This window comes from Polaribacter atrinae, from assembly GCF_038023995.1.
Classification (GTDB): Bacteria; Bacteroidota; Bacteroidia; order Flavobacteriales; family Flavobacteriaceae; genus Polaribacter; species Polaribacter atrinae.
Map to the genome: position 1 here is coordinate 468530 of NZ_CP150660.1, position 922746 is coordinate 1391275.

Consider the following 922746-nt stretch of genomic DNA (forward strand, 5'->3'; position numbering starts at 1 on the left):
CCAGAATGGATAATGAATATGATTTTAAATCCTGAAGGAATGGTTAAAAATGATCCGATTGCAAAGGCTTTATTAGTTCAATTTAATGGATCTCCGATGGCGAACCAACATTTAACTGAAAAAGAAAGTAGAGCTGTTTTAGAATATTTTAGAACGTTATAATAATTGTAAATCAAACTCAAATTAAGCTTAAAATCAAAATCTAAAGATTTTTAAATAAAAAAGCATCTTTCAAATTAATGAAAGATGCTTTTTAAGTTTATGGAATAAAAATTTTCTCTTAAGAAATTTCTCTAGTAATTGTTTGTTTTCTATCTGGTCCTACAGAAACGATAGATACAGGAACTCCAGTTTCTTTTTCAATAAAAGCAACATAGTCCATTAAATTCTTTGGTAATTGGTCTGCAGAAGTCATTTTAGTTAAATCTTCATCCCAACCTTTAAACTCAGAATAGTTTACAGAAACATTTTCTGGCTCTATGTTGTATGGTAAATGACTAATTTCTTTACCTTTATAATTATATGAAGTACATACTTTTAAAGTATCAAATCCAGATAAAACATCACCTTTCATCATCATTAATTGTGTAACACCATTAACGTCTACCGCATATTTTAAAGCAACTAAGTCTAACCAACCACAACGTCTTGCTCTACCTGTTGTTGCTCCAAATTCATGACCAATTCTAGCCATATCTTCTCCATCTTTATCAAATAATTCAGTTGGAAAAGGACCTGATCCTACACGAGTAGTATATGCTTTAAAGATTCCAAAAACTTCACCAATTCTATTTGGTGCAACTCCTAAACCTGTACATGCACCTGCTGCAGTAGTATTAGAAGAAGTTACAAAAGGATAGGTACCAAAGTCAATATCTAATAAAGAACCTTGCGCTCCTTCTGCTAAAATTGTTTTTTTGTCTTTTATAGCTTGGTTTAAAAACTCTTCACTATCAATAAAAGCTAAAGTTCTTAATTTATCAATTCCTCTACAAAATTCTGCTTCTAATTCTTTTAAATCATATTCTACCTGAACATCAAAGAATTCTAGCATTTTAATGTGCTTTTCTGTTAAAGCATCATATTTTTCTTTCCAGTTGTCTAATTCTAAATCTCCAACTCTCATTCCGTTTCTACCGGTCTTGTCCATGTAAGTTGGACCAATTCCTTTTAATGTAGAACCAATTTTAGCTTTTCCTTTAGAAGTTTCTGAAGCTGCATCTAACAATCTATGTGTTGGTAAGATTAAGTGCGCCTTTCTAGAGATTAACAATTTAGAAGTATAATCTATATTGTGTTTATCTAGGTTTTCTAATTCTTTTTTAAAGATTACAGGATCAATAACAACACCATTTCCAACAACGTTTAAAGCTGTTTTATGGAAAATTCCAGAAGGAATCGTGTGTAATACATGTTTATGTCCATCAAAAATTAAAGTGTGACCTGCATTTGGTCCACCTTGAAAACGTGCAATGATATCATAGTTTCTTGTAAGTACGTCTACAATTTTACCTTTTCCTTCATCTCCCCATTGTAATCCTAGTAATAAATCTACAGCCATTATAGTTGTGTTAATTATTGTTTATTGTGTTATGTTGTTAATTAAGATTTGTTCTTTTTTGTTCCATAGAAATATAGAGAATGATTGTGTATATCAATATCAAAAACGTCTTCTATGGTCTTTTTTATAATTTGAATTCGTGGATCACAAAATTCTTTTACTTCTCCAGAATCTGTAAAAATAACGTGGTCATGATTTTTATCGAAGTAACTTTTTTCATAACGCGCCATAGATTGTCCATCAAATTGATGTTTTCTAACTAGGCCGCAATCTAAAAGCAAGTCTATTGTATTATAAAGTGTAGCTCTACTAACTCTATAATTTTTATTTTTCATTTTTATATATAGAGATTCTATATCAAAATGTTCTTCTGCCGCATATATTTCTTGGAGAATAGCATAGCGTTCTGGAGTTTTTCTATGCTTATTTTCGCCTAAGTATGTGGTGAAAACTTTTTTTACTACTTCTTGATTTTCAAGAGAACTACTCATTTAGATTGATTTTTTACAAAAAGCAAATTTACAGTTATTTCTTAATTAAATACGACTTTTAATCAATTGATATTTATAAAGTATTAACACGATCTACTTTTTTAACTCCTTCTATTTTAAGAAGTTTTTTTATCAATTTATCTAGTTGTGAAATATTCTTTACACTTATAGATATTTTACCTTCAAATACACCTTCATCTCCTTTAATATTTATGCTATTAATAAACACGCCCATATTACCAGAAATGGTACGGGTTACATCATTTGCCATACCTTGGTTGTCTACACCAGAAATGTGTAAAATTACTTTAAAATCTTGTTTTGTAGAATCGATCCATTTTGCAGGCATAATTCTATAAGCATAATTAGATTGTAAGGAAATAGCATTTGGGCAGTTCATTTTATGAACTTTTATACCATCATTAATTGTTAAAAAACCAAAAACTTTATCTCCAGGTATCGGATTACAACATTTAGACAGTTTATAATCTAGTTTTTGTTCATCTTTTCCAAAAACCAAAGCATCAAATTTACTAGATACTTCTTCTATTTCTACATATTCTTTTTCTGCTGTATTTCTTCTTAATTTTGATTTAAAGAAATTAAATATTTTACTATTTCTTTGAGATACAAAGGCTTTTAATTGCGAATTATCAATGGCACCATTACCAATTCTAAAAAACAAATCGAAACTTGTTTTTAGTTTAAAATAATTAACAAGTTCATTGGTTGTTTTATCGTTAAAAGTAATTTTTAAATGACGTAGTTTACGTATTAAAATAGCTTTTCCTTCGTCTGCAATTAATTTTTCTTCTTCATTTAAAGCGGCTCTAATTCTTGCTTTTGCCCTTGCTGTTATTACAAAATCTAACCATCTAGCATTTGGTTTGTTAGATGAACTAGTAATCACTTCTATTTGATCACCACTTTTTAATTGGTGACTTAAAGGCAATAATTTTCCGTTAACTTTTGCTCCTCTACATTTTAAACCAACATCTGTGTGTATCGAAAAAGCAAAATCTAAAGCAGTAGCGTTTTTTGGCAACGATTTTAATTCTCCTTTTGGTGTAAATACATATATTTCTTTAGAATATAGATTCAGTTTAAAGTTCTCTACAAAATCAACCGCATTTAAAGTCTGCGTTTCTAAAGTTTCTTTTAATTTATTTAACCAATCTTCTAATCCGTTGTCTTTAGTTTCTCCTTGTTTGTATTTAAAATGTGCAGCATATCCTTTTTCTGCAATTTCATTCATTCTACTAGAACGAATTTGTACTTCTACCCACTGAGAATCAGGACCTACAACTGTAATGTGTAAAGCTTCATATCCTGTAGATTTTGGTTGAGATATCCAATCTCTTAAACGCGTTGGGTTCGGTTTAAAGTAGTCTGTTACTATGGTATATATTTTCCAAGCATCAAACTTATCATCATTAGAATTTGGATTGTAAATAATTCTAATGGCATATTTATCATAAACTTCATCAAAAGTTACATTTTGATTGATCATTTTTCTACGAATAGAATAAATGGATTTAAAACGTCCTTTTATTTCATAATCGAAGTTTTCTTTGTCTAAACCAGATTTTAAAGTCTCTTCAAACTGTTGTAAATATTTTTTTTGATCTTCTTTACTTTCTTTAATTTTACCAAGAATACCAAAGTAAGCCTCAGGTTCTGTATATTTTAAACCGAGGTCTTCTAGTTCTGTTTTTATATTATACAAACCTAACCTATGTGCTAAAGGCGCGTAAATGTATAAGGTTTCCGATGCAATTTTAACTTGCTTATGAGCAGGCATTGCATCCATAGTTTGCATATTGTGCAGCCTATCTGCAATTTTTATTAAAATAACTCTTACATCATCATTTAATGTTAAAAGCATTTTTCTAAAATTCTCTGCTTGTATAGAGGCATCTTGCTCTTTGTTTAAGCGAGATATTTTTGTTAATCCATTTACAATTTTAGCAATGGTTTCACCAAAAAGGTTTTCCATGTCTTCTACAGTGTACTCTGTATCTTCAACCACATCGTGTAGTAGGGCAGAAGCAATAGAAACGGCATCTAAACCAATTTCATACGCAACAATTTTAGCAACTGCAATGGGATGATAAATATACGGTTCACCTGTTTTTCTGCGTTGCTCAGAATGTGCATCTACAGCAATATCAAAGGCTTTTCTTATGAGCTCTTTGTCTTCTTTAGACATCACCTCATAAGTACCTTTTAACAAATCTTTATATCGTTTTGCTATTTCTTTATTTTCTTCTTCTATGGTTGCTGTGTATTCCAAAAACGAGATTTTAAAACTAGGGGTTAACTTAAAGTGAAATTAGCAATAAGAATTTTAACATACAAATATTTCGTTTTCTAAATGTAATTATTTCTTATTTTCGCAAAATGAAAAAAATTAGCCTTGTTTTAGCTCTCTTATTTTTAAGTTTTCATTCTTACTCTCAAGATAAACCAAATAATGAGCGTCTTTTTGAGCTTCAAAAAAAGAAAGTAGAAATAGATATTAGTGCAGATGTTTTTACAAGTGTTTATCATAATATGTACGTATCAAAGAATCCTGATGCTTTAATTTTGGGAGTATTTCTGGCTATTTCTTATGATAATCAAAAAGTAAAATTGAGTAGTGCACCAAAAACAACAGGAATGGAGTTTAAGGGTGAGATAACACTAAATAATGAAAAAGTTTTATGGGTATCAGGTACAATTATTAAAAAAGGAATTGAATTTAATAAACATAAATACTATATAAAACAAGAGCATAATACCTGTATTGAGTTAACAACAATGTTAGCGGTTACTGCTGATGCTAAAGAGCAAAATATGGTTATGGATATCGTTAATTCTGTTATCGATAAAAATTAACTTTCTAAATTCTCTATTCTTTCCAACAAAGTTGGATGTGAGTAATGTGCAAAAACGTATGCAGGATGCGGAGTTAAATTACTCAAACTATTCTTAGATAGTTTTTTAAGTGATGTTATTAGTGCTCTTCCATCAAAGGTTTCTTTTGCAAAATTATCTGCTTGATATTCAAATTTTCTAGACATGTAATTCATGAATAATCCGGTTACTTCAGATATTGGCGAATATAAAATTCCGAATGCAATTAAACCAATATGAAAACTTGGGATAGCAACACCTAAAGCTTCTGATAAAACAGGTGTATTAATGAATAATGAAAGGATAAAAAGAGTAAAACCTGTTAATAAAATCGATGAAATTAGATTAAAAATGATGTGTTTTCTTTTATAATGACCAACTTCATGTGCTAAAACAGCTACTATTTCATCTGTGTTTAAATCATTTATTAAGGTGTCATACAAAGTGATTCTTTTTTGAGAACCAAAACCAGAGAAATACGCATTTGCTTTGGTAGATCGTTTAGAACCATCGATTACAAATATATTATTGATTGTAAAACCAACTTTTTTAGCATATTTTTCTATGGCAGATTTTAATTCTCCGTCTTCTAACGGACTTTGCTTATTGAATAAAGGAACAATTAATTTTGCATAAAACATATTCATAAACAAAGAGAATACAGCAACTAGTATCCAAGCGTAAATCCAGAAATTTTGACCTGTTAGCTGATAAAACCAAATGATTAAAGCTAAAATTCCGCCACCTAATAAAGCACTCATTAGTAACCCTTTTATTTTATCTAACCAGAATATTTTTGCGGTAGATTTGTTAAAGCCAAACTTTTCTTCGATAACAAATGTGCTGTAATAGGAGAGAGGTGTGGTCATGATTTCTGAACCTAGCATAATGATTCCGAAGAAAATTAAAGCTACCAAAATAGGATTCTCTGTATAAGTTCTTGCAAAAGTATCTACATATTTAAAACCATCAACAAAAAAGAAAATCAATGTTAAAAGTGTAGAAAATAATGAAGTTAGGTTAGAAAATTTAGCACTTGTCTTTTTATAAGCTTGCGATTTTTTATATTCCTCTTCATCATAAACATCCTTTAGTTTCTTTGGGATTTCATCATCAAAACGCTTTTCATTTAAGATATCTAAGACTTTATCAACGATAAAACTGATAATTAATATGGAGATGATGATGTAAAATAAAGTAGTTGGTGGCATAAAAAAGGTGCATTTAAGGACTAATTAACGTATTGTTTTGGAGACTAGAAAAAATGATATTTGTTAAAAATGTAATTTCATTCCTTCATGTGTTGCTTTAAATCCTAAATCTTCGTAAAATTTAATTGCTCTAGGTCTTTTTTTATCAGAAGTTAATTGCACTACATGAACGTTTTTTTCTTTGGCTCTTTGTATTGCCCATTCAAATACACTTTTTCCAATTCCGAGGCCTCTTTGATCATTTCTTATAAAGACATTTTCTATTTGTGCTCTAATTCCGCCACAGTAACTTAAGTATTGAATATAGGTAATTTGTAAAGTCCCGATAACTTCTAAATTATCGTTTTCTACAACAATTAATTCTTGGTTTTCATCAGCATCAATTTTTTGAAATGCTTTTAAATATGAAGTAGGCAATGGTGTCTGAAAGTTTTCTCTTTTTTTACCAAGTTCATCATCAGCCATCATTTCTACAATTATAGAAACGTCTTTTTGGATTGCTTTTCTAAAGTTCATTATCAATTATTTTGTATAAAGTTGTACTTAAATAAGTCTAAGAAATATGAATTTAATAGAAATTGAGACTATTTTTTATGTTGTTTACTTGCATAAATTGCTGCTCCAATAATACCAGCATTGTTTTTATATTCTGCAACTTTAACTTTTACGTCGGCTTGTAAAAATTCTTTAAAACCGTCATATCTTTTGCTAATTCCACCACCTAAAACAATTAAACTAGGTGTATAAACAATTCTAATATATTCTAATAAAGAATCGAATCTTATGGCCCAGTCTTTTAATTTTAAGTTCTCTTTTTTTCTTACGGAGTCTGCGGTGTAAAACTCAATTATTTCACCATTTGTATGCAACATTTTACCTATTTCTAGATTAGGAATTAAGTTTCCGTTAAAAAACAAACCAGAACCAATTCCGGTACCAATGGTAATCATAATTACAACACCTTTTTCTTTTTTAGCAGCTCCTAAACTTACTTCTGCTAAACCTGCTAAATCAGCATCGTTACTAACATAAAAAGGTAATTTACATTCTTTTCTAAATAATTTATCAACTTTTACGTTTAACCATTTTTCGCTTAAATTTCCTGGATGAATGCATTTCCCATTCACAATTGTGGTAGGAAAACTACAACCAATGGCTTTTTTCCATTTAAAATGAGCTACCATTTCATTTATAACCTTTGCAACAGCTTCTGGTGTTGCCGGTTTTGGAGTATCTATTCGATGTCTTTCAGAAAGTAATTCTCCGGTTTTGGTGTTTACAATTGCAGCTTTAATTCCAGATCCACCTATATCAATTCCTAATACTTTCATTTTTACTTTTTAAAATTTCTTTGTCTTTTTGCTTCAAATAAAATAATGGCAGCAGAGACAGAAACATTCATAGAGTCTATTTGTCCTTGCATTGGTATCTTTATGTTTTGTGTAGCAGCTTCCCTCCAAAGATCTGTTAAACCTGTTGCTTCTGTACCCACAACTATTGCTGTACTTTCTGTATATTTCTCTTGATGATATTCATTTGAGTTTTGCAAAGTTGCAGCGTATATATTAATGTTCTTTTCTTGTAAAAAAGCTATAACATCTTCTGAAGTTCCTGTTGCTATTTGATTGGTAAAAACACAACCAACACTAGATCTAATAATGTTTGCATTGTACAAATCACTTTTAGGGTTTGCTATAAAAACAGCATCTACATTTGCGGCATCTGCAGTTCTTAATAGAGCACCAATATTACCAGGTTTCTCAACACCTTCTGCAACTAATATTAATGGATTTGTAGTTTGAAATAAAATATTTTTTAAAGAAAAATCTTTGGCTTTTGTAATGGCAATAACCCCTTCTGTAGATCCTCTGTAAGCCAATTTTTGATAGACTTCTTTAGAGATTATGATTCTATTTACATTTTCGTTAAAAAGGTGTAAAATTTCATTTTCAGAAATTAAATCTGGATAAAACAAAATAGTATCAAATTCATAATTAGCAGAAATTGCTAGTGAAATTTCTCGCTTTCCTTCAATAATAAAGAGTTCTTGTTTTCTTCGTTCTCGTGCTTTTTCTTGCAATTTTAGCAAGTTTTTTACATACGGATTTTGAATACTAGTTATTTCTTTCATTAGTACAAAGATACTTATTAATAAGTATTGGAAAAAAGGTAAATAATAACAATATTTGTAATTACATAAACCAAACTATTAATTTTTAGTATTAAATGCACGTTAATTAAAATTTCTATGAAAAGAAAAGGATGAATTTGGTTTATTGTAAACTATTTTTAATTGAAAGGCTCGCTAAGGCGGGCCTTTTTTATGTTATAAATAAATTATTACTTGTTTTATTTATTTTTTGCATTAAAAAAAGGTTGTCTTTTTACAGACAACCTTTTACATAAAACCAAATCAAAAACTAACTAACTAACTAACTAACTAACTAACTAACTAACTATTTTAAACTCACTAATAATTTCTCTGCAACTAATTCTGATGATGCAGGGTTTTGACCTGTAATTAAATTACCATCTTGAACTGAATAAGGAGCCCAATCATCACCATTAGAATAAAATGCGCCATTTTCTATAAGCATATCTTCTAATAACAATGGTACAATTTCTGTTAAACCAACAGCAGCTTCTTCTTTATTAGAAAATCCTGTTACTTTTTTACCTTTCACTAATGCAGTTCCATCAGCATTTTTAACATCTCTTAATACAGCTGGTGCATGACAAACAAATGCAATTGGTTTCTCTTGACGATCGAATTTCTCGATTAAAGCAACAGATACTTTATCGTTTGTTAAATCCCATAAAGGACCGTGACCACCTGGATAGAATACAGCATCAAAATCATCTGCATTCATATCTGCTAATACCTTTGTATTTGCTATTAAAGACTTAGTAGCTTCGTCATTATTATAACGATCTGTAGAAGCTGTAGCTGCATCTGGAGCATCACTACTTGGGTCAATAGGAGCAGCGCCACCTTTTGGAGTTGCAATAGTAATTGTTGCTCCTTTGTCTAATAATGTATAATATGGAGTAGCAAATTCTTCTACCCAAAATCCTGTTTTTTTACCTGTATTTCCTAATTTATCATGAGATGTCAATACGAATAATATATTCATTTTTTTATTTTTTTTAATTGATGTTTTTACTTCTGATACTTTTTCATTAGTAGTTTCTTTTGTTGAATCCTTACAACTAGAAGCTGTAATAATTGTAAGCGTTAAAGCTATAATTTTTGTGAATTTCATACTTAAAATTAGTAAGCCATTTTTACAATTTCTTTTACTTTATCTGGGGATAAGTTTTGGTGTTCACCTAAACCTAACCATCCACGATCTGTAAATCGTTTCTCTATTTCTTCTGCAGTTCCTTCATAATCATCAGTATAATCAGATAATTTGGTGTCGATTCCTAATTTATGGAAAAAGGCAACTGTTTTTTCAATAGCTTCATACGCTCTATCTTCTTTACTGCCTCCTTTAATTTTCCAAACACGTTCACCATACTGAGCTAATTTTTCTTTTTTGGCTTCAAAATTATACTTGTAATGACTTGGTGTAATTATTGCTAAAGTACGTGCGTGATCTATACCAAATAAAGCTGTTAATTCGTGGCCCATTGCATGTACAGCCCAATCTCCAGGAACTCCTTTTTGTATCAATCCGTTTAAAGCCATTGTACAACTCCACATAAAGTTAGAAGCAGCATCATAATCCGTAGGGTCTTTTAAAACCTTTGGAGCTACTTCTATAATGGTTTGTAAAATACTTTCAGCAAAACGATCTTGCAATAATCCTTGAACAGGATACGTCATGTATTGTTCTAAAACGTGAGTAAACGAATCCATTAATCCGTTCTGTAATTGACGTTGTGGTATAGAAGCAATTACTTGAGGATCTAATATTGAGAATACAGGAAATAAACCTGGACCACCCATTGCTAGTTTTTCTTTTGTTTCTCTTCTAGTAATTACAGCACCAGAATTCATTTCAGAACCTGTAGCAGGTAATGTTAAAACAGTTCCAAAAGGCATTCCTTTTTCTGTTTTAATGTTATTTGTTAAAATATCCCAAGGAGTTTCTCCTTCAAATACCGCTGCAGCAGATAAAAATTTGGTTCCGTCTATTACAGATCCTCCACCAACAGCTAATAAAAAAGTAATACTTTCTTCTTTAATTACATGTAAAGCTTCCATTAAAGTTGCATATTCTGGGTTTGCAGGGATTCCTCCAAACTCCACAACTTCAACATTTGCTAACGCTTTTTTTACTTGGTCGTAAATTCCGTTTTTCTTTATACTACCACCACCATACAATAATAATACTTTAGCGTTTTTAGGAATCTCGGTTTCTAATTGTTTAATTGTATCCTTTCCAAAAATAATTTTGGTTGGATTTTTTAATTCAAAATTGTTCATTTTTTTTTCTTTTTTAAATTTTAACGATCATTTTTCCTTTGTTTTTACCTTCAAATAAGTCGATAAAAGCATTTGGGATGTTATCGAAACCTTCCACAATCGTTTCTGTGTAGTTTAATTTACCTTCTGCCAACCAACCTGATAATTGTTGCATCGATTCAGGAAATTTATCCGCATAATTAGATACAATAAATCCTTGCATTAAGGCGCTATTTTTAACTAAAAATGGTTGTACACTTAAACTTGTAGGTAATTCTGTTTCATTATAAACAGAAATGGCACCACAAATAATAATTCTAGCAAAACGGTTAATATTGAATAATACGGCATCAGATATTGGTCCGCCAACATTATCAAAATAAATATCTACACCATTTGGCGCTGCTTTTTTAATATCAGCATTAATATCTTTACTTGTGTTATAATTGATACCTGCATCAAAACCAAATTTGGTTTTAAGCATCTCTATTTTTTCGTCCGTTCCAGCAATTCCAATTACTGTAAGTCCCATAATTTTGGCAATTTGACCTACAATAGAACCAACAGCTCCGGCAGCTCCAGAAACAACAATTGTTTCTCCTGCAACTGGTTTACCTATTTGGTTTAAACCTAAATATGCAGTTAAACCTGTCATACCTAACACACCTAAATACGTGCTTAATGGTGCTTTAGAACCATCTACTTTTAAAAGTCCTTCACCATTAGAAACTTGTTGTGTTTGCCAATTTAACATTCCAGAAACAAAATCACCTTCTTTAAACTTCTCATTTTTAGAAGCAATCACTTTGGCAACAACTCCAGATTGTACTGGTTTATTCAATTCAAAAGAAGGAACATAAGATTTTGCATCGCTCATTCTTCCTCTTAAATAAGGATCAACAGAAACATAAGCAGCTTCTAAAAGGATTTCTCCTGTATTGATTGTAATTTCTTTGTCTTCTGTTAAAAATTCAAAGTTTGAAACAGTAGGTTTCCCTTGGGGTCTATTTTTTAATATGATAGTTTTCATAATTTCTTTTTTATTCTATTACGGTTACTAAATCTGTCATAGGTTTTCTAACTTTTACTAAGTTAACCAACCAATCTTTATCTTCTGCTCTATAACCAATTGGTAATAAAACTGCACTACGTAAACCTTTTTCACGTAAGCCTAAAATTTCATCTACTGCATTTGCGTCAAAACCTTCTAATGGAGTTGCATCTACACCTTCATAAGCAGCAGCTGTAATAGCGTTTGCAAAAGCAATATATGCTTGTTTTGCAGCATGATTAAAGTTTTCTTCAGCGTCTTTTTGAGGATACATACCTAATAACATTTGACGGTAATCTTCCCAACCTTCGTTTTTAAAACCACGAATTTCGTTTGTTAAATCGAACATATAATTAATACGATCTACAGTATAAGTGTCCCATGCAGCAAAAACAAGTAGGTGAGAACAGTCTGTAATTACAGATTGATTCCAAGCTACTGATTTAATTTTTTCTTTAATATCTTGATTTTTAATTACGTAAATCTCAAAAGGTTGTAACCCACTTGATGTTGGCGATAAACGTGCAGCTTCTAAGATACGTTCTATTTTATCTTCAGAAACTTTCTCTCCATTCATTGCTTTAACAGCATATCTCCAGTTTAATTTATCTAATAATTCCATCTGTTTAATTTTAATTGTTTATTGAAATTTGTTTTATATCGTTTGAGGTTATAATTACCTCGGTACTACTCTTCTTGTTTGCTAAAATGATCATTGCTTTTGCAATACTTTTAGCGTTTATTATTTTGTAATTTTTTAGTTTTCCTATAAATAAAGGCTGAATGATTTTAAAAACCACTAAACCTATTTTTTCTAAGAACCGTTGCTCTTTTCGTTCTCCATCAATTAAAGATGGTCTTAAAATAAAGGTGTTTTTTATATCTTGATGTAAAACACCTTGTTCCATTTCTCCTTTTGTTTTGTTATAAAAAACAGAACTGTTTTTATCAGCTCCCATGGCAGAAATCACTAAAAAAGTAGAAATGTTGTTTTCTTTAGCTAATTTTGCCGCAGCTACAGGAATTCCAAAATCTATTTTTTTATAAAGCGTTTTATCTGGTGTTTTCTTAGCCGTAGTACCAATACAACAATACACTTCATCTGCTGTAAAATCGTCTTTAAATTGTTCTAGTTTTAAAACATCACCTATAAATTGATGCACCTTTTTAGGTAACCCTTCTATTTTAGAACGAGAAAAAAGTTTTATACTTTCGTATCTTTCATCTTCAATTAATTTTTGAAGAATACTATTTCCTGTTAAACCAGTTGCACCTAATATTATAGCCGTTTTTTTCATTTTATTTACAAACTTTTATACTGTTCCAAGCAGATTGATACGCTTCTTCTAAATGAGTCTCGTCTAATTTAAAAGAACCTCTTTTTTCTGCCATCATTAAAAATGATAAAGGATTTATAGCGTATGCATACAATAAGTATTCTGACATCGGTTTTATAATTCCTTCTTTTTTTCCTTTTATCCAAAGATCGAGTAGGGGCTGTAAATGTTTAATGCTCTCTTGTCTACTTGGTTCATCAATCATTGGCGTATTATCACATTGTGCTAAAAACATGGCATTTTTACATTCTTTCAATTTAAAGTTTGCAATGCGATTCCAAATTAATTTAAAACCATCTTCAATAGACATATTTGCATCATAAGTTTCAAAGGCATAATCTGTATATCTTGCTTTTACTTCTATATAGGTTTTGTTTACTAAATCTTGCTTGTTTTCAAAATACAAGTAAATGGTAGCCGGAGAAACATTTGCCATTTTTGCAATTTTACTCATTGGCGTTGCATGAAAACCATTGTTGTTTACCAACTCAATAGTTGCTTTAATCAATGCGTTTCTTTTATCGATACTTTTTTGAAGTTTTGCCATTACTTGTTTTTTTTCTGAAATTTATATGCCAAAGCAATTAAAACAAATTGCAATGGTAATCTTATATATGCTGCTTTATGACTACCAATAGCGGGAGTGTCAGAAAATACATCCCAAATATGAATAGGTAAAAACAAAATCATTAAAATTAAGATACCCGTTGCAGCCAAATTTTTATATTTTGGTATGATTAAAAGAGCTCCTAATAATATTTCTACGATTCCCGATGCATAAATTATAAAACTCTTAAACGGCAAAAAAGCTGGTACAAAAACTGAAAAGAACTCTGGTTTCATAAAATGTTGTACTCCTGCATTTATCATAAACAATGCGAATAAGATGCGTAATAGGTTCCAAAAATGTTTCATTACTTTGTTTTAGACTACAAAGGTATGTAAAAAATGAATGTTCATTCTCTTTTAACACTTATTTATATTTATACTATTATAAGAATAAATGATACCATGTAATTTACAAGAGGGTATGTAATAAATGGATTGATAAAATCATAAATTGGTATCTTTGATATATAATTTATAGATTTCTATAGTGCAAACCTCTTTTATTAAAAATTATACGATCAACGATATTGTTGATCTTCTTGGAGACAAACCACAAAAAAATAGTGATTTGCATATCCATTTGTCTAAAAATAATTTTGATGAAACTCCGTTTATAGCCCCATTTAGAGCAGGTAATTATACTTTTTTATTGATTGTTAAAGGACGTTTTAAAGTACAGTTAAACTTAATTACACAAACATTACACGCTAGTGAGATGATTATTATTAAACCACAAACGGTTGTACAAATAATTGAAACTAGCACTGATTTAGAAATTATAGGAGTTAGTTTTACATTAGATTTTATTTTTAAAATACTTTTAAATAAAAATGAATTTGATGGTATAGATTTTTTAACAGCAAATAGTTATCCCAAATTAAAATTGGATGCAGAAGAACAAGAAACTTCTGTATTACTCTCTAAACTATTGGCCCAAAATAACGATGCAGAAACTTCTGATATGCCTTTTAGAGATGAAATTATTATGCATTCTTTTGGTTTGTTGCTATATCATTATGGAGCCATTTTTAAAAGAGAACATCCTAATTTAGATGCTCATTTATCTAGGCAACAAGAAATAACACTTCGTTTTTTTAAGAAATTAAATAACCATTTTAAAAATGAGCGTTCTGTAAAATTCTATGCAGATAGCATGTTTTTAACACCTGGACACTTATCTAAAGTATTAAAAGAAGTATCAGGAAAAACTGCAGGACAATTAATTGATGATGCTGTAATTATGGAAGCTAAATTATTATTAAGTAATCCATTACTGAGTATTTCTCAAATAGCCAATGATTTAAAGTTTAGCGATCCCTCTTTTTTTGGTAAATTTTTTAAGAAAAAAACAGGTCTTTCTCCTTCTAAATTCAAAAACAGATCAAAATAATTTATAGCAAAAGAATTGTTAAACTTCTATAAAAACGTGTTTTAGACCAATACATCCCCTTTTTTGACTACCTTTTACTACTGAATCTTTTTTACCTTTGAGAATAACAACCATATACATTAAAGTTATGAGTATTATAGTAGCAACCAATTTTTCTAAACTTTCTGAAAATGCTGTTTTATATGCAGCAGGATTAACAAAACAATTTCAAACTGAACTTGTACTTTTTCATGCATTTAAATTACCTGTTCATGCTGCAAATAGCAGATTATCTGCAATCTCTTTAGATAGTTTGTTTGAAAAAAATAAAGTAAAATTAAAAAAAACTGCTGCACATTTAAGTGAAAAATTCCAAATTAAAGTCACTTATAAAAGTACGTATTCTAATTTAGGAGAAGAAGTAGATCTTCTTATGAAAGAACATAAAGCACGTTTTTTAGTAATTGGTATGTCTCCTAAATCAATAGAACAAAACTTAATAGGAAATCCTACAACAAGTGTAATTAGTATGAAGGAATTTCCTGTATTAGCAATTCCTATAGAAGCTAAATTTAAGGAAGTGAAACAAATATTATTTGCTTGTGATTTATTACAAGATATTCCTTTAAAAACATTGGCCAAACTCCGTCAAGTAGCTTTAAACTTAAAAGCTACTGTTACTGTTTTTTATGTAGATCAAAAAATAGAAGAATTGCAGACAGATACAACAAACACTTTAGATAAAGAGTTAGAAGATGTAACACATTTTTATAAAAATGTAAAATCAAATTCTGTCATTGATGCAATAGAAGATGAAATTAAAAAATCAAATTCAGAACTTTTGGTTATGATGCCAAAAAAGTATGGTTTTTGGGAGTCTATTGTACATAAAAGTAAAACAAGGGTGATGGCTTCTGGTCAAAATATTCCGTTGCTATCAATTCCTATTGAATCATAAAGCCACTAATCATTTTTTTAATTGAGTTTATTATTCTAAATCTTGTATTGTTACACTAGTAATAATACAAGATTTTGTATGTATTAGTGATATGTTTTTTTTATCAAAAGAGAGAAAATACTTATATAAACATTTTATAAGGGATAAATTTGTCCTTTATAAAATATACTATATATTTGCGGTATTAAAATAAGAAATAATATGTTTTCTAAAACTTGTGAATATGGTCTAAGAGCAGTGTTGTTTATTGCGCAAGAAAGCGCCAATGGCAATAAAGTAAGAATGAGTCTAATATCAGAAGAAATAAACTCACCACAAGCATTTACAGCTAAAATTTTACAACAATTAAAAAGAAATAATATTATTACTTCTGTAAAAGGTCCTTATGGTGGTTTTACAATAGAAGAAGATAAAATGGACACTAATTTAAGTGAAATAGTTAGTATTTTAGATGGTGATTCTATATACAAGGGTTGTGGTTTAGGATTAAAACAATGTGACGCAAATTCTCCTTGTCCGCTTCATTTTAAGTTTGTAGATATTCGTGAAAACTTAAAAAATATGTTAGAAAATACTTCTATAAAATCTCTTATAAATGATATGAATTTAAAAAACTTGATATTAAAACGCTAAAAATTTAACTAATTAAAGGATATAAATATCTTTTAATACTTTTAATCAAACTCAAATAAAATGAAAAAAGCATCAATAACAGAAAATTTAATTTACGGAGAAGATAAACCCTCAGTAACCGTATTAATTAAAACAGCAACTACAAAAGAAATAAGAATCCTGATGAAAAAAGGGCAACAAATGAAAGAACACAAAGCGCCATTTCCTATTGTGATAGAACTATTTGAAGGAGCGATAGATTTTGGGGTAGAAGGAGAAAAACAAGAATTAAAAAAAGGAGATTTAATTGCGTTAGACGCAAATGTTCCTCACGATTTATACTGTACAGAAGATTGTATCATTAGACTTACAGTTTCTATAGCAGACAGTGTACAAAGAGTAAAAGACGTAGTATAATTTATTAAAAAGAACAACAACATGAAAAAAGTTTGGATCGCATTTTCCAGCGTAGTAATACTTTCCTTTATAGCACTTATTTGGGTAGGTACAGAAGTATATCAAACACAACCGCCCATACCAGAAACGGTTATAATTAAAGAAACCGGAGAAGTTTTTCTAACAAAAGCAGATATACAAATAGGTCAGAATGTTTGGGAATCAATTGGAGGAATGGAAGTAGGTTCTATTTGGGGACATGGTAGTTATGTTGCACCAGATTGGTCTGCAGATTGGATTCATAAAGAAGCCGTATTCATGTTGAATGCTTGGGCAAAAAAAGATTTTAATTCAACTTATGAGAATTTAGACGTAGAAAATAAAGCAGCTTTAAAAGCACGTTTAATTAAGCATATTAAAACGAATACGTATGATGCTAAAACAGGAAGTATTACTATTTCTAAAGATCGATATACAGCTATCTTAGAAAATTATAAGCATTATACAGACATTTTTTTTAATGGATATGAAAAGTATGCAATTCCTAAGGGAGCATTGGTAGATACCGAAAAATTAGCACAATTAAATGCCTTTCTATTCTGGACTTCTTGGGCAGCAAGTACCAACAGACCAGATCTTGATTATACGTATACGTCTAACTGGCCACATGAACCTTTAATAGACAATACTATTACACCAGATTCTCAAATTTGGTCAGGATTTTCTATTATACTTTTATTATTATTTATAGGAGGATTAAGTTATTATTATATATTAAACCATGAAAAAGGAGACGCAGTTATTCATCCAGATAAAGATCCATTAGATGCTTTGGTGCTAACAAAATCTCAAAAATCGGTCTTAAAGTATTTTATAGTTATTTCATTGCTAATAGCTTTACAAGTAGTTTTAGGTGCTTTAACGGTGCATTATACGGTAGAAGGACAAGCCTTTTTTGGTTTAGATTTATCAAGTGTTTTACCATATTCTATTACCAGAACTTGGCATACACAATTGGCTGTATTTTGGATTGCGGCTACATGGTTAGCAACAGGACTATTTTTAGCACCAATGATTAGTGGTAAAGAAATGAAGTATCAAGTATTTGGAACGAATTTTCTTTTTATCGCCTTAATAATTATTGTATTAGGTTCTATGATGGGTGAGTGGTTAGGTGTACATCAATTTTTAGATTTAACGACCAATTTCTTCTTTGGGCATCAAGGTTATGAATACATGGATTTAGGTAGGTTCTGGCAAATATTCTTAGGAATCGGTTTAGTATTATGGGTACTTATGGTAGGTAGACACGTGGTGTTTGCTATTAAGAAAAATGATGATTCTAAACACTTATTAATCATTCTTTTAATATCTGTAATTGCCATTGGTATGTTCTTCTTCTCGGGATTAATGTACGGAGAAAACAGTAGTTTACCTGTAATTAATTATTGGAGATGGTGGCTGGTACACCTTTGGGTAGAAGGTTTCTTTGAAGTTTTTGCAACAGTTATTATCGCTTTTATTTTCTTAAGAATGAAAATTTTATCAGCAAAAACAGCAGGAAAAGCCTCTATAGCTTCTGCAACCATCTTTTTGGCAGGAGGAATTATTGGAACCTTACATCATTTATATTATTCAGGTACTCCAGTCCAAGCAATCGCTTTGGGAGCAACATTTAGTGCTTTAGAAGTTGTACCGTTAACTTTAATGGGCTTTGAAATTCGTGAGAATTGGAACCTTTTAAAATCAAAAGAATGGATGCAAAAATACAAGTGGCCAATATTTTTCTTTATCGCAGTGGCATTTTGGAACATGGTTGGGGCAGGAGTATTCGGTTTCTTAATTAACCCACCAATTGCATTGTATTATATTCAAGGTTTAAATACTACCGCAGTGCATGCACATACGGCTTTATTTGGTGTGTATGGTTTGTTAGGTATGGGATTCATTATTATATGTTTGCGATTTTATTCAGACAGAGTTTGGAGTTCTGTAAAACTAAAAAGAGCTTTTTGGTTATTGAATATAGGTCTAGTTGCCATGGTGTTTTTAAGTATGTTGCCGGTAGGAATTATACAAGCATATACTTCAATTACAAAAGGATATTCTTTTGCTAGAGATGCAGAATTATTATACTCTCCAACGGTGCAAACCTTAAAATGGATGCGTGTTATTGGCGATGTAATTTTCTCTGTTGGTATCTTTTACTTTTGTTGGTTTACCATACAAGAAACTATTTATTGCATCAAAAAGAAAAATTAAGTTTAAATATACATATAATCAGCACAAGTCTATTTTAGGCTTGTGCTGATTTCATTTTTAATACCATGAAAGAAATAGAAAACAGAGCAGATATTCATTTATTGGTCATCACTTTTTATGATAAAATTAGAAAAGACGATCTTTTAGGACCAATTTTTAATGCACATTTATCTAAAGAACAATGGCCACCTCATTTAGAAAAATTAACCGATTTTTGGGTGACGGCTTTATTAGGAGATGTTTGTTTTAAAGGAAGTCCTACAAAAGCACATTTAAAAGTAGATAAATATTTAAATCACACCATGGATCAAGTCCATTTTGGACAATGGTTACAACTTTGGTTTCAAACAATTGATTCTTTATTTATAGGTAGTTTAGCACAAAGAGCCAAAGATGCGTCTAGAAGAATGGCGACAGGTCAGTATTTGAATGTTTGGAAAAGTAGAGAAGTGTAATCTCTTTTGCAGTTAAAAGCGGTTAATCACTAATACTTCTGTTGTATATTGATATAATCATGATGTAAGTTCAAAAACTGAAATTCATGGTTATTTTTATCTTTGATAATATTTAATTATGATGGACTTTAAATTTTAATAAAGTGAGACCTTTTTCAAAAAAGTAATTAAGTGACAAATGTCAGTAAGTCTATTTTAGAATTTATATAGTTTTGCTGCTTGTAAAGTGTTTGAATATTAATTGCATCAAACAATTATTAAAACCAATTATGAAAGTAATAAGACTTCTTTTTATTTTAACATTATTATCAAGTTTTAGCCATGCACAAAGCAATAAACTAAAGTTAAATTTAGATGATACTGGCAAAACGTATGTAAAAGCTTCTCTTAGAATGCAATTATGGGCTAGATATTTTGATACCAACCCAGGCACTACGATCAATAATGAAATAGCAAATAATGTATTTGACGTTTCTTTAAGAAGAGTAAGAATGGGTATTTCAGCACAATTAACGCCAAAATTGTATGCATATTCTCTATTTGGTGGAAATAACTTAAATAGTAAAACAGAAAAAGATTTTCAGTTTGGCATGTTAGATTTATATGCAGAGTATGAGTTTGCTAAAGAATTTTCTTTAGGTTTTGGAGAATCTGGTTGGGAAGGATTAAATAGATGGAATGTTAGAAGTAGCGCAACATTAATGTCTTTAGATGCCCCTTTATTTTCATTATTAACCGTTAATAAAAATGATGATGTAGCTCGTTCTTTAGGTATTTGGGCAAAAGGGCAAGTACATAAGTTCGATTATATTTTATCTTTAAAAAACCCATCACAATTTGGTGTTACAGCCACAGAAGGAAAAGTAGATTATGCTATAAATAAACCTCGAAAAAGAATATCTGGTTATGTAAAATATGAGTTTTTAGATAATGAGAGCAACAAATCTGCTTATAGTGGAGGCGCAGGGACTTATATGGGGACAAAGAATATTTTAAACTTAGGTGCAGGTTTTATGAATCAGCCTAAAATGACCTCACAGTTGGTTAATGGTGTAGAAAAATATTACAATTTTAAAAATTGGGCAGTAGATGTATTTTATGATGCTCCATTAAATAAAGAAAAAGGAACTGCAATTACCACGTATTTAGGCTATAACCATAATGATTTTGGTCCTAATTATGTTAGAAATGTGGGAGCCAATGATATTACTTCCGGAGGAACTTCTTTTAACGGAAGTGGTAATGATTTTCCAATGATGGGAACCGGAAACACTACCTTTTTTCAATTAGGATATGTTCTTGCTAGAGGGAAAAAAAGTTACCAATTACAACCTAATATTGCTATTCAATATTCAGATTTTGACGCATTAGACGATAAAATGATTGTATATGATTTAGGTGTAAATTGTTTTTTTAAAGGACACGATAATAAATTGACTTTAAGCTACCAAAACAGACCTGTGTTTCAAAATATAAATAATCAACTTAAAGTTGATGAACGCAAAGGAATGGCTGTATTACAATATCAAATTACAATTAATTAAAAAAAGAAATAATCGTTTACAAAGATCAAATCTGAAGTTTTTAAATCATTAAAAACTTACTTTTTTACCCATCAACCAAACTTTCTAAAGCATAAAACAATCTATTAGCTGCATTGTCTTGTGATCCAAAAATAGAACGAAACAATTCTCCTTTTTCTGATATCAATACCCATTGCGGAGTTCCTTCTGCTTTAAATTGATCGTAAACTTTGTGGTTTTTATCAATATAAATAGGAAATGGATTTTCGCCACTGGTAAAAATACTTTTAATATTGGCTTTTGTTCCTTCTCTATTTATAAAATCGGCATGAATACCAGCCACTTGAATTGAGGGATATTTCTGTTGAAAATCATAAGCCAACGGAATAGCACGTCCTGTACACCCCAAACAATCATTGTTGTAAAAAATCAATAGTAAAACTTTACTTTTATAAGCTGTCATTAAATCTACAGAAATGCCATCTAAATCTAAAACGGGAATGGATTGTATGGTAGTATTCATTATTAATATCTTTGTTTTTAATACTCTTTACAAATTTAGTGTTTCGTCGTTTATATTAACAAAACATTACCTTAAAAACGGACTAATTTCTGTAATTTTGTGGCAGTAAAAACGACTTTATATTTCTAATATAATTATTGATTATACATATTATGAAAACTGAAAATACCGCTTATTCCATTTTAGACCTTGCATTAGTTTCTAAAGACCATACATTAAAAGAAACCTTTAACAATGTGTTAGCATTGGCACAAAATGCCGAAACATTTGGGTACACACGGTATTGGTTAGCAGAACATCATAATTCTACAAATATAGGTAGTATTGCTACTTCTATTTTAATTGGGTATGCTGCACAAGGTACCAAAACGCTTCGTATTGGTTCTGGCGGAATTATGTTACCCAATCATTCGCCTTTAATTGTTGCAGAACAATTTGGAACCTTAGGTTCTTTATATCCGAATAGAATAGATTTAGGTTTGGGAAGAGCACCAGGAACGGACAGAGAAACTGCACAAGCCATCCGTTCAGATTTTATGGAAGCTGCGCAATCTTTTCCGAATGAAATAGAAAAGATTCAAACCTATTTTTCTGTAGAAAATGAACATGCTAAAGTAAGAGCTACCGTTGCAGAAGGAGTAGACGTGCCGCTTTATATTTTAGGTTCTAGTACGGATAGTGCACATTTAGCTGCCAAAAAAGGATTGCCTTATGCATTTGCAAGTCATTTTGCAACCACCCATTTATGGGATGCTTTGGCCATTTATCGTAAAGAATTTAAACCTTCGGATGTTTTACAAAAACCGTATACCATTGTAGGTGTAAATATTATTATTGCAGATACCGATGAAGAGGCTGCCAATTTATCAACCTCATTAATTAGAATGATTGTTGGTTTGTTTACGGGTAAACGAGATTTTGTGCAACCACCAACTGCCATGACAGAATACTATAAAGAGATATTACAAAACCCGCAAGTGCATCAAATGTTGAAGTATTCTTTTATAGGAAGTAAAGCAACCGTAAAAGCACAAGTAAAAGAGTTTTTAGAACAAACTGGGGCAGATGAATTAATTGCAGTAACTAATATTTATGGCATTAAAGATAGAATTCGCTCTTATGAGTTGTTTGCAGAAATAATGAAAGAATTAAATTCATAATTGCGTAATAATAAAGTAGCTTCAGAAGTATTTATGAAGTATATTTACTCATATTCTTGAAGTCTGCAAGTACTTCTGTTTTAGCTATTAAAAAATAATCGAGTGCTTAAAAATTACAGTGACCAACTTTCTAAATTAAATGTAAACATTCCTATAAACTTAGTGTTATCTGGAGGAGGCATAAAATGTGCTGCACATTTGGCTTTGATTGAAAAAATAGAAGAGTTGGGTTTACAAATAAATGCTATTTCTGGAAGTAGTGGAGGCGCTTTGGTGGCCTCTTTATATGCTTCTGGTATTTCTACGCAAGAAATTTTAGAGATCTTTAAAAGAACGAGTCTTTTTAAATTTTCATTTTTTAGCATTACAAAAGCAGGTCTTTTTGATACTTTCTTATTCAAAACGATTATAGAAAATAAAATAAAAGATAAATTTAGCGACTTAGAGATTCCTATTTATATTACTGCCTCTAACATGCAAAATGGCAAAGTACGTTATTTTAGTAAAGGTAAATTATTAAAACCATTGTTGGCTTCTTGTGCTATTCCTGGTATTTTTACTCCGATTATCATCAATAAAACGTTGTATTCCGATGGCGGAATTTTAGATAATTTTCCAATTAAACCCTTTCTAAAATCAGGATTACCCATTGTAGGCAGTTATGTTGCGGAGCCTGCCACTAAAACTCCTTTACAATTAAATTCTACTTTTAAGGTAATTGCACATGCAACCTATTTAAAAGCACATGCTGCAGAAAGTTTTAAGTTTGCAGCCACAAAAATGACGGTTAGTTTTCCGTTGTCTGAGTATTCTGGATTGGATAATAAAGATTCAGAGAAAATCTATACTATTTGTAAATTGTATTTGGATGGGGTTTAATTTATTCTCTTTTACTTAGTAGCAATCTCAACCTCGACATATTATAATTTTAGTAGCAATTCAAAAGATATGGAGCGGCAAGTGTCCAAAGAGCTTTTGCGGTCTGGACATGTTAGTGTAGTATCTTGTAGAATTCAATAAAATTATCAGAAGTCTAGATTTTTGGTTCTTTTCATCAATGGAAAAGAATAATGAAAATAGTTTTTAAAGGAGTTTTTTAAGTTTAGCTTTAAGATTATTGCATGCAAAGTAATCTTTAGTTTACTCAGTAGCAATCTGAACCCCGACATATTATAATTTTAGTAGCAATTCAAAAGATATGGAGCGGCAAGTGTCCAAAGTGCTTTTGCGGTCAGAACATGGTAGTGTAGTATCTTGTAGAATTCAATAAAATTATCAGAAGTCTAGATTTTTGGTTCTTTTCATCAATGGAAAAGAACAATGAATATAATTTTTAAAGGAGTTGTTAGCGTCTTACCTTTTAGTTCTTCTAACTGAATTCCCGCTACTTACCGTCAATTTAATTAATACTTAAAGAAGACCTTTTAGTATAAAAAGTTATTTTCATAGAACAAACCATAAAATTCCCATCCATAAAAAAACGGCTTTCGTATAGTCAATTCCACCAAACGTCTATTCCGTTCTTATAAGATGGTATATAGTTTCATCTTTGAAGTGTTAATTTAAAACACTGATAAAATGAAATTATATATACTCGTAGCAAGCTTACTATTTGTGCAGTTTTCTTTTGCACAAGAAGTATCTACAAATTCGGCAACAAAAGTATGGTCTTTACAAGATTGTATTGATTATGCTTTAGAAAACAACATTACAGTAAAAGACGCTGTACTAAATAAAAACATTGCAGAGATAGATTATAACCAAGCAAAATCTTCTCGATTACCAAATTTATTTGGAAATGCATCGCAAAGTTTTTCTAACGGAAATACTATTGACCCAATTACAAGTAGTTATGTAACAGATCAAATACATAGTACAAATGTAGGTATCAATACTTCTATGACGTTGTTTCAAGGAAATCAAATAACCAATCAAATAGCACAAAATAAGATTTTATTTAACCAAAGTGTATTTGAAGCAGAAGTAGCAGAAAACAATATTGTATTAAATATTTTAGAAACGTATTTACAAACATTGTATAGCAAAGAGAGTATTGTTACTGCAGAAAATAACTTGTTGGCTTCAGAAACAGAAGTGTTAAGAGCAAAGTCACGTTTAGATGCCGGAAACATTGCGTTAAGCGATTATACCGAAGCTCAAAGTCAGGCTGCTACAAATAAATACAATGTTATTGCTGCTAAAAACAACTATCAACAATACATTATTGCTTTAAAACAATTACTAGAATTATCACCAATTCAAGATATAGAAATTGAAACTATTGATGAAAACATGGATTTGGTAAATATAGAATTAAACAAAGCAGATGTGTATGAAAAAGCATTGGGGATTTTACCAGAAATACAATCTAGCAATCTAACTATTGAAGCGAATAAAAAACAATTAGACATTGCAAAAGGAGGGTTTTTACCAACACTGGCCTTATCAGGAAGTTTAGGTTCTGGATATACAAGTATCAACGATAATAATTTTTCAGATCAGTTTGATGTCAATTTCAATCAGAAATTAGGGTTGTCATTAACGATTCCGATTTTTAATAGAAATCAAACTAAAAGTGCGGTACAAACGGCAACCATCAACATAGAAAAAGCAGAAATACAAAAGTTATCTACAGAAAAAGAAGTGTACAGAAAAGTAGAAACAGCATATCAAAATGCATTGTCTGCGCAAGAGCAAGTAATTGCCGCAGAAGCTTCTAAAGTAGCAGCTGAACAATCTTATAAACTATCACAAAAAAAATACGAATTAGGTGCTTTAAGTACTTCAGATTTAGTGATTAGTCAAAACACCTTTACCAATGCACAACAAAACTATTTACAATCTAAATACTTAAATATTTTATACCATCAATTATTACAATTTTACCAAGGAAACGATATCAAACTTTAAAACAAGAACTCATGAAAAAAAATAAAAACATAATCATCATAAGCATTGCAGTTATTGTACTTGCTATTGTAGGATACTCTTTTATAAATAGCGATGATGCTATAGTAATAGAAGCAAAAACAGTGCTAGCAAAAAAAGAAAATGTAACTACTATGGTTACTGCAACCGGAACTATAGAACCAATTACGCAAGTAGAAGTAGGGACACAAGTCTCTGGAGTTGTAGAGAAAATATATGTAGATTATAACAGTGTTGTTAAAGAAGGTCAGTTAATTGCAGAGTTGGATAAAACCAATTTGAATGCATCTAAAACACAAGCTCAAGCAGCGTATGACAATGCCGTAAGTCAAAGAAATTACATGAAGACGATTTTTGATAGACAAGAAAGTCTATACAATAATCAGGTAATTAGTAAAGCAGATTTTGATGATGCACAATACAATTATCAAACGGCAAAAGGGACAGTAACACAACGTTATTCAGATTTGCAACAAGCCAGAACTAATTTAGGATATGCTAATATTTATTCGCCTATAGACGGAGTTGTGCTATCTAGAGCTATTGATGAAGGACAAACGGTTGCAGCAAGTTTAAGTACGCCAACACTATTTACCATTGCACAAGATTTAAAAGAAATGCAAGTAGAAGCAGATGTAGATGAAGCAGATATTGGACAGGTTAAAAATGGACAAAGAGTAGAATTTACTGTAGATGCTTACATTGGAGAAACTTTTAAAGGTGTTGTAACGCAAGTAAGATTAGATCCAACAGTTACTTCTAATGTGGTAACGTATACGGTTGTAATTAAAGCTGATAACCCAGACTTAAAACTAAAACCAGGCCTAACAGCAACCATTTCTATTTTTACTTTAGAATTAAATAATGTGTTAACTGCAGAAGCGAAAGCGATTAACTTTAAACCTGAAGCAGCCATTTTATCGACTTATAATGCACAACATCAATTAGCAGAAAACAATAGCAATATATCTACTGATGATACAACGCTTTGGGTATTAGAAAATAACGGAGCTATTACTTCTAAAACAGTAACACTTGGCGCAAGTGATGGAGTAAATGTACAATTATTAAGTGGAGTATCTGAAGGAGATAAATTAGTTTATAACTTAAAAGAGATCAGTAAATCTGAAGTTAAAAAAGGAGGAACTAGCGAAAGTCCATTTATGCCACAACGTCCCGGAGGGAAGAAAAAATAAAGAGCCATGAGTAAAGAAATCATTAAAATAGAAGATTTAAAACGACAGTTTACCATGGGTACCGAAACGGTGCATGCACTTAGAGGTATTTCATTTGATATAAAAGAAGGCGAGTTTGTTACTATTATGGGATCTAGTGGTTCTGGTAAAAGTACCATGTTAAATATCTTAGGATGTTTAGATCAACCCACTTCTGGTATTTATGAGATTGATGGGGTAAAAGTGAAAGACTTAAGTAGAAATGAATTGGCAACGATAAGAAATGAAAAAATAGGATTCATTTTTCAATCCTACAATTTATTGGCAAGAACATCTGCCATAGAAAACGTAGAGTTACCTTTATTATACAACAGTAACGTTTCTACAGAAGAACGAAGAGAGCGTGCTATAAAAGCCTTAAAAATGGTTGGTTTAGGAGAGCGAATGGATCATACACCATCTCAACTTTCTGGAGGACAACAACAGCGTGTGGCTATTGCAAGATCTTTGGTAAATAACCCTGTAATGATTCTTGCTGATGAAGCTACAGGGAACTTAGATACTAGAACGTCTTACGAAATTATGTCCTTATTTCAAGAGTTAAATAAACAAGGTATTACGATTACTTTTGTAACACATGAGCCAGATATAGCAACGTTTAGTAACAGAACCATTGTATTAAAAGATGGGCATGTTATTAAAGATTATCAAAATGATAATATTCAATCTGCAGCAAACGAATTAGCAAAATTACCTAAACAAGACGATTAGTTATGAGACTATTAAATTTATTTAAAATCGCAACAAAAGCCATCATTCTTAATAAAACAAGAACGTTATTAACCATGCTGGGGATTATTATAGGTGTAGCATCTGTTATTACTATGTTGGCCATTGGAGAAGGATCTAAAGAAAGTATTAGAACAACCATTTCTGCCATGGGATCTAATATGATTACTATAAAAGCCGGAGCAGATACACGTGGTGGTGTTAGACAAGCAGCAAGTGTTATGGAATCGCTTACTTTGAGTGATTATGAGGCGATTAAAAATCAATCGACCTTGCTAAGTTATAGTACTCCAATGGTGAATGGCGGCGGACAAGTCATTAACGGATCTAACAACTGGCCAAGTACCATTTATGGTGTAAATCCAGATTATTTAAAGATTAAAGTCGTCGATTTACAAAGCGGAAGTATGTTTACAGATACAGAAGTTAAAACGGCATCTAAAGTTGCTATAATAGGTCAAACTGTGGTAGAAAATGTTTTTCCTGATGGTAAAGAACCAGTGGGGCAAATGATTCGTTTTAATAACATTCCGTTTAAAGTGATTGGTGTTTTAGAAGAAAAAGGAGAAAACACCTTTGGGCAAGACCAAGATGATGTAGTAATTGCACCTTATACAACGGTTCAAAAACGTATTTTGGCTATAGATCACTTAAATCAAATTATGGCTTCTTCCATTAGCGAAGAAGACGCACCGAGTGCCGTGATAGAAGTTTCTGAAATTTTACGTACGCAACACAAACTAACCGCTACAGAAGATGATGATTTTAGTGTGCGTTCTATGGAAGAATTGATTTCTACATTTAGTTCTACAAGTGAAATGTTAACCTTACTTTTAGTAGCCGTGGCGAGTATTTCTTTGTTGATTGGAGGTATCGGAATTATGAATATTATGTATGTTTCTGTAAAAGAACGTACCAAAGAGATTGGTTTAAGAATGGCAGTAGGAGCAAAGGGAGCAGATATTTTAATGCAGTTTTTAATTGAAGCAATTCTAATAAGTATTACTGGTGGCGTTTTAGGAGTTTTACTAGGCTTAGCATCTACCGTGTTTATAGAAAAATTCTTAAACTGGCCTACAAGTGTTGCTTTATATTCTATTATAATTTCTTTTGCAGTATGTGCTGTAACAGGTATTTTCTTCGGATGGTATCCTGCAAGAAAAGCATCGGCATTAGACCCAATTACGGCCTTACGTTATGAATAATATCAATAGGTTTAACATCCTAAAATATTTAGAAATATAGAAATTGAAATTAAAGTAGGTATTTCAGTAAATTTTAAAAGACTAATTGTTTAGAATACGTATAGGTTATTCTAAACAATTGGTCTTTTTTTTTATGCTTGATGTTTAGGTTCAAATACAAATTGAGCTATTAAAATACTAACCGTTATTAAAAGGCCTAATATAGAAACGCCTTGCCAACCATGGTTTTCCCAGGCATAAGCTCCTAAAAAAGTACCAAAAGCACCACCTATAAAAAAACCGACCATATAAACCGTATTCACTCGATTTCTAGCTTCTGGATTTTTAGAAAAAATAGTTACCTGGTTTGTAATATGTAAAATTTGTAAACCCAAATCTACAATAATTACACCCACTGCTAACCCGATTAGAGAGTATCCAGAAAATAAGAAAATCAACCAAGAAACCATCAATAATATGGTAGAGAAGATAATCATACTTTTTCTATCATATTTATCATTCATTTTTCCTACAACAGTTGCTCCAAGGGCTCCAACAATACCAAAAACACCAAAAGCACCAGCAATATCACTATCATATCCAAAATGATCTTCCATCAAAAAAACAAAGGTGGTCCAAAAAACACTCAATCCTGCAAAACCAAGTGCACCACGCAATGCCGCTAATCGTAACGAAGGTTCTGTTTTAAAGTAATGTCCTATAGATTTTAATAAACTGCCATAACTCCCTTTGTAATTAGGTTTAATTTTTGGTAATTTATACTGAAGTAAAATAAACAACAATACCATAAGTACAGTTGCAGCAGAAAACATAAATCTCCATCCAAACCATTTACCTATAATTCCACTTAATACTCGGCTACCTAAAATACCAATCAATAAACCGCTCATTACAATACCAATAGCACGTCCACGACCTTTATCATCTGATAATTGAGCAACCATAGGCACAAATAATTGTGGTATAGCCGATGAAAAACCAATAAAAAAACTACTTATAATTAACAGATACAAGGTATTTGACAAGGATGCCGCAATTAATGATACTATCATTAAAGCAAAATCAAACTGTAATATTTTTTTGTTAGAAACCTTATCTCCTAGTGGAACGATAAACAACAAGCCAAAAGCATACCCCAATTGTGTTGCTAAAGGCACATTACTTATGGCAGATTCACTTACACCAAACTCAACAACCATTTGATGCAGAAGTGGTTGGTTGTAATAGAGGTTTGCTACAACAAGTCCAGCAGATATACTCATTAAATATAATACTGAATTTGATAAATTTTTACTCATATTTTAATATCTTAATTATGCTTTTAAATAAAGCTCCAAAGGTATTAAACTCTAAAAATTTACAAGTAATGAAAGGCTTAATTAATTTATCTAATTTTAATTTCCTTTATTTTTAAATTAAGGAATCTTCTTGAATTCGAATCATGTATTCGGTTATTTCTTCCGCACTTTTGGTTAATCCGTTGTCCCAAAACTTCTTTTGTTTACTGCAACCAATTATGGATAAAGAAAAAAATAATATCAGTAGTCTGTTCATTTGGTTTTAATTATACCCAACGGTTTTTGTGTATGATTATTGACGTGTTTAAGTAACTAATTTAGTAAATAAAAACAGAATAGAACATCTGCAAGGAATTTTGTAAGTGAGCTAAACCTATTAGTAATACAGATATTAATAACTGTATTTATTTCATAAGATCTAAAGCTTTAAGAGTGATTTCTTTTCTTAATTTTGGAAATAATTCTTTATTCGTATTTTCATTAGGTTCAATATTAATAGCAAAAAAATACGTGTTATTTTTCGATTTACGATACCCTACAAACCAACCATTATAATTTCCATTTCTAACTGATAAACCTGTTTTTCCATATAATCTATATCTTTCGTTTTCTTCAATAAAAGATATTCTTTTTAGGATTTCTTCAGTTCTTTTAGAAATTTTTAACTCTGAATTAACAAAACGTATTAAAAAATCTATCTGTTGAAATTGATTAATTCTTGACTCTCCTTCCAACCAAAAGATATCTAAATTTTTAGAGGTAACATTCATATCTCCAAATTGTAATTTTTTAAGATATTTATTCATTCTTTTTTCTCCAATTTTATTAGCAATTTCTTGATAACAAGGAACACAAGAATATTGAAAAGCATTTCTTAATATTAAATCTTGTTCCCACATTTTATAAGCTCTATTTTCTCCATTCCATTTGAACAATGTACTATCATTTTCTACAACTTTAGTTTCTAAAGCAATTATAGAATTCGGAATTTTAAATGTAGATGCGGGTAATCGTCCAGTTTTAGCCCAATCAAAGTTATTAGAGTAAAATAAATCTTTATGTAGATCATAAATTAAAATAGATCCATTTACATTACTTGAACTAATAATTGATTGAAACTCAGGTTTAAGTATTTCTTTTGTTTTAGCTTTTTCATTACAAGAAACTAAAATGATTACTACTAAAAAAATCTTTAATATTATGATTTTCATATGGTTTCCAAAGTATTTGTTTGTGTTTTATTGCGTGGTTTAGCACCTAACTTAGCAAGTAAAAACCGAATAGAAAATCCGTGAATATTTTAGTTAGTAGGCGATAACTAGCAATAAATTGTATAGGGTGTTGCCTTACGTTATTTTATATGTTAGTTAATTTGTAAATAGAAACTATTTGTTCTTAAATTATAATTATCCGTTTTATATAAATCAGTCAATGCAGTTTGATTATTATATCCAACTCCAATATTCCAAGTTTCTAAAATTTCGTAGTTAATTAAAACTCCGACAAAAGCTTCTAAAAAATAACCTTTACTTTGTTGTTTTAAATCATTCTCAATTTCGATGTTGCTTTTAAATCCAGCTTTTAAAATTGGTTCTAAATTCCCTAACTGAAAATTATAATCGATTGATATTGGAATTACTAAAAATCTTTGTTTCAACGTTTCAGGTGAATAACCCGGAAAAGTTCCAATAAAATCACAAGTTCCACAACTATAAGTTCCAGTAAAATCTTTATTTGAATATAAAAGTCCAGATGAAACGCTTATTTTTTCATTAAACAAGAATTGTGTAATTACTCCGATAGTATGGTTATTCTTGTCAAATTCAATTCCGTATCCATTTATGTTTCCTTCTGTAACGATAAAGTCATTATTCTGTCCGTTGTCAATAGATAATTTATCCATTGAATATTCAATTCCTATTTTCCATTTTGAACTCTCTTGCGCATAAAAGCTCAATTAAAATAGTAAAAATGTTATTAGCAAAGTTTTTTTCATAATGTTGAGTAGCTACTTATATAGGTTCTTAAACTAGCTATATAATACTAAAAAGGAGGGATTTTAAAACTTTTTAAAGGTATTATACTGCTATTGTATAGCGTGTTTTTAATAAGTAGACTAATGTAGTTCCTTTTTACTAACTGTCAAATATTCATGCTAATAAATATTACTTTTTACAGATTTATATAGCTCTTTACAAGTACAAAAGATTGGTTTTATTTTGGTAAGTTAATGTGTTTTTAAAAAGATACTTTTGGAAAGCAAACAAGTAGCCGCTTTAAATAAACAGAATACCACTATGCCATTGTTTGCTTATTTTAATAACAATTCTCATCTATAAAAAGCTAGTATTGGTATATAAAATACCGTAAAACATCAATTATGTGGCAGCAAAAGCCTAAATAGTTTTACCTTTGGTTTACAGAGGAACATTCCAATAGTTCCCTATGAATTTTTCAATTTTAGAATAGTAAACCAATGTACAAGAATATAAGAATAACCGTATTATCGCATCTGCTCGTTTGGTTAACACTAATCTGTTTGCCTTATTTATTGTCTTACGGACAAGAACAAGATTTTAGTAGGGTAATTGCACATTTTTGGATTCCGTTGTTCTTTTCTGCAATTATATTTTATCTCAATTATTTTGTGTTAATAGATCGTTTTTTGTTTCCTAAAAAAATGCTGTATTTTATTATCATCAATGCAGTAGCTATTGTCTGTTTTTTATATTTAAAAGAATATATAGAAGATAATTTCTTTAAAGACATTATTAAAAAAAGTGTTTTAGGTGCAGAACGAGTAAGACCTCCTTTTATAATAGCAGTCTACATACAAATACTATCATATCTAGCTCCTTTATTCTTTTCAATCGCTTTAAAATCTACAAAACGATGGATTAAAACAGAAGCAGAACGTAAAGAAGCTGCTAATTTTAAATTAAAATCGGAGTTGCAGCATTTGCGTTATCAACTGCAACCACATTTCTTTTTTAACTCCTTAAATAATATTTATGCTTTGGTTGATATTTCTCCAGATCAGGCTAAAAAATCAATCCACAGTTTAAGCAAGTTGATGCGTTATATGTTGTACGAAACAAACGAAGAATCCATTTCTTTATTAAAAGAAATAGACTTTATGAAAAAATATATCGACTTAATGAAACTACGAGTTTCTGATAAAACCGTTGTAAATTATAGTTTTCCATCTGAAGAAACAGGGATTAAAATTGCCCCTTTATTATTTATATCATTAATAGAAAATGCGTTTAAACATGGAGTATCTGCAAGCAAACCAAGTACCATTAATATAAAAATGACTTGCAATACTAAAACCGTTTTGTTTGTGATAGAAAATGATAACTTCCCAAAAAAGACAGAAGATAAAAGTGGTTCTGGCATTGGGCTACCTAATATAGAAAAACGTTTAGAGTTGTTGTATCCTAATAACAATCGTTTTAAAACGGCTGTAAATAACAATCGTTTTGTTGCGGAATTAGAAATTGAAACCAACTAAGCATACTAGCAAAACTAAAATTATTGATGTTTAAAAATTACAATTCGTTTAAACTTTAATCTATGAAAGTTGCCTCTAAGCAGACGCTTGTAGCGCTTTTAAAAAAACTCTGGGATTACGTAAAACCTTATAAAAAATTGGTAATTGCGTCTTTAATCCTAACCATCATTGGCGCATTATTGGCGCAGGTTAATGCCTTAGTATTGCGCTACACTGTAGATGAATTAACCACCTTAAGTGACGCTAATAAAACCGTAAAAGATGGTTTTTCGTTATTAGCCACCATTAGCATTATACTTCTTTTAAAGGAAGGTTTTTATGCATTGGTACAATTTGGTCAAAAGTTCTATGGAGAAAAAATGAAAATTTACATTTCAAAAGACTTTGCGCAAAACATTGTAGAACGTATATTGACTTACAAAATGGCTTTTTATAGTTCTCCAACTAATGAAAGTGGTAAATTACAAACCCGAATAGATTTAGGCGTTTCTAGCCTTACACAGTTAGTAAAAAACTTCTTTATAGACATATTACCGTTGTTTTTTAACGCCTTTGTCGCTTTAATTATCATGTTCAACGCTAACGTATATGTGGGGTTAGTGAGTCTTTCAATTATTCCACTTTTCTTCTACATAAGCAGTCTGCAAGCTAAAAAACTAAAAGGTTTTAGACGCACCATGAGAAAATATAGAGAAACAAAAAATAATGGCATTATTGGTTTAATAAATTCAATTACCGTTATCAAATCTTTTACAAGAGAAAGTTTTGAAAGTAAAAAACACGAAGCCATTCAGTTGGACATGACTGAAAATCAATTACAAACTAGAAAACTAAGTTTCTTATTTGACGGATTAAAAAAATTCACAGAACAATTTGGAGTCGTTATAATTATCATATTAACCGCTTATTTTGTTTTAAATGGCAGCATGACTATCGGCGCCATAATGTTTCATATTTTGCTATTTAACAATGTATCTGCACCTATACAACAATTACATCGTATTTATGATGAAGTACAAGATGCGATAATATATTCGGATGCGTTTTTTGAAATTATGGACGCAGATGACCAAACAGAATTAAGTGGCACTTACATTCCTGAAAAATTCACCGGTACTTTTGAAATCACAAATGTTGATTTTGCATATCCCAATGGAACAAAAGCCCTGTATGATGTTTCCATGGTTATTAAACCCAATACTATAAATGCACTAGTTGGGTTAAGTGGAGCTGGAAAAAGCACGGTGATTAATTTGTTAGATAAATTCTATGCACCAACCTCAGGTAAAATACTTTTAGATGGCGTTGATTTACAAAAATATGATACGCATTGGCTAAGAGATAACATTGGGTTGGTATTACAAAAGAACCATATATTTAATGGTAGCATTAAAGAAAACATTCTTTACGGAAAAGAAAATGCTACAGATAACGAGGTTGTAGCTGCCGCAAAACAAGCCTATATACATGAGCAAATTATACAATTACCAGAAGGCTATAATTCAAAAGCAACCTTAGTGTCTGGTGGGCAACAACAGCGGGTTTCTATTGCACGATTGTTTTTAAAAAATCCTCCTATTATTTTTCTTGATGAACCCACGGCGAGTTTAGATGCTATAGCAACAGAAAAAATAAAGAAAAGTCTAGACGCCATAAAAAAGGGGCGAACGGTAATTGTTATTTCGCATAGTATTTCTCAAATAATCGATGCTGAAAATGTCATTGTTTTAGAAAAAGGAAAAATTATTGAACAGGGGACTCATGAGGCATTGTATAACAATGAGAGTGCCTATTATAAAATTTTTAATGCGATGGCGAACAGTTTAAATATTGATAAAATTAAAAATACCTTAAAAGAATAACAAAGGACATTTATTCTAATTTTAAGTAGTTTTAAATCTTTAGATATAGATAAAAATAGATTAAAACCCATTGTTGTTTAGCATAAATTAAATTTAAGTAGTTATTTTTGTTAGGAATCAAATCACTTTATTAATGAGCAATATAAAAATTAGTTGTGTTATTGTTGACGATGAGCCAATGGCTTTAAATTTAGTAGAAAGTTATGTTGAAAAAACACCCTTTTTAGTACTAAAAAAGAAGTGTAGTAGTGCTATAGAAGCCTTGGAGTTTATTAAAAATGAGCCTGTAGATTTACTCTTTCTAGACATACAAATGCCAGATTTAACAGGTATTGAGTTTTCTAAAATGCTACCAAAAGAAACACGCGTTATTTTTACTACGGCTTTTGATCAATATGCTTTAGAAGGCTTTAAAGTAGAAGCTTTAGATTATCTTTTAAAACCTTTTGATTATGCAGAGTTTTTAGCAGCAGCTAATAAAGCAAATACCTGGTTTGAGTTGGTAAAAGGAAAACAACAAAAGATAGTTTCTGAAGAAAAAGAGTTTCTATTTGTAAAGTCAGAATACAAGCAATTGCGTATTAAATTGGCAGACGTTTTGTATTTTGAAGGCTTAAAAGACTATATAAAAATATGGGTAAAAGACAATCCGAAAGCTATTTTAACCCTTATGAGTTTAAAATCACTAGAGGAAGAATTACCTGAAACTCATTTTATGCGAGTACATCGTTCTTTTATTGTTTCACTAAAAAATGTTGAAGTTATAGAGCGTAGTCAGATTATTATTAATGATCAACGTATCACTGTTTCTGAACAATACAAACCTAAGTTTTTGGAGTTTGTGAATAATAATTCTTTGTAATGAATTACCATACAATTGTGAGTATTTATTTTTAACTCCGTGAATCTTTGTTTTTTCTATATGAAACTCTGTGTAATAACTTTCTTTTCATTTTTCCATTGATGAAAAACGAAACAAAAAATCTAGACTTATTTTAAATTTTTATAATGCTACGCTTTATTCCATTCACGTGTCCAGACCACTGCGTTCTTTGGACACTAGCCATTACATAAAACTTGAATTGTAACGAAATTTAAAAGTAGGTCGGTTTTTAGATTCTGAATTATTTATTTATATCCTTTCTAATATCAGCATCCGTTAAAACCCGTAATTGTCATTCCGAAGTATTGAGGAATCGCATCACAAGGCAACACTTTGTGCTCTTTTATGCGATTCCTCCGTTGTCGGAATGATAATTATGAAGTGTTTTAATATTCGTCTATTAAAAAGCCGATTTCATAGAGAGAATATAAAACAAGATCTATTTTATTTTATCTTTAAAGAGAATACAGATACTTTTAAACTTTAGAGTACCAAATAATCAGATATAAACATGTATAAAAATATTCTCATTCTAATTGCTGTGTTATTTCTAGGTTTTACAACTAAGAGTAATTCACAAATCAACACAAATACGACAAAGATTCCTGTTTTAAACTTTGACGCTTTAGAACCTTTATTATATACAGATTCTGAAGAGATTCATATTGTTAACTTTTGGGCAATGTGGTGTGCACATTGCGTTAAAGAGTTGCCAATATTGCAAGAATATCAAAAACAGCACCCGAATGTAAAAATTACATTGGTTAGTCTCGATTTTACGGAAGATATAGCAACAAAACTAAAACCGTTTTTAAAGAAAAAAGGAATTACAACCCAAGTGGTTCTTTTAGACGATCCAGATTCTAATACTTGGATAGATAAAATAAACCCTAATTGGTCTGGATCTATTCCGTTTACTATTATTTTCAATGCTAAAAAACGTTCTTTTCACGAGCGAATGTTTGAAAACATAGAGGATCTTGAAAATGAAATTAACAAAATAAATTAACACAAATAACAATGAAAAAAACCAATTTAATTTTCGCATCTATTATTTTACTATGTAGTTTATTTATAACAAATACTACAAGTGCGCAAGATAGAAAAGGCCCTCCGAGAAATGGAGAACGCAAAGGCCCACCAAAAGGCGGTTATAATCCGGAACAAACCAAAACATTAGAAGAAATAGGAGGTTATAAAATAGGGGATGTTGCTACAGATTTTCAATTAAAAAATGTAGATGAAACTACGTTTTCATTATCAGACATTAAAGATGCAAAAGGATATATTGTTGTTTTTACATGTAATGAATGTCCGTTTGCTAAAATGTACGAAGACCGTTTAATTTCTCTTCATAATACCTATGCTCCTCAAGGATATTCTGTAATTACCATTAACCCAAATGTAAGTGCAGATAATGAAAAAGAAAGCTTTGCTGCAATGCAAAAAAGAGCCAAAGAAAAAGAATTTCCGTTTGCGTATTTAGCAGATGAAAATAAAGAAGTATTTCCTAAATACGGTGCTGTAAGAACTCCGCATGTATTTTTATTAGATGCAGAAAGAAAAGTACAATACATTGGTACTATAGATAATAATGCTAAATCAGCTAAAGATGTTACTATTAAATATGTAGAAGATGCTATTATTGCTTTAGAAAACGGTAAAAAACCAAGTCCTAATTTTACAAAAGCGATTGGTTGCCCTGTAAAAGGCATTTAAAGAAATAATGCGTTATTATTAACGTACTAAAAATACTCTTAAAATAAATGCGTGTTTGTTTGCGTTAGGGTTTTCTTTTTCGAAAATTCTCGTAACCAAAAACGCATTTTTTATATCTAGCCATCTAGATAAAAAAAAGAATTCAAGTATCTGGTTTTCTGCCTCCTCCCAAAAAAACACAATGAAACTATTTCGTAAAATAAGAAGAAATTTAATTGATTTAGGTAAGTTTAAATCTTACGCTGTATATGCTTTGGGTGAAATTGTGTTAATAGTAATTGCGGTATCTATTGCTTGGAAAATAAATGATTTAAGTGATATTCAAAAAAACAATACGCTTGTAGATGAAATTTACATCAACTTAAATGAAGAGTTAACTACAAATTTACGTTTGCTAAAACAATCTATAGAAGAAAATACAGAAACGATTATTTATTTAGAAAGTACATTAAATTATGTGGGGACTAACACCAATGAATTTACGCAAGGTGCAAAAGACACTATTTTAAACGTAGCAGTTAAGGAAGTAAATTTACAAGACAGTTCTGTAAAATCTATTCTTTCTACAGCTAAAATGGAACTGATAGAAAGTAGTAAACTAAAAGATTTAATAGCCACTTATTTAGCCAAAATAGAGCAATTTAATAATCAGGATAAAAAGAATAAAAATATCGTTGAAAATAAGATAAAACCTACTTTAGAAAAACTTATATCACTGGTAGATATGCTTCCTGACAATGATTTAAAATATAAGCATATTAAAGAATTTGGAAATAAATCTGATTACAAAACGTTACTTGCTACAAAAGAATATCAGAACAGTATTATTGATCGGTTATTACAAACCAAAATACAATTAGGATATGCAAGAACGCTACATAGTAAAACAAAAATACTGATTACGAAGTTGCAAGAAGAATTAGATTAGAATATTCTTAAATGGCTTTTACAAGCTAAAATTGAGTTTCAAAAGACCTCTTTAAACGTCCATTTACCAACCAATTTATTCGAAATTCTGAGAGTTTTATACTACTACTTACTTATATAAATATGTCCGTTTTACTTCATCTATCAATCCACCTTATTAAGAGGTAAATACATTGCGTTTGTCTATTTCATTATACAGATGGTTGAGATAAAAGTACTTTTGTTTGAACAAAAAACAAATACATATTTATGAAAAAAGTAGCATTCACATTAGTATTAACGATTAGCATGTTTAGTTGTAACAGTATTCAAAACATTGGTTCTTCATCTAACCTTAAACAAGCAGCTACGCTATTAGGTTCTTTAAGTTCAAACTCTACTGTACAGCAAATTTCTACCCTTTTTACGTTATTAGATACTAACAAAGATGAAGCGATTAGCACAACAGAAGCAATTGGTTCTGTAGCAGAAAACTTTAACGTATTAGACACAGACAATAGTACTTCTTTAGACCTTACTGAATTAACAGGTTTATTAGCGTTATTAAAATAATATAGTTTTAATTTAGAAGAAAGAAAGGCATGCTTTAGAGTATGTCTTTTTTTGCTTTAATGTGTATCTCTTTTAAAATCTGGTTGTTATCATTCCATTTCTTTGACTAATATGGAGCTGAAAATCTCATTTACACTTAAAATTGATACTGAACGTAATTGATAAACAAATGAACGCTTAAAGCACTTTGTAAGAAAATGATTCCGTCTATAAAATGATCTATTTGATAGATAAAAATACCGCGTTTGTCTATTCTCACCATAATTGATTAAACTTAGGTTGTAAATAGAAGTCTTAGAAGTATATAAAAAGAAGTTTAATTTAAAAACATGAACATTATGAGAACATTTATAAAAACAGTTGTTTTACCATCATTATTTATAGTTGCTGTAGCAACAAATGTTTCTGCACAATCACGCAGAAGTACAACAACTAAAACGACTCCAGTAAAATCAACAAGAACAGTAACTACTACAACCACTAAGAAAAGTACGGCAAGTAGAAGAATTCCAAGTAAGAAAGTAACTTATAAAAAACCTACCAAGAAAGTTGTTTCTGTAAGAAATGTACCCAACAGAGCGGTTGTTACCTATAAAAATCAAAACTACTATTATGCAAATAATAAGTATTACACACAATCTAGAGGACGTTATATAGTAATCGCTCCAAAAATTGGATTTAGAGTACGTGTTTTACCAACAAATTATAAAAGAATTAGGTTTAACAATTACAACTATTACAATGTAAATGGTACTTTTTATCTACAAATAAATAATGAATATGAAGTGGTAGAACCAGAAGTAGGAACAGTGGTTTATGAGTTACCAGATGATTATGAAAAAGTAGTGATAGATGGACAAAGCTATTATGAATATGCAAATATTCTATATGAAAAAGTACAAGTAAATGGCACGAGAGCTTATGAAGTAGTGGGTGTTATTGATGTAGAATAAAAGTATTGGTTGATTGCAAAAAGATGGTTGCCTAAAAGGAAAGTTTTTGTCATACATATTCTAAAATATGACAAGATTTAATACTTTTAGACAGCCACTTTTTATGTTTAAAAATTATTTTCTTTTATTGTTAAAACTAGAACTACTAGGTAATTCGAAAATTTCTAAATTAAAGTAAGGTACTGCTGCAATTACATGGTCAAAAATATCTGACATAATGTATTCGTAGTTTTTCCAACGTTTATCACTACTAAATGCATAAATTTCAATCGGAATACCTTGCGTATCTGGTGGCATTTGGCGCACCATAATCATCATATCTTTGTTGGTACCAGAATGGTTTTCTATATAGGTTTCAATATATTTTCTAAAAACACCAATGTTCGTAAGGTTTCTACCGTTTAATAATAGTTCTTTATTGATGTTGTTTTTTTCATTATACGCATCAATATCTGCTTGTCTTGTTTCTAAATAAACGCTAATAGACTGAATTTTCTTAAAGTCTTCAACTTCTTGTGTAGATAGATAATGAATGCTCTCTAAATTGATATTCAAAGATCTTTTAATACGTCTACCACCAGAATTGGTCATTCCCCGCCAGTTTTTAAACGAGTCAGAAATTAACGCGTAGGTAGGGATTGTTGTAATCGTTTTGTCAAAATTTTGAACCTTTACAGTTGATAAATTAATTTCAATAACATCTCCATCAGCACCATATTTTTCAAAAGTAATCCAGTCTCCAATTCTTACCATATCATTGATCGATACTTGAATACTGGCAACAAAACCTAAAATAGTATCTTTAAAAATCAAGATAATAACAGCAGAAGCAGCACCAATGGTAGTAATAAATTTGATAAACTCTATACCTGTAATAATCGCAAAAGCTGATAAAACACCGAATACCCAAGCAAAAATCATAAACACCTGAATGTAACTATCTATCGGTTTATCCTTTAAATTTGGTAAGGTTTTAAAATAGTCTTTTAGAGAATTTAAGAAACTTCTAACTATCCAAAGGACTAAAACAATGGTAAATACCTCTAAACTTTTCTGAATTATATTTTCTATATATTGAAAATCAAAAAATACAAAAGGCACACATTCTAAAGCAAAAATTAACGGAACGATATGCGCTATATTTCGAGGCACTTTATTATTCACTAAAATATCATCAAAATTAGTCTTACTCCTAAGTGCAAACTGTGTAAAGAATTGAACAATGATTTTTCTGATAATATAATCGATTGAAAAGGTAAGAACCGATACCGTTAATAGTAAAGCAAACATATTTATATATGCTGCATATGTTTGAGGGATTCCTGTATTTACTAAATAATCGTATAATAGATGTGTAATTTTCATAAATGAAGATTTTAAATAAGCCTTAATGTTAGAAAAAGGGCTACTTATTATATTATATAAGTGTATTTAAAAACAAACCAAATTATTCAGTTCGTTTTATAAAGTAGTAGCATTTTAGCTTACAGCTAACATGTATAATTATTTTATAGAGCTAAGCTCTAAAGTAAATTATTGAGACTAAAAAGTGTGTCGTTGTTCTTGTGTAGACGACGCATTTAACAATTCGTTGAACTTTTTAATAGAATCAAAGTTTTGTGAAATTGCATCCGAAACCGCAATTCCTGATACTCCAGTTTCTAAAATGTCAGCAACATCATCTGTCGTGATTCCTCCAGCACCAATAATAGGAGTTTCAGTTTTTAAAGCTTCCACAATTAAAGAAAAACCATTTAAACCTAAATCCTTTGTAGAGTTCTCTTTCGTTTCTTTATCCTTAAACGGACTTAAAGTAATATAATCTACTTTTTTGCTAATTAAAGCGTTACAATCTTGCAAGGTGTTTGCTGTTGCGCCAACAATTTGCCAAGTGTACAAATGTTCTAAAGCCGTTGTAGCGCAGAAATCTATGTTCTCTAAATGAACACCATCTGCTTTTACTTCTTTCGCAATTTTATAGTGATTGCTTAAAATTAATCTAGTTTGAAAATGAGATGTAATTTCTCTCGCTTCCAGTGCTAATTTTAGATATTTCTTTTCAGAAATACCAGCAACTTTTAATTGTACCAATTCTGCTCCAGCCGAACACGCTTTCTGAATATTTTCTAGATGTTCTTTTGGAGAATTACCTTGAGATATATAATGTAGTTTAGGGATCATGTTGTGTTCGTTTTTGGTGATTATTATTGGCGTAAATTAATGTACTTTCATTAATACGTTGTTTTTAATTCCACATTCCATTAGACTTAGTCAAAATAATAGGATTTTTGTCTGTAATCAATATTGTTTGCTCATGTTGTGTAACGTATCCTCCTTTATTTCCAACTAAAGTCCAACCGTCATTTAATTCTACAGCAACAGTTGATTTTGTGGAGATGAAAGTTTCAATAGCGACTGTTGTGTTTTTTCTAAATCTTTCACGATTAGATTTTACTCTATAGTTTAAAATGTTTTTGGGGCTTTTCATGCAAACTTCTTCCCACTCCATGTCCCGCCAAGTTTTTAATAACTTTAAAGCCAGATTTTTTTGCTTCTATTTCTATTAAATGTCCAATATCAGCTATTTTTACACCACCTTTTATGTTGCTTATTGCTTTATTGCTTTATGTAAAATATCTTTAGAAGCATTTACAAGAGGTTGGTGATTATGAATATCTTTTCCAATTACAAAAGAACCTCCATTATCAGACCAAAATCCGTTTAATTCGGCAGAAACATCAATATTTATTAAATCTCCTTCTTTCAATATTTTTTTTGCAGAAGGAATTCCGTGAGCAGCTTCTTTATTTACACTGATACAAGCATACCCAGGAAAATTATAAGTTTCATAAGGAGCAGATTTAGCCCCATAACTTTTTAAAATTTCAGCTCCATAGTCATCTAATTCCTTCGTTGACATACCAACTTTAGCATGTTTTTTCATGAGCTTTAGCGTTGTTCCAACAACTTCACTAACTTTTTGCATGCCGATTAATTCTGCTTCTGTAGTTATAGACATTCTTTTTTGTTTTTTTATAAACCTTTATTTAATAGATACGGTTTTGGCGTATTGCATAAAGTAAGACTCAAATCGTTTTAAAATTGGGTCCATTTTTTCTGAATACAATACATATTGGCATTTATGTATGCTTTGTGTAATTGCCATTAATGCTGCATACGCAGTTTTCTCAACTAAAAACTCAGCATCGTCTATACTTAAAATCTTTAATTGTGTGGTATTTACACCTTCTAATAAAAGCAACTTATTCATGGTTTTAGGCGTAGCAATAAGTACGTCTACACCTTCAAATATTTCTGATTTTAACAACTCTATGTGTTCTCTATCATCACAAGCATAAATACGTAAAGCATCATATTTAGTGTGTTTTATAAATTCATCATGCAATGCGAGTCCTTTTACAGAGTTTTCTACCAAAACCAATGCCCTTGGTGCAGAACCAACTTCTTGACACTTTAACTTATGCAAAGTAGTAAGTACTAGTGTGGTTGTTTTTCCGCTATTTTCTGGAGCTGTACAAAAAACGTTTGCACCACTTTTAATAACAGGTATACTTTTACTTTGAAATGGAGTAGGAGTTGTTATTTCTAGAGATTCTAAGATCTCTTTTATATCAGCATGTAATTTTTTAAAAGGCATATCTAAAAAAAGGTAAATGTTTGTTGTAAAAATAAAGGCAAATATACAATTTAATTGACGTAGTCATTTCTTTTAAGAGCTCCATTTTATAGGAACCTTGAACAGAAATTTACACTAAACAATTCCCAATGTTTTCTTGGGGTGAATTAAAAGAATTGGGAGTACAGAATTTAAGGTTAAAATTGTCTTAGAAATATAGATGTCAGAATAATAGATAAAATAAATACACTTAAAAAAGGCTCAATTAAATAGGTTGCTTTAAGTGTATGTATTCTTCCTCTTTTTTTAAGTCAGATAAGACCTGTTTTTATGATTTTTTGGAGGTTTAAAAAGTAAATATATGTGTGTAAATATTTTAAGAAAAATATATCATAATTACTTAGGTTATAAAGAACTAATTCAATTGTTTTGCAGATTCAAAACTTTAGAATAAATGGATAATTTAATAACCTTTGCAATAACTGTTTTTACAGGCTTTTTTGCAATAACCAACCCGATCTCGAACATGACGGTTTTTGTGTCTTTAACGAGAGGTTTGGACAAAGAAACGAAAAGAGACATTAACAAACGAAGTAATATTATTGCTTTTGTAATTGTAACTGTTTTTGTGCTTTTAGGTAAATATATTTTTGAACTGTTTAATATAAGTGTCCCTGCATTTAAGATTACAGGTGGTATTTTAATATTTTACATAGGATTTGAAATGCTACAATCTAAAAAATCTGATGTAAAAAACATTAAAAATGTAGATGTTGATGAAGATATTGCAATATCTCCATTGGCAATTCCTATTTTGGCAGGTCCAGGAACCATTGTAACTGCAATGAATTTTGTGGCGAATGTACAAACCATACACATCTTTTTAGTGATTGCTATCTTCGGAACCATGAGTTTAATTACTTTCTACACGTTTAGATTGAGTGATTTAATAGTAAAAGTAGTGGGGAATAACGTGATTTCTGTAATTGGTAAAATAATGGGTTTAATCATTGCCATTATTGGTACAGGTATGGTAATAACAGGTATTAAAATTTCTTTTGATTTGATTACCACATAATTCCAAAGTATATTTTTTAGTTGAAACTTTTATTTCAAAGGTTTCAATACAATCTTAAATAAAAAAAGCCAGTTAGTAATTTTACTAACTGGCTTTTACTTTTTAAAAAGAATGCTTATTTCTTTACAATTTTCATGGTCGTATTCAATTCAGCAATATGCAAGACATAAACACCTGAATACAACCTAGCCATATTGTCTAAAGTTACTTTACCGGTTGATACATCCATTTTTTTACTAAAAACAACAGCACCTAACATATCTATAATTTTTACGGTAGCCATTGTTATATTCGTTGATGTATTTAGTTGTAAATGTAATGTATCATCAAAAGGAATAGGAAACGTTTTAACCGTATTTACTGTATTATCGTAAACACTTAAAACAGTTCCTCTATTTCCTGGTGAACCTACAGCAGCTTCATTGGCATTATTTACTGCAGTTGCAGTAGCAAAGTAAGGTGCTCCGCTTGTGCTGAATTCCCCTTTTTCTATATCATAAGATTGACCTGGATTAGAAGCTGTGTCTGGATACGTTTCAAAATCTACTATTGTTCCAACTGTTGTTGGCTCTCCAATCCATAATGTTACTGCATCACCACCACCAGATAAACCAGCTCCGGCATACGTTCCTATTTGAATATCTGTAATGTTATAAACTTCTCCCCAAAGAGCCGTAAAATTAGCGGTGTCTGCAGCATCAATGGCAATTACAGATTCTCCTGGTTGAATGGCAGTAATTCCATTAATTAATACCGCAGACGCAGGATCTTTAGAATCATCATCAAAATAAAGACCACCTAATTCTGGTGTCCAAGTTAAAGGCCCATTGTTTGTAATCTCAAACCAATCTGCAGTAAGATTACTTCCTTCACCATTCCCTGGCCAGATTTCAGTAATATTTAATATTGGCCCTACAAGTTTGTTATAAGCGTTAGGCGTATTAATTGCTTCTCCTTCTAAAGGCGTTCCTGTAAATCCATCAAAACCTTCACCATCATAATCATTACGTACCCAATCACTCGTGCTATCTGTATCTACACCATTTGGTACACGAGAAGCTCCACCAACTTGGTTCTCATTTCCATCAAAACCAGGGGCTAAATCTAGTGCATATACCAAATCACCTGTTTGTCCTTCAGAACTCGCAATGCCATCTACAATTGCAGACCAATAAGTAGTATCAATCGTGCCGTCATCATTGGTATCAATATCATCTCCAAGAGTACCGTTGTAATCTTTTACTAATAAAAATGTTGTTGCTCCGTTTTCTAGATTATTCTCTTGAAAACTTGTGGTCCAGAAACCGTTTTCATCCGTAGTACCAACCGTAAAAGTAGCATCATCAATTAAACCTGTATTTCCACTATCTCCTTCAATCTCTACAAGGGTATAATTAGAATAATCAGTAAAAGGATCTCCATAAATTTCTAGATATTCTTTTGTATCGGTTCCTGTATGGTCAATTACAAACTCGTTAATTACTGGTGTTTTAACAAATGCTTCACCAACAGTACCTAGAGTAACAACATCACTTCTAAATTTTTTCCATTGGTCACGTAAACCTTTATTTTCTTCGCCATCATTATAAATAACGGTAGCACCTAAATCTACTAATAATTTTACAGTATCTGTATCTCCATCAGCTCCTAAAAAAGTAGAATTTGGTAAAGCAACCAAGCCTTCAAAAGAACCATTTGCATTTAATGCCGATAAATCTGCATTTCTTAGTTCTGGTTGGTCTGTACTATTTCCAGTCCAAGTAAATAATTTAAAGTCTGTTTTTGTGCCAAAAGGACCTCCAATTAAGATACATCCATTTTCATTACACTCCATACTTCTTAAACTTCTACCCGCTAAATCAATTAAAATAGGAGTCCCAAAGGTTGCAGAACCAGCTTCCAATCCTGGTAAACTTGTAAAATTAGTAACAGGTATTACAATGGCTTTATTTTCTATAGTTGCGCTACGCAAACCTAAATAAGCAGTAGTTGTACTGTTGGGAGCAAGGGCTAAGGCTTCTACTTCTAAAACAGTGTTTAATTTAAAATAGTTAACACCTAATCCATGAAGGTTGTTTTCATCCCAATTTAATAAATCTGCTTGTAAACCGTTGTATTTAGCATTGTAGGTTAGGGTAGAAGTAGCTCCGGATCCTGATAAAATAGTTGTAAAAATAACCGATCTATCTGCTTCTGCCGTAGAACCCATCCAATAAATAGTGTCTTCTAATCTAAAAGAACCTTCTAAATCTGCTTCTTTTGTGGAACCTAAATAACTATTAAAATCGATTTCTTTTACAGGTAAACCTGATTGATTTGCGTTGTATAAACGAATGGTTTGATCTTCATCATCACCAACCCAAATATAGTTTTCATCAATAGCAATTCCTGTTGATCCGTCTGATGAACCTGTATAAAAACGACTTGTATTTGGCGTAACAGAAGCTGCTGAGGCTGCATAATTAATGGTATACGTTGCTGCGTTAGCTTCTGCATCTTCTACAGTGATTGTGATGGTTGAGAAACCAAAAGTATTCGGTATAATTTTTAACAATCTTTCGCCAGTAGTACCTGTAAGCACTAAGTTATCGTTAGACACCACCGCTTCATTACTGCTGTTTACAGAAACCGTTAAATCTGCCAAATCTGTATTAGAATCTGAAACTACAAAAGGAATACCAATAGTACTTGCAGGATCGGTTGTGTCATTTACAACACCACTTACAAAGCCCGAATTTGTTTCTGACACCTCTAAATAAGGAGTTAAATTAGCCGTATCTACCACGATATTTATAGTAGAAGGTGCTATTTTTTCTAAGTTACCAGGAGATCCTATGGCAGCTTCTCCTTTGTCATTTACAGCGGTAGCAACTGGTAAAAAAGGTGCTTCTCCAAGTACACTAAAACTTCCCTTGGTTACATCGTAAGATTGCCCTGGGTTTGCTGCTGTATCTGGGTACGCTTCAGAATCTACTCTTGTGCTATTATCGGTTGGAGTAGTAGCACTTACAAATAAATTCACCGTATCTCCACCGCCACCTAATCCTTTTCCGTCATGCGTAGCAATTTGAACATTTGTTAGGTTGTAAACACCGCTCCAAACTGTAATAAACGTTGTAGCGTTTTCATCTTTTACTGCTATAATAGATTCTCCTGGGGCAATTGTGGTAACACCATTTAATACTACAGCATCCTCTACATAATCAGCTTCATCTCTATCATCCACAAAATAAAGGTTTCCCATAGTAGATGTCCATGCTGCAGATCCTGTATTTGTTATTTCAAACCAATCTCCTGTAAGATCATTTCCTTCACCGTTTCCTGCCCATATTTCTGTAATTTGTAAATCTGGTTTTGTAGATCCTGTATTTCCTGGAGATGCAATGGCAGCTTCTCCTTCATCATTTACAGCGGTAGCAACCGGAACATACGGTGCCTCACCAATAACACTAAAAGCACCTTTTGTAACATCGTAGGATTGCCCCGGATTTGCTTCTGTATCTGGATACGCTGCAGAAGCTACTCTTGTACTATTATCTGTAGGAACCGTTGTGCTTATAAATAAATTAACAACATCACCACCTTTACCTAATCCTTTTCCATCGTGTGTTCCTATTTGAAGATTTGTAATATCATAAACGTCACCCCAAACGGATCTAAATTCTGTAGCATCTTCATCTTTTATGGCGATGATAGATTCTCCTGGTTTAATAACAGCAATACCGTTTATTAGCACAGCATCGTCTATATAATCAATTTCATCTCTATCATCAATAAAATAAAGGTCTCCCATGGCAGGTGTCCATGCTTCTGATCCCGTATTTGTTACCTCAAACCAATCTGCTGTAACATTATTCCCTTTACTATTTCCAGACCAAATTTCTGTGATTTTTAGTGTTGCTTGAGAAAACCCCATAAAATAACTGAATAACCCTGCAGTTAATAGTGTAATTTTTTTGTACATATTTTCTTTTTTAAAATTGCTACAATAATAATCTCGTATTGTTAATATAATTGAAACTCACTATTACATATTGGTTAATTAAACCAAGCCTATGTAAAGAAATTATGTATTCTCATCCCTTATTTTGAATATTAAAATGATATGAATTGCATTGGTTTATTCAATCTTATCTAACCTAAAAAGTTCTCTTTTAATTAAATCTATTTTTATACATTCGTTTTCTTAAAATAATAAGTAATTAAGTTAATAATGGTGATATCTTTGAATTTAATTAAACCAATTGCGACTTTTAGATTGGAAATTATAAAAAAAGGTCTCAAAATAAATAAGCATAAATTATGACAGGAAGTCTACTTTTTGTAGCAATTATATTGTTGGCAGGAGCAATTATTTGTGTGTCTATAGCCAAACGACTAGGACTCAGTTCTGTATTGGGCTATTTAATAGCTGGTGTAGTAATTGGCCCTTATATGTTAGGGATTATTGGAGAAGAAGGACAAGATATCATGCATATTGCAGAATTTGGCGTTGTAATTATGTTGTTTTTAATTGGTTTAGAAATTGAACCTAAGAATTTTTGGAACATGCGTAAAACCATTTTAGGAATGGGAGGTGTGCAAGTTTCTGTAACCATGTTGTTGTCTTATTTTCTATTCACTTCGTTTGATTATGAACCTAAAGTAGCCTTGGTATTGTCTATGGCTGTAGCACTTTCATCTACCGCTATTGTTTTACAAACGATTAAAGAAAAAGGCTTAATGAACACCACATCTGGTGCTGCTGCTTTTTCAATCTTGTTATTTCAAGATATCGTTGTTATTTTTATGATTGGTTCTATACCGTTGTTAGCGAGTTCTAATGCAGCAGCAATACCTACTAACAACCATAATGGGCACGTAAATTTATTAGATGGTTTGCCAATGGAACTACAAACGTTAGCCATTATTCTATCTGTAGTTTTTATTATTGTAGCAGGGCGTTACTTAATAGTGCCTATGTTGCGTAAAGTGGTAAACTCTGGGGTTAGAGAACTGTTAATTGCTGCTGCCTTTTTAATTGTATTCGGTATTTCATTTGTAATGGAATATGTTGGGTTAAGTCCGGCTTTAGGTGCCTTTTTAGGTGGTGTTGTCTTATCTAACAGTGAGTTTAAACATGAGTTAGAAAGTACCTTAGAACCTTTTAAAAACCTAATGTTAGGCTTGTTTTTTATTGCCGTTGGTGCTTCTGTTAATTTTATTGTTATTGCAAACAGTCCTTTAACCATTGCAGGTATTTTAATTGCTGTAATCTTTATAAAAGCCCTTGTTTTATTTATGGTAGGACTTTTATTTAAATTAAAAATAGATCAGAATTTATTATTGACTTTTAATTTATCGCAGGTAGGAGAATTTGCTTTTGTATTGCTTTCCTTTGCTTTTCAGTCTAGTATTTTGGGGCAAGAGCAATTAGATATTATGCTTGTGGTAACTGCATTAACTATGGGAATTACACCTATTATTGGTATGGTTAATGAGCATTTAATTCTGCCTAGAATCGGTACCAAAGAATCGGTTAAAAGACCGATGGATGAACATACAAAATCAGAAAAAATTATCTTGGTTGGGTTTGGTCAATTTGGTAGTACCATTGGGCGTTTTTTAAAATCTCATGATATAGAAACTACTATTTTAGATCATGACTCTAACCGTGTAGATTATCTTAGAAAATTAGGGTTCGAAGTGTATTATGGAGATGCTACACGAATGGGACTCTTAGAATCTGCAGGTATTGCAGAAGCTAAATTTTTAATTTGTGCTATAGACAATCCTGCTGCAGCGCTTCAAATTAGTAAACAAGTAAAAGAGAAGTATCCGCATGTAGAATTAATGGTAAGAGCCAGAAACAGGTATGATGCTTATGATTTTATAAACTTAGGAATTAAAAATATTTATAGAGAAAATTTAGAAACTTCATTAACATTAGCGAGTGATGTTTTAACCAAAGTAGGCTTCGAAAAAGAAACTTTAAAAAAGCAGGTAGAAAACTTTATAAAGTACGATGAAGAAAGTATCAGACGTTTGGCTGGAGAGCCTAAAGGCGATGAAAATTATATTGTTAAAAAGCGAGAAGAGTACAAACAACAAGTAGCATCTCTTAAAGAAGATTTTAAAAGAGGTAAAATGGAGTAATAAAGTTGTTATTTAGGTTGATGTATTTAAGGAGTTGTAATACAGATAGATATAAATAATAATCACAGCTTTCAACAACTATAAAACAGCTTTCTCAACAATAAGGTTAGCTGTTATAATTAAAAAAATGAGTCCTGCTTTGGTAGGACTTTTTTTATTCGGATTAGTGCCAAACAGGAGGAAAGCTACTTTTTATAATTAGTAGTACTACGACAGAATTACTATTTATTAGAGCAAATTTTAGGCAAAAAAATACCCAAAAATTAAAACATAAAGTTCTAATTTTTGGGTATTAAAGAGATTTCTTTTTTAATTATTTTTTAGAACCACTAAATTTATAAGTAACTCCAAAGTTTAATCCGAAAGAAGAATAAGGTACTTTTTGAGATAATTTTTTTGTGTGATCTGAATCTGGTGCTTGCGCTTGAGCTGCTGCTTCTGCATGAGATAATTCATCTACATAAGTTGTTGTTCTATAAACATCTGTTGCACTTCCAGTAGGTGTTGGTAAATTATCTAAAGAATAAAATCCAGCAACCGCAACAGTACCATCAGGTAAAACAATATCTGTATTAAACTCTGTTATCTCAGAATCTTTTCTTTTCAAACTAATTCCGTAATATTCTGCTTCTACAAAAAGAGCAAAATTTTCATCTAAATCAAATGAATATCCCAATGCACCTACAAAGCCTAAAGGAAAGTGTCCATGATAATCTTCCACATAATTGGTTTCAGAATAAGAACCACTAGGTAAATTTTGAGCTGATGCTTGTGCATCTGTAAAGTAAGACTTGTTAGAAATAACAGCTTCTGTTTTTCCTCCAATTTTTAATAAAGCACCAATACGTCCGTAAAAGTTCTCTGTAAAATTATAAACCATAGAAGCAGAGGCTCCAAATGCACGAGCTCTTGCAACTGCGTTTACTTCTGCTACTGTTGGTATAGATGTTTTGTTAATTGTTTGGTCTGCACCGTGTAAATATCCTACAGATAAATCTAATCCAAATTTTTCATTTAAAAAGTATGTACCTCTTATCTGAACATTTGAACCTTCTCCGTAACTACCACAATTATTTTCTGTACTTGTTGTAGTTGTTGTGGTTCCTAATTGCATTCCTGCACTACTCATTGCGTACCCTGTGCTAGCAGATACTTGAAATTGTGCAAAAGATGCTGTACTAACTAAAATTGCTGCTACTGCTGTAATTAATTGTTTCATAATATATAATTTTTGAATTATTTATAAAAAGATAGAAATTTTAGGGATTCTAATATCTCACATAAATGCAACTAATTTACAAAAACTTAGAGATCATTATTGTACACCTTAAATTAAAATCGAAGGCAAATATACTTTTTTTTTAATAAGATTTAGTTTCCATACTAAAGGTAAAGATTTTCAATTTAATGACCCTGTTTTTTTAGTAAAAATATTGCAGCATATTACTGCTTAATTACTAGGTAGATAGCCATGAAATAGGTTGATAAACAGTGTGTTTTTAATCTGTAGTTTCTTACATAAAAATAGCCACCGAATTTATTGTTTTAAAAACCGATAATTAATTATTACGAGACTATTTTAAAACCAGTTTTCCTAATTTATTGTTTCCAGATAACCAAGCCGTATTTTTATCTACAAACTGAATGGCATAATACGCTTCTTTACTTACTGCTACCCAAGTAAGACCTCCGTTATTAGAAAATGAAACTCCTGTTTTGCCTACTGCAAAAATTTCTTTTCCATTGGTTTTTGGTACATATTGCACACAGCTTTTGTAGTTTGGGTTTTGTCCGTTGGCAACTAGAGTCCAAGTTAGGCCACCATCTTTAGTAATGGCTTTATTTGCGTTGTTTTCTAAAGGAATAGAATAATCTCCGCCAATTGCAATTCCGTTATTTTTATCAGCAAAATCTATAGAATAAATTCCTTGTGGTCCGTTTCCTTGTACAATAGGCGTATTGTAAATTTGCCAAGTATGGCCAAAATCATCCGACTTTAAAATGCGTGCTTTTTTTCCTCCGGATGCTATCCAAACCGTACTTCCCATCGTTTTAATATTGGTGTTGCTTGCTGCAAAAAAAGCTTCTCCATCTTCAAAGACTGGTAAATTAGCACATTTAATTTTAGACCAAGTATCTCCACCATCCGAAGTTAAAAGGATAGAAGCACAATTTTCTGTTGGATCTCCTACTGCAATTCCATGTAAATTATCATCAAAAAACTGTAAGGCATCATAAAAAACCTTCTCGTGGTTTTCGGTATATTTTAAGGTTGCTTTTCCATCTGAAAGATGATACAACAACGCCGGATTACCAATACTTAAAGCAAAAACAGCTTTATTGTTAGCAGCAATACTTCTAAAATTTGGTCTTATAGAATCTTGATATTTAATTTCTAATACCATCGGTTTGTCAATATCAGAAAAGAAACCAATATCTCCGTTAGAGCCCGCATAAATTACTTCATTCTTGTTTATCACCTCAATAGCACGGATGCTAACGCTGTCTATTTGGAACTCTTTTATGATAATAGCATTGATTTCTCTAGGTTGATAATGGTCTGCACAAGACACAAAAGCTAGGAAAGTAAAAATAAATATGATTATTCTGTTCATTTTTGATACTTTTATAGCACTAAAATAGCTGTTTTTTTTGAACTATCTATACATTCATTTCATCCCTTTTAGGATAAAATTCGGAATAGGTGTAACTGTTAATAACAAAAAAAACTATTTTAGATTTCTACTAACGATTATCTTAGGTGAAGTAAAAAGGTAGAGAAGTCAATTTTAAAGATATCTGGGACACATATAACAGGACTCTTTTTTAATAAATAAATTATTTTTAGATAATGAAAAAAGCATTGGTGATTTCTGGAGGTGGAAGTAAAGGAGCATTTGCAGGTGGAGTTGCGCAATATTTAATGAAGAAAGAAAAAAAAGATTACGATTTATTTATTGGTACTTCTACAGGTAGTTTAATGGTTTCTCACCTAGCTTTAGGTAAATTAGATGAATTAAAAGAGCTATACACCAATGTAAACCAGAAAACTATTTTTAGTAATAGTCCTTTTAATATTAAAAAAGTAGCCGGTGAAAAAGTGATTAGTATTCGACATTTAAATACTTTCTGGAACTTTTTAAACGGAAGAAAAACGTTTGGAGAAAGCAAAAACTTACGCATCTTAATCAAGAAAAAAATTACCAAAGAAATATATGACGAAATTAAAGAAAACAACAAAGAGGTTGTTGTAACAGTTTCTAACTTAACAGCCAATCAAATTGAATACAAGTCTATAAACGATTGTACTTATGATGATTTTTGTGACTGGATTTGGGGTTCTTGCAATTATGTACCTTTTATGAGTTTGCTAGAAAAAAATAATTGCCAGTATGCAGACGGTGGTTTCGGTTCTTTAGTGCCAATTAGAGAAGCTATTTTAAGAGGAGCCACAGAAATTGATGCCATTATTTTAGAAACAGAGGTTACTCAGTTTAATAAATTACCTGCCACAAATCCATTTTCTTTACTATTTGATGTGTTCGATTTTATGTTGGCACACGTAGAAAGACACAATATTACCATTGGTAAATTAGCAGCCACTAATAAAGACATAAAACTAAATCTATATTATACTCCAACTGTTTTAACCACTAATTCTTTAGTTTTTGATGAAACTTTAATGCGTAAATGGTGGAAATCTGGTTATAAATACGCTAAGTCTAAGCAAGAAGAATTAATGAGCGAGTTTAGACCTGATGTTTTAACAGATCAAGAAATAGAAGAAGGAATAGATGATGTAGAAGATTTAAATATATAAGTTTTGGAATTATGAGATCAATGATTTAGTAGTTGTAGGTGTGTAATTGTGTAATTGTGTAATTGTGTAATTGTGTTATTGTGTTATTGTGTAAGCACGAGCGAGACGCTCGCGCTAGCTTGAGTTAACTGAATGTTTGTTATTTGTCAGCGTGAGCGTCTCGCTCGTGACAGCTGATTACTGTATTCGTTCTTGTAGATTAAAACTATTTGTAGAATCTATTTATTAATTACTATTGGTATTCTCAAAGTCAATTGTATTCATTTTAAACTAAAAATAAACATCATCATCATGCGCTAACGCGAGCGTCCCGCTCGTGAAACATCTAAAAAGTACAAACCAAAACACCAATGAGTAGAAAATATAAATTGAGATAAAAATTTTGAGTTTATCTTATTAATTAACGCCTATTTGCTTAATAATAAGTGTTTTATATTATTTAAGTATATTGAAGCTTCAAATTACGATAACAACGATTCAATCATCTTATAGATGTTTTTAACTAAATTGTTGTGTATAAGCACGAGCGGGACGCTCGCGCTAGCTTGATATTCTAAAAGTCAATTATATTTATTTTAAACTAAAAATAAACATTATCATTATATGCTAACGCGAGCGTCCCGCTCGTGAAACATTAAAAAAGCACAAACCAAAATACCAATGTATAGAAAAATACAAATTGGGATAAAAATTTTGAGTTTATCTTATTAGTTAACGTCTATTTGATTAATAATAAATGTTTTATATTATTTAAGTATATTTAGACTACAAATTACGATAACAACGATTCAATCATTTTATAGATATATTTAAACTAAATTGTTGTGTATGCACGAGCGAGACGCTCGCGCTAGCTTGATAAAAAATCAACATCGTTATACGCTAACGCAAGCGTCCCGCTCTTGAAACATCTAAAAAGTACAAACCAAAACACCAATGAGTAGAAAATATAAATTTAGAGAAAAATCAGGAGCTTATTTTATCAGTTTTGCTACGATTAATTGGATAGATGTCTTTACAAGAGATGCTTATTTTTGGTGTATTATAGATTCTTTAGATTATTGTAGAAAGCATAAAGGAATGGAAATTTATGGATATTGTATCATGCCAAGTCATATCCATTTAATTTTTCGCTCTGCATTAAATAATCCTTCCGGATTAATTAGAGATTTTAAAGGTTTTACTTCTAAAAAAATGTTGAAAGCAATTGAAGAGAATCCGCAAGAAAGTAGAAAAAAATGGATGCTTTGGATGTTTGAACGTGCAGGAAAAAAGAATAGTAATGTTACCAATAAACAATTTTGGCAGCAACACAATCATCCTATTCAAATTTGGTCATTAAAAGTATTTGAACAAAAACTAAAATATGTTCATAATAATCCTGTAGAAACCGGATTTGTAACTGATCCTATAGATTGGAAATATAGCAGCGCTAGAAATTATGGCAATGACGATTCTACTATTATAGAAATAGATTTGAATTAGATTATTGTGTTGGCAAGAGGCACGAGCGGGATGCTCTCTCGAAAACTTGTTATTATTGATTGAAATTGTTTATAGAATCTATCTGTTAAAACAATTGGTCTACATTTTCCGGTATTTTAATTGAGTGTTTCTAGGTAGTTTTCGGCATTTTCTATATGCTGAATTCTTTTTTCTTGTGGCATTTTGTCAAACATTTTTACCAACATACCTAATCTTGGATTTTGTTTAAAAAAATCACGATGTGTATCCATAAATCGCCAAAATAGACCATCCCAAGTTGCTTGCCAATCTCCTTTTTTATAATTACTCATTTTCATTAAATAATTACTACCACTAATATAGGGTTTGGTAGCCATCAACCCTCCATCAGCAAACTGACTCATGCCATATACATTGGGTACCATTACCCAATCATAACTATCTATAAAAAGTTCCATAAACCATTTATAGACTTCATCTGGATCAAATTCGCACAACATCATAAAATTCCCCAACACCATTAAGCGCTCTATATGATGACAATACCCCGTTTGCAATATTTTTTTTATGGTTTGATCTATTGGATAAATCCCTGTGGTACCGTTGTAAAAAGAAGCGGGAATTTTCCTTTTAAAATTCCAAAAATTACAAGTTCTTTCATCACTTCCTCGGCTTTCATACATACCACGAATAAACTCGCGCCAACCAATAATTTGTCGCACAAAACCTTCTAAAGAATTGATAGGGATATTGTGTTCTTTTGCAAATGAAATACTCTGTACTATAATGGTTTTAGGCGTAATTAAACCCACATTAAGCATGGGTGTTAACACACTGTGATTTAAAATAGAGTTTTCTGCAACAATAGCATCTTCATACGTACCAAACTCAAGAAATCGTTGTTCTAAAAACTGTTGAAACCATTGTTTACTCGCTTTAAAATTGGTTGGATATAAAGAGTTTTCAGTAAGTTGACCAATATTTTCTGAATAGTTTTTTTGTACATAGTCTAGTGCTTCTTTATAAAAATCATCTACATCCGGAAACTGAATAGCAGGTGGAATTTTCTTTGCAGGATATTTCTTTCTGTTTTCAGCGTCAAAGGTCCATTTACCACCTGTTGGTTTACCATCAGCATCAATCAAAATATTTCTTTTTTTTCTTTGATCTGTATAAAATGAAGTTTGATGGTATTTCTTTTTATCTTTCCTAAAAAAGGATTGTAAATCTTCTTTGGTATTTAAAAATAAAGGCGAATTATAAACGCTTCTTTCAATAGTATTTGTAGTACAGCCTTGTGCTAAGCGCCTTTCTAGGTAATTATCTACAGGATCTATATAATGTAGCATCGTAATTCCTTCTGATTTTAAAAAAGGAATTAGTTTTCTAGTATCAGAGATACTTTCTATGGATGCTATATAATGAACTTCTATATTTTTAGCCTCTAAAAAAGTTTCATACTGTTTCATCGTAGCTCTGTGAAATGCTATTTTTTGTTGATGAAAATTGTACTGTTTAAAGAACAAATATTCTTCTACAAGATACACAGGCAAACCATTTTCTAATAGAGGAGAGGTTTCAAATAATTGATGTGGAAAAATGATATTTACTGCTTTCATTTATGTTTTATTTCTTCTACAACGTTCGCTGCAGTATTTAACTTCGTTCCAATTTTTCTCCCACTTTTTACGCCAAGTAAAGGGTCTTTTACAAACCACACATCTTTTTTCAGGTAAATGCTCTTTCTTCATCGGCTGTTATTTACATGAGTTGCTAAAAGTCGATGTTTTTCTGCTAGTACAGCAGGATGCTTTTTATGTCCCCAAATTTTATCTCTTGCTTTTTTTGCACTTATTTTTAAATCTACAATAGGTAGTGGATAATCTTCACCCATAGTAACGCTACAAAAAGTTTGTTCCATGATACTCATGGTCCAAGGTTCATGAATATACGTTTCTGGAACATTTGCCAATTCAGGAACCCATTTTTTAATAAAGGTTCCTTTTGCATCATGTTCTTCAGAGTTTTTTACGGGATTATAAAGTCTTACCGTATTAATTCCGGTAGTTCCTGCTTGCATTTGAAATTGCGGATAATGAATACCAGGTTCATAATCTAAAAATAAGCGTGCCAAATGATACACACCATCTCGCCAATCTTGATCTAAATTTAAGGTTAAAAAGGAAACCACCATGGCACGCATCCTAAAATTGATCCAACCTGTTTGTGCTACAGCACGCATACACGCATCGATTAAAGGATATCCTGTTTGTCCGGTTTTCCAAGCTTTTAAAAAAGCTTCATTTTTTGTATGAGTTAATAATTCATACCCTTTATTAATACAATGTGTTTCATAAGCGCATTCTACTTCAAATTTTTGAATAAAATGACAATGCCAATGCAAACGCGTTAACATACCAGAAAACGCACGATCATTTGCAGCACCATTGGGATGTGTACCCACAAACTGAAAAACTTGTTTGATACTTAAATTCCCCCAAGCGAAATAAGGAGACAATCTGCTGCAAGCCATTCTACTTTCTGTAGGTTTAGAAATATGTCTGTGATAATTAAAACCTCTTTTTTGAGTAAAAGAATTCAGGTATTTCCAAGCATTTTTTTCTCCTGCTGGTTGATATTGTTTTGGGTAATTCTCTAGTTTTACAACCAATTCATCTGGTAATTCAAAAGAATGTTCAATAGCATTAAGGGGGTTTATAGAATAGTTGTTTTTAAGAATAGGAGCGTGCATCGTAGCATGCCAACGCTGGTTCCAATTATCTCTATTTTTAATCCCTCTTATAATTCCATCTCTTTGATTTTCAGTCCAATGAATATTGTTGTTAAAACAAAAATTTTTAATCCATTTATCACGATTCCAAGTAGTTTTTGTACCACTTTCTTGGTAACTAAACAGTTGCTTTAATTGATAGTTTGTGTTTAGGAAGTTAAAAACCTCTAAAGCTTCTCCATAGAAAACTGTAACTTTTCTACGATAAACTTTTAAATCTGTATTGAGCGATTTTATAGCGTGATATACAAATTGTAAATGACGTAAACTTGTATCTGGATATTGCATCATACTAGGCTCAAAAAGATAAATAATGATATACGGAATACCTGCTTTTTCTGCTAAATACAACGATTTATGATCTTGCAAACGAAGATCTCTTTTTAACCAAACAATATTTACGGCTTCATTTATCAAAATAGCAATTCTTTTTTACATTTTTTCCAAAAGTGAAGAAAGAAAGGTAGTAGTCTTTTACGGTAAATAAACAAGCTATTTCTTCTTCAATTTATTGATAATGATGGATTAACGTTTACTTATTTTGTTACCAGAAATAGCACGTTGCCTAGTACATTTAAAACGAGTGATATCTTGACTTCTTTTTTTTAAGTGCTTTGTGCTAACACAACTATTTACACGTTTTCGCCAGCGTTTAAAACTAGATTCCTTAAGCGTTTTACGCATTAGTTTTATAACCTCTTTTTCTGCAAAACCAAACTGGAATTTTATCGCTTCAAAAGGGGTACGATCTTCCCAAGCCATTTCTATAATTCTATCTAGCTGTCTTTCTGTTAATTCTTTATTTACGTCCACAGTAGTAGCTACGTTATTTTTTAAAGATTGTGTTGTGGTTATTTTAGATGGTAAAATCATAAGCTATTATTGAATTTTCTCTAACTTTTTCATTATTTCTTCAGCCTCAAATACTTTTTGATCACTTAATTTTCTATTGCTAGTAGATAATGCATGCGCTTCTTTAGTCAATTTTTGATATTGTTTATATAAAGTTTCTTTGGCTGTTTTCTTTTTAAATATTCCGAACATATCGATAATTTTTTATTGGATTCAATTTTATAGTGATATTGTAAAGATATAATATTTGTTTAACATTTTACCAATGAAGTTAAACACTTTTTAATGAAGAGATAATAAGTTTTTTTTTATCGTTTTTTATTTCAACTTTTATTTATTGAATAAGAAGAGATAGTGGATAATATTATATGCTTGTAAATAACTTTTTTTTCATGTTTAAAATTAATGGTGGTTATTATAGAAGAGAGTGTTGTTAAAAAACCTATTTAACATAATATAAATTATAATACACATTATAGCGATTAGCAAAACAGCGATTTTGGGCGATATTTAACATAATTGTGGCTTCGTTAAAATAATTTTAATTTGTAGATATAATGATACTATGTAAAATAGAGCTTCTCGTTAAATTAAATATTCTGTACAATTATCAAGAAACTATTTTTTTAAACAATTCTCAGCGATTAGCATTTTTGAAATAAAATGTATCTATAATTAACCGTTATGCAAAATAGCCGCACCAAGCACTCGTTTGTTTTATAAAATAAAAATGCTCTGTAAATTTATTTTACACACAAATTACATGTTTTGTGTGTAAAAATTATAATCTTTTAAAACCACATCTATAAATTCGGTATCACTTTTATGAACAGATTTAATTCCGGTAACTTCTAAAATTTTAGAACGCAGTTTAATCAATGTTTTAAAATCATTAAATTTCTTTGCAGAACGAAACGTATTTTTAATAATACGTGCATCATTATCCGACAATTTAATCACATTCGGATACGTTGGCACATACGTATTAGAAATATTTTCTAAAATAGTTTCAGAAAATTTTACTTCATCTTTTAAGTAAATAACAACCGTATTGGCAATAATATCTCCAAAACGCTGGTTATTATCCGTAAATAACACTAAAAAGAAACCAATCATTTTACCAAAGAAAAACAACAACATTAATAAAACAATCTCACCATCAAGTCCTAACGAAGCAACATAGACAAATAATAAAGTAAACAGATTAAAATCTACCATTCGTAAAAACCAACGGATGATAAAATCGGTTGTAGATGGTTTAAAACCATCAATATTAATGACTTTTAAATGGAATAATTTTTTTCCTACGGTTTGTCCGTCTAACAATAATTCGGAGTACAAAGAATAAAATGTAATTGGTAAAAAAATAAGTACATCTATAGCTTTAATAGACCAAGAATCTCCTTCCAAAGCAGTTTTAAACATGCTAAAATCTAAAATTTCTATAGCAAAATAGAGATACGCAAACTTTACAACATTATCTACACCAAAAGCAAATAGCCTTTGCCCAACGTCTGCAAGGGTAAAATTGATGTTTACATTTTGTGCTGTTTTTATTTGGAGTCTTTTCATGCAATGGTTAAATTCGCTCTATATGAGAGAGGTCGCTTTTATAAAGCAAAATAAAGAAAAATGGCTCGAATTTGAACAAGGTTTTTCAAATAAAGAGAAAAAAAGTCCAGATGACATTGCAAACCTGCATATAAAAATCATGAATGATTTGGTGTATGCCCAAACCTACTACCCAAAAAGTAAAGTTACTCAGTATTTAAATAAATTAGCAAAGTCTAGTTTTGATAAAGTATATCACTCAAAAAGACGCAACCAAAATGTTTTATTATATTTCTTTTTTGACAAAGTACCACTACTCGCCTACCAATACAGAAAATATATTTATTTATCATTCATTGTCTTTTTTGCTTGTTTTTTTATTGGATTGTTATCAACTTTAAATGACACTTCATTTGCAAGACAGATTTTAGGAAACAATTATATAGATCAAACTTTAGAAAATATAGAAAGTGGCGATGCCATGGCGATCTATAAAGGAGGTAGCAATTGGGGGACTTTTATAGGAATTTATGATAACAACCAACGTGTTGGTTTAAATATGTTTTTATCTGGGTTGTTTATAGGTATCGGAACTGGGTTTTACGTAGTGTATAATGCTATAATGGTTGCCGTTTTTCAAGCTTTTTTTTATCAGAATAATAGTTTGTTCGATAGTTTAAAAGGAATTTGGATTCATGGAACTTACGAAATTTTTAGTATGATTATAGAAGCTGCTGCAGGTTATATAATTGGTGCTAGTATTTTGTTTCCAGGAGCTTACAAACGTTTTGAGTCTTTTAAACGTGGTATGAAAGCAGGTTTTTATATTTTTATAAGTACCATTCCGTTTACCTTAGTCGCAGCGTTTTTAGAAGGTTATATTACACGATATTCTAATATTATGCCCACAATTTTATGCTTTGCTATTATTGGTTTTAGCTTAGTTTCTATTAGTTATTATTACTTAATATTACCTTTTAAGGTAGCTAATAAACACCAACTACGTTAATGCAGAAAAGGATATTTCTTTTAGTCGTGCTTTTTACTTCTATTGCTTTTGGACAAGTTGATAATGATAGTCTTAGTTTATTTGAAAAAGACACGATTCATTATCAGAAAACAATCGATAATGCCCAAAAAAGAACCTTTACAGAAAATGTAAAGGAAAAATACAATGACAAAGAGTTTCAATATACAGAAGAAGACATAGAAGAGCCAAAGGTAAAAGAGCATTCTACTGGCGATAATCCTTTTGTTGGGGCGTTTTTATTTTTTATCAGCACTATTTTCCCTTTTTTATTAGGCGCAATAATCATATTTATCGTTTTAAAAACCTTTTTAGGTACAGATGCTAGTTTTTGGAATTTTAAAAAGTCTAAAAAGAAAGTAGCAAAAAAGTTGATTTATGAAGATGAAGATATTCATGAAACAGATATTGATGGTTTGTTACAGAATGCCATTCACAATAAAGAGTATCGATTGGCAATTCGATATTATTACTTGTCGGTTTTAAAAGTATTATCAGACAAGAAACTGATTGATTATCATAAAGATAAAACCAATTCAGAATACCTTTTCGAAATTGAAAATACCACTACAAGAACTGATTTTTCATATTTATCGTATGTCTATTCTTATGTTTGGTATGGAGATTTCCCCATAGATGAAACCAACTTTAAGTTGGCAGAAAGCAAGTATCAATCTTTTAAAAAATCTTTAAAATAATGGTACTACAACGTTTACAAAAATACGCTTCACTCCTATTGTTATTTACACTAATAGGTTGTAATAAAACAGATTGGAATGAGAATTTTAAAGAGAAAGAGAAAAGTCCGTTTGGCAATTACATTATTTACAATGAAGCAGAAAACCTTTTTAAAGACCAAGAAGTTTCTTTGTTAAAAGAAAATATATATGATTATTTAGCTTTCAATTCAGATTTTGATAGCACTAAAACACACAATTATGTTGCTATAAAACATAGTGGTTATAAATTGACAAATACAGGTGTTACAGAGCTTTTAAGCTTTGTATCTAAGGGAAATAACGTTTTTTTAGCATTTAATAGTTTTAAAGACAGTTTAAAAACATCTCTAAAATTCACTACTAATAATTTAGATAAAAACGTATATGCTGTAAATGATTTAAAAAAGTTAAAAGGAACTTTTGAGTTAAATAATAAGTCGTTTTCTAAGACTTCTTTTTCTTTTGATAGAAACATTAGAAGAAACTACTTTTTACAATACGATGAGAACACCACCAGTGTCTTAGGAACCTTTGCGGTTGATGGAGAGAAAGTACCTAATTTTATTAAAATTCATCACGGTAAAGGAGCTTTTTATCTGCACATACACCCCATTTCCTTTACCAATTATTATTTGTTAAATGATAAAGAAGCATATGCAGCCAATGTATTTTCATATTTACCAAATGCAGCCGTTATTTGGGATCCACAGATAAAGTCAAGTAAATATGAAGATAAAAAAGAGGATGATTCTAATGTGTTTAAATTCTTTTTAGAGCACCCAACATTAAAGTGGTTCTTGTTTGTTTCTATAATTGGAGTATTGTTATTTATGCTTTTCAACGCAAGAAGAAAACAGCGTCCAATTCCGGTTATAGAACCTTTAAAAAATTCGACGGTAGCCTTTACACAAACCATTGCCAATTTGTATTTAAAAGAACAAGATCATAAGAATTTAGTAGATAAAAAAATAGCTTACTTTTTAGAGAAAGTACGTTCTAAATACCTTTTAGATACCACCAATTTAAACAGCGATTTTATAGAGAAATTAGCATCTAAATCTGGAAATGAATTGCAAAAAACAAAATATTTAGTAAATACAATCATTACTTTAAATAAGAAGCCAGAATGTATTGAAGAAGAATTGATTGTGTTACATAAAATGATTGAAAATTTCTTAAAATAATAAGATATGGAAACAGCAAATAATGGAGAAATACAAGAAAGTATTTCTTTTGAAAATAGAATAGATTTATCGGAATTACAGGAGAGTGTTTTTAAGATAAAAAAAGAATTACAAAAAGTAATTGTCGGTCAAAAAGACATGATGGATTTATTGATCGTTGCACTGCTTGCAGATGGACATGTGTTGATTGAAGGCGTACCTGGAGTTGCCAAAACCATAACTGCAAAATTACTAGCAAGAACTATTGATGTTGGTTTTAGTCGAATTCAGTTTACACCAGATTTAATGCCTTCGGATATTTTAGGGACTTCTGTTTTTAACGTAAAAACGTCTGAATTTGAGTTTAAAAAAGGGCCTATTTTTTCAAGCATGATTTTAATCGATGAAATAAATAGAGCGCCAGCAAAAACGCAAGCCGCTTTGTTTGAAGTAATGGAAGAAAAGCAAATTACTATAGACGGACAAACTTTTAAATTGCAAGAACCTTTTGTGGTTCTAGCAACGCAAAACCCTATTGAGCAAGAAGGTACTTATAGATTGCCAGAAGCACAGTTAGACCGTTTTTTATTCAAAATAAATGTCGATTACCCAAATGCTGAAGAAGAATTAGAAATTCTTTTAAAAGAACAAGCTTTAGAAAACACAACGAAAGCAAGTAAAATTGAAACTGTAATTACGGGTGCTAAAATAAATGAATTTAGAAATTTAGTAAATCAAATTAAAATTGAAGAGAATTTACTAAAATACATCGCGAATATTGTAGTCAATACACGTTCTAATTCGTTCTTGTATCTAGGAGCATCACCAAGAGCAAGTATTGCTATTTTAGGTGCATCAAAAGCATTTGCTGCCATTGAAGGGAGAGATTTTGTAACACCAGAAGACATTAAAAGAGCCACCATACCTGTATTACAACATCGGGTAATTGTAACGCCAGAAAGAGAAATGGAAGGTTTAACGAGTAATCAAATTATAGAGCAAATTATTGAAGCGGTAGAGATTCCGAGGTAGTTTTTGTTGACCAGTAATCAATTATCAGTAAAACAAGTAGAAAGTCTTCGATAAATCTTAGACTGACATGGATAAAAATACACGTCATTACGAGGAACGAAGTAATCTGTTTGTTATTTAGTTCTTTGTTAAGTAGAGATTGCTTCGTTCCTCTCAATGACAAAAAGAAACGAATACAAATAAACAATTACACATTTTTTGAAAAATTTATACAACACTTTATTCTTAAACAACCGATTTTTCTACATTCTAGGAGGAATTGCCCTCTTTTTTGTTGTTGGTTTTTTTATACCTATCTTTTTTGAAATCTCTAAAGTGTTACTATTTATAATAGTTGTATTGGTTTTGGTTGATATTTTTATTTTATACAACACCAAGAACGCAATTACGGTAAATCGGTATTTACCGGAAAGATTATCGAATGGAGATGTAAATAAAATTTCGATGCAATTGCAAAATCAATATAATTTTAAAGCACATCTTTCTATTATTGAGGAAATTCCGTATCAATTTCAAAAAAGAGATTTTATTTTCAATTTAATTTTAACAAACAAAGAAGAAAAAACAATTCATTACGATTTAACTCCTACGGAAAGAGGTGTTTATTTATTTGGGAATATCAATGTATTTGTGAGTTCACCTTTGCAATTGGCAACTAAAAAATATGTTTTAGGAGAAGAAAAAGAACTTAAATGTTATCCTTCTTTTTTAAAGTTAAGAGAATTCGATTTTAGAGCCTTTAATAACGACGCTATTTCATACGGAACCAAAAAAGTGCGTAGAATTGGTCATTCTTTAGAGTTCGAGCAAATTAAAGAATATGTATCTGGTGATGATATTCGTTCTTTAAACTGGAAAGCAACTGCAAAGAGAAATCAGTTAATGATCAATCAATATGTAGAAGAAAAATCGCAACCCGTATATTCTATTATTGATAAAGGGCGGGCTATGCAAATGCATTTCAATAATTTAAGTTTGTTAGATTATGCCATCAATTCCACTTTGGCAATTAGCAATGTTATTTTAAGAAAACAAGACAAGGCTGGTATGCTATCATTCTCAACAAAGTTGGAAGATTGGGTGGTTGCAGAAAAAAGGAACTCTCAAATGAGTTTAATTTCAGAGGCATTGCACAATATAAAAACAGATTTCTCAGAATCGGACTTTAGTACATTATATGCGGTAGTAAAGCGAAAAATTACTCATAGAAGTTTATTAATTTTATATACCAATTTTGAAACTATGGATGGTTTAAAGCGACAACTCCCCTATTTAAGAGCGTTGGCTAAAAACCATTTGGTATTAGTAGTGTTTTTTGAAAATACCGATTTAGAAACCTTAACAACACAACCAAGTGAAGACGTTTTAGGGGTTTATGACAGTATTATTGCTGAGAAATTTATGTACGAAAAAAGAAGTATTGTAAAAGAATTAAAAAAATACGGAATTCAATCTGTTTTAACAAAACCAGAAAACCTAACAGGAGATACGATTAACAAATATTTAGAACTTAAATCTAGAGGACTATTTTAAGATAAGATATTGAAGAGAAGGACGATGAATTGTCTGTAAATTTGATTGTTTTAATTTGGTGTATTTTGATTGATGGATCAATAAATGGAAGATCGTTGTGATACATCAATAAATAAGATGATTGCTTAAAAAATGGTGCAAAAATGATGAGATTAATGCTGTTGGTAAAGAATAAATAATATATTTGTCAGCTTAATAAAAGAAAAAAAACATTACAAAATGAATTGGTATATAAAAGTATTAAAACAGTATTCTGACTTTAAAGGAAGAGCAAGACGTCAAGAATACTGGATGTTTGTTTTGTTTAATACGATTATTTCTATCGGTTTTATGTTTCTAGACAAAGTTTTGGGTACCAATTATGGCGATTTAGGTGAAGATGGATATCTTGAAACACTTTATAGTTTAGCTGTATTGATACCTTATTTAGCTGTTACCGCAAGAAGAATGCATGACGTTGGTAAAAGTGGCTGGTATATGTTAATACCATTTTATAACTTTTATCTAGCTTGCACAAATAGTGTGGCTGGTGAAAATAAATGGGGAGAAAACCCGAAGGGTGAAGGAAATAGTACGGAAATTAATCAAATAGGTCAAGAATAGTCTAATTATTAAAAATAAAATAAATGAATTGGTATTTAAAAGTAGTAAAAGAACATTATGCAGATTTTAACGGAAGAGCTAGAAGAGAAGAATATTGGATGTTTACACTGTTTAATGCCATCTTTTCAATTGCAATAACTGTTGTTTTTACAGGTATTGGTTTGGCTATTGATGTTCCTTCTTTAGCAGCATTAAGTTATATTTATACTTTAGCGTTAATAGTACCAAGTTTAGCTGTTATGGTAAGAAGATTACATGATACAGGAAAAAGTGGTTGGTTCTTTTTAGTTTCACTTATTCCATTAGCAGGACCAATCTGGTTATTAGTAATATTGTGTACAGATTCTCAAAACGGTGAAAATAAATGGGGAGAAAACCCAAAAGGAGTTGGAAATAATGCTGCCATCAATGAAATAGGTAGAGAATAAATATTTCATATAAGAATATATATAAAGGCTGCTAATTTAGCAGCCTTTATTTTTGTGTTTTTTTTAGGTGTTTTCTCTCTTTTTAGAGTATAAATAAAACTACTTTTGCCTTGTGAAAATTAGACAAAAATCAGAATCGGAATTTATTATTGTAATGGCATCTTTAATGTCTTTAGTTGCCTTTGCAATAGATGCATTATTGCCTGCAGTTGCAGAAATCAGTAAAACCATACATATTGTAGATCCTAAAAACAATCAGTTATTTATAACTATGATTTTTTTAGGTATTGGTTTCGGACAGCTTATTTCCGGGCCATTATCCGATAGTTTTGGTAGAAAACCTATTATTTATGTAGGGTTCACCGTTTTTGTACTCGCCAGTTTTATTTGCCTTTTTTCAACCAATCTAGAAATGATGATTGTTGGGCGACTACTGCAAGGTGTTGGATTGTCTGCTCCAAGAACCATAAGTATCGCCATGGTTAGAGATCGTTTTAGCGGCAATTATATGGCGAGAGTGATGTCTTTTATTACTGTTATTTTTCTTTTAATACCTGTTATAGCGCCTGCTTTAGGAAAGCTATTATTAGATGCTTATGGCTGGAAATCTATATTTTATAGTCAGTTAATTGTTGGGGTTTTTATCATGCTTTGGGTTTGGAAAAGACAGCCAGAAACGTTGGTTTTAGAAAAAAGAAAGAAATTTAAATTAGCGCTTTTTGTAGAAGGTCTTAAGGAGTTTGTAAAATATAAGTATGCTGTAATTTTCACCATATTTTCTGGTTTTATTACCGGATCTTTTATGGTGTATTTAAGTGCTAGTCAACATATTTTTGTAGAGCAGTACCATTTAGAAGAAGAATTTCCTTTTATTTTTGCATGTTTGGCAATTAGTATTGGGTTGGCTACTTTTTTAAACGGAAAGTTAGTAGTAAGAATGGGGATGTTTAAATTAGTTTCCTTTTTTACAGTAATGTTTACGGTTGTTTCTCTTATTTATATTTTATTTTTCTATGGAGAATCAAATCCTAATATTTATATTTTATTGATCTTTTTTGGATTGCAATTTTTTTCCATCGGATTTTTGTTTGGAAATACAAGAGCTTTAGCCATGGAGCCAATTGGGCACATTGCAGGTGTGGGTGCAGCAATTAATGGTTTTGTTTCTACAATTATGGCGGTGCCAATTGCTACTTTTATTGGTAGTTATATAACTGATACAGCTTTACCTCTATTTCTTGGTTTTTTTGTTTGTGGGATGATCTCTTTATTATTAATTCTAATTCTTAAATTAAGGAGAAATTAATTCTAAATGTACTGTAATAGCCTTTTTTGCTTAATTTCATTAGGGATAAAAGGTAAAAAAAACAATAATACTGTAGAAATAATAGTATTTTGCTCTGTTCTTTATTTTAGATGAATGTTAAATATATTTTATGCCTAAATTGCTAATCTTTTGTGTTTTTCTATTATTAACTTCTTGTAATTTAATCGATAAGAAAGAAGAAGTTTATAAAGGGTATAGCATTAATGGTGCTTTACCTCATACAACCAATGCTGCTCTTGTTTATTTAATCAATGGTGAAAACAAAAAAATAGATTCCTCGAAAGTAATCAATAACGCTTTTCATTTTAAAGGCTTTTTAAATCAACCAGAGATTCATCAGTTACAAGTAAGAAATCAAAGAGAAAAACATATCATCATTTTAGAAAACAGCAGTTATACTGTTGTTTTAAATGATGACAATACAATAGTTTCTGGTGGTGATCTAAACACAAAACAACTTACTTTCAATAACTTAAAAAACCATTTAAATACAGAAAAATTAGCATTATTAGACAAGTTTATGCTTGGTGAAATCACATCAGATTTCCTACAGAAATCAGTTCAGGAACTTGAGATTGAGGAGAAAAAGATAACGACAGACTATGTTATGTCAAATGCAAATAACCTGCTATCTAATACTCTTTTTTTAACAACACAAAACTTTAGTTTAGAAGAACTTAAAAACTTAGTAAACAATACGGAAATTTCAAAAACGACTATTCTAAAAAGTGTTTTAGTTGAAGAGATTAAAAGATTGGAAAAAATTGTTGAGGATGAATTGGCTAAAACCATAAAAATTGCTCAAGCTAATAAAATATACAGAAAACCTGCTATTATGTTTTCTGGTGATGGCTTAAATAGAGAGTTAATTTCTTTGGAATCAATTATAAAAGGTAAAAAATTAGTGCTCATAGATTTTTGGGCGAGTTGGTGTGGACCTTGTAGAATGACAATGCCTAAAGTTCGGGAACTCTACCATACTTATAAAAACAAAGGTTTTACAATTCTTACTGTTTCTGAGGATAAAAACAGAGAAGATTGGAAAAAAGGTATTGAGCAAGATCAAATGTTGAGTTGGCATCATATCTTTGATGATTTCGGTAGAATATCTACTATGTACGGAGTTAAAACAATTCCTTATATGGTGTTGATTGACGGAAACGGAGGTATTATTAAAGAAAAAATTTCAATAACAGAATTAGAGTATCAACTTCAAAAATTATTATAATTATTTATGGAAATCCCTATAATTTATCAAGATGAGTATATTATTTGCGTTAATAAGCCTAATAATGTACTTGTACACCATGCACATCATTCTAGAAATGTTGCTGATGAAAAATCGCTTCTACAACTATTAGATGAGCAAATAGGTGGTAAATTTTATCCTATTCATAGATTGGATAGAAAAACTTCTGGAATTATTCTGCTTGCAAAAGAAACACAGTTTGTTTCTAAGTTTCAAGATCTTTTTACAGCTAATGAAATTCAGAAAACGTATTACGGAGTGGTTCGTGGGTTTTCTCCAGAAACAAAAGTTATAGATTCTCCAGTAAAAGGAAGAGATGCAAATGTGCATAAAGAGGCACTAACACACTTAAAAACGCTAGAGCAAGTTACTTTAGACATTCCTGTAAAACCGTATGATTCTTCTCGCTATAGTTTGGTAGAGCTATCTCCAAAAACAGGAAGAATGCATCAATTACGAGTGCATTCCAATAAAATAAGTCACCCTTTAATTGGTGATACAAAGTATGGAGACAAGAATCATGATGTAATGTTTGAAGAAAACTTTGGTTGGAAAAATATGTTTTTACATGCGGGTCAATTAGTTTTTAAACATCCTTTCTCGAATGAAGAGTTAACCTTAAAAGCTTCTTTTTCTGAAGATTGGATTGCTTTATTTAAAGCTTTTTCTTGGAAAAACCCTGTTGAGTAAATAAGTTGTTTCGCAGAGATTCACAGAGAAAAAGTACAGAGTTTTACGGAGTTTTTTTTTCAAAAACATCTTTGTAAATCTCTGTGTAATAATTATTGTTCTATAGACTGTGCATTGAAACTAGCCAATGCTCCTTCTTCAAAAATTGGTGTAATTTCTATAGGATTACAACAAACTTCGCAATCTTCTATATAGGTTTGCTGATACACGCTTTGGTCTAAAATCATTGAGATTTCTTCCCAACAATATGGACACTGAAAAAAATGTTCTAACTCCACTACTCTATTACTTTTAATACTAGTTTACCTTTCTTTTCTCCAGAAAATAACCTGTTATAGGTTTCTTGAAAATTCTCGATTCCTTCATAAACATCTTCTCGAGACTTTAGTTTGCCTTCTTTTAACCAAATAGCCATTTGTCTCGCTGCTTTGCCAAAATCTTTTGTATAATCTGTAACCACCATTCCTTTCATGGTAGAGCGTGTAACCAATAAAGACAAGTAATTACTTGGGCCAGTTACTTTAGATTTGTTGTTGTATTGAGAAATTGCACCACAAATTACCACCGTTGCTCTCATGCGTAATTTACTTAAAGCTGCATCTAAAATTTTTCCTCCTACATTGTCAAAATAAACATCAATTCCTTTTGGGCATTTTTGTTTTAATGCGGTATAAATATTTTCTGATTTATAATCGATAGCTGCATCAAAACCTAACTCATTTACAATATAATCGCATTTTTCTTTTCCGCCAGCAATACCAATTACTCTACAACCTTTAATTTTTGCAATCTGACCAACAATACTCCCCACAGCACCAGCCGCACCAGAAACCAATACAATATCTCCTTCTTTTATATTTGCTACCTCTAAAATGCCAAAATAAGCTGTCATACCAGGCATGCCTAAAACACCAAGATAAGCTGGCATTGGAGCTATTTTTTCATCCACCTTAAAACATCCTTTTCCGTCTGAAACAATAAATTGCTGAACGCCTCCCCAACCAGAAACACAATCGCCAATTTGAAAATTAGGATTGTTGTTGTTTTTAATGACTTTACCAATAGAACCTGCCCTCATAACACTATCTAATGCTACAGGCGGAATGTATGATTTGGTGTCATTCATCCAACCACGCATTGCCGGATCTAGAGAAATATAATGTTGTTGAATTAAAATTTCTCCTTCTTTTAAAGCGGGAATTGGGTTTTCTTCAAATTGCCAAGTATTATTGTCTGGTGTACCTTGCGGACGATTTTTTAGGGTGATTTGTTTGTTGTTCATTAGTAGTTGTTTAAGTTCTAAAAATAACAATTTTTAATATTCCATCAAATTTAAAATAGCCATTTCTATTCTATTTTTTCCTAAATATTGATTTTCTAAATTTTTATCAAACGGAATAGGTGTTTCTAAACTCGCGAGCCTTTTTACAGGAGCATCTAGGTGTTCAAAACAATTTTCGTTGATTAAAGCAGCAATATCACTCGCAATTCCGCCAAACAAAGAATCTTCTTGTACTATAATGGCTTTCCCTGTTTTCTTTACGGATGCATAAATTGTTGCTACGTCTAATGGTTGTAAAGTTCTAAGGTCAATAAGATCAGCAGAAATGTGTTTATGTTTTTCTAAAACCTCTAAACACCAATGTATTGCAGCACCATAACTAATAATTGTAAGTTGTGTTCCTTCTTTTACATGTGCAGCTTTTCCTATTTCTGTCGTAAAATAATTCTTTGATACTTCTTGATAAACAGATCGATATAATGCTTTGTGTTCAAAGAAAAGTACAGGGTTAGGATTGTTTATAGCTTCAATTAACAAGCCTTTTGCATCTTGAGGAAATGCAGGATATACTACTATTAATCCCGGAGTTTTGGTAAACCAAGCTTCATTGGTTTGACTATGAAAAGGGCCTGCTCCAATATCTGCTCCACAAGGCATTCTAATGACTACATCAGCTTTTTGCTGCCATCTATAATGAGATTTAGCTAATAAATTTACAATTGGGTTAAAGCCAGAGGAAGCAAAATCTGCAAATTGCATTTCTACTACGACTTTCATTCCGTTTACAGACAAACCATACGCGGCAGAAACAATTGCAGATTCACAAATAGGTGTATTTCTAACACGTTCTTTTCCGAATTTAGCAACAAAACCATCTGTAATTTTAAAAACACCACCATATTCCGCAACATCTTGTCCCATGATTATCAAATCAGTATGTTTTTCCATGGATTGTTCTAGGCCTTCAGAAATGGCGTCTACAAATCTGATTTTTTTCTTTTCTATGGAAGGTTCAATATGGTTAAATTTATAATTCTGATACACATCATTCAATTCAGTTTCTAAATGTGGAATTATTTTTTCCTCATCAAAAGCAATTTGTAGGTGTTTATTTATTTCATGGACTATTTCTTTTTTAAGAGTAACTTCTAGCTCTTCGGATAAAATACCTTCGTTTTTAAGAAATTCTTGATAGTTTTCTACAGGATCTTTAGCTGCCCAAAAGTCTAAATCCGCTTGCGGTACATATTTAGTACCACTTGCTTCTTCATGACCACGCATTCTAAAAGTTTTAAACTCTAACAAAATAGGTCTTGGAGTTTCTCGAACACTTTTTGCCAATTCGCTCACTTTAGCATAGACTTCTAAAATATTATTACCATCAACAATGTGGCTTTCCATTCCGTAACCAATTCCTTTGTCTGCAATATTTTTGCATTTAAATTGCTCTAAAGTTGGTGTAGATAGTCCGTAGCCATTATTTTCAATACAGAATAAAACAGGTAAGTTCCAAACTGCAGCTACGTTTAATGCTTCATGAAAATCACCTTCACTAGTAGCGCCTTCGCCAGAAAACACAGCACAGACCTTATTATTGTTTTGTAATAAATTGGCCAATGCAATTCCGTCTGCAACACCTAATTGCGGACCTAAATGAGAAATCATGCCTACAATATTGTATTCTTGGGTACCAAAATGAAAACTTCTATCTCTGCCTTTTGTAAAACCGTTCATTTTACCCTGCCATTGAGAAAATAATCTATGCAAAGGAATTTCTCTAGTCGTAAAAACACCTAGATTTCTATGCATTGGCAAAATATATTCATCTTTTTCTAATGCAGCTGTAACGCCCACAGAAATTGCTTCTTGACCAATACCAGAAAACCATTTAGATATTTTTCCTTGCCGTAAAAGAATCAGCATTTTTTCCTCTATTAAACGAGGTTTTAACATGCTTTTGTAGAGGCTTAATAACATTGCGTTATGTATGGAAGCGGGTTTAATAAAATCAATTTTTGAAGACATAAATTGTAGATTTTACACTTATGCTAACAAACATACAGATTAAGAGATAGAATTCATAAAAAAACCTTATCATTTTACTGATAAGGTTTTTTTATAACATTTAAAAAAGAAGCTTACAATTGTTGAAAAATCTCGTGCATCATTCTCTTTTTATCGTTGATACTTTCTTCTAAAGCGATCATTGTTTCTGTTCTATTTACTCCAGGAATATCATCTATTCTATAAATAATATCTTTTGCATCGTTGGTTCCTTTGGCTCTAACTTTACAGAAAATATTGTATTTACCAGCAGTTACATAAGCTACAGTAACATTAGGAATGTTTCTTAAATCTGCAATAACATTCTGAGTCATAGATGTTTTCTCTAAGTAGACACCTACATGTGCTATAAAAGAATACCCCATTTTCTCATAATTTAAAGTAAGTGTAGATCCTTGAATAATACCCTCGTCTTCCATCTTTTTTACACGTACGTGAATTGTACCCGCAGATACTAATAATTGTTTTGCAATATCGGTAAATGGAGTTCTTGCATTTTCAATTAACACATCTAAAATTTGATGATCTATTTCGTCTAATATAAATTTTTTCATTTTTTTACGTATTATTCAAATTACTACGCAAATTTATGAATTTAATTTAATTAAACGAACACAAAACTAACAAATACTTAAACTTTTTTACCTCCGAAAACGATTTCGGAGTGCCCTATTTTAGAATTTAAACTTTTTTCATCTACTTTGTTTAATTTTGAAACAAACTTTCCGTCAATTATTTTGTCTTCATATTGATAAGCAACATCATTATAAGAGTCTTCATATCTGTGTATTAGATCGTAGAAAATTTTATCATTATTAGGTATATTGAAGTAATTCTCGTAATTGATAAACGTAGTTTCATTTGCAATATGATGCAACCCTTGAAGTATCGAAAAGAAAGTGTATTTCCTTGCTTCTTCTCTATTATAGTCATCAGGATAATGACCAGATTCAATTAAAATAGTATTGTATCCTAATTTTTGAAAATTATCCCCTGTTGCTGTTGGGTAAAACTCATCTGTATATCTACCTACAAAATTAGGAATCACGTTTTGTAACATATTATTCATACTCACAATAACATCCATTGTCGCAATTCTCCCTTTGGTAAGTGCTCTAGTAATTTCTTCCGAAGGTGCTAAAAAGGAAATCGTTGCGGGGTTTTTGGTGCCTTCTACACTAAAAATAGTTCTTTGATCGTGCAGATTAAAACAAAACTGCGGATTGAATTCTTCTAATATACTGCGTAAAAGTTTACTTTCTTTCGCTTCTCTGTTTACTGCATCTCTATTTAAATCAACATTATTTGCATTAACTCTTGTATATGCCAACGCTCCATCAGGGTTTAACATCGGTATAAAAAGCAACGTACATTCTTCTAGTATTTTATGAAAAGTACCTTCAGATGAATTTAGAATACAGTTAAAAAGGTCGAATAATGCTCTTGTACCTGTACTTTCATTTCCATGCATTTGAGACCATAATAATATTTTTTTAGAACCTGTACCTATTTTTAATTGTTGAATAGGTCTGTTTTCTTCGGATGTACCAATTTGAGAAACTTCAAATTTTGAAGTGTATTTAGAAAATAAATTTTCGATGTCTTTATAGGTAATCCATTTTCCATGTAAAGTGTTTTCTTTTTCTGTGGAATAAATATTTTCTAAAAAATCAATTGGTAAAGTATTCATGTTGTGCTGATGTATTTTTTTTTCAAAAATAAAGAATTTTTAAAAGTTAGCTATCATATAAATTTAATCATATAGATATTATTATGATAAAAATAAGCTTCAAAAATTCATTTAAATATTCTATTCTAATCCGTTTTTACAAGAACATTTCGTTACCATTTTTACTGTTACAATTGTTAATAGTTTACAAGTTACAATTGTAAATTCACTAATTGTTACAAATGTAAATCTTGTTTCGAGATACAGATGTTACCGTTGTAAATTGCAAACTGTAACCACTGCTATCTTGGTCAATGTCATGTGAAATTGAATAGTAAATTTTTATAATTAAAAAATAAAATACTATAATTAAGCTGCTTATAGACTTTATTTAAAGTTTAAGTTTACCTTTAAAAACCAACTATTTACTGTTTACAATTATATCTTTTGTTAGTAAGATTAGATTGTATACATTTGTATAAAGAAACAATATTACAATGGTAAACATATCTGAATTTACTGCGCGTTTAAAGCAGGTCATGGAATTTCATCAATTATCCGCCTCTATGTTTGCAGATAAAGTGGGTGTTCAGCGATCTAGTATTTCTCATATTTTGTCTGGAAGAAATAAACCAAGTTTAGATTTTATTCTAAAAGTTACATCAGAATTTAGTGATGTAGATATGTATTGGTTGTTAAATGGAAAAGGTAGTTTTCCTAAAAATTCAGAAACTAAGGCAGCCACTGCTCCAACTTTTTTTAATGAAACTCCGACTGAAACTGTTGGAAAAAAAATACAACGTATTGTTGTTTTTTATTCTGATGGTACTTTTGATGAATATCAGAAATAAGAAAAACACATCTGAATTAGATTTTTTTAAAAACAATTTTTTCTTTTTTATCTACAATTTATAGAATTAGTATAATTTAGTCTTTATGAATACAATTGATATTAGAACCGTAAATGTTGTACAATACTTACAACCTTTACGAGAAGGTGGTTCTTTGCCTGCAATCGTAAAAGCAGATGATGGTTTTTTATATGTACTAAAGTTTAGAGGTGCGGGACAAGGTAAAAAAGCGTTGATCTCAGAATTTATCGGTGGGGAACTTGCAAGAGCAATAGGATTAAAAGTACCTGAATTGGTTTTTATGAACTTAGATGATTCTTTTAGTAAAACGGAACCTGATGAAGAAATTCAGGATTTACTAAAATTTAGTGTTGGTTTAAATTTAGGACTGCATTTTTTATCGAGTGCAATTACTTATGATCCTTTGGTTTCTAAAGTAGATTCACTAACAGCTTCTAAAGTTGTTATTTTAGATAGCTTAATCAGCAATATAGATAGGACTGCAAAAAATACCAATCTTTTAAACTGGAATAATGAGCTTTGGATTATTGATAACGGAGCTAGCTTTTATTTTCATCATAATTGGGCAACTTGGGAAAATCATTTAACAAGAACCTTTCCTTTAATTAAAGACCATGTGCTTTTGCCTAAAGCAACACAATTACAAGAAGCTTCATCAGCAATTAAAAAAGTGATAAATGCAGCGGTTATAGATGAGATAATTGCTAACATTCCAGAAGATTGGTTATTAAATGAAGGAGAAATTTTATCGCCAAAAGAAATAAGAGCAGCGTACATTCAGTTTTTAAATGCGAAACTTTCTATGATTGATCAATTAGTTAAAGAAGCGGAAGATGCAAGATAAAGTTACCTTTGAATACGCTATTATTAGATTGGTGCCAAAAGTGGAACGCGAAGAGTTTTTTAATGTAGGTGTAATTCTGTTTTCTAAACGTAAAAAATTCTTAGGGATAAAATATTACATCAATCCAGATAAATTAAAAGCGTTAGCTCCGGAATTAGAATTAGATTTTTTAAATGATTATTTAAACGCTTGGAAATTAATTTGCGAAGGAAAAGCTTCTGGTGGTAAAATTGGTGCTTTTGATGTTTCCGATCGTTTTAGATGGTTGGCGGCTTGTAGAAGTACTATTATACAGAGTTCTAAAACACATCCTGGTTTATGTGATGAACCAGAAAAAGAATTGAATGATATTTTTGAAAAATATGTTTTGTAAAAATACAGACTAAATATGCATGGAGCTTTTGGAGCATTAACATCATTAATAAAAAAACAAGAAGCTGCTAAGTACAGAAAAAGCACTTTAAAATATGAGCTTCAAAAAAGAAGAGAAAGTTTACTAAAAGACAAACCTGCCCAAGAATTAGAATTTCCTGAGATTTCTAATATCGAAATGAAAATTTTAAAAGAAAAAATCAGAAAACAGTATAAAGCAGATAAGATTAAAAATATCATTATAAACATCTTAATACTTACTTTTGTAGTTGCTGTATTTTATTACATAATAAGTAGTGTCTAGATTATTTTTATCAAATAGAAGAATATGGATTTATTAAAAACTATTTTAGAATTCGAACTTTTTAGTGTCGGAACATATAGCTTAAAGGTTAGCACCTTGTTTATGGTGCTCCTTATTTTTATCATAACAAAAGTTGTGTTATGGTTGCTTAAAAAATCTTTATTTAGAATTAAAGGAGCAGATGAATTTAGCGAAGGAAACATCTATTCCTTATTCCAAATTATAAAATATGTAGTTTGGATTATTGCTTTTGGTTTTATTTTAGAAGCTTTCGGAATTAAAGTAACCATATTAATTGCGGGTTCTGCAGCCTTATTGGTTGGTGTTGGTCTTGGTTTACAGCAAACATTTAATGACGTAATTTCTGGTATTATTTTGCTTTCTGAAAGATCTATTAGGGTTTCTGATGTTTTAGAAATAGACGGCGATATTGTAAAAATACAAGAGATTGGTTTGCGTACTTCTAAAGGATTAAATACAGATGATATTTCTATCATCATCCCTAATTCTTTAATAACCACTAATAAAGTAATTAATTGGAGTCATCAAACACATTTAAATCGTTTTAGAGTTAATATTGGTGTTTCGTACGAAAGTGATGTAGAATTTGTAATTAAAATTTTAGAAGAAAGCGCCAAAGAACATCCAGATGTAGATAGTCAAAAAAACATAGAAGCGAGATTGGTAAGCTTTGGAGATTCTTCTTTAAATTTTCAAGTATTATTTTATAGCAGTACTATTTTTGGTTCTGATAGAATGAAGAGTGATATCCGCAGGGTAATAAGGCGTAAGTTTATAGAAAATGATATTTCCATCCCTTTTCCACAAATGGATATTCACATGAAACCAAGCAAATAACATTACTTAAAAAAACACACAATTAACATTAAACTTTTAACGAAGATTAAAGTCTATATAATGGATTTTAAAACACAACAATCATGGCAAAAAGAAAAACACCAGTATCACTTCAAGTTAGAATTATTCACAGATATTTAGGATATTTTTTATCTGGAATTATGTTTGTGTAAGCTTTAAGCGGAATTATAATGGTGTACAGAAATACCGACTTCTTAAAAACAGAAGTTATTACTGAAGAAAAATTGGCTCCAAATTTAAAGGAACGTCAATTAAAGCCCATCTTTAAAAAAGGTGCAGAAGTAGTTAAAAGAGAAGGTGATGTTATTTATCTTAAAAATGGAACTTATAATAAAGAAACAGGTGTCGCTATTATAAAAAGAAAACAACTTCCTTTTATTCTTGATAAAATGGAACACTTACACAAAGCAAATACCAACAGTCCGCTGTATTTTTTAAACATCTTTTTTGGAGCATCCTTATTGTTTTTTGTGTTTTCTGCTTTTTGGATGTATACACCAAAAATGCCTGTTTTTAAAAAAGGAATGTATTTTACAGCTGGCGGAATTGTGCTAACACTTATTCTGTTGTTTATATAGCACTCAATAAACGTTAAGCAACTTAACTTTTTAATTCGGTTTTACTATTGTTTTTAAGCAGTAGTAAAATCGAATTTTTAATTTATAAAAGCATTTGGTTCTCGACTGCGCTCGAACTGATAATTGGGGTTTGTTTCGAGTGTCATTACGAATAAGGAACGAATGAAGTAATCTTTTTTTAGATAAAGAGATTGCTTCGTTCCTCGCAATGACAAACCTACCGTCATTACGAGGACGATAGGACGAAGTAATCTGTTTATTCTGAGTTACAAATTAACAGATTGCTTCGTAACCTCGCAATGACAATCTGGTTATTTTTCGTTATAATTAAAACACACAGTTTTGTCATTTAGACCTTTGGGAGAAATCACATAAAGTGATGCTATTGTTGTGTTTGTTGTTATGCGGTTTCTCCTATCGTCGAAATGACAATTGGAGTTTTTTTTGTTTGGAGTTTTAAAATAAATAAAACAAAATCCTTATAATTATTCTGCTATATCTTTTAATCCCCAAGCATCTAAGCTTCTAAGAATTGCTTCTAAAGATTGTCCTCTTTTTGTTAGCGTATACTCTACTTTTGGAGGAACAACAGGATATACTTTCCTAGAAATAAGTCCGTCTTTTTCTAACTCTCTTACCGTTTGTGTAAACATTTTGTTAGAAATACCCATTATGTGTTTTTGCAACACTCCAGAACGCAAACCACCTTCTAATAAATGGAATAAAATTAAAGGTTTCCACTTGGTACCTATTAAATTCATCGTGTAATTTAACGGACATGTAATTTTTTCTATCAAATTTTTATTTTTATAATATTGATAATCATTAATTTACTCGTTTAGGTAACTATACTACTTTTTGGTAAGTTATTGATATAAAGGCAAATATAAGTTAAATTTGTAGTCTAAATTATAGATTATGAAAACAAATAAAGAATATCCTAAATCATTCTCACATATTGGTCTTACCGTTCCTAATATTAATGAGGCTGTAAAATTTTATTCGGAAGTAATGGGGTGGTATATTATAATGGAACCTTCTACTGTTAAAAAAGAAACAGAAACTGCCATTGGTAAAATGTGTATTGATGTTTTTGGTGAAGATTGGACCGAATTTGAAATTGCACATTTATCTACTTCAGATGGTATTGGTGTTGAGTTATTTTGTTTTCCGAACGGAATTAAAGAAACGCAAGAATTTAGTCCTTTTAATACAGGTCTTTTTCATTTTTGTATTCAAGATCCAAATATTGAAGCATTGGTCGATAAAATTGTTGCTTACGGAGGAAAACAAAGAATGCCAATTAGAGAATATTCCCCAGAAGATAAGCCTTTTAAAATGTGTTATGTAGAAGATCCTTTCGGAATTGTCTTTGAAGTGTACACGCATAGTTACGAGTTAACCTATTCTTCTGGTGCTTATGCGAAGTAACATAAACTGGTTTGTCATTACGAATGAGGTACAAATGAAGTAATCTGTTTGTTTTGAATTACATGTTAAGAGATTGCTTCGTTCCTCGCAATGACAAACGACTGTCATTACGAGGAAGTATGACGAAGTAATCTGTTTATTATGAGTTACAATCAAGAGATTGCTTCGTAACCTCGAAATGACAAATGGACTGTCATTACGAGGACGACAGGACGAAGTAATCTGTTTATTTTAGGTTACAAATTATGAAATTACTCTCTTCTTCGCAATGATAATTAAAACTGAAATAACCAACCATCAGACAAATCATTCCAATTAGGATTTTCTAAATTTACGATATCATTTTTACGTTTTCTATTTCCTGCTTTTAATTGTTTCTCTCTTGCTATAGCAGAATTTATATCATCATATTCTTCAAAATACACTAATTTATCACAATTGTATTTTGCTGTAAAGCCTTTATACTCTTTCGTTTTATGCTGATAAATTCTTTTTAATAAATTACTAGTAACTCCAATATATAGAACAGTATTATTTTTATTGGTTAAAAAGTAAATGTGGTACTTTTTCATAGTTTTTTCTTCTAAGATAAATGATTTTGTCATTACGAGGAAGTAACCTGTTTATTTTGAGAGCACATTAAGAGATTGCTTCGTAACCTCGCAATGACAAACATGCTGTGTCATTACGAGGACGAAAGGACGAAGTAATCTGTTTGTTTTGAGTACACATTAAGAGATTTCTTCGTTCCTCGCAATGACAAATGGACTGTCATTACGAGGACAATAGGACGAAGTAATCTGTTTGTTTTGAGTTACAAATTAAGAGGTTGCTTCGTTCCTCTCAATGACAATCAGGGTATTTTGCGTTAGAATTAAAACACACAGTTTTGTCATTTCGACCTTCGGGAGAAATCACATAAAGTTATGGTGTTTTTTGTTATGCGTTTTCTCCTATCGTCGAAATGACAATTGGAGATTGTTTTGGATAACAATTGGCTCTCGACTACGCTTGAAATGTCAATAGAAATAAATACAGCTTACCAACAAGTCTAGCCCTGATTGAATGACATGTTTGAGCTCTTTTTTATTCTTTTTCTGAATAAAAAAAGCGAGTAATGAAAGCAGGAAATAGCTTCTAAAAAAAGAACTCCTTTTATTTTTCTAAAAAATTAGCTATTAAATTACTTTCTAAAGTGATTCTAGGAACCTTAAAATCGAAATATTTGTGCAACGGAATTTCAAAGCCTTTGTGATTTAAGTAATTGTTTAAAGCGGTATTTAATCCTTGGCTAAATAAGTGATGGGCTGCTCCTGTTGGATCTTCGTGATATAAATCGTTCTCGGCAAATCCTTTAAATTCTGGCCCAATAATGTTAATCTCAAACTCGTTTGGGTTTTTACCAACCGGACTGTGACTTGTACAGGCAAATTGATGCCAAAAAGCAGACTGAATACAATTGTTGTAAAATAACTGACGTACCACTTCTAGAGAATCGATGGTTTCTTGTGCCGTTTCTGTAGGAAAACCAAACATTAAATAGGCATGCACCATAATGTTTTCGTCAGCAAAAGCTTTGGTAACGCGAGCAACCTGACCAATATCTACTCCTTTTTTCATCTTTGCCAATAACCTGTCCGAAGCTACCTCTAATCCGCCGGTTACGGCAATACAACCCGATTTTGATAATAATGCACAAAGTTCTGGTGTAAAAGTTTTTTCGAAACGAATGTTGGTCCACCACGTAATGTACACTTTGCGCTCCATTAACTTATTTGCCAAGGCTCTTAACATTTTTGGTGGCGCTGCTTCGTCTACAAAGTGAAAACCTGTAATTCCGGTTTCTGATATTATTTTTTCAATCTTATTTACCAAATCATCGGCAGTGGTGTTTTCGTAATTGCTAATATAATCTAGCGTAACATCACAAAAAGAGCATTGTTTCCAATAACAACCGTGAGAAATGGTGAGTTTATTCCACTTTCCGTCAGACCACATTCTGTGCATCGGATTCATTACATCTAAAAAAGACAAATATTTTTCCGTTGGCAAACCAATATAACTTGGCGCTGGTAAGTTTTTATGATGAAAAATAGTGTTGGGCAATTTATTTGCATACACTACTTTGTTGTCTCTACAGATATAGGTTCTTTCTAGTTGGTCCTCGCCTACTTTACCTGCAATAAATTCGGTAATTCTTAACAACGGACCTTCGCCATCATCTAAGGTGATGAAATCTACAAAATCGAAAATTCTAGGATCCGACAAACGTCTTAATTCGGTATTGCAATAACCGCCACCCATTCCGATTTTAACGGTTGAATAGTTTTGTTTGATAAACTGAGCGCATCGCAACGCAGAAAATAAATTACCAGGAAAAGGAACTGTAAAACAAACTAAATCATAATTGTCTTCTTGTAATTTTTCGTCTAACAAATACAGCATTTCATCTTCTATCAGCGTAGTTTCAAACTGTAAACATTCGTCTAACTCATCGAAACTAGAGGCTGCTCTACCGATTTGTTCTGCATAGCGTGTAAATGAGAAAAACTCGTCTACATTTTGGTTGATAAAATCGCCCAATTCTTCTACAAACAACGTGGCAATATGTTTGGCTTTGTCTAAGATTCCTAATTTACCAAACTCGGTACTTAAATCTTTTTCTAATTTTATGCGTCGGTGTCCGTGTGGCAAATAATCTTTATGCACAATTTGATACGCTGCCGTAACTTCTTGCACACGTAAATAATTCATTACAGAGTCTACTTTATTGATGTACTCTTCCTTTTGTTGCCAAACCAAAGGCAATTCTTTACCACCCAGCATTTCTGCTTGTTTAAAAATGGCGTCTATAAATTCTTTGGTAAACACTGCGGTAAATAACTCAATACTTAAATCCATTTGAGTTGTTTGTACCTCTTTAGAATCTAAAAATCCTTTAATGTAAGCGGTTGCAGGATACGCAGTATTTAACTGTGTAAATGGTGGTGTTATTAAAAGTGTGTTTATAGACATAAATAAAATAAAGTGCAAAGATACTACCTCATTTAGGAAAAGGACAGAAAACTTTTGTTGGTTTTTGTTGATGGGGATTTGGAAGGGGTTTTTGGTTTATTTAATTACTTAAAAAAGGAATAAAACGGAAACCCGTAACAATTATAGTTTAATTTTTTAGAATTTTGATTTAAGTAAATTTAACCTTAAAGAAAATAAAAAAAACTTTCAAAAAAGATACTATTATTAGTCAAAAAACTAAACTAACTAGTTCTATTTATAAAATATTAAAATGCAATATAGGAGTATTTTAATTAGCTTAATTTTACATAAAAAAATGAAAGAAAAGTTATGGAACATTATAGAAGATAATACATCTAAAAAGGGTAAAATATTTGATTATTTCATTCAAATCCTAATCCTTTTATCACTTATAGCTTTTACAATTGAAACCCTTCCCAATAACTCAAAAAACACGATTAATATTCTAAAATATTTTGAATTATTCTGTATTATATTTTTTTCTATTGAATATTTCTTAAGGATTTACGTTTCAAAAAAACCTTTAAAATATATTTTTAGCTTTTATGGAATAATTGATTTTGTTGCTATTTTCCCTTTCTTTCTTAGTGGTGCATATGATTTTAGATCATTAAGAGCTTTTAGGATTTTTAGAATATTTAGAGCTTTAAAATTAATTAGATACAACAAAGCTATAGCAAGATTTCATATCGCAGCTAAAATTGTAAAAGAAGAAATAATACTATTTTTAATAGTAACTTCTATTTTCATTTTCCTAGCATCAGCAGGGATATACTTTTTCGAAAATAAAGCTCAACCGGAAATTTTTACTTCTGTCATACATAGTGGTTGGTGGGCAATTGTAACGTTAACAACTGTTGGTTATGGAGATGTATATCCGATAACAGTTGGAGGGAAAATATTTACTTTTTTCATTTTATTAATTGGTGTTGGAATTGTAACAATCCCAGCAGGTTTAGTTGCAAGTGCATTATCGAAAGCTAGAGAAGTAGAAGAAGAAAACATTAAAAATAAATAAATATGAACATATTAAACGACATCGTTAGTGGAGCATCTAGACAATTTGGAAGAGAGTTCGGACGTGCAGGAGCTAATGCAATATTAAAAGGAGCGAATTCATATACTATAAAAGGGAAAAGTGACTATTCTGGAAGAATTAAACCATCTGACAGTCATATAGTAAAAACTATAAAAGAGATTCAAAAAGTAAAATTTGTATCAACCAACAAAGCAAATACGTCAAGACTAATAGAAATAACTGATTTAATACTATCAAGCATCTCTTTTAAAGGGAATGAAACTTTAAATGAATTAACAGAACTAAATGAACTTGTTAATCAATACAATAATAAATTTAATCATGGAAGCAGTTTAATTGATGAGGATTTTAAAGATAAGAGTATTGACTATCTAAAAGAGAAACGAAAAGAATTTGCTGATTTAATGGATGCTTTTAATGAAAATACTAAAACATTTATAAACAAAAAACTTAGATTAGCTAAACAAAAAAGGAAATCAAAAAGAACAGCAACTATTCTTGCGTTCCCTATTTTAGGAGGCCTAGGTATTCATAAATTTTATTTAGGGAATATTGGTCAAGGAGTTTTATATTTTTTATTTTCATTTCTATTAATTCCTGCAATAATTTCTCTATTTGAATTTATTTCATATTTATCAATGTCAGTAGAAAGTTTTGATATTAAATTTAATCCAGAATATAGTTATTATAGTCAATTTAAAACAAGAAATTAGACGTAAACCTAGCCAATATAAATATCAAAAAATACGCTTTCTTATAACATTTAATAAAATACTTAAATAAAGACTACCAAATTTAGTTTTCAATGAGTTACTTGCAAATCAAACCAATTAAAATTGGTGAAAAAATATTAATAACATTAATTATAAAATAATCAAAGAATAAAAAAAGATAAAGTCTATTAAGAGCATCATCACTTAATACAAAAGCTCCTTTATTTGAAATCAATATTAATTAAAATGACTATTTATACTTGTCCTTTTTTTCATTCAAAAAATATAACTTTGTCGTCTACGGTTATGGTAGATTAACTCGCTGAATAAACGAATTAATCTACCCAATTAGAAAATAAAAAATCCCCACACCTTGCCATTAACCATAAAACAACCAAGAATAAAATGTTACAAATGCATGCGCTCTTCAAGCACGTGTATTTGCAAATACATTAGTTCTTTGCAGACGAAGACGCGTTTTATTATTTTGATGCATCCAAAGGAGTACAAAAAAGAAAAAAAAGGAACGGGTTACATGACGAATCTTCAACTTGAAAATTCAGAAATAATTGTTGGTGTCGATTTTACCAATAATGAACGTATCAATGAACTATTAATTCAAGAAAATAGTACGTCTTTCTTATTGTATCCTGGCAAGGACAGTTTTAACTTATCGACAAGAAAAAGTGCAGAAATACAAACGGTTATTGGGAACAATGCGAACATTTTTATTCTAGATGGTACTTGGCCTTGCGCCCGAAAAATGCTGAAACTGAGCACCAACTTGCAAGCTTTAAAAAGAGTGAGTTTTGATAACAAGATCATATCAAAATTTATTATTAAGCAGCAACCAGATCCTCTTTGTTTAAGTACTATTGAGTCGGTTTATACAGTCTTAAATTTATTAAATAAAGCCGACTTGGAACAATGCGATACCAAAGACTTTTTAATTCCGTTTGAAAAAATGATTGCGTATCAACTAGAATATACGCTAGACCCAACAAATAAAAATTATTGTGCTACAGAAAACAGCACAGAAATTTCTAAAAATCTGTATAAAAAATCGACAGAAAGACGTGTTATTTTTGAATAAGAATAAATGTAATTTATTAATTCGTAGTGTTTTAAATTGCGCCATCTATACGCTTTGTTAAAACTTCCTTAAGAGTCTTAATACTTACTACTTTCTGTATAAAAAATCTTAAATTCGTTACTGCTTACTCCTAATTTTGAGGAGTATTTTTAGAACATTACACTGAGTTTACCACATATAAAGACAAAAAAATGAAAACTTTAAGAGAACAAACAGATGCTAAAATAGCTGCAGGACGAAATGCAAAACCAGAATTTATGAAAGGTGTTGATGCCGTTATTGAGAAAGCAAAAGCTTTTGAAGAAGGAAAAAATGCACTAAAAGTTGGCGAAAAAAAACCAATTTTTCACTACCAAACCCTGATGGAAAATTAATTTCTTTAGATGTTTTATTAGAAAAAGGTCCGTTGGTAATTACATTTTATCCTGGAGATTGGTGCCCGTATTGTAACTTACAATTAAGAGCATTACAAGCTAGATTACCTGAAATGGATGCACTTGGCGCAAGCTTGGTTGCTATTAGTCCGCAAGTACCAGACGATTCCTTAACCAAAAGTGAAATTAGCGAAATGGATTTTACGGTATTATCAGATCAAGACGCAAAAACAGCTACAAAATATGGAGTTGCCTGGAAAGTGCCTGATTTTTTAGTGGAACATATGCGTGTAGATAGAGGTCTAGATTTAGACAAAGTAAATAACGGAGATGGAAGTATATTGCCAATACCTGCTACCTTTATTTTAGGGCAAGACGGCGTTGTTGCTTGGAACTATGTAAATGTAGATTACAGAACACATTCTGAACCAGAAGAAATTATTGAAGCTTTAAAAAAGATTTCTTAAATTATTTATATTTGAATATCACTTTAAAAAAAATCCATGAAAATTAAAATGATCACCCTTTTTATCACCGCTTTATTAACTGTTAATTTACAAACATCTGCACAAGAAAGTACAGATACTTTATTAAAAAACGCACAAGCAATCGCTAAAAAAGAAGGAAAAGCTATCTTTATTAAGTTTGAAGCTTCTTGGTGTGGTTGGTGTCATAAAATGACCAAAGACATGAAAGCAGAAACCACAAAAAAGTTCTTTGCAGATAATTATGTAATGTTGCCTGTTGTGGTTAAAGAATCTAAAGATAAAAAACATTTAGAAAACCCAGGTTCAGATCTATTATTAAAGAAGTACAATGGCGATACAGCAGGTTTGCCTTTTTGGGTTGTTTTAGATGCAGACTTAAAGGTAATTACCAATTCTTATGATGCAAATGGTAATAGTTTAGGTGCTCCAGGAAGTGCAGAAGAAGTAACGGTATTTATCGAAAAAATAAAGAAATCTGCCAAAAAAGTTACGGCAAGCGATATTGAAAATATTACAAATCAATTTGTAATGAAAAAATAAAAAGCAGATACAACTCAGTTATAGTACAAAATAAGCATCCAACATTTTAGATAATGTTGGATGTTTTCTGTTAAATCCTTTTTCTGTTTTCAGCAAAACAAACTCTACAAAATACTTTACAGTATAAAAGTTTTACTATAAATTTAAAAAATTAAAAAATATCTGGTTTTTAAAACAACAACTCCCCTATTTTTTAAAATTTAAATCCGAAATTTAAAAAGACTAAAACAGTTTTTGTTTCCTTAAAATAGTAAGAATGAAATTTATACAAATTAAAAAGCTACTCCTATTTTTTATCCCATTAACTGTAATAACATATTTAGTTATCGATAATTATTATACGATTATTACTAAAAATCAGTTGGAAATTATTAAGAATGGAGCTGCTAATGATTTGAATTCTAAAGGGATTTTAATTAATGATATGTATAAATATCTTGCAAAAGACATTGATATTATTGATTGGGAATACAAAAAAGATTTTGCGCTAGATTTAGAACCAAATAAAGACAAACTAGAAGCCTTTTTTCTTCACTTGGCAAATTTACAAACTACTTATGATCAAGTTCGTTTTATAGATACATTGGGTAATGAAATTGTTCGTGTAGATTTTGATAGTATCAATGCCGCAAAAGTTACAGATTTTAAGAAGCTTCAGAATAAAAGTGATCGTTACTATTTTAAAAATGCTCAGAAATTAGAAAAAGACGATATCTATTTTTCGAATATCGATTTGAATATGGAATATGGTAAAATTGAAATTCCATACAATCCTGTACTTAGAGTCGCTAAAAAAGTATATACCACTGATGGAAATTGGAATGGTGTATTGATTATCAATTATTTTATGGACAATCTGTTTCATAAATTATCTACCCAAAGCAATCTAGAATATGCTAGTTTTGAACTAAGAACAGCAGAGGGTTTCAACTTAGTTTCAGAAGACACACACAAGAACTTTAAGCACATTACGTCTAGTTCTGATAGTTTGGCATTATACAACACAAACCAAGAATTTTGGAATGAAATTCAGAAAAATCCGGTTGGAAATTATGCGTCTAAAGATGTAATCTATCTGTATAAAAAATTAAAAATAGATAGCAACAGCACAAAAAGCAGTCATTATAAAGACAACACATCATTCTTACTTATTCATAAAATAGATCTAAAAAAAATACATGCCTCTCAGTTTATTTATGCTATTTACAAATGGGGTTCTTTTATTATTATCCTTGTTTTAATTCTATTTGTGTTATTGGGAATTCAATATTACAATCATAAATTACATGTTCAAAATAAAACCTTACGTGGCAATAATGAGGAATTAGAAGGTTTAAAAAATAAGCTTCAAAAAACGTTAAGAATAAAACTAGATGAATTAAAACTGACAGAGAAAAAGTTTTATTCTATCTTTAATAATGCAGGTATTGGTATTACACTAATCGATTTAGCAGGAAAACCTGTATTTACAAACAAAAAATTAATAGATGTTTTAGGGTACTCTGAAGAGGAACTGAAACAAATGACGTTTTCAGATTTTACGCATCCCGATGATTTAGAAACCGATTTGATTCTCTTTAACAAACTAATCAATAGAGATATTAGTTCTTATAATATTGAAAAACGATATATCTGTAAAGATACCTCTGTTATTTGGGGAGATTTAAGCGTATCGTTATTATTGAATAAAGAAAATGAGATTATAAACATTATTGGTGCTGTTAGTGATATTACAGAGCGTAAAGAAGCGCAAAGAGAAACTAAAAACCTTAAAAAAATAATTCACAGTTTAAATTATATTGCATCAGTTTTAAAAATTGATTCTACAGAGAATATTTCTGAAGTAAATGAATCTGTCAATTTAGTAAAATACATAGAAAAGCAATCGGAAGATATTTTGAATGCCAACAAAGCCAGAGAAGAGCTTTTAACAAATTTAGAACACAAAAACACCGAGTTAAACAACTATGCACATATTGTTTCTCATGATTTAAAATCGCCATTACGAAGCATTTATACGTTACTAAATTGGATTCAAGAAGAACCAGAAAATACATTAACAGAAGAAAGCAATATGTATGCTCAGTTAATTCTTGAGAACCTAGAAAAAATGGAATCTTTAATTACAGGAATCTTAAGTTACTCAAGTATAGATGATGATAAAATGTCTGAATACGAGATTAACACGCATGATTTGGTAAACGAGATTGTAAAATTAATTCTTGTACCAAAATCTATTGAAATTAAGATAGATCAAAACCTTCCTGTTGTTAATGGGAACAAGCATCGAATTCTTCAGGTTTTTCAGAATTTAATTCAGAATGCCATTAAAAGTTTTACAAATGAAACAGGTAAAATTGAAGTTGGTGTAAAAGAAATGCCTGATTTTTGGGAGTTCTACGTAAAAGATAACGGAAAAGGAATTGAAGAAAAATACTTCAAAAAAATATTTGAGCTATTTCAAAGTATTGATGAGAGTGAAACTAAATCTGGAATTGGGCTTTCTATTGTTAAGAAAGTAATCCATTTTTACAAAGGAAAGATTTGGGTTAAAAGCGAGGTTGCTAAAGGAACTACTTTTTACTTTACGCTTCCTAAGATTTCAAATAAATAAAAAACACTTTTAATATCTCCTTTTAAAGGTGATAAAACAAAAAAAATCTAAACTTGTTGAGCTTAGATTTTTTGTTTTAAGAGAATATGTCAGTAACAATGGTTATAATAACTTTGCCATACCTTCTTTTATGATCTCTGTATTTCTAACTTTATTAGCAGTGTCTTTTGCTTTTTGATCATTTACCATGGTTCTCATTAAATTAATAACCACTTTATCAAAATTAAATGATTTGTATTGCGTTCCTTTTACCACCATATCATCTACTAAATTCTGAATTGCCTCAGAATTATTGCTTTCTGATATTTGTTTAAAGGCTTTTTGATACAAGCTTTTTGTAGTATCCTCACCTGTTAAAAACATACCAGATAAGACACTTTTTGCTATAAAAGGTAATTCGTTTTCATCTTTTTCTTCAATGTAAATACGTGTTAAAGGCGTTGCTAATATTTTTCTAATTTCATCTGGTAATTCTCTAGACTTGGCAACTGCTGTTGGTTTGTCTATATAATACATGGCAACCAAAGATTTTCCTATTACAGAATACGATTTACTTTGTAAGCCTTTCTCGAAAATGCTTTTTAACTCTGGATCTGTTAATTTACCTAAGGTTTCAATAGCGGTTGCTTGCACCAATGTTTTTGGATCATTATTTGCGATTTGCATTATTTTATGAATGGCATCCTTTTTAGAAAACTTATTAATTAAATCTATTTTCTGTAAAGCTAGAATTCTAATTTTGTATGATGGATCGCTCATTGCAGCTTCCACAGCACTAAAAGCGTCTTTTTCTTCTTGTTTTTTTGCTACTTCTAACAATGCTTCTCTTCTATGTGCATAGTTTTCTGCATTTTTTAACTGAAAGATGTAATCACTTAAAACCTTATTTTCTGTAATTTCAGATAGTAAAACTCCGTCTGCATTTATCTGAATCAACGTTGGTTGTTTTGTGTACGGAAAGGTAAAAGAGGCATCATTTCCATTTACAAAAACGTTGTGTCTTGTTTTTTGTCCGTTTTCGAAAATATCAATGGCTAAAGGAAATTTAAATTCATTTACATTCAATTGTAAAAGGTTTATCGTTACCTTTTTCTGAATGGTATTGTAGTCATAAGAAACCTCAATTCTTGGGTGTCCTGCTCCAAAATACCATTGGTTAAAAAACCAGTTTAAATCTTTACCTGTTATTTTTTCAAAAACCAATCTTAATTGATGTACTTCTGCTGCTTGGTATTTATTTTCAGTTAAGAAAGTTTTTAATCCTAAGAAAAAAGCATCATCACCTAAGTAATTACGTAACATGTGTAAGATAGCGCCACCTTTATTATAGCTTACTAAATCGAACATATCTTCTTTATCAACATAGTTAAAACGAACCAAATGTTTATCTGTATTTTGTCCGTCTAAATAAGCCTGACAATCTTCAAACAAATGCATGTCTGCATCTAATTTACCGTATTTATGCTCTCTCCATAAATACTCACTATAATTAGCAAAAGACTCATTTAATGTTAAGTTAGACCAACTTTCTGTAGTTACTAAATTACCAAACCAATGGTGAAAAATCTCGTGTGCAATAGTGTTTTCTTGTACATTTTCATCAATTAATTGACCTGGTGTTTGGTAGGCTTGTTCTCCATGAATTACAGCTGTTGTGTTTTCCATAGCTCCAGAAACATAATCTCTACCTACAATTTGGCTATATTTATTCCAAGGATATTCTACTCCTAAAATTTTAGAAAAGAAACCAATCATTTCTGGTGTCAACCCAAAAATATCTTTTGCATACGGTGCATATTCTTTTTCTACATAGTAATCTACAGGAATGTCTTTGTAAGAATCTTTAATCACTTCATACTCGCCTACTCCCATAAAAAATAAATAAGGCGCATGCTTTTGATCCATTTTCCAATAATCAGTTCTGTCAGTTCCGTTTTCTATTTGACTCATTAACTTTCCGTTAGAAAGTGTGACAAACTTTTTAGGAACCGTAATATAAATTTCTTGGGTAGTTTTCTGATTCGGACTATCAATTGTAGGAAACCAACAGCTACTTGCTTCTGTTTCACCTTGTGTCCATATTTGGGTAGGTTTGTTTTTGTCTAAACCATCTGCATTTATAAAATACAAACCTTTTGCATCGGTAATTGCTGCACTTCCTTTTTGTTGTACTTTTTCTGGACGTGCTGTATATTTAATGTAAAGCGTAAATTCTTCGTCTTTTTTATATTCTTTTGGCAAATCGATAACAATGCTTGCATCATCATAATTGTAATTGTAATCTAACTTCTTATTATCTAAAGAAATTTGATGAATAATCATTGCCTTTGCATCTAACGTAATTTTGTTTGTTGCATAAAAATGAGGTTTGGCAGTTACCCAAGCTTCTCCGTTTAACTGTTTTTCTTTAAAATTAAAATCTACCTTTAATTTTGTGTGAACTAGATCGTTAATTTTATCTCTTTCTGGTTTATAAGTAGTATGTGTTTGAGAAAAACTGATTGTATTCACTAATACCAAAACAAAAAACAGCACTTTTTTAATCATCATAAATTATATTTTCGTAAAGTTTCAAAAGTAATAAATATAACTAGTGAAATTCGTTAATTAGCCGTTAAATAGTTGATAGTTACAGTTGCTGTCTTTTATGTTTTATATCTATGATGTAAAAAAAGGAGCAAAAGAAAAGAAAACTTGCAATTTTGTTATTTTAAATGCAGAAAACAGCCACATAAAGCTACTTATACATTGGCTTTCTTTATGTTGAAATTTTAATTTTCACAGAAAAGACAATTATAGATCTCATTCATTTTTTAGAAATATCATTATCGTTTAAAATAGAAGTAATTGATTCCAAGGCAAAAAAAAGCTGTAACTTCTTTAGAAATTACAGCTTTATACTTTTAAAAAAAAGATCTTATTTTCCACTAAAAATGGCACTAAATTGCTCTAGATTCACGTTGTCTCCATCAAGCTTAACGCTATTCATCATTTCTATAATTTTAGCTGGATTCATGTGATCTCCCAATAAACGGGCAACACCTATTCCTACTTCTTCTCCGTAACCAAAAGCAATTACTTCGTCTATAGATTCTGTATCTCCAGTATAATAAAGGCTTACATGCATTCCTTTTGCTTTTAAAGACATCAAAGATTTGTAATCTTCATTATCCTTAAAAATACTTTTTAATTTTGTTTTTTCAACTTCATAAGCTGCTTCATTTCCTTTAATAGGCAATGCAACTACGTTTACTTTTCGAATACTTTTTAAAGTTTCTTTAGCTTCTTCAGAAACAGCATCCGATTTTAATTGTAAAAAACTAGTAGGAATGTCTACTGTGATAAAACCTGTTTTTTCTTGACTTTCTACTAGATATCCTTGTAATGATTTTTCATTTTTACAAGACGTAATCATGAATATAAGTAATAAAAGAGAAAATATTTTGGTGATATTTTTCATACTATGTTTAGTTTTAGTTATTTAAAATTATCTATTAGATCAAAGTCAAATAAGCCTTTAACTAAGTTCTCGACTGCACTCTAATAGATTTTTATGCATTATTAATTACTTCTTTTTAGAAAAAGTATCTGCTAATTCAGACATTTTATTAATGTCTATGTTTCCTGTTAAAGAAACCACCATAGCTTCTGCATTTCCATTGGTTTGTTTATCCATACCTTTAATAAACATTAATACTTCACTAACAAAATCTTTGTTTTTTGTAGACTGTACATAAATTTTTACACGAGAATTGTCATCTTTAATACGCATTAACTGTGTTAAATTTTGTTTTTTAATGGCGGTGTTTGCCATAGCTTCCATTTTGTTTGCAATGTCTGCATCTTTGGTAGAAAACATTTTAAACTCTTTTAAATCTTGAATCATTTGAAAGACTTTCATCCCTTCATTATCATCTACATTTACATTTTTAAATTTAGAGATTAACTCAAAAGCATCTTTGGTAACAACTACCATATCTACTCCATTCATATCTTCTAAAGTATCAAAAAAGGACTGTGCGCTGGTTACCATTGGGGCAATCACTAACGCTATTAATATTGCTATTTTTTTCATAATTTCTGTGTTTACTTGGTTTTACTATTGTTACTTGGTTTTTATTTTAATATTTTTTTTACGGTATCTTCATAAGTATGTAAGGTTGCTAACGCTTGTTCTCCTTTTTGAAGGTTAGATGATAATAACATTAACCCTTTACTTATTTGTTCGAATTGTTTTTTAGCTTGGTATCTTTTGTATTCTTGCTGACCAATAAATACACTAAATAATAAGACTACAGACGCGGCAACAGATAACCATTTTAAGTTTCTCTTTTTAGATTTCTTAGGTTCTAACTCAATGGTTTTGGTGTACGTTTCATCCTTGCTAGCAGCAAAATAATTAAACATGTATTCGTATTCTTGCAAATGTGGTGCAACATTCCCTCCTGTAAAATAGTTTCTTAGGGTTGTTTCTTCTTGCAAAGACGTTTCTGCGTTTTCGTATTTCTCTACTAATTTCTCTATGTTAGCTAACTCCATAGTTATGTTTTTTAATTAATTGTTCTCTTATTGTTTTTCTTGCTCTAGATAATGCCACTCGTACTGCAGTTGGTTTCATGTCTACCATTTTACAGATTTCATCAAAATCATATTGTTCAATATCTCTTAACTGAATAATAATTTTTTGTTGCTCAGGCAACGCTGCTATCAATTGGTGCACTTGGTTTACACTGTCTCGATGTTCTACTTGCTTATCTAAAGACGTATCTTTTTCTTTATAATTACTATGTATTAATGTTAAATTACTTGCCTGCTTACTTTTTAAACGATCATAACAATAATTTTTTGTCATGGTCATGGCAAACGCTTCAACATTCTTATAATCGGCAATCTTTGTTTTACTTTTCCACAATTTAAAGTACAGTTCTTGTGTAGCATCTTCAGCTTCTTCTGTAGAAACTAAAAGTCTTTTTGCTAAACGGAAGACTTTGTCTTTAAACGGTAAAACAACTTTTAAAAAGTCTGACTGGTTCATTTGGTTTGGTTGATTTTTCTTGTAACCTCTTTATGTTTGTTTCCAAATAATATCGAGTCTACATAATTAAGACGATACACAATATATTTTGTTACAACATATTTAAAAATAATACTATTTCTATTTATATTGCGTTGTATTCTATAAATATTAAATTCATGAAGATTCAATTATTCCCTAAAATAATATTCGTTTTTATCTTTTCTGTATTTCTTGTTAGTTGTGATAAGAGTGAGGATGGTATTCCTACTGATCTAGAAGTAGAAAATTTTGTTTGGAGAGGCTTAAATGCATTCTATTTATGGCAAAATGATATTCCAGATTTGTCAGACTTACGTTTTAGCAATCAAAATCAATTAAATGCTTATTTAGAAGGTTATTCATCACCAGAAAGCTTATTTGAAAATTTATTAAACAGACCAACAGATCGTTTTTCTTGGATTGTTGATGATTATGTGGCTTTAGAAAATTCTTTTGAAGGCATAAATTTAAGTACCGGAATGGAGTTTGGATTAAAACTTTATAGAGACAATTCTACAAATGTCTATGGATATGTAAGATACGTAATTCCTACTTCTGATGCAGATATTAAAGGAGTTACAAGAGGTGTGATTTTTAATACCGTTAACGGAACACAATTAACAGAGTCTAATTACTCTAGTTTACTTTTTAGCAGTACAACCCTTTTAGAAATTGGATTGGCAGACTATAATAATGGAATTCCAACCGCCAACGGAACTACCATTTCTTTAACAAAAGAACTCGTTACAGAATATCCTGTGGCTATTTCTAAAGTATTAAATGAAGGTGGTAAAAAAATTGGTTACTTGATGTATAATCAATTTTCTAGTTCTTTTGATGGTGAATTAAATGCTGCTTTTGGTACTTTTAAATCACAACTAGTAGATGAGTTAATAATAGATTTACGATATAATGGTGGTGGTTCTGTGAGAACAGCAACCTATTTAGGCGGAATGATTACCGGCTTATTTAATGGAGAAATATATTCTAAAGAAGTTTGGAATAGTAAAGTGCAAGCTGCATCAACAGACCCAACTCGTTTCTTAAACTATTTTACAGATGAAATAAACAATACAGATGTTAATGGAAACATTATTTTACAAGAACCTATAAATAACCTAGATCTTCCTACCGTTTATTTTATTGTTTCTGGTAGTACTGCTTCTGCTTCAGAATTGGTTATAAATGCTTTAAGACCTTATATAGATGTAAAACTTGTAGGTACAAAAACAGTAGGAAAACAAGTTGGCTCAGTGACTTTGTATGATTCTGAAAGTTTTACCAAAGAAGGAGCGGATTTTAACACATCGCACACGTATGCAATGCAACCAATTGTTTTAAAAATCTCTAATAAAGACGATCAAGATGAAATTGATGGCTTTACACCAGGAATAACATTACCAGGAATTGAATTAGCAGAAGATTATGGTGATTTAGGTGAATTAGGAGAATTATCAGATCCTCTATTAAGTGCAACAGTCAACTACATTACAACGGGAGCTAAAGGTATTTTTAAAACCAATAGTCAAGAGTATTCTGAAATTTTCAACTCTAAATTAGCTACACCAACAAGTAATAATATGTATGTAGATTTTAAGAAATAAATTTAGAATGAACAGAGGTTTATAGTATTTACAAATACAATTATTTTTGTTTTCTAGACTATAAGTTTCCTGCTATTATCATAATATTATTTGGATGTTTTTTAATTCCAATTAAAATAATAAAACCCAGTATATTTTTCCAAATTGGTTAAAATACTGGGTTTGTATTTTTTGTGTATTTGTGTTTTGTTTATGTTATTTTTAAATATAGCACGAGCGGGACGCTCTCGCTACAGGTTGATAATACTTAGTTTTTAGTTTAAAATAAGTACCATGGTTTTGCTGAAAACCAATTGTTTCCAACAGATAGATTCTATAAACAATTTCAATCAATAATAACTAGTCTTCAAGCTAGTACGAGTGTCTCGCTCGTGCCAACACAACAATCTAACTCTATTCTATTTCTAAAACAATTTCAAATACGCGATTCTACAGATAGTAAAATTCTAACTTAAACACTTCAAATAGATTATCAATTCTTAGTTGATTTACTTGGTTTTAACGAAGGCTTGTTACCAAGCGTATTTTTATTGTCTCTTCTTCTTTTATCAAGCGTACCATCTTGTTTTTTAGGCTTTAGTCCTGGTTTAATTGCTTTAAAGATTTTCTCACTATTTTTATTTAACTATTAGATATTAAAAATAATCAGTTGACATGATAATTTTTTACGGAAATCCACAAGTAACTTAAAAAATGTTATAATCCAATTCCACACACATTCCACTTCACTCCTATCCTAATTTGATAAAAATAATTGCTAAACATCAGAAATTATACTATTTAAATTTCATAAAATTTTAACGCTTTTAAAGACGTAACTATCCATTTATACACTATTTTTGCGCTCTTAAATTAATTATCAAGAATCTCAAAAAAAGGAGATAGCAACCTGCAATAACGAGCAAGGTGCTAAATAGATAAGCCAATTAATTGGAACCAATGTTAACTCATAATTCTACTTATAAGCAGCTATGTCCTTTTTAGAATGAAAAAAGTAACATGGAAAATTCAAACACAATTACCCCAAAATTTAGCGCATTAATTCCCTTATTCGTATTTGTATGTACGTTTTTAGGTGTTGGCATCTATCAAAATGATTTTTATGCATTACCTGCTCCTATTGCAGTAATAGCAGGTATTATTGTGGCTTTTTTAATGTTTAGACAATCTATCAACTCTAAAATTAAAACACTGTTACAAGGTTGTGGAGATGATAAAATATTAACCATGTGTTTAATCTATTTGCTAGCAGGTGCCTTTGCTACCATTACAAAATCTACAGGTAGTGTAGATGCTATTGTAAGTCTTGGGTTAGATTATATTAACATACAATATATTTACTTTGGTATTTTTATAATTGCTGGTTTTTTATCGGTTTCAACAGGTACTTCAGTTGGTGCCATTGTTGCATTAGCGCCAATTGTTATCGGTATTGCAGAAAAAAGTAGCGTAGATTTATCCATACTTTGTGGCGCATTATTAGGCGGTAGTATGTTTGGTGATAATCTATCTGTAATTTCTGATACTACCATTGCTGCCACACAATCTTTGGGCTGTAAAATGAGTGATAAATTTAAACAAAATATTAAAATTGCCATTCCCGCTGCATTATTTACCATTGCAATCTTAATTATTCAAGGTTTAGGATTAAAAGAGGTAGCAACTGAAACTGTAACGTATAATTATTCTGTACTAAAAATAGTACCATACTTATTGGTGATTACCTTATCTATAGTAGGTGTTAATGTATTTATAACTTTACTATTAGGTGTTCTTTCTGGCATCTTTTTAGGTTTAATCTATGGAGATTTCACACTTCTTGAATCGACTAAAATAGCCTATACAGGTTTTACAAGTATGACTGAAATTTTCTTATTATCCTTACTTACAGGTGGATTAGCTGCTTTGGTGAAAAAAAATGGTGGGATTGATTTTATACTGCTAAAAATTAAGACACTTATAAAAAGTAAAAAATCAGCTCAATTTGGCATTGCAACTTTAGTAAGTACCATTAACATGGCGATTGCTAATAATACGGTTTCTATAATAATTTCTGGTCCCATTGCAAAAACAATTAACGATGAGTACGGTTTAGACAATAAAAAAACAGCATCTATATTAGATATATTTGCCTGCATTACGCAAGGCCTTTTGCCTTATGGCGCACAGGTTTTAATGATCTTAAGTTTCTCTAACGGAAAAATAGATTACCTAGATTTAGTTTCTAATACCTGGTATTTGGCATTATTATTTATATATACCTTATTATTTATCAGCTTTAAACCACTAAGATTTGGTTCTAATTAAAAATAAAAACAGCATCTAAGTTATTTAGATGCTGTTTTATTTTTAATAGTATTTTAGGACGTAAATTCCTTATTTAAGGATCTTTTTAAATTATTTAGTAGCATTTGAATAATCTGTATATCCCTTTGTTCCTGTTGTGTAAAACGTATCTTGATCCCATGCTGCTAATTCTAAATTGTTTTCAAAACGCGCTACTAAATCAGGATTAGAGATAAATGGCTTTCCGTAAGCGATTAAATCGGCATCACCAGCTTCTAATACTTTGTTTCCTTTTTCTTGATCAAACGCTGTGTTAATAATTAACGTACCCTTGTATAAAGGTCTAAAGTGTTTTGCTATTTCTGTTACAGCAAAAGGAACTTTAGAAACATCTGTAAACGGTTCCGATAAATGTACGTAGGCTAAATTGTAATCGTTTAATTTTTTAATAATGTATTCGAACGTCGGAATGGTATCTTTATCCATGGTAATTCCGAATAAACCATCTAAAGACGGATTAAAACGCACTCCAATTTTTTCTTGCGGAATCACTTCTTTCATAGCGTCTAAAACTTCGAAGAAAAAACGAGCTCTATTTTCAATACTTCCACCATAAATATCTGTTCTTTTATTAGAGCTTCCGTTAAAGAATTGTTGAAACAAATATCCATTTGATGAATGAATTTCTACCCCATCAAAACCAGCTTTTACTGCATTTGCTGCTGCATTTTTAAAATCTTCTACAGTTTGTTTAATATCAGAAATCGTCATTTCCTTTGGAGTAACCGTGTCTTTGAAACCTTCTGGAGTAAATGATTTTGAATTAGGATTTAAGGCTGAAGCCGAAACTGGCAATTCGCCATTATGAAAATCCGGATGAGAAATACGACCAACATGCCAAAGTTGAATAAAGATTTTTCCGTCTTTATCGTGTACACGCTTGGTTACTTTTTTCCAACCTTCTACTTGCGCATCAGTATGAATTCCGGGAGTATTAATATGCCCAACAGCTTGTTTAGACACTTGAGAACCTTCTGTAATAATTAAACCAGCCGAAGCACGTTGCTCATAATACAAGCCTTGTAATTCGTCGGTTGCTACTTTACCTTCGTTATCTGCACGACTACGCGTCATTGGTGCCATAACGATTCTGTTCTTTAAATTTAAATTTTTATGATATGGAGTTAATAAGTGTTGTTTACTCATTTAATAATGTATTAATTGTTAATGAGTACAAATTTACAACTCTTCTTTATTCTTTTTTGGTTTACTACCTTTTTTAAGAATAGTTTTAACATTAACGATGAATTTTAAATTCGTTAAAAATATCTATAATACTAACCTAAAATCTCTAATTTGATAATGTAGCACACTCTATAGATAAAAATGTGCTGACTTATTTGGTATTACAACCTGAAAAAGAACAATAACTTAAGTTTTATATTTTTAATCCGTTTTTAACGCCATCAACTCCTTTTCAAGTTTTTCTGCTTTGACTTTAAATGATTCCATCGCTTTTTTAAGTTGACTTACTTTTTTAATGATATTTTCATCCTGAAGTGCTTCGTAAGAAATAACTCCGTTTGTTTCTTTTATTTTTGATTTGCCGCCACACGTTGGGCAATTTGCTACTTGACTCATAATCTCTTTATTTTTTTAAACTAATTAAAACTACTTTTCCTCCAAATTGAGGCTCTAATTGATACTTACTATTTTTACGAATTACATTTATAAAAGCTTTAGCTTCTACCATTTCTGCATTATCTACATAGATAAATGTGTTGGCATGAAATTTAGATTCAAGCATTTGAAATATAGATAAGTACAAATCTTTCCAGCCATCTAACAGTAATAAATCAATGGAATCATTATGATTTTTTAAGGTTTCCACAGCATCTCCAACTCTAACATCAATAAGGTCACTCACTCCTGCCCTTTTAAAGTTTTCAATTGCTTTATCCGCTTTCGAAGCAATTAATTCTGTGGTAATGATGCGTCCGCCTGTTTCAAGAACACCTTGTGCTAAAAAGAGTGTCGATATTCCGAAAGAAGTTCCGAATTCGACAATTCTTTTAAGTTTATTATCTGTAATTAATTTGATTAAACCCTGGCCTTGTTCTTTTGAAATTGACAGATATGCATCTTTAAAATCTAAAGGTTCCATTGATCTCAAAATGCTTTTTGCTGCGCCTTTTATCATTTTAAGCCGATCATATTTAGAATCTTTAAATAATTCTTCTAATGTAGCTTCTATTTTTTCTGTAACCATAACTATTAATTTTTATAAAAAGGAATACCTTTATTTTAAGTTGTTGGTATTCCTTTTACGATTCATCTTTGTTCATTATGAAGTCTGAATGGATGAAATAAAATTCATTAAAAAAAAGTTATTCAGCTATTTTTAAATGATCAATAATTCCACTCATAAATACTGTTTTCAAAGTTCTTTCTGGTTTGTTTTCGTACCCAACAATAACAGAACTATGCACTACCATTCTATTAAAATCAAAGACGATGGTTAAATAGTCTTTCTTATCTGTTTCATGCCAATTAACAACATAAATATTTTGATCTATTTTAGAAGAACGATAAGAAATATCTTCATTTCCGTTTCCTTTACCTGGCCCAACAACCCATTCATATTTTGCTTTTCCATTGTTAAACTCCATATGTATTGCTTTGCCATCTTGATACTGAAAGTTTAAAGAATATCCATCTAAAAGATGTTCTGCTTCTCCAAATTGAAATTTATTTTTCTCTGTTGTATGGTTTTGTGAAAAACCTAAACTGAAAGTAATAAGGCTAATAAGTGTGATTAATTTTAGTTTCATTTTTATCGATTTTAATGGTTAAATTTTCTATTATTATTTAATTTAGAGGTTGATGCAATTAGTACAATCACAACCAAAATTTTATTATTTGTTTAGCTTCTTGTCTAAATAAATCATAAAAAGAGGTGTGTTCACCAATAACTAGTTCCATCTTAATTATTCGTACTGCAAAGATGTAGTAACTCCTTAGAATTAAGATAATCAAAATGATGATAAAAATGGTAAAAGTGTAACCGAATGCTATTTTTGCTCTCTGAATTTAAGTGGGGTAAAAGTGGTGTTTTTTCTAAAAAAAAAACGAATCATATTGGCAGGTTCCTCAAAACCTGTTATATAGCTTATTTCGGAATGACAAATTGTATGCAATTTAAAAAGGCTTATTTTGTAATGACAAGTTGTAGGTTATCTAAAAAAGCTCTTTTGGAGTGAAGACTTGGTCTACTCTAGAAAGGATTATTTAGGAGAGATTAATTCTATGCTATCTAAAAAAACCTCGTAAGCTTTTAAACTTACAAGGTTTTAACAACTACTTTACTCTCTTTCTTAAATTGTTTGTTCTTTATCTTATGGTAATTGTATTACCACAGCCAGAATTTGCACTATACACTTTAGTACTAGTAGAGCTATATCTATGAGTGCCTCCATTATAAGTATGATTTTGTATGTAAGCATCCTGTTTGCACTCCCATTTTGCGGTACCACCTGCAGGCACTTCTACTCCTTTATTATGGCTACTACTACTTCCTACATAAATACTACTTCCGCTAGTATTTTTAAGTGTTACCACACTTGCATTTTGTGCTCCTTGGTAATTCGCTTCATTTAGTTTTTTTCTTCTTTCTAATTCTTGCCATTCTGGTGTTGCTTTCACAGAATCATTGTGTCTTTTAGCTTCTGCCCATGATGCGTCACTTGCAGCTTTTTCTTTTGCCAATTTATCTATAGTAAGTTTTGCAACGTTTTTATCAGATTGCTTTTGTTTTGCAGTTCTACCATCTTGTTTTGCTTTCATGACAACTAAATAATCTGTAATTATTTTATCTAAAATCCTTCTTTTTGAACTCTTTATATTCAGGTCCAAAAACGCCGACAGATCATAATGCTTCCTTTTTTAACGCTTTCATTTTTGCGAAAAAAGAGTTCTTCTTTTTAGTCTTTTTCTCCTTTTTCTCAGCATCAGCCTTTACAGGTGCAGTTCCTGCTTTTATATAGACAGCGTAAATACTTTTAAAAGTAGCAAATTTTGTTGAAACTCCTTCAAGAGCAAAAACATAATCATCAATAGATACATAGTAGCTATTAGAGCCCCAACCTTCTATTGTAACAACAGACTCATATGGATACCCAGAACACGTTATTTTTTCATCTGAAAGATCAATTGTCGTTTTAGTTTCTCCTTTTTTTGGACCTTCTTGTATAATCGTAGAAAATTTAGAATCTTCTCCTGTTGGTAAATATTCTTTTTTAAATTTAACCGAACTTCCTTTTTCTTCTGCCTTATAAGTTCCATCTCCCGCTTTTGACACCTTTAAATATAGGTTATAAGTCTCTGTTTCAGAAATGTTCTCAAAAAAGCTTTTTTGTGCTTGTGTTGCAGTTGTTATGAATAGTACAACTGCTAAAATTAAATGTTTCATTGGTTTTATTGTTTTGGTTTTCAAATTGATGTTTCTTTCTTTTTTACAACAGGTCAAAATTAGAACTAAACACGGTTTTACGTCATTCAAAAAATGACTATTTAAGTCAGAAATCAACCATTTGATTCAAAAAGCTACTATTTGGGTCAAAGCCTTTATACGTCCAAATAATTCCATAATTAAAGTATACATTTGAGTGTTACTTGGCTTAAAATGAAATGAAAAGCTACACTTAAATTGAATGTAAATACTAATTAATTAAAATTAAAAATGATGAAATTAAAAGGATTATTACTCGTATTATTTGTTTGTGCTTTAAATGCAAAGGCTCAAGATTATTTTCCTAAAAGTGATGTGTTTGACGGTAAATATTATTCATTAAATAAAATGGGCAATCCAGGGCAAGAAGTAAAAGAGGTCTTTCTTGCTGCTGGTTCCCCTGGTACCACAAAAATGATGACACTTAGCCTTACAGAAGGTGGCATGCCAGCCTATTTTGTGTTTGATGAAGCAATATCTAAAAAAGTAAAAAAAACGGTATTTCGTAACAGAATGTCAATGGTTTTTATGTACGATAACAATAGTTTAGTGATGGTTCGTGAAAAAAAGGAAAGAAACCAGACTGAAGGAGAAACCTTGGTAGATTTTTTTAGTAAAGACAAAGCCAAAGTAGCTGCTATGACAAAAGAAAAAGCAATGGAGTACGCTACTCAATATGCAGGTGAGTTTTAAAACCAGTAATAATGCGTTTTCATAAACTAATTATTTTAAACTTATAATTCCCCTTTGTTCATTTAGAATGAATAAAAAAGTTGTGCATATTAAATAATCATAATTTTAAGTTGCACAACTTTACTATAAATCGAAACATTTAAAGACAAGAATATCAATCGTATAAAATAGACTTTTACAAGCATTATGTAAACTATTACATTTCTTGAAAAGTTAATTTTTCAGTCCTTTTTAATTGTAAAAAAAAATAAGAATAAAAGGATTAATATGTAAATTTTGAAGTATGAATTAAGAAGGAATTTAATTCCTTTTAAAGAGGAAAGTAAATTGTGGGGAGAGCAGGATTCGAACCTGCGAAGACGTAGTCAACGGAGTTACAGTCCGTCCTCGTTGGCCGCTTGAGTATCTCCCCTTTATTTACTTTTTCCTACAAATCTGTTGTAAAAGTTAACCAAATAACATCAGATTTTGTTGTAAATAACTACCTTGTTTTCTTAAGGTGTGCGAATATACAAAGTTTTCATAAATGACCTAAAAAAATTTTGTTTTTTTTTCACTTTTATGCTTTAATTTAACCTTCAGAACTTGTTGCTTTGTTAGACTCGCAAACCTTTATAATAGTAACAATCTGAAAATAAAGTACTTCGGTTTTTTAGTGTTAATTACACCAAAATAGTAGTTCCTTTTGCCGTTTTAGTTGCATCTTCATCAAAGTAAAAATCAATACGTCCTAAATTTACACCATAAGCTCCTACTTGGTTGACCAAGGTGTTTTTTCCGTCTGCATTTTTTACAATAGTTGGTTTTGGTAAAAAAGTATGGGTATGGCCACCAATAATTAAGTCGATGTCTTTAGTAGCCTTTGCTAGGGTTAAATCTGAAACTTTATCTGGATTACTTTTATAGTAATATCCTAAATGCGATAAACAAATAATCAAATCGCATTGTTCTTCTTGTTTTAATTGACGGGTAATATCTTGTGTAATTTCAATAGGATTTAAATAACCGGTTTCTTTGTACATCTTCTTGCCTACTAGTCCCTCTAACTCAATACCCAAACCAAAAACACCTATTTTAAGTCCGTCTTTATGCAGTATTTTATAAGGTTTTACATGTGTATCTAACACCGTGTTTTTAAAATCGTAATTGGCAGAAACAAAATCGAACTTTGCATTTGGTAATTGTTTGTACAACCCTTCTATAGAATTGTCAAAATCATGATTACCAATAGTAGCAACATCATATTTAAGGATACTCATCAACTTAAACTCCAATTCCCCTCCAAAATAATTAAAATAAGGCGTTCCCTGAAAAATATCACCAGCATCTAATAATAAGGTGTTTTCATTTTCTTGACGTATATGTTCTATCAAGGTAGCTCGCCTTGCCACTCCTCCTCTATTCGGAAACCTGTTGTGGTTGGCTTTAAAAGGTTCTATATGACTATGCGTATCATTGGTGTGTAAAACAGTAATGTGTCTTTGCTTTTTAGTTGTAAAAGATGGTATTGTTAAACCACCCACTAATGCCATTGTAGATAATGCTCCTGTGCGTTTTATAAAACTTCTTCTTTTCATTATTTAATAGTTACACGGTTGTCAATTCCTGTTTTTAAAGTATCTACTTTTTTAAAATAATCGATGATAGCATCCCTCATTTTATAATCTAATTTCGTTAGTTTTACTGGTTTTTTAAAGAAATTCATTTTATCACCACCACCTTGTAAATAATCGGTTGTTAAAACATTATATGTTTTATTTTTATCGAATGCTTTTCCTTTAATTTTTAGAGTATAATCGGTATCAGTAATTGTTAAATTTATACTTTTAGATAAAGGATGTGCTTTTTTATTTTTAATAAAATAAGTAACCAATTCAGTTATTTTATCTCCTGTAAGGGTGGCAACTACAAATTCATTATCAAAAGGCATTAATTTAAAAGCATGCTCTTTGGTGATGTTTCCTGATGGAATTGTAGCTCGAATTCCACCATTATTAAACATAGAAAAATCGATACTTGTATTTGTTTCCTCTTTAAAAATAGGGTTTCCCATTTCCAAACACATGTCTGCTAATAGATTACCTAAAGTACTTTGCATAGCAATACTTTTTTTTGTAAGCGGTATTGATGTATATGTTAAAGCTTCTTGCATGTCGCCTGTAAGTTTTTCTTTATAAGGCGTTATCATGTTTTCTATTTTTACAGAAGGTGCAATTGTACTATCAATAACAATTGTTTTTGCTGTTATTTTATCTAGATGCTTCTCTGTTTTATTACAAGAAGATAGCAAAAGAAAAAAGATAATAAATTGATATAATTTCATTGAATACGTAATTTACAGTTTATACTTACTGAACCTCTTTTTAAAATTTATTCTCTACTTCTGCTGCTTCTAACATCAGATAATGTAAGTCCGTATTTTTTATAAAAGGCTTTAGCAAATGACTTCCTGGTCCGTACATGGCCAATTCTACATAATCTGCAGAATGTTGCATGCTTATCCAGCCTACCGAATTGTGTTTTTTCTGAATTTCTGCTAAAACTTTGAAAGGAAGTTTCTTTGGGTTGTACAATCCTTCCTGCTTTTGTAGCTTTTTATAATAACTTAATAAAAGGTTGCACTCTTCTGTGGTTAAAGCAATATTATTAGCATAATCTACTCTTTCTTTTACACCAGAAATTGAGGTTTCTTTACCAATTCCGTTTAAAATCCACTCATTTGTATATTTATATTTTTGAATCGCATCAAAATTATCGTTTGCTTTTGAGCCGTATATAACTCCCGGGTTTGCATTACCATGATCTGTAGTTATAATTACTAGTGTATCATCGTTCTGTTCTGCAAAATCCATAGCAACTTGCACAGCTTCATCATGCGCTATTTGATCATAAATTAGTCCTGTAATATCATTACCATGTGCAGCCCAATCTACTTTCCCTGCCTCTACTTGTAACACAAAACCTTTTGGATTGTCTTTCATTACATCAATTGCTTTTTTTGTCATTTCTGCAAGTGTAGGTATTTTTTTAGACAATTCTTTGTTGTTTTCTCTATCTTTAGAATAAGGAAGTCCCCCATCATTAAAAACCCCTAAAATAGGCTTTTTAGTAGGTGCAGAAATCATTTCATTTCTTGTTTTAACAACTTCATATCCATTAGAACTAAATTTTTGATACATGTCTATTTTGTCCTTTCTTTTTTCTGAAGAAAAGTAATCACCTCCACCTCCCATCAAGACATCAAATTTTTGTTCTAAATATTTCTCTGCGATGGTTTCTTGAGCGTTTCTAGATTTGGAATTGATACAAAAACCCGCAGGTGTAGCATGTGTAATAGGAACAGTAGTAACGCAACCCGCTTTTTTACCAGCTTGCTTAAACTTTTGCCAAATAGGCATATGCTCTTCTCCGTCTTTACTAACATTTAATGCACCGTTATTAATTCTAGCTCCTCCGCCCCAAGAAGAACTTGCTGCAGCAGAATCTGTAACAATAGAACTTGCAGAAGCCATGTCCATTAAAGCTCTATTTACTCTATTATCTTTATATAATTGCAACCAATTAGAACCTTTACCAGTTTTTCTAGAGAGATATAAATCTGCCATATTTAAGGTTCCAATACTCATTCCATCACTTACAACTATTATAATATTCTTTGCTTTTTTGTTTTTATCTCCAATATCAAAAGAAATATTATTAGCAGAAGTATTAAAAGGTTGTAAAAGCGTTGTTCCTAATGTAAGTAGTGATCCATTTTTAAAAAACGTTCTTCTATTCATTTTTATGAGGTTATGTTGTTGTTGTTGTTGTTGTTGTTGTTGTGATTTAAAGATATGCTATGTAATTTAATTACAAATATTGTTATGTTTATTATTTAATTAATGTTCTTGTACAGTCTGTTAATATACAATTAAAATGTTCTACATCATCTCTATTTAATTTTAAAATACCTGTTACAGCTACAATTTGATCTGTTTTAAAGTTTGGTTTATTTTTAAAATGAAGTTCAACAGCCGTTTCAGGGCCACCTACACCACAGAAAAAACAAGAAGACATTGGTCCTTTAGATAATATGTAGATATTTTCTTCTGGAGCAATGTTTAAAAAATATCCCTTAATCGTAATTTGTTTTCCATTCAGTGCCTTTACAGACGGTAAAAAAGTAGGATACATAAAAGTTTCATTATATTCTTTAAAAATTTATCTGTATACGTTACTGCTGCTAAATCTTGCCAGGTAATTTCTTGCTGACTGTAACTATAAAAGCTACACAAAAGCAAAACAAGAAATAAAAGTTTATTTTTCATTACTTAAAATTGTTGAAATATTCATTTTTATAATCGGATAGATAGCCAATAAAACAGATACAATAACCATTGTGAAAATTATGGAAGCTATTTCTAAAAAATCTGTAAAAGGTAATTGCTGTAATATATTTTGTTGATAATTAGTTTTAACAGAGTTTATTACAAAATAGAAGCCTATTTTAATAAAAGTAACACCTAATAAAAAGGCAACAAATGCAATAAACAAACCTTCATATAAGACCATTTGTATCAACTGAAAATTACTTGCTCCGTAAGTACGTAATATTGCTAAATCGAAAGCACGTTCTTTTACCATTTTATATAAACTTGTAAAAATAGTTAAGCAAGAAATGATTAGAATTAAATAGGCAATCCAGTTAATAGTTTCAAAACCGATACTAGTATAATCGTATAATTTATTTAACTCATAAATTGGTAAAGCCGCTTGCATATTGGTACTTTCATTATTTTTTCTAGGCAAACTTAAAAGCGCTCTTTTACTTTTAAAAGTAATTAGTAGAGAAGTTATTTCTTTATCATCATGACTACCATGGTGATGGTGATGTTCTTCTTCTTGATGCCCATGATGATGTACATCCCAAATACTTTCTAAATTGGTAATTATTAAACGATCAATTACTTTTTGTGTAGGTTTTAAAATACCAACTACTGTTAACTCATCTTCATGAACATCAATATTATTTTCTACCAATCCATGAGAACTTAAAAAAGTGTCGCCAATATTTAAATTCAGTTGTTTTGCCACATTGGTACCTAGCACAACTTCCATTGATTTATTTACAAACCTACCCTTTTTTAGCTCTGCATTGTAAATATTTAAATATTCTTCGATGGTTCCTACAATTCTAAAACCTTTATAATTATCACCATAAGAAATAGGAATCGCCGATTTAATCATCGGGTTTTTACTTATTTTCTTTGCTTTTGCATAAGAAATATTCCCAGTAGGATTGTCTAAATGTAATACCGATGCTAACACCAATTGCAAGGGACTTCCCTTTGCGCCAACCTATCAAAATAAATAATACAAAAGGAATGAAAAAATTACCTGTAACTGTTTTAAGTGGGTTTTTAGGAGCCGGTAAAACCACTTTATTAAATCATATTATACATAACAAAGAAGGACTAAAAGTGGCTGTTATTGTAAATGATATGAGTGAAGTAAATATAGATGCTCAATTTATAGAAAATGAAAATACACTTTCTAGAACCGAAGAAAAGTTAGTAGAAATGTCTAACGGATGTATTTGCTGTACTTTACGAGAAGATTTAATGATAGAGGTAGAAAAACTAGCTTCCCAAAATAAATTTGATTACCTATTAATAGAAAGTACCGGAATTAGTGAACCTATACCTGTGGCACAAACTTTTACTTTTGAAAGTGAAGATGGCAAAATAGATTTAAGCAAATTTAGTTACATAGATACTATGGTAACAGTTGTAGATGCTTATAATTTTTTAAAAGATTTTTCGAGTGCAGATTATTTAGCCACAAGAGAATTGACGAATATAGAAGGAGACGATAGAACTATTGTAAACTTATTAACGGATCAAATAGAATTTGCCAACGTAATTCTACTTAATAAAATAGATTTAGTTACTAAAGAACAAGTAGCAACACTGCATGCAATTATTCAAAAATTAAATCCTGAAGCAAGTATTATTACCACACAAAAATCTCAAGTTGTTCTACAAAGTGTTATTAACACAGGTTTGTTTAACTATGAGAAAGCAGAAGCTTCTGCAGGGTGGTTAAAAGAATTAGAAAATGAGCACGTACCAGAAACAGAAGAGTACGGCATTAACTCTCTTGTTTTTAGAAGTAAAAAACCATTTCATCCAGAGCGATTTTTAACGTATTTAAATACCACTTTTCCTCAAAATATTATTAGAAGTAAGGGGTTATTTTGGTTAGCTTCTAGATCAGATCAAGCTTTATTATGGAGTTCTGCAGGAGGTTCTTGTAAGGCAGATTCAGCTGGTGTTTGGTGGGCCTCTATGTCTTTTGGAGAACGCGTTAGTTCTGCTGTTTTTGTTGAAAATAAAAAGGAAATAGAAGCGGGATGGACCGCAGAATATGGCGATAGAAAGATAGAATTGGTTTTTATAGGTCAATACTTAGATAAAGAAGCAATTCTTAACCAATTAAACAGCTGTTTGTTAACCGCATCAGAAGAAGAAATATGGAAAAAGAACGCTTTCCAAAAAGAAGACCAATGGCCAATACCTAGAGCTTAAGGCTTTACGTAAACCTCCAAACCAATCATAAATTCTATTTTTTTTGATGCAACAAAATGCCAAAGTTCCCTTATACCTATACAAAGGGCATGCTTTCCAAGCTTCTTAGTGGTTGGTGTAACCATTTTTACGAACTCTTTTGGTTCATAAAAAGGATTGCTATTACCGCAATAATTTTAAATATTTCAATTAAAAATAGAAAGTAAAAAAGTAATAAATATATTAAAATGCTAAAAACAAGTAGTCTAACTTTTCAATATACCAAGGATGATCCTATTTTTAGTTTTCCTAATATTTCTTTAGAGAACCAAGAAAATTTATTGGTTATAGGTAAATCTGGTATTGGTAAGACTACTTTTTTACATTTATTGGCAGGCTTGTTACAACCTGTAAATGGGACTATTCTAATTAGTGATATTGATATTAATACATTGTCTCACTCAAAATTAGACGCTTTTATAGGAGTACATATCGGACTTGTATTTCAGAAAAAATATGCAATTCAAAATTTAAATGTATTTCAAAACTTAGAAGATCGACTTTTATTTAGTAAAAAACGGATTAATCATAAAGAAATAGATGTTTTATTAGCGCAATTAGGTTTGTTGGACTTCAAAAAAAAGTAAAATTAACAAGCTTAGTGAAGGCCAATTACAACGTTTAGGGATTGCTTTGGCAGTGATTCATAAACCTAAAGTTATTTTAGCAGATGAACCGACTTCTAGTTTAGATGATGAAAATTGTAAAATAGTGATGGATTTACTTTTAGAACAAGCAAGTAAAACCGGAGCAAATTTAATAATTATTACACACGATCAAAGAGTAAAACCGTTCTTTAAAAAAACCGTTTTATTATGAAAATTTGGAGCATAAGTCTACATAATATAAAATCGAAACCTTTATATACTTTTTTAAGTGTCTTTATTTTGTCGTTAAGTATTGCCCTTTTAATAGGTATTCAACAATTAAAAGTATTTTTTATAAATCAAATGGAAAACAATGTAAGTAACATAGATTTGGTGGTTTGTTTATGCTTTATTCTCTGTATTTAAACTATCGGTAATCACTTTTTCTAAAACAACCTGATCACTTCCGGCCCCAATAGCTAATAACTTTGTACCTGTTATTGGCACGCCTTTAAATGGTCTTACAAATACTTTTCCGTCTGGTGTTCGTTCAAAATAAGTGTAATGCGTTTCTTTAGCTATTTGTACACATCCTTTCACCCTAAGTATACTTTTGGGGATTTGTTTACAAATACGCTCTATGCAATCTTTAGAAGGAAAAACAGGTAAATCTATAGAGCAAGAAGACCAATGTGCTTTTTGATGTGCCAATTTATCGACCACATTTTTATTAGGTAAAAGAATGGGCAACAATGCAACATCTAGCGCTGTCATTGGAATAATTTGAGCAAAAGGATTGTGTTCTTTTAAATTCTGAACCACCAATGCTTTTCTAGTTGCGGTTACATTTTCTAGATGTGTAAGAACAATTAAAGAGGATACTTGAATTTGATTGGCTTCTAAGTCATTATGTGCTCCTCTTTTTTGCCAATTTTTTACATCTACCACAGAAATTTGTATGGGTGGAGAAAATCGATTGTTGACGCCTACTCCTAAAAACTCCATAAGTGCACATGCATCAGATGTTCCGTTGGCTTCAATTAAAGTAATGCCATTTTTTCTAACAGGAATTCCGTTTACATAATTTCTAAGTTCGTGTATGCCACTGCAACAAATACAACTTCCGGTAAGCGCTTTTACATGTTTGTTATCTACTTTTTCTAGAAACTGTTGTACATCCATATTGGCATTTTCATAATCATTTAAAATGACAAAAGGATTCCAGTTTTTTTCAGTAAAACGATCTATTAAATAGTTTAATAAGGTGGTTTTACCTGATCCTAAAAAGCCGACAATGGTAATAATTGCTTCCATATTATTGTAAATACTTGCGCAAAATTATGCTTCTAGCAGATTTAATGTATTCATTTTTTCAATTAAATTTCCCGTAATAGCAACCACCGCTGGTTTAGGAATTCGGTCTTTATCAAAAGGCCATATACTCGTTGGGTTGGCTAAATCTTCTGTTTGTTCTCCTGGGTGTTGTACGCTTAAAAACAAGGTTTTACCATCTGGAGAAAACCAAGGACCTGTTAGTTCTGCATCTTTGGGTGCTGTGGCAACTCTAATTACTTTTCCAGCGTCTTTACCGTATCTTGGAATTACAAACAAACTGTTGTTTTTAAAAGGGAAATATGGTTTGTCTGCTCTGTTCACTGCGCTACCAGACATGTCTGATGTCATCCAAAGATTGCCTGCTAAATCGAATGCTAAGTTATCCGGACAAGAAAAACCTGTTTCTTCTCCTCCTGCTTTGTAGGTTTCTGCTTTAAATGTTAGCGCATCAAAAGCACCATTTGTTTCTTCAATTTTTAAAATTGAACCATGGAAATCACCTTTGGGTTTATTATTCGTTAAGCTAACAAAAATATTTCCTGTAATTGGGTCTATCTCTATATCTTCTGGTCTATTTAAAGCAGTAGCACCAATTAGTTTTGCTGCTTCTCTGGCTCTAATTAAAACTTCTGTTTGGTCTTTTAATTTACTTTTTAAAATCGGTTGATTTTCCCAGTCCATAGCCAACCATTTTCCATTGACGGTATCTGCTACATAAAGTGTTCCTTCTTTTAAAGAACCTGGTTTAGAAGAGATAAATTTATACAAATGTTCATCGTTATGGTCATCACCTGTATATGCAACCACTCGTTTATCTTCTAGTTCATAAAGGGTACAACATTCGTGAGCAAAACGTCCTAAAGCAATATGCTTTTGTGCTATTCCGTCTTTTGGATTTACTTCTACTACCCAACCATAATGCTCTGGCGGATAAGGGTAAAATGATTCCCATCCGTAGTCACTGTTCTGGTGTGTTGGGGTGTTGTTTTCATCATATATAGTTTCTCCAAAACACGCATCGTAGTTTTCTTCGCAGGTTATAAATGTTTTCCATGGCGTAATTCCTCCAGAACAATTACTATTCGTTCCAAATACCGTAGTTGCTCCTTTTATAGCCGTGTCCCAATTTATTTTAATAGGTGTTTTGGCAGTAATACGTCTGTTATAAGGATCGTTTTTAACAATTTTCCAAATGCCATTTTCTTCTTTAATTCTAACAATGCTACCACCAACATTGTACATTTCTTTATCTACTTGCTCTTTGGTTTTTGGTACTTTGTTTTCTTCGGATTCATTATAATCAGAAACAAAAAACGGATTTATATATTCATGATTTACCCATAATAACCCATCTTTTGGATTTTTATCATCTAAAGGAATAAAACAAGTAAAATCATTATTGAAACCAAAAGTATCTGTCTCATTAATACTTTCTCCCCATTTAATGATTGTGTGATAAGCCAAACCATTGGCTAATAATAAATCGTCTTTATCCGAAGGAAGGACTCCTTCTAAAACCAAATTTTTTAAAGTGTTCAATTGGTCTTCAGACATCTCATTAAACCCTTTTACAGGAGTGGTTGTGTTGCCACAACTTACTAAAAACTGAGGAGCAACAGCTAGTCCTACTCCTGCTTTCCCTATAAATGATATAAATTTTCTTCGATTATATGCCATACTATGCTCTTGCTTTAAATAGTTATTAATACTTTATCAATTAAAAGCGCAAATTATAGTTTTTCTTGAGCGATAATCTTTAAGAAATCGTTACGTTTTTCTGTTTCCGTAAAACAACCTCCATATTCTAAAGTGGTTGTATAACTGCTTTGATCTTTGATACCTCTAGAAGAAACACATAAGTGTTTTGCAGTTACAGAAACGATGACATCTTTGGTATCTAAAATAGTTTGTAAATCGTTTAAAATTTGAAGAACAAGTCTTTCTTGTACTTGCGGACGTCGTGCATAATAATCTACCAATCGATTAATTTTAGACAAACCAATTACTTTGTCTTTAGGAACATAAGCAACATTTGCATAGCCTGTTATCGGTAAAAAATGATGTTCACAAGCAGAATCGATGTTAATATTTTGTTCTACCAACATTTTATTATACCCATATTTGTTTTCAAAAGTAGATAGTTTGGGTTTTTTTACGCGGTTTAACCCCAAAAAACAATTCCTTTACATACATTTTAGCAACACGATATGGAGTACCTGACAAACTATCATCATTTAAGTCTAAACCCATTTCTTCCATAATCTTTTTAAAATGATGATGAATGTTTTTTATTTTTTCATCATCACTTTTATCAAAAGCATCTGCACGTAAAGGTGTTTTTATACTTGTTGAAAAATGATTATCTCCTACAATTTCTATTTGTTTTTTATTTTTCATGTGTACAACATTTATCAGTTTTACATTGGCAATATTTTCTATTATAAGTATGTAAAATAATTAGAGCAATTGCTGGTATATAAATTGCACTTTCTGGTATAGAAAGTAATGCTATTTTTTCATTGATAATTACTACAAATAATAGCAACCAACTAAACCACAAAGAGGGTTTCATCCAATTATTTGTAGTGGTTTCTGTAGATCTTTTAATGGCAAAAAATGAGATTATCAAGAAAAAATAGTCAATAAATTTCCACCAACCAGGTGCTGTAGTACTGCAACAGGCGGATGCACCTGCTTGAACTATAAATAATAAGGGAGTAGCTGCACAGTGTATAAGACAAAGTGTGCTTGCTATAGCGCCAATGCTATCAGACTTTTGTTTTGAAATGATCATTATTATTTTATTAATACAACTGAGTTGCAAATGTAAATAATAAATTTGTTAATACAACTAAGTTGCACTATATTTGTTATATGGGGATTATTAGAAAAACAAAGGCTGTAGAAGTGTTGTTGAAAGAGTTTAAAAACAGCTCCGTAGCTATTTCTGCAAAAATGCTAATAGATCAATTAGATACTAAGTTTAACAAAACAACAATTTATCGTATTTTAGATAAGTTAGAAGATGATGGTGTTTTGCATTCGTTCCTTGGTAAAGATGGCCTTAAATGGTACGCCAAATGTACTGGGTGTTCTGCTGACGAACACAAAGATGTGCATCCACATTTTCAATGTCTAAGTTGTGGTAAAGTAGATTGTTTGTCTATAAAAGTTGTGATTCCTAAAATAAAGAATAGAGAAGTAGCTTTTTCTCAAGTACTTATTCAAGGGAAATGTGAAAAATGTCTTGGGTAAAAAAATAAATATTTTTTTAATTGCGTATCAAATATCTTGTTAAATAACTGATTAATTTGCATTAATTATTTAAGTTAAAAAATATTATTACTTCAACTGCAAAATAGATGTATTGTTTTTCAATAAATAACAACAGCTTTAAAACTTTGACTTAATTTTACTTACTCCTTTTATGAAACCTTATTATAGGTTTCTGTCAGCTAAATTTTTAATACGATTTAATAAATTTACCAAACAAGATTTCTTGTTTTGGCGGTTACTATTTACTTAATAGTCATTGTTTAGCTTGCTGTTGTTAATTATGATAAATATTTAAATGTATTGATAATGAGTTTAAATGTAGTTTTTTTATAATTAAATATTACTACAGCTTAAATTGTAGTAATAATTTCGCTTTCTGCTAATCTAGATTTTGGAGTTTTATCTGTTGTATTGAAATCAGATTCTGCTCTATACCCTAAAGATACAGCAACGATAGCAGTGTATCCTTTTTCTCTTAAACCGAATTCTTCATCTAAAGCTTTTACATCAATACCTTCCATTGGTGTAGCATCAATACCTAAACTAGCTACTCCTAACAAAAAGCTACCTATGTTAAGATATACTTGTTTTTCCATCCAATGTTGTACATCTTTTAAATCGTATTTATGAATACCAGCAAATGCTTTCACAGCACCTAAAAATCCATTTTTAATTTCTTCATTAGGAAACCTCCCACTTTGATCATCTGTATCTGCAATATGTTGGAAATAGGCATCATCCACATCTGTTTTTGAACAAAATAAAACAACAGCAGAAGCATTGGTTACTTTAGGTTCGTTAAAATGAAAGAAACCTTGTGTCCCTTTAGCAATACGTGCTTTACCTTCTGTAGTTTCAGCAACTATAAAATGCCAAGGTTGTAGGTTTACACTTGAAGGACTCATTCTTAGTAAATTTTTAACCTGAGCCATATCTGCCTCCGTTATTTTTTTGGTTGTGTCAAATTCTTTGGTTGTGTACCTCCAATTTAATAATTCTTGTAAATTCATTTTTATATGCTTTTATTATATAATCAATTCTATAGTAGCAAAAGTATATATCCTATTTATTTCTCACAATAACGGTCAATAAGTATAGTAGCCTTTTTTTCAACTAAAACAACATTAAACAGCTTATTAACAGCGTTTAATGGACTTTGTTAAAGTTACTATAAAAAATATAGTGGTATGTTTTAGTATAGTATAATATCTTTGTGCTATTAGTACACTCAATAATTACAATGTTATGTATAAATTTAAAGGAAAAGAATACCCATGTTGCGCAAGTTTAACCATGGGGTTGATTGGAGGTAAATGGAAAACGGTTATCTTATTTTATTTACGCAATACAACACTTCGGTACAATGAATTAAGAAAAAAAATGCCAACAGTTACGGAGCGTACGCTTAGCTTGCAACTAAAAGCTTTGGAAGAAGATGGGATTATTAATAGAAAAGTTTACACCTCTAAACCTCCTTTAAAAGTAGAATATTCTTTAACAGCTTTAGGAAAAACATTAATACCCGTGGTGCAATCTATAGCAGATTGGGGCGTTTATACGGTGAAAGAAAATGAAGCTATTGCTACCAAAGTTTAAATTCAAAATATTTATATATAACAAGGAAAAACTTGCTATACTTCACTCCTTTTTATTGATTTTTTTGAAAACAATATTCTTAAACCATTTATTCATGAACTTTAGCTTAACGTACTTAATACCTAAATAATTAGTTTAATTAAAGTTTTTTTAAATTAAAAAATACTAGGTACTTATGAATTATAATTATTTATATTGTTAATTAATTTTAACGATAATTATTCTTCTTTTTTTGTTCTATTAGAAAAGAAATAAGTAACAATCCCTGTCAATACAAATAACAACCCAATTAAACTTTCTTTCGGTCTTTCCATCAACATATACCCTAAAATCCATACACTAAAGACCACAAAAACAATTTGTAAAAATGGTTTTAGCGGACTCTTAAAAGCTCCTTTTCTACCTTTTAACCAAAATATAGAAGCCACGGTTAGTGTACCCATTAATTGTAATAAAAAACTAGCATATAAAAGTACTTGTTCAAAAGTACCTGTAAGCGTCAATACAATACTTATAGCGGCTTGCAACCACAAAGCTCTTACTGGTATGCCATTTTTGTTTTTAACAGCTATTTTTCTCCAAAATGAATGATCTTTGGCCATTGCAAAAGTAATTCTAGATCCAATCCATAAATAACCACTAACGGTTGCAATAAGTTGTATGGCTATTAAATAACTAACCCAATTCCCTCCTTCTGTACCAAATATATTTTTAAAAGAAATAAAAGCAACTTCTACTTTACCAGATAATTGAGCTACAGAAGCGTGTTTTAAAAATACAATTTGCAACAGTACATAAATTACAGTAACTAAACCAGTACCAATTAATAAGGCTTTTGGTAAATTTTTTCTAGCATCATCGATTTCATCAACAATGTAGGCGGCAGAATTCCAACCTGTATACGCATATGTTACGTATAATAAAGAAACAGCAAAACCTGGTAAAAATATTTCGTCTTGCCAAGAATTGCTTAGGTCTATTGCCGTTACATTCTGAGAGGGCACAAAACTAAAACCGAGTAGTATTAAAAGAAGTACAAAACCAATTTTTACACCTGTAGAAATATTTTGAAATTTACCACTTTGACCTACGCTTATGGAATGTATGGCTGTTAATAGTAAAATGACCAAAATACCAAACCAATCGTTAAAAATAGTTGGATTGATAGGGTGCAAATAGCTCTTCATAGCCATTACAGAAATAGCAATGGGCGCCGAAAAACCTACTGTTAAAGAAACCCAAGCATAAATATACCCAACAATTGGATGAATTAATTTTGATAGAAATACATAGTCTCCTCCAGAATCATCAAAGTTAGTACCGAGTTCTGCATACGTTAATGCACCAATTAATGCAAACAATCCTCCTAACAACCAAATTAACACAATACTCCATGTATTCTGAATATCCGTAAGCTGATACCCTAAACTGGTAAATACACCAGTACCAATCATATTGGAAATTACCAAAGCTGCTGCCGTTTTCCAGCCTATTTTGTGTTTACTTTTCATGAACCTTGGTTGTTTCCTTATTAAGGATTCTCTTATTATATTTTGTAGTTTAACCTTGCAAAATAAAACGCGCCTGTTGTACCCATTTGAACTGAGGCATATTTAAACACACCAAAATAACTATTGTCATAAATTTGGGCATCTGGCAATACATCAAATAAATTATTTGCTCCTACCGTTAAAGAAAGGTTGTCATTAATATTATAAGATCCTGTTAAGTCTGTAGTAAGTTTACCTGCATGTAATTGAGCGCCTCCAAAAGGAAAGCCATTTCTTGTAACTTCTCCCCAATAGGTGTTTCTTAACATAACACCAAACTTATCCTGAGTTAAATCAACCGTAAAAATTGCTTTATCTTGAGGATTATTAGATTCAATTAAACTTTTTTCTTGCGCTCCAAAGTAAACATCCTCTTGACCTACAAAAATTTCTGGTACATTATTAAGTGCATCAGCTACTTCGGTTTCATTATGATTGTATAATAAAGAGAAATTTAAAGCACCTTGATCTAAAGGAACTTTGTAATTCATTACCAAATCTACACCTGCGGTTGATGTATTAATAGCATTGGTAAAAAAACGGGCAGAAGAAACACCTAATGGTTTTAATATGTCTTGTAATGCAGGTATTTCATCACCATAAACATCATTACCAAGACTACCTGTGTAAATAATTCTATCATCAATAGCTACTTTATAAGCGTCTAAAGTAATTTGAAAATTGTTTGTAACCTTAGCAGTTAACCCTAAACTTATACTTGCAGAAGTTTCTTCTTTTAACTCTGGAATGCCAAGAGTTTTAGCAATTTCACTATCGTTTCTAAATGTACCTCCATTAATCAAATTCCCATCTACCAAATCGGTAGCGATATTGTTAAAATATTGTTGCTGTAATGATGGCGCTCTAAATCCGGTTCCAAAAGCACCTCTTAATACAACAGCTTCTGTAAGCTTGTATCTCGCAGCTATTTTTCCGTTAATTATACTTCCAAAATCGCTATAATTCTCGAATCTACCAGCTACATCTACTAAAAAATTATCGGTAAAATTAAGTTCAACATCTGCATAGATTCCTACAGAAGATCTCTGTTCATCAACCTCATTGGTTGGTGCAAAACCAGGAAATGAATTTGCGCCATTACCAATATAAGAACCTTCTTCACCAGCATAAATGGTATAGTTTTCGTATCTATATTCTGCACCAAAAGCCAAACCAAGACCGCTCATTATATCATCATTAAACCTAGAGAAATCTAAGTTTACCGTATTTTGTAAAAAAGTATGTCCACCGGCATCAAAAGAAGTAGGACTATTAATACCAAGTGCATCGTTTACCGTATTAGAAATACCATAATCAAACTGATTATAACCATTGGTATTACTCAAATCAAAATCCCATTCACCAAGTTTATATTTATAACCTGCAATCAAAGAAAGATCGACTATTGTAGATTCTAGTATCGGTTGAAATCCATTTGGAAATATTTCTAAAACATGACCTTCAGAAGGTAATCTTCTAAATCCAAATCCGTTACCAGTTCTATAGTTTCCTCCACCAGCGGCATAAAAAGTTCCTTTTTCACTTGTAGGAATTTCTAGATTTACAAAAAGTTGTGTATTGGTTATGGCAGCATCTCCTACTTGAAAATTAAAATCATCTCTTGTTAAACCCGCAGCATCAATCAATGCATTGTCACGCTCTCTAGCGCCATCATTAGAAAAATCATAGGCAAAGAAATTACCTAAATCAGATTGGTCATAAATAACCAAATTATGATTTTGAGTCCTACTCGTTTTACCTCTGTCATTAAATTCTGCCGTAAGGTTTATAAAGCCACCTTTTTTTCCAATTTCAGTACCGTAATTTACATTAAAATTAAAGGTTTCTCCATCACCTTCAGAAGTTACACCATACGTAGTACCGATCTCTAAACCTGTATTTTTCTTTAAAATAATATTGATAACACCTGCAATAGCATCCGAACCATATTGCGCAGCAGCACCATCACGAAGTACTTCTATTCTATCAATTGCAGCAGAAGGTATCGATGATAAATCTGTTCCTACAGAACCGTTTCCAACTGTATTTTGATTGTTTAATAATGATGTGGTATGTCTTCTTTTTCCGTTGATAAGTACCAATACTTGATCTGGCCCTAACCCTCTTAAAGATGCTGGATCTACATGTTCTGTACCATCAGAAGAAGACTGTCTACTAGAATTAAAAGAAGGTACCAAGTTAGCCAACAAATCATTTGCAGTAGTTTGCGCACTTGTTAATTTAATTTTAGAAACATTTACAATATCAACAGCTACTGGAGTTTCTAATTTAGTTTGTCTTGGATTTCTTGTTCCTACCAACACAACTTCCGATAGAATTTCTGAAGATTCTTGTAAAATAATTTTTAAATTACTTCCACCTTGTTGTTTTTGAGTTTTAAAACCTAATGCAGAAAAGACTAAAATAGTATTTTGATGATTGCTAGAAACTGAAAAATCTCCTTCGTTATTTGTTGTTGTTCCTATTGATGTTCCTTCAATAACAACACTGATGCCTTCTAGAGGAATGTTCTTCATATCAACAACTTTTCCATTGTATGCTTTTTGAGCCGATAAGCAAAGGGTTGTACTTAGAAATAAGAATAAAAAAAGATGTTTCATAAATTTTAGTTTAAGCTAATTTTTATTGAATTAAAATATATAATTAAAACCGTGCAAGATAGCAAAAATCGAAATATTAGTACCTTTTTTAGAACGTAAATGATTACCAACTAACACCAGCGCCACCACCTCCAGAACTACCGCCTCCAAAACTAGATGAAGAACTAAAAGATGAAGAACCAGAAGAAGACGAGCTAGCTTTTACTTTCTTTGAAATGATTATTTTCTTCTCATTTTGATAATTGCAATTACGACATTCATAATAATCAACTCTTTCTCCTTCCGACGTATAAGTCGCAGATTTTAAGAGTTTAGATGATTTTTTTCCGTACGTTTTATAATTACATTTTATACAATCACTATATTTTCTACTATTTTTTCCTTCATATTCTAAAATCAAGATATCACTGTGATCTTCGGTTACCCAAACATCATAACGAATTGCTTTTAGATCTTCTTCTAAGATTTGGGCAGCTTCTAAAAATTCATTTTCTGCCCATTCATTTTTAAGTTCTAACAATTTACCATTCACTTTACTATAACGAGGAGCTGTTCGGTATTCTTGTAAGCGTTTTTTAACCATTTTTGAAATGAAGAATAATGGAAATGGAAATAAAAAGATAAGACAACCTAATTTTAATTCTGCCAATCGATTATACTTGTCGTAAAAATCGTCTTTAGAAATTTGTGTTTGAAATATTACACCATAATAAAATAGTACCATCAACACGCAAATAATAGTATAACCAAATAATAAATAGTGAAACCATTGATAACTATCATCTTTTTGATGCACAATACTGCTACCATAAACCTCTTGAATAACTGATGGGTTATCTAAAAATTCACGGATACTAACCACCGAACTGATTAAACCTTTACCATAATTGCCATTCTTAAAGTTAGGCACAATTTCATTTACACCAATGCGATAACAAACAGCATCCGTTAAAATTGGCTCTAAACCATACCCTACTTCAAACTCAGTTCTACGTTGGTCCATTACCGTTAAAATTAGCAATCCGTTGTCTGTATCTGCTTTACCAACACCCCACAAGCCGAAAAGTTCTACCGCAAATTGCTTTGGAATTTCTTTACCAATACTTGGCAAGATCACTACTGCAACTTCTACAGATGTTTTTTGCTCTAACTCAAATAATAACCGATTTAGACGCTGTTCAGAACTAGCGTCTATTAAATCCTTTGGATCGGATACATACCCCAAAATTCCATTGCCTCTCGGACTCGGAACATCTTTAATAGCATAACTTTCTTTAGCATTATTATATGCTGGTGCTTTAAAATTCGGATAAATAACTTTAGATTCCTCAATCTTTTTTTGGTCTAAAGGATTTTTGATAGAAGTGTCTCTTACCGCTTCAGCATTGGGCGCAACTTCTGTAATACCTTGACCACTAATTGATATTGGTGTAAAAAAACAGCTTAACAGCAGACTGCACAATACATAATTTTTAGTCTGTTTAAAAAAGGGTGCAAGGTGTACTTTCATCAGTTATTTTTATATTCTTAAAACAAAAAAACTCGGTTTTATCTATCTATGACTAAACCTCTTTTCTCAACACCTCTAAAGGCGGACTTCTTAAAACTGATTTTAAATTACTCAAACCAATCAGTACCACTAAAAAGGTAATTCCGGGTAGAAATACCAAAAACGGAATTGCAGAAGGTATAAAAGGTTCTTTAAATATAAAAGTAGCTAATAACTGGCTTCCTATTAAAGATAATAAGATTCCTGTTAAACTACCTAAAACACCTAAATAGACATACTCTAAAGCTGTAATTTGCAAAATCTGTTTGCTTTTTGCACCTAAAGTTCTTAGCAATACACTTTCTTTAATTCGTTGGTATTTACTATTTCTAACAGAACCAATCAACACAATAAAACCTGTTAAAATGCTAAAAAATGCCATGAAATTAATAATCCAAGAGATTTTATCTAAAATATCTTCTACAATGGTAAAAACTTGACGTAAATCTAAAATAGTCACATTCGGAAATTCTTGCACCAATGCTCTTTGCAACTCTGCAGAACCTTCTTTATTGGGTACATGAGTTGTCATTACATTAAATTGAGGCGCATTTTCTAAAACTCCAGTCGGAAACAAAATCATAAAATTAACTTTCATACTGCTCCAATCTACTTTTCTAATACTTCCCACAACTGTTTCGATCAACACACCTTGAATGTTAAAAACAATTGGGTCTCCTACTTCTAAATTAGCATCATTAGCAAAATTATCTGAAACAGAAATAGGTATAGGATCTCCCTTCGTTATCTTACCTGTCCACTCGCCTTCTATAATCTCTTCTGTTTCTGCAAGTTTGTCTCTGTAAGTAACTCTAAACTCTCTATTTAAAATCCATTTACGCATTTTAACCGTAGTGTCTTTTCGAATCTCGTTTACTGATTTACCATGAAGACTTTGCATGCGCATGGTAATAATTGGTATGTTGTCAATGACCTCTAAACCTTTGCTTGTAAACGTTTTTAAAATAGCTGTTTCTTGCTTACTTTGAACATCCATTAAAATGATATTCGCATCATTCTTTTTATTTTCTATGGATGTTTTTGCAAGTAAAATATCCTTTGTAAAATACAACGTGCTTATTAAAAAAGTCCCCAATCCAATAGCTAAAACAAGTACCATCGTTTGGTTATTAGGCCTAAATAAGTTTAATAAACTTTGGCGCTTCGTATATCCCCAAGAACTTGGAAAAAACTTTTTAATCAACTTAATAAAAACATTGGCAACACCTGCCATAATAGCAAATGTGATAAAAATACCAGCTGTAAAAATCAATCCGTTTACGGCATCTTTTAACATCCAAAAAGAAAACAAATAGATAAAAAGTAAAATTGCAAATACTACTCCAATTCGTGCTTTTTTAGGTTTTTGTAGATTATCTTCAGAACCTCTTAAAACCTCTAATGGAGATACGTACCAAGTGCCTAACAAAGGTAATAATGCAAATAAAACCGACATTAAAACACCTAAGGAAAGTCCCATTAATATAGGTTGAGCAGAAATTGAAATGGCAACATCAAAAGGTAAAAAATCTTGTAATAGATACGGGAAAGCGTATTGTAAACTCACCCCAATGGCAGCACCAATGAAACCTCCAATCAACCCAATACCGATAATTTGTATCAAATAAATTAAAAAAGTTTGTTTTCTAGAAGCTCCTAAACATTTTAAAACAGCTACATTTTTTAGCTTTTCTTTGATGTAAATATGTACAGAGCTTGCAATACCAATGCACCCTAATAACAGTGCTATAAAAGCGACTAAGTTTAAAAACCGACTCACATTATCATACCTTCTTCCTAAGCGTTCACTTGTACCGGTATGAGTATCTAAATCTGCATTTTCTGTTTTAAGAATTGGATCTATATTTTTATCTAAAGCAACTAAATCCATCGTGGGAGCTTTAAAGAAGTATTGATATTCTTTTCTACTTCCTAATTGTAACAATTCGGTTTCTGCTACAAAACGATACGGAATTAAAACCGTTGGCGCCACAGAAGAAGAAATTGCTGTACTACCTGGAATTGATTTTAAAGCACCAATAATTTTAAACTTAGTTTTACCTAATTTAATAGAATCTCCGGGGTTTATCTTGTATTGTAAAAGCAAGGTAGCATCTACCAAAGCGCCTCCTAATTCTTGATATTTTGTTCCAGCATTTTCAGGTTCTGTAGATAAACTTCCGTAAAACGGAAAACCACCTTCCATAGCCCTAACTTTTACTAATTTTGTACCCTTATTTTTAGGAAAAGCAGCCATAGAAACAAAGTTGACTTCAGAAGCATCTGCTCCTAAAGAATCTATAATTGCTTGTACTTTTTTAGAAGGTATTTGTTTGCTATCAATAATAAAATCGGCACCCATCAAGGATTTCGACTGTAACTTTATGTTTTGTTTTAAATTATCGCTAAACAACTGAATGGAAACCACGGCTGCAATACCTAAAATAATAGATGCCATAAAAAGCAACAACCTAGAAAGGCTTGCTTTTCCATCTCTCCAAGCCATTTTTAATAGCCACTTAAAATTTATTTTTGAATTCATTTTACGCATTAACAGTGTTGGTTTTTTCGTTAGAAATAATCTTCCCTCCTTTTAATCGTAAAATTTGTTGCGTTCTATTTGCTAAATCTAAATCGTGCGTAATAATCACCAAAGTAGTGCCCGCTTCTTTGTTTAGTTCAAAAAGCAATTGAATTACTTTTTCACCAGTTTCTTCATCTAAATTCCCCGTTGGTTCATCGGCAAATAAAATAGAAGGTCTGTTAGAAAAAGCTCTTGCTAAAGCTACTCTTTGTTGCTCTCCTCCAGATAATTGAGAAGGGTAATGGTGTAGTCTATCTGCCAAACCTACTTTTTCTAATAATGCTGTACCAAACTTAGCTGCATTTTTATCACCTTGTAATTCTAAAGGAACAATAACGTTTTCTAAAGCAGTTAATGTAGGTAATAATTGAAAATTCTGAAAAATAAATCCGACTTCCTTGTTACGTAATGCTGCGCGTTCATCTTCATTTAAATCTTGTAAAGAGGTGCCACACAATTCAATAGTTCCAGAAGTTGGATAATCTAAACCTGCGCACAAACCTAATAAAGTAGTTTTTCCACTTCCTGAAGGCCCTACAATTGAAAATATACTTCCTTTTTCTACTTCAAATGAGATATTGCTAATTACTGTTAATTTTTTAGAACCGCTCGTATAAGTTTTCTCTAAATCATTAATCTTTAATATATTTGACATTACTTTTATTTAATTTTTTACTAAAATATTCCGATGTTGAAAAATAATCAATTGCTTATACATATCAACAATATATCTCAAAAGGTTTTCTTAAAATTTTGTTGTGTTTTTTTACTGATATTCATGTTTTCTTGTAAACAAGACACGACTAAAAATGCAACAAATACAGAAAAAACTACTACAGAAATCGAAATTAATCCGACAGAAACTAGTAGTGTAAAAACCATTGTTTTCTTTGGAGATAGTTTAACTGCAGGCTATGGATTAGAAGATGTAAACGATGCTTTTCCAGGAATCATTCAACAAAAAATAGACTCTTTAGAGTTAGGATATACTATTGTAAATTCTGGTGTTAGTGGTGAAACTACCTCTGGTGGAAAAAATAGAATTGATTGGGTGCTGAATCAAAAACCAACTATTTTTATTTTAGAATTGGGTGCTAATGATGGTTTAAGAGGTGTGCCGTTAAAACAATCTAAAGAAAACCTACAAGCTATTATAGATGCTGTTAAAAAGAAATATCCAGATACGATTATTGTACTAGCCGGAATGCAAATTCCACCAAATATGGGGCAAGAATATACTTCTGAGTTTAAAAATATGTTCCCAGATTTGGCTAAAAAAAATGATTTGCCTTTAATTCCTTTTTTATTAGAAAATGTAGGTGGTATCTCCGATTTAAATCAACGAGACGGAATTCATCCTACAAAAGAAGGTCATCAAATATTGGCTAAAAATGTATGGGCAGTTTTAAAACCAATTTTAAAATAAGATGAACATCAAAATGAAATTTTAAAACCTTTCAATATATTTTATGAAGAATATTTTTTTAATAATGTTCGCTTCACTCCTCTTCTTTTCTTGTTCACAACAATCAGAAATTAGTAAGCAATTTAATTGTACACCTACAACTTTTAAGAACTTAGAAAAAGTACAAGACGTTAAAAACTTGTTTTCTATAGAGATACCAAATACGTGGAAAACAAATTTATATTATGACGATTTACAGTCGTCTATTTATACCGCAGATACCACAAAACAATTAACAGAATCTTTGCTTTTAGATGTTACATTTATTAATAAAAACATTAATTTTGATACGTCTTTTAAATTAAAACAAGAGCAAGAAAATTTATCAAAAAGTCTTATCAAAATAAAATCTGAAGAGATTACTTTTTTAGAAAAACCTACTTACTTCACAGTTTCAAAAGGTAAAAAAGGTAAATTTGAATATCAAGTTTGTCATTTGTTTATAAAAACAAACGAACAAAATTTTATACTTGCAAAAGCTGAGATTTACGGAGATTCTTTAGTAAATAAAAGAGTATGCGATGCTTTTGCATTGCTAGAAAAAATTAAAAACATTCAATAAAATGATTGAAAAACAACACATTACCGATAGATTTATAAAATACGTAACCATAGACACAGAGTCAGACCCTAACAATCCTGCTTTTCCAAGTACCGAAAAACAATGGGATTTAGCCAATGTATTAGTAGAAGAACTAAAACAAATTGGTATGAAAGAGGTAGATTTAGATGACAATTGCTACATCATGGCAACTTTGCCTAGTAATTTAGACTATGAAGTACCAACCATAGGTTTTGTTGCGCACATAGATACAAGTCCAGATTTTACAGGTAAAAATGTAAAACCTCAAATTGTAGAAAATTATCAAGGAAACAATATTATTTTAAATGTAGAGGAAAACATTGTTTTATCTCCAGATTATTTTGATGATTTATTACAATATAAAGGTCAAACAATAATTACTACGGATGGTACTACACTTTTAGGCGCTGATGATAAAGCTGGAGTTACAGAAATTGTAACTGCTATGGAATACCTAATTCTGCATCCAGAAATTAAACACGGTAAAATTAGAATTTGCTTTACACCAGATGAAGAAGTTGGTAAAGGTGCTCACTTATTTGATGTGGCTAAATTTGGTGCAGAATGGGCATATACCATGGATGGAAGTCAGATTGGAGAATTAGAATATGAGAATTTTAATGCTGCCGGAGCAAAAGTAACCATTACGGGTAAAATTGTGCATCCAGGATATGCGAAAGGTAAAATGATCAATTCTATGTTAATTGCTAATGAATTTATCTCTGCGCTACCAACAAACGAAGTTCCTCAAAGAACAGAAGGTTATGAAGGCTTTTTTCATTTACATGACATTAACGGTAATGTAGAAAAAACTGTTTTAGAGTACATTATAAGAGATCATGATTTAGACTTATTTGAAAAGAGAAAAAGTTTAATTGAAAAAATTGCGTTAGATTTTAATACAAAATACAACCAAGACTTAATTGAAGTAACGATTAAAGATCAATACTTTAACATGAAAGAAAAAATTACTCCGGTAATGCACATTGTAGATATTGCAGAAGAAGTAATGAACGATTTAGGCATAACACCTTTAATTAAAGCAATTAGAGGAGGAACAGACGGCAGCCAACTGTCTTATAAAGGATTGCCTTGTCCTAATATTTTTGCTGGTGGACATAATTTTCATGGTAGATATGAATATGTGCCTGTAGAATCTATGGTAAAAGCAACAGAAGTAATTGTAGGGATTGCAGAAAAAGTTTCTGTAAAGTTTGCATAAAATTGATATAAAAAAAAGAGTCTTCAGTATCCTGAAGACTCAATATCATAGCATGATACTATTTACGTAAAATATTTCTTAAAAATAAAGCCCCTAATCTCTATCAATAATTATAAATTACACACAAATATAATATTTTTTATAACATCAACCTAATAATTAAAATAATTCAGGGTTTTTCCCCTTTACATCTTTAAAGAAAGAGTAAAACACCTCAAAATCAGCCTCTATGTTATCTGTTGTGTAGTAAGGTTTTGATATTTTTATCTTCTTATTTTTAAAATCTAAAGTCGCCATTACTATAGGAACCTTTGCTCCTTTTGCAATATAATAGAAGCCTGTTTTCCATTTATCAACCTTTTTTCTAGTTCCTTCCGGAGAAATTCCTAATCTAAATTCTTCTTTGGTATTAAAAACATCAATAACGGCATCAACCATATTTGTGCTTTTGCTTCTATCTACAGGTGTGCCTCCTAACGCTTTAAAGAAAAAACCAAACGGACCTTTAAAAAGGGATGATTTTCCAATAAAATGAACCATAGTACCAGAAGTCATTCTAGATAAAATGGCAATAGGAAAATCTAACCAACTGGTATGTGGTGCTGCGATTACAACATATTTTTTAGGTTCTTGAGGAAAATCGTTTTCTAGTTTCCAACCTAAAATGGTATATAATATAAATCTTGCAATTGTTTTCATAATTATAAGAAGCAAGCTTTAAAAAAATGCTTACTTAGAGGTTTAGTATTGTGATTTAAAATGATAAATTTATGAACTTAATTTGATATGATGAACGAAATGATAATTTACTTCTTAATTGCACTGATATTTAGCCTTGTAGGATTCTTAATAGGCAAGCTATTAACTAAATTGAATTCAGAAAAAGAGAAAGGAGATTCTCTAAAAGAAAAATCTGCTCTCGAATTTGAAATTTCTAAACTGACTGAAAATCTTAAAAATGCAGAAATTACTATTGATGATTTGCAAAGTGAGTTAAGATACATACAAAAAGAAAAAGAAAACCTTATTTCTGATAAAACGCGGTTAGAAACCGAATTTAAAAATGTATCAGAAAAGTTAGAAAACAATAAAAATGAAGTAGAAAAATTACAAGAAAAATTCACCAATAATTTTGAGGTTTTAGCGAATAAAATATTAGAAGAAAAATCGACTAAATTTACCCAACAGAACAAAGAAAACTTAAAAATAATTTTAAATCCATTACAAGAAAAAATTAAAGTTTTTGAAGATAAAGTAGATAAAACTCACAAAGAAAGTATCGATTATCACGCCGCTTTACGTCAGCAAATTCTAGGTTTAAAAGAGATGAATTTGCAAATGAGTAAAGAAACCATCAACCTAACAAAAGCACTAAAAGGAGATAATAAAACGCAAGGAAATTGGGGGGAACTAGTCTTAGAACGTGTTTTAGAAAAATCTGGTTTAGAGAAAGATAGAGAGTATTATGTACAGCAAAGCTTTACCAATGAAGATGGTAATAGAATTCTACCAGATGTTGTTATTCATTTGCCCGATAACAAGAAAATGATTGTAGATTCTAAAGTTTCTTTAACCGCTTATGAGCAATTTGTAAATGAAGAAGATGAAACTTTAAAAGCACAATTTTTAAAAGAACATGTAGCGTCACTTAGAAGACATGTAGAACAATTAAGCGCTAAGAAATACGAAGATATTTATAAAATTGAATCACCTGATTTTGTATTGCTTTTTATACCAATAGAACCTGCTTTTGCAGTAGCAATAAATAGCGATAATCATTTATATAATAAGGCGTTCGAAAAAAATATTGTTATCGTTACACCTACTACTCTTTTGGCAACTTTAAGAACCATAGATTCTATGTGGAATAATGAAAAGCAACAAAGAAATGCCTTAGAAATTGCAAGGCAAGCAGGTGCTTTGTATGATAAATTTAATGGATTATTAAATGATTTAATAGGCATTGGAAAACGAATTGATGATAGTAAGAGTGAATATTCTAATGCTATGAACAAACTTTTTGAAGGAAGAGGAAACTTAATTACTTCTGTAGAAAAGTTAAAGAAAATGGGTGCGAAAGCTAAAAAAGCCATTCCAGAGAATATTATTAAACGTGCTAATGAAATAGATTAATTGCTAATGAGTTACTATTTGGCTGAATGTAGTTAAATTAAATTTGACTTATTTTTTACTTTTGAATTAATTATTAAACTTTTTAAAACATAAAAATATGTCAGAAATAAAACACGAAAGAGGATTACATCCTTTAAAAGGAACCGTAAAAACAGATGAAAAAGATTCAGATAACAACAAAGAAAGTATCGTAGCAAAAATTGATAAAAAGAAAGACAAAGACAAATTAAAAAATCAAATACAAAGCTCTACTGATGACGCAAGTGAAATTGCAGAAAAAATTAAAAGTTCAGAAAAAGAATAACTTTTATCTAATGAGTCAAAACTTTAATTGATACCATTAATTACTAAATAAGAATCTTTTTAAATTTGTACTATTATTAACCAGTACTATTGTAAGTACATAAATGAAATGAATATGAACTCGGATACAGCAAAAGGGAATTGGAAACAAATAAAAGGAGAATTTAAAGAAAAATATGGTAGTATTACCAATGACAAGACTACTGAAGCAGAAGGCGCTTTTGATAAATTAGTAGGAGAAATTCAAGAAAAATACGGTAAAACTCGTGAAGCCATCGTAGAAGAAGTAAAAACCTGGTAAACAGTTTTTATACTATATTTAAAATAAAAAAAGCATCAAGAATTAACTTGATGCTTTTTTTATGTAGTTAAATAAGTTCTTGATACAATTTCTTAAAATGAAATTACTAGAACTCAAATAATCATATAAATACCATATGTAAAGGCATTTAGTTCTTACATTACAAATAATCTTCTTGCACTCATCATGTGCGCAACACGCTCACCAATTTTGTGTAAAGCATCTTCATTTGCAGCGTTTATAATTGCTTCATCAATAAAATTAACAACAGCTTTCATATCTTCTTCTTCTAAACCACGCGTAGTAATAGCAGCAGTTCCAATACGGATTCCTGAAGTTACAAACGGGCTTTTATCATCAAAAGGAACCATGTTTTTGTTTACTGTAATATCTGCTTTTCCAAGTGCAATTTCGGCATCTTTACCAGAAATGTTTTTATTACGTAAATCAATTAACATACAATGGTTGTCTGTTCCACCAGAGATAATATCATATCCTCTTGCAACAAATTCTTTTGCCATTTCTGCAGCATTTGCTTTTACTTGTAATTGGTATTCTAAAAACTCATCTGTTAAAGCTTCTCCAAAAGCAACTGCTTTAGCAGCAATAACATGCTCCAAAGGTCCACCTTGGTTTCCTGGAAAAACAGAAGAATTAATTAAAGTAGACATCTTTTTAGGATTTCCGTTTTTTAACGTTTCTCCAAAAGGATTGTCAAAATCTTTACCAATCATAATCATACCACCTCTTGGTCCACGTAAAGTTTTATGAGTTGTAGTTGTTACAATATGACAATGAGGAATTGGGTCATTTAAAATTCCCTTCGCAATTAAACCTGCAGGATGAGAAATATCTGCCATTAAAATAGCACCAACACTATCTGCAACTTCTCTAAATTTCTTAAAATCAATATCTCTAGAATATGCAGAAGCACCCGCAATAATTAATTTTGGTTTGTGTGCTTTAGCTTGTGCAGCTAAATGATCATAATCTATAATTCCGGTTTCTTTAACTACTCCATAAAAAACTGGATTGTATAATTTACCTGAAAAATTTACAGGAGATCCATGAGTTAAATGCCCACCATGAGATAAATCAAATCCTAAAACAGTATCACCAGGCTTTAAACAAGCAGCATACACTGCAGTATTTGCCTGAGAACCAGAGTGAGGTTGTACATTTACATACTCAGCTCCAAATAATTCTTTAGCTCTGTCTATAGCAATTTGCTCTATAACATCAACTACTTCACAACCTCCATAATATCTCTTACCAGGATATCCTTCAGCGTATTTATTAGTTAAAATAGAACCTTGGGCTCTCATAACATCATCACTTACAAAGTTTTCTGATGCGATTAATTCTAATCCATTTAACTGTCTTTCTTTTTCTTCCTGAATAAGATCAAAAATTTGATTGTCTATTTGCATTGTTGTTGTTTTTATAGAAGCATCAAAAATAATAAAATCATATTTGTAAAAATCATGTTTTAACTATATTTTATCATTTTTTATTATAATTATATATTTATTAAAAATGTACTGTTAAAAATGCATTTTTAATTGTTTTTTTATTTTTAAATGAAAAAAAATTATGTAGGTTTGATGAAAAATAAATTCCATTATAATGATCATAACAGCAAATAATCCGAATAGAAAATCCTGGTTAAAAGTAGATAAAGATTCAGACTTCCCAATTCAAAACATCCCCTTTGGTGTTTTTATCACTAGAGATGATATCATTACTATTGGTAGTAGAATTGGTAATTTTGCTATAGACTTAGGTGCTTTTCATCAATTAGGATATTTTGAAGGTATACCATTAACTGATGATATTTTTCTACAAGATAATTTAAATGATTTTATTGCCGATGGTCGTAAAACTTGGCGTCTGGTTAGAAACAGAATTGCAGAAGTTTTTGATGTTACGAATGGAACTTTAAGAGATAATGCCAATCATAAAGATAAAATTATCTTTAGAATGGACGAAGTAGAAATGTTAATACCTGTTGCTGTAGGTGATTACACAGATTTTTACGCTAGTAAAGAACACGCTACAAATGTAGGTTCTATATTTAGAGATCCAGAAAACGCATTGTTACCAAATTGGTTACACATACCTATTGGTTACCATGGTAGAAGTTCTTCTATTGTGCCATCTGGAACAAAAATTAGAAGACCATACGGACAATCAAAACCAGAAGAAGGAAGTGCAACTCCTGGTTTTGGGCCAACAAAATTATTAGATTTTGAACTAGAAATGGCATTCATTACAACAGATGCAAATGTGTTAGGTGATCGAATTCCGATTGAAGAAACAGAAGAATATATTTTTGGTCTGGTACAATTTAACGATTGGTCTGCAAGAGATATTCAAGCTTGGGAGTATATGCCATTAGGGCCGTTTTTAGGCAAAAGTTTTGCTTCAACAATTTCTCCTTGGATAGTAACTTTAGATGCTTTAGAGCCTTTTAGAGTAGAAAGCCCTAAACAAGTGTACGAACCATTACCTTATTTAAAACAAAAAGGTAAAGGAAGTTATGATATTCATTTACAAGTAGGTATTCAGCCAGAAAATGGTAAAGAAACAATCGTTTCTAATTCTAATTTTAAATACATGTATTGGACAATGGCACAACAATTAGCCCATCATACTGTAAATGGCTGCCCAATAGAATCTGGAGATTTAATGGGATCTGGTACTATTTCTGGACCAACAAAAGATAGTTATGGTTCTATGTTAGAATTGACTTGGAAAGGCCAAAACCCTATCAAATTAAGCGATGGTACAGAACGTAAATTTATCAATGATAATGATACCGTAATTATGCGAGCACATTGTAAAAATGATAAAGTTCGTATTGGTTTTGGAGAATGTGTAGGTAAAATTCTACCTGCTAAATAAAATCTAAATCCTTATATAAAAAAATAGCTTCACAATTTGTGAAGCTATTTTTAGTTTTATGCTATAATTTTTTTCAGTAAAAGAAAAACATTTCGTTCTAAAACATCTACAGAACCATCTGCAAAAAAGACGTTTTTAATATCTTTTAATAGTTGCTCTTTTTCTACGTTTGTATATTTATTTTCAGCTAAGTAAGTTTTAATTTTCTCCATAGCCTGATAATCATTGTCGTGTACAATTTCTGTATGTATGCTATTAAATAAACTCTCATTTACTTTCGATAAAATATAGGCACTTTCAGATTCTGTTTCTATATAATTACTTTGTGCTGCATACAATAATACATAAGTCTGAAATTCTTCTTTCGTCCAATTGATGTTCATAATGTTTGTTTTTAAATTTCTATTGGTAAATTTTCAATACTTCCCCACTCTGTCCAAGATCCATCATATACTGCGTAATTTTTAATTCCTGATATTTCTGCACCTAAAGCCAATACAGAAGCAGTTATACCAGTTCCACAAGAAAAAATAAAAGATTTCTTTTTAGGGTTTATTTTTTTGAAGATTTCTTTTAATACTGCTTCAGTTTTAAACGTTCCATTTTCTAAAACCTCGTTAAAAGGCAAGCTCACCGAATTAGGAATATGACCTCCTTTTACATCATTTCTTGGTTCTGGTTCTGCGCTATTAAAACGACCTTTAGAGCGTGCATCTACAATTAGAATCGTTTTATTTTTGATTGCAGTAAGAACATCCTCTTTAAATTTTATTTTTTCTGGTTGATAATTGACTTCAAAATCACCTTTTAAATGATCCTTCTTTTTCTGATTTTCAACAGGAAACTTATTTTCATTCCACTTAGGAAAACCACCATCTAAAACTGCCACATTTGTAAACCCCATTAATTGAAACATCCACCAAACTCTTGGAGAAGAATAGATTCCTAAATCGTCGTAACAAACAATAATACTGTCTTTATATACACCTATTTCTTGTGCTTTAACTTCAAATTCTTTTGGTGTTAAAATAGTATTCGGAAATGGTGCCGTTGTATCAGAAAATATATTTTTTATATCAAAAAAAAGAGCTCCTTTAACCTGTAATTTTTCATCAGAATTATGAGTGTTCGATTTCTCAGTTACTTTAGGAATGGTGCAATCTAAAATAATTAGATTTTTATTCTCTAAGTTTTTCTGTAACCAATTTACAGAAACGATTGGTTTTGTAACTTTTAACGACATCATATAAAGAATTAAACAGATTAAACATCCTCTTTACCATCTTAAAATAAATTTTATATGTAAAGATGAAACACGTTTTCTTAAACTATTTTACATTTTCATAATTATCATCCCATTCCTCTGGCTTAGGATCGTGTAACTTATCTAAAGACTTAGCAATAATCATTGCCACAGTAGCATCTCCTGTTACATTTACTGTTGTTCTCATCATATCTAATGGTCTGTCTACAGCAAATATAAGTGCTAACCCAATAGGTAATAATTCTGGAGGAAAACCAATAGATTCTAATACTATAACCAACATTACCATACCTGCACTAGGCACCGCAGCAGAACCTATTGATGCTAATAAAGCAGTGGCTACAATAACAATTTGGTTCGAAAACGTGAGGCCTTCTGGCCAAATAACTTGCATAATAAAAACGGCTGCAATAGCTTGGTATAAACTTGTACCGTCCATATTTATCGTTGCTCCAACAGGTAAAACAAAACCAGCAACTTCTGGATCTACTCCTAAATGTTCTTCTACTCTTTCCATAGTAACCGGCAAGGTTGCCGCACTCGAACTTGTAGAAAACGCTAATAACTGAGCTGGACTTATTTGCTTTAAAAACCAAAGAGGTGATTTTTTTGTATATACAGCAACTAAAATCAAGTAGAAACCAATCATTAATATCAATCCACCTACTACACAAAGTGCATAAACTAGTAGCTTCAAGAGGATTTCTGTATCATCAAAAGCAATAATTACGTTAGATAACAAAGCAAAAACAGCATAAGGAGCAAAAAGCATTATTAAATCTACCATTTTCATGACTACTTCATTTAAAGAGTCAAAGAAATCCATTAAAGGTTTTGCTTTTTTCTCTGGAATTAATAGTAAAGAAATTCCAACAAAAAGAGCAAAAAAGATAATTTGCAGCATGCTTGCATTTGCTAATGAAGTAAAAATATTGCTCGGAAAAATATCCACTAAAGACTGTAACGGCCCAGAGCTACTTTGTGCACTTGCCATTGCTAATTTGTCTACAACATCAGAAGATGTTTCATATTTAGTTTTTATTTTTTCAATTGTATCTGCAGACATACCAGCTCCTGGTTTTACAACATTTACAATTCCTAACCCAATTACAATTGCAACTAAAGTAGTTAGCATATATATAATCATGGTTCTAATTCCCATTTTTTTAATTTTAGAAATATCTTTTAGATCAGAAATTCCTTTAATTAAAGAAGCTAAAATTAATGGTACTGCAATTAGTTTTAATAAGTTTATAAAAATTGTCCCAAAAGGTTTTACCCAATCCGTAACAAAACCTTTACCTCCATCAACAGAATTCATTATAAAGCCAAAAACAATTCCAAGAACCATTCCTATTAAAATTTTCCAATGTAGTGCTAGTTTTTTCATTAAATAGTTTAAAAATTAAGATTTTGAAAGGTAAAAAAAAAATTAAAAGGATGAGTGACTTTATTTGTATATTGTGTCATAAAAGTAGAAAATATTCATATTAATTATTAAAAACATAAAAATGGCAGGTATATTAGACTTATTAAATAGTGATTTAGGAAAACAAATTATTTCAGGGGTTTCAAGTTCAACAGGAAATGACAACAGTAAAACAAGTAGTGTTTTAACAATGGCTTTACCTGTTTTAATGAAAGCTATGGAGAGAAATGCTGCTACACCTGAAGGTGCTGCAGGAATAATGGGGGCTTTATCTAGTAAACATGATGGTAGTATTTTAGATAATCTTGGAGGTTTATTTAACGGTGGTGTAGATGAAAGTGTAAAACAAGATGGAGCTGGAATTTTAAGTCATATTTTAGGAAGTAAACAACAAGGTGTACAACAAGTTATTGGTCAGAAATCTGGTTTAGATGCAGATGCTGTAGCTAATATTTTAAAAGTAGCTGCTCCTTTATTAATGGGAGTTTTAGGAAAACAATCTAAAGAAAACAACGTTACTGATTCTTCTGGATTAGGTGGTTTATTAGGTGGAATGTTAGGTGGTAATGATGCTGCTAACGAACAAAGTTTCTTAGAAAAAATACTTGATGCAGACGGAGATGGTAGTGTAGTAGATGATGTTGCTGGAATGTTTTTAGGTGGTGATAAAAAAGAATCTGGAGGAATTGGAAGTTTATTAGGTGGTCTTTTTGGAAAATAAAAATACGAACCTTTAAATCATAAAAAAAGCTCAAACTAATTAGTTTGAGCTTTTTTTATGATTTAAACTTAATATTATAGGCTATAAATAAGTGAGTTATACCAAAACAGACTTTTTATTCAACTTTATTCTTATAACAAGATTTATAAATTTCTTCATAAACCGGTAATATATTTTCTAGTGAAAACCTTTTAGCATGTTCTCTTGCGTTATTTTTAAACGTTTCTAAAGTTTCATCTTTTTTTAAAATAGATATTGCATTTTTTGCCATATCTTTTATATCTCCTAAATCACTTAAATAACCAGTAACTCCATGTATGTTAACTTCTGGTAACCCTCCAGTATTTGTAGAAATTACAGGTGTTTTTGCTGCCATAGCTTCTAATGCAGCTAACCCAAAACTCTCTGTTTGAGATGGTAATAAGAAAACATCAGAATAACACAAAACTTTAGCTACTTCAGAACTATTTCCTAAGAAAAGTACATCCTTAGAAATTTTTAATTTATTCACTAAGTTTTCAGCGTGTATTCTTTCTGGCCCTTCACCAACTAATAATAGTTTTGAAGGAATTTCTTTCTGAACTTCATAAAAGATCTTAATTACATCTTCTACCCTTTTTACTGGTCTAAAATTACTAATATGTGTTAAAATACGTTCATGTGGTTTTGCAATTGCTATTCTATTGCATTCTGCATCATGTGCATTATCGTACTTGTCCACATCAATAAAATTATAAATAACTTTTATATCTTTAGTGATCTTAAATAACGTATTAGAGGTTTCTTTTAAATTGTTAGAAACTGCAGTAACAACATCAGAATTATTAATACTAAATTCTACAGCCGTTTTATACGTAGGATGACTACCTACTAAAGTAATATCAGTTCCATGTAAAGTCGTTACAACTCTAACATCTAACCCTTTTTCCTTTAACATTTGCTTTGCCATATATGCCGCATACGCATGTGGTATTGCATAATGTACATGTAAAACTTCTAAATCATGTTCTTTAACTACTTCTACCATTTTACTAGACAGCGCTAGTTCATATGGTTGGTATTCAAAAAGAGGGTATTCTTCTATTACTACTTGGTGAAAATGTAAGTTATGAGTTAAAAAATCTAAACGAACTGGTTGGTTATAAGTGATAAAATGAACTTCATGTCCTTTATCTGCCAAAGCCATTCCTAACTCTGTAGCTACTACTCCACTTCCCCCAAATGTTGGGTAACAAACAATTCCTATTTTCATATAACTTTTTGAAATATTAAATGATTCAAAATTAAAGATTTATAAATATGAATCTTTAGTTGTAAATATACTTCTATTCTTACAGTCGAAATCTAAATAAAAACATAAAAAAAGCTTTTCAATTAGATCGAAAAGCTTTTTTAATATAATAATTTTAGAATCTAAAGAGCTTAGTTTCTAGTAATCTCCTAATGTTGCTGGGTTTTGAGCCAATGCATTTTCTAACTGCTCATCACTTGGTGCTTTACCATGCCAAGCATGCGTGTGCATCATAAAATCTACACCATTCCCCATTTCTGTATGTAATAAAATACACACTGGTTTTCCTTTTCCTGTCAATGCTTTTGCTTCTGCTAAACCAGCTAATATTGCATCAATATCGTTTCCTTTTTTAACATCGATAACATCCCAATCAAAAGCTTCAAACTTAGCTCTGATGCTTCCCATTGCTAAAACTTCATCCGTAGTTCCGTCAATTTGTTTTTCGTTTAAATCGATTGTACAAATAATGTTGTCTACTTTTTTTGCTGATGCGTACATAATTGCTTCCCAGTTTTGCCCTTCTTGCAATTCACCATCACCATGTAAACTATATACTATTTTATCGTCTCCATTTAACTTTTTTGCTTGCGCAGCACCTAAAGCATTAGACATTCCTTGACCTAAAGATCCAGAAGCCATTCTAACACCTGGTAAACCTTCATGCGTAGTTGGGTGTCCTTGTAAACGAGAATTTAACAATCTAAAAGTTGATAATTCTTCTACAGGGAAAAATCCACTATGCGCCAAAACACTATAAAATACAGGAGAAATATGTCCGTTTGAAAGGAAGAATAAATCCTCATTCTTACCGTCCATTGTAAAATCTGTAGAATAGTCCATTACTTCTTGATATAAGCATGTAATAAATTCTGCACATCCTAAAGATCCACCTGGGTGACCAGAGTTAACTTTATGAACCATGCGTAATATATCTCTACGAACTTGTTGCGTAAAATCTTGTAATTGTTGTGTTGTTGGCATTTTGTTATTTTAATTTGGACAAAAGTAATTTTTTTAATAGCAACTTACAAGATTATTTATAAGCAAAAAGCAGCTTTATTAACAATTAAAAAAATATTTGAGTAAAATGGTAATTTTTTAGTGATAAAAATCTACGTTTTTTGCTTTTTTTTCTTTGCTGCAGGAAATAACACATTATTTAAAATTAAACGATAACCAGGTGATGTTGGGTGTAAATCTAATTCCGTTTTTGGGTCACCAACTCTATGTGAATAATCTTCTGGGTCATGACCTCCATAAAAAGTAAACATTCCTTTTCCTTTAGTACCATGAATATAACGTGCTTCTCTATTGGTTTTATTTTCTCCTAAAACCAAAACACTAGTTTTTACTGTATTTCTATCAAAAGAAGTGGTTTGTCCCATAAAACCTTTTACCAAAACGGTATGGTTTTGAGTCAACATGGTTGGTACAGGATCCCATTTTGCAGAAAACTCTCCTAAAGAAAAATAATCTGATGTTTTGGGTATGGTTCGTTTACTCGTCATATCTATGGTAGAGAACTCATAGGTAGCTGGATTTTTAATTAATTGAAAATCTTTAAAAGCAAAGGTTTTATTATAATTAATTTTCGATTGATAATTTAATTCAGAAGCATCACCATCAAACATTGCTTCAGCAATATCTACTCCTTCTGCAGATAAAGCAATATCAAAACTATCGGTTGCAGAACACATGGCAAACATAAAACCACCACCAACTACATAATCTCTTATTTTTTTTGCAACTGCTAATTTTTGTTCAGAAACCTTAGTGAATCCTAATTCTAATGCTTGTTTTTCTGCTCTTAATTTACCTTCTACATACCAAGGAGCGGTTCTAAAAGCTCCATAAAACTTACCATGCTGACCTGTAAAATCTTCGTGATGTAAATGCAACCACTCATATAATAGTAGTTTATCTTCTAATACTTCTTTATCGTAAATTACATCAAACGGAATCTCAGCATAGGTTAAAACCATTGTTACTGCATCATCCCAAGGCATTTTATCTTTTGGTGAATACACAGCTATTTTTGGTGCTTTTTCTAAAGTAACTGCATCTTGATTAGAAGATGGTGATGAAATTTCTTGTAATATTAATTGAGCTTTTGCATCTGAAATTATTTGATAAGAAACACCTCGTATTTTACATTCATTTTCTGCTATTTTATTGTTTTCTATTAAAAAAGCGCCACCATCATAATTTAATAACCATTTCGATTTTAGGCCTGCTTTTAATGAAAAATATACAATTCCGTAGGCTTTTAGATGATTTTTTTGATTCTCATAACTCATCGGTACATAAATAAAAGATGCCCAAATTGAATTTGAGATAAAAAGAAGTGTTAAGGATATTAAAAGTTTTTTCATACCAAAAACTAAAATACACAATTACTTTAAAGCAATTGTGTATTTCTATAATTTTATAAATTCTTTAAGTTTTAAAAAGGAACATCATCATCCCCTCCAAAAGCATCTTTAGGGTCTACTCCACCTTGACCAGCAAAAGGATCTTCAGGGAAATCCGCATTCATAGATGACTGGAATTCACTACTAAAGCCTTCTTCTAAATCTGAGAATTTTGCTAAGTGCCCCGTAAATTTCAAACGAATATTTTCTAACCCACCGTTTCTGTGCTTTGCAACAATAAATTCTCCTTGTCCCTCACATGGTGAATGATCATCATCATCCCATTCTGTCATTCCGTAGTATTCTGGACGGAAAATAAACGATACAATATCGGCATCTTGCTCAATTGCTCCAGATTCACGTAAATCAGACAGTAAAGGTCTTTTAGATCCTCCACGTGTTTCAACCGCACGAGATAATTGAGAAAGTGCAATAACGGGTACTTCTAGTTCTTTTGCTAAAGCTTTTAAGTTTCTAGAAATCATTGAGATTTCTTGTTCACGATTTCCGTTAGATTTTCCACCGGCAGTCATTAATTGTAAATAATCAATTACAATAATTCTAACATTGTGTTGCGATACCAATCTTCGTGCTTTTGCACGTAAATCAAACACAGAAAGAGATGGTGTATCATCAATAAAAATAGGTGCATCAGATAAACGTTTTACTTTTACGTTTAATTGTTCCCATTCATGTGCTTCTAAGTTTCCTTTTCTTAATTTTTCTGATGTTAAACCTGTTTCCGAAGAGATCATACGAGTAATTAACTGTACAGAAGACATCTCTAAAGAGAAAACGGCAACACCGTGACCAAAGTCGATTGCCATATTTTTTGCCATCGAAATTACAAATGCTGTTTTTCCCATACCAGGACGTGCAGCTATAATCACTAAATCGGATGGTTGCCAACCAGAAGTTAAAGCATCTAATTTTGTAAAACCAGTTGCCAATCCAGACATTCCTTCTTGGTTACCAATTTCTTGAATCTTAGCCAAGGCTTGTTTAACTAAAGATCCTGCATCTTCAGAACTCTTTTTTAAATTTCCTTGGGTTACTTCAAAAAGTTTTGCCTCTGCATCGTCTAATAAATCAAATACATCGGTACTTTCATCATACGCATTTTCTATAATTTCACTAGAAATTGAAATTAATCTACGCTGAATAAATTTTTGAAGAATAATTCTTGCATGGAACTCAATGTGCGCAGAAGATGCCACTTTTTGAGTTAAACGAATTAAATAAAAATCACCACCTACAAATTCTAATTTTCCATTCTTTTTTAACAAGTTAGATACCGTTAAAAGATCTATAGGTTCAGAATTTTGAAATAATTCATAAATTGCCGCATACACTTCTTGATGTTTTTGATCATAAAAAGCATCTGAACTTAAGACGTCTATAACGTCGTCAATTCCTTTTTTGTCAATCATCATTGCACCCAACACAGCTTCTTCTAACTCCAATGCCTGTGGAGGAATCTTGCCTTTTTCAAGACTAATTAATCTTGATTTATCTATCTTTTTTCCTGTAACAGGAGTCGTTTTTTCCATTGGTACAAAGGTACTTTTTTAGGTTGAAATTATTTTCTAAAAGTTCATTTTAATTTGTAAACATTTAATGTAAACAAAAATGTTATTATCTTGTTAATAACCAGCTAACTTCTAAATCGAATTCTTATTTTTACCAACAAAGTAGAATTTTTAAAACTAGAATATCCGCTTTCTTGAATATATATAAACGCTTATTTTTACTAAAATAGTATCCTTGAAGATCAATAAAAAACATTTAATAGTTACAATTTTACTTCCAATTCAAATAGTATTAATTCAATTGGCAGCAAAAAAACCAGCGTTTATAGAAGAATATTATTCAAACGGAATCTATCCTCCTATTTCATCTTTTTTTAGAATTCTTTTAGGTTGGGTTCCTTTTTCTGTTGGTGATGTACTTTTAGCTTTCGGACTCTTTGTTTTTATTCGTTTTATAGTTAGATTGATAAAAACGAGATTTAAAAACTTTATTCCGAAGATTTTTCATTTTACAGCCGTTTTATCCCTCATTTATTTTTGTTTTTATCTTTTCTGGGGGTTGAATTATTATAGAGAGCCTTTGGCTAAAAACTTACAATATCAACAAAAAGAATACACCACAAAACAACTTTTAAATGTAACAACTCATATTATTGAGAAGCTAAATGAATATCAATTTAAAATTACAAAAAACGATACTTTAAAAATTGAAAATCCTTATTCTCAAAAAGAAATGTACCATATGGCTGTTTCTGGTTATGACAACTTATCTAAAGATTATCCGCAGTTAAAATATGAATACAAATCTGTAAAAAGCTCTTTAATGAGTTTGTTACAATCTTATAATGGAACTGCAGGATATTTAAATCCATTAACAGGAGAAGCACAAGTAAACGACAAACTACCAAAAACAAGTTATCCAACCACCACTTGTCATGAAATGGCACATCAAATTGGTTTTGCAGCAGAAAATGAAGCGAATTTTGTTGGTTTTTTAGCAGCTAATTATAATAATGATCTTTATTTTAAATACGCGAGTTATAGAATGGCTTTGGGCTATTGTATTTCCGAATTAAGAAAACGTGACTCAAATTTATCTCAAGAACTTTGGAAAACCGTTCACAAAGGAATTCTTAAAGATTTTAGTGCGAGTTATATCTTTTGGCAGCAATATAAAAACCCCTTCGAACCTATTGTTAAAAAAGGGTATAATGCTTATTTAAAAGCCAATAAACAAGATAAAGGTGTACAGTCTTATAATTACGTGGTTGATTTATTTATTTCTTATTTTGATAAAGTGAATCCGTCTTAATCTTCCTAAAATTATGTTAAAATAATTGGTTTTAACATTTTCTAAAAAGCTTCTAATTATTTTAGAAACTTAATTCATTTAAAAACCAAACTTATATGAGAAAATTACTCTTATTTTTCTCCTTATTTGTGGCTTATTCTATGCAGTCGCAAGAATATTTCCCTACAGATAGCGGAGTAAAAACTACTGAAAACACCAGTTATGCATTTACAAATGCAACCATTTATGTAACCCATAATAAGGTTGTAAAAAAAGCAACTTTACTTATTAAAGACGGTAAAGTTGTTGGCATTGGAAAATCTGTTAAAATTCCGAATGGCACAAAAACCATCAATTTAGAAGGTAAAATAATTTACCCGTCATTTATTGATATTTATTCTGATTTTGGAATTTCTAAACCAGAAAGACAACCTAGATCTAGAAATAGAACTACACAATATGAGCCAACTCGTGAAGGCTATTATTGGAACGATCATATTAGACCAGAAACCAACCCGATAAGTAATTTTAAGTTTGATGACAAAAAAGCAAAAAGTTTAATTGATGCTGGTTTTGGTACTGTAAATACACATTTACAAGACGGAATTATAAAAGGAAACGGTTTGTTAATTGCCCTAAACCCTAATACTTCTGATGCTTACCGAATTTTAAACACAAAATCTGCACAGTATTTATCTTTTAATAAAAGTGTAAAATCTACACAAGCATATCCTAGTTCTAAAATGGGTGCAATGGCATTAATCCGTCAGGTTTTTAATGATGCAGATTGGTATGCAAAAGGCAATATGAAAAATAAAGATTTGTCTTTAGAAGCGTTTAATAATAATAAAGATTTACTTCAAATATTTGAAACTTCAACTGTTTTAGATGCTTTAAGAGCAGATAAAGTGGGAGACGAATTTGGTGTTCAATACACAATTGTTGGTAGTGGAGAAGAATATGAAAGAATTAATGATATAAAAGCAACAAATGCTAACTTTATAATTCCTATTAATTTTAGTGATGTTTATGATGTTTCAAACCCTTTATTAGCACAACATATTTCTTTAAGAGACATGCGTACATGGAATCAAGCTCCATCCAACTTAAGTGTACTTTCTAAAAATGGAGTAAATTTTGCTTTAACAACACATACTTTAAAATCTGTAAATGCATTTCATAAAAATTTACAAAAAGCCATAAAATACGGATTTGATAAAGAACAAGCACTAGCTGCACTAACTACAATTCCTGCATCTATTATTGGTAACACTACCATAGGAAACTTAAATACCGGAAGTTATGCAAACTTTATTATTACGTCTGGCGATGTTTTTGATGCTAAAACAATCCTTTATGAAAATTGGGTTCAGGGTACTAAAAATGTAGTTAATGACATAAATATCAAGGATATTACAGGTGATTATATGTTGTCTGTAAATAACAAAAACTACGATTTATCAATTACAGGTAAAGGTGCTAAACAAACAGGAACAATTAAAGTAGGTGATAAAGAAATAACCTCTAAATTTTCTTATAGTGATGATTGGATTAGCATCACTTTAAATGAAGATAATAATTTTACAAGAATGTTAGGTAAAATTGTGAACCCTTCTAACCTAATGCAAGGTGATGCTTTTGATACCGAAGGCAATAAAACCTATTGGTCTGCAAGTAAAAAGATTCAGAAAAGTGAATCTTCAAAAAAAGAAAAAAAGAAAGAAGAAAAAGCAATTACAGTTGTTCCAGTAAGCTACCCTAATATTGGTTTCGGTAACTATGTACAGCCCAAAACAGAAACAATCCTATTTAAAAATGTAACTGTTTGGACTAGTGAAGATGAAGGTGTTTTAGAAAATACCGATGTTCTTTTAAAAGATGGAAAAATCGAGAAAATTGGTAAAAACTTAAATGCAAGAGGTGCTACTGAAATTGACGGTTCTGGTAAACATTTAACAGCTGGTATTGTAGATGAACATTCTCATATTGCAGCTTCTGCTGTTAATGAAGGTGCTCAGAATTCATCTGCAGAAGTTACTATGGAAGATGTTATTGATCCTAACGATATTAATATTTATAGAAATATTTCTGGAGGAACTACTACTGCTCAAATTTTACACGGATCTGCAAACCCTATTGGAGGGCGTTCTGCAATTATCAAACTTAAATGGGGAGAAAATGCAGATGAGATGATTTATAAAAATTCTCCGAAATTTATAAAATTTGCTTTGGGTGAAAATGTAAAACAATCTCGTTCTACAAATGGTACCCGTTTTCCACAAACAAGAATGGGAGTAGAACAGGTTTTTACAGATTATTTTACAAGAGCTCATGAATATGATGCTTTAAAGAAAAGTGGTAAACCATACAGAATAGATGCAGAAATGGAAACTTTGGTTGAAATTTTACATGGAGAACGTTCTATCTCTTGCCATTCTTATGTACAATCTGAAATTAACATGTTAATGAATGTTGCTGATAAAATGGGCTTTAAAATAAATACGTTTACACATATTTTAGAAGGTTATAAGGTTGCTGATAAAATGAAAGATCGTGGTATTGGTGCTTCTACTTTTTCTGATTGGTGGGCGTATAAATATGAAGTAAACGATGCAATACCATACAATGCTGCAATTATGCACAATGCTGGTCTTACTGTTGCTATTAATTCTGATGACAGAGAAATGTCTAGAAGATTAAATCAAGAAGCGGCAAAAACAGTAAAATATGGTGGAATGACAGAATTAGAAGCTTGGAATATGGTTACTATAAACCCTGCAAAACTATTACATATTGATGAACGTGTTGGTAGTATAAAAGTTGGTAAAGATGCTGATGTTGTTTTATGGAGCCATCACCCAATGTCTATCTACGCCAAAGTAGAAAAAACAATTATAGAAGGAAAAGTGTTTTTTGATAGAAATGAAGATATCAAAAAACGTGAAGCTATAAAGCAAGAAAAAAGTAAACTAATCAATATGATGTTGCAAGAAAAAATGGGAGGAGCAAAAACTCAAATTCCAACAAAAAGAAGGGATAGAAATTTTCACTGCGATACATTAGAAGAACTACAAAACTAAATAATGATGAAAAAAATAATATATAGTTTGCTATTTTTCTTCTTAGCAGGAAATAGCATAGCGCAACAAACGCCCGCAGACAAACAAACTACAGATTATTCTATAGAAGGTGCAACAGCACATTTAGGAAATGGAAAAATTATAGAAAATGCTTTGGTAATGTTTAGCAATGGAAAAATTGTATTTGTTGGAAATGCAAATGCAAAAATAGCTAGAAGAGGAACCATCATTAACGCCAAAGGAAAACATATATATCCTGGTTTTATTGCTACAAATGCCACTTTAGGTTTGGTAGAAATAGATGCTGTAAAAGCGAGTGATGATGAAGATGAAATAGGTGCAAACAATCCACACGTTAGAAGTTTAGTAGCTTATAATGCAGAAAGTAAAGTGGTAGAATCTATGCGTCCTAATGGTGTTTTAATGGCACAAATTACCCCTAGAGGTGGTACTATTTCTGGTACTTCATCTGTGGTGCAATTAGATGCTTGGAACTGGGAAGATGCTGCTATAAAAACAGACGATGCAATTCACATTAATTGGCCATCTAGTTTTACCAGCGGAAGATGGTGGTTAGGAGAAGATCCTGCTTTAAAACCAGATAAAAACTATCCTAAAAAAATAAATGACATTCAATCTTATTTTGCAAATGCTAAAACCTATTTAGCAAGTAATACAGATAAAGCACATTTACCTTATGAAGCAACCAAAGGTTTATTTAATGGAAGTCAGAAATTATTTATTCATGTAAACGGCCAAAAAGAAATTACAGATGCAATCACTATTATTAAGGAATTAGGAATAGAAAATATTGTAATTGTACATGGTGATGAAGCTGATAAAGTTGCAGATTTATTAGTTAAAAATAATATAGCAGTTGTTTTAGAAAGACCACACAGAAACCCAAATAACGAAGACGATGCTTACGATTACACTTATACAATTGCAAAAGTATTAACAGACAAAGGTATTGTTGTTGCTCTTGGTATGGAAGGTCAAATGGAAAGAATGAATACTAGAAACTTACCATTTTATGCAGGTACATTTGCTGCTTTTGGATTAGACAAAGAAGTTGCTTTGCAGTTGCTAACCTCTAACTCTGCAAAAATTTTAGGAATTGATGATTTTGTTGGAACCTTAGAAGTTGGTAAAGATGCTACCTTGTTTGTTTCTGAAGGTGATGCTTTAGATATGAGAACAAATATTTTAACAGATGTCTTTATACAAGGTAGAAAAATTAGCTTAGAAACACATCAAACAAAACTTTGGAAACGATATTCGAATAAATACAAAACCAAATAATTTATAAAAGGCTCGCTAATCACGAGCCTTTTTTTTATCTACAGACACTATCCTAAAAAGTGTGTAAGTTCAAAATTTCAGGGTTAGGTTATTTATAACTTAATCCTGTTTTCAAATATAGCTAAAAATTGATTTAGTATCACTCCCCAATTTCTGATTGGCATGGTCCATTTTTTAGTGCTTTCTCTCAAAGCTAAAAACACGGATTTCATAACTGCTTCATCGGTTGGAAACGAGAGTTTGTTTTTTGTGTATTTCCGTATCTTTCCATTTAGGTTTTCTATAAGATTTGTGGTGTAGATTATGGTTCTTATTTCAATAGGAAAATCAAAGAATACTGTAAGCTCATCCCAATTATTTTCCCAACTTTTAATGGCGTAAGAATATTTAGAATCCCATTTAGTTTTGAAGTCATTTAAAGCAGCTTTGGCAGCTTCTTTTGTAGGAGCAGTATAGATTTGCTTCATGTCACGAGTAAATTCCTTTTTGTCCTTCCAGACCACGTAACGACACGAATTTCTTATTTGATGCACAACACAAATTTGAGTCGTTGATTTCGGAAAAATAGTTTTAATAGTATCCGTAAATCCATTTAAATTATCGGTAGCTGTGATAAGTATATCTTGAGTTCCTCGAGCTTTAATATCGGTTAAAACACTCATCCAAAAGGCTGAAGATTCATTTTTACCTAACCATAATCCTAGGACTTCCTTTTTGCCATCTGTTCTCAGGCCTACTGCAATATAAATAGTCTTGTTTATGACTTTAGAGTTTTCCCTAACTTTAAATACGATGCCATCCATCCAAACAATTAGGTAAGTGGCCTCCAAAGGCCTGTTCCGCCAAGCAATAACATCTTCTGTAATCTTATCTGTAATCCTTGAAATAGTGGATGTAGAAATATTAAAATCGTACAGCTCACGTATTTGTTCTTCAATATCACTGTTACTCATGCCTTTGGCATAAAGCGATATAATAATATTTTCGATGCCTTCTGTTGTACTTTCTCTTTTCTTTACAATTAAAGGATTAAAAGAACTATCACGGTCTCGAGGAACTTGAATCTCTGTTTCTCCTAAAACGGATTTTAATTTCTTTTTAGTGTAACCATTTCGAAGGTTGGCTGCTTTACTTTTTTTGTGCTTATCGTAGTCTAAATGGGCATCTAGTTCCCCTTCTAGTAACTTCTCAATACCACGTTTGTGCAACTGTTCTAAAAAGGATGTTAGCTCTGGTGCATTCTTGAATTGTTTTAAAAAGTCTTCGTTTAATAAATCTTCTGGTTTCATAAGTGTGTAAAAGTTAAAATTAATGAATAAAAAAATCTCAGATTAATATTTAACCTGAGATTTTAAAACTTACACAGTTTATGAGATACTGCCTATCTACAAGAACTATCATATATATTATTAAAAGTTAATTCAAAAATAATGATACAAAAAAAGCCCATCAATTAATTGATGGGCTTTTATAAAACTTTAAGTATATTTCTTAGATAACTTTTACGTTAACCGCGTTTAAACCTTTGTTTCCTTCTTGTAAATCGAATTCAACTTCGTCACCTTCTCTAATTTCATCAATTAAACCAGAAACGTGTACAAAATGATCTTTGCTTACTCCTTCTTCAGTGATAAAACCAAAACCTTTTGTGTCGTTGAAAAACTTTACTGTACCTTTACTCATAATAATGTTGTTAAATTTATAATACTAATTATATTGCAAAGATGGTTCCATTTTTCTGATATACAACCTTATAATTGTTTTCTTTTCTGTTTTTTTATTAAAATCCTCATTCTTCGGAATAAAAAACGACTTTAACGTGTCTTAAAATATCAATTTTCATCCATTTACTTCTTCAAAATAAATCTCTAAAAAAGCATCTACCTCTTTTTTTAATATATTCATAGAAATATCGTCCTTTGCAAATACAGTTACATTTTCTTCAACTCTATTTCTACTGATACTTTCTTGTACTTCTACATTACGAACTCCGTTAATGTTTTCTAACAAGTTTTTTAAACCGATATCTAATGACGTATCACTTAAGTAGATTTTTAAGGTTTGCTCTTTGGGTGAATTTCTAATTTCTGTTCTAAATGCTAACATAATTGTATAAATTTAAAAGGTTCATAAATAATGTTACATTAAAGTAACTCTTCTAAGTTACTATTTTTAGAGCATACTTCCAAAATAAATATCATAAGCATAAAAAAAGGAATGCTTTTGATTCTTTAAAATCTGCATTCCTTTTTTTAAAAGTTTATTATTTTCGATTAAAATGTACTGTTTTCATCTTCAGAAAATAGGCCCAAAATCACTACCAATCTATAGGGAAATAATCTTTTAAAAATTTACCAGACCAATGTTTACCTGTATTAATACCATCAATTAATGGATCCATAACTCTTGCGGCTCCATCTACAATATCTAAAGGTGGCTGAAAATCGTGAGTTTCTACTTTGTGCTTAGATAATTCTGCAGGATCTTCATCTGTAACCCAACCAGTATCAACAGCATTCATATAAATACCTTTTTTTGCAAATGTAGATGCAGACGTATGTGTTAACATATTTAAGGCTGCTTTTGCCATATTGGTATGTGGATGTCTGTCTACCTTTTTAAATCTGTGGAACTTCCCTTCCATCGCAGTTACGTTGATAATGTGTTTTTTACCTGTATTTTCTTTCATCATTAAATTAGATAAACGATTACATAACACAAATGGAGCTACAGCATTTACCAACTGTACTTCTACCATTTCTGTAGTTTCTATTTCGCCTAATTTTAAACGCCAACTATTTGTTTTTCTTAAATCTACTTGTTGTAAATCTGCGTCTAATTCTCCTTCAGGAAAAACTTCTGCCGTTTGTAATGAATTGTCAAAACTATACGGAATTTGAGATAATTCTGCCGAATTACGCAAACCAATTCCGGGTTCTGGTCCGTGCCAAGTAACTGGTAATACGTTGTTTTTATCTGTTTTAGACGTTGAAACACTTAAACTAGATAATTCCTCTAAACAACTTTCGTGATCTTGTAATAAAGTTTGTGCTAATTTAGGCAATTGATCTATCGGTTTCTTTTCGTTTTCCATTAAATGGTGATAAAAACCAGACGGACGTCTTACTGTTTGCGCAGCATTGTTTATTAAAATATCTAATCGATCGTATTTTTGTTCTATATAATTACAGAAAATCTCTACACTTGGTATGTGTCTTAAATCTAAGCCATGAATGTGTAAACGATGACTCCAATCTTTATAATCTTCTTCTTTTGCAAAACGAATGGCAGAATCTGCAGGAAAACGCGTTGTTGCCACTACAGTTGCTCCAGAACGCAAGCACATTAAGGTAATGTGATATCCTATTTTTAATCGAGAACCTGTAATTACCGCTACTTGCCCTTTTAAATCTGTCGTTTGAAAACGTTTGGCATAATTTAAATCCCCACAATCCTTACACATGGTATCGTAAAAATGATGCAATTTGGTAAAAACCGTTTTACATACATAACAGTTTCTTGGCGATTCTAATTCTGGAGTATTTTCATTTATAGCTGCTGCTCCTAATAATTTTGGTGCCACAAACAAAGCTGCTTCTCTAGCAGAACGAATTCCGGTTGATTTTCTAGCGTGCTTATCGCTTTCAATCATTTTACGTTTTGCCGCTTTTTTAGCGTCTTTACGTCTGCGTTGAAATTCATCACGATTAGGACGAGACAATTCGCCAGCAACTTTAAAAAGTGCCACTCTTTGCTCTTCTGGTAATTCAAAAAGTTGATTCGTGTCCTCCAATAATTTTTGAAGGGTAACTATACACGAATTTACTTCCGCATTTAATTCTTTATTACTCATATTCTTACACTTCGTAAATACGTACTTTTTTCTTTTTTAAACGAGAATTGTTTAATTTCTCTATTAATTCTGCAGTTAATGTAGATGGTACTGCCACAAAAGCACAATCTTGTTTCAATTCTATGTCACCAAGTTGCTCTTTACTTAATTTTCCTTGTTTTATAAACAAACCAGCAATATCTCCTTTAGAAATTTTGTCTTTTCTACCTCCAGAAACAAATAAAGTTTCCCAAAAAACAGGACTTCTTTCTGCTTGTTTAGAAATGTCTTGTAAATCAGCATGCTTAATAAAATCTGGTAAACGTTCGTCTTTCCATTTTAGAACAAAGGCAGTTCCTTCTGCAGAAACTCTTGCTGTACGTCCGTTTCTATGTGTAAATTCTTCTATTGCTTGTGGCAATTCATAATGAATTATAAAACTCATTTCTGGTACATCGATACCTCTAGCCGCTAAATCTGTAGCAATTAATAATTGATTGGTTCCGTTTCTAAATTTTATTAAAGAACGTTCTCTATCTTTTTGTTCCATTCCACCACTAAAACAACCATGTTTTATGTTCTTGCTTTCTAAAAATGTACTTACGTTATTTATAGAATCTTTTAAATTACAAAAAACGATACCTTGTTTATTTCCTAAATGATTTAGTAAGTGTAATAAGGTATTTAGTTTATTTTTAGCCGGAGAAACTACTGTTCTTATTTCTAATTTAGAAGTTACTGCTTTTAAATAATTAACCGTATTTGGCTTTCTTAAACCTACAAAATCAGGAATCTCAACTCCCTGTGTTGCAGAAGTTAGTATACGTTTATCTAAAGAAGATAATTGATTGATAATATTACGCATTTCATATTCAAAACCAACCTCTAGAGACTTATCGAATTCGTCTAAAATTAAGGTTTTAATATGATCTTTAGAAAAACGATCGTTTGCAAAATGGTCTGAAATTCTACCAGGTGTACCTATTAAAATTGCAGGAATATGTTTTAATTCTATTTTATCTTTAGACATTGGTCTACCTCCATAAACCGCATTTACTTTAAAACCAGATCCCATAGAACGAATTACTTGTTCTATTTGAATTGCCAATTCTCTAGAAGGCACTAAAATTAAAGCTTGTACTTCCTCTAAAGTTGGATCTAAAAACTCTAATAAAGGCAAAGAAAAAGCTAATGTTTTACCTGTACCTGTTGGCGAAAGTAATATTACATTATCGTTTTTATGTATTGTAGCAATAGCTTCTTTTTGCATCTGATTTAATTCTTCAATCTGCAATTTTGCTAATATATCTTGTTGACTTTTAATGTTATTTGCCATCGTTATTTCTTTTTCTTCTTTTTAATTACCTCTGGTTTTGCCTTTGCACTAGCGGTTTGTGCTAAATAATTTGCTAAGATTTTATCTACCAATTCTTCCTTGGTTAAATGATGAAATATTGTTTTAATTTCCCCTTTTAAATCTTCTGAAATTGTTCTGTTGGGTTTTGTTTTAAATATTTTTTTTGCCCAAAGAATAGTGTTATTATCTTCAATACTTTGTGCATCTGCTTTTTTGTATTCTTTAAAAACCAACCCTAAATCTTCTTCAAATTCAGGAATTTCTTCTAATTCTTCTGACTGTATTACACTTAAAGAAAGTCCGGTTGCTCCTGCCCTAGCCGTACGTCCGCTTCTATGTACATACGTATCATATCTGTCTGGTAAATGATAATTTACAACGTAAGAAATTTCTTTAACATCAATACCACGAGCAGCCAAATCTGTAGCCACTAAAATATCAATATTTCCTTCTCTAAATTGCCCCATAACTCTATCACGAATCCCTTGGGTTAAACTACCATGTAAAGCACCAGATGAAAACTTATTAATGGCTAAATTTTTAGCTAATTTATTAACAGCAGCTTTAGTTTTACAAAAAATAATTCCGCGTTCTCCTTCTTTTGTCGACAAAAAATGCATTAAAACATTCAATTTTTCTATCGGTTCTACTACTACATATTGATGATCTATTCCTTTATGCCCAACAGAATCCATATCTGTTTCTATATGTTCTACGTGTTTAGACATATAGTTTTGTATCAGTTGCTTTATCGTTCCTGGCATCGTGGCAGTAAACAACAACGTTCTTCTAATATTCGGAATTTCCTTAATAATAATATCTACTTCTTCCTTTAAAGCACTCACCATTTCATCTGCTTCATCTAAAACAAAATAGTTGATTTCTTTAATGTTGATAGCGTCACGTTTCATTAAATCTACCAAACGACCTGGAGTTGCAATTACAATACTTGGGTTCTTTTTGATGGCTTCAATCTGAGGTTTTATAGGGATTCCACCACAAATAGAGACTATTTTTTCTTTTTGTTCATCCGAAGCAAAAGAAATTAAATTGTCAAATATCTGATGTCCTAATTCTCTTGTAGGTGCTAAAATTAAAACTTGTATATGAGTTTCATCTGCTTTAATTTTTTGCAATAAAGGCAAACCAAAAGCAGCTGTTTTCCCTGTTCCAGTTTTTGCTAAAACCACCATATCTTTCTTTTTATGTAAGATAAACGGAATGGTTTTTTCTTGAACTGCAGTAGGAACTGTAATTTCTAATTTTGCTAAACGTGCTTCTAGTTCTTTATGAATTCCTAAAGATGAAAAAGTTTTTGACATTAAATATATTTTTTGCAAAGGTAGCAATATCGTTCTTGTTAATTAAATAAATTATGGTTCGTGAATTTAAAATATTTTAATTGAAAATAAAATGATTAGGATACTCTATAATAAGCTTAAAAGAGGCTTTCAGAATCCGTATATTTGCAACTCTATTTTAGTTTAATTATACATTTGGAACAGATAAAAGCATACTTACAGCAAATAGCCAATATTTCTCAAGAAGATTGGGATTTTTTTACGTCTAAACTGCAACCTCGTGTGATTAAAAAGAAAGCTGTTTTCTTAAAACTAAACGAAATTGAAAATCATATTTCTTTTATAGAATCTGGCGTGGTACGTTTGTATATTCCTAAAGAAAATCCAGAAAAAGAAATCACTTTTGGCTTTAGTTTTAAAGACCAATTTATTAGTGCTTATGATTCTTTTTTAACAAGAAAACCATCTGCTTATGAATTACAAGCGCTTACAGAAACTACTATTTTAAGTGTTTCTTATACCGATTTACAAGAAATTTATAGAACTACTCAAATTGGTAATTTAATTGGAAGATTAACTGCAGAGCGTCTTTTTTTAATCAAATCTAGCAGAGAACAAAACCTTTTAAATCTATCTGCAGAAGAACGTTACCTTAAATTATTTAAAGAACGTCCAGAAGTTTTAAAAGAAATCCCTTTAAAGTATATTAGTTCTTACATAGGTGTAACCGCACAAGCTTTAAGCCGAATTAGAAAACGAATTGTTTAATTAAACTCCTTCTTAAGATTCGTTTATAAAATATTTTCCCGCCACGGCGGAAACAAAAACGGAAACTTTTATTGATTCAGGTTCATTGTTTCCCTTAAAATAGCAAACTACCTTTGTAAAAATTACAAATATGGCAGTCGTTATTTTTATTATAGTGCTTTGGTATGGAGGTTTGTTTTTTCAATCTTTCTTTTTGCATCGCTATGCAGCACATCAAGTATTTACCATGTCTAAAACCATGGAAAAAATTACATTTATTTTAACATGGATTTTTCAAGGATCTAGTTACTTAAGTGCTTACGGATACGGAATTATGCACAGAATGCATCATGCGTATACAGATACCGAAAAAGACCCACACTCTCCTTCTTACGATGCAAATATGTTTGCAATGATGTGGAAAACAAAAACTATTTATCAAGATATAAACGAGCAACGTATTGCAATTGATGAGCGTTTTACTAAAAATGTACCTCAATGGAAATCGTTTGATGCCTTTGCTGGTTCACGTTTTTCTCGTATCCTTTGGATTACATTTTATATTTTATTCTTTGTCTTCTTTGTAACTTCTTGGTGGCAATGGTTATTATTACCAATCGCATTTTTAATGGCTCCAATACATGGAGTTATCATCAACTGGTTTGGTCATATTTATGGGTATGTAAACTTCAAAATGAAAAACACAAGTAAAAACCTTTTTCATTTCGATTTCTTAATGATGGGAGAAGGTTACCATAATAATCATCACAAACATGCAAGTAGCCCTAATTTTGGTGTAAAATGGCACGAAATAGACATCACGTATTTAATTATAAGAATTTTAGACTTTTTCGGTTTCATTAAACTGAAGGCTATTAAAGTAAAAAAATAATACTGTGTAAAAAAGACATAGAAATCAGCTAAACATATTTAATAATTATCTTTTTGTAATTCAAAATTATAACTAGAAATATCATTTAAAAACACCCTTTAATAAGCGGTGTTTTTTTTCATTTTTAGTATCTTTGTTAGACACAGAAACCTCTCCATAAACCTAGCTTTCTAACTCTAAAATGAAAAACTACAAACCAAAAAAAAGATTACCTGCACGAGCTTACATAGATGGTGTTTTAAAAGGTGATAGAGTAATTCTTTCTAGAGCAATCACTATTATCGAAAGTAATTTAGAAAGCGATAAAAGTTTAGCCAAAGAAATCGTTCAAGAAATATTACCAAATTCTGGGAAATCCATACGTATTGGTATTACAGGCGTTCCTGGTGTTGGTAAAAGTACTTTTATTGAAGTTTTCGGGTTGCATTTGGTAAAACTAGGTCATAAGGTTGCCATTTTATCTATAGACCCAAGTAGTCAGCGTTCTCGTGGAAGTATTTTAGGAGATAAAACAAGAATGGATGAATTGTCTGTTTTGCAAGAAGCTTATATTAGACCTTCCGCCTCTGGCGATACTTTAGGTGGAGTTTCTAACAAAACCGGTGAAACCATGTTACTTTGTGAAGCTGCCGGTTACGATGTTATTTTAATTGAAACGGTAGGTGTTGGTCAGTCTGAAACTGCTGTACACGGAATGACGGATTTCTTTTTATTACTGATGCTTGCTGGTGCTGGAGATGAATTACAAGGAATAAAAAAAGGAATTATGGAAATGGCAGACATGGTGGTCATCAATAAAGCCGATGGCGATAATATTACCATGAGTAAATTGGCTAAACGTCAATATCAAAATGCTTTACATATTTTTCCTGCATCCGAGTCTGGTTGGACTCCTGTTGCGAGTACAGCTTCAGCCATAAAAAATATTGGAATTTCTAATGTGTGGAATGAAATTTTAAATTTTAAAAAGCTAGTTGATGAAAATGGTTACTTTATAAAAAACAGAAATCATCAACAAATAAAATGGATGTATAATAATATTAATGAAGAACTAAAACACTTGTTTTATGGTTCTGCTAATATTAAAAGTGAGCTGTCGGAACTAGAAAAAGATATTGTTACTTCTAAAATTTCACCTGTAAAAGCAGCGCAACAAATTATTAAAGAATTTAAAAACTCTTTCAAACACAGTTAATAATTCCTAAACCCTTAAAAATTGTAAAAAATGATATTTGATCGTTATTTTGATAGACGATTTGAATTAAGGTATTTTGAAATGAATAAATTAGGACTTGCAACACCTACTATAATGTTGGCTTTGTTAGAAGAAACAGCTGCAGATCATTCTCATTCTATAGGACATAGCTTGTTTGATCTCTTAGAATAAAATGTAGGTTGGGTACTTGTTTCTGGTGTTTTACAAATAAATCGGTATCCTAATTATAAAGAAAAAATTACGATTAGAACTTGGTTGTCTAGTTATTCTTCTATCAAAGGCTATAGAGAAAATATTATTTTTGATGAACAGAACAACATCATAGGTAGCGCAAAAGGTTTATGGGTTTTCTTTGATATCGATAAAAGGAGACCGATACTTATTTTAAATGAAATAAAAGAAAAATGGTCTTGTTTTAATAAAGAATCCATTTACGGAGATATCAAGAAAAAAATACATCCAGTTAAATTTGCAGATTATACCAATCACTTTCGAGTAAATCGGTATGATACCGATACAAATAAGCATGTAAATAATATTAGGTACTTGCAGTGGGTTCTTGAATCGATACCAGAAGAGATCTCTGAAAATTATTTTTTACATAAAATTGATGGACGTTTTATGGCTGAAGCTCAATTTGGCGATACTGTTTTATCCTTGACAAAAGAACAAGAAATAAAAGATGCTTTTACGCATACTATCAAAATTAAAGGAAGTGATAAAGTTTGTGCTACTGCAAAGACTATTTGGAAGGCTTATTGACAATTACACGCACAGTTTGTCTTTTTGTTTTTTATGTAAATATTTTATCTAACATTCAACTTTCCATACAGTTTTGTCTTTTCGACCAAAGGGAGAAATCACATAAAGGTGCTCATTTTTATGTGATCAGTATTATGAGACTTCTCCTCAAGTCGAAGTGACTAGTTCTTATGTTTTTTTCACCAATATAATACTCATAATTGCAAACACATAACAATCTAAAATTGTATTTATGTGGATGATAACAAAAAAAGCCCAAACAATTTAATGTTCGGGCTCTTTTATTTATAAATTTCAAACTTATTCTTGCTCTAAGTATTTTTCCATAATAGTAATCGCAGATTCAGAAATTACAGTTCCAGGACCAAAAATAGCGACCACTTTTCTTTCTAATAAAAAATCATAATCTTGTGCAGGAATAACTCCACCTGCAAACACCATAATATCTGGTCTTCCTAATTTTTCTAATTCGCTTATTAATTGAGGTATTAACGTTTTATGTCCAGCCGCTAAACTAGATGCTCCAACAAAATGCACATCGTTTTCTACAGCTTGTTTTGCTACCTCTTCTGGAGTTTGAAATAAAGACCCCATATCTACATCAAAACCTAAATCGGCAAAACTAGAAGCAACAACTTTTGCTCCTCTATCATGCCCATCTTGACCCATTTTTGCAATCATAACTCTTGGTCTACGACCTTCTATTTCTGCAAATTTATCCGTTAATTTTTGCGCTCTTGCAAACGTGTCATCACTTTTTACTTCTTTTCCGTACACTCCACTTATTAATTTAGTATCCGCTTTATGTCTTCCAAAATGAACCTCTAAAGCATCGGATATTTCACCTAATGTAGCAAAATTTTCTGCAGCTTTTACAGCCAATTCTAATAAATTACCTTTTCCTGTTCCTGCACAATCTTCTAGTGCTTTTAAATTAGCTGCAACCACTTCAGAGTTACGCGCTGCTTTCATTTTATTGATACGCGCAATCTGAGAATCTCTAACAACTGTATTATCTACATCTAAGATTTCAATATTCGTTTTTTCTGTTGTTTTAAATTTATTTACTCCAACTAAAATATCTTGACCAGAATCTAAACGTGCCTGTTTACGAGCAGACGCTTCTTCAATACGCAATTTAGGAACTCCGGTTTCAATAGCTTTTGCCATTCCACCTAATTCTTCAACCTCTTCAATTAGTTTCCACGCTTTCTTCGCTATTTCTTGCGTTAAATATTCAACATAATAAGATCCTGCCCAAGGATCTACCGATTTGGTCATCTGTGTTTCATCCTGAATAAAAATCTGCGTATTACGTGCAATTCTAGCAGAGAAATCTGTTGGTAATGCTATTGCTTCATCTAAGGCGTTGGTGTGTAATGATTGCGTTCCTCCTAAAGTTGCTGCCATTGCTTCTACACAAGTACGAGCTACATTGTTAAAAGGATCTTGCTCACTTAAACTCCAACCAGAAGTCTGACTATGCGTACGCAATGCCATGGATTTTGGATTCTTTGGATTGAAGGTTTTTATAATTTTTGCCCAAAGCATACGTGCAGCTCGCATTTTAGCAATTTCCATAAAATGATTCATACCAACAGCCCAAAAGAAAGATAAACGAGGCGCGAATTCATCAATTTTTAAACCCGATTTTAATCCCGTTCTAATGTATTCCATTCCATCTGCTAAGGTATATGCTAATTCGATATCTGCAGTTGCACCCGCTTCTTGCATATGATAACCACTAATAGAAATAGAATTAAACTTAGGCATATTTTTAGTGGTGTAATCAAAAATATCACCAATAATTTTCATAGAAGGTAATGGTGGATAAATATAGGTGTTACGCACCATAAATTCTTTTAAAATATCATTCTGAATCGTTCCGGAAAGTTGATCTAAAGCAACACCTTGTTTTTTTGCAGCAGCAATATAAAAAGCCATAATTGGCAGTACAGCTCCATTCATTGTCATAGAAACCGACATTTTATCTAACGGAATTTGATCAAACAAAATCTCCATATCTAAAATAGAATCTATGGCAACACCTGCTTTACCAACATCACCCGTTACACGTGGATGGTCTGAATCATAACCACGATGCGTAGCTAAATCAAAAGCAACTGAAAGTCCTTTTTGACCTGCTGCTAAGTTTCTTCTGTAAAAAGCGTTTGATTCTTCTGCAGTAGAAAAACCTGCATATTGACGAATCGTCCAAGGACGCATTGCATACATGGCACTATATGGTCCTCTTAAAAAAGGTGGTACGCCAGCAGCAAATCCTAAATGTTCTGCTTCGGCAATATCTTCTTTTGTAAATTGTTTTTTTACTGGAATTCCTTCAGGAGTATTCCAAACATCTTGATTCTCTGAAGTTTCGACAGTTTGTTTGACTGCTGAGTTTATTTTTATATCTGAAAAATCTGGTTTCATACTTCTAAAGATTTAAAGGTTTTTTGAACTTTTTTCTGAATGCTAGAAAGTGCTACAAGAACATCTGTCCTCATATTTACAACACCATCTAAACCAGCAGCCGTTAATTCATCCATGTTTTTTGGAGCACCTGCTAGTAACAATACTTTATCTGTATCTATGGCTCTAAATGCTTTTACAAACTCAACAGCAGTTTCGTCATAATCTTGATCAGAACTACAAATAACAACTACATTAGAAGTTGATTTAGCACTTTCTCTAGCGGCAACTTCTGCACTTGCAAAACTTTCTTCTTGATGCACATCAAAACCACTTACACCTATAAAATCATAAGCAAAAGCAGCTCTCGCTTTACGCATTGTTAAATTTCCATAACTTGCTAATTGTACAATTGGTCGCACATTTGTTTCTGCGACTAATTCTTCCGTAACCCTACGCATTGCTTCAATTTCTAAAGAAGCCCTTCTTGGAGTTAATACCTTAGGGTTCTCTTTAATTCCTGTAGAAAGTAAATTAGCTGACACTTTTTCCATTAAATTAGGGTACTTATTAATCCCAACCATTGGTGTTCTACGTTGGCTAATTAATTTTAATTTTTGAAGGCGAATTTCAGCAATTTGTTGTTGAATAATTTCTTTTTCAAAATTGATATAAAAACCACCATCAGCTTCAATTGCTTTAAACAACTCTAAAGCTTTATCTGCAATTTTAGAACTTACTTCTTCTATATAATAAGCCCCATCTACAGGGTTTGAAACTTTACCAAAGTAAGATTCCTCTCTTAAAATAGTTATTATATTACCTGCTATTCTGCTAGAAAAATCAGAAGAACTTTTAAATTCTTTATCATAAGCATCTATTAACACTCCGTCTACATTTCCTAATATTGCCGCCATTGCTTCTGTTGTACAACGTAACAAATTAGTTTCTGCATCTGTAATTGATTTACTCCAAATAGATGTTTTAGCCGTTATTGTATTCGAGAAATTAGCAAGCTGATATTTGGCAGCAACCTCAGCTAATAAATTATTGAATGCTCTAAATTTTCCGATTTCTACAAAATACTCTAATCCAATTGCTAAATTGAAATTTAGATTGTCGAATATCTGCTGCACAGAAACTCCTTTTTCTTTCAATTTTTCCGTTAAGAAAACGAGAGAACTTAAAGTATACGCTATTTCTTGCACTTGATTTGCACCACTATCTAAATACTCCGTTCCTGAGATCGTAATTGCTTTAAAGTTAGGGAGATCTTTTGTTAAATTTATCAGTTCTGCTGTAACATCTACAAGGCTTTCATTAAAAGTTGCTGTTGTTACATAGCCAGAAATTAGATTTGTATCAATATATCCCTTTAAATTTTTACCTTTTGCAAAAGCAACTAAATCTTTGGTAAAAGGAATAGCGTTATTAAATAATTTAAACGAAACCGAGATGCTGTTTAAATCTATTCCGTTTAAGAGTTCTTCTACAGATACATTGGTTATCATTTGAAAAATGATGCCATTTATTCCTTCTTCAATTGCTTTTAACGCCAAATCATTTCCAGACTTACCACAACAAGCAGCAACACTTCTATAGTTTACTAATGATTGTGAATTTTCTCCTGTATTTTTTAGCTGTGTAATTGAATTTTCAATATTATAACAAGGCTGAAAATTGATACCAGTTAGGTTTTTCCACACTAGTTTTCTATCAAAATCAGCACCTTTTAAATCTGCGGTCACTCTTTCCATCCACTGTTCAGTAGTAACTGAAGGGAAATCAGAAAAAAGTGTTTTATTTTTATCGCTCATTATATGTGAATTTATTTAATACAAAAGGCTACAGTTCTTAAAGTTACAAAATTTAAGACTTCTACCTTCCGTAAGTTTATTTTATCATTAAACTACTTCCAAACCTATCAAAAATAGCTTTGTCTAATTCTTCCCTATGATCTGGGTGTGCAATATCTCTTAGCGCTTGCGCACGTTGTTTTAAGTTTCTACCAAATAATTCAGCGATACCATATTCTGTAGCAACAAACCTAGCATGTGCACGAGTTGTTACTACACCTGCCCCAACTTTTAACATTGGTGTAATTTTAGAAATACCTTTTCCTGTGGTTGATGTAATTGCACAAATTGGTTTTCCGCCTTCAGACAAAGCTGCACCACGCATAAAATCCATTTGCCCTCCAACACCAGAAAACATTCTTTGACCAATAGAATCGGCACAAATTTGACCTGTTAAATCTACTTCTATCGCAGAATTAATTGCGGTAACTTTTGGGTTCTGACGGATAACAGAAGTATCATTTACGTAAGCGATATCATTCATTTCAATTTCAGGATTATCATCCATAAAATCATATAAACGCCTTGTTCCCATTGCAAAACCAGAAACTATCTTATACGGATTCGTTTTCTTTTTAGAACCGTTTACAACACCATTTTTAACTAAATCTACAATCCCTTCCGAAAACATTTCTGTGTGTATCCCTAAGTTTTTGTGGTTGTGTAAAAAAGTTAAAACTGCATTTGGAATTCCACCAATTCCCATTTGAAGGGTTGCTCCATCATCAATAATTTCTGCAATGTTTTTACCTATTGCCTTTTCAAGATCAGAAGGTTCTACAAAACTCATTTCGTAGATTTCTTCTTCAACTACTACACATGCATCAAAATGTTTTAAATGTATTTGGGCATCTCCAAAAGTACGTGGCATGCGCGAATTAATTTGAGCAATCACTTTTTTACCTTGTTCAATACCCGAAATAACAATATCTACTGAAACTCCTAAAGAACAAAAGCCATGTTTGTCTGGAGGTGATACATTTACCAATACCACATCTAAATCCATATAACCCTGACGGAATAAACTTGGTATTTCACTTAAAAAAACAGGAATATAATCTACAGTGTCCCCTACCATTTTACGAACATTTCCCCCAATAAAAAAAGCATTGGTATGAAAACTTTCTCTTAATTCTGGTGCGGTATAACCACAAGCTCCTTCTGTATGTAAATGTACAAGTTCAACATTTCTTAATTCTGGTGCTCTTGCAACCATTGCTTTTATTAAAGCTTGTGGTGTAGCAGAACCTCCTTGAATTAAAACTCTATCGTTAGATTTGATTAACTTAACAGCTTCTGTTGCTGTCATTTTATTTGGTATGTTCATATTATCAAATTTTAAAAATTGTTGTTTGTCCATTTACACGCAAAAAATGAACTTCTATGTATCCTCTATCCTAAGAAACTTAAAATAATACCTGCAGCAATTGCAGAACCTATTACACCAGCAACATTTGGTGCCATAGCATGCATTAATAAGTAGTTACTTGGATCTGATTTTAAACCTTCGTGATGTACAACACGCGCACTATCTGGAACAGCAGATACGCCTGCAGCACCAATAAGTGGATTAATTTTATTATCTCCTTTTAAGAATCTATTCATAAATCTTGCGAATAATAAACCTCCACAAGTTGCTATTACAAATGAGATTGCTCCTAAACCAAATATCAATAGTGAATCTTTTGTAATAAAGATATCTGCCTGGGTTGAAGCACCTACCGTAACACCTAATAAAATGGTTACAATGTCTATTAATTTAGTTCTTGCCGTATCTGCTAATCTCTCTGTTCTTCCAGATTCTTTTAATAAGTTTCCAAAGAATAACATTCCTAATAATGGCAATGCACTAGGTGATATAAATAATGTTAACAATAAAGCAACTACCGGGAAAATCATTTTTTCTTTTTGAGTAACCGCTCTTGGTGGTTTCATTTTAATTTTTCTATCCTCTTTAGAGATTAACAATCTCATTAATGGAGGTTGAATTACAGGAACCAATGCCATGTATGAATAAGCGGCAATTGCAATAGGGCCAATTAGGTTTTTAACCGTAGTACCATCTGCCATTATATTCACTCCGTTTGCTAATTTTGAAGATAAGAAAATAGCGGTAGGACCATCGGCACCACCAATAATTCCGATTGCACCAGCTTCAGGGAGATTAAATCCTAAGTATAATGCTCCCATAAACGTAGCAAACACACCAATTTGAGCTGCAGCACCTAAAAGCATTAATTTTGGATTTGCAATTAAAGATGAAAAATCTGTCATTGCTCCAATTCCTAAGAAAATTAACGGCGGATAAATACCTTTTACGACCCCGAAATAGAGATAGTTAAGAACAGATCCCGTCTCGTAAATACCCGTTTGATTTCCTGCTACAAAGGGGATGTTTCCCAATATAACACCAGTACCAATTGGTATTAAAAGTAAGGGCTCATAATCGAATTTAATACCTAAGTAAATAAATGTAATTCCGATTACAATCATAATTAAGTTTCCTGAAGTTGTATTTGCAAATCCGGTGTAACTGTAAAACTTTTTTATTCCTTTAAACGCATCGTCAAAAACGCCTTCTACTTGTGTTACTTTATCAACTTGCGTTGTAGTAACCGTAGTATCGTTTATTGAATCTGGGTTAGCATCTGTGCTTAGGCCTAATACAGGTCTAATAAAGATCAATAAAGATAAAACACAGAATATTAAAATTACTTTTTTCATATTTCGTATTTTATTCTAGTTCTATCATTAATTCATCATGCAGAACTTGTTGTCCTACACTAATTTTTATATCAGTAATAGTACCTGCTTTTTCACAGACAATGCTATTTTCCATTTTCATTGCCTCTAAGACAAGCATTCTATCTCCTACTTTTAAGGTATCACCAACTTTTACATCAATAGATAATACTACTCCAGGAATAGGAGCAACAATTCTTGTTTTTGCAGATTTTGGATTTACTTGTAATGGTGCAGATGGTTGTTTAGAAGCAGATCTAATTAATGTAGGAGTCTTTGTTTTTTTAACCTCTTCCTGCATTTTTACTTCATAAGATGTTCCATTAACTTCTAGCTGAATAATATTATCTTCATGAGATTTTATATTAACGGTATAGCCGTTTTCGTTTACTTTAAATTTATAGCTTTTCATTTGTTATAATCTATTTTGAATCCCGTAAATTTTAGAACTCCAAGGTGAATATGTTTTTTTAACTTGTTTAATTGTTAAAATTGCACTTTCATGGTCATGTTGTTCATTCTTGTACATGTGTATGGCAGCTCCAATAACTGCTGATATTTCACCAGTAAAATTACTATCTCCTTTTACCTTTATTTCACTAATTTTTTTATCCTTTCCTTTGGTGATTATTTTATATACATAAAGCATCACAGGAAGAGCGTAATTAAAAATAAGAGCCAACGCTACTAAGGAGCTAAAAACAATGAATAACCCCGTAAATAAGATCACATAACCTTCACTAATTGGATTTGTATTTAATAGTATATTTGTCATTATAATGGAATGTTTGAGTGTTTTTTAGGAGGATTTACATCTTTTTTATTTTGAAGTAATTCTAAAGCTCTAATAATTCTGAAACGAGTGTTTCTTGGCTCTATAACATCATCTATAAACCCGTATTTTGCAGCCATGTATGGATTGGCAAACTTTGCAGTATATTCGTCTTCTTTTTTCTGAATATATTCTTGCTTTTCTTCTGCATTTTCAATTTTTCTAATATTAGATCCTTCTAAAACTTCTACGGCTCCTTTAGCGCCCATCACAGCAATTTCTGCAGTTGGCCACGCATAATTTACATCACCTCTTAACTGCTTACAACTCATTACATCATGCGCACCACCATAAGATTTACGTAAAGTAATGGTTACCTTAGGCACGGTAGCTTCTCCATAAGCAAATAATAATTTTGCACCGTGTAAAATAATTCCGCCATATTCTTGTCCCGTTCCTGGTAAGAAACCTGGTACATCTACCAATGTTACTATTGCAATATTAAAAGCATCACAAAAACGAACAAATCGTGCCGCTTTTCTAGAAGCATCAATATCTAAAACACCAGCATAATACTTTGGTTGATTGGCAACAATACCAACAGGACGCCCATTAAACCTTGCAAAACCTACACAGATATTTCTTGCATAATTTCTATGTACCTCTGTAAACTCTCCGTTATCTGCAAGTATTGAAATTACATCTACAATATCATAAGGTTGATTTGGGTTTTCTGGAATAATTTCATTTAAAGCATCCTCTAATCGATCTATAGGATCATTACATGGTAGTATTGGTGCTTCTTCTAAATTATTTGAAGGCAAGTAGCTTAATAGTTTGCGGACTAATAATAAATTTTCTTCATCATTTTCTGCTAAGAAATGAGAAACACCTGATCTTGTAGAGTGAATTTTAGCACCACCAAGTTCTTCTGCTGTTACTACCTCACCTGTTACTGTTTGTACCACTTTAGGACCAGTTACAAACATATAACTGGTATTCTCTGTCATAATGGTAAAATCTGTTAATGCAGGTGAATAAACTGCTCCCCCAGCACAAGGACCTAAAATTGAAGAAATTTGAGGAATTACCCCAGAAGCCATAATGTTTCTTTGAAAAATCTCTGCATACCCCGCTAAAGATCTTACTCCTTCTTGAATACGCGCTCCACCAGAATCATTTAATCCAATAACCGGAACACCAATTTTCATTGCCATATCCATTACTTTGCATATTTTTAATGCATACGTTTCAGATAAAGAACCACCAAAAACCGTAAAATCTTGTGCAAACACATACACAATTCTACCGTCTATAGTTCCATGGCCCGTAACAACACCATCAGACAGATAAAGTTGCTTGTCTAATCCAAAAGATTTTGTTCTGTGTGTCACAAACATATCAAACTCTTCAAAACTATCATCGTCTAAAAGAATATCTATACGTTCACGTGCAGTTAATTTACCTTTAGCATGCTGAGAATCGATACGTTTTTCTCCGCCCCCCATTTTAGCTTCCGCTCTTTTTTCAATGAGTTCGTTAATTTTATCTTGATTTGCCATTTTTATATAAGTATTTTCTTTTAAATTATTCTTTAGAACAAAGTTCTGTAAGTACTCCTAGTGTAGATTTTGGATGTAAGAACCCAATATTTAATCCTTCTGCCCCTTTTCTAGAAACTTTATCTACAAGTCTAACACCACGTTCTTCTGCTGTTTTTAGAGCTTCTGTTGCATTGGGAACAGCAAAAGCTATGTGATGAATACCTTGCCCTTTTTTCTCTATAAATTTACCTATTGGGCCGTCTGGAGAAGTACTTTCTAATAATTCAATTTTTGTATTACCCACCAAAAAAAAGGCTGTCTTCACTTTCTGATCGACAACCTCTTCTATTGAATAACATTTTAAACCTAAAACTTCTTCATAATATTTTATTGATACTTCTAAATTCTCAACAGCAATACCTAAATGCTCTATATGTGAAATATTCATAACTTCGATGTTTTAATTTCCTCAAATTTAGCTCACATATTGATTTTATTCTATGATAGTTGTCATGTTATTAGACATTTAAAAGAAGTGCTTTATTTTAAGTAAATGAAAAGTGTTGAATATTTTTTTTGCTATTTAACTGTATTTAAAATATTTACATATAACTTAACGAATGCTACATTGTTTCAAAAAATAAAAGTTATCATTTTATTTTTTGATAATTCTTGGAAATAAATCGAAAGGAAAAATTTTCTCTTTTACCTCCTTCTCTCCATAAACCTGAAACGTGATTCCGAGATTAAAAAAAGAATCTTTTGCTTTTTTATTTAAACGATCAAACTCTGAAACAGAATAGGATCCAAATAAATTATACAATGTTTTATAAACTTCTCTTATTTCATCATTCTTATTAAAGAGCTCATCATAAAATCTAGAATCTAATTCGTAAGTTGAAAATAGCGGTAGTGTTGTAGTTTTTTTCAAATCTTATAATTTTTAGTAAATATAAATTAGTTTTATGAAAATGTCAATAATTTTTAAAATATGTTACGATTATTGTAATAGTAATTTTATTTCATTTATTTTTTTACATTAATAACAATAAATTCACACCAAATCTTTAATAAATCAATTATAAAGATATAGTTGATATACATTTATTTGTTAAAAAGACGAAAACAATGGTAAAATCTATAAATAACAACAATAAAAGAGTTTTTTTTAATTAAAAAACCTGCATTTAGGTACTTTCTTAAAATTCTTACAAAAGATAGCGTTTATTCTCTTAAAAGATTGAAAAAGTTTGTTATTAAAAAAATAACTTTTTAATAATAATCATTAAATAAAAAGTAAAACACTATTTCACAACAAGTTAACCAAAATTTTAATTGCTGTTTGTAATTTTAAATAAAATACTAATTATTAACTGTTTCATATTTTTTTGATTCTACTATCTTCGCGCGCATTATGTGGATGTACTTAGGACTTTTAGCTGCTTTATTTTTAGGATTACACAATTTATGTAAAAAACATGCCGTACAAGGCAATGAAGTTTTCCCTGTATTGTTGGGAACAATTTCTGCTGGTTTTCTGTTGATACTTCCCTTCTATTTGGGATCTATTTGGAATCCAGATTATATGCAAAAGATAGGATTTTATATAACAAGTATTCCTTGGACTACTCATGGTTTTATTTTTATAAAATCGATGATAATGGCTGCTTCTTGGGTTTTAGCTTATCAGGCTTTAAAGCATTTACCTATTACTATTGTAACCCCAATTAGATCTGCAGGCCCTTTTTTCACGTTTATAGGTGCTATTTTTATTTATCAAGAAAAACCAAATCCACTGCAATGGGTTGGTTTCTTTCTTATTATCTTTTCTGTTCTACTATATTCTAAAATTGGAAAAAAGGAAGGCATTAACTTTAAAAGAAATAAATGGATTTTTGCCATTATCGGAGCAACCTTTTTAGGAGCTTCTAGTGGTTTGTATGATAAATTTTTGATTCAGAACTTAAGCTTAAACCCACAAACATTACAATTTTGGTTTTGCTTCTACACCATTCTAATTTTATTAATAATTTTATCTATTACTTGGTTTCCTTATGCTGATAAAAGAAAAGCTTTTAAATTTAGATGGTCTATACCCGCAGTGGGAATTTTATTACAAACAGCAGACTACTTTTATTTTAAAGCTTTACAAGATCCTGATGCATTAATTATGTTATTATCGGCCATCAAAAGAAGTCAGATTTTAATTGCAGTTGTAGTTGGTGGATTGCTATTTAAAGAACAAAATAAACGTAAAAAGTTGGTTCCTTTATTCGGTATTCTATTAGGTGTATTTTTAATATTATATTCTTAAACAAAAAAGAGGCTGTCTAAAAAGATATTCTTTTTAGACAGCCTCTGGCTAATACTAATTATGTACAACGTTGCTTTTAAACAGTCTTTTGTGCAATAAAGTTTAAAATATCACTTTCTTTAATTTCAGGATTTGCGCCTTCACTACTTGCAACAATGGCACCTACAGCACAAGCAAAATCTAACGCTTCTTGAGGTGCAACCTCTTTTAATAATTTATTTATTAAAGAAGCTAAAAAAGAATCTCCAGCACCAACTGTATCTTTAACTTCTATTGAATAACCACTATTATAATAGAAATTGTCATTATAATAAAGTATCGCACCAGCACTACCTTTTGTAACACAAATAGATTTAGTGTCTGTAGCTTCTGCTATAAATTGAATATTTTTTTCTAATGAATTTGATGAAAAATTTAATCCTTTTGAAATTTCAAAAATTTCATCATCATTAAATTTAATAAAATTAGCTTCCTTCATTAAATAACTTAAACCATCTATATTATAATAAGGTGCTCTAAGATTAACATCAAAAATTTTATAGTTTGCTATTTTTAAAAGTTCATACAGGGTATTTCTAGATACTTTATCTCTAGCCACCAAACTACCAAAAACAAAAGCATCTGACACTTTAACTATTTTCTTTGCACTTTCTGTCAATTCAATTTGATCCCAAGCCCTAGGGAACATAATATCATAAGAAGCACAACCTTTATCATCTAGTATTACTTTAACTTTTCCTGTTTTTAGATTTTCATCTACTTGTAAGGCTACTTTATTAACGTTATTTTCCTTAATAAAATCCTTAATTTTTTGACCGTTATCATCTGCTCCAACCCTAGTAATTATATATACATTATTATCTAAAGATTGTAATCTTACTGCAACGTTTAAAGGAGCTCCTCCTATTTTTTTGTGCGTTGGAAACACGTCCAAAAGCACTTCGCCAAAACATGTAATATTTGCCATCTAAATTTTATTTAAAACTGTACTATTTATATCTTTTACCGATTTTTCTATACCATTTTTAACAATATTTTGATATGCATCGGTATAAGCTTCTAAAAATATCTTAGAGTTTTTAAGTTGCCCAAAAATAGATTCTATTTCTAAAAAAGGGGCAGGGTTATTTCTTGATAAAATTGCTTTTTCAGTTAAAATTGCTTCCATAGCGTCTTTTATCATTAATTGCGAACCATTCTCATTTACTCCAACACTATATATTGCAAAAGCAGCAATGATAAAAGCGGCATGGTTTATTGTTCTATTATTCTCTAATTGCGCATAAACCGTTGGTAAAATAAAAATTGGAATTTTAGCTGAACTCTCAGAACAAATTCTTTCAATTTGATCTTTTATGTAAATGTTTCCAAATCTTTGGATTAATGAAAACTTATAATTTTTTAAGTTTACACCTTCTAAATCTCCTAAAGTTGGTGTTACTTCATTCCCCATATATATTCTTAAAAAAGAACTGATATCAGCGTCATTTGCTGCTTCATCAATAGTTGAATATCCATATAATGCGCCTAAAATTCCTAATACAGAATGACCTGCATTCAGTAAACTTAATTTCATTTTTTCATACGGTACTACATCTTTTACAAACTGAGCACCAACAGTTTCCCAAGCAGGTCTTCCTGCAGCAAAATTATCTTCGATAACCCATTGTTTAAAAGGTTCACAAACTACTGGCCAACCATCATCAATACCTGAAGTTTCTTTTAATTTTTCGATATCTAATGCTGATGTTGCTGGCGTAATTCTATCGACCATTGCATTCGGAAACGAAACGTTTTCATTAATCCAAGACACTAATGTTGGTTCAGCAACTTTTACATAACTCAACAACATTTTTTCTGTCATATGCCCATTTCCTTGAATATTATCACAAGATTGAATGGTAACACCTTTTAAACCTTTTTCTTTTCGTAATTTTAAAGCTTGTGTTAAATATCCAAAAATAGTTTTAGGTGCACTTGGCGTTTCTAAATCGTGCTGAATTAAAGGGTTTTCAAAATTGAATTCTCCTGTTGCTTCATTGTAATTATAGCCACCTTCTGTAATTGTTAAACTAATAATTTTAACATCCGGACTAGCCATTTTTTCAATTACTTTTATTGGGCTTTCAGGTGCATATAAAACTTCTACCATAGAACCGATAATTTGCTTTGTTAACGAACCATCTAATTCTTTTATAATCAACGTATATAAACCGTCTTGTTCTTTTAGTATGTTATAAATTTTAGTATCAAAATCTAACAATGCAACACCGCAAATACCCCAATCTTTCTGTGCTTCACTTTCTAATAATAAATCCGTATAAAAAGCTTCATGAGATCTATGAAAGCCACCAATACCAACATGTACAATACCTGTTTTAATTTCGCTTCTATTATAAGTAGGTGAAGTTATTTTAGTACTAATTTCTACTAAATTCTTTTGATTTAATTTAATTATATTTTCCATGATTTTTTTTATTTATTTAAAGAATTGCCTCTTCTAAGTGCCCAAATTGATGTTGCAAAATAAATTACAGTACATACAAATGCGTAAGTATAAAATAGTTCTCTATTTTCTATATATATTTTCTCTGTTTCACTGCCAAATAATACAATACAAGCCAACACAAGTGTAATTGCTAATACAACTAATGAAATAATTTTTAGCACCTTTGTAAATAGTGAATTATCGACTATGATAACAACTTCTTTTTCGGCCTTCTTTTCTTGAAATTTTTCTATGTTGATATTTCTTATTCTCTCTTTTTCTTCTTCCTCTGGATATTTATTTTTTGCACCATAACGTCCTGCTAAAAAGGTGTAAATAAGTATTGTAAAAATCCAAGTTGGTATAAATAAATAATAAAAAGACATTACATTTAACATATTTAAACCAAACCCAAATAACAATCCTAATGCCCAAGAAGCAATAGCAGGAGTACTAAATGTTAATTTACGGTATTGAGACCAATAACGTGTATATCCTATTTTAGGAAATATTTGATGTTCTGCAAAAACAATACTACCAACTGGCACCACTAACAAACCAGCATACGTTAATAGGGGAAGCATTTGAGAAAACACAAACGGAAAACAAGCTACTACCATGGTTACTAAACCAACAATTATAGTTGTCTTTTTTCTTGAACTTTTAGTAAAAATAGCTTGTGCAGCTAAACCTGCTCGGTAAAGATTAGCTACAGCGGTGGTCCAACCTGCTACAATTACAATTACAAAACCAGACCAACCTAATGCATAATAAGCAACATCTCCTGGATCTAATTCCACAATAGATTTACCGATAATAACAGCAGCACCAGCTCCCATTATTCCTGCAGAAATCCAAGCAACAAAATGACCAAACATCATTCCTGTACTTGTTGCTAATCCGTAAGATTTCTTTTTCGCAAAACGAAATAAAGCCATATCAATTAGTCCAAAATGAGTAATTGAATTTGCTGCCCAAGCAAAACCAATTACTTCTAGCAATCCAATACCTGGTTCCCCATCACTGTTAACTCCTGTCCAAATAGATTGATCTCCTAAATTTATAAGTTCCGTCCATCCACTTGGTAACGTTTCTCCTAAAACATCTAAAGAAAGCGCAGGTAAAAGTATAAATGCTCCACTAATAAACATCACAAATAACCAAGGTGCACAAATTGCAGAGAATTTAGATACTGCTGTAAAACCATATATAGCAATAGCAACCACCACAATACCAACAAATAAAACGATTAAAACAAATCAAAGATTTGTTGGATACCAATCTAATTGTGCCGGAATATCAAAAGCAAACCGAACTGCAGTAGATGAAACGGTTATCATTGCCGCAGAAATTACCGTAAAAATAACAACGTTTGCCCAATTATAGAGCTTTGTCATAGAATCTCCTGCTATTTTATTAAGATATGTATATAAACTCAATCTAGTATCTACAGCAATAGGAGATGCAATTAAAGTCCAACTTAAAACGGCTAATATATTACCAATCAATAAACCTAAAATAATACCTTTAGTAGTTGCACCTAAAGCTACAAAGGTTGCACCAATTACAAATTCTGTGGCAGCAACATGTTCTGCAGCATATAAACCAGCAAAATGCGTCCAGTTATGAAGTTTGTTTTTAGCAATTGGTAATTGTTCTATTTCTAAGTTTTCGAACTGCTGGTATTGATTGGGTGTTTCCATGTAATGTTTTTTTTAAAGTTAGTTCTTTTTAATTTTAGTTACAATGCGCGGCATGGTAAACTGTAAATATTTAGTAATTATATTGATCTTAAAATAACGCTATATCCAATTGAAGCACCATTTTTTCTTGTTCCGGATTCCACATAGCAGTAACACCAATTGGCAATTTGTAGGTACCTATTTTTACATCTTTGCTTAATGTAGCTCCTACATTTATAATATTTCCTGCATTATTGGTATAAAAAGTTTTATCGGTAATAAAAGACCAAGCTCCACCAGCAAAAAGTGATAAACTAGCATCTCGTTTTTGCCATACTTTACTTTGAACTTCAAAATAATGTGTCCAAGAATTCTTTAAAGAACCATCTGTTTGAATTTCATAATCTCCAGAACCACCATTTACAATGGTTGCCAAATACAATAATGTGTTTGGTGTAACATTATAACCAAAACTAACATCTACAAAATTATATCCTTGTTTTTTATCATAACTCCAAAATTGTAATTCATCTCCCCTTTCTTCCACTCCTGTGTAATAATTATGAGATACAGCTTCAATAAAAAAAGCATCAGAAAAGCGATATTTAGTATAAATTGAGACTTCTTTATAATAAGCACTTTCATTTTTACCTGTTGTATTGTTTTCTACATCTATAGTAGAAAAACTTGCGCCACCCCAAAAACCAAAAGTAAATTTCTTGTTTTTAGAATTGTACTCTATACTCGTAGCAATCATTGCTCCTGGATGAACAACACTCCCATGCCATAAGTGCATATTTTTAACATTTGCGCCAACACTAAAAGCCTGATATTATCATTCGTTAAATCGTTTTGACCAGTTGCGTATTGTGCCGATAATAGTAAAAATAGACAAAGAAGTACTGTTGATATACTTCTCTTATTAATACAATAATTTACCTGTTTCATTTCTTTCGATAATTGTCTCATTACTTATATTTTAAATAGTTCTAAATTCTGATGTCAGACCTTTAAAAATAAAACGTCATAATGACGTTTGATAGAAAAATGTAAATAAAAAACTTTTACAAAAACAAAAAAATACAAAAAAAAATACTCTATATTAGCATTAATATATGTTAAATTGATTTTAAAATCATTAGTTTTGTCAACAAACCCCTCATTCAAAAGAGTTTTTCAAATATTAAAGAGGAAAGAAATATTTATCAATTATTACACGTAATAATAACGTTTAATTGAAAAAAAAGATTAAATTTACATTATAAAAAAGAATATGAACAACAAGAAAATATCAAATATATCGGTAGATTGTGTCGTTTTTGGATATGATACAGAAACCAAATCTTTAAATGTTTTATTAATAAAGCGTTATTTAGAATCAAAATCTGAAAAAAAAATACTTGTTGATGATTATGTATTAACCGGTTATCATGTTTATGAAAATGAAGCCTTAGATGACTCTGCTTCTAGAGTATTAAAAGAGTTAACGGGTTTAACGAATCTATATAAAAAACAATTTAAAGCTTTTGGTGATCCAAATAGATTGACCAATGAAAAAGATTTACTTTGGATTCAGAACGAAGAGTTTAACTTAAGAACAATTACCATAGCTTATTATTTTTTATTAAAAACAGATGACGTTTCTATAGAAAATAATAAATACCAAGCACAGTGGTTTTCCATTAACGATTTACCTGAATTAGGATTTGATCACAAACAAATCATTTTAGAAGCCTATGAAGATTTAAAAACAAAATGTCTACAAGAACCAATTATATTTGAGTTATTACCAGATAAATTTACCATAAATGATGTACAAGACTTGTATCAATCTATATTGGCAATAGAAATAGATAATCGGAATTTTAGAAGAAAATTAATCAATAAAAAATACTTGGTTCCTTTAGACGAAAAACAAGTTGGAGTTTCTAAAAAACCAGCACAGTTGTATATGTTTAGCAAAGATATTTACAATAAAATGTTTCAGAAAAATTACTTAATCAACATTTAATGATATTAAACACTTTTATTTTTGACATGGATGGAGTTATCATAGACTCCGAACCTTTTTGGCGACAAGCACAAATAAAAATTTTATCCACTTACAATGTAATCGTTACTGTAGAAGATTGTATAAAAAACACCATGGGTAAAAGGATAGATGATGTTGCTCTCACTTGGTGTCAATTACATCAATTATCTATAAATCCTAAAATATTAGAAAAAGAAATTATTACAGCTGTAGTTGAATTAATTACTGAACAGGGAAAAGCAAAAAAAGGCTTATTCGAGTTGTTAGATTTTTTAACTAAACACAACTTTAATATTGCCCTTGCTACCTCTTCTAGCAAACCTATCATTAACGCGGTTTTTAACAAACTGAATATTACTCATTATTTTAAGGTAGTTTGTAGTGCAGACGATGAAGAATACGGAAAACCACATCCGGCTATTTATCTGAAAGCAGCAAAATTGTTAAAAGTACCTACTAGAAATTGCTTGGTGTTAGAAGATAGTGTTACAGGGTTAATTGCCGCAAAAGCTGCTAGTATGCACACCTTTGTTATTCCTGAAGACAAAAATGATCCGAGATTTACATTAGCAAATAACATTTATACTTCAATGCTAGATGTTGTTAATTATTTAAAAACATTGCAATAATATAATTATAAAAATAGAACTAAACATACATATTTAATAACACAAAAAAAAGCTTCAATATTATATTGAAGCTTTTTAATAATTTATAAAGTGTTTAACTTTAGTTCATTCCTCCATCTACAGATAAAGTTTGCCCAGTAATATAAGCACTCATATCAGAAGCTAAAAATACACATGCGTTTGCAATATCAATTGGCTGTCCTCCTCTTTTTAAAGGAATTCCATCTCTCCAACTTTGCACAGTAGCTTCATCTAATTTTTCAGTCATTTCTGTTTCTATAAAACCAGGAGCAACTACGTTACTTCTAATATTTCTAGATCCTAACTCTAAAGCAACAGATTTAGAAAAACCAACAATACCCGCTTTAGAAGCTGCATAATTAGTTTGACCTGCATTACCTTTTATACCAACAACAGAACTCATATTTATAATAGAACCTTTTCGTTGCTTCATCATAGGACGAATAACAGCTTTGGTTAAATTAAATACAGATTTTAAATTTACTTCTATTACTTTATCAAAATCGTCTTCAGAAATACGCATTAACAAATTATCCTTTGTAATACCTGCATTATTTACTAAAATATCAATAGCTCCAAATTCTTTTAAAACTTCTTTAGCTAATTCTTGAGCAGCATCAAAATCTGCTGCGTTAGATTGATATCCTTTAGCAGAAACTCCAAAAGCTTTTAACTCTTCTTCTAAAGCATTTGCAGCATCAACAGAAGAACTGTAAGTGAAAGCCACGTTTGCACCTTGTTTTGCAAATTCAATAGCAATTCCACGACCAATTCCTCTTGTAGCACCAGTAATAATTGCTGATTTATTTTCTAATAATTTCATATTATTTTGTTGTTTTTACGGGGGTAAAGATACTAAAAATAAAAAACTCGTAAAACAAAAATGTCTTACGAGTTTATACTTTTTATACCTACATATTGCAGGTAAATTAGTTTTTTTATTTTAAAACCTTTGCAATCATTTCACCAATTTTAGCTGGAGAACTAACAACGTGAATTCCGTTTTCTGCTAAAATTTTCATTTTTGCTTGTGCAGTATCATCCGCTCCACCAACAATTGCACCTGCGTGCCCCATTGTTCTACCAGCTGGTGCAGTTTGACCTGCTATAAAACCAACAACTGGTTTTCTGTTACCATCAGCTTTAATCCATTGAGCAGCTTCTGCTTCAAGATTTCCACCAATTTCACCAATCATTACAATTGCTTCTGTTTCTGGGTCATTCATTAATAACTCAACTGCTTCTTTTGTTGTAGTTCCAATAATTGGATCTCCTCCAATACCAATTGCAGTAGTAATTCCGTAACCTTGTTTTACAACTTGGTCGGCAGCTTCATACGTTAAAGTTCCTGATTTAGAAACAATACCTACTCTACCTTTTTTAAAGATAAAACCTGGCATAATACCTACTTTGGCTTCGTCTGGCGTAATTACTCCTGGACAGTTAGGGCCAACTAATCTACAGTCTCTACCATCAATATAAGCTTTTACTTTTACCATATCTGCAGTAGGAATTCCTTCTGTAATACAGATAATTACTTTAATTCCTGCGTCTGCAGCTTCCATAATTGCATCAGCAGCAAATGCTGGTGGTACAAAAATAATTGAAGTATCGGCTCCTACTTCATCTACAGATTCTTTTACTGTATTAAAAACTGGTTTTCCTAAATGTTCTTGACCTCCTTTTCCTGGAGTAACCCCTCCAACAACATTCGTTCCATAATCAATCATTTGACCAGCGTGAAAAGTACCTTCACTACCTGTAAAACCTTGAACAATAATTTTTGAATTCTTATTTACTAAAACACTCATTGGTTTGATATTTTATTTTGTTTCACAAAAATAGTTTATTGATAGTTTCTAAAAAAGGATTCAAACAAAATATTACCAATAAAAAAGTAATAATTATATGTTTTGACCTCACATTTTTTAGAATAAGACGGTCTTAAATGTATTTACGAGTTCTAATTCTCGAAAAAAACATTTACGAATCTTTTCTATCTTTTAAAAAACGTTTTATTTCTGCCATTTCTTTTAATTTTTCTCTTGATTCTGAAACTGGTGTTCCAAAATAACTTTTTCCTCCTGCAACAGATTTTGTAACTCCTGTTTGACCAAGAATTATAGCACCTTTACCTATTGTAATTCCACTATTTGTACCAACTTGTCCCCAAATTGTTACTTCATCTTCAATAATTACGCAACCAGCAATACCTGTTTGTGAAGCTATTAAACATTTTTCTCCAATTTTTGTATCATGACCAACATGAACTTGATTGTCAATTTTGGTTCCCTTTCCAATTGTTGTATCTCCGGTAACACCTTTATCTATTGTACAAGATGCACCTAAATCTACATTGTCTTCTAAAACTACCCTTCCACCAGAAATTAATTTATCAAATCCTTCTGGTCTATTTTTATAATAAAATGCATCTGCTCCTAAAACTGTATTTGCATGTATGGTAACATTATTACCAATAACTGAATTATCATAAATTGTTACATTGGGGTGAATTATACAATTCTTACCAATTGAAACATTGTTTCCAATAAAAACATTGGGTTGTACTACAGTATTTTCACCAATAATAGCAGATTCAGAAATACTTCCCTTAGAAGCTATAAATGGATTAAAATATTTCGTGATTTTATTAAAGTCACGAAAAGGATCTTCAGAAATTAATAATGCTTTTCCAACCGGACAATCAACTTTTTTGTTGATTAAAATTGTAGTTGCAGCAGAATTTAACGCTTTGTCATAATACTTAGGATGATCTACAAAAACAATATCTCCTTTTTCTACAACATGAATTTCGTTGATTCCTAAAATCTCGAAATTTTGATCACCAATAAACTCAGTATCTATTAGTTTAGCTATTTGCTGAAGCGTTTGTGGGTTTTGGAATTTCATTATTTGCTACATGCTTTGGGCAATAAGCTTTAAGCGTATTGCCTAAAGCTTATTGCTAACAAATTATTCTTTAATACGCTCTTGGTATGTACCTTTGGTAGTTTCTACCTTAATTTTGTCTCCTTCATTTATAAATAAAGGCACATTTACAGATGCTCCTGTTTCTACTGTAGCAGGTTTTGTTGCATTTGTAGCCGTGTTTCCCTTTACACCTGGTTCGGTATGAGTCACCTCTAAAATAACACTTGCTGGTAAATCTACAGAAAGTGGCATATTATCTTCAGAGTTGATGATAATAGTTACAATTTCTCCTTCTTTCATTAATCCAGGATTGTCTAAAGCAGCTTCTAACAAACGAATTTGAGAATAATCTGCTTCGTTCATAAAATGATAAAATTCCCCATCATGATATAAAAACTGAAACTTATGTGTTTCTACTCTTACATCATCAATTTTTCTTCCTGCCGGAAACGTGTTGTCTACTACTTTACCATTAGTAACACTTTTTAATTTTGTTCTTACAAAAGCAGGGCCTTTACCTGGTTTTACATGTAAAAACTCTACTATTTTGTATATATCGTTGTTGTATCTAATACACAATCCGTTTCTAATATCTGATGTAGTTGCCATATTTTTTTGTGCTATTTTGCCTTTAGTAATTTACTATAAGCAATATTTATTAATTTTACTTTTAAGCTTTATAAACTATTATTTGGGTATAAAAACTTAGTTAGCTTTAGAATATCCTTTCATAATTCCTCTATGAGATTCTTTGATAAAGTGAATAATCTCATCACGCTCTGGAGTTGCTTCCATTTCTGCTTCTATAATATCAATTGCTTGTGAATTGTTATAATTTCTTTGAAAAAGTATTCTATAAATATCTTGAATTTCTCTTATCTTTTCTGTTGTAAATCCTCTTCTACGTAATCCTACAGAGTTAATTCCTACATAAGAAAGAGGTTCTCTTGCGGCTTTAACAAATGGAGGAACATCTTTTCTGACCAAAGATCCACCTGTTACAAAAGCATGATTTCCTACGGATGCAAATTGATGCACTGCAACCATACCTGCTAACACAACATTATCTCCAATAGTAACGTGACCTGCTAAGGTTGTATTATTAGAAAAAATACAATTATCACCAACAAAGGTATCATGTGCAATATGACAATACGCCATTATTAAACAATTGTCACCAATTTTGGTTTTCATTCTATCTGAAGTACCTCTGTTAATAGTAACACATTCTCTAATAGTTACATTGTTACCAATTTCTACAGTAGTTTCCTCATCATTAAACTTTAAATCTTGAGGAATTGCAGAAATAACTGCTCCTGGAAAAATTCTACAATTCTCACCAATCTTAGCTCCTTCCATTATGGTTACATTAGATCCTATCCAAGTTCCAGAACCAATGGTTACATTATTATGAATGGTAGTAAAAGGTTCTATTACTACATTTCTTGCTATTTTTGCTTGCGGATGCACATACGCTAAAGGTTGATTCATCATTTATTTTTTTCTAGCAATTTGTGCCATTAATTCTGCTTCTGCAACTATTTTTCCGTTAGCATAAGCATACGCTTGCATATGGCAAATCCCTCTTCTTATCGGAGTAATTAGCTCACACTTAAATGTTAATGTATCTCCAGGTAAAACTTTTTGTTTAAACTTTACTTTATCCATTTTCATAAAGTACGTAAGATAATTTTCTGGATCTGGAACCGTATGCAAAACTAAAACGCCACCACATTGTGCCATTGCTTCAACTTGTAATACTCCTGGCATTACAGGTGACCCTGGAAAATGACCAACGAAAAAGTTCTCATTCATCGTTACATTTTTCATACCAACAACATGTGTATCCGAAAGTTCAATAATTCTATCGATTAATAAAAACGGAGGTCTATGAGGTAGTACATCCATAATTTGATGAATATCCATTAAAGGAGGTAAATTCAAATCATATTGTGGAACGTTGTTTCTTTTTTCTTGTTTAATAATTTTTGCTAATTTCTTTGCAAAAGTGGTATTAACTAAATGTCCTGGTTTATTAGCTATCACTTTTCCTTTGATTCTCATACCAACCAAAGCTAGATCTCCAATAACATCTAATAACTTATGTCTTGCAGCTTCATTAGCCCAATGTAAAGTAAGATTATCTAAAATACCGTTTGGTTTAACAGCAATATCATCTTTTTTAAATGCTGTTTTTAACTTCTCCATTGTTGCTGCAGATAATTCTTTATCTACATACACAATAGCATTATTTAAATCACCACCTTTAATAAGGTCGTGTTCTAAAAGCATTTCTATTTCATGCAAAAAGCTAAACGTTCTAGCATCAGCAATTTCTTCTTTAAAATCAGAAATTCTTTCTAAATTTGCATTTTGAGTACCTAATATTTTAGTTCCAAAATCTACCATAGTTGTAACTTGGTATTCATCTGATGGCATTAAAATAATTTCACTTCCTGTAACTTCATCTTTAAAAGAAATTATTTCTTTTACTACATATTCTTCTATATCTGCATCTTGCTCTTGAATACCAGCGCTTTCTAATGCTTCAACAAAATATTTAGAAGAACCATCCATAATTGGAGGTTCAGAAGAATCTAATTCTATTAAAAGGTTGTCTATATCTAAACCAACTGCTGCTGCCAAAACATGCTCTGAAGTCTGAATTTGAACTCCATTTCTTTCTAAGTTGGTTCCTCTTTGTGTATTAACAACATATTCTGCTTTTGCCTCTATAATTGGCGCTCCCTCTAAATCTATTCTGCTAAAAGCAAAACCATGATTTACAGGTGCAGGTTTAATTGTCATTTTTACAGTATTACCAGTATGTATACCAACACCAGATAAACTTACCTCTCTCTGAATTGTTTTTTGCTTCTTACTCATTTATTATCAGTTTTTGAGTCTTCAACTCTTTTTCTATATTGTTAATCTTCGATGCTATTTTAGGTAAATTTCTAAAATAAACCGAACTTTTATTAAAATCTTGTATTTTAAATGCAGGTGAACCATTGACCATCTCATTGTCTTTTAAACTTTTTGAGATTCCTGCTTGCGCTAATATTTTTACATTATTACCTACTGTTATATGACCAACAAAACCAACTTGTCCTCCAATCATACAATTTTCACCAATTTTTGTAGAACCAGCAATACCTGTTTGAGCTGCAATTACCGTGTTTCTCCCAATTTCTACATTATGAGCAACCTGTATTTGATTGTCTAACTTTACCCCTTCATGTATAATTGTAGATCCCATAGTGGCTCTATCAATTGTACAAGCAGAGCCAATATCTACATTGTCCTTTATAATAACATTACCAATTTGAGGTATTGCATTATAATTTCCGTTTTTATCTGGTGCAAAACCAAATCCATCTCCACCAATTATAGATCCAGAATGAATTTTGCAATTATTCCCTATAACTGTTTCTGAATAAATTTTTACTCCAGAAAAAATGACACAATTATTACCAATAATTGTATTGTCTCCAATATAGGCATTCGGATAAATTTTTACATTCTCTCCTAAAACTACATTTTCTCCTACGTAAGAGAACGCACCAATATATTCATTAACACCTATTTTTGCCGAATCAGAAATAAAATGAGGATTTTCTCTTCCCATTTTATTATTCTTAACTTCATTATAAAACGCTAATATTTTAGAAAAAGCTTCATAAGCACTTTCTACTTTTATTAGTGTTAAATTCACTTCTTTTTCCGGAACAAAAGTATTGTTAACTATAACTACGGATGCATTTGTAGTATATAAAAAAGATTTGTATTTTGGATTAGAAAGAAAGGTTAATGAACCTTTTTCTCCTTCTTCTATTTTAGATAATTTAGAAACTTCTACATCAGAATTACCAATGATGTCTCCTTCTAAAATATCTGCTATTTGTTGTGCTGTAAATTTCATTAGACGCAAAAATATAAAATTTATAGTGATTTGGCTAATCTCATTCTATTTTGGGTAACAAATAAAGTATTTTATTACCGGATTTGTGAGCGCTTGTAAATTTAATTGGTCAGATGCTTTTGCAATATCTCTTAGTTTTCCCTTTTTATTCAGAATAAAAATAGGTTTTTCTTGCTGATATGCTTGGTTTTCTATTTTTTTAGTGAAAACAAAATATTTTGCTTCATTTTCTGAAAGCTCTAATTTTTTAGAAACTTTATTTATTTTTTTATTTAATTCTGCGGCTTCAAATTCCTTTTGCTGAATTTCTATACGCAACAATTTACGATCAACAATCATTTTAGATAATAATGACAAAATTTTATCACTATGATTTGTCCATTCTTTGATGGCAGACATTACATCATAATCATCCAATTTAGAAAACATTTCTAAAGTTTCATCTGTAAAATTATCTTGCGATATTTTTTTATATAGAAAATAACGTAAAGAAGTACTTGCAAACAATTCTACTCCTTTATCCGCCAATTCTTTTGCTCTTTTTAAAACATTTACTAGCATGTTTTCTGCCACTAAACCAGTTTTATGTAAATATACTTGCCAATACATTAACCTTCTAGCAATTAAAAAATTTTCTACAGAGTAAATTCCTTTGCCTTCAATAACCAATTCATCATCCTTTACATTCATCATGGCTATTAACCGATCCGAAGAAATATTACCTTCTGTAACACCTGTGTAAAAACTATCGCGTTTTAAATAATCTAATCGATCTATATCTAATTGACTAGAAATAAGTTTGCACAAAAATTTTCTATGATATTTCCCTTCAAATATTTCGATGGCTAAATCTAGCTTTCCGTTAAATTCATCATTTAACTTTTTCATAAATTTTAATGAGATTTCTTCATGAGAAATACCATTTACAATACTATGTTCTAAAGCATGCGAAAAAGCTCCATGACCAATATCGTGCAATAAAATTGCTATATACAAACCATTTTCTTCTTCCTCAGAAATTCTTACTTGCTTAAAACGTAAAACTCTTACAGCCTTTTGCATTAAATGCATACAACCAATTGCATGATGAAAACGAGTATGATTAGCCCCTGGATACACCAAATTAGAAAAACCCATTTGAGTAATTCTTCTTAAACGTTGAAAATAACGATGTTCTATTAAATCAAAAACTAACGTATTTGGTATTTGTATGAATCCATAAATAGGATCATTCAAAATCTTTAATTTATTATGTTTTTTATTCTTCAAATGAGTGTTTTTATCAATCTATGGCAAATTACAAATTAATGCCACGAACTGGCAAATTTAAAGTTTTAGTTTTTTCTGAAAGCAATTATGTTTAGAAAAAAGAAACTTTGTCTAGAAAATAAGCTTAGTAGTTCTATTTGATTTAAAAATTCTAGATTTCTATTGTTAGTAAGTATGCCAAATTTGGCAATATTTTATCTTTTTTAAACCTTAAAAAGTACAACTTTTAATTACTTTTATCGTTAAATGTTAAAATGATAAACAAAAATATGAGCAGTATACAAATTTTATGGGTAGATGATGAAATAGAGTTATTAAAACCGCACATTCTTTTTTTGGAACGTAAAAATTATAAAGTAACTACTTGTACAAATGGTGCAGATGCTATTGATTTAGTAGGTGAACAAAATTTTGATATCGTTTTTTTAGATGAAAACATGCCTGGGTTAACAGGATTAGATACACTTGCAGCAATAAAACAAATACAGGCAAATTTGCCTGTTGTAATGATTACAAAAAGTGAAGAGGAATATATAATGGAAGAAGCAATTGGCTCTAAAATTGCCGATTATTTAATAAAACCTGTAAACCCAAATCAGATTTTATTAAGCTTAAAAAAGAATTTAGATCATTCTCGTTTAATATCAGAAAAAACAACGTCTAACTATCAACAAGAATTTAGAAAAATCTCTATGGATTTAGCCATGGTAAATTCTTACGAAGAATGGATTGATCTTTACAAAAAACTTGTTCATTGGGAGCTAGAGTTAGAAAACATTAGTGATCCTGGAATGTTAGGTATTTTAGAAAGTCAAAAGCAAGAAGCCAATAGTCAGTTTTTTAAATTCATCAAAAAAAATTATGAAGATTTTTTAACAGCACACGATAAACCTACTTTTTCACACACACTTTTTAAAAATTATGTGGTACCAGAATTAAGTAAAGACCAAGGTGTTTTATGGGTTGTAATTGATAATTTACGTTATGACCAATACAGAATTTTAGAGCCGTTAATTAATAATTATTACAAAAAGGATCAAGAATATTCTTATTTTTCCATTTTACCTACAGCAACACAATACGCTAGAAACGCAATGTTTTCTGGCTTAATGCCTTCTGAAATGGAAAAACGTCATCCAAATTTTTGGAAAAATGATACTGATGAAGGTGGAATGAATTTGTATGAAAACGACTTCTTAACAGCGCAAATAAAACGCTTAGGTTTAAACATTAAACACGAATATTACAAAATTACCAACTTAAAAAATGGTAAGGATTTAGCCGATAATTATAACGGAACCAAGCAAAACGACTTGACAGCTGTTGTGTATAATTTTGTAGACATGTTATCGCATTCTAAAACAGAAATGGAAGTTATTAAAGAATTAGCTGGAGATGACAAGGCCTATAGAAGCCTTACTTTAAGTTGGTTTAAAAACTCTCCGTTGTTCGAAATTATACAAAAAGCACAACAATTAGGTCAGAAATTAATTATTACCACAGACCACGGAACCATTAATTGTAAAAACCCAACCAAGGTAATTGGGGATAAAAATATAAGTGCCAATTTGCGTTACAAAACCGGTAGAAGCCTTTCTTACGAAGATAAAGATGTATATGCTGTTAGAAACCCTAAAGACATATTTTTACCAACAATAGCAATGAATAGCCCGTTTATTTTTGCTAAAGAAGATTTATTTTTTGCATACCCAAACAACTTTAATCACTTTGTAAAGTACTATAAAAACACCTATCAACACGGAGGCATTTCTCTAGAAGAAGTCATTATTCCTTGTGCTGTTTATAGCCCGAAATAAGAAAGTGTGAAGTCAAAGAACAAGTTTTTTTATATACATATCGTTTTAAGTATTAGAAGCTGTTTCCTGCTTTCACTACTCGCTTTTTTCGTACCTCAAAAGAGCTCAAACACACCGTTCAATCAGGGCTAAACTTCATTGCTTGCTGAATAAATTATAAAAAAGCCTGATAAGTTTTAAAATACTTATCAGGCTTTTTATATGTATCAAATTGTGTAACAGCCTTTATTACTCGTTTTTCTATTTAATAACTTTATGTATTATTGACTAAAAACAATAACTTAATACTGAATACTTTTTCTATTTTTGTCTTTATGAACAAAAACTATTCTTTAGAAAACTTATCTGAAGTTGCAGCAGAACTTATTTCATCCGCAGAAAATAAAACTTTATTATTTTACGGACAAATGGGTGTTGGTAAAACAACCCTTATTAAAGAAATCTGCAAACAATTAGGTGTTTTAGACAACATCTCCTCTCCTACTTTTTCATTAGTAAATGAATATCAAACGAATAATAATAAAAAAGTTTTCCATTTCGATTTCTACAGAATTACAGAAGAAGAGGAGGCTTTAGACATGGGAATTGAAGAATATTTAGATAATAATGATTGGTGTTTAATAGAATGGCCAGAAAATATAGAAAATTTACTACCTTTAGAGGCTGTTCAAATTTATTTGTCTATTTTAAATGACGAACAACGAAACATTCATCTAAAATAACCTAACTATGAGTTCATTTTCTCCTTTCAGTAAAGAAGAATTGCTTCCGCAAGAAGAAATGTTGGAAATTAAAAGGCAAAAAGGAGAACTATTTATTGGTTTGCCAAAAGAAACCTATTTAGGTGAAAAACGAGTTTGTTTAACTCCAGATGCCGTTTCTGCCTTATGTGCTCACGGACATAGAGTTGTAATAGAAACAGGAGCTGGAGATCATGCTAATTATGCAGATAAAGAATATTCTGAAGCTGGTGCAAAAATTTCTTACGATATAGAAGAAGCTTTTAAATGCAATATTGTATTAAAAGTTGCTCCACCAACAGAAAAAGAAATCGAATACATAAATCCGCAAACAATTCTAATTTCTTCTTTGCAGTTAAAAACTCAAAATAAAAAATACTTTGAGTGTTTGGCAAAAAAAAGAATCACAGCAGTTGCTTTCGATTATATTAAAGATGACCATAATACGTATCCTATTGTAAAGTCTTTAAGTGAAATTGCAGGTACAGCTTCTGTTTTAATTGCTGCAGAATTAATGAGCGGAATTAATAAAGGAAACGGACTATTATTAGGTAATATTGGTGGTGTTCCGCCTTCTAGCGTCGTAATTTTTGGAGCAGGAACTGTTGGTGAATATGCCGCAAAAACAGCTATCGGTTTAGGTGCAAGAGTTAAAGTTTTTGACAATTCTATTAGTAAATTACGCAAACTACAAGATTCTTTAAGCGCACCTATTTACACTTCTACATTACAGCCAAAATCGGTTGCAAAAGCATTAATGCGTGCAGATGTAGCTATTGGAGCCATTAGAGGTAAAAATAGATCGCCTATTTGCGCTACAGAAGAAATGATAGAAACCATGAAGGAAGGCGCTGTTATTATAGATGTTAGCATAGATAGAGGTGGTTGTTTTGAAACTTCTAATGTTACTACGCACAAAACACCAACATTTATAAAACATGGTGTTGTACATTACTGTGTGCCAAATATTCCTGCTCGTTATGCTAGAACAGCATCTTTGTCTATTAGTAATATATTTACACCTTACTTATTGGATATTGCAGAAGAAGGAGGTTTTGAAAATGCAGCTCGTTTTGATAAAAGTTTAAGAAACGGAATGTATTTCTATCATGGAATTTTAACAAACAAAACAGTTGCAGATTGGTTTAATTTACCATTTAGAGATATTAACTTATTAATGCTTTAAGTTCTTTTTTGCCGTATTGTTTTAATTTATTAATTTTAGTTAACTATGAACCACAAATCTTTAGCATTAAGTATAATACCTTTAAATAGATTTTTAAAATCTTTTATTTTTATTAGTGTATTTTTAATTACAACTTCTTTATTTTCTCAAACAGTAAGTATCGATGATACTTCTTTTACAGAAGAACAACTTGCAAACCAACTTGTAGAAGATAGTTGTATCTTAAAATCTAACTTTACATTTTCTTCAAACAAATCTGTTGCTAATTTTAACAACAATGGTGGTAGTTTTCCTATATCTAAAGGTATTATTATTAGGTCTGGAAAGGCCAAAAATACTGAAGGTGCTTTTACCAACACAAACTTAAGTACAACCACGACTACTGATGGTGATGATGATTTACAAAGAATAAATGAACTAGATGGAGGCGTTTCTGATATTACAGATGTAGGTTTTTTAGAATTTAATTTTACACCAATAGGAAACAGATTTAACTTCAATTACATATTTGCTTCAAATGAATATGGAAATTTTCAATGTGATAGTAGAGATTTATTTGCAATTATATTAACAAATATAAGTACTGGAGAAACTATTAATATTGCTAAAATACCAGAATCGGATACAAGTATATCTGTTAAAAACATTAGAGATGGACAATATAATATTAATTGCCCTTCAAATAATGAAGACTTATTTAGCTCCTATTATGTTAACAATACTGATAATTCTACAATTAATATGAGAGGTTTTACAGAAATTCTAAATGCTTCTGCAACTGTAATACCTAATAATGAGTATAAAATAAAATTTGTTATTGGAGATTATGATAATTCAGATTTTGACTCTGCAGTTTTTATAGAAGCAGGTAGTTTTAGCAATACCTTAAATTTAGGAGAAAATCAAGAACTTTGTACAGGAGAAAATATTAGTATCGATTCTGGTTTTTTTAATACAGATAATTTTGAATTTGTATGGACCAAAGACGGAATTCCTTTAACAGAAACCGGAACAGCAATAACAATTGATAGTCCTGGTGTATACGGTTTAACAATAACCTCTTTAACAGATGTTACTTGTTCTATAAATGATGAAATTACAATATCAACCATTACAGCAACAAAACCAGATGATATAACAATTTGTACAGATGATACAACTATTGATCTTCTGAATAGAATAGACGCTATAATATTAAATGGATTAACAGCTGCAAATTACAATATTAACTATTATACAACAGAAGATAATGCAAATAACAATATAGATCCTATTACAGCCCCTTCAAATTATCCCATAACAAATAACACATTTACACTTTGGGCTAGGTTATCTAATACCACTAAAGTATGTGTTGATGTTGTTAATTTTAACGTAGAAGTTAATTCACTTCCATTAGTCGATGATTTACCAGATGTTAATGTCTGTTTAGAACATCAATTAACAAGACTAACAAATGGTAGGTATTTCACTTCTGCTGCAGGAGGTGGTACTGAGTTATTTGAAGGTGATATAATAACAAACGACGCAACTATATATATTTACAATGAAAACCTTGTAACTGGTTGTACTAACGAAACTTCTTTTAAGGTTTCATTGGCAAGAAACTTTAATATAGCGCTAGAACATTGTGGTTCATATACAATTCCTAGTACTTCTTTAGGTAAATTTTATACAGCTCCAAATGGTGTAGATGAAATATTGGCTGGTACAATTTTAACAGATGATACTACTATCTATTTTTATTCAGAAGTAAACGGTACGGCTTGTCAAGAAACACAATTCGATTTAATTATTCACCCAACTCCTGCAGTAGATACTTTAGATGATATTATTACTTGCGAATCTACTACACTTGCACCTTTAACAAATGGAAATTATTATACAGGAGCAAATGGAACAGGAACGCTATTAAATGCAGGTGATATAATAACAGCTACACAACGCATTTATATTTACAACGAAGAACCTATTACAAAATGCCCAAGTGAAGAAAGTTTTTTTGAAGTAATAATTGTAAAATCAAAAGATTTTCAAGACCTTGAAATCTGTGAAATTTATAGAATCCCCAATCAACCTATTGGTAAATATTATACAGATAGCACCCTTAGTCAAGAATTAGTAGCAGGAACAGAAATTACAACTTCACAATCTATCTATTATTTTGTAGAAGAAATAACAACTAGTCCTAATTGTACTGGTTACGAAATAGCAATTACAATTAACCCGCTTCCAGAAGTAGATCAATTAAGTGACCTTATAAATTGTATAGATGATTTACCTACCTTACCAGCTTTAGTTAATGGTAATTACTTTACAGGCAGAAACGCTTCTGGTACTGAGTTGTTTGCTGGTGATGAAATAAATAGCACACAAACAATTTACATCTATAATACCAATGATAATTGTAGCGCAGAAACTAATTTTAGAGTAACTATTAAACCAATACCAACAATACCAGATGTTTTTGATATTTCTTTATGTGAACTATATATTTTACCAGACATCAGTTTTGGAGGAAGATTTTTTACAGAATCTAACGGACAAGGTATTGAGTTATTTGCTGGTGATGCAATAGAAGAAACACAAGATATTTATATCTACAATCAAGATACAGACATAGCAACCTGTGCAAATGAAAAAGTTTTTACAGTAAGTATATTAAATATTGAAGTAGATGTTTTTGATGATGTAAACGCCTGTGTTACTTTTGTTTTACCTGCATTAACAAAACCAGGAAATTACTATAAAAATGACGATAAAACAGGTTTATTAAATGCTGGAGATATTATTGATGAAACACAAACTATTTATATTATAGGAGATGATACAAGATTTATACCTTGTCAAAATAATAGTAGTTTTACAGTTACTGTATTCGAAAAACCAGATTTAGGAGTATTAGACGATATAGATTTATGTGGCTCTGTAACGCTACCAACAATATCAATACCTAATATAATAGTAGAATATTATAGAGGTCCTAATAAAACAGATTTAATAGATCCTTTAGAATATACTATAACAAACACAAGTAGTCTAACTGAAACACAAGAAATCTATGTACACGCGTATCAAGAAGAACACCCAGATTGTTTTATAGATGATGTTTTTTCAATTACAATATATCCTTTATTAGATTTAAATGTTCTTGGAGGCGCTATTTGTGTTGATCATAGTACCAACACAACAAATAATCCATTTTTAATAGAAACAGGGTTAGACGCAACTGTTTATGACATAAAATGGTATTTAGAAGGAAGTTTATTAAACCCAACCTCTGTAGCAGATTGGAATGCTACAAAAGCAGGTACATACACAATAGAAGCTACTAAAATTAGACCTCTAAATAATGCCGATTGTAATTATAAGCCAACAGACGTAATAATAGCAAGTTCTAGCCCCGAATTTGAAATTAAATTTTTAACAGATAATTTCTCTAATTTTTATGCTGTAGAAATCGAAACTATTAATCAAGGTTTAGGTAGTTATCAATACGCTTTAGATGATGGTGCTTTTCAAGAGTCTAATTTCTTCGATAACATTAAACCAGGTACATATAACATTACAATTAAAGACCTTACAGGTATTTGTAATAACTTAACATTAGAACTTGTTGCATTAGATTATCCTAAGTTTTTTACTCCTAATAACGATAATAAAAATGATCGATGGAACATCCCTGACCTAGCAAACGATTTAAACGCTACTATAACTATTTATGATAGATATGGAAAATTGATAAACGCTATTAAACCTAGTGAGTTAGGATGGGATGGTTTTAATACTAATGGAAATAAAATGCCAAGTACAGATTATTGGTTTGTATTAAAGTATACTAAAGACGGAAACGAAGCTATTTTTAGATCACACTTTTCTTTAATAAGAAAATAAGTAATATTATTTAAAACTGAATAAAAGACTTAAATTTGCATTTCAAAATTGTACAATGCTCATTAAACGAATAGGATATTATTTAGTAGGTTTATCATTAGGTTCTGTTGCCGTATATTTTTTCTGGCAAAAAAAACAAGCTACCTTTGATTATGGAATGGATGCTAGGACACTAAAATCTATCAGAATAAAAGAACGTTTATTTTCTGAAGATGCTAGAAATGCGATGCATAAATTCGATATTGATACTTTAAAAATAAACACCATTTTATATACAGGTGATGTAAATTTTGGAAAAAGTAAACCAAGACAAGAACCTTGTGCAGAATACTATATTACTGGTACAAAAGAATTAGAAAAGGTTAGTTTATTAGTAAAACGCTGCGAAACTTCTGCAACAATAGAAAAAATAATAGTAGATTAATACTATTTTCAAAATAAAGACTCCGTTATAATTCCTGCAAAAGCAAGAATTATAACGGAGTCTTTAACAATTAAATAAGCTCAGAAAAATATTATTCTGTCTTTAGATTTTCTAGGTAATACTTCTCTATTTTGTCTACATTTTTAATTGTTTTCTTTACCCAATTAAAATATAAAACGTCTTTTTCCTCTTTTGATAACTGCCAATCTACGTTAGAATTTCTCAATTTTGTAGTTACATCTTGTAGAATAATTGCTGCAGCTACAGATATATTTAAGCTTTCTGTAAAACCAACCATTGGTATTTTTAAAAAACCATCTGCTTGCTCTTTTACATAATCAGAAACACCCTCTGCTTCCACTCCAAATACAAATGCCGATTTTTTTGTAATATCAAAATCTTGTAATAAACAAGAATCATTATGAGGTGTTGTTGCAATAATTTGATATCCTTGTTCTCGTAAATTTTCTAAACACACCTTAGTGTTATCTCCGTCTTTTTTATAACGTTTAGAGGTAATCCATTTTTGAGAACCTTTTGCAACATGTCTTGAAACTTTATTGGTGTATTTATTTTCTATGGCATGTACATCTTGTACACCAAAAATATCTGCAGTTCTAACTACTGCACTTGCATTATGAGGCTGAAAAATATCTTCTAAAACCACTGTAAAATGTCTTGTTCTATCTTCTAAAACCTTTTTAAAAAGATCTTTCCTTTTATCGGTTAAATAGGTTTCAAAATAATTTAATAGTTTTTCATCAATCATAATTACAAACTTAGAATTATTATTTTTATCTTCATTAAAGATTTTATAAAAATACAAAAACGGATATTCAAATGAAAAGATTAGTTGTTTTAACTGGAGCAGGTATTTCTGCAGAAAGCGGCATACAAACTTTTAGAGATGCAGATGGTTTGTGGGAAGGTCATAATGTTATGGATGTTGCTTCTCCAGAAGGTTTTGCTGCAAATCCAGAATTAGTTTTAAATTTTTATAATGAACGTAGAAAGCAATTATTAGAAGTTAGTCCAAACAAAGGGCATGTTAATTTAGTGGCATTAGAAAAAGATTATAATGTAGAAATTATTACACAAAATGTGGATGATTTACACGAACGTGCTGGCAGTAAAAATGTTACCCATTTACATGGAGAACTTTTAAAAGTAAGAAGTTCTGCTGATGAAAATATTGTTTTAGACTGGGAAAAAGATTTAGTTTTGGGAGATTTATGCCCTAAAAAAAGTCAATTAAGACCACACATTGTTTGGTTTGGAGAAATGGTACCTATGTTAGATAAAGCTATAGAGATTACCAAAAAAGCAGATATTTTAGTGATTATAGGTACTTCTATGCAAGTATATCCTGCAGCTGGTTTAGTCGATTACGTAAAACGCTCTACTCCTATTTATTTTATAGACCCAAAACCAGCAGTTTCTGAAAGTAGTTTTAAAAACTTAACTATTATTAAAGATCTAGCAAGTGTTGGTACGGATAAATTGATGAAAATTTTAAAGGAATAGAAAATCCCTTCAAAATTTCTAAATAAAATATCAAGTATAAATCGCTACTGTAAATCATAAAAAATGAAAATAATAAAATTTATAATCATATTATTTGTTTCTTTTAAAAATTTTGGTCAAACAAAATCAGTCATTTTTCATAATGAAAATGGAGAACAAGTAACAAAAGAACAGTTTTATAAAACAAAAGATAATCGTAAAAATTTAGATTTATATTTTGAAAAGGACTCAATACAATATGGGGTCCTAATTAAAAGACAACGATTTGGTCAGCTTGATAAAAAGACATTTAGAACACTAAAAAATTATGTAACAGAATTAAGTGATGTAACAATTGATACAACCCAAAATATTGTAATTAATTATCTTACTGCAAATACTAAAAAAATAGATAATAAAAAATCAAAGTCAACTTGGAATGTCTTAGATAAAAATTATTTAAAAAAATTACATAAAATAGCAAATATTAATCAATTTTGGATTAATTCTCCAGAGTGTGACAATCTCAACTACTATCATCAAAATAAAATTAATTGGAAAACTGATAATGATGATTTATTTAAAAAAATATTTTTTCCTTATCAGGTAAAAAATGCAAACTATATACTAATAAAACCAGATGGAAAATTCTATTATTATATAGGTGAACATAGTAAATAACAAATTTGGGAATTATCTAAAAAATATTTCAATTAAACCTATGTACTTTCAAATTATAAAACTCACATTCTCTAAATAAACATTTTATTTACTTTAATTAATTAAAATTTTAGTTTTAAGACTCTTTTTCTAATTCAGACAAAATTAAATACGTTGTTGGTTCTCCATAATTAATTATATGATCAATAAATTGTTGTAGATATTATTTTTGAAGGTTTTTTCACTGGATTATTTTCAACCGGTGGTCCGTTATTTGTTATTATCGTTGAAAATGCTACTGCAGATATAAAAACATTTAGAGCTACTATGTTTGGTGTTTTAGGTTTAATTTCTATAATTAGAATTCCGATGATTACTTTTTTCGGAATTTTAAAATTAAGCCATTTATATAACTCTTTACTTATTTTACCATTATTCTTTCTTGCGATGTACTTAGGTAAAAAATGTACTTAAAACTAAATGAGAAACTATTAAAAAACACTGTGTTAATTGCATTATTATTTTCAGGCTTAATGCTAACCTTTAAATATTAATTTTTTATTTTAGAATTCTTTACTGCTGCAATTTGATTCCTCTAAAATGAAAATTCAGACTTTTTTAATACAAAGTATTTGTAGTGCTGTTTTCATTATCTGTCATTTTATTAATTTTTGGCTGTATAATCCAAATTCCAATAAAGTAAAACCATAACATAAAAAATTCACCAGTAAACTCACTAAATCGTACTTCTTTCTGCAACTCAACAGTCTTAAAGGTCTTTGCTACAAAATACAAAGAGTGAAAAATTCCAAACACAGAAAATAAATGAAGTGGTATAATTATTCCTGCCATTAAACCTATAAATCCAGCACCTGGCTCTGTTTCGTTTTGTACTATTCCATTTAACATTGTAACTATAAAAAATGAAAGACAAAGGATATAAATTAATGGAATAAAGAAAAATATTTTAAATCTCTTTATTTTCATTGTTACATTTTCTGGTACTTTTTTTTGTAAACCAATTGCAATAGACCAAAACCACCCAAAGAAAATTCCTGAATATAGAATCATTATTATTGGGAAAAATTTAAAAAAATTAAATATTTCTGTTGGATCAGGATTTGTTTCGGAATTAAACTTGGTAAACATTGCTACCATCATTATTATTTGAAAAACGATAGGAATTCCAAACATTAAAGAGAAAAGTTGCCAATGTTTTGCTTTTAAAAATCTATCAATCATTTTAGTTTTTATTTTGTGCTTCAGTATTGTTAGTAATTAAATCCCAAACACGTTCAGCCCTACTTACAGCAATTGTTTGAGCCCTTTTTTATGCTGTTTCAAAATAAAAAAAAGGGAGTGTTTTTCGGCTTTTCTCTAGATAAACTCCAAGCAGAAAATAGCATTTAATAAGCTATTTAATCATATTTTTTAAATAAAAACGCTCTACTTTTTCTCTTGCCCAAGGTGTTGTTCTTAAAAATTTTAAACTCGATTTATAGGTAGGATTGTTTTTAAATGCGTTAATATTTAAGATATCGCCTAATTCTTCCCAACCATATTCTTTGAACAATTGTTCTAACATGGTGGCTAATTTTATTCCGTGTAACGGATTATTTGGTTGTTCGGTGCTCATTATTTATCTAAATTTGGTAATACAAAATCGTCTAAAACAGACTTTTTTGCCATCATTTTTTCTATTTCTTTTACGGTTCTAGGTGCTTCCGCAGAAAGGTTTACAGGTCCATTTTTGGTTACTAGAATATCATCTTCTATTCGAATACCAATTCCCCAATACTTTTTATCACAATTACTACCTTCTGGAATGTAAATCCCAGGTTCCATAGTGGCAATCATATTTTCTTCAAAGTTATTATAATTTCCCGGATCGTGCACATCTAAACCAATATGATGTATAGTTCCGTGTGGTAAATAATTGTGTTTCTCATCAATAGATTTTATAATTCCTAATTTATACAATCCTTCATTTACTATTTTCACAGCAGCTCTATTTGGAGCGCTCATGCTACCACCAACAACATATAATGCAATACCAGCTTCTTGTGCCTTATAAACGATGTTGTAAATTTCTTCTTGTGCTTTTGTAAATTTTCCGTTGGCAGGAATTGTACGCGTAACATCGGCTGTAAAGCCTCTATATTCTGCCCCTAAATCCATCAAAACTAAATCGTTGCCAATTTTTGTTTTATTATTTTCTATATAATGTAAAATACAACCATTATTTCCGGCACCAACAATAGACGGATATCCTTCGTATTCTGCTCCGTATTTTTTGTACACAAACTCATGAATTCCTTGTAATTCGGTTTCAGACATGTGTGGTTTCATTGCTTTCATAACTTCTATCTGACCAATGGCAGAAATTCTGATTGCTTTGGTTAATAGTTTTATTTCTTCTTCTGTCTTTACTTCTCTTAAGGTTGCTAAATTATTGGGTAAGAAGGAAAAATCGAAATTATTTTCTTTTATAGCTTCTAAATTCAGGCTTATTTTTTGCTGATAATCTTTTAACTCATTATCATTTTTTGCACTTGCAAAATCCATGATTAGCTTGTCTTTCTTCAACTCTGGATAACGTGTAAGCTCTTGATTGATTTTTCTTGAAAGCTCTATTAATTTTTTATCAGGAACATTAGCAATAGCTTGATGCACTTTTTCTACATATTCTGATGAAAACTGTATCTCATTAAATCCTGATACTTCTTTAAAACTAGCAACTAAATCATAAATTTCTGCTTTGTTTCTAGTTGAATTTCTATAATCATCGTTAAACTTTTCTATAAAAACGCGATTAAATTTCTTAAAATCGATTTGTGAGTTTATAAAATCTTCTCCATTCATTACAGTGCTAAAACCTAATTCTTTTGCAGCACCTACTGCTCCCAAACGTGTTCCGTACCACATTTCTGCTTGGGCATCTTTTTTCTGCACATATAATATTTCATTATAAGAAGTTCCTTTTGCATCCGTTTGGTTTTCCGAAAACAAGACTAAAACCGCATTTGGCTCTCTATAACCGGTTAAATAATAAAAATTTGGATCTTGATGAAACACATAATCTACATCATTTGCTCTGTTTCTAACAGGGTTTGCAAACACAACAGCTACAGAGTTTTGTGGCATTTTAGAACGTAAAGCCTCTCGCCTACCTTTATGAAATTCTTTGGATAGAAAATCTGTGGGACCTTGTGCTACAGCGTGTAAAGTAAATAGTAAAAGAGTGATGCATAAAAAGTTAAAAACTTTCATAAAAGTGAATTTTATAGAGAAATTCAAAAGTAACATTTATTATTATCTAGTTAAAAATATTTACAAAGTATTCGTGATTGATAATTCCATTTTTTTCAATAATTTAGCTGAAATTTTAAGAAATCTATACATGAAAAATATTGCATTAAATAATATTCACGTTGCTTTAGGTGCTAAAATGGTTCCTTTTGCAGGTTATAATATGCCTGTACAATATGAAGGAGTTACAGCAGAACATTTAACAGTAAGAGAGTCTGTTGGCGTTTTTGACGTTAGCCATATGGGAGAGTTTTTGGTTGAAGGAGAAAATGCATTAGCTTTAATACAAAAAGTTACTTCTAATGATGCTTCTAAACTTGCCATTGGCGATGCTCAATACAGTTGTTTCCCTAATGAAGAAAACGGAATTGTAGATGATTTAATTTGTTATAAAATTAAAGAAAACACGTATTTATTAGTTGTAAATGCTTCTAATATTGAAAAAGATTGGAATTGGATTTCTAAATATAATGAGGAATTTAATGCTGATTTAAAAAACTTATCTGAAGGTTATTCTTTGCTTGCAATTCAAGGTCCAAAGGCTGTAGAAGCAATGCAATCTTTAACTTCTGTAGATTTAGCAGGTATCCCTTTTTATAAATTTAAAATTGGAGATTTTGCTGGTATCGATAATGTAATTATTTCTGCGACTGGTTATACAGGTTCTGGCGGATTTGAAATTTACTGCAAAAACGAAGAGGCAGAACAAATTTGGACTAAAGTTTTTGAAGCTGGTGCAGATTTCGGAATTAAGCCAATTGGTTTAGCTGCAAGAGATACCTTACGTTTAGAAATGGGATATTGTTTATACGGCAACGATATTGACGATACAACATCACCAATTGAAGCAGGTTTAAGTTGGATTACTAAATTTACCAAAGACTTTGTAAATGCAGAAGCCTTAGCTAAAGAAAAAGAGCACAAGCCAGAAAGAAGATTGGTTGCTTTTGAACTAGATGAAAGAGGTGTACCAAGACATGGTTATGATATTGTAGACGGAAACGGAAACGTAATTGGTGTGGTAACTTCTGGTACTATGAGCCCTTGTTTAAGTAAAGGAATTGGAATGGGTTATGTACCAAGAATCTTGTCTAAAGCAGGATCACAAATTCATATTCAGGTTCGTAAAAAAGCGATTCCGGCAACTATTGTAAAATTACCCTTTTACAAAGGATAAAATAAAAGCATTTTAGGAGTTCTCTAAAAAAATATTAATATGTCCGTTCGAGCGCAGTCGAGAACTTTATAAGTTATAATACTATACCTTTCTACTTCGCTCAAGCGGAAAAATAGTTGTCTGTTTTAAGACAACTATTTTTTTATTAAATCACCTATTGAAATTTTATCAAAAAAACATGAATTGTTTATTAACTGGAGGAACCGGAATTGTTGGGAGTCATATTATTTTTGAATGGTTACATAAAGCCATTGTAGATAAAACGGTACAACATCTTTTTGTAGTAATAAGAGCCAATGAAAAAACAGCAGAACAACGTTTGTTGGCTGTTTTACAAGACGCGTCTCGTCCGGATTTTTTAAATGATTTTACTATTGAAGCTTGTTTAGAAAAAATCACTATAATTCCGAATGATTTAGCTACAATTAGCAAAGAGGTTTTAGAAAAGTATCATTTTGACACTGTGATACATTGTGCAGGTTCTACTAATTTATCTAGTACAAGCGATTCTAAAAAGACGGTTCATTCTCAGAATTACTTAGTAACCAAGCAACTTTTAGAGCAGTTACCTAAACGTGTAAGTCGTTTTTTATACATTAGTACTGCGTATTCTTTTGGTATACAAAATGAAAAAGTAAACGATACCATCGAAAACTATACGGTTACCTATTTTAGAAATCCGTATGAGCAATCTAAATATGAAAGTGAACGTTTTGTAAAAGAAACCTGTGCTTCTAAAAACATTGCTTCTCAGATTTTAAGACCCAGTATTATTTGTGGTCGTTTAATTCACAAACCTTTTTTTGAAACGCCAAAATTTGATGTTTTTTATTCTTGGGCTATTTTTTTAGATAAATATGCGACCAAATCTAAAGATGCTTTTAGAATTTGGGTTGATAAAGAAAGTGGTTTAAACATTGTACCTGTAGATTTTGTTTCTAAAGCCATTTTATACGCTTTTTTAAATCCGCAGATTATAGAATTAAACATTGTAAATCCTACACAGATACTACATAAATATTATGTAGGTGATGTTTTAGAGTCTTTTGATGTAAATTCTTACGAATACGTTACACAAAAGCCAGAAAACTTAAATACTTTTGAAAAACTGTATTACAAAACCATTGGTGATATTTTTGAGAATTATATTTCCATTCCTGATTTACAATTTCATGCTCATTCAATATTAAAGTTTATAGAAGAACTAAAATTAGATCTTACCTTAGGTGTTCATGCAAATTTTATGAACCTAATTAATTTTTCTGTAGAAAAAAAGTTTAGAAAAAGTTACTAATTATTAAATACATTTTAAAACATTGGATTCATTAACGCAAATAGTTTTAGGAGCTGCAGTTGGAGAAGCTGTTTTAGGAAGAAAAATTGGTAATAAAGCCATGTTGTACGGTGCTATTGCAGGTACAATACCAGATTTAGATGTACTTTCTGCTTTCTTTACAGATAAAGTTACCGCTTTAGAAATGCATAGAGGTTTTACGCATTCTATCTTTTTTTCTGTGCTCTTCGCTCCTATTTTTGCTTTTATAGTTACACGATATGAGAAATACAAAAATCTTAGAGATTGGTCTTGGTTATTCTTTTGGGCGTTTATAACACATCCTATTTTAGATGCACAAACCACTTGGGGTACACAACTTTTTTGGCCTTTAGATATTCGACTAGCTTTTAAAAATGTATTTGTAGTAGATCCTTTGTATACCTTACCATTTATTGTGTTTTTAGTTTTGGCAATGCGTCAGAAAAAGGAATCGAAAAAAAGACGTTTTTATAATAATTTAGGGTTGATCATCAGCAGTTCTTATTTAGCATTAACATTGGTTTTAAAAGGTATTTCTTATCAAACATTTACCAAAGAATTAGCTGAACAACATATTCAATACAAAGAAATAGAAACAAAACCAACGCCATTAAACACCGTTTTATGGACTGCCAATGTAGAAACAGAAAATGCTTTTTTAATTGGTCATTCTTCCTTTTTTGATAAAAATCCTATTGAATTTTCTAGTTATCCTAAAAATCATGAGTTGTTAGGTAATTTGATACATCAACCAAAAATGCAACGCATGATTGCTATTTCTAAAGGTTGGTACACCATCAATAAAAAAGAAGGTGTTTTGTATTTTAATGATTTACGTTTTGGAGCTTTAAGCATAAAACCAAATGCAGAGAATTTCGTTTTTAAATATAAAATTGAAATTGATGCAAACGGAGTTCCGTTTTTTATAGAAGAACCCAAAGAAAAAAGTGATGGTAAAAAATTGTTATCAGAATTATGGGAAAGGATTAAAGGCAATTAAAAGCTGTCTTTTTTCAATTTGATATTTTAACTCAAAAAAGCTAATTTCGCTCACTTCTTATTAAAGGCATGAATTTTGAAGTTACGTCAAAATTAATATTTTAAGGAACTTGAACCAAGAACAACCTATCTTATGAAAAAACTACTGACAATTATTATCCTTATTTCTACATCAATTGTAAGCGGACAAAATAATAAAGACTCATTAAATGTAATTTATAAAAACTATTTTGAACTTTTAAAAACAAAAGAAAAATTAGATACCATTGTTCTTAAAGTAAATAATTTTGAAGAATTAATGAAGTCTAATAACAAAATTATTAAAGAGTTTTCTGATGCAGAGCTTTTTAGTTTAAAGAAACAATTAGAGCAACGAAGAAAAAAAATAATAAACACAACAGAATTTGTTTTTGCATCAAACGCTAGTTTAAACGCCATAAAACAATTGGATGCCACGAGCGATTATCTTACTCAAATTTCCAGCTTAAACAATCCTGAAAACTCAGATTTAGGTTTTTCTTTATCCGAAGAAATTGCAGAAATTTTAGAAAATGAAATTATAAAAGGTAATCGAAAAATTAATGGTGTCAAAAAATCTAAATTTCTTCTATTTATAGATAACATTATAAAATCTCCTTTAACTGAAGAATTAACCAGTGCAATACCCGTGGTGAGTTCTATAAAATCTGTGGTAGATTTGGTGATGGGCAATGCGCTTAAAGGAAATGATGTTTCGATAGATGATGTTATCGATTTAAAAAAATCATTAAACGTGTATTTGGTTCATTATGAAGGATTAGCAAAGGCACAAACTGAATTTGAACAAAATCTTGGCAATTTAGACATTAGAAAAGAAGGTTTGGTTTTGCTTCTAACACAATATACCACAGAACGTTCTAATACTTTAAATCCAAATGCCATTTCTGAACAAGATAAAAAATTAACCTTAACAAACGTAATAAATAAGCACTACACCAAAGGCATTGTACAGCAAAGTGTAGATAAAATAATTAGTGCAAAACCTTTAGATTACAATAACCATTTAACCAATAAAAACTTAATGTATCCTACTTATGCATTAAATCAGGCAAAATTTATACGAGATGAAGTAGAGTCATTAAGTAAGGAGTATATCTCAATTTTTAGCACTTACCAGTCTGCTTTAAAACAAGTTTTAGAAAAAAGTAAAGAAATTGGAGATAAAAATAAAATTGATAATAAAATTTCTGAATTAGAAACCAAACTGTTGGCTGTTCAGGTTGCATTTGATGATAATTTAAATATTTACAACTTAAATAGTAAGTTTAATGCATTAATGGAATATTAACTTTTTAACTACGACTTTTAAGAATAAATTACACAAATAAAAAATCAATTCTATGAGTAATAATGTAATAAAAACAGGGATTTTATCTTTTGGAATGTCTGGACAAATATTTCATGCTCCTTTTTTAGATGAACATCAAAATTTTGAATTAAGTGCTGTCGTAGAAAGGTCTAAAAAGAAAGCACATCTTATATATTCTGATATAAAAAGCTACGATACAATTGATGAAATTTTAGCAGATTCAGAAATTGAATTGATTATTGTGAATACGCCAAACCCTACTCATTTTGAGTTTGCTTTAAAAGCACTGAAAGCAAAAAAGCATGTGTTATTAGAAAAACCTTTTACTGTAAATTCATCCGAAGCGAAACAATTATTTACAGCTGCTAAGAAATATAATTGTTCAGTATTGGCGTATCAAAATAGAAGATATGACAGTGATTTTTTATCCGTTAAAAGCGTATTAGAATCTAATAAATTAGGAAAAATAGTAGAATTTCATCTTCGTTATGATCGCTATAAATATGTGATTGGTGAAAAAGTAACAAAAGAAACTCCCGTTCCAGGTAGTGGTTTATCTTATGATTTAGGTCCGCATTTGTTAGATGCAGCAATTTCTCTTTTTGGAACTCCTTTAGAATGGAAGAAAAGCTTAGGCCATTTTAGACCAAATACGCAAGTAGATGATTATGCTCATTTTCATTTATTGTATCCAGAAGGCATGCAAGTTTTTATTACAGCAAGTCTGTTGGTTACTGAGCCACAACCCGCTTTTATTTTACACGGAACAAAAGGTTCTTATGTAAAAGACCGTGCAGATGTTCAGGAACAACAGTTACAAGAAGGCATAAAACCCTCCATTCCTTTATTTGGTATTGAAAGTACTAATACCCTAGGTGTTTTGACATATTTTAATGATGAAGGAGTTAAAAAACATGAAAATATCATTTCTAAAAAATCTTCTTACAAGCAAGTATTTAATGATGTTTATGGAACTATTAGAGAAGGAAAAACATATCCCGTAACAGAAAATCAAATTATACAACAATTAGAAATTTTAGAAAGTTAAAAAACAATTTCTTATAAATTTAAGATTGAAAAATAATACCTTTACAGCTCAATTCAATTATCCTTTTTAAACATTATTGAATCGACATCAAACTAAAATTACTATAAAACTCTAAGAATGCAAACTACAAAACTGAGCACAAAAAGTATATTACCACTCACCTGCTCTCGCTCTGGAACTTGTTGTTTTGGAAAAGCTGTAATGTTAAATCCATGGGAGTTATTTAGTTTTAGTAAAGAGAAAAAAGTAAGTCCGAGAGAATTTCGTGATTTATATACAGATTTTAGAGGTATCCGATTAACTTTTAACGGAAAGCAAGATAAAAAAGGACAAAATGCTTGTAGTCAATATATAGACAATCATGGTTGTAGCGTACATCAAGGTCGCCCGTTAGCATGTCGTTTATATCCATTGGGACGACAAATACAATTTGAAAAAGCACATTATATTTTTGAAGGTGCACAATTTCCTTGCTTAACAGACTGCGCTGAAGTTTTAGAATTACCCAAATTGAGTGTTGGAGAGTATTTAAAAGGACAAGGTGCAGTTCCTTTTGAAAAAGCACAAGATGAATATTTAAAGGTAATGCAAAACATTGCAGATATTGCCTTCGAGTTATTGTTAGATAGTGGTTTATCCGCTTCTGGCGATACAAAAACACTCGCTTTATGGAGAGAAATGGGGAATGAACTACCAGAAAAATTAGCAGAAAGAATCGGTAAAGACTGGATAGATTCTTTAATGATTCCTAAAATAACAAATGTCGTTGAAAACCCTATTGAATTTATTCAGAAACACAATGATTTACTTCTAATAAAAGCCCAAGAATCATTTGGCAGCTTGCGAACATTTAATCAAGTACGAGAAGCTTGTGTTTTAATTATGGGAATAGCGTTGCATTTGTCTAGAGGATTGGGTGCAGACACCAAAGGAATTGCAGAACTTTGGATAGAGACTGCAAAAAGTCATGGTGCAAAAGAATAATATTTTAAATTTCTTACAAAAAAATGTAAGGTTGCTACTTTTTATCCGATTACAAGGAATCACAATCAATTAATATCTATTTAACCGAATTACATGAAAAAAACAATTATTACATTATTTGCTAGTTTATTACTTATTGTAAGTTGTAACAAAGCTCCAGAAAAAGCAAAACAAATAGAAGAAAAACCAGAACCTGTTGTAGAAAAGACTTTTTCTCAAAAAATTGAAACAGCACATAAAAAAGCGGCTTTTTTAACAAATGAAGCGGTTCAGTTTGATGCTGCCATTGAATTTGGAGGAAATGAAATTTTTAATGCAACAATTACCGTTTCTACTACTTCTGATATTGCCAGAATAACGTATAAAAATGGAGATGAAATATTTGTAAACAAAGAAAACATTTTTGTTTCTCCTAGTTTAGATAAAAATCCAGGAGTTCGTTTTCATGCATATACTTGGAGCTATTTCTTCTTGTTTCCTTACAAGTTAAATGACAATGGAACAAAATGGAACGACGACTTTAAAACAAATGAAACTACAAATACTTTTGATGTTGCAAAGTTAACTTTTGGTGCTAATATTGGTGATACTCCAGATGATTGGTATATTGTTTATGCTGATAAAAAATCACACCTTTTAGAGCATGCAGCCTACATTGTTACCTCTGGTAAAACAAAAGAAGCTGCAGAAGCAGATCCTCATGCTATTAAATATGAAGACTATAAGATGATTGATGAAATTCCTTTTGCTACAAACTGGGGTTACTATGGTTGGAACATCGAAACAGGCTTATCTGATAAAATAGGAAGTGCAAAAATAACGAACATCCAATTTGTGGAAGGTTTTAGAAAAAGTTTTGCTATTCCAGAAAACTATATTAAAAAATAAGCATTCTATTTTTTATAAATTATAATCCCACTGAGAAATCAGTGGGATTTTTGCTTTAATACTATTCTTAATAAATGTAACAAAGGTGATAAATGTCAGATTTTAATACATATACCTATCGTAAATTTACGATAAGAATTATGGAAAAAAATTTAACTACCTTAGAACACAAAGAAAATAATAAAACCTTAGCTAAATTTGCCAAAGCTTTGGCGCATCCTACACGTATTGCCATTTTAAAACATCTAGAAAACCAATCGTGTTGTTTTACGGGAGATTTGGTAGATATTTTTCCGTTGGCACAATCTACCATTTCTCAGCATTTAAAAGAATTAAAAAATGCGGGACTTATTCAAGGAGAGTTAAAACCTCCAAAAATAAAGTATTGCATCAATCAAAAAAACTGGAACATCGCTAAATCATTATTTCAACAATTTTTTGAATGATATTTTTATGTAACTACATAGCTTATTTGCGATAAACAAATATTAAAATTATGAGTAAAGTAATTAAAGTTTTAGGTACCGGTTGTCCAAAATGTCAATCGATGACGGCAGTTGTTAAAACTGTAGTTTCAGAAAACAACATTGATGCTACTATAGAAAAAGTAGAAGATATTATGGAAATTATGAAATATAACGTTATGACTACTCCAGCATTGGTCATAAACGATGCAATTACCATTAAAGGTAGAATTCCCTCTAAAGAGGAAGTACTATCACTACTAAAATAATTAAATTGTTGGGTATGAATTATCAAATCGAAACGATAGAAAATGTTTGATTGGATACAAAATATAGCAGATTGGTTTGTGTATGATGTTTTAAACTTAAACAAAGAACAACTTTTAGCAGAAGCCTTAAATTTCTTTATTTACGACACCACAAAAATTCTGATATTACTTTTTGTAATCATTTTTTTAATGGGAATTGTAAATAGTTACTTTCCTATAGATAAGGTTAAAAATTATCTATCAAGAAATAAATTATATGGTTTAGAGTACTTGATGGCAAGTCTTTTTGGAGTGGTAACTCCTTTTTGTTCCTGCTCATCAGTTCCTTTATTTATTGGTTTTGTAAGAGGCGGAATTCCGTTAGGTGTTACTTTTGCTTTTTTAATTACATCTCCTTTGGTTAATGAAGTTGCTATTGGACTTTTTATAGGTTTATTTGGAGTTAAAACTACTATTATCTATGTAGTTAGCGGTATTTTATTAGGAACTATTTCTGGAGTTATTCTTCAAAAATTAAAATTAGAAACCTATTTAACTCCTTGGGTAAAAGAAGTGTTGGCCAACGCACAAAAAGAACAAGACCTTTTTATAGCAGAAAAACAAACCTTACAACAACGTTTACCCATAATTTGGGCAGAAGTACTGACTATTTTAAAAGGTGTTATTCCGTATGTTATAGTGGGGATTGCTATTGGAGGTTTCATGCATGGTTATATCCCTGAAGGCTTTTTTGAACAATACATGGCCAAAGACAATCTTTTTGCGGTGCCAATTGCTACTATTTTAGCAGTACCAATGTATTCTAATGCATCTGGAATATTACCTGTAGCTCAGGTTTTAGTTGCAAAAGGAATTCCCTTAGGAACCGCAATTGCTTTTATGATGGGAGTTGTTGGTTTATCCTTACCAGAAGCAATGCTTTTAAAGAAAGTAATGACCTTAAAATTAATTGCCATCTTTTTTGGTGTAGTGACATTCTGTATCATCATTTCTGGATATATATTTAATCTGATTTTATAACCCAAATGATCATCAAAAAGAATGAATAGAAAACCTTAAATTTTAATCTGCTTAACGGTTACACGTTGCTCTAAAGAATGCGCAACAGGACCAAATTGATTAAAAAGAGCCACATCTGCAGCATCTAAACCATAACCTACCGCAACGTAGCCTCCTTTTTGTCCGGTTTGAGTAGCATCAAAAGTATACCAACGTCCACCCACATAAGCTTCAAACCAAGCATGCATATCCATGGGGTGTAATTTGTGTAAATAACCAACTACCATACGTGCAGGAATACTTAAACTTCGGCACAATGCAATGCCTAAATGCGACAAATCTCTACAAACACCAGAACGTTTGTAATTTACTTCTGTGGCAGAAATAGGAAAATCACTACTACCAGGAATGTAACTAATATTTGTACGCAGCCATTCTTCTATGGCAAACACTTGTTTGTAGCCAACAGGTTGGTCTGCGGTAATTGTATTTGCTAAGTCGTTAAAACGATCAGATTCACAATACCTACTCGGTAATAAATAACAAAGTACATCATTAGGTAGATTTTGAATTTCTACAAAAGGAGCATCAAAATTTACATCAACAAATTCAGACGTTCTTACATCTGAACTCGTAAAAAGAGTAAACCTACCTAATGGAGCAACCAAACGTTGACATAAATTACCATAATCATCTGTAAACTCTATAATGGGTAAATTTGGATATGTTTTAAATTCATCGCGCTCTATCCACTGTTCTGCACCACTTCTAGGGCGTAACATTAAAATAAAAGGAGTTGGTGTTTCTATATCAAAAGCCAAATTACAACTTACACGTAACCACATAAATAAATTTTATTAATAACAATTGCGAAACAAAAATAAGTAACTCTTAAATGTAACTGATTCATAATAGAAAAGTGCTGATTTATTTGTATTAAATACAACCTAAATTTACTTAAATAACAATAATATAGCTTAAAAATGGTGATTATAAAGTACTCTTGCTTATTAGAAGAAAAATCATTTCATCTTAAAAATAATCAACAAAATGAATAAACCGTCTTTAAATCATCGTTGTATTATCTATAATAAATAACCTTTTACAAAGGATATTTTAAACATAGAATATATTTTTTTAGAATTTTAACAGAAGTTGTTAAAGTTTAAAACGAGAGATGTTCCACGCTGATTTTTCAACTCAAAAAAACTAACTTCGCTTATTGTTTTAAAGTTAAAAGTAAACTCATAAAATATCTTGTAGTTACTTAAATAAAAAACAACAAAATCTATAGTACAAGTAAATAAAAACGTCAATTATGGAAGACAAAAAAATATTAAATTACATTAAAGATGTATTAGAAAATGCACCAACATCATGGGTAAATTTAACTACACATCGTCTAGATATTTATAATGAAAAATTAGCTAAAACTGACTTTTTAAATCAGTTTGAAACTTTGTTTAACAACAATAATACCACATCATCTGCTTTAAATACATTACCTACCGCTTATGATTATATTCGTTTAGGGCATCCATTATCTTGTGTTTTAGAATGGGGAATTTCAAAATTAAACACCCTTAATTCAGAGAACGTAATTAGCTTTTCTTCACAAACGATTCCTGTTTTAGCAGTGTTAAGAAAGAATTTATTAGAAAATAAAAATACTAGAATTGTTTATTTAGATAAACTACCTAATAACTTTGACATCGAAATAGTTAAAAACATCTATAACTATAAATTTCAATTAGAAAAAGTAGCAAAACTATCAGATATTTCTTCATTTAACGGAAGTACTATTTTTATATCAGAAGAAGATAAAATAGGTAGTTTTGACAACAATGAAAATTTTGACAACAATGAAAATATAGATTTCTTCGTTCAACTTCACGGGTATCTTGGGAGTATTTTGGTTGTAAATGGAGAACAGAATGAAAATTATATTTCAGACATTCAGCATGTAAGAAGAAGAGAAACCATTGCCATGACTCCTTCTAATTCTCTTATCGCTTTAAAAGCTTTGGTTGCAGAATCTGCTATTGAAGATAAAAAGAATAACGACACTAATAAAACAAGTGTTTTAAATGCTATTAAAGAAGTTACCAGGTCTAACACCAAACCTTTAGTTGCTTCTAGTGGACTGTCTATTCAGTATGCCATTTTAATGGGGTTGATTCATGACGCATCTGAAAATCATAATGGTAAAGCGATTAAAATTATTGTTCCACCAAATTGTTATGGTGGTACTAATGACCAGGCAAGACGTGTTGCTGCTTGTATTGACAATGTAGAAATTGTAGACTTATTAGTTGATAGAGATAATGATATGGTACAAAGTATTGATACCGTTTTAAATAACATTGCTAAACAAGACGCTGTACCTTATATTATTGCTGAAATACCAACCAACCCAAGAGTTGAAGTTCCGGATTTAATCAAATTAAAGGAAGCTTTAAGCAGAGAACGTACAACTACAACGGGAGCAATTGCTATAGACCCTGTTTTTATTTTAGACCAAACATTTTGTCCTAATGTTCACTTTTTAGGTGAAGGAGAAATACTATCAACAGTAAGAACTATTTCTTTTGCGAGTGGTTCTAAATTTCCAAGTGGCGGAAAATGTACTGCAGGTTACTGTATCGGAAATAAAAAAACAGATTCTTTAATCGATAAAATAGAACATCATTTACTTCTTTGCGATAATGAAGCTACTAGTCTTCAATATGAAATATTAGCACAACAATTACCATCGATGAAGCAAAGAATTGCAGATGCCTATACAAATACCCGTTTGTTTGTAAATTATATTCATGAAACGTTACCAGGAGCAAAAATCAATTTTGTATCAGAAGAATTAGCATCGCAAGGTTTTACGCCATCTGTTTTCTCTTTAGACCTTCCTACAACAGGAATTACAGATGAAGAAAAAGAAGCTAACAAGAGAGCCTTAAATTTAAAGTTAATCAACTTAATGATTACCGAAATTCCTGATGAAAGTAAATTCTGTGTTAGTTACGGACAATTAAAAGGATGTTATTGGACCATACCTGCAACATCTACACAAGGAACCACTAAAGAAGGCGATAAAGATTATATTGTACGTGCTTCACTATCTCCTAATATGGATTTAGAACATCATAAAGAAGTGTTTTTAAAGTTTGTTAAGAGTATTTAAAATACAACAATTAGAACTTATTTAAAGTGCATAAAAAATCCCAATGATTTCTCATTGGGATTTTTTTTATATTATCAAGTATACTTAATTACACATTAAATCTAAAGTGCATAATATCGCCATCTTTAACAACGTACTCCTTACCTTCTACTTTCATTTTACCAGCTTCTTTTACTTTTGCTTCAGAACCATAAGTAACAAAATCTTCATAAGCAATAGTTTCTGCTCTAATAAAACCTTTTTCGAAATCTGTATGAATTACACCTGCTGCTTGCGGCGCAGTAGAACCAATAGGAATTGTCCAAGCTCTAACTTCTTTTACACCTGCTGTAAAATACGTTTGTAAGTTTAATAATTTATATGCAGAACGAACCAATCTAGAAACACCAGCTTCTTCTAAGCCAATATCTGCTAAAAACATTTGTCTTTCTTCGTAATCATCTAATTCTGTAATATCTGCTTCTGTACCAACCGCTAATACAATAACTTCTGCATTTTCATTTTTAACAGCTTCTTTAACTTTTTCTACATATGCATTTCCAGAAACTGCAGAACCTTCATCTACATTACAAACATATAATACTGGTTTTAAAGTAATAAACTGTAACGGTTGTACAAATTCCATTTCTTTTTCTGTAAATTCTAAAGCTCTTACAGAAATTCCTTTTAATAAAGTTTCTTCAATTCTAAGTAAAACTACTAATTCTGCTTGCGCTTCTTTATTACCAGTTTTAGCAGTTCTTTTTACACGCTCTAGACGTTTTTCTACTGCTTCTAAATCTTTTAATTGTAATTCAATATCAATTGTTTCTTTATCTCTAACAGGATCTATAGAACTATCTACGTGAATAATGTTATCATTATCAAAACAACGAACTACGTGTAAAAGTGCATCTGTTTCGCGAATATTTGCTAAAAACTGATTTCCTAAACCTTCTCCCTTACTTGCTCCTTTTACCAAACCAGCAATATCTACAATCTCTACAGTAGCAGGCTGAACTCTTTCTGGAACAACTAATTCTTCTAATTTTTCTAAACGTGTATCTGGCACGTTTACAACTCCTAAATTTGGTTCAATTGTACAAAAAGGAAAGTTGGCACTTTGCGCTTTTGCATTTGATAAACAGTTAAATAAAGTTGATTTTCCTACGTTTGGTAATCCTACAATTCCGGCTTTCATGTAAATAATTTTTGCTTCAAAAGAAAGTTTTAACTAAAAATTAATAAACTCTCTTAAAGTTTTAAGAATGCAAATATAATACTTTGTTAAACTTAAAATGAGTTTTATTTATAAATATAGAATAAGCATACATTTAAAGAAAAATAAACAAAAATGATAAAAAAACTACTCTATTTTACATTACTACTTTTTAACATCGCAGTACTAAATGCCCAAACAATTACGGGTAAAGTAATTCATCTAAATTCTAATGAACCCATTGAAAAAGCAGCAATTATTACCAACACAAAATCAGGTACAACTTCTGATGAATTTGGTACTTACACATTAAATTTAAATAATGTACTTACCATTTCTATTTCTTGTTTAGGATATGAATCTAAAACAATTACAAAAAATCAGTTGATAAAAGATAATTACATTGTAAACTTACAAGAAAACGTAAATCAATTAGATGAATTTCAACTAAACCTTACCAAAGTTTCTTTAGATAGCTTATTGGTAAAAACAGCACTAAACATGAAAGAGCACTATCTTTCATCGCCAGTAAAACAAGATGTATATGCTATAGAGAATCAAAATTTGGACTTTAAAAAATTAGAGTTTGAATTAAATTCTAGCTCTCTTCTAAGTCGAAAAAAAAGAAAATTAGCAGAAAAAGAATTGATACAATTTGCAAATAATCTTCAGAATAAAAAACCTGCTTTTGGTACTGAATTTAAAGCAACTATTTTAAATAAAAAGTTTTACTCTGAAGAACGTAAAAAAGAAGTAGACTCTTATCAAGTAGAAGATATTCAGGGTTATAAAAAAATAGATATCGGAAACGGTGTTACCTTAGAAAATATCTCTGAAAGATTGCAAAACGTAGTTTTAAAACATTTAAGTTCTAAAAACACCTACAAAGTTAAATCTGGACTTTTTAAATTAAAAGACTCTTTATCTTTAGCTGAAACAGCTAGAGTTACAGATTCATTAGCAAAAGACAATACTTTTAGCGATTACAACCAAAGTTACCCTCTTAGAAATATAAAATATAGAAGTGTCTTTTTTAACAGTTCACCTCAAAAGAACTTTCTTGATCAGAAATATTACGAACATCAATTAGAAGAAAATGAAATACTTGGCACTAAAAAGTATTATGTAGTTTCCTTTACTCCAAACAAATCAAAATCTAAATATTCGGGTACAATGTATATTGATCCAACCGATTTTTATATCAAAAAAATAAAATACAAGTATGCAGAAGGTAAACGCGGACAACACCTTAATTTAAAATTTTTATTAGGTATTAAGTTTTCCGAAAACCAGCATAACGCTACTATTTACTATGAAAAAAATGAAAACAATAACATCTATACTGCTTATATAAAAGAAACTAAAACAAATTATGCATACATAGATAGGCCTATAAAATTTATAGAAAATGCGAAAGACAGAAACAAAGTAAAATTTAATATTAAGATAGAAATAAATATCAGTGAAGACAGAGAAACCTTTGTAAATAATATAACCGATTTTGATTCGGATAGCTTTAAAAAGAAAAGCAAAGAAGAAATTAAAGAGGCTTATAAAAAAAGAACTTCTTACCTGACCAAAGAAGCCTATGAAGCTTCTAGTTGGAAAAATAAAGTTTTAATAAACCAATATTTAACACAATACAACTAAACAAAAGCCCCCAAATCTAATGATTTGGGGGCTTTTAATATTCTAAAAATATCTTATTTAGTCGTTATGCATAAAGCTTTGCTTAGCTAACAATTCTTCTTCTGTTTCTACAACATCATCATCTGGTACACAACAATCTACAGGACATACTGCAGCACATTGTGGCTCATCATGAAAACCTTTACATTCTGTACACTTATCTGGAACGATGTAATAAATTTCATCAGAAACTGGTTCTTGAACATCGTCTGCATTTACAGATTTACCATTTGGTAAAACCGCATTGCCTTTTAAATCTGTTCCGTCTGAATATTTCCAATCATCTGCTCCTTCGTAAATTGCAGTGTTAGGACATTCTGGTTCACATGCCCCACAATTTATACATTCATCTGTTATTATAATTGCCATAATTTTCTGTTCTGTTTTTGTACCTTTGCAATTGCAAAAATAAAGCCAAAATAATAGACAACCAAAATAAATGGATAGTATTCAAAACAGAATTATTGCTTTCGCAAAATTAGGCGCCTTTTTAGGTCAGTTTTCTATCGATAAAATAAAAAAAATCGATAATATTGAACATAATGAAATCTTTTTTGATGGCTTTTTACATCAGATAAAATTAGCTCAAGAAAAGAACTCTTGGTTTACTAAAGACAATATTTTATTCTCATTAAATAGTTTACACAAAGCATTAACAAAAAACAACTTAAACAAGTTTACCGAAAGTTTTGATTCAGGTATAAAATCATCAAAAAAAGTAGCTATTGTTATGGCAGGAAACATACCATTGGTAGGTTTTCATGATTTTTTATCGGTATTAATATCAGGGCATTCGGTGTTGGTAAAGCAATCTTCTAGTGATAAACACTTATTACCCTTTTTAGCAAAGTATTTAGAGTACGTAGAACCTCTTTTTAAAGGAAAAATCACTTTTACAGAAGAAAAACTAACTGATTTTGATGCCGTTATTGCTACCGGAAGCGATAATACTGCGCGTTATTTTGAATATTATTTCAAAAACAAACCCAATATTATCAGAAAAAGTAGAAACTCTGTGGCGGTTATCACCGGAAAAGAAACCGAAGAAGATTTTGTTAAATTATCTGATGATGTTTTTCAATATTTTGGTTTAGGGTGTAGATCTGTATCTAAATTATATGTGCCAAAAGGGTATGATTTTGATACTTTTTTTACAGGAATGTATGCTAAAAAAGACATCATTGAAAATGCAAAATATGCTAATAATTACGATTATAACAAAGCGGTGTATTTAATGAGTTTATTTGATTTGTTAGAAAACGGATTTCTAATGATTAAAGAAGATGAAAGCTACGCCTCTCCTATTGCCACAATTTTCTATGAATATTATGACAATGAAACAGATTTAAAAATAAAATTACATCAAGATAAAGATAAAATTCAATGTATTGTTGCTAAGAATTTTATAGAAAATGAAATTGCTTTTGGACAAACTCAACATCCTGAGTTAACCGATTATGCAGATGGTGTAAATACATTAGAATTTTTATCAACAATATAAATTAGTAACAAATGTGCAAAGTTGCAGAGTAGCAAAATTTTACTTTGAAACTTTAATACTTTGTAACTCAGAAAAAACAAAAAAATGAAAAAACATAATTTTAGTGCAGGCCCTTGTATATTACCACAAGAGGTATTGCAAAAAGCTTCAGAAGCAATCTTAAATTTTAATGATGATAATTTATCATTAATAGAAATTTCTCACAGAAGTAAACCTTTTGTAGAGGTAATTGAAAAAGCGCGTTCTTTGGCTTTAGAATTGTTAGGTTTAGAAAATAAAGGCTACAAAGCATTGTTTTTACAAGGTGGTGCTAGTTTAGAGTTTTTAATGGTTGCTTACAATTTAATGGATAAAAAAGCAGCTTACTTAAACACCGGTACTTGGGCAGATAAAGCTCAAAAAGAAGCAAAGGCTTTTGGTGAAGTTGTAGAAGTTGGTTCTTCTAAAGACAAAGGTTACAACTATATTCCTAAAGGATACTCAATACCAGAAGACGCAGATTATTTTCACTGTACAAGTAATAACACTGTTGCAGGTACACAAATGAAAGACTTTCCGGAGACGAACATTCCTTTTGTTTGTGATATGAGTTCAGATATTTTTTCTCGTCAATTAGATTTTGAAAAATTTGATCTTATTTACGCAGGTGCTCAAAAAAATATGGGGCCAGCAGGTGCAACATTGGTCATTATTAAAGAAGAAATTTTAGGAAAAGTAGAAAGACATATTCCTTCTATGTTAAACTACCAAGTGCATATTGATAAAGACAGCATGTTTAACACACCTTCTGTATTTGCCATCTATGTTTCTATGTTAACTCTACAATGGTTAAAAGATTTAGGTGGAATTAAATTTATTGAAGAAGTAAACAATAAGAAAGCCGCTCTTTTATATACAGAAATTGACAGAAATCCTTTATTTAAAGGAATTGTAGCAACAGAAGACAGAAGTACAATGAATGCAACTTTTAATTTAACAGATGCATCTTTAAAAGAAAAGTTTGACACCATGTGTAAAGAAGCAGGCATTAGCGGTATCAATGGTCACAGAAGTGTTGGTGGTTATAGAGCAAGCATGTACAATGCGTTACCTCTTTATAGTGTGCAAGCTTTAGTTGATGTAATGCAAGAATTAGAAAGAACCCAAAAATAAAAAATAAATCGTCATTCCGAATGATTTGAAGGTGTCTTACGATTAAGATTGGCACATAATTTCAAGCTTCAGAATGACCTACCATATTAAAGAATGAAAATATTAGCAAACGATGGAATTTCTCAAAGCGGAATTGATGCTTTAGAAAAAGGAGGATTTGAAGTACTAAACATAAAAGTTGCACAAAATCAACTAGAAAATTATATCAATGAAAATAATGTTGATGCAATTCTAGTAAGAAGTGCTACCCAAGTAAGACAAGAATTAATAGAAGCTTGCCCTAGCTTAAAATTGATTGGCCGCGGTGGTGTTGGTTTAGATAATATAGATGTAGAATACGCAGAAGACAATGGATTACAAGTAATTAATACTCCAAAAGCTTCTTCTGGTTCTGTTGCAGAGTTGGTTTTTGCACACCTTTTTGGGATGTCTCGTTTTTTACATTCTTCTAATAGAGAAATGCCTTTAGAAGGAGATTCTCGTTTTAAAGAATTGAAAAAAGCTTATTCTGAAGGAATTGAATTAAGAGGAAAAACTATTGGTATTATCGGTTTTGGACGTATAGGACAAGAAGTTGCTAAAATTGCTATTGGAATAGGAATGAATGTTTTAGCTACTGACGATCAAGTAACAAGTGCTCCAATAACCTTAGAGTTTTTTAACGGACAAAAAACAACTTTTGTGATTGATACTGTTGATAAAGAAGAACTTTTAAAAGAGTCTGATTTTATTACTTTACACACTCCAGATCAAGAAGATTATATTATTACTGCAACAGAGTTTGAAAAAATGAAAGATGGTGTAGGTATTATAAACACAGCAAGAGGTGGTATTTTACACGAAGTAGATTTAGTAAATGCCATAGAAAGTGGCAAAGTACAATTTGCAGGTTTAGATGTTTTTGAAACCGAACCAACGCCAGCTGTACAATTATTAATGAACCCAGAAATTTCTTTAACTCCGCATATTGGTGCTGCAACTAAAGAAGCACAAGATAGAATTGGAGTTGAATTGGCAAATCAGATTATTGCTTTGTTAAAAAGTTAGTAATTGATTAAATACTAAAAATGGATGTTATTTCGAAACCTGTTTACATCAAACAAATCAGTTTTTTAAGACGATTTCGAAATTTCATCCAAATTAACGTTTAGTTTCTTCTTTATTCATCATCAGAATGACAAAAAAATAACACATGATAAAAGAAAACCTTTTAGAAATTAAAAAATCAATTCCAGAAAACGTAACCTTAGTTGCCGTTTCTAAAACCAAACCTATAGAAGACTTACAAGAAGCTTATGCTGCTGGTCAGCGCATTTTTGGTGAGAATAAAATTCAGGAAATGGTGGATAAATACGACGCTTTACCAAAAGACATTCAGTGGCACATGATTGGTCATTTACAAAGTAATAAGGTAAAGTACATGGCACATTTTGTAGATTTAATTCATGGGGTTGATAAATTCTCTACTTTAAAGGAAATCAACAAGCAAGCAAAAAAACATGATAAAGTTATCAACTGTTTATTACAAGTAAAAATAGCCAAAGAAGACACTAAGTTTGGTTTCTCTTTTGATGAAATTGATGAAATTTTAGCATCTGAAGAACTTGTTGGATTAAAAAACATTAAAGTTGCAGGTTTTATGGGAATGGCCACGTTTACAGACAATAAGCAACAGTTAGAAGAAGAGTTTTCTTCACTAAAAACCTTCTTTGATTTAAAGAAAACACAAGTAGATCTTGACAACTGCGAATTACAAACACTCTCTATGGGAATGAGTGGAGATTATACACTTGCTATAGAAAATGGAAGTAATATGGTAAGAGTTGGTAGTTCTATATTTGGTCAAAGAAATTATAATGCTTAATTTTATCGTAAAAGAAAAAGACATTGTACGCAATTTTAGATATTGAAACCACAGGCGGTAAATTTAATGAAGAAGGCATCACAGAAATTGCTATCTATAAATTTGACGGTCACACCACAGTAGATCAATTCATTACCTTAGTAAACCCAGAAAAAGCCATTCAAGAATTTGTGGTAAAACTTACAGGCATTAATAATAAAATGCTTAGAAATGCACCTAAATTTTATGAAGTTGCAAAACGAATTATAGAAATTACTTCAGATTGCATCTTGGTGGCCCACAATACTACTTTCGATTATAGAATTTTAAGCACAGAATTTGATAGATTAGGGTATGACTTTAATAGAAATACCTTGTGTACTGTAGAATTAAGTCAGAAATTAATTTTAGACCAACCTTCTTACAGTTTAGGGAAACTTACCAAATCTTTAGGAATACCAATTACAGATAGACATAGAGCTTCTGGAGACGCATTGGCAACCGTACAATTATTTAAATTGTTGCTAGAGAAAGATACGAATAAAAGTATTATACAAAGTTCTATCAAGTATTTCGATAGAAGACATCAAAAGCAAAAATTAAGAAATTTAATAGAAGAAATACCAACGGTACAAGGTGTTTTTTACGTTCATGATAAAGAAGGAAGAGTAATTTTTATAGGAAAAGGAAAAAACATTAAATCGGAAGTAAACAACCTTTTTCTAAAAGTAACCAAAAGAGCGGTTAAAATTCAAGAAAGAGCACAATCTATTTCTTTTGATAAAACAGGAAATGAACTTTTTACCCGTTTAAAATACGCTATAGAATTAGAAGTTTTAACGCCAAAGTTTAATTTTAAAAAGACACCGAAATTTATTACTCAAGACTTTAATAACGAAGATTTTATTATCATTGAAAAAGGAAGGGAAGTAGAAGAAAATGCAGTGATTTTAATAGAAAACAACGAAGTTTTTGGTTTTGGCTATACCAGTTTAAGCAATCAAGAGAATAGGTTAGATATTTTAAAAAAGGTCTTAACCCCTATTGAAAACAAAATTCAAGCAAAAAATATTATCAAGAATTACATCAATAAGAACAAAGTACAGAAAATTATTAGATTGTAAATGAAAATTTTTACACTACTACTCCTACTATCCACAAGTTTTATATTTGCACAGAATAGCAAAACTACTAAAATGGGTAAAACCACTTTAGAGGAATTACAAATGACTGTTTAAGATAAAGACTCTACAGCAACTGCTGTTGTTTTATACGAGCACGCAAACAGATACCCTGACAGAGATAATGATCAAATTCCTAGAACGGATTATTATTATCGAATTAAAATATTAGATAAAGCTTCTTTTAATTTAGCAGATATTACCATTAACCTATATGAAAAGCAGAGAATAAAAGACATTAGTGCTATTACCTATAACCTTAATGATAACGGCACCATAAACCGTACTACACTTGCTGATAAGAATATCTTTACAACTAAAGAGCGAGATACTTGGACCGTTAAAAGCTTTACACTGCCTAATATAAAAGAAGGATCTGTTATAGAATATAAATACAGTGTTTTATCTCCGTATTTAAGTATTAATGATTGGGAATTTCAATCTGACATTCCAAAAATAAAAAGTGAATTTGACGCTTCTATTTTAGGAAACTACCAATATAATATTAGAATTATTGGTTATTTAAAGCTAGACAAAGACGAACCTTCTATAGATAAAAAATGTGCTTATATTGATGGTATTGGTGAAGGAGGATGTGCTGTTTATTCTTACGGAATGAATGATATTCCGGCTTTTAAGGAAGAGGAACACATGTTGAGTAAAAAAAATTACATTTCAAGAATTTGTTTCGATTTAAAATCTATCACAAGCTACAGAGGTGTAATAGACGATTTAACAACTACATGGAAACAAGCTGACAAAACCTTAAAGGACCAATTTTTTAACAACCAGACATCTAAAAAGAGTTTTTTCAAAAAAAACATTCCAGAAGAAATTTTAGCAACTCAAAATACTTTAGAAAAAGCAAAAAAAATATTTAGCTTTATTCAAAATCATTTTACTTGGAATAAAAAGTATTGGACAAATGAAGATGCAAAAATAAAAAATGCTTTTGAAGAAAAATCTGGAGATGTTGGTGAGGTAAATATCTCTTTATACAATAGCCTAAAAGCTGCCGACATAGACGCTAATTTAGTTGTTTTATCTACCAGAGAACATGGTGTACCCACAAAATTATTTCCGGTAATCTATGACTATAATTATGTAATTGTACAAGCCATTATAGACCAACAACCTTATTTTTTAGACGCAACAGACCGATTTATTCCCTTTGGCGAAATACCTTATAGAACTTTAAATGGAGATGCAAGAATAATCAACTTTAAAGAAGAAAGCTCTTGGGTAACTTTAAAACCAAAATACCAATCATCATTAAACACAACTTCTAAACTTACTTTAAACGAAGAAGGTGTGTTTACAGGAGAATTAATGATGATTAGAAATGGGTATTTAGCAGTTGAGCAGAGAAAAAAAATGTCATTGACCAATGAAGAAGGATATTTAGAAGATTTTGAAGCTCAAAACCCAAATCTAGAAGTAGAAGAATATCAAAGAAGAGGTTTAGATGAATTGGATAAAAAATTACAAGAAAAATTTGAAATCCGATTAGAAATCGATGAAGTTTTAGGAAATAAAATAAGAATTAACCCTTTTCTATTTCATAGAGTTGAAAAAAATCCTTTTAAATTAAAAGAAAGAAATTACCCTGTTGATTTTGCATATGCTAGATTAAACAATTATTACTTACGTTTAACCATACCAGAAAATTACACCATTGCAAAATTACCCGAAGAGAAAGCAATTGCATTACCTAACAAAGGCGGTAGATTTATACTTAAAACCATAAAAGAAGGAAATACTATTAGTATTCTAACAAGGTTTCAAATCTCTAAAAGAATTTTCCCGGTAGAAGAGTATTATGCTTTAAAGGAGTTTTACAAACAAATAATTGTTTCAGAAAGCGGATATATCATTCTAGAAAAAAAGTAAAAACATTAAAAATTATTGATTAATAGTTATAAATAAATCTAAAATGGAGATTGAAATTTTATTAAGATATAATAAACAGCCTCATTTCAATTTATTTTAATAGATTAGCCACAGATATACTTTATGGATTTAGAGCTACTAATTTTACAATTTCAGAAAAAAGACGTGAAAGCGTATGAAAAACTTTACAACATGTATTGTGATAGTATATCTGGTATTGTAAATAACATTGTTAAAGATGACGATGTTGCTCAAGAAATTACTCAAGATGTCTTTATTAAGGCCTGGAACAAAGCAGATACTTATTCTTCTTCTAAAGGTCGTTTTTTTACCTGGTTACTAAACATAGCAAGAAATGCTGCGATTGATTATACACGGTCTAAAAAATTTAAACAGTCTAAACAAAACCATAACGCAGATTTTTTCGTAGGTATATTAGAAACCAGTGATAGTTTAGATACTACAACTGATACAATTGGCTTAAAAGAGTTTGTTACCAAATTAGGAGACAAGTGTAAAGCAGTAATTGAATTATTATATTTTAAAGGGTTTACACAAAAAGAAGCGTCAGAAGAATTAGAAATGCCAATTGGTACTATAAAAACAAGAAATAGAAATTGTATAGGCGAATTACGTACTATGCTTGGAGTTTAAGTAATGAATATAAAAGAATACATAGCATCTGGAATTTTAGAACTGTATGTTGCAGGCTCGCTTTCTGAAAAGGGAAATGAGGAAGTGCACGCTAAAATTAAAGAATACCCAGAAGTGTTGGCCGAAGTTGAATCAATTGAAAAAGCGATTACAAAACTAACGGCTGCCGCTAAAAAAGATGCGTCATATTCTTTCTCTGCAATAAAAAATCAATTAAAAGTAGAAGACACAAAAGTAATCTCTATTACAAAACCTAAAACAAATTGGTTGCAATACGCTGGTTGGGCAGCTTCTTTATTAATAGGAAGTGTACTTATTTGGACATTATCTCAAAATAACCAACTTAAAGAACAAGTTGCTACAGAAAAACAACAATTAGAAGAACAAATAGACAAAGCTTCTAACAGTTTAGCAGAAGCAGAAAAATTAATTGACATCTTTAGAGATAAAGACATTGTTTCTGTGCCTCTAGCGGGTCAAAAAGTGTCTCCAACTTCTTACGCTAAGGTATATTGGGATAAAAAAACAAAGAGTATTTATTTAGATGCTAAAGGATTACCAGAGCCTCCAAAAGGAAAAGTATATCAAGTTTGGTCTTTAAAATTAAGTCCTTTAACACCAACGAGTTTAGGTACAATAGATACTTTTATGGCAGATACAAACAAAATATTTACCATAGAAAACGCAAACGAATCTGAAGCTTTTGGTATTACTTTAGAACCCGCAGGTGGTAGTGAATCTCCTAATCTAGAGCAATTGTATACTTTAGGTGCGGTAGCAGTAAATTCTTAATTCTTAGAACTAACTATTTTTTCAAGTCCTTTTCTAAACAATATGAAATATTGTAACGATAAGCCTGTTTTAGCATTTCACTTATTGCAGTAAATTAATTTTAAGAAGCTATAGTAATTTTACTTTTTTTTAAGAACTTATAGTTTTATTTAAATGTATTATCACCAAAAAAACTAATTTCGCGAACTACTTTATAATTCTGAACTTTATGGACTTTTAATACACTATAAAATGTATTAAAAGCTTAGAATAAACGAAAACAAATGTTTAGACATCAAGGTAAAAGCAGAACTTTAAAACATAATTTAAGAATTGCAACCATACTTTCTTTTGTAGCGGGAATTGTTAATGTTACTGGTTATTTGGCTTTTAAACAACTAACAACAAACGTTACAGGTCATTTTGCACTGTTTATTTATGACTTTGCCAATTTTGATTTTTGGAGAGGAACCATCTACTTCCTATATATTTTCTCATTTTTATTTGGTTCATTTTTATCTAGTTTTTTAATAGAAAAATATAGAGAAAACAAAAGGTTAAATGTATTTGTTCTGCCTACAGTTATTGAATGCCTAGTTTTAATTTCTATAGGCGTAATTAGCAATTTTATGGAACTAGAATATACCAACCTACTTATCTGTTTGTTGCTTTTTGCTATGGGTGTACAAAACTCCTTTGTAACAAAAATTTCTGATGCCGTTGTAAGAACTACACACTTAACAGGTTTGTTTACCGACTTAGGAATCGATCTTTCCTTATTGTGTTTTCCTAAGTTAGCAAACCAGAAAAAACTATTAAAATCTAATATTAAACTTCGAGTTTACATTATTCTATTCTTTTTTGCCTGTGGCTTAATTGGTGGTTTTTTATATTCTGAAATAGATTTAAAGCTAAATACTTTAATTTTTGCGGCATTGCTTTTATTAGCAAGTTTATTTTTTGATGATTTTAGATCTAAAGTAATAAAAGCGAAACGTAAATACAATCAGAAGAGAAATATCTAATAGACCATTTATTAGATGAGTAACCTAAAAAGCTTCCCTCCTATTAAATTACTTTTTTTTTAATATTGAACAAAAAAAAAAGCTTCCTAAATAGAAAGCCTTACTTATAAAAAATATTCTTTTTTAATTCACTAATAACTCTTTTTGAGATATAGCTTCATTAATATTTACTTTCACGTATTTATGACTATTAAAAAATCTCTTTTTAGATGCTAATTCAATTGTAGCAACAAAATCTCCATTTTCTTTCTCTTTGATTGATTTTATTTGAACCTTTTCTCCTTTAATTATATTGTAATTAGCAAGTCCTCCTTTTTTTATAATAAAGTTAGCTCTAGGAAAATCAATGTGTTCATAATTATTATTCTCCACTTCTCCTATTACAAAAACATCACCAACTTTGATGTTTGAATTTGAGGTTTGAGCGTACATAATACTTGATAAAAAAATGAATAAGAAACTGAATAAAATGTTAAATTTAATAAGATAAAAATTAAAATTATTACATATAATCAAAAATAATGAAAAACTAGAAATTAGCAATATCTAAAAAATAATAAATCTTTATTGTGTAATAATTAAATTTTATCCCATTAATAAACAAGTATGGCAATAATTAAGTCTTTTTTAAATTATTACTTTTTTATCTTTATCATCTTATTGCAACCAGCTAATTTTTATAAAAATTATTAAAATATTGAGGACTACAACTTACTGATATACAGACACTACATTACTTCTTTATAAAAAATATTATATTAGCCACGGAATAATTTACAATGCTATTAAAAGAATTCATCATTTCTATAAAAAATATAATCCATGAAAAATATAATCTTTTACTTATTAATTACAACATTTACCATTGGTTGTAAAAATAAAGGTATCGTTTACAACGATCCAATTCCTAAACACGATAGCTTAACGATTGCTTCTAAATATGTAAATGAAGACCGAGTAATTAATATTTGGACACCACCAAATTACAGCCAAACACAAGATAGTTTACCTGTTTTATATATGCCAGATGGTGGAACTAAAGAAGATTTTCCGCACATTGCAAATACGTTATCTAAATTAATTGCTGCAAACAAAATTCCTCCTTATATTTTAGTTGGAATAGAAAACACACAACGAGGAAGGGATTTATGTGGTCCTACAAGAATTGAATATGATTTAAGTTACATACCAAATGCTGGAGGCGCAAACAACTTTAGAGATTTTATAAAAAATGAAGTATTTGTAACGATTGATAAAAACTATAGAACTCTAGATAAAAAGGCAATTATTGGAGAGTCTTTAGCAGGATTGTTTGTTGTAGAAACATTTCTTTTAGACAACAGTATGTTTGACACTTATATTGCTGTAGATCCTTCTTTATGGTTTAATGAAGCGTATTTAGTTAAAAACTTTGAAGCTTTATCTAAAAGTAATTACAATCATCAGAAAAAACTTTGGTTCGCGGGTTCTGATGCTGTTGATATTTCTAAAAATACAAGAGCTTTAAACAACAAACTAGAACAGTCTAATAAAAATTTAATTTGGAAATATACAGACGCTCCTAATGAACAACACAACACCATTTTTAGAGCAACCAAAGAAAAAGCATTTACTTGGGCGTTAAACAACTAATTAAAACAGCGTAATTATCCTTTTTTACAAACAATAAAAATGCCTATTACATTGCTGCAATAGACATTTCATCCAACTAAAACTAACTATGTTATTTAGATTTTCACTTTATCGTGTATCATAATTTCAACTAAAACCAAGAGTTTATAACTCTAAGACTTTTTTTGAATTAAAACGTGTACGTTATTGTTGCTTTTGCAAAAAATGGTGTTCCTGGTGTAAAATGAATTTCTTCTACAGCATCCGTTTCATTTTGCAATCTACTTTCTGTTGCAAACTGAGTCTCATTCCACTCTACATCAAAAATATTTTCTAATGCAATACCAAAAGTAATATCTTGATTCATTTTATAATTGATATTAAAATCACTTACAAAATATCCTTCTGCAGTAATAGAATTATCTTCATTAGCTGCTCTATCCGCTAAATAACGGTAACGCAACCCTCCAGAAAACTTTCCTAAATCACTAAAAGACAAACCACCTGCCATTGTAAAACTTGGCGCTAACGGAATGTAATCTTCTCCGTCTTCTGCTTCTAAACTTCTTGCATGTGTAAGTGTAGCATCCGTATCAAAATAAATATGATCTGTTAATTGGTAACGGATTCCTAAATCTAATCCAAAACGCTCAGATTCTCCAGATGGTTCTACGATACCTGCATCACCAACATACACAAACTCTTCTTCTGAAAACAAATACCAAGCTGCAGTATTTAAGACTAGATTCTTAGTAGGTTTCCAAATATTTCCTAAATCGGCACCGTATGCTCTTGGTAAAACTTTATCTGCATTTTCTTGTAAAACAACTCTTGCGTCATTAGAATGAAAACCGATTCCTGATTTTAAAAACCATTGTAAATCATCATTTTGTGTATATAAAAAGTTCAATTTAGGGTTTACAATTGCTTTTGTTTTACTCAATGTTTCATACGTTGTACTTAAAGCATCGTTGTATAAAAACTTAAAATAATCTAAGCGAACAGAAGGTGCTATTTTAAATTTACCAATCTCAAATTCTGAGTTAAAAAACGCATATAAATTACTTTGTTTTACGTCTCCTAATTGAATATTATTTAATAATTCGCTTCTGTTTTTTGTATGTGATAATTCGTTATCAGAAATTACATCATAACGCAAACCAATACCTTTTGTAAACTTAGCTTCTACATTTCCATAATCTTTTGTGCTAATTATCTTAGCATTCATTCCGTAAATACTTCTATCTTCTAATTGCTTAATTTGATCTCCGTTTATAGGATCCTCTAAAAAGAAAGTAAAATTAGAATACAATTCAAAATCATATTTAGAATAGAACGTATTCGCCTCTAAAATGGCACCATTATCTAGTGTTTTTTGTAATTGCGCATTTAAGTTAGATCTAGAAGTATAACCACCTTCTGTATCATCAATAGAGCCAAAGCGGTTAATCAATCCGCTTTCTACGGCTCTAACTGGTACTTGACCAGAAGCATCCCAAGAACTTGTAAAGTGAGACGCCGATAAAGTAAGTTTATCTTTTCCGTTTAAGAACGTGTTGTATTTTGCAAAAAGATTTAATCTATTAAAGTTTTGTGGAGATTCGTAAGGACCATCAAACTCTATATATTCTATAGCAACATACGCATCATTATTTTTAGCATTTTCTAATAAATTAAACATCCCCACAGTTCTTAGAGAATTAAAATCGCCATAACTTACAGAAATTAAGTTTTTATCAATAGCCGTTTTTGTAGCAAAATATACATAACCAGCAGTATTAAAATCTCCTTGGTTTGCATAATAAGGACCTTTTCCAAAATCTATTTTTTGTATGGTTTCTGGTATTACAAAATGCAAATCAGAATATCCTTGTCCGTGTGCATGAGAAACCATGTTTATTGGCATTCCATCTACAGAAAGTGCAACATCTGTACCATGATCAATATCAAAACCTCTTAAAAATATTTGTTCTGCTTTCCCTCCACCAGCATGCTGACCGATAAATAAACCTGGAACTTTTCTTAAGATTTCTTGAGAATTATTTACAGGATTTACTTGTAAATCTATATTTGTTAATGTTTGTAATGCATTTATTTCTTTGCGTAATACCAATTCTTCTAATTGAAAAATCTTTGTATCTAGTTTTATTGTAATTCCGTTTTGTAAATCTTGTTCTGTAACTTTTAAGGTCTTTGTTCCGAAACCTAAAATACTTATTTTTAAAGTATTGTCTACAGCTGTATTTTCAAGAATAAAACTTCCTGTTTCATTGGTATGAGTGTGTAAATTAGAATTTTGGTTAATAATGTAAACATTCTCTAACGGTTCATTTAATGGGTTTAAAACAATTCCTTTTAACTGTTGCCCAAAAGATTGTAAACAGAGCGTCATCGCAAAAAGAAGGATAATTTTTTGTGTCATTTTTTATTTTTTTTTGCGAATTTATATATTTTTTATCTCTTTTTCTGTTAAAGGTCCTAATTCATATACAGCACCTAATAATTCTTCTTTTAAAACCTTTGCTTCTTCAATTTTTCCATTGGCTTTTAAAATTTTTGCGGTGTGTAATAATGCTTCTGGTTCAAAGGTTTTACCTATAACATGGTTTCTAGAAATTTCTAACGCTTTTTTAGCATCTCCATTCTTAAAGTAAGACCACGCTAATAAATCATACGATTGCACTGTTGGTCTTTCTTGTGTTTCTTGTTGTGCTAATTGTAAAGCTATTTCTTTTTTAGAAGCATCATCTGCAAATAATAAAACATCGTATTTATGATACATAACACCATAATTCTTATTGGCTACTTTTGCTACATACTTTTCAATCTGATTTTCTTTTTCTGCAATATCTCCCATATATTCTGCTATTTCTGCTTTTAATAAATGATAATCTGGCGCCGCATTTTCTTTGGTTACGGTTTCTAAAATACGCAATGCTTCTGCTGGATTTCTTTCGTAAGAAAAAACAATCCAAGCAATTCCTTTTTTAGCATAACTATCATTTTCATCTAAGGCAAGTGCACTTAAATATGCATTATAAGAATCTTTAATTCTACCTGCATGCCCGTAATAATCTGCCAAATTGGTGTAATTCCATTGCATTAAATAGTTGTTTTTACTAGATTTTGCAATCTCTAAAGACACTTCTAAATATTTTATAGCATTGTCTAAATTACCAATATGATCATTGTATTTAGAAAGTCTTATTAAATAATCGAAGTCTTTTAAGTTTTTTACTTTAGACAAGTATTCTTCTACTTTAGGCATGTTCCCTAATTCTAAATACACATCAAATAATAAATACTGAGTTTGTTGTAAATTTTCTCCTATAGCTTCTGCTTTTGTTGCCAAAGCTAAAGCTTCTTTAAAACGGTGTTGAGAAATATAGTTTCTTGCCAAACTTCTTAAATAACCTGTGCTATTATACGATGTTTTTTCATTGGCAATTAATAAGTTTTGTTCTGCTTCTTTTAGCGCATCAATATTACCCGTAATTTTAAACATGGTAGCATTAGCTGCGGCTAATTTGGCATTATAAGGATATTGGTTTGGTGTATTGTCTAGTTTTGTTTTCCAGAAATTAAATTCTGAAGTTGAGTTTTCTAAAGCCTGGTTTTTCTGAACACTTAAATAACTGTTATAATCGTTAACATTGGTTATTTGTTTGTTGGGTGCTAAATTGCAACCTGTTAGTGTTAAAAAAGTTACAAATAATAAAATTAGTTGGATGTATTTCATAATTTATAGTTTTTAGTTCGTTTATAATAAAAAGATAACTGGCGCTTTTCCCCAAATTGCGCCAATTAAAAAAGGACTTTCTACCAAGGAGAAGCCAAATATGGAAAAGAAGTTAAAAACATTTTATCGTTTGCATCTACATGATCATCAGAAAAAGCTGCGTTTTCAGTAAAATCTTCACCACCAAAAATCAATAACAACTCCACAGTAATTACATCATCTGCTAAAGCTCTACCAGTTAAAACATTTGTTCCATCATAAAAAGTAGTAGTACCATCTAAAGAAACATTTAAAACATCAGTAGCCAATAAACCTGTAAAAGCTGCTGCATCTTGTCCTAAAGCATTTTTATCTCCTTCGTTTGCAAAAGCAGGACTTAAGCCTTTTAAGTTAGCTTCAAACATAGACTGAAATTGAACAGATTGATTAGAAGGAAGGGTAACATTAAAAGCATCTTTACTATCCGCAGAAACAAAAACAGTATTTACAGCCGGTCTACCCATTTGATCTTTTTGAGCATATGTACCAGAAAAATCGGCACCTACTTCCATCATATTGTTGTCATCATCATTATTACTACAGCTCATTACTAAAAGAGAAAAGGCTGCTACTGCGATATATTTTATTTTATAAATTTTCATGATATTATTTTTTAAAAGTTGATTGTTAAGATTATTGCTTTGCGTTTGATGTTACCCAAGTATTGATTGTTCCAGAACCCCCTATTTCACTTTTAGGTACTTCAACTACTATAGATAGCACGTTAGAACCGGCAAAAGTATCTGCTCCTGGATTGTTAAAACTACTTGCTGTACCGCCAATAATTGCTCCATATTGTGCAAAATCCATAAAGAAAGGATCATCTCTTGGTCCTGCAAAAAGTTTCATTCCGTTTGTTTCTGCAATAATTGCAGCTGCACCGTACGTAGAAATTTCAACTTCAGATTTTGTTGCCATTTCATTAACAGTACTATTTAAACCTGTTGCCGACGGAGAAAAAGGTCCGAAGAAATACATTTTTCCATCTCTTGGTATTGCCTGAATTACTAAATCTTCTACCATATCATTATTTGTATCAATATTAAATTCTACCATAACATCTTCTGCAAAACTTGCCGTTGCAGATGCAGTAGGACTTAATAATCCTTGTACATTGGCAACAAATACTAAATTGTTGGTGTCTTCTCCCTGAAAAGCATAGAAGTCTGTAATGTCTGCTGTAGTTCCTTGTGCGGCAGGAGCATCTATATGATCTGCTGCAATTGTTACTAATCCGATAACCGCTGCAAAAACGGTTGCTACTAAAATTTTACTTTTTTTCATTGTGTGAGTTTTTAAGTTAATTATTAATTGAATCTCACAGATACTTACGAGTAAAAGATTGTTACGGTTTTAAAAAAGTTTGTTTTTTTTACATTATTTTTAAAATCCCTTGTAAACAAAGAGAAAAACAGTAGAAATAAAATGCTATACTCAGTAAATATTTGTAGTATTGTAAAAGAAAACTATATAGAAATTGAATAAAAAAAATAAAATATCACCTTGGAAAGAGACCGTTCATGAAATTATTTATGAAGCAGACACCAAAGCGGGTAAATTATTTGACGTTGTCTTATTAATAGCAATTCTTGCTAGTATTTTGTTGGTAATGCTAGAAAGTATAGAAAGTTTTGATACCAAGTATCATACTTTTTTAAACATATCTGAATGGGTTATTACCATCCTATTTTCTATTGAATATATCTTAAGAATTGTTTCTATTAAAAAACCTTTAAAATATATCTTTAGCTTTTATGGTATTATAGATTTACTTTCTACCATACCAAAATACTTATCATTATTTTTAATTGGTTCTCACCATTTAGCCGCTTTAAGAGCTTTACGATTGTTGCGTATTTTTAGAATTTTAAAATTAGCTAGATATGTTGGTGCCTCTAATAGATTATTGGTTGCTTTAAAAATGAGTAGAACTAAAATTTCAGTTTTCCTTTATTTTGTAGTGATTCTATGTGTTATTTTAGGTACTATTATGTACATGGTAGAAGGTCCAGAAAATGGATTTACAAGCATACCTACTAGTGTCTATTGGGCAATTGTTACCTTAACAACGGTAGGTTATGGAGACATTGCACCCAACACCGCTTTTGGTCAGTTTCTTGCAAGTATTATTATGATTTTAGGATACGGTATTATTGCCATTCCTACAGGCATTGTTACAGCAGAAATGACAAAAAACAACAATAATAACGTAGATACAAATACACAATCTTGCCCAAGTTGCTCTAAAGAAAACCATAAAGATGGCGCCAAATTTTGTTATAACTGTGGTAGTAAATTAAACTAAATGACTTCTAATAATTTTTTAATTACCATTGTAGGTCCTACCGCAATTGGTAAAACAGCCTTAAGTATTCAATTAGCAAATCATTTTAAAAGTGCTATAATATCTTGCGATTCTAGGCAGTTTTATAAAGAAATGACCATTGGTACAGCCGTACCAGATACAAATGAATTAGCGGCTGCAACACATCATTTTATACAAAACAGAAGTATATTTGAAGACTATAATGTAGGCTCTTTCGAGAGAGATGCCCTTGCAAAATTAGACGATCTTTTTAAAGAAAACCCTATTCAGATTATGGTAGGTGGTTCTGGCTTGTATGTAGATGCCGTTTTAAAAGGATTGGATTATTTTCCTGAAGTAGATCCTAAAATAAGAGAAAACTTAACCCTACAATTAGAAAAAGAAGGTGTTGAAGTATTGCAAGAACAATTAAAAGAACTAGATATAGAAACCTATAATGTCATTGAATTACAAAACCCTAAACGGGTGATGAGGGCCTTAGAGGTTTGTATTGGTGCTGGTATTCCCTATTCTACTTTTAAAAATAAGCCCAAAGCTCCTAGAAATTTTACTTCTATTAAAATAGGATTGGATGCAGACCGAGAAATTATTTACAATAGAATAAATATGCGGGTAGATATTATGATGGAAAATGGCTTGCTAGAAGAAGCTAAAACATTATACCCACATAAAAATTTAAACGCACTGCAAACGGTTGGTTATAGAGAATTATTCTCTTATTTTGATGGTGATTTTACAAAAGAATTTGCTATTTCAGAAATTAAAAAAAATACCCGAAGGTTTGCAAAACGACAAGGTACTTGGTTTAAAAGAGATGAAACTACCTTGTGGTTTGATTATCAAACAGACATAAACACCATTATTGCTGAAATTTCTGATAAAATTAACATATCAAAACCTTAAAAACTTTTGTAATTCGTTCACTTTTATATCTTTGTTGCACAAAAAATAATAAAACAAATGAAATCAAAAATTATATTTATTGCTATTGCTTTCTTAAGCACCATTTCTATTGCACAATCTAAAGTAGGTACTGTAGATAGCGAATACATTATAGGCTTAATGCCAGAAGCAAAAATAGTACTAGATAGGTCTCAAGAATACGGAGCAAAATTAGATTCTTCTTTTAACATAAAAGTAAAAACGTATCAAACTAAAATTGAAGCGTTTAAAAAGAACGAAAAAACATTAGGTGAACTTGCAAAACAAGCTGAATACAAAGAATTGGCAGAAATGGAAGCTGATATTAAAAAATACCAGCAAAACGGAAACCAACTAATGCAATTAAAGCAAGATGAGTTAATGAGACCTTTATATAAAAAATTAAGTAGTGCTATTGCTACTGTAGCTAAAGCTGAAGGGTACACTCAAATTTTAACCATGACTGGTAACGAATTTGCTTACATTGATACTAAATTTGATATTACAGAATTAGTCTTAAAAAACTTAGGAATTGCAATTCCTGTTGCAGAAGGGAAATAAAATTTTCTCCCAAAATATTTACTACAAAGCCTCACAAAAATGTGAGGCTTTTTTTTGTTAAATACGTATTGCTAACTTCTGATTAGGTTCTTTGGTTTAACCTATTAAATGATGTTGCTTTATGTGATTTCTCTAAAAGGTCGAAATTATAGAAGTTATCTAATTCGTGGACTATTTTGATTAAATACAATGGGCACTACACCGCTTATACTCTGATGTATCTTTTTTGGTTTTAATGGTACAACCCCTCACAATTAGAGCACTTTTCGAGAGGAGCCTCATAAAGTTGCTCTGGTTTTTGGTAATACTGTTATGCGATTTCTCTTAAAACCGAAATGACAAAAATGAAGTCTTTTTAAGGTTGATAATTAACAAATTACTGTTAATAAGTTAATCTATATAAACACCATATAAATTGTACTTTTATCATGAAAAATTCTTCACTTATTTGCTATGAAAGAATTTCAAACAAAAACTTAAATAATTGAGCATACTTCCCTAATAAAGGAAGATATGAGGAGTTAAAGTAAGTATATAAACAAGTTACCTGCAAGTTTGACACAAAATCCTGATAAAAGAAATTAAAATAAATGGAACATAAGGAATCAACTATATTCATAGAACCTCGAAAAACTTTTATGGAAATTTTAAAAGTTCATAAACAAGAAGTTCCATTTGCAAATGTTTTAGCATTCTTTTTCAGACCAAAAGAAAATCATAAATTAGAAACTCTTTTTCTGGATGCTTTACTTGAAACAAGATTTACAAATATTGGAAAAAATTCGAATGAAGAAACAACTCAGGAAATTCCTGTTTATGAAATAACATCAGTTAAAGTTATTGTTGAGCAACCAACAAAATTTAATAAAAGAATTGATATTTTAATAATTACGAACACATTTGTAGTTTGTATTGAGTTTAAAATAAATCACGATTTAAATAATTCTTTGACGGAATATAAAGAATATATAAACAACCATAAAAAATTTACGGAAAAGAAAAAATATTACTTTATTCTAACTCCATACAAAAAAGAAGCAATTGGAGAAGCCAAAAAATATTTTGAAAACCATAATGAATTTAAACAAATAATTTTAAGCCATTTTATTAAACAAATTGACTATAAAATTAAAGAAAACCCCAATAAATATATATTAAATAAAAAATATGATTATTACATAGATTTCATACAAACTGTAAAAAACAGAGAAATTCGCTCAAAGAGAAATATATTTTTAGAGAATCTGAAAATTAATTTAAGCAGAAAAAACATAAAAAGTGAATATCATAAAAATATAAATGGTGGATTTTTAGAAATTGAAAAAGAAAAATTTAATTTAAAAGTCCGATTTAAAAATAAAGGCATCCAAATCGAAAAATGGGAAAAGAAATCAGTTACTATAATTTATAAACAAAATAAAAACCTAGAAACTTTACATTTAATTGAGATAATAAAAACCAGCAGGTAACACCGTGTATAATTAATGGCTAGTTCAAGCTTACTTACGAAAATCCTCACGGATTTTCTATTCAGTTTGTATTTGCTAAATTAGTTTCTTAAAACACGCCACAAATCATACTCAAACACGTTAGCCACAAGTTAACCAGACCAACGAAAATTAGTAATAAATTCAAATTTTTAGATTTTTAATGAACGAATTTCAATCCGAAAATATAACTGAAACCGAAAAATGAAATTCCTGATTAACAAACCGCATCTGATTTTTTTGCTTTCGATTCCAATAATAATCCTATTCGGAATATTAAACAGAAACGAAATGTTGGATATAAATGTTCACGATACTTATTTCGTTTTTAGCCAAATTGATTTAACTATTCTGATTTCAATTCTTTTCGGAATAATCGGAATTGGATATTGGATGATGCTAAAAGCCAACAGAAAGCTATCCAAATGGCTGAATTTGATTCACATTACGCTGACTTTTGGCGGAATTTTACTCATATGGATTTTAGCGCAACTTTTCCGAGAATCAATAATGGAATATAATTTCAATAATAATCTGACTTTTGGAATTTATTTAATAGCTTTAATTGCAATTTTCGGGCAGTTAATTTATCCGATAAATATAATAAGCGCAATAATTAAAAAACGGAATAAAACCAGTGGCTAACAACGTATATAAAAAATTGCTGGTTTTATCTAAATCAAAAGGTCGTTGCACGTTTGCTACATCTGATTTTCCTTCGGAAAATCCTCGCACGCAAACCCGCAACTTCCCATATACAAACACGTTATGTGCAACCTTAAAAAAACTGAATGAATAACGAACAAACTGCAATACGAACTACTTATTTTAGTATAATTGGTAATACCACTTTAGCACTAATTAAAGGACTTGCAGGATTTTTCGGAAATTCATACGCACTAATTGCAGATGCGATTGAATCTACAACGGATATTTTCGCATCATTTTTAGTATTATTAGGTTTTAAATATGCTAAACGACCAGCTGATAAAAATCATCCATATGGACACGGAAAAATTGAGCCACTAATAACATTTGGAGTAGTTGCCTTTCTTGTTATCTCTGCAACAATAATTGCTTACGAAAGTATTCAGAATATTCAAACGCCACATAAAATTCCGAAATCTTGGACATTAATCGTTTTAGGAATTATAATAATTTGGAAAGAAATTTCTTTTCAAGTCGTAATTAGAAAAAGCAAACAAACGAATAGTTCTTCGCTAAAAGCTGATGCTTGGCATCATAGAAGTGATGCAATAACTTCTATAATGGCTTTTGTAGGAATATCAATAGCTATCATATTTGGGAAAGGTTACGAAACAGCCGATGATTGGGCAGCCTTATTTGCCTCTGCTTTTATTTTATATAACTGCTATTTAATTTTGAGACCAGCGTTAGGAGAAGTTATGGACGAACAACTTTATGACGAACTAATTGTTGAAATTAGAGAAAAATCGATTGAAGTTCAAGGTGTTTTAGGAACCGAAAAATGTTTTATTAGAAAATCTGGAATGAATTTCCACGTAGATTTACACGCAATTGTAAATAGTGAATTAACAGTAAAAGCTGGTCACGATATTGCACATAAATTAAAGGATTATTTAAGAAAAGAAATTCCGAATTTGGGACACGTATTAATCCATATTGAACCAAGTGAGTGAAAAAGGCAGCACATAACACCGTATATAATTTATTGCTGGCTTCTCGCCTACTTACGAAAGTCCTCGAGGACTTTCTTGGTCGGTAATTATTTACTAAATTAGGTGCTTAAAACACGCAACAAACCATATACAACAACGTTGTAACCAATACAAGAAAAAAACCAGCCAATGATATTAGAAACAGTAAAAATTAAAAATTTTAGAGGTTATCAAACTGAAACGATTGTACCAATTTCTAATCTAACTGCGTTCATAGGAAAAAATGACGCTGGAAAATCTACTATCCTTGAAGCTCTTGAAATATTCTTCAATAACTCTTTAGTAAATTGCGAAAAAGACGATTTAAATATTACTGCTGACAATAACAAAATTGAAATAACGTGTGTTTTTTCTGACTTTCCAGCTGAATTAATAATTGATGCTGCAAATCCAACAACTTTACAAACTGAATATCTTTTAAACACACAAAACAAACTCGAAATTAAAAAGGTTTTTGCTGCAACTGCTGCAAAACCAAAAGAGAAAGTTTTTATCATTTGTAATCATCCAAGCGTTGCTAATGGAAATGATTTACTGACTCTTAAAAAAGCTGATTTAAAAAAGAGAGCAATTCTTTTAGAAATCCCAACCGAAAATTATAATGGAAATGTTAATTCATCAATTCGACAAGCAATAAGGGATTCTTTTGAAAATCTTGAACTTCAAGAAACAGAGTTATTAGTTGATAAAGAAGATACTAAAAAAGTCTATGATACTTTAAAATCATATTTACCTCTTTATGCACTTTTCCAATCTGACCGACAAAGTAAAGATGATGATAAGGAAGTAACAGACCCAATGAAAATTGCGGTACAACAAGCTTTATCAGAATTAACAGTTGAACTTGAACATATAAAAGAACAAGTAAGAATTAAAGCAATTGATACTGCAAATAGAACTTTAGGAAAACTCAAGGAAATGTCGCCAGATTTGGCAAACGAACTAATTCCTGAATTTAAAACAGAGCCTAAATTTGACTCACAATTCAAACTAACAATAAAATCGGAAGAAGATATTCCAATTAATAAAAGAGGAAGTGGTATTCGAAGGTTGATTTTATTAAACTTTTTTAGAGCAGAAGCAGAAAGGTTGAGAGCACAAAACCAAGGAAATCAAATAATATTTGCTTTTGAAGAACCTGAAACTTCACAACATCCAGACCATCAAGAAATGCTAATTCAAGCATTTATGGAATTGTCTAATACTGGTAATTCACAAATAATTTTAACAACTCATACACCTGCACTTGGAGGTTTGCTTCCATTGGAAAGTTTGCGTTTCATTCAAAAAAATGGAAATGACAGAACAGTTGAGTCGGGAACTGAAGATGTTTTTGAAAAGATTGCTAACACTTTAGGAATATTAGCTGACCCTATTTCAAAAAATGCAAATGCAATTTTACTTTTAGAAGGTAAAAGTGATGTGACATTTGTAAATCACACTGCAAATCAATTAAAAAATGGAGGACATATTGACAATACGTTTGAGGACAAAAGAATTGCTTTAGTTCCTATTGGCGGTTGTGGTAATTTAAAGCATTGGACTACTCTTCGCCTAATTGACCAATTTGCTATTCCTTATTGCGTAATGCTTGATTCGGATTTAGGCACAAATGAAGAACAACAAAATAAAGACAAAATTCAAGAATTGAGAAACAATGGAATAAAAGCATATTTAACATTAAAGCGAGAACCTGAAAATTATGTTCATCTTGATGTATTGAATTTGCCAGCGGGAAGCACTTTTAACATTACAGACACTTGTGATGCAAAAGTTCTAATTGCAGCAGAAAAAATATCAAGAAAACAAAATGTTCTTGAAAACTATTGGACTCTTATGACAACAGAACAAATTAGAGAAATGGAAAAATATGATGACAATGGAACAGAACGTTATGAATTTACAGATATGTTCAAAGATTTATTAAACATTGTACCATAAGTACTGGTTACAACAAAGTACTGTGGTAAAAAACAAATAAAAACTCATTAATTTTTCACTAAAACACTTCTATAATTATTATCATAAGTTAGTCCGGATTTAGCAATAGCAAAAGCTTGTTTTAGTAGCTTACAAAAGAAGTTTGGAACTAATATTAAAATTGTAACTGAAGATAAAATTAATTATAATTAAATAACTATATAATATTTTCTTCTCATTTACTTTAGTTCTTGAATCATTATATTTAAAGTATAACGGCTAAAAACAAAAAAAGCAACTCAATGAGTTGCTTTTTTCAATATATAAAATGTATTCTTTAATGCTTATCAGTTTTCAACAACTCTGGAAACCTCTTTTTAAATTTATTTAATCTAGGTACAGAAACTGCTTTTACGTAGCCTTGGTTCGGATTTCTACGTTCAAAATCTTGGTGGTATTCTTCTGCTTTGTAAAACTTTTTAAGTTTGGTAACTTCTGTTGCAATTTTACCATTGTACACTTCTGCATTTAACTTTGCAATCATTTTTTCTATAATTGCCTTTTCTGCATCCGTTTCATAAAAAGCAATAGACCTATATTGTGTTCCATAATCTGGGTGCTGTCCGTTTTTTGTTGTTGGATCTTGAGAACCAAAAAATACGGTTACCAAAGTTTCAAAAGACACTTTATCTGGATTGTAATACACGGCTACCGTTTCTGAATGTCCTGTTGTTCCGGTACCAATACTTTTATACGTTGGGTTTAAAGTATGCCCACCAGCATAACCAGAAACAGCCTCTTCTACTCCATTTACACTCTCAAAAATAGCTTCTACACACCAAAAACATCCACTTGCAAAATAAGCAACTTTGGTGTTTTCTTTGGCAACATAAGTCGCTTTTGTTTCGGTTTTAGTTTGTTTTTTATTGGTAAAACCAAAACAATAAATTAATAATATTGAAAAACTTACTAGGGTAATAGACTTTAAAATATTCATTTTACTTTAAATATTAGGGTTAAAAAGAAAATTGCACAAAAGACAGTTGGTTTATCTCTAGTACAATTTTCCGAACTTTTAATTAAAAAAATTCCAAGGGGTTATATCTTTAGGATGTCCTTGGAAACATTCAATCCCATTTTTAGGGGAATCAAAATTATTTTTAACTTACCTATGTAGTCGATATAAATATAAACAATTTACACGTTGTTTACAACTTTAGCTTTTTATTAAGAAAATATCTTGTAAAAAATAGCTGATACCCCTATTTTTGTTGAATAATTTAGTCAAAAAATAAACCGGTCTCGTTAAGCGAAGCATAAAGTTAATATTTTTAATAAACTCCATTGCTATTTTTAATCAAAATCTATTTTGATTTTAAGAACACTTAAAGGACTTTAACAATATACAATCTATTATACATGGAGCATTTTATAGTTTCTGCGCGTAAATATCGTCCACAAGTTTTTGCGGATGTTGTTGGGCAACAAGCCATTACAAACACGTTAGAAAAGGCTATAAAAAACAACCATTTGGCGCAAGCCTTATTGTTTACAGGTCCTCGTGGAGTTGGTAAAACTTCTTGTGCTAGAATATTGGCTAAAAGCATTAACCAACAAGATGCAGAAGTTTCTGCAGATGAAGATTTTGCTTTTAATATTTTTGAGCTGGATGCCGCTTCTAACAATTCTGTTGATGATATTAGAAGTTTAACAGACCAAGTTCGTATTCCGCCACAAACCGGTAAGTACAAAGTATATATTATAGATGAGGTACACATGTTATCTCAGGCAGCTTTTAATGCTTTTTTAAAGACGTTAGAAGAACCACCTGCACACGCTATTTTTATTTTAGCAACTACAGAAAAACATAAAATTATTCCGACGATTTTATCTCGTTGTCAGATTTTCGATTTTAAAAGAATTGGTGTTTTAGACGCTAAAAATTACCTAAAAGTAATTTGTGAAAAAGAAAACATTACGGCAGAAGATGATGCTTTGCATATTATTGCTCAAAAAGCAGATGGAGCCATGCGTGATGCTTTGTCTATTTTTGATAGAGTTGTTAGTTTTTCTGGAAACAATTTAACAAGAGAGGCTGTAACTGAAAACCTAAATGTATTAGACTACGAAACGTATTTTAATATGACAGATTTAATGCTGACAAACAAAATACCACAAGTATTAAATGCTTTTAATGTGATATTGGGTAAAGGTTTTGAAGGACATCACTTTATAAACGGATTGGCAAGTCATTTTAGAGATTTATTGGTTGCAAAAGACAAAGCAACTTTAGAACTGTTAGAAGTTGGAGATGCTGCTAAAAAGAAATATTTAGAACAAGCAACCAAAGCAAGTATTCCGTTTTTAATGCAATCTATAGAAAAAGCAAATCAGTGTGATTTGAATTATAGAGCAAGTAAAAATCAGCGACTGCTGGTAGAATTAACCATCATGCAAATTGCCTCTATCACTTTTGATGGAGAAAAAAAAAAATCAGCTAACTACATAATTCCAGCTACATTTTTCCAGGCACTTTCGCCTGCGGTAAAAGAGATTGCAAAACCGGTTGAGAAAAAACCTGTAGTTGCACAGGCAGCAAAAGTAGAAACACCTGCGCCAAAACCTAAACCAAGAATAAAACCGATATTAAAATCTGTTGGTAGACGTGCTTCTTCTTTATCTTTAAAAAGTATTCATGAAAAAAAGGTAGAAAAGAAAGTTGTTGAAGAAGAAAACTTTGACAACCATCCAAAAGACTTTTTTACCCAAGAAGCCCTACAAAATCTTTGGAAAGACTACGTTGCCTTGTTAATTGAAAAAGGAGAGCGAAGTATGGCTTCTATTGTAGGTACCGACACACCTAAATTAGGTAAAAACTATAAAATATCTTTTTCAGTACCTAACAAGTTAATGGAAGAACAATTTAGAAAAGGAAGATCTGAATTGATAAATTTCTTGAGAAAAAAACTTAATAATTATGGTATTAGCCTTGAAGTTAGTTTAAACGAAACCATAGAAAAAAAGTTTGCCTACACTCCGCAAGAAAAGTATAATAAGATGAAAGAAATAAACCCTCTTATAGACAAACTACGTCAATCTTTTGAGTTAGATATGTAACAAATGGTAGTTGAGCCATTAAAGTTATATTAACTCTAAAAAGGATTATACATTTTTCCCTAAGTAAATTAAGGTACAATTATCTTTGCTTAATTCTGTTTTTTCAAATTCAGGAATTAAGTATAATTTTCCTTCTTTTCTAATAAACAACAATACCGATTTAAATTCATGAAATAACCTAGAAACCATTGTTTGGTATTCATCTTCCGTAGTAATTTCTACTTCATAAATTTTAGGATTTTCTCTAAAAGCTTCACTTAAATTTATATAATCGCCTTTCGGATTAAATAATATTTTTCGCTGTTCTTTACTTAAATCTGTTTTCTTTATTTCTTCGGCAGTTGCCAATCTATAAGAGCCTTGTTCTCCAAAATTTTCTGAAAAACTATCTAAAGCAAATTTATTTACAGCCTCACTACCCGTCATTGCAATTAGAAAACCTACATCATTCAACTCAATATTATCCGTTAAATCTTGGTTGTAAATATCTATTTCAATCGCTTCTAAACCTGCTTTTAATGATTTTTGAATAAAGTTTTTATTAGAATCTATCAAAATAACTCTTTTGTTATTTTCTTTTAAATATTTTGCAATTAACCTAGCAGGACTCGAAGCTCCAATAATTAAAATAGCATCTGATCTCTTTAGAAAAACACCAACCATTTTTGCAAATAATCGTGCTGTTGTTGCATTAAATAAAACGGTACCTAAAACAATCATAAAAACCAACGGTGTAATATATTCTGCTCCTTCTACCCCTTGTTTTATTAACTTACTACCAAATAAAGACGCAATACCTGCTGCTACAATTCCACGAGGTCCTACCCAACTAATAAATAGTTTTTCGTTGAATTTTAATTTAGAATTTCTAGTACTTACAAATACCGCTAAAGGCCTCACAACAAAAACAACAATAGCAAATAACGTTGCCGTTTTCCAAGTATATAGCAACAGTAAATCTTCCATATTGATGTTCGCTGCCAATAAAATAAATAGGATAGAAATTAACAAAACACTTAAAGATTCTTTAAAATAAAGAAGTTCTTTTAAGTTACTTAATTTTCCGTTTCCTAAAACCATTCCCATAACCACTACTGCCAATAAACCAGATTCATGTGCAAAAACTTCCGACTCTACAAAAACCAATAATACGGTTGAAAGAGACACGACGTTTAATAAATAATGAGGAATTAATTTTTTATTGATGGCATACGCTAAAGCATGCGCAAACGTAAATCCAAAAGTAGTACCAAAAAGTAATATTTTACCAAACTCCATTAAAGCCGTTTTAGTAAAACCACTTCCTCCACCTACACTAATAAACTCAAAAACCAATACCGCTACCAAAGCTCCTATGGGATCAATTAAAATCCCTTCCCATTTTAAAACGGTAGAAACATCTTTTTTTAATGGAATATTCCTTAAAATTGGCGTAATTACCGTAGGTCCTGTAACAATAATTAAACCTGAAAATAGAAAAGAAAGTTCCCAACTTAAATTAAAAACATAATGTGCCACAATTCCTGCTCCAAAAAAAGTAATCGTAGATCCTATGGTAATTAGTTTTGTAATTACAGGGCCAACGTTTTTAATTTCACTTCTTTTTAAGGTTAAACCACCTTCAAAAAGAATAATACTGATGGCTAAAGAAACAAAGTAGTACAAACTATCTCCAGGAAAAAGACCTTTTTTACCATTCCAAATTGGTTCTATCCACTTTGTGCCATCTTCACTTAAGAATTCTGCAGCAATTGGTCCTACTAGTAAACCAATTAATATTAAAGGTAAGATTGCAGGTATTTTAAATTTCCATGCCACCCATTGTGCTAATATTCCTAAAATAATTATTCCTGCTAATTCAATCATATATTAATAGTTCATTTAGTTGTAAAAATAAGAATGTTTGCCCATCATAGAAACAAATATTTAGTTTTTTATTTTTTCTAAAGTTTGTATTATTCTACGGATAAACGAAACAATATATCTCTTTTTTACAAAAAATGTATGAAATTATTAATAATGCTACGTTTTCTTAAAAATAAAAAATTATTTTTCACATACAGTGCTAATAACGAGAGCGTTTGAAAACGAATTTATGACATCAGAAAACTATCATAAATAAGATGGATACCTAATTTTGGAGAAAAACCTTTATTCTAGAAACCATTTTTATTGATTTCTGCTGAAATAAACACACAAAATAATTTCTTTTTAACAAACGATGCCACAAGTAAATAAAGGATGTAATGTACTTTTTAATGAAAATTGCACTATTTTTGACGTTCAATTTTTAAAGGACCACTATTTGTAGCACTCGTCTTAAAACAACCGCATTACCTAATTATAATGTTAATACGTTATTTATTAGTGAGAGTAGTTAAGAACCCTTTGTACAAATGCTAAATAAATTAAATCTCTGGCTTGTTTAGGTCTGAGATTACCAAAAAATAAAAGTATGTTAGGATTACAATTTGAAACCGAAACTTCTTGGGCAGAAATTGCCAAAGACAATCTACAGCAAATACTTACAGACCATGCATTTTTAGAGCAAAAAGCGGCTTCTAATGCAGTATCTATTATTATAAATTATTCTGAAGAAACCGAGCTTGTAAAAGAAATGAGCAATATTGCTATTGAAGAAATGCAACACTTTAAAATGGTGCATTTATTAATGGTGAAACGCGGTATGGTTTTAGGTCGTGAACAAAAGAATGATTATGCAATAAGATTACAGAAATTCTTTAAAAAGACAGGAGACAGAACAGATGCTTTAATTCAGCGTTTGTTAGTTGCTGCCTTAATTGAAGCTAGAAGTTGTGAGCGTTTTAAAGTGTTTTCTGAAAACATGGAAGACGAAGAATTATCTAAATTCTATAACAATTTAATGATTTCTGAAGCAGGACATTACACTACTTTTTTACAGTTTGCACGCAAATATCAAGATAAAGAGATTGTTGATAAAAAATGGCATTCATTATTGGCTTTTGAAGCTGAATTGATGAAAGAAAGAGGAAATACAGCAAAAATTCACGGATAAATAACAAATTATGGATATTGAAAATATTTCTAAAATCGAACATTTTTCTGCTTTTGTTGATCTTAGTTTAAAAGAATTTTGTCAAAAATTTAGTCTAGTACTAGAATTGCCTCAAATGACTTTTAATACCGAGGATGAAATGGAATACGCAGAAGTTGAATTTAACGGAATCGATTACCATATAAGTAAACCTTATAAAATTGGTACTCTACACGAATGGGATGACAACGTGCCGAAAGATCATAATTTTGGAATTATTTTAAGTATTGATAACACAAATACGGACTTTAACAACGCCAAATTAGAAGCAACAGCCAATCTAATTTCCACTAGTTTTAATACAGATTTATTATATTATAGAACGTGGTTTTCTACTGGTTTTAGCACAGAAAAAGTTCACATATTTACACCGAATAAAAAATAACGAATGTTCTCTAAAGAAGAATCAGCACTTTTACGAAAAGATTTTTGGACTAGTTTTGGAAAATCTTTTCCTAGAAAATGGTTATTGTACAATACAAAAATTAAGGGTTTCTCATTTAAATTTGTTGCCGAAAGAAAACAAGCCATGGTTTGTTTAGACATTGAAAATCCGGATGAATTGGTAAACCTACTCTACTACGACCAAATGTTATCTTTAAAAACATTGCTAGAAAATGAATTACCAGAGGTAATTTTTAACGATGAATATGAATTAGAAAGCGGTAAAATAATTCATAGAATCTATGTTCCTTATGAAGGAAAATTTAGTGTTTATAATAAAAATTCTTGGAGAGATTGTTTTGAATTTTACATGGAAACCATGCCCAAATTTGAGCTCTTTTTTTACGAATATGAAGACATTATAAAGAACATTTAATCTTATATATTTTCAAACTTTAACTAAAATAGTTACTTCTTATTTTATGATTTAAATGGTGTTTTTATCGATCGTATTGTCGTTCACAATGTAATTACTGTGATAAAAAAAACTATAAACCAACAAAAACAAAGTTAAACCAAAACTTAAACAAACAGCATTTAACTAATTGATTTTAAAATTCATAAAAATAAAAAAAACTATTAAAAAGACAACTATCAATTTTTCTTATAGTCTATAATTTGTTTGCGTTAAGGATTGGAGCGGCATCCTTTTTGTTTTTACAAAAAGATATAGTGTAAAGCCTGACCTTTTTAGGGAACGCCCAACTTAGGAATCATATTTACAACAAAAAAAATCGTCCTAAAAATGGACGATTTTAATAAGTAAATTTCTTCTTTTTCTATTTTATAAATGTAATGCTCAAAGGATAATTTGGAGCTTCATTATTACTTACTTTTATGGCATTTATGATTGGAAAAATTAAATAGAAAATCCCGATTACAATGAACCCTAAAATTCCTAATCCGAAAAGAAAAATTAAGGGGATACAAATTAAGATATAGATAAACATAGAGATTCTAAAATTAAGAATTGCTTTTCCGTGTGCATCCATTCCAAAGATTTCATCCTTTTTTGTTACCCATAAAATTAAAGGAACTATAAAGCCTCCAATGCCGGTTACAAAATCTAATAATTGACTTAAATGGGTAAGTACCAATAACTGTTTATCTTCTTTCATTTTTATATCTAAAGTTTTAGTTGTGTACCTATTAGACATAAATAAGTTTGTTTTGTTACAGAGTTTGAGTTATAAATTTTTATTGAAAAGTATTTGAGTTAAGATGTCATCTATTTGAGCAAAGACAGTTTAAGCTTTGATTGTAATTTTGTAGTGAACTTAAAAACATATAACTTATGAATTACTTAAATATAGACAAAGACAAAGTATTACCCGTAGTAACAGAATTAAATGTGCTTTTGGCAGATTACCAAGTGTATTACCAAAAACTAAGAAATTTTCATTGGAATGTTTTAGGTAAAAACTTTTTTGAATTGCATAATCAATTTGAAGTGATGTATAATGACACCAAAATTAAAATTGATGATGTTGCAGAAAGAATTGTTACCTTAAAATACCACCCTATTAGTAAATTATCTGATTATATAGAGGTTTCTAACGTTAAAGAATCTAGCCCTTTATTGACAGATGTTGAAATGGTAAACATTTTAAAAAATGACCAAGAAATTATTTTAACACAACTGTCTAAAGTTATAGAAAAAGCAAATGTTGCTGATGATGAAGGTACCTTAGATTTAATTGGTGCTTATATTAGAGAATTAGAAAAATCTTCTTGGATGTTAAATGCATGGTCTAAAAATACTAGTGATGTATTAGATAGTAGTTTTGTAGAGTAATAAAAATAACCTTAAATTACTACACATAAATTAAACGAACTCTAAATTAAAAAATGGAAAAAATAATAGAAAAACTAGAAGTCTGGAAAGAAGTCTTTATTAAAAACATTCCCAATATAGCTATAGCAATAGTTGTATTATTTATAGCATATTTTGCCTCTAGGGGAATGAATTCTATTGTAAATAAAACTATAGGAAAAAAAATAAGACAAAAATCTGTTAGAGATTTAGTGTCTAGATTTGCCTCTGCCCTTACTATTTTAGTAGGTCTGTATTTGGCAATGACCGTATTAAAATTTGATGACACTTTAAAAGCTATTATTTCTGCAGCTGGTGTATCTGGTATTGTTATTGGTTTAGCATTACAAGGTACCCTCTCTAACACGATTTCTGGTGTTGTTTTATCTTTTAGGCAAAACTTAAATATTGGTGATTGGGTAGAAACCAATGGATATTCTGGTGAAGTTATGGATATAAACCTAAACTATTTTGTTATTAAAGAAGCAGATAATAATATGGTAATTATACCAAATAAAACCATTTTAGAAACCCCTTTTAAAAACTATTCACTTACTACCAAAATGAGAATTTCTATTGAGTGTGGTGTTGAATATGGAGCAGATTTAGAAAAAGTAGAAGCTTTAATAAAAGAGGTTATTAATAGCAATTTTGATCAAAAAAAGTTAGGCAAAAATGTAGAGTTTTATTTTACTGAATTTGGTGATAGTTCTATTAATTTTTTATGTAGGTTTTGGATAGAGTCTGAAAATGCTCTTGAACGACTGAAAGGAAAAAGCAATGCTATTATAAAAATTAAACAGGCGTTTGATAAAGAGAATATTAGTATCCCGTTCCCTATGAGAACGTTAGAAATCTTACCAAATCAGCGTTTAGATATACATCAAACTGAAGCTAAAAAAGTTTCTTAAATAATATTTATAGTCCCTCAAATTACTTAAAAAGTTCAATACAAAATGTGTTGGGCTTTTTATTTTTCTGTAAAATCTTTATGTATTTTTGCAATATGATTAAAAACGATACTATTATTGCCTTAGCAACCCCTGCTGGTGTTGGAGCAATTTCTGTGATTAGACTTTCTGGTGAAGACGCTATAACGATTGTTGATGCTTTTTTTAAATCTATTAAAAAAGGCAAAACGCTAAAAAACCAGAAAACACACACCATTCACTTAGGACATATTGTACAAAATAACATCCTTATTGATGAAGTTTTAGTGTCCGTTTTTAAGAATCCTAATTCTTATACAGGAGAAAATGTTGTAGAAATATCTTGTCATGGTTCTAGCTTTATTCAGCAAGAAATCATTCAGTTGTTTTTACAAAACGGCTGTAGAATGGCAGATAATGGTGAGTTTACCATGCGTGCTTTTTTAAATGGTAAGATGGATTTAAGTCAAGCGGAGGCTGTTGCAGATGTTATTGCTTCTAATTCTGCGGCGAGTCATCAAATGGCGATTCAGCAAATGCGTGGTGGAATTACCAATGAATTGAAAGATTTACGTGTTCAGTTATTAGATTTTGCGGCTTTAATAGAATTAGAATTAGATTTTTCTGGTGAAGATGTTGAGTTTGCAGACCGTACAAAGTTTAAAGAATTGGTTGCTAAAATCACTTTTGTTTTAAAACGTTTAATTGATAGTTTTTCTTTTGGAAATGCCATGAAAAATGGAATTCCGGTTGCAATTATAGGAGAACCAAATGTTGGGAAATCTACTTTATTAAACACGCTTTTAAACGAAGAAAAAGCCATTGTTTCTGATATTGCAGGTACAACACGTGATGCTATTGAAGATGAAATGATTATTGATGGTGTTGCTTTCCGTTTTATTGATACTGCAGGAATTAGAGAAACGGAAGATGTTGTAGAAAGCATCGGGATTAAAAAAGCGTACGAGAAAGCAGAGAATGCCCAATTGATTATTTTCTTAATTGACTCAAATAAATACGCGTATGCGGGTGAAGAGTTTTTAGAAGAAATAGAAACTATAAAAACACGCTTCCCTAACAAGCGCTTATTAGTGATTGCCAACAAAGTTGATACTTTATCTTGTAGCGATTCTTCAATTTTGCAATCTGATATTGAGAATCTAATTTTACTTTCTGCTAAAAACAAAACCGGAATTGAAGAACTAAAAAATGAATTGACTTCTTTAGTTAATATTGGTGCTTTAAGTAATAATGAAACGATTGTTACAAATTCGCGTCATTTTGAGGCTTTAAACAACGCATTAATCGCAATTTCTTCTGTTCAAAAAGGAATAGATCTAGAAATTTCTACTGATTTATTTTCTATTGATATCAGAGAATGCTTGCGTCACTTAGGTAATATTACAGGCGAGTATGATGTTGATAAAGATATTTTGGGGCATATTTTTGGGAATTTTTGTATCGGAAAGTAACCACACAAAACAATCGAATAACAAAACCCTAATAAAACCATACTACAACTAATAAAACAAGCCATTCGCACTAATTAGACTTATCAATACTTTGTCTTATTTATCGTTTATTTTGTACCTTTTTGTACCTTTGCTGTACCTCAACACTAATTTTGATTAAAAAAATAGTGATTTGAGTGAAAAAAGGTGAAATAAAGTCCCTTAAATACTCTTAACTATCCTTAAAGGTATTAATAGGACACTAAAAAAAGGGTAAATGAGTAGTACTAATTTTAAGGTTTTAAGGCAATGCGTAAGCTGTGGTGAAATGTTTGAAAGCCATAGAATAACAACAAAGTACTGCTCTCATAAATGTAATCAAAAACATTATAAGCTTCGTAAAAGGTTAGAAAAAAAACAAGATGCGGAAACTAATGTCTTAACTACTCAAAACATCAAACCTAAGGTAAAAGCCATAGATTTAGCTTTCATAAAAGATAAAGAGTTTTTAAGTGTAAAGGAAGTAGCTCTATTATTCAGTTGCAATAAAAAAACTGTTTATAGAATGATCGAAAACAAAACTTTAAACGCTGTAAACCTAAATCATAGATTGACTAAAATAAGGAGAACAGATATTGAAGGTATTTTTAACAATACTAAACCAACACCAATCAAGTACGATAAATTAGAAATTGGCAACTGTTACTCTATATCAGAAATTAAAGAAAAATATAAAGTCTCAGACAATGGCTTAAGAGCTATAGCTAAAAGAAACAATATATCAAAAACCTATATCGAAAGATTTGCTTATTACCCAAAGAAAGAAATAGACACTTTGTTTTCCCTATAATACATTAAAAAAAAGCATCCTAATGGCAGTAAAAGTTAAATTAAGAGAAAAAAATATTTCTGGAGGACGTAAAAGTTTATACCTCGACTTCTACCCTGCCATTACAAATCATAAAACAGGAAAAAAAACACGTAGAGAGTTTCTAGGGCTGTACCTTTATTTAGATAAAAAAGAGCTAAAAAGTGATTTACAAAAATTAGAAGAAAGAATAAAAAACCTAAAGTTACAGGGTAAGGATACTACATCACAAGAAAAAGAGCTCCTAGATACTGAAACTTTTTTAAAGACTTTCAAAGGACTATCTTCTACAGACAAAATGCACAATTCTAACACCTTAAGAAGAGCAGAAAGTATTAGGCAAAAACGTGATAACATTATAGGTAAACCAGAAATTTATAGTAATGTAGAGAAGGAACAATTAAGAATTAATGAGTTAGGTGAACAATGTTTTATTGAGTATCTAAAAAAACTAGCTAATAAGAAGTACGGCTCTACGCATAGTAGCTGGATTTCTGCTTTAAAATTCTTTGAAGCTTTCACAAAAGGAAGTGTAAAATTTAAAGATCTTACTCCTAACCTATTAGAGGATTTTAAAAGTTATTTACTAAAAGCAAATAGCAATAAGAGTAGTAAAGTAAAGCTTAAAATTAATACTGCATCTTCTTACTTCAATAAGATAAAGGCTGCTCTAAAACAGGCATATAAAGACGAGATACTCCAAACTGATTTAAATAATAAGATATCCCCCATAGCAGAAGAAGAAACAAGAAGAGATTTCCTAACAATAGAAGAGGTAAATATATTATATAAAACCTCCTGTAAAAATATCTTATTAAGACAAGCAGCTATCTTCTCAGCACTTACAGGAATGGCCTTTAAAGAAATCCAAAATATGGTTTGGGACGACATTACTTTTTCTCAAAACACTGGCTATACAATATTAACAAAAAGACAAAAAACTAAAAGTGATAATTATTTACCTATATCTGAACAAGCATTTAGCTTATTAGGCAAACGCAAAGAACCTACTGAAAAAGTATTTAAAGGATTAAAATATTCAGCATACAATAATAAACATTTAGCTGAGTGGATAAGTTCTGCTGGAATATCAAAAAAGATTACCTTTCATTGCTTTAGACACACTTACGCAACTTTACAGTTAAGCAACGGAACAGATATGTATACTTTATCAAAAATGTTAGGACATAAGAGTATAAAAACAACTGAAATCTATGCAAAAATTATAGATAAGGTGAAACGAGATACAACTGATAAAATCAAACTTGACCTATAATTCATATAAAAAATTACATAAAAACACTTTCATGGAAAACCTAATTGATATAATTTCTAGAGCATATTTACTTTACACTCGAAAAGATGATAATGAAATTGCCCAGCATTTTTTTCAAGAGTTTGATACTGCAAAAAAAAATAGCGAAATAATATTTTCAAAGAAACAGTTTTTTAATAAATTAATTAATGAATTAAACATACAAATACAAAGAACATTTCACCAAAGTAGCATTTATAATACATCATCAAACATACCAGAAGAACACCTTGATGCATATTATGAAACTATTGACCATTATTATTTAGAAGCACAAAAAAAATATTATAAATTTTTAAATGATTTAGCTATTAAGAAAATACCAAGTCCCAACTGGGAAGAATCCAACGATGCTTCAAGTTTAATAAATGCTATAAATGAATTTGGTATTTATTTAGAAGACCCTATAACCTTCATAGAGCCTAATAAAGAAATCTACAAAAGCACTTTAGTGTTAAGAAAATCAAAATTAGAGTTCTTAAAAACAGAAGCTGAAAGAGCAAAAAAAGCAACTAATATAGATGAGTTAGATGAACTATGTAAAGTAGATTCATCTACATTATCAATAAACGACTCTCAAGAAGATAGTCATAATAATGAAATCCAAAAAGCTGTAAAAGAAGCTTTTAATTTTACTCTTAAAATAGACCCTAGAAAAAAAGTGCAAATTTTATCAGATGAAGATTTTACAAAGTTAATAAACTGGGTTTCTTCCTATTATAAAAACAACTTAAGTCTACCTGTTATTAAAAATCCAATAATGACGGTAAATACAGCAAAAGACAATATTAGAACGGCGTTCAAAAAGCTTTTTGTTTTATTACATCCAACTAAAACTAAACCAGATTCATTTTTTCAACTTATTACTTCTTGCTTTTATCCGTACCGAAAGGATAAAAAAAGTACCATTGAAAAATGTAAAACACCACACGGATATGATGATTTAGTATCCAAATCTTAATAAATCAGTACTTCCCGTAAACACGGTATTTTTCCCGTAAATACGGATTCTTCCCCGTTAAATTTTGTTTGTTGTAATATATAGTTTTGCTCCAAGTTAAATACAATGAAGTATTTAATGTAAGTAAAATTTTATAAAATGAGTAATTTAAATTTTGAATCATTACCACAGGTAGTCCACGAATTAAGTGTCAAAATTGATAACTTTGCTTTGTTGTTAAAATCAACAACCCAGCGTGAAGATCAAAACGATCTTCTAAATACTAAGGAAGCTGCAAAATTCTTAAACCTTTCAGTACCTACTCTATACAGCAAAGTTAGTAAAAAAGAGATCCCTCATATGAAACGAGGTAAAAGGCTCTACTTCTCTAAATTAGAACTTACTGACTATATAAAATCAGGTAAAGTATTCTCTGACGAAGAAATTGATGAACAAACCGACAACTTCTTGTCTAACTCTAAAAAATAGCATTATGAAAAACGATAAGCAAAGTGATTTAATTCTAGATTTTGACTCAGAGAACTCTTACAACAAAAGAGCGATAGATATTAGTAAGAATGATAAATACGCTGATGTGAAGATAGGTAAGAAAAAAGCACCAAAGTTTTCTGATGAAAAAAAATAAAGAGAAATCTGAGCAAAATAAATTACTAAGCAAGGGTAATTACGGTACTTTCTATAAGCCTATTATAAACAGAATAGGCTTAGAATCTGCCGTAATACTGAATTTTTTAGTTTATAAATATGATTATTTTATTAATGATAAAAAAGAGCATAAAATAATGGAGGGAAATAAAGCATTTTATATAACTTATAAGGATATTGAAGAGGCTACTGGTGTAAAAGAATCAAAATTAGGGAGGAAAGGAAATTCTAATCCTTTAGAAATACTAGAGAAGGAAGGACTGATTAAGAGAAAGACTATTCAAGTAACTCAATTAAAAAAAGTATACTACACAGTGATCTTTGATGAGGTAAATAAAGCTTATGACAAGGCGTTAGAGGAACAAAAAGTTCGCCGAAAAGAAAGAAAAAGAATAAAGAATGAGAAAGTTAAATTAATGCTTAACAAACGAAATGAATCTATTGATTCATTATTAGAAAATGCGAAAATAAAGCCTAAAAAGGTTAAAATAACCAATGATAGCCTCATACTGAAAAATGACAGTACGCAAACTGTAGAATCATCAGTTTCGAAAGTGCAAAAACTACATATAACTAAGAACAAGAAAACTAAGAACAAGAAAATTAAAAAAAAAGATACTAACCTCAAAAACACTGATGAAAACACTTTTTCCGATGAGGAGATTAATCAAATGTTAAACCCACAAATATCAAGAAGTGACATTTTTTTTTCTAATGAAGATGAAGAAGAATTACCTGATCCTCAATTGCTTTATGATATAATTTTTAAAACAAGAACAGGGCTTCTTACATCTGCTGATTTTTTTAATAAAATTGTAACTATTTTTCTTAAAGAAGAATTTAAAGGTTATAAAATGTCTGTAGAGGATGAGGTTTTAATTTACGAATCTATTATCAATAACCCATTATTTGAGCTTGAAAATGAAGATATAGAGGACCGAGATGAAACTATAGAACACTTAAAGACCCAAAACCTAACTAAACAAGAAATTACTGAAGAAATTGATTTTGATGAAGAAAAATATGAGCATCTATATAGCAGACTTTGGGAAAAAATAATGAGTAACTACTTAAAAATCAAGGAGAATAAATTAAAACCAAGATTTGGTAATATTTTTGTGGGAGTTAAAGAAATGTCTGAAAATTATGCACCATTTATTGAACGCTATTAAATAAAGAACTAATGAAAAAACAATACAAAATAACAGGTTTATACTACCAGACACAAGGTTTTAACTTCCGCAAGTACTTAGATCTCAAAAACGTTAAATTAAGCTGTAAAACGCCTGATTTAATGGTAATAATGATGAACCCAGGAGGCTCATATCCTCTTGATAAGATTGACAATAATACCACAGCATCAGAAGCTATTCCAGACCGAACACAGTCGCAAGTAATTCAGGTAATGCAGAATGCTGGATTTAACTACGCAAGAGTCTTAAACCTATCTGATATACGTGAACCAAAGAGCAATCTCTTTTATGATAAAATAGCGGAGCTAGATACTAAAGGTATTGCACACTCTATATTTGATGATACAAGAAAGGAAGACCTCAGCCAATTATGGGTAAATACTGCAACTGTTATCTATGGTTGGGGTGTCTCTAACAAATTAAAGCCTTTAGCTTTAAAAGCTATTGCAGCTTGCAACGCTTCAAATCCCTACGGAATTTTAAAAGCTGGTACTAACTGGGCTTATTATCATCCATTGCCACCTATCCACAGTAAACAGATTGAATGGGTAAAAGAGGTTTCTAAACAATTAAAAACTTAAAGTTTTTTATTTGTATAATTCTTATACTAAAACTCTTCATTTTTCTTACATTTATCAAAAAAATTGTTAAACTTTTATAATACAGTTATGAACTCTCATATTCTATGGAGTCATAATGTATGTAAAGGTTTAAAAATCACACATAAAACATATGATTACTGGAGAGTTAAAATCACAAGTAGATAAAATTTGGGATGCCTTCTGGACAGGCGGAATTTCTAACCCCTTATCTGTTATAGAACAGTTTACCTACTTACTATTTATAAGAAGGTTGGACGAGCGCCAACTTCTAGAAGAGAAAAAAGCGAATACCGTTGGTATTCCTATTCAGAATGAAATATTCTCTCCTGCACAAAAAGAATTAAGGTGGAGCTCTTTTAAGAACAAAGACCCACAAAGCATGTTTGATGTATTTACCAAACCTATGGTAGATGAAATGACAGTTTTTGACCACATGAAACAAGTAGGAAATACAGGTGGTGTCTTTGCTGAGTTTATGAGCAAAGCCAACTTTATAATTGCTACTCCAAGATTGTTAGACCAAGTGGTTCAGTTAATTGATAAAATCAACATGAACGATAGAGACACCAAAGGAGATTTGTACGAGTACATGCTCTCTAAAATTGCTTCTGCAGGTACTAACGGACAGTTTAGAACACCAAGACACATCATTAAAATGATGGTGGATATGACACAACCTAAAAAGGATGATGTTATTTGTGATCCTTCTTCTGGAACAGCAGGTTTTTTAGTTGCAGCAGGAGAATACTTTAGAGAAAATCATGAAGACTGGTTTCTAGATAAAACCTTTAGAGATCATTTTAATAACGAAATGTTTAATGGTGTAGAGATAGATGATACCATGATTCGTATTGGAGCTATGAACCTACAGTTGCATGGTATAGAAAGCCCTAATTTAATGAAGAATGATGCACTAAGTGAAAGTGCTGGAGATATAAGAGATAAATACTCGCTAATCCTTGCTAACCCACCTTTTAAAGGGAGTTTAGATTATGATGGTGTAGAAAACTCGATACTAAAAACAGTGAAGTCTAAGAAGACCGAATTACTCTTTTTAGGTCTAATGCTTAGGATGCTAAAATCTGGTGGTAGATGTGCTGTAATTGTGCCAGATGGTGTTTTATTTGGTAGCTCTAATGCTCACAAACAAATTAGAAAGGAAATTATAGAAAAGCACAAATTAGATGCTGTTATTTCTATGCCAAGTGGTGTATTTAAACCGTATGCAGGGGTAAGTACTGCTGTACTCTTTTTTACAAAAACAGGTACAGGTGGTACAGACCATGTTTGGTTTTACGACATGAAAGCAGATGGTTATAGTTTAGATGATAAGCGTAACGATAGTAAAGACAATGATATCCCTGATATTTTAAACAGATACCGTAATCTAGAGGAAGAAAAAGGTAGAGCAAAAACAGACAAAAGTTTCTTAGTGCCTTTTGATGAAATTAAAGAAAACGACTGGGATTTATCTATAAACCGCTACAAAGAAATTATATATGATGAGATTGTATATGATGCTCCTGCGGATATCATAAAAGAGATTGAAACTTTGGATACAGAACGTAACCAAGCTTTAGCAGCTTTAAAAGAGATGTTGAGATGAGTAAAAACTATTTGAATATGGTAACTCTGGGAGATGTATTAGATTACGAACAGCCTACAAATTATATTGTCGATAAGGCTGATTATAGTGATGAGTTTGAGATACCTGTCTTGACTGCTGGAAAAACATTCTTATTAGGTTATACAGATGAAACTCATAATGTCTTTAAAAATATACCAGTTATAATTTTTGACGATTTTACAACAGCCTTTAAATATGTAGATTTCCCTTTTAAAGTAAAATCTTCTGCAATGAAAATTTTAAAAGCAAAAGAAGAAATAGCTGATATCAAATTCTTGTACTATAGGATGATGAAAACAGGAATTGATACACAATTACATAAACGATATTGGATATCAAAATATTCAAAAGTAAAAATCCCTCTCCCACCACTAGACCAACAAAAAAAGATTGCAGCAATTTTAGATGCAGCAGATACCTACAGACAAAAAACAAAAGCACTCATTACTAAGTATGATGAGTTGACACAAAGTTTGTTTCTAGATATGTTTGGAGGATACTTTAAAAACAAAGAAGGTTATCTTTCTATCAGTGAAGTTTCATCTTTTATAGATTATAGAGGTAAGACGTTAACAAAAGTTGATAATGGGATCGCATATGTGACAGCAAAAAGTGTTCGAATTGGGTATTTTGATAAAAAAAGATTGGATTATATCACTAAGGAAACTTATGATGAAATAATGACAAGAGGATACCCTAAAACTGGTGATGTATTATTTACAACTGAAGGAGCTACTTTAGGATTTACTTGTAGAATCCCTCATGGGTTAGAAGAATTTGCTGTAGGACAAAGATTAATAACCCTACAAACAAAAGAAAACTATAACTCTGTTGTATTAGAGTTTATGCTTAACTCATCGGAAATTCAAGGTAGTATTTTTCAACTTGCTACAGGTAGTGCGGTTAAAGGAATAAGAGCTGCAAAATTCAAGACTATTAAAATCCCAGTTCCACCAATAGATCTCCAAACCAAATTTGCCGAAAGAGTAAAAGTTATAGAGTCACAAAAAGAACAAGCACAAGCAGGTTTAGTACAAGCAGAAAATTTGTTTAACAGCCTTTTACAAAGGGCGTTTAAAGGAGAGTTGGTGTAAACCTGAAGAATTATGAAAGAAAATACGCTATCAACAAAAGCAGTGAAATAATATAGTTACGTCGATAGAATGTTGATAACATAAATGAAATTTAAAAAAACCAAGCATAAAACTAGTTTAACAGATTGGTTCAAAAGGCGTTGTAAACCATTTGAAAAAATAAATATCTAAAAAATAATTAATATGAATGTTACAAATAATGATTTAGTATTAGTCAGAGGAATAAATGCTCAATGGTTTAAAGAAAACTTTAGTAAACTTTGGATTGGATTTGGTGGTGCCCCACAGGCTATACCAAAAGAAGACGCATATTATGTTGGATTATATATGGGAGCCCCAGTTTCGGCAATTACTCATATTGGAATTGTTGAAAGTATTCACAGATATGACAATTCTGCGGACTTTTACTTAAAATGTATAATTAAGCTTAAAAACCCTATTGACCCTGGTCATCCAATTCGAAAACACGAAAATTGGAAATTATCACAATTTGGATTATCGGAATCACAAATGGATGATTTAAGAATTAAAATGAATGGTATTTAATAGTGATAAGAGAGTAAATTCTATTTTTTGATTTACACATCAAAGTACAATCTGAAAAACAGCTTACAATATCTTGCTTAAAAAATTTCAATATTTAGCTTAATTTAAAACTTGTTACATTTTTGCTAACATCTGAATTTTCGCTGGAAATTCCTCGTTCACAAAATCGAAACTCTCCAAACAAAACAACGTTAAAAGGAGCGTAGGTATAACATTAATAAAACATTATGAGCAACTTTCAATTTCTACAAAAAGAGTGGCCAGCCATCTATAAAGAAGCAAAAGAAGCAGAACAGCTAACGTTAACTTCTCCTAAAGCCTGTGCAATGATTTCTAGAAGTGCTTTAGAAAAAACTGTACAATGGTTGTATCAAAATGATGTAGAGTTAGAATGGCCTTATGATACTAAGCTCGCTAGTTTAATACATGAGCAATGTTTTAGAGAAATCATTAAACCTTCTATGTTTAGAGAGGTAGATTTGGTACGTCTAAATGGTAATGCAGCAGCTCATGGTAAAGCTATTACGCAAGATCAGTCTATTGCTAGTATTAAAAACTTGTTCAGGTTTTTAAGCTTTTTAGGAGTTTATTATAGTGAAGTAGCTATTGATATTCCTGCTTTCAGCATGCAAAAAATCCCTGATGGGAACGAGCAAAAAGAAACTTTAAAAACACTCCAATTACTAGAGCAGCAATTAGACAATAGAAGAGAAAAAGACAAAGAAGAACGTGCAAAGTTAGAAGCACAAGCAGCACAAATAGAGCTACTCCAAAAACAATTAGAAGCTCAGCAAAAATTAAGTACCCAACGTAGAGTTGAAAGAGAAAAAACAAAAGACCCTGAGAAAACCATACCTATTCTTATACCCGAATCTGTTACAAGAAAACTCTATATAGATGTTTTACTAAAAGATGCTGGTTGGGATAATTTAACCGAAGGACGAGAAATAGAATATGAAGTAAAAGGAATGCCAAAGAGCACCAATCCCTCAGGAATTGGTTATGTAGATTACGTGTTATGGGGAAAAGATGGAAAACCTGTAGCAGTTGTAGAAGCTAAAAGAACAATGGCAGATGCTAGAAAAGGAAGGCATCAAGCAGAACTCTATGCAGATTGTTTAGCTCAAATGTATTCACAGAGACCTATTATTTTTTACACCAATGGTTTTGAAACCTTTCTTTGGGATGATACTTTTTATGTAGATAGAGAAGTACATGGTTTTTACACTCAAGATGAACTACAGTTATTAATAGACAGAAGAACTACTAGAAAAGACCTTAGAAAATTTAAGGTAAATACAGCAATTGCAGGACGAGATTATCAACTAGAAGCTATAAAAAGAATTTCTGAAAACTTAGTTGTAGATGATAAAGATAAAAACTTAAGAGGGGCTAAAAGAGAGAGCCTTTTAGTAATGGCAACAGGTAGCGGAAAGACAAGAACCGCTGCAGCAATTGTAGACATGTTAACCAAGTGCAACTGGGCTAAAAGAGTATTGTTTTTAGCAGATAGAAACGCATTGGTTTCACAAGCTAAAAACGCCTTTAAAGAGTATTTACCAGAGTTGTCTTGCATAGACTTAACCAAAGAAAAAGAAGATAATAGTACACGTTTGGTGTTCTCTACCTATCCTACTATTATCAATAAAATTGATAAAGTAAAAACAGAAGACGAACGCTTTTACGGAGTTGGTCATTTCGATTTAATCATCATAGATGAAGCACATAGATCTGTCTATCAAAAGTACAGAGCAATCTTTGATTATTTTGATGCTATGATTATTGGGTTAACTGCAACACCTAAAAAAGAAATTGATAGAAATACATACGGACTTTTTGGAATAGAAGATGACAACCCAACTTTTGCGTATGAACTTGATGCAGCTGTAGACCAAGGCTTTTTAGTTCCACCAAAAGCCATAAGCATCCCTTTAAAGTTTCAACGAGAAGGTATTAAATATGCAGATTTATCAGATAGCGAAAAGGAAGAATATGAAGAGAAATTTGGAGACCCTACAAATGATGAAGCTCCAGAAGAAATAGGAAGTGCAGCACTTAATAAATGGTTATTTAACACAGACACTGTAGATAAAGTGCTAGAGCACTTAATGAATGATGGAATTAAAGTTAATGGAGGAGACAAATTAGGTAAGACCATCATTTTTGCAAAGAATCACGCACATGCAGTTTTTATAGAAGAGCGTTTTAATAAAAACTACCCAGAGTATAGTGGTAAGTTTTTAAGAGTAATTGATAATTATGAAACCAAAGCACAAGATCTTCTCGAAAAATTTGCAGATCCTTTAGAAGAGCAAGAACCGCAAATTGCAGTTTCTGTAGATATGATGGATACAGGAGTTGATGCTCCTAGAGTAGTTAATTTAGTATTCTTTAAGATAGTAAAAAGTTCGTCTAAGTTTTGGCAAATGATTGGTAGAGGTACTCGATTATGTCCAAACTTATTTGCACCAGGAGAAGATAAAAAGGAGTTTTTAATTTTTGACTATTGTCAAAACTTCGAGTATTTTGATGAGCATCCTGATGGAGCTGCAGCAAATAACATGAAGCCTCTACTCCAACAAATTTTTGAAGCTAAGTTAAAGGTATCACAGTTAATTACACACTTATCAGATAAAACACCTGATGAGGTTGAAATAAGAGATAGTTACCTAACAGAATTACATAAAACAGTATTAAACCTCGATGAAAGCAGGTTTATAGTTCGTAAAGAGCTGAGGTATGTAAAAGAGTTTAGTAACAAAACTAAATGGCTAAATCTTTCAAAAAGTGATGTACAAGAAATTAATACACATTTAGCACACTTACAGCCTGCTGCTAAAGGTGATGATGAACTTGCCCGAAGATTTGATATGTTAGTTTTAGTATATCAAATTGTATTGCTAACAGGTTCTGGAGACACAGCAAAGTACATGGGTAAAATTTACAGTACCGCTGTTGCTTTAGAGAAGAAAGATAACATACCTCAGGTATTAATGCATTTACCACTTATAAAGGAGCTACAGACAGATCATTATTGGGAGACCATTAATGTAAAAAAACTAGAAGAACTTAGAGTAGCTTTAAGAGAGTTAATCAAGTACTTAGAAACCGAAAAGCAAGCACCTATTTACACTAATTTTGAAGATGTATTAGATTATGACGGAATTACAAGTAGAGAGCCTGTAACCTCTTATGTGAGCTTACAATCTTATAAAGACCGTGTAGAAAGTTACATTAGAAAAAACAAAAATCATTTAACCATACATAAGCTTTCTACCAACTTACCAATTACAAAAGCAGAGCTTTATGAATTGGAAAAGATTCTCTTTTCTGAGGGAATTGCTGGCACAAAAGAAGAATTTGTGCAGCAGTATGGAGAAAGACCTTTAGGCGCTTTTATAAGAAGTATTACAGGAGTTGAACAGTCTACATTAAATGAAGCCTTTTCAGATTTCCTACAAGTAGGAAACCTAAGAGCAGATCAAATGACCTTTATTAAAACAATTATATCTTATCTATCTACCAACGGCACCATTGATAAAACGATGCTCTACGAGTCTCCTTTTACAGACCTTAATGACCAAGGTTTAAGTGGTGTTTTTGATAACGATGCTGATGTTATAAAGGTTGTAAGAATTATTGACATGATAAATAGTAATGCTGATGTTGGCTAGGTGGGTTATAAAGTTAGGTGTTTACGGTTTTCCGTAAGAAATTTTAATTTTTTTTTTATATTCTTGCTTAAGCTTACCAAGATAATCAATTTAGTTGTTGTTATATTTTAAAGTCAGTAGCAAGAGGTATTAAATAAAATACACCGTACCTCAGTTATGCTACTCTGTGTCTGTTAGTAAACTAAATAAATTATAAACTGACAGACATCATTAAACTTATAGAATCAGATAAGTTTATACTTGGAAAAGTTATAAGAACATTGAATTTAATTGAAAAAAAAAAATGGAGATACAAAAACTATTAAATTATCATAAAAATAATTTCATAAAGGATTACGGGGAAATTAAATATGAGGAAATATATGAGAAGGTTAGATGTTCTAAACACCTTAAGCGAGGTCTTAGAATTTCTGAAAGTAAGGGTATGCCGTTGTTAGCAGGAGATTTTCTTCAGATTGGAGCAGCTCATGCAGGATTGTTTGGTAAAAAATCAACAAGGGTTATGGGGGCTTTAGTGGCTCTTGAATTATGGCATGAAGAACTTAATTATGATTATGAATTAGCCTCAACAAGTCTCTTACTTAATGAAATTAGAAAATGTATGAGAGGGTATTGATTTTATAAAATATCAGATTAATAAAAGGTTTATAAGTTCAAAGAATATTTTTTATAATTTAACGAAACAATTACTCATACGGTGGTGGTGTCGGGATTATGACTATCTAACATCAGATATATATTCTAAACAAAATATTAGAAAAATTAACAAATAAATTACCTAATTATGAGTAAAAACAATAATCTTAATATAACGCCAATTGCTGGTGTTATAAGTATAATTCTAGCTGGAATTTTAGGTCTTTCTGGAGCGGGAGTACTATCCTTAATTTGCCTAGTAATAGCTGGGGTGTTATTTTGGATAGCATCAGCTTAAAGAGATTAAAAGGTTCTCTTAATCTAATTTATAGAGTATTGATTCTAGTTTTGGGGTAGCCCTATACTTTACAGCATCATCCATTACAAATTCTGCACTGTCAAACTGTAATTTTCCGTCTGTAAAACTAACTTTCGTTCTAAAAAATAAAGAAGGACAGCAATGTGCATCTTTATGGTGACATTGTGAGACACCTTTTAAATAGCCATCTTCTATTTTTTGATATCGGAATAGATTAGGCCAACTTTCTTTTTTACAACCACAAATATCATTTTCGTTTGCTACGTCTTCTAGTTTAAAAGTATCTCCATGATTTATAAAAACATAGAAGAAAGTAACTTCATTATAACCATCTGATCTAAATACACTGATAATACAATCTCTTTTATTATCATTGTTAAGGTCTCCAAAAATAATACCATTATTACCATGCTCCTGTGTATTAATGGTAGTTGGTAGTTCGTAATAACGTATGTTCTCTTTATTACTCTTTCCACCTAATATTTCAGGTGAGTTTCTTACATCATAAGCTTCAATTACATCTTCGTAATTACTTTTGTTTTTGAAGTTTTTAAATTCCTTCTGTGAAGTAATTTCTGGTTTGTACTCAATTACAAGGGAATTGTAAATAGCTTCATAATCAATAGCTTTTTCTACCTCTTTAATGGGGGGTATTACTTCTTTCTGTGGGCTTTTAGTAGTACACTTAATAAATACAAATAATGCTATTAGAGAGCATATAAGAATTAGATTTTTTGTCTTAATCATTTTTTTTTTGAGTGGTAAATTTAATGTATTTATGATTGAGTAATTTCGAATATTCTAAATATATTTTTACAGTATAACTATTACTAATGTCGTCTTCATAATTAGTTTTAGAGTTAAATATAATTTTTTTGGGTAATAAGGAGTCCCTCAGTCGATCCACTTAATTTCGTACAGCATAATTAAAAATTCTCCTACGTCTAATTTGTACTTAACAATCGTTCTGCCACAATTTGCGCTCCAGCTGGTGCTCATTGTAGCTCACTCATTTGCTCTACTTCATACGTTCCTCTATTCGGATACCCGTAGCTTACTTTACTCTTAAAATCTTATAAGGATATGCTGCGCAAGCATTTTATTAAGAGGAAAACGCTATTTCGCACTTTGCGAGCCCGCTCTGTCACTCAGACTATTTTGTGTCATAGTTTTTGTCTAGTTAATGTCTAAAATATAAGGAGTTTTAAAGCCATTTGGAGAAATCACGTGCTCAGAAAAATCGCACAAGATTCTACCAACGCGCACAAGAGAAATACAAACATTCCATTTCACTCAAATTAGTTCTTTAAATTTAACTTTTAGAACATATATAGGTAGCTATTATTAATTCATACCATGTCAGCGCGCATTGTTTACAGTTTAAGTGGAGTTTTAAATAAGAAATTTGAACCGAACGTACTTTTTTTATAACCACAAAACTATCGTCTTCAAACCTGTAAATCAATGCTTGCTTCTATTAAAAGAATCTAATCGTTACATTCCATTTATTGTTTTTCCCTTGTTTTTCCAGCCGCCATTCTAAGAAGGGGTATAGAATATAGAGATTATTAATAGTCAAAAACGTACGCCACAAGCGTCAAACGTAGCTATAGCACGCTCTTATTCATTCTTCAACGAGCTATTGCTCTACCATCTTCGTTCCGCTCGCGGAGGCTTCGCAGTAGGTTAAAAACACCTCATTATAACTTCAGAAACTTTAGACATAATTAATAAGCAGGAACAACATCTATAGAGTTATTCATAGTCATAGTATTTATAAAACAGTTTCTTTATTAATATAGTCTTAAGAAGTATTCCTAAATCTATTAGATGAACGATTTAGAAAAAATGCAAATTTACCTCCTTCCCTTCACCAGCCGCCTTCCTGTTGTAAAGATCAAGCCTTCGGTTTTACTACAAATCTCCAGCGAAAAAGATTTGTAGTCTAAATATGTTATTGAGCGCTCGTATTTGTAGTAAAAATCTATGACAACATATCCACAGTCACAGTAAGTCATTCTTTTTCTAAATCGCTCAAAAAAGAGTTGAGCATTAAAATTTTTAAGATGACTGAACAAAGTAACTATGAGATTAAAACACACAAAATAGGAAGAACCTACAGCAAACCACACTTCTACATTCTAAACAAAGGTTTGAACAGCGGAAAACCAATGAATGAACCTTGTCCAAATTGCTTTATAGTACTTATAGAGACTAATGAACAGAGAGAATCATTATACTATCTATGTTTATCACTTCAAATAGGACAGTATTTTAACTACTACATTAAAGGTTCAGTAATTCCATTCATTACCATAGGTGATACAAGGAAAGTCCTAGATACAGCTTTACAGAACTATAAAGAAGATAATTGGCAGTCAAGAGTAGAAAAGCTTAAAAAGATAACTACCTATGAAGAAAATCTTAAGCAACAGATAAAAACAATAGGACAATTAAAATTAGCACTATTAAGAACTTAGTGCTAATAAGTTTTGTACATGCGTTTATGGCCCCGCCCCAATTGATAATTAGTATACTGTAGTATATCCGTTAAGGGGCGGGGCACTTCTATGGGGATGATTACAGCCTAAATAGAGATGTTTGTGCTATGCAATACAATTATTGTAGTCCATACTTTTAGGTTTGTTTAAATAAGCTATACGAGAGCTGTCTAACTCACTTATTTCAACAGTAATACCTATGAAATACCATTATTCTATTTAGTTCTTCATGTTTTTCTACTTACATATGTAGATCACTCCACAGGTTATGGTTATTTAAATGCGTGAAGACAGACTATATACTTAGCCCTACCTAAAACCTAGGGGAAATGAAACTATATACAAAATTGAAGGTGGGGCAATTATTTATGCTTGTATTTTTTTTAAGAATGGGTAGTACCTCTAATTAGATATCTTTGATACTCTCAAAAAATAATATGGTAGTTTACTTTTGAATCCTAATCAAGTACCATTATCAACACGTCTTACTTGTTTAATTTGTTCTAACACGAATCAAGGTGTACCCTATATGTACCTTTAAAATAGAACTTACTGATTTTCAGTATTGTTTATTTTTTGTATCGGGAAGTAAATAATTTATAAAAACAGACTACTCAAAAAGATAATTTAAAACAACCAACCCTAACAAGAAAAGGTATCATCCATTTCATACATAATATAAGAGATAACTTAGATTTTTAAAACGGAAAATTACACGGTTTACTATACTCTTAAAATACAAACAAAGGTAAATTATTATAAAATCTACCTTCGTTTTTTAATAGCTCTAAATCTACTTTTATATTAGTCTACAAATATTAAACGATAGATTTCTTTAAAGCGGCTAACTCCACTCCCAGTCCATTAAACATTTGTATAATACTACTTAATTTTAGTTCGTGTTCTTCATATTCTTGTGTATTAATACTACACGTAAATTTCCACATTTCTAATACTTCAGAAAGGGGAACATTATAAGATTTATAACTTGGGTTGTCTGGCTTTAATAGAAAAGATTGATTTTCTTCAATTTGATTATAAATTCTTTTATAAGTCAATCCATCATTTCTTGTAATTACAATATAAGAATCTCCACTTTTTATATTTTTTATATCTTCTACAAATTCTGCAACTACATAAGAACCATCTTTCATAGGCAACATAGAATCTCCTTTTATTGGAAATGCTCTATGTTTCCCTGTTGGTAAGAATGGTAACTTTATTTTTTCTAATTGCTCTATAAATTCAGGATCATCATAGCCTAATAAATAACCCGCAGAAGCTTTAACTGACACTACTTCGATTAGATTTTCATTATCAATATCAACCGAAATCGGAAATAGGATTCTTTTATCTCCAACCTCAATAAATGAAACATCTTGTGCTTTTGTTAAATCCTTTTTTACTAAAATATCTATCGGAATTCTAAAATAATCAGAAAAATCTATTAAAAATTCTAAAGTGGGTGAAGATCTATCCTCTTCATAAGACCCTACTCTAGATCTAGTTACAGATAATTCCTTTGCCAAAACCTCTTGACTAATTCCTTTTAAACCTCTTAAATGTTTAATGTTTTTTGCTAAAACCTCCATATCGCTATAATTACAAGCTGCAAATGTATGTATTTGTAGCTGATTTTATCCTATGAAAAAAACATTTTGAAATTAAATTTAGCCATATCTTTCACCTATCTAAAAAATTGATAGTTAAAAAACTGAAAAACAAAATACTACTCGTTAGAATAAATACCTATTTTTAAAATAGTTAATATTGATGAAAATCGACATTATTTTGGAGTCATTCTTTTTACTGTGGTAGTACCATTTGAACAACAAGTATTTATGTTACAAATACAAAACTTTCTATTATAAAGATGGAGGATTATTAAGGCTAAAATTGGAATGTATAATAATTTATGGTGTATGTAAAACATATTAATTTTTTCATTTATTACGATTATAAAAAGGCATAATAAACTTAACCATAAAGCGGGTTTTATCCAATTTTTAGAAGTTTTCTGTGTAGAACGATACACTGAAAAAAAAAAGAAATTATTAAGAATACAAAATCTAATAAACCCCACCAACTAGACACGTTATGACTGTGACTCGATCTACTTGTTTGCGTTATAAAAATAAAAGGACTAGCAAAACAATGAACAGGGCAAAAAAGAACTTGCGTAGATACCCACAATGTCTGATTTCTGTTTTATTAATATCATAGTATTATATATTACAACTTAGTTGCAAATTCAGAAGAATTATCTGAATTGTTATAAGGGTTTGTTTCTGTGGTAACAACTCCTCCATCAAAATTTGTCCATGTTGTTGCGCTTTCAAAATCTAACGGTAAGGCAACTGTAGGAAGTACAATACCAGAAGAAGATAATGCAATATCATCTATATAAAACGTAAAGTTGGCAGAACCATCTCCCATAATATCATTATCAAAAATAATAACTAGTTTATCATAAGATGCCGTTTTACTAATTGCAATATAATCAAAAGTTAAAGTTTCCCATCCATTTGCTATGGTTGTTAAAACTTCTTTACTAAAATTAATTCCTGCATCTCCAGAATTTTCTACTTTTAATAATACTTTTGCTCCTGCTCTTGGTGAATATACTTTCATTGTAAAAGTATCATTATTTGCAAAATCCATTGCAGAACTTAATGTTAACGCACTTCCTCCCCAAGTTTTACCTTCAAATTTTACCATCTTACCAACTTTTGTAGAAGTATTGTCTGCATTGTTATAAGGGTTTGTTTCTGTTGATACAACTCCTCCATCAAAATCTGACCAAGTTATTTCGCTTTCAAAATCTAATGGTAATGAAGCTGTACCTGCAACAGGTGCTTCTGGTGCATCCGTTAATTTTTCTGCATTAAACTTAATGTTATCTATATACATGGTATTTCCTTCTGCTCTATCTGCCATATCTTGGGTCCAATCTACAAAAATGACCATTTGACTGATGTTAGATAAATCTCCATTAGGATTTATACCAGAAAGATCAAAAGTTAAAGTTTGCCATTCATTTACAACTGTATTACCAACATTTTGGTCTGTAATTTGAAATGACGTTCCTGCACTATTTGTTCCCATTTTAATACCTACAGTACCTACATAGTTTTTATGTACGTCCATAGTTAAGGTTAAGTTACTTGCAACACTCATATCAATTTTCCAGGTACCAAATTTAGAGTCTTCCCATTTATTATTAACACCTGCATAAAAAGCATTACCAGGTCCCATAACAACTTTCATTACTTTAGAAGCAGTAGCATTTACACCGTCTAAATCTGGGTTGTCTACAATCTCCGCTGGAGGAGGTTCGTTATCAAAGGTATACCAATTAGAAGCTAAACCAGAGGGTGTACCTTCTTCAAAATCTAAATGATATTCTTGTTGTTGTGAAAAGCCTATTGATGTCATCAATAAAGCGAGTAATAAGGTAGTTTTTTTCATAATAATTATATATTTAAAATTTTATATACAATATTAACCTTAAACTAACCTATATTACCTTTACATACCTAAACAAAAAACATACAACTCAAAAATAATTTCTGTTTAAATAATAAAACTCAATGATAGATACCATTACCAAATATTTTTAAAAAAAAATAAAGAGTTAATTACAAGCTACTTAAACTAAATGTATGGGTAATGTATTGCTTAAATACACTAAGTATTGTTCTTTTTTTTGAAAGTATCGTTTTACAAAAGGATAAAAGACACTAAAAACAAACTATGCGATTAAAAGTCAAATTAATTTTTCACTCTTATTTATTAAATTTTAATCCATTTGCCATATCCTTAAAAAGCTATTTTTAAAAGCAACATCATTACTAGTCACTAAAGCATTTTCTATATAAGTATTTAAATAATTAATTCTATCAACTCCAGAAGGATGCGTGAAGGTTGCAGCTCCTAATAATTTTTGTAAAAAAGGAAAATTAGAGGTTAACAAATTAAACTCTTTACTAAGTTTAGTTTTAATTAAATGAATCGCTATTAAATCTGCTAAATATTCTGCTTTTTTATAATCGTTTGTTACCGTGCCTTTAGGGATACTTCCTTGTAAATCAAAAAGTCTAGCTTGAGAAATAGTTACAATATGTGCAACTTCATGCGTTAAAGCAAATAATTGAATATCTTCTTTGGTTAAGTTTACCAAACCCTGACTCACTTCTACATAACCAAAAGCTGCACCTGCATTTATACCTAAATCGTTTTTATCAACTTTAAACTGTGTAGGTATTTCTGCCTCTGAATATTCCTTAAATAAAGGTAAAACAGATTCGTTATATATTCTAATTATTTCTTCTTCTTTAGTTAATGGAAGATCTTCATTTTCAGGAAGTATTACTTCGCTTGTAGAATTAGAATTGCAAGCAAACATCAAAAAAGAAAGGAGTACTAAAAGGGATTTCTTCATTTTAAAATAAGTTTTATAAAAACAAACACCCTTAAAATTAAGGGTGTCTGTGTAATAAATAAAAAAGGGGAATTAATTGATCTAATTAGTTAGCGTAATATGTAAATGTTCTAAGTACCGTTAGGCCAAATTCACTATTAGTATAAGAAGATTCTAAAGGATAATCATCTGTATTATATACGTAAGAAACATTAGCATCTGCGGTATCACGAGTAAGTGGATTGTTTGTATTTACAGCATCAAAACCAACATTAATTGCAGCATATGCAGCTGGATAAATTCCTTTAAAAGGATTGTTTTTTGTGTCATAAGTTGCTTCAGAAGGATTTGTTTGAGCTGTTCCTCTGTTCGTTTTTATAACATTATCATTAGCGTCATATTCAAAAGTAGTAATATCATCTACAATAGCCTCAGTACCTTCGTGATTTGTTCTTTCTTCTTTAATTAAATTTCCAGAAGCATTATATGTATAGATATAAGTATAAACTAACACATCGTCTTCTTTGTATTCACCTTTTACAATTTGACCATTTTCATAAGTATAAACCGTACTTGTTGCGTCACTTGTTTTTTCAATAACTTGGTTTTTATCATCATAAACTAAAGTAAAAACAGAAGCTCCGAATCCTTCATCTATAGAGATTTTATTTACAAATCCAAAATTATCATCATACTCATAAGTAGTAGTTGTGCTTGCTGCAAAAAAAACATAATCTTCCGTAAAAACTGTTGTTTCTAATTGAGATCCACTACCAACTTCACCACGAACATTAACAGTTACAGAATAGTTTTTAGTAGTTACTTCATCTTCTGCAGTTACTACAAAAGTTTTAGCTTCTCCGTCTACAAAAGTAATTTCTGTACCTGAATTTGGAGAGATCGTTGCATTTTCTGAAACTGTAATAGTAGGTACAACTGCTGTTAAATTTGTTCCGAAAGGGACAGTTACAATAATATCGGTTCCTAAATCGTAAACAATATCATCAGCATTTACGCCATCAATAGCAATTGAAAAATCTGTAATGGTTGCCAAAGATGATAAAATTGGAGCATCATCATCACTAGAACATGAAACAGTAGTTATAGCTAAGGCTAAAAAAACACTAAGGATAGAAAAAAATTTCTTCATAATTTAAAATATTTAATTGGGTTGTTTTATCTTTTTGTTGAAATTGTAACCTATAAGATAACAACAGGTTACAACGGGTTATTATTTATAAATTAGGGTTATTAATAGTTGCATCATTAGGAAAAGGAATCACATATCTGTCGTCATTACTCTCTAATGTGTAGGTTACTCCGTTAAAAACTTTGGTTAATTTGGGCTGTGTAGTTCTTCTTAAATCATTCCACCTTTGCCCTTCAATTGCAAATTCTCTTCTACGTTCTTCTAAGATTTCTGCTTTTAACTCGTCATTGTTTAATGAATTTACACTTGCTTTATAAGCAGTAAAACCATCGGTTGTATATCTATTTTCTGCAAATGATATTAACTTCTCTTTTGCTAAAACATCTTCATTTAAAGCGGCTAAACATTCTGCAATAGTTAAATGCAATTCTGCTGTTCTATAAGAAACCTTAAATTTAGTTTCTGCACTTTTATTAGAACTAAAACTTCCGTCTGTATTTTCTTTAAAATAAAGCGAAAAACGTACATCTTTCGTTTGATTATAAGCATCAATTAAAGTCTTAGAAATGTTTGTATTTGCTACCATATCTACAGAAGCAACAGTTTCTAGTGCCAAAATAGATTCTACAGAGTTATATTCTGATGGCATTATAGAAGTGTCTACATTTAAATTTTGAATTTCAGCATTGATTGCCAAAGCTTCATTTGCAAAATCCATCGCTTTTTGCCATTCTTGTTGGTATAAATAAACTCTAGATTTAAAAGCTTTTACGGCGATCATAGAAAATCTATAGTTATAACCTACCTCCTGTTTTTGGATATTAATTAGAGATTCTGCTTTTGTAAGATCACTTAAAATTAAAGCATATACTTCTTCAACTGATTCTACCGCATACTCCTTTTCAGAATCATATACTGTAGTAATTGGTACTGCAGCATCTGTATTTGCTGTTGATTTATTGTAAGGTTTTGCATATAAATTTACCAACTCAAAATACTGCATTGCTCTTAAAGCATATGCTTCCCCTAATAATTGCTCTTTATCTGATTGATTTCCTTCAATAGTTGCTTCACTATTAATTACATGATTGGTGTAAAAAATAGTATTATATAAAGTGGCATACGGAAAAACACTTGTTAAAGGGCTTGGGTTTACATCATTCCAGATAAAAATATCTTCATATTGCTCTACACCCAATGCATCTGCACTTAAAGCCAACTCATCGGTTCTGTACGTTGTTAATACTTTAGATTCTTTTGTAATTGAATAAGCAGAAGTTAAAAAACTTCTATATTCTTCTACAGATTTAGGAATTACTTGCCCTACCGGTTCTATATCTAAGTACTTATCACAAGAGATAAAACTTAAGGTTATAAAGATGCTGTATATTATTTTTTTCATAAACTCTTTTTTAAAAAGAAAGATTAAATCCTGCTGAAATAATTCTAGGAATCGGTTGTGCATACAAACTACCATAGGTTTCAGGATCAAAGAATCCGTTGTAATCTGTACCAATAACAAATAAATTACGTCCTTCTAGATTGAAATTTAAACTTGATATTTTTAACTTTTTTAATTTCTCTGTTGGTATGGCATAGCTAAGTTTAATACTACTTACACGGATGTAAGAAATATCTTTAACCCAAATATCTAGATCATTATAAGTTTGCCCATCATCTGAAGAATTAAACCAAGTGTACACTAAATCTGTATCGAAACCAGGTGATGTTAATCCTATTAAAGCTGGATAATTCCCTGTACCTGCTTTTAAAATATCTGTATTGTAATTGTTTCCTGGTTGTGCCAAAGCAAGGTTGTAACTTGGTGCTGCTTTTACGGTTTGCTTAATATTAAAATTAGTTAATACACGTAAATCAAACTGTTTGTATTTAAAACTATTTCTAAATCCTCCGCTAAATTTCGGAGTTCCATCGCCCACATAAGAGTATAAGTTTCTATGTTCTTCTCTTGTTAATTGACTTCCATTTGTGCCTTCTTCTAAATTATAAAAATCTACTGCAGACACTTTTTTACCATCTTTCCAAAACAAAGGCAATCCGTTGCTATCTAAACCTGCTGTTTTAATAGCAAAAATGGCATTTACACTATATCCCTTTAAGGAAGGTTTAAAATCTTCTTCTCTAATTTCTATATCATCAACAATACTTTTATTGTGAGAAATATTGAATCCGCTTGTCCATTTAAAATTAGGTGTATCAATATTTGTGGTGTTGATAGAAAGTTCAAATCCTTTATTACTTACAGTTGCCCAATTGGTATTGATAAAATTATAGCCACTCTCTAAAGGCACAGATCTTAAACCAATTAAATCGGTACTTTTTCTTGTATAATAATCTCCAGATATATAGATTTTATTATTAAACAATCCTAGATCCAAACCAATGTTTGAGGATACCGTTTTTTCCCATCTTAAATCTGCATTAGGCGCATTTAAAGCTCTAATTGTTTCTTCACTAACACCTGGTAAAATAGAAGATGTATAATATTCTCCTACCACAAAAGGTGATGTTGTTTTGTCTATATTTCCTTGTACTCCGTAGGATGCTCTTAGTTTTAAATCGCTTACAAAATCTAAATCATACATAAAATCTTCTTTATACACATTCCAAGAACCTGCAATAGACCAAATAGGTAAGTATCTATATTTAGGATTTACTCCAAATAAGTTAGAGCCATCATATCTTAAACTCGTAAAAGCGGTATATTTTTGATCATACGTGTATGAAGCTGTTCCGAAAAAAGAAGCATACGCATTTTCGCTAAATGTTTTTTGATAAGGATCAAACAAAGAGTTTGTTAATGAACGTTCATCTGTAATAGCAATAGAAGTTAAAGTATTGCTATTATAACCAAAACCTTTGGTATGAATTTGGGTTCTTTTATTTCTTCTAAATTCTGTACCCAACATAACATCTAATTCATGCACATCGTTAAAAGAAGTGTTATAATTCGCTGTTGTTTTCCAGTTATATTGAAAAACATCTGCATTCCAATTCTGAATAATTCCGCCTTTAGGCATATAATAAGAAGTCCCTGTAGCCGATGCATATTGAGATCTTTGCTCATATTTACGAGTATAGTAACTTTCTTCACCACTATACTTTTCCGTCTTATCAAAATCTAATTGTAACCCTAGTTGTGTGTTAAAATGAATCTCTTCATTTACTTTATAACTTGCATCAAAAATGGCTTTTAAAGAACTCGATACTAACTCATAATTGGTGTTTTCACGTTCTTCTAAAATATTATAATTTAGATTTAAGTCTGATCTTTCTACCAAATCTGGATCATATACATAATTGCCATCTGCATCTTTTATTTCTAAATATGGATTGGCATTTCTAGAATAGTTAGACGGATTTGTATATGCATCTGCACCAGTAATATAAGATGATGTTATTGTTTGACTACCAAACAACGCCACACCTACTTTTAATTTATCATTTACATTAAAATTATCTTTTAACGTAATATTAAATCGTTTCTGACCAGTACCTTTAGTAGCTCCTGTTTCATCAAAGATTCCTGTAGAAAAATAGTAATCATTATTCTCTGTTCCTCCAGAAATACTGACACCGTATTGTTGGTTTACTGCCATTTGATATAGCTCGTCTCCCCAATTAGTATTGATGTTTTTTAAATTATTGATGTCATTTTGAGCGGCATTAGAAATACTAGCAAAACCATTGTCTCTAAAATTATTATATTCGCCATAATTATTTAAAATTCTAGCAACTCCTCCTCTATCCTGTTGATATTTTAAATCTGGTCTGTTTGCCAATAGTAATTCAAAATCTACTTTTTCAGAAGAGTTCATTAAATTCAACTTACTAAAATCTGGTTTTTGAGTTACAAATACATTTGCGTTTACATTGATACGCATTGCACCCTTTTTACCATTTTTACTGGTGATAACAATTACCCCATTGGCAGCTCTTGCTCCATAAATAGAAGTTGCAAAAGCATCTTTTAAAACGGTAATACTTTCTATATCTTCCGGATTTAAACCTGCTATAGGATATGATTGTAAATTATCGATATTGTCTTTATCTCTAAAATCTTGTGGAATATCATTTCCGTCTAACGGAATACCATCTAACACCCATAATGGATCTGAAGAACCATTTAAAGTAGCGGCTCCTCTAATAGATATTTTTGATGGAGCACCTGGAGCACCACTAATAGGTTGAATGGAAACACCCGATAATTGACCAACCAACATTTGATCTACACTAGAAACACCTGCCTGATTAATATCTGTCATTTCTACTTTTGCGTAAGCAGATGTTATTTTACGTTTTTCAATTTTTTGATATCCTGTAACAATAATTTCATCTAAACTTTCTGCACTTTCCTTTAAAACAACTGTTAGGTTTGATGTAACCTTAGATATATCTATTTTTTCTGTTTCGTATCCGATATAAGAAATCAAAATAGATTTAATGTCTGCACCTACTTTTAAAGAAAACTCACCATCAAAATTTGTGGTAGTACCTAACATGGTACCTTGTATAACTCCTTTGGTATTCGTTTCATTTCCTATAATTACCGATGACGCATAAACAGATGCGCCAACAATTGGCATTTGGAAGGCAGCATCAATAATTTTTCCGTTAATTACTTTTTCTTGCTGAGCAAAAAGTAAACTCGGAATAAAAATTAATATGTATATTAATTTATTCATGATTTAGTTTTTCAAATTATATTCAATTCTTGCTATTAAGTCACTATAATGTGCCTGAGTAGCTCTATCTCCTCTGTGTTCTTTTTTCTTTAAAAGCTTTAATATTTTTTCTAATGCAGCTCTTTTATTGGTACCTATATCTGCTACTCTTGGTAGATAAGAAAAGTGTACATTTTTAAAGGTATTAGTATCTTCTAAAATTGTTTTTTCTTTCGTTTTTTCTAATAACTTATTTCGATCTACAGTTAATACATCCACATAATTTTTCTGAGTAATTCTATCAAACATATCTAAAGACTTACTTTTTTCTGTTTTCTTAAAAATGGCTTCAAATAATTTATCAAATAAATATTGTTCTGTAAATACCTCTTCACTGTCTTTTGATAAAACTTCATTTTCGGTAATTCTCATCAATCTATCTGTTTTTATCAGCGCATAAATTGCATTGGTTTGATGAATACGTAACATAGAAACAGGCGAATAAAAACGTTCTCCGTCAGGTGCATCTCTTACTGCAAAAACCTTATTGATAATTTTTGGCATAAATAACCATTTTTGAGGTAAAACAGCATTTTTTATGATATAACTCAATGCCTCTTTTTGTCTTTTAGCAGAAACTGGTTCAAAAGTATTTTTTCCATCACCATAAACCGTATTGTTTACATAAACTCCACCAATGTTTGCCATTACATGACCGTTATAAGTGCCCCATTGATCTATTACTGCTTTGTATAATTTTGATGCTTTGTAGTAATCTTGCCCTTCTGCCGCTGTCCAATCTAAAATATTTGGCAATATTCTCTTTAAGTTCTTCAATCCGTATTCGCTTGCTTTTACAGCATTATCACCTAAATCTTCACTTTGAGATCTCGGATCAATCACTTGAGATTGTTGAGGACCATAAAAATATAAAGCATCATTTTCATGCTTACGAATCCATTGGTTTAAAATAGGAAGTTCTTCATGAGCAGATGTATTTTCAATCCAACGATATCCCCAATCAATTGCATATTTATCATACACACCAATTTTAGGAGTAATATCTGTAACCTTATCTTCTGGTTGTGCTACATAATTAAAACGTGCATAATCCATAATAGAAGGTGCTGTTCCTCCCATTCTAGAGGTAAATGTTTTAGATCTTAAAGAATCTACAGGATAACTGTAAGATGCTCCCATATTATGTTTTAATCCGAAGGTGTGACCAACTTCGTGTGATGAAACAAAACGAATTGCCTCTCCCATATGTTGTTCAGAAAATTTATTAGGTCTTGCTTTCGGGTCAATTGCTCCGGTTTGTACACGAATCCAAGAATGCAATCCTTTCATTAAATTATGCCACCAAATAATATCCGATTCTAATATTTGTCCACTTCTAGGATCTACTACAGAAGGTCCCATAGCATTTTGTTTTTCTGATGCTGCATAGGTAATTACAGAATAACGAACATCATCTGCATCAAAATCTTTATCCTCTTTTGAAGGAAACTTTACTTTTAATACATTTTTAAATCCAGCAGCTTCAAAAGCAACATTCCAATCATAGACACCTTGTTCTATAAAAGGTCTCCACTGTTTTGGAGTAGCAGGATCTAAATAATAAATGATTTGTTCTTTAGGTTGTACCAATTCTCCTCGCTTATATTTCTCTATATCTTCTTCTTTAGGCTCTAATCTCCATCTTGTAATCATTCCTCTAGATTCAACTTCTTGCTGATCATCAGAAAAATAATCCATTGGTTTATCAAAATACCCAATACGTTTGTCTGAAAAACGAGGTTTCATTACATCTGTTGGCAATAAAACAATATTAGTTGTAACTCCAATTGTTAAAGGTAAAGCTGCACTTCCACCCTCTTTAACAGAAGTAGTTAATAAAGATTTTACAACAATATTTTTAGGGAAAGATTTAATTGTTTCTAAAATAGATAAGTTTGTTTTTAAACTACCGCCCAAACCTATATTGGTTAACAAATCACTAAAACTTTGTTCTTTACCGTTAAATATTTTATTCACTTTAATAAATACGGATGTAGAATCTGTATTTTTTGCTTCTATTTTAAATTCTTCTATAATAGACTCGCCAAAGTTATCTTTAACAGATAAGGTAATTGCATCATTTTCTGGAGATTGAACTCTTGGATTCACTGTTTTAACCCAAACCTTGTTTAGAATAGTATCTTTATAAAAGCGAATTAACTTGGTTTCAAAAGTCATTCCTTTATTTAAACCATGTCCGTTTAAAGCATAAGGAACACTAGATACCTTATTTACAATTAACAAATCTCTAGACAATAATGAATCTGGAATTTCGAAATAATAATCTTCTTTTATAGCGTATACATTGAATAATCCTTCTTTAACATTCCCTTCTTTTAAAAACTTGTGGTAGGTAAGTTTTTTATCATCAGTAGATTTAATAGAATCTTTTTTTTCGTCTTTAGCTGTTTCCTTTTTATCTTGAGAAAAACCAGATAAAGAGGTAAATATCAAAAGTGAAGTCATTAAAAACGGAACCAATAAAGCACCTTTAAAAGAGGATGTTTTCATAAATAATATTGTTAAAACATCAAATTTGCATGATATCAACAACTTAGCAAAACAGAATAGAGTGAACGCTATAAAAAACGGAGTGAAATACTATTTTTAGGTTATATAAGGCAATGTGCAGACAAATTTACCGTCTACAACACCTGTTTTAAAGGTAGCTATTTTATAAAATTGATAGGTATTTTCTAAATAATTCAATCCAATATGATGGCTATCCTTAGTTTTATGTTTTCTTGGTGTAAAATTATTTTTTACAGTAATAAAATCTTTATCAATAAGAATCTCAATGATTAAAGGTTTTATTTTAGTAATTTCATTATGCTTTATCGCATTTTCTACCAAGGTTTCTAAAGACAGAAACGGAATCTTTCTTCCCAAAATTTCAGCATCACAATTATTAACGATGGATACACTTAAACTTTTATTAAATCTAATTTCTTGCAAAAAGACATACTGCTCTAAAAAGGTAATTTCTTTTTTCACAGAAATTAAATTCCCTTCTCTCTCTTCTAAAAGATATCGATATACATCTGCCAGTTTTAATACAAATTGCTGAGATAAATCTGGATTTAAATCAATTAAAACATGCAAAGAATTTAAACTATTGAATAAAAAATGTGGATTTATTTTTTTCTTAAGTTGATTTAATTGCAGAATAGCATTTTCTTTTTGATACTTCTCGTTGCTATTTATTAAATGTTCTTTTTCTTCTACAACCTTTATATTCTCTACATATTCTTTCTTTAACTGTAACCTAGAAACCAATAGGATTAACATAAATGTAGAAAAAGCTAAAAAACTAATCCAAGAAAAATACCCTTGTATATTTTTTGTGGTTTCCTTTAAATGAATATCTATAGGAAAACTAATAACTACTATTAAAGGTGTATTTCCGGTTATTATGGTATCAAAATAACGCAAAACTTCCAACCCAAGAAATTCTGATATTGCTTTATCTTTTAAAGAATTGACATTATCAGGCACATAATATCCATTAATTTTAAGCGAACTTTTTAAAATTTGTTCAACAGAAATGGTATTAAAATACATGTCTATTTTTTTTCCGATGTATTTTGTATCGGGATGCAGCATACAAATACCGTCTTTATTGGCAACTACCGTATAACCACCGTCTCCTTTATAAGTTTCAGAAAAATAACTCCATAGTGAGATTAAATCTACATCGTACCCCGTATAAACAATCTTACTATTTCGCTGTTTTTTTGCATAGATTTTTCTATTAATTACATTACCATTCTTAGTTAGTATTGTATCAATTAAAACATCATTATTTATAAATTGAATCTCTTTTAATAATGCTTTTATTTCTTTTTGATACAAGCTATCTTTCTTATTAGAAAAATAATTTTCATTTACATCATTAGAGCTTATTATAGACACAAAACTATTATGAATACTATGATGCTCTAGAGCTAAATCTGAAGTAAAAAGTAATTTCTCCCTTACAAACTCGAAAGAATTATTTTCTAAATTTTGTAAGATTTTTTGTGAATTTTTAAAAGAATTATTCAGTTGATTAAACTCGAAGGCAACAATATTCTCTTTAGATTTTAAATTCCCTTGAATTATATCTTGAATTAACTCTTCTGTTACTGATGTGATTTTAGGAGTGATTAACGAATTACCAACAAAAAAAATAGCGATCAACAATAAACTGATGTACAAATATTGCTGATTCTTTTTTAATCGGGTGCTAAATTTAGATGATCGCATATTAATTATTTAACCATTCTTTAAACTCCCGAACATTTTTAGAACTAATTAAAATAAAATCGTTGCCTTTAGAAAAAGGTTCTAATTCTATTTTTAATCGATTCTGACTGTATTTTATAATTGTTTTTATTGCACTATGTCTTACAATGAATTTTCTATTTATTTTAAAAAAATCCTTTTTAGATAATTTTAAATCTAAATTCAATATCGTATCGTCGTATAAATAACTTTCACCCTCAGTAGTAAATAAAAAAAGTGATTTATTTTCTGCCATAAAATAGGCTATCTCACGATCGCTGATAGAAATTAATTTTTCTCCTCTAGAAACTAAAAATCTTTTTTGATTTGTTTCACTTTCTTTAGATGTATTTAAATGAGATAACAAATTTTCTAAATCACTATAATCGGTAACTGGTTTTGCTGTGTAGTTGGTGTATTTTTCTAAAGCAGTATTTAATTTGTCTTTATCGTAAGGTTTTAATAAATAATCGATAGCAAAAAACTGAAATGATTGTATTGCATATTGATTAAAGGCTGTTGTAAAAATAATAGGGATTTTAATTTTTAAATTTTCAAAAATCTCAAAACTTTCTCCATCTCCTAAATGAATATCACTTAAAATTAAATCGCAACTGTTATTTTTAAACCATTCTATAGATTGTGCTACACTTTCTAATCGTTTTTTAATATGTATCGAATAATTACTTTTTAATAATAATTTTTCTAAAGATGCTGCTGCCAAATCTTCATCTTCAATAATAACAATATCCATTCTAAATTGATTTATTTTTTTGCGCTTTAAAAACCTTGGCAACTTACTCAATATTATACATTTTTTAGCTACTCTTTTGTTAATAATATTAGAAAATAAATATGAATCATGTAATACTTATTTTTTAATCGAAATCTAACAGAAGTATTAAAATATCGTTGTTTTTAATTTGAAATAAAACAATTTTGTTATCTATTTATTTTTTTACGCTTCTTTACGTTTGTCTAATGCCATTCTAATTTCACCTGAACGTTTTTCTGTTAAATCATAATTTCTCATGATGTACATTGCAATAAGAGTTCCTACTATAGGAAACCCAGAAAAGAATAACCGTAATCCAATTATTGCTCCTTCTGCCTGAACATTCACTGCAGAATCAAAACCTACTACAGATAAAATTGCACCACTTAAACCACCTGCAATTCCAAATCCAAATTTAACCATCCACCAATAAATGGCTCCAAAAACACCTTCTCTACGTTTTCCTGTATTTAACTCATCTAGATCAATAACATCTGCAGTCATAGACATCATTAATGTAAATAAGCCACCAATACCAAAAGAAAAGAAGGGCAATGCAAATAAAAACATATAAGGTTTACCAGGAATAAATAAGAACCATAACATAATATAACCAACTACAGAAATTCCTTGAGATACCATAAAAGCTTGTTTTTTCCCTAACATTTTAGACATTTTAGCCACAATAGGAATTACTAGAAAAGTAGTTACCAAAGCACCAATACTTCCAAATAAAGTAGGCCAAATTCCCGCGGCAGCGGCATCTCCTTTAAAGAGATAATAAACAATAATAAAAAAGGTAAAACTTGCTACGGTATTAAATGCATTGAAAACAAAAAAGGTAGCAAAACATAATTTTTTAAAAGGTTTAGACTTAAAAGCTTCTACAAAGTTATTTCCTATTTCTTTTAAACTTCCTCCAATATTTTTTAATGTTAAAGGAGCATAATTTTGATTAATTGTAGACTTACTCTTAATAAAAATTGCCGGTATCATAGCACAAATTGCAAAAATAACTCCTACCCAAACAGCCAACTCTCTTACCGCAACATCGGCAGTTTCATACCATTCCGGGTCATACATAATTACCCAGAACCAAGGTGCAAGAACCCAAGCCCATTGACCGATCCATTGTGCTACTGCCATAATGCTAGTTCTCTCATGAAAATCATCACTCATTTCATAGCCCATAGCTACATAAGGAACACTAAAAATGGTAAGACCTAAATAGAATGCAAATGAGGTTAATAAGAAATACCAAAAGTTATAATCAAGCGAGTTTTCTCTAAACAATTGCCACATGATTATAAAAGAAATTCCCATTACAATAGCGCCAATAAAAACATATTGTCTTCTTCTACCCCAACGAGATTTCGTATTGTCTGAAATATACCCCATAATAGGATCTGTAATGGCGTCAAAAATTCTTGGAACTAAAGAGATAACACCCCACATCCACCCCGGAAAGCCTAAATCTTTTACCAAAACGACTATAAATATACCAATTACAGCTGGAAACATTTGATTTGCAAGCATACCAACTCCAAAGGCTATTTTTTGATTTAATGGAACTTTAGAAGACGTTTTATAGTTAGACATAGTGTTTGTTTTAATTAGTTGCTATCATTATAGTTTGTAGTGCTTGAGCATCAATACTTATAAATGTTTCTTTTTCTCCTAAAGAAATTTTAAAACTTTTTTTCGTTTTTCCTTCATTAAAAACCACCACAGCTATAGAACCATCAGTATTTTGTGCTGCCGTAACTTGTAAATCTTTATCTGAATTTTCTAGTCCTATAACTTTTGCTTCTGGTCTAATATATTTGCTAAAATGAGCCATCGTATAATAGAGTGGTGTAAAATACACGGCATCTTTTTCTGGATCTACAATTACCGGAGCCACACACCAGTTCTCAAACCAATTCGGACCACCTTTTGTATCTAAAACCATGTTCCAATCTACCCAACCATCTACCCAATTATTTAGGCAACCAATAATATCTCTTGCATATCTGTTAACTGGTGCATATTTTGGGTGTAAATATTTTTTTTCTGGTTCTCTCCAATCATATCCCCAATCTGTTGCTTCTTTTTTCCAATACCAAGCATCATCTTGCCAAACAGGTATTTCAGAATCGATACATCCTTCTGTTTCAATTAAGTATTTTTCTGGTGCTTTATCATGCGCATATTGCAATGCTTCTGGAAAAACTTCATACGTACTTTCATACCAATGGATAGCCGTTCCATCAAAATATTTTGATGAACTTTCACTTCTATACATTTCATCTACCCATTCTTTTAAACCTTCTCTATTTTGGTCATATCCTAAAATAATTTTATCACCATACCCATCTTTTTCTAATTTTGGACCTAAATGAAACTCTACAAAATCGGTCATTTCTTTAGGCGTAAAATGCATGCTCTCCCAATTATTACCATTTCCATGTGGTTCATTTTCTACAGTAAAACCCCAAATATCTATGCCTTCTGCCTCATAAGCATCTATGTATTTAGAAAAAAACAATGCCCAAGTATCATAATATTTTGGTAATAATTTTCCACCAACCCATTTGTTATTATCTTTCATCCAAGGAGCAGCTGTCCAAGGAGAGGCAAATATTTTAAATCCGTCTTTAGACGCGTTCATAGCATCTTTTATCATCGGAATTAAATCATCCATATCATCTTTAATGGTAAAATGCTCTAATTTTACATCATCCGCTACTGGAGAATATGAATACTGACTTAAAGAAAAATCACAAGAGTTCATGTGCGTTCTTGTTAATGAGTAATTTGCGCCTTCTTCTGAGAAATAAGCCTGAATAATAGTATCTCTGTTTTTCTGACTCAATTTATTTAATAAATAAGCTGATGATTCTGTAAACGCACCACCAAAACCTGTAATTGCTTGAAAAGTTTTTTTAGGATTTAGCGTTATGGTAGCTACATTTTCAACAGGAACAAAATCTGTAATTTTGGTTAACTTATTCCCTGCTTCTGAAGTTTCATAAACCTCTACAGATAATTTATTCTCCTTTTGATTACAACTCATCATCATTACTAAAAATAGCGTGTAAAAAAAATAGTTTGTTTTCATTTTTATTAGTTTTATCTATTATACTCAGTATTCGGAACCAAAACATCATTCATTAATGCTTCTTTATTTCCATTATATGTTTTTGTAATTGACTTTCCTCCTCTTGTTAATCCGTTAAAAACACCTTTGTCAACTAAATTCCAAATGGGGAATTTTGCTTCTCCTTTTAGGTTGATCAATCCAAAGTGATTTTCCGATCCATTTGGGTTTGCTGCATCTTTCCATTGTTCATCAAAAGCTTCAAAATAGAAACAAGAAATCCCTTCTTTGTTCGTCCATTCTCTAAGATGATGGTAATACAAACCTTGCTTATATTCATCTGTAGCCCTAGAACCGTTTACACCATAATATCCGTTAGAAATAGTTGCCCAACCAGTTTCTCCAATATGAATAGGTTTGTTTACTCCCAAACTTTTCATATAGCTTTTTACAGCATTATATTGCTTTATGGCAAATTTTTTAGACCTTAACATGGCTGCATCAATTTTTTCTTTGTCTGATAAATGAAACTCATTATTGGGTACTTTCCAAAATCCTGAATTGTGGTGAGAATTATGATATGGATATGTATGTGTAGAAATATAATCTACCGCCTTTATTAAATCTTCTAAATCTTTAGTGTGATACAAAGCATCTCCGCCACCCCAACAAGAAAAATCGTCTGAACTTGTAATCCAAACATCTTTAGACAATTCACCCTTTTTCTTTAAATTCTGAAGATAATTTACCCATTTTAAAATTACATTGGGCTGCACATAATAACTTGTTGCCCATTTTACCATAGCTTCATTACCCACAGCAATTACTTTTACAATGTCTGGGTATTTATTTGCCAAGGCTACAGCTCTTGCTATTTCTCCTTCATTTTCTGGACTTTCAAGATTATGATTTGGCTCTTTGTCTGTCCATGCATTTAAACAATCTATCCAAGCACCCAACATTACATACATTTCAAAACTGGCATCTTCTTTTTTAAGTTGATGAATGGCTTCTAAAACATTTGCAGCATGTGGCAATTTTGGTTGTACGTTATAGGTTCTTAAAATACGAATCCCCATTGCGTGCATCAACTTTAAATCTTCTTTTAGTTGAAGAATTGTAGGCTGATTCTCTTCTCTTGATTTCCCTCTATATCCACCATAAGAAATTGCTAAATAATCAGGATTTCCTAAAATATGTTCTGCAGTAAGTTCCTTTTTTTTAATTGCTGTTTTAGAATTACAACCAACAACAGAAATCAACACAATAATTACAAGAGATATTTTAAAAATTGAATTCATATTTTTTTAGGGTTAAATACTATGTATACACCAAGATTAAAACGTTGAGTGTATTTATTATCTACAGTTTGTATTTGAAGCATAGAATCGAATGCTATGTTTCTGTTTTATCACTTAGTAAAATTTAGCACATGCTATAACTTACTTTATTTATCAAACGACATTTTGAAGTTTCTTTACTTACTACGTAAATGAATCGTCTGGACAGATCTTGGTGCAATTTTAGATGTAAAAGTCTTAGTATCTAATGCAATTGATACTTCATGAACTTCTTTATTTTTGTTAAAAACAACCACAGCAATTGAACCATCAGGGTTTTTCGCAGCAGTATATATCAGTCCATCTACCTCTTCTCCTTTTACCCCTATTCTATGTGCATCAGGGCGAATGAATTTACTAAAGTGACTAAGTAAGTAATAAAGTGGCGTGTATGTTACTTCATCAGTAACTGGGTTAATTAGTACCGGTGCACTATTAAAATTATCGTAAGGATTTGGTTGCCCTTTGCTACTAAGAATGCTACACCATTCAATGTATCCTTGAGTTCCATGATTTAAATCGGTAATAATATCGTAAGCATACGTCTCGAAAGGAACAAAAGTACCTGCATAGTCTGTACCCGCTCTCCAATATTGACCAATCGGGTCATTAGCATCAATATCTATACTTGATTCCGTATGAATCATCCCTTTGTTAGGCCAAGTTTTTTCTAACTCAGCTAATTCATTCGCATACCAATTATTTTCTTTTAATTCAGAATTTGTATACCAATGAAAAGCAGTTCCCCAAGCATATTTAGAAGCCTCTGGATCTCGGTAAGTTGCTGCAACATAATCATTCATCGTAGATTTATTATGATCATAAATCAATACGCGTAATCCGGCATCCAAATCATCAAGCTTAAGATGACCATCTTTTACAAGTTGAGGACCAAGATGATCTCTTAAAAAGTCTCTACCTTGCTCTGGAGTAAACCCATTGCTATCCCATGCTGCATCATGAGCATGTAGTGGTTCATTCTGTGGTGTTAGTCCCCAAAGAGTAATCCCTTTTTCTTTATAAGCACTTACATATTTTGATAAGTATTTAGCCCACAGACCATAATATTTTGGAAGCAAAGTACCGTTAGTCATTTTAGCAGTTTCTCCTATTTTCATCCACGATGGAGGACTCCAAGGTGAAGCAATTATTTTAAAGTCTGCACCAGGAATACTAGATGCTTCTAAAATCATTGGGATAAGATCATAATTTGGATCTATCAATTCAATACCATGTACCTGATCATTTTCATCCCCAGAAAACCCTTTCATATCTTCTTGGATACTGAATGTTGAAAGATCTTCATCTCCCTCCTCAACATACGTATAATGAGTATTAGAATAATCACTGCTATTAATGTGCGTTCGTGTAAGTGTGAATCCTGCACCTTCTGTAGGACTAAAAAGTTTGGTCAAAACGTTTTTACGTAATTCAACCGGAATAGTCGCTAAATTCCATGCTGAAGATTCTGTAAACGAAGCACCGAAGCCGTAATATTTTTGAAATTCTTGATTAGGAAGAAGCTCTAATGTTACTTTTTTTACTTCAGAAGAAGTTGTCTTAGCACCATCACTTGCTATTAATTTAAGATTATCTCCAGCTTCAGATGTTTGGTACACATCTGATACGTACTCTTGATAAGCACTTTTTGGTGAGCAACTAACAAGTGCAATGGACATAACAAGAAATTTTAACCAGGTAAAGTTTAAAATATCAGGTTGAATACTCTCTCCTTTATAATTTTCTCTTTTCTTTTTGATATTGAATATGGTCATTCTTTTCTATATTTTTTCTAATGGTACACACCTACAAAGTAAAAGTCCTTGCAGATGCGTTCTACATTTTAGTTTTAAATACTTCTTTAAATTATTTTTTAACAACAACTTCTATACGGTCTATTTCTCCTGTTCTCTCAAACATCTTTTTTGAAATTGTAGTATTAAGAATTAAGCTTTTTGAGGTTACTGTTTCTGCATTTTCAAAAAAGATTGTCACACCTTCTTCTCCAATATTCTTATAAATAATTGGTACTTGACAATAGGTAAAACAAAGGGTTCCTTTTTCTAGATTGATAGATTTTGACTCTTTATTAATTGTATTATATGTAAAAACCTTAGTCGTTTCTACAAACTCGCTTCCTCTTAATAATCTTGGATTAAAGTTGATTTTTCCGTCTTTAACAAAAACACCTAACTCCCCTATTCTACTTAACACATCTTCTTTTACCTGACCTGTCATTCCTGGTTGTTGCGCACCTTTTCCTGCTGGTGTATGAGAATACGGATCTGTAGGAAAAGCACCGTATAATTGAGGCGATTTATGCACTCCAATTCCTGCCTGAATTTCATAATAATGATCTAATAACTGACCAATTACAGCTTCATCTTCATTATTTTTTATGGCTAACAAACAATTTTCTTGCATTGCCAATAATAATTTAGAAACCATGTGCCAATAAATAGAACCTAAACCTTCATAACCAAAGAAAGTTCCAGAACGACCTGTAAATGCCTTGTGGTTAAAAACCTCTTCGAAAATAGTCGCTAATAAATCAGCTTCTTTTTCTACTAAATCTGCATATACTTCTGGTAAACTTTCAAAAGTTGCTTTTAAGCTATTTGCATTGTTAAAGTTGGCATTAAAATGATAGTTACCTAAAACATCTTTATTGATAATTTGAGTATTGTTATCAGCAATTAATTTTGATAATAATTGAGAACCGTCTACCGAAGCTTTCGGAATTACGTTTTTCTCATCAAAACTTGGTAATTCTTTATTTGGATATAAAATATAACTGTACTGATCTTCTCTAAACAACGCACTTGCTTTCATTCCGTCTAAAACTTTTAAAGCTTCTTTTGGCGATAAATATCTAGCACTTAAAACAGCAACTTGACCTTCTAACATTTCAGACAGATAAGAAACAGACACTTCTGCATCATTTTCAATAGTCATTAAATTATAAGAATGGTATAAATTATCTGAACGCTTATTCGCTTTTATAGTATGCTCTAAATATTGTTTTGTAACTGATAAAAATTCTAAAAGAGCTGCTTTAGAAAGCGTTGCTTTGTCACTAGAAAAACCTGTATCATAAATAGTACTTCTGTAATTACTTGCTGCAGAACCCAATCCGTCTAAAACAACTTTTCTATTCTTATCAGATACTTTTCCTTCAAGAATATTTTTATTGTCTTTAAGTGTAGCAACTACTTCATTAAAGAAAGTTATTAATTCTGATGAAATTTCAAATTGCTCAGTATCTGATTTTGAAACTACTTTATCAAAGAAGTTTAAAAAACGATTCAAGTAATTTAGTGTTACCATAGAAACACCATTTCCTACCAAAGCGTTGTTTGCATCATTCCATTCTGGCCTTTGAGTATTCATCCAAATTCCACCTTCAGGAATAAAATTAGAAACTTTTGCTAAAACTGTAGCTAATAATTTTTCGATTAAATTTACTTTATAAATAAAGTAGTTTTCATCCCTTAATAAAGCACCATCAGCACCTAATCTTTCTCTTCTTTTTTCAATATTTTCTTGCTCTTCAAAATCAAAATCAATAGTATCTTTAGGATTTTTTAGAATGTCCTCATACTTTTTAATTCTATAAGGCACATTTGCGTATACAAAAATAGCTTCAGAAAAACGTTTTTCTAATTGATTTGGATAGTGATTCTCTATAAATTCTAAGAATTTTAATAAGTAAATAATTTGATGATCTCCCCAATAACCAATATAAGACCAAGGATCATTCTCTTCAATAACCTCCCAATCGAAACCATCTTTTGTAACTCTATACGGATTGTAACCATCAAAAGTAGTTGCGTTTAAAAACTTATGAATCATACTTTCTATAAACTCCGGATATGAATGTGCTAATGTTTCCCAGTTCTGAAAAATATCACGCCAATTCCCTTCATAATCTAAAACTTTAGAACCATCAATTTCATTTTTTGTGTTGATAGAAAACTTATTCCAAGGTCTACTTGGGTCTCCATGTCTTCTACTAAATTTTAATGGTAAATATTCGAAACAAAGTCTTTTAAAGTTTTTATCTTCATCTTTCTCTGCAATCGTAATAATGGTATCTAGCGTAAATAATTCTGGTAACTCACTTAAAACAGCTTCTTTTAATTTTAAAACTTTTTTATTTGCTTTACCAATATATTTTATAAAATCATCTTTTTCAATTTTATAATCATCATCAAAAGTACCACCTCTCATTAAATTGAAAAGTGTATTTGCAAAGTGTCTTGTGTTTACCAAAGCATCGTTAGATACTTGTAAACCATCTGCTGCACCTGTTAAATCAATTAACTTTTTTGTTCCTAATGCTATATCTTTATCAATAATTTCTGATAAATTTTTATCATCCTTTATTGCTTTAGAAACTCTTTGAATATCTCCAATAGTTTGATTCACATTGGCTACAAAAATCCATTCTTTTGTTTCATTTGCTTCTAAAATTACCTCAGCACTAATAAAATAAGCACCTTTTTCTGCTTTAATTGCAACCTCTTGCTGTAATTCTAGACCTCTTCTAAAATTATCTAATTGTAATGACGACAATAAATACGTAGGGTTTTTGACACCTAAAGACCAAACTATATTTGCTTTTAAAGCTTCACTAGGTTCTGCTTTGTCAACAATAATAGCGCTTAATGCATAAATACCTAAACCTGCTTCTACTTGTAGTTCGCTCTTTTTATAAGCATCTACTAAATTACTTCTAGAATTTTGTAAATCTGTTTCTACATCCGAAGGTAAAATATTCTGTAAACCATCTAAAAACGTAACAACTGTTTTATCTGAAGAATTATTTATTAAAGTTGATTTTTTTACAAATCCGAATTTATCAGAAGAACTCCATTGATATCTAAAAGTAACTCCTAAATCTTCATTAATTTCTTCGAAAACAACTTTATTTCCAAAACTGTTTTTATATAAATTTTGTTTGGTTTTATACAACCCTATTTGTCTCTGAGAAAAAGGTTCCCATAAATATATGTTTCCATTTTTTGAAACTTGAAAAATAGATTTACTACCAGTTACATCTGCAGATTCTGTAATTTTATCATCTGTATAATAAGGAAAAAGTGAATATTCACTATTTTTTCTACCAGCAGATAAACCTCCATTACTAGAAATAAACATCCAATGATTAGAGTCTGAAACAATGCTCATAAAAAAAGGTCTCATTTCATTACTATTCGAAATTTTATAATACACTTCATTTTCGAAGTTGATCATTTCTCCTTTTACCTCAAGTGTTTTAAACTCGGCCTTATTATTTCCTAAAAAAACAGTCTTTTTTGTCATCAAAATTATTCTTTTAACCTCTTTTTATTACTTAAAGAAGTTGTTATTTATTTATCCTGTAAGGTTTTTTAACCTTATATCTTTTTGTATTAATTTGCTAAAAGCTTTTAAATTTTAATTTCTCTAAAATGTTTTGAAATTAAATCTGTTGTAATCCCTTTTGCATACGGATTCAATTGGTGTGCTTTTTGTAAAGCAAAATAAGCTGCTCTTGGTGTTAACGTGTAAAAACCTTTTGTATCAGTTGGTCCTTTTGCACAAATACCAAACCACTCCTCACTCATATTATTAGCTCCTTTTACATAATCTAAAGCATAGCCTCCGTTTGCCCAAGAAGCATGGTTATCATGAATATCTAAGCTTGTTGTTTGCCCAAGTTTCCACCAACCATCACTAAATTGAAAAGTAAAACCTCCGATAGCATTTCCTGCTTTTTCTAACCCCGAAACATTTTCATAAATCTCTTTCCAATTTTCTAACATGTAATAGGCTTGCATTTTTTGATCTTCCTTCTGCGTTAATGAGTTAAAAGCATCAGCCCCAAATTCGGTAAATAATATAGGCATATTCAATGTTTTTTTAACTCTTTCAAAAGCATCTCCAAAAGATTTGCCTCGATACATATTTGTACCATAAATGTCTACGTCTTTGCATTCCTCTGCAATGATATCTATATACAAGTCATCTCCATTACAAATAGCAACTGGGTGATTTTTATCTATCTCCTTCATTTTAATGGCAGCTTCATTCATTAATTTATACATTGCTCTGCCCCTTAACTCTCCTATCTCATTTTTTTCAGTTTCTCCTTCAGGAAAATCTTCTGTTTCTGATCCTGCCCAAAAAAGCCCATAATTATTTTCATTCCCTAAAAGAAATAATAATAATCCGGGAGTATTTTTATATGCTTCTGCCATTTCACTCACCTCTGTTAGCAAGCCCTGTTGTGCATTGGCATTACTGTAGTCTGTTTCTGGTTCCCAATTTCCATTAATAGCAACACCATATCTACCAAAAGAATGATTTAACATAGTATAAATACCATACTCTTTATAGATATAAGTAATCCATTGGGGTTGAATACCTTCATAAACACGAATGGTATTAACGCCCATTTCTTTCAATAAATTCATTTCTGCATCTAATGCCGTTTTTATAAACGCATCTGATTGCTCCCATAAACTGTAAGAAAAATTTGTACCAATCGGAAAATAATCCCAATTCATACCATTAATTATAAAATCTTCTCCATTTACAACTAATTTCATTCCTTCCTTATTCTTTAAGATAGATACTTTATCTGTTTTTGTATCGCAAGAATTTAAAGTAAAAACTAGTAGTATAATTGGTAAGAAAATATATTTCGTAAATATCAACTTTGACATATATTTTTAAAGTATTGTAGTTATAGAAAATTTAGAAAAATAAGGCCAGCCATATAAAACTAACCTTATTAAAAAATAACCCAAAAATATTATTGATATACTTTTACATAATCTATCTCCATAGTATCTTCTGTAAATGTAGCGTCTACATTTCCTCCAAGTGAACCTCCCATTGCTACATTAAGAATTAAAAAGAAATCTGCATTAAATGGTAAATCTGCATTGTTTGTTAACTCATAAAAAGGAACATCATCTACATATATTTTTACGGCTTCTTCAGACCATTCTAAAGTATATAAATGAAATTCTGAAGATGCGTTAGAAACAGAAGTAGTTTCTCCATAACTTGCGTTGGTACCACTTGCACTATCTAACCAATGTAATGTACCTAATGATGTATTTTTATCAGCACCTGTTTGTTCCATAATGTCAATTTCTCCACATTGTGGCCACCCTACGGTTGGAAAATTAGAACCCAACATCCAAATTGCTGGCCAAGTACCTGCCGTAGCTGGTAACTTTGCTTTTACCTCAACTCTACCATATTTAAATTTATACAATCCTTGAGATTTTAATCTCGCAGAAGTATACCCTCCATTACCATCAGCTTTAGCTGTAATAATTAAAGACCCTCCTTCTACTTTTGCATTTTCTGTAGTATTAGTATAGGTTTGTAATTCTCCATTACCCCAACTACCTGCACCTAGGTCGTAAGTCCAGTTTGCAGCATCTGGTGCTCCATCTGTATTAAAATCATCTTCCCATACTAAATTGTTGTAAGTATAATCTGGAGCAACTGCTCCTTCTATAGGTTTGGTTGATGTAAATCTATGATACCATGCTGCACCACTACCAGAATTTGAATTTTCTATAATTCTAACAATCATTTCATCATTAGTAATAGAAATAATATCATACGTACTAGCACCTACATACCATCCCATAAATCCACCATCAGAAATTTCAAATTCAGTACCTCTATATGGCACATTGTTATAAGAACCTTCTGTACCTGCTTTAGATGTTGAAGGTCCAAAAGAAACATTTTTAGTACCAAACATGGTTGTTACTACAGTTTCATCATGACATTGATCTCCATTTACACCTAATACACCTGCATACGTTTCTGGCACAAAAGCAGGTCCTGCAGTTTGTTCAAAAGTAAGACCTGTTGCTGTTCTTGTAAATACAAACTCATTATCGTACATACAAGATTTTTCATCGTCCCATGCTTTAATTCCATTCCACCAAGCTTCGTAAGCAAATTCTCCATTTCCATAATCATCCGTAGCTGGTCCCATACCTGCATGAAGAGCTACATCTGCTTGCCAATACCATTTTTTACTATCACCAACATTGGCACCACTTAAAAAGTTTTCTGCATCAACATCAGAAAAAGAACTATAAACTTCTACATCTATTGTTTTTGTTGATGAAGTACCACCTGTACCATTTGCTTTTACAACAACTGTATACACGTTTACACCAACTTTAGAAAATCTTTTTGTTAAGATTCCTGACGGAGAAGCTTGCGCAACTCCATCAAAATAATACACATAAGAAGAAGCGTCTGCTGCAGTTGCTGTTAAATTTACAGAACCACTTCCGTCTCCGTAAGGATTATCTGCATCTACCCCAATAACTTCTGCAGTAATTACGATGTCTGTTGGAGAAACAATTTCTCCAAATTCGTGCTCATTCTCTTGACAACCATAAAGAACTGTCATTAAAGAAAATAAGATTATATAAATATTTTTAAGTTTTTTCATAATCATTATTTTAAAATTGTGATATATCATCTAGATAAATAGTATAATTAGCAGAACCATCTCCTTCTGTACCATTATCCATTATTAAAACTAAGTTTGTAAAATCTACAGAAGTACTTATTTCAGAAAAATCAAAGGTTAACTCTTCCCAAGCATTTGCTGTGGTTGTAGTTGCTGTAATTTCTGCAGAAGCCACTGTATTTGGCCACGGTGTAGCATCTTCAAACTTTAATAATAAATTTAAACCTGCTCTTGGAGACCAAACTTTAACCTTAACATTTGTTCCGCTCGTGAAACTAAATGGTGTAGGAACCGTGATTTTAGATCCTGCCCAAGGTTGACCCGCATTTTTTACTAATTGCGCAACCATTGCAGATTCATTTCCGTTTGTATCTGGGTTTGCAAATACAGAAATTGCACCACCATCAAAAGAACTTAAGACAAATTCTGGTTCAAAATCTAAAACAGGATTTGTAGATATATCATCTACATAAATCGTGTAGTTAGCAGAACCATCTCCTTCTGTACCATTATCCATTATTAAAACTAGATTACTAAAATCTACAGATGTGCTTATTCCTGAAAAATCAAACGTTAATTCTTCCCAAGCATTCGCTGTAGTTGTTGTAGCTGTAATTTCTTCAGAATCTACTGTATTTGGCCATGGTGTAGCGTCTTCAAACTTTAATAATAAATTTAAACCGGCTCTTGGAGACCAAACTTTTGCGGTTATTACTGCATTAGAAACATCAAATGTTGATGAAATTGTAACTTTAGAACCAGCCCAAGGTTGACCTGCATTTTTTACAAGTTCTAAAACTGAAGAAGATGTATTACCATTTGTATCTGGATTTGCAACTACAGCAGCAGAACCACCATCAAAAGAACTTAATTCAAAATCTGTTTCAAAAGTTAATGGTGTTACACCAGAAACAGGACTTGAGCTCGCTTTATAAAAATAAAGGTTGTCTATAAAAACAGAACCAGCACCTACAAATTTGAATTGGTGAATATCATCTACTGATAAACCTTGGTCTGTAAATTCTGAAATAGGAATATTAATCGTTGTCCAAGCATCTTTTGTTAATGCCGTTTTTACCATTTTCTCTCCGCTTGCAACACTAATTAAATAAGTTTCTAATTCTGTAGCATCTGCTGTCCAAACATCTAAATGAAGAAATTCCATAGTAGAAATATCTTGTGTAGCACCAATTTGAATTCCTTGATAGTTTAAATTACTATACTGAATCATTGCATCTCCATTTAATTCAAAAGGAGTATAAATAGTAGATTGACTCCAGTTTGGGTTAAAATCTGTACCAGCAACATCTGTATATTTATCACTAAAAATAGAAATAACATCTGCAGCATCTCTTGCAGGTTGTGTATTTGCAGATTTTAAAGGAGCTAAAATAGCAGTAACTTCAAACTCACTCGTGTATTCTGTTGTTTCGATGGCACCACCTTTTGCAATTACTTTTACATTATATGTACCCGCTGTAGCGTATTGATAATTTATGGCATCACCAATATTAGCCGAAGCAGCCGGTTGAGCTACATCTGCTTCTCCCGAATAAAAATCATAAGTAGCTGCATAATCTGCTTTCGCTGTAATATTTAATTGTTTAGAGATAGCAATATCATTTTCTATAGTAACCTCTAAATTTTCTGGAGCTTTAAAAGAAACTACTAATTCTTGTGTTGCTTCTGCTGTATCTCCTTTAGAATTATAAGCGATGACTTTTATACTGTAAGTCCCTTCTGCATAAGTATGTTGTGCCATTTTACCAGCTTCAACACCCTTTTCATCTGCTGATGCATCTCCAAAAGACACATCAAACATCATTGCTCCAACTGCGGTTGGTAAAATAGTAACCAAGCCAGAATTGTCTTGTGATAGATTATAGCTAGCTGCAACATTTGATGGAGGTGCTATATTATCTAAGAAGTCTAAACTTCTATCTTCTTCTGTACAAGCAGTAATAATAAGAAGTATTACCAATGCTTTATATATTGTTTTTAATTTCTTCATAATTATTAGTATTTATCGTTTTGTATCCAATTTCCTTGTGAAAATTGTATTTCTTCTATCGGAATTGGAAAAACCTCATTTTTTCCTGTTGTAAAACCTGGTATTTGAGCTCCTCTACCTGTTCTTACCAAGTCAAAAAATTGATGACCTTCTCCTACTAACTCAACTCTACGCTCTTTATAAATTGCAGCTGTTAAATTAGAACCTGTAGTTACAATATTATGATCTGCATCACCAAAAGCTCTTTCTCTAACCATATTTAAGTAGGTTTTAGCTTTAGCATCATCTGGACTCGACTTTCTATTAAAAGCTTCTGCCGCCATTAATAAAACATCTGCATAACGAATTGCTCTGTAATTATTAGGGTTTGTTAGGTTTAAATCTCCAGCAGCTTCTTCACTTCTTTTTCTTGGAAGATATTTTCTATTAAAGTACCCTGTATGCTCATAACCTGTAGTAAATTTTGCTCCTGTAGAAGCTGCCCATGCATCAATATCTAAAATAGCTACCTCTTTTCTATTATCTCCATCTTCAAATTCATCTACGACCTCTTGTGTTGGTAAATTAAAACTAAATCCTGAAGTAAATAAACTTCCTTCATACCCTCTAACACCTTGGTAACCGACAGCAACATTTCCTTCACTACATTGTAAACAATCAAAACCTGCTCCTTGTGTATCTGTATATTGAATTTCAAAAACAGCACCTGTACCATTTTCTCCTTCAAATTCGAAAATTTTATCATAGTCAGACTCTAAAACATAAGGTCCATTTTGAATAACGTTTTCTAAAACTATTGCAGCTTCTAAAAATTTATCTTGATATAAATATACTTTTCCTAATAATGCTTGCGCAGAACCTTTTGTTGCTCTACCAACTTGTGGAGCAGTATACGTCATATTTGCAATTGCATATTCTAAGTCAGCTTCAATTAAAGCATACACATCTGCTTTTGGCGATCTTGGTATTGTTTTTTCATCACCCAAAACAAAACGACCATCTTCTTTAATTGGAATATCTCCAAACCATTTTACCAATTCAAAATTATAATATGCTCTTAAAAAACGAGCTTCTGCAATAATAACTTCTTTACCAGTAAAGTCTGTTTTATCTTGAAATTCAATAATATAAGCAGCTCTATTAACACCACCATACATCAAACTCCAAAGGTCTTGAAGTTGGTCATTAACAGGTGTATGCGTCATATCATCTATCTGCTGATATCCAAGAACATCTGTAGCTGTTTCTCCACCACACAAAGTGTTGTTAGAAGCTATTTCTCCCATTAATACATTTCTAAATGTAGATTGTAAAGGGTCATACGCCGCTACTAATGCATTGTAATAATCTGTTTCTGAATTGAAAAAAGATTCAGAATCTTCCGCGTAAATTTTAGAATTATTTAAATAGTCATCAGAACAAGCACTTAAAATAAATAAGCTTGCCATAAAGATGAATCCTAATTTTATTATTTGATTGTAATTTCTCATCTTTTATTTTTTAAAATTCAACATTTAAACCTAACAAGAATTGTCTAGCAGATGGGTAGTTACCAGAATCGATACCTGCACCAATTGCTCCATCATTAATTGAAGGATCGTAACCAGTATAATCTGTTAGCGTAAATAAGTTATTGATAGAAGTATATAATCTTAATTTAGACAACCCTACTTTTTCTAATAAATTTGGCGAAAAAGTATATCCTAATTGTATGTTCTGCATACGTAAAAAAGAAGCATCTTCTACAAAGAAATCAGAAAACAACTTGTTGTTTGTTGCATCATTAGTAAGTCTTGGTACAGAGTTACTTGTTCCTGCTCCTGTCCATCTATCTAAATAATATGCAGGCTTATTTACATTTGGTAAAAAACGTTCGAAGTTTCTAACCATATCTTTCCCTAATTCTGCATATAAATAAGAGGTAAAATCCCAGTTTTTATATTTTGCAGAAATATTGAATCCCATATAGAAATCTGCTTGTGGATTACCAATATTCACTCGATCTTCAAAGTCTATAACTCCATCTTCATTGGTATCTTTATATCTAATATCTCCAGGAGAAGTAACCGTTGCCCCCAATCCTGCTTGTGAAGGATGTGCCTCTACTTCTGCTTGTGTTTGAAAAATACCATCTGTTTGTAAGCCTAAGAAATAACCTATTGGTTGCCCTACTTCCATTCTAGAAGGTGCAAGGTTTCCAATTGCAAAATCACCACCTTCAACAAAAGCATCATCTAAAACATTTGTTACCCTATTTTTTACATAAGTAACATTGTATCCAAAATTTAAAGAAAAATCTTCTTTAGAAATAGCACTATAGTTAATCGCTAACTCTCCACCTGTATTCTTAGAAGTACCTGCATTTACTGTTGGGTTTGCTCCACCTGGTGCTGCAGAACCTAACAAACCAGAAACCGGAAAGTTTTCAATTAATAAATCTTTTCTCGTTTCTTCAAAATAATCTGCAACAATCGTCAATTTATCATCAAATAAATTGATATCTAAACCTATATCTAATTTCTCTGCTGTTTCCCAAGTTGCAGACGGATTAGACAAAGCTCCCTGTGCAGTACCATCTACTAAACTACCATCAAATACATATTCTCCTTCACCATTTAATAAAGATCTGTACAAATTATCTCCAACTAAGTTTCCTAAAGTACCGTAACTTGCTCTTAATTTTAAAAAGTTGATTGTTTTATTATCTTTTAAGAAGTTTTCATCAGAAATTTTCCAACCGGTAGTTACAGACCAAAAATTATCTACTCTTTGATCTTCTGCAAAAACAGAAGCTCCGTCTCTTCTCACCAAGCCAGAAAATAAATATTTTCCTTTATAATCATATTGAGCTCTACCAAAGAAAGAGGTTAGCCTAATATCTCCATTCCCCGTATTTAAACTTCTTTGTTCACTCTGAGAATTTGTTAAACTGATATCAGCAAACTCATACGAGTTATTTGGCACATCAAATCCTGTAGCATAAATACCATCAAATAAATCATTCTGTACACTAGTACCCACAGTAAAAGTAGTATTATGGTTTTCTAAAAACGTTTTCTGATACGTTGCAAATGTTTCCCAATTTACTCTTGTAGAAGTCGCTTTAAATTGATAAACAGAACTTTGTGTTTTATTATACACTTTACTAGAACCGTATTCTTGAATAGGTGTAAATGTGCGTTGCTTTTCATTGTAAATCTTATAACCAACACGTGAAACTATATTTAAACCTTCTATTGGTTTATATTCTAATTTAAAATTACCTTCTATTCCATTACCATTATTTTCACCAAAAGTATTTTGTAATAATGATAAAGGATTTACAACCTCTATACCTAAAAAGTTATTTGTATCATTTTCGTTTACCCCAAAAGTAGGTGCATAATTTAAACCGTTAAATAAAAGTGAAGCATCAAAACCTTGTGAAGCACTAGTATAATAGTTAGCTATTACAGAGAAATTTAATTTTTCGCTAATATCTATACCTAAGTTTAATTTGATATTGTTTCTAATAAAATTAGACTTGTCTTTTGCAATAATACCATCTTGTTCTGTTCTAGATGCACTTACAAAGTATCTAAAACTTTCTCCACCACCAGATACACTAATATTATGATTCATTAACATGGCATCATTAAAAAGTTCATCTTGCCAGTTAGTACCTTTACCTAATTCTCCCACATTACTAAAAGGTAATGTTTGTCCACTTGCTGCATACGCTTCATTTAAAACTAAAGCATATTCAGTTGCGTTTAAATAATCTAATTTTTTGGTAGTTTGTTGAAAAGCAGCATACGTATCATATTTTACAGTTGCTTTTTTATTTTTCTTACCAATTTTAGTAGTTACCAAAACAACCCCATTTGCTCCTTTTATACCATAAATAGCTGCTTGTGCATCTTTTAAAACGGTAATAGATTCAATGTCATTTGGATTGATACTATTTAAATCTCCTTCATAACCATCTACAATTGTTAACGGTTGATTATTGGTATTAGAACTAACACCTCTAATTAAAATATTTACTTTTGCACCTGGTGAACCAGACGAAAGGTTAACAGCAACTCCAGAAGTTGTACCTTGTAATGCACTTGTTGCATCTATAGGCTTTAATGCTTCTAAGGTTTTTTCTCCTACAATAGATACAGAACCCGTAACATCTTTTCTTTTTTGCTTACCATAACCAACAACAACAATTTCATCTAAAGCCTCTGCAGACTCTTCTAAAGAAATATTTAAAGTTTGTTGATTAACCAACACTTCTTTTACAGCGTATCCTAAATAATTAAATACAAAAGTTGCTCCTTTCTCTACTTTAGCAAGACTAAAAAGTCCATCAAAATCAGTTTCAGTTCCAACAGTTGTTCCTTTAATTAATATACTTACTCCCGGTAATGGATCACCCGTTTTAGCATCTTTAACAACACCCTTTACAGTTATAGTTTGTGCAGAAGCACAAAAACCTATAAATAAAAGGAGTAATAATGTGATTTGTTTTCTCATGAATAAGGTATTTATTATTTGATTATAAAATTATAGTTAAATAATAGTTAAATCATAAAAACAACCACAACAAAAAACATACATCATAAATAAAATAGCTAAAAAATACCATATCCCTAATAAAGACAAGACTTTACGAACATGTTAAATATTAACCTAAAACACAGTTATATTACCTTTGTATAGGTGTTGTTGTGGTAAAAAAGGAAGATGTTGGGGGGTTAAATTTCCAAAATATAGTTTGTTAAGTTCTCATCATGAGGTAACCCCATTTTTTTCCTTAATCGATATCTTTTAACTTCTACACTTCTAGGAGAAATATTTAATAAAGGAGCAATTTCTTTAGATGACAAGTTTAATCTTAGGTAGGCACAAAGTCTTAAATCATTTGGAGTTAAACTAGTGTGCATCTCTTTTACCTTTTTTAGAAAGTTTTTATCAGCATTGTTAAATGCTTCTTGAAACATTTTCCAATCATCTGTATTGTTTAAGTTCTTATCAATAATCTTAACTACTTTTGAGACGTCTTTATTCTCTCCGCTTGTCAATTCGGTTTTAATTGTGTTTAAAAAATCATTCTTCTTAATAATATTCATTGTAGAACTAGCCAATTCTCTACTCTTACTTTCTATATCTACTCTTAATTTATCATTATTAAGTTTCATAATTATTTGAGCACTTTCCAACTCCTTTAACTTCAATTCTTTTTGAGCTTTCTCTAATAAAGTCTTATTTTTACGCTTATACCTTCTTCTATAATAAATATTTATCAATACAATAATAAAGATCATAGATATTACATAAAAAACTAAATATAAATTACTTAAATAAAAAGGGCGTTTAATAGAAAATTCAAAAGATTTAACATCCGTCGTCTGGTTTCCATATTTACCCCTTACGTGAAAAATGTAATCTCCGTAAGATAAGTTTTCATACAATTGTGTAGAGTCCTCTGTCCAATCTGACCAATTATTAGTCAATCCTTCTAACTGATATTGATATTCATTCTTTATCATTTTATCATATTTAGAAATACTATATGAAAACGCTATATTATTCTGCTTATTTTCTAATTCTACGGCTTCTACTAATGAAAGATGAATCTTATCACTATCTATTTTATTGACAAGTATTTGTTGAAAAGAAATATCTACGTTTTTCTCATTTTTTACAAGAGCATCATTTAAAAGTAAATACCCATGAGAGGTACCTATTAAATAATTCTCTGCACTAATTTGGGTTAAGTTCTCAAAACCTAAAACATTATTTCTTATAGCACCATCAATAGGAATCGCTTTTACCTGCGGACTTAAACTAATACTGTTAGAGGTAATAAAAAGAATATTATTTTTAGAGAAACTGTATAAAGTATTCTTTTTTTGAGCTAATTTCCTTATCGTTGTTAAATTATCTAAATCTTTTAAGTTTTTTGTAAACAATGAGTCTACTTTAAAACTACCATCGTCTTGTTTTTTATACACACCTTCTGATGATGAATAAAATAAATTATTACCAAAAGAAAAAATATTAGATCCATAACCAACTTTTGGAATGGTGATTTTCTCTTTTTGAAGCACTTTAGCATAACTATCATCAATTTGTAATTCATATAAGCCTTTTAACTCATGATTTACATATAATCTATCATTGTAAAACTCAAAAAACCTACTAGAAACATCAAAACCTTCAATTTTATTTCTGAACTGCCAATCCCCATTGTCGTTCTCTAAAATAGATAAACCTTGATAACTTCCTTGAATTAAAATATGATTGTTTCCGGGTACTTTTTTTATGTTCCAAGTTCCAAGTTCTTCGGATATAGCATTAACTACCTTTTTGTTTTTTATAATAAACGTTCCTTTATCATGCCCACAAAAAAGATTCCCATTAATTTCTTTCAAAAACCAAACCTGTCCTTCTGTCTTTTCTATTAATTTAAATTTTAAATTTTTATCTTTAAAAAACAGTCCCTGATTTGTCCCTAAATAAAGTTCATTGTCAAAAAACAAAGAAGTATAAATGGTTCCTAAAGTACCTTCTTCATCTTCAAAAATTTTAAATGCTGATGAAACATTTAAATAATTTATACCGTTATCTAAACCAATCCAAATATTACCAGAATTGTCTTGAAGCAAAGACAGCGCTGTATTATTACTTAATCCATTTTTACGGTTAATAGTAGACGTAATTTTCCCGTCTTTACTCAGAAAAACAATTCCATTAGAAATTGTACCAAGCAAAAAACTTTTATCTTCTAGTTGAATTGCACTAAAAATCAAAAAACTCTCATTATTTAAGTCTGTTTTTTGAGACACAACTTTACTTCCTTTTACTGTAACAAAACCTTTTTCTTCAGATAAAAAAACAAGCTCTTTATTATAGTAAAAACAATTGATAATATTATTGTTTTTAAAAAATACATCATCTGAATAAACTTTTTCTTCTCCATTTTGTAACGTGAGCAAACCAATGTTCTTTTTTTGAAAAAAAATCGTATTGTTTATTATAAAAAGTCCAGAAATGGTTTCCTCAGAATCAATTATTTTAACCTCATTAGAAATGGTATTTACAAAATAAATTCTTGTTTTAGATTTAAAAAGAATCCAGTTTTGATAAAATTCAACTTCCCAAAACTCCTCTCCTTCTTTTAATTTTACTTGTAATTTCTCTACTAATGAATTATATTCTAATTGACCTTTTTCATTTTTCTCCCAAAAACCAAAATCCATAAAAGATCCTGTATAGATTATTTTATCTTTTACTTTTACAGATCTTAAAATAGGATTTGAAAAATGAGTATATAACCGCCAGTGCTCTCCATTGTATTCTAAAAGCCCTCCATTATTGGCTACATATATTAGGTCATCTTCTGACTGTGAAATTTCCCAATTCTGATTTTGAGCATTGTAATCTTCTGCTGTAAAGATTTTTATAGGTGGTAGTTCTTGGGCATTTACAAGAAGGTTAATAAAAAATAAAAAAAATAAGAATCTGTACATAACTTATAACAATATGTTTGGTTACTAATTTACACTAAATATCATTAAATAAGCCTAAAATAAATAACATGTATGGTTTTTGTATGGGTAATAAAAAAAAATAATTATCAATATATTTAACTAATTCCCTTAATAATTACACTTATAAAGTTATATTCAAATAAAAAAACTTACTTTTTTAAGCTTCTATTTTGATTGTTTATTTACCACCAAAAATAAATTCATTTTCAATATTACAAACCAATAAATTGGATGTAAAAACGGTTCTAAATACTTGTTAACATATTACATTTTAAAACCTCTTACTAAAAATGAACAGGATTCATTCCTAATTCAGTTAAAATTGGTACAAAAAATTGGTACAAAAATTAAAAGTGCTAGAGTGATATGTACAAAGCCACCATCAAATAATAAAATTAGATAGATAATGAATTATGGATAATAGATGTTATTTATTCTTCGTTATGTGGTTTTCCGATAGTAGCTAAAATTCCTCCATCTACATATAAAATATGTCCATTTACAAAATCACTTGCTTTTGATGATAAAAAGATCGCTGCACCAGCCAAATCATTAGGATCTCCCCATTTTTTTGCAGGCGTTCTATTCAATATAAAATCGTTAAAAGGATGACCTTCTACTCTAAGGGGAGCTGTTTGTGAGGTTGCAAAATACCCAGGACCAATTCCGTTTACTTGAATATTAAAGCGAGCCCATTCTGTTGCCATATTTTTAGTAAGCATTACCAAACCTCCTTTTGCAGCAGCATAAGCACCAACAGTATTCCTACCTAATTCGCTGATCATAGAACAAATATTGATTATTTTACCAGATTTTCTTTCCATCATTCCACGAACAACATGTTTAGAAACAATAAAAGGACTCACCAAATCAATATCTACTACTTGTTTAAAATCGGTCACTTCCATATCAACTAATGGAGTTCTTTTAATAATTCCCGCATTGTTAACTAAAATATCTATTACACCAACTTCTACTTCAATCTTTTTAACTGCTGCAATTACTTGAGCTTCATCAGCAACATTAAATTTGTAACCAAAAGCAGTAATTCCCACTTGCTTATATTCTGCAACAACTAAATCTATTTTTTCTTGTGATGAATTTCCGTTTACAATAATAATAGCACCTGCTTTACCTAAACCCATTGCCATTGCCAATCCTAAACCGTGTGTAGATCCCGTTACCAAAGCAACCTTCCCTTTAATATTAAATAGTGTTTGTGACATATTTTTATTTTAAGTATATAATTTCTTTAGTGTTTATTATTACTAAGTAATGATCTTTTTTACAATGAACCCATAATTCCTATTTCTAATCCGCGTAATTCTACTAAACCACTTAAACGTAAGATACTCGAATAACTAAGGTTTGTTTTCTTTTTTAAATCGTTTACATTTTATAACCATAATCTGATACAAAAGGCATTCTTATAAAAGAAAATGTAAAGTATAACTAAATGTGTTTATTTTATATGGTGAAAATACGTTTATTCAATCCAAAAATAAAAAAAGGGTGCCTCAACTCAAATGAAACTAACCACAAATATTAAAATAGAAGAAAATTATTCAAACTATTAAAAAGTAATTTTATATTTATAAAAATTAATATAGAAAAACACAAATATTCCGTTTTGTCTTTTTAATAAAAATGAGCTTATAAATAAAATATGAATTGTCCTTGTAATCCTACAAAACGATATAAAGATTGTTGCCAAAAAGCACATAATAATATAGAAAATGTTACTACAGCAGAACAATTAATGCGCTCTAGATATAGTGCTTTTGTTTTGGCTAATATCAAATATTTACACAAAAGTCATCACAGTACTACAAGGCTTTCAAAAAAAGAATACAAAGAATTAGAAAAGTGGACAAAATCTGTAGAATGGATTAAATTAGAAATCATAAACACCACAGAAGACACTGTTAGATTTCATGCTTTTTTCAAAGAAAATAGAAGTTTAGAAAGTATACAAGAAAACTCTGTTTTTTGTAAAGAAAATAATCACTGGGTTTATTTAAATGCTAAATAACCAGTCTGGATATTTATAAAAAACAAATGCTCACTTACTCTATAAACTCATTAAATACTTTTCCTAAAAAGAAAACAACGTACTAGGTAACATATTTATTTTAAATTTTTATTACCCCAAAAAAAAGACCTTTCCATAACACTTATTAAACATTTATTTTTTAAATAAATTGATATTTATCTTGTTTTGAAATAAAACATTACTATACTTTTGTTTGATAAATAATCTTTAATAAAAATAATTTTGAAAAAAAGTATCTTAATAATCGTGTTCATTTTAACTAGTTTTATTACTACTGCCCAAGAACATGAAAATTTCAAACATTTTAGAATCAGTCCAGTTATAACTCACACATTTATTCCTACAACTACCAATGAAGGCGATAAAACAGTTATTGTACCAACTTTTGGTTTAGATTTAGAATATTGGCTAAATGAAAAATGGGGATTTGGTTTTCATAATGATATAGAACTTGAAACTTTTATAACAGAAAAAGAGCATGAAACTTTTGTTGAAAAAGAATTTCCTTTAGTATTAACTTTTGACGCACTTTATAAATTTAAAGAGCATTGGGTTTTTGTGTTAGGTGCAGGAGGTGAATTTGAAAAAAATGAAAACCTTTTTATTGTTAGAGCAGGAATAGAATATGAAGTAGAATTTGGCAATCATTGGGACGTTTCTCCTACTATTGTGTACGATCACCGTTCTAACAACTCAAGTACTTGGGGGATTGGAATCGGAATCGGAAAAAGATTTTAAGACGCTTTAATGCATCCATAAACCGTATATTAATAATATGCCCCGAAGTTTATACTTCGGGGCATATTATTTAAAAAATGTTTTTCTTATAATAGTTCTTTAAAAATCTTTTAGCTTTCAATAGGTGATTACACTGTGTCTGTTTTAATTAATATCTTTCTTTTCCTTAAGTTTGTAATAAGGTTTAATCAGAAAGATTTATTATGATCACATATCAATCCAGTTTTGGTAGAAAGACACAATATTTATAAGTTATCAAAAACGATGGAACACGTAATAAATCACATCATCTATTATAAAAGCAAATAAATGACAATTCAAGATTTAGTAGGTACGTTTTCAATTATAGGAAGCAATCAAGATGATGAAAAAAACTCTTATAAAGGAGAGCTTAAGTTGTCTTTAGATGCTAATAATAGAATTATTGCTAAATGGATGATTGACGATACACAAGAACAATTTGGAACCGGTTTTTTTAAAGACAATATTCTTGTTATCAACTTTAATTACAAAGGTTATGATGATAAAAATTTTAAAGGAACTGTAGTTTACAAATGCTTGAATAAAGATATTTTAGAAGGATTTTGGTCTGAAGAACTTGGAGATCCAAATTTTTTAGGAATGGAAAACTGTTTTAGAGTTAAAGACTCTAAAACAGTTTTAAATTAATTTATTTTGGCACACTTGCCTTATATATTTCTACTTCAGAGTTCGTTTCAACTTTATAAGAAGTATTTGGCTTAATAAGTATTGCTTGTCCTTTTTCTATAGAAATAGACTCATCATTTTGTAAAAGTGTAGCAGCTCCATTTAAAGCCATTAATATTTCTACTGAATTAGAATGAGAAGTATGAGTAATGCCTTCCTTCAATTCAATTTTACTCAATTCAAAATCTTTTGCAATGGTTTTAAAAACAACTTCTCCATTTGATTTATTTTCAACACCGTTTAAAATGCTAGGAATCGTTTCTTCGAATTTTGTATTTTTAATAAGCTCAACAACATCAATATGCTTGCTTGTTAATCCTGCTCTTAACACATTGTCAGAATTTGCCATTAATTCCATATTTACACCTTCTAAATAGGCATGTGGCACTCCTGCATCCTGAAAAATTGCTTCACCTCTACTTAAATTTAAAATATTAAAAAAGTAGATAGAAAAAATTCCTTTATCAATATCTTCAGAATCTGAATTGTTTAATGATTTGGCTGCCCAATATGCTGGTGAAGATTTCTCTAATTCGTTATTTTTAAATTTCGGAAGAATTCTTTTTACCAAAGGCCTAAGAATTGTATTCACTTCTTCTTGACTATATTCCATCACTTTTTTATAAAGGCCTAAATACCCGTCTTCTAAAAAAGTAGTTAATAAAAAACTTAACTCTAGCGTTTCTTTTAAGTTTTTTACTAATTTTTCTTGTTCTAAAAAACCATGTAACAACCAAAAATCTGTTAAGGCAACCATTATTTCTGGCTTGTGATTTTCGTCTTTAAAATTTCTATTGCTTGCTGTTAATGGAATCCCTTGTTCGTTTTCTTTTTTATATCCAATTTTTGCAGCTGCAATACTTGGATGTACTTGTATAGAAAGCATTTTATCAACGTCTAAAACTTTAAATAAATACGGTAATTTTCCAAAGTTTTTTTCAACATCAGCACCTAAGTTTTCAATTGGGTTTTCATTTAAAAACTGATCTAAAGAAACACTTCCTTTCTCAGTAATTACTTTTGATGGCGCTTTTAAATGAGCTCCTAACCAATATTCTGCGTATGTTCTATTTTCTTCAATCTTTTCTGAAACTAAATTAGGAATAAAACTTTTTCCTCCCCAATCATAATTTTGTACTTGCCCTACAACTTTATAAAATTTCCTGTCTTTATTACCTAAATTTTCAATCATCTTTATTTTAACATTTTATTAATTCATCCAGCGCATATACCTTTCTTAGCAATACTCTTTCATCTATTTTAAGAACCAGATCTTCATCAGATATTTTCAACATTTCTTTCATCAGACTTTTGTTAAAAATATTTTTTGGCGGTGTGTGTACAATTAAATTAATGTCTTCTGTTTTAGACAAAAAACGTACACCTGCTTTTACTGCTGCCATTGATGTTTTTTCTTTTCTTAAGTTTAAAATAGAAATATCAAATTTAGAGGATTCTTTTCACTTAAATAAAAAATTTAGTATTTTATTATCATTGCCATTATTAACGAGGCAAATTTTAAAATGTTTGTTAAAAAATGATTTTAAAGGTACGTTCTCTAAAACATCTATATCTTTTTTTTCGAAAACTACAATTACACCTTTCTTCATATTACTTTATTCTAACAGTTTCGGCACTCTTTAATACTCTTTTTACAAAATGACTTACTTATCGTTTTTTAATGAATTACTTTTTTTTACCTTTTCTATAAAACCAAGCTATTTGACCTAATTGCCCAACAATTTTAACAGAATCTTTCATAGATAACTTAGAACCATCTGCATGAATCCATCTTTTTAGCGGTTGTTCACACAACATTTCTTTTGCTTTGTCTAAACCATAATGAAGGGTGATTCTTCTAAAAATTTCAACATCAAAAATCCATTGAGTTACAAATTTATCACCAAAAGAAACATCAATAACATCTTTATGAAAAATTTTAGCACCACATTGTGTGTCTTTAAAATCCATAGAAAGAATTTTTCTGATGATAAAATTAATCGTCATACTAATAATTTTTCTTGCAGATTCTTTGGTAATATTGGCTCCCATTCTACTAATTCTAGAACCACTTACTATTTTATACTTCGCGTTATTTTCAATAGTCGTTACTAAATCATCAAAATCTGCCAAATCTGTAGATAAATCAGCATCTAAAAAACCGATATAATCTAAATCGACCTGTTTAGCCATATAAAGCATTCCTTGTCTTACTGCTTCTGCTTTACCTCCATTTTTTTCACAATCGTACACGGTAATAAAATCTTCTCTTCCTTTTCTTCTGGAAACTCTGTTTTAATAACCTCTATTAACTCATTTCTAATAGATTCATCTCCTCTTGCTAATTGTTCTATATATTCTAAATTTGGTTTTTCCATATTTATTTTTTTATGCTAAAATAAAAAGTAGATCCCACTTTTGGCTCAGATTCTAAAGAAATTTCTCCATTATATACTTCTACTATCTTTTTTACAATAGCCAAACCTATTCCTGTAGACTGATAATCGTCTTCTAATTTTTGAAATGCCACAAATATTTTATCAAAATATTTACGTTCAATTCCATTACCATTGTCTTTTATATAAAAATTATAAAAATCAGGTGTTTCATTAAAACCTATTTCAACCGTTTTTGCTTCTTTATCATTAAATTTTACAGCGTTGTCTATTAAATGTTTAAACAATTGCTTTAACCTAAATTTATCTCCTTTTATAGTCGGTAATTTTTCAGGAATACTAAAAGTTGTTGTACTTGATTGATCTTTACTTTTTAAAATATCATGCACCAAAGTGTCTAAACTAATATCATAAAAATCCTTTCCATTTTTACCTATTGTAGAATATTGTAAAATCCCTTTTACAAGCGTATCCATTTTTTCTATATTTTCTCTAATAAATTGTAAATTCTCTTTACCAGTACCATCTAAAACACCTGAATAATCTTCTAAAACCCATGCCGTTAAAGCTTCTATACTTTGTAAAGGCGACTTTAAATCGTGAGAAACCATGTGCGCATAATCATTTAATTCTTGATTTTGACGCTCTAAATTTCTTAAAAGTTTATCTTTTTGCTGATTAATTTTAATGATTTCTTTAGTTTGATCATCTATAAAATAAACCAATTTTAAAGAATCTACACTTTCTTTAGGTCGATTATTTTTTAAATCATAAAACTGTAATTTGTCTATGACACTTTCTAATTTTGAGATTACTTTTTTCTGAGAATCCGATTCCTCTCTAAGCTGTTTATTGGCACAAAACAACTCTTCTGAACTAAATGTAGTAGCTCTCTGAAGCATTAAAAACTGCTCCTCTGAAGTAGTATAAGATTTATCAACAGCCTCTAAAAACTGCTCTAAATCATCATTAGATTGCAGTTCTTGTGGTAGATACTTTCTTATTTGTCTTTTTAATAAAGAATTCATTATTCGCTTATTAGTGTAACTGTCATGGTTTGGTTATGAAGTTGACAACTATTTTCTCCAATAAAAGGGGCTATTTCTCCATAAGAATACAAGCCTGTTATGGTTGTGGCATCTCCTACAACTTCCATCACTTCTTCTACCTCTTCTTCTACTCTTTGGTCTAAAACCAATTTTCTACCAATACAACTTACTAAAATTGCTAATTCTGGTTTCTTATTTCTAAACTCAAGAGCACTTTTAGCCGCTTTTTCTGCTGCATTTACAATGTTATCTACATTGGTCATCATTAATTGTACTTTAGAATTTTCTAAAATATCACCAGCCAAAATCATAGAATTTTCTGCTTCATCTATATTTAAAATACTTCTTACAATCGTATTATGCCCATCTTCTGTTTTTACATTTAATGGATATAATAAGGCTGCTCCTGGCAATTCTTTAGATTTTTCTCCTAAATATTTTTTGTATAAATCTAATGCTGGTAAGTTATCTAATTCATATAACGTATTTCCTTCAGATTTTGTTACAATTCGTTCTGGTCCAAAAGGAGTCCAACCTCCATTAATAGAAAATGTTATTTCTAAAGATTCTCCATACAAACCAATAGCAACTATTTCTCCTACTTTTGGTTTTTCGTTATAAGAAGCTATTGTTTTTTCAAATCTAGCATCATCACCACACAAAGCTCCAGTAATTAATAAGTTATTATCTGTAGCAGAATTCATCCCTTCTGTTAATTGACTACCGTTTATAAAACTACCTTCAGAAATTACAAAAATGTGCTTTAAACCTTCTTCAGGAAATTGGCTAATTAAATCCTTTCCAACTTTAAAACTATCTACTTTAGCATCAGAATCAGTATTTAAAACATTTGTAGTTTTAATAATAAAATTACTTTTCTCAAATTCTATAGCTGTAATAGTAATACTTTCATCATCAATAGATTCTGATGAAATATCTCCACAAGCAGAACCAAAAACAAAATGTCCGTCTTTAAATTTGTCTCTAATTTCTTCAAAAATAGTTTCATCTTCTAATAAATATCTATTTCCAAATACAAGTACTAACGGTGCTTTTAAAGTTATATTTTCCGATAAGTATTTCAAATCAGCATTTTTATGTTTTTTAAGTTGTACGGTTTTCATTTAAGTTTTTTTAATGGTGAAATAAAAAGTAGTTCCCTTATTTGGTTCACTTTCTAACCAAATAGCTCCCTCATGTAAGTCAATTATTTTTTTTACAATTGACAACCCTATTCCTGTTGAATCTTCTCTTTTATTTAAAGAGGTAAAAACTTCAAAAATTTTATCATGATATTTTTTTTCAATTCCAATACCATTGTCTCTAATAGAAAATTGATGAAAAGTAGTATCTTCTTTATAATCTACTTCTACAATCCCTATTTCTTTGTCACAAAACTTAATTGCATTACTTATAAAATTTTGAAATAACTGCTGAAATTTTGTCTTATCTCCTTTAACTATCGGTAATGTTTTTAAGACATTAACAGCTATATTTTCTGGAATAAATAATATCTTTTTTAAATCTGATAACGTATTATTTAAATCTACATCTTCGTCTTCTTGAGAACTAGACCCTGCACTAGAATATTCTAAAACATCAGAAATTAATTTTTCCATTGTTTCTAAAGTTATTTCTACAAGATCAAAATTTTGAAGAGTCATTTCATCAAACTTCCCTTCATTATCTGCTTTAATCCAAGAAACTAATGCCTCAATACTTCTAAGTGGCGATTTTAAATCATGAGAAACAATATGTGCATACTCATGTAAATGTTCATTACTTTTTTCTAATTCTTTTAAAATCTGCTCTTTTTGTAATTGTAATCTTTTAAATTTAGTAATATCTAAGTTCAAAGCAATAGAACCAATATTTTCTCCAAACAAATTATAGTTTGGCGCAGCACTTACCAACCAATATTTAGTTTCTCCACTTTTATTTTTTGTCTTAAACTCAAAAGATGAAGGTTCTCCTTTTAGACGTTTTTCTTTTTGATTTCTTACAACTTCTAAACCTTCATCAAAGGCAAAAATATCACATCCTACTTTTCCTATTAATTCATCTTTAGCATAGCCAGACATTTCTAAAAAACTTTGATTTACCATCGAAATTTGATCGTCTGTATTAATCTCTACCAATCCTAAATTCATATTGGCAATGATGTTGCTATACTTCTCTTTTTCTATCTCTAAACTTAAGCTGTATTTTTTTTCTATAGTAATATCTCTAAAGGTCCATAAATAACCTTTTACTTTTCCTTGAATAAATATTGGAATATAATTTCTTTCTAGAATGATACCATCTATCATTTCTAATTGGTCACCAAAAACAGGCTTTTTAGCGGCCACAATTTCATCCATTCTATCAACAAAAGCTGCTGATTCTTTAAATAAATATTTATTTTGTTCTGATGCCATTTTACAATCCATCCCCAATAAGTCTTGAGGCTGTGCATCTACTTTAAATAATTCGCAAAACTTTGTGTTTGATAATACTATTTTTCTATTTTCATCTTCTAAAACAATACCACTATTAAGATTTAGCACAAGTGCAGACAACCTATTTTCTGACTCTACTAATAAATACTCCTCTTCTTTTTCTTTGGTAATATCTCTAATAATACCCTGAGCAGCAATTGCTTTATTCTCTTTATTATAAACAATAGTTGCATTTATTTGCACCCATTTAACCTCTTTATTTTTAGTGTAAACTCTTGCTGTAAAACCATTAAAAAAACCTTTTTCATATAATTCTGTAAAAGATTTATAGGTATATTCGATATCTTCTGGATAGATAATTTCTGTAACATTAAAGTTTTCTATTTCAATATTGTATCCAAAAAGACTTACAGCCACCTCATTCATTTTCATAACATTACCAAACAAATCCATCACTAGATATGCATCATTAATGTTATCAAAAAGACCTTTTAATGTAGAAGATTTTTCTTCTAAAAGTTCATTAAGCTTTAAATTAGAACCTTTTAATTTCTCTGAAAGATCGTATAAATCCCTAGATTTATCTTCAAGAATTTTCTCAGCAGCTTTTCTCGCTGCTTTTTCACGTTTTAGTGCTCGTTCTAATATTTCTATTTGATGTTGACTCATTATTTTTTATTAACAATAAATCGAACCTCTGTACCGTCTTCTTTAATTTTTTCTAAGACAATAGATGCCTCTGTATTAAAATGCTCAAAAGTTTTATTCATTAATCCTAATCCAAAATGATGCATCGCTCTACTAGACTTATACACCATGGTTAAAGAATTTTCTGTTTTTTCTTCTACTATAAATGTTGGTAATTCTGCTTCAGGATAAATTTTTTGCACCTCTACATGTATATGATTTTCAATAGAAGCTAACATTTCAATTGGATCTTTATACGTTGCTAAAAGACCTGGATAACTCTTTTCTATCATTCCAAAAAAATGTTCTGCATATACTAATAACAAATCATCGGTAGAAATCCCTGTATTATCACTAAGGTTTGTAACTAATTGTAGCATCTCTGAAAAGCTATATGTTCCTACAGACGTATAAATCCCTTCTGATGCTAATTCTGATTGATAAATGATTTTATCTACCATCTCTAGTCCGAACTTTTCTTCAACTAAATCTAAAAACTCTGTAAAAACTATTCCTTTCATATTAGTATTTTTTTAATTCATTAACACTCCAGTAAGACAATACCGTTTCAATTTTTTTAACATAATCGTCATATTTTAAAGGCTTTAAAATATAACCAGAAACACCTAATTTATAACATTCTTCTAAATCTTTTTGATTATCTGAAGTAGTTAAAATTACTGTTGGAATGTGTTGTATATTTTCATCCTTTTTTAAGATCGATAAAAACTCTATACCACTCATTTTAGGCATGTTTAAATCTAATAAAATTAAATCAGGAAAATTACTTTTATCTTGTAAAAACTCTAATGCTATTTCGCCATTTTTAGCTTCCTGCATTGTATGATCTAATTTTAATAATGAAAGTGTTCTTTTCATTTTCATTATTTCTATTAGATTATCTTCAATTAACAATACTTTCAAATTTTTAGACATTTTGGGAGGTTTAACTTTTAATTTATACAAATCTAGGTTAATAAAATAATGTCTTTTAGAGGTAGTTGGTCAGGCAATTTAAAGTATCGACGAAATGCAGAAAAGTATAGATAGAATATTTTCATCTAAAACAAAAAACTCCAACTTTTCAGTTGGAGTTATAAGTACTAGAAATAATTTAAATTATTTTCTAACCGCTTTTACAATAGCTAAAGCTGCTCTTACATCTTTCTCTAATTTTGCATAATCTTCGTTTGAAATAATTTCTTTTGAAATTAATTTAGACCCCATTCCAACACAAGTTACACCTGCATCAAACCAACCTTTTAAGTTTTCTTCAGTAGGAGAAACTCCACCTGTTGGCATTAAACTAGTCCAAGGTTGTGGTCCTTTAACACCTTTTACAAACTGTGGTCCATAAATATCACCAGGGAATAATTTGACGATTTCGCATCCTAATTCTTCTGCTCTAGTTATTTCTGTTAAGGTACCACAACCTGGAGACCATAATACTTTTTTACGGTTACAAGCAATTGCAATATCTTCTCTTAAAACAGGAGTTACAATAAAGTTTGCTCCTAATGCCATATACAATGATGCTGCTCCTGCATCTGTAACAGAACCTACACCCATAATCATACCTGGTAATTCTGCAATAGCATATTTTGTTAACTCACCAAAAACTTCGTGAGCAAAATCTCCACGTGCTGTAAACTCCATTAAACGAGCTCCACCATCGTAACATGCTTTTAATACTTTTTTACTTAATTCTATATCATTATGAAAAAACAAAGGAATCATTCCTGTTTCTTTCATTACTTGTGCTACTTCTAATCTTGAAAATTGTGCCATTTTTTTATTGTTTATTTGTGTAATCGTTTATTTGTGTAATTGTTTGATCGTGTAATTGTTGAATTGTACCTGAGTGTTACAGTTACACAATTTAACAATTAACCTCTTAAACAATTTTAACTCCAGTTTAATATTTTTTTAAAATCGTATGCTTCTGGATTGGTCACGTACTTTTTAGCATTTTCATAATCCTTTTCTTTTAAAAAGAATAAGTTTTCTATGAATAACTGTGCCATATCAGAATTGATATCTACTAATCTTGGTGGAATTTTACCATTTTCATCTTCAAAATCTTTTAAATATAAAGGAGTAATATCTCCTCTAGAATTGGCGCTTACAATACAACCTGTTGCACCTTGATCAAATAGTTTTTTAACACCAATACCTAGTAAAGTACACAAGGTTAAATCAAAGGCAATAGGATTGCAACATCTTAATTCATAACCAAGCTCTACAGGTCTAGATTTTATATCTAAGCCTATTTCTTTTAATTTAATTTGTAATAAGTAATTAAATATATGTGATTTGCTTACGTTACCTAACTCTGGATGCCCATGATCATCATAAGTAAAATTAATTCCTGAATTTATAATTTCCTCTTCTTCCATGAAATGAAAAACACCTTCACTAATTAAAGCTACACCATATTCAAGCCCCATAATTTTACATTTAATAATAGAAGAAATAATCATATTGGTTAACTTCTCAAATGTAATCGTTGTTTTGTTAAACATTTCTGGAATAATCACCATCTGAAAATGACATGCAGAGGCTATTCCGAAAGCTAAATGCCCTGCAGAACGTCCCATTGCAGACATTACAAACCAATTCTCACTGGTTCTTGCATCTTCATAAACGGTATTTCCAATACGTACACCCTCATCTTTAGCTGTATGAAAACCAAATGTTGGGTTTCTGTCTGGTAAAGGTAAATCGTTATCTATTGTTTTAGGAACATGAATATGTCTAACATCTAACGCTTCACTTTTTAAATATTTGGTTAATCTATTTGCTGTAGAAGCGGTATCATCTCCACCAATAGTAACCAATAATTTTACATTATTTTTCTTAAAAAAATCTACTTTAAAGTCACTGTCTTTAGGTTTAAATCTACTCATTATAGGACTAGAACCACCTCTACTAAAAATACGATCTGCACGATGAAAATCGAAAATCTCCAATACAGGATTTTCTGAAAGCAATCCTTGATATCCATGATGAACACCAATTACCTCATAACCATCTTTCATAAAGGTTTTAGCAACAGTACTAATTACTGTATTAATTCCTGGAGCAGGACCACCTCCACACATTATAGCTACAGATTTTTTCATATTTTATCGTTGATTTTAAAATTAGTATGTGTACAGTTATAAATTTGTTTAACTGTTAAATAGCTTAAACTACTTAACAGTTAAACAAAAAACTAGATTTATCTAGCTACTCTTCCAGATGCATCACCACCCATCAATTTATTTACTTCTGCAACGGTAACTAAGTTTGCATCACCTTTAATAGTGTGTTTTAAACAAGATGCAGCAACTGCAAAGTCTAATGCATTTTGATCGTTATCTGGATATGTTAATAATCCGTAGATTAAACCTCCCATAAAAGAATCTCCACCACCTACTCTATCTACGATATCTGTAATTTGGTATTGACGTGTTTGTAACATTTCTTTTCCATCATATAAAACTCCTGCCCAAGTATTGTGAGAAGCAGAAATAGAACCTCTTAAAGTAGTAATTACCTTTTTAGCTCTTGGAAATTTCTCCATCATTTGTTTACAAACAGATAAGAAAGCTTCTGCTTTTACATCATGTCCTGCTGTTTGAACTGCAGCTCCATCAGGCTTAATTCCGAAATGCATTTCTGCGTCTTCTTCATTTCCTAAAACGATATCACAGTAAGAAGTTAATTCTGTCATGATAGCCTCTCTATGAGCGTCATCACAGAAATTCCATAATTTTGCACGGTAGTTTAAATCTGTAGAAATAGTAATTCCTTTTGCACTAGCTGCTTTTAAAGCCTCTAAAGTTACATCAGCAGCACCTTGAGAAATAGCAGGAATAATACCTGTCCAATGAAACCATTCACAACCTTCAAAAACTACATCCCAATCGATCATTCCAGATTCTACTTCTGCAATAGCAGAATGCGCTCTATCATACACCACTTTAGATCCTCTAGATACAGCACCAGTTTCTAAGAAATAGATACCTAAACGGTCTCCACCATAAACAATCTTATCTACACCAACACCTCTTTTACGCATTTCCATCATTGCACACTCACCAATATCATTTTTTGGTAAACGCGTTACAAAATCTACATCGATTCCGTAGTTAGCTAATGATACTGCTACATTAGATTCTCCACCTCCGTAAACTGCATCAAAATTATTTGCTTGTGAAAATCTTAAAAATCCTTGAGGAGCTAATCTTAACATGATCTCTCCAAATGTTACTACTTTTGCCATTTTAATCCTTTTTTAAATATTATAGCTAATTGGTTAAACGTTTAAGCAATATTTCAAAATAAAATCAAAAGGAAAGAATTGAACTATCGTTTTGATTATAATAAATATCGAATTATATTTGCTTAATCGATTAAGCAAATATATAAAAAATATTATTATCAAAAAGAAAACTACCATAAAAGATATCGCTAGTGTTTTAAACATCTCTCCTGCAGCTGTTTCAAAGGCTTTACATAATGATTCTCGAATAAGTGAGAAAACAAAAAAAGCGGTTAGGCAAGTTGCCAAGAATCTAAACTACCAACCTAACCACCTCGCAAGTGCTCTTAGAAGTGGTAAAAGCAAATTGGTTGGTGTTATTGTACCTAGAACAAATAGTAATTTTTTTTCTTCTGTAATACAAAATATAGAAGAAGTATTAAATAAAGAAGGTTATAATATTATTATTACACAATCTAACGAGTCTTTTAAAAAAGAATGCGCGAGTATAGATACTTTGTTATTTACACAAGTAGATGGTATAATTGCTTCTATGGCAAATGAAACTGTAGACTTAAGTTATTATGAAAAAGTAAAAAAAGCAGGAATTCCTTTGATAACATTTGATCGTGGAGAAAATGATTTAAATGTAGATTATATTGGTATAGATGATTACAACAGTAGTCATTTAATAGTAGAACATCTTGCAGCTCAAGGTTGTAAAAGAATTGCACATATTGGTGGTTTTAAACGAACTCGAATTTTTAATAACAGAATTAAAGGATATATAGATGCTTTAAATAAACACAACTTACCTCTCATTGATGAGTTGTTAATAGAAAGCGATTTAACCATAAAAGATGGTAGAGAAAAAATGCATCAATTACTAGCTTTAACGCATAGACCAGATGCTGTTTATGTGGCTGGAGATTATGCAGCTTTAGGTGCTTTACAAGTACTTAATGAAGAAAAAATTAGTATCCCTAATGAAATTGCCTTGGTTGGTTTTGGTAACGAACCTTTTAGTTCTATGGTTACTCCTTCTATTACAAGTATAGAACAACATAGTGACGAAATAGGTAAACAAGCTGCGCTTTCTTTTTTAGAGCACGTCAAAAATGATGTTATAAAACAAACACTCACCAAAAAGATTTTAGATGTAGAGTTACTTATTAGAGATTCTTCTAATAGAAAACACTCCTAACCTTTTCTTTTTCTTATTTTTGCTACACCTATTAAACGATAATCAAACTTTATGAAACAATTAATTATTTTACTTTTATTGATTATTGCTTTTTTTATTGGCTACGGACAATATGCTCAATACAAAAGATTTAATTCTCCGGATGTAGATTATAAAAAATCGAAAGAAATAGATCTCTCATATTACAACCAAGAAGCTGTAATTAATTATTACAAAGCTACAGGAGACTTAAATAGCTTTGTAAAAATGCAGTGGACAGTTAATGATATTGATGTTAGAACGCCAGAAGACGATACAGAAGAAACCAAATTAGCTGTTACAAAATATGCCGATAAACTGGCAACTATTAAATACTACGAAAGTAAATTAGAAAAATCTGCTGAGTTAAAATCAAAAGGTTTGTCTAATAAAGAAATACAGTTTTTAGAAAATTCAGGAACCGATTTAGAATCTTACCAGAAATCAACTTTAATAAAGAAGATTAAAAGTATGTTTAATCCTGATAAAGTATTTGTTTATAGTCAAAAAAATGCTTTAATATTTGAAATACAAAAACAATTAAATTTAAAAGGTTTTCATATAACACTAGACGGGGTATATAAAATAGAAACTCTAAATGCGATTAAAGAGTTTGAAGCAAAAAACAATCTTTTAGCAGATGGTGTTTTAGATATTTTAACTTTAGACGCTCTGTTTAAATAAAAAAAGATGTTAGTTTTCACTAACATCTTTTTTATTTTTTGTTTTTATTGCCCTTAGCAGGCTTCTTTAAATCTTTTACTTTCTTTTTCTTAGGCATTTTTCCTTTTATTCTATCTTTTTCGATAATAATATCTGCCATAAATTCTGAATTAAACGTATGCTCTTTTGCTAACTTTATAAAAGTCATAGCTGTTTTGTACTCTTTTAATTGCTCATTTAAAATAGCTTTTTTAAGATATAAAAGAGCTTTATCTGATCCTTTTACAGTTAAAGCAAAATCTATAAAATCTTCTACTTCTTTATAATCTTCATTCCATAGAAGTGTATTTATATAAGGTGTGTATACCTCAAAAGCATGAATATTTTCTGCTAAAGCTTGTTTAAAATAAACAATTGCTTCTTCATATTTATACAACTTTTCTGCATAAACTCTACCCATTAAAGTTAATGCCATTGTATTTTTATCATCATAAGATAATGCAAAATTTAAAGCCTCCATTACCTCTTCTAAATCGAAAGGGTAGCTCTCTAATGCTTTAAAAATGTAATTATTTACTAATGTTCCCATATTGTTTTGTTTATTTCTCTTTGCTAGAGAAACGAAGTAAATCTTACAATTTAACAAGATTACTTAACGTTCTTTACAAACGACAAAGTTATTCTAATTGTTTTATAAAATTGTATTTAAGTTGATTTCTCTTGTATTTTAATATTTCTCTTCTAAATCTACAGTACTTTACTCTAGAATAATTACTAATTTAAGCAATTAAAACTCGCCTACAAAAAATCTTGCGTTAGGGATTGCAGCGTTTGTTTGAGCTCTTTTTTCTTTTTCTGAAAAAAAGCGAGTGCGAAAAGCCCGTTTAAACGCCCAAAAATTAGAACTTCTCTAACAAAAAAACATTAAAATCTGAACTTATAATTACTTTTCCGTTTTCAACTTCTACTTTATCTGCTAATACTTTTTATTTACAACTAAAAAAAACACAAACACCTTATTACCAGTTTTTAGTTTTTTTAGAAACTAAAATTACTGTCCGTGTTTGTGTAGTTATAGAGAATCTAACGAACTTTTTGAATTATTGATATGTAGATAAAACTCACATGATGTATTGCCATCAATTGGACTTGAAAAAATTATAAAAAATAGTACAACAATTAATTCATTTTCTTAATACTAATCGCTAATCCACCTCCTTCTGCTAAAGGAAATTTTAATTTAGAAGTGCGTTGTAATTCTATAGTTTGAAACTCAATATCTAAAGGATTCTTATCCCAATGAGCATTTTTACCGTCTTTGTAAATCTTAGCTTCGTATAATTGGTTGTCATCTAAAAAACTAAAATCAATTTCAATTACTCTTGAATTTTCATCAGTAATACTTCCTAAAAACCAATTACCTGTTCCATGTTCTTTTCTAGCAATTGTAACAAACTCACCAACTTCTCCATCTAAAACTTTGGTTTCAGACCAATCTACACCAACATCTTTAATAAATTGAAGTGGTTTTGGGTTCGCCTCATAATGCTCTACTAAATCTGCAGCCATTTGAACTGGACTGTAAATAACCACATATAAAGCAAGTTGATGCGCCAAAGTTGTATTTACCTGATTATTCTTTTTATAGTCATCAAATTTAATATTAAAGATTCCTGGTGTATAATCTATAGGTCCTGCCAACATTCTTGTAAAAGCGACAATAGGTAAATGCTCAGGAGGGTTTCCTCCATCAGAAGACCAAGCATTAAATTCTTGTCCTCGTAAACCTTCTCTAGAAATTATATTAGGATATGTACGTCTTAAACCTGTTGCTTTTATAGGTTCGTGTGCATTTACAGCTACTTGATATTTTGCTGCTTTTATGGCTGCATTGTTATATTGATTCACCATATATTGTCCATGATGATACTCTCCTTTTGGTAAAATTTTACCAACATAACCAGATTTTACTGCATGCATTCCATATTTCTGCATTAAAGAATATGCAACATCTTGCTGTTTTTCATAAGTAGCAGTTGCTGCAGAAGTTTCATGATGCATAATAATTTCTACACCTTTTTCTTTTGCATACGCAGTAACTTCGTCTAAATTATAATCTGGATAAGGAGTTACAAAATCAAAAACACCTTCTCTATCTTCAAAACCAATCCAACGTTCCCAACCAGTATTCCAACCTTCAACTAAAACACCACCAATATTATTCTTTGCTGAAAAGTCGATAAAACGTTTTACATTTTCTGTGGTTGCACCATGTTTTCCATGCGCTTTTCCTGTATCTGTCCATTTTCCATCAACCATTTCCATTCCATAATCCCAAGAAGATTTTCCTAAGTGCATTTCCCACCAAACTCCTGTATATTTCATAGGTGTAAACCAAGAAACATCACCCAATTTATTTGGTTCGTTTAAATTTACAATTAAGTTAGATTGAATTAAATCTGGCGCATTATCAGTAATCTGAATCGTTCTCCAAGGGGTGTGAAATGGCAATGTTCTTTTTACTTTATACGTTGTATTTCTAGAACCTACTAAACTACTTTTAAAAGATAATTTATCTGTATCAACTTTTAAAGTCATTCCAGAATAATTTACCAAAGCAGCTTCATGAAAACTTAAATGAATGCCATTTTTACCAACTAAAGTAACGGGTGTATTTACAGCATTTTCTGGAATGTATGTTTGCCCTAAACTTGGGTGGTTTCTTTTAACAGATGCATCAATTTCTGATAACTTTGTAGTGCTATACAAATGCTCATAAATATCCCAATCTCCAGGAATCCAAAAGGTTTTATAGTCTTCCGTTAAATTAAATTGTGTATTTTCTTCAGTTATAAAAGCTTCCGAAAAATTGTCTTGTTTTGGAAATTCATATCTAAAACCAACACCATCATTGTATACTTTAAAAACAATATTTAACTTTCTTTTTAAGTCTGATTTCTCCTGCAATTCTACTCTTAATTCATTGTAATTATTTACAACATCTAATTGCTCTCCCCAAGGCATTTGCCAAGTTTCGTTAAATGCTGTTGTTGATGATTTAATGACTTTAAAATTATCTAAAAATGGTTTACTGTTTTCAAAATCGAAACCTAAAGAAGATTCTTTTATGATTGATTTATTCTTAAAAAAGACAGTATAAAAAGGTTTTCCTTGTTCATTTAAAGAGAATTCAAGAGAAATAGCTTCATCTGGAGAAACTAAAACCGTTTCTGGTTTCATCAAACAAGAAGACAAACTAATACAAATAACGATTAATAAAAACTTAATTCTCATAACTTATTTTTTTTCTAATAAGACAACAGTGTCTTTTGATGTAAAACTTACTTTCCCTTCTTTAACTTCGACTGTTTGATTTGAGTAAAAATCATTTACTTTTTCGCCATTATTAAAGATTGAAGAAACAGTAATTTCTTTATTTCCTTTTGGTAAATTAAGTCCTATTACAACTTTATCATCGTTTCTAACTCTAGAAAAAACCAAACCATTTTCTTCTGAAATTAATTCATGCTTTCCTGCTCCAACAGCCATATGATTTGCTCTAAATTGCCCTAATTTTTGCCAATGTTCTAAAATTTTCTGAGTTTCTTCTTTAGATTGAATGTCTTCCCAATTCATAAAAGATCGTAAGGTTGCATCACCTACAGTGCCTTCTATGGTTAGATCTCTTGCAGATTCATCTCCATAATATACTTGAGATGTTCCTGGAGTTAACAGTAACATAGTGGCCGTTTTATAAGGCTGCTCTCTTTCTTTATCAAAAGGCTGACCATCATCATGAGAGGTCAAATAATTCAAAATTCCGTATCCTTTAAAATCTGTATTTAAAAGCGAATCGTATTTTTGAAAAACAGCCGTTTCTGCCATTTGTTTCACATTCCATTTCAACTCAAAGTTGATTAAGCTATTAAAAGCATTGTCATAATAATTGATTTTTTCTCCACCTAAATCAAATGCTTTTCCATCTGATATGGTGTAATTATACACCTCACCTACTAAATAAAAGTGGTTATTATCTAAAACTTTTTCAGGATTATTCTTTTTATAAATAGCAAAAGCGGCATCACATTCTTTCTTAAATTCTTGCCATACAAATTCTTCTGTATGTTTTACGGTGTCTACTCTGTAGCCATCAATACCAAATTCGGTAATATAATCTGTCAACCATTTCATAATGTAAAAACGAGGCGCTCTTGGATGCCCTGTTCTTGCAAAAAAAGCATCTAATTCTTTTACTTCTTGCTCGTAACGTCCTTCTGCTTTCCATTTCTCAACCAATTGAGGTGGCAAAGCAACCGCTTCATTGCTTTCTGTTTTTATATCTGGTAAATTCTCTACCAAGGTACAAGAAACCGTATGTTCATAAGAATCATACGTACATGCAGGTCCTGTTCTTACCCAATCTGAAGGCCATACAGGATCTTTCTCTGTAACAGGCCCCGTGTGATTGATTACGGCATCTAATAAAATACGAATTCCGTTTTTATGCGCAATAGATACCAATTCTTTCAAGTCTTCTTTAGTTCCAAAATTCGGGTCTATGCTTGTCCAATCTTTTGTCCAATAGCCATGAAAACCATAAGATACACCAGTACCTTCATCGGTTCCACCATGAATTTGCTCTACAATTGGCGTCATCCAAATGGCATTGATTCCTAATTTTGTAAAATAACCTTCTTTTATTTTCTGAGTAATTCCTTTAATATCTCCACCTTCAAAACCACGTAATTTGCCCGTTTCTTGGGTTCTTTCAAAATTGACATCATTAGTACTGTCACCATTATTAAAACGGTCTGTCAATAAAAAATAAATATTTGCGCCTTCCCAAACAAAATCTTTTTGAACTGTTTGTGTTGCTACTTTTTCTGTTGATGCATTTTCTTTACAACTAAAAATAGTTGCTAACAAGATGAAAAAAACAAGGTTCTTCATAATTATATTTTATTTTTAAATCTCAAAGATTTTAAACCCCTTTGAGGTTTATGTTATTAATATTTAACTTTAAGTATAAAAGATTCTAATGGTTTTAGATCTACTCTAACTCTAGCTTCTCCGTTTTCTACTTTTAAAGTTGATGAATACTCTTTATACAATTGATCTTCTACTTGGTATTCGCCGTCTTTTAAGTTCCATTTTGCAATAATATCTTGAGGTAAACCTAACTCAAATCCATAAGTATCATTTGCATTAAAGTTAGAAACAATAATTAATTTTTCATCTTCACTATAACGTACAAAAGATGAAACTCTTTCATTATACCATTCTGTATTTCCGCGATTAAAATGATGAATATCTTGGTACTCGCCCATTAAGGCATCACTTTTAATGGTAAAGTTTAATAAACGTTTGTAGAAATCTCTTAATTCTTTTTCTTGATCCGTAGATTTTCCGCCATCATATTCTTTACCGTTTACCCAACGTTGTAAAGTTGGCACACCAATATAATCGAAAATTGAGGTTCTAGAAGGAGTTCCAAATCCTGCATTTTCTGCTCCTGGCTCTCCAAATTCTTGTCCGAAATAAACCATTGTTGGTGCCGTAGAAATTGTTGAAGAAACTACCATTGCTGGTTTTCCTTTTAAGGCATCTCCTGCAAATTCTGGACTTGCAATTCTTTGCTCATCATGGTTTTCTAAGAAGTGTAACATATTGTGCTCAATATCTTTTAAATCTTCTTGTATTGGCGCAATGTGATCTGTTAACCCATGACCTTGCATAATATTTTTTATGGTATCATATAATTGAACTTTATCATACAAATAATCCATTTTTCCTTTTCTAATGTAATTTCTATATTCATTAGGGTTGTACACTTCTGCTAATAAAAATGCATCTTCGTTTTTCATTTTAATCGCAGAATTCATAAAACTCCAAAACTCTACAGGCACCATTTCTGCCATGTCATATCTAAATCCGTCTACTCCTTTTGCAGTCCAATACAATGCAATATCCCTAAATTTAATCCAAGAACTAGGCACTTTTTTGTCTTGCCAAAACTCAAAGTGTTTTTTGTAATCTTCATTATCAAAACCTTCTGGTAACTCATCAAAATCTTTTTTTCCATCAGGAGAAATACCATAATTTACTTTTACAGTTTCGTACCAATCGTTAAAATGAGGTTTTGCAGCTCTTGAGCCATTTCCTGTCCATTTTGCTGGGTTTTCATCAAATTTATTATCTGATAACGGAGATTTCTCTCCACCTAAAGGAGCATATCCATTTAAGAAATCAGGTACTTCAAACGCTTGATTTGGCACATAATAAAAATTATTATTTACATCATATTCCACCGTTTTATCATCTTCTGCACCAAAATCTTTTGTTCCTTCAGGGTTTGATAAACTTTGGTAATTTCTTGCAACATGATTGGGTACAATATCAATTATTACTTTCAATCCATTTTTATGAGAACGCGCTATTAAAGCCTCAAACTCTTCTAGCCTTTTTTCTACATTTACAGCTAAATCTGGATTTACATTGTAATAGTCTTTTACAGCATACGGAGAACCTGCTCTACCTTTTACAATATCTGGATCGTCATTTGAAATGCCAAACTCTGTATAATCTCTAATTACATCGTGATGCGGAACACCTGTATACCAAATATGTGTAACTCCTAAATCTTTAATTTCAGATAATGCTTTATCTGTAAAATCATTAAATTTTCCAACGCCGTTTTCTTCAATTGTTCCCCAAGGTTTGTTTGTGGTATTGGTATTACCAAACAAACGTGTAAATACCTGATAAACCACTGTTTTTTTCTCTTGATTTGTACTCATCTTTTTAATTTTTGGTGCTTTTTCTGTTGAACAACCAATTATTATTGCTAAAACAGAAACGGATATAACGCTGTATATTTTTTTCATATTTGATTTATTATTTTAATGATATTTTTACTTTTAATTCTTTATTAGGACTCCATTTTAATGGAATTGTAAGCATATTTTTTTCTGATGAAATTCGTTTTCTTTTTCCATCAACTTTTATCTTTTTAGGATTCCAATTGATATTATGAATAATTAATTTTATTTCTTTTGCTGATGAATTCCAAGCATCTCCAAATTCTGCCTCTAAATCAATTTCTAACCAACGTTTTAAAATTTCTGCTTCAAATTCTAAAATTTCGAAAGCTCCTTTTTCAAAAGCATTTGCAGTAAGTCCATCATCATTATAAAATTCTCTATCTGTTTTCTTAACCGACGCATCATAATAATAATGCAGCTTTAATTTATCTGCTTTATAGGCATCTGTAGTTTGTACTAAATCTGTCATTAAAACAAAAGCTCCTCCCCTTACATAAGTAGGAATTGTTTCCTCATCTAACGAAACTGTTTTTATTTGTCCGCCAATAACTTTTTCATCATTATAAAAATTAAACCAATTAGCAGTATTCGGAAAATAAATCTCTTTAGTTGCTACCGAATCTTTTAAAATTGGTGTAATTAAAAAATCTTTACCCCAAAGATAGGTCGTGGAATTGTTCAGTAACTTCTCATTTTCTTCTTCAAAGAAAATGGGTCTCATTAATGGTGTTCCTTTTTGATTGTTCTCAAAGGCTAAATTGTAATTATAAGGCAATAACTTGTACCGCAATTCAATTGCTTGTTTTGTTAATCTCTTGGCTCTTTTACTTCTAAAGACAGGTTCACTAGCAACATCTTCTTGTGCATGAGGTCTAAATATAGGTTGAAAAACACCATATTGCAACCAACGTATATAGAGATTATCGTTTAAATTTGCGCCTGCAAAACCACCTAAATCAGAATGCATATACCCCAAACCTTGCATACCCATTTGTAAAGCAATTTCTGGTTGAGATTGCAAACCACCCCAAGTTCTGTTTACATCTCCAGACCAAGGAATCATTCCAAAACGTTGAGAACCTGAGTAACCTGCTCGCATTAAAATAAAAGGTCTTTCGTTTGAAAATTCTTTTTGATATCCTTCAAAAATTAAACGAGCCCAATCGTGCCCATAAATATTGTGAATTTCATCTGCTTTTTTGTTTTGAAAATTTACCCAAGACGGCAAAACTTCTGGTTCTCCTAAATCTCCCCAAAGTCCTTTAGCTCCTAAATCTATAAGCTCTTTGTAAATGTTCCAAAACCACTCTTTTCCTTCTTTTTTATAAATATCTACAATACCTGTGTTACCAAAATAGAAGTCATATCTGGCAGGATTTCCTATAGAATCTGTAGCCAAAACTTCTTTTTTTACAGCCTCATTCCATTTTTTAGAAGTAGATAAGATAAAAGGTTCTGTAATTAAAACTGTTTTTACACCTTTGTCTTTTAATTGAGAAATCATTCCCTTCATATCGGGGAAAGAGTCTTTGTAAACCTCAAGATTCCCCATAGTGCCTTGTAAGTCTTTTCCAAACCAATACAAGTCTAAAACTATGGCATCTACAGGTATTTTTTCTTCTTTAAATTTTGTGATTGTTGCTGCTGTTTCTTTTTGAGAATGGTAGCCAAATCTACTCGAAAAATTACCTAAAGTCCAACGTGCTGGTAAAGGTTGTTTTCCTGTTAAATCGGTATAATTGTTGACTAAATCTATCCAAGAATCTCCAACAATAACTTGGTAGGTTTTACGTCCAGAAATGGTTTCGTAGGTTAAAGTATTATCTTTATTACTGTCTAAATCTAAATAACCAATAGGTGCATTATCAAAATGAAGCATGTACTTTTTTGATGAAATTACAATTGGTAGTGTAAAATTCATTAATTCTGCATGCGTTTCATAACCATACTGAGCTCTATTATAAAGTGGCAATCTATAGCCTCTTCTATTCATACCTAACGCTCTAGATCCTGCTCCATATAGAATTTCATCTGAAGTTAAATTGAATGCTATTTTTTCTGTTTCGGTTGCAACAATATTACCTTTAACCAAATCCATTGGTTGATGTTTGGATTTTAAATATCCTGTTTTTTCTGATGTAATTTCGTTTCCACCATAGAAGTACGAAATTTTAAAAGGTGCTTTCTTAATTTTTACAACAATCCCCTTTGATGAAAAATTTACAACAGAGTCTGATTCTATAAATTCAATAGCTGCTAAATTGGGTTTTAAAACAACAGCATGAGAATTAGATGTAAACTTTTCTCCTTTTGGAATAAAAGATGTTTCTACAATTTTAGAATTATAAAATTGTATTTGATACACTCCATCATTAACTGTAATTTTTAATAAATTATCTTTTTGAATAGTAGCGCTTTCAAAAACTCTATTTGAGTTTTGGGCAAACGATAAAGCCGTGATAAACAATAATAAAAATAAAATTTTAAATGTTTTCATGTTAATATATTTTATGAACCTTAAGTTTTTAAAAACTTAAGGAGACTGTCTAATTTAACTTATATTTTTGTTGTTAAAAGAACACTACCTTTTTCTGATAAATTAATTTCATCTCCCCAAATAAAGGTATCGCCTGTAATAATATTTTTTACTTTTTTTCCATCTAATCCAACCTCTTCAAATCGTTTTAGACTTATTGTAATCGGTTGGTCATTTTTATTGATAATGTTCACAACAGTTTCATCTCCCTTTATTCTAAACAAGAAATAAGTTCCTGTAGATGGTGAAAAATGAATGGTTTTACCATCCTGAATTGCTTTACTGCTTTTACGATAGTTTAGCACCTTTGTAATAAAAGATTGCATGTCTTTCTGAGACTCATTTAATCCTTCTCCTGTAAAAGCATTTACGGCATCACCTTTAAATCCTCCTGGAAAATCACTTCGTATTAAACCATGATCTCCTGGATTTGCAGAATCATTCATTAAAATTTCTGTACCGTAATAAATTTGTGGAATTCTAGGTAAAGTTAACATGTAACTTAAACCCATTTTTACTTTAGAAACATCTTCCCATAGCTCTGTAAACACTCTTGTTTTATCGTGATTATCTAAAAAAACAAACACGTCTTTTGGCGATGCATAATGAAAATCATTGGCTAAACCTTCGTATAATTTTATCAAACCCTGATCCCAAGATTCTTGCTCATTTAAGCCTTCTACAATTGCCTTTTGCATTGGAAAATCCATTGGAGATTTTAAGTTGGACTCGTAACCATCTCTATTATTTGCGCCCCTTTGCCAATAACCAACAATTAACGGATTGTAACTCCACTCTTCACCAACAATAGAAAAATTAGGATACTCATTCATTATAGAACCTGCCCAATTGCTCATAAAATATTTATCTGGATACGGATAGGTATCTTGTCTAATACCACCTAAACCCAACGTTTCTATCCACCAAATACTATTTTGAATAATGTATTTTGCTAAAAACGGATTACGCTGATTTAAATCTGGCATTGCAGGTGTAAACCATCCTTCATTATTTCCTTTTAAATCTGCTTTTGATGCGTAAATATCTTGATTTGTAGTTCTTCTATGATTAGAGCCAATATTAGTTTCATCATTCCAATTATTAATATTCTCTTCATAGTTTTTTTGATTGTTTAACCAATCATCAAAAGGAATATCTTTCATCCACCAATGCCCAATACCACAATGATTGGCTACTTGATCCATGATTAATTTCATGTCTTTATCTCTTAACTTATCAGCTAATTTTTTATATTCTGATAAATTTCCAAAACGTGAATCTACTTTATAGAAATCTGTCATTGCGTACCCATGATACGAACTTTCTGCCATATCATTTAATAATACAGGTGTTGGCCAAACTGCAGTAAAACCTAAGTCTGCAATATAATCTACATGGTTAATAATTCCCTGTAAATCTCCTCCGTGACGCTTGTAATTGTCAGATCTATCGATGTCTGTTTCTTTTAATGCTGTATTGATGTTATTAGACTCATCTCCATTTGCAAAACGATCTGGAGTAATTAAATAAATTGCATCCGAACTATTGAAACCAATAAAATCATCCGAAGATTTATCTCTTGATTTTAACTCGTAAGTATGTGTTTTTTTTGTGCCATCCGTAAAAGTAAAATCGATATTAAATTTCCCTGCTTTTGTAGACGCATCAATTTTTAAATCAATAAACAGGTAATTATTACTTCTAGCTTTGTTTACTTTTTCGATAGAAACTCCCTCATAAGAGATTGAAGGAATTGAAGCTCCAATATTTTCTTCTTTTACTAATAATTGTAACGAAGAATCTTTAAAACCTATAAACCAATTTGGTGGTTCTACTCTTTCAATTTCACTCATTACTTCTGCAACTTCCCTAGTAAACTCCATTTTATTTTGTTCTCTTTTTTGACATGAAAACAAAAATACAATAACAAAAACTAAGAATAAGTTTTTCATTTTTTATTAGTATTATAATACCTCAAAGGCTTTAAGACCTTTGAGGTAAGTATTTATATTTATTTACTTGGTGATACCGTTACTTGTTCTCCATTTACTAAAATGTGAACTGCTTCTGTTCCCTCTAAAGTAAAATCAGTTCCTTTTTGAGAAACATTTACAGTAATTACTTGATGTCTAAAATTCACTTTAAATGAATAAGAATTCCATTCTTTAGGAATTTTTGGCGAAAAAGAAAGTGTATTCTTTTGTACTCTCATACCACCAAAACCTTCTACAATACTCATCCAAGTACCAGCCATAGAAGTAATGTGTAACCCTTCTTCTACTTCGTGATTATAATCATCTAGATCTAAACGAGAAGTACGTAAATAAAAGGTATATGCTTGTTCCATTCGGTCTAACTTTGCAGCCTGAATACTATGTACACAAGGAGAAAGTGAACTTTCGTGAACGGTAAATGGCTCATAAAAATCGAAATGACGTTCTAATTCTTCTGTAGAGAAATCATCTTCGAACATGTAAAAACCTTGTAAAGTATCGGCTTGTTTTATGTACGGAGAACGTAAAATTCTGTCCCAACTCCATTTTTGGTTAATCGGTCTCTGACTTTTATCTAAATCTGCAACCGTAATTAATTCTTTGTCTAAGAAACCATCTTGTTGTAAATATACATTGTGCTTTTCTGAATATGGAAAATACATTCCATCTGCAACACTTTTCCATTTTGCTAACTCTTCATCAGAAAAATTTACTTTTTCTTTAATTCTATTATAATCAGAATTATGGTCTGTTTTTACAATTTCTATATTTTCTAATGCATAATTAATACACCATTTTGCAATGTAATTTGTATAAAAATTATTGTTGATGTTATTCTCATATTCATTGGGACCAGTAACACCCAAAATCATAAACTTGTTTTTATCCGAAGAAAAAGTAGCTCTTTGTTGCCAAAAACGTGCAATGGCAATTAAAACTTCCAATCCTTTTTCTGGAATGTAAGAATAGTCTTCTGTAAACCTATAATAGTTATAAATTGCAAAAGCAATAGCTCCATTTCTATGAATTTCTTCAAAAGTAATTTCCCATTCGTTATGGCATTCTTCACCATTCATAGTAACCATTGGGTACAACGCTGCTCCGTTTGTAAAACCTAACTTTTCAGCATTTTCAATAGCTTTATCTAAATGATTGTATCTATATTCTAATAAAGTTCTCGCAACAGATTGGTCTTTGGTTGCCATATAAAAAGGAATACAATATGCTTCTGTATCCCAATAAGTACTTCCTCCATATTTTTCTCCTGTAAATCCTTTTGGCCCGATATTTAAACTTGCATCTGTACCTAAATAAGTTTGGTTTAATTGAAAAATATTAAAACGGATTCCTTGTTGCGCTTTTACATCACCTTCTATGGTAATATCGCTCATACTCCAAATTTGCGCCCAAGATTCCTTTTGTTTTTCTAACAAAACATCAAAACCAAAACTAACGGCTTTGTCTAAAGCTACTTTTGCTGCAGCAACTAAATCTTCTTTATTATGATTTCTATCTACCACATAACCACCAAATTTATGAATGGTATATGTTTGATTCTCTTTAACCTCTTGTTGATATGAACAAGAAATTAAATTTGAAGTTTGCTCACTGTTACAAGTTGCCTCAACTTCTTTATTATCTATAAATAAACGAGATTCCATAAAAGTACACGTATAAAAATGTGTTTTCATGGTTCTTGCCTCAATGTAAGCTTGTTGCTTATTTTGAGATACTTTTAAAACATCCCAAAATTGATCATCCCAATTGGTATCTTCATTTGTAATTCCTGCATCGATATAAGGAGTATACGTAATTTTAGCATCAGAATTTAATGGAGTTATATTATAACTAATGGCTCCAATTTCATCTAACTCTAAACTTAAAAAACGCTTTGTAGCTACTTTAATTTTGATTCCATTTGGTAAAACAGCTTCAAAACTTCTAGACAACCAACCTTCTTGCATGTTTAGTTCTCTTTTAAATTTAGCAACTTCTTTACAAGTATTTAAATCTAATTTTTCACCATTGATAAGTACGTTAATTCCAATCCAATTTGGTGCATTTAATACTTTTGCAAAATACTCTGGATATCCATTTTTCCACCATCCAACACGTGTTTTATCTGGATAATAAACACCGCCGATATAACTCCCTTGAAAAGTTTCGCCTGAATAATTTTCTTCAAAATTAGCTCTTTGTCCCATGGCGCCATTACCAATACTGAACAAGCTTTCTGATGATTTTACTTTGTATGAATTAAAGCCTTCTTCTATAATAGACCATTCGTTTGGTATGATGTAATCTTGATTCATTGTGTGTTTTTAATATATTAGAACATAGAAGCTACATCGTTAGACTGACACTTGCTCTATAATTTATTTTTTATATTCTATTGTTTCCGTTGATTTATTTATCAATCAGCTCCTGAATAAAATCTGTACTGATTTCAGTAAAGTCATTAAAGTTATGCACTGCTTCAGAAAGTATCTTTTGATCTCCAATACCAATACTGATCATTTTTGCTGCATTTGCCGCTTCTACACCTGCAACTGCATCTTCAAAAACTACACAATCTGCTGCATTTACACCTAATTGCTTTGCTGCCAAAAGAAATACTTCTGGATCTGGTTTTGCTTTGGTAACATTGTTTCCGTCTACAATAGCATCAAAATAGTGCAGTAAACCAACTTTTTCTAAAATAGGTTGTGCATTTTTACTTGCAGAACCTAAGGCAATTGGTATATTTTGTTCTTTTAAAAAGGACAATACTTTAGTCACATCAGGTAGAATCTCTGAAGCATCCATATTTTCGATATACTTTAAATAGTCTACATTTTTTTCGACCATCCAAGTATCAAACTCTTTTTGAGTTGCTTCTCTTTTTCCAATTTCTAACAAAATCTCTAAACAACGTTTTCTACTTACTCCTTTAAATAATTCGTTCTGTTCTTTGGTAAATTCGAAACCTAATTCGTTTGCTAATTTTTTCCACGCTAAATAATGATATTTCGCAGTGTCTACGATAACCCCATCCAAATCGAATATAAATCCTTTTTTCATCTACTTTTAATATTTTAATTTTGATATAATATTAGTTTTACAACTAATTAATTTTATGTATGTTCTTATAATTTTGCTTGTACTACATCATCTACATCTTTTACTTTGTAGACCAATGCTGCAGCAATTAAGAAACTAACACCACTTATCATTAGAGCAAATATTGCTTCATTATTATAGGCATACTTTACTAATGGCCCACCAATTAAGGCATTTATTATCTGAGGAATAACAATAAAGAAGTTAAAAATCCCCATATAAACACCCATTTTTTTAGCAGAAATAGAACCTGCTAAAATTGCATAAGGCATCGCTAAAATACTAGCCCAAGCTATTCCAATTCCAATCATAGAAACTATTAACCAGTTTTCATTAGGCATTATATAAATTGATAATAATCCTAAACCACCAATAATTAATGATATAGAGTGTGTTTTTTTTCTTCCTATTTTTTTTGCAATGTAAGGCAATGCAAAAGCATAAAAAGCAGACACTAAATTGTAAATTCCGAAAAGAATTCCAACCCAATCTCCTGCATTTTGATACGTTGTACTACTACTATCCGTATAAGGCAAACCATAAATATGTTGTGCAATTGCAGGGGTTGCAAAAACCCACATACCGAATAAACCAAACCAAGAAAAGAATTGCACCCAACTTAATTGACGCATAGTTGTTGGCATTTTTTTGAAATCATCAAAAATATCCATTAAACTAGAACTTTCTTGTTGTTCTGCAGTTTCTACAGCCTCATTATCAAATTTTGCTAATTCCTCTGGTGAATATTCATCCGTAGTAAAAATGGTAACTAAAATAGAAAGTACTAAAATGGTTGCTCCTATAATAAAAGACCAGATTAAATTAGCAGGTACAACACCTGCAGAAGTTTCATTAGAAACCCCAAACCAATTTGTTAATGCATATGGTAACCAAGAACCAACTACTGCTCCAAAACCTATTAAAGCTGTTTGTACACTAAAACCTTGCGTTCTTTGATCTGTTCTTAAATTATCACCAACTAACGCCCTAAAAGGCTCCATGGCAATATTAAAAGAAGCATCCATAATCATTAAAAAACCTGCTCCTACCCAAAGTGCTGGTAAAAAGGCTATAAAAATATCGGCTTGTGGCATTAAAACTAAACCTATAGAAGCTAAAATAGCGCCTACTAAAAAATAAGGTTTTCTTCTACCGAATTTCCCCCAAGTTTTATCGCTATAATGCCCAATAATTGGTTGAACAATTAATCCCATTAATGGTGCAATAATCCAAAACCATGAAAGTTCATGAACATCAGCTCCAAAAATCTGTAAAATTCTACTTGCGTTTGCATTTTGTAGGGCAAACCCCATTTGTATTCCTAGAAACCCAAAACTCATGTTCCAGATTTGCCAAAAACTTAATTTACGCTTTTCCATTTATCGTATGCTATTAAGTGAATATTACGATAAGCGTTTAGACTTATCAATTCATAAATTTTGTGGAATGTAATTTATTGATAAATCGTAATTATATAGCAAATATATGTTTTTTTAACAAAAAGGAGGATAAGCATCCTAAAAATCTACGACGACGGTTTCGTAGATTCTCGTAGTTTTAAATCGCTAGAAATCACGATTTTTTTAGGTTTATAAATTTCAGATTCTTTTTCTATTCGTTCAATTAAAAGTTCAACAGCTTGTTTTCCCATTACAAAACCATGTTGTGCAATTGTTGTAATAGAAGGTGAAGAATATCTAGAGATTAAACCATCTGTAAAACCTATTATAGAAAAATCTTCTGGTATTTTATGCCCTTTTTGTTTTGCTGCTCTCATTGCCTTAGCTGCATAAATTTCATTTACAGCAAACACAGCATCAATATCTTGTTCAAATACTTTTTCTATTTGATCAGAGATATTAGCTTCTTCATCAATTTCTGCAATTAAATTAGGGTCTGTTTTAATATAGGCTTCTATCAATGCTTTTTCATAACCTTGCCTTCTTAAAGCGCCTACATTTACGTGCTTTGGTGTTGTTAGTAGCGCAATTTTTTTTCTACCATTTTCTAATAAATGCTTAGTAGCTTTGTAACCTGCACCAACATCATCTACTACTACTTTATCACATAAAATTTCATCTACTACTCGATCTATTAATACCAACGGAATTTCTTCTGCCACTAGATCTCCAAAATGTTTAAAATCTTTATTTTCTAGTGTTCCACTTGCAATTGAAACAATTAAACCATCTACACTTCCGTTTGATAACACTTTTAAGGTTTCTACCTCTTTTTTATAAGACTCATTAGAGAAACAAACCATAATATGATACCCTTTTTCATTAGCACCTTCTTCTACCCCCATAATTACTGTAGAGAAAAAATGATGTACTATTTTAGGTAAAATAACCCCAATTACTTTTGTTTTTTGATTGCGAAGTTGAAGTGCTAAACTATTAGGTTTGTAATTATAGTAATCTGCATAGGCTTGTATTCTTTCTTTAGTTTCTTTACTAATTTCATGACTGTCTTTTAACGCTTTTGAAACTGTAGATGTAGAAACCCCTAATTCTTTAGCAATTGTTTTTATGGTAATTTTTTGCTTCATTATTTGTTAAATATAAAATATATGGATTCATCTTTATCAATATGATGATAAAATCCTAAAAAAAGTTATTAACACGAAAACGTTTTCGTGATTTATATCATATTGTAAACATATCATTGATAGCTATATTTACGGAGTGGAATGTAAGTTTATTGTAATCAAAAAGTCAAATTTACAGTTATTATTTAACAAATTATACATGAAAAAATTTAAATTATTGTTAATTGGAATTCTTTTAACATCATCATTTAGCGTGTTTGCACAACAAACAGTTAAGGGTGTTGTAAAAGATAAAACATCTGGCGATCCTTTGCCTGGTGTTAGTGTAGTAATAAAAGGTACTACTAGAGGTATGCAAACCGATTTTGACGGAATCTTTACTCTAGATAAGGTACAAACAGGAAACGTACTTGTCTTTAGATATTTAGGTTTTTCAGACAAGGAGGTTACAATAGGTACAGATTTTAATCTTTCTGTAGTATTAGAAGAATCTTTAGAATCTCTAGACGAAATTGTTGTAGTAGGTTACGGTTCGGTAAGAAAAGAAGATTTAACAGGTACAACAGATTTATTAACAAGTAAAGATTTTAACAAAGGACCTATTGTATCTGCACAATCACTTATTAGTGGTAAAGTTGCAGGTGTAAATGTAATTGGAGGTTCTGGTGCTCCAGGAGATGGACAAACTATTAACATTCGTGGTACAGGTTCTTTATCATTAAATAGCCAACCATTATATGTTATAGATGGTATTCCTTTAGATAACGGAGGTGTTGGTGGATCTAGAAATCCATTAAACTTTATCAACCCTAATGATATTGAAACATTTGTAGTTTTAAAAGATGCGTCTTCTACTGCTATTTATGGTTCTAGAGCTGCAAACGGGGTAATTTTAATTACTACTAAAAAAGGAAAAGACAGTGAGTTTAAGTTTAACGCAAGCTCTCAAACAACTGTTTATACTTTAAGAGATAAGGTAGATGTTTTATCTGCAAATCAATTTAGAAGTGTAATCAATACTGTTGGAACTCCTGCACAAGTTGCTTTATTAGGTGATGCTGATACAGATTGGCAAGAAGAAATCTATACAACTGCTATAGGACAAGACCATAACTTTAGTGCATTAGGTAAAATTTATGGAATACCAATGAGAGCTTCTTTAGGATACTCTGAACATGAAGGGATTTTAAAAGGAGACAACTTACAACGTACAACAGCTTCTGTAAACTTATCACCTACTTTATTTGACAAACATTTAAAGATAGATTTTAATGTAAAAGGAATGTACACAGAAAATGAATTTGCAGATAGAGGTGCCATTGGTGGTGCTGTATCTTTTGATCCTACACAAGCAGTGTATGATTCGAATTCTCAATACGGTGGTTACTTTGCTTGGTTAGACGCTGGTACCGGAAATCAAAACAACTTAGCGCCAACAAACCCTTTAGCATTATTAAACTTAATAGATGATTCTGCAGAAATTAGACGTTTTGTAGGTAATGTAAAGTTTGATTATAAAATACACGGATTAGAAAACTTAACCGCAACAGTAAACTTAGGGTATGATACTTCTAATAGTCATGGTAGAAAAGTTACTTCAGAGTTTATTCCAACTTCAGATGCTACTTTTAATGGTTCTTTAACAAGATATACTCAAAATTCAGACAACAAAGTTTTAGATGCTTATTTAACCTATGCAAAAACTTTTAATGAAAAGCACAATTTAACAGCAGTAGCTGGTTATGCGTATCAGTCATTTGAGTATGACAACTATAATTATGATAGTGAAGCAGAAGAAGATGGTAACACTTATGAATTTGTAGACAAATCTAAGAACGTATTATTATCATATTTCAGTCGTGCTAATTATGATTATGAAGGTAAATACTATTTAACAGCAACTGTAAGAGCAGATGCTTCATCAAAATTAAACCCAGATGATCGTTGGGGATTTTTCCCTTCATTTGCAGCAGCTTGGAGCATTCATAAAGAAGATTTTATGGAAGATTCTTTCTTTAACGAACTAAAACTACGTGTTGGTTATGGTGAAATAGGTAACATTAATGGTTTAGGTGACTATCAATTTTTAACTAGGTATCAAGGTAGTACAGACACAGCTAACTATCAATTTGGCAATTCTTTTTACCAAACGTTTAGACCAGAACCAATCAATAAAGATTTACGTTGGGAAGTTGGAAGAACTTTAAATTTAGGTGTAGACTTTGCTTTTCTTGATAGAAGAATTACAGGTTCTGTAAATGCTTATGTTAAAGAAACTAACGACCTTATTGCAAGTTCTATTGTAGATCCTTTTACAAATTTTGGAAACAGAATTAACGCCAACATAGGTAATATGGAAAATAGAGGTTTAGAGTTTAACTTAAACACAACACCTATTAGAACAGATAATTTTGAATGGACAGTAGATTACAACATTTCTTTAAATGATAACACAATTACCAAGTTATCGGTAGATCAACCACAAGGAGGAATTTCTACAGGTGTTGGTAACAACGTGCAAGTGCATAGAGAAGGTGAAACTGCAAATAGTTTCTTAGTGTTTCAACAAGTGTATGATGCCAATGGAAAACCTTTAGAAGGGGTTTTTGTTGATAGAAATAACGACAATATGATTAATGATGATGATAAATACATTAATGAAGATCCTTTTGGTGATGTTTTAATGGGCTTTAATACAGGTGCTAGTTATAAAAACTGGGATGTATCTATCCAAACCAGAGCAAGTTTTGGTAACTACATGTATAATGATGTTGCTGCCAACAAAGGGGTTCTAAAGAACGCTACAAATAACAGTATCTTATCTAACTTACATGCAGATTACTACAATAGTGGTTTTACAGTGATTAATGATAGAACAGCTTTAAGTGATCATTTTGTACAAGATGCTTCTTTCTTTAAAATTGATAATATCTCACTTGGTTATACCTTAGATAAGATAAAAAACACAACGTTTCGTTTTTATGGATCATTACAAAATGTTTTAACAATAACTGATTATGATGGTTTAGATCCAGAAATAAACTTAGGAATCGATAATGATTTTTACCCAAGACCTAGATCTTTTGTATTAGGCGTAAACGTTAACTTTTAATAAAAAGAAAAATGAAACAAAAATTTAAATATTTAATTGTAATCATGTTATTCTCTTTAGGAGTTATATCATGTCACGAAGATTTGAATCAATTACCAATTGATCCGGATAGTTTTACAGAACAAGATGTGTTTTCTAATGCAACAGAAGCACAAGGAGCACTTGCTAAATTATATGCTAGTTTGGCTTTAACAGGACAACAAGGTCCATCTGGACAAGCAGATATACAAGATATTGATGAAGGTTTTTCTCAATATTCTAGAATGTTGTTCAACTTAAATGAATTAACAACAGACCACGCTGTAATTGGTTGGGGAGATGCAGGTTTACCAGATTTACATGGAATGTATTGGTCTGGTAGTAACGATTTTTCTGAAGCATTGTACTATAGGTTAGCACAAGAAGTATCTTTTTGTAACTCATTTATAAATAATGCAGCTGTTTTAACAGATACGGAGGTTGCAAGTTATATTGTAGAAGCTCGTTTTTTAAGAGCATTTGCTTACTATAATTTAATGGATATATATGGTAACGTACCTTTAGTTACTTCTGTAACAACAGAGTTACCGTTACAAGCATCAAGAACAGAAATATTCAATTTTATTGAAACTGAGTTATTAGAGATTAAAGATCAATTAAAAGCGAGTGGATCTAATGAGTACGGAAGAGTAGATCAAGTTGCAGCTTGGGCATTATTATCTAAATTATATTTAAATGCAGAAGTTTTTACGGGAACAGCAAGATATGCAGAAGCAGTAACATTTTCTAACAACGTTATGTCTTCTAGTTATTCTATTAATACGGTAGATGCCAATGGAAACGGAAGTGCTTATGACGAACTTTTCTTAGCAGACAATAACACAAACGGAGCACAAAATGAATTTATTTTCGCCTTAAACTTTGATGGTCTTAGATCTCAAACTTATGGAGGTACTACATTTTTAGTACATGCTGCAATTGGTGGAAACATGAATGCTACAGAATTTGGTGTAAACGGTGGCTGGGGAGGCTTAAGAACTACCAAAAACTTAGTTAATAAATTTGATGCAAACGATAAAAGAGGAATGTTTCATTCAGATGGACAAAATTTAGAAATCGTAGACATTCCTACTTTTGAAGATGGATATGCTGTAACTAAATTTAAAAATATCGATTCTAATGGAAACCAGGGATCTGATGCTGCAGGAGATTTTGTAGATACCGATTTACCGTTAATAAGATTAGCAGAAATCTATTTAAACTACGCAGAAGCATCTCTTAGAGGTGGCGGCGGAGATTTAGGATTGGCTGTAACTAAAATTAACGAATTAAGAGAAAGAGCTTTCGGAGATACAAGTGGAAACATTAGTACAGCAGACTTAACTTTAGAATTTGTTTTAGATGAAAGATCTCGTGAGTTGTATTGGGAAGGACAAAGAAGAACAGATTTAATTAGACATAATTACTTTACTTCTGATACGTATTTATGGCCTTTTAAAGGTAATTCTATAAACGGATCTGGAGTTCAAGATTATAGAAACCTTTTTCCTTTACCAAACACGATTATAACCACGAATCCTAATTTAAAACAAAATCCAGGATACTAATAACTAAAGACATGAAAAAAATAATAAATTCATTATTCGCTCTTATTATTGTATCAATTGGTTTTACCAGTTGTGAAGATATTAATGACAGAGTAATCATAAATTCTGATGTAGCAGCTACAACAGATTTGATTATTCAAGAAACTGCACCTATTGTACTTTTAGAGGAAAATCAGACTGAAATTGCTCTACATACAACTTGGACAGCACCAGATTTTGGTTTTGATGCAGTTCCAACGTATAAAATTCTGATAGATTTAGCTACAGGAGATTTTAGTAGTGCAGAAACCATAGAAATTGGTGATAAATTAGAGAAATCATTTACAACTTTAGAATTAAATTCTATTGCATTAGCTTTAGGTGCAGAAGCAGATGTTGCTTCAGATTTGTCTATCAAATTACAAGGTTTTATTGGCAATCAATTGTTAATTGATACTAATTTACAAACAATCAATATAACTCCATACTCTAGTATTTTAGATTTATCTACTACATGGGGAATCATTGGTTCTGCTGCTAATGATTGGGGTGCAACTCCAGATTTACCATTCTACACAACCAGTACTGCAGGTGTTTTAGTAGCATACGTTACTTTAATTGATGGAGAAATTAAATTTAGAGAAAACAATGAATGGACCAATGATTTTGGAGATGACGGAGCAGACGGAACTTTAGATACTGGTGGAAGTAACATCGCTGTTGCGGCTGGTGCTTATAAAATTACCATGAACTTAAATAACAAAACCTATAAAATAGAAGATTTCTCTTTAGGCATTGTGGGTTCTTCTTATAATAATTGGGGAGAAACTCCAGATTTTGCTCTTACTTACGATTCTTATTCAGATCAATTTAGAGGAATTGTAAAATTATTAGATGGTGAAATGAAATTTAGAATGAATAATGATTGGGCTACCGCTTATGGAGAAGGTTCTGCTGGATTTTTAGACACCTCTGGCGGTAACATTGCTACTACAGCTGGTAGATATATTGTTACTGTTAATTTAAATGACTTATCTTACTCTTTAGAGCCTATAGAACATATTTGGGGACTTGTAGGTTCTGCTTATAATAATTGGGGAGAAACTCCAGATGCATTATTTACTAGAGATTGGTCTCAACCAAATGATGATATATGGATATTAAATAACGTAACACTTATAGACGGTGAATATAAAATTAGATCAAATGAAGCTTGGACACTAAGTTATGGTGACGATGGTTTAGACGGTATTTTAGACGATGGAGCAAACATACCTGCTACTGCCGGAACTTATTCTTTTGTACTAAATTTTACAGATCCTGAAAACCCAACGTATACAATAAATTAATTTTTTTTAAACTTTACAAAGACTACCCCTAAAAGCGGTAGTCTTTGTTTTTTAACACTATTAATTATGAAAAAAATTACACTACTCTTTTTAATCATAACTTCAATCGGTTTTGGTCAAGTTACCATTACTCCAAATCCTTTTGATTTAACAACATCTATCACAATTAGTTTAGACGCTAACAGTACTGCAACAGATTGTAATGGACTTACAAATCCATCAAAAGTATATATGCATTCTGGAGTTGGAAGCGATACCAATGCTTTCGACATAAGTGTTGTTGGTAATTGGGGATCAGATGATGGTGTTGGAGAAATGACACTTAACACATCCAACAATCGTTGGGAAATTACAATTGTTCCAAAAACATATTATTCTTTATCAGATACCCAAGCTAATAATGTTACTAAAATGGGTGTTGTATTTAGAAATGCGGCAGGTAATCAAGAAATGAAAGATACCGGTTGTAACGATTTTATTTTTAATGTTGGTTCTTTTCAATTAACACTAAACACGCCTACAAACGCAACAACAATATTAAATTCTGGTGAAAACTTAGCTATTGACGCAGCTGCTTCTTTAACTGCTAACTTTACTTTAAAAGCAAATGGAACTACTATCCATCAAAAAAATAACGCCAAAACATATAGCTACGCTCCTACGGTTACAGAAAACACTACTTTTATTTTAGAAGCATCCAACAACGGAGAAGTAAAAAGCACAACATTTCAAGCAATTGTAAAACCAACTGTTTTAGAAGCTGCTGTTCCTGCAGGAATGAAAGATGGAATCAATTTAAACCCATCAGACAATACAAAAGCTACTTTGGTTTTTTACGCTCCAGGTAAAGAGTTTATTCACCTAATTGGTAGTTTTAACAATTGGGAAATTAGCGATGCATACTTACTTAAAAAAGATACTGCAAAAGATCGTTTTTGGATAGAACTTTCAGGCTTAAATCCGCAAACAGATTATACATATCAATATATTATAAATGCAGATTTAAGAGTTGCAGACCCGTACTCTACCATTATTTTAGATGAATATAATGATCAATATATAAACGCTACAACCTACCCTAATTTACCTAGTTACCCTACAGGCAAAACAAGTCATGCAGTAACTTTATTAAGAACCGGTGATGCTCCTTATGTATGGCAAACTACAAATTTTACAAAACCAGCAAAAACAGACTTGGTTATTTACGAGCTTTTAATTAGAGATTTTGATGAATTACATTCTTATGATGCCGTAAAAGCAAGGTTAGATTATTTAGAAGAATTAGGAATTAATGCCATAGAATTTTTACCAGTTATGGAGTTTGATGGTAATGAATCTTGGGGTTACAACCCTTCTTTTCACATGGCACTAGACAAGTATTATGGAAATACCACCTCTTTTAAACAATTTATTGATGAATGCCATAGAAGAGGAATTGCTGTAATAATCGATGTTGCTTTTAACCATGCTTCTGGTCAAAATCCGTATTATAGAATGTACAATACAGACAATGGTGGTTATGGAGGACAAGCAAGTTCTGATAGTCCTTTTTTCAACCCAGTCGCTAGACATTCTTACAGTGTTTTTAACGATTTTAATCATTCTAAACAAGCAGTGAAAGACTATGTAAAAAGAGTTTCTCAATATTGGATTGACGAATACAAAATTGATGGTTTTAGATGGGATCTAACAAAAGGATTTACTCAAAATTGTACCGGTAGTGAGGCTTGCACAAATGCTTATCAACAAGACAGGGTTACTATTTTAAAAGAATATGCTGATGATCAATGGGAAATAGATCCAAGTTTCTATATCATTTTCGAACATTTAGGAACCAACAATGAAGAAACAGAATGGGTTAATTATAGATTAGATGAAGGAAAAGGAATTATGGTTTGGGGTAATCACAACCATCAATACAACCAAGCTACAATGGGCTTTGGTAGTAATTCTGATTTTTCTTGGATTTCTTACAAAAACAGAGGTTGGTCTGTACCAGCAAATGTAAGTTATATGGAAAGCCATGATGAAGAACGCTTAATGTACAAAAACCTACAAAACGGTAATTCTATTGGAAGTTATAGTGTTAAAAACCTAAATACAGCTTTAGAGAGAGAAGCCTTGGCAGGTGCTTTTTACTTTACAATTCCTGGTCCAAAAATGATTTGGCAATTTGGAGAATTAGGCTATGATATTTCTATAGAACAAAATGGTAGAACAGGTAATAAACCAATTTTATGGAATTATGTAGACAATGTAAATAGAACAAACCTAAAAGAAACTTGGTCTAAATTAATTCAGTTAAAACTAAAATATGAAATTTTTGAAACTTCAGATTTTACTTTAAATGTTGGTAATGCTAACGGATTAAATACAATTCATTTAACAGATGCATCTGCAACAGATATACAAAACATTGTTATTATTGGTAATTTTGGGGTAACCACACAAAGCATTACTCCTGCTTTTCAACAAATAGGTACTTGGTACAATTTATTAGAAGATAACGCTACAATTTCTGTAACAAATACTAATGCAGCAATTTCGTTAGCACCAGGAGAATTTAAAGTGTATGCAAATAAACCAGCTTCTCTTTCTACTGATGATTTTACAGAACAAGATAACAGTACTTTTAAAATGTACCCAAATCCTGCTAAAACACATTTTGTTCTTTCTGAGCAAACAAATGAAGTAACCATTTTTGATATTACAGGGAAACAAGTAAAATCATTTTCTAAAGAAGCGATAAACACCAATTATTTTGAAATATCTGCTTTTAATAAAGGGGTCTATTTTATTAAAATTAAGGATACTAAGAATCAAATAATCACCAAAAAATTGATTGTTAACTAAATCAATAATTACTGATAGAAAAAAAGAAAGCGAGCAATAATTATTTATTGCTCGCTTTTGTCATTTTAAAAACTATCGTGAAACTTAAACTCCAAACTGAGTTAAGTGATGATCTAAATGTTTGTAAAAAGAATTATTCCATTCTACAGCCGTAAGTTTACCAAAAGAATGCGATTCTTTGCCTTCAAAATAAGTGGTTCCTAATTCTTGTGTTTTAGTTATGTGCGCTATTAAATTTTTCTTTTCAGCTTCAAATTCTCTAACCTCAGAAATGATAAATTGAGCTGCAGTTCTTCCATTTTTTGCATACGGTTTTTCCGAAACAACAATGTTTTTAACAACCAATTTTAAAATCCACCTAGTTAAAGCATTTGGTTTTGGGTACTTTTCTGTAAAAACCATTTCATACGTAACAGCACAGTGTGCTAACATTTGAGATACAGACATTTTACCCCAAGTTGGTTTTGATGTTACAGATAAATTATCAATTCTCTTAATAACTTCATTGGTAATATCTTTATCGAAAATGTTTTTCATTTTAATGTAAAATTTTAAATAATAATTCTTTTAATATATCTTTTTGAGACTGGCTTGCTCCCACACCTTTACTTTTTACATCCGCATCTCGTAAAAAGGCAATTACTTGCGCTACTTTTCTCATTGGATAATTCTTAGCTGCTAAAAAATATTCATCTACAAAATACGGACTCACACCAAGAGATTTTGCTACAGCTCCTTTAGATTTATCTTTTAAACCATGAAACAGCAATAATTGTGTAAAAAAACTATTCAACAAAGAAATGGTCATTACCAAAGGATTATTCTTTGGATTTTCTGCAAAATAATTAATAATTCTATTTGCTTTTACTATGTCCTTCCCTCCTACGGCATTTCGCAATTCAAAATTATTAAAGTCTTTAGAGATACCTATATTATCTTCTATATGTTTGTCTGAAATAATCGTTTCTTTAGGCAGAATTAGCATCAACTTATCTAATTCATTAGATATTTTGCTTAAATCTGTCCCTAAAAACTCTACCAACATCTGAGTCGCTTTTGGCTCAATCTGATATTTTTTTCCGCTTAAAACTCTACGAATCCAATCTGAAACCTGATTTTCATACAGTTTTTTACTTTCGTAAACTAAACCTGTTTTAGCAATTACCTTATGTAATTTTTTACGCTTATCTAGTTTTTTGTACTTGTAGTTAAAAACTAAAACAGTGGTTGGCTGCGGATTTTCTGCGTACGAAACCAATTTCTCTATATTTCTACTTAAATCTTGCGCTTCTTTAACAATGATTACTTGTCTTTCTGCCATCATTGGAAAGCGTTTTGCAGAAGAAACAATATCTTCTATAGTTGCATCCCTTCCGTACATCACTTGCTGGTTGAATCCTTTTTCAGCCTCATCCAAGATATTATCTTCGATGTAATCAGAAATTTTATCAATATAATAAGGTTCATCCCCCATTAAAAAATAGATAGGTTTTATATTCCCTTTCTTTATATCTGAAACAATGTTTCTTATTTCGTTCATTTACTTTTTTATTATTATTCTTGACACGAATGCACGAATTGAGATTTCTTTAATTATCAACTGAATCATAAAGAACCATCACTTACATTATTATGAACATCAAATAACGTTACAACAATAACTTAACTTTATTTTTTGTAAATCATATAAATTAGTGATATTCGTGGTAATGAAAATGCAAGAACTCAACCTACCAATTTATAACTTCAGGCTCAAAAGTAGCGAAAATAAGACGCTTATTTTTGATAAATTGAGAAAAAAATATCTAGTTTTAACTCCAGAAGAATGGGTTCGTCAGCATTATGTACATTTTTTGATCAATCAAAAAAAATATCCTCTTTCTTTAATTGCCTTAGAAAAGCAATTAACTATTAATAATCGTAAAAAAAGAACTGACATTTTAGTTTTTAATAAAGAAGGAAATCATGAAATTATTGTAGAATGTAAGGCACCTTCTATTAAAATTACCCAAGCTACTTTTGATCAAATTGCACGATATAACTTAAAACTAAAGGCAAATTACTTAATAGTTACCAATGGTTTAGAGCACTTTTATTGTAAAATGGATTTCGAAAATGAAACCTATATTTTTCTAAAAGAAATCCCTGATTACCAATAAGAAATACTCCTTTTATTAAAGAAAAACATAATGCTGCACTATAAAATGTACTTATCTTCTTTTAGTAAAGAAAGGTCAAAATAAAGTTCATTTATTGAATAACTATTATTCAGAAAAATTTAGAAAAAAACTAATTTTAAACAGTAAATTTGCACTCTTGAAAATAGCAATCGTCATATTAAATTGGAATGGTCAAAAACTGTTAGAGCAGTTCTTACCATCGGTTATAAATTTTAGCTCTAAAGAAGCTGATATTTATGTTGCCGACAACGCTTCTACAGATTCTTCTATTACCTATGTGAAAAAGTTTTTCCCTTCTGTTAAAATTATAGAAAATACCGAAAACGGTGGTTATGCAAAAGGATATAATGATGCCTTACAAGCAATAGATGCTGATATTTACTGTCTATTAAATTCTGACGTTGAGGTTACAGAGAATTGGTTAGTACCAATAAAAACTGTTTTTAAAAATGAAGAAAACACTGCTATTATTCAACCTAAATTATTGTCTTTTAAAGATAAAACTAAATTTGAATACGCTGGAGCAGCAGGTGGTTTTGTAGATTTATACGGATACCCATATTGTAGAGGACGCTTATTTAATAATTTAGAAACAGATAACGGACAATATAATGATGAAGTTACAATTTTTTGGGCTTCTGGCGCATGTTTATGTATTCGATCTAAAGTCTATCATCAACTAGGTGGTTTAGATGAAGATTATTTTGCACACCAAGAAGAAATAGATCTATGCTGGCGAGCTCAAAATAGAGGTTACAAAATAAAATATGTGGGTGCTTCTACGGTGTATCATGTTGGAGGAGCTACTTTAGAAGAAACAAATCCACAAAAAACATATTTAAATTTTAGAAATAGCTTATTAAATGTTGTAAAAAACGTTCCTAAAAGATGGTTTCTATTCGTTATTTTTTCTCGTTTAATTTTAGACGGAATTGCAGGCTTAAAGTTTCTCTTAGAATTAAAACCAATACACACTTGGGCAATTGTAAAAGCTCATTTTAGTTTCTATAAAAACTTCTTTAAATTTTTAAAAAAACGTAAAGTTTTACAGAAAAAACAAGACTATAATTTACATACAAGTATTGTTTGGCAGTATTTTGCATTGGGTAGAAAAAAATTTGAAGAATTAAAGTAATTTCTTTTCTAAAACTTTTTTCCATTTCCCAGACTCTGCGTATTCTTTTATCACCTTATTTCTTTCTACTAAAAAATTCTTCATATAGTTTTTTAAGAAAATAAAATCAGCAAGTTTTCCAAGAAAACCAAAAGGAGAAACATATTGAAAAACATCTTTTACAATCACTTTACCTTCTTTTAACTCAAGGTAATGTTCATGCCTAAAACTTTTAAAGGCACCACAAACCATTTCATCTGCAAAAAAAGTAGGTGCTTTAAAATCCGTAATAATAGAAGTTAATTCTTGTGTAAAGCCTAAGTGCTTTGCTCTCCAAGTTACTGTTTCATTTAGTGCTATTAAGCCAGAAGTTTTACCAGCAATAGCTTCTTCTTTAGAGTTTTTTTGTAGAAATCTTATGTAAATCTATACTTCTAATTAAATTGAAAACAATATCAATATTATCGATATTAATAATGGTTTCTAAGTGAATTTTAGGCATTACAAAATATCTAAACTCCCCTTACCTTCCCTTATTACTTCTGGATAACCATCTGTAAAATCTATAATTGTAGATCCCTGGTTGTCTCCATACCCACCATCAATCACAATATCGACTAACTTTCTCCATTTTTCAAAAATTAATTCTGGATCTGTAGTATATTCTAAAATCTCATCCTCATCTCTAATAGATGTAGACACAATTGGGTTGCCTAACGTTTCTACCAAAGTTCTAATAATATTATTATCTGGAATACGAATACCTACCGTTTTTTTCTTTTTAAAAACTTTTGGTAAGTTATTACTTCCTGGTAAAATAAAGGTATAAGGACCAGGTAAAGCTCTTTTAAGAACTTTAAACGTTGCACTATCTATTTGCTTTACATAATCTGATAAATGGCTTAAATTATTGCAAATAAAAGAAAAATTTGCTTTTTCTAATTTTACTCCTTTTATCTGAGCGATCTTTTCTAAAGCTTTATTGTTAGTAATATCGCAACCTAAACCATAAACAGTATCTGTTGGATAAATAACCAAACCACCACGTTTTAAAACCGCAACAACTTTGTCGATTTCTTTTTGATTTGGATTTTCATTATATATTTTAATAAAATCTGCCATGTATTAAATATACAAAAACTCAACTTGATTATCAATCAAATTGAGTTTTATTTTATGGGAAAACTGTTTTTATTTAGACTTATCTACCATTCTAAATCCTTCTCCATGTATGTTTAAAATCTCTACATGTTCATCTGCTTTTAAGTACTTACGAAGCTTTGCAATATATACATCCATACTTCTAGATGTAAAATAATTGTCATCTCTCCATATTTTTGTTAATGCTAATTCTCTTGGCATTAAATCATTTTTATGAATTGCCAACATGCGTAACAATTTACTTTCTTTTGGAGATAATTTTATTGGTTCTCCATTTTCACCAATAGATAAATGTCTTAATTTAGAATTAAAGAAAAAGCCTCCAATAACAAATTCGAACTGTTCTGACTCAGCTGTTTTATCTGTATCTTTTCTTTGTAAAATTGCCTTAATTTTGTGCAACAATACTTCCGAATCAAAAGGTTTGTTTAAATAATCATCTGCACCAACAGCATATCCTTTTAATACATCTTCTTTTAAGGTTTTTGCCGTTAAGAAAATAATTGGCACTTCTTTATTGGTTGTTCTAATATCTTGTGCTAAAGAGAACCCATCTTTACGAGGCATCATAACATCTAAAATACATAAATCATAATCACTGTTTTTAAACATGATTAAACCTTCTATACCATCTTTAGCGTGTGTTACATTGTAATCATTTAATGCTAAATAATCTTTTAAGACCGTTCCAAAATTTGGATCATCTTCAACTAATAAAATTTTTTTACTTCCCATTGTTATGTTTTTAAATTAAAGGTAATTTTACTGTAAACGTACTTCCTTTTCCTTTTTCACTTTCTACAAAAACAGTACCATGATGTTTTTCTACAATCTCTTTTACATACGCTAAACCAAGTCCATGGCCTTTTACATCATGTATGTTTCCTTTTTGTTCTCTATAAAACTTATCAAAAACTTGTTTTTGAACAGCTTTACTCATTCCTATTCCTTCATCTTTTATTTTAAAGATAAAGTATTTGTTAGTACTCTCTGTATAGACATTAATCTTTGGAGCTCCTTCAGAATATTTTAAACCATTTTCTAATATATTTACAATTACATTTGTTAAATGAAATTCGTTACCCGGAATTTCTGTAATAATTGCCTCAAAATGTGTATTTATAGTTCCTTTTCTATCCGCAATTAATAAACTTACATGTGTTATTGCATCTTCTATTGTGTCGTGCATATCTATAGTATCCTTACTAATATCTAACTGATTTTTTTCTAATCTAGATATTCTTAAGACATTTTCTACTTGAGAATGCATTCTTTTATTTTCGTCTCTTATCATTTTTACATAACGCAACACTTTTTCATTATCATTAATAATCTTTGGGTTCTTAATAGAATCTAAAGCAAGGTTAATGGTAGCAATTGGTGTTTTAAACTCATGCGTCATATTATTTATAAAATCAGTTTTTATTTCTGATATTTTCTTCTGTCTTATTAGTTGATACAATGAACTAGAAAAAGCGATGATAATGATAAAAATAAAACATAAGGAAAGTATTAAAATACTCGACAAACCAGAAAGTATATGTTTATCTTTAGAAGGAAAAGTTACATATAACTCATATTCTACATCACCATTTTCATTAAAAAAAAGTGGATATGGATAACTTTCTTTTTTGTTAATTGTGTAATAACCAGATTTAAGTTTTGTTGCTAAACCGTCTTTACTATAAACACCATATTTAAAATCTAAATAAACATTTCGTTTTTCTAACTCAGATTTTATAGTACTCTTTAAATCATTATTACTAATTCTTTGATGTAATGGTTTTGTTTTTTTATAATACTCAAAATACGGAGAATTATAGGCACTTTCAATTTCCTTAAATCTTTTAGTAAATGAGTATCTGTTTTCATCCGTAGAAGAAAAAACATTGTCTACACTTTTTATTAATCTAGAGTGAAAAAAGTCTTGCTTACCAGTAACTCTTTTTACAATAATAGAATCATTATCTAAAAATTCTGTTGGTAATTTAAAATTTTCTTCTAAATAGGTTGTTCCTAAAGAAAAACTTTCTTTAGTTGTAGTGTCTATTTCTTGAAAAAGATAATTTCTAATTTCTGCATCATTAGCTAAACCTACATTTTTAAAGAAGCTTTCCATTTTTTTATCAAAAAAAGCCTCTTCTTTATCATTGATCTTTTGAGAAACACTACTCAAAGATTTTTGAACATCATTCTTAAATTGTTCATTCTTACTTTCTACAGCATTGTTTATCCAAAACAGCTGTACAGCAATAATTCCTATTAAGGAAATGCTCATTAAAACCACAATAAGAACAAACATTTTCTTACCCATAATTCAAAGTTACGACTTTCAAAAATTGATTTTATTGTTTTTAACCTAAATTAACAAGTTTACCTTAAATTTAAGAGTAATTTAACAATCCTATTGAATAAAATTAAATTGAAACCTTCTTTTCTGTTAAAATATTATGGATTTTAAGAACCTGAAAATGAGTATTTTCTTTGTTTAAATTGGTAATAACATAGTTAGATTGTAGTAACTTTTTATCTTCTAACCATTGGTTTTTTATTCTGTTTTCTACTGCTATTTTAGAACAGTTATCTCTAAGCATTGTTCTTTCTATTCTAATGTTTAAAGGCACATATACAGATATAATAAGATCACACTTTAAATTACTTTTACTTTCAAAAAGAATGGCATTTTCATATAAAACATAACCTTTATCTGCATGTAGATTTACAAATTCTTGAAAATGGTTTTTAACTTCTGGATGTACAATTGCATTTAACGCCGCTAATTTACTTTTATCTTTAAAAACAAGATTGGCAATAAAGGGTCTGTTTAATTGATTGTCTAGGTAAGATTCTTCTCCAAATTCTTTAATAATTTTTGATTTAATTATTAAAGAAGCATTCATTAATTTTTTAGCTTCTATATCTGCATTGTAAATAACAACAGTATCAAATTGGGCAAAAATATTAGCGACTGTAGTTTTACCACTTCCTATACCGCCAGTTAAACCTACAACCATTTTACTTCTGAATTAAAAAATCTATTTTATTAGGAATCACTTTAAAACTTTTAATAAAATCTGGTTTTACAATTACTTTAGGCAACAAATACCCTAGGTTATTATCCTTAGAAACCTTGTAATCACAAACAATTTCAAAAAAGTTTTTATCAATTTTATTAAAGTTAGACAAGCCAACTACATAAACGACTTCTACGGTTTTATTAAGAGTAGTTAAATCTACCCCTTCCGGAAGATTGCTTATTGTAAAGGGCACTTCTAAAGTACCTTCTGTAAACTTCTCTACCTTACCACTAATGGTTGTAAATTTAGATTTAAACTTAATGTTATTGGCATTTTTAGGCAATACGATTTCAACTTTTTTAGAAAAATCTTCTCGAATATTATCTAATTTTAATAATTTTAAATTGATAGATGATATCTTTTTTACTTCTGCCTCTGGACCAGAAATTAGAATGCTATCTGGTTTTACTGCCAATGGTTCTAAAATATCATAACCAATTTGGTATTTTATATCTAAATTTGGCTTTAAGGCAACTTTTTTAGAGGTTAAAACACCAATATCTAAATAAATAGTATCTAAAACAATTTCTTGTAACTCAAGACCTGAGTGCAATTGTTTTTGAATTGTGTTTACTTGATTTTTTGTTAAAAAATAATAGCTGCCAGAAGATTTTTTACGCAAACTATTTGCATTTAAAGTAATCGTTTTATCTCCAAAACCTGATCTAATAATATTAAATCCTGAAGATTTTACAATAATATCGATTTGTTTTGTAGGCTTATTTTGTAATAATTTATCTTGAGGAATATTTTTATAATTAACAGGAAAGGTTATACTAGTAGTATATTCTCTAGAGAGCGTTATTAAAAACCACATTAAAATAGAGGCTATTAAAAAACTAATAAAACTTTTTTCTATTTTTCTATTCTTTATCAAGGTAGTAGGTCAATTTTAATGCAATCTACACAAAAGCTTGTTAACAAAAAAGTGAGCTGTATCTAAAAAGACAAAGCTCACTTAATATTTTAATTAACTTATAATTATTTTTTAGCAGGTGCTAATTTTTTATTTGTTAATTCCATAGAAATAGCAGAACGTTCAAACTTAATTTTACCAGCTCCTGTTTCTACAGTTACTGTATTTTCTGTATCGTTAATTTCGGCTATTTTACCATGAATACCACTAGAGGTAACTACTTTAGCACCTTTTTTGATTTCAGATTGAAAAGCTTTTTCCTTTTTTTGACGATTCATTTGTGGTCTTATCATAAAGAAATAAAACACAACAATAATTGCTAAAAAAGGTAACATACTCATTAAACTACCTACTCCTTCTTGTAAAAAAATTACAGTATACATACTTTTTATTTTGCTTTTGGTGTTACAGAACCTTTTATGGTTAACACTTGTCTACCAGCTTCTGTATTTGTTGTTAATGTTACTGTCTTTTGTTGTCTATTTGGTCTACCATTTGTATTAAATTTCACTTTAATCTCTCCAGTATCTCCTGGTTTTATTGGTCCTTTAGGCCAAGTAGGAACTGTACAACCACAAGAACCTTGTGCGTTTGTAATTACTAAATCTGTTTTACCAGAATTGGTAACAACAAAACTAGTTTCTACCAAATCACCTTCATTTACAGTACCAAAATCGTAGATTGTTTTATCTAATGAAATTAAAGCTGTTCCTTTTTTAATTTCGATATCTCTAGAAGCAGCGTTTTCTAAATTTTCTTGATTTACTTTTTTAACGGCACTTCCTCCATCTTTACAAGCTGTAAAGAAAGATGCTGTAATTACAAATGCTAATAAAATTGTTGTTTTTTTCATCATGATTTAATTTTGTGTAAAAATAATAAATAAATTACCTAAAACAATAGTTTAAAGCAATCCTCTACCTATTTTAACAATTCTTTTACTTTCTATAAATTCCTTAGAAATTTTATCTAAAACCCCATTAATAAAATAGCTACTCTTTTCTGTAGAATAATCTTTAGATATTTCTATATACTCATTAATAGTAACTCTGGTTGGTATAGAATGGAAATTTAAAAACTCTGAAACAGCCATTTTTATTAGAATCATATCTATATCTGCAATTCTATCTGTTTCCCAATTTGGTGTTTTTTCTTCAATAATTGATTCGTATTCTGTATTGTTTAAAACAGTTTTCTTAAACATTTTAGATACAAAATCTTCATCATCCTTGTCTTTGTATAGTTTTCCTAAAACAAAAATTGTGTTCTCTTTTTGCTTACTTAGCGTTTTTACAACCCAAGTATTTACAAAAGGAATATCGTCTGACCAAGAAATAGTAGTGTCTTCAAAGTATTCTCCTAATTTTTCATCTGGAGCAATAATTTCTTTAAAGAAATCAATTACAAAAGCTTTATCTACTTTATAAGAATCTTCTTCAGTACTTAAATATTTTTTATACAAATCGCTATTTTGCAATTTCTCAAAAATAATTTTTACATACTCATCATTTTCTTCCCAATTACTTACATCATTTAACTCAACATAACCTTCTATACTTACGCTTTCTGCGATGGTATTAATCAGTTTATTATTTAAAAATTTGTTGTTTGGGTTTAAATCTTCTTTGGTAGCAAGAATTTTCTTTTTAGAAAGTGCTATTTTTTTAGCTGCTAATTTCTGTACTTCTACCAATAACTTTAGGTTTAAAACATACAAATCGTACATTTTTAAAATACTATGTTTTAAAAACTTTTCTTCTTTAATGATATCATCATTATAAGAATGTAACATAGCGTACACAGATTGCATTACTTTAACTCGAATATGTCTCCTGTTAATCATTTTCTAAAGAACTTATATATAAATTTGGGTGCAAAAATAGTGTTATTTTACTTTTATTCGACTACCTTTTTATTCTTTTTTAAGAATTAATTCTATCCTTAATCTTGTATCTTTGTGCTTTTACTTATTTAACAAAAAAATAATTTATAGATATTATAATAATTGTAATTTTATTTTTTTTAAAAAATTCAATATTCATTGAAGGAACTAAGACACGTAAATAAATATTTTTCTAAATATAAATGGCGCTTATTAATAGGTTTATTAATAACAATTTTAGCCAAATTTTTAGCTTTAAAAATCCCTCAAATTGTAGGAGATTCTTTAAACATTGTAGAAGATTACCAAGACGGAACCGTTACTAATTTAGAAGATGTAAAGCATCAACTACTAATAAATGTACTCCTTATTATAGGTGTTGCAATATTATCTGGATTTTTCACTTTCTTAATGAGACAGACCATTATTGTTACTTCTAGGTTGATCGAATTCGATTTAAAAAACGAAATTTATCAACAATACCAAAGGTTATCACTCAATTTCTACAAAAAAAACAGAACAGGAGATTTAATGAATCGTATTTCTGAAGATGTTTCTAAAGTAAGAATGTATGTAGGTCCTGCTGTTATGTACAGTATTAACATGATTGTTTTACTTGTTGTTGGTTTTACTCAGATGATGAGTATTGACGTTAAGCTAACCATGTACACTTTAATTCCTTTTCCTTTATTATCAATTTCTATATTCGTTTTAAGTAAGGTAATACACAAAAGAAGTACAATTGTTCAGCAATATTTATCAAAATTGACCACTTTTAATCAAGAATTTTTCTCTGGAATTAATGTGGTTAAATCTTACGGAATTGAAGCATCTATAATAAAAGACTTCGATAAAATTGCAGATGAAAGCAAGGAAAAGAACATCCACCTTCAAAAAGCAAATGCATTATTTTTTCCATTAATGGTATTTTTAATTGGTATTAGTAACTTATTAGTTTTATATGTTGGAGGTCAATTATATATAGAAAATGAAATACAAATTGGTACCATTATAGAGTTTATGTTATATGTAAATATTTTAACATGGCCGGTAGCTGTTGTAGGTTGGGTTACTTCTATGGTACAACAAGCAGAAGCTTCACAAGCTAGAATTAACGAGTTTTTACAACAAGTACCAGAAATACAAAATACCAACACCTCATCTACCGAATTAAAAGGAAACGTTACTTTTAAAGATGTTACTTTTACTTATGACGACACCAATATTACCGCTTTAAAAAATATTAATATATCTGTCAAATCAGGAGAAACCATTGCTATTTTAGGTAAAACAGGATCAGGAAAATCAACCATTATCGAATTAATTTCTAGGTTGTATGACACCAAAATTGGAACTATTTTATTAGATGACACGCCTATTAGAGAAGCCAATTTAGATGCGGTTAGAAGTCAGATTGGTTTTGTACCTCAAGATCCATTTTTATTTTCTGAAACGATAGAAGACAATATTAAATTTGGTAAACAAGACGCCACAGAAGAAGAGATTATTGCGGCAGCCAAAAATGCAGATGTACATAAAAATATCATCGATTTCCCTAACGGATACAAAACCGTTTTAGGAGAACGTGGTGTAACACTTTCTGGCGGACAAAAGCAGCGTGTTTCTATTGCTAGAGCAATTATTAAAAAGCCTAAGATTTTAATTTTTGATGATTGTTTGTCTGCAGTAGACACAGAAACCGAAGAAAAAATCCTTTCAAATTTAGAGAGAATCTCAAAAAATATTACCACTTTTATAATTAGCCATAGAATTTCATCAGCTAAAAATGCTGATAAAATTATTGTTTTAGACCAAGGTAAAATTATACAACAAGGAACTCATAATCAACTAATAGCAATAGAAGGATATTACAAAGACTTGTATGACCAACAACTTTTAGAAAAAGAAATTTAATCTTTAACCTTGCTACATAAAATATTTTGTTAGATTTGTTAAGTATAAAAAAAATATTATAATTACTATTTTACAAGAATTATGGCAGAGAGAGCAGAGAGAGTTGAACAGGAAGAAATTTTTTCACAAGTATTAAGGGCAGGAAGAAGAACTTACTTTTTTGATGTAAGAGCAACAAAAGCAGATGATTATTACTTAACTGTTACTGAGAGTAAAAAATTTACACATGATGATGGGTCTTTCCATTACCAAAAGCACAAAATTTACTTATATAAAGAAGACTTTACAGATTTTCAAGAAATGTTAAGTAAAGCAACCGATTATATTTTAAACGAAAAAGGTAGCGAAGTAATTAGTGAACGTCACCAAAAAGATTTTAAAAAGGAAGAAGGAACAGAAGCTATAGACACTCTAAAATCGACAGAGAGTTTTACAGATGTTTCTTTTGAAGATATATAATAGTAACAGACTGTTTTTTGTATTAGCTTGTGTGTAGATAAATTTCTATAAACACTTTTACAAAAAATAATTTTAATTCAAATTGATTTTACACATTAAAAACCATAAGTTTAAAACTTATGGTTTTTTTATTTTAAAGTACTTTCTTAATTGTTTTTGTTTTAGCAATGGTTTCCTCCCACTCTTTTTTCGCAGAACTCTCTTTTGTAATTCCACCACCAACATATATAGAAGCCACTTTATTTTCTACACTCATACACCTTAAATTTACAAAAAGATAAGAGTTCTTATTTTTTAAATTTAGTTCTCCTAAAAAACCACTATAAAATGTTCGTTTATAGTTTTCATTTTGGCAGATAAATTCTTCAGCTTTTTCTCTTGGTAGACCACACACTGCCGGTGTTGGGTGCAAACCTCTAATTAAAGCTTTTAAATTAGAACCATTATTTAACTCACCTTCTATCTTACTTCTTAAATGTAACAAATTACCTGCTCTTATAGTTTCTTTTTTATCTACCTTAAGATTGGTAGAAATTGGTTTTAATTGACTCTCAATAAAATCTGTAACCAATTGCTGTTCTTCTAATTCTTTATTTTTCCAAACAACCTCTTCAGAATCAACATACACCTGTGTACCCGCTAAAGACATGGTTTTAAAACTGTTTCCTTCAATATTTAAAAGTGTTTCTGGTGTGGCACCAAACCACAAACCTACTTTAGGGTGAAACCAAACATATACAAATGCATTTGCATAGCTATTTAGTAGTTTTTTAAACGTTAGAAGCACATCAAATTTATCTAATTGAACTTCTTCTTTTCTAGAAAGAACTACTTTTACAAGCTCGTTTTTATTTATTTCATCTAGCGCTTTCTCTACCAAATGAAGATGTTTTTCTTTATCAGAAATTACCTCATCTGATGTATTGCCATTTAGAGAAACATTTTCTTCTATTGAAATATTTTCATGAATAAATTCTGATTTTTCTAAAGGAAATAAAACAGCTTTTTCATCAGAATTAAAAGGCGCAAAAACAAATCCTGTTTCTTTAAATTGAGTTGTATAATGTAATGTATCATCCCGCATAAAAAAACCATTTACAGATTCTGTATTCGGTTTTCTATAAACTACAAAAGGGATATTTTTTCTGTAACTTTCTGCTATTTTATTAAAAATAATATTCAATGTGATTTTTAGATTATGCTGTAATTATGTATTCTTTTAAAGTGATTTCTTCTCTTTTAAATAAAAAGATTGCGCTATTTTTTTAAGCAATATTGCCGTTAAAAATAACTAATAGTCACTTGCTACAAACAAGTTTTAGCGAACGAAAAAAAGTTAATAAAGAAATTTTCACAAAACTTTTCGACCATTTCGAAAGCTTTTGTGTCTATACTTTTAATGCTCCTTATTAATATTTAAAACAATATTGGTCATTTTTGCTACAGAAATTAAATTGTCATTTTCATCAACAATTCTAACCTCCCATAAATGAGTTGTTTTACCTTTATGAATGTTTTTTGCAGTTGCAAAAACGACTCCTTCTCTTTTACTTTTTATATGGTTTATAGATAACTGTATTCCGTTTACAAACTGAGTTTTACTATCTATAAAAAAATTAGAAGCTGCACTTCCTACACTTTCTGCTAAAGCCGCAGTAGCACCACCATGCAATTGTCCGTAAGGTTGATGAACCTTAGAGTTTACAGGCATTTTTGCAGTTAAAAAATCATCTCCAAGAGCAACATATTCAATATCAAGAGTTTCCATTAATGTATTTTTAGAACTCTCATTAAATGCTTTTAAAATAGCAACTGTATCCATATCATTCATTTTATATGGTAAAAGTACATATAAAATTTTGTATTTTTGCAGCAGAAAAAAGAAACCATTTCATGTACAAAATACGCGTAATTTTAGACACAAAAGAAGATGTAATCAGAACTATTTTAGTTGATGATAACTTAAACCTAGAAGATTTGCATGCAACAATTGCAAAATCTTTTGGTTTTGGAGGTCAAGAAATGGCTTCTTTTTATAGAACTGATGATGAATGGAACCAAGGTGAAGAAATTCCGTTATTTAATATGGAAGAAATTGGCGAAGGTGTTTCTATGCAAACTTGTATTTTAAATGAAACATTACCAGAGGAAGGCGCTAAACTTATTTATGTGTACGATTTCTTAAAAATGTGGACGTTCTACGTAGAAGTTATTGAAGTAACTTCTGAGAAAAAAGAAGATTTACCACAAATTATTTTAACTGTTGGAGAAATACCTAGTGAAGCACCAGAAAAAGAATTTGTTGCAGAAAAACTAGACGATGGTTTTGGTGATGAAGAAGATATTGATGATGAATTTGGTCATTTTGATGATGATTACGATTATAATGAATATTAGAAAAAAGTTTAAGCGTGTAACTGTTTAATTGGTTAACTGTTAATCGTTTTCTACAATTAAACATTTACACAATTCAATAATTACCCAAATTTTCCCGTAACAAAATTGTAAATTAGTCGTCTTACAAACATAATCGACTAAATCAATTTCTTTGGAAACTATCTTATCACTCAAAAATCTAGATAAAAAATACGGAAAAGTTCACGCAGTAAACAATCTTTCTTTTGATATAGAAAGAGGAAATGTATACGGAATTTTAGGTCCAAACGGAAGTGGAAAATCTACCACTTTAGGAATTATCTTAAATGTTGTAAACAGAACTTCTGGAGAGTTTTCTTGGTTTAACGGAAAACTATCTACACACCAAGCATTAAAAAAAGTTGGTGCTATTATAGAGCGACCAAACTTTTACCCTTACATGACAGCTACTCAAAACCTAGCTCTAATTTGTAAAATCAAAGAAATATCCACAGAAAAAATTAACGAAAAACTTGCAACTGTAAATCTTTTTGAACGTAGAGATAGTAAGTTTAGTACGTTTTCTTTAGGGATGAAACAACGTTTAGCCATTGCTTCTGCCCTATTAAATGATCCTGAAATTTTAATATTAGACGAACCTACTAACGGTTTAGACCCTCAAGGAATTCATGAAATTCGTCAAATTATACAAAATATTGCCGCAACCGGAACTACTATTTTATTAGCTTCTCACTTATTAGATGAAGTAGAAAAAGTATGTTCTCATGTAGTAGTTATTAGAAAAGGTGTAAAATTATACGCAGGTCGTGTAGATGAAATGACAGCTTCTAATGGTTTATTTGAATTAAAAGTAGAAACAAACGAAGACAAATTAATGGCTCTTTTAGAAGAACATCCAGCAATTGGTAAAATTTCTAAAGATCACCAAACTATAATTGCTACTTTAAATAGCACAATTTCATCAACAGAAATAAATGAATTTCTATTTAAAAACGGAATTATTTTATCTCACTTAGTAAAACGTAAACCTAGTTTAGAACAGCAATTCTTAGATTTAACTAATAATTAATTGCAAAAACACCATGGAAAGCGCAAACTAGCAATGAAACAAAAAAACACTGTAATCTTTACGCTTAACTCAAAGTAATCCATCAACTAAAAATTACAACTTTAAATACATAGTATAAAATGTTAAGACTACTAACTATAGAATTTCATAAATTAAAACACAACAGCGCCAGTAAAGTTTTATCACTTATTTACTTTGGCTTACTTACCTCTATTGCATTAATCGCTGCCATTAAGTTTGATATTGGTCCTATTAAATTCCATTTAGCAGATATGGGAATTTTTAATTTTCCGTACATCTGGCATTTTAACACGTATGTGGCTTCTATTTTAAAGTTTTTCTTACTCTTAGTTATTGTCTCTATGATGGCTAATGAATACAGTTATAAAACGTTAAAGCAAAATTTAATTGATGGGTTAAGTAAAAAAGAATTTATACTCTCTAAGTTTTATACAGTAGTTGTATTCGCCTTAATTTCAACCATTTTTGTATTTGTAGTTTCTTTAATTTTAGGATTGGTGTATTCTGATTACAATGAGTTTTCTATTATTACTACAGATTTAGTATACCTATTAGCTTTCTTTATAAAATTAGTTGGTTTCTTTTCTATGGGCTTATTTTTTGGAATCTTAGTAAAACGTTCTGCTTTTGCTGTTGGCGCCATGGTTGTTTGGCTTATAATAGAAAGTATGTTTAAAGGATATCTATTTTGGACTTTTAAAAACGCAGAAAAAACAACAGAATCTGTAGACGCAATTATGCAATTTTTGCCTTTAGAATCTATATCAAACTTAATTAAAGAACCCTTTTCTAGATTGAGTGCTGTAAAATCTGTTGCGAACCAGATAGGAGAAAACTTTACAAAAAGTTACGATGTACATTTTTCTTCTATTCTAATTGTTTGTTTCTGGACATTCATATTTATTTACCTTTCTTACAAACTAGTTCAAAAGAGAGATTTATAAGCAGATTAAAATCCATATTTATAGTATATTATAATAAGAAGAATCAATAAACTTTTGTAATTTGGCATTGAGTTATTGTGTTGTTAAAATTGTTTAACCACTAATAATAAGAATACCTAATTTAATATTACAATGCGCAAAAGTTTCTCCCACCTGTTATTGCTTTTTTTCTGTTTTATTACTTTTCAAAATATAAATGCTCAACTAAGTAAAAAACACTTTATTCCACCATTAACATCAACAGATGGTTTTACAGATCAATATATATACATATCTACACCTAACAACAATGTATCATACAAAATAACACCTGTTGGTAATTTAGATCAAACTGCTTACAGTGGTATCGTTTCTAATAACCTACCTATAGAACAACCTGTTCTTAATTTAAGTGGAAATACTGATTTTGACAACGATACACAGTTGCATATTCCTGAATCTAGTATTATTGGTAATAAATTTACCAATAGAGGTTTTATTATAGAAGCTAATGATTTAATTTATGTAACTATAAGAGTAAGGTCTTCACAAGCAAATAATGGTAATAAAAATCAAGCAGGTGCATTGGTTAGTAAAGGAAACTCTGCATTAGGTACAGAGTTTAGAATAGGAGGTTTTATTAGAGATGGTAGCATCAATGGTGACGTTACATTTGCCTCCATTATGGCAACGGAAGATAATACAGAAGTTACCATTACCAATGCAACATCTTCTTCTACTATAATAAACATCAATTTAAACGAAGGAGAAAGCTACATAATACATGCTAATGGTGCAAATTCTAGTAGTATTATTGGTAATTTAATTACAAGTGATAAACCAATTGTAGTCAATTCTGGCTCTGCTTATGGTAGTTTTGGAAATAATAGTGGAAATGCAGATTATGGTTTTGACCAAATTGTAGGAGCTGACAAAATTGGTAGTGAATATATTCTAGTAAAAGGGTCTGGAAATACTATTGAAAAATCTTTAATTATTGCACATGAAGATTTCACTGAATTCTTTATTAACGACACTAGTGTAGGGACTTTTAATGCTGGTGAATATTACATAACAACTAATAGTATGTATACTACTAACGGTAATATGTATATAAACACCAATAAACCCGTATTTGTTTATCAAGGTGTTGGTGGTTTAGGTAATAATGGAATTCCTAGTGAGGCAAACCAAGGACTATTTTTTGTACCACCATTAAGCTGTGAAAACAGAGGAAAAGTAGACAATATACCACATATAGAGCGTATTGGAAACGAAGACTTTACAGGAGGAATTTCTATTGTAACTAACGAGGATTCTGTTGTAAAAATTAACGGTAGTTTAATTACCACTTTTAGTGGAATTTCTGGTCCTTTTTTGATTACAACAAAAGATTCTGGAAAATACGATACTTATAAAGTAACAGGTTTAGAAGGTAATATATCTATTGAAAGTAGTGGGGAATTATATTGTGCTTATTTCAATCAAAATGGATTAGCAACTTCTGGTGCTTTTTATTCTGGTTTCCCTTCTAGTCCAGAAATAAAATTTAACGTAGCTATATCTACATTAGGTAACTGCCTTGGTAATGACTTAGAACTACAAGCTGCAAACACAGAATTGTTTGATTCTTTTAAATGGTACTTTAATGATGGAAGTGGTTATATTGATACAAATGAAACTTCTGCTACTCTAATACCAAGTGCACCAGGAAGCTATCAACTAATTGGTAAAATAAATTGTACAAATACAACTTTTAAATCTACAGAAATCCCTGTTAGTATTTGTCCTGATGATTATGATAAAGACGGAATTATAGACAACATAGATGTAGATATTGATAATGATGGAATTTTAAATATTGACGAATCTTTAGGTGATAAAATCATTGATTTATCTGATATAAACAATCCAACAGTAGAAGATGATGTAACAACAATTATAACTAATACTTTTACAGGAGATGCAACTGGTAATTTCACCTCTGTTGCAAATAATGTTACAACATCAAACGCTACATACTCATTAGACTTTAATGATAATATCAACTTTAAATTAACTCAAAATAGAACTACAGATCATACCATTTCTAATAACGAGTATTTTATTATAAAACTATCACAAACGGAGAAAAACATCACCTTAATAGATCCAGATAACCAAATTTTAATAGACTCAAATTTCGATGATGAGTTCGAAGATAATTTTACTCAATTTTCTGCTTCAGTAATTAAATTTAAATTTAAAGCAGATCTTGTAGGAAGTACAAGTACTTTTCAATTTGTAGCCAATCAAATTAATAACATCTCATTTGAGCATTATAATGATATTAGTAGTAATGCTTCTACTTTTAACGGAAATATTGGTTTAACTTGTTTCTCTTTAGATTCTGATGGAGATGGAATTGAAGATATGTTTGATTTAGATACTGATAATGATGGGATACCTGATTTGTACGATGCTTATGGTCAAGAAATTTCGCTAGCAAAAACAGATGCTAACCTTGATGGTTTAGATGATGTTTTTGAGTCTATTACTACAAATTTAGATACAGATGGAGATGGCGTTAACAACTATTTAGACTACGATTCTGACAATGATGGAATTTATGATTCTACAGAAGCTAGTCATGGTTTAGATACTGATTTTAATGGAACTATAGATACTTTTATAGACATCAACAAAAACGGATTAGAAGATTCACTAGAAAATGACACCACAGTACAAACCATTTCTTTAAAATATACAATTGCAGATACCGATGCAGATGCAATTTTCAATTTTATTGAATTAGATTCGGATGCTGATGGTTGTAATGATGTTATAGAAGCAGGTTTTACCGATAACAATAACGATGGAATTCTTTTTGCCAATTCCTTTTCTGTTGATGAAAACGGAAAAGTAAAAAACCCTAATGACGGCTATACAACTCCAAATTCTAACTATACAACCTCAGCACCTATTGTTGTAACAACATTTACAGATGTTACCTTTTGTGAAAACCTTACAGACATAATTACAATAGATTCTAATGCAGATAGTTTTCAGTGGGAATTTTCTACAGACGGAACAAATTGGCTAATTATAAATGAAGATGATACCACAGATTTATACCAAGGAAGTACAAGTGCATCCTTACAAATTACAAACACTCCTTTTACTTACGATAGTTATCAATACAGAGTAGCTTTAAACAGAACAGGAAACTCTTGTGGTTTTACTTCTGATGCAATTACTTTAACAGTAAATCCTAAACCAGTTATTGAAAATAATCCTGCAGCATTATTTCAATGTGATACGGATTCTGACCTTCAAACAACCTTTAACCTTACTGAATCAGAAATTAGCATTACTAACGAAACAGATGTAAATTTTGAATATTATGCCACTGAATTAGATGCTATAAATGGTACACCACAAGTAGCGGATAAAACAAGCTATTCTGTAAACACCAATGGAGAGGCTTGGGTAAAAACAATTTCTAACACAACAGCGTGTTACAGTATTTCTAAAATTAATTTAACAGTTAGTTATGCACCCAATGAAACTTTTAATGACACCCTTTATCAATGTGATGACTTACTAGATCTAGATGGAAATAATACAACTAACAACGATGATAAAGACGGAATTACCTCTTTTGATTTAAGTAATATCTCTGATAAAATTAGTACGGATAGCGATATAAAAATTGAATTTTATGAAACGGATGATGATAGAACAAGATCTTTAAATGAAATTACAGAAACACAAGACTTAGCAAGTTATAGAAACAAAAACTATCCCTTTACAACTGGTAACCCAGTAACAATTTTTTATAAACTAATCAGTATTACAAATAACAATTGTCAAGGAATTGGAGAGTTTTATTTAGAGGTAAATAAGATTCCAGAATTTACCGTTGATGGAGAAGCCCCTAGTGATCCTATAATTATATGTGCAGAAAATATTCCTTATACATTAAATGTGTATACTTCTAATAGTTCATACAATTACCAATGGACAAACGAAAAAGGTGATAATTTAGGAACTACACAAAATATAAATATTAGTGATGCTGGCGTATACACAGTTACATCATCCACTAACAGTTGCTCACGCTCTAGAACTATCACAGTTTATAAATCAGATTTCGAGAATTTAGAAGAAAGTTTTGTTACCATTACAGATGACCTCTCTGTTATAAATTCTAACTTAAATATCCGAATAGATATTCCTACAAATCCATTAATTAACGAAGTCTTTCAGTATGCCTTAGAAGATGAAGACGGAATGACAATTCGCTCTTTTCAAGACAGTAATGTTTTTGAAGATATAGAAGGCGGAATCTATAAAATTATTGTAGAAAGTAAAAATGGATGTGGTACATCAGAACTACTTGTTTCTGTTATTCAATTCCCAAAATTCTTTACACCAAATGGCGATAGAAAGAATGATTCTTGGGGGATAAAAGGAGTTAGCAATACTTTATATCAATCAAATAGTAGCATTAACATCTTTAACAGATATGGTAAATTAGTAGCACAAACAACCATAGATGGAGATGGTTGGGACGGAACCTATAATGGCAAACTTCTACCTTCAGACGATTATTGGTATTCGATACAACTAATACCAGTAAACACAGATCAAAAACCTATTCTTAAAAAAGGTCATTTTTCTTTGATAAGAAAGTAAATCCTAATTTTAAAAAAGTAGTCGTCAAAAAAAGTATTAATTAATAACATGAAACTTAATTCAGTATCTCAGCAAGCTAAAATTAGAATATCATTTTGAGTTTCAATTAAAATCAGAATTACAAAAAAACACGATTTAAACAACCTCTTTTTTTTTATCATTTTAATCAAAAGAATATTTCTTAAATTAGCATAAATTAAGAAATAAATTTCGATGGATATCAACTTCAATAAAAACGAAGATTACAATAAATTGTTAGCATCAGATCTTATAAGAAGATTTGCCAAAATTAAATTAGGTGGTGGTCAAAAAAGAATTGACAAACTGCATGAAAAAGGTAAAATGACTGCAAGAGAAAGAGTCGATTATCTTCTTGACAGCAATTCTAAATCTATAGAAATTGGTGCTTTTGCAGGTGAGGATATGTATGCAGAACATGGCGGTTGCCCTTCTGGTGGCGTTGTTGTAAAAATGGGGTACGTTAAAGGAAAACAATGTATTGTTGTTGCCAACGATGCTACTGTAAAAGCTGGTGCTTGGTTTCCTATTACAGGAAAAAAGAATTTACGTGCTCAAGAAATATCCATAGAAAATAGATTACCAATTATTTACTTAGTAGATTCTGCCGGTGTTTATCTGCCTTTACAAGATGAAATTTTCCCTGATAAAGAACATTTTGGTCGTATTTTTAGAAATAACGCCATTATGAGTAGTATGGGAATTACGCAAATTTCTGCAGTTATGGGAAGCTGTGTTGCTGGTGGTGCTTACTTACCAATTATGAGTGATGAAGCTTTAATAGTAGATAAAACTGCAAGTATTTTTCTTGCCGGAAGTTATCTTGTTAAAGCCGCTATTGGAGAATCTATAGACAATGAAACTTTAGGAGGCGCAACTACGCATTGCGAAATTTCTGGAGTTACAGATTACAAAGCAAAAGACGATAAGGACGCCTTAGATAAAATAAAATTTATTATTGATAAAATTGGTGATTATGACAAGGCAGGTTTTAGTAAAACCGAAGCTTTTCCGCCAAAAGAAAATGAAGATGATATTTTCGGAATCCTTCCGAAAGAAAGAAATGCTCAATATGATATGTTAGAAATCATAAAGCGTTTGGTAGATAATTCAGAATTTGAACAATACAAAGAAGGTTACGGAAAAACGATATTAACCGGTTATGCTCGTGTTGATGGTTGGGCAGTTGGTATTGTTGCCAATCAGCGTAAGTTAGTAAAAACTCAAAAAGGAGAAATGCAATTTGGAGGTGTTATCTATAACGATTCTGCAGATAAAGCTACCCGTTTTATTGCCAATTGTAATCAGAAAAAAATACCTTTAGTTTTCTTACAAGATGTTACTGGTTTTATGGTAGGTTCTAAATCTGAACATGGCGGAATTATAAAAGATGGCGCTAAAATGGTGAATGCTGTCAGTAATTCTGTAGTACCAAAATTTACTATTGTGATTGGAAATTCTTATGGAGCAGGTAATTACGCCATGTGTGGTAAAGCATACGATCCTAGATTAATTGTTGCGTGGCCAAGTGCAGAACTAGCAGTAATGAGCGGTAATTCTGCTGCAAAAGTATTGCTACAAATAGAAACAGCTTCACTAAAAAAACGTGGAGAAGAAATAACGCCAGAAAAAGAAGCGGAGTTATTTGACAAAATAAAATCTAGATATGACAAGCAAATTTCGCCATATTACGCAGCTGCAAGAATATGGACAGACGCTGTAATAAATCCGTTAAGAACTAGAGATTGGATTTCTATGGGAATTGAGGCTGCAAACCACGCTCCTATTACAAAACAATTTAATATGGGTGTTTTACAAGTTTAAATATCTGTCAACATTTTGTAAATAATATCTAAACAGAGATTATTTTTCACATAAAATCAACCTCCAAAAGTGACTATTATCATAAATAATAATCTCTGTAAAATATATTTTTGCAAATACAATTAACAAAAAAAATGAGTAAAGCTATATATATTGCCGCAATTGAATCCGACAGTGGTAAATCTTTGGTATCATTAGGTCTTTTAAGAATGATGTTAACCAAATCATCTAAAGTAGGATATTTTAGGCCTATTATCAACGAAGTAAAAGGCAGTAAATTTGATGATCATACCAATACTGCTATTAATTTTTTCAATTTAGATATCGAATACGATGACTGTTATGCATACAAACAAAACGAGGTTGTAGAACTGTTAAGTGAAGGAAAAGCAGATGATGTAATTCACAATGTTATTAAAAAATACAAAAAACTAGAAGCCAAATACGATTATGTTTTGGTAGAAGGTACAGATTATTCTGGTGAAGGTGGCTTTACAGAATTAGACGTCAATTTAATGATTGCCAAGAATTTAGGAATCCCTGCTTTAATTGTAGGATCTGGAAATGGTAAGAAAAAGAAAGACTTTGTAAATACCATGCAACTTACATACAAATCTTTTATCAGAAAAGAAGTAGATGTTATTGGTATTATAGCTAATAAAATTGAGGTTGATGAAGTAGACTATATTCAAAAAGAATTAGGAAAAAGCTTTCCAGAAAATTTACAAATAAATGTAATCCCTAAAATAGACTTTTTAGCATATCCAACTGTGAGAGAAGTTTTACAAGCTTTAGAAGGTAAAGTTTTATTTGGAGAACAATTTTTAGACAATGCTATTGGAAGTTATAGTACTGGTGCTATGCAGCTCCGTAACTATTTAACAAGAATTAGAGAAAATGCATTAGTGGTTACACCTGGTGATAGAGCAGATATTATTTTGGGAGCTTTACAAGCAAATGCTTCTACCAACTACCCAAAAATTGCAGGTATAGTACTTACAGGATCCTTGCTTCCTGAAGAATCAATTACAAAATTAATTGAAGGAGTACAATCTACAGTCCCAATTATTTCTGTGGAAGGAGGAACATTTGGAATATCTAATAAAATTGGCGCAGTAAAATCTAAAATTTACGCAAGCCACAACAAAAAAATATTACTATCTCTAGATACTTTTGATACTTATGTAAACGCAGAAGGGCTAACAAACACACTTACCTCTTACAATTCGGTAAAGCTAACACCAAGTATGTTTCAATACAACCTTTTACAAAAAGCAAGAGCTTATAAAAAACATATTGTTTTACCAGAAGGCGATGATGAAAGAATAATTACTGCTGCCGCTCGTTTACAATTATTAGACATTGTAGATTTAACTTTATTAGGAGATAGAAATACAATACAGTTAAAATGTGATCAAATTGGTTTGCAAATAGATTTAGATAAATTAAACATTCTAAATCCAGAAGAATCCGTTCATAATGATGCTTTTGTAAAAACATTGTGCGAAGCTCGTAAACATAAAGGGATGACAGAAACAATAGCTAAAGATTTAGTTAGTGATGTTTCTTACTACGGAACCCTAATGATTATGAATGGCTTAGCAGACGGAATGGTGTCTGGTGCTGTTCATACAACAATGCATACCATAAAACCATCGCTACAATTAATTAAAACAAAACCAGGAGTTTCGGTAGTTTCTTCTGTATTTTTTATGTGTTTATCAGACAGAGTTTCTGTAATGGGAGATTGTGCTGTAAACCCAAATCCTAATGCTGAACAATTAGCCGAAATTGCAATTTCTTCAGCACAATCTGCAGAAGCTTTTGGTATAGAAGCAAAAATTGCCATGTTGTCTTATTCTTCTGGAAGCTCTGGAAAAGGAGAAGAAGTAGAAAAAGTAAGAAAAGCTACAGAAATAGTTAGAAAACTACATCCAGAATTAAAAATTGAAGGTCCAATACAATATGATGCAGCTGTTGATATGTCTGTTGCAAAGACAAAAATGCCAGACTCTGAAGTAGCAGGACAAGCATCTGTATTAATATTTCCCGACTTAAATACAGGTAACAACACGTACAAAGCAATACAAAGAGAAACAGGCGCTTTAGCTATTGGCCCAATGTTACAAGGTTTAAATAAACCTGTAAATGATTTAAGTAGAGGTTGTACCGTAGAAGATATTTTTAACACCGTTTTATTAACAGCAATACAAGCACATCAAGGATAATATGAATATTTTAGTTATAAACGCAGGTTCTTCGTCATTAAAATATCAATTAATAGAAATGCCTTCTCAAGTAGTAAAATGCATTGGTTTGGTAGAAAGAATTGGTATGGAAGATGCTATTTTTACACACGAAAAAGATGCCGAAAAACACTCTGAAGTAGCCCCTATTTTAAACCATGAAATTGGTTTAAAAAAGATTGCAAAAACTTTAATGGACCCAAAAATTGGTGTTATTACTTCGGTTGATGAAATAAAAGCAATTGGACACAGAGTTGTACATGGCGGAAGCAGGTATAGTGGTACTGTTCTTATTACTGAAAAAGTAAAATTTAATATTAAAGATTTATTTGATTTAGCTCCTTTACATAACCCTGCACATTTAACAGGTATAGAGGTTGCAGAAACCATTTTTACATCAGCTAAACAAACAGCCGTCTTTGATACTGCTTTTCATCAAACAATGCCAAAGGAGGCATACCAATATGCAATTCCTAATACTTATTTAAAAGAAAATAAAGTAAGAGCTTATGGATTTCATGGCTCTAGCCATAAATATGTATCAGAAAAAGCTATTGAATATTTAGATAAAAAATCATCAAAAATTATTACCATTCATTTAGGTAATGGTTGTAGTATGGCTGCTGTTAAAGACGGTAAATGTATAGATACTTCTATGGGATTTTCTCCTACAAATGGTTTGGTTATGGGAACTAGAGCCGGAGATATTGATCAATCTGTAATTTTCTTTTTAATGAAGAAACTTAATAAATCTGCTGATGAAGTAAATGATTTATTACAAAAAGAATCTGGAATGAAAGGTTTAACTGGTTTTTCTGATTTAAGAGAGATTGAAGAAAATGCAGGTAATGGAAATGAAGATTGCAAAAATGCTTTAAAATTAGCAGGCTATAGAATTAAGAAATTTATAGGTGCTTATGCTGCTGCTTTAAATGGTTTAGATGCTATTGTTTTTACTGCCGGAATTGGAGAAAACTCAAGTTTAATGAGACATCTATCTTGTTCTAATTTAGAATTTTTAGGCATCGAATTAAACAATTCTAAAAACGAAATTCGTTCTAAAGAAATTAGAGAAATTCAGAAAGAACCAAGCAAAGTTAAAATTTTAGTGATTCCTACCAATGAAGAACTAGAAATTGCAAAAGAAACTTATGATCTCTTAAAATAACCATATGCGTATGTATTAAAAGAGCCTTCTTGTAACACTACTTGAAGGCTCTTTTTGGTACATAAAATAATTTTACTTTTAATTTTTTATAATTCTTTTTGTAACCACATTACCTTTTTCTGTTTCAATTTTTAAAAGGTAAACTCCGTTAACTAAATGTGCTATATTTAATTCATTTTTGGTGGACCTGAAAACTTTTTTTTCTAAAACATTAAATATTTCAACATTTTTTAGAGTAAAGTTTCTGTCATCAATCTTTAGAATTGAAGAAGTAGGATTAGGGTATATTGCAAAATCAATAAAACGAATGTCCTTGCTACCTGCAGTTTCTTCCCCATAATAATAAGTTGTTTTGTAATTTAAACCACTAGAAGAACTGATTAATTTATTGACAAAACTATTATCTTGCCCCGTTAACGCTTCAAAGCCGTATCTATCTTTAAATGGATGCGTAAAATTACGCATCAATTGAGAGAAATCAAAAGAATAACTTGTCTCATAATTAACGTCAAAAGAACCATTATCATACGACGATTCTTTGTCTAATATTAAATTTCCATTCACATCGTAACTATATTCTTCCTTGTAAGAGTTTTCGTAGGCAGACCCATTCCAATCTTGAGAAACATACTGTGTAATCTTATTATTTCCATTATAAGCATATACATCTTTACTTTTTAAAACCCAAGAAGTACCGTTCCAATCATAATTGATCAATTCAGAAACTAAGCCATTAGCTCCGTAAGTTATGTTAGTCTTATTAGAAACATCTTGCTGTACACTTTCTGCCTGATAAATCCAGTTAGTGCCATTCCAAAACTGACTAATAAATTCTGAAATTTTATTATTGTTATAACTATAAGATGATTTATACTCATTCACCCAAACACCGTTATTTAACTTTAAATCTATTGACTCTATCCGTTGGTTACTGCCATTATAGATGTAATTTGTTTTATAGCCAGAAGTAACATTACCTGTAGAAACATCATATTCCTCATAAAGTTCACTCGTTATTTTATGATCATTATTATACTCCATTGTTTCTTTACTATTATACTCCCAAAGACCAGTAACAGTATTCCAATAATAATATAATTCATCCGTAAGATTATTGTTAGTATCATATTGGTAAACATATTTACTACTATTTATCCAATTTGTTCCATCAAAATACTCATCAATAGAAGAGCTTAATTTTACTTGCCCAAAAAACGTAAATGAGCAAAAAGTTAATAGTGCTAAAGTAATTTTTTTCATAATTTTTTAATTTAATAGTTACACTTTAAAGTTATAAAAAAGAGATACTCACAACAATACCTACAAATAGGTATATTTCTAAAAAATCGTTGTTTAAAAAATTGTGAATCAACTTGCTAATTTTTACATTTGTATTTATAATTTTTATAATAAAATCATTAGAAATGGGAAGAGCATTTGAGCTTAGAAAAGGACGCAAAATGAAACGTTGGTCAGCAATGGCAAAAACCTTTACTAGAATTGGTAAAGATATTGTAATGGCTATTAAAGATGGTGGTCCAAATCCCGATTCAAACTCTAGGTTAAGGGCAGTTATGCAAAATGCAAAAGCTGCAAACATGCCTAAAGACAATGTAGAAAGAGCCATAAAAAAGGCTACGGATAAAGATACCGCTAATTATAAAGAAGTACTTTTTGAAGGGTATGCACCTCACGGAATTGCTGTTCTTTTAGAAACTGCTACAGACAATAATAATAGAACAGTTGCCAATGTAAGATCTGCTTTTAATAAGTGCGATGGAAACTTAGGTACATCTGGATCTGTTGTTTTTATGTTTGATCATGTTTGTACTTTTACCCTTAAAAAGGAAGATATTGACATCGATTTAGAAGAGTTAGAATTAGAATTAATAGATTTTGAAGTCGAAGAAGTTTTTGATGATGAAGAAGGAATTATCATTTATGCACCTTTTGAACAATTTGGAGCAATACAAACTTACTTTGAAGAAAATAGTACAGAAATTTTATCTTCTGGATTTGAAAGAATCCCTACTACAACCACAAAATTAAACGAAGAGCAACAAGCAGATGTTGAAAAATTGTTGGAAAAATTAGAAGAAGATGATGATGTACAAAATGTATTTCACTCTATGCAAATGTAAAAAGTATTTGGGCGTTACCACAAGGGTCGGGCTATACGCTACAAGTTCTCGCCCTATCGGGCTGTGGGCTTTTTGCTTCTATCCCTAACGCAATTAAAAAAGATCTATAGATTTTTTTACAATCCTTTAGTATAAAGACCTCAGTTATTAAAAATATCTGAGGTCTTTCTATTTTATAAATAGAAATAAAAGAGAAATACTATGTGACTTATTAAAAAAGATGGTGTCTTATAAATGAGGTGTACTTAAAAAGATACTTCTAACAAAAATCAAAAAAAGAAACCAGCGTCCTAACAACGCTGGTTTTATTGTATATGGTTTTTAAGTATTGCATTAAATATTTCTTCTTGTGCTAAAAAAGAAGTTTGTATCCCTAAAAAAGAAAGCTGCTCTAATCTACTTTCTAAACGAACATAATCTTTCTCTGTAGTTAAAACCAACTTCTTAGAAGACTTTAAATCAGTAAATTCCTGCTTAATTACTGATATTTCATTATCTGTAAAATGATGATGATCTGAAAATTTTAAGTGTTTAAAGTTTACTTCTTTTTCTTTTAAGAAAGACAAAAGTGGCGTTGGATTTGCAATTCCAGTAATTAATAAAACTTCATATTTTTTTAAATCATCAATCAAAATAGCTTCAGATCCAGCCGTTTTATCATCATAAGAAATGCTTGTAAAAAAAACTTCTTTATCGTATTTCCTTAACTTTTCTTCAATTTTATTTTTAGAATATTCAGATAAATGAACTGGGCATTTGGTTACTAAAATTACATCTGCTCGTTTTGCTCCTCTCCTACTTTCCCTTAAGTTTCCTGTTGGTAATAAAAAATCGTCCGTAAATAAATCATCAAACTTTGTCAATAAAATGTAAAAACTACCTTTTACTTTTCTATGTTGATACGCATCGTCTAACAAAATAACCTCTGGAGATTTATCTGCAATCAATTTAGTAATTCCTTGCACTCTGTTGGCATCAACAGCAACATCAATAGAATCAAATTTTTTAAAGTACTGCAAAGGTTCATCTCCTACATCTTCCGCAGAATGCGTACTATTTAACAACACAAAACCCTCTGTCTTACGTTTGTACCCTCTACTTAAAACAACTGTCTTAAAACGATCTTTTAATAAACGAATTAAATATTCTATTTGCGGAGTTTTACCAGTTCCGCCTACACTTAAATTACCAACCACAATTACTGGAACCTTAAATGAAGTCTGTTTAAAAAAACCTACTTCAAAAAAGAAATTACGGATACTAGTAACCACATCATAAATAATGGCAAAAGGGAATAATAAAAATCTTAGAAATTTCATCGATACGAAAATAAGCAGGTTAAACTCATTAAAAAAAGAAAAAGACACGAATTTCATGTATATTTTTTTTATAAATCTAACCATTCTTTTTATTCTACATTTTCTATAGCTGTAAGTAATTTGTACTCAAACAGACAATAAAAAATATTACAACCAATATCATTTGATAAAATTAAAATAAAGAAAATCTAATTTTTTATACGTTCTAATATTTTAATTGCTACTTTAAACTATCCACAAGACATTCTACGTTATTATTTGAGCGAATTAAAGAAATTTATGCCCAAAAAGCAGGTCATTTTTATGAATTGATAAAGGGAAATAGTAACTTTGGTTTTTGATACCATATTTATGATAATAAAAGACATCACCAATTATTTAGAAGAATTAGCGCCTTTAAATTATGCTGAAAATTTTGATAATGTTGGCTTATTGGTTGGTAATTACAATACAACTGTTTCTGGCGTACTAGTAACCCTAGATACTTTAGAAGAAACGGTAGAAGAAGCAATTGCTAAAAACTGTAACTTAATTGTAAGTTTTCATCCTATTATTTTTGGAGGTTTGAAAAAACTAAACGGTAATTCTTATGTAGAACGTGTGGTTTTAAAAGCCATTAAAAATGACATTGCAATTTATGCAACACATACTGCCTTAGACAATTCTAAAAACGGAGTTTCGGCAAAAATGTGCGAAGTGTTAGGTTTAGAAAACCCTAAAATTTTAATTCCTAAAAAAGGGATTATAAAAAAATTGACCACCTACGTTCCTGCTAAAAATGCCGAAAAATTAAGAAACCTTCTTTTTTCTGCAGGAGCCGGAAGTCTTGGTAATTATGATAATTGTTCTTTTAATACTTTGGGAGCCTCTACATTTAAAGGGAACGAAAACTCAAATCCTACGATAGGAGAAAGAGGAATAGATCATACTGAAAAAGAAACTCAAATTTCTGTAGTTTTTGAAAGTAAATATGAAGCTGCCATTTTAAAAGTTTTAAAAGGAAATCATGAATATGAAGAAGTTGCTTACGAGCTACTTACTACAGAAAATGTTTATCAAAATATTGGAATGGGTATGATTGGTGAGTTGCCCGAAGAAATGGATGAAAAAGCATTCCTTTTATATTTAAAAGAAACAATGCAAACCGATTGTGTGCGTCATTCTAACTTGATCAATAAAAAAATAAAAAAAGTAGCTGTTTTAGGCGGATCTGGTAGTTTTGCCATTTCTAACGCAAAAAGAGCAGGCGCAGATGCGTATGTGAGTGCAGATTTTAAATATCATGAGTTTTTTAAAGCCGAAAACAGTATTCTTTTGGCAGATATTGGACATTATGAGAGTGAACAGTTTACAAAAAACCTTTTGGTTGACTATCTTACGAAAAAATTTAGTAATTTTGCAGTCATTTTATCAGAAAAAAGTACAAATCCTATATATTATATATAACCATGGCAAAGAAGAAAGAAATTTCGGTTGAAGAAAAGTTAAGAGCTTTATACGATTTACAATTAATCGACTCTAGAATTGACGAAATTAGAAATGTTAGAGGTGAACTACCTTTAGAAGTTGAAGATTTAGAAGATGAAGTTGCCGGATTAAACACGCGCATTGCTAATTTAAATCAAGATGCAGTAAACTTAGAAACAGACATTAACAACAAGAAATTAGCTATTGAAGAGTCTAATGGGTTAATGAAAAAGTATGATGAACAACAAAAGAAAGTTAGAAATAACAGAGAATTTGATTCATTATCTAAAGAAATTGAATATCAAGATTTAGAAATTCAATTAGCAGAAAAAAGAATTATTGAATACAAAGCAAAAATTGCTCAGAAAAAAGAAGTAATTGATGCTACTAAAGAAAAGTTAGCAAAACAAGAAAAACATTTAAGTCATAAAAAGGCTGAATTAGATGCTATCTTAAAAGAAACTGAGAAAGAAGAAGAGTTATTAGCTCAAAAATCTGATGAATTTTCTCAAACTTTAGATGCACACTTATTTGCTGCTTATACAAGAATTAGAACTAAAGTAAAAAACGGTTTAGCAGTTGTTGCTATAGAGCGTGGAGCTTCTGGAGGTTCTTACTTTACAATTCCACCTCAGGTGCAATTAGAAATAGCAAATAGAAAGAAAATTACTATCGATGAGCATAGTGGTCGTATTTTAGTAGATGCTGCTTTGGCTGAAGAAGAAAAGTTAAAAATGGAAAAATTCTTTTCTTAATCTTTCTACACAATTTATAAAAAAAACTCGAAGCTGTTAAAAGCTTCGAGTTTTTTGTTTTTAAGATAACGCTAATTAATTTCTCTAAATTGTAGCTACGTATTTATATAAATCCAAAAACTATATAAACAACTGCTTAATTTAACTTTAAATCTTAAGTAAAAAAACAATCTCTTTTAGTTTATATAACCATTACATTCCTAAAATAAAACACATAAAAAAACTCGAAACAAATAGTTCCGAGTTTTAAATTTTATAAAGTATCTAAGTAAATTAGTAATCTAATTTTTTAATATAGCTTAACTTTTCTTTCCAAATAGCTAAATCTGCTTTAAACTCATTAACTCTGTTTTTTACATTTAACACTAAAGGATTATCATCTGTAGCGTTAGAAAAGAAACCTAAATTGTTTTCTAATTGCTGAATTTCTTTTACAACTTCATCAATTTTCTTTCTAACAAACATTTGTTCAGAATCTAATTTTCTAACATCATCATCTGCTGCAAGACTATCTACAACATGAGTAAACTTTAACATAGAAACTTCATTCTTATCTAGATCTAAACTACCTAAAGCTCTATCGATTAACTTGTTAAATTTACTATCTATATGTCTAGCATTTCTTGGTAAAGCCCCTAAATTTCTCCAGTTATTTATAATTTCAAAGATGCCTTCTTTAGTAGGATCTTTTATTTCTTTAACTGTTTCTAAGAACTCTTTTTTAGCATCTACCACCTCTTGTTGCTCTTTATTTAAAGAGTTTTTCTGATCGTGATATCTATCAAAATAATGGTTACAAGCTGCTTTAAAGCGTTTCCAAATATCATCAGAAAATTTACGAGGTACATGACCTATTTTTTTCCAATCTGCTTGTATTTTCTTTAAAGTATTCGTTGAAGATTCCCAATCTTCACTTTCTTTTAACGATTCTGCAAGCTCAATTAACGCCATTTTTTTCTTTAAATTCTCTTGCTGATCATTTTTTTCATGCTTGTAAAAAACATTTTTTGCACTATTAAATTTCTTTGTAGCAGCTTTAAATTTTTGCCAAACTTCTTCACTCTTAGAATACGGAAGTTTTCCTGCATTAAAATATTCTTGCCTTAGCTCTTCTATATCTTTAATGCTTTTTTGCCAATCATTATGAGTTTTATTATTAGCAGTGTCAAAAGCATTCAGCTTTTCTACCACCAATAATTTCTTTTCTATAATTTCTTGATGTTTAGAACGCATTTCTCTAAAATGATCATGCCTTCTATCATGAATTTTTTTAGTAGCTTCACTAAATTTACCCCAAACATCTTCTCTCATTTCTTGAGAAACTGGTCCAATATCTTCTTTCCAGATTTTATGTAAATCTTGTAACTCTTTAAAAGCAACATTAATATCGGCAACTTCTGCCAATGCATTTGCTTTTTCAATAATTTTTAATTTTTCTTCTAAATTATGTTTAAAATCTAAATCTCTAAAATCATTGCTTAAATGCAATAAATCGTAAAAACGCTCTACATGATGATGATAGGTTTTCCAAGTATCATTGTAATGATTCTTAGAAACGGCTCCAATAGTTTTCCAAGTATCTTGCAACTCTTTAAAACTTTTATACATTGTTGCAGTATCTGCAGTTTCAATTAAATCTTTTAATTGCTCAATAACAGAAAGCCTTTTTTCTAAATTAGAAGAAAGTTGCTTGTCTAGATCATTATAATGTGCATCACGTTGCTTTTTATATTCAGACAACAGCGTATTATAATCCGTTTTTATAGGGCTAGAAAATTGAAAATCGATAGAATTACCTCCTTCTTCTAAAAAGGCTGCTTTCTTTTCTGCCAAAAGAGCTCCAAATTTTTGATTGAAAGCACTTTTAATACCTTCAACTTGATTTTTATTTTTTTGAACAGGGTTGTTAGAAAGTGTAGTTTTAAGTTCTACAACTAAATCTTCTAAAGATAATTTTGAGTAATCTACAGCACCCAATTCTTCATCTTTCTCTGAATCTTTTTCAGCATCTACAGCAATAGACTTCTCTATTTCCTCAACAGCATCAGTGGTATCATCTGTTTTTTCAACATTTTCTACAACTTCAACTTGTTTCGTTTCGTTTACAACTTCTTCTACTTTCTTTTCCGTCTTATCAACGTTTACTTCATTTTTTTCTAACATATCTACAATGTTTAAGGTCTTACTATAATACTACTATTATATATCTTATAAAGATACTGACAACTTACTAAATCTACAAACTATCTAATTAAAAAAAATGTAGTTTCATCATTTTTTTGGCGTTCCCTTGCAGGTCGGGCTTTCCTTTACAATCTTTTTATTCATACTTCATAAAAAGGATTTTCAATGCAATCCCTAACGCAGCTAACTTGCCATCAATCAGTAAAAACCTGTAATTTTTCTCCTTCTTTATTAAGCTTTATTCCAAATTCTCCAAGACTCTTCTGCTTGCAATTGCAACATTTCATATCCGTTTTTAATCGTTGCTCCTTGTACTTTCCCTTTTGCTAAAAAAGTAGTTACTTCTGGATTGTATATTAAATCGTACAAAAGATGCTTTTCTGTAATAAATTGATACGGAATATCAGGACATTTTTCGGTATTGGGTGATGTACCAACCGGAGAAGAATTAATAATAATTTGATATTCTCCCATCACTTCTTCCGTTAAATCTTGATAAGAAATTTCTTTTTTACCGTTCGGATTTCTAGAAACAAATTTAAATTTAATGTCATTCTTTTTTAAAGCATAAGCAATCGCTTTAGAAGCACCACCTGTTCCTAATATCAAAGCTCTTTTATGGTGTTTTTTAATCAATGGAAAAATTGATTTTTCAAAACCAACAACATCAGAATTATACCCTTTTAAATTTCCTCTTTTGGTAAATTTAATGGTATTTACAGCGCCAATTGCTTTTGCCGTTTTATCTAATTTATTTAAATACTTCATTACTTCTTCCTTATACGGAATGGTAACATTAATACCACCTAAACTATCTCCTCCTTGTTTTATTACAGCCGGAAAATCTTCTATTTTTTGAAGATCAAAATTCACGTACTTACATTTTTGCAAATCTAATTTTTCAAACTTTTCTGTAAAATACCCACGAGAAAAAGAATACTCAATATCTTTTCCTAATAATCCAAAAACTTTATTTTTTCTTTCTCCCATAAAAATCTATACCTAAAATTAACAAAACACCTAGCACAATATAAAACACAGCTGTCCATGTTTCTAAATCTGAAAAATTAGGAACAAAACGTTCATAATTTTCAACTATCTTATTTCCTTTTTTATCAATTAAAAAATTACCATGCTCTTGTAAAAACACTGCTTTTTTCCAAGGCCAAACAATCCCTAACGATCCTGTTATAAAACCTATAATAACAGCATTTACAATTTGATTCCAACGTTTTAACACATATCCTAAAACATGACTAATAGAAACCAAACCAAAAGCAGAACCTGCTGTAAAAACACTAATTATTTTTAAATATCTTATTTTTATTGGGTCAGATAAGACCGTAAAATCTCCTGATAAAACACTAGTAACAACACTGAATAATACGTTTACAGAATCTACCAATAATAACACATAATTACCTAACAGAATTAAGATAAAAGACCCAGAGAGCCCTGGAAGCGTCATTCCGGAAACACCTATAATTCCGCAAACAAAAACAAACCAAAGATTGTCGTTTTCTGTTGCTGGTGTTAAAAAACTAATACCAATACCAATAGAAGCACCAATAATTAAAGACAATATATTTTTAAAACTCCATTCTCCAAAATCTTTTCCTATATAGTAAATAGAGCCAATAATCATCCCAAAAAACCAACTCCAAACATAGAGTTCAAAATTAACTAAGAAATAATCTAACACTAAAGAAATACTAAAATAACTAAAGATACTTCCGCCCATTATTAAGAGCAGAAAAGAACCATTTACATATCTATAAAAACTTTTAAAACGGCCATTTAAAAGCAATTTAAATGCTTTTAAATTTACCTTTCTAAACGAGTAGATTAATTCTTCATAAAAGCCAAAAACAAAAGAAACTGTTCCGCCAGAAACACCAGGAACTTTATTTGCAGCTCCCATTGCCAACCCTTTTAAGAAAAGGATTAATTTCTGTAAAAAAGTTCTTTCTATTAACATTTATTTTTTATCAACTGCTAGTCTCTCCATTCCTAAAATAATTATAAAACCTACAACGGCTAATACAATTGCCATGGTTAATTGTGCATCTCCTTCAAAAGAAAAAGGACTTACACTTTGTTCTTTAAAAGGCACCTCTATTCCTTTAGAATTTGTACGCCATGTTAAGGTTTCTTTCCAAGGCCAAATTTTATTTAAAGACCCAATTATAAAACCAGTTAAAGCAGCTAATGTTAAATTTTTATAATGTTTAAACAACCATTTTAAAACATGAGAAAAAGATAATAAACCAATAACTGCACCCGCCATAAAAACGAATATTGTTTTAAAGTCTTTATTATTTAAAGCGTCCAAAACAGGCTTATATGCACCTAACAATACTAAAATAAAAGAACCCGAAATTCCAGGTAAAATCATTGCACAAATTGCAATTGCACCTGCAATAAATATAAATAATGAAGAAGAATTTTCTGAAACCAAAGGATTTAAAGTAGTGATATAATAAGCTAAGAAAGCGCCTAAAATTAAGACTACAAATGAAATAATATTCCATTTTGTAATTTGTTTGGCAATGTAAATAATACTTGCTAATACCAATCCAAAAAAGAACGACCATAATAAAACAGGCTCATTTTCTAATAAATATTTAATCACTTTTGCCAAAGAAATAATACTTATAAATATCCCTATAAATAAAGATGCTAAAAAATTTCCGTTTAATTGCGTCCAAGCAGCTTTTAATCCGTCTTTTTTCAACGTCTTAAATAATCCTAAATTTACGTTGCTAATAGAACCTAATAACTCTTCGTAAATACCAGAAATAAATGCAATTGTACCACCAGAAACTCCAGGTACTACATCTGCTGCTCCCATTCCCATACCCTTTAAACCAATAATTATATAGTCCTTTATACTTCTGCTCATTTTTATCTCTTTTTTTAGAAAAACGAAGATAATAGAAATTTGAGAAAAACTATGAAAAGAGACCTAATTTAACCGCTTCTTTATGTTGATAAAATTTAATTTACTCCATAAAATTTCATGATTAGAATGTCTGAAATTTACAGAAAGAATACGCGGTTTAGATTCTAAGTGAAATCTCATAATATTTTTTATAAAAAAGCACTCTAAATTACATCACTAAATAAAATCGAACTGTGTTAATACTAATTCCCTAACCATAATATAGCTTATAAAATAATCTAAAGAGTAATCTATGTTATAATGCTTTATTTAAAGCCAATTCCTTTTTAGCTCTTATTTTTAACGAAATAGCGGCAATTACAAAATAAATGATTGTCAACAACCATAAATGATTCCATTCTTTTAAGACATCTACAAACGAAGCTTCCATTTGTGTTAATTTAACAAAACCATTCATACCCGCTGTAGACGGAATGATTTCTGAAATAAATTTATAAAATTTCGAGAATCCTTCAGCAGGAAAAGACAATCCGCTTAACATTAATGACGGAATAGAAAGCAATACTAAAAACACAATTGAATCTTCTCTTCTTTTAAAAAAAGAACTGATTGATATGCCTAAAAATACCACTGAAAAGATATACGGAATTATAAATACGTAAATGGATAGCAATGAAGAACGTACCGGAATACCAAACAACGTGTAGACAACGCCAACTTGAATAGGAATAATGACAATATAAATTAAAGTATATAAACACGCTTTTGCTAATAAAACAGAGAGTACGCCTCCTTTATGTAATATTCTTGGAAATTTTTTATGTGTAGATTTTGCTTCTCGCCTAGAACCACTTAAAAGACCAATTCCCATTAATAAAACTAATTGAATAATTAAGGCCGTTAACATCGGTATCAAATAAGTTGCATACCCAGAATTAGTATTAAATAAACTGGTAGATATCGCTTTTATAGGTGTATAATTTTTCTGAGCTTCATCAAAGGAAACTCCTTTTGCCATTTCTTTTTTAATTGAAATTCCTGCGCTAAAATAACCGTTTACTTCAGTAACATCTCCTAAAACACGTTTATAAAACAACATATTAGCAGCATCAGAAAAAGTAGTAATGGTTGTTTGTCTACCGCTTCTAATATTCTTTTCAAAACTCTTTGGTACAATAACAATTCCTTGCACTTTTCTTGAGTAATAAGCTACTTTAGCAGCTTCTAAATCTGCAAATGTGGTAATTGTTTTTGTACCTTCTGTAGCAGCTAACATGGCAATATAATCTCTACTCATTCTAGTACCATCCTGGTTTACAATTGCTACCGGAACTTCTTTAATTACTTGGTTTGAATATATATATGTATACACCACCAAGATAATAAGCGTTACTGATAAAAAAGTGCTTGCCACTGCTTTGTCCGATTTAATTCCATTCCATTCGGTACCAAACGTATGCTTAAATGAGATGATTCCTTTGTAAATAAATTTATATAAATTTTTCATTTTTAAATACTGTGATTAAAGCTTCCTTTTAAAAACAATCTTTTTAATTTAAGCCAACTTATTGCAATTGGTACAATACATAAAACAACCAAAATAATAATCGATTTTAAAGAATAAAATACAGGAAATCCTCGTTGTGATTGATCTAATAATAATTCAAAGAAATGCGTAAATGGAAAAACCTGACTCAACCATTGCAGTACTTCTGGCATTCCAAAAATAGGGAATGTAATTCCTGAAAAAGAAAGACTTACAGCTCCAAACCCAGAACCAATTGTTAATGCTTCCCTAAAACTACCACTGATAGCAATAAAGAACAAAGCGAATGATTGATTTGCTAAAATCAATAAAAGTAAACCAACCAAAACTGTTATTTTACTTCCCTCAAACGGAAAATCTTGCCATACGTACATACTTAATAAGGTAATAATACCTACCAACAAAAACCATACAGTATAAGGTAAAACTTTTCCTAAAATAATTGCTGATAAACGTCCATTTGTAATATTCAATAACTTATTTCCTTTACTATATTTTAAATCTGCTCCAAAACAATAAATTGTAGTTAGCATGATAAATAACTGAAAAAACATCGTTAAAAAACCTGTATTCAAATAATACGAATAGTTTGTAAATGGATTTGACAATACATGATTGTTCGCCAAAATAGGCTGATAATTTACCAATGCTTGTTGCATGGAAACTCCTTTTTTACGTTGTTTTTCGATATTTATACCTGCCGAAATTGTACCAATTACTTTTCTAAATGCTTTATACTCTAATCCTCCTGCCAATAATAAATTACTATTGTATTGGTTGATGATATGTACTTGTTTTCCACTTTTTAAATCTGCTTCAAAGTTCTTAGGAATTGTAATGACACCATACGCTTTTCCTAAACTAATTAATGCTTCTCCTTTATGCTGATCTAATGGGAAAAAACCAATTTTAATCTCTGGCGCTGCATCTAACTGAGCAATTACATTTCTAGAGGTTGCCGTATGATCTAAATCTACCACAGCAACAGGTAAATCTCTCGCAACACCTTCACTTAAAAGCGTATTGAAAAACAAAATGGATACAAAAGGCAGTATTATTGCAAGAACAAAAGACGACTTACTGTTAAATAACAGTGCTATCTCTCTTTTTGCAATCCGTAAAGAGGGTTTCATTTTACTCATTAAATTGAGAATAATCAATTAAAATACTCATTCCAGGTCTTAAATCGACCTCTTTTGTAACTGGCATCGCTTTAATTTCAAAAGTTCTAATATCAAAATCTCCGGTAGCCTTTGTTGCACTCCAAGTAGCATAATCTCCTAAAGCAGCCACATAGTAAATTTTAAATTGTACTTTTTTATTCTTTAAAGCAGGAATCGTTGCTTCAAAAGTGCCTTCTTTTTTAAAGTTGAAAAGACTCGTTTCTTTAATGTTTAAGATAGCGTAACTATTTGTTAAATCTACCAAATGAACCACCGGATAACCTGCTCCAATTAACTCTCCTTCTTCTGGTAAAAAATTAAGAACTTCTGCATCTATTGGTGCAATAATATTACGCTCATTTTTATAACCTTCTAATTCCGTTAAAGCGCCATCTGCTTGTTTTACCATAGCTTTTGCAGCATCTATATCTTCATTTCTAGCCCCTTTCATAGCCATCTGATACATACTTAATGCCGCTTCTTGGTCTTTTAAGGCAACTTCTTTTTTTGCAAATATTTCATCTCGCTTTTGTTCAGAAATTACACCGTCTTTAAATAAGTTTGCCATACGAGTATATGTTTTATTCATTACATTGGCAGCTGCAGTCGCTTTTTCATAAACACTTTTGGCAGCTCTAATTTCTTCTGATCTTGCACCATTTTGTGCTTTATTTTTTTGAGCATTTGCAGCATCTCTTAATGCCAAAGCTTGTTGCTCTTTTGCCATAATTTCTGGACTTAAAAGCGTTGCTAATAATTGTCCTTTTTTAACACTTTGTCCTTCTTTAACTTCAAAAGAATTAATTCGTGTAGGTATTTTAGACGATAAATAAATTTCTTTCGCTTCTATTCTACCTTGTAAAATAACGGATTTAGGTTTTGTTAAGAACCACACACCTGTAAGTACGATAATTGAAATAATTACCACACCTATTAATGACTTTATAAATTTTGGATTTCTCATTTTAATATTAATTTTGATTTAAGAAAGAAGCTGTTTTACCTGTAAGTACCATTAACTCTCCGTAAGCTACATTGTACTCGTATAAGGCTTTTATTTTATGTAATTTAATTTCTGATAATTTTAAAGTTGCATCCACAACCTCTAAAGAAGTTCCCGTTCCTTCTTCAAAAGCACGAGTTCTCATAAACTTTAATCGGTTTGCCAATGCTTCATCGGTATTTAAACTTTCATACTGCTCCAATTCCTTCTGCATGGTATTGTACAATTTTTCTGTATACGTTGTTAAATTTAATCGTGCTTGTCTGTCAATTTCTGCTACTTGAGAAATTTTATATTTAGATGCTTTTACTTTATGTTCTCTTTGAAAACCGTTAAACAACTCCCACTCTACACCAACACCAACAAACCACTTTGTATCTACTAAAGGTAAATTATCTTTCCAAAGAATGTATTTTCCAGAAACACCAACCTTCGGAAAATAATCACTTTTTTCTACATCTATTCCTACTTTTGCCAACTCATAATTTTTTTCAATGATTTTTAACTGTTCATTTGCCGTCAGCATATCATTGGTAAACTCCTCTAAAGGTTTTACAATGGTTGGTTCTTTAAAATCGCTAGTAAACTCAGAAATGGAATTTACTCCTATTAAGTTTTGAACAGCTGTGGTAGCTAAATCAACATCTTTTTTAGCACCTAGCAATTCCCTATTTGCATTAGACAGCGATACTTTTGCATTTAATGTTTCTACTTCTGGAATGATACCGTTTTCGAAAAACTTCATTGCTTGGTTGTTATGTAACAAAATAACATTGTAAACTTCTTGCCTTAACTGCACCGCTTCTTTGGCTAATTTTAACTTAAAAAAGTAATTTATGAGTTGTACCGTTAATTGATCTTCCTTTATTTTATGCTTTGTTTCAGACAATGCTAATTTTATTTCTGATGCTTTATTGGCTGCATTTATTTTTCCTCCGGCATAAATAGGCATCGATATATCAGCAGTTGCAAAACCTAAGTTTTGTTCTTGCAACGTAAAATCCCAACTACCTAAAACTGCAGCAGGATCTGTAATACCTAATAAACCACCTACCATATTTCTTTGCTCATTTAAATCTGCAGAAATATCTTTATCTAAATGCATATAAGTACCAGAAACACCTACCGTTGGTAAGCGCAACCCTTTTGTAGCTTTATGCTCTTCTTCCATCGCTTTTACTTCAAAGCTAGATGCTTTTACATCTCCATTTTTAGACAACATTAAATCGTATGCTTGCTTTAATGTAATATCTTGTGCATTTATAAACGTTGATACAAAACACAAAATACAGGAGAATAACACTCCTCTTTTATTCAATTTCATTGGTTTAAAATTTAAATAGACATTCATTTATTTTAAAATTTTTAAAATATTATCAGTTAATTTCTCTACATCATCTATAGTTACTTCTTGTTCACCAAAAATATTTTTTCGAGTAAAATTGATGTAATCTACCGCATACACTAAAATGTGATAATGCAATTGATAAACTGTTGTGTCTTTTGAAATCTCTCCAGATTTGACACCAATTTTTTTAATACTATTCATTAACTCAGCACTTTTTTCCTTAATAATTTCTGATGCAAAAAAGTTTTCATTATGCAGTAATTGGTAAAAAAACTTCGATGCATTTGGTTCATTCAGAAAGTAAGTTACTCTATTTCTAATAAACTCTTCTAATAACGGCTTAATGCTATTAGTATTTATGGTTAATAAAAATTCTAATTCTTTATATAATGAATTTACTTTATCATGATACAACTCATTAATTAAATCTTGTTTACCAGCATAAGTTCTATATAAATAGCCACCACTTACGTTTGCTTTTTTAGCAATCATAGCAATAGTAGTTGCTTCAATTCCATTTTCTACGATGGTATGCATAATAGCATCTTTAATTCTTGCTATTTTATCTTCATCAATTTTACGTGCCATAGTATCTCTTTGTTTGAGTATACAAATTTATGAATAAATATTCATTCATTTATTATTTATCTATTATTTTTTATTTACATTATTATAAAATCTGAAGAAAAGAGTATTAAAAAAAGGAAAGAAACAAATTATGAAATTTAGGAAATCATAAAATATAGCACAAAAAAAAAAACACTCATTTTACTGAAATAAGTCAGTAAAATGAGTGTTTTTAAATATCTAATAAATGTACTTACTTGTTTAAATACATTTTACGTCTCGCGTATAAATCATAAAACTGATCGTCTTTTAAACTATCAATAAATAAAATACTTTCTCCAGTAGATTTCATCTCTGGTCCTAGTTTCTTATCTACATTCGGGAACTTATTAAAAGAAAATACCGGTTGTTTAATTGCAAAACCTTCTAATTGAGGGTTAAAATTAAAGTCTGTTACTTTATTATGACCTAACATTACTTTAGTTGCATAATTTACATACGGTTCTTTGTATGCTTTTGCAATAAAAGGTACCGTTCTAGAGGCTCTTGGGTTTGCTTCAATAATATATACAATATCATCTTTCACTGCAAACTGAACGTTTATTAAACCTACCGTTTTTAATTCTGTTGCAATGGTACGTGTATGATCTTTAATTTGTTGCAGTACAAATTCACCTAAATTAAAGGCAGGTAAAGTTGCGTTAGAATCTCCAGAGTGAATTCCACAAGGCTCTATATGCTCCATAATACCAATAATGTACACATTACCATCTGCATCACAAATTGCATCTGCCTCTGCTTCTATCGCTCCGTCTAAATAATGATCTAACAATAATTTATTACCAGGCATTCTACCTAATAAATCTACTACATGTTTTACCAATTCTTCTTTATTGATTACAATTTTCATTCCTTGTCCTCCTAATACATAAGAAGGTCTTACTAAGATTGGGAAATCTAATTGATCAGCTAAAGCCAATGCTTCATCTGCAGTTTCTGCGATACCAAATTCTGGATAAGGAATGTTATTGTTTTTTAACAATTCAGAGAAACTTCCTCTATCTTCTGCTAAATCTAGTGCTTCAAAAGAAGTACCAATAATTTTAATTCCGTATTTCGTTAACTTTTCAGCTAATTTTAATGCCGTTTGTCCACCTAATTGTACAATAACTCCTTCTGGTTTTTCATGACGGATAATGTCATAAATATGTTCCCAAAAAACAGGCTCAAAGTATAATTTATCTGCGGTATCAAAATCTGTAGAAACCGTTTCTGGGTTACAGTTAATCATAATGGTTTCGTAACCACATTCTGCAGCTGCTAAAACACCATGTACACAACAGTAATCAAATTCAATTCCTTGTCCAATTCTATTTGGTCCAGAACCTAAAACGATTATTTTCTTTTTATCAGTTACAATACTTTCGTTTGCAATGATAATTTCTCCGTCTGCTGTTTCAATCTCGTTTTCGAAAGTTGAATAGTAATAAGGAGTCTTTGCTTTAAATTCTGCAGCACAAGTATCAACTAGTTTAAAAACGCGTTGTACTTTTAATTCTTCTCTCTTTGTATATACTTGACTTTCTAAACAACCCAACATGTGTGCTATTTGTCTGTCTCCATATCCTTTTTGTTTTGCCTCTAGCAATAAATCCCTACCAAGAGTATCTATTGTATAGGTAGAAATTTCTTTTTGCAGTTGAAATAACTCTTCGTATTGCTTTAAATACCACATGTCTATTTTTGTGATATCATAAATCTGAGTTAAAGGAATTCCCATTGCAATTGCATCATAAATAGCAAAAACACGGTCCCAACTTGCATTGGTTAATTTATCTATAATTTGGTTATAATCTGTGTAGCCTTTTCCGTCTGCACCTAAACCATTTCTTTTAATCTCTAAAGATTGTGTTGCTTTGTGTAATGCTTCTTGAAAAGAACGTCCAATTCCCATTACCTCACCAACAGATTTCATTTGTAAACCTAAAGTTCTATCTGATCCTTCAAATTTATCAAAATTCCAACGAGGTATTTTTACAATTACATAATCTAATGTTGGCTCAAATAAAGCCGATGTAGATTTTGTAATTCCGTTTTCTAACTCATCTAATGTATACCCAATCGCTAATTTTGTTGCTACTTTTGCAATAGGATACCCTGTTGCTTTAGACGCTAAAGCGGATGAACGAGAAACACGAGGATTAATCTCGATAGCAATAATATCTTCTTTTTCATCTGGAGAAACGGCAAACTGCACATTACAACCTCCTTCAAAATCTCCAATAGAACGCATCATTTTAATAGACATGTCACGCATTTTCTGAAAAGTAGTATCAGAAAGTGTCATGGCTGGTGCTACTGTAATAGAATCTCCAGTATGAATTCCCATAGGATCCATATTTTCGATAGAACAGATAATAACAACGTTATCGTTTTTATCACGTAATAATTCTAATTCGTATTCTTTCCATCCCATCATCGCTTTGTCAATCATCACCTCATGTATAGGAGATGCTTCTAAACCGAAACTTAATAGTTGGTCAAAATCTTCTGCTTTGTAAACAATAGAAGCTCCTGCTCCACCCAAGGTATAAGAAGAACGAATAACTAAAGGAAAACCAAATTCTTGTGCAATTTCTTTTCCTTTTAAAAATGAAGTTGCTGTTGCTTGAGGCGCCATTGGCACATCAATCTTTAACATTAACTCTCTAAATTGCTCTCTATCTTCAGTAATATTAATAGCATCGATATCAACACCAATTAATTTTACATTAAAATCTTCCCAAATTCCTTTATCATCTGCTTCAATACAAAGGTTTAAAGCAGTTTGCCCACCCATTGTTGGTAAAACAGCATCAATTTGTGGATGCTCTTTTAAGATTTGAATGATAGATTTAGTTGTTAAAGGCAACAAGTAGATATGATCAGCCATAGATGGGTCTGTCATAATTGTTGCAGGGTTCGAGTTGATTAGAACAGTTTCAATTCCATCTTCTCTTAAAGAACGTAAAGATTGTGAACCAGAATAATCAAATTCACACGCTTGTCCAATAACAATTGGTCCAGATCCAATAATTAAAACTGATTTGAGGTCTTTTCTTTTTGGCATTGTAAGTTGTTGTGTTGTTAAGTTTTACAAAAATAGTTAGTGCTTGGGTATAAAAAAAGGCATTACTTAAAAAAGTAACACCTTATATATTAACAATTGTTAATCATTTATTTTTTATGTCTAGTTTCAGTAGAAACAGAAATTTTCTTTCTTCCTTTAGCTCTTCTACGAGCCAACACCTTTCTACCATTAGCAGAAGCCATTCTTTCCATGAAACCATGTTTATTTCTTCTCTTTCTCTTTGACGGTTGGTAAGTTCTTTTTGGCATTATCTGTATTTTTAAATGTCTTCTATTATTATGTTATTGCTTTAAATTCTACTCTTTTAAAGCGTTGGCAAATATACAACTGTTTTTATTTATGGCAAACACTATTTTAAAAAAAATTGAAATATTTTTTAACGAGACAAAAGTACAAGTTTTATAAATCTTTTCACCTTTTTTATTTGACAGAATTTTTAGAGTTAGTACTTTTGCGCAAACCTAAGAATACCATGAGTAATACTAAATATGTTTTTGTAACAGGAGGCGTAACATCATCACTTGGAAAAGGAATTATTGCTGCATCACTGGCAAAATTATTACAGCAAAGAGGCTTTTCTGTAACTATCCAAAAATTAGACCCTTATATTAATATAGACCCAGGAACTTTAAATCCGTACGAGCATGGAGAATGTTATGTTACAGATGACGGAGCAGAAACAGATTTAGATCTAGGTCATTATGAGCGTTTTTTAAACATTCCTACCAGTCAATCTAATAATGTAACTACAGGTAAAATTTATCAATCTGTAATTAATAAGGAACGTAAAGGAGAGTTTCTAGGAAAAACGGTACAAGTTATTCCGCATATTACGGATGAAATTAAACGTAGAATCCAAATTTTAGGTGAAACGGGAGATTATGATATTGTAATTACAGAAATTGGTGGAACCGTTGGTGACATTGAGTCTTTACCTTATGTAGAGTCTGTTAGACAAATGCTTTGGGAAAAAGGAGAAGATAATGCTATTGTTATTCATTTAACATTAATCCCTTATTTAGCTGCTGCAGGTGAGTTAAAAACAAAACCTACACAACACTCTGTAAAAATGTTAATGCAAAGTGGTGTTAGTCCAGATATTTTAGTGTGTAGAACAGAACATGAAATTTCTGACGATATTAAACGTAAACTAGCATTGTTCTGTAACGTAAAACAAGCAGACGTTATACAATCTATAGACGCAGAAACTATTTATGATGTGCCTAACTTAATGTTAGAGCAAGGTTTAGATACTGTTGTTTTAAATAAACTAAAGCTTTCTTCTAAAGGAGAACCAGAATTAAAAGTTTGGAACAACTTCTTAGACAAACATAAAAACCCAAAACACGAAGTAGAAATTGCTTTAATTGGTAAATATATTGAGTTGCAAGATTCTTATAAATCTATTACAGAAGCTTTTATTCATGCGGGTTCTACGCATGAAACAAAAGTAAAAGTTCGTTGGGTACATTCTGAAAGTTTAACACCTAAAAACGCAGAGAAAAAACTAAAAGGTGTAAATGGTATTTTAGTGGCTCCTGGTTTTGGTGATAGAGGTATTGAAGGTAAAATTAGAGCGGTAAGATATGCAAGAGAAAACGATATTCCTTTCTTCGGAATTTGTTTAGGAATGCAAATGGCAGTTATTGAGTTTGCTAGAAACGTATTAGGTTTAGAAAATGCGAGTTCTACAGAAATGAATAAAAGCACCAAAGATCCTGTTATTAATTTAATGGAAAGTCAAGAAAGTGTTACCGAAAAAGGAGGAACCATGCGATTAGGTGCTTGGGATTGTGAATTGAAAAAAGATTCAAAAATATTTAAAGCATATAAATCTGAATTAATAAGCGAACGTCACAGACATCGTTATGAGTTTAACAACGCGTATTTAGAACAAATTGAAGCTGCTGGAATGAAAGCAACCGGAGTTAATCCAAAAACAGGATTGGTAGAAGTTGTAGAAGTACCTACACACCCTTGGTTTGTTGGTGTGCAATACCATCCAGAATATAAAAGTACCGTTTTAAAACCACATCCTTTATTTGTAGATTTTATTAAAGCTGCATTAAAACAGTCTAAAAAATAAAAAGTATTAGTTAACACAGTCGAAACTTAAAACCTTTCGACTGTGCTTAAAAGTGACATTATAAAAATTAGGAATACTATTTGAACTACATAATTAGTATCAAATATAAAGTAGCAAAAATGATATAAAGCTGCTTTTTAACTACATTTGTCGCGGTTTTATCAAAAGATCTTTTTGGTTTAATGACAAATTGACATTTTAAAATAACACATGGAACAAAAAAAATTCGATATCAATTCTTTTATAGGAATGTTATTATTAGGAGGTATTTTATTATACTGGATTAACACTACCAAACCAGACGAAACTACCGATGCCTCTACCAATACAGAACAAACTGTAGACTCTACAAACAATACATCGAATACTTTTACAGAAAACGCTCCCGTTTTTGAAAACGATTCTTTAAAACAAGTTGCTTACACCAATAAATTAGGCGCATTTGCACAAAGTGCTATCAATGGTTCTGAAGGTACTTCTGTTATAGAAAATGAATTGGTTAAATTAATTGTTAGCAATAAAGGTGGGCAAATTATTGAAGCTGAAATTAAGAATTATAAAACACATGATTCTTTACCTTTATATATGGTAAAAGATAAAAACGCTTCTTTTAACATCAATTTTGGTACAACAGACAATAGAATTTTAAATACCAAAGACTTATTCTTTGAACCTAGTCTTACTAAAAACGGAGAAACGACTGTGTTATCTATGAAATTAAAAGTTTCAGACACTCAATTTCTTGAATATAGATATGAGATGAAACCAAAAAATTACATGGTTAATTTTGCAGTTCGTTCTCAAGGCTTAAGTTCTGTAATTAACTCTTCTACCCCAATTAATTTAGATTGGTCTTTAGATGGTTATGCACATGAAAAGAGTGTAAAAACAGAAAACACCATGTACTCTCATCTTTATTACAAAACAGAAGATGATGTAGATTATTTAAACGCTGGTAAATCAGAGGTTTTAAATGATGTAGACTGGATTTCTTACAAACAACACTTCTTTACCTCTATCTTATTAACAGATACTCCTTTTAATAATACTACTGTAACTTCTACAGATTTGATTAAAAATGAAGAGATAGATACTGTTTTTACAAAACGATATGAATTAAAAACGCCGTTAGAATTAGCTAGTGGTGAGTTAAATTATAACATGAAATGGTTTTACGGACCAAGTGATTATAATTTATTAAAGACTTTTAAAGATACAGATTTAGACCATACTGCAGATTTAGGTTGGGGAATATTTGGTTTCTTAAACAGAACTGTATTTTATCCTGTATTTAATTTCTTAAAAGGATTCTTATCTAACTACGGATTAATTATTATTTTAATGACTATTGTTGTTAGAATCATCATGTCTCCATTAGTATACAAATCTTATTTATCGAGTGCTAAAATGAAGGTAATTAGACCAGAATTAACAGCATTAAATGATAAATATCCAGGAAAAGAAAACGCAATGAAGCGTCAGCAAGAAACCATGGCTATTCAGCGTAAAGCAGGCGTTAGCATGATGTCTGGTTGTATACCTGCCATTTTACAAATGCCAGTGTTCTTTGCATTGTTTAAGTTTTTTCCTACCAACTTAGCATTAAGACAAGAAAACTTTTTATGGGCAAATGATTTATCTTCTTATGATATGATTTATCAATTACCTATTAAGATACCATTTTATGGAGATCACGTAAGTTTGTTTCCAATATTAGCTTCTGTAGCCATTTTCTTTTACATGAAAATGAACCAAAGTCAGCAAGCAAATATGCAACCACCTACGCAAGAAGGAATGCCAGATATGGGTAAAATGATGAAGTACATGATTTACTTCTCTCCTATTATGATGTTGTTTTTCTTTAACAACTACGCAAGTTCTTTAAGTTTGTACTACTTTATTTCTAACTTGTTAACTATTGCAATTATGTTAGTAATTAAAAACTACGTAATTGATGAAGATAAGATACACGCTCAAATTGAAGAAAACAAAAAGAAGCCGGAAAAGAAGAAGAGTAAATTCCGTCAAAAAATAGACGATGCTATGAAACAAGCGCAAGAACAACAAGCGCAGCAAAAGAAAGGTAAAAAATAAAGGCAATGCCTTTAGATAATTTTAAAAGTCCAAAACTTAATTGTTTTGGATTTTTTTTTGGTTGAAAAACAGGTCGTATTACTCTTTACTATTGTCGCAAAAAAGCTAACTTAGCTAACTACTGATATAAGTCTTTAAAACGATGTCATATCATTGTTAAAGTTGTGTGTAATGTGAAAAAACTCAGTTGAAAAAGAAAAAAATAAGTAAATGATCTTCAATATATACTATATCAACTTCCCAAAAGTTTATGAAATCAAAATGATGCTAAGTAATGTTATTTCTCTTAGCCGAGAAGAACAAACTGACAAAAGCACAGGTAAAGATATTGACTATCGAGGAAAATTAGGAGCGAAATTTTTAACCTTATTCAATACCGAATTAGAGGCGGGAAGAAAAAACATCAAATCTGACTCTCAAAAAGTATTAGAAACGTTTGAAATAAAAACGACTAAATCTGTTATTTTAAATGAAATAATAGAAAAAAGTCAAACAATTAATAACTTTTCACAAGTAAAAGAAGGTAAATTAATTAAAATAGATAATGTTAATCTTTCTTTAGAAAATGAAACAGAATTAAGAACTGTTAAATTATTTGCTAATGGTTCTTTTAAAGGAATGAATATTCCTGGAGCAGATGGTTTCGATATCAACAATCTTTTTAATTCAATGTTTAAAGATTATGCATACAAAATAAGAGGTACAGTTAATGGCTCAGAAGAAGAATTACTAGTCAAAATCCCACATACATTTGAAAGTGAATTTGAGAGTTCTTATAGCGTTGATGATTTATTTATTGGCAAAGTTTCAATAGTAGGTTTATATAAAGGAAAAATAAAAGTTGACTCCTTAAAAAATTCTTTTGAATTCTTCCAAGAGGTTGGAAATATGCAAAACTCAAATAACAATCAAGAAATTCAGGATAGTCAACACATAACTCAAACAAATAACACAAATAATTTATTTGTAAGCTCAAGTCAAGACAACAAGGAATTTCATTACATAGATTTACTAGCAATAGTTCAAAACGTAACACTTCCTGACTAAAATGATTGATAAACTCTTATTTTACAACAAAAATTACTTTGCTTTTTATAAAGACTTAAAAAAGAAAGAAGGAAAAGAAATAATCTCAATTACAGAAAGCCTACGCAATTTTGATAATGCCTTAGAAGTAAATAAGCATACGCAAATCGTAGACATCAGCTCATTAGCTGGTATTAATAATATCCAATATAATTCAGAATCTGTTTTCCCTCAATTCCCTGAAGAGACGATATTTATAGCTGATAATAGTTTTAAGAAATTACTTGAATACGAACTAAGATTTTGTTTTCAAGAATTTCAAGATATAAATATCGTTGGAGATTTCGAGGTTGTTGATGAAGAAGAATTTATAGGAAAACAAAAAAAATTAAAACATAAAAAAATAATAGATTTAAGTAATGACGATATTTCTGATTTTACTAAATCATTTGTAAACAGAATCTATGGGCACGATAAATTCAAAGCCGATTTTGAAGAACTTATTAGAAATTTTAGAGTATTTAATAAATTAGGAGAACATAAAATTCTTTCCATTTTTTTAATGGGAGATTCGGGTGTTGGAAAAACTGAGGTTGCAAGAGCAATACATAAATCATTAAAAGGCAAAAAAAAATTAGCTAAAATTAATTTTGGAAATTATAGTAGTGATAATTCATTAAATTCTTTAATTGGAAGCCCTAGAGGTTATATTGGTAGTGATGAAGGAGAAATATTTATTCGAGTTAAAGACTCAGATACTGGAATCATATTAATAGATGAATTTGAAAAATCTAACGCAACATTGTTTAATTATTTTCTAGATGTTTTAGAAAATGGAAAAATAGTTAGTTCATTAGCTGAAGAAATTGATTTAAATGGGTTTATAATAATTTTTACATCAAATATTAGTAAAGAAGATTTTCCAAAAAGAATTTCTCCAGAGCTAAGGTCAAGATTTGATTATAAAGGTTTTTTCACTCTATTAAATGAAAAAGACAAAAGAAAGTTTGTTGAGTTTAGAGTAAGGGATATTATTCAAAAATTTAATAAAAGTTATTCTACAGAATTACCAACAGAAATTAACGAAACCATCTGTAATCAAATTAGAGTCGAAAAATTTGAAAATATGAGAGAATTAAATAAAAACATTAAAGATACATTTGTGAAGTGTGTTATGATTTACACAGCCGAAAGTGAATAAAACACGACACACAACATTGGCTTTAATTAATACGGGTTTTGGTTCTTACCCCAAAGTTTAGTGCTTTTAAACTAAGTCCGCCAAATCTTTTTGATTTGGATTTATAAAGAAAAAGATAAAAAAAATAAAAAGATTTAGCTAAGCACCTAAATGAAAGCTCACTACCTTCAATTCCCTTACTAACCTAAACGTTAACTAAATCAAAAAAACACCTTAAAAAAACTCATTTAGTTTGATAATAACACTTCTTATTAAAACAACTTTATACTATCACTAATACTACTTAAATTTAAAAATAAACCATACAGTTGGGTCTAATATTTTACACAACGTTCTATAAAATTACGGAAATCCGTAGTCTCAATTTAAAGAATTAAAGTAATTTTAGAAAATTAAAATAGTGAATCAATCATATTTAAATTACGTCTGAACAAGCTGAAAAAAGACTTAAAAAAGAAGTAGGCATAATTATATAACATTTCTTAAATGAAAAAAACTTTTTTTATCATGGTTATTGCTGCAGCACTAACCTCTTGCAAAACATCTAGCCTTTACAGTGGAGGTTATCAACAACAAAATCAAACTCAAACAATCTTATCAAGTTCTAATTTTAACGTATTAGGTAGTTTTACTGGTACTGTTACAGAAAAAATATTGACAGGAAACATCACAAATAAAGTAGGAATTATCGCTAGAGCTAAAGCAAAAATGTTAGAAGATGCAAAAGCTGCAGGTGTAGAATTAATAGGTAGTAGAGCACTTGTTAATGTATCTGTTGATTTAATTGAAACAAAAAAAAGAATTTCAGCAACTATGACTGCAGAAATAATAGAATTTAAATAAAATACTAATTTCAGGTTTTCTCTAAACAATCTAATTTTAAATAAATCTAAGTAAGATAAGAGTTGAAAATATCTTTATACAAATTAGATTATAAAACGAAAAGTGTCTTAAATAAATCGAAATTTTCAATTTATTTAAGACACTTTTTAATATTTAACTTTACTTATATAGCTATCCTAACTTTTACAAACAAGTTTAGCCCTGATTGAAGAGGCATCCTTTTTGTTTTTCACAAAAAGATATAACGGAAAGCAGGAAATAGCTTCTAATAAAGATTCCTCAATCGTTAAAAGAATTCATTTCTTAATAATTAACAGATGGCTTCGTTCCTCGCAATGACTTAATCATTTGTTTCTTCTTCTGTATTCGTATCGTCTTTACGTTCTTTAAACTTACGAGTTCCTTCGTACAAATCATACTTTACAAACTTACAGTTTAAATCTCCGTTTTTAAGGGCAATTCTTTTAGAAGTTCTTAAGCCTACACATTTTAAAGCGTCTGTATCTGAAGTAATTAACCAAGCCGTAGAACCTGGGTAATTATTTTTTAAGGTATCACCAATTTTTTTATAAAACTCTTCTGTATCAATATTTAAACGCTCGCCATAAGGTGGGTTAAACAGAATAGTAGTGTTACCAAAAACTTCTTTGGTAGAGTTAAAAAAGTTAACGTGGTGCACACCAATAAACTCATCTAAATTGGCATTCTCTATATTGTCTTGTGCTTTTTGTACAGCAGAAGGCGCTTTATCGAAGCCCATTATTTTAAAGTGACAAGAACGAATTTTCTTTAACAAAGATTCTTGAATGGTAAAATACAAGTCTTCATCATAATCTTTCCAATTTTCGAAAGCAAATAATTTTCTGTTGATGTTTGCCGGAATATTATTGGCAATCATAGCAGCTTCAATTAAAATAGTACCAGAACCACACATTGGGTCTATAAAGTTTTCCTCACCCGTATAACCAGATAATAAAACCATACCTGCAGCTAAAACTTCATTTATAGGGGCAATATTGGTAGCGGTTCTATACCCTCTTTTGTGTAAAGAATCTCCAGATGAATCTAAAGAAACGGTTAACCACTCTTTTTGTATGTGAATGTGAATCTTTAAATCTGGATAATCTAAATCTACATTGGGTCTTTTACTATATTTATGTCTAAAATAATCTGCAATTGCATCTTTAGACTTTAAGGAGATATAATGTGAGTTAGATGTAAAGTTTTTAGAATTTACTACGGCTCCTATTGCAAAAGTACCTTCTGTTTCTAAATAGTTTTCCCATTTAATTTTCTGAATCGCTTCATACAAATCTTCTTCATCGTAGATTTTACAAACTTTAATGGGTTTTAAAATTCTTACAGCGGTTCTTAAAGCAATATTTGCTTTGTACATAAAACCGGTATCTCCTCTAAAAGAAACCATTCTAACACCTTCTTTAACATCTTGTGCTCCTAGGTCTCTTAATTCTTTTGCCAAAACACCTTCTAAACCGAAAAGTGTTGTTGCTGTCATTTTAAAATCTTTGTTCATGCTCATAAAATTGACTGCAAAAATACTATTTATAAATAGCTTTTATACTAATTAAGAAATTCATTTTACAGAACGTAAGATTTGGTTACTTTTACAGACTGAAAAGCCTATAATGGCAAAAGGCTAAGAATAGCCAATAGCAATGAAAGTAATTAACTTGTTATTGCAAATTTTATACAAATGAAAACAAAAGATTGGTTTACAGATTGGTTTAACACCTCTTACTATCACACACTTTATAAGGAACGAAATGACGATGAAGCGCAATTGTTTATGAAGAATATTACTTCTTTTTTAAACTTGCCAAAAACAACGCATATTTTAGACTTACCTTGTGGTAAAGGGCGTCATTCTGTGTTTTTAAATTCTTTAGGATACACCGTTACCGGTGGTGACTTGGCAGAAAATAGTATTAATGCTGCAAAAGAGTTTGAAAATGATACGTTAAAGTTTAATGTGCATGACATGCGCAAACCTTTTCATCATACTTATGATGCCGTATTTAATTTATTTACCAGCTTTGGTTATTTTGAAGATGATAAAGAAGATATTTTAATTCTTGAAAACATTAAAAACGGACTGAATAAAGATGGCTTTTTTGTATTTGACTTTTTAAATGCCGAAAAAGTGAAACTGAATTTAGTTTCTGCAGAAACAAAAACTGTAGACAATATTACCTTTCATATTAAAAGAGAAATTAAAGATGGATTTATCTTAAAGCATATTTCTTTTTTTGCTGATGGAGAAAACCATGCATATACAGAACAAGTAAAGTACTTAGACCTTGCAAAAATGACTGCTTTTCTAGAAACAGTTGGTTTTACTATTACCACTGTTTTTGGAAATTACAACTTAGATAAATTTGAAGCAAAGACTTCTGATCGATTAATTATTATTGCAAAATGAGTTACATTCTTTTATTAACAGCTGTTTTTATTGGTTCTTTATTGGTTTTTATAATCAAACCCGGTAAAAAGGTAGTACGTTTATTATTAGCTTTTAGTGGTGCCTACTTATTATCTGTTACCATTCTACATTTATTGCCAAGTGTATATGCAGAAACAACAGCATATAAGAAGATAGGAATCTTTATATTGATCGGAATTATTATTCAGTCTGTATTAGAATCTTTTTCTAAAGGTGCAGAACACGGACATATTCACATTCATTCTGAAGGAAAAGAGTTCCCGACCTTGTTATTTATAAGTTTGTGTTTACATGCTTTTTCTGAAGGTTTACCAATTCATCATGCAGGAGATAATTTATTATGGGCAATTGTAGTTCATAAAATTCCTATTGCATTTGTTTTAACTACTTTTTTAATTCAGACAAAGTATTCTAAAAAAACAACTTTTATTTTTTTGATTCTTTTTGCGTTTATGAGTCCTCTTGGATTATTATTAGGAGATAAAATTCCATTTTTTACAACCTATGCCAAAGAAATAACCGCTTTAATTATTGGTGTTTTCCTTCATATTTCTACCATTATTCTTTTTGAAGGTTCTGAAAATCATAAATTTAATTTGAAAAAATTTACTGCAATTCTATTAGGAATATTATTAACTATTTTTACATTATAGTTTTTTACTTCTTATTTAAAAACAAAAAAACACCTATTTCTAGGTGTTTTTTTGTTTTAATATTAAATATATCGCTTATAAATTAGACTATAATATTCTATAGTATCTATATTAATTAGCCACTTCATTTATAAATTTAATTCGCATTAAACGCAATTCATCTTCGTCATAATCTCCATCAAACTCATCTAAAGCATCTTGAATCTTATCTGTATCAGCTTCCATAAAATAATCATGAATTTCTTCTTGCTGATCTTCATCTAATAAATCATCTAAAGAGTAATCGATATTTAACTTGGTTCCAGAAAAAATAATCATTTCCATCTCCTTAATTAATTCATCCATTTTAAGTCCCTTAGACTTAGCGATATCTTCTAATGGTAATTTTTTATCTGTATTCTGAATGATAAAAAGTTTTAAACCAGAGTTTGTACCTGTACTTTTTACAATTAAATCATCTGGTCTTAGAATATCATTTTCATCAACATAAGTAGCTATTAATTTAATAAAATCTTTACCAAATTTTCTTGCCTTACCTTCTCCTACCCCATGAACGGTAGATAACTCTGCTAAAGTTATTGGGTATTTTAAAGCCATGTCATCTAATGATGGATCTTGAAAAACAGCAAATGGAGGCACACCTTGTTTTGTTGCGACTCTTTTACGTAAATCTTTTAATAGTTTTACCAATTTATCATCAGCAACTCCATTCATAGATTTCGCATTTGTAATGATTGTATTATCATCCTCTTCACTATAAGAATGATCTTCTGTCATCATAAAAGAAGTAGGATTCTTTATAAATTCATTTCCTTTTTCAGTTAATTTAACAACACCATATTGCTCAATTTCTTTCTTTATTAAATTAACCACCAAAACTTGTCTGATTAATGCCATCCAATAAAGAGCAGATTTATCTTTACCACTTCCAAAAAAGGGTTGTAAATGTGTTTTATGAGAAGTTAATAATGCATTTTCTTTACCTACAATTGTATTTACAATCTCTTTAGATTTATACTTTTGTAAGGTCTTTTTTACAACATTTAATAAGAGTTTTACGTCTTCTTTAGCTTCGTGTTTTTTCTTAGGATTTCTAGAGTTGTCGTCCATATCTGCTCCATCTCCATTTTCAGCGTCAAATTCTTCACCAAAATAATGCAACAAATACTTTCTTCTATTCATAGACGTTTCTGCATACCCAACAACTTCTTGCAATAATGCATGACCAATTTCTTGTTCTGCAACAGGTTTGCTTGCCATAAATTTTTCTAACTTCTCTATATCTTTATAAGCATAGAAAGCTAAACAATACCCCTCTCCATCATCACGACCAGCTCTACCAGTTTCTTGATAATAACTTTCTAAACTTTTAGGAATATCATGATGAATTACAAAACGAACATCTGGTTTGTCAATTCCCATTCCAAAAGCAATAGTCGCCACCACAACATCACAATCTTCCATCAAAAACATATCTTGATGCTTCACACGTGTTTTAGCGTCTAAACCAGCGTGATATGGAACGGCTTTAATTCCGTTTACTTGTAATATTTGAGCAACTTCTTCTACTTTTTTTCTACTTAAGCAGTAGATAATTCCAGATTTACCCATTCTTTGTTTTACAAAGCGAATAATATCTTTCTCTACTTCTTTAGTTTTAGGTCTTACTTCATAAAATAAATTAGGTCTATTAAATGACGCTTTAAATCTATTTGCTTCCGGAATTCCTAATGTTTTTAGAATATCTTCTTGTACTTTTTCTGTTGCAGTTGCCGTTAAACAAATAACAGGTACATTATCTATTGCCTTAATAATGTGCTTTAGATTTCTATATTCGGGTCTAAAATCATGCCCCCATTCAGAAATACAATGTGCTTCATCAATAGCTACAAAAGAAATTTTTTGCGTTCTTAAGAAAGTAACGTACTCTTCTTTTATTAAAGATTCTGGTGCTACGTACAACAGTTTTGTAATTCCGTTAGCAATATCTTCTTTAACTTGGGCTATTTCTGTTTTATTTAAAGATGAATTTAAAACATGCGCCACACCATTATGCTCAGAAATACCTCTAATTGCATCTACCTGGTTTTTCATTAATGCAATTAATGGAGAAACTACTATAGCTGTTCCGTCTGCCATTAAAGCAGGCAGCTGGTAACAAAGTGATTTCCCTCCACCTGTTGGCATTATTACAAAAGTATTATTGTTTTCTACAATACTTTTAATTACTTGCTCTTGTAAACCTTTAAATTTATTAAATCCAAAGAACTTTTTTAGAGGGGTGTATAAATCCATTTATATAATTATTCGTTTAACTTTAAAAACAATTCACAAACATACTATAATATAATATTTGCTCTAACTATTATTTGTAGTAAATTTGCTTGTTTCTTAATCTAAAGATATAACTTTTTTTTATTCTGATAAAATACCAAACATTTGAAAAAGACAAACACAATTATTAATACTGCCATAGAAACTATTTTAACAGAGAGTAATGCTATTGCTAATTTAGCAAAATTAATTGACGCTGACTTTGAAGAAGCCGTTAAATTTATTTTAAATTCTAATGGAAGGGTTATTGTAACCGGAATTGGTAAAAGTGCAAACATTGCTACTAAAATAGTTGCTACTTTAAACTCTACAGGTACACCTGCAATTTTTATGCATGCAGCAGATGCTATACATGGAGATTTAGGTAATGTACAAAAAGACGATGTTGTTATTTGTCTTTCTAAAAGTGGTAATACACCAGAAATTAAAGTTTTAGTTCCATTGATAAAAAATTATGGAAATAAAATTGTAGCCATTACAGGTAATGTAGACTCTTATTTAGGCGAACATGCAGATTTTACATTAAATGCATATGTAGAAAAAGAAGCCTGCCCTAATAATTTAGCACCAACAACAAGTACCACTGCTCAATTAGTTTTAGGTGATGCACTTGCTGTTTGCTTATTAGATTTACGTGGTTTTACAAGTAAAGATTTTGCTAAATACCACCCAGGTGGTGCTTTAGGAAAACGTTTGTACTTAAGAGTTTCTGACTTGGTAGAAAACAACCAAGTACCTGCTGTGAATGAAACAGACAGTATTGCCAAAGTAATTATAGAAATTTCTGAAAAAAGACTTGGTGTTACTGCCGTTTTAAATAATGGAACATTAACAGGAATTATTACCGATGGTGATATTAGAAGAATGCTTTCTAAATCTACACAAATTTCTGAAGTTACAGCAAAAGATGTGATGGGTAAAAACCCAAAAACAATTTTTGAAGACGCAATGGCAATAGATGCATTAACTACTATGGAAAAAAATAGCATTACACAAATGTTAGTGGTAGATCATAAAAACAATTACGTTGGAGTTGTACATTTACATGATTTAATTAAAGAAGGTATTTTCTAATGGCAGAAAAACAAAAAGAAATGTCCTTTTTAGGTCATTTAGAAGAATTAAGATGGCACTTAGTAAGAAGTGCTGCAGCAATATTTATCATAGCAATTGTATTATTTGTGTTTCAAAAAGAAGTCTACGAAAACTTTTTATTAGCACACAGAAAATCTGATTTTATTACCTATCAACTATTTTGTGATTTTTTCACTTATTTTAAGTTAGATAGCGGCTTTTGTAATGTTGTTTTTAAAGATAATTTAATAAGTTTAAAACCAACTCAACAATTAATGAATTCTATTTGGTCTTCATTTATATTGGGTATTATTCTGTCTTTCCCTTACCTATTGTGGGAAATTTGGCGTTTTGTTGCTCCAGGATTGACAAAAAATGAAGTAAACAAGTCTAGAGGTTTTATTTTTATAGCTTCTTTTCTATTTTTCTGTGGTATCGCTTTTAGCTTTTATGTAATTGCACCAATATCTATACACTTTTTGTATAATTATCAAATTACCGATTTAATTCAGAATAACTTTACAATGGACTCTCATATAGGACTAGTTACCAACATGTTATTAGGAGTTTCTATTTTATTTGAATTGCCTGTCTTAATTTATTTTTTAACAAAAATAGGATTAGTAACACCCGATTTTTTAAAGAAATACAGAAAACACGCACTAGTAGTTGTATTAATTTTAGCAGCAATCATTACACCTCCAGATGTTGCTAGTCAGGTAATTGTAGCAATTCCTATCCTTATTTTATACGAAGTAAGTATTAGAGTTTCTAAAATAGTAATTAAAAAACAAGAAAAAGATGCACGAAAAGGTACAAGAGTTTAATGACTATCGTCAGAAAATGAACGATAAAATTTTAGATTCTGATAATAAAGTAATCAAAAGAATATTCAATTTAGACACAAATACGTTTAAAGAAGGGCATTTACCGGTTAAAACTAAAGAGCTTTTAGGTTTAGTTGCTTCTGCTGTTTTACGATGTGATGATTGTGTACAATATCATTTAGAAGCTGCCATGAAAAACGGAGTTACTAAAGAAGAAATGATGGAAACCATGTCTATTGCAACCCTTGTTGGTGGTACTATTGTTATTCCTCATTTAAGAAGAGCTGTTGAATATTGGGAAATGTTAGAGAATAAGTAAATCGTTATCTGTAAAAAACAAATGTTATGAATCTATTAAGATTTAAAAAAACATAATTTGTTACTTTTACATTCACTAATAATTACGCATTTCAACAACTAAATAATTACACATATTTATAAAATATGATTTTAAGAGCAGAAAATATAGAAAAAATTTACGGCAGTAGAAAAGTTGTTACTGGAATTTCTTTAGAAGTAAAGCAAGGTGAAATTATTGGGCTTTTAGGTCCTAATGGAGCTGGAAAAACAACTTCTTTCTATATGATTGTTGGAATGATAAAACCAAATTTTGGTAAAATCTTTTTAAATGATGAAGAGATTACCGAAGATGCCATGTACAAACGTGCTCAAAAAGGAATTGGGTATTTAGCACAAGAAGCCTCTATTTTTAGAAAATTATCGGTAGAAGATAATATTATGTCTGTTTTGCAATTCACAGATTTATCTAAAAAAGAACAAAAAGAAAAGCTAGAATCTTTAATTGAAGAGTTTAATATTGGTCACGTTCGTAAAAATAGAGGAGATTTATTATCTGGAGGAGAAAGACGTAGAACAGAAATTGCACGCTGTTTAGCTTCTGATCCTAAATTTATTTTATTAGATGAACCTTTTGCAGGTGTAGACCCAATTGCAGTAGAAGACATACAAAGTATTGTGGCTCATTTAAAAGATAGAAACATTGGTATTTTAATTACAGATCATGATGTACAAGCAACTTTAGCTATTACAGATAAAACGTATTTAATGTACCAAGGAAGCATCTTAAAAAGTGGAACTCCAGAAGAATTAGCCGCAGATGAAATGGTTAGAAAAGTATATTTAGGAAAAGATTTCGAATTGAAAAAGAGAAAGTTTTTTTAATTTTTAATCCCAATTAATTTTTCTTCTTTTTTAAAATATTAAAATAGAAACAAACTCCTTTTTTATTGTTTTCTCTATGCTTTAAACCAACATTACCTCCAAGTCTTTTTACTCTAGATTGTACTGTTGCTAAACCAATACCTGTATTATTATCATCTGTACTACCTAAAGTTTCAAACATTTCAAAAACTTTTTTAAAGTATTTTTCTTCAATACCAGGGCCATTATCTTCATATATAAAATAATAGCTTTCTAAATCTTCTTTAAAGCTTACCGTAATGATTGATTTTTCTTCGTCAAAAAACTTCCTTGAATTAGAAATCAAATTCTGAAAAACTTGTAGAAGTCCTATTTTAGAACTAAAAAGATCTACGTTTAAATGAGAAGTATCTAAGCGTATCTTATTTTCAAAATCTATATTAGCTATAATACTATCTAAAAATAATTTTAAATTAAAATGTTCAAAAACAATATTTTCACTTGTTACTTTAGAATAATTTAAAATTTCGTTTATCAAAGTATCTATATATACCACTCTATCTGAAATTAAACCAATGTACTCCTCTGCTCCTGTATTTTTAAAAAGCGAAATATGATCTTCTTTTAAAACATCTAATAAAAAACTAACCCCATTTATTGGCGATTTTAAATCATGCGTTAATCGGTAAGCAAAATTATTTAATTGTTCATTTAACTTTTTAACCTCGCTATTAGAAGTAGATAATTCATTGTTTTTTTTTCGAAGCTCTAAAAGTACAACTACTTGTTTTGGTAATAATTTTAAAGAATCTTTTTGATTATCTGTAAGAATCTTTGGTTTGTTATCAATAACGCACAAAGTACCTAAAGGAACCCCTTCTGAACTATTTAACGGAGCGCCTGCATAAAAAATTACATTGGGTGCATTTACCGTTAAAGGGTTATCAAAAAAGCGTTTATCTTTTGATGCGTCATTTATTATAAACAACTCATTGGGATCTAAAATTGCATGTGAACAAAAAGCCACCTCTCTTGGTGTTTCAGTTACGCCTTCTATACCATGTGCAGATTTAAACCATTGTCTATTTTCATCAATAATAGAAACTAAGGCAATTGAAGTATTACAAATAATAGATGCTATTTTTGTAATTGCATCATATTCTTCTTCTGGTAAAGAGTCTAAAATATTATAGTTTTTTAAAACGTCTAACCTTTCTTTTTCATTCTGGGGAATTCTGGCTACTTCCATTAAAAACAATTATTTTTTTAATAAGTGATATTATAATGTACAATATAATAATAAATGGAATGGAAAGAAAATGTAAAGTGTAAATTAAAATTAAAGATGCAAAAAGAAAAGAATATACAATTATGTTCTTTTTAAATGAATAATCTTTAAATTTTAAAGAAAATAAAGGTAATTCTGCATTCATTAAATAGGTTAAAATCAAAGTAACTGCAATTAAAAAGTAGTTACTTGCTATTAACTCCTGAGCAAATGCCACCGTTGAGTATTCTTGAATTAAAGGTAAAGAAATTATAAATAAACTCATTGCAGGTGTTGGTAACCCTATAAAAGAGTCTGATTGTCTTGTATCAATATTAAATTTTGCCAATCTATAACAAGCTCCTAAGGTTAATAACAAACCTAAATAAGGCACGTAACTTTGCTCGTTAAAATCAGTTAAACCAGAATTGTTTGCAATTAATAATTTGTACACAATAATACCTGGTACAACACCACTTGTAACCATATCTGCCAAAGAATCTAATTGTTTACCTAACTCACCAGAAACATGTAATAAACGTGCTGCAAAGCCATCAAAAAAATCAAATAGAATTCCTAAAACAACAAATAGACCTGCGTAAACAAAATCTCCTTCCACAGCAAAAATTGTTGCAACTGTTCCACAAAAAAGATTACCAAGCGTTATTAAATTAGGAATATGTTTCTTTAAATTCATTTTTTAGTTTGATTGAAAAGCTAAAATAAGAAATCAAATTTGGGTGGTTTAAATTATTCTTTATTTTTTTATGATATTTGTAAGTATTTTTATAAAAAATCACAATTCATACTATACAACGAGTAAACCTTTTAATTTCAATTTTTAAAATAGTTTAATTTCAATATATGCCTGTATTTACGTCAGACTTCACTCCTACTTTTCTCTTTAAAAGTGGTCATTTTAATACTATTTACAGATCTGTTTTTACCAAAGAACATTGTAATTATCAACGAAAAAGAATTACTACTTGGGATAAAGATTTTATTGATTTAGACTTTTCTTTAGTGAGCTCTAAAACCTTGGTTTTACTAATTCACGGTTTAGAAGGAAGTTCTCAATCTAAATACATCGTATCTACCACCAAACATTTAAATACAAAAGGATTAGATACTGTTTGTTTTAATTTAAGAGGTTGTTCTGGTCAAGATAATTTACTTTTAGGAACGTATCATAGTGGTAAAACAGAAGATGTAGATTTTGTTGTAAAACATCTTTTAGACCATTATGACTATGAGAATATTATACTAATTGGTTTTAGTTTAGGCGGTAATTTAACCTTAAAATATATAGGTGAACAATCTGAAAATATATCTTCTAAAATAAAAGGAGGAATTACAGTTTCTGTTCCTATTGATATTGCTTCGGGAGAATTTGAACTAGAAAAATTAAAGAACAAATTGTATTTAGAACGGTTTTTAAAAAGCATGAAAATTAAAATTTTAGAAAAAGCAGCAAAATTCCCTGAATTTCATGTGGATAAAGACTTATTGGCAAAGGCTACCCGATTTAAACATTTAGAAAACCTATATACTGTGCCTGTTTTTGGTTTTAAAAGTCCAGAAGATTACTGGGAAAAAGCGAGTGCCAAACCGTATTTATCAAAAATAAAAATACCAACTTTACTCATCAACTCTAAAGATGATACTTTTTTATCCGATAAATGCTTTCCTTTTGAGGAAGCTAATAATTCTAAAAATTTCTTTTTTGAAACTACAAATTATGGCGGTCATTGTGGCTTTATTTCTTCTTTTTACAACGCTAAAAACAACTGGCTAGAACTTAGAATTGAAAGATTTATCAAACAAAATATCCAGATTAATCTATTGTAAACAATATCTTTAAAAAACTACTGTTATTTTAGTATGTTTTTAGATATTTGTTACTGATAATTTTCACTCTTTGAAACAAAAAATATTATTTTTTATACTACTTAGTCCGCTCCTTTTATCTGCACAAGCATTTAGAAGTTACTCTAATGAATTTTTAACAATAGGAGTTGATGCGGCAGGCTTAGGAATGAGTAAAAGTGTTGTTGCTACAACCAATGATGTAAACTCTATTTATTGGAATCCTGCGGGATTAGTAGGTATAGAGGACTATCAAGGATCGTTAATGCATGCTTCTTACTTTGCCGGAATTGCAAATTATAATCACGCTAGTTTTGCAATGCCAATAGACAAAGAAAGTGCCGTTGGAGTTTCTATAATTCGTTTTGGGGTAGATGATATTTTAAATACCACAGAGTTAATTGATAGTGATGGAAATATCGATTATAACAGAATTCAACTATTTTCTTCCGTAGATTATGCTTTTAACTTTGCGTATGCTAGAAATTTAATTTTTAAGGATGTTAAATTTGGTGTAAATGCTAAAATTGTTAGAAGAATTATTGGTGATTTTGCTTCTTCTTACGGATTTGGCTTTGATGCAGGAATTCAGTTTGAACGAAATTCTTGGAAATTTGGATTGATGGCAAGAGATATTACCACTACTTTTAATAGTTGGGCAATTAATGAAGATGAATTTAACAAGATTAAAGACGCCATTCCTGGAGAAAATCAAGATTTACCAGAAACAACAGAAATTACCAAACCTAAATTACAATTAGGAGTGGCTAAAAGTTGGAGAATAGGCCGTATGTTTAATCTACTTTCGGAAGCAAATGCAAATATGCGTTTTACCAAAACCAATGATATATTTTCTTCTGATGTAGTAAGTATAGATCCAGCAATGGGTTTTCAGTTAGATTATGATGAATTAGTTTTCTTAAGAGCTGGTGTTGGTAATTTTCAATACATAACAGAATTCGACAATTCAAAATCACTTTCTATGCAACCCAATTTTGGTGTTGGCTTTAAATACAATGGCATAAAAATAGATTATGCTTTAACAAACATTGGTAGTGTTGGTAATGCATTGTATTCAAATATTTTTTCAATTACAATCGATTATAGTTTTTTTAGACCTTAGTTTTTATGAACAAAAAGTACTTTCTCTTACTATTTTTACTTTCCATATTTTCACCCTTAAAAGCACAACTACAACTTTCTGAGTATGCAGAAGTAAGTATTGTTACTGCAGGACCAGGAGAAGAATTATATGAAGCTTTTGGACATTCTGCCATTAGAATTAAAGATCCCGTTTTAAAATTAGATTTAATTTACAATTACGGAATGTTTGATTTTAATCAGCCTAACTTTTATACAAATTTTGCAAAAGGAAATATGATTTATAGCTTAGCTCGTTATGATTTTAAATACTTTATAGCAAGTTACAGAAGAGACAAACGTTGGTTAAAAGAGCAAGTTTTAAATTTAACACAGCAAGAGAAACAACGCTATTTTAAGTTTTTAGAAAACAATGCTTTGCCAGAAAACAGCAACTATCAATATGATCCTTATTTTGATAATTGCGCTACCAAATTAAGAGATATTACTAAAACTATTTTAGGAGATAAAGTTGTCTTTGACTACAACAACCTAGAAAAAAACCTCACATTTAGACAATTAACAAACAATGAAATTCCTTGGAACTCTTGGGGAACTTTTGGCTTAAATTTAATAGCAGGTACAAAACTAGATGAACAAGCTACTTTTGAGCAATATATGTACTTACCAGACTATGTATATAGTTCTTTTAAAGATGCTACTGTTTATATTAAAAATCAACCTCAAGAATTGGTAAAAAGTGAAATCACACTACTAAACTTTAAAGAAAAAGAAGCTAAAAGCTCCATATATAATCCTTTTTTAATCTTTAGTCTTCTGGCTTTATTGGGAATTTATATTACCTATAAAGACTTTAAAAATAATAAAAGAACAAAGGCTTTAGATTTTATCTTATTTTTTATAACAGGCCTTATTGGTTGTGCTCTGTTTTTCCTTTGGTTTTTCTCAACACACTCAACGGCACCAAATAATTTTAACCTATTATGGGCATTTGCACCTAATGTAGTTATTGCTTTTGTATTGCTAAAAACACATCTACCAGAATGGTTGAAAAGGTATATGCAGCTACTACTAATATTACTAGTAATAATACCTATTCTATGGATTGTAAAAGTTCAGGTTTTTCCAACAGTTGTCATTCCAATATTAATATTCCTTTTAGTGAGATATTACTATTTATCTAAAAGACTATTGACCTTTAAAATATAAGACCGTAGTAAACGTCTTTATAAAAATTTTGAAATCTAAAAAAGCACTACGCTCTTTTATATAATACAAATCGTAACGCAATTTAGTTTCTTGTTCTTCTATTGTATTAGCATACGGATAATTTACTTGAGCCCAACCTGTTAAACCAGGTCTAATAACGTGTCTAATAGCATAAAAAGGGATCTTAGCTTCTAAATCTTTCACAAATTCTGGTCTTTCTGGTCTAGGACCAATTAAACTCATATCCCCTTTTATTATATTAAAAAACTGAGGCATTTCATCTAGTCTAGTACGTCTTAAAAATTTACCAAAAGCAGTAATTCTTGTATCATCCTTTTTAGCCCAAACAGCACCTCCTTTTTCTGCATCCTTAATCATAGACCTCAACTTAAAAATCCTAAAAACTTTACCATTTTCTCCAACTCGTAATTGAGTATAAAATAAAGGGCCTCTATTGGCCATAACATTACCTATAAAAATTAATGGAATAACACATAAAAAACATAAAGCTCCAATAACTGATAATAAAATATCTACAAACCTTAAACCAAAAAGATAAAAATTATTAGAATTATTCTTACTAAAATTGATATGTCTATAAAAATTATGATCTAAATATTCTCTAGGAATTCTAACATTTACATTTTCATAAAAAGTTTCATAACTTACAATATTAACGCCTTGTTCAAATAATACAATAAGCTCTTTCTTTAAACGGTTTACGACTTCTTCAGAAAGGTCTCTTTTAGAAACAACTACTTCTGTAATAGAATTGTCTGCCAAAATTGAAGCTATTGTAGTTTTAGAAATGTCTATAAAACCATTAATTCCTTTAATTTCTTTATCAGATAAATAAGCAGAAACATCATGATAAGAATCATTATATACTTGAGTAAGTAATTTTTTAATTCTTTCTGAATTACCAACAAAAACGATAGACTTAAAATATTTTGGAGAAAATATTAATGATATATATATAAATCTCCAAAGTAAAATAGGTATAAAAGATAGCAAGAAAAAATAAAATATTTGCAATCTATTGGAAGGTAATACTGGAGAAAAATAAGGAGTAAAAATATAGAGAATGGTAGTTGCAAATACAGTTAGTATTGTTGCTCTTACAGTTAAGTATTTATTATTTGAAACATCTAAACCATACAGTTGAAAAATTTGACCAAAAATTAAAAAATAAAAGACTAACAATACTATTTTAGTATTAATGGCATCATTTGAAAAATTGATATATGTAAAATTAATAAATAATGATGCTAAATACAAACTAGATACTAGAATAACAACATCTATTATTCTTAAAAAAAGCTTTCTTTCGGATACGTTAAAGTATGATATTTTTCCTGACAAATGATGTTCTTTTATTTAAACGAATTCAATTACTTAATAATTATTGAAGAAAATCATTAAAAAAATTATTTAGAGAATACCGCAAATCTATAAAAAAGAATACTAATAAATAAGTAAGTAATTTAAAATTATTCATAAAAATTGCTGTGTTTTTTTTAACTATTCAATATTAAATCTCGATGTAACTATTTAAAGATACTAAGTATTTCATATTTATTTAAACAATTTATTTATAACATTACACATTGTGTAAAAACTAGATTGAAGATAAGACAGTTTTTCTATATTTTTGTACAAATTCCAATTCCATTTAAGCATTTCTACTTTATTGTTTGAAATAGACTGACTACGATCTCTATATTGAGCAAGAACTTCTAAAATACCAAAGGCATGTTTTTCAACTTTTAAAATTTTTAACCACAAACCATAATCTTGTCTTTTTCTAATATTAGGCATATAAACCTTACCTAATACATCCTGATTATACATCGCAGTTAAACACCCAATTTCATTGGAATACAACATTCTCTTATAATCTAGCTTAATTTTACAATTAATAATTTTACCTGTTTTATCACCTTCTTCATTTATTATTTCATACGAAGTGTAACTTAATGCAAAATTATTGGATAACATAAAATTTAATTGAAATTCTAATTTTTTTGGCAACCATAAATCATCACTATCTAAAAAAGCTATAAAATTTCCATTTGCTAAAGAAATTGCTTTATTTCTAGCAACTGCTGCTCCCGAATTACATTTTAATCTATGTAATTTAATTCTTGTATCACTTTTACAAAAAGAATTAATAATATTAATGCTAGAATCAGTAGAAAGATCATCAACAATAATCATTTCCCAATTTTCATAGGATTGATTTATTACACTTTTAATTGTTTGAGTAATAAATTTCTCAGAATTAAAATTAGGTGTAATAATTGACACTAAATTATTCATTCTTTAGTGATTTTATATGTGATTCTACAATTTGTGGCTTTCCGGACTTAGTTGCCTTTATTTCTAAAACTTCTTTAAAATAAATTTTAAAATTAAAATCAAGAATTATAGCCTGAAGTTTTTTCAATATCTTATCAAGTACTTCTGTTTGATAATTCTTCCCTTTGACATATTCAATAGTAATTCCTAAATTATTATACTGTATGACTTTAAATTGCTTTATTTCTTCAAAATATTCAAATATGCCCGTAAATGAGTGAACTATAAGTTTCCTATTATCTGGTAAAATCACAACATCTGTATCTCTACCAATTACTTTTTTTAATAAGGGGTAGTCTAATTTTCTACTTGTAGGGTATTCTTCTTTCGGTAATTTAATCGCCAAATCACCAATTTTATACCTAATTAACGGCATTGCTGAATTATCTAATCTTGTAACAACAACATAACCAATTTCTCCATCTTCAACAGGTCTATTATTTTCATCTAATAATTCAAGATATACTTGAGCTGAATTAATGTATAAATAATCTAAATCATATTGACATGCAATAAGAAATCCTTCTGAAGATCCATAAGTTTCTATTATATTTGAATTAAAAGCTTTTTTTATGTTTTTTTTATAGTGAGAAAAGAGTTTGTCTCCTAAACTAATAACACTGTTAAACTCTATAGGTATTCCTTTATCTATAGCGAATTCTGCTAAAATATTTAAAGATGAGGCATAACCTAATAAATAGTAATTTTTATCCTTAACTTTATTCAATATTTTATACATCTGTTCTTCTGACAAAGCAAAAGCACTAACATATAATGTTTTAAATAGTACATCTTTAATACCTTTTAAAGCTTTTCTGTTTGGAGTCATTCCTGTTTGTAATAAGTTATCTCCAATTTTATAACCTCCCCATTCCCACCATCTAGTATTACCTGCTCTAAAAGAAGATAAGTCTTCATTATTCATGTAAATTTCTGCCCTAATACCTGATGATCCACTTGTTGAAAATTTATGAAGTCCTTTTTTATCTTCAGTTAAAAGATTATCTATATTTTCATTTAATTTCTTTTTTGTGAGTATAGGAAATTCCTTTAACCAAATATAAGGATCATCACCTTCAAATTTAATTTGCTCATAAAGTTTTAGTTTTTTATTAGCTAACTCTAGTACTCTTTGTAAACTTTTCTTTTGAACTTTATTTATATCTTTTAACGATAAGCTATCAATACTCCTCCAGTACTTTAGCCTTTTAATATAAGTAGTTTTTAAAAAAAAATCACCTATAGGAAGAATGATACTTTCAATTAATTTATTATAGATCATCTTAAAACTTTAAACCATTTATCTTTATTATTATCCCAACTGAACCTTTCAACTTTACTTCTAGCTATAACTGCTAAATTTGGATATGTATTATTAAGAATAGTAATAATCGCATCAGCCATTTCCTTTGCATTCGATTTAAAAACTAATAATCCATCAATTTTATCATCTATTAAAAAAGGAATTCCACCAACATTCGTAGTAACTATAGGCAACCCTAAAGCCATTGCTTCCATTACACTTACAGGTGTATTATCAAAGTTTGTTGTATTTATAAAAACGTCAAATTCTTGAGATTTTTTATGCCAATCTTCCTTTAAAAGAACCCCTGTAAATTCTACAGAATTTTCTAATTTTAATTCTGATACTAATTTTACACAGTCTGTATAACTAGTATCTACAAAAGGTCCCACCATGCAAAGTTTAGCTTTAGGATATTCTTTCTTTAATACATCTAAAACTTTAATAGCTAATGTAGGATTGTAAATTTCTTTAAAAGCTCTTACCCAAAACAATTTAGGTTCTAAAGATCTTCTTAACTTAAAGTTATAATTTTCGATTTCTACAATATTCGGAATAAACATGGTTTCATAGCCTTTTTTTTCAAAAGCTGATTTTAAATAATTTGAAGGTGCAATATTCTTATAAGAGTTTTTAAAGATCAAATCACAAAATAATGGATTTTTATCTAGCCTAATCGGTAAATTACCTCCATGTAAAATGGGAATGTATTTTAATTTAAAAAGCCTTGATAATTGAGAAATAATTAATGCATAATAAAAATTTATGGTACTAAAAGTATCAATTAAAACATAATCGGTCTTTCTAATATTTTTCAATAAAGAAAAACACATATCTATTAATCTTACTAATTTATTTGTTTTATCCGATGACACGGTAACTAAAAAACCTTCCTGTCTTAATAAACTAGATAAAACCATTAATGTAGAGTTATATTTAGTCTTTTTAGTTAAGTTATTACCAATATAAAGAATCTTCTTATCCCTCATCAATTAAATCATTTTCAATATTTGTAATTCTTATCAAACTTAAAGCATACATAAAACCTGGTAAAGCAACACGCATTGCAGAGTGATTAATTGTTAAAAACCACATCATATAAAACATTATTATAAACCCTTTTTGAAAATTATTTGCTTGAAAAAAATTAAGCAATGGCACTAGTAATAACAATAATAACAAAACAAAACCAATTATACCATGTTCTTCTACTAATCTCCCTACCTCATTATGAGATGCTGCTGTAATTCTTTCATTAGATTTTATTCTTTCATATTTTCCATTCCCTACTCCAATACCCAAAGGGTTTTCATAAAAATTAGTAAACTGAAACAATAATAAATCTCCTCTACCAGCAGAAATATCTTCCTTTTGTTTTCCTGCTGCATTTTTACCTGTGTATCTATTGTCTAACATTCCTCCAGTAATATTAGAAGTGTACAGCCAAATTGCAACAATAAAGAAACTTAAAACTAAAACATATTTAACAAGTATTTGAAAGTTTATTTTTTTATATAAAATAATAAAAAATGAAAAAAACACAAAGGATATAACCGCCGTAAATAGACCTCCTCTAGAAAATGTTAATAAACCTCTATAAGAAAAGTAAATTAAAAAAAATGCATCTAAATAGATATACCCAGATAATTTTTCTTTAAATAATAAAAAAACAGCTATTATAAGCATACCTAAGCCAATAGCTGTAGCTACTTGGTTTGGTCCAAAACCACCTGAAGTTGAAAAATTTGCAGCAGTATTAAAAACAATTTCTTTTAAATCTGGGGTTCTAAAATACAGATAAGCCACCATTGAAAACAAAGGTAATAGCATAAAAAACAGCGCATCCATTAACTTTTGTTTGCTTATAGGTCTATAATAAAAATACATAGCACAAACCCCTAATATAATAGGACCACTTAAATTAAATATAATATTTTTACGTAAAGACTCTCCTTCTGGCACTTGTGTAAAAACAATACCTAATAATAAAAGTAATATATAAAATAGATAATGGACAGAAAATTTTTGTTTAAAAGGACCAAAAAATATGCCCAATAATAAAAATAGTGCTACACCATATTTACCCGTTTCATAGAGAATAGTTCCATGAATCATTCTTATAAAAATTTCTGCACCTGCAATATAGGAAGCAAATAAAAATGCTTCTTCGTTTCTATTATTGGCACTAACAACTAATATTATAGGGAGAACCATACATACCACACCATAAACTTTCGGAAAAACGGGCAGCGTTCCTAAAAAACCGATAAGAATATGAATACCTATTAGTTTTAATTTATTATTTAAAATATATTGAATCAAATTATATCGTATAATTTTTTATTAATTGATTTATAAAACTTTTTTGAGAGTAAAAATTATTTACATTTTTAGAATGTAACTCTCCATATTTTTTTCTCTTTTCTTCAGAGTTAATTAATTCTTCTAATGCAATTTTTAATTCTAAACTATTTTCTTTTTCTACAACAATTCCCGATATTCCTTGCTCAATAACATTTCTACACTCGCCAACATCAGTTACAATAACCGGTAATTTAGCCAATCCATATTCTAAAAGAGCCAAAGGTAGACCTTCTGATTTTGAAGACAAAACTCCAATAGAACATTGTTCTAAAATGTGTTTAATATCTGACTGTATTCCATAAAAATAAACACAATCGTTTAATGACATTTTTTTAACAAAATTTATGATTTCTTCTGAATAATTATCTTCATATGGTTTACCTACAAAGTGTAAAGTCCAACCTTTATTCTCAGCTACAACTAATTTAAAGGCTTTTAATAAATTTAAATGATCTTTTTCAGGCCTAAATGCCGCCAAACAAACTATTCTTTTTCCTTTTTCACCCTTTAAAAAAGTTTTGTCATTCTCATTTTTAAAAAAGGGAAAGTTATTTAAAAAAACAGAATTTCTTGAATTTAATTTTGCTGTAGACCATACGTTTAAAGGTTTATTTACATTTATTATTGTTTCAAAATAAAAACTAGTAATTTTTAATATATATAATTTCAGACCTTTAAGATTTATATTATCTCCTGTATGATTATGCCATACAATCTTTATTTCAGCATAAAACAAGCGAACAATAAATGCCATAAAAAAGGAATTTGTATGTGCATGTATAATTTCAATTTTTTCATGTTTACAAAAAGAAATCAATTGTTGAAAAGCTTTTATATCTAATGTCTTTTTTCTTTTTAAAAATAGATATTTTGCAGGATCTAAATCTATCTTTTCTTTTAAAACCCCTTCTTCTCTTGTAGCACACAGATAGGATTCTATTGACTTCTTTTTCGATAGTGCATTTGCAATATTAACAGCCAATACTTCTGCTCCACCTACACTTAGAGAATCTATCAATTGTAACACTTTTATTTTTTTCATATCAATTTAGATATTTCCTTTTCAAACGTATCCAATGTGTATTTTTGAGACCAGTTTTTAGCTTTTTCTATATGCTCAGTATATTTCTCAAAATTATCTAAATATTCTTGAATTGTCTTTGTTATTTCTTCAATATTATTACTAACAATACTTCCTCTATTGCCGTTATCTAACATATATGGAATGCAGGATACTTTTGTAGAAATAGTCAAACAAGACCAAAACATAGCTTCTGCCACAACTTTTGGCCAGCCTTCAGATTTTGAAATAAATATTAAAAATTGACTTTCTTGAAATGCTAATTTTACTTTTTCTTTGGGTTGATTTCCTTTTAAAAGTACAATATCTGTAAGCTTATTTTTTTTGACATAAGTCTCTACTTCTAAAAACTCCGTTCCATCTCCAAACATTGACAATTCTACTTGATATCCTTTTTTAAACAACTCCTCAACTGTTTTAACACTTATTATAGGTTGCTTCCCTTTAGTAAAAGCACCTACATATATAAACCTAATTTTTTCTTTAAATGTTTTAACGGGCAATTGAATGATTTCTTTTTCTCTATAAGATGCCGTAAAAAAGGGAACTATATTTTTTGTTTGATTTTCCCATTCACCATACACTAAAACTTTGCAATTTTTAGTAAAAAAAGTATTTGATAACAACCTTTTTTGGAAACGATAGCTCAAAGGTTGATTTGTATCATTAGGATCCCAATTACCAGCATATTTAACCGTTTTAGGTTTTGATGGAAATAATACCTGTACCAAGGCACCTAACAGACCTATGTTTCCTGGACATCTTAAATGAATATGATCTGCCCATTGCATTGCTTTGTATATTTTAATTAGAATAATTGGAATTTTGAATACAGTAGAAACAATATCTTTAAGGGTTAATAGGTTGATATTTGGAATAGGGATTAACGTTATTTTATTTCCAATAAAAGAAGTTTCAATCTTAGAAATTTCCACTTCAGAAATTGGTGAAATAATTTTTGTTTCATCAACATTATTCAACCATAAATTCATTTCTCTCACATAAGGTTCATAGGAAAATATTTGATTTTCCTTTTTTTTATGAATTGCATGAGTAATTATTGAAAATTTCATTAGTTATAGTTAGCTATTTATATGATATTCATATTTTTTGTATGAGTATAACATTATTGTATTTTTTTATAAAATTGAATATTCTTAGCAATAATAGCTTCTGTAGAAAACATCGTTAATACATATTTTCTAGCATCTTGTCTTAATTGTAAGTTATTTTTATCTACAGATAACAAATTTACAATTTTCTCACTCATATCACTTCTATCATTGGGGTCAAACAAAGAAACAACATTGCTATTACCAACAATCTCTTTAAAAGGTGCAATGGTACTTGCTGCAACTAATTTTCCCATGACCATACCTTCAATCAATGTCAAACCAAAAGATTCTGCAAAAGAGGGATAAATACAAACATGTGCACTTTCTATATGCTTCGGTAAATCATGATAAGGCAAACCTCCAGTAAATTTAATTTTACCCTCTAAACCTTTCCCTTTAATTACAGCTGTTTTTAAAAATTCTATATAAGAAGTACCTTCTTTAGAAAACCAATCTCTACCTATAATTTCTAAAGTGGTTTTAGGGTATTTTTTTAAAATGAAAGGCAATGTTTCAATCAATTGCTTTATTCCTTTTTTTTCACAGACTGTACCTACAAATAACAGTTTATATGAGGTTTCTTTTGTAACATCACTCTCATAAAAATTGTTAAGATTGATACCATTGTGTATAGTTGTATATTCAAATTTAAGATTTAAATATTTCTGTGTTTGATAACCTACATAATCTGTTACGGCTATAAAATGATCTGTATTTTTTAAAGATTTTTTTTCTTGAAAACCTCTCCATAAAGCTGGTTTTTTATCTAATTCGATGGCAAAAAAATGATGCCCTCCATGTAAACGAATTACTTTTTTATAGGAAGTAATTCTCGGAAAAAATGCAAAATTCAATTCACTCCCTTCTACGATATCAATTTTTTTTATCGAATTTAAAGTCTCTATTTTTTTTAGAATACGTTTTGTATTGTCATAAAACTTAGCAAATTTCCAAGACGATTTTGACAAACGATATATTGCTACTCCCTGGTCATTTTCACTCTCATCAGTCATGGTATTATTGATTCCGATAACCGAAACACGAATCCCTAGATTAACTAATCTTCTACCAATAAATTGAACAAATGAACCAATACCTCCACCATCAACTCCTTTTTTTGGATATTCACCTGTCAAATAGACAATATGCATATGTTATTGAATTAATAAATTACTAATATTTTTAGATGCATTTTCTCTTTCGTTAGAAATGGTATCTACCCATTTTTGTCCATCTATAATTTCTTTAGAATTTTTATTACTATTGAAAGCATGATCTAATGTCTCTATAATTGATTCTTTACTATTGAGCCAAAAAACAGGTTTTAAACCCTCCATACTTCTAAAATGTTGAAATTTATAGATTGTATCTACCGACCATTTTTTTGCATGTGGCACATCGTAATTGATATAAATTGCTGGTTTTTGATACATGGCAAAATCATGAGCCATCGTTGACCCAACATTTAAAACAACATCGCAATGTTTTACCGTGTTTATTAACAAAGCAACATCTTCAAATTTTGGATATACCAAAGTCCAATTTTGTTTGTTGTTTTTATCAAAATTCCAAAGAGGATCCGCAACTTTTATAATTTTAGGATATTTTTTCACAATCGAATCAAATCTTCCTGTTAAATCTACCGGACATCTTCTTAAAAGCACTTGAGCTTGTTTATCTTCAGGTAACTGATGAATACTGGAAGCCAAGTCATATAAATAATCTGGATCATAGGGTGATGTTCTTGTATCATCTCCTGAATAACAAATTATTTTCTTTGAAGCATCTAATGCAAACTGATTGCAAAATTCTTCTTTCGATTGCAACAACTCTTTATTAGCATAAAACTCAAATTGAGGTGTCCCAGTAATTATAATTTTTTCTTGAGAAATTTCAGGATAAAACAATTTCATTTCATCTTTCATATGCTCAGACCAAACAACATAAGAATCTGTTCTAACGGTTAATTTTGCTTTCGGAATATTATCCCAAGAAAAAATAGCACCAATAGTTTTTATATTATTCTTTTTAGCAGAAGCAATAATTGGTGCTGCTTTAATAACTCTTTGATGTGTATTAAAAATAACATCAATATTTAAATCTCTTAGCAAATGTCCGTAAGCATCATCCGAAAACGAATTTTCATACAATTTTTCTAATTGTAAAATACTGGCATATTTCTTAAATCCTAAAAAGCTTATCAATTCTAAAACAAAATAAAATACCTTTTGAAAAAATTTCTTTTTTATAGGTTTCCAATTGTTTCGTAAAGAAGTATTGTTCGTTAATTTTATATTGAATTTTATCCTTGCTAAAGAGATCAATTCTCTTAAAAATTTTTGTTCAACCGTTTCCTTATGCTGAGGAATTTTATGGCTAATAAATTTATAATGATGGTGTTTCTCTATTTCTTCAATTGCTTGATCAGAAAGATCATGAAGTAAAATAGGTTCAACACCTTTCTCTATCAATTCTTTTAAAACATCAGAATATAAATAATTCCGTATCCCTACTCCATCAGCCAATAAAAAAGCAACACTTTTCATATTTTGAAAACTATTTTTATTTACAATCAATCTTTATTCTATTTACAATCTGTTCTATGCTTTAAGAAAATTTTAGGAACATTTTTTTCTAAAAACATCTTTTATTTATTTTCTCAATAGTTGAAATCTCTATCCATTAAAATTTATCTGCCCCAGAATTTTTTATTAATTATTTGCTCTGCTTTTTGCCAATCTTCTAACGTATCTATATTTACATAAAATTCTTTAGGAGATTCGATATGAGAAATTGTTTTTCCATATAACGAGTTCTGCTCTTTTAAAACCGAAGTTTTTGTTAGATACAAACTACCATCTCTATGATATGCTTTTGGCAAATTTTGGCGTCTTGTTATAATTTCTTCTTCTCCAGTCGCAATTTTTAAATGCTGATTTTCATCTAATTCAAATGTCCAATGCGGATTGTATTCATGAGGAACTTCTAATACTGAAACTAAAGAATCTGTATCTTTCTCTATAAATTGTTGAATTGCTAAATCTAAAAAAGCAACCGTTCTAAACGGACTTGTAACTTGTAACAAACAAACGGCATCAAAACACTCCCCTTTCGATTCTAAATACTCTAAAGCATGAAGAATTACGGGTAATGTAGGTGATTTGTCGTTTGCTAAATTTGCAGGCCTTTTAAACGGAACTGTTAAACCAATTTGTTCAGCAACAGCTATAATGGCATCATCATCAGTACTAACAATCACTTTTGACAATAGATTTGATTGCAAAGCAATTTCTGCTGTATATTGAATTAAATACCTGCCTCCCAGTATTTTAATATTTTTTCCAGGAACACCTTTTGAACCTCCTCTTGCTGGTATCAATCCTAAAATCCTCATTAATATTGAATTGTTTTATGAAACGGAATTTCTGTATTTGCTAAAATTTCTGCTATTTTTTCTCCTGATTTTCCATCTCCATAAATAGAAGATGACGTAATGTTTTCACATGCAATTCTTTCTTTTATAGCTTCTAAAATGGCTTTTTTATCATACTGAGTATCCGTAACATTATTTCCTCTTTGTCTTCTGTTTTGTCTTGTACCGATATTTACAACAGGAACACCTAAATAAGAGCATTCACGAATTCCAACACTCGAATTCCCTATCAAACACTTACTATTTGCTAAAAGCAGCAAAAAGTCATTGGGTTCCATATTTTTAAAAAAGTGAATGTTTTTTGGTTTTTTTCTTTCTCTAAAACTTCTAATTCCGCTTGAAGTACCATCTGCACCAGCATCTACATTTGGCCAAAACCAAAAGGTTGGAATATCTAATTCATAAACAGCTTCTAATGTTTTTTCAACATCTTTTCTAGCCGATTCGTATTCTGTAGTTACGGGATGTTGCATCACCACCAAATATCCTTTTTCCCAATCTATTTTTTCTCCTACGCCTCCATATTTTTGAATCGGATCAAAATATAATTTTGAATTTACTTTTATTTCGTGTGCCAAATCTATAGATGGACAACCGGTGTTAAAAACCATTGTTGGATTTTCTCCCATCTTCAGAACTCTTTCTTTTGCATCCTCAGAAGCGACTAAATGTAAATCTGCTAATTTTGTGTTGGCATGACGTACTTTTTCGTCAATATTTCCAGTAACCTCCCCCCCTTGTATGTGAATTAAAGGAATGTTTTGATATGAAGCAGCAATACTTGTAGCAATCGTTTCAAATCGATCTGCAATGGTAATTACGGCATCTGGTTGCAATTTATAAAATACATTTGCCAACTCCATAACTCCCAGTCCTGTCGTTTTTGCCATAGATGTTGGGTTTTCACCTTCCAAAACCATAAATACTTTTTCAGCAATTTCAAAACCATCTTTTTCAATAAACTCAACTGCATTTCCGTAACGTCCCAACAATGCTGAACCAGCAATTACTAATTGCAACTCTAATTTAGGATGTTTTTTGATTGCGGTTAAAGCCGTTTTTATTCTACTATAAGAAGGACGAGCTGTAACAACAACACATATCTTTTTTACTGGCATATTAATCTATTAAATCTTTATAATTTAAAAAACTCCATTGAGTTAAATCTTTATTGAGTTTTTTGCCTATTATATTTTCATATTCACTTGCTAAAATACCATATCCTTTTGGCTTTTTTGTCTCTAAATCTGAAAAAGTTAATATATGCCCCACCTTTAAATTTTTATTAACGGCTAACGATTTTTCAAAAATTTGTTTCAATTCTGCAAACTGTGAATTGTTTTTTTTATCAACCGGATGACTTAAAGCTATTTGAATGTTATTTACCGCTTCTACCAATTGAGAAGTTTCTTTAAATGTTAACGATGATTTTGCATCAGGACCAAACATTTCTTTATCAAAAACCACATGAAATTCTAAGATTTCTGCACCTAATGCTGTTGCAGCGATACAAGATTCTATAGAAGATGAATGATCTGAAAAACCAACAGGCACCTTGTATCTGTTTTTCAGCTCTTGAATTACATTCAATCCGTATTGTTTTGGTGCTGTTGGATATGCTGTAGTACATTGTAAAATGGAATAGTCTACTTTTCTATTTTTTAAAAAAGCGACTGTTTTGTCTAATTCTTCAAAAGAGCTCATACCCGATGAAATAATGACAGGTTTTCTTGTTTGGGCAATTTTTTCTAATAACACAAAATTATTGACTTCTCCTGAACCTACTTTATAACGCTCTACACCTACTTCTTCTAATAAATCTACCGCAGCATTGCTAAAAGGAGAACTCATAAATTCAATTCCTTTTTCATCACAGTGCTCTTTCAATCCTTTCCATTGCGTTAGCGTAAATTCCATTCGTTTCCAATACGCTATACGCGTCGCGTCTTGTTTTGAAAATTGTACTCGAAAAGGTTCAAATTCGCTGCTCTCTGCTTCTGCAATGTGGGTTTGAAATTTGATAGCACTACAACCAGATTTGGCTACAGCATCTATATAAGCATGTGCCATTCCTAAACTTCCATCGTGTGCCTGACCTATTTCTGCTATGATATTCATTACTACTTGTTTTTAAAGTTTTCAGAAAACAACCTATATGTTAGTATTCTAATATTTTTTTCTATATGGTGATTAATTTCCTATATATTTTTGCTGTAATTTCTTTTAGTTTATATGGAATATATGTTTTTAAAATCTTAGCCTGACCATTCCATTTAGTAGTTTTACAATCTTTAAAATGATATTCTTCTGTCCATTTTGGTATTGTATTACCTAAGTGATACACAAAAGTTTTTATTGTTGACAATCGATAATACCCCAATTGATCGATAGGAGCATCTAAGTGAAATCTTTCGCCTCCATTTTCAAACACATAGGTTGGTTTTACGATGCTAATTTTATCTAAAACTTCCTTTCGATAGGTTGCTATAAAATGACCTGCTCCAATACAAGCTTTTACGGTATTCTTCTCTAGGTAAAGTTGATTCTTAAACCAATTATTCTTTTCAATTAAAATTTTACTGCCAACACTTTCCTCAAAAAGAAGTAAATCGTCCTCTAAAATAATTTTTCCTTTTTTAATCTTAAAAAAATTGCTAAAAAACAACGAATAATTGCTGTAAAAAGCCAGTTGCGGCATAGGTAGTGGCGCAACTACCCCTGCGTTTTTAAATTCATTAAAGATGGTTTTGGTTTCTGACAACCAATTGGAAAAGTAAAAAACATCTGCATCAGCAATTGTAATCAGTTGTTCATAACTTGCACGTGCTTCAGCTAAAATGGTATAAATTTTCCCATAATTAGATGCTAATTGAACATGTTTGTCTATAACCTTCTCTTTTAACAAATTATCTATATAATCAGTAACTTCTTCTCTACAGTTATTATTAATAATTGTAATGTTTGTTTCTTTTATATCTGTGGTTTTAATCAATGAGGCTAAAGAAGTTTTAAATACAGAAAACAAATTATTAAAATACTCATCTTTAGAATTTGGTATATAGACAGGTATGATAATTCTATGATTTTTATAGTTGATTTTTTGATTATTATTTTTTTCCGGATTAACCCCTATTCGCATATTAAAATTTCTATTTTACCTTTATGTAATAATAATACCTCTTTTATGAAAGCCCTAATAATGCTCTACTTTTTACTAAAATTAATTTTATTTAGTGTTTTAATGGGAAATATATATTTATCTAAAAAACGTAATTTTATTTTCTTTTGAGGATTTAAAAAATTAAATCTACTCACTCCAGAATCCAAAAGTTTTGAGGCTATTTTAGACAATACAAAAGGATTTTTTATCCCCATTTTAACAAAGTTATCATAAATTTTCTTCTCTAGACCTATATACTTTTCTTTTTGCAGCGAAAGCCTTTCTTTATTATCATATTCTCTATAAAAAGCTAACGGTTCATTGATATAAAACACTTTATGATTGTAAAACATTCTTTGATAAAAATCTACATCTTCACCAATTTTAATATCCTCATCAAACATTAAATCTTTTGTAAATACTTTTCTTCGAATTAATGGAGTAGGAGATTTTACAACCCACCTTCCTAAGGCATTCCAAAAAACATCACCTGATCTTTTATGAATTTTATTTTCTGAAGCTCCAATCAATTTTCCTTTTTCATTTCCTTTTTCATCTACTACAGAAGCGCTTGAATGAACACAATCTACATTTTTATTACTGTTTAAAACTTTTACTTGCTTTTGTAATTTGTCTGCTCTCCAAAAATCATCATCATCTAAAAAAGCTATATAACTCCCTTTAGCTACATTTATACCAAAATTTCTTGCAGAAGACAAACCTCCATTGTTTTTATAAAAATAATGGCACTTTTTATATTTATTACATATAACTTCTGCATAGTTTTCTTTAGAGCCATCATCTATTACTAATATTTCAATATTGTTATAAGACTGATTCACAACACTAAGAATAGCTTCTTCTAGAAACTCTTGCCTATTATAGGTAGGTATTACCACTGATACTAATGGTTCTTTACTCATTTTTCAATTTTGTTAATTAATTGAATACATATATTTGGTAGTAAAAAAAGATAATATTTTAGAGCCAAATTAAAATTAAATATTTTAGTATTAAAAATCTCTTTTTTGTTTATCCAAACATATTGTTGAAAGTATTTTTTTAAAAGTAAATGATCTTTGTTTTTTTGTTTATAAAAATGTAAATACTTTATGTTTTCTTGAAATATATCTAATTTTCTTAGGCTAGACAATCGTGTCGTTGTTGAACCTTCATGCCTTCTAAAAAAATTTAATTTTTTGTTTAAAAATACGAATGAACTATTTTGTATTAAAAAAGTCCACAAAAAAACATCTGACGATTGTTTATTCTCAAATATAAGGTTTGGTATATCTATTATGGGTTTTCTAAAAACAACACTACTTCCATTAGTTATGTATGTGTCAAATGGTGCTTTATTTAGATACACTTCTCCTTTAAAAAGTTTTGATTTATTTTCAGATACACTTAAATCTATAGTTCTTTTGTTTGTATTGTATAAAAAAGTCTTATTTGCATCTACATAATTACTTGAACAAAACGTTAATGCAGCTTTAGGATAAGTATCTAAAATCTTCACTTGTTCTTCCAGAAAACTTACATCAGAATAATCATCAGTTTCTGCAATCCAAATATATTCACTTTGAGCTAGTTCAATCCCCTTTTTCCAAGATTTATAACCACTCCCTGAGTTTTCTGTATGTATAATAAAATTTGAGATTTTATTAGTATACTTCTGATAAAACGCTTTTAATGTTTCAATACTTCCGTCTGAAGATTTGTCATCAATTATAATAAGTTCCCAGTCTTTAAAAGTTTGGTTAACTATTGAATCTAACCTATCTTTTAAAAAAGAGTTATGATTATAACTAGGTAATATGATACTTACTTTTGACATTAAATTATTTATTTTTAATCAAATTAACAATTCCCATTTTTAAATAATTCTTATTTATTTCTGATATTGGATTTAAAATAAAAGATTTTATAAATAAATGGAATGAAAAAAATCTATTGGAGAGACAAACCTTTATAAATTGTTCAACTGAATAAATATCTAATTCTTTTGAACTAACAATATTCTGTTTAATAATTTTTTTATATTTTTTATGAAACTTAAGATAATTTTTAAGAAAAAGTATATCTGTAGTACCAATAGAAAAATGCTCTATTAAAATAGTATCAATAACTTTAATATCATAGCCCTTGTTAAGTATTCTTAGACTGATTGCAAGATCATAACAATGGAACCCATTAATTTTTTCATCAAAATTAACACCTATACTTTTTTTCAAACCTAAAAAAACACCGTCAACAGCTACAATACCTTCATTTTTATTAAAACCATAATTAACCAACTCCTTTTTTTTATTTTTATAGTGTTGAATAATATTGATACAACTCTTATCTTTTGGCACGTGCCAAAAAGCACTAGGAAATTTACTTTTATAACTAGTACCAGCTAAACCGATTAACCCTATATCTTTTTTAGCTAATTCATTTATGAAAATTTCTCCCCAATTTTCTTGTATAAACAATATGTCTTCATGTATAAAAAGTAAATTATTAAATTTAGCTTTTTCAAAACCAAAGTTATAAGCTTTAGCAATAGACCATTTTTCTTTTAAATTATCTATTTTAATAATTTCATAATCAACCTCACCAATAGTATTAAGTATATTAATTTTTAACTCTTGAAAGAAAGAATCTTTTATAGAACAAATAATAATTGAAATCATATATTTTTATAAACCTTTAATAAACCTTTCATACTATTCCATTTTAAATTTTAAAACTATTTTAAAAACTTTTTCATTATTTTTAACACTCCAATTTTCTTTAATATTTTTTTTATAATTAAAACTAATTTATAAGAATTTGATTTTTTTAAAAGATTTAAATTTTTCCGATACAACCTATAAGAATCATAATATTTACTTAATATATTAACAGAAAAATTATAATATTCTTCATAAGTTAAAACTTCTTTTAAAGAACCTAAGACCTTAATCTGATTATCTTCTATACCTAATGTATTCATTCTACCATCTGGATTAATTCTATAAAATGATAAAGGTTTATCTATAAAATCAATTTTATTAGTGATTTTCAATAATTTAATCCATACAACCCAATCTTCTTGTGCTGATAAATTTTCTGAAAACCTTATTGTATCAAACAATTTTCCTTCAAAGATTGCATATTGTAATTGTATTGAAAAAGAATTATATAAGAAATTTTCAAATGTTAAAGACTCCTTTGTAAATTCAAAACTAGGAGGGTAAACCCCCTTTGAATCAATTGATATCATCATAAAATTAGAAACTACTATTTCTGCTGCATTATTATTAGATAAAGAAAATGCATCTAATGATAATTCAAGTTTCTGAGGAGCTAATAAATCATCAGCATCCAAAAACTGTAGATATTGACCATTAGCTTGTTCAATTCCAAGATTTCTAGCACTACTTACTCCTCCATTTTCTTTATAAAAATACTTAAAACGTATGTCTTTTACTGCCCATGATTGTGCTATTTTCATTGTATCATCCGTACTACCATCATCAACCATAATACATTCCCATTCTAAATATGTTTGTTTATAAACAGACTCCAATGTTTCATTTAAAAATTTTCCCTGATTATAACAAGGTACTATTACCGATACTAACATTCCCATTTTATATTAAATATTTTCAATTATAATAACACAGTTCTTAAATCTCAATTAAAGATTTAAAAAACAGTTCATATTCCAATGAAATTTTCTTGGGATGAAATTTTTCTCTTTTGATTAAATACTCGTTACTTTCAAATATTTTATTCATTTTAATATCTGTTACTGTCGTCAAAACTTCATTATAATTTCCTTTTTTTAAATCAAGTGTCGGTAAATTAAAATATTCTGCTACTTCTGTTAAATTTCCAATTTTTGGAATTACCATTGGTTTATTAAAAGTTAATCCTAAGAATAAATTACCTGAATTTAAATTTTTAATCCTAGGAATAATCATCAAAGAAGAATTTCTAACCAAATCAACCATATATCCATATTCTAAAAATCTATTATCAAAAAAATACTGTTCTTTCTTTAGTGGAAAGCATATTATTTTTTCAGCAATATATTTATAAATATTTCTAAAACGATATGGTCTCAAATATTTTGGATTTATAAACTGAAACATATTAGGTACTACCAAAAATTTATTTTTGACTGGAATTCTCCTAAAAACTTTTAGCAACAGAAGTACTTCTTCCATAGACCTTAAACTACCTATGGCAGAAACAACATATTTATCTTGAAAAGATACCTTAAACTTATCTTGATAGTCAAATATTTCCTGATCATTTAATAAGCTATCATACAAAGGGTGATTAATTAACTTATGTTGACAAGTTGTTGGGAAATATGATTTAAAATTATTTAATGAATAATGTCCGAAATGTATAACACCATCAGCATATTTATATAATAACTTGAATAAACCACTAAACTTATGACCTTTATCATAATGTGATTCTATATCATTTAATGTTAAAATAATTTTTGACTTTTTTTTCCAAATGATAATTTTCTCTTCTAAATCAATTAATTGTTCTTTAGTAGGTGCTCTAAAGGAAAAAATAGCTTCAGGAAATTGAATATTTACAATTTTATATGCTTGTTTATAATCTCCCAAACTCCCATACACATAATTAAATACTGCATATTTATTTATTTCATCAAAATAAATATTTAGTACTTTATCATGGGGTATAAAAACATTCATACTTAAAACTATTATTTTTTAAAACTTATTTTTTTTAAAACTCTATTTAATATACTATTTGTAGTTGCTTCTTTTAATCTTAACTTAAAAATTCGTTGTTCTCGTTCAAAAAAATCATAAAGTAATTTGCGTGCAATTATAAAGCCACCGTGTGAAGCAATCATTAAATATGTTTCTAAATTCATTTTTTCTACTTCGGCAGTAGTTTTTGCATTTTCATGAATATATGCATGAGCAATATTAAATTCCCCCCTCTTTAATTCATACCTTTTTGAAATTTTAATCCATAAATCTACATCCATACAAAAATGTAAATTCGTATTTAAAGGTCCACAATTATTCCAAGCTGCTTTGGAAAAAAAACAAGCAGGTTGCATAAAATCTTTATTGTTTGTCCAATTATAAAGTTGTTCTGTTGTTATAGGATCATAAAATTCAGGAGTATATTTAATTTCTTTATTTAAATTCACCATATGGCCAATTCCAATAAAAGCTCCAACATTTGCTGGCCAGTTTAAACTACCAATTTTAATTAAAGTGTTTGGTAACAAATAATCATCACTATTAATCCAATAATAAATAACACCTGTTGCTTTTAAAAACCCCTTATTTATCGCATCACTCTGACCATTATCTTTTTCACTTATCCAATAAGTAATATTTTCTTCATATTTTTTAATTATGTCTATTGTGTTATCTGTACTACCTCCATCAATTATTATATATTCTAAATTTGGATAATTTTGATTTAAAACTGATTGAATTGTTTCCTCTATAAAATTGCCTTGATTATAAGAGGGTGTTACAATTGATATTTTAGGAAATGTTATTTTAGACATTTTTAGTTATTTTTTTTCAATTTTAAAAATTTGATGTACTCATTCAAAGTAAGTTAGTGGTGGATAGTTCTAATTCTTTTTATTAGTCTTATTAATTATATATTTTGTAAAGAAACGAATTATGTGGTAAATTTTATACCCAATCCTTTTATAAAATTCTATTTTTTTTCTATTTTACATAAGTTATTTTCAACTTCATTTTCTAATAAATTTAATATTTCCTTATTATAATCGTCTAAATGTTCTAGATATAATTGATTTTTAGAACGTATTCTAAAACTACTTAATAGCGCTTTTGTAGCATATAAACTTTCATATCTAAAAAAAGCACACATAACTATAAATCTCCCGAAAATTTTAATTTTATGTTCAATTTTGAACCAGAACTCTCCCATAAACTTCTCCTCCAAAATACAGACTCTTATTGCCCCATAAATTGCCATAAGTATAATGATTAAATTTAGACAATTGTTTAAATTTTATTATTAGACTAACTGTTCTTCCTTTTTCATCATAAAAAGACGGCATACCTAACAACCAATGAACTTGTTTAAAATTAAAAAAAATTCAGAAACAATAGAAAAAGGACCTTAACATACATATCATCTGAATTTATCCATGCCATAATTTCACATGTCAATTTATCAAAACATTTTTGAATAACATCATATAAACCTTTATCTATTTTCAGATACCCAATAGGTTAATTTTGCTTGATATTTCTCTATTATTTCTATAAAATTATCTGTACTACCTCTATCAATAATTATGTATTCAAGATTAGGGTAATCTTGATTCAAAACCGATCTAATAGTCTCTTCTAAATAATTGGCTTCGTTATAATTAGGAGTAACTTATAGACTTTATAGATTGATTAGCCTTTTTCATATTCCGGTGTTTGCTCAAAAAAATAGTACTAATTATATTCTTTTTTAGAATAACTATAAATCTTTTACTTATATTTTTAATTTAGCTGCTGTATAATATTACCTATATTTTTTTTGTAATATATATTGTTTGAATCTAATTTATGTTATTTTTTTGAAATATCTTCTAATGCATTAACAACTCGTTGTAAAGACTCACCATCAAGTTTGTATGTAAAATTCTCAACCATATCTGATTTATGTTTTTTATAATCTACTTTTTTATTAATAAAATATTCTATTGCTTTTTTTAAATTTATTTCAGTTTCTACTATTTTTTTATATTGCTCATATTTTTCTAACTTAGAGTAATGAATACTTGGACCATCTTCAAACAAATCATATGCAATAATATTTTTACCTAACAATAAAGCCTCCTCTATTACAGTTGACGAACGGCTAATCACTAAATCTGAAATTTTAATATAGTCATAAACAGAAAAGACTCTATCATTTGGATAAATAAATTGAATATTATTCAAACTTAGTTTTAAGTCCTTCATAACGTTTTCATAAATATTAGGATTAACAGAATCCTGCGGGTGCATTTTAACTATTAAAAAACAATTAGTAAAATCTATACTTTTATATATATTAGTAATATAATCTATATAATAAACTTCTGGATTCTCTTTGTAATTATATTCTGTATGTAAACATGTTGCAACTAAGATAATCTTCCTTTTATTTATTACTTTAGCTTTCAATGAACTTGAAAGATTATTCTGTAAACTTACTTTATCATGATTTGGGTTCCCTGTTAAGTATGTATTTTTTACTTTTCTACCACCAAAAACAAGCTCGTCATAAATTATTTTACCAAAAACTATTTGATAATCTGAAGTAGAAGTTATTTGACCTTTTATATTATCATCCTGACAACCACCATGTTGTATACAAGTTGTTTTAGCTTTTTTGCTTTTTAAAAATCTTATGAAATCAACTCCTTTAAAATGTGATTTATAAAATAAGACAAAATCTAGACAAATTATATTTACACTTTTTTTATTTTTTATTGAATTTATTATAGGAATTGGCGAATTTACAATAAATATATTCTCACTATTATTAATCTTCTTTGTTAAATTATCATTCAAAAAATAATTTGATAAATAAATTATAAAAATTTTATGTTTTTTTTCTTTTAAAAAATAGTTAATTAATGGAGTAAATATTCTTATTTCGGCTTTAGATGTAATAAGAAAGTTATACGAATCTTCTTTGTTTTTTTCACAAAAAAAGATAGAAGATAATACGTAAGATATAATTTCCTTTTTTGTTTTTAAAAAATAATTTGACAAAAAAATATTTTCGCCTAACAATCTTTTGACAATGTATTTTTTTATTTTTTTTAGAACCATTTAATTAATTAATTCTATTTAAGAAAAGTTTAAAGTCAATAAAGTAATCATCTTTTAGATGTTTGATAGTTATCCTATTAAATGAATTAATTTCATTTTCAATACTTAATATATCATTATTAAATATCATCTTATTATTAACATTTAACATTTCTAACATACCTTGTGTTTTATAAGTATTAGAAGGTAAAAAGAAAGTGGGGACATTACTCATTAAACCAAAAATTCCAATATGATACCTTCCTGTAATCATTAAATCAAATTCTTTTATTAAGCTTCCTATATTATTATATCTAATACCATCCGAATAAGATATACTTTTAACCTTCATCGAGACTAATATCTTTTCTATTTCATTTTCTTTTTCTTCAATTTTTAAAAAATAGGGTTCGAAGCCAAGAAATCTAATATCATCAATATGTTTAGTTATTTGATTAATCTTTATTCCATTTTTTTGATTAGGGTATACTCCTAAAACGCCAAAAGTATATAGGCACTTTTTCTGTTTTGATTTATTAATTTTAAATTGATTTATAAAAGTTAGTTTTTCATTAATATTTGCTCGAAAAGCAAAATCAGGTATTAATGAACAATCTTTTATAGTTTTTTTTAAATAATTGTACGATCGAACCTCTCTAACACTTAAAAAATCAATATTATTTAATACTTTTTTTGTAAGTTTTTTATCAACACATTGATAACTCCCATTTACCATTGCAACTTTTTTACCAAAACTCTTTGCTAAATGTGCAAATCCTAATAATGTCAATCCACCTCTACTATTATGATGAATTGTACCTTCCATATTAATTACAACGAGATCGCTTAATAAAATTTTATCTTTAATTTCTTTCGAAAAATTATTAAGAGCTAATTCTTCCCACAATCTAATATTAAAAATTTTCTTTTCATTTCTTAAAACAATATTAAATCCAATAGTGTTTATTTTTTTTATAATCTTTCTTTTAATTCTTGTTTTAAAAGAGACATGAAACATTTCTTTATTAAACACATCATATCCAGTACCTAATGGCAAGAAATCTAAATCAGCATCTTTTAAATTTTTCTTTATAAATTTTGACAATTCTGTAACAGTAGCATGACAACCTGGATTTATCTCTATACGAGTATCATTAATAAATAAAACTTTCATCTATATGTTTTTCCATTTACAAGATACAATTACACAACCAAAATCTTTAGGTTTATATCCATAAAAATCTGTACCTGTTTCCTCTATAGAAAATGAAACAAATTGATCTAAACTTCTAATCACTTCTTGGTTTTTTATATGAAAACCTAAACTTATAAAATAAGAATTAGGTGCTAGTAAAGAGTTTGGAATTTGCACATTAATTACATTAATACCAAGCTTTATACCCAAATCAGTAATATTTTTTTGAGTAGTAAAGATATTCCTCTCTAATTCATCACTAATACGTAAACCAATAATTGGTTTGTTAACAAGTTTTTCTTTAGAAACTTTGAATTTAATTGAAACTGTTACCATTTCTTCAAAACCAAAAATAGAAGTCAAGGCTTTATCTTTATTTATTATTGAGACTTCCAAAATATCGGAATCAAAGTTTGGTTTCTCACAATTATAATAAGCAGTAGCCTTCTCATCATCTTTTTTTAAGTAAAAATCTACTGCTGCATCTGTATCACCTTCAAAAACTACACTCCCATTACCCAAAACTACACATCTTGTACATAAGTTTTTTACTGCCGCCATATTATGACTCACAAACAAAACCGTTCTACCATCAGTATTAGAAATATCTTGCATCTTACCAATAGCTTTCTTCTGAAACTCTGCATCTCCAACCGCTAAAACTTCATCTATAATTAAAATATCAGGTTCTAAAAAAGCAGCAACGGCAAAAGCTAAGCGAACAGTCATACCACTAGAATACCTTTTTACAGGTGTATCAATATAACGTTCACAGCCAGAGAACTCCACAATTTCATCTAATTTAGAGGCTATTTCTTTTTTGGTCATTCCTAAAATAGCACCATTTAAGAAGATATTTTCGCGTCCTGTCATTTCTGGATGAAAACCTGTACCCACTTCTAATAAAGATGCTATTCTTCCATTAGACTTAATAGAACCTGTTGTAGGACCAGTAACTTTAGATAAAATTTTTAACAAGGTAGATTTTCCTGCGCCATTTTTACCTATAATTCCTAAAACTTCCCCTTTTTTAACTTCAAAATTAATATATCTAAGTGACCATACGTAATCAGATTCCCCTTTTGTAGAACGATTATTTACATCACCAATTTTTAAAAAAGGATCTTCTTTACCTCGTATTTTATACCACCAGCGCTTTAAATCGTCACTCATGGTACCAGAACCAACAAGACCCAATCGATATTGCTTACTTAAGTTTTCTATTTTTAAAATTGTTTCGCTCATTTAATGCTTTTATTATTAGTAAGAAATTTTTATTCTTTTAAAATTTACTTCTAACTAATTTAAACTGTATCAATAAAATTCTTCTCGGCTTTGTTAAATACGAGTACACCTGCAACTAAAATAAAAACAATAATACCTACAGAATAGCCAAACATAGTTGTATTTAACGTTCCAGAACCTAGCAATATATAACGTGTTGTTTCTATTACAAAAGTTAAAGGATTGTATTCTACCACCCAAGCATATTTTGGCAATTTTTCTATAAAATAAGATACCGGATACATCACCGCAGAAATATACATTAACAACTGTAATCCAAAGCTAATTAAAATATTTAAATCTCTATATTTGGTTACTAATGCAGAAATAATCATTCCTAACCCTAAACCTAACATCCCCATTAAAAGTACCATTAAAGGAAATAAAGCCGTATATTTATTAAAGCTAATGTCGGCACCATTTACATAGTAATACAAATAAAACACTAAAAATATAAATAGTTGGATTCCAAACCTTAAAAGATTTGAAATAACTATAGACATTGGCATAATCATTCTTGGAAAATACACTTTACCAAAAATACCTGCATTAGATGTAAATGTATTTGAAGTTGCTGTAAAACAACTTTTAAAATAATTCCAAATAGTAATTCCTGCTAAATTAAATAAAAATGGTGGCACATTTCCTGTAGAAATATTAGCCACATTATTAAAAATTAATGTAAAAATTATTGAAGTAAACAAAGGCTGAATTAAATACCACAAAGGACCTAATATTGTCTGCTTATAAACTGTTACAACATCTCGTTTTACAAAAAGCATTAACAAATCTCTATATTGCCAAACTTCTTTTAAATTTAAATCAAATAAATTATTTTTTGGCGTTATTTCAAAAAGCCACTTTTCTTTCTCCATTTATTATTTTTTCTAAAAAAACAAATATAATTTATTTTATGTTTTTGGGTATTTATTATCTACTATAAATTATTCTTTTTTATGATTTTATCTAATAAAAAACAACTTATAAAATTTACAACAAAAAATTACAGGGGAATGGTATTAATAAAAACTACTACTTTTGCAAAAGTAGTAAAAACAGTGGAGGTAAAAAAGATTTAAAAAAAATAGAATAAAGAAAAAAAACTAATAAAACCTAGATTTTGGAAATTCTACAAAAAACTCTCAATCCCTAACTCATAACTCTTTAAACCAAAACCTAAAATAACTCCTTTACAAACCGGAGATAAATAAGATTTATGTCTAAAAGCTTCTCTATTGTGTACATTAGAAATGTGCACTTCTACAACTGGAGTTGTAATGCCACTAATAGCATCTGCAATTGCAACTGAAGTATGTGTATAAGCACCTGCATTAAGAACAACGCCATCAAAACTAAAACCAACTTCGTGTAATTTATCAATGATAGCACCTTCACTATTCGATTGAAAATAAGACAACTCTACATCATTAAACTTTAATTGAAGAGTTCTAAAGTAATCTTCAAAAGTTTGTGAACCATAAATTTCTGGTTCTCTTTTTCCTAATAAATTTAAATTAGGACCGTTTAGTATAAGTAGCTTCATAGTTCAAAAATACATTTTTTCAACAAAAAAACGGAAGCTTTTCAGCTTCCGTTTGTAAATATAATCAATATTTCTATTTTAGATTCCGAACATTACGCCCAAACTAACATTGTTCATTTCTAAACCATCATTTGAAATTCCAGAATAAGAGATATTCAATTGTGTGGTATCATCAATTTTATAACCAACTACAGGTCTATAATAAAAACCACCATCTAAATCTTCACTCAAACCTATTGCATAACCAAGGTTTGCTCCTACTACAAATTTTTCTGAAACATTAAATCTTGCTGCACCAGATATTGGCAGAAAAGAAGCATCTGAAACTTCAATAGTACTACCTCCTAACACCTCAACATCTTTCCCAAAAAAGTGAGAATATTGTATCGATGGGCCTAAGGTAAAACCTTCTGCCACTGGATACATGTAATTTAATTCGGCTCCTAAAGTTAAACCATAAAAATCATTGGCATCACCTGTAGGCACTCCTACGTTTAGTCCTCCATTTAAAACACCTTCTTGTGCATTTACAGCACCTACACCCATTATTGTTACAAAAGCAACTATCAATAATTTCTTCATATTTTTTTAAATTTTTAAGTTCTCTACAAAAGTAAATCAGTACTACTTTTTACATGAACGGAAAAGATTTAAAAGTTGACTCAAATGAAATTGAGGAAATTTTGAGCATAAAAAAACGGAAGCAAATTGCTTCCGTTTTTAATATATTTAAATAATACTATAGAGCAAACATTGCTCCTACACCAAAGTTAGAAACAGTATTACTGTTTTTACTCATACCTGTATAAGTAGCCTGTAACATTACGTTTTCACTAACACTATAACCTATCATTGGTCTGTAATAGAAAGCTCCCTCTTGTCCAGATGGGCTAATTCCAATACCATAACCTAAATCTGCACCAACACTAAATTTTTCTGAAGCAACAAAACGTGCAGCAGCAGCAACTGGAAGAAATCCACTATCTTTTACTTCAATAGTTCCAAAACCATTAATTTCTATATCTTTTCCAAAATAATGTAAATAAGAAATAGAAGGTCCTACTTTAAATGTTTCTGAAACATCAAATAAATAGTTAGCTTCTACAGACATAGCAAATGATGAAACATCACTTGTATCTCCAGTTGGGAAACCTACATTTACACCTCCATTAAAACTTCCTTCTTGTGCATTCACAACACCTAATCCTGCAAACGCAAGCGCTGCAATAACTAATAATTTTTTCATAATTTTTGTTTTTAATTACAGCTCGAAATTAATCAAAAAAAAGAATAATTCAATTATTTTCAAGAATAAAAATAAGAATAATTTAATTTTAATGTCGCTAAAAAATATATTTCATAATTTTTAGATTCTAACAAATTGATAATTAACTTTTAATATCTTTATCCCATGAAATGGCAAAACGCAATTAGAGATTTTCAACTCTTTTTAAAGATAGAAAGAGGGCTTTCTAAAAACACAATTGATAGCTACACGAGAGATTTAGAAAAACTGATGTCGTTTTTAGAAGAAAATGAAATCAATCACACTCCTACTACTATTGATGAAGAATCTATTCAGCAATTTATTTATGAAGTTGCTAAAAAAGTAAATCCTAGAAGTCAAGCGCGTATTATTTCTGGTTTGCGTAGTTTTTTCGATTATTTAATTTTTGAAGATTATAGAGAAACTAATCCGACAGATTTAATTGAAGCTCCAAAAATTGGAAGAAAATTACCAGATACCTTATCCGAAGATGAAATAAATGCACTTATTTCTGCTATCGATTTAAGTCATCCGCAAGGAGAAAGAAACCGAACTATTTTAGAAACCTTATATAGTTGTGGTTTGCGTGTGAGTGAACTTATCACCTTAAAAATTTCTGATTTATTTTTTGAAGAAGGTTTTGTAAGAGTGATCGGTAAAGGAAATAAACAGCGTTTTGTACCGATTCATTATGCTGCTCAAAAATATATTTCGTCTTATATAAAAGACATTAGAACTCATATCACACCGCAAAAAGGTTTTGAAGACACGGTTTTCTTAAACAGACGAGGCAAAGGGTTAACCAGACAAATGATTTTTATCATTCTTAAAAATCTATCTCTAGAAATTGATTTAAAAAAGAAGATTAGTCCGCATACGTTGCGTCATTCTTTTGCTACACATTTGTTAAAAAACGGAGCAGACTTAAGAGCTATTCAACAAATGTTAGGTCATGAAAGCATTACCACAACCGAAGTGTATGTGCATTTAGATAAAAGTTATTTAAAAGAAGTGGTAGAAACCTATCATCCTAGAAAATAAAAAAAACTGTCTAAAAAAGTTTAAATCTTGTCATACTGAACTTGTTTCAGCATCTAATTCTAAGAACCTGAAATAAATTCAGGTTGACAAAAAAAAACAATTTAAAGACAGCCTTTTTAACTTGTTAAAAACAACTTCTTACTTTATAAAAGAAAAAGGTTTTCCTATGGAGTCTGTTTTCATTTCTAAATCTAAAAGCTTCCCTACAGAAGCTGCTACCTGATTTGTATACAACTGTTCTTCCGATACAATTTCTCCTTTTGCTTCAATTTTATTTCCAAAAGCAATTACCCAAACTTGGTCTGTATCTTTTATGGAGTCTCCATGATGTTTCCAGGTTTCTAAAGGTTCTGTACCTCTACCATGATCTGTCGTAATTATAAAAGTCGTTTTTCCTTTATAAAAAGGATCTTGTTGTGTAAAATTCCAAAGTTTTTTAATGAATGCATCTGTTCTTTGTGCCGATTTTAAATACGCATCGTATTCTCCGTCATGTGCAAAATCATCGGTTTCTCCATAAGAAATAAACACCAACTTCGGAAGTTTCTTTTTAATTGTTTCTAAAGCATAATGATGGGTAAAAACATCTAAACGAACGCCTCCCCAAGGACTCGGAGTTTCAGCTTGCAACTCGTTTAAAAAATTTTCTTTATCAGATAAATCCAATCCTTTCGCCTCTCTAAAACCTGCATTTACATACAATCCGCTTCTTTCTTCATTAATAATCGACGGAAAAACATCCCAACTACCAAAAGCAGCAACTTTACCTTTATAAACTTCCGATTTTTCTGCTATTTCTAAAAACGTAGTATTCGGATTCGGAATTTTATTGTTGCTATTAATCCTTACATCATCTGCTTTTCCTGTTAAAATCTCATTATAACCCGGATACGAAAAATGCATTCCGTTGGTTAAATTCATCTTACTTCCTTCCCAACGGTTTCCGTGAATTTGCCCCATTTTAGCAACTTCACTCCAAATAAAAGGAAGCAATACCTCTCTTCTTTTGGTTGCAGATTCCCTCCAAAATTCTTTTTTCAAACTTTTAGGACTCCCAACATATTCTTTATTTTCTACCAATAAAGAATCGGCCCCAGCAAATAACTCTTGCCAACGCAAACCATCTAATGTAATAACAAAAACCTTATTAGAATCGTCTTCTACAAAGGTTATTTCATTCTTTTTTTCTGATGAACACGCGGCTAATATCAACAAAAAAAAGACACTTGATAATTTTAATATTTTCATTATTTAATAGTTTTAAATGTTTCTATGGTGGACCAATCACTCCAATTTAAAAATTGATCTCTGTAACGCACACGTACATAATACACAGTATTTTTTGTTAACTTCCTATCTAAAATCACATCCGTTAAATCATCATCCTTTTGTCTATTTTCTTTGTAATACCAATTTTCGTGTTGTTTCCAAGAATCGAATGTAGGTTTAGAAAAATCTTCTGTAGTAGCAACTTGCCAGTTAGTACCTGCATGAAACGCATCCTTTTTATCACTTATAAAAGAATTTGCTTTTAAAACTAACTTATAAATAGATTGTTCTTCTTTACTTAAATCAACTAAAACGGGAGTATTCGGCTGAATTGTTTTCTTAAAAACGGTAATACTATCTCTTAATTCGTTATCTCTAAACTGAATGTTATTACCTCTACTTATTCTTTTTAATGTAAAAGAAGGATTTTCTTTATCTGGGTCTATCGTTGCCACAACAAAACCATATTCGTCTTGTGTTACTGTAAACTCATCATAATCCCTACCTTCAAACTCTCCCCAATTATCAATAGCTCCACCTGCAGAAGCTACATTTACCCATAAGTGTTTGTGTTCTTTAGATTGCCCTCTAGAATAGCCATGTGTGTGTCCGAAAAAGTGCAAACTTGGTTTGTTGGATTCTTTTGTAAAGTTTTCTAATAATTCTACCACTTTTCCCGAGAAATCTTCTTCACCAGGAATCCATAGTTCAGATTTATGAGGATGATGTAATTGTGCAAAAACAAAATCTATTGAATCATTTTTAGCCGTTTTTTCTAACAAGTCTTTCAACCAAGCTAGTTGTTGCTTTATATTTCGATACCCCTCGTTAGAATCTAAACCAATAATTCTTGTATTTGCATAATCTTTAAACCACCAATGTTCTGCATATTCTGGACTTCCGTTTTTAGGTAAACTAAAATACTTAAAGAAATAATCAGAATTTCGTTCATGATTTCCAGGGACCGGATATACAGGCACTTGAGAAAATAATTTTTCTGATTGCTTAAAAAAATGTTCTTCCCATTGATTAAAAGTACTGCCAGTAACTACCAAATCTCCTGGAATTACTACCATTGCTAAATTTTCTGAAATATCACCTTCAAAATTCTTTTTAAAATAAGGTAAAACGCCTTCTTCTACCACTTCTTGAAACTTTGTTGGATGCTGCCAATCGTTTTGCATATCGCTCATAGCAACCAAGTTTATCTTTTTAGAACCGCCTGCAAAAGGAGGGGTTTTAAATTGATATACTTCAGAAACGGCTTTACCTGTTTGTACTTTATAAAAATAGGTTGTAAATCTTGTTAAGCCCGTTATTGCAACTTCGTGCACTCTTTTTTCTGTAAAATTAATATCAAAAGAAGTTCCTGATACTTTATTTTTTAACTTGTTCTTTTTTGTGCCCCAATACACAATAGATTCTTCTCCAAAATTAGTTTGCCACATAACTTTAATAGACGTTGGTTCTGCATCTTGTAAATAAGGTTTTATTTCTATTTTTTGCGCCCACAAAAACGGAGCACTAAACAGTATAGAAAATATAATGAATATCTTTTTTTTCATTTTTATCAAAATTAAAATAAGGCCATAATTAAAATTACAACCTTATTTAGTTTGTTAATCTTTTATTTTAACCACCAGGTAATTTCTCTTATTCCGTCATTAGAACCTCCAAATTGTCTACCAATAGCTTCGGTAACATTGGTTGCATTATTATTGTATTCATCTAAAGGATAAATCCATCTTGTTGGAGGTGTATCTGAACCTAAATATGGAAATTCTGGATAACCTGTTCTTAAATGATCAAAATACATGTTCCAGCCACCTTGTAAAAAAGAAGTCAAATATTTTTGAGTAAGAATTAATTCTAATTTTTCTTCATCTGTAGCAGCATTTAAAAAGTTTACTTTTGATCCTGCGATATAATTTGTAGCTTCTGCTTGCGTATAATACTCTTCATATCCTTTTACATACGTATTATAGAATTGAAAGTTGGCTTTAATTCCATTTTCATAATAAATTTGAGCACTTGTTGAAGAAATCCATCCTCTAACTGCAGCCTCTGCTAAAATAAATTGAACCTCAGAAAAACTTAACAAATTGTGCGCTTCTGTTGTTGGATCTGCTGTATACCTATCATTTACTTTAGATACATTTCCTGCTGCTGCCACTAAATTCACATCATTATAAGCAGCAATAGGGTTCCCTCCTGCGTATGCAGAAAAATCATCGATTGCTAAACCTGCTTCTTTTGCATTTTTTGTCTGACCTGCAATAGCAAACAATCTTTTATCACCTCTTTCTATCAACATATCTACAAAAGTAGAAGCCATGTATAAACCAGACCCATAGCCACTAGAATTGAATTCTGTATACCTAGAATCTACCACATCTACAAACTCTAAACGTGCACTTTCTTCTGGTGTAGCAATTATAGGTTGTGAATTGTAAATAGACGCAAATTCATTTTTAATATTTAAAGAAAAACTACCCTCTTTTTTAGAAAGTGTTAATAATACTTTTAAACGAAAAGAGTTAACTAACTTTTTCCATTTATTAATATCTCCATTAAAAATTGGGTCTCCAGTAATAATATCTGTTCCATCCAACAACGTATTTGCCATTTCTAACTCACTTAAAATACCTGTAAAAACTTCTTCTTGCGTATTATATTTTGGTTGGTACAACTCTTCTGTTTCTCCTTTTAAAGCTTCTGCATATGGAACGTCACCAAAAGTTAACGCCAAATCATAAAAATAATACGCTCTAAAAAAATGACCAATTCCTTTGTAAGAGTCATCACCAATTCTATCTGCTTCTTCCATCATTTTAGTAACTTGTCTTAAGCTATTGTATGCGTTAAAACTAGCTCTGTCCCATTTGTAAAATTGCGAAGTACTCTCTCCATCTGTTTGCAAAATCATTCTAGAGGCATACATGGCTCCAGTTCCTTTTACTTGAAAAGCAGAAGTTGTAATGTTGGTCAATAATAAATCTGGATGCGTTATACTTACTTTATTTGGATTGTCGTTAATGTCTAATTCTTCACATGAAGTAACAACAATAGCCATCATTAAAAATACTATTATTTTAAAGTTTTTCATTTTTATTAAAATTTAAAAGTTAAACCTAAACCTAAATATCTTGTAGAAGGATCTTGCAGATTGTCATCATTTCCATAATCTGGATCAATAATATCGGCTTTCTTTAAGATAAATAGATTGTAACCATTTACACTTGCGTTAATTTGTTTGATTCCTTTTACTTTAAGAACATTTGTTAAATCATAACTTAAAGCTACAGTTCTTAATTTAAGATAAGATCTATCGAATACATTGGCAAAAGTTTCACTTTCTTCTTCTGTTACTTGCGCTCTATAAGGATAGTTTTGCGACCAAGCTTGCCAACTTACCGGAGATGTATGTGTTGCATACGTTCTTGTATCTGAAGTTACATTTCCGTTTAAATCTCTTTGCACAGAACCTCCTGTTACATTTACACCAGTTGGTACATACACCGTTCCTATTCCGTTTGCATATTCTGCATCTCTATATTCTGTAGAGTTTGGATGCTTACCACCCCACCACATTTTTTCTACAGTTAAAGATCTCATTAACCCTCCCCAAACACCATCAATACCTACTTTTAAAGAAAAGCCTTTGTATTTGAATGTATTTTCTAAACCAAATCTAAAATCAGGATTTTTATTACCAATATTTTGTTCATACGGATTTTTAGTTGGCATACCTGTATTGGCATCTAAAATTAACTCTCCATCTGCAGATTTCTCCCAAACGGTTGCATAATATGCATCAGTTCTATCATTTAATCGTAAGCTATTGTATTGTTCTGCACCTTCATCTAACCTTGTTAAGCGTTGTACTTTTTTAGACCAATTTGCTAAAACATCCCATCTAAAATCTACATTTTTAATAGGTGTAGCTCTTACAGAAACCTCAAAACCGTTAGTGGTAAATTGATGTGCATTTTCTTTTCTTGATGAAAAACCAGATCCTAAAGAAATAGGTAAATCTATAATTGAATTTTCATCAATAGCATTATAATACGCAAAATCCAATCCTATTCTGTTGTTTAAGAACCCTGCACTCAATCCTAATTCTACATTGGTCGTTAAAGAACCTTCAATATCTGGATTTACCAAACTACCTGAATAAGATAATTCCGGACTACCATCAAAAGTACCTGCGTTATCATAATAAGAATTTATTTGATATGCACTTAACGATCTTTTTACTTGTGCCCAAGAACCAAACGCTTTTAAATAATTAATAGACTCTGGTAATTCAATCCATTCTGAAACGATGGTACTTAATGATACTGATGGATAAAATAAAGAATTATTATCTGTAGGTAATGTAGAGTGCTTATCTGTTCTACCAGTAAATGTTAAGAATAATTTATTATCAAAATCTAATTCTAACATTCCGTATAAACTATTTACAGATCTTTCAGAAAAATCAGTAGCTCCTTTAATGTTCCCTTTGGTATTGTTTAAACTATACAATTCTGGCACAATGATACCATCTGTAGCATTGTACTCTTGTTGGTATTTATGGTATTCTGATGAAGCACCTGCATTGGCACTTAAAGAAAACTTGTCTGTTATTTCTTTATCATACGTCATTAATAAATTATAATCAACATCTACAGAATTTGTATTCCAAGTTTTATAATCTCCGTCTCTAGGATCACCGTAGTTTAAATACGATTTAGGACTTTCTCTATCTTCAAATCGATCTTTCATTACTGCAGAACCCATTGCCTGAACACTAAAATCATCTGTAATTTGATAATTTAATTTTAATTGTCCGTTTAAAACATTAGAATCATATCGTTGGTTTAATTCATGCGCAGCAAAGTAAACATTATTGTACCAAGCGTAATTATAGTTTGCTTGTCTATATCCTTCTTGACCAGGAATATATCTGTGTTCATTTAATTCTTGACCATTAACATCGTCTCCCATCCAAATTAAAATAGTATACATGTGATTTTTTGGTCCGTAACCATGCCTAGGGTAATTAGGCGAAAACACCTTGTTATATGCCAACTTACTATCTAAAGTTAATTTATCTGATAATTTTGTTGTTGAATTAAAAGTTAATCCTCCTGTCTTTAAATTGGTATTTGGTACTCTACCTGTATGAGATTTATAGTTACCAGACAATCTATACGAACCATTTTTAGAAGAGTTTGATACAGAAAAAGAAGTGGTATTGATAATACCTGTTCTTAAAAAATCTTTTAAATTGTTATGATACTCCCAAGCAATTGGTACTCTAGAATAACGAGATTTATCGTCGTACTTTGTTCCACTTACATCTCCCCACCAAGGAGTAACTTCACCTGAAACATTGTCTTTTATAGGACTATTCCATTGTGCAATTTTAACACCTGGTTCAAATTTTGGTCCCCAAATCATATCTCCATCAGAAATACCACCATCTTGTCCGTCCCAAAATTCATATTGTCCGTTAGAACCGTTTCCATATTCGTTCTGTGTTTCCGGAAACACTGTAAAACCAGCACTCACCATTGTATTATGAGAAACTGTTATTTCTAACCCATCTGATTTTTGACCTTTAGATGTTGTTATTTGTATAGCTCCATTACCTCCTCTATATCCATATAATGCAGATGCAGAAGTTCCTTTTAATACGGTAATATCTACAATATCATCTGGAGAAATATCATAAAAATCTGTACTTACAGGGATACCGTCTACCACAATTAATGGTGATTTACCCCTTAATGTAAATGAAGGTGCTTGAAATAAACCTGTTGGATTGCTAACCGTTAAACCAGTAACTTTACCTGTTATTAAACCTGCTGCATTTGGAGCAACAACTTCTTTTATTGTAGAAGCATCTACTCTTTGAGTAGCATAACCAACTTTCTTCTGCTCCCTTTTAATACCTAAAGCAGTTACAATAACCTCACTTAAAGCATTTACTTCGGGTAACATTGTTATGGTAATATTCGTTCTATTTCCAATAACAATATCTTGACTTTGATACCCAAGAAATTCTACTCTAAGAATACTTTTTGCATCTTTAAATGCTATTTTAAAATTTCCATCAAAGTCAGTTGTAGTCCATTTATTATCTTTTACTATCTGAACACTTGCCTCCGGTAACAAAGCGCCTGTTTCATCTATTATTTTTCCTGTTAAGACTTGCTGAGAAAAAGCTACAGTCCCCAGAAAAAGTGACATTAAAATTAAAAATTTACTTAAAAACTTGTGTTTCATTTTGTAGTTTGTTTAGTTTTATTATTGAGCTACAAAGCAAAAATTATTAAGTTAAATCAACGTATAAAGAACGTTAGCATATTGCAAGTAAAACCGCTAAACAGCTTACCATTTTGTTACCTAGAGGTGACTTTTTGATTTTATATTAACATTAATTTAAGAAATCAAGGCACAAAAAAAACCTTAAGAATACACTCAAGGTTTATTATTTTTTAATTTATGCAGTTCTAAATTAACGTTATTATAAAAAGTTTTTTAGTGTGAATTTCAAGAATAACTACACTCCACTATATTTAATATTCATAACAGTAATAAAACATCTAAGTAAAAGTTAAAAAAGGTTTCTACACTATTAATACAGAAAGAAAATTAAAAAATAGCCATAATTATTAAGAAGTGTCTAAAAACAAAAATTCCTATCATAAATATGATAGGAATTTTATTTTTACTCAGCACACAATAGTGTACTTCAGATTCGAAAAAGACAGCATGGGCTTTTATTACTTTGCCACATTAACCGCTCTTGTCTCTCTAATAACCGTTACTTTAACTTGACCTGGATATGTCATATCATTTTGTATTTTCTGAGAAATGCTAAAAGATAATTCTTCCGCTTTGCTATCATTTACCTTACCACTTTCTACCATAACACGTAACTCACGTCCTGCTTGTATAGCATATGCTTTTTGAACACCTGGAAAACCAAATGCAATATTCTCTAAGTCTTTTAAACGCTGAATGTAAGAATCTAATACTTGACGTCTAGCTCCTGGTCTTGCTCCTGAAATAGCATCACATACTTGTACAATAGGTGCTATTAAAGTTTTCATTTCAATTTCATCGTGGTGTGCACCAATAGCATTACAAACATCTGGTTTTTCACCATACTTTTCAGCCCATTCCATACCTAATAATGCGTGTGGAAGTTCGCTTTCTGTATCTGGCACTTTACCAATATCATGCAACAAACCTGCACGTTTTGCTACTTTAGAATTTAAGCCCATTTCTGCCGCCATAATTCCACAAAGATTAGCTACTTCACGCGAGTGTTGTAATAAATTCTGTCCGTAAGAAGAACGATATTTCATTCTACCTACCGTTTTTATCAATTCTGGATGTAAACCATGAATACCTAACTCTATTACAGTTCTTTTACCCACCTCTATAATCTCTTGGGTAATTTGATTTTCTGTCTTTTTAACAACCTCTTCAATTCTTGCTGGGTGAATTCTACCATCGGTTACTAGCTTATGCATTGACAATCTAGCAATCTCTCTACGAACAGGATCAAAACAAGAAAGAATAATTGCTTCTGGAGTATCATCTACAATGATTTCTACACCTGTTGCAGCTTCTAACGCTCTAATATTACGTCCTTCTCTACCAATAATTCTACCTTTAACATCATCAGACTCTAAGTTAAATACAGATACACAGTTTTCTACTGCTTGCTCTACCCCAACTCTTTGTATGGTTCCTAAAACTACTTTTCTAGCTTCTTGTTCTGCGGTTAATTTAGCTTCTTCTATAGAAGTTTGTACAAAAGCCATTGCTTCTGTTTTTGCTTCGTCTTTTAAAGATGTTATCAATTCTTTTTTAGCATCTTCTGCAGATAAACCAGAAATTTGCTCTAGCATGTCTACATGACGCTTATGCATTTTTTCTAATTCTGATTCTTTATTTTCTAAAAAGTCTAATTTTTTATTAAACTCTCCTTCTTTATGCTCTAAAGATTTATTTAACCTTTTATTTTTATCTACTTCAGAGGCAACTTGAGACTCTCTATCTCTAATACGTTTCTCTACATCAGAAATCTTTTTCTCTCTAGTAAGAATTACTTTTTCATGCTCAGCCTTTAATTCAATAAATTTTTCCTTTGCCTGTAATATCTTTTCTTTTTTTACAGAATCGGCATCTATCTTAGCTTCTTTTAAGATTGTTGCGGCCTCTTTTCTAGTGCCACTAAGTATTTTTTTTCCTTTTGCTTTTTCCATCGCTTTAGCGATCAAAAATCCACCTGCAATTCCTATCAAAACTCCCACAATAATGGGAAGTATCATTCCATCCATAATTTAAATTTAATATATAAAAAAAGCCTACATTAGTGAGGTTTTTTAAACTCCAAATATGGTTACTTATAGGACTAACTAACTGTTCAAGGATCCATTCTAGATGGCTTGCTTTAGTAGTTAAGACTCATCCTTCATAATTGAATCGTGTTGAGTTTAATAAACAATGTACTAACGTAGGCAGTGTGTTGTTAATGTATATTTTAAAGAACTTATTTTAAATGAGAATCAACCAAATTAGTCAACTCTTTTATTTTATCTACTACTTCTCTATCTGTAGAATCCTTTTCTAATGAAGTTATTTCTGCTTTTGATGCAAACTGTAACGCACACATAGCTAAAACATCTTGTTTATCGCTTACTGCGTAATTTTCTTCATACATAGAAATTAATTTATTAATAGCAGTTGCGGCTTTTCTCATGCCTTCTTCCTCTTTAGTGTTGTTCACACTTAAAGGGTAAGTTCTCCCTGCTATAACAATATTAATTTTAAGTTTTCCCACAATTTAATGAACTTTATTTGTGTAACTGTATGATACACTTGTCGATTTCTCGAATTAAAGTATTTATTTTGAGTTTTGTATCTCTTGTATTTGTACCACTGCCGTCTATAGTTTTGGCTACCTTAAGCAATTCATACTCTTTTTTCTGCACTGCTAATAATTGCTCTCTTTCTTTTAATTGATGTTGTAATTTACTTGTATTCTGAAGCAGAATTTCATTTTCATTCTTCAAAAATTCATAATTTGACAATAAGCTTTCTAACTTATCTTCCAGTAAATGAATTGCCTCAATTGTATTACCCATCTATATATTAAGAATAAAACTATAACTACAAAGTTAACATTCTGTTTTAAACTTTACAACATTTTGTTACTTATTTTATTAAAAAACTAAAGATTAACTCTTTAACCAAAAAATGATTTTCCCTATTTTTGCAGAAAACATTTTCATTTTGAGACAAACCCTATTGTTATTCACATTCTTATCTGCTTTTTTTAGTTTTTCACAAGAAAAATACCCAAAAGACTATTTTAGAAATCCCTTAGGCATCCCTACTATTTTATCAGGTACTTTTGGCGAATTAAGAAGTAATCACTTTCATTCTGGAGTAGATATAAAAACCCAAGGAAGAGAAGGCTTAAAAATATATGCAGCTGCAGAAGGTTATATTTCTAGAATAAAAGTTGCTCAATATGGTTTTGGAAAAGCGATTTATATTACGCATCCAAACGGATTTACAACCGTGTATGCCCACATCAGTAAATATGCTGATAAAATACAAGAGTATGTAAAAGCGATACAATACAAAAAGGAAAATTATGAAACCGGTAATTTATTTTTTAAAGCAGATCAATTTCCTGTAAAAAAAGGAGAAGTCATTGCTTTTTCTGGTGATACTGGTAGTTCTGGTGGACCTCATTTACACTTCGAAATAAGAGATACAAGTACAGAACACATCATTAATCCTTTGTTTTTTGGGTTGAAACCTATTGATACAAATCCACCTACTTTTTTAGCATTAAAAATGTATCCACTAGACCAGAATGCTAGAATTAACAATAAAAATAGAAGTACAGTTATATCTCTAAAGAGTATAGAAAAAGGAAAATATAAAGTGGGTAAAATTGCTGCTTCTGGACATATTGGTTTTAGTGTAAATGTTTTTGACCAATTAGACAAAGCATACAATAAAAATGGAATCTTTAGTTTAGAAATGCTTGTTAATGGAAAACGTTTTTATCATCATGATGTAGAAACATTTTCATTTGCAGAAAGTAAATTCATCAACTTACATATAGATTATCCGCACTATAAAAAATATAAGAAAAAATATCAGAAAACCTATAAAGAAAAAGCCAATAAACTATCTACATATAAGGGATTAATAGATAATGGCATATTAAATATTGAAAATGGATTGAATTACAATATAGAAATTATTGCAAAAGACTATAAAGGAAACACAAGTACCTTAAAAATTCCCATTACTGGTGTAAAAAACAACACCATTTTTACACAACCAAAAGACACCACTGCCTATAAAATAGTTGCTAAAAACTTTCAAAAGTTTAAAGAAGAAAATGTTACAGTTGCTTTTCCTAAGAATACTTTTTATGAAGATGTATATTTAGATTTTAAGGTTGATAAAGGCGTTGCTAAAATTCATACTCCTAATATTCCTTTAGATAAAAGTTTTACATTAACTTTTAATGTTTCTAAATATTCTGAAGCCGAAAAAAAACAACTTTATATAGCGAATGTAGAAAACTCGAAATATCCATATTACCTAAGCACTCGAAAAAAGGACAGTACGTTTTATACAACCACAAAAACATTGGGTAAATATGCTTTAGTTTCAGATACTCATAAGCCGAAAGCTAGCGTCTTGTATTTTAAAAATAACGATTGGATTTCTAAAAGAGAAACTATTAAAGTAAAGATTTCTGATATTGGTTCTGGAATTAAAAACTATAGAGCTACTTTAGATGGAGAATGGATTTTAATGGAATACAATCATAAAAAAAGAATATTAACCTATAACTTTAGTGATAAAAAATTGGTTGGTAGCAAACATATCTTTAAAATTGTAGTCTCAGACAATGTTGGGAATACGAATACACTTTCTACAACGTTCTTTAAAAAACAAGTAAACTAAAACCTACGTGAAAAAAATCTTACTCTTTTTATACTTTCTCCCTGTTTTTGCTTTTGCTCAAAAAACAACAATCCTTAAAGGAACTGTTAATGATAAAAACAAACAACCTATTGAACAAGTTTCTATAAAGTATAACAACGTTGGTACTACTACAGATAAAAATGGAAACTACTCTATTCGAATTCCATTTAAAGAAGAAATTACTTTAGTTTTTAGCCACTTAGCCTATAGAACTTTTACAAAAAAATATATCGGAAACAGCAGAAATGGTGTCCGATATTCTGTTGTTCTTTCTTCCAAAACAGAAGAATTAAAAGAAATTGTAATTAAGGATAATGTAAGAAATGCCCAAGGTATAAAGAAGATAGATGTTGCTGTGGTTAAAAATGTAATTGGCCCAAATGCAGGCGTAGAAAACGTGTTAATGACCTTACCAGGCGTAAGTAACAACAACGAGTTAAGTACTCAATACAATGTTAGAGGTGGTAATTTTGATGAAAATTTGGTATATGTAAACGGAATTGAAATTTACAGACCTTTTTTAATTAGATCTGGGCAACAAGAAGGTTTAAGTTTTATCAACTCTAACATGGTGCAAAACATTAACTTTTCTGCAGGTGGATTTCAAGCAAAATACGGAGATAAATTATCTTCTGTTTTAGACATTACGTATAAAAAACCAACTGAAACAGCCACTACAATAGATGCTAGTTTATTAGGTGCTAGTGCAACTTTTGAAGGTCAGTTTTTAAATAAAAAATTAAGCACAATTACAGGTGTTAGATATAGAGACAATAGTTTATTTGTAAATAGTAAACAAATTGAAACTAATTTTAAACCCAAATTTACAGACGTACAAACCTATTTATCTTATGAGTTTTCAGAAAAATTTACTTTAAATTTTTTAGGTAATTTTTCTTTAAACAATTATGATTATCAACCGATTTCTAGAAGAACACGTTTTGGTACTGTTGCAGATCCGTTAGAATTAATTGTATTTTACTCAGGGCAAGAACAAGACAAATATTTAACAATGTTTGGTGCCTTATCTGCAGATTATAAAGTAAATAATCACTTTACTTTAACAGCAACCGCATCTAGATACAACACACAAGAAGAAGAGCATTTTGATATTGCTGCTGCGTATAATTTAGGTGAAGTTGATGCAAATATTGGATCTGAAAATTTTGGGGAAGTAGATTTTTCTCAAGGAATTGGATCACAATTAAATCATGCTCGTAACGATTTAGATGCCTTAATAACCAATGTTCAAGTAAAAGGAACGATTAAGAAAGGTGACATACAATGGAATTTTGGTGTTAAATATCAAAAAGAAGACATTAGAGACCGTATTAGAGAATGGGAAATGATAGATTCTTTGGGTTTTTCTATAAGACCTCCATACCACACTTCTAACAACCAACCTTACCAACCTTTTGAAGGTGAAATTACACCGTATCAAAACATCAGAAAAGAGAATAATGTAGCAATCAATAGAGTATCTGCTTTTGTACAATTTAACCAACGTTCTTTTTGGAACGAGCATGAAGTATTTTATAATTTAGGGGTTAGAACACAAAGTTGGTCGGTTACAGGAAACGGAATTGCATCTAAAAACCAAACAATTATTAGCCCTAGAGGTCAATTTGCTATCAAACCAAATTGGGACAAAGACATGTTGTTTCGTATTTCTGGCGGATGGTATTCTCAACCACCTTCTTATAGGGAATTAAGAGATTTTAATGGTGATATTAATGTAGATGTAAAAGCTCAAAAATCGATTCACTTAGTTACTGGTATGGATTATAGCTTTCAGATGTGGGACAGACCTTTTAAACTAACAACAGAGATGTATTATAAAGATTTATCTGATGTAAATGCCTATTCTATAGATAATGTTAGAATACGTTACAGAGCAGACAATGTCACTAAAGCGTATGCAACTGGTTTGGACGTTCGTTTAAATGGCGAGTTTGTTCCTGGTAGCGAAAGTTGGGTAAGTTTAGGATATTTAAAAACAGAAGAAAACATAGACAACCAAGGTTATATTGCTAGACCTTCTGACCAACGTATTAAATTCGGAATTCTTTTTCAAGATTATGTTCCTAATTTACCAAACTTAAAAGCCTATTTAAACCTAGTCTATAATACGGGTGTTCCTGGTGGTTCTCCGTCTTATGCAAATGTGTATGATTATCAAAGTCGTTTAAGAGATTATAAACGTGCAGATTTAGGGGTTTCTTATATTTTTGTGGATGCAAATAAACAATACACAACAGGTTGGATGTCTAAATTTAAAGAATTATCAGCAGGTTTAGAGCTTTTTAATATGTTTGATATTCAAAACTCAATTACCAACACTTGGGTTAGAGACGTATATTCTAAAACGCAATTTGGTATTCCTAACTTTATGACAGGGCGTGTTTTAAACTTTAAAGTAGGTATGAAGTTTTAAAGGATTATTTAAAACAGTCTGATTTTTTAGGATACTTGTTAGCACTCACTAAATCTCTTCTATAAAATAAAACCTTTCCCACAGAAATATTAGATTTTTTTGCAGACATCCCTAAAAACAACTCCTTTTCCCCTTTTTTAGCAAAATCATAAGTTAAATCTTGGTGTAGTGCTTTTTGAACACCTTTGTACCTATAACAAACTAATAAACCATAAACACCTGAACTTTTGGTTGGCTTTTTAGCTTTCATATCATAAGAGTTGGGTGTTATTATTAATCTAGCATTACCGTATTGATTTTCTACTAATAACGTTTTAACATTTGTAATTGCTTGCGAATTGATATTATGCGCAATAAAGATTAAACTAATTAAAAATAACTTGGCTACATTCTTCATTTTATTAAAATTTAGGTACATTTTATACTCTTTAAAAAAAAAGTGAACAGGTTTTAATTTGCCCACTTTTTTCATTCAAACAATTTTACTTCTCCTTTTTATATTTTCTCAAAAACATTAAATGCATTTGCATATTTATACAAATCAAATATTGACTCTAACTCTAATTTTTGTTTTATATTTTTTCTATGTGTACTAACCGTTGTCGTCTCTATAAAAAGTAAAGTCGCAATTTCTTTTGTAGATTTCCCGTAAACAACCAACTCAAAAATTTGAGTTTCTTTATTAGTTAATGAATGAAATTTAGATTTATTTAGTTTTTTAAACCGTTTCTCTTCTTTTAAATTTTTCGAAAACTTTTTAAGATGCGAGAGATCTTGTAATCCTAAATTATAAAACCCTAAAAAATCTTCAATAAGATTTATAGGTATTTCTTTATTATTAATTTGATATTTATTATCAATAGACCTTAATTCATTGTACTCATATAATTTTTTAACTTCCATAGTAGATTTCTTTTTCATTAACAAAATTAGTTTGAACTTAAAAAAAAAAACCATACTTTAGTCGGGTATTTTAAAATTATACATGAAGATAAAACTACTCATACTCATATTTTTACTTACTTTATCTTCTTTTTCTCAAAAAGATACTTCTTCAATTTACAACGCAATTTCATTTTTTAAACAACCTTCTAAAGATGCTCTTTCTATTAAAGACATTATTAAAAATTATGAATTAGGTAAGTTTCAACAAGAAGAAACCCCTAAACTTTATAAATATTTAGAAAAAAACACTTTGTGGAATCATTTTGTATTGCCACAATCGACTAAAGAGAATAGCTATAAATATTTTACAATTGCAAATACGTATTTACCCTATGGAAAAATATATTTAAAAAAAGGTGATGAAATCGACTCACTTTATAGGGTTTCTAACAACAAAGAATTCCCTCATAAAAATATTTTTTACAGGCATCCAGTATGGAAATTACCTTTAGATACAAGCCAACAAACAGAGGTTTTTCTTGAAGTTAAAAATACCGATACTAGAACACGTTTGTCTTACTTTTTAGAAACAGAAAATCAATTTTTGAAACGTGTAGAAACGGAGTATTTCTATTTTGGAATGTATATTGCTTTTCTAATTTCTATGGCTTTTATTTTGGTCTTTTTTGCCGTTATAAAAAAGGAATACGCCGTTATATTTTACGCTATCTATATTTTTACGGTATTAATAGAGTTTTTAGCTGGTAAAGGAATTGGCGTACAATATTTTTGGTCAGCTAGCGAATTTGCAATCAACAATATTAGGAGTCTTAGCCAAACAATTGGTGTAGCCTCAATTGGTTGTTTTTATTTAAAATTTTACAAATTAAACAAATCTCAAGCAATTCCTAAATTACTTTTTAAAATTGGTGCTTATATTGCATTAGCTCTTTTATTGTTCTATTTGTATAAGTTTTTCTTTGGCGGACTCATAGTTTTATATCTTTATGTCTGGACTATCTTAAAAGTAATAGCGTTTATTTGGATTTTAAATCACTTGTATTTAACCATAACAAAACAACTACCTATTTATTTAGTAATTGCTTTTATTTTACCAATTATAGCAATTATAAGCGGTCAGATTATAAACCCGAGCGTGTACAATAACTTAGCCATAACATTTAGCGGATCTACAATTTATTATATAGCATTGGCTTTAGAAATTTTACTTTTTACTCGTTTTATTTTTGGTTCTGTCATAGAAACTCAATTTAAATATTTTAAACTCAAAAAAGTAAGCGATGAGTTAAAATATAATTTCCAAAACAAAACCTTAGCATTTCAGCATACAGAAAGAAATAATTTAGTAAACAATGTTCACGATACTTTTGGTGGGTATTTAGAAGCTTTAAAATTACGTTTATTACAAAACGATGAAAAATCACCAGAAAAAGTAAAAGAAATATTAGATGCTTTCTATAACGATTACAGATATTTATTAAACAGTTTGTACGCTCCAAAAATTAATTCTGATAATTTTATTGATAGTTTAATTGAGTTCTGTACTAAAATTGATAATTTAACAAAACACAAAATAACTTATAACTTCAACCTTAATAATATTGAATTATCACAAGATAAATGTGTCCATTTATATCGTATAATATCAGAATTAACTACAAATGCCATAAAATATTCTAAAGCCTCAGAAATCAAAATAAGCCTGAATCAAAATAAAAACCAACTCATTACACTTAACGTTTCTGATAATGGAATTGGTTTTAATGAAAACTTAATTTTAAAAAAAGGATTTGGTCTAGAAAGCGTAAAAAAAAGAGTAGCACAAATTAATGGAACCTTAAAAATAGATACCAATAAAAAAGGTTCTAATTTTGAAATAAACCTCCCAATTACAAATGACTAATCTTCCTATAAAAATTGTTATTGCAGACGACAATCGTTTTTTTTGTGACGCTTTAAAAGATAGTTTAAATACGCATCAAGAATTAAATGTAACAAATATTTTTACCACATTAAAAGAACTGATAGCCTATACAAATAACTGTAAACTTGATCTTTTAATTTTAGATGTTAATTTTAACGGAGAATGTTCTTTAGATTTTATGAATCAAATAAAGGAAAGAAATAAAGACTTTAAAATTATTGCTTTAACCACTATGAATAATAATTTTATCAAAGAAAAAGCATTAAAAAAAGGGGTTGATATTTTTGTTGGAAAAGATGGAGATCTAGCAAATTTTAAAACAATTATTATAAATTGTTTTACTAACAAATCTGAAAAAAAAGGTAAAACTTCTTCTAAAGTAACTATTGATAATTATACATTCACAAAACGAAAGTTAGAAATATTACAAGCATTATTTATGCATTCAGATAAAAATGAAAAAGAACTTTCGGCAATATTACATATCACAGAAAGTTCTTTAAAGTCTCATAAAAGAGAGCTATTTGAAATTACAAATACCAAAAGTACTCCTGAATTAATCAAATTCGGAATTCAGAAATCCTTAATTGTTGCTTAATCTAGTATTTGAGCAGCGTGTGCTTTTGTTTTTACTTTAGCAATAACGTCTTCTATTACACCATTTTCATCAATCACAAAAGTAGTTCTATGGATTCCGTCATATTCTTTACCCATAAATTTCTTTGGTCCCCAAACACCAAAAGCTTCAATTACAGCTTTATCTTCATCCGCCAAAAGAGGAAAAGGTAATTCGTTTTTATTGATAAAATTTTGTTGTCTTTTTGCAGAATCTGCACTTACACCTAAAACATCATACCCTTTTGCTAAAAAAGATTGATAATTATCGCGTAAATCACACGCTTCATTGGTACAACCTGGTGTACTTGCTTTTGGATAAAAGAATAAAACTAACTTCTTACCAGCATAATCAGATAATTTTATGGTATTTCCTAAATTGTCTTTTGCTTCAAACTGTGGTGCGTTATCACCTATCTTTAGTGTTGTCATATTTTTTATTTTAATTTCAAAGATACAAAGTAACAAAGTATTTTTAGAGGTAAATAAATATGGTTTTCATTATAACTTTGTAACTTGCAGACTTAGAAAACTTGTAATACCAAATAATGACCAAACAAGAAAAAGTACAATTTGTAATTGACACACTTCAAGAAAAATATCCAGAAATACCGGTTCCTTTAGATCATAAAGATCCTTTTACACTTTTAGTAGCAGTTTTATTATCTGCTCAATGTACAGATGTTCGTGTAAATAAAATTACGCCTTTGTTGTTTGCTAAAGCGGATAATCCTTTTGATATGGTAAAAATGACCGTAGAAGAAATTAAGGAAATTATTAGACCTTGTGGCTTATCTCCAATGAAAAGTAAAGGGATTTATGGTTTGTCTAAAATATTAATAGAAAAATATGATGGAGAAGTTCCTAAAACTTTTGAAGCTTTAGAAGAATTACCTGCTGTTGGTCATAAAACTGCTGGCGTTGTTTTAAGTCAGGCTTTTGGTATTCCTGCATTTCCTGTAGACACTCATATTTTACGTTTAATGTATCGTTGGAATTTAAGCAACGGAAAAAGTGTTGCTCAAACAGAAAAAGATGCAAAAAGACTGTTTCCTAAAGAATTATGGAACGATTTACATTTACAAATAATTTGGTACGGAAGAGAATATTCTCCTGCTCGTGGCTGGGACTTAGATAAAGATATTATCACTAAAACAGTAGGTCGAAAAACAGTTTTAGACGACTATTATAAAACAAAAAAAACACCTTAAAAAGGTGTTTTTTTTTTACGTAAAAGAATATTTGGTTACTGAATAATTGCTTCTTTTATTAAAGTAGATCCTGCTATTATTTCAAAAGTATTATTAACAGCGGCAGCATCATATAAAGCATACACCAAAGTTTCTGCTACATCATCTCTACTAATCTCTCCTGATTTATTTAACTTATTGCTCTTTTCTATTTTACCTTTTCCTTTTTCATTCGTTAAAGACCCTGGTCTTACAATAGAATAAGGCAAAGCACTTTCTGCTAAATAAGTATCGGCATTTTGCTTTGCTTGTAAATAATCTTTAAGCGTGTTAGAACTTTCTGGATTATCTACTCCCATAGAACTCAACATTACAAATTTTTTGACTTCCGTTTTTTTAGCAGCATCAATTAATTTCATAGCACCTTCTTGATCTACTGCTTCAACTTTTTTTCCACCAGAACCAGCTGCAAATATAATTTTATCAATATTTTCTGTTGTAAAGGATACATCTCCTTCTAAATCTGCTAAAATCGTTGTTACACTATTATCTTCAAATTGCTTTTTCTGGCTTTCTTTACGAACCATTGCAATTGGATTAAAATATTCTGACGCTTGTAATAAGTTTACTATCTTTTTTCCTGTGGTGCCATTAGCACCTGCTACTAATATATTTTCCATGACTGCAAGTTCCATAGAAAATTAATACTCTTTTACCTCATATCACATAAAAAAGAATGCATATAAAAAAAAGCCCCAACGTTAGTTGAAGCTTTTTCCTCTCTTAATTCAAATTCAATTCAATGAAGTCTTTTGATTTCGTTTTAACAAAAGTTAGCGATTTGGAAAAATTAATCAAAAATTGAACTGTTTCTTGTTTAGGTTGCATCTGTAAATCAGAAGGCTTTTTAGAGTAAAGTTGCATCATATAGTTAATTTAATAAACTGGTTATAAACTACTAACGACACCTTTTTCCTTTTATTGTTAATCTACTAAAATAATTTTATGTTTCTCTATTAACTTGCGTATATTTATTAATGCATAACGCATTCTCCCCAAAGCTGTATTGATGCTAACACCTGTATTTTCACTAATTTCTTTAAAACTCATGTCTTTATACATACGCATTACCAAAACTTCTTTTTGTTCTTCTGGCAATTCATTTATAAGTTCTCTAACATCATCATGTATCTGATTTTTTATAATTTGTTTTTCAGCATTTAAGTTCCCATCACCTAACACAGAAAAAATATCAAATTCATCTGTGTTTTTAAAAGAAGGCATTCTATTTGTTTTTCTAAAATGATCTATCACTAGATTATGAGCAATTCTCATCACCCAAGGTAAAAACTTACCTTCCTCATTATAGTTTCCTTTTTTTAAGGTTCTAATAACTTTTATAAATGTATCTTGAAAAACGTCTTCTGTAATATCTCTGTCATGCACTTTACTATATATAAAGCTAAACAATCTTTGCTGATGTCTTTTTATTAAAATCGCTAAAGCTGCTTCATTACCCTTAATGTAATTGCTTACTAAAGTACTATCTGTAATTGAGTTTTTTTGCATCATAACTACCTTTGAAGAACAAGTTGTTCTTCTTTTTTAATATTAAATTAATAATTTAAAAGTAGTTTTTCTAGTATATGCTGCTAATTTAGTGATGCTTATGAGTTTCAAATATCATTAATATTTTTCAATTCAACAAATATTTTAGCAAAATTCATTCACATTTCTTTTAGAATGGTTTAAAAAAAAGGTATTTTTATAGCTTATATTTTTCATGAATGAAGACTGACATTTCTAAAGTAAATCCTAAAGAAAATATTATTATTAAAGGAGCTAGACTCCATAACCTAAAGAATATAGATGTAGTAATACCAAGAAATAAATTGGTAGTAATTACAGGGCTTTCTGGTTCCGGAAAGTCATCTTTAGCTTTTGATACGCTATATGCAGAAGGTCAAAGACGTTATGTAGAGAGTTTATCTTCTTATGCGCGTCAGTTTTTAGGCAAACTACACAAGCCTAAAGTAGATTATATAAAAGGTATTGCTCCGGCAATTGCCATTGAGCAAAAAGTAAATTCTACAAATCCGCGTTCTACAGTAGGTACATCAACAGAAATTTACGATTATATAAAATTATTATACGCCAGAATTGGTAGAACCTTCTCTCCTATTTCTGGTAAAGAAGTTAAAAAAGACACCGTTTCTGATGTTGTTAACTTTGTAAAAGAATTTGATGATAAAACAAAACTGTTATTATTAGCACCTATTGCTATTGATGAAAATCGAGATTTAAAAACCGTTTTACAAGTTTTAGAACAACAAGGATACGCACGTTTAAAATGGAACGATAAAGTATATAGAATTTCTGATTTCCCGCAAGCAGAATTTAAAAATGAACTTTTATATTTAGTAGTAGATAGAATTGTAACAAAAGATGATGAAGATTTTTACAACCGATTAGCAGATGCTATTCAGACTGCTTTTTTTGAAGGAAAAGGCATTTGTTTTATCGAAAATTTAGAAGACAATAAAGTTGCTGAATTTAGCAATAAGTTCGATTTAGACGGAATGTCTTTTCTTGAGCCAAACACACTTTTATTCAGTTTTAACAATCCGTATGGTGCGTGCCCAACTTGCGAGGGCTATGGAAACGTAATTGGTATTGATGCAGATTTGGTTATTCCAAACACTGGTTTGTCTATTATGGAAGATTGCATTTTCCCGTTTAAGACACCTTCTTACATACATTATAAAGAAGACTTAATAGATGTTGCGTATCAGTTTGATATTCCTATTCACAAACCATGGTTTCAACTTACAGAAGCACAAAAAGAATTGGTGTGGAACGGAAATAAATCGTTTAACGGAATACACCATTTCTTTACTGTTTTAGAAGAAAAAAGTTATAAAATTCAGAACCGAGTAATGCTTTCTCGCTACCGCGGAAAAACAAAATGTACGTCTTGTAATGGAAAACGTTTAAGACACGAAACTAATTTTGTAAAAATAAACGAAAAGACAATTTCAGACTTAGTAACACTACCTTTAGATGAGTTGGCTGTCTTTTTTAAGAACATCAAATTAGATAAATACGAAGAAAAAATAGGAAAACGTTTACTTACAGAAATCAACAATCGTTTGTTGTTTTTAACTGATGTTGGTCTATCTTATTTAACCATCAACAGAACTTCTAATACACTTTCTGGAGGTGAAAGTCAGCGTATTAATTTAGCAACTTCTTTAGGGAGTTCTTTAGTGGGGTCTATGTATATTTTAGATGAACCAAGTATTGGTTTACACCCAAAAGATACCGAACGTTTAATTGGTGTTTTAAAAGATTTACGAGATTTAGGAAACACCGTTGTTGTGGTAGAACACGATGAAGATATTATGCGAGAGGCCGATTATATTATAGATATTGGTCCAGAAGCGGGTACTTTTGGAGGTCACGTAGTTGCAGAAGGAAACTTTGATGCCATCTTAAAATCAGATTCTTTAACGGCTAAATACCTTAACGAAGAATTAAAAATCGAAGTGCCTACCAAACGTAGAACTTCTAGAAATAAAATTCAAATAATTGGCGCAAGAGAAAACAATTTAAAAAATGTAGATGTTACGTTTCCACTAAATTGTTTGTCTGTAATAACAGGTGTTTCTGGTTCAGGAAAAAGTACATTAGTTAAAAGTATTTTGTACCCTACAATGCAAAAAAAACTGATTGGTCACGGAGAAAAAGTGGGTCAACATACAGAGGTTACAGGAGATTTTGATACCTTAAAACACGTAGAATTTATCGATCAAAACCCAATCGGACGCTCATCTCGTTCCAATCCGGTAACGTATATTAAAGCTTATGATGATATTCGCTCGTTATTTGCAAATCAGAAATTATCTGGCATTAGAAACTACAAACCAAAACACTTTTCTTTTAATGTAGAAGGTGGCCGTTGCGAGGTTTGTAAAGGAGAAGGAGAAGTTACCATCGAAATGCAATTTATGGCAGATGTACATTTAGAATGTGATGCTTGTAACGGTAAACGCTTTAAAAAAGAAGTTTTAGAAGTAAAATTCGATGGAAAATCTATTGACGATATTTTAAATCTAACCATAGATGATGCAGTAGCATTTTTCTCAGAAAATTTAGTTCCTAAAATTGCAAGTAAATTAAAACCTTTGCAAGATGTTGGTTTGGGTTATGTGCAATTAGGCCAATCTTCTTCTACCCTTTCTGGTGGAGAAGCGCAGCGTATAAAATTGGCTTCCTTTTTAGTAAAAGGAAACACCAAAGACAAAGCATTGTTTATTTTTGATGAACCTACAACAGGTTTACATTTTCACGATATTAAGAAATTATTGGCGTCTTTTAATGCTTTAATAGACAAGGGGCATTCAATTATTGTGATAGAGCATAATATCGAATTAATTAAATGTGCAGATTATATTATCGATTTAGGTTTAGAAGGTGGTAAAAACGGTGGAAACCTTATTTTTCAGGGAACTCCAGAAGAATTAGCAAAAAATAAAGAGTCTTATACTGCTAAATATTTGGCAGAAAAATTGGTTTATTAGAAGCAATTTCCGGCTTTCACTACTCGCTTTTTTTATCCTTAAAAAAGGACTAAAAAAGAGCTCAAACAAACCGTTCAATCCGGGCTAGACTTGTTTGCAAACAAAGTGAAAAAGGAGAGTTTATTTATCATTCCGAATGAGGTACGAAGAGGAATCTCAAAACATTATAATGACGAGATTTCTCAATCGCTAAAAAGCTCATTTCGAAATGACAGACGTTAAAAATAAAATGGATATTTATTGAAAGTATCTAACGAAGCTAAAAAAAAGATATTTAATATGTCATTCCGAATGAGGTACGAAGAGGAATCTCAAAACATTATAATAATGAGATTTCTCAATCGCTAAAAAGCTCATTTCGAAATGACAGACGTTAAAAATAAAATAGATATTTATTGAAAGTATCTAGCGAAGCTAAAAAAAAGATATGTAATATGTCATTCCAAGTGAGGTACGAAGAGGAATCTTAAAACATTAAAATGATGAGATTTCTCAATCGCTAAAAAGCTCATTTCGAAATGAAAGACGTTAAAAATAAAATGGATATTTATTAAAAGTATCTAGCGAAGCTAAAAAAAAGATATGTAATATGTCATTCCGAATGAGGTACGAAGAGGAATCTTAAAACATTAGAATCATGAGATTTCTCAATCGCTGAAAAGCTCATTTCGAAATGACAAACGTTATAAAGAAAGTATTAAAATGACAAGCGTTAGAAAATAAAAACAAATAAGATGATTACAAATCTAACAGACAAGCAGAAAATAAACTGGGTAAGAATACTTGCAATTCTTGCTGTTTTAATAATGATGGTGTATGCGCCAAAATTATGGCTAACAACAAAAGTTTTCCCTGTAATACCTTTGTTCGATTGGTTGCCAATACCTAGTTATCCTTTCGATTATATTTTAGCCGGATTATTTTTTGCGATACAAATTGTTTACATTTTTCAGAATAAAAGATGGCAAGGATTGACAATTCTTACACTCTATCTCTTTTTAGCACTTGTTGATCAAAACAGACTACAACCTTATTTTTATCAGAGTTTCTTAACCATATTAGCAATAGAAATTTTCAATAGAAAAGCAAATCCAAGAAAAATATTATATGCAATAATTTTAATCTTTTTTGCTACTTATTTTTGGAGTGGAATTCAGAAATTAAATGAAGCTTTTTACATACAATGGTTAAGTGCCATCAACAAACATTTTAGTTTTTTGCCACAATGGTTTTTAGTTGCTTTTACGTATGCTGTGCCTTGGTTAGAGGCTTTAATGGGCGTTTTATTACTATTTAATAAAACTAGAAAATTCGGAGTCGTTTTTATCCTATTAATGCATTCAACAATTACATTTCTATTATTTTATTTAGGGTATGGTTACAATGTTGTGCCTTGGAATATTCAGAATATATTAAGTGTCATCATCATCTTTTGGACTTTAAAAACATCAAATGCATTTGAATTCTTTTTACAGTATTTTAATACACAAAAATTAGCCATCTTAGTTTTTACAATGATGTTACCGTTAGCAAACAACTTAACAGGTTTTTATGACAACTTGCTATCTTTTCACTTTTTTACGGCAGATTTAAAATATTATATAGTCTATTTAGATGATGAATTAGAAGAGAATTTACCAGAACACATTCATAGTTTTTATAGAACCTTTGAAGGTAAAACATATATAAACGTTATAGAATGGTCTAAAGAAGACAACAAAGTATTGTTTTATCCAGAAGACAGAGCAATTGAATATTTAGATACTTATTTACGTTCTTATGCTAAAAACCCAGCTAAGGAAGGTTTAACACAATTGGTAAATTACAACCAAGTAATTAAGGAATAAAAAAGCCGTTTAAACTTTCATCTAAACAGCCTTTCCAACTAAAATTACAATTTACAGAATAACTAAAAGATTAACTTATTGTAATAAACTGTATATAAATTCTGGATGACCTCGTTCTCCTGCTTCGTTAGTTAATGCTAAAAATTGAAGTTTATATAAGTTACCATCTGTATCATTTACAACATAAAAGACATTGTCCTTTAAAGAAGGTAAACTTCCTGGTCCACCACCATTTCTCCAACTACTACCAACGCTTCGTTGATCTGTGGTAAACTTTGTAGCATCTACATCTATTAAAGAAAAATCATCATAAGTATAAGCATCAACCTCTGTATCAATCATATAAACCAATGCAGAAGAAGCTGTATTATTAACTACAAAATCAGAATATCCATAAGAACCAAAACCTTCAATTTCGTTTGTAAACACAGTAAAGTTTAAATCCCAATTTGTTTTTTCTGGAGCTACAATAACTTCACTTTCTGTATTAAAACTAAAAAAAGTAAAACTATGCGTTGCACTTTTAGCAATGATTACTTCTTTATGTGTAGTTGCATCTAAATCTGCATATTGTAACACATAATTGTTTCCATCTTTTAAGATTCTTACTTTTTTCCATCCTCTAGCATCTCCTGCAACTGCTACACTTCCTGTTGCTGCCGCTTCTGTACCTACTTCGTAACCTAAGTTTACTAGATACACTTTATTATTTGCGTCTGTATCAGAAATTTCTGCAATTGCAGTTGCTGTTATTGTACCATTTGGTGCATCTACATACGCTGTATTTTCTGGATCAAAAGTACCTACAGCAACTTTTTCTTGTAATTCTTGCACTTCTGTTGTTGTAGCATTTACAGCATCTATATCTGTTGATGATAATTGACCTGCTGCCATATAAAGAGAGCCATTAATGGTTACTCTAAATTCTGATCCTGAATAGAAACCTAAATCCCAAGAATCTCTTTTTACAACAGTAGTTGTATTTGTACTTAAATCTACATATACTTGGTTTGGTTCATTTGGTCCGCCAACTTCTGGAGAAATAGCTGCTCCGTCTATTATTACAGCAATTGGCGCTATTGGTGTGTCTTCTGAACTACAGCTTGTAAAAGAAAATACAGCTGCACATAAAATAAAGGTTAAAAATTTGTTTGTCATGATTTTAATATTTGGTTATTAGTGTTTAAAAATTAAGGTTATATAATAGTTTTAAGTAATAAGAACGTCCGTAGCCCAATAACAAAGAATTATTGTTAGAAGCATGTGCTACTCCGTCTGTACTTGCGTTACTCACATTTACATTAGTAACATCAAATAAGTTTCTACCGCCTAAAGTGGCTTGAATTTTATTGTTAAAGAATGATTTTTTTACAGAAGCATCTACCCAATTATAAGCGCTAGTAGAAGATTTAGAAAATATAGCATTCCCATTATCATCTACACCCGATGAAATATAATTTTGCTGATTCCCATTGTGTTTAAATAACACTGTAAACGCCGTTTTCCATTTTTCTATATTGTAACTCGCACTGGTATTTAATTGAAAAGAGTATAAAAAGTCGTTTTCTGCATGTATTTCATTCGTAGCTATTCTAGAAATACCTTGTAAAGTAGCCCCCAAATTAAAGGTCCAATTATCTTTTTTAATACTATTTTCAGAAGAGATTCCCCATAATTTATAAGCATCAATATTAATGTATTGATATTGCAAAGGAGTAGGATTTACAATAGCTAAATCTATCTTATCGGCAACATCTAAATAACTAACCTTTAAACTGTTTAATAAAGACAAATCATGAATATAACTGTGTTTTTTCAGGTTGATAAATGCCGTAAATCCGTTTTCTGGATTCAGGTTTTCATTCCCTCTAACATCGTGATTAGAATCTACAAAGTAATAATACAACTCTTCAAAATTTGGAGTTCTGTAAGATGTACCGATGTTACCACGTAACTCAAAACCATTATTCATTAAATAACGCGCACTAATAGAGGCTAATATTTTAGCTTTGAATAGCGAATTATATTCATATCGTATTCCGGGTCTTAACGTAAAAGCATTAGAAAACTTAAATTCTGACGAACCATAAAAAGCATAATTATTCTGAGATTGCGTTTTATCTTGTTGTGTAACATCGCCAGAAGCTTGCGTATCAAAACCATTAATAAACCTTGTTTCATATCCTAATTGAAAATTAAAAACATCACTTTTTACAAGGTTATTAATGCTTCCTTTAGAAAAGAAAACTTTACTAGATTGGTACACTTCATCCGTTTCATCACTTCTTTCTGTACTTAAAATGTAGTAATTAAACTCGTTTAAATAACGCTTTTGTTGTTGATAAGAAAGTGAAACATTATAATTAGCACCTGTATTTAAACTCCCTACAAGATTTAGATTATTTACAAACCGATGCGTTCTAAAAATTTTATCCGTTGCAGACGGATTACTCGTTTGCGCCTGTGTATCTATATTTGCTCTAACTGCTTCATCATAATAATTTATGAGCTCATTAAAGTATTCAAATTTGTAAAATAATTGAAAATTATCTTTCTTGTATTGTACAAATGCAGTTGAATTAAATTGTTCTTTTGGTAACCAATCATATCCTCTTAAACCATCATTTTGGTAATAGCTTTTTCCTTGTTTACCATTAAAAAAACCTGCAAACTGATTGCGATTCACACCAACTCTAGCAAACCAATTTTCATTTATATTATGAGAGATATTAAACGCTTGTATATGCCTTCCTTCATCAAACCAAGCATACTCATCACTCACTGTTTCTTCTTGCAAAGAAGCATTAATATTCCATTGAGTTTTTATCGATTTTTTAGTGATAATATTAATGACTCCAGATACAGCATTTGCACCATACTCTACCCCCATTGCTCCTTCTACAATTTCTATTCGTTCTATATTATCTAAATTAACTTGCGTTAAATCGATGTTGTTTCCTAAGCCGTTATCACTAACTAAAGGAATATTATCAACCAAAATATTAAAATATTGAGCATCTAATCCGAAGAAAGAAATAGTAGACTTACCCGTTTGAGAACTTGGTACAATGGTTAGGTTTAAATTAAAATTTAATAAATCTGCTAAATTATTGGCGGCCTGACTTTCTATTTGGGCTCTTTTTATAACCGTAACATTGTGTACAGATTTTTTTACAGATTGAGGATTGTACTGACCAGTAACCACAACCTCATCTAAAACAGTTACTTCTGTTGAATCTTTTTTAACCTCTTGACCAAAAGTAGTCATAGAAAACACAAGCAATACAATTGTAAACTTCTTATTTAGAAACATTCTTAATAATTTTCGACAAATATATACGTTATTTTTAATCAATCTAAATAAATTTTATATTTTTGTCGAAATAATTAAAAAACCAAAAAATTATAAAATGACTAAATCAATATTAACTACACTACTACTTTTAGTTTCGATAACTATTAGTGCACAAAGTAAAAAGAAGAAAGATCAAAATGCCATAAAAGAAATGTGTGGCTGTTATGAAGTGACTTTCAATTTTGCAGAGACTTTTAACTATAGTAAAGATTCTACTTACAGACCTTCTAAAACAAAAGTTGATAAAGGTTTAGAATGGGCAGGCTTGGTTGAAGACGAGAATAATAAAATCTCTATTCAGCATTTATTACAAGTTGGTAACCCAAATGACCCAATGATTATTAAACACTGGCGACAAGATTGGTTGTATGAAAACACAAATTTTTACATGTTTAATGGTGATAACAATTGGACTTTTGAGCAAAAAAATAAAAGCGACGTAAAAAAACAATGGACACAAAAAGTATATCAAGTAGATGACAGTCCGCGTTACGAAGGTTCTGGAACTTGGGTTCATGTAGACGGAAAAAGCTATTGGGAAAACGAAACTACTGCTCCTTTACCAAGAAGAGAATACACAAAAAGAAGCGATTACAACATCACTTTAAGAGGAAATAGACATGAAATTACAAGCTACGGTTGGCTTCATGACCAAGATAACAGTAAAATTATTCGCGAAGCGGGAAAAGAAGATGTTGTTTTAGCCAAAGAAAAAGGGTACAATACGTACGTAAAAGTTGATGATAGCAGATGTAAAGCGGCTTCTGACTGGTGGAAAACTAACAATAACAAATGGCAATTAGTAAGAAATAAATGGGAAGATGTATTTAGTAGAAATAAAAATTTATCCTTAGAAACCAAAGTAGACAACAAACCTTTGTACAAGTTTTTATTTTCTGATAAAATTACAGAAGAGCAAGAAATGAATGCAATAATTGAATCATTTGTAAAAAAATAAATTATGAAAAAATCTTATAAAGTATCCATACTGTTTCTTTTAATAAGTATAACAGTAACAGCACAAAAAACAAACATTTTTCATGATCGAGCGTTTTGGAAAACAAACCCAAACATAGCTATTGTAGATGAAAAAATTGCTGCAGGAAATGATGTTTCTGCATCAAACGAAAATGCATTTGACGGTGTTGTCTATGCTATTTTAAGTAAAGTAGATAATAAAACGATAGAATACCTTTTAACTAAAAAAGGAAATGACGTTAATAAAAAAACACATGATGGGCGAACGTATATATTTTGGGCTGCTTATACTAACAATATAGAAATTATGAAACATCTTTTTTCTAAAGGAGCTAAAACAGATGTAATAGACACACACGGAAACACTTTTTTAAACTTTGCTGCTTCGGCTGGTCAATTAGATATTGAATTGTACAAATACAGTTTTAGTATTGGGGCAGATATTACAAAAGAAAAAAACCATGATGGAGCAAACGCTTTATTATTAGTGGCATCTCATTTAAAGGATTTTAAACTTGTAGAATATTTAATTACAAAAGGCGCTTCTTTAGATGATAAAGATGCAGAAGGAAATGGCCTTTTTGAATATGCTGCAAAAGGTGGTAACACCCAATTTTTAAAAATTCTTTTAGACAAAGGTGTAGCTACCGGTAAAAATGCGATGCTGTTTGCAAGCAAAGGCTCTAGAAATAAACAGAACACTATAGAAACGTATCAATTTTTAGAAAAAAATGGTATAAAACCAAATGTTGTTGATGCAAACAATAGAAATCCACTTCATTATATTGCTAGAAACAATAAAGACATCTCAACTTTTAAATACTTTATAGACAAAGGTGTTGCAACTAATTTACAGGATAAAGAAGGAAATTCTCCTTTTATGAATGCAGCCAATAGCAATAGTTTAGAAGTTGTACAATTATTATCTAAGGATGTAAAAGATATCAACCTAAAAAATAATGATGGTCACACTGCTTTAACAAATGCTGTTGGTAGAAACTCTGTTGATGTTATTGAATACTTATTAGAAAAAGGTGCAGACATTAATACAGTTGATAAAGATGGAAATACGCTTTCATACTATTTAATTAACAATTTTAAGGCAAATAAGCCTGAAATTTTTGAAACAAAACTAAAAGTTTTAACAAAAAAAGGATTGGTTGTAAATCAACTTCAAAATTCTGGAAATACCTTATTACATATTGCAACATTAGAAAATAATTTGCCTTTATTAAAAAGATTAGCAGCTTTTAAAATTGATGTAAACGCAATAAACAAAGAAAATTTATCTGCATTACAAATAGCAGTAATGAAAGCTAAAAACACAGAAATTATTAAATATTTATTAAGCATTGGTGCTGATAAAAATATAAAAACAGATTTTGATGAATCTATTTTTGACTTAGCTTCTGAAAACGAATTGTTAAAAAAACAAAACATCCATTTTTTAAAATAATACTCTAAACGATGATTAAAAAAATATTATTAGTAATTCCAATATTTTTATTGGTAGTAGCCTCTTTATTTAGCTTTAAGAAAACGAGCGAAAGTGCTCCATACAAATGTATGATTCAAATGAAAAACTACACGGGCGAAGGTGCTTACGTAGTAGTTTCATTATTAAACCCAAATGGCGAATATGAAGAAACTTTATACGTGCAAGGTGATGATGATGAATGGTATTTTGACATTACAGAATGGTGGAGTTTTCAAGGTAAAAAAAGAGCAGATATTGATGCAATTACAGGAGCTACAATTAGTGGCGGACAACGTACCATAAGTGTTATTAGAATTGATACTGACAAAATAGACAAAGGGTACAAAATCCGTTTTGAAACCGCTGTAGAAGATCAGGAATATCATAAAGACGATATCGAATTTGAGTTAACAACAGCTAATTTAAAGTCTAAAATAGAAGGAAAAGGATTTATACGCTACGTAAGAATGTTAGCACAATAAAAAGAAACAGAATGACAATTTCTATTTGGAGATATAGCCACTTAACCCTGGCTATATCTTCTGCTTTATTTATTATAATAGCTTCTGTAACCGGAATTATATTGGCTTTTGAACCAATCTCAGACAAATTAAACTCGTTTGATGTTGTGCCTACTAATCAAATTTCTATTGCAGAAACCATTGCCGTATTGCATCAAAAATATGATGAAGTAATTACCATAGAAGTTGATGAGAATGATTTTGTGTCTGCAAATGTTATTTTAGAAGATGGTAAAAGTGTTACTTTTTATATCAACCCAAAAACAGGAGAAAAGATTGGAGATATTATCAAAAAAAAACCAATTTATGAATTTGCTACCAACTTACATCGTTCGTTGTTTTTAAAATCTACAGGAAGAATATTAATTGGTTTTGTTTCCTTTTTACTACTGTTAATTTCCGTTACTGGAATTGTATTAATCGCAAAAAGACAAGGTGGTATTTCTAAGTTCTTCTCTAAAATTGTTAAAGAAGATTTTAACCAATATTACCATATTATTATAGGACGTTATACATTAATTCCTATTATGATCATTACCGTAACCGGAGTTTATTTGTCTTTAGAAAAATTCTCTTTATTACCCAAAGACACTGCTGTTCATCAAAATATTGAACAGAAAAAAGACACATCAACAGTTAATAGAGCTAATGTTGAGTTTTTTAAAACAACAAAATTAGATGAAGTTAAAAAAATAGAATTACCTTTTTCTACAGATGAAGAAGATTATTACTATGTAAAACTTACTGATAAAGAAGTTGCTGTGCATCAAAAAACAGGACAAATTATCAGCCTAAAAAAACAACCACTCGTAACTTTTGGGGCTTATTATAGTTTATTACTCCATACAGGAAAAGGTTCTATTTTATGGTCTTTTGTTTTATTATTAGCATGTTTTGCTATTTTATTCTTTATTTTTTCTGGTTTTGCAATGACTTTACAAAGAAGAAAGAAAACGACAATCATAAAAAATAAGTTTCACAAAAATGAAGCTGAATACATTATACTAGTTGGTTCTGAAACCGGAAGTACTTTTAATTTTGCAACGGCATTTTACAAAGCTTTAATAGCTTCTGGTAAAACGGTGTTTTTATCAGAATTAAACCAATACACAAGCTATAAAAAAGCCACAAACCTTATTATATTTACAGCAACTTACGGTGAAGGAGAAGCACCTATAAATGCTAAGAAATTTATTTCTAAAATTGAAAGCACACCGCAAAACAATATCTTAAATTTCTCTGTAGTTGGTTTTGGCTCTAAAGAATATAAACAGTATTGTCAGTTTGCTATTTTAGTGCATGCTAACTTGCAATTACACGACAAGTTCACTCCTATTCTACCCATTTCTAAAATTAATAATCAATCTTTTTCTGATTTTAATCAATGGTTAGAAGAATGGAATACTTTTCACAAAACAGAACTTACCATAACGTCAGAAAGCCTTTTAACAACTAACAAAAAAGAACAGGAGTTTACAGTTATCGATAAAACGGACATTAATATTGATGACACTTTTTTAATTCAATTAAAACCGAATAAAAGAACAACTTTCGAATCTGGAGATTTACTTTCTATTACTCCAAAAAACGAAACAAGAAGTCGTTTGTATTCTATTGCTAAAATTGATCATACAATTCTGTTAAGCATCAAAAAACATGAATTCGGACTTTGCTCTACTTATTTTAATAGCTTACATAAAACTGATAAAATGATTGCAAGCGTTCAAAAGAATGTTGCCTTCCATCTTCCGAAGAAAGCAAAAGAAGTTATTTTAATTGCCAACGGAACCGGAATTGCCCCTTTTTTAGGAATGATTAATGGAAAAAAATCAAACACAAAAGTTCATTTATTTTGGGGAGGAAGAACAAAAGAATCCTTTAAAATTTATAAAGACACTATTAATACTGCTATAGAAAACAAAGAACTTACTTCTTTTTATACTGCCTATTCTCAAGAAGAAAAAGAAAAAATATATGTTCAAAATATATTAGAGCAGCAAGCAACTTTAATAGCCAATACTTTAAAAAACGGAAATACAATTATGATTTGTGGCTCTATTGTTATGCAAAAAGGAGTTACAAAAGTATTAGAAGAAATCTCTAAAAAGCACCTACAATCTTCATTACATCAATTTGAAGAAAACAATCAAATTAAAACTGACTGTTACTAAAAATTAAAACAATGTGTCAAAAATCTAAAATAATAGCTAGCGTTAAAAACGGAGAAATATCAATTTGTAAAGATTGTAATAATTATAACCTTGTTTTTAATAACATCTTTTTTCAGTTTGATAAAGAGCAATTGAATAAATTTAAAGAGTATGTTGCAGAAATAGACATTAACTATTGGTTAGACTATAGCGCAAGCACCACACAACGAAGAAAAATACCTGTCCCTACTTTTCATCAGAATTTAGTTTTAGTATTTGATAGCTACGAAATTGAAGAATTAAAAATACTTTTGGGTATCAGTAAAGGAAATAAAAACAAAATGATAGCTACTGCGGACATTGATTATACTTTAATCTTAAATTAAACTGCGAATTCTAATTCTTTAGCGACGGATTCTAAAACCGGTAAAATTTAAGTCAACTTCCCTTCTACTTTTACAGTGTATTAACACTTAAAAAAGTAGAAATTATGAAAACTATATTAAAAACATCCGTATTTGTAGTAGGTTTAATCCTATTAAGCAGCCCGTTTATCAGTTGTGATAATAAAAAAATAATAAAAGAAAATAAATCAATTGTACTTGCAAACGATGCTGCTGCAATTAAAAAAGAATCTACCATAAAAGTTACATCAAGAAAACCTATTGTTTTTATTGCCGGTTTTGATGTAGGAAATGAAACTTATTATACCAATGCTAGAAGTTATTTTGAAGAAAAAAATATCAAAATAATAGACGGACAATATTCTCTAGAAGAAATAATTGTTTGGCTAAATAAAAACGCCAACGGAAATCCTTACGGAGATGTTCATATTGTAAATAACAGCAATCCGTATAAAGGCATGAATTTAGAAACCATTGTTAGAGGCGATAAAATTACTGCAGAAACTTTAAGAAAAACGATAACACAAGGTACACTACCAACACTAAAAAATGTAGTTAATAAAGATACTCGAATAGTTTTTCACGCATCTGGATTAGTCGAAAATAAAGAGTTATTAAAAACATTAAAAGATGCTTTATCAGCACAAACATTACCAAAAGTAATTGCATCTCCTTATTACACCATTTTTAGCGGCAAATTTTCTAACTATTATTTAGCACAGCCTTATTATGTATTTTATCCTACCGCTCATTCACCAGGAAAGATCGATTTATCTAAAGAGATTGCTAATAAATATCCAGAAGAAAAAAACATTAATTGGTATGATGCTTTAAATAATGAAGAAGAAAGATATGTTGGCGAAGCTTATACAACACAGTTTTCTATACCAATTAAATGGGAGTTTGGTTACCACAATACAGATGACGAAATGCCTATATTTACTTCTGAAAATGAGGTAAAAGAATGGATTGAGCAACATGAAGAATTGATGGTAGAAATTAACGATTATAACATTCCGTTAGATAAATACAGATGGACATGGCGTAGAAAAAACAGCACCTTAATTATTAGAGGTAGAACTACAGGATTGGTAGTATTAAAGCCCTTAATTAAACCATATGGAGATTTAAAACACATAGAGCCAGACACCAATAACAAGCGTTTGTATGCTATAAAATAGAACCGTAACTAAGGCTATGATTAAATTTTCTATAACATATTTAGAAAAAATAATTCAAATTTATTATCAATCATTTTAAAATTCATTTGGTATTAAACGTCATTACACAAAACTAAAAACGATGTAATGGCGTTTAAATTAGTAAGTTTGTTATCATGAAAATATTTTTTAAATTTTTATCTTCAACATTATATCCTAAAAGAGGAACGGAGCGTAATTTCATGGTTTTAATAATTTTTATTGCCCTTTTTTATATAAATCCCACTCATTCACAAAACCTTAATTTACAAAATTTTTCTATTTCTGATGGTCTACCAACCACTACAATAAATGATATTGATCAAGATGAAATAGGTTATTTATGGATTGCAACCGACAAAGGATATTCAAAATTTGATGGTGTAAATTTCACCAACTACAAGCAAGAAGAAGTAAATTGTCTGTTGATTGAAAAGAATAAAATTTACATCGGTTTAAAAAATGGACTTTTAGTACTTCAAAATAATAAATCTACCTTTTTTGAGAGCAAAGAAATCTTAAAAATAAAATTGATTCACCATAAAATTATTTTAGCCACTGTACAAGGAGTTTGCGAATTAAAAGAAGATTACATTCAGCCTTTAGAAATACATCCTCAAATAGATTTTTCTATTATTAACGATATTATTTCTTATAAAAACACTGTTTACATCGCCTCTATAAAAGGTTTATGGAGTATAGAAAAATTATACAAACCTTTAAAAGTTGAGAAACTCATAGAAGAAAACACTACTTCTCTTTTAATAAATAACAATCAATTAATTGTAGCAACAGCTACTAAAGGATTAAAAATTATTGATGATCATACCATTGTAAAAAGTGTTCCTAATTTAGAAAATATTTCATCTATCAAAAAAAGAAATGATGAAATTTGGATTGCTTCCCCAAAAAATGGAATTGATGTTTTAGAAGCAAACACCTATATTTTTAAAAGAAAAATCAACAAATACAATACCGCAATTTCTAGTCAGATAAACACCGTTTTTAAAGACAACCAAAACTCTATTTGGATTGGAAGTTCAAACAAAGGTTTATACAAATATAGTAGCGAGATAGTAGTAATTAAACCAGAAGTATTTATTGAAAATATTGCCGTTAATTATAAATTAATAGACTCTTTAAACGTAACTAAATTAGTTTTAAAATCACATGAAAACAACATTTCGTTTTCTTATAAAACCATCAATTTAAAGAACCCTAAAAACACAGAATACCGTTATCAATTAAATAATGACTTTACGCCTTGGAGCCATCAAAATCAAGTTGATTTTGCAAATCTAAAAGCTGGCAACTATCAATTTACAGTACAATCTAAAGAAGGCAGTTTACTTAGTAAAAAAGTAACCTTTTCTTTTTTTATTGAAACACCTATGTATCAAAAAGCATGGTTTATAATATTATGTATTGCTCTTTTATGCCTCCTTTTAGCTCTTTTTATTGAGTTACATATTAGAAAGCTAAATAAAAAAAATCAGCAAAAAATTGATACTTTAAAAGTAGCAAATCATTTACTGACTTTAGAGCAGAAAGCATTACAGCTGCAGATGAATCCGCATTTTATTTTTAATGTTTTAAATGGGATAAAAGCACTTGGTAATTCTGGAAATTCTAAAGAATTAAATAAAACCATTTCACAATTCTCTATACTTTTAAGAAGTGTTTTAAACAATTCTCGTTTAGAAGAAATTAGCTTACATGACGAAATAGAAACTTTAAAAAACTATTTGGAGTTAGAGCAAAAAATGAATTCGAAATCTTTTAAGTACACCATTCAAACTTCTTTAAATAATATAGACTCAGAAGAGATTTTAATTCCGCCAATGTTATTGCAACCTTTTATAGAAAACTGTATTAAACATGCTTTTCAGCCTAATACATCAGATGCAAAAATCAAACTTCTTATAGAAGTTAAAAATCGCTTCTTACATTTTACGGTAGAAGATAATGGAATCGGTTTTCATCAATCTAAAAAAGTAAAAATAAAATCAAATCATCAGTCTGTAGCGTTAGAAGTAACTAAAGAACGAATTCAGCATTTGTCTAAATACAATTCATTTTCAATCGAAGAAATAAAAGAACAAAATGAAATAAAAGGAACAAAAATTGGATTTAAAATTCCTTTAAAAACTGACTATTAAAAAAAATGGAAAGAAGAAAATTTATAAAGAATACTTTATTTACAGGAATTGGAGCAAGTCTTGTTGGTGGATTTTATGCTTGGCAAGTAGAACCTTTTTGGTTGGAATTTGTACATGTAAAAATGCCTATTAAAAACTTACCGAAAAATTTAATAGGAAAAACATTAATGCAAATTAGTGATGTTCATGTAGGTAATAAATTTGATTATAATTACATTATAGATTCTTTTAAAAAAGCACGCCTGTATAATCCCGATTTTGTTGTTTACACAGGTGATTTCGTTTCTTATGAAACTCCAGAACAGTTTGATCAATTAGAAAAAGTTTTTGAATATGCTGTAAACGGAAAATTAGGTACTGCTGGTATTTTAGGAAATCATGATTATGGAATCAATTGGTTAGAAAAAGATGTTGCTGATAGAATTTCTAACATTTTAGCTAAAAAAAATATTACAATTTTAAGAAACGAACAAATAAATTTTAATGGTTTAAATATATTGGGTATTGATGATTATTGGGGCACTAATTTTAACCCAACAAAAATTATGAACAAATATGATGCTGAAAAAGCAAACCTTGTTTTATGCCATAACCCAGATGTTTGCGATTTAAATGTTTGGAACAATTATAAAGGATGGATTTTATCTGGACACACACATGGAGGACAAGTAAAACCTCCGTTTTTACCACCTCCTATTCTTCCTGTAGAAAACAAAAGGTATTCTTCTGGAGAATTTGATTTGTACGATGGTAGAACACTTTACATCAATAGAGCTCTCGGAAATTTATACCAAGTAAGATTAAATGTAAGACCCGAAATAACCATTTTTGAATTAGAAGAACAAGTATAATATGAAAGCATTAACAGCAATCTTAGTAGATGATATACCTGCAGCATTAGACATGTTAGCGCATGATATTACAAACAATCACCCAGAGATAAACATTATAGGCAAGGCAAAGTCTGTTGTAGAAACTGCTAAACTGCTACGTAAACAACAACCAGATATTTTGTTTTTAGACATTATGTTAGGTGATGGAACTGGGTTTGATATTCTTGAAATTTTTCCTGATTTAAAATCGAAAATTATCTTTGTGACTGCAAGTGATGCTTTTGCTATAAAAGCTTTTAAATTTGCAGCTATAGACTATATTTTAAAACCTTATTCTGATGAAGATTTAGCTATTTCTATAGAAAAAGTACAAAATCAAATTCAGCCAGATAAAGCACAACTGCATGTTTTGCAAGAAGCAGTAACGGCTCCTAATAATAAACCTAGCAAAATATCTTTACATACTTCAGAAAAAATAATTGTTGTTAATATTGAAGATATAATCCGTTGTAAAGCGGATAACAACTACACAACATTTTATTTTAAAGATAACTCAAAAATACTCGTTTCTAAAACCTTAAAATATTATGCTGATATGTTAAAGGAAGTCAATTTTTTAAGAGTACACCAAAGTCATTTAGTAAATACTATATTTATTAAAGAGTTTATAAAATCTGATGGTGGTTACCTTATGCTTACCGATAATTCTAACGTTCCGGTTTCTATAAGAAAAAGAAATGAAGTGTTAGAAGTGCTAAATTCTTATTAAGTAAGAATTAATTTATACTTTTTTAGAATCTATACTTAAGCTTTTATAAAAAAAAGGATTAAAAACAAAATGTTTCAATCCTTTTTAGTTCTTAAAAATTACTTTTAAAATAAAATCTATGCCTTATTTCTGAGTTAATAAAAAAGCATATCATTTTTTTCAGTGAACTTTATTTTTAAATTTTTTAGATTATTAAAATCGAGTTCCTGGTGCTTCTGGACTTGAGCTTGAAGCTTGAGCTTTCTGTGGATTTAAAATTAAATAAGTTCCTAATGCTGTTAGAGCTGTATATTTACCATAATTACCAATCTTTTTTATAGCTTCTTTACGTGTGATTTCTTTAATTTTATTTTCTGAATTATCTATTTGTTTCTTCATGATGTATATTTCTAATATTTAGCTAATTATTCTAGAATTATTTTTTTATTTAAAGTACCTGAATCTGTATTTAATTGAATAAGATAAATACCAGAAACTAATTTAGGTAAAGTAATCTCTTTTATTTCGTTTGCTTTAAATGAAATATTTAGTAATTGTTTACCAAGAATTGTAAACAACTTAAGGCTTGCTTTTTCTTGTTTTAATCCATCAATTTTTAAAGTTGAGATATCTGATTTATAAATATTAATAGAGCTTAAAGAGGCCGTATCTTTTATACTTAAAGTACTTTCTGTTGCATATAAATAAAACCGACCACTCCCCTTTAAAGTTGATGTTAATGTAGTTGTATATTTACTTCCTGCTTCATCTAACCTTATAAAAACACCTTTGACTCTATCCTCTAAAAATATTTTTAAGTTCGTTGGTAAATTTAAGGTTTCTGCAGAAATTGTTATTTCTTTTCCATTATCGCCATTCACTCCAATTGGTACAATCATAGATTCTAAATTAGTGCCCGGTAAAGATTGTACTTGATATTTTTTTCCAATATTATTTTCAATTAAATATGAGTAAATCGAAAAATAATTTGAATCACCTTCATATAATTCCCCATCATATCCTATATCCAAACCAGTTGTTGCAACTTCTAAATACTTAACTTTTGAATAATGATGTATAGTGCCATCTGTAAGTAATAATTTAATTTCTGTATTAGCTCTATTTTTTTTAAACGTATCTACATTATGGATCTGATTGGATTCAGAAAAATTAAAGACTCCACCAATAGAATTTGCTTTTACCAAGAAACCTTGTCCTGGAGCTAATATAATATTATCTCCGATAGTTTTTACTTCATAAGCACCATTTTCGAGTAACCCTTGGTTCCAAAGCCACATTGTTTTGGTTTCTGATATAGCAGCTTCATTATTTAAGAAAAAAGCACTATTAATATAAGAAGTATATGGGTTTCCTAATAAATTGTATCGATTTGCAGAGTTGTTTAATATAAAATCTACTCCAGAATTGTTAGTGTTAATAGTTCCAGTAAATGATATATTGCCAGTATTTGTTCCTTTTTTTATAGAATACCCAACACCCGATATAAAAGAAGCACTTACTCCAACTTGATTATACATCCAACCATCAGTAGCTGTATTATAAATAGAAATTGCGGTATTAGGAGGATTAACTGCAATATCATTTTCAGCTATATATGTATCATCATAATTTTGCCCCATAACTGGTGATGACATTAAGTACCATCCTTTTAAACCTCCTCCAGCTACAAAATCGATACTTCTGTTGTAAGTAACGTTACCCGTAAATGTAGATTGTGCTATTAAAGAAGCACCAGACTCTACAATAGCCGAACTAATAGCAACAGCACTTGAAGCTGTAGGGAAATTAGTTATTCCTATTTTTGGAATTGTCACTTTAGCTGTTGTAGTTGGAATTGAATTAGAGTTCCAGTTCGAAGCCGTATCCCAGTCTGAACTAGTTGCTCCTGTCCACTGTATATTATTACAACCATTTAAAGTGTAAAGCCCTGCTTCATTAGGGCAATTATCAACATCGTCATAAACTCCATCTCCATCTGAATCTACAAAATTAGGTACAGGAAGTATAAAGTTTGTTAAAACCATCGTTTGCCCTGGTTGTAACGTGTAAGTTTGTGATTGCGAGTTTACTGTAAGTGGTGTGTTTATAAAATTTGTATCACCGTTGTTTTGATACCATTGACCTACAATAGTATAAAAAGGTGTTGCATCTACTGATCCTGCATTTGCATATGGGTTAGAAAGTATAATTAAATGATTGCCATTGGTATCAGATAGAGATAATCTTTTTATGCTATAATCGCTTCCATTTCCTAGATTTGTATAATCAATAGGCTCACTATACCAGTTGTGGTCTAAACGAGATTGTAGTAATTGAGAAATCAACGTATATAATTCTTTTCTGTTGGCATCATCATAATATTCCCAGTGTACTGGTTTCTCGCCAGTACGTCCGTTAAAATCAATATCAATGTCATATCCCAATTCTTGAAATTGCCATAGCATTCTAGGTCCAGGCAGCATTAAATTGAATACTGTACCTCCTTTAAGCCTTTCTATACCTTCTGCTATTTTTTGTATTGGATCTGCAATATCTTTAATACCGTTACCGTATGTAAATAGCTCATATGCTTGCCTTTGCTCATCATGACTTTCTGCATAAGATACTAGATTTGCGTAATTAAAATTCCATTGACTAGAGTTAAAAACCCCTGTTGTATACACATCAATATTATCTGTATCATATCCCAAATTAAAATTTTTAATTTGATTGTGATGTCCTACACCAGACCACATTAAAATACCATAATCTGCTAAAACTTTATCTTCTGCAGGATTTGCTAAATGTTCAAAAATAGCAACTGAACTCGGTTTAAAACTCCACATTTCATCTACCATTCTTTTTAGAAGTCCTTGTCTGTCAGTGTCTACATTACTTGCCCACTCATCACTTGGGTTTTGTGCTGTTTGCGTAATTCCTTTAGTAAAATCAAATCTAAAACCATCAAAGTTAAATTCGTCTAACCAAAACTGTAATGCCCTATCTACAAAGGCTTGTGTATGTTCACTTTCATGATTCCAATCATTACCCCAATGTCCGTCTGTACTATAGACCGCCTTGTGTTCTGCATTAAACCATGGATTATCTGCCGAAGGACGATTATTTACATCATCCCAATACATTAGAACCATAGCATTAGAACCAAAAGCATGGTTTAATACAACATCATTAAAAACTGCGATTCCTCTTTTGTGTGCTTCATCTATAAACTTTTTAAGATGTTCTCTGTTACCATAAGCTTTATCAGCTGCAAAATAGTAATTAGGGTTATAGCCCCAACTAGAATTTCCTTCAAACTCTGAAACTGGAAGCACGTGAATTGCATTTATTCCTAAATTTTTTAAATAATCTAAACGTTCAATAGCTGCTAAATAACTACCATCTTCTGTAAAGTCTCTAAAATGAAGTTCGTATATATTTAATTCATTTCTTGATGGAGCTACAAAATCTGTTACTTCCCATTGATAAGAAACACGTCCTGTTTGAAGCACCGAAGCTCTTGTTTCTAAAGATGAAACACCAACAAATTTATTGGTTGGAAAAGTTGGTAAATCAGAATAAATGGTAGCAGATATTTGAGTATCTTGACTATCTGATATTTGCTCAGAATAAGGGTCTGCTATTCGAATAATTCCATCTATAAAATACTGAAAAACATATTGATGATTTTCTTTCAGATCTGTTAATTCAATCCACCAGAAATCACCATCTTTATTCATTTTATACTCCTCTAGAACTTCCCAGTTATTAAAATCTCCAATAACATGTACAACATTTTTAGAAGCTGTTGTATTAGAACCAGAGATAGTTCCATCTCCTTTTTTATAATTTGTAAACGTAGGTGTGTGTAAAACTAAATAGGCATGAGAAGTGTTAGCATTGTCATAATTAATACCAGCTTTTAGCCCTTCTGGCATTGTAACATTTACTGGTGTATTGTATCCTTGTATAGAAAACGTTTTAGATTTTAATAAACCTCCACCAAAATCTGCTGTTATTTTATAATCTTTCTTTATGGTATTCGAAACGGGTACATTATAAATAAAATTATCTGATAAAGAAGTTGTTGCAATTGTTGAAGGAGTAGGACTAATCTCTTCTAATACCCAATCTGCAACCATAGGATTGTTTTTTGTATTATTAAAGGACGTAGCTTCTACAGAAACAGAATTACCAACTGCTTCTAACTTTGTTATGTCTACAGAATTTGTAAGTGCTATAAAACTACCATTATTTAGAGTAATATTATAGTTATTTCCTTTATTATCTTCTTTTGTTGAACTATCTGGACTTCTAAATAAAAAATTTAAACCAAAGGCATCATCATTATCGGTAAGAGCGTAATAATCTGTTATAGATGATAAGGTAATTGTATGTACCGTATTGTTGCTCATATCTTGTGTCATTTCCCCCACATGATCATCTTGCCCCCAGTTTCCAATGGCAATGTCAAATTGCGTTGTATTATCTGGGTTTGAAGAAACACCAGAATGAAAATAAATAGACGATTCATTTTCTAAAGCTGTATGCTTTGAATACAAAACAACTTCAACTGATTGGTCTTTTGAAGGTACTTCTGGTATTATTTTTACATGAGAAATTGCAAAGTTTGCTTTATAATTAGCTCCTCCGTTATTCACATAATTAGAGTCATTACATCCAGAATTTCCAGAATTATCTCCTTTTACTTGAAGGTAAGATTCTATGGTATAGTTTCCGCCAGCAAAATCGGTAATATTAATACTAAGACCATTTTCTTCCCAACGTTGGTCGTTATTAGTTGCTAGATTTTCAACCCAATTTAAGGCAATAGGTTGAAACGGATATGCTGTAAAATCTGCATCACTTCCTTCTGGAAATATTCGATAAAACATACTTCCTCCACAAACATTTGCAGAACTTTTCCATGAATACATTTCTGCTCCAGTAATTTTAAGATTTCCATCGTTTACATAAAATGTTCCCAAATCTTTTCCTTGAAACGATTCTTTACCTATATCACCTTCGAGATTATACCTTGTACTTGTTCCATTTTGATTAATATTAATTGCAGCTTTAAAAGCACCAAATTCTTGGGCATAAGAATAAGTACATGTTAGCGTTAAAATAAATAGTAATATTTTTTTCATATACCGATTATAATAATTGTTTATATTTTATTTATTAGCATTAAAATTAAGTAAATAATTGAATCCGTATCAACTAAACACAATACGAAAACGTTTTCGTGTTGATAACTTCTTTTTTATGCAGTAAATATTTAATTTTTTCGGTATAATTAATTAGAAAACAACAAATTTATGACACATTTTTAATATATCTTTAGATTGCGATACTGTATAATTAATGAAACTTATAAAGTGCTTTATGGACTACCTAATAAAAATGGGACTAATTTTTTAGGCCGCATTGTTGATAATTCGTTTTAGTTTTAGTTCCATTTCTAATGGTGTTAAATAATCCAGGCTTGAATGAATTCTCTTTGTGTTATACCAAGTAATGTATTGGCTTACTTTGTCAAATAATTGCAAGTAAGATTTAAATTTAAAGCGATACAGCCATTCGTGTTTAATAGTCTTGAAAAAGCTTTCCGCTACTGCATTATCCCAACAGTTCCCTTTCCTGCTCATGGATTGTGTTATATTGCTATTGAAAGAAAAGATATTAGTCATTGTATTAGCTGAATATTGAACCCCTCTGTCAGAATGAAATATGAAGTTATTTGAAATATCTCTTGTTCTTCTAGCATGAACCCAGGCTTTTAGTACTGTATTTTGAACCGTCATGTCTTCACTTAACGCCCATCCTACTACTTTTCTGTCAGCTAAATCTATAATAGTTGTTAGGTAATTCCAGCTGTTATTTACCCTAATATAAGTAATATCTGACACCCATTTTTCTCCTATTATTGAACTTGAAAATTCTCTATCCAGTTCATTTTTAGCCAATGGAAAGCTATGCTTGGAATCTGTTGTGTTTACAAACTTTCTTCTTAAAACACTTTTTAGTCCCATTTCTTTCATCAATATTGAGATATAAGAACGGCAATAATTCAGGTCTTCTCGTTCTAACATTTTTTGTATTCTACAGCTTCCATAAATCTCTTTACTGTCTTCAAAAATTGCCTTAATCCTTTCTTTTAGGAGTATTACGGAGTTTTTAGCTCTTACTAACCCCCTGCTCTTACGCCAATTGTAATATGCATTTTTACTGACCCGCATACATTTACACATCTTCTCAACCACAAAATCTGTTTCATTTGATAATATGAATTGATATTTTATTGGTCGCTCTTGGAAAAGATGCTTACTGCCTTTTTTAAAATATCACGCTCCATTTTCACATCACGTAATTCTTTACGCAGCGCTTTAAGTTCTTGCTCTTCTTTTGTAAGTTCCCTTTTCTTGGAAAAGTCTCCAGATTTAGCCTCATAATCCTTTTTCCAACGACTTATAAGGCTGGGAGCAACAACATAGTCCTCGCTAATTTGTTTTGCCTTGATTCCTGATTGCAATAGTTCTACTATTGTAACCTTTAATTCGTTATCGTATCTTTTTGCCATAATTCAAATATATAATTTATGACCGTAAAAATTCGTCACATCTAAACTAGACAATCCAGTTTGCTATTATTTTTTTAAAAGTGATTTACTTATTATATCTAGAGCGTTTTCCTTTTTTGTTTTTTTTGGTGCCGCTTCCTTTTTGATGTTTTTGTATGATTTCATAAGATTTAATTTTGATTTACTTCCCATAATGCCTTCGCTGTTTCCTTTTTTTGTTGCTGATACATTTTCATTATTTTGAATTGATAAAGACTTATAAAAAGTGGAGCGCAGCATAACGGTTTATGCAGTCTGTTCAACTTCAAAATCTTGGTATTTTGCTGTCAAAAAAGGAAGAAATAGGGAGGCATGGGAATTAATCGAAATATGTATGCGAAGTACAAAAACATAGGAAGTGGCACCAAATGATAAAATAAAATTCCTATCTGGCGGAGGCATTCACAATTTTCGCTCAGAAATGGAGTGCCCCATTCAGGCGCAGCAGAATGGGGCAACGAAATGGAAAGCTAAAATTGTGAATTGTGTCCAAGATCATTTTTAGAGAAGCGTTTTTTTCGAAATGAAGCTTTTTTCGAAATGCAGGAAAATGTGCTGAACGGAATATAAAAACAAAATTTTCTTGTATAGCAGTATTTAAAGCGGACTTGACTTTAAAGTCGTAGTTTGGAATGTAGTTTGACCTCTTCCCGATTTTTTTTTCGGGAATAAGTGGTCAAGTGAAATGTAAATCGGAGACTTTAAAATTGTGTCCAAGACTTTTTTTAGAGAAGCGTTTTTTCCGAAATGAAGCTTTTCGCGGAATGCAGGGAAATGTGCTGAACGTTTTATGAAACTTACATTTATACATAAATTATTTCAACCATTAGAAGCTTATCCCAAATCGCTAATATAAAAGAAAGGTAAAATCAATCCCCCATCTTAAAATCTTCTAAAACTACACTAACTCAATATTTACTAAACAATTACTTAGAAACCCTGTAATAGAATATAAAGATCCTGTCAATACATCAGAACCTATTTTAGTACAGTTAATAACATTTATTGTATTTTTTACAGAGACAAATAAAATTTGTGTTTTAAAACTATAATTATCAAAAATCTATCTAACTTCTTTAATAAAAAGTAAACACCTAGGAAATTGATAATTATCTAATAAAAATTCTTTATCCCATAAAAACTCTACCTATTATAAAATACTAATACATGTTTTTTCTATTATCATTTATAAATCCTATTTTTTAGAAAACTACAACCAACTCCTAAGAACTATGATTCAATATATTTACAACCGGTAAACTACTGAGGGAGTAGACAATAAGTAAAGTCAGTCTGAAACAAATATTACTATTAACTATTTCCTAAAAAATGCAAATGTTAGTTTTGAATAAAAAATTAAAAGTCTATTCAAAAAAAAATAGTAAAGCAAAAAATTAAGAAGATCTAAAGTTGCTAGTAAAAAAGATTAAAAACACTAATATTTGGAACTTCAATACATTGTACAACATTCTTCCACCTATTGCTTAGTAATTTTCTTATGCTTCTTTATGCTACTAAGGTATTGTCAACCAAACTAGATTTTTTCTCCAAAAATACAAGTATCTCTACCAATTACAGCTTTTACTTTCACTACACCCGAATTACTTATTTTTACTTCTTATTAATAAATTCTAAATTTAGATAAAAAAATTATTAATGTTTGCAACTAAGTTATCCATTGGCTTTTTCACAAAAGATCCAATTTTTATTCCGCGTTTATTAGCTTCTATTTTAATATCTTCTTGTAAATAATAAGCAATCGAACCTACAAAATGAATAGGATGCTGTTCTAATTCTTTACTATAACACATTATTAGATTATCAAATAATTCAAAAACTCCAACATTTATAATTTTAGCCATAAAGGGATTTGATTTATTTTCAATTAAAAACTTAGCAAAACCTGCTAAATATGCACTCGGATTTCCCTCTTCATATAAACTTTTTAAAACAGATTCTAGAGATAAGCTAAAGTTCCTTTTAAATTTCTCGTGTAATTCTGATGGCATTTTGTTGTAAAAATAAGCTTTTAATAACTTTCTTCCGAAAAAATTCCCACTCCCTTCATCCATAATTGAATACCCAAGAGATACCTGGTGAATAATTATATTTTTACCATCAAAATAACAACAGTTAGAACCTGTCCCTAATATACAAATTACTCCTGGAGAAGATGTAGTACCATGAACAGCTGCTGTTAAATCTTCTTCTATTTTCACTTTTGCTTTTGAAAAAAAACTAATGAGTACTTTTTCTATTTTTAATTTAGAGTCTTCTCCACCACAACCTGCTCCATAAAACAAGACGTTATCGATATTTTCCTTTATACTTTTAAGATCGTTATTTCCATCAATGATTTCAAATATTTGAGAAGCTGTAAGAAGCTGTGGATTTATTCCTTTTGTTTTTGTTTTTAAAACGACTTCTTTATTTTCTCCTAGAACCACCCAATCAGATTTAGTCGATCCACTATCTGCAATTAGTATCATAATTAAGATATTTTATTATATTCATAATTTAAAACATGATTTAAAAGCATTTCTAACCTCATCATCATATTCTGACATATTTTTTCTGACCTTCCTTCTACCTTTATTTCTATAAATCTCTTATTAACTTTATTATTAAAATTACTAATTCTAAACTCTCCATTTGGAAAATACACTTTCAGATTTTCAGATTCGTTCATAAGATAGAGATCAAACTCTCCCGCAACCCAATTCACGAATCTCTCATAAACATCATTAGACTTGTTATCTTGTACTTTTTTTAGAATTAAATATGGGAATTTAGATTTTAAACCCTCTATTTTAGAATCTAACTTATCATTCACAGACGTCATACATAGGTTTAAAAACATTAATAATGCCATCTTACAAACGCTTCCATAGCAGCGTAATGAGACAACCCTAATTGATCATATAATTCTGCAGTTTCTCTATTTCTGTCTTCTGCACGTTGCCAAAACTCTCTACTATCTGCTCCTTGAAAAACAACACCGTCTTTTTGAGATTGATGTTTAAAAATTCCTTTTCGTTTTTCTAAAACTTGATCAGGACCCATTGGTACTGCCATTTCTATTTCATCAACTCCCCATTCTTGCCATGCACCTCTGTATAACCAAACCCAACAATCTTTCATAAATTTCTTAGGTTTTAGTTCTCTTACGGCTGCAAAAATTGCATCTAAACATACTTTATGAGTACCATGAGGATCTGCTAAATCTCCTGCTGCAAATATTTGATGTGGCTTAATTTTTTCAATTAATTCTTTGGTTATTTCTACATCTCCAACACCAATTGGGTTCTTTTTTATGGCTCCTGTTTCATAAAAAGGAAGGTTCATAAAATGAATCTGTAAATCTGGCAAACCTATAAAATTACAGGCTGCTCTTGCTTCTCCTTTTCTGATCAATCCTTTTATATAGCGAACCTCTGGAGTATCTATTTCACTTGCTTTTTTGTTCTTTAAAAAGGTAGCTGCATTCTTGTAAATTGTAGTTGCTTCAGAATTATCAATTCCGAATTTTTCATTGTAATCACACACAAAACTAGCAAAACGCAATGCTTCATCATCTGCAACCGCAATATTACCAGAAGTTTGATATCCTAAATGCACTTCATGACCTTGTTCATGCAATCTCTTAAAAGTACCACCCATACTAATGATATCATCATCTGGGTGAGGACTAAAAATTAAGACACGTTTCTTAGCAGGTTCTGCTCTTTCTGGTCTTTTACTATCGTCTGCATTTGGTTTTCCACCTGGCCAACCTGTAATGGTGTTTTGTAGTTTATTGAATATTTTTATGTTGATGTCATACGCAGGACCTGAGTCTGCTAACAAATCGCTCATTCCGTTTTCTATGTAATCTGCATCAGTTAACATTAAAATAGGTTTCTTTAAGTTTAGAGCTAAACTTAAAACAGCCTTTCTAATTAATTGATCTGTCCAAACAATTTTTTCTACCAACCAAGGAGTATTAATTCTTGTTAATTTAGAAGCTGCCGCTTGATCTAAAATAAAAGTTGCATTTCTATGTTCTTGTAAGTAAGATGCAGGCACTAAACTAGTAACTTCTGCTTCTACAGAGGCTTTTATAATGTTAGATTTACTTTCTCCCCAAGCCATTAAAATGACTCTTTTAGCTTCCATTATTTTTTTAACTCCTAGAGTAATTGCAGTTCTTGGTGTATTTTCTAATCCAGAAAAATCGCCACTTGCCGCTACTCTTGTAATGTGGTCTAAGGCAACCAATCTTGTTTTAGAGTTTTGAAGAGATCCCGATTCGTTAAAACCAATATGACCATTTCCTCCAATTCCTAAAATTTGTAAATCAATGCCTCCTAAAGCTTCAATTTTTGCTTCATATTGATCACAATAATCTCTAATACTTTCTTTTGACAATGTTCCGTCTGGAACATGACAATTTTCTGGTAAAATATCTATGTGATTAAACAATTGTTCTTGCATAAAACGAACATAACTGTTTATAGAATCTGGTTCAATTGGGTAGTATTCATCTAAATTAAAAGACACTACGTTTTTAAAACTTAGGCCTTCTTCTTTATGTAACCTTACCAATTCTGCATACAGACCTTTTGGTGAAGAACCTGTTGCTAAACCTAAAATACACGGTTGTCTTTGCGATTGTTTTACCTTAATTAGGTTTGCAATTTCTTGTGCAATTGATTTAGCTGCTGATGTAGAGTCTTCATAAACGATAGTTCCAATATTTTCGAATCTTTTTTCGAAACCTGTTGCTTTGTCTATAGTACTTTTTAACATAATTATGCTATTAGATTTTTTATTTTAATACGTTTCTTTTATCCAATTATAAGGTTTACGCTTTACCCACATACCTCTTGTAAAATCTGGAAAATCTTGAGGTTCTCCATTATTTTCAATAGAAGCTTCAGAGAGCGGTGTTACAGCACTCCAAGCTGCAGCATCATAGACATCTATAGGTGGTGCTACATTTTCTTTTACAGATTCTATAAAGGCATTTAATACAAAAAAGTCCATACCTCCATGTCCTGCTCCAGTAGCCTGTTCTTCATACTTTTTCCATAAAGGATGATCATATTTCTTAAGCCACTCACCTGCTTCATCCCAATGGTGTGGTTTAGATTCACCTTCAATATACATGCGGTTACCATCTACTTCCCATAAACCATTAGCTCCTTGCACTCTAAAACCTAAAGAATATGGTCTTGGTAAATTACAATCGTGAGTTATAATAATGGTTTCTCCGTTAGCTGTTTCAATTGTAGAAGTAATCACATCTCCTTGCTTAAATTTTAATTTTGCATTAGGATGCTCTTTTCCCCCTTTTTCGATAATATAATTATGCAAACCAATACCTTTAGTAGCATGTGAGGTTAAAGACATAAAACGGTTTCCTCTATTAATATCACACATTGCAGCAATAGGACCTACACCATGAGTAGGATACACGTCTGCATTTCTTAAAAGTGAGTGTTGTGTGCGCCATTTAGCTTCCGAATATCCTTTATCACCAAACTCCACACCTCCTCCGTAAGGTTGTTTACCATTGTTAAACTTAACTTCACGTAAATCGTGCTGGTAACCACATCTAAAATGAACCAACTCACCAAAAACATTTTGTTTTACCATATTTAAAACTGCAAGTACATCTCTACGATAATTTACGTTTTCTAAAAGCATTAAATGTGTCCCTGTTTCTTCATGAGTATTCACTAAGTCCCAACACTCTTCCATTGTATTTGCGGCAGAAACCTCTAACCCCGTATATTTCCCTGCTTTCATGGCGTCTACCGCCATTCTTGTATGCCATAACCAAGGTGTAGAAATTACTACAGCATCTACTTCTTTTAATGCTAGTAAGTTTTTATAATCATAATCTGAATTCCCAAAAACTTGTGGTTTTTTAAACTTTCTATCAGCTACCATTTTTAGCGCAATATCTATTCGTTTAGAATCTACATCACAAATAGCAGTAACTTCTAAATCTTTTCTATGCATAGCATTGCTTAAATGCATAATACCCCTTTCTCCAATACCAATAAAAGCTAACCTAACTTTTTTGGTAGAACTACTATCTACAGCACCAAACGCCATGTTTGGTAGCATTGTTAATCCAGCACCCAAAAGCGCTGTTTTTTTTACAAAATTTCTTCTAGAACTCATCTCTTATATTTTTAATTATCCTTTTTTCTAAACTAAAAACTTTCTACCTTTTGCTTATTAGGTAATATCAAACTAAAAATATATCCAAAACAAAAACAAGAAGCTACACCTAAAAATGAATACATTAAAAAATTGATTTCAGTAAATACACTTATATACCAAATAAAAATAGCACTTACCAACAAGCCTAATAACGTTCCTTTTGCATTGGCTTTTTTAGTAAGCATCCCTAAAAGAAACATACCCCCTAAACCTCCTGTAAAAAGACCTAAAAAACGATAAAATTGATCCCAAAGAGATTTAATATTAGAACCAGCCATCCAAAGTGCCAACAACACACCTAAAACACCTGTTACTAAAGTTACTATCCTTGCTATTTTTAAAAGATTTACATCTGGCATATTAGGTTTAAAATGCATGTGAAAATCGTTGCAATACGCTGTAGAAACAGAATTTAAACTACTACTAATACTAGACATTGCTGCAGAAAAGATACCTGCTACCAATAAACCAGAAACTCCTACTGGTAATTCTCTAACAATATACCAAGGAAAAATAGAATCGTTATTTGAAATTGCAGGCGATAATTTTTCTGGCATTTCTGTATAAAAAACAAACAAGAGTGTACCTAAACCAAAAAATATTATTGTTGCTGGTAGCGTAAGTACTGCATTCGTGTAAAGCGTTTTTTGAGATTCTTTTACACTAGAACTTGTTAAGAAACGTTGTACTATAGTTTGGTCTGTACCCTGAGTAACCATTGCAGAAGCAAGCCCTCCAATAAATACAACCCAAAAAGTAGAATCTGTAAAATTCATCTCAAAATTAGCTATATTGAACTTATCCCTTTCAGATGCATAGGTTATCATATCTCCAAAAGAAGTTTCTGTATGTAACATAATCCATACTACCGCTAATACACTTCCTCCAAGAAGCACAACTACTTGCATTACATCCGTCCAAATAACTGCTTCAATACCTCCAAAAGTGGTATAAAAAACACAAAGTATTCCCATTATTAAAATACTGGTTTCTACAGGAATCCCCGTTACAATAGAAATTGCTAAAGAAGGTAATAATAATACAATACCAATTCTTCCTAATTGAAATAATATAAAAGATAAACTACCAAAAGCACGTGCTGTATAATTAAAGCGATCTTCTAAGTATTCGTAAGCTGTTTTTATTTTTAACCTATTAAAAAAAGGAATAAAAATAAAAGCAATAACTGGCGTTATTAAAATTGCCGTAATATTTAAGAAAAAGAAAGACCAATCTGTTACAAAGGCTTTGGCAGGAATAGCCATAAATGTAATAGCACTTAGTAAAGTACCAAAAACACTTAAACCTGCTGCCCACCAAGGTATTCTACCTCCACCTGTAAAGTAGTCTTCTGTAGATTTTTGTTTACGAGCAAAATAAAGACCAATTAATACAGAGATCAATAAGTACAAAGCCAGTATAGTATAATTAACTATTCCGAAAGGATGATCAGCATCCCCAATTTTAAAAATTTGCACACCTGGTGTCCGTATCCCAGGAGAAACTTCTCCAGAAACAATTACAAATTCATCATTATTTTTAAACGAAAGTGCTGTTACAGGTATTTTTGTTGTAATACGATCATAAACAAACCATTTCTTTGTTATGGTGTTATAAGCTAAAATATCTTTAGAAAAACCTTCATGATTATTTAAAATAGAGTCTCTTCTTTTTTTCAATTGGTTCACGATAGAATCATCTTGTGTAGCTCCCATTTGTAGAGAAATATTTTCCAACTCATCAAAAAGAGACTCATCACTACCGCCATAAGTCATAATATGCATAGACCCCATCGTTTCTGCTGAAGCACCCATTAAAACTCTAGGTTTTCCATCTATTTCGAGATCTCCTTCTTCTTGCCATTTTTTCTCCTTAAAATCATAAGATAAATAACTTGTAAGTGTTTTAGATTTTTTCCCGGCCACTTCATTTCTTCCACCAATAACAAATAATTTTTTATTGGTTTGTGTTTCTTGAACCGCTATACTATTAAGTGCTCTGGGAGCACCAGGAAAATCTGCTAATTTTATCCAATTGTTCTCTTTTAGATTTAGTCTATAAAATAAGTTTGTGCTATTCTTAACATTATTATTACCACCTACTACATATACAAAATCATCTACTACAACGGCAGATGAAAATGCTAAAGGTTCAGGAAGGTTTGGGTATTCTGAAATCTCAACATCTTTGGTAGATTTATTATAAGACAAAAGCAGCACTTTATCACTTATAAGAGTTTTATTATTACCCCCAATACTTAAAACTCCTTTTGGAGTAGCAACTGAAGCTGCATATCCTAAAGGAATAGGTAATTGTTTTGTAGATAATCGCCATTCGTTGTTTTCAAAAATATAAATACGCTTACTCCATACTTTATCACCACCCTCCCATGGCAAACCATCAGGAAAATTAGCTCCACCTGCAGCTAAAAACACTCCATTATGAGTACCACCCAACATACCCGCAAATCCTAACGATTCTGTAGAAGTATTATCTGCTGGTAAACTTGGTAAATCGGTAATACTTAATTTGGATATTTCTTGTCCGTAAAAAGGAATTAAAGTTAAAACTATAAATAGAATTAAGACTAAACTTTGATTTTTTTTCATTTTAAAAATACTTTAAATAAGGGATTCTTTTTGTAAAGCCAAAACCCTCTAAATTTTATTACCTATACTCTTTGTGTTCTAAATTAACAAAATATAACTTTTACATTACAAAATTTTATGTTGCGAAGCTAATAAAAATAATTCAATTGTATTATGTATAACATATAAAATTGTAAATTTGCATATCGTTTAATTTTTTTAATGTACTTTTCATGAAATCTGTAACAATCTCTTTATTAATACTTGTAGTAGTAATTGTTCAATCTTGCTCTTCAGTAGAACCTCCAAAACCAAACTACCCAATCCCTACAGAACATCAAATGGCGTGGCAAGAAATGGAGTTTTATGGTTTTATTCACTTTAGCATCAATACATTTACAGATGTAGAATGGGGATATGGAGATAAATCTCCAGAATTATTTAACCCAACCGAATTAAATGTGCGTCAGTGGGTAAAAGTAGCTAAAGAAGCAGGAATGAAAGGTTTAATTTTAACAGACAAACACCACGACGGATTTTGCTTATGGCCTTCTGAATACACGGATTATTCTGTAAAAAATTCTCCATGGAAAAACGGTAAAGGTGATGTTGTAAAAGAACTAGCAGAAGCTTGTAAAGAATACGGCTTAAAAATGGGGATTTATTTATCTCCATGGGACAGAAATCATGCCGACTATGGTAAACCAGAGTATATTGAATATTTTAGAAACCAACTAACCGAATTATTAACCAATTATGGCGATATTTTTGAAGTTTGGTTTGATGGCGCCAATGGTGGCGATGGATATTACGGAGGCGCAAATGAAGTACGAACAGTAGATAAAAAAACGTATTACGATTGGGAAAACACGAATGCTTTAATAAGAAAACTGCAACCTAATGCAATTATTTGGAGCGACAATGGTCCAGATGCACGTTGGGTAGGTAATGAACATGGTTTTTCTTATGATACCACTTGGTCTCCGCTATTAAGAGACTCTATTTATGGCGGTATGCCAGAATACAAAACCAAATATGCTTTTGGGCAAGAAAACGGTACACATTGGGTGCCTGCAGAAGCAGATGTATCTATTCGTCCGGGTTGGTATTACCATAAATCTGAAGATAATAAAGTAAAAACCTTAAAAGAATTATTAAACATATACTATAATTCAATTGGAAAAAACAGTACTTTTTTATTAAACCTACCGGTTGATAGAAGAGGTATAGTAAACGAAAATGATGAACGCCAACTAAAAAAATTAACAGCACAGTTAAAAGTAGATTTTGCTAATAACCTAGCTTTAAAAGTAAAAACTACTGCAAGTAATGTTCGTGGAAGCTCATCTACTTATAATGCTGATAACGCTGTAGACAATGACAAAAACACGTATTGGGCAACAGATGACAACATTATAAAATCGTCTATAACTATAGATTTTGAAAAACCTACCCTATTTAACAGGTTCTTAATTCAAGAATACATTCAATTAGGACAACGTGTAAAACAGTTTTCTTTGGAAGCTGAAATTAATGGAAAATGGAAAACTATAGACAACCAAACTACCATAGGTTACAAAAGAATTTTAAGGCTTGCTGAGGTAACAGCAACCAAAATTAGAATAAATATTGAAGATGCAAGAGGTTGTCCATTAATTTCTAATATAGAAGTTTACCACGCTCCAATAATTGTAGATGCTCCTAAAATAAGCAGAAATAAAAAAGGCGAAATCAGTTTACAAGCACCAGAAGAAGGCTTAATAGTTTATTACACTTTAAACGGAGAAACACCTACAACAGCATCTTCAAAATATTCGATTCCTTTTTTAATTGAGCACCCAACGGTTCTAAAAACAATATCAATAGATCCAGCTACTGATCGTACAAGTGACATTATCACAGAAAATTTTGATATTAGTAAAAATCTTTGGAAAATAACGACATTAAAAGGTGCACCAATTACAGAACAGGCTATTGATGAAAACCCATTAACAAATTGGATTGCCAACAAACATACACTATCCAATTATAAAATAGATTTAGGAAAAACTACCGATATAAAAGGATTTACCTACACACCTACTCAAGGCAAAAGGGTTTCTGGCGTAATTACACATTATATTTTTTACGGAAGTATCGATGGTAAAAGTTGGATTCAATTATCAAAAGGTGAATTTTCTAATATCGTCTCTAACCCTATTCAACAAAAAGTACTTTTCAAAAAAACTACTTCTGTAAAATATATAAAATTAATTGCCAATAAAATAATGAATGATAAAGACCAAGCAACCATTGCAGAAATAGGCGTTATCACAAAATAAAAACTAAAATTAAATTAAAACTAAATTGTATTATGAAAACTACTTTTTTAACATTAATCATAATGATGCTTTTTGCATGTAACACCCCATACAAAGACCATCAGAATTTAGCAACAGATTATCAAATTATTCCAAAACCAGTGTCTTTAGAACTATCTAATGGTCTATTTTTGGTTGATCATAAAACGAAGGTTGTTGGTGCCGAAAATTTAAAAAATGAAGGTGATTATCTTGCAGATATGTTAAGTCATATTTCAGGTTCAAACATTACTTTTAAAGCAACTTCTACTGGTAATATTGAATTAAAAATTGATGAGGCTATAGAAAATAATGAAGGATATACACTTTCTGTTACCTACAACAAAATAACTATTTCTGGTAAAACAGCAAAAGGTGTGTTTTATGGTATTCAAACATTAAAACAATTAATACCAGCCACAAAAGTTAGCCAAGAAACAGCACTAACCATACCTGCAGTTACTATAAAAGATGAGCCAAGGTTTATTTATAGAGGAATGCATTTAGATGTAGCTCGTCATTTTTTCTCAATAGATTTTATAAAAAAATACATCGATTTATTAGCAATGCATAAAATGAATACGTTTCATTGGCATTTAACAGAAGATCAAGGGTGGCGTATTGAAATTAAAAAATATCCAAAACTTACCCAAGTGGGTTCTAAAAGACATGGAACTATTAATGGGCATTTTAATAAAAAAGAAGGAAATGATGAAACAGCCTACGGCGGATTTTACACGCAAGAAGATATTAAGGAAGTTGTTAAATATGCTACTGAAAGACATGTAACCGTAATTCCAGAAATAGAATTACCTGGTCATGCTAGTGCTGCAATTGCTGCCTACTCATTTTTAAGCTGTTTTCCAGAAGAACCAACCATCGTTAGCAACAACATGGGCTCTAAAGCAGGACAAAAAATACAAGCCAATGGTACACCAAAAATAGTACAAGAAACTTGGGGTGTTTTCGATGATGTTTTTTGTGCAGGAAATGAGAAAACGTTTCAGTTTCTAGAAGATGTATTAGCAGAAGTAATTCCGTTATTTCCATCAGAATACATCCATATTGGTGGAGATGAATGCCCTAAATCTAACTGGAAACGATGTGCAGATTGCCAAAAGAGAATTAAAGATAACAACCTAACAGATGAACACCATTTACAAAGTTATTTTATTCAACGTATAGAAAAATACTTAAATGCTAAAGGCAAAAAAATTATTGGTTGGGATGAAATCTTAGAAGGAGGTTTGGCACCTAATGCCACGGTAATGTCTTGGAGAGGAGAAAAAGGCGGAATAGTAGCCGCAAAAGAACAGCATGATGTTATTATGACACCAGGACACTCTTGTTATTTTGACCATTATCAAACTGAAAACAAAGAAGAGGAACCTTTAGCAATAGGTGGTAAAACAACCGTAGCAGATGTATATGCTTATGAACCGATCCCTAAAGAATTAAGCCAAGAGGAAAGTAAATATGTTTTAGGAGCCCAAGGAAATGTTTGGACTGAATATATGGAAACTTCAGACCACGTAGAATATATGATTTTACCTAGAATGACAGCTTTATCAGAGGTAATATGGTCTCCTAAAGAAACCAAAGATTTTAACGATTTTAAATTGCGTTTAAAAAATATGAAAGAACATTATGACGCTATGGACCTAAATTATGCAAAACATATCTTTGAAACTAAATAATCTTAATATTATGATAAAAACATTCATATCATCTACCTTAGTTCTTGTTTCATTTATGGGGTTTTCTCAATCTGAAATTACAGAAAATGAAATTAAAGACCACATTATATTTTTAGCTTCAGAAAAAAATGCAGGTAGGTACCCTGGTACAAAAGCAAACAGAAAAGTTGTAAAATATATTGCAAAAGATTTTAAGAAACAAGATCTTATTCCTTTTGAAAAAGGATACAAACAAAAATTTAAAGCTCGTTTACGTGTAGAAAAAGGCGAGAATGAAAAACCTTTAGCAAAAACAAGTAACGTGGTGGGCTATATAGAAGGTACCGACCCAATCTTAAAAAATGAATATATTATTTTAGGAGCACATTACGATCATTTAGGTTTGGGAGGACCATCTTCTAAATCAGAAAACAAAAAAACCATTCATTATGGTGCCGATGATAATGCTAGTGGAACTGCAGCTCTTTTAGAAATTGCAGAAAAAATAGCAGCTAACAAAAAAGACTTAAAACGTAGTGTATTATTTATTGCTTTTGGAGCCGAAGAGCAAGGTTTATTAGGAAGCAAGTTTTTTATAGACAACGCTCCTATTCCACTTTCAAAAATTAAATTAATGATAAATATGGACATGGTGGGCAGGTTAAATACAGAAAAACACGTCTATATAAACGGTGCTGGTACACTTCCAGAAGGGGTTGCATTTATGCAAAATTTAGGAGAATCCTTAGAGTTAAGGCCTGTTGTTCATGCTGGCTCTGTTGGTGGATCGGATCATGTTTCTTTTTTTAAAAAAGACATCTCCGTTTTAGGGATGCATACAGGTGCACATCCACAATATCATAGACCAGAAGATACGGTAGATTTAATTAATGTTCCAGGACAAAAAAAAGTGTGTGACTATATTTATAAAACAATAATGGAACTTGCAACTACAAATTATAAAATGGAATTTATTCCACAAAAATAAAATTCATTAAAAAAAGAGGGTTTAATACATATTATAACCTATTAACACCTCTATCCTAGAAGCTTAGTCGTTTGTCGAAATAATCTAAAGCTTGCTAAACATTATATTTATATTCGATACGATTGGTTTAAAACAACATTTAGACTAATTATAATTATTCCGTCTTCTTAAAATAAATCTATTAAAAAATGAAAATTATTGTATTCGTACTAATCGCTCTTTTAACATTTAGTAACTGCGCAGAAAAAAACAGGTCCTTTACTCAATCTGAAATAGCCATTCTACCAAAACCAGCCAATTTAAAGCTACAAGAAGGCTCATTTGCTATTCTAAAAGATCAACATATTTTAGCAAACCTAGAAGAACAAAAAAAGGCCGCTAAAGATCTAGAAAAACATATTAATGAAACAGCAAATTACACAGCTACCATAAGTGAAAGCAACACAGCTACAATCCGTTTCGAGAAAAAGGAAGATTTAGAGACAGAAGCATACGAATTAATAGTGACCCCAAAAAACATACGCATTTTAGCAAACCATGCTGCAGGATATTTTTATGGCGTTCAAACGATAAAACAATTGATGTCTATAGAAACTTCTGATAAAAGTAAAAAAACGAATTATTTAATTCCTTCAATTACCATTAAAGATAATCCGCGTTTTAAATGGCGTGCATTTATGTTAGATGAATCTCGTTATTTTCATGGTGAAGTATTTGTAAAACAAATGTTAGATCAAATGGCATTGCTTAAAATGAACACTTTTCACTGGCATTTAATAGACGATGCAGGCTGGCGTATTGAAATTAAAAAATACCCCCTATTAACAGAAGTTGGTGCTTTTAGATCTGATAGTGAAATTGGTACTTGGAAAAGTGGAAAAACGTCTGGAAAGCCACATGGCGGATTTTACACGCAAGAACAAATAAAAGACATTGTAGCTTATGCTGCAGAAAGAAACATTAAGATAGTACCAGAGTTTGAAATGCCAGGACATTCTAGTGCTGCTATTGCCGCTTATACTTGGCTAGGAACTGCTGGTGTAGATATAGATGTTCCTGTAAAATTTGGTCGTTTATACGACAATTATGATGTTACAAAACCAAAAGTAATAACTTTTATAAAGGATGTAGTAAACGAATTATTTGTATTATTCCCTTCGGAAGTAATACACATTGGGGGAGATGAAGTAGGTTATGAAGTATGGGAGAAGTCTGCTTCTGTTCAGAAATACATGAAAGAACATAACATTAGTACTCCTGCCGATTTACAGATAAATTTTACCAATAAAATATCTAAATACCTAGAAGAAAACAAGAGACGTATGATGGGTTGGAATGAAATTTTGGGGAAAAATATTCATAAAGATTTTGGAGAAAAGAAAAACGACAAAGAGGCAGAAACAACTTTAGCGAAAAATGTAATTGTTCACTTCTGGAAAGGAGATTTAGAACTACTAACAGATGCCGCAAAAAACGGCTATGGCATTGTAAACTCATTACATAGCGAGACATACTTAGACTATAATCATAAAAACATAACGTTAGAAAGAGCCTATTCATTCAATCCAATTCCTGAAGGTTTGGATGCAAAATATCATAAAAACATATACGGTTTAGGTTGCCAAATGTGGAGCGAATGGACACCTACAAATGCAGATGTAGAACGCCAAACTTTTCCTAGAATTGCTGCTTATGCAGAAGTTGGCTGGACAACTCCTGAAAATAAAGAGTACAGCAGTTTTAAAATTGCACTAAAAAAAATGCAAAAACATTGGGACAAACTAGGTATCAATTATTTTAAGGATAGTGATAAAATTGAAGCTGAATTAAAATCAAAACAAAATAATTTAAACAACTAAAAACATGAAAAATTACGCTATACTCTTACTTCTTTTTGTTGCTTTTACTAGTTGTAAAAACACGTCTAAAACATTTACAGCAGAAGAAATTTCCATCGTTCCTAAACCTTCTTCAATGCAAATTGCAAAAGGTTCTTTTTCGATTACTAAAAATAGCAAAATTTCTGTTGAAAATGAGGCTCAAAAACCAGCTGCAAAATACTTGTCAGATTTATTTGAGAACGCAGCAGGTTATACACTTGCCATATCTGAAGTTACAAACAATGCAAATATTATTTTCATAGAAGACAAAACATTAAACCCGGAAGCATATACTTTAGAAGTTACTACAGGAAAAATAGTTATTAGAGCAAGTGATGCTCCAGGGTATTTTTATGGAGTACAAACACTTCGTCAATTGCTTCCTCCTTCTATTGAAACCACAAACAGTGCAGAAAAAAACTGGATCATTCCAAGTATCAATATTACAGATGAACCTCGTTTTGCATGGCGTGGTATGCAAATGGATTTTAGCCGTCACTTTTTTAGTATAGACAACGTTAAAACCTTTTTAAACTATATGGCTTTGTATAAGTTAAATACATATCACATGCATTTAACAGATGATCAAGGGTGGCGTATAGAAATAAAAAAATATCCATTATTAACAGAAAAAGGTGCGTGGCGCGTAGAAAGTTCTCATGATAAAACGTGCAACGAATTAGCTAAAAAAGATCCTTCATATACCATTGATAAGCAACATTACCACAATCGTAATGGAGAAAGAATGTACGGTGGTTTCTTTACTCAAGAACAAATTAAAGAAATTATTGCATACGCTGCAGAAAGACAAATTGAAGTAATTCCGGAAATTGATATGCCAGGTCACTTTAAATCGGCTATAGACAATTATCCATATTTATCTTGTACAGGAAAAGCAGGTTGGGGAGAAACTTTTTCAGATCCTGCTTGTCTAGGAAAAGAATCATCTTATGAATTTACAAAAAACATTTTATCAGAAGTTGCCGAGTTATTTCCATCAAAATACATACATATTGGTGGCGATGAAGTAAGTATTCAATCATGGAAAGAATGCCCGTTGTGTCAAACAGCAATTAAAGATAACAACCTAAAAGACGAACATGAATTACAGTCTTTTTTTAATAAAGATATAGAAGCATTTCTAAAAACTAAAGGAAAACTACTTTTAGGATGGGATGAAATTGTTGAGGGCGGTTTATCTGATGACACTACTATGATGTGGTGGCGTAATTGGGCTCCTAAAATGAGAGACATTGCAGCAAACAATGGTAATGATATGATTATTACGCCGTGTTTCGAGTATTATTTTGATGCACAACACACTGTAACTCCATTTGAAAAAGTATATAATTACGAGCCTATCCCTGAAGATTTTAACCAAGAACAAGCCAAACACGTTTTAGGTATTCAAGCCAATTTATGGTCAGAGATGATTCCTAATTTTAAGCGTTTAGAATACCAAGCTTTTCCTAGGTTATTGGCCATGGCAGAAACAGCTTGGACTTCTAAAGAGGCAAAAAACCTTGGTGATTTTCAAAATAGAATGACGCTTCAGTATAACAGGTTAGATGCCTTGGATATCAAATACCATATTCCGTCTGTAACAGGCTTTAATGATAAAATAGCTTTTTTAGACAAAGCTACTGTAGAACTGCAAGCTCCGTTAAAAGGGATGGATATTTACTATACCACAGATGGAAGCGTACCTACAAAAGACTCTAAAAAATACACAGAGCCATTAGAATTTAAAGAAACAATTACATTAAATACAATTGCCTACAGAGGCGATATTGCCAGTGACACTAGAGCTGCACATATAGAAAAACAAACCTATTTAGAACCACTAGACATCAACCCTAAAACAGGATCTATAAACCGTTGGGTAGCTGTTAAAGAATTTAAAGTAGTAGATGATATTGTTTTGCCTAAAAATGCTTCTTTTACATCAGTCGATCACATTTCTTTAGAAAATTATAATGTTGTAGAACAATTATCGATGGTATTTAAAGGCTACTTCTATGCAGAAGAAGAAGGTTTGTTTGAGTTTGCTACAAAATCAGATGATGGTAGTTTGCTGTACATAGGCGATAAATTTGTAGTGGATAATGGAGGTAACCACTCTGCAATTGAGAAAAACGGAATGGTTGCACTTAAAAAAGGATGGCATCCTCTTTCTGTAAAATTCCATGAAGCAACTGGTGGCGGCCAGTTAACCGTTTGGTATAAATCTCCGAATGGAGAAAAGACAGTTTTAGAAGGAAATGTAATTGCTCATGATTAATTCTCTAAGAAAAAACACCTATTTTCTACTATTTCTCACTGTTTTTATAGGCTGTAAAACGGTAAATAAATACACTGAAATAAATGAAGAGAAACCAAATATCATTTTGTTTATGTTAGATGATATGGGATGGCAAGATACTTCTGTTCCGTTTTGGAAAGAAAAAACAGCTTTTAATAGTCGGTATCATACACCAAATATGGAACGTCTTGCTTGTCAGGGCATGAAATTTACACAAGCTTACGCAACACCGGTTTGTACGCCAACGCGGGTAAGTTTAATTTCGGGAATGAATGCTGCGAGACATAAAGTGACCAACTGGACTTTTAAAAGAGATATTTCTATGGTAACGCCTCCCAAAGGGTTAAAAATGCCCCTTTGGAATTTAAATGGAGCACAACCTACAGATACAGTACCACGTTCTGTTCATATTACACCGTTACCACAGTTATTAAAAAACAATGGCTATGAAACCATTCATGTTGGTAAAGCGCATTTTGGTGCAATTGGTACGCCTAGTGCAGATCCCAAAACACTTGGTTTTAATGTAAATATTGGTGGTCATGCTGCAGGACAACCCGGAAGTTATTACGGAACGGATGACTTTAGAAGTCTAAACAGTCAAACCACTATTTGGGATGTTCCTGGTTTAGAAAAATACCACGGAAAAGACATTTTTCTTACAGAAGCACTTACTAAAGAAGCAATCACTGCAATAGACAATTCTATTGCCATTGATAAACCTTTTTATTTATACATGTCTCATTACGCAGTGCACACTCCAATTCAAGGAGATTCTAGGTTTGAACAAAAATATATGGACCAAGGATTGCATCCAACAGAAGCAAAATACGCTTCGTTAATTGAGGGAATGGATAAAAGTTTGGGAGATTTAATGAATCATTTGGAGGATAAAGGCATTGCAGAAAACACAATTATTCTATTCATGTCAGATAATGGAGGTTTAAGCGCTGTTGCTCGCGGAGGTGAAAAACATACGCACAACAAACCATTATCTAGCGGAAAAGGTTCTGTACACGAAGGTGGTATTCGCGAACCAATGCTCGTAAAATGGCCAGGAATTACCAAAGAAAATTCAATAAGTAATGATTTTGTTATTATTGAAGATTTTTTTCCTACCATTCTTGAACTAGCAAAAATAGATGGTTACAAAACCGTACAAACAGTAGACGGTAAAAGTTTTACTCCTATTCTAAAAGGAGAAAAACAAGACAATACTGACAGAACCTTAATTTGGCATTATCCTAATAATTGGGGACCAACAGGCCCTGGAATTGGAGCTACAAGCACCATCAGAAAAGGAGATTGGAAATTAATTTATTATCATCTAGACAGTAGTTTCGAGTTGTTTAATATCACTGCAGATATTGGAGAAACAACCAATTTAGCATCCAAAGAGGGTGAAAAGCTACACGCTTTAGCAAAAGAGTTGAGTACCTACTTAAGAAGTGTAGATGCTCAAATGCCAACGAACACAAACACCAACGAGCTTGTGCATTTACCAGACAATGAGTTCGTATTAAAATCTTATATAAAATAAATTATGAGTTATCGTTTTTTACTATTTTTAAGTATCAGTCTTATTGCTTTTGGTTGTCAAAAACAAGACTTTAAAATTGAACAAACGTATCAAGAGCCAAAAGATCCGTCACCAAGTTTAGATGACAATTGGGCTGCCGTTCCTAAAGGGTTGCAAGCAGCTATTACTTCTACCAACATTCGTTTTGTTAGAAGTGAAATTCCAACTATAGAACCACAAAACACTTGGTCTGGAAATGTTTGGCAAGGCGAGAGAACATCTGCACAATTAGTACTTTGGAGCACCGATTCTATAACAGAAGTAAAAACGACTATTTCAGCTTTTAAATCTGATACTGGAGACGTTTTACCTTCTAATATTGCTGAAATCAGTTTTGTGAAATATCTAATTACAGATGAATTTGCGAACGGTTGTGGTTATAGAAAACCAGAAGATTTCGCCGCTTCTTTAGCTGCAGATGTTTTAGACCCTGTGAGTTCTTATGCTGTTAAAGCAAATGAAACAAGACCAATTTGGATTACAATAAACACACCATCCGATGCCAAAGCAGGAAGCTATAAAAGTACTTTTGAAATAGTAATAAACGGACAAAAAACTCAGAAATTCGAATTCACTTTACATGTAATTGATAAAGTATTGCCACCAGCAACCGAATGGAAATTTCATTTAGATTTATGGCAAAATCCATATGCCGTTGCACGTGTTCACAATGTAATACCTTGGTCTTCGGAACATATAGAGCTATTAAAACCCGTGATGAAAAGACTTGCAGATGCCGGACAAAAAGTAATTACTGTATCGTTAAATAAACGCCCTTGGAATGGTCAAACTTTTGACCCGTTTGAGGCTATGATTGATTGGAAAAAGAAAACTGACGGTACTTGGACTTATGATTTTACTGTTTTTGACAATTGGGTGCAGTTGATGATGGATTTAGGAATTAAAAATCAAATTAGTTGTTATTCTATGGTTCCTTGGGGAAATGAGTTTTATTATTTTGATGAAACAGAAAACAAGGAAATTAAAATAGCTGCAGCACCAGGCACCAAAGCTTACGAAGAATTATGGGTTCCGTTTTTAAAACAATTTAAGATACATTTAGAGCAAAAAGGATGGAATAAAATAACAAGAATTGCAATGGATGAACGCGGTCCTAAAGAAATGAAAGCAATGCTTGAATTATTAAATGAGCATGCGCCAGAATTTGGAGTTTCTTTTGCCGATAATCATAAAAGTTATAAATTATATCCAGATGAATTAAAAGATATGTCTGTTGCTTTTGGGCACCCTGTAGACGATAAAGACTTACAGCAAAGAAAAGCAGTTGGTCATATCAGTACCCATTATGTGTGTTGTACAGATAAATTTCCGAATACGTTTACCTTTTCTCCTCCTGCAGAAGGTGTTTTTATAGGCTGGTATACAATTGCAGCAGATTTTGATGGCTTTTTACGTTGGTCTTACAATAGTTGGACAGAAAACCCATTGCAAGATTCTCGTTTTAGAGCTTGGCCTGCGGGCGATACGTATATTGTGTATCCTAAAAACAGAAGTTCTATTCGTTTCGAAACGCTTCGAGAAGGGATTCAGGATGCTGAAAAAATTAGAATTCTAAGAGAAGAGTTTTCTAAAAAAGGAATGTTAGCGGAACTAAAATCCTTAAATAATTTAGTAGCCACTTTTAACATCACTACTAAACCAGCAGATTTAGAAAAGATGTTACAAAATGCAAAAAATAAAATTAATGCTTTCGCTGAAAAATAAAATTGAATACAATGAAAATCCAGAAAAATCATCAACAGAAAAAAAACAAAACGAACTTAAAGATGCGTCTTACTTTTTTAATAGCTTTCGTTTTAGTATCTAACTTTAGTGTTGCACAAAGTTTAGATATAAATCCTACACCTCAACAATTAATGAGTGAAGGAAGTATAGAAATGCCAACTAGTTTTAATATTCAACAGAAAAATACAGACAAAGCTACACAACATTTATTGAGCTCATTTTTTACTACTGATAATACCGATGCTAAAGGCTTTTCTATCATTATTGGCGATGTTGATAGTAAAATATCAAGAAAACTAAGAAGAAAAGTTCCTGGTAAAGCAGAAGGTTATTTTATTAAAAGTACCCAAAAAAGCATCACTATTATTGGTAGAGATGCCAGAGGAACCTATTATGGTGTTCGTACATTATTGGCATTATTGCAAAATAAAAAAATGCCTTTAGGAGAAATTTTAGATTATCCAGATGTTGCGGCAAGAGGAACAGTAGAAGGTTTTTACGGAACTCCTTGGAGTTTTGAACATAGAATTCGTCAGCTAGATTTTTATGGCGAAAACAAGCTAAATACTTATATCTATGGACCAAAAGATGATCCTTACCACAGTTCACCAAATTGGAGAAAACCCTATCCAGAAAATGAAGCAGCGCAATTAAAAAAATTAATAGACAGAGCTGAAATGAATCAAGTGGATTTTGTGTGGGCAATTCACCCTGGAAAAGACATCAAATGGAATGATGAAGACAGAAAAAATCTATTAAATAAATTTGAATTGATGTATGATTTAGGTGTGCGTGCCTACGCTGTTTTTTTTGATGATATTTCTGGTGAAGGTACAAACCCAAAGCAACAAGCTAATTTATTAAATTTTTTACATACCGATTTCATCAAAAAGAAAAAAGACGTAAAACCTTTAATTATGTGCCCAACAGAATACAACAAAGGTTGGTCTAAACCAGAAGGAGGTTATTTAAAAACTTTGGGAAAAGAACTAGATCCTTCTATCAGAATTATGTGGACAGGAAATACGGTTGTTGCTGATATTGATAAAGAAACGATGAATTGGATTAATACTGAGATTAACAGAAATGCATTTATTTGGTGGAATTTTCCAGTATCCGATTATGTAAGAAATCATATGCTTTTAGGTCCTACCTACGGAAACGGAAAAGATATTGCCAATGATGTATCTGGGTTTGTTTCTAACCCGATGGAACATGCAGAAGCTTCTAAAATTGCTATTTATGGTGTTGCAGATTATTCTTGGAATATGACTGAATATCAACCAGAAAAAAAATGGTTAGAGGCATTAAAAGTAGTGATGCCAAAAAGTTATAAATCTTTAGAGGTTTTCGCTCGTCATAACAGCGATTTAGGCCAGAATGGACATCGATACAGACGAAAAGAATCTGTGTCTTTTTCGCCGAAAGCAACCGCTTTTCTAAAACAGTTAAAAGCAGGTGAAAATATTGATGATTTTAAAGCAGTAGAAAATGAGTTTCATGCAATGGTAGAAGCTTCTTATATTTTACTAAACAGTTCAGACAATGCGGTGCTTTTAGATGAAATTCGTCCTTGGGTACAACAATTTAAATTATTAGGTCAATCTGGACTTGGTATGCTACATATGTACACATCTTTACAAGCAAAAAAAACTGATGATTTCGAAAGAAGTTACAATGCTATTATTGCAGTTAAAGAAGAAATGTATCAAATTGATCGTACAAAAAACCAAAACCCATATCAACCAGGAGTAAAAACGGCTACTTTAGTGGCTACCCCTTTAATTGATGACAGTTTTGCTTATTTAACAGCTGCTTACAACAAAGAATTTAATAAAAATTTAGCGGTAGCATCCAATTACAATCCACATGTTTTATTTACAAATATTAAACAATTACAAAACCAACAAATAAGTTTAACAGACAGAACATTGGTTTTAAATCCTCCATTAGAAGTAATTCAAATGGCTGCCAATGCCTATTTTGGTTTCGAATTAGACAAAACAACGCGCGTACCTAACGTTCAGTATCAATTAGAAAATACTTCTATTTATAAAAATTTAGAACTACAAACTTCTACTAATGGAACAACTTGGGCAACTATAAAAACGGAAGTTAAAAAAGACGCCATTCATGTTAGACTAAACAAACAGGTAAAATACATTCGAATTGTAAATACTAGCACAGAAAACATAGAGACTAAGATTGTTCATTTTAAAATTGAAGTGAAATAACATATTTTATAAACAAAATTTATCAAGCTAGATTAACTGTTCATCAAAAATAAAGGTTGGTAATTAGATGTATTGGTCAAATTAAAAAATTTCTTTTTTATAACTTTAACAAAATACAACTTTATCAGTCAAAGCCATTTTACTCCATTTTTTTTTACTAGGTTTCGTATTTTTTCGTATCTAATTTTTATCATCAATAATTAATTATATCTCTACATAAAATCTCAAAAAAGCACTTAATCTACTAAAAATATAAGTTATTAGTAAGCCAAGTGCTTAAATAAAATTAGACATTTAATGCAATACTACTTATTGCCGTTTTTATGGAAGCTTTTTACATATGTAATTAGACTATTTAATAGGTGCAATAGTGCAGCCGTAGTTATATGTTTTATCATTTTACACGGATAAAATTTTGATTGTGAAATTTAAGTCCATGCTGATCTTTAGCTCAAAAAATCGCTAATAACGAAATGAAAACTAAAAAAAAGAATGTGAAAACCACAATCTAAATTTTTAAAATTTGAGAATTAAATACATATTAAAAAGGTAATAAAACCTGACAAGTCTGAAGTACTAGAAACTGTTATAATTAATACACCGATTTTTTATAATACTTCGGATGAAAACGAATGCCATTTGCTTTCCAATAATCATAGTGACCTTGATTTAAACGTTTCTTAAAATCGATGTAATTTTTATTTTTAGGAACAGACCACATATTTTCTGCAAAAGCAGGCATTCTAGGTAAAAGTGTGTATTCTAAATATTCTACGGATGAAATAAATTCTGTCCAAATAGCAAACTGTCCGCCAATAATATACTGCGCTTCTTCTTTATTCAATTCTTTCGGAATTAAATTATATTCATATACTTTTTCTAATGTATTTATTGAATATGCCACAGCAAGTGGTTCATTTTTAGGATCTTCTTGATACCTATTAAAATATAACGGATTATTAGGTGTCATAATTACATCTTGCTTTAGTTTTGCCGCTTCAATACCGCCTTTTTCACCTCGCCAAGACATTACGGTTGCATTTATCGGTGCTCCACCTTCTAAAATTTCATCCCAACCAATTAATTTACGGTCATTTTTTTCTAAAAATTTTGCCATCCTTTTTATAAAATAACTTTGCAATTCGTTTTCATCTTTCAAATGATTATCTGCTAATCGCTGTTGACAATCAGCACATTTTTTCCAATAAGATTTATCAACCTCATCACCACCAACATGTATGTATTTTGAAGGAAATAACTCCATCACTTCAGTAAAAACATCCTCTAAAAACTCAAATGTAGTTTCTTGACCGGCACAATAATTTAGGTTGACATTGGCTGGGTTTACAACCCCATTCCACAACGTAGAATTAGGAGACTCTTGTACATGTTTTTCACAAGAAAATTCTGGATATGCTGTTAAAGCCGCACCCGAATGACCAGGAACATCTATTTCTGGAACTACCGTTATATTTCTGTCTTGTGCGTACGCAACAATTTCTTTGACTTGTTTTTGGGTGTAAAATCCGCCATATTTATATGGCTTACCATCTAATTTTTTAGCATAGGTACTATCTTGCTTATAAAAAATACTACCCGGAGTTTCGGTTCTCCAACCACCAACTGACGTTAATTTTGGATATTTTTTAATTTTTATACGCCACCCTTCATTGTCTGCCAAATGCCAGTGAAACACATTTAATTTATAAAAAGCCATTAAGTCTAACAGCTCTTTTATCGTTTTTGTATTGTAAAAATGTCTGCTGACATCCATAACCATTCCGCGCCATTTTACATTTGGTTTGTCGCTTATTGTTAACCCTGGTAATTGAATAGGCGTTTGTGTATTGTTGTGAATTACATATTGCAAAAGCGATTGTGTTCCGTAAAACAAGCCTGCATATCCATTTCCTGTAATATGTATTTCGGTTTCAGAGATTGTTAAAAGGTATCCTTCCTCCCCTAAATTCTTATTAGCCTTCTGTAGTATTTGTAAAATAATATTTTTTGAATCTTTCTTTTTCGAAGCGATGCGAACACTTGTTTCTGCTACTATTTTATCAACCAAATAATTGGTTAACCTTGTGCTTTCTTGCTTTTTTAAGCCTTTAAAAGTGACTCCTACGGTTGCATCTAACTCAAAATTCCCTTTGTTAAATTCCATAGATGCTGGCGCAGGAATAATTTGCCCATAATGAGAGAGACTTCCTAAGATTAGAAAGATAATTACTAGTTGCTTTTTCATGATTTTTAAATTGAAACGTTCTTTTATTTTTAATAAGTAGTCATTATTTTTTATTCTACAAGCTCCCAAACCTTCACGTAATCTATTGCCATTTCATAAGGAAGGTTTTCTGTTGAAGTAACCTTCCCTGGCCAATAATAAATTCCTGATTGCCCTTTATCTGCAAGTGCGTGATTTAAAATAATGTAGAAATCGGTTTCAAAAGGCCATCTTTTTTCGAATTCTCCTTTAGATTCATGCACCATTGTTAAAATATCATTGACATAAAATTCAATGCGGTTTGGTAATTTTATAATTCCATACGTATTGTAAGCATCTACATTTATAGGAGCTGTTGTTGCAAAAGAATTTTTCATGGCTTCACCGTCTGTTTGATGTACTACTTGATGCACAAAATCATCATTATTTAGACGTTCCATAATATCAATTTCACCACCATTTGGCCAACCTTTGTAAATTTCATTTTGTGGCATCAACCAAATTGCTGGCCAACCTCCTTGTCCAGCGGAATTGAATTTTGCTTTCACTTCAATTTTTCCGTATTTAAAACTGAATTTATCTTGGCTTCGTATAGCACCCGTTTCTGGCAAATCGGTTTTAGTATTCCAACGCGCCCTCATGTGTAAATTCCCGTTTTTAACCTCTGCCAATGTAGGATCTTTTACCACATATCTATTCCAAGCAGCACCACTAGTTTGTGTTGGTAAACTCGTCCAATATTTAGTGTTATATGCATCTCCATTAAACTTGTCTTCGAAAACTAAATTATAACGTATTCCATTTTCACTATTGTTTATATTTTTATTTACCGAACATGAGGCAAGTAAAAGAAAAAAAAAGGTTCCAAGGCAAACTTGTACAAACTGTAATTTAAAATTTATTTTCATCCTGTTTATTTTTTATTATATAATTCAATATAATGATTGTCTAATGTTTCTGAATCTTTATATTTTTTCCTTGTTTCTTTTAATTTCTGTTTCATTTCGAGAACCACTTCAGCATAAGTAGGATCATTAATTATATTATTAATTTCTTTTGGATCCTTTTTACTATCATACAGTTCCCATTCATTCACATCATGGTAAAAGTGAATCAATTTAAATTCTTTCGTTGCAACACCGTAATGTCTTTTAACAGCATGCTCTGCAGGATATTCGTAATAATGATAATAGACAGCTTCTCTGTCCCAAGTTTCTTTTTTTCCTGTTAATAAAGGCACTAGACTTTCCCCTTGCATCTCTTTTGGGGCATCAACCCCGGCAATTTCAAGAAAAGTTTGAGCAAAATCTAAATTCTGTACCATTTCATCTTCTGTAATTCCTGGTTTTATTTGATTAGGCCATTTAATTAGAAGTGGTGTTTTAAAAGACTCGTTATACATAAAACGTTTGTCGAACCAACCATGTTCCCCTAAATAAAACCCTTGGTCTGAAGTATACACTACCAACGTGTTATCAGCAAGTTTTTCATCATCCAAATAATCTAGTATATGTCCTACATTATCATCAACAGAAGCTATTGTACCTAAATAGTCTTGCATGTAACGTTGGTATTTCCAAACAGTTAATAAAGAATCATTCATGGTTGGATATCGCTTTTTAAAATCTTCATTTATAGGTCCATAAACAGCATCCCAAGCCGCTCTTTGCTCCGGATTCATTCCGTCAATACTTTGTCCTAAATTACTCCATTCTTTTATTCGTAACTCCTTAATAGTTTGTGACGTCAATTTGTTATCATTGGTTAAAGACATGTGTTTAAAAATTCCCATTTGCGCAGTTTTAGACGCAGTTCCTCTTGTTTTATAATCATCAAACAGCGTTGCTGGTAAAGGGAATGTCTTTTTAGTGTACTCCGTAAAATACTTTTTACTCGGCAACCAAGCTCTGTGTGGTGCTTTGTGCAAATACATTAACATAAAAGGTTTTTTAGGATCTCTTCTATTTTTCATCCAATCTAAAGTAAGATCGGTTGTAATATCTGTTACATAACCGTTAATAATGGTATCTCCTTTTTGTGTGATAAATTTCGGATTGTAATACGCTCCTTGACCTGGTAAAATTTTAAATTCATCAAATCCTTTAGGATTATTACCAAAGTGTAACTTACCAAACATAGCAGTTTGATACCCTGCTTTTTGAAGCAATTGAGGAAACGTAACATTAGTAGTATCAAACTTACTTAAGTTATCTATTTTCCCGTTGATATGACTGTGTTTACCTGTTAATATTACAGCTCTTGAAGGTGCACAAATAGAGTTGGTTACACTCGCATTTGTAAACAACATTCCTTCTTTTGCAATACGATCTATGTTTGGTGTTTGTATCAAAGTATCATCATAAGCACTTATAGCTTGATACGCATGATCGTCGGACATGATGAAAATAATGTTTGGTTTTTGTGTGTTTTCTTTTGATGATTTTTCAGTTTTGCATCCTACAGTTAAAAGGGCTACAACAAAAAAGGTAATATGTTTAAATAATTTCATATTGTTTTTAGTGTGATGTTAGATTGTTTCTAAAGCTTCAATTATAAAAGAGCTATTTTCTGGTGTAGTATGTTCTTTTTTAATGATTTCAAAGAATTTTTCAAGCAATTCTGGATGTTGCTCCATCACATTATTTTGTTCTTGAATATCAATATCTAGGTCATACAATTCTACTTCCTTGTTTCCTGTTTTAATATTTTTCCAAACCATTTTCCACTTGCCCATTCTTACGGCAACTTGTCCTTTATATCCTGCAAATTCCCAATACAAATACTCATGTGCCTCTTGTTTGTTTTCATTTGTAAGTGCATTGTAAAAACTAATTCCATCACTTTCATAATCGTTTTTTACGTTTGCAATTTCATTAAAAGTTGGTAATACATCATAAAATGCCGATATATGATTGCTTTTAGAGCCCGCTTCTATTTTAGCTGGCCAAGTAGCAATCATCGGTACTCTAATTCCACCTTCATAGGTAAAACCTTTTACCCTTCCGTAGTTATTCTTGAAGATTCCGCTACTGTTAAACCATTCAGAATCTGCCCCACCATCACCAGGACTCGCAGGCCCATTGTCTGATGTAAAAATGATTAAAGTATTCTCATACAAGCCTTCTTTCTTTAAATAAGTAACCAACTTCCCTACGTTTTCATCTAAATAAGAAACCATTGCTGCATAGGTTGCACGTGGGTTTCTAGCCGGAAAATAACTTCCTTTATTTTTGTGATAATAAGGTTTTTCATCTCCAAATTTTTTCACATAATAGTCTACCCATTTTTTTGGTGCTTGCAAGGGCACATGCGGAATAGGGCTTGCCCAGTACATAAAGAAGGGTTCTTTTTTGTTTTTTTCAATAAACCCCATCATTTTATCAAAAATTAAAGTCGGACTATAATCTGGTTGATAAAACTTCTCGTATGTTTTTTCATCTAATGGATTACCATCATTCCCTGTGCCTTCATGAGGTGCAATCGTGTCATTCTTTAAGTGAAAACGATGGTCATTTTCATATAAATGCACTGGTGCATAGGTATGTGCTTGTCTTTGGCAATTGTATCCGAAGAAGTAGTCGAAGCCCATTTCTGTAGGAATAGATTGTGTTTGCGGCGCTCCTAACCCCCATTTACCAACAATACCTGTTTTGTAATTTGCTGATTTTAATAATTGGGAAATCGTTGTTGTGTTTTTAGGCATTGGCCTTTGACCTTCTAAAGTAGAATCTCTTAGCATAGCTGTATAACTCCAAACATCTCCTCTTTCTGCCCACTCGTCATTTCCGCGAATACTTACGCTTCCACCGTGTTTTCCAGTTAAAAGTGAAGCTCTTGCTGGCGCACAAACTGGTGCTCCTGTATAATGTTGGGTAAATAACATGCCTCCTTTTGCCAAAGCATCAATATTTGGAGTTTCAATTTTTGTTTGTCCATAAACGCCTAAATCTCCATAACCTAAATCATCTGCTAAAATATAAATGATGTTTGGTTTTTGATTTTTTTCTTCTTCGGATTGTTTTTTTGATGAACAACTCACTAATGAAATTAATATAATAAGTGTTGTTAGAATGCGAAATGCTTTCATATTTAGTATTTTTTAGTACTTATATTTATTTTTGCTGTTTTTAAACCTTTACCTGAAACTGTTAAATCTATTTCCCCTTGTTCTTCATCAGATTGTACCAAAACCACTAATTTTCCGCTAAACAATTTCATAGTTGGTACATGAAACATTTCTAGCGAAGTAGCATCGCCATTACTAGCTGCTCTAAACATACCATCTCCTTTTACTTTAAATTTTAATTGATTGGTTGCTGTGGGACAAGGAATTCCGTTTTTATCAACTACAGAAACCGTAACAAAAGCTAAATCTTTTCCGTTAGCTTTTAATGTTTTTTGGTCTGATTCTAAAATTAGCTTGTAGGGTTTACCAGCCGTTTTTATTTCTTTTTCTGATGCAACTTTTCCTTCATCATCAAAGGCAACCACTTTTATAGTTCCTGGTTCATATTTTACGTCCATCCACATTAAACGGTAGCGATTTTTAGGAGAACTATTATTCTTTTTCTGGATCCCCATACTTTTTCCGTTTACAAAAAGTTCTGCACTGTCATAACTTGTGTAGACAAAAACGGGGGTAATTTCTCCTTCTCGTCCTTCCCAATTCCAATGTGGCAACATGTGTAAAGTTTCTTCTTTTGTATTCCAACGACTGCGATATAAATAATAGCGGTCTTTTGGTAAACCTGCCAAATCGTTAATTCCGAAGTATGAACTTCGAGACGGCCATTTGGTATCATAAGGTGTTGTTTCTCCTAAATAATCGAAACCTGTCCAAACAAACTCACCAATAACCCAAGGTTTATCATCTTGTAAAACAGAATCTTCATCAGGAATATTAGACCAGCTGCAAGCTTCTAAATCGTAAGAAGATGACTGAAAATCGTCATATTGTTTCATTTTAGCTTCTATGACTGGGAATTTATAAATTCCTCGTGAACTTACTGTAGAAGCTGTTTCTGAACCTAAAATTAAACCTTGCGGAAAAGATTCGTACGCTTCTTCATATAAATGTGTACGATAATTTAAACCCGGAATATCTAATAAAGCCCCAAAACCAGATGCCATGGTAGCTTTTACTTGATCCATCCCCACAGTTACAGGTCTTGTTGGATCTTCTCTATGAAAAATATCTTGCAACCATTTAGCTCGTTTTGCGCCATCACTTCCCCATTGATCTGGCACCTCGTTTCCAGAACTCCACATAACAATACTTGGGTGGTTTCTGGTTGCATGTACCAAATTGACAATATCTTTTTCTGCATCTTCTTCAAAAAAACGATGGTACCCATTTTCTACTTTTGGTTTTGCCCATTCATCAAAACTTTCCGCTAAAAACAAGAATCCCATTTCATCACTTAATTCTAGTTGTTCTAAAGAAGGCATATTGTGTGCGCTTCGAATGGCATTTACGCCCATATCTTTTAAAATACGTAATTGTCTTCGGATAGCAGATTTGTTTACAGCCGCTCCGATAGGTCCCAAATCGTGATGCAAACAAACTCCTTTAAACTTTGTAATCTCTCCGTTTAAACTGAAGCCTTTTTCTGCTTCGTATTTGATGGATCTAATTCCGAAACGTGTTGAAATTTCATCTTTTAGAATAGTTCCTTTGTATACTTGAGAAATAGAAGTGTATAAATAAGGCGTTTCCGGACTCCATAAATTCGGATTGTTGACAGCTATATTTTGCTCAAATTCATTTCCATAAATGGACGAAGTTTTATTGGTAGTAATTAGACTTCCTTGTGCATCTAAAATTTTGGTAACAAGAGTCAATCCTTCTCCTAAAACTTTCGTTTTTACGTTTATTTTCGCTAATTCTTTGGTAACTATAGGCGTTGTTATAAACGTCCCCCATTGCTTAATACTTTCTTTATTCTTGGTAATAATTCGAACATTTCTGTACAAACCAGCTCCAGGATACCAGCGTGAAGACAAACCTTTATTTGTTAATTTAACGGCTAATGTGTTTTTTTTATTTGCTAGAATATGCTCAGTAATATCAAAGTAGAAATAACTGTATCCATAGTTCCGACTTCCTATTTTTTTTCCATTCAGAAAAATTTCGGGTTCACTCATCGCACCTTCAAATAATAGTATTACCTTTTTATCTTTGTTGAAATTTGGCAACGAAAACTCATTTCTGTACCAACCAACACCAATGTATGGCAACGCACCTGTTCTACCAGTTTTTTCGGTAGGGACTTTTTCTCCATTCTGAACAATGGCAACCATTTGTTTGTCTATTTCTTTATCAAAAGGACCTTTAATTGCCCAATCATGCGGAACAACAACCGTTTCCCATTTAGAATCATCAAAAGAAATATCTTGTGCATTTTTTAGATCACCTTTGGTGAATTTCCAGTTTTTTTCTAAAGTGAGTACCTCTCTTACATTGTTTTGCGCCAGTATTGAAACTGTAAAAAAAAGAATATAGAAAGTTGATATCAGATTTTTCATTGGTTTTATTTTACTCTTTTATTTATTATTAATAGACAGAGATATAGTTTATAGAAGCTTCTTACCTCCTAAAATAATGCTTCCTTTAGTAACTTTTAAAATATCATTTAATTATAAAAAAGAATCACCTTTAAAACATCTCAATATAATTTTGTGATAAACAAAATCACTAGTTCTCGCAGTTTGCAAACTAGAATTGATAAAATAGGTTGTCAGTTCACGTGAAATTACTATCTCAAAAATTTTGCCTCAAATAATCAATTTTACTTCATTTTTTTTAAGCTGTTCAACTGAACTTAAAACTAACTTTATGAGATTCCTCCTATCGTCGGAAAGACACTACGAACAAAGTTTCGCAAAACTTAATGAAAACAATCAGAATATAGAGAACCTTCATTCCATTAAACTTCAATCTAAATGACGTAAACTTTATTTATTCTGAAACACATTAAATGGTTTTGAAGTTCCATCTATTGTTAAAACTACTACTCCGTGAGGAGCTACTTCAAAGGTCCAAGTTTCTGTTGTTGTTTTATCATAGTCTTTTTTAGCCCAAACATCTCTAAAAGTATACCCTTTTGAAGCATCTAACCCTACTTGATCTAAATCAAAAGAAATATTTGCTATTTTGTTTGACCTGTTCAATAAAGTTACTGCTACTTTACCACTCATCGTAGATACTAATGGTTTTGCCCAAACTTCTAAATCGCCATGATCTACCAACCTTCTTGCTTGGTAAACCAACGGATCTTGATTTAATGCAATTATTTCTTTATTAGTTAAAATATCAATCGTTTGCTGGCTCATATCTCTTAAATCGTTACCAGCTAACAAAGGAGAACACATCATAGACCACATGCTAAAATGTGTTTTGTCTTCTTCAAAACTCATTCCTCTACCTACTTGTAACATATCCATATCATTTACATGACCCGGTGAAGCATATCTCCATAAATCTGCATTTAAATCGATAATGTGTAAAATAGAATGAAATTCATTGCTAATATCTCCAGAAATCCTCCAAGAATCAGCTATCTGAAGCGCCCATGTACCAGGAAACTCCCATCTACAAATATTGTAAACCGTGTTTGGTTTTACCTCTTTTATAACATTTGCTATTTGTGTGTATCTCGTTTCTTCATCCAATCCTAACCAGTCTCCACCACACCAATCTATTTTTATAAAATCGTAATTCCAGTCCTTTAACATCAATTTTAAATCTTTTCTATCGTGTCCTAAAAGACCTCCACCAACACCAATCGTATCCCTATCCCAATGAGATGCACAGGTATTAATCCCTGCATCAGAATAAATTCCGGCTTTTAAACCTTTTGAGTGGATATAGTCTGAAATAACTTTCATTCCGTTTGGAAACCTTTCTGGATGCACTAATAAATTTCCTTTTTCATCTCTACCTCCAAAAAAACCATCATCAATATTCACATACGAATAACCAGCGTCTGCCATTCCAGAAGACACCATGTAATCTGCTTGTGCTTTAATAATTTCTTCATTAATATCTACATGAAAATTATTCCAACTAGACCAACCCATAATTGGAGTTTGTGGTTTACTCGTTTTTTGATTTTTATTTTTCTGTGAAGAATCAACATCATTTGACTGATTTTGTACTGTACAAGATGCTAATACAATAAACGATAATAGAAGTATTTTTTTATACATAGTGAGTTGTTATTTAAAACTAATATCGACTTTTATTATAAAAATAATCGTCGATATTAACCTATTTCATTTACTATTTATCTAAAGGAATCATCCAGTAAGAATATGAATAATCTTTATAAGGCAATCTGTATTTTTCCATTGGTAAAGTACCCCAACTATTAATACTACCTAAACCTTGTTGAAAACCATCAATATTTACAAAAACTTCTTTTCTTGCTTCTAATTCTCCAGCATGTTTTTGAGTTCTCTTTTCTCCAGAACTTAAATCATCTTCACTATAATTAAGTGCAGATATAGAAAGCGGATTTTCACTTAAAATTTGAATTCCAGATCCATCTGCTTTGGTTATAGTTGCCCAACGTACTTCTAATTTATTTCCATTTTCTTGCGGACGGATGTAAGGGAAATACTGTTCTGCTATAGTCTGTTTGTATAAGCCTACTTTTGCTGCATGTTGTCTATCTGTATATGCCTCAAAAGGTCCTTTACCGTAAAAAGTAATATTTTTATAGGTTTCTGGCAATACCATTTTATTTCCAAATTTATAGAAACCAACATGTTCTCCTTTTATAGCTTTTAAATCGTTGCTAACTTTAACAGCGCCATTACCATCTACTATATACGTTTCTGTTAGGCTAGCATCTCCATTAAACAAATTTCTTATGAATGTAATTTTAACTTCCGTTTTTGAAACTTGTTTTACAGAAGTTACAATATCTCCAGATACACCTGCATCTTTCCATTGCTTGTATCTTTTTTGCGTTCCTGCACCATAATCATTATCTACAGGTGCTCTCCAAAAATTAACTTCTGGTCCACTATTTAACAAATTTGTATTTTTAAAACTATAATCTGTTAGCTTACCCGTTTTCTGATTAAATGTTACCACAAAGTCTTTTCCGGTTACGTGAACCACATCATCTTTTACTTTATAACTTACTAATTCAGTTGCTTTTTTAGGTACTTGAAATGTTGCTGCTTGTAACTGGAATTGCTCATAAGCAATTCTATAACCTGCTTTTAATAAAGGTTCATCTTTTTTTAAAACTACAGAAACATTTAAAAAATATTCTGCACCTTTTGTAAACTGCTTTTTAAATGGAATATGTAGTGTTTTTGTTGCTTGTGGTGCTGTTACAATATTATCTACTGTTCCTGTTTCTACCACCTTACCATTTGCAATAATTTCCCAGTTTAATGTGTAGTTAGATAAATCTCTAAAGAAATACCAGTTTTTAAGATCTATAACACCATTGGCAAGGTTGTTTTCATAAAACTTAACATCTTGTTGTATGTGTGCTACTTCATGAATATGTGGATTTACTTTTCTGTCTGGTTGTACCAACCCGTTATTTAAAAAGTTGTTATCACTTGGTGTTCCTTCCGCCCCAAAATCTCCACCGTACGCAAAAATCTCTCTACCATTCTTTTTAATTTTAATACCCTGATCTACAAAATCCCAAATAAAACCACCTTGTAATTTGTTATATTTTTCAAATAAATCCCAGTATTCTTTAAAACCTCCCATACTATTTCCCATAGCATGTGCATACTCACATTGCACTAAAGGTTTGGTTCTTCTATCATCTTTAGCATACGCTTCTACATCTTTTGGTGTTGCATACATTGGCACAAATAAATCTGTATTCCATTCATGCACTGCTCTTTCATGCTGCACAGGTCTTGTATCATCTATTTTTTTAGCTAATAAATACGATTGATAAAAATTATGTCCATTTCCTGCTTCATTTGCCAAAGACCAAATTACAATAGAAGGATGATTTTTGTCTCGTTCTACCATTCTACCTACACGCTCTAAATGTGCTTTTAACCAAGCAGGATTGTTTGCCAAAGTTCTATCTAAAGCATAGCCCATTCCGTGAGATTCTATATTTGCTTCATCTACCACATAAATACCGTATTCATCACATAATTCATAAAAATAAGGGTCATTAGGATAATGAGCCGTTCTTACTGCATTGATGTTGTATTCTTTAAATATCTGAACATCTCTAAGCATATCTTCTCTAGAAATTACATGCCCTGTATTAGCATCATGCTCATGCCTGTTTACTCCTTTAAATAAAATTGGCTGACCGTTTACCAAAAAATTCCCATTTTTAACTTCAGAAGTTCTAAAACCTAATTTTCTAGAAATAGCTTCTAAAACTTTTCCTTTTTTATCTTTGATGGTAATATTTAATTGATATAATTCTGGCACCTCTGCAGACCACGTTTTTACTTGCGGAATCGTTTTATTAAACTGTAAAGTTTTACTAGAATTTGCCCCTAATTCATAAGACGATGAATTGCTATAAACGGTTTCATTATTTTTTGTAATTGCTACAGCAACCGTTCCTTTTTGCTTTTTAGTATGAATGTTTTTAAGAGCTACAGATAAATCAAAAACACCGTCTTTATAATTATTTTCTAAACCCGCTTTAGCAAAATAATCTTGTAACTGTACATTTGGTCTAGCATATAAATAGACATCACGCTCTATACCAGAAATTCTCCAGAAATCCTGACACTCCAAATAACTACCATCACTCCAACGATACACCTCTAAAGCAATACTATTGCTACCAGGTTTAACAAATTGGGTTAAATTAAATTCAGCAGGAAGTTTAGACCCTTGGCTGTATCCTACTTTTTTACCATTTACCCAAATATAAAAAGCAGATTTAACGGCTCCTAAATGAATAAAAATATCTTTTCCATCCCAATTTTCTGGAACATTAAAAGTTCTTTTATAAGATCCAACAGGATTGTCTCCATCTGGAATATCTGGTGGGTTTAAATATCCTTTTTGAAAAGGATAAGAAGCATTTACATAAATAGGAACTCCAAAACCTTCTACCTCCCAATTTCCTGGTACTTTTATAGTATTCCAATTAGAAGAATCAAAATCGTCTTTATAAAAATCTGTTGGTCTAACTTCTGGCGTATCGCTATAATTAAATTGCCAAACACCATTTAATAGTAAGTAATTTTCTGCCTTAGACAACTCGTTTTTATTTGCCAATGCAACCGAATTGTAAGGAAAAAAAGTAGCTCGGGCATCTAATTTGTTAATACCTACTACATCCGGATTTTCAATAACCGGGTCTAGTGTTTGTGCCTGTACGAAGTTCGTTCCTATTAGCCAAAGGAAAATAACTTTTAATAGTTGGTTCATTTTTTTCATTTCTGTACTGTTTTATGCTACTAATTATTTTTGGTTTGCGTATAATTTACTCCACTTTATAAAATCTTCTTTTGTTCCTTTGTTAAAAGGAATAAGGTAAAAATTATAAACCTGTTTTGTTTTTCCTTTAATCTGATATTTTTCTTGTGGTTTAGAATACCAGCTATCATCGCCAGCAAGCCCACGTTGCCCTAAATCTATATTTAATTGAACCAGATCTTGTTCTTTAATATCGTTGGTGTGTTTAGAAGCGTTAATTTTAGGAATACCATCAATTCTATATTCGGTATCTAAAGTATCATTTTCATTATATTTTAATCCTGTAGTAGTATCAAAATCTTCATTTGGCATATGCAACGCACTTATACCAATGCCTTGTAATTGTTTGCCTGCAACAACCAATAGTCCGTTGTTATTGCCATCAGAAAAAGCAGACCATCTAACATCTACTTTATATCCATTTTCTTGCGGACGAATATATGGCACGTATTGATCTTTTACTTTAGATTCATATAAATCTATAAAAGCAGATGCCTTTCTATCTTGATAATTCTCCCAAGGACCACGTCCAAAATAGGTCATATTTTCGTATTTTTTTGGCATTTGCATGCGCATACCTACACGAGGAATGTCTGCGGTATACTCCGTTTCATTTAGGGTGTTACTAATTTTAACAACTCCGTTTCCAGATACGTTATAGATCGATTCAAAAGTAGTATCAACACCTGGTAAATTATAAGTAATAGTTACACTTACACTACCGTCTTTATTGGTATTAGATGCTAATTTAGACACCTTCATAAAAAGTGATGCCTTTTTCCATTCAATATTTTTAACCTGCATATGATTTCCAAAATCGTTGTCAGTTGGTGCACGCCAAAAATTAGGTTTTGGTCCATTTTCGTCTTTTATTAATTCTTCATTTTCATAAACATAAGAACTAATCTGTCCTTTTTCTGTATCGAAAACCAATTGCACTTTATCATTAGATATTTTTAACTCTTTACCAGATTCCTGAATTTTAAGTGATTCTTTGTTATCAATTTTAGCAACTATATTTTTGTATTTGTTAGATAAAATAATTTGCTCATGTGCAACCTCATAACCTTTTGGAAGTATACCCCAAGCCGTTTTGGTTTTTGCTGAAATTTCTACAAAATACTCGGTATTATCAAGAAACTGAATATCGTTAAGCGAAATTCTAATTAACTTACCAGTATGGGTATCTACCGAAATAGTTTCTAAAGGAATGGTTTTTAAAACAGTACCATCTGCTTTTATTTCTGCACTAAAGTCGAAGAAATCTAAATTGGTAAAATCATATAAATTTTCTAACAATACTCGTAATTCGTTATGACGGTTAATGCCTTTCTCTTTAAAATTGATAAACTCATGTACTTTTTTTACTTCAAACAATGCAGGTTGTGGCGTTCTGTCTGGAAATACAATTCCGTTATTTAAAAACGAGTTATCGGTTGGCATATTTTTTCCATAATCACCACCATACGCATAATAACGTTCTCCTTTTTCGTTGGTTTTCCAAATAGATTGATCTACCCAATCCCAAATAAAACCTCCTTGCAAGTTGTCATATAGTTCTATAATATCCCAATAATCTTGAAAATTACCTGTACTATTCCCCATTGCATGGGCATATTCACTTGGTATGTAAGGTCTGTCTGTTTTTGTTTTTCCTATGGCTTCAAATACTGCAGGCGATGGATACTGAGGTACAATAATATCTGTATTAGAATCCATATCCCAAATACTGCCATCATAATCTTTATACGGACGTTCATATTGCACAGGACGTTTTGTTTTGTCGTTTTCTTTTATAGCTTCATAACCTTTAAAGAAATTTACACCATTTCCGGCTTCATTACCCATAGACCAAATAATTACAGAAGGATGGTTTTTATCTCGTTTTACCATACGCACCATTCTATCTACATGTGCGTTTTCCCAACTTTCTTTTTTTGCTAATGAGTATTTTCCATAATACATTCCGTGCGACTCTATATTTGCTTCATCAACCACATACAAACCGTACTCATCACATAATTCATAAAATCTACGCTGTTGTGGATAATGACTTAAACGCACCGCATTAATGTTATTTTCCTTCCAAAGCTGAATGTCTCTTAGAATATCTGCTTCCGAGACTACATGACCTGTTTCTGGATTTGCTTCTTGAGTATTTACACCTTTTAGAGTAACACGTTGTCCGTTTACTAAAAGTAAACCCTGTTTTATTTCAATAGATCTAAATCCTATTTTAGAAGAAGTAACCTCTAATATTTTTCCTTTTCTATCTTTTGTTTCAATTAATAAAGTATATAAATTAGGATGTTCTGCACTCCATTGTTGTACGTTTGGTAGTGTTGTAGAAAAATTGAAATTATTTTCTTTAGAGTTTTTTACTGCAAACGATTTTGTTTCTGATGCGACTATCTTAGCTTCCGAATTTAATAATTTATAAGAAATACTTCCTTTTGTAGTTTTAGAGAAGTTATTTTCTAGTTGAACAGATAATTCAAAAACACCATTTTTATAAGCACCATCTAAAACAGAAAGCACTTCATAATCCTGCACTCTTATTTTAGGTTGCGCATAAACATAAACGCTTCGTTCAATTCCGCTAATTCTCCAGAAATCTTGACATTCTAAATAAGAACCATCCGTCCATCTAAAAATTTGAATCGCAATTTTATTATTACCTTTTTTTGCTGCTTTTGTAATATTAAACTCAACAGGCAACTTACTCCCTTGTGAGTAGCCAATATACTCTCCATTAAGCCATACAAATCCTCCAGATTTCATAGCACCAATATGCAAGAACATTTCTTTGCCGTCCCAATTATTATCAATAGAAAAATCACGAACATACGTACCTACAGGGTTGTATTGATTTGGGACTTTACCTGGGTTTTTAGGATAAATTCTATCAACAAACTCCATATCATCTGCAACAGGAGCTTTATAATCTGAAAACTCATATTGATGATTTACATAAATAGGAACACCAAATCCTTCTACTTCCCAGTTTGATGGCACTTTAATATCATCCCAAGTAGATACATCTTCTTTTGGGTTCATAAAAGTGGTTGGTCTGTCTTCCGGATTTCTTACCCAATTAAATTTCCATGTTCCGTCTAAAGATTTATTAAATTCTGGCGTATTTTGTAAGGCATCAGCCTCTGAAGTATACGAGGTAAAGGAAACATGTGTCTCTAACTTATTTTCACTTATAACTTTTTCATTTTCTATATAATGCTTGTAATCTTTAATAGGATGTTTATTCTGGCTACTTAGAGATGTACTAGTGAAAAAGACACCTATAAGTGATAACATTATGAAACTGTTTTTTTTTAAAATCATCATAATTAGTAGCGTTTATCTAAGTTAAATATTTCTTTTAATTTTGATTATTAAATCAATTTGCTAAAATAATTAAAATATCTATTATTCGTATTATGTTATACATATTAATTGAACTAAATTCTAAACTATTATCATAAAAAAAATAGCTTCCTATAAAAATAAACCCCGTGAAATCAATAAGATTACAAGGGGTTTACAAAACTAATTCAAATTCAAATAATATTTTACCACCCTGGGTTCTGCGTTAAATTCTCTAGGCTCAATACAATTTCTTCTGTAGGTATTGGCGACAAGTAATCTCTTCCTATTTTAAACTCAAACCCTGAAGGAATTGTATTCTTATAAGGATCTATATTACCATCTGAGTTTACAAGAATAGAATTTCCAATTAAATCTGTAAATTCTGTTTCCATATCACCACTTCCAATTATTTTAAAGCCTAACAATCTTTTACCAACAATTAATTCATCTGCAGCTGCCCAACGCATTAAGTCATCAAACCGCTTTCCTTCTAAAGCCAGTTCTACTCTACGCTCTCTTCTAATTTCATTAACAACATCGCTTAATGCAGGAAATGCTTTGTTTGAATCTGCAACTGGTGCTGTTGATAAGTTTGGCATCCCTACACGAGTTCTTAATAAATTAATAGAAATATCTAAATCTCCTTGTGTTAAAGTACCTAACTCTGCCTTTGCTTCTGCATAGTTTAACAATACCTCTGCATATCTAAATATAATAGCCCCCGTCCAACTATCATATCTTTGAGCCTCATCTGTAGTACCACCTTTGTAAATTTGAAAACCTGTTGTTGAAGTAATTTCATTGTTTCCTCTAAATACTGGAAATTCAAATATTTCATCTGCTACTCCTGAGTTTACAGTTATTAAATCTCCAGGTGTACAAATTGTTTGTGCAAGCCTAGGATCTCTATTCGCAACAATATCTGTAAGACTACTTTCTTGATTTACATTGTACATTGAACTCACTGAAATAGGCTGACCGTCTAAAGCTAAATAAGAATCTACTAAAGATTTGGTTACACCAGTTCCAGAACCTGTGTACGGTAAATAATGACCAACCTTATGACTTACTCCTTCAGAAACACTATATTTTTTCCAAAACATTACTTCGGGATTTCCTGAATAATCGATTTGATTGAATAAATCCCAATACGTTTTATCAGTTCCATTATTATACAAAGAATAATTCCCTTGATCTATTAATGTTTTTGCAGCTTCTGCAGCCCATTCTAAAAACTTAGTACTTTCATTAGTTGGTGCTGCAAAGACAGTACCATCATGATATTTCTCCCAAGTACCTTCATAAAGACAAATAGTAGATTTTAATGCCAATGCAATACCTTGGTGTACTCTAAATGATTCTGCAGAGCTTTTAGGCTTTAACTTAGCAATCGCCATATCTAAATCTGCTACTATTTTAGTAGCCAATTCATTTCTAGGTAATCTTGGAGAATACAGTTCTGGAGAATCTGTATTTAACGTTTTAACAATATGTGGCACACCACCATATCGTTTTAATAAATTGAAATAAAACATAGCACGGAAAAAATAAGCTTCTCCATTATAATGCTCAATTGTTACTTCATCTCCTTGCGCAGTACTACTATTTTCAAGATAAAAATTTACAGCTCTAATGGAGTTAAAATTCCAAGAAGCATCAGATGTAGGTACATTTGTAGAATTACCGACTAATCTAGTATTAACAAAAATATCTGCAAGATTATCACTATTATTATCTATTTCAAAAGTACCTCCATTAAACCCAGAGTGAACTTGAAATGATGTATAAAATTGATTTAAGAAAAGTGCCAGATCATTGGGAGTTTTCCAATACGCCTCTGGAGAAATTTCATCCTCGGGTAATTTATTTAATAAATCATCAGAACAGCCTATAAAAGAAACCATTGCTAAGATTAGAGTGATGTATTTTATGTGTTTCATAATATATATATTTAAAATTGAACATTTAAACCAAGTGATAACGATTTTTGAAGTGGGTAAATTTTACCACTTCCCCAATAACCTCCAGTAGCTTCAGGATCGTACATTGTTGGCATATCTGTAATGGTAAGCAAGTTTTCTCCTGTTACAAATAATCTAAGTTTTTTAAGATTTAATTTTTCCATGATATCTGTAGAAAAAGTATAACCAAGACTCACATTTTTTAATCTTACGTATGCTCCATTCTTTAAATACCTAGTTTGCACTTCTTGATTTCTCCAAGCACTATTAAAAGTAGGTCTAGGTAAGTATGCATCTGTATTATCTTCAGACCAATAATCTGCATGTTCTACAAATGCTGCAGACTGCCATTGGTTACCTACCGCACCAAAAGTATAAGGATCTTGTTTTCCTGTATTTACATCTCTTTTTCCAACACCTTGCCAGAACATAGAGAAATCAAAACCTTTATAGTCTAAACCTGCAGTTATAGAGTAAGAATATCTAGGTGTACTGTTACCAATTACTTTTTGATCTCCAGCATCATCTGAAGTAGACTTACCCCAATCTATATGACCATCTCCATTAATATCATTATACTTTACGTCTCCTGGTTTCCAAACACCACCCCAAAAAGTAGATTGATCAAAACCATTATCTATTTCATCTTGATTTTGATATAAACCTAGTGTTTCAAATCCCCAGATTTCTCCAAGTGTTTGCCCTTCACGGAACGTATTTAATAAATTGTTTGGGTTACGGTATTTTGTAACTTTTGTTACAGCATCAGATAAAACAACACCTACATTGTAACCAACATCACCAATATTATCTTTCCACTGTATACTAAAATCAAATCCTTTTGTTTCTATAGACGCATTATTAGCTTGTGGTGCCGAAGTACCTAATAAAGCTGGTAAACGTTCTGCAGGACCAAACATATTGTCTGTAGACCTTATAAAATACTCAAAAGTCATTTGCAAACGATTGTTATACGCAGCTAGATCTAACCCGTAGTTATCTGTTTTTACTGTTTCCCAAGTAATATCTGGACTAATAAGACCAGGAGTTGTAGTGTAATTTGGTCTCCCAGAATCTCCTAACCACCATAAATTGGTATTAATAGGCATACGAGAAATATATAAATAGTTAGACACATTTTGGTTTCCAATAGACCCTGTAGAGTAACGAAGTTTAAACATATTAATTCTATCTATCGTCCAAAAATCTTCTTTTGCTACGTTATATCCAACAGATATAGACGGAAAAAAGTTCCAACGACTGTCTGGTGCAAATCTAGATGATGCATCATAACGTCCGTTAATTTCAAAAAGGTATTTTTCTTTGTAATTGTAATTTAATCTTCCAAAATATCCTTGTGTAGCATAAGCACCTGCAGAATCATTTACGTTATCTTCTCCAACCGCTGTAGATATAGATGGCACATTGTCTGTTATAAGATCATTCTTAGAACTTGTTAAAGAACTATAATCCGTATTTTCTTGTTGAAAACCAAACAATCCCGAAAAATTATGTATTTCGTTTAACGATTTTTCATAAGAGATAACTAAGTTAGGTGAAACATAGTTAGATTCTGAAGCATATCTAGTAAAACTATTATTTTGACGAATTAATCTGTCTTGTCCATCTGGCTCTGTAACACTTACTTTAGCACTATGAGAAGTAATATTAGAAGTACCACGTTGGTAATAAAGACTTGTTTTAATCTTTAAATTCTCGATAGGTTCAAATATTAAATCTAGACCAGCATTGGTGCTTAGGTCTTTAGACACACGTCTACCACCTCCTAAAAGAAAAGGAATCTCTGAACCATCACTATAACTTCCATTTGGCATTACAACACCGTTTACAGGCCAGCGTCTTGCTATGTTATGTAAATATAAACCTGGATCATAACTAGGTCTATCTAAATCTTCTCTAGCAATTCTAATATTTGCGTTAAAAGTAAACCAATCGTTCATTTTACTTGAAACCTTACTATTAAGTGTATATCTCTGGTATGTATCATCACCAAAGCTCATTATCCCTGGCGCATCAAAGAAAGAACCAGACACATTATAATTCACTTTATTTTCGTTACCAGAAAAGCTAAGATTGTGCTGCTGACGTACTACTACATCTTTATACATAACATCAAACCAATCTGTATTGGCATTAGACCCAGTATATTGTTCCCATTTAGTTCCATTTGCATTCGGAACTGTTACAGGTGTATTTATAGGGTCTGCGATATAGTCTTTTATGCGACCTAAAACATCATCACTAAATATAGGAGCACCACCACCATTGGTAGCAGATAGGTTAAAATAATTTGCAAAATCTAAAGAATTCATCATTTCCGGAGTTTTTGTCGGTGATGAATAAATAAAATTATTTGAATATGTAATAACATGCCCTGACACTCCTTCACCACTCTTAGTCTTCACCAAGATAACACCAAAGGCTGCTCGAGATCCATAGATAGCTGAAGAAGATGCGTCTTTTAAGACAGAAATACTTTCTATATCATCTGGATTTATATTATTTAAATCTGAAGGGTCACTTAATGGAATATCATCTACAATAACCAAAGGAGATCCCGTTCCTTGAAGGTTACCAACACCACGAATACTAATATTCATACTAGATCCTGGCGCCCCACCTGCATTACCTACAGTTAAAGCTAATCCTGGTACAGATCCTTGAATGGCCTGCATTACGTTACTTACAGGTCTATTTTCTAACACCTCTGCATCTATAGTACTTACAGCTCCCGTTAAATTTCCTTTTTTCTGGGTACCGTAACCTACAATAACGATCTCTTCTAAAGTACTTGTATCTTCAGTTAAACTAGCATTAACCACTTGTTTTCCGTTTACAGTAATCTCTTTAGTTGTAAAACCAATGTAGCTAAACTGAAGTGTAGCATTCGCACTTACGTTAATTGAATAATTTCCATCAAAATCTGAAACTACTCCTTTTTTTGTTCCTTTCTCCATAATGTTAACCCCAGGTATTGGGTCTCCATTATTAGCATCGGTAACTGTACCGGTTACTGTACTTTGAGCCTGAACAGTCATAAGACCGAACGCAAAAAATGTAAACAGTAACAAACTTAGCTTTTGAATCATAAAATTTAGTTTATAGTTGAAATATGTCTTATGTATTACTTAATACAAAAATATATAAAGTTTTGTTAATTTTTTATATCATTTCGACAAGTAACAATACAACTGCTACAAAGAGCAAGTTAGGAAGTATGAGCTAAAAAAGTATATTAACAATAAAATCAGTTAGTTATCAATACAAAATGATAACTAACTGATTCTTAAAAAAAAAACAACTATTTTAAATACTACTTTATTCGTATGTTAAATATGCGGAAACTAACCAATGATTTAATTTATCTCCGTCTACTGGTGTAGCAGGAATTTTTATTTTTAACATGTGATCTCCCGCTTTTAAATCTCCTAAATTAACAACCATAGGCTTTACAAAAGAGCCTGGACACCAATTAGATCTAGATAAATCTGATGAAGCAATGCGTTCTTCAATTTCTTTAACTTGATAAGAATGAGTTTTAGAATCTATATAAGATGCAGAATCTTTTCTAATCCAAACGCCAGAAGTAGGGTTAAATCTTCTAAATGAAGCACAATCATCTCTCCAAGGAATGGTATCTAAAACCAATTTGTTGTTAAAAAACACACTATTCTTAATTTTGATAAATTCATCACCACCACTATGCCCTCCATGACCTGTTGTAATATAATGTAATTTTACATTTTTTGCTTTCTTTTTTAAATGTATAGACTGCTCTAAATCATTATGAGCAAAATTGTCTGGTATTTGCTGTCCGCCAACGTAAGGTATTGTATTCACTAAAGGCAATACAGATACTTTTTGCTGTTTTCTATTAGAGTACGTTAGTTCTAAGTCAAAATCATATCCTTCTGCTGTCCAAGTATCAATCCAAACACCAACATAAAATGTACCTGTTACTAAACTCTCTAAATCTGTAATGTCATTTTCCCAAACCACTTGTTTTTCCCAACTTGGTATGTATACTGGTCTTCTATATTTTACTTTATTATCGCTATAATACCCTACTCCAAAAGGAGTCATAAATCGCATTAGTTCTACAACAGGATTGTAATTTGTTCCTTTTACAAAACCAGCATAATTATCATCGATATAAGAATCTTTTGGAAAATCATTCTTTTTTTCTGTAACAGAAAGTATAGATAGTTTTTCTGGATCACTTACTACAAAGCAAGAACCAGATTTATCCCAACGATCTCCATTTGAGCGTACAGTTATTTTTATTTTTACGTCTGTTCCTTTTTTAAACTCTGGAATGCTTACTTTTTTATACACCAATCTTCCGCTCATTAGGCTTACTGCCTCCGAGTCTGTACCTTTTTCGCCGCCAAAATTTAAAACTTGTTTATTAAATACATTAATTTTAGTACTATTTTCTTGTGCAAATAAATTAACACAAAGCACTAATAAACTGATTTTTATACTATTTTTAAACTTCATTTTATTCTAATTAATTATTATTTATGTACTGTAAACGTTATAACAACAGGTAAATGATCTGACGGAAATTTACCATCTTTAGAATCACTTAAAGTTGCATATTTTAATACTTTAACTTGTTCTTTACTTGTAAAAATATAATCTATTCTATCTACAACTGGCTTGTTAAAATCAAAAGCATTAAAGGTACCAATAGGTCCAAAAGGTTTTGATTCACTTGCTATCTTTGCATCATTAAAGGCATTGGATAATAATTGAATGGGTGCTGTTTCTGGTTTCAAATTAAAATCTCCCATTACAAGAACAGGTAAATTACCTGTGTTATATTCGGCTATTTTATCAATGATTAATTTAGCACTTTTTACTCTCGCTATGTTACCAATATGATCAAAATGCGTATTAAAAACCAAAAACTGATCATTATTATACTTATTAATTAAAAGAACGAACGTACAAATTCGCTCCATAGAAGCATCCCAACCAACCGAAATTTTATTTGGTGTTTCAGACAACCAAAATGTACCTTTATTTAGGACATTAAATTTTTCTTTCTGATAAAAAATAGCACTGTACTCACCTTTGGTTTTACCATCATCTCGCCCAACTCCTACATACGAATAACCTACCAAAATACTATCTAAATACTGTACTTGATGCTCCAAGCCTTCTTGTATACCAAAAACGTCTGGACTATTATACACTATTTGATTACTTAAAAAATCTTTTCTATTGGACCATCTGTTTACACCATCGTTCGGGTTATCATACCTAATATTATAGGTCATTATTTTATAGGCTTCTTTTTCCGAAGTACAAGAAAATAAAAAACAGACTAAAAGTAAAATAACCGTTTTTTTCATATTATTTATTTATTGGTGTAAATCGGATAGCTTGTCCACCACCACCAGCTAATTTTATAGTAAGATTGGTTTTTGAAGTCACTTCTTTTTTTAGAATATCAATTTCTGTCGGATTGGTTTTCCAATCGGCATTCATACCATCGGCATAGATTTGAGCGATGTACGTTTTATTCTCTTCAAGAAAACTTAACTCTATATCTAATTCTCTTTGGCTCTCATCTGTAATGCTTCCTAAAAACCAATCATCACTATTTTTATCTTTTCTAACAATGGTTATGTAATCTCCTATTTTTCCATTAATCATTTTTGAAGACTCCCAATCTGTAGCAACATCTTCAATAAATTTAAAAGCAGGTTGATTTTCATAATTCTCTATCAAATCGGATGCCATTTGCATTGGGCTATACAACACAACAAATAAAGCTAATTGCTTAGCTAATGTTGTGTTTACCCTAGAAGTCCCATCGTCTAAATCATTCCATTTAACTCTATTTTTAGCGTTTTTATATAAAATATCAAATATACCAGGTGTATAATCGATTGGTCCAGCCAGTCCTCTTGTAAAAGGTAAAATTGTATAATGTTCTGGCGGATTCCCAGAACTCCAAGCATTCCATTCCATACCTCTTACTCCTTCACGAGTCATCATGTTGGGATAGGTTCTTCTTATCCCTGTGGGTTTAATCGGCTCATGAGCATCAATCATAATTTTATATTTAGCAGCAGTTTTAACAACCTCTCTGTAATGATTTATCATAAACTGCCCATGATGAAATTGACCTTTTGTTTGAATGCCCCCTGCGTAACCCGTTTTTACAGCTTTAACACCTAATTGTTGATACATTGAAAAAATAGGTTCTAATTTATTTTCAAAAGATTGTGCTGCTCCACCAGTTTCAACATGACCAATAAATGAAATGTTTTTTTCAGTAGCATAGTTTGTAACTTCTTTTAAATTAAAATCGTTGTAAGGTGTTACAAAATCGAAAGCATCCTTTTTCCCCCAATTTTCCCAACCTGTATTCCAGCCTTCAACTAAAACACCTTTAATTTTATGTTTATCTGCAAAATCGATGTATTTTTTTGTTTCTTCTGTTGTTGCTCCATGTCTTTCGCCTAAAGTCCAAGTATTTGTTCCCAAGTGCATTCCCCACCAAATTCCAATATATTTCATAGGTTCAACCCAAGATACATCTTCAATTTTATTTGGTTCATTTAAATTCAAAATTAAATTAGACTCCACTAAATCTTGTGCATTCTCTGTTATTTGAATGGTACGCCAAGGAGAAATCATTGGTGTTTTTGTTTTTACTTTAACACCATCTGGCCAGGGTACCAAATCACTTTTAAAAGAAAATGAGCTTGCTTCATTTTTCTTTAAAGTCATGCCTGCATAATTAGTTAAGTTCGCTTCGTGTATACTTATAAAATTACCCACTTTTGTTTCTAATGTTATTGGTGTATTCGCTGACTCTATAGCGTTTAAATTTGCATTTTTATAGAGTGTTTCATACGATTCAAAATTTGCAGGAATATACCAACCACTATGGTTCTTTACGAAATTAAACTCCGTTAATTCTTCTGCAATAAGAATACTGTCTATATTTTTTTGTTTAGGAATTTCATAACGAAACCCAATACCATCATTATATATTTTAAAGTAGAGATTCAATTTTCTTTTAGAACCATCTTTTTCTTGAAGACAAATTAACAGTTGATTGTAATTATTGTCTATTACACTGTTTTCTCCCCATGTTGTATTCCATTTGGTGTTGGATTGTGTAATATTATAATCTGTTACTATGAAGTTTTTAGATAAAGTATTTGCATTTTTAAATTCGTAACCTAATTTTGAAGGGTTTATAATTACAGAATCTTTAAAATTAACAGTGTAATATATGCCTTTATTCGTATTTACAGACACCTTAATTTTATTATTAGGAGATTCAATCTTTAAAATTTTTTCACTAGAGCAGCTTATTAATATTAAAATTAATAAGAATAATACAGTCCATTTTTTTAATTTCATCTTTTTTATTGATTTAAAAACAAATTACTATTCTAAATTAAATTGAATTTTCGAAGCATTCGTTAACGTTTCATGACTTATAAAAAAAGATTTATTATTTTTCCCTTTAACAATATAAGAGTTTAGTTTCCCTTTCCCGTTTTTTTCTATAACTAAAGTTTCGTTCTTATAATATCTCCTATCTAAATGAATGGTTATTTTATCAAATCTTGGTGTTGTAATCGTATAAAACGGATCTGCAGGAGATACGGGGTAAATTCCCATCATACTATAAATTAACCATGCAGACATAGTACCTGTATCATCATTACCTGGCAAACCAGCTGGTTTATTGGTAAAATACTCATTTATTAAATTGGTAACACGCTGCTGTGTTTTCCATTCATAACCTTTTGCATAATTGTACAAATATGGGTAGGCAATATCGGGTTCGTTTGCCATATCAAATTGCTTTTTATCAAAGACCTCATCTAATTTAGCTACGTACTTTTTTTTACCTCCCATTAACTTCATTAAGGCTTTTGTATCATGCGAAACCATAAAAGTATATTGCCAAGAATTGCCTTCTATAAAACCCAAATTCTTTTCAAAATTAGCTCCTTGATTCGGATTAAAAGGAGCGTACCAAGATCCATCATCGTTCTTTGGACGTAATAGGTTAAACTCTTTATCAAACAATTTTCTATAAGAAATAGCTCGTTTAGAGAACAGCTTATAGTCTTCTTTCTTACCTAATTTAATAGCTAATTGTGCTATTGCAAAATCAGTAATATTATATTCTTGTGTGGTTGAAACCGAACCGCTTTTTGTTGTTTTAGTTGTTAAATAGCCTTTCTCTATATAATCTTTAACTCCTGGTCTTAATGGATTATTTTCTAACTGTGTCGCACTTTTTCGCATGGCTTCATAGGCTTTCTCAATATCAAAATCTTGAATACCTCTTAAATACGTATCTGCTAAAACTATTCCGGCAGGATCACCAACCATTGTTGTGGTTTCTGTAGCATTCAGTTCCCATTTAGGCAGCCATCCACTTTCATCATAAATATTTAACATGCTTTTTACCATGTCAGATTGTTGCTTCGGATAAATTAAAGACATTAATGAATGTAAATTACGATAGGTGTCCCAAAAAGAAAATACGGTAAAACGTGTACCCTTTGTTATAGCCGTTTTACGTTTTCCCATAGTTGGATACTCTCCATTTACATCATTTAATGTATTAGGGTGAATTAACGTGTGATATAAAGCCGTGTAAAAAATAGTTTTATCATCTTCTGTACCGCCTTCAACTTCTATTTTAGATAACAACTCATTCCATTGTGAAGCCGTATTTTTATAAATAGTGTCAAAAGATAATTTTTTAGTTTCTTCTTCTAAGTTTTTTCTAGCATTCTCTATACTTACGTAAGACACACCAATTTTAACTTCTACTTGTGTAGGTTGGTCAAATTTATAAGTAAAATAACTTCCAATACTATCTCCAATTACTTCTTTTTTGTAATTTTTATACAAACGTGTTTTTCCATTATATGCCATCCATTGTCCTTCAACCCCATCGTATTTTTTAGTTTTTTTCCAAATACCAAATTCATCCGCAGGTTTACTAAATTTTGCTACAAAATAAACAGGATAAGATTCTTCTGGTTTGTAATAACAAAATGCTCCAACATTACGCATTCCTTCAATTTCTGTAGAAGACACCACTTTAACCGATGCACCTTCTTCATTGGTTAAACCTAAACCTAAATTAATTAATATGTTGGCTTTCCCTTTTGGAAATGAATATTTACTTATACCAACTCTTGTAGCTGCTGTTACTTCTGTTTTAATATTGTATTTATCTAATTCTACTGAATAATATCCAGGTTTAGCAACTTCATTTTTATACGTTGTTCCGTACTCTAAATGATTTGTATTTAGATCTCCAGTAGTTGGCATTGTTAAAATAACACCTAAATCTGGACATCCAACGCCACTTAAATTTACATGAGAAAATCCTGTTAAAAATGTATTCTCATTTACATAAGGTGTAGACAACCATTGGCTATCTTTTTCTAAAGGTAAATTTTTAGGGCCTGCAACATTAAAAGGCGATACACTTGCCATTCCTCTTGGTGCAATTGCACCAGGATTTGTTGCTCCAAAATTAGAAGTTCCAATAAATGGGTTCACATAATCGATAGGTTCTTGCGCATGAATACACGTTAAAAACGATATCATAAAAATTAACAAACAAGTATCTTTAGTCATAATCGAATATTATTTTTTAAGTTTTTTACTTAATGAATATGGCGTATTTTCAGGTTTACTTGCCCACGCTTTATTTGGTACAGCAGCCATATTAAATTCTAAAGAACCACCATCTTGAACAGCATCTGAGTATAAAAAACTATTATTCCATGGTTTTCCATTTAACGAAGCAGATTCTATATACACATTATTTTCTGAGTTATTGCTTGCTGAAATAACAAAGGTCTTTCCGTTTTCTAAAGTCAGCGTTGCTTTTTTAAATAATGGACTTCCAATTACATATTCATTAACAGCAGGTGTTACTGGGTAAAAACCTAAAGAACTAAATACGTACCACGCAGATGTTTGTCCATTATCTTCATCCCCACAATATCCATCTGGGGTTGCAGAATATAACTTGGTTAAAACCTCACGTAATTTTTCTTGTGCTTTATAGGATGTATTTGCATAATTATACAAATAGATCATGTGCTGAATCGGTTGGTTTCCGTGTGCATAATTTCCCATGTTGGCAATTTGCATTTCAAGAATTTCATGAATTCTAAAACCATAATAAGAAGCATCAAAATTTGGTGGCATTTCAAAAACCTTGTCTAATTTAGCTTCAAAAATTTCTTTTCCTCCCATGAGGTCAATCAAACCTTGGGTATCATGAAAAACAGACCAGGTATAATGTAAACTATTTCCTTCTGTAAAAGCGTCTCCCCATTTTAAAGGATTAAAAGGAGATTGAAAAGTACCGTCTTCATTTTTTCCTCGCATTAAGTTAGTAGAGGAATCAAATAAGTTTTTATAATTGTAAGATTTCTTATAAAAATCTGCAGCCAACCCATCTTTATTTAGTTTTTTCGCCATTTCTGCAATGGTAAAATCTGCAAATGCATATTCTAATGTTCTTGCTGCATTTTCATTAATCCCAACATCATAAGGTACATAGCCTAATTTATTGTAGTAATTTGCTCCTTCTCTACCTACTGAATTTACTGGACGTCCTTCTACTTCATTTGCATTTTTTAAAACAGCTTCTAAAAGTACGCTTACATCTTTTTCTTGCATGTTTCCTTTTAAAAATGCGTCAGCAATAATAGTAGCGGAATTAGAGCCAATCATACAATCTCTATGCCCAGGACTTGCCCACTCTGGCAACCAACCAGATTCTTTATAGGTATTTGCTAGCCCTTCCATAATTTGTGTATTTAACTCAGGATACATCATATTAAAAAATGGAAAAACAGCTCTAAACGTATCCCAGAAACCATTATCTGTAAACATATACCCAGGTAAAACCTCTCCGTTATAAGGACTATAGTGTATTACGCTTCCTGTAGCATCATACTCGTAAAACTTTCTTGGAAATAATAAAACACGATATAAACATGAGTAAAAAGTCCTAACATTATCAATATTATCATCTTCTATAACAATTCTTTGCAATTCTTTTTCCCAAGCAGCGGCCGCTTTTTCTTTGGTATTTTCAAATGAATCGTTCCCTATTTCTGTTTTTAAATTTAATGCAGCTTGCTCATGACTAATAAATGAGGACGCTACTTTAACATTTACTTCTTCACCCTTTTTTGTTTTAAAACCAATAATTGCTCCAACGTGTTCTCCTTTATTGTCTGTTGAGTTTTCTATTAGCTTCCAACCATCTCCCCAAGTGTGGTTTAATTCGAAATCTTTATCAAATTCAGCCACAAAATAATTATGAAAATTATCTGGTACGCCTCCACTATTGTTTCTACAATAACCAATAATTTTTCTTTCCTTCGGAAGGATTTTCACCATCGATCCTTTATAAAAAGCATCTAAAATAATGAAAGCCGAATCTGTTTTTGGAAATGTAAATTTAAAATGTGCAGCACGTTCTGTAGGTGAAACTTCTGCAGTAACATCATAATCTGCAAGATATACACTATAATGATTTGGTTTAACTATTTCTGCTTTATGCGAAAAATAAGAAGCGCGTTCTTCTTCTTTATATTTTAAATTACCTGTAACCGCCATTAAAGAAAAGGCCGCATAATCATTAATCCATGGACTAGGCTGATGGGTTTGTTTTATACCTCTTATCGTTTTATCATCGTACTTATAAGCCCAACCATCACCCATTTTGGCAGTTTGTGGTGTCCAAAAATTCATTGCCCAAGGTGTTGCAATTGCTGGGTAGGTGTTTCCGTTTGATAAACTAAAATCGGAATCTGTACCCATCAATGGATTTACATAATCAATAAGTGCAGTCGTTTTCTCATTTTTATCTTTGCTCTTAGTTGGCGCATCACATGCCATAAAAAAACCTATGCTAGCAATTAATATACTCTTTAAAATATGTTTTATCATCTTTATAAATTCAATTATTGATTTTTCACAACTACTATAACTACGTTACTGAAAACATTAAGAAGAAACTTAAAAACCATTAATTGTTTGCTTTAGTTCTTTTTCCCTCTCAACACTTCCGTCAATATATATTAATGCTGTTATTTATTTAATTCTACAGCATTTCCATGACCTCTATACAATTTTAAAGCATCCTCTAATTCAACTTCTAAAATAGTTGTATAAGCATCCAAATTATTTACTTTAGGAATTTCTATTCTTAAAATTCCAGGAATATTATTCCAAGCCGCACCACCGTTTCTTTCGAAACTAAGTTCTTGCCCACTACCTACAACTTTAATAGATTTTACTTTATTCTGAATTCCTTTTAATGAAATGTAGTTTTTAGGAGCATCAAAAATGGCCAAATAAATTTTAGTTTCATCTTTACTTAAAAGTGTTGGCCCATAAAAATGGCCATAAGGCAAACCTGCTTTTGAGTTAAAAACAGCTGTTTCATGTTTCTTAATCCAAGTTCCTAAAGCTTCTAAACGCTCTAATTGCGGTGCTGCAATAGTACCATCTGGTTTTGGACCAATATTTAATAACACGTTTCCTCCAGAACCTATAACTTCTACAAAAGTTCTTACAATTTGCGATATTGGTTTGTAATTTGTATCCGAAGGGAAATACCCCCAATTATCATTCATTGTCATACAGAACTCCCATGCTCCTTCTGGCCTTACTACAGGAATCCCTTGTTCTGGTGTACTATAATCCCCATGTGTTTTTAGCCTAGAGTTAACAATAATTTTTGGGTTCCATGTTAATAATGAATCCTTTAAAGATTCTGCTCTCCATTGTTCGCTAGATTTCTCCCAATCTCCATCAAACCAATATAAATCTGGATTAAATTTAGTACTCAATTCTTTTAACTGCCCTGTATTAAATCTTATAAATCGCTCCCAAGGTGTTAACTGGTTTTCCCTTTTCTGAGGATAGTCTTTTCTGGTATTAGGACGTGGAAAAACCACATCGTAATCTGGATGCGACCAATCTATTAAAGAATAATACAGACCTACTTTTAAACCTTCGTTTCTTAAAGCGTCTACATAAGGTGCCACTAAATCTCTTTTTGCAGGTGTTTTTTCTATCACATTTAAATGACTAAATTTTGTGTTCCACAACGCTACACCATCATGATGTTTTGTTGTTAATACAGCATAACGAGCTCCTATTTTTTTAAATAATTTTGCCCAAGCTTCAGGGTTGTAATTTTCTGCTGTGAAGCCTTTTCCTTGTGCCATATAATCATCGTAAGAAATACGCTTATGATACATAGACCAAGACTCACCAATACCATTTACACCATAATATCCCCAGTGAATAAATATGCCTAATTTAGCATCTTTGAACCATGTTAATCTTTCTTCTTTTGTCAATTTTTCTTGTGCCGAAATTTGATTGGCAAACAAGAAAAATAGGACAATTGTTAGTTTTAAAAATTTCATATTTTCTTATTTTAATTCCTTTTATTGCTAAAAGATTTAATTTTATTTCAAAATAATTTCTATAATAGTATCAATTTCATTTTGGCTTGCTTCAGGAATCTCAATTTGTAAACCATCTTTAGTATGTTTAGTCTTAATTTTTCTTTTGTTAGAAAATAATTTGGCAGATTTAATCCGGGTCTTAAAACCTGAAATGATAAAAGGTTTTGTTTTATTTTCTAATACATGAAGGTACAGCACACCTCCTTTTTGGGTTGAAACCCAATCAGTACTAGGTGGAATAATTCCAGCTTTAGTTCCATAAATTGTTTCGCCATTTATTTTTAACCAATCTCCTATTTCAGCCAAAGAATTTATATGTTCTTCTTGAATTTTACCATTTGGCATAGGACCAACATTTAATAATAAATTACTTCCAAAACCTGATGCTCTAACTAAATAATGAATGAGCTCTTTTTTTGATTTATGCATTCTATCCTGCAAATTAAACCCCCAAGATCCATTAATGGTTGCGCAAACTTCTTTAGGTAATTTACCTATATTTGATTTTTGAGTTCCAAAACCTGTTTTATTTTCACCTGGTAAATCTCTTTCAAACATTTGAAAATCTTCACCATTTTTTAGAAGACCATGGTGATTGTTACCAATTAAACATTGCGGTTGCAAGTCATGAATTAATTCATAAATTTCATCATACTGCCAGTTTTCATTTTTCTTGTCCCAATCACCATCAAACCAAATTCCACCAATCTCTCCATAATTAGTCAATAACTCCGTTAATTGTGCTTTCATAAAACGGATATAAGCACTCCAGTTACCTTCTTTTCTTCCATCTATTCCATTCCCCGTTTTTCCTCTAGGAAAGTAATCATCATCGTGCCAATCTATTAGCGAATAATAAAAGAAAAGTTTGATCCCCTCTTTATTACATGCTTCTGACAATTCTTTTATAATATCTCTTCCATAAGGTGTTTTTTTAACAATATTATAATCCGACACTTCAGAATCATACATAGAAAAACCGTCATGATGTCTTGTTGTAATCGTAATATATTCCATTCCTGCATTTTTTGCAATCTGCACCCATTCTTCTGCATTAAACTTTGTGGGGTTAAAAAAAGATGGTAATTTTTCATAAGCATCAATTGCTATATTTTGATTGTTCATTACCCATTCTCCAGCCCCCAAAATACTATAAACACCCCAATGGATAAATAGCCCAAACTTAGCATCTTCAAACCATTGACGAGCTTCCAAATTACTTTTCGTTGGCTCATATTTTATTTGGGCAGATACATTTTTTGATGTCATTAGAACAAATAAAATAGCTAAAAAAACTCCTTTTACTTTCATACTTAATTATTTATTTTATTAAAATTTCATCTACAAATAACCATGCGTTTCCTCCTTTAGGTGTTTTCCCTAAATTTTTAGCAATCACTTTTACATATCGAACAGATTGTGCTTCAAAAGAAACTTTAAAATCCTTTAAATCGAACGAAGGGTTTTTAGCATACGCTCTTTTTTCTACACCCACTTCTGTATAATTTTCACCATCGCTAGAAACAAAAACAGTTACCGCTGTTGGAAAATAAATTTGAGGACCTTGATTTTCTAAAGTACCTACAATTACTTCTTTTATTAAAGTTTGCTCACCCAGATCTACCACAGCTTCCATGTCTTTCTTTAACCATGCTTGCCAATGACCGTCTGTATAATTTTTTGTTGCACGCAAGGTATTTACCAAACCAAACTCTCCTTCTCCTTGGTATCTATCATCATAAATTTCTTTAAACGTTACTTTTTTCCCTACAGCTTTGTGAAACTTAATAGTGGTATTAAATGCAACGCCTACTGGTTTATCATCCTTAAATAATGATGCATGAACCTCTGTTGTTTTATCAATTTTTATAGGTGTTGTATATCTTATAGCATTTTCTGATAGTTTGTTTTCATTTAATGTATAACGAATATCTGAATATGTAAACTCATTGTTCAACACTAAAGTAACTTCCTCTGTATCCATATTAATTTTTACATCTTCCATCACCAAAAATGCACTTTTTGCATAATTAATATCCATTACGTCATAACGTTTAAACATGCTAGTCATTCTTAATGAAAAATCTTCCCAATTACGAGATTCTTTTGTTGACCAAAGTGTTTCTGACAATGCAGCCAATCTTGGAAAAATCATATATTCTGAGTGAGATTCTGTTTTAATTTGTTCAGACCAAAGGTTTGCTTGTCCGCCTAAAACATGATTTGCTTCTGTTTCTGTCATTCCTCCTACAATAGGATCAAAAGTGTACACTTTACTTAACGGAGTATAACCTCCCCAAGCCAAAGGCTCTTCGTTTTGTGGCCCTTGATAATGATCAAAATAACAATGAGAACCCGGTGTCATAATAACATCATGTCCTTGTTTTGCTGCTTCTAGTCCGCCGGCAACACCTCTCCAACTCATTACAGTTGCTTCTGGCGCTAAACCACCTTCTAAAATTTCATCCCAACCAATTAAAAGTTTTCCCTTAGAGTTTATCAAACGTTCCATTCTTTTGATAAAATAACTCTGTAACTCTTCTACATTTTCTAATTTTTCTGAACGCATTCTTTTTTTACAATCAGCACATTTTTCCCAATTGGTTTTTGTTGCTTCATCACCACCAACATGAATATATTTTGATGGAAAGATATCCATTACCTCTACTAAAACATTCTCTAAAAACTCGAATGTATGCTCTTTTCCTGGACAATAAATATCCGTAATTGGCCAAACACCACCAGAAGGAACACCAATTGGTCTTTCATGACACGATAATTCTGGATATGCTGCAATTGCAGAAGATACGTGCGCAGGAATTTCTATCTCAGGAATAATTTCAACATTTTTTGTTGCTGCATACGCTACTAAATCTTTTAATTGGTCTTGCGTGTAAAAACCACCATAAGTTCCTTTTTCATCTGGTGAAGTTTCATCTCTACCATCCCAATGTTTGTCTTCTTGGTCTACTCTCCAAGCACCAACTTCTGTTAATTTTGGATATTTTTTAATTTCGATTCTCCAACCTTGGTCGTCTACTAAATGTAGATGAAGCACATTCATTTTTAACATTGCCAAACGATCTATGGTCTTTTTTAAATAATCAATTTCAAAAAAATGACGTGATACATCTAACATTAACCCTCTGTATTTATAACGAGGGTTGTCTGTAATACTAAGATTTGGTATTTGCCATTGTTCATTAGAAACTACGCTCTCACTTTCAATACTTACAGGAAGTAATTGTCTAAGCGTTTCTATTCCATAAAGAAAACCTGCGTTTCCATTAGCACTAATGATTACTCGGCTAGAATTTACTTCTAACTTATATGCTTCCTTCTCTAGATTTTCATCTACCGTAAATTGAATAAAATTATTTTCAGGAGCTCTTTCAGAGATACTAAGCGTCCACCCTGCAGCATTCTTAAATTTATCAATTAAAACTTTAGTTACTTCTTTTTGAGAAGCATCTGTGGTTACAAATGTTGTTTTGCCAGTAAATTCAAACGATCCTTGTTCTAAATTTAATGCTACCGGTTTCGGAATAACAGTAATATCTTCTGTTGTGAAAACTTTTGCTTCTTTACTTTTTTTGCATGATGATGTTATGGCTATTAAAACCAAAACTAACATCGTTTTAAATACATTCATTCTAACCGGTTTTTATATTATTAATTTTTATTAAGTTGGTTTACGCTACTCGTTTTGTGTAAAAAATTATTTCTAAACATTATTATCTTTACTGTCCCGTTTTTTAATCATCCCAAGACATTTTAAATGAGGCATCCTCCATTCTATTGCCACTTTTTTCATCTGCAACCGCATAATTAAATCCAGATCGCAAACTGTAGCCCGCATGTTCACCTTTTTTATTTACAGCTATAAAACCAACTTGTAAATACTCCATATCTTTATGGTTTTTATGTTTCGCATAAATGCGTTCTACAATTTCTTTACAAGCTTCATAAGGAGATTTTCCTTGGCGCATTAACTCAACTACCATTGCACTTCCTGCGGTACGCAAAACAGCTTCTCCTAAACCTGTTGCAGCAGCAGCTCCAATATCATTGTCTAAAAACAATCCTGCTCCTATTATTGGTGAATCTCCCACACGACCATGCATTTTCCAAGCAGCACCACTTGTAGTACAACCGCCAGAAATATTACCGTCTTTATCTACAACCAACATAGAAATGGTATCGTGATTTTCCATATTGATAACTGGTTTATACTTGGATTCTTCAACCCAGTTTTTCCAGTCTTTTTCAGCTTCTGCTGTTAGTAGGTTTTCTTCCTTAAACCCCTCAGACAATGCAAATTGAAAAGCTCCTTCTCCAACAAGCATTACATGCGGTGTATTTTGCATTACTTTTTTAGCTACTGAAATAGGGTGCTTAATTCCTTGTAAAAAGGAAACCGAACCACAATTACTGTTATGATCCATAATACAAGCATCTAAAGTTACCTTTCCTTCTCTATCCGGAAATCCGCCATAACCTACACTTCTTACTTTTGGGTCTGCTTCTGGAATATTCATTCCTGCTACAATAGCATCAACCGTAGGTTTACCCTCCTTTAATTGTTTCCAAGTTTCTTCATTTGCAGGCAAACCATGATTCCAAGTAGAAATTATAATCGGTTTAGATCCTTTACTAATTTCCGTGCTTCCCGTAATTTCAGATTTGGTCTCTACAGACTTATCGCAACTTAAAATTGCACTAATACCTACTGTTCCTAAAGCTGCTTTTTTTATAAAATTTCTTCTATCTGACATGCGTTGTTTTTTTTATTGATACATTTTTGAGGTTAAAGCCATTGAGTTTTTAGTATTCTTATTAGGAGTGCTTCCCATCGTAAAAATCAATTCGCCACCGTTCATAATTTCCTTATGTGTAATGTAATTTCGTTCTATTACTTTGTTATTTAATGAAATAGACTGTATGTATTTATTGTCTGAACTATTGTTTAGAACCTCTATAGAAAATGTATTCCCGTTTTCTAAATGAACTAAAGCAGTATCTACAATTGGTGAACCAAAAGCATAAACGCTTTGTGCTGGATTTGTAGGATAAAAACCTAAAGCACTGAAAATATACCAAGACGACATTTGTCCGCAATCTTCATTTCCGCAATGTCCGTCTGGTTCATTTTTATATTGTGTTTCTAATATCTGACGCACCAATTTTTGAGTTTTCCATGGTTTATCAATATAATTATATAAATAAGCTACATGATGACTTGGTTCGTTTCCATGTGCATATTGTCCAATCATTCCGGTACTAAAAATGGGTAATTTATCTTCTGGAAGCGGATCTAAAGTAAACATTGAATCTAATTTTTTTTCAAAAATATCTTTACCACCTATAATATCTGTTACCCCTTCGATATTATGTTGAACCGACCAGAAATATTGCCAAGCATTACTTTCACAGAAATAAGGTGAATATTCTTTAGGAACAAAGTTTTTAATAAACAAACCGTCCTTTAATTTTGGACGCATAAACCTACTTTTAGAATCGTAAACATTACGCCAATTCTCCGATCTTTTTAAAAATACTTCATAATCATCAATCTTTCCAATGGCTTTTGCAAATTGAGCAATGCACCAATCATCATAAGCGTATTCTAATGTTTTAGAAACCGACCAATTTTCATGTTGCTCGTCAACAGGTACATAACCCAACGCCATGTATTCATTAATTTGCCTAGAATTATCTTTGGCACTTTTTAAACATGCTTCATATGCCAAAGCGGTATCAAAACCTTTAATACCTTTAAAATAAGCATCTACAATTACAGGAACTGCATGATAACCAATCATCATATTCGTTTCGTTTCCTTGCAAAGACCAAACTGGCAGCAACCCTGTTTCCTCATAATGAGCAATAAGTGAATTTACCATATCTGAAACCCGATTAGGATGTAAAACAGTGTACAATGGATGTGCAGCCCGATATGTATCCCATAATGAAAAGGTATCATACCTATAAAATCCCTCGGCCTTCATAATGCTATCATTTGCACCTTTGTAATTTCCATTATGATCACTTAACAAAGTAGGTGCCAACATAGATTGATACAGCATGGTGTAAAAAATTCGTTTTTGAGTTTCATCTTTAGTAGTAATAACTATTTTACTAAGTTCATTTTCCCATTTGGTTTCAGCTTCATCTTTAATAGCATCAAAATTAAAATGAGGAGCCTCTACTTCTAAAGATTTATAAGCACCTTTAATATCTGCCGTTGATACGCCGGTTTTTAAAATGACTTGTTCCTCTTTTGTAGTAGCATAATTTAAACTAATTCTTAAATTTTTAGCGGTAACAGGCGATGTTGTTATGGTATCATTTTTATATAATTGATACGATTCAAATGGTTTAGATACTTTTATTACAAAATACGCACGCTGGTCTTTTGCCCAACCTGTAGATTTTCGATATCCTTCTATAGTAGTATTATCAACAACCCTAAAATGAGTTTCCGTTGGGCTATCCCAATTTAAAGCATAGCCTAAATCTATATGAATCTGAGTAGCTTTATCTTCTGGAAAAGTATACCTATGAACACCTGCTCTTTCTGTAGTGGTTAATTCGGCTTTAATTCCATAATCTAATAAATCTACCGAATAATATCCTGGAGACGCAGTTTCTTTAGCATGTTTAAAACTAGAAAAAGGTTTAAAGTTATTAGCTTCTATCCGTTTAGAGGATCTGCTGTTGGTTGGCATTACTAAAATATCATACAAATCTCCGGCACCTGTTCCTGTTAAATGCATGTGAGAAAAACCAGAAATTATAGAATCTTTATAAAAATACCCTGCAATTCTATCCCATCCAGGAATACCAATATCTGGACTTAACTGTACCATACCAAAGGGAACCGTTGCACCTGGATAAGTATTACCTGGTCCATCTGTTCCTATAAACGGATTTACAAAACTGATCAATTTAGATTGAACTAATACATCTTGGGGCTCTTTACATTGTGATAAAAGAACAATACACAATAGCGCTATAAAACAAATCTTTTTCATTCACTTTTATTCTAAAATATTTATTTTTAAATAGAAATACTTCTTGTTAACCAGTTAAACGAACTATACAACCGCTACTTGAGCTTTACCGTTTTTGTAACCAAACCAAACGATATACGCATAACAAAGTATAATTAACAATAATGCATTTTTAAATGCGATATAATCTGTTAAGAAACCAAACATTGGAGGAATAATTGCCCCACCAACAATAGCAGTACATAATAAACCTGATGCTTTTGGTTTTAAGTGTCCTATACCATCTATAGCTAAGGTAAAAATGGTTGGAAACATAATAGAGTTGAATAAACCAACTGCCAAAATACTCCACATACTTACCAAACCAACAGTACTCACTGATAAAATAATTAAGGAAATAGAAATGGTGGCAAAAATAGCCAACACTTTTCCTGGTTTTATAATTCTGGTAAGATATGCACCTGCAAACCTACCAATCATTGCACCAGACCAATAAAATGTTACAAAAACACCTACAACTGCTTTGTCATCTCTTTCTACCAATCCAGAGTTTAAAATGCCTTCTGCAATGGTTCTCATAAATCCGTTTTCTTTAATAACCGATACAAGATTCATGTCTAAGAAATAGTTTACTAAGTAACTACCAATAGCAACTTCTGCCCCAACATAAAAAAAGAGACCTAAAACTCCTTGCATTAATTTCTTGTTTTTAAAAGCCTCTCGATATGTTCCTGAAGAAGTTTCTGAAATCATATTTGGTAATTTTGCAAACAGAAAAATGATTGCTATAACTCCTATAAAAACAGCCAACCCTAAAAAAGGAGTTTGCACTGCTGCTGCTTCAGTAGTTAAGTAAGCTTCTTTTGCAGCTCCTTCTAATTCCGCAATTTCATCTTTGGTTTTTATAACATCACTTAAAATAAACAAAGCACCAACCGCAGGTGCTACTGCAGTACCTAAAGAGTTAAATGCTTGAGAAAGATTTAAACGACTAGATGCTCCGTCTTCAGAACCTAATACAGCTACAAAAGGATTGGCTGCAACTTGTAAAACAGTCATACCTGCTGCCAAAATAAAATATGCCAACATAAAAATACCAAACTCACGATATGAAGCTGCTGGATAAAACAATAAGCACCCTAAAGCCATGGTTGATAACCCCAAAATAATTCCTTTTTTATATCCTATTTTAGATAAAATATAACTTACTGGAATAGACAATAAAAAATAGGCACCAAAAAATGCAAACTGCACCAAACCTGCTTGAAAATAAGTTAATGTAAATAATTCTCGTAAACGAGGAATCAAACTATCTACGAGTACAGTGATAAATCCCCAAAGGAAAAATAACACCGTTAATAAGATAAATGCTGAGCGATAGGATTTTTGATCCGTCATAATTTTATTTTTTTACTATTTAAAACGTACAATGATTTACTAATTTCTATTTAAAACTATCTTTGGTTTCTTTAATAGCTTTTAAGTACTCATCAGTTAACTGTGGACCATCAAAAAAGGTAACCCCTTTTGCTCCATTTTCTTTTGCTAAAATAATTGCTTGTTTTAGTTCTGCTGATGATGTGAATGGTGGAATATAAATACCCGTATTAACTGCAATATTTTCTGATTCTACATCAGCAACACTCTGTTTGGTAGCATAACCAATCCAATCTATTTCTTCATTATAAAAACCATGGTAAATCATTGGGTATACCTCATCAATATTCCATTTATCCCAACGCTGACGTACCATGTGGTCTGCCATTTCTGGATACGGAAATACTGCTGCTGTTAATTTTTTATTGTACTGATGTACTAGCTTATACGCATCATCTACAATGGATTTTATAGCATTTAACCGGAAGTTTTTCCACTCCATATCAATGGCTGTATTTTTACTTTCTCTTGGATTTTTATGGTGAATTTTCTCAAAAGCATTGATACATTCATCACAATAACAAAAATCATATTCTGCCATTTCTGTATCTTGTACTAAGTCGTATTTAGGAAGTAATCCAATAGGTAAAAAAATATCTGGAAAACGGATATAATCTAAATGTACACTTTCAATTCCTTCTACTTTTGCCAAATCTTCTACCAAGCCTAAAATATGATTTCTAGATTCAGTTCTTGTAGGACACAGCCATTGATAATACCCAACATACGGTCTTGTATCAAAGCAAGATTTACCATCTCTACTTACCATATACCATTCTGGATGTTTTAATGCAACCGTATCTCCTGGACGATTTACAGCCATAATCCACGCATGTACATTTAAACCCTCTTCCTTTGCTATAGGAACTAAACGTTCTAATTCTTTAGGATCTGTTCCTGTATTAATTAAAATTTCATCAATTCCGCCAGCTTTATATTTTTTAAATTCAGACTTATAAGTCTCATTTGTTTTCTCTTTATTAGAAGTTATCCAAGTACCAAAAGTAAATTCATCAACTTTCTTTGCTGAAATATCAGAAGATTTCACTTCTTTTTCTTGTTGCACTTGATTACAGCCTACTATTAAAAAAATAGACCAAACAAATAATGTGAATTTTGTCTTCATAAAAACCTGTTTTTATACGTTAAAATTATTTTAATCCTTTAAAAAGTGTGTTTAATAACTCTTGATCTTTATCTAAACTATATTCCCAGAACATCGCTCCACCAAAACCATTTTCCTTTATAAATGCTGTTTTTAATTGAATATCTTTAGACGTTTCCCAAGAAACAAATGTACTATCGCTTTCACTCCATAAATAGGAAGCTTTTGCAGATTCATCGTACATTTCTTTATATTTTCCTTTAGCAATTCTTTCTTTAAGTTCTTTGTAAGACACAATATAACCCCCTTCTTGAGAATGCTCATTTAAACCATCTTCTGTAGAGCTCACCTTTTTCCATTGTCTTCCGTAAAAAGGAATCCCCATCACTAATTTATCTGCTGGCACACCAGCTTCCAAATGTCTTTCCATAGCATCTACTCCGCTATTTACATTGTCTGCATCTCTTTCTGAAGGATATAAATTTGCATGATGCCCCGTTTGATAATACCAACCTTGATAAAAATCGTAACACATTACATTTATAAAATCGAGGTATTTATGTGCTTCACCCAAATCAGTTTGTTCTATGTAAGTGTCGTCAGATCCAGTAGCAATGGTTAACAAATAATGGGAATTATTCTTCTTCCCTTCATCATCTAAAGCTTTTCGAATCTCTGCTAAAAGCAAGGTAAAATTGTCTTTATCTGAAGGACGAAAAGGGTTATCTTCTCCACGTTGACCTGGATATTCCCAATCCAAATCTACTCCATCAAAGCCATGTTCTATTAATAAGTTTACACAACTTTCGGCAAACTTTATTCGAGAGTTATCAAAAGCTGCCATCGTAGAAAATTGATCTGACCAAACCCAACCGCCAACAGAATACAATACTTTTAAAGTTGGATTTTGTTTTTTTAAGGATATCAACGTCGCAATTTTTGCTTTATCTGTCTCTAACTCAAATTTTGCTTTACCATCTACAATATTTGCAAATGCAAAATTGATGTGTGTTAATTTAGTTGCATCAATTTTAGAGAAATCATAGTCTTCATAACCTGCTGCGTAACCAATTATTTTATAATTTTCATTTTGCTTTTCTTGCGGTACACTATTTTGTTTTTCTGCAGTTTTATTACATCCAAAAAACAACGGCAAAAGGAATATGTATTTTATAAACTTCATCTTATTTATTTTTTTACAAAAGTACCATCTTCTTTTATCGTCATCAATTTATTTGAAAATGGACTCTTTACAAAAATAGTCCAACCAAAACGATGATTAATAAGCGTTGGTTTTATTGTTTTTCCATCTACAATTATTGCAGAGGAAGCTATTTTTTTAATAGAAGTTGACCATGTTTTATTTGTTTCAAAATATTTTTTTTGAGCACGGTACAACTTATACAATTCCCATTTAATTTTTTCATCATTAGAAACTTCAAACGTATCTTTTTCACCAACTTCTTTAGATGAAAAATAAACATAGCCCCACTTTTCTGGTTCGTGCATATTAATGACTCCTTGTGGAGACCAAACCCAATTGTATTCTGGAAGATGCTTACCGTACGCATCTTTTTTACGTTCATATTTACCATCTGTAATTTGGTAATCCCAATTTACTCTAGAAAAATTCACACGCCAAAACTGATCTTTAGGAACATTTTTTTCAAAATAAGATTTCTTATAAATACTCCAAGGAATTGCCATTTCAAGAGTCCAACCTTTGTCTGTATCATTTGGGTTATTTAAAGTACCATCAATGGTAATGGCAGTTTTCATTCCGGTTGCGGTCCAATCATTTAAAACAACATTATTTTGTTCTCTATAGGGTTTTGTAATAAATAAATCCCAAATGGTATTGATTGCATTTACTTCTATTTCATAATAATTATGTGTGTCTCCATCTGGATCAACAAAAACTTCAAAATCGTTATTATGAAAAATAATAGCATCATGTTCTGTAATATCTGCCCAAACGTGCGGCTCTTCCATTTTTGCTAAAATGTAAAAATACGTATCGTCCCAAAGCATTTTAATCTGGGTTTTATAGGTTGGCTTTTTTATTCCTTGAATATCTATAAAAGGATCTGACCAGTCTACTTTGCTCCAAGAAACGTCATTTTCATTTCCATCAATAGTAATTGATTCAGAGCTATGATACGCAATATAGTTTTCTGGTATAATGGTCTTTATTTCTTGGGCATAAGATGTCATCGAAATCAAACAAAATAAAGATGCTAAATATTTTAATTTTAAACTCATTTCTAATATTCTTAAGTTTGGCTAAAGCCAATTATCCACTCATTATTCATAACACAAACTGAAGCCTATGCCTATTTATAAACTATGTTCTTTTGTATATTGAATAACTTCACTCAATTTACCAAAAGCCATTGCTACCACTGTATCAGCAGCACCATAATAAATAGCTAATTTATCTTCTTCTACATCGTGCAACGCAGCACAAGGAAACACAACATTAGGCACATCTCCAGTAGTTTCATATGATTCTGCTGGTCCTAATAAATAAGGTTGCGTTCTATATTTAACTTTGTCTGGTTCATTTTCATCTAAAAGGGCCGATCCCATTGCATAACGGAACCCATTGCACGTATTTATTACTCCGTGATAAATCATTAACCAACCTTCTTCTGTTAAAATAGGAATTGGACCTGCACCAATTTTGGTACATTGCCACGCACTATCTTCAAAAGGTGTTGCTTTCATTACACAACGATGTTCTCCCCAATATTTCATATCTGGACTGTAGCTAATGTAAATATCACCAAACGGAGTATGTCCATTATCACTTGGGCGACTTAACATTGCATATTTACCATTTATTTTCTGCGGAAATAAAACACCGTTTCTATTAAAAGGTAAAAAAGCATTTTCACATTGAAAAAATTCTTTAAAATCGAAGGTATACCCAATTCCAATTGTTGGCCCGTTATAACCATTACACCAAGTAATCCAGTATCTATCTTCAATAAATACCACACGTGGGTCGTATTTATAATCAGACTCTATCATTTCGGTATTTCCTGCTTGCATTTCAATTGGTTCATGATTGATATCCCAATCAATTCCGTTTTTACTAAAACCAGCAAAAATATTCATTTGTACTGCTTTGTTATCACATCTAAAAACACCTGCAAAACCATCTTTAAAAGGAACAACAGCACTGTTAAAAATACTGTTAGAAGATGGAATGTCATACCTGTTTATCACAGGGTTTTCCGAATATCTCCAAACTACATCATTACAACCTTCTGGTTTATCTTGCCAAGGAATTGATTTCATATTTTCTTTATTATTTAATGTCAATTTTATTATTTTTAATTCGGAATTTTTCTCACTTTATCTAGCCATGTAAACTTCAAAATAATAGAAGTTACCAAAAATACACCTAAAGAAATAAACGCTTTCGGGTAATCTCTTATTAGAAAATAGATTGGCAATACAATCATACTAGATTGCCAAACAATACCAATTGCACAGTTTAACATATCTAACCAAAATTCGGAATTTTTCTCAATTTTATGATTCTCTTTCTTTAATTCTTTTAATACCGGTTTCCAAAATCCCCAAGGATGTACATTTGTATAGAATGCTTTTAAAACCTTTATATCTGTAGGTTTCGTTAAAAAGGTTCCTAAAAATGAACCAAGTAATGAAAAACCAAATATGACTGGGAATAAGTAAATAGCAGAAACATTAGACAAGTCATATAAAAGTGAGCCTTCTGTAAAATGTGCTTTATTTTGATCTAATAAAAATTGCAAACTGGCAATAATTAAACCAGATAACATTCCCCAAAAGTATCCCCATCCGTTAAATCGCCACCAAATCCATTTTAAAAAATTAGCTGCTACATAACCACCAAATAAAGAACTTGTAATCCATAAAGTTAGTGAGTTAATAGAATCTGCAAAAAAGCCCATAAAAACACCCAATCCTACCACTGCAAAAGAAGCCAAATGACTCGCTTTAATATAGTGATCATCCGTTGCTTCTGGTTTAAAATATTTTTTATAAATATCGTTAACAATATATGCAGGACCTGCGTTTACAAATGCGGAAAAGGTAGACATAAAAGCAGCTAAAAGACCTGCTAAAAGCAATCCTTTAATACCTACAGGAACGTGAAAATTAATTACTTGTGGTAGTAAAATTTCTAAATCTCCACCTACAAAATTGGGATTAGCTGCCATTTGGGGTGCTAAAACTACCAACGCAATAACTACAACACCTCCAATTAATAAATAGCGCGGAATAAACAATACCAAATTTGTAAAACCACTCATGTAAGCAGCTTCTTTTACTGTTTTTGTTGATAAAATACGTTGCATATCGAAACTTGGTGTTGGACCAGCAATACTTGCGAAGAATCCTTTAAAAAGACTCATACCAATTAAAGCTCCAAACATTTTATACCCTTCGGAATCTACCAAATCATTAAATTTTTGATACTTAGAATCCCAATGTGTATCTAACTCCCATCCGAAGAAAACGTTTTTCCACTCTTCTGTAATTACACTTGTAATTTCTATATCACTAAAAGCAATAAAAGTATAGCCTGCAACCAAAACACCCGCAATAACCATTATTCCGTATTGTAAAACCTCTGTTGCCACTACAGAAAACATCCCTCCTTTTATTGTATAAATAGTAGTTAGAATAATTATAATTAGTGCATAAGATTGCTCTGAAGTTAAAATTTCTGAAGCACCTATTATAAAAGTCATATCCCAAGGTAAAATAACGGTCATAAACTTACCTACACCTTCAAAAAAGTAGGCAATAAAACCAATGGCAGCAACCACAGCAAACAGTGCTACAATTTTATGAGATGCCCGTCCTGCTTTATCATCACCAAAACGTGTTAAAATCCATTCAGACCCCGTCATAATATTAGAGCGTCTAATCCAAACGGCTAGGAACATCATAATAAAAATCTGATTCCATATCGGCCAAAGCCACATCAACATAAAACTCTTTGTTCCATATAGAAAAAGCCAACCTACCATTAAGGCTGTTCCAGAAATATCGAACATTCCAGAGCCATTACTTAACCCTAAATAGTACCATTTTATAGATTTACCTCCTAAAAAATAAGAATCTAATCCTTTAGATGCTCTTTTGGAAATCCAAATTCCAACAGCCAGTGTTAGAATAATGTAAATTGCTATAATTGAAATATCTATTATATTCATTAGAGGGTAATTATTAGTTGATTAGTTATTGTTGCTTACCTGTTACTCCCCAATTTTTATTAGGTTTAGCCCCCATTACAAAAAGCAAGCTCCCTCCTTCTAAAATAGCATCGTGTGAAATAGCTGTTTTATTAAAAACTTCGCCATTAAAAGTTGCCGATTGAATATAGAAATTTTTGTCAGATACATTTTCTGCTTCAATAGTAAATGTTTTACCATTAGGAAGATTCATCGTTGCTTTTTCAAAAATTGGAGTTCCAATTTCATATTCTCCAGAAGCCGGATTCATAGGGTATATTCCCATAGAACTCAACACATACCAAGCACTCATTTGCCCACAATCTTCATTACCACTCAATCCGTTTGGTGTTGTATTATATTGCGTATCCATAATAGTACGTGCCCAAAACTGAGTGCGCCAAGGTTGTGCTGCATGATTAAACATATACGCAATGTGGTGACTCGGTTCATTACCATGTGCATATTGACCGATAAGCCCCGTAATATCTGCAGAAACATTATCACCAGTAATTTCTGAGCTTTCTGTAAATAATTGCTCTAAACGATTTGTGAAAACTTTATTACCACCATGAATTTCTATTAAATTATCTACTGCATGAGGTACAAACCAACTGTGTTGCCAAGCATTTCCTTCAGTATAATCTGTCTGCTCTCTGTGGTTAGAATGTTTTGGATCGAAAGGTTCGTTCCACGATTTTCCGTCTTGAGATTTCCCACGCATGAAACCACTTTCTTTGTCAAATAAATGTTGATACGCTTTAGATCGATTTAAGAAAAATTGATAATCTTCTTCCTTTCCTAACATTTTTGCCATTTCTGCAACACACCAATCATCATAAGCATATTCTAAAGAAATCGTTACAGATTCATCTATTAGATTATAAGGAATATATCCGTATTTTTTATAATGATTTAAGCCACGTTCGTCTTGCAGCATGGTGTTTTTCATTGCTTCGTATGCTTTTTCCGCATCAAAACCACGAATACCTTTTCTATACGCATCTACAATTACAGGTATGGAATGATAGCCCGTCATTGTATTTGTTTCGTTTCCATACAAAGTCCAAACTGGTAATATTTTTTTAGGCTCGTAATATGCCAACATAGAGTTAATCATATCCGATGCTTTATCTGGAGCAATCAAGGTTAATAAAGGGTGTTCTGCCCTAAAAGTATCCCAAAGAGATAAAGTAGAATATGCCGTGTAATTTTCTGCAGTTACAATACTATCATTCTCTAATCTAAACTGTCCGTTTTTATCACTAAACGTAACAGGAGCTAGCTGTGCATGATACAATGCGGTATAAAAAATAGTTTTTAAAGAGTCTGTTTTTGTTTCTACATTAAAACTAGACAATGCTTTCTCCCAAGAGTTCTCTGCAGAAGTTTTTACGCCTTCAAAATTAAAATCAGAAGTATCTAAATTGTCTTTTGCATTTTCTATACTAACTGATGAAAGTGCTACTTTTACTTGCAATTCATTTTTATCATCTGTATCAAAAAATAATTGTGTGGATGTTTTTTTGCTTTTTGCTGATTTTTCAGCTGTTAAATTACCATCAGCATATAACTTATGACTGACCATTGGTTTTGAAAATTTAGCGACAAAAAATACTTTTTGATTGTTAGCCCAACCTTTACTAAATCTAGTTCCACTTATAGTGAACTCGTCTTCAATATTTAAAGAAGTTTCCAAAGGTCTGTCCCAATTAATAGCAAAGCCTAAATCGATGACAACAGAATTTTTATCCCCTTTTTTAAATGAATATTTATGATTTGCTGTTCTTTTAGAGGTTGTTAATTCGACATTAACATCATGATCTTCTAAAAAAACTTGATAATATCCAGGAGATGCCTTCTCATTTTTATGACTGTAAGAAGATTTATAAGAAATGCTATCTCTAGACTGTGGGCTTATAGTTAAATCTACGTCTTTATTTACCGGCATAAAAATAATATCGGCCAAATCTCCAATACCTGTTCCGCTTAAACTTAAGTGACTAAAACCAACCAGAACATCGTCTGAATAATGATAACCAGAACACCAGTCCCACTCACTAATACCGTTTACCGGACTTACCTGCAACATACCAAAAGGCACAGTTGCGCCAGGATACGTATGACCATGTCCTCCAGTACCTATAAAAGGATCTACAAAGCTTATTGAAGATTCTTCTTGAGTATTATTTATGGTTTCTGAATTTTTAGAGCAGCTTACCATTAAAATAGAACAAAGAATAATTAGGTGTTTTTTTTTCATGTGTATGTATTAAACAAAATTATAAAACTCAATATTTACTTTTATCAAAACTAAAATACTTAAAAGAGTTTTCTTTTTTATGAATAAATAGTATCATTATTTTATAAATATCCTCAACTAATAATTTTATTTCTAAAATCAAAAAGACAAAATCTATTTATTCTATAAAAATTCATAAATTTAACCACAATTAAAATAATTTTAGACGGACAGCACAACAACTCTCCTAAACATCAAAAAAAAGATTTTTATTAATGAATTTTGAATCTAATCACCTCTATAAAATCTCTTTTTGGCACCACATTATTTTTTGGTCTATTTATTTTCTTTTCAACACATTCCGTTGGGGCAGTTATTTTAATGACTATTTGTATTCTCTAAAAACAAACTTATTAGGGTTTCCAATTCACATCTCTTTATGTTATTTTAATATCCTTTTTTTGATGCCAAAATTTCTATTCAAAAGAAAATATACGTTATACATCTCCCTATTTTTTATTGCAATATTTTTAATGGTGGTCACAAAATTTAATTTAACTTATTTTTTAATAAGTAATGAAGTTTGGCCAGAAGGCCCTGAGCCTATTAATTCGCTGTCATTAAATTACGTTTTAGACATGATGATAGGAGAAGTATATGTGATAACTTTTGTTACAGCCATTAAGGTTACTTTAGATTTTTTAGAGAAGCAAAAACTCGTTGCAGATCTTGAAAAAACACAATTAGAAACAGAATTATTGTTTTTAAAAGCGCAAGTATCTCCTCACTTTTTTTTTAATACACTTAACAATATTCATTCTCTTGCATTAGAAAAGTCAGAAAAAACATCCAAAATAATTTTAAGACTTTCCGAGCTCATGCGCTACTTACTTTATGAAACAAAATCTAAGCGACAATCTTTAATCAATGAGATACAATGCATTCAGAATTATTTAGATTTAGAAAAAATTAGACATGATGAATTGTTACAAATTAACATGTCTATTTCCGGAGATATTCAAGACAAAGAAATTTCTCCTATTTTACTACTTACTTTTGTAGAAAATGCTTTTAAACATGGTGTTAATAAAAACATAGGTGTTAAAAAGATTGATATTGACTTTACTATAAAAGAAGACTTCCTCTATTTTACAATTACCAACCCACTACCTGCAGTATCAGAAAATAAAAGTACTTTTGAACATTCCAGTGGTATAGGTTTAGAGAATGTAAAAAAAAGGTTAACTTTAGGCTATAATAAAAACGACTATAAACTAACTATAAATACTAATGATAAGTTTACTGTAGAGCTAAAAATTAAAGTAACTTAATTGTACTTATTTTTTCTATAAAACTTTTTATGAATGTTAAGGTGTATGAAAATAAAATGCTTAATTATTGATGATGAACCTTTAGCGGTTAATGTTGTAAAAAATTACTTAGAACAAATTGAAGATGCAGAATTAGTAAACTCTTTTAACAATGCAATTGATGCTTTAAATTTTCTAAAAAACAATAAAGTTGATCTTATATTTCTTGACATTAACATGCCTGTTTTAGACGGACTTAATTTTATTAAAAGTCTAAAAACCCCTCCTTTAATTATAATTACTAGTGCATATACGGAATTTGCTATAGATGCCTACGAATTTGATGTTATTGATTATTTAGTAAAACCTTATGAATTTCATAGATTTATGAAAGCCATAAATAAGGTATATAGTAGATTAGACATTAACAACGTTACAAACCCTGTTAAGAATACACGCCAATATCTTTTTATTAAAATTGATAAGAAAAAAATGAAAAAAATTTTCTTAGATGAAATACTGGTTATAGAAAGTCTTAAGGACTACTTAAAAATCAACACCACTAACGGCAAGTTTTTAATTCACAGTACCTTATCTAGCTTTACAGATTTATTACCTAAAAATAATTTTATTAGAATACATAGATCCTATACTATCGCTATGAATAAAATTGATGCTGTAGAAGGTAATAGTATTGAAATTGATGGAATGAGGTATGTTATAGGAAGATCTTACATAAATGAAGTAAAGGATATAATCTTAAAATCTTCTATTTAATTTTTTATAACAAGAACATACAATACCAAATAAATTTACAAAATAAATAACAATAAAAAAGGAGAGCTATTAAGCTCTCCTTTTTCTTTACATCTAAAAACCAAGTATTACCTTTTTGGCATCCTTAAATTTTAATTTTGCTGTGCCCACCATAATGGTGTAAATACAGTATCTGGTCCTCCTAACTTACCAACTGCTTGTTGGTATCCTCCAGGAATATTACTAGAAAAATTTGAAGGATACTTTAAACGTTGACCATAAAAATCAATCCTATTGGTCATAAAGTTTCCATTTGTTAATTGTGGCATGTCCGTTAAAGGCTTTTCCACTGCTGGATTCTCGAAAAATGGTAACCCAAGTCTTCTATGATCATTCCAAGTTTCTAAAGGCAACCATGGTGTTTGCGCAATAAACTTTTGAGTAATAATCTTTGTTAAAAGGTCATTCTTTACTGCTCCATTTTTATAGATTGTATTATCTGGATACTGTAAATTCATTGTTCCAGGTAAGTTTGAATATCCATCTAAATAAGTTACAAGAACAGAAGAAGAAGGCTCTGTAGTATGCGACCAACTAACAGAAGTACCTACTCTACTGTAATCTTGAGAAGTTAAATAGTTAGTTAAATGACTAGCAACACCATTGTATGCAAAACTTTGTGCAATTCCCTGCTCATAAGCTACTTGACCAGTCATAGGAACTGCCCAACCTCTTACTGCGGCTTCAGCTATTAAAAAGTGAGATTCCCAAGAAGCAAAGAAGATTCTACTATTAGAGTTATTTCTATATTTATTAGCTAAACGAGGTAATGTACCTGTAAAACCATACACTTTGTTTTTAGACCCTTTGTCTCCCCAATTACCACCTGGGTAAGCGTTCCATGTAAAAGCTGACTCTATTTCCTTAACAATATTATCAGAAGCATCTACAAGGCTTCTTTTAGTAGTGCTAGCATTACTGTTCCATGAAGGGTATGAGTTAAATTCTGGATCTGAAAAATCTCCTGGAATTTTAAATAAATCATACGCTCTAGGATCTATCTTATTGTGCAATCCATCAAAAAAGAAACCTGCTGAAGGATCATTCGTCATAGACGTAAAATGATCATCAAACTTAAGCCCCATATAATTTGCAGGTTTAATATAGCCATGCTTATCTGCAGATAACAAACTTTGAGAAGTTACCCCACCTAAACCAATCATTAAATTGTTAAGTGTTGCAGAAACCTCATGATCCCACCATTCTCTTGTTATAACACCTGTATAATCACTCCATCCTGCTGTTTCTTTTACAGAAAAATTATCTGTAGCTTCTGTAATAAAATCATTACTAACTGCACTTTCAAATTCTGCTTGTGCTTTTGCAGGATCTACTTCAGACAAACGCATTGCTAAACGCATTCTTAAAGAATTTCCATATTTTTGCCATTTTTTAAAATCATACTCGTAAGCTGGATCTAATTTCTTTAATGCATCATCAGGATTTGAAACTGTAAGATCTAATGCATTAGTAGCTTCATCTAACTCTTGTAACATGTAATAATACACTTCTTTTACATCACTATACTCCGGATTAACCCCTTCAAAACCATTAATTGGAATTGGCCCAAAATTGTCAGTCATTTCACTCATAATATATGCACGCCAAATTCTTGCAACCTGCTTAAGGTTTGGTGTATGCTCCCTAAAATTACCTGAAGCTATTTGCTCATCAGCAATTTTAATACCTGCATTAATGTTTCTTAGCCATGACGATACATATCCGTTGTAATAATCACTAGACCAACCATCATTAGCGCTTCCTTCTGACAAAGTACCAACTCTTGTCATTCTACCTGCATCATTCCAATAAAGAACAAAAATACGTTCTGAAATATGTGGGTTTTGCTGAGCACCACCAATAGAACTATTAATAAAGTATTCTATTTGAACTTGATCCTTATTTGCTGCAGTTGGATTGATATTTATCTCTTCAAAATCTGAACAAGACATAAATGCGAATAGCATTAGAACAAGTAAGTTTGTATTTTTTAATATTTTTTTCATTACTTATATTTTTTAATTTTTAGAAACTTAATGATAGATTTAAAAACACGCTACTTGTTGTAGGAGGAGAAAGATATTCAAAACCTGTAGCATTTGTAGACGTAGCAAAAACTGATTCTGGATCTATACCATTCAAGTTATTTTTTATCATCCACACATTATTTGCAGAAATTCCAATTTTAGCATTTTGAATTCCTGAATCCGTTAACCACTTACTTTTTAAATTATAATTAACATTTACATTTCTTAACCTGATGTTTGTAGCATCAAAAATATTCGCTTCAGTTATACCTAAGTTACCTGTTCTTGCAGTAATAGCTGTCCAATAATCTTGTGGTGAAACTGCAGTATTGTTTGCCGTAAAACCTCCACTACCATCACTAACTACTCCTTCTACGATAAAATCTGCTCTATCTCCATTAACTACTGTTGCTGATGCGTTTCCAGAAGCTTGTAATGCATGGTTAGATCCAGAGAAAATCTCTCCCCCTAAACGTGCATCAATTAAAAAACCAAGAGTTAAGTTTTTATAAGTAAACGTATTAGAAATACCAACCATAGCATCTGGCTGTTGCTCACCTAATTTAAATTTTTCTGATGTTGCAGTTGGCAAACCATTACCATCTACTATAATTTGTCCAAAATTAGCACTCGCTTCATCAGCTACTCTTGCATATTTAGTTCCCCAAATTTCTCCATAAACTCCATTTTCAATAGCTAATACAGCTAAATTATCAAAACCTCCTAGAGCATATTGAGTCACATCTTCTGCTAAGCTTTCAATAGTGTTATCATTTTTAGAGTAATTCACACCTAAATCCCAGTTTAAACCTTCTGGATTGTTAAGAATTCTACCATTTAAAGACAATTCAAAACCTCTATTTTGAACATCGCCGGCATTTACTTTTTTAGAGTTATATCCACTTAAAGGATCTAATGGTAAATTTATTAATTGATTTGTTGCGTTAGATTGATAGTATGCAAAATCTAATCCTAAACGATTATTAAAGAATCTACCTTCAAAACCAATTTCTTTAGATTTAATTAACTCACTTTTTAAGTCTGGATTAAACAATACGTTATTAGTACCCGCAGTAGTATTACCATTTGCATCATTACCAATCGTATAGAAATTGTAAAGTTCATACGGAGACAAATCATTACCAACAGTTGCATAAGATGCTCTTATTTTTCCAAAATTCCACCAACTAGGCATGTCTACATCTTGTTTTCTTAACATCTCTGTAAAAACAAAAGAAGCACTCACAGAAGGGTAGAAAAAAGATCTATTTTCTTCACTTAACGTAGAAGACCAATCATTACGACCTGTAAAATCGACAAATAAATACCCATCGTAATTAACTTGGAATGTACCATAAATAGAATTTGTTTTTCTATTACTAGAACCTTGATTAATATTTGCTGGATTTACACCATTATTTAATGTAAATAAGTTTGGTACAACTAAATCCCCAGAATTTCCACTAATATTATCAGAGGATCGTGACATTAAATTACCACCAAACGTTGCAGAACCTCCAAATTTTCCAAAGATATTATCTTTACTTGCAATTAATAATAAGCTGTAATTTTTCTCGATAAAAGAATCTTTACCAAAACTATACCTACCTGTATTGTTTCCCGGGCTGCCAGAATATAATTTAGACTCTGTAGTAGTCGTATATAAATCTGCTCCTGCTTTTAGCTCTGAACTTAACCAGTCATTAAATTTATATTTTAATGATCCATTTAATAAGAAACGATCTCTTGCGTCTTCACTCAATCTGTTTTTTGCAGACCAATATGGGTTTTCTGCATTCTCAGAAACAAACCATCTCATGTTACCAAATTGATCTGAACTTTCTTCAAATTGAGTAATATCTACAGATACTGGTAATTGAGCTAACGTAGCAAAAGCATTGTTATTATTACTACCATTTAAAGGTCTATTACCTGCTTGCGTATTAATATACTGCACCTTTACATCAGAAGTCCATTTATTATCTTCACCAAAATGAGAAACCGCTCTAGTAGTTAAGTTTAACCTTTCTAATGTAGATCCTGGAATATTACTTTCATTCTCTAAATAATTTACAGAAGTATATAATGATGTTGCATCTGTAACTTGTTGTTGAAATGATACACTATAATTTTGATTAAATCCTCCATTATAAAAATTATCGATATTATCATACGCTCTTAAAGTAGTTTGATCACCTTTAAAATCCGTTACAGTCTGACCCGTAATTTGAGGTCCCCAACTTGCACGAGAATCATTTACATACACACCTTCATTTCCTTGTCCAAATGACTGTTGAATTTCTGGTGTTATAAATAATCTTTCAAAACCAGTAGTTACAGAAACTGTAATACCAAGACCTTTTCTAGATTTACCCGTTTTAGTTGTAATTAAAATTACACCGTTCCCTGCACGAGAACCATACAAAGCAGCAGCAGAAGCACCTTTTAAAACCGTCATCGTTTCAATATCATCTGCATTTAAATCTCCTAAACCATTTCCTAAATCTTGAGAAGGATTAAAGAAATCTGTGTTCTCTGCTCCTGTAAAGTTATCCATAGGGATTCCATCGACAACAATTAAAGGTTGGTTATCTCCAGATAATGAACTATTTCCTCTCAATACTATTTTTGAAGAACTAGCAGGACCATTACTTCCTTTAATAATCTGCACACCTGCAACCTTACCTACTAAAGCATTAGCAACGTTAGACTCTCTTGCTTCTGTTAAACTCTCTCCTTTTACTTCTTGAACCGCATATCCTAAAGATTTACGTTCTCTTTTAATACCAAGAGCTGTTACTACTATTTCGTCTAATTGACTAACATCTGGCACCAATGTAACATTAATAACTTTCTGCCCATTAACTACAATTTCTTGCAAAGCAAACCCCATGTAAGAAAACTGTAGAATAGTATTTGATCCTGCTACATTAATGCTATAATTACCATCAAAATCAGTTGTAGTACCAGCAGTAGAGCCTTTAATAACTACACTAACTCCTGGCAGTGCTAAATTGCTCCCTGCTTCTACAACACTCCCTTTTACAGTTGTTTGTGCCTGCATACCGTATGTGCATAGAATGCCCAACACAAACAGTAATTGAAGTACCTTTTTTGTCATAATTTTTTGAATTTAGTTTTATTTAAAGTTAAATTAAGTTTAAATTAACAAAATAAAACACAATCCATTAATTATTTTCGACTAACAACTAAACATAAGTGGTGTTGGTTAAAATTATTGATTAATAAAAACATGTAACTTCTCAATATAACAAGTGCTAAGATTAAGTTAAATTATTGCAATTTATTCTAAAACCGAAGTAAAACCAACAGCCCCAACTCCAGTAACTTTATCTACAAGCCAAGGCCCGCTATAAGGTTTTGATCTTAAAAAATAATTATCCCCTAAAATATACGTTAAGCGATCTCCTTTTAACAAGGACTGTTCCGAGAATGTTAATCTTATCTTTTTTGAGTTTTCTGCTAAGACTTCTATTTTTGAAATAGAAGATGTTTTATGATTATTTAAAGCAAATAAATGATCTTTAACAGCATAAAAAATGCCATCAACCAATAAATTAGATTGAATAACAATCGGTTTATCAAACGCTATAATTAAAGACTTAGATGACTCTAGCTGAACTTCAATTAATTGGGGAGCTTGGTAATCTACTTCTCCACCATAGAAATCATATTTGGCTAAATTAGAAATCCAATTTGCTAAAACTTCATAACCATGCGCATGGTAATGACAGCCATCTGATAAAAAATAACTTCCATCCTCAGTCTTGGGGTTCTCTAAAAAACCGTGGCGTGTTAGAATCTTTATTTTTTCATGTTCCTTTACAAACTGTCTTTGGGCCTCTCTAACATTTTGATGTCCTATATTAGAATTACACCCTGGAGGAGTTTGAATGATATAAAATTTTTCAAACGAAAAATCAGTTTTTAAATCGTTGTATAACCTTTTAAGCGCTTTTTTATAATGCACTATACTATCTCCAGCATTATTTTCACCTTGATTCCAGATAAAGGCTTTTATACTCCCTTTTAACCCCGAGGCTTCTAACCTCTTTTGTAAACGTCCATAGGGTTTATCCAAATCATAATCTATTGTTTTTTGATAGTAAGAAATCGCTCCTCCACCTCCGCTTCCATTAATAATAGCAATAGGTACATTTTCTGATTTCACCAAATTTAAGCCAATATTCATTCCCAAAACACCCACCATACCTCTGCCTACAAGTTCTTTCCCACTGCGAATATCTGGTGCTTTTCCACTAGCCAAGTACCAATCTGTATTTTCTGCTTCTGGCAAAATAGCAGGTTGGTTGTAAACATGCATTGCCCCAATAGTACGCACCCATTTAGCATTTTCTGGTAAATGGTTATTATTATAAGCATTATCATAGTCTATAGCCCACGCATTCGATTGTCCATTTATAACATAAACATCTCCAGCTGTAACGTGAGTCGCTTTTTTTATAAAAACCTCTTCCCTATTCTTTGCTTTTACAAAAAGAGCTATCGTATAATTATGTTTAATTGCATCAATTTCTATCGGAACAGAAAACTGTGCTTTTACTGCAATAGCTGTTCTTGTAACAGTACCTTGTGATCTATGTACCTTAACTATTAAACTATCTACAGAACTGTCTACTTTTCCAGAAATATTAATGATTGCTTTATTATTAGAATCTCTGGCGTAAAGTTGATAGTTTTTAGGGAAAGAACTCAGAGAAACTTTAGAAGTCATATTAAAAGCGGTTCTAAACTTTAATTCTTTAACCTCACTTACACCCTCATTTTTAACAGTTACAGGCACACAGGTAAACATCCATTTCCATGAATTTCTATCTTGTGGTATTTTTAAGAGTACTGTATTCCACCCTTTTTTCAAATTGATTTTGGTTGGTTCTCTATAAAAATAATCTTCATCTATAAACGGAATCTCATCTGTTTTAGTCCCCAAACTGGGTTGCTGCCAAATAGGTGGTGCTATTTCATTATTGTTTACCCAAATTTTAGGATTTGTAGTGTGCCACTGCCCTTGATCTGGAAAAGGACCAACTCTACGTCCGCCAGAGCGCGACCAACCCTGAAAACCAATCCAAAAATCTTGTGTGCTATTGTTTGGTGAGTATATCTGAGTACGCGCATAAAAAGTTCCGGTTTTCTGACTTGTTAAAGCGGAGAAATTAAAAAAATGTTTTAAATGAACCGTAGCGCCAACCACTGATTCCGACCAATTAAATGTTTTTCCATTACTTTTATAAGATTGCTTTAAAGTATCTTCGACCTCAAACGCTGTTAAAACATCTCCTTTATGATCAAAAGGACCAATTATATTCCATAAAACATCTGTTTGTTTTACATACGGAAACTCCTTTCCCTTAAAAAACAAATCTCTGTGAGTTATCACTTTTTCTTCAAATTTTTGAAACGCTTTAAAAGCGTCTGTTTCTTTTGATGGTAATTTTGCCCAAAATTCAAAATGATCTTTTTTCCTCCCTTTCCAAATCGCATCAGCATAAAATAAGATAGAAGGATAAATAGGGTTTTGCTTTAAAATATCTCTTTCATTATTTACATTATTGTCTGGCCATGCACACAAAACACCTCCTAAAGCAAATTCATCTCCTTTTGGCTGCCTGCAAGGTTGTTGAAAATACAATCTAGACATGCCTGCAAAAGGATCTAAATGATTAATATAATTAGCTCTCGAATCTATAAAACGATGTCCTGCTCTTGGTTCGTGCTGTGCCCATAATTGATTTATAGAGGTTGTATCTTCTTTTATTTCTATACCTTCTTTCCAAACAATAAGCTCTCTATTTTTTGCTTTAATTCGTTTCATAATTTCTAACACAAAATCTTTAGAAACATACTCTTCGCTGTTCCTTACTTCATCTGTGCCAATATGGATATAAGGCATTTCTTCTGGATCGGCCAACGAACAAAGTTCATCAAACAATGCCAATAAAGCAGGCAGTGCTCTTTCATCTTTCATCGATTTAAAACCTAACGCAGTTCTAAAAGCTCTAGAATGTCCAGGAATATCAAATTCTGGAATTACTGTGATGTTTCTATCCTTGCAAAATGCCAAGATATCTTTAAAGTCTTCTTGTGTATAAAACTTCCCTTTGCCACGGGAAGTTGCTGCTTCTGATTGTAATTCTGGGTAGATTTTACTCTCTAAACGCCAACCAGGATCATCTGTTAAATGCCAATGAAACACATTGTATTTGTATTGAGAAAGCACTTCAATCTGTTCTTTTAATTGAGATACAGACTGAAAATTTCTTCCTGTATCGTGCATAAAACCTCTAATTTTAAATGCTGCCCAATCTGTAATTTCAAGTTTTGGAAAACGTCCTTTTTTACCGTACTTTCTAAAAATTTGTTTTAAAGTTTGAATCGCATAATAAGCGCCTTTTTCTGTAGATGCCCAAATTTTAATTTTAGAATCGATAACTAACCGATACGCCTCATCACTATTATCAACAGGAATTTCTGCTTTTATAATTTGAATATTTAAGCCTTTTGATGATACTTTAATTCCTTTAGCATAAAAGAATGCTTCTAATTTATTCGATACATTTCTAAAATTAGACTTCGTAATATTGATCGTTTTAAACGCTATCTCTTCATTACCATAATTAATTTCTTGAGGTGTTGGAATTACTGGATACTTTGCTTGAAGATTACCTCTCAATAAATTAGAAGAATACATATTAATAGACAGCAGTAAAAGAGCTATTAAAAAGAAACTTGATTTAAAAAAATGATTCATATTCAAAGAGTTTTATTATTTCATCAACCTAAATACCACAACATCTCTACTAGGAATTTCAATTGTAAAATTAGCATCGGTAGTCCCAATTACTTTATTTTTCCAAAGATCTTTTACTTTATATGTTCCAGAAAAATCCTTTATTTTAATTTTAGACCAATCTACTTGATATTTTTTTCCTTTCGTTTCCCTATTGAATAAACAAATTGCCATATCACCATTTGATAATGGTTTTTGCCAAATTTCAAAATTCCCCATGTCTTCAATCTTAAAACCTTGTTTACCTAAAACATCTTGATTTATAGCAATTAGCTCTTTATTTGTTAAAATATTTTGATCGTTTACAGACATATTTCTTAAATCGTTGCCAGCCATAAGTGGAGCTGCCAACATACTCCACATGGTAAAGTGTGCTCTAGCCTCATTTTCTGGCATATCATTATTTCCAACTGCTAACATATCTGGGTCGTTCCAATGCCCTGGACCAGCATATTTTTCTAAGCCAACTTGCATATCTAAAATAGTTGTCCAACCAAGATGATTGTCCCAAATATCGCCATCAAACCTACCTTTCATATCTATATCTAGAGTTGTTCTCCATAAATGACCTACGTCTTCTGCCCATTCCCAAGGCTTATTTTCACCCCATTCACACATACTAAAAACAATAGGTCTACCTGTTTTATACAAGGCGTCACGCATTTTTTTGTACGATATTTTAGCATCTTGTCCTTCTGTAAAACACCAATCGTATTTTAAATAATCTACACCCCATTTAGCATACATTTCTGCATCTTGTGTGTCAAACCCTTTACTTCCCGGACGACCAGCACAAGTTTTTATACCAGCATCTGAATAAATTCCAAATTTTAGACCTTTTGAATGTATATAATTGGCTAGACTTTTAATTCCAGAAGGAAACTTCTTTTTATCTACTATAATATATCCATTTTTATCACGGCCTATTTGCCAGCAATCATCAATAACAATATATTCATAACCGGCATCTTTTAATCCTTTTTCTACCATGGCATCTGCCATTTCCTTAATCACGGTTTCATTTACAAATTCACATTGAAAACTGTTCCAACTATTCCATCCCATTGGTGGAGTTTGTGCTAAGTTTTCAAATTTCTGAGCAATAATTTCGTTTGTTAAAAATAAGATTAGCATTAATAAAAGCACTTTTGTTTTCATGTACTTACTTTTTAAATTATTCAATAATATTAGAAAATGTTGAAGCAGGTAACTCTTGTTTGTTAACTAAATTCCCACTAGAAAAAGACGTATAGCCATATTTTATATATCTAGGTTTTTTAATTTCTGACGACCAAACCTGCAGAGTATTTTTAACAATCTTAGCTTTTGCAGGAACAAATTTTTTATCGGAATTAGCTATAAAAATATCTTTTACAGATAGATTATCTATCGTTTTTAACCCTTCGTTGTATTTAAAATAAACTTCTAAAATGTTACCTTTTACATTTACAAAATCTAAAAGAGGTCCGGAAAAAGCAGTATTAAAATTATAACTCTTATGAAGTGCAATATTTGACAACCGCTCTCCAACAATCCATTTTTTCTTCGGATGAACATCCTTTTTGTTACCTACATCCATAGAAACTGCCATACCTGTATTTGGAATCTCTAATAAAGATCTTTGTGAATCTCTAAATGGTCCCCAATTTGGTCTATCAATACTACTTAACTGAACATAGTAGAAAGGCAATTCTTTATTATTAAAATGAGTACGCCAATCGGTTACTAACATTTTAAACAATTTAGAATGCAGCTCTAATTGTTCTGTATTAGATTCTCCCTGATACCAAATAACACCATTAATGGCATACTCTTTAATTGGTAAAATCCCTGAATCAAATAAAAATGTAGGTTGGTATGGATGTCTTGCTTTTATTTTATTTTTGGCAACATCTTCCATATTCAATACAATCCTGTCTGCTACCCATTTATCTACCATAGGGTTTAAATGTGTGTCATTTAGTAAATTGATGGTTTCATGTTTTTGCTCCATAGATTCTCTACTAATCCAACTCTGAATAGGAGAACCACCAACAGCATTACAAATGATACCGATAGGTACGTTTAATTTTTTTTGAAGTTTATACGCGAAGGCATAAGCAACCGCAGAAAAGTTTTTTAGATTATTTTCTGTTGAAGTAATCCAACCAGTATTTTTAAAATAATCTTTGGTATTACAGTTTAGAAGGTCTTGTTCGTTAAATTTTTGTCCAGACAATGCTTTCCCATCCATAGAAAATAGGAAAACGTTTTTATTTAAAGAATCTTTTAAAACAGTGGAAGCACTTTCCATATCTCTGATTTTAAAATCCATATTAGACTGTCCAGAAGCTAACCAAACTTCACCAACATAGACATTGTTTATCTCAATAGTTTTATTTGCTGTATAGAATTTTAAGGCATAAGGTCCTCCTGCTTCCATGGGATAAAAGCTAATGTTCCAACGTCCATTAAAATCGGTTTTTGCAATTTTTATTTGGTTTTTAAATTGAACTGTAATAGTTTCATTCACATTAGCGATTCCATTAAATTTTATAGGCTTGTTTCTTTGAAGCACCATATTTTCTGCATAGAGCATTGGTAATTGTAAACCACCATAATCTCCTTTTATAGCACCATAAACTTTTTTAGAAATTATTTTAGCACCTTCTTTTGTAGGATGTAAATTATCTGGAAATAACTCCGGATAGCGATACAAAGGTTCATGTAGATCTATCACTTCAACAGAAGATTTTGCTGCTATTTCTTCAATTTTAGATTGTATTTCTTTAAAATTTTCTCGCATACCTTCTTCAAACCAATGATGTCCAGAAAAAGTAGGCGTCATTTTGCAGATTATAACTTTTGGTTTTGAAGGCAATTTTTTATAAACCGCAATCATATCTAAATAATCACTTTCAAACTCGTCTTTGTGTTTTGGCCAATTGTTATTGCCTTGGTCATTTAGCCCTAAGTGAATAATGACAATATTTGGCGTAAATTCTTGTGATTTTTTAAATTCTGATTTTTCCCAATACGGCTTGTGCCCCTTTTTTAGCATGGTAGCACCAGGATACCCAAAGTTTTTAACCCTATAACTTGAACCTAATAATTGTTGCAACTGTTCTGGATACGAGTTGTCTTCTCTGTTTTCAATTCCTGAACCATATGTTACGCTGTCTCCAATACATGCTACTTTTATTATTTGGCTATTGCATATAAAGGCAAAAAACAACAAAATCAGCGTTAGTAAATAGTCATTTTTTGCATTCATTTTTTTTTATTTTCAATAAAATATTAATCTTCTTTTTTACTTTTTCCTTGGCTTTTTATATACATCTGCTCCATCTGTTAACCATTCTAAAGAAAAGCTTACAAACGGATTTTTAGTATAGCCATCTTGTTCAAAAAACAATCCGATATCTCCATTTTCTAACACTGTTAGAGAAGAATATGCAGAAGATCCTTCGTAAATTGTTTTTCCTTCTGTCCAAGTTTTACCTTCATCATAACTAACTCTAACCGCCATATTTACACGTCCTTTTTCTGATTTTGCATTCGAAAAAAGTAAACGATTCTTTTTATAACCATCTTCTATAGAGGTATAACGGATAATACTTGCATTACAACCTGGATCTATTAATTCTGGAACTGCTTTAGTTTCCCAAGTTTTACCTTCATCTGTTGACGTATGTACATAACGAATTCCTTTACCATTTACACGAGCATTAATCATTAAGGTACCATCTGCAAGTTCAATGATTTTTGATTCATCTGCAGGCTGAATTGGTGAATCTATAAAATACCAAGTCTTACCGTGATCATCACTACCAAAAACATGTAAGCCACTATTTAAATTAACCATAGTGTGTAATAATTTTCCTGAACGGGTTTGAATACCTCTACCAGAGGTAATAAATTTAAAATCTTTATGCCACTCACTTTTTGCTATTTGAGACGTAATATCTACTGGTTTACTCCATGTTTTACCATTATCTGCACTTTTTACAACATGTAAATAATAAATATCCTTTTCTGTATCTAAATTCATATAGTTGTAAAAAAGGAAAATTTCTTTAGTAACTGTATCTACAATCATAGAAGGATCTGACGCTGATTTACCGTAAGGAAAATCTACCACAGTTTCTATAGCCGACCAAGTTTTACCATTGTCTGCACTTCTTCTAATTATAATGTTAATGTCTTTACTCCATTTTAAATCTCCACAGTTAGGTACACGCTCATCTATTGACGCTATTAAATCTCCATTTGGAGCAGTCACAATAGAAGGAATTCTGTAGCAATTAACATCCTCATCCATAGATGAGTTAAATAAATCTTGAAACACCAAAGTCTCTTTTGTCTTTTTTTCTGACTTGGTTTTGTCTTGCACTGCACAACTAAAGCAGCTTATTGAAATTAATAGTACAATTACTTTTTTCATTTTATAAAATTTATATTATTTATTCGTACATATTTTTAGCATCTGCATGGTACAGTTCTCCAAAAAACTCTGCAACTTTATCAACAACTACTTCTAAAAATATTTTTCCTTTTTCTGCAGTTGCAAATTTCGGATTTCCAACTCCCGTATCCTTAGTCACTTCCGTCCATTGACGTTGTGTAGATACCCATCCTTCTTTCAATCCTTTTATTTTAAATTTTTTCTCGGTTCCGTTACCCGCTTCTTCTAAGGGCAATACCAAATGAGGTTTAATATGCATAATTGCTGATGTTTCTAATTCACCAGCATGATCTCCAGGTTCATTAAAGTAATCATTTGCATTTGCTACTTGCCACCAATTTATGGCACAAACAAAATTTTTAGGAAATGCTAAACTCAATTCCCTAATCATTTGCTTAAAATTGTTACCGCCATGAGAATTTACAATCACCAATTTTTGGATATCATGTGCATTTAATACCTGAACTACATCCTTTAAAACGGCGTATTGTGTACTCGGACTCATATTCATACACAGTTTAACATCCATTTGCCCCGTATTAACTCCAAATGGAATGGTTGGCAATACAATTACTTTTGCCTTTTTTTCCCAAGCTTTTTTAGCGGCTTCTATGGCTACAAATTCTGCCTGAAAATTATCCGTAGCATACGGCAAATGGTAATTATGAGCTTCTGAAGCTCCCCAAGGCAAAATAGCAACTTTATAATCTGTTTCTTTTACAGTTTTCCAATTGATATCTGCCAACACATAAGGTCTAATACTATTTTCCATATTCATCTATTTTATTTACTTTCTATGTTTTCAAAAGCTTTCCAGCATTGAAACATTGCTCTAGGAACATGAAAACAACCTTTCCACTTACCTCCTTTTAAATCTAACAATACTTCACCTTGTCTATTTAAATACCCAAACCATTCACCATTTTCTGGATCAGAAAAATGTGACCAAGTATATTTATGAACTTTCTCATACCAATCTTTTAATTCTTCTCTTCCTGTTTGTTCATAAGCTTTAGACAAAGCCACCAAAGCCTCTAAGTGTACCCACCATAATTTTTGATCCCACTCTAATTGTTGTGGTGGTTTTCCATGGGCGTCCATAAAGTATAAAATCCCTCCGTGTTTTTGATCCCAACTATAGTCTAAAATTTTTAAAATGGTATCTGCTGCCTTTTCAATCAATTTAGTATCTTTTCTTCTAACACCAATATCAATCATAAACCACATGGCTTCAATACCGTGTCCTGGATTTAAAAGGCGACCATTATAACTATCTTCATGCGATCCATCTGGTTTCACAAATTCATAAATTAGTCCAGATTTTTTATCTAAAAAAACTTCCATAACTTCACGAACACTAAAATCTATCGTTTTTTCTACTTCTTCTTTATCTAAAATGCCTTCTAACTCCAATACCAAATTAGATAAAATCATAGGCAATGCAAAGCTTTTTAAAGGACGTGCATTCGTAGATTTTTCGTAAACTCCTTTAGGATTGTCTTTCTTTTTTAAAATATTAAGATAGGTTTGTTTTGCCAGTTTCTTAATTTCTTCATCACCTGAAGCTATGGCATATTGGCTAAATGCCATGGCAGCAAAACAATCTGAAAATATATTATATGGCTGAACAAGTGGTTGCCCCTCCTTAGTGGTAGAAAAGTAAAAGTTACCTTCCTTATCCATACCATGTTTTACAATAAAATCGATACCATGTTTTGCTATTTTTAGCCAATTTTCATTTCTATCAACATTATTATACAACATAGAGAACGTCCAAGCTTGTCTACCCTGAAGCCATATAAACTTATCTGTATCATACATTTTACCGTTTCTGTCTAAACAAGTAAAATAACCACCATCTTTTGTGTCCATAGAATTTTTTTCCCAAAAAGGAATAATATCACTTAATAGTGTACTTTTATATAAATCTTTATATAACATATTGTATTTTTTATTATATTTAGGAAAAATTACGTGTTATGTATAACATAATACAAACTTAATGAAATAAATTATATAAATTACCGTTGTAATAAATTAAATAGCAATAATGAAAAATAAAATAAGCATTTCCCCTTTAACGAATCTTAGCTTAGTCGATAAAGTAGAAATTCGTATTACAGAATATATAAAAGAGAACAAGCTTTCGGTTGGTGACACAATACCGAAAGAAATGGAATTTGCAGAAGCTTTAGGTGTTAGTAGAACAGTTATTAGAGAAGCTTTATCTAGGCTGCGAACTATAGGTATTATTGATTCTAAAAAACATAAAGGAATGGTGTTATCTCAACCAGACTTTATACATAATTTTGAAAAAGTAATTGACACTCATTTACTAGGTGATGAAACCTTAAAAGATATTTTTGAGCTTCGCTTGATATTAGAAATGGGAATGATAGATCTCTTGTTTGCTAGAAAGACAGAAAAAGATTTAGTTGAGCTTGAAGAAATTGTTAGTAAAATGGAAAATGAGGACTCAGCAGGAACTACTCTTTTTAGCTTAGATAATGAAGTTGCCTTTCACGGAAAATTATATGAAATGTCTGGAAACAAAACGTTACAAAGGTTTCAGAATTTATTATTACCAGTATTTCAATATGTACATACTAATAAACTACCTGACGCCGAGACCTACATGTATACTAAGAAATTTATAACACATAGAGAGCTTTTAAACTTTTTAAAAAATGATAATAAAAAAGCATTTAGAAAAGGAATGAGTCAGCATTTAGAACCACATTTTGATAGAATTTTAAACCACCCTACATCTTAACTTTTACAATTACCTTTTTAACTATTAAAGTGCCATTTAAACTAATTTCAGGTAAATGAATATCATCAGGAAAAAAAATAATGAACATTCCTTTTTGTAATGTTTGTAAGTTAAATGGCTCTTTATACAAGGCATAGTCATCTAAGTCATCATAAATTTTATGTGGTTTTTGATCAAATAGCGTAGTATATCCTATTTGCTCAGTGCCCTTTGCCATAAAATGAATATCAATATATTTAAGATGCCCTTCTAAAAGATTATGATCTATAGGTTTTGTCTCATATTCTTTTACTAGTGCATAAACAGATTTATCATTAATTTCATATTTACCAATAGGTATTTTGGCAAAGTTGGTGTTTTTTAAATAATTTAAGGCTTTATCAACCCCCTTATGCATGCCTCTATATAAATTAGCATTTTCTATTTTATCAACAATCATTATATATCTAATGTTTTATAAAAAAACCAAGCAAAATGTATATTTTAACTTGGTTTTTACCCTATTATTATTTACTTAAATGATCTAACAACCCAATGTTGTCTAATTCTGTTTTAATTTCTAAATAGACTTCATCTGGCAATGTAGTATGCGGAAATCTACTTGGACCACAATCTACACCTAAGTATTTCATAAACCCTTTTGCCACACCATTAAAGCCTCCATAACCATCTAAAATCTCAACAAACCTAATTGCTTTTGTTTGCAATTTAGCGGCCTCAACCATTTTACCTGCTTCAAACAGCTCCTTTATTTTGTAATATAAAGGTGCTAGATGATTATAAGTACTTCCTACCCAACCATCTGCCCCTAATGGCAAACTAGCAAGAAGTATTTCATCAAAACCAAACAAAATATTAAACTTCCCGTTTTCAAAATTCTTACAATGCAAATAATCTATTAAATTATTATTAGTAAACTTAATTCCTTCTAGTGTTGGTATTTCTTTAGAAGCTACTTTTAAAAATTCTAACATATTTAAATCAGCACCGCTTAAAACAGGAATATGATAATAATAAAACGGAAGATTTGGAGCAGCTGCTGCAACTTCTTTACAATATTTTACCAATTTTTCTATAGTATTTAGCTTAAAGTAATAAGGAGCCAATACTGCAATGGCATCTACTTTATCTGATGCATAAGCTGCCAATTCTTTAGACACCTTTAAACTAGGTGAGCCTACATGATCTATTAAATATAAATTAGAAGTTTTGTTCTTAGACCATGCTAAAGTAATTTCTTTACGCTCTTCTATAGACAACGAAACAAAGTCTCCTGTAGAACCATTCATAAAAACCCCTGCAATTTTATTTCTAATTAAAAAACTGCTGTAATCTTTAATAACACTTGTGTTTAAATAGCCATCTTTATGCATGGGTGCATACGTAGCTGCTACTAAATTTTTTATCTTCATTTTTATTTTATTAATGATGTTAACTTTGAACTTAAAAAAAAAGAGCGTTAAGATGTTCACCAAAACGCTCTTTTTAAAACTAATTCAAATAATAATCTTTACTCTAATTTGTATAACCTGAAGTTTGTTCTAAGAATGGGTTTCTACCTATCATATCTAGTGTAATAGGCAACACTAATTTATACTCGTCACCTGGTGATAAAAAAGGTACATTATCAATCGTATAACTATCTCCAGCTCTCCTTAAATCCCACCATCTTTTTCCTTCTCCTATAAACTCTTTATTACGTTCTTGTAAAATAGCTTTTACATTATCTACAGATGATCCATTTACATACGCATGCGTTGCCGCTACATAATTTGTACCATAGGCTCTTTTACGAATTTGATTAATTTCTCCTGAAGGATCTTCTCCCAATAAGTTTTTAGCTTCCGCTAATAGTAAAAGAACATCTGCATATCTATATACAGGTAAATCGTTTTCAAAAATTCTACCACCAGTACCGTCTTCAGCCCCTAAAAACTTAGCAAAAACAGCTCCAAAATAATTACTAGCATCGTAGTTTTGGTAACCAGCACCTCCATTATCATTTGAATATAAATAAATAAAGTTAGCCGCTTTACGAGCATCTTCATTGTCATCTAATAACAATAATGTTTTTTCTGATGGTCCATATCTGTTTGCTCCTCCAATTATAAAATCTTGCATAGAAGCACCAGTATCATTAAAGGTTGGTAAAATTTCTGTTGCTCTTCCTGTAAAATTATTGTAATAATTTGTTGCTTCATTTTCTTTATATTGTACAGAGAAAATAAATTCATTATTTTCTTCGTTGTCTGTACCCCATAAATTATCATAACTACTTGCCAAACTTATACCTGTTGCTGCTATTTGTTGCAATGCTGTTTTAGCCTCGTTAAAGTCTGCAGCACCACCCCCCATTAAATTTCCAGACCAAATAAAAACATCTCCTTTTAAAGCCAAAGTAGCCGCTTTAGACCAATACACTTTACTACCTGTCCAGAAACTATTATCTGAACCGAAAGATGTTAAAGAAGCCGCTAAGTCTGATTTTATTAAAGCCATCACTTCATTTTTTGGTGATCTTGCCCTACTTAATCCTTCTGGATTTACATCTGTTAAAGGCTCTAAAACAATTGGCACATCTCCCCATGTTTTTAATAATGTATAGTAATAGAAAGCTCTTAAACCATAAGCCTGCCCCATTAAATGTTTTTTCTCTATTTCATTAGTAAAAGTTACATTAGGTACATTTACTATAAAATCATTAAGTTTATGCAAGTTAGAATAGAAACCTGCCCAACCTCCAAAAGGCGCCGTAGTAACCGTAAAATTAGACTCTATAAGCGAAGTATTAGAAGCAGACTCAAATGTATCTCCTCCCCAAATATCACTTCTTATTTCACCCAGTAACCAAAATGTATAATTACTAGACCTATATGTACCATACAAACCTGTGTGTGCTGCTTTGGCTCCTTCTTCAGTATCCCAAAAACCTGCAGCAGTCAATTCACTAGGACTTGTTATTTCTAGTTCGCTTTCACATGCGCTTAATGCAAAAACTGCAAATAATATATATATATATTTTTTCATTGTATAAAATTTTAAAATAATATGTTTACTCCTATAGTAATTGTTCTTGGCATTGGAAATTCACCATATTGCACTCCACCTACTTCTGGAGAATCTCCACTATAGCTTTTAAAATAATGTAGATTAGATCCTGTTGCATAAATACTTAGATTACTTATAGCATCATTAAAGTATTTTGTTGGCACATTGTATTTAAAAGTGACCTCTCTTAAAGCTAAGTAATCTCCTTTTTCCCAAAATCTAGAAGAACTTCCATCTCCTCTAAAAATATTTTTTTGAGCATCAACAAATATAAAACGTGGCAAATCTGTATCTGTGTTAGTCGGTGACCAAGAGTTTAGCACCTCTATAGGTTGATTTAAATTTCCTTGTGTTTGCCCTAAACCTTTTACTCTAATATGGTTGTTAATTAAGTGACCAGTAGCAAAATCTGTTTTAATATATAAGTTAAAATTTTTATATGTTAAACTAGAAGTTAAACCTCCAATAAAATCCGGAGTTGATCTCCCTAAAACTTTTCTATCTAAACTATTAATTACATTATCATCATTTTGATCTACCCAAGCTACATCACCAGGAAAACGTTTTGTAGGGTCACGCAACAGTTCATCTGATCTAGTTGCATGAGCATCTACAGCTGCTTGATCTGCATATATATAATCTTGCTCATACGTAACAATAAGGTCATTACCTACACGCTGTCCTTCTTGTAAACCACCTACCCATTCATTTTGACCAGTTGCAGGATTGTAAATTTCCGTACCACCTTGTCTGTTTAATTCATTATCATTTTCTGGCAACTTGATTACATAGTTTTTATTACTTGTTAAAGTAGCACCTACGTTCCAAGTTAAATCATCGTTTCTAACTACATCAGCATTCATTTCTAATTCGAAACCTTTATTTCTAATGGTTCCATTATTAGTAAGTATCCCTCCAAAACCAGTATAGTAAGGCAGTGTTAAATACGCTAATTTATCTTTTACATCTCTAGAGTACACATCTGTAATAAAGTTAAGTCTGTTATTAAAGAATGATACATCTAACCCAACATTAAAAGTTGTAGATCGCTCCCATACAAGATCTAAAGTTGGTAAACCTGTGTTTGCATATCCTGTTTGTCCATTATAAGTTCCTTGTGATCCATAAGAACCAAAAACTCCAAAATTAGACAAGACTTCTAAGTTACCATTAGATCCGTAACTAAATCTAGGTTTTAATTTAGACACATATTTACCTATAACAGAATTCTGAATAAGCTCTTCATTATGCGCATTCCAACCTAAAGAAACACTCGGAAAAAAGTCAAATTTTTCATTCCCTAATCTAGATGAACCATCTCGCCTAAAAGTTGCGGAAACTAAATATTTGCTATCAAAATCATATAATAGTCTTCCAAATGTAGAAACCAATGCATACTCTGTTTCAAAACTAGTAGCACCAGTTGGTTCTGCTCCTGCATTAAGTGTAGGAATTAAATCTGTAGGAGACCCTTTAGTGCTTGCATAAGAACTAAAGTTATTATCTTTATAATATTCACCTCCTAAAAGCACATTAAAGTTATGGTCACCAAACTTTTTAGTATAAGATAATGTACCTGTTAATTGGTTTCTTAATGTTCTTCCCAAACTTGTAGATGCATTACGGGTTGTATTAAGTGAGCTTGAATTACTACCTTGTCTATATGATTTATTAAAACTTTCGTTATGGTTATTTACCGTAAAATGACTTGCTTGTGCAGATGCTGACAAGTTTTCTAAAATTTCCCAATCAACACCAATAGAAGCAGTTAATCTTTGCTCTAAGTTTTCTCTCACAAATTTATCTTGATAATATAATGGGTTACCAAAACCTGCATTTGTACCTGGACTTAAAACAGTAGACATCGTTCCGTCTGGGTTGGTATCATAGGTTCTAGAGGTTGGTGCTTGACCTGCATACCTTCTAAACACAGTATCATCACCTCCTAAAGGACTTGTATTTAAATTAGAGTGTGCATATAAAACATTAGAATTCACTTTAAGTTTATCTGATATATTGTATGAACCGCTAAACTTTGCAGAATATCTTTTAAAACCAGAGCCTAAAATTAAACCGTCATTATCTAAAAGACCTAAACCTAAATAATAAGTTCCGTCTTTATTACCACCATCAAATGATAAATAATGATCTTTAATTGTACTGTTTTGATATATATTATCACTTACGTCATTATCTAAAAATAAAATTTGTTTACTAGGATCTAAAGGATCTACTACTGTTTTCCACCCAGGTTGACCTAATAAATACCTATTAGAATCTGATAAAAACTGTGTTGTAAAAGCTGAATCTGTAGTATTATTACCTGTAGAAAAAGCCGTACTACCGTTATTTAAAAAACCCGAATCGAAATTATTTCTGCCGGTTACTTCTGTATAATTAGCAACTGCTTGTCTGTTATATGTTATAAAGTCGGCAGCTCCAATAAACTTTTGGTCATCCCTTCTTTCATTCATACTAAACTTATACTTATAATTTATAGAAGATCTCCCCTCTTTTCCGGTTTTAGTTGTTACCAAAATAACACCGTTTGCTGATCTTGCTCCATAAATAGCAGTTGCAGCAGCATCTTTTAACACCTCAATAGATTCAATATCATCCGAGTTTAAAGCATAAAATGATCCTGGAACTCCATCAATCAAGATCAACGGAGAGCCTCCACCACCAAAAGTAGTACCTCCTCGTAAAACAATTGAAGGCGTAGAACCAGGTTGCCCTGTATTGTTTGTAACTCTTAAACCTGCAATTGTACCTTGCAAAGCGGTTGCAGCATTAGATCTAGATGATGTTTCTAAAACCTGTGTATCTAACTTAGAAATTGAAGTTGTTAAAGTAGCTCTGGTTTGTTTACCATACCCAGTAATAACAATTTCTTCTAACAATGCAGTATCTTGACTAAGAGACACATTAATTACTGTTTCCGAAGCCACTTTTACTTCATTTGAAGCAAAACCTATATAGCTAAACACAAGGATATCTCCTGTTTTTGCACTAATAGAATATTTCCCATCAAAGTCTGAAGTAGTCCCAGTACTTGTTCCTTTTACAATAATTGAAGCCCCTGGTAATGGAAAATCATCTCCAGAAGTAATTACGGTTCCTGTAATTGTTTTTGCTTGACCATAACTTAATGTTGGCAATGCAAAAAGCAAAATGAATATCAAATAAATGATATTGGAATCTTTTTTTTTCATGTGATTAATTTATTTAGTTGATTTGTATTATGTATAACATAACACAATATTATAACAAAATATTAACTTTTACAAAATAATAATAGAAGTTTTTTTACAAAGTAAGGCTTAGTGGTCAAAAAGGCACATTAAAACCTTTGTATCGTTTATTCTCATTAGATTTTAAGCAAATGAAGGACTTTGAATAAAAAAACGTATAAATTGTAAAAGTGATTTTACAAAAAAGGGAGATTATCGCAATGGCAAACAGAAGTATATTATGTCATAATTTTGGCAAACAATTTTTATAGGGAATTCGTTTAGAAATTGATTTATATTAAGTTAAAGTATATCAAAGAAGGTTAGAAAAGCTATTATTCTAAGGGATACAACTTATTGGGAAGGAATTTTGGAGTGATATATAAAGACTCCTTTTGTCCATTAGCCCTAAACTAATTATTTTATGTTTTTATTACTACATTTAAAAATACAGAATCTTACCATGTAACTTATAAGTACAAGCGCTATAGTTTTATATATAAATTAAAATTTACAAGTTACTTCTAAATAAATATATTAAAACATTAATATTAGTACACATCATTCTGTTAATTTAAAGTATCTAAAAATAATTTTACACAAAAGAAGGAAGGGATTGTATTGCTACAACCCCTTTTTTTATTCTCAGAAATGAAGTAAACCAACGTGAGTTCGATGTAAGAAATTTTAATTAAACCTATAAAAAAAGCAGAATATTCAGTATATTAAAATACTGAATATTAATAAATATTCTGCTTATGATTTCTGATAATAAAATCATAGAAATTTTCTGTTCTTTAGATGATTTTATGAAAGAATTTAACTTAATTCTTGATAAAAACAGCATTTCTGATGGTTCAACAACTAAAAAACGTAATAGAAAGTTCAAAATGTCTGATAGTGAAGTGATGACCATACTTGTTATAATTTACCTAAAGTCTTACCGAAACCTTAAACCATATTTGTAAATACAGACAAGATATGTTTCCAGAGTGTGTTTCTTATAATAGATTTGTAGAACTTCAAAAAAAGGTTACACAACCTTTAGCCGTTTTTATAAAAATGTATTGTTCAGGCGATTGCACAGGTATCTCTTTTATTGATTCTACTCCTTTAAAAGTATGTCACTATAAAAGAGAAAAACAACATCAAGTATTTTAAGATGTTGCCAAAAAAAGCTATGGAACTATGGGGTGGTATTTTGGATTTAAACTACATCTTGTCTGCAATGACAAAGGAGAAATTATTGATTTTATGTTCACTCCAGCCAATGTAGACGACAGATTCCCTCTCAAACAAAAGAAGTTTCACGACAAATTATTTGGGAAATTTTTTGGAGACAAAGGATATATTGGGAAAGATTTATTTGAAAAACTTTTTGTAGACGGAATTCATTTAATAACTAAAGTTAGAAAAAACATGAAAAAGAAAGCAATGGACTATATGGATAAAGTTATCCTAAGAAAAAGAGCAATCATCGAAACAGTAAATGATGTACTAAAAAACACTTGCCAAATTGAACATTCTAGACATAGATCTTTTGATAATTTCATAACAAATATGATCTATGGATTAATTGCATATTCTTTTTTACCTAAAAAACCTTCTATAAAAATCCCGAATATGTTACCGAATATTGCGATTAATTAGCTCGAACTCACGTTAATTAATATAGACATAACCCAATTTAATAATTTCATTGCAGAATAACACATAGTTTCACTTAAAACTCTACAACTTTATCCAAAGCATCATCCGTATCTTCTTGTATAAAATTTGATTGATACAACACTGTTGTTGTAACCGATGAATGTCTATATAATTTCTGTAGCATTTGAATTGGAATTTTATTCCCTGAAATATTACCAAAACTATGACGCGCAATGTGCATGGTTAGTTTTTTATCAATTCCTGCTTTACTTGCTACAATTTCTAATCTCCTATTAAAGTTTCTATTGACTGTTTTTATCCGAGTTTTAAGCCTTTTCTTATCTTTTAAGTTCACTCCTTCTAACTCATTAAAAAGAAAAACTGATTTGTCATTTTTATCCAAACTATTCAATATTTTAAAAACCTTCTGTGGTATTTTTAATGATACCAACTTATTATTTTTACCCATTCTATAATTTAGCCTATTATCAATAAAATCTTTCCATTTCAACATAATAACATCACTAAATCTTATACCTGCAAAATAAAAACTTAGCAACCAAGCTTCAAAGCACGTTCTTGAGCCTCTGTAAGACCTTCTATATCCTTGAGTATCTTAATCTCCTTAATATTTAAACCGATTTTTTTTGTCTCAGGAAACTTGATTTGATATTTACCGGCTTCAAAAGGATAGAACCTTTCTTTAACTATAGATTTTAATAAAGCTAAATTACACACAGTACGAATCGTAATCATATAATTTGCTACAGTTCTCAATGCCAATCCTCTTTTAGTTATTAGAAAATTTTCAAACTTTTTTAAAATATCAACATCAAGCTCATTGAAAAAAAACTTGTCTTTATCTAAAAATAACTTAAAAACTTCTAGTCGTTTTTTTTCAATGTCAAATTGATGAAATTGTTCTCTATTTTTAATCTTCTCTAGATGTAGTTTTGAAACAGAAAAGAAATCGTTTGTCTCTGTTGAAACTATTTTGCTCTTAATATCATGAGAGGACAAATATTCATCTTTAAACTCCGCAGAAATCAGACTTTTGTTTGCTTTTGAAAGCCTATCTAAAATCAATTGATTGATTTCCAGAAAATCTAAATGCGTATTTTTAACACAATTATTTTTATTATCCCATTGACTTTTTTTTTATTACTTGCCCTATATAAATATACGAGACTTTTCTATCCTTAATAATTCGAATGGTTATAGGATGTAAATTATTAGAGTTTGGTCTTTTTATTAAAAATGCAGATACTGAAGACATAACATGAGATATTAAGTTAAATATATGAAAAAGGAATTTAAATACTTGCTAAAACATAGCTAAAACATTTGATGATATCAGATGGTATTATTCGATATAAAACAATATTAAAAACCTAATAAACAATTGATTATAAAGGTAGTTATATTAATTTAAAATACATATCCCCGAATTCACGACCCTGAGGTCACGGGTTCAAATCCCGTTCTCGCTACAAGCTTAATGCTAATTAAATCAAAGAATTGTGTCTCACAATTCGTTTTTTTATGTCTACATTTTTCTTACTTTTTCAAAGAGTACAAGATAAAGTACACGATTGCACTATGAAATTGAATTATTCAGAGCCAAAATATTCACTGGAGGAGTTGATATTGGAGCTTGGTCTAAACTCTCAAAAAAAGATAAAAAAGAAGCATTATCCAAAAATTGGTATGTCTATTATTCATTTAGAGATCCAATTACAGGAAAACTAAAAAGGCAGACCAATATAAAAGCAGGAGTCAATCTTTATAAAGATAAAAGAAGTAGAATACACATCTTAACTCAATTAAAGGAAAGTTTAGAATATGTTTTATCAAAAGGCTTCAATCCTTATGAAGACAATAGTTCTTTAGCTGAATTTATCGAAAAAATTCTTTCTCCTGAAAAAAGCGAAATCAAGAATACACCAACACATGAAGAAACTCCAGTGTATCTTAAAAAAAGGCTGTACAAAAAACACCAATCCTCTCCCCTATTAATACATCTTTTGACTTAGCATTAAATACCAAATCTAAAGTTCTAAATGGAATTTCTTATAAAAATTTTAAAAATAGAATTGAACAATTTAAAGAATGGCTCAATGAAGAAGGCCATGACCTTAAAGAAGACATTTCAATTATAAATAAGAAACTTGTAATACAATATTTAAACACTGTATTACAAGCAACAAGTCCTAGAAATAGAAATAATACACGAACTGACATCAGCTCATTGTTTCAAACACTTGAAGACAATGAAATCATTGAAAATAATTTTGTTAAGAAAATTAATGTTTTAAAATCTGTACCAGAAAGAAACAAAACCTATACTACAACTGAGCAGAAGGACATTTTTAAATATTTAGAAAAACAAGATGCTGTATTGTATCTTTTTGTTCAATTTATATCTTATAATTTTCTTAGACCTGTTGAAGTTTGTCGATTAAAAATTGGTGATATCGATTTAATAGATAAAAAGATTTATGTGAGAGCCAAAAACAAGCCTGTAAAAATTAAAATCATTCTTTGCATAAACATTACAACCTTAATAATTCAGTTTTTTATTGCTTTTATTTACAACGCAATGCACTCTTATTTCATTCCTTTCAACAAAAATACTTTTAGCTTTTCTGTGCTAAGCCTGGAATATCTTTTACCTATTCTTTTGAATTTCAATAAAACCCAAAACAGCGATATAATACAACATAACCTTACACGTATACTATTTTGAATGTAACAACTGCAATTAACGCATACTTCTAATAATAAACATATACGGATGCTAAACTGACACATATTAGAAATTATTAAACAATAAAATAGATTAGATGGTTAACAACAGATGCTCTGTATAAAAAAATTTACAAAGAAAGAACAAGAGCTAAGAACTACAAAAAAAGCTTCAAACAAAGTTCCTGCAAGTTTGCAACAAAAAAGCAACAGTAAAAAACGTCTAATATTTAATTGCTTTCATTTTTTTTCATTAAATTTAAATGCTTAAAATAAAGAATGAATATCTTACTTAAAAAAGTACTGTTTTCGATAAAACTTTAGTACTTTTTTTTTTGAATATTAATTCTAAACAATCATGATAATAAAAAGTAAAAACTTTTATTATCCCGAATATTTAAACCAATAATCAATATATTTGATTTAATATAACGAGTTAGCAAATATTAAAAAAAATACCCAACAAAAATTAAGTTATGAAAAAAAATGTAAAATTAACATTAAGTCTAGTTTTAACCTTCTTATTGCTATATAGTTGCAGTAATTCTTTAGAAGCTGATTCTAGCAAATTTGCCGAATTAATGTGTCAAGCAAATGAACTTGATAAAAAAATGGCTACTGGAGATATGAATGCGTACAACAAAAGAAATATGCTTATATTTGATATTGCCGAATTAGAACAGTCATTCGGAGATAAATACAAAGATGAAGACTCAAAAAAAGAATTTGACAACGCTGTTTCTTTAGCAATGTTAAAAACGAAATGTAATACAGACAGTAAAACTAAAAATAAGGATAAGACAGTAACGAAAGAAGAAATAAGTGAACCAAAAATTGACAAAGAGTTTATAACTTTAAATTCAATTCAAATTGGAGATAATATTACTCAACATCAAGATTACAAACTTGATAAAGAACAAGATAATTTTTTTGATATTTATATTAATAAAGAAAAAACAACAATAAATAAACTTGAAGGGAATTTAAAACTTTATGTATCAAACTCAATTGTTGAAAAAATTGAATTTAATAGTGGTAATAGTTTTATGGGTTCAACAAGCGTTGCAGGTTCTGTTTTTGACGCAATGTTAAAAAAACGAAAAAATTGGGTTCGAGATGCTATGCTTAACTACAACATTACTCAATGGGATGACTCAAGAAAAAAATCACAATATGTAAAACAAGACTTTTTACATCAATATGATTTAGAAAGAATTGAAATGTTAGGAACTCAATTGGGTTGGAATATGTCATATGTTATAACCTCTAAAGATGCAGAGAAAAAAGAGCTACAAGGAAAAAAAAGAAATCTTAATTTTGGTTCTACTAAAGATAAAAAAGTAGTAGAGAAAAAAATAAACGAAAATCAAAAAGAGATTGAATTTATTGAATATAAAGGTGAAATAAAAACCTATCCTATTACAATGAAAATCAAATTCTATGGTGAATATAATTGCAATACTGATAACTCTTTAATTGAAGGATACTATTATTATAATAAGAGTGGTGAATCAAATAAATTGATCTTAAAAGGGTATTATTGTGGCAAAAATATTACAATTGAAGAAAAAGATTCTAACAACAACACTACTGGAATTTTTAATGGTATACAAAATAATAATACAATTGAGGGGGTTTGGAAAAACCCAAAGACTGATAAAAAATTAAACTTTATTATTAGAAAAGAATAATAACATTTGCTAACACCGTATATAATTTATTGCTACCTTATCGCCTACTTACGAAAGTCCTCGCGGACTTTCTTGGTCGGTAATTATTTACTAAATTAGTTGCTTGAAACACGCAACAAACCATATACAACAACGTTGGCAACAATACCTCATCAGAACGTTGAAAATGTGTGATTTAAAGAAATTTTTTGAATTTTAAAACCGAATGATTGATAGATTTTAAATGTAGGATTTAAAGATGAAATGATTAAAAGATTTTACAGACTTTGACGGAAAATCTGAAAGCTCGAAAAATTTTTGTTTTTTAAATAAATGAGTTTTTAAGAAAAAAAGATTGAATTGACATTGTCGGAAAATCTGAATGGAAAAAAGATTTAAAGATGAAAAGATTTTACAGACTTTGACGGAAAATCTGAACGCTCGAAAAATTTTTAGTTTTTAAGCAAATGAGTTTTATGAAAAAAGATTGAATTAACATTGTCGGAAAATCTGAATGGAAAAAGATTTAAAGATGAAATGATTTTACAGACTTTATGGAAAATCTGAATGGAAAAAGATTTAAAGATGAAATGATTTTATAGACTTTGTGAAATATGAATTATAAAAAATATCTGAAATTTAAGAAAATTAGAGAAATTAAGAAAGATTGTACTGTAGCCAACAGCGTGTAAAGAAAATTGCTACTTTTAGCTTGCTTGCGAAAATAATTGCAAACGTGGAAGTTTGGTAAATATTTACTAAATTTACTGCTTGATAATCGCAACTTTCCTTACACAATCACGTTGTAAGTAATGCGGAAAAACGTGCTAAACATCAACATCTGAATTAAAAAACCAACCGCACAGTCAAGCACATTTCATTTTTCTCGTGCCTCAAAAAATAAAAAGAGCTTGCCTTTTCCCAACGCTAAACTTCTGATAATACAATGAACATTTTCATTATTTAACAATGAATTTTTGCTATCTTTCTGCCGAATTATAAAAAGGTTTAAAATGAACCGAATAAAAGAAGTTTTAAAAGACAAAGGAATTAGTCAAACTTGGCTTGCTGAAAAAATGGACAAAAGTTATCCGACCATTAATGAATACGCAAGAAACAAAAGACAACCGAGTTTAGAAGACTTATACAAAATAGCAGAAATACTACAAGTCAACGCAAAAGACTTGTTAGTAGATAGCGAAAATAAGATTGGGAAATAAGATGAGTAAAGAACAAAAAATAACAGGCAACATACAACCACCAAATAAGGATTTGGAAATACTAAAACAAAACTTCCCAAGCTGTTTTGACAAAAAAGGAGAATTTGACTTTGAAAAATTCAAAATCCAACTTTCAAAAAACGAAATCAACTTTTCAAAAGAAAGTTACGGAATGGATTGGCTCGGTAAATCTTACGCTCGTTTATTGGCAACAGACGAAACTACTACTCTATTACAAGAAGATGAAAAGTTTAACCAAAAAGAAGAAAATAAAAACTCTGAAAACTTACTCATAAAAGGCGACAATTTGGAAGTGCTAAAGCACTTATCAAATGCTTATTACGAAAAAATAAAAATGATATACATAGACCCACCCTACAACACAGGTAGTGATGGTTTTGTATATGCAGACGACAGAAAATTCACTATAGATGAACTACAAGAATTAGCAGGAGTAAATGAAGAACGAGCCAAACGAATTTTAGATTTTACCCAAAGTAAAAGTAACTCACATTCTGCTTGGTTAACGTTTATGTACCCAAGACTTTATATTGCCAAACAACTTCTAAAAGATGATGGTGCTATATTTGTTTCTATTGATGACAATGAATTAGCACAATTAAAATTGTTATTAGATGAAATATTTGGAGAAGAAAATTTTGTAGAAATTTTTACTTGGAATAAAACATCAACACCAGCCTCATTATCTAAAAAGTCACGTAAAACTGTTGAATATATTTTATGCTATGAAAAAAACAAAAATAATTTTAAATATTACGGAGAAGATTTATCTGGTGGAGACCAACCTCTTTTAAATGAAGGAAATAATATTGGAGTTTTAAAAATACCTAAGGATAAAATTATTTTTAAAATTGATGATGGTATTTATAATTCTGGACAATATCACAGAATAAATCTTCTTAATGATATTGAAATTATTGAAGGTAAAAGCTCTGAGGATTTAAACATAGAAGGTAGATTTAAATGGCAACAAAGTTTTTTAGATAATGAAATAAGTAAAGGGACAACCTTTATTATCAAATCAAACAAGTTTTCAATTCGTTTCCAACGATTCGAAGATGAGAGCTATAAAACCCCAACTAATTATATTAGAGACAATATAATCTTCCCTTTATTAGACAAAACTAATGCAGAGATTGACACAAACGAAACTTCTTCTAAGGAATTAGAAGAATTATTTGGTAGCAAAGTTTTTGACTTTCCAAAACCTGTCAGTCTAATAAAATATTTAATAAATTTTTTAGTCAATGAAAATGAATTAATCTTAGACTTTTTTGCAGGCTCAGGAACAACAGGAGATTCAGTAATGCAACTCAACGCAGAAGATGCTGGAAATCGCAAATTTATTTTAGCACAATTACCCGAACTAATTGACCAAAAAAGTAATCAAACAGCTTACGATTTCGTGAAAAATGAGTTAAAAGTAGAAATACCTACCATTTTTGAAATTACAAAAGAAAGGTTGATAAGAGCAAGTAAAAAAATACAAGGAGAACGAGAAGGTGAAGACTTCTCAAATCAAGATTTAGGTTTCAAAGTATTTGAAACAATGCCAATATGGGAAGATTATAATTTTGAATCAGAAGAACTTGAAAAACAAACCACTTTGTTTGATGAAAGTAAACTAACCAAAGAAGACATAAAAGCACTATTAGTTACTTGGAAAACCTATGATGGTATTTCACTTACTGAAACAATACAAGAAACTGACTTAAATGGCTATACAGGATATTATAGTTATGAGAATTTATATTTAATGGATAAAGGTTTTACAACCACAAACTTGAAAGTATTATTAGAAAAAATAGATATTGATAAAAATTTTAACCCAACTACAATCATTGCATTTGGTTATCATTTTGAAAGTAAAAATTTGCGTGAAATAAGCGAAAATATTAAGTCTTATGCAAACAAAAAAAGTATTGATATTGACTTTATAACACGCTATTAATATGAAAGGATTTAATTTTGAAAAAAATCTACAGCATCAATCGCAAGCGGTAAAAAGTACGGTTACTGTTTTTGATAATTTAGAAATAGAAAACCCAAAAGGTGTTGACAAACAATTTCTTAATCCAGTCTTAAAAATTTATGATGGCAATAATACCTATCCTAAAAACATAATAGAATTACAAAAGGTAAATAATATTGAAGGAAAGGTAAATCTAAACAGTAACATCATAGATATTATGATGGAAACAGGAACAGGAAAAACCTATACTTACACCAAAACCATTTTTGAACTCAATAAAAATTACGGTCTTTTTAAATTTATTGTTATTGTTCCTACACTTTCTATTAAAGCTGGAACAGTCGATTTTTTAAAAAGTGATAGTGCAAGAGCACATTTTAAAGAGCAATATGGTAGAACCATTAAATTACATATCGTAGAAAGTAAAAAAGGAGGTAAAAACAAAAAATCGTTTATGCCACCTGCTGTAAACAGTTTTGTTAACGCAGGAGTTTACGAAAAAAACAGCATTCAAGTAATGGTTATCAATGCAGGAATGGTAAACTCTGAAACAATGCGAAAGAGTTTTGACAAAGGAATATTTGACAAACATATAGTTCCTTTTAAAGCAATTTCGGCAGTTAATCCTTTTCTAATAATAGATGAACCTCATAAGTTTTCGAAAGCCAATAAAACTTGGGAGAATATTCAAAAAATGAAACCGCAATTTATTTTGCGTTATGGTGCAACATTTAAAGAATATGAAAATTTAGTTTACACATTAACTGCGGTCGATTCTTTCAATCGTAATTTAGTAAAAGGTGTAATAGGTCATATTACAGAGTTTGAAAGCGGAAAAAATGCTATTGTAAAACTCAATAATACAGATGGAAAAGAAGCTACTTTTGAATTATTGGAAGACAAGAGTAAAAAGACATTTAAACTTACTAAAAAAGAAAGTTTACAAAGAGTGCATTCTGCAATGGAAGACTTGTATGTAGAAAGTTTAAACAAAAGCAAAGTTGTTTTATCTAATGGAATTGAATTATCAAAAGGCGATAAATTAAACCCTTATTCTTATGCAGAAAAACTGCAAGAAGTAATGATTCAAAAAGCAATAAAAAGCCACTTTGAAAATGAGAAACAATTACTTACAAGAAGTGTAAAAATTAAACCAATTACACTATTCTTTATTGACAACATAGAAGAGTACAGAAATGAAGATGGTTATTTAAGAACTACTATTGAAAGTTTGATAAAAGCAGAAGTAAAAACCTTACTTAAAACTGAAAAGAACAAGTTTTACAAAGCATATCTTGAAAAAACTTTAAAAGATATAAGTCTCACTCACGCAGGATATTTTTCAAAAGATAATTCAGAGAAAGATGAAGCGATTGAAAAAGAAATAAACGAAATATTGCACGACAAACAAGCAATGCTTGATTTGGATAATCCAAGACGTTTTATTTTTTCAAAATGGACTTTACGAGAAGGTTGGGATAATCCTAATGTTTTTCAGATTTGTAAATTAAGAAGTAGTGGTAGCGATATTTCTAAACTGCAAGAAGTTGGTAGAGGTTTAAGGCTTCCAGTAAATGAATACGGAAACCGAGTTAAAGACGAACAGTTTTATCTAAACTACTTTGTAGATTTTACAGAAAGTGATTTTGTAGATAAATTAGTAAATGAAATAAATGAGAAATCTGGTGCAATTTCAATAGAGGATATTCCAGAAAAATTATCAGACGATATCGTTAAGAAAATTTGCGAATTATACGAAACCACAGAAGATGATTTATTTGAAATATTAGACGAAAATAATGTTGTAACAAGGTCTAATAAATTCAAAGAAGGCGGTTTTGACTTTATTAAACATAACTATCCTAAAATATTTCAAGGTGTTGGCTCTAATAAAGTTAGAAAATCTACAGATAAGAAAAAACAAGTTAGTATACGAACAGAAAAATACACCGAATTAAAAGAACTTTGGGAGAAATTAAATGAAAAGGTAATTTTAGAATACAAGTTTGAAAAAGAAGACAAATTCAAATCACTTTTTATAAATTTCTTGAATGAGCAAAACAGTAATTTCACTATTGAAGGTATAAAAGAAAGAACAGCACAAATTGAAATAACTGACAACGTTGTTGGAGTTAAAGAAGAACAAGAAATCTATGGAAATGAGATAACGCCAATTTCTACAATGAAATACAGTAGTTTCTTGAAGGAATTAGCAAAAACATTAAACATCAATATAAAGACTTTAAACAGTTCATTTATTGATTCTAATATCGACATAAACAAATTTCTAAATATTGCCACAGTTCGTATTATTAAACAAAAATTTGAGAATTATTTGATGTTTAACGCAATAGATAAATTTGGAATTGAATATCAAAAAGTAAGCAACGAAATTCATCCAACTAAATTTACTGACGAAAAAGGAAATGTATTAAAAGAAATTTCTGCATCTGATGTTGGAGTAATGTATTCTGATAAGAAAGTAGCTGACCAATATTTACTTGATGAATTATTTTACGATTCTGAATTAGAAAAACAGAATATTGAAACTAATTTATCAGAAGTTATTGTCTTCTCTAAAATCCCAAAAAACTCAATAAAGATTCCTGTTGCTGGCGGAAAAAGTTATTCGCCTGACTTTGCTTATGTATTAAATTATGAAGACAAATCGAAAAAGTTGTACTTTGTTGTAGAGACTAAAGGTAAAGATGAAGAAAAGTTAGATAAAGAAGAAAGACAAAAAATAAAACACGCAGAAAAGTTTTTTGGAGATACAGTAAAAATTAAATTCAAAACACAATTCAGCAATAAGAAAATAGAAAGTTTAATACGAGAAATTATAGTTGAAAAATAGCCAGCGCACAAAGCCATACACATTCGCAATTCGCTTCAGCCAACACACAAGCCAAAAATTGCAAAAGAGTATGTCTTGCCAAAGCTCACATTTGAACTAAATAACAAACATCGGAAAACCAAGCAGAACGTGAAAAGCACTACTTACAACAACGTGTATAAAACATAGCTATTATAGGCTTTCCGAGAGGTTTCTGTATATTTACAAAGTACGCCAAATTTTTTATTTGGTTATATTTATAAAAGAAAATTAAACATAAAAATAAAAAATTCGGCTTGTGCTAAATCCGAAAAGTTAGCGACTATTTATACGCTACGTTTCATACACAAGACCGTTGTAAGGCATTAGAAAAATGAAACGAATAAGTAACATAATGACATACGTTCTTCTTCCAATATTTATTGGTGGACTGATTTATATTGTTTCTCGCTCAAAATCTCTCAAAATGTTTGATTGGTTTGAGAAAATTAATTTATCAAATGAAGTCAGTATAATTAGAGATTATTTTTCAAATGTTGAGTTACCAAATTGGATAATTTATAATCTACCTGATTTTCTTTGGGTATTTTCCTTTACCTCACTTTTGTTTATCATATGGAACAAGAAAATTGAAAAAGAAAATGTGTTCTATTTATTATTTCCAATGGGAATTGGTGTACTTTCAGAATTTGGACAACTCTTCTCTATTATAAACGGGACATTTGACAAGGTTGATATAATCTTCTACGTTTTTGGTGGCTTATCAAGTATATATATAATCAGTAAATTTAAAATAAACAATTATGAAAAAACAGTTACTACACATTTCTAGTATTTTAGCAATCTTTGCTTTTATATTCCTTGCATTTGGTTCAGATGACGACAACAGTTCTTCTTCAGCAGATACAAATAAAATGTTGGCATATAATTATGCAGAAGATTTTGTTAAACAACGTTTAAAGTCACCTTCAACAGCTGAATTTCCAGGACTTTTTGAAAAGGCTGACCACATAACAGAATTAGGAAATGAAGAATATCGAATTAACTCTTGGGTTGACAGTCAAAATGGTTTTGGAGCAATGATAAGAAGTAAATTTAGTTGTAAAATAATATTCAAAGATGATAAAGTCAGAGTTGAAGACTTAGTAATCGACTGAATAAAACGCCTTACAACAATGTATAAAAATAATAAGGGTTTTAGTGCTTAATTCAAAGTTTAGTGCATTTAATGAAGTCCGCAAAATTTTCAATTTTGCGTGTATCTTTTTTAAAGGTAAAAATTAAAAATTTTGCTAAGTGCTAAACCGAAAGCCAGTGCATTTTAATCCCTTACTATTCTTATACTAAACGTTGGCAACAAGCAAAAAAACTAAATGGATAAAAATTTGAAATGTTTCATCTCTTCGTCACACAATGTTGACACATCACATATCAAGAATATTCTTGCCGAAAATAGTGTGCAAACTTTTGACTTATATGACTTTTCTGTTGGAGATTCAATACAACAAATCTTAAAAAGGAAAATCAAGGAAGCTGACTTCGCTATATTTATAATTACTGACAATAATCCAAACGTAATATATGAAATGGGGGTTTGTGAAGGTCTTGGAAAACAGCACTTCATTCTACTTGACAAAGATTTAAAAATCCCTTTTTACATTCAAAACAAATTGTTCATAAGGACTGATGTAAATGATTTTGAATTTACTAGAAACTCAATTTCAAAATTACTTTTAGATATAAAGAAAAAAACAAAACCATATTATTCAAAACAAAAAGATAAAATAAAAAAGTCAATAGAATATCATAGTGATACTAAAAGTCAATTAAGAGATATTCTTTCAGAAATTCAAGATTTACGAAACTATACAAGTGGTGATAAAAACGGAGGGAATTCAGCTAGAAATGGATTTAAAATGGAAGATATTACCGCTAAAGTTTTCAACATTCTAAAACTAAACTATGTTGAAAATAACACAAATAAAGACAAAGGAATTGATTTCGCTTTGTGGAGTGATAATTTAGGTAAAATATTAGGGAACCCTATAATTTTTGAGCTTAAATATGGTCGTTTAAATAGAGCTAGACTTGAAAACGCAGAAAATCAAATTAGAAAGTATATTGAGATTTCTGATGCCAAAGTTGGTGTTCTGCTCTATCTCGATAGAGAAAATAAAAGGCATAAAATCAAATCTTCCCTTTCTCCATTAATATTTAGTTACGATTTAGAAGACTTCGTTAATGAACTAATAGAAACTTCATTTGAGACTTTGATGTTAAATCAAAGAAACAAAATAGCACACGGACTCGAATAATGGCTATATATTCTCAACCAAAAATATCGCGATTATTAAGAGAATCTGACAATGCACCTAATACTTATGTTAAGGGAGCAAAATTAGAAGAACTTGTTCGTTATATTTTCTGTAAAGTTCCAAAAGTAACTCACTACGATTCCAACGTTTTAGATGGTGTAAGAGCTCACGAACTTGATGTAGTTTTCAATAATGATACTAGAAATTCTGATTTATATTTTTTGGATTATGCTATCATAACTGAATGCAAGAACACAGGAACTCCAGTCAGTAGTGCTCAAGTAGGTTGGCTAATAAGAAAACTGCAAGACAGATTTGCTACTATGGGAATTTTGATTTCTTTAAATGGAATTACAGGAGCAAGAGACGGAACAAGTAATGCTCATAGTGAAATTTTAAACGCTTTAATTAGGGATAATATCAGAATCTTAGTAATAAATAGGGAAGACATTTTAGCGTTTAGAAATACAGATGATTTAGTGCAATTATTACAAAGAAAATTAATGAAATTGAATATACACAGAACGATTGAATAAAAGCCAGTTGCCAACAATGTATAAAAAACATAGGGCGTTTGTGCTTATCCGAAAGTTCTTTGCATATTAACAAAGTCCGCTAAATATAAATTTTGGCATTTATAGTAGAAAAAATAAAAGCAAAATATTTATATTTCGCTAAGTAATAAACCGATAAGAAAGTGCTTTTTAACCGCCCTACGTTTCTTATACTAAACGTTACCTGCAAGCTGAAAAAACCACCGCACGGTCAAGCACATTTATTTTTTGCCAACGCTAAAAGCCAACCCACAAAAAAATAAAAGAGCTTGCCCTTCCCCGCCAGCACCCAACCGAAATGAAAATCAAATTTAGTATGGCTGAATCTCAAAATGTTTATTATATTTGTCAATCAATGACAAGTCTAAATATTCAAGTCAAATGAAACAATATTTTGGAGAGTACATAAGAAATTTAAGAACTAAAAAAGGTTTTACATTAACTCAATTAGGAGCGAAACTTGATTTAGATTCTGCAAATCTTAGCAAAATCGAAAATGGAAAAAGAGATTTTGATGAAAAAAGACTTGAGTTGTTAGCCTCGGTTTTTGAACTTGATATTGAAAAATTAAAAACTGAGTTCTTTAGTGAACTCTTCGCTAAAAAAATATACCAAACCAATTGCTCTACTGAGGTTCTAAATGTTGCGGAAGAAAAAGTAAAATACTATAGAGAACATAACGTAGAACAAGGAAAACTTAAATTATAAATGTCTCAAAGGAAACAACAATTAACCGAATTGGTAGAAAGATACCAAGTCTTCAAAAGAGAAGGGCGTTTAGACTTAAGTTCTGAGGAAACGATTAGAGCTTGGATAAATGAATTGCTTGCAATTTTTGATTGGAACGTTATGGACACGTCCCAAATACTGCAAGAAAAAGTATTGTCACGAGAAGAAAAGAAAAGATTACAAGAAATTGATTCAACCTCTACTCGACCAGATTACACTTTTAAAATAGGGAATCAAAAACTTACTTTTCTTGATGCTAAAGCAGTTTCAGTTAATATCGAAACGAGTAACGCTTCCGCTTTTCAAATTAAATCTTATGGTTGGTCAATTTTAGCACCTTGTTCATTTTTAACAAACTTTGAGGAATTTGCAATCTACGATTGTACTTATATTCCTAATCAATCACAATCAGCAAATCTTGGTAGAACGTATTTAAAATTAGATAATTACATTGAAAATTTTGATGTTTTAGAAAAACATCTTCTAAAATCTAACATCTTAAATGGTACACTAGAAAAACTATATTCAGACACGCTTAAAAATGTAGGAAGTGTTCAAAAATTATCTCCCGATATAGTCTTTGCTGAGCAACTCTCTAATTTCAGGTTATCTCTTGCTAAAAATATTGTAGAAAACAATAACGCAGTAATTAACAATAACACAGAGTTATTAGCTTATCTAACTCAGGTAATAATAAATAGAATAATTTTCATTCGAATATGCGAAGCACGCAGGATTGAACGTGAAGGTTTGTTACTAACATTTAAAGAAAATGGCTTTTGGTCAGAGTTCAAAAACTCATCCTACAATGATTTTTATGAACACTATGACGGACCACTTTTCGATAGAATTAATACAATCCAAGAACTAGAAATTGACAATGATGTCATTATGGAATTGATAGATTTACTCTATTATCCCTCTCCATATAGATTTGAGGTAATTCCAACAAAATTATTGAGTGATATTTATGAAATTTTCTTGTCTAAAAAACTAATAATTGAAGATGGAGAAGTATCCGAAAAACTAAAACTAGAATACATCAAAACAAATGGTGCAATTAGTACGCCTCAATATTTAGTTCAAGATTTACTTAAAAGAACTATTATAAAAGAAGATTTAATTGAAAGAGGCCTTGAAAGTGTTTCTGATACAAAAATCTTAGACTTTGCTTGTGGTAGCGGAATTTTTCTAATTGAAACTTTTGATTATTTACAAGATGTATTCATCAATTTCTACAAAGAAAACCCATCTCAGGAATTTAGTCATTTCTTTTTCCAAAATTCAGATTTAACCACATTAACGATTGCTGGAAAAAGACACCTAATCTCAAAATGTATTTTTGGTGTTGACATTGATCCAGAAGCGGTTGAAGTTGCTAGAATGTCTTTGTCTCTTAAGGTTGTAGATAGTTCTGAGTTCTATGAAAATTATCAAGAAATTGGAATTTTTGGTAATCAAATTCTAAACAATGTTGGTAACAACATCAAATGTGGAAATACGCTCGTTTCAACAGATATAACCACGAAATATCCACAAATAAATTCTGATCAAGAACAGCTTTTCAGAACAAATGCTTTTGACTACAATAGCTTAAACGGGTTTTCTGAAATATTCAGTAGTAAAGGTGGTTTTGATTACATAGTTGGTAATCCTCCTTATGTTGAAGTCAAAAATTATAATCTAGAATATCCTTTTATGCACAAGTACATAAAGGAAAACTATACTACCACAAAAAAAGACAAAATAGACTTATCTGTTGCATTCATTGAAAAAGGAGTTTCAATTCTTAATGAAAAAGGTAAGATTGGTTTGATTATTCAAAAGAGGTTTTTTAAAACCAATTACGGCTATGATGTTAGAGAATTTATCGGCTCAAACAATTTTTTATCTCAAGTTATAAATTTCAATTCAACAAAAATTTTTAAAGGTAGAATCACTTATGTTGCCTTAATGATTTTAGATAAAAGTAAGCCAGATGTAATAAATTGCTACAATGCTTCATCTGATGTTTCTGAGTTACCTTTTGAGTTAAATTCTATTCCTGAAGTGGAGAGAGAAAATCAAAACTTTACTCAAATTCAATCTATTGATTTGAGTTCAGATTTATGGCAAATTGAAGACGCAGAAGTTTTAGCTATTAATATAGATTTACTAAAAAACCATAGTAGGTTTGGAGATTTTGCAAAAGTAAGAGGTGGAATTCAAGCTTTATGGAATAGAGCGTACCATATAAATGTTAGCTCTCTAAACGCTAAAGGAACTTTATCTGGTAATACACATTTAGAAGAAAATATCACATTAGAAATTGATGCGTGTCGACCACTAATAACTAACGAAGGTTTTTATCCATTCCGTGATGATACAACTCATACATATGTGATTTTTCCATATGATATCATTGATGGAGAAAAAATTCAAATTCCATTTGACGAATATGAAAATCGTTATCCTTTGGTTGGTGCATATTTAAAAAGACAAGAAACATTAATAAAAGATAAAGTACAAACTAAACCTGATGATAATTGGCATCTCTACACAAGAGAAAATAGTCACGAAAGAACCTTTGACAAGGTTCTTTTACCAATGACATCCAATGACACTTATGCAACCATCACAAAAAATCCACTTAATTATTGTGATAATGCCAATATGTATTTTATTGACCTTCCAGATAAATCAGATATAAATTTATTTGCTGTTGCTGGAATAATTAATTCTACAATCTTCTCTGTTTTAGCTAGACCTGTTGCCAATCCTCAATCTGGCGGTTATTTTAAATTCAATAAACAATTTATCGAACCGTTACCTTTTCCAAAGGAAAATTTCAATTCGAATATCGGATTAGTAACTGAGATTTCAGTTTTAGCACAAACTATTCAGCAAACACAAGAGCAATACAAGCATTCTTCTCCACGACAAAAGACAGTTTTAAAAGCAACTTTAAGTGAATGTTGGACAAATCTTGACAGCAAAGTTTATCAACTTTATGATTTAAATGTTGACCAAATTTCCTTTTTCAATGAAAGAGGAAGAAATATTAACCGCCTAGAAATACTTAATAGATTATGATTAGTAAAGACATATCTAACTTTCTAAATGAACTTTCTGATGATTTATTAATTGTCAATAAGCTTATTGTTGGTTCCTATCTTCAATTCAACAAAATTTCAGTAAAGAACAATAAATTAATCCTTTCTTGCATTGAAGGTAATGATGTAAAAACCATTAGTACATTTATCAAATTAATAGAATTTAAGAACGGAAAATTCGATTTTGAAGATGTTATTCACTTATTCGAAACGAGTATTCCTTCAAAAGATATTTCAGTAAATGGAGCTGTTTACACACCAAATTATATAAAAGACTACATAGTTAAAGAGACACTTTGCAAAATAAAAGATTCAAATTTACCAACTATTAAAGTGTCGGACATTGCTTGCGGAACTGGAGCTTTTTTATATACTGTAGCCCAAGAAATAAAGCAAAAAACAAACAGGAGTTATTTTGATATTTTTAAACAAAATATTTACGGTCTTGACATCTCCGATTATACAATTACAAGAGCAAAAATTTTACTTTCCCTTTTAGCAATCACAAACGGAGAAGATGAAAAGGAATTTGAATTTAATTTGTTAGTCGGGAATGCCTTAAATTTCGATTGGAATAATCAAATAAATCAATTCAAAGGTTTCGATATAGTTATTGGCAATCCTCCTTATGTACGAGCTAAAAATTTAAGCGAAGAAACTAAATCACTTTTATCAAATTGGGAAGTTACAAAAACTGGCAATCCAGATTTATATATTCCGTTTTTTGAAATAGGGCTTAAATATCTAAAACCAAGTGGAATACTTGGTTATATAACTGTCAACACTTTCAAGAGAAGTGTTAATGCTAGAAATCTTAGAGAGTACTTTAAAACGAATCTATTTGATTTAAAAATTCTGGATTTTGGTAGTTCACAAATTTTTGCAAACAAGTCAACTTATACCTGTATTGTGTTTATCGCAAAGGAAAAATCTAATGAAGTTAAATATCAGAAAATAACAGCTAAAGATTTTCTGAATAAAAAAATAGCCAATTTTACGCGTATCAATTACAAGCTATTAAACACAAAAAAAGGTTGGATTTTAAATAAACCTGACGTATTAGAAAATATAAATAAAATTGAAAGTATTGGGATTCCATTAGGCGACAAATTTCCAATAAGAAATGGCTTAGCAACTTTAAGCAATGATGTTTTCATATTTAAGCCAGTCAATGAAGATGAAAATTATTTCTATCATCAGAATGGAAAACTACATAAAATAGAAAAAGGAATTTGTAGAGATGTAATAAAACCGAACAGGCTTAAAACTGAATCCGAAATTCCGACATTAAAAGAACAAATAATTTTTCCATACTATCAAGAAAATGCTCAAGCCAATCTTTTTGACTATAAATCAAATAAGAAAATTGCATTTGAGGAGGATTACTTTAAGACAAATTTTCCTAACGCATATAAGTACTTAGAAGGGAACAAAGTTCAACTGTTAAACAGAGATAAAGGGAAAAACGCAAAATATAAATGGTTTGAATTTGGAAGAACTCAAGCATTGAATGATTTGGGCAAAAAGTTACTATTTCCTTATATGGCTGGACAGCCTTACTTCGTATATACCGACCAAGATGACTTATTACTTTATGCAGGATATGCTATTTACTTTGATTCTGAAAGAGAATTGAAAGTTCTAAAAAGAATTTTGGAATCTAAACTGTTTTGGTACTATATTAAAAAAACGAGCAAACCATATTCAGGTAATTATTTTGCATTAGCCAAGAATTACGTTAAGGATTTTGGGATTTGCAATTTGAATGAAAATGAAAAGAATTATTTACTAGAAACCGAATCATTAGAAGATAGAAATGATTTCTTGTTTAAAAAATATAATATTAACCCGAAAGCAATAGCGGATTAGCAAACGCAAGGTTCAAGCACATTTATTTTTTGCCAACGCTAAAGCCAACGCACAAAAAAATAAAAGAGCTTAAACCGCCAACGCCATCAGCAGAACGGAATAAAGCCAGCAGGTAACAATGTATATAAAAAATAGGCGAATATGTGCTAAATTCAAGCTTTTTGGCTCGTATCAAACTTTGTGCTTAATCGAAAGTTTCTTGCTTCCAAATCGCCTACTTTTCATATACTTAACGTTGGCTACAATTTGAGCGAAATGAAGAAAATATTGAACATTTTTACTCTGATTTTGATTTTTAATATCGGAAAATCTTTCGGACAAGATACGATTAGATTGAAAGGTCATTTAAGAGAAACTTTTCTTTTAGAATCTTTTGAATTGTATCCTGACAAAACTTTTAAATGGACTAATGAATATGATTTGAGTTGGAGTGAATATGGAGAATATAAAATAGAAAAAAACAAACTGACTTTTGATTTTTATATTTGGATGTGGAAACCGACAAGTATGAGTATAAAAGATAGTATTTCTAAAGTGCCGAAAAAATTGAGTACAAGAATATTTGAAATAGACGAGAAAAGAATATATCCAATAACTGAAAAAGGAAAAAGAGTAATTAAAATGAAAGATCCATATTACAGGAGAAAATGGAGTTGGTTATTTGGAAATAAATATGAATATAAAATTATGGCGGACAAAAAACTGTAGCCAACACCGTATAAAAAAAATTGCTAAATTAGTGCTTAATTAAAGGCAGTTGCATTTTTATCAACTTCTGAATTTCCTTCGGAAATTCCTCGCTGACAAAACCGCAACTTTCCTTATACAACAACGTTGGCAAACATTAACCAAAAAAATACGTATGAGAAAAATTACATTAATACTGATTATAACTTTAGGGACAAATAGTTTATGCTCTCAAAGTTTAGATGAAACTTTTGATTGGATTGCAAGAAATTCAAATGGAAGAGAAGCTGTAGACTATGATTACGAGAAAAAGAAACTTTTATTTATTTCATTTAGAGGAGACTCTTGGAGAAGTGTTGAGGAAATTGATCCAAAAAACATCAAAACTATAAAATTAAAATATGGAAGTAATGGCTGGAACTCTGTTCAATTACATTATAACTTATCAAAAGATATTTCTTATTCTACTTATTTTTTAGATTCTAATTTTAATGAAAAACCAGAAACTAGGAAAAATTACAAAAACGGAAAAATTTATATTGACTTTAATTTGAATGTTAACAAAGAAAAAATAAAACAGTTCAAGAATGCTTTTTTGAATATCTTTAAAAAATTAGGAATTAATTTGAATGACGATGATGAAATGTTTAAAAATGAGTAAAAAACATAAATATTTTTTAATATTTGGAATAATTACAACATTATTTCAGCTTCAATTAAACTCTCAAGTATTAAAATTTAAAGCTTTTAGTCTTTCCACTAAAGTAAAAGAACTTGATGATAATCTTGATTTAATTTGGCAAGATTGGGATGACTGGAGGGATAATTCTTCTCTAATAATCATAGATGGAAAAAAAGATAGAATTAAAATATTTGCGAATAAAACATTAGTCTTTGATATAGTCAAATATAATGAAGAAGTACAAGATGAATTTTATTTTTATTGTGTAGATGATGAAGGAAATGAACTTAAATTAGAATTGTATAAAAAAAGAACCAAAGAAGGAAAAGTTTATTTTCAATTTTATATTCGTAAAGAAGATATTCAAGCAGTATATAACTTAAAACTATTAGAAGACGAATAAAACGATTTGCCAACACCGTATAAAATTAATTGCTGGTTTTAGCCAATTTACGAAAGTCCTCGCGGACTTTCTATCTGTGATTTATTTGCTAACTTTAGTGCTTAAAATACGCAACTAATCTTATACAACAACGTTAGCTGTAATTTACCCGAAATCTCCTGAAAAAAGAAATGAAAAGAAAGTTTGTCTACGTAATAAGAATTATAAATACAAAATTTTATAAAATTGGAATATCTAATAATGTAGAAAGTAGGTTGAAAGAATTGAACACAGCTACTCCTTTTGAAATGAAAATTATTTTTAAGAAATATTTTAAAGATTTTCATTTAATTGAAAATTATGTTCAAAATACTTTTATAAACAAACATATAAGAGGAGAATGGTTTGAACTATCTATTTATGATGTAAATTCAATAAAAACGTTTTTGGAAAATCTCGAAAGCAGAAATGAAATTAGTGCGGAAATAAAAAAGAGACTGGTATCAACAAAAAAACATCAGAAAAATAATTTAAAATCTTCAATAATATTTAAAGGAGTTGAATTAAGACCAAAATCACTTAACATAAATCAAAGTTGGGAAATAGTTTATTACGCAAAGGAAAAAAAACAAGATGAATTCAAACGATTTAGAGTTAAAGGTGGAATAAATAGAATTAAGAATAAAACTGAACGACTGATTTTCGCTGATGAATTGAAACACCATCTAATTAGAATTCTTGAATCTGGATATAACCCTTTTGAAAATAACGGAAAAGCAGTAACAATTTATTCACCATAAAAAGAACTACTGAAAATTGAGAAAGAGATTAAAATACAGAATAAGATAAAAACTACAGCTAACACCGTATAAAAATAATGCGTAGTTTAGTGCTTAATCAAGAGTTTGTGCATTTTTGCCAAGTCTCATTTTCCTTCGGAAAATTAGCCTTGCACAAAACCGCACTATCCTTATACAAATACGTTAGCAAATATTTAAAACCAACCTATGAACATAAAATTACTAATTGTAAGTCTTTTAATTTCATCAATATCATTTTCCCAAATTTCGGAAAGTACTGGATTGTATTTTGCGAAAGAATTTAGTAAAGACCAAGCACTTTACAAAGCCAAAGATTACGTGATGACAGAAGTAATCGGTGTAGAAAATGCATTAATTAAATTCGATATTGACCCTTTAGCAGCTGCTTCATCGGGCGAATTGACATCATTAGTTTACGGCTGTGAAGAAAAGAATTTGAGTGGTCTTGTTTTGGGTTTTTATGGCAGTCGATGGAATAAAGCAGGTGTGGTTTATCAAGCATACGCTTTTAAAAATCTTCCTGAAAATAAAGCATTAGAAATACTATCAAAATTAGATAGTTACATTGATAATGAATCGAAATATTTATCCGCTGATTCGGATAACAACAATATGTTTTTCAAATACGACGATATGACTTTTTTAATTTATCGTGACGGTAGTGTGAAAATAAGAGTATTTTGGAACGGATTCGATTCAGAATGGGAATCAACAGCTTTCGGTCGAACAAAAAGAAGATTTGAACGTAAAATAAAGGACTAATGGAAGAATTTTGGGCAGACCCCTATTTTAATAAAATAATCCTGACAATAATTGCAGTTTTAACTAAACTGTTTTTCGGATTTATTTTTAAGACCGAGAAAGATTATCAAGGAATTTTAATCCTTGCGTATTATATTTTACCGATTGTAATAATTGTTTGGCTGAACCTTGACCCAAACATTGAAAATTCAAAATTAACAACTACAATTATTTGTATAAATATAGGCTTAATCATTTTCAACTACTTACAACAAAATATTACAGACACGAATAAAATGCTCGGACAACTCGCAAACACAGAATATGACAAAGTAGAAAAAGTCAAGCAAATTAATGCTGTTCAGGTTGAAAAAATGAAAGCTATAAATGAGAATCAGAAATATATTTTGAGTGAAATCTCGAAAATTAACGATAGAATTATAGGTCATTTTAAAGACAGAGCGGAATAAAAACATTTGCTAACAATGTATATAAAAAATAGCGCGAGCAGTTGCTAACACAAAGGTTCGGGCATTTTTTCGAGGTCGCCAAATTTTTAAATTTGGCTATTTGAGAAAAGAAAAATAAATAGAAAAATTTAAAAATTCGGCTTGAGTTCAACCGAATGGATAGCGTGCAAATCAGCGCTACTTTTCATATACTCGACCGTTAGCAAATATTTAAAAAAAATCAGTATGCAAATCGAAAATGATGAAAATCTAAAAATGTTTTTACTTGAATTATTTAAAAAAGAAGTACCAAATATTTTTAATAATAATTTGAAAAATAATTCACGAGAAGCTTTAGAAGAACTAAAAAAAACAATTTATCTTGGAAAAAACCTAAAGAAAAGTATTAAAGAAAAACAGAATAAATATCAAAATGGAACCAACTATTCTGACTTTTCAATTGATCTTTTTATAGATAATTTAATTCTTGAAATTCTTAAGGACAATAATTTTGATTCTATATTTGATTGGGATGAAGACGAATTTGAACAAATTTTAAGTTCTATGACTATAGTAATTGAAAAAGGCTAAAAACATCAATAAATATAAAAATGAAAGCAGTAATAGAAATAATTGTCAGGATAGTTATTAGTTTAATTGTAATAGCAGTAATATGGGGCATTTTAATGAAAATATTCAACTAAATAGGAATTTAAAAAATGTAAAAGAATGAGTGGAATTGATTTTAATAAATGTTCTATTTCTATGGGAAAAGTTCTTAAAATGTTAGAGGAAGTAACTCCTAAAATTAGAACAAGTTATGATTTAGAAGAAAATAAAGAAGAAATATTAATAATTGCTTATGTATGTAGAGTTGGAATTATCGATAGGATTGAAAAATATCCTTCCTGGATGAAAAATGATTTACCAATCAGAATTCCAAAAGGATTATTTCGTTATAAAAAAGTGAATATGACTGAAGCATTTGAAATGACAATTGGAAATTTAATGAAGCTTACTGAAAAAAATAAAGAAATTTTTGATATAACTGAAAATGTTTTGAGAAGAGGAAAAGGATTTTACCAGTTTGAAACTATTCTACCATTTAACTTCAAAAAAGAACATAATTGAGTAATTTGAAAATTAAAAGAGATTGAAAAAAAACATTTGCTAACACCGTGTATAATTTATTGCTAGTTTTAGCCAATTTACGAAAGTCCTCGCGGACTTTCTATCTGTGATTTATTTACTAACTTTAGTGCTTTAAACACGCAACAAATCATACACAACAACGTTGGCATTCATTAATAAAAAATACCGAAGACAAATAATAATCTTATGAAAAATAATATTTTTATAGCAACAGTTTTGTTGTTTTTATTAACTCCAACTTTAACACACACACAAATATTCCCAAAAGAAAGTTATGAAATAAGTAATTTAATCCCCAATAATTATAAATTAAAAAATCTACAAAAAGGTGATTTAAATGGAGATACAATAGAGGATTTAGTTTTAATTATCAAAAATACAAAAACAAAAAAAAAATCTATAGCAATTTATTATTATGATTTTGAACTAAAAAAATGGAAATTGAAGTCAGAATCTAAAAATTTCTTTAACTATGAGGATGGTGATATTTTTAAAACGTCATCGAGTAGGTATCAAAATTCTGATGATAAAAACACATATGAAGAAATTACATCTATAGAAATTAAAGGACAAATAATAATTATAGGGACAAATGATGGTTTTGGAAATTCTATTACAACAAATGTTAAATTAAATAAAATAGGAAAATATGAAATTATTGGAATAAAAATTAATTCATTCCCAAGAAACTCATTTTACGATGTCAGTATAAATTTTTTAAGTTCAAAGATGAAAATTGCTACAACTTTTTTTGCCGCTTCCGATAATGACGATGACATAATTGAAGAAGAATGGTTTAAAATATTAAATCTTAAAAGATATAATTTTGATGATTTTAGCATTAAAAAATTCTACATAGATGAAAATAAATTTAATAAAAAGAAAATAATTAAATCTAAAATAAACAACTCATTGTCGGAAAATTACTCGATTCCTGAAACTATTAAATACATTAATAATATTGCGAATTCAGAATATATATTAGAGTTTAAGAATAATACATTTATTACAAAAAAATACGATTGGGTAGATCATCGTTATAAAAAAAGGAAACAATGGGAAAAAAGTAGCGAAATTCATTTAAGTAATATATCGAGGGTTTCAATCGGTGAACCCAATATGTATAGCAGTAAGGGTTCACACTCTTCAGTTTCTATCCATTGTAAATATGAAGATGATTGTGCAAAGGGCTATTATGCATATCCAGAATACACAACAATTCCTCTTTTTTCTTGGAAAGTTGGTAACAATAATAATGCAAAGAAAATTGCAAACGCATTAAGGTATATTATTGAAAAAGCGAATAATTCAACAACAAATAAGGACCCATTCTCCAAATATAGTAAAGAGACAAAAGATTACAGCAAAATCAACATAAATGATTTATATATTGGGATGAATAAAAAAAATGTATTCAATACTATAAATACAAAACCAATAGTTGAATTAATTGAATTAGATTATGAAGTTTATAAAGTAAGAAAAGGTAGTGATCAGTATTTTCTATATTTTTCAAATAATAAACTAAATAGAGTTGACAAAGGAGAAAGTATTTATGACGCAATTATAATTATTGATTGAAAAAATAACGAAATGCCAACACCGTATATAATTTATTGCTAGTTCTAGCCTACTTACGAAAATCCTCGCGGATTTTCTATTCGGTTTTTATTTGCTAAATTACGTGCTAAACCACGCAACAAACCATATACAAACACGTTGCCAAAAACAGTCCAAAAATTACGTGCGAATAAACTCACAAGCGAATTATTTTGACTTTCTAAAAAAAGAAATTAGAATATAAGCTGAATTAAAACGGCTGAATTAAAACGAAAAAAATTTTTTAAGGGAATTGTATTTCGCGCGAAAAAAATTTTGCTTCCTAAAGTTGGAATTTTAAATCAAAAACGGAAATTCTGCGTGCGAATTTCAGCATACTTTTGAAAACAGAATTATGCTGAATGAAAACTTAAACGAATCAGTAAGCGTGAATTTTGCAAGACCAAAAAAATAGAATTTAAGAAAGCTAGGTAAATTGGAAAATAAATCGGAATTTTAAAACAGAATAGAACGAAAAAAATTATATTTGAAAAAGAGTGAAAATTAGCTGAAAACAAAAAAACTGCATTTGGCAACACCGTGTATGTTTTATTGCTTTTTATGGTTTTTCTTGCGAAAAACCACGCAAACGTAAAAGTTTGGTTTTTTTAAGTTATTATTAGCTAAATTTCCGCAACAAAGCATACACAAACACGTTGTAAAACATTTAAAAAAAATCCGAACTAACTTGGAAAAGTTGATAATTATCATAGAAAAAATGGCTTATCAATTTTACTTTTGAGAAAACCGAAAAAATGGAAATTCTAAAACTTACAGATAAGAATATTCAAGACGAGCATATTTGTTGTGCAATAAGCGACAAAAAATGCCAAAACGGATATGAAAAGAAAAAAGAGTGGCTGAAAAAAGAATTTAAAAATGGCTACAATTTTCAAAAAGTTGACGTTCGAGGAAAAGTATTTATTGAATATGTACCGATTGAAAATTCTTGGCTTCCATTAATCGGAAAAAATTTTATGGTCATTAATTGTTTTTGGGTTTCTGGACAATTCAAAGGAAAAGGAAACGGAAAAAAATTATTGGAACAATGTTTAGCCGACTCAAAAGGAATGGACGGAATTATTGCAGTTTCGAGCGATAAAAAAAGACCTTTTATGACTGACCCGAAATTTCTCGAACATCAAGGATTTGAAATTATTGACGAGGCGAAACCTTATTTTAAACTTTGGGGACTAAAAACAAATCCTAACGCTGAATTTCCGAAATTTATGGAAAGTGCAAAATCTGGGAATTGTAGGAATAACAACGGAATTACAGCATACTATTCGAATACTTGTCCATTTACTGAATTTTACACAAATGAATTATTAAGAGAATACGTAAAAAAGAAAAATATTCCTTTAGAAATTAATCACATTAAATCTCAAGAAGATGGTCGAAAAATGCCAATTCCGTGGATTATAAATAGTGTTTTTTACAAAGGAGAGTTAGTGAGTTTAGAAATGAAAGTAGAAAGACATTTAGACAAACTAATTGGATAAAAAACGTTTTACAACACCGTATATAATTTATTGCTGGCTTTTTGCCTGCTTACGAAAGTCCTCGCGGACTTTCTTGGTCGGAAATTATTTACTAAATTAGTTGCTTGAAACACGCAACAAACCATATACAAAAACGTTGTGTGTAATGTAAAAACCGAAATGATTCTTGATTAATAGTTATATAATCCAAATTAAATTACAAAATTTTGTAACAATATTTATTACTATGCGTCAAATAAGAAAATAATTTAAAATATATAAATATGAAAACAAATGATTTAATACTTGTAGTTGGAATTTTGGGAATTTTATTTTGTGGATACTTTTTGATAATTGGAAAAGATACATCAACAAGTTTAATTGGATTTATATCTGGATCAAGCTTGATATATCTTTGGAGTTATTTAAGGAAAAAAACAAAAAAATATAACTAAATCTCTTTTGTTGTAATTTTGGAGTTTTACGGTAAGCTTAATTTAGATATGTTGGAAAATATACAGTTACAAGATTAATTGAGTTTATTTACAAAATAATCATAATATTTTTCGGCTCTATGTCGATTGCAATGTGTCGCTTTATATTGTATAATTATTTTTGATTATGCAAATCATTACTGATACAAATGTTTATCCTTAAAAGACTTACGATATAAGTTAATTTTTAAAAACATAATGTCCATCGTATTAGACATCGAACCATTTTTTCTTAAAATTGTGGAAATAAAACAGACATATGAATCCAAACTCTGAATAGAATCATATTCTAATGTAAAAACACTACACACAACACCGTATATAATTTATTGCTGGCTTTTTGCCTACTTGCGAAAGTCCTCGCGGACTTTCTTGGTCCGTAATTATTTACTAAATTAGTTGCTTGTAACACGCAACAAACCATATACACAAACGTTGTGTGTAATGTAAAAATGGTGCTAAAATTGAACATTTGAACTAAAAAAGCCAACGCACAAACAGCACATTTATTTTTTTGCCAACGCGAAAATCCAACCCTCAAAAAAAATAAAAGAGCTGTTTCTTGCCAACGCTCAAACACGAGAATACAACGAACATTTTCACTATATTTCAGCGAATTATTATTACATTGCGACTAAATAACCAAAAAGGTTACAAATGAACCGAATAAAAGAAGTTCTAAAAAATAAAGGAATATCTCAAACTTGGCTTGCAGACCAAACTGATAAAAGTTATACGACTATCAACGAGTACGCAAGAAACAAAAGACAGCCGAGTTTGGAAGACTTATACAAAATAGCAGAAATACTAAATGTACAGGTCAGCGAATTACTAATTGAAAGAAACGACCAATAAATGAAACTATACGAAGCGTTAGAAAAGCAACTTAAAAAGGAAATCAACTTTGTTTCCGACAACGGAGAATTAAAAAAATGGGTCGTAATTAATAAAGCACAAAATTATGATGTTGACTTAATTGCCATTTTACTGGAGGACAAAGAACTAAAAGAGAAATTCTTTTTAGACATAAAAGGCACTTTGGTTTTTAATCAAAATTTATTTGTTCAGTTTCTGGAACAGAAAAACTACCTAAACGACAGTTATACACAATACAAAAACAAAGTTGGATTAACAATTGACGGAAAATACCTAAAACAACGCAACGAAGTTGCGTTAGTTTGGCCATTTAAAGATTGTATTTTGGAAGGTGGACAAAGTCGTGAGGAAGATAAACGAGAAGAAATTTTCTTTAACGAAACCTTGGCACAAGACGAAATCACTCAACTTTTAGAACCTAAAGTGTTGACAAACGCTAAAACCTACGATAAAGATGGCGAACACGAATTTAAAGGCTTTACAAGAGATGCTGAACTAAACAAAAAAAGAGGTTTAACAGAAGATACCATTACAGATAACCTAATAATTAAGGGAAATAATCTTTTAGCTTTACACTCTCTGAAAAAAGAATTTGCTGGAAAAGTAAAACTGATATATATCGACCCACCATATAATACAGGTGGTGATAGTTTCGGGTATAATGATAAGTTTAATCATTCTTCTTGGTTAACATTTATGAAAAACCGTTTAATCATTGCTCGTGAATTATTGAGTGATGAAGGAGTTATTTTTGTAAGTCTTGATGATAATGAAGCTCACTATTGTAAGATTCTTATGGATGAAATTTTTAAAAGAGAAAACTTCATTGCAGATATTTGCCATAAATCAAGAGGCTCAATTTCAAATGATAAAATAATATCGCCAAACCATAACCATATACTTTTATTCGCAAAAAATGAGAGAAAAGTCTTTGCAAAAAAGTCTCTTTTTGGTATAAAAAAGAATTTAGATGGTTTTGATAAAACTGATAAAAATGGAGATTATAAATTAGTACCAGTTGATGGACCTGGAGGAGCATCAAAAGGCAATCCTTTTTATGAATTTGAAGGAATAGAAGGTTATTGGCGATTCTCGAAAGAGAGAATGCAAAGAATGTTTAATGAAGGCCTTGTTGTTAAAACAGCAACTGGTTTACAACAAAAATATTACAAAGAAAAAGCAGCCAAATCAAGACAAACTGTAACAACTTGGTGGGAAGAAAAATTCTTAACATCAAGCGCAACTACTAAACTTAAAAAATTAATGGGTGCAGATGTCTTTAAAAATCCAAAAAATACTGATTTACTTAAAAGAATTGTAGAATTATGGGCTACCGATAATGATATTATACTTGATTATCACGCAGGAAGTGGTACGACAGCACACGCTGTATTAGAGTTGAATAAAGAAGATGGTTTGAATCGAAAATTTATTATGATTGAACAAATGGACTATATTGAAAGTGTAACAAATCAAAGAGTTCAAAAAGTTATCGAGCAAAATAAACAGGGTTCATTTACTTACATAGAACTCAAAAAGCACAATCAAACATTTATAGACCAAATAGAAGAAGCCAAAAACAGTAAGACATTATTGGATATTTGGGAGCAAATGAAAGCTAAATCTTTCCTTGATTACAATGTAGATATACAAAAACAAGATGAACATATTGCCGATTTTAAAAAATTGGAATTGGCACAACAAAAAAAGCATTTAATAGAACTGTTAGATAAAAACCAATTATATGTAAATCTCTCATCAATTAATGATAAAGATTTCGATTGTTCAAAAGCAGAGAAAAAAGTTACAGAAGATTTTTACCAACTTAAAAAAGATTAATTATGGCATATTTATATGATACATTAATCAAAGAATTTGGTAAAAGAGAAGTTGCAAGAACGGAAGTACCAAATTACATTACGGATAATATCAAATACGATATAAGACCTTATCAAGAAGAATCTTTTAAGCGCTTTATGCTTTGTTACAACGAAGATTTTGATGCAAAACCAAATAAGCCTTTTCACCTACTCTACAATATGGCAACTGGTAGCGGAAAAACGTTAGTTATGGCTGGTTTAATGCTATATCTTTATGAAAAAGGCTATCGGAATTTTTTGTTTTTTGTGAATAGCAACAATATTATTACAAAAACAAAAGACAACTTTTTAAATCCTCAAGCATCAAAATACTTATTTAGTGAGAAAATAGTAATAGACAATAAGGAAATTTTAATAAAAGACGTTGACAATTTTGAGGAAGCTGATAATGAAAACATAAATATCAATTTTACAACCATACAACAATTACATATTGACTTAAATAACACAAAGGAAAATAGTGTTACTTATGAAGATTTTAAAGACAAAAAAATTGCTTTAATTGCTGACGAAGCTCATCATTTAAGTTCTGGAACAAAAAGCGGAAAACTATTTGGAAGTTGGGAAGGAACTGTTGAGGAAATACTAAAACAGAATTACGATAATATTCTGTTAGAGTTTACAGCAACTTTAGACTATGAAACCCAATCAATCGTAGAAAAGTATCAAGATAAAGTTATCCAAAAATACGATTTAGCACAGTTTAGAATTGATAAGTATTCTAAAGAAATAAATTTAATTAGGTCGTTATATGATGAACAAGAACGGATTATTCAAGCCTTAATTTTAAACTTGTATCGTCAAGAAATAGCTACTTCGATCAATATTAACTTAAAGCCTGTAATTCTCTTTAAGGCAAAAAGAACGATTAAGGAATCAGAAGAAAATAAAGAAAACTTCCACAATCTTATTGATGATTTTTCTGCTAAAATGGTAGAAAACATTAAAAAGACTTCGACTATTGGTATTGTTCAAAAAGCATTTGACTTTTTTGCGAAAATCAATTTGTCAAGTAATGACATCGCAAAACGAATCAAGTCAATCTTCAAAGAAGAAAATTGCATAAGTGCAAATAATGATAAAGAAGCTGAACTAAACCAAATAAAACTAAACACTCTGGAAGATGAAAACAACCCAATTAGAGCAGTTTTTGCAGTTCAAAAATTAAATGAAGGTTGGGACGTTTTAAACTTATTTGACATTGTAAGATTATACGAAGGTCAAAATACAGGTGGAACTAATACAACAATCGGAAAAACAACGCTTTCAGAAGCCCAATTAATTGGTAGAGGAGCAAGATATTTTCCGTTTAAATTAGAAGAAGGACAAGACCTTTACAAACGTAAATATGATGAAGATTTATCTAACGATTTAAAAGTTTTAGAAGAACTTTATTACCATACAAAAGAGGACAATCGTTACATTTCAGAATTGAAAAAAGCCTTGGTAGAATCTGGGATTTATGAAGATGAAGATAAATCAATACAACTTAGTTTATTTCTAAAGCCAGAATTCAAGAAGACTGATTTCTATAAAACTGGCAAAGTTATTTTTAATAAGAAAATTGAGAAAAGCTACGATAATGTAAAATCGTTTTCGGATTTAGGCGTTTCAAAAAGGAATATAAGTTTTACGCTATCTTCTGGAATGGGTAAAAAAAGTAGTGTATTCTTTGAAATGGAAAACCCTAAATCTAATGACGAAGTAATTAAAGAACGAGACGTAAAAATTTCTGATATTTCAAAGCATATTATTCGCTACGCATTAACTCAAAATCCCTTTTACTATTTTGAAAATTTAGAAAGGTATTTCCCAAATACAAAATCCTTATCAAATTTTATTGACAGTAAAGAATATTTAGGAGGTTTAGAGATAACATTAAGAGGAACAAAAACAAGACTTGACGAAATTTCTAATTTCGACTATTTGTTAGCAGTTCAAAAGTTATTGCAAACCATCGAATCTGAAATAAAATCGAACTTAACAGAATATGAAGGCTCTGAATACATCAACAAAAATGTTCACGAAGTCTTTAAAGACAAGGAAATTAAAGTTTACAAAGACAGCGAAAGAGCTGATGGACAATTTGACGTAGTAAGCGAACCAGAATGGTATGTTTATAACGCCAATTACGGAACAAGTGAAGAAAAAGAATTTGTGAAAATGTTTGCAAGAAGATTTGAGCAATTGGAAAATAATTTTGAAAATATTTACTTAATCAGAAATGAAAGAGAAATTAAAATCATTGATAAATTAGGTAGAGCATTTGAACCAGATTTCGTGCTATTCTGCAAACAAAAAGCTGGAAAAGAATTGACTTATCAAGTTTTCATTGAACCGAAAGGAAATCATTTGAAAGCACACGATAAATGGAAAGAGGACTTTTTAAAAGAAATTAGAGAGGACAAAAAAACCATTGAAATCGATTCTGATAATTATTTAATAACTGGAGTTCCTTTTTACAATAACGAAAACGAAAATGAATTTAAGGAAACATTGGAAAACACTCTGAACAATGCCAACGCATAAGCCATACACATTTGCAATTCGCTACAGCCAACACACAAGCCCAAAATTGCAAAAGAGTATGTCTTGCCAACGCACACATTTGAACTAAATAACAAACATAGGAAAACCAAGCAGAACGCAAAACACTACACACAACAACGTGTATAAAACATAGCTATTATAGGCTTTCCGAGAGGTTTTTGCTTATTTATAAAGTCCGCCAAATTTTTATTTTTGTATATTTAGAAATTAAAAGATAAATAGAAAAAATAAAAATTCGGCTCGTGCTAAATCTGAAAAGTTAGCGTTCATTTATACGCTACGTTTCATACACAAGACCGTTGTATTTAATATCGGAGACTTTTGGAATTTTCAACCCACTTTATCGAATATTCAAGAATTTTTTGTGGAGAAGTTTAACGGTTTTGACTTTGGAATTTTAAGACTCAAACTGAACGATTGAAATCGTTGAGAGTTTACTCTCAAAACATTGAAACGTTTTTCAGTTTGAAGATAGTTAAAAAATTTGAGAAAGTCAAGTAAGATCCTACTTCTCTTGTAATTAACTTGAATATTCTTTCACTCTAAGACGTTCCATATAAAAAGCATATAAAACATATTAGAGCGAAAAACTGAATTGAAAACCAATCTATGTAGCGTCTTCGAGACTACGTATTTTTTAATATTTTTAAGAGAAGTTCACAATAATTCATTAGAAGAAGTAGGCTCTAGAATATCCAGAGGAATAATTATGGAAAATACTAAACACAACAGCCTATATAAAAAATAGCTACATCAGTTATTATTTAAAAAAATTCTGTATTTTTAAAAGCCAATAGAATGCCTACAGAAAATATAGCTTAAAATGATCGCTACTTTCCATATAGGCAAACGTTGTATTTAATATCGGAGACTTTTGGAATTTTCAACCCACTTTATCGAATATTCAAGAATTTTTTGTGGAGAAGTTTAACGGTTTTGACTTTGGAATTTTAAGACTCAAACTGAACGATTGAAATCGTTGAGAGTTTACTCTCAAAACATTGAAACGTTTTTCAGTTTGAAGATAGTTAAAAAATTTGAGAAAGTCAAGTAAGATCCTACTTCTCTTGTAATTAACTTGAATATTCTTTCACTCTAAGACGTTCCATATAAAAAGCATATAAAACATATTAGAGCGAAAAACTGAATTGAAAACCAATCTATGTAGCGTCTTCGAGACTACGTATTTTTTAATATTTTTAAGAGAAGTTCACAATAATTCATTAGAAGAAGTAGGCTCTAGAATATCCAGAGGAATAATTATGGAAAATACTAAACACAACAGCCTATATAAAAAATAGCTACATCAGTTATTATTTAAAAAAATTCTGTATTTTTAAAAGCCAATAGAATGCCTACAGAAAATATAGCTTAAAATGATCGCTACTTTCCATATAGGCAAACGTTGGCAGTAATTAAATCCCCATAAAAACGGAGAAATTCGAAAATAGTTGAAGTAAATTAAATATGAAAAATAAATATATACTAATTGTAATGTTATTCGTTTCTTTTAATATTTTTTCACAAAAAACGAAATGTGTAGATTTAATTAAATACGCAAAAGAAGAAAGTTATTCAAATGACGAAGTGAGTTCATATAAACTTTCTGAATCTTCTTGGTTAAAAAAAGTTAAAGCTTATCATTTCAGAAATAATTCTACTGTAATTACTGCTGAAATAAGATTGAAAAATTCTTATGAAACTAAAAAATATGTTTTTTGTGGAGTTACATTTGATAATTGGGTAGCTTTTACAACTGGAGCATTTGACCCAAACACGACATATGGGGAAAGATTTCATAAATATATTTTTAATAATAAATGTAATTGTAATTAAAAAATGAATAGAACCAATAAATTCTAAAATGGAAGGAAAAATAATTATTGGAATTATTTCAGCTTTTATATTAGTAATTACAGCTACTTTTATAAATTCTGAAAACTTATCTAAAACTCAAAAAAATATTTTATTTATTTTAATCTTATTTCCTCCAGCGCAATGGATATTAGGAATAATTTTCTTGAATTTAAACAAGGAAAATTCAAATCAAAAATTCATATCTAAAAAAAGGAAAAATAAGAAATCAAAAGGGAAAAAAAATATTAAGCGAAAAAAAAATAATGAAAAGAAGCAACTTGAAAAAATTAACAGTACAAAGAAAAAAACAAAGATTATAAAAACTCAGAATAAAAAAATAAGTGTTGAAAAATTGACCCCACAAATAGCTCTAATTAAAAGTAAGTTTAAAGAAAATAGAAAATTATTGCGAAAAGAACTTAAAATGAATTTAATAACTGATATAGAATATGAATATAAATTAAAAATATTGAAAGAGAAAAAAGAAAAAGAATTGTTAGAATAAAAACTACTGCCAACACCGTGTAATAAAAATTGCTAAATTAGTACTTTATTAAAAGCAGTTGCATTTCTGTAAACTTCTATTTTCCTTCGGAAAATAGCCGTTCACTTTAAACGCAACTTTCAGTACACAACAACGTTCTACGCAATTTGACCAAATTAACGAAAATTGTACTTAAATTCAAGTTTTTTGATTTTTAAGAAAGAAAAAATGAAACCGAATTTGAAACCGAATTTGAAATTGAAAATAAAACGGCGGAATTAATTACTCTTGCGGAATTGCAAAACGTGCGGAAAAAAAGCGGAATTTAGGATTCGCCCAAAACCTGTTCTTTGCATCGAAAATTTAGCTAACCGAAAAGTTTCGGCTGAATAGCAGAATCGCTAAACCTAACGGCTGAACTGTATGAAAAAAGGATTTTCCCAGGTTTCGTCTTTAACGAGGAAAACCAAGAAAACCCAAAGTTTGAGCTGAATAACAAAACGGTAAAACGTGTGGAAAAACATTGCGGAATGAAATCCGAAATTTTTTTGAGATTTTAAGAAAAAATAGAAGAAATAGAATTTTAAAAACACAGCGGAATTTGACTCGTGCGAATAAACACAAACGGAATAAAAACTGCGTAGAACAACGTGTATAATAAATGGCTGGTCCTCGCCTACTTACGAAAATCCTTGCGGATTTTCTATTTGGTTTTTATTTGCTAAATTAGGTGCTTAAACACGCCACTAATCATACACAAAACCGTTGGCAAACATTAACCAATCACACTTTTGAAAAAGAAAAAGGAATAAATGGAATTATGAAAAACATTAATCTGAAAAAGCATTTATTTAAAATTGTACTTCTGATTTTCGGAATTTACTTGACATATAATTATTTTGACAACAAAAAGAAGATTGCGGATTTAGATTATGGGATTAAAGCAAACGTTTTGAGAAAATCTCTTAATGTTCCAATCATAGATGAATATATGACAGCGGAAAGCAAATACGACGAATTTTTCGGAAATAGATGGGAATCTTGGAGAGAAAAACCAAAATCTGACGAAATACTTCACGTTTGGAAAGTAGTAATTCCTTCAGAAAACGAACAGTATATTTTGGACGAAGAAATGGATGCTTATCGAATGAAAAACGAAAATGGAAGAATTGCACAATTAAATATTTATAGCAAAATAATTAAGGACTCTTTTTTAACTCGAACTGGACGAATTTTTTATAATACTGAACCTAGAGAAAAATTAGAATTAAATGAAATAGGAGTTGATAGTGTTGTGAAAAGTTGGAATTTAAACTACTTGATTAAAAAATAACGATTTGCCAACACCGTGTATAATTAATGGCTGGTTCTCGCCTACTTACGAAAATCCTCGCGGATTTTCTATTAGGTTTTTATTTGCTAAATTAGGTGCTTAAACACGCCACTAATCATACACAAACACGTTGTAAAAAACTGGGCGAAAGTATAATCCGCAAGTAAAAGTTCTTTTAAAAACATTTAGCTTTAAAGTCTGAAAACTCAAAAAAGCGAAATAAAACGTTTGAAAAATTAGTTTATTGGAACACTCTCTCGCGAATCAAAATTTTGAAAAAAATTAGAAGGTTTTTAGAATTTTAAGAAAGGAAAAATAGTTCTTTTCGTTCGGAGTTTTAAAACGCAAAAAAAAGGAAAAAGTTTGCGGAATTTAGCTTGTTTGAAAATATCTGAAAACTTGAAACTTATTTACTGTTTGAAGCTAAAATTGCGGAATTAAGCAAAGTGCTGAGTAAAAGTCGGAGAAATTCGTTCTTAAAGACAAATTTAGAAAGTCTGAGAGATTTCTAAGAGTAAAATAAAGGTATACTCATGTTCTGAATTAAAAACTTGTGAAAACACTGAAAAATAAAAATTGCGGAATTTGCTAAGAAACTCAAAAAAGGAGAAAAAAAAATAGGAATTTTATAACTTATAAAGTGGAAATTAAACACGCATTTTACAACACCTTGTATAAAAAATTGCTAAATTTGGCTTAATCAAAGGTTTGTGCTTTTTTGTCAACTCCTATTTTCCTGCGGAAAATAGCCGTCGACTTAAAACGCAACTTTCCATACACAACAACGTTGTGCACAAGCTGAAAAAAAATTGGAACATAATGAAAAATACGACAATTGACATAAACGATTCTACTATTAAAAAATATGTGGAATCATTACGACCTGAAAATCTTGAAATTCGTAAACAAGTCGATATTGGATATTCATATGACGGAAAAATTGTAATACTATTTGAAATTAGACCTGAATGGGATAATCCAAAAAAGATGCAACAAATTGAATTTGCAAAAATTCGACATTACAAATCAAGAAAAGAATGGAATTTATATTGGATGCGAGCAAGTGGAAAATGGGAACTTTACGAACCATTACCTAAATCAACGCATTTAGCGAAAATCATCGAAATCATAAAAGAAGATAAACACGATTGCTTTTATGGATAAATCAAAAAAAAGTATAGTTAGAGAAATTGCGCAAGAATTAGATTGCGGAAATGAATGCTATTATAATTTTAAAACCAGCGAAATATTAGCAATTCCGAATTTATCACAAATATTCGACGAGGAAGAATTTAAAGAGTCTTTTAAAGAAAGTTTAAAAAAATTAAAGAAGTATAAAGCTGATTTTATCAAAATCGAAATTTTGGAAAGTTTTGAATCCTTTAAAATTATGGAGAGATTTGTTGAGCAAGTAACAGATGCAAAACTTCAAGTGGAATTAGAGAATATTTTAGCAAACAAAAAACCTTTCCAGAATTTTAAGCAAAAAATTGACCATTCAAATTTTAGACAAAGTTGGTTTGAATTTAAGCAAATTGAGTTGGAAAGAATAGTAGAAAATCAATTGAAATGAAAAAAGCCTGTGCACAACACCGTATAAACTTTATTGCTAGTTTTAGCTCACTTGGGAAATTCCTCCGGAATTTCGCCGTTCGTGTTTTATTTAGTAAATTCATTGCTTAAACAACGCAACAAAGCTTATACAACAACGTTGTATTTAATATCGGAGACTTTTGGAATTTTCAACCCACTTTATCGAATATTCAAGAATTTTTTGTGGAGAAGTTTAACGGTTTTGACTTTGGAATTTTAAGACTCAAACTGAACGATTGAAATCGTTGAGAGTTTACTCTCAAAACATTGAAACGTTTTTCAGTTTGAAGATAGTTAAAAAATTTGAGAAAGTCAAGTAAGATCCTACTTCTCTTGTAATTAACTTGAATATTCTTTCACTCTAAGACGTTCCATATAAAAAGCATATAAAACATATTAGAGCGAAAAACTGAATTGAAAACCAATCTATGTAGCGTCTTCGAGACTACGTATTTTTTAATATTTTTAAGAGAAGTTCACAATAATTCATTAGAAGAAGTAGGCTCTAGAATATCCAGAGGAATAATTATGGAAAATACTAAACACAACAGCCTATATAAAAAATAGCTACATCAGTTATTATTTAAAAAAATTCTGTATTTTTAAAAGCCAATAGAATGCCTACAGAAAATATAGCTTAAAATGATCGCTACTTTCCATATAGGCAAACGTTGGCAAACATTATACGGAATAATTCAAAAGCAGTCTATCCGAGACTAATTCTTGTTCTAAAGTTTGACCTTCCATTTGGAATCTTCTCAACATTGAACGTCCAACACTAACGAAAATTTCTTCCTCAAAAACATTTTCTGGAATTGGTAAATCGCAAAGATAATTTCCTGATTTTTTACTTCCGTCAATACTTAATGCAACTCGAACACCTTTATTTTTTGCTTTTTCAATTTCTGAAAACAAATCTTCTAATTGGAAAGATTGAGCACCATAAAGAATTCCTTGACTATGACTGTATGGTGGATCGCAATAAATTAAATCACCTTCTTTGGCTAGTTCAAAAACTTCTTTATAATCTGCGTGAATAAAATTTACATTTTTCATTCGTCCTTTCCAATTCTGAACTCTTTTCGCAAAACTGTCAACTGAAATAGGTGTATGAGGTCCACAAGGTGTACTCATATAACCATCACTTTTTCTAAAGCGAACGATTCCACCATAACAAGATCTTGTTAAAAACAAAAAATCTTTACCATTGTGATTTGCATTAAAAGATGCTTTTACACTTTCATAAACTTCCTTTTTATTCTCACCATTTAATTTGTTTCTACTCTCTGCATACCAATCAATTAATCCGTTTGGATCGGACTTTAATTGTTGCCAAATTTCAATTAATGGCAAAAATGCATCAGAACCAACACCAATATTTGGAGCAACTGTTGCCATTACAGCACCACTACCAAGAAAAGGCTCATAAAAAGTATTAAAATCAGTTGGAAAAAATCTTGCAATTTCAGATGCAAATCTTTGTTTATTGCCAACCCATTTCAATAATTGACTTTTAGGCGGTGTGTAAGTAGCAAATTTGCTATCGAGTGTCAACTGCATAATTAAGAATTTTGGTAAATGTAATATTAATTATGTCCTTATCCTAATATCGGATATCCGAAAATAGGATATATTTTAGCATTGTGAATAAAAAAACACTCAAAAAAGGACAAATTGCACTTACAAAGACTTTATACAGTCTACGTATGGGAGCTGGCTTAAAACAAACTGATTTAGCTAATCTTTTAGATGTTCCACAATCTTTTGTAAGTAAGATTGAAACTGGAGAGAGAGGATTAGATTTAGTAGAATTAAAAATAGTTGTTGAGGCTATGGGAGCAACTTTAGCTGAATTTGTTATTGAATTTGAAAAAAACGTAAATGAAAGCAAATAATAAATTTGAAAACCTTGATTTGGAGTTTTGGGCTAATATTAAGTTACTTAATCAAAGATTAGGTTATACAATAAGAAAAACTAAAAAAAATCCAGAAGGAGGTTTTGTTGTACCAAGTGTTGAAGACATCAAAAGAGTTTTTTCAGAAGAAGGTTTGTCAACCAAAAGACTAATCGAAAAAGATAACCTAACCGATTTTGGTAAGTTGGTAGTTGAGTATATGGAATTTAGAGGAGACATTTTGACTAACATTGTTCAGCCAAATCTTATGAATAAAGACCAAGCCAAAAAACTGTTCTACGAAATGAAAAAAGCAAACAAACCAAAGTGTCCGCTTCCAATGAACAAACAAAAGGACGAAAAAAGAGATCACTCTTTTTTAACAGGTTTGGTTAATATGATTGTCGAAAAAAACAAGGGCGAGTTAGAGTGTGATTACGATCCAAAAGAACTGACTGCAATAACCAAAGATGGATTTCCAATAAGAACTTTATCTCGTAGAGTAGATGGTGCGTTTCCATCTGTTATCGATCCAAAAGCAATTTGGGAAATTAAAGAATATTACTATACAACTACATTTGGTAGTCGAGTTGCTGACGGAGTTTATGAAACTCAATTAGATGGCTGGGAATTATGGGAAACTAAAGAGAATACAGGAATTGAAGTAAAACACTACCTATTCGTTGATGACCATTTTACTTGGTGGATAAAAGGTCGTTCTTATCTTTGTCGTTTAATTGATACAATACATATGGGATTAGTAACAGAAGTGATTTTCGGAAAAGAAGTTGTGACAAGATTACCCGAAATAGTTAAGTCTTGGGCTATCGATGAATAAATAACGATTTGCCAACACCGTGTATAATTCATTGCTAGTTATAGCCTACTTACGAAAGTCCTCGCGGACTTTCTATCTGTGATTTATTTGCTAACTTTAGTGCTTGAAACACGCAACGAAATCATACACAAAACCGTTGTAAGCAAGCTAAACCGAACAAACTCACAGAATGGAATTATTAACTAAATTTATCGATGATGCTAAAATAGATGACGAAGAATTCTTCGAATATGTCCAAGAAGCTGACAATGATGAATTAGCTGAATTTGTACAATTATTTAATGAAGTAATTGATAATTCTTATTCAGAAGAAAAAAGTAATAACAAATTTAATTTTATTGCAAATTCAACTTTGAGTGGATTATCATTTCCTTGTGGAGAAATAGATTGTAAAATAAATAGTATTTATTCACTTGCAAGAAATGCTATTTTATATGCGGACACAGTTTACTTACAAAATCCATTTGCTCAATACGTAAAGCATAAAGAATTTAATGATAAATTAAGACAAGATTTAATTGGAGATTTAATTGTATTAAGTTACATAAGACCTTTACTTGAAGAAAAAATATTTAAAATAGCAGTTTCTAAAGTTCATTATTGTCACGATTGCTATACAAGATTTCAAGAAAATTACCTTCAAACATTTGATTGGAATCTAAAGACTGTTGAACCTTTAATCGCAGATTACTTAATTGAAAATGTAGATTTTCACTTACTTTGGGGTGTTGAAAGTATTGGTATAGAAATTTCAGGAAATAATGATTTATTGAATCATCCAATGGTTGTTAATTTCATAAAATACGTTCCCGAAAACTTAAAAAGTAAAGCAAGAAAAGGAGAAAGAATTAAGTTAAACAATTCGGATATAAAAAATTCTGGAATTACTAATTACCTACTTAACGAAATTGAAAAAAACTTATCAATTCAAGATTTTTATTCAACTTATTATTCTTGTCACGTTTTGACTGATAGAGAATTTGATATTAAACTTCTAAAACTAATAAATAAAGACATTTACGAACAAAATGCAAGACAAGGAGAAATAATTAAAAACCTTAATCATTTAGTTCCCTTCATCGATGAAGTTCCAATAGAGAAACTTATAACAATGAGGAAAAATGAAGGAGAATCATTTCAAGTTTATCGTGACAAAGTCAATAGTCTTTCTAAAAACAATATCCTAACGATTCAAGATTCTAAACAAATTTATCAAGACGAAATTAGACCAGAATTGAATAAAATAAATTTGACATTAAAAAATAATAAAAAAGTATTATGGGGAAATATAAAATCAAATGTATTTTTAGCTTCAACTTATATTTCAACAAGTTTATTCACAGGAATATTGCCAACAAATATTGATAAAATAGTTGCATCAGTTGGAGGTTTTGGTTTTGCTAAAAATATCGGACAAGATGTTTTGAAATTAATAAAGAAACCTGAAGTTAGAAATAATGAATTATATTTTTTATGGAAAATAAAACAAGATAACAAAATTGAGATATAGAAAAGCCTGCTTACAACACCGTATAAAATTAATTGCTGGTTTTAGCCTATTTACGAAAGTCCTCGCGGACTTTCTATCTGTGATTTATTTGCTAACTTTAGTACTTAAAACACGCAACTAATCTTATACAAACACGTTAGGTGCAAGCAAAAACAAACGACAGTAAATGAAAACAACTTTCCTCGGAAACGGACTCGATTCAGGTAAAAAAAATAATGTCGGAAAACAACTTGCTAAATCTTTTGAAAGTAAAGATTATAAGAAATTTTATGGTTTTGTTGCTTTCGCAACTCTTTCAGGATTTAAACCTTTTATGTCAGAGCTTGAAATAGCAAAATCAAATTACGAAGAAATCAAATTATTTATTGGTATTGACCATAAAATTACTAGCGAAGAAGCACTTGAGTTTTTATTAAAAGAAAATATAGAAACTTATATTTATTACGATGAAGATAATCATCGAAAAATTTATCACCCAAAATTATTCTTGTTTGAAGGTAACAATACTTCCAGAATAATCATAGGTTCCTCAAACCTTACTCATCAAGCACTTTATTCCAATGTAGAAGCATCAATCCAATTAGACCTTGAATTAGATGACTTAAATACACTTACAGAAATTAAAGACTATTATTCAAGTCTTTTAGACCTTTCTTCACCTAACTTAAAATTACTTTCAAACGAGTATTTAGAACTTTTAAAAAAACAAGGTCTACTATCTAATGGAGATAATGATGAAGAAGACAATGACGATGATGACCACAGAACTAAAAAGAAATATGAATATGACAAAAAGTTTACTGAAAGTGATAAAGAAAAATTTAATACAATATTAGAGAGGTATCTTTTATATAAACAAACCAAAAGACCTGATGGAATAGTAAGTAAACACGCAAAGGACAGGGAATTATTTAGGTGGTATCAAAAAATGCACGCTTTATACAATCAAGATAATAATTCTCTACCTTTTGTTTATTTCGAAAGATTACTAGAAGCTGATTTTCCTTTTGATGGTATAGGTCGCAAAAGAAAACAATTACTTAAATGGAAAGAAGATTTTCAAAAAGTTCTTGAATATAAAAACAAAGTTGACCCAGATAAAAAATACACATATGTTCCTCAATTTAAGAATAAATCGAATGAATATTATGAAGTAGGTTTATGGTGTGCTCAACAAAAACAAAGAAGAAAAGGAAACAAGAATTATGGAATGGAATGGAGTCAATTTGAGGAAGATAAAATGAATTCTATAAATTTTGTTTGGGATGTTTCTACTTTAGGTTTCAGAACAACAGAAGATAAATGGTCAGATACTTATGTAGAATTAGAAAATTATTACTCAAACAAAAAAAACTACAAAACAGTTCCTTCTCAAAAAACATACATTGGTCATTGGTTAAGTGACCAAATGTCATTTAAAACAAGACAAGACAGAGAAAACAGAAATGATTTATTGAGCATTGAAAAAGAAAAAATGTTAGGAAAACTTCTTAATGAAAATGGTGTAGAATGGGAATGGAGAAAACAAAAAGAAAGAGAAAGTATTCAAAGTAAAATTAAAAGTTGGCAATTTGTAGAAAAACTAAAAAACGAAGGAAAAATAAAAGAGTTTAGAGAGCAAAATCCAAAAGTCTTAAAAAAATACAGAGATGATGTAGCTCAATTAAGAAGCCATACAAAAAGGTGGAATAATGAAAAAAATAAATGGAAATATGAACTTGTTGACAAAGTAGGATTTCCATATAAGAAAGAATAAATGCCTGCACCTAACACCGTATATAATTTATTGCTAGTTCTAGCCTACTTACGAAAATTCTCGCGGATTTTCTATTCGGTTTTTATTTACTAAATTACGTGCTAAACCACGCAACAAACCATATACAAACACGTTGTGTGTAATGTAAAAATCGTGCTAAAATTGAACATTTGAACTAAAAAAGCCAGCCACACAAACAGCACATTTATTTTTTTTGCCAACGCGAAAAGCCAACGCAAAAAAAAATAAAAGAGCTGTTTTTTGCCAACGCTCGGAATAATATTAAATTTGAGAAAAAAGATTAAAACTTTATGAGCTTATTTCAGAACTCTGTTCTAAACAAATATTTAAAAGGATTGGAGTCCGAAAAAGTCAATCAAGCTTATGAGCGATTCACAAGCCATTTCCATAATCCGACCATTCAAGAAAATATCCGAAATTCCAAAGAGGAACAATATCAAGGCGAATTTCTAATTGACCTTTTTGTAAACGTATTTGGATACGTTAAAAACCCAACACCTGACTTTAATCTCACAACGGAATTAAAAAACATAAAAGGCTCTAAAAAAACTGATGGAGCAATTCTAAAAGGAGAAAAAGCACTCGCAGTAATTGAACTAAAAGGAACAAATACAACCGATTTAAGCAAAGTAGAAACCCAAGCTTTTGGCTATAAAAATAACCAACCAGGTTGTAAATATGTTATTACTTCCAACTTTGAGAAGTTGCGTTTTTACATTGACAATGCAGTAGATTTTGAAGAATTTAATCTTTTTCAACTCACAAAAGAACGTTTTGACATTCTTTGGCTTTGTCTTTCATCAGAATATCTTTTAAAAGACATTCCCAAAAAGATTAAAGACGAATCCCTAACCCAAGAGGAGAATATTACCAAAAAATTATACAAAGATTACGCTTCTTTCAGAAACGAGATTTTTGATGCAATACAAAATGAAAATCCTGAATACGACAAGCTTACTTTATTCAAGAAAACACAAAAACTACTTGACCGTTTTTTATTCATCTTCTTTGCAGAAGACAGATTATTACTTCCACCAAATTCTATTCGTTCAATTGTAAACCAATGGACAGATTTGAAAGACAAATACGATGAGTATTTTCCTTTGTACGACCGATTTAAAAAGTATTTCGGTTATATGAACACAGGACACAAAGGACAACAACACAACATTTTTGCATACAATGGTGGGCTTTTTGCACCAGACGAGATTTTAGATAACATCAAAATAAACGATGATTTACTTTACAAACACACAGTTAATTTAAGCAACTATGATTTTGAAAGTGAAGTAAGTGTAAACATTCTTGGACACATTTTTGAACATTCGTTAAACGACATTGACGAAATTCAAGCAGAAATACAAGGAGTAGAAACAGAACAAAGCAAAACCAAACGTAAAAAAGATGGAGTTTTCTACACACCAAAATATATTACAAAATACATTGTAGATAAAACCATTGGTAAACTATGTGAGGAAAAGAAAACCAAACTTGACATACAAGAAGCCGAATACGAGAAAGAACGTAGAGGAAGACAAAAAGCCACATTAAAAAAACTAACTCAAAAATTAGAAGATTATAGAAATTGGTTACTACAAATTACAATTTGCGACCCAGCTTGTGGTAGTGGTGCATTTTTAAACCAAGCGTTAGAATTTTTAATTGCAGAACACCAATATATTGATGAATTGCAAGCCAAATTGTTTGGAGATGCAATGATATTGAGTGAGGTTGAGAATGCGATTTTGGAAAATAATATTTACGGTGTAGATATTAATGAAGAAAGTGTAGAAATAGCAAAACTTTCACTTTGGTTACGAACTGCACAAAAAGGCAGAAAATTAACCTCATTAAATAACAATATAAAATGTGGCAACAGTTTAATAGATGACCCAATATTCGCAGGAGACAAAGCCTTTAATTGGCAAAATGAATTTCCAGAGGTTTTTTCAAAAGGTGGTTTTGATGTTATTATTGGTAATCCACCTTACGTAGATATTAAAGGTTTAGATAATGATTTAGTTAAGGTATTATTCAATACTTATAAGACAACTGAAAATAGAATTAATCTCTATTCAATATTTATAGAAAAAGGTTATGATTTAGTCAAAAAGGATGGATTTTTATCCTTTATAAACCCTAATTCAATACTTGTTAACTCATCATATACAAAGATTAGAAAATTGTTATTGGATGATATGACAAGAATAGTAAAACTACCTGATGATGTTTTTGAAGATGCAACAGTCGAAACGATAATTTTTGAATTTAGAAAAGATTACTCAAATGACAAAGTCAATACAATTGTTTACAATAAAAGTGAAAAAATAAGTTATGTTGATGATTTGAGAACAAAAGAAATTTCAAAAGCAAATTGGAAACAAAATGAAAATTGGAACTTCAACATTTACGTAAGTCCAGAACAATTTGAGCTTTTACAAAAAATCCCTTCTAATTCTGTAGAGTTAGAAACGATTGCTGATTTTACTTTAGGAATAACACCTTATGACAAATATAGAGGTCATTCACAAGAAATTATTAAATCAAGAGCGTTTCATTCAAAAACAAAAGATAGCGATATATATAAGCCATTAATAAGTGGTGGTAATATTGAACGATATTATGTTTCAGATGAAATAACGGAATATATTAAATATGGCGATTGGCTTGGAGCACCAAGAGACGAAAGGTTTTTCAAATCACCTCGTATTTTAATTCGACAGATAGTATCGGGAAAACCACCAAGAATATATGCAGGATATACAGATAAATCTCTTTATTATACTCAAATTGGATTTGGAGTTATACCAAATCCTGAAACAATTAGCGTAAAATCTTTGTTAGCTTTGATTAATTCTAACTTAATCAACTTTTATCACAAGTATTCATTTCTTGACTTGGAAAAAGAACTTTTTCAAAAAATACTAATTGCCAACTGTAAAAAGTTCCCTATTTCAAACAGATTGCTTAAAGAACCCAATCTTTTCAATCAAATAATTGAAAAAATGATTGAATTAAAAGAACAAGAAAATTTATTGATTAATAACTTTATTGAGTTATTCGAGTCCAAATTATCCATCAATAAACCTTCAAAGAAACTTCAAAATTGGAATATATTAGATTTTGGCAGTCTATTAAAAGAGTTTAAAAAATTAAAAGTAAAATTGAGTTTAGAAGAAGAAGCTGAATGGATGCAGTATTTTAAAGGACAAAAGCAAAAAGCGGAAATAGTAAAAACTGAAATTGAAAAAACCGAAATAGAAATTGACCAAATGGTTTATGAATTGTATGGATTATCGGAAAATGAAATTAAAATAGTAGAAAATGCCAACGCATAAGCCATACACATTTGCAATTCGCTTCGGCCACCACATAAGTCAAAAATTGCAAAAGAGTATGTCTTGCCAACGCTCAATTCAGAACTAAATAACAAACATCGGAAAACCAAGCAGAACGCAAAAACACTACACACAACAACGTGTATAAAACATAGCTATTACAGGCTTTCCGAGAGGTTTTTGCTTATTTATTAAGTCCGCCAAATTTTTATTTTTGTATATTTAGAATTTAAAAGATAAATAGAAAAAATAAAAATTCGGCTAGTGCTAAATCCGAAAAGTTAGCGTTTATTTATACGCTACGTTTCATACACAAGACCGTTGTATTTAATATCGGAGACTTTTGGAATTTTCAACCCACTTTATCGAATATTCAAGAATTTTTTGTGGAGAAGTTTAACGGTTTTGACTTTGGAATTTTAAGACTCAAACTGAACGATTGAAATCGTTGAGAGTTTACTCTCAAAACATTGAAACGTTTTTCAGTTTGAAGATAGTTAAAAAATTTGAGAAAGTCAAGTAAGATCCTACTTCTCTTGTAATTAACTTGAATATTCTTTCACTCTAAGACGTTCCATATAAAAAGCATATAAAACATATTAGAGCGAAAAACTGAATTGAAAACCAATCTATGTAGCGTCTTCGAGACTACGTATTTTTTAATATTTTTAAGAGAAGTTCACAATAATTCATTAGAAGAAGTAGGCTCTAGAATATCCAGAGGAATAATTATGGAAAATACTAAACACAACAGCCTATATAAAAAATAGCTACATCAGTTATTATTTAAAAAAATTCTGTATTTTTAAAAGCCAATAGAATGCCTACAGAAAATATAGCTTAAAATGATCGCTACTTTCCATATAGGCAAACGTTGGCAATAATTTAGCAACGAACTCAAAATATTATTGTGAGAAACTTTAAAATTTAATAAATTCGTGAATAACTTCTTAAACAAAGAAAAACTATGATAGACTATAAATGCTTTGGTCCAGACGATGATTTTGACGAAGAAACTGCAACACCAAGAGAAAAAGCTCAACAGTGGTGGGGAGATCCTGATGTGAATCCTAATACAGGAAGAAGAGATGACGATTAAGTTCAGAGAATGCACTAAAGAAGATTTCATCAGTTTCAAAACAATGATGTCTTCTTTAGACTCTTCTCACAAAAAATTCTCTTCATCAATAAAAAATGTAATTGATAATGAAAGATATATTGAGCTGTTCTATAAAGCGTTGAACAGCGTAAATTTTTTTTTAACTTTTGCTGAACAGAACAATGAAATTATCGGTTTTTCTTACTCAAAAATAAATCACATAAAAAACAGTTATTTATTTAAAGATTGTTCTATTGGAGAAATTCAATATTTATATATTCAAAAAGAACATAGACTGAATCAAATTGGAAGACTATTATTAGAGAAAACCGAATTATCTCTAAAAGAACAGAATGTATCCGAAATTAGATTAAGAGTTTATTCATCCAATAATGAATCCTTCCCAGAGAAAGCAAATTACGAAGAAGATTATAAAGTCTTCCGAAAAAAAACTATTGCCAACACCGTGTATAATTAATGGCTAATTCTCGCCTACTTACGAAAATCCTCGCGGATTTTCTATTCGGTTTTTATTTGCTAAATTACGTGCTTAAACACGCCACTAATCATACACAAACACGTTGTAGCAAATTACAGAATGAAAACAATTAAAGTAGATTTAGACTTTTTAGAATTTATAAAAACTGGAAAATTTGGTTTTATTAAGCTTGGAGAAAATAAAACTGAAATTGAAAGTCAAGGTTTACCAGCTGAAAATTGGATTAATGGAAAATCTAAAGAAAATTCAAGAATATGGAGATATGGAAATATTGAATTTCATTTTAATGAAAAAAATGAATTAATTCAAATTTTCAATGATTATATATCTGAAATTAATGGTGGAGAAAGTTTCTTTATTTCAGACTTTTGGATTTTTCCAAATAATGGAGAAAAACCTAGCTTACTAAAAACAATGAAGGAATTAAATTTTTTGAATATAGATTTTATGAAAAAAACTTATGAAGTTGGAATTATTGAAATAAAACTTAAAAATGGAGTTTACTTTTCATTTTATGGAAATAAAGAAAACAAAACTGAAAGTCCAAATAATTGGAAAATGTGTGTAATCGGAAAAAAATAAACTTGCTACAACACCGTGTAATAAAAATTGCTTAATTTTAGCTTAACCAAAAGTTGTTGCTTTTTTATTCACTTCTATTTTCCTGTGGAAAATAGCCGTTCACAAAAATCGCAACTTTCAATACACAACAACGTTGCCAACAAGCTAAAAAAACCGAACTAATTACCAAATTGGTAACTTTTTTATTATATTTGCGTCAAACAATTATAATGTGAGAGTAATCGCAAAACGAACTTTACGAGATTTTTGGGAAAAACACGCTGATTGTGAAGAACAATTAAAATCGTGGTATAGAGAAACTGAAAAATCCGAATGGAAAAATATTAACGAATTAAAAAGTGAATATCCGAGTGCTAGTATTTTAAAAGACAATCGAATTGTTTACAATATAAAAGGTAATAATTATCGTTTGATTGTAAAATTTAATTTTGAATACGGAATATGCTGGATAAGGTTTATCGGAACTCACGCTGAATATGATAAAATTGACGCAAATAATATCTAATTATGAAAATATTACCAATTAGAAACGAAAAAGACTATCAAAACGCACTCAACAGACTTGAGGAAATTTTTGATGCAAAAAAAGGAACGGAAGATGGAGACGAATTGGAAATCTTGTCAATTTTGATTGATAGATATGAAAATGAACAATTCCCAATCGGAATGCCTGACCCAATCGAAGCAATTAAATTCCGAATGGAACAAATGGGAATGAAACAAAAGGATTTAGCAGAAGTTGTTGGATTTAAAAGTAGAGTTAGCGAAATTTTAAATAAAAAAAGAAAACTGACTCTAGATATGATTAGAAAACTCAACACTACTCTACATATTCCTACTGAAGTTTTAATTCAAGATTATTAATTGAAAAAAGCCAGTTGGCAACACCGTATATAATTTATTGCTGGCTTCTCGCCTACTTACGAAAGTCCTCGCGGACTTTCTTCGTCGGTAATTATTTACTAAATTAGTTGCTTAAACCACGCAACAAACCATATACAAACACGTTGTGCGTAAGTTGCTCACTCAAATCTGAAAAATGATTTTGATACATAAATATTGAAAAATAAAAATATGAAAAAAGGATTTATCTATATATTATCAAATAATTCTCTGAAAGAAAATCTTTTGAAAATTGGAAAAACGGGAAAGGAAACATCAGATAGAACAAAACAATTATCATCATCAACAAGCATTCCTGAAAATTTTGAAATCGAAGATGAATTTGAATTTTCTGATATAAATTGGGCTGAAAGAAAAGTACATTCTATTCTCTCAAAATATCGCCCGAATAAAAGAAAGGAATTTTTTAATTGCGAAATAAGTATTGCAAAACAAGCAATAATTGAAATACAAATAGAAGATAAAAAAAGAGAGATTTCAACTTTAAAAAATGATTTAAAATCAGTTAAAGATATTTTGAGTAATTCAGAATTTTTGGAACATAAATGGAAAAATTTCTTTCAAAATCTAAATTGGAATTTTAAGGAAATTGACAGAAAAAAAGACTATTTACAGCCGAATTTTATTCTTGAAACTAAAAGTTGGGACATTGGACCAAAAGGAGAAATGGAAATTTCTAATACAGACTCTAAAATCTATGTTTGTCCAGAATTAACAAAAAACCCAGATAAAAAAAATCTTCCTTCCGAAATAAGTGAATTAATTGAGCAACCGAATGGAAACTCAAGATTAATATTTGTGAATAATCAACCAAAAGAAGAAATGACAGAAATCATCTTTGGTTGGGAATATATTCCTGAAAGTGAAAAATGGGAAAAAAGGAAATTTATAGAAACAGAAAACGAATTTGGACTTTTTGATGAAGATAGAACTTGGTTTGACTTTGTAAACGGAAAATCTGTTGAAAGAGATGGTTTATATCCAAACAAATCGGAAATAATGAAACTATGGAATGAATAAAACCTACGCACAACACCGTATAAAATTAATTGCTAGTTCTAGCCTACTTACGAAAGTCCTCGCGGACTTTCTATCTGTGATTTATTTGCTAACTTTAGTGCTTAAAACACGCAACTAATCTTATACAAACACGTTGGGCGTAAGCTAAAAATCAGAACGTTAAAACTTGACAAATGAGTAAAACAAGAATATTTACAACTCGAAAGTTAGAAAAAATAACGAAAGAATTTATATCTGAAAATGAGGAATTTAATAATGAATATTTAGGAGATTGGACTTCTACTCTATTTTATGTAAGTCATAAAAAATGTTGGTTATTAATCAATAAAATGACAAAATACCTTTTAATCTTACCGAATATAAAGAAAACTGACTTAAAAAATATATCTTCTATTTTTAAAGAGAATTTATTTGCTCAACTAACTTTTGACGGAATTGAAACAAGATATGAATTGGTGGAGAAAATAATCGGAGAAATTAAATTGCAGGAAACAAATAATGACAGAAGTACTAATGGTTCTTTAAATAACTGTTTGCTTTTTCTTGAGGATTGGAAATATGAATTTGGAGATTATGAAAATATGAACTTTAGAGATTTGAATGGCAGACTAAATAGTTCACCGAACAAAATGTTGAATTGGAAATATCCAAAAGAAAAAATGAATGAAATGATAAATAATTACGAAAAAAAATCATTTTTAGAAAAAAACAGAATTGTACTTTAAAACAGGAAAGAATTGAAAGATTTAGAATAACAAAATAGAATTTGAAAAAAAGTTGAACAAAAAAGCCTACGCCCAACACCATATATAATTTATTGCTGGCTTTTTGCTTACTTACGAAAATCCTCGCGGATTTTCTATTCAGTTTTTATTTACTAAATTAGGTGCTAAATCACGCAACAAACCATATATAAACACGTTGTATTTAATATCGGAGACTTTTGGAATTTTCAACCCACTTTATCGAATATTCAAGAATTTTTTGTGGAGAAGTTTAACGGTTTTGACTTTGGAATTTTAAGACTCAAACTGAACGATTGAAATCGTTGAGAGTTTACTCTCAAAACATTGAAACGTTTTTCAGTTTGAAGATAGTTAAAAAATTTGAGAAAGTCAAGTAAGATCCTACTTCTCTTGTAATTAACTTGAATATTCTTTCACTCTAAGACGTTCCATATAAAAAGCATATAAAACATATTAGAGCGAAAAACTGAATTGAAAACCAATCTATGTAGCGTCTTCGAGACTACGTATTTTTTAATATTTTTAAGAGAAGTTCACAATAATTCATTAGAAGAAGTAGGCTCTAGAATATCCAGAGGAATAATTATGGAAAATACTAAACACAACAGCCTATATAAAAAATAGCTACATCAGTTATTATTTAAAAAAATTCTGTATTTTTAAAAGCCAATAGAATGCCTACAGAAAATATAGCTTAAAATGATCGCTACTTTCCATATAGGCAAACGTTGCCCACAATATGAAAAAAACTTTGAGAACTACATTTACACTTGGAATTTTATTAATTGGAATTACTGTTTTTGGACAAGATTTCGGATTTGATATTCATAATATTTCGCTGAATGAATATGTCCAAATGGAAGAAAATTTAAAAAGTAAAAGAATCCCAACAACTTCAAATCACGTTTCATTTAGTGGAGATGCTCAACCGATTAAATACAAAAGAACTGAAAAGAAAATAGCGGACTTAATAACTTACTATTACTTTAAAGAAAAAGACTCAACAATGAGTTCTGTGCTTTACGAATGGGATGTTTCTAACTTTGTAAAGAAAGATAACAATCAAAAACCTAAAAAATATCAAAAAGCATTTATTTCAAAATATAAAGGTCTTAAAGAAAAAATTTCATCCGAATTTGGAGAACCAAAAACAAAGAGAAATTATTCTAATATTAGTCGATTAGATTCCATAAATACGTTTGTAGAAAGTTCAACTTGGAAACCGAATGATAGTACAGAAATTGAAATGTATGCAACTATTTCTAACTATTACGAAAAAAGAGGTGCAAGCACAATAAATCCAGTTCATCGAATAAGACTTTACGTAAGAAATCAAGCTAACGAAAAGGAAAAAGAAATTCCAAAACTTGACGAGAAAAAGTTGGCTGAATTGGAAAAAATAAAGACTGACTTTTTTACCGCTTTAAAAGAAAAAGATATATCAAAATCAAAAGAATTTTTATCGGACTTAATACTTGAAAAAGTTACTGACGAGCAATTAAATCTATTAATCGACAACATAGATTTTGAGAGAAAAACTGAATTAATTCACAGCGGAATCCAAATGGGACTTAATGGCAGTATGTTTACATTACTTCAGTATAAATATTCAGATGACAGTTCAAGTCCGCCAAATGAAATGATTAAACTGATTTTTGACGACAAAGATAAAGTTGTAGGAATTCAGCCGATTAAAATGCAAGGGAAAATTAAGGAATAAAATACTGTGGGCAACAACGTATATAATTTATAGCTTGGTCTGTTCTTACTCACGAAAAGCCTCTCGGCTTTTCTATTTTCGGTATTTATTTGCTAAATTACAGGCAGAAACACGCTACAAATCATATACAAGACCGTTGTAAAACATTAAAAACCAATACATCTATAATAAAACAAATAGACTTATAGATAAGTAGGTGATATAAAAGAAAAAGGAACATGAAAAAAGAAGAAGAAAAAAGAAAAAAGAAGAAGAAAAAATAACAGAAAACAGAATAGATAGATTAAATTCAATATCTAAAAAAATAAAAGAATACGAAGGAAAAGAATCAAATTTAGTTAAAGTTGAATTTTTAATAAAAGATGAAATAAAAAACGAAGAACTAAAAGAGAACGATAAGAATCATATTGAAAACTTGCAAAGCTTATTAGACTATGAATTAATGAAGTGTAACACATCTAAAAAGACAAAAAATAAATCCCATTTAAAAGAAGATTATGGGTATTTAATAAATAGATTTGAAAGATTAGTTAATAAATTTATTGATAAAAAGAAAAACCCTTAATACTAACTATAAAAATCTAAGTGGCAGTATCTCATAAACTGTGTAAGTTTTAAAATCTCAGGTTAAATATTAATCTGAGATTTTTTTATTCATTAATTTTAACTTTTACACACTTATGAAACCAGAAGATTTATTAAACGAAGACTTTTTAAAACAATTCAAGAATGCACCAGAGCTAACATCCTTTTTAGAACAGTTGCACAAACGTGGTATTGAGAAGTTACTAGAAGGGGAACTAGATGCCCATTTAGACTACGATAAGCACAAAAAAAGTAAAGCAGCCAACCTTCGAAATGGTTACACTAAAAAGAAATTAAAATCCGTTTTAGGAGAAACAGAGATTCAAGTTCCTCGAGACCGTGATAGTTCTTTTAATCCTTTAATTGTAAAGAAAAGAGAAAGTACAACAGAAGGCATCGAAAATATTATTATATCGCTTTATGCCAAAGGCATGAGTAACAGTGATATTGAAGAACAAATACGTGAGCTGTACGATTTTAATATTTCTACATCCACTATTTCAAGGATTACAGATAAGATTACAGAAGATGTTATTGCTTGGCGGAACAGGCCTTTGGAGGCCACTTACCTAATTGTTTGGATGGATGGCATCGTATTTAAAGTTAGGGAAAACTCTAAAGTCATAAACAAGACTATTTATATTGCAGTAGGCCTGAGAACAGATGGCAAAAAGGAAGTCCTAGGATTATGGTTAGGTAAAAATGAATCTTCAGCCTTTTGGATGAGTGTTTTAACCGATATTAAAGCTCGAGGAACTCAAGATATACTTATCACAGCTACCGATAATTTAAATGGATTTACGGATACTATTAAAACTATTTTTCCGAAATCAACGACTCAAATTTGTGTTGTGCATCAAATAAGAAATTCGTGTCGTTACGTGGTCTGGAAGGACAAAAAGGAATTTACTCGTGACATGAAGCAAATCTATACTGCTCCTACAAAAGAAGCTGCCAAAGCTGCTTTAAATGACTTCAAAACTAAATGGGATTCTAAATATTCTTACGCCATTAAAAGTTGGGAAAATAATTGGGATGAGCTTACAGTATTCTTTGATTTTCCTATTGAAATAAGAACCATAATCTACACCACAAATCTTATAGAAAACCTAAATGGAAAGATACGGAAATACACAAAAAACAAACTCTCGTTTCCAACCGATGAAGCAGTTATGAAATCCGTGTTTTTAGCTTTGAGAGAAAGCACTAAAAAATGGACCATGCCAATCAGAAATTGGGGAGTGATACTAAATCAATTTTTAGCTATATTTGAAAACAGGATTAAGTTATAAATAACCTAACCCTGAAATTTTGAACTTACACACTTTTTAGGATAGTGTCATCTAAGTCTTGACTATTTTCAAATAAAAATTTTAATTCAGTTATATTGTTTACTGTATAACATTTACATACCAAAAAATGACATAATGAATCTTTCTTTTCGGAAACTACTGATATCGTAACTTTATTACTCACAGAAATAATCACCTCAATTCTATATTCAATTTTGTTATTTTTAGATTTAGGAATTGTTATTTTAGAGTAAAAACTAGACCCTGTTTCTTTTTTGTAAAGAAAATTAAAGTTATTTTCTAATAAATAAGTTTTAATAAAAGAATCAGACATAACAATTAGAAATTTAACGTTTCACAACACCGTATATAATTTATTTTTATCTATAGCTTATCTAAAAAACTACATCTTAAAACATACTAAGTATTGTATTTATATATTTATGCTAATCCAATACAAAACAAATCATATACAATCAACGTTAGGCACAATTAGATAACAACTATGGCATCTGCATTTTGGACTTTAGAAGATGGAAGAGGATTCGCAAGACGTTGGTCTGGAATGGCCTATATGTTGGAGCTAATAACAAATGAATTAAAACACATTGCAGGAGCAGAAGATTTTTACAATTACTTGGAATGGTTTGTTATTAGAGAAGAAAAAGGAGATGAATATAATGGCTTCGGTGGATTTATTAGAAATGATGAGAACATTATGTTTGACATTGATTTAAGGACATTCACACCAGCTAATAGAGCTTATTTTTGGGGAGCAACTCAAAAAGCATTAATAAAGTTAATAAAGCAAAAAGACGAAAAAAATGAAGGTATCATTTTCCTCTTGACCACTTTACTTGATATGCATAAGAGAATCAAAAAAGGAGAAGACCCAATGGAATTAAATCATATGAATAATATTGAATCTGAACCGACTGAAAAACTTGGACCAGGTTGGAAATAAAATACTATGGATAAAGAAATAACATTTTCGGAATTTATAGAACATATATGCAAAAGACCACTAATGTATTGCTTGGGTGGAACTTTCAATGAAGTTTCGGCTTTTATCCAAGGATATTGTTCTGCTAAAGAAACACCGATTAGCGGAACTGAATTCAATCGATTTGTCTGCTTAAAAAATTCTTTCCCAACGAATTATATTTGGACTTACGTAATTAAAACTTGCTCGAAAAATGATGAAGACGGAATTTCGAATATAAAAGAAACAATTCTCGAATTTATAGAATTGTCCAACCGAATGAACGAAGAAGAATTATTCCAATTTGCTGTTGATAATGCAAATACGAAAGAAGGAGAACCAGAAAAAGTTTTTCGGAAATTCGAGAACGCTTTATTAGTAGGTAATAAAAAAATCATTCAATCCTTAATTTTAGATAACGATAAAGCAGATTTATTATGGAAAGGGAAATATCCAGATTCTGTTACTGAAAAGCTGAATGAATTGTCAGAAAACCAACCAATAAAGAGAATTAAGGAATCTGAAAACGGAAAGTCAGTTGAATTAGTTGCTTCAGGTTTCCCATTTACAATTGAACTTATATTAAAAAATAACGAATGGAAAGTTAATGCGGACAAAATAATAAAATTAAGAACTGAAAATAACTGTGCCTAACACCGTGTATAACCAATTGCTTGGTTTGTGTGTACTCGGAAATTCCTAACGGAATTTCCTATTGGTTCGTTTTCTTTTGTTAACTTAGTTCTCGCCAACGCAACTAGCCATACACAAAACCGTTAGCTGTTATTTAAGAAAAACGCTACAGAATAAAATCTATAGCGTTTAATGAGTTTCCTAGCTCTAAACCACTGAGACTTACTTCCCCTATTTTGAAAAATTAGTGGAAAAGGTTGGATTCGAACCAACGACCAGGATGGAATCTTTATAGTATATTGTAATTTCCAAATATTTAAATACAAAAGTAGAATAAATGACTGACTTTAAATCTGAATCCTATACAAATTTATTAGAATCACATACGAGACTTAATAATTATATAAAAATATCTACAGTATCTGTTGACTATCTTTATAATTCGAAAGAAGATAATAAAGAATTATCAAACCTCATTAATAGTTTAATTTTAAATTCTGGAGAAAGATGGACACCTAGAGTTATTAAAGAACCAAAAAAGCAATTAGAATTAATAAAAAATGATTTAACAAAATCTGCAATTGTTTGGGTTTATTCAGCTTTCGATATTTTTTTTAAACAAGTTCAAGGAATTCTTTCAGAACATTTTATAATTAAAGATGACAAATCCCTAAATGAAGATGATAAGCAACATAAAATATTAGAACTTTACAAAAAACTCAACTGGGATAACAAAGAAATTAAAACATATCTACCTATTCTTAAATTTTATGAATCTATAAGACATTGTACTGCTCATAATATGGGAAAACCAAGTTTAAAATTAATTGAACTTTCAAAAAGTAATGACTTTAAAGAAGCTATTACCAATTGGAAAACAAAATTTCCTAAAAAGAAAATTTCAGCACCACCAATTATAAAGGATAACATTATAACTCTAAAACCACATCATACAATTATTTATTCAGAAACCTGTATTAGAATAGCAAAAGACTTAAACTTGAAAATGTTTAATAAACTAGGTTTAGAATATTTTATAGATAAGACTATTCAAAAACACCTTTTATCTAATAATAAACTGACAGATCCAAAATGTCAGAATTTGACTCGATACCTCGTTTACCATTTAAAAAAGGAGATAAATATTTCGATTACCCCATATGAAAATATATTTAAATATTACAACGAAGAACAAATTGAAGATTACAAAAAAAGATATAGTTCAATAAAAAACAACAGCTAACACCGTGTATAATTAATTGCTTGGTTCTGGTCTACTCGGAAAATTCCTTCGGAATTTTCTCTGGCTCGTGAATGTTTGCTAAATTAGTTGCTGAAACACGCAACTAACCATACACAAAACCGTTGTAAATAATTGTGAAACAAACATTCGTCATATTATTAAACTTAGCATTTCTGATTTTAGTTGGTTGCAAAACAGCCAAAATATCGGAATTAAATAAGCGCATAAATATTGCGAACAATTTGAGTATTGAAAAATCACCTTTTCAGTCCGCAAACTCAATGGGAACAGAATTGAAAAAACAACTTCAATTCAGAGATGAATACGCAAATAAGCTAACAGAATTAAGGACATCTTACCCTAATAAACCAATAATTCTGACTGAAAGTTATATGTTTATCTGTCTTGGTTGCGTAGCTGATTATGTAAGCATCTTTACAGATGGAATATTATATGAATACACATACGACTCAAGTCTAAAGAAATACAAAGAAAAATCAAAACAAGTCTCAGTTGAGGACTTAGTTTTCGAAGGAGGAGCCCAAGATGATATTAAAGAAATTTATGAATCTGTGGTTGCGAATGAAAATTGGAATAAGAATCCAAAAAAATATGGAGACGAAAACTGTTTTGACGGAAGTCAAACTTTTTATACAGTTTACAAAACCGACAATCAGATTGAAAGTATGTATATGAGATGTTGGACACCAACTGATTTTAGGAATGAATAAAAACAACTATTTACAACAATGTATAACCGCAATTACGGCGGATTCGACTACGTCCGAATCCACTCGGAATTGCTAAAGTCTGTGCCAAACCGAAAATTAACGCATATTAACCCGTAACTGACGGTTATACGAGACCGTTGTAGCAAATTAACACGAAATCGTAAAAAACGAAAAATTATGAAAATTATGAAAATTATGAAAAAATTACTATTAATTATTGGAATCATTACTATCTGCTCTTGTTCCTCAAGTGATGAGGAAACTAAAGTTGAATTAGAAGTTAATTTAAATCCACCAGAATGGATAATCGGAACTTGGATATCTCAAGATGTTGGAAGTAATGATTTTGGCTGGAAATTTGAAACTAATAATGCTATTCAGATTGTAGAAGGAGGTGATAATGGGTGGAATCTTAAAGAAACAGCAACAGGAATATTAAATGGATATGATGATTTAACTAATCAAAATCAAGTAATTGTTGAAGACATAACGAATGACTCATATTCTGTAAAAGTTACATTTTATGATACAAGACCAAGTATGATTACATATTTCACTTATAAATTTGTGAAAATCTCTGATACTGAAATACAATGGGTTACTGCACCAACATCAATAAATCCATTAACAATGACTAAACAATAATTGATTTTGAAAAAAGATTACTCTAAAAGAACTGAATTAGAAAAAATTAAAACGAATTGGAATAAGGTCAAAGGACTTTATGAAAGAAAGGAATGGTCAACTGCAATATTGCGTGCTTCAACAACAGTTGAATTAAGTGCAAACTTTGTCATCAGAAAAGAATTGGAAGAAAAACAAAATATCGATGAGGATTTTGTATCTCATTTATTATTATGGGCAAATGGAATTCGTGGTAAATTTGACAAACTTTTGATTCCTATATTTAAAAATTCTGATTTTAAAAAAGAGTTGAAAAAATTGAATAAAAAAGTTCAAGATATAAATAAGGAAAGAAATACAATTGCTCATAGTGGACAATTTAAAAAAAAACCAACAGCTCAAAAAATCGTAAAAGAAAGTAAATTAGTAATTGAAACTTTAATTAAAGAATACGAACAAGATTTTGAATTAAAAATAATAGAAAAATAACTTGCTACAACACCGTGTATAATTAATTGCTTGGTTTTAGCCAATTTACGAAAGTCCTCGCGGACTTTCTATCTGTGTTTTATTTACTAACTTTAGTGCTTAAAACACGCAACTAATCATACACAACAACGTTAGCAAAAACTCGGGTGAATCGCCTCAGAAAGACATAAGTTATTTAAATATGCTTTTCGCTTCAAAGTTGTGCGAATAAAAAGTGTGAATGAAAATGTTTGAATTTAGAACAGAAAAAAAAGAATTTTAAAAATTTTTGTGCCCGTAACCGCCCAGAAAATTCTGAAAGAATTTTAGCTAGTTTGTGGAATTATAAAGCGTTGAATTTACTCTGGCGGAATGAAATATCTGGAAACTTACTCTTTCGGAATTCAAAAAAATGAATGAGCAAGTTTGTGGGAATTTAGCTTGTTTGCGGAATTAACAAAATACCGAAAAACAGAATGTTGGAATTTCAATCAAAAGGAGAATTTTTAAGCTGAAAAAGAAGAGAATATAAGCTGGAGATAAAATTGAAAGAAAAAATTAAATCACGCTTTTGCTAACACCGTGTATAAAAAATTGCTAATTTAGTGCTTAACCAAAGTTAGTTGCACTTTTGCCAACTTCTGAATTTCCTACGGAAATTCCTCGCTGACAAAAACGCAACTTTCCATACACATAAACCGTTGGACTTCATTTCTCAATCTAACTCAAAAAAATGAAAAAGAAGATAATAATTACATTTTTTTTAATTTTAATTATTCTAGCTGGAATCTTTAGTTGGAAATATTTGAATTGGAAAAAAAAACTATATGAACAACCTGCTTCTTTAGATTTATTTATAGCTCAATCATTCTTTGAAAAAGATGAAGAAAGACCTTGGGCTGAATTTTGGGATAACAGTTGGAATAAAGTTACAAATGAAAATGAAAGAACAATTGAATGGATTTCAAATTCAAAAGATTTTGAAAAAATAGATTCAATATATCTTGGTTTTAAAAATACCACGAATGAAAAATTCTATTATGTAACTTGGGGTGAACCAAATTCGAGAATTAGAATTAGTTATAAAATCTTCAAAAACGGAAAAATTGATTCTATTCCTTTTGAAGGTTTTGGTTGTGGAACTGGAATTTATATTACTCCTTTAGAAAAAGGAGAAGTTGCAGGTGGAAAATTTTTGAATCCAATTTTATATAATCCTTATTCAGGTTATCCATTACCAGTGAAAAATGAAATATTTCCAAAATTATTTAAAGAAATATATGGAGATTCAATTGCTATAAAATTTGAACAAGCAACTTATAGTTTACCTTGGAATAAAATTCCGTCACAAATGATTGAATCAAAAGAAATCATTATTTCAACAGAAAAAGTTATTGAAAATTGGAAAAAATCAGAATTAAAATTAAGTAAGGAATTTGATAAAGAATATGAAAACAGTTACTATTTCAAAGAAAATGGAATTTACAAATTAAGTTCTTTATTTGAAAAAAAACAGGAAAAATAAAAACGAAAGCCCAACATCTTGTATAATTTATTGCTAATTAATCGCTTACTTACGAAAATCCTCTCGGATTTTCTTGGTTTGTGTTTTATTTATTAACTTTATTGCTTAAACACGCAACAAACCATACAAAAACACGTTGGCATTCATATGAAACCACATTCCAAAAGAAAATTTGTAGGTAATATAAAAGTTGATTTTTCATTCGGCGAATTGGACGAAAAGAATGAATATGGAAAAAAATCTTCTGAAATTGATTTTGAGGAATACCCAAAAGTCTTTATGCAATTGGAAGATAAAACCATAATCCAAGGTTTTGTTCATCTGATTAATGGAAAACCATTTATGATTCCTGAACCAGAGCCTTCAATTCTCTATTTTACAAACGCTGAAGACAAGTTAAACGAATTGTTGAAAATTCAATCCACCCTTCTTGAATCAAATTTGACTACAAATAATTACAGTGATTTATCTCACGCTTTTTATGATTTTTTTCAATTATCATCGGATTACATAATTAATCTGTTTACATCAATTGAGGCTTATAACAATAGTCTAATCACTGACAATTTCTCAATTAAAATTAAAGGAAAATATTATGACAAAGCACGAACACAAAGGTCAATGGACTTCTTAAACAAGATAAAAAGGCTATTCCACAAATTATGAATAAATCATTTTTAAAGGAAAACCCAACTGAATACGAATTCTTATTAGAAATAAAACATTTACGAGACAATGTCGTTCATACAAAAAATATGCAAAGTGGATTTCCTGCTTCATATCGTGAATTATATAAAAGTTATCTGAATTTTGATTTTAAAAAATCATATGAAATCTCAAAACATTATTTCAACTTCTATAGAGAGAATTGGATTGAAAACTGTAATTGTGGAAGATAAATACGAAATGCCAACACCGTATATAATTTATTGCTGGCTTCTTGCCTACTTACGAAAGTCCTCGCGGACTTTCTTTGTCCGTAATTATTTACTAAATTAGTTGCTTGAAACACGCAACAAACCATATACAAACCCGTTGCCCACAATATGAAAAAAACTTTGAGAACTACATTTACACTTGGAATTTTATTAATTGGAATTACTGTTTTTGGACAAGATTTCGGATTTGATATTCATAATATTTCGCTGAATGAATATGTCCAAATGGAAGAAAATTTAAAAAGTAAAAGAATCCCAACAACTTCAAATCACGTTTCATTTAGTGGAGATGCTCAACCGATTAAATACAAAAGAACTGAAAAGAAAATAGCGGACTTAATAACTTACTATTACTTTAAAGAAAAAGACTCAACAATGAGTTCTGTGCTTTACGAATGGGATGTTTCTAACTTTGTAAAGAAAGATAACAATCAAAAACCTAAAAAATATCAAAAAGCATTTATTTCAAAATATAAAGGTCTTAAAGAAAAAATTTCATCCGAATTTGGAGAACCAAAAACAAAGAGAAATTATTCTAATATTAGTCGATTAGATTCCATAAATACGTTTGTAGAAAGTTCAACTTGGAAACCGAATGATAGTACAGAAATTGAAATGTATGCAACTATTTCTAACTATTACGAAAAAAGAGGTGCAAGCACAATAAATCCAGTTCATCGAATAAGACTTTACGTAAGAAATCAAGCTAACGAAAAGGAAAAAGAAATTCCAAAACTTGACGAGAAAAAGTTGGCTGAATTGGAAAAAATAAAGACTGACTTTTTTACCGCTTTAAAAGAAAAAGATATATCAAAATCAAAAGAATTTTTATCGGACTTAATACTTGAAAAAGTTACTGACGAGCAATTAAATCTATTAATCGACAACATAGATTTTGAGAGAAAAACTGAATTAATTCACAGCGGAATCCAAATGGGACTTAATGGCAGTATGTTTACATTACTTCAGTATAAATATTCAGATGACAGTTCAAGTCCGCCAAATGAAATGATTAAACTGATTTTTGACGACAAAGATAAAGTTGTAGGAATTCAGCCGATTAAAATGCAAGGGAAAATTAAGGAATAAAATACTGTGGGCAACAACGTATATAATTTATAGCTTGGTCTGTTCTTACTCACGAAAAGCCTCTCGGCTTTTCTATTTTCGGTATTTATTTGCTAAATTACAGGCAGAAACACGCTACAAATCATATACAAGACCGTTAGCTAATATTAAAAAAATGAAACAGAAAATATGCAATTGAGCTTTAAAGAAAGAGTCCTGCTCTTTATTAAAAACATAGGAAGAGTCTTGAAAAAGTCTCTGATATGGCTAATTATATCGTACATCATACCGTTACTTAATATACTCATATTGTGGGCGATGAGAAAAAATGATTTTACTGTTGATATTAGTGTTGTTTCAATCATTATAGCAACTAACAGTTGTATTATCACCTCATTACTTCACCTATTCTATCTAAATGAGAAGAAAAGAGAATTTACATTTGTAGGAAGTATCATTTGCATATTAATTTCAGTTGCGTTATATGTTTTAAGCCTTGTTCAAGTGGAATTACAAAATCAATTTATTGATATTTCAATTTATGAATGGGGTGCTTATTTAACTTTAGCTTTTTCAATTTTACTTATCCTTATTTCAAAATATGATGAAGTGCAAGCAATAAGTGAATTTAAAGCAAAAGAAAGTAGAAATACTTCTAAGACAACTGTTAACGGCAAAAATGTTAAGGTATGAAGAACACTATTAGATTAAAATCAATAAAAGTGCATCAATCGATAGGGAATTTTTACTTAACATCTATTGATCCTCAGAATTTGCTTGAAATGTCAAGAGTAGATAGAAGACGAATCGAAAATGATGAGGAAGTTATAGGAATTCAAAGAGAATTAAAACCAGAGAAAGTTAGACAGATTAAAAAATATCTATCAACAAACAAAGCTACCTTTCCTAATTCTATTATACTAAATGCTGAAAAGAAGTATGTTGTTAATATTACCGATGATTCTATTGAGTTAGAAATAAATGAGAATACGTTTACTATCATAGATGGGCAACATAGATTAGAAGGATTTAGAGATAACCCTATTTCAAATTTTGATTTAATTATTTCAATTTTTATTGAACTTGAAAATGATGAACAAGCTGAAATATTTACAACTATAAATTCCCAACAAACAAAAGTTGACCCTTCACACAATCTCCATTTAGAATTAGAAAGTAAACTGTATACCCCAATTAAGATGATGATTGAGATAGCTCAAGCATTTTCTTATGATAAAGAATCTCCTTGGTTCAATAATATTAAGTTGATGAAAAACTCAAACAAGGGAATGATATCATTATCAGCATTTGTTAGACCACTGAATGCATTTACTTTTAACGATAATGATTATTATTTAATTAAAAACATATTAGATAAGTCACCTAAAGAATTCCCTTCTTTCAATGAACTGAATTACGATAATAAGAAATATATATTTTGGGATTTCTATAAAAACAGAGACTTTAATTCGACTTATAAAATTTTATATAATTACTTCAAAGCACTTAGTATTGTTTTAAATAAAGATTGGTTGAATGAAAAATCGTTATTAAATAAGACAACGGGATATAATGCTTCTATGAAATTGTTTAAAGATTTATTTAATGAAGGAATAAGTCAAAATGATTTGTCTTATGATTTTTTCTTTTCAAAACTTTCGCGAATGAATCGTTTAAACGGACAAATAAACAGTGAACAATTTGGAGCTTCAGGTTACAAAGCATCCAACGATTTGTATAATGAAATGAAAAAAAACATTAGCTAACAATGTATATGAAAAATAGGCGAATTGGTGCTAAATTCAAGGCTTGTGGCTCGTATCAAAGTTCGTTCATAACCGAAAGTTTTGTGCTTCGAAATCGCCTACTTTTCATATACTAACCGTTAGCAAAAATAACTCGTTGGAACTGCTAAACAGAATTCTGCTGAACTGAACGCAGAAAATAATCACTCGATTTCTGACAATCATTCTGCTGAAAATTACTCGAATTCTTCCGAACGGAACTTTGAAAATTTACTCGATTTCTGACAGAAATTATGCTGAAAAAATCACTCAAAATCGGAACCAAACTTATCGGAATTTATAAAAACAGAGTTTTGTAAAATGAACAAAATCGCTTTCGGAATTTACTCAAATCTGTAAATTCGGAAATGGAATCTCGAAACCTGCTCACTAAAATGTCTCGTTACTTTTGCTAACAGCGTGTATAAAAAATTGCTTATATTGGCTTAACCAAAAGTGGTTGCTCGTTTGCTTGCTTCTGATTTTCCTTCGGAAAATCCTCGCGCACAAACTCGCAACTTTTCATACACGCAACACGTTACCTGCCATATAACCACAAATGAAAATTACTACTTTAACAATAAGTTTTTTACTTTTAATTAACTTCTCTTTCTCTCAAATTAAGAAAAAGGAATTGAGCGGAATATGGAAAACGAATAGTGAATTATTTGCAAAAACCGACACAATTAAATTTTATCCAAATATTAAAGATTGTTACCAAACTAAATGGACTATTGAAAAAAGGAAATTTAAGACTAATGAATTAAACGTTTGCACAGAACCACCCAGAATAAGCGGAATCGTTGGAAAAGAAAAAATCAAATTGAGGAAAAAAGATTTCGGACAAATTATAGAATATTATCAAAATGGAAATTTAATTGATAAATACCGAATCATTGAATTAAATAAAGAAAGTGAGCCAGAACTCAAACTTATGAATTTTGACAAATTGACTGAACAAAAACTCTATAAATATGTAGATTCTTTAGTTCATAAAGTCTTGAATTACGATTCAAAAAAAACAGAAAATGATACTGGAATAATAATATCGGATTCTAATCCAAATGTCAAAATAAGAGTTAGAGATGGCGTAAATGGAAATCCTGAACCATTATTAGTTGTTAATGGTTATCCTTTACAAGACAGAGAACCTTTAAAAGAATTATTGCTCGTAGAAACATATGGAATTACTTATCTGACTAAAGAACAGTCTGCGAGTATTTATGGTTCGAGAGCTATAAATGGAGTTATTATTTTACAGACATCTGAAAAACGATTTAAAAATGTCCGAAAAAAATACGGCAGGTAACACCGTATATAATTTATTGCTAGTTCTAGCCTACTTACGAAAATCCTCGCGGATTTTCTATTCGGTTTTTATTTGCTAAATTAGGTGCTTAAACCACGCAACAAACCATATACAAACACGTTAGGCAAAATTTAAAAAAATATGAAAATCTACACACCAAATGATGGAATGAATGGATATAAAGGCTTTAAAAGAAAATTTGACTTTTTTATCCAACAATATGGAGAAGATGTATTTAATGAAATTAAAATGGAAACCTTAAATTCTCCAAACGTAATTAACTTATATCGTTCTTTAGAAAACAAATATTATCCAACAGCTGAAAATATTATGAATGTAACTTCCGAAGTTAATTACATAATTAAAAAAACTATAATAATCATACCTTCAAAGAAAAAATATGAAAAAAAGATTGATTATTCACATATCTGTTCTATGATTATATTGGAACATTGGATTCTGAATTTACTTCCATATCAAGAAGAAAATCCACTAACATATAATTCTGGAGACATCAAAAAAGATGGTTTTATTTTTATGTCAGGAGTTATGTCAATTATTGAGAATGAATATCGAGAATTAGAAAAAAAATATCTAGATTAATAAAGTATGGTAATATTTATAATTATAGTTGCATTAATTTACTTTTTCGCAGTTAGACCTTTTTTAAGACAGAAGAAAGCTGAAAGTTATATAAGTTATTACAATGTTCCAGATGAAATAAAAGAAATGATTGATTCTGAAAATGTATTTGATTTATCTGAAATTCTAGTGGATTTAGAGCTAAATCAGGAATATAAAGAAGCTAAAATAATTCTTGAAGCAATTAACAGTAAAGGAATGAATTTTTCGAGAAGGGTTGACAAAATTCGAAATGAAATGAGAATTAAGGCTGGTTTAGGTCCATTGCAACATTTCTAAAAAACTTTGCCTAACACCGTGTAATAAAAATTGCTTATTTTTAGCTTAACCAAAGTTTGTTGCATTTTTATAAACTTCTATTTTCCTGCGGAAAATAGCCGTTCATTTTAAACGCAACTTTCAATACACAAACACGTTGTGTGTAAGCTGAAAAATCTATGAACTATAAGATTATCATATTATTAATTTTGTCAATTGGATTTTTTTCTTGTGAATCAAATGTTAAGAAATCACTAAAACCCAATGAAACTGAAAATATTGAGAAAACTGTTTCAGAACCAAAACCTGAAATAAAAATAAAAAATGAATTTAGAGACACTATTTCAGTCGATTACCTTAAAAATAAAAAACTTCTTGACATTCTAAAAGTTTTGCCTGAAAGCACAATGAGAAGTTGGGAATGGAAAAAAGTTGATAGAGAAAAAACTGTAAGTTTTATTGAGAAAAATAATTTTATCATTGATACTACAGAAATGTATAATAACATTAAATACATTCAACCTAATACAATTGGAATTCAAGTTGTTGATGGATTTTGGACATTGTCAATTTATCAATTTGAGGAAAATGATTTTTTTATTGTCACCAATGATATAGTTGGAGATGGAAATGACATACAAACATTTAATTTTAAAAACAATGAACTAACACCAACTAAAATGATAAATTGGTTTAACGACTTTGACTCAAAACTACTTTTAAAGAATTCAACTGAATGTATTGAATTATTAGAAGATAATCAACTGACATTTGAATATGATTTTAGAGACAAAAATATGATTAAAATATCTTCTTGGTTATTAAACAAAAACGAATCAAAAGGTTGCTTAAAAGGAAATTCAATAAATTACAAATTGAATAAATCAAATAAGACATTCGACATTACTATAATCTATTGGAAAAACAATGAAACTGAATAAAGCCTACACACAACACCGTATATAATTTATTGCTGGCTCCTAGCCTACTTACGAAAATCCTCGCGGATTTTCTATTTGGTTTTTATTTGTTAACTTAGTTGCTTAACCACACAACAAACCATATACAAAAACGTTGGCAAACATACCCAAAAACAACCTTACAAATGACAAATAACTTTTCATCCGATTCAATTTTGTACTATCCATCAATTGAATTTCAAAGTGAAACTTGGGTAAAAGCCGCAATTACAATTAGGGATAAAATCTACCGAATAAAACCTGACGATTATTCCGCAAAAGACCCTGAAGAAATACAAATTGCAATTTCAGAGGGAATTATAGAAGATATTGTCCTTTCCGAACAAGACTTAAAACAAACAGCAGATAAATTTGAACATTATTGTAACGATTTAGAATGGTTTCCTGATGGTTTTGATTCCTCAACTTTTGAGGTTAGGTTACACGATGACAAAATTGATAGTCGACTAAAAGACTTTTTTAGAGAATTTTCAGGTCCTGTTGACAGAGACGGTTTTTATAGAATTAGACCAGAAATAGCGAATGGATATATGTTTTTTCTTGCTGATTCAATTAGTAAAAGGAGAAATATTGCAAGATTAACTGACGACCCTGATATGTTTACTGCAATGACATATTTTGATGTAGATGGAAATTTAGACGAATGGATTAGCAATGATGAGGCGACCGAACATTATTCAAATCTTATTATTGAAAATATGATACCAAGAGATATTCGTTCTATAAGAATGGATAGAATTATAAAATTAGCAGACAATCTTAAAAATAACAAAACTCAATTTCGAGAATTAGTTTCAGGCTTTTCCGAAAAACTATCTAAAATTGAAGATTCACAGTTTGCTTTAAAAGAAATTCAAAAATTCAAAAACGACATAGAAAACAGTCAAATGACAAGAAAAGAACTTGTTAGCGGATTTGCGAAAAACATAGTTCCTTCTGCTCTTTATGTTGGAGTTCCGACTTTAACAGCAAGTTTAATTGGAAGTGCTTTTAGCGGAAAAGATGATTTATTTAGTGCTGTACAGTTTGCTAATTGTGCTATAATTTCAAGTGTTGCTTCTGTTATGGATGCAGGAAAAGAAGTTAGGAAATCTTGGAACAGTAAAAAGTCAAATTACTATCTTGATTTACGAAAAGAACTGACATCAATGGAAACCAGTCAGATAAGAATTCAAAATATGACAAATAGATTAGACGAATATGTCAACGATTAAAGTACGATTTGCCAACACCGTATATAATTTATTGCTGGCTTCTCGCCTACTTACGAAAGTCCTCGCGGACTTTCTTGGTCGGTAAATATTTACTAAATTAGTTGCTTGAAACACGCAACAAACCATATACATCAACGTTGGCAAACAGTTATCCAGACCAACAAAAATTGTGCTTAAATTCAAGTTTTTAGATTTTTAACAAAGGAAAAAATAAAATGAAACTGAATTTGAAATCGAAATTGAAATTAAAAAAAACAACGTCGGAATTAAATACTCTTGCGGAAAAAATACGTTGGAATTTTGACTTGCCCAATGTTAGTTCTTTAAATCGAAAATTTAGCAAACTGGAAACTTTTGGCTGAATATCAGAAACGCAAAACGTTGGAAAAAAAACGGAATGAAAGGCGGAAATATTTTTGAGAATTTTAAGAAATAATAAACTTGAAATCTAAATTAAAAAATAGCGTTTGAATTTATCACTCTTGCGGAAAATTACGTCGGAATTTTGATTTGCCAAATGTCAGTTCATAACATCGAAAATTTAGCAATCCGAAAAGTTCTGGCCGAATAGCAGAAACGAAAAACGTTCGGAAAATAAACGGAATGAAAAGCGGAGATTTTTTTGAGAATTTTAAGAAAAAAAAGCTAAACTACGCTTGAGAAACAAAACGTCGGAATTTAACGATTGCGAAGAAAATAAAACCGATTTGCCAACACCGTGTATAATTAATTGCTTGGGTCGTTGCTTACTTACGAAAATCCTCGCGGATTTTCTTGGTTAGTGTTTTATTTAGTAAGTTTCTCGCTTGAACACGCAACTAATCATACACAAACACGTTGTGCGTCATTTAAGAAAAACCGAAAACGAAAGAAATTGAGTTGGATAAACAAATTATTTGGAACAAAAAAGGTAGAGGAAATTCCTACTCGAAAAATTGACTATATCCAAATAACAAAGGATTGGAACGCTGACCCAGTTTCGCCTGAAATTGAATTAAAAGTCGATGGAATTGACTTAATTATGGATATTTATCTCAATCATTTTCAGTTCGACAAATATCAAAAAGGCGATAAAGTCAAAATCCGATTTAAAAACTGTGCGGAATATTCTCTAAATACTTGCAATGACGAAGGGTATTTTTATGGACAATATAGAACAAATCACAACGAATTACCTTGGGGAGAATTTTATGAAATTAAAAGCGGATTAAATAATGAGTTACCAAATCCGATTGAGAAAATTCAACCAAATAATTCTGATAGAAAACATTTCATATTCTTTTTTAAAGACGAGACATTTGAATGTCTTGCTTCTGATTATTATTTAGACTTTTACAACGAAAAAGTGTTGAGTAACTGTAAAACAAAATACAATGTAGTTTTAGGAGGTAAAAAAATTGGAACTTCAAAACTCGAAAAAGCAGACGCACCAATGGGAGTTGCTTTTGGAATAATTGAATTTAATGGAATAAAAACGCCATACGAATTCTTTAAAGAATACTGCTTGAAAAATAATATTGTAATAAATACTGACGACCCAGAATTTGAATTTATTGATACTCAAGTAATATCAGAATTAAAAGTATTCAGACAGGATGGACTTGAAATAAAAGGAGTTGCTGGAAATACAATTACGGGAATGAAAGATGAAGGATATGAAATCTCAATTTTGGGAATAAGTTATCCTTTTTATAAAGAGGAATTTCCTCATCACGTTGAATATTATAAAAATATGTATAAATCGGAATAAAAACGAACGCACAACACCGTATATAATTTATTGCTGGCTTCTCGCCTACTTACGAAAGTCCTCGCGGACTTTCTTAGTCGGTAATTATTTATTAAATTAGTTGCTTAAACCACGCAACAAACCATATACAAACACGTTGCCACACATAAAAAAACTGAACGAAAATGTTCTGGAATAAAAGAAAAAAATTACCAATTACAGAAGAAGACAAAGTTTGGATTGATGAAGATTTAATTTGGTTAAAAGCTGAATTAGGAAAAGAACATTTTATGGAAATTCAAACTGTGAAACCAACAAAAGAATTTTATAACAGGAATTTCGATAAAACAGAAAAAGATGCTGAATTCATTTTAGAACGAACAATGGAATTAATGAGCATCAAAGATGTGGAAATAAAACTTGACTTTTTTTCAGATGGAATCGTAGAATCCGAAAATGGAACAATCTTAACAACACCTGCTGACATAAATGGAGAATGGGAAAGTGCAGCTGGAACTTACGAAAAGAACGAAAAAGGAATTGTAATATCAATTGAAACTCAACAATTAAAAGATCCTATTTCATTAATTGCAACAATTTCTCACGAATTGTCTCACCAAATATTATTAGGAGAAAATCGAATTGAGGAAAATGATGAATATTTAACTGACTTAACAGCTATAACTTATGGTTTTGGAATTTTTATAGGTAATTCAAGATTTAATTTTTCACAATTTTCAACAAATGGAGGATTTGGCTGGCAATCAAGTGGAATTGGATATTTACCTGAACAAATAATAGCTTATTCAATGGCTTGGTTATCTAATGAACGAAATGAAAATACAGAATATTCAAACTTTTTGAAACCATCAATAAAAAAGTATTTTAAAAATAGTTATGAATATTTGAAAAATGAAAAACCTGAATAATTACGTGTGGCAACACCGTATAAACTTTATTGCTGGTTTTAGCTCACTTGGGAAATTCCTCCGGAATTTCGCCGTTCGTACTTTATTTATTAAATTCACTGCTTAAACAACGCAACAAAGCTTATACAACAACGTTGCCACACATTTGAAAATAAGAACATTGAGAAAAATTTACTTACTGACTTTACTGTCAATTATTTTATTTAACTGCCAAAATAAAACTGAATTGAGAACCGATTTACAGCCAATTTATTCAGATTCGAAAAACGCTTTACAAGGAAACAATCTGTATGGAAAAGTTGAAAAAATTGAATATTACAAAACAACTTTTCAGAACACAGTAAATGAAGATAAACCTGTTCTGAACAAAATAGAAGAGTACACTGATTTTGGGGAATTAAAAAAAGTACAATACTTCGATAATTATGGAGAACTTACACAAACTAATGTTATTGATTATAACAAAAACCAAGATTTCATAAAAAGTGTTTCAATTAACAAATCAAACGAATCGAATATTATTCAAACTTCGGAATATGATACTATCAAAAACACGAGTGAATTGAGTGTTTTCGTTAATGATACAATTGACCATAAAACAACTTTTTATTATGGAAAAAATGATTATCAAATAAAACGAATTTCCATTAAAGGAAATGATACGACCGAAGTTAATTTAGAATACGCTTTTGATAATAATGATAAAATAATATCTTCTACACAAAAAGAAAAAGGGAATGACAAATCAATGACAACTAATCTGTTTAAATATGACAATAACAACAATCTAATAGAATCGTCATATAAAACAGAATGGATAGAAATGATAAGCGAAACGGAATGGAAAGATGGAAGAATTTTTAAACAAACTTCTTATACAATATCAGCGGATTTAAAAAAGCATTTAGACAATATAACTGAATTTGATATTTTATATAATCCCACTAATTCAAAAGAATATGAAAACTCAAAATTAAATCGTGAACTGAAATTTACCTATGAATTTGACGAAAATGGGAATTGGATTAAGAAAAATGTATCAATGAAAGAACATTTTAATAATTCAAAGGAATTCGTTCCAATTTATGTGGATACGAGAAAAATAAGTTATTGGAAATAAAAAACGTGTGGCAACAACGTGTATAATTAATGGCTAGTTCTCGCCTACTTACGAAAATCCTCGCGGATTTTCTATTCGGTTTTTAATTGCTAAATTAGGTGCTTAAACACGCCACTAATCATACACAACAACGTTGCCAAAAATTGTCCAGAACCACTCAAACCGTTGGAAAAAAAACAATAAAACTCTTGAAGTTTAAAATGTTAGACACTCTCTCGCGAGTCAAAAATTTAGTTTTTAATAAAAATTAAAAAGGGTGAAAATATAGAGATTCTTAAAACAAAGTTTGTGGAATTTTTACTCAAACTTAAAATTTAAAAGGCGGAGAAATCTCGCTTTTTAAGAATAAAAGAAACCACTCAAATGTTGAATTTCCAATTATTGCGGAATGAAAATGTTGGCGGAATTGTCACTCAAACGTAAAATTTGAAAATTAGGAAAGATCTCGTAAGTCAAAAAATGGAAAAAACACTCTAATGTTAAATTACCAATATTGCGGAATTAAAAATATTGGCGGAATTATCTCTCGAACGCTAAATCTCGAAAATAATAACCAAAATCGGAAAAACAAAAACAACTTTAGGCAACACCGTGTAAAAAAAATTGCTTAATTTTAGCTTAATAAAAATTAGTCGCATTTATATAAACTTCTATTTTCCTTCGGAAAATAGCCGTTCATTTTAATCGCAACTTTTCATAACACAACAACGTTCTACGCAATTTACCAAAAATACCGCTGAAAAATGAAAACCGAAAAAATAATTTATGAAACTAAACCGAAAATAATTAGTCTTTATGGAGTTCTTTTTTTGTTTTTAATTGGAACATATTTCGTTTATACTTCTGAATCATTGACAATCAAAATTTTTATGGGTGGAATTTTTTTATTCGCACTAATTTTTGGAATGATTAGAAATTATCTTGCAAACGGAATTATAATTACTGAAAATAAAATAGAATTACTGAAAACGAATATGACTGGAAAAACTGAATCTGAATTTATTAATTTTTCTGAAATTAAAAGCGTAAAATATAATCAAGGTCAATATCGACAAGACAGCGCAATTTATTTAAAGAGAAAACTGAAATCGGAACTGAAAGTTCTTATTCCAATTAATTCATTTGAATTTGGTCACGTTTTAAAGTTTTTAAACGGAAAAGGAATTGAAATTAATTTAGTTCATTCTGACCAGGAATTACGAATGTTTATAGACGGAAAAATAACTGAATTTCCAATGACGAATGAAAAAACTGCGTAGAACACCGTATATAATTTATTGCTGGCTTCTCGCTTACTTACGAAAGTCCTCGCGGACTTTCTTGGTCGGTAATTATTTACTAAATTAGGTGCTTAAAACACGCAACAAACCATATACAAACACGTTGGCAAACAGTTATCCAGACCAACAAAAATTGTGCTTCAATTCAAATCTTTAGATTTTTAAGACAGGAAAAAATAAATCGAATCTGAAAATGAAATTGAAAAAACAACAACGGAATTAAATACTCTTGCGGAAAATATACGTTGGAATTTTGGCTTGCCCAATTTTAGTTCTTTAAATCGAAAATTTAGCAAACTGAAAACTTTTGGCTGAATATCAGAAACGCAAAACGTTCGAAAAAAAAAAGGAATAAAAGTCGGAAATTTTTTTGAGTATTTTAAGAAAGAATAAACTTGATATCTAAATTAAAAATAACGTCTGAATTTATCACTCTTGGAAAAATTACGTCGGAATTTTGATTTGCCAAATGCCAGTTCATTGCATCGAAAATTTAGCAATCCGAAAAGTTCTGGCTGAATAGCAGAAACGCAAAACGTTCGGAAAATAAAACGGAATGAAAAGCGGAGATTTTTTCGAGAATTTTAAGAAAAAAAAGCTAAATTACGCTTGAGAAACAAAATCTCGGAATTTAACGATTGCGAGAAAAATAAAACCGATTTGCCAACACCGTGTATAATTAATTGCTTGGTTCGTGCTTACTTACGAAAATCCTCGCGGATTTTCTTGGTTCGTGTTTTATTTAGTAAGTTTCTCGCTTAAATACGCAACTAATCATACACAAGACCGTTAGGGCAAATTAGAGAAACCGAATGAAAGAGGAAAAAATTCAAGATATTTTACTACCAATAATCGGACAATTTGTTTGGGGAGCTAAACAAGGATATGGTTCATTCTTGAATTTAGAATTTGGTAATCCGAAAACTGAATTTAGTGGAATTTATAAGCCAAAAGAAAAAAACAAGTTTCCTTTTAACGAGTTTGAAAATAGACACGTAACAATAAAGGGCGAACATACTTTTTTCATTTATATGTCTAATTGGAAAATATATGCAAAAGAAAATGAATTAGCTCACGATGAAAGCGAACGTGAAGAAATTGAATTCGCACTCGGATTTATAAACGGTCAAAAGCTGAATAAAATAATTATAAATACGAAAAAAAATATAACGGAACTGGAATTTGATTTAGGAGGAATAATTATGATTTCTGACGAAAATTATGCTGACGAAAATTACGAATTGTGGAATTTTTATACAGAATCAGATAAAGTTCTTACTTACCGAAATGACCGAAAATCAAGTTATGAAAAAGCGAAAATGGAATTTGGCAAAGAAAAATTTACAGAAATAAACGGAATAATAACTTGCCCTAACACCGTATAAAAATAATTGCGGCTTACTGCTTAATCAATGGTCGTTGCGTGTTTGTAACGTCTGATTTTCCTTCGGAAAATCCTCGCATACAAACCCGCAACTATTCTTATACATAAACGTTGGCAGTAATAAAAGAAAATCTACAAAGTTCGGTTTTTATCCGAACATTTTTATATATTTGCAATCGCAGATGAGACTAACCAACAAGAAAATATTAGAAAAGCTTAAAAGAAAGAACAGAGGAAATATTCCTTTGACCAAAGCTATCGACCAATTGATTAAGGACATTGATGAGAATAATTGGAAGAATCAAACTGAACTAAATATAACAAGAAAAGATGCTGACATTGTTCATAGTGATGGATTCTACTTTTTTAATATTAATGTTCACAGAACAATGATTTTGATTGAGTTTGATGATAATGAAGCTACTGCTGTTTGGGTGGGAACGCATCAAGAATATGAAACGGTTTTTAAGAATAATAAAAATACTATTAAAAAGTGGTTAAAATCTAATGATTGGATTTAAAAAATAAAATTATGAAAACACAATTCGACATATCAGAACTAATTGAAAATGGAAAAATTCAAAATGAATTGGATTTTGAAAGAGCATTGATTGCGGACAGAAAATTACGTGTTCTTTCAAAAGAAAATCCGAAATTCAAATCTGTTAGAAAACAATTAAGAGATTTAATTGAGGTGTACGAAGATAAAAATTGGAGTGCCAATTCTAATATTTCTGACAAAAAATTACGTGAAAGTGATGTTGCGGAATTGATAGCCGAAAAAGAACGGTTATTTATCCAGCGAAGAAAAGAGCTTATCCGAAAAAAACTAAAGAACTTAAATCTAACACAACAAGACTTTGGGAAAATTTTGGGACACCAAAGCAAATCCTATATGTCTGAACTGATAAATGGAGTAAGTCCCTTTTCCTTAAAAGATTTGATTGTTATCAATAGAATTTTTAAAATTGACTTAACCGATTTAGTTCCGACTTTTTTACCACAATCTGATAGAGTTAAAATAAGAACAACGATTAAAAAATTGGATAATCCAAAACTTAAATTAAGTAAAGACGATTTAGCTATAGCATAAAATTACTACTGCCAACACCGTATATAGTTTATTGCTATTACTGGCTTAACCAAAGGTAATTTATTTTTTTTTAGCTTTGTGATAAATCCGAAAAAACAGTACTTATTTAAACGCAACAAACCATATACAAACCCGTTGGCAACAATACAAAAAAAACACATCTATGTACAGAGGATTTAATTTAGTAATTCCAGAAACCCTAAATGACAGCTTTACAGAGAAAGGAAAAGAAATCCACTCTGAAATGACCGAGAAAATAAATGATAGGTTTGATGATTTGATTGCCTTTAATGGAATTATAAATGGAAATAAAGTAATTGAAAAATGGTTCCCAATAATTGAATGTGACATTTTTTTATCTCATTCTCACAAAGATCAGGATAAAGCAATAGCTTTAGCGGGATTACTATATAAAAATTTTGGTTTAAAAACATTTATTGACTCTACTGTTTGGGGATTTTCAGACAAACTTTTAAAAGCTATAGATGATAAATATTGTATGCACGAAAATCAAACTACTTATAGCTACGAAAAAAGAAATTTCTCAACAAGCCACGTACACTTAATGCTAAATTCTGCTTTAAATAAAATGATTGATTCTTGTGAAGCAATTTTTTTCCTAAATACACCTAATTCAGTCTCTGCAATTGATACAATAAAAGACAGTACAAATTCACCTTGGATTTTTTCAGAAATTGCAACAACACAAACTATAAGAAAAAAAACACCAAAAAGATTAAAACAAGAAACTCGAACCTTTTCAAGTAGAATATCTTTAAGCGAAAGTGTGAAAGAGCAATTAACAGTTGAATATGAACTTGAGTTATCACATTTTACAAAATTAACTTTGCGTGACATACAACTTTGGATAAATAAAGCAAAATTTTCAAATTCAAATCCCTTAGACGAGCTTTATTCATTGAATCAAATAAATTCTAAATTCTTAATAGATGGATAATAATAAATTAAAACATTTGGAATTTATCCATAATACTATTAATAGAATGAGTACTAATTCATTTTTAATCAAAGGTTGGTCAATAACTATTGTATCTGCTCTATTTATATTTTCAGACAATAAAATGAACGAAAGAATTTTAGGAATTGCAGTTTTATCAATAGCAGTTTTCTGGTATTTAAATGGATACTTCTTACACCAAGAAAGAAAATTTAGAGGTTTATATGATAAAGTAAGAAAACTTCCGGAAAATCAAATAGATTTCTCTATGTCAACAAAGGAATTTAAGAAAGATGAATATAGTTTAATAAGTTGTATTTTCGGAAAAACAATTTGGCCATTATATTTTTCCATAATAGTTATGATTATTATAATTCAGTACATTGCAGAAAGTACTGTTGCCAACACCGTATAAACTTTATTGCTGGTTTTAGCTCACTTGGGAAATTCCTCCGGAATTTCGCCGTTCGTGCTTTATTTAGTAAATTCACTGCTTAAACAACGCAACAAAGCTTATACAACAACGTTGCCAACAATACGAAAAATGAAAATCGGAACTAAAATATTAATCCTTTTATTGACTTTAAATTTTCTTTCTTGCAAAGGAATTGCTCAAGAAACGGAAACTAAAAAACCGACAACTGAAATTGATTTTTCGGATACGGAAAAAAGTTCTATTCCGAAACCAATTGGAATTATAAATGATTACGGACAAATTTTTACGGAATCACAACGAACTGAATTATCGAAAATTCTTTATGATTACGATATTGAAACGACAAGACAAATTGTTGTGGTAACAGTAGACAACATAAAACCATATAACGATATCCAAAAATTCGCAACGGATTTAGGACAAACTTGGGGAGTTGGAACGGCTGAAAAAAATAACGGATTGACAATAGTTGTGTGTAATCCTTGCAGACAAATCGGAATTGCAACTGGAACTGGAACTGGAACTGAATTGATTTTGACTGACGAAGTTTGTAAAAAAGTAATTGACGAAAAAATAATACCTGAATTTAAAAACGGAGAATTTTATAGCGGAATTAAAAAAGGTGTGATAGAATTAATAGAAAAATGGAAATAAGTACTGTTGGCAACAACGTGTATAAAAAATTGCTAAATTAGTGCTTAAGCAAAGGTCGTTGCATTTTTGTTACGTCTGATTTTCCTGCGGAAAATCCTCGCATACAAAAACGCAACTTTCCATACACAAAACCGTTGGCAGTAATTAAAAACTTAAAGAATAAGTAAACTATGAAAAGCATTAAAAATTAAAAATGAGCAAGTATTTAAATTTAATAATATCTACAAAGATTACTCAACCACATATTAAAAATTTTAATGCTATAGCATCCAATTTAAATACGTTAGACGGTTTGCAATATTTACCAAATCTTGAGAAGGCTGTTTTTTCTGGAAACAATATAGAGCAATTAACACCTTTAAAAAATTGTATAAAACTAATTGAATTAGACTTATCTAATAATAGGCTCACTGACATTAAAGATTTAATTAATTTGAGTCTAATGGAAGGTTTAAATCTTAGTAATAATCCTATCAATAATATAGAATGTTTAGAGTCTTTAAAATACTTAAAATCTCTAAAAATTAGATATTGTCAATTATACAACATTGAAAAATTGAAATTATTTAACCTTAATTTTCTTGATGTTACCGGAAATTACTTGGATAACTTAAATTTTATAAAACCTTTATTAAACCTAAAAACCCTCAATATATCAAACATTAAATCTTACGGAACAAACGAATTAGGTTATTTTAATAGAAATAATATTTCAGAAATTTCACAACTTGAAAACTTAATAAATTTAAAAGAAATAAGACTAAACGTAGGTTCAATAGATAATTTACAACCACTATCAAACCTTTATAATTTAGAAGTATTAGAATTTTGGACAAATAAAATTATTGACTTAAAACCAATTAGTGATTTAATAAAGTTAAAAAAAATTGATTTCGGTGATAATTTAATAAGTAATTTAGATGCATTTTCCAATTTACATAATCTTGAAGAAGTTAATTTAACAGGCAATGAAATCAAAGATATTGAACCACTAAAAAATTTAAGAAAACTTAAAAAACTTTCAATTGGTTTTAACAAAATCGAAAACATAGAATATTTAAGAACATGTAAAAATTTAAAAACTTTAAATTGTTTTGGAAACAATATAAAGGCCGAAAAAATTGAAATTCTTAAAAGAGAGCTTCCTGAATGTAAAATTAATGCAGGATTTTTAATCAAATAAACTTTAATTTTTCATTATAAAAAAATGAATATAGATTTGGAAATAGAACAAATAGTAGAAAAAGGTAAATTAATTACCGAAGGACTAAAAGAATATAAAAATACGATTGTAAATTTAGACGATTTAGAAGAACTATATAAGAAATTAGATAAATTATATTGTGAAATTCACGTTTATTATCGTGTAAATAACTCAGAATCGTTTGATTTTTTTTATAAATTATATTCTGAATTAGAAGAACTTTTTGAATTAAAAAAGGACCAGGAATTTGCAGATAAAGCAATGGAGGAATATCGTTCTTTTAATTCAAAAAATGAAATAAACCTAATTGAATGGATTTTAAAATACCAAAGATCTTTAGAACATTTTTGTGATAACTCAGAAAACGAATATAATTTATATCAAAAATTAAATACAACAAAACTGAATGTAATTGTAGATATAACAAAATATAAAAACTCATATGAATTCAATATAAAATATTGGAATCATTGGCTTGACATTTATTTTAAATATAGACCAGAAAAGGATAAAGATTTAAATAAAATTAAAGAACACACAATAGAAAATTATTTAATTTATCATAATAAATATATTGAAATTATAAAGAAATATAATAAAAATAAATAATTCAAAATAAAAAAACTACTGCCAACACCGTGTAGTAAAAATTGCTAAATTAGTGCTTAACAAAACTAGTCGCATTTTTGTAAACGTCCATTTTCCTGCGGAAAATAGCCGTTCACTTAAAACGCAACTTTCAATACACAACAACGTTGGCAGTAATGTAAAAAAAACACAACTATATTGAAATTTAAGGAAAATTGAAAGAATGAAGAACGAATGAATTACATTGTTGAAAATAAAAAATTAACGCTTCAATATATTCCTGGAAATGGAGCTTGGACATATCAATTGATAATCCCGAACACAAAAGATATTAAAGGAAAATGGGGCGATTTAAAAGTATCAGGAACTATAGATGGTTATGAAATAAAGAATAAAAATTTAGGACCAGTAAAAAATGCGGACAAAAAAATGTCTATAAATTCAGAAATTAGAAACGCAATAAATAAAGATGGTGGCGATACTGTAATTGTGACCTTATATCTCGAAAATCAAACCGGAACTAACGATATTTCTGAAATTTTGGAATGTTTTAAAGATGCACAAGTTTTACGAATTTTTGAACAATTGGAGAAAAAAGAACAAACAGAAATTCTAAATGAAATTACGAATGTTGCAACGGACGACCAAAAAGCGGAAAAAATAATCAAGTCGATTAAAAATCTTGAGAGTAAAAAAACATAGGAAAATGAAAACACTACTGCCAACACCGTGTATAATTAATGGCTTGGTTATCGCCTACTTACGAAAATCCTCGCGGATTTTCTATTCGGTTTTTATTTGCTAAATTAGGTGCTTAAACACGCCACTAATCATACACAAAACCGTTGCCATTAATTTGAATGAAAAAACGAACTAACATCATATTAGTAATAATTATTGGAGGATATTTCCTCTTTTATTATTTAGCACCTTTTAATAAAAATCACGGAATTGAATTCAATTCTGAAAGATTGAAAATAGGAATACCTGAAATAGCAGACAATCTAAAACAAATCGAATCATCGGATAAATATGAAACAGTTTGGTATGATGAAAAATCTAAAAATGGGCATTTCAAAAAAATAGTTGAATATGGTTTTTTTGACACTAAAACAGAAACTGATTATTACGAAAATGAGAAACTAAAAAGTACTTTTCTTTGGTCAAAATATGACTTTAGAAATAAAAGTTTTAAATACTTTATTGAAAAGCCAAATGACAAATTACTTTCTGCAACTAAAAGCGAGAATCTGAAATTTGAAAAACCAACTATAATTGAGGAATTAAGTAAAAAAGTGTTTGAAAAACATATCACGCCACTAATCATACACATAAACGTTGCCAAAAATTGCCCAAAACCAATCAAAACGTTGGAAAAAAAACAATAAAACTTCTGAATTTAAAATGTTAGACACTCTCTCGCGAGTGAAAATTTTAGTTTTTAATAAAGATTTAAAAACTTTGAAAATATTTAGATTCTTAAAATAAAGTTTGTGGAATATTCTCTTAAACTCAAAATTAAAAAAGGCGGAGAAATCTCGTTTTTCAAGAATAAAAGAAACCACTCAAATGTTGAGTTTCCAATTATTACGGAATGAAAATCTTTGTGGAATTATCACTCAAACGCTAAATTTGAAAATACGGAAAGATCTCCTAAATCAAAATTTGAAAAACCACTCAAATGTTGAATTCCCAATATTACGGAATTAAAAATATTGGCGGAATTATCACTCGAACGTTAAATCTCGAAAATAATAACAAAGTCGGAAAAACAAAAAACAACTTTAGGCAACACCTTGTATAAAAAATTGCTAAATTTGGCTTAATCAAAAGTTTGTCCTTTCTTATAAACGCTATTTTTCCTGCGGAAAAATGCCGTTCATTTTAAACGCAAATTTCCATACAAAAACACGTTACCAAAAATAGCTCAATCACTCAAATCCTGAATTTAAAATAGCATTTAAAAGCTAAAAAAAGAATTTAAAATTGCGGAACACTCTCTGAAGATTGGAAAATTCTAAAAGAATTTTGTTTACATTTTTGAGAATTTAGAAAAATAAAAAGTAAAAACTGAGCAAAGTGGAATTGAGCAAAATGCGGAGTAAAATCTGTGTAAAATTATCTTTAAAACGAAAATTCAGAAAGGCTGAGAATTTCTTTAAAATCAAAAAAAAAGTAAAAATTATTGGCGGAATTAAGCATGTAAGAAAACACTCAAACGCTGAAAAACCAAAATTGCGGAATTGAGCAAGATGTGGAATTAAAATATTGGCGGAATTTTCACTCGAACGCTGAATTTAGAAAATAATAAGAAAAATTGGAAAATAAAAAAACTACTTTTGGTAACACCGTGTATAAAAAATTGCTTATTTTTAGCTTAACCGAAGGCAGTTGCATTTTTACTCACTTCAATTTTCCTGCGGAAAATAGCCGTTCATAAAAATCGCAACTTTCCATAACACAACAACGTTGGCAACTATATAAACGAAAAAAAACTCAAAGAGGAAATGAATAATAAATTTTTAGTTAAAGTTAGTAACATTATTGGAATAATTTCGATAATATTATTGGTGTATTGGGTATTTGTTTTTATATCAATAACAGTATTTGGATTTAAAGTATTTAGAGAAAATATTACTGAAACATTTTATTTGAGTATTGTCGGAATTTTAGCTTTAATGGCTGGTTCTTTAATAATAAATGTAATGTTTAATTTGACAAGAATTGCAGAAAAACATAATCAAGACGACCTAAATATTCCGAAAAAAATGAATAAAAAAATAGGAATAATTTTTGGAATTAGCTTTCCTATAATTTTTATACTTCTATTTGGTGGAGATTATTTAACAACTGAAAAGAAAGAAAAAATGCTCATTTCTTCAGCTAAATCAATTATCGAAAATAATGTAGAAAAATCAGACAGATTATTGAATTACTCTTTCAAAGAAAACTGGATTATTGACACAGAAGAAATACTTGACATTTATTCAAAGACCGATAAACATTTCCCATTTGTTTCAGTAATTGTAAATGATAACATTGACAAATCAAAAGTTTTTTTAGGGTTTAGAAGCTATTATGGAGAATTGAACGACTCAATCCAACCAAAGAAAAAAGACTTTATACTAAAGACTACAAAAGAAGAAAGAGAATATTTAGATAATGTGTTTTTTAAAAATCTTGATAAAGTTAGATTTAGTGCAAGTGACGGAAAATATGAATTATTCTATCCATATTTAAAAAACGGAAAGATAATTGTATTATATTTTTCTGATTACCAAAGATATGGAAAAATAGGAAGTTAAAATTAAAAAATACAGTTGCCAACACCGTGTATAATTAATTGCTTGGTTTTAGCCAATTTACGAAAGTCCTCGCGGACTCTCTATCTGTGTTTTATTTACTAACTTTAGTGCTTAAAACACGCAACTAATCATACACAAAACCGTTGTACACTATTTATGAAAAGAATTTATTACTTAATAATATTTGTTATTTTCATTCAAAATTCTTCTTGCAATCGAATTAAAAAAAATGATTTAATTGGTGAATGGAGAACTTTCTCTTTTAATGATAAAATTTCTTATTCAGATATTAAGTTCTCTAAAAAGAAAATACAACTACTTGATAATTTTTCGAGAATTGAAAGTGGAGAATATTATTTGAAAAATGATGAATTAAACATCAGTTTGAATAATTATAACTTAAAATCAAAACTTATATTCTTCAACAACGATTCTATTGAAGTATTTAATAAAACATATTACAAAGTTGAAAATTCGAAACATTTTGAATTGGATGAATATCGTTTAATTGGAATCGATTCAAATGAAAAACTGTCAGTAAATAGTAATTCATATAATTTCCATCTTTATTCCGAAAAAGGAATTACAAAGATTAGGTTTAATGAGAAAATTATTTCCCTGAATGACGTAAAAACAGCATTTTTTGGAGAACATCACAATTTAAAGCCAACCGTTGAATTATTCGTTGGAGAAAACATTAAATCAGAAGACTTAACGAATTTTTATATTGAACTCGAAGAATTGGGAATAAAAAAAATAACATTAATCGTTAAAAAGGAAAATTCAACTGAATATAAAGTTATTAAAGATTCTACTGGAATTAAAGAAAATATATTGAATACAAATAAAGAATTAATTATAAAATTGAAATAAAAAACAGTGTACAACACCGTGTAGTAAAAATTGCTTAATTTAGTACTCAACCAAAGTTAGTTGCATTTTTGTAAACAACAATTTTCCTTCGGAAAATAGCCGTTCACTTAAAACGCAACTTTCAATACACAACAACGTTGGCATTAATTAAAAAATGAAAATATTTGAATATTACAGAAAAGCAATAATTTCATTTTCATCAATGTTATTGGTGTTTCTTTTTTCGTTTATAATATCAGGAAAATTTAATATAAATGGAATTATAAATATTACTTACTTAATCTTTGGAGTTTCTATATTTTTAGGAACACTTTATTATATTTATGATATTTATTTTGGTCCAAAAAAGAGAGTAAATGAATTAAAAAAATATCCTTTTACGGAATTAATGAAAATTGGTTTTAAACACAAAAAAGATTATTTAATTGGAAAAATCAATGGTTTTACAGTAATTGTTGGTTACAATTGGAGAAATGAAAAAGGATTTCCTTGTGTTTATGGAATTATTCTCTTTGACCCGAGAATAAATGGAAAACACATGAATAATTACGATCTTAATAAATTACAAAATTCAATAAAAGATGAATATAATTTTTGGGAATATGGCAGATTAAAAACTGAATGGGACTTTACCAAAGAAAAACCAAATCATAAGTCAATAATTACCAAACTGAAAAAGAATTCTAATCTGATTTTAAATAAAGGAATGAATAAAATTAACTTTGAAAATTGGAAAAATGAAATTGAAAGTAAATATTCTGAAAGTAAAAAAACTAATGCCAACACCGTATAGTAAAAATTGCTAAATTAGTGCTTTACAAAACTAGTCGCATTTTTGTAAACACCCATTTTCCTTCGGAAAATAGCCGTTCACTTTAAACGCAACTTTCAATATACAACAACGTTGGCAAACATTTGAACGAAATGCAGTACTATATATTTATCATTGATGATTCTGGAGCAATTGAGGAAATTGATTATAAAAAAATCGATGGAAAAATTGTTACGATATGTAAAATGTACGACGACAATGATTTTAATAAACTTAATGATATTTTACACTCAACTAATGAATATATAATTAATGAAAAAGCATTAAATATTTTCAAAGAAAGTAATACAATTAAATATAAATTAGGGAAAGCAAAAGTATTGCGTAAAGAAAAATTATTTGGGTTATTTAAAAAGAACAATTCTTATGAATATTTTGACTTGACTTTCCCTGACGAAAACGCTTCAGATTGCTACGATTGGATTAATTTTGAAAAAAGTGAAATATTTGTGACTGACGAAAATGGCGAGAAATTTAAAATAAAATCTCATCAAAACGAGTTGGACTTGATAACAGAAAATAAATTAGACTCTACGAAAAGTTATTCGTTTGAGACAAAAAAAGTTGTTTTTAACAAAAAATTCGATTCTAACATTGATTTGTTTAAAATCCCTCATTATTCTTGGGGAATTTATGTTTCGGAAAGGTTAAAAAATAAATTAGAGAATGCCAAAATAACTGACATTCGATTTGCAGAAAATAAAGAAAAATTAGGAAAAATGTGGAAACCGCATTTCCCAATTATTGAATTTGAAAAATAAAAACGATTTGCCAACACCGTGTATAATTAATTGCTTGGTTATCGCTTACTTACGAAAATCCTCGCGGATTTTCTATTCGGTTTTTATTTACTAACTTTAGTGCTTAAACCACGCAACTAATCATACACAAACACGTTGTGTGTAATTTGATAAAACCGAATGCAAAGAACAGAAAACATAAATAAAGAGAAACTTTTTGAGCTGATTGAATTTATTCTATTGGATTCAAAAACTGAACTTTATGAATCGTATTCTGAAATGGAAAGCGAATTAGTTCGGATAAATAATTTCTCTGAATTTAAAGACTATTTCGAACATTCGATTTCTGAAAAGAAAACGCAATTAGGATTTGGGATTTATAATCCTGAAAGTAGAGGCAAGTTCACTATAACAAAATTAAAACTCGACCCGAAATACTGCAACGGAAAAACCTACCGAAACCGAATTGATGGTTGGGGAATAATATTCGTTCATCTGAATTTACTAAATGCCGAAAACGAAATTGAATGCCGAATTTCTGTGACTCAAAAAAAAGAGCTGAAAATTGGAAAAGCACTAATCCTGAATTTGGAAATCCTGAATTGTGGGATTGGAAAATAATAGAAAGAAACGCAAGGAAAATAATAAAACAATTAAAAAACTACACACAACACAGTATATAAAAAATTGCTGTTTTGTGCTTAATCAAAGGCAGTTGCACGTTTACTACGTCTGAATTTCCTTCGGAAATTCCTCGCACGCAAACCCGCAACTTTCCATATACTAAACCGTTAGCCACAATACACACAAAACCCCGAACTATGAAGAAAATTTTAGGAACGATTTTTATTTTAATGACAATAATAAGCTGTAATTCAACATCGGAAAAAGAAAAAGAATTACTCGAAAAGGAAAATGAACTTTTGCAACGTGAATTGGAATTGACTAAAAAAGAGCAGAATTCTGAATCCAAAGAGATCGAATTAACAAAGCCTAAAGAAATCAAAGAAAAGAAAGAAACAACCCAAAATGACATAATAAAAGAAACTGTTGTAAAAACAACTGGTTATACTTTTGACAATTTCCACATTTCCGCAAACCGAGTTGGAATTTTCTCAAAAGGTATGACAATTAATGATGTGTATAATTCCATTCCAAAGAAACAAATTAAAAAAACTGTTGGATATGGAGAGTTCGCTGATGACACTTATGATGATTATGAAATCTACGACTCTAATATGAAAAAGATTTTGGTTTTAACACCAAAACAGAACGGGAATACGAATTCAAAAATTAATCGAATTTCGGTTTTAGACAGTCGATTTAGAACGACAGAAAAAATTGGACTTAACTCAACCTTTGGAGATTTAAAACAATATTATGCAACCGACAAAATTTCACCTGATATGGAACATATTATTTTGGACGTAAATCATATTAATGCTTGGTTTAGTATCAAAAAATCGGAACTTGACGAAGGTTGGTGGAATGGAAATGGAATAGATAAAACTAAAATTCCTGACAATGCAAAATTCGATGGAATTACAATCTGGTGGAAATAAGTACTGTGGCTAACACCGTATATAATTTATTGCTGGCTTCTCGCCTACTTACGAAAGTCCTCGCGGACTTTCTTGGTCGGTAATTATTTACTAAATTAGTTGCTTAAACCACGCAACAAACCATATACAAACACGTTAGCCTTCATTATGACAAGCCGTTTCCTAAAAAGAAAAAATCTAGATTATGAAAAAATTTAAATATTTATTATTGGTATTCGTTGTTTTATTTTCAATGAATACACAAGCACAAAATGAAACTAAAATTGATGACGCTAAATTAAATGATTTCATAAAAAAGTTATGTCTCTCTGGATTAGCTTTTCGGACATCAGATTCTAGACAAGCTGGTCAAGATATTGAAGAATTAATTCTAAATTTTCTTGGTCTAACAAAAGAAGACCCAAATTATAAAGAAAAACTGACCAAATTTTGGAATGAAAATAATCATAAATTCATTTGCCACGAAGAAGGTACAACTAAATTCACTAGAACCCCACAACATTTTTTAAAACGAATTGTTGATTTGGGAATGCATAAGAGTGTTTTAGGTGACTTCCTTTTGAGCAATCCGTATAAGTATCCAATCAATGTAAATACTGTAGAAATCTATAATGGAAAAGAAGAAACACTTCTTGACTATTTAGATGCAATTATTTCAAATCCTGACAATAAAGAAAAATATAATATACCTGAAATTAAATCATTAAGAAGACTTTTACTTATGGGATACAATGCAAAAACAGCCTCTGAATTAAAAAAATAACGCTCATGATTTCTAAATTTCTTCAAGATAATTACGAATCAGATTTAATTGCGTTTCTGAAACAGGTATATCTAAATAAAACCAAAATATCTGAATCGGATATAATTGAGTTAAAAGAGTACGAAACAGAAGACTATGCACTTATAGGTATAATAGGTTTAATTCTTAATAACAAACCACGTATCCTTCTTGGTAAAAAACAACCGTATGATGGAGGAATTCAGAAAATGTGTTTAGAAATTCCAGCTTCTCAAAATGATTTAGTTGATGTAGCCGATAAATTCCTTGAGGATGATTTTAGTGAAGAAAGTGAATTTGTTTTAAGGAAAGTAATGCTAGAATATCCAAATGAAGAGAATAGCGAAAATGAATAAAAGCGACTGAATTAAAAAATAACGAAAGGCTAACACCGTATATAATTTATTGCTGGCTTATTGCTTACTTACGAAAGTCCTCGCGGACTTTCTTAGTCGGTAATTATTTACTAAATTAGGTGCTTAAAACACGCAACAAACCATATACACAAACGTTGTAAAAAACTGGGCGAAAGTATAATCCGCAAGTAAAAGTTCTTTTAAAAACATTTTGCTTTAAAGTCTGAAAACTCAAAAAAGCGAAATAAAACGTTTGAAAAATTAGTTTTTGGAACACTCTCTCGCGAATCAAAATTTTGAAAAAAATTAGAAGGTTTTTAGAATTTTAAGAAAGGAAAAATAGTTCTTTTCGTTCGGAGTTTTAAAACGCAAAAAAAAGGAAAAAGTTTGCGGAATTTAGCTTGTTTGAAAATATCTGAAAACTTGAAACTTATTTACTGTTTGAAGCTAAAATTTCGAAATTAAACAAAGTGCTGAGTAAAAGTTGGAGAAATTCGTTCTTAAAGACAAATTTAGAAAGGCTGAGAGATTTCTAAGAGTAAAATAAAGGTTTACTAATGTTCTAAATTAAAAACTTGTGAAAACACTGAAAAATAAAAATTGCGGAATTTGCTAAGAAACTCAAAAAAGGAGAAAAAAAAATAGGAATTTTATAACTTATAAAGTGGAAATTAAACACGCATTTTACAACACCTTGTATAAAAAATTGCTAAATTTGGCTTAATCAAAGGTTTGTGCTTTTTTGTCAACTCCTATTTTCCTGCGGAAAATAGCCGTCGACTTAAAACGCAACTTTCCATACAAAACAACGTTACCACCAATTATGAAAACAATAAAAATAATCTATAAAACCACCTTACTTTTCATATTTGCAACAACTATTTTAAGTTGCAACAATAAACCAAAATCTGATACGAAAAAAAATTCAAAAGTGATGTTGAAGTTATTCAACATAAACACAAGTAATCAATTGATTGTAAATGTTCCAGAGAGCCATAAGGAACAATGTATTATTAATGAATTAATAAAGGTTGATTCATTGGGTTATGCCAAAGGAACACGAACCAATGAAGAAACAGGAGAAAAAATAACGGTCATTTTTGATTATAATAATATTGTTACAATCAATCATAGCGATAAATCTGTTTTTCGTTTTATTTCTCCCTTTATAGTATCAGGCTCAGGTTCGGGTAATTTTAAATATATTGGCTTATTTGAACTAAACAAAAAAACAAACAATATTAACCATTCTGACACTAGATTCCTAGGAGATAGAATTGTTTTAGAAAAATTAGACTATGATGGAAATGAAACTTTAGACATCATCATAAAAACACACAGAAAAGAACAATCTTTTTCAGAAACACCAAAAGTTACTAAAATACTGAAATTTAATATCACTAATATTATCAATAAAAAGGAATAAATAACAATGAGTTATCTACATATTGTAAACGGTAGTTCAGCAGCAGGACTTTTAAGTTTTGTTTTGAGAGAAAATAAGATAAACAAAGAGAATAAAGTATGCTGTTTTAATGATTTTTTAGCCGTTGGTTCATTATACAACCTAACAACAAAAGAGGGAATTGAACAAAGGAGCACATATTTATATAACTTAATCAACAGAACCTCTAGAGAAAAAAAATCAAGCAAAGAGATTCAAAAAGACTTGACTACATTTTATAAACACACATTTAATAATTATGAAAAAGTTATTGTTTGGTTTGGTGAAAATACATCCGAAGAACTATTAAAACTGTTATGTTGTAACCTTGTAAAGCAATCTCTTTTGTATGAAATCAATGTTTCTTCTGAAAAAATTGAAGAGTACAAACTGCGTGCAGTTCCTGAATGCTCTCCTGAAATTGTAAAACAATTACTCCCAAAGGCTATAAAAATTTCGAAAAATGAATATGAAGACAATAACAAAGAGTGGAATAAAATAAATCAATCTAAATCGTTACTACGAATATATCAAGCAAAAAAAATAGAATCTGTTCAAGAAGATTATTTTGACAAATCAATTCTTGAAGAATGTAAAAATGAATATACTTTACTGCTAAAGATAACTGGACAAGTAATGGGAAAAAACAAGCAACTAATTACAGATACTTTTATTATTTATAGAATACTATATTTAATCGAGACAAATCAGTTAGCTTTTTTAGGCAATTTAAAAAACATCAGAGAAGTTAAAATAAAAATAACTGGTGGTAACACCGTGTATAATTAATGGCTAGTTCTCGCCTACTTACGAAAATCCTCGCGGATTTTCTATTCGGTTTTTATTTACTAAATTATGTGCTTAAACACGCCACTAATCATACACAATCACGTTGCCCACAATACAAAAAAAATCGAGAATGATAAGAAAATTTGGATTTATAACAATGATTTTTGCGACCATTTTGACAAGTTGCAACACCGACAAATCAAAAATGAAGATTGAAAGTCCTAAAATTACAAAAACTGAACAGAAAAATGATACGCTGACAAAACATCTAAAAACTTTCAATCCCGAATTGCCGACAATTGGACTTTTAATGTATAACGGAGTTTTGCAAAGCGAGGTAATCGCAACTTCTGACGTTTTCGCAAAACCAACCGAAGATGGAAAACAGCTTTTTAATGTAATCTCAATTGCCGAAACGGAAACTCCAATAACAACAGAAGAAGGAATGCATTTCGTGCCTGATTATACGTTTGAGAATTGTCCGAAACTTACAGCTTTATTCGTTCCAAGTGCATATGATATGTACGCACAAGTTCATAACGAAAAAATCGTGAAATTTATCAAAGAGAAAAATAAAGAAACTGATTATGTTGTGAGCAATTGTGCTGGAGCTCAATTAATCGGAAAATCAGAAATTGCGGATGGACATAAAATTGTAACGTGGATTGGTGGCGGAAAAGATTTACAAAAGGAATATCCGAATTTAAAAGTGCAAAATGACAGTTTGATAACTTTTGTTGAAGACGGAAAATTTAGCTCATCGAATGGGAATTTAGCAAGTTATATTTCTGCATTAAGTTTAGTGGAGAAAATGACCAGTTTAGAACATAGAAAATTTGTAGAAAGTTATTTATATCTCGACCGACTTCAAAACTGGAAGGAATAAGTACTATGGGCAACACCGTGTATAATTAATGGCTAGTTCTCGCCTACTTACGAAAATCCTCGCGGATTTTCTATTCAGTAATTATTTGCTAAATTAGGTGCTTAAACACGCCACTAATCATACACAAAACCGTTATGCCCAAGCACAAAATAATCCGTATAAAATTAAGAAATTGATATAATAAATGAAACAGCATACTACAAAAATAACATCAATAAGTGTAGAACAAAGCGGATTACCAACTGATTATAAAAAAGCGATAGCAGAATATATTTGGAATGGATTTGATGCAAATGCAACAGAGATTCATTTAAATATTGATAGTAATGAAATTGGATTTATAAATGAATTTTCCATCACAGATAATGGAAATGGAATAAATATAGAAACTATAGATCAAACTTTCGGTCATTTCTTAGATTCTCAGAAAAGAACAACTTTTAATAAAGACGGATTTGTCAAGGGGAAAAAAGGAAAAGGTCGATATTCTTTTCAACAATATTCTGGTAAAGCTATTTGGAATACTACATTCAAAAGTGAAAATGATGAATATTTAAATTATAACATTGAAATTAAAGAATCGAGCCTTCAAAACTTCGGAATTTCTGACAAGAAAATAATAAAAAAGAAACATACAGGAACTACTGTAAGGTTTGAAACTTTTAACAAACTTACAGCTGATTTAATAATGAATTCTTCATTTTATGACTTTTTAGCGTGTGAATTTGGTTGGTTTTTATACCTAAATAAAAGCTATTCATTAAGAGTTAATGATTATGAAATCGACTATAATACCATTATAGATAAAACAGTAGTTTTTAATGAAGAAATTAATGGTTTTGATTTCAAAATTAACTTCATTAGATGGAAAAAAATATAGGAGATAAATACTATTACTATTTTTTAAATGAAGATAAAATTGAGAAAGAACGAAAACATACATCTTTTAATAATAAAACAGAAGATTTTCATCATTCAGTATATATAGAATCTGCATACTTTGAATCTTTTAAATTATCCAATGCAAAAACTGAAACATTAGATTTTGACATAAAAGACCAAAATGATATTACCTTTAAAGTGCTTTTAGGTTTTTTAAAAGAAAAATTATCAATTGAAGAAAAACTTTTTATCAAAGAACATAAAGCAGATGAGTTAATTAACAAATATCGGAAACAAAATATCTTCCCTTTATTTAAAAATAATCCTTACGATAAGTTAAGAAAGAAAGATTTAGAACAAGTTGTTAAAGAAATATATTGCGTACAACCAAAAATATTTCAAGGTCTAAAGAATACACAAAGCAAAACAATCATTGGTTTCCTAAATTTACTTTTAGATTCAGACCAAAGAGACGACATATTAAATATTCTTGATAGTATTATAAAATTGTCAGATGAAGAAAGAAAGGAACTTTCAAAAACTTTAAATAAAACAAAATTTACTGCGGTTGTTGCACTCGTTAAACTATTAGAGAATAGATTAAATACAGTTTTAGGACTTAAACACCTTGTTTATGATTTAGAAAAGTTCACAAATGAAAGAGACCATATTCAAAAAATCATAGAAAATAACTATTGGTTATTTGGAGAACAATATCACCTTGTCTCAGCAGATAAAAACTTTGAAACACTTTTAAACAATTACCTATCTTTTTTAGAAAAAGAAAAAACGGATTTTAAAAATATAAATAATAATTCACGACTAAAAAGACCAGACATTTTTGTTGCAAGAAAATCAGATATTCCTGACTCAAATAGTGATGAATATATGATTGAAGAAAACATAATTGTAGAATTAAAAAGACCAAGTGTTGTTATAGGAAAAAAACAATATGACCAAATTGAGGAATATATTAGAATAATAATAAAAGAACCAAGATTTTCAAGTGAAACAAGAACTTGGAAACTAATTTTAGTAGGTAAAAGCGTAGATGAATGGATTACCGACAAATATGAATCTCAAAAAGGAAAAGGGAAAAAATTCTTAGTTGAATCTGTAAAAAACTATGAAATTTATGCTTTGAAATGGGATGATTTATTCAGAACGTTTGACATTAAACATAAACATTTAATAAATAAACTTGAATTTAAGAATTCCATAATTGAAGAATTGACAGAAAAAGGACTAATTACGGAAGAAGAAAATGTTGAATTAATTACAAAAGAAATAGCCAGGGCATAACACCGTATATAATTTATTGCTGGCTTCTCGCCTACTTACGAAAGTCCTCGCGGACTTTCTTGGTCGGTAATTATTTACTAAATTAGTTGCTTAAAACACGCAACAAACCATATACAAACACGTTAGGCAAAATTTAAAAAAATATGAAAATCTACACACCAAATGATGGAATGAATGGATATAAAGGCTTTAAAAGAAAATTTGACTTTTTTATCCAACAATATGGAGAAGATGTATTTAATGAAATTAAAATGGAAACCTTAAATTCTCCAAACGTAATTAACTTATATCGTTCTTTAGAAAACAAATATTATCCAACAGCTGAAAATATTATGAATGTAACTTCCGAAGTTAATTACATAATTAAAAAAACTATAATAATCATACCTTCAAAGAAAAAATATGAAAAAAAGATTGATTATTCACATATCTGTTCTATGATTATATTGGAACATTGGATTCTGAATTTACTTCCATATCAAGAAGAAAATCCACTAACATATAATTCTGGAGACATCAAAAAAGATGGTTTTATTTTTATGTCAGGAGTTATGTCAATTATTGAGAATGAATATCGAGAATTAGAAAAAAAATATCTAGATTAATAAAGTATGGTAATATTTATAATTATAGTTGCATTAATTTACTTTTTCGCAGTTAGACCTTTTTTAAGACAGAAGAAAGCTGAAAGTTATATAAGTTATTACAATGTTCCAGATGAAATAAAAGAAATGATTGATTCTGAAAATGTATTTGATTTATCTGAAATTCTAGTGGATTTAGAGCTAAATCAGGAATATAAAGAAGCTAAAATAATTCTTGAAGCAATTAACAGTAAAGGAATGAATTTTTCGAGAAGGGTTGACAAAATTCGAAATGAAATGAGAATTAAGGCTGGTTTAGGTCCATTGCAACATTTCTAAAAAACTTTGCCTAACACCGTGTAATAAAAATTGCTTATTTTTAGCTTAACCAAAGTTTGTTGCATTTTTATAAACTTCTATTTTCCTGCGGAAAATAGCCGTTCATTTTAAACGCAACTTTCAATACACAAACACGTTGTGCAACATTTGACAAAACTATGCTGAAAGAATTAATTACAAACCCATTTTACGCAATAATAGCATTAGTTGTTATTTGGCAAATTCTGAATTTCATACTAATTCGGGAATCAAATTTATCTAAAAAGACTTGGTCGCGATTAGAATACGTTTGGATTGCTATTGGCTTTATGGGAGTAATTTCAATAATTATTGAGAATGACAGAAATTATAAAAAAAGTGATTTAAATTTTGCCGAAAATTGGATTGAAAATCAATTTGAATCATTATTAAGTTTTTCCGAAAGAGAAACAATCTGTTTTCAATACACAAGAAGTGATTGGTTGCCTGCAAAAGAATTTGACAGACGACAAGCAGAATCTGACAGAATATGTAAATGGGTAAAAGAAGAAATTGTGCCTATCTTAAAAGAGTCTAAAAAAAATGGATACTCAAAAATTAATGACTATAATAAAGTTGAATTAGACCATTTTGAAGGAAGTTATACACCTGAAAGAATCACAAAAGATATTGACCGAATTAATGAAGACATTGTTAATAGAAACAACCTACGAAATGAAATCCGCTCGAATCATTGGTTAGGATTTCAATATTCTTTAGGAGTTATTCTATTAATTTTTGCATTTGCATTAAGATTGACATTAGTAACGAAAAAAGTGAAAACCGAATAAAAAAAACGTTGCACAACACCGTATAAAAATAATTGCTAAATTAGTGCTTAACCAAGGTCGTTGCAGTTTTGTTACGCCTGATTTTCCTGCGGAAAATCCTCGCACACAAAACCGCAACTATTCTTATACAAACACGCTGGCATTAATTGAGGAAAACTCAAACTATGAATAAATATTGGCAAATTCCTGAGTCAAAAAATCAGATTATAATTAAAAATTGGAATATTTTCTATGGTCAATCGGAACTTGAAATTAATGACTCAAATGAAATACCAAAATATTTCGATATCATTTCACTTGACAAAATTGAGAAAGTAGAGAATACAGAAAAAACTAATTACTTAAAATTATTTTTTAATCAATATTCTACCACAAAATTGTATTTGAGCAATGAAAGAATAAAATCCGAAATTGTTAGCCATATAAAAGAATATAAAACGGAATATAAATATAAAAAAGACTTACCAACTAGTATTGAATTCGCAAAAGGACATTATATATTGATTGTTCTTTTTTCATTGTTCTTTTTCTGCTCGCTTTATTTTGCTATTGGAATTTCAAATGGTGAAAATTTTCCATTAAAAAATATGAGAGTTGGACTTTTACATTATTGCCTATATGTCGCAAAAATTGGAATTTTAAACTTAATAATTGTTTACACTCTGGACTACCTAATAAAAATGGGACTAATTTTTTAGGCCGCATTGTTGATAATTCGTTTTAGTTTTAGTTCCATTTCTAATGGTGTTAAATAATCCAGGCTTGAATGAATTCTCTTTGTGTTATACCAAGTAATGTATTGGCTTACTTTGTCAAATAATTGCAAGTAAGATTTAAATTTAAAGCGATACAGCCATTCGTGTTTAATAGTCTTGAAAAAGCTTTCCGCTACTGCATTATCCCAACAGTTCCCTTTCCTGCTCATGGATTGTGTTATATTGCTATTGAAAGAAAAGATATTAGTCATTGTATTAGCTGAATATTGAACCCCTCTGTCAGAATGAAATATGAAGTTATTTGAAATATCTCTTGTTCTTCTAGCATGAACCCAGGCTTTTAGTACTGTATTTTGAACCGTCATGTCTTCACTTAACGCCCATCCTACTACTTTTCTGTCAGCTAAATCTATAATAGTTGTTAGGTAATTCCAGCTGTTATTTACCCTAATATAAGTAATATCTGACACCCATTTTTCTCCTATTATTGAACTTGAAAATTCTCTATCCAGTTCATTTTTAGCCAATGGAAAGCTATGCTTGGAATCTGTTGTGTTTACAAACTTTCTTCTTAAAACACTTTTTAGTCCCATTTCTTTCATCAATATTGCGATATAAGAACGGCAATAATTCAGGTCTTCTCGTTCTAACATTTTTTGTATTCTACAGCTTCCATAAATCTCTTTACTGTCTTCAAAAATTGCCTTAATCCTTTCTTTTAGGAGTATTACGGAGTTTTTAGCTCTTACTAACCCCCTGTTCTTACGCCAATTGTAATATGCATTTTTACTGACCCGCATACATTTACACATCTTCTCAACCACAAAATCTGTTTCATTTGATAATATGAATTGATATTTTATTGGTCGCTCTTGGAAAAGATGCTTACTGCCTTTTTTAAAATATCACGCTCCATTTTCACATCACGTAATTCTTTACGCAGCGCTTTAAGTTCTTGCTCTTCTTTAGTAAGTTCCCTTTTCTTGGAAAAGTCTCCAGATTTAGCCTCATAATCCTTTTTCCAACGACTTATAAGGCTGGGAGCAACACCATAGTCCTCGCTAATTTGTTTTGCCTTGATTCCTGATTGCAATAGTTCTACTATTGTAACCTTTAATTCGTTATCGTATCTTTTTGCCATAATTCAAATATATAATTTATGACCGTAAAAATTCGTCACATCTAAACTAGACAATCCACTCTTACTTTGAGCATTTTGATTTATTTACTGAGAAAAAAATTACGCCTGAAAGGATTTATAGAAACATTGACAAAGAGAAACAACTAATGCCAACACTGTATATAATTTATTGCTTGGTTCTAGCCTACTTACGAAAATCCTCGCGGATTTTCTTTGTCCGTAATTATTTACTAACTTAGTTGCTTAACCACGCAACAAACCATATACAAACACGTTGGGCGTAAGCTAAAAATCAGAACGTTAAAACTTTACAAATGAGTAAAACAAGAATATTTACAACTCGAAAGTTAGAAAAAATAACGAAAGAATTTATATCTGAAAATGAAGAATTTAATAATGAATATTTAGGAGATTGGACTTCTACTCTATTTTATGTAAGTCATAAAAAATGTTGGTTATTAATCAATAAAATGACAAAATACCTTTTAATCTTACCGAATATAAAGAAAACTGACTTAAAAAATATATCTTCTATTTTTAAAGAGAATTTATTTGCTCAACTAACTTTTGACGGAATTGAAACAAGATATGAATTGGTGGAGAAAATAATCGGAGAAATTAAATTGCAGGAAACAAATAATGACAGAAGTACTAATGGTTCTTTAAATAACTGTTTGCTTTTTCTTGAAGATTGGAAATATGAATTTGGAGATTATGAAAATATGAACTTTAGAGATTTGAATGGCAGACTAAATAGTTCACCGAACAAAATGTTGAATTGGAAATATCCAAAAGAAAAAATGAATGAAATGATAAATAATTACGAAAAAAAATCATTTTTAGAAAAAAACAGAATTGTACTTTAAAACAGGAAAGAATTGAAAGATTTAGAATAACAAAATAAAATTTGAAAAAAAGTTGAACAAAAAAGCCTACGCCCAACACCATATATAATTTATTGCTGGCTTCTTGCCTACTTGCGAAAGTCCTCGCGGACTTTCTTGGTCGGTAAATATTTACTAAATTAGTTGATTGAAACACGCAACAAACCATATATAAACACGTAGCCAATATAAGAAACGCCTATGGGAACTTGGGGAACAGGAATTTCTTCAAACGATATTTACGAAGATATTAATTATGAATTCTTTGAATTATATAATCAAGGAATGGAAGTTTCTGCGATTACTGAAAAGTTAATTCAGGAAAATAAAGAACTGATTGATTCTCACGAAGACCAAAATAATTTTTGGATAACTATCGCAAAATCTCAATGGGAATGTAAATCACTTGACCCAAAAGTTCTTAATCGGATTAAAGATATTGTCGAGTCTGGAAAAGATATTGAATTGTGGAAAGAATTTGACGCTTCACAATCTGACTTGACTAAAAGGCAAAAGGTTTTAGATAGCTTTTTAAAGAAAATATCAAACGAAAAAAAGACATCTCGAAAACGAAAAGTAAAAAAATCACGAAATGCGATTTTCGAAAAAGGAGATTGTTTAATTTTTAAATTAAGTGATGGAGATTATTGTGGAGCTTTCGTGTTGGAATCGGAAAAAGAAACGGAATTCGGACTGAATTTAATTGCTGTAACTGACATTAAACAATCGGAAAAACCAACTGAAAAGGACTTTGAGAATGCAAAACTATTATTTAGACTTGAACAGCAAATAAACAAAGAGTTTAAACCAAAGGAACAGATTAGTTGGTATTATGCTCAACATTTCAAAAAATCGGAAACGGAATTTGAAAAAATTGGGCAATTAAAAGTTAATAAAGATTATCATTCAAATAAAGACCATCAGAGTTTTTCGAATTGGGACAATCTGAAATTATTTCAAGACGAATTCTATTCTGACTTTGAAAATAATAAGTGTAAAAACAAAATTAAATTGAGTAGCTTAAGGAAAAAATACTGGCTACAACAACGTATATAATCCATTGCTAGTACTAGCCTACTTACGAAAATCCTCGCGGATTTTCTATTCGGTTTTTATTTGCTAAATTACGTGCTAAACTACGCAACGTATCATATACAAAACCGTTGTGCACAAGCTGAAAAAAAATTGGAACATAATGAAAAATACGACAATTGACATAAACGATTCTACTATTAAAAAATATGTGGAATCATTACGACCTGAAAATCTTGAAATTCGTAAACAAGTCGATATTGGATATTCATATGACGGAAAAATTGTAATACTATTTGAAATTAGACCTGAATGGGATAATCCAAAAAAGATGCAACAAATTGAATTTGCAAAAATTCGACATTACAAATCAAGAAAAGAATGGAATTTATATTGGATGCGAGCAAGTGGAAAATGGGAACTTTACGAACCATTACCTAAATCAACGCATTTAGCGAAAATCATCGAAATCATAAAAGAAGATAAACACGATTGCTTTTATGGATAAATCAAAAAAAAGTATAGTTAGAGAAATTGCGCAAGAATTAGATTGCGGAAATGAATGCTATTATAATTTTAAAACCAGCGAAATATTAGCAATTCCGAATTTATCACAAATATTCGACGAGGAAGAATTTAAAGAGTCTTTTAAAGAAAGTTTAAAAAAATTAAAGAAGTATAAAGCTGATTTTATCAAAATCGAAATTTTGGAAAGTTTTGAATCCTTTAAAATTATGGAGAGATTTGTTGAGCAAGTAACAGATGCAAAACTTCAAGTGGAATTAGAGAATATTTTAGCAAACAAAAAACCTTTCCAGAATTTTAAGCAAAAAATTGACCATTCAAATTTTAGACAAAGTTGGTTTGAATTTAAGCAAATTGAGTTGGAAAGAATAGTAGAAAATCAATTGAAATGAAAAAAGCCTGTGCACAACACCGTATAAACTTTATTGCTAGTTTTAGCTCACTTGGGAAATTCCTCCGGAATTTCGCCGTTCGTGTTTTATTTAGTAAATTCATTGCTTAAACAACGCAACAAAGCTTATACAACAACGTTGTACACAATTTACGAACTCAATCATAAATGAATAAAAATCAAGTAAATAGAGTTTTAGGAGCAATATTAATTCCTGAAAAAGAAATTGAACGTTATCATAATGAACTTGGTTTTTTCAAAATAAAATTCTCTAAAGAAACGATAAAAGAATACAAAGATGATTTTGATAAAAAACTGAATATTCCTTTAACAAAAAGCCATAGTGAGGAATCGTTTAAAAGTTATAAATTATCTAATTCTTTTCTAATTTCTGAAAACAATAAGAGTTCAATCCCTGAATCTTATAAAAATTACCCAATTGGAACTTGGTTGGTCGAATACACATTCAATGACGAAGAGGAATTTTTGAATTTGATTTCTTCCGACTTAACAGGATTTAGTATCGAATTAGAATATTCTATTACAGATGAAAATGGAAAAACTTATCATCTGAAAGATAACTTTGAGAGGATGAATAAATTATCTGAATTACTCTCAATAAATATTTTCATACGTGGAGGAAGTACTGGTGGAGTTGGTAGAAATGAACACGGAGAAGCACATTTTGAAATTCATAAAAAAAATAGTCTTAAGAATATTGGCAAAATATTTATGCCAAAATTAAGTCATTGGAACGAACTGAATTTTAAAGAAAAACTATCCATTATAACAATTGAAAAAGGCGAAGATTTACCTAAAAGAGAAAAAAAAGCATTTGTCAAATGGTTGGAAAAAAATGAAAATGAAAACCTTAAACGTTGCTACAATGAATGGAACAGAATAAATAAGGACAATAATCAAGCTATACTAATATAAAAAAACTGTGTACAACACCGTATAAACTTTATTGCTGGTTTTAGCTCACTTGGGAAATTCCTTCGGAATTTCGCCGTTCGTGTTTTATTTAGTAAATTCAGTGCCTAAACCACGCAACAAAGCTTATACAACAACGTTGCAAAAAATACCAAAAACCACTTCCGAAAAATCTCGGGTAAATTAAATTCGGTATTTTTTTCGTGTTTTAAGAATTACAATAAACCGAAAAATTCTGCCCAAAAATAGTAAAATGTGAATTTGAAAATTTTGAAAAAAACTGAAAAGTGTTGAACAGAATCTCGCTCGGAAAAAATTGAAATATTTTTGAGAAAGTTGCTTTAAGAAAATATTTGAAAATTATAAAAACGCTGAATTATTTATCTGAATCTGGAAAATACTTTGGCGGAATTAAAACGAAAAAAAGGAAATGTGAAAGAAAGGAATATTTGAATTAGCGTAAAAACGAAAAATCTGTTTTGAAAATCAAAATACTGAAAGAAAAACAGGAATAAAATATGAAAAAAAATACTTTTTGCAACACCGTGTATAAAAAATTGCTACTTTTAGCTTAAACCAATAGTAGTTGCATTTTTGCACACTTTGATTTTCCTTCGGAAAATCCTCGCGTTCAAAACCGCAACTTTCCATAACACAAACACGTTGTGTGTCATTAAACTAAACCATATGGGAAAACATAAATATTGGGGAAAAGTTGAGGAGGATTGGGCTGGATATTCGGGTGAAATAAAGTTCAAATCGGAAAATTTTGACAAAAAGGAAATTACCATATTTTTGGGAAGTGAGTTCGATGAAGATGGAGAAGAAATTGAAACAATTCCAACGGAAAATGAATTAGACGATTTTGAGAATACTTATTTAGAATTTTTGAAAAAATTTGACAATATTTTAATTGACATATCAGAGAAAACTTTTGAAAGATATTTAAAACTTTACGCTCATTATTATGAAAATCAAGAAAAATCAGGCGAAAAACCACTGAACATTGACACTAAAGAAAAGCATTTTGAAAATATTAAAGAAATTCTATATTTAAGAGTCCTTAAAAACGGAAATATCCAAATTCCAATTCGATACAAAATTGACACAGAACACGGAGTTGAAATAAGGCTTGAAAAGAATAAAGTAATAGGAGTTGGTGGAATAGCAGAAACGTGAAAATAACGAACACACAACACCGTATATAATTTATTGCTGGCTTCTTGCCTACTTACGAAAGTCCTCGCGGACTTTCTTGGTCGGTAATTATTTACTAAATTAGGTGCTTAAAACACGCAACAAACCATATACAAAAACGTTGTAAAAAACTGGGCGAAAGTATAATCCGCAAGTAAAAGTTCTTTTAAAAACATTTAGCTTTAAAGTCTGAAAACTCAAAAAAGCGAAATAAAACGTTTGAAAAATTAGTTTATTGGAACACTCTCTCGCGAATCAAAATTTTGAAAAAAATTAGAAGGTTTTTAGAATTTTAAGAAAGGAAAAATAGTTCTTTTCGTTCGGAGTTTTAAAACGCAAAAAAAAGGAAAAAGTTTGCGGAATTTAGCTTGTTTGAAAATATCTGAAAACTTGAAACTTATTTACTGTTTGAAGCTAAAATTGCGGAATTAAGCAAAGTGCTGAGTAAAAGTCGGAGAAATTCGTTCTTAAAGACAAATTTAGAAAGTCTGAGAGATTTCTAAGAGTAAAATAAAGGTATACTCATGTTCTGAATTAAAAACTTGTGAAAACACTGAAAAATAAAAATTGCGGAATTTGCTAAGAAACTCAAAAAAGGAGAAAAAAAAATAGGAATTTTATAACTTATAAAGTGGAAATTAAACACGCATTTTACAACACCTTGTATAAAAAATTGCTAAATTTGGCTTAATCAAAGGTTTGTGCTTTTTTGTCAACTCCTATTTTCCTGCGGAAAATAGCCGTCGACTTAAAACGCAACTTTCCATACACAACAACGTTCTACGCAATTTGACCAAATTAACGAAAATTGTACTTAAATTCAAGTTTTTTGATTTTTAAGAAAGAAAAAATGAAACCGAATTTGAAACCGAATTTGAAATTGAAAATAAAACGGCGGAATTAATTACTCTTGCGGAATTGCAAAACGTGCGGAAAAAAAGCGGAATTTAGGATTCGCCCAAAACCTGTTCTTTGCATCGAAAATTTAGCTAACCGAAAAGTTTCGGCTGAATAGCAGAATCGCTAAACCTAACGGCTGAACTGTATGAAAAAAGGATTTTCCCAGGTTTCGTCTTTAACGAGGAAAACCAAGAAAACCCAAAGTTTGAGCTGAATAACAAAACGGTAAAACGTGTGGAAAAACATTGCGGAATGAAATCCGAAATTTTTTTGAGATTTTAAGAAAAAATAGAAGAAATAGAATTTTAAAAACACAGCGGAATTTGACTCGTGCGAATAAACACAAACGGAATAAAAACTGCGTAGAACAACGTGTATAATAAATGGCTGGTCCTCGCCTACTTACGAAAATCCTTGCGGATTTTCTATTTGGTTTTTATTTGCTAAATTAGGTGCTTAAACACGCCACTAATCATACACAAAACCGTTGTGCACAAGCTGAAAAAAAATTGGAACATAATGAAAAATACGACAATTGACATAAACGATTCTACTATTAAAAAATATGTGGAATCATTACGACCTGAAAATCTTGAAATTCGTAAACAAGTCGATATTGGATATTCATATGACGGAAAAATTGTAATACTATTTGAAATTAGACCTGAATGGGATAATCCAAAAAAGATGCAACAAATTGAATTTGCAAAAATTCGACATTACAAATCAAGAAAAGAATGGAATTTATATTGGATGCGAGCAAGTGGAAAATGGGAACTTTACGAACCATTACCTAAATCAACGCATTTAGCGAAAATCATCGAAATCATAAAAGAAGATAAACACGATTGCTTTTATGGATAAATCAAAAAAAAGTATAGTTAGAGAAATTGCGCAAGAATTAGATTGCGGAAATGAATGCTATTATAATTTTAAAACCAGCGAAATATTAGCAATTCCGAATTTATCACAAATATTCGACGAGGAAGAATTTAAAGAGTCTTTTAAAGAAAGTTTAAAAAAATTAAAGAAGTATAAAGCTGATTTTATCAAAATCGAAATTTTGGAAAGTTTTGAATCCTTTAAAATTATGGAGAGATTTGTTGAGCAAGTAACAGATGCAAAACTTCAAGTGGAATTAGAGAATATTTTAGCAAACAAAAAACCTTTCCAGAATTTTAAGCAAAAAATTGACCATTCAAATTTTAGACAAAGTTGGTTTGAATTTAAGCAAATTGAGTTGGAAAGAATAGTAGAAAATCAATTGAAATGAAAAAAGCCTGTGCACAACACCGTATAAACTTTATTGCTAGTTTTAGCTCACTTGGGAAATTCCTCCGGAATTTCGCCGTTCGTGTTTTATTTAGTAAATTCATTGCTTAAACAACGCAACAAAGCTTATACAACAACGTTGGCAAACATTAACCAATCACACTTTTGAAAAAGAAAAAGGAATAAATGGAATTATGAAAAACATTAATCTGAAAAAGCATTTATTTAAAATTGTACTTCTGATTTTCGGAATTTACTTGACATATAATTATTTTGACAACAAAAAGAAGATTGCGGATTTAGATTATGGGATTAAAGCAAACGTTTTGAGAAAATCTCTTAATGTTCCAATCATAGATGAATATATGACAGCGGAAAGCAAATACGACGAATTTTTCGGAAATAGATGGGAATCTTGGAGAGAAAAACCAAAATCTGACGAAATACTTCACGTTTGGAAAGTAGTAATTCCTTCAGAAAACGAACAGTATATTTTGGACGAAGAAATGGATGCTTATCGAATGAAAAACGAAAATGGAAGAATTGCACAATTAAATATTTATAGCAAAATAATTAAGGACTCTTTTTTAACTCGAACTGGACGAATTTTTTATAATACTGAACCTAGAGAAAAATTAGAATTAAATGAAATAGGAGTTGATAGTGTTGTGAAAAGTTGGAATTTAAACTACTTGATTAAAAAATAACGATTTGCCAACACCGTGTATAATTAATGGCTGGTTCTCGCCTACTTACGAAAATCCTCGCGGATTTTCTATTAGGTTTTTATTTGCTAAATTAGGTGCTTAAACACGCCACTAATCATACACAAACACGTTGGCTATAATACAAGCATAATTGAGACCTATTCAATAACTTAACACAATAAATCTAAATATCGATAATGAAAAGAACAATTATAGGAATTACAATTCTAATGATATTTCTGATGTTTTCTTGCAATAGAAAGAATCAAGAATCTAAAAATGAAACTGAGAATAATCAAACTGAACAACTAGAGAAATCAGTCTCTAAAATATATGAAAATATAATTTCAAAGAATAATGGAAAATATCCTAGTGAAATTAAACTTTTCGGAAATAATGAAATTTCAGACAGATTGAAAGAATTAACAGGAGCCAACTATAAAGAAATTGTAGAAAAGTTTAATGTTGAGACTCCTATAGTTTCTGAAAATAGCATCTATAAATTAACAGGTTGCTTAAAACATAATTGTCCAGCTTACATGATTACAATACTTTATGATTCCATCATGGATAACCTAAATGTAATAGTTGATAGAAATGGAAAAATTATGGAATTTAAAGAAAAAGAAAAGATTCACCTGACGGAGACGTTAAAAAGAAAATGATAAACCGAAAATAAGTACTTTAGCCAACACCGTGTATAATTAATGGCTAGTTCTCGCCTACTTACGAAAATCCTCACGGATTTTCTATTCGGTTTTTATTTGCTAAATTAGGTGCTTAAACACGCCACTAATCATACACAAAACCGTTGTATAAAACACCCACTCATACGAAGGGAGAGATAACATGAAACTTATGTATTAGAATTGTAAAAGTTATATTCTAATACGCACAACGGAGTATCCTCAACTTGAATACCTTTACTTTTTAGATATTTAACCCAAAAAAAAACATCTATATATTCTTTTAAAACATCACTCATAATATATAATTAAAACAGTATTAAAATAAATAACTATGGATCAAAATTTAGAACGTATAGAAAGATTTAGGTTAAGATTATTGGAGTTGTCTAATAAATATCCAAGCCAAAGACAATCAATAATAGAGTCAAGTACAATCGTATATATGAATTGTAAACCAACTTTTAACTTCTCGAAACATTTACAAGACGAAAAAATAAAAGGAAAAATACAAAACATTTTTAACGAAGTTTTTCAGTAAACTGACAAAGTAATTGTTCTTTTGTTAGGCTCGTGAAAATATCATTGCCCTTTTCATCAATAAATTGAAAGTTGATTCTTTCGTCAATTATTTTTTTATTTTTAGAATCTAAACCAAATGAAATTTCAAGTGAAACATTAGTCATCTGAATAGTACTTTATACAACACCGTATATAATTAATAAGGGCTTGGTGTTTTGTTAATATTTATTTTTATTTATTTACTTTTCGCACCGTGAACAATCAGTTTATACTTACCCCTTACTAATCATACACAAGAACGTTGTGTGTAATTAAGCCACTGAATCCCCAAAAAAAAAGAAGAAAAAGAAATGGAAGTATTACTTTATCAAATAGGATTTTTTTTAGCGATATTAATTGCAGGAAAATTAGGAGAAAAATCAAGAATTACGGCAATCGTTTTAATCTGTATCTTTACTATTCTACAAGTTTATATGTCTTGGCTTTTAATTTTGCAATTCATAACAATAATATTTTCATATATAATTTCTAAAAAAATATTTTCCACAGAAATAAAAGAAAATATTTCATCAAAAAAAGAAAACTTAAACTTAGAATCTATAAAAGAAAAACTAAAAAAAGAATTAGAAGAAAAATCACCAATAGAAAAAAAGAAAAAAATTATAAAAAAAATTAAAAATATAGAAAAAACCGAAAAAAAAGACGCTATAAAAAAAGTAGAAAAGAATCCTACATATATTTCTAAAAAAATAACTCCTGAAGTAAGGAAAAACTTATATACAGTTGAAGAAATACATTCTTTAAATGGCTTAAGTACAGAACCCAAAACTCAAGAAAAATTATCAGCTTTAAGAAGAAATTATCCTAAATATAATATTTTAATGATTGATAACATCAGGAAAGTATTGAAAATTGATTCAGATATAAAAATTATTGAAAAAAACATATATATAAGTCCTGAAATTGTTTATCAGCCTGAACTGCTTGCCCAAAAATTAGAAAAATCATATAAAGATACAGGAATAACAACATTCAAAAAAAACGCAGGAAAAAAACAAATTAATAATAGAAAATCTCCCGAATTACAGCAAAAACTAATCAACCAAGTTGTAAATAAGAAAATTATATTAAAAAAGAGTTTAAATAAAAAATTGAAGGAAGGACAAACAGGAAAAATTATTGATGTCTTTGACACAAATTGTTTTGCCGTAGAATTTTATAACGGAAAAAAAATAATTACAGTTAACAATGAATCAATATTTTTTATTGGAATAATGGATTTTAGTCCTGTAAAATAAAAAACTACACACAACACCGTATAAACTTTATTGCTGGTTTTAGCTCACTTGGGAAATTCCTCCGGAATTTCGCCGTTCGTGTTTTATTTATTAAATTCACTGCTTAAATAACGCAACAAAGCTTATACAACAACGTTGTGTGCAATTTGGCTACGTTACCAAGATTTGGTATATTTGAGTAAAATTATAGTCAAAATGGGAAAAAACACATCAATATCACTCGGAAATCATTTTGAGGATTTTATCAGAGAAGAAGTAAATTCAGGTAGATATGGTTCTGTAAGCGAAGTTATTCGTTCTGCATTACGTTTACTGGAACGCGAAGAAAAAAAAGAAAGAGAATTAATTAAAGCTCTCGAAATCGGAGAAAATAGTGGTTTTATTGAAAATTTTGACCCAAAACAAAACCTGACTGAATTACATCGCAAGCACTTATGAGTAAAAACCAATACCGAATAAGTAAACAAGCGATTGATGATTTAAATGACATTTGGGTTTATACTTTTCACAAATGGTCAAAAGAACAAGCCGACAGATATTACGACTTAATAATCGGAGAGATTGAATTTATAGCGGATAACTATCTGATTGGAAAATCGGCTGAACAAACTCGAAAAAACTATCGAGTAACGAAAATCAAATCACATCTGATTTTTTACAGAAAGGTCGAAAATGAAATTGTTGAAATCGTTAGAATTTTACATCAGAGAATGGATATTAAAAAACGACTGAAATAAAAAAACTGCACACAACAAAGTATATAAAACATAGCTATTACAGGCTTTCCGAGAGGTTTGTGTGTATTTGCAAAGTCCGCCAAATTTTTTAATTTGGCTTTTTGAGAAATTAAAGATAAAAGAAAATTAAAAAATTCGGCTCGTGCATAATCCGAAAAGTTAGCGTCTTTTTACACGCTACGTTTCATATACAAAACCGTTGCAAGTAATAGCGGAAATATTGAAAATAACTAATTAATATGAATCCTAACAACAAAAGAAAACTGATACTTATTATTATCAATTTTATTTTATTTATCGGTTTATTTTTTCTTCAAAATAATGCATTCAATGAACTTATTAGAAACGAATTGAATAATGAAAATATTGTTGTAAGACAAGTTATGATTATGGAAATGAGTGGTAATTTTATAAATACCATTATTGGAATAGCAATTATATTACTCATTGTAAATGGAATTATTTTAAAATATTGGATAAAATCAAAAAGATGGATAATAGAATCAATTATTATTCTAATTTTCACTTTAATTATTTCGATTTATTTTCACTCGAATAGAAACACCAATTTAAAAAACAGATTAAACCATACAACTAAAGCCAGTTTCAACAAATAGCAAAAATTACTCAAACCTAATAAATCTACTGTTCGAAATTGTTTAATCGTTGTGTTTTTAAAGTTCGGAGAAATTTTAGAAAAATTGAAAAATCTCTCTCGTATCAAAGATTTTATATCAATGCGAAATTTAAAATATTGTGGAATTGAGCAACGTTCGGAATTTTCTCTCTTACCTAAAACAGGAAAAAAGGTTTCCAAAATTACGAAATTGAACAGTTTTTAGGAATAATCACGAGTACGAAAAATTTGAATTGTATTTCAAAAAAAAAGGAAACAGTTAAATTAGAAAATATGAAACCAAAATTGTGAAAAAAAACTACTACTTGCAACACCGTGTATAAAAAATTGCTTAATTTTAGCTTAACCGAAGGCAGTTGCATTTTTACTCACTTCAATTTTCCTGCGGAAAATAGCCGTTCATAAAAATCGCAACTTTCCATAACACAACAACGTTGGCAGTAATGTAAAAAAAACGGAGCTATATTGAAATTTAAGGAAAATTGAAAGAATGAAAAACGAATGAATTACATTGTTGAAAATAAAAAATTAACGCTTCAATATATTCCCGGAAATGGAGCTTGGACATATCAATTGATAATCCCGAACACAAAAAATATTAAAGGAAAATGGGGCGATTTAAAAGTATCTGGAACTATAGATGGTTATGAAATAAAGAATAAAAATTTAGGACCAGTAAAAAATGCGGACAAAAAAATGTCTATAAATTCAGAAATTAGAAACGCAATAAATAAAGATGGTGGCGATACTGTAATTGTGACCTTATATCTCGAAAATCAAACCGAAACTAACGATATTTCTGAAATTTTGGAATGTTTTAAAGATGCACAAGTTTTAGGAATCTTTGAACAATTGGAAAAAAAAGAACAAACAGAAATTCTAAATGAAATTACGAATGTTGCAACGGACGACCAAAAAGCGGAAAAAATAATCAAGTCGATTGAAAATCTTGAGAGTAAAAAAACATAGGAAAATGAAAACACTACTGCCAACACCGTGTATAATTAATGGCTAGTTCTCGCCTACTTACGAAAATCCTCGCGGATTTTTTATTCGGTTTTTATTTACTAAATTATGTGCTTAAACACGCCACTAATCATACACAATCACGTTACCTGCAAGCTGAAAAAACAGAATGAAGAAATTTTTAACACCACTTTTTTTACTATCAGTCTTTAGTCTTCTATTTGCGTTTTATCTGATTTTCTTTGCTGATGAGACTGGTTAGGGAACAGTTGCTGGTATCTTTCTGATTATATTTTCGATTATTTCTTTTTTAATTGACTTTTTCCTAAAAAAAGGACTCAAAAGCTTTGTGAAATTAATTGGAATCGAATTTCTTATAATTGGAATTACAACAATTGCCTTGCTTTATAAAGAAAGAGAAAAAACACTAATTGTAAACGATTCATTTGATTTAGAATACATCTCAATCATTTATGGAGTGGAAAACGAATCTGATTTATCAATTAAACCTTGGAATTGGACAAAAGAAATATTTATTCCCGATAATGGACTATTATATACTTCTTCTGATTTCAAAGAAAATTTACCGAAAACCGACATAAGGTTTAAGAAAAAAAAAATATTGAACGATGATTCGGCTGGAGGGTTTTCTGAATTTCCAGAAATGGAATTTGAATCAAATGGAAAAGTTTATAAATTTAGAACTTGGAAAATTCAAAAGGAATTTTGTTGCTCTTGGTCGAGTAAAGAATCGGATAGTTTGGAAATTGTAATTAAAAAACAATTTGAACGAAAAAAAGCCAGCAGGTAACACCGTATATAAAAAATTGCTAGTTTTAGCTTAACCAATGTGAGTTGCTTTGTTTGCTTGCATCCGATTTTCCTTCGGAAAATCCTCGCACTCAAACACGCAACTTTCCATATACATAAACGTTGGCAATAATTATGAAGAACATCCCGATAATTATATTACTATTCGTTTCGCAATTGACTTTTTGCCAAAAAAAGTTCGATAACGAAAAAAAAATAGAGAATATTCAGAATTACAACATTGAAGAAATAAGTAAAACAATCGATGAAGAACTCACAATTTTCGGAACGTTATTAACACCAAAATCTGACTTTGATAAAATCCTTGTAATAATCTCTGGAACTGGAACTATATCGCAAGAAGCACACAATTACTTGACTGAATTTTTGCTTGAAAATAATATTGGAGTTTTTAGATTTGATAAAAGAGGTGTTGGGAAATCTACTGGAGAATATAATGACCAAGCAAAAGTTTATACTAATGATTTTCCTGAAATATTTAGCGAACTTAAAAAATCACAAACTTCAGATAACAAAAAAATTGGTTTTTTAGGACATAGTTTAGGCGGAATTGTTTCACTTCAAGCAATAGAAAAACAAGTTAAACCAGACTTCTTAATTCAATGGTCTGCACCAGTTGGAAAGCCGAGAGATTTACTCAAATACCAAATAAATAACGGAATTAAAAACTATGACAAGCTGATAGTTGGAGAAACTACTAACGACAAAATGAAAACTTTAGACTACGTTTTTGATTTAATAGACAAAAACCCAAATAAAACAGCTTGGGAAATATGGAAAGTAGCTAAAAAAGAATCTAAAAAATACGGAATAAATAAAAATTCATTCAGTAATTACCTTATGCCTCATAAATTAGAAGAGGCTCGAATAGATAATACAAATACTTTAGAAAATATTGATTTTCCGACTTTAGTAATTATTGGAAATGAAGACATTTTGGTAGACCCAAAACAGAGCAGAACAAAATTAGATGAAATTGAAAATTCAAATATTGAGTTTAAAGAAATTGATGGATTAAACCACTTTATGACTAAAAAAGGAACTGACGTAAGAACAAATGAAATTTATAATGTGAATTTTGAATTTAAAGAATATTTATTGAATTGGATTAACAATCTGAAAAAATAACTATTGCCAACACCGTATATAATTTATTGCTGGCTTATTGCCTACTTACGAAAGTCCTCGCGGACTTTCTTGGTTGGTAATTATTTACTAAATTAGTTGCATAAAACACGCAACAAACCATATACAAACACGTTGGCAAACAGTTAACCAGACCAACAAAAATTTTCCTTCAATTCAAGTTTTTAGATTTTTAACAAAAGAAAAAATAAATCGAATCTGAAATCGAAATGGAAAAAACAACGTCGGAAATAATTACTATTGCGGAAAAAATACGCTGGAATTTTGGCTTGCCGAATGTTAGTTTTTTAAATCGAAAATTCAGCAAACTGGAAACTTTTGGCTGAATATCAGAAACGCAAAACGTTGGAAAAAAAACGGAATGAAAGGCGGATTTTTTTTTGAGAATTTTAAGAAATTATAAACTTGAAATCTAAATTAAAAAATAGCGTCTGAATTTAACACTCTTGTGGAAAATTACGTCTGAATTTTGATTTGCCAAATGTCAGTTCATTGCATCGAAAATTTAGCAATCCGAAAAGTTCTGGCTGAATAGCAGAAACACAAAAAGTTCGAAAAATAAAACGGAATGAAAAGCGGAGATTTCTTTGAGAATTTTAAGAAAAAAAAGCTAAATTACGCTTGAGAAACAAAACGTCGAAATTTAACGATTGCGAAAAAATAAAACCGATTTGCCAACACCGTATATAATTTATTGCTGGCTTCTCGCCTACTTACGAAAGTCCTCGCGGACTTTCTTGGTCGGTAATTATTTACTAAATTAGTTGCTTAAACCACGCAACAAACCATATACAAACACGTTGTGCATAATATGAGAAAAACGAAATTACTACATATAACATTGAGCTTAATCGGATTAAGTTCTTGTGCTCAAGATTTGACTTGTGCGGATTTTAAAATCGGACAATTCTATATTCCCGAAACGAAAGAAATGGCTAAATATACCATTGTTGAAAATGACAGTATTTCGGAAATGATACCTGAACGAGATTCTTCTATTAAGAAATATATTGTAATCCGAGAAAAAGACACCCAAATCGAATGGAAAAACGGAATCGCAAATGGAAAGCCTGAATATGAAATTCTTGAATGGATTGACGATTGTACTTATCGACTAACTTATGACTCTTCAAAATCGGAATTGAGTGAAGATAAAAAATGGATAAATGAAAATAAAGGAATTGTAGTATCTGAAACAAAAATTGAAGATAATTGTTTGTATTATAAAGCTACAATGACAACAAATGAAGGACAAACGATTTCGCAAGACGGAATAATTTGTAAGGAATAAAATACTATGCACAACACCGTATAAAAATAATTGCGGTTTAATGCTTAATCAATGGTCGTTGCGTGTTTGTAACGTCTGAATTTCCTTCGGAAATTCCTCGCATACAAACCCGCAACTATTCTTATACAACAACGTTAGCTTTAATGCAAAAGACATTTCAAAACCGCCAATTTTTGGTTTATTAAAAAAGGTAAGTTAAAGCGAGATTTGAAAAATGCGTTGCGGAAAATTGAGCTGATTAAAACAGAAAAACTCTAAATTATCTCTGTGAAATAAAAATTAAAGCTGACTTTTTAGCTCGTTTGCGGAATTAAAAGCTGAATAAAAAAACAGATTTACGTGTGAAATTAGAATAAGTTGCGGAATTTATCACCCGTAAACTGAATTGAAAAAATTACAGAATTTGAGCAAGTTTTCGGAATTTAAAACGTCTGAATTTAATCAAAATCTAAAAATAAGAATAGTCGAATAAAAGCACTAAAGCTAACAACGTATAAAATTAATTGCTTAAATTAGTGCTTAGTTAAAGGGCTTTGCGTGTTTGTTACGTCTGATTTTCCTGCGGAAAATCCTCGCACACAAACCCGCTACTAATCTTATACAACCACGTTGGCTGTAATATAACTTAACCTCAAACTATGAGATATTTAATAAGTTTTTTACTTTTTTTGATGTTAGTGAATTGCAAAAAAAAAGATAACGAAAAACACCTCGAATCTGAATTTAAAAAAGCAGAAATCATTTCTTCAAAAATTGACAGTTTAAAATCTGAAAAAGAAGTTCAAACTTTTGTCAATCAATTACAATATCCTTTTTATGAACAAAAAATATCCGATGATTCGATTAGAATTTATAGGAAATTTGAGGAATTTGAACTTAAAAAAATAAGTGAATTTAAAAGAGACTGTAGATTTGACGAGGATACTTTAACTAAAAAAGTTGCCGACTCTTTAAAAATAAGGAAAAGCTTTTATAAATCGGATTTTGACAACAATGGTTTAACTGATTTATTGATAATTGGAGATGGACATAATTGCATAGCAATGGCTGGATGTGATGATGGTGAATCTATTTCTTGTGATTTCAGTGTTTATTCACTTATGAATTTCGGAAATGATTCCATTAATCCTATCGATTTAAACTTTATCACCAAATCGTTATCATTAGTTCCTAAAATTATTGAAACTAAAAATGGCTCTTACATTGAATTGTATAAACCAATTGACTACAAAATTGAAAATGGAGAATTAAAAAAATTGAAAAGAACTATTCCGATAGTTTATAAATATGGAACTTTTATTGAGCAAAACGAAAATAATAATAAATACGATATTGAGAACATAGAATTTATTGCTCAAGGCTGTGTAGCTGGCTGTCCCGAATTTACTATTTCAATAGATAAAAATAAAAATGGGATATTCAATGCTATAAACTATAATTGGTTTGATAAAGACTTTTCACACGATTTAGAACCAAATGATATTAATGGAGAATATAAAACTCAAATTTCTAATAGACATTTTAAAGAAATCTATGGAATTATCAATTATTTAGACTTTCCTAATCTTGACAATATATATTCTTCTGGTGCAACTCATTCGAGTTCTGTTACTTTAAAAATCACATATGACAATGGAAAAGTAAAGACTATAAAAGACGATGGACTAATTGGAACTTATGGACTTAAAAGAGTTTATGAAATGTTTTACGAATTAAGATTTAATCAAAATTGGAAATAAAAAATACTACAGCCAACAACGTGTATAGCTCATTGCGGCTGAATTCCTAATCGGAATTCATTGCAATTCACTATCTTTCGGTTACGGCGGAAAATCATAGCTGATTTCCCGCAACGAGCCATACACAAAACCGTTGTGTGTCATTAAACTAAACCATATGGGAAAACATAAATATTGGGGAAAAGTTGAGGAGGATTGGGCTGGATATTCGGGTGAAATAAAGTTCAAATCGGAAAATTTTGACAAAAAGGAAATTACCATATTTTTGGGAAGTGAGTTCGATGAAGATGGAGAAGAAATTGAAACAATTCCAACGGAAAATGAATTAGACGATTTTGAGAATACTTATTTAGAATTTTTGAAAAAATTTGACAATATTTTAATTGACATATCAGAGAAAACTTTTGAAAGATATTTAAAACTTTACGCTCATTATTATGAAAATCAAGAAAAATCAGGCGAAAAACCTCTGAACATTGACACTAAAGAAAAGCATTTTGAAAATATTAAAGAAATTCTATATTTAAGAGTCCTTAAAAACGGAAATATCCAAATTCCAATTCGATACAAAATTGACACAGAACACGGAGTTGAAATAAGGCTTGAAAAGAATAAAGTAATAGGAGTTGGTGGAATAGCAGAAACGTGAAAATAACGAACACACAACACCGTATATAATTTATTGCTGGCTTCTTGCCTACTTACGAAAGTCCTCGCGGACTTTCTTGGTCGGTAATTATTTACTAAATTAGGTGCTTAAAACACGCAACAAACCATATACAAAAACGTTGCCAAAAACAGTCCAAAAATTACGTGCGAATAAACTCACAAGCGAATTATTTTGACTTTTATAAATAGAAATTAGAATATAATCTGAATTAACAAGGCTGAAAAATAAAGGAAAACAATTTTTACGGGAATTCTATTGCCTGCGAAAAATTTTTTGCTTCCTAAAGTTGGAATTGTAAATCAAAAACGGAAAATCTGCGTACGAATTTCAGCATACTTTTGAAAACAGAATTATGCTGAATGAAAACTTAAACGAATCAGTAAGCGTGAATTTTGCGTGACCAAAAAAATAGAATTTAAGAAAGCTAGGTAAATTGGAAAATAAATCGGAATTTTAAAACAGAATAGGACGAAAAAAATTATATTTGAAAAAGAGTGAAAATTAGCTGAAAACAAAAAAACTGCATTTGGCAACACCGTGTATGTTTTATTGCTTTTTATGGTTTTTCTTGCGAAAAACCACGCAATCGTAAAAGTTTGGTCTTTTAAAGTAATTATCAGCTAAATTCTCGCAACAAATCATAACACAAACACGTTGCCAAAAATTGTCCAGAACCACTCAAACCGTTGGAAAAAAAACAATAAAACTCTTGAAGTTTAAAATGTTAGACACTCTCTCGCGAGTCAAAAATTTAGTTTTTAATAAAAATTAAAAAAGGTTGAAAATATATAGATTCTTAAAACAAAGTTTGTGGAATTTTTACTCAAACTTAAAACTTAAAAAGGCGGAGAAATCTCGTTTTTTAAGAATAAAAGAAACCACTCAAATGTTGAATTTCCAATTATTGCGGAATGAAAATCTTGGCGGAATTATCACCCAAACGCAAAATTTAAAAATTAGGAAAGATCTCGTAAGTCAAAACATGAAAAAACACTCAATTGTTGAATTCCCAATATTGCGGAATTAAAAATATTGGCGGAATTGTCACTCGAACGCTAAATCTCGAAAATAATAACCAAAATAGGAAAAACAAAAAACAACTTTAGGCAACACCGTGTAAAAAAAATTGCTTAATTTTAGCTTAATAAAAATTAGTCGCATTTATATAAACTTCTATTTTCCTTCGGAAAATAGCCGTTCATTTTAATCGCAACTTTTCATAACACAACAACGTTAGGCACAATGCTGAAAAACCAACGAACATTAAATGAACACAGTAATTGAAATACTAATTGACAATTCCAATAGTATGGGAGATTGCAAAGGAATTATAGAAAACTATAAAGACTACCTTTTGCCTGATGGCTCAACGAGATTGGAACTAGCAAAAAAAATCTTGCTATCGGAAATTATCCCAACAATTGATTATGCCTCGAATATTACGGTCAGTCTTTTTTATTCATTAGAATCTACAGAAAAACCAAGAGAAATTGTTCAACCTATATTGCACAAAGGTAAAAATGACGAACAATTAAAAAATGCGATTAAAGGAATTGCAATTCCACACGAAACAGGAGGCACACCAATTACAGACGCACTTTTGAATTGCATAAATAGACTTAAAAATTATTCGGATTCTGACCGAAAAATAATACTCATAACTGATGGAGAAGAAACTGGGAAAAAAGACTATAAAATAGCTGCGAAAAATGCACTTAAAGTTTCGGGAATTAGTTGCAACATATTTATTGTTGGAATATCATTAAAGCCAGAAGCACGAATTAAAGCCGAATCACTTGTAAAAGAAACAAAGGGCGAATACTTTCATTTAGAAACTTCAAATTATAATAAAACAACAATCCAAAATAAATTAATTCCGTTAAAAAGTGCATTAATAGTAGACACAGTAAATAAAATAACTTCAACGAAAATAGAGGAACCAAAAGTTGAAATAAACAAAACTCACGACGAAAAAAGTACACCAGAAAAAATTACAGCTTTAGAACAAAACGTTTCTGATAATAATAAATTATTAAACCTGATTTCTAAACAAGTTTCATTAATCCAATCTGGAATTTCAAAACAGAACGAAGAGGATGATTTCGATGATGAAAACTTGATAGTTAGAGAAAACAGACAATTAAACGAGAAAGTTAGAAAGGCAAGTGAAACTTACCTCTTTGGACTATTGAAAAAGAAATTTGGAGAAAGAATACAATGGATGAACGAGAATGGAGAAAGCGGAGAAAGTTATGATTTTAAAGTATTGGACAGCATAGATAATAGTATAGAATATTACATTGAGTGCAAAGGCACAATTGGAAAGGAGAAAGTGTTTTATATGACTAAAAACGAATGGTCTTTATTTCTAAAAAACAGTTCTAAATATCAAGTATATTTTATTTCAGATGCGTTGCTAAACCCAAAAGAGATTAAAATTGACAATTTAATGAATTGGATTCTGACCGAAAAGGTAGTTCCTTATCCGACACGAAACCGAAAACAAAAAGCTGAAAGAATAATATTTACCATAATCGAATAAAGCACAGTGCCTAACAACGTATATAAAACATAGCTATTACAGGCTTTTCGAGAGGTTTTCGTGTATTTCCAAAGTCCGCCAAATTTTTTAATTTGGCTTTTTGAGAAAATAAGATAAAAAGAAAATTAAAAAATTTGGCTCGTGTATAACCCGAAAAGTTAGCGTCTATTTAAACGCTACGTTTCATATACAAGACCGTTGGGCATAATTATGAAAATCGTTACAATAATCATATTTTTAGTTTCATTCAATTTTTATTCTCAAGAAATTGAATACCAACTATATTTGAGAAATTCCTGTAATGATTCTATTGAAAAAGGAATTTTCTACTCTTTAAAAGGCGGAAATATTGAATATAACGTTGAAAATCTTGACAATCCAATTATTATAGTTCCGAAAAAAGGAATTTATGAGTTAATATCGGAAGAAACGAATGAAAAATTTGTAATAGAAATAACAAAAGAAAATAAGAAAGACACTTTACTTTTTCCTTCAATTTATCAATATATAAAGTCATTACCATTTTCTTTTAAAAAAGATATTGACAGTTCTGAATTAAGAAAGTTACGAAAAGAATCACGTTCAAAATTTATGAAATGTGACTTACCTTTAAACGGAGAACAAAAAGATTACTTTACGAATGGGAAAATAAGATTTTATGGGAATTTTAAACAAGGATTTGCTTGCGGAGAAGTTAAAGAATATTATCAAAATGGGAATATTAAAGCACTTTTCATTTACGACAATGAAGGATTTTTAAAAAAGAAAATAAAATACAACAAAAATGGAGAAGAAATTGAAAATTAACTATGCCCAACACCATATATAATTTATTGCTTTCTTTTCGCTTACTTACGAAAATCCTCGCGGATTTTCTTTGTCTGTAATTATTTACTAAATTAGTTGCTTAAACCACGCAACAAACCATATATAAACACGTTGTGCTTAATTAAAAACCGACCAACCTGAAAAGAATATTTCTACTTTTATTAATCATTTTACAACTGACAAGTTGCGATAATGGAGTTGATTATATAAAACAAAAAGATGGAAAAAATCATCTGATTGATTTTGGAAAATTTAGCATAATTACACCAACTGAATTTAAATATAAAAAAGTTAGCGGAATTGACTCTTATGTTGGAAAAATAAGGAATTGGAAGTTTACAACATTCTGTTTTGATTATGGTTTTTATTCACCTAAACCACCAATGACAAAAGAACAGTTCCTGAATGACAATAAGCAATATCTTGATTTTGAAAGTACTTTATTGTTTTTCAATTTAATTGACTTAAAGCCTTATGAAAATGAAGAAGGAGGAGTTAATCCAATGAAAATTACGAAAAAAATCAAAAATATTGTTCTGAATAAAATGAATGATAATGTAATATTGAGTAAAGGTCAAAACAAAAAATGTGAATATTATTACACATTTGATTTCGAGAAAAAAGAATATAAAATCCCTTTTTGTATTCCTCAAGAAAATTTAGATAACTTTAAATATTATGACATTGAAATAGATACAATCAAAAACTACCAAAGAACATTATCTATTTGGAAAAATGAAGAAAAAGAAAATTATTCAAGCGTGAATTTAATTCCTATAAATTCTGAACCAGATAAAATGGAATTATGGATTGGAATAAATACAAATGGAGAAATGAAAATCGAAAAAATAAGAGAGATTTTGGAAACTGTAAAACTGAAAAATAACTAAGCACAACACCGTATAAACTTTATTGCTAGTTATAGCTCACTTGGGAAATTCCTTCGGAATTTCGCCGTTCGTGTTTTATTTAGTAAATTCATTGTTTAAACATCGCAACAAAGCTTATACAACAACGTTGCCAAAAATTGCTCAAAAACCAATCAAAACGTTGGAAAAAAAACATTAAAACTTCTGAATTTAAAATGTTAGACACTCTCTCGCAAGTGAAAATTTTAGTTTTTAATAAAGATTTAAAAACTTTGAAAATATTTAGATTCTTAAAATAAAGTTTGTGGAATATTCTCTTAAACTCAAAATTAAAAAAGGCGGAGAAATCTCGTTTTTCAAGAATAAAAGAAATCACTCAAATGTTGAGTTTCCAATTATTACGGAATGAAAATTTTTGTGGAATTATCACTCAAACGCTAAATTTGAAAATACGGAAAGATCTCGTAAATCAAAATTTGAAAAACCACTTAAATGTTGAATTCCCAATATTACGGAATTAAAAATATTGGCGGAATTATCACTCGAACGTTAAATCTCGAAAATAATAACAAAGTCGGAAAAACAAAAAACAACTTTAGGCAACACCTTGTATAAAAAATTGCTAAATTTGGCTTAATCAAAAGTTTGTCCTTTCTTATAAACGCTATTTTTCCTGCGGAAAAATGCCGTTCATATTAAACGCAAATTTCCATACAAAAACACGTTAGCAAAAATAACTCGTTGGAACTGCTAAACAGAATTCTGCTGAACTGAACGCAGAAAATAATCACTCGATTTCTGACAATCATTCTGCTGAAAATTACTCGAATTCTTCCGAACGGAACTTTGAAAATTTACTCGATTTCTGACAGAAATTATGCTGAAAAAATCACTCAAAATCGGAACCAAACTTATCGGAATTTATAAAAACAGAGTTTTGTAAAATGAACAAAATCGCTTTCGGAATTTACTCAAATCTGTAAATTCGGAAATGGAATCTCGAAACCTGCTCACTAAAATGTCTCGTTACTTTTGCTAACAGCGTGTATAAAAAATTGCTTATATTGGCTTAACCAAAAGTGGTTGCTCGTTTGCTTGCTTCTGATTTTCCTTCGGAAAATCCTCGCGCACAAACTCGCAACTTTTCATACACGCAACACGTTGTAAAACATTTAAAAGAAACATTAACCATAAAACAAACGAACCGAAAATATGAAATATTACCTTATTGAAAATGATGAAAAAACTGGTCCTTTTACTATTGAAGAACTAAATAAAAAGGACATTTATAAAGAAACTCTCATTTGGACAAAAGGATTAGATGAATGGACAGAAGCTAAAAATATTCCAATGTTAAAGGATATTATTGACCAAACACCACCAAAATATAAAAGCAATAAAAACACTAACGAAGTTCCACCAGAACCACAAAAAACCGAAAACTCTTCAGAAGATTATTTTGGATATAAATTAGCATCGAACTGGGAAAGATTTATTGCCTCACTTATTGGAGGTTTAATAATGTTAGTGCCAATTTTAATAATTACTAAAGGTGATTATTTTGAAAGTGATAGTTACATATCTATTTATGACGTAATAATAAATATAATACTTGCACTTGTTGTCGGTGGTTTAATGTATCCAATTTGGAGTGGAAATATTGGACACAAAATTTTTGGGATTAAAGTAATCTCAAAAGAAAATGGGGAAGATGTAAAAAGTCCAATTAGAGGAATTATAAGAGAATTAGGTAAAAACATACTTCAATACCTAATAATTCCTGTTATTTGGTTGTTATGGGATAAAGACAAACAAAACTTATATGACAAAATTTCAAAAACCATAGTAGTAAAAAAAAAAGAGGTGTAGTTAAAGGCTTTTTTCGTTGGGTTTTCAAATTTATTGTATCAATAGTAGTAATTATTTTTTCATTTTTTTTATTAGGTACTTACGTTTATACAGACGGAATACCAGTAGCGTCAGATTATTTAATTGAAAGTTTGCCTGAAAGTGTTTCTACAGATTTAGGCAAGGAATTAAGAAACGAGGTTTTAAGTAAATACGACATTGACGATTACAAAACCGAAAAAATAAATCTTTTCACTAAAGAATTGAACTTTGAAAAAGATGTAAAAGTATATGTAATAAAATCAAGACAATTCAATGCTTTTGCAACACCAGGAAAATATATTTTTGTTTATAGTGGAGTTTTTGACAAATTAAATAGTTACGAAGAATTAGCAAGTCTTTTATCGCACGAATACACACACATAGATAAAAATCACGGTTTACGTTCTGTTGGCAGAAGTTTTGGTTATGAAATTTTTACTTCTGTATTTTTTAGTGATGATTTAAAAGAGCAAATTTTTGACAATTCAAATATGTTAATCAATCTTGAATACTCAAGAGCATTTGAAAAAGAAGCTGATTTAAATACAATTAAATTACTTCAAAAAGAAAATATTGATTTAAATGGTATGCTTTCTTTGCTAAAAATAATGCGAGAAATTGAACCACGAAGAATATCAAATAGTGAATTGAGCGACCATCCAAATACAATCGAAAGAATTGAGTATATTGAGGACGAAATTGAGATTACCAATAATAACTCAACAATAAATTATGAATTGGAAACGATATTTTCGGAGATTAAAAACAGCAAATATAAAACGTTTTACAACAACGTATATAGCTCATAGCTAATTAGTTGTTTAATCGAAGTTAAGACTTATTTGGAAAGTCGCCAAATTTTTAAATTTGACGATTTCCAATGAAAAAAGATAAATAGTAAAATTTAAAAATCTGGCTTGTGCTTAATCCGAAAAAATATCGCTAATTCACACGCTACGAGCCATATACAAAACCGTTGGCAAACATATGACAGAAAACCTTGACGACATAATAGAATTTGAAAATGAAAATACCGAATTGGATTTTAAGGCAATTCAGTATCAAAAAGTCAAGTTTCAAGATTTACTGAAAGATTTAATGTCTATGGCTAATGCTAAAACAGATGCTAATAAATATATAATAGTTGGTGTTAAGTTATTAGGAAATGGAAATAGAGATATTTTAGGTATCACAGAAGATTTTATTGACGAAGCCACCTATCAACAACTAATTCATAACAATATTGAACCTGAATTAAACTTTTCTTACGTTTCTTATCAGTTTCAAAATAAAACTCTCGGAGTATTTAAAATCTTTGATTCCATTGACCGACCTTATATGATGAAAAAGGATTATGGTAAATTAAAAATTGGAGAGGCTTTTATTAGAAAAGGTTCGCATCAAACAAGATTAACAAGAAAAGACTTTGACTTTTACACCGAAAAGAAAATAACTGAAAAGAGATTTAAAGGTAAAATCCTTACTTATTTTGATAAAATAAATCAAAAGTCAATTGCCCTAAAGATATTAAGTAATGGAGATTATCCATCAGACAAAGCGGCAGGAAAAATTAAAAAAATACTTTTAGAAAAAAAGGAGAAATTAAAAAAAACCGAAGGAATGTTTGTGCCATTTTTTGACCAAGACATTCGAATGTTAGGTGGAACACCTTATGAAAATAGAAGTATTAAAACATTAGAAGAAAATTTAGAAAATGTAGCAAAAACTTATCGAGAAGATGATTTGCATTATCTTTTCGAGGTTAAAGCGTATAAGTTTAACTTTAGAATATTAAATGATGATACCGAATATTTGGAAGACGCCTCGATTGAACTAAAAATTGAAAAAGAAGGATTATATATTGCCGACAAAATTTATTCTAAACCAGATAATTCAAATAGTATTATATCTTTAAAATATGAACTAAATCCACCATCTTGGGAAAGTATGAATTATCCAGAAGTTATAGAAAATGAAACGGAATATCTAATACTTGAAAACCTAGGGAATTTAAAACATCAAATAAGTGAGAATGCGCTAAAAGTAGATTTAAGAATTGCAATAAATCCAAAATTAAACAAAACTGAAAAAATAGTAAAGATTAAAATATTTGGAAAAAACTTGAGCAAGCCTATTGAAGACCAATTGATAATTAATGTGATTGAATAAAATACGATTTGCCAACACCGTGTATAATTAATTGCTTGGTTTTAGCCAATTTACGAAAGTCCTCGCGGACTTTCTATCTGTGTTTTATTTGCTAACTTTAGTGCTTAAAACACGCAACTAATCATACACAAACACGTTGTAGCAAATTACAGAATGAAAACAATTAAAGTAGATTTAGACTTTTTAGAATTTATAAAAACTGGAAAATTTGGTTTTATTAAGCTTGGAGAAAATAAAACTGAAATTGAAAGTCAAGGTTTACCAGCTGAAAATTGGATTAATGGAAAATCTAAAGAAAATTCAAGAATATGGAGATATGGAAATATTGAATTTCATTTTAATGAAAAAAATGAATTAATTCAAATTTTCAATGATTATATATCTGAAATTAATGGTGGAGAAAGTTTCTTTATTTCAGACTTTTGGATTTTTCCAAATAATGGAGAAAAACCTAGCTTACTAAAAACAATGAAGGAATTAAATTTTTTGAATATAGATTTTATGAAAAAAACTTATGAAGTTGGAATTATTGAAATAAAACTTAAAAATGGAGTTTACTTTTCATTTTATGGAAATAAAGAAAACAAAACTGAAAGTCCAAATAATTGGAAAATGTGTGTAATCGGAAAAAAATAAACTTGCTACAACACCGTGTAATAAAAATTGCTTAATTTTAGCTTAACCAAAAGTTGTTGCTTTTTTATTCACTTCTATTTTCCTGTGGAAAATAGCCGTTCACAAAAATCGCAACTTTCAATACACAACAACGTTGTGTGCAAGCCGAAAAACGAGAATAATTGAGAAAACGATTTACATAATTACTCTGATTTTATCAATAATCGGAATTCCATTATTTGAATTTATGGCTTTTAATTCAATGGTCAGTTTAAAATATGAAACACGTGAATTGACTGAATGTATTTCACTCGTTTCTGGAATTGATTTATGCAACGCAATTAGAACTTTTCACATTTTAGCAATTCTTTGTGGACTGACTTTCATCACGCTTTTGATTTACAGAAAACGGATTTTAAAAACGACTGAAAAGATATGATTTCAATTTTGCTCTTAATTCCGTGGATAATCTTTGGTTTCAAAAATCCGAATCTCAATTTATTCGGTTTAAATCAAACAAAAAAGTCCTTGCTTTTACTTTTAGGAATTGAAATTCTATTTTTTCTAATTCTTTATCTGACTTTACCAGAACCGACTTCAAAAATTGCAGGACTTCAAAGTTTTGCGTGGAATTATTTTATCTTGTATTATGCAAAAGGAATTATACCAACAACCGTTTTGAGCGAATATTTAAACGGAAATTTAGGAGATAAAATCGATTTGAATTATCAATATGTATATTTAATCGTAAGTTTAATAATCGACTATTTTATTTTGCTAATTATTAGTCCGAATATTAGAAAAATATGGAAAAAGAAAAAGCCTGCACACAACACCGTATAAAATTAATTGCTTGGTTAAAGCCTATTTACGAAAGTCCTCGCGGACTTTCTATCTGTGATTTATTTGCTAACTTTAGTGCTTAAAACACGCAACTAATCTTATACAAACACGTTGTGGTTTATATTTCGCTAGTCTAAAAGCGAAATAGAATACCTAAAAATCATTGCTTATTTACAATAAATTGAATATTAATTACTAATTTTATAAAACTATGAAAATGAAAAAAAACAAATTACCTAACCTCTTAAAAACAGGAATTCTACTTTTTGGAATTTCTATTTTACTTTGGAATTGTCAGAATATTATTGATAATGAAAAAGTAAATTTAGAGAAGAGCGTTATAGATTATGGAATATCAAAAGAGAAACTTTTAAATTTAAAAACAACTAAAAGAGTTGCTGCAAAAATCAAAGGTTCCAAAAAAAGCAATAGCTTACTAAATAAAACTACAGCTGGAGAATTAACATTTGAAGAACTTGTTGAAAGATTAAATTTAGAAAACACATATTATTCTTTAACAGATAGTACTGAAGTATTAAGTGCACCTGTTAAAACTCTGGGGAATTATAAAAGAGTTTTATTCTCAGTAACAACCGGAGAAATTAATAACTCTTATTTACTAACCTACCCAAACCCACAAGACACAAAAACATTTTACGTTAGTAATTTATATGGAAAATTACTTCAAAAAGTTGTTATTCAACCAAATGGAATTGGAAAAGTAGTCTCTTATAGTAGTAATAATACTTTAGCTAAGGGAGATTTTTGTGGAGACCAAACAGTTTACGAAACTTGTAGTTCAGGAAGTCATAGTTTTCAAAATGAAGATACAGTATGGGAATGTGATTATTGGACTGATTTAAGCAGCGGAACTCCTCCTAGTTTGTTTACAATATCTGGAGATTGTGGAGGGAGCAGTGGTGGTGGAAGTCCTTCAAACGATGACACTAGTGGAAATCCTACAAATACTGGTGGTGGAGTTTCAACTGCTCCATCTGGAGGTGGTGGACTACCTACTAATTTAGAACAAGAATGTGTTGCTAGTTTAGACTGTGAAGAATGTGATTTACCAGGAGATTTAAATAGAGATTGTACCATTGATGAATATGAAGGATGTAGAATGTTAGGATATTCTGATGAAGTTTGTGTATGTTCAGTAAATGGGGGAAATATAGATGAGTGTACTTTTGACGAACAAGTTTTTATAGATGATAGTTTCAAAGACAATTCCTGTTTAAAATCTGTTTATGACAAAATGGGCAAAGCAACTAAATTCAAAGAATATTTACAAAACTTTAAGAATGGAATGTCTGTCGCAGATTTAAGATTTACTACAGATGATAATTTTAGTGGTAATGAAGATGCTGATTATCATAATGCTATGGCTATTACAAAACCACCTTTAGCTAATAATGAAATAAAAATTAAATTTAACACAGATACTAGTACAACAGGAAATATTTTAAATAAACCAGATGTTTTTAAAGCTGTATCTATGATACATGAAGTAATTCATGCAGAAATGTATAGAAAAATGTTAGATGCTATGATAGTTGCTCAAGCCAATGGAACTACTTTAGATTGGACAGATTTAACATATGATGAATTTAGACAATATATAGATGTCACTTTACAAAATAAATATTTTGGAATTTGGGATTACTATGTTAGATATGATGATAATGATGATACTCCAGATAATGGTCAACATCAACAAATGGCTCAACATTATAGAGATATTGTAAAACAAGCTTTAACAGATTATGACCCAACTCTAACAGAAGAACAAAAAGAGGCTCTTTCTTGGATTGGATTAAACGAAGCAAACATTGTTGCTTGGCAAAATTTAGATGAAGACCCTAATCTTAATACACAACAAGAGCAAGCTGCTATTAATACTACCATTACTCAAATCAAAAATACTTTTCCAAATGAATGCAACTAAATTAGTTTTAATACTATTCTTTTTAAGTTCAAATTTTATTTTTGGGCAAGGGTCAGAGTATCCAAAAGACACTATATTCCTAAAATTTAAGGATACCATTTTTACAAACACAAAAATGAAATCAAAAGCAATTCATAATTTTCAAGGGAAAAATGGAATTAAATTTTGGTGGAAAGGAAAATGGATGTTTTATGATAAAAATCGAAAAGCTGATACTTTATGTTATAAACATCTAAAAGACTATACTTTTTTAAGTTTAAAAGAAATAGAAAAAAAAGAACGGGAATATTATAAAAACAGATTTGGAGGAAATCCTTGGATAAAAAATAAAAATGGAGTATTTTATACTTTTTTAATTGAGAAAATTTCAAGAGAAAAATTTGTGATTTATCCAGTAATATGGAGAAATGAAGGAACAATTCAATAAATACAAACCACAACACGGTATATAAAAAATAGCAGTTAAGTGCAAACTTCAAAGTTTATTCTTTTCTGCTATTTTCATTCACAAATTGAAAATAATAGCTTATTTATTCTGCTACTTTTCATATACCAACACGTTGCCAAAAATTGCCCAAAACCAATCAAAACGTTGGAAAAAAAACAATAAAACTTCTGAATTTAAAATGTTAGACACTCTCTCGCGAGTGAAAATTTTAGTTTTTAATAAAGATTTAAAAACTTTGAAAATATTTAGATTCTTAAAATAAAGTTTGTGGAATATTCTCTTAAACTCAAAATTAAAAAAGGCGGAGAAATCTCGTTTTTCAAGAATAAAAGAAACCACTCAAATGTTGAGTTTCCAATTATTACGGAATGAAAATCTTTGTGGAATTATCACTCAAACGCTAAATTTGAAAATACGGAAAGATCTCCTAAATCAAAATTTGAAAAACCACTCAAATGTTGAATTCCCAATATTACGGAATTAAAAATATTGGCGGAATTATCACTCGAACGTTAAATCTCGAAAATAATAACAAAGTCGGAAAAACAAAAAACAACTTTAGGCAACACCTTGTATAAAAAATTGCTAAATTTGGCTTAATCAAAAGTTTGTCCTTTCTTATAAACGCTATTTTTCCTGCGGAAAAATGCCGTTCATTTTAAACGCAAATTTCCATACAAAAACACGTTGGGCATAATTATGAAGACATTGCAAAAATCAATCTTTCTGCTATTAATCAGCTTTTCGTGTTTTAGTCAAAAAAACGAAAGGGAAAAACTGAATTTAGTTTTCTTTGACAAATGCACTAATAATTTTATAAAACCTGAAATAGAAATTGACACTATTGCAGGTTTGAAAAATGGAAGACTATTAACTTACTATATAAAACGTGGAGATTGGATTTCTCAAGCTTTTTCTTCAACTATGCTCAATAGAGAATCAATTGATACAATTAAAATTCCGAAAATCCTTTTTTCCTTTGGAAATGAATTGCATTCAAAACGGTGGAATTACTTAAATTGTGAAAAAATTTGTGAAGGAATAGAAACTGACTTCTACGAAAACGGAAATAAGAGAATTGAAGGAAATTTTAAAAACGGAAAGCCAGTTGAATTAAAAGAGTTTAAGGAAAATGGGAAATTATTTTCGCAGAGTTTTTACGAAAATTTTACATTGAATTTTAAACGAATTAATTACTTCAATGAAAATGAAGAGATTTATGAATATGACATTTACGAGAATAAAAAAAGAAAAACTATAATTCGAACATTTGACAAAAATGGAGTTTTAATTAGTAAAGAAATTGAGAAAAAACATATTGAAAAAAGACATTAAAATTAACTATGCCCAACACCGTACAAAATTAATTGCTTGCTTTTTGCTTACTTACGAAAATCCTCGCGGATTTTCTTTGTCAGTAATTATTTATTAACTTAATTGCTTAACCAACGCAACTAATCTTGTACAAACACGTTGGCAACAAGCTGAAAAATTCGTTAAACCAAGAAAGATATTGATTGAATTTGATAATTTAGTATCTTTGATAAAAAGAAACTCGAAATGAATATAGAAGCTCGAAAAATAGAATTTATTCAAGAATTCCTTAAACTTCAAAGCGAGGAAGCAATTTCCAAACTTGAGAAAATATTGAAAAAGGAAAAAGACACTTCTGACGAAAGGCTTTTTAAGCCAATGACCATTGATGAGTTAAACAAAAGAATTGACAAATCAGAATCGGATTTCAAAAATAATCACTTTAAAACAAGTTCTGAACTTTTATCCAAATACAAATAATGAATTTTAAAATTATTTGGTCAGACTTTTCGGAAACTCAACTTGATGAAATTTATGAATATTACGAAAAGAAAGCAAGTTTAAAAGTTGCTACTAAAATTGTAACTGGAATAATTAAAGAATCGGAAAAATTAATCAAAGCTTCCTTTATTGGACAAGAAGAAGAATTACTTAAAGATAGAGAAATTCAATATCGTTATTTGGTTTTCAAAAACTACAAAGTGATATATTCGGTTGATGAACAAAACGGATTTATAAAAATTGCTGATGTTTTTGATACTCGACAAAATCCACCGAAAATGAAACGAACAAAATAAAGCCAGTTGCCAACAGCGTATATAATTTATTGCTAGTTCTAGCCTACTTACGAAAATCCTCGCGGATTTTCTATTCGCTTTTTATTTGCTAAATTAGGTGCTTAAAACACGCAACAAACCATATACAAACACGTTGTGTGTAATTACCCAAATCAATGTACAAAGGAAAATCAAGCAAAGGATTAGAGTTTTATAATTTACTAAATCAATCGGAAGAGTTCACTTCTGAATTAGGAAAAGTAGCTTTAGCATCTGGAAGATTAGAAGCGGAATTTATTCTCTATTTGACAAAGAATGAGGTGAAAGGGAATTATAAAAAAGCGACGCTCGGAACACTTATCAGAATTGCGAATGAAAACAAACTATTATCAGAGAATGAAAACTTAATTTTCAAGCAAATTTCAAAACAGCGGAATTATATAACGCATAATATTTACGCTCTTTTCTCGGACTTAATTGACGAGACAATTTTGGAAAAGGAGAACTTATTAGATTCAGATGTACATTTATATACTGAAAGAGCTTGGCAACTGAGAGAAAATCTCAACGGACTATCTGATGTTATAAAAACAAAACGGAATAAATAAAAACTACACACAACACCGTATAAAAATAATTGCTATTTTGGGCTTAATAAAAGGTCGTTGCACTTTTGTTACGTCTGATTTTCCTGCGGAAAATCCTCGCACACAAAACCGCAACTATTCTTATACATAAACGTTGTAGCACATTAACCAAAAACCTCATAAAAAAGAAAAACAATGAACGAAACAAAAACACACGGATACCAATTAGCATCAAAAGGAAAAAGACTTATAGCTTCACTTGTTGAAGGAATAATATTTATTCTTTTAACTTTGGGAGTTTATCTAATATTAGGGAAATCTATTTCTGAATATTGGAATAGTGACTTTGAATTAATTGAAGTAGTTTACTCTGCTATTACAGGATTTATTGTTGGAGCAATATTTTATCCAATGTTTATAGGGAATTTAGGACATAGAATTTTTAATTTGAAAGTGATTTCAGAAGAAACTGGAAAAGATTATAATAAAGCAGAAAAAGGAGCGATTCGTGAATGTTTGAAATATGCTTTAGGATATTTATTAATTCCAATTATTTGGATATTATGGGACGAAAAAAATCAGAATTTATATGACAAACTAACAAAAACGTTAGTGGTTGAAAAAACAAGAATGAATAAAAACGTGCTACAACACCGTATATAATTTATTGCTGGCTTCTTGCCTACTTGCGAAAGTCCTCGCGGACTTTCTTGGTCGGTAATTATTTACTAAATTAGTTGCTTAAAACACGCAACAAACCATATACAACAACGTTGTCTATAATGCGAAAAAAAATCGTTCATTGAAAAAACAGTCTCGTTAAGAGATGAAAATTTTGGTATTCAAAGTTACCAAGTCTATTGATTTTACTATGCTCTTAATCAGAGTTGGACAGACTATTAATCCAATTGAATTAATAAAAACCTTAAAAACATTGATTATGATAAAAATAGAACAGATTAAGAAAAGTACTGTAAAGGAAAAATTTATGAATTTTATTAAAAGTATGGTTGTGGGATTAGCACTAGTGGAGAAAAGAGTCGGTCTTATTCCTCTGATTATAAAGTATAGATTTCAATAGTTTACTTGTTAACCGAATTCCAAGACGAAGTGCGTAGGGAGGTTCGAATCCTCCCTTCTCCACCAAATTTTGAAAATAATGGAAATAGGAAGTTTTAAAATATCAGGACATTCAACAAAAAGAGAATGGGCAGTTTACTTATTCATTGCAACACCAATAAACGAAAATGGGTTAAAGAAAATATATGTTGGTAAAGTTGGAGACAATAGAGACGGTTGTAATCCTGTAATATCAAGAGTAGGAAATCATTTTTCTCATAATAAAATTCATTCTCAAATTCGGAATAGAATTGGAAAAACGGAAGATTATAATTATGAATATTTCTACTGTCATTTCGGAGAATATGAATTGAATCAAGAAAGTAGAATTAAAAGCAGACAAAAAACCAACGAATTAGAAAGAGAATTGAATAGAATTGTTCAGAAAAAAATAGACACAAACTATTATGAACTATTAAATCCATACAAAGGAACTCACGTTTCTAAATCAAAAAGGATCGAACGTTCGGAATTGATAAATGAATCGGAAAAGAATTTATTGGAAAGATTATGTGAAAAAGCACTATAGACAACACCATATATAATTTATTGCTGGCTTTTTGTTTACTTACGAAAATCCTCTCGGATTTTCTTTGTCAGTAATTATTTACTAAATTAGTTGCTTAAACTACGCAACAAACCATATATAAACACGTTGGCAAACAGTTAACCAGACCAACAAAAATTTTCCTTCAATTCAAGTTTTTAGATTTTTAACAAAAGAAAAAATAAATCGAATCTGAAATCGAAATGGAAAAAACAACGTCGGAAATAATTACTATTGCGGAAAAAATACGCTGGAATTTTGGCTTGCCGAATGTTAGTTTTTTAAATCGAAAATTTAGCAAACAGGAAAGTTTTGGCTGATTATCAGAAACGCAAAACGTTCGGAAAAAAACGGAATGAAAGGCGGAAATTTTTTTGAGAATTTTAAGAAATTATAAACTTGAAATCTAAATTAAAAAATAGCGTCTGAATTTAACACTCTTGTGGAAAATTACGTCTGAATTTTGATTTGTCAAATGTCAGTTCAATGCATCGAAAATTTAGCAATCCGAAAAGTTCTGGCTGAATAGCAGAAACGCAAAACGTTCGGAAAATAAACGGAATGAAAAGCGGAGATTTTTTTGAGAATTTTAAGAAAAAAAAGCTAAATTACGCTTGAGAAACAAAACGTCGGAATTTAACGATTGCGAAAAAAAATAAAACCGATTTGCCAACACCGTGTATAATTAATTGCTAGGTTCGTGCTTACTTACGAAAGTCCTCCCGGACTTTCTTGGTTCGTGTTTTATTTAGTAAGTTTCTTGCTTAAACACGCAACTAATCATACACAAAATCGTTAGCAAACATTGCTCACTCAAACCTAAAAAAAACGACAAAATGTATTTAGAAAAAATTTTACTATTTGAAAAAACTCCTTTAAGTGAATTATCAGAATCAAAGGAAAAAACTATTCTCGAAAACTTTAAAGAGAAATTGAAACCAATTGAAAATGAAATAAAAGCTCAACCAAGTGGAACAATCGGAATAAAAGAATCTGGAAATACATTTGTTGTCGGATTTTCTAAAGATTTGACTAAACAGATTTCGGAATTAATGTATAGTTAAGTTTTAATTGAATTCCGTTTTGGAGTAATTTATCAATTATAGTTATAAGTTGAGAAGTTTCATCTTTGTTTAAGATTTTTGAAACTCCTTCTGGCTGAATTGATACGTTAAATTTATCTGACATAATATTTGAATTTAAAATCATTCACTTTAATATTGGTGGAATGAAAACCATAATCTGAAATAAAAAAACGATTTGCTAACACCGTACAAAATTAATTGCTTTATTTCTGGCTCACTTACGAAAGTACTCGCGTACTTTCTTTGTCTGTTATTATTTATTAAATTAACTGCTTAACCACCGCAAAAAATCTTGTACAACAACGTTACCCATAATTAAAAAAAACATCGTGACTAAAGAGAAACACCTTTACCGATTTTTATTTCTTGCGTCAATTTTTATATTACTGATTAACGACTTATACTTGAAATTTGAATATCACAATTATCTGACTGGAAAACTATCAGATTTTGCTGGATTATTTGCTTTTCCATATTTCTTCAGTTGTTTCTTTCCGAAAAGGATAAAGCCAATTTATATTTTAAGTGGGATTTTATTCGTGTTTTGGAAATCGGAATTTTCACAACCAATGTTTGATTTTGCTCACTCATACGGAATCGGAATAAACCGAACAGTAGATTACTCGGATTTAATGGCTTTGCTAATTTTACCAATTTCATATTCTTATTGGAATAAAAAACAAATAATCACAAAAGAACCGAAAAGAATATTTAAACCGATAATTATAGCAATTTGCAGTTTCAGTTTTATTGCAACAACTTTAGCCGCACATATTGAAGAACTGAATTTAAAATCCGATTTTAAAACAACCTTAAATTACGATTTAGAAACTGTAAAAAAAGAATTAAGAATTTATCACGACAGCATTGTTCCAATTGGTTCATTTAAAATCAATTTGGAGGATAAAAAAGCGGAGATTTGGACTAAAATATCTTTGAGAAAAATTGACAGTACTAAAACACAAGTTTCTCTTGATAGTATTCTTGATTTTAAAGTGCAAGGCACAGGAGTTATATTTTACAGCGGAATTGACGAAAATGATGTTGAGTTTATGAAAAAGCTGACTAAAAGTGAAATAGAACAATTATTTGAAAAGTCGATAAACAAAGAGTTTTCGGAAAAATAACTATGGGTAACACCGTATATAATTAATGGCTGGTTTTAGCTTGCTTACGAAAATCCTCGCGGATTTTCTATCTGGTGTTTATTTGCTAAATTAGGTGCTTAAACACGCCACTAATCATATACATAAACGTTAGCAAAAATAACTCGTTGGAACTGCTAAACAGAATTCTGCTGAACTGAACGCAGAAAATAATCACTCGATTTCTGACAATCATTCTGCTGAAAATTACTCGAATTCTTCCGAACGGAACTTTGAAAATTTACTCGATTTCTGACAGAAATTATGCTGAAAAAATCACTCAAAATCGGAACCAAACTTATCGGAATTTATAAAAACAGAGTTTTGTAAAATGAACAAAATCGCTTTCGGAATTTACTCAAATCTGTAAATTCGGAAATGGAATCTCGAAACCTGCTCACTAAAATGTCTCGTTACTTTTGCTAACAGCGTGTATAAAAAATTGCTTATATTGGCTTAACCAAAAGTGGTTGCTCGTTTGCTTGCTTCTGATTTTCCTTCGGAAAATCCTCGCGCACAAACTCGCAACTTTTCATACACGCAACACGTTGGCAAACATTGCTTAATCATACTTATAAAAACTAAAAAAAAATGGATATAGATGAATTTATGAATAATAAATCTGAAACGAAATACGAAGTAAACATTGGAAACGCTTTATTAAGAATTTTAGAAATATCAAATAGGAATCAAGTGTTTATCCAAAACATATTTGAAAGACAATTAGAAATAAAATCATTATTAAAAGGAAAAACTGAATCGGATTTCGACGAATATTTTCGAGATAAAGTTTTCGAAATGGAAAAGGATATTTATGAAATCTCGAAAACCGATTATCATAAGTTGCTCTATCAAGTTCTTGATACGAAGGAATAGCATTTTTACATACAAATACTTTTAATGAAACTTCTTTTTTTGACATAATATTTAATTTTTAATGAATAAATCGAGTAAGATAGTTAGAACAAAGACCACTAATGGTTCTGAAAAGAACCTAGAAGAAATGTATTATGAAATTGAATTTATGACATTTGAAAAGTATGTATCGGAATTGAATAAATATAACGAATATAATTATATCGGAAAACCTAAGTTTGAAAAATACCCTTATAAATGGTATGACTTAAGAAAAATTTACCAAATCCCATCACATTACTTCTTCCATAAATTGAATGTTTTTTTTAACAGAAAAATAAATTTTAATAAAACAAAGACAACGGCAATGTATTTAACTGTGTTTATAATGGAGTCCTTATCTGCTTGGTTAATTGTTGAATTTGTAAAATTAGTTATTAAGAATTTACATACTGAATAAAAAACGTTAGCCAACACCGTGTAAAAAAAATTACTTATTTCTGTAATTATCATTTGTTCTGTTTTTCCTTATTTATTATATTTAAATTCGGAAAGTATTAGCGTTTTTATATCGCAACTTTCCTTACACAAACCCGTTGGCAGTAATGTAAAAAAAACGGAGCTATATTGAAATTTAAGGAAAATTGAAAGAATGAAAAACGAATGAATTACATTGTTGAAAATAAAAAATTAACGCTTCAATATATTCCCGGAAATGGAGCTTGGACATATCAATTGATAATCCCGAACACAAAAAATATTAAAGGAAAATGGGGCGATTTAAAAGTATCTGGAACTATAGATGGTTATGAAATAAAGAATAAAAATTTAGAACCAGTAAAAAATGCGGACAAAAAAATGTCTATAAATTCAGAAATTAGAAACGCAATAAATAAAGATGGTGGCGATACTGTAATTGTGACCTTATATCTCGAAAATCAAACCCAAACTAACGATATTTCTGAAATTTTGGAATGTTTTAAAGATGCACAAGTTTTAGGAATCTTTGAACAATTGGAAAAAAAAGAACAAACAGAAATTCTAAATGAAATTACGAATGTTGCAACGGACGACCAAAAAGCGGAAAAAATAATCAAGTCGATTGAAAATCTTGAGAGTAAAAAAACATAGGAAAATGAAAACACTACTGCCAACACCGTGTATAAAAAATTGCGTAGTTTAGTGCTTAACCAAAGTTAGTTGCATTTTTTGCTACTTCTGATTTTCCTGCGGAAAATCCTCGCACACAAAAAACGCAACTTTCCATACACAAAACCGTTGGGCGTAAGCTAAAAATCAGAACGTTAAAACTTGACAAATGAGTAAAACAAGAATATTTACAACTCGAAAGTTAGAAAAAATAACGAAAGAATTTATATCTGAAAATGAGGAATTTAATAATGAATATTTAGGAGATTGGACTTCTACTCTATTTTATGTAAGTCATAAAAAATGTTGGTTATTAATCAATAAAATGACAAAATACCTTTTAATCTTACCGAATATAAAGAAAACTGACTTAAAAAATATATCTTCTATTTTTAAAGAGAATTTATTTGCTCAACTAACTTTTGACGGAATTGAAACAAGATATGAATTGGTGGAGAAAATAATCGGAGAAATTAAATTGCAGGAAACAAATAATGACAGAAGTACTAATGGTTCTTTAAATAACTGTTTGCTTTTTCTTGAGGATTGGAAATATGAATTTGGAGATTATGAAAATATGAACTTTAGAGATTTGAATGGCAGACTAAATAGTTCACCGAACAAAATGTTGAATTGGAAATATCCAAAAGAAAAAATGAATGAAATGATAAATAATTACGAAAAAAAATCATTTTTAGAAAAAAACAGAATTGTACTTTAAAACAGGAAAGAATTGAAAGATTTAGAATAACAAAATAGAATTTGAAAAAAAGTTGAACAAAAAAGCCTACGCCCAACACCATATATAATTTATTGCTGGCTTTTTGCTTACTTACGAAAATCCTCGCGGATTTTCTATTCAGTTTTTATTTACTAAATTAGGTGCTAAATCACGCAACAAACCATATATAAACACGTTAGCTTTAATGCTGGAGCAAGTTCCCTCCATTCAATAACTTAACGCAACAAATCTAAAATTATAGATTTGTAAAATGGAATTAAAAAAACATAGAAGATTAACTTTAAAAGAAAGAGTGATTATTCAGACACTTTTAATAGAAAAAAAGTCAAAATCCTACATCGCTAAAAAACTAAAAAGAGCACCTTCAACAATTACAAGAGAAGTGAATAAATGGGTACAAAAAAAGGAAGATAATTATGATGCTGAACTTGCTCATTGGTGTGTTAAAGAAGATTACTTAAACAAAAGAAACTTAGATAAAATAAGTACATATTCTCTACTTAAATTTTTTGTTTATAGAGGTCTTTTATCAAACTGGACACCGGAACAAATTTCAGGAAGACTCAAAGAGCTGTATCCTAATGACCCAATAATGTCTATTTCACACGAAGCTATTTATAGACACATTTATACTAGACCACAAGCTCGTTTAAACAAAAAGTTAATCAAACTATTAGTACGTAAAAAAACAAGGCGTAGAACACCTAAAAAAAGACGTGGTGGTGGATCTAAAATAATCAATCAAATCAGCATTGACAATAGACCTAAGCATATTGATCTCAGAAATGAAGTTGGACATTGGGAAGGGGATTTAGTCATTGGAAAAAATCATAAAAGTGCTATTGGAACTATAGTAGAACGCAAAACTAGATTTACTTTAATAGTGAAATTAGAGTCTAAAAAAGCAGGTGAAGTAGCAAACAAATTTTCTAAAATATTAAATAAATTAAATCCTATTTATAAAAAATCAATGACATATGATAACGGAATTGAAATGGCAAGACACGAAATAATCACCAAAAATACAGGTATAAAAATATACTTTGCTCATCCATATTCTTCCTGGGAAAGAGGTACAAACGAAAACACTAATGGGCTCATTAGAAGGTATCTTCCTAAAGGAACAAACTTCAATGAAATTGACCTAAATCAACTACAGATTATTCAAGAAAAATTGAACAACAGACCTCGAAAATTATTGGTTATAAAACTCCTCAAGAAATGATAGATCTTGAACTTAAATTTGTAGCTTAGTAACATCAAAAAACATAAACGCTTTGTTGCATTACAACATTGAATCCAAGCATCGAAAGAAACAACATTGAATCCTAAGACAAAAATTTTAAAAAACTTATGAAAGATAGAATTATTAAATCAAATTTATTAAAAAGTAAACCACATTTTGAAATATTAGACGGCTTAAGAGGTTTAGCTGCTATTGTGGTGGTTATTTTTCATTTTATGGAAATTATTATTACCGATTTTAGTGAAAATTTTATTTCACATGGCTATTTAGCTGTAGATTTCTTTTTCTGTTTATCTGGCTTTGTTGTTGCTTATGCTTACGATAATCGTATTGCAGGTATGGGTTTAAAAACTTTTATTAAATTACGATTAATTCGTTTGCAACCTTTAGTTATTATAGGCTCTGTTTTAGGCTTGCTTACTTTTTTGTTTGACCCTTACAGTAATTTATATGCTATATATGGTTTTAAAGAAACTGCATTAATTTTTATAACATCAACTTTTTTAATCCCCTATCCTGTAGTTTCTGAACGCTATTTTAATCTGTTTAATTTAAACGCACCAAGTTGGTCATTATTTTGGGAATATTTTGCCAACTTAGTTTATGCAACCGTATTGTTTAAAGCCACGAAAAAAGTTCTGCCTATATTGGTTTTTTTTGCAGCAGTCATTCTTATTTATGTAAGTTGGAATTCTGGTAGTTTGCTTGGTGGTTGGAGTGGTGGTACTTTCTTTGATGGTTTAGCTCGTATTTCTTATTCTTTTTTAATGGGAATGTTAATTTTGCGTTCTAACTGGATATTTAAAAACAAATTAGGTTTACTAAGTATGAGTGCTTTATTATTATTAGCATTTTTAGTGCCTTATAACCAACATTGGAATTGGTTAGTCGATTTACTTATAGTTGTTTTATACTTTCCACTATTAGTTTCATTAGGGGCTGGAGCTATTTTTACTGATAAATATACTAAGTTAAATAAATTTTCAGGTAAGATTTCTTATCCACTTTACATGACTCATTATCCATTTATGTGGATATTTGCAAATTTTGTCATTACTGAAAAACCAAGCATTGCTCTGTTAAGTTGGGTAATTCCTATTTCAGTAATTTTACTCATAAGCTTTGCATATTTGGTTTTTAAGTTTTTAGACTTCCCTATACGACATTATTTTACTGATAAATTAAAAGTTAGTTCAGCACGTCAAAAACTAACGAACGAAAATCTGTAAGGGAAAATTATTCATATGAATTTTATCTATAGAATGTTACTAATGCCAATTTAAAACTGACAAATTAGTAAAATATAAATAACAGAATTAGATATGAAACACGAACCGCTAACACGCAATATAGCAAAAAGCGGTGAAGTGCTTAATTGGAACGTTTTTAGCCCGTTTCGGCTTCATCACGGTTTGATAGTGTTTCGCTCGCAATCCGCTTCATGCCATATTGCCAACCGTTGTGGTACATTTGACCAAATCACCCTCCATTCAATAACTTAACGCAACAAATCTAAAATTATAGATTTGTAAAATGAAATTAAAAAAACATAGAAGATTAACTTTAAAAGAAAGAGTGATTATTCAGACACTTTTAATAGAAAAAAAGTCAAAATCCTACATCGCTAAAAAACTAAAAAGAGCACCTTCAACAATTACAAGAGAAGTGAATAAATGGGTACAAAAAAAGGAAGATAATTATGATGCTGAACTTGCTCATTGGTGTGTTAAAGAAGATTACTTAAACAAAAGAAACTTAGATAAAATAAGTACATATTCTCTACTTAAATTTTTTGTTTATAGAGGTCTTTTATCAAACTGGACACCGGAACAAATTTCAGGAAGACTCAAAGAGCTGTATCCTAATGACCCAATAATGTCTATTTCACACGAAGCTATTTATAGACACATTTATACTAGACCACAAGCTCGTTTAAACAAAAAGTTAATCAAACTATTAGTACGTAAAAAAACAAGGCGTAGAACACCTAAAAAAAGACGTGGTGGTGGATCTAAAATAATCAATCAAATCAGCATTGACAATAGACCTAAGCATATTGATCTCAGAAATGAAGTTGGACATTGGGAAGGGGATTTAGTCATTGGAAAAAATCATAAAAGTGCTATTGGAACTATAGTAGAACGCAAAACTAGATTTACTTTAATAGTGAAATTAGAGTCTAAAAAAGCAGGTGAAGTAGCAAACAAATTTTCTAAAATATTAAATAAATTAAATCCTATTTATAAAAAATCAATGACATATGATAACGGAATTGAAATGGCAAGACACGAAATAATCACCAAAAATACAGGTATGAAAATATACTTTGCTCATCCATATTCTTCCTGGGAAAGAGGTACAAACGAAAACACTAATGGGCTCATTAGAAGGTATCTTCCTAAAGGAACAAACTTCAATGAAATTGACCTAAATCAACTACAGATTATTCAAGAAAAATTGAACAACAGACCTCGAAAAATTATTGGTTATAAAACTCCTCAAGAAATGATAGATCTTGAACTTAAATTTGTAGCTTAGTAACATCAAAAAACATAAACGCTTTGTTGCATTACAACATTGAATCCAAGCGCCAAACAACAAATGAACAAACTATTCCACATATTCAGAGTTGACGAAGAAGAAGCAAAAAAGATTTCTGAACAACCTGACGAACCTCACAATCACGACTTTGAAGAATTGTTGATTGGAATAAACGGAGAGTTGGAGCATTTCATTGATTTTAATACCACCAAAATTCAAGCACCTTTTGTGAGTTTCGTAACCAGAGGAAAGGCACACCGAATAATACCAAGAATTTATAAAGGGAAATGCGACATTTGGGGAATTCGTTTCAAGAGTGAATTTATTCCCGAGACTACATTTCAACTATACTCTCTCTACCACGACCAAGCTAACATAAAATTTAAAGAAGGGTATTGTTTTCAAAGATTGGTTACACTTTGTGAGATGATGTATTCAGAAACACAACAAGAAACAACTGACCTTTCTATAACAAGACAACTATTAAGTGTACTGTTCACTATGATAGAAGCCGAAAGAAAAAAGTTAGAAACACAAAATGAGCCTTTGCATAAAACACAGCATATTTCATTTGGAAATTTTCTGACCATTCTCGAAGAAAATTATAAAAGATCTGTTGGCGTAGAATTTTATGCAGAAAAACTATTTATGTCTTCAAGAAATCTGAATCTAATTTGCCAAAATATTTTAGAGCAAAGCGTATCGGAAATCATTGAAACACGAAAACTAATTGAAGCCAAAAATTTGTTGATTTCCACCGATAAAACAATTTCTGTAATTGCCTATGAATTAGGGTACAATGAAAACTCATACTTCTCTAATGTATTCAAAAAAAAGTCTGGACAATCGCCAAGTGAGTTTAGGGACGATATGAAAAAAAGGCTAATTTCCTAAATCTACAATTCAATTACTGAATAATGTAACAATTTGAAGCTTAATTGTTTTCATCTTTGCATTGTTAATTTATTTATAAACAATTAAAAGAAAATAAAATGAAAACAACAAAATGGTCAATAGACCCAGCACATAGCGAAATCACTTTTAAAGTAAAACACTTAATGATTTCTAACGTAAAAGGAGAATTTAAAACTTTTCAAGCAAACATTGATGGCGAAGATTTTACAAAATCAACAATTTCGGCAAACATTGATGCAAGTTCTATATCAACCAACAATAACGATAGAGACACGCACCTCAAAAGTTCTGACTTCTTTGAAGTAGAAAAATATCCAGAAATTACATTTGTAAGCACTTCAATCAAAAAAGTAGATGATGATGAATTCAAATTAGTAGGCGACCTTACAATTAAAGGAACTACTAAAGAAATCACGTTAGATAACGAGTTTGGAGGTTTTATGAAAGACCCTTACGGAAACGAAAAAGCAGGTTTTTCCATAAATGGCAAACTGAACCGTAAAGACTTCGGACTCAATTGGAATGCTGCCTTGGAAGCAGGAGGCGTTATGGTAGGTAATGAGATTAAAATTAACGCAGAGGTTCAATTTATAAAGCAAGTTTCATAATTTATTATGAAATGGATAGAAAACGATTTATAAAATCAATGGCGTTATTGCCACTAATAAGTAGAAGTATGAATTTAAAAGATTTAAACAAAATGACTTCAACAATGAGTAACACAGGCAAAATGCCTGTGTTATTTCTTGGTCACGGAAGCCCAATGAATGCCATTGAAGAAAACGAATTTGTTACGGAATTTAGAAAATTGGGGAAAGAATTGGCACGACCAAATGCTATCCTTTGTATTTCTGCACATTGGGAAACAAAAGGCACGTTTGTTACTGCAATGCAAAATCCACCAACCATTCACGATTTTGGTGGTTTTCCACAAGCATTATTTGACGTTCAATATCCAGCAAAAGGAAGCCCAGAACTTGCACAAGAAACCAAAAGTATTATAACCAAAACAGAAGTTGGATTAGATGATAAATGGGGACTTGACCACGGAGCATGGAGCGTAATCAAACATCTATATCCAAATGCCGATATTCCAGTAATACAAATGAGCATTGATTATTCGCAACCAGCAAAATATCATTACGAACTGGCGAAAGAAATTAGTAGCCTTCGTCAGAAAGGAGTTTTGATTGTTGGTAGCGGAAATATTGTCCATAATCTACGTATGGTTGCTTGGAAAAAATTAAACGAACAATTTGCCTATGATTGGGCAACAGAAGCAAACGAAAAAATGAAAAGTCACATTTTAAGTGGCGACCATCAAAAACTTATTGACTTTAAATCACAAGGAAGAGCTTTTGATTTAGCTATTCCGACACCAGAACATTATCTGCCATTACTTTATACATTGGCATTAAAAGAAGAAAATGAAAAAATAACATTATTCAACGACAAAGCAGTCGGAGGCTCGCTATCAATGACTTCTATAAAAATCGAATCTGTATAAGAAACCGAAAAAAGGCAGCAGCTAACACCGCATATAATTTATTGCTGGCTTCTCGCCTACTTACGAAAGTCCTCGCGGACTTTCTTGGTCGGTAATTATTTACTAAATTAGTTGCTTAAACCACGCAACAAACCATATACAAACAAGTTACCTGCAAGCTAAAAAAAATCTAAATGCCAATAGAGAACATACCAGAAATTTTCTTTAAAGACCCAAAAGTACAACAAGACATATTTGTATATGACTTTAAAATGACAAGCGATGTTGTGAAAAGCAAAGTCAATTTAGGAATGAATATGTTTAGTTTTCTACAAGTTGGTAAAAAGCAAGTCCATTTTGCAAACACCTCTAAAGCAGTTAATAGCGAGCAATCATTATTGTTAAAAAAAGGAAACTGGCTTTGGACAGAGTTATTAGACACGGAAGCGATTTATTATTGTAAACTCTTCTTTTTTTCAGAAAAAAAACTAACCGATTTTTTAAGTAAGTACACCAAAGACGTTAAGCCTTACCAAGAAAAGGTGCCATATTTTGTAATAGAAAATGATGATTATATAGCGTCTTTTATAAGTTCGTTGTCTTCTATAACTTTTGAAGATTCTCCATATTACGATGCAATATTAGCGCTTAAATTTGACGAAATACTATTGTACTTACTAGATAAATATGGTAGCGAGTTTGAACATTACTTACATGCTTTAATCTCTAAAGAAGTATCACCTTTTAAAAATATAGTAGAAGATCACGTGCATTCGAATTTAAAATTAGAAGAAATTGCTTTTTTATGCAACATGAGTTTGTCTACATTTAAAAGACATTTTACTGCAGAATATAAAGAAGCTCCAGGAAAATGGTTAAAAGATAAGCGTTTGCAAAAAGCTAAAGAGTTACTACAAGGTGGCGATTTAAAAGCGTCTGACATCTATTTAGACGTCGGTTATAACAACCTATCTAACTTTAGTGTGGCGTTTAAAAACAAATTCGGAATTAGTCCAACCGAAATCTAAATATTTCTATTTTATTTTAAATTATTGAAAATCAATGTTTTGATAATTAATTAAGATTTAATTAACACAGGTTTTTGCTATTTGGACTGTTTTCATAAGTTATTGAACCGTATCAATAAATACAAAGCCTCTCCTCCATTCTATCTTTGTACCATAATTAAAATGCTTGTCACAAAGCATATATTCACATTAAAAAAACTTACAATTATGGCAAATGTAACAAAACCCGAATTTAAAGAAAGATATGGAAACTTTATTGGAGGAAAATTTGTAGACCCAGTAAAAGGGCAATATTTTGAAAACAGATCTCCTGTAGATGGTAAAGTATTTACACAAGCAGCACGATCAACACAAGAAGATATCAATCTTGCATTAGATGCAGCACACGAAGCGTTTCCTGCTTGGAGTAACACGTCTGCAACAGAACGTAGCAATGCGTTATTAAAAATTGCTCAGGTTATGGAAGATAATTTAGAGTATTTAGCAACCTTAGAAACTATTGATAATGGTAAGCCAATTCGTGAAGCTCGTGCTGCAGATATTCCTTACTGTATCGATCACTTCCGTTATTTCGCAGGTGTAATTCGTGCAGATGAAGGTAGTATTTCAGAACATGACAAAGACACTGTAAGTATCGTATTACACGAGCCAGTTGGTGTGGTTGGAGAGATTATCCCATGGAATTTCCCAATGTTAATGTTAGCATGGAAAATTGCTCCAGCTTTAGCAGCAGGTTGTACAGCTGTTGTAAAACCAGCAGAACAAACACCAACAAGTGTTATGATGTTAATGGAACTTATTGGTGATATTTTACCAGCAGGTGTATTAAACATTGTAACTGGTTTTGGTAAAGAAGCTGGTGCAGCATTAGCAACATCTAACAGAATTGCTAAATTATCATTCACAGGTTCTACAGAAACTGGACGTACAGTATTACATAATGCAGCAGAAAATATTATTCCTGTAACTATGGAATTAGGTGGTAAATCACCAAACATTTTCTTCCCATCTGTAGCAGCTCAAGATGATGAGTTTTTTAGTAAAGCTATTGAAGGTGCATTAATGTTTGCTTTAAATCAAGGTGAAATTTGTACCACTCCATCTCGTATTTTAGTACACGAAGATATTGCAGATCGTTTTGTTGAAAAAATGCAAGAACGTTTAAAATTAGTAAAACCAGGAAACCCATTAGATCCAGAAACAATGATTGGTTCTCAGGTATCTAAAGCGCAATACGAAAAAATATTAAACTATATTAAAATTGGTATTGAAGAAGGTGCTGCTGTTTTAGCTGGTGGTGAAGCTGGTAACTATGAAGGTGAATTATCTGAAGGTTATTACATACAACCAACCGTTTTAAAAGGAGATAACAAAATGAGAGTCTTCCAGGAAGAAATTTTTGGACCTGTTGTAGCCTTAACCACTTTTAAAACTACGGAAGAAGCGATTGCTATTGCAAACGACACACCTTACGGATTAGGTGCTGGTGTTTGGTCTCGTGATGCTCACGAATTATACCAAGTGCCACGCGCTATACAAGCAGGTAGAGTTTGGGTAAACCAATACAATACTTATCCAGCGCATGCGCCTTTTGGTGGTGTAAAAGAGTCTGGATTTGGACGTGAAAATCATAAAATGGCATTAGACCATTACCGTGTTGTAAAAAACATGTTGATCTCTTACGACAAGAAACCTGTGGGATTCTTTTAATTAAAACTTTATAAAATAAGTTTATAATAAAAACCCTGGAAATTCCAGGGTTTTTATTGTTTTAATCAAAGTCTTAATAAAAGATTTTAATCACTTTTTAATTATGAAAAAAACATTCTATCTTTTCCGTTATATCAGCTGGACTGCAAAATAGGTTCACTTCTTGGCTCACTGTTACTTTTTATCGTTGGTGCTTTAAAAACCATTAATGCTTTTAGAGTTGTCATCTTCAATTATATTCCTGAAAATAAAGCACATTTACATCCTGCAGATATAGCCACTACTTATCTTATAAAATCTTTAGATACGTTTTTAATAGCATTGGTGCTATTCATTTTTGCACACGGAGTTTATACTTTGTTTATTTCAAACAAAATATATGATGATGGAAATGGTGTTTTAAAATGGATTAGAACACCAAATATTGGTCATTTAAAAAATGTGCTTGCCGAAGTTATTGTCATTATTCTTTTTGTGAAATTTCTTGAGGTAGTATTTGTAAATATTGACAACCTTAAATGGGAGATTTTAATACTTCCAGCATCTATTGTGCTATTAGCATTGGGTTTAAAATTTTTAAGTCTTAATAAAGAAGATATTGATAAAACTAAAAAATAATAGCTTATGAAAGCCATACAATTTACAGGTTATGGAGAGGTTTCGAAAAAAGTAAAAACTTCCGAAATTGTTAAACCAACCATTAGCAAAGATGAAGTATTAATTGAAACGTATGCTGCTAGTGTAAACCCTTTAGATATAAAAGTAGTTGAAGGAAAACTAAAAAGCGTGAGTAATTTTAAGTTACCAACAACTTTAGGTTATGATGTTAGTGGAATTATTATTGAAAAAGGCGAAAATGTTCCTAATTTCAATATTGGAGACGAGGTGTTTTCTAAAGTGAATAGACAAGGAACGTTTACTGAATTTGTCGCTGTGAATCAAAAACTAGTTAGCCTAAAACCCAAAAACACAACTTTTGAAGAAGCTGCTAGCTTACCATTAGTAGGTCTTACAGCAATTCAAGCCTTGAAACGAGGTAAACTAAAATCTGGGGAAAGTATTTTAATTCATGCTGGTTCTGGTGGTGTTGGTTCATTTGCCATTCAATATGCAAAATCAATTGGAGCTTATGTATATACTACTACAAGTTCAGAAAATGTAAGTTGGGTAAAAAAACTTGGAGCTGATGAAGTGATTGATTATAAAACTGTAGATTATACTGCTATTGTACAAGATGCAGATATGGTTTTGGATACACTTGGAAACGAATACACTGAAGAAGCTTTTAGCGTAATAAAAAATGGTGGAAAAGTAATAACCCTTGTTGGTCCTGTAGATAAAGAAACTGCCAACAGAATGAAACTCAATAAAATCACTAAACTATTCTTAGCGTTTAAAAGACGAAAAATAACAAAACAAATAAAGCAAAAATCAGCATTTTATAGTTTAGTATTCATGCGAGCCAATGCAAAACAACTCAATGAAATTTCTGAACTTGTAGAATCTGGAACAGTCAAAACCAAAATAGACAAAGTGTTTCCATTAAAAGACACACTAAACGCCTTGCTTTACGTTAAAAAAGGGCGAACTAAAGGAAAAGTTGTTATCAAAATTAAATAAGTCATGAGTAGAGGATTTGTAAAAGAAGATGACCAAGAGGAAATTCCTATGGTACCACCAAGAGCCGACTTACCAGAAGGTGTAACTAATTATGTAACGCAAGTTGGTATGGATGAACTTTTAATTGAAAAACAAAAATTGATTAATGAAAGAGAGCATCTTGACATTTCAAACGAAAAGGAAAGCCGAATAGCCTCCAATTATATAAACGCTAAATTGCAATTGTTGAAAAACCGAATTGCTACAGCAAAAATAGTAGATCTAAACAATCAACCAAAAAACATAATTCGATTTGGTGCATTAGTAACTCTAAAAATTGAAAATAAAACAGCGCCTGAACACTATCAAATTGTAGGTGTAGATGAAGCTGATATTTCTAAAGGAAAAATCGCATTCATTTCACCAATTGCTAGACTTTTGATAAACAAAAAAGTGGGAGAAAAAGCAGTGTTGAAACTAGCTAAAGAAGACAGGTATTTTAAAATTATTAATATCAAATATTAATTATATAAAAACTAAATTAAATGTACACAAAGCGTAATTATTCTTTAAAGCAGATTCTACTTTGGACACGGAAAGATATTTTTTATTTCGTAATACTTTCAACAGTACCTGTAATACTTTATACCGTTTTTCGTTGGTATTGGTTACATTTACCTTGGCTACCTATTAGTTTAATAGGTACTGCAGTAGCTTTCATTATTGGTTTTAAAAATAATGCTTCTTACGACCGTTTATGGGAAGCACGAAAAGTTTGGGGAGGCATTGTAAATACTTCTCGATCTTTAACTATAATGCTTAACGATTATGTAAATAATGAACATGCAAAAAAAATACTTTCAGATCAAGAATTATTCGAAATTAGAAAGACATTTATATTGCGTCACATAGCTTGGATGAGTTCGTTACGTCACGCTTTACGCACACCAAAGTCTTGGGAAGCAGAACCAAGAAAGAAAACTGGTATAGACTATAGAAAACACTTAGAAATTAGAGAGCAAAAATATTCACTTGAAGAAGAACTAAAAGGCTATTTATCTGAAGAAGAAAAGGACTATGTTTTAAGTAAAAAAAATAAGCAAGCAGCCTGTTTAAATTTACAATCAAAACATTTAAGTGCACTTAAAACTGAAGGCTATGTTTGGGAATTTGCCCATTTAGAGATTGAAAAGATGTTTGTTGAATTATTTACTCTTCAAGGTAAAGTAGAACGTATTAAAAATTTCCCTTATCCTCGTCAGTTTGCCACATTAAATAAGTTTTTTGTTTGGATTTTTGTTATTCTCCTACCATTTGGTATGATGAATGAATTTGATAAAATTGGGATAATCATCGTTGAAAGCATGGAACAATACAAACCTTATCCTAATTCAGGATTCCATTATTTAATAGAATTAATGGGGCATTATTTTGTATGGTTTACTGTGCCTTTTAGCGTCATCATATCATGGGTTTTTAATACTATGGAGCGTGTAGGTGAAGCCTCTGAAAACCCTTTTGAAGGAGAAGGCAATGATGTGCCAATTACAACAATGTCTCGAGACATAGAGATTGATATTCGTCAAATGATTGGTGATCATGAAAATAATATACCTAAACCAGAGCCTGAAAAATTTAATACTCAATTATAATTTTATGTTTCGGCTCAAATTCTAGGAGCTATTTTTGCAAGTGGTTTACTAAAATTTACATTCTCTAAAAACTTAACGTTAGGAACTACAATTCCTTCTGGCTAGTTAGTACAATCGTTCATTTTAGAATTTGTTCTGACTTTCTTTTTAATGCTTACAATTTTAGGAGTAACATCTAAAAAAGAATTTTCATATATAGCAGGTCTTATAATTAGATTAGTTGTTACTGGAATTATTTTATTTTCAGGTCCAATTTCTGGAGGCTCGTTTAATCCTGCGAGAAGTTTGGCACCTGCAATTGTATCTGGAAACTTCATTGCTCTTTGGGTTTATATTACTGCACCAACTTTAGGAGCAATAGTCGCAATGTTAATTTGGAATTCATTTAACAAAACGGAGTAAAGCCAGCAGGTAACAAAGAACTGAGCTAAAAAACAACTCTTTTCTTCATTAAATTTACGCACTATTATTTTAGGCTCATAATGCTATCAATTAGTATTTTGAGCTTTTATTTTTTATGTAATTACTACTTATTTTGATAAAACAGAAACGTACGTTTCGTTATATGGTAAACCTGATTTTGCGATAGCAAAACTCTGTTTTATCAGTTTATTTGAAACCGCTATTAATGCCAATTTCTTACTCTTACCCTTGTTTACAATTCGCTCGTAAATCTCGCGACACCCTTTATTATGCTTGCAAGCTGTAAAAGCACAGAGAAACAAGAGGTTTCGTAACTTCCTATTTCCAACCTTACTTATTCTACTTCTTCCTCGCACACTACTCCCAGATACTCTTATCGTTGGAGTAATTCCTACATAACTACATAATTGTGAAGCCGTTTCAAACTTCTTAAATCCATCAGTAATTACGATTAAAAATAATGCCGTTTTCAATCCTATTCCTGGAATACTTGTTAGCAATGTTAACTGTGCTTGCTGGTCTTGTTTTACTAACGATAATACTTTTGTTTCGATTCCTAAAATCTCTTTATCTAAATGTTTTTTAGTCCGTTTTAATGAACCATAAACCCACTTAGAAGGAATCCCTAAAACTTCTTCTCCGTGAATTTTATTCTTAACCGCTGTACGTTTTTTAATATTACTATCTAATAATCTAAACAACTGTAAACACTCACTCTGAACATTGGTAAGAGCCGTATACAATGGAACTTCATTAATGGTTCCATATTCACAAATAGCCTTCGCATCACTTTTATCCGTCTTTACTTTAGATAATTTCATTTGGATAAATCGCTTGACTGATAAAGGATTTACAACTGATACAAAAATGCTTTGCTTGTATAAAAACTGAGCTAATCTATAATGGTAATAACCTGTTGCTTCCATAATTACTAGTGAGTTTTTAGGTAAACTTTTTAAGAAGGTTTTAAAACCTAATTCATCATTTTTAAATTGATCATGACCACTTGTACTTCCATAAACATCAAAAACGTCTTTACTGATGTCAACTCCAAAAATTTCCTTATATTTATTCATAAGAACTGATTTATGAAAGAATAACCTACTTTTACTCACAACAACTTGAAATCGAGATCTAGGTCTCACAGAACTGAACGTGATTTTTAGTAGAAAAGAGAGAGGATTATCAATGTTGTCGAAGTCTTGGCTTCACCGTATATATTAACCTTAATTCTCTCTTTTATTCTTTCTGATTTATATACTTAAATTTAGTCTTTTATTATAAAATGCTAACTTAAGACGTATATAAAAAATTGCTGCAAAGTGCTTAATTCATTGGCTTTTTTATATATTTATGGTCAGTTTAAATTCGAAAGGTTGGTGATTATTTACACACAACTTTTCATATACAAACACGTTGTAGGTAAGCTGGCGAAAGAAACCTCCATTCAATAACTTAACGCAACAAATCTAAAATTATAGATTTGTAAAATGGAATTAAAAAAACATAGAAGATTAACTTTAAAAGAAAGAGTGATTATTCAGACACTTTTAATAGAAAAAAAGTCAAAATCCTACATCGCTAAAAAACTAAAAAGAGCACCTTCAACAATTACAAGAGAAGTGAATAAATGGGTACAAAAAAAGGAAGATAATTATGATGCTGAACTTGCTAATTGGTGTGTTAAAGAAGATTATTTAAACAAAAGAAACTTAGATAAAATAAGTACATATTCTCTACTTAAATTTTTTGTCTATAGAGGTCTTTTATCAAACTGGACACCTGAACAAATTTCAGGAAGACTCAAAGAGCTGTATCCTAATGACCCAATAATGTCTATTTCACACGAAGCTATTTATAGACACATTTATACTAGACCACAAGCTCGTTTAAACAAAAAGTTAATCAAACTATTAGTACGTAAAAAAACAAGGCGTAGAACACCTAAAAAAAGACGTGGTGGTGGATCTAAAATAATCAATCAAATCAGCATTGACAATAGACCTAAGCATATTGATCTCAGAAATGAAGTTGGACATTGGGAAGGGGATTTAGTCATTGGAAAAAATCATAAAAGTGCTATTGGAACTATAGTAGAACGCAAAACTAGATTTACTTTAATAGTGAAATTAGAGTCTAAAAAAGCAGGTGAAGTAGCAAACAAATTTTCTAAAATATTAAATAAATTAAATCCTATTTATAAAAAATCAATGACATATGATAACGGAATTGAAATGGCAAGACACGAAATAATCACCAAAAATACAGGTATGAAAATATACTTTGCTCATCCATATTCTTCCTGGGAAAGAGGTACAAACGAAAACACTAATGGGCTCATTAGAAGGTATCTTCCTAAAGGAACAAACTTCAATGAAATTGACCTAAATCAACTACAGATTATTCAAGAAAAATTGAACAACAGACCTCGAAAAATTATTGGTTATAAAACTCCTCAAGAAATGATAGATCTTGAACTTAAATTTGTAGCTTAGTAACATCAAAAAACATAAACGCTTTGTTGCATTACAACATTGAATCCAAGTCCGTAATAATTTGAAAATTTATGATTAATGAATTTAGAAAGTCACTATAAAAAACTTTATAATGAATCCATAAATAAAATATCTTCTGACAATTACGAAATTGACGATTTGATAGATTCTAACAAAGACAATAGGTTTGGAATAACACTTTTGATAAGACCTTCAATTGAGATAAAAGAAAAAATTCAAAAATTTATAAAAGAAATTAAGAAAATTGAACCGAATCAATATTTTTACCCAAATTCTGATATTCATATTACTGTTATGTCAATCATTTCTTGTTACGACGGATTTGATATTAAAAAGATTGATTTAGCAAAGTATATTGAATTGACTGAAAAGTGTCTTTTTGAGAAGAAAGATATGAATATCACTTTTAGAGGAATTACTGCCTCAACTTCTGGAATTATGGTTCAAGGATTTATGGATAATAACGAACTAAATGAAATTAGAGACAGGTTGAGAAAAGAATTTAAAAACTCTAATTTGGAGCAAAGTTTAGACAAAAGATATTCAATACAAACAGCTCACTCAACAATTGTTCGATTTAGAAAGGAATTAAGTCAAAAAGGAAAATTATTAGAATTTTTGGATGAAAATATTAATTACGAATTTGGAACTTTTAAAGTAAATGAATTTGAACTTGTTTATAACGATTGGTATCAAAGAGAAAAATACGTGAAAGAAATATATAAATTTGTTACGTAAAATAACGTAGCCTAACAATGTATATAAAAAATAGCGCAAGTAGTTGCTAACATTAAGGCTTGGGCATTTTTGGGAAGTTGCCAAATTTTTAAATTTGACAAATTTCTAAAAATAAAATAATTAGTAAAATTTAAAAATTAGGCTTGTGTTTAATCCAAAAAGTTATCGCTTATTTTCAGCGCCACTAATCATACACAAAACCGTTGTACAACATTGAATCCAAGCATATTTCCATTTAAAAAAACTTGTCTTGAACAACCAACTACAAATTATTACCGAAAAAAACTTACTGAACCATATAGGTCTTGGCAAATCTTATCCTTCTACAAAAACATCAATATTCGTTGTAAAAAAAGGAACGATTACTTTTGTAAAAGCGTTTGAAACGGTTACACTTAAAGAAAATAACATCTATTTTTCTTTTCCAAATGTTTTTTTCGAGTTAATAGCCATAAGTCCAGATATCGAAATCAATATTATTGCGCTCGACGTTGAACTGTTTTCAAAATTGTCCTTTGAGTTTAATAGATTGGATGTCTACCAATTTTTGCTTTCTAACTATTCCAATCAATTTGAAATTCCTGAAACTATTGTTTCAGAATTATGGAAGTTATCCGAAGTATTACAATTAAATCTCATCAAATCAAAAAGTAAGTTTAATACCACTATACTTTTAAATTTATTGTCAGTTGTTGTATATACTGCGCTTGATGCCATTAATACATACCACGATTTTACAACCAAAGGTGTAATGACCCGAAAACAGGAATTGGTTTTCGATTTTTTAAATCTCCTTTCAAAACATTACAAAAAGGAACGTGAAGTTTCGTTTTACGCCCAAAAATTGAAGGTTACCACACGCCATTTATCTGTAACAATAAAAAAAATTACTGGTAAAACTGCCAATCAAGTAATCCACCAATATATCATTGCAGAATCTAAGGTATTATTGGCTTCATCAAATAAAATGATTTCTGAAATTGCTTTTGAACTAAATTTTAATGATCCATATTATTTTAGTAATTTTTTTAAAAAGCATACAGGTTTAAATCCTACTGAATTTAAAGCGAAAAACAAAAAAGATTACATTTACACATCTATTTAAACCTTTTCACCATTTAAAAACACTTTAAATACGTATAAATTTGCATCATATTATAAATATGTGAAAAATGCGTCCTATAAAATATGTACTAAGTTTAGTACTTGTATTGTTCTTTAAGTTTGGCTTTTCTCAAGAAAAGGTTTCAAAAAAATATACAATTGATGAAATTGTACAATTGGCTTTAGACAACAATCAAAAACTAAAAGTTTCAAAACAGTCTGTTGCTATTGCAGCACAACAAAGCGAAGTTTACAAACAATACCAATTACCAGATATTTCGTTTAATGCAAAAGCAATGTATCTTGGTGATGTAGTTTTATTAGATACCGATTTTTCAAAAGTAACAACGGTAGACATGCCACATTTTGGTAATACATTTTCGTTACAAGCCCAACAACTTATATATAAAGGAAATGCTATAAATAATACAGTAAAAATTGGCTCTTTACAAGAGCAATTGGCCAATTTAAATGTAGAAAACGATGTTATTGGTGTTAAATTTTTAGTGATTTCTAACTATTTAAATTTATACAAACTATACAACCAGAAACAAGTATTTGTAGAAAATATAAAACTGGCACAAAAACGTATTGATAATGTCACAAGTTTTTATAAACAAGGTATGGTTACACGTAATGAGATTATACGTGGTGATTTGTTACTAGCATCACTAAATCAGGCTATTGTTACAATAGATAATAACATTGCCATCTTAAACACTCAACTTGCTATTGCATTGGGTTTACCAGAAAATGAGCAAATTATTCCTGATGATGAAATTTTAAAGTTAGATACTGCATTACAAGATTATGGAACTTATAAAGAAGAAGTCATAACAAATCATCCATTAATTAAAACTATTGATTTGCAAAAAGAACTTGCTCAAACAAGTTTAGATATCACAAAATCTGATAAACTGCCTATACTTGCTGGTTTTGCAGCGTATAACATGCAACGTCCTTTAACTAACTCTTTTCCAATTCAAGATTTATATAATAACAATTGGCAAGTTGGTGTTTCTCTAACTTATAATATTGAATCGCTTTACAAAACATCTAAAAAGGAGTCGTTAGATAAACTTAAAATAGAGCAAATTTCAGAAGTAAAAACCCTAACACAACAAAATTTACAAGTAGCAACAAAAGCGGCTTATTTAAAATATAATGAGGCTATTTCACAAAAAGACACCTATTTAGAAAGCAAACGTTTGGCAGAAGAAAATTACCGAATTACCGAAAAAAAATACTTAAACCAATTAGCATTAATTACCGAAATCTTAGACGCTAGTAATTCAAAATTAGAAGCCGAACTTCAATATATAAATTCAGAAATCAGTATTATTTATAGTTACTATAATTTATTGAAAACTACAGGAAACTTATAATCATTATAAAGAAAAACATAAATGTCAGATAATAACACGCAAACAGAAAAAAAAGCCAGCAAAAATAAAACGCTAGTTTTAATAACCAACATACTTGTCTTTATTGCAGCACTTGTTGCTTTATTTTTTGTGGTAAGGCACTACTTTCATATTGGCGATAAAAATTTCACCAACGATGCACAAGTAGAAGCATATATAAACCCAATAGATACACGAGTTTCTGCATATATAAAAGAAATTCGATTTGAAGAAAATCAAAAAGTAAAAAAAGGAGATACTCTTGTTATTTTGGACGATAGTGAAATAAAATCGAAAGTAACTCAAGCAGAAGCCGCTTACTTAAGTGCTTTAGCAGGCGAAAAAACTGCAAAATCTTCAGTAAATACTATTTCTAACAACACATCTATAATAGAAGCCAATATTGCTGGAGCAAAATCGAATTTAGAATTTGCAGAAAAGGATTTAATGCGTTTTAAAAATTTGCTAAAAGATGAAGCTGTAACGCAACAACAATACGATGGTATAAATACTAAATACGAAGCTGCCAAAGCACAATATAATGCTTTGTTAGGGCAACGCAAATCTGTTAATTACTCACTTCGTGAAATGGATGGCAGAATAGAAATGAGTCAAGCAGGAATAAAACAAGCAGAAGCCGCTTTAGAATTAGCAAAACTAAATTTATCATATACTGTAATTACTGCACCTTACGATGGTTTTGTGGGAAGACGTAAAGTAAATGAAGGGCAATTGCTAAATCCTAGTCAGCAAGTAGCAACTATTGTAACAGATGATAAAAAATGGATTGTAGCCAACTATCGTGAAACACAAATGGAAGACATTACTGTTGGCAAAAAACTAACTATTGAAGTAGATGCACTTGGAGGAAAAGAATTTATTGGCGTTGTTACTTCAATTTCGGCAGCAACAGGTTCTAAATTATCTACGATTCCAGTAGATAATTCCACAGGGAATTTTGTAAAAGTACAGCAACGTATTCCTGTTCGTATTGATTTTTCAGAAGAAAATAAAGCAGAAGATTTAAAGTTATTACGTGTAGGAATGAATGTAGAGGTTACTGTAGATTAATTGTATGTACAACAAAGGACTTTTTAAAGATTGGGTACCAAAACCTGTAATGCTATTACTCATTTTAGCATATTTATTTCCTATTTTAATAGTAGGTGGAATTTATACTGCCAATTTTAGGGAAATGATGAGTGATTTGGCAATGTATTCTGAATACTTGTCTTTTGCCAACTACGCATCTTTTATAGGAATGGGAACAGCATTACCACTTTTATTACGCTTTAAAATGCGTTTTAGAAGTAAGGAATTAATGATAACTAGTTTATCCACTATTGCTTTATGTTCAGTAGTAATTGCAACCACAGATAGTCCTTATGTTATTATATTTTCAAATTTTGTTATTGGTTTTTTTAAGATTATTGCCATTATAGAATTTGTACTTCCATTGTTACATATACTTAGTCCAGATGGTGATCGTACAAAATTTTATACTATATTTTATCCATTAAGTATTACAACAGCCCAACTAAGTACTTATCTGTTTGCAAAAATTGCCTACAACTTAGAATGGGAATCTGTCTATTTAGTAATGGCAATCATTATGTTAATACTCGTATTAGTATCTGTAATCTTTATGCACAATTTACGTTTTTCAAGAAAGTTGCCACTATATCAAATCGATTTGTTGAGTATGCTTTTGTTTGTGACTTCATTCTTTTTATTGACCTATGTACTCGTTTTTGCAAAACAACAAGATTGGTTTGCGTCACCTTATATACAAGGATCTAGTGTTGGATTTATTATCACTTTTGCACTTTTACTTTGGAGACAAAAAGGCGTAAAACGTCCCTTTGTACCATTAACCATATTTAAAAAGAAAAACTTTATTCAAGGAGTTACTTTACTAATGGGTTTAGGAATGTTATTAGCATCAGCAACCATTCAAAACACCTTTACCGTTGGGATTTTAGGTTTGAATTCAGTCACCAATAACTTACTAAATTACGCAATGGTTCCAGGTCTTGTTATAGGTGCTATTTATGCTCGGAAATGGTATGCAAAACGCTTACCAACCAAATTTTTAATTATTTCTGGGATGGTATTCTACACCTTACATTTTGTAATGATGTATTTTTTAATCAGTCCAAATGTGGACGTTTATTATTTAATTATTCCTTCAATATTACGAGGAATGGGAATGGTAATACTTTTTATAAGCATTTGGTTTTATACCTTGGATGGTTTTGATATGGCAGAAACATTAGCAGTGGCATCTTTGGCAATTGTAATACGTTCTATGGTAAGTGTTGCTTTTGCAGGAGCCATTTATAGTTGGATTTTTTATAAATTACAACTACAAGGATTAGAAAATATAGCACATCATTTAGATGCTATAAGTTTATCGCCATATAGAGGAGGAGGATTAGCAGTGTATGGACGTTCACGATTACAGGCAGTTTTAACAGCATCAAAAGCATTGTATGGCTATACTATTATTGCAAGTATGTTATTAATAATATACACGTTAATGCTTCGTTTTGAAAAAACACATTATAGACGAATAATATTAATTAGAAAACTTATCAAAGGTGAGTCGATAAAAGGTTACAATCATAGTGCAAGAAAAGCCACTGTCCAGTCTATTTCTGATAGTGCAGGTGCTGTGGCTGTGTAAGAAAAACAGAAAAAACGTTGCACAACAACGTGTATAATTAATTGCTTGGTTTTAGCCAATTTACGAAAGTCCAAACGGACTTTCCTAGTTCATGTTTTATTTATTACTTTAGTGCTTAAATCACGCAACTAACCAAACACAAACACGTTGCCAGTAATATGAAAAAAACACTGCTAATATTAATCTTTCTTTCTTTCATTTCTAATTCTTGTGAAAAAAACAACAGCGTAATAAACGAAAAGAAAAAAATTGAAACACTTGAATTAAATACAAAATCAAGTGAAAATAAAGTCCTGATTGACTCATTTAGAGTTTTAAAGGACTCTGTAATAATCCCTGAATTTGCTATCAAAATTAACTTGAGTGAAAAAGCAAAAGCCAAACTCAAAAAAGACAATGAATCGACTATCGTTCAAGCATACTTCTCGGGAATTCCTAAAGATACTTTGGATTCTGACTATCAAAAATGGGGAGAAACAAATATTGGACAACATCGAATTGAATTGTGGAACTCAAAAATTGCTCATTTTAAAAATGTAAAAATTTCAAAAAAGGCTCTCGAGGATTTATCAGACACGAATTTTGAGGTATTAATAAATGTTTTTTCTGGTCGACATTCAACAACTTCCAACATATTAGATTGTGGAATATTACAGGCAAGTATTGACAAAGTGAAGGGAAAAACACATTTGATAAATGGAAAATTACTCTTTGGAGAATAAAATAATACTGGAAACAATGTATAACCGCAATTACGGCGGATTCAACTACGTCCGAATCCACTCGGAATTGCTAACGCCAGTTCTTAACCGAAAAACATTAACTTTAATCCCGTAACTGACGGTTACACGAAACCGTTATAAAAGATTTGAGACCGAAATCCTCCATTCAATAACTTAACGCAACAAATCTAAAATTATAGATTTGTAAAATGGAATTAAAAAAACATAGAAGATTAACTTTAAAAGAAAGAGTGATTATTCAGACACTTTTAATAGAAAAAAAGTCAAAATCCTACATCGCTAAAAAACTAAAAAGAGCACCTTCAACAATTACAAGAGAAGTGAATAAATGGGTACAAAAAAAGGAAGATAATTATGATGCTGAACTTGCTCATTGGTGTGTTAAAGAAGATTACTTAAACAAAAGAAACTTAGATAAAATAAGTACATATTCTCTACTTAAATTTTTTGTTTATAGAGGTCTTTTATCAAACTGGACACCTGAACAAATTTCAGGAAGACTCAAAGAGCTGTATCCTAATGACCCAATAATGTCTATTTCACACGAAGCTATTTATAGACACATTTATACTAGACCACAAGCTCGTTTAAACAAAAAGTTAATCAAACTATTAGTACGTAAAAAAACAAGGCGTAGAACACCTAAAAAAAGACGTGGTGGTGGATCTAAAATAATCAATCAAATCAGCATTGACAATAGACCTAAGCATATTGATCTCAGAAATGAAGTTGGACATTGGGAAGGGGATTTAGTCATTGGAAAAAATCATAAAAGTGCTATTGGAACTATAGTAGAACGCAAAACTAGATTTACTTTAATAGTGAAATTAGAGTCTAAAAAAGCAGGTGAAGTAGCAAACAAATTTTCTAAAATATTAAATAAATTAAATCCTATTTATAAAAAATCAATGACATATGATAACGGAATTGAAATGGCAAGACACGAAATAATCACCAAAAATACAGGTATGAAAATATACTTTGCTCATCCATATTCTTCCTGGGAAAGAGGTACAAACGAAAACACTAATGGGCTCATTAGAAGGTATCTTCCTAAAGGAACAAACTTCAATGAAATTGACCTAAATCAACTACAGATTATTCAAGAAAAATTGAACAACAGACCTCGAAAAATTATTGGTTATAAAACTCCTCAAGAAATGATAGATCTTGAACTTAAATTTGTAGCTTAGTAACATCAAAAAACATAAACGCTTTGTTGCATTACAACATTGAATCCAAGATAATATGAATTTTCACAAAATAACTTTTTTAGTAATTATTCTTTTTGGATTGTTTTCCTGCCAAAAGTCTGATGAAAGTATACAAGCAACAGATGACAATCAAGACGCAGAATATACACAATACGGAACTCCTTTTACAGGCACTCCATTAAACAATGATATTATATTATACGAAGTTAATTTGAGAGCTTTCAGCTCTTCAGGAAATCTTCAAGGCGTCATTCAAAAAATGGATCATATAGAAAGTTTAGGCACAAATGTGATTTGGTTAATGCCTATTCATCCTGTAGGTCAAATAAATTCTGTTAACTCTCCTTATTCAGTTAAAGATTATAAAGCCATTGGAACAGAATATGGAAATCTTGAAAATTTAAGACAATTAACAGAAGAAGCTCATTCTAGAGGAATTGCAGTTATTATGGATTGGGTTGCAAACCATACTTCGTGGGACAACGAGTGGATTAATAATACAAGCTGGTACACCCAAGATAATAATGGGAATATTATTTCACCAGCCGGAACTAATTGGCAAGATGTTGCGGATTTAAATTTTAATAACAATGATATGCGAGATGCCATGATTGATGCTATGAAATATTGGATTTATGAGGCCAATATTGACGGCTTCAGGTGTGATTTTGCAGATGGTATACCTTTTGATTTTTGGTCAGAAGCAATTTCATCTATTAACACAATATCAAATAAAGATTATATTTTCTTTGCAGAAGGAAATAGAGCAGATCATTTTAATGCTGGTTTTGATTTGAATTTTGGATGGGGTTCCTATGCTGCAATTAAGAATGTATTTAATGGGCAATCGGCAAGTCAAGTTTTTACAGCTAACACTAATGGATATAATGGTACGCCAAACAACAAGCATTGGGTTCGTTTTACAACTAACCATGATGAATCTGCTTGGGATGCAACACCCATTAATTTGTTTAATGGAAATAAAGGTGCGCTTGCGGCTTCAGTTGTTACAGTCTTTACAGGTGGTGTTCCGCTTATTTATGGAGGTCAAGAAGTTGGTGTTTCTGAAAATATACCTTTCTTTTCAAATTCCACTTTTAATTGGAATGCAAATCAAGAATTATTAAACTCGTACCAAGATCTATTTCAATTTTATTCTCAATCTAGTGTTGCTAAAAGAGGACAAAATACTGTTTACTCGAATAGCGAAATAGTATCTTTTAAAAAAGTTTTAGGAAATGAAGAAATAGTTGTGATAGTAAATGTTAGAAATACAGACATAAATTTTAACCTACCAAATGAGTTGGAAAACACCAATTGGGTAGATGCATTATCACAAAATATGGTATCATTAACGAGCCAATTATCTTTAGAACCTTATCAATTCTATATATTAAAACAGTAAAAAAACTGGCTACAACACCGTATATAATTTATTGCTAGTTCTAGCCTACTTACGAAAATCCTCGCGGATTTTCTATTCGGTTTTTATTTGTTAACTTAGTTGCTTAACCACGCAACAAACCATATACAACAACGTTAGCAAACATTGCTCACTCAAACCCTCCATTCAATAACTTAACGCAACAAATCTAAAATTATAGATTTGTAAAATGAAATTAAAAAAACATAGAAGATTAACTTTAAAAGAAAGAGTGATTATTCAGACACTTTTAATAGAAAAAAAGTCAAAATCCTACATCGCTAAAAAACTAAAAAGAGCACCTTCAACAATTACAAGAGAAGTGAATAAATGGGTACAAAAAAAGGAAGATAATTATGATGCTGAACTTGCTCATTGGTGTGTTAAAGAAGATTACTTAAACAAAAGAAACTTAGATAAAATAAGTACATATTCTCTACTTAAATTTTTTGTTTATAGAGGTCTTTTATCAAACTGGACACCGGAACAAATTTCAGGAAGACTCAAAGAGCTGTATCCTAATGACCCAATAATGTCTATTTCACACGAAGCTATTTATAGACACATTTATACTAGACCACAAGCTCGTTTAAACAAAAAGTTAATCAAACTATTAGTACGTAAAAAAACAAGGCGTAGAACACCTAAAAAAAGACGTGGTGGTGGATCTAAAATAATCAATCAAATCAGCATTGACAATAGACCTAAGCATATTGATCTCAGAAATGAAGTTGGACATTGGGAAGGGGATTTAGTCATTGGAAAAAATCATAAAAGTGCTATTGGAACTATAGTAGAACGCAAAACTAGATTTACTTTAATAGTGAAATTAGAGTCTAAAAAAGCAGGTGAAGTAGCAAACAAATTTTCTAAAATATTAAATAAATTAAATCCTATTTATAAAAAATCAATGACATATGATAACGGAATTGAAATGGCAAGACACGAAATAATCACCAAAAATACAGGTATGAAAATATACTTTGCTCATCCATATTCTTCCTGGGAAAGAGGTAAAAACGAAAACACTAATGGGCTCATTAGAAGGTATCTTCCTAAAGGAACAAACTTCAATGAAATTGACCTAAATCAACTACAGATTATTCAAGAAAAATTGAACAACAGACCTCGAAAAATTATTGGTTATAAAACTCCTCAAGAAATGATAGATCTTGAACTTAAATTTGTAGCTTAGTAACATCAAAAAACATAAACGCTTTGTTGCATTACAACATTGAATCCAAGAATGAAAGTCAATGAAAAAAAACTTGATTGAATGATTATATACAAATCGAAAGATTAAATTTGTCGAATTAAAAAAAATATAGACACTTTATGAGGCAATTCATTCAAAATAAATATTTTCTACTCATCTTTATTGCTATAATCTGGGGTTCTTCTTTTATACTCATAAAAAAATTACTACCAGTATTTGACCCATATCAAATCGGAGCTTTTAGGGCAGGATTGTCAGGCTTGCTTTTGTCATTTATTGGATTCCCAGCTTTGAAAAGAATGTCAAAAAAGGACGTTTTTTGGATTGCTCTATCAGGGTTATTTGGTAACTTTTTAGTGGTCTTTATTTTTCCTATTGCACAACAAGGCGTAAGTAGCTCATTGGCAGGCATCATAAATGCATTAGACCCAATATTCACACTCGTTTTAGGAGCAATTCTGTTTGGAATCAGAAATAAAGTTATTCAATATGCTGGAGCAATAATTGGATTTATAGGTGCTATCATTTTAGTTTACTCTTCCAATTCAGGAAATGGCGAAAATCATCTTTATTATACGGTTTTATTAGTTATAGGTTCGTTACTTTATGCAGTTGCTGCACTCATTATTGAAAAAAAATTACATCACATAAAATCGACAGATATATCAACAGGTATTTACACTATTTGGATGGTGCCGTCTCTTTTAATTTTAAGTTTTTCAGGTTTTTTTACAGACATTGATTACAGCCAAAATGAAACTTTAACGGCTCTAGGCTATTTAGTCTTTCTAACCGTCATTAGCACTACTTTGGTAATGTTTTTGTTTTTCAAGCTTGTTCAAGATACCTCTGCAGTTTTTGTAAGTACTATTTCACTTTTATTACCAGTCGTTGCGGTAATTTGGGGCGTTTTGGACAAAGAGAAATTTACAGTTTGGTATGCAATCGGTGGATTATTAATTTTGATTAGTGTATATCTCATTAGAGAAAAGAAAAATAAATCATTGGAAAAAGAATAAAAACTGCGCCCAACAACGTATATAGCTCATAGCTAATTAGTTGCATAACAGCAATTACGGCGGATTCGACTACCTCCAAATCCACTCGGAATTGCTAACGCCAGTTCTTAACCGAAAATAATTATTTTTAAACCTTAACTGACGATTATAGGAGAACGTTACATGTAACCTGAAAAACAGCCTTTAAAAATTTAAATCTGTAATTTGTTTCAACCTTTCCTTTTTTTGTTTCACTCTAAACCTTAACTACATATGTAAATTTGCATTAGAAACTATTTAATAATCTAAAAGCAGAATAAAATGAATTTAAAAAACAATATTTCAGGAAAAGTAGTTGTGATAACTGGAGCAAGTAGTGGATTAGGTGAAATTACAGCTCGTCATTTAGCTTCATTAGGAGCCAATGTTGTTTTAGGTGCACGTCGTGAAAATCGTTTACAAGATATTTCTAATGAAATCAATCAAAAAGGTAACGGAAAGGCAATTTTTGTAAAAACAGATGTAACCAAAAAAGAAGAGGTACAATCATTAGTTGATAAAGCTGTGACTGAATTTGGTAAAGTAGATGTAATGCTAAACAATGCTGGATTAATGTCTATAGCACCAATGAGTGAGACCAAGGTAGATGAATGGGACAGAATGATAGACATTAATGTAAAAGGTGTCTTATACGGAATTGCTGCCGCATTACCAGTATTTCAAAAGCAAGAAAATGGTCATTTCATTAATTTATCATCAGTTGCAGGTGTAAAAGTATTTAGTCCAGGTGGAACAGTTTATAGTGGAACTAAATATGCAGTTAGAGCAATTTCAGAAGGGTTAAGACACGAAGTGGGTGGAAAAATTAGAACTACAACCATAGAACCAGGTGCTATTGATTCTGAATTGAAACACGGAAGTTCTCATAAAGAAAGTTCAGATTTTGTACGTGAATTCTATAAAAGTGCAATTCCTTCAGATTCTATAGCTAGAACTATAGCTTTTGCAATTGAACAACCTGCAGATGTTGACATTAACGAAATTGTAATTCGTCCAACAATACAAGATTTTTAATTTACATTGTACCTTTGTAGTTATAAGGTGGCTGTAAAGTACTTCCATACTTTACAGTCTTTTTTATTCAAATAAAATAATGCAACATTTCAATTCCATAAAAAAATACAATCAATACATTGGTTATAAGTCACCAAAAAAAGATTTGATTGATATTGTAAATTATAATGATTACGACAAACTACGCTTAAACTGTGATGGCTTGACATCAGACTTTTATATGATGGCTTTTAAGCAGAATATGACCGATTTACAATGGTTTGGAAACACAAAATTTGATACATCATCGTCATTTTTATACTTTATCCAGCCAAAACAGGTTTATAAATGGAGCGTTGAAAAACAATGGAAGGGATATCATATTTTAGTGTCACCAGTTTTGTTGCAAGAATACAATATCGATTTTAGTTTTTTTCAATACGAAATTAATGAAGCTTTATTTTTAACAGAAGCCGAACAGCATCATATCGGAACCTTATTCCTGCAAATCAACGAAGAATACCAAAAAGATAATTATGAATTAGACTTACTTATAGCCTATTGCAACTTAATTTTTACATATATTGGCAAATGCTATAAAAGGCAATTTAATACACGTCAACCCTTGTACAATAAAATAGTTGTAGAATTTAAAAAATTACTTAATACCTACTACAAATCAAATATAAATGAATTGCCAAATGTGAATTTTTTTGCAGAAAAACTCGATCTATCTACTAACTACTTTGGCGACTTGATTAAACATCATACAAACAAAACAGCTTCTGAAATTATTCAAGAAAAAATAATCTCGGAAGCAAAAAACAGATTGCAAAACACCAACAAAACAATTGCCGAAATTGGCTACGAATTAGGATTTGAATACCCTACCTATTTTAGCCGAATGTTTAAAAAACATATAGGGCAAACACCATCGCAATACAGAAAATAATAAAGCCTACAGGTTAATGTGTATAATTAATGGCTAGTTATCGCCTACTTACGTAAATCCTCGCAAATTTGCTATTCGGTTTTTATTTGCTAAGTTAGGTGCTGAAATCACGCCACTAATCATAGCCTAGAACGTTAGCCGTCATCATAGTAAACATTAACAAAAAAATAAACAATGAAAGTAATTGGATTTAAAACATCGTTGCCCATCAGCAACCCAAAAAGTTTTATCGAAGTTGAAACAGAAAAGCACCTACCAACAAACAGGGATTTGTTAGTACGGGTTGAAGCTATTTCCGTAAACCCCGTGGACTATAAAATCCGCCAAGGTAGCCTCAAAGATAAGGTACAGGATATTCCAAAAATAATAGGCTGGGATGCTGTGGGTGTTGTTGAAATGGTTGGTGACAACGTATCCCTGTTTAAAAAAGGGGATAAGGTATGGTATGCTGGCGACATCACAAGAAGTGGTTCAAACCAAGAATATCAATTGGTTGACGAACGCATTGTCGGATTTGCCCCAACAATTAGCAACGAAGATTCAGCAGCATTGCCTTTAACCTCACTTACAGCTTATGAGTTGTTTATTGATAGAATGAGATTAAGTAAGGAAAGAGATGAGAATAAATCCATACTTATTGTTGGTGGAGCAGGCGGTGTGGGTTCTATTGCAATACAACTTGCTAAGAAAATTTTGGGATTAACAGTAATAGCAACTGCTTCAAGAAAAGAATCGATAAATTGGTGCAAAAAAATGGGTGCAGACTATGTTGTTAATCATAAAAACCTCGTAGAAAATGTTAATAATTTGGGCTTTGAAACAGTAGATATCATTGTTGATTTTGTTGATTTAAATCAATATTGGGAAGCGTTTGCTAAACTCATCAAACCGCAAGGTCAAATAGGCTCTATTAGTGATCCAACACAGCCCATAAATCTTAGATTGTTAAAAAGCAAAAGTGTTAGTTTCTATTGGGAACTAATGTTTACTCGTTCTATGTTTCAGACAAAAGATATGATTGCCCAACATCATATCCTAAATAAAGTTGCAGATTGGTTCAACAAAGGAATGCTTCAATCAACTGTTGGAAGAGTTTTAACCGGGTTTACGGTATCCAATTTAAGAGAAGCACACGAACAATTAGAATCGAGAACTACAATCGGGAAAATAGTAATCAAATTTTAACATCGATTGTGTTGAAAACAAAGTAGTACCTGAAATAAAAGACGAACGGCTAACAAGGTATTACCAAAAGCGGTGCTGAACGGCTTCGATTGAACTTTTGTGCTAAAAATCCCCGCCTTCGGCAATACCCGAAACGTTATGAACAATTAATTTGACTCTAGTTTAGCAAAACCAACTGTCTTACGATAAATATCAGGTGATACTCCTACCTTCTTTTTAAAAAAACGACTGAAATAGAATTCATCGTCATAACCTAAAAAAGCAGCAACTTGTTTCACTGGTTTAGAAGTTAGATAAAGTTCTCGTTTCGCCTCAATAATGATCCTATTTGAAATTAAGGATGAAGTCGTTTGATTGAGATATTTCTTGACGATACCGGCTAAAGTTTTAGGACTTACACATAGTTCATCTGCGTATTCTTGGGGAGAATGGAATTTGCAATAATTACTCTCAATTGCATCGACTAAATTTTGTAAAATTTCTGTTTTTGAATCTGACAATCTGGGAGTTAATTGTTGATCGAATTGTTTCTTATGTCTGACCGCTTCTATTAAAAACACTTTTAAAAATGCCACAAGAACTTCATGCTGAGCGATTGAGTCTTTGTCCATCTCTTTCGAAATTTGATCAATCAAATTAAGAAATAGGCTTTGCTCGTTTACAGTAAAATAGGGTAAACCATGGAAATTATTAAAAAGGAATCCCTCGGTCTCTATTTCGTTTTGATGTCTATATGTACAAAAAAAATCGGGATGAAAATTCAATAAATAACCCTGACACTTTTCTTCAGAACGTATCATGAAAGGTTGATACGGAGCCAAACAAATCATTTGATTTCCTTGCAATTCAAAACTTTGAAAATCAACGCTTAGTTCATAGCTAATTCCAAATAACAATACGATAGAATAATAATTTCTTCTTTGTAAATGATCAAACTGGCTTAGGTCGTTGAATTCTTCTAATCTAAACGCAAGTTCCCCGTTTTGTTTGTCTATAATTATTTGGGCCATACTAAATTTATTTTTTAGCTCATTCAAATTTAATAAGAAAGGAGTGCCAAAAGCACTCCTTTCTTAAATCAAATATTTATTTTGAAGCTAGAATGTTAATTTTTTGAATTGCTGAAGCATCAAAGCCTTCCAAAATTACAGGCGCATTCTCCATCAACGCTGCTGCTACTTTCCCTGATAAATGAGCATCTCTGCCAGCGTCATCTGCAAACGTATCGAAAATGGCATAGGTTTCTTCATTGATTTTAATAGCATACCAAGATAAAGTTGCAGGCTCAGAACTTACCAATGACTTGCCCGCTTGTAAGAAATCCTCCACTGCAGATGTCTTTCCTTCTTTGGCTTTCATAATCACCAACAATCCCTTATTCTGATTACCCACTTTATGATTACTTGCCTGAACATCAACAGTCTTAATGTCTCTGCTAGAATCAAAACCTTCTAAAAGATCTCCAGCATTGGCCAATAAGGCTTTTGCCACTTCTCCTTTTAAGTGTGCCTGTCTGCCTTCTTCAGTTTCAAATGTGTCATAAATTCCGAAAGTTTGTTCATCTATTTGAAATGCAAACCAAGATTCAGTTTTTGGTTCTGCATTTACCAATGATAAACCACCTAGAAGAAACTCTTTTACTTCTTGCTCCTTACCTTCTTTCGCTTTCATGATTACTAATAATCCGATTTTTTCATTTTTTGTGTTGTCCATAATATTACTTTTTTTAGATTGAGGAAATGTTTGAATTGTTATCCCTAGAATTAGAACTAGGCTACTTAATTTGATTAAACTTTTAAATTTCATTTTGACTTATTTTTGTTACACTACAAATGTAGAACTAAATAAGGGGTCTTGGAATGGAGATAAGAAACTTAAGCATGGACAATTTTCCAGTGACAATGAAGAATGTAATAAAGCCCATAACACTGTTTATAAAATCATAGCTCACATTCGGGCGCTACGCTTCATAGACTAAACGCTGTACGCAAGCCTATATATTTTTATTCTTTCGTAACATACTCAGATATATCCTTGGTTAAGATAAACTTGAAATTGGCAAACGTGTAAAACAGCATACCTATTGTAATTCCAACAAGCGCATATTCTATTTTTGGCAAAAAGGTAGATGCTATGGTTATAAAAATACATACCAGTGTATTAATTGTCATCCTTTTACGGAACGGAGGAATAAAAACAATATAAACGGTTTGTTTTCCGATGTAAAAAAAGCTCATTCCAGTAATCGCCAGAATTCTAAACTCATTCATATTTAGATCATTTAAAATAGCATGTCGAATCACATTAGCCATGATTACAAAACCCATAGCTAAAAACAAGTGGGAATACAACATAGGAAACCCGTTGGTCATAGATTTAATCCGCTCATTGACAGGAAAACTATCGTAATATATCCACCAAATAAGGCCAATCATAATAAAACCCGTAACTGCTGCCACAATACTTAAAATGTCCCAATTGACACTTCTTAAAGTACCTGTAAGACTTATAATAGATTCTCCCAGAAGTATTATTGAAGACAATCCTATTCGTTCTACCAGATGTTCGCGATGGACCGGTTTTGGTTTCTCCAAATTCCGTGTACTTACAAGATAAATACCGAGCATTTCAATTAGAATTCCGGAAACCAAAATAATTTCCCTTAAGGGGGTTTCCATGAAAATGGAAAAAGCTGAAATTCCCGTGCCGAAAAGAATTACATAACCACTTTTCCTAGCATAACTTACAGAGTGCTGGTCTTGATTAGATGCTCTAAAAAATAAAAACACCAATATTAACTTTATAACCGCATAAAAACCGACAAAGGCAGGATAATTCTGAAAGAGATCATCTCCAAAAAATGCAGCCATGACTATCATCAAGAACATAATGGTAAGACTAAAGATTCTTTCAATCCTATTATCATGATTGAATCGATTGGAAAATAAGGTATGTACAGTCCAGATCCACCAGATTATAATAAATTGTAAAGGGAATAGCCAAATCTGTTCAGAAGTTAAATGATTATTATGAGTATGCGCCAGATTATGAGTCACTACTCCAATGCTGGATACAAAAACTAGGTCGAAGAATAGTTCGAGCCAGGTAGCATGTCGGTGTTTTAGAAAATATTCCAAATATTAAATTTTTAGGATTTACTTTTAAAGAAATTGTAAACGACTTTTTCTTCAGCAACCAATTGACCTTCCTGGAAAGCCTACATAGTTGTTATCATTAATCTATTGCCCAAATGTACTAAATTATCTTAAAATAATTAAATGCCTTTGCACCCTGTAAATAATCAATTCTAAGATTAATACTTACTAATTTATCTTCTTCAGAAATAAAATTGGCAATTCCAACCATTCCACCTACTAAATCCATTATTAGATCAATAACGCCACCGTGTCACCTGCTTCTTTGAATGTCTCCTACCAATTCTGCCCTGTAAGGTAATAAAACCCGTACTGGCTGAACCAAAAAACCAAAGTTGTACAAATGAAAGCGCTAATATATTAACGGAAAAATGTTTAGCAGATTCTAAAGAAATGGCAGTAAAATATCCTGATTTGACTAAAGGGTATCATAAATGTTTAACTGCAAAGATTCAAGCGGAATTCACTCTAGCGGAATATATCGAGATTATTAAAATTGGAATTGAAGAACAAAAGCAAAAGTTATTACCAGTATTTCCAAGCTGCTTGTCGGATTACCAAAATAATGTGAAAAAGCATAATTAAAACATTAATATTAATAAGCCTGCACACAACAACGGTTCATCGCCAATAAGCGGCTTCGTTAGTAAGAAAATAATTAACTTTACCAACAAACCAATACTAAGCCGACAAATTCGCGTCTCTTACTCCGCCAAATGGCGATAAACGAGACCGTTGCGAGTAATTTAAATGAACATCGAAAATTCAATAATATTAGAAATTTTTAAGGGCATTTCTTTTTCAAAAAAAGAAATGAATATTATTGAAAGTAAACTTAAAAAACTCAAGTTAAAAAAAGGGACTACAATATTAAAAGCAGATGATAAAGTGAACAGTCAATATTATGTTTACAACGGATGTTTAAGAACTTACTTTATTGACAAATCTGGTAAAGAACATACTTTGCAATTCGCCATTAATGATTGGTGGATAAGCGATTATACGGCTTTCTTCACAGCATCCAAAGCGATTATGTATATTGAAACTATTCAGGAAGCAACTTTGTATGAAATTTCCAAAAAAAGTATGGAAGATTTATTTGTAGAGATTCCACAATTAGAAACTTTTTTCAGAAAAAAAATGGAAAGAGCTTTTGCTAGCTTTCAAAAAAGAATATTAGCAAATTTAGCCCAATCAGCTAAAGAAAGATACGTTTCTTTTATTAGCACTTACCCAAAAATTGAACAGACTGTAAAAAATTACCATATAGCTTCTTATCTAGGAATTACTACCGAAAGCTTAAGTAGAATTAGAAAAGAAATATCTCATAATTGATTTTATTACCATACATCAATTTTTAGTACTTAATTTGAAAGTAATTTTGTCTCTAATCAAAAGAATAACAACAATTATAATCGATTTAGCTTTATTATCCTCTTGTGGTAAAAACACAAAAGAAAATAATTCTAATGAAAAAAAATTAAGTATTAACACAAAAAAAAGCAAAACAATGAAAAAAGTATTATTTGTATTAACTAATCACGAAGATTTAGGAGATACTGGATTGAAAACTGGTTTTTGGATTGAAGAATTTGCAGCACCTTATTACTTATTAAAAGATAAAGGAATTGAAATTACTATGGCATCTCCAAAAGGTGGACAACCTCCAATTGACCCAAAAAGTAATGAACCAGATTTCCAAACTCCAGCAACCATAAGATTTAATGATGATAAAGAAACTAAAGAGATCTTATCTAAAACAATAAAATTGGAAACTGTAAATCAAGCAGATTATGACGCAGTATTTTATCCTGGTGGACACGGTGTTGTATGGGATTTAGCTGAAGATGAAAACTCAATTGCCTTAATAGAAGATTTTTATAACAACAATAAACCTGTTGCTGCTGTTTGTCACGCTCCTGCAATTTTTAAAAACACAAAAAATACGGATGGGACATCTTTGGTTAATGGGAAAAAAGTAACTGGATTTACAAACGGAGAAGAAGAAGCTGTTCAACTAACTTCTGTTGTTCCATTTTTGGTTGAAGAAATGTTAAAGAGTAATGGTGGAATTTACACTAAAAAAGCAGACTGGAGTCCTTATGCGGTCGAAGATGGTTTGTTAATAACCGGACAAAATCCTGCATCTTCAGAACCAGTTGCCGAACTATTACTAGAAAAGTTAAAGTAAAAACTACTCACAATAACGTGTATAAGTAATAGCGACTTGGTTTTTTAATTCAAGTCGCTATTCTTTTTTATTTTGTAAATTACTTTCCGAAAGTGATCGCAAAAATTTCGCTAATACTCATACACAAATACGTTGCCAAAAACACTTCAGTGAGCTTGGAAAATTTAATGTAAAGAAAAGTCAAATAACTTATCATTTAAAATTATTATGTAAAGAAAAGTCCATTTTCTTATCATTATAAATTACCTTTGTAAAGAAAAATAGAATTTCTTATCATTATGAATGACTTTAAACTTGAAAAACTTCCTTTAAAAAAAGACATTGAAACAAAAAATGTTCTTAAAAAATTAAATGAAGCTCATAGAGCATTAGCTGAATTAAAAGGTTTAGTATCTAGTATTCCAAATGAAAATATCCTAATTAATACATTAGGTTTACAAGAAGCAAAAGATAGTTCTGAAATTGAAAATATCATCACAACACACGATGATCTTTATAAAGCTGAACTAAATTTAGATGGAGTAAAATCGTTAGATGCTAAAGAAGTTCAAAATTATATTTCTGCATTAAAAATTGGGTATTCATTAATTTCAAAAAGAAATATTTTAACAAATAATGACATTATCCAAATACAATCTGAATTAGAAAAAAACAATGCTGGTTTTAGAAAAGTACCTGGAACTGCATTAAAAAATGCTAAAACTGGAGAAACAATTTATACTCCGCCACAAGACCTTGAAACTATAAAAAATTTAATGTCTAATTTAGAACAATTTATTAATGACGATACTTTATCTGACTTTGACCCAATAGTAAAAATGGCTATTATACATTATCAATTTGAAAGTATCCACCCTTTTTATGACGGTAATGGTAGAACAGGAAGAATTATTAATGTGCTTTATTTAGTAATGAAAGATTTACTTGATTTACCTATTTTATATTTGAGTAGGTTCATTATTGAAAATAAAGCTAAATATTATGAATTATTACAAGAAGTTAGAATAACTGACAATTGGGAAAATTGGTTAATCTATATTATCAAAGCAGTCGAGCAAACCTCTAAACAAACTATAATTCTAATAAAAGATATTCAGAAATTAATGCTTGAATATAAACACATAATTAGAGATAATTATAAATTTTATAGTCAAGATTTATTGAATAATTTATTTCAACATCCATACACAAAAATTGAGTTTATAGAAAGAGATTTAGGAGTATCAAGAATTACAGCTGCTAATTATTTAAATAGACTTGCGAAAGACGGAATTCTAACAAAACAGAAACTTGGAACAGGAAATTACTATGTCAATGAAAAATTATATACGATTTTAACAAAAAAAGTACTTTAGCCAACAACGTGTAGTAAAAATTGCTAAATTAGTGCTTAACCTAAGGTAGTTGCAATTTTGTTACGTCTGATTTTCCTGCGGAAAATCCTCGCACACAAAACCGCAACTTCTCATACACAAAACCGTTGCAAGTAATTGGCGGAAACCACTCAGACACTTGAATTTTGAAAAATTGAAAAAGTGCTACAAGCTGAAAAAAACCAACTACTTGCAACACCGTTTATAAAAAATTGCTAAATTGTGCCTTATCAAAACTAGTCGCATTTTTGTAAACCCCTATTTTCCTGCGGAAAATAGCCGTTCACATAAATCGCAACTTTTATTACACAAACACGTTGTGGTTAATTTTAAAAAATGACGATAGAACAATTAAAATCGAACATAAAATGGTGGGAATCCAAAAGATGGATTTATAATGTTGCTGTTGGACTTTTCGGGATTTTTGGAATTTACGATGGACTTTCAAGAGGAGAATACTCTTGGACAATAGACGATACAATCGGAATTTTGATTTGGGGAATTGGAGCAAATATTTTTTATTCATTAGGAATTTTATTGGAATTATTTGACTGGTATTACCTGAAAAATAAAGTCGGAATTAAAAGGTTCCGAATGATATTCTTCGTAATCGGAATTTTATTCAGTTGCTTTTGGACTTTATGGTGTAGTTGGCTTTATTTTGCAAAACCACATTTATGGTAAAACAAATCAAGAAGTCTAAAATGAACGAAATCTATTTATCTAAAATAAATGAAGAACAAAATCGAGAGGTCATTGTCGAAGGCGATGACCATTCTGTTTGGGCCTATGTCTTAAAACATTCGGAGGAAAGTATCGGAATTGAATTTGACGGATTTATATGTTCTCGTGGAACTCTTGTTGAGTCAAGTAAAGAAATAAAAGACTATATCAATAACGCTATTTCTGCGCCATTAATGAAAAGGTATTCGAATGAATTCTCTATCCAACGAGAAATTGAAAATAAGGACATAGAAATTGATTGGAACGGAAACGAAATAAGTATAAAACTAAACGGGATTGATTTTCTGATTATGGATTTAAAAAACCGAAAATCTTACTCAAAATCAACATCTGAAAATGGTCCTTATGGAATTCCAATAACTGAAAAAAACTAACCACAACAAAGAACTGAGCTAAAAAACAACTCTTTTCTTCATTAAATTTACGCACTATTATTTTAGGCTCATAATGCTATCAATTAGTATTTTGAGCTTTTATTTTTTATGTAAATACTACTTATTTTGATAAAACAGAAACGTACGTTTCGTCATATGGTAAACCTGATTTTGCAATAGCAAAACTCTGTCTTATCAATTTATTTGAAACCGCTATTAATGCCAATTTCTTACTCTTACCCTTGTTAACAATTCGCTCATAAATATCGCGACATGCTTTATTATGCTTACAAGCTGTAAAAGTACAGAGAAACAAGAGGTTGCGTAACTTCCTATTTCCCACTTTACTTATTCTACTTCTTCCCCGTACACTACTTCCAGATACTCTTATCGTTGGAGTAATCCCTACATAACTACATAATTGTGAAGCCGTTTCAAACTTCTTAAATCCATCAGTAATTACGATTAAAAACAATGCCGTTTTCAATCCTATTCCTGGAATACTTGTTAGTAATGTTAACTGTGCTTGCTGGTCTTGTTTTACTAACGATAATACTTTTCGATTCCTAAAATCTCTTTATCTAAATGTTTTTTAGTCCGTTTTAATGAACCATAAACCCACTTAGAAGGAATCCCTAAAACTTCTTCTCCATGATTTTTATTCTTAACCGCTGTACGTTTTTTAATATTACTATCTAATAATCTAAACAACTGTAAACACTCGCTCTGAACATTGGTAAGAGCCGTATACAATGGAACTTCATTAATGGTTCCATATTCACAAATAGCCTTCGCATCACTTTTATCCGTCTTTACTTTAGATAATTTCATTTGGATAAATCGCTTGACTGATAAAGGATTTACAACCGATACAAAAATGCTTTGCTTGTATAAAAACTGAGCTAATCTATAATGGTAATAACCTGTTGATTCCATAATTACTAATGAGTTTTTAGGTAAACTTTTTAAGAAGGTTTTAAACCCTAATTCATCATTTTTAAATTGATCATGACCACTTCTACTTCCATAAACATCAAAAACGTCTTTACTGATGTCAACTCCAAAAATTTCCTTATATTTATTCATAAGAACTGATTTATGAAAGAATAACCTACTTTTACTCACAACAACTTGAAATCGAGATCTAGGTCTCACAGAACTGAACGTGATTTTTAGTAGAAAAGAGAGAGGATTATCAATGTTGTCGAAGTCTTGGCTTCACCGTATATATTAACCTTAATTCTCTCTTTTATTCTTTCTGATTTATATACTTAAACTTAGTCTTTTATTATAAAATGCTAACTTAAGCCGTATATAAGACACTAAATAAACAACAAAACAAAAAGCCTTCTAATAATAATTTATTATATATTATATTATTAATATTGTTATTTTTTGGAGTTTACTTTATCCAAAAAAAACTGTTTCAGATACAAAAAAACAGACCTATTAATCATAAGGATAATTCATCACCTGATATTCTTTCTGAAAAAATAGAAAGCGAGTTGATGCAGAAAATAAAAGAATTTGAAGAATCTAAGCATTATTTAGATAAAAATATGTCTTTGCCTACTCTAATTAGTTTACTAAATACAAATACTACCTATTTGAGATCTTTTATTAAAAAACATAAAAATACAGATTACAACAATTATATTAATGAATTGAGAATACAATATATTAAAGAAAAATTAACTACAGACAAAGATTATTTAAATTATAAAATTAGTTATCTAGCAAATAAATGCGGTTTCCGTTCTCATAGTAAATTCTCTACAAATTTTAAAAAATTTACAGGTTTATGTCCTTCAGAGTTCATTACAGATATAAGAAATAAATCTATTTAGTATTGTAATGACTTTAGAAATTATATAAAATATTTAAGTAATACTTTTATTTCCTTATAATTTATGTAGTTTTTCTTAAGTCATAAAATGATTTTCTAATCATAACTATAAAACTATACCAACTCATTTCATATTAAGAATACTAACAAACCCAGTACTAAGAAATACGAATTAGCCACAAGAAAATAACAAATAGATTACTATTATTTACTCCTCTAATAATAACACTCCAATCTATTACTAAAATAAAACTAAAGAAATAAGCACTATTTCTTAAAAAAAACAGGATTAAACAATAAAAGTCTAATCCTGTAATTTTAAATTACACAGTAAAGGGGGAGTGTAATTTTTCTAATATAAAACTGACGATATTAGAAATAAAACCCAAAAGTACTCTTTTAGATTAATCGTGATTAGCATGATCATCTGCTGTTACTTCTCCAGACTGATTCATTGCCATTGTATGATCATATTTACAACAACCAGGTAAACCATTGTATGCTTCTTCGCTTCCTGATACTTTTTCTGTATCATAACCAGAAGCCGCAATTGCAGTATGAATTGCCATTACATCTGTCTTAGTATCATCAAAAGATACTTCTATTTTCTTTTTATCAATACTCCAATTGGCATTGGAAACACCTTCTACAGCATTGGCTGCTTTTTCAATGGTATTTTTACACATACCACAGTTTCCTCTAACTCCAAAAGTTAGCGAAGCGTTTGCTACTTCTTTAGAAATTTCTGTAGTATTTGTTTTTTGTTTGGTTTCATTTTTACAACTTGTAAAACCGACTGTAGCTATAATAGCTAAACTTAAAATTACTTTTTTCATTGATTTATATTTAATTATTAGTATTTAATTTTTTATTATTCTATTACTTTTTTTACTTCTCCACAGGTTAACATAGCACCTCCAAAATAAGGATTTACTACTTTTTCTTCTTTACTTAACCAATAAGCACCTTTGTTATTATCAGACATTGGGCAGTACAAATGATATACTTTTTCATGAATACCAAACACTTCTAACGCAATGGCCATATTTGATGATAAATTCTTAAAATAGGTTCTTTGAACTTTAATATCATCTGTATTAGAAATTAAATTAGCAGTTGCTTTTAGTTCTTTTTCTAAAGGCATCCAATGCTGATGTGCATTTTTACTCTTTAATAACTTCATATCTACTTTCCCTAAATCAGTTAATAAATGTTTCGATTGCTTTTTAAGGTTCTGAGTATTATCTATTGCCAAAGCATTCTTTAATTCAATATAAGTATTAAAAACCACGTTTAATTGATCTTGAAACTCTTTAGAAACAGCTATTCTTTCATTTTTATTTAAAGGTTTCTTCGTGTCTGAAGTATTGGTTTTCATATCCATATGTCCTTCATGACCTGTCATTACTTTACCACCTTTTTTATTCATCATCGATTTTTTGCCTTGTAATTGGGCAGCAGCATCTACCGTAAAGGTTCCGTTGGTTACAATTTCATCACCATTATTTAGCCCTTCTAAAACCAGATAATTTTCACCTATTTGTTTCCCTACAGTAATTTCACGCATTTCAAAAACAGGTTCATTTGGGTTTGTTTTTAGATAGACTACAGAGCGTTTTCCGGTCCATAAAACAGCCGAAGCAGCTATGGATAAAACTTCCTTTTTAGTTGAAGAATCAATTCTTTTAATTTTGCCTTCTACAAACATTCCTGGTTTAAAAAGATCGTTTTTATTATTTAACACGACTCTTAAATTTACCGTTCTTGTTTTACTATCTAAGATAGGATCAATAAAATCGACTTTCCCTTTAAATTCTTTATCTGAATAAGCATTTGTTGTGATTACAATATCTTGCCCTTCTTTAAATTGACTAATTTGATTTTCATAGACATCAAAATTTGCCCAAACGCTATGTAAATTAGAGACTTTAAAAATGGGTTTCCCATCCATAATATGAGAACCTTCATTGATGGCAATTTCTGTAACCACGCCAGCTACATGAGAATAAATGGTAAAACTATTTTTTACGTGTCCTGTTTGTTCCACTTCTGTTAACTGCGCGCCATGAATCATCCAATTTTTGAACTTATTTTTAACAGCTTTGTACAATTGAGGTTGCGATTCTTTTAATGTATACGCAGTAATTAATTCTTGTTGCGCTGCAATTAATTCTGGAGAATAAATTTGTGCAACGGCTTGTCCTTTTTTAACACGTTCTCCCAAAGAATTTACAAATAATTTTTCTACTCTACCATTAAAGTGAGCTGGCATAGTGGCTGTTTCGTTTTCATTCTCTGTAATTTTTCCTGATAAAACAGTCCCAGAATTAGCATTAGAAATACCTTTTCCAACGATGGATACTTGTATGTTTGCTAATGCCATGGCATTTTTAGAAAGCTTAAATTCATCTGCTAACAATCCTTCTTCACTGCTTGCAGCAGGAATTAAATCCATTCCACAAATAGGACAGTCGCCTGCTTCTGGTTGCATAATTTGAGGATGCATAGAACAAGTCCACATTTGATTTGTTTCTGTAGCCACATCATGTTTGTGCGCAGTTTCTGTAGGTGCTGTGTTTCCTCCAAAAAGCAGCCACCCTAAAAATAGCCCAAGAGCTAAAAGAACGATGTAAATGATATATTTTTTCATAATTTAATTGATTAAATAATTGATGTTTGTGGTTTGAAAATAGTAGTTTTTTACCGCTTCAATCTGATTCATTTGAAATTTTAATTGCAATTCTTGAATGTCTAAAACGTCATTAAAATCAATCGTTCCTGTTTCATAACTTTTAATTAAAATGTCTTCTGCTGCCTTAGCTTGTTTTAAGTTTTTAACTTGTGTATTGTAAGTGATTCTTGCCGAAATACGATCGTTTATGGCCTTATCTAAAAAGGTTTCTAAAGTGTTTAAACGTTCTTGTTTTTGTGCTTCAATTTCTTGTTGTTGCAATTCATTTTGCTTCGTTTTCGATTTGTACTTCTTATTAAAAATAGGAATTGATAAGGATACTGTTGGCATCAAAATATCTTTTCCTTTTTCACTAAAAGTGATGTCTGGACCTGCATGAATATTGATGTAATCGAATCCAAAACCAAAAGAAGGCTGACTTTCTTTTTGATTCATTAATTCGGATTGTGCTACCGATTGAAATAGTTTATCGTATTTTAATAATTCGGGGTGTAAATCTAAATTATTAGTGTTAATGTCAAAACCTTTAGAAGGCATTAACAAAGCATCTACAACATCAATTTTAATCGTATTTTCTCTATTTAAAAGGTTGTTAAAAGTTGTTTGTTCCGTTAAAAACTGTTGTTCTAAAACCAACCTTAATTGCTCTAATTCATTCTGACGCATTTGCAATCTAAAAAGATCTACTGCAGAAGCTTTACCAACTTCAATAGACGTTAATGCCAATGTTTCATACGTTTTAAGCAGTTTATTGTTTTCAACCAAAATAGCTTGTTTGGCTTTGTTTACATATAATTTATAGTACGATTTTGATACAGAAACCATTAATTTTCGTTTGGCAATTACAATATCTTCATACTTTGTATCAGCCAAAGAACTCGCATAATTTTCACGAGATGTAATGGTTCCAAACCAAGGCAACATTTGTTTTGCCGATACTTTAAAACGTTGTGTTCCTGTCCTTGTTTCTGGTTCTAACACAAAATAACCTGCACTAAATTCTGTGTTTGGTAAGGTGTTGACTTCATTTACTTTTTCTGATGCAATACGATATTGTAACTCAAATTTTTGAATTTCAGGATTGTTTTCTAAAGCAATGTTTATGTAGGTTTCTAGTTCTTGAGAATTTCCTTGTAGAACAAAGAAGAAAGAACAAAGAAGAAAGATAACTAGCTGTGTTATATGATTTTTATAGTTTTTCATTGTATATTTTTTTAGTCTAACTTCTATGCTCTTTTTTCTCTAATCTCTTTAGCTTAAACTCTTCTCTCCAGCTATATAAAACTGGTACGATAAAGTAGGAGGTAATGTCAATAACCATTCCTCCAAAAATCGGTATTGCCATCGGAATCATAATATCACTTCCTTTTCCTGTGGATGTTAAAACGGGCAATAAGGCCAAAATAGTAGTTACCGTTGTCATTAAACACGGACGGATACGTTTCTTAGCTGCTTCTAAAGCAGAAGCTCTTATGCTCATTTTATCTGATGGTTTTTCACGGTCAAAAGTCTGAGTTAAGTACGTTGCCATGACAACTCCGTCATCTGTTGCAATACCAAATAAGGCAATAAAACCAACCCAAACGGCAACACTTAAATTGATGGTTTTCATATTGAAAAGATCTCGCATATTCTCGCCAAAGAAGCTAAAATTGAAAAACCAATCTTGTCCGTATAACCAAATCATAATAAAACCACCTGCAAATGCAACCGCAATTCCGGTAAATACCATTAATGATGTGGTTACCGATTTAAACTGAAAATACAGTATCATGAAAATAATAGCTAATGCTAAAGGAATTACCACTGCTAGTGTTTTTTCTGCTCTTAGTTGGTTCTCATAAGTACCCGTAAATTTATAACTGATCCCTTTTGGAACCGTTAATTCTCCTGAATCTATTTTTTGTTGAAACAACGCTTGCGCATTTTCAACGACATCAACTTCTGCAAAACCGTCTATTTTATCAAACAAAACATAGCCCACTAAAAAAGTATCTTCACTTTTTATCACTTGCGGGCCTTGTTCATATTTAATAGTCGCTAATTCACTTAAAGGCACAGGATTTCCCTTTTCTAAAGGAATATAAATATCTTTAATATCTTCTGGATTGCCACGTAATTCTCTAGGGTAACGTACTCTAACGCCATAACGCTCTCTACCTTCAACGGTTTGTGTTAAAGCCATACCACCAATAGCAACTTTTAGTACACTTTGTACCTCGTCAATAGAAATACCATAACGTGCTATTTTTTCTCTATCAATATCAATTAATAAATAAGGTTTCCCAACAATTCTATCCGCAAAAACAGCTTCTATCTTAACACCTTCCGCTTGTTTTAAAAAGCGTTCTAACTCTAAACCAAAAGCTTCAATTTGTTTTAAATCTTGTCCTTTTACTTTAATTCCCATGGGTGCACGCATACCTGTTTGTAGCATCACCAATCTGGTTTCTATAGGTTGTAATTTCGGAGCAGAAGTAACACCTGGTAATTTGGTAACTTTAATAATTTCTTTCCAAATATCATCTGGACTTTTAATTTCTGGTCGCCAGTTTCTAAAGAATTCTCCGTCGTTGTCTTCTATTAATTGAGAGCTTTCAATAGAGGTTCCATCAGCAGTAAAACGTTTTGTTTTGTTATTATGAGATTCCTCGTCTGTTGGAATGACATTCGTTTTTAATTCAAACAAACCATCAGCATTTACTTTATAACGTTGTCTTTTTCCTTCGGAATTACGCATGTATTCTGGTTTATACTGAATCATGTTTTCGTACATCGATAAAGGTGCCGGATCTAAAGAAGATTCTGTTCTACCCGCTTTACCAACCACCATTTCAATTTCCGGAATGGTAGCAACCGCCATATCTAATTGCTGTAACACACGTTTGTTTTCTGCTACACCAGCATGTGGCAACGATGTTGGCATGAGTAGAAAAGAACCTTCATTTAAAGAAGGCATAAACTCTTTACCTGTATTTTTCATAATCCAAAATCCAGAGATAAGCACTGTTATCGGAATCATTAAAAACAACATTTTGTTTGCCAAAGCCCATTGTAAAATTCGACCATAATATTTTCTAAAAACTGAGAATATTCCTAAAATTCCGAAGCAAATAATAGCCACAAAAATAAGGTTGATGAAGATGCTACGATTAAAACCTAAAGGTCTCCAATATTCTGCCAATAGAAATACAATGGCAATTGATGAAATAATGATATTAACTAGATTGACTTTTTTAGCATCTAGCTTTCCTAAAACACCTAATAAGGCAGAAATTCCGAATGCAATTAAAATAATCCCTAAATAATGACCACTTATCACAATTACAATTCCTGCAAGAATTAAAGCACCACTTACAATGTATTTAAACGAGTTTTTTAGCGTTGTTTTACGGAATAAAAAAGCTGCTAAAGGCGGAATTATAAACAAAGCAATCACTAAAGAAGCTGATAACGCCATTGTTTTTGTAAAAGCCAAAGGTCTAAACAATTTACCCTCGGCACCAATCATTGTAAATACAGGTACAAAACTGATTATAGTTGTTAAAACAGCAGTTAAAATAGCGCCAGAAACTTCTGCAGTAGCGTTGTAAATAACTTCGTTTATAGATAGTTTGTTGTTCTGAGATTCCTCGTCACTCGTACCTCGTTCTGTCGGAATGACATTCTCCTGTTCATCGAGATGGCGAATCATGTTTTCGGCGAGAATAACGCCAACATCAACCATGGTACCAATAGCGATGGCAATACCAGACAATGCCACAATATTAGCATCTACATTAAAGAGTTTCATGGTTACAAACACCATTAAAATAGCTACAGGTAACAAGCCCGAAATTAAAATAGAAGCTCTTAAATTAAAAACCATCACAATAATTACCAAAATAGTAATTAAGATTTCTAAGGTTAAAGCTTCACTAAGCGTGTCTAAAGTTTCTACAATTAATTCTGATCGATCATAAAAAGGTACGATTGTTAATTGAGATGTACGTCCGTCTGCTAAAACTTTAGAAGGTAAACCACCTTTTAATTCTTCTATTTGGGCTTTTACATTCGTAATTACTTCCATAGCGTTTGCACCATATCTTGCCACTACAACACCACCAACAACTTCTGCACCTTCTTTGTCTAATATCCCGCGTCTAGCGGCAGGACCTAAAGTTACTTTGGCAATATCTTTAATTTTAATAGCCGTAAAATCTTTAGAAGTAACGACTGCATTTTGTATATCTTCAATAGATTTTACATAACCTAAACCACGAACTAAATATTCAACTTTATTAATTTCTAATGTCTGTGCACCAATATCTTTATTACTGTCCTTAACTGCTTTTACAACTTGGTTTAACCCAATATTGTATTGACGCATTAATTCTGGGTTCACATCAATTTGATATTCTTGTACATAACCACCAATAGAAGCCACTTCGGATACACCACTTGCAGAGGATAAACCGTATTTTACATAGTAATCTTGTATGCTGCGTAATTCTTGTAAATCCCAGCCACCAGTAACGTTTCCTTCTTTATCTCTACCTTCTAAAGTATACCAATAAATCTGCCCTAATCCTGTAGCATCTGGTCCTAAAGCAGGATTAATTCCTTCTGGTAATAAATTGCTAGGTAAGGAGTTTAGTTTTTCTAAAATTCGGCTTCTGCTCCAATAAAACTCAATGTTTTCTTCAAAAATGATGTAAATACTAGAGAACCCAAACATAGATGAACTACGAATGGTTTTTACTCCAGGAATACCAAGTAAAGAAGTGGTTAGTGGGTAGGTAATTTGATCTTCTATATCTTGAGGCGAACGACCATCCCACTTCGTGAATACAATTTGTTGGTTTTCGCCAATATCTGGTATTGCATCTACAGCTACAGGATTGCTTGGTAAAAAGCCAGTATCCCAATTAAATGGTGCATTTACGGTTCCCCATCCTATAAAAAGGACCAACAATAAAACCGATACGATTTTATTTTCTATTAAATATTTAATAATCTTATTTAGCATGACGCTTGATATTTAAAACAATTAGAAAGTGGTGTTAGAAAAACACCGAATACAAGAAATCATCCTAATGAAGTGAATCATTGGATAATACAGTCTATTGTTAAAAAAATCAGATTAAATAAGTCTCGTCTAACTTAAATATTTGCCTGTTAGCGAGTAGTGGTTCGTATTCTTCATAAGAAGATACGTTGTTGTCTAAACCTTCAAAAAGGTTGATGTAAGCATGAATAAATGAAGCTAAAAAAACTTGTTGTTCAAAAGAAATGGTATCAATATGATGTTGTAATTCATTTTGACCTTCTACAACAACTTGTTCATCATTACAACAATTCTTTTTTGTAATTGAACAATCTTCCCTTAAAGGCTTTTGCATTTCCATTCCGCAACCTTCTGCCTTTTGAAACATAGCAGTTTCCACCAAGGTATCACCACAATAATGCATACTGACATTGAATGACATTGTAGAAAATAGAACTACAACAGCCATTACAATTGACATTATTTTATGTGAAATTTGCTTCATATTAATAGCAAAGGTATACAAAATTTAATAATAAAATTTTACTTTAGAAAAATTTAACGAATTATACAAAACACCATTTTTATAAATATAATTAATAAAACTACAAATTAGCAACCTAATATTTACATAAATATGACTAAAACTAGCTTGTTTTCTGTTCATTAAACGTAGAATTATATTTATAATAAATTGAAAACTAAAAAACACCAAGATTTAGTAACTATTAAACCTTGGTGCTTTTATATTGTTAGATAAAATTTCTAAAAAAATTAATCTATGATCATTTTAAAATCGAATCTATTATTTTTATGAGTAACAATTAGAACATAAACACCTGATTGAATATTTGGAATCGAAATTTCTTTGATATTTCCACCAAGTGAAACATTAGATTCTGAATATACTTTTTGACCATAAACATTAAAAACAGCTATTTTACAGTTGTCAAGAGCTAAACTTGTATCAATAGAAAACTGTCCGTTGTTTGGATTTGGACCTACACTTAAATTAGTTTTATCGGTACCTAACTCATCAACAGCTAACGATACATCTTCTTTAACATCTACTTTAATATTTTATGTTAGCGCTACATCCTAAAGAAGTCTAGTATCTAAGGATTAATGTTTGTTCCCCTTCCTTATTCCACTTTACCTCTACCAAGTTATTCGTTGAAGAAATAATTTCTCCGTTAGCAATTATCCAATTGTATTTTGCTAAGTTTTCTGGAGCAGAATATACATATGTATTTCCTATTGTTGGAATCAATTCTCCTGTTAAATTAGAGGTTGCATACTTGTTACCAATACCTGATTGTTTTGTGATCTCCCAGTGTTATATTATATAAAAGAACAATAACTACACGCTATTTAATAGCTATAAAAGTAAAAACCTCATAATCTAACGATTATGAGGTTTTGTGCGGAGAAAGAGGGATTCGAACCCCCGGACCTGTTACAGTCAACAGTTTTCAAGACTGCCGCATTCGACCGCTCTGCCATTTCTCCAGTGTGTCTCATCAGGTATTCCCTGAATGCGGCTGCAAATATAGAAAGGTTTTTTAGTTTAAAAAAATAAAATACGATTTTTTTTTATTTTTTTTTTTGAATATCATTCGTTAGAAATCATATCTCTCTATAAATCAAGGATTCTAAATAATTATATTTTTTTAGAAATAGTTACAAAATTGTTTAAATCTAGAGTTCTTGTATACTAGTTTATTATATTTGCCTTCATTATTCTAATTATATCATTATGTCATTTAATTCCTTTGGAAATTTATTAAAAGTAACAACGTACGGAGAATCTCATGGAACTGCTATTGGTGGCGTCATAGATGGATTCCCTGCAGGATTAGAAGTAGATTTTGAAGCCATTCAAAATGAGTTAGATAGACGTAAACCTGGGCAATCTAAAATTGTTACACAGCGTAAAGAACCAGATACTGTAGAGTTTCTTTCAGGAATTTTTGAAGGAAAAACAACAGGTACATCCATAGGTTTTATTATTAGAAACACCAATCAAAAATCTAAAGACTATAACCACAATACCAATGTATATAGACCTTCTCATGCAGACTTTACGTATGATAAGAAGTTTGGAAACAGAGATTATAGAGGTGGCGGAAGAAGTTCTGCACGTGAAACTGCCAATTGGGTAGTTGCTGGAGCTTTAGCCAAACAGCTAATTGCAAGCATGAATATAAATGCATTTACATCTTCTGTTGGAGATATATTTATAGACAAGCCATATCAAGATTTAGATTTTTCTAAAACTGAAAGTAATATTGTTCGTTGTCCTGATGAAGTTTCTGCAGAAAAAATGATCAATAGAATACAAGAAATTAGAAAAGCAGGAGATACCATTGGTGGTACAGTTACTTGTGTGGTACAAAATGTACCTGTAGGTTTAGGAGAACCTATTTTCCAAAAATTACACGCACAAATAGGTAGTGCTATGTTATCTATAAATGCCGTAAAAGGTTTTGAATTTGGAAGTGGCTTTTGTGGTGCAAAAATGAAAGGTTCAGAGCATAACGATGTTTTTAACGCAGATGGCTCTACACAATCTAATTTATCTGGCGGTATACAAGGTGGAATAAGCAATGGAATGGATATTTACTTTAGAGTAGCTTTTAAACCTGTTGCAACCATTATGAGTTCTCAACAAACCATTAACTCTGAATATGAAGTTACAGAAATTACCGGAAAAGGAAGACATGACCCTTGTGTTGTACCAAGAGCTGTACCTATTGTAGAAGCGATGACTGCTTTGGTTTTAGCTGATTTTTGGTTATTAAATAAAACAAGACAGATTTAAAGGAACTACTCTTTAAGGGATTAAAATAAATATATTAATTATAAATTAACTTACCTTTAACGGAAAATTTTTATTTTCTGTGGGTATAAAACGCTTATATTTTATTGATATTGTTAGGGCTTTTGCTATTTTAATGATGCTGCAAGGTCATTTTATAGATACGCTTTTAGCTACTTCCTATAGAGATTTAAATGACCCTACTTTTATTATATGGTCTTATTTTAGAGGCATAACTGCTCCTACTTTTTTTACAATTTCTGGTTTAATTTTCACCTACCTTTTATTAAAAGCTAAAGAAAAAGGATTAGAAAAAGAAAGAATGGTAAAAGGAATTACAAGGGGTTTCTTTTTAATTGCCCTTGGTTATTCATTAAGAATCCCCATTTTTAGTTGGTTTGCTGGTATCTTTAATAATTATTTCTTAGTAATAGATGTACTTCAAATAATAGGCTTGAGCTTAATATTAATTATTTTTTTTTACTTTATCTGCTATAAAAAAACTGTTCTTTTCTCAACAATTACACTCGTTCTTGGCATAGGTATCTTTATAACAGAACCCTTATATAGAAGCCTAAATATAGAGTCTATTCCAGTTTTTTTCAATAATTATATTTCTAAAAGTTATGGTTCTATATTTACAATTGTTCCTTGGTTTGGTTATGTATGTTTTGGGGCCTTTTTAGCTACAATATTTCATAAGAACTTATTAAAAAAAGGGTTTAAAAAAATAATCATTGCTTCTTTTGTGTTTTCTGGATTCATTTTAATTACGTACTCATCAGATATACTTGTCTACTTATCCAAATCTATTAACTCTCAACTCTTAATGGATTCTGCTAGCTACAATTACTTATTTACAAGGTTTGGAAATGTATTATTGATATTTGCCTTTTTTTACACCTTCGAAAAGTATTTAAAAATTCCATTACTATTAAAAGTAGGACAAAAGACACTCTCTATTTATGTAATTCACTTTATTATTATTTATGGTAGCTTTACGGGCTGTGGTTTAAAAAATATCCTTGGTAAAAACTTAACACCTACAGAAGCCATCTTTGGTGCCATATTGTTCTTAATAATAGTTTGTTTATTATCATTTTATTATGCAAAGACAAATACATTTCTATACTTAAATTTAAGAAAGTTTTTTAATAAATTGAAAGCAAAATCATAATTTAAAATGAAAACTACTTTATCTCTTTTTTTTATATTATTATTTCTAAATAGCTTTTCTCAAGAAAGGTTTTTAGAAAAAAACACCAATTTTTCTGAATCTACATATACTTATCAACGAATAAAAAAAGACAAAAATTTAAAATTAGATTTTTATAAGCCTAAAAAGAGAAAAGGCAAAGTTCCCTTACTGATTTATGTACACGGTGGTGGATTTTCAGGCGGTGATAGAAAAGATAAAGCTGCTACTGATTTTGCTAAAGAAATGGTGCAATATGGCTATGCAGTCGCTTCAATATCGTATCGATTAACCATGAAAGGAATTGGGTTTGGTTGCACAACAAGTTCTGTATTAAAAATAGCCGCTTTTAACGATGTTTCTAAAGATATAAGTTATGCTGTAAAATATTTTTTAAAGCGTAAAAACAAGTTTAAAATAGATACTGATAAAATAATTTTAGTAGGTTCTAGTGCTGGTGCGGAAGCTGTTTTAAATTTAGCGTATGTTTATGAAAACAAAATATTAGATACGAACTTTAAATTTGCAGGAATTATTGCAATGGCAGGTGCAACAATTTCTATTGATAAAATAACGACAGAAACTGCGATTCCTACACAATTATTCCACGGAATACAAGACGATTTAGTTCCTTATAACATAGCTTCTCATCATTATTGTAAAAAAGATGCTACTGGTTATTTGCCTCTTTTTGGTTCTAAAGCTATTGCCGAAAAATTAAAGTTAATTAAGAAACCTTTTTATTTATATAGTGTTAAAAATGGAGATCATAGTTGGAATGCTAGACCAATTTATCAATGTAAAAATGAAATAATAGACTTTTTATATTACGATGTTTTAAAACATCAAAACAGACAAGTTGAAACAGCAATTTAAAGGCATAAAAAAAGCGAAACTTAATAGTTTCGCTTTTTTTATTATAAATTTTTATTTTTTTACTTTAATAATTTATCCAAATCATAAAAATAAAAATCTTTAACATCATTCATTGCTACAAATAAACCGCTTTTAAAGGTATCGTTTAAAGACACGGTAACCACATCACATCCATCTGTTTCGGTAGTTGATAGATTAACTGCTTTTACAAACTCATTCGTTTGTCTATCAAACAAGTTAAATTGTCCTTTTTGTTGATCAGAAACAATAATATACCCCTTCTCATTCTCAAATTTAGCAATTGCAATACCTTCTATATCTCTTTGAAAAAATTCACCTCCAAAACAAGCAATCTCTTTATTTCCTTTAGATGGTTCTGCATAATATTTACGAACACAATGTCCTTCATCTGAATAGTAAACATAGCCCATTTCTGCATCAACAGCAATGGCTTCAATTTCTTTTATACCACTAAACTGCCCAAACTTCCTAACTAAAGTTGCTGTTACATTATTGTTTTCTGAAACCAATTTATACTGATATAAATACCCTTCTTTAGGTCCTGTTTTTCTACCAACTATTGCATAAAAACTTCCATCAATCGGACTCTTATAAATAGCAACTCCCATTGGTAATTTGTTTTCTAGAATCGTTTCATCTTCAAAAACAAGAAAGCCACCTTGGTCTAAAGGTTTCATCTCTGGTACAGAAAACATTCTAATTTGCTGTTCTTCTCTTTCTGTAAAAATTAAAACATCTACTTTTACAGAATCGTTTAGCTGAAAACCATATTCTAAATCTACATTATTAGGTCTTTTTATATTTCTGATGGTTTTATCTTCTATGATTTTTCCTTGTAAATTGTATGCATAAATTGCTCCATTGCTTTCTTTATCAGTACCAAAAACAATACTTTTTGATGCGTCCGTTGGATGAATCCAAATTGCCGGATCATCTGTGTCATTTATAGATTTTTCTGTAATTACATCTGGTGCTATTGCAGGTAATTTACTACCAGAATTACACGATAACAATGTTACTATTCCTAAAAATAGGATACTATTTTTTATATTTAATTTCATATTTTCTAATTTCTATTTTTAAAATAAATCATATTTTAAACCAAAAGTTATTCTTCTACCATAATATTCCATTTGCATTGTTCTACCACTTTCTCCTTGGTAATAACGTAATGGTTGGTTGGTCAAATTATTTACACTCGCATAAATACTTAAGTTTTTGTTAATGGAATAACCTGTACTAAAATCTAAGAAAAATTGTTTATCGTAATAGCGATCATCAAACTCACTCCCTCCTATTTCATCTACATAAGCATCAGAAAAATTACCAGAAAGTCTTGCATTAAATTTACGATCTGCATATCCTAAAGAAGCATTTAACATATTTGGTGTTGTATTAGGTAAATCTATGTCTTCTCTTTCCTCTCCGTCTTCGTTACGAATTCCGTTTGCATCCGAAGTTAAAAAAGTATAATTGGCATACACACTAAAGTTTTTAAGGAAACCAGGTAAAAAATCTAATTTTCTTTGGATTGCTAATTCTACTCCAAAAATAGATGCTTTCTCTCCGTTTAAAGGTTGATAAACTTCAAAACCAGTAGTTCCTGGTCCAAAAGCGTCTGTAGTTGTTTCCGATTGAAAGGTATACGTAAAGTCTTTGATGTTTTTGTAGAATAAACCTCCAGATAGAATACCTACATTCTCAAAATAAGTTTCTGCCATCACGTCAAAGTTCATAGAAGTTGTTGGCTTTAAATTCGGGTTTCCTAAAAACACTTCTTCATCTCCCGTTACAACATCTAAAGTTGGTGTAATATCTACGTAATTTGGTCTTGCTAACGTATTTGTCCAAGCAAATCTTACAACCGTTTTATCAGAAACATCGTATTTAAAATGGAGACCTGGCATTAAATTAGAATAAGAACTTTCTTCTGTTAAAGTACCGTCTAAAGTATCTTCATCTAAAATATTATTTCCTGTTGCAGTTAATTTTGTGTGTTCTAATCGTACACCTACCAATACACTTAACTTGTCAGACAATCTTTGATTTGTCATAACATAACTCGCAAATACATTTTCCTTTACATTATAATTAGCTCTTAAAAATTCATCACTTACTGTTTCACCGTTCGTTAAATCTAAAGCCCCTAACCATTCTTCATCAGCAAATAGACCTGCTTGGTATTGACTACCTGCTAAATAATCTGGATTCGAATAATCTTTTGTTGGTATAGCCGATAATATAGGATAAGCATCTTCTAAATCATATTCAAAAAAATCGTTATCTCTTAATTTTGTTTTAAAACGGCCTCTAAATCCAAATTTAATAAATCCGTCTCCATGACCAAAAAAGTCTGATGGTAATTCAAAATTAACATAAGCATTAAAGTCTTTTTCTTCTGTATATTGATTTTCTTCTGTGATTTCACCAAACTCAAAACTAGAAAGGTCATTAAAATCTGATGAATTTACAGCAGTAAACAATGGAAATCTAGTGTCAGAAATAGCATTGTTAATACTATATTCAGTTTCAAATTCTGCATAACGTTCGTTTAATCTTTCTTCGGATGCCTTTGCATAAGAAGACATCCAATCAATTTTTAATTTACCAACAACATGATTACCGCCAAGTGTATAATTTTGCATTTTTTGATCTTCTAAACGTCTATTTTTATTTCGATCGTTATCGATACCTCCTTTAGATTGTCTTTTAACTTCTACAGGAAACATTGTTGGTGTATTATCTGTAATGGTAAAATCTCCAAGTCCTATATCTTCTGCATCTAAAATCTCATGTTCTAATCTAAAACGATTTTCTCTATCGTCTCTCCAATTATACATCGATTTAAAATAAATGTTATTGTCATCATTAATTTGATAATCGAAGTTTGCAGAAAAACTTCTACGGACTCTTTGTACTAAATAAGTACGTTCTTCAAAAACATTTGTGTATGGGTTTACTTCCATTTCTACTTCTTCACCTGCATCATTTGTATATGCAAATTCATCTGTCCATTCTGCTTCCACATCATGAGAGCCAAAATCATTATCATTAATAGTTGCAGAAATCATCCAACCAAATTTTCTGTTTTTAGAACGATCTCCAACTAAAAAAGAACCATTTAATATCCTTTTGTTTGTAATTGTATTTACACCCGATCCTGCTGTAGCAGAAAGTCTAAAACTTTGAGGAGAAGTTCTTGTTATTAAATTTACAGATCCTCCCAAAGCATCTGCATCCATATCTGGCGTTACAGCTTTGTTAACTTGAATAGACTGTATCATGTCCGACGGAATTAAATCCATCTGTACATTTCTATTATCCCCTTCTGCAGACGGAATTCTACTTCCATTAAGAGTTACAGAGTTTAACTGAGGTGAAAGACCTCTAATAATAATATTTCTAGCTTCTCCTTGATCTACTTGCATCGTAATACCAGGAATTCTTTTAACAGCATCCCCAATATTTGCATCCGGAAATTTACCAATCTGATCTGTAGAAACAACATTGGTAATATTTAAATTATTCTTTTGAGTGTTTAATGCTTTAGATTGACTACCCAAGCTATAAGATGTAATTAAAACATCATCTAATTGAATACTTTCTGAAACAAGTGCTATTTTTACGGAAGTAGTTTCATTTTCTTTTACAACAACTTCTTGTAAAATATCTTTAAAACCTAAATAAGTTATTCTTATAGTGTGTGTACCAGCTGGTACAGCAACTATGGTGAATTTTCCATCAAAATTAGAAATATCACCTTTTTTAAGCGATTCTATAAAAACATTTGCACCTGGTACATAAAGTCCTTCTTTATCAGTAATAAGCCCTTGTATTTTACCGGTTTGTGCAAACGCATTTAACGAGAGAAACATCGTTAATAAGAATAAATTAAAATTATAAAATTGTTTCATTATTTAGTTTTTTTATAATGCAAAAGTAAATTTGGATTTACTTAACATTATTAACTAATTAAAAACAAAAAGCTAATTTTATACTTAGTTTTAACGTGAATTAACGTTAACTTTAAAATGAATTAATATAAATTTCAAACAACAAAAACAACTTAAACCAACCTACTTACTATAGAAATATAAGTAAAAAAAAAGACCGCTTTAAAAGCAGTCTTTATTCTATTTATTAAGCCTGTCCTGTAGGCCCAAAATTCATTGGAATTGGAGGTTGTTCATAATCTTTAATTTCACCATGTTGTTCTTCAAACTTTCTAACATTATCTGCTAAAGCTTGGGACAACCTCTTTGCATGCTGTGGCGTTAGTATAATTCTAGATTTTACTTTTGCCTTTGGTACACCTGGCATAATATTAATAAAATCAACAATAAATTCTGACATAGAATGATTAATAATTGCTAGATTAGAATACGTCCCTTCTGCAATTTCTTGATCTAACTCAATATTTATTTGTCCGTCTTTGTTTTGATTTTCTTCCATAATTAAAATTGTCTATTTGTTAAGTCTAGTAATTGAAAAATCGTAAAAAAATATGAATTACACTCGTAAAATTTCACAATTCTATTTATTAAAAGGCATAAAAACAAAAAAGTTGAATTGAATAGCGTAAATAAGTTACCCTAAACAATTCAACTTTTTAATAATTAAACTTTTAAACGTTAATACGTTTCGTATATTTAGAAACTTTTTTCTATTTCGTCTTTAGGACCAACTAGAATTTTTTCATAAGCTCTCATACCTGTACCTGCTGGAATTCTCTTACCAACAATTACATTTTCTTTTAAGCCTTCTAACGTATCTATTTTACCACTAACAGCAGCCTCGTTTAATACTTTTGTAGTTTCCTGGAAAGAAGCTGCAGAAATAAACGATTTTGTTTGAAGTGATGCTCTTGTAATACCTTGTAAAACTTGTTCTGCTGTTGCAGGTTTAGCTTCTCTAGCTACTACTAAGTTCTGATCATTTCTTCTTAATAAAGAATTTTCATCTCTTAATTGACGAGCAGTAATAATTTGACCTGCATTTAAGTTTTCTGAATCTCCAGCATCTTCAACAACTTTCATTCCAAAAATATCATCGTTGTCTTTGATAAAGTCAATCTTATGAACTAGTTGATTCTCTAATAATAAAGTATCTCCAGAGTCAATAATTTTAACTTTACGCATCATTTGACGTACAACAACCTCAAAATGTTTGTCGTTAATTTTTACACCTTGTAAACGATATACTTCTTGAATTTCGTTTACTAAGTACATTTGTACTGCAGATGGTCCTTGAATTCTTAAAATATCTGAAGGAGTTGTTGCTCCATCTGATAAAGGCATTCCTGCTTTAATAAAGTCATTTTCTTGAACTAAAATCTGATTAGAAAGTTTAACTAAATACTTACTAATGTCTCCTGTTTTAGATTCAACAATAATTTCTCTATTTCCACGCTTAATTTTACCGAAAGAAACAACACCATCAATCTCAGAAACAACAGATGGATTAGAAGGATTACGTGCTTCGAATAATTCTGTTACACGTGGTAAACCTCCTGTAATATCCCCAGCTTTACCAGATTTTCTTGGTATCTTAACTAAAGTATGACCGCTTTCTACTTTATCTCCATCATTAACCATTAAGTGTGCACCTAAAGGTAAACTATAAGAACGTAAAGCATTACCAAGATCATCTTCAATAATTAAAGATGGAATGATTTTTTTGTTTTTAGAATCAATCATTACGATCTCTTGGAAACCAGTTTGCTCATCTACTTCTACAGAGTAATTGATACCTTGTATTAAATTATCAAACTTAACTTTTCCTGTAAACTCAGAAACAATAACCCCGTTAAATGGATCCCATTGAACAATAGCGTCTCCCTTTTTAATAGATTTTAAATCTTTATCAAAAATGATCGAACCATAAGGAAGGATATTAGTACTTTGAGTAATTCCTGTTTTCTTATCAATAATTTTAATCTCAGCAGTTCTAGAAATTACAATGTCGATTTCTTTACCTTCATTGTCTTTACCAGTTACTGTACGTAAATCATCTATAACAACTTTACCATCAAACTTAGCAATTAATTTATTTTCTTCAGATATATTACCTGCAACCCCACCAACGTGGAATGTACGTAATGTTAACTGTGTACCAGGTTCTCCAATAGATTGTGCTGCAATTACACCAACTGCCTCACCAATTTGTACTTTATTAAGTGTAGACAAACTTTGTCCATAACATTTTGCACAAATACCTTTTGTAGATTCACATGTTAACGCAGATCTTACTTCTACAGCATCAATTCCAGACTTTTCAACAGCTACTGCTAATTGATAAGAAATTGGTTGATTTGCTTTTAAAAGAATTTCTTCCGTTAATGGGTGATATACATCGTTTAATGAAACTCTACCTTCAATTCTCTCTGATAAAGATTCTACAATCTCATCATTTTTCTTTAAAGGAGCTACTTCTAAACCTCTTAATGTACCACAATCTTCTTCATTAATAATAACATCTTGAGAAACATCTACTAATCTACGAGTTAAGTAACCAGCATCTGCAGTTTTTAACGCCGTATCCGCAAGTCCTTTACGAGCACCGTGAGTAGAGATAAAGTATTCAAGAATTGATAAACCTTCCTTAAAGTTAGAAAGAATCGGGTTCTCAATAATTTCTCCACCTCCAGCAGTAGATTTCTTAGGTTTTGCCATTAATCCACGCATACCTGTTAACTGACGAATTTGTTCTTTAGAACCCCTTGCACCAGAATCAAGCATCATGTAAACCGAGTTGAAACCTTGTTGATCTTCACGTAAACGTTTCATAGATAACTCAGTTAAATCGTTATTGGTTCTACCCCAAATATCAATTACCTGATTATAACGCTCTTTTTGCGTTAACATACCCATGTTATAATTCCCTACAATGATATCCACCTCTTTATTGGCTTCATCAATCATAGCTTGTTTTTCTTTAGGAATAATAATATCCCCTAATGAGAAAGATAAACCACCTTGGAAGGCAAATTTATATCCCATATTTTTTATATTATCTAAGAATTCTCCTGTTGTAGGAATATCTGTAGCTTTTAAAATACCACCAATAATTCCACGTAAGTTTTTCTTAGTTAATACTTCATTAATGTAACCAGCTTTCGCAGGAACAACTTCGTTAAATAAAACTCTACCAACAGTAGTTTTTATAATTTTTCTAACTTGTTCTCCGTTCTCATCAACGTCGTAAGTTCTTACTTTAATTCCAGCATTTAAGTCAACCATTTCTTCGTTAAAAGCAATCGTTACTTCTTCTGGTGAATAAAAAGTTAATCCTTCTCCTTTAATTTTAACTTCTGGAGTAGAGATTCTCTCTTTAGTCATATAGTATAAACCAAGTACCATATCCTGAGAAGGTACAGTAACTGGAGCACCATTTGCAGGGTTTAAGATATTATGAGAAGCCAACATTAATAATTGTGCTTCTAAAATAGCTTCTGGTCCTAATGGTAAGTGAACTGCCATTTGATCCCCATCAAAATCCGCATTAAATGCAGAACATGCTAATGGATGTAATTGAATTGCTTTTCCTTCAATTAATTTTGGTTGAAAAGCTTGTATACCTAGTCTGTGTAAAGTAGGAGCCCTGTTTAATAAAACTGGATGTCCTTTAATTACATTTTCTAAAATATCCCAAACAACTGGCTCTTTTCTATCTATTATTTTCTTTGCAGATTTAACTGTTTTTACAATTCCTCTTTCAATTAGTTTTCTAATTACAAAAGGCTTGTAAAGTTCAGCTGCCATATCTTTTGGCAATCCACATTCAGACAATTTCATTTCTGGTCCAACAACAATTACAGAACGTGCAGAATAATCAACACGCTTTCCTAATAAATTCTGACGGAAACGTCCTTGTTTACCTTTTAATGAATCTGATAAAGATTTTAAAGGTCTGTTAGATTCGGTTTTTACTGCAGATGATTTACGTGTGTTATCAAATAAAGAATCTACAGACTCTTGTAACATACGTTTCTCATTACGTAAAATAACTTCAGGAGCTTTTATTTCAACCAATCTTTTTAAACGATTGTTTCTAATAATAACTCTTCTATAAAGGTCATTTAAATCTGAAGTTGCAAAACGTCCACCATCTAAAGGAACTAAAGGTCTTAATTCTGGTGGAATAACTGGTACAGCTTTCATAATCATCCATTCTGGATGATTCTCTCTATTCTTTTGAGAGTCTCTAAATGCTTCAACAACATTTAAACGTTTTAAAGCTTCAGTTTTACGTTGTTTAGACGTTTCTGTATTTGCTTTATGTCTTAATTCAAAAGACAACGCATCTAAATCGATACGTGCTAATAAATCAATTAAACATTCAGCACCCATTTTAGCGATAAACTTATTTGGGTCAGAATCATCTAAGTATTGGTTGTCTTGTGGTAACTCATCAGCAATATCTAAATATTCCTCTTCTGTTAAGAAATCCATTTTTTGTAATGGTTCTCCTTCCACATTTTTTGCAATACCTGGTTGAATTACTACATAACGTTCGTAGTAAATAATCATATCTAACTTCTTAGATGGCAAACCTAAAAGGTATCCCATTTTGTTAGGTAATGATCTAAAGTACCAAATATGAGCAACAGGCACTACCAAGTTGATATGCCCTACTCTTTCTCTACGTACTTTCTTTTCTGTTACTTCTACACCACATCTATCACAAACGATACCTTTGTAGCGAATTCTTTTGTACTTTCCACAAGCACATTCATAATCCTTTACAGGACCAAAAATACGCTCACAAAATAAACCATCTCTTTCTGGCTTGTGTGTACGGTAATTTATAGTTTCTGGTTTTAAAACTTCACCTTTAGAAATTTCTAAAATAGCTTCTGGTGATGATAAACCAATTGAGATTTTGTTAAACTTTTTTACAGTGTATTTCTCTTGTTTTCTTGCCATGTCTTTTGATAAGTATTCAGTTGGCAGTATTCAGTTTTCAGTAACAAAATTGCTACTGAAAACTGGTTACTGAAAAAATTTATTCTTCTAATCTAACGTCTAAACCTAAACCTTTAAGTTCATGCATTAATACGTTAAACGACTCTGGTAAACCTGGTTCTGGCATAGCTTCACCTTTCACAATACTTTCGTATGTTTTAGCTCTTCCCATAACATCATCAGATTTCACAGTTAAGATTTCTCTTAAGATACTTGATGCACCATAAGCCTCAAGTGCCCAAACTTCCATCTCTCCAAAACGCTGACCTCCAAATTGTGCTTTACCACCTAAAGGTTGTTGTGTAATTAATGAATAAGGTCCAATAGAACGTGCATGCATTTTATCTTCAATCATGTGTCCTAACTTAATCATATAAATGATACCAACTGTTGCTGGTTGATCGAAACGTTTTCCTGTTCCACCATCATATAAATAAGTATGACCAAATCTTGGTACACCTGCCTCATCTGTAATCTCATTGATCTGGTCTAAAGATGCACCATCAAAAATTGGTGTTGCATATTTAGTTCCTAATTTTTGACCTGCCCAACCAAGAACAGTTTCATAAATCTGACCAATATTCATACGAGAAGGTACCCCTAATGGATTTAAAACAATATCAACAGGAGTTCCGTCTTCTAAGAAAGGCATATCTTCTGCACGTACAATACGAGCAACAATACCTTTATTTCCGTGACGTCCAGCCATTTTATCACCCACTTTTAACTTACGTTTCTTAGCTATATAAACTTTAGCAAGTTTTAAAATTCCTGCTGGTAATTCATCACCAACTGAGATTGTAAATTTTTGACGACGTAAAGAACCTTGTAAATCATTTACTTTAATTTTGTAATTGTGAACTAATTCACCTACAAAATTATTTAATTCTTTATCCGTTGTCCAAGAACCTGTTAAGTGTACATAATCATCAACAGAATTTAACATTTTAAGTGTGTACTTTTTACCTTTTGGTAAAACTTCTTCACCTAAATCATTGTAAACTCCTTGTGAAGTTTTACCGCTGATAAGTAAAAATAACTTGTCTATTAAAACATCTTTTAAACCTTCAAATTTAGATACAAAAGAAGCTTCTAACTTAGCTACAGCCTCTTTATCTCTTAATCTCTTGTTCTTATCTTTAACAGCTCTTCTAAATAATTTTTTATCAATTACTACCCCTCTTAATGATGGAGAAGCTTTTAATGATGCATCTTTAACATCACCTGCTTTATCACCAAAAATAGCACGTAATAACTTTTCTTCTGGAGTAGGATCTGATTCTCCTTTTGGTGTAATCTTACCAATTAAGATATCACCAGGATTCACTTCTGCTCCAATTCTAATCATTCCGTTTTCATCTAAATCTTTAGTAGCTTCTTCAGAAACGTTAGGGATATCATTAGTTAACTCTTCAGTTCCTAATTTTGTATCTCTTACGTCTAAAGAATACTCATCAATATGAATAGATGTAAATATATCTTCACGAACAACTTTTTCAGAAATTACAATCGCATCCTCAAAGTTATACCCTTTCCAAGGCATAAAGGCTACTTTCATATTTCTTCCTAAAGCTAATTCTCCTTTTTGTGTTGCATAACCTTCACAAAGAACTTGTCCTTCTTCAACTCTATCACCTTTTTCTACAATCGGTTTTAGGTTGATGTTTGTTCCTTGATTTGTTTTTCTAAATTTAATTAAGTTATAAGAAACTTCATCAGACTCAAAACTTACCAGTTTTTCTTCTTCTGTTCTATCATACTTAATTGTAATTTTATTAGCATCTACATAAGTAACTTCTCCTGCTCCTTCAGCATTGATTAAGATACGAGAATCTTTTGCAACTCTACGCTCTAAACCTGTACCTACAATTGGAGATTCTGGTCTTAATAATGGAACTGCTTGACGCATCATGTTAGATCCCATCAACGCTCTATTCGCATCATCATGTTCCAAGAAAGGAATTAAAGATGCCGAAATTGAAGCAATTTGATTCGGTGCAACATCCATAAAGTTAATATCTTCTGGACTAACAACTGGAAAATCACCACCTTCACGTGAAATCATTCTTTCAGCAACAAAACGCCCATCTTTATCTAATTCTAAGTTAGATTGAGCAAATTTCATTCCCTCTTCTTCCTCAGCACTTAAATAAATTGGCTCATCATTGCCAACAACACCTTCTACAACTTTTCTATATGGAGTCTCAATAAATCCTAAATTATTCACTTTTGCAAATACAGAAAGTGAAGAAATTAAACCAATATTTGGTCCCTCAGGAGTTTCAATTGGACATAAACGACCGTAGTGAGTATAGTGAACATCACGAACCTCAAAACCAGCTCTTTCTCTAGATAAACCACCAGGTCCTAGTGCAGATAATCTACGCTTATGGGTAATCTCTGCTAATGGATTGGTTTGATCCATAAACTGAGATAATTGGTTGGTACCAAAGAATGAATTAATTACAGATGATAATGTTTTTGCATTAATCAAATCGATAGGTGTAAACACCTCGTTGTCACGCACATTCATACGCTCACGAATTGTTCTAGCCATACGCGCTAAACCAACACCAAACTGACCTGCTAATTGCTCACCAACAGTTCTTACACGTCTGTTAGATAAGTGATCAATATCATCAACTTCTGCTTTAGAGTTGATTAACTCAATTAAATATTTAATAATAGTTATAATATCTAATTTTGTTAATACCTTTTGATCAATAGGCTCATTTAATTGAAGTTTAGTGTTCATTCTAAAACGACCAACTTCTCCTAAATTATATCTTTGTTCAGAAAAGAACAATTTGTCAATAATACCTCTCGCAGTTTCTTCATCTGGCGGTTCAGCATTACGTAATTGTCTATAGATATGTTCTACTGCTTCTTTTTCAGAATTCGTAGGATCTTTCTGTAATGTATTATGAATAATAGCATAGTCTGCCATATCGTTATCTTCTTTGTGAAGTAAAACGGTTTTAGCACCTGCATCTATAATTTCATCAATATGTTCTTTATCTAAGATTGTATCACGATCAAAAATAATTTCATTTCTTTCGATTGATACAACTTCACCAGTATCTTCATCCACAAAATCTTCATGCCAAGTTTTTAATACTCTAGCAGCTAATTTGCGACCTAATACTTTTTTTAATCCAGCCTTAGAAACCTTAACCTCTTCTGCAAGGTCAAATATCTCTAAAATATCTTTATCTCTTTCAAAACCGATTGCTCTGAATAATGTTGTTACTGGTAATTTTTTCTTTCTATCAATATAAGCATACATAACTTGATTGATATCGGTAGCAAATTCTATCCAAGAACCTTTAAAAGGTATTACCCTTGCTGAATATAATTTTGTACCATTTGCATGGAAAGATTGTCCGAAGAATACACCAGGAGACCTGTGTAATTGTGAAACGACAACACGCTCTGCACCATTAATTACAAAGGTACCAGAGTTCGTCATATAAGGTATTGTACCAAGATATACATCTTGTACAATAGTTTCGAAATCTTCATGTTCTGGATCTGTACAGTACAATTTTAGACGTGCTTTTAAAGGCACACTGTGCGTTAAACCTCTTTCAATACACTCTTGTATAGAGTATCTTGGTGGGTCTACGAAGTAATCTAAAAATTCTAAAACGAATTGATTTCTTGTATCTGTAATTGGAAAGTTATCCATGAAGGTTTTGTACAAACCTTCTTCACCTCTTTCTTCTGCCTTAGTTTGAAGTTGGAAAAAATCTTGAAAAGATTTTACCTGAATATCCAAAAAGTCTGGATATTCCTTAATCATTTGAGAAGTAGCGAAGTTGATTCTTTCAGTAGTGTTTTTCGTTGCCAAAAGAGAATATTTTTTTGATTAAAATCTGAAATAAAAATAAAAAACGAATATATACACAAAATGGTTTAGGTCTAAAAACGTTAGTTCTTAGTACCTAAACCTAAATTTGTTTTCCCGTTTCGATTACTCGAACTCGGGAGTAAATGATTACTTAAGCTCTACCTCAGCTCCAGCTTCTTCTAAAGATTTTTTAAGACCTTCAGCCTCATCTTTAGATACACCTTCTTTTACTGCTGCTGGTGCGCTATCTACGATACCTTTAGCTTCTTTTAATCCTAAACCAGTTAATTCTTTAACTAATTTTACAACTGCTAATTTAGAAGATCCTGCTGCTGTTAAGATTACATCAAATTCAGTTTGCTCATCTGCTGCATCTTCTCCTCCTGCTGCTGGACCTGCTACTGCTACTGCTGCTGCTGCTGGCTCAATACCATATTCATCTTTTAAAATAGTAGCTAATTCATTAACTTCTTTTACTGTTAAGTTAACTAATTGCTCTGCGAAATCTTTTAATTCTGCCATTTTAATTGTTTTTAAAAATTTTGTTTATTATAGTTTATTTGTGCGCGTAATTATTTTTCAGATAAGGTCTTAAGAATACCTGAAATTGTTTGTCCACCAGATTGTAATGCTGAAATAACATTTTTAGCTGGAGACTGTAATAATCCAATGATTTCACCAATAAGTTCTTCTCTAGATTTAATATCTACTAAAGCATCTAATTGATCATCACCAATGTAAACAGATTCTTCTGCAAATGCACCTTTTAAAACAGGCTTATTCTTAGTTTTCTTTCTGAATTCTTTGATTAATTTTGCTGGAGCATTTGCTGCTTCAGAAATCATCATTGATGTATTACCTTTTAATACTAATGGTAAGTCTCCAAATTCTTTATCTGAAGCTTCCATTGCTTTTGCAAGTAATGTGTTTTTAACAACTGATAACTGAATACCTGCTTTAAAACAAGCTCTACGTAAATTAGAGGTAGTTTGTGCATTTAACCCAGAAATATCTGCTAAATATAACGTATTTGTATCTGCTAATACTGCTGTTAAATCTTGTATTACTTGTGATTTCTCTTCTCTAGTCATAATTATAAGTTTTAACGTATTAAACAGCTTTTACTTCAACAGCAATACTAGGACTCATAGTACTAGACATAAAAACGCTTTTCACATACGTTCCCTTTGCAGTTGTCGGTTTAAGTTTAATAATTGTTTGTATTAACTCGTTTGCATTTTCTTCAATTTTCTTAGCATCAAAAGATACTTTTCCAATTGCCGCATGAACGATACCAGTTTTATCAACTTTAAAGTCAATTTTACCAGCTTTTACATCTGTAACAGCTTTTGCAACATCCATAGTTACCGTACCTGTCTTTGGGTTTGGCATTAAACCTCTAGGACCTAAAATTCTTCCTAAAGGACCTAATTTCCCCATTACACTTGGCATGGTAATAATTACGTCTACATCTGTCCATCCTCCTTTAATTTTCTGAAGGTATTCATCTAACCCAACATAATCTGCACCTGCTGCTGTAGCTTCTGCTTCTTTATCTGGAGTTACTAATGCTAAAACTTTTACATCTTTTCCTGTTCCATGAGGTAATGTTACAACACCACGAACCATTTGATTAGCTTTACGAGGATCTACTCCTAAACGTATTGCTATATCTACTGATGCATCAAACTTTACATTAGTAATGTCTTTGACTAGCGCTGAAGCTGCTGCTAAATCATAAGATTTAGAGCTATCTAACTTTGCGTGAGCTTCTTTTTGCTTTTTTGTTAATTTTGCCATTTTACTACTTTTTATAAAGTTTATGCTGGTGCATTACCTTTTACTGTTAATCCCATAGAACGAGCCGTACCTGCAATCATTCGCATTGCTGAAGAAATTTCAAAGGCATTTAAATCTACCATTTTATCTTCTGCAATAACTTTAATTTGATCCCAAGTAACTGATGCTACTTTCTTTCTGTTTGGTTCTCCTGAACCTTTTTTAATTTTGGCCGCTTCTAGTAACTGAACTGCTGCAGGAGGAGTTTTTACAAGAAAATCAAATGATTTATCTTTGAAAACAGTAATAACAACAGGTAAAACTTTACCTTGTTTGTCTTGCGTTCTTGCATTAAACTGTTTACAGAACTCCATAATGTTAACACCAGCAGCTCCTAAAGCAGGTCCAACCGGCGGCGATGGATTCGCTGCGCCTCCCTTTACTTGTAATTTAACTACTTTACTAACTTCTTTTGCCATTTTAAAAATGTTTAATGATTTATTCTAAGTTGGAAGCCAAAAAATAAATCGATATCAATATATATACTTGTGTAACAATTATATTTTTTCTACTTGCATATAACTTAATTCTAATGGAGTTTTTCTTCCGAAAATTTTCACCATTACTTCAAGTTTACGCTTTTCTTCATTTACCTTTTCGATAGTTCCGTCAAATCCATTAAAAGGACCATCAACAACTTTTACAGTTTCACCGATGTTAAATGGAATTGCAATATTTTCATCTTGAATTGATAGCTCATCAACTTTACCTAACATTCTGTTAACTTCAGATTTACGCATAGGAACAGGTTCACCACCTTTAACTTCTCCTAAAAATCCAATAACACCTGTAATACCTTTAATTACGTGAGGCACTTCTCCCGAAAGATTCGCTTCTACCATAATATATCCAGGAAAGTAAACTCGTTCTCTATTTACTTTTTTTCCATTTCTAATCTGAATTACTTTTTCAGTTGGTACAATTACCTGACTAACATAATCTGATAATCCTACTCTAGAAATTTCTGTTTCTATGTAAGCTTTTACTTTATTTTCTTGTCCTCCAATGGCTCTAACAACATACCACTTCATTACTGAATCAGCTGCCATAATTAGTTAGATTTAAACATTCCAAAAAAGTTATCTAATCCTGTTTGAAAAACATAATCTATACCAGCTACAGCTAAAGCAAATACAATCGTAAAAACAGCAACAGTTACTGTAGTTTTTTGAGCTTCTTCTTTAGTTACCCACGTCATGTGATTGCTTAATTCGTCAAAAGAATCTTTGATGTATTGTATAAAGTTCATTTTTCTTATATTTAATTGCACGGGCGGAGAGATTCGAACTCCCGACAGCTGGTTTTGGAGACCAGTGCTCTACCGCTGAACTACGCCCGTATTTTATTCAATATTAAAGGCGTTCCGTTAAAAACGGAACACCCTTAGAATTTATTTATTAAAAACTAACAAAATTAGTCTAATAATTCAGTAACCTGACCTGCTCCAACTGTTCTACCACCTTCACGGATTGCGAAACGTAAACCTACATTTAATGCGATTGGTTGAATTAAATCTACTGTAATAGTTAAGTTATCTCCTGGCATAACCATCTCAACACCTTCTGGTAAATTAATAGTACCTGTTACATCTGTAGTTCTTACATAGAACTGTGGACGATAGTTGTTATGGAATGGAGTGTGACGACCACCTTCTTCTTTCTTAAGAACATAAACTTCTGCTTTAAACTTAGCATGTGGAGTTACAGAACCTGGTTTACAGATTACCATTCCTCTTTTTATATCTTCTTTTGCAATACCTCTTAATAAGATACCTGCATTATCCCCAGCCTCACCTCTATCTAAGATTTGACGGAACATTTCAATACCAGTAATAGTAGAAGTCATTTTTTCAGCCCCCATACCAATAATATCAACAACATCTCCTGTGTTAGCAATACCAGTCTCAATACGACCAGTTGCTACAGTACCACGTCCAGTAATAGAGAATACATCCTCAACTGGCATTAAGAAATCTTTATCAATTTCTCTTAATGGCTCCTCGATCCAAGCATCAACAGCTTCCATCAATTCTAAAACTGTATCTACCCATTTTTGCTCACCATTAAGTGCACCTAAAGCAGAACCAGCAATTACAGGCCCATTATCTCCATCATACTCATAGAAAGAAAGTAATTCTCTTACCTCCATATCTACTAATTCGATTAACTCTTCATCATCAACCATATCCACTTTATTCATGAATACAACCATACGAGGAATACCAACCTGACGACCTAATAAGATATGCTCTCTTGTTTGAGGCATTGGTCCGTCTGTTGCAGCAACAACCAAAATTGCACCATCCATTTGAGCAGCACCTGTTACCATGTTCTTTACATAATCCGCGTGACCTGGACAATCAACGTGAGCATAGTGACGATGAGCTGTTTGGTACTCTACATGAGAAGTATTAATAGTAATACCTCTTTCTTTTTCTTCTGGAGCATTATCAATCTGATCAAATGATCTAGCCTCAGAGAATCCTGCATCAGCTAATACTTTAGTAATAGCCGCAGTTAATGTAGTCTTACCGTGATCTACGTGTCCGATAGTACCAATGTTTAAGTGTGGTTTCGAACGGTCAAAATTTGCTTTTGCCATGATTCTTAATTTTTATTCTTTAGTTTAAAATATAATTAGTGTGTAATAATTTTAAAATGAGCCAGCGATGGGATTTGAACCCACGACCTCATCCCTACCAAGGATGCGCTCTACCAACTGAGCTACACCGGCTTGCTGATAATATTGAGCGAAAGACCGGGTTCGAACCGGCGACATTCAGCTTGGAAGGCTGACGCTCTACCAACTGAGCTACTTTCGCATTAATATGTAAATTGTGGGGAGAGCAGGATTCGAACCTGCGAAGACGTAGTCAACGGAGTTACAGTCCGTCCTCGTTGGCCGCTTGAGTATCTCCCCTTTAATTTACTATTCCAATGAACTTATTGCTTTCGCAATTCTTGTTTTTTTTGAGCCGATGGAGGGACTCGAACCCACGACCTGCTGATTACAAATCAGCTGCTCTAGCCAGCTGAGCTACATCGGCTTTTGATGTAAAAAACAATCCGCTATTTCTAACGGATTGCAAATGTACGAAGTTATTTTACTTTTCAAAACTTTTTTTAAAGTTTTTTTACTTTTTTTTTCATTTCTATGAAATTATAGAGTCACGATGCTTTTCTTTTGACCTTTTTAACTGTCTTTTTAGATTATCAACCGCAGCGTTTACGCCTTCTTCGAACGTTTTTGCTTCTCTTTTTATAATCAATTCACTTCCGGGGATATTTATTTTTACTTCTGTAACTTTATTTTCTTTATCGCTAGTATTAATCACTTTTAAAAAAACTTCTGCGTCAACTATCTTATCATGAAACTTAGTTAATGATAAAACTTTTTCATCTACATATGCTATAAGCTCCTTATCTGCGTTAAAATTAACTGATTGCGTGAATACTTTCATATTTTACTGTTTTTTATGACTCTTAGGATGAGTCTGGTTATATACTTTTTTAATAACAGCAAGACTATTTTGTGTATAGACCTGTGTTGATGCTAAAGAAGAATGCCCTAACAACTCTTTAACCGAATTTATATCTGCCCCTTCATTTAAAAGATGTGTTGCAAAAGAATGCCTTAAAATATGCGGGCTTTTCTTTTGCTTTGAAGAGACTTGACTAAAGTAAGTATTAATAATTCTGTAAACAAGAGTTTCATAAATTTTATTTCCTTTTTCTGTAATAAAAAGCTCCTCCAAACCAATTGTAAATTCTTGTTTTAATTTTAAATATTGATTTAACGTTTGAATAACAGAACCTAACAAAGGAACAAAGCGTTCTTTATTTCTTTTTCCTAAAACCTTTATGGTTTTATCCGATAAACTTACATCTCTTTCTTTTATATTGATTAACTCTGCCCTTCGAATACCTGTTGAATAAAATAACTCTACTATTAACTTATTTCTAATGGAAGTAAAATCTGCATCAACCTCTAATTCTATTTGATTGATAACAGCATTAATCTCTTTTGACGTGAAAGGTACTTGAACTCGTTTTTCTGTCTTTAAAGCTCTATGTTTAGAAAGCGGGTTTAAATCTATGCGCTTTGTTTTCTGTAAAAATTTATAAAAAGACTTTAAAGAACTTACTTTTCTATTAATAGTTCTGTTTGATATTTGCGTATCTACTAAAAAAACAATCCAACTTCTAATTTGTGGGTAATGCACCTCTAGCAAACTCTCCTGGCTATACTCTGTTTCTAAAAAATCTCTAAACGAAGTTAAATCGTTTTTATAAGCAGTAATTGTGTGTAACGAATATTTTTTCTCTAAAGTTAGATATTCTAGAAAAGGATCAATCAAATTTTTACGTATTAGGTGTTAGTAAAATTACAAAAAATTGAACACAAAAAACCCGTATTGAAAATTCAATACGGGTTTTATTTCTTAGAATTAAGTTATTTCTAACCTACTTCTTCTTGTGTTCTTAATCTCTGAACGTAAGAAGCTTTAATTCTTTGAGCTCTGTTTGCTACAGAAGGTTTTGTGAAGTTCTTTCTAGCACGCAAGTTTTTCATCGTTTTTGTACGATCAAATTTTCTCTTGTAACGTTTTAAAGCTCTATCGATATTCTCTCCTTCTTTAATTGGTATAATTAACATAAGTTGGCACCTCCCTTCATAGTCTCTTTATATTTTAGAATAGTATTTAAACTATTATTTTTATTTTTTGGACTGCAAATGTAATTACAAATTATGAATTGGCAATTAGTTATTACAATATATTTTAAATTAGCAATATGCGTTAGGGATTGAACGGTCTGTTTGAGCTCTTTTGAAGTACGAAAAAAGCGAGAAGTGAAAGCCTGACCTTTAAGGAACGCCCTAAAAAAGAGTGTTCAGTGTTCAAAAATTAAATTTCTTGAACACTGATACTTATAAAATTATGAAAACCTTATGTTGCTGGCTTGTATTCTTTCTTATCAATTACAATTTTTGCAATAATCTCTTTTAAAATTTCTGAAGTTCCACCACCAATTGGCCCCAGCCTACTATCTCTTGATAATCTTGCCATCGGATAATCTTCCATATACCCATAACCACCTAACATTTGTAACGCGTCATAAATAACTTCGTCTGCCATTTTTGTAGATAGTAATTTAGACATACTTGCTTCTTTTACCACATATTGACCGTCATTAAGACGTTTTGTTATTGAGTAATTATATTCTTTACACATATCTACCCTACTTGCCATTACTGCAATTTTATGTCGTAATACCTGAAACTTATCTAAAGACTTACCAAAAGCTACGCGTTCTTGCATATAATTTAAAGCATACTCTAGTGCAAATTCTGCTCTTGCATGTGCATTTACCCCCATAACCAATCTTTCTAAGGCAAAATGCTGCATAATATAAGGAAACCCTTTACCTTCTTCTCCTAATAAATTTTCTGCAGGGATTTCTACATTATCAAACGCAATTTCTCCTGTGTCTGACGCTTTCCAACCTAACTTATCTAATTTAGTTGCTGTAAGTCCTTTTGAAGCTCTATCTACAACAAAAATGCTAATTCCTTTATACTTATCTGAAGGATCTGTTTTTGCCGCTACAATTAAATAATCTGAATACACCCCGTTTGTGATAAACGTTTTTGAACCATTTAAAATATAGGTATCTCCTTGTTTGATTGCTGTAGAACGCATACCTGCAACATCAGAGCCACCAAATGGTTCTGTAATACACATACAACCAATCATATCTCCTTCTACACTTGGTACTAAATATTTATTTTTAATAAAATCATCACCTTCTTTAGCTAAGTGAGTCATGGCCAAATATTCATGTGCCCACATAGCCGCTGCAAAACCACCTGAATTAACTTTCTGTAATTCTTCTAAAAAAATAACAGTATAAAATAAATCTAAATTTAAGCCTCCGAATTCTTCTGGAGTGTTTAAACCGAAATAGCCCATTTCTCCAAATTTTTTCCAAATGAAACGTTCTATACTACCTTCTTTTTCCCATTTATCTATATGAGGAATTACTTCTTTTTTCAAAAACTCTTTAAAACTTGCACGGAAAGCTTCGTGCTCTTCAGTAAAATACATACTGCTCATAAGCAAATAAATGTGTTTGTGGTTTGTTATTCAGCCATCAAATATAACACTATTCTGTCATATTTATCCAAAGGAAAATCTTTGATGTTTTTTAATTCTGAAATATTTTGAAGTTCAGCTACTTCGTCTCTATATTCAAAAATCTTTTTACAAAGGTTGTAATCTATATAAGGATTCTTTAAAAGCTCTTTAAATGTAGCTGTATTAACATTTATTTTATTAATAATTGGTTGCTCAACTATTTTAAATTTTAATAAGACTTTTTTTACCATTTCATTCTCCAGCCCCCAAACTTCATTTAGTTGACTTTCTAAAGAAAATCCTTGTAATTTTGTTCGATAGTTTATAATTCGCTCTGAAAAAGCTACTCCGATTCCGTTAATGGTTTTAAAATCTTCTGCTGTGGCTTTATTGATATCTGTAGTTGAAACTTCTTTTACCTCTTTTTTATAATAAGCTTGCTTTGTTCTTTGCAATGACGAATTTGAGTTTTGTTTTACAACCCAATCTGGAAACTTAAAATATGGCGCTATTTTATTTAATAAAGAATCAGAAATTTGAGTTACTTTTTGAAACTCACTTTTAGAATTAATAAATTTATTTGTTGACCTAAAAGCCAATAACCGATCTATTTCTTTTAAAGACATGCCTAATTTTTCTCCTTTACTATCGGTAATATAATTAGGATTAAAAGGATAAATTTTAGGTTTTCTTTTTTCTATTTCAATTACTTGTAAACTGTCTATTTGCCTATGAAACGCTATAACCTCTTTAGAATTGAACTCTATACTGTCATCCGAAGAGAAACCACCAAAAACAATAATGGATTGTACTAATAGTATTAATATTACTAAAAAGAAAACCCCATTCCTTTGGCTTTTGTGATACCAGAAATGGGATTTTAATATTTTCATTTTAAATTTTATAGGTGATCATTTACATCTACAGCTCCATCTTCAATTGCTTCTTTCTTTTTATTGATAGCATTCATATATCTTTTAAGCTCTTTCTTAATTACTGGAGATAGCATAACTACACCAATTATATTAGGCACTACCATTGCAAAAATCATGGCATCAGAAAAATCAATTACAGCACCTAAGCTAATTGACGCTCCAATCACTACAAATATTAAGAACAAAACCTTATAGGCTAAATCTGTGTATTTTCCTTTTCCGAATAAAAACACCCAACCTTGCATACCGTAATAAGACCACGAAATCATAGTTGAAAACGCAAATAAAATTACAGCAATTGTTAATACAATTGAAAAGTGTGGAATTACGGTATCGAAAGCTACAGCGGTTATTTCTACACCTTGTTTAATTTCAACTCCATACTCCATAAATTCCCCATCGAAATTAGTAATAATAATAACCAAAGCAGTCATAGTACAAATAATAACGGTATCTATAAATGGCTCTAACAAAGCTACAATACCCTCACTTGCAGGATACTTAGTTCTTACCGCCGAATGTGCAATTGCCGCAGATCCTACACCAGCTTCGTTAGAGAATGCTCCCCTACGAATACCTTGAATCATTACCCCAACTAAACCACCAGCAACTCCTAATCCAGAAAAAGCTCCGTCATAAATTAAAAGAAAAGCATCATCTATTAAACTAAAGTTTGCGAATAAAATTATTAAAGCAGCCAACACATAAATTCCTGCCATAAAAGGCACTACTTTCTCTGTAACTGAAGCGATTCTTTTAATACCTCCAATAATTACGACTGCTACTAAAACAGCCATTACAAGTCCAAAATACAACCCAGCATTACCACCTGTTAAATTAAACAGTTTTGTAAACTGTGCAGCTGCCTGATTTGCTTGAAACATGTTACCTCCACCAAAAGAACCACCAACTACAAAAATTGCGAATAAAACAGCTAAAACCTTACCTAAACCACCTGCACCTTTTTCTTTAAGCCCTTTAGTTAAATAATACATTGGACCACCATACACGGTTCCATCTTCATCTACATCTCTATATTTTACACCTAATGTACATTCTGCAAATTTTGAAGCCATACCAAAAAGTCCCGCAACAATCATCCAAAAAGTTGCACCTGGACCACCAATTGACAATGCTACTGCAACACCAGCAATATTACCTAAGCCTACAGTCGCAGAGAGTGCTGCAGTTAAAGCCTGAAAATGAGAAACTTCACCTTCAACACCATCATCTCTAAGGGTTGTTAATATATCTGGACCAGAAGTTTTATCTCCATAAAGCTTATCTACACCATGTTTTTCAATATCCTCATATTTTCCTTTTACAACTTTAAACGCTGTTATAAAACCTGTAATGTTTATAAATTTAAAATATATTGTAAAATAAATTGCACCACCAATTAAAACAATTAATACCCAAGGGATTTTAAATGAATCAGAAAAAGGTATTTCATAGAAAATAGCCTCCACAAACCAACCGGTATAATCTTTAAACAATTGGTCTATTTTATCTGTTGTACTTTGAGCAAACATTATAACTGGCATCATTAAAAACAACAACGATAGAAGTTTTTTATTCATAATTTATTTTTAATATTAATTGGTTAAGTAATCCGCAATATCCTAAAAATTTGCTCTTTTCACAAGTTTTACCTAATAAATACACATTTTATATTAAGATTTCTTTAAATTTTTGCAAATCTTCTTTAAAAGATTTTGGATAAAAGTCTAATTCTTTATTGGTTTTTGATAAATCGAAACCAGTTCTTGCAGGTCTTGGTGCTGTTTGATTTAGAGTAAATGTTGATATCGGTTTAATTAAGTTTGTATCCAAATTAAAAGCAACTGCTATTTCTTTTGCAATGTCAAAAACACTTAATAATCCATTAGATGAAATATTAAAAATTCCTAAAGCTTTTTTATCCATAGAAATCTTACAAGCTATCGCTAAGTCTTTTACGTAGGTTGGCGCTCTAAACTGATCGTCTACAATAGTAATCTCCTTACCTTTCTCTAACATTTCTTTTACCCAAAGCACAATATTACTTCTACTCATATCAAACACTTTTCCGTAAACTAAAATAGCTCTTAATATGGTATAATTGATATTAGATTTTAATAAAAGCTCTTCAGATTTTAGTTTCGATAATCCATAATAACTCAATGGATTTGCTGTATCGGTTTCTTTGTAGTTTCCTTTTATTCCATCAAAAATAAAATCTGTAGAAATATGGATTAAATGAGCGTTTACCTCTTCTGATATTTCTGACAACCATTTTACAACAGTTACATTTAACAAATCACATGCCGCTTTTTGATTTTCACAATCATCTACTTGCGTCATTGCAGCTGTATTAATAATAAAATTAGGTTGAATTTCTATTAGTGCTTTTTTAAGATTCTCTTCTTGAGTAATATCAATAGAAACATAAGAAAAATCATTTCTTCCACTTCTATTTTCGCCTCTTGAAAATCCATAAACTTCATAATTTTCTTTTTCCTGAAGTAATAAATCTAATAAAGACTGTCCTAATAACCCATTACTTCCCGTAACCACTACTTTAACCATAAATAAATTCCTTCTTTTATACTTTTAGATTATAATTTTTAATGAATAATACTTTCAATAAAACCAAGGCTCATATTGAAAGTATCAACAGACTAAAACAATTGTCTTAATTTAATTATTTGATTAGGTCTTCCCAAAACAATTAGATGAGATCCTTTAATAAGTAAACAGTCTGCTTCTGGATTTATAATATACTCTTTATTAGGACCTATAAAACCGATAACTGTACACCCCGTTTTCTTTCTTAAATCTAAATCTAAGAGTGTCTTATTTATATATTTTTCTGGTAAATCATCTACAGCAATTTCTTCTAAATTGGCTGTAGTTTCTCCCTCTATAGTTAACCGATCTACAAACTCAATAACATCTGGTGTAGTTACCAAAGAAGCCATGTGATCTCCACCTAACTTGTCTGGCATTATCACATTACTTGCACCTGCTATTTTTAGCTTACTATAAGAAGACTCATTAGAAGCCCTGCTTATAACCTTACATTCTTTATTTAGTTGACTAACCGTTAAAACTACAAACAAATTATTAGCATCCGAAGGTAAAGCAGTAATTAAAAAAGAAGCTTTTTCTATACCAGCTCTAAGCAAAGTTTCATCTAAAGTTGCATCACCATTTATATTTAACACCCCAGCTGCATCTAAAATTTCTATTCTTTCTTTACTTTTTTCGACAACAACAAAGTCTTTATTATAATTTTTTAATTTTAAAATTGCTTGTTTCCCATTTCTTCCATATCCACAAACAATAGTATGTCCTTTTAAACTTGCTATCTTCTTTTCCACTTTTCTATGCTTAAAATGTTCAAATAATCTACCACTTACTAAATATTCTGAAAAAGCTGAAACGGCATATCCAAAAACAGTAATACTGGTTAAAATTAAAAATATTGTAAAAACTTTTTCTTCTGGAGAAAAGGGTCTTAACTCCCCAAAACCTACAGTAGTAACGGTAATAACCGTCATATATAATGCATCTATAAAAGAATAATGAGAAAGCACCATATAGCCTATTGTACCTAAAGACAGTATAGTAATAACTAAAAATAAAGTTTTATTAATTTTAGATTCTAATACATTTATCTTCATATATTATAGGTCAAATACAGAACTTCTTTTAGTATACATCATGTCTTTTAACTTTAATAAAAATGCCATTGTTAAATAAAAACCAAAAGACAAACCTACCGTAAAAAAAGTAACATAAATAAAAAACAAGCGCACATTTAAGGCTCTAATTCCTATTCTATCTGCTAATCTTGATGAAACATGAAATCCGTTTCTCTCAAAAAAATGTCGAATACTATCTATCATTTAGGTTCAAATAATTTCAATGCAATATAGTATTTTATCATTTGATAACAACATTTTTTAAATTACACTTATTTTTAAAACCATCGCTCTAAAAAAAGTTTAATATCAAAAGCATTAAACAATCATCCTTAAATTAAAATTGGTTTCTTTAACTTTGCGTTTTTCTCAAAAATAGATCATTTGAAAGACCAAGAATATATAGAAGTATACGGAGCAAGAGTCCATAACTTAAAAAATATTGATGTAAAAATTCCTCGTGAAAAATTAGTTGTTATAACAGGTCTAAGCGGAAGCGGAAAATCTTCTTTAGCTTTTGACACTATTTATGCAGAAGGACAAAGACGATATATTGAAACCTTTTCTGCGTATGCACGTCAGTTTTTAGGTGGATTAGAAAGACCTGACGTTGATAAAATTGATGGACTTTCTCCAGTAATATCAATAGAACAGAAAACAACAAATAAAAGTCCACGTTCTACAGTTGGTACGATCACCGAGATTTACGATTTTTTACGACTATTATTTGCAAGGACTGCAGATGCATACTCTTATAATAGTGGAGAAAAAATGGTCAGTTATTCTGATGAACAAATTAGACAACTTATTTTAAAGGATTTTGCTGATAAAAAGATTGCTGTTTTAGCACCTTTAGTAAAATCTAGAAAAGGACATTATCGAGAACTTTTTGAGCAAATTTCTAAACAAGGTTTTTTACGTGTTCGGGTTGATGGGGAAATTAAAGAGATCGAAAAAGGAATGCGTTTAGACCGATATAAAACGCACGATATAGAAGTTGTTATAGACAGACTTTTGATAAATGAATCTGCAGAAAAACGTTTAGAAGAAACGATAAAAACAGCATTGTATTCTGGAAATAACATTATGATGGTTATTGATATTGATGACAATGAACCTCGTTATTTTAGTAGAGAATTAATGTGCCCAACATCGGGAATTGCATATCCAAATCCAGAACCAAATACTTTTTCTTTTAATTCACCAAAAGGCGCCTGTGATAAATGCAACGGATTAGGAATTACAAATGAAATTAACTTAGAAAAAGTAATTCCAGACAATACTATCTCCATACAAAAAGGAGGAATTACTCCTCTTGGGGAACAAAAAAGTAGTTGGATTTTTAAACAAATAGAAAATATTGCTGAACGTTATAAATTCAAATTAACAGATCCTATAAAAAGTATTCCAAAAGAAGCATTAGACGTAATTTTAAATGGAGGAAATGAGTCTTTTGAAATTCAATCTAAAGCTGCTGGAGTTACAAGAAATTACAAAATAGATTTTGAAGGGATTATTTCTTTTATAGAAAACCAATATGACAGTGCAGAAAGTACCACCATAAAACGTTGGGCAAAAGGTTTTATGGATGAAGTTTCTTGCGCTACTTGTGGAGGGAAAAGATTAAAAAAAGAAGCCCTTCATTTTAAAATCATCGATAAAAACATCAGTGATTTGGCACAAATGGATGCTACAGAATTAGCAAAATGGTTTAAAAATATTGAAAAAAGCTTATCAAAAAAACAATTAATCATTGCTGCTGAAATATTAAAAGAAATTAGAACTAGAATTCAGTTTTTATTAGATGTAGGTTTAGACTACTTAACATTAGACAGAACCTCTAAATCACTTTCTGGTGGAGAAGCACAAAGAATTCGATTGGCAACTCAAATTGGATCTCAATTAGTAGGTGTTCTTTACATTTTAGACGAGCCAAGTATTGGATTACATCAACGAGACAATCAAAAATTAATAGATTCTTTAGTCAAATTAAGAGATATTGGTAATTCTGTATTAGTAGTTGAGCACGATAAAGACATGATGGAACATGCCGATTTTGTTTTCGATATTGGACCAGGAGCAGGAAGACACGGTGGAGAAATAGTAAGTTTTGGAACTTTTGAGGATTTAAAAAAACAAAACACCTTAACGGCAGATTACTTAACTGGTAGAAAAGAAATTGAGGTTCCAAAAAAACGTCGAGAAGGAAATGGAAAATTCATCAATCTAAAAGGAGCAACCGGTAACAATTTAAAAAATGTTTCTGTAGAATTCCCTCTAGGAAAAATGATTTGTGTTACTGGAGTTTCTGGAAGTGGAAAATCTACCTTAATAAACGAAACTTTATATCCTATTTTAAACGCTCATATATATAGAGGTGTAAAAAAACCGATGCCTTACAAGAAAATTGAAGGTTTAGAGCATGTAGATAAGGTAATAGACATAGATCAATCACCAATTGGTAGAACCCCTCGTTCTAACCCCGCAACCTATACAGGTACTTTTGGTGAAATTAGAAGTTTGTTTGCTAAAACGCCAGAAGCTGCAATTCGTGGTTATAAACCTGGTCGTTTTTCTTTTAACGTAAAAGGAGGTCGTTGTGAAACTTGCCAAGGCGGTGGAGTTCGTGTTATAGAAATGAACTTTTTACCAGACGTACAAGTAGAGTGTGAAACTTGCCAAGGAAAACGTTTTAATAGAGAAACTTTAGAAATTAGATACAAAGGAAAATCTATTTCAGATGTTTTAGACATGACGATTGAAGATGCTACTGATTTCTTTGAACTGATCCCTAAAATTCATAGAAAATTAAAAACAATTAAAGATGTTGGTTTAGGATATATAACCCTCGGACAACAATCTACCACTCTTTCTGGTGGAGAAGCACAACGTATAAAATTAGCATCAGAATTATCTAAAAGAGATACCGGAAATACCTTTTATATTTTAGACGAACCTACAACTGGACTCCATTTTGAAGACATTAGAGTTTTAATGGATGTTCTAAATAAATTAGCCGACAAAGGAAACACGGTCTTAATTATCGAACACAACTTAGATGTTGTAAAATTAGCAGATTATATTATTGATGTTGGTATGGAAGGTGGAAAAAAAGGTGGAAAGATTCTATGCACTGGAACTCCAGAAGAAATTATAAAACACAAAACAAGTTATACTGCTAAATTTCTTAAAAAGGAATTAAATTAAAAATTATTAGGTTGACGACGACCAAAATGTCAAAAAAGAGCTATTTTAGCAAGCTTTCTTTTTTTTTGGAAGAAGACAAATAAATTTAAAAAATACAAGATAATGACAAGTGATGATAGAAAAATAAAAGAAAAATTACAAACAAAAACTTGGAACGAAATAAAAACAAATGATTCTTGGGCTATTTTTAAAATAATGGCAGAATTTGTTGATGGTTACGAACGTTTAAGTAAAATTGGACCTTCAGTATCTATTTTTGGTTCCGCAAGAACAAAACCAGATCATAAATATTACAAATTAGCAGAAGAAGTTGCTTTTCAATTAACCCAAAATGGTTACGGTGTAATTACAGGTGGTGGACCTGGAATTATGGAAGCAGGAAATAAAGGTGCTCATAGAGGAAAAGGAAGTTCTGTTGGTTTAAATATTGAATTACCTTTTGAGCAGCATGACAATCCTTGGATTGATCAAGGGAAAAGTTTAGACTTCGATTACTTTTTTGTACGTAAAGTAATGTTTGTAAAATACTCACAAGGTTTTGTTGTAATGCCTGGTGGTTTTGGAACTATGGATGAGCTTTTTGAAGCTATTACATTAATACAAACCCATAAAATTGGTCGTTTCCCTATTATTTTAGTAGGAACAAAGTTTTGGGGCGGTTTATTAGATTGGATAAAAAACACTCTTTTAGAAGAAGGAAATATTAGTGAAAAGGATTTAGACCTTTTTAGATTGGTAGATACTGCAGAGGAAGCTATTGAGCACCTTAATAATTTTTACGATAAATATCATTTTAAGCCTAATTTCTAAAATATTATATTAATTTACACTTTTATATAGCCTGTCTTTTTCTAGTAAGATAGGCTATTATAATATAAACCCTAAATAACACAATAAAGATTTAATTGAAAAATCGTTATTACATAATACTAATTTGCTTCTTAGCATCTACTTTTGTGTTTTCGCAGCAGAACTCTATCAGCATAAAATCTAAATTAGATACCGAAAAAGACGAACTTAAAATTCAACAAGAAATTGTTTTTCACAACTCTTCTGACTCTACATTAACAAAAGTCTACCTTCATAATTGGGCAAATAGCTATAGAGATAGAAAAACACCCTTATCTAAACGATTTATTAAAGATTTTAGAAAAGATTTATACTTTGCCAAACCTCATGAATTAGGTTCATCTACCATAAAAAGTCTTTATGTAGATTTTGAAAATGTGTATTTTAAGGAATTAGAAAAACAGGCAGATATCCTAGAAATCCATCTAGACAAACCTTTAAATCCGAATTCTAAAATAACTATCTCTGTTACATATATTGTAAAAATACCCAATGCTCGTTTTACAAAATACGGAGAAACAGAAACAGGATACCTTCTTAGAAATTGGTATTTAACACCTGCTATTTACGACAATGGTTGGCAATTAATGAGCAATCTAAATCTAGATGATTTATACGAAAAAGGCACCGATTTTAAAATTGAAATTGATGTACCTAAAGACCTAATTGTAGAATCTAACTTATATCAATATAACACAAAAAAAGAAAATACAAACAATTATTACTTAGTTGGAAAAAATAAAACAGATGTTATTATAAGTGTACAAAAAACAAAACAATTAAAAACCTATACTACAAATACAGTTACTGTACACACTGATATTTTCTCAAAAGAGCTAGAAGACAGCTTAACTACTAGCATCTTAAACAGAGAGCTTCTTTTTATTCAAAAATACTTAGGCAAATACCCACATTTAGAAATTTATATAGACAAAGCCACCCAAGGCAAAAACCCCATATTTGGTTTAAACCAATTACCTAATTTTTTACGTCCTTTTTCTGATACTTTTAGATGGGATATCACCATGTTTAAAGCCTTAACAAAAAGATATATAGAAAATACAATTCTCTTAAATAAAAGAAAAGACTATTGGTTAATAGATGGTATTCAGAATTATTTAATGATAGAGTACGTAGAGAAGTTTTATCCAGAAGTTAAACTTTTAGGAAATGCCTCAGACTATTGGCTCTTAAAAAGCTTTAATATTTCTAACCTAGATTTTAACGACAAATACCCTTTCGTATATCAATTTACTGCCCGTAAATTTTTAGACCAAGCATTAAGCACTCCTGCTGATTCGCTCTCTAATTTTAATAGAAAAATTGGAAGTAAATACAAATCTGGCTTAGGTTTTCGTTTTTTAAAAGGATATTTAGGCGATAGTATTCTAAACCAAACTATTCAAGAATTCTACCAACACAACCAATTAAAAATTATTACAAGTAACGATTTCAATAAATTACTTTCTTCCAAGACCTCTAAAAACTTAGATTGGTTTTTTGATGATTTTGTAAAAACCAATAAAAAAATAGATCATAAAATTGAACGTATAAAAAAAGAAAAAGACAGCATATCTGTAACCATTAAAAACAAAAGAAACATTACAACTCCATTAGCTATTTACGCTATAAAAGATAAAGAAATTAAATTAAAAAAATGGGTTGCTGATGTAGACAGTACAAAAACCGTAAAGTTTATAAAAGGAGACTATGACACTTTTGTTTTAAATTACGAAAACCTATATCCTGAATTAAACACTTTAAATAACTGGAGAAAAGTTGACAAAAAATTTCTTAATAAACCTGTAAAATTTTCATTTTTTAAAGATATTAGTAGTCCAAATTACAATCAAATTTTTTATCAACCAGGTTTAAATTATAATTTTTATAACGGATTGATACTTGGTTTAAAATTACACAACAAACCGCTGATAAAAAGAAACTTCGAATTTAAAGTTTCTCCTTATTACGCTACAAAAAGTAATAGTGTTGTTGGAAGTTTTTCTTTACTTTATAATCAGTTTTTCGAAAAAACAAAAATTTATAAAATAGCATACGGATTAGCGGGAGGCACATCTGATTACGCCCCTAACCTATCTTACAAATCCCTTGTACCGTATGTAGATATCGTTTTTAAAAGAAAAACATTAAGAGATATTTCTTCTGAATCCTTAAGAGCAAAATTAATTCACATTGACAAAGAAATTGCTCCTAATGCAATAAAAACAGATCAAGATAACTATAGTGTTCTTAGCTTAAGTTACAACTACTCTAACCCAGACATTATTAAAGAATTTAGATACAGCTTTAGTACAGAGTTTGCTAAAAAGTTTTCTAAAGCCTCATTAGACCTTAGGTTTAGAACCTTAACAACAACAGATACACAATTAGACTTTAGGTTTTTTGCAGGTGTATTTTTTAACAACAAAACTGAAGGAGACTATTTTAGTTTTGGTTTAGATAGAAGTAATGATTACCTTTTTCAATTAAATTATTTAGGAAGATCTGAAAGCTCTGGTTTTTTTAGTCAACAACACATCATCACCGAAGGTGGATTTAAATCTTTATTACCTACAAGATTTGCAAATCAATTTATGGTTTCTAATAATTCTAGTATTGGTTTATGGAGATGGATAGAACTTTATAATGATGTCGCTTTCTTAAAAAACAAAAATCAACCACTATATTTTGCCTACGAAAACGGAATTCGTTTTAACTTTGTACATGAAATATTCGAAATTTACTTTCCTCTTTATTCCAACAATGGTTGGGAAATATCTCAGAATGCCTATCCAGAAAAAATAAGATTCTCTTTATCTGCGGATATAAAATCTATTTATAATTTTTTTAAGAGAGGTTTTTTATAATATTCACAAAAAGCCCACAAAAGAGTCAATATACCTATTAGTAGGTATTTTAACATTCTCATTAAATATTAATTTTGTCTAACAAACAATAAATTAAAATTAATGAAAATGAAAAAAAAACAACTATTATTTATTTTTCTTATTTGCTTTAATCTCATAGGGCAATCACAAGAAATTGAAAAGAAAAATGCATTTGCAATTTCTATTGGATCACCTGGTCTAGGATTAGAATATGCAAGAAAAATTAACCAAAAACTATATGCAAAAGTAGTTTGGCACTCTTTTAAACTAGAAGATTTTGAGAGAGAAGATCTAGAAATTGACGAAGACGTTGTCGATTTACTTGCAAATATAGAATCTTCAATTATAGATTTAGGTATTGAATTTGTACCATTTAAAAACTCTTCTTTTAAATTAACAGCAGGTCTAGGTATTCTATCTAAAGTAAACACAAATGCTCTAATTACATATACAGAAGATGTAAAATATGGAGATATTACCATTACTAAAGAAAATATTGGTGAAATAAACGCAGATGTTTCTTGGAGTGGCGTAGCCCCCTATTTAGGAATTGGTTTCGGTAGAGCTGTTCCTAAAAAAAGATTAGGTTTTGGTATTGAGTTTGGCACATATTTCACCTCATCACCAGATGTAGAGTTAACAGCAACCAACTTACTTTCACCTACTTCAAACCAAAAAGAAAATTTAAAAGAAGCTCTTGATACTTTTAAATTTATACCAAGAATACAAATAAGAATAGCTTATAAATTTTAAAAAAAAGAAAAATGAAAAATTTAAACAAACTCCATGCATTAATTGCACTCGCATTTATGACACTATTTGTTATAAGTTGTGATTTTGAAGGAATAACAGATGATGTTGATATCCAAATATCAAACAACATACTAAAACAAGAAGCACTTATTAGTGTTTTAGATATTGTAAACCCTGAAAGTATTGAGGGGGCAAATAAATTAACTGTAGAACTTATCGGAAATGATGCTGATAAATTTGTAACAAATTCAGGAGAGAACATTTCCAACTTAAAAGTAATAGATGGAAATATATCTTTAGCAGTAAACCCTAATTTTTCTAATTCTGAAGATTTAAAAGTTTTACTAAAAATTAAAGGAGAGAACTTTTTAACAACAACTATACCTGTTATAATAGGTGCAAATGATACTTTAGTTACTAAGTCTATAAACATAGTAAACAAATTAAATACTGTAGAAGGAGTTGACTTCTTAGAAACTACCAAAACACTTTCTAACAACTCAATTAATGAAAATTATATCATTACAACACCAAAAACAAAAGCAACCACAAATACAGAAATCACAATTGAATCTGGTACCGTTTTTCAAGATGCAAATGGAAACAACATTTCTGGAGCTAATTTAAAAAGTGAAATTGCTCACTTTAGTTTAGATACACCAGAAGCTATAGCGTCTTTTCCTGGAGGCCTGACCCCACTAAGTGTTATTGACGAAACCGGAGAAGAAACTGAAGATATTGCTTTTATTACGGCAGGTTTTACCTCTATTGATATGTTTGTTGATGGTAAAGAAGTTAAAAACTTTTCTAAGCCAATTAGTGTGAGTATAGAAATACCCAATAATTACATAAATCCTGAAACTGGAAATAATATAAGTGAAGGTGATTTAATTCCAATTTGGTCATACGGAGAGGATGGGCAATGGGGCTTTCACAAAACAGGAACTGTAACCATGAATACCTCCGGAAACTACAACATAGTTTTCACAACAACACATTTATCTTGGTATAACTTAGATTACTATTATAGAGGCTGTAACTATTCCAGAAAACTAACAGTATCAATCCCAAAAACACCAAGTCTTTCTGATAATTTCAATAACTTAAGCTACGACCTAGTTTATGCACATAATGGTCAAGTTATCGCTAATAGAGATATACAGATATCTAAAACTAAAGATAATTCTAATGGATATTACAGAACTCCTAACCAAAACCTAAAAATTAAATTATATTCAGGGAGTAGATATGACAGCAATAGAGTTTTATTATATACTTCAGATACTTTTGATGGTTGTAGTAATAACACTATAAATATAGATGGTTCTACATTTTCTAATTCTATTCCTCCGAAGCCGGACGTAAGAAATATCAATATACAATTTCAAGCCAAATGTGGAGACAAAGTATTAAATCCTTTTTTATACTTATACAGACAAGAAAGCTACACGTACTATGGAAGAACTTATGCATATTGGAGGTATGTTGGATACACTTATGCCGGAAAAGGCTACATCTATAACGCACATATAGGAGTGTCCCAAAAATACAAAGTATATTTTGGAGGTAATTCTTATGAATATGATTATACATTTAACTCAGACAACATTATTATTGGTGACTTCGAAGCTCCGGGAGATTTATGCAACAGGTTATTTTAACCAAATAACATATTATACAAAAAAAGAGGTATTGTGAAAACAATATCTATTTTTTATTAAATAAAACTCAACAAAAACTAAAAAAAAGCAAAAAAATTATCATATTCTTAATAAATATATAAATTTTTAATTATCAACTAAAAAAACTATCTTTGTGATACATTAAAAAGCTCATAAAAATGTTGCAAGAAACACCTATAGATAATAAACAAAAACTATCTTTTCAAGACTTTAAAACAGAAGTTTTAAATGATTATAGAATAGCTAAAATTAGTAGAGAGTGTAGTTTATTAGGCCGTAGAGAAGTTTTAACAGGTAAAGCTAAATTCGGGATTTTTGGTGACGGAAAAGAAGTGCCTCAACTAGCCATGGCAAAAGCTTTTAAGTTAGGCGATTTTAGATCTGGTTACTATAGAGACCAGACCTTTATGATGGCTATTGGCGAGTTAACTCCACAACAATTCTTTGCAGGTTTATATGCACACACAGATATAAAAGCAGAACCTATGTCTGCCGGTAGGCAAATGGGTGGTCATTTTACAACACATAGTTTAAATGAAGATGGTAGTTGGAAAAACTTAACTAAGCAATATAATTCTAGTGCAGATATTTCACCTACTGCTGGTCAAATGCCACGTTTACTAGGTTTAGCACAAGCCTCTAAAATATATAGGACAGAAAAAAGCGTACAACATAAATCTAAGTTTTCTACAAACGGAAATGAAGTTGCTTGGGGTACCATAGGAAATGCAAGTACAAGTGAAGGTTTATTTTTTGAAACCATAAATGCAGCAGGTGTTTTACAAGTACCTATGTTAATGAGTGTTTGGGATGATGAGTACGGAATTTCTGTTCATGCAAAACATCAAACTACAAAAGAAAGCATTTCTGAAATTTTAAAAGGATTTCAAAGAGAGAGTGACAAAGATGGATACGAAATTTTTGTTGTAAATGGTTGGGACTATGTTCAGCTTGTTGATATTTATAATAAGGCAGCTAAAATTGCCAGAGAAGAACACGTACCTATTTTAATTCATGTAAAAGAATTAACGCAACCACAAGGCCATTCTACTTCTGGTTCTCACGAAAGATATAAAGATAAAAAAAGACTTAACTGGGAAAAAGAACACGATTGCATTACAAAAATGCGAAACTGGATTTTAGACTTTGAGTTAGAAACAGAAACTGGAGAAATTTTACGCTTTGTAGATTCTGAAGAAGATATTATTATCATAGAAAAGGAAGCAAAAAAAGAAGTTTTAAGCGCAAAAAGAAATGCTTGGAATTCATTTATAAATGATATAAAAGCTGAAGTAAATACTGCTTGCCAATTGTTAGACAAAGTTGCTGAGAAAAGTAAAAACAGTAACTTTATCAACAAACATAAAAAAGATTTAATTTCTATTGTAGAACCAAGTAGAAAAGATGTTTTATCTACTACTAGAAAAACACTACGATATTTAAGTGATGAAAATTTTGCAGAAAAAATATTACTACAAAATTTCATAAAAAATTCTTTAAAAAGTGCCTCAGAAAAATTTTCGTCATACTTGTATAGCGAATCTAGCCTTAGTGCATTAAATGTTTCTGAAAAGAAACCCGTGTACTCCGATAGTAAAACATTGGTAGATGCAAGAATAATCATGAGAGATAATTTTGATGCTCTTCTTAAAAAACATCCAGAAGTAATTATTTTTGGTGAGGATGCTGGTTTTATTGGTGATGTAAACCAAGGATTAGAAGGTCTTCAAGAAAAATACGGAGAGATAAGAGTTGCAGATACGGGAATTAGAGAAGCTACCATTATTGGTCAAGGTATTGGTTTAGCAATGCGTGGTTTACGCCCTATTGCAGAAATACAGTACCTAGATTACTTACTGTATGCATTACAGATAATGAGTGACGATTTAGCTACTCTACATTACAGAACTTTCGGAAAACAAAAAGCACCTTTAATTATAAGAACTCGTGGCCACAGACTAGAAGGTATCTGGCATGCAGGCTCTCCAATGGGAGGAATTATAAATAATGTTAGAGGAATTCATGTTTTAGTACCTAGAAACATGACAAAAGCAGCCGGTTTTTACAACGCACTTTTAGAAGGAGATGAACCTGCATTAGTAATAGAATGTTTAAATGGTTATCGACTAAAAGAAGAATTACCTGTAAATTTAGGTGAGTACAAAACACAAATAGGTCTCGTAGAAGTTGTTAAAGAAGGTACAGATTTAACAGTAGTTTCTTACGGGTCTACCTTAAGAATTGTAGAAGAAGTAGCAAAAGAATTACAACAAGCAGATATTAATATAGAAATTATAGATGCACAAAGTTTACTACCTTTTGACTTGAATAACGATTGTGTAAAAAGTTTAAAAAAAACCAACAAACTTTTAATAATTGACGAAGATTTACCTGGTGGAGCCTCTGCTTATCTATTACAAGAAATTGTAGAAAACCAAAGTGGGTATATGTTTTTAGATAGCAAGCCTGCAACTTTAACAGCTAAAGAACACAGAACCGCTTACGGTACAGATGGAGATTATTTTTCTAAACCATCTGCGGAAGATATTTATGAGAAAATTTATGAGATTATGAACGAATCTAATCCTACTAAATTTAAGAGTCTATATTAAACTCTATTCTAAATATAAAACACCAATGCTCAAAATTTATAAATTTTGAGCATTTTTTTTTAACAGAACTATAAGATATTTTTAAGAAAGGACAAAAAGCTATTTAACTAAATTCACTCACTAATCCTCAAATTAAACTCTTTATGAAAAAAAACTTACTCTTTTACTTCATTCTATTTCTTTCAATATCTACAACTGTAGAAGCTCAAAGAAAAAAATCAAAAGAAAAAACAACAGAACAAACAACTTCAAAAAAAAGTAAAACCCCTAAATATTCCGATTTTGTAAATAAAGACACAAAATCTGATGATGGATTATTTAAAGTGCATACTAATAAAGATCAATTTATTTACGAAATTCCTAAATCTTATTTAGGTAAAGAAATGCTATTAGTTACCAGATTAAAAGAAATTCCTGCTGGTTTAGGTGGTGGTTACGTAAATGCTGGTTCTAAAATTAACACCCAAGTAGTTATTTGGGAACATTATAAAGATAAAATTTTATTAAAAGTAAAATCTTATGATGCCATAGCAAATGATTCTTTACCAATTTTTAAATCTGTAAAATCGAACAACTTAGAACCTATCATTTATTCTTTCGATATTAAAACACAAAACACAGACTCAACAACTGTTTTAGTTGATGTTACAAAATTCTTTTCTTCGGATGTAAAAGCTATCTCTGGTTTATCATCAAGATTTAGAAAAACCTACAAAGTAAAAAGGTTAGATGCTACTAGAAGCTTTATCAATAGTATTAAGAGTTTTCCAGAAAACATAGAAGTAGTACAAAATTTTACTTTTGAAGCAGATGAACCACCTAGTAACAGAAGTACAAACACAATTACTTTACATGTTAATCAATCTATGATTTTATTACCAGAAGAACCAATGATGCCAAGAATATCTGACAAAAGAGTTGGTTATTTTTCTATTGGAAATGTAGATTATAGTTCTGAAGCTTTAAAAGCTGATGAAAAAAGATATATTAGACGTTGGAGATTAGAACCAAAAGATGTTGAAGCGTATAATCGTGGAGAATTAGTTGAGCCAATTAAACCAATTGTGTATTACTTAGATCCTGCAACGCCAGAAAAGCTAAGAAAAGACATAAAACAAGGTGTTGATGATTGGGCTAAAGTTTTTGAAACTGCTGGTTTTAAAAATGCAATTATGGCAAAAATGCCACCTACAAAAGAAGAAGACCCAGATTTTAGTATGGAAGATGTTCGTTATTCTTCTATTAGATATGTAGCAAGTACAACTAGAAATGCTACAGGACCAAGTGTTTCTGATCCTCGTTCTGGAGAGATTTTAGAAAGCGATATTATTTGGTACCACAACCACTTACGTTCTTACAGAAATAGATACTTAATAGAAACTGGTGCAGCAAACCTTTCTGCAAGAACTTTAGATACTCCTGCAGAAGATATTGGAGAAATGATGAGAATGGTTATTTCTCATGAAATTGGTCATGCTTTAGGCTTACCTCACAATATGGCGGCAAGTTATGCGTATCCTGTAGATTCTTTACGTTCTGGAAGTTTTACTCAGAAAAACGGAATTGCAGCAACGATTATGGACTATGCTCGTTACAATTACATTGCACAACCTGGTGATAAAAATATCCGTTTTATAAGACAATTAGGTCCTTATGATCATTATGCTATTAATTGGGGGTACCGCGTAATACCAAATGCTACAAAACCAGAAGAAGAAGTAAAAACTTTAGATAAATGGATTGAAGACAAGGCAGACAACCCTGTTTATAGATTTGGTGGACAACGTTTTGATCCTTCTGCACAAACTGAAGGAATTGGAAACGACCAAGTAAAAGCAAGTACGTATGGTGTAAATAACTTAAAAATTGTTGCTAAAAATCTTCCTAGTTGGACCTCTGATCAAACAAATAATTACGAAGATTTAGATGAATTATATGGAGAATTACTTAGTGTTTGGGGAAGATATGCAGGTCATGTTACCGGAAACATAGGTGGTGTTTATGAGTTTAATAAAAAACCATCGCAAACTGGAGACGTTTATGTACCTGTTGCAAAAGCAAAACAAAAAGAAGCAATGGCTTGGTTACAAAAAAATGTTTTTACAACTCAATATTGGTTGTTAGATAAAAACATTTTAAATAAGATTGAAGAAACTGGATACACAGATAAACTAGGTCGTTACCAAGAAAGATATGTAGGTTCTTTATTAAATTACAGCACTTTAAACAGAATGATTGAAGCAGAAGTAATTCAAAAAGAATTTTATGCAGCTTCAGATATGGTTAAAGACTTAAGAAAAGGAATTTTCTCTGAAACTACTACCACCAAAAATGTAGACCTACATAGAAGAAATCTTCAGAAAGCTTTTATTGAAAGAATGCATGTTTTAATGAATGATAAAGATGCAAAAAACACAGATATTTCTGCTATTATAAGAGGGGAATTAGAAGCGTTAAAATATCAAGTAAATATTGCAAGTAAAAGAGCCATAAATACAATTTCTAAATATCATTATAAAGATTGTTATGCTAAGATAAATGACATTTTAAACCCTAAAAAATAGTCTTTATTTTCTTACTAATTTAATTCCTATTGCGCATTGTAGACACCGTTTCTTTGCGCAATAGTTGTTTTTAAGCTCTAACAAAGCCTGACTTTCATATGCATTTATTGCTTCTAATCCGATATCATCAAACTTAGAAATAATACTGTTTTTTTCTGATTTTATTTTTTGAAGAATATCTAAAAACTCATTTTCATTAACCTCTCCTCTATTCTTTTGATATAAAAATTTTAGCGGAATAATGGTGTTGATCAATAATAAATCAACAAAAGGTTTTGTCAACTTTTTAGGTGATACTTTTGAAGTTGTATCAAATGTATAATGGTTTTTCCAAAACGGATGTATGTCAATTTCAAACAATTTATAAAAATCATTTAAAGTTTCTATTTTCATCATTTTAGAAAATAAATTTTGATGGATATGATACAAAGCAACTAACTGCGCAATACGAATGGTTGGGAAATTTGGAGGCCGCATTCTAAAAAATGAAAACTGCACTTTTGATATCGATTCCAAATTGTATTTATGTTGTAAATAACTGTAAGTTGTTTTTAATTTTTGATGATATTCGCCTTCCGTAGGCTCTTCTAAAAATCCTGCTTGTCCAAATAATAATGCAGCTAACTGATACTCATCGAACCTTACTTTTCTAAGAATAGAAAAATCAAAAGAAATTGCCAAACTAAAAAAGACATCTCCGTTCACTTTCAATCCAAAATTCTTGGCTAATAACTGAAATAAAACCGCTTCAAAATCATTTTGATTATCTACCAAAATTCGATTCATTTCAATTGATTTACGTTCTAAACGTTCAAAAAACAATCGTTCTTTCCAGTTTTCAATTGTAAAATTATCTACAGCACCAATTTCTTTTTCACAAGGAATCCAATTTTGTTTCGTCGAAAATAAATTTCGATAATTATTTAAAGCAGATGTTAATACAAAATCTTTAAGTACCAAAACAGGCAAAGGTTTATTATTTTTCATATAAACAGTTGCATCATCTTCCCAAACCACATGCAAAATAACGGCATCATAATTTTCATCAATTTCATGATGATGCGCATACCAATCTGAAGATTTTAAATGAATCTCTACATTGCCCACCCAAAGTTGGTCATCGATTTTAAGTTGTGCATTTAAAAAATCAGGCCCTGAGTTATTATTATGTGTACCTACCTTTAAAATAGCCACCTCCTCTTTAGAGGTTGTTTTTAAATTATGAATAGAACACAACTGATATTTCCATACATAATGAAGAAAATCCTCATTCATAGTCTTTTTTGTTTTCAAGATACAAAAAAATCATTTATACCTTTATCAATATTTATAATCACTTCAACAAAATTCATCAAAAAGAATGAACTATTTTTGCAATCTAATTAAGATAAATGAATATTATAGATAGTTTAAAATGGCGTTATGCTGTTAAAAAATTTGATTCAGAAAAGCAACTTTCAGAAGCTCAAATAAACACCTTAAAAGAAGCTTTTAACTTAACCGCTACTTCTTACGGATTACAGCCTTTAAAATTGGTAGTCATCAAAAATAAAGAAGTTCAAAAAGAATTAATGTCACTTTCTTGGAACCAGGCACAAATATTAGATGCATCTCATGTTTTGGTTATTTGCATTCCTAAAAATTACACAAGCTTAGAAGTAGAAAATTACTTTAATTTGGTGCAAAAAATCAGAAACACTCCTAGTGAAACTCTAAAACCTTTTAAAGACTTTCTAACGGCAGACATAGAGAAAAAAACACAAGATGAATTAACATTATGGAATAAGAACCAAGCATATATTGCGCTTGGTAATTTAATGACTGTTTGTGCAGTAGAAAGAATAGATGCTTGCCCAATGGAAGGTTTTATTCCTGAAAAATATGACGAAATTTTGAATTTAACAGCTCAAAATTTACAATCGGTATTAGTACTTCCTGTTGGTTTTAGAGCTGATGATTGTTACATGAAAGATTTAACAAAAGTTAGAAAAGACTTAACAGAAACTGTAGTAGAAATATTGTAAATTTACTACTTAAAATTACGTTTTTAAAGGCTTATAAAACCTTTAAAAATTCATAATAAAAAACAAGAAAATGAGTAAAGCAGTAAGAAATTTAGAGCCTAAAATTGTTTGGAATCACTTTGCAGATTTAAATGCAGTGCCTCGCCCTTCTAAAAAAGAAGAACGTGTAATTCAGTTTATGGTAGATTTTGGTAAAAAATTAAACTTAGAAACTTTTGTAGATAAAGTTGGAAATGTAATTATTAAAAAACCAGCTACAAAAGGTTTAGAAGATAGAAAAACCGTTGTTTTACAGAGTCATTTAGATATGGTTCATCAAAAAAACTCAGATACTGTTTTCGATTTTGATAAAGAAGGTATTAAAATGCTAATTGAAGGTGATTGGGTTACTGCAGACGGAACAACATTAGGTGCAGATAATGGCTTAGGAGTTGCTGCAATTATGGCTATTTTTTCTTCTAATGATATTGAACATCCAAACCTAGAAGCACTTTTTACTATTGATGAAGAAACTGGTATGACTGGTGCAATGGGATTAGAAGGCGGAATTTTAGAAGGAGAAATCCTTTTAAACCTAGACACGGAAGAAGATGATGAAATAGGTATGGGTTGTGCTGGTGGTATAGACGTTACAGCAACAAGAAGCTATGCTCAAGAAGATGTTTCTGAAAACGCTACCGCTTTTTCAATTACTGTAAAAGGTTTAAATGGTGGACATTCTGGAATGGATATCATTAAAGAATTAGGAAATGCAAACAAGATTATGAACCGTTTATTATTTGATGGTTTTACAAATTTCGGTTTACAAATCTCTGAAATAAATGGAGGTAGTTTACGTAATGCTATTCCTAGAGAAAGTGCTGCAATTGTAACGGTAGACATTATTTCTAAAGAAGCATTTCTTTTAGAAACTGGTTTACTTATCAACAATATAAAAGGAGAGTTTTCAACAATAGAACCTAACTTAACTATTGACATCCAAGAAACTACACTACCTAATAAGATTATGGAATTAGGTGTTCAAGAAGGTTTATTAAAATCTATTTATGCCGCTCATAACGGGGTTTATAGAATGAGTCCAGATATTAAAGGTTTGGTAGAAACCTCTAATAATATTGCAAAAGTAATTGTAAAAAACGGAACCATAAAAATTGGATGTTTAACACGATCTTCATCAGAAAGTAATAAATTAGATTTAGCAAATTCTTTAAAATCTGCTTTTGAATTATCTGGTTTTGATGTAGATTTATCTGGTGAATACCCAGGATGGCAACCGAATGTAAACTCAGCAATTTTAGACGTAGTTTCTAATTTATATGAAACTTTACATGGTGAGAAAGCAGATGTAGCAGCTTGTCATGCTGGTTTAGAATGCGGAATCTTAGGTCAGAATTACCCCGAAATGGATATGGTTTCTTTTGGACCAACTATTAGAGGAGCGCACTCTCCAGACGAAAAAGCATCTATTTCATCAACACAAAAATTCTGGAAATTTTTAATTGAAATTTTAAAGAACATTCCAAAGAAATAGTACAATATTACCTGTTAGAAACCGAAGTTTACGCTTCGGTTTTTTTTTTATTAAATTTGTTTAAAAAGTCGACACAAACAAACACAATCAATTAATAATCAGTTTTTTATATTTTTATATTTTTGTTAACATCTTTCATTTTCTAAAGACAGAAAAAAACGTAATTTTACTACCTATAAACTAAACTTTTATAATGGGGAAAATAATTGCTATTGCAAATCAAAAAGGTGGTGTTGGTAAAACAACTACAAGCATTAATTTAGCTGCTTCTTTAGGTGTTTTAGAGAAAAAAGTTTTGTTGATTGACGCAGACCCACAAGCAAATGCTTCGTCTGGTTTAGGTATTGATGTTGAGACGGTAGAATATGGAACCTATCAAGTTTTAGAACATTCTATTTCTGCTAAAGACGCAATTATTAAAACTGAATCTCCAAACGTAGATATTATACCTGCACATATAGATTTGGTAGCTATTGAAATAGAACTTGTAGACAAGGAAGATAGAGAGTATATGTTAAAAAAAGCGTTAGTCGATCTAAAAGACGATTACGATTATATTTTAATAGATTGTGCTCCGTCATTAGGTTTAATTACGTTAAACTCTTTAGTCGCTGCAGATTCTGTAATCATTCCTATTCAATGTGAATATTTTGCTCTAGAAGGATTAGGGAAATTATTAAATACTATTAAAAGTGTACAGAATATTCATAATTCTGATTTAGATATAGAAGGCTTACTTTTAACAATGTTCGATTCTCGTTTACGTCTTTCTAATCAAGTAGTTGATGAAGTTAGAAAACATTTTTCTAGCATGGTTTTTGACACTATAATTAGAAGAAATACACGTTTAGGAGAAGCACCAAGTTACGGAGAAAGTATTATTGCATACGATGCAACAAGTAAAGGTGCCGTAAATTACTTAAATTTGGCGCAAGAATTATTAAAAAAGAATTCGTAAAATGGCAAAAGCAACCAAAAAACAAGCTTTAGGACGAGGATTATCTGCTTTATTGCAAGAATCTTCTAACGTAATTTCTGCATCAGATAAAAATGCAGACAAAGTTGTTGGAAGTATTATTGAAATAGAATTAGATTTAATTGATGTAAATCCTTTTCAACCTAGAACTTATTTTGACGAAGAAGCGTTAAGAGAACTAGCAAGTTCTATAAAAGAATTAGGAGTTATTCAGCCAATTACAGTTAGAAAATTAGAAGCTAATAAATTTCAATTAGTTTCTGGAGAGCGTCGTTTTAGAGCTTCTAAATTAATTGGAAACAAAACTGTTCCGGCTTACATAAGACTTGCCAACGACCAAGAAATGCTAGAAATGGCATTGGTAGAAAACATTCAACGTAAAAATTTAGATCCAATAGAGGTTGCTTTATCATACCAACGTTTAATTGATGAAATTCAATTAACGCAAGAAGAATTAAGTACTAGAGTTGGTAAAAAACGTTCTACAGTAACCAACTATTTACGTTTGTTAAAATTAGATCCAATTTTACAAACAGGTATGCGAGATGGTTTTATTTCTATGGGACATGGTCGTGCTATGATTAATGTAGAAAATACAGAAGATCAATTAGCCATTTACGAGAAAATATTAAGAGATAAATTATCTGTAAGGCAAACTGAAGATTTAGTAAAAAGCTTAAAATCTGGAACGATTGCAAAACCAAAAAAGAAACCAATACCTAGCTACATTAAAAGTAGTGTAAAAGACATTAGTGAATACTTTGGTCATAAAATAGACGTTACTGTTAGTAATAATGGTAAAGGGAAAATTTCGATTCCTTTTCATTCTGAAGAAGATTTTAACCGTATAAAAAACTTATTAAAATAAGTGTTTATTAAAAAAATCATATTTGTTTTATTCCTTTCATTCTTTACTGCCTCTATTTTTGGGCAGAAAGATTCTGTGAACGTGAAAGACTTAAAAATAAAGGGAGATATTAAAATTGAAAAAGGTGGTGTTTACGATGCACTCGCCCCTTCTAAAGCAGCATTTTATTCTGCAATATTTCCAGGAATGGGACAGATTTACAATAAAAAATATTGGAAAGCACCAATTGTTTGGGGTGCTATGGGTACTAGTATTTATTATTATTTAGACAATAATAAAGAATACCATAGATACAGAACTGCTTACAAACTTAGAAAAAATAATTTAGTAGACGAGTTTACCGTAGATGGTGTAGAAATACTTTCTTTAGAAACTTTAGAAAGAGCACAAGAACAATTAAGTGAAAATAGAGACATGTCTTTATTAACCACTGTTATTTTGTATGTTTTACAAATTGTAGAAGCTAGTGTAAATGCACATTTATTACAGTTTAACACCGATGATGATTTATCATTTAAGCCTACTTTTATTAACGACCCTACTTATTTTGAAGCACCAAAAGTAGGTCTAACAATTAAATATAATTTTTAAAATGAAGATTGCACTATTAGGATATGGAAGAATGGGTAAAGAAATTGAAAAAATTGCTTTATCTCGTGGACATGAAATAGTAATAAAAAAAGACGTAAATGATGTAATTGATATTACGCTAGCAGATGTTGCAATCGATTTTAGCGTACCTTCTTCTGCCTATAATAATATTACCGACTGTATTAACAATAACGTTCCTGTAATTTCTGGAACTACAGGTTGGTTAGATAAATATAATGATGCCGTTGCTCTTTGTAAAGAAAAAAACAGCGCATTTATTTATGCATCTAATTTTAGTTTGGGTGTAAATATCTTCTTTGAATTGAATAAGCAATTAGCTAAAATGATGAGTTCTTTAGAAGATTATAATATTTCTATGGAAGAAATTCATCATACAAAAAAATTAGATGCACCAAGTGGAACTGCAATTACGTTGGCAGAAGGAATTATAGAAAATTCTTCTAAAAACAATTGGGAATTAGATGAAAAAACATCCGAAGAAAATATTCCGATTGTTGCAAAAAGAATTCCTGAAATACCAGGAACACACACCGTATGGTACGACTCTGAAGTAGATTCTATAGAAATTAAACATACAGCACACAGTAGAAAAGGGTTTGCTTTAGGAGCCGTTGTCGCTGCTGAGTGGATTATAGGAAAACAAGGAGTTTTCTCTATGAAAGACGTGTTAAACATCCGTTAAAAAAAGTAACATTTCGGTAATTTATCGTCTTATCAAAAATAAAAATCTTCTCGTGAGAGAAAATTAAAGTATACAATTATGACTTATATAGAGTGGTTTATCTTTTTTTTAGCAATACAAGTAATTCATTTTTTAGGTACTTGGAAATTATACGTAAAAGCTGGTAGAAAAGCATGGGAAGCTGCAGTACCTGTTTATAACGGTATTGTTTTAATGCAAATTATAAAGAGACCTAAATGGTGGATCATTTTATTATTTATTCCAGTAGTTAACCTCTTAATGTTTCCTGTTATTTGGATTGAAACTATTAGAACTTTTGGCTTTTATAAAAAATTAGATTCCTTTTTAGTAATAGTTACTTTGGGTCTGTATATTTTTTATATCAATTACGCTACAGAAGCAAAATACAATGCAGAAAGAAGCTTAAAACCTCGTTCTGAGCTTGGTGAATGGGTTAGTTCTATTGCATTTGCAATTATTGCGGCTACTTTGGTACATACTTATTTTATGCAACCTTTTACCATACCAACTTCTTCTTTAGAAAAATCTTTATTAGTAGGAGATTATCTTTTTGTAAGTAAGTTTCACTATGGAGCTAGAGTTCCATCTACAGTTATAGCAGCTCCAATGGTACATGATTCTTTACCTTTTACAGGAACAGCTTCGTACTTAAAAAGTCCACAATTACCTTACACACGTTTACCGGGTTTACAAAAAATTAAAAATAACGATATTGTTTGTTTCAATTGGCCTGCAGATACATTAGCAACTATGTGGGGAGATCATTCAGGTAAATTCACTTATAAGCCTGTAGATAAAAAGACCAACTATGTAAAACGTAGTGTTGGTATTGCTGGAGATTCTTTAGAGATTAAAGATGGTTACGTATATATCAACGGACAAAAAAATAAATTACCATACAGAGCAAAAATTCAGTTTTACTACACTTACGAAGCAAAGTCTGCAATAGACAGAAACAATTTCCCTCAGTTTTTAATCAATAAAGAAAGAACAGGAGTTTATAAAATTTTAAATGAATATTGGAACAATCCAAAGGTTCAAGAAGCTTTTGATAAGAGTGCTAACTTATCTAAAATAGGATCAGATTCTTTATATACAGAAGTTGCAGGTGGGGTTTCTCAAGATTTAGCAAGTCGTTTAAAAATGACCAATGTAGCTAACAAAATAAATATTAATTTAACAGAAGAAGAATTTAATCAACTTAAAAAACATCCTTCTACTGTTTCTGTTAAAAAAGTAAATTATAGAGCTGATGTTGGTATTTTTCCTCATGTAAAAGAAAATGAATGGAGTCAAGATAATATGGGGCCAATTTATATTCCTAAAGCTGGTGCAACCGTAAAAATTGATGCTAAATCTTTACCATTTTATGAGCAAATTATAAAAAATTATGAAAACAATGATTTGCAAATTGTTGGAGACAATATTTTTATTAATGGTAAAAAGGCAGACTCTTATACCTTTAAACAAGATTATTATTGGATGATGGGAGATAACAGACACAACTCTTTAGATGCTCGTTATTATGGTTATACACCTTTTGATCATGTATTAGGAAAACCTGTTATGGTTTGGTTTAGTTGGGATGCAAATGCAGCCTCTTTTGGAGAAAAGATAAAATCTATCCGTTGGGATAGAATGTTTACTACTGTTCACGGAGACGGAGAGCCTGTATCTTATAGATATTTTGTATTTGCCTTAATTGGTTTGTATTTTGGATATAGTTTCTATAAGGGAAAAAAAGCGAAAAAATAGTATTCAATTTTCGGTAGTAATTTTCAGCAATACAAAACAAGAAATTGCTACTGAAACTAGAGACTAAAAACCAACAAAAATGTCACTATTTATACCTACTTATTTTGGACCAATTTCTCAGTATACAGAAATTATAAAATCAGATACTATTACTTTTGAAATGGAAGACAACTTTCAAAAACAAAGTTATAGAAATAGGTGTTATATTTATAACTCTAACGGAAAACAGTTATTAAATATTCCTGTAAAGGATAAAAACAAAGGAACTTCTCAACGTAAGAAAACAAAAGATTTACTGGTTGATAATGATGCACTTTGGCAAGACCATCATTTAAAATCTTTACAAACAGCATATAGAACATCTCCATTTTACGAGTTTTATGAAGATGATTTGCTTAAAATATTCAATAAAAAATACACCTTTTTACAAGATGTAAATATTGATACCCATTTATTTATTATGGATGCATTACAAGTTTCTCTGCAATATACTAAAACTGAAGAATACCTTGTAACAACTACAGAACAAGACTTTAGAGAGTTGGTAGATGTAAAAAATCAACCAAAAAAAACTACAGACACTTACATACAAATGTTTGATGACAAACATGGATTTATTCCTAATTTATCCTTTTTAGACCTCCTTTTTATGGAAGGGCCAAATGCTATTAGTTATTTATAACTATCTTTAATAAAAAAATCTTAGCCATTTACAATTATATAATATTTCTTAATGCAAAAAATATTACAAAACTTTACATCTAAATTTAAAGATATTTCTAAAAATAGCATTCAAAAATTTTTAAACTTAGCTACAGAAGAAGCCTATAAAAAAAACGAAGTTATAAGTAAAATAGGTGAAATCTCTAAAGATTTTTACATCATTAAATCGGGTGTTGTTCGGTCTTTTTATTCTGATGAAAAAGGCAAAGAATCTATAAGAACACTTTTTACTCCTAATAAAACTACAGGATCTTTAGCATCACTTATCTCTAAAAAACCAAGTATACTTACGTATGACTGTTTAACAGACTGTGTAATTTATAAATTTAATTTTAACGAATTAAAAGAATTAGCAACAGAAGATATAGATATAGACAACCTTTATTGTACAATGCTAGAATATCTTTTTTTAAATATGGAAGATAGAATTTATGATTTAACACTTCTAAATGCAACAGAAAAATATTTAAAATTAAAAGATGAAATACCTGAAATTGAAAATCTTATCGCTCAATATCATATTGCCTCTTATCTAAATATTACTGCAGTTCAGTTAAGTCGAATTAGAAAAGAAATCTACTCAAAATAATTTCTATTAACATATGTAAATTTTTATCCTCATATAATACTATACATTTGTACTCAAGATTCCCCCTAATATTCTTTTATTATATCAAAAAGGATTACTTTCGAGTAATCCTTTTTGTTTTTTTATGACTATCGAATTTCTTATCCATTATTTCCTACATTTTATAGCACCCTTTTTTATCGCTTACTTTTTCTTTAAAAGTAATTGGAAAATTGTTTATTTAATTTTCATCTGTTCTATGCTAGTAGATCTAGATCATTTATTAGCAACCCCTATTTTTGATAAAAACAGGTGTAGCATTAATTTTCACCCGCTGCACTCTTATATTGCTATTGGCTTTTATGCACTGGGTTTATTTTTTAAGAAAACAAGAATACTCTGCATCGCATTGTTATTTCACATGCTTACAGATTATATAGATTGTTATTTATAGTATTTTTTTAAAAGAAGATCAAACTCATTAGAAATATTAAGTTTAAGAACTACAAGTATATATACTACAGTTATCAAGATGCTTTTTAAAGCGATATTTATAATAGGATGCACAGGAAACTTCCATAAATAAATATTACTCACAGAGAAGTCCCAAAAATTAAAAGCTAGATAAAGAACAGTAATGATCAAAATCATTTTTAATGATTTGTCTGTAAAAGGCGTCATAGAAAACTTACGTTTTACAAAAAACAACTTAAACGTATTTGCAAAAAAGATAACGATTAAAGTTGCCAAAGCCAAACCATCTGTCCCCATATCTAATTCATAGTAAAAAAGTTTATTTAAAAGATAAACAGATAACGCCATAGAAATACTAATAGGTAATGTTATTTTATAAAACTTAGAATTATTTATAATAGCTCCATTATTTCCTAAAAAACCATTGTAAAGCTTTAGCACAGAAATCATCAGTACAACCAATGCTCCACCTCCATATTCTTTAGGCAACAAGTTAAATAACTGACCAACATTGGCATTTATTAAAACAAAGAAAAGCCCGCTAATTAATAATAAGTTAATAGAACTCTTTTTGTATAAAGAAGCTACTTCCTTATGATTTTCTTCATTTAACGTCTTAGAAGTTAAAGGCTGTAGAATGTTTAACATAGCCCTACTAGGCGCCTCAATAAAAGAACCTATAAAAACAGCTACCGAATAATAGGCTGCAATTACTAAAGATTCTTTACCAGGAATCATAAATTTATCGATGTCTAAAATAATAGCACCTGCACTTCCTGCTAAAATAATATACCCAGAAAAACGAATTACTTCTTTAAAGTTATCAGGTCTAGAAAATGTAAATTTTGGCATGTATAAATTAAATGCATAAAACATCATTATAAACATTCTTAAAAAATAGGCGCCCGTTAAATAGTAAATAAATTCAGGTTTTGTAATCAACTCAAAGTAAACTGCAAATAACAGTATCATAACCATTACTCGATTCCAAAGTTCTTTTAAAATGTTACCAAAAACAGACTGAAATTGAACTTTAGCCCAAGAATAAAAAATTTCGAAATAAGCACAAGCAACAGCTATTAGGTAAATAACAACCGTATAATCTTTTATAATAGGGTTTTCTATGGATAAATAATCTCCTATTTCTTTATAAAATAAGTTTCCAAAATAAGCTATTGGAATTGCGATCAATAGCGGTAAAAAAAGTACCGATGATAGGAAACTATCTTTCTCTTGTTTTGTAAAATAGCTAGAAAAAAACTTTACAATTGTATGATGAATCCCTAATGCAATTAGTGGCATTAATAAATTAGACGTAGATAACAAAAAAGTTACCAAACCATAATATTCATCTTCTAAAAAACGAGTATATAAAAACAAGGTATTTATTCCTCCAAAAGCAAAACCAAGATAAATAAAAAGCGTGTTTTTTAAAGACTGTTTAAATACAACTCCCATATTACGAATGTAAACTTTTAATAATCAAAGCTAGTTCTTTGGTCAATTCTTTTCTATGATATCTTTCAATATTTTTAGAAGCTACAAGCAAACTTCCTTTTTTGTATTGATCATATAATTTTAATATTTCTGATGATAATTTTGCTTCATTATTAAAATCAACTACAACACCAGAATTGGTTTCTTTTACAATTTCTGATAAATCTCCATCTTCGGGTCCAATCGCTAAAATGGGTCTTTTTGCTGTTAAATACTCAAATAATTTTCCAGTTAAAATTCCTTTTGATTTTTCTACATTCGGAATTAACAACAACAAAACTTGTGCTTTCTTTTGGTATTCTATTGCCTCTTTATGGGTTACATAACCAATAAATTCAGTATTTTTCAATAAATTATTAGTAGAAATTTCTTCTTTCACTTCATCTGAAATATCACCAATAAAATTCAGTTTTAAAGCATTTTTAAAACCTTCATCTTGTAAGCAAAGTTCCTTTAAAACTTTAAACAATACTTTTGGGTTGCTTTGTTTTGGTAATAAACCAATGTACGAAATAGAAAAACCACTATCTAAAACAACTGTGTTACTCGTTAAAACTTCATCATCAAAACCATTGGTAATCACTTCTACCCTACTTGCTTTTTTAGCAAATTCATATTTTAAAGAATTACTAACCGTTAATACACAATCTGCATTTTGTAAAACTTTCGTTTCTAATTTTCTATTTATATTTTTAGCAAAAGACAATTGCTTAAAATCTTTGTTATAGTACAAATCTGCCCAAGGATCTCTAAAATCTGCAAGCCATTTTATACGATTCTTTTTATGCAATTTTTGAGCAATTAAATGCATACTATGTGGCGGACCAGTAGAAATAATCGTATCAATCTTATTTGCATCTAAATACTTTTGAAGGTACTTTACAGAAGATTTTACCCAAAAAACTTTAGGATCGGGAATAAAAAAATTTCCTCTTATAAATGATAAAACTCCTCCGTTACTTGCGTTAGATATTCCACTTTTCTGAGGTTTGTTCTTTTTCCAAAAAAGAACATCTGTAGGTTCCCAAATAGGTTGTTTTAAAATTTCTATATTTTTAGGAATTTCATTAATTAGGGTATTGTCTTCCTTCGGATAATTTACATTATCAACCGTATACACAACAGGCTCTATATCAGATTCTTGTAAATATTTTACAAATTTCAACCAACGTTGCACTCCAGAACCTCCTGCAGGTGGCCAATAATATGTAATTATTAAGACTTTCAAGATAGTAGATTATTGTAGAGATGGATTAGTTTTTTAGAAGTCTGTTCCCAAGAAAATTCATTTTCTATAAACTGCTTCCCATTTTGTCCTAATTCATTTCTTAACGCTTCATCGTTGTAAAGTGTAATGATTTTATCAGAAAAATCTTCTACATCTCTGTCTTTATGAACCAAACCAGTATTATTATTTTCTACTACTCTTCTTTGAGCTGTAGCATCACTTACCAAAAGTGGTTTTGCCAAACTCATGTACTGAAAAATCTTATTTGCATACGCAACATCATGTTGTAAATTTCTATGCAATGGCGATATACAAATAGCACTAGACAAGATATAAGACTGAAATAAAGAAACATTTTGCCAACCTTCAAAATCAACAAATTGTTCTAACTTTAAGTCAGCAACTTGTTGCTTTAAAACAACATCTGTAGTATTTCTACCTACAATGACCAACTTAATATTGGGTATGATATCTTTAAGAGAACTAACAGCTTCAATGGCAGTTTGCAAACCTCTTCGTATATGCGTATCTCCTAAATATAAGAGCACAAAATTATCTTTATATCTGTCTATAATGGTTTTATCCACCTTAAAATCTTTGTAAAAAGATTCTCTAATTGTATTCGGAACTAAAACTAACTTGTCTTTTACAGACGGAATCCTTTCTACTAAATTTTCTAAAAATTCAGGAGAAACAGAAATTACTTTATCTGCCTTTTCTATAAATTCCTTTTCCTTTTTTTTCCATTTTGATGGTGCAATAATATACTTTCCAGGAAATTTCTGCAGATGAGGATACAACTTCATCACTTCTGGCATATTATCATGTAAATCTAATACTACAGGTAGATTGAAAGCTGTATTTGCATTAAAAACAGCTGCTGCAATTCTAATATCATGTATGTGTAGCGCGTCAATATTGGTTTCTTTTATAAATTGATGAATCTTTTTTTTCATCAAAATACTGTAAAAAGGAACTGTATACGCTAAAGCGGATAATTTATATTCTAGTTGATTAGAAGTATATCTTTTTACTTGAACTCCGTTAATAACCTCAGATGCCTTTTCATTTCCATATTTTAAACAGAACAGAAAAACATCATGACCTGCTTTTACCAAAGAAACTGCTTCGTTTTCTACCCTAGGATCGGGCGGAAAAGGAGCATCTAAAATCATTCCTATTTTCATTGTTTCTCTTTCTTCTTTTCGTAAAAGAACCAACCAGCTGTTATTAAGATTAACAAAGCATAAGAAGCTAATGAAATCATTTTTCCTTGCTGAATTACTTTTGGTTCAAACTTAAATTCAATCGTATGTTCTCCTGCAGGAATTGTCATTCCACGCAACACATAATTTACACGGACATGTGGCGTTAATTTACCATCAACGTAAGCGTTCCAACCTTCTTTATAATAGATTTCAGAAAAAACGGCAAACTGTTCTTTTGCTGTTTTAGATTGATATGTTAATGTAGTAACATCATAATTTAAAAGTTCTATGTTGGCAGTACTATCTATTTCTTTAGGGAAATTAGGTTGATATTCATTAGAGACATCCTTTTGATAAACAGCTACATTCTTAGTATTTAAAGAATCTAATGCTTGCATTTCTTCATTTGCCGATTCTACAATTTTTACATTTTCTACAAACCAAACATTTCCATTAGCATCTGGGTTTAATTGCGACTGCTTATCTCCCTTATCATTACCAATAATAAAATATTTAGTATTTAACATGTTTAAAACTTGCATGTTATTTTTGGCTATTTGAAAATCAAATAATTCTTGATAACGTCCTAATTTTGCTGCATGATACCCTCCAATAGATTGATGAAAATAAGAAGTACTTCCATCATTCATCGGATTTACCGTAAAGTTACCAACTCTATAATGGCTTTTGTCTTGTAAAATAATTTTATCTGCTGTAGATGCTATAAATGGTTTATCAATTTTTCTTGCAGACTTAAAATCATCTTCATTTACATACTTTTTATCAACAGAAATTAAATCGAATAACATAAAAAGAGTCAATGTAATAATAGCTACACCTTGCTTTAACTTGCCTTTTAATAACATCCATAAAACCCCTGCAGAAATTATCATTAAAAATAATGAACGTAAAGTATCTGTAAATAACATTGACTTTCTATCAGAAATAATCGCATCTGCTAAACCTGGTAATTGATTGTATTGTGCATCTCTTATTCCCTCGAAAGTAGAAAAACCATGCGCCAATAAAAACCCTACAACAATTAAACCTCCAAAAGCATACACTGCTTTTTTTAGTGCGTCTTGTTTTTCTTCCGAAGAAATTTTAGGAGAAAAGAATTCTTTTAAAGCCAATATTCCTAAAATAGGAACACATAATTCTGCAATTACTTGTATTGATGAAACAGCTCTAAATTTATTATACAACGGAAAATAATCAATAAACAAATTGGTTAAAACATCAAAGTTTCTCCCCCAACTCATTAATATAGAAAATATTGTTGCGGTAACTAACCATTGTTTTAAACGTCCTTTCACTAAAAATATCCCTAAGAAAAATAGAAAGAAAACAACTGCACCAATATAAGCCGGTGCTTCTACTATATTTTGATCTCCCCAATAGGTAAGTGCTTGCTCAGAATATTCTTTTGCTGCTTTTTTACCTGCTTTTGCTTCTAAAAGTTGATAAAAATCTGAACTTTCGCCTAATTTCTCTATCGTTCCTCCTCCCATAAAACGAGGGATGAATAAATTAAAAGTCTCTAATTTTGCATAACTATATTCTGTTATATAGGCTTTATCTAACCCTTTTGTGGCTTTTTTTACTTTACCATCTGGAGTAATCGTTAATTCAGATTTTCCTCTTGTACTATGATCAGCATATTCTTTCATAGCCATTAAACGAGGTGCATTAGCACCAACACCTAATAAAACTGCAGCAAGAATAATAGCTACTTGTTTTATAAAAGTTGGAATAATTTTTTCTTTAATAGCATGTATAAATTCTACAATTCCTAAAATTATTAAGGCAAATCCTAAATAATAAGTCATCTGAGGATGATTTGTATAAATCTCTAAAGCCATTGCGACTCCAGTAACTATAAAACCAAGAATATAACGTTTTTGAAAAACCCACAATAATCCTGCTAATATTAAAGGCATGTAGGCAATTGCATGCGCTTTTGCGTTATGACCTGCTCCAAAAATAATGATTAAATAGGTTGAAAAACCAAAGGCGAGAGATCCAAAAATAGCCAACCTCCAATTAACTTTTAAAGCCATCATTAACACAAAGAAACTTAAAAAATATAAGAAAGTATAATCTGCAGGTCTTGGTAAAAAACGCAATGCTCTATCTATTCCACGTACTAAATCATTAGGATAATAAGCACTTACTTGATAGGCTGGCATTCCACTAAAAGAAGCACCTGTCCAATAAGGTTCTGTGTTTTTATCTGCTCTAAAATCATTAATCTCTTTTACCATTCCGGTAAACTGAGTAATATCAGATTGATTCAGTTTTTCTCCTTTTAAAACAGGATGAAAATAGATAATTGATGCCAATACAAAGATTGCAACGGCACCTACATAAGGTAAAATTTTAGTAAACTTCATAAATTAATCTATTTCCTCAAAATCCACATATTCACCAACAGAGTTTTTACTTTGCTGTTGCTGTCCTGGAGTTTTATCGATTACTGTTTTACCTTCTGGTACAGTATTTTTTGGTTGTTCTTGTTGTTGTCCGCCACCATATTGCTGTTCTGCTTTCTTTTTAATTGTTTCTGCTGCCTTTTTTATTAAAAAAGGGGCAAATAACTTTGCTAAAAACTTAAAAGCATAATAAAAAAGAACAATAAAAAAAATTGTTTTTAATAATCCCATTCAAATATATATTTATAAAAAAATCAATCAAAAATAACAATTTGAATACAATTGGGGCGTTTACAAACTATAAAACTTTCTTAAACTCAAAAAAGTATGGTTTGCTTTTAAAAAATAGCATTTTTATCCTATGTTTGTGTAATAGAGATTTACTTCTAATAAAATAGTATCCTAATTTATGAAAAACCTTTTCCTAAAACTTTTCATTACGTTTACCGTGTGTATAATAAGCTCTACACAAGCGCAATACACAGACGTAATAAACTCAAACAAACCTGGTTTTTCAGAAAGTCCGTATAGTGTTGGGACAGGCGTTTATCAATTTGAAACGAATTTATTCTACAAAAATACCAGTATAGAGCCTACTTTTTCTATCCCAGAATCTTTTGGAGCAGATTTACTTTTTAGGACAAGTTTTTTTCTTGAAAAACTAGAATTAAATGTACAGCTAGCTTATCAGAAAGATGAAGTAACGTTTAATAACATTTTTACATCACAATACACTACCTCAGGGTTAAGTAAATTTACAATTGGTGCAAAATATTTGTTATTTCAGCCAGAATATACAGATAAGACAAAAGAAGTTAGAAGTTGGAAAAGAAGACATGCCTTTGATAAAAAAAGACTGATTCCTTCTGTTGCTTTTTATTTGGGTGTAAATACAGATGTTGTAAGTGATTTATACAAAACAGAAAGTATCTCTCCTAAATTAGGCGTTTTACTACAACAGAACATTACCGATCGATTTAATGTTATTTATAATGGATATTACGATAAAATAGGAACGGATTTCTTTGAACTCTCATACATTATTACTGCTACACAAAACTTTAACTACAATTGGTCTGGTTTTATAGAACATCAAGCAATTTTTAAAAACCCACAGAATAATATTAACTTAGGTGCGGGATTGGCTTATCTTATTAATAAAGATTTTCAAATTAACACTTCTGCGAGATTTCTAAAAGAAGGAAAATCTCAAGGTTTTTACGGCGGATTTGGAATTTCTTATAGAATAGACAGTCATCAGGATTCTTATACCGATTTAGATGATAATGGCCAAGAAATAAAAGACACACCAATAAGTAGGTATAATAAAAAACAAAACGGTTTTTTCTCTAGAATGTTTAATGTTTTCAAGAAAAAAGATAAAAAGAAACCAACCAGAAAAAGAAGTAGAAAAAGAAGCGCTACAAAAGAGAAAAAAGGAGGTTTTTTAGGATTGTTTGGCAAGAAAAAGGCCAAAGAAGAAACTGATATAGAAAAGCTAGAAAGAGAAATTAAAGAGCTAGAGAAAGAAGTCAAAGAAGAATAAAATAACAATTAGAAAAACTATTTTTGTAATATGATTACAATTAAAAAAATGACTACCAAAAAGGAAATGAAACAATTTGTAACATTTCCTTTTTCGTTATATAAAAACCATAAATACTGGGTTCCACCAATTATTAAAGACGAAATTGATAATTTTGATCCAACAAAAAACCCTGTTTTTGAAAATGCAGATGCACAATTTTTTGTTGCACTAAGAGGTGGCAAAATTGTAGGTAGAGTTATTGCAATTATCAATTGGTTTGAAGTTGAAAAACAACAAATTAAAAAAATGCGTTTTGGTTGGTTTGATGTAATTGATGACATTGAAGTAAGTAAGGCATTATTAAATAAAGTTAAAGAAGTTGGCCAAGAAAATAAACTAGAATATATAGAAGGTCCAATTGGGTTTAACAACTTAGACAAAACAGGTGTTTTAGTCGAGGGGTTTGACCATATAGGAACCATGATTACTTGGTATAATCACCCATATTACAAAGAGCATTTAGAGCAATTAGGTTTTGTAAAAGAGAAAGAATATTTAGAAAATAAATTCAAGTTTAAAAATGTAGATGGTGTTTACTTTGATAGAGTTAGTAACATTATAAAAAGACGTTTTAAATTAAAAGCATTAGATTTTACAAAGACAAAAGACATTATGCCTTATGTAGATGAAATGTTTGAAGTTTTTAGCGCTTCTTATTCTAAACTATCTTCTTTTGTACCTATTTCTGATGCTCAAATTGCTTTTTTTAAAAAGAAATACATCAGTTTTATAAACCCAGAATACATAAAGTTTGTGGTTGATGAAAATAATAAATTAGTTGCTTTTGCTATTGTAATGCCTTCTTTTTCTGAAGCTTTACAAAAAGCAAATGGAAAACTATTTCCTTTCGGAATTTTTCATTTGCTAAAAGCTAGAAAACACTCTAAAGACGTTACCTTTTATTTAATTGGTGTGCATCCAGATTATCAAAATAAAGGTGTACACGCTATTATTTTTGATCAATACACAAAAACTTTTGCACCTCTAGGGATCGAAAACTGTATTAGAACACCTGAGTTAGAAGATAATGAAGCTATTAAAAAGTTGTGGGAAAACTTTGACCCAGTAACGCATAAAAGGCGAAGAACCTATAGAAAGAGTATTCAGTAAGTTTGTTAGAAATTTTCAGTTCGTAAAATAAAAACTCTAACGAATGTCATTTCTAAATGAGCTTTTTTAGCGATTGAAAAAGCGCTATTTTAAATATTAAATTTTGACTTCATAACAATGCAACTATTTTATAATTCAGAAATTTCTACAGAAACCTCACAACTTACTTTTGATAAAATTGAGAGCAAACACATTGTACGCGTTTTACGAAAGCAAGTAAACGACATCCTTAAAATTACCAACGGAAAAGGTTTTTTGTTTGATGTAAAAATTATAATTGCAAGTGATAAAAAATGTTTGGCAGAAGTTATTCGTTTTGAAGAAAAACCAAAACCTTGGAATTATTACCTACATATTGCCATTGCGCCTACTAAATTAAATGACAGAATTGAATGGTTCTTAGAAAAAGCAACTGAAATTGGTATTGATGAAATTACACCAATTATTTGTTCTAACTCAGAACGTAGAGTGATTAAACTAGAACGTTTCGAGAAAATTATTCAGTCTGCCATGAAGCAATCTTTAAAGTTTACGCTTCCTAAATTGAATGCCCCAATAAAATTGAATGATTTTATAAAACAAGATTTAGAAGGACAGGTTTGTATTGCGCATTGCGAAGACCAAAAAGATAAAAATTTATTACAATCTGTAATAAAACCATCAGAAAGAACAACGATTTTAATTGGACCTGAAGGAGATTTTTCTACTGATGAAATAACAAAATGTTTGGCAAAAAATATGACACCAATTTCTTTAGGCGAAAGTAGATTACGCACAGAAACAGCTGCATTGGTTGCTGTAAATACTGTTTCGTTTATCAATCAGTAATTTTTACTATATTGCTTTCAATTCTCACTAAAATAATTAATGAAGCAAACTTTAGTTCTAGTATTTATTTTCCTTATTTTCTCTACAAATGCACAGGATGTTGCCATTTTAAAATACAATGGTGGTGGAGATTGGTATGCAAACCCAACTGCAATCCCTAATTTAATTGAGTTCTCAAACACAAACATTGGAACCAATATTTCTAAAAATCCGCAAGCCGTAAATATTAACAGTGAAGATCTTTTTAATTTTCCTGTTTTATTTATGACAGGACATGGAAATGTCTTCTTTTCTGATGACGATGCTAACAATTTAAGAAACTACTTAATTTCTGGCGGATTTTTACATATTTCTGACAATTACGGATTGGATAAATTTATAAGAAGAGAATTGAAGAAAGTTTTTCCGAGTCTAGAACTCAAGGAAATCCCTAACAATCATCCTATTTATAATCAAACTTTTAAATTCCCTAACGGAATCCCTAAAATTCATGAACACAATAAAAAACCTGCACAAGGTTTTGGTTTATTTCACGAAGGAAGACTGGTTGTTTTCTATGATTTTGAAACAGATTTAAGCGACGGTTGGGAAGATGAAATTATACACAACAACCCAAAAAAAGTACGAGAAAAGGCCTTAAAAATGGGGGCAAATATTCTTGAATATGCTTTTACAAACTAAAAATAGTAAGCAAAATTAAAAAATCACTTTCAAACCTCTAAAAATGCAGAATATCATAGATATAGACGATATAAAAATAAACTTTGATGAAAGTGGTTTATGGGCTTTAAACATAGCGATTGCCATTATTATGTTTGGTGTTGCTCTAGGTATTTCTGTAAAAGATTTTAAAAGACTTTTTAAAAACCCTAAAATAGTTTTTGTAGGAGTTTTATCACAATTTGTATTATTACCTGCCGCAACATTTTTAATTATTTTAATACTAAAACCTCATCCTAGTTTTGCATTAGGGATGATGATGATTGCTGCTTGCCCTGGCGGAAATGTTTCTAATTTTTTTAGTAAAATGGCTGGAGGAAATGCTGCCTTATCAGTAAGTTTAACAGCTTTTGCAACCTTAATTTGCATTGTTATGACTCCTTTGAATTTACAATTCTGGGGAAGTTTATATGAACCTACCAATCAAATTTTAAAAACGGTTTCTTTAAATCCGTATGATTTATTTAAACTCGTTTCTATCATTTTAGGAATCCCTTTAATTCTTGGAATGCTTATAAGATACTACCACCCTGAAATGGCACACAAAATTGAAAAAGTCTTAAAACCCTTATCTATGTTGGTTTTTATCGCTTTAATTTTTATTGCTTTTTCTCAAAATTTAGAGGTTTTTATACATCATATTCATCATGTATTATTCTTAGTGATTTTTCATAATATTTTTGCCAATATCTTAGGGTTTTATACCGCAAAAAGTTTTAAATTGAATAAAAAAGATTGTAAAACAATTGCCATGGAAACAGGTATACAGAACGGTGGTTTAGGCTTATTACTTATTTTTGGTTTCTTTGAAGGTTTAGGAGGAATGGCTTTATTGGCTGCTTTTTGGGGAGTTTGGGATGTCTTTTCTGGCATGGCACTAGCGACTTATTGGGGCAGAAAATCATCTTTAAAATAATTATTAAAAAACATGGAAGTTTCACAAATATGGTTTCGTCTAGTACGTTTGTACGTTAAACTCGGACTCATTTTTTACACTAAAAAAATAAAAGTAGTTGGTTTAAGAAATGTGCCCAAAAAAGGGGCTGTACTTTTTGCTATAAACCACCCAAACGGCTTGATAGATCCATTAATTGTTACAACCAACAATCCTAGAGCGAGTTATTTTTTAGTAAAAGCTGCAGCTTTTAAAAATCCTATTATAGAAAAGATACTAAATTCTTTAAACCTAATTGCCATTTATAGAATGCGAGATGGCATCGATCAGTTGGCAAAAAATCAAGAAGTTTTTAATAAATGTTATGACATTTTTAATAGAGGAAAATCTTTAATGATTTTTCCCGAAGGTAGCGATTGTAGAGACAGAACCGTAAGACCTTTAAGTAAGGGGTTTACTAGAATTGTATATGGAGCTATTGAAAAATATCCTGATTTACAGATACAAGTAGTACCTGTTGGACTTACCTATCAAAATGCGTCTCATTTTCCTTGTAAAGCAGCTTTACATTACGGAAAACCAATTGATGCCAGTAAAATTTATGCCAACAATATTCCAAGTAAATCGATAAACATTCTAAAAAATGAAGTTGTAAGTCAGTTAAAAGAACTCACTGTTCATATAGAAAAAGATGAAAACTATGCTACTACTTTAGCAAAGCTAAATGATGCTCAAGTAGATTTTACAGAAGTAAAAAAAGTACAAGAAATGATTAAGACAAATACATTTCCACCTAAAAAAGAAGGCTCTAAAAACTATTTAAAACCATTGTACTATTTAATTCTTCTAAATAGTTTGATTCATTATCTAATTTACAAAAAACAAGCAAAAAAGAATCCAGATATCGATTTTGTAGATACTTTTAGGTTTACCTACAACCTGTTTATTTTACCTGTTTTTTATGCACTCCAATCTTTTATAGTTTCGTATTTCTTTGGCAACAAAATAGGACTCTTTTATTTTACTTTTAGCTGTTTTATAATATTTATATATAGCAAGTTGTCACCAACAAATACAGAAGCTAACTCTTAAAACAAACAAATGCTGCAACCAAGTTTAGCCCTGATTGCAGCATTTGTTTGAGCTCTTTTTTATTCTTTTTCTGAATAAAAAAAGCGAGTGCGAAAAGCAGGTAATAGCTTCTAAAAAAGAATATTTTATACCGCTTAATTTATAATAGCATCTTGTATTACTTGCTGAATTATTGTACGCATATTGCTATTTACCAAACTTCTGTTTGCAGCCGTTGGATACACTCTATTAGACAAAAATACATATACAATTCCGCTTTGTGGATCTGCCCAAGTGTAAGTACCTGTAAAACCAGAATGCCCAAAACTCTCGTCTGAAACACAACCACAAGTTGCTTTTACTTTAGGGTTTAACTGCGGTTTATCGAAACCTAAACCTCTACGCACCTGCATATCAGAAAAATAACGATGGTTAAATTTATCTAAGGTTTCTGTTTTTAAATACCTTTTACCACCATAATACCCTTTCTGTAAATACATCTGCATAATTTTTGCCACATCGTTTGCATTGGCAAATAAACCTGCATGACCACCTACACCACCCAACATGGCAGCTCCCATATCATGCACATAACCTTGTACTAATTGGTTGCGGTAGTAATTGTCTTTTTCGGTAGGTATAATTTCTTCTGCTGGAAACTTTTGAAGCGGTAAATAAGTAGTTCTATTAGCTCCTAAAGATTGATAAAACTCTTCATCTACCAAGGTATTTAAAGGTTTTTGATACTCATTCTCTATGGCTTCTTGTAATAAATAATAACCTAAATCGCTGTATTTATAGCCGGCAGTTGTTCTTTGGTCTGCATCTTTAATATATTTATAAATACTGTCTTTATAACTCTTATTTATATATAAGTTTTTTGCCACGTTTAGTGAAAATCTTTCCGATTGTTTATTACTATAAAAAGCAGGTAAATTTTTATGCGTTATACTATCTTGAGTTGCCACATAAAAAGGAATCCACGCTTTTAAACGTCCGTAGTGAGAAAGAATTTCTCTAACAGAAACCGCTGCTTTATTAGAGTTTTTAAAACCTGGTAAAAGATCTTGAAGTTTTTCATTTAAAGAAATTTTCTTTTCTTCCTCTGCTTTCATCACCAAAGGTAAAGACGCTAAAATTTTGGTAAGGGAAGCCAAATCATACACGTCAGAATTTTTTACTTTTCTAGACGTATCATCTGTGTGATGCCCGTAACTTTTCTCTAAAACAATTTTACCGTGTCTTGCCACTACAACCTGAAAACCTGGTGCCATTTTTTCCTTTAAAATAATGGTAGCTAAAGAATCTATCTTTTTTAATTTGATAGAAGATAATTGAGCTGCTTCTGGTATGGTATATTCAAACCTACTTAGATTTGAGGTGAAAAAACCGCTACCTTCTAAAAAATCATTTTTAATAGAAACAGGCAACTTCCCTTTTGCTCCGAAAGCTCCAAAAATTAATTGAGCAGAAAGTTCTTGGGCCAATTTACTATTTTGGTAAGACACAATGATACCTTCTATATTTGTAAAAGATTTTACTTGTAATAAACTGTAAGGACTTGCAAAAACATCTAAAATTACATTATTCTCTCTAGATATTTCTTGCAACCAAACCAACTCTTTATTTGTAAACTTATAACTTTTCCATGGGTTTGAGTTCGATTTATGAAAACCAACTATAACCAAATTATAAGGTTTCAATTTTTTTATAAGTCCGTCTAAATTTTCACTGTAAACCTGATCTACTTGCCCATATTTTTGAAGCATCTCAATAAAAGAATATCCAGAATCGTCTCCTAATTTTACATAGGCAATTTTTCTTTCTTCTAAATTTGTAACAGATATATTGTAGTTTTTATTTTTAATAACAGTTAAAGAATTCTTTACCAACTCTCTATGTAATAATTCATCTTGAATTGAATTTAAGTCTTCATGAAGGTTTTCTAACACTACCGGTTTATAATTATTTAAACCTGCCCAATATTTTGCTCTTAATATTTTACGAACAGAAAAATTGACTCTTTCTTCCGTTAGAGTCTTCAACTCAATAGCCTTTTTAATCATGTTTACTGTAGCAGGAATCTCTTGCGGAATTAACAATAAATCATTCCCTGCCTGTATGGCAGCCAAATTAATTTCTGCAGAAGTTGCATAATTTGCAGCACCTTTCATATTTAAACCATCGGTAATAACCAAACCTAAAAAACCTAATTTTTGCTGTAATAAATTAGTCACCACATTTTTAGACAAAGAAGTAGGTAATCTACTATCTGGCTCTAAACTCGCAATACTTAAATGTGCCGTCATAACACTTGCCATACCAGCATCAAACACCCTTTTATACGGATACAATTCAACAGAATCTAAACGCGCCAAATCAAAATTTAAAACGGGTAATGTATGGTGAGAATCTGTTGCGGTATCTCCATGCCCAGGAAAATGTTTTGCATTTGCCAAAACTCCTTGACTTTGCATACCTTTTGTAAACGCAATTGCTTTTTGGGTTACGTTTTCTTTATCTTCACCAAAAGACCTATTTCCAATAATTGGGTTTTCTGGGTTGGTATTAATATCTACAACTGGCGCAAAGTTTACATGAATTCCCAATCGCTTACAATGCATTCCCAAATGCTTACCGAATTCAGTAATTAAAGAATCTTTTTTAATAGCTCCCAAAGTCATGTTCCAAGGAAATCTATAGGTATCTTTTAAACGCATGTCTAAGCCCCACTCTCCATCAAAACCAATTAATAAAGGCACTTTTGCCGCATCTTGAAATGTATTAGTAAGTACTGCTTGTTTTTTTGGAGTTCCTTGCATAAAAATTAAATTACCCACATGATATTTTTGAATCATATTTGTAATATAATCTTCGTGTTTTTTGTCTTTGTTAGAATAAGCTTGGATCATAAAAAGCTGACCAATTTTTTCATCAATAGACATATTTTTTAGAATACTATCTACCCAAATATCTTGCGCCTCTGCATCTTTTGTTCTTAAAGGATCTACACTTTGACCAGATAAATTAAAAATAAAACTTATAAAAACGATTATTAATAACTCTTTCTTCATATTATTTTTGGACATATTTTTTGGGCGTTTTAACAGGCTTTCGCTACTCGCTTTTTTTAAGTTTCAGTTCGTGTAATTACCACGAACTGAAACTTAAAAAAGAGCTTAAACAGACCGCTCTATCCTTAACGCCACAATTTGCTAACTGAATTCAATAATTTTAATACAATTTTTACACCAAAAAACGTTTGTGCCAACTATCTTTTGCGGGAATTTCCCAATTGTTTTCAAAGTCTTCTTTGGTGTCTACCATATTGTTAAACACAATTGTTTCTGCAGTTACTTTTTGCTCTTTTGCAAACTTCTGAAAATCAAACAACTTTACTAAGTTAATATTGTCATTATCTTTAAAAGTAACATTCATTTTGTCCATTAAATCTAATTGTAATTCGTTTTCTAATTCTTTAATAAAACGAACCGAACTATCTATAGAACAACCAGAAACATTGTTAAAACTTTCATCTACTGCCAACACCAAAAACTGATTGTATTTGATAATAAAAGAGCCTTTTAAATCGTCACCATGACGCGTCCATTGGTTAATAAAGTCTTCTGCTTTTTCTGAAATAAAGTTTATTTCATTCTCTGTAAATTCTCTATCTGCTTGGTATATCCAAACACGAGAATTGTTTGGTAAATTTTTATATTCTGTAAACATTTTTTTCTAGATTATGTGATTACTAGATTGTTGGATTTCTGTCTAAAAACCGAACCTTCTAATTACCTATCTTAAATTAAATTTCTGCTGTAAAGCCTCTAACTTTTCTTTATCAGACATTTGCTTTTTAGGCGCAGACATTCTTTCTTTTATTTCTTTTAAAACCTTTTTAGTATACAAAGGAAAGTCTGCATTTTGCATCCAGTTATTATACCCTGGGTTTTCTGTAAACACCTCTTCTACTGTTCTACCTTTATATTTTCCGAAAGAAAAAACTTCTTGTTTTTTGTCATTCATCAAAATAAAACCTGCAAAATCTGCTCTTTCTCCGTGCGTAGAGTATTCACTTAACGCATCTACAGTGTTTTCAATATCTGTATATTTATCTAATTGCGCTAACAAAATTTCGTACGTAGCATTGGTATCTGCTTCTGCTCCGTGTGCACCTTCTAATTCTTTACCACAGTAAAATTGATAACCAGCACTTAACGTTCTTTGTTCTTTTTTATGAAAAATAACCTGCACATCAATTGCCTTTCTATTTTTCATATCAAAATCGATACCAGCTCGCATTAATTCTTCCGCTAAAAGCGGGATATCAAAACGATTAGAATTAAAACCTGCCAAATCAGAATCTGCAATCATTTCATTAATTTTTGGTGCTAATTCTTTAAAAGTTGGTTCTGAAGCTACTTTTTCATTGGTAATTCCATGTACATCTATAGAACCTTGTGGAATTTCCATTTCTGGATTTACCAACCACGTTTTACTTTCTTTATTCCCATTTGGAAATACTTTTAAAATGGCTATTTCAACTACTTTATCTGTTGCAATATTTACTCCTGTTGTTTCTAAATCGAAAAATACGATTGGTTTTGTTAAATTTAAATTCATCTATTTTGTTTGACTTCTCAACTCCCTCGAGGAAACATAATTGTCACATCGAGTGCAGACGAGAACTATTCGTTATTTAATTGTGCTTTAAATGCTGCTACTTGATCCTGAATTTTTGCAGGCAATGTAGGCTCTTTAAAATTATATTTTTTTAACTCTTCTAATACAATATCCGCTAAAAGGAATCTTGCTGTTGGTTTATCATCTGCAGGAATTACATACCAAGGTGCGTTCTCTTTTGAAGTTCTGTTTAACAAATCTTCATAACAAAACTGATACTTGTCCCAAAGTTTACGTTCTTTTAAATCACCAGCAGAAAATTTCCAATTTTTAGCAGGCAAATTCAATCTACGTAACAACCTGTTTTTTTGTTCTTCTTTAGATAAATTTAAAAAGAATTTTAAAACAATGGTTCCACTGTCAACAATATGTTTTTCAAAATCATTAATTCTGTCCATTCTATTATGGTAGAATTCATCATTTATATCTTCTAACGTGTTTATTGTTGGAATATTCTCTCCAAAAACATAGTTTGGATGCACTCTTGTAACCAACACGTTTTCATAATGCGTTCTATTAAAAACACCAATTTTTCCTTTTGCAGGTAATGCAATATAATGGCGCCACAAAAAATCGTGTTTCAACTCTAACTCTGTTGGTACCTTAAAACTATGCACCTCTACTCCACGTGCATTTACATCTTTAAAAACCTCTCTAATTAAGCTGTCTTTACCAGAAGTATCCATTCCTTGTAAGCAAATTAACATACTATATTTGCCTTCAGCATACATCGTATCTTGAATTTTACTTAACTTTTTTCTAATTTTCTTAAGTTTTTTCTCTGCCTTTTCAATGACCTCTTTGGTATTAAAATCAGCAAGTTGAATGTTACTTTTTACCTTATATTTATCTTTGTCTAGCATCCTTTCAAATATTTTTTAAAGATAGATAAATTAGTGATTTTTACCTTTATTTTCATAACATTTTATGAGAATAATATCCACAAGACAATCCTTATTTAAAATTATAAAAAATAAAATATGTAAATCATAATTTTAGCATAAAGTTATTTATTTATTAACCTTTAAATTTTGTTATTTTTGCCAAATGGTAAAAGAAATTCAACTTCGAGTAAATTTAATAGAAGAACGTAAAGAAAACATCTTATTATACAAAGCTTCTAAACAATTAGGGCTTGATAAAAGTGAAATTTCTGCCGTTAAAGTACTTCGTAAATCTATAGATGCTCGTAAAAAAGACATCATATTTAATTACAAAGTAGCGGTTTACATCAACGAAAAAGTACCAGAGAAATCTGATTATATTTTTGAGTACAAAGATGTTTCTAATGCCAAAGAAATACATATTATTGGTTTTGGACCTGCAGGAATGTACGCGGCTTTACGTTGTATAGAATTAGGTTATAAACCTGTAGTTCTAGAACGTGGAAAAAATGTACAAGATAGAAGAAGAGATTTAAAAGCAATTAATCAAGATCATTTTGTAAACGAAGATTCTAATTATTGTTTTGGTGAAGGTGGCGCAGGAACCTATTCTGATGGTAAACTCTACACACGTTCTCTAAAACGTGGTGATGTTCGTAGAATTTTTGAAAACTTAGTTTTTCATGGAGCTACAGAACAAATTTTGGTAGATGCGCATCCACATATAGGAACCAATAAATTACCAAAAATTATAGAGAATGTTCGTGAGAACATTTTAAAATATGGAGGCGAAATTCATTTTGAAACTCGTGTTACAGATTTTACGGTAAAGAATAATAAATTACAAGCTATTCATTTAAAGAATGGAACCGAAATGGCTGTAAATTCAGTTATTTTGGCAACCGGACATTCTGCAAGAGATATTTACGAATTGCTACACAAAAAAGAAATTGCTTTAAAAGCAAAATCTTTTGCTATGGGAGTTCGTGTAGAACATCCGCAAGAAATTATAGACCAGATTCAATATCATTGTTCGGGAGAAAGAGACGAGCTTTTACCTGCTGCTGCTTATAGTTTGGTACATCAAGTAAATAATAGAGGGGTTTATTCTTTTTGTATGTGTCCTGGTGGATTTATTGTACCTGCGGCTACTGCCAATGGAGAGGTTGTTGTAAACGGAATGTCTCCTTCTCGTAGAAATAACCGATTTGCAAATTCGGGAATTGTTGTTGAATTAGATATTGATAAAGATTTTAAAAAATATGAGGAATTTGGTCCTTTAAAAGGATTAGAGTTTCAAAAAGATTTAGAAAAAATAGCGTTTTTTGCAGGCGGAAGAACACAAACTGCACCTGCACAAAGATTGGTAGATTTTGTTGATGGTAGACTTTCTAACGATTTAAATGATTGTTCGTATCAACCAGGTTTAAAATCGGCGCCTTTACATTCTTTATTACCAAAAATTATTGGTGGTAGACTGCGAAAAGGTTTTGCTGCATTCGGACAAAAAATGCATGGTTATTATACCAATGAAGCAAATGTTATTGGTGTAGAATCTAGAACTTCATCACCGGTAAACATCCCTAGAAAAGAAAATTTAGAACATACCGAAATAGAAGGTTTGTATCCTTGTGGAGAAGGTGGTGGTTATGCTGGCGGAATTGTTTCTGCAGCCATGGATGGAGAGCGTTGTGCAGAAGCTGCCATTGCAAAATTGTAGTCTAAAAACTGGCTTCAGAAATTTACAACAAGAATTAGTATTTTAAGTTCATAATTCATTATACATTTTTTATCAAAAATAATTAAAGTTTACATTTTGTAAATCCTTTAAAAAACAAAAATACCTCGAAGCAATGCCTCGAGGTATTTTTATTTCATTTTGACATAAACATCAAAAATCTATTTTATACTTCCGCTATTGCGGGAATATTTATTTCTTTAAACTTGTAAAGTAATCGAAAATTTCAGGAACATTTCCGCTTCCCATATCAGCTGCAACAGCTGCTTTAAGGTTTTCTGAAGTAGCTTCTGCTATTTTAGAAGTAGTACCTAAATCATTCATCATCTGAACAAAATATCCTAAATCTTTATTTGCATTTGCTATAGAAAAACCTAAATCACTTACGTTATCTACTGCGTAATTTTTACAGAATTTCATAAATGGAGAGTTCGACGGTCCAGAAGACATAATGTCAAACAATTGCTGAGTATCTACACCTGCAAGTTTTGCTGCTGCAAAAGCCTGAGACATAGCAACAACAGTAGTCATCCCCATAAAGTTGTTAATCAACTTAGTTGTATGACCTGCTCCTAAAGCACCTAAGTAAAATACATTTTCTCCTTGCTCGTCTAAAACTGGTTTTACTTTATCAAAAGTAGCTTTCTCACCAGCTGCCATAATATTAAGTAATCCGTCTTTAGCATGTGCTGGTGTACGACCAAGAGGCGCATCTATCATACCTGCTCCTTTACTTGCAAGATCTTTACCAATCTTAATAGTAGACGCAGGAATTGAAGTTCCGAAATCAATTAAAACAGCACCTTCTTTGATACCTGCTAAAATTCCTTCTTCTCCATAAACGATCTTTTCAACCACAGCAGATGTCGTTAAACAGAACATTATAATATCACTTTTTTCTGCTAATTCCTTAGGAGAGTTAGCTACGGTAGCATTACCACGAGCCACTACAGTTGCAACCTCTTCTTTATTAAGGTCCATTACTGTTAACTCATAACCTCTTTTTTTGCAGATTTTCAACCATGTTACCACCCATAAGGCCAAGTCCGATAAATCCGATAGTAGGTTTTTTCATATTAATTCTTATATTTATTATTAGAAGTGCAAAGATATGCATCTATTACCACCTATAAAATATCTTTTTAGGTTAACTATTTTTTTACTTCAGAAAACGTGCTCTATTAATAAAACAGAAAATAAGCTAAAGAAACATCTTTATCAATAGTATAAAAACAAATTTTGTTTTTATAAAAAGAAAAGCAATCTCAAGAAAAATTTTATTATTTTTTTCTTAATTATATATATTACCTATTTATATGTACAATAAAAGGACAAAAATTTATTTAATTTTTAAAAACCATATCTTTAGATTTATTATTTGATAATTCTTTATATTTTTTTTCATTTTATATAGATATCGAATAACTATCACTAATTTTACAGCTGTTTAAAATAATATATGAAAATAACTATTGGTCGTGTTGATAAAGCAGATTTTCCGGAACTTCATTTACAAGACATTGATTTAAAAATTGATTCAGGTGCTTACACATCATCAATACATTGTTCTAACATTGAAGAAATCACTATAGATAATAAAAACTTTATTAGGTTTAAATTATTAGATCCAGAGCATTCATTTTATAACAACAAAGAATTTACTACCAAAAATTATGCTTCTAAATTTGTAAAAAGTTCCAATGGAATTTCAGAACAAAGATTTTTAATTGAAACTGAAATTGTAATTTTTAATAAAACTTTTCCAATTCATTTAACATTAAGTGAACGTAAAGACATGAAGTTTCCTATATTGCTTGGAAGAAAATTTCTAAATAAAAAATTTGTGATAGACACCTCAAAGACAAACCTATCACACAAATTAAAAAATAACATATAATGAGAATCGTAATTCTGTCTAGGAATCCTAAATTGTATTCTACAAGAAGATTAGTTGAAGCTGCCACCAAAAGAAAGCATGAAGTAATTGTTGTAGATCATTTAAAATGTAACATTGAGATTGAAAAAAGGTCTCCAAAAATATTTTATAAAGGAGAATATTTAGAGAATATTGATGCCATTATACCAAGAATTGGTGCTTCTGTAACTTTTTACGGAACAGCTGTTATTAGACAGTTTGAAATGATGAAAGTATTTTCTGCTGTTTCTTCACAAGCCTTAGTAAAGTCTAGAGATAAATTAAGTAGTTTACAAATTTTAGCAAGAGCAGGTGTTGGATTACCAAAAACGGTTTTCACAAACTATACAAAAGACGTAGAACACGTAGTAGAATCTGTTGGTGGAGCTCCTTTAATTTTAAAATTATTAGAAGGAACACAAGGTTTAGGTGTTGTATTAGCAGAAACTAAAAATGCAGCAACTTCTGTTTTAGAAGCTTTTAATGGTTTAGGTGCAAGAGTAATTGCGCAAGAATTTATTAAAGAAGCTGGTGGTGCAGATATTAGAGCCTTTGTAGTTGATGGTAAAGTAATTGGAGCCATGAAACGTCAAGGTAAAGAAGGAGAATTCCGTTCTAACTTACACAGAGGTGGTAATGCTACAGTTATAGAATTAACAGACGAAGAAGAAAAAACTGCTTTAAAAGCAACAAAAGCGTTAGGCTTAGGTGTTGCTGGTGTAGATATGTTACAATCCTCTAAAGGACCTTTGGTTTTAGAAGTAAACTCTTCTCCTGGTTTAGAAGGTATTGAGGTTGCAACAGGAAAAAACATTGCCAAAGAAATCATTCGTTATTTAGAAATTCATGTCGAATAAACCATTTGTTCTTTTAGGAAAAGTAATTCCTTTAGGAAAGCGTACCGTTTTAGATTTAGAAGTAGCAAAATTACATACAAGAACTACTGTTAAGGTTCCTATAATTATAGAACGTTCCAATAATCCTGGACCTGTTGTTTTATTGCTTGCAGGTATTCATGGTGATGAAACAAATGGAGTAGGAATTATTAGAGAAATCATTAATTTAAAAATTAATAAACCAAAAACCGGAACCATTATTTGTATTCCTGTTTTTAATATTTTCGGCTATTTAATTCAAACTAGAGAGTTTCCTGACGGACGTGATTTAAATAGAATGTTTCCTGGTTCTGCAGGAGGCTCATTAGCTAGTCAATTTGCATATCAATTTACTAAAGAAATTGCTCCGATTGTAGATTACGTTATCGATTTTCATACAGGTGGTGGAGATCGCGATAATATTGCACAAATAAGATGTAGTAAAGAAGATGAAAAAGCATTAGAATTGGCTAAGGTTTTTAACCCTCCAATGATTGTTTTTTCTGAAAATATTACTAAATCCCTAAGAGATACATTACATAAAATGGGTAAAACCGTTTTACTTTTCGAAGGGGGAAAATCAAAAGAACTAAGTCCTACAATTATTAACGAAGGTGTAAACGGAACTAAAAATGTATTAATCCGTTTAGGCTTAATTGAAGGAGACATTACCGTAAAAGCAACACCCGTTTTTGTGCATAAAGCAAAATGGATAAGATCTTCTGATTCTGGAATGTTTAAAATTAGAGTTGCCAACGGAAGTTTTGTGAAAAAAAGAGAAGTTTTAGGTGTTATTCAAGATCCTTTTGGGGAGTTTAAAAAGAAAATTTATGCACCATTTGATTGTCATATTTTCTGTATTAATAAAACACCAATTGTAAATAAAGGTGATGCTTTGTTTCATGTAAGTGTAGAAGAATAATCCTTAGAAATCTAGTTTACAATAAGATTAACTAAATAATAAATTTAAAACCATTTCAATTTTATTGAAGTGGTTTCTTTTTTTAAAAAGGCTGTATATTAGAGCAAAATTTTGAATAAATGTTATCAAAGCCCCTTTCGAGTATTAAAGACCATAAAATTATGAAAAAAACGACACTCCTTTTTTTATTTATCACGTTATCACTTTCTGCTCAAACAGACCAAAGAATTTACGATATTATAAATACTATTTCTGCGGATAGCATTAAAGCAGATATAAAAACATTAACCGAGTTTGGCACAAGAAATACTTTTTCTGATACAATTTCTTCCACTCATGGAATTGGCGCAGCAAGACGTTGGATAAAATCTGAATTTGATGCAATTTCTAACAATTGCAATAATTGTATAAGCACTTTTTATCAAAAGGATTTTGTTACTAAAGAGGGCAATAGAAGAGTTCCTCATGATGCTTGGATAGTAAATGTTGTAGCGATTCAAAAAGGAACAAAATACCCAAACAGCTATATTATTATGAGTGGAGATATTGATTCTCGTGCAAGTGATACAATGGATTTTACAACAGACGCTCCTGGTGCAAATGACAATGCTTCTGGAATGGCAGGTACTATAGAAGCTGCAAGAGTGTTAAGTAAATATCAATTTGAAAGCAGTATTGTTTATGTTGGTCTTTCTGGTGAAGAACAAGGTTTGTTTGGTGGAGCAGGTTTGGCAAAATATGCAAAAGAAAAAGATTGGGATATTATTGGCGTTTTAAACAACGATATGATTGGAAATATAAAAGGGGTAGATGGTGTAATTGACAATCGTAGTTTTAGAATTTTCTCGGAACCGGTACCTGCTAATGAAACTGAAACCCAACGTAAAATGCGCAGGTTTTATGGTGGTGAAGTAGATGGAATTTCTAGACAATTGGCAAGGTATATTCACAAAAATGTAAAAACCTATATGCCAGAAATGAATCCGATGATGATTTATAGATTGGATAGATTTGGACGTGGAGGACATCACAGACCTTTTAATGATTTAGGTTTTGCTGGTATTAGAATTATGGAAGCACATGAAAACTACACGCAACAACATCAAGATATTAGAACTGAAAACGGTATAAAATACGGGGATACTTTTGAGCATGTGAATTTTGAGTATGCAAAAAAATTGACTGCAGTAAACGCCATTACAATGGCCAATTTAGCATGGGCTCCAGAAGCTCCAAAAGAAGTAGCTATTGGTGGTATTGTAGAAGCTTCTGTAAAATTAAAATGGAATAAAGTAGCTGGTGCAAAAGGTTATAAAATTTATTGGCGTGATACCACTTCCCCTACTTGGGATCATTCTAGATATGTAGAAACTACCGAGTTTACTTTAGATGGAATTGTGATAGATAATTTCTTTTTTGGTATTGCTGCTATTGGAGAGAATGGACACGAAAGTGTAGTTATTTTTCCGAATAAAATTTTAAGATAATAAATATGAAAACAATAATTAAAAGTCTTTTTACCCTTAGTTTTATCTTTTTACTTTTTAGCTGTACAAAAGATAAAAAGAATGAAGTTTTAGTATTAGGAACGATACATGGTAGTCATTTAACTTCAGAAGAATATTCTATAGAAAAACTAACAAAACTAATTCAAGAAATTAAACCCGATCTTATTTTAACTGAAATTCCGCCAAATAGATTTAAAGAAGCGATGGAAGGTTTTAAAAGAGACGATTCTATTTCTGAACCTAGAGTTTTACGTTTTCCTGAATATACAGAAGTAATTTTTCCGTTATCTAAAACGATGGATTTTGAAATTATACCAACTGCTGGTTGGTCTGCTTCTATGGCAAAAGATAGACAACAAAAATTAAGAGCCATTAGCAGAGATACTTTACGAAAATCTGATTGGAAACAATATAGAGACGCAAATAGAAAATCTGATTCTATTATGACTCTTACAGGTAACAGAAATGACCCTTATTTTATACACACCAATACGTATGATAGTATTTCTAATATTGGATTAGGAGCTTACAACAGACTTTTTAATGAAGAATTAGGTCTTGGTGGTTGGAACAATATTAATATTGCACATTATTGGAATATTGAAAAAGTTTTACAGAAATATAAGCATAAAATAAACGTATTTTAATTACTTATGGTGCCGGACACAAAGCTTGGTTTTTAAAAGAATTAAGAAAACGTGATGATATAACGTTATTAGAATTAAAGCCTTTTTTAGATGAATTAAAATAATTGAATAAATTATACTCTGCTAAAATCTAAAATTTCTTTTTCAGTTATTATTGGGTTTGCTCCTTCTTTTTCTGCAACCAATGCTCCTACTGCACAAGCAAAATCAATTGCTTTTTGTGGTGATGCACCATTTATTAATTTACTTATTAATGATGCTAAAAAAGAATCTCCAGATCCAACAGTATCTTTTACTTTTATTTGATAGCCACTATTATAATACAACTGATGATTATATAATAAAACAGCACCATGTTCTCCTTTGGTAACACATATATGTGCTGTTTTAGTTTTTTCTGCTATAAAGTGTATGTTTTGCTCTAAATTATGAAATGGAGAGCCTAAAAAAGCACTTATCTCATACAATTCGTCATCATTAAATTTTATAAAATCAGCTTTACACATTAAATCAATAAGAATTTCATTGTTATAAAAAGGCGCTCTTAAATTCACATCAAAAACAGCATATTTAGCCAATTCTAATAGTTGGTAAAGTGTATTCTTAGAAACATCGTCTCTTGTAATTAAACTTCCAAAAACAAAAGCATCAGCTTGTTTTACCAATTCTGATGATTTTGCTGTAAATGGAATTTTATCCCACGCTTTTGGATGCACTATTTTATAAGTTGCTGCACCCTTTTCGTTTAAGGACACAGCAACTTCCCCAGTTGTAAACTCTTCTAAAACTTCTACAGCTTCAGCGTTTATTTTTAAGTCATTGATGTATTTCAAAATCGTTTTACCTAAAACATCATTACCAACAGCACTAATCATGGCAACATCATTGTTAAAAGATTTTAAACGAACGGCAACATTTAAAGGGGCTCCTCCTATTTTTTTATGAGTAGGAAAAACATCCCATAAAACTTCACCAAAACATACAATTTTAGACATACATAGATTTTAATAAATATTAGACTCAGAAGTTCTTTGACTAATAGAGCTAGAAAAAATAGCTAGCATTCTTTTAGCAATTCCCGTCCAACCAAAATTACGACGCGCAAAACGAGCCCCTTCTACAGACATTTCATTTCTTAATTTTGGATATAAAAGAGGCATTGCCATCATTGCTCCAAATTCTTTTGGTCTGTGTGGATCTGCAAATAAACCTTGATTTCCAAAGTCAATTAAATCATATAAACCTCCGTGAACAGTTATTACACTTGGTGTTCCGCAAGCCATTGCCTCAATAGCAACCATGCCAAAAGGTTCATATCTAGAAGGCATTACAAAAACACTTGCAGATCTATATACGTTTGCTAAATCTTCATCAGCAATGTAATTTTTCCACTTAATTTTATCCATTACTCCCAATTCTTGGGCTAATTCTTTTAACTTCTCTATTCCGTCTCTATCTTGTTGCGAATCTCCTCCAATTGCCGCAACTAATCTCGCTTCCGGACACAACTCAAAAACAGTAGGTAAAGCGTGCAATAACAAATCATAGCCTTTATTATGCGCCATTCTACCCAACGCTAAAATATCGGTTGGCTTGATATCATATTTTAATCGAATTTTATCATTCTCTTTAGACGGAACAGGGAAAAACCTATTTTCATCAATTCCGGGAGGAATCATGCTACAATTTCGAGACAACACATCATATTGCTGTACTAATAAATCTACTTGAGGAAGCGTGGTAGCAATGACAAAATTACACATCTGATACACAAAATATTCTTTTCTGATACGCTCTTTAAATCGATAAGTTTTCTCCATCTCTTTCTCATCCATATCACTTCCCATAGAGTGCTGTTTCCACCAACCTAAAGAGTGTGGTGTATGTACATGACAAATTCCTAATTCTTCTGCAATTTTTTGTCCTGCCCAACCTGCATCCCAATAATGAGAATACACCACATCATATTTCTTGTTTTCTTTTTTTATCGCAGCCAATGTATTGGTCACAAATTTTTTAAGATGATCGTGCATATCTTCTTTTCTGATGAATTTTTTACCTCCAAAAGGGATTCTCCACACATTAAAATTATCATCTACGTGGTCATATTCTGGTTGATCTTCAAACTGCCGTGTTACCAAATCTACACGTTTTCCTAATCGACTAAATCTATCTGCTAATTCTAATACATATACTACTTGACCTCCTGTATCTGGTTTTCCTAATTCAGCATTTGCTCCAACATATCCGTGTAAAGAGATCATTAATATTGATTTCATATTTCTAGTTTTTAGTTTTTAGTTTTCATTATTTTTATATCATTACAAGCTGAGATGTATTGAGCTGCAGACCATGCTTGATATGCTTTTCCCATAGGTTTACCGGTAGTTCCGTGTGCCCATTCTGTAAACTCCCATTCTTCATTAATTCCTTCTTTGTTAATAAGCGCTAGCTTGTGCAACTCTGCAATAGCAACATCTTTAAAGCCTAATTTATTTACAAACTTTACCCAAAATCCGCCCACAAAAGGCCAAATACCACCATTGTGATAATGATTTGGTAAATTCAGAAGGTTTACGGTGTAATAAGGCTTCCAATCTGGATCTCCAGGACTTACAACCGGATATACATTTGCAACAGGAAAAGGATCATTTACCCCAACACCTAACATAAACTTAAAAGTTTGATGTGCTTTTTCAGCATCTATGGTTCCGTGTAAAAAGGCTAAAACATTCCCTAAAACATCGCAACGCCAACTAAAATCGAAGGGTGTGGTTTGCGCTATTAAATAAGAAGTATCTCCTAAGGTAAATTGCTTTTCGGCAAAAGAAACCGATTGAAATATTTTTTGCTGAGTAGAAGGCCAAAAATTTTGAACAATCTCTTTTTTTATCACCTGAGACCATCTGATATATTCTCCTGCATCTTCATGATTACCTAACATCTCTAACATACGTCCGAAACAAACATTAGAGCGATACCAAAGAATTTCATCGTATAAAATATTGTAACTTCTACCAAATAAATCCGTCCAATCTCCTGCTTCAGGAATTTCTAAAAGTGCATCATTATTACTATCATGAGCGCCCAACCAACGCATGGTTTCTTTTATATCTCCAATATATTTTCTTAAAAACTGAATGTCTTTGGTAACATTTACATATTCGTAGAAAGCAATAACCACCCAAATACCACTATCTATAGAACAAATACCACCAACTCCAGAATAATCTGGCTCACCATCTTTTAATCTAACATTTGCTGGGATTTGTCCGTTTCTAGAAATATTTTCTAGCAAGGTTATTAAGGTTTGTCTCTGGCATTGGTGTATCTCTTCATCTTCTATTAAAGACAGCGAACCAATTACTGTTATGGCGCCATCTCTAGCCCAAACACTATGATAATTTTCATCGGTACCATTCGGAATATTGTCTTTTATAGAACAGGCTGAAAAACCAAGTGGCGTAATATTTTTTCTTAACGCTTCTATTGCTTTTACATAACCTTCTTGAATTAATGCTATTTTTTCATCATCATCTTCTAAAGCAATATTGTCTAATTCCTTTTTGATAAAGAAATCTTCTGAATGATCAATTTTAGTATCTTCAAGGGCGTCTTTTGGTAAGATTTCATAGAAAATTAATCCTTCTATAATACCATCTCCTTTTTCTTTTTCTGTATGATACACTTTTTTATGTTTTGTATACAGATATAGTTCATCATGAGCATTGGCAACTACAATACCTGAAACCTCTTTTAAATCGAACATCGCAGAATCATTACCACTATCACCTGCAACTAAAACTTGATCTGATTTTAAATCTAATCTTCTTAACAGCCATTGTAGTGCGTTTCCTTTATTTGCCCATTTGGGTAAAATGTCTAAAAACTTATTACCAGAATACACCACGTTTACATCCATATTGGCATCCGCAAAATCTTGCGCTATTTCATCTATCAAGTCATTGCTTGCATCATGAAAAAAATAACTTCTCTTATACGAGTGCTGAAATTTACTTGGTTGATCACTTATAGGATGGGTAATTTTTTGAACAATATTTTCTACCGAATCAAGATTCCATCCATCATCCAAAACATCATTAAATTCTTTTTCAATGGCACCTTTTTTATAATTATAAATATGTGTACCCACTCCAGAAATAATATAACCTGGTTCCGGAAGTACCTTTTTATCGATTAAATCTAAAACGTCCTCTATTAAACGTCCTGTATTATAGGTTAAGATTGCATCGGTTTGATCTTGATACTTTTCCCATATTTTTTTAAAATTACTTTTATAGGTATGAAAATCAATTAAGGTATTATCAATATCAAATGATAATAGTTTTATTTTATTTTCAACATTTAAGCTATTTACGGTCATTTCATTGTGTTTTTAAGAGAGAATCATTAATAACACTGAATTTAATTAAAAATTAAAGAGCAAACAAAAGTTAAGACTCCTATCGTTATTTCTAGTTTAATTTTTATGATTGTGATAATTATGACCATCAAAAAATAGTAAATAAAGAATGATAAAAATTATTTTCGTTATTTTACCTCTCTTTATAAACACCCCGCTATAATTATAAATTTCAATTAGCAAAAATTACACAAAAAACACAAAGAGGTAATTTTAGGATCTAAAAATCATGAAAGAAATAGAAGAATTTTACTTTAAAAATGATATTGAATGGCGTAATTGGTTGTCTAAAAATTATGATTTATCCAAAGGGGTTTACCTTATATTTTATAAAGTAGAAAATATAGAGGAATCTATGCGTTGGGAAGATGCGGTAAAAGTTGCCTTATGTTTTGGTTGGATAGATGCTACTGTAAAAAGTTTAGGCGATGGAAAACGTAGGCAATATTTTTGCCCAAGGAAACAAAAAAGTGTTTGGAGTGCCGTAAATAAAAAGCATATTAAAAATTTAATTGCTAATAATTTAATGCACCAAAGTGGATTAGATATTATAGAAGTTGCAAAACAAAATGGTTCTTGGACAGTCTTGGATACGGTAGAAAAAGGAATCGTACCAAATGATTTACAACTTGCCTTTGCTAAAAACGAAACCGCTTATACCAATTTTAAAAACTTTGCCCCAAGTTATAGAAAGCATTATTTATACTGGATACATCAAGCAAAAAGAGAAACCACAAGAAAAAACCGAATTATAGAAATAATTCGGTTGTGTAGTAAAAATATTAAAACTCGTGGAACGAGGTAATTAATTAGAGACCACTTATAAAATTACCATAAGGATCTTTAAATTGAGTTCCTTCTGCAAAACGATATTTGCTAAGTTTTTTAAACTCTACTAATGCCCAAAGAATAAATTCTTTTACAAAATAAGCATCTGCTTCATTCATATTTGGTTGATGCTTTTTAAGGAAAGCATCTAACGGTTTTACCTTATCTAACTCTGCTTTGTATTCTGCTCCTGTATGCTCATCTAACAATTCAAAATCTTCATCAGCGTTAAAAAACCACGAAATAATATCATCATAAGGAGATTCTTCTTCTTGTTTCTCTAATTTTTTTATCTCCGGAAAATAACTTGGAAATAATGTCTTAATAGCATTTTTAATTAATGTTTCTGCTACTACTTGCGCTCCTTCTTGTTCTCCTTCATAGACCAACTCCACTTTTCCTGTAATTGCAGGAATAATTCCGTCGAAATCATTTAAACGAATCATTGTTTTTTCATCACCCGAAAGTAGAGCTCTTCTTTCTGCTGTACTTAATAAATTCTCGAAAGCAGAAATACTTAAACGGGCACTTACCCCACTTTTAGCATCGATATACTCACTTTCTCTTGCTTCAAAAACAATTTGTTCTAACAAGTCTTTTGCCAACTCTGGTACTGAAATAAATTCCTTTTGAGAACCAACCTTGTTTGCTTCTTGCTGTGTAATTGTTTTAGCTGTTTCAATATCCTCTGGATAATGTGTTAAAATTTGCGAACCAATTCTATCTTTTAGAGGGGTAACGATACTTCCTCTATTGGTATAATCTTCCGGATTTGCTGTAAACACAAATTGCATATCTAAAGGTAAGCGTAATTTAAATCCTCTAATTTGAATATCTCCTTCTTGTAAAATATTGAAAAGCGCAACCTGAATTCTAGCTTGTAAATCTGGTAATTCATTAATTACAAAAATACATCTGTTAGCACGTGGAATCATTCCGTAATGAATAACTCTATCATCTGCATAACTCAATTTTAAGTTTGCTGCTTTTACAGGATCTACATCACCAATAATATCTGCTACAGTAACATCTGGCGTAGCCAATTTCTCTGCAAAACGTTCGTTTCTGTGCATCCAATAAATGGGAGTTGCATCTCCTTTTTCTTTAATCAACTCAATGGCAAATCTAGAAATAGGGTTTAAAGGATCATCGTTAATTTCAGAACCTGTAACCACCGGAATATATTCATCCAATAAATCGACCATCAATCTAGCCAAACGTGTTTTTGCTTGCCCTCTTAAACCTAATAAATTAATATTATGTTTGCTCAAAATAGCTCGTTCTAATTCTGGAATCACCGTATTCTCATACCCATGCACTCCTTTAAAAACGGTTTCTTTACTTTTTATTTTACTAATAAGATTTTCTCTTAACTCGTCTTTTATAGATCTAGATGTATATCCAGATTTCACTAATTCGCCTAATGTTTTTATATTTTCTAAATTCATGTTTTTGTTTTAGATGCAAGAAAAAAGATATTACTCATGCTCTTTAATCTTTATTCTAGTTTCTTTTTTAACCTTTAATTCTCTTTTTTCTATTGGTTTCGTAATCTTCAAAAATCATTTCTCCCAAACCTTTTAAACCCGTATAAAAAGCTTTTCCTTGATTCGCTTTTGTAAACGCTTTTATAAACTGCATTAAATATGGATCTTGAGCAATCATAAAAGTGGTAATTGGAATGTGTAATTTTCTAGCTTGTTGCGCCATTGCATAACATTTGTTTACAATATACTTATCTAAGCCATTACTATTTTTATAATATTGTCCGTCTGGTAAACGCAAACAACTTGGCTTTCCATCGGTAATCATAAAAATTTGTTTGTTGGTATTTCTTTTTCTTCTCAATAAATCCATTGCTAATTGTAAACCAGCAACTGTATTTGTATGATAAGGTCCTACTTGTAAATATGGTAGATCTTTAATTTTAATTGCCCAAGCATCATTACCAAAAACAATAATATCTAAGGTGTCTTTTGGGTAACGTGTAGTAATTAATTCTGCCAAGGCCATGGCTACTTTTTTAGCAGGAGTAATTCTGTCTTCTCCATATAAAATCATAGAATGACTAATATCAATCATTAAAACCGTACTCATTTGGCTTTTATGCATGGTTTCTTCCACCACCAAATCATTTTCGGTTAAATTAAAATTATCAATTCCGTTATTAATTTGTGCATTTCTAATGCTTTCTGTAACCGAAACCTTGTCTAATGAATCTCCAAATTGATACGCTCTTAAATCTCCGGTATGTTCATCTCCTATTCCAGGAGATTTGCTTTTATGGTTACCAGAACCACTTCTTTTTATTTTTCCAAAGATATGATTCAACGCTTGCTGACGAATGGCACGTTCTGTTTTTGGAGTAATCTTAGTACCACCAGTTCCATCACCTTTAATCTCCTCTTTTATATAGCCTTTCTTCTTTAAATCTTCAATAAAATCATCTATGGTATAATTTTCATCGGTCAATTTATATTCTTTGTCTAAAGAACGTAACCAATCTATCGCTTCATCAAAATCACCAGAAGTATGTGTAATCAATTCCTTAAAAATTTCGAATAATTTTTCGAAAGGAGATTGATTTTCTGCTTCATAAGTTTTAAAGACAAAACCTTTTCTTTTGTTATTGTTTTTCATCACCATAAAAGTACAGTTTTATACGGATGAAAGATAAAGATTAACATTGGTTTAATATATGTAAGCATAAATTTGTTTTATAAAATTTTAAAAACATTAAACAAAAAATAATTATCTTTACCATATGGCAAAAATAATTATAACAGGTGGTACAGGTTTAGTCGGCAAAAGATTATCAAAATTACTGATTGATAAAAAACACGACGTTGTAATTTTAAGTAGAAGTCCCAAAAATGAAAACGAATTTAAATGGGATATCTCTTCTAATTATGTTGATGAAAAAGCGCTTTTAAATACCGACTATATAATTCATTTAGCAGGAGCAGGAATTGCAGACAAACGTTGGACCAAAGAAAGAAAAGAAGTAATAATTAACAGCAGGGTTAAAAGTGCCAATTTACTTTTTGATAAAATCTCTGAGCTTAAAATTAATTTAAAAGGTTTTATTTCTGCATCTGGAGTTGGTTATTATGGTGCCATCACTACAAATAAAATATACCAAGAAACAGATAATGCAGGCACTGATTTTTTAGGTGATGTTTGCCAAAAATGGGAAAACGCAGCGCACCAATTTTCAACAAAAAACATTCCTGTCACAATTTTAAGAACAGGTATTGTTTTAACGGATAATGGCGGTGCACTAGACAAAATGAAAACTCCTATTATAACTCCTTTAGGTTCTGGAAAACAATTTTTACCATGGATTCATTTAGATGATTTGTGTGCAATCTATATAAAAGCCATTGAAGAAAATTTAGAAGGTATTTTTAACGCAGTTGCTCCAGAGCATCACACAAGCATAACATTTTCTAAAGAACTAGCTAAAAGCATCAACAAACCTTATATAGGTATTGGAGTACCTAGTTTTATGCTGAAACTTATATTTGGAGAAATGGCAAAAATATTACTAGAAGGAAGTAAAATTTCGGCAAAAAAAATCGAAAAGAACGGTTATTCTTTTCGATTTGAAACACTTAAAAAAGCGTTGAATAATTTATAATTCTTCTTAAAAAGTAGAAGTAATATTTAAAGCAACATCACTCCAAGTTTTAGAAACTCCGTCTGCACCTTTGTGTAAATCTAAACAAGCCTCATTTAATGATGCTAAAGCTGCAGATCCATTCCAATTGGTAACATCCATAGTAGCTTTCATATTAAAAACTTTCCCTTCTATTGTATAGGTAAAAGCTACTTTTTCTGTAACTCCGTTCATTTTAATTTCTGCAACACCATTAGTAGCATCTGTTATCATTAACTTACCAGAAAGTAATTTTGTATTCTCCATAACACCAAAGAATAATTTTTGAATTTTAAAATCTCTGCTTGTATCTTTAGTAAAAATACTACTTACAGGAATTGAAAATTCTGTATTATTAATGGCTTCTTTAATAGTACTACCTTCTCCACCAGAAATAATATCTACGGTATTAAATTTACCACCTACAGGTATTTTCTCTGTAGTTTTATATGCTACAAAGTTAATATCATTTTGTGCTTTTTCTAAAGAAAAAACTACGGCACTTTTTTTAGCTTTAATTGTATCATCTCCTTTTTCATCAGATTTTTTATCTGATTTACAAGATGAAAAATTAAATGCTACAATCATTAATAATGATAAAACTACGACTCTTTTCATAATGTTATTTTTTAGTGTTTAAAACTGTATTTGCTAAATTAATATATTCTTGCTTCGCTACGTCAGATTTCATACCATTTAATTGCATCCAAGCATTCAATTTAAAAGCACTTCTTACGTTATGCTCATCATTAAAAGAAAACTTGTTACCAAAATTTGCTTGCTTGTTATAGGCATAAAATTTTAGCATGATGTCTGGAGCAATGACCTTTTCTAATTTAGAAATTTTATAGAAAGCGTCATTAAACTCTTTATCTAAATCAGATTCCATCCCTTATTATTTTTCTGCAATTATTTGAACTCCTCCTTTTACTTTATCATTTAAAGATACGTTTAACTTTGTACCTAATGGAAGAAAAAGGTCTACTCTAGAACCAAATTTAATAAAACCTGCATCTGCACCTTGCACCGCTGTATCACCAACTTTTGCATAATTAACAATTCTTTTAGCCAATGCACCCGCAATTTGTCTGTATAAAACATCACCAAAAGCAGTATTATTAACAACTACAGTAGTTCTTTCATTTTCTGTAGATGCTTTCGGGTGCCATGCAACCAAGTATTTTCCTGGATGATACTTACTATATTTTACAACTCCACTCATTGCATACCTTGTAACATGTACGTTAATTGGAGACATAAAAATTGAAACTTGTAATCTTTTTCCTTTAAAGTATTCTGGTTCTTCTACTTCTTCTATAACAACAACTTTACCATCTACTGGCGCAACTAATACGTTGTCATTTAAAGGAGCAACTCTTTTAGGGTTTCTAAAAAACTGTAGTACAATCACTAAAAAAGCAAGTAATAAAACTTGAATTGCTTTAACAAGCCATGTTATATCTATTAAATTATCTGCCAATAGTACACCTACTATTGTTATTATAAAGGTAATAACAATTATTTTATATCCTTCTTTGTGAAAACGAATCATACTTAAATTATAAAATTAATATACAAATATACAAATGGCGCTGCAAATAACAAACTATCCAATCTATCCAAAATACCACCATGACCAGGCATAATAGTACCACTATCTTTTATATTGGCTTGTCTTTTAAATTTAGACTCTACTAAATCTCCAATCGTACCAATTACACTAACAATAACAGCTATAACTAACCAATTTACTACTGTAAAATCGGTATTTAACTTACTAATTATATAGGCAGCAATTAAAGCAAAAGCCAAACCACCTAAAAACCCTTCTTGTGTTTTTTTTGGTGAAACCGAAACAAACAATTTTCTTTTCCCAAAATTCTTACCTACTAAAAAAGCAAAACTATCATTTACCCAAATCATAATTAAAATAGAAATTATTAAATGTGGGTTATAAGTTTCTTTGTAAATAGGCAAAAGGATTAGAAAGATCATAGAAAAAATAGGATACCTAATTAGTAAACCTGATTTAGACCTATCATTAGAAAAAGAAATTTCTTTTTTAGTAAATAAATAGTAGATAAGAAATAAAGAGGAAATTATTGTAATTCCTAAAATGATAATTACTGCATAACTTTCTGGTCTTTTTAACATTAAAAACAATGTTAAACAAAAGAAAATATAACCTATCGCCCCTTTAAAATTGATGAGTTTAGAAAATTCCCAAACACATAACAATCCAAAAATAGTTGTTAGAACTACATACGATTCTTTTGAAAAAAGAATCGCTGATATAAAAATTAAAACGTAAATTATGCCTGAAAGACTCCTTTTTAAAAGGTTACTCATATTATAAATCTTCTAATAGCAGCAAATATAAGTTTTTTGAGTTACTGTTTCCGTAGTTTAAGAAATTATCATCATTTTTATGAATGTTATAATTTTTTATGGCAGATATATTGGTAGGCAAATTATCTTTATGATGAATTTTAATACCAGTTAACCCTTGGCCCATATCTTTAACCAACTGACTCGTAGTTGCATAAACAATAAAGTTTTGAGGCATTTCTGACAACTTAATACTTTTTAATTGTTTTGATGAAAATAAAATATCTCCATTATCTGCAATCAAATGCTCACAATTCAAGAAAACAGGAAAATTTGAATTGAAGTTTCTATTCATTACTACCTCATGACTGTTTAAAAAAGAAGATAATTTATCGTCTAAAAGCGTTAATTGATTCCAATTATTCTCTTTTAAAATGCTCTTTAAATTCTCTACAACTTCACTTTCTTTTAAACAATATAAAAACTTACCTCCTTTTTCAAGGAAATTATGTACAAAAAGGTCATCCAAAGAAAGATCTATTTCTTGTCTTTGGATTTCCTCTACTTCTTTATTGGGTATGTTGAATAGCTTTTTAAAAAAATTCATTTATATTATTCTTCAGTTTTTAATTCTACTGGAGTAATATTTTCTTTTTCATCAACGATTTCTACTTCAAGAGCTTCTTCAAAAGGTCTTTTTCCAAATATTTTTTCTAAATCGTCTTTAAAGATAACTTCTTTTTCCAGTAATAATTCTGCAAGAGTAGTTAATTTATCTTTATTTTCTTCTAAAATTTGAATAGCTCTTACATATTGAGCTTCAATAATTTTAGAAATTTCTTGATCTATAGTTTTACCTGTTTCTTCACTATAAGGTTTTACAAAACCATCATTACCAGAAGAATCATAATAAGTAACATTACCAACAGCTTCATTTAAACCATAAACAGTAACCATTGCTTTTGCTTGCTTAGTCACTTTTTCTAAATCACTTAAAGCTCCTGTAGATATTTTATCAAACATTACTTTTTCTGCAGCTCTACCACCCATGGTAGCACACATTTCATCTAACATTTGCTCTGTCTGCACAATCATTCTTTCTGCTGGTAAATACCAAGCAGCTCCTAAAGATTGTCCTCTTGGTACAATAGTAACTTTTACCAATGGTGCAGCATGCTCTAACATCCAACTAATTGTTGCATGACCTGCTTCATGAAAAGCAATCACCTTTTTCTCTTTTGGTGTAATTACTTTATTTTTCTTCTCTAAACCTCCAACGATTCTATCTACAGCATCTAAGAAATCTTGATGATGAATTGCTTTTTTACCATTTCTGGCAGCAATTAATGCAGATTCGTTACACATATTTGCAATATCTGCACCAGAAAAACCAGGAGTTTGTTGTGCTAAGAAATCAATCTTAACATCTTCTGCTAATTTTAAAGGTTTAATATGAACTTCAAAAATTTCTTTTCTTTCGTTGATATTAGGTAAGTCTACATAAATTTGTCTATCAAAACGACCAGCACGCATTAATGCACTATCTAAAACATCTGCTCTGTTTGTTGCTGCTAATACAATAACATTTACATCTGTACCAAAACCATCCATTTCTGTTAGTAATTGATTCAACGTATTTTCACGCTCATCATTACCACCAGTCATACTATTTTTTCCACGAGCTCTACCAATAGCATCAATCTCATCAATAAAAATAATAGAAGGCGATTTTTCTGCAGCTTTTTTAAACAAATCTCTTACACGAGAAGCTCCAACACCTACAAACATTTCAACAAAATCTGAACCAGATAAAGAGAAAAAAGGAACATCTGCTTCACCAGCAACTGCTTTTGCTAATAAGGTTTTTCCTGTTCCAGGAGGTCCTACTAATAAAGCTCCTTTTGGAATTTTACCTCCTAAAGAGGTATATTTTTCTGGATTTTTTAAGAAATCAACAATTTCTTGTACTTCTTCTTTTGCGCCTTCTAATCCGGCAACATTTTCAAACGTAGTTTTTACCTTTGTGTCTTTATCAAATAATTTTGCTTTGGATTTACCAATGCTAAAGATTTGACCTCCACCACCAGATCCAGCGCCACCACCAGACATTCTTTTCATAAAAAACAACCAAACTGCAATTAATATTATAAAAGGTAAGAAACCTAAAATAGTATCAAAAACACTTGTTTTATTCTCGTTTTTTATATCAAAGTCTAACTCGTTAGCTTGTCTTGCTTTTTCAACGTTATTTTCAAAATTTTGTAAATCTCCAAAATTATAGTCGTAAAAAGAAGACCCTTGCGTATAAAAAGCAGAGTTTTTAATCTTACTGTAACGTTCTTTTTTTTGTGCTTCTTCCTTTATATAAATCTGAGCTAAATTATTATTTAAAACAACAATTCTAGAAATATCATTGTCTTTTAAAATTTCATTAAACTCATTTTTAGAAATACTTTTAGTAGCTAAATCTCCACTACTAAAAAACTGAAAGGCCATTATTACAACAAATATTGCACCATATATCCAGTATGCATTAAATTTAAATTTAGGCATATTAGGATTACTATCTTTTTTTGAATCACTCATTTATTTAAAAAATAAAAAGATTAAACTGATTTTATCTCTGTAATTTTAGCATCACCCCAAAGACTTTCAATATCATAATACTCACGAACATGTTTTTGAAAAATGTGCACTGCTACGTTTACATAATCCATTAAAACCCACTCAGAGTTTGTTTGGCCTTCTATATGCCAAGGTTTGTCTTTAAGTTCTTTGCTTACTATTTTTTGAATAGAACCAGAAATTGCATTTACTTGTGTATTTGAGTTACCAGAGCAGATTATAAAATAATCGCATACAGTATTCTCTATATCTCGTAAGTCTAATAATTGAATATTTTCTCCTTTTACTTCATCAATCCCTTTAATTATTAAAGCAATTAAATCATCTGTACTTACTTTTTTATTTGTCATTAACTTTTTTCTATATTTAACGCAAAGTTATTATTTTTTTGCGAGTATTTTGTGTATTATTACAGTAGTTTACACTTTATTTAACACTTGAAAACAATCAAACTTAGTGCCACCGATTCTACAAATTCTTTTTTAAAGGATTTATCTCAAAATTCTACCTTAGAGAATTTTACAACTGTTGTTACGCAAAACCAAACAAAAGGAAGAGGGCAACAACAAAACAAATGGGTATCCGACCCTTACAAAAACCTTACATTCAGTGTCTTTATATCATTTCAAGACTTAAAAGTAATTCAAAAAAAATATTTAAATTTTGCTATTTCTTTAGCCATTTATAATGTTTTATTTACTAAAAACTTACCCAAACCTTCTATAAAATGGCCTAACGACATTCTGTCAGCAAACAAGAAAATTTGCGGAATTTTAATAGAAAACACATTTTCTGGTGATCGTATTAAGAATTCTTATGTAGGAATTGGTTTAAATGTGAATCAAGAAACATTTCCAGAATACTTAAACAACGCTACTTCTTTAAAATTAGAAACAGGTATAGCATATGATTTAGATATTTTATTACCTACAGTTTTAGAAGAAATTAAGAAAAATATAAAACTTTTAACCTCTAAGAAATTTACACTTTTAGAGGAAAAATATTTAGATGTTTTGTATAAAAAAAACATCCCTACTATGTTTAAAAATAGTAAGGATGAAATTTTTATGGGTATAATTTCTGGAATTTCAGATTTCGGAAAATTACAAGTTCAATTAGAAGATGATACCATCAAAGAATTTGGACTTAAAGAAATTTCTTTCCTTTAAAGTTTTCCTATATTTTCTGTAAGTGTATCTACAAACTTGGTCAATGGTTTTTTAATCATCATTGCCATCATTGCATTAAATTCTCCGTCAAAATTTAAGGTTACTTCTGTTTTATTTTCAGAAACTTCATTAAGATCTGCAGCTAAAGTAAAAGGTAATTTACTACTTGCAGCACCTAATGTTATATTAGAAAATTCTGTTTTATCTTTTAAAACAAGTCTAATCTCTGGCATACCAGGCAAACCGAATATAAAAGAGTCTCCATCAACTTCAAATTTTTGAATATTCTCTGGCATTAACTGCTCAAAGTTTTTTAAATCTGTAAAAAATGTAAACACTTCTTCTGCAGACTTTTCAATAGTAACTGTATTTCCGTTTATATTCATTTTTTTAAATTTATTGTTTCCACTCACTTGGATTCTTTCTCCAATCGTTTAATGTAATTAACTCTTTGTCTGTAATATAATTACTATCTAAAGCTTGTTCTAACAAGTTTTCGTAATTACTTAAAGTAGTTAATCCTACATTTTTTTCTTCAAAATTCTTGTTTGCAATATCAAATCCATAAGAAAAAATAGCCACCATACCTTTAACTACAGCACCTGCTTCTTTTAAAGCTTCTACTGCATTTAAGCTACTGTTACCTGTACTTATTAGATCTTCAATTACAACAACATTTTGTCCTCTGTCTAAATGCCCTTCAATTTGATTCTTTCTACCATGTTTTTTTGGCTCTGGCCTAACATAAATAAAAGGAACTCCTAATTGTTGCGCTACTAAAACTCCAATAGCAATTGCACCTGTAGCAACACCTGCAATTACGTCTGGCTTACCGTATTCCAATTCTACAATTTTTGCAATTTCTTCTTTTAAAAAAACACGAACTGGTGGGTAAGATAACGTAACTCTATTATCACAATATATTGGAGACTTCCAACCTGATGCCCAGTTAAAGGGATCATTTGGGCTTAACTTTATTGCTTTTATTTGCAACAAAAGTTCAGCTGTTTTTTTTGCCGTATCTTTGTTTAAAATCATACCGCAAATGTATAAAGTTTTTGTAAATGATACGCCAATAATTATCACTTCTTCTTCAAAAAAAGAAAATATTTTTCCTGTTTACAATTTTAAGAATGTTGTTATTGATGAAATCCTTCATAAACTCAACAATAAAGAATTACAAGGTGTTCATTTATACTCTACTGACTTAGAGAATGATTGGAAATCTTTTTTAACAAATATGAAGCTTATTCCCGCCGCTGGCGGATTAGTAGTAAACCCTAAAAAAGAAGTTTTATGCATCTTTAGAAACGGAGTTTGGGATTTACCAAAAGGTTGGATTGAAAAAGGCGAATCCATCGAAAACGCAGCAATTAGAGAAGTTGAAGAAGAATGTGGTATTTCTAACCTACAACTTATCAAGCCTTTAATTACTACCTATCATATTTATTTTCATAAAGGAATTAAATTAAAACAAACGTATTGGTTTTTAATGAGTTCTAATTATTCAGAAAAATTAACACCTCAACAAGAAGAAGGAATTACAGAGGTTGTTTTTAAAAACGAAACAGCAATTAAGGACGCTCTAAAAAATACCTACGCAAATATTCAATTGGTATATCAAAAATACTTAGAAAGCGATGTCTTATAAAAAGAGTACCAATTATTACTGTTTTTTTAAAACTCAAAACGTAATTTTTCTCTAAGCTCCAAAGCATATTATGTTTTAATTAGTTGATTTTCTTGATTTATCGGTCTATTTACCTGATAAATACACCTGTATGAATTAACAATACTCATAAGTAGGATAATTTTTTAAAAAAACCGTCTATCTTTGCCGACTTTAAAAATTACCAAAATTATGACTGAATTTATTAGAAAAATATTACCAAACGCAAAAGATGATGTACTTGCAGGAATAACTGTTTCCTTAGCAATGATACCAGAAGTTGTAGCTTTTGCCTTTGTAGCACAAATAAGTCCTATTGTGGCATTATTTGGTGCTTTTGTAGTAGGTATTATCTCAGCAAGTTTTGGTGGTAGACCAGGTTTAATCTCTGGAGCAGCAGGTGCTGTAGCTGTAATTTTTGTACATATGATACAAGAAGGACATGCAAAAGGCTTATTATTTGACAACCCTGTTGAAAACATGGGATATTTTTATCTCTTAGCCGCCGTAGTATTAATGGGCGTTATACAGGTTTTTGCCGGACTCTTTAAGCTAGGGAAATTTGTACGGTTAATTCCGCATCCTGTAATGATGGGCTTTGTAAACGGATTGGCCATTGTTATTTTTATGGCACAATTAGGTATGTTTAAAGAAAACAAAAAAGATTTCTTCGGACAAAATATGCGTAAAACGGAATCGAAAGAACTCGTTTACAACATCTCTAACAACCAAGTAAAAGATTTAGTTTCTAATACTGTAATATTTACTATTGATGATAATGTAGTAAAAAACAGTAGTACAAATGAAGAGTTATTTTTAATTTCTGACGGTCAGGTTTTTGATATCAATACAAAAAAGGTTGTTTTTAACGCTTCTGACGAAGGATTTTACTCTGTAAAAGACAGTGGTGTTGTAAAATATAGCATGCAAGGCGAAACATTATATGTAATGATTGGTTTAGTATTACTAACCATGCTAATTGTTTGGGGTTTACCTAAGCTAACAACAAAAATACCTGCAGCATTAACAGCCATTTTAATTGTTACTTTAATTTCTATTTTTAGCGGACTTGGTTCTATTAATGTAGGAGATTTTATTAGAGATGGTGGTGGTGCTGGTTTAAACGGAATTGCAGAACTTTCTAAAAACTTAAATGTTTTAGAATTGTGGAGCAACCTTCCTTTTAATTTAGATACACTAAAATTTATTGCTCCGTATGCATTTTTGGCAGCATCTGTTGGTTTAATAGAAACCTTAATGACCATGAATTTAGTAGATGAATTAACAGAAACTAGAGGAAACGGAAACCAAGAATGTATTGCACAAGGTGCAGGGAACATTGTAAGTGGTGCTTTTGGTGGTACTGGTGGATGTGGTATGATTGGGCAAACAGTTATAAACATTAATGCAGGAGGACGTGGACGTTTATCTGGTATAATGATGGCTTTAACCTTACTAACTTTTATTTTATTTGCAGATAAATATATAGAGCAAGTGCCAATTGCAGCGCTTGTTGGAGTTATGTTTATGATGGTAATAGAAACATTTGCTTGGTCTAGTTTTAGAATTTTAAAGAAAATACCAGTCTCTGATGCCGCTGTATTAATCATTGTTTCTGCTGTTACTGTTTTCTTTGACTTAGCTATTGCCGTATTTGTAGGGGTTATTATTTCTGCATTATCTTTTGCTTGGACAAGTGCTAAGAAAATTAGAGCTAGAAAACGTTTTAAAGAAGACGGTACAAAAATTTATGAAATTTGGGGTCCACTTTTCTTTGGAAGTATTACCGAGTTTAATGGAAAGTTTGATATAAAAAACGATCCTGATGTGGTAGAAATAGATTTTGTAGAGGCACGTGTTACAGATCATTCTGCTATAGAAGCAATCTTTAATTTGGTTGAAAAATACCAAGCAGCTGGTAAAAAAATCACCCTAAAACATTTAAGTGAAGATTGTAAACTTTTGTTATTTAAATCTAGCCCAATTTTTACGGATATTATTTTAGAAGATATCGATGATCCTCGTTACCATTTAGCAGCGAATCCAGAAGATTTTCCTAAACCATTAGGGGAATATAAGTTTTAAAAAAGTGTTTTAAACAGGTATTCTAACAAAAGAACTTGTTTGACATTACCTTAATAATCAAACTAAAAAAAAGCGAAGTTTAAGTAGATGTACTTAAACTTCGCTTTTTACTTTTATCAAAAATAACTTTTTAAGAGTAAGAAGTTCTGCAAGTTTATTAATCGATAATTACTTTTTTAACCAATCTACCTAATGTACTTTCTACATGAACAAGGTAGACTCCTGTACTCAAATTAGAAAGGGCTATTTCTTTAGGACCTTCAATCGATGTTGAAAGCACGGTTTTTCCAGATAAGTCAAACATTTTAACTTTAGAATTCCCTTCTTTAATTCCCTGAATATGCAATGTTTTTTCAGACACATAAACAACAGCATTGTTTAGTGTTGATTGAGTGTTTCCTAAAGTTCTCGATATTGTATGGATGTAAAAACGACCTATACCGTCTAAGTTTTGGGTAAGTGTTGTTTTAAAAGTTGTAGTATCATCTAACAAAGTAAACGAATTATTACTTTTATCTTCTAAATAAACATTGAACTTAACTGGCAAATTAATGCTTTTTAATGAAAGTGTTATAGAAGAACCAGAAATGGCTTTAATCCCTAAAGGAATAATCATGCCTTCAAAATTAGAGTTAGGTAAAGATTGAATCCCCAAATTTCTTTCATCGTCAATAGCTACCGTTCTTGTAAAAATAGCTAACGATGTTGCCTCACCATTAAAAATAGAACTATCATATCCATTATCAAAACTAGTTGTAGTACCTTCAATATAATAAACATTCGTGTTTAGACTACTTGATTCGTCTGCAAGCGTAATTACCAACTCTGGTCTATTATCATTTGCACTTTTCTGAAACGTATCTCCATTTTGATGAGACTGCATGGTTTCATTAAATTTAAAAAGATTAGCACCATTGGCTCGCACAAAAAAGCCTTGCGTAGGAGCAATAAACTTAGCCGGAGTAACATGATTTACTATTTCATATGCATTGGTTGCTTGGTTCCAATACCAAATAGTTTCCTCATCTAAAATAGTATTATTTACCTTTAGAATATTATTAGTATTGTCTGCAGCATTATTGGCAGGCACAAAAGAAGTATATGGATTTCCTATTAAGTTCAGTCCGTTAGCATTTACAACCAAAGGCACCGCTGTTTCCGTTTCTGTTCTTATGATTCCTACAAAAGCTACATCACCTGCAGTTGCTAATTTTAAAGATTTTCCATCACCTTTAAGAAAATTACCAGAACCTGTAGCTCCGTTTTGATAATACACCCAAGTAGGTATTGTGTTATCATAACTACTTAAACCTCTATTATCTCCTGTACCTACAGCTAAACCTTCATCCAAAGCAAAAGCATCAATATCTTGCCCCACAACTGGCGACGAAATTAAATACCAATTGGTATTTGGTATATTTCTATTATAAGTAACATTGCCTGTAAAATCATCTTGGGCTATTAACGAAGACCCTGAGTTTAAGCTTATGGAATTAACCGTTACCGCTGAAGAAGCTGTTGGATAATTTACTAAACCACTTGGTATAACAACTTCATTAGATTCAGTAGGTACTGTATTTACATCCCAATTTGCAGCCAAATTCCAGTCGGTATCAGCAGCACCTGTCCAAGTTATAACATCACCAGAAAACTGAGAAGTAAACATTCCTCTACCATGCGTAGTTGCTAAAATGGTCTTGTCTGCTATTCTTAAATCTAAATCTAACACCGTAACATCACTCATACCATTATAAGACTGCGTCCAAACAGGGTTTGCTGCAAAAAAATCTGCTGTTCTCCAAACACCAAGTTCCGTACCTATTAATACCTCTTCTTTCTTTAACGGGTTTTGTAAAATACACTTTACAGGTATGTCTGGTAAATTGCCTTCTTTACTTACCCAAGATGCTCCACCATCTGCAGTGTACCACAAACTTGTAACACCATAATTATGAACAGTGACAAAAATAATTTGATCTGTGCCTCCTATTTCAATATCAGAAATACTACCTATAAAATTATCACCAGAAATATCCGACCAAATAGGTACACCTGCCAAATCTGTTATTTTTAACAATTTACTATTCTTAGTCCCTAGAAAAAGAGTGGTATTGGTATGAGGTGATACTTTAAAAGCAGCAGGATCTCCATCTAATAATACATTTGCAAAATCTTGTCTTACAGCACTATTTTCTCCTAAAGTAAAAGAAGAAAATTGATTTGTAACATCCGTAGAACTATTGGCATATAAAATATTATCTACATCATCTAAGTCTGCTTCATTTATAAAATTACCATCAGCACTATTTACAATGGTATAACCACCAAAATAAGCATCATTTGCATTTGTGTACGATGTTTCTGCAAAATAATAACTCAACCCTGTACTCCCAACAATCATATACTCTCCTCTACCAGCAACACCTCCTCCATCTTGATCAATCTCACTATAACTACCGTCTCCACTAAAAAAACTAAAATAATTATTAAAGCTGTTGGCTCCTGACACAGCATTTTGTATTATTTGTGTACCATTGTCTTGAGCCCCTCCTAAAATAATTTCATTAGCAGTACCAGACGCAATAGATCCATAATAAAACTGAGTTACATTGTAATCTTTATTTCTTGCATTAATACTTAATGTTGCTGTATTAGCTGTTATATCTGGAGAATAATAAACACCTCCATCGTTTCCAAAAACAGCTTCGGTTGGCGCATTTGGTCTAAACACAATTGCATGATGATCTGCATGTACTAACGGAATATTTAAAGCACTTAAACCAGGATTATTAGACCATTTAGAAATCTGTGTCCAAGTTATACCATTGTCTGTAGACCTAAATAAATCAATACCTCCTACATATAAATGATCATTTACATCTACCTCTATAGGTAAATTATAAAACGCTTGTCCTCTTGTGTAATCTGTTTCAGTAATGTTGTTATCACCATCATTAGGTTCTGCCAATCGGTTGGTTACCGCATCAAAGGTAGCAAAGGCATCATCTGTAAACCACAAATCTCCTGCTCCATCAATATCTGCTGCCACCCAAAATTTATCTGCATCTAAACTAGAAACTTCTAATTCTGTTCTACGTGCATTTGGTATTTGAGTAAGTAGGTTAAACACTATTCCGTCTGTAGACTTTAGAATTTTACCACCTGAATCTCCAAAACTACTTCGTGTTGTAGTAACCCAAATATTATTATTTAAATCTAACTCTAGATCGTTTGGATTGGATGGATTTCCGTTACTTTCATTAATACTAATTTTGCTCCAAATAACACCATTGTCTATAGATTTATATACTCCTTGTTCATTTAAACCATGAAAATTATTCGGATTGGCAGCTGCCTTAAAATAAGCCCCAGCAACAGAGATATACAACTCTGTAGTTGTACCAATATCTCTAGCAACCATATCATTTATGTAAAAAATACCGTTTACAAAATTACCGCCATTTGCGGATGTTAAGCCTCCAAAAACATTATTCCAAGTAACTCCTTTATCTGTAGATTTCCAAACACCTCTTCCCACAACACTTCCGCTTGAATACGATTCTCCAGAACCTATATAAAAGGTTTCAGTATCATTAGGATCATAAATAATAGAAGTTACAGAAATATTGGCACCAATATCTGGCACTAAACTCCATGATGAATTTACGTCGGTTATATCTTCATTTACCCAAAGTCCACCAGAAACACCACCTGCAAAAACCCTGTTCTTATCTACATCATTAGGATCAAACATAATTCCTCTTGTTCTACCACCAACATTATTAGGACCTCTGTCTACCCAAGCGTTAAAATTATCTCCGCCACCACGCTGCAATTTTCTTTGTTCTTTTAATTCTTCTTGTATTTTTAAAACCCTTTCAGGCATTGGCCTACCTGTATTAGGATCTAAGGTTAACTCCCACATTTGTTCGTTGTATGCATTAGGAGGTAAACCTAAGCCTCTTCTTTCTTTTTTTGACAATCCTTTAGATTCTTTAAAAGGACTGTTGTCTAAATAAGATTGATGTTTTTCTCTCAGTTTTGTTACTTTTTCTGTTTTTACAACATTGTAAATAAACTTAAAAATGAAAATAACAGCAATTGCAAGCAATAAAAATTTAACTAATTTTATTCCGCTAGGTTTCGTTTGTGAAGACATAGTTAGTTTGGTTTTAGAACAAATAAATTACTTAGGAGAGAATCAAATATAAAAATATATTCTACAAAATACTAATTTCCAACAAATTAAACAACACTGATAAAGTATTATTAGAAGAAAATTAATGATTTTACTGCACTAAATACTATTTGAACAAAACTGATAAAGCTCCATTACGTTAGTATGACGTAATTTTTACGAATGCTTTTTTTGAAAAAATTGATGTTTTTTTATGATTGTTTAGCGATTAATCTAAAGGACTTGACTTATTTATTTTGTGCGTTTAGGGATTTAATGAATAACTATACAAAATGAATTCCTTCAACTGCTTTTTTAACGGAGTATAAAGAAACAAATTATAAATCTTTTAAAAAACTTTCATACAACGATGCAATTAGATATTTTCTAATTGCATCGTTTTCGCTTTCCCCCTTTTCATTACCTAAATGAACACCTTTTTTGTAGATAGCAAATAACGTATATGTTTCTTTTTTCATTTTATTTATCCTATTGATAATTTTGCAGCATCTTTCCATAGATAATGAGGTATAGGCTCATTCAATTCCCAATTTATACTCATTGGTTTTGATCCTTTATAATCTTTTAAATTTCCTTCTCCAATAAACACATAACCTAAGCTATTTCCATATTGATTTTTTGATTTCTCTCTAACAAAAAGTAATATTCGTTTATCCTCTTCTTTATGCTTTATGTAAGACAATCCTTTTCCTAAATCTGGTCTAGCAGAATTTTGAGTTTGCCAATGAAACAATAATTCATTTACTGCATAATCATCGTACATTGTTGTTGGTGAAAAATTTTCTTCTGATTTAATAAGGTTGATAAATAAAATTTCAGTTTTTAATTCTTTATTTAATGCAGTTCCTTCTCTATTTGAAGATTTTTTATTAAAAATACTAAATTGAAAAGCTGTTAGAATTTGATCCCTAGTATAACGACTATGTAATTTTAAAGGCTGTTCATAAGGAAGTTTAATAGGTAATTCTTTAAAGTCGATATTTTCTATTAATACTTCTAGAACTTCTTTTATTTCTTCAACTAAAACACTGTTTGAACCAATCGCTTTTATGCTTTTTTCTAATGAATCAAACCCGCCTTCTTTTTGCCAAACATCATAATGTAACATTAAAAGCATTGCCTTTTCATTTTCATCAAAAAGTGAAATATTTATGATAAAATCTAGTTTCGCTATTTTTAAAATGAAAGAAAAATAACTTAACGAATTTGTTGAAAGCCATTTTTTTGATATTGCAGAAACAATGGATTTTTCATTTTCAGAATCAAAACCTTCTATTTTTCCTGCAAGTTGACAAAGCCTTTTCCAACTACCTCTCTTGTAAATTGATTCTAATGGAATATTATATAATCTACTAAAGTTACCGATTGTTAATCTTAAATTAGTATCATGTTGAAACTGTTGAATTCTATTTATTAGGTTTTTCTTATTTAAAGAAGTTGCAGCTGCTATATTTTTAAGAATAGTCTCTTTTGTTTTTTTCTCTAAAATTATTGAGCATCCTAACGGTAAGTGAGGAAAATTATCTTCAACCTCCTTTACAACAGTGGTATTTGTTTTACCAATTAATGCTCTAAATTTACTTTCAAAATTATACTCTGGTCTAGAATTACCAACGAAATCCAAAACGGTTAAACAATCTTTTTCTTCATAAAGTCTTAAACCTCTTCCTAGTTGTTGTAAAAATATAGTTAGACTTTCTGTTGGCCTTAAAAAAAGTAAAGTATCAATTTCAGGTATATCAATTCCTTCATTAAAAATATCAACAACAAATAAATAGTTAATTTCTTTTCTCTCTAATTTTTGACGAATATGAACTCTATCTTTACTATTATTACTTGTTAAATAATCCGCTTTCAAACCTGCTAAAGTAAATTTTTCTGCCATGTATTTGGCATGCTCCATAGAAACACAATAACCTAAAGCCCTAACCGCGTTAATGTCTTTAGTGTATTTATCTAAAGCATTTATTATTTCTCCTACTCTCCTATCGCTTTCTGTATAAACATTTGTTAATTCACTTGCGATATAACGTCCTCTAACCCATTTTATATTAGATAAATCTATACTATCAGTAATTCCAAAGTATTGAAAAGGACAAAGCAATTTTCTGTTCATTGCTTCAGGAAGTCTAATCTCTGCTGCAATTTTGTTATCAAAATCTTCTAGAATATCTCCACCATCCATTCTCTCAGGAGTTGCCGTAAGACCAAGAAGTACTTTTGGTTTGAAATAATTTATTATTGACCTGTAGCTTTTTGCTTTTTGATGATGACATTCATCAATAATTATATAATCATAATAATCTGCTGAAATGCTCTCTATTTCAAGTTGATTATTTACAGTTTGAACAGAAGCAAATACATACTCAAAATTATCAGGAACCAAACCATCAACCCATAATTCACCAATGTTGTTATTTTTTAAAACACCTTGAAAAGTTGAAAGTGATTTTTGTAAAATCTCTTTTCTATGTGCCAAAAAAAGTAATTTTGATGATTTATTGTTTTTCCGAAACCGTTTATAATCGAAAGCAGAAATTACAGTTTTCCCTGTTCCTGTTGCTGCAACGACAAGGTTTCTATATCTATTATGAATACTTCTTTCAACTTCCAGTTTTTCTAAAACTTCATTTTGATAAGGAAAAGGTTTGATATCAAAATGAACACTTGTGTTTTCATAAGACTTACTAAACTTACTTTGTTTTAATGCATCTTGAAGCTTCTCTTTATGTATAGAATCATCAAATAATTCAAAATATTCACTTTCCCAATAAGCATCAAATGTCTTTTGAAACTTGTCGATTATGTGGCCGACTTCTTTAGTAGTAACTTTTAAATTCCATTCTAAACCATCAGTTAATGCTGACCTAGAAAAGTTAGAAGAACCAATATATGCAGTATGAAAACCTGAATTTCTATAAAACAAATAAGCTTTAGCGTGTAGCCTTTCGTTTCCTGTATTATAAGATATTTTAATTTCTGTATTTGGGAGTTTAGAAAGTAATTGAATAGCCTTATAATCTGTTGCTCCAATATAAGTTGTTGTAATAACTTTAAGCTCTCCACCACGTTCAGTGAATTCTCTTAATTCTTTTTCAAGAATTATTATCCCTTTAAATTTTATAAAAGAAACTAATAAATTAATTTTATCAGAAGAAAGTATTTCTTTTTTAAGCTCACTTTCTAATGATAACCCGCCATTTCCTCCCGTAAATAATTCACTTTGAGTTAAAGTTGTATAAGGAGTTATTTCTTTTAAATGTAAATCTAAATTTGAGAAATGAGCATCAGTTTTAAAAAAAACAGCTTTTAGAATTTCACCTTCTATTTTTACTAAATCTTCATCAAATTCTTGTTTACCTATCTCTTCTTTTAAAAGTCTTATTATTTTATTAGCAATCTCAATTTGTTGTTCAACTTTGTTTTTTCCTAAAATTCCAAAAGCGTGCTTTAAAGTTTTTGATAAATGTTTTGAAAGTATGTTTGAAGCCTCTTCTTTATCAATTAAAGTTTTCTTTAGAAAAAAATGATCTTTATTAAGTTCATTTAATTTTTCAGATACTAACTGTGTCACTAACTCTTCATATATTCCTTGATTCATAATTCAACAAATTCTTTTAAAATTGGTAAATCAGCTTCGGCCCAATCTAAATTAATCAATTCATTTTTATTAGCTAGTACAAAATCGCAATGCTCTCTTAATTTTAAGTCCCCAGAAACATATAGAGCAGTATATGGAATTAATTTTATTTTAAAATTAGGGTATTGATGAACAACTGGAGTCAACCTTTCTTTTACTTCAATTTGAATATTTAACTCTTCAAATATTTCTCTTTTAATACAATCAATTTCAGATTCTCCTACTTCAATTTTACCTCCTGCAAACTCCCATTTAAAAGGAAGTTTCATTGTTTCACTTCTTTGAACTGCTAAAATTTTATCATCAAAATTAATGATTGCACACGTAACATAAATAATTTTATCTTTCATTTTACACAATTTTCTTATCTAAACCATCTCCAAAACCGATTAAAAGGAAACTCCTTACACCTTTTTTGATTGCATTAAAATCAACCTTCCGATAAACCAAATAGGTCACCACCGTACAAGCCCACAATAAAGACACATTACATTGAACTTTTACCACAAACGATTCTGTTAATGAATAAGAAATTAAAAACAATAATTCGTAAAAATTTAATTGAACAGCAATACTAAATTAACAATTATTCACTACCAACACTCTTAAAACCATCTTCAAAACTTCCTGTTCTTAAACTAGGAACAATTTTATAGTGCTCTTTTATAAAAGCAATTTGTTTTACATTAACCGCCGGTAAAGGAATGTCTCCTACTGTCCAGAAATAACTTTCTTTTGTTGGTGAATTGTAATGAAATTTATTTTCTGTATGTTGCTCAAACGCTAAACTCATGCTAGAGTTTACATTTGGTTGTACAATGTTTTTGGGTTTTAACAGACTTGTTTTGGTATTCGTTTTTTTAATGGTGGTATAATTACTCAATTTTAATTCGGTTAAAAAAGGAACCAAACTTAGTAACAAACTTACATAGGTAAACAGCATGATTATTTTTTCTTTTCTAAAAAACCAAACACAAATTTGCATGGAAAAGAATAACATATAGAAAAAGAAGAATCGATATTGTGGAGAAAAGATCCAAGCCAATACAAAGTTTAAAACACCAATTAAATACAAAATAAAAACTGATTTTTCTTTGCTTTTTAAATACCATAGAAAAGGAAAAGACACCAATAAAACCACAAATATGATATTGATAATTCCATTGAATTTAAACGAGGTTATCCACGCAATAAATAACTGATAAGTAGAAAGACTGTTTAAATCTTGATAATCAAAAGCAGCATTATACGTACCTACTTTAAACAATTGAATGAGCTCTGTTGGTACTTTCCAATCTACATTTAGAACATCTAAAATTTGTAACGGATATAACAAGTACCCCGTTAGAACAACGTTTTTCATTAAAAACAATCCCAACACAAAAAATGAGAACACCATTGGTTTTACCAAATTCCTTTTCAGGGTTTTATAATGTTTTACAAATAGAATGATGGGTAACAAAATTAAAATGCATGTTGTAATTTTTATGACACATAAAAAAACTGTCAGCAAGAAAATAAGGATAAAATTAGAGTAATCTATATGCTTAAAATGTTTTATAAAAAGATAAAATACCAACTGACTTATTAAAAACACTGGTAAATCTGGTGAAGGTGCGTTGATGAAAAAAATCATAAAGGGCAAACCAATCAATACACTACCAATATATAATTGATGTATTTTTTTTGTTGTCTTAAAATGATGCAATTGTTGAAAGCAGAAAAATGAAAAAATGACTAAAAAATAACCATTCAAATCGTTAAAATTGGTTTCTAAAAACGGAAAAGAAAAAGTAGCTTGTAAAATGTGCCAACTAGAAGTCTGTGCAAAAAAGATATGTAAATTCCCTAATCCTTTTACAAAACCATATTCATTTAACCATTTAATGGTTTTTATATAATAACTTTCATTATCAAAAATAGATGGCGTAACCGAAGACATTGCCAAAGCAATGATAAAAATAAAAATGAGTCCAAATTTATAGGTTCTACTAAATGACAACCAACTTATCTTACATTGATTCAATTGCATTTTAAATTCTCTTTTAAAATACAACATACCTGCAATGTTTATACAATTCATTATTGCATAAAAAACAATATCTAAAGGAAAGAAAAAAGCATACGACCAGCTAAATAGCGTAATAGAAAATAATCCTAAAATATGGTGAATGGTAAAATTATGATTGTCAATTTTAAATAGTCTTTTTAATAAAAAACCAAAGCTTAAGGAGGATATAAAAATATAAATCCAATTAATTAAAATTAAAAACATGTGTTATTTTAAAATTGATTTTAGAGATTACAAGTTACGAATAAAATAATTTTCTACTTCGTTAAATATCGAATTGTTCTCAACTGCACTCGAACTGACAACTCTTAAAAAAATTGATACATAGACACATAGAAAACATAGCTTTTATGTTATAAACATGAAATCATTTTAAATGTATAGGCTCATATATAAATATCCGCTAACGCGAGCGTCACGCTCGTGCAATCAACAATAATTCTCGGATAACAATCTATGCTTTTTTTTGTAAATAGAAATTAGAAAGTACGAGCGAGACGCTCGCATTAGCATTGCATTGTGTTTAATCTGATAACTCTTGAAAAAATTGATACATCGATTTTGGTAATAATGTATCTGAATCCAATTTGAATTGACAATGTCTTCCTAAACTTGTCAAAGGATCTTTAACACGCTAAAAAATCTTCGACAAACTAAGACTGACAATGCACTAACTGAATTGTAGCTATAAAAAACCTAAAACAAAATACAAACAGGCATTGGTGCAACAACTTCACTTACAAAAGTCAATTTACCAGTTGTAGCATCTCTTTTAAAAGAAACAATATTATCGGTATCTTGATTTGCAACTAATAAAAATTGCTCATCTGGAGAAAGTGAAAAATTACGTGGGTTTTTCCCTAATACAGATTCGTAACCAACTGTTTTTAAGCTTCCGTCTTCAGAATTTACTTTATAGATAACAATCGATTCGTGCCCTCTATTTGAGGCATATAAAAAAGCACCATCTTTAGAGATATGAATATCTGCTGCCTTACTATACGCCGTAAAATCTTTTGGCAATGTAGAAATGGAAGCATCTACAAAATAGACTCCTTCTTTTTCTTTTACGATAGAAACCGTGTTGTTTAACTCATTTAAAACATAGATCCATTTATTATTTGGATGAAATGTTAAATGCCTTGGTCCTGCTCCTTCTGCCATTTTTAAAGATTTCTGCACGGTAGGAATCAATTGTTTTTTTTGAGTATCTATTGTAGAAAACAACAATTCATTGGTACCTAAATCTACAGAAATAACTTCTTTTTTTGTTGGATGAAACCAAGCCGAATGTGCATGAGGACCTTCTTGTCTCTCTGTTATACCTTTACCAATATGTTGTTGTACATTTAATACTTCTGATAATTTACCAGAAGCATCTGCTTTTAGCAAACCAACACTTCCACCACCGTAATTTGCCGTTACAATATAATTATCATCATTTATAGCTACAAAACAAGGGCCTCCTCCACCAGACTCTTCTTTACTTATCAAGTGTAAAGAATCTTTTTCAATTTTAAATGATTTTACAAAACCGGTTCCGTTTACATTGGTTTCTCCAACTGCAAAAAGCACTTTATCATCTTTAGACTTTGTTAAAAAAGTAGGATTTATCGTTTCTGCAACCAATCCTATTTTTTCTAATTTTCCATGTTCTGAGAGTTTGTATTTATAAATTCCTTTCGCATCTTTTTGGGTATACGTACCAACGTAAAAAGAAGTAGTCATGGTGTCTGTGTTTTCGGTTTCTTTTTTAACTTTTTCAGTTTTACATCCGAAGAAAAATATAGCTAAAAGAAATATTGGGAATCCTTTCATCATTTAAAATATTTTAAAAATTGGCAGTCGTAAATGTGCCGGTTCGTAATGAGGTGATTTTTTATAAATAAAATTCAATTGCGCTCTTGGACTATTTGCAAATTCAATATCTAGCTCTAATTTTTCATCAAACTCCTTTTTTATAGATGGATTGTCCATCAGAAATTGTGCAGCTAAATCTTCAAAAACATAATCTGAATATCCTTCTTTTTGTTGTAAAACCGTGTCGAAGAAATTCCAATTAAAAAACGAATCTGTTGCTGCGGCTTCTAATGTTTCTAACAAATAACGAACGCCGTTTTGATTTGTAGCAATGTATATATCTCCTTTTTTAAATTGAAAATCTTGAGTTGCTGCATTTACAATAGTATTATAATGTAAATAATGACCTTCGTACGCCGTTTTACGTGTTTCAAATTTATCAATATGATTTACTTCAACAGTAATTATGGTATCGTTTTTAAAACGCGTAAATTCTATTTGATTATTTTTTAATCGCTCTATAACCTGATGCCAACCTTGTTCTAAAATATACCCTTTGGGGATTTTTACAGATTGTGTTTCCACAAAATTATTGTAATAATTTACCGATTTTGTATACGGCTTTGTAGTATCATAAAACAAACGTTTTCCGGTGGTTACTTTGCTTTCTATATATTCTGCTTCATACCCTTTAAATTGTAATTCTGTAGCTTTTTCGGTATCAACCTTAAAAGCAATAGGATACGTTTTCTGTTCTAAAACTTCCGCTACAGCATTTGCTCTTAATTCTTTAATTTTTGCTGAATTTACTTCTGTAAAATCTAACGCAGAAAACAACAATTCATACGTTTGCTCTACTCTTATTTTATAAGGTTTTAACATATGCGTTTCTACCATTAAACCTAAGGTATTAAACAATGTTGTATACCCTGTAGAGTATCTTGGCGAATCGAAAAACTGAGAAAAACCTGCTTCTGGTGTTGTGCCCCAAACATTTACATAAGGTGTAATTGAAATTCCCTTTTGTTGCAATGAGTTTTCTAAACTCGGACGCATTTTTGTTTCTATAAAGCCACCTAACTTTCCGCCTAATTTATTATGTTGGGTAAACAAATGTGTAATAGCATATTGGTAATCTGCCCCATTACTGACGTGATTGTCTATAAAAACATCTGGATTTACCGTGTGAAAAATTTCTGCAAATGCAGCTGCGTTTCTAGAATCTTGCTTGATAAAATCTCTATTTAAATCGTAATTTCTTGCATTTCCACGAAACCCATACGTTGTTGGGCCATTTTGATTGGCTCTTGTGTGCGAATTTCTATTTAAAGAACCGCCAACATTATACACAAGAATGACACAAATAACCGTGTTTTTATACTTTTCTATTAAAGAATCATTCTGTACAAGATCTCTAAGCAACAACATCGAAGCATCAATTCCGTCAGATTCTCCTGGGTGAATTCCGTTATTGATTAAAATTCTATTTTTTGATGAATTTTTAATTTCATCAACATTAAAAACACCTTCTCTACTATACACGACCAAGTGTAGAGGTTCTCCAGAATCTGTTTGTCCAAAAGAAAATAAAGCAACAGAACTATGTGCTTCTGCCAAATCTTTATAATAAGAAATTACTTCTTTGTATTCGGGTGTTTCTGTTCCTTCAGATTTTTCGAAAAGTGTTGTAAAATCTTTATCTTCTTTAGATAAACGGTCACAAGAAACTACTAACAATACAACAAGAACTAAAAATAATGCTCTAAAAAATTTACTCATATTTATTTAACTCTAACCGTTTTAGGAACTAATTTGGTATAATCACCATCATTTCTAATAACATCTCTTACAATAGATGAAGAAATATAAGACGTACTTGCTGCTGTTAATAAAAACACTGTTTCTATTGGTGCTAAATCTCTATTGGTGTGTGCTATGGCTTTTTCGAACTCAAAATCTGCAGGATTTCTTAAACCTCTTAAAATAAAATCGACTTTATTTTCTTGGCAAAAATGAACCGTTAACCCTTTATAGGTTACCACTTTTATTTTAGGTTCGTGTGCAAAACAATCTTCAATAAATTTTTTACGCTCTTCTAAACTAAACATATAATTTTTATCAGCATTTATACCGATAGCAATAATTAGCTCATCAAACAATTTTACACCTCTCTCAATGATATCAAAATGACCTAATGTTATTGGATCAAAGGATCCTGGGAAAATTGCTTTTTTCATTCTATTGAATTTGATTTTTTAATATTTTAGAAAACTACAAGAATTGTATCAATGTCAGTTCTTGTAATTTTTAATAAAAAAAATGTATCAAGAACTATTTAAAAACCAAAAGTGGCATTCTCGATACAAATTTTATCATTTTAATCGTAATAAATAAGTCTGCGTTATAAAAGAGCAGCTTGTATTGCGTTATCAAATAACTCTTCTAAAGAGATTCCTGCAACTTTTGCTTGTTGTGGCAATATACTTTCTTCGGTTAAACCTGGTACGGTGTTCATTTCTAAAAAATGAGGTTCTCCTTTTACTAAAATATACTCTGAACGCGAAAAACCAGACATGTTTAAAATTTGATAAACTTTTATAGCTATTGCTTCTACTTTTAATTTTTCTTCTGCTGATATTCTAGCAGGCGTAATTTCTTGAGATTTCCCTTCATATTTTGCTTCATAATCAAAGAAATCATTTTCTGTTACTATTTCTGTAATTGGCAACACTTTTGTTTCTCCTTTATACTGAATGACTCCTACAGACACTTCTGGTCCGTCTAAAAAAGACTCGATTAAAATTTCTGAATCTTCTTTATAAGCTTTTTCTAAAGCAGGCAACATGTTTTCTTTTGTATGCACTTTAGAAATACCGTAACTAGAACCTGCATTATTAGGTTTTACGAAACAAGGCAAACCAACTTTATTGATTATGGTATCTAAATCTATAACATCTCCTTCATTTAAGTAAATAGAAACAGCTGTTTTAATTCCATATTCTTTTACAACACTTAGTGTATCTCGCTTATTAAACGTTAACGCCATTTGATAAAAAGGTGCAGAAGTATGTTTTAAATTGATGAGTTTAAAATACGCTAACAAAGTTCCGTTTTCTCCTGGCGCACCATGTATTGCGTTAAAAACACAATCAAAATTTATTTTTTTATCCCCCAATACAAAAGAAAAATCGTTTTTATTTATGGGATACTCTTGATTGTTGTCATCTAAAGCAACCCATTTTTCTTTTAAAATATGGACTCTATACGGATTGTATTTCTCTTTGTTTAAGTGGTTGTACACTACATTTCCGCTGGTAAGCGAAATATTAACTTCGGATGAATAACCACCCATAACTATAGCGATGTTCTGTTTCATAAATTCTAAAATAATAAAACAAATTTATCAAAATAATAATAGAAATAGCAACGTTTAGTTTTTATATCTTTGTGCGTTCTAAAAATCAAAAAATGAGTGTTTTTCAATTTCTTAAAAGTAAATCCTTTTTTATACAAGTTACCATTGCAATTGTAGGATTATTGGTCTTTATTTTTGCTTTAAAATATTGGTTAGGGTATTCTACCAATCACGATCAAAAAATTCAGGTTCCTAACTTGCATAAAATGTCTTTAGAAAAAGTGGAGCTAAAGTTAAAAGAATTAAATTTAGATTTTATTGTAATAGATAGTGCTAGTTACAACCCAGATTATCCAAAAAGATCTGTGATTGAGCAATCGCCAGAAACAGGAGATTTTGTAAAAGAAAAACGTAAAATTTATTTAACGTTAAACCCTTCTAAATATAGAGATGTTACCATTCCTAATTTAAACGGAAGAACAAAAAGACAAGCAACGTCTCATTTACGTTCTATTGGTTTTAATATTGGTACAAACCCAATTTCTGTTAGAGATATTGGTAAAGATGTTGTACGTGGACTGCGTTACAAAGGAGAAATTTTAAATGAAGGTGATAAATTACCGCTAAACTCTATTGTAGATTTAGTTTTAGGTGACGGAAACGGAAACTAGTATTCAGTATTCAGTATTCAAAAATAAAAAATTAAACTGTTAAAGGTTGATATTCGATGAATATCCACTTCGACTTAAAAAATAAATTTTGCAAGAAAATCAACCTCAAGATATAGAAAACGACGATTTATACGAACATCACAGGTTTACAGCTAGTGAAGGACAAGAGCCTTTAAGAGTTGATAAATTTTTAATGAATTTTGTAGAAAACGCAACCCGAAATAAAATTCAACAAGCTGCAAAAGCAGGAAATATTTTGGTGAATGATGTGATTGTAAAATCGAATCATAAAGTAAAACCAAATGATGTTGTTAGAGTTGTTTTATCGTATCCACCAGCAGAAAACTTATTAGTTGCAGAAGATATTCCGTTAGATATCGTTTATGAAGATGATACTGTAATTGTAGTGAACAAACCTGCAGGTATGGTAGTGCATCCCGGTCACGGAAATTATTCTGGTACTTTAGTCAATGGCTTAATTCATCATATAGAAAACTTACCTACAAATTCTAACGAAAGACCAGGTTTAGTACACAGAATTGATAAAGACACAAGTGGACTATTAGTAGTTGCAAAAACCGAATTTGCATTGGCACATTTATCAAAACAATTTTTCGACAGAACTACAGAGCGTTTATATTATGCTTTAGTTTGGGGAAATGTAGAAGAAGATGAAGGTACTATTGAAGGAAATATAGGACGTAGTTTAAAAAATCGTTTACAAATGTCTGTTTTTCCTGATGGAGATTTTGGAAAACATGCAGTTACACATTATAAAGTTTTAGAGCGTTTAACGTACGTAACTTTGGTACAATGTAAATTAGAAACAGGTAGAACGCACCAAATTAGAGCGCATTTTAAACATATTGGGCATACTCTTTTTAATGATGAGCGTTATGGTGGAGATGATATTTTAAAAGGAACCACGTTTACCAAGTACAAGCAATTTGTAAATAACTGTTTTAAAGTACTACCTAGACAAGCACTACATGCAAAAACATTAGGATTTACGCACCCAAAAACGGGAGAATTTATGCGTTTTAATTCTGAAGTACCAACAGATATTATAGAGTGTTTAGAGAAATGGAGAACCTATTCTGAAAATTCTAAGAATATAGATTTAGAATAAATAACTTTACTTTCTATTTTATTTTTAATTCTTTTTTATTGAACCAATTATACTCAAAATCTATTTTGCTTATACAACTTCACTTACTAGTTTTTTAGAACTTAATAATTCAAATAATGTATCTATTCCTTTTGTTACATTTTTCTTAAATATAGCTTTTACTAGTAAGAAAATAGCCAACTTTTTTAAAGGTGATTTTGCTTCTAAATAAGTTTCTAGAACTAACTGACAACGATTAGCACTTAATGGTGTTATAATATAAAATTGATATAATGCATCTAAAGGAATCGGACTCTTGGTCATTTCTCCATACACCAACTGTCCCGGTTTTACCTCTTTAGTGATGACCACAAAATCTAAATGTTTTTCATTGACCACACACATGCTCAGAACCTAACCTTGTTACTTCATTTACATTAAATATAATTTCATCAACACCTTCTTTCCATTTACTCCTATAACCGTAATTGGTTAAGGTTTCTAACAATTCGGCAGCAGAAACAGGAAATTCTTGCTCTAAAGTAAAACTTGGTGGTTTGTTAAAAACAACTTTATTAGGCGTAAGAAATGATCTTAATTTTAAATGATCATTATCAATTACAGAAAATAAATAATCTAATTTTTTGCCATCATAAATATCAGTCCCTTCTTCAAACTTGTATAATTTTGATTGATAACTGCCAGACAAACCAATGGTATCTGTTAACGCTTTACTAAGCAAAACATAATTATCGCTATCAACAGAATTTTTCATTAAACGATGTGCCTCAATAACCTCACTACCAAAAGGTTTTCTATTATTCTGAATCGTTAAAAACTGTAGTTCGCCACAATGTGCAATAATTTTTAACTGTAATTTAGGTGCAGAAGAACAAGCGCTACAAGGACAAATTCTATTTTTTTCTAATAATTTTAAATGACTATAAAACGCCGTAAATATATGTTCGGATAATGCTAACAACCGTTCTAAAGATGGCACATCATTTTCTTTATAAAAAAACAAGGCATCACCTTCTACTTCTGCTAACTGTAACTCTTCTGTATTTGCTGCGATTAAAACTTCTAATAATTCTGAAATTACATGCTGACTATGTTCCACTTCTGTAGTTTGAACAAATTCTGTAAATCCAGAAATATCAGGTAAAAAAAGTAAAGATTTGCCCATGTTTTATTGGTCGATTTTAAGACTTAAAACTAACTAAAAAATAGATATAAACAATTATTATTTAAGTATCAGTTATTACATTCTTAAAAAGTTTGCGATTTATCTTATCCATTGTATTTTTACACATACAATAAAAGCATACCATGAAAATCATAATATCACCAGCAAAATCTTTAGATTTCGAGAGTAAAGTACCAACAAGTCTATACACACAACCGCGTTTTTTAGAACAATCAGAAAAACTAAATAAAAAGCTAAAAACACTTTCTAAGAAAAATTTATCTGAGTTGATGAAAATTTCTGATGATTTATCTGCTTTAAATTATGATAGAAATCAAACTTGGGCAACTCCCTTTACAAAAGACAATGCAAAACAAGCTATTTATTCTTTTACAGGTGCTGTTTTTAAAGGAATTGATGTAAACTCTATTGAAGAAGAAAAAATACCTTTGCTTCAAAATAATTTAAGAATCTTATCTGGTTTGTATGGTATCTTAAAACCTTTAGATTTAATTCAGCCGTATCGTTTAGAGATGGGAACTCGTTTAAAAGTAGGTACAAAAGAAAACCTATACAAATTTTGGGACAACACTGTTGCAAATGCTTTAAATGAAGAACTAGAAGATGGTGAGTTACTCGTGAATTTAGCCAGTACAGAATACTTTAAAGTGATTCCTAAAAAGGTTTTAAAAGTACCGATGATTACGCCAGTTTTTAAAGATTTTAAAAACGGAGAATATAAAATTATTATGACCTACGCTAAAATAGCTCGTGGTTTAATGGTGCGTTATATTATTGACAACAACGTTAAAACCATAGAAGATTTAAAAGGTTTTAATGTTGATAAATATCGTTTTTCTGAAGAATTGTCTTCTGGAAATGATTTGGTTTTTACAAGGTAAAAAAGTAAGCAGTTTTCAGTCTTCAGTAAACAGTTACAAACAGAATGTAAACTACCTACTGAAGACTGCCTACTAAATGATTAACAATCTACAATTCTAACTGTAACTGCCAAACCACCTTCCGACGTTTCTTTGTAATTTTTATTCATGTCTTTTGCAGTTTCCCACATGGTATCAATTACGCTATCTAAATGCACCAAAGCTTCTTTAGGGTCTGTTTCTAACGCAATTTCTGCTGCATGAATCGCTTTTATGGCTCCCATAGAATTACGTTCTATACAAGGCACTTGTACCAAACCACCAATAGGGTCACAAGTTAAACCTAAATGATGTTCCATGGCAATTTCTGCTGCCGACAAACATTGTGCTGCTGTACCGCCTAATAACTCTGTTAAAGCTGCTGCTGCCATTGCAGAAGACACGCCTATTTCTGCCTGACAACCACCCATTGCTGCAGAAATTGTAGCATTCTTCTTAAAAACACTACCAATTTCACCAGCAGTTAATAAGAATTTTTTAATTTGTTTAAAATCAGCTTCGTGATTTTCTATCACCAAATAATACATTAAAACAGCCGGAATTACTCCTGCACTTCCGTTTGTTGGTGCCGTTACAACTCTACCTAAAGCAGCATTTACTTCGTTTACAGATAGCGCAAAACAGCTAACCCATTTTAATATTTCTCTAAATTTAACTTCTGTACTTCTTATCGCAGTAATCCATTCTTTCGGATTGTTGTAACTAGTATCTTTAATTAGTTTTGTGTGTGTATCAAAAGCACGTCTTTTTACATTTAAACCTCCAGGAAGCCTTCCTTCTGTATGGCAACCAATGTACATACTCTCTAACATGGTATCCCAAATTCTATGCAATTCTTTATCTATATGTTCTGCAGAATTGAGTTCTAATTCATTTAAATAAACAACTTCTGAAATTGATAAATTATCTTTCTCACAATATTCTTCTAACTGAATCGCTCTGTTAATTGGATACGGAAAATTCTTTTTATTAATTTCTATTTCTTCTTCTAAATGATCGTTTTCTTGCACAATAAAACCACCACCAATTGAATAATAGGTTTCTTTAGAAATCTCTTCTCCATTGCTAAAGCCGGTAAACGTAATTCCGTTTGCATGAAAAGGTAGAAATTCTCTATTAAATACAATAGATTTTTTATAAAAGGGAATTCGTTTACCTCCTTTAAATAAAATTTCTTCTTCCGCATTTATTCTATCAACAATAATAAAAACATCTTCTATTGGTATATATTCCGGATCTGCTTCACTTAAACCCAAAAGTATTGCCAAATCGGTAGCGTGTCCTTTACCCGTTAAAGAAAGAGAACCATATAAATCTACCTGAATAGCATCAACTACATCAAATTTATTTTTTTCTTTTAATTGACGTATCCATTGTTCGGCTGCTCGCCAAGGCCCAAGGGTATGAGAACTTGAGGGACCAACACCTATTTTAAGCATATCAAAAACACTAATAAATTGCGACATTCGTAAGATTTAATTAAAAACAGTGGTAAATGTAAAAAATCCAACTCAATGAGTTGGATTTTTTTATCAAAATTATATTTTATATTAGTTGTATATAGATTCTTTACCAAATTCAACCGCTAACATATAGTAAACGACAGCTCTGTATTTATTCCTTTCAGATTTACCAATTGCTTCAACAACTTTATTGATTGCTTCATCTAATTTTGGACCATCAGCCAAACCTAATTTTTTAATTAAAAAATTATTTTTAACCGTTAACAATTCTTTTGCATCTGAACCAGATACCGTTTCAGCATCTTTTTTATAAATAGATGGACCTAATCCTTTAGTTACAGCTTTTAATAAGTCTGCATTATATTTTAGACCTTTATCGTCCATAAACTTAGAATACTGTGCTACTTTTTCGTCAAATTTACTCATGATTTTTTTTAAATTTTAGATTTATAACTTATAGGTTTACTTTATCTGAAAATAGAACTATCCAAATATAAGGAATTAAAAATTATATTCAAATATTCTTTCTTTTCAATCTATTAGATACAATTTATGTCATAATGTCACATTAATTTTAAATATTTTTTTAAAACTACTGACATTTGCTAGTCAAAAAGCGGTTGGCACAGCATTTGCCTAATAGAAAACGTAAAATTGAATTAAAATTTATTAAAATAAATATTATGAGTAAAATAATTGGAATTGATTTAGGTACAACAAACTCTTGTGTTTCTGTAATGGAAGGAAACGAGCCAGTTGTAATTCCTAACGCAGAAGGAAAAAGAACTACACCATCTATCGTTGCCTTTGTTGAAGGAGGAGAACGTAAGATTGGAGATCCAGCTAAAAGACAGGCTGTAACTAACCCAACTAAAACAGTTTATTCTATTAAACGTTTTATGGGTAACAAATTTTCTGAGTCTACTCAAGAAGCTACAAGAGTTCCTTATAAAGTAGTAAAAGGAGATAATGATACACCTAGAGTAGATATTGATGGTCGTTTATATACGCCTCAAGAAATTTCTGCAATGGTGTTACAGAAAATGAAAAAAACTGCTGAAGATTATTTAGGATCTGAAGTAACTCAAGCGGTTATTACTGTACCAGCATATTTTAACGATGCACAAAGACAAGCTACAAAAGAAGCTGGTGAAATTGCAGGTTTACAAGTAAAAAGAATTATAAACGAGCCTACTGCAGCTGCATTAGCTTATGGTTTAGATAAATCTCATGATGACAAGAAAATTGTTGTTTTTGATTTTGGTGGTGGAACACATGATGTTTCTATCTTAGAATTAGGAGATGGTGTTTTTGAAGTATTAGCTACAGATGGAGATACACATTTAGGTGGTGATGATGTTGATGAAAAAATCATTAACTGGTTAGCAGAAGAATTTAAAGCTGATGAAGATTTAGATTTACGTAAAGACCCAATGTCTTTACAACGTTTAAAAGAAGCTGCAGAAAAAGCGAAGATTGAATTATCTTCTTCTGCTTCTACAGAAATTAACTTGCCATATGTTACTGCTACTGCTAGCGGACCAAAACACTTAGTAAGAACTTTATCTAGATCTAAATTTGAGCAATTAATTGACGATTTAGTAAAAAGAACTATTGAGCCTTGTCAAACTGCTTTAAGAAATGCAGATTTAACAATCTCTGATATCGATGAAATCGTATTAGTTGGTGGTTCTACAAGAATACCTGCTGTACAAGAAGCTGTTGAGAAATTCTTTGGAAAAGCGCCAAGTAAAGGTGTAAACCCTGATGAAGTTGTTGCTTTAGGAGCTGCTATTCAAGGTGGAGTTTTATCTGGAGATGTAAAAGATGTATTGTTATTAGACGTTACACCTTTATCTTTAGGTATTGAAACAATGGGTAATGTTTTCACAAAATTAATTGATGCAAACACTACTATTCCTACAAAAAAATCTCAAGTATTCTCTACAGCAGTAGACAATCAACCATCAGTAGAAATTCACGTTTTACAAGGTGAAAGAGCTATGGCTGCAGATAACAATACTATTGGTCGTTTCCATTTAGATGGTTTACCTCCAGCTCAAAGAGGAATTCCTCAAATTGAAGTAACTTTTGATATTGATGCAAATGGTATTATTAAAGTTTCTGCTTTAGACAAAGGAACTAACAAATCTCATGAAATTAGAATCGAAGCTTCTTCTGGTTTATCTGAAGAAGAAATTGAAAAAATGAGAAAAGATGCAGAAGCAAATGCTGATGCAGATAAAGTTGCAAAAGAAACTGCAGAAAAAATCAACGAAGCTGATTCTATGATTTTTCAAACAGAAAAGCAATTAAAAGAATTTGGAGATAAATTATCTGATGATAAAAAAGCTCCAATTGAAGCTGCATTAGTTGAATTAAAAGCTGCACATGAGTCTAAAGACTTAGCATCTATTGATACAGCTTTAGCAACAATTAACGAAGCTTGGAAAGTTGCCTCTGAAGAGATGTATGCTGCTCAAGGTGGTGCTGCAGGAGCTGATGCTGGTGCACAACAAGCACAACCAGAAGCTGATGCTCAGGGAGACAATGTAGAAGATGTAGATTTCGAAGAAGTAAAGTAAGCAGAGAACCAATTTTGTAAAACAAAATTGAGTGAATCGCTTATCCCGATGAAAGAAGGATTTTCATAAAGAAATCCCCGATTATTCATTGGGATCTCATAAAAGTTTTCTAAACTTGATTTGAGATTTATTCTAAAAAGAAAAAACATATTTTCTTAAAATAATTAAAACGCAATCATTCATTTGATTGCGTTTTTTTTTTGTGTCTTTGCGAAGGAGGAACCACTAAAGCAATTTATTCTTTTAAAAAAGAGGTTGTTTCATTCCTCTCAATGACGTTTTATTTATCTTTACAGAAAGTAATAAGCACCTTGAAAACCTACAACAAAACCAACTTCTTTAAACATACTTTCTGCGAATTCAAACAAGTTGATGACTTTGATTTCCCGGAAGAAACCAATTATAAAAGTAAGTCTGAAAGCATGTATTTTTATACTGATGAAGGTGTCTATAGAAAATCGAATCATTGGGGACGCGTTGCCAATTGTAGATGGAAAATCATTGCAAACGCAGGGTATAAAAATCAACAAACAGTAATTGGTTTTGCAAAATGGAACAACTTCTACCCTATCAATTCAACAGCAAAAATATTTTTTGTCGCTGTAAATTTTGAAGAAAAAACAGCCAACATTCAACCTAAAAAAGAAGAAACTAACAACCTTCTTTTTACATTAAATGAAGCGAGACAAAAAGTAAAACAAATAGCAATTTTATTTAAAGAAACAAAATGGGCCAACTATTTTGATGATGACATAGAAAGCCTTCGTTTTAAAGTGATTACAGAATTCATCAATACAAATAAAACGTTACAAGAAATTAAAAGAGAAATAAATATTTCTTAAAGTAGCAACCTAAAGGTGTTTTAAAAAACATTTATTTTAGATTCCCGATTTCTCGGGAATGACAATTTTAACGGAAACCTTGAGAAAAAAAACTCAAGGAAATCTTTTCAACTATAAAGGAATTCCGTGGTTGTTTTTAATTTCTCCCATTACAAAAGTACTGTGCGCACTTCCAATACCTTTAACAGAACCCAAACTTTGCAATACAAAAGATTGGTAATGTTTCATGTCTTTTACCATCACCTTTAACAAGAAGTCGAAATCACCAGATACATTGTAACATTCCGTTACTTCTTTAAGAAACATAATATCTTTTACAAATTGATTTCCTATTTCTTTTGTGTGTTCCTTCAACGTAATATTACAGAATACAATTAAAGAAACATCTAACTTTTCGCTACACAAAACAGCAGTTGTTTTTTTTATATATCCTTCTTTTTTTAATCGTTTTACGCGATCAAAAACAGGTGTGTTAGTTAGGTTTACCCTCTGTGCAAGATCTTTTGTAGTAATATCTGCGTCTTTTTGCAATAAACGAAGTAATTGTAAATCAATTTCATCAATTTGATACATAGATTTTTTTTCTTTTTCAGGTTCAAATACAGCGCTTAAAAGTGTTTTACACTGTATCTGTCGCTAAAATAGTTTTATATTCTGAATATATATCAAAACACATTATTTTTATTTAGAATACATAAGTTTGTACAGTAATTAAAACTTATAACTATGAAAACTACTATTTTAGGGCATCCAAGAATTGGAGAAAAAAGAGAACTAAAAAAAGCAATTGAAAGTTACTGGAAAGCAAACATCAGTGAAAAAGAATTATTAGAAATTGCTAGCGACATCAAAAAGAAAAACTGGTTGAATCAAAAAGATATAGGAATTGATTTGATTCCTTCGAATGATTTTTCTTTATACGACCAAGTTTTAGACATGTCGTTAACGTTAAATTGCATTCCTAAACGATTTAGAGAATTAAAAAATAAGGTTTCATTTGTAGATTTATATTTTTCTATGGCTCGTGGTTTTCAAAAAGATAAGTTTGATATCGTAGCGATGGAAATGACCAAATGGTTTGATACAAATTATCATTATTTGGTTCCTGAGTTTGAAAAAGAGCAACAATTTGAATTAAATTCATGTAAAATTATTAGCGAATATCGCGAAGCTTTACAAATAGGTATCAATACTAAACCCGTATTAATTGGACCTTTAACCTACCTTTTAATAGGAAAGGAAAAAGAAAATGGATTTCATAGATTAGATTTAATAGACCGTTTATTACCTGCTTATATTGATTTAATTGAAGAATTAAAAAATGAAGGTGTTACGTATATTCAGTTTGATGAGCCTTATTTATCCTTAGATTTAACCAATAAAGAACAAGAGGTTTATTTAGAAACTTACACTATTTTGAAAGATAAGTTTCCGGAGATTCAATTCATTTTAGCTAATTATTTCGGAACCTTACATGATAATTTAAACCTAACACTTTCTTTACCTGTTGATGTTTTACACGTAGATTTAATAAGAGGTTTAGATGAATTGGACACTATTTTAAAGCATCAAAAGAAAGAGCAAATACTTTCTTTGGGTATTGTTGATGGACGAAATATTTGGAAAACCAATTTTGATGCATCCACAGAAATTATCAACAAAGCAAAAGCTATTAAAGGCGATAATATTTGGATTTCTTCTTCATGTTCTTTGTTGCACAGTCCGTATGATTTAGCAAATGAAAAAGACAGTGCTATACCAGAAGAAGTAATGCAATGGTTGTCTTTTGCGAAACAAAAATTACAAGAAATTGTATTGCTTAAAAAAATAGCTCAAGGCACCTTACAAGCTTCCGACATTAAAGAAATTGAAGCCAACAAACTCGCTTTTATCAACAAAGAAAAATCTGCACTTATACATAACAACAAAGTTAAACAACGTATAAATGCATTAACAGAAGCAGATAGTTTAAGGAAAAGTATTTTTGCAGAAAGACAGAAAAAACAGCAACAAGAATTACAATTACCTCTTTTCCCTACCACAACTATTGGTTCTTTTCCTCAAACAAAAGAAGTTAGATCTTTACGATTAAAATACAAAAAGAAGCAATTATCCGAAGAAAAATATAACTCATTTTTAGAAGAAGAAATAACTAGTGCTATCAAATTTCAAGAAAATATTGGTTTAGATGTATTGGTACATGGTGAGTTTGAGCGAAATGACATGGTAGAATATTTTGGAGAAAGATTGGCTGGTTTTGCCTTTTCTAATTTTGGATGGGTACAAAGCTATGGTTCTAGATGTGTAAAACCGCCTATTCTTTTTGGTGATGTTTCTAGAGAAAAGCCGATGACTGTAAAATGGACAGCATATGCGCAGAGTCTATCTAAAAAATATGTAAAAGGAATGCTTACTGGCCCTGTAACTATTTTACAATGGTCTTTTGTTAGAGATGACCAATCGAGAGCACAAACGTGCAATCAAATTGCTTTAGCCATAAGAGATGAAGTTGCAGATTTAGAAAAAGCAGGCATAAAAATTATTCAGATTGATGAACCTGCCATAAGAGAAGGTTTGCCATTAAGAAAAAATAATTGGGCAGCCTATTTAAAATGGGCGGTTAATGCTTTTAAAATATCGGCAAGTGTGGTTAAAGATGATACTCAAATTCATACACACATGTGTTATTCTGAATTTAACGATATCATTGCAAATATTGCAGATATGGATGCCGATGTAATTACCATAGAAACGTCACGTTCGGAAATGGAATTATTAGATGTTTTTGTCGACTTTAAATATCCCAATGAAATTGGACCTGGAGTTTATGACATTCATTCTCCAAGAGTACCAAACGTATATGAAATAGAAAGTTTACTAATAAAAGCAACAAATTTATTACCTCAAGAAAACATTTGGGTAAACCCAGATTGTGGTCTAAAAACGAGAGATTGGCCAGAAACAAAATTGGCTTTAGAGAATTTAGTTGCTTCTGCAAAATTAATGAGAGAAAGAGTAGCAAGTGTCGTTTAATAAAAATCAGAACAGTTTAGGAATTAGTCTTAAACTGTTCTCTTTTTTTACGTAAACATATTGTATTTTTGACATAAAATATACCATATGAATATTCCACAAACTAGTTTTCCAAGAGTTGTTATTATTGGTGGCGGGTTTGCAGGTTTAGCTGCTGCAAAAGGATTAGAAAAACAAGAACTACAAGTTGTTTTAATTGATAAACACAATTACCACACTTTTCAACCTTTATTATACCAAGTTGCAACAGGTGGTTTAGAGCCAGATTCTATTGCTTTTCCACTAAGAAAACGTTTTAATGATGTTGATAACTTCTATTTTAGATTAACAGAAGTAGAAAAAATAAACACAGAAAACAACACCATTGAAACCTCTATTGGTAATTTAGAATATGATGAATTAATTATAGCTACAGGTTCTACAACCAACTTTTTTGGTAATACCAATATCAAAAAACACACGATGGAAATGAAGTCCATTCCGCAATCTTTAAACATTAGAAGTTTAATTTTAGAAAATTTTGAAGAGGCTTTATTAACTTCTAACATAGAAGAAAGAAATGCCTTAATGAATTTTGTAATTGTAGGTGGCGGACCAACAGGTGTAGAATTAGCAGGTGCTTTGGCAGAAATGAAAAAAGGTATTCTTCCTAAAGATTATCCGGATTTAGATATTAGACAAATGCAGATTAACTTAATTCAAAGTTCTGATTGTTTGTTAAAAGGGATGAGTGCTAAAGCTTCTGAAAAAGCAGAAGATTTTCTAATAAAATTAGGCGTTAATGTTTGGAAAAATTTACGTGTTTTAGATTATGACGGAAAAACTGTAACCACAAAAGGCGATGATCATTTTAGAGCAGAAACCGTTATTTGGGCTGCTGGAGTAAAAGGTCAAATGATTGATGGTTTAAACGCAGCATGTGTTATAGAGAGAGCTGCAAGAATAAAAGTGAATGAGTTTAGCCAAGTTATAAGTTACCCAAATGTCTATGCAATTGGTGATGTTGCTTGTATGTCTTCAGAAAAAAAACCTTACGGACACCCAATGATGGCACAACCTGCCATTCAGCAAGGTAAATTAGTAGCAAAAAATATTTTAGCAAAACTGTTTAACAAAGAACAAAAAGCATTTGTTTATAAAGACAAAGGTTCTATGGCAACTATTGGGCGTAATAAAGCGGTTGTAGATTTACCAAAATGGAAATTTCAAGGAGTTTTTGCTTGGTTTGTTTGGATGTTTGTACATCTTTTTTCTTTAATTGGTTTTAGAAACAAAGCCATCGTTTTTCTAAATTGGGTCTATAATTATATCCGTTTCGATAGAGAAACTCGTTTAATTATAAGACCTTATAAAAAGAAAAATAAATATTCTTTTAAAAGTTAATCTATGGCTACTAAAAGAATCGTAAAATGCCCAAACTGCGGGGTTTTAAATACCAACAAAGAGTATTGTACAAACTGTAATACTTTAATTTCTCATCAAAAGAAAAGAGAACTCAAAGCCGATATTGTAAAGCAAAAAGAAATTGACAAAGTTATTTACGAAAGAGAAAACCCAAATTTAACTGAAAGGCTAAAAAATCATTCTAATATTTTTTATAAAATTATTGGATGGATTTTATATTCTGCATTTACAATAGTTACATTAATTGGGGCGGGTTTAGCTTGGTTAATAGCAATGGTTGCTGCAGGATAAATATGAAAAAAACACTTTTTTACTATTTTATCTTCTCAATAATTACAGGTACTTTTATCTACTTCTGCTCGTTTTTCAATTTTCAATTACCAAGAATTATTCGTCATTATATAAATGATTTTTTAATTATCCCCATAGTCCTTTATATCTGTTTGCAAATATTAAGATGGTCTAAAGATGATAAAAACTATACATTGAGTTTACCTATTATTTTATATGTTTGCCTTTTATATAGCTTGTTATTCGAATTTATTTTCCCCAAATATTTAGCAAGATACACCAAAGACTTTATTGATATTTTTCTTTATTTTACAAGCGGATTTTTATTCTATTACTTACAAAAAACTAAAGAATAATTTTCTACTATAATTGCATCAGAAATCCCAAAGGAAACGCATTTCTAAATAAAATGCTTTATAAAACCTCAACTCAGAATCAAAAAACAACAATTCGGTATGTTTCTTGATAAAAAAAGGAAAAAACATTCGATATTTACAGTATCAAATAAATAAAACATCTGGTTATGAAAAATTTACTTTTAATCTTAGCAATTATTTTTAGTGGAATTCTAACAACAAACGCACAAGAAGAATCTGTAGATTTAACCATTAACATTTCTGGTTTAAATTCTGATAAAGGAAACCTATTAATTGGTCTGTACAATAAAAAAGAAAGCTTCTTAAAAAAGCATTTTAAGGATGATATCGTAAAAATTAAAGACAAAAAATCTGTAGTTATATTTAAAGATTTACCAAAAGGTGAATATGCCGTTTCCTTTGTTCATGATGAAAATAACAACAAAAAGATGGACACAAACATGTTTAAAATACCTAAAGAAGACTACGGATGTTCTAACAATGCAAGAGGCTTTATGGGACCTCCAAAATACGATGACGCTAAATTTCAATTAACAGAAAATAAAACAATTGAAATTAAAATATAAATAATTAAAAAATTCATTTCAATAAGATTTTTTGCACAAACAACACCTCCAATGGGAATCTTCCAAATTTTGAAAACCGATACTAAATACTAAAACTGTTTACTTTAAGAAAGTATTTTAGTAATCAACTCTTGTTTAGCAACCTCGTCATCACCAAACAACCATTGCAACACATTATCTTCCCAAATTTGTCCTTTTTCTGTTTCTGTAATAATTTTTTCATCAATAGCTAAATCTAAAATTTTACCAGGATAAGATGATTGTTTATCACTTTCCATTTCTCCTAACGGATACGGATCGTCTAAACCCATTAAAACCTGACTTACACCTTGTCTTTTAAACATTAATTTTAAAGAATCAGTATCGTGTACCAACGTGTCAAAAAAGATATTTTTATGTCCTACGGCTTTTCTAGGATGCGTTTTCCCTTCAAATAAATCGGGTCTTCCATCAAACCCCTGAATTCTTCTACCCAAGTTCATTTGTGCCAATTGGCCACCATGCGCAAAACAAGTTCTAATATTTTTAAAACGTTCTTGCATTCCGTTTAACGTATAAAAATGATATGCATCACCACATTGTGCCAACATCCAAATTAAATGAAAACGCCAATTGGTATTTTCTAATTTAATCATTTTATCTCCATCATACGGATGAATTTCAATAGCCAACTTATATTTATCTGCCAATTCAAAAATTCGATCATTTTCTTCATCAAACACACAACGCCATTGCCCAATAGAATCCATAAAATGCGTTGGCAAACACAAAACTTTTAAGCCTAATTCTTCTACACAACGTTTCATTTCATCTAAAGCACCATAAATAAAACCAGGATGCACCACAAAACCACAGGTAAATTTACTTGGATGTTCTCGTTGTACTTTTGCATTAAAATCGTTCTGAAAACGCAATGCTTTTTTCATTTCTTCTAAACGCAATCCATTTCCGTATAATTGAGAAAGGTTTAAAACAACAGCATGATCTAGCTTATTTTTCTCCATCCAAAGTAACTTTTCATCTAAGAAAAAACTAGAATCAGTTACAGGGCGCCTCCACCCTTTTTGTAACATGTGTTTACGCTCATCATCTACCCAGAAAATTTCTTTTTCCTTCATAAAATCTGGAATTTCTTCTGGATAGGGTAACAAATGTGAATGTCCGTTTATGCGTAGTTTACGTTTCATTATTTAATCTTTTTTGTCATTGCGAGGCACAAGCCGTGGCAATCTTTTAATAAGAGATTACTTCGTCATTCTTCCTCGTAATGACGATCACGATTTATTTAACTTTTTGAGGTACTTCCATTATTGTTCCACAATTATCACACGTACATTTTTCTATATCAGAATAATACTTATCAAAAATTACGGGCATATCTGTTTCTATGTTTTCTAATGCAAATTCTTGTCTATACAAAAGGGTTTCACAATTCTCACAATACCATTCTAAAGCATCTAACATCCCTTTAGATCGTGGATATTCTATAACCAAACCAACTGTATTTTCTTTTCTTTGTGGCGAATGTGGTACTTTACCTGGTAATAAGTAAATATCACCTTCATTAATTTCTACATCAATTTGTTTCCCTTTATCATCAATGATTTTTAAAATCATATCACCTTCCAACTGGTAGAAAAACTCAGGCGTTTCATTATAGTGATAATCTTTTCTATTATTTGGCCCACCAACAACCATCACAATATACTCGCCATTATCCCAAACTTGCTTGTTTCCAACTGGTGGTTTTAATAAATAACGATGTTCATCTATCCACTTTTTAAAATTTAAAGGTTGTACTAAATTCATATCAAAAATTTTTAAATTATTAGATATTTATACTCATAGAATCAATAGTTAAAACTTCAATTAAATCCATTTTAACTCTTTTATTTTCTTTTCTCAATTATTTTTTTGGCGTTACCTAAAGGTCGGGCTTTTCACTATATCTTTTTGCAAAAAGCAAAAAGGATGTCGTTTCAATCCCTAACGCATACTTTTGTATAAAGTTACAAACTTTTAGTTCTTCCTCCATCAACAGGAAGATTTATTCCGTTAATATAACTTGCTTGTTCACTTGCTAAAAAAGTGATAGCAGCAGCAGTTTCTTCTGGCTTTGCAAAGCGTTTTACAGGTACATAATTTTTCATAATTTGCTCCATTTCAGCTTCTGTTGTATGCTCTATTTTCGATTTTACTTTTATAATTTGATCTAAACGTGCTGTATTTGTAAAACCAGGCAGTACATTATTTACCGTAATTTGAAATTCTGCTAATTCTGTAGCCAATGTTTTTGCCCAATTACCAACCGCATTTCTAATGGTGTTAGAAACTCCCAAACCCGGAATTGGCTCTTTTACCGATGTTGAGATTACATTAATAATTCTACCAAACTTTACTTCTTTCATAAACGGAACCACAGCTTGTACCAAAATCTGATTACAGATAACATGCATTTGAAACGCATTTATTAAATCTGATGAAGTTGCAGAAATTAAATCGCCACTTTTTGGACCTCCTGTATTATTTACTAAAATATGAAACTTTAAATCTATGGTTTCTAGTGCTTTTTTTAATTCTTCGGGTTTAGAAAAATCTGCCACCAAATAAGTATGCTGCTGATTGTTATTTGGTAACTCTGCTAAAACAGTTTTTAATTTTTCTTCATTTCTAGCAATTAAAGTCACATTTACGCCTTCTTCTGCTAATAAAATTGCGGTTGCTTTTCCTATTCCTTGTGTACTTCCACAAACAATTGCATTCTTATTTTGTATGTTTAAATTCATATATAAAATAGCTATAAGAATTAAGAAACAAGAATTAAGACAACTGTGTCTTTTCTCTTACCTCTATCTTCTTGATTCTTATTTGTTTTCCAAAATCATTTGTTTAATCTTCACTGCTTTTTCAAAATGATCTAACTTATGCGTTTCAATCCACCATTTTGCAACTTCCATTAACAACACCGGATTGTCATTTTTATTTTTGAAAAATGCATAGAAAGACAAACCAACATTCGTTCCTTTTTTAGCAATTTTAGCATCACAAACTTCAATTATTTTTTCTTTTATTTCTGTATTCATGCTTTATTTTTCTATTTGATACAATGCTATCATTTTCTTATTTATAATTGATTTAGGAATATTTTTTAAGATAAAATTCCGAAAACCTTGACCATATTTCCAATGTGCCATTTTACCAGTTGTCCAAGATTGATTTACAACCATACTAACTTTCTTTTGTCTTTTTTGTTGAAACGATTCAAATACGTTCTCATCTTTTTGCGTTGCAATTAACTTGCTTAAATAATAAGCACCTTCTATTGCCTGAGCGCCTCCTTGTCCCATATTTGGTGTTGTTGCATGTGCTGCATCACCAATTAAACAAATATTATTTTTATGCCACTTTTTAAGAGGCTTTAAATCGTGAATATCACTTTTTATAATTTGATGAATTTCTGTAGCAGCTATTAAATTCGTAATTAAAGGATCAAATTCAGAAAACATTTTTAACAACTTCTCTTTTACCAAACTAAGATCTTCTTGCACATTTTCTTTTGACAAAACAACTGCAAACCAATACACTTTGTCTTTTGATACTTTAGAAATACCGAATCTAATTTTGTCTCCCCAAAGCTCGAAACCTCTGTGTAAAAAATCTTCTTTTAAAGTTAAATCTGTTATTCCACGCCAGCAAGTTTGCCCAGAATATCGCTTGGTACTTTCAGGAAAAAGTTGATCTCTAACTTTAGAGTTTATACCATCTGCAGCAATTAAAAAATTAGTTTTAATTTTAGAATTATCATCAAAAAAAACTTCTATAATCCCTGATTCTAATTCTCTAAAAGACTCAAAGCCTTTGTTTAAAAATATTTTCTCTTGTGGAATCTTTTCAAACAACAATTTTTGAAGGGCAGCTCTATGAATGGCAACTGTTGTATAACCAAAAATATCTTTTATAAAATCTTGACAGCTATCAGAAATTGGAGATAAATCTTGTTCTCCAATTGTAATTCTATCTATAGAATTTCCGTTAGAAACCACATCTTCCAAAACACCTAAACTTTCTAGAACTTGCAAGGCATTAGGAGCTAACCAAATTCCTGCTCCAACCTCATTTAAAACGGGTGCTTTTTCAAAAATTTGATATTCTATTCCTTTCTTTTCAAAAGCCAAAGCTGTTGTCAACCCGCCAATTCCTGCACCAATAATTGTATATTTCATATCAAATTTAATTGCTTTCTGCCAACTCCAACAACTTTAATGTGGTATTATAATTTCTAGTTGTGGCGCTAACAAGCAATTTTCTTTCAAATAAATTATTAGAAAGTTTTGTTTTAGCAAAACCAGTTTCACAATAAATAAAAACCATATCATTATCAATTAGATATTTATCGTTATCAATATCTTTTACATCAATTTTTGATACATATACTTTTTTGTTTAAGAAAACAAATCCTACTATTTTGGTATTGTCTATTGGAAAAGGATAACTAGCAATTGCTTTTTTAAATTGAGGAATTGTTCTTGCAATTACAGGAACATCAAAACCAAATTTATTTTGAATTCCTTCATTAATTTTATTACAAATTACAGATTTACCTTCATATGATTCTAAAATAATGTTTCCACTCTGAATATAGGTTTGTACGTTTTTAAAACCTAAATCGTTTAATAATTCACGTAGTTCTGCCATTGGGAGTTTATTTTTTCCCGACACATTAATTCCTCTTAATAAAACTATATATTTTTTCATTGACTTTATAAACGGTCTCTTTATTTCTTACAATTAATAGCTTTTATCAACTGCTCTAGCCCTGATTGAAACGGCATCCTTTTTGCTTTTCGCAAAAAGATATAGTGGAAAGCAGGAAATAGCTTCAAAAAAAATTACAAGCCAGCAATTTTATCTTCCTCTAAAATGGTATTTGTTTCTACAATTACTTTCTCTAAAACAACTCTCAATTCCTCTTTTGTCATGTTTAAATGCGTGTGTACTTCATTCCCTGCAATTAAATTTAACAAGGCTTTGTCTTGTGCTCTTCCTTTTTTCATGGCGTTGTCATAACCAATATTTTCATTGAAGGTAACCAAAGAATATTTAGAAAAATATTCGGTTGGAAACGTTTTCTCCAAATCCATTTCTATCTTTCTTTTTTCTTTAAAAATAGGATTAGCAACGTGATCTCTCATTTCGTAAAAGTTGTCAATTGCTAGATCTGCAATAGCATCGGTGTCTTGTTTTCTTACTTTCTCGTAGGTTTTAAAAACAGTTTTCCAAGAATCTAAATCTTGATTTAAAATTTCATCAAAAACAGTAACATCTTCAAAAGAAGCATTCATTCCTTGTCCATAAAAAGGCACAATTGCGTGTGCTGCATCGCCCAATAAAACGGTTTTATTTTGATAACTCCAAGGTGAACATTTTATGGTTCCTAAAGCACCTGTTGGGTTGTTTAAAAATTCTTCTTTTATATTCGGAATGATCGCCAAAGCGTCTGGAAATTCTTTTTCGAAAAAGGCTGTAATTTTTTCTTCTGATGTTAAGTTCTCAAAATTAAACTCGCCTTCATTATAACTTAAAAAGAGTGTAACAGTAAAGCTTCCATCTAAATTTGGCAACGCAATTAACATAAAATCACCACGAGGCCAAATATGTAAATGTTGATTACTAATTTGATGTTCTCCGTTTTTATCCGCAGGAATTTCTAATTCTTTATATCCGTGATTTAAGTAGTTTTGAGAATAACTAAATAAAAATTTACGCTCTAAATAATAGCTTTTTCTTAATGAAGAACCAGCACCATCTGTTCCGAAAAGGACGTCTGCTTTTACAGAAAATTCTTCTTTGGTTTTGTAATCTTTAAAATGTGCCGTATTATTCTCTATATCTACGTTTTTACATTTTTTATTAAAATAAATATTTACGTTTTCGTGCTTTTCTGCTTCGTTTAATAAAAGTGCGTTTAAATCGCCACGAGAAATAGAATTGATATATTCATTTTCTCGCCCCGAATAATTAGAGGCAAACGTATTTCCTGCATTATCATGCATTAATCGCCCGTACATTGGTATGCAAATTTCTCTTGCTTGCTCTTCTACTCCACATAAACGTAAAGCTTTAAAACCTCTATCTGACAAAGCTAAGTTGATAGACCTTCCTGCAGAAATATCTACCGTTCTTAAATCTGGTCTGCTTTCATATAATTCAATTTTATAATCTCTTTGTGCTAACCGTAAGGCTAAAAGAGAACCGCAAAGTCCTGCTCCGATGATTACTATTTTATCTTTTCTGTTCATTTTTTCAATTGTCAGTTCGAGCGCAGTCGAGAACTAATAATAATCTATCAACTGCGCTCGAGAAGACATTTTTAATTATTATAACAATCCTTTTAAAATTGAAACCATTCTGTACACATCTTTAAAAGTATTATATAATGGCGTTGGTGCACAACGGATAACGTCTGGCTCTCGCCAATCTGTAATAATATGTTTTTCTGTTAGTTTTTTATGCAAACTTTTATCAGCATTTTTAACCTGAATTGATAACTGACAACCTCTTTCTTTTGGATTTGAAGGTGTAATAATTTTAATATCGTCAGAACCGATTTCATTGATTAAAAACTCGAAATAGCCTGTTAATTTTTCTGATTTCTCACGCAAAGCATCCATACCCACTTCGTCAAATAAATCTAAAGAAGCTTTTATAGCTGCCATAGATAATATTGGCGGATTTGATAACTGCCAACCTTCTGCCCCTTCCATCACATCAAAAGGCATGCGCATATTAAAACGGGTGGTTTTGTTATGATTCCACCAACCAGAAAAACGTGGTAATTCTTTATTTTTAGCATGTTTTTCATGCACAAATAACCCTGCTAAACTTCCTGGACCTGAATTTAAATATTTGTAAGTACACCAAGCGGCAAAATCTACTCCAGAATCGTGCAAATTTGGCTGAATGTTTCCTGCTCCATGTGCTAAATCGATTCCTACTATGCAATCTTTAGCATGACCAATCTGAGCGATTCGCTCTAAATCTAAAAACTGACCGGTATAGTAATTTACGCCACCAATTAATAACAAAGCTATTTCATTTCCTTGTTCAGAAACAATGGTTTCTAAATCATCAATATTTAGTAACTCGTCTCCTGTTCTTGGTTTCCATTCAATCACATCTTCTTTAGAAAATCCGTGAAATTCTAATTGAGATTGTACGGCATATCTATCCGAAGGAAAAGCATCTGACTCTATGACAATCTTGTATTTGGTTTTTGTTGGTCTATAAAAAGAAACCATTAACAAATGTAAGTTTGTTGTTAGCGTATTCATTACCACAACTTCTATCGGTTTTGCTCCAACAATTTTCGCCATTTTATCAGTTAACAATTCATGGTAATTCAACCACGGATTTTTTGCTTCAAAATGACCTTCTACACCTAAATTTGCCCAATCTTCTAATTCTTGATTGATATATTTCTTAGTAGATTTTGGCTGTAAGCCTAAAGAATTCCCTGTAAAATACAACCAATCTTTTCCGTTTTTATCTTTCGGAATATGAAATTGATTTCGCAAATGAGAAAGGGCATCTTCTTTATCTTGTTGTTTAGCAAACGATAACGAATTTTGATAGTGCATCTAATAAAAGTTGATTTACTTCAAATATAAAACAATCCTAAATAAGTTTCAATAATATTAGATTATAAAGCTTTAAAATTAATACTCATTTTTTGTATTTTTACACAAAACCAATACTAATGAAACCTTTAAAACATTTATTATTACTTGCCCTTTTTATTTTTTTATCTTGTAATAGCAAAAACAACCCTACAGACGAGTTAACAAACATTTACACCACATTAAAAACAACCTATGCACCAGATAAACGTGTAGAATTGTTTGATGTAAATTTTGAGTTTGTAGACAATCAACTTATTTTAGAAGGAGAAACTACCTCTAAACAAGCTTTTTCTATCTTGTTGGATAGTTTAAAAAATAGAAATTTAAACTTTACCAACAACGTGCGTATTTTACCAGATGATGCAGTGGGTTTAAAACAATATGCAATCGCTAGAAATTCTGTAATTAACATTCGTTCTAACCCAAAACATTCTGCTGAATTAGGTACACAAGGTTTACTTGGAATGCCATTAAAAGTATTGGATAAAAAAGGTGATTTCTATAGAATTCAAACGCCAGATACATATATTTCTTGGGTAGATAAAGGAGGTATTCATTTGATGAATAAAAGTGAATTTGATGCTTGGAACGATGCTAAGAAAATAATCTTCACCAAAAATTATGGATATACCTACATTGATAAATCTAAAGATTCTCAAATTGTATCTGACATTACTTTAGGTGGATTATTGAAATATATTTCTGAAGACAATGATTTCTATGAAGTAAAATATCCTGATAATAGAATTGGATTTATTAAAAAAGATGAAGCTGTTATTTACAGTTCTTGGTTAGAAAGCGTGGTTGCAACCAAAGAAAATGTTGAAACTGTAGCTAAAACTATGAATGGTTTTCCTTATTTATGGGGAGGAACTTCTAGTAAAGGAATTGATTGTAGTGGTTTTACTAAAATGGTGTATTTAATGAATGGTTTTATCATTCCTAGAGATGCGTCTCAGCAAATAAATGCAGGTGAAACAGTAGATAAAGACTTAAAATTTGAAGGTTTAGAAAAAGGGGATTTAATGTTCTTCGGAAAAAAAGCTACAGCAGATAAAAAACAACGTGTTACACATGTAGGTATTTGGCTTGGAAATGGCAAAATGGAATTTATACACGCAGCAGGTAACGTGCATTTGAGTTCTATGGATTCTAAAGAATCTAATTATGATGGGTTTAATAAAAACAGGTATTTAGGTAGTAAGCGTTATTTAGGCGTAAAGGATGAAATGATTGTTGATTTAAAAGAGGTGATAAAACTTTAGGTGTTACAAGTTGGCAACAAGCAAAAACGAACAATGGAAGAAATTGACAAAGTAGATGTAAGGTTCATTAACGACGAGGAAATTAATGAAAATGCATATTTATGGAGATATATGGATATTCATAAATTCCTTTCTTTTATTTTTAATAAATCTCTATATTTTACAAGATTAGATAATTTTGAAGATAGCAAAGAAGGAATTACAATTGAACATTTATTCTATAAAAATCTGAAAAAGAAAATGGATAATCATCCAATGTTTGACAGAGTTAGAAATTATTTATCAGTTGAATCTTTGGGTGGAGAAATGAACAAAATTGATGACGAATTAAAAAAAATTTAGAAGAGAAATTTTGCCAACTGTTGGGTAATTGGTGAAAGTAATACTGAATCAGTTGCTATGTGGAATTTATACAGTAAACCAAATAGTTTAGCAATAAAAATAAAATATTCAAATTTTAAAAAACTTCTGACTGAAAAAGGCCTACAAGATTCAGGTTATTCAAGAGAAATTTTGTGCAGTCCTATAAGCTATATTGATTTTCAAAAACCATATTTAGAAAAAGTAAAAAACTTTGATTCTGTATTTACTAAAGATATTAGTTTTAAACACGAAAATGAATTTAGAATAATTGTAAAAGAGAAAGAAAGAGAAATTCCTCAGATTCATTATAAGGAAAACATGCACAGAAAAAGCATTGAAAAATTACATAATGAATTTTGGAACTATTCTGGAATTGAAATGAGTTTAATCGATTTCCAAACTTTTGAATTTGAAATAGTACATCATCCAAAATCTCAAGATTGGGCAAAGAATAATATTAAAGAAATAATTCGTTTGTCTGAAATTGATTTTAAGATTAATGAATCTATTTTGGAATTAAAATAGCCAGTTGCCAACACCGTAAAAATTTTATTGCTGATTTTGGCACACTTGGGAAATTCCTTCGGAATTTCACCGTTCGTGTATTATTTACTAAATTCACTCCTTAAACAACTCAACAAAGCTTATACAAAAACGTTCATTAACGAAAGAAGTCAATTCTAAAAAAATATGAAAAAATCAAATTTAAATACCATTCTATTAATTATCATTATTGTGTTGTTAATAATATGTGCTTACGGAATTTATTCTCGCCCAACATTAGACGAAATCGACCAAAGAATTATGCATTGGGGACAACATTTTGGACAGCATTTTTCTAATTAAATTATTGCTTGAATAAGAATTTCGGTGGACTTTTTAGCTTGTTTTCGGAATCTAAATCTGAATTAAAAAACGTTAACCAACACCTTTTATAAAAGTCATTAAATTAGTTCATTATCAAAATAAGCTACTTTTATGTAAACAATAACATTGGTAGTAATTTAAAACCATCCTAAAAATCAATTACAAAACAATCATGCATAAAACACCAAAGCGAACTTGTATCCTCATTATATTCTCCTTTGTTTTGTTCAGTTGCCAGAACAACCAAAACAAAAATAATTTTGAATTAAAACAAGGTGATTTACTGTTTCAAAATACAGGAACTGGCGATATTGATAATGCTATTAAAGATGTAACTGCAACTTCATTAGCTAAAAACTATTCGCATGTTGGTATGGCAATGAAAAAGGATGGAAAATGGTTTGTAATAGAAGCGTTTCCTAAAGAGGGAGTTTCTCAAACTCCTTTAACAAAGTTTCTGAACAGAAATAAAAATAAGTTTAACAAATCTGCCACTACGGTTGCAAGACTAGATAACTATTACCAACCTTATATTGCTAAAGCAATAGCGTATGGAGTAGAAAGAATAAATACACCTTATGATGAGATTTTTTTATGGGATGACAATTCTTATTATTGCTCTGAATTAGTTTATAAAATGTTTTCTTCTCAAGATTTACCAAAAGATGCTATTCCGTTTCTTACGCATCCAATGACGTTTAACGACAGCACAGGAATTCCTATGCCTAGTTGGAAAACTTATTACAAAACACGCAACCAGCCAATTCCGGAGGGAATTGAAGGTACAAACCCTAATTTGATGGCTAGCAGCCCTCGTATTAAATTTGTGCATGATTATGAGAATGAATAAAGTGTAAAAATTGTTTGTTGTCCGTAAAGATGGTGTTCTTTTATATACAGATTGCTTCGTTCCTCGCTATGACAACATTTCTCAAACAAGTTTAGCCCTGATTGAACGGTGTGTTTGAGCTCTTTTTTATTCCTTTTTAGGATAAATAAAGCGAGTAGTGAAAGCAGGAAATAGCTTCAAAAAAGAAACACCTTTCAAATTATAAAATCTGAAGGGTGTTTTATGTTTTTATAAAGTGGTTTAATACTTTCTTTGATACTTTACGCTTTCTTCTAAATAAATTGGCGCTTCTGTACCGTCGTTAATCTTAAACTTTGTTTTAAGTGTTTCTCGCTTGATAATATCTTGTTTAAAAACTTCAAAATGTAAATGCGGATTGGTAGACCAACCAATATTTCCACTTTTAGCGATTAACTGACCTTTTGATACGTTATCGCCTGGTTTTACTTGCGCTGTATTGGTATCTATGTGTACATAATCTGAGAATGTACCATCTGAATGATAGATTAAAATAAAATTATTATACTCTAAGCAGCCTTTTGTAACACATGTTTTTGTGTTGTAATCTACCACTTTAATTACAACGCCTTCTCTTGCGGCATAAATATCTGTGCCAATTGGCATTATAAAATCTAATGCATTTATTTTCTGATGCGTTTGAACGCCATTATAACCTTGAGATACTTTAAACTTTTTTCCTTTTTTAAAAGGAAGGTTGTAAATGTATTCTTCTGCTGCAACGGTGTCTTTTACTTTATTTTCAAAATCTCCGTAATTATAGCTTGTTTTTGAATTATACTTGTAAGCGCCCGCTTTTATTGCTTTTAATGTAGTAATAACAAAGCCTGTGGTTCTTGCAGGAATTGCATAGGTTCTAAAATTTCCGTTGGATGTTGATAAATTAACTAGCTCTAAATCTACCTCAACCGAAACCGGACAATACTCATTGTTGTCTGCTAAAAACTCAAATCCATTCTCTGCTTTTTTAAAATAGGTTTTAAAATTAAGTTGAGAGAATGAATTATAAGAAATTAATAAAATGAAAATAAATAGAAATTTATTCATTTGTTATATGCTAATACAACACTCTAAATTTAATTGTCCCTTCAATTTCTCTTAAGGCATCTAAAACTTCTTTGTTGTATTCTTTGTCTAAATCTGTAATTACATAGCCAACTTTTGGATCTGTAGATAAGTACTGACCGTTGATATTTAATTCATATTCTGCTAAAACTTTATTAATTTTAGCCATAACACCCGGCACATTCTTATGAATATGTAAAAAACGGTGTGCATTTGTTTGTCTTGGTAAACGAATATTTGGGAAATTTACAGCATCTACTGTATTTCCAGAATTAATGTATGCCATAATTTTACTTGGTACAAAGTCTGCAATATCTCTTTGCGCTTCTTCTGTACTACCACCAACATGCGGTGTTAAAATTACGTTTGGTAAACCTTGTAACTCTGTAAAAAATTCACCATTTTTTCTTGGTTCAGAAGGATACACATCTACTGCAGCACCTGCTAATTTTCCGCTTTTTAAAGCAGCAACCAATGCAGGAATATCTACCACAAAACCTCTAGCTAGGTTTACTAAAATTGCTCCGTCTTTCATTTGAGAAATTTCTTTTTCTCCAATAAAGTTTTTGTTAGCAGAGTTGTCATCTATATGTAAAGTAACCACGTCTGATATTGCCAATAAGTCTGATAATTTATCTAACTTAGTTGCATTACCTAAACCTAAAGTATCTTCTACATCGTAATAATAAACATCCATACCTAAAGCTTCTGCTAAAATTGATAATTGTTTACCAATATTACCATAACCAACAATACCTAGTTTTTTACCACGAACTTCTCTAGAACCTTCTGCTGTTTTGTTCCACTGACCATTGTGAATTTCTGTACTTCTTTGAAAAACACTACGCATTAACATAATAATTTCTCCGATAGCTAACTCTACCACAGAACGTGTATTACTATATGGTGCGTTAAAAACAACGATTCCTTTTTCTTTACACGCTTCTAGATCAATTTGTTTGGTACCAATACAAAAGGCACTTACTACCATTAATTTTTCTGCTGCATCAACTACTTTCTGAGTTACATTCGTTTTAGAACGAATTCCTAAAACATGTACGTCTTTTATTTTTTCTATTAATTCATCTTCAGACAAACTTTTAGAAACTGTTTCTACAGAAAAACCATCTGTAGACAACTTCTTAAAAGCATCTGGATGTACGTTTTCTAATAATAATATTTTAATTCTATTCTTTGGGTATGAGATATTTCTTGGCAACTTGTTTACGTATAAAAATTCATCTAAATTTGGGGCAATGTGGTCTGCATTTTCTGTAGTTTTAATTCTAGAAACGTTTTCTGTGTATGCAAAAAACTTATCTGCTACACCTGCTTCTCTAGTTACATAATCGCTGTACCCATCACCAATAACTTGTATTTCTCCTTCGAGATTCATGTCTTTTAAACACTTTATTTTTCCGTTGTGCTGAGAAAGTGGATTGTTGGCATCAAAACCAATAATCTCCCCATCTTCTGCAAACTCAAAAGTATTTGCATACACTCTTTCTGAAGGTATATTGTATTCTTTTACAATAGGATCTATAAATTCTTTAAATCCGCAAGAAATCACATAAATATCATCTGCAAAGTTTTCGAAAAACTCTTTGTTGCTTTCTATGGATTTTGATACTTGCTTTTTTAAAGCTGCTACTAAACCAGATAAATCTGCTTGGTTAGCTTTTAATAATTTTATTCTTCTTTCTAATGACTCTGTGAAGGATATTTCGCCATCAATCCCTAAATTGGTAATATCAATTATTTCTTGAATAATTGTGTCTTTTTTAGGATTGTTTTCTAAGGTTATTTCTGCTAAAACATCTAATGCTTCTACACGTGTTAAAGTGCTGTCAAAATCGAAAATATAATTTCTTTTTGTGCTAATCATTACTTAAGAATCTTGGTTGAATTTAAGTGAGTAAATCTACAAATATAGTAGGGAAATAAGAAGTCATTTTGTAGTTTTATGATATCTATTTTATTTATTCTATTAATTTAAATATACTTACGTTATAACAGTATTTCATCAATAAAAATTATGGAATCCTAAAAGAAGCAACCACCAAACAATTGGTAATAGCTCTACCCAAAAAGAACTATAGTACTTGGATTGTTCTGTTTTTGCTCTCATTAAGAAAATAATCAACATAAAAAAGAAAAGCATAAAAGGTGTTTTTACAAACGTATTGGTAGCAATCAAATATTCTAAAACTAGAGAAAAAACCAACAACATTAATCCTAACTTTCTGGTCTTTGCGATCCCTATTTTCTTCGGAATCGTTTGTAAAGAAATAGCATCATACTGTACATCTCTTATATCAAAAGGTAAAATTAGAACCACCACAATTAAAAAACGTTGTAGCATTAGTAAAAGTACATTTATAGAAATTTCTTTACCTGCATCAACTGCAGGAATTAATACCGTAAAACCCGCCCAAACGAGCGCCACAATAATTACTTTTAAATAACTAACCTGTCTTAATGTTTTGTCTACTCCACTTAAAAAAGGAACCGCGTACAATACTGTTAACAAGCAGAAAGGAAGGGTATATAATAGTGTATTTAGAGAAATTTGATATGCAAAATAACTCAGCCCTAAAAAACAGAAAAAAGAAAACACTTGAATATTCTTTAAGCCTTTTGCCAAACTTTTATGATGAAATTTTGCCACACCTGCATATTTTACAGAATTATACCCTGTAATAGTACCCAAAAACATAAAATAATTTAAGTTGCTATTATAAGGTAGCTCTAAATAAACTTCTGTAATTCTTAGAAGCGCATATACAGAAAATGCAACATGAATACTTGCATTTATATAAAAGTCGAACACCAATTTTAAGAGTCTCATTTAGCAAAAATAGCTTTTATGTTCATAACATTCATTTTTGGTTGATAATTCTCCCTTTTTTGGCTAAAATTTAGCCTAAGTTATTTTATTATTTCCCTACTTTTGGTCTGCAAAATTTCGAATAAATACACACAACTAAGAACAATCGAAATCATATTAAAATAGCATTAACAAAACCCTATTAAATGAATACAAATTTGTTTCAAAACAGACATATTGGTCCTAACAAAGAGGAGCAAGAAAAAATGTTATCAACTATAAAAGCGGATAATTTAGATCAGTTAATTTACCAAACTGTTCCAGATGATATTCGTTTAGAAAATGAGTTGGATTTAGCGCCTGCTAAGAGCGAATACGAGTATTTAGCGCACATCAAAGAATTATCAGAAAAAAATAAAGTTTTTAAAAGTTATATTGGTTTAGGATATCATGAGGCAATTGTGCCAAGTGTAATTCAGCGTAACATTTTAGAAAACCCAGGTTGGTATACAGCATATACACCTTACCAAGCAGAAATTGCACAAGGTAGATTAGAAGCTTTGTTAAATTTTCAAACAATGGTTTGTGATTTAACAGGAATGGAATTGGCAAATGCCTCATTATTAGACGAAAGTACTGCCGCTGCAGAAGCAATGGCTTTATTATTTGACGTTAGAGAAAGAGCACAAAAAAAAGCAGGTGTAAATAAGTTTTTTGTATCCGAAGAAATTTTACCTCAAACATTGTCTGTTTTACAAACACGCGCTACTCCTATTGGTATAGAATTAGTGGTTGGAAACCATGAGGAATTTGATTTTTCTGAGGAATTTTTCGGAGCAATTTTACAATATCCTGGTAAACATGGTCAAGTTTATGATTATACAACCTTTGTTGCCAAAGCCAATGAAAACAACATTAAAGTAGCGGTTGCTGCAGATATTTTATCATTGGTAAAATTAAAAGCACCTGCAGAATTTGGTGTTGATGTTGTGGTAGGAACTACGCAACGTTTCGGAATTCCGTTAGGATACGGAGGTCCTCATGCTGGTTATTTTGCTACAAAAGACAAATATAAAAGAAGTATTCCTGGACGTATTATTGGTATTACCAAAGACGTAAATGGAGAACGCGCTTTACGTATGGCACTACAAACACGTGAGCAGCATATTAAAAGAGAAAAAGCAACTTCTAACATTTGTACAGCACAAGTTTTACTAGCAGTTATGGCGGGTATGTATGCGGTTTACCATGGTAAAAGTGGTTTACAATTTATTGCAGATTCTGTACATAATAAAACAAAATTAGTTGCAGATTACTTAGACAAAGCTGGTTTTAAACAATTAAATACTTCATATTTTGATACTTTATTGGTAGAAATAGATTGTATTAAATTAAAATCTGTTGCAGAGTCTTTTAAAGTAAACTTTAATTATGTTGATAAAAAACACATTTCTATCTCTATAAATGAAGCAACTACTCAGAAAGATTTAATGAACTTGTTTACCATTTTTGGTCAACTTAAAAAGAAACCGATTGCATCGGAAACTGTAGACGATTTTCATCAGATTTTAACCAAAGAATCTTTTGGTGCAGATTTTGAAGTTATTACAGAAAACACAAAAAGAAGCACACCTTTTCTAGAAAACGATGTGTTTAACACGTATCAATCTGAAACAGATATGATGCGCTATATTAAAAAACTAGAGCGTAAAGATTTGGCCTTAAATCATTCTATGATTTCTTTAGGTTCTTGCACCATGAAATTGAATGCTGCATCTGAAATGTTACCTTTAAGCAATCCACAATGGGGAAATATTCACCCTTTTGTACCACTAAACCAAGCTGAAGGATATCAACAAGTTTTAAAAAGATTAGAGCATCAATTAAATATTATTACAGGTTTTGCAGGAACTTCTTTACAACCAAATTCTGGTGCACAAGGTGAGTTTGCTGGTTTAATGACTATTAGAGCGTACCACGAATCTAATAACGATTCTCATAGAAATATCTGTTTAATTCCTGCTTCTGCACATGGTACAAACCCTGCTTCTGCTGTTATGGCCGGTATGAAGGTTGTAGTTACCAAAACCGATGAAAAAGGAAATATTGACGTAGAAGATCTACGTGCTAAAGCAATTTTGCATAAAGATAATTTAGCTGCTTTAATGGTTACCTATCCTTCTACACATGGAGTTTACGAAAAAGCAATTAAAGAGATTACTCAAATAATTCATAATAACGGCGGTCAAGTTTATATGGACGGTGCAAATATGAATGCACAAGTAGGATTGACAAATCCTGCAACTATTGGTGCTGATGTTTGTCACTTAAATTTACACAAAACATTTGCCATTCCACATGGTGGTGGTGGACCAGGAGTTGGACCAATTTGTGTAGCTCCACAATTAGTACCGTTTTTACCTACAAACCCTGTAATTGCTACTGGAGGAGAAAATGCAATAACAGCTATTTCTGCTGCTCCTTGGGGTTCTTCTTTAGTTTGTTTAATTTCTTACGGATACATTACCATGTTAGGCGCAAAAGGTTTGACGGATGCTACCAAAAATGCCATCTTAAAT

The 922746-nt window shown here is 30.4% G+C and carries 784 protein-coding genes, 7 tRNA genes, 1 other RNA gene, 8 pseudogenes and 1 riboswitch (2 of these 801 only partly in view); of the genes and pseudogenes, 421 read left to right on the plus strand and 379 right to left on the minus strand.

Annotation, left to right across the window (positions count from 1 at the left end):
* Window positions 1-162: the end of a c-type cytochrome gene (locus WG945_RS02110; RefSeq protein ID WP_068452583.1), read on the plus strand. Its footprint begins 345 nt before the window's first position; the window shows 162 of its 507 coding nt (coding positions 346-507); its start codon lies off the left edge, out of view; its stop codon occupies window positions 160-162.
* A 118-nt stretch (window positions 163-280) separates the two neighbouring features.
* Here WG945_RS02110 and WG945_RS02115 read toward each other — a convergent pair whose 3' ends face one another.
* From WG945_RS02115 to WG945_RS02125, 3 genes are all read right to left on the minus strand, one after another.
* A complete protein-coding gene (locus WG945_RS02115) occupies window positions 281-1561 on the minus strand; it encodes an adenylosuccinate synthase (protein WP_068452585.1) in 1281 nt (426 codons plus the stop codon).
* A 41-nt stretch (window positions 1562-1602) separates the two neighbouring features.
* On the minus strand, window positions 1603-2052 hold the full coding sequence (locus tag WG945_RS02120; RefSeq protein ID WP_068452590.1) for a Fur family transcriptional regulator: 450 nt from the start codon (window positions 2050-2052) through the stop codon (window positions 1603-1605).
* Between the two features lie 73 nt (window positions 2053-2125).
* Window positions 2126-4345, minus strand: coding sequence for a RelA/SpoT family protein (locus WG945_RS02125; protein WP_068452593.1), 2220 nt, complete (start codon window positions 4343-4345; stop codon window positions 2126-2128).
* A gap of 107 nt (window positions 4346-4452) precedes the next feature.
* Here WG945_RS02125 and WG945_RS02130 point away from each other — a divergent pair, with 107 nt between their 5' ends.
* Window positions 4453-4929 (plus strand): hypothetical protein, encoded by a 477-nt coding sequence (locus WG945_RS02130; RefSeq protein ID WP_068452596.1) that lies wholly within the window; start codon window positions 4453-4455, stop codon window positions 4927-4929.
* On the opposite strand, the gene WG945_RS02135 is transcribed toward WG945_RS02130, so the two are convergent.
* The 11 genes from WG945_RS02135 to WG945_RS02185 form a co-directional block, all read right to left on the minus strand.
* On the minus strand, window positions 4926-6158 hold the full coding sequence (locus tag WG945_RS02135; protein ID WP_068452599.1) for a M48 family metallopeptidase: 1233 nt from the start codon (window positions 6156-6158) through the stop codon (window positions 4926-4928). The genes WG945_RS02130 and WG945_RS02135 overlap by 4 nt on opposite strands.
* Window positions 6159-6221: 63 nt before the next feature.
* On the minus strand, window positions 6222-6674 hold the full coding sequence (locus WG945_RS02140; protein WP_068452602.1) for a GNAT family N-acetyltransferase: 453 nt from the start codon (window positions 6672-6674) through the stop codon (window positions 6222-6224).
* A 68-nt stretch (window positions 6675-6742) separates the two neighbouring features.
* Window positions 6743-7489 carry a polyphosphate--glucose phosphotransferase gene (gene ppgK, locus WG945_RS02145; protein WP_068452605.1) on the minus strand — a complete coding sequence of 249 codons (747 nt, stop codon included), beginning with the start codon at window positions 7487-7489 and terminating at the stop codon, window positions 6743-6745.
* 2 nt (window positions 7490-7491) lie between these two features.
* Window positions 7492-8289 (minus strand): TrmH family RNA methyltransferase, encoded by a 798-nt coding sequence (locus WG945_RS02150; RefSeq protein ID WP_068452608.1) that lies wholly within the window; start codon window positions 8287-8289, stop codon window positions 7492-7494.
* Window positions 8290-8614: 325 nt separating this feature from the next.
* The gene (locus WG945_RS02155; protein ID WP_197482120.1) at window positions 8615-9421 is read right to left on the minus strand and encodes a type 1 glutamine amidotransferase domain-containing protein; all 807 of its coding nucleotides are present in this window, start codon (window positions 9419-9421) and stop codon (window positions 8615-8617) included.
* A gap of 8 nt (window positions 9422-9429) precedes the next feature.
* Window positions 9430-10590: an iron-containing alcohol dehydrogenase gene (locus WG945_RS02160; RefSeq protein ID WP_068452611.1), complete on the minus strand. Its 1161-nt coding sequence runs from the start codon at window positions 10588-10590 to the stop codon at window positions 9430-9432.
* A 13-nt stretch (window positions 10591-10603) separates the two neighbouring features.
* Window positions 10604-11602 (minus strand): NADP-dependent oxidoreductase, encoded by a 999-nt coding sequence (locus WG945_RS02165; protein ID WP_394364781.1) that lies wholly within the window; start codon window positions 11600-11602, stop codon window positions 10604-10606.
* 7 nt (window positions 11603-11609) lie between these two features.
* On the minus strand, window positions 11610-12242 hold the full coding sequence (locus WG945_RS02170) for a nitroreductase family protein (protein WP_068452617.1): 633 nt from the start codon (window positions 12240-12242) through the stop codon (window positions 11610-11612).
* 10 nt (window positions 12243-12252) lie between these two features.
* On the minus strand, window positions 12253-12918 hold the full coding sequence (locus WG945_RS02175) for an NAD(P)H-binding protein (protein WP_068452620.1): 666 nt from the start codon (window positions 12916-12918) through the stop codon (window positions 12253-12255).
* A 1-nt stretch (window position 12919) separates the two neighbouring features.
* The gene (locus WG945_RS02180; RefSeq protein WP_068452623.1) at window positions 12920-13504 is read right to left on the minus strand and encodes a TetR/AcrR family transcriptional regulator; all 585 of its coding nucleotides are present in this window, start codon (window positions 13502-13504) and stop codon (window positions 12920-12922) included.
* A complete protein-coding gene (locus tag WG945_RS02185) occupies window positions 13504-13872 on the minus strand; it encodes a DoxX family protein (protein WP_068452626.1) in 369 nt (122 codons plus the stop codon). Before WG945_RS02185 ends, WG945_RS02180 begins: the two co-directional genes overlap by 1 nt.
* A 181-nt stretch (window positions 13873-14053) precedes the next feature.
* Here WG945_RS02185 and WG945_RS02190 point away from each other — a divergent pair, with 181 nt between their 5' ends.
* The 7 genes from WG945_RS02190 to WG945_RS02220 all read left to right on the plus strand — a co-directional run bounded on the left by WG945_RS02190 (window position 14054) and on the right by WG945_RS02220 (window position 21162).
* Window positions 14054-14956: a helix-turn-helix domain-containing protein gene (locus WG945_RS02190; protein ID WP_068452629.1), complete on the plus strand. Its 903-nt coding sequence runs from the start codon at window positions 14054-14056 to the stop codon at window positions 14954-14956.
* A 127-nt stretch (window positions 14957-15083) separates the two neighbouring features.
* A complete protein-coding gene (locus tag WG945_RS02195; protein ID WP_068452632.1) occupies window positions 15084-15893 on the plus strand; it encodes a universal stress protein in 810 nt (269 codons plus the stop codon).
* A gap of 201 nt (window positions 15894-16094) precedes the next feature.
* Window positions 16095-16526: an RrF2 family transcriptional regulator gene (locus tag WG945_RS02200; protein ID WP_068452635.1), complete on the plus strand. Its 432-nt coding sequence runs from the start codon at window positions 16095-16097 to the stop codon at window positions 16524-16526.
* Between the two features lie 60 nt (window positions 16527-16586).
* A complete protein-coding gene (locus WG945_RS02205) occupies window positions 16587-16922 on the plus strand; it encodes a cupin domain-containing protein (RefSeq protein WP_068452637.1) in 336 nt (111 codons plus the stop codon).
* A 21-nt stretch (window positions 16923-16943) separates the two neighbouring features.
* Window positions 16944-19163, plus strand: a complete 2220-nt coding sequence (locus tag WG945_RS02210) for a nitric-oxide reductase large subunit (protein WP_068452640.1) — start codon at window positions 16944-16946, stop codon at window positions 19161-19163.
* Window positions 19164-19228: 65 nt separating this feature from the next.
* Complete coding sequence (locus WG945_RS02215; RefSeq protein WP_068452643.1) at window positions 19229-19618, plus strand: group III truncated hemoglobin; 390 nt, start codon at window positions 19229-19231, stop codon at window positions 19616-19618.
* 269 nt (window positions 19619-19887) lie between these two features.
* The gene (locus WG945_RS02220; RefSeq protein WP_068452646.1) at window positions 19888-21162 is read left to right on the plus strand and encodes a porin; all 1275 of its coding nucleotides are present in this window, start codon (window positions 19888-19890) and stop codon (window positions 21160-21162) included.
* Between the two features lie 64 nt (window positions 21163-21226).
* Here the strand turns inward: WG945_RS02220 and WG945_RS02225 are convergent, their stop codons facing one another.
* Entirely contained in the window at window positions 21227-21664 is a 438-nt protein-coding gene (locus WG945_RS02225) for a TlpA family protein disulfide reductase (protein WP_068452649.1), read from the minus strand.
* Between the two features lie 152 nt (window positions 21665-21816).
* Here WG945_RS02225 and WG945_RS02230 point away from each other — a divergent pair, with 152 nt between their 5' ends.
* From WG945_RS02230 to WG945_RS02255, 6 genes are all read left to right on the plus strand, one after another.
* Window positions 21817-22824 (plus strand): LLM class flavin-dependent oxidoreductase, encoded by a 1008-nt coding sequence (locus tag WG945_RS02230; RefSeq protein ID WP_068452652.1) that lies wholly within the window; start codon window positions 21817-21819, stop codon window positions 22822-22824.
* 102 nt (window positions 22825-22926) lie between these two features.
* Window positions 22927-23703: a patatin-like phospholipase family protein gene (locus WG945_RS02235; RefSeq protein ID WP_068452656.1), complete on the plus strand. Its 777-nt coding sequence runs from the start codon at window positions 22927-22929 to the stop codon at window positions 23701-23703.
* A gap of 699 nt (window positions 23704-24402) precedes the next feature.
* A complete protein-coding gene (locus tag WG945_RS02240) occupies window positions 24403-25734 on the plus strand; it encodes a TolC family protein (RefSeq protein WP_068452659.1) in 1332 nt (443 codons plus the stop codon).
* 11 nt (window positions 25735-25745) lie between these two features.
* The gene (locus tag WG945_RS02245) at window positions 25746-26948 is read left to right on the plus strand and encodes an efflux RND transporter periplasmic adaptor subunit (protein ID WP_068452664.1); all 1203 of its coding nucleotides are present in this window, start codon (window positions 25746-25748) and stop codon (window positions 26946-26948) included.
* Between the two features lie 6 nt (window positions 26949-26954).
* The gene (locus WG945_RS02250; protein ID WP_068452667.1) at window positions 26955-27698 is read left to right on the plus strand and encodes an ABC transporter ATP-binding protein; all 744 of its coding nucleotides are present in this window, start codon (window positions 26955-26957) and stop codon (window positions 27696-27698) included.
* 2 nt (window positions 27699-27700) lie between these two features.
* Complete coding sequence (locus WG945_RS02255; protein WP_068452672.1) at window positions 27701-28921, plus strand: ABC transporter permease; 1221 nt, start codon at window positions 27701-27703, stop codon at window positions 28919-28921.
* Window positions 28922-29052: 131 nt separating this feature from the next.
* Here the strand turns inward: WG945_RS02255 and WG945_RS02260 are convergent, their stop codons facing one another.
* From WG945_RS02260 to WG945_RS02270, 3 genes are all read right to left on the minus strand, one after another.
* Window positions 29053-30219, minus strand: a complete 1167-nt coding sequence (locus WG945_RS02260) for an MFS transporter (RefSeq protein ID WP_068452674.1) — start codon at window positions 30217-30219, stop codon at window positions 29053-29055.
* 404 nt (window positions 30220-30623) lie between these two features.
* Complete coding sequence (gene blaOXA, locus WG945_RS02265) at window positions 30624-31430, minus strand: class D beta-lactamase (RefSeq protein ID WP_068452677.1); 807 nt, start codon at window positions 31428-31430, stop codon at window positions 30624-30626.
* A 152-nt stretch (window positions 31431-31582) separates the two neighbouring features.
* Window positions 31583-32176 carry an outer membrane beta-barrel protein gene (locus WG945_RS02270; RefSeq protein WP_068452680.1) on the minus strand — a complete coding sequence of 198 codons (594 nt, stop codon included), beginning with the start codon at window positions 32174-32176 and terminating at the stop codon, window positions 31583-31585.
* Between the two features lie 519 nt (window positions 32177-32695).
* On the opposite strand from WG945_RS02270, the gene WG945_RS02275 reads away from it, so the two are divergent.
* From WG945_RS02275 to WG945_RS02305, 7 genes are all read left to right on the plus strand, one after another.
* Window positions 32696-33733, plus strand: coding sequence for a sensor histidine kinase (locus tag WG945_RS02275; RefSeq protein ID WP_068452685.1), 1038 nt, complete (start codon window positions 32696-32698; stop codon window positions 33731-33733).
* A 62-nt stretch (window positions 33734-33795) separates the two neighbouring features.
* The gene (locus WG945_RS02280) at window positions 33796-35595 is read left to right on the plus strand and encodes an ABC transporter ATP-binding protein (RefSeq protein ID WP_068452688.1); all 1800 of its coding nucleotides are present in this window, start codon (window positions 33796-33798) and stop codon (window positions 35593-35595) included.
* A gap of 133 nt (window positions 35596-35728) precedes the next feature.
* The gene (locus WG945_RS02285; RefSeq protein WP_197482121.1) at window positions 35729-36457 is read left to right on the plus strand and encodes a LytR/AlgR family response regulator transcription factor; all 729 of its coding nucleotides are present in this window, start codon (window positions 35729-35731) and stop codon (window positions 36455-36457) included.
* Window positions 36458-36989: 532 nt separating this feature from the next.
* On the plus strand, window positions 36990-37487 hold the full coding sequence (locus tag WG945_RS02290) for a TlpA disulfide reductase family protein (RefSeq protein WP_068452691.1): 498 nt from the start codon (window positions 36990-36992) through the stop codon (window positions 37485-37487).
* A gap of 11 nt (window positions 37488-37498) precedes the next feature.
* A complete protein-coding gene (locus WG945_RS02295) occupies window positions 37499-38197 on the plus strand; it encodes a thioredoxin family protein (RefSeq protein WP_068452692.1) in 699 nt (232 codons plus the stop codon).
* Between the two features lie 181 nt (window positions 38198-38378).
* Window positions 38379-39125 carry a hypothetical protein gene (locus WG945_RS02300; RefSeq protein ID WP_068452695.1) on the plus strand — a complete coding sequence of 249 codons (747 nt, stop codon included), beginning with the start codon at window positions 38379-38381 and terminating at the stop codon, window positions 39123-39125.
* Between the two features lie 248 nt (window positions 39126-39373).
* Window positions 39374-39676 carry a hypothetical protein gene (locus tag WG945_RS02305; RefSeq protein WP_068452698.1) on the plus strand — a complete coding sequence of 101 codons (303 nt, stop codon included), beginning with the start codon at window positions 39374-39376 and terminating at the stop codon, window positions 39674-39676.
* 136 nt (window positions 39677-39812) lie between these two features.
* Here the strand turns inward: WG945_RS02305 and WG945_RS02310 are convergent, their stop codons facing one another.
* Window positions 39813-39938, minus strand: a complete 126-nt coding sequence (locus tag WG945_RS02310) for a hypothetical protein (protein WP_262501972.1) — start codon at window positions 39936-39938, stop codon at window positions 39813-39815.
* Between the two features lie 76 nt (window positions 39939-40014).
* Here WG945_RS02310 and WG945_RS02315 point away from each other — a divergent pair, with 76 nt between their 5' ends.
* Entirely contained in the window at window positions 40015-40629 is a 615-nt protein-coding gene (locus WG945_RS02315) for a DUF6515 family protein (RefSeq protein ID WP_068452701.1), read from the plus strand.
* 114 nt (window positions 40630-40743) lie between these two features.
* Here WG945_RS02315 and WG945_RS02320 read toward each other — a convergent pair whose 3' ends face one another.
* The 4 genes and pseudogenes from WG945_RS02320 to WG945_RS02345 form a co-directional block, all read right to left on the minus strand.
* A complete protein-coding gene (locus tag WG945_RS02320) occupies window positions 40744-41994 on the minus strand; it encodes a mechanosensitive ion channel family protein (RefSeq protein WP_068452704.1) in 1251 nt (416 codons plus the stop codon).
* Window positions 41995-42171: 177 nt separating this feature from the next.
* Window positions 42172-42810 (minus strand): thiamine phosphate synthase, encoded by a 639-nt coding sequence (locus WG945_RS02325; RefSeq protein ID WP_068452707.1) that lies wholly within the window; start codon window positions 42808-42810, stop codon window positions 42172-42174.
* 64 nt (window positions 42811-42874) lie between these two features.
* A pseudogene (gene map, locus WG945_RS17720) lies at window positions 42875-43648 on the minus strand (type I methionyl aminopeptidase).
* A gap of 24 nt (window positions 43649-43672) precedes the next feature.
* On the minus strand, window positions 43673-44287 hold the full coding sequence (locus tag WG945_RS02345) for a DEAD/DEAH box helicase (protein WP_068452711.1): 615 nt from the start codon (window positions 44285-44287) through the stop codon (window positions 43673-43675).
* Window positions 44288-44720: 433 nt separating this feature from the next.
* Between WG945_RS02345 and WG945_RS02350 the strand changes: the two genes are divergently transcribed.
* Window positions 44721-45344, plus strand: a complete 624-nt coding sequence (locus WG945_RS02350; RefSeq protein WP_068452714.1) for a MarC family protein — start codon at window positions 44721-44723, stop codon at window positions 45342-45344.
* A gap of 115 nt (window positions 45345-45459) precedes the next feature.
* On the opposite strand, the gene WG945_RS02355 is transcribed toward WG945_RS02350, so the two are convergent.
* Window positions 45460-49308, minus strand: coding sequence for a T9SS type A sorting domain-containing protein (locus WG945_RS02355; protein ID WP_068452717.1), 3849 nt, complete (start codon window positions 49306-49308; stop codon window positions 45460-45462).
* 338 nt (window positions 49309-49646) lie between these two features.
* Here WG945_RS02355 and WG945_RS02360 point away from each other — a divergent pair, with 338 nt between their 5' ends.
* On the plus strand, window positions 49647-51479 hold the full coding sequence (locus tag WG945_RS02360) for a cation:proton antiporter (RefSeq protein WP_068452720.1): 1833 nt from the start codon (window positions 49647-49649) through the stop codon (window positions 51477-51479).
* A gap of 313 nt (window positions 51480-51792) precedes the next feature.
* On the opposite strand, the gene WG945_RS02365 is transcribed toward WG945_RS02360, so the two are convergent.
* Together WG945_RS02365 and WG945_RS02370 are read right to left on the minus strand one after the other, a co-directional pair.
* Window positions 51793-52698 (minus strand): outer membrane beta-barrel protein, encoded by a 906-nt coding sequence (locus tag WG945_RS02365; protein ID WP_068452723.1) that lies wholly within the window; start codon window positions 52696-52698, stop codon window positions 51793-51795.
* A gap of 355 nt (window positions 52699-53053) precedes the next feature.
* A complete protein-coding gene (locus WG945_RS02370) occupies window positions 53054-54094 on the minus strand; it encodes a WD40/YVTN/BNR-like repeat-containing protein (RefSeq protein ID WP_068452725.1) in 1041 nt (346 codons plus the stop codon).
* Window positions 54095-54330: 236 nt separating this feature from the next.
* Here WG945_RS02370 and WG945_RS02375 point away from each other — a divergent pair, with 236 nt between their 5' ends.
* Window positions 54331-55299, plus strand: coding sequence for a patatin-like phospholipase family protein (locus WG945_RS02375; protein ID WP_068452726.1), 969 nt, complete (start codon window positions 54331-54333; stop codon window positions 55297-55299).
* 936 nt (window positions 55300-56235) lie between these two features.
* Complete coding sequence (locus WG945_RS02380; RefSeq protein ID WP_068452729.1) at window positions 56236-56784, plus strand: REP-associated tyrosine transposase; 549 nt, start codon at window positions 56236-56238, stop codon at window positions 56782-56784.
* A 116-nt stretch (window positions 56785-56900) separates the two neighbouring features.
* On the opposite strand, the gene WG945_RS02385 is transcribed toward WG945_RS02380, so the two are convergent.
* From WG945_RS02385 to WG945_RS02410, 6 genes are all read right to left on the minus strand, one after another.
* Window positions 56901-58382, minus strand: a complete 1482-nt coding sequence (locus tag WG945_RS02385; protein WP_068452732.1) for a cryptochrome/photolyase family protein — start codon at window positions 58380-58382, stop codon at window positions 56901-56903.
* Entirely contained in the window at window positions 58383-58514 is a 132-nt protein-coding gene (locus tag WG945_RS02390; protein ID WP_082864315.1) for a DUF2256 domain-containing protein, read from the minus strand.
* The gene (locus WG945_RS02395) at window positions 58511-59971 is read right to left on the minus strand and encodes a cryptochrome/deoxyribodipyrimidine photo-lyase family protein (protein ID WP_068452736.1); all 1461 of its coding nucleotides are present in this window, start codon (window positions 59969-59971) and stop codon (window positions 58511-58513) included. Before WG945_RS02395 ends, WG945_RS02390 begins: the two co-directional genes overlap by 4 nt.
* Before the next feature lie 108 nt (window positions 59972-60079).
* Complete coding sequence (locus tag WG945_RS02400; RefSeq protein WP_082864316.1) at window positions 60080-60427, minus strand: TIGR03643 family protein; 348 nt, start codon at window positions 60425-60427, stop codon at window positions 60080-60082.
* Window positions 60428-60433: 6 nt separating this feature from the next.
* Window positions 60434-60598 carry a Lacal_2735 family protein gene (locus tag WG945_RS02405; RefSeq protein ID WP_157603729.1) on the minus strand — a complete coding sequence of 55 codons (165 nt, stop codon included), beginning with the start codon at window positions 60596-60598 and terminating at the stop codon, window positions 60434-60436.
* Between the two features lie 567 nt (window positions 60599-61165).
* Window positions 61166-61978 (minus strand): RDD family protein, encoded by an 813-nt coding sequence (locus WG945_RS02410; RefSeq protein ID WP_068452744.1) that lies wholly within the window; start codon window positions 61976-61978, stop codon window positions 61166-61168.
* 22 nt (window positions 61979-62000) lie between these two features.
* Between WG945_RS02410 and WG945_RS02415 the strand changes: the two genes are divergently transcribed.
* The 10 genes from WG945_RS02415 (at window position 62001) to WG945_RS02460 (ending at window position 71728) form a co-directional block, all read left to right on the plus strand.
* Window positions 62001-62966: a stage II sporulation protein M gene (locus WG945_RS02415; protein ID WP_068453006.1), complete on the plus strand. Its 966-nt coding sequence runs from the start codon at window positions 62001-62003 to the stop codon at window positions 62964-62966.
* The gene (locus tag WG945_RS02420; RefSeq protein WP_068452745.1) at window positions 62966-63682 is read left to right on the plus strand and encodes a DUF4129 domain-containing protein; all 717 of its coding nucleotides are present in this window, start codon (window positions 62966-62968) and stop codon (window positions 63680-63682) included. Before WG945_RS02415 ends, WG945_RS02420 begins: the two co-directional genes overlap by 1 nt.
* The gene (locus tag WG945_RS02425; protein WP_068452747.1) at window positions 63682-64887 is read left to right on the plus strand and encodes a DUF4350 domain-containing protein; all 1206 of its coding nucleotides are present in this window, start codon (window positions 63682-63684) and stop codon (window positions 64885-64887) included. Before WG945_RS02420 ends, WG945_RS02425 begins: the two co-directional genes overlap by 1 nt.
* Window positions 64888-64893: 6 nt before the next feature.
* Window positions 64894-65898: an AAA family ATPase gene (locus WG945_RS02430; protein WP_082864317.1), complete on the plus strand. Its 1005-nt coding sequence runs from the start codon at window positions 64894-64896 to the stop codon at window positions 65896-65898.
* Window positions 65899-66096: 198 nt separating this feature from the next.
* The gene (locus WG945_RS02435) at window positions 66097-67431 is read left to right on the plus strand and encodes a DUF58 domain-containing protein (RefSeq protein WP_197482122.1); all 1335 of its coding nucleotides are present in this window, start codon (window positions 66097-66099) and stop codon (window positions 67429-67431) included.
* A 219-nt stretch (window positions 67432-67650) separates the two neighbouring features.
* Complete coding sequence (locus WG945_RS02440) at window positions 67651-68034, plus strand: DUF805 domain-containing protein (protein WP_068452749.1); 384 nt, start codon at window positions 67651-67653, stop codon at window positions 68032-68034.
* Window positions 68035-68057: 23 nt separating this feature from the next.
* Entirely contained in the window at window positions 68058-68462 is a 405-nt protein-coding gene (locus WG945_RS02445; protein WP_068452752.1) for a DUF805 domain-containing protein, read from the plus strand.
* 112 nt (window positions 68463-68574) lie between these two features.
* Window positions 68575-69768 carry a multidrug effflux MFS transporter gene (locus WG945_RS02450; protein WP_082864318.1) on the plus strand — a complete coding sequence of 398 codons (1194 nt, stop codon included), beginning with the start codon at window positions 68575-68577 and terminating at the stop codon, window positions 69766-69768.
* Between the two features lie 130 nt (window positions 69769-69898).
* Complete coding sequence (locus WG945_RS02455) at window positions 69899-71017, plus strand: TlpA disulfide reductase family protein (protein ID WP_068452754.1); 1119 nt, start codon at window positions 69899-69901, stop codon at window positions 71015-71017.
* Between the two features lie 6 nt (window positions 71018-71023).
* Window positions 71024-71728, plus strand: a complete 705-nt coding sequence (locus WG945_RS02460; RefSeq protein ID WP_068452757.1) for a pseudouridine synthase — start codon at window positions 71024-71026, stop codon at window positions 71726-71728.
* Between the two features lie 92 nt (window positions 71729-71820).
* On the opposite strand, the gene WG945_RS02465 is transcribed toward WG945_RS02460, so the two are convergent.
* The 5 genes from WG945_RS02465 to WG945_RS02485 all read right to left on the minus strand — a co-directional run bounded on the left by WG945_RS02465 (window position 71821) and on the right by WG945_RS02485 (window position 76764).
* Window positions 71821-72006: a CPXCG motif-containing cysteine-rich protein gene (locus WG945_RS02465; protein ID WP_157603730.1), complete on the minus strand. Its 186-nt coding sequence runs from the start codon at window positions 72004-72006 to the stop codon at window positions 71821-71823.
* Window positions 72006-73010, minus strand: coding sequence for an NADP-dependent oxidoreductase (locus WG945_RS02470; RefSeq protein ID WP_068452774.1), 1005 nt, complete (start codon window positions 73008-73010; stop codon window positions 72006-72008). Before WG945_RS02470 ends, WG945_RS02465 begins: the two co-directional genes overlap by 1 nt.
* A gap of 33 nt (window positions 73011-73043) precedes the next feature.
* Window positions 73044-75035 carry an alpha-ketoacid dehydrogenase subunit alpha/beta gene (locus WG945_RS02475; protein WP_068452776.1) on the minus strand — a complete coding sequence of 664 codons (1992 nt, stop codon included), beginning with the start codon at window positions 75033-75035 and terminating at the stop codon, window positions 73044-73046.
* 113 nt (window positions 75036-75148) lie between these two features.
* Entirely contained in the window at window positions 75149-75628 is a 480-nt protein-coding gene (locus WG945_RS02480) for an Lrp/AsnC family transcriptional regulator (protein WP_068452778.1), read from the minus strand.
* Window positions 75629-75705: 77 nt separating this feature from the next.
* Window positions 75706-76764 (minus strand): M14 family zinc carboxypeptidase, encoded by a 1059-nt coding sequence (locus tag WG945_RS02485; protein ID WP_068452781.1) that lies wholly within the window; start codon window positions 76762-76764, stop codon window positions 75706-75708.
* Window positions 76765-77240: 476 nt separating this feature from the next.
* On the opposite strand from WG945_RS02485, the gene WG945_RS02490 reads away from it, so the two are divergent.
* The 6 genes from WG945_RS02490 (at window position 77241) to WG945_RS02515 (ending at window position 80592) form a co-directional block, all read left to right on the plus strand.
* A complete protein-coding gene (locus WG945_RS02490; RefSeq protein WP_068452784.1) occupies window positions 77241-77594 on the plus strand; it encodes a helix-turn-helix domain-containing protein in 354 nt (117 codons plus the stop codon).
* Between the two features lie 85 nt (window positions 77595-77679).
* A complete protein-coding gene (locus WG945_RS02495; protein ID WP_068452787.1) occupies window positions 77680-78459 on the plus strand; it encodes a HipA family kinase in 780 nt (259 codons plus the stop codon).
* Entirely contained in the window at window positions 78449-78832 is a 384-nt protein-coding gene (locus WG945_RS02500) for a DUF3037 domain-containing protein (RefSeq protein WP_068452790.1), read from the plus strand. Before WG945_RS02495 ends, WG945_RS02500 begins: the two co-directional genes overlap by 11 nt.
* A 15-nt stretch (window positions 78833-78847) precedes the next feature.
* Entirely contained in the window at window positions 78848-79135 is a 288-nt protein-coding gene (locus tag WG945_RS02505) for a hypothetical protein (protein ID WP_068452793.1), read from the plus strand.
* A gap of 24 nt (window positions 79136-79159) precedes the next feature.
* Window positions 79160-79993 carry a mechanosensitive ion channel family protein gene (locus tag WG945_RS02510; RefSeq protein WP_068452797.1) on the plus strand — a complete coding sequence of 278 codons (834 nt, stop codon included), beginning with the start codon at window positions 79160-79162 and terminating at the stop codon, window positions 79991-79993.
* Window positions 79994-80184: 191 nt separating this feature from the next.
* A complete protein-coding gene (locus tag WG945_RS02515; RefSeq protein ID WP_317039206.1) occupies window positions 80185-80592 on the plus strand; it encodes a hypothetical protein in 408 nt (135 codons plus the stop codon).
* A gap of 485 nt (window positions 80593-81077) precedes the next feature.
* Here the strand turns inward: WG945_RS02515 and WG945_RS02520 are convergent, their stop codons facing one another.
* Window positions 81078-81353: a winged helix-turn-helix transcriptional regulator gene (locus WG945_RS02520; RefSeq protein WP_068452800.1), complete on the minus strand. Its 276-nt coding sequence runs from the start codon at window positions 81351-81353 to the stop codon at window positions 81078-81080.
* 157 nt (window positions 81354-81510) lie between these two features.
* Between WG945_RS02520 and WG945_RS02525 the strand changes: the two genes are divergently transcribed.
* Window positions 81511-82023, plus strand: a complete 513-nt coding sequence (locus WG945_RS02525) for a VOC family protein (RefSeq protein WP_068452806.1) — start codon at window positions 81511-81513, stop codon at window positions 82021-82023.
* Between the two features lie 275 nt (window positions 82024-82298).
* Here the strand turns inward: WG945_RS02525 and WG945_RS02530 are convergent, their stop codons facing one another.
* Together WG945_RS02530 and WG945_RS02535 are read right to left on the minus strand one after the other, a co-directional pair.
* Window positions 82299-82595 carry a GIY-YIG nuclease family protein gene (locus WG945_RS02530; RefSeq protein ID WP_068453017.1) on the minus strand — a complete coding sequence of 99 codons (297 nt, stop codon included), beginning with the start codon at window positions 82593-82595 and terminating at the stop codon, window positions 82299-82301.
* Between the two features lie 583 nt (window positions 82596-83178).
* The gene (locus WG945_RS02535) at window positions 83179-85038 is read right to left on the minus strand and encodes a B12-binding domain-containing radical SAM protein (protein WP_068452811.1); all 1860 of its coding nucleotides are present in this window, start codon (window positions 85036-85038) and stop codon (window positions 83179-83181) included.
* A gap of 316 nt (window positions 85039-85354) precedes the next feature.
* On the opposite strand from WG945_RS02535, the gene WG945_RS02540 reads away from it, so the two are divergent.
* The 7 genes from WG945_RS02540 to WG945_RS02570 all read left to right on the plus strand — a co-directional run bounded on the left by WG945_RS02540 (window position 85355) and on the right by WG945_RS02570 (window position 91920).
* Window positions 85355-86077, plus strand: coding sequence for an ion transporter (locus WG945_RS02540; protein ID WP_068452813.1), 723 nt, complete (start codon window positions 85355-85357; stop codon window positions 86075-86077).
* A 2-nt stretch (window positions 86078-86079) separates the two neighbouring features.
* Window positions 86080-86811 carry a TM2 domain-containing protein gene (locus WG945_RS02545; RefSeq protein WP_231874712.1) on the plus strand — a complete coding sequence of 244 codons (732 nt, stop codon included), beginning with the start codon at window positions 86080-86082 and terminating at the stop codon, window positions 86809-86811.
* Window positions 86812-87184: 373 nt separating this feature from the next.
* Window positions 87185-87904: a tRNA-uridine aminocarboxypropyltransferase gene (locus tag WG945_RS02550; RefSeq protein WP_262501975.1), complete on the plus strand. Its 720-nt coding sequence runs from the start codon at window positions 87185-87187 to the stop codon at window positions 87902-87904.
* A gap of 191 nt (window positions 87905-88095) precedes the next feature.
* Window positions 88096-88278: a hypothetical protein gene (locus tag WG945_RS02555; protein WP_231874714.1), complete on the plus strand. Its 183-nt coding sequence runs from the start codon at window positions 88096-88098 to the stop codon at window positions 88276-88278.
* Window positions 88278-88745, plus strand: coding sequence for a peroxiredoxin-like family protein (locus WG945_RS02560; protein ID WP_231874720.1), 468 nt, complete (start codon window positions 88278-88280; stop codon window positions 88743-88745). Before WG945_RS02555 ends, WG945_RS02560 begins: the two co-directional genes overlap by 1 nt.
* A gap of 36 nt (window positions 88746-88781) precedes the next feature.
* On the plus strand, window positions 88782-89306 hold the full coding sequence (locus WG945_RS02565; protein ID WP_068452820.1) for a thioredoxin family protein: 525 nt from the start codon (window positions 88782-88784) through the stop codon (window positions 89304-89306).
* 256 nt (window positions 89307-89562) lie between these two features.
* Window positions 89563-91920: a sensor histidine kinase gene (locus WG945_RS02570; protein ID WP_068452823.1), complete on the plus strand. Its 2358-nt coding sequence runs from the start codon at window positions 89563-89565 to the stop codon at window positions 91918-91920.
* A gap of 102 nt (window positions 91921-92022) precedes the next feature.
* Here WG945_RS02570 and WG945_RS02575 read toward each other — a convergent pair whose 3' ends face one another.
* The 5 genes from WG945_RS02575 to WG945_RS02595 all read right to left on the minus strand — a co-directional run bounded on the left by WG945_RS02575 (window position 92023) and on the right by WG945_RS02595 (window position 96955).
* Window positions 92023-94470: a M1 family metallopeptidase gene (locus WG945_RS02575; protein ID WP_068452826.1), complete on the minus strand. Its 2448-nt coding sequence runs from the start codon at window positions 94468-94470 to the stop codon at window positions 92023-92025.
* Between the two features lie 367 nt (window positions 94471-94837).
* Window positions 94838-95380 (minus strand): DUF4252 domain-containing protein, encoded by a 543-nt coding sequence (locus tag WG945_RS02580; protein WP_068452830.1) that lies wholly within the window; start codon window positions 95378-95380, stop codon window positions 94838-94840.
* 105 nt (window positions 95381-95485) lie between these two features.
* Window positions 95486-95995 carry a DUF4252 domain-containing protein gene (locus WG945_RS02585; protein ID WP_068452841.1) on the minus strand — a complete coding sequence of 170 codons (510 nt, stop codon included), beginning with the start codon at window positions 95993-95995 and terminating at the stop codon, window positions 95486-95488.
* Window positions 95996-96036: 41 nt separating this feature from the next.
* Window positions 96037-96459: a hypothetical protein gene (locus WG945_RS02590; RefSeq protein WP_068452844.1), complete on the minus strand. Its 423-nt coding sequence runs from the start codon at window positions 96457-96459 to the stop codon at window positions 96037-96039.
* Window positions 96446-96955, minus strand: coding sequence for an RNA polymerase sigma factor (locus WG945_RS02595; protein ID WP_068452847.1), 510 nt, complete (start codon window positions 96953-96955; stop codon window positions 96446-96448). Before WG945_RS02595 ends, WG945_RS02590 begins: the two co-directional genes overlap by 14 nt.
* Window positions 96956-97113: 158 nt before the next feature.
* Between WG945_RS02595 and WG945_RS02600 the strand changes: the two genes are divergently transcribed.
* Window positions 97114-98580 carry a S41 family peptidase gene (locus WG945_RS02600; RefSeq protein ID WP_068452850.1) on the plus strand — a complete coding sequence of 489 codons (1467 nt, stop codon included), beginning with the start codon at window positions 97114-97116 and terminating at the stop codon, window positions 98578-98580.
* An 851-nt stretch (window positions 98581-99431) separates the two neighbouring features.
* Window positions 99432-99530: riboswitch (SAM-I-IV-variant riboswitch) on the plus strand.
* A gap of 49 nt (window positions 99531-99579) precedes the next feature.
* Entirely contained in the window at window positions 99580-100887 is a 1308-nt protein-coding gene (locus WG945_RS02605; RefSeq protein ID WP_068452853.1) for a Na+/H+ antiporter NhaC family protein, read from the plus strand.
* A 90-nt stretch (window positions 100888-100977) separates the two neighbouring features.
* Here WG945_RS02605 and WG945_RS02610 read toward each other — a convergent pair whose 3' ends face one another.
* From WG945_RS02610 to WG945_RS02635, 6 genes are all read right to left on the minus strand, one after another.
* The gene (locus WG945_RS02610) at window positions 100978-102072 is read right to left on the minus strand and encodes an alkene reductase (RefSeq protein ID WP_068452861.1); all 1095 of its coding nucleotides are present in this window, start codon (window positions 102070-102072) and stop codon (window positions 100978-100980) included.
* Between the two features lie 240 nt (window positions 102073-102312).
* Window positions 102313-102507 carry a hypothetical protein gene (locus tag WG945_RS02615; protein WP_068452864.1) on the minus strand — a complete coding sequence of 65 codons (195 nt, stop codon included), beginning with the start codon at window positions 102505-102507 and terminating at the stop codon, window positions 102313-102315.
* Window positions 102508-102514: 7 nt separating this feature from the next.
* Complete coding sequence (locus WG945_RS02620; RefSeq protein ID WP_068452866.1) at window positions 102515-103135, minus strand: O-methyltransferase; 621 nt, start codon at window positions 103133-103135, stop codon at window positions 102515-102517.
* 118 nt (window positions 103136-103253) lie between these two features.
* The gene (locus WG945_RS02625) at window positions 103254-103697 is read right to left on the minus strand and encodes a MoaF-related domain-containing protein (RefSeq protein WP_068452869.1); all 444 of its coding nucleotides are present in this window, start codon (window positions 103695-103697) and stop codon (window positions 103254-103256) included.
* 559 nt (window positions 103698-104256) lie between these two features.
* Window positions 104257-104709, minus strand: a complete 453-nt coding sequence (locus WG945_RS02630; RefSeq protein ID WP_068452872.1) for a hypothetical protein — start codon at window positions 104707-104709, stop codon at window positions 104257-104259.
* 82 nt (window positions 104710-104791) lie between these two features.
* Window positions 104792-105334, minus strand: coding sequence for a hypothetical protein (locus tag WG945_RS02635; RefSeq protein WP_157603731.1), 543 nt, complete (start codon window positions 105332-105334; stop codon window positions 104792-104794).
* A gap of 270 nt (window positions 105335-105604) precedes the next feature.
* On the opposite strand from WG945_RS02635, the gene WG945_RS02640 reads away from it, so the two are divergent.
* Window positions 105605-106066: a hypothetical protein gene (locus tag WG945_RS02640; protein WP_157603732.1), complete on the plus strand. Its 462-nt coding sequence runs from the start codon at window positions 105605-105607 to the stop codon at window positions 106064-106066.
* Between the two features lie 330 nt (window positions 106067-106396).
* Here WG945_RS02640 and WG945_RS02645 read toward each other — a convergent pair.
* The 6 genes from WG945_RS02645 to WG945_RS02670 all read right to left on the minus strand — a co-directional run bounded on the left by WG945_RS02645 (window position 106397) and on the right by WG945_RS02670 (window position 111373).
* Window positions 106397-106478 (minus strand) — tRNA-Tyr (locus WG945_RS02645).
* A 250-nt stretch (window positions 106479-106728) separates the two neighbouring features.
* Window positions 106729-107643, minus strand: a complete 915-nt coding sequence (locus WG945_RS02650) for a bifunctional metallophosphatase/5'-nucleotidase (protein ID WP_068452879.1) — start codon at window positions 107641-107643, stop codon at window positions 106729-106731.
* Window positions 107643-108389, minus strand: coding sequence for a 5'-nucleotidase C-terminal domain-containing protein (locus WG945_RS02655; protein WP_068452882.1), 747 nt, complete (start codon window positions 108387-108389; stop codon window positions 107643-107645). Before WG945_RS02655 ends, WG945_RS02650 begins: the two co-directional genes overlap by 1 nt.
* Before the next feature lie 40 nt (window positions 108390-108429).
* Window positions 108430-109845: an alkaline phosphatase gene (locus tag WG945_RS02660; protein ID WP_068452884.1), complete on the minus strand. Its 1416-nt coding sequence runs from the start codon at window positions 109843-109845 to the stop codon at window positions 108430-108432.
* A gap of 91 nt (window positions 109846-109936) precedes the next feature.
* The gene (locus WG945_RS02665) at window positions 109937-110239 is read right to left on the minus strand and encodes a hypothetical protein (protein WP_231874715.1); all 303 of its coding nucleotides are present in this window, start codon (window positions 110237-110239) and stop codon (window positions 109937-109939) included.
* A 123-nt stretch (window positions 110240-110362) separates the two neighbouring features.
* Window positions 110363-111373: an ABC transporter permease gene (locus WG945_RS02670; RefSeq protein ID WP_231874716.1), complete on the minus strand. Its 1011-nt coding sequence runs from the start codon at window positions 111371-111373 to the stop codon at window positions 110363-110365.
* A gap of 56 nt (window positions 111374-111429) precedes the next feature.
* On the opposite strand from WG945_RS02670, the gene WG945_RS02675 reads away from it, so the two are divergent.
* The 3 genes from WG945_RS02675 to WG945_RS02685 all read left to right on the plus strand — a co-directional run bounded on the left by WG945_RS02675 (window position 111430) and on the right by WG945_RS02685 (window position 113490).
* On the plus strand, window positions 111430-112632 hold the full coding sequence (locus WG945_RS02675; RefSeq protein ID WP_068452890.1) for a GTP-binding protein: 1203 nt from the start codon (window positions 111430-111432) through the stop codon (window positions 112630-112632).
* 227 nt (window positions 112633-112859) lie between these two features.
* Window positions 112860-113258, plus strand: a complete 399-nt coding sequence (locus WG945_RS02680; protein WP_340866861.1) for an ATP-binding cassette domain-containing protein — start codon at window positions 112860-112862, stop codon at window positions 113256-113258.
* A 40-nt stretch (window positions 113259-113298) separates the two neighbouring features.
* Complete coding sequence (locus tag WG945_RS02685) at window positions 113299-113490, plus strand: hypothetical protein (protein WP_340867194.1); 192 nt, start codon at window positions 113299-113301, stop codon at window positions 113488-113490.
* Window positions 113491-113660: 170 nt separating this feature from the next.
* Here WG945_RS02685 and WG945_RS02690 read toward each other — a convergent pair whose 3' ends face one another.
* From WG945_RS02690 to WG945_RS02705, 4 genes and pseudogenes are all read right to left on the minus strand, one after another.
* Window positions 113661-114572: a GTP-binding protein gene (locus WG945_RS02690; protein ID WP_068452894.1), complete on the minus strand. Its 912-nt coding sequence runs from the start codon at window positions 114570-114572 to the stop codon at window positions 113661-113663.
* A gap of 24 nt (window positions 114573-114596) precedes the next feature.
* The gene (locus WG945_RS02695; RefSeq protein WP_068452897.1) at window positions 114597-116270 is read right to left on the minus strand and encodes a PhoX family protein; all 1674 of its coding nucleotides are present in this window, start codon (window positions 116268-116270) and stop codon (window positions 114597-114599) included.
* 53 nt (window positions 116271-116323) lie between these two features.
* A pseudogene (folE, locus tag WG945_RS02700) lies at window positions 116324-116990 on the minus strand (GTP cyclohydrolase I FolE).
* Window positions 116980-117387, minus strand: coding sequence for a MerC domain-containing protein (locus WG945_RS02705; RefSeq protein WP_068452902.1), 408 nt, complete (start codon window positions 117385-117387; stop codon window positions 116980-116982). The pseudogene folE and the gene WG945_RS02705 overlap by 11 nt, the downstream one beginning before the upstream one ends.
* A gap of 80 nt (window positions 117388-117467) precedes the next feature.
* Between WG945_RS02705 and WG945_RS02710 the strand changes: the two genes are divergently transcribed.
* Window positions 117468-117848 carry a Fur family transcriptional regulator gene (locus WG945_RS02710; protein WP_068452904.1) on the plus strand — a complete coding sequence of 127 codons (381 nt, stop codon included), beginning with the start codon at window positions 117468-117470 and terminating at the stop codon, window positions 117846-117848.
* Between the two features lie 371 nt (window positions 117849-118219).
* Here the strand turns inward: WG945_RS02710 and nfsB are convergent, their stop codons facing one another.
* The gene (nfsB, locus tag WG945_RS02715) at window positions 118220-118879 is read right to left on the minus strand and encodes an oxygen-insensitive NAD(P)H nitroreductase (protein WP_068452909.1); all 660 of its coding nucleotides are present in this window, start codon (window positions 118877-118879) and stop codon (window positions 118220-118222) included.
* 235 nt (window positions 118880-119114) lie between these two features.
* On the opposite strand from nfsB, the gene WG945_RS02720 reads away from it, so the two are divergent.
* Window positions 119115-119465, plus strand: coding sequence for a winged helix-turn-helix transcriptional regulator (locus tag WG945_RS02720; RefSeq protein WP_068452911.1), 351 nt, complete (start codon window positions 119115-119117; stop codon window positions 119463-119465).
* A gap of 218 nt (window positions 119466-119683) precedes the next feature.
* Here WG945_RS02720 and WG945_RS02725 read toward each other — a convergent pair whose 3' ends face one another.
* The 5 genes from WG945_RS02725 to WG945_RS02745 form a co-directional block, all read right to left on the minus strand.
* Window positions 119684-120976, minus strand: a complete 1293-nt coding sequence (locus WG945_RS02725; RefSeq protein ID WP_068452916.1) for an APC family permease — start codon at window positions 120974-120976, stop codon at window positions 119684-119686.
* A 35-nt stretch (window positions 120977-121011) separates the two neighbouring features.
* Window positions 121012-123636, minus strand: a complete 2625-nt coding sequence (locus WG945_RS02730; RefSeq protein ID WP_068452919.1) for a TonB-dependent receptor — start codon at window positions 123634-123636, stop codon at window positions 121012-121014.
* Window positions 123637-123739: 103 nt separating this feature from the next.
* Window positions 123740-125146, minus strand: a complete 1407-nt coding sequence (locus tag WG945_RS02735) for a TPM domain-containing protein (protein WP_068452922.1) — start codon at window positions 125144-125146, stop codon at window positions 123740-123742.
* A gap of 52 nt (window positions 125147-125198) precedes the next feature.
* Window positions 125199-127691, minus strand: coding sequence for an ABC transporter permease (locus tag WG945_RS02740; protein ID WP_068453023.1), 2493 nt, complete (start codon window positions 127689-127691; stop codon window positions 125199-125201).
* A 37-nt stretch (window positions 127692-127728) separates the two neighbouring features.
* On the minus strand, window positions 127729-128424 hold the full coding sequence (locus tag WG945_RS02745; RefSeq protein ID WP_068452925.1) for an ABC transporter ATP-binding protein: 696 nt from the start codon (window positions 128422-128424) through the stop codon (window positions 127729-127731).
* 123 nt (window positions 128425-128547) lie between these two features.
* Here WG945_RS02745 and WG945_RS02750 point away from each other — a divergent pair, with 123 nt between their 5' ends.
* Genes WG945_RS02750 through pepT form a run of 3 tightly spaced genes read left to right on the plus strand, consistent with a single transcriptional unit; the run spans window position 128548 to window position 131039 of the window.
* Window positions 128548-129195, plus strand: coding sequence for an arylesterase (locus tag WG945_RS02750; RefSeq protein WP_231874717.1), 648 nt, complete (start codon window positions 128548-128550; stop codon window positions 129193-129195).
* A 43-nt stretch (window positions 129196-129238) separates the two neighbouring features.
* On the plus strand, window positions 129239-129796 hold the full coding sequence (locus WG945_RS02755) for a hypothetical protein (RefSeq protein WP_157603733.1): 558 nt from the start codon (window positions 129239-129241) through the stop codon (window positions 129794-129796).
* A gap of 1 nt (window position 129797) precedes the next feature.
* Window positions 129798-131039 carry a peptidase T gene (gene pepT, locus WG945_RS02760; RefSeq protein WP_068452934.1) on the plus strand — a complete coding sequence of 414 codons (1242 nt, stop codon included), beginning with the start codon at window positions 129798-129800 and terminating at the stop codon, window positions 131037-131039.
* Window positions 131040-131198: 159 nt separating this feature from the next.
* On the opposite strand, the gene WG945_RS02765 is transcribed toward pepT, so the two are convergent.
* Window positions 131199-131738, minus strand: coding sequence for a 1-acyl-sn-glycerol-3-phosphate acyltransferase (locus WG945_RS02765; RefSeq protein WP_068452937.1), 540 nt, complete (start codon window positions 131736-131738; stop codon window positions 131199-131201).
* 90 nt (window positions 131739-131828) lie between these two features.
* On the opposite strand from WG945_RS02765, the gene rmuC reads away from it, so the two are divergent.
* The 3 genes from rmuC (at window position 131829) to WG945_RS02780 (ending at window position 133776) form a co-directional block, all read left to right on the plus strand.
* The gene (rmuC, locus tag WG945_RS02770; protein WP_068452940.1) at window positions 131829-133172 is read left to right on the plus strand and encodes a DNA recombination protein RmuC; all 1344 of its coding nucleotides are present in this window, start codon (window positions 131829-131831) and stop codon (window positions 133170-133172) included.
* Between the two features lie 97 nt (window positions 133173-133269).
* The gene (locus tag WG945_RS02775) at window positions 133270-133476 is read left to right on the plus strand and encodes a hypothetical protein (RefSeq protein ID WP_068452943.1); all 207 of its coding nucleotides are present in this window, start codon (window positions 133270-133272) and stop codon (window positions 133474-133476) included.
* A 114-nt stretch (window positions 133477-133590) separates the two neighbouring features.
* Window positions 133591-133776 (plus strand): CsbD family protein, encoded by a 186-nt coding sequence (locus WG945_RS02780; RefSeq protein WP_068452947.1) that lies wholly within the window; start codon window positions 133591-133593, stop codon window positions 133774-133776.
* 155 nt (window positions 133777-133931) lie between these two features.
* Here the strand turns inward: WG945_RS02780 and glyA are convergent, their stop codons facing one another.
* Window positions 133932-135206 carry a serine hydroxymethyltransferase gene (glyA, locus tag WG945_RS02785; RefSeq protein WP_068452949.1) on the minus strand — a complete coding sequence of 425 codons (1275 nt, stop codon included), beginning with the start codon at window positions 135204-135206 and terminating at the stop codon, window positions 133932-133934.
* Window positions 135207-135402: 196 nt separating this feature from the next.
* Between glyA and fahA the strand changes: the two genes are divergently transcribed.
* Window positions 135403-136680 carry a fumarylacetoacetase gene (gene fahA, locus WG945_RS02790; protein WP_068452951.1) on the plus strand — a complete coding sequence of 426 codons (1278 nt, stop codon included), beginning with the start codon at window positions 135403-135405 and terminating at the stop codon, window positions 136678-136680.
* Window positions 136681-136736: 56 nt separating this feature from the next.
* Here fahA and WG945_RS02795 read toward each other — a convergent pair whose 3' ends face one another.
* From WG945_RS02795 to WG945_RS02805, 3 genes are all read right to left on the minus strand, one after another.
* On the minus strand, window positions 136737-137063 hold the full coding sequence (locus WG945_RS02795) for a hypothetical protein (protein ID WP_068452954.1): 327 nt from the start codon (window positions 137061-137063) through the stop codon (window positions 136737-136739).
* A gap of 11 nt (window positions 137064-137074) precedes the next feature.
* Entirely contained in the window at window positions 137075-137926 is an 852-nt protein-coding gene (locus WG945_RS02800; protein WP_068452961.1) for a sulfurtransferase, read from the minus strand.
* 82 nt (window positions 137927-138008) lie between these two features.
* Window positions 138009-139334, minus strand: a complete 1326-nt coding sequence (locus WG945_RS02805; RefSeq protein WP_068452962.1) for a dicarboxylate/amino acid:cation symporter — start codon at window positions 139332-139334, stop codon at window positions 138009-138011.
* 121 nt (window positions 139335-139455) lie between these two features.
* Between WG945_RS02805 and WG945_RS02810 the strand changes: the two genes are divergently transcribed.
* A complete protein-coding gene (locus WG945_RS02810) occupies window positions 139456-140094 on the plus strand; it encodes a DUF937 domain-containing protein (protein ID WP_068452968.1) in 639 nt (212 codons plus the stop codon).
* Window positions 140095-140209: 115 nt separating this feature from the next.
* Here WG945_RS02810 and bshA read toward each other — a convergent pair whose 3' ends face one another.
* The 4 genes from bshA to dnaB all read right to left on the minus strand — a co-directional run bounded on the left by bshA (window position 140210) and on the right by dnaB (window position 145349).
* Window positions 140210-141346 carry an N-acetyl-alpha-D-glucosaminyl L-malate synthase BshA gene (gene bshA / locus WG945_RS02815; RefSeq protein ID WP_068452971.1) on the minus strand — a complete coding sequence of 379 codons (1137 nt, stop codon included), beginning with the start codon at window positions 141344-141346 and terminating at the stop codon, window positions 140210-140212.
* A 177-nt stretch (window positions 141347-141523) separates the two neighbouring features.
* Complete coding sequence (locus tag WG945_RS02820) at window positions 141524-142369, minus strand: transketolase (RefSeq protein ID WP_068452973.1); 846 nt, start codon at window positions 142367-142369, stop codon at window positions 141524-141526.
* A gap of 131 nt (window positions 142370-142500) precedes the next feature.
* On the minus strand, window positions 142501-143685 hold the full coding sequence (locus WG945_RS02825; RefSeq protein WP_068453026.1) for an asparagine synthetase B: 1185 nt from the start codon (window positions 143683-143685) through the stop codon (window positions 142501-142503).
* A 146-nt stretch (window positions 143686-143831) separates the two neighbouring features.
* Entirely contained in the window at window positions 143832-145349 is a 1518-nt protein-coding gene (gene dnaB / locus WG945_RS02830) for a replicative DNA helicase (RefSeq protein ID WP_068452976.1), read from the minus strand.
* Between the two features lie 214 nt (window positions 145350-145563).
* On the opposite strand from dnaB, the gene WG945_RS02835 reads away from it, so the two are divergent.
* From WG945_RS02835 to WG945_RS02845, 3 genes are all read left to right on the plus strand, one after another.
* Window positions 145564-146640, plus strand: coding sequence for a DUF3810 domain-containing protein (locus WG945_RS02835; protein ID WP_068452979.1), 1077 nt, complete (start codon window positions 145564-145566; stop codon window positions 146638-146640).
* Between the two features lie 95 nt (window positions 146641-146735).
* Window positions 146736-149699 (plus strand): amidohydrolase family protein, encoded by a 2964-nt coding sequence (locus WG945_RS02840; protein ID WP_197482124.1) that lies wholly within the window; start codon window positions 146736-146738, stop codon window positions 149697-149699.
* Window positions 149700-149705: 6 nt separating this feature from the next.
* Window positions 149706-151001, plus strand: a complete 1296-nt coding sequence (locus tag WG945_RS02845) for an amidohydrolase family protein (protein WP_068453028.1) — start codon at window positions 149706-149708, stop codon at window positions 150999-151001.
* 92 nt (window positions 151002-151093) lie between these two features.
* On the opposite strand, the gene WG945_RS02850 is transcribed toward WG945_RS02845, so the two are convergent.
* The 6 genes from WG945_RS02850 to WG945_RS02875 form a co-directional block, all read right to left on the minus strand.
* Window positions 151094-152290 (minus strand): IS256 family transposase, encoded by a 1197-nt coding sequence (locus tag WG945_RS02850; protein ID WP_038527458.1) that lies wholly within the window; start codon window positions 152288-152290, stop codon window positions 151094-151096.
* Window positions 152291-152492: 202 nt separating this feature from the next.
* Window positions 152493-152684, minus strand: a complete 192-nt coding sequence (locus WG945_RS02855) for a cold-shock protein (RefSeq protein ID WP_068448022.1) — start codon at window positions 152682-152684, stop codon at window positions 152493-152495.
* Window positions 152685-152840: 156 nt separating this feature from the next.
* Entirely contained in the window at window positions 152841-153107 is a 267-nt protein-coding gene (locus WG945_RS02860; RefSeq protein ID WP_068448023.1) for a hypothetical protein, read from the minus strand.
* Between the two features lie 211 nt (window positions 153108-153318).
* Window positions 153319-154854, minus strand: a complete 1536-nt coding sequence (locus tag WG945_RS02865) for an SDR family NAD(P)-dependent oxidoreductase (RefSeq protein WP_068448026.1) — start codon at window positions 154852-154854, stop codon at window positions 153319-153321.
* A gap of 4 nt (window positions 154855-154858) precedes the next feature.
* Complete coding sequence (locus WG945_RS02870; RefSeq protein WP_068448028.1) at window positions 154859-156169, minus strand: DEAD/DEAH box helicase; 1311 nt, start codon at window positions 156167-156169, stop codon at window positions 154859-154861.
* A 2-nt stretch (window positions 156170-156171) separates the two neighbouring features.
* Entirely contained in the window at window positions 156172-157512 is a 1341-nt protein-coding gene (locus WG945_RS02875; RefSeq protein ID WP_068448030.1) for a DEAD/DEAH box helicase, read from the minus strand.
* A gap of 174 nt (window positions 157513-157686) precedes the next feature.
* Between WG945_RS02875 and WG945_RS02880 the strand changes: the two genes are divergently transcribed.
* From WG945_RS02880 to WG945_RS02900, 5 genes and pseudogenes are all read left to right on the plus strand, one after another.
* The gene (locus WG945_RS02880; protein WP_068448032.1) at window positions 157687-158259 is read left to right on the plus strand and encodes a Crp/Fnr family transcriptional regulator; all 573 of its coding nucleotides are present in this window, start codon (window positions 157687-157689) and stop codon (window positions 158257-158259) included.
* A 130-nt stretch (window positions 158260-158389) separates the two neighbouring features.
* Window positions 158390-159130, plus strand: coding sequence for an acyl-CoA desaturase (locus WG945_RS02885; RefSeq protein ID WP_068448034.1), 741 nt, complete (start codon window positions 158390-158392; stop codon window positions 159128-159130).
* A gap of 181 nt (window positions 159131-159311) precedes the next feature.
* A complete protein-coding gene (meaB, locus tag WG945_RS02890) occupies window positions 159312-160325 on the plus strand; it encodes a methylmalonyl Co-A mutase-associated GTPase MeaB (protein ID WP_068448036.1) in 1014 nt (337 codons plus the stop codon).
* Window positions 160326-160355: 30 nt separating this feature from the next.
* The gene (locus tag WG945_RS02895; RefSeq protein WP_197482041.1) at window positions 160356-160517 is read left to right on the plus strand and encodes a hypothetical protein; all 162 of its coding nucleotides are present in this window, start codon (window positions 160356-160358) and stop codon (window positions 160515-160517) included.
* A gap of 15 nt (window positions 160518-160532) precedes the next feature.
* A pseudogene (locus WG945_RS02900) lies at window positions 160533-161108 on the plus strand (acyl-[acyl-carrier-protein] thioesterase); the annotation flags it as partial.
* Window positions 161109-161408: 300 nt separating this feature from the next.
* On the opposite strand, the gene scpA reads toward WG945_RS02900, so the two are convergent.
* From scpA to WG945_RS02945, 9 genes are all read right to left on the minus strand, one after another.
* Entirely contained in the window at window positions 161409-163541 is a 2133-nt protein-coding gene (scpA, locus tag WG945_RS02905; RefSeq protein ID WP_068448038.1) for a methylmalonyl-CoA mutase, read from the minus strand.
* The gene (locus WG945_RS02910; protein WP_068448040.1) at window positions 163538-165337 is read right to left on the minus strand and encodes a methylmalonyl-CoA mutase family protein; all 1800 of its coding nucleotides are present in this window, start codon (window positions 165335-165337) and stop codon (window positions 163538-163540) included. The genes scpA and WG945_RS02910 overlap by 4 nt, the downstream gene beginning before the upstream one ends.
* A gap of 76 nt (window positions 165338-165413) precedes the next feature.
* Window positions 165414-166703: an acetyl-CoA hydrolase/transferase family protein gene (locus tag WG945_RS02915; protein WP_068448162.1), complete on the minus strand. Its 1290-nt coding sequence runs from the start codon at window positions 166701-166703 to the stop codon at window positions 165414-165416.
* A 65-nt stretch (window positions 166704-166768) separates the two neighbouring features.
* The gene (locus WG945_RS02920; RefSeq protein WP_068448042.1) at window positions 166769-168100 is read right to left on the minus strand and encodes a sodium ion-translocating decarboxylase subunit beta; all 1332 of its coding nucleotides are present in this window, start codon (window positions 168098-168100) and stop codon (window positions 166769-166771) included.
* 10 nt (window positions 168101-168110) lie between these two features.
* Window positions 168111-168530, minus strand: coding sequence for a biotin/lipoyl-containing protein (locus tag WG945_RS02925; RefSeq protein ID WP_068448044.1), 420 nt, complete (start codon window positions 168528-168530; stop codon window positions 168111-168113).
* 3 nt (window positions 168531-168533) lie between these two features.
* The gene (locus tag WG945_RS02930) at window positions 168534-168893 is read right to left on the minus strand and encodes an OadG family protein (protein ID WP_068448046.1); all 360 of its coding nucleotides are present in this window, start codon (window positions 168891-168893) and stop codon (window positions 168534-168536) included.
* A complete protein-coding gene (locus WG945_RS02935; protein ID WP_068448050.1) occupies window positions 168893-170452 on the minus strand; it encodes an acyl-CoA carboxylase subunit beta in 1560 nt (519 codons plus the stop codon). The genes WG945_RS02930 and WG945_RS02935 overlap by 1 nt, the downstream gene beginning before the upstream one ends.
* A gap of 25 nt (window positions 170453-170477) precedes the next feature.
* Entirely contained in the window at window positions 170478-170882 is a 405-nt protein-coding gene (gene mce / locus WG945_RS02940; RefSeq protein WP_068448052.1) for a methylmalonyl-CoA epimerase, read from the minus strand.
* Between the two features lie 207 nt (window positions 170883-171089).
* The gene (locus tag WG945_RS02945) at window positions 171090-171365 is read right to left on the minus strand and encodes a hypothetical protein (protein WP_068448054.1); all 276 of its coding nucleotides are present in this window, start codon (window positions 171363-171365) and stop codon (window positions 171090-171092) included.
* A 483-nt stretch (window positions 171366-171848) separates the two neighbouring features.
* Between WG945_RS02945 and WG945_RS02950 the strand changes: the two genes are divergently transcribed.
* Window positions 171849-172748 (plus strand): EamA family transporter, encoded by a 900-nt coding sequence (locus WG945_RS02950; protein ID WP_068448056.1) that lies wholly within the window; start codon window positions 171849-171851, stop codon window positions 172746-172748.
* A gap of 76 nt (window positions 172749-172824) precedes the next feature.
* Here WG945_RS02950 and WG945_RS02955 read toward each other — a convergent pair whose 3' ends face one another.
* From WG945_RS02955 to WG945_RS02975, 5 genes are all read right to left on the minus strand, one after another.
* A complete protein-coding gene (locus WG945_RS02955) occupies window positions 172825-173715 on the minus strand; it encodes a carbohydrate kinase family protein (RefSeq protein WP_068448058.1) in 891 nt (296 codons plus the stop codon).
* On the minus strand, window positions 173716-175215 hold the full coding sequence (locus WG945_RS02960; RefSeq protein ID WP_068448060.1) for a mannitol dehydrogenase family protein: 1500 nt from the start codon (window positions 175213-175215) through the stop codon (window positions 173716-173718).
* A gap of 8 nt (window positions 175216-175223) precedes the next feature.
* On the minus strand, window positions 175224-176465 hold the full coding sequence (locus WG945_RS02965) for a hypothetical protein (RefSeq protein ID WP_197482042.1): 1242 nt from the start codon (window positions 176463-176465) through the stop codon (window positions 175224-175226).
* A 30-nt stretch (window positions 176466-176495) separates the two neighbouring features.
* Complete coding sequence (locus WG945_RS02970) at window positions 176496-176939, minus strand: hypothetical protein (protein WP_197482043.1); 444 nt, start codon at window positions 176937-176939, stop codon at window positions 176496-176498.
* 88 nt (window positions 176940-177027) lie between these two features.
* Entirely contained in the window at window positions 177028-177714 is a 687-nt protein-coding gene (locus WG945_RS02975; protein WP_197482044.1) for a hypothetical protein, read from the minus strand.
* Between the two features lie 477 nt (window positions 177715-178191).
* Between WG945_RS02975 and WG945_RS02980 the strand changes: the two genes are divergently transcribed.
* Together WG945_RS02980 and hxpB are read left to right on the plus strand one after the other, a co-directional pair.
* Window positions 178192-178929: an NUDIX hydrolase gene (locus tag WG945_RS02980; protein ID WP_082864157.1), complete on the plus strand. Its 738-nt coding sequence runs from the start codon at window positions 178192-178194 to the stop codon at window positions 178927-178929.
* Entirely contained in the window at window positions 178929-179579 is a 651-nt protein-coding gene (gene hxpB / locus WG945_RS02985; RefSeq protein WP_068448064.1) for a hexitol phosphatase HxpB, read from the plus strand. Before WG945_RS02980 ends, hxpB begins: the two co-directional genes overlap by 1 nt.
* Window positions 179580-179679: 100 nt before the next feature.
* On the opposite strand, the gene fabG is transcribed toward hxpB, so the two are convergent.
* From fabG to WG945_RS03025, 8 genes are all read right to left on the minus strand, one after another.
* Complete coding sequence (gene fabG / locus WG945_RS02990) at window positions 179680-180423, minus strand: 3-oxoacyl-[acyl-carrier-protein] reductase (RefSeq protein ID WP_068448066.1); 744 nt, start codon at window positions 180421-180423, stop codon at window positions 179680-179682.
* A gap of 115 nt (window positions 180424-180538) precedes the next feature.
* Window positions 180539-181411 carry a succinate--CoA ligase subunit alpha gene (sucD, locus tag WG945_RS02995; RefSeq protein ID WP_068448068.1) on the minus strand — a complete coding sequence of 291 codons (873 nt, stop codon included), beginning with the start codon at window positions 181409-181411 and terminating at the stop codon, window positions 180539-180541.
* A 172-nt stretch (window positions 181412-181583) separates the two neighbouring features.
* Complete coding sequence (locus WG945_RS03000) at window positions 181584-182510, minus strand: UDP-3-O-(3-hydroxymyristoyl)glucosamine N-acyltransferase (RefSeq protein ID WP_068448070.1); 927 nt, start codon at window positions 182508-182510, stop codon at window positions 181584-181586.
* Between the two features lie 63 nt (window positions 182511-182573).
* A complete protein-coding gene (gene efp, locus WG945_RS03005; RefSeq protein WP_068448072.1) occupies window positions 182574-183140 on the minus strand; it encodes an elongation factor P in 567 nt (188 codons plus the stop codon).
* A gap of 96 nt (window positions 183141-183236) precedes the next feature.
* Window positions 183237-184022 carry an acyl-ACP--UDP-N-acetylglucosamine O-acyltransferase gene (gene lpxA, locus WG945_RS03010; RefSeq protein WP_068448164.1) on the minus strand — a complete coding sequence of 262 codons (786 nt, stop codon included), beginning with the start codon at window positions 184020-184022 and terminating at the stop codon, window positions 183237-183239.
* A 3-nt stretch (window positions 184023-184025) separates the two neighbouring features.
* Window positions 184026-185417, minus strand: a complete 1392-nt coding sequence (locus WG945_RS03015; protein WP_068448074.1) for a bifunctional UDP-3-O-[3-hydroxymyristoyl] N-acetylglucosamine deacetylase/3-hydroxyacyl-ACP dehydratase — start codon at window positions 185415-185417, stop codon at window positions 184026-184028.
* The gene (lpxD, locus tag WG945_RS03020; RefSeq protein WP_068448076.1) at window positions 185410-186453 is read right to left on the minus strand and encodes a UDP-3-O-(3-hydroxymyristoyl)glucosamine N-acyltransferase; all 1044 of its coding nucleotides are present in this window, start codon (window positions 186451-186453) and stop codon (window positions 185410-185412) included. The genes WG945_RS03015 and lpxD overlap by 8 nt, the downstream gene beginning before the upstream one ends.
* A 45-nt stretch (window positions 186454-186498) precedes the next feature.
* A complete protein-coding gene (locus WG945_RS03025; RefSeq protein WP_068448078.1) occupies window positions 186499-187722 on the minus strand; it encodes an HD domain-containing protein in 1224 nt (407 codons plus the stop codon).
* Window positions 187723-187991: 269 nt separating this feature from the next.
* Here WG945_RS03025 and WG945_RS03030 point away from each other — a divergent pair, with 269 nt between their 5' ends.
* The 5 genes from WG945_RS03030 to WG945_RS03050 all read left to right on the plus strand — a co-directional run bounded on the left by WG945_RS03030 (window position 187992) and on the right by WG945_RS03050 (window position 195783).
* Window positions 187992-189539: a bifunctional response regulator/alkaline phosphatase family protein gene (locus WG945_RS03030; protein ID WP_068448166.1), complete on the plus strand. Its 1548-nt coding sequence runs from the start codon at window positions 187992-187994 to the stop codon at window positions 189537-189539.
* A 314-nt stretch (window positions 189540-189853) separates the two neighbouring features.
* Window positions 189854-190261 carry a tRNA (adenosine(37)-N6)-threonylcarbamoyltransferase complex ATPase subunit type 1 TsaE gene (tsaE, locus tag WG945_RS03035; RefSeq protein ID WP_068448080.1) on the plus strand — a complete coding sequence of 136 codons (408 nt, stop codon included), beginning with the start codon at window positions 189854-189856 and terminating at the stop codon, window positions 190259-190261.
* A 7-nt stretch (window positions 190262-190268) separates the two neighbouring features.
* Window positions 190269-191465 carry an alanine dehydrogenase gene (locus WG945_RS03040; RefSeq protein WP_068448082.1) on the plus strand — a complete coding sequence of 399 codons (1197 nt, stop codon included), beginning with the start codon at window positions 190269-190271 and terminating at the stop codon, window positions 191463-191465.
* A gap of 45 nt (window positions 191466-191510) precedes the next feature.
* Window positions 191511-195359, plus strand: coding sequence for a T9SS type B sorting domain-containing protein (locus tag WG945_RS03045; protein ID WP_068448084.1), 3849 nt, complete (start codon window positions 191511-191513; stop codon window positions 195357-195359).
* Window positions 195360-195414: 55 nt separating this feature from the next.
* Window positions 195415-195783 (plus strand): DUF4258 domain-containing protein, encoded by a 369-nt coding sequence (locus WG945_RS03050; protein ID WP_068448086.1) that lies wholly within the window; start codon window positions 195415-195417, stop codon window positions 195781-195783.
* A gap of 91 nt (window positions 195784-195874) precedes the next feature.
* On the opposite strand, the gene WG945_RS03055 is transcribed toward WG945_RS03050, so the two are convergent.
* On the minus strand, window positions 195875-196552 hold the full coding sequence (locus WG945_RS03055) for a TrmH family RNA methyltransferase (RefSeq protein WP_068448168.1): 678 nt from the start codon (window positions 196550-196552) through the stop codon (window positions 195875-195877).
* 71 nt (window positions 196553-196623) lie between these two features.
* Here WG945_RS03055 and WG945_RS03060 point away from each other — a divergent pair, with 71 nt between their 5' ends.
* Both WG945_RS03060 and WG945_RS03065 read left to right on the plus strand, forming a co-directional pair.
* Entirely contained in the window at window positions 196624-197307 is a 684-nt protein-coding gene (locus tag WG945_RS03060) for an SIR2 family NAD-dependent protein deacylase (protein ID WP_068448088.1), read from the plus strand.
* A 63-nt stretch (window positions 197308-197370) separates the two neighbouring features.
* A complete protein-coding gene (locus tag WG945_RS03065; protein WP_068448090.1) occupies window positions 197371-197967 on the plus strand; it encodes a hypothetical protein in 597 nt (198 codons plus the stop codon).
* Window positions 197968-198564: 597 nt separating this feature from the next.
* On the opposite strand, the gene WG945_RS03070 is transcribed toward WG945_RS03065, so the two are convergent.
* From WG945_RS03070 to WG945_RS03080, 3 genes are all read right to left on the minus strand, one after another.
* Window positions 198565-199188, minus strand: a complete 624-nt coding sequence (locus tag WG945_RS03070; protein WP_068448092.1) for a hypothetical protein — start codon at window positions 199186-199188, stop codon at window positions 198565-198567.
* Between the two features lie 172 nt (window positions 199189-199360).
* Complete coding sequence (locus tag WG945_RS03075) at window positions 199361-199582, minus strand: VF530 family DNA-binding protein (protein ID WP_068448094.1); 222 nt, start codon at window positions 199580-199582, stop codon at window positions 199361-199363.
* The gene (locus WG945_RS03080) at window positions 199582-201216 is read right to left on the minus strand and encodes an aminopeptidase P N-terminal domain-containing protein (protein WP_068448096.1); all 1635 of its coding nucleotides are present in this window, start codon (window positions 201214-201216) and stop codon (window positions 199582-199584) included. Before WG945_RS03080 ends, WG945_RS03075 begins: the two co-directional genes overlap by 1 nt.
* A gap of 130 nt (window positions 201217-201346) precedes the next feature.
* Between WG945_RS03080 and gcvT the strand changes: the two genes are divergently transcribed.
* The 10 genes from gcvT to WG945_RS03130 all read left to right on the plus strand — a co-directional run bounded on the left by gcvT (window position 201347) and on the right by WG945_RS03130 (window position 210767).
* Window positions 201347-202432, plus strand: a complete 1086-nt coding sequence (gene gcvT / locus WG945_RS03085) for a glycine cleavage system aminomethyltransferase GcvT (protein WP_068448171.1) — start codon at window positions 201347-201349, stop codon at window positions 202430-202432.
* Between the two features lie 178 nt (window positions 202433-202610).
* Window positions 202611-203726 carry an SDR family oxidoreductase gene (locus WG945_RS03090; RefSeq protein ID WP_068448097.1) on the plus strand — a complete coding sequence of 372 codons (1116 nt, stop codon included), beginning with the start codon at window positions 202611-202613 and terminating at the stop codon, window positions 203724-203726.
* Between the two features lie 22 nt (window positions 203727-203748).
* Window positions 203749-204747 (plus strand): metal-dependent hydrolase, encoded by a 999-nt coding sequence (locus WG945_RS03095; RefSeq protein ID WP_068448100.1) that lies wholly within the window; start codon window positions 203749-203751, stop codon window positions 204745-204747.
* A 132-nt stretch (window positions 204748-204879) separates the two neighbouring features.
* Window positions 204880-206073, plus strand: coding sequence for a hypothetical protein (locus tag WG945_RS03100; RefSeq protein WP_068448102.1), 1194 nt, complete (start codon window positions 204880-204882; stop codon window positions 206071-206073).
* Window positions 206074-206125: 52 nt separating this feature from the next.
* On the plus strand, window positions 206126-207142 hold the full coding sequence (locus WG945_RS03105) for a Gfo/Idh/MocA family oxidoreductase (RefSeq protein WP_068448104.1): 1017 nt from the start codon (window positions 206126-206128) through the stop codon (window positions 207140-207142).
* A 117-nt stretch (window positions 207143-207259) separates the two neighbouring features.
* Window positions 207260-208126: a YkgJ family cysteine cluster protein gene (locus tag WG945_RS03110; protein WP_068448106.1), complete on the plus strand. Its 867-nt coding sequence runs from the start codon at window positions 207260-207262 to the stop codon at window positions 208124-208126.
* A 93-nt stretch (window positions 208127-208219) separates the two neighbouring features.
* A complete protein-coding gene (locus tag WG945_RS03115) occupies window positions 208220-209014 on the plus strand; it encodes a hypothetical protein (protein ID WP_068448107.1) in 795 nt (264 codons plus the stop codon).
* Window positions 209015-209154: 140 nt separating this feature from the next.
* Entirely contained in the window at window positions 209155-209460 is a 306-nt protein-coding gene (locus WG945_RS03120) for an ArsR/SmtB family transcription factor (RefSeq protein WP_068448109.1), read from the plus strand.
* Between the two features lie 50 nt (window positions 209461-209510).
* Window positions 209511-209747, plus strand: coding sequence for a thioredoxin family protein (locus WG945_RS03125; protein WP_068448111.1), 237 nt, complete (start codon window positions 209511-209513; stop codon window positions 209745-209747).
* A 42-nt stretch (window positions 209748-209789) separates the two neighbouring features.
* Window positions 209790-210767 carry a permease gene (locus tag WG945_RS03130; protein ID WP_068448114.1) on the plus strand — a complete coding sequence of 326 codons (978 nt, stop codon included), beginning with the start codon at window positions 209790-209792 and terminating at the stop codon, window positions 210765-210767.
* Between the two features lie 35 nt (window positions 210768-210802).
* Here WG945_RS03130 and WG945_RS03135 read toward each other — a convergent pair whose 3' ends face one another.
* Window positions 210803-211591 (minus strand): transglutaminase-like domain-containing protein, encoded by a 789-nt coding sequence (locus tag WG945_RS03135; protein WP_068448117.1) that lies wholly within the window; start codon window positions 211589-211591, stop codon window positions 210803-210805.
* Window positions 211592-212064: 473 nt separating this feature from the next.
* On the opposite strand from WG945_RS03135, the gene WG945_RS03140 reads away from it, so the two are divergent.
* Window positions 212065-213924, plus strand: a complete 1860-nt coding sequence (locus tag WG945_RS03140) for a PLP-dependent transferase (RefSeq protein ID WP_068448119.1) — start codon at window positions 212065-212067, stop codon at window positions 213922-213924.
* A gap of 88 nt (window positions 213925-214012) precedes the next feature.
* On the opposite strand, the gene ychF is transcribed toward WG945_RS03140, so the two are convergent.
* The gene (ychF, locus tag WG945_RS03145; protein ID WP_068448121.1) at window positions 214013-215104 is read right to left on the minus strand and encodes a redox-regulated ATPase YchF; all 1092 of its coding nucleotides are present in this window, start codon (window positions 215102-215104) and stop codon (window positions 214013-214015) included.
* Between the two features lie 153 nt (window positions 215105-215257).
* On the opposite strand from ychF, the gene WG945_RS03150 reads away from it, so the two are divergent.
* Window positions 215258-216772, plus strand: coding sequence for a carboxypeptidase-like regulatory domain-containing protein (locus WG945_RS03150; protein ID WP_082864158.1), 1515 nt, complete (start codon window positions 215258-215260; stop codon window positions 216770-216772).
* A 57-nt stretch (window positions 216773-216829) separates the two neighbouring features.
* Here WG945_RS03150 and WG945_RS03155 read toward each other — a convergent pair whose 3' ends face one another.
* Window positions 216830-217180, minus strand: coding sequence for a 4Fe-4S dicluster domain-containing protein (locus WG945_RS03155; protein ID WP_068448123.1), 351 nt, complete (start codon window positions 217178-217180; stop codon window positions 216830-216832).
* A 70-nt stretch (window positions 217181-217250) separates the two neighbouring features.
* Between WG945_RS03155 and WG945_RS03160 the strand changes: the two genes are divergently transcribed.
* The 9 genes from WG945_RS03160 to WG945_RS03200 all read left to right on the plus strand — a co-directional run bounded on the left by WG945_RS03160 (window position 217251) and on the right by WG945_RS03200 (window position 226828).
* Window positions 217251-218312: an acyl-CoA reductase gene (locus tag WG945_RS03160; protein ID WP_068448125.1), complete on the plus strand. Its 1062-nt coding sequence runs from the start codon at window positions 217251-217253 to the stop codon at window positions 218310-218312.
* Window positions 218313-218396: 84 nt separating this feature from the next.
* Window positions 218397-219464 carry a 3-phosphoserine/phosphohydroxythreonine transaminase gene (gene serC / locus WG945_RS03165; protein WP_068448126.1) on the plus strand — a complete coding sequence of 356 codons (1068 nt, stop codon included), beginning with the start codon at window positions 218397-218399 and terminating at the stop codon, window positions 219462-219464.
* A 93-nt stretch (window positions 219465-219557) separates the two neighbouring features.
* Window positions 219558-220511 carry a D-2-hydroxyacid dehydrogenase gene (locus tag WG945_RS03170; protein WP_068448128.1) on the plus strand — a complete coding sequence of 318 codons (954 nt, stop codon included), beginning with the start codon at window positions 219558-219560 and terminating at the stop codon, window positions 220509-220511.
* A gap of 145 nt (window positions 220512-220656) precedes the next feature.
* On the plus strand, window positions 220657-221328 hold the full coding sequence (locus WG945_RS03175) for a YggS family pyridoxal phosphate-dependent enzyme (protein ID WP_068448130.1): 672 nt from the start codon (window positions 220657-220659) through the stop codon (window positions 221326-221328).
* Between the two features lie 23 nt (window positions 221329-221351).
* Window positions 221352-222431: an exonuclease domain-containing protein gene (locus WG945_RS03180; RefSeq protein ID WP_068448133.1), complete on the plus strand. Its 1080-nt coding sequence runs from the start codon at window positions 221352-221354 to the stop codon at window positions 222429-222431.
* 672 nt (window positions 222432-223103) lie between these two features.
* Window positions 223104-224378, plus strand: coding sequence for a hypothetical protein (locus tag WG945_RS03185; protein ID WP_231874535.1), 1275 nt, complete (start codon window positions 223104-223106; stop codon window positions 224376-224378).
* 123 nt (window positions 224379-224501) lie between these two features.
* Entirely contained in the window at window positions 224502-225032 is a 531-nt protein-coding gene (locus tag WG945_RS03190; RefSeq protein ID WP_068448134.1) for an RNA polymerase sigma factor, read from the plus strand.
* A gap of 3 nt (window positions 225033-225035) precedes the next feature.
* On the plus strand, window positions 225036-225824 hold the full coding sequence (locus tag WG945_RS03195; RefSeq protein ID WP_068448136.1) for an anti-sigma factor: 789 nt from the start codon (window positions 225036-225038) through the stop codon (window positions 225822-225824).
* Window positions 225825-226087: 263 nt separating this feature from the next.
* Window positions 226088-226828, plus strand: a complete 741-nt coding sequence (locus tag WG945_RS03200; protein ID WP_068448138.1) for a YoaK family protein — start codon at window positions 226088-226090, stop codon at window positions 226826-226828.
* A 123-nt stretch (window positions 226829-226951) separates the two neighbouring features.
* Here the strand turns inward: WG945_RS03200 and WG945_RS03205 are convergent, their stop codons facing one another.
* Window positions 226952-227260: a dihydroorotase gene (locus tag WG945_RS03205; RefSeq protein WP_231874537.1), complete on the minus strand. Its 309-nt coding sequence runs from the start codon at window positions 227258-227260 to the stop codon at window positions 226952-226954.
* 390 nt (window positions 227261-227650) lie between these two features.
* Between WG945_RS03205 and WG945_RS03210 the strand changes: the two genes are divergently transcribed.
* Complete coding sequence (locus tag WG945_RS03210) at window positions 227651-228460, plus strand: alpha/beta hydrolase (protein WP_068448140.1); 810 nt, start codon at window positions 227651-227653, stop codon at window positions 228458-228460.
* A 169-nt stretch (window positions 228461-228629) separates the two neighbouring features.
* Here WG945_RS03210 and WG945_RS03215 read toward each other — a convergent pair whose 3' ends face one another.
* From WG945_RS03215 to WG945_RS03230, 4 genes are all read right to left on the minus strand, one after another.
* Window positions 228630-230861 carry a TonB-dependent receptor gene (locus WG945_RS03215; RefSeq protein WP_068448143.1) on the minus strand — a complete coding sequence of 744 codons (2232 nt, stop codon included), beginning with the start codon at window positions 230859-230861 and terminating at the stop codon, window positions 228630-228632.
* A 21-nt stretch (window positions 230862-230882) separates the two neighbouring features.
* A complete protein-coding gene (locus WG945_RS03220) occupies window positions 230883-232178 on the minus strand; it encodes a tetratricopeptide repeat protein (protein ID WP_068448144.1) in 1296 nt (431 codons plus the stop codon).
* Between the two features lie 80 nt (window positions 232179-232258).
* The gene (locus WG945_RS03225; RefSeq protein ID WP_068448147.1) at window positions 232259-232819 is read right to left on the minus strand and encodes a DUF4331 family protein; all 561 of its coding nucleotides are present in this window, start codon (window positions 232817-232819) and stop codon (window positions 232259-232261) included.
* 31 nt (window positions 232820-232850) lie between these two features.
* Entirely contained in the window at window positions 232851-233501 is a 651-nt protein-coding gene (locus tag WG945_RS03230; protein ID WP_068448149.1) for a DUF4331 family protein, read from the minus strand.
* Between the two features lie 193 nt (window positions 233502-233694).
* Between WG945_RS03230 and WG945_RS03235 the strand changes: the two genes are divergently transcribed.
* The 7 genes from WG945_RS03235 to WG945_RS03265 all read left to right on the plus strand — a co-directional run bounded on the left by WG945_RS03235 (window position 233695) and on the right by WG945_RS03265 (window position 241153).
* Window positions 233695-234522, plus strand: coding sequence for an ion transporter (locus tag WG945_RS03235; protein ID WP_068448151.1), 828 nt, complete (start codon window positions 233695-233697; stop codon window positions 234520-234522).
* Window positions 234523-235446 (plus strand): tRNA (adenosine(37)-N6)-dimethylallyltransferase MiaA, encoded by a 924-nt coding sequence (gene miaA / locus WG945_RS03240; protein WP_068448153.1) that lies wholly within the window; start codon window positions 234523-234525, stop codon window positions 235444-235446.
* A gap of 57 nt (window positions 235447-235503) precedes the next feature.
* The gene (locus tag WG945_RS03245; protein WP_197482045.1) at window positions 235504-236025 is read left to right on the plus strand and encodes an OmpH family outer membrane protein; all 522 of its coding nucleotides are present in this window, start codon (window positions 235504-235506) and stop codon (window positions 236023-236025) included.
* Window positions 236026-236663: 638 nt separating this feature from the next.
* The gene (locus WG945_RS03250; RefSeq protein ID WP_197482046.1) at window positions 236664-237494 is read left to right on the plus strand and encodes a PD-(D/E)XK nuclease family protein; all 831 of its coding nucleotides are present in this window, start codon (window positions 236664-236666) and stop codon (window positions 237492-237494) included.
* Window positions 237495-237803: 309 nt separating this feature from the next.
* The gene (locus WG945_RS03255) at window positions 237804-238157 is read left to right on the plus strand and encodes a hypothetical protein (RefSeq protein WP_197482047.1); all 354 of its coding nucleotides are present in this window, start codon (window positions 237804-237806) and stop codon (window positions 238155-238157) included.
* A gap of 146 nt (window positions 238158-238303) precedes the next feature.
* Entirely contained in the window at window positions 238304-239173 is an 870-nt protein-coding gene (locus tag WG945_RS03260; RefSeq protein WP_068448160.1) for a cation diffusion facilitator family transporter, read from the plus strand.
* Window positions 239174-239341: 168 nt separating this feature from the next.
* Window positions 239342-241153 carry an AAA family ATPase gene (locus WG945_RS03265; RefSeq protein ID WP_068448178.1) on the plus strand — a complete coding sequence of 604 codons (1812 nt, stop codon included), beginning with the start codon at window positions 239342-239344 and terminating at the stop codon, window positions 241151-241153.
* Window positions 241154-241469: 316 nt separating this feature from the next.
* On the opposite strand, the gene msrA is transcribed toward WG945_RS03265, so the two are convergent.
* Window positions 241470-242129, minus strand: coding sequence for a peptide-methionine (S)-S-oxide reductase MsrA (gene msrA / locus WG945_RS03270; protein WP_068448180.1), 660 nt, complete (start codon window positions 242127-242129; stop codon window positions 241470-241472).
* Between the two features lie 422 nt (window positions 242130-242551).
* On the opposite strand from msrA, the gene dnaX reads away from it, so the two are divergent.
* Window positions 242552-244249 (plus strand): DNA polymerase III subunit gamma/tau, encoded by a 1698-nt coding sequence (gene dnaX, locus WG945_RS03275; protein WP_068448182.1) that lies wholly within the window; start codon window positions 242552-242554, stop codon window positions 244247-244249.
* Window positions 244250-244294: 45 nt separating this feature from the next.
* On the opposite strand, the gene WG945_RS03280 is transcribed toward dnaX, so the two are convergent.
* The gene (locus WG945_RS03280) at window positions 244295-246115 is read right to left on the minus strand and encodes a cation:proton antiporter (RefSeq protein WP_068448184.1); all 1821 of its coding nucleotides are present in this window, start codon (window positions 246113-246115) and stop codon (window positions 244295-244297) included.
* Between the two features lie 589 nt (window positions 246116-246704).
* On the opposite strand from WG945_RS03280, the gene WG945_RS03285 reads away from it, so the two are divergent.
* From WG945_RS03285 to WG945_RS03295, 3 genes are read left to right on the plus strand one after another with little or no spacing between them, the layout of a single operon-like run.
* On the plus strand, window positions 246705-247286 hold the full coding sequence (locus WG945_RS03285; protein WP_068448186.1) for a tRNA-(ms[2]io[6]A)-hydroxylase: 582 nt from the start codon (window positions 246705-246707) through the stop codon (window positions 247284-247286).
* A 10-nt stretch (window positions 247287-247296) separates the two neighbouring features.
* Window positions 247297-247710, plus strand: coding sequence for a hypothetical protein (locus WG945_RS03290; RefSeq protein ID WP_082864159.1), 414 nt, complete (start codon window positions 247297-247299; stop codon window positions 247708-247710).
* A 3-nt stretch (window positions 247711-247713) separates the two neighbouring features.
* Window positions 247714-248145 carry a DUF4268 domain-containing protein gene (locus tag WG945_RS03295; protein ID WP_068448188.1) on the plus strand — a complete coding sequence of 144 codons (432 nt, stop codon included), beginning with the start codon at window positions 247714-247716 and terminating at the stop codon, window positions 248143-248145.
* Window positions 248146-248548: 403 nt separating this feature from the next.
* On the opposite strand, the gene WG945_RS03300 is transcribed toward WG945_RS03295, so the two are convergent.
* Window positions 248549-248887, minus strand: coding sequence for a DUF4870 domain-containing protein (locus WG945_RS03300; RefSeq protein ID WP_068448501.1), 339 nt, complete (start codon window positions 248885-248887; stop codon window positions 248549-248551).
* 176 nt (window positions 248888-249063) lie between these two features.
* Between WG945_RS03300 and WG945_RS03305 the strand changes: the two genes are divergently transcribed.
* From WG945_RS03305 to WG945_RS03375, 15 genes are all read left to right on the plus strand, one after another.
* Window positions 249064-249564, plus strand: coding sequence for a Dps family protein (locus WG945_RS03305; protein WP_068448190.1), 501 nt, complete (start codon window positions 249064-249066; stop codon window positions 249562-249564).
* 53 nt (window positions 249565-249617) lie between these two features.
* Window positions 249618-250493 (plus strand): mechanosensitive ion channel family protein, encoded by an 876-nt coding sequence (locus tag WG945_RS03310; RefSeq protein ID WP_068448192.1) that lies wholly within the window; start codon window positions 249618-249620, stop codon window positions 250491-250493.
* 95 nt (window positions 250494-250588) lie between these two features.
* Window positions 250589-251983: a tRNA uridine-5-carboxymethylaminomethyl(34) synthesis GTPase MnmE gene (gene mnmE, locus WG945_RS03315; protein ID WP_068448194.1), complete on the plus strand. Its 1395-nt coding sequence runs from the start codon at window positions 250589-250591 to the stop codon at window positions 251981-251983.
* A 256-nt stretch (window positions 251984-252239) separates the two neighbouring features.
* The gene (locus tag WG945_RS03320) at window positions 252240-252812 is read left to right on the plus strand and encodes a helix-turn-helix domain-containing protein (protein ID WP_157603533.1); all 573 of its coding nucleotides are present in this window, start codon (window positions 252240-252242) and stop codon (window positions 252810-252812) included.
* Window positions 252813-252834: 22 nt separating this feature from the next.
* Window positions 252835-254106: a tyrosine-type recombinase/integrase gene (locus WG945_RS03325; protein ID WP_068448198.1), complete on the plus strand. Its 1272-nt coding sequence runs from the start codon at window positions 252835-252837 to the stop codon at window positions 254104-254106.
* Between the two features lie 31 nt (window positions 254107-254137).
* Window positions 254138-255106 (plus strand): hypothetical protein, encoded by a 969-nt coding sequence (locus WG945_RS03330; protein WP_068448200.1) that lies wholly within the window; start codon window positions 254138-254140, stop codon window positions 255104-255106.
* Between the two features lie 138 nt (window positions 255107-255244).
* A complete protein-coding gene (locus tag WG945_RS03335) occupies window positions 255245-255574 on the plus strand; it encodes a helix-turn-helix domain-containing protein (RefSeq protein WP_068448202.1) in 330 nt (109 codons plus the stop codon).
* 4 nt (window positions 255575-255578) lie between these two features.
* Complete coding sequence (locus WG945_RS03340; protein ID WP_157603535.1) at window positions 255579-255731, plus strand: hypothetical protein; 153 nt, start codon at window positions 255579-255581, stop codon at window positions 255729-255731.
* On the plus strand, window positions 255718-256923 hold the full coding sequence (locus WG945_RS03345) for a hypothetical protein (protein ID WP_068448204.1): 1206 nt from the start codon (window positions 255718-255720) through the stop codon (window positions 256921-256923). The genes WG945_RS03340 and WG945_RS03345 overlap by 14 nt, the downstream gene beginning before the upstream one ends.
* Before the next feature lie 11 nt (window positions 256924-256934).
* Window positions 256935-257525: a DUF1643 domain-containing protein gene (locus WG945_RS03350; protein WP_068448205.1), complete on the plus strand. Its 591-nt coding sequence runs from the start codon at window positions 256935-256937 to the stop codon at window positions 257523-257525.
* Between the two features lie 151 nt (window positions 257526-257676).
* Window positions 257677-259152 carry a type I restriction-modification system subunit M gene (locus WG945_RS03355; protein ID WP_068448207.1) on the plus strand — a complete coding sequence of 492 codons (1476 nt, stop codon included), beginning with the start codon at window positions 257677-257679 and terminating at the stop codon, window positions 259150-259152.
* Window positions 259149-260267, plus strand: coding sequence for a restriction endonuclease subunit S (locus WG945_RS03360; protein ID WP_068448209.1), 1119 nt, complete (start codon window positions 259149-259151; stop codon window positions 260265-260267). The genes WG945_RS03355 and WG945_RS03360 overlap by 4 nt, the downstream gene beginning before the upstream one ends.
* 183 nt (window positions 260268-260450) lie before the next feature.
* Window positions 260451-260813, plus strand: a complete 363-nt coding sequence (locus tag WG945_RS03365) for a hypothetical protein (RefSeq protein WP_068448211.1) — start codon at window positions 260451-260453, stop codon at window positions 260811-260813.
* A gap of 227 nt (window positions 260814-261040) precedes the next feature.
* Window positions 261041-264487: a DEAD/DEAH box helicase family protein gene (locus WG945_RS03370; RefSeq protein WP_231874556.1), complete on the plus strand. Its 3447-nt coding sequence runs from the start codon at window positions 261041-261043 to the stop codon at window positions 264485-264487.
* A 283-nt stretch (window positions 264488-264770) separates the two neighbouring features.
* On the plus strand, window positions 264771-265103 hold the full coding sequence (locus tag WG945_RS03375; protein ID WP_068448216.1) for a hypothetical protein: 333 nt from the start codon (window positions 264771-264773) through the stop codon (window positions 265101-265103).
* A 336-nt stretch (window positions 265104-265439) separates the two neighbouring features.
* Here WG945_RS03375 and WG945_RS03380 read toward each other — a convergent pair whose 3' ends face one another.
* Window positions 265440-266189, minus strand: a complete 750-nt coding sequence (locus tag WG945_RS03380; protein ID WP_068448218.1) for a hypothetical protein — start codon at window positions 266187-266189, stop codon at window positions 265440-265442.
* Window positions 266190-267508: 1319 nt separating this feature from the next.
* Here WG945_RS03380 and WG945_RS03385 point away from each other — a divergent pair.
* Complete coding sequence (locus WG945_RS03385; RefSeq protein WP_068448220.1) at window positions 267509-267922, plus strand: DUF6943 family protein; 414 nt, start codon at window positions 267509-267511, stop codon at window positions 267920-267922.
* A gap of 839 nt (window positions 267923-268761) precedes the next feature.
* Here the strand turns inward: WG945_RS03385 and WG945_RS03390 are convergent.
* From WG945_RS03390 to WG945_RS03490, 21 genes are all read right to left on the minus strand, one after another.
* Window positions 268762-269535, minus strand: coding sequence for an XRE family transcriptional regulator (locus WG945_RS03390; protein ID WP_068448222.1), 774 nt, complete (start codon window positions 269533-269535; stop codon window positions 268762-268764).
* A gap of 640 nt (window positions 269536-270175) precedes the next feature.
* Window positions 270176-271411, minus strand: a complete 1236-nt coding sequence (locus WG945_RS03395; protein WP_068448224.1) for a hypothetical protein — start codon at window positions 271409-271411, stop codon at window positions 270176-270178.
* Window positions 271412-271742: 331 nt separating this feature from the next.
* Entirely contained in the window at window positions 271743-272384 is a 642-nt protein-coding gene (locus tag WG945_RS03400; RefSeq protein WP_157603537.1) for a hypothetical protein, read from the minus strand.
* Between the two features lie 85 nt (window positions 272385-272469).
* On the minus strand, window positions 272470-273513 hold the full coding sequence (locus tag WG945_RS03405; protein ID WP_068448228.1) for a hypothetical protein: 1044 nt from the start codon (window positions 273511-273513) through the stop codon (window positions 272470-272472).
* 85 nt (window positions 273514-273598) lie between these two features.
* Entirely contained in the window at window positions 273599-274915 is a 1317-nt protein-coding gene (locus tag WG945_RS03410) for a RagB/SusD family nutrient uptake outer membrane protein (protein ID WP_068448230.1), read from the minus strand.
* A gap of 10 nt (window positions 274916-274925) precedes the next feature.
* Window positions 274926-278219, minus strand: coding sequence for a SusC/RagA family TonB-linked outer membrane protein (locus WG945_RS03415; RefSeq protein ID WP_068448232.1), 3294 nt, complete (start codon window positions 278217-278219; stop codon window positions 274926-274928).
* A gap of 3 nt (window positions 278220-278222) precedes the next feature.
* Window positions 278223-280769, minus strand: coding sequence for a zinc-dependent metalloprotease (locus WG945_RS03420; RefSeq protein WP_068448234.1), 2547 nt, complete (start codon window positions 280767-280769; stop codon window positions 278223-278225).
* A gap of 96 nt (window positions 280770-280865) precedes the next feature.
* Window positions 280866-282503 (minus strand): histidine kinase, encoded by a 1638-nt coding sequence (locus WG945_RS03425; protein ID WP_082864160.1) that lies wholly within the window; start codon window positions 282501-282503, stop codon window positions 280866-280868.
* Window position 282504: 1 nt separating this feature from the next.
* Entirely contained in the window at window positions 282505-283275 is a 771-nt protein-coding gene (locus WG945_RS03430; protein WP_068448238.1) for a LytR/AlgR family response regulator transcription factor, read from the minus strand.
* Window positions 283276-283479: 204 nt separating this feature from the next.
* On the minus strand, window positions 283480-284895 hold the full coding sequence (locus WG945_RS03435; protein ID WP_068448240.1) for an MFS transporter: 1416 nt from the start codon (window positions 284893-284895) through the stop codon (window positions 283480-283482).
* Between the two features lie 10 nt (window positions 284896-284905).
* Window positions 284906-286357, minus strand: a complete 1452-nt coding sequence (locus WG945_RS03440; protein WP_068448242.1) for a glycoside hydrolase family 30 protein — start codon at window positions 286355-286357, stop codon at window positions 284906-284908.
* Window positions 286358-286407: 50 nt separating this feature from the next.
* Window positions 286408-287676 carry a glycosyl hydrolase family 17 gene (locus tag WG945_RS03445; RefSeq protein ID WP_068448244.1) on the minus strand — a complete coding sequence of 423 codons (1269 nt, stop codon included), beginning with the start codon at window positions 287674-287676 and terminating at the stop codon, window positions 286408-286410.
* A gap of 176 nt (window positions 287677-287852) precedes the next feature.
* On the minus strand, window positions 287853-289490 hold the full coding sequence (locus WG945_RS03450) for a glycoside hydrolase family 30 protein (RefSeq protein ID WP_068448245.1): 1638 nt from the start codon (window positions 289488-289490) through the stop codon (window positions 287853-287855).
* A gap of 91 nt (window positions 289491-289581) precedes the next feature.
* Window positions 289582-293040 (minus strand): hypothetical protein, encoded by a 3459-nt coding sequence (locus tag WG945_RS03455; RefSeq protein ID WP_068448247.1) that lies wholly within the window; start codon window positions 293038-293040, stop codon window positions 289582-289584.
* A gap of 107 nt (window positions 293041-293147) precedes the next feature.
* Window positions 293148-294425, minus strand: a complete 1278-nt coding sequence (locus WG945_RS03460) for a glycoside hydrolase family 2 TIM barrel-domain containing protein (RefSeq protein ID WP_082864161.1) — start codon at window positions 294423-294425, stop codon at window positions 293148-293150.
* An 89-nt stretch (window positions 294426-294514) separates the two neighbouring features.
* A complete protein-coding gene (locus WG945_RS03465; RefSeq protein WP_068448503.1) occupies window positions 294515-296194 on the minus strand; it encodes a glycoside hydrolase family 16 protein in 1680 nt (559 codons plus the stop codon).
* A gap of 10 nt (window positions 296195-296204) precedes the next feature.
* A complete protein-coding gene (locus tag WG945_RS03470) occupies window positions 296205-298226 on the minus strand; it encodes a hypothetical protein (RefSeq protein WP_068448249.1) in 2022 nt (673 codons plus the stop codon).
* Between the two features lie 5 nt (window positions 298227-298231).
* Window positions 298232-299716 (minus strand): RagB/SusD family nutrient uptake outer membrane protein, encoded by a 1485-nt coding sequence (locus tag WG945_RS03475; protein WP_068448251.1) that lies wholly within the window; start codon window positions 299714-299716, stop codon window positions 298232-298234.
* A gap of 10 nt (window positions 299717-299726) precedes the next feature.
* Window positions 299727-302729, minus strand: coding sequence for a SusC/RagA family TonB-linked outer membrane protein (locus WG945_RS03480; protein ID WP_068448253.1), 3003 nt, complete (start codon window positions 302727-302729; stop codon window positions 299727-299729).
* Between the two features lie 221 nt (window positions 302730-302950).
* Window positions 302951-305728, minus strand: coding sequence for a helix-turn-helix and ligand-binding sensor domain-containing protein (locus WG945_RS03485; RefSeq protein ID WP_068448255.1), 2778 nt, complete (start codon window positions 305726-305728; stop codon window positions 302951-302953).
* 452 nt (window positions 305729-306180) lie between these two features.
* On the minus strand, window positions 306181-306975 hold the full coding sequence (locus WG945_RS03490; RefSeq protein ID WP_068448257.1) for a gluconate 5-dehydrogenase: 795 nt from the start codon (window positions 306973-306975) through the stop codon (window positions 306181-306183).
* Between the two features lie 440 nt (window positions 306976-307415).
* Here WG945_RS03490 and WG945_RS03495 point away from each other — a divergent pair, with 440 nt between their 5' ends.
* The 3 genes from WG945_RS03495 to WG945_RS03505 all read left to right on the plus strand — a co-directional run bounded on the left by WG945_RS03495 (window position 307416) and on the right by WG945_RS03505 (window position 309209).
* Window positions 307416-307781, plus strand: a complete 366-nt coding sequence (locus WG945_RS03495; RefSeq protein WP_068448259.1) for a YchJ family protein — start codon at window positions 307416-307418, stop codon at window positions 307779-307781.
* Between the two features lie 267 nt (window positions 307782-308048).
* Window positions 308049-308540, plus strand: a complete 492-nt coding sequence (locus WG945_RS03500; protein WP_068448261.1) for a hypothetical protein — start codon at window positions 308049-308051, stop codon at window positions 308538-308540.
* A gap of 309 nt (window positions 308541-308849) precedes the next feature.
* Complete coding sequence (locus WG945_RS03505) at window positions 308850-309209, plus strand: hypothetical protein (RefSeq protein WP_068448264.1); 360 nt, start codon at window positions 308850-308852, stop codon at window positions 309207-309209.
* Between the two features lies 1 nt (window position 309210).
* Here WG945_RS03505 and manA read toward each other — a convergent pair whose 3' ends face one another.
* From manA to WG945_RS03560, 12 genes and pseudogenes are all read right to left on the minus strand, one after another.
* Window positions 309211-310440, minus strand: a complete 1230-nt coding sequence (manA, locus tag WG945_RS03510; protein ID WP_068448265.1) for a mannose-6-phosphate isomerase, class I — start codon at window positions 310438-310440, stop codon at window positions 309211-309213.
* A gap of 7 nt (window positions 310441-310447) precedes the next feature.
* Complete coding sequence (locus WG945_RS03515; protein ID WP_157603539.1) at window positions 310448-310651, minus strand: hypothetical protein; 204 nt, start codon at window positions 310649-310651, stop codon at window positions 310448-310450.
* Window positions 310652-310934: 283 nt separating this feature from the next.
* Window positions 310935-311528, minus strand: a pseudogene (locus WG945_RS03520) (glycosyltransferase); the annotation flags it as partial.
* Complete coding sequence (locus WG945_RS17725; protein WP_341220768.1) at window positions 311459-311626, minus strand: hypothetical protein; 168 nt, start codon at window positions 311624-311626, stop codon at window positions 311459-311461. The gene WG945_RS17725 and the pseudogene WG945_RS03520, both read right to left, overlap by 70 nt.
* Window positions 311627-311628: 2 nt before the next feature.
* A complete protein-coding gene (locus WG945_RS03525; RefSeq protein ID WP_068448269.1) occupies window positions 311629-312672 on the minus strand; it encodes a sensor histidine kinase in 1044 nt (347 codons plus the stop codon).
* Window positions 312672-313817, minus strand: coding sequence for an FIST signal transduction protein (locus WG945_RS03530; protein ID WP_068448271.1), 1146 nt, complete (start codon window positions 313815-313817; stop codon window positions 312672-312674). The genes WG945_RS03525 and WG945_RS03530 overlap by 1 nt, the downstream gene beginning before the upstream one ends.
* Entirely contained in the window at window positions 313818-315800 is a 1983-nt protein-coding gene (locus WG945_RS03535) for a PAS domain-containing sensor histidine kinase (protein ID WP_068448273.1), read from the minus strand.
* Complete coding sequence (locus WG945_RS03540) at window positions 315800-316339, minus strand: heme NO-binding domain-containing protein (protein WP_068448275.1); 540 nt, start codon at window positions 316337-316339, stop codon at window positions 315800-315802. The genes WG945_RS03535 and WG945_RS03540 overlap by 1 nt, the downstream gene beginning before the upstream one ends.
* Before the next feature lies 1 nt (window position 316340).
* Complete coding sequence (locus tag WG945_RS03545; protein WP_068448277.1) at window positions 316341-316754, minus strand: response regulator; 414 nt, start codon at window positions 316752-316754, stop codon at window positions 316341-316343.
* Window positions 316755-316937: 183 nt separating this feature from the next.
* Entirely contained in the window at window positions 316938-317606 is a 669-nt protein-coding gene (locus tag WG945_RS03550; protein ID WP_068448279.1) for a bifunctional 4-hydroxy-2-oxoglutarate aldolase/2-dehydro-3-deoxy-phosphogluconate aldolase, read from the minus strand.
* A gap of 116 nt (window positions 317607-317722) precedes the next feature.
* Window positions 317723-318940 carry a 6-phosphofructokinase gene (locus WG945_RS03555; RefSeq protein ID WP_068448281.1) on the minus strand — a complete coding sequence of 406 codons (1218 nt, stop codon included), beginning with the start codon at window positions 318938-318940 and terminating at the stop codon, window positions 317723-317725.
* A gap of 98 nt (window positions 318941-319038) precedes the next feature.
* Window positions 319039-320085 (minus strand): sugar kinase, encoded by a 1047-nt coding sequence (locus tag WG945_RS03560; RefSeq protein WP_068448283.1) that lies wholly within the window; start codon window positions 320083-320085, stop codon window positions 319039-319041.
* A gap of 154 nt (window positions 320086-320239) precedes the next feature.
* Between WG945_RS03560 and WG945_RS03565 the strand changes: the two genes are divergently transcribed.
* Together WG945_RS03565 and WG945_RS03570 are read left to right on the plus strand one after the other, a co-directional pair.
* Complete coding sequence (locus WG945_RS03565; protein ID WP_068448504.1) at window positions 320240-321268, plus strand: LacI family DNA-binding transcriptional regulator; 1029 nt, start codon at window positions 320240-320242, stop codon at window positions 321266-321268.
* Window positions 321269-321319: 51 nt separating this feature from the next.
* The gene (locus WG945_RS03570; protein WP_068448284.1) at window positions 321320-321970 is read left to right on the plus strand and encodes a peptidoglycan-binding domain-containing protein; all 651 of its coding nucleotides are present in this window, start codon (window positions 321320-321322) and stop codon (window positions 321968-321970) included.
* A 31-nt stretch (window positions 321971-322001) separates the two neighbouring features.
* Here WG945_RS03570 and WG945_RS03575 read toward each other — a convergent pair whose 3' ends face one another.
* From WG945_RS03575 to WG945_RS03620, 10 genes are all read right to left on the minus strand, one after another.
* Entirely contained in the window at window positions 322002-322538 is a 537-nt protein-coding gene (locus WG945_RS03575; protein WP_068448286.1) for a hypothetical protein, read from the minus strand.
* A 590-nt stretch (window positions 322539-323128) separates the two neighbouring features.
* On the minus strand, window positions 323129-325243 hold the full coding sequence (locus WG945_RS03580) for a glycoside hydrolase family 97 protein (protein WP_068448288.1): 2115 nt from the start codon (window positions 325241-325243) through the stop codon (window positions 323129-323131).
* 3 nt (window positions 325244-325246) lie between these two features.
* The gene (locus WG945_RS03585; protein ID WP_068448290.1) at window positions 325247-326899 is read right to left on the minus strand and encodes an alpha-amylase family glycosyl hydrolase; all 1653 of its coding nucleotides are present in this window, start codon (window positions 326897-326899) and stop codon (window positions 325247-325249) included.
* A gap of 56 nt (window positions 326900-326955) precedes the next feature.
* Entirely contained in the window at window positions 326956-328833 is a 1878-nt protein-coding gene (locus tag WG945_RS03590) for an alpha-amylase family glycosyl hydrolase (RefSeq protein ID WP_068448292.1), read from the minus strand.
* Between the two features lie 10 nt (window positions 328834-328843).
* Window positions 328844-331267, minus strand: coding sequence for a TIM-barrel domain-containing protein (locus tag WG945_RS03595; RefSeq protein WP_068448294.1), 2424 nt, complete (start codon window positions 331265-331267; stop codon window positions 328844-328846).
* A 59-nt stretch (window positions 331268-331326) separates the two neighbouring features.
* On the minus strand, window positions 331327-333258 hold the full coding sequence (locus WG945_RS03600; protein WP_068448296.1) for a glycoside hydrolase family 13 protein: 1932 nt from the start codon (window positions 333256-333258) through the stop codon (window positions 331327-331329).
* A gap of 59 nt (window positions 333259-333317) precedes the next feature.
* On the minus strand, window positions 333318-335612 hold the full coding sequence (locus WG945_RS03605; RefSeq protein WP_068448298.1) for a glycoside hydrolase family 65 protein: 2295 nt from the start codon (window positions 335610-335612) through the stop codon (window positions 333318-333320).
* A 94-nt stretch (window positions 335613-335706) separates the two neighbouring features.
* Window positions 335707-336360, minus strand: a complete 654-nt coding sequence (pgmB, locus tag WG945_RS03610; protein ID WP_068448300.1) for a beta-phosphoglucomutase — start codon at window positions 336358-336360, stop codon at window positions 335707-335709.
* A 65-nt stretch (window positions 336361-336425) separates the two neighbouring features.
* Entirely contained in the window at window positions 336426-337778 is a 1353-nt protein-coding gene (locus tag WG945_RS03615) for an MFS transporter (RefSeq protein ID WP_068448302.1), read from the minus strand.
* A 146-nt stretch (window positions 337779-337924) separates the two neighbouring features.
* Window positions 337925-338947, minus strand: a complete 1023-nt coding sequence (locus WG945_RS03620; protein WP_068448304.1) for a LacI family DNA-binding transcriptional regulator — start codon at window positions 338945-338947, stop codon at window positions 337925-337927.
* A 199-nt stretch (window positions 338948-339146) separates the two neighbouring features.
* Between WG945_RS03620 and WG945_RS03625 the strand changes: the two genes are divergently transcribed.
* The 4 genes from WG945_RS03625 to WG945_RS03640 all read left to right on the plus strand — a co-directional run bounded on the left by WG945_RS03625 (window position 339147) and on the right by WG945_RS03640 (window position 347826).
* Entirely contained in the window at window positions 339147-342059 is a 2913-nt protein-coding gene (locus tag WG945_RS03625; protein WP_068448306.1) for a SusC/RagA family TonB-linked outer membrane protein, read from the plus strand.
* 11 nt (window positions 342060-342070) lie between these two features.
* Window positions 342071-343645 (plus strand): RagB/SusD family nutrient uptake outer membrane protein, encoded by a 1575-nt coding sequence (locus WG945_RS03630; protein ID WP_068448308.1) that lies wholly within the window; start codon window positions 342071-342073, stop codon window positions 343643-343645.
* Window positions 343646-343656: 11 nt separating this feature from the next.
* Window positions 343657-344973, plus strand: coding sequence for a SusE domain-containing protein (locus WG945_RS03635; protein ID WP_068448310.1), 1317 nt, complete (start codon window positions 343657-343659; stop codon window positions 344971-344973).
* 66 nt (window positions 344974-345039) lie between these two features.
* Complete coding sequence (locus WG945_RS03640; RefSeq protein ID WP_068448312.1) at window positions 345040-347826, plus strand: alpha-amylase family glycosyl hydrolase; 2787 nt, start codon at window positions 345040-345042, stop codon at window positions 347824-347826.
* An 84-nt stretch (window positions 347827-347910) separates the two neighbouring features.
* Here WG945_RS03640 and WG945_RS03645 read toward each other — a convergent pair whose 3' ends face one another.
* Complete coding sequence (locus tag WG945_RS03645) at window positions 347911-348363, minus strand: DUF1569 domain-containing protein (protein WP_068448314.1); 453 nt, start codon at window positions 348361-348363, stop codon at window positions 347911-347913.
* A 1-nt stretch (window position 348364) separates the two neighbouring features.
* A complete protein-coding gene (gene holA, locus WG945_RS03650) occupies window positions 348365-349366 on the minus strand; it encodes a DNA polymerase III subunit delta (protein ID WP_068448316.1) in 1002 nt (333 codons plus the stop codon).
* Window positions 349367-349541: 175 nt separating this feature from the next.
* On the opposite strand from holA, the gene WG945_RS03655 reads away from it, so the two are divergent.
* Together WG945_RS03655 and WG945_RS03660 are read left to right on the plus strand one after the other, a co-directional pair.
* On the plus strand, window positions 349542-349985 hold the full coding sequence (locus tag WG945_RS03655; protein ID WP_197482058.1) for a type I restriction enzyme HsdR N-terminal domain-containing protein: 444 nt from the start codon (window positions 349542-349544) through the stop codon (window positions 349983-349985).
* A gap of 157 nt (window positions 349986-350142) precedes the next feature.
* Complete coding sequence (locus WG945_RS03660; RefSeq protein ID WP_068448505.1) at window positions 350143-351141, plus strand: glycosyltransferase family 2 protein; 999 nt, start codon at window positions 350143-350145, stop codon at window positions 351139-351141.
* Here WG945_RS03660 and WG945_RS03665 read toward each other — a convergent pair.
* The 9 genes from WG945_RS03665 to nusB form a co-directional block, all read right to left on the minus strand.
* Window positions 351133-351309, minus strand: coding sequence for a hypothetical protein (locus tag WG945_RS03665; RefSeq protein ID WP_317039165.1), 177 nt, complete (start codon window positions 351307-351309; stop codon window positions 351133-351135). The two genes, WG945_RS03660 and WG945_RS03665, sit on opposite strands and share 9 nt — an antisense overlap.
* Before the next feature lie 312 nt (window positions 351310-351621).
* A complete protein-coding gene (locus WG945_RS03670; protein WP_068448322.1) occupies window positions 351622-352242 on the minus strand; it encodes an L-threonylcarbamoyladenylate synthase in 621 nt (206 codons plus the stop codon).
* Between the two features lie 69 nt (window positions 352243-352311).
* Window positions 352312-353016, minus strand: coding sequence for a response regulator transcription factor (locus WG945_RS03675; RefSeq protein ID WP_068448324.1), 705 nt, complete (start codon window positions 353014-353016; stop codon window positions 352312-352314).
* 10 nt (window positions 353017-353026) lie between these two features.
* Window positions 353027-354595, minus strand: a complete 1569-nt coding sequence (locus tag WG945_RS03680) for a sensor histidine kinase (protein WP_068448326.1) — start codon at window positions 354593-354595, stop codon at window positions 353027-353029.
* Window positions 354596-354698: 103 nt separating this feature from the next.
* Window positions 354699-355295 carry a dephospho-CoA kinase gene (gene coaE / locus WG945_RS03685; protein WP_068448327.1) on the minus strand — a complete coding sequence of 199 codons (597 nt, stop codon included), beginning with the start codon at window positions 355293-355295 and terminating at the stop codon, window positions 354699-354701.
* 1 nt (window position 355296) lies between these two features.
* Entirely contained in the window at window positions 355297-356235 is a 939-nt protein-coding gene (locus WG945_RS03690) for a CdaR family protein (RefSeq protein WP_157603541.1), read from the minus strand.
* Between the two features lie 104 nt (window positions 356236-356339).
* Window positions 356340-356657 carry a preprotein translocase subunit YajC gene (gene yajC / locus WG945_RS03695; protein WP_068448328.1) on the minus strand — a complete coding sequence of 106 codons (318 nt, stop codon included), beginning with the start codon at window positions 356655-356657 and terminating at the stop codon, window positions 356340-356342.
* 5 nt (window positions 356658-356662) lie between these two features.
* Window positions 356663-357130 (minus strand): DUF1573 domain-containing protein, encoded by a 468-nt coding sequence (locus tag WG945_RS03700; protein ID WP_340866907.1) that lies wholly within the window; start codon window positions 357128-357130, stop codon window positions 356663-356665.
* 48 nt (window positions 357131-357178) lie between these two features.
* Window positions 357179-358117, minus strand: a complete 939-nt coding sequence (nusB, locus tag WG945_RS03705) for a transcription antitermination factor NusB (RefSeq protein WP_068448331.1) — start codon at window positions 358115-358117, stop codon at window positions 357179-357181.
* Between the two features lie 198 nt (window positions 358118-358315).
* Here nusB and WG945_RS03710 point away from each other — a divergent pair, with 198 nt between their 5' ends.
* Window positions 358316-360070, plus strand: a complete 1755-nt coding sequence (locus tag WG945_RS03710) for an ABC transporter ATP-binding protein (RefSeq protein ID WP_068448332.1) — start codon at window positions 358316-358318, stop codon at window positions 360068-360070.
* An 81-nt stretch (window positions 360071-360151) separates the two neighbouring features.
* The gene (locus WG945_RS03715) at window positions 360152-360529 is read left to right on the plus strand and encodes a PUR family DNA/RNA-binding protein (protein ID WP_068448333.1); all 378 of its coding nucleotides are present in this window, start codon (window positions 360152-360154) and stop codon (window positions 360527-360529) included.
* A gap of 133 nt (window positions 360530-360662) precedes the next feature.
* On the opposite strand, the gene WG945_RS03720 is transcribed toward WG945_RS03715, so the two are convergent.
* Together WG945_RS03720 and WG945_RS03725 are read right to left on the minus strand one after the other, a co-directional pair.
* Window positions 360663-361712, minus strand: coding sequence for a chorismate-binding protein (locus WG945_RS03720; RefSeq protein WP_231874560.1), 1050 nt, complete (start codon window positions 361710-361712; stop codon window positions 360663-360665).
* A 213-nt stretch (window positions 361713-361925) separates the two neighbouring features.
* A complete protein-coding gene (locus tag WG945_RS03725; protein WP_068448508.1) occupies window positions 361926-362351 on the minus strand; it encodes a PaaI family thioesterase in 426 nt (141 codons plus the stop codon).
* A gap of 71 nt (window positions 362352-362422) precedes the next feature.
* Between WG945_RS03725 and WG945_RS03730 the strand changes: the two genes are divergently transcribed.
* From WG945_RS03730 to WG945_RS03760, 7 genes are all read left to right on the plus strand, one after another.
* On the plus strand, window positions 362423-362926 hold the full coding sequence (locus tag WG945_RS03730) for an IS1096 element passenger TnpR family protein (RefSeq protein ID WP_068448509.1): 504 nt from the start codon (window positions 362423-362425) through the stop codon (window positions 362924-362926).
* Window positions 362927-363077: 151 nt separating this feature from the next.
* A complete protein-coding gene (locus WG945_RS03735) occupies window positions 363078-363974 on the plus strand; it encodes an ABC transporter ATP-binding protein (RefSeq protein ID WP_068448334.1) in 897 nt (298 codons plus the stop codon).
* Window positions 363975-364093: 119 nt separating this feature from the next.
* Window positions 364094-364939 carry an ABC transporter permease gene (locus tag WG945_RS03740; protein ID WP_068448335.1) on the plus strand — a complete coding sequence of 282 codons (846 nt, stop codon included), beginning with the start codon at window positions 364094-364096 and terminating at the stop codon, window positions 364937-364939.
* 159 nt (window positions 364940-365098) lie between these two features.
* Window positions 365099-369595, plus strand: a complete 4497-nt coding sequence (locus WG945_RS03745; protein WP_068448336.1) for a T9SS type B sorting domain-containing protein — start codon at window positions 365099-365101, stop codon at window positions 369593-369595.
* A gap of 213 nt (window positions 369596-369808) precedes the next feature.
* A complete protein-coding gene (locus tag WG945_RS03750) occupies window positions 369809-371437 on the plus strand; it encodes an acyl-CoA carboxylase subunit beta (protein WP_068448338.1) in 1629 nt (542 codons plus the stop codon).
* A gap of 134 nt (window positions 371438-371571) precedes the next feature.
* Window positions 371572-373665, plus strand: a complete 2094-nt coding sequence (gene pta / locus WG945_RS03755; protein WP_068448340.1) for a phosphate acetyltransferase — start codon at window positions 371572-371574, stop codon at window positions 373663-373665.
* 1 nt (window position 373666) lies between these two features.
* A complete protein-coding gene (locus tag WG945_RS03760) occupies window positions 373667-374851 on the plus strand; it encodes an acetate/propionate family kinase (RefSeq protein WP_068448342.1) in 1185 nt (394 codons plus the stop codon).
* Between the two features lie 78 nt (window positions 374852-374929).
* On the opposite strand, the gene WG945_RS03765 is transcribed toward WG945_RS03760, so the two are convergent.
* Window positions 374930-376111 carry a T9SS type A sorting domain-containing protein gene (locus tag WG945_RS03765; protein WP_068448344.1) on the minus strand — a complete coding sequence of 394 codons (1182 nt, stop codon included), beginning with the start codon at window positions 376109-376111 and terminating at the stop codon, window positions 374930-374932.
* Between the two features lie 164 nt (window positions 376112-376275).
* On the opposite strand from WG945_RS03765, the gene WG945_RS03770 reads away from it, so the two are divergent.
* On the plus strand, window positions 376276-376992 hold the full coding sequence (locus WG945_RS03770) for a YebC/PmpR family DNA-binding transcriptional regulator (protein ID WP_068448346.1): 717 nt from the start codon (window positions 376276-376278) through the stop codon (window positions 376990-376992).
* A 305-nt stretch (window positions 376993-377297) separates the two neighbouring features.
* On the opposite strand, the gene lpxK is transcribed toward WG945_RS03770, so the two are convergent.
* Window positions 377298-378311 (minus strand): tetraacyldisaccharide 4'-kinase, encoded by a 1014-nt coding sequence (lpxK, locus tag WG945_RS03775; RefSeq protein ID WP_068448348.1) that lies wholly within the window; start codon window positions 378309-378311, stop codon window positions 377298-377300.
* Window positions 378312-378662: 351 nt separating this feature from the next.
* Here lpxK and WG945_RS03780 point away from each other — a divergent pair, with 351 nt between their 5' ends.
* Together WG945_RS03780 and WG945_RS03785 are read left to right on the plus strand one after the other, a co-directional pair.
* Window positions 378663-379757: a Nif3-like dinuclear metal center hexameric protein gene (locus WG945_RS03780; protein WP_068448350.1), complete on the plus strand. Its 1095-nt coding sequence runs from the start codon at window positions 378663-378665 to the stop codon at window positions 379755-379757.
* Between the two features lie 2 nt (window positions 379758-379759).
* Window positions 379760-380533: a zinc ribbon domain-containing protein gene (locus WG945_RS03785; protein WP_068448352.1), complete on the plus strand. Its 774-nt coding sequence runs from the start codon at window positions 379760-379762 to the stop codon at window positions 380531-380533.
* Between the two features lie 273 nt (window positions 380534-380806).
* Here WG945_RS03785 and WG945_RS03790 read toward each other — a convergent pair whose 3' ends face one another.
* The 11 genes from WG945_RS03790 to rpmH form a co-directional block, all read right to left on the minus strand.
* Window positions 380807-382696, minus strand: a complete 1890-nt coding sequence (locus WG945_RS03790) for a DUF349 domain-containing protein (RefSeq protein WP_068448354.1) — start codon at window positions 382694-382696, stop codon at window positions 380807-380809.
* Between the two features lie 252 nt (window positions 382697-382948).
* Window positions 382949-383707, minus strand: coding sequence for a shikimate dehydrogenase family protein (locus tag WG945_RS03795; protein ID WP_068448356.1), 759 nt, complete (start codon window positions 383705-383707; stop codon window positions 382949-382951).
* A complete protein-coding gene (locus tag WG945_RS03800; RefSeq protein ID WP_068448358.1) occupies window positions 383688-384695 on the minus strand; it encodes a DUF368 domain-containing protein in 1008 nt (335 codons plus the stop codon). Before WG945_RS03800 ends, WG945_RS03795 begins: the two co-directional genes overlap by 20 nt.
* The gene (locus WG945_RS03805; RefSeq protein ID WP_068448360.1) at window positions 384696-385619 is read right to left on the minus strand and encodes a DUF368 domain-containing protein; all 924 of its coding nucleotides are present in this window, start codon (window positions 385617-385619) and stop codon (window positions 384696-384698) included. It abuts the gene before it with no gap.
* A 295-nt stretch (window positions 385620-385914) separates the two neighbouring features.
* Window positions 385915-387126, minus strand: a complete 1212-nt coding sequence (locus WG945_RS03810) for an ABC transporter permease (RefSeq protein ID WP_068448362.1) — start codon at window positions 387124-387126, stop codon at window positions 385915-385917.
* A gap of 2 nt (window positions 387127-387128) precedes the next feature.
* Complete coding sequence (locus WG945_RS03815) at window positions 387129-388307, minus strand: ABC transporter permease (RefSeq protein ID WP_068448364.1); 1179 nt, start codon at window positions 388305-388307, stop codon at window positions 387129-387131.
* Window positions 388300-389292, minus strand: a complete 993-nt coding sequence (locus WG945_RS03820; RefSeq protein ID WP_068448366.1) for an HlyD family secretion protein — start codon at window positions 389290-389292, stop codon at window positions 388300-388302. Before WG945_RS03820 ends, WG945_RS03815 begins: the two co-directional genes overlap by 8 nt.
* Window positions 389293-389299: 7 nt before the next feature.
* Window positions 389300-390682 (minus strand): TolC family protein, encoded by a 1383-nt coding sequence (locus WG945_RS03825; RefSeq protein WP_068448370.1) that lies wholly within the window; start codon window positions 390680-390682, stop codon window positions 389300-389302.
* Entirely contained in the window at window positions 390683-391267 is a 585-nt protein-coding gene (locus WG945_RS03830) for a TetR/AcrR family transcriptional regulator (RefSeq protein WP_068448372.1), read from the minus strand.
* A 232-nt stretch (window positions 391268-391499) separates the two neighbouring features.
* Window positions 391500-394355: a carbamoyl-phosphate synthase large subunit gene (gene carB / locus WG945_RS03835; RefSeq protein WP_068448374.1), complete on the minus strand. Its 2856-nt coding sequence runs from the start codon at window positions 394353-394355 to the stop codon at window positions 391500-391502.
* Between the two features lie 107 nt (window positions 394356-394462).
* Window positions 394463-394624: a 50S ribosomal protein L34 gene (rpmH, locus tag WG945_RS03840; protein WP_036820926.1), complete on the minus strand. Its 162-nt coding sequence runs from the start codon at window positions 394622-394624 to the stop codon at window positions 394463-394465.
* Between the two features lie 224 nt (window positions 394625-394848).
* On the opposite strand from rpmH, the gene WG945_RS03845 reads away from it, so the two are divergent.
* The 5 genes from WG945_RS03845 to WG945_RS03865 all read left to right on the plus strand — a co-directional run bounded on the left by WG945_RS03845 (window position 394849) and on the right by WG945_RS03865 (window position 401626).
* Entirely contained in the window at window positions 394849-396462 is a 1614-nt protein-coding gene (locus WG945_RS03845; protein ID WP_068448376.1) for a CTP synthase, read from the plus strand.
* A gap of 210 nt (window positions 396463-396672) precedes the next feature.
* Window positions 396673-398556: a membrane protein insertase YidC gene (yidC, locus tag WG945_RS03850; RefSeq protein ID WP_068448379.1), complete on the plus strand. Its 1884-nt coding sequence runs from the start codon at window positions 396673-396675 to the stop codon at window positions 398554-398556.
* Window positions 398557-398766: 210 nt separating this feature from the next.
* Window positions 398767-399603 carry a hypothetical protein gene (locus WG945_RS03855; protein ID WP_231874562.1) on the plus strand — a complete coding sequence of 279 codons (837 nt, stop codon included), beginning with the start codon at window positions 398767-398769 and terminating at the stop codon, window positions 399601-399603.
* Window position 399604: 1 nt separating this feature from the next.
* Window positions 399605-400783, plus strand: coding sequence for an AAA family ATPase (locus tag WG945_RS03860; protein WP_068448383.1), 1179 nt, complete (start codon window positions 399605-399607; stop codon window positions 400781-400783).
* A gap of 486 nt (window positions 400784-401269) precedes the next feature.
* A complete protein-coding gene (locus tag WG945_RS03865) occupies window positions 401270-401626 on the plus strand; it encodes a DUF6567 family protein (RefSeq protein ID WP_157603543.1) in 357 nt (118 codons plus the stop codon).
* Window positions 401627-401966: 340 nt separating this feature from the next.
* Here the strand turns inward: WG945_RS03865 and WG945_RS03870 are convergent, their stop codons facing one another.
* A complete protein-coding gene (locus WG945_RS03870) occupies window positions 401967-403160 on the minus strand; it encodes a THUMP domain-containing class I SAM-dependent RNA methyltransferase (protein WP_068448387.1) in 1194 nt (397 codons plus the stop codon).
* 180 nt (window positions 403161-403340) lie between these two features.
* Between WG945_RS03870 and WG945_RS03875 the strand changes: the two genes are divergently transcribed.
* Both WG945_RS03875 and WG945_RS03880 read left to right on the plus strand, forming a co-directional pair.
* Window positions 403341-404066 (plus strand): class I SAM-dependent DNA methyltransferase, encoded by a 726-nt coding sequence (locus WG945_RS03875; protein ID WP_068448389.1) that lies wholly within the window; start codon window positions 403341-403343, stop codon window positions 404064-404066.
* A complete protein-coding gene (locus WG945_RS03880) occupies window positions 404063-404740 on the plus strand; it encodes a ZIP family metal transporter (RefSeq protein ID WP_068448391.1) in 678 nt (225 codons plus the stop codon). The genes WG945_RS03875 and WG945_RS03880 overlap by 4 nt, the downstream gene beginning before the upstream one ends.
* A gap of 111 nt (window positions 404741-404851) precedes the next feature.
* On the opposite strand, the gene WG945_RS03885 is transcribed toward WG945_RS03880, so the two are convergent.
* Window positions 404852-407035, minus strand: a complete 2184-nt coding sequence (locus WG945_RS03885; RefSeq protein ID WP_068448392.1) for an ATP-dependent DNA helicase RecQ — start codon at window positions 407033-407035, stop codon at window positions 404852-404854.
* A gap of 144 nt (window positions 407036-407179) precedes the next feature.
* On the opposite strand from WG945_RS03885, the gene WG945_RS03890 reads away from it, so the two are divergent.
* From WG945_RS03890 to lptB, 4 genes are all read left to right on the plus strand, one after another.
* Complete coding sequence (locus tag WG945_RS03890) at window positions 407180-408148, plus strand: KpsF/GutQ family sugar-phosphate isomerase (RefSeq protein WP_068448394.1); 969 nt, start codon at window positions 407180-407182, stop codon at window positions 408146-408148.
* A complete protein-coding gene (tatC, locus tag WG945_RS03895) occupies window positions 408148-408975 on the plus strand; it encodes a twin-arginine translocase subunit TatC (protein ID WP_068448396.1) in 828 nt (275 codons plus the stop codon). Before WG945_RS03890 ends, tatC begins: the two co-directional genes overlap by 1 nt.
* Window positions 408950-409294: a carboxymuconolactone decarboxylase family protein gene (locus WG945_RS03900; RefSeq protein WP_068448397.1), complete on the plus strand. Its 345-nt coding sequence runs from the start codon at window positions 408950-408952 to the stop codon at window positions 409292-409294. Before tatC ends, WG945_RS03900 begins: the two co-directional genes overlap by 26 nt.
* A 125-nt stretch (window positions 409295-409419) precedes the next feature.
* A complete protein-coding gene (lptB, locus tag WG945_RS03905) occupies window positions 409420-410157 on the plus strand; it encodes an LPS export ABC transporter ATP-binding protein (RefSeq protein WP_068448399.1) in 738 nt (245 codons plus the stop codon).
* Window positions 410158-410170: 13 nt separating this feature from the next.
* On the opposite strand, the gene WG945_RS03910 is transcribed toward lptB, so the two are convergent.
* Window positions 410171-411385 (minus strand): sensor histidine kinase, encoded by a 1215-nt coding sequence (locus tag WG945_RS03910; protein WP_068448401.1) that lies wholly within the window; start codon window positions 411383-411385, stop codon window positions 410171-410173.
* On the minus strand, window positions 411357-412100 hold the full coding sequence (locus WG945_RS03915) for a CDP-alcohol phosphatidyltransferase family protein (RefSeq protein ID WP_068448403.1): 744 nt from the start codon (window positions 412098-412100) through the stop codon (window positions 411357-411359). The genes WG945_RS03910 and WG945_RS03915 overlap by 29 nt, the downstream gene beginning before the upstream one ends.
* 167 nt (window positions 412101-412267) lie before the next feature.
* Between WG945_RS03915 and WG945_RS03920 the strand changes: the two genes are divergently transcribed.
* The 3 genes from WG945_RS03920 to WG945_RS03930 all read left to right on the plus strand — a co-directional run bounded on the left by WG945_RS03920 (window position 412268) and on the right by WG945_RS03930 (window position 415579).
* Complete coding sequence (locus WG945_RS03920) at window positions 412268-413251, plus strand: YheT family hydrolase (RefSeq protein WP_068448405.1); 984 nt, start codon at window positions 412268-412270, stop codon at window positions 413249-413251.
* A gap of 70 nt (window positions 413252-413321) precedes the next feature.
* Window positions 413322-414392 (plus strand): PorV/PorQ family protein, encoded by a 1071-nt coding sequence (locus WG945_RS03925; RefSeq protein ID WP_197482054.1) that lies wholly within the window; start codon window positions 413322-413324, stop codon window positions 414390-414392.
* 5 nt (window positions 414393-414397) lie between these two features.
* Window positions 414398-415579 carry a DUF4105 domain-containing protein gene (locus WG945_RS03930; protein ID WP_068448409.1) on the plus strand — a complete coding sequence of 394 codons (1182 nt, stop codon included), beginning with the start codon at window positions 414398-414400 and terminating at the stop codon, window positions 415577-415579.
* Here the strand turns inward: WG945_RS03930 and WG945_RS03935 are convergent.
* The 28 genes and pseudogenes from WG945_RS03935 to WG945_RS04070 all read right to left on the minus strand — a co-directional run bounded on the left by WG945_RS03935 (window position 415559) and on the right by WG945_RS04070 (window position 443475).
* A complete protein-coding gene (locus WG945_RS03935) occupies window positions 415559-416941 on the minus strand; it encodes an exopolysaccharide biosynthesis polyprenyl glycosylphosphotransferase (RefSeq protein WP_068448411.1) in 1383 nt (460 codons plus the stop codon). The genes WG945_RS03930 and WG945_RS03935 overlap by 21 nt on opposite strands.
* 213 nt (window positions 416942-417154) lie before the next feature.
* A complete protein-coding gene (locus WG945_RS03940; RefSeq protein WP_068448418.1) occupies window positions 417155-417898 on the minus strand; it encodes a glycosyltransferase family 2 protein in 744 nt (247 codons plus the stop codon).
* The gene (locus tag WG945_RS03945; protein WP_068448420.1) at window positions 417891-419219 is read right to left on the minus strand and encodes a phenylacetate--CoA ligase family protein; all 1329 of its coding nucleotides are present in this window, start codon (window positions 419217-419219) and stop codon (window positions 417891-417893) included. The genes WG945_RS03940 and WG945_RS03945 overlap by 8 nt, the downstream gene beginning before the upstream one ends.
* Window positions 419216-420229: a glycosyltransferase family 4 protein gene (locus WG945_RS03950; RefSeq protein WP_068448423.1), complete on the minus strand. Its 1014-nt coding sequence runs from the start codon at window positions 420227-420229 to the stop codon at window positions 419216-419218. Before WG945_RS03950 ends, WG945_RS03945 begins: the two co-directional genes overlap by 4 nt.
* Window positions 420219-421562, minus strand: coding sequence for an O-antigen ligase family protein (locus WG945_RS03955; RefSeq protein ID WP_068448425.1), 1344 nt, complete (start codon window positions 421560-421562; stop codon window positions 420219-420221). The genes WG945_RS03950 and WG945_RS03955 overlap by 11 nt, the downstream gene beginning before the upstream one ends.
* A gap of 1 nt (window position 421563) precedes the next feature.
* The gene (locus WG945_RS03960) at window positions 421564-422646 is read right to left on the minus strand and encodes a glycosyltransferase (protein WP_082864166.1); all 1083 of its coding nucleotides are present in this window, start codon (window positions 422644-422646) and stop codon (window positions 421564-421566) included.
* Window positions 422643-423758 (minus strand): glycosyltransferase, encoded by a 1116-nt coding sequence (locus tag WG945_RS03965; protein WP_068448427.1) that lies wholly within the window; start codon window positions 423756-423758, stop codon window positions 422643-422645. The genes WG945_RS03960 and WG945_RS03965 overlap by 4 nt, the downstream gene beginning before the upstream one ends.
* Before the next feature lie 53 nt (window positions 423759-423811).
* On the minus strand, window positions 423812-424951 hold the full coding sequence (locus WG945_RS03970) for a glycosyltransferase family 4 protein (RefSeq protein WP_068448429.1): 1140 nt from the start codon (window positions 424949-424951) through the stop codon (window positions 423812-423814).
* A gap of 3 nt (window positions 424952-424954) precedes the next feature.
* Entirely contained in the window at window positions 424955-426346 is a 1392-nt protein-coding gene (locus WG945_RS03975) for a hypothetical protein (protein ID WP_068448431.1), read from the minus strand.
* Between the two features lie 143 nt (window positions 426347-426489).
* Complete coding sequence (locus tag WG945_RS03980) at window positions 426490-427194, minus strand: cytidylyltransferase domain-containing protein (protein ID WP_068448433.1); 705 nt, start codon at window positions 427192-427194, stop codon at window positions 426490-426492.
* Window positions 427194-428351 (minus strand): UDP-N-acetylglucosamine 2-epimerase, encoded by a 1158-nt coding sequence (gene neuC / locus WG945_RS03985; protein ID WP_068448435.1) that lies wholly within the window; start codon window positions 428349-428351, stop codon window positions 427194-427196. The genes WG945_RS03980 and neuC overlap by 1 nt, the downstream gene beginning before the upstream one ends.
* Before the next feature lies 1 nt (window position 428352).
* Window positions 428353-429351, minus strand: a complete 999-nt coding sequence (locus tag WG945_RS03990; RefSeq protein WP_068448438.1) for an N-acetylneuraminate synthase family protein — start codon at window positions 429349-429351, stop codon at window positions 428353-428355.
* 61 nt (window positions 429352-429412) lie between these two features.
* The gene (locus WG945_RS03995) at window positions 429413-430372 is read right to left on the minus strand and encodes a glycosyltransferase family A protein (protein WP_068448439.1); all 960 of its coding nucleotides are present in this window, start codon (window positions 430370-430372) and stop codon (window positions 429413-429415) included.
* A 65-nt stretch (window positions 430373-430437) separates the two neighbouring features.
* Window positions 430438-431316, minus strand: a complete 879-nt coding sequence (locus WG945_RS04000; RefSeq protein WP_068448441.1) for a glycosyltransferase family 2 protein — start codon at window positions 431314-431316, stop codon at window positions 430438-430440.
* Window positions 431313-432230, minus strand: coding sequence for a glycosyltransferase family 2 protein (locus tag WG945_RS04005; RefSeq protein ID WP_068448442.1), 918 nt, complete (start codon window positions 432228-432230; stop codon window positions 431313-431315). The genes WG945_RS04000 and WG945_RS04005 overlap by 4 nt, the downstream gene beginning before the upstream one ends.
* Before the next feature lie 4 nt (window positions 432231-432234).
* A complete protein-coding gene (locus WG945_RS04010; RefSeq protein WP_068448444.1) occupies window positions 432235-433071 on the minus strand; it encodes a glycosyltransferase in 837 nt (278 codons plus the stop codon).
* 56 nt (window positions 433072-433127) lie between these two features.
* Window positions 433128-434006 (minus strand): glycosyltransferase family 2 protein, encoded by an 879-nt coding sequence (locus tag WG945_RS04015; protein WP_197482055.1) that lies wholly within the window; start codon window positions 434004-434006, stop codon window positions 433128-433130.
* A 43-nt stretch (window positions 434007-434049) separates the two neighbouring features.
* The gene (locus WG945_RS04020; protein ID WP_068448447.1) at window positions 434050-435102 is read right to left on the minus strand and encodes a hypothetical protein; all 1053 of its coding nucleotides are present in this window, start codon (window positions 435100-435102) and stop codon (window positions 434050-434052) included.
* An 11-nt stretch (window positions 435103-435113) separates the two neighbouring features.
* Window positions 435114-435941 carry a glycosyltransferase family 2 protein gene (locus tag WG945_RS04025; protein ID WP_068448450.1) on the minus strand — a complete coding sequence of 276 codons (828 nt, stop codon included), beginning with the start codon at window positions 435939-435941 and terminating at the stop codon, window positions 435114-435116.
* A gap of 158 nt (window positions 435942-436099) precedes the next feature.
* Window positions 436100-436384, minus strand: a complete 285-nt coding sequence (locus WG945_RS04030; protein WP_157603545.1) for a hypothetical protein — start codon at window positions 436382-436384, stop codon at window positions 436100-436102.
* Between the two features lie 234 nt (window positions 436385-436618).
* Window positions 436619-436783: pseudogene (locus WG945_RS04035) on the minus strand (glycosyltransferase); the annotation flags it as partial.
* A gap of 191 nt (window positions 436784-436974) precedes the next feature.
* Entirely contained in the window at window positions 436975-438228 is a 1254-nt protein-coding gene (locus tag WG945_RS04040) for a UDP-N-acetylglucosamine 2-epimerase (RefSeq protein ID WP_068448452.1), read from the minus strand.
* Between the two features lie 4 nt (window positions 438229-438232).
* Complete coding sequence (locus tag WG945_RS04045) at window positions 438233-439381, minus strand: polysaccharide pyruvyl transferase family protein (RefSeq protein WP_068448454.1); 1149 nt, start codon at window positions 439379-439381, stop codon at window positions 438233-438235.
* Entirely contained in the window at window positions 439382-440647 is a 1266-nt protein-coding gene (locus WG945_RS04050) for an ABC transporter ATP-binding protein (RefSeq protein ID WP_068448455.1), read from the minus strand.
* 59 nt (window positions 440648-440706) lie between these two features.
* On the minus strand, window positions 440707-441561 hold the full coding sequence (locus WG945_RS04055; RefSeq protein WP_068448457.1) for an ABC transporter permease: 855 nt from the start codon (window positions 441559-441561) through the stop codon (window positions 440707-440709).
* A 254-nt stretch (window positions 441562-441815) separates the two neighbouring features.
* Window positions 441816-442229 carry a type II 3-dehydroquinate dehydratase gene (gene aroQ / locus WG945_RS04060; protein ID WP_068448459.1) on the minus strand — a complete coding sequence of 138 codons (414 nt, stop codon included), beginning with the start codon at window positions 442227-442229 and terminating at the stop codon, window positions 441816-441818.
* Window positions 442230-442307: 78 nt separating this feature from the next.
* Window positions 442308-442811, minus strand: coding sequence for a transporter (locus WG945_RS04065; protein WP_068448461.1), 504 nt, complete (start codon window positions 442809-442811; stop codon window positions 442308-442310).
* A gap of 157 nt (window positions 442812-442968) precedes the next feature.
* Window positions 442969-443475 (minus strand): outer membrane beta-barrel protein, encoded by a 507-nt coding sequence (locus WG945_RS04070; RefSeq protein WP_068448463.1) that lies wholly within the window; start codon window positions 443473-443475, stop codon window positions 442969-442971.
* Between the two features lie 165 nt (window positions 443476-443640).
* Between WG945_RS04070 and xerD the strand changes: the two genes are divergently transcribed.
* A complete protein-coding gene (gene xerD / locus WG945_RS04075) occupies window positions 443641-444537 on the plus strand; it encodes a site-specific tyrosine recombinase XerD (protein ID WP_068448465.1) in 897 nt (298 codons plus the stop codon).
* A 138-nt stretch (window positions 444538-444675) separates the two neighbouring features.
* Here xerD and WG945_RS04080 read toward each other — a convergent pair whose 3' ends face one another.
* The 8 genes from WG945_RS04080 to WG945_RS04115 form a co-directional block, all read right to left on the minus strand.
* Window positions 444676-445785, minus strand: coding sequence for an alkaline phosphatase family protein (locus WG945_RS04080; RefSeq protein ID WP_068448468.1), 1110 nt, complete (start codon window positions 445783-445785; stop codon window positions 444676-444678).
* Entirely contained in the window at window positions 445785-447371 is a 1587-nt protein-coding gene (locus tag WG945_RS04085; protein WP_068448470.1) for a purple acid phosphatase family protein, read from the minus strand. Before WG945_RS04085 ends, WG945_RS04080 begins: the two co-directional genes overlap by 1 nt.
* A 62-nt stretch (window positions 447372-447433) precedes the next feature.
* A complete protein-coding gene (locus WG945_RS04090) occupies window positions 447434-448912 on the minus strand; it encodes a SusD/RagB family nutrient-binding outer membrane lipoprotein (RefSeq protein WP_068448472.1) in 1479 nt (492 codons plus the stop codon).
* A 5-nt stretch (window positions 448913-448917) separates the two neighbouring features.
* On the minus strand, window positions 448918-452079 hold the full coding sequence (locus tag WG945_RS04095; RefSeq protein WP_068448474.1) for a SusC/RagA family TonB-linked outer membrane protein: 3162 nt from the start codon (window positions 452077-452079) through the stop codon (window positions 448918-448920).
* Between the two features lie 500 nt (window positions 452080-452579).
* Window positions 452580-454148, minus strand: coding sequence for a ribonuclease Y (gene rny, locus WG945_RS04100; protein ID WP_068448475.1), 1569 nt, complete (start codon window positions 454146-454148; stop codon window positions 452580-452582).
* 47 nt (window positions 454149-454195) lie between these two features.
* Window positions 454196-454304: non-coding RNA, 6S RNA (ssrS, locus tag WG945_RS04105), on the minus strand.
* Window positions 454305-454360: 56 nt separating this feature from the next.
* Entirely contained in the window at window positions 454361-454651 is a 291-nt protein-coding gene (locus WG945_RS04110) for a cell division protein ZapA (protein WP_068448476.1), read from the minus strand.
* Between the two features lie 13 nt (window positions 454652-454664).
* Entirely contained in the window at window positions 454665-454955 is a 291-nt protein-coding gene (locus WG945_RS04115; RefSeq protein WP_068448477.1) for a hypothetical protein, read from the minus strand.
* A gap of 112 nt (window positions 454956-455067) precedes the next feature.
* Between WG945_RS04115 and WG945_RS04120 the strand changes: the two genes are divergently transcribed.
* Window positions 455068-456807, plus strand: coding sequence for a M23 family metallopeptidase (locus WG945_RS04120; RefSeq protein WP_068448478.1), 1740 nt, complete (start codon window positions 455068-455070; stop codon window positions 456805-456807).
* A 7-nt stretch (window positions 456808-456814) separates the two neighbouring features.
* A complete protein-coding gene (locus tag WG945_RS04125; RefSeq protein WP_068448479.1) occupies window positions 456815-459262 on the plus strand; it encodes a TonB-dependent receptor in 2448 nt (815 codons plus the stop codon).
* A gap of 4 nt (window positions 459263-459266) precedes the next feature.
* On the opposite strand, the gene WG945_RS04130 is transcribed toward WG945_RS04125, so the two are convergent.
* Window positions 459267-459659, minus strand: a complete 393-nt coding sequence (locus WG945_RS04130; RefSeq protein WP_157603547.1) for a hypothetical protein — start codon at window positions 459657-459659, stop codon at window positions 459267-459269.
* A 98-nt stretch (window positions 459660-459757) separates the two neighbouring features.
* Window positions 459758-460183 carry a response regulator transcription factor gene (locus WG945_RS04135; RefSeq protein WP_068448481.1) on the minus strand — a complete coding sequence of 142 codons (426 nt, stop codon included), beginning with the start codon at window positions 460181-460183 and terminating at the stop codon, window positions 459758-459760.
* A 64-nt stretch (window positions 460184-460247) separates the two neighbouring features.
* On the opposite strand from WG945_RS04135, the gene WG945_RS04140 reads away from it, so the two are divergent.
* The gene (locus WG945_RS04140; RefSeq protein WP_068448482.1) at window positions 460248-462071 is read left to right on the plus strand and encodes a sensor histidine kinase; all 1824 of its coding nucleotides are present in this window, start codon (window positions 460248-460250) and stop codon (window positions 462069-462071) included.
* A complete protein-coding gene (locus WG945_RS04145) occupies window positions 462064-462690 on the plus strand; it encodes a response regulator transcription factor (protein ID WP_068448483.1) in 627 nt (208 codons plus the stop codon). The genes WG945_RS04140 and WG945_RS04145 overlap by 8 nt, the downstream gene beginning before the upstream one ends.
* On the opposite strand, the gene bcp is transcribed toward WG945_RS04145, so the two are convergent.
* Complete coding sequence (gene bcp, locus WG945_RS04150) at window positions 462687-463139, minus strand: thioredoxin-dependent thiol peroxidase (RefSeq protein ID WP_068448484.1); 453 nt, start codon at window positions 463137-463139, stop codon at window positions 462687-462689. The two genes, WG945_RS04145 and bcp, sit on opposite strands and share 4 nt — an antisense overlap.
* 116 nt (window positions 463140-463255) lie before the next feature.
* Here bcp and WG945_RS04155 point away from each other — a divergent pair, with 116 nt between their 5' ends.
* Window positions 463256-463918 (plus strand): endonuclease III domain-containing protein, encoded by a 663-nt coding sequence (locus WG945_RS04155; RefSeq protein ID WP_068448485.1) that lies wholly within the window; start codon window positions 463256-463258, stop codon window positions 463916-463918.
* A gap of 35 nt (window positions 463919-463953) precedes the next feature.
* On the opposite strand, the gene WG945_RS04160 is transcribed toward WG945_RS04155, so the two are convergent.
* Both WG945_RS04160 and WG945_RS04165 read right to left on the minus strand, forming a co-directional pair.
* Entirely contained in the window at window positions 463954-464577 is a 624-nt protein-coding gene (locus tag WG945_RS04160; RefSeq protein ID WP_068448511.1) for an SDR family oxidoreductase, read from the minus strand.
* Window positions 464578-464881: 304 nt separating this feature from the next.
* Window positions 464882-465466: an RNA polymerase sigma factor gene (locus WG945_RS04165; protein WP_197482059.1), complete on the minus strand. Its 585-nt coding sequence runs from the start codon at window positions 465464-465466 to the stop codon at window positions 464882-464884.
* 218 nt (window positions 465467-465684) lie between these two features.
* On the opposite strand from WG945_RS04165, the gene uvrA (WG945_RS04170) reads away from it, so the two are divergent.
* Together uvrA (WG945_RS04170) and WG945_RS04175 are read left to right on the plus strand one after the other, a co-directional pair.
* Window positions 465685-468477, plus strand: coding sequence for an excinuclease ABC subunit UvrA (uvrA, locus tag WG945_RS04170; RefSeq protein ID WP_068448487.1), 2793 nt, complete (start codon window positions 465685-465687; stop codon window positions 468475-468477).
* A gap of 734 nt (window positions 468478-469211) precedes the next feature.
* Window positions 469212-470324 carry a MauE/DoxX family redox-associated membrane protein gene (locus WG945_RS04175; protein WP_068448488.1) on the plus strand — a complete coding sequence of 371 codons (1113 nt, stop codon included), beginning with the start codon at window positions 469212-469214 and terminating at the stop codon, window positions 470322-470324.
* Window positions 470325-470399: 75 nt separating this feature from the next.
* Here WG945_RS04175 and WG945_RS04180 read toward each other — a convergent pair whose 3' ends face one another.
* Complete coding sequence (locus WG945_RS04180) at window positions 470400-471482, minus strand: HmuY family protein (protein ID WP_068448489.1); 1083 nt, start codon at window positions 471480-471482, stop codon at window positions 470400-470402.
* A gap of 25 nt (window positions 471483-471507) precedes the next feature.
* A complete protein-coding gene (locus tag WG945_RS04185; protein ID WP_068448490.1) occupies window positions 471508-473637 on the minus strand; it encodes a TonB-dependent receptor plug domain-containing protein in 2130 nt (709 codons plus the stop codon).
* A gap of 97 nt (window positions 473638-473734) precedes the next feature.
* Between WG945_RS04185 and WG945_RS04190 the strand changes: the two genes are divergently transcribed.
* The 9 genes from WG945_RS04190 (at window position 473735) to WG945_RS04230 (ending at window position 484169) form a co-directional block, all read left to right on the plus strand.
* Window positions 473735-474637, plus strand: coding sequence for a DUF6607 family protein (locus WG945_RS04190; RefSeq protein WP_068448491.1), 903 nt, complete (start codon window positions 473735-473737; stop codon window positions 474635-474637).
* A 3-nt stretch (window positions 474638-474640) separates the two neighbouring features.
* On the plus strand, window positions 474641-476113 hold the full coding sequence (locus WG945_RS04195; protein ID WP_068448492.1) for an ankyrin repeat domain-containing protein: 1473 nt from the start codon (window positions 474641-474643) through the stop codon (window positions 476111-476113).
* Between the two features lie 11 nt (window positions 476114-476124).
* Window positions 476125-476616: a DUF2271 domain-containing protein gene (locus WG945_RS04200; protein ID WP_068448493.1), complete on the plus strand. Its 492-nt coding sequence runs from the start codon at window positions 476125-476127 to the stop codon at window positions 476614-476616.
* Window positions 476617-476627: 11 nt separating this feature from the next.
* Window positions 476628-478826 carry a PepSY domain-containing protein gene (locus WG945_RS04205; protein WP_197482056.1) on the plus strand — a complete coding sequence of 733 codons (2199 nt, stop codon included), beginning with the start codon at window positions 476628-476630 and terminating at the stop codon, window positions 478824-478826.
* A gap of 11 nt (window positions 478827-478837) precedes the next feature.
* Complete coding sequence (locus WG945_RS04210; RefSeq protein WP_197482057.1) at window positions 478838-479191, plus strand: DUF6686 family protein; 354 nt, start codon at window positions 478838-478840, stop codon at window positions 479189-479191.
* Window positions 479192-479295: 104 nt separating this feature from the next.
* On the plus strand, window positions 479296-480390 hold the full coding sequence (locus WG945_RS04215; RefSeq protein WP_068448494.1) for a hypothetical protein: 1095 nt from the start codon (window positions 479296-479298) through the stop codon (window positions 480388-480390).
* Between the two features lie 155 nt (window positions 480391-480545).
* Window positions 480546-482567, plus strand: a complete 2022-nt coding sequence (locus WG945_RS04220) for a sensor histidine kinase (protein WP_068448495.1) — start codon at window positions 480546-480548, stop codon at window positions 482565-482567.
* Window positions 482568-482572: 5 nt separating this feature from the next.
* Window positions 482573-483418: a metallophosphoesterase gene (locus tag WG945_RS04225; RefSeq protein ID WP_068448496.1), complete on the plus strand. Its 846-nt coding sequence runs from the start codon at window positions 482573-482575 to the stop codon at window positions 483416-483418.
* Window position 483419: 1 nt separating this feature from the next.
* On the plus strand, window positions 483420-484169 hold the full coding sequence (locus tag WG945_RS04230; protein ID WP_068448497.1) for a LytR/AlgR family response regulator transcription factor: 750 nt from the start codon (window positions 483420-483422) through the stop codon (window positions 484167-484169).
* Window positions 484170-484361: 192 nt separating this feature from the next.
* On the opposite strand, the gene WG945_RS04235 is transcribed toward WG945_RS04230, so the two are convergent.
* From WG945_RS04235 to WG945_RS04270, 8 genes are all read right to left on the minus strand, one after another.
* Window positions 484362-484547, minus strand: coding sequence for a hypothetical protein (locus WG945_RS04235; protein ID WP_068448498.1), 186 nt, complete (start codon window positions 484545-484547; stop codon window positions 484362-484364).
* A 26-nt stretch (window positions 484548-484573) separates the two neighbouring features.
* Window positions 484574-489298: an alpha-amylase family glycosyl hydrolase gene (locus WG945_RS04240; RefSeq protein WP_068448499.1), complete on the minus strand. Its 4725-nt coding sequence runs from the start codon at window positions 489296-489298 to the stop codon at window positions 484574-484576.
* 270 nt (window positions 489299-489568) lie between these two features.
* A protein-coding gene (locus WG945_RS04245) for an IS3 family transposase (protein WP_340866941.1) occupies window positions 489569-490731 on the minus strand; the annotation gives its coding sequence in 2 pieces (ribosomal slippage) (window positions 489569-490491 and window positions 490491-490731; 1164 coding nt in all).
* A gap of 1676 nt (window positions 490732-492407) precedes the next feature.
* Window positions 492408-493259 (minus strand): hypothetical protein, encoded by an 852-nt coding sequence (locus WG945_RS04250; RefSeq protein ID WP_068453073.1) that lies wholly within the window; start codon window positions 493257-493259, stop codon window positions 492408-492410.
* 2 nt (window positions 493260-493261) lie between these two features.
* Entirely contained in the window at window positions 493262-493612 is a 351-nt protein-coding gene (locus WG945_RS04255; protein ID WP_157603738.1) for a hypothetical protein, read from the minus strand.
* 17 nt (window positions 493613-493629) lie between these two features.
* Window positions 493630-495558, minus strand: a complete 1929-nt coding sequence (gene nagB / locus WG945_RS04260; RefSeq protein WP_340866944.1) for a glucosamine-6-phosphate deaminase — start codon at window positions 495556-495558, stop codon at window positions 493630-493632.
* Window positions 495559-495582: 24 nt separating this feature from the next.
* Window positions 495583-496941, minus strand: a complete 1359-nt coding sequence (locus WG945_RS04265; protein ID WP_068451926.1) for a Gfo/Idh/MocA family protein — start codon at window positions 496939-496941, stop codon at window positions 495583-495585.
* A 32-nt stretch (window positions 496942-496973) separates the two neighbouring features.
* On the minus strand, window positions 496974-499592 hold the full coding sequence (locus tag WG945_RS04270) for a sodium:solute symporter family transporter (protein WP_068451929.1): 2619 nt from the start codon (window positions 499590-499592) through the stop codon (window positions 496974-496976).
* A 212-nt stretch (window positions 499593-499804) separates the two neighbouring features.
* Here WG945_RS04270 and WG945_RS04275 point away from each other — a divergent pair, with 212 nt between their 5' ends.
* From WG945_RS04275 to WG945_RS04310, 8 genes are all read left to right on the plus strand, one after another.
* Window positions 499805-501892, plus strand: coding sequence for an alpha-L-fucosidase (locus WG945_RS04275; RefSeq protein WP_068451932.1), 2088 nt, complete (start codon window positions 499805-499807; stop codon window positions 501890-501892).
* A 32-nt stretch (window positions 501893-501924) separates the two neighbouring features.
* Window positions 501925-503607 carry a beta-N-acetylhexosaminidase gene (locus WG945_RS04280; RefSeq protein WP_068451936.1) on the plus strand — a complete coding sequence of 561 codons (1683 nt, stop codon included), beginning with the start codon at window positions 501925-501927 and terminating at the stop codon, window positions 503605-503607.
* A gap of 10 nt (window positions 503608-503617) precedes the next feature.
* A complete protein-coding gene (locus WG945_RS04285; protein WP_068451938.1) occupies window positions 503618-504574 on the plus strand; it encodes a M28 family metallopeptidase in 957 nt (318 codons plus the stop codon).
* 188 nt (window positions 504575-504762) lie between these two features.
* Window positions 504763-506433, plus strand: coding sequence for a beta-N-acetylhexosaminidase (locus WG945_RS04290; protein WP_082864302.1), 1671 nt, complete (start codon window positions 504763-504765; stop codon window positions 506431-506433).
* 4 nt (window positions 506434-506437) lie between these two features.
* Window positions 506438-508735: a family 20 glycosylhydrolase gene (locus WG945_RS04295; protein ID WP_068451941.1), complete on the plus strand. Its 2298-nt coding sequence runs from the start codon at window positions 506438-506440 to the stop codon at window positions 508733-508735.
* Complete coding sequence (locus WG945_RS04300; RefSeq protein ID WP_068451944.1) at window positions 508728-510296, plus strand: sulfatase; 1569 nt, start codon at window positions 508728-508730, stop codon at window positions 510294-510296. The genes WG945_RS04295 and WG945_RS04300 overlap by 8 nt, the downstream gene beginning before the upstream one ends.
* Window positions 510297-510299: 3 nt before the next feature.
* Entirely contained in the window at window positions 510300-512060 is a 1761-nt protein-coding gene (locus WG945_RS04305; protein ID WP_068451949.1) for a DUF4091 domain-containing protein, read from the plus strand.
* An 11-nt stretch (window positions 512061-512071) separates the two neighbouring features.
* Entirely contained in the window at window positions 512072-514315 is a 2244-nt protein-coding gene (locus WG945_RS04310; RefSeq protein WP_157603711.1) for a beta-N-acetylglucosaminidase, read from the plus strand.
* 592 nt (window positions 514316-514907) lie between these two features.
* On the opposite strand, the gene WG945_RS04315 is transcribed toward WG945_RS04310, so the two are convergent.
* The 27 genes from WG945_RS04315 to WG945_RS04445 all read right to left on the minus strand — a co-directional run bounded on the left by WG945_RS04315 (window position 514908) and on the right by WG945_RS04445 (window position 563884).
* A complete protein-coding gene (locus tag WG945_RS04315) occupies window positions 514908-516560 on the minus strand; it encodes a beta-N-acetylhexosaminidase (RefSeq protein WP_068451953.1) in 1653 nt (550 codons plus the stop codon).
* A gap of 50 nt (window positions 516561-516610) precedes the next feature.
* Complete coding sequence (locus WG945_RS04320) at window positions 516611-517447, minus strand: glycoside hydrolase family 16 protein (RefSeq protein ID WP_068451956.1); 837 nt, start codon at window positions 517445-517447, stop codon at window positions 516611-516613.
* Window positions 517448-517452: 5 nt separating this feature from the next.
* Window positions 517453-519048, minus strand: a complete 1596-nt coding sequence (locus WG945_RS04325; RefSeq protein WP_068451958.1) for a sulfatase family protein — start codon at window positions 519046-519048, stop codon at window positions 517453-517455.
* Between the two features lie 18 nt (window positions 519049-519066).
* Window positions 519067-520626, minus strand: a complete 1560-nt coding sequence (locus WG945_RS04330) for an arylsulfatase (RefSeq protein WP_068451959.1) — start codon at window positions 520624-520626, stop codon at window positions 519067-519069.
* Window positions 520627-520628: 2 nt separating this feature from the next.
* Window positions 520629-523064: a DUF4982 domain-containing protein gene (locus tag WG945_RS04335; protein ID WP_068451962.1), complete on the minus strand. Its 2436-nt coding sequence runs from the start codon at window positions 523062-523064 to the stop codon at window positions 520629-520631.
* A 429-nt stretch (window positions 523065-523493) separates the two neighbouring features.
* The gene (locus WG945_RS04340) at window positions 523494-524747 is read right to left on the minus strand and encodes a glycoside hydrolase family 27 protein (protein WP_068451965.1); all 1254 of its coding nucleotides are present in this window, start codon (window positions 524745-524747) and stop codon (window positions 523494-523496) included.
* Window positions 524748-524820: 73 nt separating this feature from the next.
* Entirely contained in the window at window positions 524821-527937 is a 3117-nt protein-coding gene (locus tag WG945_RS04345; protein WP_068451968.1) for a glycoside hydrolase family 2 TIM barrel-domain containing protein, read from the minus strand.
* 24 nt (window positions 527938-527961) lie between these two features.
* Window positions 527962-531288, minus strand: coding sequence for a glycoside hydrolase family 2 TIM barrel-domain containing protein (locus WG945_RS04350; RefSeq protein ID WP_157603712.1), 3327 nt, complete (start codon window positions 531286-531288; stop codon window positions 527962-527964).
* Between the two features lie 254 nt (window positions 531289-531542).
* A complete protein-coding gene (locus WG945_RS04355) occupies window positions 531543-533279 on the minus strand; it encodes a RagB/SusD family nutrient uptake outer membrane protein (RefSeq protein WP_068451974.1) in 1737 nt (578 codons plus the stop codon).
* 11 nt (window positions 533280-533290) lie between these two features.
* Window positions 533291-536410, minus strand: coding sequence for a SusC/RagA family TonB-linked outer membrane protein (locus WG945_RS04360; RefSeq protein ID WP_068451975.1), 3120 nt, complete (start codon window positions 536408-536410; stop codon window positions 533291-533293).
* Window positions 536411-536639: 229 nt separating this feature from the next.
* Window positions 536640-537821 carry a PNGase F N-terminal domain-containing protein gene (locus tag WG945_RS04365; protein WP_068451976.1) on the minus strand — a complete coding sequence of 394 codons (1182 nt, stop codon included), beginning with the start codon at window positions 537819-537821 and terminating at the stop codon, window positions 536640-536642.
* A gap of 17 nt (window positions 537822-537838) precedes the next feature.
* Window positions 537839-538681, minus strand: a complete 843-nt coding sequence (locus WG945_RS04370; RefSeq protein ID WP_068451977.1) for an endonuclease/exonuclease/phosphatase family protein — start codon at window positions 538679-538681, stop codon at window positions 537839-537841.
* Between the two features lies 1 nt (window position 538682).
* Complete coding sequence (locus tag WG945_RS04375; RefSeq protein WP_068451980.1) at window positions 538683-540710, minus strand: glycoside hydrolase family 97 protein; 2028 nt, start codon at window positions 540708-540710, stop codon at window positions 538683-538685.
* Window positions 540711-540737: 27 nt separating this feature from the next.
* Window positions 540738-542963: a GH92 family glycosyl hydrolase gene (locus tag WG945_RS04380; RefSeq protein ID WP_068451982.1), complete on the minus strand. Its 2226-nt coding sequence runs from the start codon at window positions 542961-542963 to the stop codon at window positions 540738-540740.
* Window positions 542964-542972: 9 nt separating this feature from the next.
* Complete coding sequence (locus tag WG945_RS04385) at window positions 542973-545300, minus strand: GH92 family glycosyl hydrolase (RefSeq protein WP_068451985.1); 2328 nt, start codon at window positions 545298-545300, stop codon at window positions 542973-542975.
* 140 nt (window positions 545301-545440) lie between these two features.
* Window positions 545441-546790 (minus strand): alpha-L-fucosidase, encoded by a 1350-nt coding sequence (locus tag WG945_RS04390; RefSeq protein WP_082864303.1) that lies wholly within the window; start codon window positions 546788-546790, stop codon window positions 545441-545443.
* Window positions 546791-546832: 42 nt separating this feature from the next.
* Entirely contained in the window at window positions 546833-548143 is a 1311-nt protein-coding gene (locus WG945_RS04395) for an alpha-L-fucosidase (RefSeq protein ID WP_068451988.1), read from the minus strand.
* A gap of 10 nt (window positions 548144-548153) precedes the next feature.
* On the minus strand, window positions 548154-550484 hold the full coding sequence (locus WG945_RS04400) for a family 20 glycosylhydrolase (protein WP_068451991.1): 2331 nt from the start codon (window positions 550482-550484) through the stop codon (window positions 548154-548156).
* Window positions 550485-550587: 103 nt separating this feature from the next.
* A complete protein-coding gene (locus tag WG945_RS04405; RefSeq protein ID WP_068451994.1) occupies window positions 550588-551607 on the minus strand; it encodes a N(4)-(beta-N-acetylglucosaminyl)-L-asparaginase in 1020 nt (339 codons plus the stop codon).
* A 12-nt stretch (window positions 551608-551619) separates the two neighbouring features.
* Entirely contained in the window at window positions 551620-553866 is a 2247-nt protein-coding gene (locus WG945_RS04410; RefSeq protein ID WP_068451996.1) for a GH92 family glycosyl hydrolase, read from the minus strand.
* 63 nt (window positions 553867-553929) lie between these two features.
* Entirely contained in the window at window positions 553930-555243 is a 1314-nt protein-coding gene (locus WG945_RS04415) for a sugar MFS transporter (RefSeq protein WP_068451999.1), read from the minus strand.
* A gap of 46 nt (window positions 555244-555289) precedes the next feature.
* Window positions 555290-556408, minus strand: coding sequence for a family 10 glycosylhydrolase (locus tag WG945_RS04420; protein WP_068452002.1), 1119 nt, complete (start codon window positions 556406-556408; stop codon window positions 555290-555292).
* Window positions 556409-556433: 25 nt separating this feature from the next.
* Entirely contained in the window at window positions 556434-557570 is a 1137-nt protein-coding gene (locus tag WG945_RS04425; protein ID WP_068452004.1) for a glycoside hydrolase family 18 protein, read from the minus strand.
* A gap of 5 nt (window positions 557571-557575) precedes the next feature.
* The gene (locus WG945_RS04430; protein WP_068452008.1) at window positions 557576-558649 is read right to left on the minus strand and encodes a carbohydrate-binding family 9-like protein; all 1074 of its coding nucleotides are present in this window, start codon (window positions 558647-558649) and stop codon (window positions 557576-557578) included.
* A gap of 75 nt (window positions 558650-558724) precedes the next feature.
* Complete coding sequence (locus tag WG945_RS04435) at window positions 558725-559690, minus strand: glycoside hydrolase family 130 protein (protein ID WP_068452012.1); 966 nt, start codon at window positions 559688-559690, stop codon at window positions 558725-558727.
* A gap of 35 nt (window positions 559691-559725) precedes the next feature.
* Entirely contained in the window at window positions 559726-561603 is a 1878-nt protein-coding gene (locus WG945_RS04440; protein WP_068452015.1) for a sodium:solute symporter family protein, read from the minus strand.
* A 25-nt stretch (window positions 561604-561628) separates the two neighbouring features.
* On the minus strand, window positions 561629-563884 hold the full coding sequence (locus WG945_RS04445; protein WP_068452018.1) for a GH92 family glycosyl hydrolase: 2256 nt from the start codon (window positions 563882-563884) through the stop codon (window positions 561629-561631).
* A gap of 512 nt (window positions 563885-564396) precedes the next feature.
* On the opposite strand from WG945_RS04445, the gene WG945_RS04450 reads away from it, so the two are divergent.
* On the plus strand, window positions 564397-565194 hold the full coding sequence (locus WG945_RS04450) for a sensor histidine kinase (RefSeq protein ID WP_317039196.1): 798 nt from the start codon (window positions 564397-564399) through the stop codon (window positions 565192-565194).
* Between the two features lie 45 nt (window positions 565195-565239).
* Complete coding sequence (locus WG945_RS04455) at window positions 565240-565950, plus strand: LytR/AlgR family response regulator transcription factor (RefSeq protein ID WP_068452025.1); 711 nt, start codon at window positions 565240-565242, stop codon at window positions 565948-565950.
* 131 nt (window positions 565951-566081) lie between these two features.
* Here the strand turns inward: WG945_RS04455 and WG945_RS04460 are convergent, their stop codons facing one another.
* The 8 genes from WG945_RS04460 to WG945_RS04495 all read right to left on the minus strand — a co-directional run bounded on the left by WG945_RS04460 (window position 566082) and on the right by WG945_RS04495 (window position 581233).
* Window positions 566082-567995, minus strand: coding sequence for a SusD/RagB family nutrient-binding outer membrane lipoprotein (locus WG945_RS04460; protein ID WP_082864304.1), 1914 nt, complete (start codon window positions 567993-567995; stop codon window positions 566082-566084).
* A gap of 19 nt (window positions 567996-568014) precedes the next feature.
* Window positions 568015-571137 carry a SusC/RagA family TonB-linked outer membrane protein gene (locus WG945_RS04465; RefSeq protein WP_068452028.1) on the minus strand — a complete coding sequence of 1041 codons (3123 nt, stop codon included), beginning with the start codon at window positions 571135-571137 and terminating at the stop codon, window positions 568015-568017.
* Between the two features lie 183 nt (window positions 571138-571320).
* Entirely contained in the window at window positions 571321-574809 is a 3489-nt protein-coding gene (locus tag WG945_RS04470; protein ID WP_082864305.1) for a family 20 glycosylhydrolase, read from the minus strand.
* Window positions 574810-574824: 15 nt separating this feature from the next.
* Complete coding sequence (locus WG945_RS04475) at window positions 574825-576006, minus strand: glycoside hydrolase family 27 protein (RefSeq protein WP_068452034.1); 1182 nt, start codon at window positions 576004-576006, stop codon at window positions 574825-574827.
* Between the two features lie 16 nt (window positions 576007-576022).
* Entirely contained in the window at window positions 576023-578101 is a 2079-nt protein-coding gene (locus WG945_RS04480; protein ID WP_068452037.1) for a GDSL-type esterase/lipase family protein, read from the minus strand.
* A gap of 36 nt (window positions 578102-578137) precedes the next feature.
* Window positions 578138-579271: a sialidase family protein gene (locus WG945_RS04485; RefSeq protein WP_068452040.1), complete on the minus strand. Its 1134-nt coding sequence runs from the start codon at window positions 579269-579271 to the stop codon at window positions 578138-578140.
* 19 nt (window positions 579272-579290) lie between these two features.
* Complete coding sequence (locus WG945_RS04490) at window positions 579291-580064, minus strand: creatininase family protein (protein ID WP_068452043.1); 774 nt, start codon at window positions 580062-580064, stop codon at window positions 579291-579293.
* A gap of 11 nt (window positions 580065-580075) precedes the next feature.
* Window positions 580076-581233 (minus strand): AGE family epimerase/isomerase, encoded by a 1158-nt coding sequence (locus WG945_RS04495; RefSeq protein WP_068452045.1) that lies wholly within the window; start codon window positions 581231-581233, stop codon window positions 580076-580078.
* Window positions 581234-581342: 109 nt separating this feature from the next.
* Between WG945_RS04495 and WG945_RS04500 the strand changes: the two genes are divergently transcribed.
* Window positions 581343-582065 carry a FadR/GntR family transcriptional regulator gene (locus WG945_RS04500; RefSeq protein ID WP_068452047.1) on the plus strand — a complete coding sequence of 241 codons (723 nt, stop codon included), beginning with the start codon at window positions 581343-581345 and terminating at the stop codon, window positions 582063-582065.
* Here WG945_RS04500 and WG945_RS04505 read toward each other — a convergent pair.
* The 4 genes from WG945_RS04505 to WG945_RS04520 form a co-directional block, all read right to left on the minus strand.
* A complete protein-coding gene (locus WG945_RS04505) occupies window positions 582055-582504 on the minus strand; it encodes a YhcH/YjgK/YiaL family protein (protein ID WP_068452050.1) in 450 nt (149 codons plus the stop codon). The two genes, WG945_RS04500 and WG945_RS04505, sit on opposite strands and share 11 nt — an antisense overlap.
* Window positions 582505-582571: 67 nt before the next feature.
* A complete protein-coding gene (locus WG945_RS04510; protein ID WP_082864306.1) occupies window positions 582572-583477 on the minus strand; it encodes a dihydrodipicolinate synthase family protein in 906 nt (301 codons plus the stop codon).
* A gap of 103 nt (window positions 583478-583580) precedes the next feature.
* On the minus strand, window positions 583581-585092 hold the full coding sequence (locus tag WG945_RS04515; RefSeq protein ID WP_068452053.1) for a RagB/SusD family nutrient uptake outer membrane protein: 1512 nt from the start codon (window positions 585090-585092) through the stop codon (window positions 583581-583583).
* A gap of 11 nt (window positions 585093-585103) precedes the next feature.
* Entirely contained in the window at window positions 585104-588325 is a 3222-nt protein-coding gene (locus WG945_RS04520; RefSeq protein WP_068452055.1) for a SusC/RagA family TonB-linked outer membrane protein, read from the minus strand.
* A 776-nt stretch (window positions 588326-589101) separates the two neighbouring features.
* Here WG945_RS04520 and WG945_RS04525 point away from each other — a divergent pair.
* Window positions 589102-589993 (plus strand): annotated as a pseudogene (locus WG945_RS04525) (IS982 family transposase).
* A gap of 73 nt (window positions 589994-590066) precedes the next feature.
* Here WG945_RS04525 and WG945_RS04530 read toward each other — a convergent pair.
* Entirely contained in the window at window positions 590067-590552 is a 486-nt protein-coding gene (locus tag WG945_RS04530; protein ID WP_262501970.1) for a tyrosine-type recombinase/integrase, read from the minus strand.
* Window positions 590546-591094 carry a phage integrase SAM-like domain-containing protein gene (locus WG945_RS04535; protein WP_340867196.1) on the minus strand — a complete coding sequence of 183 codons (549 nt, stop codon included), beginning with the start codon at window positions 591092-591094 and terminating at the stop codon, window positions 590546-590548. The genes WG945_RS04530 and WG945_RS04535 overlap by 7 nt, the downstream gene beginning before the upstream one ends.
* A gap of 491 nt (window positions 591095-591585) precedes the next feature.
* Between WG945_RS04535 and WG945_RS04545 the strand changes: the two genes are divergently transcribed.
* The 31 genes from WG945_RS04545 (at window position 591586) to WG945_RS04695 (ending at window position 628054) form a co-directional block, all read left to right on the plus strand.
* The gene (locus WG945_RS04545; protein ID WP_068452058.1) at window positions 591586-592026 is read left to right on the plus strand and encodes a hypothetical protein; all 441 of its coding nucleotides are present in this window, start codon (window positions 591586-591588) and stop codon (window positions 592024-592026) included.
* A 215-nt stretch (window positions 592027-592241) separates the two neighbouring features.
* Complete coding sequence (locus WG945_RS04550) at window positions 592242-592739, plus strand: tyrosine-type recombinase/integrase (RefSeq protein WP_068452061.1); 498 nt, start codon at window positions 592242-592244, stop codon at window positions 592737-592739.
* 475 nt (window positions 592740-593214) lie between these two features.
* Complete coding sequence (locus WG945_RS04555; protein ID WP_068452064.1) at window positions 593215-594429, plus strand: hypothetical protein; 1215 nt, start codon at window positions 593215-593217, stop codon at window positions 594427-594429.
* Window positions 594430-595421: 992 nt separating this feature from the next.
* Complete coding sequence (locus tag WG945_RS04560) at window positions 595422-595628, plus strand: helix-turn-helix domain-containing protein (RefSeq protein ID WP_068451866.1); 207 nt, start codon at window positions 595422-595424, stop codon at window positions 595626-595628.
* 1 nt (window position 595629) lies between these two features.
* Entirely contained in the window at window positions 595630-597600 is a 1971-nt protein-coding gene (locus WG945_RS04565; RefSeq protein ID WP_068451869.1) for a site-specific DNA-methyltransferase, read from the plus strand.
* Between the two features lies 1 nt (window position 597601).
* Window positions 597602-600475 carry a type III restriction-modification system endonuclease gene (locus WG945_RS04570; protein WP_068451872.1) on the plus strand — a complete coding sequence of 958 codons (2874 nt, stop codon included), beginning with the start codon at window positions 597602-597604 and terminating at the stop codon, window positions 600473-600475.
* A 782-nt stretch (window positions 600476-601257) separates the two neighbouring features.
* Window positions 601258-601611 carry a hypothetical protein gene (locus WG945_RS04575; protein WP_068451878.1) on the plus strand — a complete coding sequence of 118 codons (354 nt, stop codon included), beginning with the start codon at window positions 601258-601260 and terminating at the stop codon, window positions 601609-601611.
* Window positions 601612-601827: 216 nt separating this feature from the next.
* Complete coding sequence (locus WG945_RS04580) at window positions 601828-602769, plus strand: hypothetical protein (RefSeq protein ID WP_068451881.1); 942 nt, start codon at window positions 601828-601830, stop codon at window positions 602767-602769.
* Entirely contained in the window at window positions 602769-603305 is a 537-nt protein-coding gene (locus WG945_RS04585; RefSeq protein WP_068451884.1) for a hypothetical protein, read from the plus strand. Before WG945_RS04580 ends, WG945_RS04585 begins: the two co-directional genes overlap by 1 nt.
* 399 nt (window positions 603306-603704) lie before the next feature.
* Complete coding sequence (locus tag WG945_RS04590) at window positions 603705-604031, plus strand: helix-turn-helix domain-containing protein (protein WP_068451888.1); 327 nt, start codon at window positions 603705-603707, stop codon at window positions 604029-604031.
* Window positions 604032-607124: an Eco57I restriction-modification methylase domain-containing protein gene (locus tag WG945_RS04595; RefSeq protein ID WP_068451891.1), complete on the plus strand. Its 3093-nt coding sequence runs from the start codon at window positions 604032-604034 to the stop codon at window positions 607122-607124. It abuts the gene before it with no gap.
* Complete coding sequence (locus WG945_RS04600) at window positions 607121-609013, plus strand: Eco57I restriction-modification methylase domain-containing protein (protein WP_068451895.1); 1893 nt, start codon at window positions 607121-607123, stop codon at window positions 609011-609013. The genes WG945_RS04595 and WG945_RS04600 overlap by 4 nt, the downstream gene beginning before the upstream one ends.
* Before the next feature lie 288 nt (window positions 609014-609301).
* Complete coding sequence (locus WG945_RS04605; protein ID WP_340866963.1) at window positions 609302-609721, plus strand: hypothetical protein; 420 nt, start codon at window positions 609302-609304, stop codon at window positions 609719-609721.
* A gap of 154 nt (window positions 609722-609875) precedes the next feature.
* Window positions 609876-610361: a hypothetical protein gene (locus tag WG945_RS04610; RefSeq protein WP_068451899.1), complete on the plus strand. Its 486-nt coding sequence runs from the start codon at window positions 609876-609878 to the stop codon at window positions 610359-610361.
* Entirely contained in the window at window positions 610354-610785 is a 432-nt protein-coding gene (locus WG945_RS04615; RefSeq protein WP_157603709.1) for a hypothetical protein, read from the plus strand. The genes WG945_RS04610 and WG945_RS04615 overlap by 8 nt, the downstream gene beginning before the upstream one ends.
* A 170-nt stretch (window positions 610786-610955) precedes the next feature.
* Window positions 610956-611564, plus strand: a complete 609-nt coding sequence (locus tag WG945_RS04620) for a GIY-YIG nuclease family protein (protein WP_068451910.1) — start codon at window positions 610956-610958, stop codon at window positions 611562-611564.
* Between the two features lie 207 nt (window positions 611565-611771).
* Window positions 611772-612347, plus strand: a complete 576-nt coding sequence (locus tag WG945_RS04625) for a hypothetical protein (protein WP_068451913.1) — start codon at window positions 611772-611774, stop codon at window positions 612345-612347.
* Window positions 612347-612796 carry a hypothetical protein gene (locus WG945_RS04630; RefSeq protein ID WP_068451915.1) on the plus strand — a complete coding sequence of 150 codons (450 nt, stop codon included), beginning with the start codon at window positions 612347-612349 and terminating at the stop codon, window positions 612794-612796. The genes WG945_RS04625 and WG945_RS04630 overlap by 1 nt, the downstream gene beginning before the upstream one ends.
* Before the next feature lie 225 nt (window positions 612797-613021).
* A complete protein-coding gene (locus WG945_RS04635; protein WP_068451916.1) occupies window positions 613022-613366 on the plus strand; it encodes a hypothetical protein in 345 nt (114 codons plus the stop codon).
* A gap of 138 nt (window positions 613367-613504) precedes the next feature.
* Window positions 613505-613906: a hypothetical protein gene (locus WG945_RS04640; protein ID WP_068451917.1), complete on the plus strand. Its 402-nt coding sequence runs from the start codon at window positions 613505-613507 to the stop codon at window positions 613904-613906.
* Between the two features lie 207 nt (window positions 613907-614113).
* Window positions 614114-615508 carry a hypothetical protein gene (locus tag WG945_RS04645; protein ID WP_157603710.1) on the plus strand — a complete coding sequence of 465 codons (1395 nt, stop codon included), beginning with the start codon at window positions 614114-614116 and terminating at the stop codon, window positions 615506-615508.
* Window positions 615509-616281: 773 nt separating this feature from the next.
* Window positions 616282-617028 carry a YoaP domain-containing protein gene (locus WG945_RS04650; protein ID WP_068448519.1) on the plus strand — a complete coding sequence of 249 codons (747 nt, stop codon included), beginning with the start codon at window positions 616282-616284 and terminating at the stop codon, window positions 617026-617028.
* A 263-nt stretch (window positions 617029-617291) separates the two neighbouring features.
* Window positions 617292-617462, plus strand: coding sequence for a hypothetical protein (locus tag WG945_RS04655; RefSeq protein WP_157603575.1), 171 nt, complete (start codon window positions 617292-617294; stop codon window positions 617460-617462).
* Window positions 617463-618158: 696 nt separating this feature from the next.
* A complete protein-coding gene (locus WG945_RS04660; protein WP_068452248.1) occupies window positions 618159-618356 on the plus strand; it encodes a helix-turn-helix transcriptional regulator in 198 nt (65 codons plus the stop codon).
* Window positions 618357-620216: a DNA methyltransferase gene (locus WG945_RS04665; RefSeq protein WP_068452245.1), complete on the plus strand. Its 1860-nt coding sequence runs from the start codon at window positions 618357-618359 to the stop codon at window positions 620214-620216.
* 2 nt (window positions 620217-620218) lie between these two features.
* Window positions 620219-622786, plus strand: a complete 2568-nt coding sequence (locus WG945_RS04670; RefSeq protein WP_068452243.1) for a DEAD/DEAH box helicase family protein — start codon at window positions 620219-620221, stop codon at window positions 622784-622786.
* A gap of 1488 nt (window positions 622787-624274) precedes the next feature.
* Window positions 624275-624643 (plus strand): hypothetical protein, encoded by a 369-nt coding sequence (locus WG945_RS04675; RefSeq protein ID WP_068453106.1) that lies wholly within the window; start codon window positions 624275-624277, stop codon window positions 624641-624643.
* A 28-nt stretch (window positions 624644-624671) separates the two neighbouring features.
* The gene (locus WG945_RS04680; protein WP_068453103.1) at window positions 624672-625169 is read left to right on the plus strand and encodes a hypothetical protein; all 498 of its coding nucleotides are present in this window, start codon (window positions 624672-624674) and stop codon (window positions 625167-625169) included.
* Window positions 625170-625878: 709 nt separating this feature from the next.
* Window positions 625879-626481 carry a hypothetical protein gene (locus WG945_RS04685; protein ID WP_340866966.1) on the plus strand — a complete coding sequence of 201 codons (603 nt, stop codon included), beginning with the start codon at window positions 625879-625881 and terminating at the stop codon, window positions 626479-626481.
* 819 nt (window positions 626482-627300) lie between these two features.
* Window positions 627301-627645: a DUF3024 domain-containing protein gene (locus WG945_RS04690; protein ID WP_068452115.1), complete on the plus strand. Its 345-nt coding sequence runs from the start codon at window positions 627301-627303 to the stop codon at window positions 627643-627645.
* On the plus strand, window positions 627638-628054 hold the full coding sequence (locus tag WG945_RS04695) for a UPF0158 family protein (protein ID WP_068452112.1): 417 nt from the start codon (window positions 627638-627640) through the stop codon (window positions 628052-628054). Before WG945_RS04690 ends, WG945_RS04695 begins: the two co-directional genes overlap by 8 nt.
* Window positions 628055-628755: 701 nt before the next feature.
* On the opposite strand, the gene WG945_RS04700 is transcribed toward WG945_RS04695, so the two are convergent.
* A complete protein-coding gene (locus WG945_RS04700) occupies window positions 628756-629634 on the minus strand; it encodes a Dam family site-specific DNA-(adenine-N6)-methyltransferase (protein WP_068448515.1) in 879 nt (292 codons plus the stop codon).
* An 83-nt stretch (window positions 629635-629717) separates the two neighbouring features.
* Here WG945_RS04700 and WG945_RS04705 point away from each other — a divergent pair, with 83 nt between their 5' ends.
* From WG945_RS04705 to WG945_RS05005, 61 genes are all read left to right on the plus strand, one after another.
* Window positions 629718-629969: a helix-turn-helix domain-containing protein gene (locus WG945_RS04705; RefSeq protein ID WP_068448516.1), complete on the plus strand. Its 252-nt coding sequence runs from the start codon at window positions 629718-629720 to the stop codon at window positions 629967-629969.
* Window positions 629956-630807 carry a DUF7687 domain-containing protein gene (locus WG945_RS04710; protein ID WP_197482060.1) on the plus strand — a complete coding sequence of 284 codons (852 nt, stop codon included), beginning with the start codon at window positions 629956-629958 and terminating at the stop codon, window positions 630805-630807. Before WG945_RS04705 ends, WG945_RS04710 begins: the two co-directional genes overlap by 14 nt.
* 169 nt (window positions 630808-630976) lie before the next feature.
* Window positions 630977-632317 carry a hypothetical protein gene (locus tag WG945_RS04715; RefSeq protein ID WP_068448517.1) on the plus strand — a complete coding sequence of 447 codons (1341 nt, stop codon included), beginning with the start codon at window positions 630977-630979 and terminating at the stop codon, window positions 632315-632317.
* Between the two features lie 166 nt (window positions 632318-632483).
* Window positions 632484-634073: a phospholipase D-like domain-containing protein gene (locus WG945_RS04720; protein WP_068453049.1), complete on the plus strand. Its 1590-nt coding sequence runs from the start codon at window positions 632484-632486 to the stop codon at window positions 634071-634073.
* A gap of 311 nt (window positions 634074-634384) precedes the next feature.
* Complete coding sequence (locus WG945_RS04725) at window positions 634385-637432, plus strand: Eco57I restriction-modification methylase domain-containing protein (RefSeq protein ID WP_068453052.1); 3048 nt, start codon at window positions 634385-634387, stop codon at window positions 637430-637432.
* A 967-nt stretch (window positions 637433-638399) separates the two neighbouring features.
* Entirely contained in the window at window positions 638400-638531 is a 132-nt protein-coding gene (locus WG945_RS04730) for a hypothetical protein (protein WP_262501978.1), read from the plus strand.
* Window positions 638521-639009, plus strand: coding sequence for a GNAT family N-acetyltransferase (locus WG945_RS04735; protein WP_082864327.1), 489 nt, complete (start codon window positions 638521-638523; stop codon window positions 639007-639009). The genes WG945_RS04730 and WG945_RS04735 overlap by 11 nt, the downstream gene beginning before the upstream one ends.
* Before the next feature lie 120 nt (window positions 639010-639129).
* Window positions 639130-639612: a hypothetical protein gene (locus tag WG945_RS04740; RefSeq protein WP_068453058.1), complete on the plus strand. Its 483-nt coding sequence runs from the start codon at window positions 639130-639132 to the stop codon at window positions 639610-639612.
* Between the two features lie 211 nt (window positions 639613-639823).
* Complete coding sequence (locus WG945_RS04745; protein ID WP_068449008.1) at window positions 639824-640117, plus strand: type II toxin-antitoxin system HigB family toxin; 294 nt, start codon at window positions 639824-639826, stop codon at window positions 640115-640117.
* 2 nt (window positions 640118-640119) lie between these two features.
* The gene (locus tag WG945_RS04750) at window positions 640120-640476 is read left to right on the plus strand and encodes a helix-turn-helix domain-containing protein (protein WP_068449010.1); all 357 of its coding nucleotides are present in this window, start codon (window positions 640120-640122) and stop codon (window positions 640474-640476) included.
* Between the two features lie 210 nt (window positions 640477-640686).
* Window positions 640687-641535, plus strand: a complete 849-nt coding sequence (locus WG945_RS04755) for a GIY-YIG nuclease family protein (RefSeq protein ID WP_068448514.1) — start codon at window positions 640687-640689, stop codon at window positions 641533-641535.
* A 173-nt stretch (window positions 641536-641708) separates the two neighbouring features.
* Window positions 641709-642260, plus strand: a complete 552-nt coding sequence (locus tag WG945_RS04760) for a DUF6933 domain-containing protein (protein WP_068452251.1) — start codon at window positions 641709-641711, stop codon at window positions 642258-642260.
* A gap of 760 nt (window positions 642261-643020) precedes the next feature.
* Window positions 643021-644001 (plus strand): hypothetical protein, encoded by a 981-nt coding sequence (locus tag WG945_RS04765; RefSeq protein ID WP_068448997.1) that lies wholly within the window; start codon window positions 643021-643023, stop codon window positions 643999-644001.
* A 680-nt stretch (window positions 644002-644681) separates the two neighbouring features.
* A complete protein-coding gene (locus WG945_RS04770) occupies window positions 644682-645878 on the plus strand; it encodes an IS256 family transposase (protein ID WP_038527458.1) in 1197 nt (398 codons plus the stop codon).
* Between the two features lie 505 nt (window positions 645879-646383).
* Window positions 646384-646842 carry a hypothetical protein gene (locus tag WG945_RS04775; protein ID WP_068450965.1) on the plus strand — a complete coding sequence of 153 codons (459 nt, stop codon included), beginning with the start codon at window positions 646384-646386 and terminating at the stop codon, window positions 646840-646842.
* 6 nt (window positions 646843-646848) lie between these two features.
* Window positions 646849-647514 carry a hypothetical protein gene (locus WG945_RS04780; RefSeq protein ID WP_068450962.1) on the plus strand — a complete coding sequence of 222 codons (666 nt, stop codon included), beginning with the start codon at window positions 646849-646851 and terminating at the stop codon, window positions 647512-647514.
* Between the two features lie 316 nt (window positions 647515-647830).
* Window positions 647831-648736 carry a hypothetical protein gene (locus tag WG945_RS04785; RefSeq protein WP_068450959.1) on the plus strand — a complete coding sequence of 302 codons (906 nt, stop codon included), beginning with the start codon at window positions 647831-647833 and terminating at the stop codon, window positions 648734-648736.
* A gap of 134 nt (window positions 648737-648870) precedes the next feature.
* Window positions 648871-649467, plus strand: coding sequence for a hypothetical protein (locus WG945_RS04790; protein ID WP_157603694.1), 597 nt, complete (start codon window positions 648871-648873; stop codon window positions 649465-649467).
* A gap of 195 nt (window positions 649468-649662) precedes the next feature.
* Window positions 649663-650112, plus strand: a complete 450-nt coding sequence (locus WG945_RS04795; RefSeq protein ID WP_157603693.1) for a hypothetical protein — start codon at window positions 649663-649665, stop codon at window positions 650110-650112.
* Window positions 650113-650118: 6 nt separating this feature from the next.
* Window positions 650119-650580, plus strand: coding sequence for a hypothetical protein (locus WG945_RS04800; protein ID WP_157603692.1), 462 nt, complete (start codon window positions 650119-650121; stop codon window positions 650578-650580).
* Window positions 650581-651292: 712 nt separating this feature from the next.
* On the plus strand, window positions 651293-652084 hold the full coding sequence (locus tag WG945_RS04805; RefSeq protein WP_068450949.1) for a hypothetical protein: 792 nt from the start codon (window positions 651293-651295) through the stop codon (window positions 652082-652084).
* A gap of 147 nt (window positions 652085-652231) precedes the next feature.
* A complete protein-coding gene (locus WG945_RS04810) occupies window positions 652232-652750 on the plus strand; it encodes a hypothetical protein (RefSeq protein ID WP_068450947.1) in 519 nt (172 codons plus the stop codon).
* 380 nt (window positions 652751-653130) lie between these two features.
* On the plus strand, window positions 653131-654111 hold the full coding sequence (locus WG945_RS04815) for a hypothetical protein (protein ID WP_068448997.1): 981 nt from the start codon (window positions 653131-653133) through the stop codon (window positions 654109-654111).
* A 297-nt stretch (window positions 654112-654408) separates the two neighbouring features.
* Window positions 654409-654783: a hypothetical protein gene (locus WG945_RS04820; RefSeq protein WP_157603735.1), complete on the plus strand. Its 375-nt coding sequence runs from the start codon at window positions 654409-654411 to the stop codon at window positions 654781-654783.
* Complete coding sequence (locus WG945_RS04825; protein WP_068453037.1) at window positions 654780-655856, plus strand: DGQHR domain-containing protein; 1077 nt, start codon at window positions 654780-654782, stop codon at window positions 655854-655856. The genes WG945_RS04820 and WG945_RS04825 overlap by 4 nt, the downstream gene beginning before the upstream one ends.
* 577 nt (window positions 655857-656433) lie before the next feature.
* The gene (locus WG945_RS04830) at window positions 656434-657183 is read left to right on the plus strand and encodes a hypothetical protein (protein WP_068448995.1); all 750 of its coding nucleotides are present in this window, start codon (window positions 656434-656436) and stop codon (window positions 657181-657183) included.
* 141 nt (window positions 657184-657324) lie between these two features.
* The gene (locus WG945_RS04835) at window positions 657325-657786 is read left to right on the plus strand and encodes a hypothetical protein (protein ID WP_068453043.1); all 462 of its coding nucleotides are present in this window, start codon (window positions 657325-657327) and stop codon (window positions 657784-657786) included.
* A 6-nt stretch (window positions 657787-657792) separates the two neighbouring features.
* Entirely contained in the window at window positions 657793-658104 is a 312-nt protein-coding gene (locus tag WG945_RS04840) for a hypothetical protein (RefSeq protein ID WP_068453040.1), read from the plus strand.
* A 158-nt stretch (window positions 658105-658262) separates the two neighbouring features.
* On the plus strand, window positions 658263-659024 hold the full coding sequence (locus tag WG945_RS04845) for a hypothetical protein (RefSeq protein WP_068450505.1): 762 nt from the start codon (window positions 658263-658265) through the stop codon (window positions 659022-659024).
* Window positions 659025-659188: 164 nt separating this feature from the next.
* On the plus strand, window positions 659189-660277 hold the full coding sequence (locus tag WG945_RS04850) for a hypothetical protein (RefSeq protein ID WP_157603674.1): 1089 nt from the start codon (window positions 659189-659191) through the stop codon (window positions 660275-660277).
* Between the two features lie 874 nt (window positions 660278-661151).
* Entirely contained in the window at window positions 661152-662027 is an 876-nt protein-coding gene (locus tag WG945_RS04855; protein WP_157603672.1) for a hypothetical protein, read from the plus strand.
* Window positions 662028-662191: 164 nt separating this feature from the next.
* On the plus strand, window positions 662192-662935 hold the full coding sequence (locus tag WG945_RS04860; RefSeq protein WP_068450498.1) for a hypothetical protein: 744 nt from the start codon (window positions 662192-662194) through the stop codon (window positions 662933-662935).
* Window positions 662936-663161: 226 nt separating this feature from the next.
* Window positions 663162-664055 (plus strand): hypothetical protein, encoded by an 894-nt coding sequence (locus tag WG945_RS04865; protein ID WP_068450496.1) that lies wholly within the window; start codon window positions 663162-663164, stop codon window positions 664053-664055.
* Window positions 664056-664798: 743 nt separating this feature from the next.
* Entirely contained in the window at window positions 664799-665314 is a 516-nt protein-coding gene (locus WG945_RS04870; RefSeq protein WP_068449028.1) for a hypothetical protein, read from the plus strand.
* Window positions 665315-666147: 833 nt separating this feature from the next.
* Window positions 666148-666720: a hypothetical protein gene (locus WG945_RS04875; RefSeq protein WP_068449030.1), complete on the plus strand. Its 573-nt coding sequence runs from the start codon at window positions 666148-666150 to the stop codon at window positions 666718-666720.
* 181 nt (window positions 666721-666901) lie between these two features.
* Window positions 666902-667240 (plus strand): type II toxin-antitoxin system HigB family toxin, encoded by a 339-nt coding sequence (locus WG945_RS04880; protein ID WP_068449031.1) that lies wholly within the window; start codon window positions 666902-666904, stop codon window positions 667238-667240.
* Window positions 667231-667812 carry a helix-turn-helix domain-containing protein gene (locus WG945_RS04885; protein WP_231874586.1) on the plus strand — a complete coding sequence of 194 codons (582 nt, stop codon included), beginning with the start codon at window positions 667231-667233 and terminating at the stop codon, window positions 667810-667812. Before WG945_RS04880 ends, WG945_RS04885 begins: the two co-directional genes overlap by 10 nt.
* 244 nt (window positions 667813-668056) lie before the next feature.
* Window positions 668057-668770: a hypothetical protein gene (locus WG945_RS04890; protein ID WP_157603577.1), complete on the plus strand. Its 714-nt coding sequence runs from the start codon at window positions 668057-668059 to the stop codon at window positions 668768-668770.
* Window positions 668763-669185 (plus strand): hypothetical protein, encoded by a 423-nt coding sequence (locus WG945_RS04895; protein WP_068449035.1) that lies wholly within the window; start codon window positions 668763-668765, stop codon window positions 669183-669185. The genes WG945_RS04890 and WG945_RS04895 overlap by 8 nt, the downstream gene beginning before the upstream one ends.
* A gap of 129 nt (window positions 669186-669314) precedes the next feature.
* On the plus strand, window positions 669315-669860 hold the full coding sequence (locus WG945_RS04900) for a TPM domain-containing protein (protein ID WP_068449037.1): 546 nt from the start codon (window positions 669315-669317) through the stop codon (window positions 669858-669860).
* Between the two features lie 193 nt (window positions 669861-670053).
* Window positions 670054-671043: a leucine-rich repeat domain-containing protein gene (locus tag WG945_RS04905; protein WP_068449039.1), complete on the plus strand. Its 990-nt coding sequence runs from the start codon at window positions 670054-670056 to the stop codon at window positions 671041-671043.
* 24 nt (window positions 671044-671067) lie between these two features.
* Complete coding sequence (locus tag WG945_RS04910) at window positions 671068-671673, plus strand: hypothetical protein (RefSeq protein ID WP_068449041.1); 606 nt, start codon at window positions 671068-671070, stop codon at window positions 671671-671673.
* Between the two features lie 213 nt (window positions 671674-671886).
* Window positions 671887-672354 (plus strand): DUF1905 domain-containing protein, encoded by a 468-nt coding sequence (locus tag WG945_RS04915; protein ID WP_068449043.1) that lies wholly within the window; start codon window positions 671887-671889, stop codon window positions 672352-672354.
* A 158-nt stretch (window positions 672355-672512) separates the two neighbouring features.
* On the plus strand, window positions 672513-673040 hold the full coding sequence (locus tag WG945_RS04920; RefSeq protein WP_340866977.1) for a hypothetical protein: 528 nt from the start codon (window positions 672513-672515) through the stop codon (window positions 673038-673040).
* A 1119-nt stretch (window positions 673041-674159) separates the two neighbouring features.
* Entirely contained in the window at window positions 674160-674957 is a 798-nt protein-coding gene (locus WG945_RS04925) for a hypothetical protein (RefSeq protein WP_027127312.1), read from the plus strand.
* A 156-nt stretch (window positions 674958-675113) separates the two neighbouring features.
* On the plus strand, window positions 675114-675830 hold the full coding sequence (locus WG945_RS04930; RefSeq protein WP_068450404.1) for a hypothetical protein: 717 nt from the start codon (window positions 675114-675116) through the stop codon (window positions 675828-675830).
* 154 nt (window positions 675831-675984) lie between these two features.
* Window positions 675985-676623, plus strand: a complete 639-nt coding sequence (locus tag WG945_RS04935) for a hypothetical protein (protein ID WP_157603665.1) — start codon at window positions 675985-675987, stop codon at window positions 676621-676623.
* A gap of 131 nt (window positions 676624-676754) precedes the next feature.
* Window positions 676755-677423, plus strand: coding sequence for an imm11 family protein (locus WG945_RS04940; RefSeq protein WP_068450400.1), 669 nt, complete (start codon window positions 676755-676757; stop codon window positions 677421-677423).
* A 159-nt stretch (window positions 677424-677582) separates the two neighbouring features.
* Window positions 677583-678023, plus strand: a complete 441-nt coding sequence (locus WG945_RS04945) for a hypothetical protein (protein ID WP_068450398.1) — start codon at window positions 677583-677585, stop codon at window positions 678021-678023.
* Between the two features lie 200 nt (window positions 678024-678223).
* Entirely contained in the window at window positions 678224-678964 is a 741-nt protein-coding gene (locus WG945_RS04950) for a hypothetical protein (RefSeq protein ID WP_068450396.1), read from the plus strand.
* Window positions 678965-679148: 184 nt separating this feature from the next.
* Window positions 679149-679727: a hypothetical protein gene (locus WG945_RS04955; protein ID WP_068453087.1), complete on the plus strand. Its 579-nt coding sequence runs from the start codon at window positions 679149-679151 to the stop codon at window positions 679725-679727.
* A gap of 5 nt (window positions 679728-679732) precedes the next feature.
* Window positions 679733-680101, plus strand: coding sequence for a hypothetical protein (locus tag WG945_RS04960; protein ID WP_068453090.1), 369 nt, complete (start codon window positions 679733-679735; stop codon window positions 680099-680101).
* 823 nt (window positions 680102-680924) lie between these two features.
* A complete protein-coding gene (locus WG945_RS04965) occupies window positions 680925-681527 on the plus strand; it encodes a hypothetical protein (protein WP_068452197.1) in 603 nt (200 codons plus the stop codon).
* Between the two features lie 6 nt (window positions 681528-681533).
* Window positions 681534-682334, plus strand: a complete 801-nt coding sequence (locus WG945_RS04970) for a DUF3658 domain-containing protein (RefSeq protein ID WP_068452194.1) — start codon at window positions 681534-681536, stop codon at window positions 682332-682334.
* 130 nt (window positions 682335-682464) lie between these two features.
* Window positions 682465-683220, plus strand: a complete 756-nt coding sequence (locus WG945_RS04975) for a DJ-1/PfpI family protein (protein ID WP_082864326.1) — start codon at window positions 682465-682467, stop codon at window positions 683218-683220.
* A 184-nt stretch (window positions 683221-683404) separates the two neighbouring features.
* Window positions 683405-684100, plus strand: coding sequence for an ATP-binding protein (locus WG945_RS04980; RefSeq protein WP_082864325.1), 696 nt, complete (start codon window positions 683405-683407; stop codon window positions 684098-684100).
* Window positions 684085-685404: a hypothetical protein gene (locus WG945_RS04985; protein WP_082864324.1), complete on the plus strand. Its 1320-nt coding sequence runs from the start codon at window positions 684085-684087 to the stop codon at window positions 685402-685404. The genes WG945_RS04980 and WG945_RS04985 overlap by 16 nt, the downstream gene beginning before the upstream one ends.
* Window positions 685405-685547: 143 nt before the next feature.
* Window positions 685548-686009 (plus strand): hypothetical protein, encoded by a 462-nt coding sequence (locus WG945_RS04990; RefSeq protein ID WP_068453043.1) that lies wholly within the window; start codon window positions 685548-685550, stop codon window positions 686007-686009.
* Window positions 686010-686015: 6 nt separating this feature from the next.
* Entirely contained in the window at window positions 686016-686327 is a 312-nt protein-coding gene (locus tag WG945_RS04995; RefSeq protein WP_068453040.1) for a hypothetical protein, read from the plus strand.
* Between the two features lie 158 nt (window positions 686328-686485).
* Window positions 686486-687136 carry a hypothetical protein gene (locus WG945_RS05000; RefSeq protein WP_157603736.1) on the plus strand — a complete coding sequence of 217 codons (651 nt, stop codon included), beginning with the start codon at window positions 686486-686488 and terminating at the stop codon, window positions 687134-687136.
* 164 nt (window positions 687137-687300) lie between these two features.
* Window positions 687301-687834 carry a hypothetical protein gene (locus WG945_RS05005; RefSeq protein ID WP_340866982.1) on the plus strand — a complete coding sequence of 178 codons (534 nt, stop codon included), beginning with the start codon at window positions 687301-687303 and terminating at the stop codon, window positions 687832-687834.
* Here the strand turns inward: WG945_RS05005 and WG945_RS05010 are convergent.
* Window positions 687831-688993 (minus strand): IS3 family transposase gene (locus tag WG945_RS05010; protein WP_340866702.1). Its coding sequence is split into 2 segments (ribosomal slippage): window positions 687831-688753 and window positions 688753-688993, totalling 1164 coding nucleotides; the frame shifts between segments, so codons are not numbered across the junction. The genes WG945_RS05005 and WG945_RS05010 overlap by 4 nt on opposite strands.
* Before the next feature lie 314 nt (window positions 688994-689307).
* Here WG945_RS05010 and WG945_RS05015 point away from each other — a divergent pair.
* From WG945_RS05015 to WG945_RS05200, 38 genes are all read left to right on the plus strand, one after another.
* Window positions 689308-689859 carry a DUF6933 domain-containing protein gene (locus WG945_RS05015; protein WP_068452251.1) on the plus strand — a complete coding sequence of 184 codons (552 nt, stop codon included), beginning with the start codon at window positions 689308-689310 and terminating at the stop codon, window positions 689857-689859.
* A 219-nt stretch (window positions 689860-690078) separates the two neighbouring features.
* Window positions 690079-690933: a hypothetical protein gene (locus WG945_RS05020; RefSeq protein ID WP_068453094.1), complete on the plus strand. Its 855-nt coding sequence runs from the start codon at window positions 690079-690081 to the stop codon at window positions 690931-690933.
* Between the two features lie 139 nt (window positions 690934-691072).
* Complete coding sequence (locus tag WG945_RS05025; protein ID WP_068452115.1) at window positions 691073-691417, plus strand: DUF3024 domain-containing protein; 345 nt, start codon at window positions 691073-691075, stop codon at window positions 691415-691417.
* Window positions 691410-691826, plus strand: coding sequence for a UPF0158 family protein (locus WG945_RS05030; RefSeq protein ID WP_068452112.1), 417 nt, complete (start codon window positions 691410-691412; stop codon window positions 691824-691826). The genes WG945_RS05025 and WG945_RS05030 overlap by 8 nt, the downstream gene beginning before the upstream one ends.
* A gap of 167 nt (window positions 691827-691993) precedes the next feature.
* Window positions 691994-692761 carry a hypothetical protein gene (locus WG945_RS05035; RefSeq protein ID WP_068452110.1) on the plus strand — a complete coding sequence of 256 codons (768 nt, stop codon included), beginning with the start codon at window positions 691994-691996 and terminating at the stop codon, window positions 692759-692761.
* A 684-nt stretch (window positions 692762-693445) separates the two neighbouring features.
* Window positions 693446-693937: a DUF6985 domain-containing protein gene (locus tag WG945_RS05040; protein ID WP_068449029.1), complete on the plus strand. Its 492-nt coding sequence runs from the start codon at window positions 693446-693448 to the stop codon at window positions 693935-693937.
* Between the two features lie 1437 nt (window positions 693938-695374).
* Complete coding sequence (locus WG945_RS05045) at window positions 695375-695719, plus strand: DUF3024 domain-containing protein (protein WP_068452115.1); 345 nt, start codon at window positions 695375-695377, stop codon at window positions 695717-695719.
* A complete protein-coding gene (locus WG945_RS05050; RefSeq protein ID WP_068452112.1) occupies window positions 695712-696128 on the plus strand; it encodes a UPF0158 family protein in 417 nt (138 codons plus the stop codon). The genes WG945_RS05045 and WG945_RS05050 overlap by 8 nt, the downstream gene beginning before the upstream one ends.
* A gap of 193 nt (window positions 696129-696321) precedes the next feature.
* Window positions 696322-696834, plus strand: a complete 513-nt coding sequence (locus WG945_RS05055) for a hypothetical protein (protein WP_340866983.1) — start codon at window positions 696322-696324, stop codon at window positions 696832-696834.
* A gap of 197 nt (window positions 696835-697031) precedes the next feature.
* Window positions 697032-697499: a hypothetical protein gene (locus WG945_RS05060; RefSeq protein ID WP_340866984.1), complete on the plus strand. Its 468-nt coding sequence runs from the start codon at window positions 697032-697034 to the stop codon at window positions 697497-697499.
* Between the two features lie 355 nt (window positions 697500-697854).
* The gene (locus tag WG945_RS05065) at window positions 697855-698061 is read left to right on the plus strand and encodes a hypothetical protein (protein ID WP_157603726.1); all 207 of its coding nucleotides are present in this window, start codon (window positions 697855-697857) and stop codon (window positions 698059-698061) included.
* A gap of 331 nt (window positions 698062-698392) precedes the next feature.
* On the plus strand, window positions 698393-699340 hold the full coding sequence (locus tag WG945_RS05070) for a hypothetical protein (RefSeq protein WP_068452282.1): 948 nt from the start codon (window positions 698393-698395) through the stop codon (window positions 699338-699340).
* Between the two features lie 195 nt (window positions 699341-699535).
* Window positions 699536-699778 carry a type II toxin-antitoxin system ParD family antitoxin gene (locus WG945_RS05075; protein ID WP_068452284.1) on the plus strand — a complete coding sequence of 81 codons (243 nt, stop codon included), beginning with the start codon at window positions 699536-699538 and terminating at the stop codon, window positions 699776-699778.
* Window positions 699775-700077, plus strand: coding sequence for a type II toxin-antitoxin system RelE/ParE family toxin (locus tag WG945_RS05080; protein WP_068452287.1), 303 nt, complete (start codon window positions 699775-699777; stop codon window positions 700075-700077). Before WG945_RS05075 ends, WG945_RS05080 begins: the two co-directional genes overlap by 4 nt.
* Window positions 700078-700316: 239 nt before the next feature.
* Complete coding sequence (locus WG945_RS05085; protein ID WP_068452290.1) at window positions 700317-700694, plus strand: hypothetical protein; 378 nt, start codon at window positions 700317-700319, stop codon at window positions 700692-700694.
* Between the two features lie 521 nt (window positions 700695-701215).
* On the plus strand, window positions 701216-701683 hold the full coding sequence (locus tag WG945_RS05090) for a DUF1905 domain-containing protein (protein ID WP_340866987.1): 468 nt from the start codon (window positions 701216-701218) through the stop codon (window positions 701681-701683).
* Between the two features lie 346 nt (window positions 701684-702029).
* Window positions 702030-702491, plus strand: a complete 462-nt coding sequence (locus tag WG945_RS05095; RefSeq protein WP_068452228.1) for a hypothetical protein — start codon at window positions 702030-702032, stop codon at window positions 702489-702491.
* Window positions 702492-702625: 134 nt separating this feature from the next.
* Entirely contained in the window at window positions 702626-703639 is a 1014-nt protein-coding gene (locus tag WG945_RS05100) for an alpha/beta fold hydrolase (protein WP_082864312.1), read from the plus strand.
* 949 nt (window positions 703640-704588) lie between these two features.
* Window positions 704589-704948, plus strand: coding sequence for a hypothetical protein (locus tag WG945_RS05105; RefSeq protein WP_340866989.1), 360 nt, complete (start codon window positions 704589-704591; stop codon window positions 704946-704948).
* A gap of 638 nt (window positions 704949-705586) precedes the next feature.
* Window positions 705587-706687, plus strand: a complete 1101-nt coding sequence (locus WG945_RS05110) for a DUF6438 domain-containing protein (RefSeq protein WP_157603713.1) — start codon at window positions 705587-705589, stop codon at window positions 706685-706687.
* A gap of 157 nt (window positions 706688-706844) precedes the next feature.
* Window positions 706845-707336 carry a DUF6985 domain-containing protein gene (locus WG945_RS05115; protein ID WP_068449029.1) on the plus strand — a complete coding sequence of 164 codons (492 nt, stop codon included), beginning with the start codon at window positions 706845-706847 and terminating at the stop codon, window positions 707334-707336.
* Between the two features lie 1288 nt (window positions 707337-708624).
* Window positions 708625-709899 carry a protein NO VEIN domain-containing protein gene (locus WG945_RS05120; protein ID WP_082864236.1) on the plus strand — a complete coding sequence of 425 codons (1275 nt, stop codon included), beginning with the start codon at window positions 708625-708627 and terminating at the stop codon, window positions 709897-709899.
* A 210-nt stretch (window positions 709900-710109) separates the two neighbouring features.
* A complete protein-coding gene (locus tag WG945_RS05125; protein WP_157603624.1) occupies window positions 710110-710706 on the plus strand; it encodes a hypothetical protein in 597 nt (198 codons plus the stop codon).
* Between the two features lie 404 nt (window positions 710707-711110).
* Window positions 711111-711617, plus strand: coding sequence for a hypothetical protein (locus tag WG945_RS05130; protein ID WP_068449906.1), 507 nt, complete (start codon window positions 711111-711113; stop codon window positions 711615-711617).
* Window positions 711618-712808: 1191 nt separating this feature from the next.
* Entirely contained in the window at window positions 712809-713465 is a 657-nt protein-coding gene (locus tag WG945_RS05135) for an RDD family protein (RefSeq protein WP_082864308.1), read from the plus strand.
* A 131-nt stretch (window positions 713466-713596) separates the two neighbouring features.
* Window positions 713597-714295, plus strand: coding sequence for a M48 family metallopeptidase (locus tag WG945_RS05140; protein ID WP_068452084.1), 699 nt, complete (start codon window positions 713597-713599; stop codon window positions 714293-714295).
* Window positions 714296-714473: 178 nt separating this feature from the next.
* Window positions 714474-715655: a helix-turn-helix domain-containing protein gene (locus WG945_RS05145; RefSeq protein ID WP_068452081.1), complete on the plus strand. Its 1182-nt coding sequence runs from the start codon at window positions 714474-714476 to the stop codon at window positions 715653-715655.
* 153 nt (window positions 715656-715808) lie between these two features.
* Window positions 715809-716291: a hypothetical protein gene (locus WG945_RS05150; RefSeq protein WP_068453058.1), complete on the plus strand. Its 483-nt coding sequence runs from the start codon at window positions 715809-715811 to the stop codon at window positions 716289-716291.
* A gap of 507 nt (window positions 716292-716798) precedes the next feature.
* Window positions 716799-717113 carry a hypothetical protein gene (locus tag WG945_RS05155; RefSeq protein ID WP_157603743.1) on the plus strand — a complete coding sequence of 105 codons (315 nt, stop codon included), beginning with the start codon at window positions 716799-716801 and terminating at the stop codon, window positions 717111-717113.
* Between the two features lie 217 nt (window positions 717114-717330).
* A complete protein-coding gene (locus tag WG945_RS05160) occupies window positions 717331-719058 on the plus strand; it encodes a hypothetical protein (RefSeq protein WP_157603742.1) in 1728 nt (575 codons plus the stop codon).
* Window positions 719045-719485 carry a hypothetical protein gene (locus WG945_RS05165; protein ID WP_068453097.1) on the plus strand — a complete coding sequence of 147 codons (441 nt, stop codon included), beginning with the start codon at window positions 719045-719047 and terminating at the stop codon, window positions 719483-719485. The genes WG945_RS05160 and WG945_RS05165 overlap by 14 nt, the downstream gene beginning before the upstream one ends.
* Window positions 719486-720205: 720 nt before the next feature.
* The gene (locus WG945_RS05170) at window positions 720206-720841 is read left to right on the plus strand and encodes a toxin-antitoxin system YwqK family antitoxin (protein WP_068449026.1); all 636 of its coding nucleotides are present in this window, start codon (window positions 720206-720208) and stop codon (window positions 720839-720841) included.
* A 225-nt stretch (window positions 720842-721066) separates the two neighbouring features.
* Entirely contained in the window at window positions 721067-721300 is a 234-nt protein-coding gene (locus WG945_RS05175; protein WP_068449024.1) for a hypothetical protein, read from the plus strand.
* Window positions 721300-721617, plus strand: coding sequence for a type II toxin-antitoxin system RelE/ParE family toxin (locus WG945_RS05180; protein ID WP_068449022.1), 318 nt, complete (start codon window positions 721300-721302; stop codon window positions 721615-721617). Before WG945_RS05175 ends, WG945_RS05180 begins: the two co-directional genes overlap by 1 nt.
* Before the next feature lie 155 nt (window positions 721618-721772).
* Window positions 721773-722204 carry a hypothetical protein gene (locus tag WG945_RS05185; RefSeq protein WP_068452177.1) on the plus strand — a complete coding sequence of 144 codons (432 nt, stop codon included), beginning with the start codon at window positions 721773-721775 and terminating at the stop codon, window positions 722202-722204.
* A gap of 174 nt (window positions 722205-722378) precedes the next feature.
* Window positions 722379-722846 (plus strand): RDD family protein, encoded by a 468-nt coding sequence (locus WG945_RS05190; protein WP_068452180.1) that lies wholly within the window; start codon window positions 722379-722381, stop codon window positions 722844-722846.
* A gap of 496 nt (window positions 722847-723342) precedes the next feature.
* Window positions 723343-723831, plus strand: coding sequence for a hypothetical protein (locus WG945_RS05195; RefSeq protein WP_068452186.1), 489 nt, complete (start codon window positions 723343-723345; stop codon window positions 723829-723831).
* Between the two features lie 854 nt (window positions 723832-724685).
* The gene (locus tag WG945_RS05200) at window positions 724686-724913 is read left to right on the plus strand and encodes a hypothetical protein (protein WP_068452189.1); all 228 of its coding nucleotides are present in this window, start codon (window positions 724686-724688) and stop codon (window positions 724911-724913) included.
* Here the strand turns inward: WG945_RS05200 and WG945_RS05205 are convergent.
* Entirely contained in the window at window positions 724882-725037 is a 156-nt protein-coding gene (locus WG945_RS05205) for a hypothetical protein (protein ID WP_157603716.1), read from the minus strand. The two genes, WG945_RS05200 and WG945_RS05205, sit on opposite strands and share 32 nt — an antisense overlap.
* 226 nt (window positions 725038-725263) lie before the next feature.
* Between WG945_RS05205 and WG945_RS05210 the strand changes: the two genes are divergently transcribed.
* From WG945_RS05210 to WG945_RS05295, 18 genes and pseudogenes are all read left to right on the plus strand, one after another.
* Window positions 725264-726061, plus strand: coding sequence for a hypothetical protein (locus tag WG945_RS05210; RefSeq protein WP_157603717.1), 798 nt, complete (start codon window positions 725264-725266; stop codon window positions 726059-726061).
* A gap of 609 nt (window positions 726062-726670) precedes the next feature.
* Window positions 726671-726955, plus strand: a complete 285-nt coding sequence (locus WG945_RS05215; RefSeq protein WP_068450408.1) for a hypothetical protein — start codon at window positions 726671-726673, stop codon at window positions 726953-726955.
* A gap of 61 nt (window positions 726956-727016) precedes the next feature.
* The gene (locus tag WG945_RS05220; RefSeq protein WP_068450410.1) at window positions 727017-727394 is read left to right on the plus strand and encodes a hypothetical protein; all 378 of its coding nucleotides are present in this window, start codon (window positions 727017-727019) and stop codon (window positions 727392-727394) included.
* A 203-nt stretch (window positions 727395-727597) separates the two neighbouring features.
* Window positions 727598-728065 carry a DUF1905 domain-containing protein gene (locus WG945_RS05225; protein WP_282074077.1) on the plus strand — a complete coding sequence of 156 codons (468 nt, stop codon included), beginning with the start codon at window positions 727598-727600 and terminating at the stop codon, window positions 728063-728065.
* 187 nt (window positions 728066-728252) lie between these two features.
* Complete coding sequence (locus WG945_RS05230) at window positions 728253-728804, plus strand: DUF6933 domain-containing protein (RefSeq protein WP_068452251.1); 552 nt, start codon at window positions 728253-728255, stop codon at window positions 728802-728804.
* 271 nt (window positions 728805-729075) lie between these two features.
* Window positions 729076-730079 (plus strand): annotated as a pseudogene (locus WG945_RS05235) (IS30 family transposase).
* Between the two features lie 99 nt (window positions 730080-730178).
* The gene (locus WG945_RS05240) at window positions 730179-731300 is read left to right on the plus strand and encodes an acyltransferase family protein (protein ID WP_068449003.1); all 1122 of its coding nucleotides are present in this window, start codon (window positions 730179-730181) and stop codon (window positions 731298-731300) included.
* Window positions 731301-731604: 304 nt separating this feature from the next.
* A complete protein-coding gene (locus WG945_RS05245; RefSeq protein ID WP_340866996.1) occupies window positions 731605-732609 on the plus strand; it encodes an IS30 family transposase in 1005 nt (334 codons plus the stop codon).
* A 39-nt stretch (window positions 732610-732648) separates the two neighbouring features.
* Window positions 732649-733506, plus strand: a complete 858-nt coding sequence (locus WG945_RS05250; RefSeq protein ID WP_231874667.1) for a helix-turn-helix transcriptional regulator — start codon at window positions 732649-732651, stop codon at window positions 733504-733506.
* A 98-nt stretch (window positions 733507-733604) separates the two neighbouring features.
* Window positions 733605-734135: a YceI family protein gene (locus tag WG945_RS05255; RefSeq protein WP_068450426.1), complete on the plus strand. Its 531-nt coding sequence runs from the start codon at window positions 733605-733607 to the stop codon at window positions 734133-734135.
* 11 nt (window positions 734136-734146) lie between these two features.
* On the plus strand, window positions 734147-735034 hold the full coding sequence (gene ygiD / locus WG945_RS05260) for a 4,5-DOPA dioxygenase extradiol (RefSeq protein ID WP_082864249.1): 888 nt from the start codon (window positions 734147-734149) through the stop codon (window positions 735032-735034).
* A 173-nt stretch (window positions 735035-735207) separates the two neighbouring features.
* Window positions 735208-736041, plus strand: a complete 834-nt coding sequence (locus WG945_RS05265) for a helix-turn-helix domain-containing protein (protein ID WP_068450418.1) — start codon at window positions 735208-735210, stop codon at window positions 736039-736041.
* A gap of 207 nt (window positions 736042-736248) precedes the next feature.
* Entirely contained in the window at window positions 736249-737751 is a 1503-nt protein-coding gene (locus WG945_RS05270; RefSeq protein ID WP_068450422.1) for an aldehyde dehydrogenase family protein, read from the plus strand.
* 204 nt (window positions 737752-737955) lie between these two features.
* Entirely contained in the window at window positions 737956-738369 is a 414-nt protein-coding gene (locus WG945_RS05275; protein ID WP_231874666.1) for a YqhA family protein, read from the plus strand.
* A 6-nt stretch (window positions 738370-738375) separates the two neighbouring features.
* Window positions 738376-739371, plus strand: a complete 996-nt coding sequence (locus tag WG945_RS05280; RefSeq protein WP_068450416.1) for an NADP-dependent oxidoreductase — start codon at window positions 738376-738378, stop codon at window positions 739369-739371.
* Between the two features lie 3 nt (window positions 739372-739374).
* Complete coding sequence (locus tag WG945_RS05285; protein ID WP_068450414.1) at window positions 739375-739875, plus strand: GreA/GreB family elongation factor; 501 nt, start codon at window positions 739375-739377, stop codon at window positions 739873-739875.
* A gap of 20 nt (window positions 739876-739895) precedes the next feature.
* Window positions 739896-741002, plus strand: coding sequence for a bestrophin family protein (locus WG945_RS05290; RefSeq protein ID WP_068450413.1), 1107 nt, complete (start codon window positions 739896-739898; stop codon window positions 741000-741002).
* A gap of 120 nt (window positions 741003-741122) precedes the next feature.
* Entirely contained in the window at window positions 741123-741404 is a 282-nt protein-coding gene (locus WG945_RS05295) for an aquaporin (RefSeq protein WP_262501961.1), read from the plus strand.
* Window positions 741405-741532: 128 nt separating this feature from the next.
* Here the strand turns inward: WG945_RS05295 and WG945_RS05300 are convergent, their stop codons facing one another.
* Window positions 741533-742501, minus strand: coding sequence for an IS110 family transposase (locus WG945_RS05300; RefSeq protein WP_340866998.1), 969 nt, complete (start codon window positions 742499-742501; stop codon window positions 741533-741535).
* 414 nt (window positions 742502-742915) lie between these two features.
* Between WG945_RS05300 and WG945_RS05305 the strand changes: the two genes are divergently transcribed.
* The 14 genes from WG945_RS05305 to WG945_RS05370 all read left to right on the plus strand — a co-directional run bounded on the left by WG945_RS05305 (window position 742916) and on the right by WG945_RS05370 (window position 758656).
* Complete coding sequence (locus tag WG945_RS05305; RefSeq protein WP_340866999.1) at window positions 742916-743920, plus strand: IS30 family transposase; 1005 nt, start codon at window positions 742916-742918, stop codon at window positions 743918-743920.
* Between the two features lie 78 nt (window positions 743921-743998).
* Entirely contained in the window at window positions 743999-744679 is a 681-nt protein-coding gene (locus tag WG945_RS05310; protein WP_068452159.1) for a 2'-5' RNA ligase family protein, read from the plus strand.
* Between the two features lie 250 nt (window positions 744680-744929).
* On the plus strand, window positions 744930-745784 hold the full coding sequence (locus WG945_RS05315) for a helix-turn-helix domain-containing protein (RefSeq protein WP_068452162.1): 855 nt from the start codon (window positions 744930-744932) through the stop codon (window positions 745782-745784).
* A gap of 67 nt (window positions 745785-745851) precedes the next feature.
* Window positions 745852-747168 carry a TolC family protein gene (locus WG945_RS05320; protein ID WP_068452165.1) on the plus strand — a complete coding sequence of 439 codons (1317 nt, stop codon included), beginning with the start codon at window positions 745852-745854 and terminating at the stop codon, window positions 747166-747168.
* A 21-nt stretch (window positions 747169-747189) separates the two neighbouring features.
* Complete coding sequence (locus WG945_RS05325) at window positions 747190-748257, plus strand: HlyD family secretion protein (RefSeq protein ID WP_068452168.1); 1068 nt, start codon at window positions 747190-747192, stop codon at window positions 748255-748257.
* A 4-nt stretch (window positions 748258-748261) separates the two neighbouring features.
* A complete protein-coding gene (locus WG945_RS05330) occupies window positions 748262-749872 on the plus strand; it encodes an MFS transporter (RefSeq protein WP_068452171.1) in 1611 nt (536 codons plus the stop codon).
* Between the two features lie 158 nt (window positions 749873-750030).
* Entirely contained in the window at window positions 750031-750594 is a 564-nt protein-coding gene (locus tag WG945_RS05335) for a hypothetical protein (RefSeq protein ID WP_068452174.1), read from the plus strand.
* Between the two features lie 209 nt (window positions 750595-750803).
* Window positions 750804-751808, plus strand: a complete 1005-nt coding sequence (locus WG945_RS05340) for an IS30 family transposase (protein ID WP_340867001.1) — start codon at window positions 750804-750806, stop codon at window positions 751806-751808.
* A 55-nt stretch (window positions 751809-751863) separates the two neighbouring features.
* Entirely contained in the window at window positions 751864-753234 is a 1371-nt protein-coding gene (locus tag WG945_RS05345; RefSeq protein WP_068448999.1) for an alpha-amylase family glycosyl hydrolase, read from the plus strand.
* 208 nt (window positions 753235-753442) lie between these two features.
* Window positions 753443-754447, plus strand: coding sequence for an IS30 family transposase (locus WG945_RS05350; RefSeq protein ID WP_340867003.1), 1005 nt, complete (start codon window positions 753443-753445; stop codon window positions 754445-754447).
* 140 nt (window positions 754448-754587) lie between these two features.
* On the plus strand, window positions 754588-755487 hold the full coding sequence (locus WG945_RS05355; protein WP_068452145.1) for a DMT family transporter: 900 nt from the start codon (window positions 754588-754590) through the stop codon (window positions 755485-755487).
* A 300-nt stretch (window positions 755488-755787) separates the two neighbouring features.
* A complete protein-coding gene (locus WG945_RS05360; protein WP_068452142.1) occupies window positions 755788-756540 on the plus strand; it encodes an SDR family oxidoreductase in 753 nt (250 codons plus the stop codon).
* 79 nt (window positions 756541-756619) lie between these two features.
* Window positions 756620-757471 (plus strand): helix-turn-helix domain-containing protein, encoded by an 852-nt coding sequence (locus WG945_RS05365; RefSeq protein ID WP_068452139.1) that lies wholly within the window; start codon window positions 756620-756622, stop codon window positions 757469-757471.
* Window positions 757472-757645: 174 nt separating this feature from the next.
* Window positions 757646-758656 carry a zinc-binding alcohol dehydrogenase family protein gene (locus tag WG945_RS05370; RefSeq protein WP_068452136.1) on the plus strand — a complete coding sequence of 337 codons (1011 nt, stop codon included), beginning with the start codon at window positions 757646-757648 and terminating at the stop codon, window positions 758654-758656.
* 146 nt (window positions 758657-758802) lie between these two features.
* Here WG945_RS05370 and WG945_RS05375 read toward each other — a convergent pair whose 3' ends face one another.
* The 4 genes from WG945_RS05375 to WG945_RS05390 form a co-directional block, all read right to left on the minus strand.
* Window positions 758803-759693: a helix-turn-helix domain-containing protein gene (locus WG945_RS05375; RefSeq protein WP_340867004.1), complete on the minus strand. Its 891-nt coding sequence runs from the start codon at window positions 759691-759693 to the stop codon at window positions 758803-758805.
* A 49-nt stretch (window positions 759694-759742) separates the two neighbouring features.
* Window positions 759743-760462, minus strand: a complete 720-nt coding sequence (locus WG945_RS05380) for a putative quinol monooxygenase (RefSeq protein WP_082864309.1) — start codon at window positions 760460-760462, stop codon at window positions 759743-759745.
* Window positions 760463-760659: 197 nt separating this feature from the next.
* Window positions 760660-761793, minus strand: a complete 1134-nt coding sequence (locus WG945_RS05385; protein WP_068452130.1) for a low temperature requirement protein A — start codon at window positions 761791-761793, stop codon at window positions 760660-760662.
* A gap of 118 nt (window positions 761794-761911) precedes the next feature.
* Window positions 761912-762040: a hypothetical protein gene (locus WG945_RS05390; RefSeq protein ID WP_262501971.1), complete on the minus strand. Its 129-nt coding sequence runs from the start codon at window positions 762038-762040 to the stop codon at window positions 761912-761914.
* A gap of 164 nt (window positions 762041-762204) precedes the next feature.
* Here WG945_RS05390 and WG945_RS05395 point away from each other — a divergent pair, with 164 nt between their 5' ends.
* From WG945_RS05395 to WG945_RS05420, 6 genes are all read left to right on the plus strand, one after another.
* Complete coding sequence (locus tag WG945_RS05395; protein WP_068452127.1) at window positions 762205-762396, plus strand: hypothetical protein; 192 nt, start codon at window positions 762205-762207, stop codon at window positions 762394-762396.
* 228 nt (window positions 762397-762624) lie between these two features.
* Entirely contained in the window at window positions 762625-763146 is a 522-nt protein-coding gene (locus tag WG945_RS05400) for a Crp/Fnr family transcriptional regulator (RefSeq protein ID WP_340867006.1), read from the plus strand.
* 175 nt (window positions 763147-763321) lie between these two features.
* Window positions 763322-764002: a type 1 glutamine amidotransferase domain-containing protein gene (locus WG945_RS05405; protein WP_231874700.1), complete on the plus strand. Its 681-nt coding sequence runs from the start codon at window positions 763322-763324 to the stop codon at window positions 764000-764002.
* A 278-nt stretch (window positions 764003-764280) separates the two neighbouring features.
* A complete protein-coding gene (locus WG945_RS05410; RefSeq protein WP_068452122.1) occupies window positions 764281-765357 on the plus strand; it encodes a Fic family protein in 1077 nt (358 codons plus the stop codon).
* A gap of 354 nt (window positions 765358-765711) precedes the next feature.
* Window positions 765712-766059: a hypothetical protein gene (locus WG945_RS05415; RefSeq protein ID WP_068452119.1), complete on the plus strand. Its 348-nt coding sequence runs from the start codon at window positions 765712-765714 to the stop codon at window positions 766057-766059.
* Complete coding sequence (locus tag WG945_RS05420; protein WP_231874699.1) at window positions 766053-766493, plus strand: hypothetical protein; 441 nt, start codon at window positions 766053-766055, stop codon at window positions 766491-766493. The genes WG945_RS05415 and WG945_RS05420 overlap by 7 nt, the downstream gene beginning before the upstream one ends.
* 121 nt (window positions 766494-766614) lie before the next feature.
* On the opposite strand, the pseudogene WG945_RS05425 reads toward WG945_RS05420, so the two are convergent.
* Window positions 766615-767579 (minus strand): annotated as a pseudogene (locus tag WG945_RS05425) (IS110 family transposase).
* 422 nt (window positions 767580-768001) lie between these two features.
* Between WG945_RS05425 and WG945_RS05430 the strand changes: the two are divergent.
* Complete coding sequence (locus WG945_RS05430; protein ID WP_157603688.1) at window positions 768002-768340, plus strand: helix-turn-helix domain-containing protein; 339 nt, start codon at window positions 768002-768004, stop codon at window positions 768338-768340.
* 403 nt (window positions 768341-768743) lie between these two features.
* On the opposite strand, the gene WG945_RS05435 is transcribed toward WG945_RS05430, so the two are convergent.
* The 8 genes from WG945_RS05435 to WG945_RS05465 form a co-directional block, all read right to left on the minus strand.
* Window positions 768744-769175 carry a heavy-metal-associated domain-containing protein gene (locus WG945_RS05435; RefSeq protein WP_068450868.1) on the minus strand — a complete coding sequence of 144 codons (432 nt, stop codon included), beginning with the start codon at window positions 769173-769175 and terminating at the stop codon, window positions 768744-768746.
* Between the two features lie 35 nt (window positions 769176-769210).
* Window positions 769211-770989, minus strand: a complete 1779-nt coding sequence (locus WG945_RS05440) for an efflux RND transporter periplasmic adaptor subunit (protein ID WP_068450865.1) — start codon at window positions 770987-770989, stop codon at window positions 769211-769213.
* 3 nt (window positions 770990-770992) lie between these two features.
* A complete protein-coding gene (locus WG945_RS05445) occupies window positions 770993-772234 on the minus strand; it encodes a TolC family protein (RefSeq protein WP_068450863.1) in 1242 nt (413 codons plus the stop codon).
* A gap of 16 nt (window positions 772235-772250) precedes the next feature.
* Window positions 772251-776039 carry an efflux RND transporter permease subunit gene (locus tag WG945_RS05450; RefSeq protein ID WP_068450861.1) on the minus strand — a complete coding sequence of 1263 codons (3789 nt, stop codon included), beginning with the start codon at window positions 776037-776039 and terminating at the stop codon, window positions 772251-772253.
* A gap of 109 nt (window positions 776040-776148) precedes the next feature.
* Complete coding sequence (locus WG945_RS05455) at window positions 776149-776562, minus strand: HYC_CC_PP family protein (RefSeq protein ID WP_068450860.1); 414 nt, start codon at window positions 776560-776562, stop codon at window positions 776149-776151.
* Between the two features lie 269 nt (window positions 776563-776831).
* A complete protein-coding gene (locus tag WG945_RS17730; RefSeq protein WP_082864267.1) occupies window positions 776832-777134 on the minus strand; it encodes a T9SS type A sorting domain-containing protein in 303 nt (100 codons plus the stop codon).
* A gap of 31 nt (window positions 777135-777165) precedes the next feature.
* The gene (locus WG945_RS05460) at window positions 777166-777327 is read right to left on the minus strand and encodes a hypothetical protein (RefSeq protein WP_157603687.1); all 162 of its coding nucleotides are present in this window, start codon (window positions 777325-777327) and stop codon (window positions 777166-777168) included.
* A gap of 154 nt (window positions 777328-777481) precedes the next feature.
* A tRNA-Ser gene (locus WG945_RS05465) sits at window positions 777482-777566 on the minus strand.
* 247 nt (window positions 777567-777813) lie between these two features.
* Here WG945_RS05465 and aroC point away from each other — a divergent pair.
* The 3 genes from aroC (at window position 777814) to WG945_RS05480 (ending at window position 780946) form a co-directional block, all read left to right on the plus strand.
* On the plus strand, window positions 777814-778878 hold the full coding sequence (aroC, locus tag WG945_RS05470) for a chorismate synthase (RefSeq protein ID WP_068450858.1): 1065 nt from the start codon (window positions 777814-777816) through the stop codon (window positions 778876-778878).
* A gap of 79 nt (window positions 778879-778957) precedes the next feature.
* Entirely contained in the window at window positions 778958-780052 is a 1095-nt protein-coding gene (locus tag WG945_RS05475) for a heparan-alpha-glucosaminide N-acetyltransferase domain-containing protein (protein ID WP_157603686.1), read from the plus strand.
* Window positions 780053-780058: 6 nt separating this feature from the next.
* Window positions 780059-780946, plus strand: coding sequence for an alpha/beta hydrolase (locus WG945_RS05480; RefSeq protein ID WP_068450856.1), 888 nt, complete (start codon window positions 780059-780061; stop codon window positions 780944-780946).
* A gap of 59 nt (window positions 780947-781005) precedes the next feature.
* Here the strand turns inward: WG945_RS05480 and WG945_RS05485 are convergent, their stop codons facing one another.
* The 26 genes from WG945_RS05485 to WG945_RS05610 form a co-directional block, all read right to left on the minus strand.
* Window positions 781006-782028 (minus strand): phytase, encoded by a 1023-nt coding sequence (locus WG945_RS05485; protein ID WP_068450855.1) that lies wholly within the window; start codon window positions 782026-782028, stop codon window positions 781006-781008.
* An 18-nt stretch (window positions 782029-782046) separates the two neighbouring features.
* Window positions 782047-784881 carry a TonB-dependent receptor gene (locus WG945_RS05490; protein WP_082864264.1) on the minus strand — a complete coding sequence of 945 codons (2835 nt, stop codon included), beginning with the start codon at window positions 784879-784881 and terminating at the stop codon, window positions 782047-782049.
* Window positions 784882-785107: 226 nt separating this feature from the next.
* Window positions 785108-785419 carry a DUF3467 domain-containing protein gene (locus WG945_RS05495; RefSeq protein ID WP_068450852.1) on the minus strand — a complete coding sequence of 104 codons (312 nt, stop codon included), beginning with the start codon at window positions 785417-785419 and terminating at the stop codon, window positions 785108-785110.
* Window positions 785420-785616: 197 nt separating this feature from the next.
* The gene (rpoC, locus tag WG945_RS05500; protein WP_068450850.1) at window positions 785617-789891 is read right to left on the minus strand and encodes a DNA-directed RNA polymerase subunit beta'; all 4275 of its coding nucleotides are present in this window, start codon (window positions 789889-789891) and stop codon (window positions 785617-785619) included.
* A 79-nt stretch (window positions 789892-789970) separates the two neighbouring features.
* Complete coding sequence (gene rpoB / locus WG945_RS05505) at window positions 789971-793780, minus strand: DNA-directed RNA polymerase subunit beta (protein ID WP_082864263.1); 3810 nt, start codon at window positions 793778-793780, stop codon at window positions 789971-789973.
* A 147-nt stretch (window positions 793781-793927) separates the two neighbouring features.
* Entirely contained in the window at window positions 793928-794302 is a 375-nt protein-coding gene (rplL, locus tag WG945_RS05510; RefSeq protein ID WP_068450848.1) for a 50S ribosomal protein L7/L12, read from the minus strand.
* 50 nt (window positions 794303-794352) lie between these two features.
* Window positions 794353-794871 carry a 50S ribosomal protein L10 gene (gene rplJ / locus WG945_RS05515; RefSeq protein WP_068450846.1) on the minus strand — a complete coding sequence of 173 codons (519 nt, stop codon included), beginning with the start codon at window positions 794869-794871 and terminating at the stop codon, window positions 794353-794355.
* 19 nt (window positions 794872-794890) lie between these two features.
* Entirely contained in the window at window positions 794891-795580 is a 690-nt protein-coding gene (gene rplA, locus WG945_RS05520; protein ID WP_068450843.1) for a 50S ribosomal protein L1, read from the minus strand.
* A 20-nt stretch (window positions 795581-795600) separates the two neighbouring features.
* The gene (gene rplK / locus WG945_RS05525; protein WP_068450837.1) at window positions 795601-796038 is read right to left on the minus strand and encodes a 50S ribosomal protein L11; all 438 of its coding nucleotides are present in this window, start codon (window positions 796036-796038) and stop codon (window positions 795601-795603) included.
* Window positions 796039-796116: 78 nt separating this feature from the next.
* The gene (nusG, locus tag WG945_RS05530; protein WP_068450834.1) at window positions 796117-796668 is read right to left on the minus strand and encodes a transcription termination/antitermination protein NusG; all 552 of its coding nucleotides are present in this window, start codon (window positions 796666-796668) and stop codon (window positions 796117-796119) included.
* A 2-nt stretch (window positions 796669-796670) separates the two neighbouring features.
* Entirely contained in the window at window positions 796671-796868 is a 198-nt protein-coding gene (secE, locus tag WG945_RS05535) for a preprotein translocase subunit SecE (protein WP_068450831.1), read from the minus strand.
* 18 nt (window positions 796869-796886) lie between these two features.
* A tRNA-Trp gene (locus tag WG945_RS05540) sits at window positions 796887-796958 on the minus strand.
* A gap of 74 nt (window positions 796959-797032) precedes the next feature.
* Window positions 797033-798220 (minus strand): elongation factor Tu, encoded by a 1188-nt coding sequence (gene tuf / locus WG945_RS05545; RefSeq protein ID WP_068450828.1) that lies wholly within the window; start codon window positions 798218-798220, stop codon window positions 797033-797035.
* A gap of 59 nt (window positions 798221-798279) precedes the next feature.
* A tRNA-Thr gene (locus WG945_RS05550) sits at window positions 798280-798352 on the minus strand.
* Between the two features lie 15 nt (window positions 798353-798367).
* Window positions 798368-798440: transfer RNA gene (locus WG945_RS05555), tRNA-Gly, on the minus strand.
* 16 nt (window positions 798441-798456) lie between these two features.
* Window positions 798457-798538, minus strand: a tRNA-Tyr gene (locus WG945_RS05560).
* 53 nt (window positions 798539-798591) lie between these two features.
* Window positions 798592-798665: transfer RNA gene (locus WG945_RS05565), tRNA-Thr, on the minus strand.
* Window positions 798666-798770: 105 nt separating this feature from the next.
* The gene (hpf, locus tag WG945_RS05570) at window positions 798771-799079 is read right to left on the minus strand and encodes a ribosome hibernation-promoting factor, HPF/YfiA family (RefSeq protein WP_068450825.1); all 309 of its coding nucleotides are present in this window, start codon (window positions 799077-799079) and stop codon (window positions 798771-798773) included.
* Between the two features lie 3 nt (window positions 799080-799082).
* Window positions 799083-799976, minus strand: coding sequence for a tyrosine-type recombinase/integrase (locus WG945_RS05575; RefSeq protein WP_082864262.1), 894 nt, complete (start codon window positions 799974-799976; stop codon window positions 799083-799085).
* A 101-nt stretch (window positions 799977-800077) separates the two neighbouring features.
* Window positions 800078-800275, minus strand: coding sequence for a 30S ribosomal protein S21 (gene rpsU / locus WG945_RS05580; protein ID WP_036822200.1), 198 nt, complete (start codon window positions 800273-800275; stop codon window positions 800078-800080).
* A 292-nt stretch (window positions 800276-800567) separates the two neighbouring features.
* A complete protein-coding gene (locus tag WG945_RS05585) occupies window positions 800568-801734 on the minus strand; it encodes an acyl-CoA dehydrogenase family protein (protein WP_068450817.1) in 1167 nt (388 codons plus the stop codon).
* A gap of 26 nt (window positions 801735-801760) precedes the next feature.
* Entirely contained in the window at window positions 801761-802648 is an 888-nt protein-coding gene (locus WG945_RS05590) for a ComEA family DNA-binding protein (protein ID WP_068450815.1), read from the minus strand.
* 8 nt (window positions 802649-802656) lie between these two features.
* A complete protein-coding gene (locus WG945_RS05595) occupies window positions 802657-804270 on the minus strand; it encodes an alanine/glycine:cation symporter family protein (protein WP_068450813.1) in 1614 nt (537 codons plus the stop codon).
* Between the two features lie 88 nt (window positions 804271-804358).
* Window positions 804359-805258 carry an SDR family oxidoreductase gene (locus WG945_RS05600; RefSeq protein WP_068450810.1) on the minus strand — a complete coding sequence of 300 codons (900 nt, stop codon included), beginning with the start codon at window positions 805256-805258 and terminating at the stop codon, window positions 804359-804361.
* 92 nt (window positions 805259-805350) lie between these two features.
* Entirely contained in the window at window positions 805351-806355 is a 1005-nt protein-coding gene (locus WG945_RS05605) for a potassium channel family protein (protein WP_068450807.1), read from the minus strand.
* Window positions 806356-806358: 3 nt separating this feature from the next.
* Window positions 806359-806580: a PspC family transcriptional regulator gene (locus WG945_RS05610; protein ID WP_068450805.1), complete on the minus strand. Its 222-nt coding sequence runs from the start codon at window positions 806578-806580 to the stop codon at window positions 806359-806361.
* A gap of 180 nt (window positions 806581-806760) precedes the next feature.
* Between WG945_RS05610 and uvrA (WG945_RS05615) the strand changes: the two genes are divergently transcribed.
* The 7 genes from uvrA (WG945_RS05615) to WG945_RS05645 all read left to right on the plus strand — a co-directional run bounded on the left by uvrA (WG945_RS05615) (window position 806761) and on the right by WG945_RS05645 (window position 820931).
* Window positions 806761-809583, plus strand: a complete 2823-nt coding sequence (uvrA, locus tag WG945_RS05615; protein WP_068450800.1) for an excinuclease ABC subunit UvrA — start codon at window positions 806761-806763, stop codon at window positions 809581-809583.
* Between the two features lie 102 nt (window positions 809584-809685).
* Complete coding sequence (locus tag WG945_RS05620; RefSeq protein ID WP_068450798.1) at window positions 809686-810393, plus strand: TIGR00730 family Rossman fold protein; 708 nt, start codon at window positions 809686-809688, stop codon at window positions 810391-810393.
* 146 nt (window positions 810394-810539) lie between these two features.
* Entirely contained in the window at window positions 810540-813299 is a 2760-nt protein-coding gene (locus tag WG945_RS05625) for an aminopeptidase (protein WP_340867018.1), read from the plus strand.
* 108 nt (window positions 813300-813407) lie between these two features.
* Complete coding sequence (locus WG945_RS05630; protein ID WP_157603685.1) at window positions 813408-814073, plus strand: hypothetical protein; 666 nt, start codon at window positions 813408-813410, stop codon at window positions 814071-814073.
* 11 nt (window positions 814074-814084) lie between these two features.
* On the plus strand, window positions 814085-815734 hold the full coding sequence (locus tag WG945_RS05635; protein WP_068450788.1) for a hypothetical protein: 1650 nt from the start codon (window positions 814085-814087) through the stop codon (window positions 815732-815734).
* A 179-nt stretch (window positions 815735-815913) separates the two neighbouring features.
* Window positions 815914-818367: an alpha-ketoacid dehydrogenase subunit alpha/beta gene (locus tag WG945_RS05640; protein ID WP_068450785.1), complete on the plus strand. Its 2454-nt coding sequence runs from the start codon at window positions 815914-815916 to the stop codon at window positions 818365-818367.
* A 143-nt stretch (window positions 818368-818510) separates the two neighbouring features.
* Window positions 818511-820931: a zinc-dependent metalloprotease gene (locus WG945_RS05645; RefSeq protein ID WP_068450782.1), complete on the plus strand. Its 2421-nt coding sequence runs from the start codon at window positions 818511-818513 to the stop codon at window positions 820929-820931.
* Between the two features lie 3 nt (window positions 820932-820934).
* Here the strand turns inward: WG945_RS05645 and WG945_RS05650 are convergent, their stop codons facing one another.
* Entirely contained in the window at window positions 820935-822206 is a 1272-nt protein-coding gene (locus tag WG945_RS05650) for a DUF2851 family protein (RefSeq protein ID WP_068450779.1), read from the minus strand.
* A 116-nt stretch (window positions 822207-822322) separates the two neighbouring features.
* On the opposite strand from WG945_RS05650, the gene WG945_RS05655 reads away from it, so the two are divergent.
* The 10 genes from WG945_RS05655 (at window position 822323) to WG945_RS05700 (ending at window position 831145) form a co-directional block, all read left to right on the plus strand.
* Window positions 822323-822955, plus strand: coding sequence for an NAD(P)H-dependent oxidoreductase (locus tag WG945_RS05655; protein ID WP_068450776.1), 633 nt, complete (start codon window positions 822323-822325; stop codon window positions 822953-822955).
* A gap of 70 nt (window positions 822956-823025) precedes the next feature.
* Entirely contained in the window at window positions 823026-824486 is a 1461-nt protein-coding gene (locus tag WG945_RS05660; protein WP_068450773.1) for an aminoacyl-histidine dipeptidase, read from the plus strand.
* Between the two features lie 193 nt (window positions 824487-824679).
* Complete coding sequence (locus WG945_RS05665) at window positions 824680-825444, plus strand: ParA family protein (RefSeq protein ID WP_068450770.1); 765 nt, start codon at window positions 824680-824682, stop codon at window positions 825442-825444.
* A 1-nt stretch (window position 825445) separates the two neighbouring features.
* Window positions 825446-826330 carry a ParB/RepB/Spo0J family partition protein gene (locus WG945_RS05670; RefSeq protein WP_068450767.1) on the plus strand — a complete coding sequence of 295 codons (885 nt, stop codon included), beginning with the start codon at window positions 825446-825448 and terminating at the stop codon, window positions 826328-826330.
* Window positions 826331-826921 carry a DUF5683 domain-containing protein gene (locus WG945_RS05675; RefSeq protein WP_068450764.1) on the plus strand — a complete coding sequence of 197 codons (591 nt, stop codon included), beginning with the start codon at window positions 826331-826333 and terminating at the stop codon, window positions 826919-826921.
* Window position 826922: 1 nt separating this feature from the next.
* Window positions 826923-827624, plus strand: a complete 702-nt coding sequence (dapB, locus tag WG945_RS05680; protein WP_068450761.1) for a 4-hydroxy-tetrahydrodipicolinate reductase — start codon at window positions 826923-826925, stop codon at window positions 827622-827624.
* A gap of 78 nt (window positions 827625-827702) precedes the next feature.
* Window positions 827703-829400 (plus strand): signal peptidase I, encoded by a 1698-nt coding sequence (lepB, locus tag WG945_RS05685; protein ID WP_068450759.1) that lies wholly within the window; start codon window positions 827703-827705, stop codon window positions 829398-829400.
* 79 nt (window positions 829401-829479) lie between these two features.
* Complete coding sequence (locus WG945_RS05690) at window positions 829480-830082, plus strand: WbqC family protein (protein ID WP_068450757.1); 603 nt, start codon at window positions 829480-829482, stop codon at window positions 830080-830082.
* 51 nt (window positions 830083-830133) lie between these two features.
* Entirely contained in the window at window positions 830134-830712 is a 579-nt protein-coding gene (locus WG945_RS05695) for a Crp/Fnr family transcriptional regulator (protein ID WP_068450753.1), read from the plus strand.
* A gap of 124 nt (window positions 830713-830836) precedes the next feature.
* Entirely contained in the window at window positions 830837-831145 is a 309-nt protein-coding gene (locus WG945_RS05700) for a DUF6122 family protein (protein ID WP_082864261.1), read from the plus strand.
* On the opposite strand, the gene WG945_RS05705 is transcribed toward WG945_RS05700, so the two are convergent.
* Genes WG945_RS05705 through WG945_RS05725 form a run of 5 tightly spaced genes read right to left on the minus strand, consistent with a single transcriptional unit; the run spans window position 831136 to window position 837761 of the window.
* Window positions 831136-832623: a lipopolysaccharide biosynthesis protein gene (locus WG945_RS05705; protein WP_068450750.1), complete on the minus strand. Its 1488-nt coding sequence runs from the start codon at window positions 832621-832623 to the stop codon at window positions 831136-831138. The genes WG945_RS05700 and WG945_RS05705 overlap by 10 nt on opposite strands.
* 1 nt (window position 832624) lies before the next feature.
* Window positions 832625-833890: a glycosyltransferase family 4 protein gene (locus WG945_RS05710; protein WP_068450748.1), complete on the minus strand. Its 1266-nt coding sequence runs from the start codon at window positions 833888-833890 to the stop codon at window positions 832625-832627.
* Entirely contained in the window at window positions 833887-835077 is a 1191-nt protein-coding gene (locus tag WG945_RS05715; RefSeq protein WP_068450901.1) for a glycosyltransferase family 4 protein, read from the minus strand. The genes WG945_RS05710 and WG945_RS05715 overlap by 4 nt, the downstream gene beginning before the upstream one ends.
* Entirely contained in the window at window positions 835074-837491 is a 2418-nt protein-coding gene (locus WG945_RS05720; protein WP_068450746.1) for a YfhO family protein, read from the minus strand. The genes WG945_RS05715 and WG945_RS05720 overlap by 4 nt, the downstream gene beginning before the upstream one ends.
* Before the next feature lie 3 nt (window positions 837492-837494).
* Window positions 837495-837761, minus strand: a complete 267-nt coding sequence (locus WG945_RS05725) for a DUF4834 family protein (protein WP_068450745.1) — start codon at window positions 837759-837761, stop codon at window positions 837495-837497.
* Window positions 837762-837939: 178 nt separating this feature from the next.
* On the opposite strand from WG945_RS05725, the gene WG945_RS05730 reads away from it, so the two are divergent.
* The 6 genes from WG945_RS05730 (at window position 837940) to WG945_RS05755 (ending at window position 843763) form a co-directional block, all read left to right on the plus strand.
* Window positions 837940-839076: a transporter gene (locus tag WG945_RS05730; RefSeq protein WP_082864260.1), complete on the plus strand. Its 1137-nt coding sequence runs from the start codon at window positions 837940-837942 to the stop codon at window positions 839074-839076.
* 30 nt (window positions 839077-839106) lie between these two features.
* Complete coding sequence (locus WG945_RS05735; protein ID WP_068450737.1) at window positions 839107-840228, plus strand: GTP cyclohydrolase; 1122 nt, start codon at window positions 839107-839109, stop codon at window positions 840226-840228.
* A gap of 117 nt (window positions 840229-840345) precedes the next feature.
* Window positions 840346-841056: a 16S rRNA (uracil(1498)-N(3))-methyltransferase gene (locus WG945_RS05740; RefSeq protein WP_068450735.1), complete on the plus strand. Its 711-nt coding sequence runs from the start codon at window positions 840346-840348 to the stop codon at window positions 841054-841056.
* Between the two features lie 39 nt (window positions 841057-841095).
* A complete protein-coding gene (locus WG945_RS05745) occupies window positions 841096-841737 on the plus strand; it encodes a DUF4159 domain-containing protein (RefSeq protein WP_068450732.1) in 642 nt (213 codons plus the stop codon).
* Window positions 841738-841780: 43 nt separating this feature from the next.
* Window positions 841781-842692 (plus strand): bile acid:sodium symporter family protein, encoded by a 912-nt coding sequence (locus WG945_RS05750; RefSeq protein WP_068450729.1) that lies wholly within the window; start codon window positions 841781-841783, stop codon window positions 842690-842692.
* A 12-nt stretch (window positions 842693-842704) separates the two neighbouring features.
* Window positions 842705-843763, plus strand: coding sequence for a 1-acyl-sn-glycerol-3-phosphate acyltransferase (locus WG945_RS05755; protein WP_068450728.1), 1059 nt, complete (start codon window positions 842705-842707; stop codon window positions 843761-843763).
* Between the two features lie 134 nt (window positions 843764-843897).
* Here WG945_RS05755 and WG945_RS05760 read toward each other — a convergent pair whose 3' ends face one another.
* The 4 genes from WG945_RS05760 to WG945_RS05775 all read right to left on the minus strand — a co-directional run bounded on the left by WG945_RS05760 (window position 843898) and on the right by WG945_RS05775 (window position 849291).
* Window positions 843898-846816, minus strand: coding sequence for a glycoside hydrolase family 3 N-terminal domain-containing protein (locus WG945_RS05760; RefSeq protein ID WP_068450898.1), 2919 nt, complete (start codon window positions 846814-846816; stop codon window positions 843898-843900).
* Between the two features lie 172 nt (window positions 846817-846988).
* Window positions 846989-847474, minus strand: coding sequence for an ABC transporter ATPase (locus tag WG945_RS05765; protein ID WP_068450727.1), 486 nt, complete (start codon window positions 847472-847474; stop codon window positions 846989-846991).
* Window positions 847475-847540: 66 nt separating this feature from the next.
* Window positions 847541-848368, minus strand: coding sequence for a 3'-5' exonuclease (locus WG945_RS05770; RefSeq protein ID WP_068450725.1), 828 nt, complete (start codon window positions 848366-848368; stop codon window positions 847541-847543).
* Between the two features lie 65 nt (window positions 848369-848433).
* Window positions 848434-849291, minus strand: a complete 858-nt coding sequence (locus tag WG945_RS05775) for a PPK2 family polyphosphate kinase (RefSeq protein WP_068450723.1) — start codon at window positions 849289-849291, stop codon at window positions 848434-848436.
* 184 nt (window positions 849292-849475) lie between these two features.
* On the opposite strand from WG945_RS05775, the gene WG945_RS05780 reads away from it, so the two are divergent.
* On the plus strand, window positions 849476-851032 hold the full coding sequence (locus tag WG945_RS05780) for an NAD(P)/FAD-dependent oxidoreductase (protein WP_068450721.1): 1557 nt from the start codon (window positions 849476-849478) through the stop codon (window positions 851030-851032).
* Window positions 851033-851242: 210 nt separating this feature from the next.
* Here the strand turns inward: WG945_RS05780 and WG945_RS05785 are convergent, their stop codons facing one another.
* Entirely contained in the window at window positions 851243-852070 is an 828-nt protein-coding gene (locus WG945_RS05785; protein ID WP_197482097.1) for an NAD(P)-dependent oxidoreductase, read from the minus strand.
* A complete protein-coding gene (locus WG945_RS17735; protein ID WP_197482096.1) occupies window positions 852042-852167 on the minus strand; it encodes an NAD(P)-binding domain-containing protein in 126 nt (41 codons plus the stop codon). Before WG945_RS17735 ends, WG945_RS05785 begins: the two co-directional genes overlap by 29 nt.
* A 342-nt stretch (window positions 852168-852509) precedes the next feature.
* Here WG945_RS17735 and WG945_RS05790 point away from each other — a divergent pair, with 342 nt between their 5' ends.
* From WG945_RS05790 to WG945_RS05810, 5 genes are all read left to right on the plus strand, one after another.
* Window positions 852510-852947, plus strand: coding sequence for an ATP-dependent zinc protease (locus WG945_RS05790; protein WP_068450718.1), 438 nt, complete (start codon window positions 852510-852512; stop codon window positions 852945-852947).
* Entirely contained in the window at window positions 852947-853822 is an 876-nt protein-coding gene (gene rimK, locus WG945_RS05795) for a 30S ribosomal protein S6--L-glutamate ligase (protein WP_068450715.1), read from the plus strand. Before WG945_RS05790 ends, rimK begins: the two co-directional genes overlap by 1 nt.
* On the plus strand, window positions 853812-854762 hold the full coding sequence (locus tag WG945_RS05800; RefSeq protein WP_068450713.1) for a succinylglutamate desuccinylase/aspartoacylase family protein: 951 nt from the start codon (window positions 853812-853814) through the stop codon (window positions 854760-854762). The genes rimK and WG945_RS05800 overlap by 11 nt, the downstream gene beginning before the upstream one ends.
* 161 nt (window positions 854763-854923) lie before the next feature.
* Complete coding sequence (locus tag WG945_RS05805; protein ID WP_068450710.1) at window positions 854924-856249, plus strand: M28 family peptidase; 1326 nt, start codon at window positions 854924-854926, stop codon at window positions 856247-856249.
* Window positions 856250-856254: 5 nt separating this feature from the next.
* Window positions 856255-856917 (plus strand): hypothetical protein, encoded by a 663-nt coding sequence (locus WG945_RS05810; RefSeq protein WP_068450707.1) that lies wholly within the window; start codon window positions 856255-856257, stop codon window positions 856915-856917.
* A gap of 113 nt (window positions 856918-857030) precedes the next feature.
* Here WG945_RS05810 and WG945_RS05815 read toward each other — a convergent pair whose 3' ends face one another.
* From WG945_RS05815 to WG945_RS05825, 3 genes are read right to left on the minus strand one after another with little or no spacing between them, the layout of a single operon-like run.
* A complete protein-coding gene (locus tag WG945_RS05815; RefSeq protein ID WP_068450705.1) occupies window positions 857031-857912 on the minus strand; it encodes a carbohydrate kinase family protein in 882 nt (293 codons plus the stop codon).
* Between the two features lie 9 nt (window positions 857913-857921).
* Window positions 857922-859196 carry a glycosyltransferase gene (locus WG945_RS05820; RefSeq protein ID WP_068450703.1) on the minus strand — a complete coding sequence of 425 codons (1275 nt, stop codon included), beginning with the start codon at window positions 859194-859196 and terminating at the stop codon, window positions 857922-857924.
* Window positions 859197-859207: 11 nt separating this feature from the next.
* Window positions 859208-861301: an HAD-IIB family hydrolase gene (locus tag WG945_RS05825; protein WP_068450700.1), complete on the minus strand. Its 2094-nt coding sequence runs from the start codon at window positions 861299-861301 to the stop codon at window positions 859208-859210.
* Between the two features lie 268 nt (window positions 861302-861569).
* Between WG945_RS05825 and WG945_RS05830 the strand changes: the two genes are divergently transcribed.
* Window positions 861570-862145 (plus strand): YdeI/OmpD-associated family protein, encoded by a 576-nt coding sequence (locus WG945_RS05830; protein WP_068450698.1) that lies wholly within the window; start codon window positions 861570-861572, stop codon window positions 862143-862145.
* Window positions 862146-862149: 4 nt separating this feature from the next.
* Here WG945_RS05830 and WG945_RS05835 read toward each other — a convergent pair whose 3' ends face one another.
* Window positions 862150-863616, minus strand: coding sequence for a magnesium chelatase (locus tag WG945_RS05835; protein ID WP_068450696.1), 1467 nt, complete (start codon window positions 863614-863616; stop codon window positions 862150-862152).
* Window positions 863617-863683: 67 nt separating this feature from the next.
* Window positions 863684-864808: a vWA domain-containing protein gene (locus tag WG945_RS05840; RefSeq protein ID WP_068450896.1), complete on the minus strand. Its 1125-nt coding sequence runs from the start codon at window positions 864806-864808 to the stop codon at window positions 863684-863686.
* 124 nt (window positions 864809-864932) lie between these two features.
* On the opposite strand from WG945_RS05840, the gene WG945_RS05845 reads away from it, so the two are divergent.
* Window positions 864933-865808, plus strand: coding sequence for a TIGR01777 family oxidoreductase (locus WG945_RS05845; protein ID WP_068450694.1), 876 nt, complete (start codon window positions 864933-864935; stop codon window positions 865806-865808).
* Between the two features lie 6 nt (window positions 865809-865814).
* On the opposite strand, the gene WG945_RS05850 is transcribed toward WG945_RS05845, so the two are convergent.
* From WG945_RS05850 to rsfS, 7 genes are read right to left on the minus strand one after another with little or no spacing between them, the layout of a single operon-like run.
* Complete coding sequence (locus WG945_RS05850) at window positions 865815-866444, minus strand: YceI family protein (RefSeq protein WP_068450692.1); 630 nt, start codon at window positions 866442-866444, stop codon at window positions 865815-865817.
* 4 nt (window positions 866445-866448) lie between these two features.
* A complete protein-coding gene (locus tag WG945_RS05855) occupies window positions 866449-866715 on the minus strand; it encodes an acyl-CoA-binding protein (protein WP_068450690.1) in 267 nt (88 codons plus the stop codon).
* Window positions 866716-866721: 6 nt separating this feature from the next.
* A complete protein-coding gene (locus WG945_RS05860) occupies window positions 866722-867378 on the minus strand; it encodes a phosphatidylserine decarboxylase family protein (protein WP_068450688.1) in 657 nt (218 codons plus the stop codon).
* A 2-nt stretch (window positions 867379-867380) separates the two neighbouring features.
* Window positions 867381-868175, minus strand: coding sequence for a phosphatidate cytidylyltransferase (locus tag WG945_RS05865; RefSeq protein ID WP_068450686.1), 795 nt, complete (start codon window positions 868173-868175; stop codon window positions 867381-867383).
* A 1-nt stretch (window position 868176) separates the two neighbouring features.
* Complete coding sequence (locus WG945_RS05870) at window positions 868177-868761, minus strand: hypothetical protein (protein ID WP_068450684.1); 585 nt, start codon at window positions 868759-868761, stop codon at window positions 868177-868179.
* 5 nt (window positions 868762-868766) lie between these two features.
* Window positions 868767-870740: an ATP-dependent zinc metalloprotease FtsH gene (ftsH, locus tag WG945_RS05875; RefSeq protein ID WP_068450682.1), complete on the minus strand. Its 1974-nt coding sequence runs from the start codon at window positions 870738-870740 to the stop codon at window positions 868767-868769.
* Window positions 870741-870760: 20 nt separating this feature from the next.
* The gene (gene rsfS, locus WG945_RS05880) at window positions 870761-871129 is read right to left on the minus strand and encodes a ribosome silencing factor (RefSeq protein WP_068450680.1); all 369 of its coding nucleotides are present in this window, start codon (window positions 871127-871129) and stop codon (window positions 870761-870763) included.
* Window positions 871130-871216: 87 nt separating this feature from the next.
* Between rsfS and WG945_RS05885 the strand changes: the two genes are divergently transcribed.
* Window positions 871217-871948 carry a biotin--[acetyl-CoA-carboxylase] ligase gene (locus tag WG945_RS05885; RefSeq protein ID WP_068450675.1) on the plus strand — a complete coding sequence of 244 codons (732 nt, stop codon included), beginning with the start codon at window positions 871217-871219 and terminating at the stop codon, window positions 871946-871948.
* Here WG945_RS05885 and WG945_RS05890 read toward each other — a convergent pair.
* The gene (locus tag WG945_RS05890) at window positions 871945-872334 is read right to left on the minus strand and encodes an orotate phosphoribosyltransferase (RefSeq protein ID WP_068450895.1); all 390 of its coding nucleotides are present in this window, start codon (window positions 872332-872334) and stop codon (window positions 871945-871947) included. The two genes, WG945_RS05885 and WG945_RS05890, sit on opposite strands and share 4 nt — an antisense overlap.
* Before the next feature lie 10 nt (window positions 872335-872344).
* The gene (pyrE, locus tag WG945_RS05895; protein ID WP_068450673.1) at window positions 872345-872986 is read right to left on the minus strand and encodes an orotate phosphoribosyltransferase; all 642 of its coding nucleotides are present in this window, start codon (window positions 872984-872986) and stop codon (window positions 872345-872347) included.
* 7 nt (window positions 872987-872993) lie between these two features.
* Between pyrE and WG945_RS05900 the strand changes: the two genes are divergently transcribed.
* Window positions 872994-873599 carry an NUDIX hydrolase gene (locus tag WG945_RS05900; RefSeq protein WP_068450894.1) on the plus strand — a complete coding sequence of 202 codons (606 nt, stop codon included), beginning with the start codon at window positions 872994-872996 and terminating at the stop codon, window positions 873597-873599.
* Window positions 873600-873809: 210 nt separating this feature from the next.
* A complete protein-coding gene (locus tag WG945_RS05905; protein WP_068450671.1) occupies window positions 873810-875702 on the plus strand; it encodes a SulP family inorganic anion transporter in 1893 nt (630 codons plus the stop codon).
* A gap of 157 nt (window positions 875703-875859) precedes the next feature.
* Here WG945_RS05905 and WG945_RS05910 read toward each other — a convergent pair whose 3' ends face one another.
* From WG945_RS05910 to WG945_RS05950, 9 genes are all read right to left on the minus strand, one after another.
* Window positions 875860-879861, minus strand: a complete 4002-nt coding sequence (locus WG945_RS05910) for a T9SS type A sorting domain-containing protein (RefSeq protein WP_068450669.1) — start codon at window positions 879859-879861, stop codon at window positions 875860-875862.
* A gap of 356 nt (window positions 879862-880217) precedes the next feature.
* On the minus strand, window positions 880218-880358 hold the full coding sequence (locus tag WG945_RS05915) for a hypothetical protein (protein ID WP_157603684.1): 141 nt from the start codon (window positions 880356-880358) through the stop codon (window positions 880218-880220).
* Between the two features lie 5 nt (window positions 880359-880363).
* A complete protein-coding gene (locus WG945_RS05920) occupies window positions 880364-883501 on the minus strand; it encodes a DEAD/DEAH box helicase (protein ID WP_068450668.1) in 3138 nt (1045 codons plus the stop codon).
* The gene (locus WG945_RS05925; RefSeq protein ID WP_197482095.1) at window positions 883498-883890 is read right to left on the minus strand and encodes a (deoxy)nucleoside triphosphate pyrophosphohydrolase; all 393 of its coding nucleotides are present in this window, start codon (window positions 883888-883890) and stop codon (window positions 883498-883500) included. The genes WG945_RS05920 and WG945_RS05925 overlap by 4 nt, the downstream gene beginning before the upstream one ends.
* A 236-nt stretch (window positions 883891-884126) precedes the next feature.
* Complete coding sequence (locus WG945_RS05930) at window positions 884127-885815, minus strand: LIC_10190 family membrane protein (RefSeq protein WP_068450664.1); 1689 nt, start codon at window positions 885813-885815, stop codon at window positions 884127-884129.
* A gap of 492 nt (window positions 885816-886307) precedes the next feature.
* Window positions 886308-887432: a lactonase family protein gene (locus tag WG945_RS05935; protein ID WP_231874676.1), complete on the minus strand. Its 1125-nt coding sequence runs from the start codon at window positions 887430-887432 to the stop codon at window positions 886308-886310.
* Window positions 887433-889190, minus strand: coding sequence for a M14 family metallopeptidase (locus tag WG945_RS05940; protein WP_082864259.1), 1758 nt, complete (start codon window positions 889188-889190; stop codon window positions 887433-887435).
* Between the two features lie 2 nt (window positions 889191-889192).
* On the minus strand, window positions 889193-889648 hold the full coding sequence (gene coaD, locus WG945_RS05945; RefSeq protein ID WP_068450662.1) for a pantetheine-phosphate adenylyltransferase: 456 nt from the start codon (window positions 889646-889648) through the stop codon (window positions 889193-889195).
* A gap of 164 nt (window positions 889649-889812) precedes the next feature.
* Complete coding sequence (locus WG945_RS05950; protein ID WP_068450660.1) at window positions 889813-890787, minus strand: D-alanine--D-alanine ligase; 975 nt, start codon at window positions 890785-890787, stop codon at window positions 889813-889815.
* Between the two features lie 92 nt (window positions 890788-890879).
* Here WG945_RS05950 and WG945_RS05955 point away from each other — a divergent pair, with 92 nt between their 5' ends.
* Window positions 890880-891437, plus strand: coding sequence for a PASTA domain-containing protein (locus WG945_RS05955; RefSeq protein ID WP_068450658.1), 558 nt, complete (start codon window positions 890880-890882; stop codon window positions 891435-891437).
* Window positions 891438-891525: 88 nt separating this feature from the next.
* Window positions 891526-892566, plus strand: coding sequence for an RluA family pseudouridine synthase (locus tag WG945_RS05960; protein ID WP_068450653.1), 1041 nt, complete (start codon window positions 891526-891528; stop codon window positions 892564-892566).
* Window positions 892567-892635: 69 nt separating this feature from the next.
* Here the strand turns inward: WG945_RS05960 and WG945_RS05965 are convergent, their stop codons facing one another.
* On the minus strand, window positions 892636-892917 hold the full coding sequence (locus tag WG945_RS05965; RefSeq protein WP_157603683.1) for a hypothetical protein: 282 nt from the start codon (window positions 892915-892917) through the stop codon (window positions 892636-892638).
* Between the two features lie 16 nt (window positions 892918-892933).
* Window positions 892934-893731, minus strand: a complete 798-nt coding sequence (locus WG945_RS05970) for a DUF2652 domain-containing protein (protein ID WP_157603682.1) — start codon at window positions 893729-893731, stop codon at window positions 892934-892936.
* Between the two features lie 143 nt (window positions 893732-893874).
* On the opposite strand from WG945_RS05970, the gene yaaA reads away from it, so the two are divergent.
* Window positions 893875-894633, plus strand: a complete 759-nt coding sequence (gene yaaA / locus WG945_RS05975; RefSeq protein ID WP_068450651.1) for a peroxide stress protein YaaA — start codon at window positions 893875-893877, stop codon at window positions 894631-894633.
* Window positions 894634-894713: 80 nt separating this feature from the next.
* Here the strand turns inward: yaaA and WG945_RS05980 are convergent, their stop codons facing one another.
* Window positions 894714-896138 carry an L-serine ammonia-lyase gene (locus WG945_RS05980; RefSeq protein ID WP_068450649.1) on the minus strand — a complete coding sequence of 475 codons (1425 nt, stop codon included), beginning with the start codon at window positions 896136-896138 and terminating at the stop codon, window positions 894714-894716.
* 84 nt (window positions 896139-896222) lie between these two features.
* On the minus strand, window positions 896223-896561 hold the full coding sequence (locus WG945_RS05985) for a DUF2853 family protein (protein WP_068450648.1): 339 nt from the start codon (window positions 896559-896561) through the stop codon (window positions 896223-896225).
* 257 nt (window positions 896562-896818) lie between these two features.
* On the opposite strand from WG945_RS05985, the gene dnaK reads away from it, so the two are divergent.
* Both dnaK and WG945_RS05995 read left to right on the plus strand, forming a co-directional pair.
* Entirely contained in the window at window positions 896819-898720 is a 1902-nt protein-coding gene (gene dnaK / locus WG945_RS05990) for a molecular chaperone DnaK (protein WP_068450883.1), read from the plus strand.
* A gap of 311 nt (window positions 898721-899031) precedes the next feature.
* Window positions 899032-899562: a hypothetical protein gene (locus WG945_RS05995; RefSeq protein ID WP_231874675.1), complete on the plus strand. Its 531-nt coding sequence runs from the start codon at window positions 899032-899034 to the stop codon at window positions 899560-899562.
* A 111-nt stretch (window positions 899563-899673) separates the two neighbouring features.
* Here WG945_RS05995 and WG945_RS06000 read toward each other — a convergent pair whose 3' ends face one another.
* On the minus strand, window positions 899674-900135 hold the full coding sequence (locus tag WG945_RS06000; RefSeq protein WP_068450645.1) for an Lrp/AsnC family transcriptional regulator: 462 nt from the start codon (window positions 900133-900135) through the stop codon (window positions 899674-899676).
* A gap of 153 nt (window positions 900136-900288) precedes the next feature.
* Here WG945_RS06000 and metE point away from each other — a divergent pair, with 153 nt between their 5' ends.
* The 4 genes from metE to WG945_RS06020 all read left to right on the plus strand — a co-directional run bounded on the left by metE (window position 900289) and on the right by WG945_RS06020 (window position 905233).
* Window positions 900289-902595, plus strand: a complete 2307-nt coding sequence (gene metE, locus WG945_RS06005; protein WP_068450643.1) for a 5-methyltetrahydropteroyltriglutamate--homocysteine S-methyltransferase — start codon at window positions 900289-900291, stop codon at window positions 902593-902595.
* A gap of 87 nt (window positions 902596-902682) precedes the next feature.
* Window positions 902683-903978: an NAD(P)/FAD-dependent oxidoreductase gene (locus WG945_RS06010; RefSeq protein ID WP_068450642.1), complete on the plus strand. Its 1296-nt coding sequence runs from the start codon at window positions 902683-902685 to the stop codon at window positions 903976-903978.
* Window positions 903979-903981: 3 nt separating this feature from the next.
* Complete coding sequence (locus WG945_RS06015) at window positions 903982-904290, plus strand: hypothetical protein (RefSeq protein ID WP_068450640.1); 309 nt, start codon at window positions 903982-903984, stop codon at window positions 904288-904290.
* Between the two features lie 523 nt (window positions 904291-904813).
* A complete protein-coding gene (locus WG945_RS06020; protein WP_157603681.1) occupies window positions 904814-905233 on the plus strand; it encodes a DUF2141 domain-containing protein in 420 nt (139 codons plus the stop codon).
* A 104-nt stretch (window positions 905234-905337) separates the two neighbouring features.
* On the opposite strand, the gene WG945_RS06025 is transcribed toward WG945_RS06020, so the two are convergent.
* From WG945_RS06025 to kynU, 8 genes are all read right to left on the minus strand, one after another.
* Window positions 905338-906420, minus strand: coding sequence for an amidohydrolase family protein (locus WG945_RS06025; protein ID WP_082864258.1), 1083 nt, complete (start codon window positions 906418-906420; stop codon window positions 905338-905340).
* 94 nt (window positions 906421-906514) lie between these two features.
* Window positions 906515-907042: a 3-hydroxyanthranilate 3,4-dioxygenase gene (locus WG945_RS06030; RefSeq protein ID WP_068450637.1), complete on the minus strand. Its 528-nt coding sequence runs from the start codon at window positions 907040-907042 to the stop codon at window positions 906515-906517.
* A gap of 200 nt (window positions 907043-907242) precedes the next feature.
* Window positions 907243-908019, minus strand: a complete 777-nt coding sequence (locus WG945_RS06035; protein WP_068450635.1) for an SDR family oxidoreductase — start codon at window positions 908017-908019, stop codon at window positions 907243-907245.
* 78 nt (window positions 908020-908097) lie between these two features.
* Complete coding sequence (locus WG945_RS06040; RefSeq protein ID WP_068450633.1) at window positions 908098-908316, minus strand: DUF6500 family protein; 219 nt, start codon at window positions 908314-908316, stop codon at window positions 908098-908100.
* A 3-nt stretch (window positions 908317-908319) separates the two neighbouring features.
* Entirely contained in the window at window positions 908320-909456 is a 1137-nt protein-coding gene (locus WG945_RS06045) for an FAD-dependent monooxygenase (RefSeq protein ID WP_068450631.1), read from the minus strand.
* Between the two features lie 7 nt (window positions 909457-909463).
* Window positions 909464-909988 (minus strand): DUF1697 domain-containing protein, encoded by a 525-nt coding sequence (locus tag WG945_RS06050; protein ID WP_068450629.1) that lies wholly within the window; start codon window positions 909986-909988, stop codon window positions 909464-909466.
* Between the two features lie 134 nt (window positions 909989-910122).
* Window positions 910123-911532, minus strand: a complete 1410-nt coding sequence (locus WG945_RS06055; RefSeq protein ID WP_068450628.1) for an FAD-dependent oxidoreductase — start codon at window positions 911530-911532, stop codon at window positions 910123-910125.
* Window positions 911533-911610: 78 nt separating this feature from the next.
* Complete coding sequence (gene kynU, locus WG945_RS06060; RefSeq protein WP_068450626.1) at window positions 911611-912870, minus strand: kynureninase; 1260 nt, start codon at window positions 912868-912870, stop codon at window positions 911611-911613.
* Between the two features lie 119 nt (window positions 912871-912989).
* On the opposite strand from kynU, the gene WG945_RS06065 reads away from it, so the two are divergent.
* From WG945_RS06065 to WG945_RS06085, 5 genes are all read left to right on the plus strand, one after another.
* Window positions 912990-914177 (plus strand): C40 family peptidase, encoded by a 1188-nt coding sequence (locus WG945_RS06065; RefSeq protein ID WP_068450624.1) that lies wholly within the window; start codon window positions 912990-912992, stop codon window positions 914175-914177.
* Between the two features lie 33 nt (window positions 914178-914210).
* Window positions 914211-914519, plus strand: a complete 309-nt coding sequence (locus WG945_RS06070) for a hypothetical protein (RefSeq protein ID WP_157603680.1) — start codon at window positions 914211-914213, stop codon at window positions 914517-914519.
* 57 nt (window positions 914520-914576) lie between these two features.
* Window positions 914577-915065, plus strand: coding sequence for a hypothetical protein (locus WG945_RS06075; protein WP_068450620.1), 489 nt, complete (start codon window positions 914577-914579; stop codon window positions 915063-915065).
* 165 nt (window positions 915066-915230) lie between these two features.
* Window positions 915231-915386 (plus strand): hypothetical protein, encoded by a 156-nt coding sequence (locus tag WG945_RS06080; RefSeq protein WP_157603678.1) that lies wholly within the window; start codon window positions 915231-915233, stop codon window positions 915384-915386.
* Between the two features lie 244 nt (window positions 915387-915630).
* Entirely contained in the window at window positions 915631-916257 is a 627-nt protein-coding gene (locus tag WG945_RS06085; RefSeq protein ID WP_231874674.1) for a YiiX/YebB-like N1pC/P60 family cysteine hydrolase, read from the plus strand.
* Between the two features lie 240 nt (window positions 916258-916497).
* Here WG945_RS06085 and WG945_RS06090 read toward each other — a convergent pair whose 3' ends face one another.
* From WG945_RS06090 to WG945_RS06100, 3 genes are all read right to left on the minus strand, one after another.
* A complete protein-coding gene (locus WG945_RS06090; protein ID WP_068450617.1) occupies window positions 916498-917322 on the minus strand; it encodes a M23 family metallopeptidase in 825 nt (274 codons plus the stop codon).
* Window positions 917323-917332: 10 nt separating this feature from the next.
* Entirely contained in the window at window positions 917333-919225 is a 1893-nt protein-coding gene (gene serA / locus WG945_RS06095) for a phosphoglycerate dehydrogenase (protein ID WP_068450616.1), read from the minus strand.
* Window positions 919226-919363: 138 nt separating this feature from the next.
* On the minus strand, window positions 919364-920188 hold the full coding sequence (locus WG945_RS06100; protein ID WP_068450614.1) for a hypothetical protein: 825 nt from the start codon (window positions 920186-920188) through the stop codon (window positions 919364-919366).
* A gap of 185 nt (window positions 920189-920373) precedes the next feature.
* On the opposite strand from WG945_RS06100, the gene gcvP reads away from it, so the two are divergent.
* Window positions 920374-922746: the 5' portion of an aminomethyl-transferring glycine dehydrogenase gene (gene gcvP / locus WG945_RS06105; protein WP_068450612.1), read on the plus strand. Its footprint extends 507 nt past the window's final position; only the first 2373 of its 2880 coding nucleotides appear in the window; the start codon lies at window positions 920374-920376; its stop codon lies off the right edge, out of view.

What these genes read in the sequence shown, in the direction of transcription:
- WG945_RS02115 (WP_068452585.1), bottom strand. Translation starts at nt 1,561, where the DNA reads ATGGCTGTAGATTTATTACTAGGATTACAATGGGGAGATGAAGGAAAA.
- WG945_RS02120 (WP_068452590.1), bottom strand. Translation starts at nt 2,052, where the DNA reads ATGAGTAGTTCTCTTGAAAATCAAGAAGTAGTAAAAAAAGTTTTCACC.
- WG945_RS02130 (WP_068452596.1), top strand. Translation starts at nt 4,453, where the DNA reads ATGAAAAAAATTAGCCTTGTTTTAGCTCTCTTATTTTTAAGTTTTCAT.
- WG945_RS02135 (WP_068452599.1), bottom strand. Translation starts at nt 6,158, where the DNA reads ATGCCACCAACTACTTTATTTTACATCATCATCTCCATATTAATTATC.
- WG945_RS02140 (WP_068452602.1), bottom strand. Translation starts at nt 6,674, where the DNA reads ATGAACTTTAGAAAAGCAATCCAAAAAGACGTTTCTATAATTGTAGAA.
- ppgK (WP_068452605.1), bottom strand. Translation starts at nt 7,489, where the DNA reads ATGAAAGTATTAGGAATTGATATAGGTGGATCTGGAATTAAAGCTGCA.
- WG945_RS02150 (WP_068452608.1), bottom strand. Translation starts at nt 8,289, where the DNA reads ATGAAAGAAATAACTAGTATTCAAAATCCGTATGTAAAAAACTTGCTA.
- WG945_RS02155 (WP_197482120.1), bottom strand. Translation starts at nt 9,421, where the DNA reads ATGAAATTCACAAAAATTATAGCTTTAACGCTTACAATTATTACAGCT.
- WG945_RS02160 (WP_068452611.1), bottom strand. Translation starts at nt 10,590, where the DNA reads ATGAACAATTTTGAATTAAAAAATCCAACCAAAATTATTTTTGGAAAG.
- WG945_RS02170 (WP_068452617.1), bottom strand. Translation starts at nt 12,242, where the DNA reads ATGGAATTATTAGATAAATTAAACTGGAGATATGCTGTTAAAGCAATG.
- WG945_RS02175 (WP_068452620.1), bottom strand. Translation starts at nt 12,918, where the DNA reads ATGAAAAAAACGGCTATAATATTAGGTGCAACTGGTTTAACAGGAAAT.
- WG945_RS02180 (WP_068452623.1), bottom strand. Translation starts at nt 13,504, where the DNA reads ATGGCAAAACTTCAAAAAAGTATCGATAAAAGAAACGCATTGATTAAA.
- WG945_RS02185 (WP_068452626.1), bottom strand. Translation starts at nt 13,872, where the DNA reads ATGAAACATTTTTGGAACCTATTACGCATCTTATTCGCATTGTTTATG.
- WG945_RS02195 (WP_068452632.1), top strand. Translation starts at nt 15,084, where the DNA reads ATGAGTATTATAGTAGCAACCAATTTTTCTAAACTTTCTGAAAATGCT.
- WG945_RS02200 (WP_068452635.1), top strand. Translation starts at nt 16,095, where the DNA reads ATGTTTTCTAAAACTTGTGAATATGGTCTAAGAGCAGTGTTGTTTATT.
- WG945_RS02205 (WP_068452637.1), top strand. Translation starts at nt 16,587, where the DNA reads ATGAAAAAAGCATCAATAACAGAAAATTTAATTTACGGAGAAGATAAA.
- WG945_RS02210 (WP_068452640.1), top strand. Translation starts at nt 16,944, where the DNA reads ATGAAAAAAGTTTGGATCGCATTTTCCAGCGTAGTAATACTTTCCTTT.
- WG945_RS02215 (WP_068452643.1), top strand. Translation starts at nt 19,229, where the DNA reads ATGAAAGAAATAGAAAACAGAGCAGATATTCATTTATTGGTCATCACT.
- WG945_RS02220 (WP_068452646.1), top strand. Translation starts at nt 19,888, where the DNA reads ATGAAAGTAATAAGACTTCTTTTTATTTTAACATTATTATCAAGTTTT.
- WG945_RS02225 (WP_068452649.1), bottom strand. Translation starts at nt 21,664, where the DNA reads ATGAATACTACCATACAATCCATTCCCGTTTTAGATTTAGATGGCATT.
- WG945_RS02230 (WP_068452652.1), top strand. Translation starts at nt 21,817, where the DNA reads ATGAAAACTGAAAATACCGCTTATTCCATTTTAGACCTTGCATTAGTT.
- WG945_RS02240 (WP_068452659.1), top strand. Translation starts at nt 24,403, where the DNA reads ATGAAATTATATATACTCGTAGCAAGCTTACTATTTGTGCAGTTTTCT.
- WG945_RS02245 (WP_068452664.1), top strand. Translation starts at nt 25,746, where the DNA reads ATGAAAAAAAATAAAAACATAATCATCATAAGCATTGCAGTTATTGTA.
- WG945_RS02250 (WP_068452667.1), top strand. Translation starts at nt 26,955, where the DNA reads ATGAGTAAAGAAATCATTAAAATAGAAGATTTAAAACGACAGTTTACC.
- WG945_RS02255 (WP_068452672.1), top strand. Translation starts at nt 27,701, where the DNA reads ATGAGACTATTAAATTTATTTAAAATCGCAACAAAAGCCATCATTCTT.
- WG945_RS02260 (WP_068452674.1), bottom strand. Translation starts at nt 30,219, where the DNA reads ATGAGTAAAAATTTATCAAATTCAGTATTATATTTAATGAGTATATCT.
- blaOXA (WP_068452677.1), bottom strand. Translation starts at nt 31,430, where the DNA reads ATGAAAATCATAATATTAAAGATTTTTTTAGTAGTAATCATTTTAGTT.
- WG945_RS02275 (WP_068452685.1), top strand. Translation starts at nt 32,696, where the DNA reads ATGTACAAGAATATAAGAATAACCGTATTATCGCATCTGCTCGTTTGG.
- WG945_RS02280 (WP_068452688.1), top strand. Translation starts at nt 33,796, where the DNA reads ATGAAAGTTGCCTCTAAGCAGACGCTTGTAGCGCTTTTAAAAAAACTC.
- WG945_RS02285 (WP_197482121.1), top strand. Translation starts at nt 35,729, where the DNA reads ATGAGCAATATAAAAATTAGTTGTGTTATTGTTGACGATGAGCCAATG.
- WG945_RS02290 (WP_068452691.1), top strand. Translation starts at nt 36,990, where the DNA reads ATGTATAAAAATATTCTCATTCTAATTGCTGTGTTATTTCTAGGTTTT.
- WG945_RS02295 (WP_068452692.1), top strand. Translation starts at nt 37,499, where the DNA reads ATGAAAAAAACCAATTTAATTTTCGCATCTATTATTTTACTATGTAGT.
- WG945_RS02300 (WP_068452695.1), top strand. Translation starts at nt 38,379, where the DNA reads ATGAAACTATTTCGTAAAATAAGAAGAAATTTAATTGATTTAGGTAAG.
- WG945_RS02305 (WP_068452698.1), top strand. Translation starts at nt 39,374, where the DNA reads ATGAAAAAAGTAGCATTCACATTAGTATTAACGATTAGCATGTTTAGT.
- WG945_RS02310 (WP_262501972.1), bottom strand. Translation starts at nt 39,938, where the DNA reads ATGGTGAGAATAGACAAACGCGGTATTTTTATCTATCAAATAGATCAT.
- WG945_RS02315 (WP_068452701.1), top strand. Translation starts at nt 40,015, where the DNA reads ATGAGAACATTTATAAAAACAGTTGTTTTACCATCATTATTTATAGTT.
- WG945_RS02320 (WP_068452704.1), bottom strand. Translation starts at nt 41,994, where the DNA reads ATGAAAATTACACATCTATTATACGATTATTTAGTAAATACAGGAATC.
- WG945_RS02325 (WP_068452707.1), bottom strand. Translation starts at nt 42,810, where the DNA reads ATGATCCCTAAACTACATTATATATCTCAAGGTAATTCTCCAAAAGAA.
- WG945_RS02345 (WP_068452711.1), bottom strand. Translation starts at nt 44,287, where the DNA reads ATGCCTTTTAAAAAATTACATGCTGATATAAAAGAGATCTTAGAATCT.
- WG945_RS02350 (WP_068452714.1), top strand. Translation starts at nt 44,721, where the DNA reads ATGGATAATTTAATAACCTTTGCAATAACTGTTTTTACAGGCTTTTTT.
- WG945_RS02355 (WP_068452717.1), bottom strand. Translation starts at nt 49,308, where the DNA reads ATGTACAAAAAAATTACACTATTAACTGCAGGGTTATTCAGTTATTTT.
- WG945_RS02360 (WP_068452720.1), top strand. Translation starts at nt 49,647, where the DNA reads ATGACAGGAAGTCTACTTTTTGTAGCAATTATATTGTTGGCAGGAGCA.
- WG945_RS02365 (WP_068452723.1), bottom strand. Translation starts at nt 52,698, where the DNA reads ATGAAACAATTAATTACAGCAGTAGCAGCAATTTTAGTTAGTACAGCA.
- WG945_RS02370 (WP_068452725.1), bottom strand. Translation starts at nt 54,094, where the DNA reads ATGAACAGAATAATCATATTTATTTTTACTTTCCTAGCTTTTGTGTCT.
- WG945_RS02375 (WP_068452726.1), top strand. Translation starts at nt 54,331, where the DNA reads ATGAAAAAAGCATTGGTGATTTCTGGAGGTGGAAGTAAAGGAGCATTT.
- WG945_RS02380 (WP_068452729.1), top strand. Translation starts at nt 56,236, where the DNA reads ATGAGTAGAAAATATAAATTTAGAGAAAAATCAGGAGCTTATTTTATC.
- WG945_RS02385 (WP_068452732.1), bottom strand. Translation starts at nt 58,382, where the DNA reads ATGAAAGCAGTAAATATCATTTTTCCACATCAATTATTTGAAACCTCT.
- WG945_RS02390 (WP_082864315.1), bottom strand. Translation starts at nt 58,514, where the DNA reads ATGAAGAAAGAGCATTTACCTGAAAAAAGATGTGTGGTTTGTAAAAGA.
- WG945_RS02400 (WP_082864316.1), bottom strand. Translation starts at nt 60,427, where the DNA reads ATGATTTTACCATCTAAAATAACCACAACACAATCTTTAAAAAATAAC.
- WG945_RS02405 (WP_157603729.1), bottom strand. Translation starts at nt 60,598, where the DNA reads ATGTTCGGAATATTTAAAAAGAAAACAGCCAAAGAAACTTTATATAAA.
- WG945_RS02410 (WP_068452744.1), bottom strand. Translation starts at nt 61,978, where the DNA reads ATGAAAAGACTCCAAATAAAAACAGCACAAAATGTAAACATCAATTTT.
- WG945_RS02415 (WP_068453006.1), top strand. Translation starts at nt 62,001, where the DNA reads ATGAGAGAGGTCGCTTTTATAAAGCAAAATAAAGAAAAATGGCTCGAA.
- WG945_RS02420 (WP_068452745.1), top strand. Translation starts at nt 62,966, where the DNA reads ATGCAGAAAAGGATATTTCTTTTAGTCGTGCTTTTTACTTCTATTGCT.
- WG945_RS02425 (WP_068452747.1), top strand. Translation starts at nt 63,682, where the DNA reads ATGGTACTACAACGTTTACAAAAATACGCTTCACTCCTATTGTTATTT.
- WG945_RS02430 (WP_082864317.1), top strand. Translation starts at nt 64,894, where the DNA reads ATGGAAACAGCAAATAATGGAGAAATACAAGAAAGTATTTCTTTTGAA.
- WG945_RS02440 (WP_068452749.1), top strand. Translation starts at nt 67,651, where the DNA reads ATGAATTGGTATATAAAAGTATTAAAACAGTATTCTGACTTTAAAGGA.
- WG945_RS02445 (WP_068452752.1), top strand. Translation starts at nt 68,058, where the DNA reads ATGAATTGGTATTTAAAAGTAGTAAAAGAACATTATGCAGATTTTAAC.
- WG945_RS02455 (WP_068452754.1), top strand. Translation starts at nt 69,899, where the DNA reads ATGCCTAAATTGCTAATCTTTTGTGTTTTTCTATTATTAACTTCTTGT.
- WG945_RS02460 (WP_068452757.1), top strand. Translation starts at nt 71,024, where the DNA reads ATGGAAATCCCTATAATTTATCAAGATGAGTATATTATTTGCGTTAAT.
- WG945_RS02470 (WP_068452774.1), bottom strand. Translation starts at nt 73,010, where the DNA reads ATGAACAACAAACAAATCACCCTAAAAAATCGTCCGCAAGGTACACCA.
- WG945_RS02475 (WP_068452776.1), bottom strand. Translation starts at nt 75,035, where the DNA reads ATGTCTTCAAAAATTGATTTTATTAAACCCGCTTCCATACATAACGCA.
- WG945_RS02480 (WP_068452778.1), bottom strand. Translation starts at nt 75,628, where the DNA reads ATGAAAAAATTTATATTAGACGAAATAGATCATCAAATTTTAGATGTG.
- WG945_RS02485 (WP_068452781.1), bottom strand. Translation starts at nt 76,764, where the DNA reads ATGAATACTTTACCAATTGATTTTTTAGAAAATATTTATTCCACAGAA.
- WG945_RS02490 (WP_068452784.1), top strand. Translation starts at nt 77,241, where the DNA reads ATGGTAAACATATCTGAATTTACTGCGCGTTTAAAGCAGGTCATGGAA.
- WG945_RS02495 (WP_068452787.1), top strand. Translation starts at nt 77,680, where the DNA reads ATGAATACAATTGATATTAGAACCGTAAATGTTGTACAATACTTACAA.
- WG945_RS02500 (WP_068452790.1), top strand. Translation starts at nt 78,449, where the DNA reads ATGCAAGATAAAGTTACCTTTGAATACGCTATTATTAGATTGGTGCCA.
- WG945_RS02505 (WP_068452793.1), top strand. Translation starts at nt 78,848, where the DNA reads ATGCATGGAGCTTTTGGAGCATTAACATCATTAATAAAAAAACAAGAA.
- WG945_RS02510 (WP_068452797.1), top strand. Translation starts at nt 79,160, where the DNA reads ATGGATTTATTAAAAACTATTTTAGAATTCGAACTTTTTAGTGTCGGA.
- WG945_RS02515 (WP_317039206.1), top strand. Translation starts at nt 80,185, where the DNA reads ATGGTGTACAGAAATACCGACTTCTTAAAAACAGAAGTTATTACTGAA.
- WG945_RS02520 (WP_068452800.1), bottom strand. Translation starts at nt 81,353, where the DNA reads ATGAATTTAATAGGTACCAAGTGGAAACCTTTAATTTTATTCCATTTA.
- WG945_RS02525 (WP_068452806.1), top strand. Translation starts at nt 81,511, where the DNA reads ATGAAAACAAATAAAGAATATCCTAAATCATTCTCACATATTGGTCTT.
- WG945_RS02530 (WP_068453017.1), bottom strand. Translation starts at nt 82,595, where the DNA reads ATGAAAAAGTACCACATTTACTTTTTAACCAATAAAAATAATACTGTT.
- WG945_RS02535 (WP_068452811.1), bottom strand. Translation starts at nt 85,038, where the DNA reads ATGTCTATAAACACACTTTTAATAACACCACCATTTACACAGTTAAAT.
- WG945_RS02540 (WP_068452813.1), top strand. Translation starts at nt 85,355, where the DNA reads ATGAAAGAAAAGTTATGGAACATTATAGAAGATAATACATCTAAAAAG.
- WG945_RS02545 (WP_231874712.1), top strand. Translation starts at nt 86,080, where the DNA reads ATGAACATATTAAACGACATCGTTAGTGGAGCATCTAGACAATTTGGA.
- WG945_RS02555 (WP_231874714.1), top strand. Translation starts at nt 88,096, where the DNA reads ATGAAAACTTTAAGAGAACAAACAGATGCTAAAATAGCTGCAGGACGA.
- WG945_RS02565 (WP_068452820.1), top strand. Translation starts at nt 88,782, where the DNA reads ATGAAAATTAAAATGATCACCCTTTTTATCACCGCTTTATTAACTGTT.
- WG945_RS02570 (WP_068452823.1), top strand. Translation starts at nt 89,563, where the DNA reads ATGAAATTTATACAAATTAAAAAGCTACTCCTATTTTTTATCCCATTA.
- WG945_RS02575 (WP_068452826.1), bottom strand. Translation starts at nt 94,470, where the DNA reads ATGATGATTAAAAAAGTGCTGTTTTTTGTTTTGGTATTAGTGAATACA.
- WG945_RS02580 (WP_068452830.1), bottom strand. Translation starts at nt 95,380, where the DNA reads ATGAAAAATATCACCAAAATATTTTCTCTTTTATTACTTATATTCATG.
- WG945_RS02585 (WP_068452841.1), bottom strand. Translation starts at nt 95,995, where the DNA reads ATGAAAAAAATAGCAATATTAATAGCGTTAGTGATTGCCCCAATGGTA.
- WG945_RS02590 (WP_068452844.1), bottom strand. Translation starts at nt 96,459, where the DNA reads ATGGAGTTAGCTAACATAGAGAAATTAGTAGAGAAATACGAAAACGCA.
- WG945_RS02595 (WP_068452847.1), bottom strand. Translation starts at nt 96,955, where the DNA reads ATGAACCAGTCAGACTTTTTAAAAGTTGTTTTACCGTTTAAAGACAAA.
- WG945_RS02600 (WP_068452850.1), top strand. Translation starts at nt 97,114, where the DNA reads ATGAAGATTCAATTATTCCCTAAAATAATATTCGTTTTTATCTTTTCT.
- WG945_RS02605 (WP_068452853.1), top strand. Translation starts at nt 99,580, where the DNA reads ATGGAAAATTCAAACACAATTACCCCAAAATTTAGCGCATTAATTCCC.
- WG945_RS02610 (WP_068452861.1), bottom strand. Translation starts at nt 102,072, where the DNA reads ATGAGTAAACAACACTTATTAACTCCATATCATAAAAATTTAAATTTA.
- WG945_RS02615 (WP_068452864.1), bottom strand. Translation starts at nt 102,507, where the DNA reads ATGAGTCAAGTAGCAAATTGCCCAACGTGTGGCGGCAAATCAAAAATA.
- WG945_RS02620 (WP_068452866.1), bottom strand. Translation starts at nt 103,135, where the DNA reads ATGGTTACAGAAAAAATAGAAGCTACATTAGAAGAATTATTTAAAGAT.
- WG945_RS02625 (WP_068452869.1), bottom strand. Translation starts at nt 103,697, where the DNA reads ATGAAACTAAAATTAATCACACTTATTAGCCTTATTACTTTCAGTTTA.
- WG945_RS02630 (WP_068452872.1), bottom strand. Translation starts at nt 104,709, where the DNA reads ATGAAAGCAAAACAAGATGGTAGAACTGCAAAACAAAAGCAATCTGAT.
- WG945_RS02635 (WP_157603731.1), bottom strand. Translation starts at nt 105,334, where the DNA reads ATGAAACATTTAATTTTAGCAGTTGTACTATTCATAACAACTGCAACA.
- WG945_RS02640 (WP_157603732.1), top strand. Translation starts at nt 105,605, where the DNA reads ATGATGAAATTAAAAGGATTATTACTCGTATTATTTGTTTGTGCTTTA.
- WG945_RS02650 (WP_068452879.1), bottom strand. Translation starts at nt 107,643, where the DNA reads ATGAAAAGAAGAAGTTTTATAAAACGCACAGGAGCATTATCTACAATG.
- WG945_RS02655 (WP_068452882.1), bottom strand. Translation starts at nt 108,389, where the DNA reads ATGAAATTATATCAATTTATTATCTTTTTTCTTTTGCTATCTTCTTGT.
- WG945_RS02660 (WP_068452884.1), bottom strand. Translation starts at nt 109,845, where the DNA reads ATGAATAGAAGAACGTTTTTTAAAAATGGATCACTACTTACATTAGGA.
- WG945_RS02665 (WP_231874715.1), bottom strand. Translation starts at nt 110,239, where the DNA reads ATGTATCCTACTTTTTTACCGTCTGTAAAGGCACTGAATGGAAAACAA.
- WG945_RS02675 (WP_068452890.1), top strand. Translation starts at nt 111,430, where the DNA reads ATGAAAAAATTACCTGTAACTGTTTTAAGTGGGTTTTTAGGAGCCGGT.
- WG945_RS02680 (WP_340866861.1), top strand. Translation starts at nt 112,860, where the DNA reads ATGCTAAAAACAAGTAGTCTAACTTTTCAATATACCAAGGATGATCCT.
- WG945_RS02690 (WP_068452894.1), bottom strand. Translation starts at nt 114,572, where the DNA reads ATGGAAGCAATTATTACCATTGTCGGCTTTTTAGGATCAGGTAAAACC.
- WG945_RS02695 (WP_068452897.1), bottom strand. Translation starts at nt 116,270, where the DNA reads ATGGCATATAATCGAAGAAAATTTATATCATTTATAGGGAAAGCAGGA.
- WG945_RS02705 (WP_068452902.1), bottom strand. Translation starts at nt 117,387, where the DNA reads ATGATCATTTCAAAACAAAAGTCTGATAGCATTGGCGCTATAGCAAGC.
- WG945_RS02710 (WP_068452904.1), top strand. Translation starts at nt 117,468, where the DNA reads ATGGGGATTATTAGAAAAACAAAGGCTGTAGAAGTGTTGTTGAAAGAG.
- nfsB (WP_068452909.1), bottom strand. Translation starts at nt 118,879, where the DNA reads ATGAATTTACAAGAATTATTAAATTGGAGGTACACAACCAAAGAATTT.
- WG945_RS02720 (WP_068452911.1), top strand. Translation starts at nt 119,115, where the DNA reads ATGTATAAATTTAAAGGAAAAGAATACCCATGTTGCGCAAGTTTAACC.
- WG945_RS02725 (WP_068452916.1), bottom strand. Translation starts at nt 120,976, where the DNA reads ATGAAAAGTAAACACAAAATAGGCTGGAAAACGGCAGCAGCTTTGGTA.
- WG945_RS02730 (WP_068452919.1), bottom strand. Translation starts at nt 123,636, where the DNA reads ATGAAACATCTTTTTTTATTCTTATTTCTAAGTACAACCCTTTGCTTA.
- WG945_RS02735 (WP_068452922.1), bottom strand. Translation starts at nt 125,146, where the DNA reads ATGAAAGTACACCTTGCACCCTTTTTTAAACAGACTAAAAATTATGTA.
- WG945_RS02740 (WP_068453023.1), bottom strand. Translation starts at nt 127,691, where the DNA reads ATGGCTTGGAGAGATGGAAAAGCAAGCCTTTCTAGGTTGTTGCTTTTT.
- WG945_RS02745 (WP_068452925.1), bottom strand. Translation starts at nt 128,424, where the DNA reads ATGTCAAATATATTAAAGATTAATGATTTAGAGAAAACTTATACGAGC.
- WG945_RS02750 (WP_231874717.1), top strand. Translation starts at nt 128,548, where the DNA reads ATGTTTTCTTGTAAACAAGACACGACTAAAAATGCAACAAATACAGAA.
- WG945_RS02755 (WP_157603733.1), top strand. Translation starts at nt 129,239, where the DNA reads ATGAAGAATATTTTTTTAATAATGTTCGCTTCACTCCTCTTCTTTTCT.
- pepT (WP_068452934.1), top strand. Translation starts at nt 129,798, where the DNA reads ATGATTGAAAAACAACACATTACCGATAGATTTATAAAATACGTAACC.
- WG945_RS02765 (WP_068452937.1), bottom strand. Translation starts at nt 131,738, where the DNA reads ATGAAAACAATTGCAAGATTTATATTATATACCATTTTAGGTTGGAAA.
- rmuC (WP_068452940.1), top strand. Translation starts at nt 131,829, where the DNA reads ATGAACGAAATGATAATTTACTTCTTAATTGCACTGATATTTAGCCTT.
- WG945_RS02775 (WP_068452943.1), top strand. Translation starts at nt 133,270, where the DNA reads ATGTCAGAAATAAAACACGAAAGAGGATTACATCCTTTAAAAGGAACC.
- WG945_RS02780 (WP_068452947.1), top strand. Translation starts at nt 133,591, where the DNA reads ATGAACTCGGATACAGCAAAAGGGAATTGGAAACAAATAAAAGGAGAA.
- glyA (WP_068452949.1), bottom strand. Translation starts at nt 135,206, where the DNA reads ATGCAAATAGACAATCAAATTTTTGATCTTATTCAGGAAGAAAAAGAA.
- fahA (WP_068452951.1), top strand. Translation starts at nt 135,403, where the DNA reads ATGATCATAACAGCAAATAATCCGAATAGAAAATCCTGGTTAAAAGTA.
- WG945_RS02795 (WP_068452954.1), bottom strand. Translation starts at nt 137,063, where the DNA reads ATGAACATCAATTGGACGAAAGAAGAATTTCAGACTTATGTATTATTG.
- WG945_RS02800 (WP_068452961.1), bottom strand. Translation starts at nt 137,926, where the DNA reads ATGATGTCGTTAAAAGTTACAAAACCAATCGTTTCTGTAAATTGGTTA.
- WG945_RS02805 (WP_068452962.1), bottom strand. Translation starts at nt 139,334, where the DNA reads ATGAAAAAACTAGCACTACATTGGAAAATTTTAATAGGAATGGTTCTT.
- WG945_RS02810 (WP_068452968.1), top strand. Translation starts at nt 139,456, where the DNA reads ATGGCAGGTATATTAGACTTATTAAATAGTGATTTAGGAAAACAAATT.
- bshA (WP_068452971.1), bottom strand. Translation starts at nt 141,346, where the DNA reads ATGAAAATAGGAATTGTTTGTTACCCAACATTTGGGGGAAGTGGAGTA.
- WG945_RS02820 (WP_068452973.1), bottom strand. Translation starts at nt 142,369, where the DNA reads ATGCCAACAACACAACAATTACAAGATTTTACGCAACAAGTTCGTAGA.
- WG945_RS02825 (WP_068453026.1), bottom strand. Translation starts at nt 143,685, where the DNA reads ATGAGTTATGAGAATCAAAAAAATCATCTAAAAGCCTACGGAATTGTA.
- dnaB (WP_068452976.1), bottom strand. Translation starts at nt 145,349, where the DNA reads ATGGAAAAAACGACTCCTGTTACAGGAAAAAAGATAGATAAATCAAGA.
- WG945_RS02840 (WP_197482124.1), top strand. Translation starts at nt 146,736, where the DNA reads ATGAGAAAATTACTCTTATTTTTCTCCTTATTTGTGGCTTATTCTATG.
- WG945_RS02845 (WP_068453028.1), top strand. Translation starts at nt 149,706, where the DNA reads ATGAAAAAAATAATATATAGTTTGCTATTTTTCTTCTTAGCAGGAAAT.
- WG945_RS02850 (WP_038527458.1), bottom strand. Translation starts at nt 152,290, where the DNA reads ATGAAACCAGAAGATTTATTAAACGAAGACTTTTTAAAACAATTCAAG.
- WG945_RS02855 (WP_068448022.1), bottom strand. Translation starts at nt 152,684, where the DNA reads ATGAGTAAAGGTACAGTAAAGTTTTTCAACGACACAAAAGGTTTTGGT.
- WG945_RS02860 (WP_068448023.1), bottom strand. Translation starts at nt 153,107, where the DNA reads ATGTTAGCATTTAGAACAGAAATTAGAAATTCACCCAAAGAGCAAACC.
- WG945_RS02865 (WP_068448026.1), bottom strand. Translation starts at nt 154,854, where the DNA reads ATGAGTAATAAAGAATTAAATGCGGAAGTAAATTCGTGTATAGTTACC.
- WG945_RS02870 (WP_068448028.1), bottom strand. Translation starts at nt 156,169, where the DNA reads ATGGCAAATAACATTAAAAGTCAACAAGATATATTAGCAAAATTGCAG.
- WG945_RS02875 (WP_068448030.1), bottom strand. Translation starts at nt 157,512, where the DNA reads ATGTCAAAAACTTTTTCATCTTTAGGAATTCATAAAGAACTAGAAGCA.
- WG945_RS02885 (WP_068448034.1), top strand. Translation starts at nt 158,390, where the DNA reads ATGGCAGTCGTTATTTTTATTATAGTGCTTTGGTATGGAGGTTTGTTT.
- meaB (WP_068448036.1), top strand. Translation starts at nt 159,312, where the DNA reads ATGAAAAACTACAAACCAAAAAAAAGATTACCTGCACGAGCTTACATA.
- WG945_RS02895 (WP_197482041.1), top strand. Translation starts at nt 160,356, where the DNA reads ATGATATTTGATCGTTATTTTGATAGACGATTTGAATTAAGGTATTTT.
- scpA (WP_068448038.1), bottom strand. Translation starts at nt 163,541, where the DNA reads ATGAAACCAGATTTTTCAGATATAAAAATAAACTCAGCAGTCAAACAA.
- WG945_RS02910 (WP_068448040.1), bottom strand. Translation starts at nt 165,337, where the DNA reads ATGAGCGATAAAAATAAAACACTTTTTTCTGATTTCCCTTCAGTTACT.
- WG945_RS02915 (WP_068448162.1), bottom strand. Translation starts at nt 166,703, where the DNA reads ATGAACATACCAAATAAAATGACAGCAACAGAAGCTGTTAAGTTAATC.
- WG945_RS02920 (WP_068448042.1), bottom strand. Translation starts at nt 168,100, where the DNA reads ATGAAAAAAGTAATTTTAATATTCTGTGTTTTATCTTTATTGATCTTT.
- WG945_RS02925 (WP_068448044.1), bottom strand. Translation starts at nt 168,530, where the DNA reads ATGAAAAGCTATAAATTTAAAGTAAACGAAAACGGCTATACCGTTAAT.
- WG945_RS02930 (WP_068448046.1), bottom strand. Translation starts at nt 168,893, where the DNA reads ATGACAAATATACTATTAAATACAAATCCAATTAGTGAAGGTTATGTG.
- WG945_RS02935 (WP_068448050.1), bottom strand. Translation starts at nt 170,452, where the DNA reads ATGGCAAATCAAGATAAAATTAACGAACTCATTGAAAAAAGAGCGGAA.
- mce (WP_068448052.1), bottom strand. Translation starts at nt 170,882, where the DNA reads ATGAATATTTCACATATAGAGCATTTAGGTATTGCTGTTGAGAATTTA.
- WG945_RS02950 (WP_068448056.1), top strand. Translation starts at nt 171,849, where the DNA reads ATGTGGATGTACTTAGGACTTTTAGCTGCTTTATTTTTAGGATTACAC.
- WG945_RS02955 (WP_068448058.1), bottom strand. Translation starts at nt 173,715, where the DNA reads ATGGCAAATATTACATGTTTTGGCGAAGTGCTTTTGGACGTGTTTCCA.
- WG945_RS02960 (WP_068448060.1), bottom strand. Translation starts at nt 175,215, where the DNA reads ATGGAAAATATAATTAAATTAAATCAAAAGAATTTAGTAGAAATTAGT.
- WG945_RS02970 (WP_197482043.1), bottom strand. Translation starts at nt 176,939, where the DNA reads ATGGAAACACCCAATCAATACCAGCAGTTCGAAAACTTAGAAATAGAA.
- WG945_RS02975 (WP_197482044.1), bottom strand. Translation starts at nt 177,714, where the DNA reads ATGCACTTATGGCATGGGAGTGTTGTTCATCCAGGAGCAATGATTGCT.
- WG945_RS02980 (WP_082864157.1), top strand. Translation starts at nt 178,192, where the DNA reads ATGAACAACAAGAAAATATCAAATATATCGGTAGATTGTGTCGTTTTT.
- hxpB (WP_068448064.1), top strand. Translation starts at nt 178,929, where the DNA reads ATGATATTAAACACTTTTATTTTTGACATGGATGGAGTTATCATAGAC.
- fabG (WP_068448066.1), bottom strand. Translation starts at nt 180,423, where the DNA reads ATGAAATTATTAGAAAATAAATCAGCAATTATTACTGGTGCTACAAGA.
- sucD (WP_068448068.1), bottom strand. Translation starts at nt 181,411, where the DNA reads ATGAGTGTTTTAGTAAATAAGAATTCAAAAATTATTGTTCAAGGTTTT.
- WG945_RS03000 (WP_068448070.1), bottom strand. Translation starts at nt 182,510, where the DNA reads ATGAAATTCCAAAACCCACAAACGCTTCAGCAAATAGCTAAACTAATA.
- efp (WP_068448072.1), bottom strand. Translation starts at nt 183,140, where the DNA reads ATGGCAACTACATCAGATATTAGAAACGGATTGTGTATTAGATACAAC.
- lpxA (WP_068448164.1), bottom strand. Translation starts at nt 184,022, where the DNA reads ATGAATCAACCTTTAGCGTATGTGCATCCGCAAGCAAAAATAGCAAGA.
- WG945_RS03015 (WP_068448074.1), bottom strand. Translation starts at nt 185,417, where the DNA reads ATGAGTAAGAAGCAAAAAACAATTCAGAGAGAGGTAAGTTTATCTGGT.
- lpxD (WP_068448076.1), bottom strand. Translation starts at nt 186,453, where the DNA reads ATGAAATTTACAGCACAACAAATAGCAGATATTTTAGAAGGAGACATC.
- WG945_RS03030 (WP_068448166.1), top strand. Translation starts at nt 187,992, where the DNA reads ATGAGCAGTATACAAATTTTATGGGTAGATGATGAAATAGAGTTATTA.
- tsaE (WP_068448080.1), top strand. Translation starts at nt 189,854, where the DNA reads ATGAACAAAAACTATTCTTTAGAAAACTTATCTGAAGTTGCAGCAGAA.
- WG945_RS03040 (WP_068448082.1), top strand. Translation starts at nt 190,269, where the DNA reads ATGAGTTCATTTTCTCCTTTCAGTAAAGAAGAATTGCTTCCGCAAGAA.
- WG945_RS03045 (WP_068448084.1), top strand. Translation starts at nt 191,511, where the DNA reads ATGAACCACAAATCTTTAGCATTAAGTATAATACCTTTAAATAGATTT.
- WG945_RS03050 (WP_068448086.1), top strand. Translation starts at nt 195,415, where the DNA reads ATGCTCATTAAACGAATAGGATATTATTTAGTAGGTTTATCATTAGGT.
- WG945_RS03055 (WP_068448168.1), bottom strand. Translation starts at nt 196,552, where the DNA reads ATGATTGATGAAAAACTATTAAATTATTTTGAAACCTATTTAACCGAT.
- WG945_RS03060 (WP_068448088.1), top strand. Translation starts at nt 196,624, where the DNA reads ATGAAAAGATTAGTTGTTTTAACTGGAGCAGGTATTTCTGCAGAAAGC.
- WG945_RS03065 (WP_068448090.1), top strand. Translation starts at nt 197,371, where the DNA reads ATGAAAATAATAAAATTTATAATCATATTATTTGTTTCTTTTAAAAAT.
- WG945_RS03070 (WP_068448092.1), bottom strand. Translation starts at nt 199,188, where the DNA reads ATGATTGATAGATTTTTAAAAGCAAAACATTGGCAACTTTTCTCTTTA.
- WG945_RS03075 (WP_068448094.1), bottom strand. Translation starts at nt 199,582, where the DNA reads ATGAGCACCGAACAACCAAATAATCCGTTACACGGAATAAAATTAGCC.
- WG945_RS03080 (WP_068448096.1), bottom strand. Translation starts at nt 201,216, where the DNA reads ATGAAAGTTTTTAACTTTTTATGCATCACTCTTTTACTATTTACTTTA.
- gcvT (WP_068448171.1), top strand. Translation starts at nt 201,347, where the DNA reads ATGAAAAATATTGCATTAAATAATATTCACGTTGCTTTAGGTGCTAAA.
- WG945_RS03090 (WP_068448097.1), top strand. Translation starts at nt 202,611, where the DNA reads ATGAATTGTTTATTAACTGGAGGAACCGGAATTGTTGGGAGTCATATT.
- WG945_RS03100 (WP_068448102.1), top strand. Translation starts at nt 204,880, where the DNA reads ATGAAAAAACTACTGACAATTATTATCCTTATTTCTACATCAATTGTA.
- WG945_RS03105 (WP_068448104.1), top strand. Translation starts at nt 206,126, where the DNA reads ATGAGTAATAATGTAATAAAAACAGGGATTTTATCTTTTGGAATGTCT.
- WG945_RS03110 (WP_068448106.1), top strand. Translation starts at nt 207,260, where the DNA reads ATGCAAACTACAAAACTGAGCACAAAAAGTATATTACCACTCACCTGC.
- WG945_RS03115 (WP_068448107.1), top strand. Translation starts at nt 208,220, where the DNA reads ATGAAAAAAACAATTATTACATTATTTGCTAGTTTATTACTTATTGTA.
- WG945_RS03120 (WP_068448109.1), top strand. Translation starts at nt 209,155, where the DNA reads ATGGAAAAAAATTTAACTACCTTAGAACACAAAGAAAATAATAAAACC.
- WG945_RS03125 (WP_068448111.1), top strand. Translation starts at nt 209,511, where the DNA reads ATGAGTAAAGTAATTAAAGTTTTAGGTACCGGTTGTCCAAAATGTCAA.
- WG945_RS03130 (WP_068448114.1), top strand. Translation starts at nt 209,790, where the DNA reads ATGTTTGATTGGATACAAAATATAGCAGATTGGTTTGTGTATGATGTT.
- WG945_RS03135 (WP_068448117.1), bottom strand. Translation starts at nt 211,591, where the DNA reads ATGTGGTTACGTGTAAGTTGTAATTTGGCTTTTGATATAGAAACACCA.
- WG945_RS03140 (WP_068448119.1), top strand. Translation starts at nt 212,065, where the DNA reads ATGGAAGACAAAAAAATATTAAATTACATTAAAGATGTATTAGAAAAT.
- ychF (WP_068448121.1), bottom strand. Translation starts at nt 215,104, where the DNA reads ATGAAAGCCGGAATTGTAGGATTACCAAACGTAGGAAAATCAACTTTA.
- WG945_RS03150 (WP_082864158.1), top strand. Translation starts at nt 215,258, where the DNA reads ATGATAAAAAAACTACTCTATTTTACATTACTACTTTTTAACATCGCA.
- WG945_RS03155 (WP_068448123.1), bottom strand. Translation starts at nt 217,180, where the DNA reads ATGGCAATTATAATAACAGATGAATGTATAAATTGTGGGGCATGTGAA.
- WG945_RS03160 (WP_068448125.1), top strand. Translation starts at nt 217,251, where the DNA reads ATGGATAGTATTCAAAACAGAATTATTGCTTTCGCAAAATTAGGCGCC.
- serC (WP_068448126.1), top strand. Translation starts at nt 218,397, where the DNA reads ATGAAAAAACATAATTTTAGTGCAGGCCCTTGTATATTACCACAAGAG.
- WG945_RS03170 (WP_068448128.1), top strand. Translation starts at nt 219,558, where the DNA reads ATGAAAATATTAGCAAACGATGGAATTTCTCAAAGCGGAATTGATGCT.
- WG945_RS03175 (WP_068448130.1), top strand. Translation starts at nt 220,657, where the DNA reads ATGATAAAAGAAAACCTTTTAGAAATTAAAAAATCAATTCCAGAAAAC.
- WG945_RS03185 (WP_231874535.1), top strand. Translation starts at nt 223,104, where the DNA reads ATGAATGATATTCCGGCTTTTAAGGAAGAGGAACACATGTTGAGTAAA.
- WG945_RS03190 (WP_068448134.1), top strand. Translation starts at nt 224,502, where the DNA reads ATGGATTTAGAGCTACTAATTTTACAATTTCAGAAAAAAGACGTGAAA.
- WG945_RS03195 (WP_068448136.1), top strand. Translation starts at nt 225,036, where the DNA reads ATGAATATAAAAGAATACATAGCATCTGGAATTTTAGAACTGTATGTT.
- WG945_RS03200 (WP_068448138.1), top strand. Translation starts at nt 226,088, where the DNA reads ATGTTTAGACATCAAGGTAAAAGCAGAACTTTAAAACATAATTTAAGA.
- WG945_RS03205 (WP_231874537.1), bottom strand. Translation starts at nt 227,260, where the DNA reads ATGTACGCTCAAACCTCAAATTCAAACATCAAAGTTGGTGATGTTTTT.
- WG945_RS03210 (WP_068448140.1), top strand. Translation starts at nt 227,651, where the DNA reads ATGAAAAATATAATCTTTTACTTATTAATTACAACATTTACCATTGGT.
- WG945_RS03215 (WP_068448143.1), bottom strand. Translation starts at nt 230,861, where the DNA reads ATGACACAAAAAATTATCCTTCTTTTTGCGATGACGCTCTGTTTACAA.
- WG945_RS03220 (WP_068448144.1), bottom strand. Translation starts at nt 232,178, where the DNA reads ATGAAATACATCCAACTAATTTTATTATTTGTAACTTTTTTAACACTA.
- WG945_RS03225 (WP_068448147.1), bottom strand. Translation starts at nt 232,819, where the DNA reads ATGAAAATTTATAAAATAAAATATATCGCAGTAGCAGCCTTTTCTCTT.
- WG945_RS03230 (WP_068448149.1), bottom strand. Translation starts at nt 233,501, where the DNA reads ATGAAAAAAAGTAAAATTTTAGTAGCAACCGTTTTTGCAGCGGTTATC.
- miaA (WP_068448153.1), top strand. Translation starts at nt 234,523, where the DNA reads ATGACTTCTAATAATTTTTTAATTACCATTGTAGGTCCTACCGCAATT.
- WG945_RS03245 (WP_197482045.1), top strand. Translation starts at nt 235,504, where the DNA reads ATGAAATCAAAAATTATATTTATTGCTATTGCTTTCTTAAGCACCATT.
- WG945_RS03250 (WP_197482046.1), top strand. Translation starts at nt 236,664, where the DNA reads ATGGAAATTTTAAAAGTTCATAAACAAGAAGTTCCATTTGCAAATGTT.
- WG945_RS03255 (WP_197482047.1), top strand. Translation starts at nt 237,804, where the DNA reads ATGTTGGATATAAATGTTCACGATACTTATTTCGTTTTTAGCCAAATT.
- WG945_RS03260 (WP_068448160.1), top strand. Translation starts at nt 238,304, where the DNA reads ATGAATAACGAACAAACTGCAATACGAACTACTTATTTTAGTATAATT.
- WG945_RS03265 (WP_068448178.1), top strand. Translation starts at nt 239,342, where the DNA reads ATGATATTAGAAACAGTAAAAATTAAAAATTTTAGAGGTTATCAAACT.
- msrA (WP_068448180.1), bottom strand. Translation starts at nt 242,129, where the DNA reads ATGAATATTTTAAAGTCTATTACCCTAGTAAGTTTTTCAATATTATTA.
- dnaX (WP_068448182.1), top strand. Translation starts at nt 242,552, where the DNA reads ATGGAGCATTTTATAGTTTCTGCGCGTAAATATCGTCCACAAGTTTTT.
- WG945_RS03280 (WP_068448184.1), bottom strand. Translation starts at nt 246,115, where the DNA reads ATGATTGAATTAGCAGGAATAATTATTTTAGGAATATTAGCACAATGG.
- WG945_RS03285 (WP_068448186.1), top strand. Translation starts at nt 246,705, where the DNA reads ATGTTAGGATTACAATTTGAAACCGAAACTTCTTGGGCAGAAATTGCC.
- WG945_RS03290 (WP_082864159.1), top strand. Translation starts at nt 247,297, where the DNA reads ATGGATATTGAAAATATTTCTAAAATCGAACATTTTTCTGCTTTTGTT.
- WG945_RS03295 (WP_068448188.1), top strand. Translation starts at nt 247,714, where the DNA reads ATGTTCTCTAAAGAAGAATCAGCACTTTTACGAAAAGATTTTTGGACT.
- WG945_RS03300 (WP_068448501.1), bottom strand. Translation starts at nt 248,887, where the DNA reads ATGAAAGAAGATAAACAGTTATTGGTACTTACCCATTTAAGTCAATTA.
- WG945_RS03305 (WP_068448190.1), top strand. Translation starts at nt 249,064, where the DNA reads ATGAATTACTTAAATATAGACAAAGACAAAGTATTACCCGTAGTAACA.
- WG945_RS03310 (WP_068448192.1), top strand. Translation starts at nt 249,618, where the DNA reads ATGGAAAAAATAATAGAAAAACTAGAAGTCTGGAAAGAAGTCTTTATT.
- mnmE (WP_068448194.1), top strand. Translation starts at nt 250,589, where the DNA reads ATGATTAAAAACGATACTATTATTGCCTTAGCAACCCCTGCTGGTGTT.
- WG945_RS03320 (WP_157603533.1), top strand. Translation starts at nt 252,240, where the DNA reads ATGAGTAGTACTAATTTTAAGGTTTTAAGGCAATGCGTAAGCTGTGGT.
- WG945_RS03325 (WP_068448198.1), top strand. Translation starts at nt 252,835, where the DNA reads ATGGCAGTAAAAGTTAAATTAAGAGAAAAAAATATTTCTGGAGGACGT.
- WG945_RS03330 (WP_068448200.1), top strand. Translation starts at nt 254,138, where the DNA reads ATGGAAAACCTAATTGATATAATTTCTAGAGCATATTTACTTTACACT.
- WG945_RS03335 (WP_068448202.1), top strand. Translation starts at nt 255,245, where the DNA reads ATGAGTAATTTAAATTTTGAATCATTACCACAGGTAGTCCACGAATTA.
- WG945_RS03340 (WP_157603535.1), top strand. Translation starts at nt 255,579, where the DNA reads ATGAAAAACGATAAGCAAAGTGATTTAATTCTAGATTTTGACTCAGAG.
- WG945_RS03345 (WP_068448204.1), top strand. Translation starts at nt 255,718, where the DNA reads ATGAAAAAAAATAAAGAGAAATCTGAGCAAAATAAATTACTAAGCAAG.
- WG945_RS03350 (WP_068448205.1), top strand. Translation starts at nt 256,935, where the DNA reads ATGAAAAAACAATACAAAATAACAGGTTTATACTACCAGACACAAGGT.
- WG945_RS03355 (WP_068448207.1), top strand. Translation starts at nt 257,677, where the DNA reads ATGATTACTGGAGAGTTAAAATCACAAGTAGATAAAATTTGGGATGCC.
- WG945_RS03360 (WP_068448209.1), top strand. Translation starts at nt 259,149, where the DNA reads ATGAGTAAAAACTATTTGAATATGGTAACTCTGGGAGATGTATTAGAT.
- WG945_RS03365 (WP_068448211.1), top strand. Translation starts at nt 260,451, where the DNA reads ATGAATGTTACAAATAATGATTTAGTATTAGTCAGAGGAATAAATGCT.
- WG945_RS03370 (WP_231874556.1), top strand. Translation starts at nt 261,041, where the DNA reads ATGAGCAACTTTCAATTTCTACAAAAAGAGTGGCCAGCCATCTATAAA.
- WG945_RS03375 (WP_068448216.1), top strand. Translation starts at nt 264,771, where the DNA reads ATGGAGATACAAAAACTATTAAATTATCATAAAAATAATTTCATAAAG.
- WG945_RS03380 (WP_068448218.1), bottom strand. Translation starts at nt 266,189, where the DNA reads ATGATTAAGACAAAAAATCTAATTCTTATATGCTCTCTAATAGCATTA.
- WG945_RS03385 (WP_068448220.1), top strand. Translation starts at nt 267,509, where the DNA reads ATGACTGAACAAAGTAACTATGAGATTAAAACACACAAAATAGGAAGA.
- WG945_RS03390 (WP_068448222.1), bottom strand. Translation starts at nt 269,535, where the DNA reads ATGGAGGTTTTAGCAAAAAACATTAAACATTTAAGAGGTTTAAAAGGA.
- WG945_RS03395 (WP_068448224.1), bottom strand. Translation starts at nt 271,411, where the DNA reads ATGAAAAAAACTACCTTATTACTCGCTTTATTGATGACATCAATAGGC.
- WG945_RS03400 (WP_157603537.1), bottom strand. Translation starts at nt 272,384, where the DNA reads ATGAAGAAATCCCTTTTAGTACTCCTTTCTTTTTTGATGTTTGCTTGC.
- WG945_RS03405 (WP_068448228.1), bottom strand. Translation starts at nt 273,513, where the DNA reads ATGAAGAAATTTTTTTCTATCCTTAGTGTTTTTTTAGCCTTAGCTATA.
- WG945_RS03410 (WP_068448230.1), bottom strand. Translation starts at nt 274,915, where the DNA reads ATGAAAAAAATAATATACAGCATCTTTATAACCTTAAGTTTTATCTCT.
- WG945_RS03415 (WP_068448232.1), bottom strand. Translation starts at nt 278,219, where the DNA reads ATGAATAAATTAATATACATATTAATTTTTATTCCGAGTTTACTTTTT.
- WG945_RS03420 (WP_068448234.1), bottom strand. Translation starts at nt 280,769, where the DNA reads ATGAAAACATCCTCTTTTAAAGGTGCTTTATTGGTTCCGTTTTTAATG.
- WG945_RS03425 (WP_082864160.1), bottom strand. Translation starts at nt 282,503, where the DNA reads ATGCGATCATCTAAATTTAGCACCCGATTAAAAAAGAATCAGCAATAT.
- WG945_RS03430 (WP_068448238.1), bottom strand. Translation starts at nt 283,275, where the DNA reads ATGGATATTGTTATTATTGAAGATGAAGATTTGGCAGCAGCATCTTTA.
- WG945_RS03435 (WP_068448240.1), bottom strand. Translation starts at nt 284,895, where the DNA reads ATGTCTAACTATAAAACGTCTTCTAAAGTTCCATTAAATCAAAAAATA.
- WG945_RS03440 (WP_068448242.1), bottom strand. Translation starts at nt 286,357, where the DNA reads ATGATGATGAGTTGTAATCAAAAGGAGAATAAATTATCTGTAGAGGTT.
- WG945_RS03445 (WP_068448244.1), bottom strand. Translation starts at nt 287,676, where the DNA reads ATGAATTCAATTTTTAAAATATCTCTTGTAATTATTGTGTTGATTTCT.
- WG945_RS03450 (WP_068448245.1), bottom strand. Translation starts at nt 289,490, where the DNA reads ATGACCATATTCAATATCAAAAAGAAAAGAGAAAATTATAAAGGAGAG.
- WG945_RS03455 (WP_068448247.1), bottom strand. Translation starts at nt 293,040, where the DNA reads ATGACAAAAAAGACTGTTTTTTTAGGAAATAATAAGGCCGAGTTTAAA.
- WG945_RS03460 (WP_082864161.1), bottom strand. Translation starts at nt 294,425, where the DNA reads ATGTCAAAGTTGATATTTACGAAATATATTTTCTTACCAATTATACTA.
- WG945_RS03465 (WP_068448503.1), bottom strand. Translation starts at nt 296,194, where the DNA reads ATGAAAAAACTTAAAAATATTTATATAATCTTATTTTCTTTAATGACA.
- WG945_RS03470 (WP_068448249.1), bottom strand. Translation starts at nt 298,226, where the DNA reads ATGAAGAAATTAAAAACAATATATAAAGCATTGGTAATACTTCTTATT.
- WG945_RS03475 (WP_068448251.1), bottom strand. Translation starts at nt 299,716, where the DNA reads ATGAGAAATTACAATCAAATAATAAAATTAGGATTCATCTTTATGGCA.
- WG945_RS03480 (WP_068448253.1), bottom strand. Translation starts at nt 302,729, where the DNA reads ATGAGAAAACAAATCACATTATTACTCCTTTTATTTATAGGTTTTTGT.
- WG945_RS03485 (WP_068448255.1), bottom strand. Translation starts at nt 305,728, where the DNA reads ATGTACAGATTCTTATTTTTTTTATTTTTTATTAACCTTCTTGTAAAT.
- WG945_RS03490 (WP_068448257.1), bottom strand. Translation starts at nt 306,975, where the DNA reads ATGTCACAAACACTATTTAATATTAAAGGGAAGGTTGCTTTGGTAACG.
- WG945_RS03495 (WP_068448259.1), top strand. Translation starts at nt 307,416, where the DNA reads ATGAATTGTCCTTGTAATCCTACAAAACGATATAAAGATTGTTGCCAA.
- WG945_RS03505 (WP_068448264.1), top strand. Translation starts at nt 308,850, where the DNA reads ATGACAATTCAAGATTTAGTAGGTACGTTTTCAATTATAGGAAGCAAT.
- manA (WP_068448265.1), bottom strand. Translation starts at nt 310,440, where the DNA reads ATGATTGAAAATTTAGGTAATAAAGACAGGAAATTTTATAAAGTTGTA.
- WG945_RS03515 (WP_157603539.1), bottom strand. Translation starts at nt 310,651, where the DNA reads ATGGCAGCAGTAAAAGCAGGTGTACGTTTTTTGTCTAAAACAGAAGAC.
- WG945_RS17725 (WP_341220768.1), bottom strand. Translation starts at nt 311,626, where the DNA reads ATGGAAAAACCAAATTTAGAATATATAGAACAATTAGCAAGAGGAGAT.
- WG945_RS03525 (WP_068448269.1), bottom strand. Translation starts at nt 312,672, where the DNA reads ATGAATTCTTTATTAAAAAGACAAATAAGAAAGTATCTACCACAAGAA.
- WG945_RS03530 (WP_068448271.1), bottom strand. Translation starts at nt 313,817, where the DNA reads ATGAAAACCGTACAACTTAAAAAACATAAAAATGCTGATTTGAAATAC.
- WG945_RS03535 (WP_068448273.1), bottom strand. Translation starts at nt 315,800, where the DNA reads ATGAGTCAACATCAAATAGAAATATTAGAACGAGCACTAAAACGTGAA.
- WG945_RS03540 (WP_068448275.1), bottom strand. Translation starts at nt 316,339, where the DNA reads ATGAAAGGAATAGTTTTTACAGAGTTTTTAGATTTAGTTGAAGAAAAG.
- WG945_RS03545 (WP_068448277.1), bottom strand. Translation starts at nt 316,754, where the DNA reads ATGTCTAAAAATTTGAAAGTATTGTTAATTGAAGATAATCTAATAGAA.
- WG945_RS03550 (WP_068448279.1), bottom strand. Translation starts at nt 317,606, where the DNA reads ATGGCACAATTTTCAAGATTAGAAGTAGCACAAGTAATGAAAGAAACA.
- WG945_RS03555 (WP_068448281.1), bottom strand. Translation starts at nt 318,940, where the DNA reads ATGAAAAAATCTGTAGCTATAATGTGTGGAGGTGGTCCTGCTCCAGGA.
- WG945_RS03560 (WP_068448283.1), bottom strand. Translation starts at nt 320,085, where the DNA reads ATGGCAAAAGTAGTAACATTTGGAGAGATCATGTTAAGATTAGCTCCT.
- WG945_RS03570 (WP_068448284.1), top strand. Translation starts at nt 321,320, where the DNA reads ATGAAACAATTAATTATTTTACTTTTATTGATTATTGCTTTTTTTATT.
- WG945_RS03575 (WP_068448286.1), bottom strand. Translation starts at nt 322,538, where the DNA reads ATGGGAACATTAGTAAATAATTACATTTTTAAAGCATTAGAGAGCTAC.
- WG945_RS03580 (WP_068448288.1), bottom strand. Translation starts at nt 325,243, where the DNA reads ATGAGAATTAAGTTTTTATTAATCGTTATTTGTATTAGTTTGTCTTCT.
- WG945_RS03585 (WP_068448290.1), bottom strand. Translation starts at nt 326,899, where the DNA reads ATGAAGAACCTTGTTTTTTTCATCTTGTTAGCAACTATTTTTAGTTGT.
- WG945_RS03590 (WP_068448292.1), bottom strand. Translation starts at nt 328,833, where the DNA reads ATGAAAAAAATATACAGCGTTATATCCGTTTCTGTTTTAGCAATAATA.
- WG945_RS03595 (WP_068448294.1), bottom strand. Translation starts at nt 331,267, where the DNA reads ATGAAAACATTTAAAATTTTATTTTTATTATTGTTTATCACGGCTTTA.
- WG945_RS03600 (WP_068448296.1), bottom strand. Translation starts at nt 333,258, where the DNA reads ATGAAAAACTTATTCTTAGTTTTTGTTATTGTATTTTTGTTTTCATGT.
- WG945_RS03605 (WP_068448298.1), bottom strand. Translation starts at nt 335,612, where the DNA reads ATGAATCAAGATTACATCATACCAAACGAATGGTCTATTATAGAAGAA.
- pgmB (WP_068448300.1), bottom strand. Translation starts at nt 336,360, where the DNA reads ATGAAAAAAGGATTTATATTCGATTTGGATGGGGTTATCGTAGACACT.
- WG945_RS03615 (WP_068448302.1), bottom strand. Translation starts at nt 337,778, where the DNA reads ATGGAAAAGCGTAAATTAAGTTTTTGGCAAATCTGGAACATGAGTTTT.
- WG945_RS03620 (WP_068448304.1), bottom strand. Translation starts at nt 338,947, where the DNA reads ATGAAGCAAAAAATTACCATAAAAACAATTGCTAAAGAATTAGGGGTT.
- WG945_RS03625 (WP_068448306.1), top strand. Translation starts at nt 339,147, where the DNA reads ATGAAAAAATTTAAATTATTGTTAATTGGAATTCTTTTAACATCATCA.
- WG945_RS03630 (WP_068448308.1), top strand. Translation starts at nt 342,071, where the DNA reads ATGAAACAAAAATTTAAATATTTAATTGTAATCATGTTATTCTCTTTA.
- WG945_RS03635 (WP_068448310.1), top strand. Translation starts at nt 343,657, where the DNA reads ATGAAAAAAATAATAAATTCATTATTCGCTCTTATTATTGTATCAATT.
- WG945_RS03640 (WP_068448312.1), top strand. Translation starts at nt 345,040, where the DNA reads ATGAAAAAAATTACACTACTCTTTTTAATCATAACTTCAATCGGTTTT.
- WG945_RS03645 (WP_068448314.1), bottom strand. Translation starts at nt 348,363, where the DNA reads ATGAAAAACATTTTCGATAAAGATATTACCAATGAAGTTATTAAGAGA.
- holA (WP_068448316.1), bottom strand. Translation starts at nt 349,366, where the DNA reads ATGAACGAAATAAGAAACATTGTTTCAGATATAAAGAAAGGGAATATA.
- WG945_RS03655 (WP_197482058.1), top strand. Translation starts at nt 349,542, where the DNA reads ATGCAAGAACTCAACCTACCAATTTATAACTTCAGGCTCAAAAGTAGC.
- WG945_RS03670 (WP_068448322.1), bottom strand. Translation starts at nt 352,242, where the DNA reads ATGGCAGATTTTATTAAAATATATAATGAAAATCCAAATCAAAAAGAA.
- WG945_RS03675 (WP_068448324.1), bottom strand. Translation starts at nt 353,016, where the DNA reads ATGGGAAGTAAAAAAATTTTATTAGTTGAAGATGATCCAAATTTTGGA.
- WG945_RS03680 (WP_068448326.1), bottom strand. Translation starts at nt 354,595, where the DNA reads ATGGGTAAGAAAATGTTTGTTCTTATTGTGGTTTTAATGAGCATTTCC.
- coaE (WP_068448327.1), bottom strand. Translation starts at nt 355,295, where the DNA reads ATGGTTGTAGGTTTAACTGGCGGTATAGGAAGTGGTAAAACTACAGTC.
- yajC (WP_068448328.1), bottom strand. Translation starts at nt 356,657, where the DNA reads ATGTATACTGTAATTTTTTTACAAGAAGGAGTAGGTAGTTTAATGAGT.
- WG945_RS03700 (WP_340866907.1), bottom strand. Translation starts at nt 357,130, where the DNA reads ATGATGAAAAAAACAACAATTTTATTAGCATTTGTAATTACAGCATCT.
- nusB (WP_068448331.1), bottom strand. Translation starts at nt 358,117, where the DNA reads ATGATTAACAGGAGACATATTCGAGTTAAAGTAATGCAATCTGTGTAC.
- WG945_RS03715 (WP_068448333.1), top strand. Translation starts at nt 360,152, where the DNA reads ATGGCAGAGAGAGCAGAGAGAGTTGAACAGGAAGAAATTTTTTCACAA.
- WG945_RS03725 (WP_068448508.1), bottom strand. Translation starts at nt 362,351, where the DNA reads ATGGATACAGTTGCTATTTTAAAAGCATTTAATGAGAGTTCTAAAAAT.
- WG945_RS03730 (WP_068448509.1), top strand. Translation starts at nt 362,423, where the DNA reads ATGTACAAAATACGCGTAATTTTAGACACAAAAGAAGATGTAATCAGA.
- WG945_RS03740 (WP_068448335.1), top strand. Translation starts at nt 364,094, where the DNA reads ATGTTAAGACTACTAACTATAGAATTTCATAAATTAAAACACAACAGC.
- WG945_RS03750 (WP_068448338.1), top strand. Translation starts at nt 369,809, where the DNA reads ATGGATATCAACTTCAATAAAAACGAAGATTACAATAAATTGTTAGCA.
- pta (WP_068448340.1), top strand. Translation starts at nt 371,572, where the DNA reads ATGAGTAAAGCTATATATATTGCCGCAATTGAATCCGACAGTGGTAAA.
- WG945_RS03760 (WP_068448342.1), top strand. Translation starts at nt 373,667, where the DNA reads ATGAATATTTTAGTTATAAACGCAGGTTCTTCGTCATTAAAATATCAA.
- WG945_RS03765 (WP_068448344.1), bottom strand. Translation starts at nt 376,111, where the DNA reads ATGAAAAAAATTACTTTAGCACTATTAACTTTTTGCTCATTTACGTTT.
- WG945_RS03770 (WP_068448346.1), top strand. Translation starts at nt 376,276, where the DNA reads ATGGGAAGAGCATTTGAGCTTAGAAAAGGACGCAAAATGAAACGTTGG.
- lpxK (WP_068448348.1), bottom strand. Translation starts at nt 378,311, where the DNA reads ATGAAATTTCTAAGATTTTTATTATTCCCTTTTGCCATTATTTATGAT.
- WG945_RS03780 (WP_068448350.1), top strand. Translation starts at nt 378,663, where the DNA reads ATGATAATAAAAGACATCACCAATTATTTAGAAGAATTAGCGCCTTTA.
- WG945_RS03785 (WP_068448352.1), top strand. Translation starts at nt 379,760, where the DNA reads ATGGCAAAGAAGAAAGAAATTTCGGTTGAAGAAAAGTTAAGAGCTTTA.
- WG945_RS03790 (WP_068448354.1), bottom strand. Translation starts at nt 382,696, where the DNA reads ATGTTAGAAAAAAATGAAGTAAACGTTGATAAGACGGAAAAGAAAGTA.
- WG945_RS03795 (WP_068448356.1), bottom strand. Translation starts at nt 383,707, where the DNA reads ATGGGAGAAAGAAAAAATAAAGTTTTTGGATTATTAGGAAAAGATATT.
- WG945_RS03800 (WP_068448358.1), bottom strand. Translation starts at nt 384,695, where the DNA reads ATGTTAATAGAAAGAACTTTTTTACAGAAATTAATCCTTTTCTTAAAA.
- WG945_RS03805 (WP_068448360.1), bottom strand. Translation starts at nt 385,619, where the DNA reads ATGAGCAGAAGTATAAAGGACTATATAATTATTGGTTTAAAGGGTATG.
- WG945_RS03810 (WP_068448362.1), bottom strand. Translation starts at nt 387,126, where the DNA reads ATGAAAAATTTATATAAATTTATTTACAAAGGAATCATCTCATTTAAG.
- WG945_RS03815 (WP_068448364.1), bottom strand. Translation starts at nt 388,307, where the DNA reads ATGAGTAAAATGAAACCCTCTTTACGGATTGCAAAAAGAGAGATAGCA.
- WG945_RS03820 (WP_068448366.1), bottom strand. Translation starts at nt 389,292, where the DNA reads ATGAGAAATCCAAAATTTATAAAGTCATTAATAGGTGTGGTAATTATT.
- WG945_RS03825 (WP_068448370.1), bottom strand. Translation starts at nt 390,682, where the DNA reads ATGAATGTCTATTTAAATTTTAAACCAATGAAATTGAATAAAAGAGGA.
- WG945_RS03830 (WP_068448372.1), bottom strand. Translation starts at nt 391,267, where the DNA reads ATGGCACGTAAAATTGATGAAGATAAAATAGCAAGAATTAAAGATGCT.
- carB (WP_068448374.1), bottom strand. Translation starts at nt 394,355, where the DNA reads ATGCCAAAAAGAAAAGACCTCAAATCAGTTTTAATTATTGGATCTGGA.
- rpmH (WP_036820926.1), bottom strand. Translation starts at nt 394,624, where the DNA reads ATGCCAAAAAGAACTTACCAACCGTCAAAGAGAAAGAGAAGAAATAAA.
- WG945_RS03845 (WP_068448376.1), top strand. Translation starts at nt 394,849, where the DNA reads ATGAGTAATACTAAATATGTTTTTGTAACAGGAGGCGTAACATCATCA.
- yidC (WP_068448379.1), top strand. Translation starts at nt 396,673, where the DNA reads ATGGAACAAAAAAAATTCGATATCAATTCTTTTATAGGAATGTTATTA.
- WG945_RS03855 (WP_231874562.1), top strand. Translation starts at nt 398,767, where the DNA reads ATGATCTTCAATATATACTATATCAACTTCCCAAAAGTTTATGAAATC.
- WG945_RS03860 (WP_068448383.1), top strand. Translation starts at nt 399,605, where the DNA reads ATGATTGATAAACTCTTATTTTACAACAAAAATTACTTTGCTTTTTAT.
- WG945_RS03865 (WP_157603543.1), top strand. Translation starts at nt 401,270, where the DNA reads ATGAAAAAAACTTTTTTTATCATGGTTATTGCTGCAGCACTAACCTCT.
- WG945_RS03870 (WP_068448387.1), bottom strand. Translation starts at nt 403,160, where the DNA reads ATGAACAAAGATTTTAAAATGACAGCAACAACACTTTTCGGTTTAGAA.
- WG945_RS03875 (WP_068448389.1), top strand. Translation starts at nt 403,341, where the DNA reads ATGAAAACAAAAGATTGGTTTACAGATTGGTTTAACACCTCTTACTAT.
- WG945_RS03880 (WP_068448391.1), top strand. Translation starts at nt 404,063, where the DNA reads ATGAGTTACATTCTTTTATTAACAGCTGTTTTTATTGGTTCTTTATTG.
- WG945_RS03885 (WP_068448392.1), bottom strand. Translation starts at nt 407,035, where the DNA reads ATGGATTTATACACCCCTCTAAAAAAGTTCTTTGGATTTAATAAATTT.
- tatC (WP_068448396.1), top strand. Translation starts at nt 408,148, where the DNA reads ATGGCAGAAAAACAAAAAGAAATGTCCTTTTTAGGTCATTTAGAAGAA.
- WG945_RS03900 (WP_068448397.1), top strand. Translation starts at nt 408,950, where the DNA reads ATGCACGAAAAGGTACAAGAGTTTAATGACTATCGTCAGAAAATGAAC.
- lptB (WP_068448399.1), top strand. Translation starts at nt 409,420, where the DNA reads ATGATTTTAAGAGCAGAAAATATAGAAAAAATTTACGGCAGTAGAAAA.
- WG945_RS03910 (WP_068448401.1), bottom strand. Translation starts at nt 411,385, where the DNA reads ATGGAAGTAGCCAGAATTCCCCAGAATGAAAAAGAAAGGTTAGACGTT.
- WG945_RS03915 (WP_068448403.1), bottom strand. Translation starts at nt 412,100, where the DNA reads ATGAATTTAAAGAAACATATTCCTAATTTAATAACGCTTGGTAATCTT.
- WG945_RS03920 (WP_068448405.1), top strand. Translation starts at nt 412,268, where the DNA reads ATGCCTGTATTTACGTCAGACTTCACTCCTACTTTTCTCTTTAAAAGT.
- WG945_RS03930 (WP_068448409.1), top strand. Translation starts at nt 414,398, where the DNA reads ATGAACAAAAAGTACTTTCTCTTACTATTTTTACTTTCCATATTTTCA.
- WG945_RS03940 (WP_068448418.1), bottom strand. Translation starts at nt 417,898, where the DNA reads ATGAATAATTTAGTGTCAATTATTACACCTAATTTTAATTCTGAGAAA.
- WG945_RS03945 (WP_068448420.1), bottom strand. Translation starts at nt 419,219, where the DNA reads ATGATCTATAATAAATTAATTGAAAGTATCATTCTTCCTATAGGTGAT.
- WG945_RS03950 (WP_068448423.1), bottom strand. Translation starts at nt 420,229, where the DNA reads ATGAGGGATAAGAAGATTCTTTATATTGGTAATAACTTAACTAAAAAG.
- WG945_RS03960 (WP_082864166.1), bottom strand. Translation starts at nt 422,646, where the DNA reads ATGAAAAAAATAAAAGTGTTACAATTGATAGATTCTCTAAGTGTAGGT.
- WG945_RS03965 (WP_068448427.1), bottom strand. Translation starts at nt 423,758, where the DNA reads ATGAAATTTTCAATAATTACTCATGCAATTCATAAAAAAAAGGAAAAT.
- WG945_RS03970 (WP_068448429.1), bottom strand. Translation starts at nt 424,951, where the DNA reads ATGCATATTGTCTATTTGACAGGTGAATATCCAAAAAAAGGAGTTGAT.
- WG945_RS03975 (WP_068448431.1), bottom strand. Translation starts at nt 426,346, where the DNA reads ATGAAAAGTGTTGCTTTTTTATTGGCTGATGGAGTAGGGATACGGAAT.
- WG945_RS03980 (WP_068448433.1), bottom strand. Translation starts at nt 427,194, where the DNA reads ATGAGGATTTTAGGATTGATACCAGCAAGAGGAGGTTCAAAAGGTGTT.
- neuC (WP_068448435.1), bottom strand. Translation starts at nt 428,351, where the DNA reads ATGCCAGTAAAAAAGATATGTGTTGTTGTTACAGCTCGTCCTTCTTAT.
- WG945_RS03990 (WP_068448438.1), bottom strand. Translation starts at nt 429,351, where the DNA reads ATGAATATCATAGCAGAAATAGGTCAGGCACACGATGGAAGTTTAGGA.
- WG945_RS03995 (WP_068448439.1), bottom strand. Translation starts at nt 430,372, where the DNA reads ATGCGAATAGGGGTTAATCCGGAAAAAAATAATAATCAAAAAATCAAC.
- WG945_RS04000 (WP_068448441.1), bottom strand. Translation starts at nt 431,316, where the DNA reads ATGAGTAAAGAACCATTAGTATCAGTGGTAATACCTACCTATAATAGG.
- WG945_RS04005 (WP_068448442.1), bottom strand. Translation starts at nt 432,230, where the DNA reads ATGTCAAAAGTAAGTATCATATTACCTAGTTATAATCATAACTCTTTT.
- WG945_RS04010 (WP_068448444.1), bottom strand. Translation starts at nt 433,071, where the DNA reads ATGATTTCAATTATTATTTGTTCTATAAAAGATTCTTTCTTTCAAGAG.
- WG945_RS04015 (WP_197482055.1), bottom strand. Translation starts at nt 434,006, where the DNA reads ATGTTAGTATCGGTAATAGTACCTTGTTATAATCAGGGAAAATTTTTA.
- WG945_RS04020 (WP_068448447.1), bottom strand. Translation starts at nt 435,102, where the DNA reads ATGAATGTTTTTATACCCCATGATAAAGTACTAAATATTTATTTTGAT.
- WG945_RS04025 (WP_068448450.1), bottom strand. Translation starts at nt 435,941, where the DNA reads ATGTCTAAAATAACATTTCCTAAAATATCAATTGTAACACCCTCTTAT.
- WG945_RS04030 (WP_157603545.1), bottom strand. Translation starts at nt 436,384, where the DNA reads ATGGCAATTTATGGGGCAATAAGAGTCTGTATTTTGGAGGAGAAGTTT.
- WG945_RS04040 (WP_068448452.1), bottom strand. Translation starts at nt 438,228, where the DNA reads ATGGTTCTAAAAAAAATAAAAAAATACATTGTCAAAAGATTGTTAGGC.
- WG945_RS04045 (WP_068448454.1), bottom strand. Translation starts at nt 439,381, where the DNA reads ATGAAAGTTTTATTTATTAATGATACTCGTATAGAGATAAATCCAGGT.
- WG945_RS04050 (WP_068448455.1), bottom strand. Translation starts at nt 440,647, where the DNA reads ATGAGCGAAACAATTTTAAAAATAGAAAACTTAAGTAAGCAATATCGA.
- WG945_RS04055 (WP_068448457.1), bottom strand. Translation starts at nt 441,561, where the DNA reads ATGGAGAAAGAAAAGTGGCTTTTTGAAATAACGCCAAAAAATAATTTA.
- aroQ (WP_068448459.1), bottom strand. Translation starts at nt 442,229, where the DNA reads ATGAAGCTACTTATACTAAACGGTCCTAATTTAAATTTATTAGGAAAA.
- WG945_RS04065 (WP_068448461.1), bottom strand. Translation starts at nt 442,811, where the DNA reads ATGAAGAAATTATTGATAGTTGCTTTTGTAACAATAATGGGTGTAGGT.
- WG945_RS04070 (WP_068448463.1), bottom strand. Translation starts at nt 443,475, where the DNA reads ATGAAAAAATTATTAGTTATTGCAGCGCTTGCGTTTGCAGGATTAGGT.
- xerD (WP_068448465.1), top strand. Translation starts at nt 443,641, where the DNA reads ATGAAATGGCAAAACGCAATTAGAGATTTTCAACTCTTTTTAAAGATA.
- WG945_RS04080 (WP_068448468.1), bottom strand. Translation starts at nt 445,785, where the DNA reads ATGAAAATATTAAAATTATCAAGTGTCTTTTTTTTGTTGATATTAGCC.
- WG945_RS04085 (WP_068448470.1), bottom strand. Translation starts at nt 447,371, where the DNA reads ATGAAAAAAAAGATATTCATTATATTTTCTATACTGTTTAGTGCTCCG.
- WG945_RS04090 (WP_068448472.1), bottom strand. Translation starts at nt 448,912, where the DNA reads ATGAAAAACTTTAAAATAATAGTATTTTTAATGATGGCTATTGTTGTT.
- WG945_RS04095 (WP_068448474.1), bottom strand. Translation starts at nt 452,079, where the DNA reads ATGAAACACAAGTTTTTAAGTAAATTTTTAATTTTAATGTCACTTTTT.
- rny (WP_068448475.1), bottom strand. Translation starts at nt 454,148, where the DNA reads ATGGATGGAATGATACTTCCCATTATTGTGGGAGTTTTGATAGGAATT.
- WG945_RS04115 (WP_068448477.1), bottom strand. Translation starts at nt 454,955, where the DNA reads ATGGGTAATACAATTGAGGCAATTCATTTACTGGAAGATAAGTTAGAA.
- WG945_RS04120 (WP_068448478.1), top strand. Translation starts at nt 455,068, where the DNA reads ATGATTTTCCCTATTTTTGCAGAAAACATTTTCATTTTGAGACAAACC.
- WG945_RS04130 (WP_157603547.1), bottom strand. Translation starts at nt 459,659, where the DNA reads ATGAAGAATGTAGCCAAGTTATTTTTAATTAGTTTAATCTTTATTGCG.
- WG945_RS04135 (WP_068448481.1), bottom strand. Translation starts at nt 460,183, where the DNA reads ATGAAAAAGAAATCTACTATGGAAGTTAAAAAATTATATGAGTACAAT.
- WG945_RS04140 (WP_068448482.1), top strand. Translation starts at nt 460,248, where the DNA reads ATGAAGATAAAACTACTCATACTCATATTTTTACTTACTTTATCTTCT.
- WG945_RS04145 (WP_068448483.1), top strand. Translation starts at nt 462,064, where the DNA reads ATGACTAATCTTCCTATAAAAATTGTTATTGCAGACGACAATCGTTTT.
- bcp (WP_068448484.1), bottom strand. Translation starts at nt 463,139, where the DNA reads ATGACAACACTAAAGATAGGTGATAACGCACCACAGTTTGAAGCAAAA.
- WG945_RS04155 (WP_068448485.1), top strand. Translation starts at nt 463,256, where the DNA reads ATGACCAAACAAGAAAAAGTACAATTTGTAATTGACACACTTCAAGAA.
- WG945_RS04160 (WP_068448511.1), bottom strand. Translation starts at nt 464,577, where the DNA reads ATGGAAAATATATTAGTAGCAGGTGCTAATGGCACCACAGGAAAAAAG.
- WG945_RS04165 (WP_197482059.1), bottom strand. Translation starts at nt 465,466, where the DNA reads ATGCAAAAAAACTCAATTACAGATAGTACTTTAGTAAGCAATTACATT.
- uvrA (WP_068448487.1), top strand. Translation starts at nt 465,685, where the DNA reads ATGAAGACTGACATTTCTAAAGTAAATCCTAAAGAAAATATTATTATT.
- WG945_RS04175 (WP_068448488.1), top strand. Translation starts at nt 469,212, where the DNA reads ATGATTACAAATCTAACAGACAAGCAGAAAATAAACTGGGTAAGAATA.
- WG945_RS04180 (WP_068448489.1), bottom strand. Translation starts at nt 471,482, where the DNA reads ATGACAAACAAATTTTTAACCTTTATTTTATGTGCAGCTGTATTTTCT.
- WG945_RS04185 (WP_068448490.1), bottom strand. Translation starts at nt 473,637, where the DNA reads ATGTTTCTAAATAAGAAGTTTACAATTGTATTGCTTGTGTTTTCTATG.
- WG945_RS04190 (WP_068448491.1), top strand. Translation starts at nt 473,735, where the DNA reads ATGACTAAATCAATATTAACTACACTACTACTTTTAGTTTCGATAACT.
- WG945_RS04195 (WP_068448492.1), top strand. Translation starts at nt 474,641, where the DNA reads ATGAAAAAATCTTATAAAGTATCCATACTGTTTCTTTTAATAAGTATA.
- WG945_RS04200 (WP_068448493.1), top strand. Translation starts at nt 476,125, where the DNA reads ATGATTAAAAAAATATTATTAGTAATTCCAATATTTTTATTGGTAGTA.
- WG945_RS04205 (WP_197482056.1), top strand. Translation starts at nt 476,628, where the DNA reads ATGACAATTTCTATTTGGAGATATAGCCACTTAACCCTGGCTATATCT.
- WG945_RS04210 (WP_197482057.1), top strand. Translation starts at nt 478,838, where the DNA reads ATGTGTCAAAAATCTAAAATAATAGCTAGCGTTAAAAACGGAGAAATA.
- WG945_RS04215 (WP_068448494.1), top strand. Translation starts at nt 479,296, where the DNA reads ATGAAAACTATATTAAAAACATCCGTATTTGTAGTAGGTTTAATCCTA.
- WG945_RS04220 (WP_068448495.1), top strand. Translation starts at nt 480,546, where the DNA reads ATGAAAATATTTTTTAAATTTTTATCTTCAACATTATATCCTAAAAGA.
- WG945_RS04225 (WP_068448496.1), top strand. Translation starts at nt 482,573, where the DNA reads ATGGAAAGAAGAAAATTTATAAAGAATACTTTATTTACAGGAATTGGA.
- WG945_RS04230 (WP_068448497.1), top strand. Translation starts at nt 483,420, where the DNA reads ATGAAAGCATTAACAGCAATCTTAGTAGATGATATACCTGCAGCATTA.
- WG945_RS04235 (WP_068448498.1), bottom strand. Translation starts at nt 484,547, where the DNA reads ATGAAGAAACAAATAGATAATTCAGAAAATAAAATTAAAGAAATCACA.
- WG945_RS04240 (WP_068448499.1), bottom strand. Translation starts at nt 489,298, where the DNA reads ATGAAAAAAATATTACTATTTATTTTAACGCTAACATGTACTTATTCT.
- WG945_RS04250 (WP_068453073.1), bottom strand. Translation starts at nt 493,259, where the DNA reads ATGATACTAATTGCAGATAGTGGATCGACTAAATCTGATTGGGTGGTT.
- WG945_RS04255 (WP_157603738.1), bottom strand. Translation starts at nt 493,612, where the DNA reads ATGACGTCTGTGAATGATAAGTTAGATTCTAAAATAGAGGGTTTAAAA.
- nagB (WP_340866944.1), bottom strand. Translation starts at nt 495,558, where the DNA reads ATGTTAAAAAGTACTATAGACAAAGCAACAGGTTTCGAAAAAAGATTC.
- WG945_RS04265 (WP_068451926.1), bottom strand. Translation starts at nt 496,941, where the DNA reads ATGAGTTCTAGAAGAAATTTTGTAAAAAAAACAGCGCTTTTGGGTGCT.
- WG945_RS04270 (WP_068451929.1), bottom strand. Translation starts at nt 499,592, where the DNA reads ATGAAAAAAAATCAAAGTTTAGTCTTAATTCTATTTATAGTTTTAACT.
- WG945_RS04275 (WP_068451932.1), top strand. Translation starts at nt 499,805, where the DNA reads ATGAAATCTGTAACAATCTCTTTATTAATACTTGTAGTAGTAATTGTT.
- WG945_RS04280 (WP_068451936.1), top strand. Translation starts at nt 501,925, where the DNA reads ATGAAAACTACTTTTTTAACATTAATCATAATGATGCTTTTTGCATGT.
- WG945_RS04285 (WP_068451938.1), top strand. Translation starts at nt 503,618, where the DNA reads ATGATAAAAACATTCATATCATCTACCTTAGTTCTTGTTTCATTTATG.
- WG945_RS04290 (WP_082864302.1), top strand. Translation starts at nt 504,763, where the DNA reads ATGAAAATTATTGTATTCGTACTAATCGCTCTTTTAACATTTAGTAAC.
- WG945_RS04295 (WP_068451941.1), top strand. Translation starts at nt 506,438, where the DNA reads ATGAAAAATTACGCTATACTCTTACTTCTTTTTGTTGCTTTTACTAGT.
- WG945_RS04300 (WP_068451944.1), top strand. Translation starts at nt 508,728, where the DNA reads ATGATTAATTCTCTAAGAAAAAACACCTATTTTCTACTATTTCTCACT.
- WG945_RS04305 (WP_068451949.1), top strand. Translation starts at nt 510,300, where the DNA reads ATGAGTTATCGTTTTTTACTATTTTTAAGTATCAGTCTTATTGCTTTT.
- WG945_RS04310 (WP_157603711.1), top strand. Translation starts at nt 512,072, where the DNA reads ATGAAAATCCAGAAAAATCATCAACAGAAAAAAAACAAAACGAACTTA.
- WG945_RS04315 (WP_068451953.1), bottom strand. Translation starts at nt 516,560, where the DNA reads ATGAAAAAGCAACTAGTAATTATCTTTCTAATCTTAGGAAGTCTCTCT.
- WG945_RS04320 (WP_068451956.1), bottom strand. Translation starts at nt 517,447, where the DNA reads ATGAAAATAAATTTTAAATTACAGTTTGTACAAGTTTGCCTTGGAACC.
- WG945_RS04325 (WP_068451958.1), bottom strand. Translation starts at nt 519,048, where the DNA reads ATGAAATTATTTAAACATATTACCTTTTTTGTTGTAGCCCTTTTAACT.
- WG945_RS04330 (WP_068451959.1), bottom strand. Translation starts at nt 520,626, where the DNA reads ATGAAAGCATTTCGCATTCTAACAACACTTATTATATTAATTTCATTA.
- WG945_RS04335 (WP_068451962.1), bottom strand. Translation starts at nt 523,064, where the DNA reads ATGAAAAATCTGATATCAACTTTCTATATTCTTTTTTTTACAGTTTCA.
- WG945_RS04340 (WP_068451965.1), bottom strand. Translation starts at nt 524,747, where the DNA reads ATGTATAAAAAAATACTTCTATTATCGTTTATTGTATTAGCATCTTGT.
- WG945_RS04345 (WP_068451968.1), bottom strand. Translation starts at nt 527,937, where the DNA reads ATGAAAAAAATGAACCAACTATTAAAAGTTATTTTCCTTTGGCTAATA.
- WG945_RS04350 (WP_157603712.1), bottom strand. Translation starts at nt 531,288, where the DNA reads ATGTTATCACTTATAGGTGTCTTTTTCACTAGTACATCTCTAAGTAGC.
- WG945_RS04355 (WP_068451974.1), bottom strand. Translation starts at nt 533,279, where the DNA reads ATGAAACACATAAAATACATCACTCTAATCTTAGCAATGGTTTCTTTT.
- WG945_RS04360 (WP_068451975.1), bottom strand. Translation starts at nt 536,410, where the DNA reads ATGATTCAAAAGCTAAGTTTGTTACTGTTTACATTTTTTGCGTTCGGT.
- WG945_RS04365 (WP_068451976.1), bottom strand. Translation starts at nt 537,821, where the DNA reads ATGAAGTTTAAAAATAGTATAAAAATCAGTTTATTAGTGCTTTGTGTT.
- WG945_RS04370 (WP_068451977.1), bottom strand. Translation starts at nt 538,681, where the DNA reads ATGAAAAAAACGGTTATTTTACTTTTAGTCTGTTTTTTATTTTCTTGT.
- WG945_RS04375 (WP_068451980.1), bottom strand. Translation starts at nt 540,710, where the DNA reads ATGAAATTAAAAAAATGGACTGTATTATTCTTATTAATTTTAATATTA.
- WG945_RS04380 (WP_068451982.1), bottom strand. Translation starts at nt 542,963, where the DNA reads ATGACTAAAGATACTTGTTTGTTAATTTTTATGATATCGTTTTTAACG.
- WG945_RS04385 (WP_068451985.1), bottom strand. Translation starts at nt 545,300, where the DNA reads ATGATAAAACATATTTTAAAGAGTATATTAATTGCTAGCATAGGTTTT.
- WG945_RS04390 (WP_082864303.1), bottom strand. Translation starts at nt 546,790, where the DNA reads ATGAAATTTTTAAAACTAACAATTGTCCTATTTTTCTTGTTTGCCAAT.
- WG945_RS04395 (WP_068451988.1), bottom strand. Translation starts at nt 548,143, where the DNA reads ATGAAAGTAAAAGGAGTTTTTTTAGCTATTTTATTTGTTCTAATGACA.
- WG945_RS04400 (WP_068451991.1), bottom strand. Translation starts at nt 550,484, where the DNA reads ATGAATGTATTTAAAACGATGTTAGTTTTGGTTTTAATAGCCATAACA.
- WG945_RS04405 (WP_068451994.1), bottom strand. Translation starts at nt 551,607, where the DNA reads ATGTCAGATAGAAGAAATTTTATAAAAAAAGCAGCTTTAGGAACAGTA.
- WG945_RS04410 (WP_068451996.1), bottom strand. Translation starts at nt 553,866, where the DNA reads ATGAAAAAGATTTGTTTTATAGCGCTATTGTGTATTGTTCTTTTATCA.
- WG945_RS04415 (WP_068451999.1), bottom strand. Translation starts at nt 555,243, where the DNA reads ATGACGGATCAAAAATCCTATCGCTCAGCATTTATCTTATTAACGGTG.
- WG945_RS04420 (WP_068452002.1), bottom strand. Translation starts at nt 556,408, where the DNA reads ATGAAGACAAAATTCACATTATTTGTTTGGTCTATTTTTTTAATAGTA.
- WG945_RS04425 (WP_068452004.1), bottom strand. Translation starts at nt 557,570, where the DNA reads ATGAAGTTTATAAAATACATATTCCTTTTGCCGTTGTTTTTTGGATGT.
- WG945_RS04430 (WP_068452008.1), bottom strand. Translation starts at nt 558,649, where the DNA reads ATGAGTTTAAAATTAAAATATTTAGCATCTTTATTTTGTTTGATTTCG.
- WG945_RS04435 (WP_068452012.1), bottom strand. Translation starts at nt 559,690, where the DNA reads ATGAAATCAATTCCTTGGCAAGATAAACCAGAAGGTTGTAATGATGTA.
- WG945_RS04440 (WP_068452015.1), bottom strand. Translation starts at nt 561,603, where the DNA reads ATGAATATAATAGATATTTCAATTATAGCAATTTACATTATTCTAACA.
- WG945_RS04445 (WP_068452018.1), bottom strand. Translation starts at nt 563,884, where the DNA reads ATGAAAAAAAAACACCTAATTATTCTTTGTTCTATTTTAATGGTAAGC.
- WG945_RS04450 (WP_317039196.1), top strand. Translation starts at nt 564,397, where the DNA reads ATGGTGGTCACAAAATTTAATTTAACTTATTTTTTAATAAGTAATGAA.
- WG945_RS04455 (WP_068452025.1), top strand. Translation starts at nt 565,240, where the DNA reads ATGAAAATAAAATGCTTAATTATTGATGATGAACCTTTAGCGGTTAAT.
- WG945_RS04460 (WP_082864304.1), bottom strand. Translation starts at nt 567,995, where the DNA reads ATGAAAAAAATATTAAAAAATACAAACTTACTTGTTCTAATGCTATTC.
- WG945_RS04465 (WP_068452028.1), bottom strand. Translation starts at nt 571,137, where the DNA reads ATGACAAAAAAGGTACTTCAATTACTGTTTGTGTTGGGCATTCTATGC.
- WG945_RS04470 (WP_082864305.1), bottom strand. Translation starts at nt 574,809, where the DNA reads ATGAATCATTTTTTTAAATCAAGTTTCTTTTTAATAGCTCTTTTACTG.
- WG945_RS04475 (WP_068452034.1), bottom strand. Translation starts at nt 576,006, where the DNA reads ATGAAAACAAAAGTGCTTTTATTAATGCTAATCTTATTTTTAACAAAC.
- WG945_RS04480 (WP_068452037.1), bottom strand. Translation starts at nt 578,101, where the DNA reads ATGAATGCAAAAAATGACTATTTACTAACGCTGATTTTGTTGTTTTTT.
- WG945_RS04485 (WP_068452040.1), bottom strand. Translation starts at nt 579,271, where the DNA reads ATGAAAAAAGTAATTGTACTATTAATTTCAATAAGCTGCTTTAGTTGT.
- WG945_RS04490 (WP_068452043.1), bottom strand. Translation starts at nt 580,064, where the DNA reads ATGGAAAATAGTATTAGACCTTATGTGTTGGCAGATATCAATTGGAAA.
- WG945_RS04495 (WP_068452045.1), bottom strand. Translation starts at nt 581,233, where the DNA reads ATGTTATATAAAGATTTATATAAAAGTACACTATTAAGTGATATTATT.
- WG945_RS04500 (WP_068452047.1), top strand. Translation starts at nt 581,343, where the DNA reads ATGAAAAATAAAATAAGCATTTCCCCTTTAACGAATCTTAGCTTAGTC.
- WG945_RS04505 (WP_068452050.1), bottom strand. Translation starts at nt 582,504, where the DNA reads ATGATTGTTGATAAAATAGAAAATGCTAATTTATATAGAGGCATGCAT.
- WG945_RS04510 (WP_082864306.1), bottom strand. Translation starts at nt 583,477, where the DNA reads ATGAAGATAAAAAATTTAGTAGCAGCTACGTATGCACCCATGCATAAA.
- WG945_RS04515 (WP_068452053.1), bottom strand. Translation starts at nt 585,092, where the DNA reads ATGAAAAAATATATATATATATTATTTGCAGTTTTTGCATTAAGCGCA.
- WG945_RS04520 (WP_068452055.1), bottom strand. Translation starts at nt 588,325, where the DNA reads ATGAAAAAAAAAGATTCCAATATCATTTATTTGATATTCATTTTGCTT.
- WG945_RS04555 (WP_068452064.1), top strand. Translation starts at nt 593,215, where the DNA reads ATGAAAAAAAATGTAAAATTAACATTAAGTCTAGTTTTAACCTTCTTA.
- WG945_RS04560 (WP_068451866.1), top strand. Translation starts at nt 595,422, where the DNA reads ATGAACCGAATAAAAGAAGTTTTAAAAGACAAAGGAATTAGTCAAACT.
- WG945_RS04565 (WP_068451869.1), top strand. Translation starts at nt 595,630, where the DNA reads ATGAGTAAAGAACAAAAAATAACAGGCAACATACAACCACCAAATAAG.
- WG945_RS04570 (WP_068451872.1), top strand. Translation starts at nt 597,602, where the DNA reads ATGAAAGGATTTAATTTTGAAAAAAATCTACAGCATCAATCGCAAGCG.
- WG945_RS04575 (WP_068451878.1), top strand. Translation starts at nt 601,258, where the DNA reads ATGAAAAAACAGTTACTACACATTTCTAGTATTTTAGCAATCTTTGCT.
- WG945_RS04580 (WP_068451881.1), top strand. Translation starts at nt 601,828, where the DNA reads ATGGATAAAAATTTGAAATGTTTCATCTCTTCGTCACACAATGTTGAC.
- WG945_RS04585 (WP_068451884.1), top strand. Translation starts at nt 602,769, where the DNA reads ATGGCTATATATTCTCAACCAAAAATATCGCGATTATTAAGAGAATCT.
- WG945_RS04590 (WP_068451888.1), top strand. Translation starts at nt 603,705, where the DNA reads ATGAAACAATATTTTGGAGAGTACATAAGAAATTTAAGAACTAAAAAA.
- WG945_RS04595 (WP_068451891.1), top strand. Translation starts at nt 604,032, where the DNA reads ATGTCTCAAAGGAAACAACAATTAACCGAATTGGTAGAAAGATACCAA.
- WG945_RS04600 (WP_068451895.1), top strand. Translation starts at nt 607,121, where the DNA reads ATGATTAGTAAAGACATATCTAACTTTCTAAATGAACTTTCTGATGAT.
- WG945_RS04610 (WP_068451899.1), top strand. Translation starts at nt 609,876, where the DNA reads ATGAGAAAAATTACATTAATACTGATTATAACTTTAGGGACAAATAGT.
- WG945_RS04615 (WP_157603709.1), top strand. Translation starts at nt 610,354, where the DNA reads ATGAGTAAAAAACATAAATATTTTTTAATATTTGGAATAATTACAACA.
- WG945_RS04620 (WP_068451910.1), top strand. Translation starts at nt 610,956, where the DNA reads ATGAAAAGAAAGTTTGTCTACGTAATAAGAATTATAAATACAAAATTT.
- WG945_RS04625 (WP_068451913.1), top strand. Translation starts at nt 611,772, where the DNA reads ATGAACATAAAATTACTAATTGTAAGTCTTTTAATTTCATCAATATCA.
- WG945_RS04630 (WP_068451915.1), top strand. Translation starts at nt 612,347, where the DNA reads ATGGAAGAATTTTGGGCAGACCCCTATTTTAATAAAATAATCCTGACA.
- WG945_RS04635 (WP_068451916.1), top strand. Translation starts at nt 613,022, where the DNA reads ATGCAAATCGAAAATGATGAAAATCTAAAAATGTTTTTACTTGAATTA.
- WG945_RS04640 (WP_068451917.1), top strand. Translation starts at nt 613,505, where the DNA reads ATGAGTGGAATTGATTTTAATAAATGTTCTATTTCTATGGGAAAAGTT.
- WG945_RS04645 (WP_157603710.1), top strand. Translation starts at nt 614,114, where the DNA reads ATGAAAAATAATATTTTTATAGCAACAGTTTTGTTGTTTTTATTAACT.
- WG945_RS04650 (WP_068448519.1), top strand. Translation starts at nt 616,282, where the DNA reads ATGGAAATTCTAAAACTTACAGATAAGAATATTCAAGACGAGCATATT.
- WG945_RS04655 (WP_157603575.1), top strand. Translation starts at nt 617,292, where the DNA reads ATGAAAACAAATGATTTAATACTTGTAGTTGGAATTTTGGGAATTTTA.
- WG945_RS04660 (WP_068452248.1), top strand. Translation starts at nt 618,159, where the DNA reads ATGAACCGAATAAAAGAAGTTCTAAAAAATAAAGGAATATCTCAAACT.
- WG945_RS04665 (WP_068452245.1), top strand. Translation starts at nt 618,357, where the DNA reads ATGAAACTATACGAAGCGTTAGAAAAGCAACTTAAAAAGGAAATCAAC.
- WG945_RS04670 (WP_068452243.1), top strand. Translation starts at nt 620,219, where the DNA reads ATGGCATATTTATATGATACATTAATCAAAGAATTTGGTAAAAGAGAA.
- WG945_RS04675 (WP_068453106.1), top strand. Translation starts at nt 624,275, where the DNA reads ATGAAAAATAAATATATACTAATTGTAATGTTATTCGTTTCTTTTAAT.
- WG945_RS04680 (WP_068453103.1), top strand. Translation starts at nt 624,672, where the DNA reads ATGGAAGGAAAAATAATTATTGGAATTATTTCAGCTTTTATATTAGTA.
- WG945_RS04690 (WP_068452115.1), top strand. Translation starts at nt 627,301, where the DNA reads ATGAAAAATACGACAATTGACATAAACGATTCTACTATTAAAAAATAT.
- WG945_RS04695 (WP_068452112.1), top strand. Translation starts at nt 627,638, where the DNA reads ATGGATAAATCAAAAAAAAGTATAGTTAGAGAAATTGCGCAAGAATTA.
- WG945_RS04700 (WP_068448515.1), bottom strand. Translation starts at nt 629,634, where the DNA reads ATGCAGTTGACACTCGATAGCAAATTTGCTACTTACACACCGCCTAAA.
- WG945_RS04710 (WP_197482060.1), top strand. Translation starts at nt 629,956, where the DNA reads ATGAAAGCAAATAATAAATTTGAAAACCTTGATTTGGAGTTTTGGGCT.
- WG945_RS04715 (WP_068448517.1), top strand. Translation starts at nt 630,977, where the DNA reads ATGGAATTATTAACTAAATTTATCGATGATGCTAAAATAGATGACGAA.
- WG945_RS04720 (WP_068453049.1), top strand. Translation starts at nt 632,484, where the DNA reads ATGAAAACAACTTTCCTCGGAAACGGACTCGATTCAGGTAAAAAAAAT.
- WG945_RS04725 (WP_068453052.1), top strand. Translation starts at nt 634,385, where the DNA reads ATGAGCTTATTTCAGAACTCTGTTCTAAACAAATATTTAAAAGGATTG.
- WG945_RS04730 (WP_262501978.1), top strand. Translation starts at nt 638,400, where the DNA reads ATGATAGACTATAAATGCTTTGGTCCAGACGATGATTTTGACGAAGAA.
- WG945_RS04735 (WP_082864327.1), top strand. Translation starts at nt 638,521, where the DNA reads ATGACGATTAAGTTCAGAGAATGCACTAAAGAAGATTTCATCAGTTTC.
- WG945_RS04740 (WP_068453058.1), top strand. Translation starts at nt 639,130, where the DNA reads ATGAAAACAATTAAAGTAGATTTAGACTTTTTAGAATTTATAAAAACT.
- WG945_RS04750 (WP_068449010.1), top strand. Translation starts at nt 640,120, where the DNA reads ATGAAAATATTACCAATTAGAAACGAAAAAGACTATCAAAACGCACTC.
- WG945_RS04755 (WP_068448514.1), top strand. Translation starts at nt 640,687, where the DNA reads ATGAAAAAAGGATTTATCTATATATTATCAAATAATTCTCTGAAAGAA.
- WG945_RS04760 (WP_068452251.1), top strand. Translation starts at nt 641,709, where the DNA reads ATGAGTAAAACAAGAATATTTACAACTCGAAAGTTAGAAAAAATAACG.
- WG945_RS04765 (WP_068448997.1), top strand. Translation starts at nt 643,021, where the DNA reads ATGAAAAAAACTTTGAGAACTACATTTACACTTGGAATTTTATTAATT.
- WG945_RS04770 (WP_038527458.1), top strand. Translation starts at nt 644,682, where the DNA reads ATGAAACCAGAAGATTTATTAAACGAAGACTTTTTAAAACAATTCAAG.
- WG945_RS04775 (WP_068450965.1), top strand. Translation starts at nt 646,384, where the DNA reads ATGGCATCTGCATTTTGGACTTTAGAAGATGGAAGAGGATTCGCAAGA.
- WG945_RS04780 (WP_068450962.1), top strand. Translation starts at nt 646,849, where the DNA reads ATGGATAAAGAAATAACATTTTCGGAATTTATAGAACATATATGCAAA.
- WG945_RS04785 (WP_068450959.1), top strand. Translation starts at nt 647,831, where the DNA reads ATGACTGACTTTAAATCTGAATCCTATACAAATTTATTAGAATCACAT.
- WG945_RS04795 (WP_157603693.1), top strand. Translation starts at nt 649,663, where the DNA reads ATGAAAAAATTACTATTAATTATTGGAATCATTACTATCTGCTCTTGT.
- WG945_RS04805 (WP_068450949.1), top strand. Translation starts at nt 651,293, where the DNA reads ATGAAAAAGAAGATAATAATTACATTTTTTTTAATTTTAATTATTCTA.
- WG945_RS04810 (WP_068450947.1), top strand. Translation starts at nt 652,232, where the DNA reads ATGAAACCACATTCCAAAAGAAAATTTGTAGGTAATATAAAAGTTGAT.
- WG945_RS04815 (WP_068448997.1), top strand. Translation starts at nt 653,131, where the DNA reads ATGAAAAAAACTTTGAGAACTACATTTACACTTGGAATTTTATTAATT.
- WG945_RS04820 (WP_157603735.1), top strand. Translation starts at nt 654,409, where the DNA reads ATGAGAAAAAATGATTTTACTGTTGATATTAGTGTTGTTTCAATCATT.
- WG945_RS04825 (WP_068453037.1), top strand. Translation starts at nt 654,780, where the DNA reads ATGAAGAACACTATTAGATTAAAATCAATAAAAGTGCATCAATCGATA.
- WG945_RS04830 (WP_068448995.1), top strand. Translation starts at nt 656,434, where the DNA reads ATGAAAATTACTACTTTAACAATAAGTTTTTTACTTTTAATTAACTTC.
- WG945_RS04835 (WP_068453043.1), top strand. Translation starts at nt 657,325, where the DNA reads ATGAAAATCTACACACCAAATGATGGAATGAATGGATATAAAGGCTTT.
- WG945_RS04840 (WP_068453040.1), top strand. Translation starts at nt 657,793, where the DNA reads ATGGTAATATTTATAATTATAGTTGCATTAATTTACTTTTTCGCAGTT.
- WG945_RS04845 (WP_068450505.1), top strand. Translation starts at nt 658,263, where the DNA reads ATGAACTATAAGATTATCATATTATTAATTTTGTCAATTGGATTTTTT.
- WG945_RS04850 (WP_157603674.1), top strand. Translation starts at nt 659,189, where the DNA reads ATGACAAATAACTTTTCATCCGATTCAATTTTGTACTATCCATCAATT.
- WG945_RS04860 (WP_068450498.1), top strand. Translation starts at nt 662,192, where the DNA reads ATGTTCTGGAATAAAAGAAAAAAATTACCAATTACAGAAGAAGACAAA.
- WG945_RS04870 (WP_068449028.1), top strand. Translation starts at nt 664,799, where the DNA reads ATGAAAACCGAAAAAATAATTTATGAAACTAAACCGAAAATAATTAGT.
- WG945_RS04875 (WP_068449030.1), top strand. Translation starts at nt 666,148, where the DNA reads ATGAAAGAGGAAAAAATTCAAGATATTTTACTACCAATAATCGGACAA.
- WG945_RS04880 (WP_068449031.1), top strand. Translation starts at nt 666,902, where the DNA reads ATGAGACTAACCAACAAGAAAATATTAGAAAAGCTTAAAAGAAAGAAC.
- WG945_RS04890 (WP_157603577.1), top strand. Translation starts at nt 668,057, where the DNA reads ATGACCGAGAAAATAAATGATAGGTTTGATGATTTGATTGCCTTTAAT.
- WG945_RS04895 (WP_068449035.1), top strand. Translation starts at nt 668,763, where the DNA reads ATGGATAATAATAAATTAAAACATTTGGAATTTATCCATAATACTATT.
- WG945_RS04900 (WP_068449037.1), top strand. Translation starts at nt 669,315, where the DNA reads ATGAAAATCGGAACTAAAATATTAATCCTTTTATTGACTTTAAATTTT.
- WG945_RS04905 (WP_068449039.1), top strand. Translation starts at nt 670,054, where the DNA reads ATGAGCAAGTATTTAAATTTAATAATATCTACAAAGATTACTCAACCA.
- WG945_RS04910 (WP_068449041.1), top strand. Translation starts at nt 671,068, where the DNA reads ATGAATATAGATTTGGAAATAGAACAAATAGTAGAAAAAGGTAAATTA.
- WG945_RS04915 (WP_068449043.1), top strand. Translation starts at nt 671,887, where the DNA reads ATGAATTACATTGTTGAAAATAAAAAATTAACGCTTCAATATATTCCT.
- WG945_RS04920 (WP_340866977.1), top strand. Translation starts at nt 672,513, where the DNA reads ATGAAAAAACGAACTAACATCATATTAGTAATAATTATTGGAGGATAT.
- WG945_RS04925 (WP_027127312.1), top strand. Translation starts at nt 674,160, where the DNA reads ATGAATAATAAATTTTTAGTTAAAGTTAGTAACATTATTGGAATAATT.
- WG945_RS04930 (WP_068450404.1), top strand. Translation starts at nt 675,114, where the DNA reads ATGAAAAGAATTTATTACTTAATAATATTTGTTATTTTCATTCAAAAT.
- WG945_RS04935 (WP_157603665.1), top strand. Translation starts at nt 675,985, where the DNA reads ATGAAAATATTTGAATATTACAGAAAAGCAATAATTTCATTTTCATCA.
- WG945_RS04940 (WP_068450400.1), top strand. Translation starts at nt 676,755, where the DNA reads ATGCAGTACTATATATTTATCATTGATGATTCTGGAGCAATTGAGGAA.
- WG945_RS04945 (WP_068450398.1), top strand. Translation starts at nt 677,583, where the DNA reads ATGCAAAGAACAGAAAACATAAATAAAGAGAAACTTTTTGAGCTGATT.
- WG945_RS04950 (WP_068450396.1), top strand. Translation starts at nt 678,224, where the DNA reads ATGAAGAAAATTTTAGGAACGATTTTTATTTTAATGACAATAATAAGC.
- WG945_RS04955 (WP_068453087.1), top strand. Translation starts at nt 679,149, where the DNA reads ATGAAAAAATTTAAATATTTATTATTGGTATTCGTTGTTTTATTTTCA.
- WG945_RS04960 (WP_068453090.1), top strand. Translation starts at nt 679,733, where the DNA reads ATGATTTCTAAATTTCTTCAAGATAATTACGAATCAGATTTAATTGCG.
- WG945_RS04965 (WP_068452197.1), top strand. Translation starts at nt 680,925, where the DNA reads ATGAAAACAATAAAAATAATCTATAAAACCACCTTACTTTTCATATTT.
- WG945_RS04970 (WP_068452194.1), top strand. Translation starts at nt 681,534, where the DNA reads ATGAGTTATCTACATATTGTAAACGGTAGTTCAGCAGCAGGACTTTTA.
- WG945_RS04975 (WP_082864326.1), top strand. Translation starts at nt 682,465, where the DNA reads ATGATAAGAAAATTTGGATTTATAACAATGATTTTTGCGACCATTTTG.
- WG945_RS04980 (WP_082864325.1), top strand. Translation starts at nt 683,405, where the DNA reads ATGAAACAGCATACTACAAAAATAACATCAATAAGTGTAGAACAAAGC.
- WG945_RS04985 (WP_082864324.1), top strand. Translation starts at nt 684,085, where the DNA reads ATGGAAAAAAATATAGGAGATAAATACTATTACTATTTTTTAAATGAA.
- WG945_RS04990 (WP_068453043.1), top strand. Translation starts at nt 685,548, where the DNA reads ATGAAAATCTACACACCAAATGATGGAATGAATGGATATAAAGGCTTT.
- WG945_RS04995 (WP_068453040.1), top strand. Translation starts at nt 686,016, where the DNA reads ATGGTAATATTTATAATTATAGTTGCATTAATTTACTTTTTCGCAGTT.
- WG945_RS05000 (WP_157603736.1), top strand. Translation starts at nt 686,486, where the DNA reads ATGCTGAAAGAATTAATTACAAACCCATTTTACGCAATAATAGCATTA.
- WG945_RS05005 (WP_340866982.1), top strand. Translation starts at nt 687,301, where the DNA reads ATGAATAAATATTGGCAAATTCCTGAGTCAAAAAATCAGATTATAATT.
- WG945_RS05015 (WP_068452251.1), top strand. Translation starts at nt 689,308, where the DNA reads ATGAGTAAAACAAGAATATTTACAACTCGAAAGTTAGAAAAAATAACG.
- WG945_RS05020 (WP_068453094.1), top strand. Translation starts at nt 690,079, where the DNA reads ATGGGAACTTGGGGAACAGGAATTTCTTCAAACGATATTTACGAAGAT.
- WG945_RS05025 (WP_068452115.1), top strand. Translation starts at nt 691,073, where the DNA reads ATGAAAAATACGACAATTGACATAAACGATTCTACTATTAAAAAATAT.
- WG945_RS05030 (WP_068452112.1), top strand. Translation starts at nt 691,410, where the DNA reads ATGGATAAATCAAAAAAAAGTATAGTTAGAGAAATTGCGCAAGAATTA.
- WG945_RS05035 (WP_068452110.1), top strand. Translation starts at nt 691,994, where the DNA reads ATGAATAAAAATCAAGTAAATAGAGTTTTAGGAGCAATATTAATTCCT.
- WG945_RS05040 (WP_068449029.1), top strand. Translation starts at nt 693,446, where the DNA reads ATGGGAAAACATAAATATTGGGGAAAAGTTGAGGAGGATTGGGCTGGA.
- WG945_RS05045 (WP_068452115.1), top strand. Translation starts at nt 695,375, where the DNA reads ATGAAAAATACGACAATTGACATAAACGATTCTACTATTAAAAAATAT.
- WG945_RS05050 (WP_068452112.1), top strand. Translation starts at nt 695,712, where the DNA reads ATGGATAAATCAAAAAAAAGTATAGTTAGAGAAATTGCGCAAGAATTA.
- WG945_RS05055 (WP_340866983.1), top strand. Translation starts at nt 696,322, where the DNA reads ATGAAAAACATTAATCTGAAAAAGCATTTATTTAAAATTGTACTTCTG.
- WG945_RS05060 (WP_340866984.1), top strand. Translation starts at nt 697,032, where the DNA reads ATGAAAAGAACAATTATAGGAATTACAATTCTAATGATATTTCTGATG.
- WG945_RS05065 (WP_157603726.1), top strand. Translation starts at nt 697,855, where the DNA reads ATGGATCAAAATTTAGAACGTATAGAAAGATTTAGGTTAAGATTATTG.
- WG945_RS05070 (WP_068452282.1), top strand. Translation starts at nt 698,393, where the DNA reads ATGGAAGTATTACTTTATCAAATAGGATTTTTTTTAGCGATATTAATT.
- WG945_RS05075 (WP_068452284.1), top strand. Translation starts at nt 699,536, where the DNA reads ATGGGAAAAAACACATCAATATCACTCGGAAATCATTTTGAGGATTTT.
- WG945_RS05080 (WP_068452287.1), top strand. Translation starts at nt 699,775, where the DNA reads ATGAGTAAAAACCAATACCGAATAAGTAAACAAGCGATTGATGATTTA.
- WG945_RS05085 (WP_068452290.1), top strand. Translation starts at nt 700,317, where the DNA reads ATGAATCCTAACAACAAAAGAAAACTGATACTTATTATTATCAATTTT.
- WG945_RS05090 (WP_340866987.1), top strand. Translation starts at nt 701,216, where the DNA reads ATGAATTACATTGTTGAAAATAAAAAATTAACGCTTCAATATATTCCC.
- WG945_RS05100 (WP_082864312.1), top strand. Translation starts at nt 702,626, where the DNA reads ATGAAGAACATCCCGATAATTATATTACTATTCGTTTCGCAATTGACT.
- WG945_RS05105 (WP_340866989.1), top strand. Translation starts at nt 704,589, where the DNA reads ATGGCTAAATATACCATTGTTGAAAATGACAGTATTTCGGAAATGATA.
- WG945_RS05110 (WP_157603713.1), top strand. Translation starts at nt 705,587, where the DNA reads ATGAGATATTTAATAAGTTTTTTACTTTTTTTGATGTTAGTGAATTGC.
- WG945_RS05115 (WP_068449029.1), top strand. Translation starts at nt 706,845, where the DNA reads ATGGGAAAACATAAATATTGGGGAAAAGTTGAGGAGGATTGGGCTGGA.
- WG945_RS05120 (WP_082864236.1), top strand. Translation starts at nt 708,625, where the DNA reads ATGAACACAGTAATTGAAATACTAATTGACAATTCCAATAGTATGGGA.
- WG945_RS05125 (WP_157603624.1), top strand. Translation starts at nt 710,110, where the DNA reads ATGAAAATCGTTACAATAATCATATTTTTAGTTTCATTCAATTTTTAT.
- WG945_RS05130 (WP_068449906.1), top strand. Translation starts at nt 711,111, where the DNA reads ATGACAAAAGAACAGTTCCTGAATGACAATAAGCAATATCTTGATTTT.
- WG945_RS05135 (WP_082864308.1), top strand. Translation starts at nt 712,809, where the DNA reads ATGAAATATTACCTTATTGAAAATGATGAAAAAACTGGTCCTTTTACT.
- WG945_RS05145 (WP_068452081.1), top strand. Translation starts at nt 714,474, where the DNA reads ATGACAGAAAACCTTGACGACATAATAGAATTTGAAAATGAAAATACC.
- WG945_RS05150 (WP_068453058.1), top strand. Translation starts at nt 715,809, where the DNA reads ATGAAAACAATTAAAGTAGATTTAGACTTTTTAGAATTTATAAAAACT.
- WG945_RS05160 (WP_157603742.1), top strand. Translation starts at nt 717,331, where the DNA reads ATGAAAAAAAACAAATTACCTAACCTCTTAAAAACAGGAATTCTACTT.
- WG945_RS05165 (WP_068453097.1), top strand. Translation starts at nt 719,045, where the DNA reads ATGAATGCAACTAAATTAGTTTTAATACTATTCTTTTTAAGTTCAAAT.
- WG945_RS05170 (WP_068449026.1), top strand. Translation starts at nt 720,206, where the DNA reads ATGAAGACATTGCAAAAATCAATCTTTCTGCTATTAATCAGCTTTTCG.
- WG945_RS05175 (WP_068449024.1), top strand. Translation starts at nt 721,067, where the DNA reads ATGAATATAGAAGCTCGAAAAATAGAATTTATTCAAGAATTCCTTAAA.
- WG945_RS05180 (WP_068449022.1), top strand. Translation starts at nt 721,300, where the DNA reads ATGAATTTTAAAATTATTTGGTCAGACTTTTCGGAAACTCAACTTGAT.
- WG945_RS05185 (WP_068452177.1), top strand. Translation starts at nt 721,773, where the DNA reads ATGTACAAAGGAAAATCAAGCAAAGGATTAGAGTTTTATAATTTACTA.
- WG945_RS05190 (WP_068452180.1), top strand. Translation starts at nt 722,379, where the DNA reads ATGAACGAAACAAAAACACACGGATACCAATTAGCATCAAAAGGAAAA.
- WG945_RS05195 (WP_068452186.1), top strand. Translation starts at nt 723,343, where the DNA reads ATGGAAATAGGAAGTTTTAAAATATCAGGACATTCAACAAAAAGAGAA.
- WG945_RS05200 (WP_068452189.1), top strand. Translation starts at nt 724,686, where the DNA reads ATGTATTTAGAAAAAATTTTACTATTTGAAAAAACTCCTTTAAGTGAA.
- WG945_RS05205 (WP_157603716.1), bottom strand. Translation starts at nt 725,037, where the DNA reads ATGTCAGATAAATTTAACGTATCAATTCAGCCAGAAGGAGTTTCAAAA.
- WG945_RS05215 (WP_068450408.1), top strand. Translation starts at nt 726,671, where the DNA reads ATGGATATAGATGAATTTATGAATAATAAATCTGAAACGAAATACGAA.
- WG945_RS05220 (WP_068450410.1), top strand. Translation starts at nt 727,017, where the DNA reads ATGAATAAATCGAGTAAGATAGTTAGAACAAAGACCACTAATGGTTCT.
- WG945_RS05225 (WP_282074077.1), top strand. Translation starts at nt 727,598, where the DNA reads ATGAATTACATTGTTGAAAATAAAAAATTAACGCTTCAATATATTCCC.
- WG945_RS05230 (WP_068452251.1), top strand. Translation starts at nt 728,253, where the DNA reads ATGAGTAAAACAAGAATATTTACAACTCGAAAGTTAGAAAAAATAACG.
- WG945_RS05240 (WP_068449003.1), top strand. Translation starts at nt 730,179, where the DNA reads ATGAAAGATAGAATTATTAAATCAAATTTATTAAAAAGTAAACCACAT.
- WG945_RS05245 (WP_340866996.1), top strand. Translation starts at nt 731,605, where the DNA reads ATGAAATTAAAAAAACATAGAAGATTAACTTTAAAAGAAAGAGTGATT.
- WG945_RS05255 (WP_068450426.1), top strand. Translation starts at nt 733,605, where the DNA reads ATGAAAACAACAAAATGGTCAATAGACCCAGCACATAGCGAAATCACT.
- ygiD (WP_082864249.1), top strand. Translation starts at nt 734,147, where the DNA reads ATGGATAGAAAACGATTTATAAAATCAATGGCGTTATTGCCACTAATA.
- WG945_RS05265 (WP_068450418.1), top strand. Translation starts at nt 735,208, where the DNA reads ATGCCAATAGAGAACATACCAGAAATTTTCTTTAAAGACCCAAAAGTA.
- WG945_RS05270 (WP_068450422.1), top strand. Translation starts at nt 736,249, where the DNA reads ATGGCAAATGTAACAAAACCCGAATTTAAAGAAAGATATGGAAACTTT.
- WG945_RS05280 (WP_068450416.1), top strand. Translation starts at nt 738,376, where the DNA reads ATGAAAGCCATACAATTTACAGGTTATGGAGAGGTTTCGAAAAAAGTA.
- WG945_RS05285 (WP_068450414.1), top strand. Translation starts at nt 739,375, where the DNA reads ATGAGTAGAGGATTTGTAAAAGAAGATGACCAAGAGGAAATTCCTATG.
- WG945_RS05290 (WP_068450413.1), top strand. Translation starts at nt 739,896, where the DNA reads ATGTACACAAAGCGTAATTATTCTTTAAAGCAGATTCTACTTTGGACA.
- WG945_RS05300 (WP_340866998.1), bottom strand. Translation starts at nt 742,501, where the DNA reads ATGAATAAATATAAGGAAATTTTTGGAGTTGACATCAGTAAAGACGTT.
- WG945_RS05305 (WP_340866999.1), top strand. Translation starts at nt 742,916, where the DNA reads ATGGAATTAAAAAAACATAGAAGATTAACTTTAAAAGAAAGAGTGATT.
- WG945_RS05310 (WP_068452159.1), top strand. Translation starts at nt 743,999, where the DNA reads ATGAATTTAGAAAGTCACTATAAAAAACTTTATAATGAATCCATAAAT.
- WG945_RS05320 (WP_068452165.1), top strand. Translation starts at nt 745,852, where the DNA reads ATGCGTCCTATAAAATATGTACTAAGTTTAGTACTTGTATTGTTCTTT.
- WG945_RS05325 (WP_068452168.1), top strand. Translation starts at nt 747,190, where the DNA reads ATGTCAGATAATAACACGCAAACAGAAAAAAAAGCCAGCAAAAATAAA.
- WG945_RS05330 (WP_068452171.1), top strand. Translation starts at nt 748,262, where the DNA reads ATGTACAACAAAGGACTTTTTAAAGATTGGGTACCAAAACCTGTAATG.
- WG945_RS05335 (WP_068452174.1), top strand. Translation starts at nt 750,031, where the DNA reads ATGAAAAAAACACTGCTAATATTAATCTTTCTTTCTTTCATTTCTAAT.
- WG945_RS05340 (WP_340867001.1), top strand. Translation starts at nt 750,804, where the DNA reads ATGGAATTAAAAAAACATAGAAGATTAACTTTAAAAGAAAGAGTGATT.
- WG945_RS05345 (WP_068448999.1), top strand. Translation starts at nt 751,864, where the DNA reads ATGAATTTTCACAAAATAACTTTTTTAGTAATTATTCTTTTTGGATTG.
- WG945_RS05350 (WP_340867003.1), top strand. Translation starts at nt 753,443, where the DNA reads ATGAAATTAAAAAAACATAGAAGATTAACTTTAAAAGAAAGAGTGATT.
- WG945_RS05355 (WP_068452145.1), top strand. Translation starts at nt 754,588, where the DNA reads ATGAGGCAATTCATTCAAAATAAATATTTTCTACTCATCTTTATTGCT.
- WG945_RS05360 (WP_068452142.1), top strand. Translation starts at nt 755,788, where the DNA reads ATGAATTTAAAAAACAATATTTCAGGAAAAGTAGTTGTGATAACTGGA.
- WG945_RS05365 (WP_068452139.1), top strand. Translation starts at nt 756,620, where the DNA reads ATGCAACATTTCAATTCCATAAAAAAATACAATCAATACATTGGTTAT.
- WG945_RS05370 (WP_068452136.1), top strand. Translation starts at nt 757,646, where the DNA reads ATGAAAGTAATTGGATTTAAAACATCGTTGCCCATCAGCAACCCAAAA.
- WG945_RS05380 (WP_082864309.1), bottom strand. Translation starts at nt 760,462, where the DNA reads ATGAAATTTAAAAGTTTAATCAAATTAAGTAGCCTAGTTCTAATTCTA.
- WG945_RS05390 (WP_262501971.1), bottom strand. Translation starts at nt 762,040, where the DNA reads ATGGATTTAGTAGGTGGAATGGTTGGAATTGCCAATTTTATTTCTGAA.
- WG945_RS05395 (WP_068452127.1), top strand. Translation starts at nt 762,205, where the DNA reads ATGGCAGTAAAATATCCTGATTTGACTAAAGGGTATCATAAATGTTTA.
- WG945_RS05400 (WP_340867006.1), top strand. Translation starts at nt 762,625, where the DNA reads ATGAATATTATTGAAAGTAAACTTAAAAAACTCAAGTTAAAAAAAGGG.
- WG945_RS05405 (WP_231874700.1), top strand. Translation starts at nt 763,322, where the DNA reads ATGAAAAAAGTATTATTTGTATTAACTAATCACGAAGATTTAGGAGAT.
- WG945_RS05410 (WP_068452122.1), top strand. Translation starts at nt 764,281, where the DNA reads ATGAATGACTTTAAACTTGAAAAACTTCCTTTAAAAAAAGACATTGAA.
- WG945_RS05415 (WP_068452119.1), top strand. Translation starts at nt 765,712, where the DNA reads ATGACGATAGAACAATTAAAATCGAACATAAAATGGTGGGAATCCAAA.
- WG945_RS05420 (WP_231874699.1), top strand. Translation starts at nt 766,053, where the DNA reads ATGGTAAAACAAATCAAGAAGTCTAAAATGAACGAAATCTATTTATCT.
- WG945_RS05430 (WP_157603688.1), top strand. Translation starts at nt 768,002, where the DNA reads ATGCAGAAAATAAAAGAATTTGAAGAATCTAAGCATTATTTAGATAAA.
- WG945_RS05435 (WP_068450868.1), bottom strand. Translation starts at nt 769,175, where the DNA reads ATGAAAAAAGTAATTTTAAGTTTAGCTATTATAGCTACAGTCGGTTTT.
- WG945_RS05440 (WP_068450865.1), bottom strand. Translation starts at nt 770,989, where the DNA reads ATGAAAAAATATATCATTTACATCGTTCTTTTAGCTCTTGGGCTATTT.
- WG945_RS05445 (WP_068450863.1), bottom strand. Translation starts at nt 772,234, where the DNA reads ATGAAAAACTATAAAAATCATATAACACAGCTAGTTATCTTTCTTCTT.
- WG945_RS05450 (WP_068450861.1), bottom strand. Translation starts at nt 776,039, where the DNA reads ATGCTAAATAAGATTATTAAATATTTAATAGAAAATAAAATCGTATCG.
- WG945_RS05455 (WP_068450860.1), bottom strand. Translation starts at nt 776,562, where the DNA reads ATGAAGCAAATTTCACATAAAATAATGTCAATTGTAATGGCTGTTGTA.
- aroC (WP_068450858.1), top strand. Translation starts at nt 777,814, where the DNA reads ATGTCATTTAATTCCTTTGGAAATTTATTAAAAGTAACAACGTACGGA.
- WG945_RS05480 (WP_068450856.1), top strand. Translation starts at nt 780,059, where the DNA reads ATGAAAACTACTTTATCTCTTTTTTTTATATTATTATTTCTAAATAGC.
- WG945_RS05485 (WP_068450855.1), bottom strand. Translation starts at nt 782,028, where the DNA reads ATGAAATTAAATATAAAAAATAGTATCCTATTTTTAGGAATAGTAACA.
- WG945_RS05490 (WP_082864264.1), bottom strand. Translation starts at nt 784,881, where the DNA reads ATGAAACAATTTTATAATTTTAATTTATTCTTATTAACGATGTTTCTC.
- WG945_RS05495 (WP_068450852.1), bottom strand. Translation starts at nt 785,419, where the DNA reads ATGGAAGAAAATCAAAACAAAGACGGACAAATAAATATTGAGTTAGAT.
- rpoC (WP_068450850.1), bottom strand. Translation starts at nt 789,891, where the DNA reads ATGGCAAGAAAACAAGAGAAATACACTGTAAAAAAGTTTAACAAAATC.
- rplL (WP_068450848.1), bottom strand. Translation starts at nt 794,302, where the DNA reads ATGGCAGAATTAAAAGATTTCGCAGAGCAATTAGTTAACTTAACAGTA.
- rplJ (WP_068450846.1), bottom strand. Translation starts at nt 794,871, where the DNA reads ATGACTAGAGAAGAGAAATCACAAGTAATACAAGATTTAACAGCAGTA.
- rplA (WP_068450843.1), bottom strand. Translation starts at nt 795,580, where the DNA reads ATGGCAAAATTAACAAAAAAGCAAAAAGAAGCTCACGCAAAGTTAGAT.
- rplK (WP_068450837.1), bottom strand. Translation starts at nt 796,038, where the DNA reads ATGGCAAAAGAAGTTAGTAAAGTAGTTAAATTACAAGTAAAGGGAGGC.
- nusG (WP_068450834.1), bottom strand. Translation starts at nt 796,668, where the DNA reads ATGGCAGCTGATTCAGTAATGAAGTGGTATGTTGTTAGAGCCATTGGA.
- secE (WP_068450831.1), bottom strand. Translation starts at nt 796,868, where the DNA reads ATGAACTTTATACAATACATCAAAGATTCTTTTGACGAATTAAGCAAT.
- tuf (WP_068450828.1), bottom strand. Translation starts at nt 798,220, where the DNA reads ATGGCAAAAGCAAATTTTGACCGTTCGAAACCACACTTAAACATTGGT.
- hpf (WP_068450825.1), bottom strand. Translation starts at nt 799,079, where the DNA reads ATGAAAGTATTCACGCAATCAGTTAATTTTAACGCAGATAAGGAGCTT.
- rpsU (WP_036822200.1), bottom strand. Translation starts at nt 800,275, where the DNA reads ATGTTAATTATACCAATTAAAGAAGGAGAGAATATCGATAGAGCTTTA.
- WG945_RS05585 (WP_068450817.1), bottom strand. Translation starts at nt 801,734, where the DNA reads ATGAGCAGTATGTATTTTACTGAAGAGCACGAAGCTTTCCGTGCAAGT.
- WG945_RS05590 (WP_068450815.1), bottom strand. Translation starts at nt 802,648, where the DNA reads ATGAAAATATTAAAATCCCATTTCTGGTATCACAAAAGCCAAAGGAAT.
- WG945_RS05595 (WP_068450813.1), bottom strand. Translation starts at nt 804,270, where the DNA reads ATGAATAAAAAACTTCTATCGTTGTTGTTTTTAATGATGCCAGTTATA.
- WG945_RS05600 (WP_068450810.1), bottom strand. Translation starts at nt 805,258, where the DNA reads ATGGTTAAAGTAGTGGTTACGGGAAGTAATGGGTTATTAGGACAGTCT.
- WG945_RS05605 (WP_068450807.1), bottom strand. Translation starts at nt 806,355, where the DNA reads ATGAAGATAAATGTATTAGAATCTAAAATTAATAAAACTTTATTTTTA.
- WG945_RS05610 (WP_068450805.1), bottom strand. Translation starts at nt 806,580, where the DNA reads ATGATAGATAGTATTCGACATTTTTTTGAGAGAAACGGATTTCATGTT.
- WG945_RS05620 (WP_068450798.1), top strand. Translation starts at nt 809,686, where the DNA reads ATGACAAGTGATGATAGAAAAATAAAAGAAAAATTACAAACAAAAACT.
- WG945_RS05630 (WP_157603685.1), top strand. Translation starts at nt 813,408, where the DNA reads ATGAAAAAAAAACAACTATTATTTATTTTTCTTATTTGCTTTAATCTC.
- WG945_RS05635 (WP_068450788.1), top strand. Translation starts at nt 814,085, where the DNA reads ATGAAAAATTTAAACAAACTCCATGCATTAATTGCACTCGCATTTATG.
- WG945_RS05640 (WP_068450785.1), top strand. Translation starts at nt 815,914, where the DNA reads ATGTTGCAAGAAACACCTATAGATAATAAACAAAAACTATCTTTTCAA.
- WG945_RS05645 (WP_068450782.1), top strand. Translation starts at nt 818,511, where the DNA reads ATGAAAAAAAACTTACTCTTTTACTTCATTCTATTTCTTTCAATATCT.
- WG945_RS05650 (WP_068450779.1), bottom strand. Translation starts at nt 822,206, where the DNA reads ATGAATGAGGATTTTCTTCATTATGTATGGAAATATCAGTTGTGTTCT.
- WG945_RS05655 (WP_068450776.1), top strand. Translation starts at nt 822,323, where the DNA reads ATGAATATTATAGATAGTTTAAAATGGCGTTATGCTGTTAAAAAATTT.
- WG945_RS05660 (WP_068450773.1), top strand. Translation starts at nt 823,026, where the DNA reads ATGAGTAAAGCAGTAAGAAATTTAGAGCCTAAAATTGTTTGGAATCAC.
- WG945_RS05665 (WP_068450770.1), top strand. Translation starts at nt 824,680, where the DNA reads ATGGGGAAAATAATTGCTATTGCAAATCAAAAAGGTGGTGTTGGTAAA.
- WG945_RS05670 (WP_068450767.1), top strand. Translation starts at nt 825,446, where the DNA reads ATGGCAAAAGCAACCAAAAAACAAGCTTTAGGACGAGGATTATCTGCT.
- dapB (WP_068450761.1), top strand. Translation starts at nt 826,923, where the DNA reads ATGAAGATTGCACTATTAGGATATGGAAGAATGGGTAAAGAAATTGAA.
- lepB (WP_068450759.1), top strand. Translation starts at nt 827,703, where the DNA reads ATGACTTATATAGAGTGGTTTATCTTTTTTTTAGCAATACAAGTAATT.
- WG945_RS05690 (WP_068450757.1), top strand. Translation starts at nt 829,480, where the DNA reads ATGTCACTATTTATACCTACTTATTTTGGACCAATTTCTCAGTATACA.
- WG945_RS05695 (WP_068450753.1), top strand. Translation starts at nt 830,134, where the DNA reads ATGCAAAAAATATTACAAAACTTTACATCTAAATTTAAAGATATTTCT.
- WG945_RS05700 (WP_082864261.1), top strand. Translation starts at nt 830,837, where the DNA reads ATGACTATCGAATTTCTTATCCATTATTTCCTACATTTTATAGCACCC.
- WG945_RS05705 (WP_068450750.1), bottom strand. Translation starts at nt 832,623, where the DNA reads ATGGGAGTTGTATTTAAACAGTCTTTAAAAAACACGCTTTTTATTTAT.
- WG945_RS05715 (WP_068450901.1), bottom strand. Translation starts at nt 835,077, where the DNA reads ATGAAAATAGGAATGATTTTAGATGCTCCTTTTCCGCCCGATCCTAGG.
- WG945_RS05720 (WP_068450746.1), bottom strand. Translation starts at nt 837,491, where the DNA reads ATGAAGTTTACTAAAATTTTACCTTATGTAGGTGCCGTTGCAATCTTT.
- WG945_RS05725 (WP_068450745.1), bottom strand. Translation starts at nt 837,761, where the DNA reads ATGGGATTATTAAAAACAATTTTTTTTATTGTTCTTTTTTATTATGCT.
- WG945_RS05730 (WP_082864260.1), top strand. Translation starts at nt 837,940, where the DNA reads ATGAAAAACCTTTTCCTAAAACTTTTCATTACGTTTACCGTGTGTATA.
- WG945_RS05735 (WP_068450737.1), top strand. Translation starts at nt 839,107, where the DNA reads ATGATTACAATTAAAAAAATGACTACCAAAAAGGAAATGAAACAATTT.
- WG945_RS05740 (WP_068450735.1), top strand. Translation starts at nt 840,346, where the DNA reads ATGCAACTATTTTATAATTCAGAAATTTCTACAGAAACCTCACAACTT.
- WG945_RS05745 (WP_068450732.1), top strand. Translation starts at nt 841,096, where the DNA reads ATGAAGCAAACTTTAGTTCTAGTATTTATTTTCCTTATTTTCTCTACA.
- WG945_RS05750 (WP_068450729.1), top strand. Translation starts at nt 841,781, where the DNA reads ATGCAGAATATCATAGATATAGACGATATAAAAATAAACTTTGATGAA.
- WG945_RS05755 (WP_068450728.1), top strand. Translation starts at nt 842,705, where the DNA reads ATGGAAGTTTCACAAATATGGTTTCGTCTAGTACGTTTGTACGTTAAA.
- WG945_RS05760 (WP_068450898.1), bottom strand. Translation starts at nt 846,816, where the DNA reads ATGAAGAAAGAGTTATTAATAATCGTTTTTATAAGTTTTATTTTTAAT.
- WG945_RS05765 (WP_068450727.1), bottom strand. Translation starts at nt 847,474, where the DNA reads ATGTTTACAGAATATAAAAATTTACCAAACAATTCTCGTGTTTGGATA.
- WG945_RS05770 (WP_068450725.1), bottom strand. Translation starts at nt 848,368, where the DNA reads ATGAATTTAAATTTAACAAAACCAATCGTATTTTTCGATTTAGAAACA.
- WG945_RS05775 (WP_068450723.1), bottom strand. Translation starts at nt 849,291, where the DNA reads ATGCTAGACAAAGATAAATATAAGGTAAAAAGTAACATTCAACTTGCT.
- WG945_RS05780 (WP_068450721.1), top strand. Translation starts at nt 849,476, where the DNA reads ATGGTAAAAGAAATTCAACTTCGAGTAAATTTAATAGAAGAACGTAAA.
- WG945_RS17735 (WP_197482096.1), bottom strand. Translation starts at nt 852,167, where the DNA reads ATGCATATCTTTGCACTTCTAATAATAAATATAAGAATTAATATGAAA.
- WG945_RS05790 (WP_068450718.1), top strand. Translation starts at nt 852,510, where the DNA reads ATGAAAATAACTATTGGTCGTGTTGATAAAGCAGATTTTCCGGAACTT.
- rimK (WP_068450715.1), top strand. Translation starts at nt 852,947, where the DNA reads ATGAGAATCGTAATTCTGTCTAGGAATCCTAAATTGTATTCTACAAGA.
- WG945_RS05800 (WP_068450713.1), top strand. Translation starts at nt 853,812, where the DNA reads ATGTCGAATAAACCATTTGTTCTTTTAGGAAAAGTAATTCCTTTAGGA.
- WG945_RS05805 (WP_068450710.1), top strand. Translation starts at nt 854,924, where the DNA reads ATGAAAAAAACGACACTCCTTTTTTTATTTATCACGTTATCACTTTCT.
- WG945_RS05810 (WP_068450707.1), top strand. Translation starts at nt 856,255, where the DNA reads ATGAAAACAATAATTAAAAGTCTTTTTACCCTTAGTTTTATCTTTTTA.
- WG945_RS05815 (WP_068450705.1), bottom strand. Translation starts at nt 857,912, where the DNA reads ATGTCTAAAATTGTATGTTTTGGTGAAGTTTTATGGGATGTTTTTCCT.
- WG945_RS05820 (WP_068450703.1), bottom strand. Translation starts at nt 859,196, where the DNA reads ATGAAATCAATATTAATGATCTCTTTACACGGATATGTTGGAGCAAAT.
- WG945_RS05825 (WP_068450700.1), bottom strand. Translation starts at nt 861,301, where the DNA reads ATGACCGTAAATAGCTTAAATGTTGAAAATAAAATAAAACTATTATCA.
- WG945_RS05830 (WP_068450698.1), top strand. Translation starts at nt 861,570, where the DNA reads ATGAAAGAAATAGAAGAATTTTACTTTAAAAATGATATTGAATGGCGT.
- WG945_RS05835 (WP_068450696.1), bottom strand. Translation starts at nt 863,616, where the DNA reads ATGAATTTAGAAAATATAAAAACATTAGGCGAATTAGTGAAATCTGGA.
- WG945_RS05840 (WP_068450896.1), bottom strand. Translation starts at nt 864,808, where the DNA reads ATGAAAAACAATAACAAAAGAAAAGGTTTTGTCTTTAAAACTTATGAA.
- WG945_RS05845 (WP_068450694.1), top strand. Translation starts at nt 864,933, where the DNA reads ATGGCAAAAATAATTATAACAGGTGGTACAGGTTTAGTCGGCAAAAGA.
- WG945_RS05850 (WP_068450692.1), bottom strand. Translation starts at nt 866,444, where the DNA reads ATGAAAAGAGTCGTAGTTTTATCATTATTAATGATTGTAGCATTTAAT.
- WG945_RS05855 (WP_068450690.1), bottom strand. Translation starts at nt 866,715, where the DNA reads ATGGAATCTGATTTAGATAAAGAGTTTAATGACGCTTTCTATAAAATT.
- WG945_RS05860 (WP_068450688.1), bottom strand. Translation starts at nt 867,378, where the DNA reads ATGATTCGTTTTCACAAAGAAGGATATAAAATAATTGTTATTACCTTT.
- WG945_RS05865 (WP_068450686.1), bottom strand. Translation starts at nt 868,175, where the DNA reads ATGAGTAACCTTTTAAAAAGGAGTCTTTCAGGCATAATTTACGTTTTA.
- WG945_RS05870 (WP_068450684.1), bottom strand. Translation starts at nt 868,761, where the DNA reads ATGAATTTTTTTAAAAAGCTATTCAACATACCCAATAAAGAAGTAGAG.
- ftsH (WP_068450682.1), bottom strand. Translation starts at nt 870,740, where the DNA reads ATGAGTGATTCAAAAAAAGATAGTAATCCTAATATGCCTAAATTTAAA.
- rsfS (WP_068450680.1), bottom strand. Translation starts at nt 871,129, where the DNA reads ATGACAAATAAAAAAGTAAGTACAGATGATTTAATTGCTTTAATAATT.
- WG945_RS05890 (WP_068450895.1), bottom strand. Translation starts at nt 872,334, where the DNA reads ATGAATATAAACGGAAATACAGTTACTATTGAAAAGTCTGCAGAAGAA.
- pyrE (WP_068450673.1), bottom strand. Translation starts at nt 872,986, where the DNA reads ATGATTTTAAACAAAGATACGGCAAAAAAAACAGCTGAACTTTTGTTG.
- WG945_RS05900 (WP_068450894.1), top strand. Translation starts at nt 872,994, where the DNA reads ATGTATAAAGTTTTTGTAAATGATACGCCAATAATTATCACTTCTTCT.
- WG945_RS05905 (WP_068450671.1), top strand. Translation starts at nt 873,810, where the DNA reads ATGACTGAATTTATTAGAAAAATATTACCAAACGCAAAAGATGATGTA.
- WG945_RS05910 (WP_068450669.1), bottom strand. Translation starts at nt 879,861, where the DNA reads ATGTCTTCACAAACGAAACCTAGCGGAATAAAATTAGTTAAATTTTTA.
- WG945_RS05915 (WP_157603684.1), bottom strand. Translation starts at nt 880,358, where the DNA reads ATGAAAAAAGAAACATATACGTTATTTGCTATCTACAAAAAAGGTGTT.
- WG945_RS05920 (WP_068450668.1), bottom strand. Translation starts at nt 883,501, where the DNA reads ATGAATCAAGGAATATATGAAGAGTTAGTGACACAGTTAGTATCTGAA.
- WG945_RS05925 (WP_197482095.1), bottom strand. Translation starts at nt 883,890, where the DNA reads ATGAAAGATAAAATTATTTATGTTACGTGTGCAATCATTAATTTTGAT.
- WG945_RS05930 (WP_068450664.1), bottom strand. Translation starts at nt 885,815, where the DNA reads ATGTTTTTAATTTTAATTAATTGGATTTATATTTTTATATCCTCCTTA.
- WG945_RS05935 (WP_231874676.1), bottom strand. Translation starts at nt 887,432, where the DNA reads ATGATGAAAGGATTCCCAATATTTCTTTTAGCTATATTTTTCTTCGGA.
- WG945_RS05940 (WP_082864259.1), bottom strand. Translation starts at nt 889,190, where the DNA reads ATGAGTAAATTTTTTAGAGCATTATTTTTAGTTCTTGTTGTATTGTTA.
- coaD (WP_068450662.1), bottom strand. Translation starts at nt 889,648, where the DNA reads ATGAAAAAAGCAATTTTCCCAGGATCCTTTGATCCAATAACATTAGGT.
- WG945_RS05950 (WP_068450660.1), bottom strand. Translation starts at nt 890,787, where the DNA reads ATGAAACAGAACATCGCTATAGTTATGGGTGGTTATTCATCCGAAGTT.
- WG945_RS05955 (WP_068450658.1), top strand. Translation starts at nt 890,880, where the DNA reads ATGAGTGTTTTTCAATTTCTTAAAAGTAAATCCTTTTTTATACAAGTT.
- WG945_RS05970 (WP_157603682.1), bottom strand. Translation starts at nt 893,731, where the DNA reads ATGGGCAAATCTTTACTTTTTTTACCTGATATTTCTGGATTTACAGAA.
- yaaA (WP_068450651.1), top strand. Translation starts at nt 893,875, where the DNA reads ATGAAAATCATAATATCACCAGCAAAATCTTTAGATTTCGAGAGTAAA.
- WG945_RS05980 (WP_068450649.1), bottom strand. Translation starts at nt 896,138, where the DNA reads ATGTCGCAATTTATTAGTGTTTTTGATATGCTTAAAATAGGTGTTGGT.
- WG945_RS05985 (WP_068450648.1), bottom strand. Translation starts at nt 896,561, where the DNA reads ATGAGTAAATTTGACGAAAAAGTAGCACAGTATTCTAAGTTTATGGAC.
- dnaK (WP_068450883.1), top strand. Translation starts at nt 896,819, where the DNA reads ATGAGTAAAATAATTGGAATTGATTTAGGTACAACAAACTCTTGTGTT.
- WG945_RS06000 (WP_068450645.1), bottom strand. Translation starts at nt 900,135, where the DNA reads ATGTATCAAATTGATGAAATTGATTTACAATTACTTCGTTTATTGCAA.
- metE (WP_068450643.1), top strand. Translation starts at nt 900,289, where the DNA reads ATGAAAACTACTATTTTAGGGCATCCAAGAATTGGAGAAAAAAGAGAA.
- WG945_RS06010 (WP_068450642.1), top strand. Translation starts at nt 902,683, where the DNA reads ATGAATATTCCACAAACTAGTTTTCCAAGAGTTGTTATTATTGGTGGC.
- WG945_RS06015 (WP_068450640.1), top strand. Translation starts at nt 903,982, where the DNA reads ATGGCTACTAAAAGAATCGTAAAATGCCCAAACTGCGGGGTTTTAAAT.
- WG945_RS06020 (WP_157603681.1), top strand. Translation starts at nt 904,814, where the DNA reads ATGAAAAATTTACTTTTAATCTTAGCAATTATTTTTAGTGGAATTCTA.
- WG945_RS06025 (WP_082864258.1), bottom strand. Translation starts at nt 906,420, where the DNA reads ATGAAACGTAAACTACGCATAAACGGACATTCACATTTGTTACCCTAT.
- WG945_RS06030 (WP_068450637.1), bottom strand. Translation starts at nt 907,042, where the DNA reads ATGAATTTAGTACAACCTTTAAATTTTAAAAAGTGGATAGATGAACAT.
- WG945_RS06035 (WP_068450635.1), bottom strand. Translation starts at nt 908,019, where the DNA reads ATGAATTTAAACATACAAAATAAGAATGCAATTGTTTGTGGAAGTACA.
- WG945_RS06040 (WP_068450633.1), bottom strand. Translation starts at nt 908,316, where the DNA reads ATGAATACAGAAATAAAAGAAAAAATAATTGAAGTTTGTGATGCTAAA.
- WG945_RS06045 (WP_068450631.1), bottom strand. Translation starts at nt 909,456, where the DNA reads ATGAAATATACAATTATTGGTGCAGGAATTGGCGGGTTGACAACAGCT.
- WG945_RS06050 (WP_068450629.1), bottom strand. Translation starts at nt 909,988, where the DNA reads ATGAAAAAATATATAGTTTTATTAAGAGGAATTAATGTGTCGGGAAAA.
- WG945_RS06055 (WP_068450628.1), bottom strand. Translation starts at nt 911,532, where the DNA reads ATGAACAGAAAAGATAAAATAGTAATCATCGGAGCAGGACTTTGCGGT.
- kynU (WP_068450626.1), bottom strand. Translation starts at nt 912,870, where the DNA reads ATGCACTATCAAAATTCGTTATCGTTTGCTAAACAACAAGATAAAGAA.
- WG945_RS06065 (WP_068450624.1), top strand. Translation starts at nt 912,990, where the DNA reads ATGAAACCTTTAAAACATTTATTATTACTTGCCCTTTTTATTTTTTTA.
- WG945_RS06070 (WP_157603680.1), top strand. Translation starts at nt 914,211, where the DNA reads ATGGAAGAAATTGACAAAGTAGATGTAAGGTTCATTAACGACGAGGAA.
- WG945_RS06075 (WP_068450620.1), top strand. Translation starts at nt 914,577, where the DNA reads ATGTGGAATTTATACAGTAAACCAAATAGTTTAGCAATAAAAATAAAA.
- WG945_RS06080 (WP_157603678.1), top strand. Translation starts at nt 915,231, where the DNA reads ATGAAAAAATCAAATTTAAATACCATTCTATTAATTATCATTATTGTG.
- WG945_RS06090 (WP_068450617.1), bottom strand. Translation starts at nt 917,322, where the DNA reads ATGAATAAATTTCTATTTATTTTCATTTTATTAATTTCTTATAATTCA.
- serA (WP_068450616.1), bottom strand. Translation starts at nt 919,225, where the DNA reads ATGATTAGCACAAAAAGAAATTATATTTTCGATTTTGACAGCACTTTA.
- WG945_RS06100 (WP_068450614.1), bottom strand. Translation starts at nt 920,188, where the DNA reads ATGAGACTCTTAAAATTGGTGTTCGACTTTTATATAAATGCAAGTATT.